Source organism: Faecalibacterium sp. I3-3-33, from assembly GCF_023347295.1.
Lineage (GTDB): Bacteria > Bacillota > Clostridia > Oscillospirales > Ruminococcaceae > Faecalibacterium.
This window is the reverse complement of record NZ_CP094469.1, coordinates 1,307,070-2,229,815: the sequence shown is the minus strand read 5'-3', so window position 1 is coordinate 2,229,815 and position 922,746 is coordinate 1,307,070. Positions and strand designations below refer to the sequence as shown.

The following is a 922,746-nucleotide window of genomic DNA, read 5'->3' as shown; positions in this document are numbered from 1 at the left end:
GATGGGGCTGACAGGGAACGAGACCATCCTGATTCATTCCTCCATGAAGTCCATCGGCCCGGTGGAGGACGGCGCAGACACGGTTCTGGACGCATGGATGGAGTTTTTTGCAGAGGGCTTGCTGCTGCTGCCCACCCACACATGGCGGTTCATCAACGAGGAGAACCGGGTGTTCGATGTGCGCCGCAGCGCGTGCTGTGTGGGGATTCTGCCGGAGCTGTTCCGGCAGCGCCCCGGCGTGGTGCGCTCGCTGCACCCCACCCACAGTATGGCAGCTTACGGCAAGGGGGCAGCTGCTTACATAGAAGGGGAGTTGAACGCCAACACTCCCTGCACCCCCGGCGGCTGCTACGACCGGCTGCGGGCAGCCCACGGCAAGGTGCTATTGCTGGGGGTCACCCACGCCCGCAACACTTTTATCCATAGCGTGGAGGAGGTGCTGAACGTGCCGAACCGTCTGACCGACAAGCCCATGCAGATGACCGTGGTGGACGAAGCCGGGGCGCAGCACAACGTCTATATGCGCCGCCACTACAATGCGCAGCAGCCGCATATCTCGGAGGATTTCGTCAAGCTGGAGCAGGCGTATCTGGACTGCGGTGCAGCCCGGAACACGAAATTTGGCGATGCAGCTTGCGTTTTGTGCGACGCCGAGGGACTTTTCAAGGTCACCCGCCACGTTCTTGCCCCGAACCCCGAAGCCTTTGTCACCGAGGCGGTCATCCCGCCGGAGCGCTGGCAAGGCCTTTGCACCGGTAAAAACGGCGGCTGAACCGGCGCGCCTTCTTCTGCGTTAGACGATTGGAAATGGCCTCCGCTTGCGCTTTGGCCATGATTCAAGGAATTGCATTAAAATCAGAGGGACAGAAATGCCTGCGGGCATTTCTGTCCCTCTTTTTCATGTTAGCAAAAACGGATACGGTACTCCCGGGGGGTGCAGTGCTTGATCTCCCGGAAGGTCTTGATAAAGTAGCTGGCGTCCGAAAAGCCGCATTCCAGTCCTACCTCGCCGGTCTTTAGCCGGGTGGAGCGCAGCAGCTCGGCGGCTTTTTCCACCCGGAACTGCTTGACGTACTGGATGGGCGTAATGCCCAGAAACTGCCGGAAACTGCGCAGACAGGCGCTTTCACTCAGGGCAACGCAGCCAGCCAGCTTTTCCACAGTCAGCTCCTCGGTGTAGTGCTCCTCTACATAGCGGAGCATCTGCTTCATCCGCTCCGAGGCAATTTGTTCCTGCTCCGATACCTTCACCTTGCCGCTGACGCATTGGGTAATGAGCAGCCGCAGCGCGGCGGTAAGGTGATACCGCACCCGGTTCTCGTAGTCGAAAGGTTCGTCTGCCACGCCCTTCCACGCCTCCCGCAGGCAGAGCAGCACCTGCCGCTGCCATGGCACGGCCTCATCCAGCAAAAAGAAGGGCGGTGTGCCGGGCTGCAAAAGCGGGCGGATGAGCTTTTGCCAGAATACGGTGTCCATGCCGCCGACAAGCCTAGGCTGGAACACGCCGGAGTGCAGCAGCGCCCTGCCCTCGGCAGGCTCTACCGCGTGCAGCGCCCCGGAGTTGATGAACACCCCCTGCCCGGTCTGCAAAGTCAGCCGGGTCTTGTTCACATCCACATGGATGGGCCCCAGCGCCGCCAGAATAAACTCGAATTCCTCGTGCCAGTGCCACGCCACCGAGTAGCAGGAAAGATCCTCGGCATAGCAGGCGATAGGGAACAGCGGGCTGCCGTGCTGGGTCTGTTCCCGCCCGGCGGCATCGGCCACCACGGCGGTAGCGCTGGAAAGCCCTACCCGGCCGCTTGTATAGGATGCACAGCTTGTCTGATATGCCATATTCACCAAATCCTTTCCGCAATACTTGCAACGGTGTACAAAGGGAACATAATAAAAAACTTAATAATGGACTGCCAATCTTACACAAAGTACCGCCCAAACGAGACTACGGGCGGTATTTTTGTATCATGGCGGAGAAAGGAGGAACTTCCCACGGGGGCTTGACTGAAAAGTTGAGCCCCTTTTTTCATGCCAAAAAACAGGAGGTAAATGCTTATGGCAGATGATAAAACCACAAAAACGCCGGAACAGCCGGTAACGGATAGCGGGCCGGGCAAGGAAACGCCTCCCGCTCCCCAAAAAGAGCCGGAGAAGGTTTCCGTTTCCCCGGAGCCGGAAAAAAAGACGGAACCAGAGGTAAAGACCCCACAGGTTTCTGTCTATAACTTCGCTGAAATTATGAAGGAAAAGAAAGCCGAGGAACGGGCGGCAGCTCCCGGCGTGGAAAAGCCTGACCCGGCAAAAACGGAAAAACCGGAAAAGCAGCCGGAGGCTCCGAAAAAAGCGGAGGAAAAACCCAAAGAGCCGGAACAGCCAAAGCGCCGGGGCCGTCCCCCGAAAGCAGATAAGGACAAGGCCGCAGCCCCGAAGCCCAAAGCCCCCGCACAGAAACCGGAAAAGGCGGTCAAAAAGGAACCGGAGAAAAAAGCAGCTCCAACGGTACAGGCCGCTTCCGCTCCGAAGGGACCCGAGAAGCCGAAGGATGCACCACGCCGGGGCAAGGAGCAGATCGTCTATATCAAGCTGAACGAGCTCCACGCCTTCAAGAACCATCCCTTTGAAGTCCGAGACGATGAAGAAATGCGGGCTATGGTGTCCAGCGTCAAGGACAAGGGCGTTACCCAGCCTGCTATCGTCCGTCCCCGTGAGGATGGCGGCTATGAGATCGTGTCCGGCCACCGCCGCCAGAAGGCCAGCGAGCTTGCCGGATATGCGGATATGCCCTGTATTGTTCGCAATCTGACGGACGATGAAGCCATCACGCAGATGGTCGAGGACAATCTGAACCAGCGTGAAGAAATCCTCCCCAGTGAGCGGGCCAAAGCCCTGAAAATGCAGCTTGAGGCCATCAAGCACCAGGGCTCCCGCACTTCGGGCCAGATTGACCCGAAGGACGCAGGAAAACGCTCCAACGAAATTGTAGCCGAGCGCAATAAGATGGCGGTCAAGCAGGTGCAGCGGTATATCCGGCTCAATGAGCTGGTTCCCGACCTGATGAAGCTGATGGATGAAAAAAAGCTGGGCTTTACTACGGCGGTGGAGCTTTCCTATATCGGCAAGAAGAACCAGAACTATATCGCCGTCGCCATTGACAGCCAGCAGTCCTCGCCTTCACAGGCGCAGGCAAAGCGTATGCGTGAGCTGGACGAAAAGAAGCTGCTCAACGGGGATGTGATCGACGGCATTATGATGGAGGACAAAAAGGAGGTAGACAAAGTGATTTTGACAGGTGCGGAACTGAGCAAGTATTTCGGCAAGGAAACTACGCCGAGGGAAATGAAGGACCAGATCATCAAGCTGCTGGACGACTGGAAGGGTCAGCAGAAGGAACATGAAAAGCCGGAGAAGAAAACCGAACAGGAAAAGTAAGCCCAAACTTCGGGTCAGCATGGCCCGAGGATTGCGGGGCTCTGCCCCGCGCCCCGAAGCTCTGGAGATATAAGTGATTCCCCGTCGCCAGTTATTCCGTAGCATAGCCGGGAAAATCAGTCAAGGGCAGCGCCGCCGCAGGCGGTGCCAGAGGCACCCTTGACGGATTTCTTCCGGTTATGCTTTTTCCCGGTCAAGCGACGGGGATATAAATTCTCCAGAGCCGTTCCCCTTCCCGGGGGAAGGGGCGGAGGGGTTGGGCGAACTCTTGCTTTTCCCTAAACCAAAACAGAAATGGAGGCTCAACCAATGAAACGACCTTTAGCATACCTGACCGCCGCATGGAGCGGCGAGCCGGATGTTGATATGGAGCTGGCGGCCCACTACTGCCGTCTTGCTTATGAGGCGGGCTTTTCCCCGATCTGCCCGCTCTTGTATCTGCCGCTGTTTTTGAATGACAGCGTTCCCGAGGAACACAAGGCCGGGATTGATATGCGCCGGGATATGCTGCGGCGCTCCCACACCCTGATTGTCTGCGGCAGCGCTGTGGACGAGGATGTAAAAAATGATATTGCGGTTGCCGGGCGGCTGGGCATTGCGGCGACCACACTGGAAGGGGTGCTTGCCGTGAAGGGACACGGCACCCCGGGCCATGCCGGACATTAAGCTGGGAAGCCTTTTCGACGGGATTGGCGTGTTCCCTCTGGCTGCTTCCCGGTGCGGTATCCGTCCGGTATGGGCCAGTGAGATTGAAAAAGCGCCCATCTCCATAACCAAAAGGCACTTTCCCGACATGGTGCATTTGGGGGATATTACGAAGGTGGACGGCGGGAAAATCCCGCCGGTTCATGTAATTACCTTCGGTTCCCCCTGTCAGAACCTTTCTCTGATCGGCAACCGCTCCGGCCTTGCCGGGGCAAAATCAAGCCTGTTCTATCAGGCGTTTCGTATCATACAGGAAATGAGGGATGCTACTGATAACCTATATCCAGCTATCGCTGTTTGGGAAAACGTCATGGGAGCGTTTTCTACAAATGACCGGATGGACTTTAGAGCCGTCTTATCCGCCTTCTCGGACACCGAAGTTCCAATGCCTCCTTCGGGAAGATGGGGAAACGCCGGAATGGTGCGAGGGGGAACGCCTGATGTGTGCTGGCGACTCATGGACGCCCAGTATTGGGCAGGCTCCCGAAGGCTGGCACGAAGGCAGCGGATTTTCGTCGTGGCGGATTTTGGAGGCAGACGTGCCGCAGACATACTATTTAAGCCCCGTCCAATGCTCCCACTTCCTCCGCCTTGCGGAGAGGGCGGGTGGGCCGCCGCCGAAGGAGATCGAACAGCTTCTTTTGAAACAGGGCGGCAGATACCAGTCATCCACCCCTTTCAGTGCTTCCGTATGCGGGGAGCGGCAAAAAGGCAGGAAGAAACGGCCTTCCGAAACAGCTTCGGATTACCAACTGACCCTTTTCCCACTCTTTTAGCCAGTGATGTAACGCCCTTTGCCTTCTGGTATGAGGGCGACCCGAAGGGCGGCTGTATCCGTTTTCTGACGGAAACGGAAAGCGAACGGCTGATGGGGCTGCCAGAGGGCTGGACAAAGTACGGGGCGGACGGCGTGGAAATCCGGCCTCTGCAACGCTACAAGGCACTGGGAAACAGCGTTGCCCTCCCTTGCGCCGATTACATTATGGCCGGGATTTATGAGGTGCTGGCTGACCGGGCCGGAAAGGAGGAATGAGCCCATGTTTGAAGCCTATATAACCAATACAGCCCTATACCCCTTAATGGGGATTGAGGTAGGGACAACGGTACATTTCCCCATGACGACACAGGAGTTGCAGGCCGCCCTTGCCAAAATCGGGATAGACGGGAAACGGTACAGCGAAGTGTTCTTTACCAGCTTTGACAGTGATGTGCTGGGGCTCTACGATTATCTCTACGAATGTGAGAACATCGACGAGCTGAACGAGCTGGGCCACGCCCTGCTGGAAGTACGGGATAAGGGCGGACTGGAAACCTTTGAAGCCGCTCTTGTCTTGGGAAACCACACAAGGAGCGTGAAGGATTTGATAAACCTGACGCAGAACCTTGACCTTTACCGCTTTTACCCGGATATTTCCGATGATGAAGGGCTGGGCCGTCTTTACGCCGACGAGCTTGGGACTATCGACATACCGGAGCACATTCAGAACTACTTCGATTATGAGGCATACGGGCGGGATGTGCGTATCAACGAGGGCGGCGTATTCGCTCCCGGTGGGTATGTGTCGGCAGTCCCGGAGGGCTTCAAGGATTATTACCACGGGCCGCAGGACATTCCGCCGGAACACCGGATATTTGCCTATCCTGAAAAGGCCGAGCCTGTCCACTCCATTCTCGCTACACTCAAACGGTTTCAAGAAGCCCCACTCGCTCCGAAAAAGGACAAGGCGGGGCCTTCCCATGAAGAACGGTAAGACTTCGGGCCAGCATGGCCCGAAGCATAAAGGAGGTGCATACCATCAACTATTACCCTATCAATGAAGGAGCCGCCCGCCGGGCAAAAGAAATGAACAGCTTTTCCGACTACAAGGAAGGGAGCGCAACGGCGGAATACCGGGCAATGGTGGACAAGGCCGCCGCCATAGCGGAAAAGCAGAAATCCCGGGTGGACCCCATGTACCATGAGAAGATCGACCATCTGTTAGACACCTACGCCCGCAAGCTGGCCGAAAACATGAACCAAGGCTTTGCCATTGACGCGAGGGTTCCCTCTGTGATGATCGCCGGGTCTTCCAATTTCCCGGTGGGAAAGAAGGAAAAACAGAACCGGGCGCGGGACAGCAACATGGAGGAATGGCGGCATATTCAAGGGCTGCTGGATAAGATACGCAGCACCGGCATGGGCGGGATCAGCGCCGATGACCCGGCAGCGATTGAAAAGCTCCAGAAGAAGCTGGACGGGCTGGAACGCTCCCAGCTCATTATGAAGGAGGTCAACGCCTATTACCGCAAGCATGGCAAGCTGGACGGCTGTGCGTTGCTGTCGCCGGACCAGATCGAAAAGCTGAAAGCAAGCATGGCGTCAAGCTGGCGGAGCGACCCGAGGCCCTTTGAAAGCTACCAGATTACCAACAACAATGCGGAAATCCGCCGGGTAAGGGCCCGTATCGAACAGCTTTCCAAACAGGCACAGCAGGAATTTTCCGGCTGGGAGTTCGACGGGGGCCGTGTGGAGATGAACCGGGAGGACAACCGCTTGCAGGTGTTCTTTGACGGAAAGCCTGACGCGGACACCCGGGCCGAGCTGAAAAGCAGCGGCTTTCGTTGGGCTCCCAGCGTAGGCGCATGGCAGAGGCAGCTCACGGACAACGCCATCCGGGCGGCTGACCGTCTGGAATGTATCAAGCCGCTGTCCGGCGAAAAGCCCTCCCAGCTTCAAAAGAAGCCCTCTATCTTGCAGACCATGCGGGAACAGGGCGAAAAAGTCCAGACGGAGCCGGAAAAGAAAGCTTCGTCCGGCAGAGATGCCGAGCGGTAAGCCTCGGGCCACATTGGCCCGAGGTTTTCTGTTCCCCGAGATTGTACGGGGGCCTCCCGGATAGCGGGAACCCCGACGGAAAGGAGGTTTTATGCAGGAAGAAGTAAACCAAAAAACGGTTGCCCTTTCGATCAGGACAACGAAGCTCACGGGAAAAGTGCTGGCTGCCGCTCTTGGGAAGGTAGCGCGGGCGCTGCAAAAGCACCACCGGAAGGCGCTGACCCCGCAGGGACGCCAGAGTGTAAAAAAGCTGATGAACCACTATGGCGGCAAAAGCGCCATGCCCTATGTGGGAGCCCCAAAGAATTTTGACCGGATCGCAAAGGAGTTCCATGTGGACTACGCTTTCCATAAAGTGAGCCACGGTCATTACCTGCTGTTTTTCAAGGCTAATCAGGCGGACGCCATCACGGCGGCCTTCCAGAAGTACAGCGCAAAGGTGCTGAACAAAGAGCAGGACAAGGCTTCCATCCTCGGCCAGCTTCGGAAATTCACGGAGCAGATCAGGACGCAGGCAAAGAAAAAGCAGCGGACCAGAGAGGCGGTGAAGGACGGACGTTGAGTGACAAGATTAGAAAATATGTGCTCCCAAACCTGCCGTACCTCTTTGTGTTCTGGTTCTTCTCCAAAATCGGGACGGCCTACCGGATCGCCCCCGGCACAGACTTCGGGACAAAGCTCATGGGGATGCTCGATACCTTCCCCAAAGCCTTTGAAACCTACTGGCCGGGGCTGGGAGGTATTGACCTGCTGGTGGGCCTTGCCGGTGCGGCTGGGGTGTATCTGCTGATACAGTCAAAGATCAGGCAGGCGAAAAAATTCCGGCGGGATGCGGAATACGGCACCGCCCGCTTTGGAACAAAGGAGGATATAAAGCCGTTTGTTGACCCTAAATTTCAGAACAATGTCATTCTGACCGGGACGGAGTTCCTTACCATGAACACCCGTCCGAAAATACCCGCCAATGCCCGGAACCTAAACGCCTGTGTCATCGGCTCGTCCGGCTCGGGAAAGACAAGGTTCTGGCTGACCCCGCAGCTCCTTCAAGCCCATTCCTCGTATGTGGTGGTAGACCCGAAGGGCGGCACCCTCGATCAATGCGGGCGGTTCCTGCAACGGGAGAAATACAGGGTGCGGGTGTTCAACAGTATCGACTTTTCAAAATCCATGCACTACAATCCGCTGGCCTATATCAAGACGGAAAGCGATGTTTTGAAATTCGTTACTGCTCTGATCGCCAACACCAAAGGCGACGGCAAGGAGGGCGACGAGTTCTGGACCAAAGCTGAAACCCTCTTGTACTGCGCCCTTGTGGCCTACATCGTCTTTGAGGGGCCGGAGGAAGAACGCAACATGAATACGCTGGTGGAAATGATAAACAGCATGGAAGTCCGGGAGGATGACGAAACCTTCAAAAATGCGGTGGACTATATGTTTGACGGGCTGGAACGCCGCAGCCCCCAGCACTTCGCCGTGAGGCAGTATAAGAAATACAAGCTCGCCAGCGGCAAGACAGCCAAAAGCATTTTGATTTCCTGCGGTGCAAGGCTGGCTCCTTTTGATATTCCCCAACTCCGGGAGATCATGTCCTATGACGAACTGGAGCTTGATAAGCTGGGGGACGAAAAATCGGCGCTGTTCTTCCTTATCAGCGACACGGACACCACCTACAACTTTTTGGTTGCCCTCGCTTTTTCGCAGATGTTCAACCTTCTGTGTGAACGGGCTGACAACACCTATGGCGGGCGTCTGCCCTACCATGTGCGGGTGCTGTGGGACGAGGCTGCCAACACCGGGCAGGTGCCGGGGCTGGAAAAGATCGTGGCAGTCATCCGCTCACGGGAAATCAGCCTAACGCTCTTTTATCAGGCTATGAGCCAGTGCAAGGCATTGTACAAAGACCATTCCGAAACCATTATGGGAAACATGGACAGTATCGTGTTCCTCGGAGGCCGGGAGGCTTCCACCCTAAAGGATATTTCGGAAAACTGGCTGGGCAAGGCCACCATCTCCATGCAGACCGAGGGCCGCAGCCGGGGCCAGTCTGAAAGTTACAGCCAGAATATGCAGCGGCTTGGCCGGGAGCTGATGACCACCAGCGAGATCACCACCATGCCCGGGGATAAATGTATCTTGCAGCTTCGGGGGCTCCCGCCCTTCCTGTCCCCGAAGTATGACTTGAAAAAGCACCCGAATTACAAGTACACAGCCGAATTTGATAAAAAGAAAAACGCCTTCCGCTTGGAAAGCCTATTCCGCCACCGGCCATTGAGACTAAAGCCGGAGGACGAATACACGGTGTACGAAGTGGACGGCTCCGACACGGACGAAGAAGCTGACCTGTTGAATTTCGATGATCTGGACAGCGACGAGTTTGTGTAACTTCGGGCCATGATGACCCGAAGCGCCGCCGATGTGGGCGGCTTTTTTTTGTACCCAAAACCATCAAACAAAATGGAGGAACGTATATGGAATTTTTCAATCAGGCAATCGACATTCTTAAAATTCTGGTCATGGCTCTTGGCGCTGGTCTGGCGGTATGGGGCGTCATCAACCTTCTGGAAGGTTACGGGTCGGACAACCCTGCGGCAAAAAGCCAGGGCATTAAGCAGTTCATGGCTAATTAAAGGTAACAAAAAGAAAGGAAAAACCAATCCAGACGGTATCAGCGGCAGGCTACAAGAATAAATTGTGATTTCACAAGATTGGTGTTATAATAAGAGAAAAGTTCCTGCCGGGGCAACCGCCCCGGTGGTATGGATAGAAAGGCAGGAAAATAATATGCACATCAGCTATAAACCACTCTGGCACACACTGTTAGAGCGTGATATGAGAAAAGAAGATTTAAGGCTTGCCGCTGGTATGACAACGAATATGATTGCCAACATGAGCAAAGAGGGAAAGCACATCAGCATGGACACATTAGCCCGTATCTGCGAAACGCTGAATTGTGAGATTACCGATGTAATTGAGTTAGTACCAGACGAGCCTGCTTCCACAGGAGGTAAGGAACATGAGCGAATTGAAACCAAGAATAACAGAAAACGGAATTGATTATATCCTTGTTGGAGATTACTACATCCCAGACTTGAAGCTGCCGGAAGAACACCGCCCCATCGGAAAGTACGGACGGATGCACCGGGAATATTTAAGAGAAGTCCACCCAGCCAGATTGAACACATTGACCTTGACCGGGGAGTTATGGACATACCTTGCAGACCTGAACGAACAGGCACAGGAACGGTTAGACACCATCATGGAGCAGATGAAAGCCACCGAGGGCGTGACCGAGGAATTGAAGCGTACCCGTCAAATGGAATGGGTGCAGCGTTGCAATAACATTCACAACCGAGCAGAAGAAATTGTTTTGCATGATATAATTTATTCATACGGGAGTAATTAAATCGGAGGTATATAAGATGATTGAAATTGTATTTGGTGAAAGTGCCTGTGGAAGTTTGAAAATTGCCCAAACTTACGGTAAGGGAAAGTATAGAGGAAGTGCAGTTTCGGTCTTTATGAGGCACGAAGATGGGAGTGTTCCATCTTCAGATGAAATGAAAGAAGCACAAATTCAAGCACAGGAACAAGAACATATTGCTTGGGAGAATGCTATTCCATTGGGAGGCAAGAGCAGTGATGTTTATTGTTTTGATATGGCTCTTAGTGTGGGAGATATTTCTGATAATGGAATTGGCGAACAGCGGAAAAATGTTCTCAAGAAAATGCTGTCTGTCTGGTTTGTAGAGGATTTAGACTATCAGGTTGAAGAAAAAATACAGAAAATTAAAACTACATTGTCTTCGGTTATTGAACGATATGTAGCTGGGGAAGAAGTTCGTATTTGGTATAGCTATAATCCGGATGAACTTTGCGGTATGTACTGGCTTATGAAACAACTTCGACCATTAAACTGTCAGACAACAATTTATTTGGTTAAGTTACCTGCCTGGGAATATGGAAAAGAAAATACTATGACATCCAAAATAGCATGGGGTGAGGTTTCTCCTGGCGAATGGGGAAAATATATAACTCTACAAGAAAAAGCTAAGCCTGTATTTCTTTCAGCTTGTGCTATGAAATGGAATCAACTTCAAAATGAAAATGCACCTTTGCGTGCAATGCTAAATGGTAAATTGCAAAGTGTTTCAGAAGATATATATGATAGTTTCATTCTTCGTGAAATTGCGGAACAGCCAGAGCAATTCAAAATGGCTATTGTTATAGGTAATGTTTTAGGAAAATATCAACTTGGAATTAGTGATGTATGGATTTCTAATCGCATTGATAAAATGCTTGAAGATGGTGTGTTGGAAATTATACAGGACGCACCAAAGGGAGAAACAAATTATCGCCGGATATTAAGAAAACGAATGAAATAATAACCACAGCAAGAACCGCTGCTACATGGAAGGCACCCCAACCATGCAACAGCGGTTTTTTTTACCGTTTTTTTCTCTGGCTGATAGGCGTTCCCATTTTCTTTGATTTTTTGAGAATCCGAATCAGCCAGCGAAATTCTTCGTCTGACAGATTTTTATAGTTGATACCGAGCTGCTTGCAGTAAAGGACAACCAGCTTTTCATCCCGGCTGCCCTTGAAATTTTCGACTGCTTCGAGATTTTCTTTCAATTCATCGGCAACGGTGGTCTGGGGCGCACTCTCACTGTCCTTTTTGTGGGCTTCCCGAATATCCCGGATAATCAGGTTGAGGTCATCCAGAACCATGTGACTGAAATACTCATCATCACTGATATGGGCGGCTTGCAGCACTTTCAAATGCGGGTCATCTTCGCCTGGGCGATACCGTTCAATGATTTCATGCCGGACGGTATCGACAAGTGCATTGAGGTTTTGAATCTGCATGGTAGCAATCCCGTCCACATAAATCTCAATGTCTGCAAGAAACTTGATGAAATCTTTATGTGTAGCAAGCTCACAGAGCAGACGGTTGTTAATCCGACCGCTTTTCAGCAGTGCCACCATCTCATCATTCAAATGCAGCTCCGTCAATGGTGTGTTGATCTGCTCCCTGTTCTCTGTCCGGCACAGTAGATAATCAACAGAGACCCCATAGAAGTCTGCCAGCGTGATAAGGTTGCCATGATTGATTTCCTTAAAATCCTCTTTTTCATAACTTCCAAGAGCTGATTTGGAAATGCCTGTCAGCTTTGATAGTTCTTCCAGATTTAAGCCTTTGTCCTTGCGGAGTTCCCAAAGGCGTTCCTGTATGCTTGTTGCTCCTTTCATGGGCGCACGCTCCTTTCCAATGGTTTCATTGCTGCCGCTTATCTGGATTATATCACACTTTCCGCAATCGTGGAAATTTCTGATTTTTACCCCTAATTCCTACTTTGTGGACATACGGCACAGGGCACAAAAATGTTCTATGATACAGGTAGTTCATCGATGGATTATTCCAATCGAATGACCAGCCTGTGTGGGATATGCTTCCCCGGCGATGTAGTGCCATGACTTTTGGCAGGGATGTGGAGGAACCCTGACCGAAACGAGCGTACCAAAGGGAGCGATACGCCGCTGTGAGATTCAGGGGAGGAACGACACCGGGGAGAACTGGCGAACTGACACCGAAATGATACCGAAACACGACAATCTGATAGGGGGATAGTCTACCCTATCGCTGATACTTCGGGAGATTTTAATCGGCTCTATGGCTGTAATTTTGCCGAAAATCGCCCCGAAACCATACACTAAAACGGGAGGAAACACAATATGCCGAGAATGAGCAAAAAGAGGAAGCATGAGCTTTCCTTTTACCTCAATGACCGGGGGCGTGTCACTTACAACGAATTATGCCGGAAATGCCAGCATGGGTGCAGGCAGAGCTTCCGGGCGGTTGTGATTGACTGCCCCCGTTATTTATCCAAACGAGCAAAGAAAAAGGAGGAACACACCGAATGAATTTTGAATTTATGACGATAGACACACCATTGCCGCCCTGTATGCCCTTTCCCGGAGCGTTGACAGGATTTCCAGTCAGCAGCACCGCAAAGGTCATGTACTGCCGGATGCTGGACGCTATGCTCTCCAAAGGTCAGGAGGACGAGAACGGAATCCTGTTTGTCTGCTTCCCTGTCACAGCCATTGCCGCAGTCCTGTCCCGCAGTCCCATGACGGTCAAGCGTTCTCTGAATGAACTGGAAACCGCCGGACTTATCATGCGGGTGCGTCAGGGCGTTGGAGAACCAAACAGGATTTATGTGCTGATACCGGGAAAGGAGGACGCTGCCCTTGCCTGATACCTCAAAGCTGGAAAAGCTCAACCGGGAGTTGGAGAAAAGCGAAAAGAAACTGCGGAAAGCCATCAACGATGAAAAGGCATTGCAGCACCAGTTAAAGCAGCTTACCCGAAAGGAACGGACGCACCGGCTCTGTACTCGTGGCGGTATGCTGGAAAGTTTTCTGCAAGAGCCGGAACGCCTGACAGATGATGATGTCATGCTGTTGTTGAAACTCATTTTTCACAGGCAGGACACGCAGGAACTATTGAAAAAACTGCTGGAACGGAAGAAGCCGGAAACCCCTTAGTTTACTAAGGGCGCAATTATACACCACCCAGAGGTTGGTGCATTGCGTTCTCCGAAGGCTCCTCGCCGGAGGGCTGTGATTTTCCGCAGTCATGGTCTGCTCCAAATCAAACAGGGGACGCTACGCTTCCCCTGCGCTGGCTGCCGCCAGCTACCCTTTTGTGGACTTGCCATCTGGGGACACCTTGCGTTGCAAGCTGTTCCCAGCCGACAAGTTTCATAAAATATGCTATCTTTTCGATAGCCAATGAAGTATAATGAAGATGACAACAAATCGGAATTTTGTGGAGGCACATCAATGGAAACAATTTACGAAAAGTATATGGCACTTCCCATAGATAAGGGATCTTTATGTTTAGAATATGGAGATATTGCAGACCCGTATTTTTGCTATCCCGTCAACGCAAATCCAATCGGATTTGAAGGATGTATTCTGTATTGCTTTTTGCCGGAATATGGAGAAATGGTATTTGCCTGCAATCCAGAAAGTTGTGTAGACCAAAATGTATATCCATTAGCGGCAAATTTTGAAGATTTTATCCGTTTAATCTTGGCTTGTGGTACTGCTAACCCATTGGAGCAAATCGTTTGGATGGATAAAAATAAATTTGAAGAACACATGGCAAACGAAGAAAAAATACTGACCGATGAGCAGAGGACAGCGGTACAACAGCTACAGCGGGCATTAAGTTTGTTACCAATAGAAAATCCGTTTGAATATGTCAAATCCATTCAAAAAGATTTTGATGGTAGTAAAATACAATACAGTGATGAATACTATGAAGTTACCGGCATAGAGAACCCTAAAGGAACTAACACCCAAGATAAGCATTTAGTTGAATTTGAACCTGTCGTTTTTGAATTTAACCGCAAACAAGATAGCGACTAACAACTTCCAATTTGTGAAGGAGGAATATGCTATGAATATAGGGTTTTGGCTATGTGGAGTTTTGGTTATTCCATTTGTGATTATAGGAGTGTTATTTGCAATATTTAAAGAAAGAGCGGCTAAATTTGTTTCGGGATTTAATTCGTTACCGAAAGAAGAACAGGCATTGTATGATAAAGCTCATATTTCTCGTGATATAAAAAATCAGTGTTTTACATGGGCTGGCATAATGTTAGTAGGAGCAGTGTTGTCTTATTTTTTAACACCATATATGGCTATTCCGGCTTTTATTATTTGGCTCGTTTTATTTTTCAAAGAGGTTCACTTTGACACGCACAAAGCATTTGAAAAATATTTATTAAAATAAATTCAAGTTTGTAGAATTAAGAAAATCGGAATTTGTAAAGGAGATATACAACATGAAGAAAGTCTGCTTAGCGGTTTTGCCAGCTTTAACAATAGTGTTAGAATTATTACCCTTGGGAGCAGTTTGTATTTTTGCAACATCTCCAACAGAAAGAGTAAAAGAAACATTCTCATACTTTAGCCTTACACCGTTTGGCTATGCAAATTTTGCTCCACTTATTACAGCCACACTTACTGTTGCCATCTTCTTACTTTCATTGTTTTCATTGAAGAAGAAATGTGTTCTCAAAGCATTGTTTGTCCTTTCCATTATTACGGTAGTTATTTCTCTTTTGCCATTGATGTATGGCTTAGACTACTATACCCTTGTAGGAGCCTTTATAACAGGAACACTTGTAATAGAAAGTGTTTTGGCTAAGATACAACAAAAGTAAAGCGATAATTTCCAGTTTGTCAGCTTCACATCGGGGCAACTTGCCCCGAACTTTTACAACTAAATACCCGCCGCCCATACAGCGGCACACCGAGCAGGAAATCTGAAAAAGGTCTCCTGCTTTTTTTCTGCCCAAAATGAGGTGGTAAAACGCCACCCCATCCACCAATTACCGAAAGGAGGGACACGAAATGCCCTGTCCACACAACGAAATCACGATTGTGCAGCGCAGCCAGCGACAGTCTGCGGTTGCCGCCGCTGCTTACCAGAGTGGCGAAAAGCTGTTCTGTGAATACGACCAGCAAGTGAAGCACTACCCGGAAAAGCGTGGTATCGTCCACAATGAAATCCTGCTCCCGGCAAATGCCCCGCCGGAGTATGCAGACCGCAATACCCTATGGAACGCCGCCGAAGCTGTGGAAAAACAATGGAACTCCCAGCTTGCAAGGAGGTGGGTGCTTACCATTCCCAGAGAGATACCGCCTGACCAGTACGCTGTCCTTGTACGGGAGTTTTGTGAGCAGCAGTTTGTTTCCAAAGGCATGATTGCTGATTTTGCAATCCATGACCCCCATCCGCCGGGACACAATCCCCACGCCCATGTCCTGCTCACTATGAGGGCAATGGACGAACATGGGAAATGGCTTCCCAAGAGCCGCAAGGTTTATGACCTTGACGAGAATGGGGAACGGATCAAACTTCCGTCCGGCAGATGGAAAAGCCACAAGGAGGATACGGTTGACTGGAACGACCAGAAGTATTGTGAAATCTGGCGGCATGAATGGGAGGTCATCCAGAACCGCTATCTGGAAGCCAATGACCGCCCGGAGCGTGTGGACTTGCGTTCCTATGCCAGACAGGGGCTTGATATAGTCCCTACTGTCCATGAGGGAGCTGCTGTCCGGCAGATGGAAAAGCGGGGTATCCAGACGAATATCGGAAACCTGAACCGGGAAATCAGAGCTGCCAACAATCTGATGAAGTCCATCCGGCAGCTTATCCAAAACCTCAAAGGCTGGATTACCGAGCTGGGCGAAAAACGGAAAGAGCTGCTTGCACAAAAGGCGGCGGAGGAAGCGACACTTCTTCCCAATCTGCTGATGAAGTATATGGCGATACGAAAGGAAGAACGGAAGGACTGGACAAGGGCTGGACAGAACCGGGGGACTTCACAGGACTTAAAGGCAGTCAGCGAAGCCCTGTCCTATCTCCGGCAAAAGGGGCTTTCCACTGTGGAGGACTTAGAAGCATTTCTGGAATCCTCCGGGAAATCAGCCGCAGATTACCGCAATCAGATGAAGCCAAAGGAAGCCCGAAGCAAAGTGATTGACGGGATTCTTGCCAGCCGGACAGACTGCAAGGAATGTAAGCCTGTCTATGAGAAGTACCAGAAGATATTTTTCAAGAAAACAAAGGAAGCGTTCAAGCAGGAACACCTGGAGGTTGCCCGGTATGAGAAAGCCGCCGCCTACCTTGCCAAGCACCCGGACGATAAGGATAAAACGAAAAAGGAGCTGCAACAGGAGCAGGAAACGCTTCTCAGCGAAATCGCAGACCTGAAAGTACCGCTGACCGAGGTACAGGAGGACTTGAAGAAACTGCGGGACATCCGCTACTGGGTACGGAAAGCCACACCCGGCACAGAGGAAAGCAAAGAGCCGCCCAAGAAGCAGCCTATCAAGGAAGTCTTGCAGGATAAGGCGGACGAGAAAAAAGCACAAAGAACTGCCCCGGTGCAGACAAAACACAAACAACAGGATATGGAACTTTAACAGGCACTTGCCATTTTCAATCAGAGAATGTCAGGTGCTTTTCTTATTTTCAAGGAGGGATAGATTTGAATGTATTTGAAGCTGTGAAGCAGTCCGTCACAACAAGACAGGCTGCGGAGCATTATGGAATCCATGTAGGTCGGAACGGGATGGCTTGTTGCCCGTTCCATAACGATAAAACCCCAAGCATGAAGCTGGATCGGCGTTACCACTGCTTCGGCTGCGGTGCGGATGGGGATGTGATTGATTTTGCCGCCGCCCTGTATGGGCTGGGAAAGAAAGAAGCTGCCGTACAGCTGGCACAGGACTTCGGGCTTTCCTATGAGGACTGGAAACCGCCGGGGAAGGTAAAAAAGCCCAAGCCCCGGCAGAAATCCCCGGAGGAACAGTTTCAGGAAGCAAAAAACCGTTGCTTCCGTATTCTTACCGATTATCTTCACTTGCTTATGGCATGGAGAACGGACTACGCCCCGCACTCCCCGGAGGAAGCCTTTCATCCCCGGTTTGTGGAAGCCTTACAGAAGCAAGACCAAGTGGAATATCTGCTGGATGTGCTGCTGTTCGGGGAGACAGAGGAAAAAGCGGCTTTGATTACGGACTACGGAAAGGATGTGATACAGCTTGAACAGCGAATGGCAGAGCTTGCAGCCGCAGACGCAGCAGGAACTAAAAAACACCATGAACGCCATGCAGCCGCCCCAGAGCATTGAGGAAATCAAGGCGGGGCTGGAAACCACCGAGAAAGGCGGTGTCCGTCAGAGCATCCGGAACTGCCTGACCGTATTCCAGCGTGACCCTCTGCTTTCCGGGGCTATCGCATACAACATTCTAACTGACCGCAAGGACATCATAAAGCCCATCGGCTTCCACAGAGAAAGCACCGCCCTGAACGATACGGACATGAAGTATCTGCTTCTCTATCTGGAAGAAACCTACGGGCTTACCAATGAGAAAAAGATTGATAACGCCATCGGGATTGTGGCGAATGAAAACAAGTACCATCCCATCCGGGACTACCTAAGTGCCCTTGTGTGGGACGGGACAGAACGAATCCGTTTCTGTCTGCGGCACTTTCTGGGGGCTGACGCAGACGATTACACCTATGAAGCGTTGAAGCTGTTCCTGCTGGGTGCAATCTCACGAGCCTTTCAGCCGGGGTGTAAGTTTGAAATCATGCTCTGTCTGGTAGGCGGTCAGGGGGCTGGCAAGTCCACCTTCTTCCGTCTGCTGGCAGTCCGGGACGAGTGGTTCTCCGATGATTTGCGGAAGCTGGACGATGACAATGTGTATCGCAAGCTGCAAGGTCACTGGATTATCGAAATGTCGGAAATGATGGCAACCGCAAACGCCAAGAGCATTGAGGAAATCAAGTCATTTTTAAGCCGGCAGAAAGAGGTTTACAAGATACCCTATGAAACCCACCCGGCAGACCGCCCCCGTCAGTGCGTGTTTGGCGGCACTTCCAATGCCCTTGACTTCCTGCCCCTTGACCGTTCCGGCAACCGCCGCTTTATCCCCGTCATGGTGTACCCGGAGCAAGCCGAGGTTCACATTTTGGAGGACGAAGCTGCTTCCAGAGCCTATATTGAGCAGATGTGGGCGGAAGCGATGGAGATTTACCGAAGCGGCAGGTTCAAGCTGGCTTTCAGCCCCGCCATGCAGCGGTATCTCAAAGAACACCAGCGGGATTTTATGCCGGAGGACACCAAAGCCGGAATGATACAGGCGTATCTTGATAAGTACACCGGGAGCATGGTCTGTTCCAAGCAGCTCTACAAGGAAGCCTTAAACCATGCCTTTGACGAACCGAAGCAATGGGAAATCCGGGAAATCAACGAGATTATGAACCAGTGCATTTCCGGGTGGAGGTACTTTCCAAACCCAAGAATGTTTCCCGAATATGGCAGACAAAAGGGCTGGGAGCGTGAAAACCCGGCAACGGAGCCCGGCAACCCGTCTGAAAAAATGATGGACGGTTTTGTGGAGGTCACAGAACAGATGGAGCTTCCATTCTGAAAATGACAGCCCGTTGCACACCCTGTTGCTATTCCGTTGCCGAGCCAGTTGCCGGGGAAAATCCCTTATTTCCGGGCTTTTCTCCCTTATGACAACCAAAACAACAGAAAAATAAAAGAAAAGTATAAATAGTATTATCGCCAGACTGAGATTGTTTGCAAGGTCTTTTGAAGCCCGTTGCCGGACTTCGTTGCCGACACCCTCTGTCTGGCTATTTTCATGTATGGAGGATAACTGCCTATGGCAAAAAACAAAACAGAGATTCATGTTACAACGGTGTTTGACGGGGAACTGGACGCAACCGATGTATTCGTCAGCCTGATTTCCCAGAAATACGGCAAGACAAATGCAAAAGAATATCTTGCCAAAAAGAAAGAATTGAAGTATAATGAAGATGAGGTTCAAAAGAGCCAGATACCGTCTGGATTGTGTGGGTAAATGGCTATGATGAACGAAATGGAATACAGAACAATCGGTTCAGCACTTGCCGGAGGGTATCGTGCAGCGGTCTATTGCAGACTGTCAAAGGACGATGACCTGCAAGGCGAAAGTGCCAGTATCGCAAATCAGCGTGATATGCTGGAAAAATACTGCGAAAAGCAGGGATGGGAGGTTGTGGCAGTCTATCAGGACGATGGCTTCACAGGTCTTAATATGGAGCGTCCTGATTTACAGAGAATGTTGAGAGCCATTGAGCGCAGGCAAATCAACCTTGTCATCACGAAAGACCTCAGCCGACTGGGGCGGAACTATCTGCAAACCGGGCATTTGATTGAGGACTTTTTCCCAAGAAACGGTGTCCGCTATATCGCCATGAATGACGGTATCGACACCCTGCGGGATAACAACGACATCGCCCCGTTCAAGAATATCCTGAACGAGATGTACAGCAAGGATATTTCCAAGAAAGTCCATTCCTCTTATCTTCTGAAAGCGCAGAAAGGACAGTTTACCGGGTGTCTTGCCCCGTTTGGGTATCGGAAAGACCCGGAGGACAAAAACCATCTGCTCATTGACGAGGAAACCGCCCCGATTGTGCGGCTGATTTTCGGATATGCCCTGAACGGTCATGGTCCGAACTATATCCGCAGACGGCTGGAGGAAGAAAAAATCCCCTGCCCCACATGGTGGAACCGGGAACGGGGGCTTCGCAATACCCGCACCAAATGGGAAAAGAAAGACCCGGAAAACGGGCGGTATATGTGGGACTTCTCCGTTATCAAAGACCTTTTGATGAATCCCGTCTACACCGGGGCGATTGCTTCCCAGAAAAAGGACTACCGTTTCAAAATCGGCACGATTGGGGAAAAGAAGCCGGAGGACTGGATTGTGGTGGAGGGGCAGCATGAACCGCTGATTGACCGCATGAGCTTTGATATTGTGCAGAACAAGCTGAAATCCCGCCAGCGTCCGGGGCAGACTAATGAAATCAGCCTGTTTGCCGGACTGTTAAAATGCGGCGAGTGTGGGAAGTCGCTGACGGTACGCTACACAAACGCAAAACATCCCCAGCAGATTTATTCCTGCAAGACCTACAATGCCTTTGGAAAGAACCACTGCACCCAGCACCGGATTGACTATGACACCCTTTACAGCCATGTGCTGCGGAAAATCCGGGAATGTGCCAGAGCTGCCCTGATGGACGGGGAAGCGGTTGCTGACCGCCTGACCAATACCTGTGAAGCCGAGCAGCGGGAACAGCGGGAAGCAATGGAACGCTCCCTTACAAGGGACGAGGAACGGATTGAGGTTCTGGACAAAATGGTCATGCGGCTTTATGAGGATATGATTGCAGGGCGTATCAGTGAGCAGAATTTCAACACCATGCTGGAAAAGACACAGACCGAGCAGACGGAGCTTAAAACAAAAGTGTCAGAGGGCAGAAAGCGGCTGTCTGATGAAGTCCAGCTTGCCAATGACGCAAAACAATGGGTGGAAGCCATTCAGGAATATGCCAACATCACAGAGCTGGACGCAGCCACCCTTAACCGCTTAATCAAAGAAATCGTCGTGCATGAGCGCATTGACGAAGATAAAACAAGACACATTTCTATCGAAATTCATTTTAATCTCAAACCCATCCCAGAGGTGGAACAGGTCACTGCCTGACCTGTCCCGCCGGGACGGTTCTCTTAAAAACACCATATAGATTTTTTGTACGCCGCCGCCCGCCATCGAGCAGAGTTTTACACCTAATTGGGGATAAAACAGCTCATGGCGGGCGGCGGTGTCGTTCTGATCGGCCTTCAGCTTATCCCTCTGCTGTCCGGGCTGTTCAGCTAAATGTCACCCGTTGTCCCTTTTTCCAGAAAAGGAGCTGATATATGGACTTTATCATCGACGCAATCGTTGAATGGCTGAAAGGTCTGCTCGTCGATGGTATCATGGGGAATCTGGACGGTCTTTTCGATAACATCAATCAGAGCGTTGGCGAAATCGCCACACAGGTAGGCACGACCCCGGCGGACTGGAACGCCGGGGTCTTTTCCATGATACGACAGATCTCTGAAACTGCCATTCTGCCAATCGCCGGGGTCATCCTCACTTTTGTTATGACCTATGAACTGATACAGATGCTCATAGAACGCAACAACCTCCATGAAGTTGACACATGGATGTTTTTTAAGTGGGTGTTCAAAACCTTTGTGGCTGTGATGATCCTGACGAATACCTTCAATATCGTGCTGGCGGTCTTTGATGTGAGCCAGCATGTGATCCAGCAGTCAGCGGGCATTATCCAGAACGGGACAGAAATCACGCCGGATGTGCTGGACAGTCTGCGGACAGAGCTTGAGGCGATGGAGTTAGGCCCTCTGTTCGGACTCTGGCTCCAGTCCTTCCTGATCCAGCTTACCATGATTGCCTTAAACATCGTGATTTTCGTCATCGTATATGGCCGTATGATTGAAATTTATTTACTCACAAGTTTAGCGCCTATCCCGTTTGCCACAGTCCCCAACAGGGAAACCGGACACATGGGGCAGAACTATTTCCGCTCCCTCTTTGCGGTGGGCTTTCAAGGTCTATTGATCTTAGTCTGTGTCGCCATCTATGCGGTGCTGATCCAGAGTATCGCCACCGACGGCGACCCCATCGGGGCGATCTGGGGATGCGTGGGATATACGGTGTTGCTGTGTTTTACCTTATTCAAAACAGGCAGTCTTGCAAAATCCATCTTCGGCTGCCATTAAGAGACTTCGGGCCATGCTGACCCGAAGCGGAAAGGAGAAATCCATGCAGGAAAAAACTGCGGGCGGAACACCAGCCGCCCCTATAAAGCTGGATGTAAGCGTGCGGGTCATCGAACCTGTGAAAAATCTGATGGGCTTTGCCAGCGTGAAATTCAATGACTGCTTTGTGGTGGAAAATCTGAAAATCGTACAGGGCAGCAAGGGCCTCTTTCTTGGGATGCCCAGCCAGCCGGACGGAAAAGGCGGCTACCGGGATATGGCCTACCCTGTCACAAAGGAGTTCCGGGAACAGCTCAATACCGCTGTTCTGCAAGCCTATGAGGCAAAGCTGGAACAGATGGCGGAGCGCGGCTCTGTGGGGCGTGCGTCTATCAGCGACCAGCTCAAAGCCGGGAAAGCGGCTGCCGAACAGGCAAAGGCAGAACGGCCTCCGAAGGAAAAACCCAGCCGCAGCGCAGAGCGTTGATCTCGGGCCATGCTGGCCCGAAGCAGAAAGGAGGCGGGAACCATGCCACGCAAACGGACGGGCTATGACGCGGCCTGCTACTATGACGGAAAACTGCTGGGCCGCTGTACCAAAGCGGACAGCGACGCCTATACCCTGTTGATGAACGCCTGCGGCGGGGACGCCGCCCGTGTCCTTCGGGAATATGCCTATTTTTCCCCGGAACTGAAAGCCATCTTAGAAAAGGCAGCACTCATGCAGGCGGACCGGAGCCGGACGGGCGGAATGTTCCATGCGCCGAAAAACTCCCCGTGGGGCGAGGTGCAGAGCTGTGAAACCCTCTATCCGGGGGTGTTTCTGGTATCTACCGCCAGCCACGGCGGAACGATGGTGGCAAACGAGGTAGCCGCCGTCCTCTCCCCGGCGGCGAAAAAGTGCGGCTTCAAGGATAAGGGCTATATTTGCTATGAGGAGGACGCACAGGAAAGTGTGGTGCTCCGGGAGCTGCTGGACAAAAAACTGTGGAACATCCCTGACCGCATTAAGGACAAAGAACAGTTTGAAGAAAAACTCAATCAGTCCATCCGGCAGTATCACCCCGAATACTGGCGGGCAAGGCAGAGCGGACGAGAGGCCGCCGAAGCCGCCCGCAGTACAACCCCGGCCAAAGAGGCCGCAAGATAACCTCGGGCCATGCTGGCCCGAAGCAATAAAGGAGGTGTACCAAAATGGCCTATGTGCCAGTACCAAAAGACCTTTCCAAAATCAAGACAAAGCTGGCCTTCAACCTAACGAAGCGCCAGCTTGTTTGTTTTTCCAGCGCAGCGGCGGTGGGCCTCCCGGCTTACCTGTTTTCCCGTGGCAGTATCGGGAACAGTGCCGCCATGTTCCTGATGATCGGCCTCATGCTCCCGTTCTTCTTTCTGGCTATGTATGAACGAGACGGTCTGCCGCTGGAAAAAGTGCTGAAAAACATCATCCGCACCCGGTTCCTCTATCCCCGTGTGCGGCCTTACAAAACCGAAAACTTCTATGCGCTGCTTAGCGCCAGAAAGGAGGCGCAGCCGATTGCGAAACAGCAGAAGGGCCGGAAAGCCCGCAGGCAGAAAGCCTGAAAAGCAGGGCCTTACCGGCCTGTTCACGAAAGGAAAGAACATTCCCACCACCGCCCAGCAGACCCTCCCTTACCGGGAAATGTACCGGGACGGGGTGTGCCGGGTAGCGGACCGCTATTACACCAAAACCATTGAATACGAGGACATCAACTACCAGCTCGCACAGTCCGAAGATCAGGCAGCCATCTTTGACGGGTGGAGCGCCTGCCTCAACTACTTTGACAGCAGCCTTCCGTTCCAGCTTTCCTTCCTCAACCACCGGAGCCGCCCGGGCAGCCGGTACAGCGTGAACATCCCCATGCAGGACGATGATTACAACAGCGTCCGGTGTGAGTATGTGGAAATGCTGGAAAACCAGATCGCCAAAAGCAACAACGGCATTGTCCGCACAAAGCTCCTGACCTTCGGCGTGAACGTGGACGACCTTCCCACCGCCAGGGCAAGGCTGGAACGTGTAGAGGCGGACATTTGCGGGAACTTCAAAAAGCTGGGCGTCAAGTGCCGTTCCCTTTCGGGGCTGGAACGGCTGGAGCTTCTTCACGGGCAACTCCACCCCGGCAGCGGCTCCCCCTTCCGGTTTTCATGGGATATGATCCCCAAAACCGGGCTTTCCACCAAAGACTTTATCGCCCCGGACAGCTTCGATTTCCGTTTCAGCCGACTGTTCCGGGTGGGGACGACCTGGGGCGCTGCCTCTTACTTGCAGATTTTGGCCTCGGAGCTCTCGGACAAGCTGCTGGCGGAGCTTTTGGAAATGGATGCGGAAATGACCATTACCCTCCATATCCAGACCGTCGATCAGGCCGCCGCCGTAAAATCCATCAAGGCCAAAGTCTCCGACATTGACAAGATGAAAGTGGAGGAACAAAAAAAGGCAGCCCGGTCAGGGTACGACATGGACATACTCCCGCCTGACCTTGTAACGTACAGCAACGACGCAAAGACCCTCTTGGAAGATTTACAGAGCCGGAATGAAAGAATGTTCCTTCTGACCTTCCTTGTGGTAAACATGGCCCCGACCCGCCGGGAGCTGGACAACGACCTGTTCACGGTGTCCGGTATCGTCCAGAAATACAACTGCACCTTGAAGCGGCTGGACTTCCAGCAGGAGGACGGTTTTCTTTCCAGCCTTCCGCTGGGCCATAACGGCATTGAGATCAAGCGCGGCATGACCACCAGCTCCACGGCCATTTTCGTTCCCTTTATGACGCAGGAGCTCCGCATGGATGGCGAAGCCGTCTATTACGGGCTCAACGCCCTTTCCCATAATGTCATCATGGCAAACCGGAAAAAGCTCAAAAACCCCAACGGCCTGTTCCTCGGTGTGCCGGGCTCCGGTAAATCCTTCGCCGCAAAGCGGGAGCTTGTGAACGTGTTCCTTGCCACAAAAGACCGCATTATCGTGGTGGACCCGATGGGCGAATACTCGCCCCTTATCAGGCGGCTGGGCGGACAGGTCATCGAGATCGCACCGGACAGCCCCCACCACATCAATCCGATGGACATTGATTTGAGCTTTGACGAGGAAAACCCGATGGCACTGAAAGCCGACTTTATCCTGTCGCTGATGGAGCTGATCGTCGGCGGCAAGGACGGCTTGCAGCCGGTGGAGCGTACCGTCATTGACCGCTGTGTGCGCCAGATGTACCGGGAACACTTGCAGGACCCGGAAACAAGCAAAATGCCGACCCTCCAAACCCTGTATGACCTGCTCTGTTCCCAGCCGGAGGGCGAGGCGGTGCGGCTGGCGACGGCCCTTGAAATTTATGTGTCGGGCTCCCTTAACGTGTTCAACCATGAAACCAATGTGGACTTAAACCGCCGTCTGGTATGCCTTGACTTAAAAAAGCTGGGGGCCGGGCTTCGGACGATTGCCATGCTCATTATGCAGGACTTGGTAAACTCGCAGGTGTCCATGAATTTCCTCCGCGGTATCGCCACATGGTGTTACTTTGACGAATTTCATGTGCTGCTCCGTGACCGTCTGACGGCAAGCTATTGTGTGGCGATCTGGAAAATGCTGCGAAAAAAAGGGTGCGTTCCGAGTGCTTTAACGCAGAATGTAAAGGATTTTCTGGCAAGCCCGGAGATCGAGAACATCTTTGAAAACTCGGACTTCCTTGTGCTGCTCTCGCAGGCACAGGGGGACCGGCAGATTTTAGCCAAACAGCTTGGGATCAGCCCCCACCAGCTTTCCTATGTGACCCATACCAATTCCGGCGAAGGGCTGCTGTTCTTCGGGAATACCACCATCCCGTTTGTTGACCGCTTCCCGCAGAATACCGAGCTGTACGCCATTATGACCACCCGCCCGGAGGACAAAAAACAGGAAATGAACCGGGCGTAACACACTTCGGGCCATGATGGCCCGAGGTTTGGAAAGGAGGGATACATTATCGGAAAGAAACCGGACAAACGGAATTTTCAAAGGCCGGGGCCGACGGAGGATACCGGGGACAATCGCCCCGGACCGGCAGAACGGGAAGGACCTTCCCCCGCACCGTCCCGACGTCTGCGGTTTGAGGACGAGGATGCCGGGCAGGACAGTCCTTCGGGCCATGATGGCCCGAAGTCCAAAAGCGGCAAGTTTCAAGAGGACAGCCGCAAAAGCCGTCCCTCTGACCGCATGAGGCAGGAGGATGAAGCGAGCAGGCCGCAGGATACCGGCAGGGCACAGGAGCCGGAGGGCTCCGCCGAGAAGGCCGGGAGTAAAAAGGACAAGTACCAGAAGGCGCAGGCCAAAGCGGAGCGTGCCGGGGAAAAGCTGGGAAAGGCCCGGGAGAAGCTGGATAAGGTCGAGGCGAAACGGGCGGCGCAGAAGCCGCCGGGGCTTGCGAAGAAAGCTGTCCGGGGAGCCCGTACAGAAGCATGGTTCTATGTCCACAACAAGATCCACGAAGTTGAGCATGAAAATGTGGGTGTGGAAGGAGCCCATAAGTCGGAACTTGTGGCCGAGGCCGGAGCCCGGAAACTGACCCGCTATGCCAAACGCCGCTGGCGGGAGCACCCGGCCCGGAAGGTGGCAAAATGGGAACGGAAGGACATAAAAGCCCGGGCCAATATGGATTTTCAGAAGATGGCCTCCGAGCACCCGGAGCTTGCCAGCAATCCGCTTTCCCGTGTGCAGCAGAAATGGAAACTGAAACGCCGGTATTCCAAAGAAGCAAAGGCGGCTGCAAAACAGGGCGCAAAGACCGCAAAGAAAACCGCTGCCGCTTCGGGAACTGCGACCCGTCGGGCGGCGCAGTTTGTGACCCGTCATCCCGTGGCGGTGCTGGTCCTGCTCCTGCTGTTGCTGCTCTGTTTTCTTGTGTCGGCGGTAAGTTCCATTTTCCCCACGCTTGGCAGCGGCCTTGCCAATGCGTTATCCGGCACCTCCTACGCCTCGGAGGATACGGACCTGCTGGGGGCGGACGAGGACTACACAGCGCTGGAAAACGAGCTGGCGCAGACGGTAACGAACATCGAAAGCACCCATCCCGGCTATGACGAGTACCGCTATTCCGTGGACGAGATCGGCCATAACCCTTATGAGCTGGCGTCCTATCTCTCTGCAAAGTACCATGTGTATTTCCGGGAACAGGTGCAGGACGAACTGCGGGAGATCTTCAAGGCACAGTATGAGCTGACCTTGACGGAGGAAGTCGAGATACGCTACCGCACCGAAACCAGCACCGACCCGGAGACCGGGGAAACCACCACCGAGGAAGTCCCCTATGAGTATTACATCTTAAATGTGACCCTCACAAACAAGACGCTGCCCGCCGTGATCCTGCCGAGGCTTGACGAACAGCAGAGGCAGATATACACCGTTATGCAGCAGCTCAAAGGCAACAAGCCCTATCTGTGGGAGGGGATTTACAACGGCGGCGAAGATACCGGCCCCAGCTATGAGATACCCGGCGAGGCACTGGATGACCCGGCTTTTGCGGCGCTCATGGAAGAAGCCACAAAGTACATCGGCTGGCCCTATGTGTGGGGCGGCTCCAGCCCGTCCACCTCCTTTGACTGTTCGGGCTTTGTCTGCTGGGTGTACACGGCCAGCGGCGTCCACAACCTGCCCCGTACCACGGCGCAGGGCATTTACAACCAGTGTGCTATCATTTCCCCCTCCGAGGCAAAGCCCGGCGATATTATCTTTTTCACGGGAACCTATGACAGCCCCGGCCCTGTGTCCCATGTGGGGATTTATGTGGGCGACGGGATGATGCTTCATTGTGGTTCGCCCATCCAATACGCAAACATCAATTCAAGCTACTGGCAGACACATTTCTATGCCTTCGGGCGTTTGTGAGCCAGAGGAAAGGAGTCCTTGCATGAACAAGATCGACAAGCTCGATAAGGAACTGGAAAAAGCCCGGGAGAAGGCTGCCGAGTGGCAGGCCAAAATCCGGGAGCTGGAAAAGCAGAAACAGGAGGAAGAAAACAGCCAGATCGTGCAGGCGGTGCGCTCCCTCAAATTGACGCCCGCCCAGCTTATGGCTTTTCTGAATGACCCCAAAAACAGCCTTACCGCTTCGGGCCATACTGACCCGAAGCCGGAGGCACCCGAAAAGGAGGACACAGCCCATGAAGAAAATTAAATACCGCAGGCTGGCGGCGATGGCTGCCAGCCTTTTGTGTTGCCTGATCTTTACAGTCCCGGCTTATGCACAGAGCAGCGAGCCGCAGCCGGAGACAGCTCCCTCCCCGACAGAAACCGAAGCAGAGCCGGAAACCCAGAACCCCTTTACCCCGGACGGGACGGGAACCGTGGTGGACAACGCCACCGACGAGGATGGAAAGGAGTTCTACACCATCACCACCGCAGACGAGAGCGTGTTTTATCTGGTGATCGACAAACAGAAAACCAGCGAGAACGTCTATTTCCTCAATACCGTTACCACAGACGACCTTCTGCCTCTTGCCGAACAGGGTAAGGAACCGCCCAAAGAAGTGACCCCGGAGCCAGAGCCAAAGCCCACTGAACCGGTGGAGGAAGTACCGGAACCCGAGCCGGAGAAAAAGGACAGCCCCCTTCTCTCTCTGCTCCTGATTGGTGCGGTGGTGCTGGCCGGCGGTGGGATTGGTTACTATTTCAAGATTTACAAGCCGAAGCATGAGGCCCCGGATTTGGAAGATGATTACTGCGAATATGAGGACGGGGAGCTGGAGGAGATCGCAGAGGAACCCGAGGACGAAGATACCCCGCCGTGGGAGGAAGATACGGAGGAATGAGAATGAATTTTACAAGCAGCCCTTTTGAACGAATGATGAAGGAAGTACCGCACCCCGGCTGGGACAATGACAACCCTTGTAAGGGATGCCGTTACTACAAGGAGTGCAAAGGAAAGAAAAAACAGTGCCGGAAGAAGTTCCGGGCGCTGATCGTGGAGCCCCGCCCTTCGGGCCATCGCGGCCCGAAGTCTTAAATGGACGCCCGGGAGCTGACCCGTGACGAGAAGAAGAAAATCCGTTCTCTGGTCACGGGGATGTGTGCCAACTATGACAGGGAAAGCGGCCTGTGCCTTCCTCTGGACTGTGCCTGTTATATACTGCACAAGTGCTGGACAGGGGCGTACTGCCGTTACTTCCGTGAGGCTGTCCTGCCCCTTAACCCGGAGCTTCAAGCGTCGCTGACAACGGAAGGCATCTCCCCGGAGCTGCGGGCCTGTGCGGTCTGCGGAAAGGCATTTTGGCCCGAGGGGCGTCAAGCCTACTGTTCCGACGCCTGCAAGACCGAAGGGAACCGCCGGAAAAGCCGGGAACGCATGAGGAAAATGCGGGAGAAAAGGCCGGGCGGCTGTTACGATTTGCCGCCTCCAAAGGCTTGACATTCCGGGCTTTTTTGAGGGTGTTTCCGGGGTGGGAATATCTTATTACATTCCTCCCCGGTCTGCCCTCTTATTTCGTAACATCCAGCACTTCGGGTCATGTTGGCCCGAGGCACAGAAAGGAGGAATCTCTTGGAGACAGTACAAGGATATGTGATTTTGAAAGCTGCCACCTTTGAAACCGGACACGGCTTTGCGCTGGGGCATAATCCGGGAGCGCCGAGCCCCTTTGTGACCTGGCAGTTTACCGAGGGGGAAAACGGCCATCGGGATTACTACTGGGGCCGCTATGGAACCAGTCAGGCGTGGGCGCAGAGGGACTTTGACCGCCGGGTGGACGACTATCAGCAGTTTTACCATGCGGCGGTCAAGCATACCGAGCTGGGACCGGAGGGCGTTTACCGCTATTATTCCACCCAGCGGCCCGTGGACATAGGAACTTACCCGAAGCCGCCGGATAACCAGCCTCTTTCCATCGTCAACTACGATGATGACAGGCGGCGTCCTGTGGCAGACGGCAGGCTGATGGCATGGGGCGAACTGACCTACGCAAAGCCGCTGACCGAAAAGCAGATGGAGGATTATGAGCTGAAACCAGCACCGGGCAATCCTGACCGGGTGCGCCCATCCATTACTGCCCGGCTCAAAGATGAAACCAGAGGGCAGGAACCCCCGAAGGAACCCGGCCAGAAGCGAAACCATAAAAACCATGAGGAACGATAAAGGAGGATCGCCATGCACGAAAAAGACAACTATCTGAAAACCGCCGAGCTCTCCACAGAGCAGAACTGCAACATGATCGACGGCGTACCCAACAACACGCCCATCCCGCCCACGCCCCCGGAGTTGGACGCAAAACCGCTGGATAAGGTAAAGGAGCCCAAAGAACGCCGGAAAGGCCGGGAGCTGGAACGCTGATGGAGAACCGCAAGCGGAATGTCCATCTGCACGTCATGGTAACACCGGACGAGCTGGCGGCCATCCATGAGCGGATGGCCGAGGCGGGCATTTCCAACGCCGGGGCTTATGTACGGAAAATGGCTCTGAACGGGTATATCCTGCACATCGACCTTACGCCCGTAAAAGAGCTGATCTCTCTGCAACGGCGCTGTTCCAACAATCTCAATCAGGTCGCCGTACACGCACACACCTATGGCGTGTACCCGGAGGAAATCGACGGATTGAAGCGGGACTATGAAAAGCTGTGGGGCGAGGTGTCAAAGGTGCTGCGGGAGCTTTCCGAGCTGGTGGCAAAGTAAGACGAGGGCGGCAGGCTTCCGTTGTGGGGCTTGCCGCCCTGCTCTTTTTTTACCACTTCGGGCCAGTATGACCCAAAAGTTTGGGACAGGATTTACTAATCTTTCGCAACATTTATGTCCCCGGGCAAGCATGATAAAATAGAGATAGAAAGAATAAAGGAGGTTTTGATGATGAAGATACTGCTGAAAATATTGGTTGCTCCCTTTGCTTTGGCGTTGTCCCTTCTGGCGGCTCTGCTGGTGTTCCTATTTGATATTTGTGCCGTCCTGCTGACGATTGCCTCTGTGATCCTGGCGGTGCTGGGTGTCGCTCTCTTTTTCACGCCGACGCCCATAGGCGGGATTGTATTTCTGTTTCTTGCCTTCCTTCTTTCGCCGTATGGACTGCAAGCGGCGGCGGGCTCCCTTCTTTGGGCGCTGGACGGAGGCAAATCCGCTCTGTACCGGTTTCTGGCAAGTTAAGCAGCCTCGGGCCATACTGGCCCGAAGTCGGGGCGGTCTGAATGGGCCGCCCCTTTCTCATGGAAAGGAGGAATGATTTTTGGCTACCACAACTTTGTTACAGCGCCATGCGGGCGAAGGCGAAACGATTGCTGAGGCTATCCGGGATTGTCTGGACTATGGCAAGGACCCGGAGAAAACAGAAAGCGGAAAGTATATCTCCGCTTATGAATGTGATCCGGCCACCGTGGCGGACGAGTTCCTTTTGGCAAAGGCCAGCTATGCTGCTATGACGGGCCGGGAACAGAAGAAAGAAAATAATGTGCTGTGCTATCAGATACGACAATCCTTCTATCCGGGCGAGATCACCCCGAAGGAGGCGAACCGTATCGGCTATGAGCTGGCTATGCGCTGGACAAAGGGGCGGCACGCTTTTATCGTTACCACGCACACCGATAAGCAGCACATCCATTGTCACATTTATTACAACTCCACCACCCTTGACTGCACCCGGAAATTCCGAAATTTTTGGGGCTCCAGCTTCGCCCTTCGGCGGCTCTCTGACAGGCTGTGCCTTGAAAACGGGCTGTCCATCGTGGAGAACCCGAAGCCCCGGAGCAAGAGCAAGTATCGGAACTATGGGGAGTGGCAGAAAGACCGGAAAGGACCGCTTTCCTATCAGGACCGACTGCGCCTTGCTATTGATACTGCGCTGGCGGAACGCCCCGCTGATCTGGACGAATTTCTCAATTTGATGAAGCGGGCCGGGTATGAGGTCAAGACGGTTCGGGGCGGCGGTATCAGCTTCCGGCTGACCGGGCAGGGACAGGAGCGCTTCACCCGTCTGCGTGCCTCCACGCTGGGGGACGGCTACGACTTGCAAGATGTTCTGTCCGCCATTGAGGGCAAAGAAAAACGCACCGGGCGCTCGGAGCGGAAAATCAGTCTGGCGGTGGATATTCAAGCAAAGCTGGCTGCCGGTAAGGGGCCGGGATATGAACGCTGGGCGAAGGTATTTAACATTAAGCAGATGGCTGCTGCCCTTGCTTATATACAGGACAATGGCCTGACCGATTATGAGCAGTTGGCACAGAAAGCCACCGAGGCAGCAGACCGTTTTCATGCCATTTCCGAGCAGATCAAGCAGACGGAACAGGCCATGAAAACCAATGCCGGGCTAAAGGCCGCAACGGTTCAGTATGCCAAAACCCGTCCAGTCTTTGAGCAGTATAAGGCGACGAAGTACAGCCGGAAATTCCTTGCGGAGCATGAGGCCGACCTTGAACTGTACCGGGCTGCACAAACGGAAATGCGCTCTCTGCTGGGCGGGGCGAAGCTCCCCAAAATGGATGTGCTGAAGGAAGAAGGCCGTAAGCTCACAGCAAAGAAAAAACAGCTCTATGGAGAATACCAGAAGGCACGACGGGATATGCAGGAGATCGTCACAATCAAGGCGAACATTGACACTCTGATGGGCTACACCGAGCCGGGAAGAAAGCAGGAAAAGGAGCGTTAAGGTTATGAAAATAAGGAGCAAAGCGACGCTGACACTTCGGGCCATGTTGGCCCGAAGATACGGGTTTGGGGCGAGCCCCAACAAGCCGCCTTTGTGCCACTTGTGGCCACAGAGGCATTGCTTGCCACTTAGCGGCAGCCCCTAAAATGGCGCAAAAAAACAGAGGCCCTTATTCTGGAACCTCCGTTTCTCTGGCTTTCTTGAGCCCCTCGGCTGTGGCTTCTATCACGACAAGCTCTTTTTCGTTCATGGAGTTTAGGAGCACATCAATATGCTTTCTGCAAGGGCTTTCCTGTTTGCCTCCGTCCGTATGAATAAACTGGTCAACCGAAATGTCAAACATGGTAATGAGCTTTACAAAAAGGTTGAAACTCGGATACTGTCCTTTGTTCTCGATATTCATAATGGTACGGGAGTCACGGTCTACCAATTCCGCAACATAGGCTTGCGTCCAGCCCTTTTCTTCTCTGGCCCGTTTGAGAGCCGCCCCGAGGCCGTGAAAGTCAAACCTTCTTTCATTTTGGTTCATTCTCATATCACCCTATATCATTGTACATTTCGGGTTGGATTATGAGAATGTAATGAAATTTTACATAAAGTAGTATTTCATTTCATCAATGTGCAGCCTCCAACTTGTACTATTCGAGGTAAAGAACTATAATGTATTCTGTGGAGGCGCGAAATGGACTATATGACATTGAAAGGGGCCGCCGAAAAGTGGGGCGTGACACCTCGTAGGGCAAATTATTATTGTGCTGGTGGACGTATCCCCGGTGCTGTGAAAATGGCTGGTGTTTGGCTGATCCCTAAAGCTGCGGAAAAGCCGATTGATGGCCGGACAAAACAAGGGAGGTTGCTGAAACATGAATAGTGTTTTGATTATAGACGATGACAAGAAACTTTGTGCCTTGATGAAAAAATGTGTGGAACAAGAAAATTTATCTGCGGTAGTAGCACATGGCGGCTTAGAGGGTCTGAGGCTACTGGAAAAAAACAAGGATACCTGTTCACTAATTATTCTGGATGTGATGATGCCAGATATGAACGGGTTTCAAGTATTGCAGAAAATCCGAGAGAAAAACAATGTGCCGGTGCTGATGCTGACCGCCAAAAGCGACGAAGAAGATAAGGTTTCTGGTCTGCGGCTGGGAGCGGACGATTATCTGACAAAGCCGTTTGGAATTAACGAACTAATGGCTCGTGTCAATTCTCTAATCCGGCGCTATACCACCTTAAACCCTGTGACCGGAAACGAAGCCGCCACCATGCTTCTGAAAGATATGGTAATTGATAAAATCAACCGAACCGTAACGGTTCAAAATCTCCCGGTAGACTTGACCGGCAAAGAGTTTGATTTGCTTCTATTTTTGGCGTCCAACAAGGGTCGGGTCTTTACTAAAAAACAACTTTATACGCAGGTGTGGACAGAAGAATATGATTTTGACGACAATAACCTCATGGCATTTATCAGTAAACTGCGAAAAAAAATCGAGCCAAATCCAGAACAACCTTTTTATATTCAGACTGTCCGCGGTGTAGGGTATCGCTTTAACAAGGAGGCATGAGCATGGAAATTAACCTTTATCTATTGTTGTCCTTATTGATTGCTTTGCTGGTAATCAGCTATCTTTTGGGAAAACTTCACCGCGTCCGTGGTCAGCTTTTTCTTATTAGGGATGCCCTAAACGATATAAAAGCCGGGAATTTGAACCGCCGTGTATTGGCGCGGGAAAGCGACCTGACAAAACAAATCTGTTATGATATTAACGAGATTGCCATGAGCAGCCAATCTCGGCTTATACAGCAAAAGCAATCCGAACAGGCTTATAAACGGCTTATGACAAGCCTTTCCCATGATGTAAAAACCCCTCTTGCTTCTCTGGTTGGATATTTGGAGGCTGTGGAAAGCAAGATGGTAACAGGAGCTGAGAAGGAAGAATACATTCGGGTGGCTATGGAAAAAGCCTACCACCTGAAAGATTTTGTGACCGCCCTGTTTGAATGGGTGAAGCTGGATGCCGGGGAACAGATTTTTCATTTTGAGGTCTGCGACCTGAATGAGCTTTCCCGTGACATCATGGCTGATTGGGTGCCGCTGCTGGAAAACCACGATCTTAGCTATGAAATTGAGATACCCGAAACAGAATACATGACACGTGTTGACTCTACCGCCTACACTCGTATTCTCAATAATTTACTGCAAAATATCCTGACGCACAGTGATGCAAGCAAAGTTTTCCTGACCGTGACTGAAACTGAGCAGCAAGCAAAAATCGTTGTTGCTGATAACGGCAACGGGATTGCCGCCTCTGATCTCCCGCATATCTTTGAACGGATGTATCAATGCGATCACTCCCGTTCTGCCAAAGGGAACGGGCTGGGCCTTTCGATTGCCAAAGAGTTAGTCAGTATTCATAAAGGAACGATTACAGCCGCTAGTGTTCCCGGAAACGGAACAACCTTTATCATCATACTTCCGAAAGCTCTGTGATCCCACGGAGCTTTTTTTGAAAAAATTTTATCTCGGCAAGGTTATGGCAAGGTTTGCGTTTTATAATTGGAACCATGAAAGGAGGAAACCGTATGACGATTATTACAACTGAAATCCAGAAATGGAAACGGAATAAAATTGTCTGGTGCATTTTGGCTCTAACACTTCTGCTTGGAGCGTTTGCGATTGAAAGGGCTTGCAGCATTTCAAGGAGCAGTCCCTTTATGGATAGTTTTGGCGACCTTTACACACTGGCCTTTAAGAATCTGTCCAGCCTGTTTCTGCCGATTGTGCTGGGAATGTTTGCAACGACACTGTTTTTCGATGAACACAAAAATGACACGATGAAAGAACTGCTTATCATCCCTATTACAAAAGCACAGCTATACTTTTCAAAAGTCGCTGTGGTTATTCTGATGTCCGTAGGACTGTGCCTGATTACTTTTCTTTTGTGTGTTGTCGGTGGGCTGATTGCCGGAGGCTTTCCCGATCTGAACGCCCAAACACTGATGGACGCTGGTCTTTTGTATCTGGCAGGTGGTATTCTGATTCCCATAGCCATGCTTCCGATTGTGTTTCTTTCCACGCTGTCAAAGGGATATATCCTGCCCATTGGCGCAACGCTGCTTTATCTGATTCCCGTAGTCATTGCCCCGGCTTATCTTACGGGAATACACCCGCTGGCAAGCGTGATGGGGATTTATCCCCATATTTCCGAAGCGGCCGCAGCTATGGTAGAAAGCCTGATGCAAGGCGTTTTATTCAATACTTCGCCGCTTGTTTGTGTCGGTTCGCTGCTCTTGATCGGTGCTACATTTGCCGCCGCATCCGTAGTGGCTCTAAAAAAGCAATCTTACTGAAAGGAAAGACCTATGAAACGATTGAGTTGTTTATTACTCGGTATTCTGCTTGTTTTTTCTCTTTGTGCCTGCCAGCAGGCCGCTCCATCTTCCGGCGAGGCTCCCGACCAACAGGCCATTACGGAAGAAGCAACCGAATACTTTAACCAAATGATGGATGGAGATTTTGAAACTTTCTTCAATGCGTTGCCGCAGGGCGTACAGGACAATATTTCTGCGGAGACGATACAGGAAACATGGGAAGAAGAAGTCGATAAGCTGGGCGGGCTGCCGGAGAACACTTCCCCGGATGTGTCCTGCTATGTGCCGGAACACTCTGACCAAATCCGTGTTGAATTTGTCATTCCTTGTGACAAAGGCAATTTCAAAGTATTCATCAACTATTTCCCGGATGGCAGCCTTTACAACTATGTTATCTGGAAGAACGAAACAAAATGAGAAAGCGAGGCATTTTTATGAGTGATCTTGTGATTGAAACCAAAAAGCTGACAAAGATTTACGGGGAACAAACTGCCGTTAATTCTGTGAATCTTCATGTAAAACCGGGCCGGATTTATGGACTTTTAGGACGCAACGGAGCCGGTAAAACCACAATTATGAAAATGATTTTGGGCCTTACACCAATCACTTCCGGCGAAGTAGATGTGTTCGGACAGAACATCAAAGGCCATGAGAAACGCATTTATCCCCGTATTGGAGCCATCATCGAAACTCCCGGTTTTTATCCGAATCTGACCGGCACAGAAAACCTTGAAATTTTTGCGAAGTTACGAGGGACACCCCAGCCCAATGCTGTCAAGAACGCGCTGGAAGTTGTGGGATTGCCCTACAAGGACAAAAAGCTGTTCAGTAAGTATTCCCTCGGCATGAAGCAGCGCCTCGGTATTGCCAACGCTATTCTGCATGACCCGGAGCTTTTGATTTTGGACGAGCCGACCAATGGACTTGACCCTATCGGTATAGCCGAAGTGAGGAACTTTATTAAGAATTTAAGTGTGGAGCGTGGCAAAACCATCCTAATTTCCAGCCATATACTTTCCGAAATTTCACTGTTGGCAGATGACATAGGCATTATCGACCACGGGGTTCTGCTGGAAGAAAGCAGCATGGAAGAATTAGAAAAGAAAAATCGGAAATACATCCAGCTTCAAGTGTCGGATATTCCAAAAGCCTCTTTAATTTTGGAAAGGCAATTCCATGTGACCGATTATGCGGTGCAGGACGAACACAACCTGCGGCTTTATGACACCGCACTGGATATGGCGGCAATCAACAAGGCCCTTGTGGTGCAGGATGTAGCTGTTATCAGCTCCCAAATCTGCAATGATACCCTTGAGGATTATTTCAAACAGATCACAGGGGGAGAGGGAATTGCTTAAACTGATACAAGTTGAATTTCTAAAACTGCGCCGGAGAAAGTTTATCTGGCTCATGCTGCTGGCGGCGCTCTTTATGCCACTGGCTGCCGTATTTTACTTTTCAAGTGTCAAAGGAACCGGTGTGGACCCCATTATGTTTTACAAATGGACAGCGTTCAGCTATACCCCGTGGATCATCCTACCGGTAGTGCTGGGGATGTTGTGTACCATGCTGATGTATAACGAAAACCAGTATGATATGCTCAAACAGCTTTGGATTGTACCGGTCAATAAAATGGCATACTTTTTCAGCAAGTTTGCTGTGGTGCTGGTGTATTCCATTTGCTTTATGCTAGTTACCGCAACGGCGTCCATTCTGACCGGCATACTATCCGGTTATATTCCCTTTGACAGTGAAAGTGTCCTTTATCTTTTGCGGAAGTGTATGGAAATTTCTCTGTTGACCGCCTTTGCGGTGTTACCAGTACTGGCGGTTGCCGCAGCGCAAAAGGGCTATATTCTCCCTGTTTGCCTGACGCTGATTTATACATTCCTCGGCTTTATCCTCTTGATGGTGAATATGTACCTACATCCGCTGTCCAGTATGACCGCTATTGTTATGTATGATATTCCGGGTGTTGTATTCGATCAGCCATTAAATATTCCAGCCGCATTTCTGTGTATTGGTGTATGGGCTGCTGCTTCGGCTGTATTGGCGAATGTGGCTTTGGTTCGGAGAAAGTGAGGTGCAAAAAATGATGAAAGATTTGCTTTGGGCGGAGAGCCAGAAACTCCACCGTTCCAAAATACTCTGGATTGCTGGGTTTGCAACAGTCATGGTAGGGTTGATCGTCTTTGCACAGGGACAGTTTACATTCTATGACCGCCGATATATTGACGGGGCTGGATGGTTTATGACAGCGGCCCAATCCCTTGCTACCTTTTATGTTCTGCCTGCTGTAATTGCCCTATTGGGAAGTTATATGATTTGCCGGGAGGAACAGGAGGATACCTTAAAATCTCTGCGGCTCATTCCCGTAGATGAAGTGAAACTGACACTTGCCAAAATGATACTTGCCTTTGTGTTCAGCGTTCTGATTTACCTTTTACTTTTTGCAATTACCTTTCTTGTCGAGGCAGTTTTGCATTTAGAAGCACTTTCCGTTGGCCTTGTGTTAGAAAATCTGAAAATATATTTTCTGGATGGGGTAGGCGTATTCTTTGCAATTTCGCCTATTATCGCTCTGGTAGCGCGGATGAAAAAGGGGTATTGGCTGGCTCTGGTATTTGCAGAAATTTATTCGTTTGCTGGATTATTTGCGAGTATGTCCCAGCAGTTAAAGACGGTATATCCCATGACAGCCGTTTTCAATATCTCTGGTTATTATAATGCAAATATGTTTCAGGTTTTAATCGGTGTTGTAATTCTGATGGTTTGTGTGATTTTGTCATTGTTAATTTTGAAAGGATTGAACCGCAAGACTAAATAAATGCAATATATCTAATGATCTGCCGGACGACGGCAAAAGAAAAAAAGCCGTCGTAAAGCAGACACATTTTCACGCGCCTATGAAGCGGCGGCTTTGATTTTCAGAGCCGCCGTTTCTTTTCGTCTATCCTAAACCAACGACGACCTAACACCGTGTAAATCCACGGCGGCATATAGGAGGATTGCCGCCGTGTCTATTTTTGTCTTTTTTCACAGTACCCATGATCTGCACCAGCTAAAAAAAGCGTAGCTCCCCCTCCGGGTTATTCCGGCTATGTATGCGAAATTTGTTGGAACCTTAACTATCATGTCATTTCATGCGTCCGTGTGGCTTCATGCCGCCCGGGCGCTTTTGTGTTCTTATGGGGCTGCTTCGGGTCATGTTGGCCCGAAGTCATTCCCCGGTGCCGCTCCCCGCCGCCTTCGTTTCGGTCACTCGTCAACCAACAACCGAAACGGAGGTCAATATGGCTATTATCAATTTGCGGGACTATTACCCATTCTATACATCGGATTGCTTCATGGAAGTATCGGAAGAAGTTGCAGAAATGTTCAAAGAGTTTGATCGTAAAGAGGCTGCTTATCGGCTGCGTACATACCGCCACAAAGCCTACTATTCCCTTGATCGGGATGACGGGCTGGAGCATGAGGCTGTCTTTGTCGCTTTATCTCCCCATGAACTGTATGAGCGGAAAGTGACCATGCAGGAACTTCACGCAGCGATTACCAGTCTGCCAGACAAACAGGCAAAACGGATTTACGCCCATTTCATTCTCGGCATGACCAAACAGGACATTGCCCGGGCAGAGGGCGTCCATGAAAAAGTAGTTCGTGTCGCAATCGAGCGAGGTCTGCGTCGCTTAGAAAAAATTTTGAAAAATTCTTTGTAAGGCGTACCGATTTAGGTCGGAAAATGAAATGGTTTATGAGAGGCAAAACACTTCGGGTCACAATGGCCCGAGGTTCAGACAAGCCTCATGCAGATTGAAAATTGAATAAAAAGACACCCGGATACGAAGGGGAACGCGCTGTGTGACAGACCCGCCATGACCTCAGATTTCAGAGAATACAGTCTTTGTAAAACTGAGCGAGCGAACAGGTCCATGCCATAGGTGGGGCAAGGCTGGCTCCACCGGAACAGGCGCAGAACCCGGATACTTGCGTTTAGTCACAGTCCGAGCGTTGAAGCGGCCTTGCAAGCCGTGAGCCGTCGCAGGCAATGAGAACGCCTTGCCATCAGAATGGGGAGAGTTGAAATACTATGGGGCATGAAGCCTATGCCCGTCCGGTGTGTCTGAAATGAAGTGAAAACCTATGGGGAGCCCCCGGCAATGCTGTCTGATGATAGGCCAACCGATCCGGCGTGGCTCCCCATCTTTTCAAAAAAGGAGCACTTTATGGGAAATGCGTTTGGAATGATCCCCGGCTTGGAACCGGACGAATGGAGCAATGACGCCTGCCGTGGTTATGTCATTATGGCAATGGAGGACTGCGGATTTTCAAAGAAAGATATACGGCATGTTGTGGGGCAGCTTTATGAAGTATTTGACCTCAACAGCGTGGAGGACGCCAAAGAAAAGTACCATTCCAGTCCTTACTGACCTCGGGTCACATCGACCCGAAGTGGAGAAAGCTCAAAGGGCGGCACCTGCTGGGTGCCGTCTTTTGACATTTCCCCACGGGACAAGTGGGAAAGGCAGGCATATACACGCACTTTCACAAAGGAGGTTTTCAATGACGCAAGCTGTCACTTATGAACGAGAAACAAAGTCTGTCGCATTTCAAGGGAAGATCATTGTGCTGGAAAGCCTCACGCCGGTACTTCCCCCGAAGGAGAAAGCACAGCGCAAAAAAGAAATTGAGCGTTGTCTTTATGAGGTGTTCCGCAAATATGGAGACAGATTTCCCTAATCATTCGCAACATTGTTGTCCAGGGCTGCTGATGGTATAATATAGTTGTAAGGTTGGTAGCTCCATTCCAACAAGGAAAGGAGCCCAATATGGAATTTATCAGAGAAGATTGTATTTACGCAAGACAGTCAGTAGACCGCAAGGACAGTATCAGCATTGAAAGTCAGATCGACTTTTGCAAGTATGAATTGAAAGGTGGGAGCTGCCGGGTATTCAAGGACAAAGGCTATTCCGGTAAAAATACGGACAGGCCGGAGTTTCAAAAGCTGCTGGGCGAGATCCGCAAGGGAAAGGTCAGGCGGGTCATCGTGTATAAACTGGACCGTATAAGCCGCTCTATTCTGGACTTTGCAACGATGATGGAGCTGTTTCAAGAGTATGATGTGGAGTTTGTATCATCCACAGAAAAGTTTGATACTTCGACCCCGATGGGCCGGGCCATGCTGAATATCTGCATTGTATTCGCCCAGCTTGAACGTGAGACAATTCAGAAGCGTGTCACAGACGCCTACTATTCACGGTGCCTGAAAGGCTTTCACATGAGCGGACAGGCACCATACGGTTATCAGTTAGAGCCTACTGTGGTAGAGGGTATCCGCACAAAGAAAATGGTTGCCGACCCCGTAGCCGCCGACCATGTTCGGCTGATGTTTGAAATGTACGCTGAACCGGAAACCTCCTTCGGAGATATTACCCGATACTTCGAGGAACATGACATAAAAATTTATGGCAAATCCATGTTCCGTACATTTCTTTCCCAGCTTTTAAGAAACCCCGTTTACGCACAGGCCGATTTGGAGCTGTACGAATTTTTCAAGAGCCAGGGCGCAGCGATTGTCAATGACGCTTCCGACTTTGCCGGAACAAACGGCTGCTATCTCTATCAGGGGCGGGATGTGAAGGAGGACAAGGACAGGTGCTTAAAAGACCAGATACTTGTTATCGCTCCCCACGAAGCACTCATTTCCTCTGACACATGGCTTAAATGCCGGAAAAAACTTATGGCAAATACCACCTTCCAGCAGGGACGGAAACCGAAGAACACTTGGCTGGCCGGAAAAATCAAATGCGGGCATTGTGGGTATGCTCTGAAAGCCACCCATGTACCAAACAGCACTGGATATTTCCGCTGTACCAAACGGACGGAAAACAAAGGCTGTCCGGGCTGCGGGAAAATCCGCAAAGAAGAATTTGAGCAATTCATTTTCTCGGCCATGCAGGAGAAATTCAAAGACTTTCAGATACTCCACGGCAGAGAGGAAAAAGTCAATCCGAAACTGACCGCCTATCAAGTGGAGCTGGCACAGGTGGAGGCAGAAATTGAAAAGCTGCTGGATATGCTGACCGGAGCCAATGCGACCTTGCTTGCCTACGCCAACAAAAAAATTGAAGAACTGGACACCCGACGCCAGACCATTTCAAAGGCAATCGCCGAATTGAGCGTTGAAACCATATCTCCCCAGCAGATAAAGAAGTTATCCTATTATCTCGACAACTGGGACAGCATAGATTTTGACGACAAAAGAAAAGCCGCCGATGGTTTGATCTCTACGATCAAGGCCACCAGCGACCGTGTTCAGATAGAGTGGAAAATTTGACATTTCCGCTCTATCGCCCCTCATTTCTATTTTATCTTGTTTGTACCCCTTGTACACCGATGTTTTGAATGTTTTTTATCAATGCCGGTTTTGTTGCATATACTATGCGGTTCTGTTCTATAATTTGCAATTGTTTTGTGGTATTATCCTATCAGAGCTTCCAAGCTCAGTATAGCACCAAGGCGGCCGGGACGCAAGCTGTGCAAGCGTTTCCACTGCCGGGCAAAACCGCTATTCTCCCGCCGCCAGTCCAAAGAGGACCGGACGGCAAGTGTAACATAAACCATTTTATCAAGGAGGTATTCCCATGCTTCGTATCGAGTATTTTGATAAGGAACGTTTCATGCGCCAGCTTTCTGCCAGCCACGGCAGCGTGCTGCTGCATCTGGACAACGGCAAGACCTGCGACCTGAAAAAGGACGCTACCGCACGCTCCATGCTGCAGATGATGGACACTGCCCCCAAGAAGGGCTTTGACCTCACCGTGACCGACCCCGCCGACGTGACCGGCTTCCTGCGCTATATGCTGGAGGCAGGCCGCACCGAGCGCGTGGCCGGCTGAGTAATGCCAATCTCTTATCCCAATAAGTGTCACAGCAAAAGCAAAACGCCCGCCCCGGTCATGCCGGAGCGGGCGTTTTGCCTGTTTTGCCGGAAAGCTTGCGCAGGCGGGCAGTCTGTGGTAAGCTGAAAGCAGAAAAAAGACGGAGGGAACGACTATGAACCTGAAGGAAGCATTCCGTTACCAGAACAAGCTCCAGTCCCTGCTGGACGAGGCACAGGGCATTCTGGACTGCGACGCCAACGTGACCAAGGTAGCCAACACCTACCTGCGCCATAAGGTGATGCCCGAGGCCGAGGACGAGACCGTTATGGACGCGGCACAGACCGAATATGCGGAGCAGATCACCGACATTGCCCGGTTCATGCTCTACCTGCTGGAGGAGAAGAGCCGCCTGTTTGCCGCCATCCGCAAGGCAAAGGATGCGCTGGACATGGATATGGACAGCGAGGTCAGTCTGAACGCCGCGCGCCAGAGCATTGCCCGCACCTTCAAGCGGATGAACGACCTGCGCAGCTCCGAGCAGCTGCTTTCCGGCGGGGGTACGGGCTACCGCTTCAACGCCGAGGGCAACCAGATCTCCTACTGCTGCGATGTGAAGCGGGTGACCACCATCAACTACGACCGCAAGGTCATCCATGCGGCGCTGGGTAAGCTGAACCGGCAGGCAGACGAGACCTCCAACCGGCTGGACCTCTGCCTTGTGACCTCCAAGGTGGACTACACCGTCCCCTTTGATGTGAACGCCAGCTTTGCCGAGGCCTTTGAGACCTATCTGGAAAACGCCAAAAACTAAATGAGCAATCCACCGGCTATTTTGGGTGCGGCAAGCGCCGGGCGCACGGCTGCCGGTTCAGGTGCAGATGAACTATAAGGCTGCACATTTCCGCAAGGAAGTTTTGGTACGGCTCACCTTACGAGCCAGCATAATATGAAAAAATCTTGCGTTCGGCTTTTCCGCCACCGCCAGACGCTTTTTCGCCGAAACCGTCCCTTGCTTTTTCCCGCATTCCTGCTTTTGCGCTTACGTCTCCATGGGCAGGCAGGCAAGCCACCCTTCATGAATTTTGCCCGCAGACTGCTGCGGGCGCACACTTTCTGCGTGCCGGGTGCATTGCGCCCCTTTGCACGCGGAGTAAAATGGCAGCCGCCCCTGCGCTTGCCGTATCCAAAATAGCCGGTGGGAAAGGCCTTAAATGATAAAACAGGGAATTGTGGCTGGTGTTAAAGGCTTCCCCCGTCCGGGGGAAGCCTTTAACACCATTCTGTATTCAATAAAAAATCACCCGACACCGGAGGTGTGCTCTATGAAAAAATGCAATCTGTTTTATCTCAGCGGGCTGTTGTTTTTTCTTGCCGCAGCGCTGAACTTTTTTACCGGCGAAAATCACTCCACGGCGGTGGTATGGCTCTGCCTTGGCTCCGCCTTTTTGTGTCTGGGGTATTCGCAGCAGAAAAAATAAAGCAGAAAGCCAGCCCCGGCGGGGAAAAATCTGCCGGGGCTGCAATTCTTTGCGGGGCTCGTTCGTATTCCAGACAGAACAACGAAATTTCGACAAAGACGAGGTATGCGTATGTCAACCAAACCGATCCATTCCACTGCTGCGACCCGCTTTGACCTGAGCGCAGCGGCTCTTCATATCCTTGCCATGGTGCTGATGCTGATGGACCACCTGTGGGCGACGTTGCTGCCTGCGCAGGAATGGCTGACCTGTGCGGGACGTGTGGCGTTTCCCATCTTTGCCTTTATGGCGGTGGAGGGCTATTTCCACACCCATGACCTGAAAAAATACACCCTGCGCCTGCTGCTGTTTGCCCTGCTTTCAGAAGTGCCCTTCGATTTGATGTACGGCGGCACATGGTTCTACCCGGTGCACCAGAATGTTATCTGGACGCTGCTGCTGGGCATTCTGGGCATCCATCTGATGGAAACCGTGCGCAAAAAGCAGAAAACAGCGCTGTACCTGCTGGTCTCCGCCCTTGTGGTGGTGGCAGGTGCGGTGCTGGGCACGCTGGGCATGGTGGACTACTACGGTGCCGGTGTGCTGACCGTATTCATCTTCTACTTTTTTCACGGGCACGGGCGCAAGTGGTGGTGCCTGCTGGGGCAGCTGGCAGCACTGTACTGGGTCAATGTGGAGCTGCTGGGCGGGCTGATGTACCCCATTCAACTCTTCGGCATGGACTTTGAGCTTTGCCAGCAAGGGCTGGCGCTGCTGGCACTGGTGCCCATCTGGCTGTACCGCGGGCGGCAGGGCTACCACAGCAAACCGTTCCAGTACGCCTGCTACGCCTTTTACCCCGTGCACATGCTGCTGCTGGCGCTGGTGCTGAATTTCGTGAACCGGTAAGGAAAACGGAGCGCTCCAAAGGCATTTTTACGCGTGAGATCGTAGGGAGAGCTCCCGCTCGAAATAACCAAAGCACACGCGGAAACCATTCAAAATGTCCCGCCGGTACAAGGCCGCTGCACAAACTCTGTGCGGCGGCTTTTTTGCGGGAAAAAAGACACTTGTTCACAAAAAGTTCAGCCTTTTGAGCAAGAAATACTATTTTTTTCGTGTAAAATAAACAACATGGATTGAATGCCGCCCGCGATTGGATTATAATAATAATGTATGCAAAAACGCATTTGCTGCATTTTTTACTGTGCTCGCTGCCTAAAAACAGCGTAGCTGCGCGATGCGGGCTGTTAAAAAGAGAGAGCTGCCGTTGCGGGTCTTTACCGCATAACGGCTGTTTGCCATGGCAGCCGGGGCGTTATGCTCCGGTTATTTGTCCTTAGGAGGGAAAACAAGGTGAGAGTAGGTCTTGACATCGGCAGTACCACTATCAAGTGTGTGGTACTGGGCGAGCATGATGAACTGCTATATTCTACATACGAACGACACTATAGTCATATTCTGGAAAAGGCGCAGGAGCTGCTGCGGCGCATTGATGCCGAGCAGCTGCATGGCAGCAAAGCGCTGCTCAGCATCTCCGGCTCTGCCGGTATGGGCTTGGCAGACAGCTGCGGTGTGCCCTTTGTGCAGGAGGTGTTCTCCACCCGTGTGGCGGTCAAGCGCTTTATGCCCCAGACCGATTGCGTCATTGAGCTGGGCGGCGAGGATGCCAAGATTTTGTTTTTGACCAACGGCACCGAGGTGCGCATGAACGGCAGCTGTGCCGGCGGCACTGGTGCCTTCATCGACCAGATGGCTACCCTGCTGAAGATGAGCGCCGATGAGATGAACAAGGCCGCCGAGCAGGCGCAGCGTACCTATACCATCGCCTCCCGCTGCGGCGTGTTTGCCAAAAGCGATGTGCAGCCTTTGATCAATCAGGGTGCCCGCACCGAGGATATCGCCGCCAGTATCTATAAGGCTGTGGTCAACCAGACCATCGCCGGTCTGGCACAGGGACGCCCCATCAAGGGCAATATCCTTTATCTGGGCGGCCCGCTCACCTTCAGCACCGTGCTGCGCAAGAGTTTTGACGAGGCGCTGAACGTGACCGGCACCTGCCCGGAGAACAGCCTGCTGTATGTGGCACTGGGCGCGGCTCTGTATGCCGATAAGGAATTTGTGCTCACTGAGGTGGCCGCTGCGCTGGACAAGTACGCCGCCACCGCTACCTACGCCAGCGAGCCGCCGCTGTTCGCCAGCAAGGAGGAGTACGAGGCTTTCCATGCACGGCACATGTCCCACAGCGTGCCCCGCGTGGCCTTCAGCGCCCACTGCGGGCCGGTGCATATCGGCATCGACTCCGGTTCTACCACCGTCAAGCTGGTGGTAGTGGACGAAAAGAGCCAGATTTTGTACACCAACTATCAGCCCAACCTTGGCAATCCGCTGCCCCTCATCCGGGAACAGCTGCTCAAGATCTATAAGGAGCATCCGGGGCTGCAGGTGGCCAGCGTCACCACCACCGGCTACGGTGAGGAGCTGGTAAAGAACGCTTTCCGCTGCGATTACGGTCTGGTGGAAACGGTGGCGCACTTTACCGCTGCCAAGTACTTTATGCCGGACGTGGACTTCATCATTGATATCGGCGGGCAGGACATGAAGTGCTTCAAGATCGAGGATGGTGCCATCAGCAACATCTTCCTGAACGAAGCCTGTTCCTCCGGCTGCGGCAGCTTTTTGCAGACCTTTGCGCAGGCGCTGGGCTATGACGTCAAGGAGTTCGCCGCGCTGGGTCTGTTCGCAGACCGCCCGGTGGACTTGGGCAGCCGCTGCACCGTGTTCATGAACAGCTCGGTCAAGCAGGCGCAGAAGGATGGTGCCAGCATTGAGAATATCTCCGCAGGCCTGTCCATCAGCGTGGTCAAGAATGCGCTGTACAAGGTGATCCGCGCTTCCAGCCCGGAAGAGCTGGGCCGCAAGATCGTGGTGCAGGGCGGTACCTTCTATAATGAAGCCGTGCTTCGTGCCTTTGAAAAGGAGATGGGCGTAGAGGTCATCCGGCCGGACATTGCCGGTCTGATGGGTGCTTACGGCGCTGCCTTGTACGGCCTGCGCCAGAGCCATAAAAACAACCAGACCACCTCTGCCATGATGGACGAGCAGGAGCTGGAAAAGTTTGCACAGCAGGTGGTCAGCGTCAAGTGCGGCGGCTGCGGCAACCATTGCCAGCTGACCGTCAACACCTTTGCCGATGGCCGCAAGTTCATCTCCGGCAACCGCTGCGATAAGCCCGTTACCGGCAAAAGCGAGGATAACAGTCTGAACCTGTACGCCTACAAGCAGCAGCTGCTGGCAAGCTACAAGCCTGTGCCCGGTAAGCGCGGCTCCGTCGGCATCCCGCTGTGTCTGGGCTTTTATGAGCTGCTGCCCTTCTGGTACGCCTTCTGGACGAGCCTTGGCTTTGCGGTGCACACCAGCCCGGTGTCCACTCGCGGGCTGTATCTGGCCGGACAGGCCACCATCCCCAGTGACACCGCCTGCTTCCCGGCAAAGCTGAGCCACGGCCACATCAAGGCGCTGAGCCAGATGGAACTGGACGCCATCTTCTACCCCTGCCTGACCTACAATGTGGACGAGGGCTTGGGCGATAACCACTATAACTGCCCGGTGGTGGCCTACTACCCGGAGGTTCTGGCAGGCAACTGCCCGGAGCTGGAGGGCAAAAAGTTCATCTATGATTATGTGGGCATCCACCGCCCGAAGGACTTTGTGCACAAGATGGCAAAGGAGGTGCTGCCCAAGTACTTTGGCGGCATCTCCGAGCGGGAGGTGCAGGCCGCAGCCGATGCCGCCTACGCGGAGTACGAGGCACACATGGCCAAGATTCGGGTAAAGGGCAGCGAGATCATCGACGAGGCGCGCCGTCAGGGCAAGCGCATCATCGTGCTGGCAGGCCGCCCCTACCATGTGGACCCGGAGGTCAACCACGGCATCGACCATCTGATCACCCGCCACGGGGCTGCGGTGGTCACCGAGGACAGCATCTCCAACCGGGTGCAGAAGTTCCCCACCAGCGTGCTGAACCAGTGGACCTACCACAGCCGCCTGTATGCCGCCGCCAAGTACTGCACTACCCAGAAGGACATGGATCTGGTGCAGCTGGTGTCCTTCGGCTGCGGCGTGGATGCCATTACCACCGACGAGACCCGCGAGATTTTGCAGCGGGGCAACAAGCTGTACACCCAGCTGAAGATCGACGAGATCACAAACCTCGGTGCTGTGAACATCCGTCTGCGCAGCCTGTTTGCCGCACTGGACGAGCGGGACGAGGCTGCCGCAGAAAAGGCAGAATAAAAGAAACCCTGAGATAGGCTGAAAGGTTTCCCCCGGCGGGGGAAGTCTTTGCGGGGTCTATCTTGTTTAGAGTAACATAGGAGGAACCTATGGAATATCATTATCCTAAATTTACCCCGGAGATGAAAAAGACCCACACCATCCTTATCCCCAATATGGCCGTTACCCAGTTCCGGCTTATGGAGTACGCACTGCGCTGCGAGGGCTATAAGTGTGAGCTGCTGGGCAACTGCGGTAGCGCCGTGGCACAGCTGGGGCTGAAGTATGTGCATAACGATACCTGCTACCCGGCGCTGCTGGTCATCGGCCAGTTTCTGGATGCGCTGAACAGCGGCAAGTATGATCTGGAACACACTGCCTTGCTGATCACCCAGACCGGCGGCGGCTGCCGCGCCTCCAACTACATCCATCTGCTGCGCAAGGCGCTGGTCAAGGCCGGTTACCCGCAGATCCCGGTGGCAAGCCTGAACTTTTCCGGTCTGGAAAAGGACAGCGGCTTCCAGATGACCCTCCCGCTGGCACGCAAGTGCATCGCCTGCATCTTCTACGGCGATATGCTGTGTGCGCTGCGCAATCAGGTGGCCCCCTACGAGAATGAAAAGGGTGCGGCTGACTGCATGGTGGATCGCTGGATCGCCCGTCTTGGCCGTGCACTGCTGGCAGGAAAAGGTTTTACTTCCCGGGAAATGAAGCACACCTTCCCGCTCATCGCAAAGGACTTTGCCACCATCCCGGTCACCCGGGTGCCCAAGGTCAAGGTGGGCGTTGTGGGCGAGATCTACGTCAAGTACAGCCCGTTGGGCAACAACGAGCTGCAGAAGTTTTTGGAAAGTCAGGACTGCGAGGTGAACTTCCCCGGTCTGATGGGCTTTGTGCAGTACTGCGCCTTCAATATGGGCGAGGATCATGTGCTGTACGGCGGCAAGCTGGCTGTAAAGGTGGGCACCGACCAGTTCCTCAACTGGCTGGACAACGTGGAGCGCGTCATGCTCAAGGCAGAGACGGACGCCGGGTTCTATGCACCGGGCCCCTTCAAAGAGCTGGTGGAAAAGCCCAAGGGGGTCATCTCGCTGGGCGCAAAAATGGGCGAGGGCTGGCTGCTGACCGCCGAAATGATCGAGTTGGTGCAGGGTGGCTACGGCAACATCGTGTGTGCGCAGCCCTTTGGCTGCCTGCCCAACCACATCGTGGGCAAGGGCATGGTGAACAAGATCCGTGCGCTGTACCCCAGTGCCAACATCACCCCCATCGACTACGACCCCAGCGCTACCCGGGTCAATCAGGAAAACCGCATCAAGCTGATGCTGGCTGTGGCAAAGGAGCGGCTGAACGCCCCCGCAGAAGCCCAGCCGCTTACGGCAGAACAGCTTGCCGGGGGCGCTCCTCAGGTCGGTGCCACCGTGTAACAGAAGCAATACGATAAAAACAGGGGAGCCGCTGCACAGCATTTTTACGCAGCAGCTCCCTTTTTGCAGGAAAGGAACCCCTATGGAAAAGCCCGCAGCTGCCTGTTATCATCTGCCCGGCCTGTTCGAGTTTTACGAGCTGTACCGCCGGTTTTTGCCGCTGTATCGGGAGCACCGGGAATATTTTTACGACTGGTGCGCCATCGGCTCTATTTACGGTGCACCGGCAGGCTGCATCTGGGGCGGGGGACGCATTTCCAGCGGCGGGGCAGCTGCGCGCGAGGTGCTGGCGCTATTGCGGGAATACGGCATCTCCGGGCGGCTGACCTTCAGTAACTCCCTGCTGCGGGCCCAGCACCTTGCCGACCCGCAGTGCAACGCCCTGTGTGAGCGGTTTGCCAAAGCTGGCAGTGTGCCAAACGGCGTGATCGTCCATTCTGATTTGCTGGCGGACTATCTGCAACAGCGTTGGCCGGAGTTGTATCTGGTGTCCTCCACCACCAAGGTGCTCACCGATTTCACGCTTTTGCGGCAGGAAGTGGAAAAACCGCAGTTCCGGTATGTGGTGCCGGATTTCCGGCTGAACCCGGCACTGGAACAGCTGCGCACCCTGCCGCCGGAGCAAAAAGCCAAGGTGGAGTTTTTGTGCAACGAGTGCTGCTGGTTCGGCTGCACCGAGCGCAAGCGCTGCTACGAGACGGTCAGCCGCCAGAATCTGGGCGAGGACTGCCCGGACCACCGCTGCGCTGCCCCGGATGCCGCCGGGGGCTATCGTTTTTCCAAGGCGCTACGCAGCCCCGGGTTCATCGGGGTAGAGGACATCCGGCAGCGGTACCTGCCCGCAGGCTTTTCCCAGTTTAAGATAGAGGGCAGGGGACTTGGCAGCGCGTTGGTGCTGGAATTTCTGCTTTACTACATGATAAAGCCGGAATGCCAGCTGCAGGTGCGGGAGGCAATCTATCTGGACAATATGCTGGACCTTTTTTAAGAAAATCGCACCGGGCAGACCGCTTTCTGCCCGGTGCTGTTTTTTGCCTTCAGGATTTGCACATGAAAACTTTCTTTTCCCGGCAAAGCGTGTTACAATAAATGAGAAACTTTTTTATAGGAGCAGTGCATGGAAACAACGCAAAAACAGATCGTACTGGGCATTCTGGCCCATGTGGACTCCGGCAAGACCACCCTCTCCGAGGCCATGCTCTACCGCGCCGGTGCTATCCGCAAGCTGGGGCGGGTGGACCACGGAGACGCCTTTCTGGACACCGACAGTCTGGAAAAAGCACGTGGAATCACCATCTTTTCCAAACAGGCGCTGCTTACGGCGGGCAATACCGCCATCACCCTGCTGGACACCCCCGGCCATGTGGATTTTTCCACCGAGACCGAGCGCACCTTGCAGGTGCTGGATTACGCCGTGCTGGTGGTCAGCGGAACGGACGGCGTGCAAAGCCATACCGAAACGCTGTGGCGGCTGCTGCGGCGCTACCATGTGCCCACCTTTGTATTCGTGAATAAAATGGACCTGCCCGGCATGACCCGGGAACAGCTGCTCACCCAACTGAACCACCGCCTTGGCGAGGGCTTTGTGGATTTTGGCGCAGAGCCTGCCGCCCGCAACGAGGCACTGGCGCTGTGCGATGAGCAGCTGATGGAGAAAATGCTGGATGCAGGCACTTTGACCGATGCAGACATTATCCCTGCAGTTGCCCGGCGGCACGTTTTTCCGTGCTGGTTCGGGGCGGCGCTGCGGCTGGACGGGGTGGATGCACTTCTGGAGGGGCTTGACCGCTACACCCGCCCCGCCCCGGCGCTGCACGCCTTTGGTGCAAGGGTGTTCAAGGTATCGCAGGACGAGCAGGGCACCCGTCTGACATGGCTGCGGGTCACCGGCGGGGAGCTGAAGGTAAAGGCTCTGCTCTCCGGCGAAGCAGACGGCGAGCCGTGGGCAGAAAAAGCGAACCAGCTGCGGCTGTACTCCGGCGCAAAGTATACCCTGACCGAGGTCATCGGCCCGGGACAGGTATGCGCCGTGACCGGCCTGACCCATGCCAAGCCCGGTACCGGGCTTGGGGCGGAGCGGGACAGCGATGTGCCGGTGCTGGAACCGGTGCTCAGCTATCAGGTGCTGCTGCCGGAGGGCGCGGATGTGCACGCCGCGCTGGGCAAACTGCATCGGCTGGAAGAGGAAGAACCCCAGCTCCATGTGGTGTGGAACGAGACACTGGGCGAGATCCATGTGCAGCTGATGGGCGAGGTGCAGCTGGAAGTGCTGCGCAGTTTGCTGGCCGAGCGGTTCGGGCTGGAGGTATCCTTTGGCCCAGGCGGCATTTTGTATAAGGAGACCATCACCGAGCCCATGGAGGGCGTAGGCCACTACGAGCCGCTGCGCCACTATGCCGAGGTGCATCTGCTGCTGGAACCGCTGCCCCGGGGCAGCGGGATGCGGTTTGCCGCCGACTGCCGGGAAGAGGTTCTGGACAAAAACTGGCAGCGGCTGGTGCTGACCCATCTGGAAGAAAAGCAGCATCTTGGCGTTTTGATCGGTGCACCGCTGACCGATGTAAAGATCACTCTGCTCACCGGCAAAGCGCACCTGAAGCACACCGAGGGCGGCGATTTCCGGCAGGCCACCTACCGCGCCGTGCGGCAGGGGCTGATGCTGGCCAAAAGCCAGCTGTTAGAGCCGTGGTACGCCTTCCGGCTGGAAGTGCCGGTGGAGAACATTGGCCGCGCCATGAGCGATATCCAGCGCATGGAGGGTAGCTTTGACCCGCCGGAAAGCGGCGCGGAGACCGCCACCCTGACCGGCTTTGCGCCGGTATCTACCATGCGCAGCTACCCCATGGAAGTGGTCAGCTACACCCGGGGCAGGGGACATTTGAGCCTGACGCTGGACGGCTACCGCCCCTGCCACAACGCGCAGCAGGTCATTGCAGAAATCGGCTACCAGCCGGAGCATGATCTGGAAAACCCCGCAGATTCCGTGTTCTGTGCCCATGGTGCTGGCTTTGTAGTGCCGTGGAACGAGGTGCGCAGTCACATGCATGTTGAAAGCGGCTGGGGCAAGGCAAAGCCCGCCCGCCCGGAGGTGCAGGCTGCGCCCCAGCGCCGCGCCATGGCCTACCGCGCCACGCTGGAGGAGGATGCCGAGCTGCTTAAAATTTTTGAGCGCACCTACGGCCCTATCAAGCGGGACCCGCTGGCGGCCTTCCGCCCGGTGCAAAAGACCGAACGCCCGGATTTTGCCGCCGAGCAGTGGGAAATTGCCCCGGAGTATCTGCTGGTGGACGGCTACAACATCATCTTTGCGTGGGACGAGCTGAACGCCCTGTCAAAGGAAAGCTTGGACGCCGCCCGCCATCGACTGATGGACATCTTGTGCAACTATCAGGGCTACCAGAAATGCGTGCTCATTCTGGTATTCGATGCCTACCGCGTGCCCGGCAGCCCCGGTGCCATTGAGCAGTACCACAACATCCATGTGGTCTACACCAAGGAGGCCGAGACCGCCGATATGTTCATCGAGCGGGTCACCCACGAGATCGGCAAGAGCCGCCGCGTCCGCGTGGCGACCTCGGACGGCATGGAGCAGGTCATCATCCTTGGTCACGGCGCGCTGCGCGTGTCCGCCCGGATGTTCCACGAGGAAGTGCAGAACGTGGAAAAACAGATCCGCGCCCTTGTGCAGGGACAGGCGTAATGCTGCCCCCCCTGTGAAAATGGTCTAGCGGAACGCCCACAGGCGTTCCGCTAGACCGAAATAAAAATCCTCTCTTGTGAAAAAGTTGTTTTGGAAAATCCGCAGATTTTCCAAAACGACAAAATATAAAATAATGATTCCGCTGAAGATGCCCAAAGCAACGCGGAGGGCATTTGAAATCGTTCTGTGGAGGTGCACCCATGGCTGTGGAAATTACCGAAGAATTTGTCTGGCAAAGCATCCCGCGCCGCGCCCGGGACAGCCATAAGGGCACCTTTGGCAGCGTGCTGGCAGTGGCGGGCAGTGCCTTTTACCGGGGCGCTGCCCTGCTGGCAGCTGAGGGCGCACTGCGCACCGGGGCGGGCATCGTTACCCTTGCCAGTGTCGAGCCGGTGGTCAGCGCCGCCGTCACACGCCTGCCGGAGTGCTGCCTGTGCCCCTGTAAGGAGGGCGCACAGGGCGGCATTGCACCGGAAAATATGCCGCTGCTCCGGCGGCAGAAGGCTACCGTGCTGCTGCTGGGCCCCGGTCTTGGCAGCACAGCGCAAAGCGCTGCCCGGGCAGCCGAGACCCGCACGCTGGTGCAGCAGCTTCTGCCCGGCTTTGCGGGCGCTGCGGTGCTGGACGCCGACGGTCTGAACGCCGCCGCGCAGCTGCTGGCCGAGGGCAAGCCCTTCCCGCACCCGGCGGGGGAGCTGGTGGTCACCCCGCACCCCGGTGAGATGGCGCGCCTGACCGGGCTTTCGGCAGCAGCGCTTGCCGCCGACCGGGAGGGCATCGCCCTGCGGTATGCCAAGGCGTGGAACGCCGTGGTGGTGCTGAAGGGTGCACGCACCGTGGTGGCAAGCCCGGACGGGCGGGTGTGCGTGAACCCCACCGGCAACCCGGGGCTTGCCCGGGGCGGCAGCGGGGATGTACTGGCGGGCATGCTGGCAGCGCTGCTGGCCTGCGGTCTGCCCGCCTATCAAGCCGCCGCCTGCGCGGTATATCTGCACGGTGCCGCCGCCGACCGTGCCGCCGCAAAGCGCGGCGAGTACGGGATGCTGCCTCATGATATCCTGCCGGAGCTGGGCGCACTGTTTGCGGAAAACCAAAGATAAACGAGAAACGGCAGCTGCACAAAATACCGTGCAGCTGCCGCTTTTTTGTTGCTTTGATTTGTGGGTCAGAAACGTTTTAAATCACCGGAACTGGCCGAGGTATTCCTCCACCGAGCGGGTCATCTCCTTGGAAAAATCGGAGTTATACTTGCGGTTGCAAAAAGCGGTGCACCACTGGTCAAAGGGCGCGTTACCGGCCTTGTAGCCAAAAGTATCCCGCAGCTCTGCGCCGTCCATGGTGCGGTAACCGTTTTCGTGCACGATATGCTCCATGGCGCAGCGCTGGGGCTTTACGCGGTCTTTCTGCTGCTGGGTGGGCCAGCCGAACACCAGCATTACCGCCGGGAACACATAGTCCGGCAGGTGCAGCAGGCTGCGCTGGGTTTCGCAGTTTTCCATGATATCCCCGATGTAGCACGAGCCGATGCCAAAGCTTTCGGCGGCAACTACGGCGTTCTGGGCGGCAATGGCGGCGTCTGTGACTGCCAGCATCAGATCGCCCACACCCGGGGTGCGGGGCGTACAGCCGACTTCTAAGTAGGCATCGTACCACTTTTTGCAGTCGGCGCAGAACACCAACACCAGTGGTGCTTTGGCAATAAAGGGCTGGTGGTCACAGCTTTCGGCCAGCGCTTCCTTCAGCGCCGGGTCGGTGATGTCTAAAATGGTGTACAGCTGCTGACAGCCCGCAGAGGGCGCCTGTGCGGCAGCTTCTAAAATGGCCTGCTTCATCTCGGCAGGGATGGGCTTTTCTTCATACACCCGCACCGACTTGCGGTCGAACAGGCTTTGCAGGATAGGATTGCGCTCGGTCATGGGAACACCTCCGGTGATGTATTTATTCGTAGTCGATGGGCAGGGTGGGCAGGCCGTTCAGCTCCAGCCCGGCGGTGTGCCCGGCAATGTACTGGTAGTAGCCCTGTGCCGCGATCATCGCGCCATTGTCGCCGCAGAACTTCAGTTCCGGCAGGTAGACCTTGGCGCCCAGCTTCTGGGCACCGTCATTTACCAGCTGGCGCAGACGACCGTTGGCGGCTACGCCACCGGCAAGGCACACCTGTTTTGCCCCGGTATCGGCAGCGGCAAGCAGCAGCTTTTCGGCCAGAATGCCCGCGATGCGCTCCTGAAAGCTGGCGGCAAGGTCGGGGACATTCACTTCCTCGCCCTTCATCTGCGCCTTGTTTACCTCGTTGAGCACGGCGGTCTTTAAGCCGGAAAAGCTCACGTTGTATTTGCCCTCCACATGGGGCACCGGCAGGCGGTAGGCCTTGGGGTCGCCTGTCTTGGCGGCAGCGGCTACGCTGGGGCCGCCGGGGTAAGGCAGACCCAGCGTGCGGGCTACCTTGTCAAAGGCTTCGCCCGCAGCATCGTCCACGGTATGACCTAGAATGTGGTAGTGGGTGTAGTCCTGCACTTCTACGATATGGCTGTGCCCGCCGGAGGCCACCAGACACAAAAAGGGCGGCTTGAGCTCCGGGTGGGTCAGGTAGAGCGCGGCGATGTGTCCCCGCAGATGGTGCACAGGCACCAGCGGCTTGTTCGCCGAGTAGGCCAGACCTTTTGCAAAGTTTACGCCCACCAGCACCGCGCCGATGAGCCCCGGCGCAAAGGTAACAGCCACGGCGTCCACGTCCTCTATGGTCTTACCGGCGTCCAGCAGAGCCTTTTTGACCGTAGCACTGATGAACTCGCAGTGGCGGCGGCTGGCGATCTCCGGTACAACGCCGCCGTACAACGCCTGCTCCTTGACGCTGGTGGAGATGACGTTGCTCAGCAGATGCCGTCCGTCCTCCACCAGCGCGGCGGCAGTTTCGTCACAGGTAGACTCGATTCCGAGAATAATCATTTTAGTGTGCCTCCAGCCAGTTTTTGCCTGCGTGCACATCGGTGCTCAGGGGCACCGCGTACTGCACGCAGCCTTCCATTTCCTCCCGCAGGATGCGGGCAGCCTGCTCGGCCTCCGCCTCCGGGGCCTCCACGATCAGTTCATCGTGGACGGTCAGGATCAGGCGGCTTGCCATCTTTTCGTCCCGCAGGCGCTTCCACACCCGCACCATGGCCAGCTTGATCACATCCGCAGCGGTGCCCTGAATGGGGGTGTTGCGTGCCATGCGCTCGCCGCTGGCGCGCACATTGAAGTTGGTGCTGGCCAGCTCCGGCAGGGTGCGGCGGCGGCCGAACAGGGTGGACACATAGCCGTTTGCCTTGGCATCCGCAATGGTCTTGTCCATATAGCCGCTCACGCTGGGAAAGGCCGCCAGATAGTTCTTGAGGAAGGCGTCTGCCTCCTTCACGGTCACGCCGATATCCTTGGAAAGGCTGTACGCGCCCTTGCCGTACATGATGCCAAAGTTGATGGCCTTGGCAGAGGAGCGCAGCCGGGGCGTTACCTCGCTCTGCGGGATGCCGTAGATCTTGGCGGCGGTGCTGCGGTGAATATCCTCACCGTTCAAAAAGGCCTGCTGCATGTGTTCGTCCCCGGTGATGTGCGCCAGAATGCGCAGCTCGATCTGGCTGTAATCCGCGTCCACCAGCACACAGCCCGGCTTTGCGATAAAGTAGGCGCGCAGCTGGCTGCCCAGCTCGGTGCGGATGGGGATGTTCTGCAGGTTGGGATTATCGGAAGAGAGCCGTCCGGTGCGGGCTTCGGTCTGGTTGAAGGTGGAGTGGATACGTCCGTCCTCGCCGATGACCTTGAGCAGACCCTCCACATAGGTGGAGTTCAGCTTCTGGTAGGCGCGGTACTGCAAAACGTCCTCCACCAGCGGGTACTCGCGCAGGCTTTCCAGCGTTTCGGCATCGGTGGACCAGCCGCGCTGGGTCTTTTTGCCGTGGGGCAGACCCATGGTGTCGAACAGCATCTCACCCAGCTGTTTGGGGCTGTTGGGGTTGAAGGTAGCGCTGCCGGTCTCCATATGGATGCGGGTCAGCACCTGCTCCAGCTCCTCCCGCAGTTTTACGCCGAACTGCTCGATGCCGTCTTTGTCCACCAGCACGCCGGTGCGGGTCATGTCGGCCAGCACCTGTGCCAGCGGGAACTCGATCTCGTTGTACAACGCATCCTCGCCGCAGGCGGTGATCTCGGCCTTCATCCGGGCAAACAGGTCGGCCAGCCGCCCGGCGTCCGGGTAATCGGTGCAGGTAAAGGCGGCAGCGGCCTTGTAAGCGGGGATCAGCTCGCTGATCTGGTACTTGGAGGCAGAAGCGTCCAGCAGATAGGCGGCCAGCTTGCCGTCCCAGACGATGCTGCTGCCCCAGCCGCCGGCAGCCATGGCCTTGGCGTACAGGGGTGCAGAGTTGAACACATCCAGCGTCACATCGGCATTGTCCAGCAGCCGCAGCAGGTCGGTATCCTCCAGCGGGTAGACGGTGGTGTCCTGCACGGCGTACCAGCTTTCCGGCTGCAATACCACGTTGCGGGTGCCCTGTTTGCCGGTAACGGCGGGGCGGGCGGCCACCAGATAGTGCCCGGCGGGGGTCAGGGGCAGGGGAGCGAGGTCGGCTTCCGGCAGCTCTACGGCCTGCTCCTCGGCGGCTGCTTCCGGCGCTACGCCGTCCAGCCCGAACCGGGGGATCAGGGAGTGGATCTCCAATTCCTGCAAAAGCCGCACGGCGGCGGGCTTGTTGCCCTCACCTACGGTATAGGAACCCTCGGCAGTGTCGATGGGGGCATCGGTGCGGATGGTGCCCAGTGTGTGGCTCAGCTCAGCCATGGGCTTGTCCTCTAACAAGTGCTCCCGCTGCTTGGGCTTGATGCGCTTGTCGTCAATGTTCTGGTACACGCCCTCCAGCGAGCCGAAGGCCTGCACCAGAGAGAGCGCGGTCTTTTCGCCGATGCCCTTCACGCCGGGGATGTTATCCGAGGTGTCGCCCATCAGGCTCTTCACCTCAATGAGCTGCTTGGGTGCAAGGCCGTATTTTTCCTGAATGGCGTCCTCGTCCATCACCACGGTCTTGCTGCGGCCCATTACGGTGGCAGCCAGCAGCACGGTGGTGGTCTCGCTCACCAGCTGCAGGCTGTCGCGGTCTCCGGTGGCAAGGAAGCAATCGTCCTTGCGGGCGGCGCAGGCAGCAGCCAGCGTGCCCAGAATATCGTCCGCTTCCCAGCCCTCGGCGGTAACGGTGCGGTAGCCAAGGTCTGCCAGCAGCTGCTTGAGCACCGGCATCTGCTGCGCCAGCTCCTCGGGCATGGCGTGGCGGGTGGCCTTGTAGCCATCGTACATTTTATGCCGGAAGGTGGGGGCTTTCAGGTCAAAAGCTACGGCCACCTCGTCCGGCTGGCACTCCTTGAGCAGGGAGAGCAGAATGTTCAAAAAGCCATAGATGGCGTTGGTATAACGTCCGTCCTTGGTGGTCAGCAGCTTGATGCCGTAAAAAGCGCGGTTGGCAATGCTGTTGCCGTCAATGACCAGTAAACGCATAATGCAGTTCCTCCGTTGCGTAATTTCACACCTTATAGTATAGCACAAAACCGCACCGCGCGGGAGCTTTTTGTGTAAAAAAGGGAATGCTCCGCATTTTATTGTATATTCACGCGTGAAAATGGTCTGGTGGAACGCCGACAGGCGTTCCACCAGACCGAAATCATAAATTCCGCTGTTTGTGCCCGGAGCAGCGCGGAGGGCATTTCAAATCGTTCCGCCGCAAAAAAAGCTGCCGCACACGCTGTGCGGCAGCCTTACCGGTGCCGGGTTACTCCTCGATGCGGATGGCGCTTACCGGGCAGCTCTGGGCTGCGGTGACGGCCTGTGGCACCTCCTCCGGCGGGATGGGGCCGGGCTCTGCCACAGCCAGAACGCCCTCCATGTGGAACACTGCGGGGCACAGCCCGGCGCACTGGGTACAGCCGATGCACAGTTCAGGGTCTACGAATGCGTTCATGCAAACACCTCCTTGCGGAAAGCATTGCCCGTTTTGCCGCAAATTATGCCTATGCAAGCGGTTTGCGGTGTGGTACAATAAGACCGCCGGGAACCGGCAGGAGGAGATAAGATGAATATCCAGATCTTTGGCACGAGCAAGTGCTTTGATACCAAAAAGGCGCAGCGCTATTTCAAGGAGCGCGGCATAAAGTTCCAGATGATCGACCTGAAGGAAAAGGGCATGAGCCGGGGCGAGTTTGATAACGTGGCGCGCGCCTTGGGCGGCTGGGAAAAGCTGGTTGACCCGGCGGCAAAAGACAAGCAGACCCTTGCGCTGCTGGATGCGCTGGTGGACTGGCAGAAGGAGGACAAGCTGTTTGAAAACCAGCAGCTGTTCAAGACCCCCATCGTGCGCAACGGACGCAAGGCCACCGTGGGCTACCAGCCCGAGATATGGAAGGACTGGGAATAAAAAGCCTGCTTTCACAAAAAAACCACCGGTACAGGTTTTGCACTCTGTGGCCGGATGTGGTATACTGTTGGGTAGACTAAAAACTTTGGGAGACTCAGACCAATGAAAAACACGATCACCCCGGAAGAACACGCCCGGATCAAGCGCCGCCGCTGGCGGCAGACCTTAGGTCTGCTGATCACGGTGCTGGTGCTCATCGGGTTTATTACGGTGCTGCGGGCCGGTGTGGGCCTTGTGGCAAACCTGTTTGACGATACCGCACAAAAGCAGGAATACGAGGACAAGCTGGAGGGTCTGGTATTGTTCGACCCCATGCCCTTTGACGGCATTGAGAACATCAATGACCTGACCCTGCGGGAAGCAGCCGTGTGGGGCTGTGTGTACAGCATTCAGGAGACGCAGGGCGGCTTTGATAACTACAATACCGACCCCGAGACCGAGCAGCTGCTGCTGCCCTCGGTGGAAGTGGATGCCTATCTGGCAAAGCTGCTGGGCCCCGGCTTCAAGCTGACCCACCGCAGCTTTGACATGGAGGATATGACCGTCGAGTTTGACGAGACCACCCAGTGCTACAAGATCCCCATCACCGGTACGGTGGGCTACTACCGCGCCACCGTGGTCAAGCTGTTCAAGCGCAGCGGCAAGCTGCACGTCACTGTGGGCTATATCCCCACCGCCAGCGCGGACGACAGCATCATCAACCCCTCCTCGGACACCCCCACCAAGTATATGGACTACCTGTTCGAGCGCCAGAGCGGCAGCTGGTATCTGACCGGCCTGACCGAGAGCGAGACCAAGCCCGAAAGCGCCGCAAGCTCCGCTGCCGCACAGCCGGAGCCCATGGCGGAAAGCGATGTGCAGGACGCCATTCTGGCTACTGCCGGAGATTCCGCTGCGGCAGATTCGGCTGCTGCCTCGGCTGTGCAGCCGGAGGCACAGGCTGAAGCGGGCGCGGACAGCGCCGTGGCAGAATCTCCTGCCGCTGAGGATGCCGCCAGCACCGCAGCGTAAAATGTAAATGAAAACACCCGACTGTGCGTTTGCTTTCGCAGTCGGGTGTTTTTTGTACGTTTTATTTTAAATCAAACCTGACAACTACCAGCCGATACCACAGGTAGGGCACCATGTTCCAGATCATCCACAGTTCCATCAGGATGTAGTTGGGCAGGTCTTTCAGGCGGAAGGGACGCTTGCCCAACTTGCCCGCTTTGAGCAGGGCAAAGGCTTCGTGCATGCCCTTGTCCCAAGCCTCGCCAAAGCCCTGCTTGTGGAACTTGTAGCACTTGAGCAGATAGCCCAGCGCCAGCGGGATAAAGTTGAGTACCAGCATCAGCAGCGGTTCGTTTTTGAGCGGCAGCAGAATGCTGTTGCGGCCGCTCTGCTGGCTTTTAAAGGCGTTGTAGCGCACAGCACCGGTGCTGGCACCGCAGATGTGGTAGCACTTGGCAGTGGGGCAGAGCACATTTTTGTAACCGGCATTATTGGCGCGCCAGCTCAGGTCTACGTCCTCAAAGTAGGCAAAAAAGTGCTCGTCAAAGCCGCCGATCTCGTCCAGAATGCTTTTGCGGTACAGCGCTGCGCCGCCGCAGGCCGAGAAGATACGCTTTTGCTTGGTGTAGCGGCTGGCGCGGCGGCCATCGCCGGTCTTGCAGGCAAAGCCCATCCATGTTACATAGTCCCCGGCATCATCGGCCAGTTCCCGCTCAAAGTGCCGGATCATCAGGCTTTGCACCGCAAAAATTTTGGGATCGGCATCGGCGGTGCGCAAAAGCTCGGCCAGCCACTGCGGCTCGGCAAAGGCGTCGTTGTTGAACAGCACCACATATTTGCTCTGCGCCCGAGCAATGCCCTGATTGACCGCGTATGAAAAACCGGTGTTGCGTCCGTTTTCGATCAGGGTGAAGTTGGGGCGGGTGCAGTAGCTGCGCGCCTGCGCAAGACTTTCGTCGGTGGAACCGTTGTCCACCACGATCAGGTCAAAATCCTGCTCGGTCTGGGCGTAGATGGACTCGATGGAGTCCTTCAGCCAGCCCTTGCCGTTGATATTTGGGATGACGATGGTTGCTTTGCTCATAGTTTTTCTCCTGCGGATGTACGAATCCAAGGGGTATTATAGCATAACCCGCCGCAAAAAGAAACCGCACCCTGTACAGAGTGCGGTTTCAAAAAACATTTTATGCGGCCAGAGCCTTTTCGATATTGGTCAGAATGGTGTCGTGATCCTCGGCGCAGACCAGAACCACCTCGCCGGTGGGGGCTACGGTGACGGTGGCAGCCTTAGCCACGAGGTACTGATCCTCCAGATAGTGCTCCATGGACTGCTGCTCGCTGGCAACATAGGCTTCCAGTGCGGCCTTTACTTCATCGGTCTTGCCCTCGGCAGGCTTCACGATGGCAACAGCGTAGCTGCGCACCATCATGCTGGAAATGCTGGCGGCAAAGGTGGTGTACTGGCCGTCCTCCAAATTCAGCAGAGGCATCAGGATGTCCCGGATCTCCTCGTTCAGCTGGTCAGCCTCGTACTCGGCGCTGTAACCATCGATGGCGGTAAACTTGCCGTCCTCGCCCTTGGTAAAGATCATATCGTACTCGTTGTCCTCGTCGCTGCGGGCATCGTGGATGATCTGGGAGTAGTCCTTGGGGGTGGAGCTGTCGGCCTTGCTGCCGCCGGAGCAGCCCACCAAAGTAAACAGGGTCAGCCCTGCCAGCAGGGCGGCGATGAATTTTTTCATAGTATTGCATTTCCTTTCATAGTGCTGTGTGTGGAAGGTGCAGCCGGGCGCACACGTTACAGGTAGTGTGTGCCGGTTTTGGGCTGCTATTCTGGATACGAACCACCGCACCGCAAAATTGCAGGGAAAAAGTAACAGTTTTATGAACAGCGCCCGCTTACAGCATCAAAGCGTCCAGATCGCCATGGTTCACCGGCGTGGACAGAATGATCTGGGTGCTGGTGGTGCCCAGCTTCTGGAACTGCAGGATCAGATGCTCCAGCTGCGCCATGCTGCCGCAGCTGACCTTGACCAGAAAGGTGTACGCACCGGTAACGTGGTAGCATTGCAGCACCTCGCGGCTGTTTTGCAGCAGCTCCAGAAAAGCATCCTGCTTGGAGGGGGCCACCGAAAGGCTGATGAGCGCATCCACATACATCCGGTCTGCCGGACGGTTCAGCGTAACGGTATAGCCGCTGATGATGCCGTCCGTTTCCAGCTTATGGATACGGCTGGAGACTGCCGGACTGGTAAGTGACACCTGCTCCGCAATTTCTTTGACGGGCATCCGTGCGTTTTTGGCCAGAAGGGTGAGGATTTTGCGGTCAAGATCGTCCATGAGAAGAGCCTCCTTCAAAAATATGTTGGATTGTATAAAATTTTCTGAAAGTAAAGTTTTTATGTTGTGCAAACCCACGGAAATGGAATAAAATTTTGTTTCTGAAATTCTATGTTAATTATATAAAGTTTTTGTGAAAAAGTAAAGTATTATTTTAAAGCAAAATCCGAAAATCTTGTTTGACAAGAAAAGAAAAACGGGTATAATACATCATGCAAGGCAGCGCAATGAATAAAAGTCTGCCAGTGATATTGAGATTCACCACTTTATATACTTTCCCACCCCTCTATACACAAAAACCCGCTGCCAGGCGGGTTTTTGTGTTTGTTGGGGCTTTTTTCTTTTTCACAAAAGGGAGTGGCGGTAAAACACGTACTTGACCCATAGAGCAGCTGTTTCCGGTCACGACCCCGCCCGTGAAAATGCAAAGGGGCTGTTTGGCTTGTGCAGAGATACAATTATAAACCCTATACTTTGTAGGCCTTTCCGAAAATACGGCGGTGCATTGACAAAAGACTATTGAAAAGAGTAAAATTGTTGTGAGGTCCTGTAGAAAAGATGCAGGAACGTTACGCTCGACTTCAAAAGGAGGAATCACAAATGAAATTATCAAAGCGAATCCTGGCTGTTCTTCTCGCTGGTACGATGGCACTTGCGCTTTTGGCAGGCTGCGGCAGCAGTGTCGGCTCAAAGGATGTGGATGTGATCAATGTCATGCTGCAGCTGAACGGCAGTGATGTCAAGGTGACGGAGGATCCTTCCCTGAAAGCAGATGCTGACCGTTTTGTCTCCCTGCTGCAGAAACTGGTTCCGTTTGAAGCTGCCCCAAACGAGGAAAGCGCTGTGCGGGATGAGAACGATACGGTGCTTGAACAGCAGGATAAGTACTTCCCCTGGAGCCAAGATCTGGAAAGAGCCCTTGTGGCTGGCAAGTCGAAGTGCCTTGTGCTTGTTTCGGACGACCCGGGGTCAAATAATGATGCAAGACGGGCAAACGATATCGCATGGCAGATTAACGACCTGAACGATAAGAAGGGTCTGAAGGTAAAGGGCATTGCAGTGGTCAAAACGGACGATGGCCGCCGCACAAAATGGGATGAAGCGACTGATAAACTGGTAAAGGTTGAAAAGACATCGGTATGGGTCGCTGTTGTGACCTACGAATAAACGGTATAAAAACCGAATAGCCAAACAATGAGCAAGGGGCTGTTGCTTGTGCAACAGCCCCTTGCTCTATATCAAAATACTATTCCGCTGATGATAGCCAGAGCACAGCGGAGGCTATTTAAAACGTATGCACCTATCAGACCAGATAGCCCTCAAAGCAGTGCAGGTCCTCGGTCTTGACGATGCCTTCCAGATACAGCCCGTCCTCCCGGTATTCCTCCACCTGCACGCTGCCACGCTCCCGCATGGGGGCAGCAAGCCCCAGCTTGTCGTAGGGCAGCAGCACCCGGATGGTGTGCACCCTGTCGCTGAGCACCTCGTCCAGCTTTTGCAGCAGCTTGTCCAGTCCGTAGCCGGTCTTGGCGCTGGTCAGCAGGATATCGGGGTCAAAGCTCAGGGTGTTGGGCTTGTCGCACTTGTTGTAAACGGTCAGGCGAGGGATATCGGCGCAGTCCAGCCCGTCCAGCACTTCGTCGGTGACAGACAGCTGTTCCTCGCGCTGGTCGTCCCCGGCGTCTGCGACCCGGATGATCACATCCGACCATGCGGCTTCCTCCAAGGTGGACTTGAAGGCTTCCACCAGATTGTGGGGCAGGCGGGACACAAAGCCGACCGTGTCCACCAGCAGCACCGCCATGCCGCTGGGCAGCACCAGCTTGCGGCTGGTGGGGTCCAGTGTAGCAAACAGCATATCGGCTTCGGCTACGCTGGGGCCGCACAGGGCGTTCATCAGGCTGGATTTGCCCACGTTGGTGTAGCCAACAAGGCTTACCACAGGCATCCCGGTCTTGGCGCGGGCCTTGCGGCTCTCGCCCCGGCGCTTTTCCATCTCGGCCAGCTTCTCGGCCAGCGCATCAATGCGGGCGTGCACATGGCGGCGGTCCAACTCCAGCTTGGTCTCACCGGCACCGCGGCGGGCACCGCCGCCACCGCCACCGCCGCCGCCCTGACGGCTCAACGCCTCGCCCATGCCCTGCAGGCGGGGCAGACGGTAGCGCAGCAGCGCCAGTTCGGTCTGCAATTTGCCCTCGTTGGTTACGGCGCGGCTGCGGAAAATTTCCAAAATCAGCATGGTGCGGTCGATGACCTCCAAGCCGCCCAGCGCGTTGGAGATGTTGCGGATCTGGCTGCCGGTCAGCTCTCCGTCAAACACAGCGCACTCCGCGCCCAGCGTCTGGGCGGCAAGGGATGCCTCCTCCAGCTTGCCGCTGCCCAGCACGATGCCGGTCTCCGGGGTCTGGCGCTTCTGGGTGATCTGCGCCACGGCCTCCATGTGGTTGGCCTCGCACAGGGCAGAAAGCTCTGCCAGACTGCGCTCGCAGTCCCAAAGCCCCTGATCCAGTGCCAGCAGCACCACCTTTGCGGGAGGGGTCTCGGTCAGAATATCATAAAGCTCGCTCAAAGTAAGTCCTTTCTGTTATCGTAGTGCTCTTTTGTCAGCAGATAGCACCGGCATTCCACCGGTGTGCCGTCAAATTTGTGGTAAACGTCGTTGTGGTGGTACACAAAGCCTGCCTTTTCCATCACCCGGCCGCTGGCGGGGTTCTGCACTGCATGGCAGCAGGTAAGGAAGGCACCGCCCACCTGCCTGAACCAGAAATCCACCACGGCCTGCAGCGCCTCGGTGGTAAAGCCTTTGCCCCACCACTTCTGCCCGATGCAGTAGCCCGGCTCCCAGATGCCGCCGGAGAGGTCCAACCCCGGCCACCTGGTCTTTTGCTGCGGTTCGCCCAGCAGGGCGTTGTATACGGAGATAGAGCCGAACACCTGTCCGGTGGCCTTTTCCACCATGGCCCACTGGTAGTAATCGGGGTTCGGATACAGCTCCGCCCATGCCGAAAGCAGCTCCCGGGTCTCGGCAGGGCTTTTGTGCGGTTCCCAGCGCAAAAACCGGGTCACAGCCGGGTCATTTGCCCAGTTTTCGTACATCTGCGGGGCATCCTGCGGCAGCAGTCGGCGCAACAGCAGACGGCCGGTCTCCAGTTCAAGTGTGCCGGTGTGGCGCATGATCCATCCTCTCCCTTTTATAAAAAGTCACTCCTAAGATAGCACAAAAACGACCGCGCCGCAAGCGAAATCAAGAAAACCGCTTGACCGGATGGGTGAACTACGATAAACTGAAAAATGAAATCTTTTTATAGGAAAGGGAAAGTATCGATGTTAGATGTGCGCAAACTGTTAGCTCAGCGGCCGCTGCTGTTCGATGGCGGCATGGGTACCTATTATAAAGCAAAACCGGGACAGGAGTGTGAGCAGGCAAACCTGACCGACCCCGAGGGCATTCTGGCAGTGCACCGGGCGTATCTTGCTGCCGGAGCCGATGCCATCAAGACCAATACCTTCAGTCTGCCGCGTCTGGCGGCGGCGCAGCAGCCAGGCTGGGAGCAGCTGGCAGATGCAGGCTGGCAGCTGGCAGCAAAGGCCGCAGGGGAGACCGGCGCGGCGGTGTTTGCCGACCTTGGCCCCGCACCGGATACCGAGAACCTCCCGGCGGAGCAGGTGTATCTTGCCGTAGCAAAGCGCTTTGCACTGCTGGGCGCACGGAATTTTCTGTTCGAGACCCTGAGCACCGAGGACGGTGTGCTGGAAGCGATTCGTGCGCTGAAGCAGACCGTGCCGGAGGCCTTTGTGCTGGTATCCTTTGCGGTGCTGCCGGACGGCTACACCCGCGAGGGCCGCTACTGCGCCGAACTTGTGCGCCGCATGGCGCAGAGCGGCGTGGTGGATGCCGTAGGCTTGAACTGTGTGTCTGCCCCGGGCGCGATGCGGGCACTGGTGCAGCAGCTGGGAGATGCAGGAGTGCCGCTTTCGGTCATGCCCAATGCAGGCTACCCGGTGGTGGCGCGGGCACAGGTGCGCTATCAGGGCAAGCCGGAATATTTTGCCCGGGAACTGAGCCGCCTTGCCGCCGAGGGCGTGCGCATTCTGGGCGGCTGCTGCGGCACAACACCGCAGCATATTGCTGCCCTGCGCACCGCACTGGATGCTCTGCCGGAAACGCTGCCCGCCGCCCCGGCGGCAAAGCCCGCTGCAGCGGCAAAGCCTGCGGTGGAAACGGACGATGCCTTTTTGCGCAAGCTGCGCGCCGGGCAGCGGGTCATCGCGGTGGAGCTGGACTCCCCCAAGGATGCCGACCTGACTGCCTATCTCGAGGGCGCCCGCCGTTTGCAGGCCGCCGGTGCGGACCTGCTGACCGTTGCAGACTGCCCCATTGCCCGGGCGCGGATGGATTCCTCGCTGGTGGCCTGCCGGGTGCACCGGGAGCTGGGCATGAACGTGCTGCCCCACATGACCTGCCGGGACCGCAACCTGAACGCCACCAAGGCGCTGCTGCTGGGACTGTACGCCGAGGGCGTGCGGGAGGTGCTGGCCATTACCGGCGACCCCATCCCCACCGCAGAGCGGGACGAGGTGAAAAACGTGTACCAGTTCAACTCCCGCAAGCTGGCGCAGTATATCGTATCGCTGGCCGGGGAGGGGCGGGAGATGCCCAGCCCCATCACGGTGTTCGGTGCGCTGAACCTGAACGCCCGCAATTTTGAGGTGGAGTTGCGCCGCGCTGCAGAAAAGCTGGAAAACGGCATGAGTGGTTTCCTCACCCAGCCGGTGCTGTCGGCACAGGCAGTGGAAAACCTGAAAAAAGCCCGGGAAACGCTGGGCGAGCGGGCAAAGATCCTGGCGGGTATCCTGCCGGTGGTCAGCCAGCGCAACGCCATCTTTATGGAAAACGAGATCAACGGCATCCATGTGGACGAGGCCATCATCCAGAAGTTTGAGGGGCTGGACCGCGCTGCAGGCGAGGAGCTGGGCTTGGAGGTCTCGGTACGGGCTGCCAAGGCGGCTGCACCCTATGCGGACGGCTTTTACTTGATGACCCCCTTCAACCGGGTGGCGCTGATGGAGCGGCTCATTGCCCGCCTGCGCACGGAAGTGACGGACTGAAAAGGATAGGAGAGGAACACGCTGTGCCCTGTGAAAAAACATTGCTCAGTATCATCGTGCCGGTGTACGATGTGGAACGCTATCTGCCCAAATGTATGGATTCCATTCTGGCGCAGACCTTTACGGACTTTGAGCTGATCCTTGTGGACGATGGCTCACCGGACGATTGCCCTGCGCTGTGCGATGCCGCCGCCGAAAAAGATGCCCGCATCCGGGTGATCCACCAGAAAAACGGGGGGCTATCTGCCGCCCGCAACGCCGGGTTGGACGCAGCAAGGGGCGCATGGATCGGCTTTGTGGATTCAGACGACTACATTGCACCGGAAATGTATGAAGTGCTGTACCAAGCCGTGCAAAGCACCGGGGCAGACCTTGCCCTGTGCGATTACGCCGAGGTGGACGAGACGGGTGCGCCATGCCAGTCGATGCACATCCGCCTTGAAAAAAAGGACTTTACCGGGCGGGATTTACTGAAAAATGCTACGGATTCGACGATCCAGCCTGCGTGGAACAAGCTGTACCGCCGCGCCGTCTTTGCGCAGCTGCGCTACCCGGAGGGAAAGTTGAACGAGGACCTTTTCCTGATCCCGGAAATCTGCCTGAATACCCAAAAAGCTGTGGTGGTGCCAAAGGCGCTGTATTATTATGTGCAGCGCGGCGGCAGCATTATGAGCGGCAATAAAACGCTGCGCCATTTCGATGCTGCCGAGGCGGCACAACGGTACTGGGACTGCCTTGTGGAAAACGCTGCATACGATGCACTGGCAAATGCGGCAAAATTTACGATGGGCAGCGTGAGCCGGGTGTACCGGCAGCTGCCCCCGGCGCTGCGCAAAGCGCCCCGCAGCCGTGAAATGCTGCGGATGCAGTTTGAGGTGGTCAACCACACCCGGCGGTACTGCGCCGTTCCGGGCGGGCTTTGGCTGCAAAGCTGGCTGCTGTGGCACTTTCCGCAGACATACAGTCGGCTGCGGGACATGAAGGGCTGAGAAGGAGAACAAAATTCGTATGAGAACGCGCTATACGCTTATCAATATGCTGGTCAATATCGGCGGGCAATTTTTTACGATGCTGCTCTCCTTTATCAACCGGATGGTGTTCATCCACTGCCTTTCGGCTGCCTATCTGGGCGTCAGTGGTCTGTTTACCGATGTGCTCAGTATCCTTAATTTTGCGGAGCTGGGCATCGGTACGGCTATGGTGTTCAGTATGTACGAACCGGCAGCCCGGGACGACGAGCAGAAACTGGCGCGGCTAATGAACCTGTATAAGTGGATGTACCGGGCGGTGGCGGCTTCGGTGCTGCTATTTGGGCTGGTGTTGCTGCCGTTTCTGCCCCACCTCATCAAGGGCGGCGAGGGCATTGAGAATATCCCCCTGATCTACATGATGTATGTGCTCGGTTCAGCAAGCTCCTATCTGCTGAACTATAAAAGCTCTATCTATCAGGCCTATCAGAAAAGTTATATCTGCACCGGTTGGGTTCTGGTGTGCGAGTGCATACGCACCATCGTGCAGATCGTGGCATTGCTGCTGACGGGCAACTTTATCCTGTACCTTGCCATCCAGCTGGTGGTGCAGTTCATACCCAATATTATGATCTCCCGCATGGTGGATAAGGAATTTCCCTACCTGAAGGAATGCCGGGAACTGCCGGAAAGGGAGGAGCGGAACGGCATCCTGAAAAACATCGGCGCCATGAGTATGCATAAGCTGGCGATCGTCATCGTGCGCAACACGGACAGCCTGCTGATGTCCTCCTTCATCGGGCTGGCAACGGTGGGTATCTACTCCAATTACCGGCTGGTGCTCAACGCGCTGAACAACCTGATGACCAAAGTCGTCACAGCCTTTTCCGGCAGCGTGGGCAACTTTGCAGCGCTGGAAAACTCTGACCGGCTGTATCGGGTGTATAAAGAGATGGATTTTCTCTTTTTTGTGCTGTCCGGCTACCTGACCGGCGGGCTGATGATGCTGTTCAACCCCTTGATCGCCCTGCTGTTTGGCAGGGAATACTGTTTCCCGATGACGACCGTGACGATCATCGTGGTGGAATTTTACATCACGCGGATGCGGCAGACGAACCTGCTGTTCCGGGAGGTCATGGGGCTGTTCTGGAACGACCGCTATAAGGCTGTGGCAGAGTCTGTTATCAATCTGGTGGTCTCCCTTGTGTTGGTGCAGCGTTACGGCGTGACCGGCATTATCGGGGGCACCATCATCAGCACGCTGTGCACCTGTGCGTGGATAGAGCCTTATATCTTTTTGAAATACGGCGTTCAGGAGGAATGGCAGCAGAAATACCGGGCCTACTTTGCGGAGTATCTGAAGCGGCTGCTGCTTACGGCGGCGGTCTCGGCGGCAGCAATGCTCTGGGTGCAGCGGTTCCCGGTAGGCAACTTTGGTGTTTTTATTCTGGACGGTGTGCTTTACACAGCCGTGTTCGTAGGGCTGATCGTGCTGGTCTATCATGGCAGTGCGGAGTATGCAGCGCTGAAGCAGCGCGGGTTGGAGATCTTGAAAAGGAGAGCGGGATGAATACGGAAAAAAGCCCCCTGATCTCGGTGATCGTACCGGTCTACAAGGTGGAAAAGTATCTGGCGGCGTGTCTGGACAGCCTGCTGGCGCAGACATATCAGAATTTTGAACTGATCGTTGTGAACGATGGCTCGCCGGACGGCTGCTGGCAGATCATGCAGCGCTATGCGGCGCAGGATGCCCGGGTGCGCATTTTCAACAAAGAAAACGGCGGGGTGTCCTCGGCACGCAATTTTGGGCTGGATGTGGCAAGGGGCGAGTACATCGGCTTTGTGGATTCCGATGACCTTGTGCTGCCGCAGTATCTGGAATGGCTGTACGATGCTTTGTGCAGCTGCGGCACCCGCATAGCCATGTGCCGCTACCGCAGCATACAGGAAAACGAGACCCTGTGGACGGTAACGGAATATCCGGCACCGCAGAGGATCACGGCGGAAAACTACTCGTGGATGCGGGAATGGAGCGGCGGGCACTGCTGGCGGATGCTGACCCACCGGGAACTGCTGCAGGATATCCGCTTTGACCCGGCGCTGTTCTACGGGGAGGATGCTCTGTTTTTTGTGACAGAATTTCTCAAGGCGGGCAGTATGGCGTTTTTGAACTGCCCGCTCTATGCCTACCTTGAACGTCCGAGCTCTGCCGTGCGGCAGGAGCCGAGCCTGCGTTTTTACACGGCGGCTCTGGCATGGGAACGGGTCTGGCAGCTGGTAAAGGGGCAGCCGGAGCCCTTCCGCAGCACTACGGAGCAGCGCTGCATCATGTCCTGCGCCGAGGTGTATTTCCGGCTGGTCAACCAGCCGGAGCGGGACCCGGAAAAGGAAAAAACACTGCTGGAGCTGGCAAAGACGCACCGCCGCGCTGCATGGAAGATCCCGTCAGAGCACAAAAGCCAGAAGCTGCAAGCGCTGATGGTGAGCTACTGTCCACATCTGGGTGCAAGGGTGTGGAAGCTGGTGCGTTGGGTGAAAGGTTTGAAAAACTGATTGACAAATCCCACAAAAAACGCTATATTCTTTTTATAAATGCGTTGAAAAAGAGTGTGCATCGTCTGGAGCCGCACAGAGAGCCGGGGGCAGCTGAAAACCCGGCGGGATACCGGCGGGGCACTGTCACTTTGGAGCAGAAGCGGTGAGCTTTGCCGGTAAGCCGCTTTCGGGTCTGCCCTACGTTACAGGGGCATCAAGGGGCGCGGAGCTTTCCGCGCAATTTGGGTGGTACCGCGGTTATGTATTTACAGCCGTCCCATGGAACGCTCCGTGGGGCGGCTTTTTGCGTCCCACTTCATCAAATTTTTGGGAGGACACTATGAAAGAGCTTGCAAAGCAGTACGATCCCAGTCAGGTGGAAGATCGTATCTACCAGTTCTGGCTGGACGGCGGCTACTTCCACACGAAGGCCGATCCGGACAAGAAACCTTATACCATCGTCATGCCGCCGCCGAACGTTACCGGTCAGCTGCACATGGGTCATGCGGTGGATAACACCATGCAGGACATCCTTATCCGCACCAAGCGGATGCAGGGCTATGCCGCCCTGTGGGTGCCCGGCACCGACCACGCTTCCATTGCTACCGAAGCCAAGGTGGTGGAGGCTATGCGCGCCGAGGGCCTGACCAAGGAAATGGTCGGCCGTGACGGTTTTCTGGAGCGCGCATGGGCATGGAAGACCAAGTACGGCAACCGCATCGTCAGCCAGCTGAAAAAGCTGGGCAGCAGCTGCGACTGGGAGCGCGAGCGCTTTACCATGGACGAGGGCTGCTCTGAGGCTGTCAAGGAAGTGTTTGTGCGCCTGTACGACAAGGGGCTGATCTACCGCGGCAACCGCATGGTCAACTGGTGCCCCCACTGCAACACCTCCATCTCCGACGCTGAGGTGGAGTACGAGGAGAAGGACGGCAGCTTCTGGCATCTGCTGTACCCGGTCAAGGAGACCGGCGAGATGCTGGAGCTGGCTACCACCCGCCCCGAGACCATGCTGGGTGATACTGCTGTGGCCATCAACGGCGAGGATCCCCGCTACGCCCATCTGCACGGCTGCCATGTGGTGCTGCCCCTGCTGAACAAGGAGATCCCCATCGTCTGCGATGAGCACGCCGATATGACCAAGGGCACCGGTGTCGTGAAGATCACCCCCGCCCACGACCCCAACGACTTTGAAGTCGGTCTGCGCCACGACCTGCCCATCGTGCGCGTGTTTACCTACGACGGCCACATGACCGGCGCTGCCGACAAGGCTGCCGCCGATGCTCTGTTTGCCGCCGGCAAGAACACCGTCAACGAGCCTCAGGTGCTGGACTGCGGCAAGTACGCCGGCATGACCACGCTGGAAGCCCGCAAGGCTATTCTGGCCGACCTGAAGGAGGGCGGTTTCCTGAAGGAGATCGAGCCCCTCAAGCACGAGGTGGGCACCTGCTATCGCTGCCACTCCACCATCGAGCCGATGATCTCCAAGCAGTGGTTCGTCAAGATGGAGCCGCTGGCAAAGCCCGCCATCGAGAGCGTGGAGAAGGGCGAGATCAAGTTTGTGCCCGAGCGCTTTACCAAGAACTATATGAACTGGATGAAGAACACCCGCGACTGGTGCATCAGCCGCCAGCTGTGGTGGGGTCACCAGATCCCGGCTTGGTACTGCGACGACTGCGGCGAGACCGTGGTGGCAAAGTCCGCTCCCTGCAGCTGCCCCAAGTGCGGCAGCGCAAAGCTGACGCAGGACCCCGACACGCTGGATACCTGGTTCTCCTCTGCCCTGTGGCCCTTCAGCACGCTGGGTTGGCCCAACGAGGACAGCGCCGACCTGAAGTATTTCTACCCCACCAACACGCTGGTCACCGGTTACGACATCATCGGTTTCTGGGTCAGCCGCATGATCTTCTCCGGTCTGGCTTACACCGGCAAGGCGCCTTTTGATACCGTCTGCATCCACGGTATCGTCCGCGACAGTCAGGGCCGTAAGATGTCCAAGAGCCTTGGCAACGGCATCGACCCGCTGGAAGTCATTGCCCAGTACGGCGCAGACGCTCTGCGCTTTATGCTGGTGGATGGCTCCACCCCGGGCAACGATATGCGCTATATTGAAAAGAAGGTGGAAGCTGCCCGCAACTTTGCCAATAAGCTGTGGAACGCCACCCGCTTTGTGCTGATGAACCTGCCCGAGGACTTTGAGCCGGGTCTGCCCAGCGAAGATCTGCTGGACATGAGCGACAAGTGGGTGCTGACCAAGCTGAATCAGGTCGCCGGTGCTATGACCGATAATCTGGAGCACTACGAGATGGGTCTGGCTGCTGCCAAAATCAACAGCTTTATCTGGGACGTCTACTGCGACTGGTTCATCGAGATCGCAAAGCCCCGCCTGAACTCCGGCGATGCACAGCAGGCCGACACCGCCCGCCGTGTGCTGGTGTATGTGCTGGATAAGGCACTCAAGCTGCTGCACCCCTTCATGCCCTTCATCACCGAGGAGCTGTATCAGGCTCTGCCCGGCTCTGCCGAGACCATCATGACGCAGGCATGGCCCACCTTTGACGCTGCTCACAACTGGGCAGCCGAGGAAGAAGCCTTTGAAAAGGTGATGGATTATATCAAGGCTGTGCGTACCATGCGCACCGAGATGAACGTGCATCCCGCTAAAAAGACCAGCATGATCATCGAGACTGCCGATGCAGCCCCCTTCCAGAACGCACAGGTCTATCTGGCTAAGTTCGCCTTTGCCACCGATGTGACCTTTACCGAAAAGTACGAGGGCAGCACCGACGGCATGGTGCAGGTGTCCACCCACGCCGCCCGCGGCTTCATCCCCATGATGGAGCTCATCGACCGCGAGAAGGAGCTGGCACGCCTGAACAAGGAAAAGGCCAAGGCTGAAAAGGAAATGGCCATGTTCGGCAACCAGCTGAACAATCCCAAGTTCGTGGAGCGTGCCCCGGCGGCTCTGGTGGAGGAGATCCGCACAAAGTTCACCAAGAGTCAGGACAAGCTGGCCAACATTGAGCAGAGCATCAAGGCTCTGGGTTGAGACTGTGGAACGCTATAACGATACGGAACGCACCTCACTGTGGGTCATTGCGGGACGGGTGGTCTTTACCGTTGCACTCATCGCCTGCATCTGGTTCATCTTTTCCAACTCCATGGCGGTGGCTACGGTCTCTTCCGGCGCAAGCGGTCGGGTGCTGGCGTGGATGCGTACCATCCTGCGCCGTCTGGGTCAGCCGGGGCTGGCAGAGCATCTGACCATGCACATCGTGCGCAAGATGGCACACTTTTGCGAGTATATGCTGGAGGGCTTTCTGCTCATGCTCTGTATGCGGGTGTACAGCCGTCACCCGCTGCGGCATATCACGGTGCCCATGCTGGGCGGTGTGCTGACGGCGCTGACCGATGAGACCATTCAGATCTTCTCGGAGGGGCGCAGCAGTCAGGTTACCGATGTGTGGCTGGATTCTGCCGGTGTTCTGGCAGGCATCCTTGTTGCCATCGTGCTGTTGCTGGCCTGCGAGGGACTGTATTATCACATAAAAAGGAGTAACGAATGACCATCCAACAGGCAAATCAGTATTTTGCAGCCCTGCCGGACGGCTTTGCCGACCCGGAGCAGCTGGGTGCGCTGCTGCCCGCCTCGGTGCAGCAGGTGCAGTTCGTGGGCATAGCAGGCACTGCCGGTAAAACGGCGGTGGCGCGTCTGCTGACGGCCATCCTGCGCGCGCAGGGCATTCGTGCCGGTGTCTACCATGCCGGGTGCGAACCCCTTGCGGCTCGCATCCGGGTGGCAGGCGAGCCGGTGGACGAGGCGCTGCTGTGCCGCGCCGCCGATGCCCTTGCCGCCCATGAGGAACTGCCCATGCAGGCGGCGGAGCTTGCCGCCGCTGCATACTGCTTTGGGGAAGCTGGCTGCACGCTGGCGGTAGTAGAGCTGCCGGACGCGGGCCTTGCTGCGGCACTGCCCAAAATGCCGGTGTGCGCCGTCACAGCGGTGGGGCCGGACGGCGTGAGCCGCTCGGTGGAGCGTCTGGCTGCATTGGCAGGCGGCGTGATGCGCAAGGACAGCATCTGTGTCACCGCGCCGGAGCAGCCTAAGGCGGTGCTCAGTGAGCTGGTTGTGGCTGCTGGCAAGTGCGGCTGTGAGCTGGTAGTGCCCGACCCGGAGGATATCACCTTTTTGGAAGCGGAACAGTTTGCCAGCCGGGTGGACTACGGCGGCTATACGGTGCCGCTGGCCTTTTTGGGACGTCACGCCGCAGGCAACGCCGCCATGGCGGTGGAGTTGGCGCTGGCGCTCTGCCGCAAGGAGGTGGATATCTCCGACGAAGCGATTCTGGATGGCATTGCTGCCGTGGACAACCGTTGCAGCATCCGGGTGCTTTCCCAGCGCCCGCTGGTCATTCTGGATGCCTGCCGCACCCCGCAGCAGGCTGCTGCACTGCTGCGTGTGCTGAACATGGCCAAGGTGCGCCACATGAGCGCCATCATCGGTCTGACCGAGGAGGAGGGCGCCGAGGCATTCTTCTCCGCGCTGGAGACCGGTCTGAGCCCCGAGGAGCAGAAAAAGGATAAATCCACCATGCCCGGCATGAGCGAGAGCCCCTTTGATAAGGTGTATCTCGTCACGCCCGCCGGTGTGGAGGAGCAGCTGACCCGGCGTCTGACCGAGAAGGCAAAATATCACTTTGACGCTCAGCTCTGCACCAGTCTGGACGAGGCAGTGCAGCTGGCACACGCCAACACCCGCCGCGGTCTGCTGGTCTGCGGCAGCGAGGCGGCAGCGCTGGAAGCAGCGGCTCTGCTGGCAAAGGCGTAAGCTGCCGACAGCTTTTTCTAAAAAATAACCCGAAAATCCCGTACACTGAAGCTATGTGTACGGGATCTTTTATTTTGCAAAAAAAGGAGATGGACAAGCAATGGCAACAGTGACCTTCAGCGCGGCAGGGGAGACCCTGTACGCCTATCTGGCGGGGGAGATCGACCACGATGCCGCCCAGAGCCTGCGGATGCAGCTGGACGATGCACTGGTCAGCCGCAGCCCCCGCACCTTGATTATCGATCTTGGCGGGGTGGGATTCATGGATTCCTCCGGCGTCGGGCTTATTCTTGGGCGGCAGCGCTGCGCCCGCGTTCTGGGCACGACCCTGCGGCTGCAGCACGCCCCCGCACAGCTGCAAAAAGTTCTGCGGCTGGCGGGCATCCCCTGTACGGAGAACATAGAAAAGGAGAATGCGCAATGAAAGCAGAGAACAGCACCCGTGTCCAGTTTGATTCCCTCAGCAGCAACGAGGCCTACGCCCGCGGCGTTACGGCAGCCTTTCTGGCACGGTACGACCCCACTGTGCCGCAGCTGGCCGACCTGAAAACGGCAGTGTCTGAGGCGGTGACCAATTGCATCGTTCACGCCTACCCGGAGCATATCGGGCCGGTGTGCATGACCATTGCGGTCTACCCCGACCGGGAGGTGCACATCACCATTACAGATAAAGGCATCGGCATCCCCAATGTGGAGCAGGCCATGCAGCCGTTGTTCACCACCGGCAACCCGGAAGAACGCTCCGGTCTGGGTTTTGCGGTGATGCAGAGCTTCATGGACAGGGTAAAAGTCACCTCAAAGCCCGGCAAGGGCACAAAGGTGCTGCTGGTCAAGCGTCTGTCCCGGCGGGAGCCTACATAAAAAGGAAAGGCGGTCCGGTATATGGTAACGGATAAGACCCGGCGGGAAGCATTTATCACGCAGAATCTGGGGCTGGTGCACGCCTGTGCGGGCAGATTCCGTGGGCGCGGCATGGAGTATGACGATTTATACAGCGCAGGCTGTGTGGGGCTCATCAAAGCCTATGATAATTTTGACGAGAGCCGGGGCGTGTGTTTTTCCACCTATGCCGTGCCGGTGATCCTTGGCGAGATCAAAAAGCTGTTCCGGGATGGAGGCACGGTCAAGGTGAGCCGTTCCCTGAAAGAGCTGGGAATGCGGGTGCAGGCGGCACGGGAGCATACCATGAAGCTGTGCGGCTCAGAGCCTACCTTACAGCAGCTGGCAGAGCAGCTGGATGAACCGATAGAGAATGTGGCCCTTGCCATACAGGCTGCGCAGCCCGCCATGAGCCTGACCCCGGAGAGCGGCGAGGATGGAGATCGGCAGTTAGATATCCCGGTGGAATCCCCGGAGGAGGAGCTGGCAGATCGAATCAGTCTGGCAGAGGTGATCGAAGCGCTGCCGGAGCAGGATAAGCAGCTGATCCGTCTGCGCTTTTATGGCAACCGCACCCAGAGCGAGACTGCAAAAGCACTGCACACGACTCAGGTGCAGATCTCCCGGCGGGAACGCAAGATCCTGATCCGGCTGCGTGCCCGGCTTTTGGAGGAATAAGGGAGGAAGTGTCTATAAAAAATGTAAAAAACTGGGCAAAAAGTCAAAAGAATGATTTTAGCGTAAAAAATGTAAAAAAGCGCTTGCTTTTTGAAGGATGCTGTGCTAAAATACATTACTGTCAGGCGGACGTCCGACAGAATGAAACACTTCAAAATGGACGTCAGACGGAAAGATTCGACAGAATCAAAAATGAATCTCAAAAATCTTTCAAAAAAGTGCTTGACAACTTATCACGAAAGTGATAAAATAATTAAGCTTTCAGCCGATAAGGCTGCGGCGCACAGGACCTTGAAAATTGAACAATATCGAAAGAACTTGTAACGGAACCTATTTTCGTGTTGGAAAAACACGGTAAACAATTCCAAACAAAAGTAATTCACACAGGACGCAAGCGATTGCGTGCTGAGCGAAACAAGATTTAACACTTTTAAGTGATAAATATCATTTATAAAGAGTTTGATCCTGGCTCAGGACGAACGCTGGCGGCGCGCCTAACACATGCAAGTCGAACGAGCGAGAGAGAGCTTGCTTTCTCGAGCGAGTGGCGAACGGGTGAGTAACGCGTGAGGAACCTGCCTCAAAGAGGGGGACAACAGTTGGAAACGACTGCTAATACCGCATAAGCCCACGGGTCGGCATCGACCAGAGGGAAAAGGAGTGATCCGCTTTGAGATGGCCTCGCGTCCGATTAGCTAGTTGGTGAGGTAACGGCCCACCAAGGCGACGATCGGTAGCCGGACTGAGAGGTTGAACGGCCACATTGGGACTGAGACACGGCCCAGACTCCTACGGGAGGCAGCAGTGGGGAATATTGCACAATGGGGGAAACCCTGATGCAGCGACGCCGCGTGGAGGAAGAAGGTCTTCGGATTGTAAACTCCTGTTGTTGAGGAAGATAATGACGGTACTCAACAAGGAAGTGACGGCTAACTACGTGCCAGCAGCCGCGGTAAAACGTAGGTCACAAGCGTTGTCCGGAATTACTGGGTGTAAAGGGAGCGCAGGCGGGAAGACAAGTTGGAAGTGAAATCCATGGGCTCAACCCATGAACTGCTTTCAAAACTGTTTTTCTTGAGTAGTGCAGAGGTAGGCGGAATTCCCGGTGTAGCGGTGGAATGCGTAGATATCGGGAGGAACACCAGTGGCGAAGGCGGCCTACTGGGCACCAACTGACGCTGAGGCTCGAAAGTGTGGGTAGCAAACAGGATTAGATACCCTGGTAGTCCACACTGTAAACGATGATTACTAGGTGTTGGAGGATTGACCCCTTCAGTGCCGCAGTTAACACAATAAGTAATCCACCTGGGGAGTACGACCGCAAGGTTGAAACTCAAAGGAATTGACGGGGGCCCGCACAAGCAGTGGAGTATGTGGTTTAATTCGACGCAACGCGAAGAACCTTACCAAGTCTTGACATCCTGCGACGGTTCTGGAAACAGAACTTTCCTTCGGGACGCAGAGACAGGTGGTGCATGGTTGTCGTCAGCTCGTGTCGTGAGATGTTGGGTTAAGTCCCGCAACGAGCGCAACCCTTATGGTCAGTTACTACGCAAGAGGACTCTGGCCAGACTGCCGTTGACAAAACGGAGGAAGGTGGGGATGACGTCAAATCATCATGCCCTTTATGACTTGGGCTACACACGTACTACAATGGCGTTAAACAAAGAGAAGCAAGACCGCGAGGTGGAGCAAAACTCAGAAACAACGTCCCAGTTCGGACTGCAGGCTGCAACTCGCCTGCACGAAGTCGGAATTGCTAGTAATCGCAGATCAGCATGCTGCGGTGAATACGTTCCCGGGCCTTGTACACACCGCCCGTCACACCATGAGAGCCGGGGGGACCCGAAGTCGGTAGTCTAACCGCAAGGAGGACGCCGCCGAAGGTAAAACTGGTGATTGGGGTGAAGTCGTAACAAGGTAGCCGTAGGAGAACCTGCGGCTGGATCACCTCCTTTCTAAGGAGTCAGGCAATGACAGAGCATCTAAGATGGTCAGTCATTGGAACAGGTGATACGTGAGAGTTTAAGTAGATATTGTTCGATTTTGAGGGCCCTGAAAAGGGGTTACTCAAAACCTTATGTGGGGGTTTAGCTCAGCTGGGAGAGCACCTGCTTTGCAAGCAGGGGGTCAAGGGTTCGATTCCCTTAATCTCCACCACATGGGCCAATAGCTCAGCTGGCTAGAGCACACGACTGATAATCGTGAGGTCGATGGTTCGAGTCCATTTTGGCCCACCATGTGATGAAAATCAGAGTTCCGGGAGACCGGGCTTTGAGGGACATCACCAAGACGTACCTTGAAAACTGAATAATAACTGCGAAACAAAGATTATAGTAAGTTCTTTTTTAAGAAATATTACAATTTCAAAAGGAAGGGTAACAATAATCTTCGTTGGCAAGAGAGAATCAAGAGGATACCAAATGTTCTTAAAGAACGTTTGAAAGGTCAAGCGAACAAGGGCGCAGGGCGAATGCCTTGGCACTGGGAGCCGATGAAAGACGTGATAAGCTGCGATAAGCTTCGGGGAGCTGCAAATAAGCATTGATCCGGAGATTTCTGAATGAGGAAACTCACCTGGGTTCATACTCAGGTACGTTATACTGAACTTAAAAATAGGTATATCGAGGGAACCGCCTGAACTGAAACATCTAAGTAGGGCGAGGAAGAGACATCAAACGAGATTCCGTAAGTAGTGGCGAGCGAACGCGGAAGAGGGCAAACCGGGAGTAGAAATACTTCCGGGGTACGGACCGCATTTAGGACTTGAGTTGTTAACCGAACGGCATGGGAAGGCCGGTCAGAGAGTGTGAGAACCACGTAGGTGAAAACGACAAGAGCTGAGCGAGTTCCAGAGTACGGCCAGACACGTGAAACCTGGTCGGAATACGGGGGGACCACCCTCCAACCCTAAATACTACCCAGTGACCGATAGCGTATAGTACTGTGAAGGAAAGGTGAAAAGCACCCCGGGAGGGGAGTGAAAAAGAACCTGAAACCCTGTGCCTACAAGCACCTAGAGCACGTCAATGTGTGATAGGGTACTTTTTGTAGAACGGTCCGGCGAGCGATTGTATGCAGCAAGGTTAAGGACTTAAGGTCTGGAGCCGAAGCGAAAGCGAGTTTGAAAAGGGCGTTAAGTTGCATACAATGGGCCCGAAACCGGGTGACCTACCCATGGTCAGGTTGAAGTGGAAGTAAAATTCCATGGAGGACCGAACCGACCTCCGTTGAAAAGGCGGCGGATGAACTGTGGGTAGCGGAGAAATTCCAATCGAACCCGGAGATAGCTGGTTCTCCCCGAAATAGTTTTAGGACTAGCCTCAAGTTAGATACCTGGAGGTAAAGCACTGAATAGCCTAGCGGCCGAGAGGTTAGCGAAGCTTATCAAACTCAGAATGCCAGAGTATTGATGCTTGGGAGTCAGACAGTGTCAGATAAATGTCATTGTCAAAAGGGAAACAGCCCAGATCTACAGCTAAGGTCCCAAAGTCAGGTTAAGTGGAAAACGATGTGAAGATACGTAGACAACCAGGATGTTGGCTCAGAAGCAGCCACACATTCAAAGAGTGCGTAATAGCTCACTGGTCGAGCGTCTTTGCGCGGAGAATTTAACGGGGCTAAACCTGACACCGAAGCTTAGGCAATACAGTAATGTATTGGGTAGGGGAGCGTTGTATACGCGGTGAAACAGTAGCGCAAGCGGCTGTGGAGTGTATAGAAGTGAGAATGCCGGAATGAGTAGCGCGAATGCAGTGAGAATCTGCATGGCCGAAAGCCTCAGGTTTCTGGAGGAAGGTTCGTCCGCTCCAGGTTAGTCGGGAGCTAAGGTGAGGCCTAACGGCGTAGCCGATGCACAGACGGTAGAGATTCCGTCACCACCAAAAGAGTTAAACACAGGGACACATTTGAAGTCTCGGAGCCGGGTGTTGGTTCCGGTAGCGATCGAGGGAAATTAGTACCGAAGTCCGGGATGGAAGATGGCGAGAAAAGCTGTGTGTATTTCTGCGGTGCCCGTACCGCAAACCGACACAGGTAGGTAGGAAGAAGATTCTAAGGCCAACGGGAGAAGGGTTGTTAAGGAACTCGGCAAATTGACCCCGTAACTTCGGGAGAAGGGGTGCTCTAGAGATAGAGCCGCAGAGAATCGGCCCAAGCAACTGTTTACCAAAAACACAGGTTTGTGCTAAATCGAAAGATGACGTATACGAGCTGACGCCTGCCCGGTGCTGGAAGGTTAAGAGGAGATGTGCAAGCATTGAATCGAAGCCCCAGTGAACGGCGGCCGTAACTATAACGGTCCTAAGGTAGCGAAATTCCTTGTCAGGTAAGTTCTGACCCGCATGAAAGGCGTAATGATTTGGGCACTGTCTCGACAGCCCGCCCGGCGAAATTGTAGTACCGGTGAAGATGCCGGTTACCCGCGACAAGACGGAAAGACCCCATGGAGCTTTACTGTAGCCTAATATTGGGTTTCGATGTTGCATGCACAGGATAGATGGGACACTGGGAAGCAAGTGCTTTGGCATTTGTGGAGTGGCCGTTGGGATACCATCCTTGCGATATTGGAATTCTAACCTGCGCCTTTGAATCAAGGCGGGGGACATTGTTAGGTGGGCAGTTTGACTGGGGCGGTCGCCTCCTAAAGAGTAACGGAGGCGTTCAAAGGTTCGCTCAGCTTGAACGGAAATCAAGCAAAAGAGTGCAAACGCAGAAGCGAGCCTAACTGCGAGACTGACGGGTCGAGCAGTAACGAAAGTTGGAGTTAGTGATCCGGTGGTATGTGAGTGGAAATGCCATCGCTCAACGGATAAAAGTTACCCTGGGGATAACAGGCTGATCTCCCCCAAGAGTCCACATCGACGGGGAGGTTTGGCACCTCGATGTCGGCTCATCGCATCCTGGGGCTGTATTCGGTCCCAAGGGTTTGGCTGTTCGCCAATTAAAGCGGTACGCGAGCTGGGTTCAGAACGTCGTGAGACAGTTCGGTCCCTATCTGTCGTGGGCGCAGGATATTTGATGGGAGCTGTTCCTAGTACGAGAGGACCGGAGCGGACGTACCTCTGGCGCACCAGTTGTTCTGCCAAGGGCATAGCTGGGCAACTATGTACGGATCGGATAAACGCTGAAAGCATCTAAGCGTGAAGCCGACCCAAAGATAAGATATCCCATTGTTTCAAACAAGTAAGACCCCTTGAAGACTACAAGGTTGATAGGCACGATGTGTAAGTGGAGCGATCCATTCAGCAAGCGTGTACTAATAGGTCGAGGGTTTGACCACAATTCGCTTGAGACTTTTAAGTCAACGAAAAAATGTTAGCAGTGATTATTCAGTTTTGAAGGCACGTCCTTCTAAGAAATACTGGACAGAAACACAGAAATGTGTTATACTGATTCAGTCAAATCGGTCGGTGTCGATGACGGTAAGGTTCCACCTGTTCCCATTCTGAACACAGAAGTTAAGCTTACTTGTGCCGAAGATAGTTAGCTGGAAACGGCTTGTGAAAATAGGTAGTCGCCGACTTTTATATGGCCCGTTGGTCAAGCGGTTAAGACAGAGGCCTCTCACGCCTTTAACATCGGTTCGATTCCGGTACGGGTCACCATATGCACCTCTAGCTCAGTTGGTAGAGCAACTGACTCTTAATCAGTGGGCCCAGGGTTCGAGTCCCTGGAGGTGCACCAGATATTGAACGTCAAATCGTAAGATTTGGCGTTCTTTTTTGTTATGTAACCCCGAAAATTCGGGGTCTGCACGGTCAATGCACGGTTTTTGCACGGTCGGCTTTTTCGTGGGAATCCTCTGCATAAGCTGGAATTGCTTTGAAATGCGTGGTAAATTTTGCATCAGGTCAGCAGTGCAAGACGGAGCTGTGCCTTTACTTCAGGGTCGGCGTTCTTCAGAAGTTCCAGCAGAGCAGTCATAGAGATGGTCGGTTCGCCTGCGGCGGGTACAGCCTGTGGGCTGGGGCTTTCCTGTTTCGCATAGAACCCTTCCTCAAACTTTTTCCCAAGTTCTACACGAGAGGACTGCTGGATATGGGCGTAGGTGTTCACCAGCATATCCGCCGTAGCATGACCTGTTGTACCCTGCACAGCCTTCACATCGCCGCCGGAGATCATCAGCTGATAGGTGGCACTGGAATGCCGCAGACCGTGGAACACGATACGGGGGAACTCTGGGTGTGCGTCCTGCCATTTCAGAAACTTCTTGCGGATGAGCACCGGCTCTACCGCCAGACCGTTGGGCAGGCGGAACAGCATTCCGCTGTCATGGTAACGTGCTGGGTCTTTCCTCTCGTTTGCTGCTAACTGATTCAGCCACTTCTTCAATTCTTCTTTTAGTGCAGAGGTCATGAAGATGGTGCGGCAGGAGGATGCGGTTTTGGTGCTTTTCAGGATGAGGGAAGTGGTACTGCGCTCCAGCTTGTCCGGGAATACCTTGATGATGCAGCCATCGTCCACTTGGTTCAGGGCTTCTTTTCGCACCCGCTGCATGGATTTGTTGATACGGAAGGTTCCGATACCGTCCGCAGCATCAAAGTCAATATCCTCTGGGGTCAGACCAACGATCTCGCCTTCTCGCAGCGCGCCCACCAGTGTGAGATGGACTGCCAGATGCAGGATGGGGTCCTCCATGCTGTCCAGAGCCGCCCGCATTTCCTCTACCGTCCAGATGGTGCGCTCCTGCGTGGACTTCTTGGGGCTGTCCACAGGAACAGGACTTTTGACAAGAATGCCCCATTCCACGGCGTACTGGAACGCTGTGCCCAGCAGCCGATGCACCTCATGGATCGTCGTGCCGGAAAGGAATCGCTGCTTCTGCTTTTCGGTCAATTCCTGCTTCTTTCCCTCGATATACGAACCGCAGGGCGTTTTGCTCAGGGTCGTATAGAGGTTTTCCATGTGGTAGGGCTTAAGTTTCTGCATCTCCATGCTGCCGATATAGGGGATAATCAGATTCTGGATGGTGGAAAGATTGGATTCGTAGGTTTTTGGGGCCCACTTGTGCTTGCTGCACTGCTTGGGCAGCCAATCCATGAGGAAATCTGCCACCGTCACCGAGGACGGAATCAGGAATGTGCCAGCTGCCAGTTCATGTTCGATCTGCTTCTTTCGGTTCGTTGCCTCCTCTTTTGTAGGAAAACTTTCCCATTTGTCGCAGCTCTTGCCGTGTTCATCTTCGTAGGTGTAGCGGACGCTGTAAGAGTTGCCGCGCTTCGTAATATATGCCATACTGTTTGCCTCCTTCTTATCAAGCTGCCCGGTAGAGCCACGCATCGAAGCTGTCCTTCGGCACACGGATGCTTCCGCCTACCCGCAGGACACGGAATTCGGTGGTGCTGTTGCACAGGTTGTAAGCAGAGCGCAGACTGATGGCCAGCATTCGTGCGATCTCTTCCACCGTGTACACCAGCTTTGTAGTTGCCGGGCTGTCAGTCGGAGACTTGACGGCATTGGTTTGAGTGACCACTTCCATTGTAGTGGGATTCGAGTCCTTTTGCAAGAACTTATTCGTATAATCGGAAGATTGCACAGGGACGGTCATAGAATTACGGTCAAAATCCATAAGCATTTCTCCTTATATTGTCATATCATCTAAAAATTCAGCTTAAAGTTCTACATCTTGCCCACGCCTGCGGTTTCGCTGCTGCACATTCATGGTGAGCTCCTGCTTGGGGGCAAGAATCTTTTCCAGAAAGCCGCGCACCAGTTCGGGCGCACGGTGGAGAGCATCCAGATAGGGTTTCACGTCGTACCACAGGTCGTGGTACTTGTTGCTCCAACGAACGGCCTCCTTCTTGGCGGTGGAAAGTTCTTCTTTCAAGCGGCGGTTCTCCACGTCCATCATATAGCCGTGGTCGGCTTGCTTTTTCAGCTTGGAAAATTCTTCTTCGGTCAGCGAGTAGTTACCGAGAAAGGTGCGCTTGCCGATATAATCCAGATCGCGCGCATGAATGAGGGCTTCTTTCGTGAGCGTGGCCTTTTTCTGCACAGCGGCAAGTTCCTTCTCCTTTTTGGAGAGGGTCTGACTGGTTTTGGCAAGCGACTGCGCCTTTTGGTCGGCTTGGGCGGTCAGGCTGTCCAGCCGTTCCTGCTCCCGCTGGACTTTGAACTGGGTGACGGTCAGGTGTTCTTCGGTGCTGCCGCGCTCACCGCGCTCTACATCCGTGTACCCGGCATTGCGCATATAGTTGAAGAAATCGTCTTGCAGGACACTGTACGACTTCTTCAGGACTGGCTTGCCGCTCTTTTGCAGGACAGGCTTTCCAGCATCGTCCAGCAGGGGCTTGGAAGCCCACTTCTTGCTTCGGCTGACCTGCATGACGGTCTCCTTGACGGTGCCGACCAGTGCCTTGTCCTTGCAGCGTTTCGACCAGAGGATCTGTTTTTCCACCACAGGTACATAGACCACGTGGAGATGGTAGTGGTAGACCTCCTGGCCCAGTGCTTCGGTCATGGCACGGTTGATCTCATCGGCGTGCATGACTGCCGAGAGGATATACTGCTCACCACCCACGATTTGCACAGCAGCTTTGTAGGCATCCGCATAGAACTGCTTGGCGAACTCGTAGCCACCGTGATTGTCAAAATAGGCCGAGTTGACATCAAAGACAAGCTCGCAATAATGGGTGGCATCCGGCTTCAGGCCGCGCGTTGAAATCGTACCAGCGGTTTCCAGTTGGGCGAACAGGTCAGTGTAGCTGGCGGTTGGCTTTTTGAAGTGGACGTTCCATGCAGCGCGCTGGGGGATAATATCGGGGTTCCGATAGCTGTCCTTTTCACGCTCATTGTGCTGCTGGGTGTTGCCAACGGCCTTGTCCGAAACGGCGAGATTCCGGACACTGGTGCGGTCAACGCCATCGTTTCTTGCCAAAGGGCATCCCTCCTTTCAAGGTTCATCGAGAGGTGACGGGGAACGAAGATGCACTTCTTCGGAAGTGTAATAACCCACTATAACACTTTCATCCCTATGGGCTGCAAAGTGTAGTGGGCTCTTCGAGGACTCTCCGAGGGGGAACGTCTCCTGCGGGAGAGTTAATCAAGTTCACGTTTGCGAAGCAATGAAAGCCCCAGTGGGGCTTTTAAGTGACCGAACGGTCTTGCGCCAGCAAGATGGAGGGGCCTCGCCCCGACAAGTTCGCACAATGCGAACTTGATTGCTCCGTACGCATCTGAAAAAATTGCGTACGGACTTCAAATAACCTGTACGGTCTGTACGACGTACAGGAATCCGAAATATAAACGATACCACGTTTTAATTTGCTTCGATTCGCCGTACAGGTGCGTACAAGTACAGACCGTACAGGTTGTACGAACTTCTTCCGTAAAAAAATGCACTTTTTACGGGCAGGGGTGGACAAGCGGCTCGATGCCTACAAAGCCCCGCACCCTGCGGCCACCGGGCAGATAGATGTTGTTGGTGGCTTCAAGGTTATAGCGGCGGTCGTTCTGTCGCAGTTCTGCGCTGAAACGGATGGCCGATACGCTGTGGCAGGCGTTGTCCTCGCACCACTGTTTATAAATGTCGTAGAACTCCTTGGAGCTGATGGAGTAGTCCGCCTTGAAGCGGAAATAGCCCTCGGACTCCATGAAGTCGATGACATTGTTGCTGCTGCGTTTGATGGTGTCCACGTTGGCGGCGGCTCGTTCGCTGACCGTGAAGCGGAAGTTGTTCTGCACCAGCCGGTGCAGACCTTCCAGACACCACAGCAGGATGCCCTCCAATTCGGCGCACATCTTCTCCACAAGAAAAGGGTCGTCCGTGCGGTCGGCAGGCTTGTCCTTGGTGGTCAGGATGAGCTGGCGGCGAAAGAAACCGTCCGAATGGTCATACAGCGAGGTCAGCGCACCGTTGCCGAAGCAGAGGAACCGGGCGTAGATGTCGCGCTGGTAGCTCTGGACACCCTTGCGCTCCAAGTCCAGCTTGGCTTCGGCGGTCACGATGGTCTTAATATAATTCGTTTTAGGCAGGGCGTTCATATCCATATCATCGTCGATCATCAGCAGGCGGCGTTCCAGATCGGCGCGGGCAAAGCGGTTGTTCTCCACTTTCTAGACGCTGCCGTTGCTGGCGGCATCCCCCATGAGCCGTTTGAGCACCAGCCCGATGCGGGACTTGCCCTCGCCGCCCTTGCCAACAATGAGCATCATCTTCTGTCCCTTGGTGCTGGGGATCAGGCAGTAGCCCAGATACTCCTGCAAGGTGGGGATGTCGGCATCGTCCAGCAGCTCGTGCAGAAAGGTCAGCCAGCGGTCAGGGCTGGCGGCTTTGGGGTCATACCTCACAGGCAGGCGGTTCTGGCAGAACAGGCGGCTCTCCTGAAAAGAGCCGTCCGGCAGATGGTACACGCCGTTCTGGAGGTGGATGCAGTCCTGTTCGATGGGGAACGGGTCGGAAAAAGCCAGCAGCTTGATAGTCTCCAGAATGTTGGTGACCTTTTTGGACAGGCCGGAGGTGACATATTCCTCGATGTTCTCCAAGATGCGCTGCTTGATCTCGCTTTCGTCCTCTACCGGGCCGTCCAGCGTGTACAGCGTACCGTTGACGCATTTCAGCGGCCACTGTTCCAGAAAGGCACGGCCAAACTGGACTTCATCGATCTTCTTGCCGTTGTACCAGTCCGGCCATAAGGGGTTGCGGGAAATGTTTTTCTTCATGTGGTGGTTCTCCTTTAAAAAAGTAAAGTGGTGATTATCATAATGATAAGCACCACTTTAGGTGAATGAATCGTCAGGCGCACTTTGCCAGAGCAAGGCGGTCGGTGCGCTCCTCCAGCATCAGCAGGTACGACCCGGACAGCAGCCGTGCGGCGGCAGCGGCCTTCTGCTGGGGCGTCCCAAATGCAACGCAGTCCGTCAGGTGCTCGATGGTCTCGGTCGTGTGGAGGGCTTCTTCAAACCGTGGGTCATGCGGCTCCTCCGGGGTGGCGGGCTTGTAGCGCTCCTGCCAGTCGTGCAGCAGGTCAAGATAATCGGTCAGCACCCGCAGGCAGTAGGCGACGTCTGCCCACTGCTCGTCCGTCAGGCCACGCTTGGGCGGCGGCAGGGCGATGGCATTGGCGGGCGGCTTGTCCGGGTCAAGCCCGAAGTCATTTATCAGCTTCTCGGCGGCTTGCCGGGGATTCAGGTCGAACAGCTTGGCGGTGAGGTCGATGGCATCTCCATTGGCCCCGCAAGCGAAACAGTAATAGTAGGATTCGTTCAGCATCATACTGGGGTGGTTGTCGGAGTGGAACGGACAGCACACCATGCCATGGCGGTCGGGCTCCATGCCGTACATCTCTCCCACCTGCCGAACGGTGATGGCGGACTTGACAGTTTGATACAGGCTCAAGCGCATTCCTCCTTTGTTTCGTGCGTTGCACCAGAGACCCCAAAGTGGGAACTCTGGTGTTTTTTTGCTTCCTGCCTGAATATACGGAAAATTTTGCAGAAAAGGCGAAAAAGCGGCAGAACTGCAACGGAAAAAGAAAAATGCCCTCACTGGTTGCAGGACTGCAACAGCAAGGGCGGAGAGGTAACCGTATATTGAATAAAACGGCAGAGCGTATTATAATGAGGAAAAAGCTCAAAAAGGAGGGCCGACCACATGGCACAGGAATATCTGCCCGCACCATCCAACGTCCGTCTTGCGGACTTGATGAAAGAGCACAACATCAGCCAACCGGAGCTTGCCAAGGAGATCGGCTGCTCCAAGAGCACCATCAACCGTTTTATCAGTGGCGCAAAAGGAACTCTGACCCATGAGCAGGTGCTGAAGATCGCAAGGCTGTTCAACGTATCTACGGATTTCCTGCTGGGAGAAACCAACATCCCCGACCGCAAAAATTACGACATTGCCGAACTGGGCTTGTCCGTAGAAGCTGCAAAGAACCTCTACACAGGGCGTGTCAATACAGAGGTGGTCAATCTGCTGCTGGAAAACGCCCGCTTTGCAGAGCTTACTTACCGCATAGCGCAGTATTTTGATGATACTTTTGCATCCGGCATCGCAGCACAGAATGCCATGCTCACGACATTGAGCACCCTGCTGCGCACAAAGGTCAAGACCCCGGAAGCAGCCAAAGCCGCAAAGGACATCAGCCTTCGGAGAAAGCCGGTGTACCAAGGCGACCTTGATGATATTGAAATGTACTTCATGGCGGCAATCAAGGAAATCAAAAAGGGTATCGGGAGCCATTACGCCGAGCAGGAAGCCATGAGCAAGAAAGTGGCCGAGAAGATGTTCAATGAACTGACCAAGGGGCAGGATGTGCAGCACCCAACGATTACGGCAGAGCAGTTGACGGATGCAATGTTGGACAGCGTTTCGGGTATGGAAGGAGCCACGCCGGAAGCACTGGAACAGCTGCGAAGCGGTCTGTTGGGAATCTTGCAGTCTGCCGCAGAGCAGGAAAACGGCCATGAAGCAGACGAATGAACGGCTTTGTGCGCTGGCGCAGAAAGGCGATGCTGCCGCGCTGGACAGCCTGATCGACAACAACAAGTCCTTTATTGGCAAGGTGGCGAATGACCTTTTCCGCAGCATGAATCTGGCACAGTCCGGCCTGAACCTTGACACGGACGATTTGAAACAGGCAGGGAATATGGGCTTGTGGAAGGCCGTGTCAAAGTTCGATGCAGCGCGCGGCATGAAGTTCCTGACCTACGCGGCTCCTGCCATCCGCAACGCCATGATGGACATGGTACGGGATGCCTTTACCGCTTTTGAACAGCGGATGGTGACGGAGGACAAGGACGGTATCTGCTACCAGCGCGTTTCGCTGGACGATGTTCTGCCGGGAGAGGAACAACTGCGGCGCATCGAAGCCATAGCCGACCCCTACGCCATGCAGCCGCAGACCATTATGGAGGAACAGGAATCGCGCCGGGAACTGTACGATGGTCTGAAACGGCTGACACAGCGGGAGCAGACCTACCTGTTGTACCGCTATGGCTTCACCGATGGTGAGGAACATCCTTTAATCGGTACGGCGATATACTTTCACCTGACAAAAAGCCGTGCCAAAAAGACGGAGGAACAAGCTATGGATAACCTGTGGCTGGAACTGCCGTGGTGGTTTGTATGAACGAAAAGAAAAATCGTGATTGTGCTACAAGTTTTCTGGAAATTTATGTGCAGCCATATGATTTTGAAAAAAATTGTGGACAGATGAAATAAATCAGGCTTGAAGTTCGTTATTTAAACAGAAAAGTTAATAATTATGGTATGATAAAATGCGATAACAAATAAATCGACAAAAATAGATTGAATAAAGGAGAAGAATGCTATGAAAAAAGTAATTTATCTGTTTGTGCTATGCATGGTTTTGGGGTTAGCTGGATGTGGGCAATCTCAGGAAAATAAAGAACCATCGACTGAAAGCACTTCAGTACAAGTAGAAAACAAAAATGTTAGTGATATAGTATCAAACGAGCATTTAACCAATAATGATACTGCGAATTTTCAAATGCCAGAGGAAGGCTATTATAGTAATGATTTTGATGAAATTCTGAATATCACTAAAGAAGATGATGGCACATATAGGATCGAGTATAGCGTTACCCATTTGCTTTATGTCGAAAACGCGATTGGAACTTACGATTCTGAAACAGGGATTCTTAGCTTTAGCGGCAAAGACGACAGAGGAAATGATATAAAAGCAGAAATTGAAAATAAGGGAGATCATCTGGAAGTCACAGTAACTCAAAGCAACTATGAAGATATTATCGGGACGAAGCAGGAATTTTTTCAAGCAGATGAGTAAGAACAAATAGGCGACAAAAGTTGTGGAAAAGCTTGATAACTATTAACAAACCAACAGCCCTCTATTTGCAATGATCGCAAGTAGAGGGCTGTTGGTTTGTTTGGAATATTTTAATTAAAGGTCAATCTTCTAACCTGCCATGGTCACAGCCGAGCGAGAGATAATGCTCAATCTCACCACCCAGCACAAGCTGGGCATACTCCAAGGGCTTGTTGTACAACAGCCAGTCCAGTTCCGCCCGCTGTGCCGGGGTGTTACCGTATTCGTCCTCGATAGCGATGCAGTCGATGGAAAGAAAGGTTCCGTCCTCGAACCGGGTTTCCATCCGGTTGGTGTCCATGCTGTAGCGGCAGGAAAGCAATTTCGTCATAGTCGTATCCTCCAAGACTTGATTTTTGGCGTGCGGTCACTCAAACCAATGCCGTCAAGTCGATGGGGGATAGGGTGATTTTATTTGTCGGAGAGTAAGTGCACGGTTTCTGCACGGATTTTGCACGGTTTCAAAACGTGCAGAGGGTGCAAATCGTTGCAAAATTGGATAAAGGGTGCAGAAATTGCTGGGTGAAAAATTACGTTGCTTTGATTAAAAATAACGATAACTCGAAACTTCCAGAAACTGAGACGAACCGGCGACTTGCTCTCTTAATCAGTGGGCCCAGGGTTCGAGTCCCTGGAGGTGCACCGGATATTGAACGCCAAATCGTAAGATTTGGCGTTCTTTCTTTATGTAGGAAAGCGGCTGCACACTTTCTGCACACCGTTTGCACATTTGCCCGAATCGGGGGCTTTTCTGCGCAAGGTTTGCACAGCCTGCTTTCCTTTGCATAAAAAGTCACTTGTCGGGGCAAGGCCCCTCCATCTTGCTGGCGCAAGACCGTTCGGTCACTCAAAAGCCCCACTGGGGCTTTTGTTGCTTCGCAAACGTGAATCTTTTATGCAAACAGAACTCTCGTCAACTCTCTGCGTTCGTCTGCGTCCATCAGCCGGATGGCTTCAAGGATCTCCCTGCCGGAGATTTTTGTTGCCACCGACGTTTTGTTTTCCGGGGGTTCCTGCGGCTTTGCACCGGCCACATCCTGCGTGTAGAAGTCGGCTTCGATCTTCTCGGTCAACTCCAACCGGGGTTTGTCCTGCGTGTGAGCGTAGGTGTCCATCAGGACGGTGGCGGTTGCGTGGCCTGTATTGCCCTGCACCGACTTGAAGTCACCCTCCGACTGCAAGAGCTGGTAGGTGGCACTGGAATGCCGCAGACCATGGAACACGATCTGCTCGAACTCCGGGTGCGCTGACCGCCATTGCCGATACCACTTGGTCAGCAGTTCTGGCGCAATGGGTAAGCCGTCTGGTAAGCGGAACAGCTGACCGCAGTTGCTGTACTTTTCCGGGGCGCTCTGCTCGTCCTGCTTCATCTTTTCCAGCCATGCCAGAAGCTCCTCTTTCAAGGGCTTGGTCATGTACAGGATGCGGTTGGACTTTTTGGTCTTAGTCCGCTTGAGGATCAGCGAGGACTTGCTCCCCTCCCGTCTGTCCGGGAAGGTGTGGTAGATCTGGGTAGGATCAATCTTGGACAAGGCGATCTTGTCGGCACGCTGCAGGGCTTTGTTCACCGAGATGGTTCCCCGTCCGTTTGCTGCGTCAAAATCGAGGTCTCCCGGCTGCAAGCCGAGGATCTCACCCTCTCGCAAGGAGAGGATCATGCTCATGTGAACCGCCAGATGCAGGGCAGGGTTCTCGATGGTCTGCAGCGCCGCCAACATGGTGCGCTCATCCCAGATGGTGCGTTCTTCGGTGTTGATCTTGGGGGCTTCACGGGGAGTAGGCGACTTGTGGATCAGATCCCAGTCAACGGCATACGAAAAGGCAGTTTTCAGGAGCGTGTGGACTTCGTGAATGGACGTACTGGATAACAGCCGCTTCTTCTGGTTTTCCGTAAGCTCCTGCTTCTCGCCGTGAACGTACTGACCGCATGGGGTCTGGCTCAGCGTGGCGTAGAACTGCTCGATGTCGTAGGTGCGGAGGTCTTGCACCTTCCGCTTGCCGATGTACGGCACGATGAGGTTCTGCACCATCGCCACGGATTGCGTGTAGGTCTTGGGAGACCACTTGTGCTTGCTGGACTGAATGGGAATCCACTTGTACAGCATCTCCTCGACCGTCATGGTGTCGGGCACGAGGAAGGTGCCGTCCAGCAGTTCCTTCTCCACCGTGATCTTGCGCTCCTGCGCTTCGGCCTTGGTCTTGAAGGTCTCCCAGCCTTTGCAGGGCTTGCCATTGTGGTCTTTGTAGTTGTATCGGACAGAATACGTGTTGCCACGTTTCATACTTCGTATGCCTAGCAGTGTACGCTGCGCGCGGATATATTTTTGCCTGCCTTGGCAGGCATCGGCATAATAGATGCCATAGATGTTCCCTCCCTCAGACTGCTGCAAACCAATCATCGAAGCTCTGCTTGCTTACCCGGATGCTGGTACCGAGGCGGATCACCTTGAAGTCTTTCGTGGTGTTGCACAGATTGTACGCAGCACGGTTGGAGATCGCCAACAGTTGGGCGATCTCCTCCACCCGGTAAACGAGCGGGGCGTGTCGGACGGTTTTTCTGGTCTGGTCAGAAGGTTCTACGGCAGGGGTTTGGTCCGAAGTTTCGTCAGAAATTACCATGGAATTTCTGACAGAAAATTCGCATGGAACTGCAAGTTCCTGACGTTCCATTGTAGGGGATTCGGGCGCGATTTTCAAGTCCTCACGGGTCAGTTTGGCGGAATTTTTGCGGACATACGCCGTTGCCTGCATGAACTGGGTCAGGTTGTCGCTGTCCGCCATGGCTGCTTCGAGGTTCTGGATGGAGCGCTCGCTGATGGTGAACTGATAGCGATTCGCCAGCAGACGGTGTAACCCCTCCAGCATCCACAGCAGGATGCCGGGACGCTCCTCGGACAACTCTTCGGTGAGAAAGGGGTTATCCACCCGGGCAGGGTCACGGTCTTTCACGGATGAAGTGGTTATATCGATTTATCCAAATGAAAAACATTGTGATTGTGCTATAAATTTTCTGGAAATTCATGTGCAGACACACAAACTTTTGGAAATTTATGGACGAACGAAATAAATTGAGATTAAATTACGTTATTCCAATAAAGATATTTGAAATTATATCCTTTTCAGACGACCGGTAGGAGGGGTGTTTATGTTAGAGCAGTTTTTTAAATCGCAAATCGCAACAGTTTCTGATCCTTACCAATGCAATCGCATTACGGATGCGTTGGCGACCGCGGGAATCAAGTTCTATTGTAAAACGAAAGATGTCAATCGGCGTAATGCGTTCGATCAAGCAAGAATCGGAACGCTGGGTATAAAACCGAAGTATATCACGGAAGTATTTGTGGACAAAGAAAATGCGGAAATGGCATTACATATCGTACACACCTTGCCCAATCAAGAAAATTTTTGAAAAAGCTATTGACTGTCCCCTTGGGGGTGGGCTTATCATACCAGTGGAGGTGATAATATGCTTATCAATGAAGTCTGCAAGAGATGTGGCCTTACAAAAAAGGCGATTGAGTATTATGAGGAACAAGGCTTAACTCGCCCTCAAATCATGGAAAATGGTTACAGGATGTTTTCAGAGGATGATGTTATCCAATTAAACAAAATCGCAGTTTTACGCGGGCTTGGAATATCAGTATCGGACATTAAAACGGTTTTGGCAGAGAATGACCGTTTATCTTTTCAAACTATATGCGACAAGAAAGAACTGGAAATTTCGGATATACAAGCGAAACAACAATTACTCCACATGATTGCGAGAAACCAGAATTGGGAGGATGCCCGGGCGCAATTGAGCCAGCTCGAAACGAAGCGCTCTATTCTTTCAAGATTGCTTGACTGTTTTCCGGGATATTTCGGGAAATTTATCAGTCTCCATTTTGCACCGTACCTGAATGAGAGGGTTGCAACAGACGAACAGCAAGATGCATTTGAAACGATAATTGATTTTTTAGACGGTGTGAATATTGTTATCCCGGATGATTTGAAAGAATATCTCGACGATGCTGCGAAAACCATTGATCTTGTTGACGTGTCAAAAAAAGCTGCTGCAAGTGTTGCTGCTGCTATACAAGACCCTGAGCAATATCTGAAAGATAATAGGGAGATGTTTGAGCGGTATAAGGAAGTCAAAACATCTGACGCGTACAAAAACACTCCGGGTTACAGACTTCAAGAACTATTCGCACAGTTAAATCGAGAAAACGGGTACAATGATGTCTTTATCCCTGCTATGCGACGATTGAGCAGTTCTTATCGTGAATACTATGAAAAGCTATTGAAAGCAAACGAAGTTTTCTTAAAAAGTTATCGTGAAGTTCGTATCTAATGCAAGCGTAGATCTGCTTTCGCAGCTTGTCCAGCTCGGTCTGGTAGACGGTCTGGGTGGGCTGCTGCCCTTCGGCGGCGAGTTTGGCGTTGGCATGGTCGAGGCGGCGTTGTCCGCGCCGCTGCGCCCAATACTCGCGCTCGGAAACATGGTCGCCTTGGGCTTCCAGCAGATTGATCTGGTTCAGGTCGGCTTGCTCGCACATCTCCATGACCGCGACACGGAGGTGCCGGAGCATGGCAGAGGTGCAGCGGTGCTTTTTGCCCGCTTCCCAGTCGCACGGCTTGTCCATGAAAGGCTGCCGTTCCACGGTGCGGACACGCAAGCTGCCGATGACGATGTGGACGTGGATGTTCCCGGCACTGTTGTGCCCATCCGGGTGGGTGCAGACGATGGCGGGATGACCGGGGAAATTTTCCTTGCAGAACTGCAAGCCAAGGGCTTGCGCCCGCTCCATGGTCAGACCGTTCTCTACTGCGTCCTTCGGGTCGAAGCTGATGATATACTTCGTATGGCCAGCGGTGCGTGCTGCGCACGAATATATTAGCATCCGCTTTGGCGGATGTCGCCATATATGGTGGGTCTTCACGTCCTCCCGCCCGCCGTTCTTGCCGTACTTGCGATTGGCAATCAGGCAGGCCATAGCAAACGAAGATTCGCCGCACTCAAGGGTGTCGAGCAGGTACGAATCCCGCAGTCTGGGTCTGCCCTTCTCGTCCAGAATGGGCAGACCGGTGTACTCGTTGTGCTGAAAGGTGAGATAGCTTTCGGCGGCGGCGTAGTTAGAGTTTTTCGAGGTCATGCTGATTGCAGCCGCAGGCTGCTTACATTAGAAAAAATCGCGGAAGTGATTTTTTACAGCCAATTCGGCGCAGCCGGATTATTGCTTGATGGTTGCCATACAGTTCACCAACCGTTTCTTCAGCTTTCAGCCGAAAGTTCGTGAGTGCGGACAGTTCCTCCAGAATCTGCGCCCGGAGCTGCTCGGTGTCTTTGCCGCCAGAGTTGAAATGCCGTGCAAGCTGGTTGAGGTTGCTGCCTACCTTGCTGCACTGGGCAGACAAGGCGGCAAGCGCCGCCAGTGCATCCTCGCCGCCCTGCGCCACCACAACGGTGTGCTTGACATTCACGCCGTACAGGACGCGGCGGACGAGTTCGGATTGGGTGAGGTGGAGTTCTTTGCAGGCGTATGCGATCCGCAGTTTTTCTTCTGCGGTCACCCTGACTTTGATGATGTGTGTCTTTCGTTTTCGCGGCGTGTCATTGCGGTTCTTCTTTGCGTGTACGTTCGGGCTTTTCATTTCAGCCATATTCGACCTCCTGTGAAAATGATAAATGCCCACTCCGGGATGGAGAAGGCTATGTAATGCGACACGCCGCTTTCGCACCAACGGTGCGAAGCTGGAGCAGGGTTTGGGGAAGGGCCACGGTTGCGAAGCAATGAAAGCCCCGGTGGGGCTTTCAAGTGGCAGCGCGGTCTGCGACAGCAGATGGAGGGGCTTTGCCCCGACAAGCGCTTGCCCCAACAAGGATGACTGCGTGGACAGCAATTTTTCAAGCATTGAAAATTTGTGGCCACAGGTCGATACTTGCTTTCGCCCTTTCCGTGCAACACTGAAAATTTCAGAAGTCGAACCGCAATGCACGTTGAAGATTTTGCAGAGCAAAACGTGTGAAAAGGCAAAGCCCCTGCTCGTGGTCACCGTTCACACCGAACGCAGTTCCTGCCCCTGTTTTGCAGCGGCGTTGTCCGGCTCGCCCACAGAAAGTGTGAGGTCATGGCGCAGTATCTCGTTCAGACGGCTTATGAAGAATTCAAGGTGCAGCTTCCCAAAAGAAAAATACCGCCCTGCAAGACAGGCGAAAAATTTTGTCGGGTGAAACGGCGGCAAAACAAATCGGGTGTGTTGCGGGGCGGTAAAAATCTTCATGGGGAATAAACCCTCACCGTTCTGTACTTTTCTGAAAGTCCGCGTTTGCGTAGCAATGAAAGCCCCAGTGGGGCTTTTAAGCGGCAGAGCGGTCTTGCGCAAGCAAGATGGAGGGGCATTGCCCCGACAAGCTCGGTGGGATTTGCGATAGAGGGTATCATGGATTGCAGGGCGCGTCAAGATGGTTTTGCAAAATTTATTGTGGTAAAGCGGTGATAGTAGGACTTATTATTTGAAGCAACATAAAATTCAGCAGCTCTGCGATTGATACCATTCATTGAAATAACGGTTGCTTTCCTCTTCATTGTGAACCCATTTTTTGGATGATTTGAAGGCATTGAATGGAGGACTGTACCCTCTCAGCGGCGTGATTTCCTGCACGTCTTTGACATTCCGATGTTGGATGATTTCAAATTCGCTGCGCTCAGGAAGATACGCAATTACCTTGTCGGCGTGGATCGTTCCCTGATACACATGACAAGGGCAACGGTAAAAGAGTTCACTGCGGTGTGCAAACCATTCGGCAACATCGTAAGAGAGTGACCATGAAATGGACAGTGGCGCACGCTCAATGCTGCCGATGCCGCCGCGATATACAGTGAACGTGTCAAGATTTCTTACACTCTCTGGCAGAGCATTGCGCCAGTTGTCAGGACGAATGATTTTGGCTCGGCGGACATACTTCCGAATGATGGGAGAATGATCGCCGTGACTGTAATAATGTTGTAAGGCGTACCGACATTTGACTTCAAGAGGCATCAGATGTTCGCATTTGTACAACAGGTCTTCCATCATCTTGGCATCGTAGAAGGAATATTTTTCAAAGGTTTGCCAATCTTGGTCATGGGCAGCTTGAACAGCCTCTTGGAATCTGGCGTTGAGAAACAAATTGTCTCGATAGATCACGCTTCGGGTCGCCTCCTTGTCATGGTTTGGTGAAAGGTTTGCAGTTCCTGTCCCATAAAAGAAAAGAACCGCCCTGCAAGACAAGCGAAAAATTTTGTCGGGTGAATCGGCGGCAAAATGATCGGGTGTTGCGGGGCGGTAAAAATCTTCATAGGGAATAAATCCTCGCCATTCTGTACTTTTCTACAAATTTGGTGGGATTTGCGATAAAGGGTATCATGGATTGCAGGGCACGTCAAGATGGTTTCGCAAAATTTATTGTGGTAAAGCGGTGATAGTAGGACTTATACAAATCAAAACACCGCCCGATTCTGGTGAAGGAGAACCAGAACCGAACGGTGCAAATGGAAGAAGGAGAAAAGCGTAGAAAATCAGACGATGCAATCTGGGAGCAGCGCATGGAGCTGTGTCAGCAGTTCTTCGCAAGAATCGGAATAAATCACAAGGGTAAGCGGATTGCTCAGGTCGAGACTGTAAATGCCAAGCAGGGATTTGGCATCAATGGTATATCGCCCGGAGACTAAGTCCATCTCATAGGGATATTTGGACAGCAAATCTACAAATTCCTTGACCTGATCGACCTGCCGCATTCTGATCTGTAATTTTGTCATAGGGTATCCTTTCTTTTACAGCAGTGGGATAGAGGCAATGCAGTTCTGAATTTCCACCATGGAGGGCATTGCAGGGATTGCGCCGCCCTTTGTCGTGGTCAGACTGCCCGCTGCATTGCCGAAGCGGACGATTTCTTCAAGCTCAAATGCAGGGAGGGTACGCAAATCCTCAGCATCTTTTCCTCGCAGCTGGTAGTGAATTGCGCCCATGAAAGCGTCGCCTGCACCAGTCGTGTCCACGGTAGGCACATCATAGGTGGGAAGATGCCCTGCTCCCACAGCGTTCCGGTAATAAGCACCCTTTGCACCCAGCGATACCAGCACAAGAGATGGCCCCATTTCGAGCAGGGCTTGTGAGCCGCGGGCAAGGTCGCTTTCGTTTGTGATAAGCTGCATTTCTTCCTCGGAAACTTTCAGAAGATCCGCCAGCTTGACACCTTCCTGCATCTGGACAACGGCATCTGCCGGGTGCTCCCACAGAAGCGGACGGTAATTGGGGTCAAAGCTGACCAGCTTGCCCTGCTGCCGTGCATACCGCGCAGCTTCCAACGTGGCGGTGCGGCTCGGGTCGGCGGTCAGAGAGACAGAGCCGAAATGGAAGATGGCAGCATCGTCGATCAGATTCCTGTTGACTTCTGCCGAAGTCAGCATCACATCGGCACCGGGGTTCCGGTAAAAGGTAAAGGAGCGGTCTCCCTTGCTGTCAAGCTGAACGAAGGCAAGGGTCGTGGGAATCTTTTCGTCGATCACCAGACCGGACACATCAATGCCGCTTTCCACAAGGGTCTGGCGGAGAAAATCGCCAAATCCGTCTTTGCCGACTTTTCCGATGAATGCTGTTTTGCCGCCCAGACGGGCATTCATGGCAAGGACATTGGCGGGTGCACCGCCGGGATTCCGGGCAAACAATTCGATGCCCTGTGCATTGGTTCCGTTCGGGGTAAAGTCGATCAGGCTTTCTCCCAAAGCTACAACATCAAACATGGTATCACCTCAACCTGCTTTTTTAGCGTTCAGTTCGGACATAATCTGGTTATACGAACGCTTACTGATTCGGTAGAAGAACAGGACAATCGCTGTTACCAGCCACAGCGCACCGGGAAGCAGCGAGAATGCATAGTGCATCGCATTCTGCACGGCAGCATTCTGCACCTGATTGGGGGCAAAACTCAATGCACTCAGCACACCAGCCAGCGCAGAGGTTCCAATCGCCATGCCCAGCTTGTTCCCCAGTGAAACGAATGCGTACTGGAAACCATCGTTGCGGACACCGGTTTTCCACTCGCCATACTCCACGCAGTCGGGAACGATGGCGTAGATGGCGGTATTGAATCCGCAGAAGAAGAACTGGGACAGTGCAGCGAATGTATAGAACGGAATGGGAGAAGAAACTGCACTGAAGAAATAGAGCGCAATCAGGGAAACGCCGGTTCCGGCAGCGAAAAGGGAAGCAGTGTGCCCTTTGTTGCCCAGCTTTTCAAACACGAAGGGGAATGCCGCAGCACCCAGAATGGAGGGAACGATCAGGATCATCGAGTAGATGGTAAACAGATTCTCGTTGCCTTCCACATATTTGAAGTAATAGAGCAGGTCGGCATTGCGGCCATACAGCGTCACACCGAACAGGAACTGACCCGCCAGTGCAATCAGGTAGGGCTTGTTCTGAAGCGCTGCATCCAACTGCTTTTTCAGTGAGACTTTTTCCCGCTCCGGGGGCTGGACGACCTCTTTGGTTTTGGCGAAACAGAACCAGTGACAGAGGGTGAAGATACCGCCGTAAAGGACGGTCACCAGAAGATATCCCCGTGCTGCATTATCACCGCCAAAAGCAGAGATCAAAGGCAGGGTGATGATGTTGATGATATTGATGGCGATCATGGCACAGACGGAGCGGGAGGTGTTGATTTTCGCACGCTCCTCGATGTTCTGGGTCAGGGTGCCGCAGAGCGTACCATAAGGGATGTTCACGCAGGTATAGCCCAGAACCAGTACACAGTAAGTAATGTACATATACAGGCTCTTGGCACTGTCTGACCATGCGGGGTGCGCCCAGAACGTCAGCACGAGCACCACAGCAGTTGCCGGTGCGCCGAACAGCAGCCATGGACGGTAGCGTCCCCAGCGGGAACGGGTGCGGTCGCTCAGCGAACCGATCACGGGGTCATTGATGGCATCCCAGAAGCGGGAGACCAGCATCAGGAGGGACACTGCCGCCATGCTGATGCCGCAGACATCGGTGTAAAAAATCATCAAGAAGTTGCCAACGAACATCCAGCTGAAGTTGCAGCCCACATCGCCCATGCCGTAAGCGATTTTACTGATCAGAGGGACTTTGATGTTCGTATCCTGCTGTTTCGGCTCTGCTGTGTAACTCATACGGCGCGCTCCTTTCTCCTCTTGACGCGATGCTTATAATTTCTGGCAGAACTCTATTCTCTCTTTATTCGGGCCTTCGACCATGAAAAAGCGCACACCGTTTTCCCAGAACGGCAGTGACTGGATGCTGGAATGCAGCAGGTGCATCCCTGCCTCTTTTGCTGCAGCAAAGGCGGCTTCGATATCGGTCGTTGCCAGAGCTACATGGTCGATTGCTCCGGCCTTTTCCGCCGCACGATGGTTTTCATAGGTTTCGATCATCAGATCGCCAAGCTGAAGAAACGCAACGCGCTCCCCGGCGGCTTTGTTCACCGTTTCCAGCGCAGAAACAAACCCCAGCTTCTTGTAAAATGCAATGGTCTTGTCGAGATCATTTGTCGGGATGCCAATGTGCGCCACACCGGTCAGAACCTGCGGAAAGCTCATACCTTCGTTTCCTCCGCAATCTTCACCACTGCTTTGACGATGTTGGCCTTGTCCGAAATGCTCTTGTCCATGGCATTCTGGATGTCGTCAAAGTCAAAGATGTTGGTCACAATACCCTTCAGATTGATTTTGCCGGAAGCAACGGCATCGATCGCCATGGGGTAAATGTGGCGATAACGGAACACGGTCTTGAAGGTCAGTTCCTTGTCCAGTGCAAGGCTCATAGGCAGGGTCATCTCGCCGGATTTGGAGTAACCGACCAGAACGATGTTTGCACCCTTCTGCGCCATCTCAATGGCCTGGCGGGTAGTGATTTCTGTACCAGCAGTCTCGATAACGAGGTCGCAGCCCAGACCATCGGTCAGGTCGAGAATCGTTTGGACGGCATCCTTTTCGCGGCTGTTGATCACACCGTCTGCACCCAGTTCAAGAGCCTTATCCAGACGCTTCTGCATGATATCCACAACGTAAACACGGGAAACACCCTCGGCTTTCAGCGCCATCATGGAGACCAGACCAATGCAGCCTGCACCCATGACCACCGCAGTCTGACCGGCATGAGCACCGCCCTGATTGGCTGCGTGGAAACCAACAGCCAGAGGCTCGATCAGCGCACCTTCCATGGTGCTTACGTTGTCCGGCAGCTTGAAGCAGAGGTTTGCTTCATGGGCCACATACTCCTGAAAAACACCGTCTACCGGCGGAGTAGCGAAGAACACGACATCCGGGCAGAGGTTGTATTTGCCCTCACGGCAGAACTTGCAGTGACCGCAGGTCTTGCCCGGCTCCAGCGCAACGCGGTCGCCGACTTTCAGATGCTTGACAGCACTGCCAACTTCCACGACTGTGCCGCCCGGCTCGTGGCCCAGCACGAACGGCGGCTTGACTACATAATTGCCGATCGCACCCGTTTCATAGTAGTGCATATCGCTGCCGCAGATGCCAACGTATTCCAGCTTGACCAGAACTTCGTCCTCTTTGGGTGTGGGGATCGGGCGGGTGGTGTAGCCCATCTTGCCGATGCCGTTCATGACTGCAACTTTCATTGTGCCTTTCATAAGATGACCTCCGTTTTTATTTGCTTATTAACTTTTATAAAGTGTTTATGAATGTGACTACAAATTAACACACCGCACAACCAAAGTCAAGCCCTTTTTCGCGGATTCGGAGAACTGCACAAGGAAAAAGCGGCGGAATTGTGCAAAAAATCGAGGACGGCAGGTGCCGTCCTCGATGGGAAGGTTTATAGGTTCTGAATGAAGGCTTCGATATGGAGCAGAGCGGCTCCCAGCGCAGAGGCTTCCAGCTTATAGCGGCTGAACTTCAGGTAGGAACTGTCCGGCTCAAACGTATTACGCTCGACCAGCATTTCCCGGAGCGGTTCGCCAAACTCTGCCAGAAATCCGCCAATGTAGCCGCCAACAATTACATCACAGTCGAAGGTCATGCGCAGATTATTGACTGCTACAGCAAGGTAAGAAAGGTATTCATTCCATGCCGTTTGCAAAGCTGCATCGCCAGAGCGCAACCCATCAAAGAATAGTGCAAGATTTCCGTCAGTCAGTCGGGAGAGGACTTTTGCAGAGCAATAGGCATCCAGACAGCCCTTTTTTCCGCAGTAGCAGGGGCGGCCATCGGGAACGAGCGTGTTGTGCCCGAACTCTCCGGCACGAAGATGGTCGCCGCCATAGAGCGCTCCACCGGTCAGAATCGCACCACCGACACTGTTGCTCAGAGAAAGGTAGACAAGGCTGCGGGGAGATTCGAGGTCACGCACTTCAGCAAGTCCGGCAGCGTTCGCGTCATTGATGAACCGGCAGGAGAACGGGATGTAACGGCTGAATTCTTCGGTAGGAACATTCCGCAGACCCAAGGCATGAGAGTAAACCAATGTCTGCCCCTCTTTGTCCAGAATACCGGGCAGCGAAATGCCGACACCCAGAATTTTTTCCACCGGGTAGCCCTCTTTTTCGATCAGCCCCTGCACGATTCCGGCAAGCATTTCCGCATAGGTGTCCGACCGCTCATAAAGACGCTTTTTACGCTCATAGCGGAGAAGGTTACCGGACAGATCGACCAGAACTGCTCCGACATGATTCTGGGTAATCTCCAGTCCGACCGCAAGTCTGGCATCCCGTACAGGAGCGAATGCTCTCGCCTTGCGCCCGCCGGTGGATTCAAAGGTGCCGACCTCCTGCACCAGTCCCATCGCCATCAGTTCTTTGACATTCTGCAATACGGTCGGCCAGCTGTTGTTGACTTTTGCCGCAAGCTCCGGCTGCGAGATTCGGTCGCAGGAAAAAATGCTGCGAATCGTTCGGATGCGGTTGATTTTTTTAACATCACGGTTATTTGCGCCGCTGCCGGTCATGGGCTCACTCACCTCCAAGAGCAGATTCAACATTTGAAAGAAGATTTATAAAGCTCTTTCTTATTATAGAGAATCTGGAGAGATTCTGCAAGGGAAACATTTACAAAAAAGCGTTAGCCGAAAAGAGCGAGTTGCTTATGGATAAGAAGCGATGCTACCAGCTTATGGCAAACCATAGGTCGGTGGGCACCGTGTTCTCTTTATAGGGACTTAATCTTCCAGCCTGCCGTGGTCGCATCCCAGCGAGAGATAGTGCTCCATCTCTCCTCCCAGCACGAGCTGGGCATACTCCAGGGGCTTGTTGTACAGCAGCCAGTCAAGTTCTGCCCGTTGTTTCGGGGTGTTGCCGTACTTGTCCTCGATGGCGACGCAGTCGATGGCAACGGCAGAGCCATCAGCGAACCGGGCTTCTACCCGGTTAGTGTCCATGTTGTAGCGGCAGGAAAGCAGTTTGTTCATGGGAAAACTCCTTTTATATAAGGTGGTGTCAGTTCGATTGTCCATATCCCTGCCAAGAATCAAATTGTTGATGTACATTTGATGTGTGGTATAAATTGGTGATATAGAGTGTGCCTTTCGCCGGATGAAACAGACCTGTTTTCACCCCATTGCATAAAAATCCGATACCTGTTTTAAGGGGTTGATTTTGGCTCTGCACATTTTTGCACACTTTTTGCACACCGGAATAGCTGGATAACAGATGCAAGACAGAACATTGTGTGCAGACAATGCAAAGGATAAAAAGTATAAAATCACGACAAAACGCAAAAAACAACGAAACTGCGTGATTTGGAAAATTGACGATTGTTGCACGTTGGTTTCTCTTAATCAGTGGGCCCAGGGTTCGAGTCCCTGGAGGTGCACCACAACAACAAAATCCGAACTTTTTTCCGATAGGAGAAGGGTTCGGATTTTTTGTATTCTTCGGAAAACAGAACGAATCCCTTGCTTCCATCGAGAAACGTCCTAGACCTTATCATAAGAAAGCACGACAGACCACTGTAAGAGTGCTGTAAGGCAGAAAGGACACAAACATGAAGTACGATGCAAGAGCCTGCAAATTCAACATGGACACTGGCTGCGTGGAGCTGCTGCTCCGGGATGGGAGGATGATCTCCATCGACTGTACCGGGGTCGAGGATGCGCTGGACGTTACCATGGCACAGAGGGCAGAATTGGATTACCTCATCTATAATGACCCGCTTGGCTATGCCGATTTGATTCTGAATGGCGATCCGAAGGAATATTTGAAGAAAGTGGCCGGGAGCCATAGGTCAGAAGATTAAGAGAAATGCCGTTCCAAAAGCAACTGGAACGGCATTTCTTATCTTTCGATATTCGGCATCTTCTGTCCCCGCAGCTCCTGTCGGATGGCACGAAACTGCTCCGGCACGTCCGCATCGGTCATCGCACCGGGGACATCCACTGTCCCAGCGGCTTTGGCGGCTTCATAGAACCAGCATTTATACTCCACGGTCTCCAGCGTATGCTGTAACTGCTGGATCTGCTGGGTGAGCACCTCGCGCTGATGCCGGAACATTTCCAGCCGGGTGTCAATGGTGTCGTCTCCCTGCATGGAAAGCTCAATATACTGCCGGATATTCTTGATGGACATTCCGGCTTTTTTCATGCAGCGGATGACCTGCAGCCACTCGAAGTCGTTTTCCCGGAACATCCGAATACCGCCGGAGGAACGCTCCACAAAGGGAAGTAACCCTTCTTTGTCGTAGTAGCGCAGGGTGGAGGCAGGTACGCCCAGCTTTTGTGCCATTTCACCTACGGTATAGATCATCTGAAACCTCCGTTTTTTCAAAAAGCCCTTGACTTAAAGTGCGCTTTAAGTTGTATGATAAAATCAAACTTTATCAACATCATAATGCGGATGCACTCCGCTGTCAAGGAGGTTCCTATGAGCAAGAAGGTATTGATTTTGTCTGGCAGTCCACGGAAGGGCGGCAACTCTGATATTCTATGCGACGAATTTCTGCGTGGAGCGCAGGATGCCGGGCACAAAGCAGAAAAGATCCGGGTCGCTGAGAAAAAGGTGGCTCCCTGTTCCGGCTGCTACTACTGCAGCACCCACGGTGGAGCCTGCGTCCACAAGGATGATATGGCAGACATCCTGCAAAAGATGATCGATGCCGATGTCATTGTGCTGGCAAGCCCGGTATACTTCTACTCCATCAGTGCCCAGTTGAAGACAGTGATCGACCGTACCGTGGCACGGTGGCTTGAGGTCAAAGGCAAGGAATTCTACTACATCACCACCATGGCAGACGAGGAAAAAGCCTCTGCGGACACTACGCTGGCCTGCTTCCGGGGCTATGCAGACTGTGTGGAAGGTGCCGTGGAAAAGGGAGTCCTTGTAGCAGGTGGCGTTTACGAGCCGGGTGCGGTGCGAAACACCTCTGCAATGGCACAGGCTTACGAGATGGGGAGGAACGTATAATGGCAGTGAAACAGACAGCAGGGCGGGATGCTCTGGGCGAATTTGCACCAAAATTTGCAGAACTTAACGATGAGGTACTATTCGGGCAGGTGTGGAGTCGAGAGGATAAACTCTCCATCCGGGACCGCAGCCTTGTGACGGTGGTGGCACTGATGGCGCAGGGACTGACGGACTCCTCGTTTCGGTATCACCTGACGGCAGCGAAAAACAACGGTATTACCCGGTGTGAGATTGCAGAGATCCTGACCCATGCAGCGTTTTATGTAGGTTGGCCCAAGGCGTGGGCGGCTTTCCGTATGGCCAAGGAAGTCTGGGCAGAGGACGCTGCAGAGGATGCCAAGGCAAAGCACCAGAGTGAAATGGTGTTCCCCATCGGTGCATCCAACGACGGTTTTGCACCATATTTCAGCGGAAAAAGCTATCTGGCACCCTTGTCCACAGCACAGGTTGGCATTTACAACGTCACCTTTGAGCCGGGCTGCCGGAACAACTGGCACATCCATCATGCCGCAAAGGGTGGCGGGCAGATCCTTGTCTGCGTGGCAGGCCGGGGCTACTATCAGGAATGGGGCAAAGCTCCGCTGGAGCTGCATCCGGGCGATGTGGTGAACATTCCCCCGGAGGTCAAGCACTGGCACGGTGCTGCATCCGATTGCTGGTTCTCTCATCTGGCAGTGGAAGTACCCGGCGAAGGCACCTCTAACGAGTGGTGCGAGCCGGTGCCGGAAGAAACCTATAAGGAGTTGCGGTGATGCGGTTTGATGTACACCCAACCACGATGAAACAAAAATAGGGTGCGCCCCTGCGGACGCACCCTGCCAAAAGCCACAGACAATAGCGATATGTACAACAGGGAGTTCCCCAGTGGGAACTTCCTGTTTTTCGTTGTTTGCATGATGAGCCTGTTCCGCTCTGCAATCTGCTTGCGGATGCTCGATTCCTCCGGGGCGGTTTTCTTGGCAGCAGTCGTGTGCTGGCTGTTGCCGTTTCCACCGGGCTTCCGATGTTCCACACTGTACTGTTTTCCAATTAGGAACTTTTTCTGTTCCGGGGTTAAATTGCGCTGTCCCAACTGGTTTTTGCAAATCCATGCAAGGACTTCTTCCCGGCTTTCAAAGGGGAGCGGCATCGTGGAGAAGGAGATTTCGGGATGTTCCTGAACGATTTCATAACGATTGTGTCCGTCAACAAGGGTGTTGTTCCACACGATCAAAGGAGAGAGCAGCTTGCCCTCTACCGCTGCGCTCAAAACTGTTTCTGGGTAATTGTTTCCGAATTGTTAAGGCGCAAAAATAAGTAGAGAGTTCCGCTGCTCGTGTATGTTGATCACCGTTTGCTCCGAACGAAGTTCCTACCCCTGTTTGTGCAGCGGCGTTGACGAAAAGTCGGTATCACGTCCGATCGACTCATGAAATTTTCAAGGTGCGTTACCTATAAAAGAAAAATACCGCCCATGCAGCGCAGCGATGGATTTTGTCGGGTGAATCGGCGGCAAAATGAATCGGGTGTGTTGCGGGGCGGTAAGTTCTTTCGTGGACTTTTCCTCACGGAAGTGGTGGGTCTCACGGTGATAACCAACCACTTTTGCCAGCAGGATTTGGAATAAAGGGTATCATGGGAGCATGGGTGCGTCAAGATGATTTTGCAAAATTTATTGCGATAAAGTGGTAGAAGTAAGACTTTCCATGAATTCAGCAAATCAATTGCCGACCTTCAAAATCACATGAGCCTTTCCCACAGCGCATTCCCTACGGCAAGCATATCCGCGTCCACGCCTTCACTCAGACGTCGTGCCACATACCATTCTGCGCCGCTTTCACTCTGCGTTCCGGCAAGGGCGGTGTCCTCCAGCGGAACGGCAAAGTCGGCAACGCTTACCCGGTCGCCCTCCTGCGGGTCGGTGCCGTCCAGCCGACGGAAGCAGCCGTATTTCTGCTCCATCGCTGCCGGGTCATCCACGATGAAGATTATGCTTTCACACAGGTAAAAGTCTGAGTTGAGTTTGTCCTCGCTGGACTCCATCAGCTTGCGCAGGGAGGTGTCCTGTCTGTCGTAACCCAGTGCAAGCCAGATGCTTTTGACGTTGACCTTGATTTTTCCGTCCCCGTTCACATCATCGGCCACAGCTTCCAGCTTCGTTTCCAGCTCGGACAAAAACGCTGCATCTGGGTCCATGCGGCCCACGACGGCTACCGTGTAATCCGGTTTTACCTGTGTGATGCGGCTCCACACAAAATACCCCACCGCCAGCAGGGCAGCAGCGATCAGCACCACATAATACCAGTGGTAGTGCCACCAGTTGGCACGCTGCTGCGCCGGGGTCAGGGGAGGGGGCGTTTCTTGGATCAGGTCTTCGGGTTTGATGTCCCGTTCGTAGCGGTAGGATGCCATGGCTGTGTCCTCTTTTCGTCTGCTTTTCTGCATCTATCATAGCACAAATTCCCGGGCAGCGGCAGACTGCCCGGGAATTTTTCATGCTTTATTTACACCCGGGTACGCAGGCACTTGAGGTCTGTGCCGCTTACAGTATACGCCCCCGTGCCTGCGGGGACAAATAAACTCTCGCCCTTGCGGATGGGCAGGCTTTCGCCGGTGGCGGTCTCGGTCAGGGTGCCCTTGCCTTCCAGTACCAGCAGAGAGGTGAAGGAGGTCTCGTCGCAGACATCCTCAAAGCCACCCTCTACGGCATCTACCGTGAAGTAATCACACTGCGCCAGATGACCGTGGAAGTCCTGCGCTTTCGGCGGCTCCCGGAGGGTAACATCCAGCGCCTGCGGGATGTGCAGCTGCCGGGGTTTGCCATCTGCGCCCAGACGGCCGTAGTCGTAGATGCGGTAGGTGACGTTGGAGTTCTGCTGGATCTCTGCCACCACGATGCCCTTTCGGATGGCGTGCAGCGTGCCGGAGGGGATGAAGAAGCAGTCTCCCTTGTGCACCGGCACAGCGTTCAGCACGTCGGTCAGAGTGTTATCCTGAATGCGGCGTTCAAACTCCTCCTTGCTGATCTCATGGGTGAAGCCGTAGTAGAGGGAGGCACCCGGCTCTGCTTCCAGCACATACCACATCTCGGTCTTGCCGTACTGGTGCTCGTGCTCCAAAGCGTATTCATTGGAGGGGTGCACCTGAATGGACAGGTCTTTTTTGGCATCAATGAGCTTTGCCAGAACGGGGAACTCGCTGAACTTTTCGCAGTGGGTGCCAAGGCAGCCGGGATGCGTGTTGATGTACTGCTGGAAGGTGGAGCCGTCCGGCAGGTAGCTGGGGCCGTCCGGGTGGCAGGACAGCATCCACGCCTCGCTCAGGGGGTGTGATTCGCTCTGGATGCCGTACTCGGTGCGCAGCTTTTCGCCGCCCCAGAGGTAGTCTTTGCAGCTGGGAGTAAGTTGAATCGTTTTCATTTTATATACCTCCGATATGCCTGAAATTGAACACAAAAAGGCGATTTTTCCGAAAAAAGGGTGCAAAAAAGCTGCCCCGTCCATTTTTCGGCAGGAACGAGGCAGCCAGTTTGCAGGGGATTATGCTTTCAACAGGGCAGCGGCAGCTTTGCCAAGGGTGTCATTGATGGCATCGGCTGCTTCTTCGGTGGTGGCAACGGCAGAGAGATACACCTTGATCTTCGGCTCAGTGCCGGAGGGGCGCACCATCAGCTTGGCACCGCCCGCCAGACGGAACTCCAGCACGTTTGCCTTGGGCAGTCCGGTGCCGGCGGTGTTGTAGTCCACTACGCTTTCCACGGCCATGCCGCCGATAGCGGTGGGCGGAGTCTGGCGCAGCTGCTTCATGATGGCATCCATGGTGTGCATTCCGCTTTCGCCCTCAAAAGCGAAGCTGTGCAGGGCGTTGCGGTAGCAGCCAAACTCGGCGTACAGCTTATTGATGGCATCCAGCAGGGTCATGCCCTGCTTTGCGTACCATGCAGCGGCTTCGCACACCAGCAGGGTAGCGTTGACGGCGTCCTTGTCCCGGACGTGGGCACCGGACAGGTAGCCGTAGCTCTCCTCAAAGCCAAAGATGTAGCGGTCGGCTTCACCTGCGGCTTCCAGCAGACCGATCTGCTCGCCGATGAACTTGAAGCCGGTCAGGGTGCGGCGCAGCTCCACGCCGTACTTTGCCGCCACCGGGGTGGCCATATCGGTGGAGACGATGGTGGTCACAGCCACCGGATGCTCCGGCATGGTGCCCAGTGCCTTGCGGGTGCGGCAGATGTAGTCCAGCAGGATGATGCCCATCTCGTTGCCGGTGATGAGCCGGTAGCCGCCCTTGCCGTCGGGCACGGCGGTGCCGCAGCGGTCACAATCCGGGTCGGTGCCCAGCAAAAGATCCGGGTGCACTTTGTCGCACAGCTCCAGACCCTTCTGCATGGCTTCCCGGATCTCCGGGTTCGGGTAGGGGCAGGTGGGGAAGTTGCCGTCCGGCTTTTCCTGCTCCGGCACCACGGTCACATGGGTGACGCCCAGCTTTGCCAGCAGCTTTTTCACGCATTCCAGACCGGAGCCGTTCAGCGGAGTGTACACCAGCTTCAGGTCGGCGGTGCCTGCACCATCACCGACCCGCTGGGCGTAGACGGCATCCACAAAGTCGTCCAGACATTTCTCGCTGCTGTATTCGATCTTGCCCTCGGCAAGGGCTGCGTCAAAGTCCGCAGGCTGTACGGCAAAGCAGTCTACTGCTTCAATGGCGGCAAGGATCTTTGCTGCCACCTCAAGGGTGATCTGGCAGCCGTCTGCGCCGTAGACCTTGTAGCCGTTGTACTTGGCGGGGTTGTGGCTGGCGGTGACGCACACACCTGCACCGCAGCCGTAGTACCGCACCGCCCAGCTCAGTGCCGGGGTGGGCTCCAGACGGGGGTAGATGTACGCCTTGATGCCGTTAGCAGCCAGAACTGCCGCCGTTTCTTTTGCGAACACGTCGCTCTTGATGCGGCTGTCGTAGCCGATGGCCACCTTCTTGGGCAGGTCGGAGGCGTTCAGGTAGTTGGCAAGCCCCTGGGTTGCCTTGCGGATGTTGTAGACGTTCATCCGGTTGGTGCCTGCGCCGATGACACCCCGCAGACCGCCGGTGCCGAATTCCAGCTCCCGGTAAAAGCGGTCGGTGATGGAATCCTCGTTGCCTGCAATGCTGTTCAGTTCATCGGCAAGGTCGGCAGGCATCCCGGGCTGGGAAAGCCAGCGGTCATACTGCTGTTTTACTTTTTCTTCCATGAAATCACACTTTCTTCAAATAAGGACAGTTTCGGTGCAGACGATCATTGCACGCTGTCCTCCGTGTCAGGTTCTTCTTCCGGTTCCTCTTCCTTGCGCCCGGCTTTTTCCAGCTGAGCAAAGGCGGGGCGCATCAGGCTTGCCATGCCAAGGGCAGAACCTGCGCCGCCGATGAGCAGCCACAGGGGCAGCAGATAGACGAACCACGCAGGGGCGGCTTTTGCCAGCAGCGGAAACCACGCCAGAAAAGCCAGATTCCCCACAGTGGGCAGCAGGTTTGCAAGGGTCATGCGGCCACTGTCCGCCAGCACCGGCAGAACGCCGGAATAGGTGAACCGTGCCAGCAGGGCAAAGCCCCAGCTGCCGCAGCAGCCCGCCAGCACCAGCAGCAGAAAGGACGCTGCCGCCAGAATGCCGGTGCTGGGGGTGTCCTGTGCGGTGGCGGTGCGCAGCCCGGTGAGGGCGGCAAAGCCTGCCAGCAAAAGCACCAGCCACAGGGCAGTAGATTGCTTAAAATCCCGCTTGAACGCCTTGAAAAAGTCGGTATGGACGGTGTAGTCCTCCTTTGCCGCCATCTTGTTCACCACCGTGAACAGCCCCAGGGTGGAGGCTCCGGCGGTGACGATGGGCAAACAGCACACCAGCCACAGAAGGTTGGCAAAAAGCAGATCGCCGATCTTCCCCATAGTGCGGTAGAAGGGGCTATCGATGTTGGTCTTTTTCATGGCGTTTCCTTTCGGGTGGAGGTCTCAGAGGGGCGGTTTACTCGCCGATGCTCTTGAGGTACTCCAGATTTTTGTCGATGAGGGCGCACCGCTGCTTTACGCAGTCCACGCTGCGCAGCGGGTCGGCGGGGGTGTTGAAGGCGAAGTCCAGCAGCTTGTCAATGGTGGTGGAAGCCACATGGAGACGGGTGTCGCTGGCTGCATAATAAATATACACGCTTCCGTCATCGTCTGCAATCGCGCCGTTGGTAAAGACCACGTTGGAGACATCGCCCACACGCTCCCAGTCGCGGGGAGCGATCAGGAAGCCGGAGGGCTCTGCGATTATCTTGCTGGGGTCGTCCAGTGCGGTGACGAATACATAAATAACGTACCGCAGCCCAGCGGCGGTATTCCGCACGCCGTGGGCAATGTGCAGCCAGCCTTTTTCGGTCTTGATGGGGGTAGCACCCTCGCCGTTCTTTGCCTCGGTGATGGTGTGGTAGCGGCGGGGGCTGGTGATGATCTCCTCGTCAATGACGGCGTGGGTGATGTCCTCGCACAGACCAAAGCCTACGCCGCCGCCGGAACCGGTGTCGATGAAGTCATCCATGGGGCGAGTGTAGAAGGCGTATTTGCCGTTGACGAACTCCGGCAGCAGATCCACATTGCGCTGCTGGGGGCTGCGCTTGGTGACAAGGTTCGGCAGACGCTCCCAAGTTTTGAGGTCTTTGGTGCGGACGATGCCTGCGGCAGCCACGGCAGCGGACAGGTCATTCACGCTGTTGTCCTTGCTCTCGGAGCAGAACACGCCGTAGATCCAGCCGTCCTCGTGCTGGGTCAGGCGCATATCGTAGACGTTGGTCTCCTCCGGGCAGGTGTCCGGCAGCAGGATGGGCTTTTCCCAGAAGTGGAAGCCCTCCACCGGGCTGTCGCTTTCTGCCACGCCGAAAAAGCTCTTGCGGTCGTTGCCCTCAATGCGTGCCACAAGGTAATACTTGCCGTTCAGCTTGATGGCACCGGAGTTGAACACGGCGTTCACGCCCAGACGCTCCATAAAGTGGGGGTTCGTCTCCGGGTTCAGGTCGAACCGCCAGCTCAGCGGGATGGATTCGCGGGTCAGCACCGGGTTTTCCCACCGGTCGTAGATGCCGTTGTAGAAATCGGTCTTTTTGTTTTTGCGGGCCAGGTAGGCATCCTGCAAAGCCTTCTGGCGCAGGTATTCGGGATGGAGTTTAGACTGTGACATCGGGGTTCCTCCTTATCAGTTCCATGCACATTCTGCCGTTGTGGTAGGGGCACTTCCACGGCTCAAGGATGGGTTTGCGGCTGGACGGTTTTCCGTCTGCGTCCACCTCCCAGAACCATTCACTGCCGGGGCGTTTGTCCACCATCACGTTGCAGATGTAGTGGTAAATATCGGCGGCGGCATCGCGGTATTTTGCATCGCCGCTCTTGTTGTATTCGTTCACGAAGCCCAGCACGCTTTCGGCCTGCACCCACCACACACGGGTGGTGTTCACCTTGCCGCGGTCGCACTCGTTGACCACCGAGTGGTCAATGTAAGCTTCCTTGTAGATGTGGGCGGCAAGGTCGGAGTTGATGGTGTGGATGCGTTTGGAAAGCGCTGCATCGCCCAGTAAATCGCAGCCCCAGTCGATGAGCCAGCTGGACTCGATATCGTGGCCGTAGCTGTACAGGTCGATGATGGAGTTGTAGTGCTGGTCAAAGAACACCAGCTGCCGGTGCAGCTCCGGGCTGTAAATTTTGTGCTCGTAGATATCAAGGATGCGGCGCAGGGCCTTTTCCACCTCCGGGTCACGGCTTGCCTGATAAAGCCCGGCGTAACCCTCGAACACATGGAGCAGGGTGTTCATGGTCTTTGCCGCCATGACACCGTTTTCGGAGAGCTTTTCGTTGCTCTCCGGCTTCCAGTCGATGGTAAAGGCCTCCAGATAGCCCTCGCTGTCGGTGCAGTGCTGCTCGATGAGATGAAAGATCTTTTTTGCGTAGGTCAGCGCAACGGGGTCTTTGGTCAGCCGGTAGTAAGCGGAAAGGGCATAGATGGCAAAGCCCTGATTGTAGGTGTGCTTGGTGGTGTCCTGCGGCTTGCCGGTGTAATCGCAGCTCCAGTACACACCGCCGTTTGCCTCGTCGTAGCAGTTTTTCAGGAAGAACTGGTAGGCGTGGCGGGCATCCTCGGCAAGGTCTGCCCGGCCGGTGAGCATGGCAGCCTCGGAGAAGAACCACAGAATGCGGCTGTTCAGGATGCAGCCCTTTTCGGCCTGTTTGTCCAGCTTCAGGTCAAAATCCATGTAGCCGTAAAAGCCGCCGTTTTCCTCGTCCCGCAGCCCTTTCCAGAAGGGAATGATGGTTTGCAGCAGCATTTCTTCTGCTGCCTGTTTGATGGAAGACATAATACAGAACTTCCTTTCTGTACAAAGTAAAACCCTCTCGGTCACGGCTTGCGCCGTGCCAGCGCCCGGTAGGGGACGTAAAATCTCTTTTTGCAGAGATGGCGATGCGAAGCATTGACAGAGAGGGTTGCGCTTGACGTTTAGCGGATGCCCACCTCGTGATCGGTGGGGCCTGCGTTATCGTGGGTCTTGATGTAATCCACCACCTCGTCTACGGTGGTGAAGGCCAGACCGACATAGCTGTCGGCGCAGCCATAGTACAGAGCGATGCGGCCGGTGTCGGCATCCTGCAAGGTGGCGCAGGGGAAGCAGACGTTGGGCACGAAGCCGCGCTCCTCATACCACTTTTCCGGGGTCAGCAGGAAGTTGCCGCAGCGGTACAGTACCTTACTGGGCTCGTCCTTATCCAGAATGGCACCGCCGATGGAGTAGACGAAGCCATTGCAGGTGCCGGTAACGCCGTGGTAGAACAGCAGCCAGCCCTCGCTGGTCTCAATGGGGGCAGCACCGCCGCCGATCTTCACGCTCTCCCACCAGTTGGAGCCCTTGCTCATCACATGGCGGTGACGGCCCCAGAACTCCATATCCGGGCTCTGGCTCAGGAAGATGTCACCAAAGGGGGTGTGGCCGCTGTCAGACGGGCGGCTCAGCAGGGTGTACAGGCCGTTGATCTTGCGGGGGAACAGCACGGCGTTGCGGTTGAAGGGGATGAAGGGGTTCTCGATGCGGACAAAGGTCTTGAAGTCGGTGGTCTTGGCGATGCCAATGGACGCACCGTAGAAGTCCTGACACCAGATGATGTAGTAGGTGTCCTCCACCTTCACAAGACGGGGATCGTAGGCGTACACCGGCATAAACGGCTCGCCCTTTTCGTTGACGAAGGGGATCTTGTCCTTGTCAAAGTTCCAGTGGATGCCGTCCTCGCTGCGTCCCAGATAGATGTAGGGGATGCCGTCGACCTGTTCGCCACGGAACACGCCGATGAACTTGCCCTCGTAGGGCACCACGGCACTGTTGAAGATGCGTGCCACCCCTTCCACAGGGTTGCGGTCGATGATGGGGTTCTCGTTGTACCGCCACACCGGGGCGGTAACATCGGCGGGCTTTTCCTGCCAGGGGATGTTGGGCAGTGCATCGCAGAACATTTTTACGTTGCTCATAAGATAAACTCCTGTAATAGAAGATTGTTTGTTTTCCTTCTGCTGTATTCTCCCGGCTCCTGCACAGAAACCGGGAGAAGCAGCAGATGAAGGAGAAAGGTGGATGTCGCAATTTTAGCCTTTGACCGCACCGGCAGCCATGCCGCTGTAGATCTGATCCTGACACAGCAGGAACACGATAAGGGCGGGGATGATGGTGATGATGACACCGGCGCAGATGTAGTTGTACTGGTTGCCCATGGGGCCGGAGAACACATACAGCGAGGTAGCAACCACCTGATACTTGGTCTTATCCTGCAGATACAGGTTTGCCATGTAGTATTCGTTGTAGGTGGACACACCCTTCAGGATGGCGCTGGTGACGATGGCGGGCTTCAGCAGGGGCAGCAGGATCTTGAAGAACACACCAAAGTAGGTGCAGCCATCCAGAATGGCGCTTTCATCCAGCGTGGGGGAAAGGTTCTCGAAGAACTGCAAAAAGATATAGATGGTGATAACGTCTGTGCCCATCATCAGGATGATGTAGCCGGGCATGGAGTTCACCAGATGCAGAGCGGTCATGATCTGGTACACCGTGACCTGAGAGGCGATGCCGGGGATCAGGGTGGCAATGGTGAACAGGTTGCGGATCAGCTTGTTGCCGGGGAACTTGAACCGGTTCAGCACATAAGCCAGCATGGCGCTGATCATAATGCTGCCCACCAGCACGCAGATCAGGATAATAAAGCTGTTGAGGAACGCCTTGCCCATGTTGGCCTTGTTCCATGCGATGATGAAGTTATCGAAGTTCAAAAAGCTCTTGGGCAGGGTGATGACGTTGGTGTTGGCGTACTCCTCCTCGGTTTTAAAGGCGGTGAATACGCAGGATACGATGGGCACCAGTGCCACGAAAGCGGCAAAGATCAGCAGCACATACTTGCAGATGTTGATGAGGACGCGCTTCATCTTGATGGAAGCGATCTCGTTTTTGGTTGCGTTCATACGTTCTGCCTCACTTTCACTTGGTTACGCCGCTGCTGCGGTTTTCCAGCCATTTTTCCACAGCCTTCTGGGCGTAGGTGACGATCACGATGAGCAGCAGCAGAACCACAGCCATGGCGGATGCAAGACCCACCTTCTGGTCGGTATGGGCGATCTTGTCCATGACCACGAAGTAGGTGGAGGTGTTGAAGCCGCCGCCGGTGACAACATAGGGCATCTCGAAGGCGGACAGTGCGCCGGACACCGAGATGATGAGGTTCAGCACCACGATGGTGCTGATGGAGGGCAGGATGATGTCCTTGAAGCGGTGCCATGCGTTGGCACCGTCGATCTCAGCAGCCTCGTACAGAACGGGGTCCACAGAAGCGATCGCGCCGATGAACATGACGATGTTCTGGCCGATGTATTTCCAGATGGAGCAGGCCACCAGCACGACGTTGTTGATGGACTCATCCCGGAGCCAGAAGGGCAGCTTATCCATGTTGAAGCCCACCCAGCTCAGCAGGGTATCCAGCACAAAGCCGTGGGTGAAGAAGAACTTGAAGATGAAGCCCACCGAGATGCCGCAGATGAGGCAGGGAAAGTACAGTGCACCCCGGAAGAACTTGCTGCCCTTGCACTTGAAGCTCAGGATGGTGGCAAACAGCAGCGCCAGCGCCATCTGCACCACCGAACCTGCCATGTAGTAAAGGCTCAGGCTCAGAGCGTGGAAGCAGTCTTTGCGGGTAAAGACCGAGATGTAGTTCTGCAGACCCACAAAGGTGCGTCTGCCGATGTACTTCATTTTGAAGAAGCTGAACTCCACCATTTTGAAGAAGGGCAGATAGGTGAACATGAACAGCAGCACCAGCGGAACGAACAGGAACACCAGCGTGACGATGAGCTGCTGCCCGCGCATACTGTGGAAGTATTCGCTGAAGCTCTTGCGCTTTTTAGGCGCGGATACGGTTGCGGAAGATGCCATACAAAAGACCTCCTTTCACCAAAAACAGGGCGGACACGGGCCCGCCCTGCTGATTTATAACGATAGATCGCTTACTGCGGTGCGTAGGCATCCACGGCCTTGTTCCATGCGGCGTTCCAGTCGGCCACGATGTCGTCCAGAGTCTCGTCGCCGTTGATACCAGCCTCCACCACACGCATGACGTGGGTCTGGTCGGCATTCAGCATCAGCTCAGCCTCCTGCTGCACCTCGGTGGCAAGGTCTGCCAGCTCTGCGGGGGCGGGGGCATCCTCGATCAGGTCGATGCCGTCGAATGCCTTCAGGGTATCGGGGTATTCCTGGCTCTTCAGCACCGGCACACCGCCCTGATCATAAGCAAAGTTGGAGCTTTCGGTCAGCCACTTGATGTAGAGCATGGCAGCCAGCTTTTTGTCATCGGTGGTGTTCTTGTTCACACCGTAGCAGTAGTCTGCACCTGCGCTGGCGTACTGGGTACCCTTGACGGTGATGGGGAACGGCATATAGCCAATGTCGTCGGCGTGGTCACCGGCGGCCTGCATCTGCACGATGGCCCAGCTGCCCAGAACCATGGCACCGATCTGGCCGTTATTGATGCGGGGCTTGGAGCCCTCCCAGTCGGTGGTGGTGGGGTCGGCCTCGGTCAGACCGCGCTTCACTGCTTCGTACAGGATGTAGTACACAGCGTAGGGACCCATATCGTCCGCACCCAGAATGCCCTTCTGGAACGGATCCTTGGTCTGGGGCATGGTAATGTTCATCCAGTTCGGGTCGCCGGTTGCGCCGCCGCTGGTGTAAGCATCCCATGCGGTCATGGTCCAGCCGGCGGCGTAGTTGGTGTACAGGGGATCAATGGAAGGATCGTAGTCCTTGATCTTCTGCAGGTCATCCAGGAACTCGTCCGGGGTCTTGGGCAGGGTGGTGATGCCGGCAGCCTCAAAGACCTTCTTGTTGTAGACGATGCCCTGTGCATTGCCGGTGGAGGGGATGCCGTACACGCTGCCGTTATAAGCGCGGTTGGAAGCGAAGTTGTACTCGTTCTCAATGTCGCTCAGTGCGCACAGAGGCTCAAAGTAGTCGCCCAGCTCGGTCAGGGGGATGGCGGTGGGGATCATGCACAGATCGCCCCAGTCCTTGGAAGTCAGACGGGTGGTCATGTCGTTGGCATAGTCGGTGATGCCCTCGTACTTGATGGTGATGTTGGGATACAGCTTCTGGAATGCGGTAATGTAGCCATCGAAGGTGCCGTCATCGATGAGGTCGGTACGGTGGCTGATGATCTTCAGGTCAGCCTTCAAGTCGGTGTTGTCGGTGCCAACGGTCAGCTCATTGTAAGCCTTGGCACCATCCGCACCGGCAGCGGAACCGGCGGTAGAACCAGCGGTGGAGCCGGTGGAACCGGCGGTGGAGCTGGACCCGCCGCCGCAGGCAGCCAGAGCAGATGCTGCTGCCAGAATACCAGTAGCCTTCAGGAAACTACGACGATTGATCTTACGCATAGGGATGTCCTCCTTCTTTAATGTGGAACCTTTTTCCGGGTTGCGAAAGCTTTTGTTAACTTGATTTAGCTAACTGTTTTCTTTCGCTTTTTGTGATTTAAGTATAGCCTTTTCACGATGCACTGTCAATATGACTAAAAAGATTCGGTGATTTGGCGGCAATTCGGCAATATTCCTTGTGAAAACTGCCCCATAAATCCGGGATACAACAGCCATTTTAAAGCTTAAACAAAAATTAAGCTAATAAACAGTAATTGAATTAGCCTAAATAATACCCGACTTTCTGCGTCTTTTTCGATTTTTAACCGCTTTTTTGTTGACGAAACGCCCGAAAACTGTTATGCTTACCATAAAGTAAACGGAACGTTTTTTACCTCACGATCCAATCGAGAAAGAAAGCTGGGATAACTTATGGCAAAAGCAGTGCGCATGGCTGATATTGCCAAGCGGCTGGGCATCAGCACAGTATCCGTTTCCAAAGGGCTTGCCGGCAAGGACGGCGTAAGCGAGGCGATGCGGGCAAAAATTCTTGCTGCCGCCAAGGAAATGGGGTATCAGGTGCCTGTCCGCGCGCAGACGCAGACCGGCGGCGAGACCATCGGCATTCTGGTGGCGGACCGCTTTTTCAACGAGAACGCCTTTTATTCCAATCTGTACCGGGCGGTGCTCAAGTGCGCTGCCGAGCAGGACATCTCGGTGCTGATGGAGATCGTTCTCCCGCAGGCAGAAAAGAGCTGCAACATGCCCAATTTCCTTGTTAACCACAAGGTGGACGGCCTGATCTTCATGGGCGAGATCAGCCGCCGGTATCTGGCCACCGCCGTGCAGACCGGCGTGCCTTTTATGTTGCTGGATTTCTACGACGATGCCATTGCCGCCGACTGTGTGCTCAGCGACAACACCAGCGGCAGCTATACGCTTACGGAACACCTCATCTCCACCGGGCGGCGGAACATCGGCTTTGTGGGCAGCGTGCAGTCCACCAGCTCCATCATGGACCGCTATCTCGGTTATGTAAAGGCTCTGCTGCGCGCCGGGCTTCCCATCCGGGACGACTGGCGGCTCGAAGACCGGGACGACCTGGGAATATTCGTTCCGTTTACACTTCCCCATGAAATGCCGGATGCCTTTGTCTGCAACTGCGATGAGGTGGCCTACAATCTGGTGGAGACCCTCAAGCGCAACGGCTACCGGGTGCCGCAGGATGTGGCAGTGACCGGCTACGATGATTATCGCTTTTCTACCATCTGCAATCCGCAGCTGACCAGCTACCGGGTGGATCTGGATTGCATGGCAAAAACCGTGGTGGCACAGCTCCGCCGCAAGATGGCGCATAAGCCCGCCATCGCACCCACCGTCATCGTGCCCGGCGGCTTTGTAAGAAGAGAATCGACATGAACCGAGAAAAACGGAACGACCCCTGCCGGCTGGCAGGGGTCGTTCCGTTTTATAAGATATCCTTCAAAAAATCCGTCAGTACTTTTGCCGCCTGCCGGTGGTTCTCTGCGCCGGGGTGCTGCCGGGCACCCACGGTTTCCGGCGTGGTGTTGGGCAGCTCCAGCAGATAGACAGAGCTGTCTCCGGTAATGGCCTTGTACTGCTCCATGCCCTGCCGCAATACCGGCAGCAGCTCGCTGCCCAGCATCCCGATGCACCACACCAGCTTTGCCCCGGGGTTCTTCGCCCGGATCAGCGTCAGAAAATGCTGTACACCATTTGCCACTTTTTGGGCGTCCGCAGGGTGGAAGTCCCCATTGGAGAGCCGCCGCAGCTGGTGGGGCTTGCCGGTGGCAGGGTCTTGCCACGGCGGGTTATCAAATGCGCCCGTGTCGTTGGTGCCCAAGTTGACGATGACAGCATCCGGTTTCCATGCAGCAAAATCATTATCCTGCTGTGCGCCAAGGGCGGCATTGCGCTGCCCCATCGCTACACCGCACACCTGCGTATAGTAGGGCGGCATCACATGGCGCACATCGTTGTCCCAGCCGGTCACGATGCCCCAGCCACTTTGCGAGATGCAGCGGTATTCGGCTCCCAGTGCATCGGCGGTCAGGCGGCCGTAGTGGTTCTCCGCAGAGAAAAAGGCTCCCACCCAGTCCTCCTCCGGCTTGGCTCCGATGGCACCCTCGCCGCTGGTGATGCTGTCGCCCACAAACTCCAGCCGATACTGCGGCTCCGGCAGGGGCAGAAATTCGCCGCCTGCATATTCCAGCCCGGTGATCTGCAACAGATGCGCCGGGTCATCGTGCATGGCCTGCACATCCTTTAGCAGCCGGAGGTGCTTTGCCTTGCCCGGTGTCATGCCCCGGAACAGGCACACCCGGCTTTTGCCGGGGTTCACGGCAAACCGTGCCACCCATGCGCCGTTCAGCTCCACGCTGACCCACGGCTCTACCACCTCATAATCGGCGAAAAAGTCCACCCACAGCTCACTGCCGGTAAATTCCAGCTCCATGCCGCTGGCCGTCCAGAACAGGGTCAGCGGGTCACGCCCGGTGTGCCGCCCCAGTGCCCGCACCTGCGGCAGCTGGGTCAGCGTCGCAGTTGTAAGTTGCTCCATTTTCTGTTCCTCCCCTTGGTTTTTGCCTGAAGCATAGCAGATTCTACCCAAAATCGCAAGCTAAATCTGTAAGCTAACAAAAACCTAAAATTTAGTTTAGCCTTTGCGCCTCCCGGTGCAGGGGCTTTTTTCGGGTCAGGTTGACCAGTGCTTTGCCCCTCTCCTTGTACCATACGCTGAAAATGAAGCGGCATATTGACGGAACTTCCAAAACTGTCTTATACTTGTTGTGCAATCTGACGTTGATTTTTGAGAAAAAAGAGGAAGGTTTCATGGAGCTGGAACACAACTTTTACGGGGTGAATTTTGCACCCTTTCCCCACCGGGGCAACCTGAGCAGCGAGACTGCCCACCGCAGCATGGCAGCCATGGTGGAAGCCACCGCAGCCAACTGGGTCATCCTGTCGCCCTCTGGAATACAGTCTGGCCCTTACAGTGAGGAGATCAACTGGAACACCGATGCCACCCCCACAGATGAGGAGCTGTGCGGTGCCATCCGCTTTGCCAAGCAGTTGGGCTTGCAGGTGGCGCTGAAGCCTACCGTCAACTGTGCCAACGGTGTGTGGCGGGCGCGCATCAGCTTTTTTGACCACGATGTACCCTGCGAGACCCAGTGGAGCGGATGGTTTGCCAGCTACACAGCATTCCAGACCCACTACGCCGCACTGGCGCAGGCCGAGGGCTGCGGGCTGTTCCTGACCGGCTGCGAAATGACCATGACCGAGCACCGGGAAGCAGAGTGGCGCGCCCTCATTGCCGCTGTGCGGCAGCAGTACCACGGCCCGGTGAGCTATAACTGCGATAAATACGGCGAGGACCATGTGAACTGGTGGGATGCGGTGGACTGCATCGCCTCCAGTGGCTACTACCCCCTGAAGGACTGGGAAAACCAGCTGGACCGTATCGAGGCGGTGAGCCAAAAATACAAAAAGCCCGTCCTCTTCAGCGAGGCAGGCTGCATGAACATCACCGGTTCTTCTGCCGTGCCCAACAACTGGGAGCTGAAGGGAACACGGAATGATCTGGAGCAGGCAGATTGGTATGAGGCAATGTTTTCCGCCTGCGCCAAGCGTCCGTGGGTCATGGGCTTTGGCGTGTGGGACTGGCCTGCCGATACCAGAGCAGTCAGTGCCTACGCCGTGTCCGGCCGTCCGGCGGCAAAAATTATCCATAGTGCATATCAGGGAGGAGTTTTAGAATGAATACGTCCAATTTTGCTCGCTTGAAAGAACTGTTCCGCCGTGCCGCGGCAGGGCAGGAACTGACCATCGGCTTTCTGGGAGGTTCCATCACCCAGGGCAGCCTTTCCACCCAGCCCGGTAATGCCTACGCTTTCCGGGTGTACCAGTGGTTCGTGGATACCTTTCCGCAGTCGAAGTTCCACTACGTCAACGGCGGCATCGGCGGCACCAGCTCCCACTATGGCGTTGCCCGTGCCGTGACCGATGTGCTGATGTACCAGCCGGATTTTGTGGTAGTGGATTTCAGCGTCAACGATCTGGACGTCCCCTTCCGGCAGGAGACTTACGAGGGTGTTGTCCGCAAGCTGCTGGCATGGCCCTCTCACCCGGCGGTGGTGCTGCTGAACAACATTTATTACGATACCGGCGAGACGGCACAGGACGAGCACAACGCCGTGGGCGACCACTACGGTGTGCCCCACGTCAGCATCCGGGACAGCATTTACAAGGATCTGCGTGCCGGTAAGTATGCCAGCCGCACTCTGCTCAGCCCCGATGGGCTGCACCCCAACGATTACGGCCACGGTCTGGTGGCAGGGGAGATCATCAAGCTGCTGGAGGCAGTCAACGCCCACCGGGAAGAACCGGAGCAGGAGCCTGCCTTCCCGGCACCGCTCACCGCCAACGCCTACGAGAACGCCCGGCGGCTGACCATCCGGGAGCTCTCCCCCAAGCTGGAAGGTTTCCGGGCAGACCCGGAGGAAAAGCTGGGGCATCTGGACCACTGGAAAAACGGCTGGGTAGGCCAGAAGCCCGGCGACAAAATCACCTTTGAGGTGGACGCCTCCTGCATTGCAGTGCAGTACCGCAAGACCATCCGCCGCCCGGCGCTGCGGGCACAGCTGGTGCTGGACGGCGACACCGCCCACCCTGTTCTATTGGACGGCAACTTCGATGAGGATTGGGGCGATTGCCTGTATTTACAGCCCGTCCTCCACCATGGAGAGCAGAAGACCCATACCGTGGAGATCACCATTCTGCCCACAGAGGATAAAGCTCCCACAGAATTCTACCTCATGGCGCTGATCACGGCGTGAGGGAAAATGCCCCTCCTGGATTTGATTTTGGTGTGTGACCACTCAAACCAATGCCGTTAAGCCGGTGGGGGATACTATAAAACGGCAAGGCCGCCTGCTGCCAAGCGACCTTGCCGTTTTGTGCTGTATTTTGCTAAATCAGATGGTTAGCACTGCCTAACAACTGACGCAAAAAAATGCAGGGTAAAACCCTTCAAATGGTTAGACAAAACAAATCCGTGGGATTGAAATAGCACTCCCGCAGGGCGTTGTCAAGCAGAAACCGATAAGTTTGCAGGGGTGAATTTTTTCGATGCAGAAATCGTTTTGCATCTTTTATGCCGCAGGGGAGGCTCCAATAACGAAATCTCTTTCAAAATCTCCGAGAATGCCTAAACATCTTGGCAGAGGCAGCAGCAGGGCGAAGTGTACGATGCCCGGTTGGAAGGGAAACTTTCCGGCTGGCACGGCGTAAAGACCCAGCCGAATACCCTGCCCATCAACGGCATGAACACCGTGCCCCTCCGGGAGCAGGAAGCCTTTGCGGGCAAGCTGCTGCACACCCCCAGCGGCGAGAAGGAATTACTGGTCCTTACCGACCACAGCGTCAACGAGATCGCACAGGAAGTTGGCTTTGGGGACGCCAGCAATTTTTCCACCCGGTTTGCAAAAGCCACCGGGCAAAGCCCTTTGCAATACCGCAAAAGCGCGCTGAAGCCGCTGGAGACGGCAAGGTGAAGCGCTTGATTGTAGTAAAGTATTTTCTGCAAAAACGGTGCGACCATGACCGACCTGCGGGCGCAGTGCGGAAGTGTAATAACCCACTATTGTTATTTTATGCAAAGAGTGATATTATCACTATTATAAAAGACTGTTTCCCTTAAAGAAAAAGTATGCACCCGCCGGATACTGGAAAAAGGACGGACGGGCAGCAACGGTAAATGCAATGGAGATTTTACTCACAGGTTTTACAGCATTCCTGACGCAGGAGTGGATCGAGACGGCATTCCCGGATGATCATGTGTTGACTACCCACGCAAAAGGGGAAGCGCTGCTGGACACCCGGATCAAGACAGTGATGCTGGAAAGCAAGCAGCTGCTGGATCAGCTTTCGGAAACCTACCAGTTTGATCGGGTTGTCTATTTTTCTGAATATCTGCTGCCACACGGTGAACAGGAAGGTGAACTGGACCGCCTGCGCCGGGTACTGCAATCCTGCCGTGAGCGGGAGGTGGAGCTGTTGTACCTCTCGGGGCCGGAGGCTGCATTGACGCCGTCCTCCGGCAAAACGTTGCTGGCCAATGCAGCGGAGGAACTTTGCTTCCATTACGCCAAGACCAGCAAACTTCAGGTCAAGGTGTTCCGCCTGCCCTATCTGTATGCCGTCTCGGCCAGCGGTGCGGAGCAGTTTGCACGGTTGTTCGAGCAGATATCTGCAGGGACTGTTCAAATGGATGAGCAGGCCGCGCAGCCGCTGCTGGCGCTCTGCGCAGAAGAGTTGGCAGATCTCGTTGCCCGGGTATTCGATACATGGACGCCGGAACCGGAGCGCTTTACACTGCCGGATGTTTTTGGGAGCACACAGGGTCAGCTGGGCGAGGCGCTGCAAAAGCTGCAGCCCGGACTGAAGGTGCTGTACGGCACCGATACCATCCAGACCTATCCCGCAGCGGATAATACTGTCCGCCGCAGGTACGGCTGGTTCCAGCGGTACAGCCTTCTGGACGATCTGCCAACGATCTATAATATGTGGTGCGCCCGGCAGGCGGAGAAAAAAAGTTTTATACGCAAAACGGTGGATAAGATCCGCCAGAGCCCGCGCCTGCTGCAGCTGATAGAGATCGCTGCCGCGTGGTTCGTCACGGAACTGCTGGTGCGTATTACAGGCACGGACGCACAGTTCCAGATGATCGATTTCCGGCTTATGTTCGTTGTGCTGGTCGGCACGGTCTACGGTCTCAATGCAGGTGTGTTGTCCGCTGTGCTGGCGTCTGTTTCTCTGGCAGCGGGCTATCTGCGGCAGGGTACCACCCTGATGCTGTTGTTTTATGAGCCTGCCAACTGGTTAGCGTTCATTGTATATTTTGTGGTGGGAGCGTCCTGCGGCTATGTGCAGCTGCGTAATACAGAGACCGCCCGTTTCGTGCAGGAAGAAAATAATCTGCTGTATAAGCGGCTAGAATTTACCCGGAAACTGTATCAGGATACGTTGGAGGATAAACAGATGTTCCGCCGCCAGATTCTGGGACGCCGGGACAGCTTTGGCAAGATCTATGCTGTGACCCAGCAGCTGGATATGCTGCAGCCGCAGGAGATCTACCGCAAGACGGTGCAGGTGATGGAGGACGTGCTGGAAAACCACAGTCTCACCATCTACCGGATGGAAAAGAACCATGGGTTTGCCCGCCTTACCGCTGCCAGTGCCGGAATGACGCCGGAGCCGGCGCACTCGCTGGAGGTGGAGCAGTGGTTGGATGTGCTCCGCGCCATCGAACAGGAAGGGCTGTGGGTGAATCGCGGCTTCCTCCCCGGGCGTCCGATGTATGCTGCGGGTGTGCGGCAGAACGGCAGCCTTGTGGTACTGATCGGGCTGTATACTGCCGGTGAGGAGCAGATGACCCTGTATTACCAGAACCTGTTCCGCATCCTCTGCGGACTGGTGGAAACAGCACTGGTGCGTGCCTTTGCGTACGAAAGTGCTGTGCGGGAAAACTGGTATCTGCCCGGCACCTGCCTGCTGCGCCCGGCGGTGTTTGCGGAGCAGCTGGCTACAGCCTGCACCCTGCAGGAAGATAAAATGGCGCATCATCTGCTGCTGCGGGTGACGGGGGAATTTAAAGACCGGGCCGAACTCAATGAGCGGGTGGAGCGCTCCATCCGCAGTACCGATGCAGCAGGCGTTGGAACAGACAATACCGTTTACTTGCTGATGAATCAGGCCGATGAAGAAGATCTGCCGCTGCTGACCCGGCGCTTGGGGGAAAAAGGCCTTTGTGTCACTGCGGTGCCGCTGGATGAGCAGCTGCGGCTGATCGACACTGCAAAACAGGAGGTACCGCATGCGTAACGGGTTCTGGCTTGGGCTTGTACTGCTGGCGGTGCATCTGGCCGTATGCGGGGGCCTTTGGCTGCTGGCCCGGACCCGGGCACTGGAGGTGGAGGGATATTTTATCCCGGTGATGCTTCTTGTGCCGCTGTGGGGGCCCCTGTGCGTGCTGCTGCTCCACACTTCCAATCGCCTTACAGGCGGGTGCCTGCGGGAACAGACATTGGAAAAACTGCGCATCAATGAAGAAATACACAAAAACATCCTTGTGATGGAAAACGAAGGCGAGGATACGGTCGTTCCGCTGGAGGAAGCGTTGCTGGTCAACAGCCCTGCGCAAAAGCGGAAGCTTATCCTCTCGGTGCTGACGGATGATCCCGCAGGTTATTACGACCTGCTTCAGCAGGCCCGTATGGACAACGACAGCGAAGTGGTGCATTACGCTTCCACGGCATTGTCACAGATCACCAAAGAGGCAGACCTGAAATTGCAAAAGCTGGAGCAGCGCTATGCCGCTGCCCCGGACGATGCTGCTGTGCTGGAAGAATACTGCGATTATCTGGAAGGCTACCTAAAAGACGGCTTTGTACAGGGCAGAGCCGCAGAGATCCAACGCCACCAGCTGGAGCAGCTGTTGAAAAAGCGGATGGAAAGCCTTGGCGGACGCCGCAGCTGTACGCTGGAGTGCAGGCTGGCAGATGTTCAGCTCGGTCTTGCGGAGTATGACCGCGCAGAGAAAACGCTGGAGGATCTTACAGCGCGCTGGCCTCAGCGCGAGACGCCGTGGGTGCTCCGCCTGCAGCTGGCAGCAGCGCTGCGCGATGGGGCGGCTATCCAAAAAACACTGTGCCAAATCGAGGAAAAGGAGGTCTACCTCAGCGCAAAGGGCCGCGAGATCGTGCGGTTCTGGCAGGGGAAACAGCAATGATAAAGGAGATCTTTTCCTGGCTGCGGGCATTCCGCTGGCAAAAGCTGCTGATCATCTGGGCTGTGTTCGTGGCGATGGCCGCTATCCTGTTTGCGGAGCGCAGCGGTGTTCAATACGAGGCAACAAAATTTAAGATCAATTATCTTCCCCGGACAGAGGTCAAGCCTGCACAGATCGCCATGTTCGGCCAGCCTGCCACCTGCCTGCTGCTCTACGATTCCGGGCAGGAAGGCACAGACCTTGCAAAAAAGCAGTTCGATCAGATCCTGCTGGATATGAAAGTGAGCACGCAGGCTGTGGATGTGCACACAACATCTCTTGCAGAGATCCCGGAATTTGACCGGTATAAAACCGTTGTGGTCCTCATGAGTGAGCTGGACCCGTTGGGCAAACGCCTGATCGACCTGATGAACTGGGTGCGGGACGGCGGCAGCGTTTTGTTTGCCATGGCACCCCAGAAAACAACATATTTTGACGTGATCTCACCCGAACTCGGTGTCCTGTCCTCTTCCTGGGAGTATAAGACTGCAGAAAGCATTGTTCCCACAGAGGAGTTTATGCTGGGCGGCGGGCAGCGGTATGAGTTCAGTGACCCATTTGAATCCTCTCTCAGTGTCAGTCTCCGGGAGGAAGCCACCGTCTATGCCAGCACAGGGGACGAAGGCGTTCCGCTGGTATGGGGCACAAAGTCCGGTGCCGGCAGGGTGGTGGTGGACAACATCGGCATTTACGATAAGGTGCTGCGGGGCATTTATGCGGCTTCCTACAGCCTTCTGTGCGATGCCGCGGCCTATCCGGTGATCAACGGCGCTGTGTTCTATCTGGATGATTTTCCGTCTCCGGTGCCCGGCGGCGATGGCACTTATATCCGCAGGGATTACAGGATGAGCATTGCGGACTTTTATTCCAAAGTCTGGTGGCCGGATCTCGTAAAGCTTGCACAGCAATACTCTATCCGTTTTACCGGTGTCATGATCGAAAACTACGAGGACGATACCCAGAGTGCGCCGGAGCGTCAGCTGGACACCCAGCAGTTCCGATACTTTGGCAGCCTGCTGCTGCAACAGGGCGGGGAAGTGGGCTTCCACGGCTACAACCATCAGCCGTTGGTACTGCCCGATACGGATTACAAGGATCTTTACAGCTACCGTCAGTGGCCCAGTGAGGATGCCATTGCGGCAGCAATGAACGAACTTATCAGTTTTCAAAAGACCTTGCTGCCCAACACCGAGGGCAGCGTCTATGTGCCGCCCTCCAACATCCTTTCCGCTGCCGGGCGGAAGGTGCTGGGCAGCAAGGTGACCCAGATCCGCACCATTGCCAGCACCTACTTTGCGGAGGAGGGCACATCCCTGCCCTATGTGCAGGAATTCGGTGTGGCCAGCGACGGTGTCGTGGAGCAGCCCCGCATCGTATCCGGCGGTATGGTGGGAGATACCTATATGCGGCTGGCTGCGATGAGCGAGTTGAATATGCACTACGTCAGCACCCACTTCATGCACCCGGACGATCTGCTGGATGTGGACCGTGGTGCTGCAGAAGGCTGGGAAACTTATAAGGGCGGCCTGGAAGATTACCTCAAATGGCTCAGTGCCACCGCACCGGATCTGCGCAGGCAGACCGGCACCGAGTGCTCTGCTGCCATTCAGCGGTATGCACAGCTGACGGTCACGCTGGACAGCACCGATACCGCGTGGACGCTGCACCTTGGCAATTTTGTGGATGAAGCATGGCTGTTCTTTCGTGCCAATGAGGGAACACCCGGCAAGGTGACGGGCGGTGAACTGACCCGTCTGACCGGGAATCTTTATCTGCTCAAAGCCAATGCTGACACCGTCCGCATTGAAAAGAAGGGGGCGTGACCATGCGCATCTGTCTGGTGCTGGAGGGATCTTATCCCTATGTTCACGGCGGCGTATCCACATGGATGCACGCTTATATTCAGGCCATGCCTTGGCAGGAATTCTCCCTCTGGGTCATCGGTGCCAAAGCACAGGACCGGGGAAAGTTTGTGTATGAGCTGCCGCCCAACGTAAAAGAAGTGGAGGAGGTTTTTCTGGATGATGCCCTCCGTCTCCACGGGGAGCGGCAGCCGGTCCTGTTTACCGCAGACGAGCGTACCGCCCTGCGGGAACTGGTACGGCTGGGCAGCCCGGATTGGGATGTGCTGTACCGTCTGTTTCAGGAAAAAGGCGTCCACCCGCTCTCTTTTTTGCAGAGCCGGGATTTTATGGAGCTGTTCACCGATATCTGCCTGCAGGAGTATCCCTATGTGGCCTATGCGGATGCGTTCCATACCATGCGCTCGATGCTGCTGCCGGTGCTCTACCTGCTTACGGGCCGGGTGCCGAAAGCGGATGTCTACCATGCGATCTCCACCGGCTACGGCGGTCTGCTGGCCTGTCTGGGCGGCAGTCTGAACCATGCACCGGTGCTCCTTACGGAACACGGCATCTATACCCGTGAACGTGAGGAGGAGATCATCCGCGCAGAGTGGGTGGTGCCCTCGTTCAAGAGCCGATGGATCCGGTTCTTCTATGTGCTTTCTGAGGAGATCTACCGGCGGGCGTTCCGGGTCAGCAGTTTGTTCTATAATGCCCGCCGGACGCAGATCGAAATGGGGTGCAATGCTGAAAAGTGCATCGTGATCCCAAACGGCGTCCAGTACGAGCGGTTCTGCAATATCCCGCTCAAACAGGAGGATGGCTGGGTGGATATCGGCGCAGTGGTGCGTCTGGCACCTATCAAGGACGTCAAGACCATGATCTATGCGTTCTTTGAGCTGGCCTCCCGGGTGCCCAATGTGCGGCTCCACATCATGGGCGGCGTGGATGATGAGGATTATGCTAAAGAATGCTATGCACTGGTGGAGGAATTACAGCTCAAAAATCTGATCTTCACAGGCCGTGTGGATGTGGTGCAGTATATGCAAAAGCTGGACTTCACTATCCTTACCAGCATTTCGGAGGGACAGCCGCTCTCTGTGCTGGAATCCATGGCAGCCCGCCGTCCCTGTGTGACTACGGAGGTGGGGTGCTGCCGGGAACTGCTGGAAGGTGCCCCGGGGGATACGTTCGGCATTGCAGGCTACTGCGTGCCCCCTATGTACCGTCAGGGATTGGCTGATGCAATGGAAAAAATGTGCGCCAGCCGTGCCCGGCGCGAAGAGATGGGGCGCATTGGCCAAAGACGGGTGGATGCGTACTTTCACCACGAGCAGATGCTGGCCAACTACCGCAAAATGTACGATGAAACCGCTAAGGAATATCACTTGGAGTAACCATGGCAGGAATTGGATTTGAATTGAAAAAGCTGTTCCGCCGCAAAGGGCTGTTTGCCTCCTTGCGGGCCTACGGCTATGCGGGTATCATCTGCACCGGCCCCATGCTGCTGGGCGTTGTGCTTCAGTTTGGTATTCTGCTGCTCTGCGGCTGGGTGAATGCCCAGCGGGAGCAACAGGATCTGCTGGTCTGTATGATCACCTATACGCTGCTGTTTTCCCTTACGGTCACCAGCTTCTTTTCCATGCCGGTAACACGGTATCTGGCAGATATGCTGTATGAGGAACAGGAGCAGACCATCCTGCCATCGTTCTGGGGTTCCAGCAGCCTGATGCTTGTACTGGGCTGCACGCTGTATGGGCTGTTTCTGCTTGTTTCAGGAGCAACTCTTTTGCAGGGGCTGCTCTGCCTGTGGCTTTTTGCAGAGATGATCGTGAACTGGAACGCCATGAGCTACCTGACCGCCATCAAGGATTACCGGGGCATCCTCTGTTCGTTTCTGGCAGCTATTGTGCTGGCGTTTGGGCTGGGGTTCGTACTGGTGGTGCTGCTGGGCTGTCCGGTGCTGGAAGGAATGCTCTTTGCTGTGACCATGGGCTACGGCCTGATGATGGTCTGGGATGTAGTGCTGCTCTGCCGCTACTTCCCGCAGAGCGATGAGAGCCCGTGGACGTTCCTGCGCTGGGTGGATGCGTTTTTACCGCTGGCCTTTACGGGGCTGTGCACCAACATCGGGCTGTTTGCCCACCTTGTCATCTGCTGGGCAGGCCCGTCGGGGGTACAGGTCAAAGGCCTGTTTTATGGGGCTCCGTATTATGATGTGCCTGCCCTTATTGCGTTTTTGACCATTCTCGTCACAAGCGTGAATTTTGTGGTGTCGGTGGAGGTCAATTTTTACCCCAAATACCGGAACTACTACAGCCTGTTCAACGATGGAGGCGTTGTGGGGGATATCGTCACGGCAGAGGAGGAGATGCTGGCTGTGCTGAACCGGGAACTCCGGTTCACGGCGCTCAAACAGCTGTTCGTCACAGCGGCGGTACTCTCGCTGGAGGGTGCCCTGTTGGATCTGCTGCCTCTTGGGTTCAACGACCTGATGCACGGCTACTTCCGCACCCTGTGTGTAGGGTACGGCCTTTACGCCGTGGGCAACACCGTCCTGATGATCCTGCTTTACTTTACGGATTACGGAGGGGCTGTCGCAGCAGCCGTGGTATTTGCTGTTTCAGCCAGCGGGCTTACAGCGCTTTCCATGGCGTTTGACCCTGTGTTTTATGGGTTCGGCTTTCTGATCGGGGCGGCACTGTTTTATCTGGTCACGCTGTTCCGGCTGGATGTCTTTACAGCCAACCTGCCCTATCGGGTATTGGGGCAGCAGCCTATTGTGGCAGAAACAAAAGCCGGGCACTTCACCCGGCTGGGGCTGTTCTTGGAACATAAAAAAGGAACAGAGCGAGAGGAGAGGGCAAATGAAGGATAGAGATCTCATCCCACGCCGCAGGGTACTGGGGCTGGGTGTGGCGCTGGCCGGGCTGTGTGCGGGCTGTGCTGTGCTGCCGGCCGGGAGTACAGAGAGCGCTGCCGGTTCACAGGCGGCGTCTGGGAATAAAGCGGCGGACAAGGTGGAAAAGGCTCCGCTGGAAGATATCAACAGTGTTCACCTGCGGGATAACCCGGAACTTTACACGGTCTATGATGACAGCGGCGTGGTGACGATGTACCTGACCGTGAGCCGGGGCAATGACAGCGAGAACACCAACCACAGCTGGGCAGAGATCAACCATTATTCGGTCTACGATTATGAGGCCATGGGGGTGCCCCGCTATCAGGTCAATGCCCTTTTGCAGGTGGGCGATGAAAATGGCCCTCTGCCCGGGGAACTGGGTTATGCGGTGGAAGCCCCCAACGCCACAGTGCAGATCCGCGGTCAGACCTCCAGCCGGAATGACCAAAAAAACTATAAGATCAAACTCAAGAAAAATAAAGGAAGCTGGCGCGGTCAGCGCACCATCGCGCTGAACAAGCACATGAGCGAAGGACTGCGGTTCCGCAACAAAATGGCCTATGACCTTATTAAGGGAATCGACCAGATGATGGGGCTGCGCACCCAGTTTGTCCATCTTTATGTGAAAGATCTGACCAACAGTTCCAGTGGTGTTTTTGAAGATTATGGCTTGTATACGCAGGTGGAACAGCTGAACAAGACAGCCCTGAAAGCCCATGGACTGGATTCCACAGGGCAGCTGTACAAGGTGAATTTCTTTGAGTTTTACCGCTATGAAGATGCCATCAAGCTTACCACCGACCCTACGTTCGATCAGGCAAAATTTGATTCTTATCTGGAAACGAAGGGCAACAGCGACCACAGCAAACTCATCGAGATGCTGGAAAAGCTGAACGACGAATCTCAGCCGATGGAAAAGCTGCTGGAAACATATTTTGATGCGGAGAATATTGCCTACTGGATGGCGTTTCAGCTATTGACGGGCAATGCCGATACCCAGAGCCGCAATATGTATCTTTACAGCCCGCAAAACTCCAGCACATGGTATCTGCTGGACTGGGATAATGATGATATGCTTTGCCGTAAAGAACGCGAACTTGTCCGCTTTACAGATGCTGAAAGCTGGGAGAGGGGCATCAGCAACTACTGGTGCAATGTGCTGTTCCGCCGCTGCCTTCAGACCGCGAGCTATCGGGAGGTATTGGATACCGCAGTACAGGAACTGCATGAATATTTGAATGCCGACCGGATCGAGGAGATGACGGCGCATTACCGCACCATCACCGAGCAGTACATCTGGCAAATGCCGGACATGGAGCATCTGCCCCTTACAAGAACGCAGTATAATACGGTGGCGCAGGCACTGCCGGAGGAAATTGAGGAAAATTATCAGCAGTACCCGGAGGGCTACTATTACCCCATGCCGTTCTACATTGGTACGCCCTCTCTTCAGAACGGCGTGCTCCAGCTGAACTGGGACCCCTCCTATGATTTTGATGCCGAGGGTATCACCTATACGGTGGAACTTGCCCGGGATTACCAGTTCCGGCAGGTGCTCTACCGGCAGGAACACGTTGTGCTGCCCGTGGCGCAGGCGGAGTCTCCCGGTGCGGGTCAGTATTTTATCCGGGTGCGGGCTACCAACGCTTCCGGCTATACGCAGGATGCCTTTGATTACTACGTCATCGATACCGGCAAGGTGTACGGCGTCAAATGTTTTTACATCCAGCCGGACGGCACCGTGGTGGAGGATATCTATGAAGAATGAGTCCGCGCTCTGGCAGCAGTGCCTGGAGTGGGGAAAAGAACTGCTGGCCCCGCAGCCCCGCAACCATACGGAAGCCTACCGCCACGAGCTGAAATATCTGATCTCCTACGCGGACAAGGCAGAGCTGACTGTGAGGTTGGCTCCGGTACTTCATCTGGACCCTCACGCGCAGCAGGGCGGGTACTTCATCCGCAGCCTTTATTTTGATGATTATTGGAATACTGCTTACGAGGAAAAAGATGCCGGTGTGCTGCTGCGCAAAAAGTACCGCATCCGCATTTATAATTGCAGCGACCGCAGCATCAAGCTGGAACGAAAGAAAAAATTCGGCAGTTACATCTATAAAGAAGCCGCACCCCTTACCCGGACGGAATTTGAGCAGATCTTAGCAGGAGATTATGCCTTTTTGCTGCACAGTCCCCACCGTTTGTGTCAGGAGTTCTACACCGAGTGTGTATGCAATGTGCTCCGTCCCCGGGTCATCGTGGATTACGACCGGGAACCGTGGATCATGGACGCCGGCACAGTGCGTGTCACCTTTGATATGGACGTTCGGGCTGCTGTGGGCAGCTGGGAAATCTTCGACCCCACGCTTCCCGCCCTGCCGGTGCTGGAACCGGGTAAACTGGTAATGGAAGTAAAATTTACAGAGTATCTGCCGCAGATCGTGCGGGACATCCTCCCGCCCCGTGCGCAGGAGCTGACTGCCGTTTCCAAGTATGTGCTGTGCTGCGATAAGACCGCATATCGGCACGGGTTTGAATACTGGAACGAAACCTGAGAGAAAAGGAATACAATGAACCATGAGCACAAAAGACTTTATCAAAAAATCTGTCCTGAATGCCTTTATCCAGTACGATGCGCCTAAGCTTGCGGTGGCGCTGCTGGCGGCGCTGGCGCTGGGCATCCTTATTTATCTGGTCTACCGCAAATTCTATACGGGCGTAGTATACTCCCGCAGCTTTGCGGTAACGCTGGTGGGAATGTGCGTGCTTACCTGCATGGTCACGCTGGCCATCAGTACCAACGTGGTCATCTCCCTTGGTATGGTGGGCGCATTGTCCATCGTCCGCTTCCGCACCGCAGTCAAGGACCCACTGGATCTGTTGTACCTGTTCTGGTCTATCACTACGGGCATCACGGCGGGCGCCGGAATGTATGCACTGGGGCTGGTCACGGCGGCTGTCATGATCGCCATGATCTATTTGTTCTCCCACTGGCAGGCTAAAGGCCGGGTGTACATTGCGGTGATCCACTATGTGGGTACTGAGGCCGGAGATGATATCGTCCGGGCACTGGGACGCATCAAGTATGCAGTCAAATCCAAGACCATGCGGGGCGAAAATACCGAGATGGCGGTAGAGGTATTCTGCAAAGACCCCAATATGGAATTTGCGGACCGTATCCGTGCTGTAAATGGGGTGCAGGATGTCACCCTCATCCAGTACAACGGGGAGTATCATGGGTAAAATATCAAAGATCCTGGCGGCAGGGCTCTGTCTGCTGGGGATGGGAGTGGCAATGATCGCATCGACCACAAAAACAAGAACCTATGCTGCGGATGACGGCGCATTTCCGAATGCTCAGATCGGTTACGCACCGATGATCGATACCGCAGAGGCTGGCGATGCAACGCTCCGCTATCTGGAACTTACATGGCGGGAGGCAGAGCCGGAAGAGGGCGTTTATGCGTGGGAGACGATCAGCGAAAAATACGGCTTTGCCGCGCTGCGGGAGCAGGGAATCCATCTGGTGATCCGCTTTGTTTGCGATGTGCCGGGACAAGAGACGCATCTGGATATACCGGACTGGCTTTATGCGCAGACAAAGGATGGCAGCTGGTACGATACAGATTATGGAAAAGGCTATTCTCCAAACTATGCCAATGCGGTGTTCCGGGCAGCGCATCACCGTGTGCTTTATGCACTGGCGGAGTTTTTGGGCACGGACGGCTTTGTTTCCTATGTGGAGCTGGGCAGCCTTGGCCACTGGGGCGAGTGGCACATCAAAAGTGAAGATGGCCTGGTGGCCATGCCGGACGAGACGATCCGGGACGAGTATGCCGCAGATTACCTTGCCGCTTTTCCTACGGCGAAACTGCTGATGCGCAGGCCGTTCCGCTTCGCGGCCGAACAAAGCCTCGGCCTTTATAACGATATGACCGGCGAGGAACAAGACACCATGGAGTGGTTAGGATGGATCGCAGAGGGCGGCTGGTACGGCAATGAACCCGATGCGCTGACGCCTATGCCAGATCTCTGGCAGGATGCCCCGGTGGGCGGCGAGTTCACCAGCAGCCTTTCCATGGAGGATATGCTGGAGCAAAATCTTTCCCGCACGCTGCACCTGTTGGAAATGTCGCACATGAGCTTTCTGGGCCCAAAAACGGCACCGGTAAAGGATACAAAAGGATATAATGCCGTGCTGAAGCGGTTGGGCTATCGGCTCCGGATAACAAAGCTAAAGCTGATCCTGTGCGCAGACGGCGTTTCCGCAGAGCTGACTGTGGCAAACGAGGGCGCAGCACCGTTCTATTGGGATTGGCCCGTGAATCTTTATCTGGAGGATGCAGCGGGCGGCACTCTGTGCACGGCGCGTCTGCCGCTGTCCCTGCCGGAGCTGATGCCGGGGAAGAGCCAAAAAGTATCGGTCACGCTGGAAGGGGCAGATGCACAGGAACTGATTGGCAGAGGATGGAAGCGTTTGCTGCGCAGCCCAAAACATCTGACGATTGGGATCGTGGATCCAATGACAGGCCGTGATGCAGTACGGTTTGCCATGAAAGCGGCGCGGAAAAACGGAAGAACGATTTTGCTGTAAGCTGCTGCGCAAAAAGTAGAATTTCATAAGACCTGATTTTTGGTGTGCGGCCACTCAAGCCGGTGGGGGATGCGGGCGCACTTCCGTATGCGGACGGCGCGTTTGATATTGTTTTGTCGCTGAACGGCTTTCACGCGTTCCCGGATAAGGAGGCTGCCTATCGGGAGGTTTTCCGGGTCTTGAGACCCGGCGGACTCTACTGCGTCTGCGGGTACAGAAAGAAATGGTAACGAAGGCTGAAGAACCGGTACATCGGCGAATTGCGCTTGCGGGATGGAATACGGCCGCTAACAATGTTAATGCGACCTAACATCGTCGAAAACTATTGAAAAAGCCCGAAAGCGTGCTACAATATAAAGATAAAGAGCCTGCCCCGCTCCGGGCGTGGGCACACAGATGGAAAATACAGAAACGAGGGGTAAATATGTTTGATGCAAAAAAGCTTGCACTGTTTTTGGGCGGTGTGGTGTTCGGTTCTGCCGGTTTCAAGGTGCTGTCCAGCAAGGACGCTAAAAAGGTCTACACCCAGACCACCGCTGCGGTGCTGCGGATGAAGGACTGCACCATGCAGACCGTGAATAAGGTGCAGGAAGAGGCCGGTGACATCCTTGCCGATGCAAAGGCCATCAACGAGAGCCGCGCTGCCGAGGCTGCACAGGAGGTCATCGAGGATACGGCTGAAGAAGAGCAGACCGCAGAGTGATATGTCGCAACGGAGCCGCCGCTTAGGCGGCTCTTTTTTACGCAGAGGGGTAAGAAAAGCAATGAAATGTACGATCTTACATGAAGGTAAGGGACGGATGCGGGTGCACGTCTGCGCCGTGCGCATGACCCTGCACCGGGCAGATGTGCTGGAAGCCTACCTGAACGGGCAGGAGAACATCCAGAAAGCCACCGTTTGCGAGCGCACCGGAGATGTGGTGCTGACCTACCGGGGCAGCCGGAAGGACGCCGCCGCCCTGCTGGCAGCCTACCGCTTTGACAACGAAGAATTGGAGGTGCTGGTCACCTCTCACGACAGCCGGAAAATCAATCAGGAATATCAGGAAAAGATGGTCAACCTTGTGGCGGGCCGGGTGTTCCGCAAGGTGTTCCTGCCCGCGCCCATCGCGGCGGCATATACGGTGTGGCGCTCCATCGCCTTTATCTGGAAGGGGATCCGCTGCCTGCTGCACCGCAAGCTGGAAGTAGAGGTGCTGGATGCGCTCAGCATCACCGCCTCCCTCCTGCGGGGCGATTACAGCACCGCAGGGTCGGTGATGTTCCTGCTGACGGTGAGCAGCCTGCTGGAAGAGTGGACAAGGAAAAAGAGCTTGGATGACCTTGCCCGCAGCATGGCACTGAACGTGGATAAGGTCTGGGTGCGCACCCCGCAGGGCGAGGTGCTGGTGCCGTTGACCCGCGTTCACGCCGGGGACGAGGTAGTGGTGCGCTCCGGCAACATGATCCCGCTGGACGGCATGGTACTGGAGGGTGAAGCCATGGTGAATCAGGCCGCCCTGACCGGCGAGTCCATGCCGGTGCGCAAGACCACCGGTGCCACCGTCTACGCAGGCACGGTGGTGGAAGAGGGCGAATGCGTCCTTGTGGCCAAGGCCGAAGGCGGTGCTAACCGCTACGATAAGATCGTGGCGATGATCGAGGAATCGGAAAAGCTCAAGTCCGGCACTGAGAACCGGGCTTTGCAGCTGGCCGACCGTCTGGTGCCGTGGTGCCTTGCCGGTACGGTGGCTACCTATGCCTTTACCCGCAACGTCACCCGCGCCATCTCCATTTTGATGGTGGATTTCTCCTGTGCGCTGAAGCTTTCCATGCCGCTGGCGGTGCTCTCTGCCATGCGGGAGTGCGGGGAATACCACATCACCGTAAAGGGCGGCAAGTATCTGGAAGCGCTGGCAAAGGCAGACACCATCGTGTTCGATAAGACCGGCACCCTCACCCACGCCACCCCGCAGGTGGTGCAGGTAGTGCCTTTCTCCGGCTGCGAGGAGCGGGAGGTATTGCAGCTTGCCGCCTGTCTGGAAGAGCACTTCCCTCATTCCATGGCAAACGCCGTTGTCCGTGCTGCCAGGGAGCGGGGCATCTCCCACGAGGAGATGCACTCCGAGGTGGAGTATATCGTGGCGCACGGCATTGCCAGCCGGGTGGGCGGCACGCGGGTGGTCATCGGCAGCGCCCACTTCATTTTTGAGGACGAGGGCTGCACCATCCCGGCAGGGGAACAGGCAAAGTTCGATGCGCTGGACCCCCAGTATTCCCACCTGTATCTGGCTGCTTCCGGGGTGCTGGCAGGGGTCATCTGCATCGCAGACCCCCTGCGCCCGGAGGCGGCACAGGTGCTGCATAAGCTTCGGAGACTGGGCATCACCCAGACTGTCATGATGACCGGCGACAGTGACCGCACCGCCCGCGCCATTGCGGCGCAGGTGGGGGTAGACCGCTGCTTTGCAGAGGTGCTGCCGGAGGATAAAGCTGCCTTTGTCCGCGACGCCAAGGCCGAGGGACATACGGTGGTGATGATCGGAGACGGCATCAACGATTCTCCTGCCTTGTCGGCGGCAGATATCGGCATCGCTATCCATTCCGGTGCTGCCATCGCCCGGGAAATTGCCGATGTGACCATCCGCGCCGACAGTCTGGAAGAGCTGGTGACCCTGAAAGCTATTGCCAACGCCCTGCAAAAGCGGGTGGGCAGCAATTACCGCTTTGTCCTCAGCTTCAACTCCGCGCTCATCCTTCTGGGCGCACTGGGCATTCTGCCCCCGGCTACCAGCGCAATGCTGCATAACCTTTCCACCCTTGGCATCAGCCTGCGCAGCATGACAGACCTGCTGGAGCAGAAGCCTTTACCGTGAAAATGGAACGCCGGAGCGTCCGCAGACGCTCCGGCGTACCGAAATTATAAATAGTTTTTCCGCTGAAAATGCCCAGAGCATAGCGGAGGGCATTCAAAATTGTCTTAGCCAAAAGGGAGGCGCTGCACGATATTGTGCGGCGGCCTCCCTTTTTTGTTTCAGATAAACCGGCAGAAGCCCAGCCAGCAGCCCAGCAAGAAAAAGAGCAGCGCCTTACCCAGCACCGGCAGCCACCGGTGCTTGCACAAGGCGGTATCCCACCGGTGGATGTTCTGCTTGGGGCAGGTGCCCACGCAGGCTTCACAGGCGATGCACTCCCCGCTGCGCAGGCTGCTTTCCTCCAGCTTCAGGCACACCGGGCACTGCTGTTTACAGGCGTTACAGCCCGGGATGCAGCCATCGCTCTGCCGGTGCAGCCGCGCAAAGGGCAGCACCGGCAGCAGGGCGAACACCGCCCCCATGGGGCAGAGGAACTGACAGAAGAATCGGGGCTGCACTGCCATGCCCAGCAAAATGAGCACAAGCAGCCCGATGCCCACGCCGAAGCCCTCCGGCGGCAGACGCAGAGCCGTCAGACGGGAAAATACCTCCCACGGGCTTGTGCCGGTCAGCAGCTTTTCCTGCCGGGTCACATACAGCGCCACCAGCCCTGCCAGCAGCAGATATTTGACCTTCTGCCCCAAAAGCACCGCACGCTCCGGCAGCCGAAACTGCTTTTTGCGGTGGAGCAGCTTTTTCTGGATAAGGCCAGAAAACGCCCAGACGGCATCGCCCAAGCTGCCAAAGGCGCAGGCGTACCCGCAGAAAAACCGATCGAACAAAAGGGTGAAGCCGCACAGCCCCAGCAGGGAAAGCGTGAAGCTATCTGCCGAGAGTACCTCGCCCGCACCGATGTGCAGAAAGATCTGCTTTACCCCGGAAAACCCGGCCACGAATGCGCCCGGCATGGACACAAAGAAGAACAGCTGCACCCCAGCGCGCAGCCATGTACGGCGCTTTTTGTCCCGCTGACGCTGCTGCGCCGCCGTCAAAGGCTTTGTCTGTGTTTTTTCCATCATCCTGCCGCCTTTCCCAGTGCGTCCTCTACTGCACCGATAAGTCCTTCTGCCGTAAGGGTAGCGCCGGAAACGGTATCCACCTCAGCAGACTGTACTGCCAGCATCTCGTCCAGCAAAGGCAGTGCCTGCTTATAGTAGGGCTTATCCTCACCGGAAGCATCCAGCACCGCAATATCGGTCATTTTGCCGTTCTGGATGGTCACCGACACCCGGATAATATCGCCAAAGCCATAGGCGCTGCCCTCGTAGGTGCCGTCCCGGTAGCCGCTCTGGCTCTGCTCTGCCTCTGCAGCGCTCTGCGCTTGCAAAACGGAAGCGTTGTAGGCTTCTACTTCGGCAATCTCCTGCTTGCGCTGACTTACCGCCGCAGCCCGAACCAGCGCTACCTGCTGGTATTGCCACAGTACCCCCAGAATCAGCAGCAGGTTCACCGCCCGGAGGAAAAAGTTTTTGTATTTCATTCCGCTGCTCCTTCCGTTTCAGGTTCGGTCTCGGCTTCCTCCGGCGGCAGCGCCGCTTCGGATGCGGACAGCACTTCCTCAGAGGAAACCGGTTCAGAGGATGCCGGTGCATCTGCCGGGAAAAGCTGTTGCCATACTTCCTTGAGCCACGCGGGAACAGTGCTCTTTTCCTCCGGCTGCACCACCTCCACGGTGGGCGCGGTGACCGGCGTTTCCTCGGGTTCTGCTGCTTCGGATGGCGCGGCTTCCTCTACCACTTCTTCCGAGGCTGCCTGCTCCGGGGCGGCTTCCTCTGCAGGGGCAACCGCTGCCTTTGCCAGCGCCAGCTTGACGGCGTTCAGGATGCCGGTGGAGGAGTAGGTGGCACCGGAAACGGCATCCACATTGGGGCTTTGCCCCTCCAGAATGGCGGGGATGACCCGCTTTGCCCGGGCAAGATATTCCTCCTCGTCCTCAGCACTCAAAACCGTGATATCCGTGATCTTATCCTCTGCCACTGTGACCTGCACCGTAATTTTGCCCTCAAAGCCTATGGCTTCGGCGGTGTAGATGCCGTCAAGGTAGGTGGAGGGCGCTGTAAATTCCTCCACCACCAGCGGTGCGGCGGGCTTGGGCTGCGGCGGCAGGGGATTGTTCACCACTTCGCCGGTCAGGGCGTTTTGCACCGCGCCCAGAATGCCCCGGCTGGTGTAGGTGGCCTCGGAAACGGCATCCACCTCCCAGCTCTGGGCATCCACCACGGTGGTCAAAAGCCGCTTGGCGCGCCGCAGAAACTGCTTGGTCTCATGGGAGGCGTCCAGAATCTCCACCTCCGTGATGCTGCCGTTTTCCATGGTCACCTGTACCCGGACGGCACCGCCGTAGCCCCGGGAAGAGCCGACGTAAACGCCGTCGGCATAGGGCAGCTTGGGCAGGGCTTCTTCCTCCGCTTCGGAGGAAGAAACCTCCATCGGCTGCTCCACCACCGCTGCCAGCCTTTCCGGCACAGCAGCCAGCACCGGCACAGTGCGGGGCAGGGCAAAAAGCACAGCTGCCGCTGCCGCCACCGCCGGGAGCAGCTGCACCAGCGGCAGCAGTGTGTTGCATTGTTTCTTGTTCATTCTATCTTCTCCTGACACGGAAAGGCAAGGCCGCTTACGGATAAGCAGCCTTGCCTTTTTGGTGTTCTGTTTTTTGCCGGATCAGGCAGCTTTCAGGTTCTGCACGGCATCGGTCAGGTGGGTCACCTGCTCCAGTGCAGCGGCCTTATACAGGGTCTCGCGGCTCAGCAGCTCCACGCTTTCGGCCAGTTCGGTTTCCAAATTGGCGTAGCTGTCGGCGGTGTAAGCAGCCTTTGCCTTGCTCTGTGCCGTGGCGACCACAGCCTGCAGGGCGGCGCGGTCGGCATCGCTTGCCAGTTCGTGCTTGGCAAGGTTCTCGGCAGTGGTCTGGAACTTTACCATTGTGTCGGCATAGCCCAGTGCGCGGATGGTAATGGTCCAGTAGCCGGTGCCGTCAGTGCCCTCCGGCAGCTGGCAGCGGGCGGAATCGCTCAGACCCAGCTGGATGCCCATGGACTTGTGCATCCAGTTGTCGGCTGCAAACTTGGTGCCATAGGAGGCCTTGGCGTGGGTGTAGGTGCTGTCATTGCCGTAGTAGGTCCACACCACAGACTGCATCCGGGAGCCAAGCTCGCCGTAGTTGCCGTTCAGGTCCACACGGATGAACTCGCCAAAGCTGCCCACGTCACTGCCGCTGCGCAGGTTCACGGTAAGGCCCTCGGCAGCTTTCTGGGCGGCTTCTGCCACGCCGGAACCGGTGCCGGTGTGTGCGGCAGAGAAGGTGTAGCCATCGCCGCTCTTGGTAGCGTACTTCAGACCGTTGGTGTTCTTATCCACCGCAGCCGTCAGGGTGTAGGCGGTCAGGTTCTTTTCAGAGTAGCCGCCCACCAGCTGGCCGCCGTTTTCCACCACGGTGTACTTGGAGCAGAAATCTGCAAGGTCGCTGGTAGCTACGCGCACCGGCACATACTTGGTGCCCAGCACCTCGTAGTGGTCCATCTGCACGGTAGAACCGTCGGCCTTGGTAATGGTGCCCCGGTTCCAGCCCGCGGTGGTGCCATCGGCCAGATAGATGGTCTTGCCATCGTCCGACCAGTGGGAAACGGTGTAGCTGCTGCCGTCCTTGGCGTAGATCACAGCAGTGCTCTGGAAGCTGCCGCGGTGCAGACCGTGGTTGGCGGTAGCGCGGGAGACCGCATCAAATGCGCCAAGGTCGTGCTCCTCGTGGCTGTCCAGCTGTGCAGAGGCGGCAGCGTTGCCGGCAGCATAGACCTTCTCGTTTGCCCAGTACTCATTCCAAGTCAGGGCAGCATAGAGGTAGGTGTACTTTTTGCCCAGCAGAAAATCGAAAATGCCGTTTTCCTCCTCGGCGGGGGCTGCTGCAAAGGCGGTAGCGGTCAGCAGGCTGAGCGCCATAGCCGCCGACAGCAGCAGGGAAAGAAATTTCTTTGTTCTCATGAAAATGCTCCTTTCATCGCAATGGCAGAAAACCGTTGCCATATAGTTAGCCGCCCCTAACATTGCGCGCAAAGAAAAACCTGCGGGGCGAGACCCCTCAGATGGTTAGGATAAGCTAATTGACAAAATTTAAAATAGCACGCATACAGAATGTTGTCAAGAAAAAACTGGAATGTTTATGAGCGCTAATTTTCCGGCAGAAGGTGCCGCCCGTATTCCTTGTGGTGGAATCTCTTTGCAAAGGTCGAGGACACACGGCTGCCGTCTATATCAGAAATGAAAAATCCGGCACCCCAAGAAGTACAGGCTAAACAGTCAGAGGCCTTGCGGTCGGCAGGGGACAGTACAAAACAAAAAATCCCGGAAGCCGAAGCTTCCGGGAATCTTTTGGAGGTGACGACCAGATTTGAACTGGTGGATGAGGGTTTTGCAGACCCTTGCCTTACCACTTGGCCACGTCACCATATAGGGAGTGATGAATACCACTCCAATGGAGCGGCCGACGAGGCTCGAACTCGCTACCTCCACCTTGGCAAGGTGGCGCTCTACCAGATGAGCTACGGCCGCATATTCGGTGCATTTGTCCCTGCACCCTCCCGAGCGATTCTTGCGAATTTCGGGGCCCCCGCGAAAGCTTGCGAAGCAAGATTTTGTGGGGAAGAGGAGGAATTTCAGAGTTTGTTACGGCGGTCTTACTTGTAAGACTGCCAGACAAACGACTGACATTCCGACGAGCGACCCGGATCGGGCTCGAACCGACGACCCCCAGCGTGACAGGCTGGTGCTCTAACCAACTGAGCTACCGGGCCATACCGGAGCAACTGTTGCTGCTCCTTAATGGAGCGGCCGACGAGGCTCGAACTCGCTACCTCCACCTTGGCAAGGTGGCGCTCTACCAGATGAGCTACGGCCGCATATTGGGAAACCCTGATGGGTTTCCTTTGCTGGTGCCTCCGATCGGAATCGAACCAATGACACGGGGATTTTCAGTCCCCTGCTCTACCGACTGAGCTACAGAGGCGCACCGGACGATGATTATTATACCTGAAATTTCGATTTTGTAAAGGGGTAAATGCAAACTTTTTTGAAAAAATTGAAAAGTTTTTGTTTTATGACGTCTTTGCGCACAAAATAAGAACGACTTTTTTCGCGGTTTTCGCGCCAGAGGGCTGCACAGGGAAAGACAGAAAGAATATTTGACAAGTTTTACAACCTATGGTTTAATAAAAGAAAAGAACGCAGGCGCTTATGCCCCAGAGATGCTGTTATATTTCTTATATAATAGATAGGGCGGGCGCTTGCTTTGATTACAGGACGTCCTGCGCGGCACAGCTGCGGCGGGACGGGAGGAGCAGCATGGCAAGAAAACAGGAATATGGCAACGAGAGTATTACCTCGTTAAAGGGCGCCGACCGTGTGCGCAAGCGCCCGGCAGTCATCTTTGGCTCAGACGGTGTGGAGGGCTGTGCCCACTCGATTTTTGAAATCGTGTCCAACTCTATCGACGAAGCCCGCGACGGTCACGGCGATACCATCAACGTGACCCGCTGCAAGGACGGCAGCGTCATCGTGGAGGACTTTGGCCGCGGTATGCCCGTGGACTGGAACAACGGCGAGGGACGCTTCAACTGGGAACTGCTGTTCTGCGAGATGTACGCGGGCGGCAAGTACGGCGAGGGCGAGGATAACTATGAGTTCAGCCTTGGTCTGAACGGTCTGGGCTTGTGCGCCACACAGTACGCCTCGGCGTGGATGACCGCCGATATCTACCGCGATGGTTACCACTACCATCTGGACTTTAAAAAGGGCGAGAACGTGGGCGGCCTGCAAAAGGAACCCTACAAGGGACGCCGCACCGGCAGCATCATCCACTGGAAGCCGGACGATGAGGTGTTTACCGATATCGATGTGCCCGGCAGCTACTATAAAGATGTGCTGCGCCGTCAGGCTGTGGTCAACGCCGGGCTTACCCTCAACTTTACCGATGAAAAGGAAAAGGACCCCGCCACCGGCAAGCCGTGGCACGAAAGCTGGTGCTACCAGAACGGCATCGCGGATTATGTGGCAGAAGTAGCAGGGGAGGACACCCTAACCCCCGTGTTCAGCTGCGAGAGCGAGGCTGTGGGCCGGGACCGTGAGGACCAGCCGGACTACAAGGTGCGCATGGGTGCGGCTTTTTGCTTCTCTAATAAGGTACAGCTGCTGGAATACTACCACAACTCTTCGTGGCTGGAGCACGGCGGCAGCCCGGAGCACGCGGTGCGCACTGCCTTTGTCTACCAGATCAACAAGTACCTGAAGGAAAAGAACCTGTACAAAAAGGGCGAGAGCGCCATCAGCTTTCAGGACGTGCAGGACTGTCTGGTATATGTATCCTCCAGCTTTTCCACCCGCACCAGCTACGAGAACCAGACCAAAAAGGCCATCACCAATAAATTTGTCTCGCAGGCTATGACCGACTTCCTCAAGCATTATCTGGAAGTGTATTTTCTGGAAAAGCCGGAGGAGGCTCAGAAGATCTGCCAGCAGGTGCTGGTGAACAAGCAGAGCCGCGAGCACGCGGAAAAAACGCGCCAGAGCATCAAAAAGACGCTCTCTACGCAAATCGACTTAGCCAACCGCGTGCAGAAGTTCGTAGACTGCCGCACCCGGGACGCCGCCCGCCGCGAGCTGTATATCGTGGAGGGCGACTCGGCTATGGGCGCGGTCAAGTCCAGCCGGGACAGCGAATATCAGGCCATCATGCCCATTCGCGGCAAAATTCTGAACTGCCTGAAGGCGGATTATGCCCGCATCTTCAAGTCGGACGTCATCGTGGACCTCATCAAGGTGATGGGCTGCGGCGTGGAGCTGGGCGGCAAGCACAACAAGGAACTGGCTACCTTTAACCTCGAAAACCTGCGGTTCAATAAGATCGTCATCTGTACCGATGCCGACGTGGACGGCTACCAGATCCGCACCCTTGTGTTGACCATGCTCTACCGCCTTACTCCCACGTTGATCAACAAGGGCTATGTGTATATCGCGGAGTCGCCTTTGTACGAGATCAGCACGAAGGATCGCACTTATTTCGCCTACACCGAGCCGGAAAAGGCCGCTTTTCTGGAAAAGATCGGGGACAAAAAATACACCATCCAGCGCTCCAAAGGCTTGGGCGAGAACGACCCCGAGATGATGTGGCTGACCACCATGAACCCGGAAAGCCGCCGCCTTATTAAAGTAATGCCCACCGATGTGGTGCAGACCGCGCAGGTGTTCGATATCCTGCTGGGCGACAATCTGGCAGGCCGCAAGGAGCATATCGCCCAGCACGGCGCAGAGTATCTGGATGATCTGGACGTGTCCTGATAAACAGAACGATACCGTGCCAAAGCCTTCCCCCGGACGGGGGAAGGTGGCGAGTTTACGAGCCGGATGAGGGCGTGGGTAGCAGCAATGCTTCTCAAAGGCCTGAATCACGGCCTCTGGACAGTATGAGGAAACACAATGGCAAAAAAATCGACCAAGAAAACCTTAAAGCCGGTGCGCCCGCAGCTGGGCGACGGCGTTGAAATCTTAAACGCAGGCAGCGTGCTGGAGGACCCCATTACCCGCACGCTGGAAACCAACTATATGCCCTACGCCATGAGCGTCATCGTCAGCCGCGCGCTGCCGGAGATCGACGGCTTCAAGCCGGCGCACCGCAAGCTGCTGTACACCATGTACGAGATGGGGCTGCTCAAGGGCGCACGCACCAAGTCTGCCAACATCGTGGGCAGCACCATGCACCTGAACCCCCACGGCGATGCCGCCATCTACGATACCATGGTGCGCATGGGACGCGGCAACGAGAGTCTGCTGGTGCCCTTTGTGGACAGCAAGGGCAACTTTGGCAAGGCGTACAGCCGGGATATGTCCTGCGCTGCCGCCCGTTACACCGAGGCAAAGCTGGAAGGCGTGTGCGAGGAGCTGTTCCGGGATATCGACAAAGAGACCGTGGACTTTGTGCCCAACTACGACAGCACCACCACCGAGCCCACCCTGCTGCCGGTCACTTTCCCCACCATTCTGGCCAACAATACGCTGGGCATTGCGGTGGGCATGGCCTGCAACATCTGCTCCTTCAATCTGGCAGAATTGTGCGCCACCACCGTGGCGCTGATGAAGGACGAGCACCACGATATCGGCACCACCATGCCCGCCCCGGACTTTGTGGGCGGCGGCCAGATTCTGTACGATGAAGCGCAGATGCGTGAAATTTACGAGAACGGCCGCGGCAGCGTAAAGGTACGTGCCCGCTACAACGCAGTGCCCGGCGAAAATATGATCGAGATCACCCAGATCCCGCCCACCACCACGGTGGAGGCCATCATGGACAAGATCGCGGAGCTGGTCAAGACCGGCAAGGTCAAGGAGATCAGCGATATGCGCGATGAGACCGACCTGAACGGCCTGAAGTTGACGCTGGACCTCAAGCGCGGCGTGGATGCCGACAAGCTGATGGCAAAACTGTTCAAGGCCACCCCGCTGGAGGACAGCTTCAGCTGCAACTTCAACATTCTGGTGTCCGGTCAGCCCCGGGTCATGGGCGTGCGGGAGATCTTGAAGGAGTGGACGGCCTTCCGCGTTGAGTGCGTGCGCCGCCGCACCTACTATGACCTGCACGGCAAGGAAAAGCGCCTGCACCTGTTGCAGGGTCTTGCCGCTATCCTGCTGGATATCGACAAGGCCATCCGCATCATCCGCACCACCGAGGAGGAGACCGAGGTGGTGCCCAACCTGATGATCGGCTTTGGCATCGACGAGGTGCAGGCGGACTATGTGGCAGAGATCAAGCTGCGCCATCTGAACCGGGAATACATCCTCAAGCGCACCGGCGAGATCGAGCAGCTGGAAAAGGACATTGCCGACCTGAACGATGTGCTGGCAAAGCCTGCCCGCATCCGCCGCATCATCATCAATGAACTGAACGATGTAGCGAAAAAATACGGCAAACCTCGTTGCAGTGAGATCTTGTATGACCTGCCCGAGGAGGACGCCGCCGCCGAGGAAGAAGCTGTGCCGGACTACCCGGTGACCGTGTTCTTTACCCGGGAGGGTTACTTTAAAAAGATCCCGCCCCAGAGCCTGCGCACCGCCGGTGCTCACAAGCTGAAGGAGGGCGACGAGATCATCCAGCAGCTGGAGACCCGCAACAACGTGGAGGCGCTGTTCTTTACCGACAAGCAGCAGGTGTACAAGGTGCGTCTGGCAGAGCTGGAGGACGGCAAGGTGGCCCAGATGGGCATCTTCATCCCGGGACGGCTGGGCATGGACGAGGGCGAAAACGTGCTGAGCATGGTCATCACCGGCGATTACAGCGGCTTTATGCTGTTCTTCTTTGCCAGCGGCAAGTGCGCCAAGATTCCGCTCAGCTCCTACGCCACCAAGCAGAACCGCCGCAAGCTGCTGAAAGCGTACAGCGATAAGGAGCCGCTGGCAAAGCTGCTTTACCTACCGGAGGAGACCGAGCTTGCCATCCGCACCAGCGCCAGCCGGATGCTGCTGGTGGGCACGGCGCAGATCGCCGCCAAGACCACCCGCGACAGTCAGGGCGTGGCAGTGGTTACCCTGAAAAAGAACCAGACCATCGCCTCGGTGGTGCCGGCGGATACCTTGGAGCTGGCAAATCCCCACCGCTACCGCGTGCGCAGCCTGCCCGCCACCGGTGCACTGATCCGCGCCGAGGACGAGGGCGAGCAGATGAGCCTGCTGTAAAACGCTTTTTATTGAGAAATGGCTCCGCTTCGCTCTGCCATTCTTAGCGGAAATGTTATTTTTATTCAGCAAATCAGAAAAGGCTGCGGCCTTTTCTGATTTGCATTTTCACGAAAGGGGCCGTAGCGGAAAACGGCATTGCCTTGTTTTGACAGCAGCGATTCACTGCCGCTCCGAAAAGTCCCCTCTTGTGAAGATAGGGGAAACGGAGCGCCCGCAGGCGCACCGTTTCCCCGAAAACAATAATATTCTTTCCGCTGTTATTGTCAGAGCGAAGCGGAGACAATTTTAAATCGTTTATCCTGAAAAGAGGAAGCAGTTATGCAAAATATCGAACTGATCTGTGTGGGCAAGCTGAACGCCAAATATTTTGCCGAGGGCGTGGCAGAGTACCAGAAGCGGCTGGCGGCTTTTGCCGCTTTCCGCATCCTTGAGCTGCCGGAGGAAAAGATCGAGGAGAAAAACGCCTCGGATGCCGTGGTGAAAAAGGCGCTGGATAAGGAGGGCAAGGCCATCCTTTCCAATGTGCGCAAGGGGGCTGCCATTGTAGCCATGTGCATTGAGGGCAAGCAGATCTCCTCCGATGAACTGGCGCAGTTTCTGGCGCAGCGCGCAGGCAGCGGGGCAGGGGATGTGGCCTTTGTCATCGGTTCTTCCCACGGCCTGTCCGACGAGGTGAAAAAGGCCGCTGCCCTCAAGTTCAGCATGGGACGTATCACCATGCCCCATCAGCTGGCACGGCTGGTGCTCACCGAGCAGATCTACCGCGCCTGTACCATCAATGCAGGCATGAAGTATCATAAGTAAAGGATCATTTTTTGGCTCCCGAAGCGTTCGCAGACGCTCCGGGAGCTCTTTTTACAGAAACATGTAAAACCTGCCGGAAAAGCAATTTTTGGCTTTTCTTTTGGAACAGTTTTTATTATACTGATAGCGTGGAGCATTCTATTACAAAAAGCAGCAAAAAACACAGGATGGAAGAACCATGAAAAAACACAGAAGAGGACTGCGGCTGGCGGCCTGTCTGCTGGCGCTGGCAATGTGCGCGGCGCTGCTTTGCAGCTGCCTGAATACCGGAAAAGCCGATAGCTATACGGCAGCGATGCCAGTCATCGTGGTGGGCAGCGATAACTACCCGCCCTTCAACTATATGGGCACGGACGGTGCACCCACCGGCATTGACGTGGAACTGGCTACCGAGGCGTTTAAGCGGCTGGGCTACCGGGTGAAATTTGTGACCATCGACTGGGAAAAGAAGAAGGAACTGGTGGAAAACGACACCATCGACTGCATCTGGGGCAGCTTTTCCATGGATGGCCGCGAGGCAGAATACCACTGGGCAGGGCCTTATCTGTACAGCCGTCAGGTGGTGGCGGTGCGCTCTGACAGCGACATCTACACCCTGCAGGATCTGGCCGACAAGGTAGTGGCGGTGCAGTCCACCACAAAGCCGGAGGAACTGTTTTTGAACGCAGAGCAGAATGGTCTGCCCCGGCTGCGCAGGCTGTATTCCCTGCAGAACCGGGATCTGCTCTACACCACCCTGATCAAGGGCTATGCGGATGCTTTAGCTGCCCACGAAAGCGCCATCCGGCAGTTTATGAAAGATTACAGCGTAGAATACCGCATTCTGTCGGAGCCGCTGATGACGGCGCGGCTGGGTGTGGCTTTTGCCAAAAATCGCGGCGATGACCTGCCGCAGCAGCTGACGGAGGTGTTTCAGGAGATGCTGGCAGACGGTACCGTCCGCCAGATCGTGAGCCGCTATCTGGACGACCCCGAGCACTATCTGGATGGACTGGAGGACGGCACCCATGCGTGACGGAATGGAAAAGAACCAGAGTGTTTTCAACCAGAAGCAGTTCATTATGGTGTGTGCGCTTGCGGGACTGTTGCTGCTGGGCGGTGTGCTGGGGCTTTCGGCGCACAGCGACCTGCAAAACGCAGAAAAGCAGTTTGAGGATACCATCAGCTATGTTAAGGAGCAGTGCACCGGCTACGATAACCTGAACCTTGCCTCCGAGACCAAAAGCCTGATGCGGATGATGGAAAACGCGCAGCATCTGTGCAGCGAGATCGCCCGGGACCAGCAGGAAAACCCCGGGCGGGTGCTGGACGATGCCGCTATGGAAGAATATTTGCAGGATTATACCCTCAGCGGCATCCTTGTGCTTTCGGCAGAGGGCAAAATCTTGTGCGGTGCCTCACAGGATGGCCGGACGGCTGACCCGCAGATCCGGGAACAGATGGAAGCGGAGCTGGCCGGTTCTATCGTGCTGAAAGTGGCCGACCACCCGGAGCAGGTCTACGCCGGACGGACGGAAAAGGAGGACTGCTCCTATGTGGACACCGCAGCCTGTGCCCGAAAGGACGGGGACGGGGTGCTCGTGGTGTACTACTGCACCACGGCAGAATATGTGCGCAATTACAGCCTTTCCTACCAGAACTGCGTGCAGGGCTATAACCCCGCTGTGGACGGCACCATCGTGGTGACCCGTGGTGACCGCATTGTGGCCAGCAACGATACCGCCCTGCTGGATACCACCGTGGACGAAAACCCCACCCTTTCTGCCCTAAAGGCGCGCAGCACCGATGGCGGCGTGATCCATGTGCACAGCGCCACCGGGCAGCAGTACGCCTACGGCATCGTAGGGCAGGGACGCAGTTTTTATATCTATGTTTACCGCCCGGAGCAGGAGGTATATGTCTCTACCATGCGCGATGTGAGCATGGCTGCCTTTGCTTACATGGTCGTTCTATTCCTGCTACAGTTGCTGCGCGGCAAGACCGCCCGGCGCTACCGGGAGCAGCAGCTGCGCCGGGAGCAGGAGTACCAGGAGACCCTCAAGGCGGCTGCGCTGAAAGCAGAGAGCGCAAACCTTGCCAAAACTGAGTTCTTGCAGCGTATGAGCCACGATATCCGCACCCCCATCAACGGCATCCGGGGTATGGTGGAGATCGGCGACCGCTGCCCGGAGGATATGGCACGGCAGGCCGACTGCCGCAAAAAGATCTGGGAGGCCTCCACCCTGCTGCTGGAGCTGGTGAACGAGGTGCTGGACATGGGCAAGCTGGAGTCCGGCGAGGTCGTGCTGGAAAGTGTGCCCTTTGATCTGCCTGAGCTGATGCACGAGGTCACAGACGTGCTGGAAAAACAGGCGGCAGAGCGCGGAATCGTGCTGCACCGGGAATACGGCAGGCTGCCGCATCCCCGGCTGGTGGGCAGCCCACTGCACGTCAAGCGGCTGCTGATGAACGTGCTCAGCAATGCCATCAAGTATAACCGGGAAAAAGGCCGGGTGATGCTGGACTGCTTTGAGCTGAGCAGCAATGGGGACAATGTGCAGATCTGCTTTGTCTGCGCGGACACCGGCATCGGCATGAGCGAGGAGTTCCAGAAGCGGATGTTCGAACCCTTTGCACAGGAGAATGCCGGGGCACGCTCGGTATACGGCGGCACCGGCCTTGGTATGTCCATTGCCAAAAGCCTTGTGGACAAGATGGGCGGCACCATCGGGGTGGAAAGCAAGCAGGGCGTGGGCACCACCTATACCATCACCCTGCCTTTTGCCGTTGATAATGCCGCGACTGCAGAGCCGGAGCGGCAGCAGACAGACCTTGCCGTGCTGCAGGGGCGGCGGGTGCTGCTGGCCGAGGACAACGCCCTGAATATGGAGATCATGGAATTTTTGCTAGGCGATGTGGGCATAAAGGTGACCAAAGCCGCCGACGGACAGCAGGCGGTGGAAGCCTTTGCAGCCTCGCCGGTGGGCGGCTTTGACGCCATCCTGATGGATGTGATGATGCCGGTGCGGGACGGCCACGAGGCCACCCGCGCCATCCGCGCCATGGACCGCCCAGATGCAAAGACCATCCCCATTTTTGCCATGACGGCCAACGCTTTTGTAGAGGATCGCAACAGGGCACTGGAAGCCGGCATGAATGAGCACCTGCCCAAGCCCATTGACCCGGATACCCTGTACCGCCTGCTGGTAAAATACCTGACAGAGCGCAGCTGAACTGTTTGCCGGGCTTTACAAGCGGGGCAAAACATGGTACAGTAAATATACTGTGCTTGCGCAAGCCACAAGCACGCCCGGCGGTGGGGAAAACCGCCGGAACACAACACGATACGACACGGCAAACCAGCCGCGGACGGAAAGGATGTACTACAATGGAACAGAGCGAAAAGACCCTTGACATGATCGTCAATCTTTGCAAGAACCGTGGTTATGTGTTCCCCGGTTCCGAGATCTATGGCGGTCTGGCCAACAGCTGGGACTACGGCCCCCTTGGCGTGGAGTTCAAGAACAACGTCAAAAAGGCATGGCTGAAAAAGTTTGTGCAGGAAAGCCCCTATAACGTGGGTTTGGATGCTGCCATCATCATGAACCCCCAGACTTGGGTGACCACCGGCCATGTGTCCAGCTTCTCGGACCCCCTGCTGGATTGCCGCGCCTGCAAGGCACGCCACCGCGCCGACAAGCTGATCGGGGAGGAGCACCCCGAGGTGAACGTGGACGCCATGAGCTTTGACGAGATGGATGCTTTCATCGCAGAGCACGAGGATATCGTCTGCCCCGTCTGCGGCAAGCATGATTTTACCCCCATCCGCAAGTTCAACCTGATGTTCAAGACTGCCATCGGTGTGACCGAGGATAGCTCCTCTACCTGCTATCTGCGTCCCGAGACCGCACAGGGCATCTTTGTCAACTTTGCCAACATCCAGCGCACCACCCGCCGCAAGCTGCCCTTCGGTGTGTGTCAGGTGGGCAAGGCCTTCCGCAACGAGATCACCCCGGGCAACTTCACCTTCCGCACCCGCGAGTTCGAGCAGATGGAGTGTGAGTTCTTCTGCAAGCCCGGTACTGATCTGGACTGGTTTGCTTACTGGAAGGACTACTGCGAGAACTGGCTGCTGAGCCTTGGCATCAAGAAGGAGCATCTGCGCCTGCGTGACCACGAGCCCGCAGAGCTGGCCTTCTACAGCCGTGCTACCACTGATATCGAGTACGCCTTCCCGTTCACCGACTGGGGCGAGCTGTGGGGCATTGCAGACCGTACCAACTACGACCTGACCCGCCATCAGGAGGCTTCCGGCAAGAGCCTGGAGTACTTCGACAGCGAGACCAACGAGCACTACATCCCCTATGTCATCGAGCCCTCTCTGGGCTGCGACCGCGTGGCGCTGGCCTTCCTGTGCGAGGCTTACGACGAGGAGCACCTGACCGACAGCAAGGGCAAGGAGGATATCCGCACCGTGCTGCGTCTGCATCCGGCTCTGGCTCCCTACAAGTGCGCTGTGCTGCCCCTGAGCAAGAAGCTGGGCGACAAGGCCATGGAGATCCGCAACGAGCTGAGCAAGTACTTCATGGTGGACTACGACGATACCGGTTCTATCGGCAAGCGTTACCGCCGCGAGGACGAGATCGGCACCCCGTACTGCATCACCGTGGACTTTGACACTGTGGGCGACGAGGCCAAGGGCATTGCTGCAGACAACTGTGTCACCGTCCGTGACCGCGACACCATGGAGCAGGTGCGTATGCCCATCAGTGAGCTGAAGAGCTACATCGAGAGCAAGATCGAGTTCTAAAAATACACTATCATGCACAAAAGCAGTCCCGCCGGAGCACCGGCGGGGCTGCTTTTTGGTTATGACGGCTGCTTTTGGCTTCAGATGCCGCTGCTCTCTGCGGCCCTTCCTGTGAAAAAGTGGCTCAGAAACGTCCGCAGACGTTTCTGAGCCACAGATCATAAAATAATCTTTCCGCTGAAAATGGTCAGAGCGCAAGCGGAGACCATTCAAATCGTCAGGCTTGAAAAGATGCTTTGCTCTGCCAGGGCGGTTTACTGCTGGGCGAAGATCTTTACCTCGTCCTTGTCCATAAAGGCTGCGCCCGCAAAGCCTGCGGCTTCCAGCTGACCCAGCTGCTTGCCCAGCTTTTTGCCCTGCGGCAGCACGGTGACGTTGTACTGCTCGCGCAGCGCGGCGGCCTTGCTCAGCACAGCAGGGAAGTCAACGTCCTTGCCGTACAACAGGGCGATCTTCTGCTTTGCACCGGGGATCTGGTAGCCCTGCTCTAGCAGAATGCCGCACACCCGCTCGAAGCCGATGGAGAAGCCCACGGCGGGCACCTGCACGCCAAGGAACTTGCCCACCATGTTATCGTAGCGTCCGCCGCCTGCCACAGCACCGCTGAACTGCGGGCAGGTCACCTCGAACACCATGCCGGTGTAGTAGCCCTGACCGCGCACCAGACTGGGGCAGTAAGCTACCTGATAGCGTCCGGCAGCCAGCGTGTTGGCGGTAGCCAGCACATACTTCAGGTCATCGGCAATGGCGGGGTCGGCGCAGCGGGCAGCCACAGCGTCCAGCGTTACGTCCCCGGCGGCGATAAAGTCTGCCAGTGCTTGGATGGCGCTTTCCGGCAGCTGCTTCTCGGTCAGCTCGGCCTTCACGCCCTCGGCACCGATCTTGTCCATCTTGTCAAAGGTGATGCAGACGGAGTCCAGCGTATCGGCGGCAAAGCCCATGCTCTCCAGCATCCCGCGCAGGATGCGCCGGTCGTTGATGTTAACGGTAAAGCCGGTAAAGCCGATGTTCAGCAGTGCACGGGTGGTCACGTCGATCAGCTCCACCTCGGCGTTGGGGGAGGCATCGCCCAGAATGTCGATGTCGCACTGCACGAACTCGCGCAGACGGCCCTTCTGCGGGCGCTCGGCGCGGAACACCCGGTCGGTCTGGATGACCTTGAAGGGGCTGGGCAGCTTATCCTTGTTGGCGGCGTAGTAGCGGCTCAGCGGCAGAGTAAGGTCGTAGCGCAGACCCATGTCGGACAGCTGTTTGGGGTCGCCGGTGTTCAGGGCGGCGGTCAGCTTGTCGCCGCGCTTGAGCACCTTGAAGATCAGGTTCAGGTTGTCGCCGCCGTCGGACTTGTCCAGATTTTCCATATCCTCCAGCATAGGCGTGGAGATGCGCTCGAAGCCGGCAGAGCGGTAGGTCTCCAGAATCTTGCCCTGAATGTAGTCGCGCAGGGTCTGCTCAGCGGGCAGCAGGTCCCGCATACCCTTCAAAGCCTGTGTTTTCATAACAGTAATTCCTCTCTATCTGTAAATTGTACCCGCCCTCGATGTCTGAAAAGGGGCGGGAGCGTTTTTAACTCAGTACTTTACCATTATAAAGGATAATGCCGGATTGTCAATCCAAATGGGCACACTATCGCAAATTGCACAAATCTTTGAGGTGAAAGTATGAAGCAGCAGTTTGCAGCAAAACACCCATGGACGATTCTGGCTGCGGGGGCAGCCATTCAGGTGCTTACCGGCTTACCGGCGGCGTGGGGCGTATTTCAGCAGCCGGTCATGGAGGAATACGGTCTTTCGGAGCAGGGGGCGGGCTATGCCTTTGCCCTGCTCATTGCCGCCTTTGGGGTGGGGTGTGTGCTGGGCGGCTTTTTACAGGATCAAAAGGGCCCGCGCTGCGCGGCGTTGTGGGGCACAGCCCTGCTCTGCGGCGGCTTTTTTGCAGCGGCCTTTCTGCCGGACAGGGCAGGGTGGGGGTTCTTTCTGGCCTTCAGCATCCCGGCGGGGCTGGGCACGGCCTTTTTGTACCCCTCTATCCAGTCCTGCGCCCAAAAGTGGTATGCGGGGCGCAAGGGACTGGCGACCGGGGTCATCGGCGGGGCAGTAGGACTTTCCGGTGCGTTCCTTACGGTATTCGTCCGGGCGGCGCTGCGGGGCTTTGGCCCGGTGCAGGGGATCCGGGGCGCGTTCTGGGCACTGGGTGCGCTCACTTTGCCGGTGTGTCTTGCGGGCAGCGCGGTGCTCAGCGACCCGCCGCAGAAAAAGCAGCAGCCAAGCGGCAAAAACACCCTCGACCTCTCCCCGGGGCAGATGCTGCGCACAAAGCAGTATTGGCTGTGCGCAGGCGCAGTGTGCTTTTCCACCCCGGCGGTGCTGCTGTTCAGCCCCATCATCTTAAAGCTGGGCATGGAGCGCGGGCTGGACGAGACTGCTGCGCTGTGGAGCATCGTACTGGGCAGCGTGGGCAGCGCTGCAGGCCGGATGCTGATGCCCATGCTCAGCGACCATATCGGCCGCCGCGCCACCGACCTTGGGTTGTTTGCGGCTTCGCTTGCGCTGTCGGCGGCGTTCTGGGCGGCGCGGGGCTGGTGGGTGGTGGTGTGCTACGCCGGGCTTACCTTCTGCTACTCGGCGCTGGCGGCGGTGCTGCCTGCCCTTTCCACCGATCTGTTCGGCCTGCCCCATGCAGGGGTGAACTACGGCTTTCTGGCTTTGGGGCAGAGTGTGGGCAGCCTTGTGTTCCCCTTTGCGGCCAACTTGCTGGCGCTGGAAAACGGGCGGCACCTGCTTGCCATGGCCGGTGCGGCGGCGGGTTTTGCGGCCATCTGGGCGCTGCATCCGGTGCAGAAAGACCCGCGCTGAAACGCGCAAAAAGAAAAGGCTGAAAAAAGTTTGCCGGTGCTTACGGCAGAATTGACAAAAACTTGACGACTGTTTTGTATAAAGCGGTGGAAATGACAGTTAGTGCCGAATGACCGTAAAACCCGGCTGTACTTTTTGCAGGAAATGACTTGCAAAATTCGTCCGTTTTCTCTATAATAAAATCATGCGTGGTAGTACCGGTGCAGGCGCTGAAAGAGAGCAGCGCACCCGGTTCGGATGCAAGCAGTATGGAGCAGCGGCTGTGCCGGCAGGGCGCGGCGGCGGTTTTGTGCTGCCAAAGCGACATTTGTCAAAAGGAGAGTATGATTATGACCTATTCGCAGCAAGTACAGAATATGTGCCCGATCACCAAAGGTCCTAAGCATGGTCCGGCTCCCATCCCCGAAGAGGGCGCATGGGTCAAGGCCTATGAGATCAAGGACATCAGCGGCTACACCCATGGTGTGGGCTGGTGTGCACCCCAGCAGGGCACCTGCAAGCTGTCCCTGAACATCAAGAACGGCGTCATCGAAGAGGCTCTGGTGGAGACCATCGGCTGCTCCGGCATGACCCACTCTGCTGCTATGGCAGGCGAGATCCTGCCCGGCAAGACCATTCTGGAAGCTCTGAACACCGACCTGGTGTGCGACGCCATCAACGTGGCTATGCGCGAGCTGTTCCTGCAGATCGTCTACGGCCGCAGCCAGACCGCTTTCTCTGAGGACGGTCTGCCCATCGGCGCAGGTCTGGACGATCTGGGCAAGGGTCTGCGCTCCATGACCGGCACCATCTTCTCCACCAAGGAGAAGGGCGTGCGCTACCTGGAGCTGACCGAGGGCTACATCAACAAGCTGGCAGTGGACGCTAACGATGAGGTCATCGGCTATCAGTTCGTTAAGCTGGGCAAGATGATGGAGGATATCCGTCACGGCAAGACCCCCAACGAGGCTTACGAGAAGAACGTGGGTACTTACGGCCGCTTCAGCAAGGAGCAGGGCGCTGTGAAGTACATCGACCCGCGTGAGGAATAAGAGAGGAGGAACAACTCAATGGCAACTTTTGAATCTATGGATCGCCGTATGCCTAAAATCGAGGCATGCCTGAAGGCTAACGGTCTGGAGTCTCTGGACGCTTGCAACGAGATGCTCCTCGCTAAGGGCATCGACTGCGACAAGATCGTCCGCGGCGTGCAGCCCATCTGCTTTGATAACGCTGTCTGGGCTTACACTCTGGGCACCGCTATCGCTGTGAAGCGCGGCCTGACCGACGCTGCCGAGTGCGCAGCTGCAATCGGTGAGGGTCTGGAAGCTTTCACCATCCCCGGCTCTGTTGCTGAGCAGCGTCAGGTCGGTCTGGGCCACGGCAACCTGGGCGCTCGTCTGCTGAGCGAGGACACCACCTGCTTCGCTTTCCTGGCAGGCCACGAGTCCTTTGCTGCTGCTGAGGGTGCTATCGGCATCGCCCGCACCGCAAACAAGGTCCGTAAGACTCCTCTGCGCGTCATCCTGAACGGTCTGGGCAAGGACGCAGCTTACATCATTTCCCGTATCAACGGCTTCACCTATGTGCAGACCGAGTACGATATCCCCACCCAGACCCTGACTGTGGTCAAGGAGATCCCCTTCTCCGAGGGTGAGCGCGCAGCCGTTAAGTGCTACGGCGCTAACGACGTTATGGAAGGCGTTGCCATCATGAAGAAGGAGGACGTGCAGTGCTCCATCACCGGCAACTCCACCAACCCCGTCCGCTTCCAGCATCTGGTTGCCGGTACCTACAAGAAGTGGGCTATCGAGAACGGCAAGAAGTACTTCTCCGTTGCTTCCGGCGGCGGCACCGGCCGTACCCTGCACCCCGATAACGTGGCTGCAGGCCCCGCAAGCTACGGCCTGACCGACTCTCTGGGCCGCGTGCACGGCGACGCTCAGTTCGCTGGCTCTTCTTCTGTGCCCGCACACGTTGAGATGATGGGTCTGATCGGCATGGGCAACAACCCCATGGTCGGCGCTACCGTTGCCTGCGCTGTTGCTGCAGCTCAGGCCAACGCCTAAGTCTTTCCTAAGTTTCAGCGAGGGGGAGCTGCTTTCCGAATGAGCAGCTCCCCCTTTTTTGCTGATAGATATCCGAACACAAGCAACCCAAAGTAAGAAGGAAGAAACAATGAAAAAGAATCAGATCCGCAAGAGCGTGGCTGCACTGGCCATGGCGGCTGTTGTAAGCGTCAGCCTGCTGGGCTACGGCTGCGGCAGCAAGCCTGCCTCCTCCACCGCAGGCGTGTCCGGCGAGTTTACCGGCACCGCCAAGGGCATGGGCGGCGATGTTACCGTTACCCTGACCCTGACCGACGGCAAGATCACCGGCTGTACCGCTGAGGGCAAGGACGAGACCCCCGGCATCGGCACCATGGCTCTGGAGCAGCTGCCCGGCGCGATTGCCGAGAGCGGCAGCATTGCCGTGGACGGCGTGGCCACCGCAACCATCACCTCTGACGCCATCAAGGAAGCTGCTGCTGCCGCTCTGGTCGCAGCCGGCCTGAACGCTGATGACTACAAGACCGAGGTCAAGGCCGACACGACCAAGGCCGAGGACTCTACCATTGACGCAGACATTGCCATCGTGGGTGCAGGTGGTGCAGGTATGACTGCTGCCATCACTGCTGCTGCCGAGGGCAAGAGCGTGGTCATTCTGGAGAGCCAGCCCATGGTGGGCGGCAACTCCGTGCGCGCTACCGGCGGCATGAACGCCGGCAAGACCGTGTATCAGGACGAGAACGAGTTCGGCGAGTCTGCAGGCGTGGAAAAGACCCTCAAGACCGCTGCTGAAAAGTACGCCGACAACGCTACCATCACCGCTCTGGCAAAGACCGTTTCTGAGCAGTGGGCAGCTTATCAGGCAGACCCCAAGGGCTACTTCGACTCTGTGGAGCTGATGGAGCTGGACACCATGATCGGCGGCAAGGGCATCAACGACCCCGCTCTGGTGGAGACCCTGTGCTCCAACAGCGCTGACGCCATCGACTGGCTGGACGAGCACGGCATCACCCTGCACAGCGTTTCCAGCTTCGGCGGCGCATCCGTCAAGCGTATCCACCGCCCCGTGAATGCTGAGGGCAAGACCGTTTCTGTGGGTTCCTACATGATCCCCCTGCTGCAGGAGAACTGCGACAAGGCCGGCGTGCAGACCCTGCTGAACACCACCGCTACCGAGCTGCTGACTGATGCTAACGGCGCCGTTGTGGGCGTGAAGGCTACCGGTTCTACCGGCGAGACCGTCACTGTGAATGCCAAGGCTGTGGTGCTGACCACCGGCGGCTTCGGCGCAAATCTGGACATGGTCACCGAGTACAAGCCTGAGCTGAAGGGCTTTATGACCACCAATGCCGCAGGCGCACAGGGTCAGGGCATTGAGATGGCTACCGCTGTGGGCGCTGACACTGTGGACATGGATCAGATCCAGATCCACCCCACCGTGGAGGCTAACACCGCTGCCCTGATCACCGAGGGTCTGCGCGGCGACGGCGCTGTGCTGATCAACGCCGAGGGCAAGCGCTTTATCGACGAAGTGGGTACCCGTGACGTGGTTTCCGCTGCCGAGATCGCTCAGACCGGCAGCTACAGCTGGCTGGTGGTGGATCAGGCTATGGTCGATGCCTCCAGCGTCATTCAGGGCTATATCAAGAAGGGCTACACTGTGACCGGCCAGACCTACGAGGAGCTGGCAAAGGCCATGGGCGTGGACGAGGCTGCTTTTGCCGAGACCATGAAGACCTGGAACGGCTACGTTGCCGCCAAGAACGACCCCGACTTTGGCCGCACCAGCTTTGCAAAGGCTCTGGATACCGCTCCCTACTACGCCATCAAGGTCACCGCAGGTGTGCACCACACCATGGGCGGCCTGAAGATCAACACCAACACCGAGGTGCTGAAGGCTGACGGCTCTGTGATCCCCGGCCTGTTCGCAGCAGGTGAGGTGACCGGCGGCGTGCACGGCGCAAACCGTCTGGGCGGCAACGCTGTGGCCGACTTTACCGTCTTTGGCCGCATTGCCGGTGCAGCTGCCAGCAAGTACGCTGCATGAGCATAAAGCAAAAAAACTCTGACACCGCCGCCCCCAAGGGCAGCGCGTGGAAGAAAAATGTGATCTTTGCACTGGTGGTGCTGGCACTTGCCGCAGGCATTTTTCTTGCGGTGCGGGCGCAGCACCCCGCCAAGGGCAGCGGCTTACAGGCCGTTGTGGATTTCGGTGACGGCGTTACCGAGACTTTGCCCCTTGCGCAGGATCACGATTACCTGTACGAGGTAGGGGACTACATCGTGCACTTGCAGGTAAAGGATGGTGCCATCGCGTTTTTGGACAGTCAGTGCCCGGACCATGTCTGTGAGCAATTCGGCTGGCTGGACAAGGACGGCGCATGGGCCGCCTGTGTGCCCGCAGGGGTGTATGTGGTGGTAGAGCCCACCGCAGACGCAGGGTAAAACAGAACAGATCAGCCGGGCCTTCGGGTCCGGCTGATTTTTTATCTGGGATTCTGAAAAGCCTGCGGGCTTTTCAGGATCACTTTTTCACAGGTAGGAGAGCAGGGAAGAGGCGGTTCGGATCGTATTATAAAAGAAAACGCAGCTGCTCAGCGGCGCACAAAGAAAGCCGTTCTTTGTTAAAAAAGTCTGAAACTTTGTGGAAATGCCGTGAAACGAAAATTGGACGCTTGTTTATCGGGGCAAAATGCGCTACACTACAAATATGAGTTTCTGATGGACGTTTTTTATAAAAAACGCTTTGTCATAAAAGAACCTAGGAGGAACGGCAAGAATGATCTGGAACAAGTCTAAACAGCCCGCCGACCAGCAGGACGCAGCAGCTGCACCGAAAAAAGGCGGCGCGGCAGCCTTTGCCCAAAAGAACTGGAAGTGGCTGGTGCCGGTGGCTATCGTGGTGCTGGCCGGCGGTTGGTGGCTGCTGAAGCCCAAGAGCGCAAAGCCCGCCAATGTGGATACTTCCTATACGGAGGCGGTGCCCGAGACCCGGGATGTCTCCAACACGCTCAGTGGCACCGGCACGCTGAAGCCCGCCAATACTTACAGCGTTAAATCGCTGGTGTCCGGCAAGGTGCTGACCGGCAGCTTTGAAGAGGGCGATATCGTGGAAGAGGGCACTGTGCTGTACACGGTGGATTCCTCCGATGCCACCACCAAGGTGGAGCAGGCAGCCATCACCTTACAGCAGGCGCAGCGCAGCTACGATAAGACCGCCGACCGTCAGTATGTGCGTGCCGAGGTGGCGGGCGTCGTCAGCAGCCTGAAGGTGAACAAGGGCGATGAGGTAAAGAGCGGTCAGGAAGTGGCCGTGGTGCGGGACAGCTCCAAGATGAATCTGGTGCTGGAGTTCCCGGCTGCGGATGCTGCCAACTTCTCGGTAGGGCAGGCCGCCCAGGTGACGCTGGACGGTACCTTTGAGGTGCTGCCCGGCACTATTACCTCCGTGACCGGCACCGATGCCCTGAGCACCGGCAATCTGCTTACCCGCACCGTGACCATCTCGGTGTCCAACGCAGGCGGTCTGACCACGGCACAGGCTGCAACGGCTACCGTCAACGGGGTAAGCTCCATTGCAGCGGCAAACTTCCAGTATCAGGCCGAGCGCACCTTGACTGCGCTGGCTTCCGGCACCGTGACCGCTATCAATGTGCGGGAGGGCGGCAACGTGAACAAGGACGATATCATCCTGACCCTCAGCGGTGAGGAACTGACCGAGTCCATCCAGTCTGCCTCCGAGACCCTGCGCGGCGCGGAACTGTCCATGCAGAATCTGCAGGACACCATGGATAACTACACCATCACCTCGCCCATCAGCGGCACCATCATCGAAAAGAACGCCAAGGTGGGCGATGCCCTGAGCACCAGCACCGATCTGTGCACCATTTACGACCTGAGCTATCTGGAAATGACCATCAATGTGGATGAGTTGCAGGTCAGCAGCCTGAAGGTGGGGCAGTCCGTACAGGTGACCGCAGACGCCGTGAAGGATAAGACCTACGAGGGCGTGGTCACCCGTGTGTCCATGAAGGGCGATACCAGCGGCGGCACCACCACCTACCCGGTGACTGTGCGCATCGACGAGACTACCGGTCTGCGCCCGGGCATGAATGCCAACGCCGAGATCGTGGTGGCGCAGGCGAAAAATGCGCTCACGGTGCCTAACGCCGCCATCGTGCGGGGCAATTATGTGCTGGTGCGGCAGGACTCGCCCAGTGCCGTGAACGCCGATGACTCCATGAGCGCACCGGAGGGCTATGTGTATGTCAAGGTCAAGACCGGTGTCAGCGATGACAACTATACGCAGGTGACCAGCGGCCTGTCCGAGAGCGATACCATCGCTTACGACCCCAGCTCTGTGAGCAGCGACAGCTACTACGACTACGGCGGCTATGACTACTCTGACGGCGAAGTAATCGGCGGTACCGAAAACGCCGCAGACCTCACTGAGGGCGGCGAGGAAGTGCTGCCCGAGGAAACCGAAAACAGTGAAGAACCCGCAGCAGACGGCAACGAGCCGACAGACGGCATCGACCCCGCCGAGGCCGGCGCAGTCGTGGTGGATTGACGCAGGAGGGATGAATGAGCGCTCTGATCGAGTTTGATGCGGTGTGCAAATATTACCAGATGGGCGATACCACGGTAAAGGCTGCCGACCACATCACTATGAAAATCGAAAAAGGCGAGTTCGTGGCCATCGTGGGCCAGTCCGGCTCGGGCAAATCCACCTGCATGAACATCATCGGCTGTCTGGATGTGCCCACCCATGGCACCTACCGGCTCAACGGCCGGGATGTGGGCAAGATGAACCGCAACGAGCTGGCCGCCATCCGTAACGAGATGCTGGGCTTTATCTTCCAGCAATACAATCTGCTGCCCAAGCTGAACCTGATGGAAAACGTGGAGGTGCCGCTGGTGTATGCGGGCATCTCCCGCGCCGACCGCCACATCCGCGCCCGGGAGGTGCTGGAGCAGGTGGGGCTTGGTGATAAGCTGAAAAACCGCCCCAACCAGCTTTCCGGCGGCCAGCAGCAGCGTGTGTCCATCGCGCGGGCACTGGTGCGCAACCCGCCGGTCATTCTGGCGGACGAGCCCACCGGCGCGCTGGACTCCCATACCGGCCGCGAGGTGCTGGGGCTTTTGCAGCAGCTGCACAAGCAGGGACACACCGTGGTGCTGATTACCCACGACAACTCTATTGCCGTGCAGGCCGACCGCATCATCCGGCTGGAGGACGGTCAGGTGGTGTATGACGGCGACTCCCACGCACCGGAGGCTATGGTGCAGCCTACTTTGCTGCCCGAAACGCCGGAAAAGGAGGAACAGGCATGATCTTTGAAACCTTCCGGCAGGCCATCCAGAACGTGTGGAGCAACAAGCTGCGCACCTTTCTGACCATGCTGGGCATCATCATCGGCGTGATGGCGGTCATCGTCATCGTAGGTCTGGGCAACGGCATGACCAAAAGTATGCGGGACAGCTTTTCCGCACTGGGCACTAACACCCTGAGCATTCAGGTGTGGGGCTACGGCTCCCGCTCAGTGTCGGTGGAGGAGATGTATGACATCTGCCAGCGGCATTCCGACCTGATCAAGGCGGTGTCGCCCCAGATCGAGTTCAGCGGCAAGGCCAGCGGCACGCTGAAGATCGGCACCACCAGCTACCGCTGGTCCCATATAAGCGGCGTGGACGAAAGCTACACCGAGATGAAAAACTACCAGCTCGCGCAGGGACGCGGCCTGCAATACATGGATATGCAGGACAACAAGCAGGTCTGCATCATTGGCGATTACCTGAACCGGGTGGCCTTTGGCGGCAACGGTGTGGGACAGACGCTCAAGATCGGTGCTAACAAGTTCCGCATCGTGGGCGTGCTGGCAGCCAAGGTCAGCGACCCTACCATGCAGCAGGGCAGCGACGATGACTGCGTTTACCTGCCCTATACCACCGTGATGCGGCTCTCCAGCCAGAGCTCGGTCAACAACTATACGGCGGTGATGACCGACGAAAACTTTGCCAACGAGGCCAAGACCACGATGGAAGAGGAACTGATGTCGATCCTCAAGACCGAAAACGGCTACTATGTGTACAGCGCCAGCGAGTGGCTGGAGGAAATGAACAAGATGATCAACATGGTCATCGTGATACTTACCGGTATTGCCAGCATTTCGCTGCTGGTGGGCGGCATCGGCATTATGAACATCATGCTGGTGTCGGTGACCGAGCGCACCCGCGAGATCGGCATCCGCAAGGCGCTGGGCGCAAAGGAGCGCACCATTCTGGCACAGTTCGTGGTGGAAGCAGCCACCACCTCCGCGCTGGGCGGCGTTTTGGGCATTGCGCTGGGCTATGCGGTGTCCATGGCAGCCAACAAGGTGCTGCCCATGTTCATGACCGATACCACCGTCACGGTAAGCCCCTCCTTCAACTCCATCGTGGTGGCCTTTGGCATCTCGGTGGGCATCGGCGTGCTGTTCGGCTACCTGCCGGCACGGCGCGCAGCCCGGCTGAACCCCATTGAAGCATTGCGCTACGATTGATCGCGGCGGCGTGATAAACAAAGAACAAGAGGTACGACCAATGAAAAAACGGATTCTCGCATTTCTGCTGGCGGTCAGCATTGCGGTGTCGGTGCTGGTGCTGCCGGTCTCGGCGGCCAGCATCAACAACACGGCCCTGCAGACGGCTATTACTCTGGGCGCTGTGCCCACCGGTCAGGAGCTTGGCGCCAACATTACCCGCGGCGCTTTTGCCAAAATGCTGGTGTCCTTTTCCACCTACCGGGAGAGCGTAGGCGCGCAGGGCACGGTGGGCACCCTGTACCGGGATGTGCCCGGCAGCTCCCAGTGGGCACCCTATATCCGCATTGCGGTGCAGCAGGGCTGGATGAACGGCTACACCGATGGCTCCTTCCGCCCGGACAACACCGTTACGCTGGAGGAAGCCTGTGCTGCGGTGCTGAAGATGCTGAGCTATAAGACCACCGACCTGACCGGCTCCTTCCCGCAGGCACAGCTGAACAAGGCCCAGCAGATCGGTCTGCGGGACCAGCTGACCTGCACGCAGGGACAGGCTATGACCTACGAGCAGTGCACCCTGCTGCTGTACAACGCCCTGCGCGCAAACACCGCCAGCGGCAGCGCATACGGCAGTTCGTTGGGCTTTACGGTGTCCAACGGTCAGGTGGATACCTCCTCGGTGCTGCTCAAGAGCCGCAAGGGCCCCTTTGTGGCAGAGGAGGGCACCCAGCTGCCCTTTACGCCGGTGAGCGTCTACCGCAACGATAAGACCTCCGCTTCGGCAGAGCTGAACAAGTACGATGTGTACTATTACAGCGAAAGCCTGCAGACGGTGTGGATTTACACCCGCCGCGCCGCAGGCCGCATTACGGCAGTATCGCCCAGCGCCAGCGCACCCACCGCGTTGACCGTGGCAGGCAGCAACTACAGTCTGGGCAGCTCTGCGGTGGCATCCAAAATCTCCTCCCTGAACGGCGGCGGCGTGGGCGAGGTAGTCACCCTGCTGCTGGGCATGGACAACGAGGTAGCCGATGTGATCACCGGCGAGGAAGCCGACAGCGTGTTCTACGGCGTGGTGCAGACCGCCAACCGCAGTCTTGTAGAGGATAACGGTGCAGACGTGCTGCAAAAGATCTCGGTGATGTGCACCGACGGCATCGTCCGCACCGTGAACATCGATAAAAGCCTGAACTATCCCACCGGCTGGCTGGTGGAGATCAGCGTGACCCCCGAGGGAGAACAGGTGACCGCCATCGAGTCCAAATCGGTCAGCGGCACCATCAACGACACCGCCACCGCGCTGGGGGACTATGCTCTGGCCGATGACGTACAAATCTTGGATACGACATCGGAGGGGTTGGCTGGGACGGTTCGTCCCAGCCGAATAGCGGGGACAAAGCTGAACGACCTGACTGTGCGCTATTATACGCTGAATGAGCAGGGGCAGATCGACCGCCTGATCCTGAATGACGTCACAGGTGATCTGTGGAAATACGGCGTGCTGGACGACGTAAAGAATCTGGCCTTCAACGCCAGTTCCATTCTGGGCACTCTGACCGGCAGCGGCTCCTCCGGCTCGGGGAATAGCTCTTCGGGAAATAGTTCTTCCGGTTCCGGCAGCGGCTCTACGGGGGACAGTTCTTCCGGTTCCGGCTCTACCGGCGGCACCACCAACACCACCACGGTGGTGGATGATCTGCGCAGTGTGCTGGTGCCCACCACTAGCGAGATCCTGTGGGGCGTCATTGACGGCTCGCTGCTGAGCACGGTCTGGAACCGCATCACCAGCAGTTCCGGTTCGCTGCTGAGCATCGGCCTCAAGCAGCTGGCCAAAATCACGGGCCAGCCCATGAGCACCATCCTCAACTTTGTGGGCGGCGGCGCTACTTACATCTGCTACGTCAACGGCAGTCAGGCCAGCTTTTCCACCTCCATCAAGTATCCGGTGCTGGCGGGCGGTCTGGCAGTGCGGCAAAACGTGAACGGCACGGTAAAGGCCATGATCCAGCTGATGCCCATGAAGATCGACAAGGTGGGCGCAGCCTCGGTGATGAGCAACGGCACCCGCTACGAAACGGCTGACGACATGCAGGTGTACCTGTGGTACAAGGGGCAGTATTACGCCACCAAGCTCTCTGAGGTGAACTCCGAGGGCTACTACCTGACCGGCTGGTACGATAACTTTGGCTGTGCAGCAGGCAAGCGCGTGCGGGTGATCGTGGCAGTCAAAAAGGACTGATGGACTACTATGACCCCCGGCGCAGGGCGCTGCGGGCGGTGCGGCAGCTGCTCTACCCGCGCGAGTGCCCCTTCTGCGGCCGGGTGCTGGGGGATGTACGGGATTGCCCGGACTGTGCAGAGCAGCTGGAAACGCTGCGCCGCAAGCCGGGCATCCGGCTGGAACCGGCGCAGCACTATATCAGCAATCTGGCCGGTGCGGCTGCGCCCTACCGTTACAGCGGCTGTGTGCGGCGCGGTATCCTGAACGCAAAGTATCAGGGCAAGCCGTGGCGGGCTGTGGAGATGGGCAACCGTCTGGTGCAGCTGGCCTTTGGCGGGGAGCTGACCGTGCAGTACGGCGAGCTGCTCCCGCAGCCGGTGCCGTGGGCAGCCATCGGGTACGATCTGATCGTGCCGGTGCCGGCCTCCGGCACAAGGCGCGGCTACAACGTGCCGGAACTGATGGCGCTGCCACTGGCAAAAGCCATGGAGGTGCCGCTGGCACCGCAGGCACTGGAGCGCACCCGGGCAAAACGGCATCAGGCCGGGCTGCCGCTGGAGCAGCGCATGGCCAACGTAGCGGGTGCTTTCCGGGCGGCGCAGCCGCAGCAGCTGGAGGGTAAGCGCATCCTGTTGGTGGATGACGTCATCACCACCGGCACAACGGTTGCTGCCTGCGCGCAGGCGCTGCTCCATGCCGGGGCAGACAGCGTGTTCGCGCTGGCCTTTGCCACGGTGGAGTTTGGCGCACCGCCGGACGACACCACCCCGATCTGCGAGGATGACGAGGAAGAAGCATATAGCGATTTCTAAAAATAACGCTTTTTCGCGCATCCTTTCCGCAGGCAAAAAGCGGGACAGTAAAATGTAAAAACTGCATCAGAAATTTGGAAAAAGCGCTTGACAAAATGGGCAAAGTCGGGTATACTAATCAAGCTGTGAGCGACAAACGCAAACAGATATCCGGGTGTAGCGCAGTTTTGGTAGCGCGCTTGAATGGGGTTCAAGAGGCCGTGAGTTCGATTCTCGCCACTCGGACCAAACGAAAATAATCCGAACTTGTTTCCGATAGGAGATAGGTTCGGATTATTTGTTTTCTGCGGAAAACAGACTTGCATTTATCAAAAAATAACCGAACCTTGCGGCTGCTGATGGAATTTGCCGCAGAGTTCAGGCGAATCTTGTAAGGAGGGTCATAGTATGAATACCACATTGCGGCGGGATGCGGATGAAATCATCCATTCCAGCATTCAGGCGGTGCTGCCAGATAAGGCCGTGTGCCGCGCGCTGGAAAACTTTCAGCCCGGAGGCGGCAGGGTACTGCTGGTGGCGGCGGGCAAGGCCGCATGGCAGATGGCGCACGCCGCCGTGCAGGCATTGGGGTATGTGGACGGCGGCGTTGTGGTGACCAAGTACGGCCATGTGAAGGGCGAAATCCCCGGCATAAGCTGTTATGAGGCGGGCCATCCCGTGCCGGATGCCAACGGCTTTGCAGCCACCGAAAAAGCTTTAGCGCTGGTGCAGGGGCTGACCGCAGAGGACACGGTGCTGTTTCTGCTTTCCGGCGGCGGCAGCACCCTGTTTGAGAAGCCGCTTGTCCCCGGCGGGGAATTGCAGGACATCACAAACCAGCTCCTTGCCAGCGGAGCGGATATCGTGGAGATGAACACCATCCGCAAGCGACTGTCCGCAGTCAAGGGCGGGCGGTTCGCACAGCACTGTGCGCCCGCAAGGGTGTTCAGCATCGTGCTCAGCGATATTCTGGGCGACCCGCTGGATATGATCGCCAGTGGCCCGGCGGTGCCGGATGGCTCCACCTGCGCGCAGGCGCTTGCCGTTGCGGAAAAATATCAGCTCCGCTTATCGGCGCAGGCGAAGGCGCTGCTGGCGCAGGAAACACCGAAAGCCCTTGACAACGTGACCACCCATATCACCGGCAGCGTCCGGGAGCTGTGCGCTGCCGCCGCCGAAGCCTGCCGGAAGCTGGGCTATGCGCCCATCCTCCTCACCGACCGGCTCTGCTGCGAAGCCAAGGAGGCAGGCAGCTTTCTGGGAACCATCGCCTGCACCCATGCGGGGCAGGGGAAAAAGCTGGCCTTTATCGCAGGCGGCGAAACGGTGGTGCACCTGACCGGCAAAGGGCTGGGCGGGCGCAATCAGGAGCTGGCGCTGGCCGCAGCCCCGGCACTGGCCGGACAAAACGCGGCGGTGTTCTCGGTGGGCAGTGACGGCACCGACGGCCCCACCGATGCCGCCGGTGGCTATGCGGACGGCGACACCGCTGCGGCACTGGCTGCGGCGGACCGGAAGGTGTTCGACACCCTGCAAAACAACGATGCCTACCACGCCTTGCAGGCAGTGAATGGGCTTATTATCACAGGCGCTACCGGTACCAATGTCAATGATGTTGCCGTGGTGCTGATTGGGGGAGAAGCGCAGACAGACGCCTGAAACTCTGTCCGTCCGGCGCACCCATAACCTTTACCCCGCTTTGCCCGCAGTGTCCGGGCAGGCGGGGATTTTTTGTTGGAAGTACTTGACAGTTCTTCTGCAAAGTGATATGATTTTGATATCAGAAAGAAACGCTTCCGACCCTGATAAGGAGGGACTTTTTATGGAAGAGAAAATTTTGAATACCCGCAAAAACGGCATGGCTATGCTGCTGCTCACCCTGCTGGGTTATGTGGTGGCTATCGCTCTGTTCGTTTACTGTATCACGTTGCTCAGTGCAGATCGGCCGCACCGGCTGTTTCTGGGCATTCCGCTGCTGATTTTGTCCATTGCGTACTTCATCGCAGGCATTTTCCTGTTCTGCGGCCTTAAGGTGTTAAAGCCGCAGGAGGCGCTGGTGCTCACCCTGTTTGGTGATTACATCGGCACGCTGAAGGGACAGGGCTTTTACTGGGTGAACCCCTTCTGCACCGCCGTCAACCCCGCCGCCGGTACCCGCCTGAGCCAGAGCGGAGATGTGAACAGCAAGGAGAACAGCGTGGCTGCGCTGTTTGGCAATAACGGCCAGAATGCTCAGATGAGCGTCGAGTCCATGAGCAAAAAGATCTCGCTCAAGATGATGACCCTGAACAACTCCCGCCAGAAGATCAACGATTGTCTGGGTAACCCGGTGGAGATCGGCATTGCAGTCATCTGGCGCGTGACCGATACCGCCAAGGCCGTGTTCAACGTGGATAACTACAAGGAATACCTCTCCCTGCAGTGCGACAGCGCCCTGCGCAACGTAGTGCGGGTGTACCCCTACGATGTTGCCCCCAACGTGGACACCACCGGCGACGGCGTAGCCGACGAGGGCAGCCTGCGCGGCTCCTCTGAGGTGGTAGCTGCCCGCATCCGGGACGAGATCCAGAAGAACGTGGCCGAGGCCGGCATCGAGGTGGTGGAAGCCCGCATCACCTATCTGGCCTATGCACCGGAGATCGCAGCGGTCATGCTGCAGCGCCAGCAGGCCAGTGCCATCATTGATGCCCGCAAGATGATCGTGGACGGCGCTGTGGGCATGGTGGAAATGGCGCTGGATCGTCTGAACGAGAACAAGGTAGTGGAGCTGGACGATGAACGCAAGGCGGCAATGGTGTCCAATCTGCTGGTGGTGCTGTGCGGCAACCGGGATGCCCAGCCCATCGTGAACAGCGGCAGCCTGTACTGATGACCGAGCCGAAAAAACAGGTGCCCCTGCGCCTGAACGCTAAGCTCTACGATGCCCTTGCCGCTTGGGCAGAGGATGACTTCCGCTCGGTGAACGGGCAGATCGAATATCTGCTTACCGAGTGCGTGCGTCAGCGCAAAAAGAACGGGAAATATGTCTCCGACCAGTTGGACGTCCCGCCGGAACTGGATCTCCATTAAGACACCCGCGGTAAACGTAAATTATGAAATAAGGCCGCTGCACAAAACCGGTGCGGCGGCCTGTTGTTTGTCAGGGAAAGGCGGTTCTTTCCGGCGGGAAAGGGAACAAATAAAGGCCAATTTGATAGTTCAGTTGATCGTACAATGCTCCGGTATTTCGTCGGAAAAAGCGACCAAAGTCGCAAAAAAGTCTTGAAGATATAGGAGAAGATGGACAAATATCTGGCCGAAAACGTTTCTTTTTTGGATTTTTCCAGAAAATAACTTGCCTAAAAGTTTGCGGCGTGCTAAACTAACAGCGGGGAATTGTTTTGCGTAAGCAGACAGGGGGTGAAGCTATGAAAATACTGGTTGTGGATGACGGTCAGCTTGCGATCAATTCGCTGATCCGTATCCTGTGCCGGGTGGCACCGGACTGCGATTATATCAGTGCCATGACGACTGACGATGCCCTGACGTGGATGCGGCAGGGCCCGATGGATGCTGCCTTTTTGAACTTGGAAATGCCGGGCATGAATGGCCTTGCCCTTGCCCGCATGATCCAGAAATTGCAGCCCCGCTGCAATATCATCGTGGTCACAGAGCACCCGGAGTATGCATTGGAAGCATTGCAGATCTTCGTCAGCGGTTTTCTGCTCAAGCCTGCCAACGAGGCTGATGTGCGCAATGTGCTGGAAAACCTGCGCTACCCGCCGGAAACGGCACCTGTGGGCATCAAGATCCAGTGCTTCGGCAACTTCGAGATCTTTGTGGGCGGGCGTCCGCTCTCCTTCAAGCGCAGCAAGAGCAAGGAGCTGCTGGCTTACCTCGTGGACCGCAACGGTGCCACCTGCACCAACGGCGAGATGCTGGCTGTCCTGTGGGAGGATAAGCCCGATACTGCTTCGCTGCACAGCCACCTGCGCAACCTGATCTTTGACCTCAGCCACACGCTGGAGGACGCAGGGGTCAACGGGCTGCTGGTACGCGGCCGCAGTACATTGGCACTGGATACCAGCAAGGTGGACTGCGATTACTATAACTTCCTGCGGGGAGACCGCTCGGCGTTCAACTCCTACCGGGGCGAGTATATGACCCAGTATTCCTGGGCAGAGGTCACCCGTTCGGCGCTGCGCCAGCAGGCCGCAGCTACGCCCAGAAGCGGGTCGATCCCAAGCTATTACGTCCCGCCCACGGGCTTTTAAAACTGCATAAAACACCAAAGGCTGCTGTGCAAACGATGCGCAGCAGCCTTTTCGATTTTTATAGGTTTGAAAATGGGGTAACAGAACGCCCGCAGGTGTTCTGTTACCCCAAAATAAATTGCTTAAAATCGCTCCAATTCCAGCAAATATTCCTTGATGTCCAGCCCCTCGGCGTAGCCCGTCAGGCTGCCGTCTGCCCCGATGACCCGGTGGCAGGGCACCACGATGCACAGCGGGTTGCGGTGGCAGGCGCTGCCTACGGCGCGGCTGGCCTTGGGTTTGCCCAGCGCCGCCGCCAGTTGTCCGTAGGTGCGGACCTCCCCGTAGGGGATTTTGCGCAGCTGCGCCCATACCGCCTGCTGAAAGGGCGTGCCCTTTGCCGCCAGCGGCAGGTCGAACTCCCGGCGCACCCCGGCAAAATATTCGTTCAGCTGCTCCTCGGCTTCTTGTAACAGGGGGGTCTCCACCACCCTGCGGGGCAGCGGCTCCAGCTCCGGTGCGCCGTCCGGGCAGAAATGTACCCCGCACAGCGCATCGTTCTCCTCCTCTAAACAGATGGCTCCAAGGATGCTGTTGATGTACCAGACGTTCAAAACCGGCCTCTTCCTTTCCTGCAAGAATGTGCTATACTGGTACTATCTTAACACAAAAGCTTCCATGAGGAAAGGGGCGTTTCAACTATGGTCAAGGCACTGGAAGACATTATTGCAAAAAGCAGCAGCATCGTCTTTTTCGGCGGCGCGGGCGTTTCTACGGAAAGCGGCATCCCGGATTTCCGCAGCGTGGACGGGCTGTACCACCAGAAGTACGACTACCCGCCCGAAACCATCCTCAGTCATACCTTCTGGGAGGAAAACCCGGAAGAATTTTACCGTTTTTACCGCGATAAGCTGATCGTAAAGGGGGCAAAGCCCAACGCCGCCCATCTGCGGCTGGCAAAGCTGGAACAGCAGGGCAAGCTGCGGGCGGTGGTCACCCAGAACATCGACGGTCTGCATCAGGCGGCGGGCAGCAAAACCGTGTACGAGCTGCACGGCAGCACTCTGCGCAACTACTGCACCCGCTGCGGCAAGTTCTACGATGTGGATTTCATCGCAAACAGCACCGGCGTGCCCCGCTGTACCGAGTGCGGCGGCATCGTAAAGCCGGACGTGGTGCTTTACGAGGAGGGCTTGGACGAGGAGGTGCTGTCCGGCGCGGTGGATGCCATCCGCCATGCCGATACCCTTATCATCGGCGGTACCAGTCTGGTGGTGTACCCTGCCGCCGGGCTCATCCGCTACTTCCGGGGTGACAACTTGGTGGTCATCAATATGCAGCCCACCGGGGCGGATGCCTCTGCCGACCTGTGCATTGCAAAGCCCATTGGGCAGGTGCTGAGCGAGGACGTTTCGCTGGACTGATCTTTGTGCTGTAAGGCGCGCTGTTTCGCGCCGGTTTGCACGCAGTTTTCTGTATGCTGATGGAAAGAACATCAGAACGGAGGAACTGCAAATGATCCAGGTATGCGACCCGCCGCGTCAGCGGCAGGTACGGCGGCTTTCCGCCGAAGAATTTTTTACATTGGTGCGCTGCGGCGGGGCGGGGTTCTACCGTCCCCGTACCGAGGTGCTACGGATGCTGACCGTAGGCGAGGCGTGGGGCACAGCTGGGGCGGCGCTGCTGGTGCTGCCCCTTACCGCCGATACCGCCGCAGCAGCGGCATTGCGCAGCTGGCTGGGGCGTCGGCAGCTGGAAGGCGGCTGTCTGCTCACCCCGCCGGTGAGCACCGGCGAGGAGCTGCCCGCCCGGCTGGTGGAAATTGCCGCAGCCCGGGCAGACCGGCTGCGCCGCAAGGGCACGGCATGGGCGGTAGTGGAGTGCACCGAAACCGCGGCGGCACGGTTGCCGCTGTATTTCCGGCAGGGCTTCGGGCTGCGGGCGCTGCGCCCGCTGGAAAGCCTTGCGCCCTGCTTTTTGCTGCGCACCGGCTGTGTGCCCGCCCGCACCGCGCCGGTGTGGGTGCCGCTGGAAGATAGGGTGCAGCTGGCGCTGCTGCTGGCAAAGGGCTATGCCGCGCTGGACAGCCGCCCCTACGGCGGCAGTCTTGCACTGGCGCTTTATCCGCTGAAAGAAACGGAATAACGTAAACCAGAGAGGGAATGAGAAAGCTATGAAGGCAGTGATCCTGGAAAGCTATGTGATGGAAGAAGGGGACTTGGACTGGTCCGGGGTAAAGGCACTGGTGCCGGACACCACCAGCTATGTGCGCACCGACTACGCGGACATTGCGCCCCGCATCGGGGATGCAGAGCTGGTGCTCATCAACAAGTGCCGCATTGACGAGGCGGTGCTGGCGCAGTGCCCGAACCTTAAATGGGTGGGCATCATCGCCACCGGCACGGATAATATCGACCTTGAAGCCTGCCGCCGCCATGGGGTGGCAGTAGCCAACGTGCCGGGGTACTCTACTTATAGCGTGGCGCAGATGACCTTCAGCCTGCTGCTGGCCATCTGCCAGTGTGCCCAGCGGTACGACCGGGCGGTAAAGGACGGATACTGGCAGCTGGGCATCCCGGCAGAGTACGGTCTGCTGCCGCAGGTGGAGCTGCTGGGCAAGACCTTTGGCATCTACGGCTACGGCAGCATCGGCCGCCAGACCGCCCGCATCGCAAAGGCCTTTGGCATGGAGGTGCTGGTGTGCACCCGCACGGTGCGCCCGGAGTACGACTCTGATGGGGTGGAGTTCGTGGACTTTGACACCCTGCTTGCCCGCAGCGATGTGCTCAGCCTGCACTGCCCGGCCACCCCGGCAACCCGTGGGCTGATGAGCCGGGAAGCCCTTGCCAAAATGAAGCCCGGTGCCATTCTGCTGAACACCGCCCGGGGCGCACTGGTAGACGAAGAAGCCGTAGCTGATGCGCTGGAAAGTGGAAAACTCGCCTTTTACGGCGCTGATGCCTTTGCCACTGAGCCGCTGCCGCCCCAAAGCCGTTTGCGCGTCCTGCCGGGCGCGGTGCTCACTCCGCATATCGCATGGACTACCAAGGAAGCATTGCAGCGGCTGATGGACATCACCACCGGCAATCTGCGCAGCATTCTGGCCGGGAAAGGCGAGAATATCGTCAACTCTTGATTTTGGCAGGGCACTGTACTATACTCTTCCATGATTTCAGGCTCTCACGGCAAAGGAACTGCCGTAAAATAACGTATGCACAAGAGCACCCGGCAGCTTTGCCGCTGCTCTGAGGGAGGTAAAAATGAGTTACGCCATCGTATTCAGCAGCAAAACCGGCAACACCGCACTGCTGGCACAGACCCTGCAGGAGCAGCTGCCGCAGGCAGACTGTTGCTATTTCGGTGTGCCGGACGCTGCCGCATTGGCAGCAGATACCCTATATGTGGGCTTTTGGACGGACAAGGGCAAGGCTGACGCCGACACGCTGGAGCTTTTGCAGCAGCTGCACGGCAAGCGGGTGTTCCTGTTTGGCACTGCAGGCTTTGGCGGCAGTGCGCCCTACTTCGAAAAGATCCTTGCCGCCACCCGGAAGGCGCTGGACGGCAGCAACACCGTCATCGGCAGCTTTATGTGTCAGGGCAAAATGCCCATGTCCGTCCGGCAGCGGTACGAGGCGATGAAGGCGCAGCCTGCGCACATCCCCAATCTGGATGCCCTGATCGAAAACTTCGACAAGGCGCTCTCCCACCCGGATGCCGCAGATCTGGAACAGTTGAAGCAGGCTGTAAAATAAGATTTTTCCATAGAAAAGGGTTCCGAAACGCTCGCGGGCGTCTCGGAACCCTTTTTATATAAACTGAAAACTAGTCAATGGTGGTTTTGGTGCGCCCGATGCCGATGACGGCGGTGGAGATCTTTTTCCAGCTGTCGCAGCCGCACACGCCGTCCACCCGCAGGCTGGTACGCTTCTGGTAGCCGCGCAGCGCCTGTTCGGTGCGGGCACCAAAGATGCCGTCGATGCGGCTGCCGGTCTGGTAGCCAAGGGTGGAAAGTGCGTCCTGCAAGACCATGACATAGCAGCCCCGGCTGCCCCGGCGCAGGGTGGGGTAACCGGCGGTGGTGCCGCTGCAGGCCGGGGTGCCGTAGCGGCGGTCAAAGTGCACCCATGTGGGGGTCTGGCTCAGCGGCTCCACATAGCCCCACGCGCCGGTAGCGCGGGCAGCGTTGTAAATGGCGGTGCGCTGGCGCTGGCCAAGGCTTTGCCCTACGTCAAACGCTACCCCTGCATAGTGCTGGCTGCGGGTGCCGTGACCGCCCTCCCAGATGCGGCGGAAGGCGTACCCCACCGGGATGCCCCTGCCGTATTTGCGGCGGGTCAGGTTCCACGCCTCCATGGCGGCAATGGTGGTCCACAGGGTAGGGCTGGCCGATTTACCCCGGAACTCCCGCAGCCGCAGGGTGGTCAGGGTGCTGTAAGGCATGGGATCGTTCTCGTTCAGGTTTGCGTAGGTGTACACCTTGTTTTCGTAGGCGTCATAGATCAAAAGGCGTGCCATCCCTCATTCCTCCTTCTCGCAGCCGCAGGGGTCGGCGCACTGGGCTTGCAAAGCATACCATGTTTCGCGGTACACGATGCCGTTCACCGGCTGCAGCCCCGCCTGCTGCTGAACAGCCCGCACGGCGGCTGCGTCTGCCGCGCCAAAGCGGTTGTTATCGGCCACATAGCCCTCGCCGCAGGAAAGCTGCGCCCGGCGGTTGAGCCAGCGCTCCACCTGTCCCACCTCCTGCCCGGCGCTGCCCTCGGCGATGGCGCGCCCCGGGTAAGCGGTGCTGGGCGGAACGTCCCGGTCCGGGTTCGGGGCGTGGGCGGCCAGCTGCAAACTCAGTGCCTCCACCGCCGTCCATGTGTCGGCATCGGCAATGCCGGTCTGCTCCAGCCCTAATAGCTGCTGGGCGCTGCGGGTGGCTGTGGCAGTTTCTTCGGTATAGCGGTCGACAAGGGGCGGAGCTTCCACGCTGGAAAAATAATAGGCGATGCGCTGCAAAAGCAGATTGTAGTACAGCACCGCCTCGCCGCTGCTGCCCACCGTCAGCGGGGCACCGGGGTAGGGCAGACGTTTTAAAGTGACCACCGGGCCGGAAGAGCGCAGCTGGCTGGCGCGGCCATAGAGGGAGTTCCATGTGGTGCGCCCCACCACACCGTCCACGGTAAGCCCCGCAAATCGCTGGTATGCCCGCACTGCCCGCTCGGTATCCGCGCCAAACTTGCCGTCAATGCTTACCGGCGGGATGCTGCTCTCGTAGGCGCTCATGAGGTAGAGGTAAAATTGCAGCTCCCGCACCGCTGTGCCGGAAGAGCCGGTGCGCAGCACGCCCGGGTACTCGCCGGGACGCAGGGAAGAGGAGAGCAGCCGGTTGGCGATATCGTTGTACACCTCGTACAGCTTTTGCCATGTGGTTTGCCCCACCACGCCGTCTGCCGTCAGCCCGAAGTAGCGCTGGAACCGCCGCACAGCCGATGCCGTGCCCGCGCCGAATTTTCCGTCCACGGTCACGCTTTCAAGGCTTGTGTACACGGTGCGCGCGATCTTCAGCCAGAACTGCACCAGCCGCACATTCTGCCCGGAGGAACCCTCCCGCAGCGGCGTGCCGGGGTAGGCGTTGGGGGTGCCGTTGTCGGACTGGATACTCAAAAACTCATCGTACAGCTCCTTCCAAGTGGTCTGACCCACTATGCCGTCCACCGTAAGGCCGTATTTGCGTTGGAAGGCGCGCACCGCATTGGCGGTGGCGGTGCCGAATATGCCGTCCACCTTTACGGCGGGGATGGCGCTGTCGTACTGCGCCAGCGTGTTCAGCCAGAACTGTACCTGCTCCACCGCGCTGCCGGAAGCGCCAGAGCTCAGCACCGTGCCGCTCCATGTGCCGTCAGACAGGGTGCCGGTAGCAGTTTCGCCCTCGCTGGTCAGCTCGGCGAGGTCCTTTACCGATACATAGATGTAGCTGATCTTGTACCATGTCTGCCGCCCCACCACGCCGTCGGCGGTCAGGTTGAACTGCTTCTGGAACGCCCGCACTGTGGCAGCCATTTGGCTGCCGAATACGCCGTCCACCGTCAGTTTGCCAAGGAAGGGATAGTCCTTGGTAATGCGGTTCAGCTGCCGTTGCAGGGTGAACACCGCCGCGCCGCGGCTGCCCTGCCGCAGCGGCGTGCCGGGGTAGCTCTGCGGGATGGAGCGGATATTTTGGGTGCGCACGATCTCGATGCTGCTGCCGTAGTAGTAGCGCAGGATCTGCAAAGCACTGCGCCCGTTGTTGGCCAGCGTTACCGTGCCCCATTGCTTGAGCCCCGGGCAGGTGACCGATTTGCCGTCGCAATACTCGGAATAATAGGGGTTCACCGTGCCGCGCTTGCGCAGATAGGTGTTGAAGATATCGTCTGTGATGCGCACCATCACCTCGAACACCGTGCGCCCATGGACGTAGTACTGGTCGTAGCTGGTGGAGTTGGTGATGTTGAAGGTGTAGCCCTTGCTGGGGTACCACTCGGTATAAATGCGGTTCAGCGCCAGCGAGATCTGGCAGTGGATGTTCGCCCGCAGTGCCTGCTCCGGCCAGGTAGGACAGAACAAACCAAAGATGAGAATGAACGTATAAACGTGTGAAAACTACTGACTTTCCGCTGCGGCGGGCCGATACAGGAAAAAGTTTTTGCATGGAGGTGATCGATCGTGAAACTTCTGCCTGCTTTTGCCATTTCCGGCAGGGGCATTAAACATGCAAAAGGAGCCGTTGCGATCAGCAACGGCTCCTATCATGTCAGCGCTACGAGCGTTTTTAATGCACTCTAAAATCCATAAATGAATGTATTTCTTCGGATCCTGTATTTACCAACGATCATTTCTGGAATTCCACGCGTCATGGAAGCGATCGACCCGACGCTCATAAGACCGCTGCCGCCCTGCCGCTCCGGTAAAAAAGCGGATGATCTTTCCGCCAAGAAAGATTATTGCAATAAAAGCAATCAGAAGCAGGATGAAAAGGAAAAAATCGCCAACAGAATGTATCCCGGAGGGGGTCAGGCTGCAAAGGAGCGCAAAGCCTATTAAAACGACAAATACCCCGGCACCGGCCAAAAATAAGTAAAATCGAAGTCTGCCGCCGTAGCGAAAAATCGCCCACAAAATAAACCCTGCAACAAATATATAATACCAGTTGCCGGTGCTGCCAAGCCATGCTACAAGATTTAGAATCGGTTGCAAGATCCAGTTCAGCGCATTTAAAAATGCCATAAAAAGAGTCATTTGATCGTTTCCTCCTACATTGTACACAAGAACCACTTGGATATGCTTTATCTTAGAATACATCAATTTGTCGTTTTGATGTTTTCCTTACCGTAAAACCCGGTGAAAATTGCGAAATGGCTTGAATTATTGTACAATCTAATACGAGGTGATTGCGATGCGGTACACGGAGAGGATTCGCGAATTGCGGGATGATTATGACTACAGCCAAAAGGATATTGCAAGAGCTGTGTATGTTGCACAGACGACTTATTCAGACTATGAAAATGGCAGAGTGCGGATGCCAGTGGAGTGTCTGATCGAGTTGGCAAGATTCTATAATGTAGACATGAATTACATCACAGGACTCACAGATATTTCGCAGCCATTTCCTGTCACATTCAAAAAAGAATGACAAAACGAAAACGGTCATGCTTTTGCATGGCCGTTTTCGTTTGAGATGCTATTTTACAGATACAAATCGTCTGGATCACCTGCGGTGGGGCTGGCAGGCTGAGAATTCTTGGAAGCGTCATCTTTTTTGTCTGCATCAAGAATCAGGTTATAACAAAGTTTGACACACGCATTACAGATGTTCGCACCGTTCGGCCCGAGAATCAATAGACCGACATCCTTTTGATCTTTACCACAAAAACTGCAAACACTCATGTAGACACCTCTTTTTATTGTATTGCAGACTGAATATCTTCTGGCAAAAGCTGCTGAAGGCTTTCGACCTCGCAGTGACCGGACGCCAGAATGCGGTTGCTTTGTTTGGTTACAATGGACTCAAACAAATTACGTATGGTACGCGCATTGGCAAAGCTGGTACTGCGGGTTTGCTCCAACACCTGAAGATAGTTCAGCAGATCCTGCTCTGCCTCAGGCGTAAGACGATAATCCCGTTTTTTGCATAGCCGCAAAAAGATCTCCATCATTTCCGGAGCGGTGTAATCAGGAAAATCAAAATAGGAAGTAAAGCGGGAAGCAAGGCCGGGGTTGCTTTCGATAAAGGACTGCATCTGCTCCTTATATCCGGCTACGATCACAATAAAGTCGTCCCGGTGGTTTTCCATCTCGACAAGCAGCGTATCGATGGCTTCCTGTCCAAAATCGTTTCCGCCTTTTCCAACCAGTGTATAGGCCTCATCAATAAATAAGATCCCGCCGCGTGCTTCGCGGATCTTTGCCAGCGTTTTAGGCGCGGTTTCGCCCACATAACGGCCTACAAGATCGGCGCGCTGTACTTCCACTAACTGCCCGCGCGGCAATACACCGATCTCATTGTACAACTGTGCCATGATCCGGGCAACGGTGGTTTTTCCTGTACCGGGATTTCCGGTAAAAACCATGTGCCGGGACATTGCGGCGGTTTTCAGCCCCTGCTGCTCCCGCAGCTGCTGATAGCGAACCATGTTGATCTGTTCCATGACGGACTTTTTCAAAGCAGTCATTCCGACCAGCTCGTTCAATTCTTCCTGTGGAGAAGGGCCTTTCTTCGGAAGCGGCATACAGGATTTTACATCGTCCAGCGTGATCGTCATCAGATCTTCCAGGCTGGGGTTGCTCATTGTACCAAGCCGTGTGCTCTGACTGACCAGCAGCTTCTGGAAATAGTTGCGGACTTCGCGTGCGTTGGCAAAGTTTTCCCCCGCACTGCGGCGGATCTCGCGCAGCTGCATGGCGGCTGCTTCAAGCGCATCGCTGCTGATTTGATAATCACGAGAGGTGCACAGCTTTTTGAAGATCTGCAGCATCTCGTCCTCGGTATAATCTGGAAATTGGAAATATCGCGTAAAACGGGATTCCAAGCCGGGATTGCTGTTGACAAAATCTTTCATCTGCTGCGGATAACCGGCTACGATCACAATGAGATCATCACGATAGTCCTCCATCGCTTTCAGAAGCGTGTCGATGGCTTCCTGTCCGAAATCATTCGAGCCTTTTCCAACCAGCGTATAGGCCTCATCAATAAATAAGATACCGCCCAAAGCCTCCTGGATCTTTTCCAGCGTTTTAGGCGCAGTGGAACCAATGTAACCGCCTACAAGATCAGCGCGCTGAACTTCGACCAGCTGACCTTTGGAAAGAACGCCGATTTCCTGAAAAAGCCGTCCCATAATACGCGCAACGGTGGTTTTGCCGGTGCCCGGGTTGCCGGTAAAAACCATGTGCAGACTCTGTTTTTCTATGCGCAATCCCATAGCCTCGCGCTTTTTTTGTATCTGCATCATTGTAAATTGCTGCTGGATGTCGGTTTTTAGCTGTGTCAATCCGATCAGGGCGTTCAGCTCTTCCATTGCGGATTGCTGCGGAGCTGCCGGCTCCTGTACAGCTGAGCGCCTTTCCGGCTTCTGCGCAGAGGAAGGAGTCTGCGCAGGACACAACTGCTCCAATGCCTGCTGTGCATCGGCGTTTCCCTGTGCTGCGGCCTGCTTTAAATACTGTTCTGCCTTGGAACGGTCTGTCTGTACGCCAAGGCCGTCACGATAACAGATGCCCAGCTTGTATTGGGCTCCGGGAACATTGCGCTCAGCCGCCAGTGTGTACCAATGGGCAGCTTCTGTCCAATTCTGTGGGACATCACGGCCAACTTCGTAAAGCCGACCAAGCCAGAAAGGAGCTTGCCTGTTTCCAAGTTCTGTGCCCAGCTTCAGCTGGCGTACTGCGCCGGGAATGCTTTTAGAAACACCAAGACCATTGATATACATTCTCCCCAAAAAAGTTGCTGCATGCGCGTTGCCGCGTGCAGAGGCTTTGCTCCACCAGGAACAGGCTTTTTCATACTGCTTTTTCTCATAGTACTTTCCGCCCAGACGATCCATTGCCTCTGCGTCACCCTGTCGGGCGGCAAGCTCCAACGGATCCTCCGAAGATGACGAATCAAGGACAAAAGCATCACAGGAACTGTTGGCGCTGATATAAGATAGTCGTTCGAGACCGCAGCGATATCTGTTGCTGATGGGGTTCCATTGTTTGTATTTACAATGAAGACAGTTCCGTTCCATGAGACTTTGCACTCCCGTTATTATAAAATGTATTTCTTTCATTCTACTTTTTTTATTTTTCGGTTTATGATTTTACCGGGATGTCCGGTGCACCAGCCCGAATCGCAACCAGTATCGGACGGATGATCGTTTTTGGCTTGTCTAGGGGAGTTGTTTCCTCGCAACATATCTTTCCTGTAAGTGTACTGTCACAGAGCAGTGAGAATTGGCAGATAGGCTTTTCTGATGGGAGAAACCATGGTATACTGAAAGCAACGAATCGGAAGTAATCAAAGAAAGAGGACTGTAAAATGAACATCGAAGAACGGGCAGCGCAGGCTGCCGCATGGAAAGCTGCCGGACAGTGCAACTGCGCACAGGCGGTGCTGAAAGCATTCGAGGACAAGCTGCCGGTGGATGCCGACACTCTGACGAAGCTGGGCGCAGGCTATGCCGCCGGCATGGGCTGCATGGAAAGCACCTGCGGCGCACTGATCGGCGCTGTGATGGTGGCGGGCGTTGTTACGGACGGCAAGGGTACGCCCCGCATCTCCAAGGAACTGCTGCAAAATTTTCAGGAAAAGTGCGGCGCTACCATCTGTAAAGACCTGAAGGGCACGGAGACCGGCGCACCGCTGTGCCCCTGCCCGGAGTGCGTCCGCAACGCCGTGCTGGCACTGGGCGAGACGCTGGGGGAGTAAGGCGGCAGAATAAGATAAATGCAAAGGGAGCTCTGCCCGGACATTTGTCCGTGGCAGAACTCCTTTTTGCTTTATATTTCACGAAAACCGACCAGAACGCCGATAAGGGCAAGTCAGAAAAATATCTTGCCCTTGTCCGCTGTTTTCGGCAGAACGACAGAAATTTTCTTTAAAATTTGTGCAACTTTCAACGGAAGCAAAGTGACCGGCGGTCATAACTTTATTATCTTTGCGCGATAAAGGCTTTTTGCGGCTTCTCCTACCGGAAATGTATCCCAAAAGCCGTCTGCACTTTAGTCATACTTATTTGACAGAAAAAGCTTTTTCCGGTATCTTGTCCGTATCGCGAGGACGGCGGGCAGAGAATACCCGCCTTTTTTCGTCCGTTTTGTGTTTATGGGGAGGACAATCTATGGCAACCATGAAAGATATCATCCAGAGCCCGCTGCTGCTGGCGCTGGTCATCGGCGGTCTTTTGTACATTTCCGCATTCTCGCTGGTCTATCTCAAAAAGGCCTACGACCACTGTCTGGAACTGGGCATCACCCGCAAGGAACTGAGCAACGTGATCAAATCCAGCCTGATATTCTCTGTTGTGCCCAGCCTTTCCATCGTGGTGGGTCTGTTCGTGCTCATTGCGGTGATGGGCAGCGTGTGGGCATGGTGGCGGCTGTCGGTCATCGGCTCGCTGTCCTACGAAACCATGATCTCCAGCTCCATTGCACAGGTGCTGGGCTACGCATCCTCTGCGGAAATGCTGGAGGGTGCCACCGGACGGCAGTTCGGCGTGGTGATGATCCTGATGAGCGTGGGCATGCTGAGCGGTTTCCTGATCCTGCTGCCCCTCGGCAAAAAGTTGTGCAAAAGCGTGGACCGCTCTGCGGCCGAAAGCGGCGGCAGCACTTGGAAAAACGTGCTGTCCGGTGTGTTTATGCTGGTGATGTTCTCGGTGTACATTCCCATTCTGCTATTCACCGACAATGTGCAGGCTGCCGTTATGATCACCGGCCTTGTGATCGCCATTGGTGTGGGTGTGCTGGCAAAGCGCCCGGGTCTTGCATGGCTCAATAACTTTGTAATGGCATTCTCCATGCTGGGCGGCCTGATCTCGTCGCTGGCATGGGTACGGATTTTCGGTTAAGGGGAGGAAAACAGACATGAGCAAAGCAAAGACTGAGGCTAAAATGGATTCCTTCCAGAGCTGGGCGCACCGCTGGGGTCGTGTGGGTACCCTGATCGCCCTCATTTACATGGTGGCGCTGCCCTTTGTGGTGCTGGCTGCCTACGACAGCATCCCGTCTCTGGGCGAGGTGTTCAACGTGAACACCTTTTCCATCCTGCTCATCTACATCCCGGTGGGCTTTTCGGAGGCACTGAGCTACACCCCTATTCTGGGCTGTTCGGCTTATCTGGCCTTTATCACCGGCAATATCATGAACCTGAAGCTCCCGGTGGCAGCAAACGCCATGAACCTGACCAAGAAGCAGCCCAACACCCCGGAAGGTGAGGCCATCGCCTCGGTGGCTGTTGCGGTCTCTTCCCTGATGACCGTTGCCATCCTGACGCTGGCAGCGGTGTGTGCCTCCTTCATCAGCCCGGTGTTCGAGCTGCCCGCCGTCAAGACGGCCTCCGGCTACCTGCTGCCGGCGCTGTTCGGCTCTATGGCGTTGGGTCTGTTCGCCAGCTCGTCCAGCGGCAGCAAGGTAGTCAAGGGCGGCATCAAGGGCGTTCTGCCGGTGCTCATCATCATGACGGTGGTCTCCCTTGCCGCACGCCTTGCGGGCTACGGTTCCGTGCTGGGCGGACTTGTGGGCATCTTTATCATCGTGATGCTGCCTATCGGCATCCTGACTTCCTATGTGTTGTGGAGGAAAGGCAAGATCCGGGTAGTGGACAAAGAGCAGAAGTAAAATATAGCAGCAAAAACGGTCTGAATCCTGTATGGTACAGGGTTCAGGCCGTTTTTGCTGTAATTTGATTTGTCGGTCGTTGTAATAGTTGTGCCATATTGCCGCCTGAAAAGTTCTGATTTCCGGCAGCCGGAAATAGACTGAGATGACGCATAACACAACCAAGCAAACCGAAAAGGGGGAGCCTATGGAGAAAACTTCTTTTATCCTGTACGAGAAATTTCAGTCCGAGACAAACCAGCAGCGCAAAGAATGCTTTCAGAAGGCGTTTGAGCGATACATCGTTGATAAACTGCCTGCTGCCGATCCGGCAAAGGCCTGTGGCTGACAGACCGTCCTTGCAAAGGTGCAGCGGATGAAAGCAGCGATTTATTGCCGCCTGAGCAAAGAAGACGAAACCAGGACCGGTGAATCGGAAAGTATCCAGAACCAGAAGTCGATGCTGCTCCAGTACGCCATGGAGCAGGGCTTTGAACTCTACCAGATCTATTCCGATGAGGATTACTCCGGCATCGACCGGAATCGTCCGGCGTTCAATGCCATGATACAGGCTGCCAGCGAACACAGGTTTGATGTGGTGCTGGCAAAGACGCAGTCCCGTTTTACCCGGGATATGGAGCTGGTGGAAAAATACCTCCACGGGAAGTTCATTGAGTGGGGCATTCGGTTTATTGCTGTCGTTGACCATGTGGATACAAACGATACGGCGAACAAAAAGTCCCGTCAGATCAATGGCCTGATCAACGAGTGGTATCTGGAGGATCTGTCCGCCAATGTCCGCTCGGTGCTGAATCATAAGCGGAAGGAGGGGCAGTATATCGCCTCCTTTGCCCTGTACGGCTACCAGAAAGCCCCGGACGCCAAAGGAAAGCTTGTCATCGACCCGGAGGCAGCGGAGGTGGTAAAGCGTATTTTTGCATTGGCGCTCAGCGGAATGGGTGCGCACAAAATCGCACAGATTTTAAACGAGGAGGGAGTGCCAAGCCCCACAGCGTACAAGCAGCAGAACGGGAAGCGCTACCACCTTGCCCGGAAAACGTCCTGTGAGTCGCTGTGGAGCAGCGGGACGATCTACCAGATGCTTCACAACCAGACCTATACCGGGAATCTGGTGCAGGGGCGGCACAAAAAGGTGAGCTACAAGTCCAAGCGGACGGTCTGGCTCCCTAAGTCCCAGTGGATCGTGGTGGAGAACACCCACGAAGCCATCATCGACAAGGATACCTACGACACCGTGCAGCGGATAATGCAGCGCCGCACCCGCAGCGGTGCCGGGGGTATGATCCATCCCTTGGCGCGGAAGGTGGTGTGCAGCTGCTGCGGCTGCATCATGGAGCAGACCGGCCGCCCGCCCAAGGCAGACGGCACCTGTGTGCGCTATGTCCGCTGCCGGATGCACCAGCGTGCGCCCAAGCGGTGCGGGAACAAGACCTGCACCAATCTGGACGATTTGCAGGAGCTGGTGCTCCGGCGCATCCGGGAATATGCAGCGGAATATTTCGACCCGGAAAAGGTGGAACTGCCCCGGCGGGATGACCCGGTACGGCAGCGGGAGCAGGCGCAGCGCAGCGAGCTGAAACGGCTGAAAGGCGAGGTGGAGCGGCGGCGCAAAGCTATGCAGGAGCTGTATCTGGATAAAGTGTCCGGGCTGATCGATGCCGTTCAATTTGCGGAAATGAACCGGGCGTTTGGGGAGGAAATAAAAAGTGCGGAAAACCGCATCCGTGGCTTGGAAGCAGAACTGGAACAGCAGCTAAAGGAAACGGACGTTGTTCAGGCGCAAAGGCAGCGTGTCCGTGAACTGGCACAGGTTTCCCATCTGACCCGTGAACTTGCGGCGCTTCTGGTGCGGCGTGTGGTTGTCAGCCCAAAAGACCCGCTTACCGGAAAGCAGGAGATCACGATCGAATGGGAGTTCTGAGCCGGGAAGCACCCTGCCCGTTGGGTTATTTTCGTCAGCCCATGTGGGGTAGACCTCACTGGAAGCAACGTTTGCGATATAATCCCGGAAGGAGACGGTCACATTGCGGGCAGAAGCCGCCGGTTTGCCCAGATGCACCGTGATATTTTTGGGGATGACGACCTGATCCAGCACCCGGGGTATGCAGTGCTGCACCGGCTGCGGGCCGCTGCCGCCGCTGCCCGCAAACAAAGCGTGCGGCGGGATGACGATGGGCGAGTCCGGGATGTCCTTGCCTTCCTCGGTGTCGGGCAGCATCTGGGGCTGTGCAAGCGTTACCTGCCCGGCGAAGATCTGGATGCCCTCAATGCGCACGGTGCGGTAGCCGGGCTTTGCGGCGGTCAGGCTGACAATGGCGTAGGGGCGGGTGGTGTTGTCCTCGTCCAGCGAGAGGGCGCAGGCGGGGGCTTCAATGGGGATGTCGGCGGCGCTGCCGGTCGCATCGGTGATACAGTGCAGGGTAAAGCCGTCCCCCTGCACCGCAACGATCACCCCCTCCATGGGGGCAGACTGGCGGGCCGCAAAGGTCTGGATGCGGAGAGTTCCGGTGTTTTTCATGGAGATACGCTCCTTTACTGGTAAAAGTATGCTTCTGCCCCAGCGTATTCCGTCCGGTGCCCGGGCGTGCATGGCAATGCCCGCAGCAAACAAAAAAGCCGCCCGAAGGCGGCAGGGGAGAATAGCTTATTTGGCGCTGTCCTTGGCAAGGGCGGCGTCAATATTTTTTTGCAGGGCAGCAAGGTTTTCTTCCTTGTCAATGCCGCCCAGCAGGGGCTGGCCCACAACGTTGCCGTCCCGGTCAAAAACGTAGGTGGTGGGGAAGGCCATGATGTTCAGCGCGAACTTGCCGGCCTCACTGCCGGAGGCAAAGTAGATGTTGCGGTAGCTTGCGCCCTTTGTAGCCAGCAGCTTTTTGGCGGCTTCGATGCCCTGCTGGTTGCCGTCCAGCGTCTCAGTGTTGATGCCGACCACCTCGCCGCCCTGTGCCTTGACCTTCTCGTTCAGGGCGTTCAGGTCGTCCAGTTCCTCCACGCAGGGCTTGCAGCCGTTGAACCAGAAGTTCACCACCGTAAAGGCGTTGCCCGCAAACAGGCTGTTGTCCACCGGGTTGCCCTCTAAATCGCTGCCCTCAAACTTGGGGAAGGCGGTGCCCTGTGCGGCAGCACTGGAAGAGGTGCCCTCTGCGGGGGCAAGGGCAGCAATCTGATTTTCGATATCCCGAATCTTTTCTGCATCGGCGGTCAGGGTCTTGTACTCCTCATCCGAGAACTGGTCCTTTGCCTTTTCCACGGCGTTGAGCAGAAAATCGCCGTAGTTCGTGCTGAGGGTGGTCTCGGTCACGTTTTTGTCCATGGAGGAGAACACCTTCTCCCACAGGGCATCGTTTGCGGAAAGGATCTCGTTTTCCTCGGCCAGCAGCTGCTCCTCGGTCTTGCTTTCTGCAGCCGCAGAGGAAGCGGAAGAAGATGCAGAAGATGCAGAGGATGCAGAGGATGCGCCCTGCCCGCAGGCGGCAAGGCTGAAGGCCAGCACAAGGCTGAGCGAAAGTGCAGTTACACGGTTGAATTTCATGGTTTTACTCCTTTGTTGTTTCAGTGTTTGATTTGTCTCCCAGCCCGAATTTGTACTGGATGGCATCTGTGGGACAGGCTTTCATACACATCCCGCAGCGGATACATTCGGCGTGGTTGGGGGTCTTGGTAATGTCTACGTCCATCTTGCAGGCCCTTGCACAGGCGCCGCAGGAGACGCATTTGTGGGTGTCTACGCGCATCTGGAACAGCGAGACCTTGTTCAGCAGCGCATAGAACGCGCCCAGCGGGCACAGCCACTTGCAGAAGGGGCGGTAGAACACTACACTGCCCACAATGACTGCCAGCAGAATGCAGGCCTTCCACGTAAACAGCCTGCCCAGCGCGGCGCGGATGCCCGCATTGGTCAGGGAGAGGGGAATGGCACCTTCCAGCACACCCTGCGGGCAGAGATACTTGCAGAAGAACGGGTCGCCCATGCCCAGCTCGTTGACCGCCAGCAATGGCAGCAGCACCACCATGACCAGCAGCACGGCATACTTTAAATAGCGCAGCGGCTTCAGTTTCTTGGTGGAAAGCTTGGGAGAGGGGATCTTATGCAAAAGCTCCTGAAACCAACCGAACGGGCAGAGAAAGCCGCAGATGAACCGCCCCAGCAGCACTCCGAAGAGAATCAGGATGCCGGTGATGTAGTAGGAAAAGCGAAACTTGGAAGAACCCACTACCGCTTGGAATGCTCCCACCGGGCAGGCACCGGCAGCGCCCGGGCAGGAATAGCAGTTCAGCCCCGGGACGCAGACGTATTTTCCGCTGCCCTGATACAGCGTCCCTTTGGCAAAGTTGGGCAGATGAATGTTGGTCAAAAGGGTCGCCCCGGCTTGTATAAAGCCCCGGAACCGGGCAAGGGGATTTAGTTTTTTCTTATCCAATGCCTACACACTCCATACACAGCCGGATGGCCTTTGAAAATACGGTGTCTGCCTCGCCCCGCCATACGCCGAACAGCAGCATCAGCACCCCGGCAGCCAGCAGAAGCAGCTGCGCCTGTTTTTTTGTCATGAACATCATAGCCTCCTGTTGTTTGATGACACCAGTATACACCATGGGAGATAAAATTTCTGCTAAGAAAATCTTAACACGAATCTTAACACCGTCTGCTATAATCTGTTATAATGAAGAAAAACGCAATAAACGGATTTTTTATGGGAAAGGTGGAAAATAAAATGCGCCTTTTGGTGGTAGAGGACGAGCACTCCCTGCGGGAGGACATTGCCCGGAAGCTGCGGCTGTCCGGGTACGAGGTGGACGCCTGCGCAGACGGCGAATCCGCGCTGGAAGCACTGGCGGCAGAGCGGTACGACCTTGTGCTGCTGGATCTCAACCTGCCCAAGGTGGACGGGATGCAGGTGCTGCGCAGCTTACGGCAGCACGACCTTGAGACCTGTGTGCTGATCTTGTCGGCGCGCAGTGAGATCGCAGATAAGGTGGAAGGGCTGGATGCCGGGGCGAACGATTATCTTTCCAAGCCCTTCCACCTTGCAGAGCTGGAGGCCCGGGTGCGCAGCCTGACCCGGCGCAAGTTCATCCAGCAGGATGTCTGCCTGTGCTGCGGGCGGCTCAGCTTCAACACCCGCAGCCGGGTTGCTGCGGTGGACGGTCAGACCCTTGCGCTGACGCGGAAGGAGAGCGGCGTACTGGAATATCTGCTGCTGCATCAGGGACGCCCGGTCAGTCAGGAGGAGCTGATTGAGCACGTCTGGGACGGCAGCGTGGATAGCTTCAGCAACTCCATCCGGGTACATATCTCTGCCCTGCGCAAAAAGCTGCGGGCGGTGCTGGGGTACGACCCCATCCGCAACCGCATCGGGGAAGGCTACGAGATCGGAGGAGAGGTACAATGAAGCGTTTGTCCCTGCAATGGCGCATCACCCTGCTGACGGCGCTGCTCATCGCCTGCGCCTGTGTGTGCATGAACCTGCTTTTGTACCGCACCGGCGTTACCGGCATGGACGCCCTTAACGGCTTTATGATGCAGTATCAGCCCGGCAGCGCGGATTCCTTGACCATCGAGATCCCGCAGGAGGAAATGTCCAGCCTGCTGGCGCATTTTTCACAGGAGGTTTACGATGCAAAGGTGGTCTTTGGCCGCAAGGGCTGGTGCATCACCGCCGTGGTCACCATCCTCAGCGCGGCTATCGCTTATTTTGTCAGCGGCAGAGCGCTGAAACCGTTGCAACAGCTTGCGCAGCAGGCGCAGCGGGTCAATCAGGACAGCATTGCCACCGCCCGGTTGGACGAAGATACAGTGCAGGAATTTGGGCAGCTGAGCCGGTCGGTGAACCGGATGCTGGATGGTCTGGCACAGTCCTTTGAATTGCAGCGGCAGTTCGCGGGCAACGCCGCCCACGAGCTGCGCACCCCGCTGGCTATTTTGCAGACAAAGCTGGAACTGTTTGCAGAGGAGCACCCGGCTATGGATGCCGAGACCGCCGGACTGGTCGGCTCTGTGCGGGAGCAGCTGGACCGCCTGACCGCCCTAGTGCGCACTTTATTAGAGATGAGCAATCTGCAATCGGTCTCCCGCACCGACCAGATCGCCCTTGCACCGCTGGTGGAGGAGATCTTGACCGATTTGACCCCTCTTGCCCAGAAAAATGGCATCACCTTGCAGCAGGACTGCGAGGAGCTTGGCATGGTGGGCAGCGATGCGCTGATCTACCGGCTGGTGTTCAATCTGGTGGAAAACGGCATCAAATATAACCGCCCCGGCGGCGCGGTGTGCGTCACCCTGCGGCAGGAAAAACAGGCTGCTGTGCTGCGCATTGCAGATACCGGCCCGGGCATCCCCGCAGACTGCCGGGAGAGCATCTTCCAGCCCTTTTTCCGGGTGGATAAGTCCCGCAGCCGGGAGATGGGCGGCGTGGGGCTTGGCCTTGCCCTTGTGCGGGAGATCGCCGTACTGCATGGCGGCAGTGCGACCGTGGAGAGCAGCAGCGAAAACGGCACTACCTTTGCCGTCACCCTGCCGCTGGCGCAGCCCTGCTGAAACCGGGCGGACTGGGGCTTTCTTTTTGGTGCACAGGGGAGTATACTGGAAACAGCAGGCCCCGGAAAATAAGAAGGACAAAGGAGATACTGAAAATGCAGGCAACCATTCACAACGAATTCCTGACCCTGACCGTGGATACCCACGGTGCAGAGGCTGTCAGCCTGAAAAACGCCGCAGGCGAAGAACTGCTCTGGCAGGCCGACCCCGCCATCTGGAAGCGCCACGCGCCCATTCTGTTCCCGTGGACGGGCAAGCTGGTGGACGGCACCTTTACCGCCAAGGGCAAAACATGGAAGGGCGGTCAGCACGGCTTTGCCCGGGATCTGGAGCACACTCTGCTGCGGGCAGAAGGGGATACCATCCAGCTGGAACTGCGGGCGGACGATGCCATCAAGGCAGAGCGTTTCCCCTATGATTTTGTGCTTACCAGTACCTTCCGTCTGGAGGGAAAGACCGTGCACCACACCTTGCAGGTGACGAACCCCGGCACGGAGGAGCTGCGCTTCGGCATCGGCTTCCACCCGGCGTTCAATGTGCCGTTCGATGAAAAGCACACCACCACCGACTACGAGTTCCGTTTTGACCGGCCGGAAAGCCCGGTCATCCTCGATGCCCGCCCCAACGGCCTGTTGAGCGGCAAGAGCTATTACCAGTGGAAGAACCAGCAGGCTATCCCGCTGACCGATGACCTGTTTGCCAACGACAGCTTCTGCATGGCAGGTCTGCGCACTGGTACCATTGGCATCTGCGAGAAGGACACCGGCCGCAATATCACCTGCAAGGTGGAGGGCTACCCCTATTCGCTCATCTGGTCGGCTCCCGCAAAGCCGGTGCGGTTTGTGTGCATCGAGCCGTGGCACAGTCTGCCCGCAGCCGTTACCGACCCGCAGGACTGGGAGCAGCGCGCCGCAGCCGCCTGCCTTGCCCCCGGCGAAAGCTGGCAGACCACCCTTAGCACTACCTTTGAACGGTAAGAAAAAAGCACGCAGAAACGGCGTGCTCTTGACAGAAACCTCAAAAGTGGGTATACTGTAAATAGAAAAGGCACTGCGACAAGCGGTCAGCCCTTTTGATGAACCGTCTTAGAAACTAAGAACCGTCACCGGCCAGGGTGGCGGTTCTCGCTTTTTACCTTGATGGTAAATACCAATCCGAAGATATGGAACGTCAAAGTAATTGGCATAAGCTTCACCTCCTTTCGGAAGTGGGGCCGAACCGCCTGCCGTTATGTGCAGTGCCTTGCTGCCGAAGCAGCAATTCTATAATAGCATATAATTCGACAAATGACAAGTAAAACCCCCGGAGCATAAAACAGCTCCGGGGGTTTTGTATCGGATCAGAAAAGCAGCTGCTTAGTAAGCAACGCCCCAGTAGACCATAGCCTTGGCGGGCTTACCGCAGCAGGGGCACACATCGCTGAGCTGCTCCTGCTCGAAGGGCATGCAGCGGCTGGAAAGTCCGGCCTCTTCCTTCATCTTCATCTCGCAGGCCAGATCGCCGCACCACATGGTCTTGATGTAGCCGGTGTTGGCCTTGGCCAGCTCCTTCACCTCGTCCATGGTGGTGGCAGCCCAAGTGCGCTTTTCGCGGTTTTCCAGCGCACGCTGGTACAGGTCCTTGCGCAGAGCCTCCAGCTGGGCGGGGATGGCGGTCTCCAGCTCGTCCAGACTTACAAAGACCTTCTCGCGGGTGTCGCGGCGCACCAGAACGCACTGGTTCTTTTCCAGATCCTTGGGGCCGATCTCAAGACGCAGGGGCACGCCCTTCATCTCCCACTGGGCAAACTTCCAGCCGGGGGCGTTGTCGCTGTCGTCCAGCTTCACGCGGGCGTACTTACTGATCTTCTCGGCCAGCTCGGCAGCCTTTTCGGAGACGCCGGGCTTGTGGGCGGCAATGGGCACCACCACCACCTGAATGGGGGCAATGGCCGGGGGCAGAATCAGGCCGTCGTCATCGCCGTGGGTCATGATGATAGCACCCACCAGACGGGTGGAAACGCCCCAGCTGGTCTGGAACGGATGATGCAGCTGGTTGTCGCGGCCGGTAAAGGTAACGTCGTAAGCCTTGCTGAACTTATCGCCAAAGTAGTGGCTGGTGCCGCTCTGCAGTGCCTTGCCGTCCTTCATCATGGCTTCGATGGTGTAGGTAGCCTCGGCACCGGCAAACTTTTCCTTGTCGGTCTTGCGACCCTTCACCACGGGAATCGCCAGATCCTGCTCGCAGGTATCTGCGTAGCAGTTCAGCTGCTGCTGGGTCTCAGCCTCGGCCTCGGCAGCGGTCTCGTGGATGGTGTGACCCTCCTGCCACCAGAACTCGCGGCTACGCAGGAAGGGACGGGTGGTCTTTTCCCAGCGCACCACGCTACACCACTGGTTGTACTTCATGGGAAGCTCGCGGTAGCTGTGCAGCACGCGGGACCAGTGGTCGCAGAACATGGTCTCGCTGGTGGGACGCACTGCCAGACGCTCTTCCAGCTTGTCGGAGCCGCCCATCGTGACCCACGCCACCTCCGGCGCGAAGCCATTGACGAGCTCGCCTTCCTTCTGCAGCAGGCTTTCCGGGATCAGCACCGGCATAGCCACGTTCTCATGGCCGGTGGCCTTGAACCGGGCATCCAGATCCTTCTGGATCAGCTCCCAGATGGCCTGACCATAGGGGCGCAGGATGATAAAGCCCTTCACACTGGAATACTCCACCAGCTCTGCCTTTACACAGATATCGGTGTACCACTGTGCAAAGTTTTCTTCCTGACTGGTGATCGCCTGCACGAGCTTCTTGTTGTCTTTTGCCATTTTGTTATATCCTCCCAAGGCCGTGCGCCAAACGCTGTGCGTTCCGCACGAACCATAATAAAGCCCCGCCTGCCTGCACGGCCGTGTGCCGCACTGCAAAGGCGGGGCTTTTGCCTAAAAGAATCAGTTCTGCGCGTGGCTGTCCACAAAGTTTACCACATCGCCTACGGTGCGCAGGGACTCGATAGCGTCGTCCGGCACCTCGATGCCAAACTCGTCCTCCAGCGTCATCACCATGTCCACGATATCCAGACTGTCCGCCTCGAAATCGCTCATGATATCGCTTTCCAGCGTGATCTTTGCCGGGTCAACGTCCAGCTGCTCAGCCAGCAATGCACGGATTTTTTCAAAAGTATCCATTCCTGTGGTCTCCTTTTTGCAGTTGTATTGCATACGCGTACAGCCCGCCGTGCCCCGGAAAAGCCTCCGGTATCCGGCACAGCCTTGCCTGCTGTACAAAGCGCTCTCTTTTTTTATATCCCATGCAGTGCGTATTGTCAAGCCCTGTTTTGCAGCAACTGAAGAAAATTGTCTGAAAGCTGCTTTTTCCCTTGACATCTCGTGCCGGTTTTTTTATCATTATAAAGTAATGAGTTTACGGAGACTGACCAGTCTCTTTTATAAGGAGCGATAAGCATGAAGCTTTCATTCACCAAAATGCAGGGCTGCGCCAACGATTATATCTATCTGGACTGCCGCACCTCCGGCGTGCCGGAAGAGATCGCAGCGCTTTCAGAGCGGCTGTCCCGGCGGCACTTTTCCATTGGTGCGGATGGCATCATCTGCATCTGCGCACCGGTCACAGCCGGGGCAGATGCCATGATGCGCATCTTCAATGCGGACGGCAGCGAGGGCAAGATGTGCGGCAACGGCATCCGCTGCGTGGCCGAGTGGCTGTACACCCACGGCACGGCAAAGGCGAAGCTTGCCATCGACACCCTCAGCGGCTTAAAGACCGTTGCCCGCATGGGCGAAGGGCTGTGGCAGGTGGAGATGGGTGCCTACACCGCCATGGCAGCGGCGCTGCCCGCCGTGAACATGGGCGAAGGGCCGCTGGTAGATCTGCCTTTGCAGGTGGAAGAGAACCTGTGGCGGGTGACCTGCATCAGCGTGGGCAACCCCCATTGCGTGACAATTGTGCCGGATGTGGACAGCCTGAAGCTGGAGCAGATCGGCCCGGGCTTTGAGCACCACGAAAACTTCCCGGAGCGCATCAACACCGAGTTTGTGCAGGTGGTGGATGCCACTCACCTGAAGATGCGTGTGTGGGAGCGCGGCAGCGGCGAGACATGGGCCTGCGGCACTGGCACCTGTGCCACTGTGGCAGCCCTGACCGAGCTGGGTGTCTGCCCTGCCGGGGAGGACATCCATGTGCAGCTGCGCGGCGGCGAGCTGACCATCCGGGTGCTGCCCGGCAAGCAGCTGCTGATGACCGGCGCGGCCGAGACCGTGTGCGAGGGAACGACCGAAGTGTAAAATGACCCTTTGAAAAAGTTCCCCCTCTGGGGGGAGCTGGCATCGAGCGAATGCGAGATGACTGAGAGGGTTCCACAATATAGAAGCGAGGAAAAGTATCATGAAGATGAACAAGCATTACAATGAGCTGAAGGCCAGCTACCTGTTCGTGGACATTGCCCACAAGGTGGCTGCGTATCAGGAAGCACACCCGGAAAAGGAGATCATCCGTCTGGGCATCGGCGATGTGACCCAGCCGCTGGCAAAGTGCGTGGTGCAGGCCATGCGCGACGCTGCCGAGGAGATGGGCACCAAGGAGGGCTTCCACGGCTACGGCCCGGAGCAGGGCTACCCCTTCCTCAAGCAGGCCATTCAGGGCTACTACGCCGGCCGCGGCACCCAGCTTGCCGAGGACGAGATCTTTATCTCGGACGGCGCAAAGAGCGACCTTGCAAACCTGCTGGGTCTGTTCGATGTGGACAACACCGTGCTGGTGCCGGACCCCGTGTATCCCACCTATGTGGATGATAACGTCACCGATGGTCGCAAGATCATTTACAGCCGCACCGGACAGGAAAACGGCTTCCTCGGGATGCCGGACGAGAGCGTGAAGGCGGATATCATCTATATTTGCAGCCCCAATAACCCCACCGGTGCTGCCTACACCCGCGCACAGCTGAAGGCATGGGTGGATTACGCCCGCAAAAACGATGCCATCATCCTGTACGATGCCGCCTACGAGTGCTTTATTTCGGACGGCGAGTTGGCCCGTAGCATCTTCGAGATCGAAGGTGCACGCGAGTGCGCTGTGGAGATCTGCTCCTTCTCCAAGATCGCAGGCTTTACCGGCACCCGCTGCGGCTACACCGTCGTGCCCAAGGAGCTGGAGCGCGAGGGGATGAACATCAATAAGCTGTGGCTGCGCCGTCAGACCACCAAGTTCAACGGTGTGCCTTATGTGGTGCAGCGCGCCGCTGCCGCCGTGTTCACCGAGAGCGGCATGGCTGAGATCCAGTCTAATCTGGACTACTACCGCCGCAACGCAAAGGTCATCGCCGATGCACTGGACGAGTGTGGCGTGTGGTACTGCGGCGGCAAGAACAGCCCCTACATCTGGCTGCGCTGCCCCGGCAACATGAAGAGCTGGGAGTTCTTCGACTGGCTGCTGGAAAACTGCGGCGTGGTAGGCACCCCCGGCGTGGGCTTTGGCGAGTGCGGCGAGGGCTACTTCCGCCTGACCGCCTTCGGCGATGCGGAAAAGACCAAGCTTGCCGCCCAGCGCATCAAGACCGCTATCAAGGCGCTGTAAAACCTATAAAAACAGCACCCGCTGTCCATTTTGGATGGCGGGTGTATTTTTTTGTGCACCCTCTTGACAAATCTGTATCTTCTGTATATACTGTGCATATACAGATAAAACACAAGCGTCAAAGGAGCAGCCGATGGAACTGTTTATCAACAACAAAAGCGGCGCGCCCATCTATGACCAGATCTACAACCAGATCAAGCAGCAGATCATCAGCGAGGCTTTGCAGCCGGACGAGGCCATGCCCTCCATCCGGGGGCTGGCACGGGATCTGCGCATCAGCGTCATTACCACCAAGCGCGCCTACGATGAACTGGAAAAAGAGGGCTTTCTTTACGCAGTACCGGCAAAGGGCTTTTTTGTGGCTCCGAAAAACACCGAGCTGCTGCGGGAAGAAAACCTGAAAAAGATTGAAGAGCATCTTACCGAGGCCGTCCGCCTGTCCGCATCCTGCGGGCTGAGCAGGGAAGAACTGCGGGAGATGCTGGAACTGCTGTGGGAGGACTGAACATGAACGCACTGGAACTACGGGGGCTTACAAAGCACTATAAGGACTTTACCCTTGGGCCGCTGGACCTAACCCTGCCCGGGGGCACCATCTGCGGCCTGATCGGCGAAAACGGAGCGGGCAAGAGCACCACCATCCGGCTGATCTTGGACATGGTGCAGCGGGACGGCGGCACCGTGACCATCCTAGGCAGGGACAGCCGCACTGTTTCCGTCCGCGCCAAAGAGGAGATCGGCGTGGTGCTGGGCAGCGAGGGCATCCCCCTGTGCCTGAACGCGGTGCAGGCGGGCAAGGTGATGGCGGGTATCTACCACAACTGGGACGCTGCCGCCTATGCGGAGCTGTGCCAAAAGTTCGGTCTGCCGGACAAGAAGCAGTACAAGGACTACTCCACCGGCATGAAGATGAAGCTGTGCATCGCCGTGACGCTGGCGCACCACCCGAAGCTGCTGCTGTTGGACGAAGCCACCAACGGGCTGGACCCGGTGGTGCGGGACGAGGTGACCGACCTGCTGCTGGACTTTGCCCGGGACGAAAACCACTCTATCCTCATCTCCTCCCACATCGTAAGCGACTTGGAAAAGCTGTGCGATACCATCGCTTTCCTGCACAAGGGCAGACTGCTGCTCTGTGAGGAGAAGGACGCCCTGCGGGAGGAATACGCCCTGTGGCATGGCACGGCGGCGCAGCTGGCGGCACTGGATGCACAGGTGTACGGCAAGCGGGTCACCCCCTACGGAGCCGAGGCGCTTGTGCGCCGGGATGCAATGCCTGCCGGGGCAGAGCTTACCCCGGTAAGCATTGAGGAATTGTTTGTACTGATGGTGAAAGGGGAAGATGTGCAATGAAAGGTCTGCTATTGAAGGATGCCTATCAGACGTGGTGCTATATCAGATGGATCATTCTGGTGTCGATTGCTATGATGCTGGTGGGAACGTTTTTCATGAAGGAAGGCTCTAATTTCTTTATACTGTACGGCGGGCTTTTGCTGGGAATGTCGCCCATGACATTGCTGGCTTACGACCAGAACAGCCGGTTCAGCGCTTACTGCGCTGCTCTGCCGGTGACAAAAGAGCAGATCGTGGGCGGCAAATACCTCATCGGCTTGTGCGGTATGGCGCTGGCGGAGCTGCTGAGTATGGCGGCGCTGGCAGCAGCACAGTTGCTCTGGGGTACGGTAACGGTGCAGATCACCGTGGCGACCCTGCTTCAGGTGGCTATGCTGACCCTGCTGGGCAATATTATTATGCTGCCGCTGACCTACCGCTTTGGCTACCAGAAAGCCCGGTATGTGTACTACCTGTGCATCGGTCTGCTTGGGGGCTTTATGGGATATTTCGTCTCTTCGGGGGACAGCGCTTTGGACAGCATCCTGCCCGCCAACGGTTCGCTGCTGGTGCTGGTGGTCGTGCTGGCGGCGGCGCTGGCGCTGTATGCTCTCTCGTGGCGGCTGTCCGTTGCATGGTACGGAAAGGCAGAGCAGTAAAATGAAGAAAAGTCAAATCGCAGGCATCCTGTTCGGCGTTGCCATGGGCGTTTTGTTCAGTGTGACGCTGGGAACGGTCGGTTTTGTGCTGGGTGCCAGCTTTGCAAGTCTGGGCATGGTGATGTTCAAAGGGCTGGATGACCCGCCAGATAAAAAATAATACAAAAAAACAGGTGCACCACCTCTACACCAAAAGCGTTGACTTTTGACGGGGTGGTGCACTTGCTTTTTGCTTTTTATTCTGCGCTGTACGCGCTGCCCATGATCCACGGGTTACTTGCGGAATATTTTGCGTGGTTGCGCAGGTAGGTGACCCATGCGCCGTAGCCATTGCCGGCCGAAAGGTGCACGCCGTCCGGTGCGGCGATCATCTCTTTCAGGTTGCCCTCGCCGTCAGCCAGCGCCTCCCACAGGTCCAGATAAACGCAGCCCTTGCTGGCGGCCAGCTGTGCCAGCTGCTCGTTCACGCCGCGCAGAACGTCTGAGGCAAGACCCGGCTTCTTTTCCGCTGCCGCAGGCCGTACCGGCGGGATGGACTGCACATAAATAATGCAGTCGTCCCCCAGCGTCTGGCGCAGCTCGTCCAACATCTGGCCGTAGTAGGCCAGAAAACGGTCAGAGGCCCCCAAGGTGGTCAGGGTGTTGGTGCCCAGCAGGATATACAGCTTTTTGGGCTGCGCCGCTGCCAGTACATCCAGCGCCACTTCCTGCCCGCGGGTGGGACTCTTGACGGCGGCACGGTTGACGATGGCGTCCGGCCCTACGCCCGTATAGCCGCAGATGAGTGCGCCGCTCAGATTGATCTGATAGTCCGAAAAGCCCACCGTCAGGCTGTCGCCCAGAAAAGCGGCGTCTGAAAAATAGCTGAGGTCTACCTGTCCGCAGGCCGGCTGCCGGATGACACTGGCGTCATACGCCTTAATAGTATAAGCGCCATCGGTCTGCCGGGCGGGGCCGAAGTTTTCCAGCTGCACCGCCTGCGCCGTGCCGCTGCTGTCGGCTGCACTTTCGCTGCCGCTGCCGGAAGCCGCCTCGCCCTGCATGGGCAGCGGTGCCAGAATGTTCTGTGCAATGCCGCCCGTGCCGGTCTGCGGGGTGCTTTCTTCCTCCACAGTCCCTTTTTCCAAGATGGCGGTCACTGCATAGGCGACCAGCAGGATAGCCACAATGACCCCCGCCAGCCGCAGCTTGCCGCCGATGCCTCCGCGTGTGCGCCGCCGGGGCGCCGAATGATACTCGTGTGAAATGCCCATATTCTCTGTCCAGCTTTCTGCAATTATCCCAACAGGCAGGTACTTCTGCCCGGTATTTTTGGAGTGCGCACCCATTTTATCATATTTTTTTTGCCTGTGCAACCAATTGGGTCTTGCATACAACAGGCAAAACGGGTACAATAGAATTGCAGCTTATTTTGCACATTTTACAAAAAGCAAATACACAAGCTGCAAATATTTTTGTGTCAGTTGCGGCAGACGGCTGTTTTGCCGTCTCGGTCCGTTGGCAGTGCAGGGCCGACAGACCACTTTACCGGACGGTGCGGAAAGCCGTTTGCCCGGCAGCGGACACATTTTATATGATCTGAAGGAGGTTTCCATGGCCAAGAATATCATCATTGGTCAGAGCGGCGGCCCTACCGCCGTGATCAACTCCAGCCTTGCAGGCGTATACAAAGCTGCCCGCAGTCTGGGTGCAGACAAGGTGTACGGCATGAAGTACGGCATCGAGGGTCTGCTCAAGGAAGAGCTGCTGGAGCTCAACGTTCTGCTGGATGACCGCATGAGCATTGAGCTGCTCAAGCGCACCCCGTCCAGCTATCTGGGCAGCTGCCGCTTTAAGCTGCCCGACCTGGACACCGATGCCACCCCGTTCGTCAAGCTGTTCACCCTGTTTGACAAGTACGACATCTGTGCCGTGTTCTACATCGGCGGCAACGACTCGATGGATACCATCGCAAAGTTGTCCCGCTATGGGCAGCAGGTGGGCAGCAGTGTGCGGTTCATCGGTGTGCCCAAGACCATCGACAACGACCTGTGCCTCACCGACCACACCCCCGGCTACGGCTCTGCCGCAAAGTACATTGCCACCATCTTGAAGGAAGTCATCCGTGATTCCTCTGTGTACAACATCCGCAGCGTGACGGTGGCCGAGATCATGGGCCGCCACGCAGGCTGGCTGGCCGGTGCAGCCTGTCTGGCCGGCGGCGAGGACTGCGAAGGTCCCGACCTGATCCTGCTGCCGGAAGTGCCCTTCGATCAGGACAAGTTCCTTGCCCGGGTGGACGAGCTGCAGCGGGTGAAGTCCAATGTTATCATCGCAGCCAGCGAGGGCGTAAAGACCGCAGACGGCACCTACCTGTGCGATCTGGTGTCCACCGCCGGGCAGCTGGACGCCTTTGGTCACAAGGCCATCCTCAGCGGCACAAGCCGTTACCTTTCGGAGCTCATCCACGACAAGCTGCAGTGCAAGAGCCGCGCTATCGAGTTCTCCACCCTGCAGCGCTGCGCCAGCCATCTGGCCAGCCGCACGGATGTGAACGAGGCTTACGCCGTAGGAGGTGCCGCCGCAGCTGCTGCCTTTGCCGGCGAGAGCGGCCGTATGATCGCCCTCAAGCGGGTCTCCAACTACCCGTACCAGTGCATCACCGAGTCTGTGGATGTGCAGCAGGTGGCAAATCTGGAAAAGAAGGTCCCGCTGGAATGGATCACCCCGGACGGGATGCAGGTGACCGAAGCCTTTGAGGAGTACGCCCGCCCGCTGATTTTGGACGAGGTGACCCCTGTTTATGTGAACGGTACCCCCCGCCACATCCGTCTGTGATCCGCCTTTCCCTTCCGCGTCTGTTTTCGTGCGACTGCACGTTTTTATAGCCGAAACAGAAAAAACAAAAAAGGAGAAATCATCATGGGAAAAAACGCAATTGTCGGTCAGTCCGGCGGCCCTACCTCTGTCATCAATGCCAGTCTGGCGGGTGTCTTTGAAAGCTGCAAGAACCGCGGCGCAGACGTTGTGTACGGTATGTGCAACGGTGTTGCCGGTCTGCTGGAGGAGCGGGTGGTGGATCTTTCCACCCTGCTGACCGATGATCTGGACATCGAGCTGCTCAAGCGTACCCCGTCCAGCTTTCTGGGCAGCTGCCGCTATAAGCTGCCCGACTGGCGGGACGACGAGGCGGTGTACAAAAAGCTGTTTGCCATTCTGGAAAAGCTGAACATCGGCTACTTCTTCTACATCGGCGGCAACGACTCCATGGACACCATCGGCAAGCTGGCTGACTACGGCCAGCGCATCGGCAGCGACATCCGCTTTATGGGTGTGCCCAAGACCATCGACAACGACCTGATGGTTACCGACCACACCCCCGGTTACGGCTCTGCGGCCAAGTACATCGGCGTTGTGATGAAGGAGATCATCCGTGACGCCACCGTGTATGGCACCAAGTACGTTACCGTGGTGGAGATCATGGGCCGCAACGCCGGCTGGCTGACCGCCGCCGCCGCACTGGCCAAGAGCGACGATTGCGAGGGAGTGGACATGATCTGCCTGCCCGAGGTTCCCTTCAACGTGGAGCGCTTTGTGGAAAAGGTGCGTGTGATGCAGGAAAAGAAGCCCAGCATCGTCATTGCCGTGTCCGAGGGCGTAAAGCTGGAGGATGGCCGCTATGTCTGCGAGCTGGCTGACGACGTGCACGCAGTGGACGCTTTCGGCCACAAGGCACTGACCGGTACCGCACGGTATCTGGCCAACGTGGTGGCACGCAATCTGGACACCAAGACCCGCTGCATCGAGCTTTCCACCCTGCAGCGCTGCGCCGGTCACCTGACCAGCCGCACCGACATCACCGAGGCCTATCAGGTGGGCGGTGCTGCTGCCAAGGCAGCCTTTGAGGGTGTTACCGGCCAGATGGTGGCTCTGAAGCGCATCTCCAACAACCCCTACCAGTGCACCACCGAGCTGCATCCCATCAGCGAGGTCGCCAACCTGGAAAAGAAGGTTCCCTTGAGCTGGATGAACAACAACCACACCCAGATGACCGAGGACTTCCTGGACTACGCCCGTCCGCTGATCCAGGCTGAGCTGACCCCGCTGTACATTGCCGGTCTGCCGCACCATATTTACATGAAGAACCAGAAGTGATCTTCTCCTGATTTTTTGTCAGGCTGAAAAGCCCTCCCGCCCGGACGCTGTAAAGCGCACCCGGACGGGAGGGCTTTTATGATTTTCACATATATTTTTGCGCGCAGCCCAAATTATGGGTTGACAAATTGCGCTTTCGGTGGTAACATATACAGGCAGTCCACGCGGCTGTGGAAAACGAATATGGGCGTGTTCCCGAGTGGCCAATGGGGACAGACTGTAAATCTGCTGCTTTCAGCTTCGGTGGTTCGAATCCACCCGCGCCCACCAAACAAGAAAAATCCGAACCTGTTTCCGATTGGAGAAGGGTTCGGATTTTTCGTTTTCTTCGGGTACGATAACGAAGGCTCCCGTGGAAGATACAAAACTCCGATACCTTGTCATAGACCGTAACCACACAACAAGAGTTTGGAGGACACAATGATGAAATACGATGCAAGAGCCTGTTCGTTCAATATGGATACCGGGTGTGTGGAGCTGCTGCTCCAAGATGGGCGTAAAATCTCCATCGACTGCACCGGGGTCGAGGATGCACTGAATGTGACTATGGCACAGCAGACGGAACTGGACTACCTCATCTACAATGATCCGCTGGGCTATGCAGATTTGATTCTGAACGGTGACCCAGAGGAATATTTGAAGAATGTGGCCGGGAGCCATGGGTTAGAAGATTAAGGGCAAAAAAATAAGAGGTGCGCCCAACTGGACACACCTCGGCGAGATACATCTATGTAAGACAGGGCGTTCCCTTTTCCGGGAGCGTCCTGCTGTTTTTATGCTGCGATGGGTGCGGCGTTCAGAGCCTCCTGCTCTTTCAGCCATTCCTCATATTCACGCTGACCTTCCTCGCTGTTGAAAAACTCAACCATGGAGGGATAAAAGCAACGTGCCAGCGCCTTGATTGCTTCATCCGGGTAGCCGGATTTGTTCGACTTCTTCTTTTTGTTCAAATGGTATCCTCCGAAAATCAAAGTTCCATATCCTGCCCACGCTTGCGGTTTCGCTGCGACACATTCATGGTGCGCTCCTGCTTGGGGGCAAGAATCTTTTCCAGAAAGCCGCGCACCAGTTCGGGCGCACGGTGGAGAGCATCCAGATAGGGCTTTACATCGTACCACAGGTCGTGGTACTTGTTGCTCCAATGAATGGCTTCCTTTTGGGCGGTGGAAAGTTCTTCTTTCAAGCGGCGGTTCTCCACATCCATCATATAGCCGTGGTCGGCCTGTTTTTTCAGCTTGGAGAATTCTTCTTCGGTCAGCGAGTAGTTACCGAGAAAGGTGCGCTTGCCGATATAATCCAGATCACGCGCATGAATGAGGGCTTCTTTCGTGAGCGTGGTCTTTTTCTGAATGGAGGCAAGTTCTTTCTCCTTTTGGGAGAGGGCCTGACTGGTTTTGGCAAGCGATTGTGCCTGCTGGTCGGCTTGGGTGGTCAGGGTGTCCAGCCGTTCCTGCTCCCGCTGGACTTTGAACTGAGTGACAGTCAGGTGTTCTTCGGTGCTGCCACGCTCGCCGCGCTCCACATCGGTGTACCCGGCAGTACGCATATAGTTGAAGAAATCGTCTTGCAGGACGCTGTACGACTTCTTCAGGACTGGCTTGCCGTTCTTTTGCAGCACGGGCTTTCCGGCATCGTCCAGCAGGGGCTTGGATGCCCACTTCTTGCTCCGGCTGACCTGCATGACAGTCTCCTTGACGGTGCCGACCAGTGCCTTGTCCTTGCAGCGTTTCGACCACAGGATTTGCTTTTCCACCACAGGCACATAGACCACATGGAGGTGGTAGTGGTAGACCTCCCGGCCCAGTGCTTCGGTCATGGCACGGTTGATCTCATCGGCGTGCATGACAGCTGAGAGGATATACTGCTCACCACCCACGATTTGCACAGCAGCTTTGTAGGCATCCGCATAGAACTGCTTGGCGAACTCGTAGCCACCGTGATTGTCAAAATAGGCCGAGTTGACATCAAAGACAAGTTCACAGTAGTGGGTAGCATCCGGCTTCAAGCCGCGCGTGGAGATGGTTTCGGCGGCTTCCAGTTGGGCGAATAGGTCGGTGTAGCTGGCGGTTGGCTTTTTGAAGTGGACGTTCCATGAGGTGCGCTGGGGGATAATGTCGGGGTTCCGATAGCTGCCCTTTTCGCGTTCGTTGTGCTGCTGGGTGTTGCCAACAGCCTTATCCGAAACGGCGAGATTCCGGACACTGGTACGGTCAATACCATCATTTCTTGCCAAAGGGCATCCCTCCTTTCGGGGTTCAGAGGAAGGTGACGAGGACGGAGATGCACTTCCCCGGAAGTGTAATAATCCACTATGACACTTTCATCCCTATGGGCTGCAAAGTGTAGTGGGCTCTTCGAGGACTCTCCGAGGGGGAACGTCTCCTGCGGGAGAGCTAATCAAGTTCACGTTTGCGAAGCAATGAAAGCCCCAGTGGGGCTTTTAAGTGACCGAACGGTCTTGCGCCAGCAAGATGGAGGGGCCTCGCCCCGACAAGTTCGCACAATGCGAACTTGATTGCTCCGTACGCATCTGAAAAAATTGCGTACGGACTTCAAATAACCCGTACGGTCTGTACGGTGTACGGAAATTCGAAATATAAACGATAACGCGTTTTAATTTGCTTTTATTTTCCGTACGGGTGCGTACAAGTACAGACCGTACAGGTTGTACGAACTTCTTCCGTAAAAAATGCACTTTTTACAGACAGGGGTGGACAAGCGGTTCGATGCCTACAAAACCCCGCACCCTGCGGCCACCGGGCAGGTAGATGTTGTTGGTGGCTTCAAGGTTATAGCGGCGGTCATTCTGGCGCAGTTCTGCGCTGAAACGGATTGCCGATACGCTGTGGCAGGCGTTGTCCTCGCACCACTGCTTATAAATGTCGTAGAACTCCTTGGAACTGATGGAGTAGTCTGCCTTAAAGCGGAAGTAGCCCTCGGATTCCATGAAGTCAATGACATTGTTGCTGCTGCGCTTGATGGTGTCCACGTTGGCGGCGGCTCGTTCGCTGACCGTGAAGCGGAAGTTGTTCTGCACCAGCCGGTGCAGCCCTTCCAGACACCAGAGCAGGATGCCCTCCAACTCGGCGCACATCTTCTCCACAAGGAAGGGGTCGTCTGTGCGGTCGGCAGGCTTGTCCTTGGTGGTCAGGATAAGTTGGCGGCGAAAGAAGCCGTCCGAATGGTCATACAGCGAAGTCAGCGCACCGTTGCCGAAGCAGAGAAACCGGGCGTAGATGTCCCGCTGGTAGCTCTGGACACCCTTGCGCTCCAAGTCCAGCTTGGCCTCGGCGGTCACGATGGTCTTGATATAATTCGTCTTGGGCAGGGCGTTCATGTCCATATCATCGTCGATCATCAGCAGGCGGCGTTCCAGATCGGCACGGGCAAAGCGGTTGTTCTCCACCTTCTGGACGCTGCCATTGCTGGCAGCATCTCCCATGAGCCGTTTGAGCACCAGCCCGATGCGAGACTTGCCCTCGCCGCCCTTGCCGACAATGAGCATCATTTTTTGCCCCTTGGTGCTGGGAATGAGGCAGTAGCCCAGATACTCCTGCAAGGTGGGGATGTCGGCATCGTCCAGCAGCTCGTGCAGGAAGGTCAGCCAGCGGTCAGGGGTGGGGGCTTTGGGGTCGTACTTCACCGGCAGGCGGTTCTGGCAGAACAGGCGGCTCTCCTGAAAGGTGCCGTCCGGCAGATGGTACACGCCGTTCTGGAGATGGATGCAGTCCTGCTCGATGGGGAACGGGTCGGAAAAGGCCAGCAGCTTGATGGTCTCCAGAATGTTGGTGACCTTTTTGGACAGGCCGGAGGTGACATATTCCTCGATGTTCTCCAAGATGCGCTGCTTGATCTCGCTCTCGTCCTCCACCGGACCGTCCAGCGTGTACAGCGTACCGTTGACGCATTTCAGCGGCCACTGTTCCAGAAAGGCGCGGCCAAACTGGACTTCATCGATCTTCTTACCGTTGTACCAGTCCGGCCATAAAGGGTTGCGGGAAATGTTTTTCTTCATGTGGTGGTTCTCCTTTAAAAAAGTAAAGTGGTGATTATCATAATGATAAGCACCACTTTAGGTGAATGAATCGTCAGGCGCACTTTGCCAGAGCAAGGCGGTCGGTGCGCTCCTCCAGCATCAGCAGGTACGACCCGGACAGCAGCTGTGCGGCGGCAGCGGCCTTCTGCCGGGGCGTCCCAAATGCAACGCAGTCCGTCAGGTGCTCGATGGTCTCGGTCATGTGGAGGGCTTCTTCAAACCGTGGGTCATGCGGTTCCTCCGGGGTGGCGGGCTTGTAGCGCTTTTGCCAGTCGTGCAGCAGGTCAAGATAATCGGTCAGCACCCGCAGGCAGTAGGCGATGTCTGCCCACTGCTCGTCCGTCAGGCCACGCTTGGGCGGCGGCAGGGCGATGGCATTGGCGGGCGGTTTGTCCGGGTCAAGCCCGAAGTCACTTGCGAGCTTCTCGGCGGCTTGCCGGGGGTTCAGGTTGAACAGCTTGGCGGTGAGGTCGATGGCATCTCCGTTGGCTCCACAGCCGAAGCAATAATAATAGGTGTCGTTCAGCTTCATGCTGGGGTCGCTGTCGGAATGGAAGGGACAGCACACCATGCCATGGCGGTCGGGTCCCATGCCGTACATCTCTCCCACCTGCCGAACGGTGATAGCGGACTTGATCTTTTGATACAGGCTCAAGGGCATTCCTCCTTTGTTTCGTGCGTTGCACCAGAGACCCCAAAGTGGGAACTCTGGTGTTTTTTGTCTTGTGCCTGAATATACGGAGAATTTTGCAGAAAGAGCAAAAAAGCGGCAAAACTGCAACGGAAAAAGAAAAAAGCCCTTACTGGTTGCAGGGCTGCAACAGCAAAGGCGGAGAAAAAGCCGTATATTGAACAAAACGGCAGAGCGTATTATAATGAGGAAAAAGCTCAAAAAGGAGGGCCGACCACATGGCACAGGAATATCTGCCCGCACCGTCCAACGTCCGTCTTGCGGACTTGATGAAAGAGCACAACATCAGCCAACCGGAGCTTGCCAAGGAGATCGGCTGCTCCAAGAGCACCATCAGCCGTTTTATTAGTGGTGCGAAAGGAACCCTGACCCATGAGCAGGTGCTAAAGATTGCAAGGCTGTTCAAAGTGTCCACGGATTTCCTGCTGGGAGAAACCAACATCCCTGACCGCAAGAACTACGACATTGCCGAGCTGGGCTTGTCCGTAGAAGCCGCAAAGAGCCTCTACACAGGGCGTGTCAATACAGAGGTGGTCAACCTGCTGTTGGAAAACGCCCGCTTTGCAGAGCTTACTTACCGCATAGCGCAGTATTTTGACGATACTTTTGCATCCGGCATCGCAGCACAGAATGCCATGCTCACGACATTGAGCACCCTGCTGCGTACAAGGGTCAAGACTCCGGAAGCAGCCAAAGCCGCAAAGGACATCAGCCTTCGGAGAAAGCCGGTGTACCAAGGCGACCTTGATGACATTGAGATGTACTTCATGGCAGCGGTCAAGGAAATCAAAAAGGGGATCGGGAGCCATTACGCCGAACAGGAAGCATTGAGCAAGAAAGTGGCAGAGAAAATGTTCACCGAATTGACCAAAGGGCAGGATGTGCAGCACCCAACGATCACGGCAGAGCAGTTGGCGGATGCCATGCTGGACAGCGTTTCGGGCATGGAAGGAGCTACGCCGGAAGCACTGGAACAGCTGCGGAGCGGTCTGCTGGGAATCTTGCAGTCTGCCGCAGAGCAGGAAAACGCCCATGAAGCAGACGAATGAACGGCTTTGTGTGCTGGCGCAGAAAGGCGATGCAACTGCGCTGGACAGCCTGATCGACAACAACAAGTCCTTTATTGGCAAGGTGGCAAATGACCTTTTTCGCAGCATGAATCTGGCACAAGCTGGCTTGAACCTTGACACGGACGATTTGAAACAGGCGGGCAATCTGGGCTTATGGAAAGCTGTGCCGAAGTTCGATGCAGCGCGCGGCATGAAGTTCCTGACCTATGCGGCTCCTGCCATCCGCAACGCCATGATGGACATGGTACGGGATGCCTTTGCCGCTTTTGAGCAGCGGATGGTAACGGAGGACAAGGACGGTATCAGCTACCAGCGCGTTTCGCTGGACGATGTTCTGCCGGGAGAGGAACAACTGCGGCGCATCGAAGCCATAGCTGACCCCTACGCCATGCAGCCGCAGAGTATTATGGAAGAGCAGGAATCGCGCCGGGAACTGTACGATGGCCTGAAACGGCTGCCCCAACGGGAGCAGACCTATCTGCTGTACCGCTATGGCTTCACCGATGGCGAGGAACATCCGCTGATCGGCACGGCGATATATACTTTCACCTGACGAAAGGCCGCGCCAAAAAGACGGAGGAACAAGCTATGGATAACCTGTGGCTGGAACTGCCGTGGTGGTTCGATTAAAGGAAGCGAAGAAAATAGCTTTTATACACTAAAGAATGAAATCAAAATGAATGAGAATTTATTTGGAAGTTTTAGGGAAGAATGCACATTCTAATTTTTTTAATATAGAAAGCTTTTTACGGTTGATAGCTTGTCTACTGACACCAGATTTTTCTGCTATATCTGCGATGCTCATTCCTTTAAAAACAAATTGAGATAATAAGGTCAGTTCAGAAGGTTGAAGAACAGAATGTAAATCGGAAATCAATAGTTTAGGATATTCATCGTTTGAGGACAAAGACATCTGATCGAAATCAATTTCATCAATGCTTGCGATGACAGAGCTATCTACGGCGTTTTTTCGGCTGTTAGGCGAAATGTATTGATGCCGGATAGAGGATTCAATATATTTCACTAATGTGCCGTCATCTTTTCTTTGAAGTTTGGTCAATTTTCCGGAATGCAGTAATTCGAGAAGATATAATTGTAAATCTGAATAGGCATCCTCATACTTAAGAAGAGCTGCATATTTTTTCAGTAATGGCTGAAAACGTTGGACGATTTGTAGCTGTGCAAAGGAGTTGCCGTTATATGCATTTAGAAAAAGGTCAAAAAGCGTATAATTCAATTTTCTTTCCTCCTTTTAAGAGGAAAGAGAAAAAATGTTAAGATTTGTAAACGGAAAAATAGATTTTTGTGAGCTAATATAAAAAGTTTACAAGAAAGCAATAGAAACTAAACAATATGTTGATAAACTTGTAAAAAAGGAGAACATATGAATTGTGCAAAAAGTGTAAAAATGATAGTGATTCTGGGTTGTATTGTGGTGAATTTGGTGGGATGTGGAATGAATGATACAACAGCATCATCAATGTCCACAGCAGTTTCGTCACAGGATACATCGTCAAGTTCATGCAATTCTGAAGAAAAAAATGATTTGCAAGATTTTTCCCAGACGTTAGTTGATTCGACCTCGGTATTTTTAGATCAAGATCAATATACTGTTTTTGAAAAAGCGCAGAAAATGGACTATGCACTTTGGGGACAATCAAGTAACTTAAAAGGACTGAATTTTAAAATTGAAGATGCTCCGACTTTTGTGCCTATGACGCAAAATGCGCCGACATATGTAAAACTGAACGGACATGATTATGAGGTCTATCAAAATTCTTATAAAGAGTTTGAAGAATATATGAAATCTATTTTTACAAATGATTTCTTGTCACAAGATTCAATTGAGAAAAAGTTTGCGAATTATAATGGAAAACTCGCCGTTTGTGATGACTATGATTTGGCACAAATTCCATATTTTACGGGATATGTGGGAGAATATTATCCGGATGATTTCTGCTCAGTGCGATACTATTTGAAAAATAAAACGGAAGCACAAGTGAATTTTGTAATGATTGCATACTATAATCCCAATGAAACGTATGAGGTACATGATGAGTATTCATATGATGACATGAATAAAGTCGAATATGAAATGCAGTTGGTAAAAGTTGGGTATGTGTGGAGAGTAAATAAATATCACTCGCCTGAGCTTGGATAAGCAGATAGTGAAAAGTGTTGCATATAATAGGCATTGAAAAATCCCCCCCGAAGCCTTTTCGAGAGTTGAGAAAAGACTTTGGGGGGGATATATGCTAAAAAATGATGCTTTACAACTTATTGTTGATGAAGAGAGTAGAGATATTTAGGAGCGACGAGCGGTTGCGATATAATCGCCGTATACGGTTTCATTGCGTGCAGTTCCCGCTTCCTCAAGAGTTCGAATGACACCACCAGCAGGATCAATGACGGAAATGCTACTTGCAGAGGAGCAATCGCCAGTATAAGCAATCGCTGTGACAAAATGCGTCTTTTTGCCATTGCTACTGTTGAGTCGAATAATGATGGGAAGGTTATTGTCAATACTTGCTTTGACTGCACTGAATACAGTCGCCTGCACCTTACCGCCATGAGTGTATTTGCTCGTGTCGATTTTACCATTGCACTCGCTGGGAAGAGCCCAAGTATTCAGACCGTTTGCACCCCAATTTCCACAGGCAGTCAGGACTTCGTTAGGGGTGAATTCACGAGGACCATAGATATTAGCGGTATTCAACACAGCAACAAGCGAGCAACCGCTATTTCCAACAAGCTTAACAATCTCCGAATTCTTCTGTGCCCAAAGATAGTTTCTATCAGTAGGCAGAGTGATTGAATGAGATTGACCACTTGTACCGCCCGAAGAAGCGTTCAATGCGTTCAGGGTGGCACTGCCGACCATACCATCGGCAGTCAAGCCGGATGCTTTCTGAAAACTGATAACAGCGTTATAAGTGCCTGAACCTGCAAGGCCATCCACCGTACTGGCGTAATAACCTTTGTTCTTCAGGAGCTGCTGGATAGTTTTAATGTCGCTTACCAGTGCATTCCATGTACCATCGCCAACAATGCCATCTTGGGTAAGACCTTTTTTGCCCTGATACTTCTTAACAGCATTTTCAGTACCAGAGCCAAATTTGCTGTCAAAACTACCCGGAGGGCAGCACATGATATGCAGTCCATACTGCAGGTACATAACATAGTTTCCGGTACTTCCATTTTTGAGTAACATAGTAATAATCTCCTTTTTTTAGTAGGACGTTTATGGGGCCCCTCATTTGCGTCCTTACGTAATAGAAAGAGAGAATCACAGATGTTTTGTAAACATAGAGAGATAATTTAAGATATCTGGGTCGGCCACTCAAACCAATGCCGTCAAGTCGGTGATGGATACAGACATTCATGCAATGTTACAGGACGCAGAAGATTATCTGAACGGCGAACTGCTCCGCATTACCGAAGAATGGCCCTCTGAGCGAGAACATCAAGGTGAATCGATGTTGATGCCTTATCTGAGCTATAGCAAAGAGCACAGATACTTTTATCGGATAGCTCTTGCAAACCGGAATATGCTGCCGGTTCAGAAAATATTCAAGCCTCTGTGGGAAAAACTGGTTCTCCCTAAATGCCAGATGGCAGGGATCTTGCAAAACTGTATTCCCTCGTTCTGAATGGACGCCACATTCATATCTTACGAGTTGAAATATCGTGAATATTGCCGAGACTTTTGGCTTATTCTTGTGCAATTCGTAGATTTTTCTTTGTCGTAAATGGAGCTGTTGATTTGTAATGCAAAAAGCATTACAATAATCGTGAGGTGATACCCATGGAAAAAACACAAATGCTGAATGTCCGGGTCAGTCCTATCGTCAAACAGCAAGCCGAGGATGTGCTGAAGCAGCTCGGCATTCCAATGGCGACCGCCATTGATATGTACCTGCGTCAGATTACGCTGACGGGCGGCATTCCGTTTCCACTGTCCTTGCCGAAAGCCCCGACTGCGCTGAATGCAGACACCATGACGGATGAACAGCTCCATACCGCTTTACAGGCTGGTATCAAGGAAGTGCAGAACGGTGACACCGTCTGCGGAGAATGAATAAGGAGGTGCAGCCATGACCGCTGTGATTTACGCCCGCTATTCCAGCGACAACCAGCGCGAGGAATCCATCGAAGGGCAGATTCGGGAATGCACCGCCTACGCCGAAAAGAACGGTATCACGGTCATCAAGCACTACATCGACCGTGCGCTCTCTGCCAAAACCGACAACCGCCCGGACTTCCAGCAGATGATCAAGGACAGCGAGAAACGGCTGTTTGACATCGTGCTGGTCTGGAAACTTGACCGTTTCGCCCGAAATCGTTACGATTCGGCACACTACGAATACCTGCTGGAACGCAACCATGTCAAGCTGGTATCTGCCACCGAGCCTATCTCTGACAGCCCTGCGGGTATCATGGTCAAGAGTATGCTCACCGGCATGGCTGAATACTACTCGGCAGAGCTGTCTGAAAAGGTCGTACGCGGCATGACCGAGAATGTTCTAAAGGGGAAGTACAACGGCGGCACGATTCCCATTGGCTTCAAGGTGGACGAAGAGAAGTTCTTTCAAATCGACCCGCTGAAAGCTCCCTTTGTGGTAGAAGCCTTCCAGCGGTACAATGAGGGCGCGACCATGAAAGAACTGATGAACTGGCTGAATGACAGTGGTGTGACTACCAACCGCAACCAGAAGTTCACCTACAACAGTGTTCAGACGCTGCTGACGAACAAACGTTACATCGGAGAAAACCACTTTAAGGACATTGTGATGCCCGACAGCATCCCGGCCATCGTGGACAAGGACTTGTTTGAAGAAGTGCAGCTGAAAATCAAAAAGAACAGCCGCGCTCCTGCCCGTCACAAAGCCGAGGACGATTATCTGCTCACCACCAAGCTGTTCTGCGGAATGTGCGGCGCGATGATGTTCGGCGAGTGCGGCACGGGTAGAAACAAGGTCGTTCATCATTATTATAAGTGCGCCACCGCGAAGCGTTTCAAGACCTGCAAGAAAAAGACCGTCCGTAAGGAATGGCTGGAAGATCTAGTCGTGGCTGAAACCATGAAGCTGATTCAGGACGATGCCGTGATTGATGCCATCGTTGCAGAGGTGCTGGAACTGCAAGAGCAGGAGAACACCACCCTGCCCCTGCTGGAAAAGCAGATGAAAGAGGTGGAGAACAGCATCGAGAATATGCTGAACGCCATCCAAGCGGGTGTACTGACCAGTTCCACCAAGGCACGTCTGGAAAAGCTGGAAGAACAGCAGAAAGAACTGGAAGTCCGCATTGCCGAGGAGAAAATCGCAAAGCCCCGGCTGAGTGAGAATCAGATCCGTTTCTGGCTGACCCGGCTCCGCAAGCTGGACACGAGGGTGAAAAGCCACCGGGAAACGCTCATCAACACCTTCGTGAATGCTGTTTATCTCTATGATGAAAAAGTTTTGATTACATTCAACTACAAAGACGGCACAAAAACCATCACTTTCGATGAAATCGCCGCCAAAGATGCCCCAGAGGGCAATGGTTCGGATTTGGGTTGCTTCGCTCCACCAAGAACTCCGGTATCCAATGGGTACCGGAGTTTCTGTTTTATCTGTCTTGCAAAAGGGATTACAAGGGTGGATTCGAACAGCATCGACCCGCCGAATAGTCCGGCGGGTAAAAAAGCCCCTGCGGGGCTTTTTTAGATGCGCGGCTCGCGAAATCCACCCGCGCCCACCAAACAAGAAAAATCCGAACCTATTTCCGATTGGAGAAGGGTTCGGATTTTTCGTTTTCTTCGGGTACAACAATGAAGGCTCCCGTGGACGGCGCAAAACTCCGATACCTTGTCATAGACCGTAAGCCAATAACAAGATTTGGAGGGTATGATTATGAAGTACGATGAAAGAGCCTGCAAGTTTAATATAGACACTGGCTGCGTGGAGCTGCTGCTCCGGGACGGGAGAAAAATCTCCATTGACTGCACCGGGGTCGAGGATGCGCTGGATATTACCATGGCACAGCAGACGGAACTGGACTACCTCATCTACAATGATCCGCTGGGCTATGCAGATTTGATTCTGAATGGTGACCCGGAGGAATATTTGAAAAATGCAGCCGGGAGCCATGGGCTAGAAGATTAAGAGAAACGCCGTTCTGGGAACAACCGGAACGGCGTTTTAGCGTTGCTTTTGTTCTTTACTCTGCCCCCGCAGCTCCCGCCGGATGGCACGGAACTGATCAGGTACATCCTCATCGGTCATCGCACCGGGAATATCCACCGTCCCAGTGGCTTTGGCGGTTTCATAGAACCAACATTTATGCTCCACGGTCTCCAGCGTGTGCTGTAACTGCTGAATCTGCTGGGTGAGCACATCTCGCTGATGCCGGAACATCTCCAGCCGGGTATCGATGGTGTCGCCCCCCTGCATGGCAAGTTCGGTATACTTCTACTCCATCAATGCTCAGTTGAAGGCGGTCATTGACCGCACTGTGGCAGAAGGTCAAAGACAAGGAACTCTACTACATCACCACCATAGCAGACGCGGAAAAGCTAGCTGGCGCCCTGTCCGCCGTACAGGTTGGCGTATACAACGTAACCTTTGAGCCAGGCTGCGGAACAACTGGCACATCCACCATGCTGCAAAGGGCTACCGCTGTGGATGTGGCCAAGGAGTTGGCAGATATCATCCTGCTGGAAAAAGATCTGATGGTACTGGAACAGGGCATCATCGAGGGCCGCAAGATCTACGCCAACCTGATCAAGTACATTAAAATGACGGCATGCTCCAATTTCGGCAATATGTTCTCGGTGCCGACAGCCTCGGCGCTGCTGCCCTTCTTGCCCATGGTGAGCGTCCATCTCATTTTCCTGAACCTCATCTACGACCTCTCCTGCACCGCCATCCCTTGGGACAACGTGGACGAGGAGTTCATCGCCAGGTCTCGGAAATGGGATGCCTCCAGCATGGGCAGCTTCATGATCCGGATCGCCCTACCAGCTCCATCTTGGCGCGGCACTGGACTTTGTGGCACTGCCTGCGGCCTACTTTGCATACCTGATCCCCTGCATCCCGCTGTACATGGTGCTGGCCACCAGCCTGAAAAAAAGCCTACGTCCACCCACTATGGCGAGCTGCTGTAAAGGAGGAAAACTCATGAATGCCTTTTTGGGGCATGAAGCCCCAAAAGGCATAAAAGAAGAAGTCTTTCGATAAAACGTCCCGGCTGTTCCGCTTGCCAAACGCAGAGAGCGAAGCCGGGATGTTCTACTTTATTGGGACGCACAAAGGGAACGCAGCATTTTGGAAAGAAAAAACGTTTTTTATGGACGCATTGCAATCAATACTCAACTGTGGTACACTAAAATTGTCAGGATTGCACAGGAGAGAGGATTGTTATCATGAAACGAACTTCCATTCGTGATGTCGCCAAAGCAGCGGGCGTGTCCATTACAACCGTTTCCAAAGCGCTGAACGATTACCCCGGGGTGAACCCGGACACCCGAAAGCGAATCCAGGATCTGGCACAGCAGATGGACTATGTGCCGGATGCCACCGGGCGGAGCATGGGCGGCATCTCCGACCCGGTCATTGGCCTGCTCATCAACGAGCTGCGTCCGTCGGAGCCAAGCGGCGCGGTCTACGGCTTTCTCAGCGGCGTGTGCGAGGCGTGCCGGAACAACGGCGTGGAGTTTCTGCTGATGACCACCGATACAAGGTCTCAGAACGAGACGACCCTGCGGCGGCTGTGCCTGAGCAAGGGACTGAACGGACTGATCTGCAGTGGTTTCCGGCTGGATGATCCCTTTGTGCGGCAGATGGCGGACATCGAGATCCCCTGCGCCTGCATTGATATCCGCACCGGGCACCCTAACGTGATGGACATCACCATCGACAATGTAAAGGCGGCGGACGAGGCGGTGAGCTTTCTGATCGGCAGCGGGCGCACAAACCCGGCGCTGATCTACGGCAACCGCAATGCGGACGTTTCCAACCTGCGCGTGCAGGGCTACTACAACGCCATGCAGCGCGCCGGACTGCCGGTCATGGAAGGACGGATGGCAGCCGGTGAGTTTCTGGAGGACAGTGCCTACCAGAAAACCAAGGAACTGCTGTCCCGGGACAAGCGCATCGACTCCTTTTTCTGCATCAGTGACCTGATGGCAATGGGCACCTGCCGTGCAGTGGAGGAAGCAGGTCTTGTGGTGGGGCAGGACATTGCGGTGGTGGGGTTTGACGACATTCCCACGGCGCGGTACGTTTACGGCGGGCTGACCACCATCCGGCAGGACTTTTACGCCATCGGCTACCGGGCGGGGGCGGCGGTCTATGAAAAGATCTCCGGCAAACAAAGCGCCGGAAGCTCGGATCAGCTGATGTATCAGCTGGTGGTCCGGGGATCTGCACCGGCTGCGAAGGGGTAAAAAACGCGCTTTTGGGCAGATTGTTCAAACTGATGCAGAATTCTTTGTGGATTATGCGGGCTGTACAACAGCCCGCTTTTATGTTATCATTGTGACATGGAAAACGTTTTCTAAAAAACGTTTTTTACAACGGAATACACAAAGCGGGAGGGCGGAGAAATGGAGCAGAACAAGATCACTATGGCGCTGCTTCGTCTGGGCTGCGGCCTGATTGACCTGCTGTTGCTGCTGCTTCCGGTCCAGCTTCTGATGCTGGGGGTCATGGGGCTGCAGGCGGCGCAGGCGGACCTGCTGTTCCGGCTGTTGTTTGCCGTATACGGCGCGCTGATGATCGAATACAACCACGGCGCAACGGTGGGCAAGAGCATCGGCAGGCTGGCGGTGGTGGATGCTTCCGGTGTCAAGGCACCGATTCTTTACGTCGGGCTGCGGGAGCTGGTACGCTCCATGTATCTGATCCCGGTGGCGGGATGGCTGGCGGGAGCGGTCAGTCTGGTGCTGATGCTGACTACAGGGCGTCCGCTGCACGATCTGGTGGGCAACACCAGAGTGGTCACCCGCCGGGAATATCAGCAGCTGCAAAAGGAGGCGGAGCCGTGAATCTGGACGAGACGTTCGGGCTGAACGCTTCCATGCCGCTGGTGGCGACCGGCCCGCTGTTGTTGCTGGTCTGCGTGGCAGAGGCGGTTCTGGCGGGGTGGCTGTGTGTTCACCGCACCCGGAACACCAACGATGTGGAGCGCAGCGTCCGGATGTATCTGCCGCTGGCGGCCGTGGGCACCGCAGTCTTTACGCTGGCAGGCATCCCGCTGTTGTTCGCTGCGGGGGCGCAGCTGTGCGGCCTTGCAGCGCTGGGGCTGATCTCCAACTACTATTTTTACCATTGATCCTTCTTTGCGGCAGCAGCTGCGGGATGCGATAGAATTCTTAGAAGATCATCTCAAACAACGACCGCGCAGGGCGGTCGGTTTTCGGAGGAACCAACATGACAAACACCAATATGGATTATTCCAAGGCGTCTGAGTGGAAAGTCATCGAGCGTGCATTTGACCCGGAATGTCTGGGCAAGTGCGAAGCCATCATGTGTCAGGGCAACGGCTATCTGGGCCTGCGCAACGCCACAGACGAGTTCAATGCCGGCGAGCAGCGGAACCTGTTCGTGGCGGGCACATTCAATAAGTTTGACGACAACGAAGTCACCGAGCTGCCTAACGCAGCGGACGTCACCCGGCTGAATCTCCGTCTGGACGGGGTGCGTTTCAACCTGCAGTACGGCAAAACGCTGGATTACAGCCGGGAGCTGTGCCTGAAAAACGGCGAGACCGTCCGCACGGTGGTGTGGGAATGCCCCAACGGCAGACAGTATCGGCTGGAGTTTCGCCGCTTTGTTTCCATGCAGCGCAAGCATGTCATCGCCCAGAAGGTGTCTGTCACGCCGCTGACCGCAGACTGCACCGCAATGGTGGTCGGCGGCATCAACGGTCAGATGAACAACACCGGCAGCCAGCACTTCTCGGAAGGCGAGAAGCGCCTGTACGACGGCCGGGTGATGCAGTACACCCAGACCACCAGCCAGTCCGGCATCGACTTCTTTTTGAACACGATGTTCACCTTTGCGCTGGACGGCGAGACGCTGGACAAGAAGGGCTTCATCGTCATGGATCGCCGGATCATCCAGCAGGAGTTTGATCTGGAGATCCCGGCGGGCAAGACCCTGACCTTTGAAAAGATCTCCAACGTCTTTACCAGCCGGGACCGTTCCAGCGAGGGCAAGGACTTCCAGCAGATGCAGCAGATCTCTCTGGAGGATCTGAAGGAAGCCGCCGCCGCAGGTTACGATGCACTGCTGTGCGAGAGCGCTGCCGCATGGAACAAGCTGGTGTGGGAGAATGTGCCGGTGACCATCCACAGCACAGACCCGGTGGACCAGCTGGCGATCCGGTTTGCACAGTATCATCTGTATGTGATGACCCCCGCCCACGACAACCGCATGAACGTGGCTGCCAAGGGTCTGTCCGGCGAAGCCTACAAGGGCCACACCTTCTGGGACACCGAGATGTTCATTCTGCCCTACTTCATCTACTCGGCACCGGAGATCGCCCGCAGTCTGGAAGAGTACCGTTTTCTGGGGCTGACCGGTGCCCACAAGAAGGCTGCCGCCAACCACTACGAGGGCGCACAGTTCCCGTGGGAAGCCGCATGGATCGATGATGGCGAAGTGACCCCGGTATGGGGTGCTGCAGACATCATCACCGGCCTGCCTATCAAGATCTGGTCCGGCTTCATTGAGCAGCACATCACCGCTGATGTGGCTTTTGGCGCATGGCAGTACTACACCGTCACCGGCGATCAGGAGTTCATGGACAACTGCGGCTATGAGCTGATCCTGGATACTGCAAAGTTCTGGGTCAGCCGTCTGGAGGAAGGCACGGACGGGCTGCTGCACATCAACGATGTGGTGGGCCCCGATGAGTACAAAGAGCATGTGGACGACAACGCGTTCACCAACAATATGGCGGCGTGGAACATCCGCAAGGCTATGGAATACGCCAAGAAGCTGAAGCAGGAGAAGCCGGAGCTGTACGCACATCTGGCTGAAAAGCTGGACCTGCCCCGGGTGGAAGCACAGTGGGCCGAAAAGCTGCCCCGCATCTACCTGCCCAAGCCCCGCGAGGACGGCGTCATCCCGCAGGATAAGACCTACCTGAGTCTGAAGCAGATCGACCTGACTAAGTACAAGAACCAGCAGAACATCGGCAGCATCTACCGCGACTTCAACCAGCACCAGATCTGCAACATGCAGGTGTCCAAGCAGGCAGACATTATGATCATGTTCCTGCTGCTGGAAAACCAGTTCGATCTGGAAACCAAGCGCGCCAACTGGAACTACTACGAGCCGCGCACCCTGCACGATTCCTCGCTGTCGCTGTCCACCCACACCATTCTGGCAAACGACATGGGCGACAGTGCCATGGCATACGACCTGTTCCGGCGGGCGGCAGCCATTGATATGGGCCCCAACATGAAGACCAGCGATGCCGGCATCCACGCCGCATCCATCGCAGGCATCTGGCAGTCCGTGGTGTTCGGCTTTGGCGGCGTGCGGATGCTGGAAGGCAGACTGCGCATCGACCCCAAGCTGCCGAAGGCGTGGAGCGCACTGGATTTCTACATCTACTGGAAGGGCCAGAAGCTCCATGTGGAGATCGACAAGACCGCCCTGAAGGTGACGAACCTGACGGCAACGGCTCCGGTCACCCTTTCGGTCAACGGCACCGAGCACGCCTTCACCGCTGTGCTGACGGAAACGTTGTGAACCATCCCATTGTCCGACGCAGCAGGGGAACTGTGTGAACCATGCTGCCCAATTTAAAACGATAAGGAGAATACAAAAATGAGAAGAAGAACTTTCATCAAGATGTCCGCTCTGTGCGCTGCTGTGGCAGCTGCCTCCGTTCTGACCGCCTGCGGCGGTGACAAGAGCACCAGCACCGCTGCAAGCTCTGCGGCTTCCAGCACTGCTGCCGGTGCAGCCGAGGGGGATTTTGGCGGACGCACCGTGACGGTCGGCATCTGGGGCGGCAACGATCAGGAGACCGCTGCCATCAACAAGCTGAAGGAAAACTTTGAGGCTGACCACAACTGCAAGGTGGAGCTGAAGGTCTACACCGACTACAACACCCAGATCCAGGCCGACTTCATCGGCAAGACCGCACCGGATGTGTTCTACATCGATGCTTCCATGTTCCCCTTCTACAGCTCTCTGGGCGTGATGGACGTGCTGGACCCCGAGGAGTATTCTCTGGGCGAGTTCTACCCCAACCTGGTGGAAGCCTTCACCGATGCGGACGGCAACGTGCAGTGCGTGCCCAAGGATGCTTCCACGCTGGCTACCTACTATAACATCGACCTGCTGGAGTCTGTGGGCTTCACCGCAGAGGATATCCCCGGCGATTACGCGGAGTACAAGGCATTCCTCACCGACCTGCAGGCTCGTCTGGACGAGAAGTACGGCCCCAACCAGATCGCTGCCATGACCTACAATCAGGATCTGTCCCGCAACCTGTACATCCTGCAGGATGGCACCGATGGACTGATCGATGCAGAGGGCAAGCCTGTCCTGACCGGCGACCGCGTGGTCTCCAACATGGACTTCATTCTGGATCTGGTCCACGCAGGCGTGTGGAAGACTCCCTCCGATCTGGGTCTGGGCTGGAACGGCGAGGCATTCGGCACCGGCAAGACCGTCATCATGGAAGAGGGCAACTGGGTCTACGGCACCCTGAAGGTGGATTACTCCGACATCCACTTCGGCGTCAAGGAGATGCCCGTCTACAACGGCACCCAGTACTCCATGAGCTACACCGTGGGCTACGGCATCTACGCAATGTCTCAGAACAAGGACATGGCATCCGCATGGATCAAGTACGTCACCTCTGTGGACGGCCTGACCATCTGGTGCTCCGGCGCAGGCTGCCTGCCCCCGCGTGCCGATGCCGCTAAGGCAATGGATGTGGAGAGCGATCCCGTCTGGGCTGTGCACTCTGCAATGACCGCCTGCTCTCTGCCCTGGCAGCTGGGCAGCAACCTGAGCATCATCAACACTGCTTACCAGAACTATCTGCCTCTGGCTGTCAGCGGTGAGATGACCACCAAGCAGTTCCTGCAGGCTGCCGAGGATCAGGCAAATCAGGAGATCGCAAACGCCGGCTGAGCCTGAACCGGATGACCTGAGCAGAAATCGTGCGGGCCTCGGCAGGAAAACCTGCCGGGGCTGTTATGGAGGAAACGTTTTATGATTGGAAGCACTCCGACTGCTGCAAAAAAGCGGTCACCACGGACAAAGCCCACAAAGCGCAAGCTGCAGGAATGGCGGCAGGGCTATGTGTTTTTGGCACCGGCCCTGCTCATCATCGGGGTGTTCATCGGCATTTCTGCGTTGTTTGTGGTCTACCTGTCCTTCCACAAGGTCAATCTATTCACAGACACCTACACCTTTGTGGGACTGAATAACTACAAGCGCCTGCTGACTGATGAGATCGCCCGCAAGGCTCTGACCAACTCGCTGAGCTTTGCGGCGGTGGTGGTGCCCTGCCAGACCATCATCGCTCTGGTGATCGCCAGTGTGCTGAACAGCAACATCCGCGGTAAAAACGCCTTCCGCGCCATCTACTTTCTGCCCACGCTGACCTCCAGCTCGGCACTGACCCTGATCTTCATGTTCATGTTCAGCGTGACCGGACCCATCAACATGATGCTCATCAAGACGGGCATCCTGCCGGTGGGCGGTGGCATCAACTTCTTGAACGACCCCAAGTTTGCGCTGAAGGTCATTATGATCATGAACATCTGGTCCACCGTGCCGCAGTACACCACCATGTACCTTGCCAGCCTGCAGGATCTACCGGCGAATCTGTACGATGCAGCGTCTATTGATGGTGCCAATGCGGTGCAGAAGTTCACCAACGTCACAGTGCCGTATCTCAAGCCCATCACCACCTATGTCCTGCTTACCGGCATCATCGGCACGCTGCAGATGTTCGATCAGGCGTACATCTTCTCCAACGGCTCCGGCGGGCCTGCCAACAGCACCCTGACCGTCTCGCTGATGGTGTACCGCTACGCCTTTGGCACCAACAATGCCATGGGTTATGCTTCCACCATTGCCATCGTGCTGGCCATCGTCATCATGGCGGTCTCCCGCCTGTCCGAAAAGCTGAACGCTTCGGAACGTCTGTACTAAGGGGGTGCATCCATCGTGAAAAGAAAAATGTCTGCGGGGCGGGTGCTGCTGTATGCAGTGCTGATCCTGTATGCGCTGGTCACCCTGTATCCCTTCCTGTGGATGGTGGCGGCCTCCTTCAAACCCCTGCGGGAGATCGTGGGCGGCAACATGAGCCTGCTGTCCGGCAACATGTCGCTGGACAACTATGCCACCATTTTCGGGCACAGCTCGCTGTTCCCGCGCTGGTTTTTGAACTCGCTTATCATCTCGCTGGTGGGTACGGTCATCAACGTGTTCATCAACTCCATGGCAGGCTATTCGCTGTCCTGCCTGAGCTTCCCCGGGCAGAACCGAATCTATCACGGTCTCCTGCTGTTGATGATGATCCCCGGGCAGGTGCTGCTGATCCCCAACTACCTGCTGCTGAAGGAATTTGGGATGCTGGACTCCTTCACGGCCCTGATCCTTCCGGCAGCAGCCAACATCGGCAACATCTTCCTGATGCGGCAGTTCTTTATGAACTTCCCCCGGGATGTGATCGAGGCCGCCGAGATCGACGGTCTGGGCCGCTACGGCGTGTTCTTCCGCATTGCCATGCCGCTGGCACGGCCCACCATTGCGACCACCGCCATCTTCGGCTTTATGGGGTTCTGGAATGAGTTCACCAAACCCATGCTCTACCTCAAGACCCAGACCAAGTACACTCTGACGCTGGGACTGCAGAGCTTCCAGTCCCAGAACGCCGGAACCATGTGGAATCAGGTCATGGCTGCTGCCTGTATCTCGGTGGTGCCCATCATCCTGCTGTACCTGATCTTCAACAAGTTCTTCCTGGTCGGTGTACGCATGGACGGCGAAAAGTAAATCACTTTACGCAGGGGCGCAGTTTTCTCCCGGCAGCCTTTCCGGATGCGGAGCTGGTTTGCAGCAAGGGCAGCCGCAGAGGGACTGCGCCCTTTTTTGTTGGAACAGGAGGTTCTGCAAATGAAAAAAACGTGGTGGAAGGAAGCGGTGGTGTATCAGGTATACCCCCGCAGCTTTCAGGACTCCAACGGCGATGGCATCGGGGACCTGCCCGGCGTCACTGCCCGGCTGGACTATCTGCACACACTGGGTGTGGACGTGATCTGGCTTTCCCCCTTCTATCAGTCTCCGGGGCTGGATATGGGCTATGATATCAGCGATTATCAGGCCATCGACCCAAAGTTCGGCACGCTGGCGGACTTTGACGCCCTGCTGGCAAAGGCGCATGCACTGGGCATGCGGGTGGTCATCGACCTTGTGGTCAACCACACCTCGGACCAGCACCGCTGGTTTCAGGAAAGCCGCAAAAGCAGATCGAACCCCTACCGGGACTACTACATCTGGCGGGATGGGGTCAACGGCGGCCCGCCCAACAACTGGGGGTCCAACTTCTCGGGCAGTGCGTGGAAGTATGACGAAACGACCGGACAGTATTATCTGCATACCTTCGGGGATTTTCAGCCGGACTTGAACTGGGAGAACCCGGCGCTCCGGCAGCAGATCTACCAAATGATGCGCTGGTGGTGCGACCGCGGGGTGGACGGCTTCCGGATGGACGTGATCAGCATGATCAGCAAAACACCGCAGATGCCGGACGGCGAACGAAAGCCCGGCAGCATCTACGGCAGTTTTGCCCCCTTTGTGGTCAACGGCCCCCGGGTGCACGAGTACCTGCAGGAGATGAACCGGGAGGTGCTGAGCTGCTACGACCTGCTGACGGTGGGGGAGTGCGCGGGCCTGACCACCCGGCAGGCCTGCCAGTATGCCAACGAAAACGGCACTGAGCTGACCATGGCGTTCCAGTTCGAGCACATGGATCTGGACGGCGGCGAGAGCTTCAAGTGGAACCTGCGCAAGATCAACATCGTGGAGTTGAAGCAGCTGCTGAGCAAGTGGCAGTACGATCTGCAGGACAAGGCGTGGAACAGCCTGTACTGGTGCAACCACGACCAACCCCGCATCGTGTCCCGCATGGGGGACGACCGCACGCCGGAAGCCCGGGAACGCAGCGCCAAGGCACTGGCCCTGTGCATCCACATGATGCAGGGCACGCCCTATGTGTACGAGGGCGAGGAACTGGGCATGACCAACGGACACTTTGAAACGCTGGAGGATTTCCGGGACGTGGAAAGCATCAACGCTTACCGCGAACTGACCGGTGCCGGGGTGATCGGACCGGAGGTGATGATGGCCTTTCTGCGCTACAAGAGCCGGGACAACGCCCGCACCCCGATGCAGTGGGACGACTCGCCCAACGGCGGCTTTACCACCGGCAAACCATGGATCGGGGTCAACCCCAACCATCGGCAGATCAACGCGGCGGAGCAGCTGGCAAGGCCGGATTCCGTGTTCCACTTCTATCAAAAGCTCATTGCGCTGCGCCATGCCACACCGGTCATCGTGTACGGACGCTACGACCTGCTTTTGCCGGAGGACCCGCAGCTGTACGTCTATACCCGGACGCTGGACGATCAGGAACTGCTGGTGGTCTGCAACCTGACCGGCAGCAGCGCGGCGCTTGCCCTGCCGCAGACCTTTGCCGCCGGTACGCTGCTGATCTCGAATTATGAGGATACCACCCCGTGCCCGGCGATGCAGCTGCGTCCCTGGGAAGCCTTTGCAATGTTACAGGAGGACTGAATTATGAACTTCAAAGCGATCATTTTTGATCTGGACGGTGTGATCTGCTCCACCGATGAATACCACTATCAGGCATGGAAAAAGATGGCGGATTCCATGGGCATCTACTTTGACCGAACCATCAACAACCGCCTGCGCGGCGTGTCCCGCATGGAGAGTCTGGAGATCATTCTGGAGCGTTATCAGGGCCAGCCGCTTTCCGATGCCAAAAAGGAAGAGCTTGCCACGATGAAAAACGACATCTACCGGGAAAGCCTGCATCAGATGAGCACTGCAGACCTGTCGGATGAGGTGCGGGACACCCTGAACGCCCTGCGCGCAAAGGGCCTCCGGCTTGCCATCGGTTCTTCCAGCAAGAACACTCCTTTTATCCTGAAGCGGCTGGGGCTGGAGAACTTTTTTGATGCGGTCAGCGATGGCAACAACATCACCCGCTCCAAGCCGGACCCGGAAGTGTTCCTGAAGGCGGCACAGTTCGTGGACATGGAACCGGCGGACTGTCTGGTGGTCGAGGATGCTGTTTCCGGTGCACAGGCGGGCCATGCAGGGGGCTTTCAGGTCGCCTGCGTGGGAGATGCCAGCGCAGCCGGTGCCGGAGACTTCAACCTGAAGTCCTTTGGACAGCTGCTGGAACTGGTCTGAACTGCAAAGACAGGAATGAATGCGATGAAGGATCAAACTGCATTTTCCACCCGTTTTGCCCGCCATCAGGACGAGCTGGAATGGCTGTTCATGGAACTGTACCACAACCGGGAAGGGCTGGAGGTTCTGGAGCGGGAGATGGCAGACGCCTACAACGCCCGCAGCGCCGAGCTGAAAGCACTGGACAAGGCACGCTCTGCCGACCCGGAGTGGTACAAGCGTGGCAATATGTTCGGCATGACCATGTACACCGACCTCTTTGCCGGAAATTTGAAAGAGCTGGCAAGGAAGCTGCCCTACCTGAAAGAGCAGAAGCTGACCTATCTGCACCTGATGCCCCTGCTGCAGATGCCCCACCCTCACAACGATGGCGGCTATGCGGTGGAGGATTTCGACACCGTAGACCCTGCCCTTGGCACGAACAAGGATCTGGAAAACCTGACCCGTGAACTGCGGAAAGCCGGCATTAGCCTGTGTCTGGATTTCGTGATGAACCACACCGCCAGCACCCACCGCTGGGCGATGGCAGCAAAGGCAGGCGACCCATGGTTTCAGGCGTATTACCATCTCTATGATGACCGCACCATCCCCGACCAGTACGAGCAGACCGTGCCGCAGGTGTTCCCCAACACCGCACCCGGCAACTTTACCTGGTGCGAGGAAATGCACAAGTGGGTGCTGACCACCTTCCACGACTACCAGTGGGATCTGAACTACGCAAACCCGGCGGTGTTCGTGGACATGACCAAGAGCATCCTGCATCTGGCAAATCTCGGCGTGGAAGTGTTCCGCATTGATGCCGTGCCCTATATCTGGAAACAGCTTGGCACCACCTGCCGCAATCTGCCGCAGGTGCACACCATCGTGCGGATGCTGCGCATGGTTCTGGAAGTAGTCTGTCCGGCGGTCATCCTCAAGGGCGAGGTGGTCATGGCACCCAAGGAGCTTGCTGCCTATTTCGGCACGCCGGAAAAACCGGAATGCCACATGCTCTACAACGTGTCCACCATGGTCAACCTGTGGGGTGCCCTTGCCAGCCGGGACACCCGGCTGCTGAAAGCCCAGCTGGATGCCCTCCACGCCCTGCCGGACAACTGCTGGTTCGTGAACTATCTGCGCTGCCACGATGATATCGGCTGGGGTCTGGACGAGGCGGTGGAAAACCGGCTTGGCATCGACCCGCAGAAGCACAAGGAATACCTGTACCACTTCTACGAGGGCAATTTCCCTGGCAGCTGGGCAAAGGGTGAGCTGTACAATTACGACCCTGCCACCGGCGATGCCCGGAGCTGCGGCACCACCGCCAGCCTGTGCGGCGTGGAGCAGGCACTGGAAAAGGGCGATAAAATCGCACTGGACTACGCCGTAAAGCGTGACCTTTTGCTGCACACCGCCATGGCATTCTTGAAGGGCTTCCCCATGCTGAACTGTGGCGATGAGATTGCGCAGCGCAATGGCTGGGATTACAAAAACGACCCCGACCGCGTAGAGGACAGCCGCAATCTGCACCGCAGCAAATTCAACTGGGAGGATGCAAAGCAGCGCACCCGGAAAGGCACGCTGCAAAACGCTCTGTGGCAGGGCATGGAAGAACTGCGCAAAATGCGGGCAGACCCCTGCTTTGCCCCGGATGCGTGGGTGACCACATGGGACAGCCATAACCCCGGCGTGCTGGCACTGGTGCGCAAGCGCGGCGAGGAAACGCTGGTGGGACTGTTCAACTTTACCGAGTACCCGGCAGGGGCAAGTCTGGACGCTCTGGGCGGCGAGTATCAGACCGCAGATGGAGCTTCCGTCTGGCTGGCGGATGTGGAGCTGAAACCCTATCAGGCACTGCTGGTGCGCCGCTGAAAGGAGCAACCATGGATATTGTAACGATCGGTGAAGTTTTGATCGACCTGACCCAGACCGGCAAGGATGAAAAAGGCATCCCTCAGTTTGCCGCAAACCCCGGCGGCGCCCCAGCAAATCTGGCGGTGGCTGCTGCCCGGCTGGGGGCACAGACCGCCTTTATTGGCAAGGTGGGTGCAGACGCCTTTGGTCGCTACCTGAAAGAGGTTCTGGCAGAAAACAAGGTAGACGTTTCCGGCATGGCGGTGGATGCAGACCACCCCACCACCATGGCAGTCGTGTCGGTGGATGCCACCGGTGAGCGGAATTTCAGCTTCTACCGCAGCGCCAACGCCGACGTGATGCTGAGCAAAGAGGACATTTCGGACAAGGCTCTGAAAGCCGCGAAAATCGTCCACTTCGGTTCTGTCAGCCTGACCGCCGACCCCTCCCGCACCGCTACGCTGGATGCTGCTGCCCGCGCCAAAAAGCTGGGTGCTGTCATTACTTATGACCCGAATTACCGTGCCAACCTCTGGAAGAACAAAGAGGATGCCATTGCTCAGATGAAAGCACCCCTGCCGCTGGTGGATATCTTGAAAGTGTCCGATGAAGAACTGCCCCTGCTCACCGGCACCACCGACTGCGAAAGTGGCACGGCACAACTGGCACAGAACGGCATCCGACTGATTTTTGTCACCTTGGGTGCAAACGGCGTATTCTACCGCTTTGGAGAGAAAACCGGCCATGTGGCCGGCGTTCCCTGCAAGGTGGGCGACACCAACGGCGCAGGGAATACCTTCTTTGGTGCTGCCCTGTCCAAGCTCTGCAAGGAAGAGCTGGACACCCTGACTGTGGACAAACTGGAAGCCATTCGGGCTTTTGCCAACAAAGCGGCCAGCATCACCACCAGTCGCCACGGTGCAATTCCGGCGATGCCAGCATTAGACGAAGTTAAGATATAATAAAAACCGACCACGAACCTGTATTCTAGTACAGGCCAGTGGTCGGTTTGCTGTCAATATATGTTGATCTTCCAGTCTGCCATGGTCGCAGGCGAGGGAAAGATAATGCTCGATTTCTCCACCCATCACAAACTGGGTATACTCCAAGGATTTGTCGTAGAAATGGATACCTCATCTACAATGCCTGCAGGGCTATGCCGATTTGATTTTGAATGGTGAGCCGGAGGAGTATTTGAAAAAAGTAGCTGGAAGCCATGGGTTAGAAGATTAAGGGCAAAACAAAAAACAGGGTGCGCCCACCCGGACGCACCCTGGCAAAAGCCACAGACGATAGCGATATGTACAACAGGGAGTTCCCCAGAGCAGAGTTCCCATAAAACAGTATTTGCAAAAGTTCCCTAAATGGGGAAGATTTGGCGTGACTTCGGTCACGCCTTTTCTTTTGCTTCCAGTTCATCCAGAGGGATGTACCCCAGCCCATCGTACTTGATATGGATGTGCTGCACCCGCTTTCCGCTGGACTTATTCGGGGCATCCACATAGATGGCTGACACCAGTTCACGGAGAGCATAAGGGGTGAGTTCTTCAATATGAACGTATTTGTGCGCTTTCTGGACGAACTTCTCAATATTCTCGATCTGCTGTTCCTGTACTTCGATTTCCTGCTGGATAGAGAGGGCTTCCTCTTCCAGATGCTTCTGTTCGGCATCGTAGCTCTGGCTCATCATGTCAAAGCGTTCATCGCTCAGCTTTCCGCTGGCGTTATCCTCGTAGATTTTCATGAACAGCCGTTTGAGGTCTGCAATCCGCTTCTCATTCCGGGCAAGCTGCTTCTTCAGGACGGTCAGCTTTTCGGTGCTTTCCACCCGAAGCTGCTCCTCCATGACCTTGCGGAAGTAGTCTTCATGACGGAGAATGTAGTCCGTCACCCGCTGAACATGACTCAGTACACGTCCTTCCAGAACCTTTACCCGGATGAAGTGTCCCTTGCACTTGCTCCCGTTCTTCTTGTGCAGAGAGCAATCAAAGAAGTCTTGACTGAAGTCCCTGTTGTTGGACGAACCATATTGCATCTTGGAACCGCAGTCAGCGCAGTAGACCATACCGGAGAAAATGCTGCTCTTGCCTGTCCGAGTCATGCGGTGACGCTGGTTACGAATCTCCTGAACCTTTTCAAACACATCATCGTCAATAATGCGCTCATGTGTATCCGGGAAGATAGCCTGATTTTCCACAGGATTCAGATGTCTCTTTTTATCCCAGATAGAGTTAGTATAGGTCTTGAAGTTGACTGTGCAGCCAGTGTACTCCCGGCGTTCCAGAATCAAACTTACTGCTCTTTTATCCCAGCGGTAAGGGTCTTCCGGGGCAGGTGCGTTTGTACTCCGGCCATGGCTCAGCTTGTAGGCGGTGGGAGTCAGAACTTTGTCCACCCACAGTTGGTTTGCAATTTGGGTCGGGCCACGTCCCTCCATGCACATGGAGAAGATGCGCTTCACAATCGCAGCCGCTTCCGGGTCAACAAGCCAATGCTTCGGGTTCTCCGGGTCTTTTACATAGCCGTACGGAACATTGACCGTCAGCGGCACTCCACGCTCTCCCTTGGCCTTCTGGACAGCCCGAATCTTGCGGCTGGTATCGCGGGCGTAAAACTCGTTGAACCAGTTCTTAATACCCGCAAAATCGTTGTTTACGCTGTTCGGGTCAATGGTGTCGTAATTGTCGTTAATGGCAATGTAGCGAACGCCATACTGGGGAAAGGTAAAGTTTGTGTACAGACCCGTCAAGGCAGAGTTGCGCCCCAGTCGGGACAGGTCTTTCGTGATAACGATTCCTACACGCCCTGCTTCGATCTCGACCAGCATACTCTGAAAGCCGGGGCGGTCATAGTTCGTGCCGGAGTAGCCATCATCCACAAAGAACACCGGGTTCGGGAAGTGGTTCTTTTTGGCGTATTCCAGAAGGATAGCCTTCTGGTTCTCAATGGACAGGCTTTCGCCGAGCCGTGCGTCCTCTTGCGACAGTCGGCAGTAAAGTGCGGTGATTTTATTCGTTGCTCCAGACATTGTTGTGTCCTCCTTACTCTGTGGAGCAACTGTCGGTACAGGATTGGTTACCGGGTCAAGTATAGCAGAATTGGACGCAGTTGTCATTCGTCTGCACCCTCATCTTCAAATTTTTGCTGGGCGTTCTTGGCAACAATGCGCTCCAGCTTCTTCAAAAAGGACTCCTTGCCCTCATAGCTGCCGGTCACGGTGTAGGTGGTGTGACCGACTTTCTCCGTGGTGGTCAGTTCTGGAATCCAGAAAGCGGACAGGTTCTTGACATGGAGGTTGCCGTTCTCGTCCACATAAGAGCTGTGTTTCTTCTGCTCTTCGGTCAAGGGCTTCCGCTTGAAATAGATTTCATTTTCGGAGATGTTCACAGTCTCGCTGGTCTGCTCTTTCGGGGCATCATCATACAGCTGTGCGAAAAATGCCAGTGCATCTTCGGGTGGTTCTTCCTCCATGAGCTGCTCGAAAACTCGCTGTTCCTCTGCCGAGAGGTTATTCCATGCGGCTTCCAACTCCTGCTCGTTGGCTGCGTTGACGAAGGCTTCGATCTCTTTTTTCATGGTGCATCCTCCTTTGGCTGCGAAAAGCGGATTTTCAAAAAGTATGGGTTTTCGTGAGAGCAAGAATCGTCCCGTGGCCACAAATTTTCAATTCTTGAAAATTCTTGCCCTTTTGGGACAGCTTCTTGTTGGGGCGTGCCTGCCCCAAACCCTGCTAGGTGATTTCATTCTTGGTGGTTGCTATATTGCTTATATGCCTTTTCAAATCCTGATTTGTTATATATGATAAATTTATAACATTCTCCATCTTTCATGGAAATTGCTGCAACAGGAACGACCATCTGACTCCATGAAAGCTCCCTTATCTCGTTCATGGGCAATACAAGGTTGCGATACAGTGGACTGACTGTGAGCTTTTGAGTTGAATATGTAATGCTCTGTTCATCAATGTACAAACCACCGCCAATGATTCCATTACGGCATAAGCTACACACAAAAGTTTTTCCCATAATATTACCGCCTCCTATTAGTTGATGGTTGGTTAAGTTGAGTATATCATATTGATTTCCAGAAGAACACCCCTATATAGGAGATTTTAGCCGTTTTACTGCGTACGTGCGTACGAGAGATTGGTACGCACGTACGCAGCGATTTGCCCGAAGCGCACCCTATATAGCCGTTTCCCCCTCGGAGAGCCCACTACACTTTGCAGACCACAGGGATGAAAGTGTCATAGTGGGTTATTACACTTCCGCAGAAGTGCCTTCTCCTCGCCGCAGACAGCCGGGTGTGCCTTTTGTGAGAGCTTTCTGTGCGGCGAATCTACATCGCCCACAGGCGATGTAAGCAGGGATTCCAAAGGGGCGCAGCACCCTTGGCACACGACTTTGGTACAAAGTCTAGTGTGTTACACCTTTCCAGAGATGTACACGTTCCTGAAATGCAAAAAGCCCCATACCCAACACCTTGACGGTGCGGACATGGGACTTGATGATTCCTCGGCCTAGCCGGGTACTCGTAACCAATCCTGACAGGCAGTTGCCGTGTCATTTCTCGAAAACTGTTTTACGAATACCCAGCAAGTGGGAACTTCCTGTTTTTCGTTGTTTGCATGATGAGCCTGCTCCGCCTGCCATGCAGCAAATTCTCTTTGCCCTTCCTCGCTGTTCCAGCAGGCAAGGATGGCCGGGTAGAATGCCCGCGCCAGACGGTCAATGACTTCATCGGGATAAGGGGAAGTGTTTGTGGACTTTTTCTTTTTGTTCAAACGCACGCTCCTTTGGACATCTGTGAACAGCATACCATGTGCCTGATGTTATGCTGTCTGGTCTTTAACATCTGCGAGTGCGGCTTCCAGAGAAGCAAGGTAGTCCTTATGCTTGTGAATGATCTCCAGAATCACATCACGCTGTGCATTATCGGGCATCTGCTCCAACTGGTAGTTGAACGAAATACGGAAACGAGTAGTGAGTTCTTCCAACGCCACATACTCGTACCGTACATCCTCCGGGTAAGCATCGCTGTCGTAAACCGATTCAAACTTTCGGAATGGCATGACAGGCGCTTTGCCCGGAACGCGGATCACACCGTCAGCGTCAGGCGTCGGTTCCACCTTCAGCTCCGGGTGCAGAATATCCTGCAAAGTTTGTGCCCGGTCATGGTAGGCCGTCCTGGCAAGGTGGTGCATATCCGCTTTGGACACTTTCGTCTGTCCGGACAGGATGCTCTGCTTTAGCCCCGGCATCAGTTCTTCTGCGATCTCCACGCCTTTCATATACTTCGAGGCGCGGATAACGGTGTCCTTGCTCACTCCGTTTTCTTCTGCGATTCGGTCGCAGGTTTTGCTGTTGTCGATCAAGTTCGCTTTTAGCGAACTTGATTTTGCATCGCTGCTCTTGCGATCACCGCCGTGCGCGGCTTTTTCGGCTTCATACTGTTTGCCCATCAGGTAGTACTTCTGCTCCGGGGTTAAATTGCGCCGTCCCAACTGGTTTTTGCAAATCCAAGCGAGAACTTCTTCTCTGCTTTCAAACGGGAGCGGCATGGTGGAAAAATAAATCTCCGGGTGTTTCTGGAGGATGGCATAACGATTGTGTCCGTCAACAAAGGTGTTGTTCCACACGATCAAAGGAGAAATCAGCTTGCCCTCTTTCAGGATATTCTCTTCAAGCTGCTTAAATTCATCATTGGTCAGAGGAGGAATCTGGGACTGGAACTCCGGATCGATTTTCAGGTTGATCATACGCATACTCCTTTATCTCTCCTGCGCCGGTTCTTCCTCCCGGAAAAAGGACGCAACATTCTGCTTTGCGGTTTTCAGTTTGAGCAGTTCCTCTTTAGCTTCCTTGTACTGCTCGTAGAACTTTGCCTTTTCGGATGCCATTGCATTGTACTCAGCTTCCAACTTTTTCGGACTGGGCAGCTTCGTGATGTTGTTTGCCTTGAGATAGGCTGCTGCCGTCCGGTATGCTGTCAGTTCTGCACGGTGCTGTTCTTCAAAGGCTGCGGGTCGTTTTGCGGCTTTTAACTGTTGTGCGATGTTCTTGGTGTTGGTGTAGGCTACGACGTGATAGCGCAGCTCTTTGTTGGTTTTCATGCGACCTTCGAGGTCTTTCACCACCGCCAGTGCGTCGTGATACTTGGTTTCCAGTTCGGCGATGCGCTGGTTCAGGGCGTCCTTGTCGGTCAAGTCTTTTTCCTGCAGAAGCTTCACGGTCTGTGCCATAACTTTGAGATTGTGTTTCGTGAGCCAACGCTTATAGCCGATGCCCTTGCCCTCGGTCATCCTCGACTGGATGTCGATCAGTTTCCCGATGGTATCCTGCTTGAACTGAACCTTGGGTTTGCGTTCGGCGTTTGCCTGCAACGTGGCAAGCACTGCCACCTTATCGAACTTGTCACCGAGATGTTTCGCCCGGATAAACTTTGTTCTGCCAGAGGGCAGATAACTGAGCTGTCCACGGCTTTCCTTGACGGCAATACCGTACTGCTGCATGAGCTTGTCAGAGAAATCTTCAAAGCTGGTGGCACGGTACAGCACCGAAGAAATCTGTTTCCGCAAGGTTCGCGTTTGCGAAGCAACAAAAGCCCCAGTGGGGCTTTTGAGTGACCGAGCGGTTTGCGCAGCAAATGGAGGGGCCTCGCCCCGACAAGCGACTTTTACGGTTTCAAACTTCTTCTGCTTGGGCTGCTGTCCAGTTTTGGTAAGGGTTGCGTTCTCACGGTCAAGTTTCATTTGGCCGCGCCTGCGCGCCCAATACTCGGCTTCGCTCACACGTTCCTTGGAGCCGTTGAGCAGGTTAATCTGGTACAGTCCGGCACTTTCGCATAGTTCCATGACCTCGACACGGAGATGCCGCATGGTTTGGGCTGTGCTGGAATGCTTCATGCCCTCGCGCCAGTCGCGGGGCTTCTGCATATAGGGCTTGCGTTCTACTTCTCGCGTTCGGACGCTGCCGATCACGATGTGGACATGGATATTTCCCGAATGGTTGTGTCCATCCGGGTGAGTGCAGATGATGGCAGGATGACCGGGGAAGTTTTCTTTGCAGAAGTTCAGGCCGAGAGCCTGTGCCTTTTCCATGGTCAAGCCGTTATCGGCTGCATCTCTGGGGTCAAAGCTGATGATATATTGATGGCTCTTAATATCACCATGCTGGGTGTTCTTGCCATACTTGTGGTTTGCCAGCAGATAGGCTGTTGCAAAGGAGAAATTGCCACACTCAAGCGTATTGAGCAGGTAGGATTCCCGCAGCATGGGTCTGCCATGGTCGTCCAGAAGTTGCTTTCCTGTGAACGCATCGTGCTGGTAAACAAGGTACGCTTCGATGGCAGTGTAGTCCGAGTTTTTAGAGGCGATATGCTTGAGCGTTGCCATACAGTTCACCCAGAACTTTCTCGGCGCTGAGCCGGAATGCAGTCAGGTCTGCAAGTTCGTCAAGGAGTTTCGCCCGGAGCTGCTCGGTGTCTGCACCGCCGGAATTGAAGTGCCTTGCAAGCTGGTTGAGGTTTCCGCCCACCTTGCTGCACTGGGCAAGCAAAGTGGAAACAGCGGTCAGGGTTTCTTCGCCGCCGCCTGCAACGATGACCGTTTTCTCGATCTTGACGTTGTGGATGGCGCGGCGGATAAAAGTGGAGAGGGAGAGATTCAGGAGTTTGCAAGTGAGTTCCAGTGACGCTTTTTCCTCCGCTGTCACACGGAACTTGATGACGTGCGTTTTGTTGTTCGGCGTGTCGTGGTGCTGGGAATTGCTAGGAATCGGTTGAACATTCGTTTTGGTCATTGTACCTCCTGTCTGTTCGATAACTCCTCGGTGAAGTTATGTAAGGCACGACACGCCGTTCCATTCGTGCCGTAAGGCACGAATGATGAGCAGGGTTTGGGGTTGGACCGCGTTTGCGAAGCGCAGCGCAGCAATGAAAGCCCCAGTGGGGCTTTTAAGCGGCAGCGCGGTCTGCGACAGCAGATGGAGGGGCGTTGCCCCGACAAGCGCTACCCCAACAAGATCACTTCGGAAATGCAGACGCATTGCAGAAGTGAAGTCCCGGTGGAGCACAACATTTTCAAGAATTGAAAATTTGTGGCCACGGGACGGTTCTTGCCCTCTACCGCTGCGCTCAAAACGTATTTTTAACAAATGTTTCCGAATTGTTAAGACGCAAAAATAAGTAGAGAGTTCCACTGCTCGTGTATGTTGATCGCCGTTTGCTCCGAACGAAGTTCCTGCCCCTGTTTTGCAGCGGCGTTGTCCGGCTCGCTCACGGAAAGTGTGAGGTCATGGCACGGTATCTCGTTCAGACGGCTTATTCAAGATTCAAGGTGCGGTATGAAGAAAGCTAGGCGCAGTGCGGACACTACGTCCGGCTTCTTTCAAGCACAAGAATAACACTTTGAGGTTGTATGGTCGACAACTGAAAACAAATTTCGGAGAACTGCACAACCACAAAAGGTTCTATTTGTAAAAAAATACCGCCCATGCAACGCAGTGATGATTTTGTCGGGTGAAACAGCGGCAAAATGAATCGGGTGTGTTGCGGGGCGGTATCGGAACTCCACACAGCGTCTTAAACAAAAGAAAATGCGAGCGACGTCAGTGACGGCACTCGCACAAAAGATTACTCTTTTTAATATCAATGATATTATATGTGAACTAATTCAACTTGTCAACAACTTTTTTCGATAAGATGCTGTGCGCAGATAATTGTTTCTCTTTGAAAAACATTCTACGGCCTGTTCTTCTGAAATGAGATGAAATTGGATACCTTTTTCATCATGGAGCATCTGAACAAGTTCTTCCGCAGTCTTTTTCGGTTTCATTTTAGAATTTTCGATTATGCTCACATCCTGTTCAATCGTTCTTTTTCAGTTGCCCCATCAATTCCTGAAAACTTTCCAGAGCACTCTGCAAATTTTCAATAATATCCGCGGCAAGTTCGTCCGGCGCAGGGAGATTGTCCAAATCGGCAAGCGACTTGTCCTTCAGCCAGAAAATATCCAGACTGGTTTTATCACGTTCCAGAATTTCATCTACCGTGAATCTGCGCCAGCGGCCTTCTGGATTTTCCTGTGACCATGTTTCTGTGCGTTCGTGGCGGTTTTCCGGATGATAACATTGAATGAAATCCTGCAAGTCAGCATCCGTCATGGGATGCTGACGAAGCGTAAAGTGAACATTTGTGCGAAAATCGTAGATCCAGACTTCCTTTGTCTGACGCTCTGGGCTGGCGGGACGCTTATCGAAGAAAATCACATTTGCCTTTACACCCGGCTTGTAAAAAATGCCGGTTGGCAGACGGAGAATGGTGTGCAGATCCGTGGTGTCCAACAGCTTTTTACGGATGATCTCGCCTGCACCACCCTCAAACAGAACGTTATCCGGTACAACAACGGCCGCCTTTCCGGTCGGCTTCAGAATCGTATTGATATGCTGGATAAAGTTGAGCTGCTTATTCGAGCTGGTCGTCCAGAAATCCTGCCGGTTGTAGACCAGATCCTCTTCTTCCTGCTCCTCTTCTTCATTGGTGAAGGTGATGGAGGATTTTTTACCGAACGGCGGGTTCGTCAGTACATAGTCTACACGATAACCCGGGTCAGACAGCAGCGCATCCCCGCGCATGACGGGGACTTTGCCGTACAGGTCACCGATATTGTGCAGATACAGATTCATCAGGCAGAGTTTGAAGGTTGCAACCACAAGTTCAGTTCCATAGAACGTTTCGTTTTTCAGGAATTCTTTCTCTGTGCGGTCGAGTGCATAGTTCTTTGGGTCCGCCAAGAACGCCTGTGCAGCAAGGAAAAAGCCGCCGCTTCCGCAGCAGGGGTCAGCAATGGTCTTTTTCGGTTCCGGGCGCAGACAAGCCACCATTGCTTTGATGAGCGGGCGGGGTGTAAAATACTGCCCTGCACCACTTTTTACGTCCTCGGCGTTCTTTTGCAGCAAACCTTCGTAGATCTCGCCCTTCACATCGGAGGACATGGATACCCAGTTTTCCTTGTCGATCATCTGCACCACGCGGTACAGGATGGAAACATTGCTGATTTTGTTGACGGCCCCTTTGAAGATCTGCCCTAAAATGCCGCCCTCATCGCCCAGCCGCTCCAGTATAGCGCGGTACTGATTTTCCAGCTCTGCGCCCTTGAGCGTGTTCATATCCGACCAAGTATAACCTTTAGGGATGCCGGTTTCTCGCTTATACGGCGGGCGGGAATATTCATCGGACATTTTCAAAAAGATCAGGTAAGTAAGCTGTTCAAGATAATCGCCGTATGATACGCCGTCATCCCGCAGCGGATTGCAAAGTCCCCATACTTTGGAGACGATATTAGAAGATTGTTCTGACATGAAAACTCCTGTTATTTTGTGATAAACTCCGTATGATCCACATAACGTGAATATCTGCCAATAGTAGATAACAACTCCTGAATGCGTTCTTCTTTACAATCAGGATTTTTCTTTATCTCAATGAACAAGCACAAAAGCTGGGTAGTGGTAATCAAGGCCTGCTCCCGGCTCTTGCAATATTTCAGCATCTGATCCGGGAAAACTTCCTCGGTGCGCTTATCCAATGGCATTGTATTATATCCATTCACAATTAAAAGTGCCTTTGGTTGATGGTCGTGTTTTTCCAAAAACTCTGCGGCCCACTTTTCAAGTTGTGCAGCGTGCTTTTCGGCAGCACTTTTGCTGACACCTTTGATTTCGACTACAATATCGGTGTCGCCATACTTCGCGATGATATCAGTGCGTTTTTCCTCAACAGGGCAAAGCTCAAAGCCCAGTTCACAAAGAACCTGTTTGACGATATTTTCAAGCGGGGTCCCCGTTTCGGTCAGCAACCGCTTGTAATTTATAATTTGCTCAAGATTTGCCTGCTTTTCCGAAAGCTTTTTCTTCAGTGCTTCGATTTGACGTTCTACCTGCTTTGTCTCTTCGATTGCATCCGACTCATTCAAAATATGAAAATTATCAGTCCATTCAGGTAAGCGCCCGACCTCTTTTTCCAAAAGTAACTGATTATCAAGCTCGAAAATGCTTTTCAAAAATTGCTTTGAAGCGTTCTGCCATCTGGGGGTTCCTTCAGGCAACTCGGAGTCAAGCGAGGGCAAAAAAACAAGCAATCCCTTATTGTATTTTTTGGCAAAGGAAACTACTTTATCACTGCGGCAAATCTTAGCCAGAACAGTTTCTTTTTGAACTTTAAAAGCTGCATGATACGCAAGGTTTTCTTTGTTTGATGCAAAGAAAGTGTTGAATGGTGTACTGCCACAAAATTCGATTTCTTTTCCTGCGAGACGTTCTAAAGTTAATTCTATGGGCAGAAATGAGTAGATTTTAAACTCTGGTGGGTCATCTAGTAAATCGAACATACTATTTTCATAGCGACAATAGCAATTCTCACTATGCCCAACGATGATAAAAACATTGCGTCCACTTTTCAGCAACTCGTCAAGTTGCTTCCGAATGTGTTCAAAATCTTCTTTCATTTGACTGGCATCCGGTTCTGTGACCAAGTACTTGTTTTTATATTTTTTTCGATCTGTATATTGTTCCACAAGATTTGAACTATCAATTATGACAGCATCATAATCCAAAAGCGAAACTGTAGACGAAAACATGCTTTCATGAAAGTTTGGATAGTGCAGGAATTCAAAATTGGTATTTAATCCAAGAATTTTAGGAGTTCTCATTATTATACTATCCCTTCCTCAAACGCCTGTTTCAAAATACTCTGCCGCATCACATCGGTTTGTGCGAATGTTGATACAATTATGCCTTCAATTTTATCATAGATAGATAATTTTTCTTCAATTCCAGCAACTATCCTTGCTTGCTCTTTGATGGAAACCATTGGGATTTGAAGTTTTGATATTTCTTGTGAATTGATATTATTAACTCCACTCGTGGATTTTGCTGTGTTTTCAATATAGCGTCTTGCATTCGGAGATGATAGATAATGCAGCAAATATTGAGGCATAAGTTTTGAATAATCTGCAATACGAAGTCTCATCAAATAGCCAGCATATATTTTATCCGTATCATTATCTCGAACCATAGCGCCGGCACCAACAAGCGAAATACTGCCATTTGAACGGATGATTAAAATATCTCCGGTTTGCAGCATAAACTGCTTCAGTTCTTTTGAATCAAATTCGGCATATTTCAAATCTTGTGAATCGATGATTCCTTTATTGGCGTCTATATTCGGGATACGTATTACTGCTGTTGAATTCTCGTTAAAGTTGTAGCTACATTTTTTAGATGTTCCATAGCGTGGCTTTTCAATAAGTGTACCCAGATATGTTGATTCTCCATCGTTTTCAAACGCACTTTTCAGCACCGCTTGCCGGTACACTGCCAACTGCTCCTTTGTGGTCTTGAACGTATCAACCGCCTTATCAAGCTCTGAGAAAAGCTCGTCGATTCTGGAAACGATTCGGGATTGTTCATCTAATGATGGAATGGACACCTTGATTTTTGAGTAAGACTGAATCCAATATCTTTTATGTGTACTGTGGTCAAACCGGATGATTTGTAGGCGATAAAAGATATACTTTGGAATGACTAAATCAGTGTTAATATGCAAAATCTTCATTGCTGAAGATTTTACTTTGAATCTGAAATTCACAAATTGAGTTGCAGTTGTAAAGTCATCAAAAATGATGACTGGTAACTGGTCAAAAATACCATCGGTTTCATTTGTTTTTCCCAAAATGAAAGACTTTCCTGCGGTTAAAACCGGCGTGGCATAGGCATCGCTATAGTCGGTAGACTTTACAATATATGCTGTTGGTTGCTCAAATGGCAATAATTCACCCAGTTCATATTCTGTATATTGCACGTTTACTGTTTTCCTTTCGATGCTTCCTTAGCGCAATCCACCATGAGTTTGTAGGCTTCTTTTTGTTCAGATGTCATGCACTGATTGTTGTCTGCCATTTCCTTAAGTAATTTACAAGCAGCTTCCATTTCTGCTGAGGATACAGACATTTGCCCATTCATCACAGTTGAAAACAATTTTGCGAAGCTAAATAATTCAAATGGGTTCATATAGTTCTCCTTACGCTACCAATTCCTCGTTCATTTCATCCAAAATCTCCTGATACTTTTCTCCGAACACCCGATAGAACCCACCCAAGCCGCCTTTGCTGTCAAACGGCGTATACTCCAAGTCCTCCGGCAGAATGCTCAACGATGTGATGATATGCTCCTTGATCAGCCGCAGCCATTCCATCTGTTCAGCGGTAAAGTGGACCGCACCGGTGTTGCGGCGGAAGGTCCACTGTTTGAAGTTGTAGTTTACCCGGTCGGCAAAGGGCGAAAGGGTATCCGTATAGCCCATCTGAAAACGGATAATGGAAATTAGGTCGGTCAGCTGAGCGAGTGTGCCTTTCTTTACCTTGTCAGGCTGCTTGATGGCATAACAATCCCACAGACGCTCGACCGTGATGCCCTTTGCTTCGAGTTTTTGATACAGTTCCGTCAGTTTTTTCAGTACCATCGGACGTTTTTTATACGTTTCATTGTAGATGATGCGCAGGGCAATGATCTCATCTTTATTTTCCTCGATGAAATTCTTAAATGTAGAGATCACCCGGTCTGCCGTTTCCTCCTGATTGGTGTCATAACCGGCAAAGAGTATTTTGTCCAGATTAACGCTGTCGATGATCTGATCATGGCTGCGGCGGACATTTTCAATAAAATCGCGCACATCCGGCTTCTGGAAAGGTGCAACGGCCTGTTTGATGAGCTCTTTCTGGGTCTGTGCAAGCTGTTCCGGTGCGGGCATAAGCACGCCGCTTTCTGTTTGCGCTTTGGCATGAATGACATCTTCATCAAAGGCATTCAGCAGATTCTCCGCAACCTGCTCTGCGGTCTGCCCTACGGTTTCTTTGAACTGCTTGTGTTCGCTGCGTTCCATCCTGCGGCTGAGACGAATGACGCGGTTTGCAAGAGAAGTCAAGGTATCCTCATCCCGCGCACCGAGTGCAATGTTCATCATCAGTTCCTTCATGGAAACCGCTGGCTTGCGTTCCAGCGTGCGGGTCTCGGTCTTTTTGGATTTGGTTACACCCACTGCATCCACGATCACAAAATGATCTTTGTTTTCCGTAGCAGAAGGTGTTACCTTTTGTAAATCATCCTTGCTTAGTGTGCGGGTGCCGCGGCCTTTCATCTGCTCGAAGTAATTGCTGCTGCGCACATCCCGCATGAACAGCAGGCACTCGATGGGCTTTACATCCGTACCGGTCGCGATCATATCCACAGTAACGGCTATACGCGGGTTATAGTCATTTCGGAACGAGCTGAGAACGGCTTCCGGATTCTGCGCACTGTAAGTGATCTTTCTGCAAAAATCGTTTCCTTCGCCGAATTCTTCCCGGACGATCTGCACAATATCGTCTGCATGGCTGTCCGTCTTGGCAAAAATCAGCGTTTTGGGGACTTCTTTCCGGTAGGGGAACAGCGTGGTATGGAGTGCTTCTTTGAAGGTGCGAATCACAGCACGGATCTGGCTTGGATTTACGACATCCTTATCCAACTTGGACTGTGTGTAGAACACATCCTCGTCCATCTGCTCCCAGCGTTTTGCGCGCGTCAGGCGGTTACGCCGCTCGATCAACTGCTTCAGGATGGTTGCACCATTTTTCGTCACATCGGTTTCAATCAGATAAATGTCCTCGCCAACGTTAACGCCGTCCAGAACGGCCTGCTCTCGCGTATATTCGCTGACAAAATTTTCATTGAAGTAGCCGATGGTTCGCTTATCCGGCGTAGCGGTCAGGCCGATGATAAACGCATCAAAATAGGAAAGCACTTGACTCCATACATTGTAAATAGAACGATGGCACTCATCTACGATAATACAGTCAAAGAACTCCGGCGGAATTTTGGCATTGTAGACGACCTCTTTTGGTGCTTTGCTTTCGGCGGTGACATATTCCGCAAAAGGAATCTCTTCTGCCTGTTCGTCCAGTTCTTCCCCTTTTAGAATGGAATACATCCGCTGAATCGTACTGATGCAGACCTGTACATCCCCGGAAATATAAGAGTTTTTTAACCGGCGTACACCATACAATTCCGAAAAGCTGCGAGGATCGTCATTGGGCTTGTATGCCATGAACTCGCGCTCGGCCTGTTCACCAAGGCTGCGGGTATCTACCAGAAACAGGATGCGATTCATTCTGCCGTATTTCAACAGCCGATAGGCGGCAGTAATGGCTGTAAAGGTCTTGCCTGCGCCGGTTGCCATCTGCACAAGAGCACGCGGCCGATTTTCTGAAAACGAAGTGTCCAGACCATGAATTGCACTGATTTGACATTTGCGGAAGCCCGATTCATCCAGCTGCGAGATACGCTTCAGATTGTTGCGCACAGTATCCGGTTCAGCAAGCCAGCGTTTCAACGTCTCCGGACGGTGGAACGAGAATACCTCGCGCGAACGGTATTTAAGATCTGCGTAATCGGTAAAACGCACCAATTCGCCAGTGGCTTCGTAGGCGAACCGAACCTTGTACTCCCGCTTTACCCATTTGAACTGGCTATTTGCATAGCGGCTGGACTGCGTTTCCACATCTGTCAGCGCTTGACCTTCTTCGTCTTTCTTTGCCTCTACAACACCAACTGGCACTCCCTCAATGAAAAGTGCATAATCCACCGGACCGGTATTGGTAGGGAACTCGCGCACTGCAACACCGGAAGCAACCGTCAGATTTAGTTGTTTCAGATCCTGAATTGTCCAGCCACTTTGCCACAATCTGTTATCGATCTGTTCCCGCGCTCTTGCTTCCGGAGTCATAACGATGCACCTGCCTTTGCTATCTTAGGGCAAACTGTTGATACCTCTATTTTATAAGATACAACACAATATTACAAGTGTTTCCCTTTTATAAATTTTAAAGCGATATACTTCATGAGAATTTTTCAAAGTACTTGAAAATACGTAAAATTCATAGTATAAATTATACGAAACAATTGCTGCTTAGTATCTGTTGCTCAACAATATCTAAATGGGAGGTGCCTGCCATGACCGCCGTGATCTATGCCCGCTATTCCAGCGACAACCAGCGCGAAGAATCCATCGAAGGCCAGATTCGTGAATGTGCGGCTTATGCCGAAAAGAACGGCATCACGGTCATTAAGCACTACATTGATCGTGCATTCTCCGCAAAGACGGACAATCGCCCGGAGTTTCAGCAGATGATCAAGGACAGCGAGAAACGGTTGTTTGACATTGTGCTGGTCTGGAAACTTGACCGCTTTGCCCGGAACCGTTACGATTCTGCACATTATGAGTACCAGTTGGAGCGAAACCATGTCAAGCTGGTGTCCGCTACTGAACCAATTTCAGATGGTCCAGCAGGTATTATGGTCAAAAGTATGCTCACCGGCATGGCTGAATATTATTCCGCAGAACTTTCTGAAAAGGTCGTGCGCGGCATGACCGAGAATGTTCTGAAGGGCAAATATAATGGTGGAACGATTCCCATCGGCTATACAGTGGACGAGGAGAAGTTCTTTCAAATCGACCCTTTGAAAGCTCCCTTTGTGGTAGAAGCCTTTCAGCGGTATAACGATGGTGCGACCATGAAGGAACTGATGAACTGGCTGAACGACAGTGGCGTGACCACCAACCGCAACCAGAAGTTTACCTATAACAGTATTCAAACTTTGTTGACGAATCGCCGCTATATCGGAGAGAACCGTTTTAAGGACATTGTGATGCCAGACAGCATCCCGGTTATCATTGAGAAAGAACTGTTCGACAGTGTGCAGGACAAAATTGCCAAGAACCGCCGCGCTCCGGCTCGGCACAAAGCGGAGGACGATTATTTGCTGACGACCAAGCTGTTCTGTGGAATGTGCGGTGCGATGATGTTCGGGGAGTGCGGAACGAGTCGAAATAAGAACGTCCACCATTATTATAAATGTGCTAATGCCAAGCGCACCAAGACCTGCAAGAAAAAGACCGTTCGTAAAGAGTGGCTGGAGGATTTGGTTGTCAACGAAACCATGAAGATGATTCGTGACGATGACTGTATTCAGTCTATCGTGGATGCGGTGATGATTCTTCAGGAACAGGAGAACACGGTGCTGCCTCTGCTGGAGAAACAGATGAAAGACATTGAACGGGGCATTGAGAATCTTTTAAATGCGATTCAAGAGGGCATCCTGACCAGCTCGACCAAAGGACGCTTGGAAAAATTGGAAGCTCAGCAGAAGAAACTGGAGATCCGCATCGCGGAAGAAAAGCTGGCAAAGCCGAAGGTCAGTGCAGATTTTGTAAAATTTTGGCTCACCAACTTCCGCAAGCTCGATCCGAACGTGAAAAGCCACCGGGAAACGCTTATCAATACATTCGTGAATGCGGTTTATCTCTATGATGAAAAAGTTTTAATTACATTCAACTACAAAGACGGCACAAAAACCATCACTTTCGATGAAATCGCCGCCAACGATGCCCCAGAGGGCAAAGGTTCGGATTTGGGTTGCTTCGCTCCACCAAAAAACCTCAACGTATGCAAGTGCGCTGAGGTTTTTATTTTGTAACAAGGCTAAACTCATAGAGCGGGTGGATTCGAACAGCTGCGGCGCTGTCGCAGAAGACAGCGCAAAAACAGCCCAGTGGGCTGTTTTTAGCAGCGCGGCTCGCGAAATCCACCCGCGCCCACCAAAAAACCTCAACGTATGCAAGTACGCTGAGGTTTTTGTTTTGTGACGAGGTTAAACTCACAGAGCGGGTGAATGTGAACAGCAACAGCGACGACCGCTGCCAGCGGCAGAAACAGGGAGGAGTTGTTGGGGCTGCGGCCAGCAGGATGCGCGTGCCGCCCAAGGCACGGTGCAGCCGCTGGGAGCCGCGACCCGGGCTCCTTATACAGCGCGGCTCGCGACATCCGCCCGCACACGTATTGCATCTGCCCCAGACCTGTGATACCATACAGGTAACAGAAACAACACAGACGGAGGACTTTTCCATGATCTACGATACCCTGAACAACCTGCCAAACTATCTGGGCGTAAGCGACAATCTGGACACCGTGATCGAGTACATCATGGCACGGGATATCACCACCCTGCCCGCCGGGCGCACCCGCATTGACGGGGACAAGGCGGTGGTCACCGTGAGCACCGTCACGCCCCAGACCTCCGACAAGGCACTGTTCCAGCGCCACGACAACCACATCACGCTGGAGACCGACTTGGACGGCAGTGAGCTGTTTGAGGTAAGCCTTGCGGAGCTGACCCCCACCAAGCCCACCGATGAAGCCGCCGACATCACCGTAGGCACTGCCGGTACCAGCATTGCCGGAATGCTGTGCGAGGGACGCTTTGCCCTGTATCTGGCCGGGGAGCCGTATAAATCCGGCCTGAAGGCGCAGGGGTGCGGCAAGCTGAAAAAAGCCGTGTTCAGCATCGAGCTGGACTCGGACGAGGAAGAAACGGAAGAATAACTGAAAGGAGACTTTCTGTATGGGATTTTTTGCTGTACTGGCTGCAAGCCTATTTGCCGTATTCATTTTTACTGTATTCGGCGGCTATTCGCTGCTGCTCTGGTGTCAGCAGTCCCTGTGGATGGTCGTTCCTCCCGCGCTGGTGCTGGCTGTTCTGGTCTGGACATTTTTGAAAATGGACGATAAGATCACCGCCCTGCAAAAGCGGGTGGACGAACTGGAAGCCGCACAGAAAGCCGCAGAAAAAACCGATAAATAATACAGCGCCGTCCTTCGCAGAAAAACTTCTCTGCAAAGGACGGCGCTGCTTTTTGTGAACGCTTTCACGTTGGCCTGCCGGTGGTTACAGATTTAACAGAACATTCACCCGGAAGATTTGCTCCTCGATCTCCAAGTGCAGACTGCCGTTGTATTTGTGTACCACCGTCTCGGCAGAGACCAGCCCGATGCCGGTGCCCTCGTGCTTAGTGGAGTGCAGGATGCCTTGCTGCTTTTTCAGTACGCCGTCGTAACGGTTCTCCACCACAAGCCCCAGCATGGCGGGGCTGAGCATCTGCGCCATCACCTGCACCCGTCGCTGCTCCGGCGGCAGCTTCTGGCTGGCGTGCAGGGCGTTTTCCAGCAGATTGCCCAGAATGGTGCACAGGTCGGCCTCCGGCATGGGCAGCTGCCGGGGAAGTGCCAGCTTCCACTCCACAGGGACGTCCTGCTGCCCGGCTGCGTGGTCGTAATATCCGGCCAGTGCATCCACGGCGGCGTTGGCGCACAGGGTGGGGCGGTGCTCGCTAAGCTCGCTTTCGTACTGGTGCAGATAGCTTTTCAGCTCCTCTAGCTGCCCGGTCTCGGTCAATCCGGCGATTACATGCAGATGCTGCCGGAAGTCGTGCCGCAGACGGCGGGTGTTGTCCAGATAGGTCTGCAGCTCCATATACCGGCGGGACTCCATGGCCAGCAGCTGGTTTTCCCGGTCCAGCCGGGCGTTGCGGGTAAACTCCCGGGCAACGCGGTACATTTCGTACAGCAGCAGAAAGATGCCGAACAGCGAGATGGACACTGCCAGCACCGAGATGATCTTCAGCCGCCCGACCAGCACCACGGCGGGGTCCAGCGGCATACAGTATACCAGAAAAACGGCATAGAGGGCGGGCAGCGGCCATGCGGATTGCCAGAAGGCTTCGCCGCTGTACTCCCGCAGCAGCCAACGGCTCCACTGCACGGCGGTGAACCAGAACAGAACGGTGAGTACCGCGGCAAGGCCCAGCCGCAGCAGCGCCGTGGAGGCAAGGCAGACTGTCCGTGGGTTGGAGATCTCGGCCCGGGCGTTGAGCACTATCGACAGCAGGGAACACACCGCCATCATCACGGCAGAGATGGAAAATAAAAAGGCGGTCTGGCTTACGGTCACCTCCGGCGTTACCCGCCAGCGCAGCAGCCAGAAGGAGACCAGCACGATGGCGGGCAGGAGAGAATTGCTGTTCAACCCGAACACGGTGCAAAGTGCGGCGCATCCGAAGCACAGCAGGGTGATGCATCCGGCGGCGATGCAGGCAGTGCGCCTAGGAGTGCGCAGCTTTTCCCATAGAGATGCCAGACATAGAAATGCGCTGGGATACAGCAGCGCAAAATCCAGAAAATAACGGCCGAACAGGGCAAGATCCATGGCGGCTGCTCCTTTCCTCAGTGCAGCTCCTGCCGCATGTGGCGGAACTGGTATTGTGTAAAGCGGGCAAGCAGGGCGCATTTATCCTTTTGCCGTACCGGCAGGCGGGTGCCGTCCAGGATCTCAATGCAGTCCTCCCCGAACCGCAGCACCTTGTCCATGTTGATGATAACGCCCCGGTTGCAGCTCATAAAGTTTTCCCGCGCGGTAAGCTTTTCTTCGATCTGCGCAAAACTGCACATGGCGCGGTATTCGCCATCCTCGGTGGTGATCAGGACGTAGTGGTTCCGGGCAATGGCGTACAGCACCTTGCGCAGCGGCAGTTGAATGCTCTGGCGGGCAATGCGGATCTCCAGCTCCGGCTCCTTACAGCGCAGCGCCCGCCGCAGCTCGGCAGCAAGGTGCTCGAATTTTTCCTCCTGATAGGGCTTGAGCAGGTAATCGAAGGGGTGCACCGGAAAGGCATCCCATACATATTCCGGGGAGGAGGTTACGAATACGATCAGCACCTCCGGGTCGGCCTGCCGCAGACGGCGGGCAGTCTCGATGCCGTTGGTGCCCGCCATGCAGATATCCAGAAACACCACGGCGTACAAGCCGGGCTCTGCTGCGGCGCGGAGAAAATCATCCCCGCAGGTAAACCATGTGCACTCGGCTTCGGGCAGCTGCTGTTGCAGCAGCTCCTCCAGCCGCTGGGCGTCCGGGGCCTGATCCTCTACGATGGCGATTGGCAGTGCCATCCATACACCCTCTTTCTCCATTCATTGTTCCTTTATTATAGCATACTGCGGCGGGAAGGGTATCTGCTTTTTTGCACAAAATGCTCCATTTTGCGCGCGGAACGCCGCCCTGCGCACCCGCAGCGGGCGACTGCCAAAAAGTTTTTGTTGACAGACGGGGCGAATCATGTTATTCTTTTGTTGATTTTGAGAGACGCCGCCTTGCAGAGTCTTTTCAAAGCAATTTACTCGGGACCGCCCAAACGGGGCTAAGGCCATACGGACAGCCGGGTCCACTGCCGACCGGCGGCGCAAGCTGCCATTATTGATTGAGTTTGAAGCTCAAATTTTATAAGTTGGTTCCTTTACAACCATGAAATTGCGCAGCCTATGCGCAGACTTGTGAAACGGTCAATAAGAGTAGTAAAAGTGTAGTTGCTATATAGACTCTCATCACCCCGTCTTTTTGGATCGCGAATAACGCGCAGCACCGGCACTTACAGCTGGGTGCTTTGTCAGCGCGGAAAAAGCTGCTCCAAGCGCAGGTCTGCACATTTGTGCAGTGCCTGCGCTTTTTTGTTGTGCAAAAAGAAGAACAGGGACGGAGGAAAAGATGAACGAGAACAAAGCGCGTTCCCGGCTGGACCAGCGCCGTGCGCCCATTTACGAGGCGCTGGAGCGGTTCCGGCAGATGCGGGTGGTGCCTTTTGATGTGCCCGGCCACAAGCGGGGCCGCGGCAACCCGGAGCTGACCGCTTTTCTGGGTCAGCAGTGCGTGGGCGTGGACGTGAATAGTATGAAGCCGCTGGATAACCTTTGCCACCCGGTGTCGGTCATCCGGGAAGCCGAGGAACTTGCCGCCGATGCCTTTGGCGCGGCACACGCCTTTTTAATGGTGGGCGGCACCACCAGCAGTGTGCAGAGCATGGTACTTACCGCCTGCAAGCGGGGCGATGAGATCATTCTGCCCCGCAACGTGCACCGCAGCGTGCTGAACGCGCTGGTGCTGTGCGGCGCTGTGCCGGTGTATGTGAACCCGGAGGTGGATAAGCGCCTGGGCATCTCGCTGGGCATGAAGCGGGAGCAGGTGGCCAAGGCCATCAAGGAGCACCCCAACGCCGTGGCTGTGCTGGTGAATAACCCCACCTACTACGGCATCTGCTCCGACCTGCGTGCCATCGTAAAAATGGCGCACGATGCCGGAATGCTCTGCCTTGCGGACGAAGCACACGGCACCCACTTCTACTTTGGCGGCGGCCTGCCGGTTTCTGCTATGGCGGCGGGCGCGGATATGGCCTCGGTGTCCATGCACAAGAGCGGCGGCAGCCTGACCCAGTCCAGCCTGCTGCTCATCGGTCCCAATGTGCACCCGGGCTATGTGCGTCAGATCATCAACCTGACCCAGACCACCTCCGGCAGCTATCTGCTGATGTCCAGTCTGGATATTTCCCGCCGCAATCTGGCGCTGCGGGGACGGCAGGTGTTCCATCAGGTGGCAGACATTGCCGAGTATGCCCGCGAGGAGATCAACGCCGTAGGCGGCTACTACGCCTTTGGCAAGGAGCTGTGCAACGGCGATTCCGTCTTTGATTTCGACACCACCAAGCTCAGCGTTCATACGCTGGATATCGGTCTTGCCGGCATCGAGGTCTACGATATCCTGCGGGATGAGTACGATATTCAGATCGAATTCGGCGATATCGGCAACATCCTTGCCTACCTGTCCATCGGCGACCGCCCGCAGGAGGTGGAGCGTCTGGTCAGCGCACTGGCGGAGATCAAGCGCCGCTACCGCACCGACGGTTCGGGTCTGCTGAGCCAGGAATACATCGACCCCGTGGTGGCCGCCAGCCCGCAGGAGGCTTTCTACGCCCCCAAAAAGAGCCTGCCCCTGCGGGAGACCGAGGGCATGGTGTGCAGCGAGTTCGTCATGTGCTATCCCCCGGGCATCCCCATCCTCGCACCCGGCGAGCGCATCACCAAGGAGATCCTGAACTACATCGAGTACGCCAAGGCCAAGGGCTGCAGCATGACCGGCCCGGAGGACCCCGAAATTTTGCACCTGAATGTTCTGGCATAAGGAGGGAAAGAGATGGAATTTTGGTTTTCAGAGTTTCACACCCCGGATGTGAAGCACAGCATTCGTGTGAACAAGCAGCTCTACTCCAAGCAGAGCGATTACCAGCGCATCGATATCTTTGAGACCCCGGAGTTCGGACGGGTGCTTACGCTGGACGGCAACGTGATGCTGACCGAGCGCGACGAGTTCATCTACGATGAAATGATCGTCCATGTGCCCATGGCGGTGCACAAGGAGGCCAAGGATATTCTGGTCATCGGTGCCGGTGACGGCGGCGTGGTGCGGGAGCTGACCCGCTACGACCGCGTGGAGCGCATCGACCTTGTGGAGATGGACCCGCAGGTGGTGGAAGCCTGCCGCGCCTATCTGCCCGGCAATGCCTGCCGTATGGATGACCGCCGAGTGCATATCTACTTTGAAAACGCCCTGAAGTATATCCGCCGCTGCGAGGAAGAATACGACCTCATCATCGTGGACTCCTCCGACCCCTTCGGCCCCTCCGAGGGTCTGTTCACCCGCGAGTTCTACGGCAGTTGCTTCAACGCCCTGAAAGAGGACGGCATCATGGTCAACCAGCAGGGCAGCCCCTTCTACGCCGAGGACGCCAGCGCCATGCAGCGCAGCCATAAGCGCATTGCGTCCACCTTCCCCATCAGCCGGGTGTATCAGGCACATATCCCCACCTTTGCGGCGGGCTACTGGCTGTTCGGCTTCGCAAGCAAAAAATACCATCCCATCGATGATCTGGACGCAGAGTCGTGGAAGGCGCTGAATATGCGCACCCGCTACTACACCACCAAACTGCATATCGGAGCATTCTACCTGCCGGCTTTTCTGGAGGAGATGCTGCGGGAAGTGGAGGAACACTGATGCACCCCAACGTTGAGACCTTTATCGGCTGCGACAGCAGCTACCGCGCCGCCAGCATCGTGCTGTACGGTGCACCTTACGATTCCACCACCAGCTACCGCCCCGGTGCACGGTTCGGCCCGGCGGCCATCCGGCACGAGAGCTATGGTCTGGAGACTTACAGCCCCTACCAGAACGCCGACCTGACCGATTTTGATGTGTTCGACAGCGGCGATCTGGAGCTGTGCTTCGGCTCCAGCGAGCTGGCGCTGGCCGATATCGAGGCCCGGGCAGAGGAAATTTTGAAGGACGGCAAGTTCCCGCTGCTGCTGGGCGGCGAGCATCTGGTCACGCTGGGCGCGGTGCGGGCTGCGGTGAAGAAATACCCGGATCTGCACATCGTCCACTTCGACGCCCACGCCGATCTGCGGGATGACTATCTGGGCGCGAAGCTCAGCCACGCCTGTGTGCTGCGCCGCTGCCACGAGCTGGTAGGGGACGGCCGCATCCATCAGTTCTGCATCCGCAGCGGAGACCGGGCAGAGTTTGAGTTTGCTGCCCAGCACACTGAGATGCACAAGTTCGATTTTACCGGCCTTGCCGAGCTGACCGCACAGCTGTGCGAGAGCAAGGTGCCGGTGTACCTGACCATCGATCTGGACTGCCTTGACCCCTCCTGCTTCCCGGGCACCGGTACCCCGGAGGCTGGCGGCGTAAGCTTTTTGCAGCTGCTGGAGGCCATCCGCACCGTGACCAAGGCCAATATCATCGGTGTAGACCTGAACGAGCTGGCTCCCACACTGGACACCACCGGCGTTTCCACCGCCACAGCCTGCAAGGTGCTGCGCGAGACCCTGATCGCGCTGGACAAGGGCTGGCCGGGTTTTCAGGTATAAGAAGGAAGATATTTTACAGATAAAGGAGTAACCGACATGAGCAAAGTTCTGATCATTGGCTGCGGTGGCGTGGCCTCCGTTGCCATCCATAAGTGCTGCCAGGTGCCCGAGGTGTTCACCGAGATCTGCATCGCCAGCCGTACCAAAGCAAAGTGCGATAAGCTGGCTGCCGAGCTGGCTCCCACCACCGCCACCAAGATCACCACCGCACAGGTGGACGCAGACAAGGTGGAGGAGGTCATCGCTCTCATCAAGGCGTACCAGCCTGATCTGGTAATGAACATCGCCCTGCCTTATCAGGATCTGACCATTATGGACGCCTGCCTTGCCTGCGGCGTCAACTACATGGATACCGCCAACTACGAGCCCGAGAACACCGACGACCCGGAGTGGCGCGCCATCTACGAGAAGCGCTGCAAGGAGGCCGGTTTCTCTGCCTACTTTGATTACAGCTGGCAGTGGGCCTACGCCAAAAAGTTCGAGGAAGCCGGTCTGACCGCCCTGCTGGGCAGCGGCTTTGACCCGGGTGTAACCCAGGCATACTGCGCCTACGCCAAAAAGCACGAGTTCGATACCATTGATACCATCGATATCCTGGACTGCAACGGCGGCGACCACGGCTATGCCTTTGCCACCAACTTCAACCCTGAGATCAACCTGCGCGAGGTGTCCGCCCCCGGCAGCTACTGGGAGAACGGCCACTGGGTGGAGATCCCGGCTATGAGCATCAAGCGGGAGTACAACTTCGATCAGGTGGGCGACAAGGATATGTATCTGCTGCACCACGAGGAGATCGAGTCTCTGGCAAAGAACATCCCGGAGGCAAAGCGCATCCGCTTCTTCATGACCTTTGGCCAGAGCTATCTGGACCACATGCGCTGTCTGGAGGACGTGGGCATGCTGTCCACCACCCCTGTCAACTTCAACGGACAGGAGATCGTGCCCATCCAGTTCCTCAAGGCACTGCTGCCGGACCCCGCCAGCCTTGGCCCCCGTACCAAGGGCAAGACCAACATCGGTTGCATCTTTACCGGCAAAAAGGACGGCAAGGACAAGACCTACTACATCTACAACGTCTGCGACCATCAGGAGTGCTACAAAGAAGTGGGCAGTCAGGCCATCAGCTACACCACCGGCGTGCCGGCTATGTGCGGCGCCCTGATGCTGCTTACCGGCAAGTGGACTACCAAGGGCGTGCACACTGTCGAGGAGTTTGATCCCGATCCGTATCTGGATGCACTGGATAAGTACGGCCTGCCCCGCTCCGAGAGCCATAACCCGGCTCTGGTGGACTGATGCGGGTGCGCGACAGCCGCCCGCCCTTTGCGGGGCTGGCAAACCTGTCCGAGGAGCAGCTGCACCGCCTGCCCACCCCCTGCTATCTGCTGGACGAAGCCAAACTGTGCCGCAACGGTGAGATCCTGCTGGGTGTGCAGCAGCACACCGGGTGCCGCATTCTGCTGGCGCAGAAGGCTTTTTCCAACTTTAACGTCTACCCGGTGCTGGCACCCTATCTGGCAGGTACCGAGGCCAGCGGCCTGTACGAGAGCCGCTTGGGCAGGGAAGAACTGCCGGAGAAGGAGAACCATGTGTTCTGCGCCGCCTACCGGGCAGATGAGTTTGAGGAATTGCTGCAGTACGCCGACCACATCGTGTTCAACTCGCCCAGCCAGCTGGTAAAGTTCGGCCCGGCGGCAAAGGCAGCGGGCAAAAGCATCGGTCTGCGCATCAACCCGGAGTGCTCCACGCAGGAGGGTCATGAAATTTACGACCCCTGCGCACCCGGCAGCCGTCTGGGAACCACCCGTGCTCAGTGGGACGCCGCTGTGGCAGCGCACCCGGAGCTGCCCGCCCTGCTGGACGGTCTGCACTTCCATACCCTGTGCGAGCAGGACGCCGATGCGCTGGCGGTAACGCTGGCCGCAGTGGAGAAAAAGTTTGCAGACCTGCTGCCCAGAATGAAATGGCTCAACTTCGGCGGGGGACACCACATCACCCGCCCGGGTTACGCCCTTGCTGCGCTGGAAAACTGCATCCTCTCGGTGCGGCAGAAGTACGGCGTACAGGTGTATCTGGAGCCCGGCGAGGCATGGGCGCTGAACGCAGGCTATCTGGTCACTACCGTGCTGGACACCCTGCGCAACGGGAATACCAGTCTTGCCATTCTGGATATGTCCGCAGCCTGCCACACCCCGGATGTCATCGAGATGCCCTACCGCCCGCCGCTGCTGGATGCCGGCGAGGCAGGGGAGAAGGCACACACTGTCCGGCTGGGCGGCCCCACCTGCCTTGCGGGGGATATCATCGGGGATTACAGCTTTGACGCCCCCCTTGCCGAGGACGATAAGCTCATCTTCGGCGATATGGCCATCTACACCACCTGCAAGAACAACACCTTCAATGGGATGCCCCTGCCGCCTATCTGGCTGCTGGGCGCAGACGGTAATTGCCGGGAGCTGGTGCACTTCGGTTATCAGGACTTCAAAATGCGCTTGGGCGCACAGTAAAATAAAAAGCGTTTGTCGCGGCCTGCGGGCAGCGACAAACGCTTTTTTGTTCATTCGGTTCAGTCCGTCATGGGAAGCTCATCCTCTTTGTTCTCCGGCTCTGCCGCTTCATGGGGTGGCTCCGGCAGCGCAGTGCCGGTTCCGTCAGAATGGAGGACGGCGATACATTGCTGTAACTGCTTGAGGGAATTGATGCCAAGCTTTGTGTAGATGTTCCGGATCTCAAGGCTGCGCACCGTATCTTTTTTGGTGTTGTGCAGACTGATGAACAAAAACAGAGCTGCGCCAAAGGTGAGCAGCAACAGCAGCGCCAGCAGCAGGCTGGCCCACAGCAGCCGGTGACTGGGCGCGCGCGAAGGCATCTCCGCGCGGTGCCGGGCAAACAGTCTCATTTATGCTCCTCCTTTCCGGCGGGTGTGCGGGTCAGATGTCCGCGCACAGCAGTTGCCATGTCTCCTCGGCCAGCGCCTCCCCGTCCGCAAGCCGCTGGGGGTACTGCTTCTGGCGCTGGCGCAGCTGGTCGTAAAGCACCTTGGCGCGGGCATGGTAGCCCACCATGGCGGGCTCAGACAGAGGCGTGTCCTCGGCACGCATCTGGTTGTAGACATCGTACAGCCGCTGGTAGCTCTGCTGGGGGAAGGGGTAGTCCGCAATGGCGTCAAAGGCGGCGTTGACTACCGGCATATAGCCGGTGGCGGCAGCAAAGTCCAAGTTGCGCTGCTGCTCGGTGAGCCACCGCAAAAACACTGCGGCGGCTTCGGCCTTGCGTTCAGTGGTCTTGAAAGCGCACAGGCCTACACCGGCCTGCGGCATCAGCAGAGTGTTGGCGTTGGCGGCATGGGGCAGCGCTGCCAGCAGCAGGTCGGTGGGCTCGGTGGTGTTGTCTGGGTAGGTGACTACATCATTATAATAGAGGATGGCAGCAGAGCTGCCAAGACCGGCCAGTGTCTCGCCGGTCATCACCTGCGTGTTGGAGTACAGGTCTGAAACGATGATGTCTCCCCGCACCAGACCCCGGGCAAATTCCAGCCATGAGGCGTGGAAAGCTTCGTTGTCAAGATCGTACCAGTTGTCTTTATAAAGAGTGCCTGCACCCTGTTCCAGCGCGTTCAGTTCTGCCAGACGCAAGGGGTAGTCCAGCGCACAGAAGGGCTTGCCCTGCGACCACTGTCGGTAGGCGGCAGCTATCTCAAAAAAGCCGTCCCATGTATCCAGCTTCTCCAGCTGCGCCCCGGTATCTGCCGCAAAGCGGGCGTACTGAGAGCCGTTTAAAAAGAGCAGCTGGGTGGATTTGGACACCGGGAACACGATCTGCTTTCCTGCAATCACCCCGTCCTGTACAAAACCGGGCACATAAGCCGCCATCTCCTCGGCAGAAGACCAGTCGTTCCAATCCACCAGTTTTTCCACGCCCAGCGCCTCGGCGTCGGCGGGGTGCGCCGAGAACAGATCCGGCAGATCCAGCGCGCCGGGTTTGCCGGACTGCGCCTCCTGCAGCTGGCTGCCGATCACGGCGCTGTTGGTCATGTTGGTCACGTTGAGCAGAACGCCCTTTTCCTTGCCCACCGTATCGTTGAACTCGGTCAGCAGACGGTTCATGGGCGAATCGGTCTGCTCGCCGTAGACGTGTCAGATGCTGAGCATGGTGGGGTCCTTGGGCGAGAGCAGGGTCTTACTGCCGCCGCAGCCTGTCAGCCACAGGCCGGGTACTGCCGCCGCAAGGGTCAAAAACGTCCGTCGCTTCATGATGCGCTGCCTTTCCTTCCTCAGTGTGCCAAGATCCGTATCTTATTTAAGCATAGCATAAGATGCCCCTGACCACAAGGGTAAATCTCTTTTGGGGCAAAACGATTTGAAATGGTCTCCGCTCTGCTCTGACCATGATCAGAGGAAAGATTATTTATATTTTGCGTTTGTCGCACTCTGCGGAGTGCTCCAAACGCATTTTTCACGAAAGGGGTCGTTAGGGTAAACGGCAGGCAAAACAAAAAAGCACCACACATTTCTGTGCAGTGCTTTCTCTTTTTGGTGGAGATTACCGGGCCGATTCCGATCACGGTGACCTCTTGCATGCTATGCAAGCGCTCTCCCGAACCACCTTGAAACGCGCCCCCGGAAAAGCGGGTGTGAATGGGTATGATTTAGCGTTAATGCGCTAAATCTGGTTGAAAAATGATTTTCTGTCCAACAATCAGCATAGCAGCATGAGAACAATTTAGGCACAGAATTCATTTGGCTGTATTTTACAGTCGGATTTATCTGCTGTCAAGATGTTTCATGTCATTCATGCCGCTAAAGCGAGTCAATATTCTTCTGTTTCAAATTACATAGCGCAATTTCGACCCCAAAAATCGAAGTTGCGCTTTTTTCATTCCTCAATAAATTTTTTCACCGGAGGTTTATACAATGCTTTTATCTCATTGTTGCTTTCAGCCCTTGACACAACCGTATGACCCTTGACTACTTTTACGGACAGGCCGGAGAACTCTTTTCGTTCTTCCGCATTCCAAAGGCTCTTTTTTATGGACACTGCAACATTATATATGGTCAAATACGACAGAAGTCATTGATTTTCTTTGTTTATCTGTGATACCATTCGTTACGAGACCTCCACCATTGCTCTCTTCGCTTATGGTTGAGACTTCGGCACTCAAAGAAACTTTCCGAAAAACACAACGAGGTGACCATTTTTGAAACGTCGAACTTTTCTTGTCTGCACCGCTGCACTTTTTTGCAGTGCATTTCTGGCGGTGGGCTGCACTCAAAAAACTTCTCAGCCTGTCCTTCAGCAAATCGAATACTCTAATTTGGCAGATTCGGATACACAGGCTCTTCTTTCCAAACTTTTGCAGGATGCTGGCGTATCTGACCTGCGGATACAGACCTTCTTTGATCATGTGCAAAAGTTCAACAATGCTGTGGACCCGGCATGGCTCACCACAGGGTTTGAAAATGCCAAGCCTTTGGATCTGAAATACGATCCTTACTCCATGCAGGACGCATGGACAGAAAAATACGATACCTTCCCCGGCTGGAACTGTCGGATCACTGCCTGTGGGCTGTTCGGTGATTTTATCACCGTCACGGGCAAGACAGACCTTGACTCAGCCGAGGACACCCTGTTTATGGACTATGAAACACTGGATTCTGACCCGGAATCCCTTTGCGGCGACGAACGGCAAAAGTTTGATGCGCTGTTCGCCCCGGTTAAAACCACCAATACGACCGATATTCCTACCCATTTGAAAACGATTCAGCAGGAATGGAAGAAACGCGGTCTCTCCTTCGTAGACGATGATAAGATCCGTCTCGTCTCCGTGGTTCTGCACGATCAGTTCTCTGAAACGGACAATTCTCTTATGATCGGTCATGTCGGCGTTATGCTTCCCACATCGGATGCAGTATATTTCGTCGAAAAGGTCGCTTTTCAAGAGCCGTATCGCTTGTTGAAGTTCAAAAATCGAACCGAGTTGAGCGATTATCTGATGCTGAAATACGACAACTCGTGGGGACAGGATACTGCCCACACCTTTATTATGGAAAATTCAGACCTGATGGACGGCTGGCGCATTCTTGAAGAACGGGAAAATGCAAGCTAAAAGCATCGCATTCATTGGGAACCGTTCGGTCTGACAGATTATTCGCCCTCTAATACCAAAAGGACGCTGCCACCTCTTACCCAGAGGCGGCAGCGTCCTTTTTATATCGGAATGTTTGGTTCGCAGGGGAACTCCGGGCTTATGACAGGGTATGTATAATGTGCAGAGCCATATCAGCATTTTCTTTGTCCACAAACACCTCTGTGACATACCTCGGTTTTATGCCGAGAGTTCCAATTCTCGCTTGATCAAATGTGTTATGCCGATTGACATCTTTGGATTTACAATAGAATTTAATTCCAGCTGCCGCCAACGCATCTGTAATGCGATTGCATTGGTAAGGGTCAGAAACTGTTGCGACTAGCGATTTGAAAAAATGTTCTAACATAAAGAGACCTCCTTGTATACCCTCTAAAAGTAGTTTTGGAGCTGGGAACTGGCTATTATGTGATAAGCCTTTGGAGTATGCCCAGCTTGTGCTGGGTAGTGAGATTGAGCATCATCTCTCGCTCGGCTTCAACCATGGCAGAGTAGAAAATTGACCTTTAATTAAAATATCCAAGGCAAAACAACAGTCCTCTATCATTCATTTAATCGATTCCTTTGAGTTTTCTTTGTATAAATCATCTAAAAGCTCTTTTTGTGTTTGCTCTACTGCTTTGCTATAATGTTCTCTAGCTTCCTCTCCTTGTAACGTTTTATACCCGCCATTTCCGTCTGGAATATCAACACGAACAACATTTTGCTCATCTAATTCGGATGCTGCATTAAGTGCATCTTCAATTTCTTTACTGCCCATAATTTGTGGAGCATCAGTCGTTATTGGCCTGCCCAATATTATAATTAGTAGCACCGCTATTACCGCAAACATTAACACAATTTTTCCGACTCTCATCCGAAACGCTCCTTTTTAGATTTATTTCTCATTGCGGGGCTTTTTAATTTTGCAATTCACAATCCGACTTGCAAGATAAATTATCCAAAAAGTAAGGATATAATTGTTAGTTATAAACTTTGTAAAGGTCGCTTGTTCCCCTAATCTTATTTCAACAAAGAAAAATATCAAATACTGCACAACTAGCATACTACCAAGGTCTACTACCAGTTTTTTCACTATCTTCGGCTCCTCTCTATAAACCCCTTTATCCAGATAACGCAGCAAATCACTGGTTTGTTGCAAGATTTTCTGTTTTTATCTATCTTAACAAAAAATCGCCCAAGTGTTTGTGCTTTCCGCCCCAATTGGCGTGAAACGGCGGCTCGATTCAGCAGCCTGCGCCGCACTCTGCAAGCATTTCTTTCAAAGGCTGCGCCCGTTTTGCGTGTTCGGAAGGGCGGGTATGATTATAAGCATACGGCCGCTCCATGCAAAGTTCCTGCTCTGCCATGATGGATTCGTCCGTTGGGTCGTAGACTTGTTGGCTGTGGATCGCATTTTTTATCGGCGTGGTTCTACTCTCCTTATTTATAAGGAATCTTTCTCATTTTTCAGTAGATTCTTCCAGATTCTTTCGGTACTGTGCCGGACTGACACCATACTCTTTCTTGAATACCCGGCTAAAATAAAGTGGGTTATCATACCCTACGATCTCTGCAATTTCTCCAATATTGTATTCGGTGTTCTCCAACAAGCTTTGTGCATTTACCATCCGAAGGGACAGGATGTATTGTGCAGGGCTTATTTTCATGTACTGCTTAAAATTACGGATAAACCAGTTCGTACTGATATGCAGCGATTCTGCGTAATCGTCCACACTGACCTTTGTATTATAATTCTCGTTAAAGTAGGCAACGGCGGCTTCGATTTCTTCGGGGATACTTGTAGTTGTTTTCTCGCTTTCCTGTTGTTGCCTGCTTACTAAAAGCAGAATGATGTTGAAGAGAGAAGCAATATAGTCTTCATAGCCATATTCACATTGTTGCAGTTCCCGGATGATCTTTCGGAACAGCATTTTGTAATCCGGCAGTGTGCCGCTGTAAAAAACGTGCTTGTCCAATGGTATTCCGTGATAGTTCAGGATGTTTTTGATATCGTATCCTGTAAAGTGAATCCAGAACACCTCTGGATGATCTTCTACATAATAGACATACTTCTGGATTTCTTTCGGCTGATAAAGCACCATGTGTCCAGAAGTCACCACTTCCTCAACACCATCGAACCAGAAGTGTGCTTTACCAGATGCCACATAGAGGATTTGATAGTCTCTGCGACCCTTTGCCCAAAAAGTAGGTAGCTTAGAGCGTTTTTTCAAGCGATAAGTGCCGCAACTGCCTACGACCAGCGGCTTTGAGTAGTCTTTGAAATCCAAACGGGAGTTGTTCAAATATCCTGAGTTGAAATACATCCCTGCGTCCTCCTTATCTTCAGAGATTTTACAGTGATTTGAGAAATGTTCTATCAAAAAATTACAAACTCTTTGATTTTGTGCATATTTTGTTCCATCTTGTCTATATCTTTTCGTTCCATTAGATTCTATAATATTTTCAGACGAAACGCAATAGATTTGGGTAACTTGCGTAATGAGGATTCCAGTCTGAAGTGCGCAGCAGATTGGTCGCGCCTACACAAAACAAGCAAGATGGGAGAAAGCACAATGACTGAGAAACGTTATCTAAAGTGGTATAATAAAGTCGGCTATGGTTCAGGCGATATTGCAGGCAACGTGGTGTATGCATTCCTGTCCTCCTTCGTCATGATCTATCTGACCAACACCGTTGGCCTGAACCCCGGTATTGTCGGCACTTTGATTGCAGTTTCCAAACTGCTGGACGGTGTGACGGACATTTTCTTTGGTTCTTTAATTGACAAAACGCATTCTAAGATGGGCAAAGCCCGTCCTTGGATGCTGTACGGCTACATTGGCTGTGCCATTACGCTGGTGGCAATTTTCGCCATCCCGACCAATCTGGGACAGTTTGCACAGTACGCATGGTTCCTGATCGCATATACTCTGCTGAACGCTGTATTCTACACTGCCAACAACATTGCTTACTCTGCACTGACTGCTCTCATCACGAAGAACAGTGCCGAACAGGTCGAGATGGGTTCTTGGCGTTTCATGTTCGCCTTTGCCACCAGCCTGCTCATCCAGTCCATTACGCTGGGTGCTGTTACGGCATTGGGCGGTGGTGCTGCCGGTTGGCGCACTGTTGCAATCATCTACGCCATCATCGGTCTGCTTGTCAACACCCTCTCCGTTTTCTCCGTGAAGGAACTGCCGGAAGGCGAATTGGTGGATACCACCGACAAAAAGGAAATCGAGCAGGACGAAAAGTACAATCTGGTTCAGGCTGCAAAGCTGCTTGCTGGTAACAAATATTATATGATGATTTGCGTCACCTACATTTTGCAGCAGATCTACGGTGCCATGATCAGCATGGGCACCTACTATGCAACCTACATCCTTGGCAACCAGAATCTGTTCGGTGTATTCTCTTGGGCAATCAACATTCCTCTGATCATCGCACTGGTGTTCACCCCGACCTTGGTTGCAAAGTGGAATGGAATGTATAAGCTGAATGTAATGAGCTATACTCTGGCAACCGTTGCCCGTGCACTGGTCGCTGTGGCAGGTTATATGGGCAGCGGTAATGTTCCCCTGATGCTGCTCTTTACCGCAATCGCTGCTCTGGGTCAGGGCCCTTGGCAGGGCGACATGAACGCCGTAATCGCAGCTTGCTCTGAGCACACTTGGCTGACGAAGCACAAGCGTGTGGACGGCACGATGTACTCCTGCACTTCTCTGGGCGTAAAACTTGGCGGCGGTCTTGGCACCGCAATCACCGGCTGGCTGCTGGCAGCAAGCCACTTTGACAGCGCTCTGACCGTTCAGCCGGATTCCTGTATCAATATGCTGAAGATTATGTATCTTGTGATTCCGTTCGTTCTGGATGCCATCATCACCTTCATTCTCTCTCGTATGAAGGTCGAAGAAGCAAATGAAAAACTGCGTGCAGCAGTCTGATAACAAGCCATTATCATTTCTCCTTCATCTGCTGTTCCCCGGAGGAATCCAGCGATTCCTCCGGGGAGGCTGGAGAAATATTATAAAATTATAAAAAGTAAATGAGGAAATACTATGGCTGCATTTGATTTTGCAAAAGTAAAAGACCCCACCTTTTTCAAGGAAAACGTGCTGAATGCTCATGCAAGTTTCCGTACTTACGCTTCCCGCGAAGAATATCTGGCAGGAGAATCTTCGCTTGCGCTGAAGCTGGACGGTATCTGGAAATTCGCCTACGCAAAGAACTACACCAGTGCCATCCCCGGCTTTGAAAAGACAGATTACGATTGCAGCGGCTGGGATGACATTCATGTTCCGGCACACATCCAGATGGAGGGCTACGACATTCCCCAGTACGCGAATGTTCAGTATCCGTGGGATGGCCGTGAAGAAGTACAGCCGGGCGAGATCCCGCAGCGGTTCAATCCGGTGGCAAGCTATGTAAAATACTTCGAGCTGCCGGAATCCATGCAGGGCAAGCCCGTCCACATCGAGTTCGAGGGTGTGGAAAGCGGCATGGCTCTTTGGCTGAACGGGTCTTATGTGGGTTACACAGAGGACAGCTTTTCCGCACACGCATTCGATCTGACGCCCTATCTCCAGCCGGGCGTGAACAAACTTGCTGTGCAGGTGTTCAAGTGGACTTCCTCCAGCTGGTGCGAAGACCAGGACTTCTTCCGCTTCTCCGGCATCTTCCGCAGTGTGTGGCTGTACGCCATCCCCACCGTGCATCTGGAAGATGTATCCGTCAAAACGCTGTTTGCCGGGGATGATTTCGCTCATTCCACACTGGAAGTTGCATTGCAGGTGGAGGGCAAGGGCGCAGCCCGTCTGACCCTGCGCCGCAGTGAACTGGAAGTGTTCTCCGAAAAAATCGCACTGAACGGCGGCTCTGTTCTGTTCAGCCATGCGGTGGAGAACCCCCACCTGTGGAGTGCAGAGGACCCGGCTCTGTATGAACTGGAAATCGAGCTGCTGGACGATGCAGGCCATCTGGTAGAGGTGACCGGGCAGAAAGTCGGTTTCCGCAAGTTCGAATTGAAGAACAATCGGATGCTGCTCAACGGCAAGCGCATCGTGTTCAAGGGTGCCAACCGTCATGAGTTCAGCTCCATTACGGGTCGTGCTGTGGGCGTACACACCCATGAGGAACTGCTTCGGGATATCATCACCATGAAGCAGAACAACATCAATGCCATCCGTACCAGCCATTACCAGAATCAGGATGCACTGTACGACCTGTGCGACGAGTATGGTCTGTATCTGATCGCAGAGAACAATCTGGAATCCCATGGCACATGGGACATCCATCAGGCGGGCATTCGCGGCATCGAGGGCGTTTTGCCCAATGATAAGCCGGAGTGGAAAGCTGTCTTGTTTGACCGCATGAATTCCACTTACCAGCGTGATAAAAATCATCCTGCTGTTCTGATCTGGTCTCTGGGCAACGAATCGTTTGGCGGTGAGACCTTGCTCCAGATGGCAGAGATGGTCCGTCGCTTTGATGACACCCGTCTGGTGCATTACGAAGGTGTGGTCAATGATCCCCGCTTCCCGGAGACCACCGACATCGAGAGCCATATGTACAGCACGGTCAAGGACATTAAAGAGTATTTGGCACAGGGCGATAAGCGGCCTTATATCGAGTGCGAATATTCTCATGCTATGGGCAACTCCAACGGTGCTTTGCACAAGTACACGGAACTTGCCGATCAGAAGAACTGCGGCTATCAGGGCGGTTTTATCTGGGATTACATCGACCAGTCCATCTGGAAAAAGGACCGCTACGGCAAGTGGTTCCAAGCCTACGGCGGCGACTTCGGCGAGCGTCCTACCGACTATAATTTCAGCGGAAACGGCATTGCCTACGGTGGTGACCGTGCTCCTTCTCCCAAGATGCAGGAGGTCAAGTTCTGCTATCAGAACATCGCCGTTTCCATCGACAATTCTGGATTTGAAGTCTGGAATAAGAACCTGTTCACCTCTACGGGTGCTTTCGACTGCGTTGCACTGCTGCACCGTGATGGAAAGCTGTATCAGCAGCAGGAACTGACCAATATTGATGTTGCTCCCGAAGAGCGTTCCAGCTTCCCGCTGCCGTTTATGGTTCCTGCGCTCCCCGGTGAATATGCAGTGACCATCAGCTTCCGTTTGAAGGAGGACACCAGCTGGGCAAAGAAGGGTCATGAAGTCGCCTTTGGACAGGGTGTGATCGCTGTGGTCCGTTCCATTCCCAGCAAGAAGGTCACGCCGTTTACCGTTACGCACGGCACCCACAACATCGGTGTCCGTGGTGAGAATTTTGATGTTTTGTTCTCCGATCTGAAGGACGGTCTGACTTCCTACCGCTATGCCGGCAAAGAGATGATTCAGGAGATCCCCCGGCCCAACTTCTGGCGCGCTCCCACCGACAATGACTGCGGCAACAACATGGGCGGCGTTCGCGGCCAGTGGAAGCTGGCAAGCCTGTACGCCACTGCCAAGGGCATCGGCAAGGAGATTCCGTCTGTTCATGGCGGCACCATCCTCCAGAACCCCACCTGCGAGGTGGAAGCCGACAGCGTGGTCGTGACCTATCTCTATAACCTCCAGACCAGCCCCGCAGCAGAGTGCAGCCTGCAGTACCGTGTGTTCGGTGATGGCCGCATCCAGACCACCCTGCACTATGACCCGGTAGAAGGACTTGCAGCCATGCCGGAGTTCGGTGTGCTGTTCAAGATCGACGCCGACTACGACACGGTGGAATGGTACGGAAACGGCCCTGCGGAGACTTACTGGGATCGTCAGCATGGTGCAAAGCTGGGCATTTACCAGAACAAGGTCGCAGACAACATGGCACAGTACCTTGTGCCGCAGGAGTGCGGTGCAAAGACCGCTGTGCGCTGGGCAAAGGTAGTGGACCGCAAGGGTCGCGGGCTACTGTTTACCGCGGATGCCGCAAAGCCCATGTTCTTCTCTGCGCTGCCCTACACTCCCCATGAAATGGAGAGTGCCAAGCATCCCTACGAGCTGCCCCCGGTCCATTACACGGTCATCCGTGCTATGGGCGAGCAGATGGGCGTTGGCGGTGATGACAGCTGGGGTGCCAATGTCCACCCGGAGTATATTCCTGATGTGACTAAGCCTGTGGAGTTCACCTTTACGTTCCGTGGCATCTGACCCTCGTTATTAAGACACCTTCGCGTTGAGATATGGACATCTCTGCATGAGATTCCTATCAAAAGCGAGAGTGTCTTTTTTGGTATCACAAAATCTCAATTCCTGACACCACTATTTATAAGTAGTGCTTCACTCTATATAAGTAGCGCTGCTATGCCAAAATAATTGTATTCCGCTTTTGTTTAGAGCATTCCTTTTTGAAAATGGTGTAAAGTCAAAAGTTGGGGGTTGTATAGGAACCGCCTGCAAAAGCCTGAAAACGGTGCAGGCGAAGCAATGCAGCCCCCAAAAAACCAGCTTCAGCAAAAAGAAAAGCACCACACATTTCTGTGTAGTGCTTTTTTCTGGTGGAGATTACCGGGCCGATTCTGATCACGGTGACCCTCTTGCAGTCCATGCACGGCGCTCTCCCGGCTGAGCTAGGCCCTCACTCGTTTGGCAGCAACAAAAAAGCACCACACATTTCTGTGTAGTGCTTTGGTTCTGGTGGAGATTACCGGGATCGAACCGGTGACCTCTTGCATGCCATGCAAGCGCTCTCCCAGCTGAGCTAGGCCCTCACTCGTTTGGCATCAACAAAAAAGCACCACACATTTCTGTGTAGTGCTTTTTTTCTGGTGGAGATTACCGGGATCGAACCGGTGACCTCTTGCATGCCATGCAAGCGCTCTCCCAGCTGAGCTAAACCCCCAGATGTCTTGCCTTGTGCCTGACGACGTGTGTAATTATACCAGCCGTAGGGGCGCTTGTCAACAGTTTTTTGAAAAAATTTGCAGCAAAAGATCCCCGCAGGGTGTGTGCCCGGCGGGGATCGGGAAGCGGGGGAAAGCTCTTTTTAGAAAAACTACGCCTTAGCGTGCCTGACGGTCGAAGATCTGCGGGGCCACGCGGCACAGCAGCACAGCGGCCACCATGGTGAGCAGGGTCTCGGGCAGCATATAACTGCCGTTGTAGGTCAGGCTGTAAGTCCATGCGGCCAGACCATCATTCAGGTTGCCCCACACCAGCACGCCGGACAAAAAGCTGCACATAAAGCGCAGGAAACCGGCGGCAAAGGTGCCCACGGCTACGCCCACGGTGCGGTTCTTGAAGGGGCGGGCGAACAGCTCGGCCAGACCCAGTGCCATAAAGGCCATCACATAGTCCAGCAGCACCTCACCGAGGAAGTAGAGGAAGGTGGAAGCGGGAGGAGGGTAGAAGCCCATGATCATTTGCAGGCAGGAGTTCACGAAACCGGTGAACAGGCCCCACTTTGCGCCGTGGCGGAAGGACACCAGCACAAAGGGCAGCATGCTCAGCAGGGTAATGCTGCCGCCGTTGGGCATGGTGAAGAACTTGATGTTGGAAAGCACCGTGCCAATGGCGATCATCAGGGCGCATTCCACCAGAATACGGGTCTTGGAATAGGTTTTGGACATGATGAAAAGATTCCTCTCTCATAGTAGTACACAAAAACAAAATGCGCCTGCTGGCAGCAGACGCATGGAGGTTTGTTGAACGTACCGGACAGTTCCGCAAACTCCCTACGCCGGCATTGCCCGGATCAGGTAAAGGGTACTCCGCGCGATGCGGATCTCAGCCTTACGGCGCCCCTGTTTTTATGTCCGCCCACAGTATACGCGCCGGGGGACAAAAAGTCAAGCCCGCAGACATAATCCGCCCCGGCGGTGCGTATGTTATACCATTGCAAAGCTGGAACGCAGGGAGGCGGGATATGAAAGCCGATCCGGAACAGCGTGCCGTGCAGCTGGGCGAATATATTGCCGCCCACAACGCCACGGTGCGGGCAGCGGCGGCTGCGTTCGGGTGCAGCAAGTCCACCGTGCACAAGGACGTTGCCGTGCGGCTGCGCAGCATCAGCCCTGCGCTGTACGGGCAGGTGCGTGCCGTGCTGGCCCGCAACAAGGCCGAGCGCCATCTGCGGGGCGGGGCTGCCACCCGGCGCAGATACAGCTGCCGCTAAAGCCAAAAAAGACCGCTGCGCTGTGCAGCGGTCTTTTTTGGCTAGGACGTTCTTGAATGGCCGCCGCGCTGCTTTGGCCATATTCAGCGGAAAACATAATTATAATTTGTGGTTCAAAAACGTCTGCGGACGTTTTTGAACCACTTTTTCATAGGGGACGCAAAAAAACGGCTATTTTATCCCCCGGTGTGGAACTGCTGCAAGGCACCTTTTTCCAACCGGCTTACCTGTGCCTGACTGATGCCAATCTCCTGCGCCACCTCCATCTGGGTCTTGCCGCGCAGATACCGCAGCTCCATAATGCGCTTTTCCCGGGGCGAAAGGGCGGCTACCGTATCGCGGAACTGCAACCCGCTGATCCAGCTTTCCTCGCTGTCCGGGTCGCGCACCTGATCGATCACATACATCGCATCGCCGCCGTCGGTGTACACCGGCTCGTCAAGGCTGAGCGGTTCTACCACCGATTCCAGCGCGGCGGTCACCTCGCGCCGGGCAAGCCCCGCTGCGGCGGCAATCTCGTCCATGGTGGGCTCGCGCCCCAGCTGCTTTTCCAGCGTTTCCCGCGCCTGCATGGCGCGGTAGGCGGTGTCGCGCAGGGTGCGGCTTACCCGCAGGGCGTTGTTATCCCGCAGGAACCGCCGGATCTCCCCGATGATCATGGGCACGCCGTAGGTGGAGAACCGCACCGGCTGCGCGGGGTCAAAGTTGTCAATGGCTTTGATCAGCCCGATGCACCCCACCTGAAACAGATCGTCCAGATTCTCGCCCCGCTGGGCAAACCGCTGCACCACGCTGAGTACCAGCCGCAGGTTGCCCTCCACCATCCGCGCCCGGGCAGCCTTGTCCCCGGCGTGGGCAAGGGTGAGCAGCTGCCGCTTTTCCGCTTCGGTCAGTACAGGCAGCTGCCCTGTGTTTACACCGCATAGCTCCACCTTGTTGTACATCCAAACGCCCCCGGTCTTTTAGCTTTACCGGAAGTATGGCTCTGTGTGCCGGGCGCTATGCGTGGAAAAAATTGAGCGCCCCTCCGCAAAAGAGGGGCGCATTATAGACAAACCTGTAATTTTATGGTATGCTGTGACTGGCGGTGCAAGCCGCCCATCAGGCGCTGTGCCCACAAACGCAGGTGGCTAGCTCCTTACCGGTACCTGAGTGCCGGGTAAGAGCGAATTTTTTTCTTTGAAATCTCGATTCTCCCCGGACGCTTAAGGGCGGGAAGGGGGGATGCGTCATGACATTTGAACAGGTCGTATTGCTGCTCACGCTGCTCGGCGGAGCAATCTACATTACCTTTCAGATCACATGGACTGTATCACACAGTGATGATAAAAAGAAAAAATGACCGCCTCACTGACTACCAATCATGAACGGTCATTTTTCTTTTGATCTAACATGGTAAGGAGTTAGCCGTTTGCCGGGCCAGCGCCTCTTGTGTTTTCATTATACACGTTCCCACGCGGAATGTCAAGTGTGGCTACTCGCTTTCAAGGCGGGCTTTCAGGGTGTGGATGATGCGCTTTTCCAGCCGGGAGATATAACTCTGGCTGATGCCAAGGGCATCGGCGGCTTCCTTCTGGGTGCGCTCCACGCCGTCGGTAAGGCCAAAGCGCAGCTCCATGATCTGCCGCTCCCGTGCCGAGAGCGCCGCCACGGCGCTGCGCAGCACGGCGCGCTCGGCGTCCTGCTCCAGCTGCTGGCTTACCGCGTTGGCATCACTGCCAAGGATGTCCGAGAGCAGCAGCTCGTTGCCGTCGCCGTCCACGTTCAAAGGCTCGTCGATGCTGGCCTCTTGCCGGCGGTTGGAACTTTTGCGCAGATACATCAGGATCTCGTTGCCGATGCAGCGGCTGGCGTAGGTGGCAAGCTTGATGCTGCGGGCAGGAGTGAAGGTGTTTACCGCCTTGATCAGCCCGATGGTACCAATGCTTACCAAGTCCTCGGCGGGCACACCGCTGTTCTCGTACTTTTTTGCCAGATACACCACCAGCCGCAGGTTGTGGGTGATCAGCTCTTCCCGGGCGGCGGCGTCCCCGGCGGCCATGCAGTCAAGCAGGGCTTTTTCCTGCTCGGGGGTCAGGGGCGGGGGCAGGCTGGGCCCGCCCGCCAGATAATGCACCGCGCCGCAGTAGCGCAAACGCCCCCATAGCCGCTGCCAGACCTTGCGGAAAAACTGCAACATGGATATCCCTCCTGTGCACCTTTTATTATATGTATTATAAGAGGAACCTGTCTGCGCCCTCTCCGTCACGGCTTACGCCGTGCCACCTCTCCCAAAGGGAGAGGCAAGAGCACTGCCGGAAACTTTTTCATTGCTCCTAAAGCTTTAGCATCGGACTTTAAAACTTGGCTCTCCCTTCGGGAGAGCTGGCGCGGGAGCGCCTGAGAGGGCGGAAAATTTCTACACCCCCATCTCCTCCGCCACATCATCCCCCAGCAGCAGCGTCCATGGGCCGGTGGGGGTGTCCGGGGCGCAAAAAGCCGCCAGCAGGCCGGGCACGCGGCGCTGCCCACGGCACAGTGCGGCGGGCACGGCGGGCAGCAGACAGTGGCCGGTAACGGCGGCGCAGGGCACAAACTGCACCCCCAGCCCCGGGGGTGGGGCAGCACCGGCGGCAAACCAGCCGTCTAAGTACGCCCGCAGCGGCGCGGGCAGCCGGCTGCGCACCGGCGGGTACTGCACCAGCACCACCTGCCGCCCGGCAAGGGGGTCTTGCAGGGTAAAACCGGTGTCGTGGTAGGCCTGTACGGGCACAGCCGCGCCCGCTATATGCAACACGGCGGCAAAGCAGCCCCGCTGCGGGCGGCCAAACACTGCCAGCAGCCCGCGCAGCAGCGCATACACCCCGGCGCAGCAGAGCAAAAGCCGCCCCGGGCGCACCGGCAACAGTACATTCAGGTTGTTGGCCTGTACCCCGGGCAGCACCACCGCGCCGCACAACAGGCCGTTGAGCGCCGCATACCACCCGCACAGCCGGGCAAAGCTGCGCGTCCCGGGCACGCCGTAGCACACCGCCACCACCCCGCAGCAGCTGGCTATTTTATATAGTACCGCCAGCGGGGCGGGCCACGGCGGAGCCAGCAGGGCAAGGGTGCTTGCCGCAGCCGCCGCACTGCCCACGCACAGCCGCAGCCCGGTGCAGCTGCGCCCGCACAACAGCCCTGCGCCCAGCAGCAGCGCAGCGGCCGCAGCAAAGTTTACCAGCAGTAATTCGTCCACAAAAACAACTGTTTTCATTGCAAAGCACCGCCTTATGGTTCTGGTAGTCTATTTTTCACAAATTTGCGAAAAAACTTGTCACACCAGAAAAACCCGCATGAACAGTGCAGTTTTGCTACAAAAGTGGGGACGATGTTTCACAGTTTTTACACTTTTTTCAAAAAAGTACTTGAACATTTCTGGAAAGTGTGGTATATTATTGCCATCCTAGTAAGGATTGAGCCGGAAACACCGGTTCAAAAATATTTTTCTATTTTTGAAGGGAGTAATTCATTATGATGATGCCTGCAAATTTCTCTGCTGTGTCTGAGAACGAGATGACCTACGTTATGGGTGGTAGCGTTGCTGACTACCTGGCTCCTGTCATGGGCAAGAAGGAGTGGAGCAACTTCAGCAAGAACCTGGTGACCATCATTGGTAACCACTACGTTGCTACTTTCCTGGGCAACACCGTTGGCACTATCTTCAGCGGCACTTACGTCCCCGGCCAGAGCCTGAAGGCTTTCGGCGGCGAGATCGGCGGTATCTGGGACAACAACTACGCTGGCAATGACGCTGAGACCAAGGACAAGATCCTGACCGGCATGAAGGGCGCTCTGAACGTTGGCCTGAACATCGTTGGCAACCTGGCTGCTATCTACAACCTGGGCTTCGGCACCGCTAAGAACGTCGTCAACGACACTTACGGCGATTCCACCAAGTTCGAGTTCTAATCAGTTTAACTGACTAGACCATGCTTGCGTGACTGTGCCCTTAGGGGTGCAGGGAACATAACAGCATAATAACACCCCCGTGGGCGTAAGCCTGCGGGGGTGTTTTTTTACCCCTTCCGTCTCGCTGCTGCATACCCCCTCAGGCGCTAACGCGCCAGCTCCCCCAAGGGGGCGCCTTATGGAGGTGCCGCAAAGTTTCCCGCTGCCGCAAAAAGCCGTCTCCTTGGGGAAGGCTGAACCCTCTCAGTCCGCTCCCGTTGGTCGCGTCCAGCTCCCCCGAAGGGGGAGCTTTTGCGGTTACGACAAAGCTTCCGGCAAAACCGCAAAGTGTCCGGCTGCGCCAAAAAACGCCCTCTCAGGCGCTCCCGCGCCAGCTCCCCCAAGGGGGGAGCCAAGCCGTTTGGCTCGTTGCTAAAGTTTTAGGAGCAATGAGAAACTTTCCGGCAGTGCTCTTGGCTCTCCCTTTGGGAGAGCTGTCACCGTAGGTGACTGAGAGGGCGCACGCCGTCTGCCTCAATGCTAAAGCATTAGATGCAATGAGGAACTTTCCCATTACCGCAAAAGCTCCCCCTTTCGGGGGAGCTGGCATCGCGCAGCGATGACTGAGAGGGTACGTTCACACTTCTTTTACCAGTCTGTTACTTTCCGTTTTGTGCGGTTTGTGGTATACTATGGTCAACATGGGTCACCATGGCAACATTGAAACAGACAGGATGTGAAATCCTCTTATGAAAGATGGTTTTTTGAAGGCAGCTGCCTTTTCGCCCGCGTTGCGGGTGGCAGACTGCACCTATAACGCACAGCAGGTGCTGGAGCAGCTGCAAGCTGCCGCGCAGCGCGGGGTAAAGCTGGCGGTATTCCCGGAGTTTTGCCTTACCGGCTACACCTGCGGCGATTTGTTTTTGCAGCGCACTTTGCAGCAGGGCGCACTGGATGCGCTGGAATGGCTGCTTGCGCAGACCCGCACGCTGGACACCGTGACGCTGGTGGGCTTGCCGCTTTTGGTGCACGGCAAGCTGTACAACTGCGCCGCCGTGCTGTGCCGGGGGCAGCTGCTGGGCATCGTGCCCAAGACCTACCTGCCCAACTACGGCGAGTTTTACGAAAAGCGGCAGTTCACCCCCGGCAGCACCGAGGTGCAGACGGTGACCGTCTGCGGGCAGCAGGTGCCCTTTGGCACATCGCTGCTGTTCCGCTGCCGTCAGATGCCCAGCTTTGTGCTGGGCGTGGAGCTGTGCGAGGATTTGTGGAGTGCGCTGCCGCCCTCCACCTTCCACGCGCTGGCGGGCGCAACCGTCATAGCAAACCTTTCTGCCAGCGATGAGACCGTGGGCAAGGCGGAGTACCGCCGCGCACTGGTGGCAAACCAGTCTGCCCGGCTGCTGTGCGGCTACCTGTACGCCTCGGCAGGGCACGGCGAAAGCACCACCGATATGGTGTTTGCCGGGCACGACCTGATTGCCGAGGACGGCAGCATTCTGGCAGAGACCGCGCCCTTTGCGGGTGACCACGCCGAGACCGAGCTGGACTGCCAGCGCATGGAAGCCGAGCGTGCCCGCAATACCAGCTTTGAGCACAGCGCCGAGGGCTACGTCACGGTGGAATTTGACCTTGCACCGGAAGAAACGGTGCTCACCCGCCGCATAGACCCCGCCCCCTTTGTGCCCGGCGACCCGCAGCGCCGCGCCGCCCGGTGCGAGCTGATTTTGAAGATGCAGGCCGATGGCCTTGCCAAGCGGCTGGAACACGCCCACGCAAAAACAGCAGTCATTGGTATTTCCGGCGGCTTGGACAGCTGCCTTGCCCTGCTGGTGGCAGTGCGCGCCATGAAGCAGCTGCACCGCCCCGCCGCCGATGTGCTGGCAGTGACCATGCCCTGCTTTGGCACCACCAAGCGCACCCGCAGCAACGCCGAGATTTTGTGCGGGGAGTTGGGCGTGAGCTTTCAGGAAATCCGCATTGCCAACACCGTGCGCAGCCACTTTGCGGACATCGGGCAGGACGAGACCGTGCTGGACGTCACCTTTGAAAACGGGCAGGCGCGTGTGCGCACGCTGGAGCTGATGGACCTTGCCAACCGCACCGGCGGCCTTGTGGTGGGCACGGGCGACCTTTCGGAGCTGGCGCTGGGCTGGGCGACCTACAACGGCGACCACATGAGCATGTACGGCGTAAACGCCGGTGTGCCCAAAACGCTGGTGCGCTATCTGGTGCAGTACGAAGCCGAAGCCGCCGCCACCGCCGCCTTGCACGATGTGCTGCTGGATATTCTGGCTACCCCGGTCTCGCCGGAGCTGCTGCCCGCCAAGGACGGCGAAATTGCACAGATCACCGAGGATTTAGTGGGCCCCTACGAGCTACACGATTTTTACCTGTATTATGTGCTGCGCTGCGGCTTTGGCCCGGCTAAAATTTATCGGCTGGCAAAGGCTGCTTTTGCGGGCAGGGCAGAGTACACGGATGCCGTGCTGTACAAGTGGCTGCGCAACTTCTACTGGCGCTTTTTTGCCCAGCAGTTCAAGCGCAGCTGCCTGCCGGACGGCCCCAAGGTGGGCAGCGTGACCCTTTCGCCCCGGGGCGACTGGCGCATGCCCAGCGATGCCTGTGCCACCCTCTGGCTGGCAGAGCTGGAGCAGCTCAAGCCCGGGGAGTAAGCCATGAAGAACAAAAAGCTTTTGACCAATATCCTGTTTGCAGTGGTGGTGCTGGTCATCGCAGCGGTGCTGCTGGCCGTGCGCAGCCACAACGCCACCGGCGGAAAACTGACTGCCCAGCTGATCTACGGCGACAACAACGCCGTGCTGGACATTCCGCTGGAAAAGGACGAGACTTACAGTGTGGACACCGGTTATTATACGGTGCATATAGAGGTAAAGGACGGCAGAGCGCGGTTTATTGAATCGCCCTGCCCGGATCACATCTGCGAGGGCTTTGGCTGGCTGTCGGCGGAGGATCAGACCGCCACCTGCCTGCCTGCCCGCGCCGTGCTGACCATCGTTCCGGTGGGCTAAAAAAGGAGTATTCTCATGTTGGACGAAAACGAGCATTCCCGCAAGGAGGACGGCCGTTCCTTGCACCGTCTTTTGCACAAGGCTGAGCAGCAGGACGCCACTGTGGAGGTGGACAGCGCCGCGTTTTTCTCGGAGCTGCCGCCGGAGCAATCCGCTCCGCCGCCCCGCCGCCCGCAGCAAAACACCCCCCGCAGCACTGCTGGCGGGGCAAATGGGGCGTACCTGCCCCCGAAACGAGGGAAGATCTTGCTGGTCGTACAGGCAATTTTAAGCGTTCTGGCGCTGGTGCAGCTCTGGCGCACCCAAATGCTGCCGGTGCTGTATCTGGTGGTGCTGGCGGCGCTGCTGTGGCTGCTGTGGCTGCTGGTCAAGCGCTGTCAGGAGTACAAAACTGCAGGCACCGTGTCCCGGGTATTCTCGGTGGTGCTGTGCGCTGCCATGGCACTGGGCTGCGTGTGGGCGCAGCAGGGTCTGACGGCGCTGGGCGATATGACCACCGGCTTTTTGAGCAACGCCGAGGCGAAAAAAATCACCAAAGAGCCTTTTGTGGTGTACCTGAGCGGCGTGGATACCCGCGGTGATCTGACGGAAAAAGCGCGCAGTGATGTGAATATCATTGCCGCAGTGAACCCCGTTACCAAGCAGGTGGTGCTGATCAACACCCCGCGCGATTACTATGTGGACCTTGCCGGAACAAACAGCAAGGATAAGCTGACCCACGCCGGGCTTTACGGCGTGCAGACCAGCATGGACACCCTTGGCAACCTGTACGGGGTGGACGTGCAGCACTACATCCGCATCAATTTTGCAGGGTTTATCAACATCGTTGATGCGCTGGGCGGTGTGGATGTGTACTCCGATCAGGCGTTCACCTCGGTGGGCAGCCCCGGCTACTACGACCCCACCACCTTTGCCGAGGGCTGGAACCATCTGGACGGCAAAGCTGCGCTGGCCTTTGCCCGCGAGCGCCACGCCTTTAAGACCGGCGATGTGCAGCGCGGCATCAACCAGATGAAGGTGATCGATGCCATGCTGAACAAGATCAAGTCCCCGGCGCTGCTGATGGGATTTTCCAAGATCATGGATTCTGCAGCCGATTGCTTCGTCACCAGCCTTTCTCAGAACCAGATCAGCGCGCTGGTGCGGATGCAGCTGAGCGATTTTGCGGAGTGGAATATTGAAAGCTATACCGTTACCGGCTCCTCCGGCAGCAGCACCAAGTGCTACTCTGCCAAGGGGCAGAAGCTCTACGTCATGAAGCCGGACGAAAACTCTGTGGCAAAGGCCAAAGAGATGATCGCGGCGGTGCTGGGCGGCGAAGGTACGGTAAGCTCCACCACCCAGACCCCGGAAAAGACGGACGTGTACACCCCCACCGCCGACCCGGATGCCGCTGTCTCAGTGCCCGAAACGCCTGCCGACAGCGTGATCGTGGATGAACCTGCGGAAAGCGTGCCGGAGCAGCCCGCCGAACAACCGGCAGAGCAGCCCACAGAAACGCCCGCCGAGCAGCCCGCTGCTACCGAGACGCCCCAGCCGGAGACCACTCCCACCGAGGGCGGCAGCACCGAGACGCCCGCCGTCAGCCTGCCCACGCAGGAGCAGGTAGAACAGGCCGCCGGCTCGCTGTACAGCGCTGCCTCCACCGTGCTGGACGCTATCCTTGGCGCAGGCGGGAACTGAGCAACCCTTTTGCGTGAAAAGGCATTTCGGGGAGATCCGCAGATCTTCCCGAAATGCAATTAAAAATGATCATTCCGCTGAATATGCCCAAAGCGCACGCGGCGGGCATTTTCAATGGTCTTGCTAACAACAAAGAGGTCACTGCACAAATCCTGTGCGGTGACCTCTTTTTACGCTGCTGCAATAAAAAACGCTGCCTGCAACCGCAGACAGCGCAAAACCACAAAAGGGAAAACGAGATAGACCGTAAGCCGGGTTCTGTATTAAACGACGATCTGTCTAGGCCTGCCATTGCTGACAGGCTCGTGCCGCCTTCGGGACACGCGAGCAGCGCTGTACGTCCCATATAGGCGTTGCTTCCGGTAGGGTTTACAAAGCCGCATGGTCACCCATGCGCTGGTGAGCTCTTACCTCGCCGTTTCATCCTTACCGCATTGCTGCGGCGGTTTGTTTTCTGTTGCACTTTCCCTAAGGTCACCCTCGGCTGCCGTTAGCAGTTACCGTGCTCTGTGAGGCCCGGACTTTCCTCAGAGCGGTCAAAGCCGCCCCGCCGCCGTATGTTCCACTCGTTTTCCGTTCCTCATGATACCATAAAAAAGTAAGATTTGCAAGTGAAACGGATTTTTGTTATAATATCATTTGTGTTTTTGTAAATTTTGCAGGGGAGGGACAGGCCATGCAGCTGTATTTTGCCGTGCCGGATACGGCTGCTACCCACGATGGGGTACTGGTGCGCAGCTTTCTGCGCCAGTGTGCCGTCTCTACGGATCTTGCCCGGGCGGTCAAGTTCCGGGGCGGCGGCTTTTTTGCGGACGGCGTGCCTATTCTGGCAAACCGGCGCATCTTCCCCGGGCAGGTGCTTTCCTTTACCCTGCCGCCGGAGAGGGACGGCGTGACCCCGCAGCCGGAAATTTCGGTCAAGGTGGTCTACGAGGACGCCTTTGCCGTGGTGCTGGAAAAGCCACCGCAGCTGGCGGTGCACCCCACCCTGAACTACCCCGGTGGCACGCTGGCCAACGGCTACGCCGCGTGGGCGGCAGAACACGGCCACAGCCCGGTGTTCCGTCCGGTGAACCGCATTGATAAGGACACCAGCGGCCTTGTGCTGGCGGCGAAAAACGCCTACGCCACGCCGCTATTGGCGGGCGGGGTGGAAAAGCTGTACTATGCCGTTGCGCAGGGTACACTGCCGCTGGGGGAAGGGGTCATCGATGCCCCCATCGGCCGCCGGGGCGACAGCATCATCGGGCGCTGTGTTACCCCCGAGGGCAAGCCCAGCCGCACTGAGTATACTATTATAAAGGAAGAAAACGGCCTTAGCCTTGCGGCCTGTGTGCCGGTGACCGGCCGCACCCACCAGATCCGGGTGCATTTTGCGTCCATCGGACATCCGCTTGCGGGGGACGACCTTTACGGCGGCAGCCGGGAGCGCATTGGCCGACAGGCGCTGCACTGCGCGAAGCAAAGCTTTGCCGTACCGGTATACACCCCGCTGCCGGACGGCATCCGGGTGGAAATGCCCTTGCAGCTGCGCACCGTCACGGTGGAAAGCCCGCTGCCGCCGGATATGGAAGCGCTTTTTTCGTGAAAACTGCGTGAAAAAAGTAGCCAAATTTTATATAAGCGCTTGTTTCAAACCATGCAAAGTGTATAATAAAAAGAGAGCGTATTGTGTACAGGCCCTGTTGGCCTTTTGAACAGGGGAACGTACACCATCTAGCTGCTGTGTTCCGGGCCGAAAAAATGCCCTGCAGCGGCGCAGGAAGGAGAAAATCCCGTTGATTGAAGATAAAACAAAGGAGCAGCAGCCCGCTGCGCAGCCGGTACGGCAGCCCCGCCGTCAGAAGCTGCGCTCGCTGTGGGCACAGCTCCAGTGCCGGGGTGTGCTGCGGCGGCACAGGCTGCACCGCAAGCGTCAGCACCGCCGGGAAAAGTGGCTGCATAAGCTGCTGCACAACCCCATAGCCCCTGTTGTGGGCGAGGGACTGTATGCCGTAGGTTTTTCTGCTGAGTATGCGGTCGTCCGCACTGGGCGCCGCTTACAGCACGGCTTGCAGCGTCTGCTGCAGACGGTCAAAGAACTGCTGAAAAATATCGCATCCATGGCGTTCCCCGGGGCGGCGCAGCTGCTGCGGGATCTGTTTGGCCCGGTGGTGCTTGCCCTGCGGGGTACTTGGGCGCTGCTGCGCCACGCACATCGGGTGCGCAAGGAGAAAGGCTTTGGCGCTGCGCTGCGCGCAAGCGGACACTTCCTTACCCATGGCATCGCCGATAACATCCGCCTTGTGCCCCGCATGGCCATGTATGTGCTGCCGGTGGCAGCGCTGGCTGTTATGGTGACCGTGTTCCAGACCACCATCCGCCAGCCCTACGCCTTGCAGGTGCAGGTGGACGACAAGACCGTGGGCTATGTGGCCAACGAAGAGGTGTTCAACTCTGCGCTGGAAGCTGTGCAGCAGCGTATCAATTATTCCGGTGCAGAACAGGCGCGCTTTACCGTGGAGCCTACTTATTCCGTGGCCATTGCCCATGACGTGATGGACGAAAATGACGTGGCTGACGCCATCCTCAAAAATTCCAGCGACCAGATCAGCGAGGGCACAGCTTTGTATCTGGACGGCGAGCTGACCGCCGTGTGCGCGGACGGCACCAGCCTGCAACGATACATCAGCAGCCTGCTGGAGCCCTACGAGAACCCCGATGACCCCAACACCACCGTGGGCTTCAACAAGGATGTCACGCTGGAAAACGGCATCTACTTCAACGAGAGCTTCCAGGAGGAAGCCGAGGTGGAGCAGTTGCTCTCCGGCGTACAGCAGGCAGAAAAATCCTATACGGTCCAGAGCGGCGATACCATCTGGTCCATTGCCCAGAAAAACGGCCTGACCGTGAAGGAACTGTGCGAAATGAACACCGGCTTTACCGCCAACGGCGAAAACGGTCTGACCCAGAACTCCAAGATCCTGCCCGGCGATGCACTGACTGTGGTGCGGGAGGAGGAGACGCTGGAGGTGCGCATCACAAAGGTGGAAAGCTGGGAGGAAGAGATCGCCTACACCACCGAGACCACCAAGTCCAAAGAGCTGAACTCCGGTACCAAGCGCGTTACCCAGAAGGGTGAAAACGGCGTCCGCACTGTGACGGCACAGCGGGTGTACGATACAAACGGCAACCAGCTTTCCCAGCAGATCCTGAGCACCGTGGTGACCAAGGAGCCTGTGACTGAAAAAGTTACGGTGGGTACCAAAAAGGTGTCCTCCGGTGCATCCTATATCACCGGCAGCGGACGGTTCATCTGGCCGGTGCCCGGCTACCGGTACTGCTCCCGCTGGTACGGCGGCAGCCACAAGGGCGTGGATATCTGTGCCGCCGCCGGTACGCCCATTTACGCTTCGGCAGGCGGTACGGTGACCAAGGCCGGCTACAACCGCGCCGGTGCAGGCAACGGCTACGGCAACTCTATCATCATCAACCACGGCAACGGCTACACCACCGTGTATGCCCACTGCCTGTCGCTGGTGGTGCACGCCGGTCAGTCGGTCAAGCAGGGGCAGCTCATCGGCTATGTGGGCAACACCGGACGCTCCAGCGGCAACCACTGCCACTTCGAGATCCGGCGCAACGGCTCCTACATTGCACCGCAGAACGTGTTCAACCGCAGCAGCTATCGCAACCGATAAATTACAATAAGATAAAAGGAGAGATCATCTATGTCTACCCCTCACATCAGCGCAGAAATGGGCGATTTCGCCAAGACAGTCCTTATGCCGGGTGACCCCCTGCGTGCCAAGTTCATTGCCGACACCTTTTTGCAGGATGTCCGGCAGGTGACCGGTGTGCGCGGGATGCTGGGCTTTACCGGCACCTACGAAGGCCGCCCCATCAGCGTGATGGGCAGCGGTATGGGTATGCCCTCCATCGGCATCTATTCCTACGAGCTGTTCAGCTTCTACGGCGTGGAAAACATCATTCGCATCGGCTCTGCCGGCAGCTATACCGAAAAGGCTAAGCTGTTCGACACCGTGCTGGCCACCGGCGCTGTGAGCGAGAGCAACTACGCCCGGGTGCAGAGCGGCTTTACCGGCAACGTCACCCTGCCCAGCGCAGCTTTGAACGAAAAGCTGCGTGCCTCCGCTGCAAAACAGGGCATCCACCTGATCGAGGGCAACATCCATTCCTCGGATGTGTTCTACCGCCAGCCCTCGGACGCAAAGCCCACCTACTGGGAAAAGCTGCGGGACGAGGACGGCTGCCTGTGCGTGGAGATGGAAAGCTTTGCCCTGTTTGCCAACGCGCAGGTGCTGGGCAAGAATGCCGCCTGCCTGCTGACCATCTCGGACAGCTTTGTGGCTCCCGGCATCACCACCGCCGAGGAGCGCCAGAAGAGCTTTACCGACATGATGAAGGTTGCTCTGGGCGCAGAGTACTGATCGCATAACTTTCCAGCGCGGCTGCCGCCCCAAGGCACAGCCGCGCTGTTTTTGTCCGTAAAAGGAGGAAACAGCATGACAAAATTGACCATGGAAGAAAAGCAGCAGCTGATCCGCATGGCACTGGCCGCGCGGGAAAAGGCCTATGCGCCTTACAGTGATTTTATGGTGGGCGCTGCACTGCGCGCTGCGGATGGTCGCATCTTTACCGGCTGCAACGTGGAGAACGCTGCCTTTACTCCCACCAGCTGCGCCGAGCGCACCGCTTTGTTCAAGGCGGTGGCAGAGGGCGTGACCGCATTTACCGACATCGCCGTGGTGGGCAGCCGCCGGGGCGAGGTGAACCGACAGATCACCTCGCCCTGCGGGGTGTGCCGTCAGGCACTGTTCGAGTTCGGCGGGCCGGAGCTGAACGTCATTATGGCAAAGACCCCGGAGGATTTCATTGAGCGCAGCATGGACGAGCTGCTGCCCTTCGGCTTTGGCCCCTCCAACGTGGCGGGCAACAGCGCTGTGGAAGGAAAGTAACTGTCTTTCTGTGAAAAACAGCGCAAGCAGGGGAAAATTGGTGAACAAGCATTGCTTTTTTATAAATTATATAAGGGATTTGTAAAGAATTTGTAATCGGAAATTGCTTGCATCTGTCACATCCACCCGCTATACTTGAGCCAGCAAATGTGCCAGAGCGCACATTTCATTCTTTTGACGCAATTTTTTAAAATAAAAGGAGAGTTTCTTATGAAGATTTCTCGTCGTAACTTTCTGGCTGTGGCCGGTGCTGCTGCCGCTGCCGCTGCTCTGACCGCCTGCGGCGGTTCTTCCGCTTCTTCTACCAGCACTGCTTCTTCCGCAGCTGCCAGCTCTGCCGCAGCTTCCGGCGCAGCAGACGGCGCTGAGAAGATCGCCAAGGTCGCTCTGACCTGCGATACCGGCACGATCGATGATGAGAGCTTCAACCAGGCTTGCTGGGCTGCTGTTTCCGGCTACATGGGCGACAACTGCCAGTACTACATCCCCGAGTCCGATGCTTCCGATGAGGACCGTGAGACCATGATCCGTCAGGCTGTCAACGATGGCGCTGACGTTATCGTCTGCGTGGGCTACCTGTACGGTGCCTCTCTGGCATGGGCTGCTGAGCAGTACCCTGACGTCAAGCTCATCGCTATCGATGTGACTCAGGGCGATATCGGCACCGACAGCATCCCCGCCAACTGCTACTGCATCACCTTCAAGGAGGAGCAGGCAGGTTATCTGGCAGGCTACGCCGTTGTTAAGGACGGCTACACCAAGCTGGGCTTCCTGGGCGGCATGGCTGTGCCCGCCGTTATCCGTTACGGCTACGGCTATGTGCAGGGCGCTGACGCTGCTGCAAAGGAGCTGGGCACCAACATTGACATCAACTACTTCTACGGCGGCCAGTTCTACGGCGATGCCAACATCACCTCCCGTATGGAGGGCTGGTACGCCAACGGCACCCAGATCGTCTTTGCCTGCGGCGGCGGCATCTACACCTCCGCTGTCGAGGCTGCTCTGAAGAACAACGGCTACGTTGTGGGTGTTGACGTTGACCAGAACTACATCGGTGTCAACGGCGTTGAGAAGGACGGCTACGCATACAACCCCTTCGTCACCTCCGCTATGAAGGGTCTGTCTGAGTCTGTCAGCACTGCTTTGGGCGACATCGAGGCCGGCGAGTGGAGCAACATCGCTGCTACCAACGGCAACTTCGGTCTGGAGGACGGCGACTATGTCGGTCTGCCCACTGCCGATGACAGCTGGAACTTCAAGACCTTCACCAAGGACGAGTACGAGACTCTTAAGACCAAGATCGCTTCCGGCGAGCTTGTTGTGGATAACAGCTCCGACGACGCTACCAAGCCCACCGTCAGCGAGTTCACCAAGGTCAACTACATCCAGTAATCGCTATCCCGGAATTACTCCCGTAATAGGGGCGGGGTGCTCATGCAGGGGCACCCCGCCCTTTTTGTATGCCTGTGTAAGAGAAACAGGAAGGAAATCATGCAGATCGCACAAAAGTAATACTTTTGCTTGTGCTTTTTGACAAAAAATCAAAAAGCCGTGTGCAAACCGCAAAAAATCAGGTATAATGGGTTGTAGAATAGAAAAGGTGTCGTTACGGCACGAAAGGAGAGTGAGCAGATTGGCAGAGGATTATGTGATCGAGATGCTCCACATTACCAAGGAATTCCCCGGTATCAAGGCAAACGATGATATCACCCTGCAACTGCGCAAGGGCGAGGTACACGCCCTTCTGGGCGAGAACGGTGCGGGCAAAAGTACGCTGATGAGCGTGCTGTTCGGCCTGTATCAGCCGGAACAGGGCAAGATCCTGAAAAACGGCAAGGAGGTCGCCATCCGCAACCCCAACGATGCCAACGCACTGGGCATCGGCATGGTGCACCAGCACTTCAAGCTGGTGGAATGCTTCAGTGTGCTGGACAACATCATTCTGGGTGTGGAGCCCAACAAGATGGGCTTTTTGCAGAAGGCCGAGGCACGCAAAAAGGTGATGGCGCTGAGCGAAAAGTACGGTCTGCGGGTAGACCCGGACGCATTGATCAGCGATATCTCGGTGGGTATGCAGCAGCGCGTAGAGATTTTAAAGATGCTGTACCGCGACAACGAGATCCTGATCTTTGACGAACCTACCGCTGTGCTGACCCCGCAGGAGATCGATGAGCTGATGGAAATCATGCGCGGGTTCAAGAAGGAGGGCAAGTCCATCCTGTTCATCACCCATAAACTCAACGAGATCATGGCTGTGGCCGACCGCTGCACCGTGCTGCGCAAGGGCAAATATATGGGCACGGTGGATATCAAGGGCACTACCAAGGAAGAGCTTTCCCGCCGCATGGTGGGCCGTGACGTGCAGCTGCAGGTGGAAAAGCAGCCTGCGCATCCCGGCGAGACTGTGCTGGACGTAGAGAACGTTACCATCCACAACGACCAGCGCAAGAAGGACGTGGTGAAGGACGTATCCTTCAAGGTGCACGCAGGCGAGATCGTCTGTCTGGCGGGCATCGAGGGCAACGGCCAGACCGAGTTCATCTACGGACTGACCGGCCTGAGCAAGCTGAACGGCGGCAAGATTACGCTGGACGGCAAGGATATCACCCACGAGAGCATCCGCCAGCGCTCCAAGGACGGCATGGGGCACATCCCGGAGGACCGTCACAAGCACGGTCTGGTGCTGGATTTCAGTCTGGAAAACAATATCGTATTACAGCGCTACTGGCAGCCGGAGTTCCAGAAGGGCGGCTTTATCCGTGCCGACAAGGTGCGCGAGTACTCTGACCGGCTGATCGAGCAGTACGACGTGCGCAGCGGTCAGGGCAGTGTGACCACCGTGCGCAGTATGTCCGGCGGCAACCAGCAGAAGGCCATCATTGCCCGCGAGATCGACCGCGACCCCAAGCTGCTGGTGGCAGTGCAGCCCACCCGTGGTCTGGACGTGGGTGCCATTGAGTACATCCACCGCCAGATCGTGGCCGAGCGCGACAAGGGCAAGGCCGTGCTGCTGGTCAGCCTTGAGCTGGACGAGGTGATGAACCTTTCTGACCGCATCCTTGTAATGTACGAGGGCGAGATCGTGGGCGAGTTTGACCCCAAGACCACCACCGTGCAGGAGCTGGGTCTGTATATGGCAGGCGCCCGCAAGCAGGGAAAGGAGGAGCAGTAACACATGAATAAGAAAAAACTTTCCCGCAGCGGCAGCCTGCAAAGCTCTGTTACCAGCGTGCTGGCTGCACTGCTGTGCATCCTGATTGGTTTGCTGGTGGGCTTTCTGGTGCTGGTGGCCATCAACCCCGCACACGCATGGGGCGATGGTTTTGTGCGCATCATCAAGGGCGGCTTCCACGATGCCCCCTACGGCGTGGGCAAGGAGCTTGCCAATGCCGCACCCCTGATCATGACCGGTCTGTCCGTGGCCTTTGCCTTCAAGACCGGCTTGTTCAACATCGGTGCAGCCGGTCAGTATACGCTGGGCGCTTACGGTGCGCTGTACTGCGCCATCATGCTCAAGCTGCCCTGGTTCGTCTGCCTGCTGGCAGCAACAGTGCTGGGCGGCCTGTGGGGCGCGATCCCCGGCTTTTTCAAGGCATACTTCAATATCAACGAGGTCATTACCTCCATCATGTTCAACTGGATCGGCCTGTATCTGGTAAATGAGCTCATCTACCAGAACGGCACCGGCCCCATGTACGATGTGCGCAACACCCGTACCCTGAACCTGAGCAAGAACGCTGATTTTGCCCAGTCCCTGATCCCGGACTTCGGTCTGAACAAGCTGTTCCAGACCAACAGCACCACCATTGCCATCTTCTTGGCGGCAGCGGTGGCCGTGCTGATCTGGGTGGTGCTGAACAAGACCACCTTCGGCTACGAACTCAAGGCCGTTGGCCTGAACAAGAACGCCGCCCGTTATGCCGGTATCAACGAGAAGAAGAACATCATCCTCTCCATGGCCATTGCCGGTGCACTGGCAGGCTTCGGCGCGGGTCTGTTCTATCTGTCCAACGTGTCCCAGTGGAACCCGCTGAACTCCACCAGCCTGCCGGGCATGGGATTCAACGGCATCTCGGTGGCACTGCTGGCAAGCTCGAACCCCATCGGCACCGTGTTCTCTGCGCTGTTCATCTCCCACATCTCGGTCGGCGGCTCCTTCCTGTCCACCAAGTATTACCCCACCGAGATCTCGGATCTGATCAGCGGCATCATCATCTACCTGTGCGCATTCTCCATGCTGTTCCGGGGCAAGATCCAGAGCCTGCTGTTCAGGAACGCCGAAAAGACCAACGTGAACGCAGAGCCTGCGCCTGCCGCAGAAAAGACCAAAAAGGAGGGCAAGTAATATGCTGCTTCTGATCAAATATACCCTGCTGTACGGCATCGTGCTGATGCTGGTGGCACTGGGCGGTATGTTCAGCGAACATTCCGGCATCATCAACATTGCGCTGGAGGGCATCATGGTCATCGGCGGTGTGGCCGGTGTGCTTACCCTGACCATGCTGCCTGCAAGCCTGTCGCCCTTCCTTGTGGTGCTCATCTCCATTCTGGTGGCAGCGCTGGCGGGCGTGGTTTACAGTCTGCTGCTGGCTTTTGCCTCCATCAACCTGAAGGCAGACCAGACCATCGGCGGCACGGCGCTGAACCTGCTGGCCACCGCCATTGCCGTGGTCATTTCCAAGTACTTCAGCGAGAGCGGCAGTGCCAAGCTGAACTACTCCAACAAGCCCTTCCTGTTCAGCATTGGTGGGCTGGAGCTCAGCGTGTTCGTGCCGCTGGGGCTGATCTTGCTGGTAGTCAGCTACATCGTGCTGTATAAGACCCGCTTCGGTCTGCGTCTGCGTGCCTGCGGCGAGCATCCTCAGGCTGCGGACTCGGTGGGCATCAATGTTTACAAGATGCGTTACGCCGGTGTCATCCTTTCCGGTGCGCTGGGCGCCGTCGGCGGTCTGGCGTATATCGTGCCCCCGGTGCAGACCTGGAACTTTGAAGTCGGCGTGGCCGGTGCAGGCTTTCTGGCACTGGCAGTTATGATCTTTGGCCAGTGGAAGCCTTTCCACATCTTTGGCGCGGCCATGTTCTTTGCCGTGTTCAAGAGCCTTGCCAACATCGCAGACTCCACCTTCCTCGCGCAGCTGCACTGGTCCAGCAATATCTATAATATGATGCCCTTCGTGGCCTCCATGGTCATTCTGGCCTTCACCTCCAAGAACAGCATGGCACCCAAGGCCGAGGGCATCCCCTACGACAAGGGCTCCCGTTGAGCGCATTCGCTAAAAATCCGTAAAATGAAGGCATCCGCAGTCATCCATGTGCTGCGGATGCCTTTTTTGTACGGGGCATGGCATATTTTGTCCATATATTTGTCGGCAGAAAATGGCATTTTTACTTGTAAAATACAACAAGATGTGCTATCATTATAAAACGAATGTGTATCTATAGGAACCCGGTGTACATTTCTTGCACTGCGGAACAACAGGAAAGGTGAGTTTCTCTATTATGGACGAAAAAACAACTATGGGACAGTCGCTCCGCAGCATGGAGGACGAAGAGACCATTGATCTGATGGAACTGGCGCGCCTGCTGTGGGCGCATATTGTGCAGATCGTGGCAGCAGCTGTTGCGGCAGCGCTGATCTGCCTGCTGGTGTGTATGTTTGCGCTTACACCCAAGTATCAGGCCTCCATCAACATGATCGTGAATACCCGGCAGGACACGACTACCACCTTCACCAGTGATAACTTCAACTCTGCCAAGAACCTGATCAGTACCTATGCGGTCATCATCAAGGGCAACACCGTGCTGAACGAGGTCATTGATGAGCTGGATCTGGACATGACCTACGGCGAGTTGTATAAGATGGTGGAGGTTGCCGATGTGGACTCCACCCAGATCATGAAGATCACGGTCACCGATACCGATGCAGAGCGCGCAGGCGAGATCGCACAGACCATTGCGGACATCGTACCCGACGTGCTGGTGGAAAAGGTGGAAGCCGGCTCCTGCAAGACGGTAAGCGATGTGGCCATCAACCCCAACAAGGTGTTCCCCCAGACCAAGAAGTACGTTGTGCTGGCCGGTCTGCTGGGCGCTGTGCTGGTGTGCGGCGTTCTGGTGCTGGCACATCTGCTGCACGATACCATTGTGGATGACGAAGATGTTCAGAAGAAGCTCGGCCTGCCCGTGCTGGGCCTGATCCCGGAGGTGTAAGACGATGTGGAATCTGTTTGGTAAAAAGAAGAAAGAAAGCGAGCACCGCACCCTGCAGCTGATCACCGATAAAAAGATGCCCTTTGGCTATGTGGAGGCCTACAAGTCTCTGCGCACCAATCTGGATTTTATGGCGGGCTCTATGGACGTGCACACGCTGGTCATCACCAGTACCGTGCCGGAAGAATCCAAGAGCAACGTAGCAGTCAATCTGGCACTGACGCTGGCCGAAAGCGGCAAAAAGGTGGCTCTGGTGGACTGCGACCTGCGCAAGCCGGTGCTGCACCGCTATCTGAAGGCCGGCCACAACGTAAAGGGCGTTTCCAACGTGCTGTCCAACCAGTGCACGCTGGACGAGGCCCTGCAGGAACTGAAGGAAATGAACCTGACCTTCCTGCCCGCCGGCACCCCGCCGCCGAACCCCTCTGAGATGCTGAGCCAGCCGCAGATGCAGGCTATGGTGGACACTCTGCGCCAGAAGTTTGATTTTGTCATCGTTGACGCCCCCCCGGTGTCTGTGGTCACCGATGCAGCGGTCATCGGCCGCTATGTGGACGGTGCCATCTTTGCAGTGCGTTCCGATTACGCCCCTGCTGATGCAGTGCGCGGCGCAGTGAAAAAGCTGCAGGATGCAGGTGTCAAGGTGCTGGGCAGCGTGCTGACCCGCTATGACATGAAGAAGGCACTCAAGGGTTCCAGCTACGCATACAGCTATGCCTACAATTACAACTATGCCTACGGCAAGCAGGATGCCACTGCCGGTAAATAATAAGGAAGCATTGTTATGACCGATCTGCATTGTCACATTCTGCCCGGTATGGATGACGGCGCAAAGGATACGGCAGTCTCGCTGGAGCTGCTGCGCAGGGAATACGAGGATGGTGTGCGGAATATCGCCTTCACCAGCCACTTCAACAGCGAACGCACCACGGTGGATGCCTTTACAGCAAAGCGGCAGGCTGCCTTTGAACAGCTGACTGCCGCGCTGGAAGGGCAGCCCATGCAGTTTGATTTCAAGCTGGGGGCAGAGGTGTTCTTCTCGCCCGGTCTGTGCGAGCTGGACACCCGGGCGCTGTGCATGGGAGATACCGCCTATCTGCTGCTGGAATTCCCCACCACCCACAAGCCGCATTTTATCCGGCAGACCCTGTATAATTTGCAGCAACAGGGCATCGTGCCGCTGATCGCGCATATCGAGCGATACCCCTATGTGCTGGAGGATCCCACCCTGTTGTACGACTGGGTGGCCGCCGGTGCCTATGCACAGATCAACGCCGGAGCACTGCTGGAACCCAAGCTCTGCAAAAAGCTGTGTAAGTTCATCCAGTGGGGACTGGTCCACGTCATCTCCACCGATACCCATTCCCCGGACAAGCGTCCGCCCCGCATGGCACAGGGAGTGCAGCAGCTGGAAAAGCTGCTGGGCAAGGAAACTGCCGCCCGCATCGTGCGCAACGGCGATGAGCTGTTCCACGATCAGGAGCTGGACGCTGCGACCCTGCATCAGCCCAAAAAGTTTTTGGGCATGTGGGTCTGATCCTATTAGTAAGGAGAAAACTGCCCGGGCGGAGGTGTACTCTGCCCGGGCAGCGGATTTTAGTATGAAGAAAAATAAGGTCCTGAAAATCGTATTGATCGTGCTGGGCGCGCTGGTGGTTCTGCTGGCAGCAGCAGTCCTTGGGGTGTTGTTCTACCTCCGCGGTATGGCAGCCGGTATTCCCGAAACGTTGCCGGATGCCTCGGCAGACAGTACACAGCTCACCCTGACGGATGAGGATCTGGATAAGCTTCTCAGCGGCGATATCACGCTGGAAGAACTGACCGACGAAACCGCTGCGTCCAACAGTGGGGAACAGGAAGCATCAGCCAGTGCTCCGCAGGAGGGAGCAGATTTGGTGTCCGCTCCGGCAGGTTCTTCTGCTTCTTCGGGGAGCGCTGCCTCCCGGACGGAGAGCGGCAGCACCGCTTCCTCCGGCAAGAAGGAGAACACCACCGGCACAGCCAGCTCCGGCACGGCAGCTGCCACAGAAAAACCGGCGTCCTCGTCCGGCAAACAGGAGGCTTCCTACGAAGCTGAGGTCAAGGCACTGTTGAAACAGCTGTACAGCGTCAAGGCGCGTGCCGAGGCAGAACTGAACAGCTGTATTGCCGGGGCAAAGGCAGAGTTCAAGTCGCTGCCGGAGTCCCAGCAGACACAGGCGCGTAAGATCTCCATCGTGCTGGCAAGAAGCGGCAGACTGTATGCGATGCAGGCGTCCTACGATAAGGAAGTGGCGAGCATCGTCAGCCAGATGCGCGCCATTCTGACCGCCAACGGTCAAAGCACCGCACTGGCCGATCAGGCTATGGCCTCCTATAAGGCACAAAAGAGCGCCATGTACTCCCAGCTGACCGCAAAGCTGTACTCCTGACCCGCAAAACGACCTATGACCACCCGCGGCACATCTCCCGGGCACTGACCGTGTCGGAGAAGGGGCTGCGGGTGATCTTTTTTTGCCAGTTTTCCTGTAACATGGAGAAAAATGCCCGTGACATGGATAGATGGTTCTGGGGGAGAGACACTGTCTTTTGCACTTAGCAGAGATAAACAGACTGTGCACGTCCCGGAATAGTTGCCAAAAAGACCAGAAAAGTAGCACTTTTACCTACAAATATACAGGAAATTTGTATAAAGTATAAGATTCCACTCATGCTTTGCTGAAATGAAGTGAATTATTTTCATGTGAATTGACAAAATTCGTGGTTCTCTCTATAATAGATAGAGTGTTTCTCGGGTATGGACGATGGTGTTTATGCGACCGCAAGATGCCATCGTTTTATTATTCGCTTTTTCTGTCCGTGTGCCAAGGACAGACGTCCGCTATGTGTGAGGCTGGCGGACTGCGGGAAAGTATGGCTCGGCCTGAGAGCAAATACAGTAATTCATTGATAGGATTGGAGTGGCATCAAACGATGGCAAAGTACATCATCAAGCGTGTCGCAATGGGTATTTTCAGTATCTTCATTGTGGCTACGGTTACCTTTTTTGTCATGAACCTGGTCCCCGGTGGCCCGTTCGTGGCAGAAAAGTCCATCAGTGCCGCTGCTCAGCAGGCTCTGGCCGAAAAGTATGGCCTGGATAAGCCGCTGGGTGTGCAGTACGTCAACTACATGAAGAGCCTTTTGCATGGCGATCTGGGCCTGAGCCTGCGTCAGCGCGGCCGTACCGTGAACCAGATCATTGCCAGCAAGCTGCCGGTGTCCTGCCGTCTGGCAGGCATTGCAGTGGTGGTGGCTCTGTGCGTGGGCATCCCGCTGGGCTGCATTTCCGCTTACAACCGCGGTAAGTGGCTGGATAACATTATTATCGTGTTTGCAACCTGTGGCATCGCGATCCCCAGCTTTATCTCCAGCGTGCTGCTGCTATACCAGTTTGGTATGAACATGAAGGTGCTGCCTACGGTTGGTCTGAACAGTGCAGCCGCCTACATCATGCCGGTCACCGCACTGGCCATCTATCCCTCGGCTTATATCACCCGTCTGATGCGCTCCAGCCTGCTGGACGTTATGGGTCAGGACTATATGCGCACCGCCCGCGCAAAGGGCGTGTCCCAGTTCATGATCCTGTTCAAGCACGCACTGCGCAACGCCATTCTGCCTGTCATCACCTACGTCGGCCCCATGCTGGCCAGCCTGATGACCGGTTCCTTCGTGGTGGAAAAGATCTTCTCCGTGCCCGGTTTGGGCCGTGACTTCGTGTCCGCCATCACCAACCGTGACTACACCATGATCATGGGCACCACCATCCTGCTGTCCAGCATGGTCATCATTGCAAACGTGGTCGTGGATATCCTTTATAAGATCATCGACCCGCGCATTAAGCTGCAGTAAGAGAAAGGAGCGATTTTCATGGAAAACATTAAAAAGAATCCGCTCAGCCTGCAGCTCAACGCGGAGGATTTTCTGCCCGCCAGCAATGAGGAAAAGCAGAGCCTGGTGGTCATGCGCGAAAGCGTCAACTTCTGGAAGGACGGTATCCGCCGCCTGAAGAAGAACAAGATCGCCATGGTCAGCTTTGTGTTCATCATTGCCATTGCCATCTTTGCCTATCTGCTGCCCGCCGTCTGGCCTTACAGCTACTCGGAGCAGGTGAAGGGCAGCAACAATCTGGCACCGTTTGAGTACTCGGCCTCCGAGCAGGCCCGCATCGATGCCGGCGAAAAGGTGTTCCCGCACATTCTGGGTACCGACCGTATGGGTCGTGACTTCGCTGTGCGTATCATGATGGGCACCCGCGTCAGCCTGTCCGTTGGTCTGATCGCTTCTGTGCTGGTGCTGATCATCGGCGCTACCTACGGCGCAGTTTCCGCCTTTGCCGGCGGCTGGGTGGATAATATCATGATGCGTATCACCGATATTCTGTACACCATCCCGGATATTCTGCTGATCATCCTGCTGGGCATGGCCCTGAAGGATCCGCTGGATGCGCTGGCTAGCAAGCCCGGCTTCAAGTGGATGCAGACGCTGGGCCCCAACATGATCTCCATCTTCATCATCTTTGCTCTGCTGTACTGGGTCGGCATGGCGCGTATCGTCCGCAGTCAGATCCTGATCCTGAAGGAGAGCGAGTACGTTACCGCTGCCCGCGCACTGGGCGCTTCCAGCGGCCGTATCATCAAAAAGCATCTGCTCACCAACTGCATCGGTACTCTGATCGTTACCACCACCCTGCAGATCCCGGCTTCCATCTTCACCGAGAGCTACCTGAGCTTCATCGGTCTGGGTGTTGCAGCCCCGCTGCCTTCTCTGGGTTCTCTGGCTACCGATGCCGTCAAGGGTATGAACACCTACCCCCATCTGCTGATCGCCCCTGCACTGATGATCAGCGTGATGATCCTTGTGTTCAACCTGTTCGGCGATGGCCTGCGCGATGCCTTTGACCCGAAGCTGAAGAATTGATGAGGTGAACAGAAATGAGCGAGAAAATTCTTGATATCAAAGATGAACGCCTTTCTTTCTTCACCCCCGCGGGCGAAGTAAAGGCACTGAACGGCGTTTCCTTTACCATGAATCAGGGCGATGTTCTGGGCGTTGTGGGCGAGTCCGGCTCCGGTAAGTCGGTCACCGCCTACTCCGTTATGGGTCTGACCGCTTATCCCGGTAAGCTGGTGGGCGGCAAGGTGTGGTTCAATGGCCACGAGATCGAGAACATGAAGGAGAAGGACTTCCGCAAGATCCGCGGCAACGAGGTCTCCATCATCTTCCAGGACCCCATGACCAGCCTGAACCCGGTGTACACCATCGGCAACCAGATCGTGGAGGTCATCCGCCTGCACACCGATAAGAACAAGGCCGATGCATGGGCACGCGCCAAGGAGCTGCTGGAGCTGGTCGGCATCAATGAGCCTGAGAAGCGTCTGAAGCAGTACCCCCACGAGCTGTCCGGCGGTATGCGCCAGCGTGTGATGATCGCCATTGCACTGGCCTGTGAGCCCAAGCTGCTGATTGCTGACGAGCCCACCACCGCACTGGACGTGACCATTCAGGCACAGATCCTTGAGCTGATGCAGGATCTGCGCAAGAAGCTGGGCATGAGCATCATCATGATCACCCACGATCTGGGCGTTGTGGCTTCCATGTGCGAGAAGATCGCCGTCATGTACGCCGGCCACATCGTGGAGTACGGCACCACCGACGAGATCTTCTACCAGCCGGGTCACGAGTACACCAAGGGTCTGATCAACTCCATCCCCAAGCTGAACACCGCAGAGCACGAGCGCCTTGTGCCCATCGAGGGTACCCCTGTGGACCTGCTGAATCCGCCGGCCGGCTGCCCCTTTGCGCCCCGCTGCAAGAACTGCATGAAGATCTGTCTGAGCAAGATGCCCCCGCGCACCGAGCTCAGCGATACCCACTATACCTACTGCTGGCTGCAGCAGAAGGCTGCATTTGAGAAAGGGGAAAAGGCAGAATGAGTGAACACAAGACGCTGGTCGAAGTCCAGCACCTGCAGCAGTATTTCCCCGCCGGCGGTGTGGGCAAGAACCGCAAGTACGTTCAGGCTGTGGATGACGTAAGCTTTGCTATCCGCAAGGGCGAGACCCTTGGTCTGGTAGGTGAGTCCGGTTGTGGCAAGACCACCACCGGCCGCACCCTGCTGCGCCTGTACGAGCCCACCGGCGGTAAGATCTACTATGACGGCAACCTGCTGTTTGATAAGGACAACAAGATCGCAGTGGATATGCTGCCCTACCGCCGCCGGATGCAGATCGTTTTTCAGGATCCCTACGCAAGTCTGGACCCCCGCATGACCATTGGCGACATCGTGGGTGAGGGCATTGATATCCATCATCTGGCCGAGAACGAAAAGGACCGCCACGATAAGATCATCGCTCTGCTGGAGCGCGTTGGCCTGAACAGCGAGCACGCAAACCGCTACTGCCACGAGTTCTCCGGCGGTCAGCGTCAGCGCGTGGGCATTGCCCGTGCACTGGCTGTGAACCCCGAGTTCATCGTTTGTGACGAGCCTGTTTCCGCACTGGACGTTTCCATTCAGGCTCAGGTCGTCAATATGTTCGAGGATCTGCAGCAGGAGATGGGTCTGACCTACCTGTTCATCGCCCATGACCTGAGCGTTGTCAAGCACATCTCCAACCGCATCGGCGTCATGTATCTGGGCAAGATGGTGGAGCTGGCCGACAGCTACGAGCTGATCACCCACAGCATCCACCCCTACACCCGCAGCCTGATCTCCGCAATTCCGGTGGCAGACCCCATTACGGCCCGCCAGTCCAAGCGTATCGTGCTACAGGGCGATGTGCCCAGCCCCCTGAACCCGCCGTCCGGCTGCCGTTTCCGCACCCGTTGCCCCTATGCAGACGAGCAGTGCGCAAACGAGGTGCCCGAGTTCAAGGAGGTCTCCACCGGCCACTGGGCAGCCTGCCATCACCTTGACCGCGTGAAGTGAGAACACTTCACGCCGGTAAAAAGTGAAAGCAATTCAACTTAGTGCTGAAATGTTGTCACAAAATGGTTACAGTCCAAGTTTTGGGCTTGTAACCGGTATGAGAACGCATTATAATCATTCGTGTTCCTCCGGTGTACATTTGCACCGGATCGAATATAGAGGCGGCTGGGGGAACCTGGCACACTCAAATTTGATATAAGGGAAGGATATTATTATGAAACGCATTTCTCGTCGTAATTTCCTCAAGGTTGCAGGCGTGGGTGCCGCTGCTCTGGGTCTGGCAGCCTGTGGCGGCAGCAAGTCCGGTTCTACCGCAACCTCCGGTTCTGCTTCTTCCGCTGCTGGTTCTTCTACCGGCAGTGTCAACACCGCTGGCTTCACCGTCCAGTACGGCCCCAACCCCGAGACTCTGGATCCCTCTTTGAACAGCGCTGTTGATGGCGCCAACACCATCATCACCATCTTCGAGCCCCTGCTGATCATCAACGAGAACAACGAAGTTATTGGTGGCCAGGCTGAGAGCTGGGAAGCAAGCGAGGACGGCCTGACTTGGACCTTCACCATGCGTGACGGCCTGAAGTGGAGCGATGGCACCGACCTGACCGCTAAGGACTTTGAGTACACCTTCAAGCGTATGGTCAACCCCGACACCGCAGCTCCCTACGCAGAGACCTGCCTGGGCATGATCGATGGTTTTGACGCAGCTGCCGGCTTCCCCGATGCAGACGGCAACCCCACTGCAGAGCCCAACCCCGATGCGCTGAACGTCAAGGCAAGCGACGACGGCAAGACCCTGACCATCGTGCTGTCCTACCCCTGCTCCTACTTCGACAAGATGGCTGCATTCGCATCCATGAGCCCTGTGCAGCAGGCTACCGTTGAGGCCAACGGCGATGCATGGTGCACCTCCGCTGAGACCTTCGTCTCCAACGGCCCCTACATGATCACCGAGTGGACCCCCTCCGAGCGTATCGTTCTGTCCAAGAACCCCAACTACGTTGGCGGCTGGGATAGCTCTAAGATCGTTTCCGACAGCATCACCCTGCTGCTGCTGGAGGACTCTTCCGCTTGCTTCGCTGCTTATAACAGCGGCGAGGCTGTCCTGATCAAGGACGTGCCCACCGACGAGATCCCCAGCCTGACCAAGGCAGAGGATGGCGGCGACTTCTATGTTGACCCCATTCTGGGCACCTATTACGTCAGCATGAACCTGCAGCGCGATGCCTTCAAGGATGCCAAGGTCCGCAAGGCTCTGGCTCTGGCTATCGACCGCGACTACGTTGCCAACACCATCATGCAGGGCACCTACTCTGCTGCTTCCAACCTGGTCGGCCCTAGCATCGTGGACGCGCAGGGCTACTTCTACGACAACGCAAACGGCGGTTCTCCCTACATTGCAGCTGACTACGAGGCAAATATGGCCGAGGCTAAGAAGCTGCTGGAAGAGGCTGGCTATCCCAATGGCGAGGGCTACCCCACCATCGAGTACAGCACCAACGATTCCGGCTACCATGTGCCTCTGGCAGAGTACCTGCAGCAGACTTGGGGCGATCTGGGCATCACTTTGACCATCAGCAAGATGGAGTGGTCTGCCTTCACCGCTGCTCGCCGTGCCGGCGAGTACGATGTTGCCCGTAACGGCTGGGTCATGGACTACAACGATCCTTCCAACATGATCGAGCTGTTCTGCTCCGGCAACGGCAACAACGATGGTAAGTACTCCAACCCTGACTTCGATGCTGCTATGGAGGCTTCCAAGGTTGCAGATGTCGCCGAGCACTTTGCACAGCTGCACAAGGCTGAGGACATCCTGATGGAGGATATGGGCTGCATCCCCGTTGCTTACTACAACGAATTCTGGCTGCAGAGCTCTTCTCTGAAGGGCGTCTGGCACAGCCCCTACGGCTACTGGTACTTCCAGTACGGCTACATCGAGGAGTGATTTCCCCTGTGGGATGTGCAGCGTAAGCTGAACCGTATACTATAAGCACCAAGCACCCCGCTGACCGGAAACGGTTGGCGAGGTGCTTTTTTGCTGTTATCCTGCAAAAAAGACGAGTGCTCGGTTTTGCCGAGCACTCGTCTTTTATATGTAAACCAGATTGAAATGGTACCAGCTTACACCGCAGCCATGGCGGCCAGAACGCTCTGCCAGCTCTTGCTCCGTGCGGCAGGCACCGGGGCGGGGCGGGTGCGCCGTGCAGCAGGGGCACTATGACCGGTCGCTGAGGATACCGTCAGGGCAGGGGAGGGGCGGAAGAACACAGCCGTATCCTTTGCCAGCCACTGCGCAGCCAGTGCGGCAGCCTGTGGGTCAGACTGCAACGCGCGGCGCTCGTTCCCGGCCAGAAAATCAGCCAGCCAGTACAAAATTGCGGCCAACGGCAGGCAGGGGGAAGCGTCCTGATTCCAGTAGCTCCAGCGTGCGCCGTAGCCAAGGTAACTTTCCACCGTGATCTGTGCGCCGGTGCGGGCATTCTGCGGGATGGTACCAACATAGTTGGTCCCGGCACGCTGTCCCAGTTCCTCCACAAGGCGCTGGGTGCGGGCAGCATCCAGACGGTCCTCACGGCAGTAGGCGCGGAAGTCGGTCTGGCTGAGCAGGCTGTCGGCACTGGACGGAAAACGCCCGGTCAGCTGCCCATCCGCATTGTGGCACAGCTGCCAGCCCTTGCGGAACAGCTGGAAATTCAGGCAGCGCCGCCCCATGGTGGAGTAGCACACAAGGGCGCTCTGCTCCCCGGGCAGCTGTTTTACTTCAAGATAGGCGTCATTGCCGCAGGTGTCCTGCAAACGGACGGTGAGCAGCAGCTGTGCACCAGTGTGCAGGGTGGACATGGCGTTGTGCATGGCGTCAAAATAACGGGAAGCGTCCATGGTTGATCTCCTTCCTGAAAATAAACAGCGAAACGTTGTGAAAACACCAGCCGGGTGATCAGGCCGACAGGCTGCATAAAACTTCTCTGAACGTAGTATAGCATACTTTCGGACGAAAAACAACTGAAAGTTTTTCGAAACAACAAATTTTTGCAAAAATCTACGATACAAAGCAAGCGGAAGTTCAAAATATGGTTGTGCCTTGAGATACACGGTTGTAAAAACGACCCCTGCGGGAGATGCCGGCTAAGGCCGGAACTGCTCCCACAGGGGTCGTTTTTTATCTTCAATCGCCAAGTTCCCGGATCTCGTTCTGAATCAGCCGTCCGGCAGCCCGGGCAAGCTGATCCATGCCGCGGATACGCGCCATATTTTTGCCGTAGATCTGCGCGGCGGCGCCGGCGCTGCTGTCCTCGCCCATAAAAACAGCAGACACCCGCACGCCTTGCCGCTGCAAGGTGCGCACCTGCGCGGCGGTATCGGCCACACCGGCGGCGTCCTCGTAGGCGCAGCCAAGCGGGTTCTGCGCTGTGGGCGGGATGCGGCGGCTGTCGTTGGGGCTGGCGTCGGTCAGCAGGATCATCAGGTGGCGCGGGGCAGGGCCGGGGGCGTACCGGATCAGATCGCCCGCCGCCCGCAGCGCCAGACCGTCCCGGTTCCAGCCAGAGGCGAAGTAGCGGAAGATGTTCTGCCGGTTCTTGTCCGCAAAGCCTTTCAGCACCCGCAGCACCGTGTAGCCCCGCAGGCTGCTAAAGGCGCTTACCCGCACCGGAATGCCGCAGTTGGCCAGACTTTCGGCCAGAATGACACCCTGCGCCGCGATCACCTCCTGACAGTGCAGGCGGGAGGCCGAGGCGTCCAGCAGCAGATCCACCGTAAAGGCGGGGCAGTTTTCCTCCTCCGGGCACAAAAACACCCGGTCATCGTTCAGGTAAGGGGCGCGCCACACCCGCCCGGCACACAGATCACCGCTGCGCGCCACCCGCTGGTCGGGCTGCTGATGCACCAGAATGCAGTTGCGGATCTGCTCGGTAAGGCGCAGCACCACGCTGCGGTGCAGCTCCTGATTTTTTGCGTAGTAAGCGCGGTTGCGCTCGGCCTGCAATTCGGCCTGCTGCGCCAGCTGCCGCGCCTCCGGGGTGGGCGCCTGCTCCGGGCTGGGCACCCCGGCGCTGAACCACAGGTGACAGCCCAGATGCACCCCGGTGCACAACTCCTGCTCGGCCTTGTGCAGCTGCTCCGGCGGGTAGAAGCAGCGCCCAAAGCAGCTTTCAATGTAGGCGCGATCCTGTGCGGCGCGTTGCTTCAGGGTAATGTTTGCCCGGCGCTTGTCCACCGCCAGCCCGCTGCCTGTGGCATCCACCGCGCCGGAATGCTCCACCGTCACCCGGTCGGTCTTGATCATCTGGGTGGGCATGGTTTTGGTGGCAAGCTTTGCCCAAAAGCCTTGCAGCCGCAGGTGCAGCGCGGGCTTCTGGCGTACCTCGCCGTCAAACAGGGCAAATTTTGCAAACAGCGCCAGCAGGCTGTTTTTGAGCTGTGCTGGCTCCGGTACGGCCTCCGGTTCCAGCGCAGCGGCAAGGCTGCTCTCGTAAGGGGTCATGACCGGGGCGGTGCGTCCCAGTACCTTGCGCCAGCGCGCGGCCTGCATGGTGTACACCAGCTGGTTTTTCGCCATCCACTCCTGCCGCGAAAGCTTGTACTGGATGGCAAAAAAGTAGTCCGCATGGGCAAAGCGCAGCGCCTCCAGCACCGGGCGGCGGGGCAGCTCCAGTCGGTAGGCGGCGTTTTCTAAGTACAGCCACGCCATATCGTCCAGCATGGGCTGGCGTGTGTCACCCTCCCAAGCGGAAAAAATGTCCCGGATCAGCGCGTCACCGTAGTATTTGTGCACCAGCCCCACGATGCAGTTCATGTAAAAATCAATGGTGCCGTCCGTATTGCGGGCCAGAAACAGCGGCTCGAAGCCGTAGGCACCGGCAGCGGCCCAGATCTGATTGGCCGCGCGCCGCTCCTGCGCGGTGTAGCTTTGGGTGTCCATCAGGCAAACAGCTTTCCGGCATCCAGCTTGGCCGGGATACGCGCGGCGATCACGTCCCGGATCAGCCCCTGCTCGTAGGAGTCAAAGGCCTTGTTGGTGATGCCCATATCCAGCGCCGCCCCGGCCGGGATGCCCCGCCGAATCAGCCGCAGCGCGTCCAGCATACCGCGCAGATCCAGCGCTTTGGTAGAAATTTCTGCACTGTCGCATTTTTTCTGCAGGTCCAGAAACAGCAGCGCAAACTGATGCACATATTTTGCGGTAAGATCCGGGAACTGCGCCCGCAGCAGCTTTTCCAGATTATCCTGCGTGATGGTGGGCATCTGCACCACCGCAAAGCGGGAGGTGAGCGCCTCGTTCAGCTCCCGGGTGCCTGCGTAGCCGTAGTTCATGGTGGCGATAAAGCGGGTCTCCTCAGCCAGCGGGATGCGGTCGTACCCGGGCACGTCGATGGCGCGGCGGAAGTCCAGCACGGCGTGCAGCACCGCCAGCGCCTCGTTTTTGGCCATGTTGATCTCGTCCAGCACGCCGAAGCCACCGCACTGTGCGCAGCGGTACACCGGCCCGGGACGGAACACCACCTGCCCGCCCGCAAAGGTATCCATGCCGATCAGGGAGGCGGCGTCCATGTTTACATGAAAGGAGATGTCCCACGCGGGGCGGCCAAAAGCGGCGGCAAGGTTTTCTGCCAGCACATTTTTTCCGGTGGCTTTGCCGCCGGCCAGCAGCAGGTTTTCACCGCAGAGGATGGCCGCCAGTGCCTGCTCCCACACCTCTTTGCCGTAGTAAATAAAGGCAGGGGCGGGGATGCGCGGGCGCAACGCCTGCTCCAGCGGATGAGCGGCACGGTATTTCTGCACCGCCGCAAGCAGGGCGGGGTCCACCCCTTCCTGCCGTAAGGTATCCAGAATATCCGACATTTGTACAAACACCTCGATCTTTGACCGGGTGGAGATGAACTGCCCGGTTTCACGCTTATCATAGCACAATCGCGGCCATTTGTGTAGGGGGCGTGCGGGGCAAAAACGCAAAGAGGGGCAGCCCCAAATGGGACTGCCCCTCTTCACATGAAAAAGAAGAAAAGAAGAAACGCTTAGAGTATGCCGGGGAACTGCGCTTTATCAGGCGTTCTCCAGACCTGCCATCTGCTTGACGGATTTGATGGCAAAGGTCAGGGTGCGGCCACAAGCGGTGCCGCCCATGACGCAGGGGTAGTTGTTCTGGAAGAAGCTGCCGGACATATCGCCGGTAACGTACAGGCCGGGAATGGGCTCGTTGTTGCTATCCTTCGCCTGGCAGTTTTCAGTGATGGAAATACCCTGCATACTGCACAGCAGAGAGGCACCCAGCCAGCAGCCGTAGAAGGGCGCGGTGCGGATGGCGCTCAGGCGGCTTGCAGGCTTGCCGAAGTCCTCGTCGTTCTGCTTGTCGTACAGCTCGTTGTAGCGGGCAACGGTGGCTACAAAGTTGTCCTTGTCAGCACCGGTAAAGCCCATCTTGTCGGCAAGCTCTTCAATGGTGTTCGCCTTCATGATCAGGCCCTCACCCTCGTACTGCTCCAGCTGACCTTCCATCATGCCGGGGATGTAACGGGTCAGTGCAGAGCAACCGATGGTGTGGAAGCGATCTACGTCGCTGCGGAAGTTTGCATCGTGGATCATGGCATAAACGTGCCCCGGCTGCTGGAAAGAAGCATGGGAGGCATTGTCGTATTCCTGACTTTCGTTCATAAAACGCTCGCCATGGCGGTTGACCTTCAGGAAGGGCTGGCTGCCGGGGTTGTACTGACCCACAGTGCCGGGGAAGGCCTTGCCGCCAAAGGCAGAGCCGTTGTCCGCATAACCGGCATCCACACCGGGTGCCACCAGACCGCGGTCGAACAGCACGGGAGCAGGCTCTGCATCCAGATGTGCACCTGCCCAGATAGCGGCACGGATACCATAGCCCTTGTCAGCAGGGGTATAGGAGCAGGCGGTGGTCACGCTGGTGCCCAGCGGGTCCAGCTGCTCCATCATGTAGGGATTGCCTGCATAGCCGCCACAGGCCAGCAGCACGCCCTTGGCTGCGTTGATGCGGATGAAGTGGTCGTCGGCAGTGCTCTGGGCGATAACGCCGGTGATGCGGCCGTCGGCATCCTTTTCCAGCTTGGCAAGGCCGGTGTTAAAGTCGATGCTGTAGCCCTTGCTCTCGATATACTCCTGAAATACCACGTTGCGGGGCTTTTCGGCGCTGCTGTAGTCGACTTGCTGCACAGGGAACATCAGCTTGCTCTGGCTCACCTGCGTATCATCCGGCCATTTGGCTTCATCGCCGGAGGTCAGGTTGCATACATAGTTGTAGGGCTCGCTTTCCAGAATGCCGGAAACAAAATCGTGCATGGCGGCAGACTCATTGATCCAGGTCTTAACTACGCGCTGGTCGCAGCGACCGCCCATGGAGCGGGAGATCTCGCTCAGCAGCTCGGCGCGGTCAACAGGAGCAATGCCCTTTTTCTTTGCTTCGCTGCTGTCGATGGTGCCGTACCAATGGCGGGTATCCATAACGGCAGAATTCTGCTCGATGATACGGAAGTTCAGTCCGTTCTGTGCAGCATAAGCGGCTGCGCACATACCACCGTTGCCAGCGCCCACAATGACGATATCGGTATCCCATGTCTCGGTGATGGAAGCCTCGTCGATGTCAGGCTCTTTGCCCAGCCAGTCGTTTGCGTCGCCGGTGGGCAGCTGCACGCTGGAGACCACGGCCTCGCCCTTTGCCTGTGCGTAGCAGCTCTTGGCGGCCTTCATCACGGCATCGGAGGTGATGGTAGAACCGGAAACACCGTCGATCTCGGCAGAACCGGCAGCCATCAGCTGCTCGCGCAGCTCATCGGCAGCGGCAGCGCCGTAGGAAGCAGTCTCGCCGGAGGTGTCCACTACCACATCGGTGACAGCGCTGTCGGAGAAGGTCATGGTGACCTTGACAGTGGAGGAGATACCCTCGGCGGTGCCCTCATAGGTGCCGGGGATGTACTGGCCGGCAGCACCGGAAGTGGAAGCGGAAGCAGAGCCGGAGGCAGCATTGCAGGCAGCCAGAGCACCGGCGGTCACACTGCTCATGGCGGCAGCAGCGGCGATCTTGATAAAGCCCTTACGGGAAATCTTGTTCATAGGTACGCTCTCTTTCTTTTTGTTCCTTCTTATTGTGCAGCAAGGTGAAGGACACTTTGCTGAATCCTTAACAATTGTAGCGTAGAAGGGTGCTGTTTACAATTCAAGTTTATTATATTATAATTAAGGAAAACCTAATGTATTGTAGGAGGAAGGAAAGAATGAACCAGAGCGCGCTGGCGGGCTTTATAAAGATCGTGGAGCTGAACAGCTTTTGTGCGGCGGCAGAGGCGCTGTATCTTTCACAATCGGCACTTTCGCAGCAGATCCGCACGCTGGAAGGGCAATTGCAGTTTGAACTGTTCCAGCATGTGCCGCGCCGTGTGGTGCTGACCCCGGCGGGATGGGATTTTTACCCCAAGGCAAAGCAGCTGCTGGAATTGTACGATGAGGCGGTGCATCATGCGCAGGCAGTAAAGCTGAATGCAAATCCACCCAAACGGCATCTACTGATCGGACATCAGAATATGCCGCTGCAAATGCTGGGCTTTGACCTGTTTGCCGCTACAGGGGAGTTGAGCAACCGCTTTTCTCCTATCATGCACCGCTGTGCCAGCATAAAGGATGTCTGGAGGGCGTTGCTGAATGATGAAATCGATCTTTCATTGCAGATCGAGTGTGCAGAGATCGCGGCGCGAGGCTTGCACTTTTATCCGGCAGTGTATATGCCAGAGATCGGCGTCCCATTTCATACGCCGCCGGAGGTGCCCCGTGGATATATTACGCTGGAACAGGCGGTGCAGTATCGGTGGATGTTTGCAGAAACACCAGACCAGTCACTGTATGAGACCGCATTGCTACACGAGGCTGCGAGACGGCAGGCAGAAATCATTCGCAGCGTAAAAAGTGTACAGTATGAACTGCCCAGCCTGATGCTGACCCCGGCAGTGTACTACCGCAGACCGGATCCTTCACAGGTGTTTATTCTGGATTGGAACAAGGGAATGCGGTTTGGTATTGTTACGAAAGCGGAGCCGGATCCGGTAGTAATGGCCTATGTCCGCGCGTTGCAGCAACAGCTGCCGTCCCTCTCGGAAAGGCTGTTCGGCCTGAAGCTGGAACCGATGGAGGAATCATAAAGAAAAGATGGAAACCCTCTCAGGCGCTTCCGCGCCGAAGGGAGAGCTCTATTGCAGCTGCCTGGCAGATGCTGAAAAGCTCCCCCTCTTGTGGGAGCTGGCATCGCGCAGCGATGACTGAGAGGGGAATGCAAAGAGCACCTGCTGCCCTCGGAAGAGAAGGCGGCAGGTGCTCTTTTGGCAGTTATATTGCGATGACAGGTGCTTTAATCCACCACGTCCTCGAACTGGCTGTTGTACAGGTCGGCGTAGAAGCCGCCGACCTCGATCAGCTGGTCGTGGGTGCCCTGCTCCACAATGTCGCCGTCTCGCATGACAAGGATGAGGTCGGCATCGCGGATGGTGGAAAGGCGGTGGGCGATGACAAAGCTGGTGCGGCCCTCCATCAGGCGGTCCATGGCGGTCTGGATGCGCTGCTCGGTGCGGGTATCCACGCTGCTGGTGGCCTCGTCCAAAATCAGAATGCGGTTATCTGCCAGAATGGTACGGGCGATGGTGAGCAGCTGCTTCTGTCCCTGACTGACGTTGGAGGCGTCCTCGTTCAGCTCCATCTGGTAGCCGCCGGGCAGGGTGCGGATAAAGTGATCGGCGTTGGCGGCCTTTGCGGCGGCGATCACCTCTTCATCGGTGGCGTCCAGTCGGCCGTAGCGGATGTTCTCCATGATGGTGCCCTTGAACAGCCATGTGTCCTGCAGCACCATGCCAAAGCCCTCGCGCAGGGCGCTGCGGTCAAAGTCCCGCACATCGTGGCCGTTCAGGGTGATGGAACCGGCGTCCACATCGTAAAAGCGCATCAGCAGCTTGACCATGGTGGTCTTGCCCGCGCCGGTGGGGCCTACGATGGCTACCTTTTGGCCGGGCTGCACCGTGCAGCTGAAGTCGTGGATGACGGTCTTGTCCGGGGTGTAGCCGAAGCGCACATGGTCAAAGGTGACCTGTCCGTCAATATCGGAGGGGTCGGCGCGGCGGGCGGGGTCTGCCAGCTGCTCTTCCTCCGGCTCATTCAAAAACTCGAACACCCGCTCGGCAGCAGCGGCCATGCTTTGCAGCATATTGGACACCTGCGAAAGCTGCTGGATGGGCTGGGTGAAGTTTTTGACGTACTGGATAAAGGCCTGAATATCACCAATGGTGATAACGCCGTTTGCGGCAAAAATGCTGCCAACAATGGCCACCGCCACATAGCCCAGGTTGCCCACAAAGTTCATGATGGGCATCATCAGGCCGGAGAGAAACTGGCTCTTCCATGCGGATTCGTACAGCTTATCGTTGGCGGCGTTGAAGTCTGCCAGCACCACGGCCTCCCGGTTGAACGCCTTGACTACGTTGTGACCGGCGTAAACCTCTTCTACCTGACCGTTGACCACGCCCAGCGTGGCCTGCTGCGCCTTGAAGTACTTCTGGCTGAACTTGACCACCACCAGCACCAGCGCCAGCGACACCGGCAGGATCAGCAGGGCGATCAGGGTCATGCGGGGACTGATGGAAAGCATCATCACCAGCACACCGATCATGGTGGTCACGCTGGTGATCAGCTGGGTGATACTCTGGTTCAGGCTCTGGCCCAGCGTGTCCACATCGTTGGTGATGCGGGAGAGCACCTCGCCCACGGTGCGCTTTTCAAAGTACGCCAGCGGCAGGCGGTTGATCTTTTCGCTGATCTGGCGGCGGAAGTCGTAGCAGACCTTCTGGGAAAGGCCGGTCATCAGCCAGCCCTGAATAAAGCTGAAGGCGCTGCTCAGCAGGTACATCCCCAGCAAAAACAGCAGAATGCGGCCGATATACACAAAATCAATGCTGCCGGTGCCGCGCAGCCGGGCGATCCAGCCGGTGGCAAGGGCGGTGGTGGCCTTTGCCAGCACCTTGGGGCCTGCAATGTTGAAGATGGTGGACAGAACAGCAAACAGCATGGCTGCCGCAAGGGGCAGTTTGTAGTGGCTCATGGTGCGGATGAGCTGCCGCAGCGTGCCTTTAAAGTCCTTGGCGCGCTCGGTGGTGGGACGTCCGGGTCTGGGCATATCACTCACCCTCCTTTTCTGTGTTCAGGGTATCCAGCGCCAGTTCCTTCTGGCTCAGCTGGCTGCGGGCGATCTCCTGATATTCCGGGCAGCTGACCATCAGCTGGGCATGGGTGCCCTTGCCCACCAGTCTGCCCTCGTCCAGTACAAGGATCTGGTTTGCGTGCAGCACGGTGGAGATGCGCTGCGCCACAATGATCACGGTGGCGTTGTCGGTCTGTGCCTTCAAAGCGCGGCGTAGCGTTACATCGGTTTTGTAGTCCAGCGCCGAGAAGCTGTCGTCAAACAGATAGACCTTGGGGTTTTTGGCGATTGCCCGGGCAATGGAAAGCCGCTGCTTCTGGCCGCCGGATACGTTGGAACCGCCCTGTGCAATGGGACTTTGGTAGCCCTCGGACTTTGCCTCGATAAAATCAGTGGCCTGCGCAATGGCGGCGGCCTTGTGCACCTGTGCGTCGGTGATATCCTCGCCGCCGAATTTCAGGTTGCTGTCAATGGTGCCGCTGAACAGCACACCCTTCTGGGGCACATAGCCCAGCAGGTCGTGCAGCTGTGCCTGCGGCATCTCGCGCACGTCAATGCCGTCCACGGTCACCTTGCCGCCGGTCACATCGTAAAAGCGGGGGATCAGGTTGAGCAGGGTGGACTTGCCGCAGCCGGTGGAGCCGATGATGGCGGTAGTCTCGCCGGGCTTTGCGGTAAAGCTGATGTGTTCCAGTGCATCGCTGTCCGCACCGGGGTAGCGGAAGCTCACATCCTCAAACTGTACCACACCCTGCCAGTCGGTGTGGGCCTGTGCGGCCTTTGCGGTGGCTTTGTCCGGGTCGTGGATGGTGGCCTTGGTGCGGAGGACCTCGTCGATACGATCCGCAGCCACACCGGCGCGGGGCAGCATGACGGCCACCATCGCCAGCATCAGGAAGGACATGACGATCTGCATGGTGTAGGTGATAAAGGCGATCATCTCGCCCACCTGCATGGTGCCGGCGTCCATGGCTTTGCCGCCGAACCAGACGATGAGCAGGCTGGTGCCGTTCATGATCAGAGTCATAAAGGGCATCATGGCCACCATGGCGCGGTTGGTGAACAGCTGGGTGCCCATCAGCTCCCGGTTGGCCTTATCAAAACGCTGCTCCTCAAACTTTTCGCGGCTGAAGGCGCGCACCGGCATGATGCCGGTCAAAATTTCGCGGCTGACCAGATTCAGCCGGTCCACCAGCTGCTGCATCACCTTGAATTTGGGCATGGCAACGCTCATCAGGAAGATCAGCAGCAACAAAAGCAGTGCCACGTCCAGCACCACGATCCAGGAAAGACCGCTGCGGCTGCCCACAACGTGCAGCACACCGCCAATGCCCAGAATGGGCGCGTAGGCTACCATGCGCAGCAGAATGACACAGACGAACTGCACCTGCTGGATATCGTTGGTGGTGCGGGTGATGAGGGAGGCAGTGGAAAAATTCTCAATCTCTGCATTGGAGAAGCCGATGACACTGGAGAAGGTTTCCCGGCGCATGTCGCGGCCGATGGCGGCGGATACCCGGGAGGCAAGGAAGCCCACGGCCACAGCCACGGCCACCATCAGCAGGGTGAGCGCCAGCATCTGGCCGCCTACCCGGAAGAGGTACTGCATCTGCACATCCCGCGCAACGCCCTGTGCCTCGTATTCCAGCTGCACCAGCAGCAAAGACTGGCTTTTCAGGTTTTCCAGCAGGGTGCTGTCCAGCTGGCTCATGGCACCGTCCAGCTGCTTTTGCAGCATACTGCGGTCAAAGCCGGGCATCTGGCTCATGGCGGCAAACTGGCTGCAAACGGTGTCCAGATCTGCTGCCGTGGGAGTGACGGTCTCGGTGTCGGTGTCCGCAGCGGCAGAGGGCATCTCGGCAAGGCCGGTCATGCCCATGCTGTTCTGCCCGGCGGGGGTGTTGGCGGCCTGTGCGGCAGCCATATACAGCACGATGTCCGGGGTGGTCACGGCATCTTCCAGTGCGGTGCGCTCGTCCTCGGTCAGGTCGGAGCGCAGCTGCAATACGCCATCGTCCTGCAGATAGTACTGATAGGCGTTTTGCAGCTTCTGCGCATCCTCCTCGTTCATCAGCAGACTCAATGCGTCCAGCGTGCTCTTGCGCACCGTCTGGGGCAGGGGGCTTTCAATGCCGCCCTGCTGGATGCCGGTGTCCACGATCTTGCTGGTGTAGTCCGGCAATGCAAGGTCGCAGTACGCCTGCACGAACAGCAGCGCGAACACCACAAGGCAGACCGCCCAGTGTCGGGCCAGCTGCTTAAAGATCTTTGTCATGGTTCGTTTCTCCCTTCGGGTCAATGTTGCGCGCGGCATTTTCCGCAAGAATGGCATCCATCAGCGCGCCGCGCAGCGCGTCCATCTGGGCTACCTGCTCCGGCTCTAACCGTGCCAGCACGCTGGCAAAGTAGTCGCGCAGAGCCTGCTCACACTGGTGGCACAGCTCATACCCTTTGGGGGTGATGCGCACCAGCGTTTTGCGGCGGTCGGCGGGGTCCGGCTCCCGCACCACGGTGCCGTCCTGCTCCATCAACCGCAGCCCGCGCGAGACCGCCGGCAGCGGCTGTCGGATCTCCCGGGCAAGGTCGGAGACGTAGATGGCACCGTCCCTGCCGTGGCAGTTGATGGAATGCAGCAGGCCTTCCAGCATATTGAAGTGGCATTTGGGGCAATCGGCCAGCGCCGCCCGCATCCCGGCCTTGGATGCCTTGCTCAGCTGCCCAATATAGTGGCACATCCCCTGAAAGCTGGGGGTGCTTGGCTCGGACACAACAGTCCCTCCTCGTTTGCATTTTTCGAATACTTAACAGTTGTTAAGTATTAACGCCTGATAAGCATATTCCTTTTGCAGCGGGATTGCAAGAGAATGGGGAAATATTAAACAAAAATTCACAAAAAACTTGTAGGCTTTGTCAGGACGAAAACCGGTTCTCGCTGCATAGAAATAAAGGACAGGCAGAAACGGAGGGTGCGGATGGAGCAGGGGTTACAGGTGCTGTTGCAGGTATTCGGCGGGTTGGCGCTGTTTTTATACGGAACAGACAGCCTGTGCCGGGCAGTGCAGCAGGGGGCGGGCAGACGGCTGCGCAGCTTGCTGGCGCGGTGTACCGCAAACCCGGTAGCAGGGTTGCTGACTGGTGCGGCGGTAACGGCGGTGCTGCAAAGCAGTTCGGCGGTCACGGTCATGGTCATTGCCTTTCTGGCGGCGGGGCTGTTGCAGCTGCGGCAGGCGGTGCCGGTGGTGTTCGGGGCAAATATCGGCACGACGGTCACGGCGCAGCTGCTGGCGTTCCGGGTGGAAAGCTGGCGGTATCTGCTGCTGTTTTGCGGGGTATTGCTCTGTCTGGCCTGCAAAAACTGGCGGGGCCGTTGCGTGGGCGAAGCCGTGTTCGGCTTTGGGGTGCTGTTCGAGGGCGTTACGGTGATGCGCAGCGCCATGGAGCCGCTGCTGCAAAGCCCGCTGCTCCGGTTGGAGCTTGCCCGGGTGCAGCAAAGCCCCTTGCATGGACTGCTGGCGGGCGTCTGCATGACCTTAACGGTGCAAAGCAGTTCTGCCACGGTGGCGCTGCTGCAAAGCATGGCGGCGCAGCCCGGTGCGGACGGCGTGCACAGCCTGCTGGGGCTGACAGCAGCTATTCCCATTCTGCTGGGGGATAACATCGGTACTACCATCACGGCGGTGCTGGCTGCCATCGGGCAGGGAAGAGATGCCAAGCGGGTGGCGGCAGCCCACGCTATTTTTAATCTGAGCGGCGCGGCGGTGTGCTGCATACTGCTGCAACCCTTTGCGGCGCTGGTGCGGTTGTGCTCGCCTACGGGCGCAGAGTGCGCCGTGATCGCCCGGCAGATCGCCAACGCGCACACGCTGTTCAACGGGCTGTGTGCGCTGGTATGGCTGCCCCTGACCGGGCAGATGGTGCGGCTGGTCTGCGCACTGCTGCCCGATAAAAATCGCCCGGAAGAACGGTTGTAAACCGGAGCGGGGAATGGTATACTAAAGCAGACGATACTATTATATATATAAAGGATGAAATGCAATGAAACGGAAAATCGGCAGGTTGTGCATGGTGCTGGGCGCGGTGCTGATCTTATGCGCCGCCGGGCTGCTTGGCTACAACCGGTGGGATGCTGCCCGGGCAGAAAAGGCTTCGCAGGAAGTATTGGGCGAGCTGGAGCAGACCATGCAAAAGACCATTACGGAGCACCGGCAGGAAAACGAGACCGCAGCCCCGCAGCCGGTGCTGGACCCGACGCAGGAGATGACCACCGTGGAGGTGGAGGGGCACGACTATATCGGGGTGCTTTCCATCCCGGCGGCAGGGCTGGAACTGCCGGTGATGGCGCAGTGGAGCTACGCCGGGCTGAAGGTCGCCCCCGGACGGTACAGCGGCACCACCTATGCCGATGACCTGGTGCTTTGCGGCCACAACTACGCAAAGCACTTCAGCCCCATCAAGTGGCTGGCTATCGGCAGCCCGGTCTACTTTACAGATGCGGACGGTCTGCGCTGGAACTACGAGGTGGAGAGTGTGGAGACTTTGCAGCCCACCCAGATCGAGGAGATGACCACTGTTACCGAGACGGACAGCTGGGATCTGACTCTGTTCACCTGCACCTCCGGCGGCAACGCCCGCTACGCGGTGCGCTGTGTGCGGACGGGCTACCCCGTCCGGGTGACGGACGCGGCAGAGTGACGCCATCTCTTGCGGGGCGGGACGATTTGGAATGCCCGCCGCATGTGCTTTGGGCATGATCAGCAGAAAATTTATTTTTAATTTCGGGATAGCGGAGCGTCTGCGGACGCTCCGCTATCCCATTTTCACGGGAGGGAACGTGACGGAAAACGACAGCTCCGGAACCTGTTTCCTACGGAAATGCGGCGCTGCGGGAAATTTCAAAAGCTTGATTTCCAAGGAGACCGGGGGAGCATACGCTGTTTTTTACGAAAAAACCGCAAATAACATTTGAAAGTCCTTTTTATGGTATCTGAATTGTGCGATACTGTGTTCACCGGAAAAGCTCCGGGTACAAAACAGACACACAGGAGGGAAACACCATGAAGGATTTTGAGTTGCGTTATGTGGGCAGTCATGTGGAGGTATACACCGGCAGTGGTGTGTTCCTGTTTTCGGCCGACACGGTGCGGGAGGCCATGGAAGAGCTGGCCGGGTAAGCGGGGAACATACTGCATCCGGGAAGATATAATGTAAAATGTATGTAAAATAACGGAAAGCTTTTTGTTTGTTGCCCGGAAATATGTTGCGAAATGTGTGAAAAAAGTAACTTTCCTGTAAAATAAACCTTGTTGAGACGCCCCCTTTGATGGTATAATAAAAATAAGCGGCTTCCGGAACAGGGCAGCGCCTTGCGTGTGCAAGGCTCCGGCGGCTGCGTGCTGTAAAGGATAAAAAGGGAAGTTTCATATTAGGAGTATCGTTATGGATATCACACACATTACCTCTCTGCTGGGCGGCGTTGCGTTGTTCCTGTACGGCATGTCCATCATGGGTGCCGGTCTGGAAAAGCTGGCAGGCGGCAAGATGCAGGGCGTATTGCAAAAGCTTACCTCCTCTACCATCAAAGGCGTGATCTTCGGCACACTGATCACCGGCGTCATTCAGTCGTCGGCTGGTACGGTGGTTATTTGTGTCGGCCTTGTCAACTCTGGTATCATGACACTGACGCAGTCGGTAGGCGTGATCATGGGTGCAAATATTGGTACTACGGTAACAGGTCAGTTGATCCGCATGGCGGATATCTCAGGCGACAGCCTGTGGCTGACCTTGATCCAGCCCAAGACCTTTGCCCCTGTGGTGGCGTTTATTGGCTGCATTTTTTATGTGTTCCTGCGCAATGCCAAAAAGAAGAATATCGGCCAGATCATGCTGGGTTTCGGTATCCTGTTTACCGGCATGAGCCTGATGGATACCGGTGTGGCACCCCTGCGGGAGAGCGCTGTGTTCCAGAATCTGTTCGTCACCATGACCAACCCCATTCTGGGTGTTCTGGTGGGCGTGGTGGTCACTGTGATCATCCAGTCCTCTTCTGCCTCCGTGGGTATTTTGCAGGCACTGTCCAGCACAGGGCTTGTCACCTTCAGTTCTGCCATCCCCATCATTCTGGGTGCGCATATCGGTACGGCGTTCACCCCGCTGCTCACCATCGGCGGCTCTTCCAAGGATGGTAAGCGGGCAGCGCTCATCCACCTGTACTTCAACGTCATCGGCAGCGTGATCCTGCTGGCGCTGATCTATGCAGTGCAGTTCACCATCGGCATCCCTATGTGGGGCGATGTGATGAACAAGAGCTCCATTGCAAACATCCATACTTTGTCCAGCGTATGCGCCATGCTGCTGTTCCTGCCTTGCAGCGGGGTGCTGAGCCGCTTGGCGATGCTCACGGTGCCCAGCAGCGTGGAGGAAGCACAGGAGCTGAGCATGCCGGTGCTGGACGAGCGTCTGTACAAGAGCCCGGCTGTGGCTTTGCAGCAGGCGAAGAACGCGGTGATCAAAATGTCCCGCCGCGCCGCCCGCAATGTGGGTCTGGCCGCGCCGCTGCTTTTGAAGATGGACGAGGAGACTGTGAGTGCCATCAAGGTGCGCGAGAACCTGATCGACCGCATGGAGGTGGAGATCACCAACTATCTGATCAAGCTGACCGATCAGGAGCTGGGCGACGACGAGAGCCACGCGGTGACCGAGCTGCTGAATTTTGTCACCGAGTTCGAGCGCATTGGCGACTACGCCGTGAACATCATGGAAAAGGCCGAGGAACTGTACGACAAGGAAGCCAGCTTCAGCGAGAGCGCCAAAAAGGAGCTGCAGCTGCTGGACGACGCACTGGAGCGCATTCTGGTTCTGACGGACGAGGCTTTTGAAAACGACGATACCCAGAAGGCAGCCCAGGTGGAGCCGCTGGAAGAGATCATTGATGTGATGGTGGAGCGCCTGCGCGACCAACACATCCGCCGCCTGAAGGACGGCGTCTGCTCCATCGACACCGGCGTGGTGTTCCTTGATGTGTTGAACAACGCCGAGCGTATCTCCGACCACTGCTCCAACATCGCAGTGCGCATGGTGGGCATGGAGGCCGGCGACGATTACGACTCCCATACCCTGAAAAACATCATGCACCACAGCCCCAGCAAGGACTATATGCTGGAATACGAGCAGTGCCGCAAGGAGTACCTTGTGCCGCTGGAAGAAATGGAAGCATAAAATAGTTTTTGTTTTTAAATAAGCCAGGCCTGCGGGTCTGGCTTGTTTTGCGTTTTCACGCAGGAATATGCAGTAGGCACTGCCGTATATCTTTACAATCCCCCTCGTGAAAATGGGATAGCGGAGCGTCCGCAGACGCTCCACTATCCCGAAATTAAAATAAATTTTCCGCTGAAGATGGCCAGAGCACAAGCGGAGGCCATTAGAAATCGTGTACCCACGCAGGGCACTTACTCCCCCAGATCCTCCAGCAGCAGATCCAGCTCCCGGGGGCTGTTGACCACAAGCCCACGCTTGATGCGCAGGGCATCATTTTCCGGCAGAAGATTGGTGTAGATGCCGGTCACGCGAATCAAAGTGCCCGGGGTGCCATCGGCGCGGCAGGTGTACACCGCCACCCGCCCGCCGCTGTCCCGCAGGCAGTAGCGGGCGGCGTCCGGCTGCGGCACTGCCTGCGCGGCAAGGCTCAGAGGAGAGGCGGGGTCGGTCTCGGACCCCGCGGGGCTTTGAGACAGCGGCAGCTTTGGTAGTGCCATCCAGAACAGACTGAAAACAATGGTGAATACGCAAAGCCCGTAGAACAGGCAGACAGACAGCTTGCGCATAAAAAACACTCCCTTCCCCCGTAAGTATGCCCCGTTTTTGCGGATGGCAGACAATTTTCACACGCGGGCACTGTACTTTCCACAGTGGAGTGTGTTATACTATTTATATCTGCTCAGCGCGCAAAGATTGGTTCTTGCCCGGCTGGGGCGTGCGTGCTATAATATGGTATTGCAGTTTGAAGTTTCGTGTCACAAACGATGTGGATAAAACCCGGCGCAGCAATGCCCGGAAACAGTCTTGAAATGTCAGGAGGCGATCCCTATCTCCAACAATGAGATGAGAAAGATCCATCGGAACGGCGAGGAGCAGCCTGCCCGCCCGGTGGGACGTAAGGTCAATGTTTCCCAGAGCCGTCGCGAGGCACGCCCCGCAGCGGAAAACCGTACTCGTGCGCCAAAAGCACCCAAAAGCCCCAAGCCGCCGAAGGAAAAGAGCAAGCACCCCATTTTGCGGTTCATCGGACGCACTATCGCTACGGTGCTCTGCCTTGGCATCATGCTGGGCAGCGTGGTGGCTGTGGGCATGGTGTTCTATGTGGTGCAGGCTACCGCCAACGACGGCGACCTGCTGGATCTGGACAACATCCAGTTGAGCCAGTCCAGTATGGTGGTGGCTACCGACCCGGATACCGGTGCACAGGTGGAGTATGCCACCCTGCGCTCCTCCAACAGCCACCGCGTGTGGGCAGACCTTGAGCAGATCCCTTCCAACTTGCAGTATGCCTTCATCTGCACCGAGGATAAGGATTTCTACTCAGAGCCCGGCGTCAACTTCAAGCGCACCATCGGCGCAATGATCAATGAGTATTTGCTGCCCATTTACAGCTCCAAGCAGGGCGCATCCACGCTGGAGCAGCAGCTCATCAAGAACCTGACCGATGACAACAGCGCCAGCGGTATCAATGGTGCACTGCGCAAGGTGCGCGAGATCTACCGCGCCCTCTGCCTGAGCCGCAGCTACTCTAAGGAGACCATTTTGGAGGCGTACCTGAACACCATCAGCTTTACCGGCACCATTCAGGGTGTGCAGACGGCGGCCAACGAGTACTTCAACAAGGATGTCAGCCAGCTGAGCCTGTGGGAGTGCGCCACCATTGCCTCCATTACCAAAAACCCCACCAACTATAACCCCTATACGAACCCCGAAAACCTGATCCACCGCCGCAACTTCATCATGTACAATATGTGGCAGCAGGGCGTGATCAGCGAGGAGGACTACCGCAACGGTGCTGCACAGCCCCTTGTGCTGGCCGAAGAAGACAGCGGCAAAAAGCCCAGCACCGTCACCTCCTACTTCACCGATGCACTGTTCAACGAGGTCGTGCAGGACATCATGACCAAGGAGGGCATCAGCGAGTCCGAGGCGCAGAAGCTGCTCTACACCGGCGGCTTTACCATCGAGGCAACTGTCAATACCAAATTGCAGTCCCAGATGGAAAACCTGATGCTGAACACCGATGATGCTTACTTCCCGGCGGGCTGGCATGAGGAAGAGGTCACTTCCATCTCGGACGATGATGTGCAGGTGTTCAACGAGGACGGCACTCCCAAGACCCGTACCGGCGAGGACGGCACCGTCTACTACTACCGCAACGTGCGCACGCAGGCTGCCATGGTCACGCTGGACTATGACGGCAACGTGCTGGCTATTGCGGGCGGCTTGGGCGAAAAGACCAAGAGCCTTTCCCTGAACCGCGCCTACAACGTGGAGCGGCAGACCGGTTCTACCATCAAGCCCATCGGCGCTTATGCGCTGGGCATTGAGTATGGTCTGGTCAACTGGTCCACCATGCTCAACAACTCCCCCCTGTACCAGAAGCAGGATATGATCATCCGGGACGAGGATTATTGCCGCAAGAACGGCCTGATGGGTCTCTCCGACAAGCAGCTCCGCGCTTACCCCAACGCATGGCGCAGCTGGCCGCGCAACTACGGCGGTAACTACGGCGATGGCAGCGATCTCCCGCTGTGGAACGGCCTTGCCCGCTCGCTGAACACCATCGCGGTGCGTGTGGGCGACCTTGTGGGCGCAAGCAATATCTTCAACTTCGTCTACAACACCTTGCAGCTGAATACGCTGGACCCCACCAACGACGTGGGTCTGGCGCAGATGGTCATGGGCAGCCAGACCAAGGGCGTTACCCCCATGGCACTGGCCGCAGCCTTCCAGATCTTCTATGATGGCGAGTACACCACCCCGCACCTGTATACCCGTGTGCTGGACCGGGACGGCAACATCTATCTGGAAAACAACGCCACCAGCTATCAGGCACTGACCCCCGATACTGCTTATGTCATGAACCGCCTGCTGAAGAACGTTCTGTTCTCCAGCGTAGGTACTGCCAGCGGCCGTTATCCCAACTCCAACGGCATGGAGGCCTTTGGTAAGACCGGTACTGCCAGCGACGAAAAGGATCTGTGGTTCGTGGGCGGCACGCCCTACTATGTCACCGCTGTGTGGTGGGGCTACGATGCACCTTACGATATGACCAAGACCCTGTCCAAGCAGCAGGCCAAGACCCGCACCTGTGTGACCGCGTGGAAGGCACTGATGGAGCAGGCACAGGCAGACCTGCCCTATAAGGCATTCCCCACCTCCGCAGGCGTGGTGGAGCGCCGCTACTGCACCCAGAGCGGCCTTCTGGCCGGTGCAGGCTGCCCGAGCACGGCTGTGGGCTACTACCGTGCCGATGACCTGCCCGATACCTGCACCTACTCCCACGCAGCCCCGCAGGCCGCTGCCCCTACCGAGAACACAGACGACGCTGCGCCCACCCAGCCGGTCACTCCTACCGACACCAGTGCGCTGGATACAGAATAAGGGGAAAAATCGTACTTTTTTGCCCCTTTGCTGAAAAATCCGGCAAGGACAGGGCGCGCTTTACAAGACAAAACTGGACAAAGTGACAAAATAGCATCCGGGCTCTTGCATTGCAGGGGTTCGGATGCTATTATATTTTCTGCAAGAACACTTGTGTTTGAGAGGTGAACAAGTTGGAACGCCGTTTTTATCTGGTGGATGCGCAGGTGCTGCCGGAGGTCTTTCTCAAGGTGGTACGCGCCAAGGAGCTGCTGGCCAGCGGAGAAGCCCGCAGCATTTCGGCTGCGACCCGTGCCGTGGAGCTTTCGCGCAGCGCATTTTATAAGTATAAGGATTGTATCTTTGATTCCGAGAATGGCCGTGAGGTCATCACGGTCATGGCCACCCTGCGGGACGAGACCGGCGCGCTGCAAAGCCTTCTGGCTGGTATCAGCGCCGCAGGTGCCAGCATCGTGACCATCAACCAGTCCACCCCGGAAAACGGAGCTGCGCTGGTGGCGGTCACCATCCGCACCGATACCATGCAGATGTCCCCGGAGGAACTGACCGAAAAACTTTCGCGCCAGCGCATGGTCGTGGGTGTGCGCTGTGGGTATAACCTGTAACAAAACAGGAAACGAGGGAAAGAGAGTATGGCTAAAATTGCAATTCTGGGCTTTGGCACGGTGGGCAGCGGCGTATACGAGGTGCTGTGCCGCAATGCTGCAAGTGTCTCCCGCCGGGCTGGCGAACCGGTGGAGGTAAAGTACATTCTGGACCCGAAGGACTTTACCGGCAACCCGGTGGAGCCTTTGGTGGTCAAGAATATCGACGTGATCCTGCAGGATCCGGAGATCCGGGTGGTGGTGGAGACCATCGGCGGCACCCGCTTTGCCTACCCCTACGTCAAGGCGTGTCTGGAAAGCGGCCGCAGCGTGTGCACCTCCAACAAGGAGATGGTGGCCACCTACGGCGCAGAGCTGCTGGCACTGGCCAAGGAGCACGACTGTGCTTTCCTGTTCGAAGCCTCTGTGGGCGGCGGTACGCCCATCATCACCCCCATGCACCAGTGTTTGGCGGCTAACGTCATCACCGAGGTGGAGGGCATCGTGAACGGCACCACCAACTTCATGCTCACCAAGATGGTGCGGGAGGGCCTTGACTTTGAGGATGCGCTGCACATTGCGCAGGAGTTGGGCTACGCCGAGACCAAGGACCCCAGCGATGACGTGGACGGCCGCGACGCCTGCCGCAAGATCGCCATTCTGTCCTCCATGGTGTGTGGTCACCAGATCTACCCCCAGAACATTCCCACCCGGGGCATCCGGGCCATTACCGCCGCCGATGTGGCCAGCGCCGAAAAGCTGGGCTGCGTCATCAAGCTGATCGCATGGATGAAGCTTGGCAAGGACGGCAGCGTGGCCGCCGGGGTAGAGCCGTGTCTGGTGCCCAAGGCAAACCAGCTGGCCAGCGTGGACGATGTTTTCAACGCAGTGCTGGTCAAGGGCGATATGCTGGGCGATGTGGTGTTCTACGGCAAGGGCGCAGGCAAGCTGCCCACCGCCAGCGCTGTGGTGGCAGACGTGGTAGATGCCCTGAAAAACGGTGCACAGGTGCACGACAGCCTGTTCTGGCAGCCCGCAGACCCGGTGGACGGCATGCTCACCGACCCGGCTCCCGCTGCATATTATGTGCGTGTGGCGGGCATTGCACCCGCTGTGGTGGAAGCCATCTACGGCTACGGCAAGGTGGTGGATGAGCGGTACGAGGGCTGCGCCTACTTTGTGGAGCGCGCCGACGAGCGTGCGCTGGCAGAAGCCGCGCGCAAGGTGGAGGCCGTGGGCGGCAGCGTGAAGCTGGTGCTCAAGCGTCTGCCCGAGGAAGTGTAACGGAAAGGAACTGCGGCAATGAAGATCAAGGTTTCGGTCCCTGCCACCAGTGCCAACGTAGGCTCCGGCTTCGATGCGCTGGGTCTGGCAGTAACCCTGTACAACACGGTCACCTTTGAGGACAGCGAGGTGCTGGAGATCTCGGCATCGGATGGCACCCGTATCCCCCGGGGCGAGTCGAATCTCGTGTACCGCTCCGCCAAGGGTCTGTTCGAAAAAGTTGGCAAGCAGATCCCGCCCCTCAAGATCACCCAGACGAACCCCATCCCCATGGCGCGGGGTCTGGGCTCCTCTTCGGCCTGCATCATCGCGGGTCTGCTGGGCGCAAACCGGATGCTGGGCGATGTGCTCAACACGCAGGAGCTGCTCACGCTGGCAACTGCCATCGAGGGACACCCCGATAACGTGGCTCCGGCACTGCTGGGCGGCCTGACCAGCAGCGTGTTTGAGGACGGCAAGGTGTATTCGGTCAAGCGGAATGTGGATGAAAGCCTCTGCTTTGCTGCCATCGTGCCGGACTACAAGCTGCTGACCGAAGCAGCCCGCGCAGCCCTGCCCAAGGAGGTATCCCATAAGGACGCGGTGTATAACCTGTCCCGTGCGGCGCTGGTGCCCGCAGCTTTCTGCGAGGGACGGCACGACCTGCTGGCCATTGCCACTGAGGATAAGCTGCACCAGCAGTACCGGATGCCTCTGATGCCCGGCTCCCGCGAGGTATTCGATATGGCGCGGCTTTGCGGCGCAAAGGCCGTGTATGTGTCCGGTGCAGGCAGCACGGTCATGGCAGTGGCAGAAAAGGCCGAGGCCGAAAAGTTCTATTCCAAGCTGGAAAAAGGTCTGGAGCTGCTGGAAGGTCTGGACGGATGTGAAGCATTTACACTGTTGCAGCTGGATGCCGATAACACCGGCGCAACTGTGGAATGATAAACGGGTAAGGGAAGTGCAAGAACGCTTCCGCCCGGCAAGCCCCCGCAAACGCGGGGCGTAAAGAGGAGAGTGACAAGATATGGCGTTGATCGTACAGAAATTCGGCGGTTCCTCCGTAAAGGACCGTGACCGTATCTTCAACGTTGCGCGGATCGTGGCCAACACCCACAACGCGGGCAATGACGTAGTGGTGGTAGTTTCCGCACAGGGCGACACCACCGATGACCTGATCGCCAAGGCAGGGGAGATCACCCATAACCCCTCGGCGCGTGAGATGGATATGCTGCTGGCCTCCGGCGAGCAGATCAGCATCGCACTGCTGGCCATGGCGCTGAACGAGCTGGGCTGCCATGCCATCAGCCTGACCGGCTGGCAGGCGGGCTTCCGCACCGACCGTGCCTACACCAAGGCGCGCATCACCCGGCTGGAGACCGAGCGGATCTCCTCCGAACTGGAGCGCAACCGTGTGGTGGTGGTGGCAGGCTTCCAGGGCTTGAACAAGCTGGACGACATCACCACGCTGGGACGCGGCGGCTCCGATACCAGTGCTGTGGCCATTGCCGCTGCCCTGCACGCTGACCGCTGCCAGATCTACACGGATGTGGAGGGCGTTTATACCGCCGATCCGCGCAAGGTGCGCAACACCCGCAAGCTGGAAGAGATCACCTTTGACGAGATGCTGGAGCTGGCATCTCTGGGCGCACAGGTGCTGAACAACCGCAGCGTGGAACTGGCCAAAAAGTACAATGTGGAGCTGGAGGTGCTCTCCAGCCTGAACCCCATCCCGGGTACGGTGGTTAAGGAGGTTACAAAGGACATGGAAGGTATGCTGATCAAGGGTGTTGCCAAGGACACCGATGTTGCTGTTATCACGATTCTCAACGTTCCCGATGAGCCGGGCATGAGCTTTAAGATCTTCGGCCTGCTGGCACAGAAGAACATCAATGTGGACATCATCCTGCAGTCCACCGGCCGCGACGGCAAGAAAGACATCAGCTTTACCTGTGCCGAGGGCGAAGCCGAGGTGGCCATGCGTGTGCTGAAGGACAGCGCACACTTCAGCGATGTCAGCGTGGATACCACCTGCGCCAAGGTCTCCATCGTAGGTGCCGGTATGCAGAGCCACAGCGGCGTTGCTTCCAAGATGTTCGAGGCACTGTCCAACAACAATATCAACATTAAGATGATCTCTACCAGCGAGATCAAGATCTCCTGCATCATCGACCGTGCAGACGCCGACAAGGCCGTCAGCGCTATCCACGATATGCTGTTTGACTGATCTGCGTAAAATTTTTGCTTATGGCCTGTCTGCTCCCTGCCGGGGGCGGGCGGGTCATAATTTTTTTACACACGGCGGCGTTTACACAAATTGCAAAGGGGTGTATAATATAGTTTGAATCTGTGCGGCGCACCGGCGCTGCAACAACGCCGAAAAGGAGCCCCGCCGCATGAGTGAACCCACCCGTACCCCCAGAGCGCCTGCTGATAAGCGCCTGACCTATCAACAATGGAAGCGCCGCAAAATGCTGCGGCTGGCCCGCAACTGGGTGCTGTTTCTGGCCGGCTGCGCTGCGGTGGTGGCGCTGCTGACCGGCGGCATCCTGTGGCTGCTGCCCAAGGTGCACGGTCTGCTGGCCGGGCCTAAAGTGTTTGCAGCCAGTGTGTACGACGGCACAGACTATGTGTTCAACGCCGCAGATGCCCGGCTTACGCTGGTGAATGCCAACCTGCCCTATACCGCAGAGCCCGCCCCGCTGCTGGACACCGCCGATGAAACCACCGGTCAGCAGTTGGAGGCCGAAGCCGCCATGCAGTACCGCAGCATGGCAGCCGCCGCGCAGGCGGATGGGGTCAGCCTGACCCTTGTGACGGGTTATCAGGACGCCGACACCCGGCAGGCCGCCTACGAGGCCCGGGTGCAGACCTACCGCGATAAGCGCAAGAGCGAGGAGGACGCCGCCCGTCTGGCGGCTACCATCCAGCCCGCCGCCAATGCCAACGAGCACGGCACCGGCTACGCGGCAGATATCCTCAGTGCGGACGACCCGCAGCAGAACACCGGCTTTGCCGAGACCCGCGCCTACGAGTGGCTTACGGCCTACGCGGCGGAATACGGCTTTATCCTGCGCTACCCGCAGGACCGGCAGGCCGCCACCGGCATCGTGTTCGAGCCGTGGCACTGGCGCTATGTAGGGGTGGAAAACGCCCTTGCCATCCGCGCCAGCGGCCTGAGCCTGGAAGAGTTCATCGCCCTGCAGCGGGCAGATTGAATCAAATGCTCTGTGCTGCGGCACAGAGAGAAGGGAATAACCATTGGAACGTACTCTCATTGCACCGGGCGTGCATCTTTCCTGCGACCCGGCTTCTAAATTCAACCGCTGCCGCATCAGCATCCACTTTGCTTTTCCGGCTCAGCGTAAAACGGCCACTGCCCACGCGCTTTTGCCGCTGGTGATGGAGCGCGGCTATGCGGACTGCCCGGATATGACCCGGCTGACCAAAAAGCTGGCAAAGCTCTACGGCGCAGACCTGACCGTGGATGCCCGCCCCATGGGCTGCAACCACAACCTCTGCGTCAGTGTGACTGGCATCAAGGATGCCTTTGCGCTGGAAGGCGAGGCGCTGACCGCCGAGTACACGAAAATCGCGCTGGGTGCGGCCTTCCATCCCTATCTTGTGGATGGCTGCTTCGACCCGCAGGCTGTCAGCATTGAAAAGCAGATGCTGAAAAAGGGGCTTGAGGACGAGATCAACGATAAACGCATCTACTGCCTGCATCAGGCCAACCGGGAGTTCTTTGGTGACAGCCCGGCGGGCGTGCGGCAGGAGGGCTATCTGGAAGAGGTGGACGGCCTTACCCCGGCTATGCTGACCGATGCCTACCGGCAGATGCTGCGCACCGCCAACATCGAACTGCTGGTGCTGGGCTGCGATACCGCCCAGACCGCCGCCATCCGGGACGCTTTGCTGGCAGAACTTGCCTGCATCGACCGTGCCCCGCTGCCGCTGGTGGAAAACATGGCCATGCCCACCATTGCACCGGTGCACAAGACCGAAAACTATGATATGGTGCAGGCAAAGCTGTGTATGCTGTTCACGCTGGGACAGCCCATGCAGCCGCAGCAGCTGGCAGCCGTGCGCCTTGCCATGGCGCTGTACGGCGGCAGCGTGACCAGCCGCCTGTTCCTCAACGTGCGGGAGCGGGACCATCTGTGCTACTACTGCTCCTCCTCCTTCCAGAGCTTTACCGGCAGTATGGCGGTGAACAGCGGTGTGGAGCACGCCGACGCCGCCCGCGCAGAGCAGGCGATTCTGAAAGAGCTTGCCGACCTGTGCACCGGCCCTATTACCGACGAGGAATTCGAGGACTGCCGCCGGGGTCTGCTCAGCGGCATGAACGGGGTAGAGGACAGCCTTGGCGGCATCGAAAGCTGGTACTACATCGAGGTGCTGCGCGCAGGTGCCAACAGCGCCGCGCCCATCCAAAGCCCGGAGCAGGCGCGGAATGCCCTGCGCACTGTGACCAAGGACGAGGTGCGGGATATCCTGCGCCGCCTGACCCTCTCGGTCAGCTATCTGCTTACAAAGGAGGATGCTGCCCATGCCGCAGAATAACCAGACCCTGCTGGAAAAGACCGTGGCCGACCAGTGGCAGACCCTGCCCTCCGGCCTGACGGTGCTGGTGCACCCCATGCCGGGCTATTCCAGCACCCATGTGATCTATGCCACCAAGTTCGGCTCCATCGACCGGGATTTCTGCCTGAACGGGCAAACGGTGCATCTGCCGGCGGGTGTAGCGCATTTTCTGGAGCACAAGATGTTCGAGGACGAGGACGGCGACGCTTTTGCCAAGTACGCAAAGACCGGTGCCAACGCCAACGCCTTTACCAGCTTTGACCGCACCTGTTACCTGTTCACCGCCACCCAGCAGCTGGACGAAAGTCTGGACGTGCTGCTGGGTATGGTGGGCCACCCCTACTTTACCGAGCAGACCATCGCCAAGGAGCAGGGCATCATCGGGCAGGAGATCAAAATGTACGATGACAGCCCGGACTGGCGGCTCATCACCGGCCTGTTCGAGTGTCTGTACCACAGCCACCCCATCCGCAGCGATATCGCGGGCACGGTGGAAAGTATTGCCGAGATCACGCCCGCCATGCTGTACGACAGCTGCAAGGCCTTTTATGCCCCGGGCAATATGGTGCTGGCTGCTGCCGGCAACACCACCATGGAGCAGATCCTTGCCGCCTGCAAGCGGCACGGTCTGATGGAGCCCCGCCCGGCAGAAAAGGTGCAGCGGCTGTGGGCCACGGAGCCTATGACCCTTGCCGCTACGGAAAAAACGCTGACCATGCCGGTTTCCAAGCCCTGCTTCGGCGTAGGCTTTAAGGAAGAGCCGCTGCCAGCGGGTGATCTGCGCACCGAGGCACTGTACGACCTTGTGCTCAGCTGCATCGTGGGCGGGATGTCGCCGCTGTACCGCCGCCTGTATGACGAAGGCCTTGTGAACCCCGGCTTTGGCGGCGAGGTGCTGCGGGTGGACGGCTGCTGCTGCATCCTGTTCACCGGCGAGAGCGATGTGCCGGACACCGTGCGCCAGCTGCTGCTGGACGAGATCGCCCGGGTGCGCGCCGCAGGTGTGGACAGGGAAGTGTTTACCCTGTGCAAGAACGAAAAATACGGTCAGCTGATCGAAAATCTGGAAAACGTGGAGGACTCGGCCAGCCAGATGGCAGACTTTGCCCTCAGCGGCCAGACGGTGGCGCAGCAGATCTCCATGCTGGCCGGGCTGACCGCAGAGGATGCGGACGCTGCTTTGCAGCACATCCTGTGCACCGACCGCATGGCTACCATGTACATCCTGCCGGATGGCACGGCGCAGGCAGCGGAAGAGGACGAGGAGGAAGAAGAATGAACTATCTGACAAATCTGGTGCAGTTCCCGGGTCTGGGGCTGAGTTTTCACCTGAACCGTGTGGCCTTTACCATCGGCGGGGTCAGCATCTACTGGTACGGCGTGTGCATCGCGGTGGGTCTGTGTCTGGCACTGGTCTTTGCCTTTCGGCACAGTCTGGAATTTGGCGTAGACCCGGACAGCATGGTGGACGTCATCCTCATCGGCGTGGTGCTGGGCATTATCAGCGCCCGCGCCTACTATGTGGCTATGGCACCGTTCCAGTACAATAGTATCTGGGAGATGATCGCCATCCGCGATGGCGGCCTTGCCATCTACGGCGGCATCATCGGCGGCTTTTTGTTCGGCGGTCTGGCCTGCAAGTGGCGGGGCGTGCCGGTACTGCCCATGTTCGACCTGACTGCTATGGGCTTTCTCATCGGGCAGGGCTGCGGCCGCTGGGGCAACTTCTTCAATCAGGAGGCCTTTGGCTGCAACACCACCCTGCCGTGGGGTATGTACAGCGAGGCCACCCGCGCTTACCTGATGAGCAGCACGGTCACGGTACCCAAGGGCGTGGTCATCGACCCCAACCTGCCGGTGCATCCCACCTTTTTGTACGAGAGCATCTGGTGCTTTGTGGGCTTCTTCCTGCTGTTCCGCTACATTAAAAAGCGCAAGTTCAACGGCGACATCACCCTGCGGTATCTGGTGTGGTACGGCGCGGGCCGTTTCTGGATCGAGGGGCTGCGCACCGACAGCCTGATGCTGGTACCCTCCATCGGGCTGCGGGCTTCCCAGCTGGTGGCAGGCATCGCCGTGGTGGCGGGCATTGCGGCAGAGGTGTACTTTACCCGGAAATTCAAGGGCAAGCCCCTGTTTGTGCCGCTGGCGCTGAACGCAGAAAACAAGGCAGCCAAAAAGAAGCTGGATGGCCCCATCTCCTTTGCGGGTAAGGACACCCAACTGCTGGCTTCCAGCCCGCGCAAGCTGTTTTTGGAAAAGACCGAGGCCTATAATGCACAGGTGAAAGCCGCCATAGAACAGGCTGGGCAGAAAAAAGCGTAAAAATCTGCGCAAAAGGGGAAATTTCCTCTTGCAATCCGGTTTGGTTTTTGCTATAATATTCTAGCCGCATGGTGTGGGCGCCTGAAATGGCCCGCAGTAAGGGTCTGCCTTTACGACCAGCGAGTACAACGAAAAGGAATGAACAAAATGTACGCAATCATTGTTACCGGCGGTAAGCAGTACCGCGTGGAGCAGGGCGACATCGTCTACATCGAAAAGCTGGACGTTGAGGCCGACTCCGAAGTGAAGTTTGATCAGGTTCTCGCTATTGGCGAGGAGGGTTCTGTGAAGGTTGGCGCTCCTGTTGTTGAGGGTGCTACCGTTTCTGCCAAGGTCATCAAGAATGGCAAGGGCAAGAAGCTGAACATCATCACCTATCGCGCAAAGAAGCACAGTGCTCGCCGTATGGGCCATCGTCAGCCCTACACCAAGGTTGAGATCACTGCGATCAACGGCTAAGGAGGTAAATTACAATGGCACATAAAAAGGGCGTAGGCAGCACCAAGAACGGCCGCGATTCCGCAGCACAGCGTCTGGGCACCAAGCGTGCAGACGGTCAGTTCGTTCTGGCCGGCAACATCCTGGTTCGTCAGCGTGGCACCCACATCATGCCGGGTGAGAACGTTGGCAAGGGCAGCGATGACACCCTGTTTGCTCTGGTGGACGGCACCGTCCGTTTCGAGCGCGTGGGCAAGAGCGGCAAGAAGTGCAGCGTTAAGCAGTAACTTCTTTCTGAATAACTGCAATCGTAGAGCCGGACCCTCGTGGCCCGGCTCTTTTTGATGAAATAAGGCTATGCGTTCGGGTGGCGCCGTCTCGGATGAGGGCGCTGAAACGCAAAGACCTATAAAGCTAAGGAGGGGCTGTATGGCAGCACAGACTAACTTTATCGACATCGCCACGATATGGCTCCATGCGGGCAAGGGCGGCGATGGTGCGGTGAGCTTCCACCGCGAAAAATTCGTGGCCGCAGGCGGCCCGGACGGCGGCGACGGCGGCCGGGGCGGCGACATCATCTTTGTGGCGGACGACCATCTGTCCACCCTGATGGATTTCCGCTATAAGCGCAAGTATGTGGCCCCGGAGGGCGGCAAGGGCGGCGCAAGCTTGTGCCACGGCAAAAATGCCGAAAATCTGGTCATCAAGGTGCCGCTGGGCACCGTGATCAAGGACGCCGAGAGCGGCCTTGTTATCGCAGACCTGTCCGACCATACCCCGGTCACCATTGCTAAGGGCGGCCGCGGCGGCTACGGCAACGCACACTTTGCCACCCCCACCCGCCAGATCCCCAAGTTTGCAAAGCCCGGTATGCCCGGCGAGGATCTGCAGGTGACCTTGGAGCTGAAGTTGATTGCAGACGTGGGTCTGATCGGCTTCCCCAACGTGGGCAAGTCCACCCTCATCTCCACTATCAGCGCCGCCAAGCCCAAGATCGCCAACTACCACTTTACCACCCTTGTGCCCACGCTGGGCGTTGTGTCGGTGGGCGAGGGCGCAAGCTTTGTCTGCGCCGACATCCCCGGCCTGATCGAGGGTGCCAGCGAGGGCATTGGTCTGGGTCATGATTTCCTGCGCCATGTGGAGCGCTGCCGCCTGCTGCTGCACGTCGTTGACGTTTCCGGCAGTGAGTGCCGCGACCCTATCGAGGACTTTGAAAAGATCAACGAGGAGCTGGCCAAGTTCAGCCCCGTGCTGGCCGAGCGCCCGCAGATCGTGGTGGGCAACAAGTGCGACCTTGCCACCGAGGAGCAGATCGAGACCTTCCGCCAGTATGTGGAGAGCAAGGGTCTGACCTTTGTGCCTATCTCTGCCGCCACCATGCAGGGCGTCAAGCAGCTGCCGGGGCTCGTGTACAACCGCCTCAAGGATATCCCGCAGGTGCCGGTGTTCACCCCCGAGTACAAAAAGCCGGAGGCCAAGAAGAACGGCCGCGACTTCACCATCCAGCGCATGGAAGCCCATGTGTGGAGCGTGGATGCCCCGTGGCTGGAGTATATTCTGGCCGGCAGCAACGTGGACGACTACGAGAGTTTGCAGTTCTTCCAGCGTCAGCTGGGCGAGAGCGGCATTCTGGACGCGCTGGTGCAGAAGGGCGTGGAAGAGAACGATACCATCCTTATCGGCGAGTATCAGTTCGACTATATCTTCTAAGGATAAAGCAGCATGAACGAATCAGAAAAGATCGACCCGCGGGAGCTCAGCCCGCTGGCGCTGGCCTTTGTAGGGGACAGTGTGCTGGAGCTGCTGGTGCGCCAGCGTCTGGTGGAGCACCACCGCCTTTCAGCCGGAAAGCTGAACGCCGAAAAGGTCAAGTATGTCTCTGCCAAGGCGCAGTTCCGGGAAGAGCAGTTGCTGGAGCCGCTGTTCACCGAGGACGAGCTGGCCGTATTCAAGCGCGGCCGCAACGCCAGCAAGGCCAGCGTAGCCAAGCACGCCTCCCCGGAGGAATACCGTGCCTCCACCGGCTTCGAGTGCCTGCTGGGCTGGCTGTACCTGAACGGACAGCTGGAGCGCGTGCACCAGCTGTTCGAGGTGCTGTGGCAGCAGTTTGACCCTGACCAGAAATAAGAATGCGAAAGCCCGCTGCTTTCCGCACTGGAAACCAGTGGTGGAAGGCAGCGGGCTTTGCTTGTTGGCATCTGCGGTCCGTCAGATGCTGCTTACGCCATCAGCGGCTGTTTTTTGCGTTGGTGGAACGGCTGTTGGTGGAGTTCTTGGCGCTCTCGTCATCGGCACCCTTGGTGTACTGGTTGGGGTGCTTGTGCTCGTTGGTGGTGCTGTTGGTGGTCTTGTTGCTGGTACGGTTAGAGGTCTGGTTCTTGCAATTGGTACTGCGGTTCTCACTGCGGTTTTCCATGGTGTGAATGCTCCTTTCGCTCGTTGCTGTGGGGGCGGGACCGCCCTCACAGTCCATAGTGTGGCCGCAGTCGGCGGCTTTATACATCCCATGGGAGGAAAAGAATATGCCTACGGAATATTTTGAGCAGCGGGAACGTGCCCTGCTGGGCCAGCGGTACGAGCAGCTGTATGCCGCCCCGCAGCAGACGGCAGAGCGCGGCGTTACCGTGTCGGCGCTGCGCACCACGCCGGAGCAGTTTGCGCAGAGGGCGGATTTCCCGCTGGAGCCCTCGCCCTTCTGCAAGGCGGCTTTTGTGGTGCATCAGCCGGATTTTAAGCCCGGGCGGCATCCGTACCACCATGCGGGTGTGTTCTACTCGCAGGAGCCATCGGCCTCTTCGGCAGCGCCGCTGCTGGGGGTACAGCCGGGGATGCGGGTGCTGGACCTGTGCGCCGCGCCCGGCGGCAAAAGCAGCCAGCTGGCGGCGGCACTGCAGGGGCGCGGTGTGCTGGTGAGCAACGAGTATGTGGCCGCGCGCGCCGAAATTTTAAAAAGCAACCTTGAGCGCATGGGCGTTTCCAACGCCGTAGTGCTCAACGAGACCCCCGCCCGCATTGCCGAGGCACTGCCGGAGTTTTTTGACCGGGTATTGGTGGATGCGCCCTGCTCCGGCGAGGGAATGTTCCGCAAGGAGCCGGTGGCGCTGCAGCAGCACTGCGAGGCACTGGTAAAGCAGTGTGCAGAGCTGGGCGCGCAGATTCTGGACTGCGCCGCGGCGGCACTGGCTCCCGGCGGGCAGCTGGTGTACTCCACCTGCACCTTTGCGCCGGAGGAGGACGAAGGGCAGGTAGCAGCCTTTTTGCAGCGCCACCCGGAGTTTGCACTGGCAGATGTGCTGGGCAACGTGGACTACACCTTTGGCAGCGCAGGCGAGGAGAACCGCACCGGCGGTCTGCCGCTGGACGTGAGCAAAGTGCGCCGCATCTGGCCCTGTCAGGGCGGCGAGGGGCATTTTATGGCCAGGCTGGTCAAGGCCGGCACGCCCCGCACCCTGCCGCCGGAGGGAGAATACACCCCGGAGGAACAGCTCTGGCTTGCCGCCGCTGCCGAGGCGGGCAAAAAGGGCAAGGGCAAGGCAAAGCCTGCCAAGACCGCAGATGCCCGCAGCACCCGCCGCGCAGACAGCCGCGCCTGCCGGGATGCCGTGCAGGGCACGAGCCGCCGCACCCGGGATACCGGGGCAGGGGAGGCCACCCCTACGCAGAGCCTTGCCGCATGGCAGGAGTTTGCCCGGCAGTATTTCCCAGCGCTGGCGCAGCGCCCGGCTGTGGTGCACGGCGGCGGTGTGTTGCTGCCGGTTGCCTTTCCGCAGACGGGACTTCATGTGCTGCGGGCAGGGGTGTTCGTGGGCAGTGTGCAGAAGGGCCGCTTTGTGCCGGAGCATCATCTGTTCACGGCCTTTGGCAGCCTGTGCACGAACTGCGAGCAGCTGACCCTTGCCGACTGCCGCTGCACCGAGTATCTCTCCGGCCGCGAGGTGGAAGCTCGCACGGCAGCGGACGGCTGGTGCTGCGTGACCGTGGACGGCTGGCCGCTGGGTGGCGGCAAGGTGTCCGGCGGGCGGGTGAAAAACCACTACCCCAAGGCGCTGCGGCTGCTGTAAACCGCAGATTTACACGCATCCGGGCGAAAATCCGCCTTTTCAGGCTTGAACGCGCCGGTGGATTGTGATAAAATAACAGAGTTAGATTTTGTGTGCTGCCACAAGCGGGCGACCACAGCCCGTCTGCCCGCAGGCGGAGATACCGATAAATTTAGGAGGCTCTTTCCCATGTCTGGACATAGCAAATGGAACAACATTAAGCGCAAGAAGGAAAAGACTGACGGCGCCCGTGCCAAGGTCTTTACCAAGATCGGCCGCGAGATCAGCGTTGCCGTCCGTGACGGCGGCCCCAACCCGGCTTCCAACAGCAAGCTGGCAGATCTGATCGCCAAGGCAAAGCGCATGAGCGTGCCCAACGATAACATCCAGCGTATCATCAAGAAGGCCGAGGGCGGCGACAAGACCGAGTTCGAGGCCATCACCTACGAGGGCTACGGCCCCGGCGGCGTGGCAGTCATGGTGGAGACCCTGACCGACAACCGCAACCGCACCGCTGCCGACCTGCGCCACTACTTTGATAAGAACGGCGGCAATCTGGGCGCTATGGGCTGCGTGGCTTTCCTGTTCAACCAGAAGGGTGTCATCGACATCTCTCTGGAGGATAAGGATGCCGACGAGGCTATGATGGATGCTCTGGATGCCGGTGCCGAGGACTTTGATGCCAGCGAGGATGCAGCCGAGGTCACCACTGATCCCGAGAACTACTCCGCTGTGGTCAAGGCTCTGGAAGAGAAGGGCTACGAGATCCTGTCCGACGATCTGGCCATGGTGCCCATGACCACCACCCGTCTGACCGACCCCGATCAGCTGAAGCTGATGGGCAAGCTGCTGGATTCTCTGGAGGATAACGACGACGTCCAGAACGTCTGGCACTCTCTCGAGAACGAAGAGAATCTGCCGGAATAAGCTTCCGCAAGGCTCTTTGCTCCTGAAATAAGACGATAAAAAGCCGCTTTTTGTGCTGCAAGGCACGAAAGGCGGCTTTTGTCTGCTATTCTTGCATGGCGTGTGGATAAGGGTTCCTTCTGGCATCAGAAAAATCGTACTCTGCACGCATATCCTCATCGGAGAATGGATTTTCCGAAGGAGTGACAGTGGCTTTATCGTTCATAGCGCGTCCACAGACTGAGGATCTTAACAGTCTGCTCTTTTTCATAGACCTGATAAACAAGGCGGTGCTGGACGTTGATGCGGCGGCTGTATGCACCGTTCAGATCACCCACCAGCTTTTCGTACGGGGGAGGGTTCCGGAACGGATCAACACGGATGATTTCAATGAGTGCCTTTGCCTTTTCATCCAGATGGGCAGACTTCAGTTTTGGTACGTCCTTTGCAGCGGTTTTGGTATAAAGGATTTTGTACATTTACCACTCCACCGCCGTTTCGTCTACGCAGTCTGCGAGGGGAGTGGCGATTCCGTCCATGATCTTTTCACGCATACCCGGTGCAGAGACCAGATACAGCGTTTCCATGATGCCGCTGTAATCTTCTTCAGACAGCAGTACGGCATTGCCGTCCTTGGTGGTGATGTTGACGGGCTGGTTGTATTTAATGGTCTGCTCTACATAGTCAAAGGCATTTTTACGGAAATTCGTGATATTTGTAGTGGTCATCGTAGAATCACTCCTTTCGTGTACAGTATAGCGTACGCTTGTAAGAATGTCAATATGCGTTCGGCAATCGAAACATGACACACGGTCACCCCTGTGCCAGCGCCTTACCTTTTGCGTAGTAGCACTGCATTTCTTCCCGGGGGACCATGTTTCCGCCGGTGGCCCAGACCAGATGGGTGGCGTTTGCCAGCGCACCGGCGGGCAAGGCAGTTTCGGTGTAAGCACCAAGCAACTGCCCGGGCTGGGTGAGCACCGGGCCGTACATTCCCGCCAGAGCGCTGGGTTCAAGAAAAAGCTCTTCGGCGTCAGCCAGCTGTGCCAGAAGGGTATACATCCGCTCGTCCTGCAAGGTGTAGCAGCCGCTCATAAAGGGACGCATCAGCCCGCCCACAAAGCCGGAGGCGCGCCCCACAGCAAGGCCATCGGCGGCGGTGCGGTTGTCGATGCCAAAGTCCTGCACGCAAACACGGCTGTTTTCGCCGGTAGCCATGCCCAGCATCATGCAGGGGGAGTGGGTTGGCTCGGCAAAGAAGCAGTGCACGGCATCGCCGAACAGCATCTTCAGGCCAAAGGCCACGCCGCCGGGGCCACCGCCCACGCCGCAGGGCAGATAGACGAAGAGGGGATGCTCCGCGTCCACGGTGACGCCCTGCGCGTCCAGCTGCTTTTTTAGCCGCAGTGCAGCCACAGCATAGCCCAGAAAGAGGGTCTTGGAGTTTTCGTCATCCACAAAATGGCAGTAGGGGTCGCCCGCCGCCAGCTTGCGCCCCTCGGTCACGGCGATGCTGTAATCGGAGGCGTACTCCACCACCTTGACGCCCCGGCTGCGGAGCAGGTCTTTTTTCCACTGCCGCGCGTCAGCGGACATGTGCACAGTGACCTGAAAACCCAGTTTCGCGCTCATGATGCCGATGGACAGCCCCAGATTGCCGGTAGAGCCTACCGCGATGGAATACTGCGAGAACAGCTTGCGGAAGCGCTCTTCAGCCAGAACAGCGTAGTTGTCGGTCAGGTGCAGCATCCCGCTGTGCAGGGCAATGTCCTCGGCAGTTTTCAGCACCTCATAAATGCCGCCCCGGGCTTTGATGGAGCCGGAAATGGGCAGATGGCTGTCCAGCTTGACCCATACCTGCCCGGCGATGCGGGTGCCGCTGCGCTCTTCCAACACTTGCTGCATCCGGGGGATAGGCTGAACAGGAGATTCGATGATGCCGCCGGTCGCAGCGGTCTCGGGAAAGACGGCGGCAAGGTAGGGCGCAAACCGCTCCAGCCGTGCGGCGGCGTCCTCGATATCGGCAAGGGTCAGCGGGCAGGCAGCCGCAGCCTGTGCAAAGGGCAGCTTGTCGGGGTTTACCCATGCAGTTTCCTTCAGGGCGCAGAGGTCGGAGACCACGGGGTATGCCGCGATCCAATCGGCAACGGAACGCCCGGCAATGCACTTGGCAGGTGAAACCATAGCGGATCCTCCTTTATATATAGGATCAGATGATGCGCCCGGCGGTTTTCGCGGAGCGCTGCGTGTCTTGAATATAAAGGTTTTTACAGGAATTGTCAACCGGCCGCGCTTTGCGCCGGGCGGGTCAGAGCGCTGCGATGTGCTGACCGCGGGAACAGGAAAAGCTTGGAAAGGGAGTGGCACACTGCCCAAAAACCTTGTTAAAAAACTGGCATTTTGCCGTTTTTGTGTAAAGTATACAAGAATAAACACAAAAAATTGGCATTGCGCGTATTGCTATTTTGTAACTGATATATTAGAATATAAGCAAGAAGAACGTGCAGGCGTACTGCGCGTGCCATAAGATAAAAAACGACAGGAGGAACTTCTCTATGCCTATGAAAATGGGTTGGCGCTGGTATGGCGAGGGCAACGACCCCGTCACTCTGAGCGACATCAAGCAGATCCCCGGCGTGACCAGCATCGTCTGGGCACTGCACAACAAGATGCCCGGCGAGATCTGGGAAATCGACGAGATCCAGAAGGTTGCAGACCAGATCCACGCCTACGGCTTTGATATGGATGTTGTCGAGTCCGTCAACGTGCACGACGATATCAAGATCGGTCTGCCCACCCGCGACCAGTATATCGAGAACTACAAGCAGTGCATCCGCAACCTGTCCAAGTTCGGCGTCAAGGTCATCTGCTACAACTTCATGCCCATCTTCGACTGGACCCGCACCGACCTGTTCCACCCGGTAGGCGACGGCTCCACCGCACTGTTCTACGAGAAGGATAAGATCAAGGGCGATTACAAGGCTATGGCCGAGTACATCATGTCCTTTACCGAGAAGTACAACATGACCTTCCCCGGCTGGGAGCCGGAGCGCATGGCAAAGCTGGATGAGCTGTTCAAGGCCTATGCCCCTGTCACCAAGGAGAAGCTGTGGGAGAACCTGAAGTACTTCCTCGAGGCTCTGATGCCCACCTGCCACGAGTGCGACATCAAGATGGCCATTCACATGGATGATCCCCCTTGGGATATCTTTGGTCTGCCCCGTCTGCTGGTGGACGAACCCAGCATCGACCGCTTCCTGAAGATGGTAGACGATCCGTACAACTGCCTGACCCTGTGCACCGGCAGCCTGAACGCAAACCCCAACAACAACTGTGCCGAGATCATCCGCAAGCACTGCGACCGCATTGCTTTCGGTCACGTCCGCAACATCCATCACTTCCCCAACGGCGACTTCTCTGAGGCTGCGCACCGCGACTGCTGCGGCGAGACCGGCATCATTGAGGTAATGCGCGCTTACCATGACTGCGGCTTTGAGGGCTACATCCGTCCCGACCACGGCCGTCAGCTGTGGGAGGAAGGCCCCGGCGTCTGCCGCCCCGGCTATGGCAAGTATGACCGTGCTCTGGGCATCCAGTATATGCTGGGTATCTGGGATCTGCTGGACCGTCTGGATGAAGAAAAGAAGGGCTGATTACTATGAAGCTGTCTGATATCAAAAACGGCAATCTGTCCGCCGAGTGGGCAGAAAAGGGCTACGAGCTGCCCAAATTCGACATTGAGGCCGTCAAGGCCAAGACCCACGCCGAGCCCACTTGGGTGCACTTCGGCGCAGGCAACATCTTCCGTGCTTTCCCCGCTGCCGTGCTGAACGATGCCCTGAACAGCGGCAAGTACGACCGCGGCGTTATCGTGGCCGAGAGCTTCGACTACGAGATCATCGACAAGGCTTACCAGCCCTACGATAACCTGAGCCTGCTGGTCTGCCTGAAGTCCACTGGCGAGATCGAGAAGAAGGTCATCGCCTCCGTTACCGAGAGCCTGAAGGCTGACTACTCCTTCGGCGCTGACTGGGCACGTCTGGTCGAGATCTTCCAGAACCCCAGCCTGCAGATGATCTCCTTCACCATCACCGAGAAGGGCTACGGCGTTGCTCCCGCTGATCTGGAGCGCGGTCTGACCCCCGTGCTGGCCATGGGCAAGGTCACCGCTCTGCTGTACGAGCGCTTCAAGGCTGGCAAGCTGCCCCTGACCGTGCAGAGCATGGATAACTGCTCCCACAACGGCGATAAGGTCAAGACCGCTGTCCACGCCTACGCATCCAAGTGGGTGGAGCAGGGTCTGGTGCCCGCCGAGTTCCTGGCCTATGTGCAGGACGAGACCAAGATTACCTTCCCCTGGAGCATGATCGATAAGATCACCCCGCGCCCGGACGCAAAGGTGCAGGAGATGCTGGCAAAGGACGGCTTTGAGGATAACTACACCATCGTTACCGAGAAGCACACCTTCACCGCTCCCTTCGTCAACGCTGAGGAGACCCAGTACCTGTGCATCGAGGACCACTACACCAATGGCCGTCCTCCGCTGGAACTGGGCGGTGTGCTGTACTGCGACCGCGAGACCGTGGACAAGATCGAGAAGATGAAGGTCTGCACCTGCCTGAACCCCCTGCACACTGCCATGTCCATCTATGGCTGCATGCTGGGCTACAACCTCATCTCTGCCGAGATGGCAGACGAGGATCTGCGCTCCTTCATCCAGAAGATCGGCTATATCGAGGCGATGCCTGTCGTGGTCGATCCCGGCGTGCTGAACCCCTACGAGTTCATCGGCGCTGTCATCAACCGCCGTCTGCCCAACCCCTTCATGCCCGATGCTCCCCAGCGTATCGCTACCGACACCTCCCAGAAGCTGGCTATCCGCTTCGGCGAGACCATCAAGGCTTACGAGGAGCGCGGTCTGGACAAGTCCAACCTCGTGCTGATCCCGCTGGTGCTGGCAGGCTATGCCCGCTACCTGAAGGGCATCGACGACAACGGCCAGCCCTTCGAGATCTCTCCTGATCCGCTGCTGGCTGAGTTGCAGGCCATCGTCAACCCCTTGGAGGTCAAGGAAGGCGAGCAGGACTTCAGCTGCCTGAAGGCTCTGTACAGCCGTGCCGACGTGTTCGGTGTGGACCTGTATGCCGTTGGTCTGGGCGAAAAGATCGAGGGCATGGTCAAGGAGCTGTACGCCGGTAACGGCGCAGTGCGCAAGACCCTGCACAAGTACACCCTCGCCCGCTAAAACTTTATAACGCTATTTCCGTGACCCACGCTGCGCTTTTGCTTTGCCGCAGCGTGGGTTTTTGTTTTGTAAAAATTGTTATGTAAAATGAAAACCCGGAGCGTCCGCAGACGCTCCGGGTTTTCAAAAGAACCATAATTTTCCGCTATTCATGCGCAGAGCAAAGCGGAGCGCATTGAAATCGTTCCGGTGCCCTTATTTCCGGCAGTCGTGCAGGCTGGCGGCGGGCAGGGCACTGCCCAGCAGACTCCATGCGGCATCCATGCTTTCGTTCAGCAGATAGGCCTGATTCCGCTGGACGTAGATGTACACCGCCTCCTTCGTGCGGTAGGCGCAGTACACGGTGTTCCAAGTGTAGCGGTTGGTGGGCTCGGCCTTGTTCTGCTCACCGGCCATCCAGACCGAAAGCCCGGCGGCGTCCAGTTCCAGCCGGTAGAAGGGGCGGGGCAGACCCAGCTTTTTGATCTGCTTGGAGAGGTTGGCAAAGAAGGTACCGAAGTATACGGCGGGCAGACCGATGGCTACAATGGCCAGCACGGCGGTCAGCAGCCCGGCACCCTCCCGTTTGCCGATCTGGCTCAGGCAGATGCCGGCGCACACCAGCAGAATGGCGGTGAACACCGCCGGACGCTGCCAGCCCTTGTTGTGGTGCAGCAGGTCAAAAGATGCAAAATCGTGAAAGCTTTTTTCGTCCATCTGAACGGAAACGCAAAGATTCTGGGTCATAAAGTTACCCTCCTTTTTGGGCATAGTACCACATTTACCGGCAAGAAGCAAGCAAAAGATGCACCGGCGGCGGTGCATCCGGCTTGCAAACCGCCCGCAAGGCGTGGTAGAATAAGATATTATCCAACGGATATTATCTAACGAAAAAGGGGGAAGCCTTGCATGGAAAAGCGCAACTGGAAGCGCAGCGTTACGCTCAAGCAGCGCATGGTGCTGTGTCTGGCAGCCTTTTTTGCGGCCTTTGCATTACAGCTTGCCCTCAACGGCTATCAGGCACGGGCGGTGCAGCAGGTGCAGGACGACCAGATGGGCAACTTTAACGCCATCAGCCGCTTTCAGGGCGGTGTGGAAAGCTCCATCAGCATTCTGGAAGCATACCGCTGGGAGAACGGCGAGACCGAGGAAATGCTGGAAAAGCTCCGGGCAGCCTGCTCCACCAGCAACGCGTGGCTGTGGCGTATCCGATCCAATATGGACGGCTTGCAGAACGTCAGCGATGAGCAGTGGGTGCTGTACGGCGCGGTGGAGACTACCTACGGCAGCTACAACACCCTGCTGGAGGAGCTGGAGAGCTACCTTTCCAGCGGACAGGAGGCAAAGGCGTCCCAGCTGTACTATAACAAGGTGTCGGTCTGCGGCGGGTATCTGAGCCAGTACACCATGCAGCTGCTGAAAGCCTCGATCCTGGATGCCCAGACTACTTACACCGAGATCTCGGAGCTGGGCGAGCGGATCGCCCTGATGCAGATCGTGGTGGTAGCACTGTGCGTGGCGCTGGGCTGCGCCTCCGGTCTGATGGTCATGCAGCTGCTGACCCCGGTGTCTCAGATGATTGAGGCTTCCCGTGCCATCAGCCGCAGCCAGTTCGACACCCCGGACATCCCGCTGCCCAAGCAGCCGGAGATCGGACAGCTGGCGGAGTCTTTCAACCGCATGAAGCACTCCATGGCGCAGCAGGTGAGTACCTTACAGGAGAAAAACGAGATCGAGCGGGAATTGCACCGCCAAAAAACCGAGGCGCTGGAACTGCAGAACCGCATGGAGCGCAGCCGGTTACAGCAGCTGCGCAGCCAGATCGACCCGCATTTTCTGTTCAACACCCTGAACGTCATCCAGCAGATGGCGGGCACAGAGTCCGCCTACCGCACGCAGGCGCTCATCATGGCGCTTTCCCATCTGCTGCGTTACAGCCTGATGAGCAACGATGAGCAGGTGCCCCTCTCCCGGGAGGTGCGCGTTGTGGACGAATATTACTCCATCTACCATGTGCGCTTTGGCGACCGGGTGCAGATGCAGTGGGCGTTCTCGGATTCACTGGACCTCACCGAGACCATGGTGCCGTCCTTTATCTTGCAGCCCATCGTGGAAAACGCTTTCAAGCACGGCATCTGCCCCAAGGAAGAGGGCGGCGTGGTGCGCATCCGTATGATCCCTCTGCGGGAAAAAGGTCTGCTGTGCATCCGGGTACTGGACAACGGTATGGGCATTGAGCCGGAGCAGCTGCAGCAGCTGCGCACGGCACTGGAGCAGCCCGCACCCCGCTGGGAACATATCGGTATTTATAACGTGGCCGCCCGCCTGCGGCTGCTGGATGCCCGCTGCCGGGTGGTGGTGCGCTCCCGGCCGGGGCGGGGAACTGCGGTGATCCTGTATCTGCCGCTGGTGGAGAATGAGGAGGAATTTGAGGAATGATTCGTCTGTTGATCGCGGATGACGAGAGGATGGAGCGGGAGGCGCTGGCGGATATCGTTATGCGCCGGTTTGAGCATGAGGTGACGGTGGAGATGGCGGAAAACGGCCGCAAAGCCGCCGATACTGCCGTGCTCTGGGAAGCAGACCTGATTTTGATGGACATTGAGATGCCGGGCATGAACGGCTTGGATGCCGCCCGCGCGGTGCTGGAACAGCGCCCGGAGTGCAAGGTGATCTTCATCACGGCGTACAGCCTGTTCCAGTACGCCCATGAGGCAGTGCATCTGGGTGCCTGTGACTATCTGCTGAAGCCGGTGGACCCGGACGAGACCGAGGCTGCCATCCGTCGCGCTATCCGGCAAATTGAAGCCGGACGCCGTCTGGCCGAGCTGGCTTCGCCGGAGCCGGAAGCTGCCCCGGAACAGGAGACCGACCTTGCCGAAGAAGGGGAGAGTGACCGCAACGCACTGGTGATGGATCATGTGCGCAAGTATATGGAAGATAACTACATGGCTGATCTCTCGCTGGACAGTGTGAGTGAGATCTTGCACATCAGCCCGGCGTATCTTTCGGCACAGTTCAAAAAGTACCAGAAGATGAACTTTCTGGACTGCCTGACCGAGCTGCGCATCAACGCCGCCAAGGAGCTGCTGTCCGACCCCTTCCGCTCCGCAGCGGAGGTGGCCTCCATGGTGGGCTACGAGGACGCCAGCTACTTTGCCCGTGCCTTTAAAAAGCGCACCGGCATGACCCCCACCCAGTACCGGAAGGAAGCGGCAAAGGCAGCCCGGGAGGCGCGGCTGTGACCCGCCGTCAGCTGCTGCGTCTGCTTACGGCAGCCCCGGCGCTGGCAGTTACAGGCTGTGCGGCGCAGCCTGCTTCTTCACAGCAGGAGAAGCCGCTCATTCTGCGCTATGCGGAGAACCAGCCAGAGGACTACCCCACCAGCAAGGCGGCAAAGGCCTTTGCCGAGCTTGTGGCGCAGCGCACGGATGGCCGGGTGAAGGTGTTGGTATACAGCGGGGCAGAACTGGGCGCAGAGCAGAGCGTCATCCAGCAGATGCAGTTCGGCGGGGTGGATTTTTCCCGCGTGTCCCTGAGCCAGCTGGCAGAGTACGAGCCGGAGCTCAGCGTGTTGCAGCTGCCTTACCTGTACAGCGATGCCCAGCAGATGTGGCGGGTGCTGGACGGCAGCATCGGGGACGAGTTTCTGGCCATGCTGGACGGGATGGACTTAGTAGGGCTTTCATGGTTCGACGCCGGTGTGCGCAGCTTCTACACCCGGGAAAAGGTGACCGGGCTGGATGATTTGCAGGGGCTGACCATCCGGGTGCAGGAGTCGGACATGATGAGCGACATGATCACCGCGTTGGGCGCAAAGCCGGCGCAGGTGGTGTACAGCAAGGTATATGCCGCCCTGCATAACGCCGAAATCGACGGGGCAGAGAACAACTGGCCCAGCTACGAGGTGATGGGACACTACGAGGTGGCACCCTTTTTCCTGAAGGACGAGCACACCCGGGTGCCGGAGGTGCAGCTGGCCAGCCCGGCGGTAATGGAAAAACTTGCCGCGCTGGACGAAAGCTTCCCAGAGGTGATCCGCGCCTGCGCCCGGGAGAGCGCACAGACAGAGCGGGAGCTCTGGGCACGGCGGGAGGCAAACGCAGAACAGAATATGCGCAAGCGGGGCATCTGCGTCACCGAGCTGGACGATGCCGAAAAAGCACGCTTCCGCGCAGCGGTGCAGCCCATGTATGATGAATTCTCTGCCCAGCAGGAACTGATCGACCGGATACAGAAAAGCTGAAAAAGACACCCCGAGAAGTGCCCGGACGGACATTTTTCGGGGTGTTATTTTTGTCATAAATACAGAAATGTATCCAACTGGTCAGTAGTGTTGCACAAACAAGACAGAAAGCAGTTGTGCAATATGGCAAAAACTATCTTGACATTCTTTCGAAAAACAGGACATTTTTCGAAAGCCCTTGTTTCATTTCGGAAAATTTGCTAAAGTGTGTACAGTCAATGAACGAAAGCTCCGGCACCTGTGCGCCCGGAGAATTTCACAATTATTTTAAGGAGGACGATTCCTATGAAAATGATCTCTCGTCGTAGCTTTATGGCCGTTGCCGGTGCAGCTACCGCTGCTGTTGCTCTGACCGCCTGCGGTGGTTCCAAGAGCGGCTCCACCTCTACCGCTGCTTCCACCTCTACCGCAGCTTCTTCTGCTGCTGCCGGTGATGCAGCTGCTGCTGCCAGCGATCCCAAGGTGACTCTGGTCTACGCCGAGGTCAACCCGCTGGATACCATCGTTGGTCAGACCGGTTCTCACTTCAAGGAGAAGGTCGAGGAGCTGAGCGGCGGTTCTGTGGTCGTTGACGTGCAGGCTTCCGGTGTTCTGGGCTCTGAGAACGATGTTCTGGACGCTATTCTGGGCGGCTCTACCTCCATCGACATCAGCCGTATCTCTGCTTTCGCTCTGACCAGCTACGGCTGCAACAAGTCCAAGCTGCTGTCCATCCCCTTCACCTTCAACAACCGCGCTCACTTCTGGAACTTTGCCAACAGCGATCTGGCTCCTGAGTTCCTGAACGAGCCCCAGGAGCTGGGCCTGCCCGTTCGCGGCCTGTTCTACGGCGAGGAGGGCTTCCGTCACTTCTTCACCGTCAAGCCCGTTGCTGCTATCGGCGACCTGAAGGGCATGAAGCTGCGTGTGTCCAACGACCCCGTTATGAACGGCATGGTCGAGGGTCTGGGCGCTAACCCCACCGTCGTTGCTTTCGGCGAGCTGTACAGCGCACTGCAGACCGGCGTTGTGGATGGCGCTGAGCAGCCCATCGCAAACTACAAGTCCAACGCCTTCCCCGAGGTTGCTAACAACCTGATCCTGGACGGCCACACTCTGGGCGCTGTGCAGGCTGTTATCACCGACAACGCATGGGGCAAGCTGACCGCTAACCAGCAGGCTGCTGTTATGGCTGCTGCTGCCGACACCCAGAAGTTCAACGCTGATCTGTCTGAGACCGCTGAGAACAAGGTTCTGGAAGAGCTGCGTTCCTCCGGCTGCAACGTTGTGGATGTGGACGACAAGACTCCTTGGCAGGAAGCTTGCGCTAAGGTCATCAAGGACAACACCTCTGATCAGGCTGAGCTGTACCAGAAGCTGCTGGACATGAAGGCATAAGCTGGCTTTCCATCCGATCCAAGTAGTACATTGCCCGGCGGAGGCCCACGGGAATACGCCCGCAGGCTTCGCCGGGCTTTTATATGGAGGAATTTCTATGCCGAAAATCTTTACCACTCTGGATAAGATCAAACCGGCGTACGACTTTACCTACAAGGTGGTTCTGTTCATCTGCAAGATCCTGCTGATCGCAGATATCCTCATTACCACGATGTCGGTCATTGGCCGCTACGTCCCCTTTATCCCGGACCCCTCCTGGTCTGAGGAGGTCGTTCTGACCTGCATGAGTTACATGGCTGTGCTGAGCGCTGCGCTGGCTATCCGCCGCGGCGCACACATCCGCATGACTGCCTTTGATATGTACCTGCCCAAGAAAGTGGTCAAGGCGCTGGACATCCTGTCCGACGTGGCTGTGATGGTCCTTGGTGTGGTCATGATGGTGGTCGGCTGGAACTACGCCACCACGCTGGGCGGCCGTGGCTTCTATGTTTCCATGCCCTGGCTGAGCCGCTTCTGGATGTACTTCCCGGTGCCGCTGGCCGGTGTTGCCATGATCATCTTCGAGCTTGAGTCTCTGTATAACCATATCAAGAGCTTTTTTGTAAAGGAGGAAATGTAATATGACAGTTCAGACACTGGCGATCATTGTCCTTCTTGTCAGCTTCTTTGTTATGATCTTCCTGCGCTTCCCCATTGCATACGCCGTTGGCCTGTCCAGCGTGCTGTGCATGCTGGTGCAGGGTCAGGCACTGACCGACGTCTGCCGCCTGATGGTCAAGGGCATCTCCTCCTTCAGCCTGATGGCAGTGCCGTTCTTCATCACCATGGGCGTGCTCATGGGTTCCGGCGGCATCTCTGAAAAGCTGATTGCACTGGCTGACGCCTGCGTTGGCTGGATGCGCGGCGGTATGGCCATGGTCAATATCGTGGCTTCCTACTTCTTCGGTGGTATTTCCGGTTCTGCTTCTGCTGATACCGCTTCCATCGGCTCTATCATGATCCCCATGATGGTGGATCAGGGCTACGGCGCAGACTTCTCCACCGCTGTTACCATCACCTCCTCCTGCGAGGGTCTGCTGGTTCCTCCCAGCCATAACATGGTCATCTACGCTACCACCGCCGGTGGTATCTCCGTGGGCAGCCTGTTCCTGGCCGGTTACCTGCCCGGCGCTCTGCTGGCCATCGTGCTGATGATCGGCTCCTACATCATCTCCGTCAAGCGCAACTACCCCAAGGGCGATGCGTTCAGCATCAAGCGCTTTATCAAGCAGCTGGGCACTTCCATCTGGGCACTGGCCGCTGTTATCATCGTGGTGTTCGGCGTTGTCGGCGGCGTGTTCACCGCTACCGAGTCCGCTGCTATCGCCGTTATCTACTCTCTGCTCGTTTCCGTGTTCGTCTATAAGGGTCTGGACTGGAAGGGCGTGTGGCACGCTCTGGACGAGTGCGTCAACACCCTGTCCATCGTGCTGATCCTAATCGCTACCTCTGCAGTGTTCGGCAACTGCCTGACCATGCTGCATGTGCCTGATCTGGCAGCAACCGCCATCACCGACCTGACTGATAATCCCTACATCATTGCACTGCTCATCGACCTGATCCTGCTGGTGCTGGGCATGATCATGGATATGGCTCCCATCATCCTGATCGCTACCCCCATCCTGCTGCCCATCGCCACCTCCATCGGCATCGATCCCATCCAGTTCGGTATCATCGTGGTTCTGAACTGCGGCATCGGTCTGCTCACTCCTCCCGTTGGCTCCGTTCTGTTCATCGGCTCTGCCGTGGCAAAGCGCCCCATGGAGAAAGTGGTCAAGGCGACCCTGCCGTTCTACCTGTGCATGTTCGTTGCACTGCTGCTGCTGACTTACGTCCCCGACATCAGCCTTGCTATCCCCAAGCTGCTGGGCGGCTATGTAAGCCCCATCGCAAACCCGCTGGGTCCTGTGTTCATCCACTAAGCGCAGCATAAGGGGAAACCCCTTGCATCTATAAGACCGGAGCCTGTCAGCCCTTTGGGCTGCGGGCCCCGGTCTTTTTTGCTTTTGCACCAAAATGCGGACAGCTTGCACGGCGGGGAACACTATGATACAATAAAGTGTATAGAAGCTGGGAAGGGGAGAGAACACTATGGAGCAAAAACGACTGTGTCCGTTCTGCATTGGGGAGCTGCCGCCTGCGGCGACCGTCTGCCCCCATTGCGGGAAGATTCTGGAGGGGTGCAACCCGGCGGGCTGTCTGCCGGTGGGCACGGTGCTGGCCGGACGCTACACCGTGGGCGAGATGCGCAGTCTGGACGGCGAAGGTGTGCTGTACAGCGGCGTGGAGAATCTGGGCGGTTTCCGGGTGACCATCAAGGAGTACCTGCCTGTCACCCTTTCTGCGGAGCGGGGTGCGGACTGCATCCTGCGCCCCAAGCAGGGCAGCGAAGTGCTGTTCAAGACCACCCGCATGGATTTTGCAGACCTGTACCGCGCCGTCCAGCGCATTACCCCCGCCAGCGGTCTGGAGGCCGTGCTGGACGTGGTGGAGGCTAACAACACCGTGTATGCGGTGCTGGAAAACCTAGGCGGCACCTCGCTGGAGCAGTGGCTGGAAAACCGTCCCGCCCCGGTGCAGGCAGAGGAGGCCTGCGCCATGCTGCGCCCGGTGTTTGAGGGCGTGGCGGCCATGCACAAGGCAGGGCTGGTGCACCGCGGCATCTGCCCGGAGAACATCCGGGTAATGGCGGATGGCCGCTGCCGTCTGGCAGGGTACGCCACCGTGGGTCTGCGCACCGCAGGCAGCGGCCTGCACGAGCAGCTGTACGAGGGCTACTCCGCGCCGGAGCAGTACACCACCGCCGAGTTTGAGGGGCGCTACACCGATGAATACAGCCTTGCCGCCGTCTTTTACCGCATGGTGTGCGGGCAGGCGCCCATGCCCGCCGCCCAGCGCGTGGTGTCGGACTCTAACCCCCGGGCACGCACCGTAGAGCCTGCCGTACCGGCCTATGTCTCCGATGTATTGCAGCTGGGGCTGCGGCTCAAGGTCATGGAGCGCATCCAGACCGTGCCGCAGCTGTATCAGGCGCTTTCTTCCAAGGAATATACCGCAGAGCTGACCCGCACCATGAAGCCGGAGACCCCGATGCATCCGGCGCGGGCAGAGCAGAGCCCGCAGGGCAGGGAACACCTGCTCAGCCTGAAGGCGCTGCTGGCGGGCATCCTGATCCTGCTTTCCATTTTGATCCTGCTCACCCTGTGGGGCATCGTGAGCAGCAAAGAGGAGCAGACGCCCTCTTCGGAGCCGAGTTCGGAGGCAGCCAGCAGCGAAGCGATGCCCCCCCAGAACCTTGTGCCCAACTTTGTGGGCATCGACTACGAGCAGATCAAGAATAACCGCGAGTACACCAGTATGTACCTGTTCCGCGCGGTGCTGGAGTACAGCGATACCGTGCCCTCCGGGCAGGTCATCCGGCAGGAGCCGGAGGCCGGCGAGGTGATGGAGAACGGTGAGGTGATCCAGATCGTGGTCAGTCAGGGCCCGGAGAAGGTGGAGATGCCCAAGATCATCGGTGCATCGCAGGATAAGGCCATTGAGATATTGAGCAGCCGGGGGCTTGTGGCCAGCTGCTTCATGGTGGTGAATGATGGATCCTACGCCACGGGCTGTGTGGTCTCTGCCAGCGAGGAAGAGGGCGCCATGGTCACGGTGGGTACGGTGATCACCATATATATCGCCGCAGACCCCAGTGTGCAGATCACCGCCACCCCGGAAGAGCCTGCCGCTACCGAGCCCACTACCCCGGAAACGCCCCCAGAGGGCAGCACAGAGCCGGAATACGATACAGATTAAAAAAATAAAAGCAGAAGCGGGAGCCTTGCAACGGGCTCCCGCTTCTGCTTGTTTAGGATAGGAAAGAGAATGGCAAATTAAAGGTTGGTGTAGCCCATCAGGCAGCGGTCCACCTCGGCGGCGCAATCGCGGCCCTCGCGCAGACCCCACACCACAAGGCTCTGGCCGCGGCGCATATCACCGCAGACGAATACCTTGTCCACGTTGGTCTTAAAGCTGTGGTCGGCCACATTGCCCCGGGCGGTCAACTCTACCCCAAAGGCATCGGCTGTGTAGTTTTCGCAGCCGGTAAAGCCTGCAGCAATAAATGCCAGCTGGCAGTCGTAGGTGAATTCCTTGCCGGTGGGCACCATGCTGGTGCGGCCGGTCTCGGGGTCGCGCTCCGGCTTCAGGCAGCTGATGACGGCACCGGTCAGGTTGCCGGCTTCGTCCTTCAAAAACTCCTTGACGGTGGTCTGGTACACACGCGGGTCCTTGCCGAACTTGGCAATGCACTCGGTCTGGCCGTAGTCCACCTTCAGCACCCGGGGCCACTCCGGCCACGGGTTTGCGGCGGTGCGCTCGACAGGGGGCTGCGGCATCATTTCCAGTGCCATCAGGTCGGTGCAGCCCTGCCGCAGGGCAGTGCCCTGACAGTCGTTGCCGGTGTCGCCGCCGCCGATGACCAGCACGTTTTTACCGGCTGCATTGATGGCCTTGCCGTCTGCAAAACCCGAGTCCAGCAGGCTCTTGGTCACGCTGGTCAGGTAGTCCACCGCAAAGTGCACGCCCTTGGCGTCCCGGCCGGGCACGTTCAAATCGCGGGGCTTTTTGGCACCGCAGCACAGCACCACGGCATCAAAATCAGCCAGCAGCTGCTCGGCGGGCACGGCACCGCCCACATCCATGCCGGTGCGGAACTCAACACCCTCGGTCTGCATCAGCTTGACCCGGCGCTCAATGACTGCCTTATCCAGCTTCATGTTGGGGATGCCGTACATCAGCAGGCCGCCCACGCGGTCGGCGCGCTCAAACACCGTAACGGCGTGGCCGCGCTTATTCAGGTACTCGGCCACCGAAAGCCCCGCAGGGCCGCTGCCCACCACGGCAACGCTCTTGCCGGTGCGGGTCGGCGGCGGGGTAGCGGTCAGCCAGTTTTTGGCATAAGCCGTCTCGATGATAGCGTGCTCGTTTTCGCGCACGGTGACGCTGCTGCCGGTCACATCCCCGCAGGTGCAGGCGGCCTCGCACAGGGCGGGGCACACCCGGCTGGTAAACTCCGGGAAGCGGTTGGTGGCCATCAGGCGGTGGAGCGCCAGCTCCCACTTGCCATGGTACACCAAGTCGTTCCACTCCGGGATGAGGTTGTTCAGCGGACAGCCGGAGGCCATGCCGCCGATCATCATGCCCGCCTGACAGAAGGGCACGCCGCAGTCCATGCAGCGGGCGGCCTGCGTCTGCTGCTGCTCCCGCGAGAGCCAGATGTGGAACTCGTTAAAATTTTCAAGGCGCTCCAGCGGCGCAACGTCCGTGCTGGTCTTGCGCGCATAATCCATAAATCCTGTTGTCTTACCCATGCTGCTGCCCCTCCTTACTTATGCTTCTGCACTGCATAGAATGCTTCGATCTGTGCCTGCTCGCCGTCCAGACCACGCTCCTCTACCGAGGCGATGACCCGCAGCATCCGGTCGTAATCGTAAGGCAGCACCTTTTTGAATTTGGGCAGGAACGCACTGAAATTATCCAAGATCTCCTTGCCGCGCGGAGAGCCGGTGGCCTCCACATGGGCGCGGATCAGTTCCTTCAGGGTGGCAACATCGTACTTGTGCTCCACCGGCTCAAGGCTGACAGTCTCCTTGTTCACGCGCTGGTAGAAGTCCCAGTTTTCGTCCAGCACATAGGCAATGCCGCCGGTCATACCGGCTGCAAAGTTCTTGCCGGTCTGGCCCAGCACCACCACGGTGCCGCCGGTCATGTACTCACAGCCGTGGTCACCCACGCCTTCCACAACGGCGGTAGCGCCGCTGTTGCGCACGCAGAAGCGCTCGCCGGCCACACCGGAGATGAACGCCTTGCCGCTGGTAGCACCGTACAGCGCCACATTGCCGGTGATGATGTTCTCCTCGGGCTTGAAGTCAATGCCCTGCGGCGGGCGCACGATGATCTTACCGCCGGAAAGGCCCTTGCCCATGTAGTCGTTGCAGTCACCCACCAGTTCCAGCGTCAGGCCATTGGGGATAAAGGCACCAAAGCTCTGGCCGCCTGCACCGTTGCAGTGCACGGTGTACACATCGTCCGGCAGGTCGTTGCCGTATTTGCGGGTGATCTCGCTGCCAAAGATGGCACCAAAGGCGCGGTCCACGTTGGAAACATTCAGGCTGACGTTCTGGGGAGCCTTGCTGCCCAGCTTGAACTTCTTCATCAACACCTTCATGTCCAGCGTGTTTTCCAGATGGAAGTCGTAGCTGTCCTCCTTGATGAAGTGGACGTTACTGTTTGCAATGGCGGGGTTGTGCAGGATGCAGTCCAGATCCAGCTCTGCGGCGCGGCTGCCCGGGGCGGCGGGCTTGACCCGCAGCAGGTCGGTGCGGCCCACCAGCTCGTCCACGGTGCGCACGCCCAGCTTTGCCATGTACTCCCGCAGCTCCTCAGCTACAAAGGTGAGGTAGTTGATGATGTACTCCGGCTTGCCCTTGAAGTTCTTGCGCAGCTCGGGGTTCTGGGTGCAGATGCCCATAGGGCAGGTGTCCAGATTGCACACGCGCATCATCACGCAGCCCTCGGCCATCAGCAGGGTAGTGCCGAAGCCGAACTCCTCTGCGCCCAGCATGCAGCTGATGGCCACATCGCGGCCGGACAGCAGCTTGGAGTCGCTCTCGATGCGCACGCGGGTGCGCAGACCGTTCAGGATCAGGGTCTGGTGGGTCTCGGCGATGCCCAGCTCCCAAGGCAGACCGGCATGCTTGATGGAGGTGCGGGGTGCAGCACCGGTGCCGCCGTCATAGCCGGACACCAGAATGACCTGTGCGCCGCCTTTGGCAACACCAGCGGCAATGGTGCCTACACCGGCCTCGCTGACCAGCTTGACGTTGATATTGGCGCTGCGGTTGGCGTTTTTCAGGTCGTAAATCAGCTCTGCCAGATCCTCGATGGAGTAGATATCGTGGTGGGGCGGGGGAGAGATCAGCCCCACGCCGGTGGTGCTGTGGCGGGTCTTGGCGATCCACGGATACACCTTGGCACCGGGCAGGTTGCCGCCCTCGCCGGGCTTTGCGCCCTGTGCCAGCTTGATCTGGATCTCCTCGGCGCTGACCAGATACTTGCTGGTCACGCCAAAGCGGGCAGAGGCCACCTGTTTAATTTTGGAATTGCTCTCGCTGTGGTAGCGCTCCTCAGGCTCGCCGCCCTCACCGGTATTGCTGCGGCCGCCCAGACGGTTCAGGGCGATGGCAATGGTCTCGTGCGCCTCGCTGCTCAGTGCGCCGTAGCTCATGGCAGCGCCCTTGAACCGCTTGACGATGCTGGAAACCGGCTCTACTTCTTCCAGCGGGATGCCGCCGTCTGCGGCGTAGTTAAAGTCCAGCAGGCTACGCAGATGCACACCCTCGGCACCCATGTTGTCCACCGTCTGGGTGAACTGCTTGAAGGTGGCGTAATCGCCGGTGCGGCAGGCTTTCTGGAACAGGTGGATGGTCTGGGGGTTGAACAGGTGTTCTTCCTTGCCGCTGCGGAACTTGTGGGCACCGCTGTCGGCCAGCTCCATGTTGATATCCAGCCCCAGCGGGTCAAAGGCGGCGTTATGCAGCGCCTCCACATCGGCCTGAATGTCTGCCATGCTGATGCCGCCCACGCGGCTCACCGTGCCGGTGAAGTATTTGTCGATGACCTCCTTCGAGATGCCCACAGCCTCGAAGATCTGGCTGCTCTGGTAGCTCTGGATGGTGGAAATGCCCATCTTGGAGGCGATCTTCACGATGCCGTTGAGGATGGCGTTGTCGTAGTCCTGCACGGCGGCATAATAGTCCTTGTCCAGCAGACCCTCGTCGATCAGCTGGCCGATAGTCTCGTGTGCCAGATAGGGGTTGATGGCGCAGGCACCGTAGCCCAGCAGGGTGGCAAAGTGGTGCACCTCCCGGGGCTCGGCGCTCTCCAAAATCAGTGCCAGTGCGGTGCTCTTTTTGGTGCGGATGAGGTACTGGGACACTGCCGATACCGCCAGCAGGCTGGGGATGGTCACATGGTATTCATCCACATCGCGATCGGACAGGATGATGATGTTCGCACCCTCCTTGTAGGCGCGGTCGACCTCCAAGAATACCCGGTCGATGGCCTTTTCCAGACTGGTATTCTTGTAGTAGTTGATGGACACCGTAGCAACCTTGAAGCCCGGCACGTTCATATACTTGATCTTCAACAGGTCGGTGTTGGTCAGGATGGGGTTGTGCACCTTGAGCACCTTGCAGTTCTCCGGCTTATCCTCCAATAGGTTGCCGTGGGCACCGATGTAGACGCTGGTGGAGGTGACCACCTTTTCCCGGATGGCGTCAATGGGCGGGTTGGTCACCTGCGCAAACCGCTGCTTGAAGTAGTTGAACAGCGGGGGATGCTGGCTGCTGAGCACAGCCAGCGGGGTGTCAGTACCCATGGCACCGGAAGGCTCTGCACCCGCCCGCGCCATGGCAAGGATCATGGTATTCACGTCCTCGTACTTGTAGCCGAACACCTTCTGCAGCCGGGTCAGCTGCTCGCCGGTGTAGCTTTCCACCTTTACGTTGGGGATCTTCAGCCCGCTCAGCTGCACCAAGTTGCGGTCGATCCACTCGCCGTAGGGCTCGCGGCTGGCGTAAAGCTCCTTCAGCTTTTCGTCGTCCACCACCTCGCCCTTGACGGTGTCCACCAGCAGCATCTTGCCGGGGCGCAGACGCTCCTTGACCAGAATATTCTCCGGGTCGCATTCCAGCACGCCCACCTCAGAGGACAGGATCATGCGGCCGTCCTTGGTGATGTAATAGCGGCTGGGGCGCAGACCGTTGCGGTCCAGCACCGCGCCCATCACATCGCCGTCCGAGAACAGGATGGCGGCGGGGCCGTCCCACGGCTCCAGCATGGTGGCGTAGTACTGGTAGAAATCCCGTTTTTTCTGGCTGATGTTCTTGTTGTTCTCCCACGGCTCGGGGATGGTGATCATCACAGCCAGCGGCAGATCCATGCCGTTCATCACCATGAACTCCAGCGCGTTATCCAGCATGGCAGAGTCCGAACCGGAGGTGTTGATGATGGGCAGGATCTTATTCATATCGTCCTGCAAAATGGGGCTGGAGATGCTCTCCTCGCGCGCCAGCATGGCGTCGGTGTTGCCCTTGATGGTGTTGATCTCGCCGTTGTGCAGGATGAAGCGGTTGGGGTGTGCACGCATCCAGCTGGGGTTGGTGTTGGTGGAAAAGCGGCTGTGCACCATGCCGATGGCGGACTCATAATCCGGGTCCTGCAGATCAGCGTAGAAGCGGCGCAGGTCGTGCACAAGGAACATACCCTTGTACACGATGGTGCGGCTGGACAGGCTGGGCACATAGGTGCCGTTGCTGGCCTGCTCGAACACGCGGCGCACGATATACAGGCGGCGGTCAAACTCAATGCCCTTGCTTACCTTGGCAGGCTTTTTGATGAAGCACTGCCAGATGGCGGGCATGCAGTCCCGCGCCTTCTGACCCACGGCATCGGGGTCTACGGGCACCTCGCGCCATGCCAGAAACTCCAGCCCCTCCTTGCGGGTGACCACCTCGAACAGCTTCATGGCCTGTGCCCGCAGGTGCTCGTTCTGGGGGAAGAAGAACATACCCACGCCGTACTCCCGCTCGTTGCCCAGCCGGATGTTCAGCTCCTCGGCCACCTTGGAGAAGAACTTGTGGCTGATCTGCAGCAGAATGCCTACGCCGTCGCCGGTCTTGCCTTCGGCGTCCTTACCGGCGCGGTGCTCCAGCCGCTCCACGATGGACAGTGCATCGTCCACCGTCTGGTGACTTTTACGTCCCTTGATGTCCACCACAGCACCGATACCGCAGGCATCGTGCTCAAACTGTGGGTCGTACAGACCAAGGGTGGTTTTCTGCTCTGTAAAGTTTTCCATAGTCTTTCCCATCCTTTTTACTTGTTTGCTTACCGGGGGCTGCGGCACCCTCCGCAGCTTTTGCCCCTTGCAAAAAGAAAAAAGCGCCCCGCAAGGGCACAGGATGCCCCTGCGGAACGCCTTTGTTCCGATACCTGATATTATACAGATTCCTGAAAAATTTTCAAGTGACAGCTGCACCAAATATGCTACACACATTGCGCTGCTTCTTGTGCGAAACGCCGCGAGCCCCCGCAGCTGTGCGCGGCATACAAACAAAACCGCCGCACCCGGCGTTGTGCACGCGGGTACGGCGGTTTGGAGGAATTTGCCCTGAGTGATGCGGAACACTCAGGACTCAGGAATGCTTTGATTTGCGGGTTTGTTGCAAAATAACCAAACGAAACCTCACCCGCCCAGAATGGCCTGCAGGTCGGCTTCCGGGGTGGCAATGGGCTTGAGGTCGTACCGTTCCTGCAGGGTGCGCACCACTCCCGACGAGAGGAACGGGGGCAGGGTAGGCCCCAGCCGGATGTTCCGGATGCCCAGCGCCAGCAGCGCGATGAGGATGCACACGGCCTTCTGCTCAAACCAGCACAGCACCAGCGAGAGGGGCAGGTCGTTGACGCCGCAGCCAAAGGCGTCGGCCAGCGCCAATGCGATGCGGATGGCGCTGTAGGCGTCGTTGCACTGGCCCACGTCCAGGATGCGGGGCAGGCCGGTGCCCGGCACGGTGCCAAGGGGCAGGTCGTTCAGGCGGAACTTGCCGCAGGCCAGGGTCAGCAGGATGGTGTCGGGCGGGGTAAGGCGGGCAAACTCGGTGTAGTAGCGGCGGCTGGGCCGGGTGCCGTCGCAGCCGCCCACCAGAAAGAAGTGCCGCAGCTTACCGTCCCGCACCGCCTGCACGATCTCGTCCGCGTGCTGCAGCACGGCGGTGCGGGCAAAACCGGTGGTCACCGTGGAGCCGCCGTTCAGGCCGGGCAGCAGGGTGTCCTGCGCGTAGCCGCCCAGCTCCAGCGCCTTTTCGATCACCGGGGAAAAGTCGCGCCCTTCGTCGATGTGGGGCACGCCGGGGTAAGCCACCACCGAGGTGGTGAACACCCGGTCGGCGTAGCTGGCGCGCAGGGGCATGATGCAGTTGGTGGTGAACAGGATGGGCGCGGGGATGTCCTCGAACTCCCGCTGCTGGTTCTGCCATGCGGTGCCAAAGTTGCCCTTGAGGTGGGGGTAGCGGCGCTTCAGCTCCGGGTAGCCGTGGGCGGGCAGCATCTCCGAGTGGGTGTAGACGTTGACGCCCCGGCCTGCAGTCTGTTCCAGCAGCTGCTGTGCGTCGTAGAGGTCGTGGCCGGAAATCACGATGAACGGCCCCTTTTCAATGGTCAGGGGCACCTGCACCGGTTCCGGATCGCCAAAAGCGCCGGTGTTGGCCGCGTCCAGCAGCTCCATGCAGCGGTAGCTGGCTTCTCCTGTGGCCTGCACCAGCTGCCACAGGGCGTCGGTGGTCTGGCCGGGGTCGCCCACGGCCTGCAGGGCGGTACAGAAGAACCGGTCCAGCTCCGGGTCGATGCGGCCCAGCACCCGGGCGTGGTAGTTGTAGGCAGCCATGCCCCGCAGGCTGAACAGCACAAAGCATTTCAGGCTGCGCCGGTCGGCATCCGGTTCCCGCCAGAGGGCCTGCATGTCGTAGTCCGGGCCGGTGCCGGGGCTGGCGTCGTGCACCCGGCGGGTCAGCGCGTCCACGGCGGCGGGGTCAAAGTTCACGTTGGTAATGGTGGTGAACAGCCCCTGCATCAGCAGCCGGGCCTGTTCCGGGGCCGGGCCACGCCCCGCCGCGATGAGCTGCCCGGCAAACGCGATGAGCGCCCCAGTGAGCCGGTCCTGTGCGGCGGCTGTCTCGGCCGACTTGCCGCACACCCCCGCTGCGCCGGTGCAGGCGGTGCAGCCCGCCGCCTGCTCACACTGAAAACAAAACATCTGCTCGTCCATACAAAACTCCCTTTCTGCCATAAGATACTGCCAGTGTGGGCAGAGCGGGGCGGGGTTATACCAAAAAAGAGCCGCACCCCTGCGGGCGCGGCTCTTGGACGATGCAGTATGACTTAGTAGGTGATGCCCTGTGCCATCATGGCGGTAGCAACCTTCAGGAAGCCGGCGCAGTTTGCACCGACCATCAGGTTGCCCTCGGAACCGGCAGCCACAGAAGCGTCGTAGGAAGCGTGGAAGATGCCCTCCATGATGCCCTTCAGCTTGGCATCCACTTCCTCAAAGCTCCAGCTCAGGCGCTCGGAGTTCTGGCTCATCTCCAGACCGGAGGTAGCCACGCCGCCTGCGTTGGAAGCCTTTGCGGGTCCGTACAGGATGCCGTTGGACAGGTAGACCTCGATAGCCTCCGGGGTGCTGGGCATGTTAGCGCCCTCGCAAACCACGGTGCAGCCGCCCTTTACCAGAGCCTCGGCAGACTCCTTGTTGATCTCGTTCTGGGTAGCGCAGGGCAGGGCGATGTCGCAGGGAACAGTCCAGACCTTGCTGCAATCAGCCACATAGGTTGCACCGGCGTGGGTCTCGGCGTACTCCTTGATACGGCCGCGGCGCACTTCCTTCAGATCCTTGACGTAAGCCAGATCGATGCCGTTGGGGTCGTAGACGTAGCCGTTGGAGTCGGACATGGTGACCACCTTGGCACCCAGCTGGGTTGCCTTCTCGCAGGCGTAGATAGCCACGTTGCCGGAGCCGGAGATGACCACGGTCTTGCCCTTAAAGCTGTCGTTGCGCATGCACTTCAGAGCCTCAGCGGTGAAGTAGCACAGGCCGTAGCCGGTAGCCTGGGTACGAGCCAGAGAACCGCCGAAGGTCAGGCCCTTGCCGGTGAGCATGCCGCCCTGGAAGCTGTTGGTCAGGCGCTTGTACTGGCCGAACATATAGCCGACCTCGCGGCCGCCGACACCGATATCACCGGCGGGGCAGTCCACGAACTGGCCGATGTGGCGGTACAGCTCGGTCATGAAGCTCTGGCAGAAGCGCATCACTTCCATGTCACTCTTGCCGTGGGGGTCGAAGTCAGAGCCGCCCTTGCCGCCGCCCATGGGCAGGGTGGTCAGGCTGTTCTTGAAGGTCTGCTCAAAGCCCAGGAACTTCAGGATGCCCTGATTGACAGAGGGATGGAAGCGCAGGCCGCCCTTGTAGGGGCCGATGGCGCTGTTGAACTGCACGCGGTAGCCGCGGTTCACCTGTACCTTACCGGCATCGTCCACCCAAGGCACACGGAAGGTGATGATGCGCTCCGGCTCCACCAGGCGCTCGATCAGAGCGGCCTTCTCGTACTCGGGGTGCTTTTCCACAACGGGCTGGATGCTCTCCAGCACCTCGCGCACAGCCTGCAGAAACTCGGGCTCGTTGGCATTGCGCTTTTCCAGACCCTCGTAAACGCGCTTCAGGTATTCATTCGTCAGCATAATAGAATACTCCTTTTCCCAATTACTCTATAAATTTGAAAAAGCGGAAATGCCCTTGTCCGCCGCACAGCGGGTGGATCCTTGCAGATGCCGGGCGCTTCCGGTTCTCCATGCTTGCACGGCACGCCCGCACAAGCGGGCAATGCTTACTTTACTATTATAAAGCTTTGCGGTGGGTTTTACAATAGCAAAAAGCAGAATTTGTTTAAAAAAACAGATAAAAAGTCACAGCTGCTTCACAAAACGAAAATTAAAAGCTGGAATGCGCCGCGAACCTTGTTTTTTAAAGTGCGCTGCCGTCCCAAAGCTGTACGGAAAAGAATGTCTTTTGCACGGCAGCGGGCTTATCTAAGCAAAAAGCCCTGTGTCACAACGGGCACAGGGCAGGGTGCATTACTTCTTCAGCAGTTTTTCGCAGGCGTCTGCGGCACCTTCCAAAAATTCGCCGCCGTAGGTCTCGATCATGCCGGCATCGGAAAGCTCTGCCAGTTTGGGGTCGATGGGGCACTTGGCCAGCACGGGCAGGTGATGCTTTGCGGCCACCTCGTCCACATGGCTGTTGCCAAACACATTGATGTGCTTGCCGCAGTCCGGGCAGACGATGTAGCTCATGTTCTCCACGATGCCCAGCATGGGCACCTTCATCATCTCGGCCATGTTCACGGCTTTTGCCACGATCATGCTTACCAACTCCTGCGGGCTTGCCACCACAACGATGCCGTCCACCGGCAGGCTCTGGAACACGGTCAGGGGCACATCACCGGTGCCCGGGGGCATATCCACGAACAGGAAATCCACGTCCTTCCAGACCACATCGGTCCAGAACTGCTTGACCGCACCGGCAATGACCGGGCCGCGCCACACAACGGGGTCTTCCTCGTTCTCCACCAGCAGGTTGATGCTCATCACATCAATGCCCATGCGGCTCTGGATGGGCCAGCAGCCCTTGTCGTCCGCCATGGCACGGCCGTGAATGCCGAACAGCTTGGGGATGGACGGGCCGGTGATATCGGCATCCAGAATGCCGCAGTGGTAGCCGCGGCGGGCCATGGCACAGGCCAGCAGGGCGCTGGTCATGCTCTTGCCCACGCCGCCCTTGCCGGAAACAACGCCGATGACCTTTTTTACACTGCTGTTGGGGTTGGGGGCATCGTGCTGCGGAGCGGCATCGCGGGAAGAACAGGCTGCACTGCAATTAGAGCAGTCATGGGTACATTCTTCGCTCATTCTCTTTGTCGCGCACGGCAGGGGCAGGACCCGGGCGGTGCGCTTCCTCCTTGCTCAAAATACAGGCGGGGGCTTGCGCCCTGCCTGACCACTGTTAACTATACCATAAAAAGTGCGCAGAAACAACCCATAGCGCCGCTCATGTTTTGCAAAGCCGCCGCATAGGCTGAACCGTGAACGCCCGTTCCGGGGCAGGGGGAGGTGCAGGGTGCGGCAGAACTACTTTAAAAATGCGGCGCTGCTTACCGGCTCGGACGTGGTGCTGCGGCTGGCAGGCATGGGGCTGCGCATCTGGCTGGCAAACGCCTTGGGCGGGGCGGGCATGGGATTATACCAGCTGGTGCTGGCGGTGTACGGGCTGTTCGTCACGCTGGCCACGGCGGGCATCTCGGTGGCGGCTACCCGGCTGCTGACCGAGGAGCTCAGCCGGGACAAGGCCGCTGCGCGCGGGATGCTGGTGCGGCTGGTGCTGGCAGGGCTTGGACTGGGCGGGCTTGCCATGGCCGCTCAGCTTGCCACCGCAGGCCTTGCGGCAAAATGGTGGCTGGGGGATGTCCGCGCCGCTGCCGCGCTGCGCACCTCGGCGCTGGGACTGCCGTGGATGGCGATCTCTGCGGTGCTGCGCGGCTTTTTTCTGGCGCGGCGGCGGGTAGAGCCCAACGTGCTCAGCCAGCTGGCAGAGCAGACGGTGCGCATTGCCGCCGTGGTGTGGGCGCTTACCCGCACGCAGGGCTGGCCGGACGGCAGCCGCTGCGCACTGGTACTGGCGGCTACCGCCCTGAGCGAGGCCGTATCCACCGCTCTGATGGCGCTGTTTTACCGGCGGGAGGCGGCACGCTGCTTCGGCAGCACAGCGCCGCGCCCGCCAAGGGAGGCGTCCCGGCGGCTGTGGGAGATATTATGGCCGGTGGAGGGCGGCAGGGCGCTTTCCAGCGCGCTGCACACCGCCGAGAATATGCTGGTGCCCGCCTGCCTTGCGGTGTATCTGGCGGCCTCCGGCGGGCGCACCGCCGCGCTGGAACAGTACGGCACCTTAAAGGGCATGGCGCTGCCGCTGCTCAATTTCCCCTTCGGGCTGCTGGGCAGTCTGGCGGTTTTGCTGATGCCGGAGATCACACAGGCGCACATTGAGGGGCAGACCGCCCGGCTGAACGCCCTGCTGGACCGGATGCTGCAGCTTACGGGATATTTCTCCGCGCTGGCGGGCACGCTGTTCTGGGTGTGGGGCAGGCCGCTGGCGCAGCTGCTCTACCATAGCCCGGAGGCCGGGTTCTATCTGGAGACCCTTGCCCCGGCCATGCCGCTGATGTATCTGGAAAGCATGGTGGATGGTGCCATGAAGGGCATCGGGGAGCAGAAGGCCGCTTTCCGGTACAGCGTGTGGGACGCCGTGCTGCGCATTGGTGGGGTAGCGGTGCTGCTGCCCCGGTACGGGATGCGGGGCTTTCTGGCGGTGATCTTGCTTTCCAGCCTGTACACCTGCGCAGCCAACACCGGGCGTCTGCTGCTTTCCAGCGGCACAGGACACGCCTTCCGCCGCTGGCTGGGTGCGCCGCTGCTGGCCGCTGCCGCCGCCGGTGCGGCAGGGCGGGGCGTGCGCCGGGCGCTGGCGGGCTTTCCGGCACAGGGGCTGTGGGAACAGCTGGCAGTGCTGACGGCGGGCGGCATGGTGACTGCTGTCGTGTTTTTGCTGGCGGCGCTGCCGCTGGGGCTTTGGGAGGAAGTGCGGGCGCTGCTGCGGCAGGCAAAAACCGGGAAAAACAGGGGAAAGTGATAAAAACGTAAATTTTCTGGACACAGGCGGGGATTGTGAGTATAATACAAACGTGTAGCTGTATCCTTCCGGCATTGCCGGGGAACACTGCCGAAAAAGCAGCGCAGGGAGCAAAACGTCCGGCGCTGAGAGGAAAAAAGAGGATCGTAAGTGAAAGATAGAACCAAGAATACCCCGCAGGTGCTGCTGCGCCGTGCGCTGCTGGTGCTGCTGGATGCAGCCATTGTGGCATTCAGCTTTTATTTTGCCTTGCTGCTGCGGGCAGACGGTGCCGTAGAGGCCGTGTGGTGGCCCCACAACCGCGCCCTGTTGTACGAAAATCTGCCGTGGATCGTGGCGGCGTATATCGTCAGTTTTCTGGCGGGCGGGCTGTACTCGGTGCTGTGGAAGTACGCCGGCGAGCGGGATCTGATCCGTCTTGCCGGGATGATCGCCGTGCCTACTGCCGTGGTGTATGTGGTGAACCGCTGTCTTATCCACGGTGTGCTGTTCAATTCTGCAAACTGCATGGCCTCGGTGCTCATCTTTTTGTTCGTCGGCGGCAGCCGCTTGGCATGGCGGCTGTTTTTGAACCACCCGCTGGGCGAGCGGCTGCGCAAAGTGCCCGCCAAGGACCCCAACCGCCCGGTGATGATCGTGGGCGCGGGCGAAGCCGGTGCGTGGGCCATCAACGTGTGCAAATCCAACAAGGAATACGGCCACGCCGTGGTGGCGGTGGACGATGACCCCGCAAAGCTGAACCAGACCATCCACGGCGTACCGGTGAAGGGCACGCTGGAGGACATCCCGGAGCTGTGCAAGCGCTACGGCATCCACAGCATCATCATTGCCATCCCTACCTTAAAGGGCAGCAAGCTGAGCCATGTCATCGACCTGTGCGTCAGCACCCACTGCGCGGTACAGGTGCTCAGCGACCCGCAGCTGGTGGGCAGCGGTGCACCCCAGCAGGAGGTGTTCCGCGAGCTGAACCCCGCCGATTTCCTCTCCCGTGAGGAGGTCACGCTGGATACCGACAAAATTTCCGGCTACCTTACCGGCAAAACGGTGCTGGTAACGGGAGGCGGCGGCTCCATCGGCAGTGAGCTGTGCCGTCAGGTCATGCGCTTCAAGCCCGGAAAGCTGCTCATCTTTGATATCTACGAAAACTGCGCCTACGAGCTGCAGATGGAACTGCAGCAGAAGTACGGACGCGATATCCCGGTCACGGTGTTGATCGGCTCTATCCGGGATAAAAAGCGTCTGGACGAGGTTTTTGATACCTACCACCCCACGGTGGTGTTCCATGCGGCGGCGCACAAGCACGTTCCGCTGATGGAGGTAAGCCCCGCCGAGGCCGTAAAAAATAACGTACTGGGCACCAAAAACCTGCTGGTCAGCGCCAGCGAGCACGGGGTGGAGCGCTTTGTGCAGCTTTCCACCGATAAGGCCGTGAACCCCACCAGCGTCATGGGCTGCACCAAGCGCATCTGCGAGATGCTCATCCAGACCTTTGCGGGCAACACGGACATGAAGTGCGTGGCGGTGCGGTTCGGCAACGTGCTGGGCAGCCACGGCAGCGTTATCCCGCTGTTTGAAGCCCAGATCAAAAAGGGCGGGCCGGTCACCCTGACCGACCCCAACATCGTGCGCTATTTTATGACCATTCCGGAGGCAGCCCAGCTGGTGCTGCAGGCGGGCGCATTGGCAGAGAGCGGCAACATCTATGTGCTGGACATGGGCGAGCCGGTGCGTATTATGGATCTTGCCAAGCAGCTCATCCGCTTTTACGGCTACGAGCCGGGCGTGAATATGGAGATCAAGATCGTGGGTCTGCGCCCCGGCGAAAAGCTTTACGAAGAGCTGATGATGGACGAGGAGCAGGACAAGATGCGCCGCACCCAGCACAACAAGATCTTTGTGGCAAGCCCCCGCACCATTGATCTGGCCGAGTTTTACGGGCAGCTGCAGGCGCTGGAAGCCGCTGCTGCCCACAACGATGAGGGCGTGGTGCGCCAGCTGGCGGCCATGATCCCCACCTTTACCCCCACCCGGGAGAACCTGAAACTGTAACAGCTTGAACTGCGGCACTGGGCCGCATGGAATAGACCGCAGACCGGAACATGCCGGGCTGCGCAAAACGAGAGGGATGTTATTATGGAAAAGAAACCGTTTCTGACCGAGGCGATGGCACAGCAGATCATTGAGGACGTGCCCACGCCGTTCCACGTCTATGACGAGAAGGGCATCCGGGAGAATGTCCGCCGCATCAACAAGGCCTTCAGCTGGAACAAGGGATTCAAGGAATACTTTGCGGTCAAGGCACTGCCCAACCCCGTTATCCTGCAGATCCTCAAGGAGGAGGGCTGCGGCGTGGACTGCTCCTCCCTGACCGAGCTGATGCTCAGCGAGGCTTGCGGCTTTACCGGCCACGAGATCATGTTCTCCTCCAACCAGACCCCTGTGGAGGATATGCAGAAGGCCTACGAGCTGGGCGCCTACATCAATCTGGACGACGCCACTATGGTGGAGTTTCTGGAGCGGGTGGCCGGTGTGCCGCAGGAGATCTTCTGCCGCTATAACCCCGGCGGAACCTTCCAGCTGGGCGAGAGCGAAGAGGGCTTTCAGGTCATGGACAAGCCCGGCGATGCCAAGTACGGCATGACCGAGCAGCAGATGATCGACAGCTACAAAAAGCTGATGCAGAAGGGCGCAAAGCAGTTCGGCATCCATGCCTTCCTTGCCTCCAACACCATCTCGGACGCCTACTACCCGGAGCTGGCAGCCATCCTGTTCCGTCTGGCTGTCCGGGTGCAGCAGGCTACCGGTGCGCACATCAGCTACATCAACCTGTCCGGCGGCGTGGGCATCCCTTACCGCCCGGAGCAGACCGAGAACGACATCATGGCCATCGGTGAGGGCGTGCGCCAGAAGTTTGAGGAGATCCTTGTGCCTGCCGGTATGGGCGATGTGGCCATCTTCAGCGAGATGGGCCGCTTTACCACCGGCCCCTACGGCGCACTGGTGTCCACCGTCATCCACGAAAAGCACATCTATAAGGAGTACATCGGTCTGGACGCCTGCGCCGCAAACCTGATGCGCCCCGCCATGTACGGCGCTTACCACCACATCACCGTGCTGGGCAAGGAGAACGAGCCCTGCGACCACAAGTACGACGTGGTGGGTGGCCTGTGCGAGAACAATGACAAGTTTGCCATCGACCGGATGCTGCCCAAGATCGACATCGGGGATATCCTTTACATCCATGATACAGGTGCCCACGGCTCTGCTATGGGCTACAACTACAACGGCAAGCTGCACTGCGCCGAGGTGCTGCTGTGCGAGGACGGCTCTCACCGGCTGATCCGCCGCGCCCAGACCCCCCGCGATTACTTTGCAACGCTGGACTTTTTGCCCTTTATGAAGCCCCTGTTTGAGGACTGATTCTGATAAAAACGAGGTGTGACCCATGTTTTTTGGTTTTCAGCTTACCCTTGGCCTGATGATGGCCTTTTACGGTTTTTCGGTGATGAAAAATCCCCGCGTGTGGGGCGATCAGGGGCGCAGGGCGGTCAAGGCCGAAAACTTCGAGGAATACTGCCGCCAGAACGGCCAGTTCTTTTTAAAGGCAGGCTGCGTTGTGGCGGTGATCGGTGCACTGGATGCCCTGATCACGCTGGATGCCCTGCTGTACGCTCTGCTGTACATTTTTGGCTTGACCTTTGCTTTCTATCCGCTTACCCGCTGGTGCAAGCAGAACGAGGGCTTTTCCTGGCCGTGGCCCCACGTCCAGAGCGAGAAAAAGCGCATTAAAGAACTGCGCCGCGAACAGCAGGCACAGGAGAACGAGGAAAAAGGGGAGAAGTGATCCCCCGGATAAAGCATAAATAGCAAAAGAACAGCTCCCGGTCATGCCGCTTAACGTGACCGGGAGCTGTTTTACTGCTTGTGGAGAAGCGGGCGCTTACTCGGCGTCCTTCGGGTCAGTCATCAGCTCCTTGATGCTGGGCACAACGCCGCCCAGATTCTGCAGCTCGGAGGGAATGATGATCTTGGTGGCCTTGCCGTTGGCAACCTTCGCCAGCGCCTCAAGGCTGCGGATGGCCAGCACCTTGTCGCTGGGCATAGCCTCGTTCAGCAGACGGATGGCGTCGGCGTTGGCTTTCTGCACGGCCAGAATGGCCTGTGCCTCACCCTCAGCCTCCAGAATGCGCTGCTGCTTCACGGCATCGGCGCGCAGGATAGCGGCCTCCTTTTCGCCCTCGGCGGCGGTGATGGCGGCCTGCTTTTCACCGTCTGCCTTCAGGATGACGGCGCGCTTCTCGCGCTCAGCCTTCATCTGCTTTTCCATGGCTTCCTGAATTTCCCGCGGCGGGATGATGTTCTTCACCTCCACGCGGTTCACCTTGATGCCCCACTTGTCGGTGGCTTCGTCAAGGATGGCGGTAATCTTGCCGTTGATGACGTCGCGGCTGGTCAGGGTGTGGTCCAGCTCCATCTCACCGATGATGTTGCGCAGGGTGGTGGCAGAAAGGCTCTCAATGGCGGCAATGGGCTGGTTGACACCGTAGGTGTACAGTTTTGCGTCCATGACCTGAAAGAACACCACGGTGTCGATCTGCATGGTCACGTTATCGCGGGTGATCACGGGCTGAGGGGGAAAGTCTGCCACCTGCTCCTTCAGGCTTACCTTTTTGGCAATGCGCTCAATAAAGGGGATCTTGACGTGCAGGCCGGCAGACCATGTATCGGAGTAGCTGCCCAGCCGCTCGATGACATATACCTTGGACTGCGGTACGATGACGATGTTGGAAACAATGACCAGCACCAAAACAAAAACAAGCGCAAGGATGACAAAAAACAGGATCATAATACATCTCCTTTGTCAGGTGGTTGTGTGGCGGTTGCGGCTTTCGGTCAGAACAGGCTCTACGATGAGCAGGGTGCTGTGGATCTCGGTAACGCGGCAGAGCGCACCGGGCCCAAGGGTGTCGCCGGGGGTGGCGCAGCGGGCGTTCCAGTCCACGCCGTCCAGCCGCACCCGGCCGGGGACTTCGGCGGTGACAGGGGAAAGCACGATGGCTTCCCGTCCCAGATTGCGGTCGCCGTTGGTGGCGGTGTGCTTGAGCCGTAGCTTTGCCGCCAGCGGGCGGAAGGCTGCAAGGCACAGGATGCTTACCACCAGAAAGACCACCGCCTGCACCCGGAACGACCCGGTGAACACGCAGCACAGCAATGCGGCGGCAGAGCCGATGGCAAACCAGATGGAGGTCATATTAAAGGTACTGGCCTCCAGTGCCAGAAAGCCCACGGCTGCAGCCAGCCAGAGAATGGGGGAGATCTGCATGGTATGTTACCTCCTTATGCTGCTATTATACGGCATCCCCTTGGGGGAAGGTCAAGGGCTTTTTGCTGGAACGTTGCACAGAAAACAAAATATAGACAAAAATAGAAAAAAAGCCTGTAAATCACTGCGTCCCACCCTGTGAAAAAAGTAAGTCGGGAAGCTCCGCAGAGTTTCCCGACTTACAAATAAAGAATCGAATTCCGCTGTGGATGCTCAGAGCGCAAGCGGAGAGCATTCAAATCGTTACAGCCCCGCAGGCGTCACTGGATATCGTAGTAGCTGTGGTTGGGGTTATGGCCGTTTTCCTCCACCACGATGGTAAAGCCCATGGGGTTTACCTCGGTGTGCTTGCCGGAAGCCAGCGGCTCCACGATGATGTGCTCAGAACGGTTCACGATGATCTCCGCAGTCTCGGTCTTACCGATGCGCTGGTAGTGCAGAATGCCGCCCTCAGCCCGCAGCACCCGAAGCTCGCCGGTGCGGAAGGCTTCGCAGCTGTGGCGCAGCTGCGCCAGCTGTGCCAGCACCGGGCGCAGCCGCTCCTCGTGGCTGTCCCAGCAGAAGAAGGCGCGGTTGAAGGGGTCGCGGTAGCCCTGCATGCCAATCTCATCGCCGTAGTACAGGCAGGGTACGCCGGGCAGGGTGTAGATGATGGCATACGCCATGCGCAGGCGCAGCATCCCTTCCTCGTAGGCTTCGCCGGTCACGCTGCGGCCGCTCTGCCACTCCCGGCCGCGTCCGTTGGCAGGCTCGTCCGCGATCACAGTCAGGGCGCGCTCGGTGTCGTGGGTGGACAGGAAATTCAGCGCCGTGTTGATGGCCGGGGCAGGGTAGTGCTCGCAGATGGAAAGAATCTCGTTAGCGGCCTGCTGGGCGGGCTTGCCCTTGACAAAATCCAGCACGGAGTTCTTGAAGGGGTAGTTCATCACGCTGTCCAGCCCCTTGCCCAGCAGGTAGGTGCGGCGGTGGTCAAAGCCGAACTTGGTTGTGGCGTCCTCCCACACCTCGCCCAGCAAAAACTTCTCCGGGCTTACCCGCTTAACGGCGGTGCGGATCTTTTCAATGAACTCGTCCGGCAGCTCGTCGGCCACATCCAGCCGGAAACCGGCAGCGCCCCGGCGCAGCCATGTGTCGATGACGCCGCCCTCGCCGGTGATGAACTCCACAAAGGAGGGGGTCTCCTCGTTGACCTCCGGCAGGGTCTCGAAACCCCACCAGCTGCGGTAGCCGCCCTTGTACTTGGGGTCAAAGTCGTACCAACTGCGGTAGGGGGAGTTGGGGTCGCGGTAAGCGCCGCCCTCGCCGTAGCGTCCCTCGCGGTTGAAGTACCGGCTGTCGGAGCCGGTGTGGCTGAACACACCGTCCAGCACGATGCCGATGCCGTACTTGGCGGCCTCGCGGCAGAGCACCTCAAACTCTTCGTTGGTGCCCAGCAGCGGGTCCACGTTCAGGTAGTCGGCGGTGTTGTAGCGGTGGTTGGAGTGCGCCTCAAAGATGGGGTTCAGGTACAGGTAATCCACGCCCATCTCCCGCAGGTAGGGAAGCTTGATGCGGATGCCCTCCAGATCACCGCCGAAGTAGTCCTCGTTCAGGTGGCCGCCGGTCTCGTTGGGCTGCCAGAAGGGCTCGGCGTGCTTGTCGGCCTGATACAGCCGGTCCGGGAAGGGCATAGGCTTGTTCTCAATGCCCTCACAGAACCGGTCCGGGAAGATCTGGTAGAACACCTTGCCCTTGATGCACTCCGGCGTCTGGAAATCCGGCTCGTAGACCGTGATCTGCCAGCTTTCGCCCTCCTGCCAGCTGACTACGCCGCAGTTGTCGGCTCCGCGCACGATGCGGCGGAAGTCGGTATACAGATCAAAATAATAGAAGTATAAGCCCGGGTCGCCCAGCACAACATCCACCGAAAAGTGGTTCTGGTGGGGTGTCTGACCGTCAAATTTCATGCGGTAGTGCACGGGCACATCGTATTTGCCCTCCTTTTGCAGCACAAGGTGCGGGTCCACATAGCCCAGCTCCTCGGGGATGCACAGGGACAGGTGCACGGTCTGCCCGGCGCGCACGGCACCAAAGGGCTGCTTAAAGTAGGGGTCGTAGCTGTTGAACAGACAAGACAAAAAAGATCGTCCTTTCTCAAAAAAGCCCCGGCGGGCGAAATGCCACCGGGGCTTTGCGGTTTTACAGGGGAAAATTACTTGCCCATGGGCACGGGGGAAGCGTACCAGATATCGCGGGCGTAGTCCAGCACGGCGCGGTCTGCGCTGAAGATGCCGCTGTTGGCAATGTTCTTCAGGCTCATGCGGGCCCAAGTCTCGCGGTCAGCATACAGCTTCTGCAGGTCGGCCTGTGCACGGCGGTAGTCCTTGAAGTCGGCCATGACCATGTACGGGTCGCTGCTGCGCAGGTTCTCGGTGACCTCGTGGAAGTTCTCGCCGTTCCAGCCGCGCTCCAGGAAGTTCAGGGCGCTGTTGGCAACGTCGTCGCCCATGATAAAGGCGTTGGGGTGGTAGCCCACATGCTTCAGGTTGTTCACCTCAGGGGTCAGCATACCGAAGATCAGCTCGTTCTCCTTGCCGGCAGCATCGGCGATCTCCACGTTTGCGCCGTCCAGCGTGCCCAGCGTGATGGCGCCGTTCAGCATGAACTTCATGTTGCCGGTACCGGAAGCCTCGGTGCCTGCCAGAGAAATCTGCTCAGAGACCTCGGCAGCGGGCATCAGGTGCTCGCTCAGGGAGACGCAGTACTCCTCCAGATAGACCACGCGCAGCTTCTCGCGCACGGCGGGGTCGTTGTTGATCAGATCGCCCAGCTTGCAGATCATGCGGATCATCTGCTTTGCCATGTAGTAGCCGGGAGCAGCCTTTGCGCCGAAGATGTAGGTCTTGGGGATGAAGTCGGCGTTGGGGTTCTCCTTCAGGTACAGGTACTGTGCGGCGATGTTCAGCGCATTCAGGTGCTGGCGCTTGTACTCGTGCATACGCTTGACCTGGCAGTCAAAGATGGAATTGGGGTCGATGACCTGACCGGTGCTCTTAGCCAGATAGCTTGCAAAGTCCTTCTTGTTGGCCAGCTTGATCTCATTCAGCTTCTTCAGCACGGTCTTGTCATCGGCGTACTTGTTCAGCTTGGTCAGATCAGAAGCATCGTGCTTGTAGCCGTCGCCGATGGTCTCGTCCAGCAGCTTGCACAGGCCGGGGTTGGAAGCCAGCAGCCAGCGGCGGTATGCAATGCCGTTGGTCACGTTCTTGAAGGCGTTGGGCTTGAACAGGTAGTAATCGTGGAAAACGCTCTCCTTGATGATCTCGCTGTGCAGCTTGGAAACGCCGTTGATGCTGTTGGCGGTGTAGGCGCAGATGTTGGCCATGCGCACCTGATTGTCGCCGATCAGTGCCATGTAGTCGATCTTGCCCTGATCGCCGGGGAAGGCCTTTGCCAGCTCCTCGCGGGCGCGGCGGTCCATCTCCACCACGATCTGGTAGATGCGGGGCAGGGTCATCTTGAAGATGTCCACGTTCCACTTCTCCAGAGCCTCGGCCATAACGGTGTGGTTGGTGTAGGAGAACACCCTCTGGCAGATGCTGAAGGCCTTGTCCCAGTCAAAGCCGCACTCGTCCAGCAGGATGCGCATCATCTCGGGGATGGCCAGCGTGGGGTGGGTGTCGTTCAGCTGGATGGCGACCTTGTCGGGCAGGTTCTCCAGCGTGGCGTAGCTGGACAGGTGGTTTTGCACGATATCGCCGATAGAAGCAGCGGACAGGAAGTACTGCTGACGCAGGCGCAGGATCTTGCCCTCAACGTGGTTATCGTTGGGGTACAGCACCTTGGAAATGAGCTCAGCGTTGGCGTTCTTGCTCATAGCGGTGTTGTAGTTGCCCAGAGAGAAGCTGGACATATCAAAGTCCGGGGCCTTTGCCTGCCACAGGCGCAGCTTTGCAACGCCCTTTCCATCGTAGCCCTGCACATACATATCGGAGGGGATGGCCATGACGCTGTTGTAGTTGGTGTGCTGGATGTAGTGGAAGCCGTTGTCCCAGTTCTCGTGGATCTCGCCGTCAAAGCGGATCTCCACGGCCTGATCCGGGTGGCTCTTCAGCCACACCTGACCGCCGGGCAGCCAGTTGTCGGCGCGCTCCTGCTGCCAGCCGTCCACGATCTTCTGCTTGAAGATGCCGTACTCGTACAGGATGGAGTAGCCGGTGCCGCAGATATCGGTGGTGGCCATGCCGTCCAGATAGCAGGCAGCCAGACGGCCCAAGCCGCCGTTGCCCAGGCCTGCATCGGGCTCTTCCTCAAAAATGCTGTCCAGATTGATATCGGCGTCAGCCAGTGCCTTCTTGGCAACCTCGTCCAGACCCAGATTGAACAGGCTCATCTTCAGACTGCGGCCCATCAAAAACTCCATGCAGAGGTAGTAGACCTGCTTGGTGCCGGTGCCGATGGCTTTGGACTGGAACTTTTTGTGGTTCTCGCTCATCATCTGACGGCAAATCAGAGCCAGAGAACGGTAGATCTGCTGGTTGGAGGCAACATTCAGCTCCACACCGTACTCATTGGTGAGCTTGTCCTGAAGAATTTTGCCAAATTCTTTTGATGTCATAGTGTGCTCCTATCCGCATAAGCGTTTGCTTTGCTAAAATAATTGAGTAGATAATAGCAGCAGAAACGTTCCCTCTTTCGCCCGGCTGCCAACATAACAAAGTTATTATAATATGAACGATTTGCAAATGCAAGGAACTAGGCGCTTTTTTTCCGTAACTGCTATTTTTTCAGGCCACTTTCTGATAAATATGCCGAAATTTCAAAAATTACACTTTTTCTTGCGGCGTATTTATATTATAATAGAAGATAGAACTGAGCCGCGAAACGTTTTTCGGGGAGTAATTCCGGCAGTAATGGGGCGGGAAACTCCATCGAAACGTTTTCGAACACCGAAACGTTACCGGGAACGGTGCCAAATTCCGGCAAAAAGGCAAAAAACAGAACAAACGGCCTTGCGCCGCACAGATACAGGATAAAAAAGGGGAAAACACCATGGTAAACAAGGTAAGGGTCAACATCGCGGGCACACCGTATGCCATCGCCACCACAGATTCGGAAAAGTACATCCTCGGGCTTGCAAAAAAGCTGGACGAGGACATCACAAAGCTGCTGGACACCAACGATAACCTCTCGGTGACCAAGGCGGCGGTGTTCTGCGCGATGGATTATCTGGACGAATACCGCAAGAGCACCGGCAGCGCAGAGAATATGCGCAGCCAGATCCAGGACTACATTGCAGATGCAGCCCGGGCAAAGCTGGCCGAGGACAAGGCACTGGCGGAAAACGCCGTGCTGCGCCGGGAGGCTGCTGCCCTGCGGGAGCAGCTTGCCAAGGAGCGCCAGCGCGAGACCCGCCGGGAGGAGCGCGCCGCCCGCGCTGCGGCAGAGACTGCACAGGAGCAGCCCGCCCCGGAAGCCCCGGCGGAAGAGAGTACGCAGACGGACGAGACCAATTGAATGTACCTTATATAAATAGAAGTCAGAAGGAGAACTATGGCAAGGATCGAGATCTTAGCCCCGGTGGGCAGTGAAGAAATGCTCCGCGCTGCGGTGTTCAGCGGCGCAGACGCGGTATATCTGGGCTTTTCGGGTTTCAACGCCCGCACGGGTGCCGGCAACTTTGACGCAGATAGTCTAAAGGAGGCCGTGCGCTTCTGCCACGCCCGGGGCGTGGCGGTGCACGTTGCGCTGAATACGACTGTGTATGGCACCGAACTGTCGGCGCTGGAACAGGCTATCCGGGCGGTAGCAGCCAGCGGTGCGGATGCAGTCATCTGTCAGGATCTGGCGGTGGCTACCTTAATTGGTAAAATCGCCCCGCAGCTGCCCCGGCACGGCTCTACCCAGATGAGCGTCCACACCCTGCAAGGCGCACTGGAACTGAAGGAGCTGGGCTTTACCCGGGTGGTGCTGGCGCGTGAGCTGAGCCTGCCCGAGGTGGAGCATATCACAAAGCGCTGCGGCATCGAGACCGAGTGCTTCATTCACGGTGCGCTGTGCATGAGCGTGAGCGGCCAGTGCTATATGTCCGCCTTTCTGGGCGGGCGCAGCGGCAATCGCGGCTCCTGTGCGGGTCCCTGCCGCCTGCCCTTTGAAGCCAACGCCCTGCCGGAGGGCAAGCCCGGGCGGCTGCACCACCTCTCCCTCAAGGATAACTCCGCCATCGACAAGTTGGACAAGCTGCAGGCGCTTGGCGTAGCATCGGCAAAAATCGAAGGCCGTCTGCGCACACCGGAGTATGTGGCGGCGGCGGTCAGCGCCTGTCTGGCGGGCCGCGAGGGCCGCGCCTACGACCGCGACCTGCTGAAGAACGCCTTCAGCCGCTCCGGTTTCACCTCCGGCTATCTGGATGGAAAAATCGACGGCACCATGTTCGGTGTGCGCAGCGAAGCCGATGCTGAGCTGACCAAAAAGACCCTGCCCATGCTGCGCGAGCTTTACCGCCGCGAACGCTCCCGCGTGCCGGTGCAGATGAAACTGGAAATCGAGGAGGGCGGCGAAAAGCTGACCGTTGCCGATGCCGATGGCAACAAGGCCTTTGCCTATGGGGATGCCGAGCCGCAGCCTGCCCGCACCGACCCTACCGAGAGTCTGAACCGCAGCTTGGCAAAGACCGGCGGCACTCCCTTTACGGCAGAGAAGATCACCGTGGAAATGGACGGCGGGCCGTGGTTCATCCCCGGCAGTGCCGTGAACGAGCTGCGCCGGGAAGCACTGGATGCCCTGCTCAAAAAACGGGAGGTGCAGCGTCCCTGGCCTACCACCGAGGAGCACGTCGCCGCCCTGCCGCAGCGCACCCTGCCGCCCCGTCGCACCCTGCGCGCCCGGTTTGAGCGCTGGGAGCAGGTGCCGGAGCGGGCGCTTGACGGGGTGGAGTACCTCATTCTGCCCATTGCGCAGGCCGACCGTGTGCCCCGGGAGTGGCGGGCGAAAACCCTTCTGGAGCTGCCCCGGGTCATGTTCGGTGCGCTGGAGCAGGACACCGCCCGCCGCATCGCAGCCACGCAGGATGCGGGCTTTGCCGGGTACGAGGTCAGCAACATCGCCCACCTGCGGCTGTGCCGTGGCTTGCCTATGGCCGGCGGCTTCGGGCTGAACATCACCAACAACGTAGCGGCGCAGTTCTATGCAGAGCAGGGGCTTTCCAGCCTGCTCATCCTGCCGGAGGTGAAAGACAGCGATATTGCGTCCATTGCGCCCGCCCGGAACGGTAAGCCTGTGCCCACCGGCGTGATGGTCTACGGCCACATGCCGCTGATGCTCACCCGCGCTTGCCCGCTGCAAAATATCCACGACTGCGCTCACTGCGATAAGACCGGCGTGCTGACCGACCGCAAGGCCAAAAAGTTCCCGGTGCGGTGCGGCCTTGGGGTGCGCACCATCTATAACCCGGTGCCCATCTATATGGGCGATAAGCCCGGCGCACTGACGGTGGACTACGGCGTGGCCTACTTTACGCTGGAATCCCGCGAGGAGGCGGCGCAGATTCTGGACAGCATCCGCACCCACGCCCCCTTTGAGGGCGATTTTACCCGCGGCCTGTATTTTAAAGGTACGAACTAACAAAAAACGAAACGAGGTCATACGATGGAACCCATCACTGTAAAATATAAGGTACTGGATGCCCGGGCAAAGGTGCCCGCCTATGCCACCCCCGGCGCAGCTGCCGCCGACCTGTGCGCTGTGCTGGATGCACCGCTGACCGTTGCCCCCATGCAGCGGGTGCTGGTGCCCACCGGCCTTGCCATCGAGCTGCCGGGTGCCCATAGTGTGGCGCTGGTGTACGCCCGCAGCGGCCTGTCCATCAAGCACGGCCTGTGCATGGCAAACGGCGTGGGCGTGGTGGACAGCGACTATCGCGGCGAGCTGAAGGTGCCCATGGTCAATCTGGGAGCCGAGGCTTATACCATCCAGCCCGGCGAGCGGGTGGCGCAGCTGTGCATCGCTCCGGTATACACCGCCGCCTTTGTGCCCGCCGAGGAGCTGGGCGACACCCAGCGCGGCGTGGGCGGCTTTGGCTCTACCGGAAAATAATGAAAAATACAGATAAAATATATTGCCCGGTTTGTAGCAGAGCACTTGTTGAAGAATATGATATTTGCCCGATCTGCGGTTGGGAGAATGATCCAAATCAGCTATGGAAGCCGGATTTATCGGGCGGCGCAAATATAATGAGCTTAAATCAGGCAAGAAAGGCTTATAGCATGAAGTCCAATCTTATTTTAGCTTCCGGCAGCCCCCGCAGACGGGAACTGCTCTCCCTGTATACCACTGATTTCACCGTCTGCGTCAGCGATTTTGACGAGAGTGCTGTTACCGCTCCCACCCCGGCGCAGCTGGTGGAGCAGCTGGCTATCGGTAAGTGTCTCACGGTGGCAAAGCAGCACCCGGATGCCGTGGTCATCGGCTGCGACACGGTGGTGGATGTGGACGGCACCGTGTTCGGCAAGCCCCACGACGCAGAGGACGCCAAGCGGATGCTGCGCGCCCTCTCCGGCAAGACCCATCAGGTGCACACCGGTGTGTGCATTGCAAAAGGGGACAGGACAGAGCATTTTGTGGACAGCTGCAAGGTGACCTTTTTCCCGCTGGGGGAGGAGGAGATCGCGTTCTACACCGCCACCCCGGAACCCTACGATAAGGCCGGTGCCTACGCCATTCAGGGGCGCGCAGCCCTGTGGCTGGACCGCATCGAGGGCGACTACTACACCATTATGGGGCTGCCGGTCAGCCGCACCGTACAGCTGCTGGCGCATTTTTTGTGAGAAAAATGGAAAAATGATAGAAAACTTGCCGAAACGCTTGAGAAATGAAGCGCTTGCGGCTATAATAGAACCGTGTTATTCTGCGCAGGAGGGTCTGTTTGCAGCAGACTATCCGGCATTCTGGGATAGATTTAAGGAACGATCGTAAGGAGATTTGGAACAATGAGTTTTCTGTCAAAGGACGTTGGCATTGATCTGGGTACTGCCAATACTCTGGTCTACATGAAGGGCAAGGGCATCATCATGCGCGAGCCCTCGGTCGTGGCGGTGGATACCAAGACCGACGAGGTGCGCTGCGTGGGCGGCGAGGCAAAGGCTGTCATCGGCCGTACCCCCGGCAGCATCGTGGCAGTGCGTCCCCTGAAGGACGGCGTCATCGCCGATTTCGACATCACTGCAAATATGCTGGAAAACTTCCTCAAAAAGGCCTGCGGCAACAGCATGTTCTCCCGTCCCCGGGTGGTCATCTGCATTCCCTCCGGCGTTACCGAGGTGGAGCGCCGCGCAGTGCGCGAGGCTACCCTGAAGGCCGGTGCCCGTCAGGTGTCTGTCATTGAGGAGCCCATGGCTGCTGCCATCGGCGCAGGCCTGCCCATCAGCGAGCCTACCGGCAGCATGATCGTGGATATCGGCGGCGGCACGGCCGAGATCGCCGTCATCTCTCTGGGCGGCATCGTGGCCTCCCGTAGCGTGCGCATGGCCGGTGATATGTTCGATCAGGCCATCATCGCCTTCATCAAGCGCAAGTACAACCTGCTCATCGGTGAGCGTACCGCAGAGCAGATCAAGATCGAGATCGGCTCTGCCTATGTGCTGGACCCGGAGCTGACCATGGAGATCAAGGGCCGCAACCTTGTGGACGGCCTGCCCAAGAACATCGTGGTGCACTCTGAGGATGTGCGCGGCGCGCTGCTGGAGTGTCTGGTCAAGATCACCACTGCCATCAAGGAGACGCTGGAGCGCACCCCGCCGGAACTGAGCGCAGATATCATTGACCGCGGCATCACCCTGACCGGTGGCGGCGCTCTGCTGCGCGGCCTGGATCAGCTGATCCAGAGCGAGACCGGCATTGATGTGCATATTGCGGAGGACCCGCTGGACTGCGTGGCCAAGGGTGCCGGTGCGGTGCTGGATCATGTGGATGTGCTGCACGATGTGCTGGACACCGATGGAGGACATATGTAAGAGCGGCTCTCTGCGGAGAGAGTTGCTTAAAATGCGGAAAAGTTTCAGACACAGCAGCTGTGCGTTTTTCCGCTGCAAACACTGCATCTTGCGCGGATGGCACGGCTGTCCGCGCTTTTTTCATGCAAAAGCCTGCGGTAGGACGCGGGCATCCCGACAGGAGGGAAGGACCCTTTGAAAGATTTTTTTGATACCTGGAAATTCAAGATCCTTGTGGCCGTGGCGGTATTTCTGGTGGGCATCATGGCCTACGCCGGTGCCAACGGCCGCCTGACCGCCGCCCCGCAGGAGCTGCTGGGCGTGATCCTGACCCCTTTCCAGAAGGCGGCGGCTGTGGTCAGCGGCGGCGTGGGTGCGGTGTGGGAAAAATACACCAGCATCGACGAGGTCATGGAGCAGAACGAGCAGCTGGAAGCGGAAAACGCTGAGCTGCGCCAGCAGATGGTGGACTACGACCGCCTCAAGGCCGAAAACGAAGCCTACAAGGCGCTGGCTAATATTCAGAAAAAGAACAGCAACGCTACCTATGTGTCCGGCTTTGTCATTGGACGCGACCCGCTGGATGAGTTCGGCGGTTTCACATTGGACAAGGGCACCGCAGACGGTGTGGCGGTGAACAATGCTGTTATCAGTGACCGGGGCTATCTGCTGGGTATGGTGGTGGAAGCCGACCCGACCAGCTGCAAGGTGATGACCATCCTGCACCCCAGCTTCAATGCGGCGGGCGTGGTCTCCCGCACCCGGGAAAACGGCATCCTGAACGGCAACACCACCTATGCAGCGGACGGTCTGTGCACCCTGACCAATCTGGAGCGCAGCACCGAGACCCGCGCGGGCGATCAGGTCATTACCACCGGTCTGGGCGGGGTGTTCCCGCCGGATCTGCTGGTGGGCACGGTGCAGGACGTGGTGCCGGAAGCCAGCGGCAAATCCTCCATTGCGGTGGTGCGCCCCGGTGCCGATCCCCGCACCGCCAAGCATGTTTTTATCATTACTGCGTACTAAGGAGGGCACACTGCTATGGAATCTCGCCGCAAGCGCAGCCGCAGCCAGCTGCTGAAGTGGGGCTGCTATGTGCTGGCGCTGTTTGTGTGCGCCGCTTTGCAGACCACGCCCGGGCTGTTCCAGCTGGGGGAGGCAAAGCCACTGCTGGTGTTGCCGCTGTGTCTGGCGGTGGCAGTATTTGAAGGAGAGTTTGCCGGAGCACTGCTGGGCACGGTAGGCGGCCTTTTGTGGGACTACGCCGCCGGGCGCACGGTGGGTATGCTGGCGCTGGAACTGCTGCTGCTCTGCTTTGGGGTATCGGTGCTGGTGCAGCTGTATTTGCAGGTGAACCCCGGCAACTTTGCCGCCGTAAGCGCTATGACGGCGCTGCTGGTGCTCTCGCTGGACTGGCTGTTTTTCTACTATATGCCGGGTTATACCGGCGCTGCGCTGCGGTATGTTGCCTTTGTACTGCCCAGTGCGGTGCTGACCATCCCGGCGGCGCTGCTGGCTTTCTGGCTGGTGCAGCGCATCCATGACGGGTTTGGGATCGACAACGGTGTGGCCTGACCCGTAAAAGGAGAACCAGATGAACGAAAATGAACGCAAGGTCGTGGTGCGGCGGATGCTGCTGCTCATCGCAGTGGCCTGCATCATCATGGGGTTGTATACCTTCCGGCTGATCTTTTTGCAGCTGGTCAATGGGGACAGCTTCAAGGCAAAAGCCACCAACACCACGGATTATAAGTTCACGGTCACCGCCGCGCGCGGCAATATCGTGGACAGCACCGGCAAGCGCATCGCCACCACCAGCACCGGCTATAATGTGGTGCTGAACAAGCTGCAGATGGGGGATCAGAATCTGGACACCATGCTGCAGCAGATCGTGGAGCTTTTGCGCCAGAACGATGAAAAATGGCTGGATACCCTGCTCATCAGCGAGCCGGATGCCGCCGGGAACTATACCTTTACGGACAGCGCCGACAGCACCAGCGACCAGAAAACGCTGGCAGACATGAAGGAGACGCTGGGCTTGCAGCAGTACGCCACCGCCAACGATGTGATGGAGATGCTGGTGGAGAAAAACCAGCTGGAAAGTTTTTCTCTGCCGTGGCAGCGGGTGCTGGCGGGCATCCATTACGAGATGGACCGACAGGCCTTTTCCAACGTGAACAACTTCATCATGGCGGAAAATGTCAGTCAGGTGACGGTGGCTACCATCAAGGAGCATTCCCTCACTTTGCCGGGCGTGGAGATCGTGGAGACCAGCACCCGCAGCTATGAGCAGGGGGATATCCTCCCCGCTGTGTTGGGGCGCGTGGGCAAGATCACCGCCGAAAAGTGGAAGGTGACCGACGAAAACGGTCAGGTGACCTATCCGCTCAAGGAAAAAGGCTATAACATGAACGATGTGATCGGCATCTCCGGCCTGGAGTCCGTGTACGAGGACGAACTGCGCGGCAAGGACGGCGTGGAGACCATCACCCGCAATTCGGACGGTGTGATCGTGGATACCAAGATCACCACCGTGCCGGAGCCGGGACATACCGTGCAGCTGACCATCAACAGCGACTTTCAGCGTGCGGTGGACAAGGCTTTTGCCAACAACATTGATATGATCAACCGGGTGTACAACACCGGCGATATGAAGGCCGCCGCCGGTGCTGCGGTGGTGCTGGATGTGAAGGACGGCAGCGTGCTGGCGGCCTCCAACTACCCCAGCTTTGACCAGAACCTGTATGCTACCAACTATTCCGAGTACAGCGCCGACCCCAGTCTGCCCCTGTTCAACCGGGCGCTGCAGGGCTTGTATACCCCCGGCTCCACCTTTAAACCGGCGGTGGCGGTAGCGGCGCTGGACAGCGGCCTGATCAACCAGTACTCCACCGTCAACTGCACCGGCGTGTACACCTATTATAAGGATTACCACCCCCGCTGCACCCGCCACGGCCACAGCGGCAACATTGATGTGGTCACCGCCATCAAGTGGAGCTGCAACATCTTCTTCTACGATGTGGGACGCCGCCTGACCAGTGACGTCTACGATGCCTACGCCTACAAGCTGGGTCTTGGCCAGCGCACCGGCGTGGAGGTGAACGAGGCCGTGGGACGTCTGACCAAAAAGACGGATAAAAACTACACCTCATCGCTGGATATTCAGGCCGCTATCGGGCAGGGCAACACGGTGGTAAGCCCCATCCAGCTGGCTACCTACGCCGCCACGCTGGCCAATAACGGCGTGCGCTATCGCACCCACTTTGTCAAGGCGATTCTGGATACCAACACCGGCGAGGTGCTCAGCGAGACCCAGCCGGAGGTGATGGATATCATCGAGGGCAACGGCAACACCTTTGATCTTGTGCGGCAGGGCATGACACTGGTGCCCAGCACCATCAGCGGTAAGATCTCCGGCTACCCCATTGCCATCGCCTGCAAGACCGGCACCCCCCAGCGCAGCGAGACCTACGCTTCGGGCAAGCACTACCTGAACGCTATGATGATCGCCTACCTCCCGGCAGACGACCCGGAGATCGCCATCGGCATCACGGTAGAGTACGGCGGCTACGGCGCCCGTACCGGCGATCTGGTGGTGGATATCGCCAACGCCTACTTTGCCATGAAGGACGGCACGCTGAAGGTTGACCCCTATGTGGACCCGCGCACCGTGGCGCAGGAGGATGCCGCAGCATCGGATACCGCTGCCCAGACCGCCCCGGATGCTGCGAATGATGCACAGACCGATGCCACAGCCGCGGAGCCGCAGCAGACGACTGCCCCCGCAGGGGTGACTGAGGAAGAAAACAACGATGCAATGCTTGCGCAGTAAAGCGCAGCTGCGTGCAAAGTGCTGAACTTGAACGAAAATTTGAATATTGTGTCCAAAAACCTGTTGTAAATGAGTTGTGTTTGTGATATCATGTATAACAAAGGAAAATTCTCAAGCGTTTTATATACAAATGTTTCAATAGAGGAGAGATCTAGAGATGACGATTGCCCTGATCGCGCATGACTCCAAAAAGGAGCTGATGGTTCAGTTCTGCACGGCGTACTGCCGTATTCTGAGCCAGCATAAATTGGTGGCGACCGGCACGACCGGCAAAATGATTTCCGAGGCCACCGGCCTGCAGGTACAGCGCTTTTTGGCCGGGGTGCAGGGCGGCGACCAGCAGATCGCGTCCCGCATTGCCTGCAACGAGATCGACCTGCTGCTGTTTTTCCGCGACCCCATCAATGCAAAGCCCAGCGAGCCGAATGAGATGACCTTGCTGCGCCTGTGCGATGTGCACAACATCCCCATGGCCACCAACATCGCCACCGCCGAGGTGCTGATCCATGGCCTTGAGCGCGGAGATCTGGACTGGCGCGATATCGTGCACCCGCAAAACTAAGATGTGCAAAAAAGAAGCGCTGCATCGTACAGATGCGGCGCTTCTTTTTGTGTAGAAAGCGGTTGGCTCAGACCGTTCCGTTCACTTTAAAATCCTGTGCCATCTCCTGCACGTCGGCGGCGGTAAACTCGCCCAAGGGCAGCAGCAACCGGGCAAGGGTGTCCTGCGGCAGCGCCGCCAGCGCGGCGCTCTCGTCCAGTGCGGTGTCCACAGCGGGGCAGACCGCGTGCACGCCGTCGCTGCCCAACTCCACCCGGGCGTGGTGCCCGGTGGCAATGTACTGGATGCCCAGCTTGTCGGCAGCGGTCAGCAGGGCGGCAAACCGGGCGTCGTTGCCGCTGCCCAGTACCGCGGCGGGCTGGTCTGCCAGTGCCTCCGCCTTGAGCACGATGCACTCGATGCCAAGAGCCTCAGCAGCCTGCCGTGCGGCTGCTGCCCATGCGTTCTGTTCAGCATCCAGCTGCACCACAGCCCCGACTACACCAAAGCCCTGCTGCTGCAAAATGCGTACCACAACGCCGCAATCTACGGTGCCGTCCATGCTGACAAGCACCTTGTCCTGTGTTTCATAGGTGTCGAACCCGTTGCCGGGCAAAAATGCGTCGCTCATGTTCCTTGCCTCCCGCCATGTGCTTTGCTTTGTGCTACGGCCAGCTGGTCGCAGCGTTCGTTTTCCGGGTGGCCTGCATGGCCCTTTACCCAGACGTAGGTGATCTTGTGCCGTGCCTCCTGCTCCAACGCCTGTGCCCATAAGTCCGGGTTCAGGGCAGGGGAGCCGTCGGCTTTTTTCCAGCCCCGGCGCTTCCAGCCCTTGGCCCAGCCCTTTTCCAGCCCGTTGATCACATACTGGCTGTCAGAGCACAGCCGCACCGCGCAGGGCTCCTTGAGCTGGCGCAGCGCCTCGATAAAGGCTGTCAGCTCCATGCGGTTGTTGGTGGTGCTGGCGTCGCCGCCGCTCAGTTCCTTTTCGTACACCTTGCCGTCAAAGCGGTAGCGCAGCACCGCACCCCAGCCGCCCGGGCCGGGATTGCCGCTGCAAGCGCCATCTGTGTACACCTCTACCTGTTTCATGGGGTTCTCCTTATAGAATAGAATACCTTTATTTAGCGCTATTTTGCCTGGGATGTCAAGAGCCAATGTATACGCCGGCCCGGTTTTGCCAAACCTTGGAATTGACAAAACCGGTGCGAGATACTATACTTAGCGTAACAAAATGCGTATAGGGGTGCACCAAAGGCGTGCGCCCGGCTGTTCCGGCAGAAACGCCATGGTCGCATCGAACAGATGGACTTACCTGGCCAAGAATCTCTTGCGGAACCAACAGCGCTGCTGCAAAAAGCACGCTGAACGATAAATTCTATACGATGCATCAACCGGAAGCCGATGCAGTTTCAGGTGCTTCCCCTGTGCAAGATGCGGCTGCTCTCCCCGGCGGGGCGCGGTCTGGTTTGCAATTGAATCTGGAGGTAAAGAATGGCTCAAACAAAAGAAAATAACCCCGCACCCCGCGCAAAAGCCCCGGCAGCGCCCAAGGCAGCCGCCGCAAACGGCACTGCTCCCGCAGGGGAAAAGCGTACCCGTCCCACTACCCGCCGTCCCTACTATAACCGCCGCCCGCGCCGTGCGCAGCAGCCCAAGGAGGCGGCGACCCCCATCCATATCTACCCGCTGGGCGGTCTGGGCGAGGTCGGCAAGAACATGACCGTCTACGAGTGCAACGGCGACATGATTATCGTGGACTGCGGCTTGGTGTTCCCGGACAGCGAGATGTTCGGCGTGGACATGGTCATCCCGGACTTCACCTTTGTGGTGCAGAACAAGGACAAGATCAAGGGCCTGCTCATCACCCACGGTCACGAGGATCACATTGGCAGCATTCCCTATCTGCTGCAAAAGATCAGCCTGCCGGTGTACGGCACCCGCCTGACCTGCGGCCTGATCAAGAATAAGCTGGAGGAGTTCGGCCTTGCCGGCAAGACCAAGTTTGTGGAGATCGTGCCCCGGCAGAAGATCAAGCTGGGCTGCTTTACCGTGGAACCTATCCATGTGAACCACTCTATCCCGGATGCCGTGGCCTTTGCCATCGACAGCCCCGCTGGTACCATCATCCAGACCGGCGACTTTAAAATTGATTACACCCCGCTGGCCTGCGGCGTGACCGACCTGTCCACCCTGTCCGAGTACGGGCAGCGCGGTGTGCTGGCCTTGCTGAGCGACTCCACCAACGCGGAGCGCCCGGGCTTTACCGCTACCGAGCAGAAGGTGGCCGCCGGTGTGCGCAGCCTGTTTGCCCGCGCCCGCAATAAGCGCATTATCATTGCAACCTTTGCGTCCAACATCTACCGTGTGCAGCAGATCATTGATCTGGCCGTGGAGGATGGCCGCAAGGTGGCCTTCAGTGGCCGCAGCATGGTCAACAACACCGCCATGGCGCAGGAGCTGGGCTATATGCACATCCCGGAGGGCACTCTGATCAGCGTGGACGAGCTGAACCAGTACCCGCCGGAGCAGGTGGTGCTGGTGACCACCGGCAGTCAGGGCGAGCCCCTGAGCGCGCTGAGCCGCATGGCCTCCTGCAGCCACCGTCAGGTGCGGGTAGGCCCCGGTGACTTCATCATCATCTCCGCCAACCCCATCCCCGGCAACGAAAAGAGCGTGACCAAAATCGTCAACGGTCTGCTGCTGCTGGGCGCAGAGGTCATCTACGAGAGCATGTATGATGTGCACGTTTCCGGTCACGCCTGTCAGGAGGAGCAGAAGCTGATGCTCACCCTGACCAAACCCAAGTACTTCCTGCCCGTGCACGGCGAGTATAAGCAGCTGAAAAAGCACGCCCTCACCGCTGCAAGTCTGGGCATCCCCACCAGCAATATCCTCATTGCGGAAAACGGCTCCAACGTCATCCTCTCGCAGGACGAGATGAAGCTGGGCGAGCCGGTGACCGCCGGTGCCGTCATGGTGGACGGCCTTGGCGTGGGCGATGTGGGCAACGTGGTGCTGCGGGACCGCAAGCACCTCTCCGAGGATGGCCTTGTCATCATCGTGGCTACTGTGGACAGCAAGACCGGCAAGGTGCTTGCCGGACCGGATCTGGTAAGCCGGGGCTTTGTGTATGTGCGCGAGAACGAGAGCCTGATGGACGGTGCCCAGAGCATTGTGGAAAATGCACTGGAGCGCTGTGTGGATGAGCACGTCCGGGATTGGAACAGCGTAAAGACCCGTGTGCGTGAGGCACTGAGCAGCTATATCTACCGGCGCACCAAGCGCAGCCCGATGATCCTGCCGATCCTGATGGAGGTCTGATCCGGGCGCACCGCAAAGCGGTGCAGCGTCTGAGGAGGCAAAAAACCAATGAAACGTAAACCAAGATGGACACTGGAAATGCTCACGGCCAGTCTGGCGGTGCTGTGCGGCCTCTTGCTGCTGGTGCTGCTGGTGCAGCGCCCTACGGCATGGCCGCTGCTGGCCGTGCTGGTGGTGCTGTGGGGCATAGGGGCAGCCTTGTTCCGCTGCAAGCTGCGCAGCTGGGTGGTGCGCTGGACAAGCGGCACCACGTTTGAAAAATCCAAGGTGCAGTTCAGTCTGGAGCCCCTTTCCCAGCCTGCGGCGCTGCTTTCCGGCGAGACGGTGCTGTGGTACAACAGCCAGTTCCGCACCCGTCTGCTGGGCGGGCAGGATGTGCTGGCCAGCCGGGTGCAGAAGCTGCTGCCCGGGCTGGATCTGCAGCTGTGCCGCAAGCGTGAGGGGCAGCTGCTGACCCTTGCCGACGGCTACTGGAGCGTGCACAGCTCCACCGTGCCCGGCGAAGCCGAAAGCATGACCCTGCTGGTGCTGAACGAGGAGACCGAGCTGCGCCGCATTGAGGCAGAGTATAAGGCCAGCCGTCCGGGGTATCTTGCCTTTCAGCTGGACGGTTACGATGATGTGTTCGGGGATCTGATGGACAGCGAGCGCGCCCGCCTGCTGGAGGGCGTCAACCGCATTCTGGAGGATATGATCGGGCGCGGCAGCGGCTTTCTGCGCCGGGTAGGCAGCGGCGGCCGCTACATCGCAGTGGTGGAGGAGCGCCAGCTGGAGCAGTTCGCCAACCGCGGCTACGATGTGCTGGATAAGATCCGCGCACTGGACCCCGGCGTGAGCCTTTCGATGTCCATTGGTATCGGACGCGGTGCACGCACCCTGCGGGAAGCGCAGGATATGGCCGAGCACGCGTTGGACATGGCGCAGGGACGCGGCGGCGATCAGGCCGCTGAGATGACGCTGGATGGCTTTACCTTCTACGGAGGCGTGAGCCATGGTGTGGAAAAGCGCAGCAAGGTGCGCAGCCGCCTTGTGGCCGACCAGCTGGTCAAGCTGATCAAGGAAGCCGACCATGTGGTCATCATGGGTCACCGCATGAGCGATCTGGATGCTATCGGCGCAGCCGAGGGCGTGCTGCGCATTTGCAAAATATGCGATGTGCCGGCGGTCATCGCCGTCCGGCGGGACGCCACGCTGGCTGCCAGCCTGATCGATGCGCTGTGCAAGGCGGGGCAGAAGGATGACTTCATTGATCCCAAGGACGCCCTGCCCATCATTTCTAAGCGTACCCTGTGTATCGTGGTGGATACATATCAGGTGGGCCTTGTGGAAAGCAAGGACATTCTGGAAAAATGCGGCAAGGTTGCTGTCATCGACCACCACCGCAAAGGTGTGGGCTACATTGAGAACCCGGCGCTGGTCTGCCACGAGCCCTATTCTTCCTCGGCCAGCGAGCTGGTCACCGAGCTGTTGCAGTATGTGGGCGAGCGGGACGACAAGCCCAACCGCGTGGAAGCCGAAGGTCTGCTTGCTGGTATCCTGTTGGATACGCAGGACTTTACCCTGCACACCGGTGTGCGCACCTTTGAAGCCGCAGCTGCCCTGCGCCGCTACGGCGCAGAGACCGAGCGGGTGCGCAGGCTGTTCGATGTGACCATGGTGGAGTACAATGCCAAGGCCGATCTGGTGGAAAAGGCGCAGATGTACAAAAACTGTGCCATCTCCATTGGCGGCGAGGTCGCCCCGGAAGCCCGGGTCGCCATTGCGCAGGCCGCCAACGACCTGCTGCGCATTCAGGGCGTGGACGCCAGCTTTGTGGCAGTGCAGGTGGGCAACGGGGTCAACGTCTCTGCCCGCAGCATGGGTGCCGTGAATGTGCAGGTGATCATGGAGTCGCTGGGCGGCGGCGGTCATCAGACCATGGCAGCAGCCCAGTTAAAGCATATCACCCCGCAGGCGGCACGTAGCCGCATTCAGGATGCTATCGACCAATATTATCTCTCCCAGAAAAAGACTACGCCGGAAGCACGACCGGCAAAAGGGGAATAAAACATGAAACAGTACGATTATCTCATCGTTGGTGCCGGTCTGTTCGGTGCCGTGTTTGCCCACGAGGCCAAAAAGGCAGGCAAAAAGTGTCTGGTCATCGATAAGCGCGACCATATCGCGGGCAACATCTACACCGAGAATGTGGAGGGCATCAATGTGCACCGCTACGGCGCGCATATCTTCCACACCAACAACAAGGCCGTGTGGCAGTATGTGAACCGGTTTGCAGAGTTCAACCGCTACACCAACAGCCCGGTGGCCAACTACCATGGTCAGATCTACAACCTGCCCTTCAACATGAACACCTTCAACAAGATGTGGGGTGTTGTGACCCCTGCCGAAGCCAAGGCCAAGATCGAAGAGCAGAAGGCTGCTGCGGGCATCACCGACCCGCAGAACCTGGAAGAGCAGGCCATCAGCCTTGTGGGCACCGATATCTACGAAAAGCTCATCAAGGGCTACACCGGCAAGCAGTGGGGACGTCCCTGCACCGAGCTGCCCGCCTTTATCATCAAGCGCCTGCCGGTGCGCTTTACCTACGACGACAACTACTTCAACGCCCTGTATCAGGGCATCCCCAATGGCGGCTACACCGCCATGGTGGAAAAGATGCTGGCTGATACCGAGGTGCGCCTGAACGTGGATTATCTGGCCGACAAGGCTGCGCTGGACGCACTGGCTGAGAAGGTGGTCTACACCGGCCCGGTGGATGCCTACTTTGGCTACCGTCTGGGTGCGCTGCAGTACCGCAGCGTCCGCTTTGAGACCGAGGTGCTGGACACCGACAACTATCAGGGCAACGCGGTGGTCAACTACACCGATGCCGAGACCCCCTATACCCGCATCATCGAGCACAAGCATTTCGAGTTCGGCACCCAGCCCAAGACCGTTATCAGCCGGGAGTATAGCGCCGAGTGGAAAAAAGGTGACGAGCCCTACTATCCCGTCAACGACGAGAAGAACGGCGCCCTGTATGCACAATACAAGGCGCTGGCCGATGCCGAGCCGGGCGTGATCTTCGGCGGCCGTCTGGGCGAGTACAAGTACTACGATATGGATAAGGTCATCGAGGTAGCGCTGGACGTGGCCGCAAAGGAGCTGGCGTAAATGCCCCGCTTCCTCTTGCCCAAAAACGACAAATGCGCTATACTATTACCATAAGACTGCACCGGTTTTCCGGTGAGAAGTGAGGGATACTATCATGAAAGTGATTCTGAAGCAGGATATCAAGGGCATCGGCAAGAAGGACGAGATCCACGAGGTCTCCGACGGCTACGCCCGCAACTACCTGTTCCCGCGCAAGCTGGCCGCTGTGGCGGATGCCAGCGCTGTGAACATGGCGCGCGGCAAGGAGGCTGCAGCCGATTTCCACGAAGCTGAGAACGTGGCAGCCGCCAAGGCTCTGGCTGCTAAGATCGAAGGCAAGACCGTGGCCATCAAGGCCAAGGGCGGCGCATCCGGCCGTCTGCACGGCAAGGTGACCGGCAAGGAAGTTGCCGAAGCACTGGCTGCGCTGGCAGGTGCACCCATCGACAAAAAGAAGATCGAGCTGGAGACCAAGGACATCAAGGATGCCGGCGTGTTCAACGGCAAGGTTCGTCTGTACGTTGGCGTCGTGGCTTCCTTCAAGATCCAGGTGGAAGTGGAACAGGCCTGATCTGTGTGCCGTTTGCGCCCCCTCACAGCAGGGGGCGCTTTTTGGCTTTACAGGATGCTTTGGATTTTGGATAAGGACAAACTACTATGCCGAACGAACGACGTTATTCCAATGAACTGAATCTGGAGAGCGTGGGCATCAATCTGCCCTACAATATGCAGGCAGAGCAGAGCGTGCTGGGCGCGGTGCTGCTCAAGCCCGACACTCTGACTGATCTGGTGGAGATCATCAAGCCGGAAATGTTCTACACCCGGCAGAACGCCCAGATCTGGACGGAAATGCTGCGCCTGTTCACCAACGACCAGACCATTGATTTTGTCACCCTGCTGGATGCAGTGGTGTCCGATGGTGTGTTCCCCAGCGCAGACGAGGCCAAGATCTATCTGACCGGTCTGGCAGAAACGGTGCCCAGTATCTCCAACGTAAAAGCCTATGCCCAGATCGTGCAGGAAAAATATCTGGTGCGCCAGCTGATGGGCGTTGCCAAGGACATCTTGCAGGACGCCGGGGACGAGCCGGACGCCGACCTTCTGCTGGAAAACGCCGAGCAGCGCATCTACGAGATCCGCTCCGGCCGCGATTCCAGCGCTCTGACCCCGCTTTCGTCCAGCATGGTGGAAACGCTGACCAACCTGCAAAAGATCAGCGGCCCGGATGCGGATAAGTACAAGGGTATTCCCACCGGCTTCCGTCTGCTGGACACCGTGCTTACCGGCCTTGGCCGCGGCGATCTGGTCATTCTGGCAGCCCGTCCCGGTATGGGCAAGACCAGCTTTGCGCTGAACATCGCCACCCGCGTGGCTATGCAGCAAAAGGTGCCGGTGGCCATCTTCAGCTTGGAAATGACCAAGGAGCAGCTGACCAACCGCATCCTCTCGTCGGAGGCCGGCATCGACAGTCAGGCCTTCCGTACCGGTGCGCTGCGCGCGGAGGACTGGGAGTATCTGGCACTGGCCACCGAAAAACTGCACGATGCGCCGATCTATATGGACGATACCTCCGGTATCACTATCACCGAGATGAAGGCCAAGATCCGCCGGGTAAATCAGGACCCTGCCCGTCCCAATGTGGGCCTGATCGTCATCGACTATTTACAGCTGATGACCACCGGCCAGCGCAGTGAGAACCGTGTGCAGGAGATCAGCTCCATCACCCGAAACCTGAAGATCATGGCCAAGGAACTGAACGTGCCTATCATCGCGCTGAGCCAGCTGTCCCGTGCGGTAGAAAAGCAGGGCAACAACTCCAGCCACCGCCCGCAGCTTTCGGACCTGCGCGACTCCGGTTCCATCGAGCAGGACGCAGACTGCGTTCTGTTTTTGTACCGCGATTCCTACTACGCCAGCCAGAACCCGGACGGTGCCGAGGTGGATGCCGATACCGCCGAGTGCATCGTGGCAAAGAACCGTCACGGCGAGACCAGCACCGTGCCGCTGGGCTGGGATGGTGCCCACACCCGCTTTATGGATGTGGACTTCAAGCGCTGATGGATACAGAGATTCTTGCCCGGGTGGCGGATTTCTGCACCCGGGAGGGGCTTTTGCAGCCCGGCGCACCGCAGCATTTGGCAGCAGCAGTCTCCGGCGGGGCAGACAGCATGGCGCTGCTGCTCTTGCTGCGGCAATTGCAGCCGAGGTTTGGCTATACGCTCTCTGCCTGCCATGTGAACCACGGTTTGCGCGGACAGAGCGCCGACCGGGACGAAGCCTTTGTGCGGGCAGAATGCGCCCGCTTGGGCGTGCCGCTGCGGGTGTTCCATGCGGCAGAGCTTGCCCCGCCCCCGGCGCACGCCGGGGAGGACTGGGCGCGCCGTCTGCGCTACACAGCCTTTGCCCGGCTGCAAGAGCAGGGGATAGATGCCATCGCCACGGCCCATACTGCAAATGACCAAGCCGAAACGCTGCTGCTGCGGCTGGCGCGCGGCACCGGGCTGCACGGTGCGGGCGGCATCCGGCCAAGGCGCGGGTGCTACCTGCGCCCGCTGCTCTGCCTGAGCCGTGCCGAGACCGAGGCCGTCTGCCGGGCAGCAGGACAGCCGTGGGTCACCGACGAGACCAACGACACCGACGCCTACGCCCGCAACCGTCTGCGCCACAGCGCCCTGCCTGCGCTGGAAAGCACCAACGCGGCGGCGGTGCAGAATCTGGCACAGTTCTGTGAAAAGGCTGCGCGGGTGGATGCCTACCTTGCCGCAGGGGCTGCAAAGCTTCTGACGGCGGCACGCCTGCCCGGCGCAGAACCGGCGTGGCAGCTTTCGCCTTTGCAGGCGGCAGACCCGCTGCTGCTGGAGACCGCGCTGCACAGCCTTGTGGCTCCGGTGCGGGATGCAGAGGAAAAATATGTGCAGCTGCTGTGCGCCGTGGTGCGGCAGGGCAGCGGCGCAGTACAGCTGACCGGACAGGTGCGCTTTTGCGCAGGGAACGGCTGCCTGCGGCAGGAAACACTGCCGCAAGCGCTGCCCCGCCAGCCGGAGAGCGCGCCGCAGCAAGTGCCCTTTTTGCCCGAAAAACAGCCGGAATTCCGGCTGCGCGGGAGCTGGAAGGGGAAAGCGGAGCTGTTAAAAGCCGATTTTGAAGAAAAAATACAAGTCGTTCATAAAAAAGACTTAAAAAATCGGGCGGATTATGCTAGAATAACTACGTTGTACACTGGCCTTGTACTGCGCGCCCGTCAGCCGGGAGACCGCTTCCGGCCTGCGGGGCGGGGCTTGAGCAAACCGCTGCGCAAGTGGATGAACGAGGCCAATGTCCCGAACGAACTGCGGGATACGCTGCCGCTGCTTGCCAGCGGAAGCGAAATTTTATGGGTGTGTGGAGAAGGCTTTGCCGATGGCCTTGCACCGGACACGGAAAGCAGATGGATCCTGCACTTGGATGCAGAGATCGAAACACAGGAGGAAAAAAACAAATGAGTATGCACGATGATATCAAGACCGTTCTGGTCAGCGAAGAACAGCTGAAGGCCAAGGTGGCAGAGCTGGGCGCTCAGATCAGCCGGGATTATGCCGGTAAAAATCTGGTGCTGGTGTCCATCCTCAAGGGCTCGGTGGTCTTTATGGCCGACCTGATGCGGGCTGTGAGCATCCCCTGCAATATCGACTTTATGGTGGTCTCCAGCTACGGCGGCAGCAACACCACCACCAGCGGTCTGGTCAAGATCATCAAGGATCTGGACGGTGATCTGTCCGGCAAGGATGTGCTGATCGTGGAGGATATTCTGGACACCGGCGTCACCCTGTCCAACCTTGTGCCCATGCTCAAGATGCGCAACCCGAACTCCGTTAAGATCTGCACCATCCTTGATAAGCCCAGCCGCCGCAAGGCCGACATCCAGCCGGATTACGAGGGTTTTCAGGTACCGGACGAGTTTGTGGTGGGCTACGGTCTGGACTACGATGAAAAATACCGCAACCTGCCCTATGTCGGCGTGCTGAAACCCGAGGTCTACACGAAGTAACGTGTCCATTATAAAAATCCAGAACTGGAGTTGATTTTTTTGCAACCGAAGAAACCCCGTTTCAATCCGCTGGTGATCGCCATTGTGCTGGCAGCCGTGCTGATGGTGTGGTCGGTGCTGGGCGGCACCGGCGGCAGCGCCAGCGGCTCCTCTATGGCATATTCCACGGTGGTACACTATTTTGAGAGCAATCAGGTCACCAAATTCTCGCTGGATCTGAACACCGGCGTGATCACCATGACCCTGAAGGAGGGTGCACAGGAGCTGCCCAACGCTGCCGAGCAGAGCACTGCCCAGTCCACGGGCGGGCTGCTTTCCGGCCTGTTGTCCTCCTCTTCCTCTGCCCCCACCGGGGTGAAGAAGAATGAGGACGGCACCGAGACGGTCAGCTATAAGCTGCCTTACGCCCGGATGTTCGTGGATCATGTGTCGGACTACATCGCCCAGTACGATGAAGCTAACCCCGATGCGCCCATGGTGTACGACTATGTGCCCGCCAAGGAGACCATCCCCTGGATGGAGATCCTGTTCTATCTGGCTATGCTGGGCTGCACCGGTTTCCTGCTGTTCTCCATGATGCGCGACGGCGCCGGTGGCGGCGGCATCATGAACGTGGGCAAGGCCAAGGTAAAGGACGAGCACGAGAACAAAAAGACTGCCACCTTTGCCGATGTGGCCGGTGAGGACGAGGAAAAAGAGGAGCTCAAGGAAGTTGTGGAGTTCCTCAAGAGCCCGGATAAGTTCAATACGCTGGGTGCCCGCATCCCCCACGGCGTGCTGCTGGTGGGCCCTCCGGGTACCGGTAAGACCCTGCTGGCGCGTGCCTGTGCAGGCGAGGCCGGGGTGCCCTTCTACTCCATCTCCGGCTCTGACTTTGTGGAAATGTATGTCGGCGTGGGCGCCTCCCGTGTGCGTGACCTGTTCGATAAGGCCAAAAAGACCATGCCCTGCATCATCTTTATTGATGAGATCGATGCCGTGGGTCGTCAGCGCGGCGCAGGTCTGGGCGGCGGTCACGATGAGCGCGAGCAGACTTTGAACCAGCTGCTGGTGGAGATGGACGGCTTTGAAGCCAACGACGGCATCATCGTCATGGCCGCCACCAACCGTGCCGACATTCTGGATAAGGCACTGCTGCGTCCCGGCCGCTTTGACCGTCAGGTCTATGTAGGCCTGCCGGATGTCAAGGGACGCGAGGAGATCCTGAAGGTGCATACCCGCAATAAGCCTCTTGCGCCGGACGTCTCCCTGAAGGTCATCGCCCAGCGCACCGCCGGTTTTGCCGGTGCAGACCTTGAGAACCTTGTCAACGAGGCCGCGCTGCTGGCAGCCCGCCGCAACCGCAAGGCTATTACCATGGAGGACATCGAGGAAGCATCCATGAAGGTGATGGCTGGCCCCGAGAAGAAGAGCCGCGTGGTCACCCCGGAGGAGAAAAAACTCACCGCCTACCACGAGGCCGGTCACGCAGTGGCAGGCTTCTACTGCAAGCACCACCCCCGCGTGCACGAGATCACCATCATCCCGCGCGGTCAGGCCGGTGGCTATACCATGTATCTGCCTGAAAAGGATCGCAGCTATGTGACCAAGGGCGAGATGTTTGAGGACATCGTGTCCAGCTTGGGCGGCCGCGTGGCCGAGCAGCTGATCCTGGAGGACATCTCCACTGGTGCCTCCAACGACCTGCAGCAGGCTACCAACATCGCCCGCCAGATGATCACCCGTTACGGTTTCTCCGAGCGTCTGGGCCCTGTGGTCTACGGTACCTCGCAGGAGGAGACTTTCCTTGGCCGCGACTTTGGTCAGGGCAAGGGCTACAGCGAGACCACTGCTGCCGAGATCGACAGCGAGACCCGTGATATCATCGACGAGGCTTATGAGACCTGCCGCCGCACCCTGACGGAGCACATCGACCAGCTTCATGCGCTGGCCAAGGCTCTGATGGAGCGCGAAAAGCTCAACGAGGAGCAGTTCAACACCATTATGGCCGGCGGCACCCTGCCCCCCTGCGAGGACGCAAAGCCCGAGCAGGCGCAGCCCGACCAGACCGTGCAGCCTGCCCCGGTGCAGCCCGCAGAGCCTGCGGAGACCGCTGAGCGTGCCGAACCCGCCGAGCAGGCCGAGCCTGCCCAGCCGGAAGTGCCGCAGCCGGATGCCCCGGAGCAGCAGGACTAAGCTTTTTTAGGAAAGGAGCGAGCATCGTGGAGGAAAATTTTAACCCGGTCGCCCAGACCCGTGCAAACTATTATACTCCCGGCAGCCCGGTGCAGTTCGTCTGCGTGGAGCTGCTCAAGGGGGACGTCAGCGGCGAGCACGCTGTCTGCCTGACCTTCAAGAATATTTCCCGCGTGACCCTGACCGCACTGGAGATCCATTTCAAGTGCAAGGGCGTGGACGGTGTGATCCTGTGCGAGGATAAGTTCGAGTACCGGGATCTTCAGGTAAAGCCCGGCGAGCTGTTCGGGCAGGACGATGCCGTGTTCATCACGGCAAAGGCCATCACCAGCGTGGATGTTTCGCTGTGCAATGTGTACAACGGCAAGCGCGTGGTGCATCTGGACGGCATCAAGCGTGTGCGCCTGCCTGCACCCCGCCGTTTGGCTCCGGAGCTGCAAAAGGCGCTGGAAGCCCGCATGAACCGCACCGGGCTCAAGTATCAGCCGCAGGTGTTCGAAAACGGCTGGTACTGCGCCTGCGGTGCCTTCCACCCCACCGAGGAGGACACCGTGTACTGCTCGGAGTGCGGCTGTGACCGCATTCTGCTGCAGAACGCGCTGAACACCCTGTTGCAGCCCGCCGCCCCGGCAGACGAGATGGAAATGCCTCTCAGCGCCCCGGCGGCTCCCGCAGCGCCCGCTGCGGTGGAGGAGCCTACCCGCATCGTGGGTGCCGCCCCTGCCGCCCCGGCAGCGCCCGTAGAGGAACCCACCCGGGTCATGGGCGCAGCGGCTTACCAGCCGAAGGCTGCCCCCGTCCAGCCCATCTCGGAGCCTACCCGGGTGCTGGATGCCTCTGTCCGCACACCGTATTCCGGCGCTGCTGCGGCAGACGAGGGCACCCGTGTGATGCCTGCCGCCGCCCGCCGTCCGGCACCGGCTCCGGTGCGTCAGCCCGAGCCCATGGAGGAGGAGTACGAGGAGTACGAGGACAGCCGGGACAGCGTGGCAGAAGCGCTGATCCGCTGGGTGCCGCCCATTACGGCCATCCTGTGCGCAGCTATCGCGCTATGCGGCTTTGTGTACTACCAGTTCGTGCTGTAATATAAGTTCATCCCGGCGGAGGGGGCAGCGTGCCTTCTCCGCCTTTTGTGTACATTGCACAGAAAGGAAAATACTATGCCGGAACAAGCTTTACAGGTGGCTTTTGAGATCAAGACTGCCTGCGATGAGATCAGCCGCCGCCTGCTGCGCTGGCACTGGGAGCGCAAGCCCGGGGCGCACAGTCTGGATGCGTTGCTGGAACATATCGCCGCCCGCAAGCAGGAAAGCCCGGATTACTACGACCGTATGCCGGACCTTTCCGGCAAGACCAGCTGGCAGCAGCTGGACACCACCCTGTGTATGCGGGTGCTGCTGGACCCGGAAACTGACGCCGCCCGCCCGCTGGACCTGCTGGGCAACACGGTGCATCCCTCTGCCGCCCGCCATGCCTGCAACGCCATCCGCACCGCCCGCAACGAAGCTGCCCACGCGGCAGTTGCAGCGGACGGCGCACAGGCAGCCCTGCTGTTCAATGAAGCCATCGAGGCTTTGGAAGAGGGCTACGCCGGTACCGCCTTTAAGGAAAACGAGCTGGCGCAGTATTACCGCGAAGCCGAGGATTACCTGAGCCGGTGCAGCGAGGGCAAGCCACTTAAGGCACGCCAAAGCAGCCCGCAGAACGCGCAGCAGGGGAAAACAGCCGCCCGCAGCAAGCCCCGCAGCGCACAGCAGCCCCGCAGCACCAAAAGCACTGCCGGGCGGCAGAACGCCTCTGCCCGCAGCCGCAGCACCGGTACAAAACAGAGCCGCAGCACGGCGTCCCGCGGCAAAAAGCAGCAGACCGGCGGCGAGAGCAGGACAGCGCTGGTCATTATTCTGGCAGCGCTGGTGCTGGGACTTATCGCACGCGCTATCAGCATGGGACTTGTGTAAGCGCAACGGTGTTCGCAATTCTGGTGGTAAATCGAAAAGCAAAATCGTTTGGATTGTGTAAAGTCACCAAAAAAGCAGCGGATGGCTCCGTAGAAAAACGGTCATTGCACCTCTTGCGGGAAATCTGAAACGGATTTATAATAAGCATGAAAACGTTTACACATTGCCACCGGAGAGGGAACGGAGAAAATACCCCATGACCATCAGTGATATTGCAAAGATGGCAGGCGTTTCCAGTGCTGCGGTCAGCCGCTATTTAAATGGCGGCCCCCTCAGCGAGCAGAAGCGTGCCGTGATACAAGCCGTAGTGGAAAAAACCGGTTACAGCCCGGACACTGCCGCCCAGACCCTGCGCACCGGCAAGGTGCGTCAGGTGGGGGTCATTGTGCCCAGTATCAGCTCCCAGTCGGTGGGGCAGATCATCAGCGGCATTGCAGCCGAGCTGAGCGCAAGTCGCTACCTGATGCTGCTGGCCGACACCGAGCTGGACGAGCAGATGGAGCTGGAATATCTTACAGCATTGCAGCGCAACCATGTGGCGGGGATCATTCTGCTGGGCTGTGATAACAGCCCGCAGCTGTGCATGGCATTGAAAGACTGCCGCGTGCCTGTGGTGGTAACAGGGCAGCGCTTTGCAGACCTGCCTTGCGTTTATAACGATGACCGTGCTGCCGCCCGCGACCTGACCCGGAAGATGCTGGAGCATGGCCGGAAGAATATCGTGTACATCGGCGGCAGCGAGCAGGACGCCGCCACCGGCATTGCACGCCGTCAGGGTGTGCAGGATGCGTTGCGGGAGGTGGGACTAAACGCGGACGGTCTGCCCCGCGCCTGCTGCACCGCCTTTTCCATGGAAGAGGGGCACCGCTGCATGGAGGAACTGCTGGCGCGCTGCCCGCAGCTGGACGGTGTGGTCTGCGTGACCGACACTGTGGCCTTTGGTGCGTTGCAGGTGTTGCGCGCTGCCGGACGCAAAGTAGGGCAGGATGTCGGCCTTGCCGGCATCGGAGACAACTGGGCAGGCAAGGTGGTGGAACCCGGCCTGACCACCATCCGCTTCTATCAGCGGCAGGTAGGGCAGGAGGCCGCCCGGATGCTGCTGCAAAGCTTGGAGCACACCGGGCCGGACGCTGCGCCGGTGCGCCAGACTACGCTGGGCTATACGTTGGTAGAGCGCGGCTCACTGTAAAAAAAGAGGAACGAATGAAACAAAAACTGATTTTTTTAGATATCGATGGAACCCTGCTGCCCCCGGGTGAGATGCTGATCCCCCAAAGCACGGTGGAGGCGCTGCGCAAGGCACACGCCAACGGCCACAAGCTGTTTTTGTGCACCGGGCGCAATCTGCGTATGACCCAGCCTTTGCTGGATTACGGCTTTGACGGCGCAGTGTGCAGCGCCGGCGGCTATGTGTTCTGCGGGGACAAGGTGCTGGTAGACCTGCCTATGGAGCCGCAGCTGGCAGAGGGTGTGCGCAGCGCCATGGAGCGCAACGGCGTAGAGTGCACGCTGGAAGCGCGGGATGCCACCTACGGCAGCCTGAAGATGATCGAGCGCTGGAGCTTTACCCACCGGGATGCAGGCCCCCTGAACAGCGAAGCCGCCCGCTGGCGCAAGGCCATGGAGGACGGCATGACCATCAGTTCGCTGGCTGATTACAAGGGCGAGCCGCTGTATAAGATCGTGTATATCGCGGAGCACAGCGAGGACTTGGACGAAGCGAAGCGCCTGTACGAGGATCGCTTTGTGTTCTGCGAGAGCAAGCTGGACGGTCTGGACGGCGGCTATGTGAACGGCGAACTCATCAACCGTAGGTTTGATAAGGGACGCGGCATCAAGGCCGTCTGCGACTATCTCGGCGTGTCCCTGCAGGACAGCATCGGCTTTGGCGACAGTGACAACGACCTGCAAATGACCGACGTGGTCGGCATCAGCGTCTGTATGGCCAACGGCTCTGCAAGCCTGAAGCAGCGCTGCGACCGCATTGCCCCCTCGGTGTATGAGGACGGTATTGCCAAGGAGTTTGCAGCCTTGGGGCTGATTTGAGATTTCTTTTAGTAAAAACAGGGCAGGGGAACATCCGCAGACGTTCCCCTGCCCTAAAATTATAAATAATACTTTCGCATCATTTTGTAACAAAAAGAGCGCTGCACGGTATTTTGTGCGGCGCTCTCTTTATATTGACAGATCAGTAGTGCAGATCCTCTGCGGTCAGGCCTTCCAGCACAGGCAGCATGGCAGCAGCTTCGGCCTTGGCGGCGGGCAGATCCATATCGCGGTAGTTGCCGCACTCCACCTCGCTGGCACCGGGCACAGCGCCCTCAAAGTCGGCCATAAAGCGGTAGGCATCCACCGTCAGCTGCAATGCCTGCGCCGGGGTCAGACCCCGGGTAAGCAGGTAAAAGCCGGTGCGGCAGCCCATGGGGCCAACATAGATCACCCCGTCCTTCACAGCGCTGTTGCGCGCGTAGGTGGCAAACAGGTGCTCCAGCGTGTGGGCGGCAGCGGTGGTCAGGTAATCGCCCTGATTAGGCTTCTTCATGCGGATGTCCCAAGTGAGCACATCGCCGTCCTGACGGCTCAGGTACATGCCGCGCTCCAGCCGGGTGTGATCCACGCAAAAGCTTGCGATACGTTCCATACTACGGTTCTCCTTTATCAGCCCTGCAGGCGCTGCACACTGCCGTGTGCGCAGTCCACAGCCACCATCAGACCATCGCGGATGTGGCTGGTAGCACCGGCGGCACCCACAACGGTGGGCTTCAGCAGTGCCTTGCCGGCAATGGCAGCGTGGCTGTTCAGGCCGGGCTCCTCTACCACCAGAGCGGCAGCGTCGCGCACAAAGCTCAGCATCTCGTTGCTGGTGGAGGGCACCACCAGCACCATGCCGGGCTTGAACTTGGCGCGCACCTCGTCCATGGTGCGGCAGACGCAGGCCTTGCCGCTGGCAACATCGTTGTTCTCGGGGCCGACACCCACGCCGGTGGCCAGACAGTTGCCCACCATGTGGATCTTGATCATGTTGGTGGTGCCGGAAACGCCCACGGGCACGCCTGCGGTCACAACAGCCAGCTCGCCGTTGTGCAGGTAGCCGTTCTCCTTGGCCAGAGCGGTGGACATCTCGATCAGCTCATCGGTGCTGTGTGCCAGAGACATCATCAGCGGGGTGATGCCCCAGCTCAGAGACAGCTGACGCTGCACCTGCTCGCGCATGACGCAGGCAATGATGGGCTGCTGCGGGCGGTACTTGCTCAGCAGGCGGGCGGTGGTGCCGGACTCGGACACGGTCACGATGGCGGCGGCGTTCACGTCCCGTGCGGTCAGGCAGGCAGCATGGGCGGTAGCGTCAGAGACGCTGATCTTGCCGGGGTTGAAATCCATCGTGCGGCCGCGCAGATGGAAGCCCTCCTGCTCGGTGCGCTCAGCGATGGCGGACATGGTCTTGAGCGCCTCCACGGGGTAGGCACCGGCAGCGGTCTCACCGGACAGCATGATAGCAGAGGTGCCGTCGTAGATGGCGTTTGCCACGTCCGAGATCTCGGCGCGGGTGGGGCGGGGGTTCACCATCATGCTGTCCAGCATCTGGGTAGCGGTGACGATGGGCTTGCCGAAGGAGAAGGAGCGGTCGATGATGGTCTTCTGGATGCCGGGCAGCTCAGTGAAGTCGATCTCCACGCCCAGATCACCACGAGCCACCATCACGGCGTCGGCAGCAGCCAGAATGCTGTCGATGTTGTTCACGCCCTCGCGGTTCTCGATCTTTGCAATGATGCGGATGTTGGAATCGTACTGGTTCAGCAGGTTGCGGATATCGTACACGTCCTGTGCGGTGCGCACAAAGGAGGCAGCGATGAAATCGTAACCCTGCTGGATGCCGAAGATGATGTCATCCTTATCGCGCTGGCTCATATACGGCATAGACAGGTGCACGCCGGGCACGTTGACGCCCTTCTTGTTCTTGATCTTGCCGCTGTTCAGTACGGTGCAGACGATGTCGGTGTCGTTCACGGTCTGGATCTGCAGCTTGATCAGGCCGTCGTCCAGCATGATGGTGCCGTTCGGCTCCACGTCCATGGGCAGATCCTTGTAGGTGATGGAGCAGATCTCGTTGGTGCCCTCCACATCGCGGGTGGTCAGGGTAAAGGTCTGGCCGGCAACCAGATTCTCAACGCCGTTCTTGAAGTCCTTCAGGCGGATCTCGGGACCCTTGGTGTCCAGCAGTGCGGCCACGGGCTTACCCAGCTCCTCGCGCAGAGCCTTCAGCTTTTCAAGGCGACCCAGATGCTCCTCGTGGGAACCGTGGGAAAAATTGAAGCGGGCTACGTTCATGCCGTTGGCGATCAGATCGCGCAGCACGCCTTCCTTATCGGTGGAAGGGCCAAGGGTGCAAATAATTTTCGTCTTTCTCATGCAATATACCTCCGTCAACTCTCTCTTACCTATATCCGGCACAGCATCCCTGCAGGCTGCTGTGTATGACCAATGGGAGCAAAAGCTCTCGGTACAGCGGGTCGGTTTGTATGGCAGAGCGGGAAAACCCAAAACTCTACCAACTATTATTATAATCATTCCGGTGCAAGAGAGCAAGAGGAATTTTTGCTTGAATACAAGTTTTTACAGTTGTTTATGCCTGCAGGAGGGATTGCAAAACTTTTAACGATGCGCCGCGGCTTTCCGTGCGTTGCCTGACAGGGGAAAACTGCTGCAAAACGTAAAAACTGATTAGAGCGCACAAGGCCGCTTCCTCTTGCATCCGAGGGGCTTTTTGCTTATAATAAGGGTAATAAAGTAGTACTGTTCCGGGGTGCGCCCCGGAGAAATGGAGTGACCACTATGGAAAAACGCGTTTTTCTGATCGTGCTGGACAGCTTTGGCATCGGCGCAGAGCCGGACGCCGCCGCCTTCGGCGATGCAGGCACCAACACCTTGGGTGCCATTGCGAACCACCCCAATTTCAACTGTCCCAATCTGCGCAAGCTGGGTTTGTTCAACATTGACGGCGTAACCGCAGGGGAAAAGACGGATGTCCCGGCGGCGGCCTTTGCCCGCCTGCAGGAGCAGAGCATGGGCAAGGATACCACCATCGGCCACTGGGAGATCGCCGGTGTGGTCAGCCCGGAGCCGCTGCCCACCTTCCCTGAGGGCTTCCCGGAGGAGCTGATCCGGGAGTATGAGCAAAAAACCGGCCACAAGGTGCTGTGCAACAAGCCCTATTCCGGCACGCAGGTGCTGAAGGACTACGGCGAGCAGGCTATGCGGGAAAACGCCCTCATCGTCTACACCAGCGCCGACAGTGTTTTTCAGGTCGCTGCCAACGAGGAACTTGTGCCGGTGCAGGAGCTGTACCGTTACTGCGAGATTGCCCGGGAAATGCTCAAGGGCAAATACGGCGTAGGACGCGTGATCGCCCGCCCCTTCCTTGGCAACAGCGCGGATACCTTCTACCGCACCACCAACCGCCACGACCTGAGCCTGAAGCCGCCCCGCGCTACTATGCTGGATCTGCTGAAGGATGCCGGTAGGGACGTGATCGCCGTGGGCAAGATCTACGATATCTTTGACGGCGAGGGTGTGACCGAAAAAATCAAGACCACCGGCAACACCAACGGCATCGCCTTTACCAAGGCCTTGCAGACCCGGGATTTTGAAGGCCTTGCCTTCGTGAATCTGGTGGACTTTGATATGCTCTACGGCCACCGCCGTGACGTGGCAGGCTACGCTGCCGCCGCCACCGAGTTCGACCGTTTTCTGGCCGACTTCCTGCCGGGGATGCGGGAGGGCGACCTGCTCATGATCACCGCCGACCACGGCTGTGACCCCTCCTACACCAAGACCACCGACCATACCCGTGAGTATGTGCCGTATCTGGTCTGCGGCAAGGGCGTAAAGGCGGGTACGGATCTGGGCACCAAGCTGTGCTTCGGCACCATCGCCCAGACCATCTGCGAATATCTGGATGTGGACGCTTCCACGCTGGACGGCAAGAGCGTATGGCAGGAGATCCGGGCATAAAACGCCCCAAAAGCTATAAGAACAGGAGCATGAAACGATGCGTATTTATGATCTGATCGCAAAAAAGCGGGATGGCGGCACCCACACCCGGGAGGAGCTGGAGGCCATTATCAACGGCTTTGTCTGCGGGGATGTGACCGACTACCAGATGGCCGCATGGATGATGGCGGTGTACCTGCGCGGCATGACCAACGAGGAGACCGCCGAGTTGACCGATGTAATGGCGCACAGCGGCGTGATGGTAGACCTTTCGCCCATTCCGGGCATCAAGGTGGACAAGCACTCTACCGGCGGCGTGGGCGATAAGACCACGCTGGTCATCGCGCCCATCGTGGCAGCCTGCGGGGTGAAGATCGCCAAAATGAGCGGCCGGGGTCTCGGCCACACCGGCGGCACCATCGATAAGATGGAGAGCGTGCCCGGCACAAAGACCGCCCTCTCGCAGGAGGAATTTTTTGCACAGGTGAACCGGATCGGCCTGTCGGTCATTGGCCAGAGCGAGGGCATCGCCGTGGCAGATAAAAAAATGTATGCCCTGCGGGACGTTACCGCCACCGTCAGCTGCATTCCGCTGATTGCCTCCAGCATCATGTCCAAAAAGCTGGCCTCCGGCTCAGACGCCATCCTGCTGGACGTCACCACCGGCACCGGTGCTTTTATGAAAACTGTGGACCAGAGCATTGAGCTGGCGCAGCTGATGGTTGCCATCGGCACCCACCATGGCCGCCGGGTAGCCGCCATGATCACCGATATGGATACCCCGTTGGGGCACAACATCGGCAATAGTCTGGAAGTGATGGAGAGCATGGATGTGCTCAAGGGCCACGGCCCGGCAGACCTGACCGAGGTGTGCCTGCAATTGGCAGCCAACATGCTGGTGCTGGCAGGCAAGGGCGATGCCGCCCACTGCCGCGCCATGGCCGAAGCTGTCATTGCGGACGGCTCTGCCTTTGAAAAGTGCAAGGAAATGTTTGCCGCACAGGGCGGCGACATCCGTGTACTGGATGATTACAGCCTGTTTGCACAGCCCGCCGCCAGCTACGAGCTGCTGGCCGAGCAGGACGGCTACATTGTGGCCAACGATGCCGAAAAAATCGGCTCTGCCAGTGTGCTGCTGGGCGCAGGTCGCCAGAAAAAGGGCGACCCGCTGGACTTTGCCGCTGGTATCACCCTGCACAAAAAGCGCGGTGACTATGTCCATAAGGGCGAAAGCCTTGCTACTTTTTACGGCGCGGCGGACAAGTTTGAAGCTGCCGCCGCCGAGTACCGCAGCGGCCTTGTGTACGGCGCGGAAAAGCCGGAGGAAGCCCCGCTGGTGTACGCCCTTGTCACCAAGGACGGCGTAGAGCGGTACTGAGACCGGACAGCAGGGGAGACCTGCTTTTCGCAAAAATGCAAGGCCGGGCAGCCCGCAGGCGGCCCGGCCTTGCTCCTATAACAATAATTTTTTCGGTTGCTCCAAGGGGTTGCTGCGCAAAAGCTGTGCGGCAGCCTTTTTTTTGCGCTTTCACGCTGAAAACAGGCCATTTTGCACAAAGGAACGGTCGCTTTTTAAGCATTTCGCTGTATTTGCGGGTCAAACGGTAGAACTTTGCAAAGGGATATGGTATACTATACCGTACTTGTATGCCCCGGGAAAAGGGGCTGCCAAAGGAGAAAGGACTTGTTATGAAGATCATTCTGGTGGGCGGCGGCAAGGTCGGCACGGCTCTGGCGCGCCAGCTCAGCGAGGAAGGCCACAACGTGACTGTGGTGGACACCAACAAAGCGCGCGTGGAGCACCTGACCGAAAGCTACGACGTGCTGGGCATCGTGGGCAATGGCTCGTCCATCACCACCTTGTCCGAGGCGGGCATTGAGGATGCGGACGTGTTCATCGCGGTCACCGGCTCGGACGAACTGAACCTGCTTTGCTGTATGTTTGCCAAAAAGGCGGGGCATTGCCACGGCATTGCCCGTGTGCGCAACCCGTCTTACAGCCATGAGCTGGACTTTATCAAAAAGCAGATCGGCATTTCCGCCATCATCAACCCGGAAATGGCAGCGGCAAAGGAGATCTCCCATCTGCTGCGGTTCCCCGGTGCCAGCAAGATCGATACCTTTGCGGACGGCCGTGTGCGGCTGATCAAGTTTGCGCTGCCCGATGCGCTGGACGGCGTAGCCATCCGCGAGATCCCCACCCGGCTCAAGAGCGATATTCTGGTGTGCGCAGTAGAGCGTGAGGGCGGGGTCATCATCCCCAACGGTAACTTCGTGCTGCAAAAGGGCGATCAGGTCACCTTCCTTGCCACGCAGGAAAAGGCGCACGCCTTCTTCCAGCAGCTGCATCTGCCGGTGCAGCCGGTGCGCAACGCCCTGATCGTGGGCGGCGGTGCCATTGCCTACTACCTCAGTCAGGAGCTGCTGGAAAACCATGTGCGGGTGCGTATCGTGGAGCGGGATGCAGCCCGCTGCGTGGAACTGGCCGAGCAGCTGCCCGGTGCACAGATTTTAAATGAGGACGGCTCCAACCGCGAGTTTCTGCTTTCCGAGGGTCTGGAATCCACCGAAGCTTTTGTGGCGCTGACCAACATCGACGAAGAGAACGTGCTGCTGACCCTGTTTGCCAAAAAGCACTCCAACGGCAAACTGGTGACCAAGGTCAACCGTCTGGAATTTGACGATATTCTGGCCGGGCTGGATCTGGGCAGCGTGGTCTACCCCAAGTACATGACCTGTGACTACATCGTGCAATACGTCCGCGCCCTGCAAAACGAGGCGGGCAACAACATCAAGACCCTGTACCGCATTCTGGACGACCGCGTGGAAGCGCTGGAATTTACGGTGCACGAGGAGAGCGCCGCTACCGGTGTGCCCCTGAGCCAGCTGCACCTGAAAAAGAACCTGCTGCTGTGCTGCATTACCCGCGGCAGCAAGATCCTGATCCCCCGCGGCGGCGACCAAATTCAAGTGGGCGACAACGTCATCGTGGTCACGCTGGAGCATGGTCTGCACGACCTGCGCGATATCGTGGAGCACTGACGGAGGCGGACTATGAATTATGCGATCGTTTTCCGTCTGCTGGGCTATGTGCTGATGATCGAGGGCGCGTTGCTGCTGCTGCCCGCCGCCGCCAGCTTAGTGTATGGCGAGTGGATGGTGCTGGGCGTGTTTCTGCTCACAGCAGCCGTCAGCGCCGGTATCGGCTACGCCCTGCACACCATCAAGCCCCGCAGTAAGGTGTTCTACATGCGCGAGGGCTTTGCGGCTACCTCGCTGTGCTGGGTGTTCATCTCGGTGATGGGCGCGGTGCCCTTTGTGCTCACCGGCTACATCCCGAACCCCGTGGATGCCCTGTTTGAGACAGTCTCCGGCTTTACCACCACCGGTGCCAGCATTCTGCCAGCCGTAGAGGGGCTGCCCAACGGTATTCTGTTCTGGCGCAGCTTTACCCACTGGATCGGCGGCATGGGCGTTCTGGTGTTTCTGCTCTCGCTGCTGCCGCTGACCGGCGGATCCCACGTCAACCTGATGAAAGCCGAAAGCCCCGGCCCGCAGGTGGACAAGCTGGTGCCTAAGGTACAGTCCACCGCTAAAATTCTGTACGGCATCTACTTTGCCCTTACCATGCTGGAGCTGGTGTTCCTGCTGCTTGGAGGAATGCCCCTGTTCGAAGCCCTGCTCACCGCCTTTGGTACGGCAGGCACCGGCGGCTTCGGCTTCCGCAACGACAGCTTTGCCAGCTTTTCGCCCTACATCCAGTGGGTCGTGACCATCTTCATGATCCTGTTCGGCGTCAACTTCAACGCCTACTTCCTGCTGCTCATGCGCAAGTTCCGCCGCGCTGCTGCCAGCGAGGAAGTGCGGGGCTACTTTGTGGTCATCGCAGTGGCAGTAGGCATCATCACTGCCAATATTTATAGTATGTACAACAGCTTTGGCGAGGCGCTGCGGCAGGCCGCTTTTCAGGTGGGCTCCATCATCACCACCACCGGCTTCTCCAGCTGCGATTTTGACCTGTGGCCGACCCTCTCTAAAGAGATTCTGGTCATGCTCATGTTCATTGGCGCCTGCGCCGGCAGTACCGGCGGCGGCATCAAAGTGAGCCGTTTCCTCATTCTGGGCAAGACCTTGGCTAAGGAACTCAAGACCGCCCTGCACCCGCAGGTGGTAGCGCCCGCTCGCATGGACGGCAAGCTGCTGAACCACGAGACCATCCGCACCACCAACGTGTTCATTGCGGCCTATATCTTTATCTTTGCGGCCTCCTTTTTCCTGATCAGTCTGAACGGCTTTGATATGGTGACGAACTTTACCGCCGTGGCGGCTACCCTGAACAACATCGGCCCGGGCTTGGAAATGGCAGGCCCCATGCAGAACTTCGGCTGCTTTGCAGACCCCGCAAAGCTGGTGCTGATCTTTGATATGCTTGCCGGTCGTCTGGAGATCTTCCCCATGTTGGTGCTGTTCATGCCGGATACATGGCGGCGGTTCTGAGTGCTTTTGGAGCGGGGTAAACCCGCCTCTCTGCCATCCCTGCATGATTCCCGCTCCCCCTTTTTGGGGGAGCTTTTTGTATTTGCAGCAACTGCTGCTTCAAAAGAGTGCCCCTTGGGTGCGCAGGCACGCGCAGCAGGGGAGAAGGCGGGCTTTTCTTTGACGCGCGACACCGAAAACGGTCGGAATGGGTTGCGTTCAGCGCCGCGTTGCAGTATGATTATAGCATCTGAAAGCAAAGCGAACCCTGCATCACCATCGTAGCGTAGAACGCTATAAAAAGAAGAAAGCAGAACACAGGCAAAACTGTCGGCGTTTACAAAAATCAATGAAACATACAGGAGGAAATTACTATGGGTCTGATCAAAGCAGGTATGGGCGCACTGGGCGGAACTCTTGCAGACCAGTGGAAGGAATTTTTCTATTGCGATTCTCTGGACAAAGATGTGCTGATGGTCAAGGGTCAGAAGCGCACCTCCCGCCGCAGCTTCAACCACGGCGAGGATAACATCATTACCAACGGCAGCGGCATTGCTGTGGCAGATGGTCAGTGTATGCTCATTGTGGAGCAGGGCAAGGTGGTGGAGGTGTGCGCCGAGCCGGGCGAGTTCACCTTCGACTCCTCCACCGAGCCCAGCGTGTTCACCGGCAACTTCGGTGATAGTCTGGCCGCTACCTTCCAGACCGTAGCCAAGCGCTTTACCTACGGCGGCAACACCGGCAAGGATCAGCGGGTGTACTACATCAACACCAAGGAGCTGGGCGAGATCCTGTACGGCACCGCGACGCCCATCCCGTTCCGGGTGGTGGTAAGCGAGGAGCGGGGCTATAAGCTCTCGGTGAATATCCGCTGCAACGGCAGCTTTACTTACCGCATCTGCGACCCGCTGCTGTTCTACACCAACGTGTGCAGCAACGTCTCCAACCAGTACGATGCCTCGGAGTTGGCTCCCCGCCTGAAGAGCGAGTTGATGAACGCTTTGCAGCCTGCTCTGGCTACCCTTTCCGCCAACAAGGTGCAGTATTACGAGATCCCCGCCCACACGCTGGAGATCTCGGACGCCCTGAACGAGCAGCTGTCCAATGTCTGGCGCAAGAAGCGCGGCATTGAGGTATTCTCCTTCAATATCAACTCCCTGTCCATCCCGGAGGAACAGCAGAAGAAAATCACCGAGTGGGAAGAAAACGCCATGACCACCGACCCCACCACCGCCGCAGCCCGTCTGGTGGGCGGCCAGATCGATGCCATGAAGACCGCCGCCGGGAACACCGCCGGTGCTATGACCGGCTTTATGGGCATGGGTATGGCTGCCGGTGCAGGCGGCATGGGCGGCATGAATGCCCAGAACCTGTTTGCCATGGGTCAGCAGCCCGCAGCACCTCAGCAGCAGACTTCTGCCGCCGACAGCTGGAAGTGCAGCTGCGGCGCTACCGTCACCGGTAAGTTCTGCCCGGAATGCGGCAGCAAAAAGCCGGAGCCGAAGCCCGCTGCCGACAGCTGGACTTGCAGCTGCGGTGCTACCGTTACCGGTAAATTCTGCCCGGAGTGCGGCAAGCCCCGCCCGGCGGCAGCAGAGGGCTGGACCTGCAGCTGCGGCGCGGTGAACAAGGGCAAGTTCTGCTCCGAGTGCGGCAAACCCAAGCCCGCCGGTACGCCCAAGTATAAGTGCGACAAGTGCGGCTGGGAACCGGCCGACCCCGCACACCCGCCCAAGTTCTGCCCGGAGTGCGGCGACCCCTTTGACGACAACGACCGCAGCTGAACCCGGCGCACAGCCCGCTGCACAATAACTGAACACACTGCGGGGCAGGGAAGAAGCCGAAGCCCCTGCTCCGCAGATCATAGGAGGAAACACTATGGCAGGAATGCTGGAATACAAATGCCCCTGCTGCGATGGTGCCATCCAGTTCGACAGCACCACCCAGAAGATGAAATGTCCCTACTGCGACACCGAGTTTGAGGTGGACGCACTGAAAGGCTACGATGAGGACCTGAAAGACCAAAAGCCCAGCGAGATGAACTGGGCCACCCCCGGCGGCGGCTGGGCAGAGGGCGAGACCGCCGGTCTGCATACTTACGTCTGTAAGAGCTGCGGCGGCGAGATCGTGGGCGACGACACTATGGCTGCCTCCGCCTGCCCCTTCTGCGGCAACCCCATCGTTCTGACCGGACAGTTTGCCGGAGACCTGCGCCCCGACCTCATCATCCCCTTCAAGCTGGACAAAAAGGCTGCCAAGGCAAAATTGCAGGAGCACCTCAAGGGCAAGACCCTGCTGCCCAGGGTGTTCCGCAGCCAGAACCATATCGACGAGATCAAGGGCGTGTATGTGCCTTTCTGGCTGTACGACAGCGACGCCGATGCTCAGCTGCGCTTTACCGCCACCCGCACCCGCTGCTGGTCGGATGACGACTACGATTACACCGAGACCAGCTACTACTCCGTGCGCCGGGACGGCGTGCTGGGCTTTGACGCAGTTCCGGTGGACGGCTCCTCCAAGATGGAGGACGACCTGATGGAATCCATCGAGCCGTTTACCATGAGCGATGCCGTGCCCTTCCAGACCGCGTATCTGGCAGGCTATGTGGCCGATAAGTACGATGTGGACGCCCAAAAGAGCATCGAGCGCGCCAACAAGCGTATCCGTCGGTCCACAGAGGACGCCTTTACCCAGACCGTTACCGGCTACGATTCCGTCAAGATGGAGAACAGCAGCATCCAGCTGCACGGCAGCAAGGCAAAATATGCCCTGTTCCCGGTGTGGGTGCTGAGCACCAGCTGGCGCGGCAACAACTACATTTTTGCCATGAATGGCCAGACGGGCAAGTTTGTGGGCAATCTGCCGGTGGATAAGGCTGCCGCCCGCAAGTGGACGCTGGGCCTTACCGCAGCCGTTGGTGCCGCATCCTATGCGGTGATGTGGCTGCTGTGGCTGGCCGGGATTCTGTAAAGGAGGGACGGAAGATGAAAAACACTGCTACCCGACTGCGCTCCCTCTGTGCTGCGCTGGCCGCACTGGTGCTTTTGCTGGTGCTGGCTGTACCGGCCTTTGCCGCAGACGGCTTTGCCGACCTGTATTACCGTATGAACGACAGCGCGGAAGTTCTGACCGAGGACGAGGACAACGAGCTGGAAGCTTCGCTGGAGGAGCTGAGTGTCCGCCAGAGCTTTGATGTGGTCGTTGCCACCATCGACTCGCTGGAAGGCGAGGGTTACACCAGCATAGAAGAATACGCCGATGACCTGTACGATTACTGCCAGTTCGGCTACGGTGAAAACCGGGACGGCGTGCTGCTGCTGGTAAGCATCGGCGACCGCAAATGGCATATCTCCACCTGCGGCTACGGCATTACCGCCTTTACGGATGCCGGTATCCAGTACCTTGGCGAGCAGATGACCCCTGACATGGCAGACGGCGATTATGCCGCCGCCTTCCGCACCTTTATCCAGTGGACGGACACATACGTTACAGCCGCCCGCGAAGGCCACCCCTACGATGTAGACAATATGCCGCATGAGCCCCTCTCTATTATGTATCTGGGTCTGGCACTGGTCATTGGTCTGGTGACGGCACTCATCGTGACCGGCGTGATGAAGAGCCAGCTCAAGAGCGTGGCACCGCAGCAGGATGCAACCAGCTATGTGCGGCAGGGCAGCATGAAGCTGACCAACCAGCGGGACCTGTATCTGTACCGTGATGTGCACCGCACCGAGCGGCCGAAGGAGTCCAGCTCCAACGATTCCGGCGGCAGCTCCACCCACACCTCCTCCAGCGGCACTACCCACGGCGGCGGTGGCGGTTCGTTCTGAAAACGTTCCCTCGCAAGATAAAATCTCAAAAAACCGATCCGCAGCAGCCGGACGCACCCGCGCCCCGGCAACCGCTGCGGATCGGTTTTTACTTTTCTGCCGCCCGACACAAACGACTGATTTTTTCTGCGCCTTTGGGGCTATACTTCCAGTGCAGACGATTTTATATGCAGCAAGGAGCAGACACATGGGCATTTGGGAAAATCTGGGCATGGGCGGTTACCGGGGCTTTTCGCGCCCGGCGGCGCGGCTGTTGCAGCAGGCGGTGCAGCTGGCGGGAGATTTGGGCTGTGAGCAGGCGGATACCAGCCACCTTTTGCTGGCAATGCTGCGGCAGCAGGGCGCTGCGGCGCAGTTCCTCACCCGGAAAAACATCACCGAGCCGGAGGTGCGCCGCCAGCTGGCGCAGCGCCGCAGCGCCCCGGCACAGCGGCTGGAGCGGCAGGCTATGGCACCGGATTTGCGCCGCACCATGGACTACGCGCTCATTGGGGCGCAGAACGCCCACGTCAGCCGGGCAGAGCCGGAGCACCTGCTCTGCGCCATGCTGGAAGATGACGGCTGTGCCGCCGGGCTGCTGCTGGCAGAGATGGGGCTTTCGCTCACCGAGGCGGTGCGGGAGTGCCGCCAACTGAGCGGACAGTTCGTGCTGCCCGCCCAGCCCCGGGTGTCGGCAAGCATTCCCCGGGGCAGCCGCGCCAGCGATAAATACTGCCGCGATCTGACCCGCCGCGCCGCAGAAGGGGAGCTGGACCCGGTGTTCTGCCGGGAAGCGGAACTGGACCGCATGGTGGAGATCCTGTGCCGCCGCCAGAAAAACGACCCCTGTCTGATCGGCGAGCCGGGCGTGGGCAAAACGGCGCTGGCTGAGGGGCTGGCGCTGCGCATTGCCGCCGGGCAGGTGCCCAGAGCGCTGCAAGGGCGGCGGCTGCTGGCGCTGGATATGGCAAGCTTGGTGGCGGGCACCAAGTACCGGGGCGATTTTGAGGAGCGGCTGAAAAACCTGCTGGAAGAGCTGGTGCGGGACGGCACCGCCATCCTGTTTATCGATGAATTCCACACCATCGTGGGTGCCGGTGCCGCCGAGGGCGCTATCGACGCCGCCAGCATCCTGAAACCGGTGCTTGCCCGGGGCGAGCTGCAACTCATCGGCGCCACCACCAATCAGGAGTTCCGCACCCATATCCAGAAGGATGCCGCGCTGGAACGCCGCTTTGGCCGGGTGCAGGTGGAGGAGCCTACCCCCGCACAGGCGGTGGAGATCCTCAACGGCCTTGCGCCCCGCTACGAGCGCTACCACAACGTGCGCCTGCCGCCGCAGACCTTGCAGGCGGCGGTGGAGCTGTCGGTGCGGTATCTGCCCGGGCGCTGCCTGCCGGATAAGGCCATCGACCTTGTGGACGAGGCCTGTGCGGCGGCGCGCATCCTTGCCGAAAAAGAGCAGCGCACCCAGCCGGTGCTTGCCCCGGAGGATATTGCCCGGGTGGTGGCAGCGGCCAGCGGTGTGCCTGCCCAGCGGGTGGGCGAGCAGGAGCGGGAGCGGCTGGACAAGCTGGAAAGCCGCCTGAACGCGGAAATCGTCGGCCAGCAGCGGGCAGTGGCGGCCGTGGCGGGAGCTATCCGGCGCAGCCGCACCGGTCTGGGCGAGCCGGGGCGTCCCATCGGTGCCATGTTGTTTTTAGGCCCTACCGGTGTGGGCAAGACCGCACTTGCCCGGGCGCTTGCGGTCAGCTGGTTCGGCAGCGAGAAAGCACTGCTCAAATTTGATATGTCGGAGTATCAGGAGCAGCACACCGCCGCCCGGCTGCTGGGTGCGCCGCCGGGCTACCTTGGCCACGACGAGGGCGGGCAGCTGACCGAGGCCGTGCGCCGCCGCCCGTACAGTGTGGTACTGTTTGATGAGATCGAAAAGGCGCACCCGGATATCCAGAATATCCTGTTGCAAATTTTGGAGGACGGTCAGCTGACCGATGCCATGGGACGAAAGGCGGATTTCCGCAACACCATCGTGCTGCTCACCTCCAACTTGGGCGCACGGTTTTTGGCGGGGCAGAACGCGCCGCTGGGCTTTGCCGCCGGGGCAGAGGCGGTGTTTGAAAAGCAGTCCGCACAGGCCGTGGAGGAAGCCAAAAAGTGGTTCCGGCCGGAGCTGCTGGGGCGGCTGGACGAAGTGATCGTGTTCCGTCCATTGGCAGAGGAAAACCTTTGCGCCATTGCAGAAAAAATGCTCTGCCAGCTGGAGCAGCGCGCCGCCCGCAGCGGCTACCGCCTGCGCCACACCCCGCAGGTGGGTGCAGCACTGGCTGCTCGGGCGCAATCGGCCTACGGTGCGCGGGAACTGCGTCGTCAGGTGGACAGGGCGGTGGAGCAGGCGCTTGCAAACCGCATTGCCGCCGGAACGGCCTGTGTAGGGCAGCACTGGACAGCAGACTGCGCCGCCGATGGCAGCATCGTTTTGCGGGAGGATGAGACCATAACCCTGTAAAAATAGCAAAATAGCGTTTTCGCTTGCAACCGGCGCGGTTTTCGACTATTATAGAGGAAATAGAGTTACAACAGGGAGGATCCCGATGCACACGCTGTTTCTTCTCAACCCCGCAGCCGGAAAGGCCGACTGTACCTGCACCCTGCCGCAGCGGATCGCGGCGGCTGCTGCCGGTGCCGGGCTTGCCCCGGAGGATTACACCATCCGCGTCACCACCCATGCAGGCCACGCCCGGGAGATGTCCCGCGCTGCCGCCGCTGCCGCCCAGAAGGCGGGGGTGGAGCTGCACATTTTTACCGCCGGTGGTGACGGCACCTTCAACGAGGCGCTCACCGGTGCCCACGGCTTCGATATGACCGCCGTGGGCTGTCTGCCTTATGGCAGCGGTAACGACTTTTTGCGCACCTACGGTACAAAGGAAGAGTTTCTGGATCTGGACGCCCAGCTGGCCGGCGGGGCAGTGCCCATCGACCTGATGCGCACCAGCCTGGGGCTTTCTGCCACCATCTGCGCCGCCGGTCTGGATGCACAGGTGGCCTACGGCATCCCCAAGTTCCGGCGCATCCCGCTGTGCGGCGGCGAGGCGGCCTATGCGCTGTCCATCGCCCAGCAGCTGTGCGGGCATATCGGCCGCAGGGTGGAGTATGTCATTGACAGCGAGGTGCTGACCGTGGATTGCCTGATGTGCGCAGTGTGCAACGGCCGCGCCTACGGCGGCGGCTTTATGGCCGGGCCAGAGGCACAGCCGGATGACGGCTGGCTGGATGTGTTCATCGTGCGCAAGGTCAGCCGCTGGGTCATTGCAAAGCTGCTGATGCTGTACAAAAACGGCCAGCACTTTCAAAACGGTCAGCTGACCGAGGCCGCAAAGCCCTACTTTATCTACCGCCGCGCAAAATCGGTCAGTCTGCGGGCAGCAGATGGCCGTGGGCCCATCATTGCCACTGTGGACGGCGAGTGCGCCCCCTGCAAGCAGGTGTCGGTGCAGGTGCAGCCGCTGGCGGGCCGCGTGCTGCTGCCGCAGCCCGCTTACCAGCGCTTTACCGCCAAAAAAGCGGCTGTGAAGTGAGTAATAAACCATCAGATCCAAACAAGGCCGCTGCACAGAACAATGCGCAGCGGCCTTGCAGTTTGTTTGTTAGGTGGCAGCTTTGGCGTGGCGCTGCCGCACCCGGCATTCCAGCGCCTTGTAAAAGCTGCTCAGGCAGAGCGTGAGCAAAAGTACGGTCAGAGTCCAGACCACGGGATGTACCGTAAGGTTAAACTTGTCCGCGAACCACTCCATATACCGGATCAGCACCTGATGGATCAGAAAACCGTAAGGAGACAGCCCCGCCAGCCACAAAAACGGCTTTGCGGAAAGCAGCCGGGAAATGAACCCCTTGCCCACGGCAAGCAGCCAGACCAGCAGCACCGCAGAGGGGATAAACAGCACATTGTATCGGAAGGACGCTGCACCCAGAACCCCCACCTGTCCGGCGGCGATAAACAGGCAGCCGCCCGCAAGCAGCACAGCGGCAAGTTCCAGCAGGGAGAAAACACCGCGCGGCAGGGTGCTTACCTGTTTGCGGCTGTGGTAAAGACAGCCCATACAGCAGCTGATGGTAAAATCTCCCGCCCGGAAAAGCGGGCACAGATAGGTCAGGTAAAAGACTGTCGTTTCATTGAAACCGGCCTTCCAGAAAACAAAGGACGCAAGGCACTGCGCGCAGAAAACCGCCGCGGCTATGCAGCGCAGCCTGCAGGCATCCGCTTTTTTCAGCACGGTGAGTAGCGGGGGAAAGATGGCATACAGAAAAGCCTGTACCGAAAGATACCACGCCACCCCGTTCAGGCAGAACCAGAAACGGCTGGACGGGATCCATGTTTGCAGCAGGAAAATGCTTACCGCAAGCTGCGCCGCACAGGATAGCGCTCCACGGACAGAGGGTTGCACCAGAAGGCCCTTCAGCACAAATAACAGCGCGGTAGCCATCATAATAAGGTGCAGCGGGTACAGCTTGCGTATTTTTTGCAGGGAAAAGGCCATGGCAGACCGCACCCCCGGTGCTGTGGGAGGACGGTCGTAATAGTTGCAGGGCATCAGGAACCCGGACAGCGCCACGAACACCGTGATCGCCCACGGGCTCAGCCACGACACCCCGCAATGGGAGAGGACGATGCACAGAAATGCGACTGCCCGCAGCCCCTGTAAAGATGAGATCAGCTTTTTGTCTGTCACAGTATCCTCCATTCTGCCGCAAAGCGCGTCAGTTGTGTTCGTTATAAGTATAAAAAAGGCGGCGCGTCCTGTCAAGAACACGCCGCTTTTTTGCGTGGCAGGGTGCGATTTTTGAGCGTCATAAATTCTTAACAAAGAAAAATTGCAAAACCCCTTGATTTTTCAGGGCAAGATGAGTACAATACACTTAGCACTCAGAGAAAAGGAGTGCTAAACCACTGCGGAGCACACACAAAGCCCCCGCAGGACATAATAAAGTTTCAAATAAATTCAATATAATTGGAGGGCAAGAATTATGAAGATCATTCCTCTTGCAGACCGTGTTGTCATTAAGACTGTTGAAGTCGAGGAGACCACCAAGGGCGGCCTGATCCTGACCGGCAGCGCAAAAGAGAAGCCGCAGGTGGCACAGGTCATCGCAGTTGGCCCCGGCGGTGTTGTGGACGGCAAGGAAGTCAAGATGACCGTCAAGGTCGGCGACAAGGTCCTCACCAGCAAGTACTCCGGCACCGAGGTCAAGGTGGACGGCGAAGAGTGCACCATCGTGCGCCAGAGCGACATTCTGGCTGTTGTGGAAGACTGAAACTGATTTTTCCTTTTCAATTGAGCTTGTATTATAAAGGAGCGATGTATTATGGCAAAGCAGATCAAGCAGGGCGAGGACGCCCGTAAGGCACTGTGTGCCGGTATTGATACCCTGGCTAACACCGTTAAGATCACCCTCGGCCCCAAGGGCCGTAATGTGGTGCTGGGCAAAAAGTTCGGCGCACCGGTCATCACCAACGATGGCGTGACCATCGCAAAGGAGATCGAGCTGAAGGACGAGTTCGAGAACATGGGCGCACAGCTGGTGCGTGAGGTCGCAACCAAGACCAACGATGCCGCAGGCGATGGCACCACCACCGCTACCGTGCTGGCACAGGCCATGGTCAACGAGGGCATGAAGAACGTTACCGCCGGTGCAAATCCCATGGATATCCGCCGCGGCATGAGCAAGGCCGTTACCACCGCTGTGGAGACCATCAAGGCACACAGCCAGAAGGTGAAGGACAGCAACGATATCGCCCGCGTCGGCACCATTTCTGCCGGTGACCCCGAAATCGGCCGTCTGATCGCCGAGGCTATGGAGAAGGTCACCTCTGACGGCGTTATCACCATCGAGGAGAACAAGACCACCGCTGAGACCTACAACGAGATCGTGGAAGGTATGCAGTTCGACCGCGGCTACCTGACTCCCTATATGGTCACCGATACCGACAAGATGGTGGCCGATCTGGACAACGCCGCTATCCTGATCACCGATAAGAAGATCAGCGTCATTCAGGATCTGGTTCCCCTGCTGGAGCAGGTGATGCAGAACGGCATGAAGCTGCTGATCGTGGCTGAGGATATCGAGGGCGAGGCTCTGTCCACCCTGATCGTCAACCGTCTGCGCGGCACCCTGAACGTTGTGGCCGTCAAGGCCCCCGGCTTCGGTGATCGCCGCAAGGAGATGCTGCAGGATATCGCCACCCTGACCGGCGGCACTGTGATCTCCTCTGATCTGGGCTACGAGCTGAAGGACGCTACCGTCCAGCTGCTGGGTCATGCCCGTCAGGTGAAGGTGACCAAGGAGAACACCACCATCGTGGGTGGCGCAGGCGATAAGGACGCTATTGCAGCCCGCATTGCCCAGATCCGCAGCCAGATCGAGGCCGCTACCAGCGACTTTGACCGCGAGAAGCTGCAGGAGCGTCTGGCTAAGCTGGCCGGCGGCGTGGCTGTCATCAAGGTCGGTGCTGCTACCGAAGTTGAGATGAAGGACAAGAAGCTGCGCATCGAGGATGCCCTGAACGCTACCAAGGCAGCTGTGCAGGAGGGTGTTGTGGCCGGCGGCGGTACCGCTCCCATCAATGCTATCCCCGCTGTGCGCGCTCTGTGCGACACGCTGGAGGGCGACGAGCGCACCGGTGCCAAGATCGTGCTGAAGGCTCTGGAGGCTCCTCTGCGCCAGATCGCCAAGAACGCCGGTCTGGAGGGCAGCGTCATCATTGACAAGATCATCTCTGCCAACAAGCCCAACTACGGCTTCGATGCTCAGAACGAGGTCTTTGTCGAGGATATGATCGCCGCAGGCATCGTGGATCCGACCAAGGTTACCCGTTCCGCTCTGGAGAACGCAGCCTCCGTCGCCGAGATGGTGCTGACCACCGAGAGCCTTGTGGCTGACCTGCCGGAACCCCCGGCTCCCGCCGCACCTGCCGGCGGTGACATGGGCGGCATGTACTAAGCCGTACCTTTCCTAATAAGATACGCCAGAGAGGCGGAACATCTCTTCGGAGAGGTTCCGCCTCTTTTTGTGTATACCCCGCACCTCCGCTGCCCACCCTAACCATAGGGAAAGGGGGCGCGTGGATGTCCGGCAAACGGGTACTGGCGGTGTATGCCGCCTTGCTGCTGGGGTTTATGGTGGTGCTGTGCCGGTTGTATCTGCTGGCGCAGCACCCCGCCTATGCTGCGCGCGCGGCGGCGCAAAGCACGGTTACCCTGCAACTGCCCGCCCGGAGGGGCAACTTTTACGATGTGCAGGGGCGGCTGCTCACCGGCTTAGAGGAACGCTGGCAGGTGTTGTGCTTTCCCGGGCAGGGCAATTACGACCGCCTGTATGCCTGCACTGATGCCGCCGGGCAGGCACTTTTGTACCGCAGCCGTAGCCGCGCTGCGCCGTTTTTGCTGGAGCTGAACTGCGACCCCGCCCGCCTTGGCCTGACCGGTTACCTCGCCGCCCGGCGGTATGCGGCAGTGCCGCTGTGCCAGCATCTGCTGGGCTATCTGGATGGTACAGACCACGGCGCTGCCGGTCTGGAAAAGGCGCTGGACGCCGTACTTTCCGGCACAGGGGAGCACAGCAGCCTTGTCTGCGCTGTCACGGCGCAAGGGACGCTGCGCACCGGAGAGACGCCCCAGCTTTTGCGTGCCGACAGCGGGGCACTGGGCGTGCAGCTGACCATCTCCCGCCCGGTGCAGCGGGCGGTGGAAGCGGTGGCGGCTGCTACGATGCAAAGCGGCTGCATTCTGGTGCTGGATACTGCCACAGCGGCGGTGCGCGCCAGCGTCAGTGTGCCGGGCTACGACCCGGAGCACCTTGTTGATAGTTTGCAGGCGGCGAACAGTCCCTTTTTGAACCGGACACTGCAAAGCTACGCGGTGGGGTCGGTGTTCAAACCGGTGCTGGCGGCAGCTGCGCTGGAAGCGGGTTTACAGCCGGTTTTCGAGTGCACCGGCGCGGTGGTAGTGGATGGGCAGATTTTCCGCTGTGCAGGCGGGATCCCCCACGGACAGGTAGACCTTGCCGCTGCGCTGGAAAAAAGCTGCAACGGCTATTTTATCCGTCTGGGACAGCAGCTGGGTGCGGAAAAACTGCTGGACACCGCCAAGGCCTTCGGCTTTGGACAGAGCCTGCCGCTGGCAGAGGGGCTTGCCGCCGAGGCCGGGCAGCTGCCCACCCCGCAGGAGCTGGCGCAAAGCGGCCAGCTGGCCAATTTCAGCTTTGGGCAGGGCAGTCTGCTGGCCACGCCCTTGCAGGTAGCGGCGCTGTTCAACACCATTGCAGCAGACGGCGTATACCGCGCTCCCTATGTGCTGCAAGCCACGCTGGACGAGACCACCGGGCAGCCGATGGAGACCCTCAGCCACCCCCGGGGACGGCGGGTGCTCCCGGCGCAGAGCGCAGCGCTTTTGCGCGCCATGCTGGTACAGGTGGTGCAGCAGGGCACCGCGCAGGATGCCGCCGGGCTTCCCGGCGGGGCGGGCGGCAAGACCGGAACTGCCCAGACCGGGCAGTTCACCCCGGAGGGCACTGAGCGCTGCAACCTGTGGTTTGCGGGGTTCTGGCCGGTAGAAAAGCCCCGCTATACCATTGTGGTATTGCAGGACGGTGCAGTGCATACCGCGTACTCCGGCGCGGCTATCTTTGCGCAGGTCTGCGCTGCGCTGGAAGCAGCGGGATAAATGCGCGGATTCTACTTGCAATTCTGGCTTTGTTATGTTACTATATAGTTGTATTTTTGCGTGGTTTTCCGTATTTACAAATAAAAGGAGCGTTACGATTCATGTCTGTTATCGAAATTGTTGGCGGTGTCATTCTGCTGGTGGCTTCGCTGGTCATCGTTTTCCTCACCCTCATGCAGCACACCCACGGTCAGGGCCTGTCCGGTGCCATCAACGGCAGCGTGGGCGGTGCCAACAATGCGCGTCTGACCCCGGCAGACCAGATGCTGGCTAAGGTCACCCGCATTGCAGGCGTGGTGTTCTTTGTGGTTGCTATTCTGGCCTGCCTGTTTGCAGGCCGTCTGGCAGGCTGAGAAGGCGTTGCAGCCCCGTGAACGGACGGGGCTGTTTTTCTGTGCAAAAAAGTGCGGGCAGCCGGTTCTGCGGGCTGCCGCAAAGAGGGGACAGGGGAAAGCGCCCGTCCCAAGGCAGGGCTGTGCTCCGCAGGAGATGCACGGCCACGGAAGTGAAGGAGAAAATATTTTATGGCAATGCGCGATAAAATTGAGCACGCGATCCAGAATCAGCCGTGCACCGTAAAAGATCTGAAGAATAAGTTCGGTGGGGATCGCGGCGCAGACCGCAAGGTGATGGAGGCTGTGGACCAGCTGGTGCACGAGGCTGTCATCTGCCAGCGGCAGGGCGTGTTCTTCACCGTGCGCAGCGGCCGTGCCGACAAGGCACTGCTGTGCAAGGTAGTAAAGCTGGGCAAAAACTTTGCCTTTGTCATGCTGGAGGACGGTACCAGCGATATCTTCATCCCCGGCCGGTTCACCCGCGGCGCAATGCCCGGCGACATGGTGCTGGTGGAAAAGTTTGCACACCCCCGGGTAGAGGGCAGCGATGAGGGTGAGATCCTTGCGGTTCTGGAAGAGAAGAACGCTCTGGTGGGCACCATGCACCGCGTGGAGGGCCGCCTGAAGTTTGTGCCGGACGATTGCCCCGCCATCTCCATGCAGGTCATGCGGGACTGCGAAGGCAGTGCCAAGGACGGCGACAAGGTTGCAGTGGAGATCCTGCTGCGTGGCAACCGTCAGGAAGATCACCGCGTAGGCGTTGCCATGCGCTTTGGCAGCTGTGATGAAGCCAAGCGCTGCGCAAAGGCACTGCTCTACGCGCAGGATATCCGCAGCCGCTTCCCGGATAAGGTGCGGGACGAGGCCAAAAAGCTGGACAACGCCGAGGTGTCCGCTGCGGACTGCGAGGGCCGCATGGATCTGCGCGCTTTGCCCATCTTTACCATCGACAGCGCCGAGACCAAGGATATCGACGATGCCATCAGCCTGACCAAGACCCCGGACGGCGGCTTTGAGCTGGGCGTGCATATCGCGGATGTTTCCAACTACGTTAAGCCCGGCACCGAGCTGGACAACGAGGCATTCAGCCGCGCTACCAGCGTTTATTATGCCGATCAGGTGGTGCCCATGCTGCCCAAGCAGCTGTCCAACGGCATCTGCAGCCTGAACGAGGGTGTACTGCGTCTGGCTTTCTCCTGCCTGATGCGGCTGGACAAGGACGGCAACCTGACCGATTACCGCTTTGTCAAGTCCGTCATCCGCAGCCGGGTCAAGGGCGTGTATTCCGAAATCAACGCCCTGCTGGCCGGTAACGCCGATGACGAGCTGACCGGCAAGTACCACGAGGTACTGGCGCAGCTGCCCGCCATGAAGGAGCTGTACGGCCACCGTGCCCGCCTGCGCAAGGAGCGCGGCTGCATGGATATCGAGAGCGGCGAGGTGAAGCTGATCCTCGACGAGGACGGCCACTGCATCGACGTGAAAAAGCGCACCTCCGGCGAGAGCGAGGCCATGATCGAAGAGTTCATGCTGCTGGCAAACCAGTGCGCCGCCCACTTTGCCCGGGTAAAGCAGATCCCCTTTGTGTACCGTGTGCACGAGGAGCCCAACGCCGAAAAGCTGGAGCGTCTGCACGGTCTGCTGCAGGCCTGCGGTGTCAACGACCACTTTGCCAAGGACGTGCCCACTCCCAAGGAGCTGAGCGCTATTCTGGAGGGCGTGCGCGGCACTGCCTACGAGCAGATCATCAACACCGGTATGCTGCGCTGCATGTCCAAGGCTGTGTACGAGGAAAAGCCCAAGGGACACTATGGTCTGGTGCTGCAGGACTATGCGCACTTCACCAGCCCCATCCGCCGCTACCCGGACTTGGCTATCCACCGTATCATGACCGCTCAGCTCAAGGGTACCGATAAGGACACCATGATCCTGCGTTACAGCGAGTTTGCCGAGGACGTCAGCAAGCAGGCCAGCGAGCGCGAGGTGATCGCCATGCAGATCGAGCGCAAGGCCGAGGACTGCTATAAGGCCGAGTATGCCCGCCGCCATCTGGGCGAGTGCTACGAGGGCCGCATCTCCGGCGTGACCCAGCGCGGCTTGTTCATCGAGCTGGAAAACGGCGTGGAGGGCTTTGTGCCCGCTTCCAGCCTGACCGCCACCGGCACCATGCTCACCGAGGGCGTGCGCCTTTCTGACCCCGTTTCCGGCAAGAACTGGAATCTGGGCGATACCATGATGATCACCATCGTGCGTGCAGACGTCAATCTGGGCAAGATCGACTTTGAGGTCGCCCCGGAAAGCGCAAAGCAGTGACCGTATCATAAAACAAAAACAGACTGCCCCCGAAGCAGACCGCGCAGGAACGCGCTGCTTCGGGGGCAGTTTTTCGCAATTCTCAGGATCTCCGCAAAAGAAAATGCTTGCCTGAAGACCAGACAGGCGAGGAAATCGATGCGGGAAAGATCAGACCGGATGCCTTCCGAAAAATTGCTCAGCAATTTCATCCAGTTGTGCGGTGATCTGCCGGAAATCCTGATTCAGATCCAAGGTGCGGGCACCAATCAGATTGCCGTCTAAGTTGAACAGGCAATCCGGGGTGATGGCTTCCTGCGTTTTGGCGTAGACCAGCAGCCCGGAAACATTTCCGGTATGGGCAGCATCCTGATTTTTAACGTAGGTGTAGATCTGGTAGAGGTTGGCAGAATGCAGAGTTTCTTTGTTAAATTGCTGCTGCATGGTGTGGCTGTAATATTTGGCATCCAGAATCAGGATTTTTTCATGGAAACGCAGAAAAATATCGGTTTGCATGGCAGGGAGAAACCGCAGCATGGCAGCATCGTGCTTTCCCACCAGAGCCCATTTGACCTGTGCAGCCTTGACTTCAGTAAGATAGGGATGGTGTTGCCGGTAATACTCCAGAATAAAGCGTTCGTACAGCTTTGCCATGTGTTCATCCGAAAATGCTGTCATTTTATAGCTGCCGCTCTCGGTGGTCTGCAGCATATCGTGCAGCACGAAATAGCAGAGATTCAGCAGCATCTCGTAATTCTGGTTACTCCGCTGGTAATGCAGCTGCTTCCATGGAATCTGCGCGGGAAGCAGTTCAGAAACTAAGTCCAGAAACAGAAGCGCTTTCTTCAATTCCACTTTGCGCTTAGCGGAAACATTCTCGTCCCGAAGCAGCACTTGCAGGGTGGTTTTCAGGATCTGGTTATACAGATTATCTTCGGAAAGCTCGTCAAAGGTGCAGGCGACCTGAGGCTTATGCTGGATGCGGGTTTTAATGGTCTGCGGAAGATCCAGCTTTCCCCGCAAGACCGACCGGGTCTCGCTGCGGGAAACATATTCCCGATAAAGCCCCTGCTTCAGCTGCCGGGAAACACCCTTTGCAAGGATAACGGCAAACAAATCATCGATGTGTTCAAACTTTTCCGAGGCAATGCACTGATAATCCTGCTGCTGCAACACCTGAAAGGCATAGGAGAGCATATAGTAGATGTTCTGGATAAAGATCCCTTTGTCAGTCGTCATTGAAAACACCACGCAGATTTTGCTCCCAACGATGCAGCTTGTCGGGCGCATCGAACCAGTATTCTGCCAGCGTAGGCAGAAGGTCAAATTCCACCACAGAGCGCATCCAGTCGGTGGTGCAGGCGGCAGGGTCAGCCAGACAGAAGTAGCTGTGACCGATACGGAAGCCGGAACCGAGGGAGGTATCTTCGGTAATTTCCCGGTTCAATGCCTTGATCTGTTCCACCAAAGCATTGAAGGTTTCGTTGTTGAGTGCAGCTTGATATTTCTGGAATCCCTCGGAAGTGAAAGCCGGTTCCATCTCAAAGAAGCTGAAACGCCTGCGCAGCGCATAGTCAATCATGGCGAGGCTCCGGTCGGCGGTGTTCATCATGCCGATGATGTAGAGATTTTCCGGGACATAGAAGGGCAGCCCATTATAGGCCAGCGTGATCTTTTCACCCCGGTGGTCGCCTTCAATCAGCATCATCAGCTCACCGAAGATCTTGCTCAGGTTGCCCCGGTTGATCTCGTCGATGAGGAAAAAGTATTCCCGGTCGGAGTCGTTGGAAGCCTTCTGGCAGAAGCGGTAAAATACGCCCTCGGTCAGCTTAAAGCCGGAACCGTCCGGCCGGTAGCCCAGCATGAAATCCTCGTAGGAGTAATTCTGGTGGAACTGCACGAACTCTATCCGGGAGGAATCGGCCTGACCCATCATAGAGTACGCCAGCCGTTTGGCGGCGTAGGTCTTTCCAACGCCGGGTGCACCTTGCAGAATGACGTTCTTTTTGCGGCGCAGTAGAGAGACCAAAACGTCATAGCGCGGTTCGCTCAGAAATACGCTGTGCAGAAAATCTGATTTTGTATAAGCGTTCGATGCTATCGAACGGACGGGTGCTGGATTTTCTTCCCGGATAAGGTCCAGAATAAAGTTGTATTCCCCTTCCGAAAGCTTGAACAGGCTTCCGTTCTGTTGTACAAAAAACTCCATCTTTTCCAGTTCCGGACAATCTTTCAGAGTGGAGTATTCAATAGGGGATATTAGATTTTCGATCTTTTCAAAATAAAGTTCTTTTCCGTTATTTTCTTGTGTGATTTTTGCAAGAGCAACTACTTTTTTAACGGGGTTGGCCTCGTAGCAGATGACGGGATCACCTGCCTTGGCATCCAGAATGTTCTGAAAGATCCGCCGCTTATGACCGCTTTCATTGTATAATGTATACGATTGTTCTTCACCGACTTTGAGATCGGAAAACTGCCAGATTTTTGGACTTGCGGTCAGCCACCAGTAGTGGCGGGGAGAAGTAGAGTCTTTTTCAGAAGAAACGGCATAAAGGGGAATATGAGAAAGGTCAGTCTTTTTCAAGGCTTGAACAAGCTCATCCCGCAAACGCCAAATATAAGAGCCGTTTTCTTTGGAATCAGCACTTTTGCCGGTATACAGAACAGGCCACCAGCGGGAGTTTTCGCTGTCGCGCGGCATGAGGGGACAATTTGTCTTTTCAACGACCCTTCGTGCAAGGCTGGAAGAACCCATATTGTAGAAGCCGGCAGCTTCGCCGTACTTGATCGCAAGCTGCTTGCAGGTGGCTTGACCACCATAATCCAGCATACATTTCATAATGCGGAGCGCATTCTGTGTAAAGACAGACGGGTCGTTCAGCAAACTGATCCACTGCTCTGTAGTAATGCCCGGATCATAGTCTGCTTTGCGGGGAAACCACTCGGATTCCTTCTGAGCGACTGTCTGCTCTTGAAGATAATAGCGGCTCAGATAAAAGCCCAGATCAATGGCAGCAATATTCCAGTGTGTGTCGGGCCAGTATTTCCCGGCAGGGGCTGCCTCAATGGCGCTGCGGATCATCTGGGTGACGGCAGCATTTTGGCTCAGTGCCGCCCGCAGCTCATCATAAAGACGATAGCTATTCAGTAGAGAGTCGATAGAACCATCCCGTTTGGGTGGTGTGTCAAAGTTTAATTCTTTTGCGATATCACGGGATACGGCATACCGATAGGCATAATATTTATCCGGGAACTGAAGCCACAGATAGACGCTGATAGCGCTGGTGTTCTGGTAGTGGTTGTTCCAGCTGCCATCGTTGTGTTTTATGCGCAGGGATTCGGCAGCAGCTTGAAATGCGGTGATGCGCTGAGAAAGCCCGATGGATTCATCAAACAGGCTGCGGAACATAGCGCGGGTGGCTTCACAGTCCGCTGCTGCGAAATTCAGGACCATCGCGCGGGGATAGGCATAGCCGGTATCCAGAAGCGAAAAGACCTTTGCAGTGGCTTCCTTGAACATTTCACCAAAATCTGCCGTGTCAATATTCCAATGGTCGTGGAAATGCTGCACGGCTTCCCATTTGAAATCTTCTCCATGAAGCCAGTGCTGCGGGAAATAAGTCTGGTATCCGTTCAGAACAGATTCCAGTTTTGCATGATCGATCATGGCCGTTCCCTCCGAAATCAAAAAGTCTTTAAACTTATTGTACCACGATAAAAGTGGAAACACCATATTCCGGCAAAAGAAAATGCCCGCCTGAAAACCAGACGGGCGGGTGACTGATAATGGGTTTTGCAGCTTCCTTAATGACCACCAGATGCGTTTATATGCTGGCAGTACCGGTGCCCTTGGAAAGTGCAATGACACATTCGGTATGACTTTCATTGTCCAAACACAGATCAATATCGTTTTCAACGATAGGCAGTCTGAATTTGATGGACTTGAGCCACTGGCCGTTGGGCTGACGCTCCGGGTAGATCTGGACTTCGGAAATCAGGTGTTCCATCAGCTTTTTGCGTTCAAGGGGATTCATCACATTGTAGAGCTTTTCAAAGCAGATGAGAACTTTGTAAATGTTATCGCCCGTGATTTTATCCGCTTCGATAGCCTGCTTCTTTGCCCGGGCATCCATCAGGTTGTTTTCTGCTTCCTCAATTTTATCGTACATCCTGTAAAGCCGCTCGTCAAGGTCAGATTTGCGGATGATGTAATGGCGGTCATCCGGGTCAAGGTTATCGATTTCATCCATGAGTTTGGATTTGACGGAGTAATACTGACGTAGTTGCTTTTCGGCGGCTGCGATTTCCTGTTCAATGGCAGTGGTGTCCACTTTGCTATTGATCTTCTCCTGCATCATGGCGGCAAACTTTGGATTGCTGACCAGCTTGATGATGACTTCCACGACGGCACTGTCCAGAACTTCTTCCTGAATCTGCTTGGTAAAATCGCATTTCTGTCCGCGCTGCATCTTGCGGTGCTTGCAGCTATAATAGGAAAAGGATTGATAAGCAGTACCATCCTTTTTGTGCTTGGTGCATTTGTTGCTGTACATTCCGGCTCCGCAGACAGGACATTTGACAAGCGCAGACAACAGGTGCGCCTGCTCCGTTTTATTGCGGGTGACCGGCTCATACCGTTTGGACTGTGCCAGCAGTTTGACCTGCGCAGCATTCCACAATTCCTCGGAAACAACGCCCTCATGCAGTCCATCGACCAGAAGATAGTTGTCCTGCGGAACCTGATGATATTCGTTCCGGGTGCCGTGAATCTTTTCGAGTTTGCGGCGACCAAAGGCGATTTTTCCGCAGTAGACGGGGTTCTTCAGGATGGCCCGAATCAATGTTGCGCTGAAAAGGGGAGAGGTGCCGTTCTGACGGGCGAGCTTCTGAAAGCCGTGGGTCTCCAGATATTTGGAAAGACCATTTGCGCCTGTGTCGGTGTTTACATATTGCTCAAAAATCGTGCGAATGGCAGGGGCTTCATCCTCATTGATTTGCAGCACACCGTCAACCAAACGATAGCCATAAGGCGCAAAACCGCCGTTCCAGCGACCTTCCCGTGCCTTCTGAATGCGGCCTTCCATGGTTTGGACACGGATGTTCTCACGTTCGATTTCAGCGACAGCGGACAGAACGGAGATCATCAGTTTGCCAGCGTCTTTAGAAGAATCAATGCCGTCCTCCACGCAAATCAGGTTCACACCAAAATCCTGCATTACCTGCAAGGTAGACAGTACATCGGCAGCGTTGCGGCCAAAACGGGAGAGCTTGAACACCAGCACATAGGCAACACCATCCTTGCCGGATTTGATGTCCTCCATCATCCGGCAGAAAGAAGCACGACCTTCAATGGATTTGCCTGATTTGCCTGCATCCTCGTATTCGCCGACGATCTGGTAGTTGTTGAAGTCTGCATAGGCTTTCATGCGAGCTTTCTGTGCATCCAGCGAGTATCCATCAATCTGCATGGTCGTGGAAACACGGGTGTAAATGTAAACCTTTGTCTTTTCCTGTGACATAAAAACCTCACAAAACAGTTATTTCTTGTCTGCTTTCTGCTCCAGAAACTTAATGGAATCCAGATAATCCTGCTCCACATCGCTGAGGGTTTTAGCCTTATATTTCCGATATTCGGTAGTAGCTTTGTCCACTGCCTGCTTGTGGGTCACACTGCCATTGCCAACAAGCAGCTGCTCGCCGCTCATAGTCAGAATACGGTCAAGGTGGTTTGCCCAATCCTGCATTGTCATGGGCTGTTCACGTTCTGCCTGACGCTCAGCAAAATCCAGATAACCGGAAACCAACTGCCCCATAGCACGAAGCTCTTTCTCGTTCAGATAGTTTTTGGCAATAGTAGCTTCTCGTAAAGTGGGTTGGTTTCCTGCAAAAGTGGTCAGACCCATAAATTCCTTTTCGGCATCTGCACGGTTGTAAATGACCTCGGCGGCAGTCTGACCGTGGATGGCATAATGAATTTTGTTCTGGACTTTTTTGAAGAACTGGACGGAGATTTCTGCTTTTGGGTCGTAGTCAATGCTGGTTGCATAGATTTCCAGAACCTGACGATAAAACACTTTTTCGGAAGCACGGATGTCACGGATGCGTTCTAACAGCTCTTTGAAATATCCACCGCCGCCCAGATTTTTCAGGCGTTCGTCATCCAGCGCAAATCCCTTGCGCATATATTCCTTCAGGATGCCAGTTGCCCAGATACGGAACTGTGTGCCTCGTTTGGATTTGACACGATAACCAACAGAAATAATGACGTCAAGATTGTAGAATTCGACCTGATAGGTCTTTCCGTCTGCGGCAGTTGTTGCAAATTTTGCAACAACTGAATCTCGTTCAAGCTCACCCTCTGCAAAAATGTTTTTGATGTGACGGGAAATTGTGGATTTGTCACGTTGGAACAACTCAGCCATCTGGTCAATGGAAAGCCAGACAGTGTCACCGTCAAAGGTAGTATCAATTTTGGTCAGGCCATCTTCTGTGGTGTAAATGAGGATGGAATTTTTAGGAGAGGCATCTGGACGATTCATTTTAAGCACCTCGTTCTGTGTATGTAATACAGTGGAAGGGGAGACCTTACCACTGTGTTGGGACAAATATTACAAGAATATTATATCATGCTGCAAGAGCGGTATCAACAGTATCTTGTCGATTTTCGTTGTTGGTTGAGGATACTGCGTTGTCTATTTCCAAGACCGATGCGTACTTCTCGATCACATCGGCTAGAAAGGTTGCGAATGCGCTCCATTCATCGAGTGTGGGCGTAGAGCATTCCGAAGGGGTGGGATTGTTTTTTATACGATGAAAATTATTCAATAGGCAACTCCATTTCCTTGTAGCAGAACTTAGGACGTCCTGCGGATTCCTTCAGAAATGTTTCTGATTTATCCGATTAAAATTTTTAAGCGTTCCAGCTTTTCCTGTGCGTTCTCCTTCCGTAAGTTGACCCCAATGCAGGAGATCGGAACGCACATTTCCAGCAGGCGGTCATAGATGCGGGCATGAGCAGTATCTTGTGGGTGCCGTATCTCGTCCAGCGTCAGATTTGTAGTGACGATCAGCGGTTTCCGGCTTCGGTATCGGCTGTCCACGATGTTGTAGATCTGCTCCAGTGCATACTCTGTACCACGCTCCATGCCGAAGTCGTCAATGATGAGCAGGGGATAGCGGCAGAGCCTGTCCACAATATCATTGCGCTCGGAAAAGCTGCTGTTCAACTCGTTCAGGATTCGGGCAAAGTTTGTCATACGCACAGGCACTTCCTGCTCCATCAGAGCGTTTGCAATGCATCCGGCAAGGAAACTCTTGCCGGTGCCCACACCGCCCCAGAGGAACAGTCCTAGGTTCTCTGCACGCATGGTCTGCCATTGCTCTACATAACGGTGTGCATGACACATCTGCGGGCTGCGGCCATTGTCGTTTTCAAAGGTCCAGTCCAGCATTGCCGGGTCGGAAAATCCCTCAGCTTTCAGCCGCCGCACACGGTCAAGGTGCTTTTGCTGGCTGATAAGGGTTTCTCGTTTTTCTCGTTCCGTGCGCTGGCAGCTGCATTCAATGGGGTGCTTGTTCTTGCCCATCAAAGCGATGCCCTTTGCAAAGAATGCTTCTTTTGGGGTATGACACTTTCCGCAATAAAGCAGACCGTCCTTGCCATAATAATCATCGGTGTTTTCGGGAATACTGGATGAGAGATGTTCTAAAATTTTCTCAATCGTCTTTATAGGCTTTCTCCTTCCGTGAATGTGTAGTCCGGGATGCCCGGTGCTTGCTTCTGTTCTGACTTCTGCCGTTTTGCCCAGATGCGCAGGGTGGCGGCATGGTCGGCGTACTTTTTACCGGTAGACTGGATATAAGCTGAAAGCTGGTCGATCAGGCTGTCCAGCCCGAAGAAATCGGCTTTGAGCTGCTTGTACTCTTTTTCCGTCAGAAAGACATTCAGATATTCGCCAAAGGTCAAATGAGCATCGGTTGTTTTTATCAGGTGGTTATCTTTCAGGTTGTTCTTATTACGTTGGTTAGGTGTGCATTTTTGCGCAATCATACTGCTCGTTTCTGCACAGTCATGCTCGGCATTTTTGCATACTGTGACTGCGCAATTCTGCGTAGTATGCGGAACCTTGAGCAGAATACGGCTGGGCTTGGAAAATCCACTGCGGATACGTTCCACGAGCTGTGCGTTTTCCAGTTCGGAGAAAGAGCGCGTTACACTGGAAATGCTGCATCTCAAGTCTTTTGACAGATGAGAAAGCGGATAGACTACATAAATGCGATCCTGTGCATCGAGCCAGTTGTTCTTTTGAGAAAGCGTTGCTCGGTCCAGCAGCAGGGTGTAGAGTAGTTTTGCTGTGTGGCTCAGGTTGGTATCCAGCAGAAAGCGGGGATAGGGTAGATATTGTGGCAAGGGCGTAGTGACAGTCAGGTAGTCGGAAATAGAATTCACCTCCAGTGTTTTTTCATCAAACAAATTTTTGGAAAGCATTTTACTGGCTGTTGGCAGTCTCCAGAAGATGCTGCCGATGCTGTTCTTTCAGATGCACAATATAGCTTTCTGCTTTTTGCAAAGCAGCAATAACTTTTGCTTCAATCTCCACATTTGTCAGAAAGTCAGGATAAAGAGCAAAGCAGTGTTCGAGGCGAAAAATAAAGCTATCAGAGGCACTTTTGATTTCGCAAAACATCCCTTCGGCATCGGCGACATAATCAACTGATTCCATTTTTTCACTAAGCTCACGAATGGTCTGGAGTTCAGTGCTGCGCTTTCCCGATGAAATAAAAGGTCGATTCTCCGAGAGTGGATCAGCCGTTTGGATCTTCGATGTGGCAGCAGTAGAAAAATTGTTTTCGGTGACCTTGGAAAGTAATTCTAAATTCTCATAGGTGTCTGCACTATCGTCTGGTTTACCGTTCAGCTTTTCCTCTCGCCATGTTGATACAACGGTGGGCAATGCTTCCGTGGGAGTTCCACGGATAATAGTAGCCTCTCGCTGGGATAGCTTGAGTTTGCCGGATAAGATTTCTTCCTGAATGCCGGGGCAGTATTTTTCCATCAGCTCAACAGTTTTCATGAACTGCTCGGCACGAATTACGAAAGAAGGGCTTACATTATTTTCTTTGGCGATTCGTTCAGTCGTGTTTTCTACCGATGGCAAATTGTCAATTTGACAGTTTGCCACCTGTGTGTACTGATTGCCATGGTTTCCCCCACGAGTGGATTTTTCAGAGTGATATTGCTTTCCAATCAGGAACTTTTTCTGTTCGGGTGTCAGATTCCGACGACCCAGCTGATGTTTGCAGATCCATGCCAGAACATCTTCACGGGTTTCGCAGGTGCAGGAAATCGAACGGGTGGTATAAGGAATTTCCGGGTGCTGCTGGAGAATCTTATAGCGATTGTGGCCATCAACAAGAATGTTGCCCCAGACGATCAGGGGAGACAGGACTTCGCCCTCTGAAAGGATGTTTTCTTCCAGTTGCTGAAATTCTTCATCGGTCAATGCAGGAATCTGAGATTGAAATTCAGAATCAATGATAAATTCAAACTTGTTTTTCTTCATAGGCAAAATCTCCTTTCAAAAATCTATTGGTATTTCTGCCGTTCTCCCTGCATGGGTTTCCTGCCCCCTTCCGGCGGCGTTTTCCGGCTCGATCTTGCGAGGTCATGGCCGGGTATCACATGCAGACGGTCATGCGGTTTTCAAGGTTCAACAATGGATTTGAAACTAGATTAACACATCAACAGAAAAATTTTTAGGACACATTACGACCGTTTTTTACGAAAGTTGATTTGAATTTTTGCTAAAAATCGGACATTCAGTGCCTGAACTGGTGTGAAAGCAATGAAGAATATGCTTCTGTGGACTTAGTGTATCACATCGTAAATTTTGTTTTTAGGAACTGGTAGTTCCGGTTTTTAAGGATTTTGAAGTGAATTCAAAAGTGAAATCGGAACTACTGGTTCCGGTTTTGCGTATCAACATGATCTCAAATTTGGGGTGCCGTTCTCTCTGCATGGTTTTCCTGCCCCCTTTCGGCGGCGTTTTCCGGCTCTCCCGCTTGGGGGTCATCGCCGGGTATCCCATGCAGACGGTCATTCGGTTCTCAAGGTTCGATGAAGGTTTGTAGAAAGCATACCATAACCAAGAAGAATTTTTTAGGAAGCATTCCTTCCGGTTTTCAGTGGATTTCAGGAGGCTCCCAAGGAGAAACCGGAAGGAATGCTTCCGCTTCTTGGAAAATGCTCTGGATAGAGCATACCATAATAACGTTCAAATTTTTAGGAAGTGATACTTCCGCTTTTTACCTTCAAAACCGGAAGTAATAGTTCCGGTTTGATGCAATATTGAATGAAGCAACGCCGATTTTTCCGAAACGAATTTTTCTCAAAAAAATTGCTTATTCAGCGTCTGTTAAGATACGCAGTCGGCGCAATTTTGTGCTGAATATCGGGTTTGGGCGAAGCCCAACAAGTGTTTTTGAAGTCGGATTTGTAAAATCAGATTCAAAAACTTGCGAGTTGGTACCAAATCGCCCTGCTTGCTGCAATTGCAAATGCGAAAACTTCCTAAGAAATCAAACCGTCCGCTTCAAGTTGAACTTGAAAACGGACGGTTTGATTTACAAAATGATTTTCATGTTTTAGAAGCGTCCTGAGAACCAACACCATTGTAGCAAGCAATGCAGACGTATATACATCTGCTTATTTTGCGTTGCAAAACGCTTGTTGGGAGCACCCAAACCCTTGAACTGCATCCCGTGGATGTGATGGCTGTCCAGTTTCAGGAACTTGGCCTTAACCAACTCTGCCGGGTAATCGTCCCCGGCCACCCGGATGGACTTGCGGGAAGTGCAGACCGTTTCCAGCAGGATGTCCACGATCTCGTCCAGCTGCTCCCGGTCTATCCGGGGATTCTGGACGAGGGTGTCATACTCGATGTTCTCTAAAATCAGGCTCCGGTAGATTTGATAGGCCGCTTCCTTTCGGTTTTCCGTCCGTTCCGGCGGCGCTGCCTCGTCCTCGTCCAAAGGCAAGGGGTTTGGGGAATGGATAGGAATGGAATCGGTATTTAATCCCTCTTTCTTTTGTTTTTCTGTAATTAGTTTATCTTTATTTAATTGCATTGGATTTTCCAACGTAGGGTTTTCCTGCGTGGGATTCTCCAACGTTGGATTTTCCAATGTAGGTGAAACCGATGCAGGAACGGGCTGCGGCAGCTCGAAGATCACATAGCCTGCACCGCGCAGCCGTCCTTTCTCGTCCCGTTCTCTGGAACGCTGGATGTAGCCTGCCTGTTCCAGTTCCCGGATGGCCTGCCGTATCGCATACCGTACTTTCCAATCTTCCAGCAGATGCAGATAATCCGTCAGCACACGGAAGCAAAACATTTCATCCTCCCGAAACTGCCGGATGTGAGGTCGCTTGGGTTTGTGGGGGAACTACTACAGCCTGTCCCGGCTGTGTAGATATACCGAAGTCCGCAGCCAGTCTTTGTGCCGCTTCATAGCTGCTGAGATCAAACATCTGTGCCGCAAAGTCGATCACATCACCTTTGGCTCCGCAGCCGAAGCAAAAGAAATATTCCTCATTTAACTTCAAGCTTGGATGCCTGTCATTGTGGAATGGGCAGCAAGCCATGCCGTTGCGGCTGACTTTCAGCCCGTAGTGTTCGGCGGCTTGTCTTACAGGAACTGCCGCTTTCACAGCTTCAAAAATATTCAAATAGCAATAATCCTCCTGCTTGCTCTTGGTTAAGCCGTTCTACCCATTCCGGTTCCTGACAGGCAACCCTGCTCGGCGCTGTGTCGTCTCCTTTGTGGAGCGCTCGTTCCTTTTACAGAAGTCATGGCGGTTTATCTCGGTCTGGACGGTCATTCGATTTTCAAGGCGTCTTTTCGATCGATCGTGAGCCAAGTTTACTGCAAAAAATAAGCGACCTTCGTTTATGCACGAAAGCCGCAAATGTCGGAAGTATAGACTTGAAAAATTGCAAATTTGCACAGGGTGGTTTATAATGATAGTAGGTTGGGAGGCGTTGCACATGAAGAAGAACTATGACGATGAGCAGGAAAATACCACTGCGTACCGTGTCCGCCTATTACGCCAGGACAGGGGATAGAGCCAAAAAGAACTGGCAGACAAAATATTTGTTGCTCACTCTCAGATCAGCCGTTTGGAGAGTGGAGAAACCACAAATATTGGCAGCGCTTTGTTAGTCTCGCTGGCTAAGGTATTCCATGTTTCAACAGATTATCTACTTTGCCTTACGCCCATTAGCGTACCGAAAAGCTATGATATTTCCCAGCTGGGATTATCAGAGGAAGTAATCCGCAGGCTGATTTTGAAGACGATTGACCCCGATGTGTTAAACAGGCTTTTGGAGCATGACCAGTTCCCAAAACTTTGTGCTTTGATGAAAAACTATTTCAGCAATACCGTTGCAAATGATATCATGGCAAGAAACCAGATTGTTGACCTTGCCACTGATCCTCTTGCAGAGCTGATGAGCGCCGATCCTTCAAAGCGAACGGAAATGATAAAAGGCCTGAGTTTTCTGAACTCCAGCAAAATTCAGAGTAATGAAGCAGACATAGAGAAAATCAAAAACATATTGATGAAGATCATTCGGGATGTAAAAGAGAACATGGCAGAGGAGCAACCCAGTGGAGCGGTTGCTACAGCAGAAGCAGTAAAGGGGATTCGTGCCGCATTACCGGACAAGCCACAATCTGAATTGACAGCCGATGATGTGTCAACAGCCATTACTGCCTACATAGGAACGATGATCACAATAGACGAGAATACTTCAGAACTGTTCCAGCAGCTTGCCAAGCAAGTTCTTGAGCTCCCCTTGGATAGGGAAAATTAAGCGTGTCGCTGCGGCGGGTTTTTATATACCTCTTGCGCCCCCGTTGACACAGAAAAACTTTTCGCACAGCTACAAGGTTTTCTGCGCCACCTACACCCGAACAGCCGGATTTTGCTCATGGCAAATCCTTCATTTTGTGTATCTTACAGCCCACAAAATCCGCCTGTTCTGCTGCCACTGAAAACGGTCTGTCTGGCGTGGGACAGCCCCTTTCCAGCGCCAGCGGTCGCAAAAGGTATAACACACTAGACTTTGCAAGCAAAATCGTGTGCCAACAGGGGTGCTACCCGCCCCCTATTGGAAACCCAGAGCCAAAGGGGCTTTGCCCCTCTGGACGCCCCGCCTGTCCATGCAGTGGCAATCCATCCTGCTCCCACACGATAGATACGCTCCTGCCCGAACAGGTAAAACAGGCACAGAGATTTGCCCGGGTGGCGGGCAGATTTCTGTGCCTGTTTTGGTCAGTAGTGACTGGGAAAAGGTGAACGGAAAGCCTTGCTGACTGATAAATTTGAGTTGGATATTTTCGTATTGAGATGCGAAAATCTGTTGTTCTGAATTCCTGTATCTGGTATAATAAAAGCGTCGAATTCTCTGACCGGAGGTACCCATATGGCCATTTCTTACAATAAGCTCTAGAAACTGCTCATTGATCGTAAAATGAGCAAGGCAGACTTACGCCGTGCGGCGAGAATCGCCCCCAACACCATGACAAAGCTAAACCGCGACGAAGAAGTAACCCTAGAAACGCTGGGGAAAATCTGTGCCGTATTGGGTGTCAATATTGGGGATATTATCGATTTACTTCCCCAGGTATAAGTATATTTATCGCATAGGAGATTTCTTAAGATGTTTGATATGGATCAAAAAATAGATTTTCAAGCGCAAGAAAATGCCACCAAAATGATAGGGTACGTAAAAAAGGCCGCGGAAATAACCCATACAGTCATCATGGCGGATCAAAAAGCATCAAAGGCCGTTTCTGCAATTCAAACACAAGATAAGAGCAGAAAATGGACAGTTTTGCAGGAATATCTGAAAGAATACAGTTTATTTATCAATAACACAACCTTTCTTACCGGAGTTTGCGTCTACCAAGTAAATGCGGAGTTCTATGCTGAGGTTAATTTGCAGGAGCTTGACCGGCAGCTTCAAATTATGGTTGGAATCGTATACCTGAAAGAGGCAGTTCGTGCCGCAGTCAGTGAGACATATAAAGAGTACCTGAAAAAGTTGCTGAGGGAAAGTGGAATATTCACCGAGGCACAGCTAAATCTTTTGTAAATCGAATGGAGAGCCAATATGCCAACACTTGAATGGATTGGAAAAGATAAAGTGGTAAACCACCACCAGGAGGTGCCTTACCGGGTGCTGGAGCGCCAATACAGCTATGACGAAGCCGGACAGCACGCCGAGGACAACGGCAGCGAAAACATGATTATCCACGGCGACAATCTGGAGGCATTGAAAGCTCTGCTGCCACAGTATGAGGGCAAGGTGAAGTGCATCTACATTGATCCACCGTACAATACCGGCAACGAAGGCTGGGTGTATAACGATAACGTCAATGACCCCAAGATCAAAAAGTGGCTGGGTGAAGTGGTGGGCAGAGAAGGAGAGGACCTTTCCCGGCACGATAAGTGGCTGTGCATGATGTACCCTCGCTTGAAGCTGTTGCAACGGCTGTTGGCAGAAGATGGATTTATTTTTGTAAGCATTGATGTTTTTGAATATGCAAATCTCAAATGTATAATGGATGAAATATTTGGGGTTGCAAATTTTAGAAATTGTATTTCTGTGCGTCGAGGTATAAAAAATGTTCAGGCCCAGTTTGAAACTGTGCAGGCGTTGTCATTAGGGCATGAGTATATTTACTTGTATTCTAAGAATCCTCAAGCTAAACTTCCTAAACTTTCCAAAGACTTTGAAATTGAAAAAGCAGGGAAATGGGATACGTTTTGGCGTGGAACAGATAGACCTACTATGCGATATGAAATTTTTGGATACTGCCCAGAAAAAGGTCAATGGAGATGGGAAAAAACAAGAGCCAGCAAAGCAACTAGAAATTATGAAAAATTTCTTTCCGAATATGCAGATAAGATATCCATTGATGACTACTATATTGAACATCTGATGGCAACAAATGAAAAACTAGATTTTGTCCGAATGAATGAAACGGGTACGATTCAGTATTATGTCCCACCACAATCAGGAAAACTATTGAGCGACAACTGGATGGACATTCTTTTGTCTGGCTCATATGCTGGATTTGATACAGAAAAAAGCATTTTGTTACTGGATAGAATTGTAAAATGGATAGCTACAGATAATGATATAGTTCTCGATTCTTTCGCCGGTTCTGGCACTACTGCCCATGCTGTGCTGAACATGAACAAGGCCGACGGCGGCAACCGCAAATTTATTCTGGTGGAAATGATGGACTACGCCGACAGCATCACCGCCGAGCGTGTAAAACGAGTAATTGGCGGCTACGGCGAGGGCAAAAAAGCCGCGGGAGGTACTGGAGGCAATTTCAGCTACTATGAGCTGGGGCCTGTGCTTCTGCTGCCGGACGGCAACCTCAACGAAGAAGTAGGCCCGCAAAAAATCCGGGAATACGTCTACTACATGGAGACCAAAGAGCACCGGCCCGCCGAACAGCCCACGGACGAGCCTTACTTCATGGGCCTGTGTCGCAACACCGCCTATTACTTCTATTATGAGCGGGAACGTGTCACTACCCTGGACCATGCTTTTTTAGCTACTGTCCAGACCAAAGCCGAGGGCTACACCATCTATGCCGACCTATGCGCCATCCCGCAGGAGACCCTGCGCAAGCATAACATCACCTTTAAGAAAATTCCTCGGGACATTGCCAGGCTGTAAAGGAGCGTGAAGAAATGGAACTGAAATCTTATCAGAAAGAAGTCATTGCCGATCTTGCACGCTATCTGGAGCTGGTGGTGGAGCTGCAAAGCCCGGCAAAGGCGTATCAGACCCTCTGGAACGAAAAGAATGTTCTGGTGGGCTTCGGCGGTATGCCGAATTATGTGAATGTACTTCCCGGTGTGCCCCATGTGTGCGCCAAGGTGCCCACCGGCGGCGGCAAGACCTATATTGCCGCCAGTTCTCTGCGGACGATTTTTGACGCCATGCCCCAGCGCCGGGCCAAAGCCGTGGTGTGGTTGGTGCCCTCCGATGCCATTCTGACTCAGACACGCAAGGCGCTGGAAAATCCCGACCATCCCTACCGCCAGCGGCTGGATGTGGATTTTGGCGGGCGGGTGCAGGTATATTCCAAGGAGCAGGCTCTCATGGGGCAGAACTTCACCCCTTCCGCCGTGACAGAACAGCTTTCTTTGTTTGTGCTCAGCTATGATTCCTTCCGCACCAGCAAAAAGGAGGGGCGCAAAGCCTATCAGGAGAACGGTTATCTGGCCGAGTTTGCAAAGTGGATGGATGATCCGTCCGTTCTGCTGGCCGATACCGATGAGACGGCGTTGATCCAGGTAATCCGCTATCTGAATCCGATGGTCATCGTGGACGAGAGCCACCATGCCACTTCGGATTTGAGCGTGGAAATGCTGCAAAACTTCAATCCCAGCTTTGTGTTTGACCTGACCGCCACACCCAAGAAGAAAAGCAACATCATCTCTTTTGTAGACGCCGCACGGCTGAAAAAGGCCAACATGGTCAAGCTGCCGGTCATTGTCTATAACCGTAAGTCTCAGGCAGATGTATATGGGGATGCTATCACCATTCGTGCCAAGCTGGAGGCACAGGCCAAACGGGAGCAGGAAACCAGCGGGCGCTATATTCGTCCCATCGTTCTGTTCCAGGCACAGCCCCGCAACAATGCAGATAGCACCACATATGAAAAAATCAAGAAAACGCTGGTGGATGGCGGCATTCCCGAAAAGGAAATCGCCATCAAAACCGGCGATAAAGACGAGCTGAAAAATGTGGACTTGCTGTCCCCAGACTGCCCCATCCGGTACATCATTACCGTCAACGCCCTGAAAGAGGGCTGGGACTGCCCCTTTGCCTATGTGTTGGCCACGGTGGCAAACCGCACTTCTACCGTGGATGTGGAGCAGATTTTGGGGCGTGTACTTCGGTTACCCTACACGCAGAAGAACAGCAGTGAAGTGCTGAATCTCTCCTATGTCATCACATCTTCCGCAGACTTCCACCAAACGCTGGAGAAGGTTGTGGCCGGGCTGAACAGCGCCGGTTTCAGCAGGCGTGACTACCGGGCACAGGATGTGGACGTTCCCATTACAGCTGCACCCACACAGGAACCGGAGCAGCTTCCCATTGTCCCCCCTCCCGCTGACGAACCAGATCTGCCGAAGGTAGACGGCTCGGATTTGAAGGCGCGTTTTGAAGCGGCAACACATGAGGCAGAGCAATCCGTGCAGGATGGAACTATGCAGTCCGATCCCATGCTGTCACAGGCCCTGCAACAGAATAAAACCTATGAGGACGAGATCAACCAGGCCGATAACACTGCTTTGAGCCAGGCTCCATCGGAGGTGCGCGACAAAATGAATCAGTTCCGAATGAATGAGGAATTTGCAGACGAAGCCGCTGCCTTGCGCTTCCCCCAATTTATGCTGGAGACTGGCCCCAGTCTGTTTTCGGAAGCTCATGAAACCCTGGAACTGGAACATTTAGAGGGTGGTTTCTCTCTGCGGGACAAAGACGCTCATGTGGATTTCACTACCGTCAACGCTGAGATGGCGCGGGTGGATGTAGACGATAGCAAAGACAGCACCGCAAAGGCATGGCGGTTGTCTGGTGGCGACAGCGCCTTTTTCCGGGAGTGGTTCAACACCCAGCCCTCGGAAAAGCGGCTCTCGCTGTGCAAGGGCATTATCAAGCAAAAGCTCTCCAAGATGAACTGCGTCAATGACCGGGAACTGGATGAGTACATCGACCGGGTGATCGGCACCATGAGCGAAGATCAGCTCTCCGAGCTGGAGCAGTCGCCGTATCCCTATGTCGTGAAAATTCAGGGAAAGGTAAAGGAATTGATTGCCCAGCATCGCTCCAGCGTCTTTGACACCTGGCTGGAGCAGGACAAGATTTCCTGCCTGCCCAATTATGCGCTGCCTGCGGTGATCTCCCCAACGGCATTTACCTCGATGGTGCCGAAATCGCTCTATACCGCCGAAGAAGATATGAACGAGTACGAGTTCAAGGTGGTGTGGGCACTGTCGGAGCTGGGCAACGTCAAGTGGTGGCACCGGAATATTTCCAGACTGGGCTTCCAGATTAACGGGCCCGTTCACGCCTATCCCGACATCATCGTGATGCTCCACAGTGGGAAGATTTTGATGGTAGAGACCAAGGGCGACCACCTAGACAACGATGAATCTAAGGAAAAAGCCAAAATCGGCGACCAGTGGGCGAAGCTGGCCGGAAAACAGTACAAGTATTACATGGTGTTTGAGACCAAGCAGCCGGACTATCCGGGAGCGTATTCCCTGGAGCGGTTTATGGAGATCGTGAATGGATTATAATTTTCCAGATATATTTGGAGGAACACATGAACACTAGAATCGAAATTTGTACAAAGGAAGATGAATCCACAACTGTTAAAGGCGGTATTTTAGAGCGGTTGGTGGCGCAAATATTGACGGTTCAGCAGTTTGAAGTTACCCAAACAGTGCGTGTAACCGGGATGGAAATAGATGTATATGCAAAACACAAAATCACAAATCAAGTGATTCTTGTTGAGTGTAAGGCTCATGAGAATGCTTTACCAGCGGATGTCATCACTAAATTGTTAGGAAACATAATGCTGCGCAAAGCTGATGCTTGTTGGCTCGTTACGACAGGGCCCCTGTCTAAGGATGCAGAAGGTACACGAATTGAATGGGAGCACGAATCAAATAGCGAAAGAGGAAAACTGTCTTTTTATACACAGGACAGAATTCTAGATTTATTAGTTGGATCTAGGCAAATTCAGCCATTGGACAAGATTCTTGGGTTAATTTCAAGTGAATTTGTACCTGGAGATGATGCAATGTTAATGTGCACATCCTCCGGTATGTTCTGGATTATTCCGATTGTTGATCCTGCTCTGGAAATTTCTTCAACAGTTCTTGCATTTGAGGCTGTTCATGGCCAAAGAGTAACATCAACCGAGCAGCTTAACAATCTGAAGGCCCATAGAAATAGTTTTAGTAGTTTTCAGTGGCTAGGGAGCGAAAGTATCGACTCTAAGCAAACAGAACTGCTTGCCGAAGAATATAGGAATATTGTTCCGGTAATAAGTGGTGATGATTGGAGCGATTATCGCCCAGCTAGACCAGAGGATTTTGTCGGTAGGAAGAAGATCTTATCGGATATACTGGATTTTTTAGAAAGTGTTAACAATGGAAATTCAAGAACGAGGTTGTTTTCCATAAAGGCACCATCTGGTATGGGAAAAAGTTCTGTTGTATTGAAGTTGGCTTCTCAGGTGACAACAAGCCGAAAGTATTCCAAAAAATTTTTTGTGTATGCGGTAGATGTTCGTACCGCTATGTCAGCGCGATATGCAGAGATGGCAATTAAATCTTGCTTTTCTGAAGCTGATTCACAAGGATTTACAGATGTTACAACGAGGGACATCAATTCAACTACTGTAAGTCAGTACCTAAATGATAGTTCAATTCAAAAGACATTAGAATATTTAAAACAACAAGGTAAAACTATAGTAATTGTATTTGATCAATTTGAAGAGCTGTTCTCTCAAAAGGGGTTGTATCCACTCTTTGATAATGTGCGTGTCCTTTGCAATGAGATAGATGCGCTACAAGGTCCACTAGTTTTAGGATTTGCATGGAAAACAGATTTAACGATTCCTGCTGATCATCCGGCATACTATATGTGGTCGAATTTGGCAGATAGGCGTAAAGAATTTGAATTGTCGCAATTTAAGGCGACAGAAATTAAAAGCGCTATTAAGCTTTTTGGTAGGCATTTGCAAGAGCCTGTTAATCCGATTTTAAACAATTACTTGACCAAACAATGTCAAGGATACCCTTGGTTGTTAAAAAAGTTGTGCATTCATGTTTTCAAGTTGATACACGACGGAAATAGCCAAGACTATGTTATTGGTCAAAGGCTTAATATAGTAGACTTATTTGAAAGAGATATTTCTGAACTAACGCCAGACCAGCACGCTTGCGTAATAGAAATTGCTAAATCTTCGCCGGCAGATTATTTTTCAATTACAGAAACATATGGTAGCGATATGGTGCAAACTCTGATAAACGGAAGAATTGTAATCCGACGCGCATCAAAGTTGACATTGTACTGGGATATTTTCCGAGATTATGTTTTAAATAAGACTGTTCCAGAACTTATGCTGGATTATATCCCTCAGCAGCAATTTAGAACAGATATGCGAGCATTTGCGTGCCTAATAGACAAAGGAGATTTGGCATCTTCGGAATTGGGAAAAGAATTATCTGTAAGTACGGCTACAATCGATAATATAATGATTGACGCAGTTATGTTTGGTGTTGCACAAAGAAATTCAAATACCATACATATAATTTCGGACTCTAAAGAGGCGCTTATTTCCACTCTCCAAGCTATTTTTAAGAAGCATACTGTATATGTGGAAATAAAAAAGTTGGGACTTGAATATTTTAATTATTCACATTTTACGAAAATATTTCATACGATTTATACCGATAACAACATCAATGGCAAAACAAAGGCAACATATTGTAGCAAACTGTATAATTGGTTTGTTTGCTTAGGTTTGTTTGAAGAGGTTCAAGGCCAGACACATTTAATTAGCGCGCCAAGTGCTAAATCTGCTGCATTTAACTTGGATACAAGAAGCCGCAGAGGCCGTTATCAAAGCGGCGGGCAAAATCTGTTTTGGGGGCAAACTTCTCCTGAAAAAATGATTTGTGCATACAATTTGATTGATTCTGGGCGAACAAATTACAATGAACTAAAATCAGATGGCTATAGAAATGCGATAGAAGCTTTAGTAGCAGCTCGTGCAATAAGAAAAAGTGGCGACGAGGTCCATACTATTTGTAGCCTCCCCCAAGCATTTGCTAATATTGAACAATCGGATACAATTGTGTTTGCAAAGTCTTTGCTTGAGAACAATCCATCCATGAAAAGTGATGAAATGGGGATTAAACTGGAAGAGAAGTTTACTAAAAAATGGAAAAGCGGATCAAGAATACGGTATGGCAATGCGGTGATTGTATGGGTCAAATATTTAGCAGCTAATGATCACAACTAATTACAACGAATTTTCAATAATTAATTGATGCAGTGTAGTGAAGATGTAATATTATAAAATAGCCAGGCCCGTACTACTTTTATAAGTAGAGAACGGACCTGGCTATTTTGTGCAATCAAACCCTAATTTGAAACCACAACTTTTATGAAATCATCTGGAAATGTTTTAGAGCTTCTATGATTGCTGCTTCCTTTTCTGGCGGGCACTGTGGCACTTTTGCATCTTCCTTCTTTGGCAGGTTATAATTCTGTCCCACATCCAGCCCGCACTTCCGCTTGACTTGGGAGATATATAGGCTGGACACCTTCAAACCGTACTTCTCCAGCACGTAGGCTTTGATCTCGTCATAGGTAGCCTTGCTTTCCGCAGCAGTCACATCCAGCTCATCCATGCTGACGTCCACTTCGATGTGCCGGTCGACATTGAGTTTGGTCAAAAGGAGAACCGCTTCTACATGCTTCGTCCTCGGGAACAGATCCACCGGCTGCACCTTTTCTGCGTGATACCCATTCTGCTCCAGCCATGCGGCGTCTCGGGCGGCGGTGGCGGGGTTACAGCTGACATACACCACCCGGCGGGGGGCCATGCGCACCACGGCAGAGAGAGTGGCTTCGTCGCAGCCCTTGCGGGGAGGGTCCAGCATTACGATGTCCGGGTGCAGGCCTTCGGCGGCAAGCTGGGTGGCGGCCTGCCCGGCGTCGGCGCAGAAGAAGCGGCTCTTAGCAGCCACGGCCTCGCCCATGCGGGCAGCGTTGGCCTTGGCGCTCTCGATGGCCTCCGGCACGATCTCCACACCGATCAACCCCCGGCATTGATCGGCCATGGAAAGGCCGATGGTGCCCATACCGCAGTAGAGATCCAGCAGCGTGTCATCCGGGGTCAGTTGCGCATACTGCGCGGCAACCCCGTACAGCCGCTCGGCGGCCAGTGTGTTGACCTGATAGAAGGACAGCGGCCCCAGACGCACCGGTACGCCGCAAAGGGTGTCCTCAATGTAGCCCGGGCCGTACAGGATGTGATTCTCACTACCCAGAATGACATTGGTGTTTTTGGCGTTGACGTTGAGCAAAATGGTGCTGATGGCCGGGAACTGCTCCCGCAGCGCGGTGCAAAGCTGCTCTGCGTGGGGCAGCTTTGCCCGGGTGCATACCAGACACACCATGATCTGCCCGCTGTGCGCACCGCGCCGCAGAAAGATGTGCCGCACCAGACCCTTACCGCTCTGCTCGTCGTAAGGACGGATGCCTTGCTGCGCAAAAAAGGCGCACAGCGCGTTGCCGATCTCGTTCAGCACGCCGGGCTGCAGCTTGCAGTCCGGGCAGGGGACGATGCGGTGGGTGCGCCCGGCGTAGAAACCGATGCAGGGCGCGCCGTTTTTGTCCACGCCAACAGGGAACTGTACCTTGTTGCGGTAGCGGTCTACCTCCGGGGAGGGCAGAATGTCCAGCACCGGCACCTCCAACCCGCCGATGCGGCGGAAGGCGTCCAGCACGCTTTCCTGCTTGGCGCGCAGCTCAGCGGCGTAGTCCAGATGCCGCAGGCTGCACCCGCCGCAGGGGCCTGCCACCGGGCAGTCCACCGGGACGCGGTCCGGCGAGGGGGTGAGCAGCTCGTCCAGAATGCCAAAGGCATACCGGCCGCAGTCCTTCACGATGCGCACCCGGGCTTCGTCTCCCGGGGCAGTGCCGGGCACGAATACGGCCTCGCCATCGGCACTGTGGGCAACGCCGCTGCCGTCGCTGGAAAGGCGTTCGATGCGCAGGGTCAGGATCTGGTTTTTCTGTAAAGGCATGATTTCTCCTTGTGTGATGGGCTCTGATTACAGGTGAGCAGGGCTTGCCGGGTCGGCGTCCTGCTGGGCGGCAAAATACTTGCTGGGCGGCACGCCCTTGGCGCGTTTGAACACCCGCGAGAAATAGAATTGGTCGAAAAAGCCTACCGACACCGCCACCTCTGCAATGGAAAGGTTACCTGCGCGCAGCAGCTTGCAGGCTTCGTTGATGCGGTACTCGGTCAGGTAGTCGATGGGGCTTTTGCCCACGTTCAGCATGAACACCCGGTACAGGTGGCTGCGGGAAACTCCCACGCTCTTGGCTACATCGTCAATGGAGATGTCGTGGGAGTAGTTGAACTGGATGTACTTGATGGCGTTCAGCACATACTGGCTGGAGGAGGAGGCCGTGTGGGGCTTGCCTGCGCTGGTCTCCCGCATCAAAGCGGCGATGAACAGATACAGGTAACCCACCATAGCGGCTTCGTCCTGCGGTTGCAATCCGCGGGAGGAGTAGATGTTGTTCAGGGCTGCCCGCATCCCGTCCGGGTCGCTGGTGTGGTGCACGGGGGCATCGTCCGTAAAGGGCAGCTGCGCAGCAAGCTTGTGGGCGCAGGCACCATTAAAGCCCACCCAGCTGTACTCCCACGGCTGCTGCTCGTCGGCAGTATAGCGAATCAGCTGGCTGGGGCGGGCGAAGAACAGATCACCCTCGCTCACCTCCCAGGTGCGGCCGCCCACCTCAAAGATGCCCTTGCCGGATACCACCAGATGGATCAGGTAGTGGTCACGGATGCCGGGACCCCATGTCTGACCCGGAGCGCAGCGCTCCAAGCCGCAGTTGAAGATGGACAATTCAATGTTGTTGGTATAGTTCTGCTTAAAGGATTGCTTATAAACGTCTGGCATGGCAGCTTTACCTCCGTCCTGTCACATTCTGCATCCAGTATACCATAGAACGCCCTGCAAATTCAACAAAAGTACATCTTATTCTTTGCACCTGACGCCGAAATTTGGATTTTTAGGGCAAATAAATTGAAAAATCGCCCGAAATGAATTACAATAGGCAAAAAAGAGCAGAATCGTTTATTCTGGAGGGAGGAACTGTCATGGCCACCAGTGCACAACTCAGAGAACAGATCCTGCAAGGCAGCTGGGATGCCGCACTTGCTGCACTTTATGGGGCAGACCCGGCGGTGCTGCAGCGGCAGCGCGGGCGCTATGCGGCTGCGCTGGAGCAGTTCGAGCTGTATTTTGGCCCCGGACGACAGGTGCAGGTGTACTCTGCACCCGGGCGTGCAGAGCTGAGCGGCAACCACACAGATCATCAGGGCGGCTACGGTCTTGCGGCGGCGGTCACGCTGGATCTGGTGGCAGTGGCAGCCCGCAATACGGACGGCTATGTGCGGGTCAAGTCCCGGGGGTTCAACAAGCTGGATGTCATTGATCTTGCTACCGCAGAGCCGCAGGCAGGGGAGAGCACCCACTCGGCCAGCCTGATCCGCGGTATTGCCGAGGGGTTCCGCGCGGTGGGTAAGCAAATAGGCGGCTTTGACGCCTATACTGCCAGCGATGTGCTGCGCGGCTCCGGACTGTCCAGCTCGGCGGCCTTTGAGATGGGCATGGCCTCCATCTGGAACGAGGAATACAGTACCGGGCTGACCCCGGCGGAGCTGGCTGGCATCTGCCAGTATGCGGAAAATACCTATTTCGGCAAGCCCAGCGGCCTGCTGGATCAGCTGACCAGTGCGGTGGGCGGCATTATCTTTGCGGATTTTGCCGCTCCGCGCACCCCAAAGATCGAGAAACTCCACGCGGACGGTCTGCTGCCGGAGGGAATGTTCCTCTGCGTCACGGATACCCGGGGCAGCCACAGTGAGCTGACCGGCGAGTTTGCAGCCATCCGGCAGGAAATGGAGCAGGTGGCCGCCTGCCTCGGCAAGCCGCTGCTGGGTCAGGTGGAGGAGGGTGCGTTCTGGGCGGCGCTGCCTGCCCTGCGCAGCCGCTGCGGAGACCGTGCGGTGCTGCGTGCGATCCATTATTTTGAGGAGAACGCCCGCACACTGGCGCAGCGGGATGCACTTTATGCAAAGCAGTTCCCGGTGTTTGCAAGGCTGGTGAAGCAGAGCGGACAGGCTTCCTTTGCGCTGTGCCAGAACGTGTACTGTACAGCGGATGTGCGGCATCAGGGACTGTCGGTGGCATTGGCCCTGAGCCAGAGCATTCTGGAAGGCACCGAGGGCGCGTGGAGGATGCAGGGCGGCGGCTTTGCAGGCACCATCCAAGCCTATGTGCCCGGACGGCTGTTCGGGCGGTATCATGAAGCCATTGAGCGGGTATTCGGGCAGGGCAGCTGCTATGTGCTGCGCCTGCGGGAGCAGGGCGCAGTCCGGGTGATCTGAATAAAACAAAAAGCCGTGCATGGCCGGAATGCTCCGGGATGCACGGCTTATTTTATGGCTTACTGTTGCAGCGAAAAAGGCTGAGGAAGAGAGTTCTCGACCGGCTGGGCGTCCTTCCGCTGCGCATGATCCAGATACTGGGCGGCAGTGACGGTAGCCTCGCGGGTGATGCCGAGCAAGCGGCCGAGCTGCTGAGAGATCTTGATCCCGGTCTGCACACCTGTCTTGATCATGCGGAAAAGCAGCATGGGCACGAAGGTGAAGGAAAACGAGATCAGCCCACCGTTCCAGAAGAAATCATTCAAGTGCAGATTGTCAAAAAAGCTGCCGACAGCATCGCCGAATTCGCCGCCGCCAAAGGCAGCGCGCTGCTCCTCGGGGGAGAGGGCTGCGTAGGAAGAGGGCAGCTGAAGCTTTTTCATAAATAAGAACACTCCTTTCCGGGTCGATGAAAAATCAGCACAGAGCTACCAGAGTAGGCAGACAATTCTGCTGATCGGCCTCCTGAGCGGCCTGTTTGTCGGCCTTGTACTGGTCAACGGCATCCTTGAGCTCGGTCACAAAACCCTTGAGGGTAAGATAAATGCTGCGTGCCTGACAATAGGCATAATAACCGCCCAGACCGGCCAGACCGATCGTGGCAACCTTGCTCCAGGTGTTCAGCTTGCCCCAGAAATGCCCAATGGCATCACCGACACCCAAACCGTCGTTCAGAGCATTCTGCATACCGGAGACTGCAGCCTGGAACGCATAGCGGCCCATCACGCCCAGCAGGTTTACCGTAACATTGATGCCAAAGGCCATGACCTGCTCGGGGGTAATGTTGATGGAAAGGGCACCGCCCTCGGTATAGGTCATCTCCTCGGCAGAGAGCACAGCGTAGCCGGCAGGCAGCTGTAACGGGCGCTGATATGTATGATCCATGATGGAAAACTCCTTTCGTACACAGAACTCCCCAAGGGGCAGTTCATCTAGTAACTGAATTGTAGCATATCTGCACAAAAATGACAAGAGAGCGCGGGTTTAAAAACCATGATACATTTGTGAATATATTGTGATGCTGTTTCGAGAAAATGACTTGAATACGCTGTAAATGCGCAAAATGCCTGCTTTTTCACGGCGAAAAAATGTTGTAGCAAAAACGTGCTGAAAAACGCCAATAACAAAGGCATCTGCCCGTACCCGCTGCGCGGGACGCAGCAGCAGGCAAAGCAGATGCCTTTGTGTGTTTTACAGGATGCCAAGCGAAAGGAAAGCGGGGTCACAGCACTTTCGGCACGCGCTCATACAGCGTGGTCAGTTCGCCGATGTGCCCGGCCAATGCGGCGGGCAGAGGCTGCGCCAGCCGCCAGTGCCAGTTTGCGCCCTGTGTGCTGGGGGTATTGATGCGGGCCTCGCTGCCCAGATGCAGCCAGTCAGCCAGCGGGATAATGGCGGTATCCGAAACACTGGCAAGACATGCGCAGATCATGCCTTCGGTCAGGGTCTCCGGTGTGCAGCGCAGGTACCGGCAGGCGTAAGCTACGTCCTCAGCACTGGCGTTGCTGCGCCAGCCCTCGGTGGTCACGTTGTCGTGGGTGCCGGTGTACACCACGCTGTTGCGGGGGTAGGTGTGGGGCAGGTAGTTGCCCGACTCCCGGCTGTCGAAGGCGAACTGCATGATCTTCATGCCCGGGTAACCGCTTTCGGCCAGCATGGCCTTCACCTCCGGAGTCAGGAAGCCTAGATCCTCGGCGATGATATTGCCGCCGCCCAGCGTCTGCTGCATGGCGTGGATAAAGTCCCGGTCGGGGCCTTTTTCCCAGTGACCGCCCGCAGCCGTGGTGCTTCCGGCAGGGATGGAATAGTAGCTCTCGAAGCCGCGGAAGTGGTCGATGCGCACCACATCATAGATGGAGGTGGCGTGCTTCATGCGCCGCTTCCACCAGTCAAAGCCGGTGGCCTTGTGGGCGGGCCAATCGTACAGCGGGTTGCCCCACAGCTGGCCGTCTGCCGCAAAGGCATCCGGCGGGCAGCCTGCTACATGGGTCAGGTGCATCTGTCCATCGGTCTGGAACAGCTCCGGGTGGGTCCACAGGTCGCTGGAATCCGGGCTGACGTAGATGGGGATATCACCCACCAGCAGGACACCCTTGCGGTTGGCATAGGCTTTCAGTGCGTTCCACTGGGTGTAGAAGAAGAATTGTACCGCCTTGTGGTAGCAGATCTGGTCAGCCAGCCGTGCCTTTGCGGCGGCAATGGCTTCCGGCTCCCGGCAGCGCAGGGCGTCCGGCCAGTCGGCAAGGCCAGCCTGCCCCTGCTCGGCCTTTACCGCCATGAACAGGGCGTAGTCCTCCAGCCAGAAGCTCTGCGCTGCGCAGAAGGCTTCGTAGGCAGGGGAGGGGGCAGCCAGCAGCCGGTCAGCGGCCTTTTTCAGCAGCACCGGGCGCTGGTTGTACAGCGCACCGTAGTCAACGGTGTCCACCGGCTGTGCGGCGGGGATCTCTTCGGCGGTTAGGTAGCCATCTGCCGCCAGCAGACGGAAATCAATAAAGTAGGGATTTCCGGCAAAGGCGGAAAAACTCTGGTAGGGGCTGTCACCATAGCCGGTAGGGCCGATGGGCAGGATTTGCCAATAGGTCTGCTTTGCCTCGGCCAGAAAATCAACAAATGCGGTCGCTTCACTGCCCAGCGTACCGATGCCAAAAGGCCCCGGCAGACTGAACACCGGCATCAGAATGCCGCTTGCACGCATACCGTGCACCTCCTTAGCCCTTTACAGCACCGGCCACGACACCCTCGATGATGTACTTCTGGCAGGTCATGTAGAGGATAATAATGGGGATGATCGCAATGATGATGCAGGCCATCATGGGAGCCAGCTCCACGCGGCCATAGCCGCCGCGGAAATACTGGATGGCCATGGGGATGGTGCGGTACTTCTTGATATCCAGCACCAGCGTGGGCAGCAGGTAGTCGTTCCACACCCACATGGTCTCCAGAATAGCAGTGGAGATCATGGTAGGCTTCAGGATGGGGAACACGATCTTGAAGAAGATCTGGATGGGATTGCAGCCATCGATCATGGCGGCTTCCTCGATCTCCATGGGCACGCTCTTCATAAAGCCGGTGAACATGAACACGGCCAGACCAGCGCCGAAGCCCAGATAGATGATGCAGATGTTCCACGGGGTGTTCAGATTCAGCCGGTCAGCAGTCTTGGACAGGGTGAACATGACCATCTGGAAGGGAACGACCATGGAGAACACGATCAGCAGATTCATGAACTTGCTCAGCTTGTTGTTCACGCGGGTCAGGTACCAGCCGGTCATGGAGCAGCACAGCAGGATCAGCACCACACTGGTGATGGTGATCAGAAGGCTGTAACCCATGCTGGAGAGGAAGTTCATCTTGGTCACGCCGTAAACGTAGTTGCGCAGACCGGCAAAGGTTTCGGCGGTGGGCAGACGGAACACCGTAGAGGTAGTAAAGCTGCCTTCGGTCTTTAAGCTGTTCAGTAAAATCAGCACGATGGGGTAGATCCACAGCAGGCAGAGAAGCACCATTACAACAGTAAGGATGACATCCCAGGTTCTTTTCTGTTTCGACATTACTGCTGCACCTCCTTAGAGCGGGTAAAGTGGAGCTGGATCAGCGAGATGACCACAACGATCAGGAAGAACACAACAGCCTTTGCCTGACCGATGCCCTTCCACTGTGCGCCGGAGCGGCCGTAGAAGGTGTTGTAGATGTTCAGTGCCAGCATTTCACTTGCGTTGGCGGGCTCACCTGCGGTCAGGGCCACGTTCTGGTCGAACAGCTTGAAGCTGTTGGTCAGGGTCAGGAAGGTGCAGATAGTCACGCTGGGCATGACCATGGGGATCTTGATCTTGAACAGGATCTCGCGGTCGTTGGCACCGTCGATCTTGGCAGCCTCGATCAGGTCGCCGGGCACGCTCTGCAGGCCAGCCACATAGATGATCATCATGTAGCCGATCTGCTGCCAGCACATCAGGATGACCAGACCGACAAAACCGGCCTTGGCATCCAGTGCCAGCAGGGGCTTCTGCAGGTTAGCCAACACACCGTTGAGCAGGATCTGCCAGATGTAGCCCAGCAGGATGCCGCCGATCAGGTTGGGCATAAAGAACACGGTACGGAAAATGTTGGTGCCCTTGATGCCGCGGGTCAGCACCAGTGCAATGGCAAAGGCACACACGTTGATGAGTACGGTGCTCACCACGGTAAAGACCGCCGTAAAGCCGAAAGCGTGCAGGAAGGTGGAATCCTGGAACACGGAAATGTAGTTCTGGATGCCCACAAAGGTGGTCTTGGACACGGTAGTGAATCGCTGGAAGGACAGATATGTGCCCCAGATAAAGGGCCAGATGAAGCCGATGATAAAGGCGACCAGAGTAGGCAGCACAAATATCGGCCAGTATTTACTAATGGCTTTTTGCATGATATACCTCCTGATGGAGTTGTCAGATAAAAAAGAAAGGAGGCGGGCGAACTTATCGCCCGCCTCCCATTTTAATTTCTAGGGAGATCTCCGGTCAAAGACTTAGCCGTTAGCCAGCTTGTACTCCTTGGCCCAGCCATCCACAAATGCGGTAACAACGTCGTCCCACTTGCCGGTGCCTGCTGCGTATGCAGTCAGAGCGCTGCCTACGCCGTTCTTCCACTCCTCGGAAGGCATGGTGGAGAAGCACCAGTCAACACTGGTCTTGCCAGCTGCCACATAATCGTTGGCAATGGTGATCAGGGGGTTGGTGGAGTCCTTAGCCTTCTTGAAGGGGATCACGAAGCCCATGTCATCTGCCATGGCAGAGGTGCCCTTGTCGGAAGTGACACACCAGTACAGGAAGTCCAGAGTAGCCTGGATGTCAGCCTCAGAAGCGGCGTTGTTGACACACCAGAAGTTCTCGGAACCGGTGCACAGACCCTGATTCTCCTCGCCGTCCACACCGATGTAAATGGGCAGCATACCCAGATTGTCGTCGCCCAGATCCTTCACGTCGCCGTAAGCCCAGGTGCCGTTCTGGTAGAACACAGCCTTCTTGCCCACAAACTCAGCAACAGCATCGTTGCCGGTCTTGGAAGCCAGCAGCTTGGGATCGCAGGTGGAATCGGTGATGTACAGATCCCAGATCTGCTTGTAGTTGTCCAGATAGGTGCCCTTGATGGCGTCGGTGGAGCCAATGCCGTCTGCCTTGTACTCGTAGTAGATGGGCAGGTTTGCCAGATGGGTCTTGAAGCGCCAGTCAGAAGAACCGTCCATGCCGGCAGAGGTGAAAGCACCGTCCACACCCAGCTCAGCCTTGCGAGCCTGAATGTCGTCAGCAACCTTCTTCAGGTCGGCAAAGCCCTTGATGTCCTCCTGCTTGTAACCAGCAGCGGTCAGCAGCTCCTTGTTGTAGATGATGCCGTAGGTCTCGATGACGTATGCAATGCTGGTGACAGCATCGCCGTCCTTCAGTGCGAAGGAGTCGCTGGTCAGCTCGCCGTAGACCTGACTGCCAGACAGGTCGTAGCAGTAATCCTTCCAGTTGGCCAGACCCACAGGGCCGTTCACCTGGAACAGGGTGGGAGCTTCGCTCTTCTCCATCTCGCTCATCAGGGTGGTCTCGTACTGGCCGGAAGCGGCGGTCACAACGGTCACGGGCACGCCGGTCTCCTCAGTGTAGACCTTAGCCAGATCCTGCCAAGCCTGATCCTGCTCGGGCTTGAAGTTCAGGTAGTAGACCTTGCCGTCTGCCTTTGCAGCGGTGCTGGAAGCAGCGGTAGAACTGGCAGCAGAGGAAGCGGTGCTGCTGGAGGAGCCGCCGCAGGCAGCCAGACCCAGAGCAGCGGCAGAAACGCCAGCGGCCTTCAGGAAGTTACGACGAGTGATCATCTTTTTCATAATAAGTTCTCCTTCTTATTAAAATTACAGATCAACTATATACTCTCCGTCCTTCGACGGAGGGAATACAAAATTTAAATTGCCCTTACGCTTTCGCCCTGCTGCAATTCCGGCTGCAGGGTCACGGTCTGGGCAGGGGAACCATGCTCGATTTGCCGCACCAGCAGCTCGATGCTTTGCAGCGCGATCTGTTCGCTGGGCTGGACGATAGTGGTCATCACCGGCACGCAGTAGCGGGACATCGTGATGCCGTCAAAGCCGATCACCGAAACATCCTCCGGAACCCGAAGCCCGGCACTTACCAGCGCCCGGATGGCACCAAAGGCGATGACGTCGCTCATGGCGAACAAGGCAGTGAACTCTGCCCGGCGGGCCAGCAGGCTGTTCATAGCGTGGTAGGCGGATTCGAAATCGTAGTTGGACAGGCCGTACAGCTTGTCGTTGAACAGGATGCCCGCATCCTCCATGGCCTGCTGTGCGCCCTGACGGCGCATCAGACTGGGGTAGCTGGTCACTGGACCGCCCAAAACGGCGATCTTGCGGTGTCCCTGCCGGATGAGGTAGTCCACAGCGGTATAGGCCGCTGCCCGGTCATCCACGCCCACCATGGAAAGGTTGGGAAAGTCCAACTCATCCGTGACCAGCGTAGTGAGCACCGAGGGAACATTGATACGGTCGAAGCCCCGCTGAAAGTTGGCCACGCTGCCGCCCAGAAAAATGATGCCCTTGGGTTTGATCTCCCGCAGGATCTTTTCGGCGGCGTCGATCTCGTTGGCGTTCTCGTCCAGATAAGAGACGATGCCGTTGTACCCGTACAGGGTAGCGGCGCGCTGGAGCTGCACCAGAAAATCCGAGAAGAAGATGTTCCGGGTGCCCTTTACCACAAACACAAGGCTGCGGGACTGCTGGATCTTCAGCTGTCTGGCGTTGGTGTTGGGCACGAACCCGGCCTCCCGCATCACTTTCAGAACATGCTCCTTGGTCTCCGGACGGACATCCGGCCTATCGTTGATCACACGGGAGATGGTGCTTACGGAGCAGCCGCTGATCCGTGCGATATCCTTGATGGTCAGGTTTGCCATGTCGGCGGGCCTCGCTTTCTGAAAATGCTTCGGGAACGTTGTCGGGAACGTTTCCAGTGACATTAGTATGGCACATTCTGTATAAAAAATCAATAAGGTTAATTCAACTTTGTACAAGGTGTGCAATGCTGCCCCTCGCATTTGTGCAGTTTGATTTGCGTGCAAAGCAGCAAAATCGAAAATACCGATAATTCCCGGTACAAGTCAAAACCGACCGGGAATTATCGTACCGGTTTGTAACTTTTTACACGCCGCTAGTGGAGAATTTGTGAATTGTATACAAGAACAAAGCAACGGAAACGTTCCCGAAAAATGCTCTGGCACTGTATTCTGAACAGTTGTAGTGTGGGAGCTGCCGTACAAAAACCGGGCCGGAGCGGGCACCGCGCTGCGCCGCAGATAGAGCCAAGACAACGGGGCAGGGGAGATGCTGCCCCGAAACGCAGCAAAAAAGCGCTCTCACCTTGTCATCGGTGAGAGCGCTTTGCTGATTGCTGATTATTTTGATCGGGTTGGTTTTTTAAAGATTAGTCGCTGACGTAGGGCATCAGAGCAACGTGACGAGCACGCTTGATGGCGATGGTCAGTGCGCGCTGATGGTAAGCGCAGGTGCCGGTCACACGGCGGGGAATGATCTTAGCACGCTCAGAGACGTACTTACGCAGACGGGGCACGTCCTTGTAATCGATGGTGTCGATGCGATCGACACAGAAGCTGCAAACCTTCTTGCGGCCGCGACGCATGGGGCGTGCGGGGCGAGAGCCTTCGGTTCTTTCAAAAGCCATTGCTTATTACCTCCTATTGGATTTTTAACGGATAGACCGTTTCGTGTCAGAACGGCAGGTCATCGCTGTCGTCAATAACAGCGAAGTCGTCTGCATTACCGGCAGAGTAGCTGGGAGCTGCCTCCACAGCAGCCGGACGGGCAGGCGCTGCGTTCTGGTAGGACGGAGCGGCATTCTGATAGCCGTTTCCGTCACCTGCATTGCTGCTCTTGGGGCCTGCAAAGTTGATGTTGCTGGCAACCACTTCAACGGCAGTGCGGTTTGCGCCGGTCTTATCCTGATACTGACGGGACTGCAAACGGCCGTCCACAACGATCAGGGAACCTTTCTGGAAATAGCGGCAGACAAATTCGGCCTGCCGATCCCATGCAACCACATCGATCCAGTCCGCCACGCTCTGCCCATTGGCATCGCGGCGCCCGCGGTCGCAGGCAATGCGGAACGAAGCAACGTTCTTGCCGGTAGTGGTCTGACGCATTTCAGGGTCACGCGCAAGGCGACCCATGATAGCAACAACATTCAACATAGTACGGTTTCCCTTTCTGTCACAGAAGAATTACTCCTCGTGAGCAATGATCAGGCTGCGCATAACGCCTTCAGTGATCTTGTACACACGGTCCAGCTCAGCGGGGAAGCTGGGCTCGCTGGTGAAGTTGATCACGGTGTAGACGCCCTCTTCCTCGTCGTTGATGGGGTAGGCCAGACGGCGCTTGCCCCACTCGTCGATAGAATCGATCGTACCGTTAGCCTCGATCAGGGACTTGAACTTACCCACCAGAGCGGCGGAAGCCTCCTCATCGAGAGCGGCGCTGGTAATCAGCATGGTTTCGTACTTTGCCATTTTTGTAGCACCTCCTTTTGGACTTGAGGGCCCTGCGGATCTGCAAGGCCAAGGGTACACAGACTGCGGTATCGCGGCCTGTGTGGTGTGTCTGTTCAGACAGCAATTTATTATAGCAAGCTTCTTTGGTTCTGTCAAGCTTTTTTGACAAAAAGAACGATAAAAAATGTTTTGCATTTTTTGGCAAAAAGGACTATAATGTATACGCTTTCCCTGCAGTATGGCAGGGCCGGGGCTCCGGCAGTGGCAGGGAAGCGGGAAAAATTAAAGGAGGATAATCCATGTATTCGTTGTTTCGAGATCTGGCAATCATAATCCTGAGCGCGAAATTCTTCGGATTGGTGGCGCGTAAGTGCAAGGCTCCGCAGGTGGTGGGCGAGATCATCGCCGGCCTGCTGATCGGCCCCTGTTTGCTGAATCTGGTGCAGATCAGCGACTCCATCTCTATCTTTGCAGAGATCGGCGTTGTGATGCTCATGTTCACCACCGGCCTCGGCACCAACCTGAAAGAGCTGATCAAGGCTGGCCCCATCGCCACCCTGATCGCTACCGTTGGCGTGGCTGTGCCTCTGGTGGGCGGCACCTTATTATATGGTGCGTTCTACGGCTTTGCCGCAGTGGGCAGCCCGGAGTTCTACCGGGCGCTGTTCATCGGCACCATCATGACTGCTACCAGTGTGTCCATCACGGTGGCTACCTTGCAGGAGCTTGGTCACCTGAAGAGCTTCCTGGGCACGACCATCGTCAGCGCCGCTGTCATTGATGATGTCATCGGCATCGTGGTGCTTACCTGTGTACTGGGTGCCAGCAGCGGCACCGGTACGGGTCTGGGTAAGGTGCTGTTCAACACCCTGCTGTTCTTTGCCACCGCACTGGGCGTTGGCCTTGTGGTGCACTACGCTATGAAGTGGCTGGATCAGCGCAATCCCCACACCCAGCGTATCACCATCGTGAGCATGGCCTTCTGCTTTGCCATGGCCTACATCGCAGAGGAATACTTCGGCATCGCCGATATCACCGGTGCTTACATTGCAGGCATCGTGCTGTGCACCATGGATGACGCACCTTATGTAGAGCGCCGGGTGGATATCAGCAACTATGTTATCTTTGCGCCGATCTTCTTTGCCTCCATCGGCCTTAAGACCGATATCAGCGGCCTGACCCCGGAAATTTTGCTGTTCTGCGTCTGCTTTGTGGTGGTGGCACTGATCACTAAGATCATCGGCTGCGGTCTGGCTGCAAAGATCTGCCGCTTCAACTGGGACGATTCCCTGAAGGTCGGTGTCGGTATGATGACCCGCGGAGAGGTGGCACTGATCGTGGCACAGAAGGGCTTGGCCATCGGCGTAGTAGACCCGGTCTACTTTACCGCTGTGATCCTGCTGATCGTGGTGTCCAGCGTGGCTACCCCGCTGGCACTCAAGGCCATGTTCACCAAGCACCCGCCCGTGCCGCATCCCAGTCAGGCAAACTAAATGAGGTTGCTGCGCAAATGATGTTCTTCGAATGATGTTTTGCTTCGCAAAAATAATGTGCGCTGCGGCGCATGAAGGACACTACAGCAGCATAGAAAAACACCCCGGAAAAGCGAAAGCCTCCGGGGTGTTTTCATTGCGCCGCTGTGCGGCGCACATCATCTGCGCAGCAGACATCATGGCGCAAGCCACATCATTTGCGCAGCAATATCATTTTATTTTACAGCGTCTTGCAGAACTCCTTCAGGTAGGCGCGGAACTCCTCGCCGATCTCGGGATGTTGCAAGGCCAACTCCACCTGCGCCTCCACGACCTTGAGCTTGTTGCCCATATCGTAGTGCTTGCCGGTGAACTCCACGGCAGTCATGCCGCCGCGGGTGCGGGCATACTCTGCCATGGCATCGGTCAGCTGGATCTCGCCGCCGGCACCGGGCTTGGTGTGGGCAAGGATCTCGTAGATCTCCGGGGTCAGCAGCACACGGCCCAGAATGGAATAGTTGCTGAACTCCTGCCCCTTCTTGGGCTTCTCGATCATGTCATCCACAAAGAAGTAGTTGTCGTGGATGGGAGTGGTCTTTAAGCTGCAATAGCGGCTCACGTCCTCCCAAGGCACAGCGGATACACCGGCGACCGGACGGCCGAACTCCTCGTAGGCGCGGATCAGCTGGGCACAGACCGGATCCTCGCCCCAGATCACGTCATCGCCGTAGATGACCACAAAGGAATCATCACCAGTAAAGGCCTTGGCGGTGTTGACTGCATGGCCCAGGCCCAGCGTCTCCTTCTGGCGCACGAACAGGATGTTGGCCAGATTGGCAATGCCCAGACACTCTTCCAGCATCTTTTCCTTGCCGGGCTTGGCCAGCTTTTCCTCCAGCTCGGGGCTGCGGTCAAAGTGATCCTCGATAATGCTCTGGTTGCGGCCCAGAATGATCAGGATATCGGTAATGCCGGAGCGGACGGCCTCCTCCACCAGATACTGGATGGCGGGCTTGTCCACGAGGGGCAGCATGCCCTTGGGCATTGCCTTGGTAGCAGGCAGTACGCGGGTACCAAGACCCGCAGCCGGAATAACGGCTTTGGTGACTTTTTTCATAATGATTCTCCCATGTTCTCATTTTATGCACGGCGAACCGCGCTTTTCGGCAGGATCCCCATCCCGCGTGAAACATGTTAAATAAAGGTGCCTACCAGTGCGTTCAGGTCCGGTCCCAGCAGCATGGAGCAAAGGCTGCCGACTACCAGTAGCAGGATGAACGCGCCAACGCAGGCTGCAAAGCTGACACCGCCCTGTGCGTTCAGCACGGCGCGGCGCTGCTCCGGATCCGGGAACTCGGCACGGATGCGGCGGATGCGTGCCGCTGCGCTGCGGCGGTAGAGCCACTTGCCATACAACCCCCGCACCAGCATCAGTGCAAAGCTGAGAAGGGACATGATGCGGCTCAGAAACACCAGCGTAGAGGCGCTGATGCCGGCGGTCAGGGGGCTGCCGGTGGTCTGCATCATGCTGATCAAGGTAGGAATGAACAGCAGCAGCTCTGCGGCCAGAAAGCCGAAGGCGGGCTTCCATGCCTTGCGGTAGAAAAAGTAGAACGGGCCGAACAGCAGTGCCGAAAAGCTCATGGAGATCTTGGAGTGGCGCAGCTGCATCTGGCTGTAATCGTTCAGATAGACCGGCGCGGCTGTGCCGATAAAATCCACCCAGTCCTGATAGGGTACGCCGTCGATCAGTTCATCCTTGCCAAAAGCGGTGCGCACGTTGCGGTGCACCGGGTCAACGACCTTTTCGGTGAAGTTCCGGTACATTTCGTCCCGGTACATCCCGCTGTAATCGAAATCCCGGTTCTGCTCGGCGCTGGCGGCAGCGCGGTCGTTGGGCTGCTCTGCACTCTCGGGGGGCAGGGCAGCGCCGCAGCAGCGGCAGACGCTTTCGCTGCGCAGGGTGCGCTCCCCGCAGGTGGGGCAGGTGCGCAGCTGCGCATCCTGATAAGGGAACTTCCACTCGTAGCCTGCGCCATGGGCAGGAGCGTGGATGCACAGACCCATCTTCTCATAACAGGTGCGATGGTAGGGTGCTCCGCAGTCCGGGCAGACCACGATGTCGTCCTGAAGGGTCAGCGGCTTGCCGCAGCCCTCACAGGGACAGCCATAATATTTCGGCATGATATCCTCCTGTGAAATCGATCATACTGGTATTATACTCCCCCGGGAATGAAAAGAAAAGGTGAAAATCTTTAAAAATCCGGCAAGATAGTATTTTTCCTCTTTACTTTATCACAGATTCTCGGTATACTAATGAAGTATCTGTGTATAAACTGTGTCTTTTGGCAGGGCAGAAAATACACGCTGTGCGTGCGTTTTGCACCCTGCCGGGGACGTTATCTGCTATGATGGAAACCCTTGAACGAGAGGAACTTAGAGAATGATCACGACTGATGAACTGAAAGTGCAGCTGGCCGAGCACGCCAAGGCCGTTAAGGACCTGGAAGAAGCACTGGCCATTGAAGCAAGCCGCAAGCGCGTGCAGGAGCTGGAGCACACCATGTCCCGCCCCGGCTTTTATGATGATGCAGAACTGAGCAAGAAGGTCTTTGACGAGATCGGCGACCTGAAGGGCAAGCTGAACCGCTTTGAAAAGCTGCAGGGCCTGTACGATGACGCCGAGACCATGCTGGAGATGCTGGATGAGGAGTACGACCCTGCTATGATCCCCGAGGCCGAAGAGGCCGTGAACACCGTGGGCAAGGCTGTGGAGGAACTGCAGCTGATGACCATGCTGAACGGCGAGTACGACCACAGCAACGCCATCCTTACCTTCCATGCAGGCACCGGCGGCACCGAGGCACAGGACTGGGCCGAGATGCTGTATCGTATGTATAATAAGTGGGCACAGGCACACGGCATGACCGTGGAGGTGCTGGACTATCAGGACGGCGATGAGGCCGGTCTGAAGAGCGCTTCCATGATGGTCAAGGGTGCCAACGCCTACGGCCTGCTCAAGAGCGAGAACGGCGTGCACCGTCTGGTGCGTGTCTCTCCCTTTGACGCCAACGCCCGCCGCCAGACCAGCTTTGCCTCTCTGGAAGTCATGCCCGAGCTGGACAACACCATTCAGGTGGACATCCGCCCCGAGGATATCGAGATGCAGGTGTACCGTTCCTCCGGCGCCGGCGGCCAGCACATCAATAAGACCTCTTCCGCTGTCCGTCTGATCCACAAGCCCACCGGCATCGTGGTCAACTGCCAGACCCAGCGCAGCCAGTTCCAGAACCGCGACTACGCTATGGAAATGCTGAAGGCGAAGCTGTACCAGATCGCCAAGCAGCAGCACATGGATAAGATCGACGACATCAAGGGCGTGCAGAACGAGATCGCTTGGGGTCACCAGATCCGCAGCTATGTGTTCATGCCCTACACCATGGTCAAGGATCACCGCACCAACTACGAGACCGGCAATGTGGATGCCGTGATGGATGGCGATATTGATGAGTTCATCTTCGCCTACCTCAAGGCCGCCAGCCGCGGCGAGCTGCAGGACGCATAAGCGCCTGTCCCTGTAAAAACCATAACCGCACCTGTGTCCATTTTTGGATGCAGGTGCGGTTTTTTCGTCCCTTTCTGCGTATACTAACCCCGAAAAATGCGCAGGGAGGCCGTAAAATGTCCAAGCACAGCATCGTCCGGTGGGGGAAGATCATGGGTGCCTATCTGCTGGTGGCCGCCGTGGCGGCGCTGGGCTGGCTGTGGTGCGCCCTGCCAGAGGAGGTCTATCTGGAACCGGGGCAGTCCCTTGCGCTGCCCCGCTTTGGCTGGGTGGAGCCGCTGCGCGGGCACGGCAGCCGCAACGTGGCCAGCACTCGGGCGGCAGGCAGCTATCAGACCACGCTGGCGCTGGGCGGCTGGCTGCCGGTCAAGACCATCCGCGCCACCGTGATGCAGCGCCCCACGGTCACGGTATGCGGCACGCCTTTTGGAGTGAAGATGTTCTCGGAGGGGGCGCTTGTGGTGGGCTTTTCCGAGGTGCACACTGCCGCCGGTACGGTGAACCCTGCAAAGCAGGCGGGGCTGCGACTGGGCGACCGGGTCATCCGCATGGGAAACACCGTCACCGAGACCAACGAGCAGGTCCATGCCGCGCTGGAAGCCGCTGCCGGTGCGGCGGTGGAGGTGATCTACGTCCGCAAAGGAGAGCAGCGGCAGACCACCCTTTTGCCGGTGTGGGATACCCAGAACGCCCAGTGGCGGGCGGGGATGTGGGTGCGGGATTCCTCCGCCGGGGTGGGCACCCTGACCTTTGTAGATGCGCAGGCTGGGGTGTTTGCCGGGCTGGGACACCCCATCAGTGACAGCGACACCGGCGAGCAGGTCGCCCTGCGCAGCGGTGAGATCGTGGCCTGCCAGATCGTTGGTTGCACCGGCGGTACCGCCGGCAGCCCCGGAGAGTTGAAGGGCAAATTTATCAGCGACCACGCCCTTGGCAGAATTTGTATCAACGGCGAAAACGGCGTTTACGGCACGGTAAGCACCGCCATTGCCGGGCAGCAGACAGAGCTTGCCTTTGCGCAGGAGGTGCTGCCCGGTGCGGCAGAGATCCTGACCACTACCAGCGGCGAAACACCCCGCAGCTACCGTGTCTATATTGAAAAGGTGAACGATGCCGACCCGCGCCGCAACATGGTGCTGCGCGTCACCGACCCGGCACTGCTGGCGCAGACCGGCGGCATCGTGCAGGGAATGAGCGGCAGCCCCATTCTGCAAAACGGGCGGCTGGTGGGTGCAGTGACCCATGTGCTGGTCAATGACCCGACACGAGGCTACGGTATTTTTGCACAAACCATGCTGGAACAGGCACATTCCGTGCCCGGAAAGGATGCAGCAGCATAAAAAAGTATGACATTCGAGCGGAATTTCCATAATTTCCCAAAATAAACCGTTGAACTATCTGGAAAATTATGGTAAAATCCATGGTGTTAAGGGAACTGCACACATTGGAGGAAACAACCATGGATAAAGTGAGATTCTTGATGTCGGATACCGGTGCTCAGATCACAGAAGCCTGTCGTGAGGCGCTGGAGCAAAAGGGCGTGGAAGTGACCGTTGTGGAAAAGGATGGAAATAAAGTTTTGCAGAAGATGCTGGCGGTTCGCCCGCAGGTAGTGCTGCTGGACGCCTTTATGCCCGGGCTGGATGCACTGGCGGTCAAGCAGCGCTACAACGCCGCAGGCGAGCGCCACACCTCGTTTTTTGTCACCGGCGCGTTCCAGAGCGAGGAAATGGTACAGGAGCTGCTGGACGAGGGCTTTGCTTATTATTTCGTCAAGCCTTTTGATGAGAGCGTCCTTGCCGCTCGGGTGCTCAAGGCAGCCAGCGGACAGGAAAAGCACCTGCTCCACACCAGCGTGGACAGCGATGAGTTGACCGTTACCGAAATATTGCACCAGATTGGCGTGCCTGCGCACATCAAGGGCTACCAGTTCCTGCGGGATGCCATTCTGCTCACGATGAATGAGCCGGAGTACATCAACGCCGTGACCAAGCGCCTGTACCCGGAGATCGCCAAGAAAAACGGCACCACCGCCAGCCGGGTGGAGCGCGCCATCCGCCACGCCATCGAGGTGGCATGGGATAGGGGAGACGTGGATACCCTCAATAGCTACTTCGGCTATACCATCCATAACCTGCGCGGAAAACCGACGAACTCGGAGTTCATCGCAATGATAGCTGACAAGATGCGGCTGGATAAACGGCAGCGGGTGGGATAAACAGCCGATATAAACAGGAGCGGACATATAATTATAAAAGCATGGGATAACCCGAAGGCTTCATCTGAGAAAGGTGGAGCCTTTTCTCTTTGCATTTTCCTTCCCATCTGGTACAATGATGCAGAAGGGAAGTGACGAAATGCCGGAAGTGGATGCGATCCGTGCGCAGCTGTTTGCGCTGCAAGATAAGGAATATCAGGTCTTTTACAGCCGCCTGATGCCCACTCTGCCATCGGAGACGGTGATCGGGGTGCGGGTGCCGCTGCTGCGCAGGTTGGCAAAGCGGCTGGCAGGCACCCCGGAAGCGGAGACGTTTCTGCAATGCCTGCCGCATTCTTATTATGAAGAAAACGCGCTCCATGCCTTTCTGCTGGAGCATGTCCGGGATTACGGCACAGCGCTGGCGGCCACCGAGCGCTTTTTGCCCTATGTGGATAACTGGGCAGTCTGCGATAGCTTCAGCCCCAAGGTGTTTGCGCAGCATAAGCCGGAGCTGCTGCCTGCTATCCGGCGCTGGCTGAGCTCTGACCGGACGTATACCGTGCGCTACGGGATCGGGATGCTGATGCGGTATTATCTGGACGATGCCTTCCGGCCGGAATATCTGGTTTGGGTGGCGGCGGTGCACAGCGAGGAATACTATGTCAATATGATGCGGGCGTGGTATTTTGCCACTGCACTGGCAAAGCAGCCCACAGCGGCGCTGCCGTGGCTGACCGAAAAGCGGCTGGACGTGTGGACGCACAACAAGACCATTCAGAAAGCGGTGGAAAGCTACCGCATCCCCCCGGAGCAAAAGCAGGCTTTGCGGGCGCTGCGCATTCGTTCACAAAAGCTTTGCGAAGAACGGTGCGTTTGACTGTTTACATTGTGGCGAATTTATTGTAAAATAGAATATAGCAAAAATGCCGGGTCTATCCGGCGAAAGATAAAACAGGTGGTGTTTGGATTATGGCATTGAAATACAAGCGTATCCTTCTGAAGATCAGCGGCGAAGCGCTGGGCGGCGAAAAGGGCATGGGCTTTGATGAGCCCACCATGGACGCCATTTGCGGCGGCGTGAAAAAGGCACACGAGCTGGGCGTGCAGATCGGTATCGTTGTGGGCGGCGGCAACTTCTGGCGCGGTCGTTCCAGCGGCAAGATGGAGCGCACGCTGGCCGATAAGATCGGTATGCTGGCTACGGTGATGAATGCACTGGCCGTCTCTGATAAGCTGGAGCAGCTGGGCGTGCCCACCGAGGTGTTCACCTCGATCACCATGCCGCAGGTGGCCCCTGCCTTTACCCGCAAGGATGCTCTGCGTGCTATGGACGAGGGCAAGATCGCTGTGTTCGGCGGCGGCACCGGCAACCCCTTCTTCTCTACCGATACGGCTACCGCCCTGCGCGCCGTGGAGGTGAGCGCTGATGTGATGTTCAAGGCAACCATGGTGGACGGCGTCTACGATAAGGACCCCCACAAGTACCCGGACGCAAAAAAGTACGATACCCTTACCTTTACCAAGGTGCTGGAGGATCAGCTGGCCGTTATGGACGGCACCGCAGCTACCCTGTGCCGCGACAACAAGCTGCCCATTCTGGTGTTTGATCTGGCCGACCCGGACAACATCGCACGGGCTGTGCAGGGCGAGAACGTGGGCACGCTGGTCTACGAGGGCTGAGCATAGCGCCCCGGTGCAACTGCATACGATTGGATAGAGCAGCAGCGGCGCAGTGCGCTGCCTGCATGGATCAATAGAATAAAGAAACAGGAGAACAACGACAATGAGCAGCAACACCAAGGTTTTCGAAGATAAGATGAAGAGCTCTGTGGAGCACCTGAGCCGCGAGCTGGCCGCTGTGCGCGCAGGCCGCGCAAACCCCGCCGTGCTGGATAAGGTGGTCGTGGATTACTACGGTGCTCCCACCCCCATCCAGCAGTTGGCCGCTGTGGCAGTCTCTGAGGCACGCACCCTCACCATCACCCCTTGGGATCGCACCCTGCTGCGTCCCATTAGCAAGGCAATCATGGCCAGCGATGTGGGCATTACCCCCATTGATGACGGCGTTACCATCCGCCTGAACTTCCCCGCACCCAACGAGGAGCGCCGCAAGCAGCTGGCTAAGGAAGTCTCCAAACTGGGCGAGGACGCCAAGGTTGCCGTGCGTAACGTGCGCCGCGACGCCATGGATAAGGCCAAGGCCATGAAGAAGGCTGGCGAGTTGACCGAGGACACCCAGAAAACCATGGAAGAAGATGTCCAGAAGCTGACCGATAAGTATATCAAGAACATTGATGCTGCCGTGGAAGAAAAGCAGAAGGAGATCATGGCCGTCTGATCCGCAGCACACAATAACAACTGGGAGGTGCCGTGCGCTGGTGAAAGGTGCGCGGCACTTTTTGCAGGGCAGCCCTGCTGCCGGGAGGTATAAATGGCACACCCCAAAGAATTTGCCGAAGGCCTTTCCATCGGCATCATTATGGACGGCAATGGCCGCTGGGCGAAAAACCGCGGCCTGCCCCGCACCGCAGGACACAAAAAGGGTGCGGCGGTGTTCAAGGATATTGCCAACTATTGCGATGAACTTGGCGTAGCATCGGTGTATTTCTACGCGTTCTCCACCGAGAACTGGAAGCGCCCGCTGGAAGAGGTGGGTGCCATCATGAAGCTGTTCGCCCAGTACCTCATCGAGGGCTTTGACTACAAAAACCGCAATATCCGCATCAAATTCTTAGGCGACCGCACCGCGCTGGACCCCAAGCTGCAAAAGATGATGAACGAGCTGGAAGGGGACTCTGCCTGCAAGACCGGCATGACCCTGAACATCGCCATCAATTACGGCGGCCGCCCGGAGATCGTGCGGGCAGCGCAGCAGCTGGCTGCAAAGGCCGCAGCAGGCGAGATCCGCCCCGAGGACATCAACGAGCAGATGATGAGCGATGCCATGTACACCGCCGGACAGAAGGACCCGGACTTTATCCTGCGTCCCAGCGGAGAAAAGCGGCTGTCCAACTTTATGCTCTGGCAGGCCGCCTATTCGGAGCTGGTGGAGATGGATGTGCTCTGGCCGGACTTTACCCGCGCCGATCTGGACACCGCCATTGAGGAGTTCAACCACCGCAGCCGCCGGTTCGGCGGCATCTGAGCGGCCCGCTGTCCGTACTGCAAACCCTGCATCTCAGATGCAGACCCGGCAGACCCGGTACTTCCTCGGGTCGGAATGCGTTGCCCTGCAAGGGGCTGCTGCCGGAAGAACAAAGGAGAACGAAACCTATGAAAACACGCATTATTACTGCAATCGTGGGCATTCTGGTGCTCATTGGCGTGATGTTTACCTTCAACACCATGGTGTTCAATCTGGTGATTGCAGCCATCACCCTGATCGCCGTCCACGAAATTTACAGCGCCCTCGGCTTTGAAAAAAAGGACTGGCTCATGTACGCTGTGCTTGTACCCTACACATTGCTGGTCATGCTTTCCAGTTACAGTGCCATGCGCAAGCTGGTCATGCCGATGTCTTTTGTGCTGGTAACCTTTTTTGCCATCTATCTGGTGGTGCGCAATGGCACCATCAGCTATCAGAAGGCCAGCGGTCTTTTGGTGTTTTCGGGCATCGTGATCTTCTGCTTCTACTCCTTCGTCCTGCTCAAGGAGCGTCTCCCGGTGGAAAAGTACGGCTATGACGCTGTTTTCTTCATTCTGCTCATCCTCTGCTTTGCATGGGGCGGCGATACCTGCGCCTACTTTGCAGGCCGCGCCTTCGGCAAGCACAAGCTGTGCCCGGTGGTCAGTCCCAAAAAGACGGTGGAGGGTGCCATCGGCGGCGTGCTGGGCACCATGGTGTTCGGCGTGGTCGCTACCCTCATCTACTCTATTGCGGCAAACCGCATGGAAGCCTTTACCCGCTCTAATATCGGCGTTTCCATGTATGTTATTATCGCGCTGCTGGGCTGCATCGCCGCAGTGCTGGGCATCTACGGCGACCTGTTTGCCAGCGTGGTCAAGCGCCAGTGCGGCATTAAGGACTACGGCACCATCTTCCCGGGTCACGGCGGCATTCTGGATCGCTTTGATAGTGTGATGTTCATTGCACCCTTCGTGACCATGGTCATCACCGCCGTGTTCTACGCCTGATACAGGGGAGGAAACTGTTATGTCTAAAAAAATTACGCTGCTGGGTTCTACCGGTTCCATTGGTACCCAGAGTCTGGATGTCATCCGCGCCCAAGGGTACGAGGTCTACGGCCTTTCTGCCCACAGCCATGTGGAAAAGATCTTGCAGCAGATCGAGGAGTTCCACCCGAAATACGTCTGCATGACCGACCCGGACGCCGCCGCAAAGCTGGATGCTGCGCTGGCTGGCCGGGCAAATGCGCCCAAGCTGCTCACCGGCCCGGAGGGGCTGAAAGAGCTGGCTGCGCTGGACGGCCCGGACGTGGTGCTGAACAGCGTTGTGGGCATTGCCGGCCTTGGTGCCAGCCTGTGCGCCATTGAGAGCGGCCACGACTTGGCACTGGCCAACAAGGAAAGCCTTGTCACCGGCGGTCATCTGGTCACACAGGCTGTGGAAAAGCACGGCGTACAGCTGCTTCCTGTGGACAGCGAACACTCCGCCATCTTCCAGTGCCTGCAGGATAAGGAGAGCGCCCCCAGCCTGACCAAAATTCTGCTCACTGCCTCCGGCGGTCCCTTCTTCGGTATGACCACCGAGCAGCTGCGCGGCAAGACCCGTGCAGACGCCCTTAAACACCCCAACTGGAATATGGGCGCGAAGATCACCATCGACTCCGCCACCCTGATGAACAAGGGTCTGGAACTCATCGAGGCTGTATGGCTCTTTGGTCTGCCGCCGGAAAAAATCCAAATCGTGGTGCAGCGCCAGAGCATCGTCCACTCTGCGGTGCAGTTTAGCGATAATTCGATCATTGCCCAGCTGGGTGTGCCGGATATGCGCATCCCCATCCAGTACGCTCTGACCTACCCCAAGCGTGTGCCGGGCGTAGTGCCGGAGCTGGATTTCACCACCCTGAAGCTGCTCACCTTCGATGTAGCCGATGAAGAGACCTTCCGTTGCCTTGCCGCCTGCAAAAAGGCCATTCGCAAGGGCGGTCTTGGCCCCTGCGCCGCCAACGGTGCCAACGAGGAAGCCGTTAAGCTGTTCCTTGAGGATAAAATCGGCTTTTTGGATATCGGCCGCTTGGTGGAGGCTGTTGTGGACAGCGACAGCTTTGGCGGCGATTATACGCTGGCAGACGTATACGAGTGCGACCGCATGGCGCGCGCATTCGTGCGGGCACACCTGTAACGCTTTATCAGCAATATACGCCCCGGCGCTGTTTTTGTGACAGTTCCGGGGCGATATAGGAGAACGAATGTCATTTATTATCACCATCCTTGCCGCGCTGCTTGTGTTCAGTGCGGTGATTGCCATCCACGAGTTCGGGCATTTTACTGTGGCAAAGCTCTGCGGCATTCAGGTCAACGAGTTTTCCATCGGCATGGGGCCGGTGCTCTGGAAAAAGAACCATAAAGGCACCCAGTACAGCCTGCGTGCCCTGCCTGTGGGCGGCTTTGTAGCACTGGAAGGGGAGGAAAGCCCCGAAAGCCAGCAGGCAGAGGCCGCCCGCGATGCACGGGAGGATAATTTTTCTTCTTCTAAACATGACTTAAATATACTTAGTACAGAAAGTGATGGAGAAGTTCAGGAAAAGCCTGCCGGCATCCCCCTGAACGAAGCGCCGGTGTGGCAGCGGGTACTGGTCATGGTGGCCGGTGCGGTCATGAACTTTGTGCTGGGCTTTGTGGTGCTGGTGATCCTCATCACCGCCCAGAACGAGCCCATCACCAGCAAGACCATCTATGCCATTCAGGACGGTGCCCTCTGCGGGCAGACCGGCCTGCAGGCGGGGGACAAGGTTCTGGCGGTGAATGGCCGCCGCTGCTTTGTGGCCAACGATATCCTGTACGAGCTGGTGCGCACCCAGTCTTACAGTGCGGATTTTACCGTACTGCGGGACGGCCAAAAGGTGCAGCTGCCGGGGGTGCAGTTCGACACATGGCAGGATGAAAAAGGCGAGACCCACATGAGCATCGGTTTTTCCGTCTATGGACTGGAAAAGACCCCCGGCAACGTGCTGCGGGAGGCGGGCAACAGCGTGCTGTACTATGGGCGCATCGTGTTCACCTCCCTTGTGGACTTAGTGCGCGGGCGGGAGAGCATCAACAACCTTTCCGGTCCGGTGGGCATCGTGTCGGCCATCGGGCAGGCCGCCAGCTACGGCTGGCAGGACTTGCTGGAACTGCTGGCGCTGATTACCGTCAACCTTGGTATCCTCAACCTACTGCCCTTCCCGGCGCTGGATGGCGGCAAGGTGGTATTTTTGGTCATTGAAGGCGTCACCGGCCATGCTGTGCCGGAAAAGCTGCAAAGCGTGCTCACCCTTGCAACCTTCGGGCTGCTGTTCGGGCTGATGCTCTTTGCAACCTACAACGATATTCTCCGGCTTATTACCGGGACAGTATAAGAAAGGGGAACCCTTATGCGGCAGAAAAAACGCGAAGTGAAGATCGGCAATGTGACCATCGGCGGCAGCAACCCCATTGCGGTGCAGACCATGCTCAATGTGCCGGTGGAGGACATCGAGGGCAATGTGGCGCAGGCCAAGCGGTGCGAGGCCGCAGGCTGCCAGATCTTGCGGGTCACCTGCCCCAGCCCGGCGGATGCAAAGTGCATCGAGGCTGTCAAGAACGCGGTGAATATCCCCATCGTGGCAGATATCCACTTTGACTACAAGGCAGCGCTGGCCTGCGCCGACGTAGGTGTTGATAAGATCCGCATCAACCCGGGCAACATCGGCGACGACGACCGGGTAAAGGCGGTGGTGGACGCCTGCCAGCAGAAGAACATCCCCATCCGCATCGGCGTCAACGGCGGCAGTCTGGAAAAGCACATTCTGGCCCGCTACGGCGCACCCACCCCGGAAGCCATGGTGGAAAGCGCTTTGTACCATGTGCGGCTGCTGGAAATGTTCGATTTCAATAACATCGTCATTTCCATAAAAAACTCCAACGTGCCCCGCATGATGGAAGCCTACCGCCAGCTCAGCGCCGTCACCGACTACCCGCTCCATGTGGGAGTCACCGAAGCCGGTACCTATCAGATGGGTCTGCTGAAAAGCGGCATGGGCATCGGCGGGATGCTGCTGGAGGGCATCGGCGACACCATCCGCGTGTCGCTGGCTGCCGAGCCGGAAAAAGAGGTGGAGGCAGGCTTCAACATCCTGCGCGCCGTGGGCTTCCCGGTCACCGGACCGGAGGTCATCACCTGTCCCACCTGCGGACGCACCCAGTACCCCTGCACCGAGATCGCCAACGAGGTGGAAAAGCGGCTGCAAGGCTATAAAAAGTCCATCAAGGTGGCCGTGATGGGCTGCGTTGTCAACGGCCCCGGCGAAGCGCGTGAAGCCGATATCGGCATTGCGGGCGGCAAGGGTGAGGCCGTGCTGTTCATCCACGGCAAGCCCATCAAAAAGCTGACCGGCGATAACATTCTGGATCAGTTCATGGACGAGATCTATAAACTGTAAAATGGGAGCTGTTTCATGGCACTGCAAAACAAATTGGGGCTGACCGATGAGGTCGCCCTTGCCCGCACAGAGGAAAAGCTGAGCAAGCAGAAGGCACTGGCGCTGTACGATACCGGAGCGCTGGATACCTTTCCGGTAGGCACCTTTGCAGGGCTTGCAAAGATCCATGCGTATCTGTTCGGGGAGATCTACGATTTTGCCGGGCAGCTGCGCACCGTAAACATCGCTAAGGGCAATTTCCGGTTTGCGCCGGTCATCTACCTGCACGCGGCACTGGAGAGCATCGATGCCATGCCGCAGGCCACTTTTGACCAGATCATTGAAAAGTATGTGGAGATGAACGTTGCACACCCCTTCCGGGAGGGCAACGGCCGCAGCACCCGCATCTGGCTGGACTGCATCCTGAAAAAAGAACTGCATCAGGTGGTGGACTGGAGCCGCGTGGACAAGGAAGATTATCTTCTTGCCATGGAGCGCAGCCCCATCAGGGACTTGGAAATCAAGACTCTGCTGCGTGCGGCGTTGACGGATCAGATCAATGACCGCGAAGTGTATATGAAGGGCATTGATGCAAGCTACCATTATGAGGGCTATCAGGTTTTTAAAACAGAGACCCTTGCACCGGATTGACACAAACCTTTCCCTACTGCCACACCCGCAAAAACGGGTGCGGCAGTTTGTGTTGTAAAGAACCCACCAAAAAGGAGTACCATTTGTGAAACCACTTGTTTCCCAGCTGTGGCCGCAGTTTATGGCGGACCCGGATTTTGCGGCCTGTTTCGGGCAGGTGATCGTGGAGCACGCCCAGATGCTGCGGCAGGACCGGCAGGTCGAGTTTACTCTGCGCAGCGCCGCCCCGCTGGATCAGAACCTCTGCGCCCGCCTGCTGGCTTCCCTGCAGCCGGACTACGAGGGCTTTGAGCTGAAGATCAAAAACCTGTTCGGCTATGCCATGCTGGACGAGCACGCCCTGCGCACCCTGTTGGAGGACATGAAGCGGGACGGTGTGCCCATCAACGGCTTTCTGGACAGGAGCAGCATTACCATCACCGGGCAGAACATCACGGTAGGGGTGTGCCACGGTACAAAGTTTTTGCAGGAGATGGGCTTTGAGGAGCTGCTCGCCAAGCGCATTGCCGAGCACACCGGCATTACCCCCAAGGTGACGCTGCAAAGCGCGGTGACTGCGGCCGAGCAGCAGCAGATGGAAGAAAAGCTGGAACGCAAGATTGCACCGCCGGTGGTCAAATTTGAGAAAAAGAACACCGCACCGTCCATCAAGGTGGAGGGACTCAACCTTACCGACAAGCCGGTCACCATCTTCCACGGCAAAATGTTCACCCCCAAAAACCTCACGCCCCTCAAGGATTTGGGCGGCGAGGGCGGAAAGTGCATGATCTGGGGCGATGTGTTCTTTACCGAGGTCAAGGGCAACTACCGCAAGATCTACACCGTGTCCATCACCGACTATACCGGCTCGATCAACCTGAAGGTCCGCGCACAGGAAGGGGAGGACTGCTCCAAGTGGGAGGGCATCGGCAAGGGCAGCACGGTCATCGTACGGGGCGACTGCTCCTACGATAAATACGAGCACGACTACATCGTGTACCCCTACGATGTGCTGATCGTGGAGCGCAAAAAGCGGGAGGATACCGCCCCGGAAAAGCGGGTGGAACTGCATCTGCACACCAAGCTTTCCAGCATGGACGGCTTTTGCGACCCCGGCGGCATCGTCAAGCTGGCGCACCGCATGGGACACCCCGCCATTGCCATCACCGATCACGGCGTGTGTCAGGGCTACCCGGAAGCCATGCTGGCAGCCGATGACATCCACAAAAAGGACCCGGACTTCAAACTCATCTACGGGTGCGAAGCCTATTTTGTGGATGACATGGTGCCCTGCGTCTACGGCGTAAAGGATCAGCCGCTGGACGGCGAGTTCTGCGTGTTCGACACCGAGACCACCGGTCTTGACCCCGGGGTGGAGTACCTTACCGAGATCGGCGCGGTCATCATCCGCAACGGTGAGGTAGTGGAGGAATTCGACACCTTCGTCAAGCCCGGCAAGCCCATCACCCCCAAGATCACCGAGCTGACCGGCATCACCAACGAGATGGTAGCGGATGCCCCCAGTGAAAAGGAAGCGCTGGAAGCCTTTCTTGCCTTTGCGGGCGACCGCATTCTGGTGGGGCACAACGTCCACGCCTTTGATATGCGCTTTCTGCGGGCAGCCGCCAAGCGCAGCGGCATCAAACTGGAGCCTACCTATATCGACACCCTGACCATGGCGCAGACCATGTACCCGGGTCTGCACAACTATAAGCAGGGCACCATCAATAAGCATCTGGAACTGCCCGCCTACGAAGCGCACCGCGCCTGCGAGGACTCCGCTGCACTGGGACGCATCTTCTGTGTGATGCTGAACGACCTTGCAGAAAAAGCGGTAACGAAGGTCAGCGAGATCAACACCGGTCTTGGCGGCAACCGCGAGGTACTGAAAAAGAAATACTACCACCTGATCATTCTGGTCAAAAACCAGATGGGTCTGAAAAATCTGTATAAAATCGTCAGCGAGGCGCACGTCAACTACTTCTTCAAAAAGCCCCGCGTGCCCCGCAGTTTGCTGAACAAGTACCGGGACGGCCTGCTGCTCACCAGCGCCTGTGAGGCAGGCGAGTTGTACCGCGCCATCGTGGACGGCACCAGCTACGAGGAGCTGAAAAAGATCGCCGCCTACTACGATATCCTTGAGATCCAGCCGCTGGGCAACAACGCCTATATGGTGCGGGACGGCAAGGTGGATAGCGAGGAGAGGATCAAGGAGTTCAACCGCACCGTCATCAAGCTGGGCGAGGATCTGCACAAGCCGGTCATCGCCACCGGCGACGTACACTTTACCGAGCCGGAGGATGCAATTTACCGCGCCGTATTGCAGGCGGGCAACGGCTTTAAGGATGCCGATAACCAGCCGCCGCTGTTCTTCCGCACCACGCAGGATATGCTGGCGCAGTTCTACTATCTGCCCAAGGAAAAGGCCTACGAGGTTGTGGTAAAGAACCCCCGCAAAATCGCCGCCATGATCGACAACAATGTGCGCGCCATCCCCCGGGGCACCTACCCGCCCAGCATCGAGGGCGCAGAGCAGCAGCTGCGCGATGCCACATGGGAGCACGCCAAGCGGGATTACGGCGACCCCTTGCCTGAGATCGTGGAAAAGCGGCTGCAAAAAGAGCTGGACTCCATCTGCGGCCACGGCTATGCGGTTCTGTACGTCATTGCGGTCAAGCTGGTGGCCTACTCCAATGCGGGCGGCTATCAGGTGGGCAGCCGTGGTTCTGTCGGCTCTTCTGCCGTGGCGCACTTTTCCGGCATCTCGGAGGTGAACAGCCTGCCGCCCCACTACCGCTGTCCCAAGTGCAAGCACAGTGAGTTCATCACCGACGGCAGCGTGGACGACGGCTTTGACCTGCCGGACAAAAACTGCCCCCAGTGCGGCACCCGGATGCTGGTGGACGGCCACGACATCCCCTTTGAGACCTTCCTCGGCTTCTACGGCGATAAGGAACCGGATATCGACCTGAACTTCTCCGGCGAGTACCAGTCCAACGTGCACCGCTACACCGAGGAACTGTTCGGCAAGGCCAACGTGTTCAAGGCCGGTACGGTGTCCGGCATTCAGGATAAAACTGCCTACGGCTACGTTAAAAAGTATCTGGATGAGCGGCAGCGCACCGTCAACCACGCCGAGGAAAACCGCCTGACGCTGGGCTGCACCGGCGTCAAGCGCACCACCGGCCAGCACCCCGGCGGCATGGTGGTCGTGCCGGACACCTACGAGATCTACGATTTCTGCCCCATCCAGCACCCGGCGGATGACGTGGCGGGCGGCCTGCTGACCACCCACTTCGAGTTCAAGTATCTGCACGACACCCTGCTCAAGCTGGACGAACTGGGCCACGATATGCCCACCTTCTACAAGTATTTTGAGGAATACACCGGCATCCCGGTGGACAGTATCCCCATGAACGACCCCAAGGTGTACAGCCTGCTGACCAGCCCGGAAGCGTTGGGCGTGACCCCGGAGCAGATCGACAGCCAGACCGGCACCTTCGGCATCCCGGAAATGGGCACGAACTTTGTGCGCGGAATGCTGGTGGAAGCACGGCCTAAGAATTTCTCCGAGCTGATCCAGATCTCCGGTCTGTCCCACGGTACGGACGTTTGGACGGGCAACGCGGACGAGCTGATCCGCAGCGGTACCTGCACCATTGCAGAGGTCATCGGCTGTCGTGACAGTATCATGCTGTACCTGCTGCGCAAGGGGCTGGAACCCAAGATGGCCTTTGATATCATGGAAGCCGTGCGTAAGGGTAAGGTGGCCAAGGGCGGCTTCCAGCCGGGCTGGGAGGAAGCCATGCGGGAACACGAGGTACCGGACTGGTATATTGAAAGCTGCCGCAAGATCAAGTATATGTTCCCCAAGGCGCACGCTGTGGCCTACCTGATGAGCGCCATCCGGCTGATGTGGTACAAGATCTACAAGCCGCAGGCGTTCTATGCAGTGTACTTTACCGTGCGCGGCGATGATATCGACTACGAGGCCGCCATTGGCGGCGCTGCCGTGGCGCGCGCCCACATGGAGGCAGTCAAGCGCCGTCTGAAAGAGGAAAAGAACGCCAAGGACGAGGACGTGCTGGTCAGCTTGCAGCTGGTCAACGAGATGCTGAGCCGTGGGTACGAGTTTTTGCCCATCGAGCTGGGCAAGAGCCGCGGTTCCAAGTATGTGGTGGAGGACGACAAGGTGCGTCTGCCCTTCAGCGCCCTGAAGGGATTAGGCGGTGCCGCCGCCGAGGCACTGGAGCGGGTGACCATCCACGGAGAGGAATATATCTCGGTGGAGGAGCTGCAGCAGGCCTCCGGCGTGGGCAGCAGCATTCTGGACCGTCTGCGTCAGGTGGGCGCACTGGGCGACCTGCCCGAAAGCAGTCAGGTGAGCTTTTTCTGAATCAAAAAACGAGAGCCATTCCGCAGGATAAAGGGAATGGCTCTCGTTTTATTATACAGGGACAGCATCAAAAAAGCGGGGCAAGGCACATCAAAACTGTGCCTTGCCCCGCATAAAGCAATGCCGGAACAGGGGAGTGCTTACTCCACGCTGATCATATAGTAGTAAACGGGCTGGCCGCCGCGGATGTGGCTTACTTCCACATGGTTGGGGCACTTTGCCTTTACGATCTCGGTAACCTTTTCAGCATCCTCGTCGCTCACGTCACAGCCGGAAATAATGGTGACAAAGCTGGAATCCTTCTTGCACATATTGCGTGCCAGACGGTAGGTGGCCTTGGTGATATCGGTGGAGGTGGAAACGATCTTGCCGTTCTCCAGCGCCATGATCTCGCCCTTGCGGATGCGCTTGCCGTCATACTCGCTGTCGCGGGCGGCGTAGGTGATCAGACCGGTGGATACCTTGTCGGCAGCAGCCATCATGTTGATGGTGTTGGTCTCGGCGTTCACAGAGGGGTCAAAGTTCAGCAGTGCGGTAATGCCCATGGGCACGGTGCGGGTGGGCAGCACCACCACCTGACGGTCGGCCAGCTTCTGTGCCTGCTCGGCAGCCATGATAATGTTCTTGTTGTTGGGCAGCACGAACACGGTCTTGGCGGGCACGCTCTGGATGGCTGCCAGAATGTCCTCGGTGGAGGGGTTCATGGTCTGACCGCCGGAAACCACAGCGTCTGCTGCCAGATCGGTGAACACAGCCTTCAGACCCTCACCGGCGGCAACAGCCACAAAGCCGTAGTCGCGGCTGGGGTCCACGGCAGCATAGATGAACTCGCTGGCCTGAGAGGGAGCCTTCTCGGCAGAAGCCTGCTTTTCAAGGCTCTTGCCCTGCTTCTGGCGGGCAAGGAACTGCTCGTGCATATTCTCGATCTTGAAGTTGGTCAGGTAACCGTACTTGATGGCCTCGCTCAGAATCTTGCCGGGGTCGGCGGTGTGAACGTGCAGGTTGATGACGTCGTCATCCTCAATGCAGACCACGCTGTCGCCGTTGGACTCTGCAAAGGCGCGCATCTTGGCGGCACTGGCACCCTCGTACTTGTTGATGAGGAACTGGGTGCAGTAGCCGTTGGTAATGTCCTCCACCTTCATCAGGTCGTCGGTGAACACGCCCTTACCGGCATTTTCAGTGGACAGCTTTGCCTTGTTGGGGGCAGCCTCACCACCGGTAATCATGCCCTCGCCGTGGAACACTTTGCCCATGCCCTCAAAGATGACCATGATGCCCTGACCGCCTGCGTCCACAACACCGGCCTTCTTCAGCACGGGCAGCAGGTTGGGGGTATCCTCCAGTGCCTTCTGACCGGCAGTCAGAACCACGTCCCACAGGGCGGGCACATCGGCGGCATCGCTGGCAGCAGCTTCCTCAGAAGCAACGCGTGCAACGGTCAGAATGGTGCCCTCGGTGGGCTTCATCACGGCCTTGTAAGCGCCCTCAACGCCCTTCTGCAGGGCAGCCACGATGTCGGCAACGTCAGCCTCTTTTTTGCCCTCCAAAGCCTTGGAGAAGCCGCGGAACAGCAGGCTGGTGATAACGCCGGAGTTGCCGCGCGCACCGCGCAGCATGGCAGAAGCGGCAGTCTTGGCAGCCTCGCCCACGGTGCAGCTGTCGTCCAGAGCTTCCAGCTCACGCACGGCAGCGCCCACGGTCATGCCCATGTTGGTGCCGGTGTCGCCATCCGGCACGGGGAAAACGTTCAGCTCATCCACGCGGGAACGCTGGTTGTTGATGTTGTTGGCGCCGGAAATGATGGCGTCGCGCAGGATCTTACCAGAAATCATTGTTTTTACTCCTTAGTAACTGGCCGGAAAAGCCCGGCTCGGGTTTGCAGACAAATCAGGCGATAACGTCATCTACGGACACCACCACACGGGCGACCTTCAGTCCGGTGGCCTGCTCCACCTCGTCCTTGACGCGGTGGGAGATGCTGCGGGCGGCGGTGGAAATGTTCAGACCGTAGCTGACGGCAATGTGCAGCTCGATGACCAGACGCCCATTCTGCTGGGTCACGCGCACACCCTTTTCCGGGTAATCGGAACCGTATACCATGCTTTTCACAGCGTCAGTCATATCACGGGGAGCCATGGCAGCAACGCCGTAGCACTGTTTGGTGGCTTCACCCACCAAGGTGGAAAAATACCCATCAGTAAAGCTGACATTCCCAAGCGGGAAACGGGAAGTGATCATAGTCGCTCTGCTCCTTTATGTTATTTTTTATAAAAATACACGCAAGGGTCGGGGGCATTGGCTGTGCAAAACGAAACTTGCCTCAGATAAACACCCACTCTATTATACAACTTTGCACCGTGGTTGTACAGTTCAAATTGTTGGATTTACTGCTTTTTGCGCTCTTTTTGCATGGTTTTTGTAAAGAAAAAAGAGAGAGCCGCGCTCGACAGCTCTCGCGCCGCTTTGCGCAGCGGGTGTGGTATGCTGAAGGCAGGCTGTGTGGCGCCCATCAAAACGGAAAGTATGACAAATAAAGAAAAACAATCTGTGAATAAATTATAAAAGCTTCCTTGTCTGGCTTTCTTTGTCTATGAAAAAGTGCTAAAATATAAATGAAAAGGGAAAGGGGCTGTCAGCCCCCTTTTTCCATGATACTTCCCGGAATACGCCGGACGCACGGCACACGATATAACGCGGGCAGGCCTTTCCAACGGGCATTGCCTGTAAAAAATGCGATAGGAGTTGTTGGCATGAACATTCTCTTTTTTCTTTCCCCAAAGCAGGATCTGATGTACGTTTACGATGACTTTACCCTCCGGCAGACGCTGGAAAAGTGGGAAAACAACCGCTACGCCTCCATTCCGGTGCTGAACCGCAAGGGCGAATATGTGGGCACGCTGACCGAGGGGGATATCCTGTGGGGACTGAAAAAATACCATGGTCTGGATCTGGAAGCCGCTGAGGACATCCCTATCTCGGAGTTTGCGCATAAGCGGGACTACAAGGCCGTCACAGTGACCACCAGCATGGATGAGCTGGTGGAAGCTGCCATGAACCAGAACTTTGTCCCGGTGGTGGATGACCGGGGTATTTTCATCGGCATTGTGCGGCGGCAGGCCATCATCCGTTACTGCTACGATAAATCCCGCAAGATCGAAATGACCCGCACCGGCCGCCCCGTAAAGGAGCTGGCTGGCGTACATTAAAACAGATGCCGTTTTCGTCTGTGTCCATCCTGTAAAAATGTAGACCCGGAAAGTCCGCAGACTTTCCGGGCTTACTCTGTTCAAGACAAGATTCTCGCTGAAAAAGGGCGCTGCACGGTAAATGTGCAGCGCCCTCATTGCTAATTGTTACTTGTTGCGGATGTACTCGTCCATGGCCTTTGCGGCTGCCTTACCGGCACCCATGGCCTTGATGACGGTAGCAGCACCGGTCACGGCGTCGCCGCCGGCGTACACGCCGTCACGGCTGGTCTTGCCCTCGTCGCCCTCGGTCACGATGCAGCCGTGCTTATTGGTCTCCAAGCCCGGGGTGGTAGAGCGGATCAGCGGGTTGGGGCTGGTGCCCAGACTCATGATCACAGTATCCACTTCCAGCTCAAACTCGCTGCCCTGTTTTTCAATGGGACGGCGGCGGCCGGAAGCGTCCGGCTCACCCAGTTCCATCTCGATGCAGGTCATGGAGTGTACAAAGCCGTCCTCGTCCGGGTGGATGGCAACGGGATTGCACAGGGTCTTGAAGATGATGCCCTCTTCCTCGGCGTGCTCCACCTCTTCCTTACGGGCGGGCAGCTCAGCCATGCCGCGGCGGTAGACGATGTACACGCTCTCGGCACCCAGACGCAGGGCGCTGCGGGCAGCATCCATAGCCACGTTGCCGCCGCCCACAACGGCAACCTTCTTGCCGGTGCGGATGGGGGTCTTGCTGGTGGGCAGGTAAGCCTTCATCAGGTTGGAGCGGGTCAGAAATTCGTTGGCGGAGTATACACCCTTCAGACTCTCGCCGGGGATGTTCATAAAGCGGGGCAGACCGGCGCCGGAGCCTACGAACACAGCCTCGTAGCCGTACTCGCCCATCAGCTCGTCAATGGTAAGCACCTTGCCGATGACCATATTGCACTCAAAATCCACGCCCATCTTCTTCAGGCCATCGATCTCCTGCTGGACGATGGCCTTGGGCAGACGGAACTCGGGGATGCCGTACATCAGCACACCGCCTGCAACGTGCAGAGCCTCGTAAACGGTGACCTTGTAGCCCAGCTTTGCCAGATCGCCTGCAGCGGTCAGGCCGGCAGGGCCTGCGCCGATGATGGCAACCTTATGGCCGTTCCATTCAGGCACGATGGGTACGGTGTGCACGTTCTCGCGGTGCCAGTCAGCTACAAAGCGCTCCAGACGGCCAATAGCCACCGGCTCGTTCTTGATGCCGCGGGTGCACTTGCCCTCACACTGGCTCTCCTGCGGGCAGACACGGCCGCAGACAGCAGGCAGGGAAGAGGAGCGGTTGATCACCTGATAGGCGGCCTCAAAGTCGCCCTCGGCAACATGGGCGATAAACTCCGGGATGTCGATGCCCACGGGGCAGCCGGACTGGCAGGGCTTGTTCTTGCAGCCGATGCAGCGCTTGGCCTCGTTCACAGCCATCTCGGCGGTGTAGCCCAGAGCCACTTCCTTAAAGTTTTTGTTGCGGACGTTGGGGTCCTGCGTGGGCATGGGGCACTTTTTGGGGTCCATATTGAAAGCCATTTTACATTCCCTCCTGAGTCTTGAACAGGTTGCAGGCTGCCTCACGGGCGTGTGCCTCAAACGGGCGGTACATGGTGCCGCGTGCCATTGCCTCGTCAAAATCCACCAGATCACCGTCAAAGTCGGGGCCGTCCACGCAGGCAAACTTGGTCTGACCGCCCACGGTCAGGCGGCAGCCGCCGCACATACCGGTGCCGTCGATCATGATGGGGTTCATGGAAACGATGCTCTTCAGGCCGTGCTTCTGGCAGGTCTTGACTACAAACTTCATCATGATCAGCGGGCCGATGGTGATGACCAGATCGTACTGGTTGCCGGCAGCCACCAGCTCGTCCAGCGCAGCGGTGACCACGCCCTTGATGCCGTAGCTGCCGTCATCGGTCATAATGCGCAGCTCGTCGCTGCAGGCGTTGAACTCGTCCTCAAGGATCAGCAGATCCTTATTGCGGAAACCGATCACGCTGTGCACCACACAGCCCTGATCGTGCAGTTCCTTGGCAATGGGCAGTGCAATGGCGCAGCCTACGCCGCCGCCCACAACGCACACCTTCTTCAGACCCTCGGTCTCGGTGGCGCGACCCAGCGGGCCTACAAAGTCGTGGACACAATCGCCTGCGTTCAGGCTGTTCAGCTCCATGGTGGTACCGCCCACGATCTGGAAAATAATATCCACAGTGCCCTTTTCGCGGTCGTAACCGGCCACGGTCAGGGGGATACGCTCGCTGTCCTCAAACGGACGTACAATGATGAACTGACCCGGCTTTGCCTTTTTGGCGATCAGCGGGGCTTCGATGACCATCTTTGTCACGGTGGGGTTCAGCGCGACCTTTTCAGTGATCTTATACATTGCGTTAGCTCCTTTTTGCTGGCAATTCCTTTTTCTTTTCTATAAATGGAAGCTGCATCCGCGCGGATGCATTTTCCGTTTGACAGAGCGTCCTCTTTATTATAATAGTTTGTAAAATAGAAAGCAACTGTATTTTGCCCGTGCACACAGCCGCGCGAAACGAGGTGAAAAAGGGGGATGTGGTGCTGCACACAAAATAAAAAGAACGTACCAGAGTTAAAAGACATTCTTTTTCAAAAAAATGTAATTTTGTGGTTGACAACTGCCGGAGTGTGCGGTATAATAACCAACGTCGCCGGACAACAGACCGGCAAAAACAAATGGAATGTGCGGCCGTAGCTCATCTGGTAGAGCGCCACCTTGCCAAGGTGGAGGTAGCGAGTTCGAGCCTCGTCGGCCGCTCCATATGTGGAAGTTTAGCTCAGCTGGGAGAGCATCTGCCTTACAAGCAGAGGGTCAGCGGTTCGAGCCCGTTAACTTCCACCATATGGCCCGGTAGCTCAGTTGGTTAGAGCACCAGCCTGTCACGCTGGGGGTCGTCGGTTCGAGCCCGATCCGGGTCGTATTTGCCTCTGTAGCTCAGTCGGTAGAGCAGGGGACTGAAAATCCCCGTGTCATTGGTTCGATTCCGATCGGAGGCACCACGTCGAAAATCCTGTCATTCATCGGGAAGTCTTGCAAGCAAGACTTCTGTGATGAATACCAGATTTTCTCCTTTTCCCCACAAAATCTTGCTTCGCAAGCTTTCGCGGGGACCCCGTTAAAAAGAACGGGAGGGTGCAGGGATAAATGCACCGGATATGCGGCCGTAGCTCATCTGGTAGAGCGCCACCTTGCCAAGGTGGAGGTAGCGAGTTCGAGCCTCGTCGGCCGCTCCAATACGAAGCCATCGTTGATGCAGAAATGCAAAAGCGATGGCTTTTTTGTTTTGTGTGGCAATGGTCGAAAATGCTCTCCGCTTGCCAAAGCAAAGAGCCACCGTACAACACGATGCACGGCAGCTCCTCTTACAATATAAATATAACAGTGCAACAGGGCTGATTACATCACCATCGTAATGATCAGCGCACACAGCGGCAGGGTGACGATGCTGAGCAGGGTGGTCAGCACCACGCTTCCGGCGGCAAAGTGCTCATCGTGGCCGAACTGCACCGCAAATACCGAGGTGATGGCGGCCGCCGGGCAGCATTCCAGCAGCGTTACTACCTGTGCGGCAGTGCCGTGGAAGCCCAGCACCCCGAACAGTGCCAGCGTAGCCGCCGGGATCAGCAGCATACGCACACAGGCAAGCTTCCAGATGTGCTTGTCGGTCACGATGCTGCGCACGTCACCGGCGGCGATCAGCATACCGGTGATGAGCATGGACAGCGGGGTGTTCACCCCGGCCAGCAGCTCCAGCGGCTGGGTAATCAGGGCAGGCAGCGGAATCTGCAGCAGATAGATGCCAAGACCCACCACAATGGCGTACAGCACCGGGGTGCGCACCAGACTGCGGGCGACATCCTTTACGCTGGAGCCGCCGCTGACAAGGCCGTAGCCCAGCGTCCACAGCAGAATGTTGAACACGGTAACGTAGGCGCTGGCATACAAAAGACCCTCAGAGCCGAACAGCGCCGAAATGAGCGGGAAGCCCATGTATGCCGCGTTGGAAAAAATGCAGGCAAACCGGAAAATGGGCATCCGACTGCCGGTCTTGCGCGCCGTGAGCAGCAGGGTGATCACGGTGCCCAGCAGCACAGACAGAACGCTCATGCCGAAAGCCGCCAGCAGATTGCGCAAGATCTGAGCGCTGAACTCCATGCGGTAAGAGTTTACCACCATGGCCGGTACGATGATGTACACCAGCAGATTGGAAAGTGCCTGCTTGTTTTCCAGCTTGAGCACGCCGGTCTTGACCGCCACCATGCCTGTGCCGATCAGCAGGAACAAGACCGCGACCTGCTGCGCAGTGATGAGAGCCAGTTCCATAAAATTCTCCTCCTCTAAGGTCGTGATGTGTATACCACGAAAGATACAACACAGGTATAGCACAAAACCCTGCGGATAGCAAGGCTAAACGCAGGGCTTTGCAAGATTTTGCTGTTGCAGCTTACAAAATGACATTTTTGATCAGCAGCGAGATACTGCCATCGTCGGCGTGCAGGAACTCTACCTCGGATTCGGCGTTCAATAGCTCGGTGGGGATCTTTACCTCAATGCCGTTGGCAGTGCGCAGGCTGCGGCTCTCCATGCGGCGGATGCGGGCGGGGGTCACGGTCACCGGCTGGGCGGCGCTGTCAATGACATCGCTCTTTTCCACATAGTCGTCAAAAGGCACGGCGGCGAGAGGATATTCCTCTTCCAGCTGCTGGCGCACCTGCTGGATGGACACCTGATTGTCGTTGTCAGCAGCCTGATTGGCGATCATCATGGCCACCTGCGCCTCCACATGGGGCGTTTCGGCGTAGTTTTCCTGCACAGCCTGCACGGCGGCTTCCTGAATGGCCTGCAGCTTTTTCTTTTCCGGCTGAGCGGTGGTGTACTGGAACACCACGGTGGAGAGATAAAACTCCTTGTGGCCGTCAATATCATACTTCTTTTCCAGCAGCCGCATGGAGTAATCGGTCAGGTCTACCAGTGCGCCCTCCTCCACCTTGCCGCTCTGGGTGGGCAGGCAGGCGCGCTGCTGGATGATGGAGTTCACCGGCGCACCCTCCACATTTTCAGTGTAATGGGTGTAGCCGTTTTTGTAGTTCAGCTTCAGGATGCCCAGCCACGGTGCGCCGTCCCGGGTAAAATCCACCACGGCAAGGTCTGCCCCAGGGATGGTGGTGTGGGCGTGCATATAGTCGAACAGCACCCCGGCAATGCGGCAGGAAAGATCCACGAAGTCCTGATTGTGCTCCAGCTCATTTTTAAAGGCCGAGTCCGGCAGCGGGCGGCACTGGCGGATATCGTCGCTGGCCAGCAGCTTTTCAATGTGGTTCTGCAGGTAGGCGTTTTTTTCGGCGGTCAGTTCCATGGGCCCGCCGCTGAGCACCGGCGCTTCCATGGTGGTATCCAGAACGTGCAGAATGGCCTGATGAATGATGATCTCCATTGTTGCTCCTCATTTCGTGACATAGTGTTTGCGCTCAGTATAGCACAACCGCCGGAAAAAGGCGAGAGCCGTCCGGGTATTTTACGGATTCTACAATTTACAAATCCCGCCAAAAGGGCTATACTTATAATATCTGTGCAAAAGGAGGTGGAGCTGGTGGATGAGCAGCAGTTGGAACAGATTGAAGGCGTCGTGGAGGATATCATCTACGAGAACGAGGATAACGGCTATACGGTGTTCGAGATCTCCGGCGGCGGTGTGCTCACGGTGGTCTGCGGCATCGTAGGCGAGCTGCACGCAGGCGAAAGCGTCATCTGCCGCGGCCGGTACGAAAACCACGCCACCTATGGCCGCCAGTTCCACGCGCAGGAATGCGAAACCGATATGCCCAAGGATCTGGAAGCGGTATATGCCTTTCTGGCCAGCCGCTCCCTGCCGTATATCGGCGCAAGAACTGCGGATAAAATCATTGATATGTTTGGCGCCGAGGCGCTGGAGGTCATCGCCAACGACCCCGCCCGGCTGACCAAGATCCCCGGCATCTCGCCGGATAAAGCCGACCGCATCCAGCAGGAGTTCAAGCGGATGTTCGGCATGCGGGAACTCATCGCCTATCTGGCACAGTTTGAGATCAGTCCCCGCAAGGCTATGGAGGTGTTCAAGGCCTTTGGCGTGGGGGCAATGCAGGCCATTGCGTCAAACCCCTATCTGCTGTGCGGCGAGCCGTTGCAGCTGGACTTCCGCCACGCGGACAGTATCGCCCAGTATTACCACATGGAGGGGGACTGCGCCCAGCGGCTGGAAGCTGCTCTGCTGCGCACCTTGCGTCACAATGCGGGCAACGGCCACACCTGTCTGCCTCGGGCGCAGCTGCTGGCGACGGCCTCCAACTTCATCCATCAGCCGCCGGAAAAGCTGGCCCGTGCACTGGATCACTGCATCGAAACGGAAGAACTGGCCGTGAAAATGTTCGATGCCGTGCCCTATATCTACCTGCCGGATCTTCTGGCAGCGGAGCAGGACATTGCCGATCGGCTGAATCTGCTGGCAAAACGCGGCAAGAATACCGTGCGGGATCTGGATAAAAACATCCAGATCTTAGAGCTGACGCAGGGCTTTGCCTACGCCCCCCTGCAAAGGGAAGCCATCCGCAAGGCCATGACCGAGAACTGCCTTGTGCTCACCGGCGGCCCCGGCACCGGCAAGACTACCACCGTCAACGCTATTTTGCAGCTGTTGGAAAATCAGGCCGAGCGGGTAGCCCTGTGTGCCCCCACCGGCCGCGCCGCCAAGCGGCTCAGCGAGTTGACCGGCCGCAAAGCCAGCACCATCCACCGCCTGCTGGAGGTGGACTACACCGGCGGTGTGGTCAGCTTTATCCACAACGACAAAAACCTGCTCAAGTGTGACGTGGTCATTCTGGACGAGATGAGCATGGTGGACGTCAAGCTGTTTCAGGCACTTATTGCGGCGCTGCGCTACACCTGCCGTATTATTATGGTAGGCGATGCCGACCAGCTGCCCAGCGTGGGCGCGGGCAACATCCTCAGCGAGGTCATTCGCTCCGGCTGCGTGCCTACCGTCTGCCTGAACGAGATCTTCCGGCAGGCAAAACGCAGTCTCATCGTGGAAAACGCCCACCATATCATCTCCGGTGAGCCGCTGCAAAAGGGCAGCAAGACCGATGACTTCTTCTTTTTGGAGACGGACGGCGAGGCTGCGCAGCGTCTGGTGTGCGACCTTGTCACCACCCGGCTGCCCCGGAGCTACGGCTTTGACCCCATCCGGGATATTCAGGTGCTGTGTCCTACAAAACTTGGCCCCACCGGCACACAGGCGCTGAACGTGGAACTGCAAAACCTGCTCAACCCGCCCCAGAAGGGCAAGCCCCAGCTGCAAAGCGCCGCCCGGGTGTTCCGGGTGGGGGACAAGGTGATGCAAGTGCGCAACAACTACGAGATCGTATGGAACCGCATCGGCGGGGAGCAGGGCGTGGGTGCCTACAATGGCGATATCGGCATCGTGGAAAGCATCAATGTGCGGGAGCGCTCCATGGTGGTGCGCATGGACGACCGGCGGCTGCTCTACCCGGCGGAAAACCTGAACGAATTGGAGATCGCTTACGCCATCACAGTGCACAAAAGTCAGGGCAGCGAGTTCCCGGCGGTGATCCTGCCGGTGGCGCAGGTGCCGCCAAGGCTGTGCTACCGCAACCTGTTCTACACCGGCGTCACTCGTGCGCGTAAATTGTGCGTTGTGGCAGGACGCAGGGACGTGGTGAACAGCATGATGAGCAACATCCGGCAGAACCTGCGTTACAGCGGCCTGTGCGCCCTGCTGCAGGCCGGACAGCCGCCGGAGCAGCTCAGCACAGAAGGGGAGAGCTCCTGATAAAACCGCGCAGAACAGCGGCAAAGCTTGTATACTTTTTGCCGCAACTATGTTATACTAAAGCAGTCTTTGTTTTTTGCCCGCCGCTGCGGGCGTTACATACATGATAGAGGAACGCAGAGAAAGGAATCAGGCAATTATGGCACAGAATGATATCGGCATCGACCTTGGTACTACTACCATCATCATCGCGCAGGAGGGCAAGGGCGTGGTGCTCAATCAGCCCAGCGTCGTGGCAATGGATACCCGCAAGAACACCGTGCTGGAGGCTGGCGACAAGGCACTGGCCATGGTGGGACGCACGCCCAACTACATCTCCGCTATCTTCCCGCTGAAGGATGGCGTCATCAGCGACCACACCATGACCCGGGAGCTGATCTGCCGCTTTGTCAAGCAGGTGTACAGCTCCCACATGGTCAAGCCCCGGGTGGCAGTGTGTGTGCCTGCCGCCATTACCGGCATCGAGAGCGACGCCGTGGTGGAGGCTGTGGTGGCAGCCGGTGCCCGTCAGGTATACCTGATCGACGAGCCCATTGCCGCCGCCCTCGGCTCCGGCATCGACATCACCCTGCCGGACGGCCGGATGATCATTGATATCGGCGGCGGCACCACGGATATCGCTGTGCTGAGCCTTGGCGGCAAGGTCAAGGCTACCAGTGTGCGCGTGGCCGGCAACCACTACGATGAAGAGATCCTCAAGCACGTCCGCAACAAATACAGCATTGCCATCGGCCAGCGCACCGCCGAGGAGCTGAAAAAGCACGTTGCCTGCTGTCCCCAAAAGACCGATTTCCACGAGAGCATGGAGATCAAGGGCCGCAGCCTGCTTACCGGTCTGCCGGTGCGCGTGACCGTTTCCACCGATGATCTGTACGAGCCGGTGATGATGCTCAGCGAGCAGATCGGCACCGCAGCCCATCAGGTGCTGGAAAAGACCCCGCCCGAACTGGCAGGCGATATCTACCGCAACGGCGTTATGCTGACCGGCGGCGGTGCCCAGCTGCACGGCCTGACCGAATATCTGAGCCAGGAACTGAAGGTGGAGGTCACTGTCTCGCCGGACCCGGTAAACTGCGTTGCACTGGGCACAGCGCAGAGCCTTTCCATCGGCGATAAGCTGGAAACCGGCTTTACGGATGCCACCCCGCGCATCGGCCGCCGCTAAGCTTTGTTCGTTTTGTCCATGTCATATCACAAAGCAGCAAAAATAAAATTTGTTAATTTTTGTTGAAATGAATGGCAAAATACGGTATACTATACCCAAATTGATTTTCTGCTAACGATGTTGTATCGCTTGCAGTATCCAACAAACAGGAGGAAAAACCATGGACTTAGGTTTCGATGTGGTCGTTACCATTACTGGTATCGTGCTGGTGTTCCTGATCCTCGTGCTGCTGATGGCTATCATCACGCTGGAGGGCAAGATCTTCGACTCGATGAATGCCAAGAAGAAGGCCGCCAAGACTGCTGCGCAGGCACCTGCCGCAAAGCCCGCTGCCGCTCCGGTACAGCAGGCTGCGCCCGCTCCTCAGGTAGAGGAGGGCATCCCCGGTGACGTGGTGGCCGCCATTATGGCTGCTATCCATGCAATGGGCAACGGCAAGTACACCCTTAAGGCAGTGCGTCGTGGCAAAAATGGCTGGGGCAAGGCCGGCGTGAACGACACCACGGCCCCGTTTTAACACAGGAGGAAGAGCATGACACAGTTTATTGATACTCTGGTCGGTATTTTCCAAAGTTCCGGCTTTGCACAGTTTGGCCAGCCCGGCGGCTGGCTGTATGCCGTGATGATCTGCGTGGGCTGCTTTCTGCTGTACCTCGCCATCGTCAAGGAATTTGAACCCCTGATCCTGCTGCCCATGGCATTTGGCATGATCCTTGCCAACCTCCCCGGCAGCGGCATCATTCACATGCAGTACTTCGTTGGTGACGGTCTGGAGCACCCCATGTGGGTCGAGATCCTGAACAACGGCGGTCTGGCCGATATGCTCTACATGGGCGTTAAGCTGGGCATCTACCCGCCGCTGATCTTCCTTGGCATCGGCACCATGACCGACTTTGCACCCCTGATCTCCAACCCCAAGAGCCTGCTGCTGGGCGCTGCCGCACAGTTCGGTATCTTCGGTACTTACATGGGCGCCCGTCTGCTGGCCGCTACCGGTCTGGTGGACTTCACCCAGAAGCAGTCCGCTGCCATCTCCATCATCGGCGGTGCTGACGGCCCCACCGCTATCTTCGTTACCTCCCGTCTGGCACCTGAGCTGCTGGGCAGCATCGCTGTGGCAGCGTACAGCTACATGGCACTGGTGCCCGTTATCCAGCCGCCCATCATGAAGGCATTGACCACCTCCAAGGAGCGCTCTGTGGTCATGAAGCAGCTGCGCACCGTCTCCAAGACCGAGAAGATCATCTTCCCCATCATGGTCGCTATCATTGTTTCCCTCATCGTGCCGGATGCCGCCGTTCTGGTCGGTATGCTGATGCTGGGCAACCTGATGAAGGAGTGCGGCGTTGTGGATCGTATCCAGAAGACTGCCGGTAATGAGCTGATGAACATCATCACCATCTTCCTGGCTCTGTCTGTTGGCTGCACCACCAGTGCAAACACCTTCCTGAACACCCGCACCCTGTTCATCATCGTGCTGGGTCTGATCGCTTTCTCCTTTGGCACCGCAGCCGGTGTGCTGTGCGGCAAGGTCATGTACAAGCTGACCGGTGGTCAGGTGAACCCCCTGATCGGTTCTGCCGGCGTTTCTGCCGTGCCTATGGCCGCTCGTGTTTCCCAGAAGGTCGGCCAGAGCGAGAACCCCTCCAACTTCCTGCTGATGCACGCCATGGGTCCCAACGTGGCCGGCGTTATCGGTTCTGCCGTTGCTGCTGGTATCCTGATCAACATCTTCGGCTAATCGCATCCTGAAGCACTACCCCAAGAGCCATCGCACAAGTCTGTGCGGTGGCTCTTTTTGTGTAGAACAATTTTAAATGGTGCCGCATTGCCGCTCTGGCCATATTCAGCGGAATTATGATTTGTTATTTTGGGATAACGGAGCATCTGCGGACGCTCCGTTATCCCATTTTCACGGGAGAGGACGTAAGAGGCAACAGCAGCCGTTTCCAGTTACGACCCCTTCTGTGAAAAAGAGGTTCTGAAACGCCCGCAGGCGTTTCAGAACCTCAAATATTAAAATATACTTTCCTTGAATAATGGCCAGAGCAGTAGCGGAGGCCATTCAAAATCGTTTTGCAATAAGGATGATAGCAACTTTTTCCTGTTTGTGTTTGGCTGCTGCTTGTGCTATCATAGAGAAAACAGGGCACAAAACGCCCCAAAACAGGAGGGAGCCGTTATGGAAAAAATCAAACTTGAGGTTGCAGGCATCCCGGCTGTTCTGTACGGCAAGCGCAGCCGCAAGGTCTATCTCTACGTCCACGGCAAAAACGGCAGCGCGGCCGAGGCTGCCCGCTTTGCCCGCACTGCCTGCCCGACAGGCTGGCAGGTGCTGGCTGTTGACCTGCCGGAGCACGGCACCCGGAAAAACAGCCCGGAAAAGCTGGTGCCGTGGGTGGTCACCCGGGAATTGCAGGCAGTCTACACCCGGATGCAGCCGGTTTGGAAGCATATCCGTGTGTACGGGGTCAGTATCGGGGCGTGGTTCGCCATGCAGGCGTTGCAGTCGCAGTCGCCGGAAAAGGCTCTGCTGGTGTCCCCGTTGGTGGATATGGAAAAGCTCATCCTTGACCTGATGCAGCAGGCAGGGGTGACAGAGGAGCAGCTGCGCACGGCAGGGGAGATCCCCACCGCCATGGGCGAGACCCTCTCGTGGCCGTATCTGTGCTGGGTAAGGGAACACCCCTTGCACTGGAAGGTACCCACACAGGTGCTCTATGCCGATACAGACCCCCTTACCGGGCATACTGCCATGGAGCGGTTCCGGCAGCAGACCGGGGCGCACCTGACCATTCTGGAGGGCGGGGAACACTGGTTCCATACCGAGACCCAGCTGGCCGCTCTGCAAAGCTGGGAGGAACACAATTGCTGAACCTTACCGAACAGAAAGCCACGCTGGCAGAGCTGGAATTGCTGGTAGCAGTGCGTTGCCGGGTGCTGCGGGCAGCCAATCAGCTGCCGGAAGATACTCCGCTGCCGGAGGTGGAGAGCCAGACACGGACCTATTACCAGAAGGCCTTTGCCGAGAACACCCACACGGCGTATCTCCTTTGGGACGGTGAAACGCTGGCAGGCACCGGCGCCGTGAGCTATTTTCAGGTCATGCCCACCGTCCATAACCCCACCGGTCGGAAAGCCTACCTTATGAATCTGTACACCGCACCGCAGTACCGGCGGCAGGGCATTGCGACCCGCATCCTGACCCGGTTAGTGGAGGATGCGCACCGGCGCGGGGTGACGGCCATCTCGCTGGAAGCGACCGCAATGGGCAGGCCGCTGTATGAAAAGTTCGGCTTTGTACCCATGGAACATGAAATGGAACTGCCGGAATAAAACAAAACGCCGCTGACGGCTTTGCGCATCGTCAGCGGCGTTTTGTTTATTGAAAACAGGATTGTGAATGGCAGAATTAAGATCAGACGTTTGCTTCGCTGTTGTGCTCAGCCTTCTTGTATGCGGAGAAGGAGTGGAACACAATGTTCAGGCCCAGCACGATCAGCAGCACGGCAAGGATCAGCTGCAGGCCGTTTGCGATGAACACAGCACCCCAGGTGGTCTCACCGGCAGGGATGGTAACAGAAGCGGCGGTGCTGATGGCCTTGACCATAGCGATCAGGCGCTGCACCAGTGCGGTAAAGGTGACGCACAGCATGATGATCAGCGGGGGGAACAGCATCTTGTTGCTGCGGCCGGTCACCTTCAGGAACACGCACAGGGTAGCCAGCACCAGTGCGCTCAGCAGCTGGTTGGCAGAGCCGAACAGAGGCCAGATGTTGGCGTAGCCGATCTTGGTCAGGATGAAGCCGAACACCAGAGTGATGAAGGTGGAGAAGTACACATTGCAGAAGAGCTTGCGCCAGCCCTCAGCGTGTTCCATGTCGTCCACGCTGAACAGCTCCTGGAAGCTCATGCGGCCAATGCGGGCCACGGCATCCAGACTGGTCAGAGCCAGTGCGGAAACGCACATGGTCATGAACACGGTAGCAGCGTAAGCGGGCACGCCGAACATTTCAAAGAAACCGGCAACGCCGCGGCTGAAGATCTGGAACGGGGTGCCAGCGGCAGGGGTGCCGTCGGCAGCTGCGGCAGCACCGGCTACGCACAGAGCCAGAACAGCCAGCAGGCTTTCAAGGATCATGGCACCGTAGCCGACCTTCAGCATATCCTTTTCGTTCTCAACGGTCTTGGAGGAAGTACCGGAGGAAACAAGGCTGTGGAAGCCGGAAACTGCACCGCAAGCCACGGTGACGAACAGGATGGGGAACATGGTGCCCAGCTTTTCGTTGGTAAAGCCGGTGAACACAGGCAGGTTCATGGCGGGGTGTGCCACCAGCAGGCCAACCACAGCACCCACGATCATGGCCACAAACATAAAGGTGGTCATGTGGTCACGGGGCTGCTTGAGCAGCCACATGGGCAGCACGGCAGCAAAGAAGATATACACAAAGGTGATGTAGCTCCAAGCGGCCTTACCCAGGATCAGGGGCAGGTTTGCGCCGACGACAAAGGACAGCACGATGAACACAATGCTGATAACGCTTTCCTTCCAGCCGGAGAAGCTGAACTTCTTCTGCAGCAGGCCAAAGACAACGGCAAACACCATGAACATGATGGACACCATACCGGCAGCGCCGTTGGTCTTGGCAGCTTCAACCATTGCGCCGTCTGCGCCGAAGGCATTGAAGGTGCCGGCAACCATGTCCGCAAAGGCGGCAATGACGATGCCGCAGAACAGCCAGCAGAACAGCAGGAACAGCTTGCGGCCGGTCTTGCCGATGTACTTTTCGATCAGCATGCCCATGCTCTTGCCGTCGTTCTTAACGGAAGCATACAGAGCGCCAAAGTCGGTAACAGCGCCGAAGAAGATGCCGCCCAGCAGCACCCACAGCAGCACCGGCAGCCAGCCGAAGGCTGCGGCCTGAATGGCACCGGTAACAGGGCCTGCACCGGCAATGGAGCTGAACTGGTGGGCAAACACCGTCCAGCCGTTGGTGGGCACATAGTCCCGGCCATCCTCGTGGACGACTGCCGGGGTCTTGGCTGCGGGGTCGATGCCCCATTTGTTAGCCAGCCAGCGGCCGTAAAGCACATAAGCGCCAAACAGGCACACCGCTGCGATCAATACGATGACCAGCGTATTCATAGATTTCTACCTCTTTCCTTTTTTCACTCTGCAACAGGTTCGGAACGATAGACTGCCGTCCGGCAAAGTACTTTCCCGGAGCGTAAAAAACCTTCGTCCTCAGCACATGACCGGTTTCCCGGTCACACTCCGAAGACGAAGGCTTCTGCTCCCGCCTGCCAGGGCAGGGGCATTACTCCGCGGTACCACTTCGCTTGCTGTGTTAAAACAGCCACTCTCCCACGCATGGTACGCTGACCATGCTGCCCGATAACGTGGGCTGGACGGCACCGTGCTACTAAGGGGCACAAAACCCGGTTCACACAGGCTGCTCGCAGGCGAGGGTCTTCTGCTCCTGACTGCCGCTTTTTCACCCGAGAAGCGGCTCGCTGAAAGAGGGTGATGCAGAAGATCATGTCCTGTTCCTTGCATTTGCTGAATGATTGTGTCCTACTTTATTCCCGTTTTCATCAATTGTCAATATTTTCGTCACAAGTTCAGAGGATGCGCCAATTCAAGCCATTTTCCGGGAATAATTTTTAGGTGATTTTCTTTCATGTGTGAAGAGAATAAAACTAAACACATCTATAATTGAAAACCATTCACCCGCAGCTCTTGACTTTCACACTTTGAAGTGCTAAAGTAATAGCATGCAGAATATTCCGCGCGGCAGAACTGTCCGCTTTGCCCGCTGCCGCCGCTGTTATAATAAGGAGAAAAACAATGGCAGAAAAAAATTCCAGAAGAAACGAGACGACGGATGCACTGTTTGACGCCATCCTCAGTCTGGAGAGCCGGGAAGAGTGCTACGCCTTTTTTGAGGATCTGTGCACCGTAAAGGAGATCTCGGATATGGCACAGCGCTTGCAGGCGGCAAAGCTGCTGCTGGATGGCGCCACCTACGAGCAGATCGTCAAGGCGGTGGAGATCAGCACCGCCACCATCAGCCGCATCAACCGCTGCATCCAGTACGGCTCCGGCGGCTACCGCGACACCATCGAGAAGGTGCGCGCACAGGCAGAAAAGCAGTAACAGCCGCACCCGCCGCAGCATAGGATAGGGCACACGACCGGAAAGGAAGGTTTTGCCCTATGATGATCGATACACCCTGCACCCGTTCTCAGTGCCCGGAGATGCCCAAGGTCAGCTTGGATCAGGCTGTTGTGGATCTGATGGAAAGCATTGCCCTGCAAGAAACGGCGCTCAGCCACATCCTGTGCGCCGAAAGCCGGAAGATGCAGAAAGCCATGGATCTGGACGGTCTGGATCTTTGCAAGCTGCTGGAGGTGAACGACTCCGCCACCAACATGGTGCACGCCGTCGCAAACCTTGAACTGGTGCTCAAGGATAAACTGGAGTTCGTTTCCAACAACCTCTATGTCCCGGGGGATAGCAGCTGCCCATCGCCTGCGCAGTAACGCTTTTGCAGGGGACGGTCTCTGCTGCAATTTGATCCGTGAAAATGCAAAGCCGGGCAGCCCGCGGGCTGCCCGGCTTTGTGCTGCCCCGCTCTGCCGCATGAAAGGCTGCTGCACAAAATACGGTGTGGCAGCCTCCTTTTTTAGGAAAATTCTGCATAAGAGACAGAAAAATCTTTTGTTGGAATTGCTGATGTATCAAATCTGTGCTATACTATTGGATGTATCACCATGAAAGCGAGGAATATAACATTGCTGCATTATGATGCGATCCTATTTGATGTGGACGGGACGCTGATCGATTCAGCTCCCGGTATCATTCATACATTGCAAGAGGTTTTCTGCACCATGGGTGTGGACGTATCCGGCATCAATCTGCGCCGGTATCTGGGCCCGCCGCTGCGCAAAAGCTTCGGTGAGCACTTCACCGACCCGGCGCTGATCGAAAAAGCTACCGACCTTTACCGCACGAGTTACGCGGTGAAGGGCAGTCACGAGTGTGCCGTGTTCCCGGGTGTTCTGCAGATGCTGCAACGCCTGAAGCAGGCAGGCTTTCTCCTGTGCACCGCTACATCCAAGCCCACCAAGGTGGTCACTCCCATTTTGGAGGAACAGGGTTTGGCACAGTATTTTGATTTTATCGGCGGCGCCTCTATGGACGAAAGCCGAGACACCAAGACCGAGGTCGTGCGTTATGTGCTCAGCCAGCCCGCCTTGCAGGGCAAGCGGGTGCTGATGGTGGGCGACCGCAACGATGATATGCGGGGCGCTGCCGACTGTGGTTTGGATGCTGCCGGTGTGCTGTACGGTTACGGCAGCCGGGAAGAGCTGGAGCCCTTCCATCCGGTGCTGCTGGCCGAAAGCTGCACCGACCTTACCGACCGGCTGCTGGCAGCCCGGGTATGACAGGAATTTTCATTCCTTCGGAAGGAGAATGGATAGAATATGAGAAGCAATAACCAAAAGGAGAATCAGGCGTTGACCCCGATGCAGAAGCAGGCAGTGCTGGTGTGCATCGTGTGTGCACTGGCGGCGCTGCTGACCATCGGTATCACTCTTGCCATGCTCAAGCGGGGCAAGAACCCGACGGAGCAGCCGGGAGATTCTTCCATTATTACCCCCGCGCCCGCACCGGAAGGGGAGGAGGATATCTCCGACCACTACCAGATCAACGAGACTTCCAGCGCACTGCTCACCGGGACTGCTGATGCTGGTGACGCCTATCAGGAGCAGACCCTTTTTATCGGCGATTCCAACACGGTGCGTCTGTACGCCAACGGTCTGATCTCGCTGCAGCAGTTCTGCGCGAAAGAGGGCATTGGCACCAGTGCCGCCCTGAACGAAGGCATCGTCACCTTCAAGCGGGACGATAACCGCTACACCATCGCGCAGGCAGTGGCAAAAATGAAGCCCCGCCGGGTGGTCATCATGCTGGGCACCAACGATAACGGCATGAATACCGAGGACTTTATCAGCAACTACACCGCGCTGGTACAGGCCATTCAGGCCAGCTATCCCTATACTGATATCATCGTCAACACGGTGCCGCCGGTCCCGTCCAACCACTCCAACTACCCCAACATGGACCAGACCCGTATTGACGATTTCAACATGGCGCTGCTGACCATGTGCGAGCAGCTGGGGGTCAAGTTCCTCAACTCTGCCGAGGCGCTCAAGGACGCCAACGGCTACGGCAATGTGGATTACTACCAGAGCGGGGATATCCACCTCAAGCCCGCAGGCCTGAAGGTGCTGCTGAAGTATCTGCGCACCCACGCCTATGAGACCGAGGATCGCCGCCCGGATACCAATAATATCCCCACCCGTGCCGAGTATACCGCGAACCCCAGTTCTGCGGTGGAAGCACCCAGCAGCTCGGAGGTGGCTTCCTCCTCGGCCGTTGAGGAAAAAACGGAGTATCAGGCCGGTTACCGTGTGGATAAAACCGGCGGCGGTACCCTGACCTGCGGCAACGAGAGCGGCAACTCCCTTACCGTCAAGGTGACCAGCGCCGCCCAGACTGTTACTGTGACCGCAGTGCCGGAGGACGGCTATGTGTTCGTCAAGTGGAGCGATGGCGTGACCAAGCGCACCCGCACCGATACCAATTTTGACCAGAACGTGGATGTGACTGCGGTGTTTGCGGCAGCCTCTATCCACATCAGCAGCAGCGGCAAGGCTGTGCTGGGGGATGCCTACACCTTTAAAGCGACCCTCAAGGGCAAGTATCTGGATGCTTCCAGCATTCGCTGGTATGTCAACGGCAGCGAGGTAACACAGGCTGCCGGTAAGACCACCGTAAAGGGCGAGGTAGACCCCTCTATGGTGGGCGGCACCTTCCGGGTGTACGCCACCGCCAGCTATAACGATTGCACCGTGACCAGCAACAAGCTGGAGCTTGCGGTCAGCGGTGCAGCGTCCAGCTCGTCTAGCAGCACCAGCAGTTCCGGTGCATCCTCTAAGGAGGATAAGCCTGCTTCTTCCAAGGATGAAACGTCCTCCTCTAAGGAAGATAAACCGGCCTCTTCCAAGGAAGAAAAGCCCGCTTCTTCCTCCTCGAACGGAACTTCCGAAAGCACCGGCGGCTCCTCCAAGGTGGAGAAGCCCGCCTCCTCTGCGGCTTCTTCTAAGGAAGAAAAGCCCGCCTCTTCTTCGCAGAGCAGTTCCTCTTCCAAGGCGGACAAACCTGCTTCCTCCAAGCAGGAGCACGCGGCTTCTTCTAAGGAAGAAACATCTGCTTCCTCTAAGCAGGAGCATGCAGCTTCCTCCAAGGAGGAAAAACCGGCTTCTTCTAAAGAGGAAAAGCCTGCTTCTTCCAAGACTGAGGCCAGCGCCAGCAAGGAAGCTGCCAACTGAGCGCACATTCCCTCGCTGCGCCGCATAGGCTGGCGGGAGAGGAAGGTGGAGCCCTTATGTACTGGGAAGCAATGCGCACGCCCTCCCTGCCCGGGGAGAATGACGTGACCGACGGCAGCGTGGATTACTACGACACCGACTGGGAAAACGTAGATAACAGCGCACTGGAGGAAGAAATGCAGAAATGCGGTCTGACGCCCTGCGAGGGAAAGACGCTGTGCCCGGACAACACCCCGGCACAAACAGACCTGTCTGCGTATGAAATCGTTTCTGAATAACGAGAAGCCAGCTCTGCCGGGGGTGGGGCTGGCTTCTCCCTGTTGATACACCAAAGTGGGAAATGCTGAAAAGAAAGTGAGATTCTATGGCAAAATATTATTGCATCCTGTTCGATGCGGACAATACGCTGCTCAACTTTGACGCAGCCGAAAACAAGGCGCTGGCCGAAACGCTGGTGAACTACGGCATCGAGCCGGACGCCGAGACCGTGCAGACCTACCGCACCATCAACGAGGAACTGTGGCGGCAGCTGGAAAAAGGCCAAATTCGCCGCGAAAAGCTGTTCGGCGAGCGGTTCAGCCGCTTTTTAAAGGCCATCGATGCCGCCGGTGACGGCGTGGAGATGAACCGCTGCTATCTGGAGCAGCTGTCCACCCACCCGGACCTGATGAGTGCCGAGGTGCTGGACGTGCTGCGCGAGCTTTCCGAGGTGGCAACGCTGGCCATCGTCAGCAACGGTGCCCAGAAGGTGCAGACCCGCCGTCTGGCAGAAAGCGGCGTGATGGATTTTATGGAGGATGTGTTCATCTCTGAGAAAATGGGCTGCGAAAAGCCCAATGCCCGCATCTTTGATGCCGCCCTGCGCGCGCTGGGCGTGGAGAACCGGGAGCACGTTCTGATGGTGGGCGACAGCCTGTCCAGCGATATTCAGGGTGGCAGCAACGCCGGGCTGGATACCTGCTGGTACAACCCCAACCACGCCGAGAACCCCGGCAAGGTGATCCCTACCTACGAGATCGCCAGTCTGGAGGAACTGTATCCGCTGGTGATGGAGCAGGAGGAGCTGGCCAATGTTGGCCTGAAGAACCGCCGCCACCAGTGCTGAGAGATGAAAAAGAACGGATAACGGATCAAAACTATGCTGATACATTTGGAAAAACTGGGTAAGACTTTTGGCGAAAAGGTGGTGCTGCACGATGTGACCGCCAGTGTCGAGCGGGAGGACCGCATCGGCATCGTTGGACAAAACGGTGCAGGCAAGACCACCCTGCTCAAGATTCTTACCGGCGAATATCAGGACTACGAGGGCGAGTTCAGCGTGACCCACGGGGTAACGCTGGGCTATCTGGAGCAGAACGCAAAGCTGGACGCCACGCTGGATATCTACGGCGAGATGCGCGCCACCTTTGCTCCAGTGCTGGATGCCATGGCGCAGATGCAGATCTTGGAGCGCCGCATGGCTGCCCAGCCCGATAGCGCCGACCTGCTGGCACAGCACGATGCCCTGCAAAACATTGTGGACGCCGCCGACGGCTACAACATGGACGTGAACATCAAAAAGGTGCTGTCCGGCATGGGCTTTGCGCAGGATACATGGCAGAAGAACATTGCGGTGCTCTCCGGCGGCGAGCTGACGCGGCTGCGTCTGGCAAAGCTGCTGCTGGAAAAGCCGGATGTCCTCATTCTGGACGAGCCCACCAACCACTTGGACTTTGCCACCATGGAATGGCTGGAAAATTATCTCAAGGGTTACTCCGGCGCGGTGCTGGTGGTCAGCCACGACCGCTATTTCCTCGATAATGTCTGTACAAAGATCTGGGAGGTGTCCTTCCAGACCATGACCACCTACAAGGGCAACTTCTCGGCCTATCTGCCTCAGAAGGAAGCTGCCGATGCCCTGCGCCAGAAGCAGCACGATGCCGATGTGGCACTGGCTGAAAAGCTGCAGGACTATGTGGACCGCAACCTTGTGCGCGCCTCGACTACCAAAATGGCGCAGAGCCGCCGCAGGCAGCTGGAAAAGCTGGAGATCACCGAGGCACCCAAGGACGAGACCAACCAGCTGAAATTCCGCTTTGAATATGACGTAGAACCGTGGAATGAACTGGTGATGCTGAAAAACCTCAGCATCAAGATCGGGGAGCGTACCCTGCTGGAACCATTTACCTATACGGTCTGCCGCGGGCAGCGGCTCATCATTGCCGGCCCCAACGGTGCGGGCAAATCCACCCTGATGCAGGTGCTGGACGGCAAGCGCCGCCCCTCCGGCGGTATGGTGCGGCTGGGCACCGGGGCGCGTCCCAGCATCTTTGCCCAGCAGCAGAACCGTCTGGGGCAGGGCAGGGTCATTGATGTCATTTGGAACAAGTACCCCCGCATGACCGAACTGGAAGTGCGCAGCCACCTTGCTAAGCTGGGCTTCCGGGGCGATACGGTGTTCAAGCCCTGCGAAGCATTGTCCGGCGGCGAGCTGGCGCGCCTGCGTTTTGCAGAGATCGTGCTGGAGCGCCCAAATCTGCTGTTTTTGGACGAGCCCACCAACCACTTGGACATCTATACCCGCGAAAACCTGACCGAAGCGCTGATGGCCTATACTGGCACCCTGCTGCTGGTCACCCACGACCGTCACCTGATGAACAGTCTGGCCTGTCCCATCCTCTATCTTGAGGACGGCAAGGCCGTGCTCTACCCCAGCTACGATGCCCTAATGGGACGTGCCGCCCCGGTGCAGGCTGCCCAGAAGGCTGCCGAGCCCGCCAAGACCGGCTACGGCAAGGAGCAGCGCCGCCGCCGCGCCGAGCTGCGCGCCAAGATCAAGGCCTGCGAGGATGAGATGGAAGCCTGCGGTGCACGCGAGGTGGAGCTGGACAACGAGATCAACTCCCCGGAGGTGTACAACGACCCCGACCTGCTGCGCCAGAAAAGCGATGAGCTGAGCGACCTGCGCTTCCATCAGGAGGAGCTTTTTGCCGCATGGGAAGCCGCCATGGAAGAGCAGGAAGCCTACGAGCAGACGCAGCAGCCCGAAGAATAAAGGAGCGTATCCTCTATGCCTAAAAATCACCGCAACTATCAAAAAACGCGGCACATCGCCCTGTCCGGCCTGCTGTTTGCGCTGGCTATGGCGCTTTCCTTCATCGAGGGAACGCTGGTCATCCCGGGGCTTTTGCCGGGCATGAAGCTGGGGCTTGCCAACATCGTGGTCATGTACGCGTTGTTCTTCATGGGTCCCCGGCAGGCACTGGTGCTGGATGTGCTCAAGGCGCTGTTCGTCTTTCTGGTGTCCGGCTTTACGGCGGGCTTCCTCTCGCTGTGCGGCGGGCTTTTGTCCCTTGCGGTGATGTGGGTGCTGTATTATCTTTTGCCGGTGCGGCCCACATGGTTCATCCTGTCGGTCTGCGGCGCACTGGCGCATAACGTGGGGCAGCTGCTTGGCGCGGGGGTCATCATCTCCTCGTCTTTGTCGCTGTACTACGCGCCGGTCATGCTGGTGCTGGGCCTTGTCATGGGCGCGCTCACCTCGGTCACTCTGCGGGCGCTGCTGCCCGCGCTGGGCAAAATGGGCTTCAACACCCACGAAAACCGCCCCGAATGACCGACCATTCCGGCAGGACAGTTGCATTTTGGCCGGAAATCTGTATAATAAGGAAACAACTGTATTTTTATCAAAAAGACCCCAAAAGATAGAGCTGCCGCAGCATGGAAACTTGAGCGGCAGTCGGGAGGTGTTTGTATATGTCTGAAAAAGTTACTATCAAGGTCGAGCGGAAGGAGCTCCATCTGCCTACCATCGCACTGCGCGGACTGGTGGTGTTCCCCAACAACCTTGTTCATTTTGAAGTCGGGCGGGAAAAGAGCATTGCCGCCGTGGAGTGGGCCATGGCCAATAACTCCAATGTATTTCTGGTAGCCCAGAAGGAGATGGAGACCAGCGAGCCCACCCAGCAGGACCTGTACACCTACGGCGTAGTGGCTGAGGTCAAGCAGGTGCTGCGCGTGTCGGACGAGCTGGTCAAGGTGCTGGTGGAGGGCAAGTACCGCGCTAAGCTGACCGAGCTGGATACCACCGGCGATTTTCTGCTGTCTGCTGTGCGCTCCGCTCCGGTGCGTGCCGCAAAGCCTGAAGAAGCTGTGGAGACCGAGGCGCTGCTCCGCGCCCTCAAGACCGGTTTTGACGAGTATCTGGGCATGAACCCGCGCCTTGCCAAGGATGTGGTGTTCACCATCGTTTCCAGCGATGACCCCATGTTCCTCACCGAGTATATGCCGGCAAACCTCTTGTTCCGCTACGAGGACAAGCAGGCCGTGATGAACGAGAACACCCTCAACGGCCGTTTGCAGCGCCTTGTGGAGATGCTGCGCCGTGAATGTCAGGTGATGAAGATCGAAAAGGAGATCGCGGAAAAGGTCAACGAGTCCATGGACAAGAACCAGCGCGATTACTACCTGCACGAGCAGCTGCACATCATCAACGACGAACTGGGCGAAGGGGACGATACCCACGCCGAGGCCGATGACTATCGCCGCAAGATCCGGGAGCTTCACCTTGCCGAGGACAGCGAGAAAAAGCTGCTCAAGGAGGTAGACCGCCTGTCCCGGATGCAGAGCAGCAATCAGGAAGCCACGGTCATCCGTACCTATCTGGATACTTGTCTGGATCTGCCGTGGAACACCATGACCGTGGATGATCTGGATATCCACCGCGCCCAGCAGATCTTAGACCGGGATCACTACGGCCTGAAAAAGGTCAAGGATCGCATTCTGGAAACGCTGGCCGTGCGCAAGCTGGCACCGGACGTGAAGGCACAGATCATCTGTCTGGTAGGCCCTCCGGGCGTTGGCAAGACCAGTATTGCACGTTCCATCGCAGAAAGCCTTGGCCGCAAGTATGTGCGCATCAGTCTGGGCGGCGTGCGGGACGAAGCCGAGATCCGCGGTCATCGCCGCACCTACATCGGTGCCATGCCCGGCAAGATCATCAGCGCCATGATCACCGCCAAGTCCTCCAACCCCCTGATGCTGCTGGATGAGATCGACAAGCTGGCAGGGGACTTCCGGGGCGACCCGGCGGCAGCTCTGCTGGAGGCACTGGACCCGGAGCAGAACAGCACCTTTAACGATCATTTCATTGATATCCCGTTTGATCTGAGCCATGTGCTCTTTATCACCACCGCGAACGACTTGGGCAGCATCCCCGGCCCGCTGCGCGACCGTATGGACGTCATCGAGCTGCCCAGCTATACCCGCGTGGAAAAATACAATATTGCCCGCAAGCATTTGCTGCCCAAGCAGCTTAAGGCCTGCGGTCTGACCGGCAAGGTCACCATGAACCAGGGCGCACTCTACGGCATCATCGACGGCTATACCCGCGAGGCCGGTGTGCGTAATCTGGAGCGCACCATCACCAGTGTGCTGCGCAAGTGCGCCCGCAAGATCGCTTCCGGCGAGGTGGAAAGCGTGGCGGTGACTGCCGCCATGCTGGAGGAACTGCTGGGTCCCCGCATCGTCAAGCCGGACTTCCTCAACCGCACTAACGCCGTTGGCATCGCCAACGGTCTGGCATGGACCAGCGTAGGCGGCGAGACCCTGCCCATCGAGGTGCAGGTCATGGACAACGGTACCGGCAAGATCACCGTTACCGGCTCTCTGGGCGATGTGATGAAGGAGAGCGCGCAGCTGGCAGTCACTTGGGTGCGCGTCCACGCCGAGGAATACGGCATCGACCCCGAGCGGCTGAAAAAGTGCGATCTGCACATCCACGCCCCCGAGGGCGCTGTGCCCAAGGATGGCCCTTCTGCCGGTGTCACCCTGACCACGGCACTGGTGTCCTGCCTGTCCGGCGTTCCGGTGCGCGGCGATGTGGCAATGACCGGCGAGATCACCCTGCACGGCAATGTGCTGCCCATCGGCGGTCTGCGGGAAAAGAGCATGGCTGCCTACCGCGAGGGCATGAAGACCGTGCTCATCCCCAAGGACAACGAGCCTGACCTGTACGATGTGGACGAGGAAGTTAAGAAGAACCTGACCTTCCTGCCCATGCAGAACCTCTCGCAGGTGCTGGCTGCCGCTCTGCTCAAGCCGAAGGCTGCCAAGAGCACCGCAGGCCGTCCCCGCACCAAAAAGTCCAAGGCAGGGGAGAGCCGCATCCCTGCCGCGCCTGAGAAGAACCAGCCGGGCGCTGTCTGCTGAAATAACAGAAAGGAACACGCCATGATCTTCAATAAAGCTGATTTTATTGCCAGCTATGGCATTTCCAGTCAGCTGCCCGAAAGTGACCGCCCGGAGTTGAGCTTTTCGGGGCGCTCCAACGTGGGCAAATCCAGCCTGATCAACAAGCTGTGCAGCCGCAAAAATCTGGCGCGCGTGTCCAGTACGCCGGGCAAAACAGCTACCATCAACTTCTATTCTGTGGACGACTGCTATTTTGTGGATCTGCCGGGCTACGGCTACGCCAAGGTGAGCAACGCCGACCGCGAGCGATGGGATGACCTCATCAACAGCTATTTCGAGGCACCTCGCCACCACACCCTGCTGGTGCAGCTGCTGGACTGCCGCCACGCCCCCAGCGCAGATGATTTGCAGATGCTGTGCTACCTGCACTACCACCGCATCCCCTATGTGGTGGCGCTGACCAAGGCGGATAAGCTGAAAAAGAGCCAGCTTGCCAAAACCCAGGAGGACTTCGAAAACATCTGCCGCCCCTACGGCTGCCAGAAGGTGGTGCTGACCAGCGGCGAAAACGGCTACGGCATCCCGGAACTGCAAGCGGTGCTCAACGCCGCAGTGGCTGCGGAAAACGAGGAAGCGGAGTAACGCCATGGCTTACAATGAATTTGCCTATTTTTACGATGAATTCAACGGCGAAGCGGACTACGACGCCCTGTACAGCCAGATCCATGCAAAGCTGGAAGCCCACGGCATCCATGACGGCATTGTAGCTGACCTTGGCTGCGGCACCGGGGAGCTGACCCTGATGCTGACGCAGGCAGGCTACGATATGATCGGCATCGACCAGTCGGAGGAGATGCTCTGCGTGGTGCGGGATAAGGCCGAGCAACTGGGGCTTTCCGGCCGCTTGCTGCTGCTCCGGCAGGACCTGCTCAAGCTGGATCTCTACGGCACCATCCGGGCGGCGGTATCCACCTTTGATACCCTCAACCACATCCCGGATCTGGATACCGCCATTGCCAACGCAGGCTTTTTTATGGAAAAAGGCGGCGTGTTCCTCTTTGATATGAACACCCCCTATAAGCACCGGAAGGTTCTGGGCGATAACGCATTCACCTTTGAGGAAGAGGATGCCTCCTGCGTGTGGCGCAACCACTATAACGCTGCCGACCGCAAGGTGGAGATCACGGTGGATATTGATTATCACGAGACTGGCGAGCATTTCCACGAGGAATTCTGCGAGTACACCTACGATCTGGACACCATCCGTGCATCGCTGGAAAAGCACGGCTTTGCGCTGGAAAGCGTCTGCGATGGCGAGACTTTCGGCCCGCTGACCGAAGAAAGCCAGCGCTACTTCTTCTGCGCAACAAAACAGTATACACAACTGGAGGAATAACCTATGGCAAACCTGATCCGCGGCCTGTCTGAGAACGGCGGTGTCGTGTTCTGCGGTGTGGATTCCACCGATATCGTCCGTAAAGCAGAAAAGCTTCACACCACAAGCGCCACTTGCAGCGCGGCACTGGGCCGCCTGCTCACGGGCGCGACCCTGATGGGCTCTATGCTCAAGGATGACCGCGACCGCATCACCCTGCGTGTGGCGGGCGGCGGCCCTGCGGGCGTGCTCATCGCCTGCACCGACGGTACCGGCAACGTGAAGGGCTGCATTGATAACCCGCTGGTGGAGCTACCCGCCAAAGCCAACGGCCATCTGGACGTAGGCACTGCCGTGGGTAAAAATGGCGTGCTGACTGTCATCCGGGACAACCGCCTGCAAAAGGAGCCCACAGTCGGGCAGGTGCCGCTGGTATCCGGCGAGATCGCCGAGGATCTGACCAGCTACTATGCGTACAGCGAGCAGGTGCCCACTGTGATGGCACTGGGCGTGTTGGTGGACAAGGACCTGTCCATCCTCTGCGCCGGCGGCTTTATGGTACAGCTGCTGCCCGGCGCTACTGATGCCGAAATCGACCAGCTGGAAAAGAACATCAACGCCATGCCCTCTGTCACCGAGCTGCTCCATGCGGGCAAGACCCCCGAGGACATGATGCAGCTGGCGCTGGCGGGCTTTACCCCCAACGTGCTGGACGAGCGCACGGTGCAGTACCAGTGCGATTGCAGTGCCGAGCGCACCAAGGAGATGCTGCTCAGCCTTGGTCGTGCCGAACTTGAGCGGATGCGGGACGAGGATCCCACCTGTGAGGTGGTGTGCCATTTCTGCCACAGCAAGTATCAGTACGACCTGAACGCCCTGCTTACTGAGTACGATGCACAGGCAGCACAGGCCGCTGAAGCCGCTCAGCCCATCCAGTGAAAAGATAGTTCTGGAAAATCCACAGATTTTCTCGAACTATAAAAATAAATAATTTCGCTTTTCAAAAGGCGGTTGCGCAGTTATGTGCAGCCGCCTTTTTGTTTCTGCGTTTCAAAAGCAAGTTGCTTTTATAACTCCCGCTTTCCTTTTCGACCCTTTCCGTGAAAAGTCAGGTCTGGAAAATTCGCAGATTTTCCAGACCTGTAAATAATCTTTCCGCTTGTTATGTGCAGATATCTGCCGCCACGGTATACACCGCATTATAATGCAACGTATCCTCCTGCACGGTGCATTCCTCCCGGCGGGCGAAGGTCTCAGCATCCGGGAAAGCATCGTGCAGCGCCCGCAGCCCCTGTAACCGTGCCAGCGTAAGCGCCTGCGCCTCGGTGCGGTACATCGTCTCTTGCTGCTGCCCGTAATAGGTGGTCTCCTCCACCGCGCAGGGCAGGGGCAGACCGAAAACTTCTAATTGCAGATGCCGGGTGCGGCACAGCCCGTCCCCATCGGGTGCGGAAGGGAAAAGCGCGACAGAATGACCCGCAAAAAATAGTCGGTAATTTGTTTTGTTTTCGCCGGTCAGCTGCGGCAGGGTCTCTGCCAGCGGAACGCTCTGGTTTGTCGCCCATTCCAGCTGTGCCACCACCGTGCCCGCTGCCGGGGCAAAGATCAGTGTGCCGTCCCGCTCGCTGCGCGCCGTACCGATCAGCCCCTGCCCGGCCTCTACGGTCTGCCCGGGCACTACCAGCATGGTGCCGCTGGTAAGATTTGTACGCAGCACCGTTCCATTGCACCTTGCCCGTAGTCCGTGCAGGGTGCCTGCGGCGATCTCCGGCCGTGCGCGTGCAGGGGCAGCCTCCACCGCAAGCCTGCCTTTTTCAAAATTCAGGCTTGCCCACGAGAACTCCCCGCTTTCCAGCAGGGCATACTCTCCGGTGCGCAGCAGCTCCTCAGTTACGGCAGTGCCGGGCTGCAAGCCGCAGCTGCGCAGCACTGCACCCGCCCGCGCCCGTTGCCCGGTGGTCAGGCTGCCATAGTCCATCGCCCACACCAGCCCTTGCAGCCAGACCAGCACCAGCCCCCAAGCGGCCAGCCCTACCCACAGCCCCTTGCGCCGCAGCAGCGGACGGAGCAAAAAATAGAGCCCTTTTCGCTTTTCCACCCGCAGCCGCACCCGCCTGTGCCGGGCAAGTGCGGCCAGCCGCCGGTACTGCCAAGCAGCGCAGTGGGCGCAAAAGCCCCCGGGCAGGGAAGAAATGCCATATAAATGCAGCCCTTGTCCGGCGGCATCGGTCAAAAGCGCCTCGGGGCTGCCGTTCCGGGCGGTAAAGCGTATCCCGGCCCAAAAGCTTGCAGCTTCCATGGCGGCCTCCTATTCATCGGAAAAATCGGTGCGCAAAAACTGCCCCTGTACTGTCAGCCGGGCGGCGGTCAGGGTGCAGATGCGCAGTCCGCTGCCGTATACCGTGAACCGCCCCTTTGCCAGCCGCAGGCACAGCTTGTTTTCATCAAAAAACAACACCGTGCAAAAATGCTCTATCTCCATCTGGTCGCCGCTCAGGTATACGGCAGGGCGGCTGTAAAACCCGGGCGGCGGCTGTCGGAACAGCCCGCGCAGCCAGTCGCCCGGGGTGCGCCGGTCGTGATGTGCTCTGGCCATCGTTGTCCCTCCCGTCCCGCGCTTTGTACATTGCACAGCCCATGCTTCCATATATATGGAGGGGGAGGGCGTGCTTATGAGTAAAAGCTGCAAACCGCTGTATCCGGGGCTCTTTCTGCTGGGTGTAGCCACGGCGGCGCTGGTTTTTGTCGCGCCGCAGACCTGTGCGGAAGCCTTGCGGCAGGGTCTTTCGCTCTGCGGCGGGCCGCTGCTGGTGTCGCTGTTTCCGTTTCTGGTGGTGCCGGCGCTCATCATGCGCAGCGGCGCAGGCGAGGTGCTTGGCGTGCTGCTCTGGCCGGTGGTGCGCTGTATCGGCCTGCACAGCCGCAGCGCAGGCAGTGTGCTGCTCATCGGCCTTGTGGGTGGCTTTGCCCCTGCCGCTGCCGCTGCTGCCGAGGCAGTCCGCAGCAGAGAGCTGACCCCGCAGGAGGCTTCGGCTCTGCTGCCCGCCTGCATCTGCTCCGGGCCATCCTTTGTCATCCTGACGGTAGGGGAGCAGCTGCTGGGCAGCCGCACAGCGGGGGTGTGCCTGTTTGCCGCACAGGTGCTGGCGGGCTGGCTGACGGCGGCGCTGCTCTGCCGTGTTTGCGGCAGACCAAAACCCTTACCCGCACCGCTCGCTGCCGCGCAAAAAGCACCGCCGCCGGCGCTGGATGCTATCCTTGCGCAGGCGGCGGTGACCTACCTGAAATTATGCGGTTTTGTGTTGTATTTTCGCCTACTGGCGGCAGGCTGCGGGCTGCTGCTGCCGGCAGAGTTTGCGCCCTTTCCCGCCATGCTGCTGGAAGTGTGCTCCGGCTGCGACTACGCCGCCCGCACCGGTCTGTGGGCAAGCGGGCTGTGCTGCGCCGCGCTCAGCGTGCAGGGCGCATCGGTGCTGTTGCAAGTGCGCACCCTCTGCCCGCCGGAGGTCTCGCTCAAACCCTTATTATGGGGCAGGGCACTGCACCTGCCGCTTTCGCTGGCGCTGTTTTATCTGGGCTTGCCGCAAGATGCCGTGGAAAGCTTCAATACCCTGTGTGCCCGGGTAGTGCCCATGCAGCGGGTGCCGACAGACTGCGCTCTGCTGGTGTTCGCGGTGTGCTGCATCACGGCCTGCGAGGCCTGCCGCCTGACCGGGGAGAAGGGAAAAAACATAACTCCGGCAAACAAAAACAGCTCTGCGGCTTGCAAACCGCCGCAAAATGTGGTAACATAACTCTTGGTTATCATAGTACCAAACGCAGCGACGGAGAGAGTAGGCGCTGTCTGCACGGCAAAGAGAGAAGCTTCACCGGCTGAAAGGGCTTCCGTGTGCGGCAGGGGCTGAAGTTCGCTCCCGAGCGGTCTGCGCGAACGATGCGGGTGCATCTATTAGCACAGGACGGTTGCGCCCCGTTACGGCGTTTGAGCGCCGTCTGCCCTTGTGCAGGCGGAAACCGGGTGGTACCGCGGAGCAGAAATAGTCACAGCTTCGTCCCTTTTGCCTGAGCATTCGGGCAGGGGACGGAGCTTTTTTGTTATACTCCGCTCCATGAACACAAAGTATAAAGGAGAGAAAATCCATGCAAGCAATGATCGATGAGCTGGCTAAGCAGGCCGCTGAAAGCCTTGGTCAGGTGTCCAGCAAGGAGACGCTGGCTTCCTTCTGGCAGGAGTACCTCAGCAAAAACGGCAAGATCCCTGCCCTGATGAAGAATCTGCGCACTGTTGCGCCGGAAGAGCGCCCCGCCATGGGCAAAATCATCAACGAACTCAAGCAGAAGGTGCAGGCAGACTACGATGCCGCCGCCGAGACCGTGAAGCAGGCAGAACTTGCTGCCCGCAACGCCGCCGAGACGGTGGATATCACCCTGCCCGCCAAGACCCGCCCCGTGGGCGGTCTGCACCCGCTGACCTTGATCACCAACCAGATCATCGACGTGTTCTCCGGCATGGGCTTTTCGGTGGGCACCTTCCCGGAGATCGAGGACGATGACCACAACTTTACCCGCCTGAACGTGCCCAAGGATCACCCCGCCCGCGATATGCAGGATACCTTCTATCTGTCCGATGAATTCCTGCTGCGTACCCAGACTTCCGGCGGCCAGATCCGCACCATGGACGTTCAGAAGCCGCCCATCAAGATCCTGATGCCCGGCCGCGTGTTCCGCTCCGACTCGGACGCTACCCACAGCCCCATGTTCCACCAGATGGAAGGTCTGGTCGTGGATAAGGGCATCACGCTGGGCGACCTGCAGGGTGCGCTGAACACCTTTGTGCAGAAGCTGTTCGGTGCCGACACCCGCACCCGCCTGCGTCCCTCCTACTTCCCGTTCACCGAGCCCAGCGTGGAGGTGGACGTGAGCTGCTTCGAGTGCCACGGCAAGGGCTGCCCCCTGTGCAAGCACACCGGCTGGATCGAGGTTCTGGGCGGCGGCGTCGTCAACCGTAAGGTGCTGGAAAACTGCAACATTGACCCGGACGAGTACTCCGGCTTCGCCTTTGGCATTGGCATCGAGCGTATCGCCATGCTGAAGTACGGCATCAACAACATTGGTCTGATGTTCGAGAATAATCTGCAGTTCCTCAAGCAGTTCCACGAATAAGAGGGGAGAGAACAAACAATGAAAGTACCTTTCAGTTGGTTAAAAGAATTCGTTGATATCGATGTTACCGCACAGGAACTGGAGGAGAAGCTGTTCTCCTGCGGTTTCGAGGTGGAAGAGCTCATCCCGCTGGATGCCGGCATCAGCAAGGTGGTCGTCGGCAAGATCGTGGAGATGGAAAAGCAGGAGGGCACCCACCTGACCAAGTGTGTGGTGGACTGCGGTGCCTACGGCCACGAGATCCGCATCAGCACCGGTGCTGCCAACATGAAGCTGGGCGATTGCGTGCCTACCGCACTGGATGGCTCCACTCTGCCCGGCGGCATCACCATCAAGGCCCGCAAGATGCAGGGCGTGGAGTCCAACGGTATGCTGTGCTCCGGCGCAGAACTGGGTCTGAACGATGACCTGTTCCCGGGTTCTGAGGTCTACGGCCTGCTCATCCTGCCCGAGGACTCCGTCCCCGGCACCGATATTGCTCCGGTGGTGGGTCTGGATGACTACATCTTTGATATCTCCATCACCGCCAACCGCCCGGACTGCCAGTCCGTTCTGGGCATCGCCCGCGAGGTAGCTGCGGTTCTGGGCAAGCCCCTGCACATGCCCGCCATGGACTACAAGGCCGTCTGCGAGCCGGACGCTCCCATCACCGTCAAGGTGGAAGCACCGGAGTTGTGCCCTCGCTATATGGCACACTATGTCCGCAACATCCGCATGGGCGAGTCTCCCCGCTGGATGAAGCGCCATCTGGCACTGTGCGGCCTGCGCTCCATCAGCAACGTGGTGGATATCACCAACCACACCCTGCTGGAGATGGGTCAGCCCATGCACGCCTTTGACCTGAACAAGGTCGCTGGCCGCACCATTGATGTGCGCCGCGCCCACGAGGGCGAAAAGATCGTCACGCTGGACGAGAAGGAATTCACCCTGAACCCCAACAATCTGGTCATCTGCGATGCCGAAAAGCCGGTGGCACTGGCCGGTATCATGGGCGGCGCAAACTCCGGCATGGACGATAACACCACCAGCCTGCTGTTCGAGTGCGCTACCTTTGCCCGCGACAGCGTGCGTAAGACCAGCCGTGCACTGGGTCAGAACAGCGATTCCTCTGCCCGCTACGAGAAGGGCGTGGATCGCTATTCTCCGCAGCTGGGTCTGGCACGCGCTCTGCACCTGATCCAGCAGCTGGATTGCGGCGATATCACTACGCTGGAATACGACCTGACCGATGGCCGCCCGCTGGAGCGCAAGCACATCGTCACCACTCCGGCAAAGATCTGCGGCGTGCTGGGCATCACCGTGCCCGACCAGACCATGATCGACATCCTGCAGCGTCTGGAGTTCACTGTGGACGTGCAGCCCGATGGCAGTTGGGATGTGTCCGCACCCCTGTACCGTGATGACGTGGAAAGCTTCCCGGATCTGGCCGAGGAGGTCATCCGTGAGTACGGCTACGACCATATCGTGCCCACCTTCCTGAATACTGCCTCCGTTACCAACGGCGGCCTGAACTACGACCAGAAGCAGCAGCTCAAGACCAAGCGCCTGCTGGCTGCACAGGGCTTCTACGAGGCCTCCACGCTGGCTTTCTACTCCAACGCCGAGCTGGATATGCTGCATATCCCTGCTGAGGACGAAGCCCGCAAGGCCATCCGTATCCTGAACCCCATCAGCGAGAACCTGTCCATCATGCGCACCCTGCTGACCCCCTCCATGCTGAACGTCATCGTGGACAACCTGAAAAAGGGCAACGTCGAGGGTCGCCTGTTCGAGATGGCACCGGTCTATCTGGCCAAGGAACTGCCCATCAATGAGCACCCCCACGAGCGCCAGACCCTCTGCATCGGTGCCTTCGGCCCCGAGGAGGACTTCTTCACCGTCAAGGGCGCACTGGAGGCACTGGCAGCCGGTTTTGGCCTGACCTTTGATTATCAACGCGAGACTGCCGCATGGCTGCACCCCGGCATCAGTGCCGCTGTGTATTGCAACGGCAAGCGGCTGGGCGTGTTCGGTAAGCTGGCCAACGAGATCAACGCCGAGCTGGAGATCGCCAAGGAGCAGAAGGACAGCCAGAACATCTATCTGGGCGAGCTGGACTACGAGGCTCTGATGTCCTGCGTAGAGGGCGAGCTGCGCTATAAGCCCCTCAGCCCCTATGCACCGGTCAAGCGCGATCTGGCTCTGGTCTGCAACGAGACCGTGTCCTGCGGCGAGATCGAGGAGACCATCCGCAAGGCCAGCCCGCTGGTCAGCGAGGTCAAGCTGTTCGATATCTATCGCGGCGCAAACCTCGGCGAAGGCAAAAAGAGCATGGCCTTCAGCCTGTCCCTGTCTGATCCCAAGAAGGAAGTCTCTGCTGAGGAAGTGGAGCGCGTGGTCAAGAAGATCCTCGGCAACCTGAAGTTCAAGCTGGGCATCGAGATCCGCTAAACGCATATTATATAAGTAATTATATATAGACCTAAGGCCGTCTGTGCAGTGCATGGACGGCCTTTTTGCATGGGGGAGAGGGAGAAATCACAATATGGGTGAAGCAAACTCAATTTTCTTTTAAAAAAGATGTCAAAAAGTGTTGACAAGAGCACCGGGGTGTGGTATTATACTTGAGCGCCAAGCGCTGAGACAAAAGAATGACTTCTGAAGCCTCAGCAGGAAGCCCTTGAAAAGAACCAATGAACGTTCAAAAGTTTTGCGGTTGCGAAAGCAATGAATCGCCCCAGTGGGGCGTTCAAGCAAACAGAGCGGTCTTGCGAAAGCAAGATGGAGGGGTCTCACCCCGACAAGCTCACGGTTAGCACCGAGAAACTGCTGAACGATTTAAGTTCGAAAAACTTCAAAAGCTTCTCAAAAAAGTGCTTGACAAAAAACCGCTTCTGTGGTAAAATAATCAAGTCGTCAGCCGCAAGGCTGCGGCGCACAGGACCTTGAAAATTGAACAATATCAAAAGAACTTGTAACGGAACCTATATTCGTGTTGGAAAAACACGGTAAACAATTCCAAACAAAAGTAATTCACACAGGACGCAAGCGATTGCGTGCTGAGCGAAACAAGATTTAACACTTTTAAGTGATAAATATCATTTATAAAGAGTTTGATCCTGGCTCAGGACGAACGCTGGCGGCGCGCCTAACACATGCAAGTCGAACGAGCGAGAGAGAGCTTGCTTTCTCGAGCGAGTGGCGAACGGGTGAGTAACGCGTGAGGAACCTGCCTCAAAGAGGGGGACAACAGTTGGAAACGACTGCTAATACCGCATAAGCCCACGACCCGGCATCGGGTAGAGGGAAAAGGAGCAATCCGCTTTGAGATGGCCTCGCGTCCGATTAGCTAGTTGGTGAGGTAACGGCCCACCAAGGCGACGATCGGTAGCCGGACTGAGAGGTTGAACGGCCACATTGGGACTGAGACACGGCCCAGACTCCTACGGGAGGCAGCAGTGGGGAATATTGCACAATGGGGGAAACCCTGATGCAGCGACGCCGCGTGGAGGAAGAAGGTCTTCGGATTGTAAACTCCTGTTGTTGAGGAAGATAATGACGGTACTCAACAAGGAAGTGACGGCTAACTACGTGCCAGCAGCCGCGGTAAAACGTAGGTCACAAGCGTTGTCCGGAATTACTGGGTGTAAAGGGAGCGCAGGCGGGAAGACAAGTTGGAAGTGAAATCCATGGGCTCAACCCATGAACTGCTTTCAAAACTGTTTTTCTTGAGTAGTGCAGAGGTAGGCGGAATTCCCGGTGTAGCGGTGGAATGCGTAGATATCGGGAGGAACACCAGTGGCGAAGGCGGCCTACTGGGCACCAACTGACGCTGAGGCTCGAAAGTGTGGGTAGCAAACAGGATTAGATACCCTGGTAGTCCACACTGTAAACGATGATTACTAGGTGTTGGAGGATTGACCCCTTCAGTGCCGCAGTTAACACAATAAGTAATCCACCTGGGGAGTACGACCGCAAGGTTGAAACTCAAAGGAATTGACGGGGGCCCGCACAAGCAGTGGAGTATGTGGTTTAATTCGACGCAACGCGAAGAACCTTACCAAGTCTTGACATCCTGCGACGGTTCTGGAAACAGAACTTTCCTTCGGGACGCAGAGACAGGTGGTGCATGGTTGTCGTCAGCTCGTGTCGTGAGATGTTGGGTTAAGTCCCGCAACGAGCGCAACCCTTATGGTCAGTTACTACGCAAGAGGACTCTGGCCAGACTGCCGTTGACAAAACGGAGGAAGGTGGGGATGACGTCAAATCATCATGCCCTTTATGACTTGGGCTACACACGTACTACAATGGCGTTAAACAAAGAGAAGCAAGACCGCGAGGTGGAGCAAAACTCAGAAACAACGTCCCAGTTCGGACTGCAGGCTGCAACTCGCCTGCACGAAGTCGGAATTGCTAGTAATCGCAGATCAGCATGCTGCGGTGAATACGTTCCCGGGCCTTGTACACACCGCCCGTCACACCATGAGAGCCGGGGGGACCCGAAGTCGGTAGTCTAACCGCAAGGAGGACGCCGCCGAAGGTAAAACTGGTGATTGGGGTGAAGTCGTAACAAGGTAGCCGTAGGAGAACCTGCGGCTGGATCACCTCCTTTCTAAGGAGTCAGGCAATGACAGAGCATCTAAGATGGTCGGTCATTGGAACAGGTGATAAGTTAAAAGTTTAAGTAGATATTGTTCGATTTTGAGGGCCCTGAAAAGGACACTCAAAGACGTACCTTGAAAACTGAATAATAACTGCGAAACAAAGATTATAGTAAGTTCTTTTTTAAGAAATATTACAATTTCAAAAGGAAGGGTAACAATAATCTTCGTTGGCAAGAGAGAATCAAGAGGATACCAAATGTTCCAAAAGAACGTTTGAAAGGGTCAAGCGAACAAGGGCGCAGGGCGAATGCCTTGGCACTGGGAGCCGATGAAAGACGTGATAAGCTGCGATAAGCTTCGGGGAGCTGCAAATAAGCATTGATCCGGAGATTTCTGAATGAGGAAACTCACCTGGGTTCATACTCAGGTACGTTATACTGAACTTAAAAATAGGTATATCGAGGGAACCGCCTGAACTGAAACATCTAAGTAGGGCGAGGAAGAGACATCAAACGAGATTCCGTAAGTAGTGGCGAGCGAACGCGGAAGAGGGCAAACCGGGAGTAGAAATACTTCCGGGGTACGGACCGCATTTAGGACTTGAGTTGTTAACCGAACGGCATGGGAAGGCCGGTCAGAGAGTGTGAGAACCACGTAGGTGAAAACGACAAGAGCTGAGCGAGTTCCAGAGTACGGCCAGACACGTGAAACCTGGTCGGAATACGGGGGGACCACCCTCCAACCCTAAATACTACCCAGTGACCGATAGCGTATAGTACTGTGAAGGAAAGGTGAAAAGCACCCCGGGAGGGGAGTGAAAAAGAACCTGAAACCCTGTGCCTACAAGCACCTAGAGCACGTCAATGTGTGATAGGGTACTTTTTGTAGAACGGTCCGGCGAGCGATTGTATGCAGCAAGGTTAAGGACTTAAGGTCTGGAGCCGAAGCGAAAGCGAGTTTGAAAAGGGCGTTAAGTTGCATACAATGGGCCCGAAACCGGGTGACCTACCCATGGTCAGGTTGAAGTGGAAGTAAAATTCCATGGAGGACCGAACCGACCTCCGTTGAAAAGGCGGCGGATGAACTGTGGGTAGCGGAGAAATTCCAATCGAACCCGGAGATAGCTGGTTCTCCCGAAATAGTTTTAGGACTAGCCTCAAGTTAGATACCTGGAGGTAAAGCACTGAATAGCCTAGCGGCCGAGAGGTTAGCGAAGCTTATCAAACTCAGAATGCCAGAGTATTGATGCTTGGGAGTCAGACAGTGTCAGATAAATGTCATTGTCAAAAGGGAAACAGCCCAGATCTACAGCTAAGGTCCCAAAGTCAGGTTAAGTGGAAAACGATGTGAAGATACGTAGACAACCAGGATGTTGGCTCAGAAGCAGCCACACATTCAAAGAGTGCGTAATAGCTCACTGGTCGAGCGTCTTTGCGCGGAGAATTTAACGGGGCTAAACCTGACACCGAAGCTTAGGCAATACAGTAATGTATTGGGTAGGGGAGCGTTGTATACGCGGTGAAACAGTAGCGCAAGCGGCTGTGGAGTGTATAGAAGTGAGAATGCCGGAATGAGTAGCGCGAATGCAGTGAGAATCTGCATGGCCGAAAGCCTCAGGTTTCTGGAGGAAGGTTCGTCCGCTCCAGGTTAGTCGGGAGCTAAGGTGAGGCCTAACGGCGTAGCCGATGCACAGACGGTAGAGATTCCGTCACCACCAAAAGAGTTAAACACAGGGACACATTTGAAGTCTCGGAGCCGGGTGTTGGTTCCGGTAGCGATCGAGGGAAATTAGTACCGAAGTCCGGGATGGAAGATGGCGAGAAAAGCTGTGTGTATTTCTGCGGTGCCCGTACCGCAAACCGACACAGGTAGGTAGGAAGAAGATTCTAAGGCCAACGGGAGAAGGGTTGTTAAGGAACTCGGCAAATTGACCCCGTAACTTCGGGAGAAGGGGTGCTCTAGAGATGGAGCCGCAGAGAATCGGCCCAAGCAACTGTTTACCAAAAACACAGGTTTGTGCTAAATCGAAAGATGACGTATACGAGCTGACGCCTGCCCGGTGCTGGAAGGTTAAGAGGAGATGTGCAAGCATTGAATCGAAGCCCCAGTGAACGGCGGCCGTAACTATAACGGTCCTAAGGTAGCGAAATTCCTTGTCAGGTAAGTTCTGACCCGCATGAAAGGCGTAATGATTTGGGCACTGTCTCAACAGCCCGCCCGGCGAAATTGTAGTACCGGTGAAGATGCCGGTTACCCGCGACAAGACGGAAAGACCCCATGGAGCTTTACTGTAGCCTAATATTGGGTTTCGATGTTGCATGCACAGGATAGATGGGACACTGGGAAGCAAGAGCTTTGGCTTTTGTGGAGTGGCCGTTGGGATACCATCCTTGCGATATTGGAATTCTAACCTGCGCCTTTGAATCAAGGCGGGGGACATTGTTAGGTGGGCAGTTTGACTGGGGCGGTCGCCTCTTAAAGAGTAACGGAGGCGTTCAAAGGTTCGCTCAGCTTGAACGGAAATCAAGCAAAAGAGTGCAAACGCAGAAGCGAGCCTAACTGCGAGACTGACGGGTCGAGCAGTAACGAAAGTTGGAGTTAGTGATCCGGTGGTATGTGAGTGGAAATGCCATCGCTCAACGGATAAAAGTTACCCTGGGGATAACAGGCTGATCTCCCCCAAGAGTCCACATCGACGGGGAGGTTTGGCACCTCGATGTCGGCTCATCGCATCCTGGGGCTGTATTCGGTCCCAAGGGTTTGGCTGTTCGCCAATTAAAGCGGTACGCGAGCTGGGTTCAGAACGTCGTGAGACAGTTCGGTCCCTATCTGTCGTGGGCGCAGGATATTTGATGGGAGCTGTTCCTAGTACGAGAGGACCGGAGCGGACGTACCTCTGGCGCACCAGTTGTTCTGCCAAGGGCATAGCTGGGCAACTATGTACGGATCGGATAAACGCTGAAAGCATCTAAGCGTGAAGCCGACCCAAAGATAAGATATCCCATTGTTTCAAACAAGTAAGACCCCTTGAAGACTACAAGGTTGATAGGCACGATGTGTAAGTGGAGCGATCCATTCAGCAAGCGTGTACTAATAGGTCGAGGGTTTGACCACAATTCGCTTGAGACTTTTAAGTCAACGAAAAAATGTTAGCAGTGATTATTCAGTTTTGAAGGCACGTCCTTCTAAGAAATACTGGACAGAAACACAGAAATGTGTTATACTGATTCAGTCAAATCGGTCGGTGTCGATGACGGTAAGGTTCCACCTGTTCCCATTCTGAACACAGAAGTTAAGCTTACTTGTGCCGAAGATAGTTAGCTGGAAACGGCTTGTGAAAATAGGTAGTCGCCGACTTGAATAGAAAGCTCTGAGATGAAAGTCTCAGGGCTTTTTTGTTGCATGAACATAAAAATACATAGCCGGAAATTTGCAGGAAAAAGCGCTTTTGCCTCGTGTTACAAGGTGAAAGCGCTTTACAATTTTGCAAAAAGGATGCGACTAATCATGAAACGATTCCACCGCCACTGTAGGCGGCTATGTATTCTGGCGGCATTGCTTGTGCTGCTGGTGTTATTTCTGCGGCAGAATGTTTTGCTGGATACATCCAGCAGACATGCGATCTTGCTAGATGCCCAAAGCGGGCGGGTACTGGCGCAGAAACGTGCCGATGAGCGTGCTGCACCGGCATCCCTGACAAAAATGATGACTGTGCTGCTGGCCATCGAGGCAGAGCCCGACTTGGATAAACAGGTGACACTGCCGGAGGATATTTTTCCAGCCTTACAGACCGAAAAAGCATCTATGGCAGGCTTTGCGCCCGGGGAGACAGTCACTGTGCGGGACCTGCTCTATGGTGCGATGCTGCCTTCCGGTGCAGAATGCTGTGAGGCGCTGGCGCGGCTGGTAAGTGGCAGCGAAGAAAACTTTGCCGCACTGATGAACCAAAAGGCCGCAGAGCTTGGCATGAAGAACACCCATTTTACGAACGCTACCGGCCTGACCGACACCGAGCACTATTCCAGCGCAGCAGATATGGCAAAGCTGTTGCAGGCAGCGCTGCATAATGTGACCTTCCGCACCATTTTTACAACGGAGCACTACACCACCACAGCGACTGCGCAGCACCCGGAAGGTGTTTCGCTGACTAGCACACTGCTGGGCAAGCTGGACGGAACGGAGCTTCCGGCAGGGGCACAGATCGAGGGTGGCAAAACAGGGTATACCGCCGCCGCAGGGCTGTGTCTGGCCAGCCTTGCCACCGTAAACAGAAAAGAGTACATCCTTGTTACGCTTGCCGCGCCCGGAGATCACGGGACGGAGCAGTACAATATCCGCGATGCAGTGCATGTGTACCGGAAACTGGCGGATAAAAAATAACCGCGCTACACAGGGCTCGCCTTGCAAACCAGGTGCTCCGGCGGTACAATAGGGACATTCTATCATGGAAAAGGATGTTTGACTATGCGAGACGAAGCCATTGACCTGTGCGGACAGGTGGATTTTATCCGTACGGATGCCATGCCGCTGCTGGAGCGGGATACGCAGTTCCGCTTTGCCTGTGCGGGCTGCGGCAACTGCTGCCGCGGGCGGGAGGATATCGTGCTGTCCGGCTATGATTTGTGGCGCATTGCCGCCCGGCTACGCTTGCCACCGCAGATCGTGGCCCGGGGCTACTGCCGCAGCAGCATTGGCAGGGTGAGCCATTTACCGGTGCTGCGGCTTGCTCCGGTGAAGGAAAACCGCAACAACTGCCCCTTTCTGACCGAAAACCACTGCGCCATCCATGAGGCTGAGCCGCTGGTTTGCGCGCTGTATCCGCTGGCGCAGGAGATCAGCCGGGCAGGGGAGATGCATTACTTTTTGCAGCCCACCGGCTGCGGCGGGCAGGTGATCGAGGCAAGGGTGCAGGATTACCTTGCCCGCTACAATGTGCCCGCCCGGGAAGCCATTGACGTGCGCTGGGCGCAGACCTGCATGGCGCTGGAAGATACCGTGGAGCAGCTGGAGGCAGTGCTCAGCCCGGTGCTGGTGCGCCGGATGCAGGCGAAGCTCTGGCAGGCACTGTATTTTGGCTACGATTACGCGCAGGATTATCTGCCGCAGCTGGAAGCAAACCTGCAAACGCTGGACACGGAACTGCACAAACTGACGGAATATCAGAAAAAACGAAATAATTGTTCGAAATAATTGATGGATGGCTTTACTTGAATCGATAATAAAGGCCGTTTTCAGGTAAAAGTGGATTGTTTTGCCTACGATTCTGTGCTATACTTCACGAGTGTAAAGCGAACCTTGTTTGATCCGCTTACAATATCGGCCCGGAGTGCGGCGTCCTGTTGGCTGCAAGGGCTGGAGATAGAGGAGATCATCAATATGCGTAAAATCACTCGTCGTTCCTTCCTGACTGCTGCCGCTGCCTGCGGTGCAGCAGCTGCTCTTTCTGCCTGCGGCGGTTCTTCCTCCGCATCTTCTGCGGCAGCGTCCTCCACGGCCGCTTCTGCATCGGTTGCTGCCGCCGCTAACGGCGAAAAGTTCACCGTTGGCATCTGCCAGCTGGTGCAGCACGCTGCACTGGATGCCGCTACGCAGGGCTTTGAGGATGCTCTGACCGCTTCCTTTGGCGAGAACGTCACCTTCGACTTCCAGAATGCACAGGGCGATTCCGCTACCTGTGCCACCATTGCCAACGGCTTTGTTTCCTCCGGCGTGGCACTGATCATGGCAAATGCTACCCCTGCTCTGCAGGCTGCACAGGCCGCTACCAACACCATCCCCATTCTGGGCACCTCCGTTACCGAGTACGGCGTGGCACTGGGTCTGGATAACTTCTCCGGCACCGTGGGCGGCAACGTCTCCGGCACCTCCGATCTGGCACCGCTGGATCAGCAGGCAGACATGATCGTGGAGTGGATGCCCGAGGTCAAGAAGGTTGGCCTGCTGTACTGCTCTGCCGAGGCGAACAGCCAGTATCAGGTAGACGAAGTGCAGAAGTATCTGGAGGCTAAGGGCGTAACTGCTACCCAGTACGCTTTCTCGGATTCCAACGATCTGTCCTCTGTCTGCCAGAAGGCTGCAGACGAGAACGATGCACTGTATGTGCCTACTGATAACACTGTTGCCGCCAATACCGGCATCGTGGACGGCATCTGCCGCCCGGCTAAGAAGCCTGTGTTCGCCGGTGAGGAGGGCATTTGCTCCGGCTGTGGCGTGGCTACCCTGTCCATCAGCTACTATGATCTGGGCTACACCACCGGTGAGATGGCAGTCAAGATCCTGAACGGTGAGAGCGACATCTCCACCATGCCCATCGAGTACACCGATGTGACCAAAAAGTACAACAAGGCTGTCTGCGATGACCTTGGCCTGACCGCACCGGAAGGCTATGTAGAGATCGAAGCCTGATAACAGCAAAACCGGAACAATATAAAAATAGCGGAGAAGAGTGAATTCTTGCTCTTCTCCGCTTTCCCGTATCAAAGCGGGAGATAAAAAGTGTAATGTTTAGGAGGAAATTGTTTTGGAGATCATTGCAAGACTTGCAAACCTGCCGGGCGCTTTACCGGGTGCCTGTGCGCAGGGGCTTATCTGGGGTATCATGGCCATTGGCGTGTACCTGACCTACCGCATTCTGGATGTAGCCGACCTGACCGTGGACGGTAGCTTTGGCACCGGCGGCGCAGTGTGCGTCATGTGCCTGCTTTCCGGCATGAACGTCTGGGCAGCATTGCTGATGGCTGTGCTGGCCGGCCTTGCTACCGGCCTTGTCACTGGCCTGTTGCACACCTTTATGGGCATTCCCGCCATTCTGGCCGGTATTCTGACCCAGCTGGCACTGTATTCCATCAACCTGAAGATCATGGGCAAGGCCAACCAGTCCATCAACGTGGATAAGTACGGCTTGCTCATCTCCCTGCGCTGGGTCAAGGAATTTGCCCTGCACAACCCCATCATCATGGTCATCCTTGTTACGGTGGTTGTTATCGGGGTGCTGTACTGGTTCTTCGGTACGGAGCTGGGCTGCGGCATCCGCGCTACCGGCTCTAACCCTGCCATGTCCCGCGCACAGGGCATCAACACCAACTTCAACATCGTGCTGGGTCTGGCCGTTTCCAATGCGCTGGTGGCACTGTCCGGTGCGCTGCTCAGCCAGTATCAGGGCTTTGCAGACGTCGGCATGGGACGCGGTGCTATCGTCATCGGACTGGCTGCCGTCATTATTGGCGAGGCCGTGTTTGGTCGCATCTTCCATAACTTTGCCCTCAAGATGGCCTCTGTTTCCATCGGCGCGATCATCTATTATATCGTCATTCAGCTGGTGCTGACACTGGGCTTTGACGCAAATCTGCTCAAGCTGCTGAGTGCCTCTGTGGTGGCAGTGTTCCTTGCTGTGCCGTACTGGAAGGGCAAATACTTCTCGAAGCCGGTCAAAAAGGCAAAGGAGGGCTCAAAAAATGCTTGAGATCCAAAATGTTTCCAAAACCTTCAATGCAGGCACGGTGAACCAGAAAACCGCCCTGAACGGGTTGAACCTGAAGCTGAACGAGGGCGATTTCGTAACCGTCATCGGCGGCAACGGTGCAGGTAAATCCACCATGCTGAATGCCGTTGCCGGTGTATGGCCGGTGGACGAGGGCAAGATTTTGATCGACGGCGTGGACGTCACCCGCCTGAGCGAGCATCAGCGTGCCGCCTACATTGGCCGCGTGTTTCAGGACCCCATGACCGGCACCGCCGCTACCATGCAGATCGAGGAAAATCTGGCGCTGGCAGCCCGGCGCGGCAAGCGCCGCACCCTGCGCATCGGCATCACCAAGGCCGAGCGGGAGCAGTACCGTGAGCTGCTCAAGACTCTTGATCTTGGCCTTGAGGATCGCCTGACCGCCCGCGTGGGGCTTCTTTCCGGCGGTCAGCGGCAGGCGTTGACTTTGCTGATGGCTACCATGAACAAGCCCAAACTCCTGCTGCTGGACGAGCACACCGCCGCACTGGACCCCAAAACGGCACTGAAGGTGCTTACCCTTTCGGCACGCATCGTGGAGGAGAACCATCTGACCACCATGATGATCACCCACAACATGAAGGATGCCATCAAGTACGGCAACCGCCTGATTATGATGCACGAGGGCCATATCATCTACGACGTGGCAGGGGAAGAGAAGCAGAAGCTGCACGTCTCCGACCTGCTGGCAAAGTTCCAGATCGCCAGCGGCGGCGAGTTTGCCAACGACCGCATGATTTTGTCCAACTAAACTGAAACAAAAGGGTGTTTCATCCGCTTATGGTTGGAACGCCCTTTTTCTGTGTCCCGCGATTGCAATGCAAAAAACAGGCTCCCCGCCAAATGGCAGGGAGCCTGTTTTTGTATGCGGCTTACCGCTTGATATCGTAGTTCATGTTCATCAGGTTGCGGATGGTGCTCACATCATCGGTGATGTTGGCGTCGCCGTGGATGGTGTGCTTGATGGCGCTGCTGGCTACCGCAAAGTTGATCATATCCATGGCCTTGTAGTTGTGCAGCATGGCGTAGATCAGGCCGCTGGCAAAGGCGTCGCCGCCACCCACGCGATCCAGAATGTTAAAGGTGTACAGCTTGCTCTCGAAGGTATGACCCTCGTACCACATAAAGGCCTTCAGGCTGTTTTCGCTGCCGCTGTGGGCGTAGCGCACATGGCGGGCGATGCACTTCAAGTTAGGGTAGCGCTCGATAAACCGCTGGAAGATCTCGTCCTGCTGCTCGTAGCTGGGCTGCAGGGGCACGCCGTCCTTCCAGTCGCCCTTGCTGTGGTCGTTTTCGTCCTTCCACAGGTGGTAGGGCTCAATGCCCATCAGAACGTCCACATAGGGCAGACACTCGGTGCAGAAGTCCCGTGCTTCCTCCCAAGTCCACAGGGTGGAGCGGAAGTTGCCGTCAAAGCTCACGGTCAGGCCCTTCTTCTTGGCAACCTTCAGCATATCAAGGATCAGGCTGCGGCAGTTGGGTGCCAGTGCCGGGGTAATGCCGCTGAGGTGCAGCCAGTCGTAGCCGTCCAGCAGAGCGTCCAGATCTACCTGAGAAAAATCGTACTCGGTAATGGCGCTGTGCTTACGGTCGTAGATGACCTTGGAAGCGCGGATGCCGTAGCCGGTCTCCAGATAATAAGTACCCAGACGGTTAGAGGGGGTCTCGTCCGGCTCGGTCAGGATCATGGGGGTGCAGTGCACATCGTTGGAGCGCAGCCAGCGCACAGCGCTTTTGCCCAGACTGTTGTTGGGCACTACGCTGAAGAAAGTGCTGTCTACGCCAAGGTTTGCCAGCGCCAGCGCAATGTTGGCCTCGCTGCCGCCGTAACTGGCCTCAAAGCCGGATGCCATGCGGATCTTTTCGTAGTTCGGCGGGGTCAGGCGCAGCATGATCTCACCACAGGTGATGAACTTCTGGCCATTGGGTTCGCTGCCAAGGATCGGATTGAAATGTTCCATAACGCTCCTCCTGATAACATTGCGGACACTCGCAACTATTAACACATCGTTGTATCCATTATAGTGCGTTCCCGGACAGAATGCAAGAGTTTGCACGCGCAAGCAAGAGAAAATAAAACCGAAAATTTGGTAAAGTTGCCGAAAAAACTGCTCTGCCGCAGAATTATACCCCGGTCAGGTCAAAGCTGGGGGTGTATTCCTCCTTGGCGCTGCTCTTCTGCTGCATATAGCCCTGCACAAGCCCCTTGTCCATGGCGTAGTTCACCACCCGGCGGTATTCATAGGTGGTGATGCGCCGCCCGATGCCGTGCTCTGCGGCCTTGTAGAAGGGGGTATACTGGCTCATGACACTGGGCAGAAAGCACCCGGGGTCGGCGTCGTTCCACGCAGCCATCTGGTCCAGCACAGCAAAGCTGTCCTCCACATGACCCGGCAACGCCAGATGCCGCAGGATGACCCCCTTTTGCAGGATGCCGTCTGCATCGAACACCGGGTGCCCGGCCTGCGCCATCATGGCCTCGATGGCGGGCTTTGCCTGTGCAAAATAGTCCGGCGCGGCGGAAAGCTCTGCGGAAAGGGCAGAGGACACATATTTTAAATCAGCCAGCCAGATGTCAATGTACCCGCGCCATGCCTCCACGCTTTCCAACGTCTCGTAGCCGCCGGTGTTGCACACGATGGGCAGCCGCAGCCCCTTGGCGCGGGCAAGATCCAGCGCGGCAATGATCCACGGCTGCCACTGCCCCGGGGTGACCAGATTGATGTTGTGCGCGCCCTGCGCCTGTAGATCCAAAAAGATCTCAGCCAGATGCTCCACGGTGATCTCTTTGCCCAGCCCCTCGGCACTGATGGGGTAGTTCTGGCAGAAGCAGCACTTCAGGGTGCAGCCGGAAAAGAACACCGTGCCGCTGCCCCTTGTGCCGCTGATGCAGGGCTCCTCCCAATGGTGCAGGGCAGCGCGGGCAGCTTTTAGCGTAGCGCCTGCCCCGCAGAAGCCGGTGCGCCCGGCGGCACGGTCGGCACCGCAGCGGCGGGGGCAGAGGGTACAGCGAGTGGGAACGGAAATGGTTTTCGGCATAATATCCAAAGTCCTTTGCTTAAAATTTTCGTATTCAGTATACCACTTTTGGTGCCATTCGTGCTATACTGAAATACAGAGAAACGATAATACAAAAAACGCAACATCTTTGCAGGGCAAGGAATGCGTTACGATGGAGGAAGCCATGCGCACCGAAACCGATGAGATCCGCGATAATCTGAAATATCTGACCCTGCTGGCCAGAGATTACCCTTCGCAGGCGGCAGCTGCCAGCGAGATCATCAGCACGCAGGCGCTGCTCAAGCTGCCCAAGGGCACCGAGCATTTCATGAGCGACCTGCACGGCGAAAACGAGGCCTTTGTGCACATCCTGAACTCCGCTTCCGGTGTCATCCGGGAAAAGGTGGATGCCGTGCTGGGTGACACCATGCCGGAGGCAGCCCGTGCAGAGCTTGCCACCCTGATCTACTATCCCACCGAAAAACTGCCCCAGCTCAAGGCGCGATGCACCACCGAGGATGCATTGGAGCAGTGGTATACCCAGACCCTTCTCCAGCTGATCGATATCTGCCGTCTGGTGTCCTCCAAGCACACCCGCGACCATGTGCGCCGTTGTTTGCCCTCCAGCTGCGGCTATATTCTGGACGAGCTGCTCCATGCCCACTTTGAGGATCACGATAAAGACCTGTATTACGGCCAGATCGTGGGCAGCATCATCGAGAACGGCCGCGCCGACCGCTTTATCGTGCGCCTGTGTGAACTCATCAAGCATCTGGCGGTGGATAAGCTGCATATTGTGGGCGACCTGTTTGACCGCGGCCCCCGCCCGGACATTATTCTGGATCTGTTGATGCGACACCATAACGTGGATATCCAGTGGGGCAACCATGACGTGGTATGGATGGGTGCTGCCGCCGGAAGTCCTATCTGCATCTGCACCGTACTTAAGACCACGCTTGCCTACCACAACCACGGGATGCTGGAGGATTGCTACGGCATCAATCTGCGGCACTTGCAGCGCATGGCAGAGCAATTCTACGGCGAGGATGACCTTTCCATCTGGATGCCCCACACGGACGCCGCCCGCGGCCCCTATACGGAGGGGATGCTCCACCGCTGCGCTGTGATGCACAAGGCCATCTCCATCCTCATGTTCAAGCTGGAGTGTCAGGTCATCGACCGCAACCCGGATTTCCAGATGCAGGGGCGGGATTATCTGCGCCGCATCGACTGGGACGCCCACACCGTGCAGATAGGGGAGAAGCGCTACCCCCTGCGGGACACCTCCTTCCCCACGGTAGACCCGGCAGACCCTGCAAAGCTGAACCCGGACGAGGAGCTGGTGCTGCGCAAGCTGGTACAGTCCTTCCGTCAGAGCGAAAGATTGCAGCAGCACATTGAATTTTTGTATGCCAAGGGCAGCGTGTACCACATTGAAAACGGCAATCTGCTCTACCACGGCGCTGTGCCCATGAACACGAAGGGTGGCTTTGCAGTAGAACACTTCGAGGGACGCCGCTACTCCGGCCGTGCCCTGATGGATTACTGTGACGCCCGCGCCCGCCGGGGCTACTACGGGGCGGAGGGCAGCGCCGCCCGCCAGAGCGGACAGGATTTTCTATGGTATCTGTGGTGCGGCAAGCTTTCGCCGCTGTTTGGCCGCAGCGCCATGACCACCTTTGAGCGGCTGTATATCGCAGACCCCGCCACCCATACGGAGGTCAAGGACCCCTATTATAGCTGGTACAACGACGAAGCTGCCTGCCGCCGCATTCTGGCAGAGTTCGGTCTGCCGGGCACGAGCCATATCGTCAACGGCCATGTGCCGGTGCAGGAGAAAAACGGCGAGAGCCCCATCAAAGGCGGGGGACGGCTGGTGGTCATTGACGGCGGGTTCTGCCGCGCCTACCACGAAAAGACCGGCATTGCCGGGTATACGCTGGTGTATTCCAGCCGCACCATGTCCCTGCGCACCCATCAGCCCTTTGAAAGCGTAGAAAAGGCGGTGCGGGAGAATTTGGACATCCTGTCCCAGAAGAACATTCTGGAGACTGAAAATCATCGCATCCTCGTGGAAGATACGGACGAGGGCGAGGTGCTGCGGGAACGCGTGCACGACCTCAAGCAGCTGGTAACGGCCTATCAGCTGGGCTGGATCCCGGAAGCGCGGTGCGAGGATCACGTTTGGTGATATCGCCAAAGGGTAAAATTCGGGCCAGCCTTGGTCAAAATTGATGAAATTTTAATAAATTTTTGGAATATCCGCGTGTAATCTGGGCAAAACAGAAAATAATGAAACAGATACAAATCGGGCTTTGCTTTTTTGTGGAAGTAGTGTATAATAGGATAGTTATAAATCTGCCCCGGTGTTGGTAAATCTGTACACCCTGGCGGTACAAGTAACGAAATGGAATGCTTTCAGTAGCCTTAACAGGCCTGTGACACAGGCCTTTGACAAGGAGATCATAAAAGTGGAGAAATTTGTTATTACCGGCGGTAAGCCCCTGCACGGAGAAGTGACTATTTCCGGCGCAAAAAATGCGGCTGTGGGTATTCTGCCTGCTACCATTCTGGCAGCGGATGTCTGCGTGATCGAAAATCTGCCCGATATCAGCGATGTGTCGGTCAGCCTCAAGATCCTGAGTACTCTTGGTGCACAGGTGAAGATGCTCAACCGCAACACCTACGAGATCGATACACGGCATCTGGTCACCACCAATGTCCCGGACGATCTGTCCCGTCAGATGCGCGCCAGCTACTACTTCCTCGGCGCGCTGCTCTCCCGTTTCGGCAAGGCACAGGTGGCTATGCCCGGCGGCTGCAATCTGGGCCCCCGCCCCATCGACCAGCACCTGAAGGTGTTCAGCGCGCTGGGCGCAGAGGACAGCGTGGACTACGGCATGATCACCGTGCGCTCCAAGCAGGAGCTGACCGGTGCCCATATCTTCTTTGATAAGGTCAGCGTGGGCGCTACCATGAACGGTATGCTCTCTGCGGTCATGGCCAAGGGTCAGACCATTCTGGAAAACTGCGCCAAGGAGCCCCATGTGGTGGATCTGGCAAACTTTTTGAATATGTGCGGCGCAGACGTGCGCGGTGCCGGTACGGATGTCATCAAGGTGCGCGGCGTGGAAAAGATGCACGGCTGCACTTACAGTATCATCCCGGATCAGATCGAAGCCGGCAGCTACATGGTGGCTGCCGCTGCCACCGGCGGCGATGTGCTCATCAAGAACGTCACCCCCAAGCACTTGGAGCCCATCACGGCCAAGCTGCGCCGTGCAGGGATCACTGTGGAAGAATTTGACGATGCAGTGCGGGTATCCCGCACCGGCGATATTCTGCCGCTGAAGATCAACACCATGCCGCACCCCGGTTTCCCCACCGATATGCAGCCCCTGATGGGTGTGCTGCTGAGCGTGGCCAAGGGCACCAGCACCATCACCGAGAGCGTGTGGGACAACCGCTTCCGCTATGTGGATGAGCTGCGCAAGATGGGTGCCAGCGTACAGGTGGACGGTCAGGTGGCCGTATTTGAAGGAGTGGAAAAGCTCAGCCCCGCCCCGCTGCGCGCCTCCGACCTGCGTGCCGGTGCTGCTATGGTGGTGGCCGCTTTGATGGCCGATGGCACCAGCGAGATCGAGGAGATCGGCCATATCGAGCGCGGCTACGAGAATATTGTGGAAAAGCTGCGCGGTCTGGGTGCAGAGATCAGCAAGGTGGAGCGGATGCCCGCCGCGCTGGAACAGGCCCTTTAACACAAACAAAAAACAAACAGCCTGCCGTAAGTTCTGTGCGGCGGGCTGTTTTCAGGTTTTAACATAAGAGGTTTTCATGGCAGAGTTCATTTCATTGTATTCCGGTTCTTCCGGCAACAGCAGCGTGGTGCGCTGCGGTGCGCAGTACCTCATCGTGGATATGGGCAAGGGGGTGCGCACCACCACGGCAGCGCTCAAATCGCTGGGGCTTGCCATCAGCGATTGCGCGGGCATCCTTGTCACCCACGAGCACAGCGACCACGTCAAGGGGCTTTCCACCTTCCTGAAAAAGAACCCGCTGCCGGTGTACGGTGCAGCGGCTACGCTGGATTTTCTGGACGCCAACGATATCGTGCCCGCCAACTGTGAGCTGAATGCGTTGGAGGGCAGGGAAGAGGACATCGGCTGCTTTGGGGTGCAGTCTTTCCCCACCAGCCACGATGTACCCTGCGTGGGCTACCGCATCCACACCCCGGACGATAAGACCATGACCATCGCCACCGACCTTGGTACTCTGACCCCGCCGGTGCACGAGGCGCTTTCCGGCTGCGACCTTGTGGCGCTGGAAAGCAACTACGACCTGCACATGCTGCGCAGCGGGCCCTACCCCTACTATCTGCGCGCCCGCATCGAGAGCGTGCGGGGACATCTTTCCAACGATGAATGCTCCGCAAAGCTTCTGGAACTGATCCAGAGCGGCTGCAAAAAGTTTGCCCTGTGCCATCTCTCGCAGGAGAATAACACACCCGCTCTTGCTTTGCAGACCGTGTTCACCACCTTGGGTGCAGCCGGTGTCGTGCCGGAAAAGGACTGCATCGTGCAGGCACAGCGCCGCAATGAGGTAAGCCCTGCATTAGAGTTCTGATTTGTCAAACAATAAAGCCATCTGCCACAGCTGATTCCAAGGGCTTTAAACCCCGGTCATGCTGCGGCAGATGGCTTTTCGTTTGCGCGGTGATTCGCACTTATTTTGCGATTGCTTCTCTCAAAAGATGTACAATTCCGGCAGAAATAAATCGACTTATTCTGCGGCCTTCTGTACCCGGATATCACTGCCTAAGAACTGGATCTGCACAAAGGCTGCAAGGCGGCTGGAGATCTTCTCTGTATACAGCTTTTCCAGCAGCGTACCGTCCGTGATGTTGGTGGTGACGATGGTGGGCAGCTTTGCGCCCAAGCGGTTATTCAGCAGGCTGTATAGATTGGTCAGGAAGAAGCTGGAGTTGAATTCCGTGCCCAAATCGTCCAAGATCAGCAGATCGGCGTTGCAGGCAGTCTGGAACAAGGTCTCCTCCTCGCCGCCGGGGTCTGTGCCGAAATGCAGCGCCTCCAGCTTGCCGAAAAAGTCCGGGCAGGAGACATAGATCACATCGTAGTTCTGCCGCAGCACCTCCCCGGCAATGGCAAGGGCGGCATGGGTCTTGCCCAGCCCTGCGTTGCCTACCAGCAGCAGGCTTTCGCGGGTGGCAGGGGAGAAGTCCGCGGCGTAATCCCGCAGGTCGGCCAGAACCTCGGCCATGTAGCTGCGCACGCTCTCACCCAGCGCCTTGTCCACCGTGTTGGGGTAGTAGTCCAGCTGCATGGTGTCAAAGCTGGAGATGGACAGGCTGGACAGCTCCTCGATCTCCTTCCGGCGCAGTTGCTGCATCACCCGGCGCACACAGTCGCAGGTGTGGCCGTCCACCGCGCCGGTGTCCTCGCACCGCTTGCAGGTGAACTTCGGCTCCAGCGCATCCGCAGGGCGTCCGCTCTCAGCCAGTAGGGTAGTCAGCTTCTGCTTTGCCGCCGCAAGGGCAGCGGCGGTCTCGGTGCGGTCCTTGCCGGAAGCTCCGGCAATGGCGCAGCGAATGCCCCGCACCCGCACCTCCTCCTCGGCGTGGCGCAGCCCGGGGATGGCGGCCTCGGCTTCGGCCTGTGCATCCTGCGCCAAAGCGCGAGCGGTCTGCCGCCGCATGGCTACGGTGCGCAATGCCTGCTGATATAATTCGTTTTTGGTACGCATAAAGGCTCCTTACTCCGGCTTCTTAATAAGAGAACGGCGGCGGGTGGCGTTTTTCAGGATATCGTTTCCGCTGGGCGTGTCGCGGTCCACCCGGATATTCCGGCTGGCACCGGCTGCGGCCACAGGGCCGCGCACATCATGGATGTTGCGCAGACCCTTGGCGTTCCATGTTTTCAGGATGCTGTTCCAGTACCACAGATCCCGCTTGGGACCAGCCTGTACGGCGGCTTCCTGTACCATGGCGTCATCGTAGCCGTACACCTCGTACCAGCGCGCAATGGCCTTGCGCCCGCCCAGCGTCAGCTCCTCGGGGGAGATCTGCAGCAGGCCGCTGACATACTCCTCGCGGCTCTGGCGCAGCGCCAGCAGCTTTAAGTGGGCGTCAGCCTGTTCGCCGGTCTCCACGCCCTCGGCACGCCAGACCTTCAGTTCGTGGGTCACGGCGGCTAGGGTGCGCTTGCCCCGGCTGGCCACATAGGCCACACAGAGCATCACGGTCTCGGGTGCAAAGCCCTCCTGCACATACAGGTTTACCAGCTTTTCCATCTCGGTGTGGGTCAGCGGACGGGCAAAGCTGGTCTGTGCGCAGTCGATCAGGCTGGAGATCATAGGGTCGGTGCGGCTGGCAGCGGCGATCTCCGCCCAGCGCATGGGGGCAGGGGCGCTGGGCTCTGCGCCCGGCGCGGCGTTTTCCTCGTAGCGTTCCAAAAGCCCTGCACCTGCCCAGAAGGCCAGCGCGCTCTCAGCGCTGATGCGGCTGCGCAGCTTGAGGTCGGCGCAGATCTTGTCCGAGTCGGTCACGCCGGTAGCCAGCACATACAGCGCCACCCGCACATTGTATTCTTCGGCAATGCCCAGCTTAGAGAACACCAGCTGCGGCACGGCGATGGTATCGCCTTTCAGTTCTTTCAAACGGTAGATCATGGTTTCCTCGTTCGGTTTATTCGTTGGCAGGATCCGGCTCGGCAGGCGGCTCCCAAGGGTCGCAGTCCATCATGTCCGGGCAGTTGTTCCAGCGCTCCGGCGCGGCATCGTAGGCGTCTTTCAGATACTGCGCGGCGGCGGCACGCCCTTCGTCCGTAAGCGGAAATACCTCCCGGCGGCGCAGGGCGGGGTCGGTCTTGTCGATCGTCCAAGGCGCGGGCCAGTAGTCCACGGTGAGAATTTTCTCCTCTTTGGTGGCATCCGCGCCGCCGTCCGGGTCCGGCACGGTGCGCTTGCCCGGCGTAAGCCGGTAGCGCAGCCCGGCCTCGTTGCCGCTGTAATCATTCTTGCACAAAAAGTAGTGCAGCAGGGGAACAAAGATCATGGTGCAGCTCGTCCTTTCCGGCAAAAGGCGCGGCCTTTTGCGCAATCAATTCTATTATAAAGCCGCTGGGCTAAAATGCAATAACTTTTTGTGAAACTCCCTGCAAAAGCTGCCCCGCTTACAGGAAATCCGGCCTTGACAGCACCGCAGAAATATGGTAGAATATTGCCTGTTGCAGCAGATGTGCAATGTGCTACTGTGGCTCAGCTGGTAGAGCAGCTCACTCGTAATGAGCAGGTCGCCTGTTCGAATCAGGTCAGTAGCTCCAAAAAGAAACCCCCGAAAGTTGGCTTGTGAAGCCGATTTTCGGGGGTTTTTGTTTGTACGGCAGGGGATGGGAAAGTGGGCGATTGTGCCTTAATTACCCCTGTTTATCTGGAAATTGCTTTATTTAGTGGCGCAAAAGACGGCGCAATAATAGCACAGTGCATTTCTACATCGTGCTAAAAATGGGCAAACAAAAACCACGGTGCGCGTGCATCGTGGTTCAATCGTCAACGTAGTTATCTACATCTGGCCATTCGGTCATATTTTCGCTTTCTTTTTCCAGCTTTTTGATTTCAGCTGCAAGTTCTTCCGGTGTTTTACCAGAAGGCGTGTATTCTTTCATTTGATTTCACTCCATTCGATTCCGTACCAGCGTTTCCCATTTTTTGTTGGTTTCAATACGCGGGCATCATAAATCTTTCCATTGCGCAATGTAATAGGATCGTCTTTTTCGATAAATCTTACTTTGATCATATCGCCTGTACGCATTGAGGTTCGGTTTCTGATAAGGTGATAAGACATTCTGGCTTGTTGCAAACTCATTTCGTTTGCACCGCCGGGAAGGTTGGGCTCGAAAAGCTGCACAGGGTCATTTTCCCAACCACAGACATCACAGATGTCATATTCTGCAACATGGGTCTTGCCGCATACTGGGCAGGGAATCGTTTCTGCCACGATTGTGCCTCTCCATTTTTATTATATAAAAGATACTCCCACACTGCTCCCGAAGGCAGTGCGGTGTACCCTTGCGGATGCACAGGAAGTATCTTATGCAATGAGTATAGCGCCGGACGCTGTAAAATACAATGGAAAATTCGGAATGATCTTATTTTGTATGCGGTGGCATGACCGCCTTGATGTGGGGTTGCTTCTGCGGTATACTGGGGCAGAAGGAAGGCGATGAAAATGGATTTTTCTGAAATTGCAGCGATCGTGGCTATTATTGGAGCCGTTGTATCTCCGGTAGCAACGACATATCTGAACAACAAACACGCAGAAAAAATGAGACAACTGGAATACGAACATCAGGACAAGATAGAAAAACAGCAGCACGATCGTGAGATCTATGAAGGGTACATTCGTGCGGCGGGGGCTTGTGTTCAGGCTGCCAACACAGACGCTCTTCAAGAATTTGGAAAACATTCTGCGCTGGCAATGTACTATGTCGCAGAAGATGTTCGACAAGATATGATGAGACTGGAAAAGATCAATCGATACTCAGATGAACGGACACAGCGTGTTGAACTTTTGAATCAGATCATCGGTAAACTGCGGGAGTTGCGGACAGCAGATCTCGGATCAAGACAATGACAGTGTATATCCACGCCCTCCACGAGGAGGGCGACTGAAAATCGTCCTTGTCGAACCACCCGGCAGGCTCATTTCTATCCACGTCCTCCGCGAGGAGGGCGACGGCCACTGCTGCCGCTTTGCTTCTGCTGGTCTTATTTCTATCCACGCCCTCCGCGAGGAGGGCGACTCAGCATTCCGGGACTTATCGACCATCATTAACAGATTTCTATCCACGCCCTCCGCGAGGAGGGCGACCCGGAGGGCATCGGTTTCCTCGTGCAAGGCGTCCAATTTCTATCCACGCCCTCCGCGAGGAGGGCGACAGCCATCCGTGCCGGTGGCCATGGTGCCGCTCCATCCGTATTTCTATCCACGCCCTCCGCGAGGAGGGCGACCCTGCGAGAACCCGCTGGATGTGCTGCACTACTACATTTCTATCCACGCCCTCCGCGAGGAGGGCGACCTGGGCGGGGGTCAAGTGCGCTTGCACGCTCTTCAATTTCTATCCACGCCCTCCGCGAGGAGGGCGACGGAGCTGCACCCGACCAAGACCAAGATCGTCAGGCTATTTCTATCCACGCCCTCCGCGAGGAGGGCGACTCCAGCGGGGTATCCAGAGCGGGAACCCATTTCAATTTCTATCCACGCCCTCCGCGAGGAGGGCGACTACACCCGCACCGCCGTCAATGTCACCGCAGAAGATTTCTATCCACGCCCTCCGCGAGGAGGGCGACGCCGCCAATATTATTCTTATCATGATTAACCACATCATTTCTATCCACGCCCTCCGCGAGGAGGGCGACCGCATTGCATTTGGGGTCTAAACCTCAGTGAAACAATTTCTATCCACGCCCTCCGCGAGGAGGGCGACCTTCCCATGGCTGGTACAGCTGATAAGGAAGACCATATTTCTATCCACGCCCTCCGCGAGGAGGGCGACGTATAATATAGGTGTAAGAATCGTACACTTATATCAATTTCTATCCACGCCCTCCGCGAGGAGGGCGACCGTAGGCGTGTGCAGGCCGGTCAGGGAGTGCAGGCAATTTCTATCCACGCCCTCCGCGAGGAGGGCGACCGGGACGGCCACACCGGAGATAATCCGGCAAGAGTATTTCTATCCACGCCCTCCGCGAGGAGGGCGACCGGGACGGCCACACCGGAGATAATCCGGCAAGAGTATTTCTATCCACGCCCTCCGCGAGGAGGGCGACGATAAAAAATCAACCCTTTTGCCTGAAATTGATTATTTCTATCCACGCCCTCCGCGAGGAGGGCGACGCAGGCAGGGCAAACGGCGGGGATACGACTTTGGGAATTTCTATCCACGCCCTCCGCGAGGAGGGCGACCGTCGGAAGTCTGACCGGTTGGCTTCTATCCAGCAAATTTCTATCCACGCCCTCCGCGAGGAGGGCGACCCAAGCTACAACATAAGGGGGTTAGGCGTAAGGATATTTCTATCCACGCCCTCCGCGAGGAGGGCGACGAGCTGAACAAAGCTGAAGAAAAAGAACCAACAAAAATTTCTATCCACGCCCTCCGCGAGGAGGGCGACCAGTTTGCGAATCTGGGAGAGCAGCCAGTCAAAAAATTTCTATCCACGCCCTCCGCGAGGAGGGCGACCCTTGTCCAGTCCGTCACGATACCCAGCCCAATAAATTTCTATCCACGCCCTCCGCGAGGAGGGCGACGCTGCGGCAGCACGGGCGGGCTGCTGTCAGCGGTATTTCTATCCACGCCCTCCGCGAGGAGGGCGACAGGGGGGGAATTTAAGTTGTATTGAGTTGTATTCATTTCTATCCACGCCCTCCGCGAGGAGGGCGACTCAGGCTCATGAGAGTCGGTATAGAGATAAAGGATTTCTATCCACGCCCTCCGCGAGGAGGGCGACCTGCGTGCTTGCACCTGTGTTCCGGGAAATTTTTCATTTCTATCCACGCCCTCCGCGAGGAGGGCGACACTTTCGTTTGGCTTGCTGGATTTCCTGCGAAATCATTTCTATCCACGCCCTCCGCGAGGAGGGCGACGTGAGCACATCGCCCATGGTCTTGCGGCCATAAGCATTTCTATCCACGCCCTCCGCGAGGAGGGCGACGTATGGTTATATTATAATCCAACTGCATCCAACTGTATTTCTATCCACGCCCTCCGCGAGGAGGGCGACCCCGCAAGCCGTGGGAGGGCTAAGTTATGACCAACACATTTCTATCCACGCCCTCCGCGAGGAGGGCGACACACGCAGGGTAGCATGGATGACTTTGCCGTGATATTTCTATCCACGCCCTCCGCGAGGAGGGCGACATGGCGCAGACCCCTACAAAAATTGTACCCATACAAATTTCTATCCACGCCCTCCGCGAGGAGGGCGACAAAGCAGGCGGCGACCCAATCGAAGCCCATCAATGTATTTCTATCCACGCCCTCCGCGAGGAGGGCGACGTGCGGCACAACAGCTGGGAAAGCGCTTCCAGCGTATTTCTATCCACGCCCTCCGCGAGGAGGGCGACGCTACGATGACAAGCACCGGGAACGCGGCAAGAAATTTCTATCCACGCCCTCCGCGAGGAGGGCGACCGGAAGTGTAAGAAAGGAGCTGATAACACTTGACATTTCTATCCACGCCCTCCGCGAGGAGGGCGACAAAGCAGGCGGCGACCCAATCGAAGCCCATCAATGTATTTCTATCCACGCCCTCCGCGAGGAGGGCGACGTGCGGCACAACAGCTGGGAAAGCGCTTCCAGCGTATTTCTATCCACGCCCTCCGCGAGGAGGGCGACGCTACGATGACAAGCACCGGGAACGCGGCAAGAAATTTCTATCCACGCCCTCCGCGAGGAGGGCGACCGGAAGTGTAAGAAAGGAGCTGATAACACTTGACATTTCTATCCACGCCCTCCGCGAGGAGGGCGACGGTAAACGATGAGGTAGATCGCCTGCGACGCACTATTTCTATCCACGCCCTCCGCGAGGAGGGCGACGAGTGGAAATATGGATCGATGAAATGGAGGACAAATTTCTATCCACGCCCTCCGCGAGGAGGGCGACCGCGGAATCAATGCAATATCCTTTCCCATGATGATATTTCTATCCACGCCCTCCGCGAGGAGGGCGACCCTCCGCATCCTGCCGGGCAATGTATGCCGTAGCATTTCTATCCACGCCCTCCGCGAGGAGGGCGACTTCCCGGACTTGTGGCCGTCCCTGCCGGCATGATATTTCTATCCACGCCCTCCGCGAGGAGGGCGACGGGCGCTACTCCTCGCTTATAATGTCGCCCGCTTTATTTCTATCCACGCCCTCCGCGAGGAGGGCGACGCACGTCCGAGACGCGCAGACCGGTGCGCATACAATTTCTATCCACGCCCTCCGCGAGGAGGGCGACTAGAGGACTTGCCGGAGGGATGGAGCGATGAAACATTTCTATCCACGCCCTCCGCGAGGAGGGCGACCCGCGCCCGGCCCCCACCCGGCAAAGTGGTGCTATTTCTATCCACGCCCTCCGCGAGGAGGGCGACAATCACTCCTCTTCGTCCAACATGCACATGTCAAATTTCTATCCACGCCCTCCGCGAGGAGGGCGACCGGGATGCGTGCACTTTCTGCCGCAGCATTTTGGATTTCTATCCACGCCCTCCGCGAGGAGGGCGACCGGCTGTGCAGGGTGCTGCCGTTACTGCAAGAGCATTTCTATCCACGCCCTCCGCGAGGAGGGCGACCGCCCAGTATAAGGCACTGGCGCAGCTGGTAAAAATTTCTATCCACGCCCTCCGCGAGGAGGGCGACCGTAGGCTGGATGCCGCTGCCGCCGAATGAGGTATTTCTATCCACGCCCTCCGCGAGGAGGGCGACTGCGGCACAACAGCTGGGAAAGTGCTTTTAGCGTATTTCTATCCACGCCCTCCGCGAGGAGGGCGACTTTCTTGTGGGAAAATTTTTCCCGGGTCTGAGGGAATTTCTATCCACGCCCTCCGCGAGGAGGGCGACGCTCTCTTTTCCAAGTTCGCTTTTGAAAAAGAAAGATTTCTATCCACGCCCTCCGCGAGGAGGGCGACTTTGAGCAGTAGTCAGCTAACAGATGAAGGATTCAATTTCTATCCACGCCCTCCGCGAGGAGGGCGACGCCTAGGTCTACACCCTCGACATTGCGCACAGTATTTCTATCCACGCCCTCCGCGAGGAGGGCGACAGCAGCGCGAGGATGCCGCCGACTGGTGGACAGTGGATTTCTATCCACGCCCTCCGCGAGGAGGGCGACCTTGTGCTTGGCTTGCTGGATTTCCTGCGAAATCATTTCTATCCACGCCCTCCGCGAGGAGGGCGACGCTGCGGCAGCACCGGCCGGGCTGCTGTCAGCGGTATTTCTATCCACGCCCTCCGCGAGGAGGGCGACAGCAAAAACAGAGAGAAAACCCTCTGCTTTTGTCTCATTATATACCTCTCTGCACAAATTGCAAAGAGGTGCCTGTAAAACAAACCGCAAAATCACACCGTTACTTGCGCAAACGGCTGGTATTCCGGTGCGAAGCGTCTGGGAAAACCATGTGCGCTGCCTGTTCGCACTGGCGGGGCATCAAAAGATCAGCACACTATCCTGCGCAAACTCCGGGTGCAGCCCAACATGCTCGACCTTAGTCTGGTAATTGTTACCCAACTGGTAGAACCGTAGACTGTCCAAGGCAGGGTCGATCAGGGCGGTCAGCTCTGCCTTGAGCACCGCGTACTGCGATGCGTTCAGCAGGCACTCGAACACGGAATTCTGCACCCGCTGCCCATGATCCACGCACTTCTTGGCAACCTTGCGCAGCCGCTTGCGTCCGGCAGAGGTTTCGGTGTTTACATCGTAGGTGATCAGTACCAGCATGATTGCACCTCACTTCCAGAAAAATGGAGGGTAGACCTCTAGATCGCCCCGCAGGGTGCGTACCAGCAGCAACGCCTGCACATAGGGCACAAGCCCCCAGCAGAGCTTTTCCTTTAAAAACGGGTGGGTGATGACTTCGCGTTTTTTCTGCTGCCATGCATTCAGGAACGCGCGGCGTCCTTCCTCGGTCAGCAGAACGGCACCGTTTTCCTGCTTTTCAAAGTGCTTTGCGCTCAGCACTTTCTGGTTGATACAGGACAGCACGAAACGGTCAGCCAAAACGGCGCGCAGTTCCTCCATCAGATCCAGCGCAAGGCTGCGCCGCCCGGGGCGGGCACGGTGCAGAAAGCCCACATAGGGGTCCAGCCCGGCACCCTCCAGCGCGGCGGCACAATCGCTGGCCAGCAGGGAATAGGCAAAGGACAGCAGCGCGTTCACGTTGTCCAGCGGCGGTCTGCGGCTGCGGCTGGTGAACACAAAAGCATCGTTCTGCTGTAAGATCAGCGCGTTGAACCGGTCGAAATACCGCTGTGCGGCTTCGCCCTCCAGCCCGCGCAGCTGCTCCAGATCCTCGCAGCTTTCCACCAGCGGCAGGGCAGCAGCCAGCTGGGCGCTGGTCTGTTTCAATTCGTCCACGGGCACCCGCTGCGGGTGATCCCGGGTGGCACGCTCCAGCACCCAGCGGGCATTGTACACCTTGCCCAGAATAAAGCTGCGGGCATAGCTGCAGCTGAGCGCTTCACTGGCGGCAACGGCGTACTGGGTCTGCCGCAGCAATACGTTGCCGCGTTCCTCGCCCACAGTGCGCGCTAAAAAGCGGCCGCGCGGGCTATAAAAACTCAGGTCGATGCCCATACGCCCGCATTTGCCCATCAGCGCAGGGCTGGCACCGGCGTAACTGAAGCAGAGGATGCTTTCCAGCGTGTGCAGCGGCACCCGCCCGACCTCGGATTTCCCACGGCTGACCACGACGTTTTCGCCGTCCAGCGTGAGGTAAGCGTCCTCGCTGAGGACGAACAGGGTGTTCAGGAATTGTCGCATGGTGTCACCTCCGTGGCCGTCTCGTCCAGATAGCGCCGCAGATAAGCCTTGGCGTCTGCCTTCTGGCAGAGCATCGGCAGACAGAGCTCTTTCAGGGAACAGGCGTTGCAGTGCTTGCCGGGCTTTACCTTTGGGGTGTAGCCGCGGGCAAAATACTGGTTCATCTCGTCTGCCATCTGCCGGGTGGTGCTGCGCAGTTCGTCGGTAAAAGGTACGGCTTCCCGCCGTTTGGTCTCGCAGTAATACAGCGCCCCTTCCGGGATATGGCACACCAGCATTTCCTCCAGTGCCATGGCCTGTGCGCATAATTGCAGCCGGTCGGCATCGGTTTCCTTTGCGTGGCCGTGCTTGTATTCCACCGGGTAGGGCTGCCAGCGCCCGGGGGTGCTTTGCAGCGGGATGCCATCCGCACAAGCCCGGAACTCCACCACGTCGCAGTTGCCCGCCATCCGCAGCCGGTGGCTGACCACCCGCATGCCCCGGGTGATCAGCAACTCGCCCCGGCGCTCGGTGCGAGTGTCATCGTGGCAGCGGGCATGATCCAGATGCCCTTCGGTGGTGCGCAGATTTTCAGCCCATTGCTGCTCCAGATAGGCCAGTGCCCACTGACGGCGGCAGAAGGCAAAGTGCTGGATACCGGACATTTGCAGGTAGTCGTCCGGCGCGTCCATCAGTGGAACCTCTCGCAGTGCACACCCTCCGGCAGGGTGTCGGCCACCGTAACGATGTAGTCCTGATAGCTGCGGGGCGCGACCACCTCGGCCTTGTGCGCCACGGTAACGGCATCAAACAGCTTGTAGGCGGGCGCATTGCCCAGCTCGGAATCGTGCTTGAACACGATCAGCTCCCGCACGGCCATCTTGCCGCGTGCAGCGCTGTGGTCGTTCTCGAACATATTCAGGATAGCCTGCCACAGCAGCTGCAAGTCCTCCTCCGAGAAGCCGGTGGTCTTGCGGGCAAGATTGGCAGAAACGTAACCCTCGGCACGGTACAGGCCGTAGGGCACGATATGCTTGTTGCCCATTTCGCTGTTCTTCTTTTCAGCGTCTGCCTCGGTGGTGATGGCTACGCGGGTAATGGTCACCTCCTGCGGCACGATGGGGTCCACAGAGCGGGCAAAGCTCAGCTGCACCGGGCCGCGCACCTGACCGCAGTTCAGCGCACCCTTGACAAAGGTGGTCATCACGGCACCGAAGGTGCGGATATCGTAGAAATGCTCGCACATATAATCCCGCAGTTTGCGGTCAATCTCCGGGTCGCTTTTCTTGGCCTTTTTCAGGTCGTCTTTGGGGGTCAGACCGTTGTGCTCCAGCGCCTCGGCATCGCTGCGGTTCAGGGGTACGCCCTCCTTGACATAGATGCGGTAATTGTCGGCATCGGGGGCGTCCTCTTTCAGCATCTCCACATAGTTGCGGATCTTGCGCTTCAGGCAGACATCGGTCACCAGACCGTAGCCGGTCTCGGGGTCGATGCGGGGCATATTGCCGGCATCGGGGTCGCCGTTGGGGTTACCGTTCTCCACATCGAACAGAATGACGAAATCGTAGCGGTTCTTGATAGGTGCAGACATTTTTTTATTCCTCCTCGTTCTTTTTGGCAAAGCGTTTCTGGGTCTGGTGGTAGTAGCCGATGGCAAATTTGCCCTGATCCGGCAGGCTGAGCCGAGCGGGGAAACCGCTTTCCGGCAGCTGCGCCATCAGTTCGGTGATCTGCTTATCGTAGTGGGTGGCAAGGCCGTCGTTCAGCTTGCGCAGATGCTTCTGGCTCAACCGCAGCAGGGTGGGGAAGGCCATGCCCGGCGTAGCACAGGCGGCGTTGAAATACCGGTCCTTGATGGTGGTGTTGATGCCGGGATTTGCAGCCTTTTGCACCGACTCCAGCACAGAGAACAGCCGCCCCAGAAGATAGGGGACATTGGTGGTTTCGTTCAGGCTCACAGTATAGACCTCCTTGTTCAGCTCGGTAGGGTAATTACGCAGGTAATATGCTTTGATCACAGCAGCCCGGCCGCGGGTCACGGCCTGCTCGGCACGGATGCGCAGGGTCACACCGTTCAATAGGGTAGCGGGGTAACGCCCGCCGGTCAGCACGGCGCGCAGCAGGTCGCCTGCCAGCTGCGGGGACGGCTTTGCGGGCTGTCCGGGCACGGTGCGGGTGGTCTCGTTTACCACAGCCCAGATGGGCAGGGTACGGGACTTTTCTTTTTCCGAGCAGTCGATTGCCATTTCCTCGGCGTGCTTTTGCAGGTTTTGCGCAAAGCTGCCGAAGGTGTCTCGCAAAAAGAACCGTACCGACAGGCGGGAAGCGTTGGGTGCCAGTCCCAATAGATAAAAGTGCTGGTCGGGCGAAAGCTCTTTTTCCAGAAAAGGCACTGTCTGCCCGGCAGACAGCCGTTTGAGCGCAGCCTGTACATCGCTTTCCTGAATGCCTGCGGCTTCGTCTGCGCCAAACAGGAACATACTCATGGCATCCTGATAGACCGGCTCCGCGTTTTCTGCCCAGCACAAAATGGTGGTATCGCCAACGTGCTTGCAGTGGTCGCGGTCAGCAAGCAGGCGGTTCAGCGCAGTGGTATAGGCAAAGGCTGCGTACTCACTCATGGGGGCGTTCTCGCCCTGCTCGTGGCCGTAGGAACAAAAGGCGGGCGCGTTGAAGGACACCAGTGCCGCGCCGGAACTCTGCGCACCCTGTACTCCCATGATGGACGGGTGCACCAGTGCAGCAGGCGCTTGCTTACCAGTGATCAGGCACTGTACCGTGTCTGCACCTGCAGAGCGGTCGTTGTAGTGCGCCTGCCATGCGTTCTGAATGGCAGGGTCGTCGTTGACAAAACTGTGGCTGTGGTCGGCGGCCTCGTAGCCGAAGATCAGGTTGGCATTGCCTGTGATCTCCTTCCACTGCTCAGCCAATAGGGGATGCGTAGCAGCCTGCGCCGGGTCCCAGCGGTCAAAATAAGCAAGGATCGCCCGGGCTGCGGGGCTGTCGACATCGTCCAACAGCCTGTGGTGCAGCGCCGCACAGGCATCGAAGCACTGCTTTGCACGCTCCGGCTTGCCTTTTTCGTCTGCGCCCAACAGATAGGAGGAATTATCGCACAGCAGGTTTGCCGAAACACCGGCCGTGCGCTTGACGTGCGCCGGTACGCGCATTGCACGCGGGGCAAGGACGGTCTTTTTGCCCATCTTTGTTTCCGTGCGCAGGTCGAGCACAGAAACCAGCTGCCCGGCATCGTTCAACCGCAGCTCGTAGCTCACCTTAAAGCTGTCGTCCCAGCCGGGGGCGGATAGCTTGCCCTGCCGGACAAGCTGCTCATAGTAGGCAGTAAGCGCCTGTAAGATCATGTAAACACCTCCACATCCCGGCAGTCCAGCACGCCGTTTTCCAGCTTTGCCCGGAAGAACTGGGAGCGGATATTTTCCGGGTCGGAGTAGTCCAGATCATACAGCATAAAGCCCAGATCCTGCGTGAGCGGCAGTGCGGGGATCTCCTCGGCGCCGCCGTGCCATTCCCGGAAGTTTGCCGGAAACTCCCGGCAGCCGAAGCAGGGCTGATGATAGCACTGCCCCTTCTTCAGCCGCCGCCGCAGGATATCCTGAAATTTGCCCGGGTTATCGCCGGGTGCGGCTTTTTCGGTCATGGTAAAATGGCATTCGATCACGTAATGCACATCCTGCAGCACCAGCGCTGCCCGCTGCTGGATATTCTCTGCCGTGCACAGCATGGGCACCTCGCCGCCCTTGGCTGCACTGAGCGCCGCGGAGGACAGCAGGGTAGCCTTGACCTCATTGCGCCGGATGCTGGCAAACTGCACCGGCTTGAGCAGATAGATGCGGTCGATATGGTAATTCATGCCCGGGTGCCAGTAGATTGCCTCCACCAGCCCGCGCGCCGCCGAGGGCGTCATGATGTCATAGGATACACGCTCGGTTTTCATCTCGGGTCTTGAAAAGCAGGCGTAGTCGCCCCAGACCTCGATCAGCATGGACATGAACACCACCTCCTTTCAAATTTGGTTTATATTTATAATACTGCTTCTAAGGTGTTATAAAAAGGACTTTTGCGTTTTTTCTTTGATTTATTTGAGATTTTTTGTCAGAAAAACAGGCCTTTTCCGGTCTCCACGTCCATGGAAAGCCCGGTCTTGGCATCGTACAGAGTGTTGTCGGTCAGGATAGCGCTGCCGTTGGGCAGTGGTTCCAACGCTCCGGCAGATTCCAGTGCCTGAAACTGCTGGGCATAGCAGGCTACGCTGTAAGCGCCCAGCTTGCGGTAAAGTGCGCGGCTCACAGTTCCGTTGAGCTGCTCGCAAAGGGCTTTGCCTTCGCCAACAGGCAGGTAAACGGTGCGGGTGGGGGCTTCGATCAGATGGAACTGCTCTGCCACCTGCGCAAACGGGAAAATGCAGCCCGAGATCCCCTTGCGCAGGGCATCCAGAATGCCGCTGGTGTCCAGTGCGGCCTCGCCCCGCGCAAAATACAGCTCCTTAAAATAAGCCCTGACTGCCTCCGGGCTGTCCAGCGCTGCGGTGCAGCCTGCTGCGTACTGCATGGCGTGTACGTTCTGGCGCAGCATCTGCGGGACGCCGCAGCCTTCCAGCGTAAAACGGTATACTAGGCTCTCTTCTGCGCTGCGGTGTCCCTCCCGGTTGCAGCGCCCGGCGGTCTGCAAAAGGGAATCCAGCCCGCACAGCTCCCGGTATGCGGCGGGGAAATCCACGTCCACACCGGCTTCGATCAGCGAGGTGGACACCACCCGGCAAAGCAGCCCCTCCCGCAGCCGCTGCCGGATCTCTGCCAGCTGACGGCGGCGGTCTGCGGCGCACAGCAGGGTGGTCAGGCAGTAGCTGCCCTCGGCGGGCAGGGCGGCGTACACTTCCTGCGCCGTTTTGCGCCGGTTCACTACGCACAGCACCTGCGGCAGCGCACAAAGCTGTGCGGTCAGCGCCTCCTGCGTCAGCTCTCCGGCATCGCAAAGGGTGGTGCGGCGCAGGGTGCTGTATAAAGCGGCAGTGTCCGGCACGATCTCCTGCAAGGGCAGCTCCGGCGCAAACTGCCGGAAATAGGGCTCTAATGCGGGCTGGGTGGCGGTGCATAACACGGCGGTGGCGTGGTAATGCCGCACCAGCTGCGCAATAGCGCTGACGCAGGGCAGCAGATAACTGACGGGCAAGGTCTGCGCTTCGTCAAAAATGACCACGCTGTCCGCGATGTTGTGCAGCTTGCGGCAGCGGCTGCTGCGGTTGGCGTACAGCGATTCAAAAAACTGCACGGCGGTGGTCACCACAACAGGTGCATCCCAGTTTTCGCTGGCCAGCAGCTGGCGGTACTGCGCCGGGGTCAACTTTTCCTGTTCAAGGCTTTTGTAGTCCGCGCAGGAGTAATCCGCCAGAACGTTTTCTGCACCCAAAAGGTCTGCAAAAACAGCGGCAGTCTGGTCGATGATGGACATATACGGAATCACGTAGATCACCCGTTTCATGCCCTGCGCGGCGGCCTGTTCCAGCGCAAAGGCAAGGGAGGCGAAGGTCTTGCCGCCGCCGGTGGGCACGGTGAGGGTATACAGCCCCGGTGCGCCGTGGGCACCTTTTTCCATGCAGGCGCGCAGCACGGCATTGCGCTGGCAGCTTACCGGCGAGCTGCTCTGTGCCGCAAGATAGCCGCTGGCCTTGGCACGCACCTTTTCAAGCAGGGAGCGGATACCCACACCGCTGCCCCGTGGCGCGGCCTGCCCGTTCATAAAAGTTTCGGTGTCGATAAAATCCGCGTCCACAAGACAGGAGTAGAGCATCCGGGTGAAGAATGCAAAATCCAGCGGGTCGCGGCTTGCCCAGTCTGGCGGGGCGCTCTGGGGCAGGGCGACCTCGCGCCAGCCATCGTAAGGCTCCACCGGCTTTTTCAGCCGCCCAAAGAGGGTAGCGTCAGCGGCATCGGCTGTCCTTCGGTTGCCGCCATCTGGCAGACCGGTGTGGTGCCCGGCTACGGCAAAGGCGGCCTGAATGTGGGGCACGCAGCCCTTCATCGCTTCCTGTGCACCGGCGGTCGAGTGGTCGGTTGCAGCACCGCCCGCCAGCCGCTGCTGGAAAGCAACGCTGTATTTGCCAATGTCATGCAGCCATGCAGTGTATGCAGCCTCCTGCGCAGCGCCAAAGGGTGCGGCAAAAGCTCCGGCAAGGCGCGCTGTGCCGGAAAGATGCTCGTAGACAGTCTGGGTGCGGGTTCCGTCCTCAGAAATATGTGCAAGTGCTTTTTCCATGTTGAACCCTCCGTTTCTGGGTCAACGATACAACGGCAGGGAATGCCTGTCAAGAATTGGCAGAAAGTTTGGCGGTTTACACAGCCCGGGCGAGGGATTATCCGGCAGAACGCCCATAAAAAAGCCGCCGCACCCTGCCCGGAAAACTCCGGCTGCAGAATGCGGCGGTATATTGCTATAAAACGATTACTTGGAGAGCTTCTGCCCGATCCAGATGCAGATGCAGGCACCAACTACCGAGATGGCAAAGGAAGAAAAGCTGCCGGAAGCGTGAATGCCCAGCAGGCCGAACAAAAACTCGCCCACAAAGCTGCCCAACACGCCCATCAGGATGTTGCGGCCAAGGGAAGTTTCCGTGCCCATAAAGCGCCCGGCCAGATATCCGGCCAATGCGCCCACCAGCACGCCCACAAAAAGGGAGGCCAGCACGCCTACCAGCGTCAGCAGACCGGTCAGGCAGCCCACCAGCACACACAGCAGGGCGACGATAAGCAAAATCATTAAAGTAATCATAGGTTATACCTCCTAAAGTTACAGTTCTGCCTGCTGCCCGGCGGCTTCGCGGGCGGTGCGGCAGATGTCCTTCAAACAGCATTTTTCACATTCCGGCTTGCGGGCGTTGCACACCGCGCGGCCGTGCATCACAAAGCGGTGGCAAAGGTCGCTGCCTTCTTCCGGCGGGATGATCTTCCACAGGGCCATCTCCACCTTCTGCGGCTCCTTGATGCCGTCCACAAGGCCGATTTTATTGCACAGCCGGATGCAGTGGGTGTCGGTGACGATGGCGGGCTTGCCGAACACATCCCCCATAATGAGGTTTGCGCTCTTGCGCCCCACGCCGGGCAGGGCAAGCAGCTCGGCAAAAGTGTCGGGCACCCGGCAGTCGTACTTGTCCCGCAGCATCCGCATACAGGCCGAGATATCCCGCGCCTTGGAGTGCCCCAGCCCGCAGGGCTTGACGATGGCTTCAATGTCCTCCGGTTCGGCGGCAGCCAGCGCGGCTACGCTTGGGTATTTGGCAAACAGTTCCTCCACCACAATGTTCACCCGGGCATCCGTGCACTGGGCGGCCAGCCGCACGCTGACCAGCAGCTGCCATGCGTGGTCGTAGTCCAAGGTGCACCCTGCATCCGGGTATTCGGCCTTGAGACGCTGAATGACCTCCAGCGCCAGTGCTTTTTTTGCGGTAAGATCCTCCGGGGCTTTTTTTCGTACCGGCATGGGACAAACCTCCTTTAAAAGGGAATACCTGAATCATACCATGTTTGACAGGATTTGTAAATGTTTGCAGGACATTATCTGAGAATGATTTTCAGAAAAGCCCTTGTTCTCCTTTTCTAAATGCGCTATACTATATAAAAAGTGCCTTGCGGGCAGGGAAGGAGAAACCACCATGAATGAACCACTTGCGCAGCGTCTGCGTCCCAAAACGCTGGCGGATGTGTGCGGGCAGCAGCATCTGCTGGCGCCGGGGCGGGTGTTCCGCCGCACCATCGAGAGCGGGCGCATTCCCAACATGATCTTTTACGGCCCCTCCGGTACCGGAAAGACCACGGTGGCACGCATTATTGCCGAGAACAGCGGCATGACCCTGCACAAGCTCAACGGCACCTCCTGCGGTACCGGGGATATCAAGGCGGTGCTCAAGGATATCGGCACGCTGGCAGCAGCGGGCGGCATTCTGCTGTATCTGGACGAGATCCAGTACCTGAACAAAAAGCAGCAGCAGAGCCTTTTGGAATGCATCGAGGACGGCAGCGTTACCCTGATCGCGTCCACCACCGAGAACCCCTATTTCTACATCTATAACGCCCTGCTTTCCCGCTGCACGGTGTTTGAGTTCAAGCCCCTTGCCGCAGCGGATGTGGAGCGCGGGGTGCGCAATGCCGTGCAGCGCCTTTCCGAGGGGGAACAGGTGCCGGTGTGCATGGACGAGGATGCCTGTGCCTATCTGGCTGAAAGCGCCGGCGGCGATCTGCGCAAGGCGCTGGGCTGTCTGGACTTTGCCGTTACGGCAGCGCCGGTGGAAAACGGGGAAAAGCGTATCACGCTGGATATGATCCAGCAGGTCACCCGCCGCACCGCCATGCGCTACGACCGGGAGGGCGATGACCACTACGACATCGTTTCTGCCTACCAGAAGTCCATGCGCGGGTCAGACCCGGACGCGGCGCTGCACTATCTGGCACGCCTGCTGGAAGCGGGAGACCTGCCCTCTGCTTGCCGCCGGTTGATGGTGTGCGCCTGCGAGGATGTGGGGCTTGCCTACCCGCAGATCATCCCCATCGTCAAGGCAGCGGTGGATGCCGCCAACATGGTGGGTCTGCCGGAAGCGCGTCTGCCGCTTGCGGACGCAGTGATTCTGGTGGCCACCAGCCCCAAATCCAACAGCGCCCACGATGCCATCAACGCAGCCATTGCGGATGTGCAGGCCGGGCGCACCGGCCCCATCCCGCGCCAGCTGCAAAACAAGCACTTTGACGGCGAGGATGCGCTGGTAAAGGGGCAGGACTACAAATATGCCCACAGCTACGCAAACCACTGGGTACAGCAGCAGTATCTGCCGGATGTGCTGAAGGATACCAAATACTACACCTTTGGCGACAACAAGACCGAGCAGGCCGCCCGGGCGTACTGGGCAAAGATCAAAGGGGAAGAAAACGTCTGAACCGTGTAAAGAAGGAGGATGGATATGCGTTACTCAAAACAGCGGGAGCTTGTCATGCAGACGGTGGAGCGGCTGTGCGACCACCCGACTGCGGAGGAAATCTACGATAAAGCTGCACAGGAGTGCCCGAACCTGAGTCTTGGCACTGTATACCGCAACTTGAACAGTCTGGTGGAGGCTGGGCGGGTGCGCCGGGTATCCATTCCCGGCAAGGCAGACCGCTTTGACCACACCCTGCCGTGGCACAGCCACCTGTACTGCACCGTCTGCGGCGGCGTGACCGATGCAGATGTGGACGGAAAACAGGTGATGGAACTGGTCAAAAACCAGAAGGGCAGGGTGCAGGACTGCGCCGTGGTGCTGCTTGGCGTGTGCGAAGAGTGCTGCCGCAAGCAGGATGTAGAGGCCGCAGCGGCTAAACAGGCATAAAATTTGCGTGTTTCCTCTTGCCCGCAGCGGCCAAACAGGGTATACTAAAGAGTGTCTTTTATAAAATAGCAGAAAATAGAGTTTCGCCGCATGGGGCTACCCTGCCCGGCGGAGAAGGATGGTTTTTTTGGAATACATTAACTTTGAACATAATGCCGTTGCCGCCGAGCTGGTGCGGCAGACCTACGACACCCCGCCGCTGGCCTTTGTGCACAGCTACGGCTGTCAGCAGAACGTCAACGACGGCGAGCGCATCAAGGGCGTGCTGGTGGATATCGGCTACGGCCTGTGCGATAAACCCGAGGATGCCGACCTGATTTTGTTCAACACCTGCGCCGTGCGCGAGCACGCCGAGCAGCGGGTGTTCGGCAACGTGGGCGCGCTGAAGGGGCTCAAGGAGAAAAAGCCCGGCCTCATCATCGGCCTGTGCGGCTGTATGGCTAACCAACAGCACGTTGTGGAAAAGCTGCGCAAGAGCTACCCCTATGTGGATCTGGTGTTCGGCGTGGATGGCATCGACACCCTGCCGCAGCTGGTTGCCCAGAAGCTGCAAAAGCATAAGCGGGTGCTGCTGGACCCGGCGCAGCGTCCGGTCATCGTGGAGAACATCCCCATCCGGCGCGAGAGCGAGTTCCGCGCATGGCTGCCCATCATGTACGGCTGCGACAACTTCTGCACCTACTGCATCGTGCCCTACGTCCGCGGCCGCGAGAAGAGCCGCAAGCCCGGTGATATCCTTGCCGAGTTCCGCAGCCTTGTGGAGGCGGGCTATAAGGAGATCACCCTGCTGGGTCAGAACGTGAACAGCTACGGCAAGGGTCTGGAAGAGCAGATCGATTTCTCCGACCTGCTCAACCTGCTGTGCACCGTGCCCGGCGATTATCATATCCGCTTTATGACCAGCCACCCCAAGGACGCCAGCCATAAGCTCATCGATACCATCGCCGCCCAGCCGAAGCTGTGCAAGCATCTGCATCTGCCGGTGCAGTGCGGCTCCGACCGGCTTTTGCAGCAGATGAACCGCCACTATACGGTGGAGCAGTATCTGGAGCTCATCGATTATGCCCGCAAGTCCGTGCCCGGCATCACCTTCTCCAGCGATATCATCGTGGGCTTCCCCGGCGAGACCGAGGAGGACTTTGTAAAAACGCTGGAGCTGGTGCGCAAGGTGGGCTATATGCAGCTGTTCACCTTTATCTACTCCAAGCGCACCGGCACCAAGGCTGCCGAAATGCCGGACCCCACCCCCCGCAAGGAAAAGACCGACCGCATGACCCGCCTGCTGACTACGCAGGACGAGATCGCCATGGCACTGGTCAAGGCGCAGGTAGGGCAGACCGTCCGGGTGCTGGTGGAGGGCTTTGGCCGCAATGAGGGCACCCTTTCCGGCCGGCTGGACAACAACCTGACCGTGGAGTTCGCCGCCGACCCGGCACTGCTGGGCAGCTACGCGACCGTACATCTTACCGGTGCCCGCGCTACCGTGCTGCTGGGCGAGGTGGAAGCATAAAAAAGTGATTCCGGGGCAAACTTGCCCCAGAAAGAATAAAAACAACAAGGAGAACCCAATCATGGATTGCATTGATCTTTTCAAGCGTGCCGCTATGGCACTTCAGACCGACCCCCGCTACGTCATTCTGGATCAGGCCCGCAAGGCAAACGATAAGGATGAGGAACTGCAGAACCTGATCGGCGAGTTCAATCTGGCCCGCATGGACCTGAACAACGAGATCGGCAAGAACGAGCGCGACGACGCCCGCATCGCTGAGCTGAACGAGAAGGTGAACAGCCTTTACGGCCAGATCATGGGCAACGAGGGCATGGTGGCTTACAACGAGGCCAAGCGCGAGTGCGAGAATCTGGTCAACTATATCGACGCCATCATCAACACCGCCATGAACGGCGGCGACCCCATGACCGTGCAGGAGCCTTCTGCCTCCTGCACCGGCAGCTGCTCTACCTGCGGCGGTTGCCACTGAGCAAACTTTTTTGACCGGAACGCGGCTGTGCAATACAGACCGCGTTTTGTTTGCACCGGCGGTTACAGCCCGCAAACCGGCTGACGGAACCATACAAGGGAAAGAGGAAAAACCATGGCAGAGCTTTCGCCCATGATGCAGCAGTATCTTGATATCAAAAACCAACATAAGGACGAAATTCTTTTTTACCGCATCGGCGATTTTTACGAGATGTTCTTCGACGATGCCGTCACGGCCTCCCGGGAGCTGGATCTTACCCTTACCGGCAAGCAGTGCGGCCTTGCGGAGCGCGCTCCCATGTGCGGCGTGCCCTTCCACAGCTACGAGGGCTATGTGGCGCGCCTGATCGCTAAGGGCTATAAGGTGGCCATCTGCGAGCAGGTGGAGGACCCCGCCAAAGCCAAGGGGCTTGTCAAGCGGGACATCATCCGGGTCGTCACCCCCGGTACGGTCATTGAAAGCAGTATGCTGCAGGACGACCGCAACAACTACATTGCCAGCCTGTACCTCAAGGGCAAAAAGGCCGGCCTTTGCTTTGCGGACGTTTCCACCGGTACGGCGCATATCACCGAGCTGACGGCGGACAAGATCGCCCCGGCGGTCATTACCGAGCTGTGCCGCTACCACCCCAGCGAGGTGCTGCTGAACCCCGGCCTGCTGGACTGCCGCGAGGTGACCGCGTACATCAAAAAGAACATGAGCTGCTCGGTGGAACTGGTCGAGGACGAACGCTATGCGCCGGGGCTGGTGGCTTCTGCGCTGGAAGAGCAGTTTGGCCGGGACTGGCCGCAGACCACCGGCATAGCCGCCGAGGGGCTGGTGCGCTTTGCCATGGCTGCGCTGCTGGAATATCTGCACGATACCCAGATCAAGGGTGTGGAGCGGTTAAAGACCGTCATTACTTACAACGAGGCCCAGTTCATGCGGCTTTCGCCGGTCACCCGGGCAAACCTTGAGCTGACCGAGACCCTGCGCGGCCGCGAAAAGCGCGGCACCCTGCTGTGGGTGCTGGATAAGACCAGCACCGCCATGGGCAAGCGTATGCTGCGCAGCTGGATCGAGCAGCCGCTTATTTCCAGCCAGCTCATCAACCACCGCCTGAACGCTGTGGAGGCGCTGGTGCGCCAGACCATGGTGCGCGGCGACCTGACCGAGGAATTGCACTACATCGCGGATCTGGAGCGCCTGATGACCCGCGCGGTGTACGGCTCAGCCACCCCCAAGGAGATCTACACTCTCGCTCAGACTTGCGACCGTCTGCCCGGTCTGCGCAAGCAGGCAGAGGGCTGCAATTGCCCGGAACTTTCCGAACTTGCGGCCAGTATCGACCCGCTGGAGGATATCAAGGCGCGCATTTATGCCGCAGTGGATCCGGATGCACCCTCCACCCTCAAGGATGGCGGCGTTATCGCCAAGGGTTACCATGCCGAGGTGGACGAGCTGCGCTCCATCCGCGATAACACCAAGGGCGTGCTGGCGCAGCTGGAAGCTCGTCTGCGGCAGGAGACCGGCATCCCTAAGCTGAAAATCGGCTATAACCATGTGTTCGGCTACTTCATCGAGGTGAGCAACTCCTATAAGAACCTCGTGCCGGAGACCTATATCCGCAAGCAGACCCTCACCTCCGGCGAGCGTTACATCACGCAGGAGCTGAAGGAACTGGAAAGCAAGATCCTTGGCGCACACGAGCGGCTCATCTCGCTGGAACGCCGCTTGTTTGATGAGCTGCTGGAAAGCATCGGTGCACAACTGGATCGTATCCAGCGCACTGCCAACGCCATTGCTCAGCTGGATGTGCTGGCGGCGCTGGCGCAGGTCGCTGCGGAAAACAACTACTGCCGCCCCGTGGTGGACGACAGCGATGTGCTGACCATCACCGAGGGGCGTCACCCCGTGGTGGAGCAGGTGCTCAAGGGCAGTATGTTCGTGCCCAACGATACCACTCTCAACTGCACCACCGACCGCTGCCTTATCATCACCGGCCCCAACATGGCGGGTAAATCCACCTATATGCGTCAGAATGCCCTTATCGCCCTGATGGCGCAGATCGGCTCCTTTGTGCCGGCAGCCAGCTGTCATGTGGGTGTGGTGGACGCCATCTTCACCCGCATCGGCGCATCGGACGACCTTGCCGCAGGTCAGTCCACCTTTATGGTGGAGATGACCGAGGTGGCGGAGATCCTGAAAAACGCCACCGCCAAAAGCCTTGTGGTGCTGGACGAGATCGGTCGCGGCACCTCTACCTTTGACGGCATGAGCATTGCCCGCGCCGTGGTGGAGCATATCGCAGACCCCGCCAAGGGGCTGGGCTGCAAGACCTTGTTCGCCACCCACTACCACGAGCTGACCGAACTGGAAGGCACCGTGGAGGGCGTAAAAAACTACAACATCGCGGTCAAAAAGCGCGGCGAGGACATCACCTTCCTGCGGCGCATCGTGCGCGGCCCCGCCGATGACAGCTACGGCATCGAGGTGGCAAAGCTGGCCGGTCTGCCCGGCAGCGTGACCCGCCGCGCCCACGAGGTACTGCGCACACTGGAAGCATCTGCTCCCAAAAACAAGGTGGAGCAGATGGATTTTGACGCTTTGCAGGAGTACAATTCCCCGGCAGTGCCCAGCGAGATGATGGAAAAGCTGGAAGCCGTGGATGTGGAAACGCTTACCCCCATTGAAGCGCTGAATTTCTTGTACGAGCTGAAAAAGACCCTCAAGGGCAGCCTGAACGGCTGACCATAAAAAATAGTAACCACAAGGGAGGGAAAGACCATGGCAGTCATCCATGTACTGGATAAGCATACTGCGGAGCTGATCGCCGCCGGTGAGGTGGTGGAGCGCCCGGCATCGGTGGTCAAGGAGCTTTTGGAAAACTCCATCGACGCCGGTGCGACGCAGGTCACCGTCAGCATCGAGTCCGGCGGCGTAAAGTTGATCGAGATCAGCGATAACGGCACCGGCATTGATGCCGAGTATATCCCGACAGCCTTCATCCGCCACGCCACCAGCAAAATTGAAAAACCGGACGATCTGAACAGCATCCATACGCTGGGCTTCCGTGGCGAGGCACTGGCTTCCATTGCCAGCGTAGCGAGGGTAGAGCTACTCACCCGCACCGAGGTGGACGAGTTTGCTACCTGCTACCGCATCGCCGGCGGCGAGGAGCAGGGCAGAGAGCCTGCCGCCCGCGCCGTGGGCACCACCATCCGGGTGCAGGACCTGTTCTACAACACCCCCGCCCGCATGAAGTTCCTCAAAAAGGACTCCAGTGAGGGCACCTTTGTGGCAGATAACGTAGGGCATGTGGCGCTCAGCCACCCGGAGGTCAGCGTCAAATTCATCCGGGAAGGCAAGCTGCAATACGTCACCCCCGGTGATGGTCAGCTGCGCAGCGCCGCCTATGCAGTGCTGGGGCGGGAGTTCAGCCGCGACCTCATCGAGGTGCACTCCGAGGAAGGACTGTACCGGGTCACCGGTTTGATCACCCCGCCCAAGAGCTGCCGCGCCAGCCGCAGTATGCAGCATTTCTACATCAATGGCCGCTATGTGCGCAACCGCACCATCATGGCGGGCATGGAAATGGCCTTTAAGGGCACGACCATGCAGGGCAAGTTCCCGGGCGGCATCCTGCTGCTGGAAATGCCCACCGACCTTGTGGACGTCAATGTCCACCCTGCAAAGATCGAAGCCCGTTTTGCCCGGGAAAATGACGTGTTCGACGTCGTTTACCACGCGGTCAAGCTGGCGCTGGCACAGCCCGGCACCGGGGAACGGCGATTTACCTTTGAAGCAGACGAAAAAGAGAAAACCGAAAAAGAAAACGATACACAAAGCGAAAATGCTGTAAAGAATAGTCACTTTACAGGACTTTCTGCCGTCATTCCGGGTCAGGCGGACCCCGGTACGCTGCCCGCGCAGCGTTGGGAAGCCCCGCAGCCGCAGCGCCCCGCCGCTGCCACGGTGAAAACCCCGGCTTTTACGGCAGATACCTCGCCGGTACAGCCCGCACAGCCTGTCCGCACGGCTGCTGCTGTGCCCTCGTGGCGGCAGTCTGCCCTTGCAGAGGACATTCTGGACCCGGTGGTCACCCTCCACAGCCCGGAAAAGCCGGATGCAACCGAAGTCCAAATCGCACCGCAGCCCTTCCGGGCAGCCGCTGCTGAGGCACAGCTGGACGTGCACCCGGAGACGGACGCCGCAGCCGACCCGCTGCTGGATCACATGGCGGCATGGAACACCATGTCCGCCGCCCCGGAGATCGAAGCCGCAACGGTGCCCTACCAGCCGGAGGAACCCGAGCAGCCGGAACAGCTGGGCTTTGATGTGCCGCAGGGAGAAGAACCTCTGAGGTATGTGGGCGAGGTTTTCCGCACCTATATTCTGGCAGAGCGGGGAGACGAGCTGTGTCTGATTGACAAGCACGCCGCCCACGAACGTCAGCTGTACGAAAAGCTTGCCGCCAATTACGGCAACGTGCCCAGTCAGCTGCTGTTGCAGCCCGCTGCCATCGACCTTTCCGCAGAGGAAAAGCAGGCGCTGCTGGAAAACCAGCCCCTGCTGGAAAACGCCGGTCTGGACGTAGCCGATTTTGGCGGCAGTACCATGCTACTGCGCGCCGTGCCTGCGGACGTAGAGCCGCAGAACGCTGAGGACTTGCTGGTGGAGATCGCTGACCGCCTGCTCAAGGGCAGCCGGGACGCGCTGAACGAGCACACCGAGTGGGTGCTGCACTCCATCTCCTGTCGCGCCGCCATCAAGGCAGGGGACAAGTCCTCTCCGCAGGAGCTGATGGCACTGGCCGAGAAGATCCTTTCCGGCGAGGTGCCGCCCTTCTGCCCTCATGGCCGTCCCTGCGTGCTCAAGCTTACCCGAAAGGAGTTGGAAAAGCAGTTTGGACGCATCGTGTAATGCAAAAGCTGCCGTGGTAGCTGTGGTAGGCCCCACCGCCACCGGCAAGACCGCGCTGGGCGTTGCGCTGGCGCAGCAGTTCTCCGGCGAGGTCATCAGCGCCGACTCCATGCAGATCTATAAAGGTCTGGATGTGGGCACCGCCAAAGTCACCCCGCAGGAGACCTGCGGCATCCCACACCACGGCGTGGACATTCTCACCCCGGAAAAAACCTTCAGCGTGGCAGATTTTACCGCGCTGGCAGGGGAGTATATTCACGATATCACCGCCCGGGGGCATCTGCCGTTGCTGGTGGGCGGTACCGGCCTGTATGTGCAGAGCCTTTTATATGGTGTGCGCTTCACCGCCGAAAAAGCCCCGGACGGTCTGCGCGAGCAGCTGACCGCTGAACTGGAAGCCATCGGCCCGGAAGCCATGTACGCAAAACTGCAAGCCGTGGACCCGGAAGCCGCCGCTGCCATCCACCCCAATAATAAGGTGCGGGTGCTGCGGGCGCTGGAGCATTACCACGCTACCGGCAAGCGTCTCAGCGAACAAAAAGCCGATTCGCTGCCGCCGGAGCGTCCCTACCGCAGCCTTGTGCTGGGGCTGGATTTCCCGGACCGCGCAGCGCTGTACCGCCGCATTGACCTGCGGGTGGACAAAATGCTGGAGGCCGGGCTTTTAGCCGAAGCAGAATACGTCTGGCGCAACCGCGAAACCTTCCGCACCGCTGCACAGGCCATCGGCTATAAAGAATTTTTTCCGTATTTCGAACAGACCGCCTCGCTGGATGCCTGTACTGAAAAACTCAAACAGGCTTCCCGCAACTACGCCAAGCGCCAGTTGACATGGTTCCGCCACATGGACGGGGTCACATGGCTGGATGCCGGGGCAGCAGACGTGCGGCAGACCGCCCTGCGTCTGACCCAAGACTTTTTATCGAAAGGATGATCCTTATGCCGGAAACCCCTCAGGAACCGCGCCGCAAGCTGTCTGCGCTTACCACGCTGGCGGTCGTGCTGGCCGCCTTTTTGCTGGTGGCGGCAGCGTATGTCTGCTGGCAGGCGGCGCACATCCTTTTCCCCCAGAACGTCTACGAAACGGCGCTGCCCATCACCATCTCTGATACCATTGAAGCGGACGGTGCGCTGCTGTTTGACGAGACCTGCATTTCCGGCAGCGGCAATCTGGGCTACCTTGTCTCAGACGGCGAGCGGGTGTCGGCGGGCACTGCCGTTGCGGAGCTGTATACCGATGCAAATCAGGCGGTGCTGCGCCAGCAGCTGACCCAGCTCACCAGCCAGATCGATCTGTTGCAGCGCTCTCAGAACACCGCAGCCACCCAGCTGGACGGCCTGCTCAAGGAGCGCTCCGGTGCACTGTACGACCTGCTGGATGCGCTGGATACTGCCCGTTACAGCGATGTGGACAGCAGTGCCGATACCTATTTGTTGGCACAGAACAAGCTGTGGATCACCACCGGCGATACCGCAGGCTTTGCGGATCAGATCGCGCTGCTTGCCCAGCAGGCACAGACCGTGCAGGCCCAGCTGGGCAACCCCACTCAGATCACCGCCCCTACCACCGGCTACTTTGTCCGGGCTGCCAGCAGCGGACGGCTGAACGCCGGTGCTGCGGACATTCTGGCGCAGAGCCCGGAGCAGCTTAAAGCCTATCTGGACTCTGGCCCCGAGATGCCGCTGGACGGCTGTGTAGGCAAGCTGGTAGCTGGGTTCAGCTGGCAGTATGCCGGGGTGTGCTCGGCAAAGCAAGCCGAAAAGCTGCTGGGCGCGGACGGCAAGCCCCTGCGCACGGCGGTGGAGATCAGCTTTCCCGGCCAGAGCGATGCCGCCTTGCGTGCCACCGTCACCGAGGTGACCATTGATGCAGAAAAGGATATTGCCCGCTTTGTGCTGCGCTGCAACTCCATCAACGGCGATGTGCTGTGCCTCAACCACGCCCGCGCCCGTATCAGCACCAGCGAGAGCACCGGTCTGCGGGTGCCTGCCGCAGCGGTACACTACCTGAAAGAGGACGGCACCGAGGCCGAGACGCAGGGCGAAAACTATATCCCCGGCGTGTACGTCAAGTACGGCAACATCGCCCGCTTCTGCAAGATCGACCCCGTGGATGCCGACCATCCGCTGGTCACAGAAGGGGATTACATCCTTGTTTTGCCCAAGGGAACAGACGGTTCTGTCAGTCAGGTAAGGCTTTATGACGAAATAATCGTCTCGGGACAAAATTTATATGACGGAAAACTTTTGTAGTTATTGACATCTGCTGCAAAAAATCAGATAATAGTAAAAGCTATTTGCATTCTTTTTGCAAAGAACGCCAGGCAGCCGGGCGCTGCCCGAATGAAAGGAGCAGATAATTATGTCTTTGCTGGATAGCATTAAGAAGGGCCTGATGGGCGAAGGGGACGAGTACGAGGACCAGTACATCGATGACGGCCCCCAGATGGTGAACAATAACAACAGCGGCGTCGGCATCGGGATGGACGAAGAGACCGAAGAGCCTGCCGAGGGCACCAGCAAGAAGAACAAGGTGGTCAACATCCATGCCACCACCCAGCTCAAGGTGGTTCTTGTCAAGCCCGAGCGGTTTGAGGATGCCAGCACCATTGCCGACCATCTGAACAACAAGCGTACCGTGGTGCTGAATCTGGAGTCCACCAATAAGGAGGTCTCCCGCCGTCTGGTAGACTTTTTGTCCGGCGTGGCTTATGCCAACAACGGCCAGATCAAGCGCGTAGCCAACAGCACCTTTATCATTACCCCGTACAACGTGGATATCATGGGCGATCTGCTGGACGAGCTGGAGAACAATGGCGCATTCTATTGATCCGGCAGCCGGTGCAGTGCGGGGCTTTGTGCCCGCCCGCAACGATGAGGAACGCTATCTCATGCGGCATATCGAGGATCTTGCCGATGCGGCTTTTTCCCGCGGCATAGCCCGGTACTCTGCATTTCTCAGTGACCGCGAGCAGGATCTTGCCCGGGCGGCACTGGGGCGCGCCGGTGTGCGGGACGGCTGGCGTTTTGACGGCGGCTGGCCCGAGGCCGAGCGCCGGGTGCTCTGTCTGGAGCCGGAGTACAGCTACGGCGAGTGTCCGGTGCGCTGCGTACAGTTGCAATGCCGGGCACTGCCCGGTGCGGCGCTTCCGGCGCACAAAGACTATCTGGGCAGTCTGATGGGGCTTGCCCTCAAACGCGAGGCACTGGGCGATATCCTGCTGCCTGCCGATGCGCCGGGCACAGCCTATGTGTTCGCGCTGGAACCGGCGGCAAAGCTCATCTGCCGGGAGCTGTGTCAGGCGGGGCGCACCGAGGTGTCCACCCGTCTGCTGGAACCGGAAGAGATCCCGGCCTTTCCCGCACCGGAGCGGCAGCTGCTCACCGCCACCGTGTCCTCCCTGCGGCTGGATGCGGTGCTTTCTGCCATGTTGCACGTCAGCCGCGGCACCGCTGCGGAGCTGATCGAGGCGGGCAGGGTAGAGATCAACCATCTGCCGGTAGAAAAACCCCACGCCCCCGTATACGAGCAGGATGTGTTCACCGTGCGCGGCAAGGGCCGCTTCCGGCTGACTGCATTGCCCGGAAAAAGTAAAAAAGATCGTTCGATCATTGAGTTCTTTCAATATTAAAAGCTATGGGAGGAAATGACTATGCTGACTCCGCAGGATGTCCGCTCTGTACAATTTGAAAAAAACCTCCGCGGCTACCGTACAGAGGACGTGGACCGTTTTCTGGACAAGGTCGAGGAGCAGCTGCAGCAGAACGATGCGCAGGCAGAGCAGCTGCGCAAGCAGATCGCTGATCTGACCGCAGAGAACCAGAAGCTCAAGGGCGAGCTGCAAAGCTTTGAGGCTGACGGCGATATGCTCAAGAGCGCGCTGATCAATGCTCAGCGCATGGGCGAAAACGTGATCCGCGAAGCAAACCAGAAGGCTGAGGAGATCATTCACCGCGCAAACCTGCGGGGCGATGATATCATCCGCGACGCCAACGAGCTGCTGCAAAAGGCAAGCGACCGCGCAGACGAGATCGAGAACGAGGCCAACGAGAAGCGTCTGGCTGAGGAGCGGGAGTACGACCGCGTCCGTCTGGAGGTCACCCGCTTCAAGGCAGATGTGCTCAATTTGTACCGCAGCCATGTGGAGTCTTTGAGCCGTCTGCCGGAGTTCCAGAAGGAAACCAAGGACGCTGAAAAGGACGCCCCCGCACAGGACGCAGAGCCTGCGCAGGAAGCTGCCGCAGAGCAGCCCGCTGCACAGCCCGAGACTGCCCCCGCAGCCGATGCAGCAGCCCCGGCCGAGCAGCCTGCCGCTAAGGCTGCAGAACCCACCGAAACCACCGAACCTGCCGCCCCTGCCGATGACGACAAGGCGGCTGACAGCAGCGAGGATTTCTGGGCAAAGGACGAAAGCCAGCTCAAGCTGGACCCGCCTCCTGCTGATATGAAGCCGGACGAACCGGACTACGACGCTTTTCAGGGCGTCAAGTTCAGCGAGTAAGGCACCCAACGCAAAAATAGAGGAGAGTGTAAACCATTGGCTAAGAACAAATCGCAGTACGACAGCACGTTGAATCTGCCCAAGACCCTGTTTGAGATGCGCGCCGGTCTGCCCAAAAAGGAACCGGTCATGCTCAAGGATTGGGACGACAACGACCTGTACAATCAGCTCATGAAGCACAACGAGGGCAAGCCCCAGTTCATTCTGCACGACGGCCCTCCGTATGCAAACGGCAACATCCACATGGGCACCGCCCTGAACAAGATCATCAAGGATATCATCATCCGCGAAAAGAACATGGAGGGCTATCAGGCTCCCTATGTGCCCGGCTTTGATACCCACGGCCTGCCCATTGAGCTGAAGGCTCTGTCCTCCGTCGGCGACAAGAAGAAGGACATCTCCAAGCTGGAGCTGCGCCAGATCTGTGAAAAGTTTGCCACCGAGCATATCGACATCATGAGCGACCAGTTCAAGCGTCTGGGCGTCATCGGTGACTTCGAGCACCCCTACCTGACCCTGAAGCCGGAGTTTGAGGCACGCCAGATCGAGATTTTCGGCGAGATGGCCAAGAAGGGCTACATCTACAAGGGCCTGAAGCCCGTGTACTGGTGCCCGGACTGCCGCACTGCACTGGCTGAGGCCGAGATCGAGTACGGCGAGGACGACTGCGATTCCATCTTTGTGCGCTTCCACGTCTCGCAGGATCCCAACGGTGTGCTGGCAAAGTACGGCATCCCCATGGATAAGACCTACTTCGTCATCTGGACCACCACCACTTGGACCCTGCCCGCCAACGAGGCCATCTGCCTGAACGGTCAGTTCGAGTATTCCTTCGTCAAGATCGGCGAGGAGTACCACATCATGGCTACCGAGCTGGTCAAGAGCGTCATGGACGCCTGCCATATCGAGAACTACGAGATCGTGGGCGAGCCCGTTTCCGGCGCTGAGTTCGAGCTGATGCGCTATAACCACGTCTATCTGCCCAAGGAGGGCTGGGTCATTCTGGGTGACCACGTCACGCTGGAAAGTGGTTCCGGCTGCGTTCATACCGCAGGCGGCCACGGCGTGGACGACTTCAACGTCTGCCAGAAGTATCCGCAGGTGCCCATCACCGTGCCCGTGGATGACGGCGGTTACCTGACCGAGTTGGCCGGTAAGTACGCTGGTCAGCGCGTGTGGGCAGCCAACAAGACCATTCTGGCCGACCTGACTGCCTCCGGCGCTGTGATGGGTCAGGTGCACATCAAGCACCAGTACCCCCACTGCTGGCGCTGCCACAACCCCATCATCTTCCGTGCTACCGAGCAGTGGTTCTGCTCCATTGCCAAGTTCCGCGAGGACGTGTACAAGGCCATTGATACCGTCACATGGATGCCGGATTGGGGTCATGACCGCATGACCGGCATGGTGCGCGACCGCAACGACTGGTGCATCAGCCGCCAGCGCACTTGGGGCGTGCCCATCCCCGCCTTCTACTGCAAGAAGTGCGGTACCTACCACATCACCGATGCAACCATCAAGGCTGTCAGCGCTCTGTTCCGCAAGGAAGGCTCTGACGCATGGTATAAGTACGATGCCGAGCAGATCATCCCCGCAGGCGAAGTGTGCGAAAAGTGCGGCGCTTCCGAGTGGGAGAAGGACACCGACATCATGGACGTCTGGTTCGACTCCGGCTCCACCCACGCTGCCGTGCTGGACGAGCGTCCCGAGCTGCGTTTCCCCGCCGATATGTATATGGAAGGCGGCGACCAGTTCCGCGGCTGGTTCCAGTCCAGCCTGCTGACCAGCGTTGCAAGCAAGGGCTGCGCACCCTATAAGTCCGTGCTGTGCCACGGCTGGGTGGTGGACGAGCAGGGCAAGCAGATGCATAAGAGCGCCGGCAACGGCGTGGAGCCCAGCGAGATCATCAAGGACTACGGCGCTGATATCATCCGTCTGTGGGTGGCTTCTTCCGACTACACCGTGGACGTGCGCGCCGGTAAGAACATCTTTAAGCAGCTCAGCGAGGCTTACCGCAAGATCCGCAACACCGCCCGCTTCATTCTGGGCAATCTGGACGGCTTTGACCCCAACACCGATTGTGCGGCAGACGACCAGCTGCAGGATATCGACCGCTGGGCACTGGCTGCGCTGGATGACCTGATCGTCAACACCAACGCAGGCTACGCTGTGTACGACTTTAACAAGGTCTACCACGCCGTGTACAACTTCTGCGTGGTGGCCATGTCCAACTTCTATCTGGACGTCACCAAGGATCGCCTGTACTGCACCAATGGCGCAGCCCGCAAGGCCGCCCAGACCACCATGTACAAGATCCTTGTCGCTCTGGACAAGATCATTGCCCCCATCCTGTGCTTCACCAGTCAGGAGATCTGGGACTTCATGCCCAAGACCGAGGGTATGAACAAGTATGTGGTGTTCGAGCAGATGCCCAAGGCTGGCCAGTACGCCGCCGACGATGCCTTCAAGGCAAGGTGGGCACAGCTCATCGCCGTGCGCGACGAGGTCAAGAAGGTGCTGGAGCAGGCCCGTGCTGAAAAGCTGATCGGTGCTTCTCTGGAAGCTTCCGTCACTCTGTACTGCAACGATGCCGTCTATGACCTGCTGAACAGCATCCCCATGGACGAGCTGGCCGACCTGATGATCGTCTCCCATGTGGAGCTGGTCAAGGGTGAGGGCGGCGCTGCCAGCGCTGTCGAGGGGCTGGGCGTTGCAGCTGCACACGCAACCGGCGACAAGTGCGAGCGCTGCTGGAAGTACTCTGCCTCCATCGGCAGCCACCCCGCACACCCCACCCTGTGCGCACGCTGCGCCAGCGTTGTGGAAGCATAAGCGTCCCGCATAAATACAAATCTGTTTTGTAAAAGGGCGGCGCTCCCTTGACCGGGGAGCGCCGTTTTTTATAACAGAAACGAGGTAGCTAATGGCATTTGTACTCTTCAATCTGGCGGCTGTGGCGGCACTGGTCGGTATTGACCAGCTGATCAAGCTTTGGGCGGTGCAGGCTTTGCAGCCGGTAGGCGCGATGCCGTTCATTCCCCATGTAGTGGAGCTGCGGTTCGTGCTCAATCAGGGCATGGCTTTCAGCCTGCTCAGCGGCAAGCAGCTGTTCCTGATCATTGCCACAAGTGCAGCGCTGCTGGCGGTGGCCTACGGCCTGTTTTTCCGCAGCCGCGGCAAGCGCTTGCAGCAGGCAGCGCTGGTGCTGGTGCTGGGCGGCGGCATCGGCAACCTGATCGACCGCGTGCTCAACGGTGAGGTAGTGGACTACATCAACCTGCTGTTCATGCGCTTTGCCGTGTTCAATTTTGCAGATATCTGCGTCTGTGTGGGTGTGGCGCTGTGGGTGCTGGTGATTTTTCTGGACGAAGTCCACGCCGATGATGCCGCCAAGGAGCAGTAAATCATGGAACAGCGTGAATTTATCGTAGAGCAGGAGACTGCCGGGCAGCGCATCGACCGCTTTCTCAGCGGCGAGGACACCGGCCTGTCCCGCTCGGCGCTGCAGGCGCTGGTGGCCGAGGGGCATGTGCAGTGCAACGGCAAAACTGTTGCAAAAAGCCTGAAGCTCAAGGCAGGGGACACCGTGCTGCTGGAGATCCCTGACGCAAAGCCCATCGAGGCCGTGCCGCAGGATATCCCGCTGGACATCGTCTACGAGGACGCCCACCTGCTGGTGGTCAACAAACCCAAGGGCATGGTAGTGCATCCTGCACCCGGCAACCCGGACGGTACGCTGGTCAACGCCCTGCTGTGGCACTGCAAGGGCAGCCTTTCCGGCATTGGCGGTGAGATCCGCCCCGGCATCGTCCACCGCATTGATAAGGATACCAGCGGCCTGCTTGTGGTGGCAAAAGACGATGCCACCCACATCGGGCTTTCCCAGCAGATGGCGGTGCACAGCGTAGAGCGCGCCTACCAGACGGTGGTCTATGGCGGCTTTGCACAGGATGAGGGCTTTGTGGAAGCAAACCTTGGTCGCAGCAAGACCGACCGCAAAAAAATGGCAGTCTACCTGGCCACCGAGCCCCACACCAAATACGCCTATACCGGCTACAAAGTGCTGGAGCGGCTGGGCGAGTTCACCCTGCTGGAATGCCGCTTAAAAACCGGCCGCACCCATCAGATCCGCGTACACATGGCCTCCATCCACCACCCGGTAGCAGGGGACCCGGTGTACGGCCCCCACAACTGCATCACCAGCCTGCACGGCCAGTGTCTGCACGCCAAAACGCTGGGCTTTATCCACCCCATTACCGGGGAGCAGCTGCGGTTCGATTCCGAGCTGCCGGACTACTTTGCCCATTTTCTCGCAACTCTCAGGAGGAAAAACACATGAACGATTCTCTGGCATCCACTCTGGTGCTCTGTGATCTGGATAACCTGCTGCTGGGCGAGGATGGAAATCTGACCCATGTGGTACGGGATGTTTTGCAATTGTTCAGCAGCCGTGGCGGCAGACTTACCGTTTTTTCGCAGCGCTCTCCGCGCGCGGTGCGCTCCATTCTGGGCAGCGTGCGTCTGGCTGCGCCTGCGCTGGTGTGCGGCGGCACCATGGCCTACCACTATGCCGACGGCAACCGGGTGCCCCTGTGCAGTTTTGCCCAGCAGCAGGAACTTTTTGCCTGCCTGCCGGATACCCCCGGTGTGGGTGTCGCCGTGCAGATGCAGGACGGCACCACCCGGGTGCTGCGCATGAGCAATGCGCTGGAGCGCCATCTGCGGCAGGAGTGGACCCCCTATCTGCTGGCGAACGCCGCCGACATCCGCCCCGAGCAGGTGCTGCGGGTGCTGCTGTATCAGGACAGCAAGTCTGTGCCCCTGATCTCGCTGGCAGAAAAGGCCATCGGGGATCGTGTTGCCCTGCTGGGCGAGCGTATCGCCCCGGACACCCTTGTCCTCACCCCGAAGCGCATCTCCGGCCGGGAAATGCTGGACACCGTCTGCGCCATGGCGCAGGTGGGTGCAGAGCAGGTTCTTGCGCTGGCGGGCGGACAGCCCATGCTGGAGCTGGTGCAGACCGTAGAGCACAGCGCAGTGGCCGCCGACGCCCCGGCAGAGCTGCGCCTTGCCGCCGAGCAGATCACCCTGACCGATGCCGCCGGTGGTGCTGCTGTGGAGGTTTTGTACCGCATGGTGCGTGCTGCTGAAAAATCCGTGTAAAATTTGTGCAAAGCCCTCTGCAATTTTCCCGCAGAGGGCTTTCTTTTTAACAAGGAATCAGGTAGAATGGGAGAAGAAGCCTATGCAAAACAAAAAGCGCCGCGAAGGGGTGTTCCTGTTGCTGTGCCTTGCCGCCGCAGGGGTCTGTGCAGGGCTGGCGTTCTGGTTTGCAGTGCCGCTGCACCCGCAAACCCCGCAGACGCTGCCGGACACAAAAGCGCTGGCGGCGTATACGCAGGTAGAGCTGAATACAGCCGATGCAGATGCCTTGTGCACCCTGCCCGGTGTCGGTCCCCGCAGTGCACAGGCTATACTGGACTACCGGGCGCAGTACGGCCCGTTTGCACAGGTGGAGGATGTCGCGCAGGTGCCGGGCATTACCCAGGCAATGGTGGATTCATGGGCAGGGCAGGCGTATGTCCGCTAGGGCGTAGCCCGCTTTCTGCCTTGGTCAAAGAGGAAATACGGAGATTTATTGTTATGAGTGACGAATCGATCTTTATCAACCGCGAACTGAGCTGGCTGGATTTCAACCGCCGCGTTCTGGCACTGGGCAAGGACAAGAACGTCCCGCTGGGCGAGCGGATCAAATTTCTGGCAATTTACGGCTCCAATCTGGACGAGTTTTTCATGGTGCGTGTAGGCTCTTTGCAGGAGCGCGCAAACCTTGAGCAGAGTAAGACCAAAAAGGAAAAGCGGGAAAACAAGACCAACATGACCGCCGCTGAGCAGCTGGCCGCCATTATGCCCAAAACGGCGCAGCTGCAAGAGGAGTGCGATAAATTCTACGCAAAGGCGCTGGAAAATCTGGCCGAGAACGGCTACCATAAGGTGGATTTCGACCACCTGACCAAGGAGGAGGAGCATCTCTGGAAAAAATACTTCCAGTCCGAGCTGTTCCCCATCCTCAGCCCGCAGATCGTGGATAACCGCCACCCGTTCCCGTTTTTGCGCAACAAAGAGATCTACCTTGGCGTGCTGCTCAAGGAAAAGCACACGCAGGAGCAGAGCCTTGGCATCGTGCCCATCTCCAGCCAGATGGAGCGGATGCACTTCATCAAAAAGGACGGCGCTGTGCAGTTTGCCCTCACCGAGGAGCTGGTGCTGCACTATGCGTCCAGCATCTTCGGCAAGGATTCCATACAGGAAAAATGCCTGTTTCGGGTCACCCGCAACGCGGATATCGACGTAAAAGAGGGCATGATGGATCACGATATCGACTATCGTGAGATCATGACCGAGCTGCTCCGGCGCCGCCGCAAGCTGGCGGCTGTCCGTCTGCAGATCACCCCCGCTCCCGCACCGGAGGTGGAGCGGCTGCTGTGCAGCCGTCTGGAGCTGACCCGCAAGCGGGTATTTCTGCAAAAGAGCCCGCTGGACCTGAGCTTCTTCTTCAAGCTTTCCGGCCGCATGGAGGCCGAGGGTCACCCGGCGCTCTTCTACACCCCCGCACGTCCCATGCTGCCGCCGCCGGATTATGATCTGGCTGCCGAGGTACAGAAGCATGACGTGCTGCTCAGCTACCCGTACCAGTCTATCCGGCCTTTTATTGCCATGCTCAAAAAGGCCGCACAGGACCCGGACGTCATCTCCATCAAGATGACCCTCTACCGCATGGCGCGGGAGTCTCAGATCGTGCAGGCGCTGATGGAGGCCGCCGAAAACGGCAAGGAAGTGGTGGCACTGGTAGAGCTGCGCGCCCGCTTTGACGAGCAGAACAACATCGACTGGTCCAAGCAGCTGGAAAGCGCAGGCTGCACCGTCATCTACGGCTTTGAGGACTATAAGGTGCACTCCAAACTGACCCTCATCACCCGCAAGGGCGCAGAGGGCTACTCCTATATCACACAGATCGGTACCGGCAACTACAACGAAAAAACCAGCGAACTGTATACGGATTATTCCTTTATCACCGCAGACGAGCGCATCGGCGAGGAAGCCTCCAAGGTGTTCCGCAATCTGGCCGTGCAGCAGCTTACCGAGGAAAGCGACAAGATGCTGGTAGCCCCGCTGCGCTTCAAGAGCGTGCTGCTGGACGAGATGGATCACGTTATCGCTGCCGCCCGCATGGGTCGCCCGGCTTCCATGATCCTGAAAAACAACTCCATCAGCGACCGGGACATCATCCTCAAATTGCAGGAAGCCAGCTGCGCCGGGGTGCGCATTGATATGATCGTGCGCGGTATCTGCTGCGTGCGCGCAGAGGTGCCCAGCAAAACCGAGAACCTGCACATCCGCAGTCTGGTGGGACGGTATCTGGAGCATGGCCGCATTTACAGCTTCTTTGATGGCACCCACACCCGTATCTACATTGCCTCCGGCGACTTCCTCACCCGCAATACCGAGTGCCGCGTGGAGGTGGGCGTCCGGGTGGAGGACCCTGTTCTGGTGCAAAAACTCACCGATATCCTTCAGTTGCAGCTGCGGGATAACGTCAACGCCCGGGTCATGGAAGCTAACGGTAACTACCAGAAGGTGAAGCCCGCCGAGGGTGAACTGCCGGTCAACAGCCAGATGGGCATGTACGAGCTGCTGCGCAACGATTGGCAGCGCTCCGAACCGTGGAAGTGCACCACCGCCGCCCCGGAAACGGAAAAACCGGCGGCAGTCTTTCAGGAAGTTACCGTGGAACAGCTCAAACAGGAGCTGCCCCATGTGTTCCAGCCCGCACCGGAAAAGGCAACGGAAACTGCCCCGGCGGCGCAGCAGCCCGACCACTACGAGGCGCTGGAGCAGATGCTGAACAATAAGCCCCGCGCTGCGCAGCCTGCCCCTAAAACGCCCGCTGCACCCCGCCCGGCTGCAAAGCCTGCTGTCACCGCACCCAAGAAAAAGAGCCTACTGGAACGCATTGGAAGCTTTTTCCGACGTTGATCTGTAAAATTATATAAACCAAAGCCAGAGCTGCTGCACAGAAATTTGTGCGGCGGCTCTTTTTGTTGTGGATAAAGATTTCCTCTGTGACCCCTCTTGTGAGAATGCTTTTATCACGGCTCATCTGAACGGTGGGTGGGTTCTGCTGCCCACCGCTTGTGCATACACTTTTCGGGATAGGAGGGCGGCGTATGCGGGCAAAACGGAGTGGACAGGCAGCAAAACTACGCAGACGGCGGTGGGGCATCATGGCACTTGTGCTGGCGGGGCTGGCACTCTGTCTGCTGGCAGCTTTGCCGGTACAGGCCGCACGGAACACGAAAAAGTACGGTTTTCCGCTAGATACCACAGCGTGGCGCATCTCAGACGCCTACGGCGCGCGGACAGACCCCTTTACCGGCAAGCCTGCGTTTCATTCCGGCATCGACCTTGCCTGTGCGGCGGGCACGACAGTGCGGGCGGTGCAGGAGGGCGTAGTGACTGCGGCGGCCTACAGCCCAAGCTATGGCAACCATCTGCGCATCCTGCACCCGGATGGCTGCGAGACCCGCTACGCACACCTGCAATACCTCTATGTCCGCCCGGGAGAGGCGGTACAGACCGGGCAGACGCTGGGTACGGTAGGGCAGACAGGCCGCGCCACCGGTGCGCACCTGCATCTGGAACTGTGGCAGCAGAGCACTGCCTGCGACCCAGCCGCCCTGCTGGAGAATGCTCCGTGAGCCGGGTACGGGCGGGAAAGCTGGTATTCCGGGACCCGGTGCTGCTGTGCGGCGTGGTGTATCTGCTGCTCTACTTTGATGCCAGCGGCTTTCTGCGTCTGGGGCTGCTGGCGGCTGTTTTGCACGAGCTGGGGCACATCCTCGTCTACGGCATCCAGCAAAGGCGTCTGCCGGTCATCGAGGTGACCATGACCGGCTTTTGTATGCGCACGGCAGGGGAGAAGCTCTCCCCGCGCCAGCGCCTCGTGCTGGCTGCCGCCGGACCTGCGGTCAATTTTGCCTTTGCCGGGGTATGGGCGGTGCGCCTTGCGCAGACTGCCACCATCCGCGGCAGCGCATTCTGGGCGGCGAATCTGCTGACGGGGCTGTTCAACCTTTTGCCAATCCCGCCGCTGGATGGCGCACAGATGGCGGCGTGCGCAGGGGCGCTGTGGCAGCAAAAACACGGAAAGTATGCACAAACCGCCGGAAACGATTGCAAAACCGGCACATTTGGGGTAAAATAAAAAGAACGCAAAAAATGGATTGTTTATGGAGGACCCGATGTTTGATCCCAAACTGAAAGAAGCGCTGGGACGGGTGCAGAAGCCCGGCCGCTATACCGGCGGCGAGCCCGGCAGTATCTATAAAGAAAAGGACAAGGTGGATGTGCGCTTTGCCTTCTGCTTCCCGGATACCTACGAGGTGGGAATGTCCTTTCTGGGCGAAAAGATCCTGTACGAGCTGCTCAACAGCCACGAGAACTGGTGGTGCGAGCGCGCATTTATGCCGTGGCTGGATATGAAGGCAGAGATGGAGCGCCTGCAGCTGCCGCTGTACACCATGGAGAGCAAGGACCCCCTTACGGCCTTTGATGCTGTGGGCTTTACCCTGCAGTACGAGCTTTCCTATACCAATATCCTTGCCATGCTGGACTTGGCGGGTATCCCGTTCTATTCCAAAGACCGTGACGACCGCTGGCCGTTGATCGTAGCGGGCGGTCCCTGCGCCTGCAACGCCGAGCCTATCGCGGATTTCTTTGACGTCATCCAGCTGGGTGAGGGCGAAAACCAGCTGCCCGCCATCTGCGCCGAGATCGAAAAGGCCAAAAAAGAGGGCATCTCCAAAAAACAGCTGCTGCTCAACATTGCAAAGATCCCGGGCGTGTATATCCCGGCTTTCTACGATGTCACCTACCACGAGGACGGCAGAGTGAAGGCCATCACTCCCAACGAGCCGGGCATCCCGGCGCGCATCACCAAGGCCATCATCAAGGATCTGAACCAGTTCGCTCCGCCCACCAACTTTGTGGTGCCCATGGTAGGTGCTATTCAGGATCGCGCCAGCATCGAGGTGTTGCGCGGCTGCGTGCGCGGCTGCCGTTTCTGTCAGGCGGGCTTCTTGTACCGCCCCATGCGCCAGCGCGATGCCAGTTTGCTGAACAAGGCAGCACAGGATCTGTGTGCAAACACCGGCTACGAGGAACTGAGCCTTTCCAGCCTTTCCACCTCCGACCACGGTCAGCTGGAAGAGCTGCTGGACGACCTGAACGAGTGGGCACCCAAGGAGCACGTCAGCCTGTCGCTGCCCTCCCTGCGTGTGGACAACTTCTCCCAGAGCCTCATTGAAAAAACCACTAAGGTACGCAAGAGCGGCCTGACCTTTGCCGCCGAAGCCGGTACCCAGCGCCTGCGCAACGTTATCAACAAAAACGTCACCTGGGACGAGATCGAAAAGACCTGCACCATCGCCTTCAACGCAGGCTACACCTCGGTCAAGCTTTACTTCATGATGGGTCTGCCCACCGAGACCATGGAGGATATCGAGGGTATTGCTGAGACCGCCCAGAAGGTGGTAGACCTCTACTATAAGAACACGAACCATGCCAAGGGACGCGGCGTGCAGGTGACCATCAGCTGCGCCTGCTTTGTGCCCAAGCCCCACACCCCCTTCCAGTTCGTGCCCATGGATACCGCCGAGACCCTGCAGGCCAAGCAGAAGCACCTGCTGGAAAGCGTGCACAGCCGCAAGATCAAGGTGAACTACCACGACAGCACCACCAGCTTCCTCGAGGGCGTGTTTGCAAAGGGCGACCGCCGCCTTGCCCCGGTCATCGTGGAGGCGTATAAGCGCGGCTGTTACTTCGACGGCTGGGAAGAGTGCTTCAAGTACGATACCTGGATGCAGACCTTTGCGGATTTGGGCATCGACCCCGCCTTCTACTGCCAGCGCCCCATCGCACTGGACGAGGTGACCCCGTGGTCTCACATGGACTACGGCATCACCCATGAGTATTTGGTGCGGGAGTACAACAAGGCTCTGGCCGCCCAGACCACCCCGCCCTGCAACCGTGCCTGCAACGCCTGCGGTGCCAACCATCTGTTAGGAGGTCCCTGCTTTGATTACAGTCAGAATCTCGTTTGAAAAGAAAAATGAAGCCTCCTATATCTCCCTGCTGGATCTTCAGCGGGTGATGCAGCGGGTGCTCAAGCGCAGCGGCCTGCCGGTATGGCATACGCTTGGCTTTAACCCCCATATCTACATGACCTTTGCCTGCCCGCTCTCTCTGGGACAGGAGAGCGAGTGCGAGTGCGTGGACGTCAAGACCGAGGCGGAAGCCCCGGATTTTGCCCAGTGGCAGACCGCCCTCAACGCCATTATGCCTGCTGGTATCCATGTTACCCGGGTGGCTCCGGTGGAGATGAAGGCGGACAGCATTGCCTTTGCCTGCTACCGCATCAGCTACCCGACGGCTGCCGCTGCGGTGCTGGAGCAGTATAACGCGCTGGAGACAGCCCCTGTGGAAAAGCACAGCAAGCGCGGCAAAAAGATCGTAGACCTCAAAGAGCATATCCCGCAGCTGAGTTATACGGCAGCAGGGAACACCGTGCAGCTGGAGCTGTGCCTGCCCGCTGCGCAGGAACTGAACCTGAACCCCTCGCTGCTCACCAGTTTTCTGGAAGAAAAGTTTGGCCTGCCCGCCGCAAGTGCCAACATTCTGCGCACTAAGTTTTTAACGGCAGACCGTCAGCTGTTTGCCTGAAGCTGCGCAAAAGTCCGTCTACCAGGCAAAACAGAAAATTTTTGCAAGATTTTTCGCTAAATTGCTTGCATTCAAGCCGGTTTTGTGCTATCCTATTAGGGCGTTAGTGTCCGCTGAGACCACAGCGGGGTTAATGACAAGTATTTATCATTAAACGGGCGGTCCTCTGACGGCTATGCCGTGCATGAACGTCTAAAAACAAATGGAGGATTCAAAAATGGACGCATTGAAGATTATTTCTGAAGGCAGCATCAAGGCTGAAAAGCCTCAGTTCAACGTTGGCGATACCGTCCGCGTTGATGTTCGTATCAAGGACGGCGACCGTGAGCGCATTCAGGCCTTCGAGGGCACTGTTATCGCTAAGAAGCACGGCGGCGTTGCAGAGACCTTCACCGTTCGCCGCGTGGCTTACGGTGTCGGCATCGAGCGTGTCTTCCCCGTCAACAGCCCCTTCGTTGAGAAGGTCACTGTTGTCCGCAAGGGCAAGGTTCGCCGCGCAAAGCTGTTCTATCTGCGTGGCCGTACGGGCAAGGCTGCCAAGGTCAAGAGCGATATTTGATCATCCCCGATTTGAAACCGGGAGAAAAGGGACAACTTGTTGTCCCTTTTTTCTTTTTCAAAGCCCGGGTGTATGGATAAAAGGATGAAAGGCTGGTGGCAAAGCTATGGAAAAACAGCAGCAGTCTGCCCCCGCAGTGCGCGGGCAGGGCATACTGGAATGGTACGAAGCGCTCATCTCCGCAGCGCTGGTGCTGGTACTGATCTTTTCGTTTTTCTTCCGTATCATTCAGGTGGATGGGCGCTCTATGGTGCCTACCCTGACCCACGGCGATAAGCTCATCGTCTGGGCGGCGGGCTACACCCCCCAGCGGGGCGATGTGGTCATTGTGGACAGCTACACCGTTTATGGCAAGCCGCTGGTCAAGCGGATCATCGCCAAGGGCGGCGACACCATCAGCATCGACTACGACGCCGGTACAGTCACGGTGAACGGCGAGCTTTTGCAGGAGGACTACATTGCAGCGCCTACGTATCTGGGCTACGATGTGCAGTTCCCGTTCACGGTGCCGGAGGGCACCCTGTTTGTGATGGGGGACAACCGCAACGAATCGCTGGACAGCCGCTCCTCCTATGTCGGCTGCATTGACGAGCGTGATATTCTGGGCAAGGTGCTGCTGTGCTTTATGCCCTTTACAGATTTTGGGGTGGTAAAATGAACGAAATGGATACCCGGTTTGCAAACCAGTACAATATTCAGTGGTTCCCGGGCCACATGACCAAGACCCTGCGCATGATGGAGCAGGAGATCCAGCACGTTGATGCCAGCCTTGTGCTGCTGGACGCGCGCATCCCGCTTTCCAGCCTGAACCCGGAGATCGAGCGCATTACCGACCGCAAGCCCAAGCTCTATGCGCTGAACAAGGCTGACCTTGCCGACCCGGCTGTGACCGAGGAGTGGATCCGCTACTTCCACGCCGCAGATGCGGGCTGCGTGGCCATCAGCGCCAAGCAGAAGGGCGGCGCAAACGCCGTGAAGGTGGCTATTGAAAAGGAGCTTTCCGGTCTGCTGGAGCGCCGCCAGAACCGCGGCATGGGCGGTGCCAAAACGCAGGTGATGCTGTGCGGCATCCCCAACGTGGGAAAATCCACCTTTATCAACACCTTTGCAGGCTCTGCCCGCGCCAAGGCGGCAGACCGCCCCGGCGTGACCAAGGGCAAGCAGTGGGTCAGCACCGAAAAGTTCGATCTGCTGGATATGCCCGGCGTGCTGTGGAAAAAGTTCGATTCCAAGACCATCGCCTCCAACTTGGCCTTCATCGGCTCCATCAAGGACGATATTCTGGATGTGGAAGAGCTGGCCATGAACCTGTTGGACGAGGTGCGCCGCAACTATCCCGACCTTGTGGCACAGCGCTACAAGCTGGATGCCGAAACGCTGGCACTGCCGCCCTATGAGCTGCTGGAAGCCATCGGCCGCAAGCGCGGTCTGCTGGTGCGCGGCGGCGAGGTGAACACCGAGCGCTGCGCCATCATGCTGGTGGACGAGTTCCGCGCCTGCAAGTGGGGACGTATCTCTCTGGAACGCCCGCCGCAGCGGGATGATCTGGCCGACTTTGCCGGGGAGGACGAGGAATGAAGCGCCGCTCGGATGAGGAGATCTCCGCTCCGCTGTACGCCTTTGACGCCGAGGTGCGCAGTCAGTACGGCTGCTTTGCTGGTGTAGACGAGGCCGGGCGCGGCCCGCTTTGCGGCCCTGTGTGCGTAGCGGCCTGTATTCTGGACCCGGAAAACCCGGTGTACGGCATCAACGACTCCAAAAAGCTGACTGAGAAAAAGCGCGAGGCGCTGTTCGATGAGATCTGCGAAAAAGCGCTGGCCTACCGCATCATCTTTGTGGGGCCGGAGGTCATCGACCGGGAAAACATTCTGAACGCTACCATGGGCGGGATGCAGCAGGCGGTGGAAGAGCTGGACATCGTGCCCAATCTGGTGCTGGTAGACGGCAACCGCACCCCCGCAGGCTTGCAGATCCCGGCACAGCCGGTGGTCAAGGGCGATGCCACCAGCGCCAGCATCGGCGCGGCCTCGGTGCTGGCCAAGGTCAGCCGAGACCGCTATATGCTGGAGCTGGATAAGCAGTACCCGCAGTATCAGCTGGCAAAGCACAAGGGCTACCCCACAAAGCTGCACTACGAGCTGATCGCGCAGTACGGCATCCAGCCGTTCTACCGCCGCAGCTTTCTTAAAAAGCAGGGCTACTGGCCGGAGAGCGGCAAATGAACCGCGCCGAGACCGGCCGCAGGGGAGAAGCTGCCGCTGCCCGCTGGTATCAGAAGCAGGGCGCGCAGCTGCTGGCGCATAACTATCATACCCGCATGGGAGAGCTGGATCTTGTGCTGCGGGAGCCGGACGGCACCATTGTCATCTGCGAGGTAAAGACCCGCAGCCAAGGGATGCTGCAACGCCCCGCTGCCGCCGTAGACCCAGCCAAGCAGCACCGGCTGATCTGCGCTGCACAAGGGTATTTGCAGCAGACCGGCCAAAGCGAAGAACCGGTGCGTTTTGACGTTGCAGAGGTAGTTCCTCTTGACAGCGGGCGCTGGATGGTACATATTATAAAGGGTGCCTTTCTCTGCGAGACCTAAGGCAGAAACCGTGGCACCGGTGGGAAGTATGCGGCAAAACGAGGGTTTTGCCGTAAAACCGGGAACGTGCCCGGCACGTTCCGTGGCGAAAAGGAGCGATGACCATGCAGTTTTTCAGTACCAGAGATCAGAACCGCGAAGTAACTTCTTCTCAGGCAATTGCACAGGGACTGTCCGATGAGGGCGGTCTGTTTGTGCCGGAAAGTTTTCCGCAGGTGGATGTAAAAGCCTTGTGCGGGCTGGATTACCCCGCGCTGGCAGCCGCCGTTGTGCGGGAGTACCTGACCGATTACGACCCTGCGTTCCTGACCGAAGCCACCCGCAGCACCTATGGCGCTGCTTTCGGCGGCAAGGCTGGCTATCTTGCCCCGGTGGAAGGGGACACCTATGCCTTGGAGCTGTGGCACGGCCCTACCTGTGCCTTTAAAGATTACGCCCTGCAGCTGATGCCCAAGCTGCTGGTGGAGGCCAAAAAGAATCTGGGCCGCACTGAAAAGACTCTGATCCTTGTGGCTACCAGCGGCGACACCGGCAAGGCTGCGCTGGACGGCTACCATGATATCCCCGGTGTGGAGATCGCTGTGTTCTATCCCACCGGCGGCACCAGCGAGATCCAGCGTTTGCAGATGGCAACGCAGGAGGGCGCTAACGTTGCTGTGTACGCCGTGCGCGGCAACTTTGACGATGCCCAGACCGGCGTAAAGAAGGTGTTCGGCGATAAGGCCATCGCCGCCGAACTGGAAAAGCGGAACATCCGTCTTTCCAGTGCCAACTCCATCAACTGGGGCCGCCTTGTGCCGCAGATCGTCTACTACTTTGCCGCCTACGCTCAGCTGCTCAAGGCCGGTAAGATCACCTTCGGCGACGAGGTGGATTTCTGCGTGCCCACCGGCAACTTCGGCGATATCCTCGCCGGTTATTACGCAAAGCAGATGGGTCTGCCCGTGGGCAAGCTGGTCTGCGCCTCCAACGAGAACAATGTGCTGACTGACTTCCTCACCACCGGTACCTACACCGCAAAGCGGGAGTTCTTCAAGACCACTTCTCCCAGCATGGATATTCTGGTGTCCTCCAATCTGGAGCGCCTGCTGTACCATGTGACCGGCAGCGATGCCGAGGTGGCGGGCTTTATGCAGCAGCTGGCTGCCACCGGCAGTTACACCGTCCGTCCCGAGACGCTGGCAGCGATTCAGGAGAATTTCTCCTGCGGCTGGAGCAGCGAGGACGAGGTAGCAGGGGAGATCCGTTCCCGCTACGAAAAGGACGGCTACCTGTGCGATACCCACACCGCCGTGGCCTTCCATGTGGCTGCACAGAAAAAGCGGCAGGGCGTGCCCATGGTTGTGCTTTCCACCGCATCGCCCTTCAAGTTCCCCCGCAGTGTGCTGAGCGCACTGGGCAAAACCGCCCCGGAAAACGATTTTGAAGCCATGCAGCAGCTGGAGGCTGCCACCGGCCACGCCGCACCGGCAAGCCTTGCCGCTCTGCGCAGCAAGCCGGAGCGCTTTGATACGGTCATTGCCCCGGCACAGATCGCTGAGGTGGCGCTGGGCTATCAGGCGTAAGCTTCTGCGGACAGACAGAACAGGAGTAAACAGACTATGGCACTTTTTGTGCTTGGCGACCCCCATCTTTCTCTGGGCGCATCCAAGCCGATGGATATCTTCCCCGGCTGGAACGATTATGTGGACAGGCTGGAGAAAAACTGGCGCAAGCTCATCACCCCGCAGGATACCATCGTGCTGGCGGGGGATATCAGCTGGGCTATGCGCCTGACCGATACCCGTAAGGACTTTGCCTTTTTGCAGCAGCTGCCCGGGCAGAAGATCATCATGAAGGGCAACCACGATTACTGGTGGTCCACCGCCAACAAGATGAACGCCTACCTCAAGACCGAGGGCTTTGACACCCTGCACATCCTGCACAACAATTCTTACAGCGTGGAGGGGTACGCCATCTGCGGCACCCGCGGCTGGCTGTTCGATGTGGGGGAGCCCCACGACGAAAAGGTGATGAACCGGGAGATCGGCCGTCTGCGCATGAGCTTGCAGGCTGCGGAGCCCGGGCTGGAAAAGCTGGTGTTCCTGCACTACCCGCCGGTCTACACCGGCACCAGCGCCCCGGAGATCGTAGCCACCCTGAAGGAGTACGGCATCAAGACCTGCTTCTATGGGCATCTGCACGGCAACGCCATCCGGTTTGCCGTGCAGGGCGAGGTGGACGGCATCCGGTACAAGCTGGTAAGTGCCGACGGCCTGCGTTTCTGCCCCTACCGCATCAATTAACGGCGGGATAAAAGGGCAAAAACGACAAAATTTAAAAATTTGGTATGGCAATTGTGTCCAGAGCGTGCTATAATAAGTTTTGACGCGATTGTTGCACCCAATTGAGCGCGCGCGTCCCCGCATTCCGTGTGCATACAGCAAGGACGTGGTGCGCGGTTGCCCCGGGCAAAAACTTCCTGCCCTGAGCAATAGAATATTTGAGTGGAGGATAAACAAATGAATCTCATCAAGTGTGAAAAGCTCGAGAAGAGCATGGCAGAACTGCAGTTCTCCATCGATGCAGAGGCTTTCAAGAAGGCTGTTGCCGATGTTTTCAAAAAAGAGGGCAAGAAGTACCCTGTGCAGGGCTTCCGCAAGGGCAAGGCTCCCAAGGCTCTGATCGAGAAGATGTACGGCGCAGACGTCTTTACCTACGACGCCATCAACGAGCTGTTCCCGGAGGCTTTCGAGGCTGCCGCTAAGGAAGCCGGTGTGGAGCCCGTGGGCCGTCCCGAGGTCACCGTGGATTCTGCCAGCGAGGCAGAGGGCGCTACCCTGACCGTTAAGGTCGCCGTGAAGCCCGAGGTCAAGGTCGGCAGCTACAACGGTCTGACCGTGGAAAAGACTGTCCATACTGTTACCGATGAGGCTGTGGACGCTGAGCTGAAGCGTGTGCAGGAGCGCAACGCCCGTGAGCTGACCCGTGAGGGCGCTGCTCAGAATGGCGATATCGCTGATATCGACTTCGAGGGCTTTGTGGACGGTGTTGCATTCGAGGGCGGCAAGGCTGAGCACTACAACCTGACTCTGGGCAGCGGCAGCTTCATCCCCGGCTTTGAGGAGCAGGTCGTTGGCCACTCCGCCGGTGAGGAGTTCGACGTGAATGTCACCTTCCCCACCGAGTATCAGGCTGCTGAGCTGGCTGGCAAGGCTGCTGTCTTTAAGATCAAGCTGCACGAGGTCAAGTACAAGGAGCTGCCCGCTCTGGATGACGAGCTGGCAAAGGACTGCTCCGAGTACGACACTCTGGACGAGTTCAAGGCTTCCATCCGCAAGAACAACCAGGAGCAGCTGGACAAGCAGGATGATCTGGCTGTCGAGAATGCTCTGGTCGATCAGGTCATCGAGAGCATGGAGGGCGAGATCCCTCAGGCAATGTACGATGTCCGCATGGACGAGATGGTCAACGACTTTGCTTTCCGTGTGGAGCAGCAGGGTCTGCGTCTGGAGGACTACCTGAAGTATATGGGTCAGTCCATGGAACAGTTCCGCGCCGCTTTCATGCCGCAGGCTGAGAAGCAGGTCAAGATCGGTCTGGCTCTGGAGGCTGTTGCCGCTGCTGAGCACATCGAGGCTTCCGAGGACGAGATCAATGCCGAGATCAAGCGCATTGCTGACCAGTACAAGATGGAAGAGGACAAGGTTCGTGAGCTGATCAACCTCGAGGATCTGAAGCAGGATCTGGCTCGCACCAAGGCCATCGACTTCATCAAGAGCCACGCTAACATCGTGGAAAAGCCCGCAGAGGCTGAGAAGGCTGCTGACGCTGAGTAATCAGTGCCGGGCCCTGTAAAGCGCCGCAGGCGTTTTATCAAAGGTTGTTAAAATTGACCGGTACGGCTGAACTTTACAGGGGACCCGTATCGGTCAATTTTGCCAATAAACTTAAACCATTTCAGGAGGCGAACTTTATGAGTTTTGTTCCTTACGTTGTCGAGCAGTCGGCGCACGGAGAGCGTTCTTACGATATTTTCTCTCGTCTGCTGAACGATCGCATCATCGTGCTGAGCGAGGATGTCAACGATACCACCGCAAGCCTTGTGGTGGCGCAGCTGCTGTATCTGGAAGGGCAGGACCCGGATAAGGACATCAGCCTGTATATCAACAGCCCCGGCGGTTCCATCAGTGCCGGTATGGCCATCCACGACACCATGCAGTATATCAAGTGCGACGTTTCCACCATCTGCATGGGCATGGCTGCCTCTATGGGTGCATTCCTGCTGGCAAGCGGCACCAAGGGCAAGCGCTTTGCGCTGCCCAATGCCGAGATCATGATCCACCAGCCGCTGATCGGCGGTCAGGGCGGCGGCCTTTCCGGCCAGACCACGGATATCAAGATCCATGCCGAGCACATGGTCTATATCCGCGATAAGATGAACCGGATGCTCAGCGAGTACACCGGCCAGCCGCTGGAAAAGATCCAGCAGGACACCGAGCGCGACAACTACCTTACCGCGCAGCAGGCAAAGGAATACGGCCTGATCGATGAGGTCATTGCCCACCGGTAAACCGCTATAATCTATCCAGGATAAGGAAAAACAGCTATGGCAAATAACAATTCCGGCAAAAACGATAAGGATCTGATTTGCAGCTTTTGCGGCAAACATCAGGACGAGGTTGAGCGCATGATCATTGGCCCCGGGGTCAATATCTGCAGCGAGTGCATCGGCCTGTGCCGCGATCTGCTCTCTGACAAGCCGGATCAGCCCAAAAGTGCCCGTCCGGGACGCGGCAGCGCAAGCCGCGCCCATGTCCAGCCCGCTGCCGCAGATCTGGATATCAACATCATGACCCCGGCCGAGATCAAGGAAGGTCTGGATCAGTATGTCATCGGTCAGGACGAGGCAAAGCGTGTGCTGTCCGTTTCGGTCTACAACCACTATAAGCGCATCCTCAGCGGCAAGGGCGGCGATGTGGAGCTGCAAAAGTCCAACGTGCTGCTGCTTGGTCCCTCCGGCGTGGGCAAGACCCTGCTGGCGCAGACACTGGCCAAGATGCTGGGCGTGCCCTTCGCCATTGCGGATGCCACCACCCTTACCGAGGCCGGTTATGTGGGTGAGGACGTGGAGAACATTCTGCTCAAGCTGATCCAGGCGGCAGATTTTGATGTGCAGAAGGCACAGATCGGCATCATCTACATTGATGAGATCGACAAGATCACCCGCAAGAGCGAAAACCCCTCCATCACCCGCGACGTGGGCGGCGAGGGCGTACAGCAGGCACTGCTGAAGATCTTGGAGGGCACTGTCAGCAACGTGCCGCCGCAGGGCGGGCGCAAGCATCCGCAGCAGGAGTTCATCCAGATCGACACCACCAACATCCTGTTCATCTGCGGCGGTGCCTTTGACGGTCTGGACAAGTATATCCTGCGCCGCACCGATAAGTCCGCGCTGGGCTTCGGCAGTGCGCTGAAGGATAACTCCACCGAGGCCGAGCGCGCTCTGCTGCGCAAGGTAGAGCCCCACGATCTGGTCAAGTTCGGCCTGATCCCGGAGCTGATCGGCCGTCTGCCGGTCATCACCGTGCTGGACGATCTGGACGAGGATGCACTGGTGCGCGTGCTCAAGGAGCCCCGCAACAGTCTGGTCAAGCAGTATAAAGAGCTGCTGGGCATGGATAACGTGGAGCTTACCTTCACGGACGAAGCCCTGCACGCCATTGCCCGCAAGACCATCGAGCGCAAGACCGGTGCCCGCGGTCTGCGCAGCGTGATGGAAAGCATCCTGCTGCCTATCATGTACGAGGTGCCCAGCGATGCCACCATCATCCGCGTGACCGTGGACGAGGACACCGTGGAGGGCGGCGAGGCACATCTGGAATACGGCGCTGTGCGCAAACGCTATAAAAATCAGGCCACTCTCAGCTGACGGCATCGCCGCACAGCAGGGGAGTGTACCCGCTTGCAAGGCCCTGTTTCAAAAGCTTTTTGCTTTTGACAGGGCTTTTTGCTTTCAAATTCTTGTTTCTGACAGGAAAATGTACTATAATAGTAAAGTATGGATCGTGCGGCGTGTGTTCTCTGGCAGGGGCATACCGCAAAAGACGAGCCATAGAATTGGGTAATAGGAAGTACTATAAAGGAGTGTGTATTCAATGGCAAATTATCACGAGATGGATCGCGCTGCGCTGACCGCTGAAAAGGCAGCGCTGGAACAGGCTTATAAAGAGTTTCAGGCAAAGGGTCTGAAGCTGAACATGGCACGCGGCAAGCCCGGCCCCCACCAGATGGATCTGGCAATGGACCTGCTGAAGATGACCGACTACACCACGGATGCAGGCACCGATGCCCGCAACTACGGTGAGCTGGAGGGCCTGCACGAAGCACGCGCTCTGTTTGCAGATGTGTTCGGCGTAAAGCCCAACGAGGTGTTCGTGGGCGGCAACTCCAGCCTGCAGCTGATGTACAACCTCATCAACATCGGCTATGTGTTCGGCTTCCCGGAGTCTCCCTGTCCTTGGTCTCAGGTGGAAAAGCGCAAGTTCCTCTGCCCGGTGCCCGGCTATGACCGTCACTTTGCCATTACCGAGGAGTTCGGCTTTGAGCTCATCAGCGTGCCCATGACCCCCAACGGCCCCGATATGGACGTTGTGGAAAAGCTGGTGGCTGAGGACGATACCATCAAGGGTATCTGGTGCGTGCCGCAGTACTCCAACCCCGATGGCTACACTTACAGTGATGAGACCATCGAGCGCTTTGCCAAGATGAAGACCGCCGCCCCGGATTTCAAGATCTTCTGGGATGAGGCCTACATCGTCCATCACCTGACCGAGGAGATCATCGAGACCCCCGTGCTGCTGAACGTGAGCAAGAAGTATGGCACGCAGGATCGCGTGTTCATGTTCACTTCTACCAGCAAGATCACCTTCCCGGGTGCCGGTGTTTCTGCCATTGCATGCAGTGACAACAGCATGAAGTATATGTGCAAACGCTTCTCGGTGATGATCATCAGCTACGACAAGATGAACCAGCTGCGCCACGTCCGCTTCCTGAAGAACAAGGAGGGCGTTCTGGCACACATGGCAAAGCATCGCCGCCGTCTGGTGCCCTGCTTCGATGCCGTCAAGACCGCCTTTGCCGCCAACCTCACCCCCTGCGGCGATATTGCCCACTGGACCAACCCTAAGGGCGGCTACTTCATCAGCCTGTATGTCATGCCCGGTTGCGCAAAGCGCGTGGCGGAACTGTGCAAGAATGCAGGTCTGGTGCTGACTGGCGCAGGCTCTGCTTATCCGTACCACAAGGATCCGCAGGATTCCCATCTGCGCATCGCTCCCACTTATCCCAGTCTGGACGAGGTGGAGACCGCTTCCGAGCTGCTGTGCGTCTGTGTGCGTCTGGCTGTTGTGGAAAAGCTGCTGGCTGACATGGCCTAAGGCGTGAAATAATTTGTATATTCTCCTCTGCGGGGCTCTTTGCAGGGCTGGCAGGGGAGTTTTATCACAGAAAGGTCGGCACGACGGCTGCTCTGTGAGGAGAGGAACCGTCGGCAAAACTTGCGGTTCACAACAAAAACGGCTGCGGCTGCACAGCCGCCGCTTTTGGAGGTTCCCGACTTATGAAAACAAAAGGCAAAGCATGGCAGCTGGTCGTTACCGCGCTGCTGATCGTTGTGTTTGTCTACACCGCCTTTTTTGGCGTGGCGGCAAAATACGGCGATGTGACCACCACCTACATCAAGGGTGCAAAGGATATCCGCTTTGGTGTGGATATCAAGGGCGGCGTCAACGTCACCTTTGTGCCCTCGGATGGCTACGATGCCACGGACGAGCAGCTGGATGCCGCCCGTCTGGTCATTGAGAACCGTCTGGTCGCGTTGAACGTGACCGACTACGAGCTGTATGTGGATAACAACTCCGACAGCCTGATTTTGGAGTTTCCGTGGCAGTCCGGCGAGACGGATTTTGACCCTGAGTCTGCCATTCAGGAGATCGGCACCACCGCCTACCTGACCTTCCGCGAGGGAGCCAGCAAGGACGGCGAGCTGATCCTTGACGGCTCCATGGTCGAAAGCGCTTCGGCGCAGTACGGCGCTGTGAGCAACGGCGGCAGTTCCGAGTATTACGTTGCCCTCAAGTTTACCACCGAGGGTGCCAAGGCCTTTGGCGATGCCACCACCAAGCTGGCCGCCGACAAGGGTAGCATCAGCATCTGGCTGGACGACGAGAACGTGAGCACCGCTACCGTCAACACCGCTATCACCGACGGACAGGCCATCATCACCAGTTCGGCCTCCAATCCCTTTACGCAGGATGCCGTGGTCAAGATGGCGCGCCAGATCAACTCCGGTGCACTGCCCTTTGCTCTGAGCGTGGACAGCTACTCCACCGTGAGCCCCAGTCTGGGCGAAAACAGCCTTGGTGCCATGGTGCTGGCAGGCCTGATCGCTTTTGCCCTCATCGTGGTGTTCATGACGGTGCTGTATCGTCTGCCGGGCTTTCTGGCCTGCATCGCGCTGGCCGGTCAGGTGGCGGCTACGCTGGCCTTTGTGTCCGGCTACTTCCCGGTGTTTGAAAGCTTTACCCTGACCCTGCCCGGCATCGCAGGTATCATTCTGGCCATCGGCATGGGCGTGGATGCCAACGTCATCACCGCCGAGCGCATCAAGGAGGAGCTGAAAAACGGCAAATCGCTGGATGGCGCACTGAAGAGCGGCTTTGCCCGCGGCCTGACCCCCATCATTGACGGCAATGTGACCATCGTCATCGTGGCCATCGTGCTCATGGGTGCCTTCGGCCCCTCGGATGGCCTGTTTGCCAAGGCACTGCACTTTGTGTTCTTCGCCTTCGGCCCCTCTACCGCAGGCACTATCTATGCCTTCGGCTATACGCTGCTCACCGGCGTGCTGCTGAACTTCGTGTTTGGCGTGTTCGCTACCCGTGTCATGATTCGCGGCGCAGCTGCCATCAAGGCACTGCGCAACCCGTGGCTCTACGGCGCTGCAAAGCCCGGGCAGGAAAAGGCTGAAAAGAAGCCGGTGGATTTCGTATCCCTGCGCAAAAAGTTCCTGACCTTCTCTGCCTGCTTGATGGCGGTCATTCTGCTGTGCGCCGCAGTGTTCGGCGTGCATCTGGATACCGAGTTCACCGGCGGTGCCATGATCACTCTGTCCTACGAGGGCAGTTTTGATCAGTCCGCTGTGCAAAAGACCGCTGCTGCGGCGCTGGAAAACACCGGTCTGACCTTGCAGACCGGTGAGAACGTGGCCACCGGCGACCAGACCCTGAAAATCTCCATGCCCGGCACCGAGACCGTGACCACCGAGCAGGTGGAGAACCTGCTGGATTCCCTGAACGAGAACTACCCGGACAACCAGTTTGCCCAGCTGTCCCTGAGCAACGTCAGCGCAGCCATGGGCACCAAGTTCCTGCAGAAGAGCCTGGTGGCTGTGGTGTTTGCACTGGTGCTCATTCTGCTGTATATCGCCCTGCGCTTCAAGAACATCGGCGGTCTGACCGGCGGTATGATGGCAGTGCTGGCGCTGGTCAACGACCTGATGGTGGTGTTCGGCACCTTTGTGCTGCTGCGCACCGCACTGGACGGCAACTTTATCGCCGCCATGCTGACTATTCTCGGCTACTCCATCAACGATACCGTTGTGGTGTACGACCGTATCCGCGAGAATCGCACCCTTATGGGCAAAAAGGGCAGCTTTGAGGAACTGGTCAACCTGTCGGTCAACCAGTCTGCCCGCCGTACCCTGATTACCACCATCACCACTGTGATGGCACTGGGCGTGATGTGCATCGTGGCAAAGCTCTATGGTCTGGACAGCATCTTCACCTTTGCGTTCCCGTTGATGATGGGTATGATCAGCGGTGTGTACACCTCTCTGTGCGTTTCCACTTCGGCTTGGGTGCTGTGGAGCGAGCGCAGCAAAAAGAAAAACTGAGGCGGAGGAACAAACGATGAAGTGCCCTTATTGCGGTGCGGAGGAATCCAAGGTGATCGACTCCCGCCCCACGGAAGATAACGAGCGCATCCGCCGCCGCCGCGAGTGCCTGAACTGCCACATGCGCTTTACCACCTACGAGGTGGTGGAAACAGTGCCGCTGGTGGTCATCAAAAAGGATAACTCCCGCGAACCCTTTGACCGGCAGAAGCTGTTCAACGCCATGCTGCGCGCCTGCGCCAAGCGCCCTGTCAGCTACGAAACGCTGGAGCGCGCCGTCAGCAGCATCGAGCAGTCCCTGTTCAGCTCCTACGACCGCGAGATCCCCAGTGTGCGCATCGGCGAGCTGACCATGCAGGAACTGAAAAAGATCGACGAGGTGGCCTATATCCGCTTTGCTTCGGTCTACCGCCAGTTTGCGGATGTGGAAAGCTTCCTTGACGAACTGAAAAAGCTTGTGGGCGACCGTAAGGAAAATCAGTAAACTGTAATTTAAGACCGAGAGATGCTTTTGGACGTCTCTCGGTCTGTTTTTATTGTAAAAAATCGCTTGTCGCGGCCCGCAGGACGCGACAAGCGTGAAATATAATTTGCGCCGCTTACACCAGCCGCCGGGCAAGCCATTCCAGCCGCTCCACCTCCACTTGTGCGCGGCGCAGTTCGCCCAGTGCGTCCTCGGTGGCTTGCTGCTCAAGGTATCCGTCTGCCGCCCGCAGTGCAGCTTCCAGTTCCGTGTAATCGGCAGTGCGCAGCAGATGGCTCATAGTTTCCCGCATGGTGTCGCACAACTCTGCGCCCTCGGCAAGCGCCTGCCGCGCAATGGGAAAGTCCTTTTGCCGTACAGCCTCGAGGGCGCAGTCCAAGTCGGCTGAGATATCCTGCGCAAAGCCCTGCACCCGTCCGCTGCTGTAAAGGGATACCCCCAGCAGTGCGGCTACGATCAGGATACACGCATAGATCCGTTTCATTGTTTTCCTCCCGGCTGACGGCCTTCCTTTTTCAGCAGAAAATAGTCCTCGGTCTCGTTGCCGATGAGCAGCAGGATCTCCTGCGGCAGAACGGTGTTTGCCGTGGCGGTGCGCTCCAGCCACGCACGGTCCTTGCCGCACCAGCGCAGATTATCCTCCAACACCTGCCCGTCCAGCACAAAGGGGATGGTAGCCTGTGTTTGTTGCACCTTCAGTTGCAAGTCGGACAGGGTAGCCGCTTCCTGCTCCGGGCGCAGCGCTGCCGACAGCGTGCCGTTCGTTTCGATTACGGCGTAGGACACCCTGCGCGGGTCAAAGATATCCTTGCCGCGCAGTGCCTCCATCAGGTCGGCGGTGGTCAACCGCAGCATCCGCAAAGCATTCTGGTCGATCTTTCCGTCCAGAATGACCGTTTTGGGACGCCCGGAGAGAAAATTGAAAAACTTCTGGCTGCGGAAGCTCACCACTGAACCCAGCAGTTCCAGCGCCGCAATGAGAAACAGAGGAATCAGGCTGGCGGTGATGGGCACATCCTCGGATTCAATGGAGATGGACGCCAGATTGGAGATCAGGATGGTGGATACCAGCTCCTCCGGCTGCAATTCTCCCAGCTGACGCTTGCCCATCAGCCGCATGGCAAACAAAACGCAGAGATACAGGATAATGGTGCGGCAAAGCAGCAGTTTCATGCACAAACCCTCCCGGTGCGGTGTGCGCGGCGTATTCCGCTGCGGCAAAGCGGGCATACTGCACACACAAAGGAGTGATGGATGTGCAGTTGCTTTCGCAAAGCCTTGCGGAAAACCTGTCCGCGCTTGATGCTAGGTTTGGCAAATCGGCAGATTATTATGCGAAGAAGATCGTTTTGTACGGTTGCCCGGGGTGCATCGTAATGTTTGACGGTATGGCAAGCTTGGATTCGCTCTGGGAGCTGTTGCTGGACGCCGCCGGGCGGCAGTCTGCTTCTGTCCGGTTTACTGGTACGCAAACCTATGCGCATATCCTGCATGGCTCGGCGTTTCCGGCCGAAAGCACCCCAGTGCAGGATATGCCGCAGCTGATAGCGCGTTTGACCGCCGGCATGGCGGTGCTGCTCTTGGATGGGTGCAGCAGCGGCATTGCCTTCTCAGTGCAGGGGCTCAAGTTCCGCTCGGTGGAAGAGCCCTCCGGCGAAGGCAATCTGCGCGGCAGCAGGGAAGGCTTCACCGACCTGCTGCGGGTAAATCTGAGCCTTCTGCGCCGTCTTGTCCGCACTGACACCCTTGTGCAGGAGGCCGCGCAGGCGCACACCTGCTGTAATACGGAGTACGCCCTTTGCTACTGCAAGGACCGTGCCGACCCCGCTATGGTGCGCCGGGTGCGTGCCATTTTGCAAAGTGCAAGGCCGGAGCTGCTGCTGGATTCCAGCTATTTTGTGCCGTGGCTGCTGCCCGGCAAGGCGCGGCTGTTCACCCCGGTGCACTACACCGAGCGCCCGGCGGTCGCCGCCGCGAAGCTCTGTGAGGGCAAGCTGGTAATTTTGGTCAACGGCAGCCCCTCGGCGCTGGTGCTGCCCGCACTGTTCAGCGAGCAATTCGAGTGTCTGGATGATTACGCTTCCACGGCGGTATTTTCCTCTTTTTTGCGGGTGCTGAAGTATTTTTCTTTCTACCTTACGGTGTTCTTACCGGGGGTCTTTGTGTGTGTGGCGGTGTATCTGCCGGAGCTGTTGCCCCCGCAGCTGCTGTATAAGATCGAAGCCGCCGAAAAGGCTACTCCGCTGCCCCTTTTTGCCGAGATGCTGCTGGTGATCCTGATCTTAGAGATCATCCGGGAAGCCGGACTGCGGATGCCGCAGTCACTGGGACACTCGGTCAGTCTGGTGTCGGCGCTCATCATCGGCGATGCCGCCATTGCCACTGGGCTCATGAGCACCCCGGTCATTTTTGTGGCCAGTATTACCGCCATTGCAGTCTTTGTCACCCCGGCTCTGTACGAGCCTGCCACTCTGCTGCGCATCGGCACGGTGCTGCTGGCGGGGCTTGCCGGGCCGGTAGGGCTGGCAGTGGCGTTTTTCGGCTTTCTGCTCAGCATCGTCAGCACCGAAGCACTGGGCGTGCCATACCTTGCGCCGCACCCGTTCCCGCAGCAGCCACTTTCCGAGGACGGCGTTCTGCGCCGCAACTACCGGCAGCTGTCCCGGCAGGGGTTCAATATCTGGCAAAAGCGGGAGAGGAGGAAACGGCAGTCATGAAGCAGCAAGCAGAACATTTTACCCCGGCGGCGCTGACGCTGAGTATAGTCACAGCAGCACTGGCAGACGGCATCCCGCAAAGCGTCCCGGCGCGTCGGGCGCTGTGGCTGGGCGCAGTCAGCACAGTGTGTCTGTGTGTCCTTTCTGCACTGGCAGCAGCGGCATTGCAAAACAAAGTGCCCTCCTTTACGGTGCGGCTGGCACTGACAGCCGGGCTTTTTATGGAACTGGTGCACACTCTCGCGCAGGCACAAGGGCTGTGCACGGCAGAGTTTTCCTCCATGGCACTGCTGGGCTTTCTGCCGCTGCTGCTCTGGGCAGGGTGGGGCGTCCGTCCCGCAAGCTGGAACGCCTCGGCGCGGGTGCTGTGGTGGTTCGCTGCCGTGGGCGGCTTGGTCTGCCTGTTGGGGCTTGCAGGGCAGCTGCACTGGTACCGGCTGTTTGCCCCGGCACAGCCGACTGGAGCAAACTGGAGCGTACCGGTTTATGCAGAATATTTTGCCGGAGCGCTTCTGTGCAGTGCGCGGTCTGCCCGCCGCACAGTCTGGCTGCCGGTATGGGGCTTTGCGGTGCAGGCTGTGGCTTTGCTGGGCAGTGCTTTACTATTTGGCGGCAACGCATATCCCCGGCTGGAGTTGCTGCGGGCGTGGAACGGCGGCAGCTTTTCCCGCATGGATGCGCTGCTTTTGCTGCTGTGGCTGCTGTGCGCCGTCTATCGGGTGGCTATGCTGTGTACTGCTATCCGGTTACTCTGGCAGCAGAAAATAGAGGTGCAGCCATGAGAAAACAGAAATCTTGCAAACTGCTGTATTTTCTGCTGGCAGGGTGGTGTCTTTTATTCCTGCGCTGCGAAAGCACGGAGAAAAGCATGGTGCGGGCGGTGTATCTGGCACAGACGGAGCAGGGGTATCAGACAGGGCTGCTCTATCAGGCACCGCAGGCCGCCGCCGATGCCGCCGAAGCCTCTGCCGCATTGCAGTTTGTGCAGGCAGAGGGGCAAACAATGGAACGGGCACTGGCTGCGGCAGAGCAGGCGCTGCCCCAAACGGCAAGCTACCGCCTGTGTGATTATCTGCTGCTGCCAAAAGCGGAAGAGCCCTTATTAACAGAGTACGAGCAGTTGGTGCTGCGGCGCGGCTGCGGACGCACGGCGGCAAGACTGCTCTGTGCAGAAGGGAATCTAAACCAACTTGCCGCACAAGCCGCTTTGCCGGACGCTCTGATGGCACAAATAAAGACCGCAGCACCCACCGCGCCACGATTGTATGAGCATACAGAGCCGGGGCTTCTGCCCATTCTCCGGTGGAGCGCGGAAGAGGTGACGTTACAGGAGGGCGGCGTTCTTCATACTGTGGCAGCTAATACGCCCTTGTCCCCGGAGCAGGCCGAGGTATACCGTCTGCTTACCGGGCAGAGCGGCACCCGGCAGCTCTGGCTGGAAGGGGAGCGCATTGGCATCCGGCGCTGCACCGTTTCGGTCACCCTGCAAAAGGCGCAGGTGCTTGTGCGGCTGGATTGCCAGCGTACCGCCCACAGCCCGCTGCCCACGTCGGCCCAGCGGCAACAGCTTGCAGCGCAGTGCACGGCGCTTTTGCAAGGCTGCTGGCAGGAGGGCGTGGATGTGCTGCACCTGCAAGCCCGAGAAGCGCTGCAGAGCGGCAACGGCGCAAGCTTTGACCCGACAAAAAACGCCTGCCCGCAATTGCGGACAGACGTGCATTTCATGCTGTATTAAGAGGCGGTGGGGAAGGTGACAGTAATAGTGGTGCCGACGTCCACCTGACTTTCCAGCTTGATGCGGGCGTTGTGGATGCGGGCAATGTGCTTGACGATGGCAAGCCCAAGCCCGGTGCCGCCGGTGGCCTTGCTGCGGCTCTTATCCACCCGGTAAAAGCGCTCGAACACGCTGGACTGCGCCTCCCGCGGAATGCCGATGCCGTTATCCGTTACGGTCAGGGAGCAGTGCCCGTCCCGGCTGCAGGCGGTAATGATCTGCACTTTGCCGCCCGGGCGGTTGTAGCGGATGGCGTTGTCGCACAGGTTCTGGCACAGCTCATCCAGCAGCGCACGGCTGCCCAGCACCGGGGCGTTCTCGCCCAGATAGGTCAGGGAGATATAGGCGCGGCGGGCGTTCAGCTTCTGGCGCTCCACGCACTCCTTGGCAACCTCCAAAAGGTCCACCGTTTCCATCACGGGGGTGTCCCCGGTCTCGGTTACGGTATCCAGCTTGGAAAGCTGCAAAATATCGTTGACCAGCTGGATCATGCGGGTGGCCTCGCTGTGGATCTTACGGCCGAAATCCGGCACATCCTCCGGCTTTGCAATGCCGGTCTCGATCAGCTCTGCGTAGCCGGAAATGCTGGTCAGCGGGGTCTTGAGCTCGTGACTGACATTGGCCGTAAACTCCTGCCGCATTTTCTCATTGTTTTCCCGCAGAATACGGTCAGAATGGATGCTCTCCGCAAAGGGAATCAGTTCCCGGTAGGGCACATTTTCCTGAATATGATCCAAGTCCTCGGTCATGTTCAGAACCGGCTGCACCAGTGCTTTGGTCAGCAGGGCAGCCAGCACCGCAGCGGCCAGCATCAGCGCCACACAGCTCAGCACGATGGCCGGAATGGTGGCGTCATAGATGGACCACACAGTCTCGGCGTCCTGCGCCACGCGCAGCACGTCCCCGCCGGAAAGCCGGAGCGCATAGTAATAGGTCTCGTAGCCCATGGTCTGGGAGTCACGGATGTCCCGTCCCTCGCCGGTTGCAATGGCATCGCGGATCTCCGGGCGGGTCAGATGGTTTTCCATGGGCTGGTCGGTGGCAGATTCAAACAGTACGCTGCCGTCCTGACTGATCAAGGTCACGCGCAGATCATCGGTCACAAAGGCGCTCAGCTGCGCGGGGTCTCCGGCCTGCTCGTACCCGGCGCACACAAGGTCGGTCTCGCGCTCCAAACCCGACCATGCCTGCGCCGTAAAGGCTTTATGGAACACAAAAATGCACAGCGCTGCGGTGAATATAAGTCCCAGAAAGCCCATCAGGAACAGCCGGTAGCTGATCTTTTCTTCCATGCTGCGCAGCTTCATTCTTCTTCGGCCTCCTCATCGGACAGCTTGTAGCCCACCTTGCGCACGGTGCAGATGTAACGCCCCGCATCGCCCAGCTTTTTGCGCAGAGTGCGGATGTGCATATCCACGGTACGGCTCTCCACCGAGATATCGGTGCCCCACACCACCTGCAAAATGGTCTCGCGGGTCACCACCAGACTGGTGTTTTCCAGCAGCAGCCGCAGCAGGCAGTATTCCTTGTAGGTCAGCTCCACGGGGGTGCTGTTCACCGTAACGCTGTGGCGGGCGTTATCCAGCTGGATCTCGTGAAAAACCAGCACGTCCGGCCTTGTCTCCGGGGCAGAGCGCCGCAGCGCCACCCGCACCCGGCTGAGAAATTCCATGATGCCAAAGGGCTTTGCAATGTAGTCGTCTGCGCCGCAGTCCAGCCCGCGCACGGTGTCCAGTTCGCTGGATTTTGCCGTGACCATAATGATGGGCAGCTTGCGCAGGGAAGGGGTGTTGCGCAGCTTTTTCAGGATAGAAAAGCCGTCCTCGCCGGGCAGCATCACGTCTAAGATCACCAGCTCCGGCTCAGCGGCACGCATGGCCTGCCAGAAGGGCTCGGCGCTCTCAAAGCCCTGCACCTCGTAGCCGTTGGATTGCAGGGCGTACTGCTCCAGCTCCCGGATGGAAGCGTCATCCTCTACGATATAAATCATAACTCAGTTCTCCTCAGCAGTCTGTCCGTCCGGGAACAGATACCGCTCGCGGTAGCGGCCCAGACGGCGGTGGAATTCTTCGCTTTCCTTGGTGTCGTTGCCGTGGCGCAGGTCGTTCAGGTAGGCGTGGGTGTCAAAGCTGTCCTGTGCCACCTCGATCTGCGCAACTGCCACGTTGCTGCAATGGTCGCACACACGCTCGTAGTTGGTCAGCAGATCGTCCAGCACAAAGCCGTACTCAATAGAGCAGCTGCCGGCCTGCAGGCGGGCGACGTGCCGCGCCTTGATGGCACGCACCAGCTCGTTGACCACAGCCTCCAGCGGCTCAACCTTGGAAGCAAGGTGCAAATCCCCCTTGCGGAAGGCATCGGTGGTGCGGCTCAGGGTATCCTGCACCGCATCCTCCAGCACCTGCAGTTCCTCCTGTGCATCCTTGGAGAAGTGGATCTCCTTCTGGTGCATCTCCTCGGCGGATTCCAGCAGGTTGACGGAATGGTCGCTGATGCGCTCAAAATCACTGATGGTGTGCAGCAGGGTGTTCACGCTCTGGCTGTCGGCGTGGTTCAGTTCCCGGCCGGACAACTTGACAAGATAGGTGCCCAGCGCGTCCTCGTACCGGTCTACCTTTTTTTCCTCGTCCCGCACCTTCTGGGCAAGTTCGTCGTTCCATTCGTGGGTTAGGCTCATGGCTTGCACCACACCCACCCGGGCAAGCTCTGCCATTTCAGCGGTAGCGGCGCGGGCGCGCTCCACAGCCACAGCGGGGGTGTTCAGCAGACGGTCATCCAGCAGAGCAAACTCCTCTTTTTCCGGGGAATCGGGAATGGTCAGGATGGCCAGCTTTTCCAGCCCGGTAGCAAAGGGCAGCAGGATGACGGTAGCAAGGATATTGAATATCGAGTGCACCACTGCAATGCCCCATGCCTCAATGGTGGTATTCACAAAGGCAAAGTGGCAGACTGCGTTGAGCCCATAGAATCCGAACAGGAAGATGGTCACACCGATGATATTGAAGTACAGGTGCACCATAGCAGCCCGGCGGGCATTCTTGTTGGCACCCACGGAGGACAGCAGCGCGGTTACACAGGTGCCGATGTTCTGACCCATGATGATGGGGATGGCACTGCCGTAGGTGATGACGCCGGTGGCGCTCAGCGCCTGCAAGATGCCTACGCTGGCGCTGGAGCTCTGGATGATGCCGGTGACCAGTGCACCCACCAGAACGCCCAGCAGGGGGTTGGAGAAGCGGGTGAACAGACTGGTGAACCATGCCTCGTTTTGCAGCGGCAGCACCGCGTTGGACATGGTGGTCATGCCGGTCATCAGCACAGCAAAGCCGATGAGGATGGTGCCAACACCCTTTTTCTTCTCACTCTTACACATATACAGCAAAATGCCGATAAATGCAAGCACCGGACTAAAAGAAGTGGGCTTGAGCAGCTGGATGAACAGGCTGTCGCCCTGCAAACCGGAAAGGCTCAAGATCCAGCTGGTCACGGTGGTGCCCACGTTGCTGCCCATGATCACACCAATGGCCTGATGCAGCTCCATGATGCCGCTGTTGACAAAGCCCACCACCATAACGGTGGTAGCGCTGGAACTCTGGATGACGGCGGTCACGCACAGACCCAGAAAAAAGCCCTTGAGGGGGTTATCGGTCAGTTTGCTGAGAATTTTTTGCAGCTGGCCGCCGGCCTGCTTTTCCAGTGCCTTGCCCATGATGTCCATACCGAACAAAAACAGGGCCAGACCTCCCAGCAGCGAAAAGACATTAAAAATGGTCATAAGTGTTTTCCTCACTTTATCTTGACGTGTTTTTCTCCTGTGCTTTAAGTATAGAAAAACAATGTAAAATCTGAAATCGCCGAAATGTAAAACCCATGTAAAGTAAGAAAAATGTAAAAATCCTGTGCACGGGCTGCGATGCAGCGTCGGTTTCCCACCCACAGTACAAAAACAGCGCCCCGGGCGTTGTATTTGCCGCCGAATTTTATTATAATAGGAACAAGAGTGCCCGCAGCACAGCGCGGCAAGAGGATACAGGAGGAACCAGGATGGGTACGTTCAATGTTTCGCTTAAAACGCTGACCGACCGCGTCAGCATGGAAGTAGTATACACCCCCCGGGCGCTGGATGAGATCAGCGTGGAGATCGCCGAGGTCAACCGCCCGGGTCTGTTTCTGGCGGGCTACTATGATTACTTCGATAAGCTCCGTTTGCAGATCATGGGTCTGGCAGAAATGAACTTTCTGTCTGGTCTGACGGCAGAAAAGCGCTACGAGGCACTGGAACAGCTGTTCCGGCAGCAGCCCCCGGCGGTCATCGTCTGCCGCAGCGAGGAGCTGGAACCCTTCCCGGAAATGCAGGAGCTGGCGCAGAAGCACGCAGTTGCCTTGCTGCGTTCCAACGAGACTACCTGCACTTTGATGGGCAGCCTGATCAGCGTGCTGAACTTAGAGCTTGCGCCCCGCATCACCCGGCACGGCGTGCTGGTGGAGGTGTACGGCGAGGGCATCCTGATTTTGGGCGACAGCGGCATCGGCAAAAGCGAGCTGGCCATCGAGCTGGTCAAGCGCGGTCACCGTCTGGTGGCAGATGACGCCGTGGAGCTGCGCAAGGTGTCCAACCGCCAGATCATGGGCACTGCACCGGAAAACATCCGTCACTTTATCGAGCTGCGCGGCATCGGCATCGTCAACGTGGCTCGTGTGTACGGCGTGGGTGCCGTCAAGCTAAGCGAAAGTCTGGATCTTGTGGTGCAGCTGGAAGCATGGGACCCCACCAAGAACTACCAGCGCACCGGGCTGGAAAGCGAATACTACGACATTCTGGGCGTAAGCATTCCCAGCACCAGCATCCCGGTCTCTCCCGGCCGCAATCTGGCTGTGGTACTGGAGACCGCAGCCATCAATAACCGCCAGAAGAAGATGGGTTACAACGCGGCCAAGGAGCTGCTGATCCGGCTGGGGCTGGATGACAAAATGGACTGAACCTCTCTATAAAAAGGAGCCTGACCCTATGGAACAACTCAAGCAGCTGCTGACTGCAGCAGGCATTGCTTATAAAGAAAACGAGCCGCTGGCAGCGCATTGTACCTTTAAAATCGGCGGCCCGGCGCGGCTGTTCGTGCAGCCGGCAGATCGGGCACAGCTTTGCCGCGCCGTTGCCCTGTGCAAGGCGCAGGGCGTCCGGCATTATCTGCTGGGCAACGGCAGCAATATCCTGTTTGCCGACGAGGGCTACAATGGCGCAGTGCTGGATATTTCTTCTATGCAGGACGCTGTGCAGGTGCACGGAACACAACTCACCGCCGGGGCGGGCGTGCGGCTCTCGGCGCTGTGCAAAACGGCGCTGGAACACGGCCTGACCGGACTGGAATTTGCTTATGGCATCCCCGGTACGGTGGGCGGTGCGGTCTACATGAATGCCGGTGCCTACGGCGGCGAGATGAAGGACGTGCTGACCACGGTGCAGTACCTCACCGCCGAGGGCGAAATAAAAGAGGCAGCGGCAGCAGAACTTGACCTGCGCTACCGCCACAGCATTTTTGAAGAAAACGGCGGTTGCATCCTCTCGGCGCAGTTTACCCTGACCCCGGGCGAACTGGAAGCCATCCGCGCTAAAATGGACGAACTGATGGCGAAGCGGCTGGACAAGCAGCCGCTGGATAAGCCCAGCGCAGGCAGCACCTTCAAGCGCCCGGTGGGCGCTTTTGCTGCGGCTCTCATCGACCAGTGCGGTCTGCGGGGCTACCGGCACGGCGGTGCCGCCGTCAGTGAGAAACACTGCGGCTTTGTGGTGAACCTTGGCGGCGCAACCTGCGCAGACGTGCTGGCACTGTGCGAGGAAGTGCGCACCATCGTAAAAGAAAAGACCGGCTACGATCTGGAAAAAGAGATCCGCGTAGTCCGCTGAACTGCGGGAATAGAGGGAGTGTGGAACACAGATGGAACTGTTGATCGTCAGCGGACTTTCCGGCGCGGGAAAGTCTGTGGCTATGAATGCGCTGGAGGATATCGGATATTTCTGCATCGATAACGTCCCGGCGGGGCTGCTGCCCAGCATTACGGCGTTTTCCAAGGCGGGCGACAACCAGCTGGAGCGGGTGGCGCTTTCCATGGATGTGCGCGGCTGCCGCAGCAGAGAGCAGATCGAAGCTGCCCTGCAGCAGCTGGACGAGCAGAAAACACCCTATAAGATCCTGTTTCTGGATGCACCGGACGATGTACTGATGCGCCGTTACAGCGAGACCCGCCGCCGCCACCCTATCAGCATTGCAGAGGGCGTCTCTACCCGGGATGCCTTTTTAAAGGAGCGGCAGATCTTACAGCCTTTAAAAGAGCGTGCGGACTATACCATCAACACCGGGCTGCTCTCCACCTCTCAGAACAAAGAGCGCATCTGCGATTTGTTCATGAAAAACGGCGGGGCAAAAAACGCCATGCAGCTTACCATCATGTCCTTCGGGTTCAAGTTTGGCCTGCCGCCGGAAGCAGACCTTGTGCTGGATGTGCGCTGCCTGCCCAACCCTTTCTATGTGCCGGAACTGAAGCACAAAACCGGGCTGGATCAGGAGGTGGTGGATTTTGTCATGAGCCACCCCGAAGCACAGGAGCTGCTGCACCGGTACGAGAACTTTTTGCAGTACGCCCTGCCGCTCTATGTCAAGGAGGGCAAAAGCCAGTTGACCATCGCGGTGGGCTGCACGGGCGGCAAGCACCGCTCCATCACATTCGCACGCAAACTTGCGGAATACTGCACCTCTCTGGGTTACGAGCCCGGGATGCAGCACCGGGATGCCGTGCGCTGAAAACAGAGGAAATACTATGAGTTTTGCATCCAGTGCGCGGGAGGAGATCGCGCAGCGCAGCCCCACCAAGGAATGCTGTGTGCGTGCAGCGGCCTATGGCATTGCCTGCTTTGCCAAATACTTTGATGCCCGCGGCCTTGTGCTGCAAACCGAGCAGCCCCATACGGTGCAGCTGGCGCAGCAGTTGTTTGCCCGCTGCGGCATCCGGGGCGAGATCCTGGAAAAGCCCCGCGCCAGCGGTGTGCTGTATGAGTTCAATATCCGCGATGTGGAACAGGTCACCCGCCTGCATGAGCTGTTCGGCACTACCGGCAGGGAGACCAGCTTGCAGATCGACCCCGGGCTCATCCGCTGCCAGACCTGCGTCAGCGCCTATATTGCCATGGCTTTTTTGTGCAGCGGCACGGTCACCGACCCGCAAAAGGAATATAATCTGGAATTTCTCACCTCCCGGACGAACCTCGCCCGGGATTTTGAAGCGCTGCTGGCCGAGCACGAGTTTGCGCCCCACCGCACCCGCCGCAACGGTGTGAACCTGATCTACGTCAAGACCGGTGCCAACGTGGAGCGGCTACTCCGCTTTATGGGCGCTGCGGATGCCGCAACGCAAATTAGCGTGCTCAAGGCGTTCAAGCAGGTGCGCAATCAGACCAATCGGCAGACCAACTGCGATACCGCAAACCTTGGTAAAACCGCGCGGGCAAATGCCCAGACATTGAAAGCCATCCGCTATTTGCAGGAGCAGCACGCACTGGAGACTTTGCCGGAGGTATTGCAGCAGGCGGCAGCCAAACGATTGCAATACCCGGATCTTTCGCTTACTGCGCTGTGCGGCTGCTTTGACCCGGCTGTGAGCAAATCCGGCTTATCGCACCGGATGAAAAAACTGGAGGCATTGGCAGAAAATCTGCGCCAGCGCCAGCAGGAGGGACAGGAGGCAGTACAATGAGTGAGCCCACCGCAAATACCCGTCCCTTTGCCCATTTGCATATCCATACGGAATACAGCCTTCTGGACGGCGCCTGCCGCATCGATCAGCTGATGGAACGGGTGAAGGAGTGCGGACAGACCGCCATTGCCTGCACCGACCACGGCGTAATGTACGGCTGTGTGCAGTTTTATAAAGCTGCTAAAAAGGCGGGCATCAAGCCCATCATCGGCTGTGAGGTGTATGTTGCTACCCGCACCCGCTTTGATAAGGTAAATAAGATCGACGGCAACAACCACCTGATTCTGCTGTGCAAAAACGAGACCGGTTATAAGAACCTGATCAAAATGGTCTCTGCCGGTTTTGTGGAGGGCTTTTACTCCAAGCCCCGCGTGGATAAGCAGCTTTTGGAGCAATACCACGAGGGGCTTATCTGCCTTTCGGCCTGTCTTGCGGGCGAGATCCCGCAGGCCGTTCTGGCAGGGGACTACGAGCGCGCAAAGGCGACTGCGCTGTGGTACCGGGACCTGTTCGGTGCAGAGAACTACTACATCGAATTGCAGGATCACGGCTTGAAAGAAGATACCACCGTTCTGCCGCAGCTCATCAAGCTTTCGCGCGAGACCGGCATCCCCATGGTAGCCACCAACGACGCTCATTATCTGCGCAAAGAGGACGCCAAGATGCAGAGCATCCTGCTGTGCATCCAGACCGGCAAGACCATTCAGGACGCCGACCGCATGGAGTTCCAGACCGATGAATTCTACGTCAAGACCACCGACGAGATGTACGAGCTGTTCTCCATGGTACCGGAGGCCTGCGCCAACACGGCAAAAATTGCAGAGCAGTGCAATTTTGACTTTGAGTTCGGCCACACCAAGATCCCTTATTACAAGGCCCCGGACGGCATGGACAATCAGGCCTACTTTGAAAAGCTCTGTTGGGACGGCTTGGAGCGCCGCTATGGCCCGGACGTGCCGCAGGCCAACATCGACCGCCTGAAATACGAGATCGGCGTGGTCAAGACCATGGGGTATACCAACTATTACCTCATCGTGTGGGACTACATCAATTTTGCAAAAAGTCAGGGTATCCCGGTGGGGCCGGGACGCGGCTCCGGTGCGGGCAGTATTGCCGCCTACTGCGTAGGCATCACGGATATCGACCCCATCCGCTACAACCTGATCTTCGAGCGCTTTTTGAATCCCGAGCGCGTCAGTATGCCGGATTTCGATGTGGACTTCTGCTACGAACGCCGACAGGAGGTCATCGACTACGTCAACCGCAAATACGGTGCGGACCATGTGGCGCAGATCGTCACCTTTGGTACTATGGCTGCCCGCAACGCCATCCGGGATGTGGGCCGCGTGATGGGCATCCCGTACCAGCAGGTGGATGTGGTAGCAAAGCTTGTGCCCATGGAACTGAAAATGACCCTGAAGCGGGCGTTGGAGGTTTCCAGCGAACTGAAAAAACTTTATGACACCGACCCGCAGGTGACGGAACTCATCGACACCGCATTAAAGGTGGAGGGAATGCCCCGGCACGCCTCTACCCACGCGGCGGGCGTGGTCATCACGCCGGAGCCTACGGATTATTATCTGCCGCTTGCCACCAACGACGGCCTGCCGGTGACCCAGTTCAACATGACCGAAATCGAGGAACTGGGTCTTTTGAAGATGGACTTTCTGGGTCTGCGCACCCTGACTGTTATCCGGGACGCAGAGGTGGCGGTGCAAAAGCAGCACCCGGAGTTCTCCATCCGCAAGCTGGATTATGACGATCCGGATACCTATAAAATGCTGGGTCAGGGCGATACCGAGGGCGTGTTCCAGCTGGAATCCTCCGGCATGAAGCAGGTGCTTGTGGGCTTGCAGCCCCAGAACCTTGAAGATGTCATTGCTCTGATCAGCCTGTACCGCCCGGGCCCCATGGATTCCATTCCCACCTATCTGCGCAACCGCCACGAGCCGGATAAGATCAGCTACAAGACCCCGCAGCTGGCGCACATTCTGGATGTGACCAACGGTTGCATCGTCTATCAGGAGCAGGTCATGCAGATTTTCCGGGAACTGGCGGGTTTCTCCTTCGGGCAGGCAGATAACGTCCGCCGCGCCATGAGCAAAAAGAAGCACGCCGTCATGGAGGCAGAGCGGGAGCATTTTGTGCACGGCTGCACCGAGCCCGGCCACGAATGCCCGGGCTGCGTAGCCAACGGCATCCCGGAGCAGGTGGCAAACCAGATCTATGACGAGATGTCCAGCTTTGCGTCCTACGCCTTCAACAAGAGCCATGCAGCCTGCTACGCCTATGTGGCATTCCAGACGGCTTATCTCAAGTGCCATTACCCCAGCCAGTTTATGGCGGCATTGCTGACCAGTGTGCTGGATAATACAGATAAGATCATTGAGTATTCCGGCGAGTGCGCCCGTCTGGGCATCAAAGTCCTGCCGCCGGATGTGAACATCTCCAACGGAGGCTTTACCGCCGATGATAACGGACAGATCCGTTTTGGGTTGAACGCCGTGAAAAACGTAGGCCGCAACCTCATCGAGAACGCAGTCACCGAGCGCAGGGAAAAGCCCTACACCAGCCTTTACGATTTCTGCAAGCGAATGCACGGCAGCGAGCTGAACCGACGCTCGGTGGAAAGCCTGATCAAAGCCGGTGCCTTTGACTGCTTCGGCTCTAACCGCCACAGCATGGTGGAAGCGGTAGAGGGCATCCTTAAGAGCATCGAGACCGACTCCCGCCGCAATCTGGAGGGGCAGCTGGATCTGTTCTCCGTGATGAGCGGGGAAGTGCAGGAAAGTCCGCAGGCGGACGTCTACGAGATCCGCCCCTTGGCAGAGTACACCCCTGCCGAGCTGCTGCAGCAGGAAAAAGAGGTCAGCGGTCTGTATCTGTCCGGCCATCCGCTGGACGCTTACCGGGAAAAGTCTGCCCACATCGGTTCCCATACTATCAAAGACCTCACCGGCGAGGATGCCCATGTGCAGGACGGTGAGAAGGTGCGCATCGTGTGTGCGGTGGTCAGAAACCGCATGATGACGACCAAATCCAACAGCATGATGGCCTTTACCAGCGTGGAGGATCTGACCGGCACCATGGAGGTGATCGTGTTCCCCAAGGTGCTGGACAGGTTCCGGGATGCCATTCAGGAAAACGCTGTTGTGGTCATCGACGGTCGGCTTTCCGTGCGGGAGGATGAAGCCTCCAAGCTGCTGGCAGACAGCATTCTGCCCATTGACAGCTACGACCCGACCCGCTTGGATAAAGGCCGCCCGGATCCTGTCAAAACAGCTGCCCGGCGGGTGTTTATCCGTCTGCCGTCCCGCAACTGTCCCCAGTACGATAAGGTGGTGAACCTGCTGGAAATCTTTGATGGTGATATCCCGGTGATCCTGTATCTGGAGGATACCAAGCAGAAGTTGGCTGCACCGCGCCGACTGTACACTTCCGGCCATCCGCTCTTCTTCAAAGAGCTGGAGCGGCTGCTGGGCGCAGAAAACGTTGCAACAAAATAACATATTTGTGCACGAATGGCACCGCATGGGACGATTTTAAATTTTCCAAGTGGCACGAAGCGCGAAAATAACACGATATATCGCTACTATTTTACACTGCATGGAATTGCATAAAGTCTCAAAACCCTATTGAAATTTGTCTGGATGGTGTGCTATAATCATTAAAGGCGAATCAAAGCTGTTGCAAAGCAACTGGCCTGTTTCTGGAAGAAGAGGGTACAGGCAAAAGGGTAAATGAAGAACTGAACTGTAAATTGGAGGGAATCTCTCGTATGGAAAAGCAAATCAAAACGATTGGCGTGCTTACAAGCGGTGGTGATGCTCCCGGCATGAACGCTGCTGTGCGCGCTGTGGTACGCACCGGCCTGCATAAGGGCTTCCGTATGATCGGCATTCAGCGCGGCTATAACGGCCTGCTGAACGGCGAGTGCTTTGAAATGAACCTGCGCAGCGTTTCTAACATCATCTCTGCTGGCGGCACCATTCTGTATACGGCACGCTGCCTGGAGTTCAAGACCAAGGAAGGTCAGGATAAGGGCGCTGAAAAGTGCCGCGAGCTGGGCATTGACGCGCTGGTCGTTATCGGCGGCGACGGCTCCTACCGCGGTGCCCGCGCACTGGCACACCGTGGCATCCCCATGATCGGCCTGCCCGGTACCATTGATAACGATATCGGCTGCACCGATTACACCATCGGCTACGATACTGCCATGAACACCGCGCTGGAAATGATCGACAAGCTGCGCGACACCACCCAGAGCCACGACCGCTGCAGTGTGGTCGAGGTCATGGGCCGCAACGCCGGTTACATTGCTCTGAACGTGGCCATCGCCTCCGGCGCTATGGCTGTGCTGCTGCCCGAGAAGGAATTCGATATGCAGCGCGACATTCTGGATAAGATCGCGGAGACTCAGAAGACCGGCAAGCGTCACTTTATCATCATTGTGGCCGAGGGCGTGGGTCATGCACAGGAGATCGCTAACGAGATTCAGGCCCGCACCGGTATCGATTCCCGCGCAACCATTCTGGGTCATGTGCAGCGCGGTGGTTCTCCCACCCTGCGCGATCGCGTGAATGCTTCTGCCATGGGCTATCAGGCCGTCTGCCTGCTGGAGCAGGGCAAGTATAACCGCATCGTCGGCATGAAGGGCGAGAAGCTGGTGGACTACCCCGTGGACGAGGCTTTGGAGATGACCAAGAGCCTTGACCCCGTGCTGGTGGATGTGTGCAACACCATTTCCATCTGATTTTAACGTCAAATACAAGAGCTATCCGTTCGGTTTTTCTGAGTGGATGGCTCTTTTTTACTGCCATTTTTTCAGATGTGACGTATTACGAGTAATAATTAACAACTTTTTGTTTACAAACATCTCCAAATAAGTTATACTGAGAAAAACGGAGGTGCCGCCATGAAATACAGCTGGATCGACTCGGAGCTTCTGCAAAAGCCTGGTGTTACCAAAGACTTACAGGCAGAGTGGAACTGGATAAGATATCACATCGGCGGCAAAATGTTTGCAGCCGTCTGTCTGGATGATGCCACAGGAAAGCCGGTGTATATCACCTGCAAGCTGGACCCCGCCGAGGGTGATTTTTTGCGCCGACAGTATGAGGATATCATTCCGGGCTACTATATGAATAAGGTGCATTGGAACTCCGTAAAAGCAGATGGAAACGTGCCGGATGCACTGCTGCGGGAGATGCTGGAAAAATCTTATCGGCTGGTGCTGGGAGGCTTCAGCAAAAAGAAGCAGCGTGCGCTGCTGGAAGGAGAAAAGAAGGATGCCATTTGATTATAAGAAAGAATATAAAGAGTTCTATCTCCCACCGAAGAAACCGCAGATCATCACCGTCCCTGCGATGAATTTTGTGGCGGTACAGGGCAAAGGCGACCCCAACGACCCGGCAGGGGAATACAAGGCAGCGCTGGAGCTTCTGTACGGCATTGCATTTACCATTAAAATGAGCTACAAGGGCAGCCATAAGATGGACGGCTATTTTGAATATGTCGTTCCGCCGCTGGAAGGGCTGTGGCATCAGCCCGGGGCAGAGGGTGTGGATTTTTCCAACAAGGAGACCTTTATCTGGACCTCCATGATCCGTCTGCCGGAATTTGTCACCCGTGCCGAATTTGACTGGGCAGTGCAGGAGGCAACAACCAAAAAGAAAAAAGACTTTTCTAAGGTGGAATTTTTCACCTACGATGAAGGCCTGTGCGTACAATGTATGCACATCGGCTCCTATGACACCGAACCGGAGACCCTGCGGCAGCTGGATGCGTTTGCAGCGGAGCAGGGATATTGCCCGGATTTTTCAGACACGCGCTTCCATCACGAGATCTATCTGGGCGACCCGCGCCGCACCGCACCGGAGAAGCTGAAAACCGTGCTGCGACATCCGATCCGCAAAATAGAATAACAGAAAACTTCACAAAAACTGTCGCTTTTTGTTGTAAGATGTGCTATACTAAATTTATCTGTAAAACACATTTTAAAATGGAGGAAAACATCATGCAGCATGAAACTGTCATCGTGCTGGACTTTGGCGGACAGTACAATCAGCTGATTGCCCGCCGCGTCCGAGAAAATAATGTCTACTGCGAGATCTATTCCTATAAAACCGATCTTTCGGTCATCAAGGCCAAGAATCCAAAGGGCATCATCTTCACCGGCGGCCCCAACAGCGTTTATCTGGAGGACTCTCCCACCATCGACCCCGAGATCTTCAGTTGGGGTGTGCCTGTGCTGGGCATCTGCTACGGCAGCCAGCTGATGATGCACCTGCTGGGCGGTCATGTCTGCCGCGCTCCCGAGCGTGAGTACGGCAAGACCGAGGTGTTCGTGAACACCGAGAGCAAGCTGTTCACCGATGTGCAGCCCTCTACTATCTGCTGGATGAGCCACAACGACTACATTGAGCAGGCAGCTCCCGGCTTCCAGATCACTGCCCATACCGCAAACTGCCCTGTGGCAGCCGTTGAAAACGCCGAAAAGGGTCTGTACGCCGTACAGTTCCACCCGGAGGTTCTGCACACCGCCGAGGGCAAGAAGATGCTGCGCAACTTCGTGTACAACGTCTGCGGCTGCTCCGGCGACTGGAAGATGGATTCCTTTGTTGAGAACAACGTCAAGGCTCTGCGTGAGCGCATCGGCGAGGGCAAGGTGCTGTGCGCCCTGTCCGGCGGCGTGGATTCCTCCGTACTGGCCGCCATGCTGGCTAAGGCCATCGGCAAGCAGCTGACCTGCGTGTTCGTGGATCACGGCCTGTTACGTAAGAACGAAAAGGAAGAGGTCTGCTCTGTCTTTGGCCCGGGCAATGCCAACGGCTTCGACATCAACTTCATCTGTGTGGATGCCCGCGACCGCTACTTCAGCAAGCTGAAGGGCGTCACTGAGCCGGAGCGCAAGCGCAAGATCATCGGCGAAGAGTTCATCCGCGTGTTCGAGGAAGAGGCCAAGAAGATCGGAAAGGTGGACTTCCTTGCACAGGGCACCATCTACCCCGACGTGGTGGAGAGTGGTCTGGGCGGAGAGTCCACCGTCATCAAGAGCCACCACAACGTGGGCGGTCTGCCCGATACCGTGGACTTCAAGGAACTGGTGGAGCCTCTGCGCAACCTGTTCAAGGACGAGGTCCGTCAGGCCGGCCGCGAACTGGGTCTGCCCGAGTATCTGGTCAGCCGTCAGCCGTTCCCCGGCCCCGGTCTGGGCATCCGCATCATCGGCGAGGTGACCCCCGAGAAGGTCACTATCGTGCAGGACGCTGACGCCATCTGGCGTGAGGAGATCGCCAAGGCCGGTCTGGATAAGGAAATCAGCCAGTATTACGCAGCTTTGACCAATATGCACAGCGTTGGCGTTATGGGTGATGAGCGCACCTACGATTACGCCGTTGCGCTGCGCGCCGTGACCACCACGGACTTCATGACCGCAGAAAGCTACGATATGCCGTGGGATGTTCTGGGCACTGTCACCAGCCGCATCGTCAACGAGGTCAAGCACGTCAACCGCGTGTTCTACGATTGCACCGGTAAGCCGCCTGCAACGATTGAGCTCGAGTAATCTGCAAACCCTGAAAAGTATTGATGAAACGCAATATTTTGAGAACTGAAAGGCTTTCTGATACTGTTTTGATACTATCAGGCGATTATTCATAAAGAGAGACATGAGAATGCCCTCTGAGAAACGGTAAGTTTTTCAGAGGGCATTTTTGTGTCTTTTATTCTTTACGCCACTTTTTCTTCGGCTCGTACCGGCCGCAGCCATCAGCGGTCTGGGGCCAGTTGAGCTTCCATTCCAGATACTCTTCTTTGGTGATCTCGCCCTCCCGGAGCTGCTTCTTACGGAGCTGCCACTCCTTTAAGAAATCATCCAGCAGACGATAGCGGAAGCTGACTGCCATGTGCTTTTCCGGGAAATCTGGGTCGGTGGTGTCTATGACCTCGTAGAGCCGGGTGCCGGGATAGTGCTCGTCCAGCTCGAACAGAGTGTACATCACATCCTCTGCGGCGTACAGGGTCGGCTCATAGAGGGAACGGTAGTTCACATCCAGCACCTCCGCAATCTTGCGGAGCAACTCTTCTTTAGGAGTGCGGGTGTTGCTTTCGTATTGTGCGATGCGGATGTCTGCGCTTTTCTCCTCAAACCCGATGGCAATGCCCAGTTCTTTCTGGGTCATACCTCGGAGGTTGCGGGCACGTTTGATGCGGTCACCGACTGCCATGCGATTGCCTCCTGACTTATTGCAGTCCAACTTTTGATTCGTTGACAACACCGTTGGACTGCATATCGCAAATAGGTTGGTTTTGTCGTAAGGTGCTTTAACCTTGCGATAAACATTTTTGTTAAGTATAGTATAGCACAGAAAAACAGGAGGTGCAATAGAGAATAAACAAAAAAGTTTAAGATTTTACCTGAAAGTCTCTTGACTTAACGGAATGTGTTTAGTATAATGAGAGCACAAAAAGATAAGCAAAAATGCTTAGCAAAATTGAATGACCGCCAAACTGATCCAAACCGCCAAGACCTTCCGAAAGGAAGCGAGCGCTCCACAAGGGGACGGCACAGCACCGCAAAGGGGATATGCCTGCCGGAAGTCAGCGAGGATGAAGCGGCACCGAAACGAAACCGACAAGGAAAGGACAAAAAATGGCAAACAGCATTTTTATCAAGGCAGACGAGCTGGCAAAGGAACTGGACATCTCCCAGGGTCTGGCGTACAAGATGATTGCCCAGTGGAACGAGGAACTGAAGGCCAAAGGCTACACGACCGTAGGAGGCCGGGTAAGCAGGAGGTACTATCAGGAGAAGATCTACGGGGCAGGAGAGGAGTGATAGGATGCCAGCCTACAAGGACAGCCGGCAGGGCACATGGTACGCTTCCTTCTACTTCGAGAACTGGCAAGGTATGAAGCAGAAGAAGCTGAAACGGGGGTTTGCCACCAAGAAGGACGCTTTGGCGTGGGAGCGGGAGTTCCTTCTTCAGCAGGCTGCAGACCTGACCATGACCTTTGAAGCGTTCGTGGAAATTTATATCACGGACAAGAAAAAGCGACTCCGGGAAAACACCTGGTCTACCAAAGAGCACATCATCCGAACGAAAATCTTACCGTATTTCAAAGAAAAGCGGCTCAGCGAGATAAAGCCACGGGATGTGATCGCATGGCAGAACGAGATGCTGAACTACCGGGACAAAAACGGCAAGGCCTACTCGCCGACATACCTCAAGACGCTGCATGGACAACTCAGTGCCATCCTGAATCACGCCGTCCGGTTCTACGGGCTGAAATCAAACGCAGCAGCCACAGCCGGGTGCATGGGGTCGGAAAAGCACAAGGAAATGCTCTTCTGGACAAAAGAAGAGTACCTCAAATTCGCAGAAGTCATGATGGACAAGCCGCAATCCTACTATGCGTTTGAAGTGCTCTACTGGTGTGGCATTCGGGAGGGCGAGCTGCTGGCTCTGACTCCGGCAGACTTCGACTTGGACAAGGGGCTGCTCTCCATCACCAAATCCTATCAAAGGCTGAAAGGCCGGGATGTGATCACCGACCCGAAAACACCCAAGAGTGTCCGTGTCATCCAGATGCCACAGTTTCTGACGGACGAGATCAGAGACTATCTGAAATCCCTCTACAAAGTTCAGCCAGACCAGCGGATCTTTGAGGTGACCAAGAGCTACCTGCACCACGAGATGGACAGGGGAGCCAAGGAAGCCGGGGTGAAGCGCATCCGAATCCACGACCTGCGGCACTCCCATGTATCGCTGCTGATCGAGATGGGCTTCTCGGCTCTGGCAATTGCAGACCGGGTGGGGCATGAGAGCGTGGACATCACCTATAAGTACGCCCACCTCTTCCCCTCAAAGCAACAGGGGATGGCGCAGAAGCTGGACATGGAACGAAAGGAAGGATGAAGATGGAACGAGTACTCGACCAGCAAGGCCGCTGGCGGAACAAGGTGGTGGCCTTCCGAATGTCCCCGGAAGAGGACGAGGTTCTGGAAGCCAAAGTAAAGCTCTCCGGGTTGACCAAACAGGAGTATATCATCCGCCGCCTGACTGACCGGGAGATCACCGTGGTAGGCAACCCAAGGGTCTACAAAGCCCTACGAGGCCAGATGAAGCTGATCTATCAGGAATTGCAGCGGCTGGCCGTGGATGAAGAAGTCCCGCCGGACTTGCTGGAGACCCTGCAAATGGTGGCTCTGACGTTGAACGGACTTAAGGAGGAATGCGAATGACGGACAATAGAAAAACGACCGTACCAGGTGCATCTGTTGGCGCAGATGCGGTACAGTCGTCCTCAAAAATCAACACCAATATTATAACAAATTCGGACAAGCAAATCAATCTGCAAGCCGCGAAAAAGTCAAACAATTTCGGGCTGAACACGGTATCAATGACCGAACTGTACGACACGGTGTATCCACCCCGGAGACCCATCGTGAACGACCTGCTGTACAGCGGCACCTACCTCTTCGTAGGTGCGCCCAAGGTGGGTAAGTCCTTCTTCATGGGGCAGCTTGCCTACCATGTGGCGATGGGGCTTCCGCTGTGGGAGTACGAGGTGCATCAGGGAACAGTCCTCTATCTGGCCTTGGAAGACGATTACGCCCGGTTGCAGCGGCGGCTCTCCCGGATGTTCGGGGTGGAGGAGACCAGAAATCTCTACTTCGCAACACAGGCCAAGTCCGTAAGCGAAGGGCTCGACCAGCAGCTGGAAGGCTTCATCCGGGAGCACCCGGATGTGCGGCTCATCATTATCGATACCCTGCAGAAGGTGCGGGAGATCGGCGGTGAACGATACAGTTACGCCAGCGACTACGAGATCGTGACCAAACTGAAAAGTTTCAGCGACAGGTACGGCATCTGCCTGCTGGTGGTTCATCACACCCGGAAGATGGAAGCTGAGGACAGCTTCGATATGATCTCCGGCACCAACGGTCTGTTGGGTGCAGCGGATGGCGCGTTCATCATGCAGAAGAAGCGGCGCACGGACAACACCGCACTACTGGACATCGTGGGGCGTGACCAGCCGGATCAGGAGCTGACGTTGGAATTCAACCGGGAACGCTGCGTCTGGGAGTTTCAGGGAGCCGAAACGGAACTCTGGAAGCTGCCGCCCGACCCGCTTCTGGAAGCGGTGGCAAAGATGCTCACCCCGGAACAGCCGGAGTGGAGCGGTGCGCCCACGGAACTGCTGGAACATCTGCCGGGTGTGAGCATACAGGCAAACATCCTGACCCGGAAGCTGAATGTGAGTGCCGACAGGCTCTACAACGACCATGGAATTCGGTACGAAAGCAGGCGCACCCATGAGGGCAGAGTGGTCAAATTGATGCTGGAAAATTCTGGGGCGTGACGATTCGTGACGGTTGTGACGGTATTTTTGCTACTATGTAAAATACCGTCACAATCGACACAACCGACACGGAATGGTGATAATGATGAAAAATGTGCAAATTTCACAAGAACTTTTCGTCGCCTTGCTGCATTATCATTTGAGCGGCGAAAATGAGTACGAAGAAGTTATTGAACAGGGTTTGGAGCAAAAACTGGATGCGATGCTGCGGCATGAGCTGTATGCCCAGTACAAGACAGCACCTACCGAGGAACAGCGGGAGCAGGCTCGGCAGGAGTATCTGGACCGGCGAGGCGTGCCAGAAAGCTTCCGCTGGTGAGTTTCTCTATTGGCAGAGGACAGGAGCGTGTCACGCTCCTGTGAATGCAATCACGCAGGAAGGTGGTGTTGGACCGGGCAGCGGCAAGATGCAGCGAAACCCCGTCCGCAGACGGAGGCCCCCGGCAGGGCGCAAAGGCATCTTTTGATGGACGGAACGTCTGTCAAAAGTGCTTTTGCGTTACTTTCGACGAAAGTAACAAAGCCTTTGCCGTGTCCGGCACCAGTTACTTCCACAGAGAAAGGACGTGCGATTGAAAAGAACCATTTCAGTAATGCGGGGTCCCGGCTCCCTCAACCATAACCGGAGAAGTTTCACCGCTGAAAACGTAGACCCGAAGCGCAGCAGCCTGAATGTCGTGTACCGGGATGAGCCGATTCAGAAGGTGTACCACGAACTGTTTGACGAGGCAGTGAAGCGTTACAATGCCAAGCAGAAGCACAAGGACCGCTGTATCACCGACTGCTATGAGCACCTGCGGACAGGCAAGCAGGAAAAGCTTTTCCATGAGCTGATCGTCCAGATCGGCAACAAAGATGATATGGGTGTCCTGACCGAGAATGGCGCACTGGCAAAGGAACTGTTGGACGAGTATATGCAGGGCTTCCAAGAGCGGAACCCGACACTGCGGGTGTTCGGGGCTTTCCTCCACATGGACGAAGCTACGCCCCATCTGCACATCGACTTCGTGCCGTATGTGTCCGGCTGGAAGGGCAAAGGACTGGACACCAAGGTGTCCCTGAAGCAGGCGCTGAAAGCCTTGGGCTTTGCAGGCGGTTCTAAACGGGAATCCGAGCTGAACCAGTGGATCAACGCCGAGAAAGAGCAGCTTGCCGCCGTGATGGAGCGGCACGGCATCGAGTGGGAACAGAAAGGCACCCACGAAGAGCACCTGTCTGTGCTGGACTTCAAAAAGCAGGAGCGTAGTAAAGAGGTAGCGGCTCTGGAAGCTGCCAAGCAGGAGTGCCAGACCGACCTGACCGAGATGCAGGAACAGCTGGAAACAGCGCAGACAGCCGTAGAAGCCGCTGAACAGCGGGTACAGAAAGCAGAGCTGACCTACCAGAAGCAGAGCCAGAAGCTGAACAAGCTGGCTCCCATTATGGAAGGTTTGGAAAACCTGTCAGCGCAATACTCCCAGCGGCCAGAAGAATGGGTGCCAGAAGCAGCCACATTTGAGACCGCCAAGAGCTATCGGGAGGAGAAGGCCATGCCGCTGATCCAGAAGTTGGTGAAGGTACTCTTTGCCCTTCATCGGAAGTACTGGGAGGTTAAGGATGAGCGGGATAAGTATCTGCACTTCTATCAGGACGAGAAGAAGGCCACCCATCATCTAAGCCAGCGGCTGAAAGAAGTGGAGGCTGAAAACTCTCAGTTCTATGCGATGAAACGCGATTTCAGGCGAGTGTGGAACTATTTCGGTGCCGAGAAGATGCAACAGGTCATTGGTCTTATGAGGGAGCAGGAGCAGACCACAGATAGGAGCCAGAAGAAGAACAGGCAGAACAGCATAGAGCTGTAAGCATAGCAGATCCCCGCCAGCGGATGCTGGCGGGGGCTGTACATATAGGGGCAACTTTTCGGAAAATCCGAAGAGTTCAGGGCAGTTGTTAAGCGTTGCTTAATAACTTGGGCGGTCTGTCAACTATCTGGGGTTTCCAGATGGTTTGAGTTTGGTGATGGGAATCATTAAGAAAAACTTAATGGTTGGAGCTTTTGAACAGGAAAGATTGAAAGAAAAAAGCATATTTGGTATAATCAGAAAAAATGATGGGAGATGGACTGCGGCGTGAAAATTGAAGAAGGTCGAATTATAAATGACTTTATCGAACCGAATAAGTGCCAATATGCAATTCCTGTTTACCAACGCAACTATGAATGGTCAGCTGAACAGTGTAGGAAACTGTTTGTCGATGTAGTAACTGCGCATAAAAGAGATCGTAGACATTTTTGCGGATCGGTTGTATATGCGCCTTTGAAGAGCGAAAAGAAAATCAACTACTATGTTGTTATTGATGGTCAGCAGCGACTGACAACAATTTATATTCTGATAAAAGCACTGATAGATAAAGCTGTTACAGATGAGGAAAAGAAATCGTTGGCGGAAGTTCTATTCAATGTTGACAAATTCAAAAGATACAATATTGATGATTCTAGCAAACTAAAGCTAAAGCCAATAAAAAGCGATAATAATCAACTCATGCTGTTGATGGAAGATCATGCTGAACAGATGGATAGGACGAGTGGCATTTATCGGAACTATGAGCTGTTTTGCGATTTGATTCAGGAATTTTTAAATGATAACCCGGACATGGGGGTTGGCAATATCTACGATGGTCTTGAACATTTGACCTGCGCAGAGATTAAGCTGGATGATGATGACGATAATGCACAGGAAATTTTTGAACGAATCAATTCTACAGGCGTTCCGCTAAGTTTGTCGGATAAAATCCGAAACTTTGTTTTGATGACAGATACAGACCAAGATCGTTTATATGAGGATTACTGGCTTAAAGCAGAGCAGATGCTGTCCAAAGATCAGTTGGAGGGATTCTTCCTTGACTATCTGAATTTCAAAATGGATGGATTTGCTAAGGAGAGTACGGCCTACGATGAGTTTAAGGCTCTCTATGCACGTGGGCAGTATACCAATGAATCTATGCTGGAAGAGATTTACCACTATGTCCAGCAATATCATGCTTTCTATTATGGCGATGAAAAACGGTTCAGCAGTACAGTAAACCATTTGCTGAGAAGTTTGCAGACCCTGAAACAGACTACGGTGTATCTGTTCCTGTTCAGTGTGTTTGATGACTTCGATGCTGGTGTAATCGATGATGAAACACTCTGCAAAGTTCTTCGGTTGCTCCTGAATTACAGTATCCGCCGCTTGATTTGCGAAGTAGGTTCAAACTCGCTGCGTGGCTTGTATAAGACCCTTTACGGACGGGTGTTCAATCGCCCGGAAAATAAGAACAACTACTATGATTCCATCGTGTCTTTCCTACTTCAGCTGACATCTAAGGATGTGATGCCCAGCGATGCAGAGTTCGTGGCAGCACTGAAAGAACGTAATCTTTATCGGAAGAACGCGCTGTGTAAGTATTTGCTTGTGGCAATCGAAAATCAGGGTAAAGAGCAAATCAAGACAGATGCTTTGACCATCGAGCATATCATGCCGCAGAACAAGAATCTATCGACTGCATGGCAGAGAATGCTCGGTACGGATTGGGAGTTAGTGCGAGAACGATATCTGCATACATTGGGTAATTTAACGCTGACAGGTTATAACAGTGAACTAGGTGATCTGCCGTTTGCAGAGAAACTTGATAAGCTTGCAGAGGAAAATACTCATGTTACCGTCCTTTATGGTGATGTAAAGAACAAAACAGAGTGGAATGCGCAGACAATGGAATCTCGTGCAGAGCGTCTATCTGAAGAGGTTTTGAAACTCTTTCCCATTGAGTTGGCAACAACAAAGGTTGATTTTTCTGATCCGCGCTATCGGCTGTACACGGTGTCTGACCCACATAATGCGACCTATAAGCTCGTCAACTACTATGAGCTTCTAGGTGAAAGGGTCAGTGCTGATAGTTTTGCCTTTATGGTTCGTTCGGTGGCTGGTAAGCTGTACGACTTAAACAGTAGCATTATTGATCGTATGGCGCGAAATTTGGAAGTGTTTCCAGCGTGGCAAAATCCGGTATTTGCTTACGATAAGGACGCCATCCGGAATGCAGTAAAGCTGAAAAATGACAGCGATATTTACATCAGCACGGGATATTCTGCGTATGACTGCATCTGTTTTATCAAGGCACTTTTGAAGAAGTATGACCTTGATTTGGAAGAAGACTTTGTTTACAGTGCTCGGCCAAATAGCACAGCATTGGATGGAATAAATTGGAAAAATATTGCACAGGAGTGGTGCGAAGAACGGGACAAGAGAGGTGAAATTGTATTTGATATAAAGAATTGCGAAGGCAGATATGTCCGTTTTACAACCCCATTCTTGAATAGCGTGATACCGACAAATGAAGACATACTAAGTCCATGGAAGACAAACAATTACTATTTCTATGAAATTACGAGCGATAAAAATGAGTTGTATGTACAACTTTATTTTTACTGTAAGGGCATTACCGACGAAATGCGAACGGCATTCCAGAAGTTGGCTAATCTAACCGATGGAGGAAAGTTGACACAGGGATACAGATTATTCTTCAAATCATCTGTATTTACTCAGGCAGAGAATAGTACGAAGTCGGAAATCAAGAATCACTTATATCGATGCTTAGAAGAAGTGCGTGCGTTTGAAATGACGATTCAAGATAAATGGGACTCCTAAAAGGCAGTTGCATCCTGAACGTAAATACGTTATAATAATCACAGAGATCCCGCTGGTTGCGTGATACTATCCTGATACTAAAAAATCAGCAAGCCACATCTACTACGGCAATCTCATGGAAAAGTGAACATCCAAAGATAGATAAACTAAACAAATTTGCTTAGTAACAATTAAGACTTACCGAGCTCGAGTAATACCCAATAGCATCATCACCCCGGAGGGTTCCGCAAAAACGAAACCTCCCGGGGTGTTTTTATCTTCCGGCCCAATCAAATAAGCTGTAACTTTGAAAGCATCTCCTGTATCAGCGCAAACTCTAAGCATTTTGACCGTAGCATTTTACACAAAAAAAGCCCGAAACCCCTTTCTTCTCTGCCCGCAGGGGAGTATAATAGAATCTGCTGTTTGCAAAATAGGAAAGGGGAAGTATCAACTATGGAATCGAAGCAGAGGCTTTTGGAGCCGCAGCTCGTCCAAACGGGAAGGGCGGATCAATTCAGCCGCAAGGTGTTCTGCGACGGAATGCGGGATGGTGTGCCTATTGCGCTGGGTTACTTTGCGGTATCGTTTTCGTTGGGCATCGCAGCCCGCAAGGCGGGCTTTACGCCGTTTCAGGGGTTTCTCGTCAGCCTTCTGAACAATGCCTCCGCAGGAGAATACGCCGCATTTGCGCTGATTATGGCAAACGCCACCTATTTTGAGGTGGCAGTCATCACCCTGATTGCCAATGCGCGGTATCTTCTAATGAGCTGCGCACTGGCACAGCGCTTTGCGCCGGAAACGCCCTTCTGGCATCGGCTGCTCATCGGCTACGATGTTACAGATGAACTGTTCGGCATTACCATCGCCCGCCCGGGCAGCCTGAACCCGTACTATACCTATGGCGCTATCCTGCTGGCAGCACCGGCTTGGGCTTCCGGTACAGCGCTGGGCATTATAGCGGGTAACCTACTGCCGCTGCGGGTAGTCAGCGCCTTGAGTGTGGCGTTGTACGGAATGTTTTTGGCCATCATCATCCCGCCGGCTCGCAAAGATCGGATCGTTGCGGTGCTGGTGGTCATCAGTTTTGCGCTGAGCTTTCTGTGCAGCTATCTGCCGGGCATCTCGGCGCTCTCCGAGGGCACTCGCACCATTCTTTTAACGGTGGCGATCTCCGGCGCAGCAGCGGTGCTGTTCCCTGTCAGGCAGGAGGAAAACGAAGATGACGCATAACAATTATATCTATATTGCGGTCATGGCGCTGGTGTCCTATGCTATCCGCATCCTGCCGCTGACGTTGATTCGCAAGCCAATCAAAAACCGATTTATCCAGTCATTTTTGTACTATGTGCCCTATGTAACGCTGGCTGTGATGACCTTTCCGGCCATCATTCAGGCAACGCAGAGCCCGGTGGCGGGTGCCGTTGCACTGGTAGTTGGCATTGCCGCCGCATGGTTTGGCGCAAGCCTGTTTCAGGTGGCTGCAGGCTGCTGTGCCGTGGTGTTCGTGCTGGAATTTTTTATCTGAGACCTCATAGCAGGAGAACAAAATGAAAAAGATCCTTGTGACCGGTGCAGGTGGCTTTGTAGGCTCCCGCGTGATGCAGCAATGGGCATGGCGGTATGACCTATGCAGCTTTCCCAAAGGCTTTCTGGCAGCAGCAGGGGAAAACGCCGTACAGCAGGCTGTTTTGCAGCAGCGGCCGGATGCCATCCTGCACACCGCAGCCATTTCGGATACCGGTTACTGCGCCGACCACCCGGAGCAGGCTTACCGTGCCAATGTAGAGCTGCCGGTCTGGCTTGCCCGGGCAGCAGCTGAGACTGGCGCAAAGCTGGTGTCCTTCAGTTCGGATCAGGTCTATGCCGGTGTGGAGCAGTCCGGCCCGTTGCCGGAGAGCATTCCGCTGCGGCCTGCCAATGTGTACGGGCAGGGCAAGCTGGAAATGGAGCAGCGGGTACAGGCAATTTGCCCAAGTGCCGTATTGCTGCGCGCCACATGGATGTACGACCTGCCGGGTTACCGGCTGCCCATCCGTGGCAATCTGCCGTTGAATCTTTTGCGTGCAGCGCAGCGGGGAGAATCTGTCCACTTTTCTGTCCGGGATTTCCGGGGCATCACCTATGTCCGGCAGGCAGTGGCGCTGTTGGAGCCTGCCCTGACCCTGCCCGGCGGGGTCTATAACTTCGGCAGCGAAAACGCTGAAAACATGGTGCTGACCGCCCGGCAGTTCGCTGAGACACTGGGAATCACGGTCGATATTCAGGAAGCTGACTGGGCACGGAATCTTGCGATGGATTGCAGCAAGCTGCGGGCGCAGGGCATCGTGTTTGACACCACACAGGAAGGGTTAACGCGCTGTTTGCGGGATTATGGATTGCGCTGACCTCAGAGAATCAAATTTTTCCGTATCGCACAAAAAACAGAGAAAAGCACAAAAAAAGCAGGGGATTCTGTATGCTGCCAGCAACATCAGGCTGGACAAATCATGCAGAAACCCTGCTTTTTTGCTTGTCTGCCGGAGAAAAGTTCGATTATAGAATGCAGCAATTTTTCATATAAAAGTCATACTTATTTTACATCTTATCTGCATTTTGCTATAATATTTTCGCTTTTTTGCAAAGCATCCGAACCGCATAAACCTTTAAAACCTTGAGGAGAGTGGAATTTTTGAAGGAAGTCAAGCTTGAAGAAGCGGCTTATCAGTTTGAAGCCAAAATGTCCCTGCGTCAGGCCATCCCGCTGGGCTTGCAGCATGTCTGCGCCATGTTCGTGGGCAACCTGACCCCGCTGCTGATCATCACCAGCGCCTGCGGCATTGCAGGCGGCGAGTTCGCAGACCTGCAGGTCACCCTGCTGCAAAGCGCCATGTTCGTGGCAGGTATCGTCACGCTGGTGCAGCTGTTCACCATCGGACCCGTGGGCGGTGCAGTACCTATTATCATGGGCACCAGCTCCGGCTTTATCGGCGTGTTCAACAGCGTTGTGGGCACGATGGGCGGCGGCGTGCTGGCCTATGGCGCGATTATGGGTGCCTCCATCATCGGCGGTATTTTTGAAAGCGTGCTGGGCTTTTTCCTGAAGCCGCTGCGCAGGTTCTTCCCGCCGGTGGTCACCGGCACGGTGGTGCTTTCCATCGGTCTTTCGCTGATCTCGGTAGGCATCAACTCCTTCGGCGGCGGCAACAAGGCCAAGGACTTCGGCTCTGTGGAAAACCTGCTGCTGGCACTGTTCGTGCTGGTGGTCATCCTGTTCTTCAAGCACTGGACTACCGGTTTCCTCAGCTCCTCTGCCATCCTCATCGGCATTCTGGCCGGTTATGTGGCTGCATTCATTATGGGTCTGGTGCTGCCCACCACCGGCGTGACTGCCGATGGCGTGGAGTTCACCAAGGCATGGGTGCTCAACTGGAACAAGGTGGCACAGGCTTCCTGGTTCGCAGTGCCCAAGCTGATGCCGATCAAGGTGGTATTTGACGCCCGTGCGATCCTGCCGGTGCTGATTATGTTCATCGTTACCGCAGTGGAGACCGTGGGCGATATCTCCGGCGTGATGGAGGGCGGCATGAACCGCGAACCCTCTGATAAGGAGCTGTCCGGCGGCGTCATCTGCGATGGCCTCGGCTCTACCTTTGCCGCACTGTTCGGCGTGCTGCCCAACACCTCTTTCAGCCAGAACGTGGGTCTGGTGGCCATGACCAAGGTGGTCAACCGCATGGCGCTGGCTTCCGGTGCTGTGTTCCTGATCCTCTGCGGCCTGATCCCCAAGCTGGGCGCGCTGATCTCCATCATGCCGCAGGCTGTTCTGGGTGGTGCAGCCGTTATGATGTTCTCTTCCATCGTGGTCAGCGGCATCCAGCTGATCACCAAGGAAAAGATGACCCCGCGCCATCTGACCATCGTGTCTGTGGCACTGGGCGTGGGCTACGGCATGGGTGCCAACAGCGGCATTCTGGCACAGGCTCCGCAGGTCTTCCAGCTGATCTGCGGCGAGTCCGGCATTGTTCCGGCTGCTTTTGTGGCAATTCTGCTGAACGTGCTGCTGCCCAAGAACGATATGGCAGAGTAAACCTTAGCCTTTTTGCCGGGCAAGGACTTCCAGTTGCTGCAATGCCTGCGGGGTGTCTGCATCCAGCAGTTCTGCGCTGTCTGCAATGCAGATCGTGCGCACCTGCACAGGATACTTTTTAAGCAGCACGTTGCCGCCTTTGTTTTCCGGCAGGGTGAGCAGTTCCGGAAAGAAGCTGCTTCCAAACAGAACGGGACTTCCGACAAGAGGTGCCGGGTCGTTTTCGACCACGGCTCCCAGACGGAAGATCTCCCGTTCTGTTTCTTTTTGCCATTCTGCCGGGGACGGCTGCTCGCAGCAAAAGCACTTTACCATGGCTTCTACCGTCTCCCGGCGCAGCAGGGGCTGATCCCCGGGCAGAAACATACAGCCGTTAAGCTCCGGCAGCTGCTCCAGCAGCGCCGAAAGCCCCAGCCGAACGGTATCGTTGCGGCCGGGCAGGCAGTGCAGCAGCACCGGGACACCCTGCGCCCTGCACAGTGCCTGCACTTCCTCCGAGCGGGTTACCACGATGCGGGCAGCGATACCGGGTGTGGCGGTAGCCGCAAAAGCCCGACAGAGCATGGGCTGGCCGCAAAAATCTGCCAGCAGCTTGTTCGCGCCAAACCGGCGGCTCAGCCCGGAAGCCATGATCACACAGCCGACCGTAAGCGACTTCTTCATACAAAAACACTCCTTCAACAGCATTTTATAATAGTATTATACCGAAAGCTGTGCTAAAATAAAAGAAGAGATATCGCAGCGATAGAAAAGAGAGGTACTGCACATGATGACGATCCGAGAATATAAGCGGGCAGAAAGTCTGGAGGAAGCGTGGCAGCTGAACCAGAAAAAACCAAACCGCATTTTGGGCGGCATGATCTGGCTGAAGATGGAAACCATCAATGTCGGCACCGCCATCGACCTTTCCGGTCTGGGACTGGATACCATTGAGGAGACCGAGGACAGCTTTTCCATCGGCGCTATGGTCACCCTGCGCCAGCTGGAACAGCATCCGGGGCTTGCCGCCTACACCCACGGCGCTATGCGCGAGGCTGTGCGCCATATCGTGGGTGTGCAGCTGCGCAATCTGGCGACCGTGGGCGGCAGCATTTACAGCCGGTTCGGCTTTTCGGATGTGCTGACCATGTTCCTGGCCATGGATTGTGACGTAGAGCTGTACAAGGGCGGCATTATGCCGCTGCAGGAATATGCACAGCGCCCCTACGACCGGGACATTCTGGTACGGCTGATCGTAAAAAAGACACCGATGAAGCTTTATTACCAGTCGGTGCGCAACAGCCAGACCGATATCCCGGTGCTGACCTGCGCTGCCGCCCGGATGGAGACCGGCGATTACCGCATCGTCATCGGTGCGCGTCCGCTGCGCGCCGTGCGGTTCGAGCTCCCGGCAGAGCCTGCCCTTGCGGCAGAACAGCTTGCCGCACAGTTTGCCGAAAACGTAAAGGCGCAGATCGTTACCGGCTCCAATATGCGCGGCAGCGCCGAGTACCGCAGGCATCTGGCTGGCGTGCTGACAAAGCGCGCGGTGCTGGAACTGGAACAGCGTAAAATGCAGGAGGAAAAGTAAATGCAGATCACACTTACATTGAACGGTGTCCGGGTATCCGAGGAGATCGCCCCGGATATGCTTTTGATCGATTTTGTCCGTGCACATGGCTGCAAGAGCGTCAAACGCGGCTGCGAGACCTCCAACTGCGGTCTGTGCACCGTGTTTATGGATGATAAGCCTGTGCTGTCCTGCTCCGTGCTGGCAGCCCGTGCCGATGGACATAAGATCACCACGCTGGAGGGCCTGCAGAAGGAAGCTGCCGAGTTTGGTGCCTTTATCGCAGATCAGGGCGCGGAGCAGTGCGGCTTCTGCAATCCGGGCTTTATCATGAACGCGCTGGCTCTGTTCCGGGAGCAGCCGTACCCCACTGAAGAGCAGGTGAAGGAATACCTTGCCGGAAACCTGTGCCGCTGCTCCGGTTACGAAGGTCAGCTGCGCGGCATCATGAGCTTTCTGGCATGGAAAAAGCAGAAGGAGGGTGTACAGTGAAAACAGTCAACAAACCGTTCCGCAAAAAAGACGCAATGCAGCTGGTCACCGGCCAGCCTGTTTATATGGATGACCTTATCCCGCAGGACTGCCTGATCGTCAAGCTGCTGCGCTCGCCCTATGCAAACGCCATCGTCCGCAGCATTAACACCACCGTTGCGAAAAAAGTGCCCGGCATCGAGGCTATCTTCACTTGGGAAGATGTGCCGCAGGATGCCCGCCGTTACACGCAGGCCGGTCAGACCTACCCGGAAGCTAGCCCCTACGACCGTCTGCTGATTGATCGCCACGTCCGCTTTGTGGGAGACGTGGTGGCCATCGTAGCCGGTAAGGACGAAAAGTGCGTGGACAAGGCGCTCAAGCTTATCAAGGTTGACTACGAGGTGCTGGAAGCTGTGCTGGATTTCCACACCGCCAAGGATAACCCCATCCTTGTGCACCCGGAGGATAACTGGGAAAGCCTTGCCCCCGTGGGTGCTGACAACAAGCGCAACCTCTGCGCCCATGATGAATGCGGCAACGGCGACATCGACGCTGTGTTGGCCGGATGTGATGTGGTCATCGACCATGTGTACCACACCAAGGCCTGCCAGCAGGCTATGATGGAGACCTTCCGCACCTATTGCTCCATTGATACTTACGGGCGGTTGAATGTGCTCAGCTCTACCCAGATCGTTTTCCACGCCCGCCGCAACATCGCCAATGCGCTGCACATCCCCAAATCTATGGTGCGTGTTTCCAAGCCCCGCATCGGCGGCGGCTTTGGTGCCAAACAGACCGCCGTCAGCGAGGTATACCCGGCCTTTGTGACTTGGATGACCAAAAAGCCCTCTAAGCTCATCTTCAGCCGTGTGGAAAGCCAGACGGCTTCTTCGCCGCGCCACGAGATGGAGATGCATGTCCGTCTGGGAGCGACCAAGGACGGCATCGTGAAGGGCATCGACCTGTACACCCTGTCCAACACCGGTGCTTACGGCGAGCACGGCCCCACTACCGTGGGTCTGTCTGGTCACAAATCCATCCCGCTGTACGGCAAGGCCGAAGCCTTCCGCTTTGTCAGCGATGTGGTGTACACCAACCATATGTCTGCCGGTGCATACCGCGGCTATGGCGCTACACAGGGTCTGTTTGCGGTGGAATCTGCCGTAAACGAACTGGCGCACAAGCTGAACATGGATCCCATTGAACTCCGTCTGAAGAACACCGTGCAGGAGGGCGATGTAATGCCCGCCTACTACGGCGCGGTAAATACCAGCTGCGCACTGGACCGGTGCGTGCTCAAGGTGCGCGAGATGATCGACTGGGAGCACAAGTATCCCGCCCGGGATATGGGCAACGGCAAGATCCGTGCCGTTGGCATGGGTATGGCCATGCAGGGCTCCGGTATTTCCGGCATGGACGTGGGCAGCGCTACCCTCAAGCTGAACGATGACGGTTTCTATACCCTGATGATCGGCGCTGCCGATATGGGCACCGGCTGCGACACCACGCTGGCGCAGATCGCCGCCGAGGTGCTGGACTGCACGCTGGATAATATCACCGTCTTTGGCGCAGATACGGATTCTTCCCCCTACGATTCCGGTTCCTACGCTTCCAGCACCACCTATGTCACCGGCAAGGCCACCGAGAAGTGCGCCATGAAGCTGCGGGAACAGATCTGTAAGCTGGGTGCAGAACTGCTGGAATGCCCGGCGGATGCCGTGGAGTTTGACGGCAAGGTCGTGTTTGAAAGCGCCGACCCCACCCGCCAAAAGACCCTGTCCGAGATCGCCTTTGCTTCCCAGTTCGGCCATAAGATCCCGCTGGAATTTACCGAGACTCACACCTCGCCCTTGTCGCCGCCACCGTATATGGTGGGCGCTGCCGAGGTGGAGGTGGATACCGAGACCGGCGAAGTGAAAGTACTGGAATTTGACGCCTGCGTGGACTGCGGCACCCCCATCAACCCCAACCTGACCCGTGTGCAGGCCGAAGGCGGTATTCTGCAAGGCATCGGCATGACCCTGACCGAGAACATCACCTACGACAAAAACGGCTACCCGGCAGAGAACTCTCTGTTCCAGTACAAGATCCCTGCCCGCAACGATATCGGCCACATCCATGTGGAGTTTGAGAACAGCTACGAGCCCAACGGCCCCTTTGGCGCAAAGTCCATCGGCGAGGTGGTCATCAATACGCCGCTGCCCGCCATCTCGGACGCCATCTACAACGCCATCGGCACCCGCTTCTATGAATTGCCCATCACCCCGGAGCAGATCGCCATGGCAGTTGCAGCAAAGCAGTAAGGGCAGATGCTGAACGAAAAAGAGTTTCCGTTTCTGGCAGAGAAAGGACATACCGTTTCTCTGGTAGGCGGCGGGGGCAAAACAACTCTGCTGTATGCCATGGCAGACCACTGTGCCTGCAAAGGCTGGCGGGTGCTTGTGATGACGACCACTCATATCCGTCAGCCTGCTGCCTGTTATGCGTCAGATGATGCAGCGCTTACCGCCCTATGGCAGGCGGGTCACTACGCCGTGATCGGCACTCCGGCAGAAAACGGGAAGCTGACCCTGCCGCCGCCGCAGCTTTTGCGCCGGATGGCGCAGGCAGATGCGGTATTTATAGAAGCAGACGGTGCAAAGCACCACCCCTGCAAGCTCCCGGCGGCGCACGAACCGGTGTTGCTGCCCCAAAGCGATATCGTTTTGGCGGTGGCAGGGCTTTCGGCGTTGGGCAAGCCCTTGCGGGAGGGCTGCTTCCGTTATGATACCATCCGTCCGCAGTTTTTAGCGGCTGCGCCGGATGCGCCCCTTACGCCGCCCATGCTGGCACAGCTGCTTGCAAGCACGCAGGGTGGCCGCAAGGCGGTGGGTGACCGGCAGTTTTACGCTGTGCTCAATCAGGCTGATACGCCGGAATTGCGCCAGCAGGGCATACCAATACAACAGCTTTTGCGTCAGCAGGGCATACCGTGTGTGCTGACGCATTTTGAAGAGGAAGAACGTGCATGAGCAAGGAAGATAAGATCATATTCTGTACCGGGGGCGGCTGCACCGCAAAGCTGGGTGCCGGGGTGCTGAGCCGCATTCTGGAAAAGCTGCCCCGGGGCGAAAAAGACCCGGATCTTCTGGTCGGCTATGACAGCCGGGATGATGCCGCAGTCTACCGTATTACGGACGACATTGCGCTGGTGCAGACCGTGGACTTTTTTCCACCGATGGTGGACGACCCCTACACCTTTGGGCAGATCGCAGCCACAAACGCCCTGAGCGATGTCTACGCCATGGGCGGCGAGGTAAAGACCGCCTTAAATCTGGTCTGCTTCCCGGAGGATATGGATCTGAACGTGCTGGGTGAGATTTTGCGCGGCGGTGCCGAAAAGGTGGCAGAAGCAGGCGGCAGTCTTGCAGGCGGGCATTCCATTGCAGACAGCGGGGTAAAATACGGTCTTTCTGTGACCGGCCTTGTAGACCCGCACCGGATGTACACGAACGACACCGGAGTGCCGGGTGATAAGCTGATATTGACCAAGGCTTTAGGCGTGGGTCTGCTGTGCACGGCAAACCGCGTGGGCGAAGCCGCCCCGGAGGAGATGGAAGCAGCCATCCGCTCCATGACCACTCTGAACAAAACGGCGGCAGAAATCAGCCGCAAGTACCGCGTCCACGCCGCTACGGATGTGACCGGCTTCAGCTTTCTCGGCCATCTGCACGAGATGATGGGCGGCAAGCTTTCCTGCATCATCCATGCAAATGCTGTTCCGGTGCTGCCGGGCGCAGAAAAAGCAGCGGATGCGTTTTTGTACACCGCCGCCGGGCAGCGCAACCGCAACCACACCGGGCCGTTCGTCCGGTTCGAGAACGTAAGCTTTGCCATGGAAGAGGTCTTGTTCGACCCACAGACCTCCGGTGGGCTGCTGCTGGCGGTAGACCCGGCGGATGCAGAGGCTCTGGAACAGGAACTGCGCACCGCAGGGCTGCCCGCAAGTATCGTGGGCGAGATCCTGCCGAAGCAGGAAATGGAGATCACCGTAACAGACAAATGAGAGGAGTAATCAACATGGCTGAATTTATCAAAGTAGATGCACTGGGCGATGCCTGCCCGCTGCCGGTCGTCAAGGCGAAAAAAGCGATTTCCGAATTGCAGGGCGCAGGACAGGTGGAGATACTGGTGGACAACGAGATCGCCGTGCAGAACCTGACTAAGATGGCGCAGCAGAAGGGCTATCAGTACAGCGCCGAAAAGCTGGAAGAACGAAAATACCGCGTGCTGTTCACGCTGGGCGAAGCAGCAGGCGCCCCGGCAGAGCAGGCTCCTGTCTGCGTACCGGATGCCCGCACCGATACGGTGGTGGCTATTTCCGCTGCCGTTATGGGCGATGGCAGCGACGAGCTGGGCAAGACTCTGCTCAAGGCTTTTGTATTTGCACTGACCCAGCAGGATAAGCTGCCCAAGACCATTCTGTTCTATAACGGCGGCGCGGCGCTGACCTGTGAAGGCTCTGCCATGCTGGAGGATCTTAAGGCATTGGAAGCACAGGGCGTGGAGATCCTAACCTGCGGCACCTGTCTGAATTTCTACGGACTTACCGAGAAGCTGGCGGTGGGCAGTGTGACCAACATGTACACCATTGCCGAAAAGCTGACGCAGGCCGGGAACGTGGTAAAGCCGTGATCTATCTGGACAACGCAGCCACCACCCTGCATAAACCGCCGCAGGTGGAGCAGGCTATTCTGGAGGCACTGCACACAGCAGGCAACCCCGGGCGCGGTGCACACGAACCCACCCTTCACGCTGCACGGATCGTGTTGGACACCCGTCTGGCGCTGGCAGAGCTTTTCCATGCGCCGGGTCCCTCCTGTATTGTTTTTGCCGCTAATGCGACCATGGCGCTGAATACGGTGCTGAACGGTGTGCTGCATCCGGGCGATCATGTAATCACAACGGTATGCGAGCATAATTCTGTTCTGCGTCCGCTGTACCGGCTGCGGGCGCAGGGGGTAGAGGCCTCTTTTACCGGAGTGGATACTGCTGCACGGCTGTGCTACGACCAGTGGGAAGCCTTGCTGCGCCCCAACACCCGGGCACTGGTGGTGACGGGTGCTTCTAACGTGACCGGCAATGGCACCGACCTTGCCTGCGCAGCGGACTTTGCCCACCGGCATGGCCTGCTGTTCATCGTGGATGCCGCGCAGACTGCCGGTGCACAGCCCATTGATGTGCAGCAACTTGGCATAGATGCTTTGTGCTTTACCGGGCACAAGGCGCTTTTGGGGCCACAGGGCACCGGCGGGGCTTATGTGTGCCCCAGCCTGCGCATTGAGCCGCTTCTTGTGGGTGGCAGCGGTGTGCACAGCTTTGACGAAACGCACCCTTTGCAGATGCCCACCGCACTGGAGGCCGGAACACTGAATGTGCACGGCCTTGCAGGGCTGTGTGCCGGGGTGCGCTGGCTGCTGGAACGGGGCGTAGAAAGCCTTGCCGCCCGGGAAAATGCCCTTGCCAGCCTGTTTTATGAGCAGGTGCGCACTGCGCCGGGCGTAACGGTATACGGTGATATGACCATGCAGCCCCGTGCGCCCATTGTGGCGCTGAACATCGCACAGGAGGATTCTGCCCGGGTGGCAGATATTTTGTGGGAGGACTACGGCATTTGCGTGCGTGCCGGGGCACACTGCGCTCCGCTGATGCACAAGGCGCTTGGCACTGTGGAGCAGGGCATAGTACGGTTCAGCTTTTCCCATTTCAATACCGAACAGGAGGCGCGGCAAGCAGCGCAGGCGGTTTGCGCACTTGCCCGGGAGCTTTTATGCGAGTAAAACGAAGCTATATCGTGCTTTCCTTCCGTACCACCTTAGAGGCGATGGAGTGGGAAAAGCAATGCCATGCCCGGCAGGTGCCCGGACGGCTGATCCCGCTGCCGCGTGAGATCTCGGCAGGGTGCGGGCTTGCATGGCGTATGCTGCCGGAGGACTGGCAAAGCTGGCAGGCAGAACTGGATCAGACACAGTTTGATAAGGTAACGCCTGTGGAGCAATAACAGAGGGAGAGGGACACCAATGAACAGACAAACGCTTGCAGACGTTCTGCAAGATACAAACCAGACCGGCAACTATACGCTGGCTACCGTGCTGGAAGGCGCAGAGACAGGCAGTCAGCTGCTGCTGCGGGACGGCAACGCCTTATGGCAGACCCGGAGCGCCGGGCTTTTGCAGCGTCAGCTTGCCGTCTTGCAAGCCTGTACCGCTACGGGCTTTCTGACACTGGAAGGGCAGCGAGTATTTGCCGAGCGCTTTGGTGCGGTGCCGCAGTTGGTAGTCTGCGGCGGCGGCCATGTGGCTGCTGCCCTTGTAAAACAGGCAAAGCTTCTTGGCTTGCCGGTGCTTGCCATAGACGACCGGGAAGAATTTGCCCAGCAGCTGCGCGCCGCCGGAGCAGACACCGTGCTCTGTGCCCCCTTTGCACAGGCGCTTCAAAATGTGCCAGGCAGGGCAGAGACCTATTTTGCGGTACTGACTCGCTCCCACGCTTTTGATCTGGATTGCCTTACCCAGATCCTGCAAAAGCCTGCGGCCTATGTGGGCATGATGGGCAGTCGTGGTCGTGCTGCATTGGTGCGCCGTCAGCTGTTGGAGAACGGTCTGGACAGTCAGCGGATCGATGCGCTCTGCGCACCCATCGGCCTTGCCATCGGCGCGCAGACCGCTGCGGAGATCGCACTTTCCATTCTGGCGCAGATCGTGCAGGTCAAGAATGCCCGCCCCCAGACCGAGGGCTATCCCATCGCATTGCTGGATGCAATGGTGCAGGCAGAAAAAGCCAGCACCCCGGCGATGCTGGCTACCATCGTTGCACGGCATGGCTCTACCCCGCGGGATGTGGGTGCAAAAATGCTCATTCTGCCCGATGGCAGTACGGTTGGCAGTGTGGGCGGCGGCATTATGGAGCATTACACGGTACAGGCTGCTCAGAAGCTGTTGGCACAGGCTGCGCCCGCCCTGCAATGCTTACAGCTTTCGGCTGACGGCAAAAACGAGGACGCAGCCATTGCTGCCTGCGGCGGTTCCATGGAAGTGCTGTTGCAGACACTTTGCCCCGGGGAGGAAACGAAATGAAAAAGGATGCTTTGATCATCGTGCGCGGCGGCGGCGACCTTGCTACCGGCACCATCCACCGGTTGTGGAGCGCCGGGCTGCGTGTTCTGGTATTGGAAACGACACAGCCCGCAGCCATCCGCCGTCAGGTGGCCCTGTGCGAAGCAGTGTATGAAGGCGAAGCCACGGTCGAAGGACTGCGTGCTGTCCGCATTGAAGCATTAGAGCAGGCACAGTCTGTCTGGGCGCAGGGGGGCGTTCCAGTGCTCGTTGACCCGGAGGGCATCTGTATTGCCCGGGCAAAGCCAGAGGTCGTAGTGGACGCCATTCTGGCCAAGCGCAACCTTGGCACCCGCCGGGATATGGCGCCGCTGACCATTGCCCTTGGCCCCGGCTTTGTTGCCGGGAAGGATGTAGATGCCGTGGTGGAGACCAAGCGCGGCCACCGGCTGGGCCGGATCATCCGGGAGGGAAGCGCTATCCCCAATACCGGCATCCCCGGCGTCATCGGCGGGTATGGTGCGGAGCGGGTGATTCATGCACAGACTGCCGGTGTCTTTATGAATGTGCGTAAAATCGGCGATTTGGTGGAGAAGGGCGAGACTATCGCTACTATCCGTACCCCGGAGGGGGAGAGAATCTCGGTTACAGCACAGATCCCCGGTATTCTGCGCGGATTGCTGCGCAGCGGCTATCCGGTCACGCCGGGCTTTAAGATCGCGGATATCGACCCCCGGCGGGAGGAACTTTCCAACTGCTTCCTGATCTCGGATAAATCCCGCTGTATTGCCGGTAGCGTGCTGGAACTTGTCTGTGCGCAGGTGTGGCAGTAAAATCTATATAAAAATAGCCCCTGCCGTTTTGCAAAAAGGTCTGCAAATACGGCAGGGGTTTTATGGTTCTATGTTAGTTGCGGTAGCAGCGATCCTGCCCTACAAGCCAGTTTTCGCACAGGCGCTGGGCTTCCTCAAGACTGCGGCTCTCGCAGTCGAAGAAGGCGCCGCGCATAGAGCAGTAGGAGTAGTGTACCTTAGGAACACCGTTGCCATCCTTGAAGCGCTCGTATCGTTCTTCACCGGGCATCAGAAAAAGCTGTTCCATGGTTCCTTCTCCTTTGTGTTCAAGCAGTCCAAACGGCCGCCGGGCGGCGGCACACAACGCTTGCTATTGTATCACGATGGAGAAAAGTTTGCTATGGTCTTTTTGTCCAAAGATACGCCGCTTTTTTCTCTGCGGTTGTGGCGAAGAAGGGCTTGACAAATCATTCGTGCAAACTGCGCTCCTTTTCCAATGCAGCTTTCATGCCGTGGATGCGCCCCAGTGCATAGGAGAGCATTGCTGCGCACAACAGGTTCAGCCAGCCGTAGCGGAACTGGTTCAGAGAGTTCGTTACGCCCATGATGAGGTTTGCCAAGCAGATCAGGGAAAGCATCCTGTCGATGCGGCTCAGATGCGTCAGGCGGGAGTCAATATCCGAGAGCAGCTCAAAACTGCCAAGTTCTGCTTTCCGACGAAAGTACACCCAGTTGACACAACCGCCGATATATTCCGCACCCAGTTCCTTTACAAAGGCGCGGTAATCGCTGCTGGGGTTCATCTCCAAGCGGATGATATACTCGCCCGGTTCGCAGCGCACAAAGGTATAAAAGGAAAACCCGGTATTGTCCAGTACCCATCCCTCCTGCGCCATCTCGTTCAGCCAGCGCTCTTCTTTTTCAAAATCCCATACAAAGAAAAGCTTGAAAACGGTTTTCTTTTCCCTCATAAGGCTTCCTCCTTCAGGATGCTCTCACCATTTGCCACAAGCTGCTGCAAGCGGGCAAGCTCGTGCTTTAATACCTGTACGCCCTCTGCGGTAAGCTGATATTCCTTTTTTCGGCTGCCGCTCTCAGCGGGCAGGGGACGAATCCAGCCTTTTTCGCACAGAGAAGTCAATGCGCCGTACAGTGTCCCGGCGGCAAGATGGACTCTGCCGCCGGAAAGCTGCTCTGTCTGCTGCATGATGCCATAGCCGTGCTGCGGATGGTAAAGAGACAACAGAATATAATAGGTCGATTCGGTCAATGCAAGGTTTTCCATATTGAAATACTCCATGGATTCTATCGGACGGCTATATATCGTCAACCGATATATCATGCCTAAAGTATATCGCCTCCCGATATACTTTGTCAAGTGTTTTCGGGAAAAAGCTATCAAAAAGCTTTAAACCACGGTTCGTATGGAAAAACCGATGGAACACGGGAAAATATTTTGTGCACTTTTCATAGTTTTCTTCTGAAGATTTTGGTGGTACAATATAGTCATCAAATTCTGCAATTCGGGAGGAGCTCCATGGCGGAAAAGTGTATTGAACTGGATAGTGTAGAGATCGCAGCGGCTGTTTTTGGCAACTGTGACCGGAATATTCGCTTATTGGAAAAAGAGTTTTCTGTTACCGCTGTTTGCCGCGGTACACAGCTGCGCATTTCCGGCGAGCCTGCCAATGTGGCGGCAGCGAACCGCGCTGTGGAGGGAATGCTTCTTCTGATCGAGAACCGAACACCGCTGGAGGATCAGACCGTGCACTACTGCATCAGTCTGGCGCATGATGGCGCGGAGAAGCGGGTAAAGGAGCTGACCGAGGATTTTGTTACTGTCACGGTCAAGGGACGCCCGATCCGTCCCAAAACGCTGGGACAGAAGGAATATCTGAGCGCCATCCGTTCCAATGCCATTACCTTCGGTGTTGGCCCGGCGGGTACCGGCAAGACCTATCTGGCCGTAGCCATGGCGGTAAAAGCCTTTAAGGCCAAGGAGGTCTCCCGCATCATCCTGACCCGCCCGGCGGTGGAGGCAGGGGAGAAGCTGGGCTTTCTGCCCGGCGACCTGCAGCAGAAGGTAGACCCCTATCTGCGGCCGCTGTACGATGGCCTGTTTGATATGCTGGGTGCAGAGACCTACGAGCGTCTGGTAGAAAAGCAGATCATTGAGGTTGCCCCGCTGGCCTATATGCGTGGACGTACACTGGATGATTCCTTTATCATTCTGGACGAGGCGCAGAACACCACCCCAGAGCAGATGAAAATGTTCCTTACCCGTATGGGTGTGGGCTCCAAGGTTGTCGTTACCGGCGATGTGACCCAGATCGATCTACCGGGCAGCACCCGTAGCGGTCTGGTGGACGCGCTGAAGGTGCTGAAGGATGTGAACGGCATTGCACAGTGCTACTTTACCGATAAGGACGTTGTGCGTCACCGGCTGGTGCAGGAGATCGTAAAGGCTTACGAGCGTGCTGCCCATCCGGCTGCCGAAGCGGAAAATAAAGAAAACAAAAAGAATTTTAAGTAACCCTTTGAAAGGAGTGGACCGATATGTCCAACAAAGTTTTGATCACCAACTCCCAGAAAGCTGTCAAGGTGCCCTCCGGGCTCCGTATCCTGATCCGGCGCGCTTGTAACGCAGTGCTGGAATATGAGCATTTTGACCGTCCTGCCGAGATCAGCGTTACCTTTGTGGACAACGCTGCCATTGCCGAGCTGAACAACCAGTACCGCAACAAGCCCATGCCCACTGATGTGCTGAGCTTTCCTCTGGGTGAGAACGGCAAGTACGATATCGACGAGAACAACGGCTGCATGATGCTGGGCGATATCGTCATCAGCATGGAGCGCGCCATGGAGCAGGCGAACCTGTATGGACATCCGCTGCAGCGGGAGGTGGCCTTTCTGACCGTCCACTCCATGCTGCATCTGCTGGGCTACGACCACGAAAACGGCGGTCTGGAAGCCATGCGTATGCGCGAAAAAGAAGAGGCTGTGCTGCTGCAGCTGGGTCTGCCCCGCACGGTCAGCTACACGGAATGATATCCATTCACTGCAACAGAACATAAAAACAAGACAGGAGTTCACTTTGAGTACTACAACACCCGTTCAGGAGCATTACGACACCTCCTCTGTATTCGTTGCTGTCATCGGACGACCGAACGTGGGCAAATCCAGCCTGACGAACCTCTTGGTCGGTGAAAAGGTGGCTATCGTCACCTCCAAGCCCCAGACCACCCGCACCCGCATCACCGGCGTGATCACCCGGGGGCCGCTGCAATATGTGCTGCTGGACACTCCCGGTGTGCACAAAGCCCACAACAAGTTGGGCAAGCGTATGGATAAGACCGCCAGCGATTCCATTGCGGATGTGGATGTTTCCATGATGTTGTTCGAGCCCTACGGCGCGCTGAACGAATCCGAGATGGCATTGGTAGAAGCGCTGCACCGCAGCGGCCCGGCCATTGCGGTCATCAACAAAACCGACCTTGTGAAAGATCCCACCGACTTAGAAGCACGCAAGGCAGAGTTGAAGGCACTGGGTGTGTTTGACGAGATCTACACCATCAGTGTGCGCAATAAGGAGGGCAGCGAGGAGCTGTTCGATGCCTTGAGCCGCTATGCCGTGGAAGGCCCCCATTATTTTGATGATGACGCTTATACCGATATGCCGGAAAAAGAGCTGGTGGCCGAGGTCATCCGCGAAAAGGCGCTGCTCTTTATGCGGGACGAGATCCCGCACGGTATTGCAGTAGTGGTGGAGCGCTTTAAGGAGCGCCCGGGCACAGACCTGATTGACATTGATGTGAACATCTACTGCGAGCGGGAGAGCCACAAGGGCATGGTCATCGGCAAGGGCGGTGCGATGCTTAAAAAGATCGCCAGCGCTGCCCGCGCCGACTGCGAGGAGTTCCTGGGCTGCCGGGTCAACCTGCAGTGCTGGGTCAAGGTGAAATCCGACTGGCGGGATAACGAATTTTTGCTGAATAACTTCGGCTTCAAGCAGAATTCCTCCAACCGCTGAGTGCTGCCAAAGCAGGACAGTTTTCCCTTGTATGCTGTGCTAGAATCAGGCTGACACTATAACAAAAGCAGCCTGTGCACAGGAAAGGGAAGGAGTACTGAAGATGGATGCTGCTGCAAGCTGGCAGGCCTTTGCCTGCACGGGGAATATTCTCCGTTATCTTGATTACAAACAACTGGTGCAGCTGCCCGCCGAGCATCCGGCAGGAGAAACGGATGATGGAACCATTTGTGACAATGGGTCTGGTACTGAAGGAGACCCGTTATAGAGAAGCCGACCGCATTCTGACGATCCTTACCCCGAAGCTGGGCGTGATCACAGCAATGGCTGCAAATAGTCTGCGGCTGAAAAGCAAGCTGTTCAGTGCCTGCGGGCTATTCTGCTATTCGGAGTTTACGCTGGTGCCCGGACGCAATATGTATACCGTGCGGGAAGCCGAGGTGCAGAATATCTTCCACGGCGTTTCCTCCTCCATTGAAGGGGTGAGCCTTGCCATGTATCTTACCGAGATGGCCGCTGCGCTTTCGCCTACCGGCGAGGAAGCGGCCCGGGAATTGCGTCTAGTGCTGAACAGCCTGTATATGATCAGCGAGCATCGCACCGACCTGCGGGTGATCAAGGCAGTCTTTGAGCTGCGCACCATGAGCGAGTGCGGCTTTATGCCGCAGATTGTCTGCTGCCGGGACTGCGGCACCTACGATGAAGGAGATGCCTTTTATCTGGACGCGCAGGAAGGGCATCTGCTCTGTGCAGCCTGTGCGGCAAAGGCAGGCAAGAACTGCAATCTGGACAAGGCTGCGCTGTTTGCACTGCGCCACATCTGCTTGGTAGAGGACAAAAAAATATTTGCATTCAAGATCTCTGTGGGCAGTCTGGCAAAGCTTTCCGCAGTGGCTGAAAACTATGCCCTGACGCATCTGGATAAGCCGCTGAAAAGCTATGCCTTTTTGAAAAGCGTGCTGCCCTGACCAAAAAGGAACAGTATGGAAACAAGCTACTTAAAAACATTAGAACTGGATAAGATCATTGCCCGTGCAGCAGAGGGCTGTGTGTGCAAGGAAGCCCGTGCCATGCTGCTGGCCATTGAGCCGCAGTGCGACCCGGACGAGGTACGCTACGCGCTGGAACAGACGGACGCCATCAACACCCTGCTGATCAAAAACGGCTCGCCGCGCTTTGGCGGGGTAGAGGGGGTCAGCCAGCTTGCTGCCCGTGCCGTAAAAGGCGGTGTGCTTTCTATGGGCGAGCTGCTGATGGTGGCTGGTGCGCTGCGCAATTTCCAGCACTTGACCAGCTGGTACGGCTCCTCTGAGCATGACGCGCTGCCGACCGATGATCTGTTTTACGCGCTGGCACCGGAGCCGGGCCTTGAACAGCAGATTTCCAGTGCCATTCTGGCACCGGACGCCATGGCGGATACCGCCTCCCGCACTCTGGCAGAGCTGCGCAAAAAGATACGCGCCACCGAAAACAGCATTCGCGACCGGCTGGAAAGCATGGTGCGCAATATGGATACCTCCAAATACCTGCAGGAGAGCGTGGTTTCCATGCGCAACGGCCGGTATGTTGTGCCGGTCAAGAGCGAGTACCGCGGCGAGGTGAGCGGTATCATCCACGATGTATCCTCTACGGGCGCTACGGTGTTCGTGGAGCCGCAGGCAGTGGTGGAAGCCAATGCCCGCATCCTGCAGTACCGCGCACAGGAAGCGCAGGAGATCGAGCGCATTCTGGTGGCCTTTACCGCACAGGTGGCCGCCATTGAGCCGCAGTTCCAGTACAGCTACAAGGCTATGCTGGAAATCGACATCCTGCTGGCGAAGGCGCGGCTTGCACTGGAACTGAAGGCCTTCAAGCCCGCTGTGCGGACGGATTCTTCCTTTAAACTGATCCGCGCCCGCCACCCGCTGATTGATCCGCAAAAGTGCGTTCCTGTGGATATTGCACTGGGCGGGGAGTATGATTCTCTTATCATCACCGGCCCGAACACCGGCGGTAAAACGGTCACTCTGAAAACCGCCGGTCTGCTGTGCGCCATGGCACAGTGCGGCTTTTTGATCCCGGCTGACGAGCGCAGCGAGATCTGCGTGTTTGATGAATTTCTGGTGGATATCGGCGATGAACAGAGCATTGAGCAAAGCCTGTCTACCTTCTCCGGCCACATGAAAAAGATCACCGGCATTCTGGAACTGGCCATGCCGCACACCCTTGTGCTGCTGGACGAGCTGGGTGCCGGTACCGATCCCGCCGAGGGCGCCGCGCTGGCAGTTGCCATCATTGAGGAGCTGCGCCGCCGTGGCGTTCTGCTGATGGCGACCACCCACTATGCAGAGCTGAAGGTCTTTGCATTGGAAACAAAGGGCGTGGTCAATGCCAGCTGCGAGTTTGATTTGGAGACCCTGCGCCCAACCTATAAGCTGAGTGTGGGCGTACCGGGCAAATCCAACGCATTCCTGATCAGCGAAAAGCTGGGCATCCCCAGCCGCGTCATTGAGGCTGCCCAGCAGCATCTGTCTGCCGAGGATAAGCGTCTGGATGCGGTTCTGGGTCAGCTGGATGATCTGAAGCTGCAGCTGAAGGAAAGCCAGAACGAGGTGGAGCAGCTGCGCAACGAAGCTTCTCATCAGCTGGAAGCCGCCCGCAAAAAGCGGGATGAGCTGATCCAGCAGGGCGAGAATGAATTGGAAGCAGCTCGTGCCAAGGCACGCACGCTGGCACAGCAGGTGGAAACACAGGCCTATGCGCTGACCGACGAGCTGCGCCAGCTGCAAAAAGATGAGCGCATGAGCGCCCAGCAGAAAGCGCAGCGTGCCCGCGAGATTGCCAAAAAGGAGACCGAAAAGCTGTTTGCCGGTACGGAAGTGGTGCATAACCCCGTTAAGGAGTTTGTGCCACTGAAGGAGGTAAAAGTGGGGCAGGAGGTCTGCATTGCAGAGTTGAACCAGCTGGCCACCGTTCTGGCACTGCCTGATAAAAACGGCGATGTGCTGGTGCGCGCCGGTATCATCAAGACCAAGGTACCCCTCAAGGGCTTGAAGCAGCCGGAAAAGCTGGTAAAAGAACCCACTGCACCAAAAACCAAGGCGCAGCAGCGGTATTCCCGCCTGACCGGCGACACCAACCGTCCCAATGGCAGGGTAGAGCGCGTACAGCGTACTGCCAAAATGGAGTGCAACCTGCTGGGACTTACGGTGGACGAGGCACTGTCGGAGGTGGATTCCTTTATTGACCGCGCTATCCTGAACGGACAGACGGTGGTCTACTTGATCCACGGCAACGGCACCGGCGCACTGCGCACTGCCATCCATAAGCATCTGCGCGGCAACCGCATGGTAAAAAGCTTCCGTCTTGGTCGTTACGGCGAAGGTGAGAGCGGTGTGACGGTTGTAGAACTGAAATAACTCAGTAAGGACTGCCTTTTGAAAAATTGGCAGTCTTTTTTTGTTGCAGTGCAAGGAAAAGGCGAGTATACTCGTATTATATAAATAGAAATGTAAAACGAACAGGAAGTAAAGCTTTATGCCAACCAGTCAGCGCAGACCAGTAAATAAACATAGCAAACGTAAAACGCACCGCCGCAAAGCCCAGCGTCGGATTTTGCATGGACTACTGCTTGTTTTTGCGGCATTGATGATCTGTTTCGGCCTGTTTTTATGGAAGGCGGCGCTGGAATTGAACGCACCCGCAGCACCCGCAGTCTCGGCCGCAGAGGATGATTTTCGTCCTGTGGTGGGCGACCCGCCGTACCGGGTGGCAATAGACGCCGGACATGGCGGCAACGACCCAGGCGCAAGGGGAGTGGTCGAGGAAAAACAGGTCACAGCAGCAACGGCTGCTGCGCTGCTTCAGTGGTTAGAGCAGGATTCCAATTACATTCCGTTGCAGACCCGGGAAGGCTTTGATGCAACCGCTACGCCTGCCCAGCGTGCAGCGGCTGCCAGTGCCCAAAGCCCGCAGCTGCTGCTGTCCATCCATGGCAACTCCGCAGCCAACGGCTCTACGGCATCCGGGTTTGAGTGCTATCCGGCAGTGCCCGGACGCACATGGCATCAGGAGAGCTTTTATTTTGCCCGACTGCTGGCCGGTGGAATGCAGAGCATCGGCGCAAAACTGCGCGGACGTGGGGGAGTGCGTTACATTTATTATCTGGAAAACGACCAGAAGCAGCTGGTGGAAAACACCTACACACAGGTGCGGCCTGAGCGCAGCTTTACGCTGCTGGAGGACGTGGATTGTCCGGCAGTGTTGGCGGAGCAGTGCTTTGTAACGAACGCCGAAGATGTGAAGCGCTTTGGCAGCGAGGAGGGCTGCAATGCTGTGGCACGCATTTATTATGAAGCCATCTGTGCATACTTCGGTACAGAACCGCTGCCGGTAAAATGAGTATCGCATCACCAAAGCAGAAGAAACGATACTCCTTATGTAACATGACCTGTAACGCACCTGAACAGTCACTGCAGGCATAAGTCGAACGCTTGAACGTCCAGCGGCGTAGAAGCGGGCACATACAAAAAGAACAGCATCCACAGAAGCTGCTGGAAATCTGACAGAAAGAGAGAAGGGCAGCTTCTGTTTTTTTGATTATTGATGTTTCGTATAATGCACGTTATGCGAAACTTAGGGAAGTGAAAAAAGCCCATTTCCCGGATTTTTGGCGTTCCAGACCCGTCTGGCTCATTTTTGGGCTTGGCTCAACCGTTTTGCGCATTCTGCACTTTTTATCATATTTTATTGTTTTATTTGTCTCACGCTTACAGATACTTCCTGTGTTATGCGCTGCCGAATCGGTTCGGTTATGATTCATGTTGGTTCGATTATTCTTGCAGCGTCTTTGAGTTTGCTTTATAATGTTTCATGCTGCGTTTTATGATTTACAGTTTGCGGCTGTGGTTGATCATTCCAGTTGATTTTTGTGTGGACATGGCTTAGTATGTTTCTGCCAGAATCTTCTGAGGATGCTCCTGTATGGCTGCTGACTGCTTACATTGTAAATTATAAAGACCCATGGCAGCATCCAGTCAAACCGGATCGCGCCATGGGTCTTTGAACCGTCTTAAACGTTTTGAGTAGGTTTAAGTATTGCTTGATGAATCGTTAGTTTCTTCGATAGACATTGCCGAAATATCTGCCCGAAAGCCATCCTGTGCAGCGCCCTTAAAGGCGGCCATTGGGCCGGACGGTTCAGAAGCGTCCTCTCCCGCCAGGGCATTTTCGGCAGATGTCTCCCCTGCTGCTTCTGTTGTATCCAAGCTTGCTTTTTTGGCTTTTATGGGCAGTACCTTGCCCAGCGGATTTTCTTCAATGGCAGAACGAACCTGAAATTCTTGCAGGTGCGTATAAATTTGTGTGGTTCCCACACTGCTGTGTCCCAGAAGCTGCTTGAGGGTAAGGATATCTACATTACCGGTCTGATACATCAAAGTTGCGGCAGTGTGGCGCAGCTTATGGGTGGAAAAGCCCTTCAGTCCGGCGGCCTTCATCGCACCGGAGATCAGCTGTTCTACCCTGCGGTTCGAGATACGCTCCTTGCGCATCCGCGTAATGAACACGGCTTTTTCCTTGGGTGAAAGCCCTTCCATGGTGTTACGCTTGCGCAGATACAGCTGAAGCGCCTCCACACAGGCATCATTCAGGTAGACCATGCGTTCCTTATGGCCCTTGCCGAACAGGCGGATCTGCCGCTGCTCTAAGTCAATGTCTCCAAGGTCCATGCCCACCAACTCTGCAAGACGCATACCGCAGTTGAGAAACAGTACCACCATGCAATAATCCCGCTCCGGGAAGTCGCTCTGGGTCTGGGTGCTCTCCAAAAGTGAGATAGACTGCTCTGCCGTCAGATATTTGGGCAAGACCTTATCCTGCTTGGGCGGACGGATAGCCGCCGTAGGGTCCTCGGATAAGCGGTTGACCTGATTGACCAGATAATCATAAAAGCCGTGCAGGCTGGCCAGCCGCCGGGCGGTAGAGGATTTTTTGTTGCCGCATTCTCGGTTTAAAAAGTACAGATATTCGTAGATATCCTCTTTTGTTATGCTGCCCCAAAAGGCCGTATCCAGCCCCTTGGGGTCGATCTCCTTAAATTCTGCATCTGCGGTCACAAGTCCGCGACGGCGCTTCATAAAGCGGCTGAAGGAGCGCAGGTCACAGTAATAACTAAACGCCGTATTGGCGCTTTTGCCGGCGATCACCTCAAGGTACCGCACATATTCTACAATATCCGGGGCAGCATCCTCAAAGGGTGCGTGCTTGCCGGGATTTCTTTCGTCCAGATAGATCGACATAGCTTCCTCGTTTCATCACAGGCGGTCGTTTTTCAGCGCATTGATGGCATCTGCGATATACGCCGCACCGACCAGCTTCATGCCGGGATAATCTGCGGCATTCAGGTGTGCAAGGCTGTGTTTAGGGATAACCGCCCGCTCAAAGCCGATGCGCTCTGCCTCGTGCAGACGCTGTTCCAGATTAGGCACGCTGCGCACTTCCCCGCCCAGACCTACCTCTCCGATAGCGATAAGCTTATCGCTGACCGGGCGGTCCAGCAGCGAAGAGACCATGCTCAGGCAGACGGCAAGATCGCAGGCGGTATCACGCAGCGCAATGCCGCCCACAATGTTGACGTAAACATCCAGATTGCCAAAGAAGTATCCTGCCCGCTTTTCCAACACGGCAATCAAAAGGTTCATGCGGTTATAGTCGTATCCGCTGCAAGCGCGGCGGGGTGCAGGAAAATTCGTCTTGGTGGCAAGTGCCTGTATCTCGCTCAGGATAGGACGGCTACCCTCCATGGTGCAGGCCACACAGTTGCCGGAAACGCCCAGCGGACGTCCTTCCAGAAGCATCTGGGATGGGTTTTCAATCTCGGCAAGTCCTGTGCCGGTCATATCGAACATGCCAAGCTCATTGGTGGAGCCGTAGCGGTTTTTGGCTGCCCGCAGAATGCGGTACGGCAGCATCTTGTCGCCCTCAAAGTAGAGCACTGTATCCACGATATGCTCCATGACCTTGGGGCCTGCAATTGCACCATCCTTGTTCACATGACCCACGATGAACATGGGAATCTCCTGTTTTTTGGCAACTGCCAGCAGACGCGCGGCGCTCTCCTTCACCTGACTGACCGTACCGGACGAGGACGAGATATCCATGCAGCGCATGGTCTGGATGGAGTCGATGACCACAAGGTCCGGCTTTTCCTTTTCAATCAAGCCGCAGATCTCGTCTACATCGTTCTCTGCCGCCAGAAAAATGTTGTCCTGCGGCACCTTCAGCCGCGCAGCGCGCAGCTTGACCTGCCGGACAGATTCCTCGCCGGTGATATACAGCACACTGTGCTGGTTAGAGATGGCACCGCACAGCTGTAACAGCATGGTGGATTTGCCCACGCCCGGCTCACCGCTCAAAAGCACCACACCGCCCAGTACGATACCACCGCCCAATACACGGTCCAGCTCCGAGATGCCGGTCAGGATGCGGCTCTTTTCCTCGGTGGTGCTGATTTCTGACAGCCGCCGGGCGGTCAGGGTGGTCACGCCCTCCTGACGAGCCGCAGCAGCCTGCCGGGCGGCAGGAGTCCCCGCCTTGGGGGCTTCGGCAACAACGTCCTCGTTCATGGTGTTCCAGCTGCCGCAGCTGGGGCAGCGCCCCATCCAGCGGGGGCTTGTCTCTCCGCAATTGGAGCATACATAGACGGATTTTAGTTTCATGTCTGTCCCTCATTTTATAATGGTCTTTTGTTATTGTAACACACTGCGCCAAAACCCGCAAGAAAAGGATATTGTTTACAAGCGGCTGCCCAGATACGAAAGCCCTGCCGCCGCACCGCACAGCGGCAGCAACACCACCATGGTCAGCAGATACTGCCCCATCAATGCCTGCGCCCCGGGGCGGGCTTGTCCGCCGGGATGCTTACGAAAAGAATAAGCGTGGATACGGCTGCTGACCTGCAAAGCACAGGCTCCGAAAAAGCATAGACAGCCGCTTGCCGCTGCCGCGGGCAGGCCTGTCCAAAGTAAGGCCAGAAGTATCGTTTTCCACCCGCCTGCCGCACAAAGCTGTACCATAAGCAGCCCGCTGCCCAAACCGTACAACATCATGCTGCCAAAGATCATCACTGGCCCAAGGGCAGAAAGCCCTAGTGCCAGAAAAAGGCTGACCACAAGGCCGAGAGCCAGATATTCCATGCCAAAAAGCTGTACTGCCCCTTGCAGACTGCCCGGCGCAAACAGCCCTTGCCACGCTTCCAGATAATACCGCAGCAGTTCTGCCTGCCGGGCATCGCATACGGCCTGCAATACACCGGCTGCCGAACTCCCCAGCAGAAAGGCCGTAGCCAGCAGCCAGCAATCCCGGGTAGCGTGCCGCTTTGACGGGATGCAGGGCTCTTTTTGCGGCAATTGCTCTACGGGTTCCGGTGCAGTTTCCGGTACAGTCGGCAGAGCGGGCTCTGTTTTCTGCGCCGGAAAGCTGACCATCTGCGGCAGTAAAGACAGGTTTTCTTCCGTTTTTTCTTGTTCGTAGATCCACATACGCTGTTTTCCCCTCTGATGGATTCGTTTTATCAGAACTATCAACGAAGCGTGTGCCTGCGGCTGCGCAGGGTGACGCCAAGCAGTCCACCAATACCGCCGCAGAGCAGCACCGCCAGAATACGGCACACCACAGCAGGCTCGGCGGCGGTGCCGTTCCATACAGCAGAAAGCGCCAGCGGCAATGCCAGAAATGTACTTTGGAGCAATCCGGTCAAAAGACCGCGCACCTTCTTGCGGAACGCTGCCGCCAGTGTGCACAGCAGACTGCCCATGCACACAGCTGTTGTGGCAAGTATCGGCGCGACACTGCCGGAGCAGCCCTGCCCGGCCATCAGCTGCGCAAAACCAGCCAGAGCTGCCGCCGTTACGGCTACCCCCAGCACCCCGAAAAGCAGAAACGAAAGAAGCTCCGCCGGGAAACCACGAGATTCAGACATAACAAAACCGCCTCCCTGCACATAGTCTATGCAGGGAGGCGGTTCATGTATGCACGGTATAAAAGCTTACTTCTTATCGGCAGGAGCCTTGTCCATGTTCAGCTTTTCGACAGAAGAGATAGCAGACTTGGTAAAGCGGATCTTCACGCGGTCAGCGCCGGTCTCCAGAACAAAGGTGTCGTCCTTGATGGCGACAACGCGGCCAATAACACCGCCGATGGTGGTGACCTGATCGCCGATCTCCAGACTGCTGCGCATAGCGGCATCCTTCTTTTCCTGCTTCTTCTGGGGACGGTAGATCATGAAGTACAGCAGGACCAGCATCAATGCCAGCGTGAAGAACAGGCTGATATAGCCTTCGGACGTGGTAGTCAGAAATTGCATGGGGCAAAATCTCCTCTCAAAAATTCAGATAATGCTATTATACCCTCTTATCAGCCTTGTTGCAAGGCTAAAGTTTAAATTCGGGTATCCAGAAGTTTCACATATCTGTCGTGGAAGGCGGTAAAGGTACCGGCATCCAGCTCATCGCGGATACGTTCCATCAGATGGTTATAGAACCACAGGTTGTGCATCACGGTCAGGCGCATACCCAGCATCTCGTCTGCCTTGAGCAGATGCCGGATATAGGCGCGGGAGTAGTTGCGGCACACCGGGCAGCCGCAGGCGGGGTCGATGGGACGCTCGTCTCGCTCGTACTTGGCATTTTTGATGTTGATGATGCCGCTCCATGTATTCAGGTGGCCGTGGCGGGCATTGCGGCTGGGCATAACGCAGTCAAACAGGTCTACGCCGCGAGCCACAGCCTCAATGATATTGCCGGGAGTTCCAACGCCCATCAGGTAGCGGATCTTGTCCTTAGGCATGTGCGGCTCCACCTGACTGATCATCTCGTACATCACTTCGGTGGGCTCGCCCACAGCCAGACCGCCGATGGCGTAGCCGTCCAGATCCAGCTCTGTGATCTGCTTCATATGCTCCACACGCAGGTCTGCATAGGTGCAGCCCTGATTGATGCCGAACAGAAGCTGATCCGGGTTGACCGAGATGCCCTCGTGTTTCAGCCGTGCCATTTCGGCCTTGCAGCGTTTCAGCCAACGGGTGGTGCGCTCGCAGCTGTCCTTGGAATAATCGTGCTGGGCGGGGTTCTCCACGCATTCATCAAAAGCCATGGCGATGGTAGAGCCCAGATTGGCCTGGATCTGCATACTCTCCTCCGGGCCCATAAAGATGCGGTGACCGTCCAGATGAGAGGCAAAGGTCACGCCCTCTTCGGTGATCTTGCGCAGCTTTGCCAGACTGAACACCTGAAATCCGCCGCTGTCGGTCAGGATAGGTCCATTCCAGCGGGTGAACTTGCGCAGACCGCCCATATCCGCTACCAGCTTGTCGCCGGGACGCAGATGCAGATGGTAGGTGTTGCACAGCATGACCTGTGCGCCGATATCCTTCAGATCCTGCGCCGACAGGCCGCCCTTGATGGCACCGGCGGTGGCAACGTTCTGGAAGGCAGGGGTCTGCACCGTGCCGTGCACGGTTTTGAACTCGCCCCGCCGGGCGTTATGTTCCTGCTTGAGCAGGGTGTAGGTCGTCAAAGAAGGCATGGTCTTTTTCCTTTCTGCGCACGGAAAACAGCCGTGCAGCCTCGATGCAGGCCGCAAGCCTGCAAGTTATCAGAACGATCGTAGCAACATTATGCCGCAATTACAAAAAATCACAAAATAAGCATAGCATCGCCAAAGGAGAAGAAGCGGTACTTCTCTGCCACAGCTACTTCATAGGCGTGCATAGTCTTTTCGTAGCCGTACAGGGCGGACACCAGCATGATCAAGGTGCTTTCCGGCAGATGGAAGTTGGTGATCAGCCCATCGATGCAGTTGAACTTCACCCCCGGGTACAGGAAGATGGAGGTGTTGCCGCTGCAAGCTTTGATCTCACCATACTTGGCAGCGGCAGCCTCCAGCGTGCGGCAGCTGGTGGTGCCCACGGCGATGACCCGGTGGCCCGCGGCCTTGGTCTCGCGGATGCGGCGGGCGGTCTCCTCGCTGATGGAGTACCACTCGCTGTGCATCTTGTGGTCGGCGATCTCGTCCTCCTGCACAGGGCGGAAGGTGCCCAGACCAACATGCAGTGTAACCTCGGCAATGCCGACGCCCATGGCGCGGATGGTGTCCATCAGCTCCGGAGTAAAGTGCAGCCCGGCGGTGGGAGCAGCTGCGCTGCCCAGCTCCTTGGCGTAGACGGTCTGATACTGGCTCTGATCCTCCAGCTGCTTTGTGATGTAGGGCGGTAGCGGCATCTTGCCAAATTCATCCAGCTTTTCATAAAGCGTCTCAGTATCATAATAGAATGTAACGTACTTGTTGCCGTCCTCCATGGTCTCGTCCACCACGGCGGTCAGACTGCCGTCGCCAAAGCTCACCTTTGTGCCGGGCTGCATCCGCTTGCCGGGCTTTGCCAAACACTCCCACTGGTCGCCCTTCACCTGCCGCAGCAGCAACAGCTCACACACGGCACCGGTAGGCTGCTTGACGCCCACGATGCGGGCGGGCAGCACCTTGGAATTGTTCACCACCAAAAGATCTCCCGGCTCCAGAAATTCCGGCAGGTCGCGGAACACCTTGTGCTGGATGCTGTCGTCCTTTTGGCTCAGAACCATCAGCCGCGCAGCGTCCCGCGGGGCTGCGGGCTCCTGTGCAATGAGCTCTTTGGGTAAATCATACCAAAAATCTTTTTTTAACATAGTGTGCATTTGCCTTTCCGATGATTGACACGGACAACGTATCAATGATATCATAGAATCTGTATAAACAGTATCTATTATATTGCATCGCTGTCCGGTTTGCAAGCCGTGTTCTTCGCAATACTAAGATTTGCTGTTTGTTTTTTTGAAAGGAAAGGTGCTGGAAATGGAAAGACAGTATAAAGTGGGTATTGTAGGCGCAACTGGCATGGTGGGTCAGCGTTTTGTGACTCTGCTGGAGAATCATCCCTGGTTCAAGCTGACCGTACTGGCCGCATCCGGCCGCAGTGCGGGCAAGAGCTATGAGGATGCAGTAGGCTCCCGCTGGGCCATGACCACTCCCATGCCGGAGAGCGTGAAGAAGATGACCGTTCTGGACGCTTCCAAGGTGGAGGAAGTGGCTTCGCAGGTGGATTTTGTTTTCTGCGCTGTCAATATGCCCAAGGACGAGATCAAGGCACTGGAGGAAGCATACGCCAAGGCTGAGTGCCCGGTGGTCTCCAACAACAGTGCCCATCGTTTCACCCCGGATGTTCCCATGGTGGTGCCCGAGATCAACGCTGACCATATCGAGATCATTCCCGCCCAGCGCAAGCGTCTGGGCACCAAGCGCGGCTTCATCGCCGTCAAGTCCAATTGCAGCCTGCAGAGCTATGTACCCGCCCTGCATCCCCTGATGAAGGACTTTGGCGTGAGCAAGGCGCTGGTGTGCACCTATCAGGCCATTTCCGGTGCTGGCAAGACCTTTGACCGGATGCCTGAGATCGTGGACAACGTGATCCCCTACATCGGCGGCGAGGAGGAAAAGAGCGAGCGCGAGCCGCTGAAGCTGTGGGGCCACATTGAGGGTGACCAGATCGTCAATGCTGAGAAGCCGGTCATCACCGCACAGTGCTTCCGTGTGCCTGTCTCGGACGGCCACACCGCAGCCGTGTTCGTAAGCTTTGACAAAAAGCCCACCAAGGAGCAGATGCTGGAAGCATGGGCGAACTTCCGCGGCCCCGCACAGGAACTGAATCTGCCCAGCGCACCCAAGCAGTTCCTGCACTACTTTACCGAGCCCGATCGTCCGCAGCCCAAGCTGGACCGCAACACCGAGAACGGCATGGCCGTGTGCATCGGCCGTCTGCGGGAGGATACCCTGTTTGACTACAAGTTTGCCTGCATGAGCCACAACACCCTGCGCGGTGCTGCTGGCGGTGCTGTGCTGCTGGCTGAGCTGCTGGCAGCAAAGGGCTATATGGACTAATGCCTGAATTTTTGCGCGATACACGCAGCAAAGGAGTATTTTACTATGAAGAAGCCTGTCTTTACCGGCGCGGGTGTGGCCATCATCACCCCGATGTACGAGGACGGAAGCATCAACTTTGACGAGCTGGGCCGCATTATCGAGGATCAGATCGCCCGCCACACTGATGCCATCATCATCTGCGGCACCACCGGCGAGTGCTCTACCATGACCGATGAGGAGCAGCTGGCCACCATTAAGTTCACCGTGGATACGGTCAATCACCGCGTACCGGTCATTGCCGGTGCCGGCTCGAACGATACCGACCACGGCTGCGCACTGGCAGCAAAGTCTGCTGCCTGCGGTGCCGATGCCCTGCTGATGGTCACCCCCTACTACAACAAGACCTCGCAGGCCGGTCTGGTGGCGCACTTTACCGCCATGGCTGAGGCTGGCGGCATCCCGGTCATCCTGTACAATGTGCCCTCCCGCACGGGTCTGAACATTGCACCAGAGACCGCTCTGGAGCTGAGCAAGCACCCGCTCATCAACGGCATCAAGGAGGCCTCCGGCAACATTTCTCAGGTGGCCAAGGTGGCTGCACTGTGCGGTGATGCGCTGAACATCTACTCCGGTAACGACGATCAGGTGGTTCCCCTGCTGGCACTGGGCGGCAAGGGCGTCATCAGCGTGGTGTCCAATGTTGCGCCGGAGCTGGTGCATAACTGCTGTCAGGCTTTCTTTGACAGAGACACCGCCAAGGCCTGCGCTTTGCAGCTGGAAATGCTGCCGCTGGAGGAGGCTCTGTTCTGCGAGGTGAACCCTATTCCGGTCAAGTACGCCATGAATGTGCTGGGCTGGAATGCAGGCGAATGCCGTCTGCCGTTGGTAGAGCCCAGCGATGCCCACAAGGCAAAGATTGAGCAGGCTTTGCAGGCTGCCGGTTTGATCAAGGAATAAAAAGCGTACAGAATGCCCGGGACTCTTCAGCTTCCGGGCATTCTGCCATATTATAGAAACGAGGGAATAACAATGACAGAGATCGTAATTCAGGGCATTGGCGGCCGCATGGGCCATGTGCTGTGTGATATGATCGCACAGCGGGAGGACTGCTGTGTGGTGGCCGGTATTGATATGAAGGACGGCGAACAGAACGGTATTCCGGTCTACGACAGTCTGGAAAAGTTGAATGGCAAGGGCGATGTGATCATCGATTTCAGTTCCCCTGCTGCTGTGGAAAAGGCACTGCCCTACTGCCAGACCCATAAATTGCCTATCGTGGTGTGCACCACCGGTCTTTCGGAGGAGTTGCAGCTGAAGGTAGTGCAACTGTCCCGCAGCGTTCCGGTGTTCAAGAGCGCCAATATGTCCATGGGCATCAACGTGCTGGCCGAGTTGTGCAAGCGCGCCTCTGTTGTGCTGGGCGTCAACTACGATATCGAGATCGTGGAGCAGCATCACCACAACAAGCTGGATGCTCCCAGCGGAACGGCGCTGATGCTGGCTGATGCCATCAACGAGGAGAATGACGGTGCATACCATTATGTGTACGACCGCTCCTCCGTGCGCCAGAAGCGCGACCCGAAGGAGATTGGCATCAGTGCTGTGCGCGGCGGCAGCATCGTGGGCGACCATGAGGTGCTGTTCTGCGGCCCGGACGAGGTGATCACCCTGCGGCATACCGCCTACTCCCGCAGCATCTTCGCCAACGGCGCAGTAAATGCTGCGGTCTATCTGGCGAAAAAGGAGCCGGGTCTGTACGATATGGGCAATCTGATCGCTGCACTCTGAAAAATAAACTGTCCCGGCATACGCCGGGAGAAGAGGTGAACGATGAAGCAGGAGCCTTTAAAGCGGCGGCGTCCGGTTGCCCGTAAGCGCGGCCGAAAGCAAACGCTCCGGGCGGTGGTGCTGTCAGTTCTGGCTGTGAGCGTGATAGCACTGTGTCTGGGGATCTGGACAAAGCTTCCGGGAGAAGATGTACCGGTGGGCGGCATCGAGCCGCCGGAGGATGCACTATCCCCTGCTTCATCCGTTGCGACCCCGGAGCCGGAGCCCGAACCGCAGCCCGTGGTGGAAACCATCCGGTTTTCTGCAACAGGAGATAACCTGATCCATGCCCCTATCTATAAACAGGCTGCCCGCCGGGCAGGCGAAGCTGGAAAGTACAGCTTTGATTACTGTTATGAGCACATCGCTCCTTTCTATGCCGAGCAGGATGTGAACTGGATCAATCAGGAGACCCTTTGCAGCGACACCCTTGCACCCTCCACCTACCCCAGCTTTTCCACCCCCGGTGACTGTGCGCGGGCACTGTACCGCGCCGGGGTGCGGGTGTTCAGCCTGTCCAATAACCACACCTACGATAAGGGCGCCTCCGGCATTGCGGCCACGCTGCAATTCTGGGAGTCCATGCCGGAGGATGTGGTCACCACCGGTCTGTGGCGCGGCGAAGAAGATTACGACCGTATCCCGCTGCAAACCGTCAACGGTGTGACCATCGCCTATCTCTCCTACACAGAGCACACCAACGGCATCCGCCAGAACAAGAATATGACGGCCAATGTCATCTACACCAGCCAGACTGATGTGATCGAGCGGCAGGTGCGCTTGGCACGCCAGCAGGCGGATTTTGTGGTGGTTGGGGTGCACTGGGGTGTAGAGGACAGCCACGCCATCGTGGACAGCCAGCGCACACTGGCGCAGAATCTGGCAGACTGGGGTGCAGATGTCATTGTGGGCACCCACCCCCATGTATTGCAGGACGCCCAGTGGCTTACCGCAGCGGACGGACGGCGAAGTTTTGTAGCCTTCTCGCTGGGTAATTTTCTCAGCACCCAGAGCCGCCCGGATCAGCTGGTGGGCGCTATCCTGACCTTGCAGCTGCAAAAGACTACCCAGCCGAACGGCTCGGTACAGTGCGAAGTGCTTGAACCGCAGCTGCACCCCACCGTGACCCATTACGATGCCGGAAAATCCAATGTGCGCACCTATCTTTTGCGCGATTACACGCAGGAATTGGCAGCAGCGCATGGTGTGCGGGCAAATTATTCTGATTTCAGCCTTGACAGGATACAAAAAATCGCGCAAAATAATATCAGCGCATCCTTTTTAGCACTTACATAAAAATGTGAAATGATTGAGCGTTGTCCGGCAACCCGGGCAGAACGGAGGACTTTTTATGTACGGAGTATCGAAGATCAATATCGAGACTGATCTGATGATGATCAGTGTGCAGGACGTAGCGTTCCGGGGCAACAGTCTGTCCCGCTATCTGGATATCTTTGCAGAGACCGGCGTGGTGGTGGATATGATCAGCCAGAGCGCCCCACACGGCACTACCATTGATTTCAGCTTTACTGCATCTAGCAGTGATCTGCCGCTGGTGATGAAGGCAATCTCGGCGGCAAATCTGGATAAGGACGCCAAGGCCTCTCCCTTGATCAGCGTGGGCTATTCCAAGCTGAATCTGTTCGGCGAGGATATGGTCACCAGCTGCGGCGTGGCTGCGCGGGCGCTGAATGCGCTGGCTATGGCCGGTATCGAGGTGCTGCTGATTACTACCAGCGATCTGGATATCTCTCTGCTCGTCCACGCTGAAAACGAGGACGCCGCCTACGAGGCACTGAAAAAGGCATACGAGCTGTAACAGCAATCAACCGGGGCCGGAGGGGCAGTTTCCCTTTCGGCCCTGTTTTTGCGGAATGCGCAGCAACAGGCAAAATCCTCTGCTGAAAGAAGGAAACTGGAATGAAAGACCCCGCAACTCTTGTGCATAGCGTCCGGCAGCGGCTGTGGGCACATTTTGAGAAAAGCGCGCCGTTTGCCCCGGAAGCCCCTGCAACGGAAGCTGCGCCTGCGGACAGCGGGCAGTTGCTTTATGCACCGGTCACGGGACGCATCCGGGCACTGACACGGATCAAGGATCCGGTGTTCTCCAGCGAGGTGTTGGGCAAGGGCTGCGCCATCGAGCCCAGCTGTGGCGAGGTGGTAGCACCCGCAGACGGCATCGTGAAAAAGATCGCCAAGACCTGCCATGCCGTCAGTCTGCTGTGTGATAACGGGTTGGAGGTGCTCATCCATGTTGGCATGGACACCGTGGAGCTGAAAGGCAAAGGCTATGAGCTGTTTGTACAGGCTGGCGACCATGTGCAGAAGGGGCAGCTGCTTTTCCGGTTCGATCTGCAGGCCATCGCAGCGGCAGGCTACACGCTGACCACTCCGGTGATCGTGACCAACAGCAGTCGGTTTGCACGGATAGAGCCTTTGCTCTCCGGCCGGGTAACTGCCGGGCAGCAGCTGTTACGCGCCAAAATGTAAAAAATGGGCCAGAAACGCCTACGGACGTTTCTGGCCCATAAATTTTATATTGCTTTTTACAGCGTTACCTTGTGGTAGATCTTTTTGCCCTTCTTGATGACGATACCCTTGGCAAGCTGCTCTGCGGTAAAGCTGACGGTGGGAGCAGCGACCTTTTCGCCGTCTGCCAGCACACCGCCTTGCACCACCAGACGGCGAGCCTCGCCGTTGGAAGCAGCCAGACCGGCCTTGACCATCAGGGTCAGGATGCCGATAGCACCGTCCGTCAGGTCAGCCTCGGTCAGCTGGGTGCTGGGCATGTGCTCGGTATCCATCGCATTGCCGCTGAACAGTGCGCGGGCAGCATTCTGAGCTTTTTCGGCCTCTTCCTTGCCATGCACCATGCTGGTCATCTCGTAGGCAAGAATCTCCTTGGCCTCGTTCAGGCGCTGATCCTGCCAAGTGCTCATCTCTTCGATCTGCTCCAACGGCAGGAAGGTGAGCATACGGATGCACTTCATCACATCGGCATCGCCCACGTTGCGCCAGTACTGGTAGAACTCGAAGGGGCTGGTCTTGTTGGGATCCAGCCAGACAGCGTTGCCGGCAGTCTTGCCCATCTTCTTGCCCTGAGAGTCGGTCAGCAGGGTCACGGTCATGGCGTAGGCATCCTTGCCCAGTTTGCGGCGGATCAGCTCGGTGCCGCCCAGCATATTGCTCCACTGGTCATCGCCGCCGAACTGCATATTGCAGCCGTAGTGCTGGAACATGTAGTAGAAGTCGTAGCTCTGCATGATCATGTAGTTGAACTCTAAGAAGGACAGACCCTTCTCCATGCGCTGCTTATAGCACTCGGCGCGCAACATGTTGTTCACGGAGAAGCAGGCGCCTACTTCGCGCAGCAGTTCAACGTAGTTCAGATCCAGCAGCCAGTCGGCGTTGTTCAGCATCAGCGCCTTGCCCTCGGAGAAATCGATAAACTTCTCCATCTGCTTCTTAAAGCAAGCTGCATTATGGGCGATATCGTCCTTGGTCAGCATCTTGCGCATATCGGTGCGGCCGGAGGGGTCACCGATCATAGTAGTGCCGCCGCCGATCAGGGCGATGGGCTTATTACCAGCCAGCTGCAGGCGCTTCATCAGGGTCAGTGCCAGAAAATGGCCGGCAGTCAGGCTGTCGGCGGTGCAGTCAAAGCCGATGTAAAAGGTAGCCTTACCATTGTTGATCAGGTCGATGATCTCTTCATCGGTGATCTGGGCTACCAGACCGCGGGCCTTCAGTTCTTCGTACAGCGTCATGGGAAAAACCTCCTGTTTTTGGGGCAGAGGAAACAAAACGCCCTCTGCCAAAAATAAATTTGGCAGAGGGCGAGATAACTTCGCGGTACCACCTCTGTTTGCCGTTCCCTCACGGAAGCGGCCTTACGAGTGCACACCCCAGAGTAGAGTGACACTCCTGCGTTTTTAACGCTCGCACGCGGCACAGCCTACTAGCCTTACGCATTCAGCCTGCGGCTCCGGGAGGTATTTCCCCTGCTGTTCTGTGATCCCTTGCACCAACCGGGACTTCTCTGGACAGAATCCTTCAGGGTACTTGTTCCCTTCATCGCCATTAACAGTGTCTACTCTATCACAAGACCGCCGCTTTGTCAAGAGTTGGCCTTTCTGCAAAATCAGCCGCCGTGCTTGCGCTCCTGCAACATTTCCCGGGCATTGGCGCGGGAAAGCTCTGTAATGTGGTCGCCGGAGATGAGACGTGCCAAGGCCTCCACGCGGCCGTTTTCGTCCAGCGGATGGATCTCGGTATAGGTGCGCTCGTTAGACACATTTTTCTGGATAAGCAGATGACAATCGGCCAGTGCTGCGATCTGCGCCGTGTGGGTGATGCACAGGATCTGATGCCCCTGCGCGCTCTGACGCAGTACCTCGCCGATGCGTCCCGCAGCCTTGCCGGACACGCCGCTGTCGATCTCATCATAGATCACGGTAGGCACAGCATCCTTATCAGCCATTGCGTTCTTGATGGCAAGGGTGATACGGCTCAGCTCGCCGCCGGACGCGATCTTTGCCAGGGGCTTGGGTGCTTCACCGGGGTTTGTTGAGATGTAGAATTCAACGCTGTCCTGCCCGTGGCTGGCCAGCGGGCCGCGGGTGTGCCGCAAAGTCATACGCACACCCGGCATATTCAAAAAGTCCAGCGTGCCGGAAATGCGGGTGTTCAGCTCCTCAAAGGCTTTCAGCCGGGTCTGGGTCAGCACCTCGGCCTTTTCCCGCGCTTTTGCGTAAAGACGCAGCTTTTCTGCCTGCAAAGTATCATAGCGCTGCTGGGAATGCTGGATATTGTCCAGCTCTTCCCGGGCTTTCTGCCCGAAAGCGATCACATCTTCCACCGTGCTACCGTACTTTCGCTTCAGCCGGTACAAAAGATCCAGCCGCTGCTCCACCTCGTCCAGTTCTGCATCGTTGGTGTCGTAGGCATCCAGCCGCCCGATCAGATCTGCGGCCACATCCTTGGCGTTATAGTATAAGTCCAGCAGTTGCCCGGCGGCGGCTGTAAGCGCGGGGTCCAGCTGCGCGGCAGCGTCCACTGCGTTGGAGGCTTCCCCCAGCAGATCCACTGCGCCTGCAGCATCATCACTGCCGGAAAGCAGCGCATAGCTTTGTGCCAGACGATCCCGGATGGTAGACGCATTGGACAGCACCTTCCGGCGGTTTTCCAGCGTCTGCTCCTCACCGGCAGTCAGCCCGGCATCCTCGATCTCCTGCACCTGATACTGCAATAGGTCGATTTTGCGCTGTTTTTCAGCCTCATCGGTGATCAGGGCATCCAGTTCCCGCTTGACCTGCACCAGCTTCCGGTACAGGGTATAGTAATCCTGAAAAACAGTGCGGTTCTGCGCATAATCATCCAAAATGCCCAGATGATGCGCCGGATTGAGCAAGCCTACGGAATCGTGCTGGCCGTTGATGTTGATCAGCCCGCCGCACAAATCCCGCAGAACGGCTGCCGTGGCTGGCATCCCGTTGATGCGGCAGCTGCTTTTCCCCTCGGCGGTGATCTCGCGGCTGAGCAACAGTGCCTCCGAGCGCTCGTAGCCGGACTGTTCAAGCTTATCCAGCACCGCAGACGGCACCTGCTCAAAGGCAGCGCGGATCACCGCCTTTGCAGCCCCGGTGCGCACCAAGTCCTTAGAGGTGCGGTTGCCAAGAATCGCATTGATGGAATCGATCAGGATGGATTTGCCCGCACCGGTTTCGCCGGTCAGTACATTCAGCCCCGGTTCAAAGTGCACCTCTGCCTTCTGGATCACGGCAACATTTTCAATTTGCAGGCTGCTCAGCATGGCTTCGTTCTCCTACCGTCATCTCTGCCCCACATAACGGGTCAGCTCCGAACAAATGGTCTTGGCATCGCGCTCCGAGCGCGCAACAATTAAAAAGGTATCATCACCGGAAAGGGTGCCGACAACATTTTTCCACTGTAAAGCGTCAAAAACCTCGCAGGCGGCATTGGCCATGCCGGAATAGCATTTTACCAGCACAACATGCCCGGCGTAATCCACCCCCAGAACAGACTCGTGGAAGATGGTCTCAAAACGCCCTTGGGTCTTGGGGTTGAAGCTTTCGTTCCGGCTGGAAACATAGCGGTAACCCTCGGTGGTAGCTGCCTTTACAAGGCACAGCTCGCGGATATCGCGGGAAACGGTGGCCTGCGTTACCTCAAAGCCTTCGTTCCGTAGGTGCTCCAGCAGCACCTCCTGCCGGCTGATGGGATGCTCCTGCACAAGACGCAGGATCGTCTGCAAGCGTTCCGCTTTTGTTTTTGTATCTTCTTTGCGGCTGCGTGCCATCTTAAAAATCGCCTCCCGTGTTATTGTCTTTTACGCAGTTTCTGGTCAATGGCCTGAAACTGGTCTGCCCGCCCAAAGGTGATAAGCTTGACGTTCTGATCGGACAGACGGATCTCTGCGGTAGCACCCGCCTTGAGGGGGTAGCCAATACCGCCATCACAGCTGATAAACACTTCATCGTCTGCTACCTGCCCCACACAGACGTTCAGCTTGCGCTCCTGCGCAAATACCATGGCCGGGCTGGCCAGACTGTGGGGGCAGATGGGGGTCACCACAACACCCTTGGTCTGCGAATCAAGGATCGGGCCGCCGGCTGCCAGCGAGTAGGCCGTAGAGCCGGTGGGCGTCGCCACAATAACGCCATCGCCCCGGTAGTGCTCTACCAGAATATCATCGCAGTAAATGCTAAAGTCGATAGCCTGCTGCAAGCGCCCTTTGGTCACAACTACATCGTTGAGGGCATGGCCTTCCCAGCCATCCTGACCCAGCACCCGGGCATATAAAAGCATCCGGTTGTCCAGCCGGAACTCGCCCCGCGCCACAGCAGCCAGTTTTGTTTCCATTTCGCCGATCTCGCAGGTGGCCAGAAAGCCGCAGCGTCCCAGATTGATGCCGAGGATGGGTTTTGCGTACCGGAGCGAGAGATTCGCTTCGTGCAGGATGGTGCCGTCCCCGCCGATAGTCAGGATCACGTCAGCGCGCTCCAGACACTGCTCCAGCGGCAGATAAACGACCCCTGCCGTGCTGCTTTCTCGCAGAGCATCGCACATCAGCACAGCTGCGCCTTGGGTCAGCAGGATCTGCGCCGCACGCAGCGCGATCTCGCTGGCGGAGGTCTTGCCCGGGTTGGGCGAAATGTAGATCGTCATACCGGCTTCTCCTTTGCTGACAGCTGGTTCTTAACAATCCAGCGTGGTGTGGCTTGCTGCCACCACCTGTGCGGCAGCATCATCGTCCAGCACAGCGGGCTGGGCGCTCTTTTGCACGAACATCAGGTACTCGATATTGCCCTCCGGCCCCTTGACCGGGCTGTAATCCAGCCCGCGCACCACAAAGCCGTTTTCTGCAGCATAGGACATAGCGTTGTGTAGCACCTCGCGGTGCACGGCGGGGTCGCGCACCACGCCATTTTTGCCCACCTTCTCGCGACCTGCTTCGAACTGCGGCTTCACCAGACAGACACCCATGGCGTCCGGGGTAGTAATGCGCTGCGCCACCGGGAAAATGTGGTGCAGAGAAATAAAGGAAACATCCACACTGAAAAACTCAATGGGCTCTGCCAGATCTTCCGGCGTAACATAGCGGATGTTCGTGCGCTCCATGTTCACCACGCGCTCATCTGTCCGCAGGCTCCATGCCAGCTGACCGTAGCCAACGTCTACGGCATACACCTTCACTGCACCATTTTGCAGCATACAGTCGGTAAAGCCACCGGTGGACGCACCGATGTCCATGCACACCTTGCCGTTAGGGGTAAGAGGGAAACACTTCATGGCCTTTTCCAGCTTTAGACCGCCGCGGCTGACGTAGCCGATATCGTGGCCGCGAACTTCGACCACAGCGTCCTCCTTAATCATCTCGCCGGCCTTGTCCACCTTTTGCTGGTTGACAAAAACCACACCGGCCATGATCAGAGCTTTGGCGCGCTCCCGGCTCTGCACAAGGCCGTTCTGCACAAGATATTGATCCAACCGAATTTTCACAGTTCGTTTTCTCCTTTCGTAAGGGCAGCCCGGACTGCCTGCGCAAGATCCGCAGCATCCAGACCGGTGCACTGCTTGATCTGCGGAACAGTCGCGTGCGGCAGACAGGCCGTGTGAACAGCACAGTGCAAAAAGCAGCCGTTCCAGCCCTTTTGCTGCAGAGCACAGGCCAGATGCTCGCCAATGCCACCGGTTGCAACACATTCCTCTGCAAACAGCATAATTTTATATTTCGACACAGTATCGATAAGTTTATCTGTAAAGGGGTACAGCTTTACAAGCTTCAGGACATCTACATTCTGCGATGTAGCGTTCAATTGCTCGGCAGCGTCCAGCAGATCCTCTAGCTCGTCTGCATAGCTGACCAGAAGGACCTCTGCCCCGGGCGTCTCGCGCAAAAAATCATATTCCCGCTTTGTGCAGGGATACTGCGCTAGCTTTGCACTCTCGCCGCCGCGGGGGTAACGGATGGCCCGCGGGCCGGAGACCGTATCCTGCAGCAAATAGTGCAGCCAGTATTGCAGCTCCTCGTAGTTAGAGGGCGCATAGACCGGGATGCCCATCTGGCTGAGGAAGGCTGCATCGTAGATGCCCTGATGGGTCTCGCCGTCTGCGGGAACAAAACCTGCGCGGTCGATGGCAAAGACCACATTCTCCTTTAAAAGGTTGACATCATGGATGATCTGGTCGTAGGAGCGCTGTAGGAAAGTGGAGTAGATGCACACCACCGGCAGCATTCCCTGACTGGCAAGACCTGCCGCAAAGGTGACAGCGTGCTGCTCTGCCATGCCCACATCAAAAAAACGCTGCGGGTGACGGTGGGCAAAAAATTGCAGTCCGGTGCCGTACTTCATGGCTGCGGTAATTGCGCAGAGCTTCGGGTTTTGCGTTCCTTCCTGCACCAGCAGCTTGCCGAAAACAGTGGAGAAGGACTCCTTCGGCGCAACCTCCGGATCCGGCATTCCGTCCGGGTCAAAGGCAGATACACCGTGATAGTTGCCCGGGTTCATCTCTGCCGGCTGATAGCCCTTACCTTTTTTGGTCACAACATGCAAAAAGTGCGGACCAGGCCGCTGGTAGATCGAGCGCAGGGTGCGCTCCAGCTCCTCCACATTATGACCGTCCACCGGGCCGATGTACTCAAAGCCCATATCCTCAAACATGGTGGAGTGGTACATGGCACGGCGTACCAGCGTTTTTGCGCCGATCAGCGACTTTTTCATCGGCGTGCCGATCACCGGCACGCCGTCCAGAAAGCTGCGCACATTATCCTTGGCATCGTAATAAGCCGTAGTTGTGCGCAGATGGGTCAGATACCGCGCCAGTGCACCAACATTTTTAGAGATGGACATCTTGTTATCGTTCAGGATCACAAGCAGATTGTCCAGCCCGCCGATGTTGTTCATGCCCTCGTATACCATGCCGCCGGTAAAAGCACCATCACCGATCACCGCCACCACAAGCCCGGGCTCGCGCTTGATCTTTTTTGCCCAAGCCATGCCAATGGCCAGCGAAAGCGCCGTATTGCCATGTCCGGCAATAAAGGCATCGTGCACACTTTCGTGGGGGTTCGGGAAGCCGGAAATGCCATCCAGCTGCCGCAAATGGTCAAACTGCTTCCGGCGTCCGGTGAGCAGTTTGTGGGTATAGCACTGATGCCCTACATCGAATACGATCTTATCCTTGGGCGTTTCCAGCACACGGTGCAGCGCCACGGTAAGCTCTACGGTGCCAAGATTAGAGGCCAGATGCCCACCGGTCTTGGAGATGTTTTCTAGCATAAAATGCCGTATCTCCGCGCAAAGCTTCTCCACCTGCTGTGCGTTCAGCTTTTTAAGATCGCTGGGCTGATCGATCTTGTCCAGCAACAACGATTCCATATTCACACGTCCTTTATGCGTTTGTACTTTGGGCGTTTCTGCCGCTTTTTACATGACCGGGAACAAAAAGCCTACCAGAGAGCCGAGCAGCACGCCTGCTACGACCTGCAGCGGCGTGTGGCCGACCATTTCCTTCAGGTGCATATTCTGCAAAAAGGGAGCGTTTTTCTCGCTTACATCGATCCACTGGGCAATCATCTGATTCAGCACCTTTGCCTGCTCGCCGGTCTCGTGCCGGACGCCCATGGCATCGTGCATGGTGATGATCGCTACAACGCAGGCCACCGCAAAAATCGGCGAGGCGACCCCGGCGCTGCGCCCGGTAACGATAGCCATGGCGCAGACGGTCGCGCTGTGTGCGCTGGGCATACCGCCATCGCCCCACATCCGCTCTAACTGGAACTTGCCCAGCAGAATGAAGTTGATGATGGTCTTTAGCACCTGCGCAACGAACCAGCTGAGAAGCGACGCGGTCAAGATCTGATTGACCGACAAAAGATTTTGAATATACTGCATAGTTGTGTTCCTTTTTCTTTAGTTTTTGCGCACCAGAAGCTGTTGTGCCAACTGCTGCAGGAAGGCGGCCTTTTCACCAAAATGCTGTTGCAGATCATCGCAGATCTGCTCGTTCAGCTTTTGCGCCAGCGCCATGGCACCGTCTGCCCCGTACAGGGTGACGAAGGTGGTCTTGCCGTTTTCGCTGTCGCTGCCGATGGGCTTGCCCAGCTGCTCCGGGGTGCTGGTAACGTCCAGCACGTCGTCCACGATCTGGAACACCAGCCCCAGCCCGTATGCGTAGGAGGCCAGTATCTCGCACTGCTGCGGCGTTGCACCGGCTGCGGCAGCGCCCATCTGAACGGCGGCGTTGATCAGTGCACCGGTCTTGTTTCGGTGGATGAGACGCAGTTGCTCCTCGGTGGCCGCCAGTGCTTCATATTTCAGATCCAACTCCTGCCCGTAGACCATGCCGCGGCTACCTGCACCTGCGCCCAGCGCACGGGCGGCTGCCACGCAGACCTGCGGCGCAGCGGGTGCGTTTGCGATCACCTCAAAAGCCTCGGTCAGCAGCACATCACCGGCCAGCATTGCCGTGGACTCGCTGAAAGCCTTGTGGCAGGAGGGACGCCCTCGGCGCAGATCATCATTGTCCATACAGGGCAAATCATCGTGGATCAGCGAGTAGCAATGCAGCATCTCCACAGCTGCAGCAAACTGTGCGGCAGCCTGCATCTCACCGCCCAGCATATCGCAAACGCTGAGCGTCAGAATTGCGCGGATGCGCTTTCCGCCGCCCAGCAAGCTGTAACGGGCGGCTCTGCACACCTCTGATTCCTCGGGCAGAAAACGGGCGCTGGCAGCATCCAGCGCAGCCGTGGCCTGCAGCAGATATTCCTGATATTGCGCCTTGTATTCCATTATTCTTCCTCCTGCTCCTGCGGGGCTTCTACGGTCTCGGCAATCTTTGCATTGATCTCCTCGATCTGCAGCGATGTTTTTTCCAGCGTTGCGTGACAGTACTGCATCAGGGAGGCCGCTTCCGCATACAGCTTGACGGAATCTGCCAGCGAGGTATCCTCCTGCTGCATCTGTGCAAGGATCGCGTTCAACCGATCCATTCCTTCTTCAAAGCTTTTGGGTGCTCTCATTGATCTCCTCCACCGTTTCTACACGGCATCGTGCCTGATATTGCCGGCTGCGCACACAGATGGTCTGCTCCGGTTGCAGCTGCTCCACGGTGCAGACCTTCCCTTTTGCATCGGTCACAAGGGCATAGCCACGAGCCAGCACACGGTATGGATCCAGCGATGCCACCAGTGCAGCCGCGTGTTGAAGCTGCATATTTTTGCCATTCATACGCGCTTTTTGCTGCGTCTGAATGGCCTGCTGCATCTGTTGCAGACGACTTGAATACTGCTGTAAGATTTTGTCTGGCGCGTTCTCCTCCAACAAAAAGTTGTATTGCTCCAGACTATTATAGCACAACGCGAGCCGTTTTTGTATATTTTTGTGAATATTTTCTTCAATATTTTCAAAAATGCGCCGCTGCTCCTCCCGATCCGGCACTGCAAGCTCTGCGGCAGCGGACGGCGTGGGTGCACGCTGGTCGGCCACAAAGTCCAGAATAGTGTAGTCGATCTCGTGCCCGATGGCGCTGATCAGCGGCGTTTTGCAGCGAAATGCTGCCCGGGCAATCTCCTCGGCGTTGAACACCCACAGATCCTCCCTGCTGCCGCCGCCCCGGGCCACGATGATCTCGTCTACCCGCCCACTCTGATCCAGCGTGCGGATAGCAGCAGCGATCTGCCGGGCAGCCTCAAAGCCCTGCACCGTTACCGGGCACAGCAGCAGCCGGACGGATGGCCAGCGGCGGCTGATCACGTTGCGGATATCCTGCAATGCTGCCCCGGTTTTGCTGGTAACGACACCAATACATTTGGGGTATGCAGGCAGCGGCTTTTTGTGCGTGGGGTCAAACAGACCTTCCTTTTCCAGCCGGGCTTTCAGCTGCTCCAGTGCAAGCTGTGCCGCGCCCAGACCATCCGGGAACATCTCGTTCACATAGATCTGAAACGCACCGTCCCGCTCGTAAAGGGTAGCACGGCAGCGCACCACGACACGCATTCCCTCCTCCGGGCGAAATGCCAGACGGCGGGCATCGGTGCGAAACATCACTGCCTTTACGCTGCAAGCTTCATCCCGCAGAGAAAAATAGCAGTGTCCGCTGCGCGCGTTCTGCACAAAGTTTGCGATCTCACCGCGTAAGGCCAAATCAAACAGCCCATCGTTGACATCCAGCAGTGTTTTGACATAATGGTTCAGCTCTGATACCGAGATCACATCAGCCATAGCCCGGCCTCCCGCGCAGCAAGAATGGACACGCCGATGGCGTTATCACTGGAATACTGCCCCGGCACAAAATAGACCTGCGGCAGACGCTGCTGCACCCATGTGCGGATGATATCGCTGCTCATTACACCACCGGCGCAGACCACCGGCAGACCGGGGTATTCCTTCTGCGCAGCCTTTGTCATGCGGACAACGGTATCTGCCACGCAAAGCAGGCAGTATTTGCAGACGTATTCCGGCGCTTTACCGGCAGCAAGCAGGGCGTTGCACTGGTTTTCCAGCCCGGAAAGGCTGCATTGCAGCCCCTTTACGCTGGACTTGGGGCGAATTTCTTCCGTGCACTGCGCGGCAAGGCGGGAGACCTCGGCCCCGGCGGGGAAGCCAAAGCCCAGCCGTACGCCTACGCGATCCACCGCCTGACCGGCATACAGATCGGTACTGGTGCCAAGGGTGGTGATGGTACGCACCTGATCGCACAGCAAAAGATCCGTGGTGCCGCCGGAGATATGGAACAGCAGTACCTTTTGGGAGAACAGCGCCTCGCCCTTTGCAGCATACAGTGCTGCCGCAGCGTGCCCCTGCTGATGGGTGGTGTAGATCAGCGGAATGTCCCGCGCCGCCGCAAAGGCAGTCGCGGCACTGACACCAGCCAGAAAACAGGGCATATAGCTGCCCTCTACCGGGCGCGGCTTTTGCGAAACGCCTACGGCATCTATTTTAGTCAGGTCGAATTCCTGCGCCAGCTCCTGCAGCATCTCCGGCAGAGCTGCTGTGTGATGGAACAGCGCATCGCTCTGCCGCAGGCCAAGCTGCCCGGCTTTTACCGGCAAAAAACGCTTTTTTGCACAAACAACCTCCCCGGCTGTATCAAAAACTGCCAGAGAGGTTGCATAGTTGCTTGTATCGACCCCGAGCGTATAACGGCTCACTGTTCAGCCGACTCCGCGACGGCTTCATCACTCAGGCCATGGTCGCGTGCCACAGCACCCAACAGGCCATTCACGAACTGGTAGTCCTCGCCCGCGCCGTACTTCTTGGTCAGCTCCACAGCCTCATTGATGGCAACGCCGGGCTTGTTCTCGCCGCCGAACAGCATCTCGGCCACGGCCAGACGCAGCACGGTCAGGCTGACGCGGGGCAGACGCTCCATGGTCCAGTTGCGCAGATGGGCGCGGATCTCGTCATCCACCTCTGCGGAGTGATCGTAGTAGGCGTTCAGCAGCAGACGGCTGAAGGCATCCACAGGATGCTCCTCGTCGTTCTCGGCGTGGTTGGACAATGCCTCGGCCAGAGGAATGTCACCAAAGGTCTGCGAAAATGCCAGCAAAAAGGCGTTTTCACGGGCTTCTCTACGGGGCAGAATATTTTCCATAATGTTCCTTTCGCAATACAAACCCTCCCCGCCGGGTGTACCGGGAGGAGGATCGTTTCTGATATGATTTTTTGCTGAATTTGTTACTGCGCCTCGGCAAGGCCTGCAATGACCAGATCTACGCGACTGACCGTCACATTGGTCATGTTCTGTACGGCAGACTTGACGTTCTCCTGTACCTTTTCAGCCACAGAGGGGATCCGTGCGCCGAACTGCATCATCAGGTGCAGAGTAATGTTGGCCGTGCCGTCCCGCATCTCCACCACCACAGGCGGCTGGATGCTGGCAGATTCCAGCAGACTTTTCAGTTTTTTGTTCTGCACGCCGCAGGATACCTCGGCAACGCCGTCCACTTCCAGTGCGGCGCAGCGGGCGATCTTACCCACGACCTCGGTCGAAATCTGAAGGCTGCCGCCCTGAAGATCCATGTTCTGTAAATCCATTGTGCTGTCCTCCATCCAAAGGCTGCTCCGGCAGCGGTTTCAAAGCCTTGAAGCCTGTCTGCCGTGCCTGCCTTTTTTGTTCAAACGCGCCCTTGTGCGGTGCATAAAGGTGCGCAGCATTCATTTTTGATAGAGTTATTATACCATCAATGCGGGGGCAATTTCAATACTTGTTTGGAAAAGAAGATGGAAATCCGCACGGAATGGCATCCCGGCAGCGTATACAGCTTTCTGCCTGCAAGAAAAGCCGCGTCATCGCCGCCGGGATGTCGGTCTTAATAGAGAGCGCTCACTTCACCTCTACCACCGTGATATTCTGGGCGGTCACGCTGCTCTTGTTCATCACTACATCCCGGATCTGCGCCACCTGTGCCGCTGTGAGCGGCTCACCTGCCGTCATCACGGTCAGGTCTGCCCGCCCTGCATGTAAAAAGCACAGACAGTCCGCAAAGCCCTTGGCACGCACCAGTGTCTCAATCTCATTTTCCGCATTCAAATCCTCCAGCCCTGCCGCCATTTGTGCGGTGTACTCCTTTTTCTCCTCGGCTGTCAGGGAGGAGGATTTCAGGCTTTTTTGCAGGGTGTCCATGGCTTCGTCATGTGCCTTTTCCCGCTTGAGACGAGCCTGCTCAAAAAAGCGGGTGCCACTATCGTTTGCCACGCTGACAAGCTGTGCTTCGCCATAGTTTTTGCTGGCACCGGAGGCAGCTTCCGCTTCTGTGGGCAGTGCATCCGTGATGCTAGTCTCTGCTTCTGCATCCACCGGTTCTGCCGAGACCATGAGGGTGTCGTCCTCTGTCTGCGGGGTGATGTCTGCGCGGGCATACTGCCAGTTTAAGTAGACGGCAATGACCAGCGCTGCCGCCAGTGTCAGGGCGGTGACCCTGCGGGTGTTTCTGGAAAGTGCTCTCATAAAACGGTTCCTCCTTTAGGTTTTCGGTAGGCGGTTTTGGTACTTGATAAAAACAACGATTCAGCGCTTGCGCTGCTCCACACAGATGCGGTTTGTGGGCAGATCCAACAGCGAATGCAGCAGCTCAGTGATACGGGCTGCCACCCGGACGTCTCCCCCGCCCTCACACAGCACGGCGACCCCGCATACCTGCGGCAGATAGGTAGTCTCGGCCAGCGCAGACCCATCCTGTAAAAGAACGTGCGTCTCCTGCTGTTGCAGATCTCCGGTCTGGGTATCTACTGCATAGATAGTCTCCTCTCCGGTGGTCAGGGTGACCATGACTGTGGTACGTCCCGCCCCTTGCAGCTGGCTGATAAGCCCTTCCAGCTGCTGCTCCAGCCGGGTCTGGTACTGGCTGACAGCAACGGTCTGGGTGGTGGATGCCGCCGCTTTCTGCGTACCACCGCCGGGCAAAAGTTCCGACAGCAAAAGCAGCAGCATTGCCAGCACACCGACCGCCACTGCCAGCGAAGTGCGGCCTTTACTGCTTTGCAGAGAGCGCAAGGTGGAAAGCAATTCGTTCTTTTTCATGGTGTGCTCTCCTCCGCTGCCGTGGGAGTGCTGCCCAGCGACTGCTGCAAAAAGCTGAGCACCGCCTGTTTTTGTGCAGCGGTACAGCCCGCCGGGAAGGCAGCAACAGCCTTTTTTACCATGACCTGCTGCCCGGCTTTTTCCAGCGTGACCGTCACGCTGACGTCCAGCCCAAACTGTTGGCTGCACTGTGCAGTACAATACGTTTCCAGCTGGGCTTTGGTCTCGGTCAGGATCTCCGTTTCCAGCGCATCCGGTTGCGCAGCGGACGTAACCGCCGGGGCTGTATTTCCTGAAAAAGCGGTCATGATCTTGCCCGGCAGTCGTGGCAGCTGCGCAAGAAGGACTGCTAAAATATATAGTCCGGCTACGGCTTTTATGCACCGGCCTGCCCAGCTTTGCCCGCCAAAAAGACTGACCAGTTCCGCCCCGATGCACGCCATGCAGAACACTGCCGCGGCCCGCTGAAATGCCTGCATCTAACCACCCCCTGTCAACATCAGCAGCACGATGCCCACCACAAACAACATGAAAAACAAAGCTGTAACTGCCGCCATGCAGCGCACGGCTTCGGCAAAGCATTGCAGCAGCTTATGGCAATGCTCCAGCCCGCCGATCCCGGCAAGCCAGCCGCAGCAGGACAGAAAAAACAGATGTACCAGCAGCCCGAGATACAAGGGCGCAAACTCTGCCCCGATGCTGAGTAATGCGGCAATACCAAGGGTGCTTTTGAGCAGCTGCATCCCGGCCAGCACTGCGTCTGCCGCGCTGCTCAACGCCTGCCCCACAATAGGTACACTGCCGGTCAGAAGCTGCCCCAGACGGGAGGCCGAACGATCCAGCTGCACCGTGACTACGCGCTGAAGGCTCATCAGGGCGGCGAACGCTTTGCCCGCCCAGCCGATGGCCTGCCGCAGCAGCCGTCCGGTCAGGGTGCAGCCCTCGGACAGACTTTTGCGGGAACTGATGCCGCAGGCCATGCTGATGGCGAGGTAGCTGTGCAGCAGCGGCTGCAGCCAGAGAGTGACCGCCTGTGCAATAAAACATAGCACCGTGAGCAGAAAGCCGTTTGCAGCCGCTCCGGCGTTCCATTCGCCGCCCGCCGCCAGTACGCCGCTGTACACCGGCAAAAAGCCCAGCAGATAGCTTTTCCACCCGGCCATCCGGGTGCACAGGGCAGCGGCAAGCTCGTCCAGTTCCTGCCACAATAAAACGCCGCAGCCGCCGGCAGCCGCCAGCTCCAGCAGGGCTCTGTCGGCAGTGTCCTGCAAGAGAAATGCAAGCCCAGCCGCCAGCGATAAAAACAGTAGAATATCGGCATATTGCTGCAGCACATCCCGCAGTAACTGCACCGGCTCGGCGGCAAATAAATGCAGCAAGGTGCCAAGCGGGTCTGCCGCAAACTGCTCGGCCTGTACAGGTGCTTTGTCAAGATAAGTCTGCCACGGTGCGGCTTCCGCAGCCACGGCTTTTAGAGAGGTTTTGCTGCACAGAAAGTCCAGCGCTGCCACGCAAATGATAAGGCTGCGTTTTTTCATCCCGCCAACCTCCAGATCGTCTGGAATATCTGTTCCAGCAGCGGCCATACTGCTGCCAGTACGAGACACCGCCCTGCCAGCCCGGCACACCATGCAAGAGTGTCCGCTCCGGCTTCCTCGCAGAGGGTGCGGACGTAATCTGCCAGCAGCATGATCCCCGCGCTGCGCAAAAGGCAGGAAAAAGCCTGTGCGTTGGTGTGCTGCCCCAGCTGCACGAATGCTTGCAGTACCCCGCGCAGCGGCTGTGCCAGACGGAGCAGCAGCCACACCGCAGCACCCAGCGAAAGCAGCAGTGCAAACGCCGGGGAATATCGTTGTAATAGAATACCGGCAAAGGCCGCCAGCAGCAGCGCCGCCAGCACCGGAACCGCCGCACTCATAGCGCAAACAGAGAGCGGATGGTGGCAAACAGGGCGCTGATCTGCTTGACGAGAATGGAGAGCACCACCACAAGCCCCGCCAGCGTGGTCATCATGGCCTGATCCTCCCGCCCGGAGCGGATGAGCAACTGATTGAGCACAGCAACGATGATGCCGATGGCCGCAATTTTGAACACAAGCTCGATATCCATCCGTTTCTCCTTTGTTCCCTACAGCCTTTACAAAAAGAGCAGCGCCAGCATCATACCGCCTGCCAGCCCAAGACGGTGCGGCAGACCGGCCTGCCGCTGTGCCGTGCGGCGTGCCTGCTGCAAATAGTCCTCGAACCGCGCCGTATAGTAATCCAGCCGTTCGCATTCCTGTGCGGCTTCTGCGCGGCCAAGGCCTCTAAAGCACTCTGTAAAACAGGCGTGCTCTGCCGCAGAGAGCCGTTCCGGTGCGGGCAGCTGCTGCAATGTACCGCCGGGAGCTTGTGGCAAAAGACCATCTCGGCAAAGCTGCCGGTAAAGGCTTTGCAGGTCTGCCCGGCGGTACTGGATCTCCTGCCGGATGCGCTGCAATAGCTCGATGGTGCGCTGCAAGGCAGCAAGATGCAGGTTGGTTTCAGCTTGTACTGCGTCCCCCACCAGCCAACCACACAGTGGGAGCAAAAACAGACCAAACCCGCGCAGAAAGCCGCTCATACGGCGCACACTTCCCGGATGCAGCCCGGTGTCTCTCGCCCGGCAAGGACGACCAGCTGCCGTAGCATCCCGCGTTGCAGCAAAGCCTGTACCTGTGGGCGGCACTGGGCCTGTGCAGCATCCGGCGCGTGGAGACTGGCAATAAAGTCCACCCCGCTGAAAAAGCCTTGTTCCAGTGCTCTGGTCTCTTCCAAGCCGCCCAGCTCGTCCAGCAAGATCACTTGCGGTGCCAGCGTGCGCAGCGCCATCTGGACAGCGCGGGCTTTATCCACCCCGCCGATGCGCTCCAGCGGCGGCAGGGGTTGCTCCGGCGGGAAAAGCTCGCCCCGCTCGTCCACTACTGCTACCAAACGCTGCCGCTCAGCCAGCGTCTGGGCGATGGTGCGCAGCAGGGTGGTCTTGCCGCTGCCGGGTTCTCCCACTATCAGCAACCCGGTAAAGTGCTGCTCCAGCAGCTTGTCCAGCGCGGGCGGCAAAGGGATAACACAGCTACGTGCGATCCGCAGGTTGAGCGAGGTGACCTTTTGCAGGGTGATGCTCTGCCCTTCCCGCTGCACGAACTGCCCTGCCACGCCCACACGGTTTCCGGCAGAAGTGGTCAGGTAACCCTCGATAAGCTCCTTTTCGTGGGTGTGCACTGAGCCGTTGCAAAGGGTGTGGAAGATCTCCTCTATTTGCAGCGTGTCCAGCCGCATTGCAGCCAATGTCGGAGGACAACCCGGCAGTGCAGAAGCTGGGCATTGCCGCCCCTGCACGGTAAATGTGACCGCGCAGTCTGTGCGCAGCCGCAGCTCCTGTATGTGCACTACTGTTTGTGCGGGCAGCTGTGCCAGCGGCGCTGCCAGCCAAGCGGGAAGGGCTCTGACGGCCCGGTAATACTCGTCCACTTTAGTTTCTCCTTCCACGAAAGCTTTGTGCTAGCATTGTATGCGCTTTGTGCGTCATTAGAACCGGGAACCGGGAACGGACAAACAAAAAAGCCCCTGCAACAGCGTTGCAGAAGCTTTTGAGATCATTTATATTTCGGCATTCGGAGAAGTTCTTCAAGTCGTTTCCGGTTCTGCCGGGATATCTTGCAGCATGGCAAGGAACTCCTGTTCGGTCAGCACCGGCACGCCCAGCGCCTGTGCTTTGGTCAGCTTGGAGCCCGCCGCCGTACCGGCCACAACATAGGCCGTTTTTTTGGAGACCGAGCCGCTGGCTTTGCCGCCGTTTTTCACGATCAGCGCCTCGGCTTCGTTGCGGGAGAGGGTCTCCAGCGTACCGGTGACCACCAGTGTTTTGCCCGCAAGCTTGTCCCCCTTCGGCTCGCCCTTCCACTGCATATTGACCCCGGCATCTGCAAGGCGGTGTACAAGGTCGGTGGTGCCTTCCTTGGCAAAGAACTCCACCACGCTTTGCGCCATCACACCGCCAAAGCCGTCGATCTGACTGATCTGCTCTGCGGTGGCTTCCCGGATCGCTTGCAGCGTGCCGAAATGCTCTGCCAGCAGCGCGGCTGCCTTATCGCCGATATTGCGGATGCCAAAGCCGAACAAAAGCTTATCCAGATTGTTCTGCTTGGAGGCAGTAATGGCCTGTAACAAATTGTCTGCGCTTTTCTCCTTGAATTTGTCCAGTTCCAGCAGCTGTTCCCGGGTCAGCGTGTAGATATCTGCTGCAGAATGCACCAGCTCCTTTTCCACCAACTGGGTGGCCACTGCCTCGCCCAAGCCCTCGATATCCATGGCATCCCGGGAGGCAAAATGGATGATATTGCGCAGCGCCTGTGCCGGGCACTCCGGGTTCACACAGCGCAGGGCGGCTTCGTCCTCCAGATGCACCACCGGCGCGCCGCAGGAGGGGCAGACCGTGGGCATGGTGTAGGGCTCAGCGTCCTCCGCATGATGGGTGACTCCGATGACCTCTGGGATGATATCGCCCGCCTTGCGCACCTGAATGGTGTCCCCGATGCACAGCCCGAACTGCCGGATAAAGTCCTCGTTGTGGAGGGTGGCGCGAGCTACCGTGGTACCTGCCAAAAACACTGGGTCGAAGCAGGCAGTGGGGGTGAGCACGCCGGTGCGGCCAACGGCCACCTCGATGCTGCGCAGGGTGGTCTCCTTGACCTCCGGCGGGTATTTGAAGGCAATGGCCCAGCGCGGGAATTTGTTAGTAGAACCCATCAGCTCCCGCTGGGCAAAATCGTTCACCTTGATAACGGCACCGTCCATGTCGAAATCCAGCTTTGCACGATTCTGGCCGATGTTCTCGATTTCAGAAATGGCGTCCTCGATATCATGCACCACATGGTAGCGCGGCGATACCGGCAAACCAAGGCTCTTGAGGTAATCCAGACTTTCGGAGTGCTTGGTCAGGGTCTCACCCCGGATCTGCTGCACGTTGAACACAAAGATGGAAAGTCCCCGGCTGCCGGTGATGCGGGCATCCTTCTGCCGCAGAGAACCAGCTGCTGCATTGCGGGGATTTTTAAAAGGCGCAGCACCCTGCAATTCCTGCTCGGCACACAGGTGTTGAAAAGCCTTGTGAGGCATATACACCTCGCCGCGCACTTCCAGAAACTCCGGCGCATCCTTGAGGGTCTTGGGAATGCTGCGGATAGCACGCACGTTTGCGGTAACATCCTCACCCACCACGCCGTCACCGCGGGTGGAGGCGCGGACAAGCTGCCCGTTCTCATACTCTAAGCTGCAAGAAAGACCGTCGATTTTGATCTCCACGACATATTCCGGTGTGACCCCGGCCTCGCGGACACGGCGGTCAAAGTCCCGCAGTTCGTCAAAAGAAAACGCATCCAGCAGGCTTTCCATCTTGACAGCATGGGTCACCTTGGGCAGCTTGCTGCTGGCGGTGCCGCCCACCTTCTGGGTGGGCGATGCTGCTGTGACAAGCTGAGGAAACTGCGCTTCCAGTTCCTTCAGTTCCCGCGTCAGGGCATCGTATTCAAAATCCTCCAGCTCCGGCGCATCCTGATCGTAGTAAAGCCGGTTGTTTTTTTCGATCGTTGCGCGCAGCTCTTCCACGCGTTTTTTTGCCTGTTCCAGTTCCAAATATTCCACTCTCCCGCGATATCATTTTACCGCCCGCCGTGCTGCTTTCCGGGCAGAAACTGTGCTGTACACCGGACACAGCAGGTAAGCGGTAGTCGTTTGCATTTGCATCCTCCTTAGTATACCACATCCATGGACGCTCTGCAAAGCATTAAATACAAATCGTATTCTCGAGACGCTCTCATGCGTTGAAATCGATATCAGTGCATCCAATGCGTTGATTTATAATCACTTTCGAAAGATACTAAACGTATATTCATTATATTTTACGTCGATAATTCGTTTTATTTCAAGTGCCCTTTTACAGTGACTTTTAGTAATGCTTTCCGCTGCATTTTCTACGCAGTACGGACAAAAAACACCCCCTCCCCCGGCGCGGCAGCTTGTGCCGTCCGGGAAAGGGGTACAGTTAAGTTTGCGGCTCAGGTGACCGGGATCAGCAGCCGCTGTGCCTGTGGTAGACTGGAAAGTTCCTCTTCCAGTTGGTTTGCCGCAAGGATCTGCGCCGGAGCCACATGGAACCGCCGTGCCACTGCGAACACCTCCTCCCCCGCCTGCGCATAGTAGATCCGCAGTGCGATCTCAGGGTCGGTATCGGGCAGCGGGTCACCAAGAGTGATGCTGCCAATGACTGGGCTGGTGGTACAGCCCAAGATCGTACCCTCTGCCCGCACGGTAATGGTGGCTTCCAGCGTACCGCCCGCACAGGTGCATTGCACGTTCTCGGTGCTCAGCCAGCATTCCGGTACAAGTACCGTTCCCTCCGGCGGCGTAATGGGCAGAGGAATATTGACCTCCAAGGTTTTCTCGTAGCTTTCCAGCTCGCCGAGGGTATTCTCTGCAAGAGCCGTTACCACCGCTTTTGCGGAAAGCACCCAGCCCTCCCCTTTTTGGATGGTCTGCTGGGGGCCGTAGTGTACAAAGCAGGCTCGCAGCTGCGCCCCTGCATCCGGCAGCGGACCGGAGCCTGTGGTGGTAGCGGTATCGTTCAGGGTGCAGAGCAACTGCTCTGTGACGAGCGGCTGCGGCGTAAGCTCTGTTTCAAACCGGGTGGAAAAAGCATCCACCGCCACTTGTAGCTGGTAGCTGCGCCATGCCCGCAGATGCAGCATGACGTTTGCCGTCAGCTGGGCGGCGGCGCTTTCTGCCTGTGACAAGGTAAAACCAACCGGCTCTGCCACGCATAAGCAGCGGCAGTCTTCGGTGATGCCCTCTAAATCTATCACCTGCTGGAAAGGCAGTGCCGCCGCCTGACTTTGCAGGGCAGTGTCCCCTTCTGCCCGCCATGCACACTGCACCCGCAGCTCGCCCTTAACCACAGCCTTTCCGGCAAGCAGCTTTACCTCTGCCACACAGGCGTTGCCGGTAATATCCAGTACAGCCGCCGGGGGCTTTGCAAAGACCAGTTCGCCTTCCAAGGTGACCAGCTTATCCAGCACCGCCACGCTGCGCACGCCTTGTAGTGTGCGCAGCTGCTGCTCGATGCCGCCATCTGCCAGTGCGGTGATGACCTCGGTCTTACATTGGGTATGCACCGTGACCACCAGCCCGTAGGCTCCCCGTACCTCGATGCGGCGCGGGTCTGCCGCACGGGTATTAAGGTATTCGGTCTGTCCCTCCACAACGGCTGTCCATGCGGTAAATGCAAGCTCCGGCAGTTCCAGCTGCCGGGTGAAGGGCAGTTTTTGCTCGGTTTGGCACAGGCCTTTTTCTGTTTCGCTCTGGTAAAACACCGTGCAGCGCAGATAGCCCTCTAAGGTAAGCCTGCCCGGCTGCAGCTGCCGTTGAAGCACCACCGGGCGGACAAAGCACTTGACCAGCTTGCCCACCGGCGGCAGATCGTCCGAGATGCGGATCTCGGTCTCCAGCGGAAGTTCTGCTTTTACGGTACAGCCTGCCCCGCCCTGCGGCAGCGTGTCCCGGAATATCTTCAGTTCCATGTGCAGTGCGCTCCTTTCCCTGTCCGTTTCCGTAAGAGTGTATGCGGCGGCAGGCGGCGGTATGCCGACAGCAAAAGGCCGGTGTGCAGCAGCTGCCACACACCGGCCTTTTATGGATTCAGTTCTCTTTGCGGATGCCGAACAGCTTGCGCAGAATGCCGCACAGCGCTTTCGGGCTGCGAATGACCACTACCTGCATCTCCACCCCGCCTTTCGCTCATGTTTAACCCATTATAGCGTCTGGCAGGCAAAAATGTTCCGGGATGGGTTCAATCTGCGATGGTCTCCACCACCACAAGTGCACCCTGCCGGGTGCTGACAGTGATGCAGCTTGAGCCTTCGGCGTACTCGTTGCTCACACCCAGCGGATAGCCTGCTGTGAGCACGGCATCTTCCAGCTCATAGAAGGAGCCTTTTTCGCACACGCCCTCGGCGCGCCCCTCCATTGGGAAGGCCGAGAAGTAGAAAAACTCCTCCTTGGGGTAGCAGCGGCTCTCGCCCGGCAGCACAAAGGTGATGCGGGAGCGCTCGTCCTGCAAGGCGGCGCGGATGCCGCGCTGTTCCAGCCCAAGGCCGGTGCACAGGTTTGCAAGGGTGTGCTCCACCCGCTTGCCGCCCAGTGCGCCCAGCAAAAGCACCTCGTCAAAACCCTTTTGCGCAGCAAGCTTTGCGGCATACTCGGTATCGGTGTCGTCCTTGACGTGGGGCAGTACCACGATATCGTCCTGATCCTGCTGCGGACAGGGAGCGGAATCAAAATCGCCTACGATGATATCCGGCTTGCAGCCCAGCCGCGCGCAGTTGCGGTAGCCCGCATCGCAGGCAATGATAAAATCATCGCTGCGCAGCAGGTGCCTGAGCTCCGGCTGCACCGGGCAGGCGGAAAGGATCACACAACGGGACATTTTATTCTTCCTTCCGTATTACACTTTCGGGCGCTGCCAATCCTTGACATCCTTTACTTCGTCATACATGGCGCAATAACTGTCGTACCGTGTCTGGGAAAGCCTGCCCTCTGCCAGCGCCGCCCGCACAGCACAGCCTTTTTCGCTGCGGTGGGAGCAGCCGGTAAACTGGCACTGACCCAGATAAGGGCCAAATTCCGGGAAGGCGTGCTCCAGATTCTCCTTGGGGATGAACCCTGCACGGTTCGCCTCCAGACTGGCAAAGCCCGGGGTGTCGGCAATGCGTCCGCCGTAAGCTTCAAAGATGGTCACCTCGCGGGTGGTGTGGCGGCCGCGCCCCAGCTTCTGGCTGATGGCGCTGGTCTCGCGGGCAGCGTCCGGCAGCAGCGCGTTCAGCAGGGTGGATTTACCCACGCCGGAGTTGCCGCAGAAGGCGCACAATCTGCCGTTGATCCACTGTTTTACTTCGTCCAGCCCTGCACCGCTTTCGTAGTCGATACGGATAAACGGCAGGGTGGATTTTGCGTAGGCATTTGCCAGAAAATCCGCCTCGGCAAGGTCGCTTTTGGTGCACACCACCACCGGCTGCACGCCCTTATCCACCGCAATGGCCGAAAGCTTATCCAGCACCAGCGTGCTGGGGGTAGGCTGGGTGGTGCTGGCCACAAGGAACAGCACATCCAGATTTGCCACTGGCGGGCGCACAAAAACGTTTTTGCGGGGGGCGATCTGTGCAATAACCGCTGCGCCGTTCTCGGTTTCCAGCATCACCTCATCCCCTGCCACAGGGGTAATCTTCTGTTTGCGGAAAATGCCGCGGGGTTTGCACTCCACGATGCCATCCGGCGTTTTTACATAGTAAAAGCCGCCAATGCCTTTTATGATATAACCGTTCATGCACATCCTCCGTCAGCCCAGCAGCGAGGACCACCAGTCCAGAATACCGCCGCCTGTGGAGCTGCTGCTGGAGCTCGGCTCGCTGCTGCCGCCGGTGCTCTCGCCGCCGGTAGAGCCTTCGCCCGTGGTGCCGGAAGTGCCGTCACCGCCAGGCTGCTCCGGTTCCTGTACCGGTGCAGCGCCTGCGCTGACCACAACGTTTACGCGGCTGTTCAGCTTTGCGGTAGCACCTGCCGCCGGGTTCTGGCTGAGCACTGTACCTGCGGGCTGGTCGCTGTATTCTTCGCTCTGGCTGCCAAGACCCAGATGGTTCTGCACCAGCAGGGTGCGGGCATCATTCACGCTCATGCCGGTAAGGGAGGGCACCTTAGTGGTGGTGGACACCTGCGGACGGCTGATATAAAGGATGACCGTAGAGCCTGCCGCTACCTGCGTACCGGCGGCAGGGTCGGTGCGGATGACCGCGCCGGAAGCCACGGTGGTATCCACAGCCTGCGTGACCAGCACCGAAACGCCCAGTGCCTTGAGCTGCTGTTCGGCATCGGTCTGCACATAGTTGGTCAGATCCGGCACAGTGACATACTGGGTACCAAGACTAACGGTCAAAGTCACGCTTTGTCCCTCGCGGACGGTGCGGCCGGACACCGGCGACTGCTTATAGATATAACCGGCGGCATAGTTGCTGTTATACTCTTCTTCCCACTCCGGGGAGATCTGGCCGGATGCGATCTGATCCGTGGCCATGGCCTGATCCTTGGTCATGCCGATATAGTCCCCAAGGGTGACATCGGCCTTGTTGTTCATCAGGTTGGAGGAGTCGTTCAGGATCATCCAGCACAGCGCCATGCAGGCCAGTGCAAAGGCAATGGTGATACCGAACAATGCAGGCAAAAAGACGGTACGGCGCTTTTTACCCGGCTTGCTTTTGCCGTTTTTGCGGGGGGCGGGCTGTTCGTTCTGACGGATCGCGCGGTTCTGATTCATGGTACGTTTCACCACCTTTTCGGGTGCTTCTTCTGTAATATACTGATATTCAAACAACACGGAGGGGTTCTGCACATAGGTATCCAGTGCTTCCAGCATCGCCCGTGCCGAGGGGTAGCGGTTCTGGGGGAGCTTTGCCATGGCCTTTTCCGTGATCTCCACCAGCGCATAGGGCACCTCCGGTGCCAGCTCGTGCAGCGAGCGGGGCTCGTCCGAGATCTGCTTGATGGCAACCTCTACCACGTCATCTGCATCAAAGGGCAGATGACCAGAGAGCATCTCGTACATCATAACACCTACCGAGTAGATGTCGCTGGTGCGGTCGGTCTCGTCCCCCTTTGCCTGTTCCGGGCTGATATAATGCACACTGCCCATCGCCTTGCCGGCCAGCATCTGGTTATCTGCCCGGGAAATGCGGGCAATACCGAAGTCCATCATGCGCAGCTGGCCATTGTCCAGCAGCATAATGTTCTGGGGCTTGATATCCCGGTGCACGATGCCGTTGGCGTGGGCGTGCTCCAGCGCTTTGAGGATCTGAGAGATGAAGTGTACGGTCTCCCTGCTGGAAAGCTTACCGCCCCGCTCATTGAGGTACTCCCGCAAGGTCATGCCGTCCACATACTCCATAACGATATATTGCAGATGGTCGTTGACCGAAACATCATATACCTTGACGATATTGGGGTGGTTCAGCAGCGAGATGGCCTTGGATTCGTTCTTGAAGCGGCGCACAAGGTCCGGGTCGTGCATATATTCCTGCCGCAGCACCTTAACGGCCACCACAGTCCCGGCGGGTACGGGGCCGTTTTGCCCCCGCATGACTGCCTTATACACATTTGCCATGCCGCCGGAGCCGATCAGCTCCTGTACCTCGTACAGGCCGTCCAGTCTTTTACCGATCAGGTTATCCATGGCGCACCTCCATCGGCTCTACCCCCACCAGCAGGGCGGTGATGTTATCCGGGCCGCCGTTTTCGTTAGCGGTGCGGATCAGAGCATCCGGCAGGTCGTAAAAAGACCCGCTGCGCAACAACTGCTCCAGCTGCTCCGTGGGTACGGCATTGGTCAGACCGTCCGTGCACAGCAGCAGAACATCCCCTGCCCGCAGCGCCACGGTGGTGAACTCCGGCTCCAGCCGGTAATCCACGCCCAGCGCCCGGGTGATGATGTTTTTCTGCGGGTGATGCTCTGCCTGCTCCTGTGTGATGGTGCCGCAGTCCACAAGCTCCTGCACATAGGAGTGATCGTGGGTCAGCTGCGCCAGCTTACCGTCCCGGTAGAGGTAGGCGCGGGAATCGCCCGCGTGGCTCAGATAGGCCTTGCCGCCGCGCACCAGAGCGCAGACAGCGGTAGTGCCCATTCCAGCCAGAGACTCCTCCCGCAGTGCCTTCTGGAACACATAGCGGTTGGCGCTGAGCAGCGCTTTTTTTAAAAAAGTCTCCTCTTCGCCGGGGATGCACTGGCTGTACTGCTCCTGAAAGCAGCGCTCGATAACGCTGCACGCACACTGCGAAGCCTCACGCCCGCCGCGTGCGCCGCCCATGCCATCGCATACCAGCGCCCATGCTGCATCGCCGGGCAGCTCTCCTGCACGGTAATCATCCTGATTGTCCTGCCGGACGCGTCCTACATCCGTTTTTCCTGCAAGTTTCATAGGTTTCTCCCTCTATTTATGCCTTGCCGTTCATTTCGTCGCGGCGCAGCTGGCCGCAGGCGGCGCTGATTTCGCTGCCAAGGCGGCGGCGCACCGTGGCGTTTACGCCAAGGCTTTCGAGCTTTTGCTGGAATCTGCGCACATTGGCTGCATCCGTAGCGGAGTACGGACTACCGTCCACTGGGTTGATGGGGATCAGATTTACATGAGCACCCATGCCCCGGATCAGGTCTGCCAGCTGCTTTGCGCAGACATCAGAATCATTGACACCGCGCACCATGGAATATTCAAAGCTGACCCGGCGGCCGGTGGTCTCCTGATACCGGCGCACGGTCTGGATCAGCTGCTCCACCGGGTAGGCATCGTTGACCGGCATCATGCTGCTGCGGATCTGGTTTGTGGGTGCGTGCAGCGAGATGGAAAGGGTGAGCTGCAGCTTTTTTTCCGCCAGCTGGTCGATCTTAGGCACAAGGCCGCAGGTGGAAAGGCTGATATTGCGCATGCCGATATTGACGCCCTCGGGCGAGGTGATATTCTCCAAAAAGCGCATCACTTCGTCAAAGTTATCCAGTGGCTCGCCGATGCCCATGAGCACGATATGGGAGATGCGCTCGCCGATATCCTTCTGGGCAGTGTAGATCTCGGAGCAGATCTCGCCTGCTTCAAGGTTGCGCACCCGCCCTGCCTGTGTGGAGGCGCAGAACCGGCAGCCCATGCGGCAGCCCACCTGCGTGGACACGCACACGGTATTGCCGTAGTGGTAACGCATAACAACAGTCTCAATGCAGTTGCCGTCTGCCATGCGCAGCAGATACTTCACAGTACCGTCTTTAGCCTCCTGACGGCGCTCGATCTGCGGTGCAGCGATATAAAAGGTTTCTTCCAGCTTTGCCAGCAGGGTCTTGGGCTGGTCGGTCATGGCAGAAAACTCGGTGACCAGTTTCTGGTGTACCCAGTGGAAGATCTGCTTTGCCCGAAAACCCGGCTGTCCCAGCGCTTTCAATTCAGCAGTCAATTCTGCCAGCGTCAGGGAAGAAATACAGCGTTTTTGTTCCATTCTGTTCTCCTATAAGAGGATACGACCCGCAAGGGTCGTGCTTATTGTGTTCCGGCGGCTTTTTGCAGCACGCACAGGAAAAAGCCGTCCATGCCGGTGCGGGTGGGCACCGAGAGGCAGCCGTGCTCCCCTGCCGTCATTCCGGCGGGCAGCGGCACATCCGGTGCGCAGACCGCAAATTCCGGGTGGTGCTGCAAAAAGGCTGCGATCTGCTGCTGATTTTCTGCCGGGTCGATGGTGCAGGTGGAATAGACCAGCCGCCCGCCCGCCTTGAGCAGTGCCGCAGCCGTATCCAGAATTGCCGCCTGCGTGGCAAGCAGCTCTGCCTGCCGGGTAGCTTCCAGCTTTTTATAGCGCAGATCCGGCTTTTTTGCCAGAATGCCCAAGCCGCTGCAAGGCACATCCGTCAGGATGCGGTCTGCCATGGGCAGTGCAGGGTTCGGCTTGGTGGCATCATTACAAAGGGTATGCACCCCGGTAAAGCCCATGCGGTCCACAGCGGTGCGGATCAGCCCCACACGGTTCTCTGCTGCATCGCAGCTGTACAGCTCTCCTGCACCCTGCATCTGCTCGGCCAGCAAAATCGTCTTGCCGCCGGGGGCAGCGCACAGGTCCAGCACCGTCTCGCCGGGAGCTGCACCCACGCAGAGAGCTGCCAGCTGGCTGGCCTGCCCCTCCACATGGTAGTACCCCTGCCGGAACAGCTCGTTGTCTGCCGGACTGCCGGCAAATCGTGCCAGCACACTGCCGGGCACAATACCCTGCCGCGCCTCTGCTGTGCCCTGCTCTGTAAGCAGCGCGCACAGTTTCGCAGCGCTGGCCTTGAGGGGGTTTGCACGCAGGCTGGTCAAACCGCCATCGGCCTGATAGGTCAGGATGCCCAGTGCTTCATCCGGGTAATTTTTGTGGAGAAATTCTGCCACATCCCGCCCGGCAGAGCCTAAAACCATCAGGCGCTGGATCTCGTCTGTAAAGACGACAGCGTCTAAATCATAACCGCAGGCCTTGCGCAGCACAGCATTGACAAGGCCGGAGGCGCTGGATTTTTTAAAGGTGCGGGTCAGCTTGACCGCCTCGTTCACCGCAGCGGAGACAGGCACCTGCATATAGCGTGCCTGTGCCAGTGCAGCACGCAAAATTTCCCGCACGGGTGCATCCAGCTTTGCCAGACCCTTGGGCAGAAACTGCTCCAGAATATAGTCCAGCGTGCCGCGATGCTCCAGCACGGTGTAGAAAATGGCACTTGCAAAAGCCTTATCCCGGCCTTCCAGCTTCTGGCGCTTGAGTTCTGCGTCCAGCACCAGATTGGAAAAGCCGTCCTGCTCCTGCCGTACCAGTGCGGCGACTGCCGCCGCACGCGGATTTGCGGCCATCAGAGGCTATCCCCCGTTTTCAGGCGCAGACCCGCTGCAAAGGCGGTACCGTCCATGGGCTTTTTGCCCTCCGGTACGACCTCCAGCAGTTGGATAGCACCCTCACCGCAGGCTACGGTCAGGGGCTTTGTGGCCAGCACCGTGCCGGGGGCTTCGCCATTGGCGGCAGCCACGCGGCAGGACATCACCTTAAGCTTTTTGCCGCCGGAGGTGATGAACCACGCACCCGGCCAGGGATTCATGCCGCGCACCCAGTTGTGGATATGGGTGGCAGTGTCGGTCAGGTGGAACTCTGCCATCTCCTTGTTCAGCATGGGGGCAAGGGTTGCGTTTTCGTGCTGCTGCGGCACAGCGGTCAGAGTGCCTGCGGCGATCTGGGGAATGGTTTCACACAGGGCTTTGGCACCCACAGCGGTAACACGGTCAAACAGTTCGCCGCTGGTCTCCTCAGGGTCGATGGTAATCTTTTTGCAGTACAGTACATCGCCGGTATCCAGACCCTCGTCCATCTGCATGATGGAAACGCCGGTCTCGGCGTCACCGTTCAGCACAGACCACTGCACCGGAGCGCTGCCGCGATACTTCGGCAGCAGCGAAACGTGCAGGTTGATGCAGCCGTAGCGGGGCAGTTCCAGCACGGACTTCGGCAGGATGCAGCCATAGGCCACCACCACGATCAGTTCCGGGGCAAGAACGCGGATGTTTTCATCCTCGCTGCCGTCCCGCAGGGTGCGGGGCTGGAACACGGGTGTTCCGTGCTCCAGAGCCACCTCCTTGACCGGCGGTGCGGTGAGCACCTGCTTGCGGCCAACCGGCTTATCCCGCCGGGTGTACACGGCACAGATATCGTGCCCGGCGGCATACAGGGCTTTCAGGCACTCGGCAGCAATATCCGGCGTGCCCATGAATAAAATGCGCATCAGTTGTTTCCTTTCGCTTCGCGGGCGGCCTTTTTGCCTTCCTCGGTATCCTCATAGAAGTACTCGCTGGACTCCATGATAGTGATGCCGTCCAGATGGTCGTTCTCGTGCTGGATGCAGCGACCCAGCAGGCCGTCGGCTTCCAACTCGAACCATTCGCCGTTGCGGTCCTGTGCACGCACCTTGACGGCGACCGGGCGGGTCACAGCGCCGTTATGCCCCGGGAAGGACAGGCAGCCCTCGTAGGCGGTCTCCTCTTCCTCGGAAACGGCAAGAATCTCGGGATTGACGAAATCAATGAACTTGTACTCGTAATCTTCGGGGATCTCCTCCGGGGCATCGGTGGTGTCCCACACCACGAACAGGCGGCGCATCATGCCCACCTGCGGGCCAGCCAGACCCACGCCATCGGCGGCGATCATAGTCTCGCGCATATCGTCCAGCAGGGTGGCCAGACGGTCATCAAAATTGGTCACAGGGCGGCAGACCTTGTTCAGGATGGGGTCGCCTTCTTTAACAATATTACGGATAGCCATAATGGTACCTCCAAATCAAGCTTTTAATTCTTATTGTATCCAAACTCTCTTGTCCGAAGTGTTTCTTTCCACCAGGACTCACGTCTCAAAATGTATTCGTCATCCATCCGTGCATTATAGTTTTCAAGGATAGAATACTGGAAATTTTCTTTTACATAATCGAAGCCCTGCTTTTTTACGAGCTCTTTCAATGCTTCGTTTCCACCATGGCCATCAGCAATATAGTTTGACCATCGTTGGAGAAGCATTCCTGTTTGCGATGTGGCAGAGCCAACATATAATTTACCGGTCTTGTTGTCCGTAATCAGATAGACCGCTTTCTGGTTTTGCAGCGCTGCGATCCATCCCGGAAGGTGCCGGTCGATCACATTTTTCAATTGCCGATAACTCAGCCGTACATTTTCATAACCCGGAAAATCCTCGCCAGTGAACTGATCGTTCAAAATCTCAAGAACTTCCAACTCGTCCATTACTGACGCATAGGTGCGCCCCATTGTACGGCAGGGATTATGATAACGCAAAACAAGCCGCCCGAAATATTTCCCGTAACGGGCATCATCCTGCGCCTCATAACCAACACCGCCATTTATTTCATCAACTTTTTTCTCCCCGGTTATCGTCTTGATACACGTCATGAGCCATGTATCATTTCCGATTTTTAAAAAGCAGATCGCCGTTTGTCCTACACTAAAATAGCGGCGGCGGTCACGCCACAAAAACCAGTCGATATTTACCTCATCCGGGTCGGTTTTATAAAGTTCCAACGGATCATCGTAACCATTGTAAATATTGAATTTCACGCGAACATTTGGTATTTCTTCTTTACTAAAGTTCAGAATATCATTAATGCGTATTTTATCCATTTTACAATCCACCGTTCAGATGTCACCATCCGAGTGCAGGTCTACCACGACCGATGCCTTGGACGGCAGTTTTTCTTTTTCGTACAGTGCCAGTGCAGCACGCACAAGGTCGCGGAAGCGGCGGTCGTTGCGGCACTTGACGGTAAGCTTATAGCGGTAGGTATCGTTAATCTTTTCAATGCTGCCGGGCGTAGGACCCAGAATGCGCAGGGGCAGATCCGGCTGCTTGGCAGCCTGCTGCCCTAAAAGCACCGAGAACCGGGCAGCGGCACGCGCCACCTCGTTCTCCTTTGCACCGGCAAAGCCGATGACGCACAGCCCGCAGAAGGGCGGATACAGGCCCAGCTTGCGGTAGGCGATCTCCTGCTCGTAGAAGGCGTCGTAATCCTGTGCGGCGGCAAGGGTGAGCACCGGATTGTCCGGGTCGGTGGTCTGGATGATGGCAAAGCCGGGCTCTTTTGCGCGGCCGCTGCGTCCCACCACCTGTGTGATCAGGCTGAACACGTTCTCGTATGCACGGAAGCCCTGCGCGAACAGCAGCGAATCAATGCCCAGCACACCCACAAGGGTCACGTCCTCGAAATCCAGACCTTTTGCCACCATCTGGGTGCCCACCATGATGTCGTATTCATGTGCTGCAAATTTGGCAAGCAGCTTTTCGTGGGCGTCCTTGGCGGCAGTGGAGTCCTGATCCATGCGCAGCACCCGCGCCTCCGGGAAGAGCTTTGCCAGTTCCTCTTCGGCTTTCTGAGTGCCGAAGCCACGGTATTGCAATTTACCGCCGCAGGCCGGGCAAAGGGTGGGCGGCGGCTCCTGCTGGGAGCCGCAATAGTGGCACAGCACCTTGCGGGCAGATTTGTGGTACACCATGGGCACGCTGCACTTGGGGCACTTGAGCACCTCGCGGCAGTCCTCGCACTGGGCAATGGTCTGGTAGCCCCGGCGATTGAGCAGAAGAATGGTCTGCTTTTCTGCGTCCAGATTGCGGCGGATGGCATCCTCCAGCGCAAGGCTGATCTCCCGGGGGTTGCCCGCAGCCAGTTCTGCCCGCATATCCACGATCTGCACGCTGGGCAGCGGGTTGCCGCCGTAGCGCTTGGTCAGGCGCACCAGCTGGGTACGTCCGTTCTGCGCAGCGTAGAAGCTTTCGGTGCTGGGGGTGGCGCTGGCCAGAAGCAGCAGTGCGCCGTTTTCGGCGGCACGCTGCCGGGCGACCTCGTGGGCGGAGTAGCGCGGTGCGGATTCCGACCGGTAGGTGTGCTCCTGCTCCTCGTCAATGATGATAAGGCCGATATTTTCCAGCGGTGAAAACACCGCGCTGCGGGTACCAACCACGATATCTGCACCGCCGTCCTGGATCATCTGCCATTGCAGCAGGCGCTCAGTGTGGTTGAGCGCGGAGTGCTGCACTGCCACGCGGCGGCCGAACTGCCCTTTTAACCGCAGGATCATCTGCGGGGTCAGGCTGATCTCCGGCACCAGCACCAGCGCCTTGCGGCCAAGCTCCAGACAGCGGGAAATCAGCTTTAAAAACACAAGCGTCTTGCCGCTGCCGGTCACACCATACAGCAGCGCCGAATGGGGTGCGGCATCTTCTAACTTGGGCAGCAGTGTATCGTAGGCGGCCTGCTGCTGTTCGGTGAGGGTGATGGGGTCGTTACGGAGCGGGATGGAAGCGTACAGGTCGATGGACTTATTCACCTTGCTGCATTCCAGCACACCCTTGGTGCACAGGTTATCCAGCACCGCGCGGCTGATACCCTTATCCTCCAACTCGTTCAGGGCGCGAGGGCCGCCGCTCAGCAATGCCACCGCCGCCAGCTGTTTTGCCGTAGGCTTTGGCTTTTGCGGCAGCGTTCCCACAAGCTTATAGGCGTTTTCAGTGTGGCGGGTAAGCTGCTTTTGCAGCACCGGGGTCACACCGTCTGCCGCCACGGCGGGCTTATACTGCGCACCATACGGAATGACCGCCTTGACGGCCTCATAGTAGGTGCAGAAGGTGCGTTCCTTTAAGAAATGCACCAGCCGCAGCAGCTCCGGGGTCAGACAGGCCGAGGCCGGGGCTACATCGAACAGATATTTCAGCTTGGAGTGCTCCGGCTCGGCATCGCAGGTCAGCACCACGCCCATGCGGGCGCGGCTGCCCTTGCCAAAGGGTATCAGCACCATGCTGCCCAGACGCACCGCATTCTGATGTTCCGGCAGAACGGCGTAGGTATACAGCTTATCAAAATGGAAGGTCGCATTGCTGACGGCAACACCTACCGTTTTGGGCATTCGTCCAACTCCTTCAACGCTTGATTTTTCAGCCCTGCAGCCCGGCACGCTGGCAGATGACCTGATACAGCTCTGCTGCGCAAGGCTCGATCTGATTATTGACCAGCTTTACGGTAAACTTATCCTGCTCGGCCAGCTCCTGCCGGGCGGTGGCGAGACGTTCCTGAATACTTTCCTCGGTCTCGGTTCCGCGGCCGCGTAGGCGATGCTCCAGCTCCTCCACAGAGGGCGGCAGCAGGAATACGGTGGTAGCGCCCGGGAACATCCGGCGGATATTGGCAGCACCGTGCACGTCAATGACCAGCACGACCACCTTACCGGCCTCCAGCCGCTTTTCCACCTCGGACTTCAGGGTGCCGTAGTAATTGCCATTATAGAAGTTGTGCTCCACCACCTGATCGCTCTCCAGCAGCTGCTGGAACTGCTCACGGGTGCGGTAGTAGTAATCCACACCCTCCTGCTCGCCGGGGCGCGGGGCGCGGGTGGTGGCAGAGACGGTCTTTTCGATCTCGGGGTGTGCCTCGCGCAGTGCCTTGACCACGCTGTCCTTGCCGGTACCGGCTGCGCCGGAAACTACAAACAGAAATTTATCATTCGCCATGAGATGCTTCTTCCTCCATTGATGTTCTGCCCTCCTGCCCTGCGGCGCGGCTTGCCACCGTTTCGGGCTGAAGAGCGGACAGCACGACATGATCGGAGTCCATGATGAGCACTGCCCGGGTGCTGCGGCCGTAAGAGGCATCGATCAGCATTCCGCGCTCCCGCGCTTCCTTCACCAGACGCTTGACCGGTGCAGAGTCCGGGCTGACGACTGCCACCACGCGCCCCGCACTGACCATATTGCCAAAGCCGATGTTGATGAGTTTCATAGGCTCCTCCACAACATATTATTCCAGATTCTGGATCTGCTCACGGATCTTTTCGATCTCCGCTTTCATATCCACCACGATGCGGGTGATGTCCAGATCCTGACACTTTGAGCCAATGGTATTGGTCTCGCGGTTCAACTCCTGCGTCAGGAAATCCAGCTTACGGCCCACGGGCTCGTCCAGCTGCAGGATATCGCGGTACTGTGCGATGTGGCTGCGCAGACGGACAGTCTCCTCATCCACGGCGGTCTTATCGCCAAAGATGGCGGCCTCGGTCAGCACACGGGCATCATCAATGTCACGATCCTGCAGGATGACCTTGAGCTTTTCGTACAGGCGGTTGGTGTAGTTCTCTACTCGGCCTGCGCTCAAAGCTTCCACCTTGCCGACACACTCTTCCAGAAACACAAGGCGGCTTTCCACATCGGCCTTCATCTTGGCACCCTCGGCGGCGCGCATCTCCACAAAACGATCCAGCGCCTGCGCGGTGACGGCAGACACATCCTGCCACAGCTGCTCCTCGTCCACATCGGCGTGGCGGGTGGTCAACACATCCGGGAAGCGGGTCAGAACGGCGGTGGACACATCATTTTTGACCCCAAGCTGCTCGGACAAGTCCCGCATGGCCTGCTGATAACTGCGGGCAAGCTCCATATTGACGGCGACCACGGTATCTGCTGCGTCCACGTTCTGCACGGTCATGCTAAGCTCCACCTTGCCGCGGGAGATCCGCTGGTTGAGCTGTTTTTTCAGGCGGCTGTCCAGAGAACTGCAGGTGCGTGGGATGCGGGAGGAATACTCGAAATAGCGGGAGTTCACGCTGCGCAGCTCCACAGTGATCTCGCGGCCATTGAGCACGGCAGTCCCTCTGCCGAAACCGGTCATGCTTAAGATCATACTAGCTCCTATTCTTTTGCGGTTTAACTTCGGTTTTTCTGTATAGGTATCCGCTTTGGGCACACAAGCCCATGTTACGATACATATAACATCATTTTACTATTCTTTTCTGAAAAATTCAAGGTGCAGACTACATCCGCGCAAAAAACGCAGTGGCCATTTTTGCTGCTACATGCTTGGCAACAGCCAAAATAACATGGCATCAGCAGATATCGCCTTTTCGTGCAATGTTTCCTATAAAAATTATAACCCCGCGTTTTCACGCAGGGTTATAATGTCAGTTCGTCTTATAAACGCAGGTCACACTGGTTTGCAGGATATCCGCGTTAAGCAGCGTGCGCTCCACCCAATGGATGTTGTCAGCAATGGTATCCAGAGAGACCTCGTACTCCTTGGCAATGCTTTCCATCGTGCGGTACTCGTAGCGATAGATCAAGGTCAGGATGAGTTTATCCATCATAGAGATCTTGGTAAAGCGGGTCTTGCGCTTGTGCTCCTGACGGTAAGCCTCATGCAGGGCCTGGAGCATCCGGTCAAATTCCAGCTTCGAAATGCCAAAATACAGTTGATAGTCCTGCTCCTGAAACTCAGCAATGCGCTGCTCCGGGATGCTTCGCATAGCATTTTCCTCCACATCTTTTGTTGTATTGTACGGCTATACCAACCATTATAAAAGGTATTGGGCGGCAAGTCAATGCGTAAGCAGAAGTTTTTCCAGTACTACCCCCACAGAGTACGCCCTGCACCTTTGCCGGATGCACAAAAAAGACTGCTGCACAGCATTTTGTGCAGCAGTCTTGAAAGGAACTTATTGATCAGACAGGATGAGACTGGTTGGTGTAGTCCACATGATCGCCGTCCACGCCCTGCTTTTTAGCATTGCGCTTATCGAAGAACTTGGGAGCGACCTGCGGGAACATGGCGTAGGTCAGCACGTCCTCTTCCTGCGTTGCCCACTTAGCAGCCTCGGCCTTCAGCTTGTCCATCTCGGGAGCCAGCGTGTCGGCAAAGCGGCAGGTAATGGGCTGCTCGTCGCCAAGGATCTTCTTGGTGAACTCAGGCTTGATAGGAGCGGGAGTCTTGCCGTAGTCGCCGTGGACCAGACCCTTGAACTCCTTGGTGACCATCTTGTAGCGCTCACCCAGGATCACGTTGAACACAGCCTGCGTGCCAACGATCTGGCTGGTGGGGGTGACCAGCGGCGGATAGCCTGCATCCTCACGGACGCGGGGGATCTCGGCCAGCACTTCGTCCAGCTTATCTTCCTTGCCAGCATCCTTCAGCTGCTTGAGCATATTGGAGAACATGCCGCCCGGCACCTGATACAGCAAAGTGTTGGCATCCACGCCCAGACTCTTGGGGCTGATCTGGCCGTTGGCGATGTACTTTTCGCGCAGCTTTGCAAAGTAAGCGCGCACGACATTCAGCTGCTTCAGATCCAGACCAGTGTCGTAGTCGGTGCCCTGCAGGGCAGCCACCAAGCTCTCGGTGGGCATGTGGCTGGTGCCAAGGCTCAGGGGGCTCATGGCGGTATCAATGATGTCGGCTCCTGCCTCGATGCCCTTGAGGATGGACATGGAAGCCAGACCAGCAGTGTAGTGGCTGTGGATATCCACAGGGATGCTGACGGTCTCCTTCAGCTTCTTGACCAGATCATAGCAGGTATAGGGGGTGAGCAGACCGGCCATATCCTTGATGCAGATGGAGTTTGCGCCCATCTCCTCCAAAGTCTTGGCGTAGGCTGCAAAATACTCGTTGTTGTGCACGGGGCTCAGGGTGTAGCTGATACAGCCCTGTACATGAGCGCCCTCCTTGTTGGCAGACTTGATTGCAGTCTGCAAATTGCGGGGGTCGTTCAGAGCGTCGAAGATGCGGATGACGTCGATGCCGTTGGCAACGGACTTCTGTACAAAGTACTCCACCGCGTCATCTGCGTAGGGACGGTAGCCCAGCATGTTCTGGCCGCGGAACAGCATCTGCAGCTTCTGGTGCGGCAGCTCCTTGCGCAGGATGCGCAGACGCTCCCAAGGATCCTCGTCCAGGAAGCGGATGCAGCTGTCGAACGTAGCGCCGCCCCAGCACTCCACGGAGAAGTAGTTGATCTTGTCCATTTCGGGCAGGATGGGGCGCATCTCGTCCATGGTCATACGGGTAGCCAGCAAAGACTGGTGCGCATCACGCAGGACGACCTCGGTCACCTTGATCGGCTTTTTTGCCATGGTAGTCACCTCTTCCTTAGTTCATGGAAACCAGAACGTCACCGGAGTTGACGGTATCGCCCTTGTTCACGTTGATGGAAGCCACGGTGCCATCCTGCGGAGCAACGATTTCGTTCTCCATCTTCATGGCCTCGAGGATGACCAGCACGTCGCCGGCCTTGACAGAAGCACCGGCAGCGACCTTGACATCCAGAATGTTGCCGGGCATGGGAGCCTTAACGGCAACAGCACCGGCGGCACCAGCGGCTGCCTTGGGAGCAGCTGCGGGTGCGGGAGCGGCCTTGGGTGCGGCGGGTGCTGCAACGGGAGCAGCAACAGGAGCAGCGCCTGCGGCGGTTTCCTCAACGGAAACGCTGTAAGCAACACCATTGACAGTAATATTGTAGTACTTCATGGAAGGATCCTCCAATTCAAAATCGAACTCAATTAACTTACATTCGGACGCTTACAGGGCCATATTGCCGTGCTTCTTGGGCAGGCGAGCGGCGCGCTTGGTGCTCAGCAGCTCCAGTGCAGCCACAACGCTGGCGCGCACATTGGCGGCATCGCAGCTCATATCGGCAGCACCGGCAGCCACTGCGCTGGCAGCGCTGCACACCTCAGCGGTGTAAGCAGCAGTCTTTGCCTTGGTGGCAGCAATGATGTTGTCGGAAGCATCGATCTCATCCTTGTACAGCACGCTGACAGCGGCGCTGGGCTCCAGTGCGCTGACGGTGCAGCCGGTCACAGCAATGCGCAGGTCGGCAGCAGCCAAAGTGGTGTACACAGGGCCCACAGCCTTACCGGCCAGCACTGCCACCTTTGCGGTGGTAGCATCGGCGTAGGTAGCAGCCAGACGGGCAGCCTCGCGGATGCCGCCAGCCACGTCATCGGTGACGCTGGGCACAAAGCCCTCAGTATCCACGATGGTGACCACAGGTACACTGAAGGCATCGCACAGGCGCACAAAGCGGGAAGCCTTGGCTACGCAGTTGTGGCACAGCTGCTTGCCGGTTGCCACAACGCCCACAGCGTTGCCGCCGATGGTTGCAAATGCGGTGTAGACAGACTTGCCAAAGCCTGCGTACAGCTCCACGGCGCTGTCCTTATCGATCACAGCGGCAGCAGCCTTTGCGGGCTCGGCACCGGCAGCCAGAACAGCGGTGGGCTGCTCGAACTCGAAGATAGCCGGGCCGGTCAGGTTGTTGGCGGGCAGCAGACCCACGATGTGAGCAGCCTTTTCAGCAGCCTCTGCGGCATCGGCTGCCACGATGGAAGCCACGCCTGCCTTGGCGGCAGCAGCGGCGCTGCCTGCATCGGCGACCTTATCGCCCTTGGCAGCGGAGGTGAACGGAGCGGTGAAGAACAGCTCTGCGCCCTCGGTCATGATGCAGACGTCTGCGTTGGCAGCGCTCAGAGCGCTGGTGCCGCCGCAGACACCCAGAACAACGGCCACCTGCGGAACAACGCCGGAGACCTTTGCGATCTGTGCATTCAGCTTTGCACTGGCAGTCAGCACATCTAGACCCTCGGCCAGCTTTGCACCTACCGAGTTATAGAAGGTGACCACCGGGCAGCCGGTCTGTGCAGCCATTTCCAGAACCTTGATGTTCTTTTCAACATCCTTTACGGTGACAGCCTCGCCGTTCTGATAAACAGCGTAAGCCTGCTGACCTGCAGCATAGCCGCAGGCAGCGCTCACTGCACCATCAGCAAACAGCGCAGTGTATTCCCCGTCATCGAAGAACTTGGCGAGGATTTCTCCCTTATTGATCTTTGAAGCCATAATTAGACCTCCTGGTTGTCTGTGTGAGCTTTCAAAATTATATTCATTATACAGAAGATGGCAAAAAAATGCAAGAGATTCTATAAAAATCCATGCGATTCAACATCCATCTCTGATGGAAAGCCAAATTTTTAACGAATCATCGTTTTGCACGTTTTATCTGGGCAAAGGTTCCTGCGCGCCCTTTTTACGGATGTAGAAATTTTCCCGGTTTTTTTGGCGAAACTGCACCCGCCTGTTGCGTTTTCTTTCGGTTGCGTTTATGTTACACTATATTAAAATATTAAAAATCATAATTGCCGGGCAGTCTGCCAAACTGTATCCATGCGGTGCACAGTGCACGCGAAAAGCCCGGCAAAAATGAAAAAGAGGTTGAAGCTATTTTGAAGCGATTCTCTGCCAAGCTCCGGCAGCAGGAGCAGATCTACCGTTCCCTACACGATGCTGCCCGTTCCCTGCTTTCGCCAAAGGGGCGGGTATTTCTGCTTTTTCTGTTGTTTTATAAGGTACTGACAAACCTCCTGCTCGTACCGGCGTTGCAGCTGATCTGGGCGCTGACGCTGCGGTTCGCGCCCATCCGCTACCTCAACAACAAGACCGCATCCCACATCTTTGCCTCCCCTGCCATTATCGGGTGCATTGCTGTGCTGGCGGTACTGGCAGCCTTCTGGAGCCTGTATGAAATCGCCACGATGCTGCAGCTGCTGACACGGATACGGCACGGGGAACCGCTGCGGGCAAGGGTGGTGTTCCGGGACGCCTTTTGCAGCCTTGTGCGGGTGTTTCTGCCGCAGAACCTCCCGCTGCTGCTGTATGGCGTTGCCCTGATCCCGCTGACGGACTTTTTTCTGGCGGCAAACCATCTGACCCAGTTTGCCGTGCCGGAATATCTCTGGGGGCTGCTGAAAGCGCATGCTACCAATCGTTTTCTATTTACTCTTGCGGTGCTTTGTGTGCTGGCGCTGCTGCTGGACGGGCTTGTGGTGCTGCCAAAATTCCTGTTGGAACGCAAAAGCTTTGGCTGTGCGTTTGTAGAGAGCCTGCACATTTTGCGCAGCCGCGCCGGGCAGCTGCTTGCACTGGCACTGCGCTGGATGCTGACCGCAGCTGCGCGCACCGGGCTGATGCTGCTGTGCGGAGCAGCGCTGTTCTATTGTGTCATCCTTGGTGTCGGCTTTGCCAGCACTGCTGCCCTGCTGGCGCTTTCCCGTGCGGCGCTGCTGATCGAGCTACCGTTCCTTTGCCTGCTCATGGACTGTACCATGACGGCAGCGCAGAGCACGCTTACGGACGCACTGTATGAAGTGATCCGACAGTCCGATACAGCGCAGCCGATTGTTTCCGGTGTGCTCCCTGCCCTGCACCGTGAGCAGACGGTACTGGCCGGGATGATGGCCTGCGCCGCACTGGTCACCTGCGGCGTGGCAGCGGTATATCTGCTGTTCCCGCAAACGCAGCCGCTGCAAAGCGTTCTGGGCCTTGCCGACCCGGTGATCACCTACCACCGGGGCTACTCTTCCCGTGCACCGGAAAATACCATGGCTGCCTTCGAGGCCGCGCTGGAAGATGGCAGTCCCCGCATTGAGCTGGACGTGCAGATGACCTCTGATGGCGTAGCCGTGGTGACCCACGACACCAGCCTGCGCCGGTGCACCGGCTACAACGCCAACATCTACGACCTGACCTATGCACAGGTGCAGCAGCTGGATGCCGGACGCTGGTTCCATCGGCAGTTTACAGGCATTTATATTCCAACGCTGGAAGAGATTCTGGCACTGTGCAAGGGTAAGGCAGAGCTGAACATTGAGATCAAGCCCAGCACCTTTACGCCAACATTGGAGTCTGAAACGGTGCGTCTGATCCACGCATACGATTACGGTGCAGACTGCGTGGTCACCTCCCAGAGCTACGAGACCCTGTGCAAGGTGAAGGAACTGGACCCAGACATTACTACCGGGTATATTCTTGCGCTGGGCGTGGGCACATACTATGACCTGCCCGCCGCAGACTTTTTCAGTGTGGAATCGACCTTTATCACCGCCGGTATGGTGCAGCAGATCCATCTGCGCGGCAAGACCATCTCCGCATGGACCATCAACCGTCAGCAGGATGCCGAAAAGCTGCTGCAGCTGGGCGTGGATGACCTGATCACTGACAAGCCCGAGATCATTGCACCGCTGCTGGCACGGGACAAGGCACTGGATAACCGTCTGCTCTGGCTGCGGGATCAGATCCAGGAACTGTTCGCTGCACCGGACGCTGAAGAAACGATGGATGTAGAGGAGACGATCGAGGACGCCATTGAGGATCCCAAAGAAGTTTTGGACGAAGCATAAACAAAAAACTTTTTATAGCAATACCGGGCAGTCTGCGGGCTGCCCGGTATTTGCATTTTCACAAACATACAAAAAGGAGCCGCAGCCCCCTGTTACAGGTACTGCGGCTCCCCTTTTGTCTTTGGAAGTTTAAATTACTTCACCATGCTTGCAACTTCAGATGCGAAGTCGTCAGCACGCTTCTCCAGACCCTCGCCCTTGACAAAGCGGGCGAACTTGACGATCTTGATCTCGCCGCCCAGATCCTTAGCGACCTTAGCGGTGTACTGAGCAACGGTCAGGTCGCCGTCCTTGACGAACTCCTGATCGACCAGGCAGTTCTCCTTGAAGAACTTCTTGATCTTGCCCTCGATCATCTTCTCCTTCACAGCCTCAGGCTTGTTAGCGGTCTTGGGATCCTGAGCCATCTGAGCCAGCATGATCTCCTTCTCCTTAGCCACGACCTCGGCGGGGACAGAAGCCTCGTCGACGTAGCCGGGGTTCGCAGCAGCGACCTGCATAGCGATGTCCTTGCCGTAAGCAACGAACTCGTCCTTAGCGTCGATGTCGTTGGTGGTCTCGAAGTTGACCAGAATGCCGTGGGTGCCGCCGCCGTGGACGTATGCAGAGCAGACGCCCTCGTAACGGGTGAAGCGGCGAACCTTGATGTTCTCCTTGATGACCAGGATCAGGTTCTTCAGAGCCTCGTCAACGGTCTCGCCAGACTCGGTCTTGCATGCCATCAGAGCCTCGACATCAGCGGGGTTCTGCTTCATGATGACCTTGGTGGCCTCCTTGACGAAGTCAACGAACTTGTCGTTCTTGGCAACGAAGTCGGTCTCAGCGTTGACCTCGATGACAACACCGACCTTGCAAGCGGGGCAGTAGTCAGCGTAGACCATACCCTCGGCAGCAACGCGGCTTGCCTTCTTGGCGGCGGTAGCCAGACCACGCTCGCGCAGGATCTCGATTGCCTTCTCGAAGTTGCCGTCAGCCTCGGTCAGAGCCTTCTTGCACTCCATCATGCCGCAGTCGGTCTGCTTGCGCAGTTCCATAACGTCCTTTGCAGAAATAGCCATTTTTGTTTTCTCCCTTACACGTTATTTGATTGGTTGCGGAATGGGAAATCAGGCGTTTGCTGCGTCCTCGGCGGGAGCGGCTTCCTGGTTGCCCTGCTTGCCTTCCAGCACAGCGTCAGCCATAGCGCCGGCGATCAGCTTGACAGCGCGGATAGCGTCGTCGTTGCCGGGGATCACGTAGTCGATCTCATCGGGGTTGCAGTTGGTATCAACGATAGCAACGATGGGGATGTTCAGCTTGCGGGCCTCAGCAACAGCGATGCGCTCCTTGTGAGGATCGACGATGAACATAGCCTTCGGCAGGGTCTTCATGTTCTTGACACCGCCCAGGTACTTGTCCAGCTTCTCCATCTCCAGCTCCAGCTTAGCAACTTCCTTCTTGGGCAGCAGCTCGAAGGTGCCGTTCTCCTTCATCTTAGCCAGCTGATCCATACGGTCGATACGCTTACGGATGGTGCGGAAGTTGGTCATCATGCCGCCCAGCCAACGAGCGTTGACGTAGTGCATGCCGCAGCGCAGAGCCTCGTCACGGATGGACTCCTGAGCCTGCTTCTTGGTGCCGACGAACAGGATGTCGCCGCCCTCAGCTGCAACTTCCTTCACGTAGTTGTAAGCCTCGTCCAGCTTCTTCACGGTCTTCTGCAGGTCAATGATATAGATACCATTGCGCTCGGTGAAGATGTACTTAGCCATCTTGGGGTTCCAGCGGCGGGTCTGGTGACCGAAGTGCACACCTGCCTCGAGAAGCTGCTTCATAGAAACGACTGCCATAATAAAATACCTCCAGATATTGTTTTGCCTCCGCACACCGTGATCTGCACGGTACATCGGGTACCGGCGGACTGCCCTCAACCCAAAAGGGCACAAAAGGGCATAGTGATGCGTGTGTAATGCTTTGTTATAATAGCACAAAAAGAATGCGGTTGCAAGTAGTTTTCTCTGTTTTGTATAAAGAATTCCTTGTTTTTTCTCTTATTTGCCCGTATTCATCCCGCTCAGGCCCGCAACACCCATGCGGTTGAGGGCGTATCCCTTGCCGAACATCAGGTCGTATTGCAGCATCCAGTGCTCGTTCGTCCAGCGCTGCTGGAACTCCGTGGGCTGCTGGGTGGTGGTGCCGTCCAGGTTCATGGTGGTGCCGCGGGTGCAGCTGCGGCTGGCAACCCGCAGCTGCCGGTTGAGGAACTGGAAGTACAGCGGCTGCTCCAGCCCAAACAGCTCCATCATCACCGGGGAGATATCGTAGGCGGCAATGGTGCCAAAGTCCACCTGCTGCTGGCTGTAATTCGACCACATCAGCAGCGTGGTCTGGTGCAGACGGGGGTCAGTGCTGGAGCCGCTAGCGTAGCCGGTGGTGGTGTAGACATCGTAGTTGGAATCGATGGGGTTATAATGGTCGCCCCAGAACACCAGAATGACCGGCTCGTCCACCTGAGAGAAATACGCCGTCAGCTTGCCCAGCATGGCGTCTGCATCCCGGATGCCGGTAGCGAAATCTTCCAGCGCGCCCACGGTGCTGCTCTTGAGCCCCACCGGGTGGGATACAACGTGCACCCGCTCATCGTCCGGGTAGTTATCCCTATTATAATTGGTATGGTTCTGCATGGTGACCGCGTGCAGGAAGATGGGCTTATCAGAGGAAGTGCTCATCTTCTCGTACTGCTGAATGATCTGGTCGGCCATGGAGTCATCGGTCACAAGGCCGCTGGTCCAGTAGTGCTTGCGCACCTTGGTCACGCCGTGCATATCTTCCAGACTGATAAAATCGCTGAAGCCGAGGTTGGGGTAGGCCTTATCGCGGCTCCAGTATTTTGCCCAGAAGCAGTGCACCGCAGCGGTCTGGTAGCCCTTGAGCTTGAGGTAATTGGGCAGGGCGAACATGGGCTTTGTGACGTGCTGCTGGTAGGGCTTGCTGCCGCTGGGCAGGAAGGACACGGAGTAGCCGGTCAGCGCTTCAAATTCCACGTCACAGGTGCCGCCGCCAAAACTGGGGCTGTATGCCCTGCCGTAGGCGCTGGTCTGCTGCAGAGCGTGGAGGTTCTGCGATACATCGGTATCAAAGGTGATGCCGTACTGTTCCAGCTCAGAAACATCCCAGTAGGACTCGTCCATCACATAAATAATGGTAGGCTGCTTTGCCTGCTCCTCCTTGGGGGTAGTGACGGCATAGCTGCCCGCATACATGGGGCCGGTAGAGAATTTCTCGCTCTCGGCTACGTTATCCAGAATATCGTCCACTGCCTGTTCCGAGTAGCCCTCGGGCTTGTCGATCTCCAAATTGGTGAGGTTGGTCATAAAACCGGTAAGTACACCGTAGTAGCGGTAGTAGCGATCCTGCATCCACGCGTCCGGCGTGATGCCCAAAACCTGCGTGACGGCGGGCTGTAAGTAAACGCCAAACACCAGTAGGCATAGCGCCGCTGCCGAAGCGCCGCTGCCCGCAAGCCTTGGCAGCCAGCGCTGGCGCAGCCGCCCGCGGTAAACAAAGAAGCTTGCCACCGTCAGTGCCAGTACCAGCACAATAGAGACCACCATGCTGGTCTGCAGCTTGAGCCCGGCAGCAGAGGCCACACCGGCGGCCTCAGACACCTGCATCAGGTCCCACGGCAGAAAGGGCTCACCTCGCAGCTGCATGGTATAGAAGTTTACTGCGCAGGGCGCACAGCCCAGAACGGCCATACCCAGCGTAGCAAGCGGCGGGATGCGCAGCACCCAGTCCAGCAGTTCCCACACCAGAAACAGCAGCAGCCATGCCAGCAGATACGCCCCGAAATGGGGAAAAATAAAGCTGATAAAGGTATCAGCGGTCAGCGACCCGCGCGCGATCCACTCGCCCAGCAGCAGCACGATAAGAGAAGCTGCCGCCGGGAAGAGCATCCGCAGGGTCAACAGCGGTTTGGATGTTTTCATAGTCGATATTCCTTTCCACGTCCCGAACCCTATTTCCAAAGTGGCTGTGCTATTTGCACAAGCCTTTCGTGCCTATTATAGTCATTTTGCCGAAAATGTCCATTCATGATTTTACAAAAATTCGTGTTTGATTTTTCAAAATATTCCCCTATTTTTCACAGACCCAGCTTTGCCCGCAGCTGCTGCCAGAAGCCGTGAGGTGCTGCCGGTGCTTTTGGCACAGCAGTATGCACCAGAATTGCGTCTGTGCCGATTGTTTCGATCTCCTGCCACGGGATGGTCAGGCTCTCATCCCGACCCAGCAGCCCCAGCAGCCGCGGCCTGCCCAGCAAGATCAGGCATTGCAGCTGCGCCGTTGCGGGGTCAAACTCCAGATCGTCCGCACGGCCAAGGCACACCCCCTGCTCCAGCTGAACGACCTCCTTCTCGCACAATTCCTGGATCGTCACAGCGCTCTCCCCTTTCTGTCACAGCATACGCCGGGGCGGCATTTTCTATGCCAAAAGGGGTGGAAAGCACCCACCCGGTTGTGGTATACTATGGAAAATATCTGAGAAATATATCCAAAACAAGCGAGGCAGCAGTTATGTATAAAAGCATTATTTTTGATATCGGCGGTGTACTGGTGGATTTTGACCCCAAGGCGTACCTTGTAGACCGGCTGTGCAACGCCGAAATGGAAGAAAAAGTCTATGACCTGACCTTTGGCAGCGAGGAGTGGCAGCTGCTGGATGCAGGCAAGCTTTCCCGCTACGATGGCAACCAGCGGATGCTGGAGCATGCCCGCGCCGAGGGCTGCGCCTTTGAGGTGCAGGGCGTGCTGGACGACTGGATGCACATTCTGCGCCCGCGTCTGCGGATGCTGGAACTGGTGCGGCGGCTGAAGAACCACGGCTATTGCGTGTATTACCTGAGCAATATTCCGCAGGATGTGCTGGAATTGCTGACCGAGCGCGGCGTGCTGGCCCAGTTTGACGGCGGCGTAGCCTCCTGTGAAGTTCAGGTAAACAAGCCTGACCCGCAGATCTACAAGGCTCTGCTGAAGAAGTATCAACTGAAGTCCAGCGAGTGCGTATTTATCGACGACAGGCTGGAAAACGTGCAGGCAGCCTTTGCGCTGGGATTTGCCGGTATCCAGATGAAGGACAGCGTAGGAACTCTGATCCGCAGCCTTGCCACCTGTAACGTGACGCTGCGCTGAGTATTGATACAGTAAAACGCAGCAGCCCCTGCCGGAAAGGTCTCTCCGGCAGGGGCTGCTTTGCGTTGGTGGGAACTTACTTTTCCTCGTAGCTCTGGCAGTAGTGCGGGGTCTCCACCTGCTGAGTGGTGCAGCTGCACTGCTCCGTCACCTTGATCTGCGGCAGATCACATTTGCAGCCGTCCACATTGTGGCAGCACGCGCAGACATCACAGGTCACGCCGATGTTTTCCATGCTTATCACCTCTTTGTCCATAGGTTGCCCTGTGGAGCGAAGGTTTATACATGGGTTTTATCCGTTTGCCTTTTTGGCTTCCCGCTTGGACTTGAGCGTGACCGCCACATGCCTGATGGACAATACCGGGTGCACCGGCAGCATACGCGGGCCTGCCCAGCGCATGACAGCGCGGATCTTCTCCCGCATTTCCGGTTTATAGCAATGGACTTTACAGGCGGAACAGAAGGTTTTTGTTTCCATAAACGGGCACTTTTCGATGCGTGCAAGCGCATAATCGTGCAGCTGCTGGCACTCCGGGCATAAAGCGCCTTTGGGGGTATCGTGCTGTTTGCGGCAGTAGAGTGCGATCATCTCGCTGACAAGCAGTTTTTCATCTGCACGCTTTTTATCCAAGTTTTTTGGGGGTTGCTGCATCGGGTCCGTTCCTCCTGATCGTTTCTTATTCTCTTTTACGGCCAGACCGGCGCGCAGCACGGCGCACTGCACCGCGTAAAAACGCAAAGCCAACCGTAACACTGATTGCCGCAGCCATTTCCATATACACCGCCTTTATCAAAAACGGCAGGGGCTACCGGATTGTTCGTCCGCTTTCCCCTGCCGCAAATTTTACATTGTTACGATACTCTGTGCAAAGGCTGCTGCATCCTTAATGAATGTTAGAACTATCTAACTTTTATCGCTATATAAATGCCGTTACACGGCAAGTTATAGTTTAGCGCAGCAAACCATTTTTGTCAAGAGAGTGCTTTCCCGGCAAAGCTTACCAAGCGGCCAGATCTGCACCCAGCTTACGGCAGGCAGCCTGCACATCATCATCGGGCGTTTCGTTGCAGATGAGGCCTTCCTCGCTGAACAGCTGTGCGCCGTCATCCTGCGCGCGCTGCGCCCAGTCACGCATCCACTGGCCATCGCCCCAGCCGTAGGAGCCGAACAGTGCGATCTTTTTGCCGTTCAAGGAGCCTTCCAGTGCAGCAAACATGGGCTCGAACTCGCTCTCCTCCAGCTGCTCTGCACCCATAGCCGGGCAGCCAAAGGCCACCACATCAAACTCTGCCAGCTTTGCGGGGGTCATCTCGGTGCAGGGCACGAGGGTGCCGTTGGCGCCTGCGCCCTCGGCGATGCAGTTTGCCATGGTCTCGGTGTTGCCGGTTGCGCTCCAGAATACGATTGCTACTTTGCTCATAAAACTCTACCTCTTTCTCTGCGTAGTTAGTTTAGAATAACTTCATGTTCTGTGAAAATGCGTCCATATTTCATGACGCATTTTTGTAGTTAGTATTTTCTAACCATCAACAGGATACCACAGCCCTGCCCCGCTTGTCAAGGCATTGGCGCAATGTTTGCATGATGCAACAATCCTGCCTTTTCTAAAGCACACAAAGGGGGTATTTCAGCTGCCCAATATGCGGAAAACCACCAGCAGCACCCCGTAGATGACCGGCTGGTGCAGCAGATACAGCAGCAGTGAATGCCGTCCAAGCCAGCCCAGCGGCGGGCAGACCGAGCGGCGCAAGAACTCCATACGCTGCCGCCCTACAACGCCGTAGAGAAAGTACCCCACCCAGAACAGAAACAGCCACGGCAGAAGGGCAAAATAATCCGTAGAATAGAACCAGCACGGATAAAAGCCAAAGTACGCTGTAACGTAGTTTGCATACAGTGTCTGCGGCAGCCAGAGGCGCAAACTGCCAAAGCCCAGATAGCCTGCCGAAACATTGCGGGTAAGGGCAAACAGCACTGCCGAGACGGCAAGCCCTGCCGCCGGGGGAATGCGCCGCAGCGGCTTTTCCAGCAGACCAGTCAGCAGCATGGCGCTGCCCAGCAGGGTCAGCACGCCAAAAACGACCCTGTCCTCCGGCATAAAAAGCAGTGTGACCGCCGTGACCAGCGCCCCTGCCCCGAACACCTGTGCGCCCCGGCGCAGGGTATGATGCCCCAGCTGCACACAGAAACCAGACAACAGAATAAATACCCAGCAGATGCTCTGCTGCCACAGATGCCCGGGCAAGCCATAATACCAGCCTGCCTGAATGCCGAACAGATAGACCAGATCCCAGCAGCCGTGATAGAGCATCATACTGACCAGATCCAACCCGCGCAGCTCGTCCAGAAGGGCGTAGCGGCCAGAAGTGTTACTGTACTTCACTGCGTTTTCCTTCTTTTTCACGCTGTCACACCGTTTTGCGGCGCAGCAGGCTCATGGGCGGCAGCTCCGGGGTGGGCACGGTGTATTTTTCCATAGCGTGAGGAGTACTTTCCACCCGCTCCCCTGCTTCGTTCTCGATCCATTCCGGGGCAAGCGCAATGCTGCGCCCGTCCGGGCACAGTGCCTCCAGCGTATCCCCAAGGCTCCATTTGCCGCGCTGCTGGCAGTGGGCGATACCGTTTTCCCAGCTGTCCACCGTGCCCACGAATTCCCACTCGCGGATATAGGTAGCGCTGTCGGTGGCCTGCTTAGCCTGCTCGCGGCCAAAATAGAAGCCGGGAGAGTAGTGCCGGTGGCTGGTGCGGGTGAGTTCCTCGTACACCTCCGGCGGCAGCTCAAAGTTATCGTTTGCCGGGTCAGCCAGATAGGCGTCCAGTGCCTTGCGGTAGGCGGCGGTGACGCTGGCGACATAGTAGAAGGTCTTGGCGCGGCCTTCGATCTTCAGGCTGTCCACGCCCGCTTTGCAGATCAGGTCGAGGAAGGGCGCAGTGCACATATCGTTGGCGTTAAGGATGTAGCTGCCATTCTCGTTTTCGCCGATCTCGTACAGCTGGCCGGGGCGGGTCTCCTCGCTCAGGTAGTACTTCCAGCGGCAGGGCTGGGCGCACTGACCGCGGTTAGCGTCACGTCCGGCCATGTAGTTGGACAGCAGACACCGGCCGGACACGCTCATGCACATCGCACCGTGCACAAAGGCTTCGATCTCCAGCTCCGGCGGGGTCTTATCGCGCAGGATGGCGATATCCTGCAAGGTCATCTCTCGGGCCAGCACCACCCGCTTTGCGCCCATTTTGTAGGCGGCGCGGGCAGCTGCCCAGTTGGTAATGCCGGTCTGGGTGGAAAGATGCACGTCAATGTCCGGGGCAAAGGTCTTGCAGGCGTCCAGCACACCAAGGTCTGCCACGATAAAGGCATCCACACCGGCTTTGGCGGCCTCCTTGATGGCCTCCGGCAGGCGGTCGGCTTCCTCGTTGGTGGGCAGGGTATTCATGGTCAGGTAGACCTTACGGCCGCGGGCATGGGCGTAGATGACGCTTTCCGTCAGCTGCTCCGGGGTGAAATTAGCCGGGGCAGAGCGCATACCGAACTCCGGCAGGCCGCAGTAAACGGCATCGGCACCGTAGTTGATGGCATAACGCAGACGTTCCGCATCGCCCGCCGGGGCAAGCAGTTCCGGGATCTGTAACATTTGTAGGTTCCTCTCTTATGTATCACAGTTTTTAACGGGAAAGGGGCCGCTGCACCGTGTTTTTAGTGCAGCGGCCTTTCCTCAGTTTTTCAGGCTTTTGTTCACAGCTGCGGCAGTTTTGCAGTTGGCGTTATGCTCTGCCAGCGTGTGGGCGTAGTAGTAGTTGCCCTTGAGGTCGGTCACAAAGAAGTAAGCGTCCTTGGCGTCCTCATCGGGCTGCGGCTCCAGCGCCGCCTTGATGGCGGCAAGGCCGGGGTTTGAGATAGGGCCAGCGGGCAGGCCGATGCAGCTGTAAGTGTCGTATGCTGCAAGAATATTTTCCGGGATATCGTCCCAGCCGCCGTAGTAGGGCGCGACCCAGTTCCAGAGATAGTTATTGTCGGCATCGCTCTGGATATGGCTGGAAGTGTTGCTTTGCAACCGGGGGTAGGGCGAGTCCTCCGCCAGACGGTTGCGGAACACCTGCGCAACGTTGGAGTCCTGACTGTTGCCCGCTTCCTCCTGCACAAAGGAGGCAAGGGTGACCAGTTCTGGCAGGGTCATGTCCTGCTCCTTGAGAGCTGCATACATTTCGGCGGTGATCTGCGCGTCGAACTGAGCGTAGAAGGTTGCCACATAGTTGTGCACCGTATCGTCCTTCAAAAACTCGTAGGTCTCCGGGAAAAGATAACCCTCGCACTTCATAAAGCGGTTCGGGGCATCTTTATCCTCCGGGACATACTGCCAGAAAGTATATGCGCTGAAATCACCCTCGTTGGCTTCCTTCAAAAACTCCTTGGCGGTGCACAGACCGGCGGCTTCCATCTTCTGGGCAATGGCAATGGCCGTGGTGCCCTCCGGGATGGTCACCCGCACCGTTTCTGCCTTGGCATACTGGGAAAGGGTGGCGATGATCGCATCGTAGGAAATCGCACTGGTCTGCAAGACAAAATCGCCGTACTGAAGCTTTGCGTCAGCACCCTTTTCCCCCACATACCAGCGGAACAGATAGGCAGAGCGGATAACGCCCGCCTCCTTCAGCTTGTTGGCAATAGCCGCCACGCCGCTGCCCTGCGGGATGCTTACGGTCACCTCTGTGCTGCCGGGTGCACCATTGCCGTGAATCTCATTGTAGGCAAACCGCACCGCTGCGCCTGCTGCCAGAAGGAGCAGCAGAAGCACCACCAGCAGAATTTTGCCTGCGCCGCCCTTTTTGCGGGCTGCGTGTGTATCATTGTGTGCCATACGCACCTTCCTTTTTTCAGTTTTCCAGCATCAGACGCAGATAGCTTTCACTTACGTCAAAAGGCTCTGCGTCAAAGCGGATCATGCCGTATTCCTGCCGGGTACCCTCGCCCAGAAACAGCGGCTGGGCAGCGCCTACCGTGATGACCGCCTTTTCCACGATAACTTCCTTCTCGCGGGCAGCTTCCATCAAAATCTCGGCGGCGCGGTCGCTGTCAGCCATCATCTCCACAAAATACAGAGTATCCTCCTTGCGGAAGTAGATGCCGTAACCATGCTCGTTGGACACGATGGTAGCGCCCCGGGCGTACAGCTCCTGCAACACCACCGCCATGCGTTCCGGGCTCAGCTGCACGGTATCCTTCCAGAATTGCTCCCGCAGCTCGCACAGTTTTTTGGCCGTAACCGTGTCAAATTCCGCTTGGCTCCACAGGTTGCGGCTCACCTCGCGGGGCAGGCAGCGCAGGGCAAAGGCCTGTGCAAAGCCCTTATCCTGCAGCAGAGCGGCCTGTGCTGCATCTGCCGGGACTGCCACGGTGAAGCCTGCGCCCCGCAGCTTTTGCTGGGCGCACAGGGTATCCAGCAGACCCGCCAGCAGCAGACTGCCCTCGCCGCACAGGCACAGGTAATTGCCCGTGCGCCCCTGCAGGGTGACCGGCACAGCCAACGCAGCCGCCACGATGGTATCGTTTTCATCGGCTACATAAATGTTCTGCACACCGGCAAAGCGTTCCAGTACCATTTTTGCAAAATCTTCGGTATCATGATGCTGGCTCTGCCACAAAGCCAGCACTGCCGCCTCGTCAGACGGCTGCATCAGACGATACATCGTTCAGGATGCCCCCTCTTATCGTATTTTATCGTTCAGCCCAGTGTTTTCCGGGCAAGCTGCTGTACCTCTTGCTGGATCTCTTCAATACTGCGCATTGCGTCCCCGCTGGTGCAGTGCACGGTATCCCAGCCAAGATGCCGGGCGCAGAACTCGGCAGCGGCGCGGCTGCGCGCCAGATAGGCGGTATCTTTCTCGTGCACGTCCTTTTTGCTCTCGTCGCCGTGGTAGCGCTGGGTCATCAGCCGCTGGCTGACCGCCGGGTCTACCTGTAAATAGATGACCCTGTCCGGTGCGGGCAGACCCAGCAGACGGAACTCGTAGTCAAACAGCCAGCGCAGGTAATCTTCCCACTGCTCCTGCGGTAACTTAGAGCACTGATGCACCGCATTGGAGGTGGTGTATCGATCGGCGATGATCACACCGCCCTGCTCATAAAAGCTGCCCCAGCTGGTTTTATAGCTGGCATAGCGGTCCACCGCGTAAAAGCTGGAAGCCGCATAGGCGTTTACATCGTCCGGGTGCTGGCCGAACTGCCCCGCCAGATACATCTTGACCAGTGCGCTGGAATCGCTGGCATAATCCGGGAAGGTGATCTTCTGCACCGGCACGCCCTGCGCGGCAAGATGCTCTGCCAGCAGCTTTGCCTGTGTAGCCTTGCCACTGCCGTCCAGCCCTTCCAGTACGATCAGTTTGCCTTTGCTCATACGGCGGCACCTTCTTTGATAGCGGTATATTTTGCGCGCACCTCGGTGGTCTTGCCACAGCACATCTTGCCCTCCGGGCAGGGGCCGCACAGGCAGGCGGGGCCAGCCTTGGCAAAGATATGGGGTGCTACCGGGTAAACCAGCGTGAACATCTTTTCAGCCAGTTCCCGGATCTCCCACTGGGCGCGGTTGCAGCAGCGCAGCTGGAAGAAGTTCATCAGGCTGCGGGCGTTCATAGTGACCACCATTTTGGTCTCGCAGGCGTTGGGCAGCACAAAGCGGGCATCCTCGTTGGCCTGTTTAGAAGCCTTGGCGCGGGCCTGCCTTTCAGGCATTCCCTCGGCCATCAGGCGGGCGGTGTGCCCCTCCTCCAGCTTATGGGCAAGGTCGAGATAACGCTGGGCGTCCTCCTCCATACTGGCAAGGAAGGCAGCCTTTGCTTCTGGGATAGCCTCGATCTCCGGGGGCGTCACATAGCGGAAATCATCCAGACGCACATAGCGCTGGCTCTGCACGCTGAAGGACGCGATGCGGTGCCGGGTGATCTGGGCAAGCAGAGTACGGCTGACCCCCTCGATGCCAAAGGTAAAGCTGGCGTGCTCGATGGGGCTGGCATGGCCAAGGTCACTGAGCATGGTCAGGAATTTTGCAGTTTTTTCCTCGTCCAGCCCATCCAGAAGGTCGGTGATGTGGGCGTCGGAGTAGCAGAGCTTTGCGGCAGCCGCCACCACCTTTTCCGGTTCCGGGGTGTGGGCGATCAAACGAACAGTCATCATAGGGTCTTATTCCTCCGTAATCTTGGTCAGGGGCGCAAAATTGGCCATCGTTTTCTTGATGCCCACTTTTTCAAAGTTGATCTCCACGATCTGATCCCCGGCAGCGGGCTTTACCTTCAGCACCGTGCCGCGACCGAATACCTTGTGCTCCACGATGTCACCCGGTTCATAGTGCTTTGCGCCAGAAGCTGCCGGTTTTGCAGCGGAATTCGCCGTAAAGGCCGTTTGCTTTACAGCATTTTTTGTCGTATTGCTGCCGGAATATGCAGAGCCAAATCCGCTGCTTCTGGTAGTCGGCTGGGTGGAGCTGTTGCCATAGTGACTGCCAAAACCGGAGGAAGCGGTGCTTCTTCCGCCGTAAGAGGAGCCGAAACCACGGCTTTCACCGGCGTTATATTCCCGGTTCAGGTAGCCGCTGCGGCTGCCTGAGCTGTAACCGCCGCCGTAGCTGCTACGGCTATAGCCGGAGGGGCCGGAGTAACCGGATGCCCCGCCGGGCACGGTATCGCTATAACTGCTGCCCCAGCCACCCATACGGGAACGCTGCTCCAGCACAGGGCTGCGGGTCTCCTCGATGTATTCCGGCTCGATCTCCCGCAGAAAGCGGCTGGGCTCGTTGCGCTGGGTGCGGCCATACAGCATCCGGGTGACGCTGTTGGAGATGTACAGCTCCTTTTTGGCGCGGGTGATGCCGACGTAAGCCAGACGGCGTTCCTCTTCCAGATCTGCTTCGGAGTACTTGCTCATCTCGCTGGGGAAAACGCCCTCCTCCATGCCGATGAGGAACACATAAGGGAACTCCAAGCCCTTGGCAGAGTGGATGGTCATCAGCACCACCTGATCGCTGCTCTCGTTATAGCTGTCGATATCGCTGATAAGGGCGATATCTTCCAGATAGCCCTCCAGCGTGGCTTCCTCGCCGTGCTGGTCGCAGTAGTTTTTAACGTTGTTCACCAGCTGACCCAAGTTCTGCAGACGGTCGGCGGCATCCTCGTGCCCCTTGGCGGCGTCTGCTTCCAGCATGGCCTTATAGCCGGTCAGCTCAATGACATCGGAAGCGAACTCGTCCAGCGTGCGGGTGGCAAGAGAATCCTGCAGGCGCTGATAAATCTGCCAAAACTTGAGCAGCGGCATGACCGCGCGGGAGAGCTTTGCGTACTGGTCCGCATGGCTGATGACATCCAGCATGCTGACCCCCTGCTGTCCGGCAAGGTCTGCAATGACGTCCACGGTGGTAGCACCAATCTTACGGGCGGGCTCGTTGATGATGCGGCGCAGCCGCACATCGTCCCGGGGGTTGGCCACGATGGACATATAGGAGTGGATGTCCTTGACCTCCTTACGGTCGTTGAAGCGCTGCCCGCCCACGATCTTATGCGGGATACCCGCGCGGGTGAAGTAGCTTTCGATGGGAGCCGACTGGGCGTTCATGCGGTAGAGGATGGCATGGTCTGCCAGATGGCCGCCCGCCTTCAGGTGCTGGCCGATGACATCCGCGATGTGGCTGGCTTCATCCTGCTCGTTCTCGGCGGTGTACACCTGCACCTTATCGCCCTCGCCGTTGTCCGTCCACAGGGTCTTGCCCTTGCGCTCGGTGTTGTGCTGGATGACGCAGTTGGCTGCGTTAAGGATGTTGGAGGTAGAACGATAGTTCTGCTCCAAACGGATGGTCTTGGTTCCGGGATAGAGCTTTTCAAAATTGAGAATGTTCTCAATGGTAGCGCCGCGGAAGCGGTAGATGCTCTGGTCGTCATCGCCCACTACGCAGATGTTGCGCTCCGGCCCGGTGAGCAGGCTGACCAGACGGAACTGCGCCACGCTGGTATCCTGATACTCGTCCACCAACAGGTAGCGGTACTTATTCTGGTAGAATTCCCGCACATCCGGGTGGTCGGCCAGCAGCTGCACGGTCTGGTAGATGAGGTCATCAAAATCAAACGCGCCGGCCTCTTTCAGCTTTTTCTCGTAAGCTGCGTAGATGCGTGCGGTCTGGGTGCTCTTCACGTCTCTGGCGTGGTCTGCAAGGGCCTGCTCCGGGCTGACCAGCTGATCCTTCCAGCGGCTCATCTGGTTGATGGCGGCTTTGATGGGCAGGAATTTATCGTCGATGCTCAGCTCTTTATACACCGTTTTCATCACGCGCTGAGCATCGTCTGTATCATAGATGGTAAAGCTGCGGGGGTAGCCGTTCTCCTCTGCCCAGCGGCGCAGGATACGCACACAGGCCGAGTGGAAGGTGGAGGCGAACACCTCGTCCCCTTCCTCGCCGCCCAGCATCCGGCGCAGACGCTCTTTCAGCTCTCCTGCCGCCTTGTTGGTAAAGGTAATGGCCATCACGTTCCAGCTGCGCACCGCGTTGTGGCGCAGCATTCCGTCCAGCCAGCTTGGGGCATCGGTACCGGTCATGATGGCGGTGCGCAAGGCCTTGACGTCCTCCTCGGTCACCGGGCGGGGCGTTTCTTTGGAGCCGTGTGCCGAGCCAAACCGGATGAGGTTGGCGATGCGGTTGACCAGCACAGTGGTCTTGCCGCTGCCCGCACCGGCAAGGATGAGCAGCGGGCCATCCGTGGTAAACACAGCCTGCCGCTGCATATCGTTCAGGCGGCCGAATTGCTTTTCAATGTAAGTATCACGCAGGGTGCAGAATTCCTGCCCGAGAGATGCTGCCATGGTTTCACCTGTTTCCTTCGCTGTTATTCATACCATATAGTATAACACATTTCGAAAAAGTTGTACACCAAAACTGCATGGAGTTACAACTGCTTTTCCAGCAGATAGCGATCGTAGCCGCCGTACATCTCCCGGCGGCAGCGAATAACGAAGCCACCAGCCTGTGCGTTGCGCAGGCTGTAACTGTTATCCGGGCTGACAGTAGCCCCCAGATGGGTGATCTGCGGCGGCAGCAGCGGCAGAGCCGCTTCCAGCATGGCGCGCTGCAGACCGTTGCCCCGCCAGTCCGGGTGCACCACCGCGCTGTCTGCGTTGGCCCAGTGCTGCCACTGACTTTGCGGCACGCCCAGAAAGGCAGCGTAGTTTTCATCGCTTTGCCCGCACAGGCGTAGGATGAGGTACGCACCCAGCCGCCCCTGCTGCCACGCACCGATACACACCCCGGTGCGCAGATAACCGGTAATGTTTTCCAGCGTATCCGGCACGAACTGCTCCGGGTGCGGCATGGCGGCGCGCACTTCGTTTTGCAGTGCGAACACTACCGGAGCCTCGGCGGGGGTGCAGCGCCGCAGGGTAACGGTCTGCCGGGCGGGCTGACCGCTTACTTTTTGCAGAAAATAGTCCATCTGTACTATGCCCTCCAAAATAAAATCGTACTTTTCAGCAGATTCCAGTATAAATGACGCTTTTCTAAATGTCAAATTATGCTATAATAGGAGAGAAGGGGCTGTGGAGGGATCCTCCCTGCCCGTTTGTATGAAGTTCGGGGCGGCTTGCCGCCCGGAAACGGAGGAACCATCCATGAAAGATCCCGCACTGGCATCGTCCAGCCGCTTGGGCGGCGCTGTGATCAGCGACCGCGTTGTTGCAAGCCTGCTGGAAGAGCTGACCAACGGGCGCTATGCCCAAGCCGACCGCCTGCCTGCCGAGGTAGACCTTGCCACCGAACTGGGGGTGAGCCGCACCGTGATCCGTGACGCGCTGAGCGAGATGGAGCGCGCCGGTTATGTGGAACGGGTGCGCGGCATTGGCACGGTGGTGAACCGCGCTGTGCTGGGGCTGCGCAGCCGCTTGGACCAGAAGCTGGAGTACTACCCGCTGATCCGCAGCTTTGGCAGCTATCCCCATGCCGACGGCATTCAGGTGATGCTTCTTCGTGCAGGTGAGGAGATGGCCCATGCGCTGGCGCTGGAAGTCGGCGACGAGGTGATCTGCATCAAAAAGCGCATCCTTGCCGATACGACCCCGGTGATCTATTCCATCGACTACCTGCCCCGCAGTCTGTTCGGCAACCGGGACTACACCCGCATCGACCTGACCGGCGACATCTTTGAAATTTTGGAGCAGGAGTGCCACCAGCAGATCTCTTCCAACGTGGCGCACCTGAAAGCCAGCTGCGGCGACGAAGCCATCCGTGCAGCCATGCGGCTTGCCCCGGGCGAGGCCATGCTGCTGCTGGATGAGGTATGTTTCAATCGTTTGTGCAGGCCGGTGATGCGCTCGCTGAGCTACTACACAAACTTTTTTGATTTTTCCATCTTACGCAAACTGCTTTAAACGGAGGTATCCTATCTATGCGTCATCTGATCGATCCTTTGGATCTTACCCAGCAGGAGATCACACAGCTGCTTGATCTTGCCGACCGTATCTGTGCCGACCCCGCCGCCTATCAGGAGGTGGCCAACCACAAAAAGCTGGCTACTTTGTTCTACGAGCCCTCCACCCGCACCCGCCTGTCCTTTGAGGCGGCTATGCTGAACTTGGGCGGCCATGTACTGGGCTTCCCCAGCGAGAACGTGTCCAGCGCCACCAAGGGCGAGAGCGTAGCCGATACCATCCGGGTGGTGTCCTGTTATGCCGACATCGTTGCCATGCGCCACCCCAAGGAGGGCGCACCGCTGCGTGCCTCCCGCTATTCCCGCATTCCGGTGATCAACGCCGGTGACGGCGGTCACCAGCACCCCACCCAGACCCTGACCGACCTGATGACCATCCGCCGCCGCATGGACAGGTTGGATGACCTGACCATTGGTCTGTGCGGCGACCTGAAGTTCGGCCGCACCGTCCACTCCCTGCTCAAGACCATGGCACGCTGCAAGAACGTCCGCTTTGTGCTGATCAGCCCGGAGGAGCTGCGGGTGCCGGATTATATCATCAATGACGTGCTGGAGGCCAACGGCATCCCCTACAAGGAGACCCGCAGTCTGGAGGAATCCATGCCGGAGTTGGACATCCTGTATATGACCCGCGTGCAGAAGGAGCGCTTCTTCAACGAGGAGGACTACATCCGCCTGAAGAACAGCTATGTGCTGACCCGCGAAAAAATGGCACAGGCCAAGCCCACCATGGCAGTGCTGCACCCCCTGCCCCGCGTGAACGAGATCGCGCTGGACGTGGACGACGACCCGCGCGCCGCTTATTTTGAGCAGGTGCAGAACGGCGTTTACGTCCGCATGGCACTGATCATGACCCTGCTGGGGCTTGCAGACCCCAAAGCACCGAAGGAGGAGAACTGATATGTTGAATATTGACGAGATTCAGAACGGTATTGTCATCGACCACATCAAGGCAGGTACTGCTGTTGGTCTGATGGATCTGCTGGGCATTGCGGGCAACCGTACTGCCAGCGTAGCGCTGATCCAGAATGCACGCAGCAAAAAGACGGCAAGCGGCCGCAAGGACATCATCAAGGTGGAGGGCGACGCCTCCTGGCTGAACCTGGATGTGCTGGCTTATCTGGACCCGAACATCAGCGTGACCATTATTGAGAACGGCAAGGCTGTCCGCAAGGAGCAGCCCAAGCCCCCCAAGCGTCTGGTGAACATTGTGCGGTGCAAAAACCCACGCTGCATCTCCAGCATAGAAGAGGAATGCGACCAGATTTTCGAACTGAGTTCCAACGGCAAGTACCGCTGCATCTATTGCGAGCAGGAGCTGCAGGTAAAGCCGGAGTAACTGCGCTTTTTACGATTTTAAATGCGCTCCGCTTCGCTCTGCGCATAGTTTAAGGAATTGCATTTTAGTTTTGCAGCTCAGCCAAGCCTGCGGGCTTGGCTGAGCTGCTTTTTCACGGGAGGGACGCAGAGGGAAACCGCAGCTGCCGCGCTGGTTTTCTACCGAAACAGTCGCACGGCGGGTCGGCTTTCTGCTGACTGGCAGATACGATGATTTAATAGATAAAAAGGACTGCTCTACTGGGCAAAACCCATGTAGAGCAGTCCTTTTTGCACAAAAGAAAACTGACGGGACTCTTTGCAGCGCACGATACTCCGGTCTGCCCACGCTATTCCCAAACAGCAGGCACAAACGGAATTGCGACGCATCGAGAAACTTTATCGACTGCAACCCCCAAAAAGGCCCGCCACAGAAAGTCCCGTCAGCAAGGTACTGTGCATTCCTGCACAGCCCCAAAAAGCAAAGGTATACAGCCTGCTTACACGCACCGCAAGCTGTTTTCCATCCAGCAACAAAGCTTTTAAAAGGAGGGTGTTCCCCTCCCACCGCAACGTGACCATGTCCGCACGGAAGGCTTCCTTTACTTGCTTCAGTATAGCAGAGTTACGCTTCTGTTGCACAAAAATTGTCATATTCTGACGGTGCAGATGTCATGAATTGTCGGTGGGCACCGCACAGGTAAAGCGGAACCAATTGTCCCGGCAGCTCAGGGTATACTCCGCACCGTGGCGCAGCAGAACGTCACGCACGTTGGAAAGCCCCATGCCGTGGCCGGGCTCTTTGCGGGTGGTGCGGGGCAGATGACCATCCGGCGGCAGTTCCACGTCCCGCTGCACCCGATTGCGCACCGAGAGGAGATATTCCTCCTCCGTTTTGCGCACCCGCACATAGACCTCCGGCGGGTACGCCTGCGCTGCGGCACAGATGGCGTTATCCAGCAGATTAGCTAAAACGGTGACCATATCCACCCCGCTCAAGGGGAAATCCCGCAGGTCACAAAGGTCAAAATACACGCTTACGCCCTGCCGGGCGGCTTCCTCGTACTTGCGAGTCAGGATGGAGTCCAGCAACGGGTTGTGGGTGTCCATAATGGTGGTGCTGGCCGCCACGGCCTTATCCACACCGGCAATATAGTCCTGCGCACCGGCCACATCTCCCTGTGCCAGCAAGGCACGCAACGCACCGATATGGTTGGTGAATTCGTGGGTCAGGCGGCGCTGGGCGGTGTAGGAATCCAGCAGAGCCGAAGCCCGCTGCTGCTCCAGTTCGGCCTGAAAATGCAGGCTGCGCCGCTGCATGACCTGATCGTTGAACATAGCCACGATACACAGATGCACCATGACGGCCACTGTGAGACCCACTGTCATCCCCATTGTGGCCATGGTGGCCCTTTTGTTGTTATCTGTGAGCATGAGCAGGATGTTCAGTACCACGACCACGCCCGGAAAAAAGCTCATGGTCAGCGCCTGCAAAGGCTCCAGCGCATTGTATCTGCGCCACTTGCCCACAAAGAACGATACCCCGGTGCTGACTACCAGATTTGTGAATGACATTATGACCAGACAATCTGCGCGCTGGATGACCTGCTGTAGCTCACACTTCAGTATCCACGATATGACATACCGCGCACTGTTTTCGACCAACAGGCACATGGTGCCGTTGATCAGACAGGCAGTAAATTTCTGCCCCGGCGTGCCGCCAAACAGCATAACGGTGACGAACAGAAATAGAAGCGTGTAAACCACTGCCATCGGCGTAAAAAAGCCATAGTTGCGCACGACCGAGAGGGTCATCGTAATCATGGTTATAACGCAGGAGCACACCAGCGGGTGCTTTACCCTGCCTTTGCCAAGATAGGCGTACTCCACCATAATAAAGCCGAGCCATTGGGTCAGGCAGACCCAGTGGCCGTACACATACCAGCGCCAGAATTCTTCATTCATCGCCGAACTGCCCCTTCCATTCCAGCCATGCGCTGCGGATAGCCGGAAAATCCTGTCGGCTTGCGTTCAACTCTACCCCACTGCGCAGTTCCACCTTGTAATTGCGGATGGAGCGCACATACTGCAGATTGACTACATCACTGCGCCCTACCTGCAAAAAACCGTTTTCGTACAGCATGGCAGGCAGATCAGCGATCTTGCCGTAAAAGGTGCAGATGGGCTGGTGCGGGATATCGCCGTAGACGTTGATCTGCCGCAGATCGCTTTCCAGATAATAGATCTGATCCAGCGGGATCTCACTGGTGGTACGGTTGTGGTGCACCTCCAGCGTTTTTCGGGGGTCGGTCATGCCGGAAAAGATATCCTCCAGACAGCTGGGCAGCTGGGCGGCAATATCCCGCTTGAGTAGGTAGCGGTAAGCGTTGACCGTGTAGCCCTTTGGGGCAAATTCCAGATAAGCCGAAATGTACACCAGCACGATATCCGGGGCAAGCTGCCGCAGCCTGCGCCCCAGCGCGATGCCATCGGTGGTTTTCAGGTCCACATCCAGAAACGCCAGCTGGTAGCGTTCCAGTTCCGGAGTAGCTAGCAGCTGCTCGCCGCTGGTGCAGACAGTGCTCTGCACCTGAATTTCCCGGGCGCGGAACCATTCCGAGATATACTCGTCCATCCGCGCAGCGAAGGCTGCATCGTCGTCACAGACCAGAATGTGCATGGGGTGTTTCCTCCTTTTGAATACAAAAAAGCATATAGCGGTGTCCCCCGCCGGGAGAAGCACCCTATATGCTTTTATATTACACTTGTCCCGCTCGTTCGTCAATCAAAGACGGAGCAGACGCCGGGATATTTTATGCAAGGAATTTGTCGTAGAGACCAAATGCAAAGATGAACACCACGATGAGCGGCAGCACATAGGTCAGGTAGCCGCGCATCCAGTCCTGCACCTTGAGCCCCTTGCCGGTGTTGACCTCTTTTTTGTAGTTCTGCCAGCCCCAGCCGTAACGGGTAACGCAGAACAGCAGATACACCAAGCTGCCCAGCGGCAGGAAGAGGTTGCTGACCAGAAAATCCTCTACATCCAGCACAGCGCCGCCGAACACCGCAAAGCCATCCCATGTCCACAGGTTATAGCCCAGCACGCAGGGCATGGACAGAAGGATGATGAGCACAAGGTTCACCAGACTGGACTTTTTGCGGCTGCAGCCGGTCAGCTCCATGCCGCAGCAGATGATGTTCTCGAACACTGCCAGCACCGTGGACATGGCCGCAAAGGCCATGAACAGGAAGAACAGGCTGCCCCACAACCGGCCCATGGACATATTGGCAAAGATGTTGGGCAGGGTGATAAAGATCAGGCTGGGGCCGCTGGTCTGGTCTACATGGTAGGTAAAGCAGGCCGGGAAGATGATCAAACCGGCGGTGATGGCTACAAAGGTATCCAGCACCACAATGCGGACAGATTCGCCCAGCAGGGAGTGCTCCTTGCCGATATAGCTGCCGAAGATGGACATGGCGCCGATGCCAAGGCTCAGGGTGAAGAAGGCCTGATTCATAGCAGAGACCAGCGTGTTGACCACACCCACCTCCTGCATCCGGGTAAAGTCCGGCACAAGGAAGAAGGAAAGGCCCTCCTTTGCCCCGGGCATGAACAGGCTGTTGACAGCCAGCACCACCATAATGAGAAGCAGAGCGATCATCATGCCCTTGGTCACGCGCTCCAGACCGCTCTGCAGACCCTTGGCACACACCAGAATGCCTACCACGACCACGAACACCATCCAGAAGGTCATGGTGGCGGGGCTTGCCAGCATTTCGGTAAACTTACCGGCCACCTGCTCGGCGTTGAGCCCCGCCAGTTTACCGGCGGCAGTCATGTAGAAATAGTGCAGCATCCAGCCCGCCACGGTGGTGTAGAACATCATCAGCAGGTAGCAGCCGATGAGGGTGAAGTAGCCGTGGATGTGCCACTTCTGCCCCGGCTTTTCCAGTGCCTGATACGCCCGCACCGGGCTTTTGCGGGAGGCACGTCCCACGGCAAATTCCATGGTCATGATGGGCAGACCCAGAATGACCAGAAAGATCAGGTAGAACAGTACAAAGGCACCGCCGCCGCCCTGCCCGGCAATATACGGGAACTTCCACACATTGCCGATGCCGATGGCGCAGCCTGCGGAAAGCAGAATAAAGCCCAGACGGGATTTCAGAGTTTCTCGTTCCATGATTTGATTACTCCTTTTCCAGTTTGCCCGCCCGGCTTGGAGACCCTAGCAAAGCGTTGCTTTTGTATTATAGCACAAATCCCGTCGATGACCAGCACTGTTTTACTGCAATGAACTTTTGTTGTCAGAAGTTCAGACTGTTTTTCAGACGGATACAGTCCGGCCAACTACGCCGTTCTGTTCCATTTTTGCCGTTTTGCAGTTCTTTTTATCGGCGTATGTTCAAGAATGCAATTTTGTTCATTTTTCAGATGAAAACCTGATAGTTCTTCACCCTTGGAAACGCGCAAAAAAGAAGCCGCCGCACAGGCTGCTGTGCAACGGCTTCTGTACCATCTTACTTCTGCTTCCGGGGGGCATTTTTGCCCACAGGGCCGCGGGGACGGCGCTCGGCAGCCTTGGTCTGCTGGGCAGCAGAGCGGGTCTGTGCACGACCCTTGACCGTTGCGGCGCGCAGACCGTTCACCTCGGCCTTGGTCAGTTCGCGGTAGGTGCCGGGCTTGAGCATACCCAGCTTTACCACGCCTTCTGCGTTGCGCTTCAGGCGCACCACCTCAAGACCCACGCTCTCGCACATCCGGCGAATCTCGCGGTTCTTTCCCTCTTTCAGAGTCATCTCCATCACGGTGCGGCCGGGCTCATCGGTGACCACATTGATGGCGCAGGGCATGGTCTTGGTGCCGTCGTCCAGAACAACGCCGCTGCTCAGCTTGAGGATGGTAGCCTCGTCGGCGCGGGGCTGCACGGTAACGCGGTACAGCTTGGAGATGCCGCCGGAGGGATGGGTGACAGCCTGCGCAAAGGCACCATCGTTGGTCATCAGCAGCAGACCCTCGCTGTCCTTATCCAGACGCCCTACCGGGTACAGGCGGGCGGGGATGTCGCTGACCAAGTCCATCACGGTCTTGCGGCCAAGTTCGTCGCTGGCGGTGGTCACATAGCCACGGGGCTTGTACAGCGCCAGATAGTACAGCTGCTGGTTTTTCTGGATGTAGATACGCTCGTCATCCACATGGAGCACGTCACGGTTGGGATCCATCTTGTCGCCCACCTTGACCGGGTGGCCGTTCACCTTGACGCGACCCTCGGCAATGATCTGCTCGGCGGCGCGGCGGGAGCACAGACCCTGCTCGGCCATGATCTTCTGAATACGTTCTTCTGCCATAATATTACTCCTTGTGCGCCTCACGGCGCTCAAAACGCGCACCACTCCCCTGCTTTTGCAGGGCACGGTACGCGGCTATATAAACCGCAGATCAAAAGGCCTGCGGCTGCGGCTTGGTTATTATAAAAAGTTACTCTGCCTTGGGCTCCTCTGCGGGTGCCTTATCGTCCTTTTTGACCAGAGCGGTGAGCTTTTCCACCAGCTCGGGCAGCATGGTCAGGGCACGGTCGATGCTGTTGGAGCTATCCGACAGCTGGATGGTGCGCACGCAGCCATCCTTGATGACCAGAAATGCCACCGGCTGGATGTTGACACCGGCACCGGAGCCGCCGCCAAACAGATCTTTGTTGGCAGCGTTCTTGCCGTTAAAATCGGTACCGCCGGAGGCGAAACCGAAGCTCACCTTGGACACCGGCAGGATGGTGATGCCATCCTCGGTGGTGATGGGCTTGCCGATGATGGTGTTGGCGTCCACCATCTGGTGAATTTTCTCCATCGTAACGTTCATCAGGCCCTGAATAGGATGCTCTGCCATAAAACAACTCTCCTTTATTCATCCGTGCAGGCAGCAGGCCGCCGGAAAGCATTCTGATATAGATTTAGTGTACCACACTTTATATAAAGATGTCCAATACTTTTTTACGCCAGAACTCGTATAGCACCCGCACAGCGGCAATGACGATGAACAGCGCCTGCGCACTGACCCGGAAGGATACCCTGTCCTGCACAGTAGGCTGAGCACTGCCGAAGTCCGGCAGAACGCGCAGCTGGTCAAATTCCAGAAAGAAGAAATGATCCAGTACGCCAAGGGTCGGGTACAGCCATGCCTGCAGCTTGCCGTAATTGCGGGCAGCTTCGGCGGGGTCTTCACCGCGCACACCAAGGCAGACCGAGATCTTTGTAAAGCGGATGGCGCCAAACACTGCTCGCAGCAGCGTACCCACGCCCCGCAGCATGGTGCAGACCGCATCCAGCGTGATCTTTGCCTTTTGGCGGGGTGGCTTTTCTGCTTTGGGCTTTGCAGGCTGCGCAGCCTTTTTTTCAGCTTTTTTGCGCTTGCGCTCCGCACGCCATGCGCGGAATTTTGCTTTCAGCCTACCGGTAAAGCCCTTGGGTTCCTCCGACTGGGCGGGAGGTTCAGGCTTGGGGTATTGGAACACCGGAAAAGTGATGCCCAGCGCCCCGGCTTTTACGGTAAGGGTATCGTTTTGCCAGCAGATATCCGCGCAGAAAGGGCACAGCAGCAACAGCGCCGCCAGCACCAGAATGATCAGCAGCAGGATGCCCACCACCTTGAGGATGAACAGCAGACAAGCGCCCACTGCGGAAAGAACCATGCCCATGGGTCAACCCTCACTTTCGGTCGGATCATCTGTCGGTGCGTCACTATGCACCGGCGGCAGGTCTGCCAGACTGGACAGACCGAACACACGCAAAAAGGTATCAGTGGTGCGGAAGCTGACCGGGCGACCCGGCAGATCCAGACGTCCGGCTTCCTCGATGAGCCCCTTTTCCAGCAGACCGGACACGCTGGACGAGGAGTCCACGCCGCGCACCTGCTCAATAAAAGCGCGGGACACCGGCTGATTATAGGCGATGACGGTCAGGGTCTCCATGGCCGCAGGGCCAAGCGGTACGGCGCGGCGGCTGTCCAGCACGCGGCGCACGCAGTCGGCCCACTGGGTCTTGGTGGCAAGTTGCCACCGGGTATTCAGATGCAGCAGACACAGACCGCTGTCCTCCCGCTGATAGCGGGTGTGCAGGGTCTCCAGTGCGGCATCCACGCTGGACTGGGGCAGCTGCACCGCCTGTGCCAGCTTATCGGCACCTATGGGGTCGCCGCAGGCAAAAAGCATGGCCTCTACGGCGGCAAGGGTTTGTTTCTGGTTCATGGGTTCTCCTTATTGCGTTCCGGGCGGGTGCGGCGCATGGTCAGTTCTCCCCGGTCATCCAGCGCGATGCGTCCGCCGCGCACCAGTTCCAGCAGCGCCAGAAAGGTAGCTACGTTGGTGCTGCGGCTCTGGCTGCGGGAAAACAACTGCTCCATCTTTGCCACGGTGCCGCCCAGCATCCGGCGCAGGATGTACACCACCCGGCTGGTGACCGATACCATGGGCGCGGTGACCAGCGGCTCAAACTGCTGCTGGGTGGGCACGCGGCGGGTCTTGGTGCGGCCTGCCAGCGCCTGCCAGTAGTCCGCCAAAATCTGCGGGGCGTGGTGCAGCGCGTAGGTGTTGTCCCACTCCATCTCCATGGGGCGGCGCACGAACACCGGGGCAGCCTCCCCTTTTGCGCGCAGCAACTTTGCCATGCGGCGGCACTGGTCGTACTCGATGAGCTGGCCGGTGAGCTCCTGCTTCATGCGCTCGCCCTCTTCGCTGCGGGGCAGCAGCAGAAAGCTTTTCATCTCCACCAGATGCGCCGCCATCTCAATGAAAGCACTGGCAGTCTCGGGGTCAGGGTCGGCCTGCTCCACGGTGCGGGTGTACTGGTCGATGAGCTGCAGAATGGGGATGTTGTGCAGGTCCATCTTATGTTTTGCCACCAGCGCCAGCAATAATTCCAGCGGGCCGTCAAAATCCTCCAGATGGAAGGTCAATTCCTCTGCCACTCAGATCACCGCCCCAAGACTGCTGGCATAAACGGCGTAGGCGATCTTATCGATATACCCGGTGCCCGCGCCCAAAAGCGACCACACCACGTTGTTCAGGTAGTATAGCGGCACATCCAGAAAGCCGCCCCAAACCGCTGCCAGCATAACGATCATGATATATTTTTCGTACCGCATCAGGCCAAAGTAGATGTGCTGCGGCAGCACCACCAGCAGAATGCGGCTGCCGTCCAGCGGCGGCACGGGGATCAGGTTGAACACCGCAAGGCTCACGTTCATCAGCACCAGATACCGCAAAAACATGGCAATGTAAATGGTGGCATTATTGACCGGTGCCCAGTAGTACATTACCTTCCACGCCACCATGCCAAGGTAAGCCAGCACAAGGTTTGCCACAGGGCCTGCCAGTGCAGTGAGCGCCATGCCCCACTTGGGGTTTTTGAAGTTGCGGGGGTTGGTGGACACAGGCTTTGCCCAGCCCACGCCTGCAAACACCATGCACAGCGTGCCCAGCAGGTCAAAGTGGGCAAAGGGATTCAGCGAAAGACGCCCCTCGCGTTTGGCGGTGGCATCGCCCAGCAGCCATGCTGCCAGTGCATGGCCGGCCTCGTGGAACGGGATGGCCACCAGCGCCACCAGTGCGCGGATGATATAATAGGTTGCCTGTGCGGTCATGTAAATCTCTCCTCCTTCAAAACGAATTTCTTTCTTTATAATACTATTTTTTTGTGCCCTGCACAAGCCCCACTGCACCGGGAATGCAAAAAGCTACAGAAAATTTAAAAAAAGGCTTGCTTTTTCTTTGTATCTCTGGTAAAATAATCAAGCTGATTATTTTGATTCCATACTTCACTGTAGGAGGTGCAATTACCATGGCTAAGTGTGAATGCTGCGGCAAGGGTGTTACCTTTGGTATCAAGGTCTCTCACTCTCATCGCCGTTCCAACCGTACCTGGAAGCCGAATGTCCGTCGTGTCAAGGCGGTCGTGGAGGGCTCTCCCAAGTATGTCTACGCATGCTCCCGTTGCCTGCGCGCTGGCAAAGTTACCCGCGCTGTCTAATTTGGTGTATGTGGCCGGTCACTTTGTCGAGTGGCCGGCTTTTTTATTTGCCGCAAGGAGAGGAATAAAATGTCTTTGCCTGTTGATCCCATCATGCTGCTGAGCGTGGTGAACCTGAAACTGCGGGATCAGTATAAGGATCTCGATGCGCTGTGCGAGGATCTGGAGGCCGATAAGGCCGGTCTGTGCGCAAAGCTGCACGCTGTGGGCTACGATTATGACCCGCAGCGCAACCAGTTTGTCTGATTATAGCTTCCAAATCCGGCACCGGTGCGCAGCGACTGTGCCCGGGCCGGTGAATGATAAAATAAGGAGTGCTTGATTTATGATCCAGGGTACCTATTACAAAGAGTGGAGCACGGTTCTTGGCCGTGAGATGGAGTTTAAGGTGTACGGTCATGCCGGTGTGCCGGTGCTGGCACTGCCCGCCCGCAGCGGCCGTTTTTACGACTGGGAGAACAACGGCATGCCCGACGCCATTGCCCAGCTGCTGAACGAGGGCAAGGTGCAGCTGTTCTGCGCGGATGCCGTAGACGGCGAGGGCCTTTTGAACGGTGATCTGCCCCAGCGCCGCCGCGCCGAGCTGCAGGAGAAGTATTTCGTCTACCTGAGCGCTGAGCTGGCTCCCCGTATTCTGGCCCTGAACAACGCCAAAAAAGGCACCCGGATCTGGACTGCCGGTGTGGATCTGGGCGCTTACCACGCCGTCCACTGCCGTCTGCGCCGCCCCACCCTGTTTGCGGGTACTGTGGGTATGGGCGGCATCTACGACCTGACCCGCTTCTGGGGCACCGACAGCGACGACATGGTGCTGCGCTGCTCTCCCCTTGCTTACCTGCAAGAGAACGGCATTGCCAACAAGCTGGCACTGACCAAGGCAGAAGAGAACAATCTGATCCTCTGCGCCGGTCAGGGTGCCTACGAGGGCGATGCACTGGATGACACACAGGCATTGGCTGATCTGCTGAAGGATCAGGGCATGCCCGCACATCTGGAGATCTGGGGCGGCGACGTTTCCCACGACTGGTACTGGTGGGGCAAGATGTGGAGTCTGTTTGCACCGCGCATTCTGGAAGTAAAGTAAGAGCTTACAACGAGGGAAAGCCTGCGGGGCTTCCCTCGTTTTCTTATATGCAGCGGTTTTGAATGGCCTCCGTGTGCGCTTTGGCCATGTTCAGCGGAATTTTATCTTTTAATTTATGGTTCAGAAACACCTGTGGCGTTTCTGAACCATTTTTGTCTGCTGCATTATTTAAATTTCATTTCCTACTTGAATTGTCGGATATTGTGTGCTATACTGCTGTTGCAAGAAAATATACCCCATGGGGGTTTATGAAAGGAGCGATTCCGAGATGGAAGAGACCAAAAAGCACTGTTGCTGCTGCGTTGATACGCCGGAAGCGGACGCTGTGGCAGATGCTGCTGTCCCCTGCTGCTGCCGCCACAAAGAGCGCAGCCCGGAGGAATACAAAGCCCTGCTCAACCGGCTGAACCGTATTGAAGGGCAGGTGCGCGGCATCCGTGGGATGCTGGAAAAGGACGCCTACTGTGTGGACATTCTGGTGCAGGTGGCCGCAGCCAATGCGGCACTGAACAGCTTTTCCCGGGAATTGCTGGCGCAGCACATCGGCAGCTGCGTGGCGGATGACCTGCGTGCCGGCAGCGACGAAAAGTTGGAAGAACTGCTCCGGCTGCTGCCCAAGTTGATGAAATGACCGCCCGCCGGGCAAACTGAGCACAAGGAGAAAAAACAATGGAACAATTCAATGTTACCGGCATGAGCTGCGCGGCCTGCTCTGCCCGGGTGGAAAAGGCCGTAAAGAGCGTGCCGGGCGTCACCGGCTGTTCGGTAAGCCTGCTGACAAACTCCATGGGGGTGGAGGGTACAGCAGAGAATGCCGCCATTATCCGTGCTGTGGAGCAGGCCGGTTACGGCGCAAGCCCCAAAAAGGCTGCTGCCTCCGCCAGCACCAGCGCAGAGCTGGACGCATTGGCGGACCACGAAACGCCCAAGCTGAAACGGCGGCTCATCGCCTCGCTGGGCTTTTTGCTGGTGCTGATGTACTTTTCCATGGGGCACATGATGTGGGGCTGGCCGCTGCCCCGCTGGTTTGACGGCAACCACATCGCCATGGGGCTGGTACAGCTGCTGCTGGCGGGCATCGTGATGGTAATCAACCAGAAGTTTTTCATCAATGGCTTCAAGGGGCTGGTGCACCGCTCCCCTAACATGGATACACTGGTGGCCATGGGCTCCATGGCAAGCTTTGTGTGGAGCACCTACGCCCTGTTTGCCATGACCGATGCGCAGCTGCACGGCAATGAGGAACTGGTCATGCACTACATGATGGAGTTCTATTTTGAGTCTGCCGCCATGATTTTGACCCTCATCACCGTGGGCAAGATGCTGGAAGCGCGCTCTAAGGGCAAGACCACCGATGCGCTCAAGAGCCTGATGAAGCTTGCACCCAAGACCGCTACCCTGCTGCGGGACGGTGCCGAGGTGACTGTGCCCATTGAGCAGGTGCAGAAGGAAGATATCTTTGTGGTGCGCCCGGGCGAGAACATCCCGGTGGACGGCATTGTGCTGGAGGGCAGCAGCGCCGTGAACGAGAGCGCCCTGACCGGCGAAAGCATCCCGGTGGACAAGGCCGTGGGCGATAAGGTAAGCGCCGCCACCACCAACCAATCCGGCTATTTGCAGTGCCGTGCCACCCGTGTGGGCGAGGACACCACGCTGGCGCAGATTATCCGCATGGTCAGCGATGCCGCCGCCACCAAAGCCCCCATTGCTAAGATCGCGGATACCGTATCCGGCTTTTTCGTGCCTGCGGTCATCAGCATTGCGGTGATCACCACCCTTGTCTGGCTGCTGCTGGGGCGGGATGTAGGCTACGCGCTGGCGCGGGGCATCTCAGTGCTGGTCATCAGCTGCCCCTGTGCGCTGGGACTTGCAACGCCGGTGGCTATCATGGTGGGCAACGGCTTGGGTGCGAAAAACGGCATCCTGTTCAAGACCGCTGCGGCGTTGGAGGAGGCCGGGCGTACCCGCATCGTGGCACTGGACAAGACCGGCACCATCACCTGCGGCAAGCCCACTGTCACCGACCTGCTGCCCGCTGCGGGCGTGACCGAGACCGAACTGCTCACACTGGCAGCCGCGCTGGAGGGCCGCAGCGAGCACCCGCTGGCGCGGGCAGTGCTGGCCTATGCGGAGGAAAAGCAGCTGGCGCTGCCCTCTGTCACCGATTTTACCGCCCTGCCGGGCAACGGCCTTACCGCCAAGCTGGAGGGCAAGGAGATCTTTGGCGGCAACGCTGCTTTTATTAGCACAAAGGTCGCTATCCCTGCTGCACTGCAAACGCAGGCTGCTGCACTGGCTGCGCAGGGTAAGACGCCCCTGTTCTTTGGCGGTGCAGGCCGTCTGCTGGGCGTTATCGCGGTGGCAGATACCATCAAGGAGGACAGCCCGCAGGCCATCCGGGAGCTGCGGAACATGGGCATCCGGGTAGTGATGCTGACCGGCGACAATCAGCGCACCGCTGAAGCCATCGGCCGGCAGGCCGGTGTGGACGAGGTGATCGCCGGGGTGCTGCCGGAGAGCAAGGAGGCCGTTATCCGGCAGCTCCAAAAGTACGGCAAGGTGGCTATGGTGGGCGACGGCATCAACGACGCCCCTGCCCTGACCCGAGCCGACACCGGCATTGCCATCGGCGCAGGCACGGATGTGGCCATTGACGCTGCGGACGTAGTGCTGATGAACTCCAAGCTCTCGGACGTGCCCGCCGCCATCCGGCTGAGCCGCGCTTCCCTGCGTAACATCCACGAAAACCTGTTCTGGGCGTTCATCTATAACATCATCGGCATTCCGCTGGCAGCCGGTGTGTTCATTCCCTTGGGGCTGACGCTGAACCCCATGTTCGGCGCAGCTGCCATGAGCCTTTCCAGCTTCTGCGTGGTGAGCAACGCCTTGCGGCTGAACCTGTTCAACCTGCACAGCGCAAAGCGTGACCACCCGCCCAAACACGTCCCTGCCCTGCCCGCCGCCCTTGTGCAGCCCGCAGCGGAGGAAGATACAATTCAAAAGGAGGAGACCGCTATGAAAAAGACCCTGACTGTAGAAGGCATGATGTGCCCCCACTGTGAAGCCCGCGTCAAGAAGGCGCTGGAGGCTCTGCCGCAGGTGGACGAGGCTGTTGTCAGCCACGAAGCCGGTACTGCCATCGTCACCCTGAACGCTGAAGTAGACGATGAGGTACTGAAGAAGGCCGTAGAGGCGCAGGACTACCCTGTTACCGGCATCCAGTAAGGCGAAAAAGCAAAAGGCAGCTGCGCGGATTTCTGCGCAGCTGCCTTTTTTGTAACGTGACGGTTTTGAATGCGCGCCGCGTTCGCTTTGCGCATCTTCAGCGGAAAGAACATTTTATATTTGTAAGCGGGTAAAATCTGCGGATCTTCCCCGTTTGCTTTTTCACGGGAAGAGCGTTACCGGAAATGGTATTTTTACAGATAACAGTCAAATAGTCTGCCCACATCGAGAATTATATTTATAGTCGATTTTTCTAGGCCACAAGCCAACTTTCGGGCTTTTTGTGGGCAAAAGCAAAAAAAGAGGTCAAAATTGAACAAATCAGCGAGTTTTGCCCACCAAACAAAAAATCCGTATAAAACACTTACCGGAGGTTCTGCGCCGTTTTTTAAAGCCAGAAACGCCAAAAAAGCCCGCTGCAAGGCGGAATGTCCTTGCAGCGGGCAACATAGATAACCGGGGAACCCTTATCAGACTTCGGTGTTAAAGTAGCGCTTCAGCAGGCCCTCGAAGCCGCGGCCGTGACGAGCCTCGTCCTTTGCCATCTCATGAACGGTGTCGTGGATAGCGTCCAGATTCAGCGCCTTAGCCTTCTTGGCCAGATCCATCTTACCGGCGCAGGCACCGCACTCGGCCTCAGCACGCATCATCAGGTTCTTCTTGGTGCTGTCGGTCACGACCTCGCCCAGCAGCTCTGCAAAGCGGGATGCGTGGTCAGCCTCCTCATAAGCATAACGCTTGTAGGCCTCGGCGATCTCGGGGTAGCCCTCACGCTCTGCCACGCGAGCCATAGCCAGATACATGCCGACCTCGCTGCACTCGCCCTCGAAGTTTGCGCGCAGACCATCAACGATCTCCTGCGGCACGCCCTCTGCCTTGCCGATGCCAACAACGTGCTCGGTGACGTAGGTGTTGCCCTTCTTCTCCACAAAAGCGGAAGCGGGAGCCTTGCAAACGGGGCACTGAGCGGGGATCTCACCCTCAGCGATATAACCACAAACGGTGCAAACGTATTTCTTCATAAGAATTTACCTCCATTCGATCTGTTAAAAATGATACAGGACGGAAACCACCCGCCTGTTGCTTCTATGCTGGGCAGCCGTGCTGCCGGGTATAGAAAGAGCCATGAAAAGGAGCTTTGTGCCTGTGGCACTTCCCTTTCCATGGCTCTATTATAGCGAATAATTCCTAGATAGTCAAGTGTATTTTTGAGAATTATTCTCACTTATTGAAATCTGTCAGAATAACCAAATTCCACCGGGAAAAACTGGGCGCATTACCGGAATCAGACCTGCAGGTTGCCGCTGGTAGCAGCATCGGAACCGGCAGTGGCGTCAAACTCGTAGTCGTTGCCGGGCAGGATGGCGTTGAGCAGGATACCTGCAATCGCAGCCACAGCCAGACCGGACAGATTGATGGTGACGCTGCCAACGGTAAAGCCAACGCCGCCCACAGAGTTGAAGCCCAGTGCACACACCAGAATGACGGCGGCAACGATCAGGTTGCGGCTGTTGGTAAAGTCCACGCGGTTCTCCACCACGTTGCGCACACCGATGGCAGAGATCATGCCGTACAGCACGAAGCTGATACCGCCGATGATGCCGGTGGGGATGGTGTTGATGACGGCCTCAAACTTGGGGCTGAAGCTCAGGATGATAGCCAGCACAGCTGCAATGCGGATGACCAGCGGATCGTAGATCTTGCTCAGTGCCAGCACGCCGGTATTCTCGCCGTAGGTGGTGTTAGCGGGGCCGCCCAGCAGGCCGGCCATGGTGGTGGCCAGACCATCGCCCATCAGGGTGCGGTTCAGGCCGGGGTCATTGATATAGTTGTGGCCGACAGTGGCGCTGATGGCGGCAATATCGCCAACGTGCTCCATCATGGTAGCCAGCGCGATGGGGATAATGGTGAACAGAGCACTGATGAACTCCGGGCTGCCGTCAATGGCAAACAGGCCCATAGCCTCCTTGTGCAGGGGGATGCCCAGCCAAGCGGCCTCGGAGATCTTCTGGAAGTCTACTGCACCGGTGACCAGTGCCACAGCGTAGGAGACCAGCACACCGATGAGGATGGGCAGGATCTTGACCATGCCCTTGCCCCAGATGTTGCACACGATCACAGTGCCCAGTGCCACAAAGGCCAGCAGCCAGTTGGACTGGCAGTTAGTGATGGCAGAGGGAGCAAGAATCAGACCGATGGAGATAATGATGGGGCCGGTGACCACCGGCGGGAAGAACTTCATGATGCGGCGGATGCCAAAGGTGGAGATCAGCAGGCTGGCCACCAGATAGACCAGACCCGAGAATGCAATGGCAGCGCAGGCATAGGGCAGCATCTTGGTGTTGGCAACGGTCAGGTTGCCGTCGGCATCAGCCAGCATGGGAGCCACGATGGAGAAGCCGCCCAGATATGCAAAGGAGGAGCCGAGGAATGCAGGCACCTTCTTTTTGGTGATGAGGTGGAACAGCAGGGTGCCCAGACCGGCACACAGCAGAGTGGTGGAAACGCTCAGGCCGGTGAGCAGCGGCACCAGAACCGTTGCGCCGAACATGGCAAACATGTGCTGCACACCCAGAATGAACATTCTGCCGGTGCCCAGCTTTTTGGCGTCATATACGCCCTTGGAGTAATCGATCTTTTCGCTCATAGAAAACCTCCTGTACTGTTATTCCCAAAAAAAGAGGCATTGCCGTTGAAACAGCAGTGCCTCTGAATTTCAGGAACAAGACCTCCACACAAAAACGGGAAAGAAGCCGCTATGCAGTCGCTCACGCTTGAACATTGTGCTCCTCCCCTTCTTTTTGTGTTCCTTCCAACAACCGGAACCGCTCCGGCAAGGCAGCAGCAGCGCTGCGGCCTTTTAGATAAGTATAGCAGATTTTGGGCTTTCCAGCAAGGTGTTGACAGCTTTTTCTTGCCTGTTGCACCGCGCTGCGGGCTGCGGGGGTTGCGCTTTGAGATGGAATGGCCTATAATAGAGCCTGTTCTTATTTCCTACTATCACAATGTGTTGATATTATAGGAGGCTCTATGCTCTATCTGGATTATTCCGCCAACACCCCCGTGGACGAGGCAGTGCTGCAATGCTTTTGCGAAGCAGAGCGGCGTTACCCGGGCAACGCCAACGCCCACCATCAGGCAGGCGCTGCCGCAAAGGCCGCTATAAACGAGGCGACCCGCAGCATCGCCCGCTGTCTGAGCGCACCGTCTGCGGGCATCATCTATACCTCCGGTGCAAGCGAAGCCAACAACCTTGCCGTGAAGGGGCTGACAGCGCTGGGAGGTGCAGCAGGCAGGCACATCCTCTCTACCCCGCTGGAGCATTCGTCTATCAGCGGCAGTCTGGAGGCGCTGCAAAAGCAGGGGTACGAGGTGGAGCTGCTGGACATCCTGCCGGACGGCACAGTGGACCTTGCGGACCTGAAAAAGCGGCTGCGACCGGACACCGTGCTGGTGGCTGTGACCGCTGTGGACAGTGAGCTGGGCGTGGTACAGCCCATCGCGGAAATTGCAGAGCTTTTAAAGGCATATCCCAGCTGCCATTTCCATGTGGACGCCACACAGGCCGTAGGAAAGATCCCCGTACAGTTTGAGGGCATGGACACCATGAGCCTGACAGCCCATAAGTTTTACGGGCTCAACGGCATCGGTGTGCTGGTAAAGCGGCTGGGGCTGGCACTGCCGCCCCTCATCCACGGCGGAGAGAGTACTACTCCCTACCGCAGCGGCACACCTACCGTGGCCCTTGCCTGCTCGCTGGCGCTGGCCTTGGAAAAGGCTGCTGCCGAACTTCCTGCCCGCGCTACTACCGTGCGCAGCCTGAATGACCGGTTGCGTACAGAGCTTACCCGCTATCCAAAAGTGCGCATCAACAGCCCGGCAAACGCTGTACCGCACATCCTGAACCTGAGCGTGCAGGGCGTAAAGGGCACTGTGTTCCAGCGGGAGCTGGACGCATGCGGGGTGTGCGTCTCGGTCAAATCTGCCTGTTCCTCCGATGGGTTGCCCTCCCGGGCAGTGCTGGCCGTCAGTCAGGACCAACGCAACGCCCTTTCCTCTTGGCGCATCAGCCTGAGTCATCTTACCACAGAGGAGGAAGTGACCTTCTTTCTGCAAGCGTTTGCAGACTGCTACAACACACTGACCCGGTAAAAAACCGTAAAGCCGACCCGTTTGCAGCTGCTATAAACAAATAAAAAGACCTTCCCGCTCTCCGGAACGGGAAGGTCTTTATAAATTGCTAATTAGCCTTGGAACTTACGTTCAAGGACAAAATCACTCAATGATCTTGCCAACAACGCCGGAACCAACGGTACGGCCACCCTCACGGATAGCGAAACGCAGGCCCTCTTCCATAGCAACAGGGGTCAGCAGCTCAACGTGCATCATGACGTTATCGCCGGGCATGCACATCTCGGTGCCTTCGGGCAGGGTGATGATGCCGGTCACGTCAGTGGTACGGAAGTAGAACTGAGGACGATAGTTGGAGAAGAAGGGAGTGTGACGGCCGCCTTCGTCCTTGGTCAGGACGTAGACCTGAGCCTCAAAGACATTGTGGGGGTGCACAGAACCGGGCTTAGCCAGAACCTGACCACGCTCGATCTGGGTACGATCAACACCACGCAGCAGAGCGCCGATGTTATCGCCAGCCTCAGCGAAGTCCAGAGACTTACGGAACATCTCCAGACCGGTGATGGTGGTGTTCAGACGGTCGGGCTTAATGCCGACGATCTCCATAGCGTCGCCAACCTTAGCCATACCACGCTCAACACGACCGGTAGCAACGGTACCACGGCCAGAAATGGTCATGACGTCCTCGATGGGCATCAGGAAGGGCTTATCCTCCTCACGATCCGGGTTGGGGATGTAGGAGTCAACAGCGTCCATCAGCTCCTTGATGCAAGCGTAAGCAGGATCCTCGGGATCGTTGGGAGCCTCCAGAGCCTTCAGAGCGGAACCACGAATGATCGGGGTGTCATCGCCCGGGAAGTCGTACTCGCTCAGCAGCTCACGGATCTCCATCTCGACCAGATCCAGCAGCTCTTCGTCGTCGACCATATCGCACTTGTTCATGAACACAACGATATAGGGCACGCCGACCTGACGAGCCAGCAGGATGTGCTCACGAGTCTGGGGCATGGGACCATCGGTAGCAGCAACGACCAGGATAGCGCCGTCCATCTGAGCAGCACCGGTGATCATGTTCTTAACGTAGTCAGCATGGCCCGGGCAGTCAACGTGAGCGTAGTGACGAGCCTCGGTCTGGTACTCGACGTGAGCGGAGTTGATCGTGATACCACGAGCGCGCTCCTCGGGAGCCTTATCGATGTTAGCGTAGTCCATGAACTCTGCATCACCCTTCAGAGCCAGGTACTTGGTGATAGCAGCGGTCAGAGTGGTCTTGCCGTGGTCAACGTGACCGATGGTGCCGATGTTAACATGCGGCTTAGAACGGTCGAACTTTGCCTTTTCAGCCATTGGAATATCCTCCCTTAATTTAGGTTTTGATATTGGTTACAACAACCCTGCAAAATGCAGACATTGCACTGCAAGGCTATTCTACTAAATTTGTCCTGTAAAATCAAGTGCTTTTACAGGAAATTTTGCCGGAGTTACACTACCCCGGCAAAATTCTTATGCTTTACAGCGCTTAGCCCTTGGTACGGCCAGCAATGATCTGGTCAGCAATGTTCTTGGGAACCGGCTCATAGTGAGAGGGCTCCATAACATACTGGCCACGACCCTGAGTCTTGGAACGCAGGTCGGTAGCGTAGCCGAACATCTGAGCCAGAGGCACAAATGCGTTGACACGCTGGGTGCCAGCCATAGCTTCCATGCCCTGGATCTGACCACGGCGGGCGTTCAGGTCGCCGATAACATCGCCCAGATACTCATCGGGAACGATAACAGCAACCTTCATGATGGGCTCGGTGATGATAGGATCAGCCTTGCGCATAGCATCCTTGAATGCCATAGAACCAGCGATGGAGAAGGCCATTTCAGAGGAGTCGACCTCATGATAAGAACCATCCCACAGGGTGACCTTGACATCAACAACAGGATAACCTGCCAGAACGCCAGCCTTCATAGCACCCTGAATACCGTTGTCGATAGCAGGGATGTATTCCTTCGGGATAGCGCCGCCAACGATAGCGTTGACGAACTCGTAACCCTTGCCGGGCTCATTGGGCTCGATCTTGATCTTAACGTGACCGTACTGGCCCTTACCACCGGACTGACGTGCGTACTTGGTCTCCTGGTTGGCCTCTTTGCGGATAGTCTCACGGTAAGCAACCTGAGGTGCGCCCACGTTTGCTTCAACCTTGAACTCACGCAGCAGGCGGTCAACGATGATCTCCAGATGCAGCTCGCCCATACCAGCAATGATGGTCTGGCCGGTCTCTTCATCGGTGTAGGTCTTGAAGGTCGGGTCCTCTTCGGCCAGCTTTGCCAGCGCGATGCCCATCTTCTCGTTACCAGCCTTGGTCTTAGGCTCGATGGCAACGCGGATAACGGGCTCAGGGAACTTCATGGACTCCAGAATGATGGGATGATCCTCATCACACAGAGTATCACCAGTGGTGGTGTTCTTCAGACCGACAACAGCAGCGATATCACCTGCATAGCAGCAGTCGATATCCTTGCGGTGATTGGAGTGCATCTGCAGGATGCGGCCCATACGCTCCTTGTTGTCCTTCACGGAGTTGTAAACAGTAGTACCTGCCTCAACCTTACCGGAGTACACACGGAAGTATGCCAGCTTACCAACGAACGGATCGGTAGCGATCTTGAAGGCCAAAGCTGCGAAGGGAGCGTCGTCGGAAGACGGACGGGTCTCCTGCTCTTCGGTCTCAGGATTCACACCCTTGATATCCTCAACATCGGTAGGAGCGGGCATATAGTCAACGATAGCGTCCAGCAGCTTCTGCACACCGCGGTTCTTGTAGGAAGAGCCGCAGACAACGGGAACCAGAGTATTTGCAATGGTTTCCTTGCGGATAGCCTTCTTCAGCTCCTCGCGGGTGATTTCCTCGCCCTCAAGGTACTTCTCCATCAACTCTTCGTCGTTCTCGGCAACAGCCTCGACCAGAATGTTACGGTACTCTTCAGCCTGCTCGACCATATCCTCGGGGATGGGCTCGGTACGCATATCGTTGCCCATGTCGTCGTAGTAGACCTCAGCGTTCATGTCGACCAGGTCAACGATACCACGGAAGGTATCTTCCTGACCGATCGGCAACTGAATGGCCACGCCGTTGGCGTGCAGACGATCATGCAGCATCTTGATGCAGCGGAAGAAGTCAGCACCCATGGTGTCCATCTTGTTGACGTACACCATACGGGGGACTTTGTATTCATCAGCCTGACGCCAAACGGTCTCAGACTGAGGCTCGACACCACCCTTTGCGGCCAGAACGGTCACAGAACCGTCCAGAACACGCAGAGAACGCTGGACCTCAACAGTGAAGTCAACGTGGCCCGGAGTGTCGATAATGTTGATGCGGTGACGATTCTTCTTGAACGCAACCGGATCCTTCTGGGTCTCGGAGTGAGACCAGTAGCAGGTGGTAGCAGCGGAAGTGATGGTGATACCACGCTCCTGCTCCTGAACCATCCAGTCCATGGTGGCGCCGCCATCGTGGACCTCACCGATCTTATGGTTGATACCAGTGTAGTACAGGATACGCTCGGTAGTGGTCGTCTTGCCGGCATCGATATGAGCCATAATGCCGATATTTCTCGTCATCTGAAGAGAAACTTCTCTGGGTGTAGCCATGAAATTAACCTCCTACAGAACAGATCAATAACGGAAATGTGCGAAAGCCTTGTTAGCTTCTGCCATCTTGTGAGTGTCCTCACGCTTCTTCACGGCGTTACCAGTGTTGTTGGCAGCATCCATGATCTCAGCAGCCAGACGCTGTGCCATGGTCTTCTCACCACGGGTGCGGCTGTAGGCAGTCAGCCAGCGCAGACCCAGAGTCTCGCGGCGAGCGGGGCTGACCTCCAGGGGAACCTGGTAGTTAGCGCCACCAACACGGCGGGTCTTGCACTCGAGGCTGGGCATGATGTTCTCCATCGCCTTCTCGAAAGTCTCCAGAGGATCGTTGCCGGTCTTTTCCTGAATCATGGAGAAAGCTTCGTAAACGATCTTCTGAGCGACGCCCTTCTTGCCATCCAGCATGACGCTGTTGACCAGGCGGGTGACCATCTTGGAATTGTAAATAGGATCAGCTAAGACATCGCGCTTAGCAATGTTACCTCTTCTAGGCATCTTTCTTCCCTCCTTCACAGAATGATATCATCGGTACTCGAAAGTAATAAAACTCCCGTTGTGTCACAAAGAGCTGACCTTACATAAACCGTTACCCTCCGCTTTTAAGCGGACTTGTTATTTATATAAAGGAAAGCCGTTTATGGCGGTTGTCCTCAATTACTTCTTTGCAGCACCGGCCTTAGGACGCTTTGCGCCGTACTTGGAGCGGGCCTGATTACGGCCTGCCACACCCTGAGTATCCAGGGTACCACGGATGATGTGGTAACGCACACCGGGCAGGTCCTTAACACGGCCGCCACGGATCAGCACGACGGAGTGCTCCTGCAGGTTATGGCCGATACCGGGAATGTAAGAGGTGACCTCGATACCATTCGTGAGGCGGACACGAGCAACCTTACGCAGAGCAGAGTTAGGCTTCTTGGGGGTCATGGTACGAACTGCAGTGCAGACACCACGCTTCTGGGGGCTGCTCAGATCAGAGTACTGCTTCTTCTGAGAGTTATAAGTCTTCTGCAGAGCGGGAGCGGTGCTCTTGGTAGTCAGGACCTCACGGCCTTTGCGTACAAGCTGGTTAAAAGTAGGCATTTTGTTTCTCCTTTCTTAATGATGAACATCGGATGATTTTCCGACTTTTTTGCCGCACTGTCCCCATGAGGGACGCGCAACAGTTATATAATACCCTCTTTGCAGCCGGATGTCAACAGTTTTTGCAAATTTTTTTGTATTTATTCCAGATTTTTTCTTTTGGGCAGTTTTCGGCAGAAAAAGTGCCTTTTCCCTCTCCTGCTGCGCTGCTTTTGGCACGCAAAAACCGCCCCGCAGGCTTTTGCCCACGGAGCGGTTTTGTTTAACGGATCAGATCCTGACAGATGCTGCGCTTACTGTGCGGCGGCAGCCAGCTCGGCTGCGACCTCGGCGTCGCGCTCAGCCTCACGATTCTTCAGATCCTCACGCACCTCCGGCAGACCGGTACCGGCGGGAATCAGCTTACCGATGATAACGTTCTCCTTCAGGCCGGACAGCGGGTCGACCTTGCCCTTGATGGCAGCCTCGGTCAGCACGCGGGTGGTCTCCTGGAAGGATGCAGCGGACAGGAAGGAGTCGTTGGCCAGAGCAGCCTTGGTGATGCCCAGCAGCACCTGCTGGTACTCCACCAGCTTCAGGCCCTCTTCGCCTGCATCAATGCGCTTCTGCAGATCCGCATTGATGTTCTCCACCTCCAGACGGCTTGCCAGAGCACCGCCGATCAGGTTGGAGGAGCCGGAGTCGGTCACGCGCACCTTGCGGCACATCTGACGGACGATAACCTCGATATGCTTATCGTTGATCTCAACGCCCTGCAGACGGTAGACCTTCTGGACCTCGTTGATCAGATAGTTCTGCACGTCCTCCAGACCCTTGATGGCCAGAATATCCTGCGGGTACAGCACGCCCTCGCGGGTGATGATGTCGCCCTTCTCCACGCGGTCGCCGGGCATCACGCGAGAATGCTGGGTGAACGGGATGGAGTAGCTCTTGACTTCCTCTGCACCGTTCTCGTCCTTGCCGGTGACCTTGATGACCACGTTCTTCTTGGTGTCGTCCTGAGAGACCACACCGGAGATCTCGCTCATGATGGCCATGCTCTTGGGACGGCGGCTCTCGAACAGCTCCTCAACACGGGGCAGACCCTGTGTAATATCCTCGGCAGATGCGATACCGCCGGTATGGAAGGTACGCATGGTCAGCTGAGTACCGGGCTCACCGATGGACTCTGCGGCGATAACACCGACAGACTCGCCCAGACGGACCGGCTCGCCGTTGGCCATATCGGAACCGTAGCAGCGTGCGCAGACACCGGTCTTAGCACGGCAGGTCAGCAGGCTGCGAATCTTCAGGCGGGTGATGCCTGCGGCCTCGATCTCGTTGGCGTCATACAGGTCGATCATCTTGCCCTCGGGCACGATGACCTTGCCGGTGATGGGGTTGACCACATCGCCCACGGCAAAGCGGCCGATCAGACGCTCGCGGAAGCTTTCGATCTTCTCCTTGCCCTCGTGGATCTCAGAGACCCACAGGCCATCGGTGGTGCCGCAGTCGATCTCGCGAACGATAACGTCCTGAGAAACGTCGACCATGCGGCGGGTCAGGTAACCGGAGTCGGCGGTACGCAGAGCGGTATCGGCCAGACCCTTACGGGCACCACGGGCAGAAACGAAATATTCCAGAATGTTCAGACCTTCGCGGTAGTTAGCACGAATGGGCATCTCGATGGTGTGACCGGCGGTGTTTGCCAGCAGGCCGCGCATACCGGCCAGCTGCTTGATCTGGTTCATAGAACCACGAGCACCGGAGTCTGCCATCATATAGATCTCGTTGTCCTTGGGCAGGTTGTCTGCCAGAGCCTTGGAGACCTTATCGGTGGTAGCCTGCCAGATGGCGATGGTCTTGTTGTAACGCTCGTTATCCGAGATCAGGCCACGGTTGAACAGCTTGCCGACCTTGGCGATCTCCTTATCGGCCTCGGCGATCAGCTCCTGCTTCTGGGGCGGGATCACAGCGTCGCACACAGCCACGGAGATAGCGGACAGGGTGGAGTACTTGTAGCCCTGTGCCTTGATGGCATCCAGCATCTTAGCACACTTGCGGGTGCCGTTGCGGGTCATGCAGCGAGAGATGATCTCGGGCAGGGTCTTTTTGGTCACGCGGAAGCTGACCTCGTACTCCAGCCAGTGCTCGGGATCGGTACGATCCACATAGCCCAGATTCTGGGGGATGGGATTGTTGAAGATGATGCGGCCTGCGGTGGCATCCACCAGACCGGTGCGCTCCACGCCGTCAATGGTCATGGTGCGGCGCACCTTGATGGGTGCGTGCAGGGTGATGACGTGCTCGGCGTAAGCCATCAGAACCTCGTTCTCATCACGGAACACCTTGCCTGCGCCCTCATCGTTTTCGCGGACGGTGGTCAGGTAGTAGCTGCCCAGGATCATATCCTGCGTAGGCACGGTAACAGGTGCGCCGTCAGAAGGCTTCAGCAGGTTGCCGGAAGCCAGCATCAGCATCTTGGCCTCACGGCAGGCATCCTCGCTCAGGGGCAGATGGACTGCCATCTGGTCGCCGTCGAAGTCGGCGTTGAATGCGGTACAAGCCAGCGGGTGCAGCTTGACTGCACGGCCTTCCACCAGCACGGGGTTGAAGGCCTGAATGCCCAGACGGTGCAGGGTAGGTGCACGGTTCAGCAGCACGGGATGACCCTTGATGACGGTCTCGAGGCTGTCCCAGACTTCGGGCTTTGCACGCTCGACCATCTTACGGGCGGACTTGATGTTGTTGGCAATGCCCTTTTCCACCAGATCCTTCATGACAAAGGGCTTGAACAGCTCCAGAGCCATCTCCTTGGGCAGACCGCACTGATCCATCTTCAGCTCGGGGCCGACAACGATAACGGAACGGCCGGAGTAGTCAACACGCTTGCCCAGCAGGTTCTGACGGAAGCGGCCCTGCTTGCCCTTCAGCAGATCGGAAAGGCTCTTCAGTGCACGGTTGTTGGGGCCGGTGACCGGACGGCCGCGGCGGCCGTTGTCGATCAGGCTGTCCACAGCCTCCTGCAGCATACGCTTCTCGTTGCGCACGATGATGTCGGGAGCGCCCAGCTCCAGCAGACGGCGCAGACGGTTGTTGCGGTTGATGACGCGGCGGTACAGGTCGTTCAGGTCAGAGGTGGCGAAGCGGCCGCCGTCCAGCTGAACCATGGGGCGCAGGTCAGGCGGCAGCACGGGCAGCACGTCCATGACCATCCACTCGGGGCGGTTGCCGGAGATGCGGAAAGCCTCCACAACTTCCAGACGCTTGAGGATGCGCACGCGCTTCTGGCCGGAGGACTTTTCCACCTCGGCGGTCAGCTCAGCGCTCAGCTGATCCAGATCGATCTCCTTCAGCAGGGTCTGGACAGCCTCGGCGCCCATGGCAGCCTCGAACTCGTCGCCATAGCGATCGCACATCTCGCGGTATTCCTTCTCGGTCAGCAGCTGCTTCTTGTCCAGCGGAGTCAGACCGGGGTCGGTAACGATATAGCTTGCAAAGTACAGCACCTTTTCCAGTAGGCGGGGGCTGATGTCCAGCATCAGGCCGATGCGGCTGGGGATGCCCTTGAAGTACCAGATGTGGCTCACAGGAGCGGCCAGCTCGATGTGACCCATACGCTCACGGCGGACCTTGGCCTTGGTGACCTCGACGCCGCAGCGATCACACACCTTGCCCTTGTAACGGATGCGCTTGTACTTGCCGCAGTGGCACTCCCAGTCCTTGGTAGGTCCAAAAATGCGCTCGCAGTACAGGCCGTCACGCTCCGGCTTCAGGGTGCGGTAGTTGATGGTTTCGGGCTTTTTGACCTCGCCGTAGCTCCAAGCGCGGATCTGCTCCGGGGAGGCAAGGCCGATTTTAATGGAATCGAAAACGTTGTTTTCCATGAAACGAACCCTTTCTTAATCTCTAGTTGTTTCGATGATGACAGGCGGCATTTCTGTTATAGGATCACAGGCGCTTCTCCCCTGCCGCAGCACGCGGCCAAGGGGAGGAAGGCTGTGTTATGAATCCCGATCAGAAATCTACTTCGTCAGAAGCAGCCGGAGCCTCGGCACCGGAGTTATCGTCCTCCAGCACAGAAGGATCATCGAAACCTGCATCGGCGTCCTTGATGTTGTAGTCAGTCAGCTCACTCTCCTGCACCACAGTCTCGGTGCCGGCAACATCACGCATATCAAAGCCGGTCTCTTCGTCATCGAAGTTCTGGCGCATGTCGATCTCGTTGCCGTCCTTATCCTGCACGATCACGTCCATACCCAAAGACTGCAGTTCCTTCAGCATAACGCGGAAGGATTCGGGGATGCCGGGCTGCGGGATGGGCTCGCCCTTGACGATGGCTTCGTAGGTCTTGACACGGCCCTCCACGTCGTCGGACTTGACAGTCAGGATCTCCTGCAGGGTGTAAGCAGCGCCGTAAGCTTCCAGTGCCCAGACCTCCATCTCGCCGAAGCGCTGACCGCCGAACTGAGCCTTGCCGCCCAGAGGCTGCTGGGTGACCAGAGAGTAGGGGCCGGTGGAACGGGCGTGGATCTTATCATCGACCAGGTGATGCAGCTTGAGGTAGTACATATAACCAACGGTAACGCGGTTATCGAACTTTTCACCGGTACGACCATCGTAAACGGTGGTCTTGCCGTCACGATCCAGCTCGATCTTGGAGAAGTCGATGATGTGACCCTTCTCTCCCATGATCTTGGGGAGCTTGGTGGGGTATGCAGGTGCATTCTCACCGTGCCACATCTCGCGGGCGGTATCAAAGGTATCGCCGATGTCGTTCTCGCGGGCAGAGTCAAAGACAGGGGTCATAACCTTGATGCCGCAGGCCTTGGCAGCGTAGCCGAGGTTGACTTCCAGCACCTGACCGATGTTCATACGGGAAGGCACGCCCAGCGGGTTCAGCACGATGTCCAGCGGAGTGCCGTCGGGCAGGTAGGGCATATCCTCCTGCGGCAGGATGCGGGAAACGACACCCTTGTTACCGTGACGGCCTGCCATCTTATCGCCGACGCTGATCTTACGCTTCTGGGCGATATAGCAGCGGACGACCTCACGCACACCGGGCTGCAGCTCATCGCTGTTCTCCGGGGTAAAGACCTTGACATCCACAATGATGCCGTATGCGCCGTGGGGCACACGCAGAGAGGTATCGCGCACCTCGCGGGCCTTCTCACCGAAGATGGCGCGCAGCAGGCGCTCCTCAGCGGTCAGCTCAGTCTCGCCCTTCGGGGTGACCTTACCGACCAGAATATCACCGCTCTTGACCTCGGCACCGATGCGGATGATGCCGCGCTCGTCCAGATCCTTCAGGGCATCCTCAGAAACATTGGGGATGTCGCGGGTGATCTCTTCGGGTCCCAGCTTGGTATCGCGGCTCTCGGTCTCGTACTCCTCGATGTGGATGGAGGTGTACACGTCCTCGCGCACGATCTTCTCGTTCAGCAGAACGGCGTCCTCGTAGTTGTAGCCCTCCCAAGTCATGAAGCCGATCAGGGCGTTCTTACCCAGAGAGATCTCGCCGTTGCGCATTGCGGGGCCATCGGCCAGCACCTGACCGGCGGTGACGGTCTCGCCCACTTCCACAATGGGGCGCTGATTGATGCAGGTGCCTGCATTGGAGCGGGCGAACTTGATCAGAGAGTACTCCTCCAGAGCACCCTGCTCGTTGCGCACAACAATATGGTCGGCATCGGCCTTTTCCACAACGCCGTTGCTCTTGGCCAGCACAGCGGTGCCGGAGTCGGTAGCAGCCTTGTACTCCATACCGGTAGCAACGATGGGCTGCTGGGTGACCATCAGAGGCACTGCCTGACGCTGCATGTTAGAGCCCATCAGAGCACGGTTACAGTCGTCGTTCTCCAAGAAGGGGATGCAGGCAGTAGCAACAGAAACCATCATTCGCGGAGAAACGTCCATGTAATCGACTTTCTCTGCGTCGATTTCCAGGATCTCATCGCGGCGGCGGGCAGACACGCGGGGACGGACGAAGTGCTTGCCTTCATCCAGCGGCTCGTTGGCCTGTGCCACAACGTACTCGTCCTCCACATCGGCGGTCATATACTCCACCTCGTCGGTGACGACCTGCTCGATAAGGTTGTTGTTCTCGTCGTAGATCTTCTTGACCTTGCGGTAGGGCGCCTCCACGAAGCCGTACTCGTTGATCTTGGCGTAGGATGCCAGATAGGAGATCAGACCGATGTTGGGGCCTTCAGGGGTCTCAATGGGGCACATACGGCCATAGTGGCTGTAATGAACGTCGCGGACTTCGAAGCCTGCGCGGTCACGGCTCAGACCGCCGGGGCCCAGAGCAGACAGACGGCGCTTGTGGGTCAGCTCAGCCAGAGGGTTATTCTGGTCCATGAACTGAGACAGCGGAGAGGAGCCGAAGAACTCCTTGATAGCTGCCACCACAGGACGGATGTTGATCAGTGCCTGCGGAGTGATGACGCTCTGATCCTGACTCTGCAGGGTCATGCGCTCACGGATAACGCGCTCCATACGGGAAAAGCCGATGCGGAACTGGTTCTGCAGCAGCTCGCCCACGCTGCGGATACGGCGGTTGCCCAGATGGTCGATATCATCGGTGGTGCCGATGCCGTAGCCCAGACCATTCAGGTAGTTGATGGAGGACAGGATATCGTCAATGGTGACGGTACGGCCGATGAGCAGGTCGTGATCCTTCTTCAGGCTCTCCATGACCTCCTCGGCGCTGGAAGCGTTATCAAGGATCTTACGCAGTTCCTTGAGGCAGCAGCGCTCGTTGATGCCGCACTCCTTGACATCCACACCCTTGAATGCGGGGTAGTAGTTGTCAATGATGGCCTGTGCGTCCACGCAGCCGTTGGTGATGACCTTGACCTTGTGGGGCTGGTCCTTCATGGGATCATCGATCTTCAGCACCACCAGATCTACGCCGGCAGCATCGATCTGCTCAGCCAGCTTGCGGTCGATCTTCTTGTCGGCCTCGACAAGGATCTCGCCGGTGAAGGGATCCACCACGTTCTCTGCAGCCACATGGTTCATGATGCGGCGTGCCAGAGACAGCTTTTTGTTCATCTTATAGCGGCCGAAACGGGACAGGTCGTACCGGCGCGGATCGAAGAACAGCATATCGATCTGGCTGGTAGCGGACTCCACCGTGGGAGGCTCGCCGGGGCGCAGCTTGCGGTAGACCTCCAGCAGGCCCTCCTCGCGGTTCTTGGTGGTATCCTTTTCCAGCGTGGCCAGAATGCGCTCGTCCTCGCCGAAGTAGTTCAGGATATCCTCGTTAGAGGACAGGCCCAGTGCACGGCACAGCACGGTGACAGGCAGCTTACGGTTCTTATCGATACGGACATAGAACACGTTGGCGGCATCGGTCTCGTACTCCAGCCATGCACCGCGGTTGGGGTTCATGGTGGCGCTGTACAGGTCGTTACCGACCTTATCCTTGGCATGGCCGTAGAACACACCGGGAGAACGGACCAGCTGGCTGACGATCGCACGCTCAGCACCGTTGATGACAAAGGTGCCCGCGTCGGTCATCAGGGGGAAGTCGCCCATGAAGATCTCCTGGTCCTTCACCTCGCCGGTCTCCTTGTTCAGCAGACGGGCGGTGACGCGCAGGGGGGCTGCATAGGTAACGTCGCGTTCCTTGCACTCCTTGATGCTGTACTTCGGCTCCTTATCCAGCCGGAAGTCCACAAAGCTCAGTGCCAGATTGCCGGTGTAGTCCTCAATGGTGCCGATATCGTGAAAGACCTCCTTCAGGCCTTCATCCAAAAACCACTGATACGAGTTCTTCTGCACCTCGATCAGGTTCGGCATACTGATGACTTCGTCGATGTGGGAGAAGCTCATGCGCTCGGTTTTGCCGAGCTTAACGGGCTTGACTTTCATCATAAAATCAACCACTCCTTACTTTTATATTCTACGGGATGTCGTATACACGGGTCAAATTTGAGCAGACACACATAATTCGACCCGCGTCTTGTGAAACGTTCCGGCATTTTGCACAAACTTTTCGGGGCAAGCCCTCAAGCGGCAGCCATCGCAGTTCCTTTTTTGGCGCACTAGTCCATTATGTGATACTAATGCAGTATACACCCGAAAACCCCTGTTGTCAAGCCATTTTTCAGTTTTTTGCCGAAATAAATTTAATTTTCGATTCGTTTTCGAACGCCCGGCAGCGTGTAGTTGTTTGCTTTCCAAGTACTTGATTTTTTTATTTTGCACGTTCCTGTTCATAACACCCTTGTGCAATTTGTCTATCTTTACTCTTGTGCCCGGAAGTGCGACTTTTGCACTTCCCTGCCGCAAAAAAAAAGACCGCTGCACAGAATGCCGTGCAGCGGCCTTGTCCTCTTATATGGAATGCTCACTCATCCAGATAATCCCGCAGCAGCTTTGCACGGCTGGGATGACGCAGCTTGCGCAGTGCCTTTGCTTCGATCTGCCGCACCCGCTCCCGGGTCACGTTGAACTCCTTGCCCAGCTCTTCCAGCGTGCGGGCACGGCCGTCCTCCAGACCAAAGCGCAGGGTGATGACCCGCTCCTCCCGGGGCGTCAGGCTTTTAAGGACATGCAGCAACTCCCGCCGCAGCAGCTGACGCCCAGCTTCATCCACCGGGACACCGGCATCCTCGTCCTGAATAAAGTCCTCCAGATGGGCGTCCTCTTCCTCCCCCACCGGTGTTTCCAGACTGATGGGTTCTTGCGACAGTTGCAGCAGCTCCCGCACCTTGTCCGGCTCCATATCCAGTGCGGCGGCGATCTCCTCCACGGTAGGCTCCCGCCCATTCTTGTGCAGCAGGTCACCCGCCGTTTTCTTGACCCGGTTGATGCTCTCCACCAGATGCACCGGAATGCGGATGGTGCGCCCCTGATCCGCAATGGCGCGGGTGATGGACTGACGGATCCACCAGGTTGCATAGGTAGAGAACTTAAAGCCCCGCTCCGGCTCAAACTTTTCCGCCGCTTTCATCAGGCCGAGGTTGCCCTCCTGAATGAGATCCAGAAAAGGCAGTCCCCGCCCGGCGTAGCGCTTGGCTACCGATACAACCAGCCGCAGATTTGCCTCGCTCAAAGCGCGGCGCGCCTCTGCATCCCCTGCCCGGGCAGCCTTTGCCAGCGCCATCTCCTGCCCAGCGGTCAGCAGCGGCACCCGGCCGATCTCCTTTAAATAGGTCTTGACCGGGTCATCCAGCGCCACACCCTCCGAGGACAGCTCATTCTCCAACCTGCCGATCTGTGCATCATCCAGCACGGGCAGTTCAGCAGACTCTTCTTCTGCCAAATGGACGCCCCGCTGCTCCAGTGCAGCGTAAAGCTCGTCCAGCTGGACAACATCAAAATCCGCTTCCTCCATGGCACGGCTGATCTGCTCCGGGGTCAGGGTGTGACGGTGAGCCTTTGCGGCAAGGCTGCGGGCAAGTTCTTCCGTTTGCGACAATTTCTGCATGATTCCTGCTCCTTTTCTCTCCAGCTCCAGCCGGAGGGAAAACAGGGATCAGTCTTGTTCGGGCAGCGTCCCCTGCTTTTTTTCGCGCATCGACTGAAGATACTGTGTGATCTCATCGCCGGACATTGCAGCAGCTTTGCTAGCAACCGGCATCCCCCGGGCGATCCTGTCCAGATACAGATGGATATCCTCCGGGGTGCAGTTCACATCGCTGTATTGTGCCGCAAGTCGGCTCAGTTCATTCAATGCTTCTTCGCTTGCAAATGCCCGCAGTGCCGTCAGGCTGAGCTCCACGCCCTCCCGGCTGCAATTGAGCATTGCTTCGTATAGTTCCTTCTGCTGCGGCTGGATGAATTGCTCCGCCGTCAGCTGCTGTTTAGCCAGTTCCAGATAACGCGGCTCGCGCAGAATGGCTGCCAGCAGCCGCTGCTGGGCGCTGGCAATGCCCAGCGCCTGACTGCCGCCTGCGCTGTATGGCACCTTGATCTGATCCATCTCGCCGGAGCGCAGCAGCTCGCGGTTTTTCTCCCGGCGGTACTTGCCGCCCGCCCGCTTTGCTGCGGTGCCCAGCTGCGCCAGAATGGCGGTTTTGGAGATGTTGGTCTCCTCTGCCAGCCGTCCGGCGTACACCTCCTGCTCAGTGGGGTTAGAGCGCTCGGCCAGCATCTCCACGGCTTCCTTTACATATTGCAGCCGCTGCGCATCCTGTGAGAGATCGTACTGATCCCGCAGGCGCTTGAGCCGGAAATCCAGCGCGTTGCCCACCCCATCCAGAAGCGCCTGAAAGCGCTCCGGACCGTATTTTTTGATATACTCGTCCGGGTCCTTTGCACCGGGGATCTGCAGCACACCCACCTTTACCGGGCTGTTACGGAACAGCTCCAGCGAGCGCAGGGTCGCTTTCTGGCCGGCCTCGTCCGAGTCGTAGCTCAGAATGACTTCATCGGCATACTCGCTGATGATGCGCACCTGCCCGGGGGTCAGGGCGGTGCCGCAAGCACAGACGGCGGTGTCGATACCAGCCTGCTGCATGCTGATGACATCCATATAGCCCTCACACAGCACGAACCGCCGGGAAGCGCTGCGTTTTGCAATTTGCATGGCAAACACCGTCTCGGATTTGTGGTAGACCAGCGTTTCCGGGCTGTTGACGTATTTGGGCTTGGAGTCGTCCATCACGCGCCCACCAAAGGCAATGATATTACCGCGCAGGTCAAAGATGGGGGTCATGACGCGCTTCCAGAACAGGCAGTAGATGCGCCCGGAGGGACTGCGCTTGAACAGACCGCTGGCGTCCAGCTCCTGCTGGTTGTAGCCCTTATCCCGCAGGTACTGGTACAGCGCCTGTCCGTCGTTGGGGGCATAGCCCAACCCGAACCGGACGATGGTCTTATCGTCCAGCCCGCGCCGCCGCCAGTAGGCGCGCGCCTGCCGCGCTTCCTCCACGGTAGAGTTCAGGCAGGCGTGGAAAAAGCGAGCTGCCTCCTTGTTCATGGAAAGCACCCGGCTGCGCAGACGGCCGGTCTTGTCGTCCTCCTGCGGCTCCGGCATCCCGGCGCGGGAGGCCAGCATCTTGATGGCCTCGCCGCTGCTGATGTTGTTGATCTTTTTGACAAAGCTGATGGCATCTCCGGCTGCCTGACAGCCGAAGCAGTAAAAGCTTTGGGTGTCCGGGTACACATAGAAGGACGGCGTTTTTTCGCTGTGAAAAGGGCACAGACCGCCGTACAGCCGTCCCTTGCGCTTGAGCTGCACATAGCTGCCCACCAGTTCCACGATGTCGGTGCGGCGGGTAAGTTCCTCAATGTATTCGTGTGGGATCATGTTGATTTAAACGACCTCTCCAGTTTTAAAGGACGTGCCATTTCTGGGGCACGAACAGTTCTTCAAAAGTGCGGATGGCAAACTCATCGCTCATACCGCTGATGTAGTCGGTGACGGCACGCTCCCGCCCCTCCTGATAAGCCAGCTGCACATAAAAGTTAGACATCTGATCCACATGGGTCAGGTAGTACTCGTACAGCTCGGCAATGAGCTTGTCCACCTTCTGCTCCTCGCGCTTGGCGTTTTTGTCCACATACACGGTAGCGTACATGAAATCTCGCAGGGCGAGAAATGCCTCGTATTCCTCCGTGCCCATGCGGACATCCCCCTCGCTGTGGGTAAGGATGCTGTTGATCATGGTAGTGATGCGGGCAGATTTGGTCTGTCCCAGCATCGCCGTGCAGTCCTTAGGCAGGGTGGCAGCGTCCAGCACACCGGCGCGCACGGCGTCCTCGATATCATGGTTGACAAAGGCGATCTGATCTGCCAAGCGCACGATGCGCCCCTCTGGGGTAGCCGCCCATGTACCCTTGGTGTGGGTCACGATGCCGTTGCGCACTTCCCACGTCAGGTTAAGCCCCTCGCCGTCCTTTTCCAGCCGGTCCACCACACGCAGGCTTTGCATATAATGATGGAAGCCGCCCGGGCAAAGGTCGTTCAGTGCCTTTTCGCCTGCGTGGCCAAAGGGAGTGTGCCCCAGATCATGCGCAAGGCTGATGGCTTCGGTCAGATCCTCGTTCAAGCGCAGACCCCGGGCGATGGTGCGGGCGATCTGCGAAACCTCCAGCGTATGGGTCAGCCGGGTGCGGTACAGGTCGCCCTCCGGCGAGAGGAACACCTGCGTTTTCTGCTTGAGACGTCGGAAGGCCTTGCAGTGCAGCACCCGGTCGCGGTCCCGCTGAAACACCGGGCGCAGCGGGTCCTGCGGCTCCGGCACAGCGCGGCCACGGCTTGCATCGCTGAAGGTCGCCCACGGCGCAAAGGTAAGGTGCTCGATCTCTTCGGTTCTCCGGCGCACATCCATACAGATCCTCCTTTTGTTTTTTGGGCTTCTTCCCTCCCCTCTGCACGCAGCCGATCCCAATTGCTGCGCTGCGGCAATTGTAGCACATCGGCCGTGTCGAAGGGGGAAGTTCGGTGTCGGTTTGCAAAAAAGACTTTGTTTTTTAAAATGGTGCGTAGAACGGGTCGGACACCGTTACCTGAGCACTGCCCCGGGTCAACTCCCGCAGCTGCTCCAACAGTGGAGCTTCGGTGTGTTCCGGCATCTGCCAGCGCAGGGTGACGCGATCCGTAAACTCCGGCGGTGCCTGCTTTGCCCCGGCGGCATCAATGAGCAGGGACGCACGTTCGTAGAGGGCGTAGTCCACAGCCACCTGTAATTCCACCACGCTGCGCACCGTGACCACCTCGGCATTCTCCAGTGCGCGGGCGGTGGCGGTGGTGTAGGCACGCACCAAGCCGCCGGTGCCCAGCAGCACCCCGCCAAAATAACGGGTGATCACCACGATCAGGTCAGTCAGGCCGCTGTGCTGCAGCACCTCCAGCGCGGGCGTACCGGCGGTCTTGGCCGGCTCGCCGTCATCGGAATAGCGCTCGCGGTTGCCCGCCCGCAGACGATAGGCATAGACGTTGTGCCGTGCGGTGCGGTTGGCCGCCCGCACCTGTTCCAGAAAGGCAACGGCGACTTCCTCGCTGTCGGCAAAGGAGAGCTGCGCGATAAAGCGGCTCTTTTTCTCTTCGTATTCGCCGGTGGCCGTGCCCCGGACGGTGCGGTAATCCTCCACGTTAGATCCTCCTGATAAGAACTCAGAATAAGTATAGCACAAACGGGCGCAAATAAAAAGACTGACGAAGCCTTGCGGCCCCGCCAGTCTTTTTATAAGAAGAAAGCAGTTGATCACTTGGTAAAGATCTGGATCCACTGATGACCCCAAGTGCTGTTGCTGTTGTAGTAGTAGCCAACACTCATCTTGCGAGCCTCAGGGTTCAGGATGTTAGCGCGATGGCCTTCGGAGTTCATCCATGCGTTGACGACCTCTTCAGGAGAGACGCTGCCCCATGCGGCATTCTCGCCGGTGGGGGTATCGGTGACGCCGTAGTCCCTCAGGACGGTGAAGCACTTGGAACCATCGGGACGGACGTGGGAGTTCACAACGGCGATCTCCTCGGCACGGGTCTGTGCAGCGGCAGTCAAGTTATCATCACCCATTTCCAGAGCAGTCAGACCGTACTTTGCGCGCTGGGCATTGACCAGATCCAGAACTTCCTGACGGTAGTCCTCAGTGTGAGAATTTTCGGGGTAAGAGAAGATCAGCACCCAGTAGTTATTGTAGACGCCGCCTTCGTAGTAGCCAACGCTCACAGTGGTAGCATCGGCGTTCAGGATACGCTCGCGGGTAAAATCGGTAGCCATCCACTGATCCATTGCGGCGTCGGGAGTGGAGCAGCCAGCCATGTAGTTCTCGCCGATGGAGACATCGCTGATGCCGTTCTCTGCCAGAACGGTGAAATCGCGCTGACCGTTGGGACGGACGTAGGAGTAAGAAACTGCCAGCTCCTCGGCACGCTCCATTGCAGCGGCGTTGTGGCTGCTGTCGCCCAGAGCAACGGGAGCCAAACCAGCCTGTGCACGCTCGTTATTGACCAGCGTCAGGAAGCTGCGCTGGTAAGCGTCTTCTTCAAAGTAAGAGTTCTCTTCTTCCACAGAAGCGGTAGCAGGAACGGCAGCCTGTGCAGCGTTTGCGGTGACGGGCTTGAAGCCTGCAAAGCCAAAAACCACAGCCAGCGTCATAGCAGCTGCTGCGATATTCTTTACGGTACTCATTGCACGCTTCATAAGATTGCCTCCGGTCTGTTGCCTCATGCAGTGTGATGTTGGATTTTGCAACTTGTTTGCAACTCTGTTGTATCACATCTGCAACTCTTGTGTCACAAGAGTATCACAAAAACGTACAGACGTCAAGAGGTTCAGAGGCTGTTTTGCAGAAAAATACGGATTTTTTAAAAAATCTCCGCCCTTTTATCGCAACTCAAGCGTAACAAGCAGTCCGAAAACGTTACAGTTGTGTTGCGCTTCTCCACAAAATCAGCCAAGTGCAACAGGTATTGCACACTTTTTGGGGCGTTCTGGTGCGCTCCGGTTTGCATATTATAGTATTTATATACATTTATATGCATATCAAAGCTTTGTGTACGCTTTTGTGCCGCTTCGTTCTATTTCCTTTTCGGCTCCTTTCCCACGGAAAGCAAATTGGAGCCGCTGTGCAGTGCCCGGCACAACAGCTCCTTGATAAAAAGCACAAAAAAGGGGCCGCTGCACAAAAATGTGCAACGGCCCCTCACAATTCAGGCTATGCTATTGAACGATGTTCCGGGACAGCTGATCACAGAGCAGCCTTTGCTGCCTCGATCTGCTTGATGAGTTCGGGCACGACCTTGAACAGATCGCCCACAATGCCGTAGTCAGCAACACCGAAGATGGGAGCACCCTCGTTCTTGTTGACAGCGATGATGCACTCAGAATCCTGCATACCGGCGGTGTGCTGGATGGCACCGGAAATGCCCAGAGCCACATAGATCTTGGGGTGCACGGTCTTACCGGTCTGACCGACCTGATGGTCAGCGGTCATCCAGCCTGCATCGGTGACGGCACGGGATGCGCCCACAACGCCGCCGCCCAGAGCGGCTGCCAGCTGCTCGGCCAGCTCGATGCCCTTGTTGACATCCTTGCTGATGCCACGGCCAACAGAGACGATAACGTCTGCGCCGATCAGGTCAACCAGCTTCTCAGCGGCCTTCTCCACGCTCAGCACTTCGGTCTTAATGTCCTCAGCGGTCAGGCTGAAGGCGGGCTTGACGATCTGGCAGGCATCAGCCTTAGCCTGATCGAAGGGAGCCTTCTTCATAACGCCGGGACGCACGGTGGACATCTGGGGACGGAAGCGGGGGCAGATGATGGTAGCCATCAGATGGCCGCCGAATGCGGGACGGGTCATCTTCAGGTTACGGTCTTCCATATCGAACTTCTGCTTGGACAGGTCGATGGTGGAGCTCTCCTTCAGGAAGTCGATGTACTTTGCAGTATCGATATCCAGATGGGTAGCATCAGCGGTCAGGCCGGTGTGCAGACGGGCTGCGCAGCGGGGGCCGAGGTCGCGGCCAATGTTGGTAGCGCCGATCAGCAGCACCTCAGGCTTGTACTCGTTGACCATATCGCACACGACCTTAGCGTATGCGTCGGTGGTGTAATCCTTCAGCAGGGGGCTGTCGCAGACCAGAACCTTGTCGGCACCGTAGCCGCCCAGTTCCTTGGCAATGCCCTCCACGTTGTCGCCCAGCAGCAGGCCGGTGACTTCGCAGCCCAGCTCGTCGGCCAGCTTACGGGCCTCGCTCACCAGCTCGAAGTCAGTGGACATCAGTGCGCCCTGGCGCTGCTCGCAAAAGACCCATACGCCCTTGTATTCGTTAAAATCAGCCATTGTAATCCTATGCTCCTTTCATCAGATCAGGTGCTTCTTGGCCAGGATGCCAGCCAGCTGGGCAGCAACATCGTCGCCCTGCAGCATGGTGCCTGCGCCCTTCTGCGGAGGAGTGAAGGACTTAAAGACGTTCGTCGGAGAGCCCTTCAGGCCAATGGTGTCCACCTCGATCAGCGGATCGTCCTTCAGTGCGTTGTAGTCGAACACTTCCATGGGCTTGTCGTAGCAGGTAAAGATGCCGTTCACGCTCATGTAGCGGGGGTCGTTCAGCTCCTTGATGCAGGTCAGCAGGCAGGGAGTCTGCACCTTGACCATCATGTAGCCGTCCTCCAGCATACGCTTCACGGTCAGGGTGTTGCCGTCCTTCTGGATGTCGGCAACGTAGGTGACCTGCGGCAGATGCAGCTTTTCAGCGATCTGGGGGCCGACCTGTGCGGTATCGCCATCAATTGCCTGACGGCCGCAGAACACAACGTCCTCGGGGCCAACACCGATCTTGTTGACGGCAGCAGCCAGGATCTGGCTGGTTGCAAAGGTATCGGAACCGCCGAACTCACGGCCGGAGACCAGAACGGCCTTATCAGCGCCGCGGGCCAGCAGCTCACGCAGCATGCCCTCTGCCGGCGGGGGACCCATGGTGACAACAACGACCTCGCAGCCGGTGGCGTCCTTCAGCTTCAGGGCGGCCTCCAGAGCGTTCAGGTCATCGGGGTTGGTGATGGTTGCCATGGATGCACGATCCAGAGTGCCATCGGGCTTGACGGACACCTTGCCGGAGGTATCAGGAACCTGCTTTACACAAACAATTGCTTTCATTGTAACTCTTGCCTCCCTTACTTCAGCAGCGCGCCGGAAATGACCATCATCTGCACTTCGCTGGTGCCCTCGTAGATCTCAGTGATCTTGGCATCACGCATCATGCGCTCGATGGGGTAGTCACGGGTGTAGCCGTAGCCACCGAACAGCTGCAGGCAACGGCGGGTCACATCACTTGCGGTGCGGGCAGCGATCAGCTTAGCCTGTGCAGCCTCGACGCTGTAACGAACCTTTGCGCCATCCATAGCCTGCTGCTTCTTCAGAGCGGCAGCATAAACCAGATACTTCGCAGCCTCAACACGAGCCTTCATCTCAGCCAGCTCGAACTGGGTGTTCTGGAAAGCAGCGATGGCACGGCCGAACTGCTTGCGCTCCTTGACGTAAGCAACGGTCTCCTCCAGAGCGCCCTCGGCGATGCCCAGAGCCTGAGAAGCGATGCCGATACGGCCGCCGTCCAGCGTAGCCATAGCCAGCTGGAAGCCCTTGCCGCGCACGCCCAGCATACGATCCTTCGGGATGCGGCAATCCTCAAAGATCAGCTCGCAGGTAGAAGAACCGCGGATACCCATCTTGTCCTCTGCCTTACCAACAGAGAAGCCCGGGTCGGTGCGCTCCACGATGAAGGCGGAGCAGAGCTTAGTGGGACGGCCGCGCTTATCCAGCACGTTATCGGTAACGGCGATGACGATGAACACATCAGCAAAGCCGGCGTTGGTGATGAAGATCTTGGAGCCGTTCAGCACCCAGCAGTCATCCTCTTCCTTGGCAATGGTCTGCTGACCCTGCGCATCGGTACCAGCGCCCGGCTCGGTCAGGCCGAAAGCACCCAGCCACTCGCCGCTGCACAGCTTGGGCAGGTACTTAGCCTTCTGCTCGGGGGTGCCGTTCTCGTAAATGGGAGCAGCGCACAGGCTGGTGTGAGCAGAGACGATGACACCGGTGGTGCCGCAGACCTTGCTCAGCTCCTCCACGGCCATGACGTAGGACAGCACATCGCCGCCTGCACCGCCGACCTCAGTCGGGAAATAGATGCCCATCATGCCCAGCTTGCCCATCTTTTCGACGGTCTCCTTGGGGAAGTATTCCTCTGCGTCAACCTTCTTTGCCAGAGGCTTGACTTCGTTCTCAGCAAACTCGCGGTACATTTTCTGCACCATCTGCTGCTGCTTGGACAGAGTAAAATCCATCGCTATATCCTCCTAACAGGTCTTTTTTCATTTACCGGAATAGCCCGGTGCAAACAAATTCCTCCCGACCGCTTTCCCCGCAGCCGGGAGAAATGTTTATCAGAACTTACAGCTGGTCAACAGGGGTCTTGGTGCGGTCTGCGTTGTAAATGTAGAAGCCCTTACCGGTCTTGCAGCCCAGATTGCCGCCACGCACCATCTTGCGGATCAGCGGGCAGGCACGGTACTTGCTGTCGCCGGTCTCGTTGTACAGCACGTCCATGATGGCCAGGCAGATGTCCAGACCGATGAAGTCGCCCAGTTCCAGGGGTCCCATGGGGTGGTTAGCACCCAGCTTCATAGCGGTGTCGATGCCGGCGATATCGGAAACGCCCTCCATCTTAATGAAGGCAGCCTCGTTGATCATGGGGATCAGGATGCGGTTGACCACAAAGCCGGCAGCCTCGTTGACCTGAACAGGGCTCTTGCCGATGGCAACGGAGATCTCCTTGATCTTCTCAACGGTCTCGGCGGGAGTGTTGCAGCCGGCGATGACCTCGATCAGCTTCATGCGGTCTGCGGGGTTGAAGAAGTGCATACCGATCAGGGGACGGGTCAGACCCTTGCCGATCTCGGTGATGGACAGAGAAGAAGTGTTGGAAGCGAAGACGCACTCGGGCTTGCAAATCTTGTCCAGCTCGCCGAAGGTGGTCTGCTTGACCTTCATATCCTCGAATGCAGCCTCAACGACCAGATCGCAGTCTGCGCACAGATCTTCCTTCAGGCCCGGAGTGATGGCGGCGACGATAGCGTCAGCCTTCTCCTGGGTCATCTTTCCCTTAGCAACCAGCTTCTCGTAGCCCTTCTTGATCTTTGCCAGACCATTCTCGGCCCACTCCTGCTTGATGTCGCACAGAGCAACGGTGTTGCCCTCAACCTGTGCAAATGCCTTTGCGATGCCCTGACCCATAGTGCCAGCGCCGATAACACCGATCTTCATAGGAAATCTCTCCTTTAAATATCAAAAATTATGTAGTGGATTAGTTGTTGGTGAAAACTGCCTTGGGCTTCGGTTTCTCACGGGACAGGAAGCAGCTCATGCCCTCCACCTGATCGTGGGTCTCGAAGCAATCGCCGAACAGCTTCTCCTCGACCTCAACAGCCTTCTCGATGGGCAGGCTGATGCCGTCGTTCATTGCCTTCTTGCAGTTACGCACAGCAATGGGAGCGTTCTTTGCGATCTTGCCGGCCAGCTTCAGGACGTTCTCCATCAGCTCAGCCTGCGGATACACAGCGTTGACCAGACCAATGCGGTAAGCCTCGTCAGCCTTGATGTTCAGAGCAGAGTAGACCAGCTGCTTTGCCATGCCCATGCCGACCAGACGAGCCAGACGCTGGGTGCCGCCGAAGCCCGGGGTGATGCCCAGACCGACTTCCGGCTGACCGAACACAGCGTTGTCAGAGCAGATGCGGAAATCGCAGCTCATAGCCAGCTCGTTGCCGCCGCCCAGTGCAAAGCCGTTGACGGCTGCGATGACGGGGATGGGGAAATGCTCGATCATCAGGAACACATCATTGCCCAGCTTGCCGAAGGCCTCGCCTTCTGCCTTGGTCATGGTGCTCATGGAACCGATATCGGCACCGGCAACAAAGCTCTTGTCGCCTTCGCCGGTCAGAACGATGCAGCGGACAGTCTCCTGATCGACTGCCTCAAAAGCAGCCTTCAGGTCAGCCAGAACCTCGGGGTTCAGGGCGTTCAGTGCCTTGGGACGGTCGATGGTAATGATCTCAACAGCGCCCTGCACCTCGGTTTTTACAAATGCCATTGTGAAAACCTCCATTTCATACAGTTCAGTTTTTTCAAAACAGCCCCCGGAACGCGGGAGGGCTCTCCGGTTCCCTCCGGCGCTCCGGGTCTGTGGTTCAATCAGGATTCAGAGAAAGAGTGCTTAGTCCATCTCAACGATGGTAGCGCAGCCCATGCCGCCGCCGATGCACAGGGTAGCCAGACCCTTGTGAGCACCACGGTGCTTCATAGCGTACAGCAGGGTGACCAGAATACGAGCACCGGAAGCGCCGACCGGGTGGCCCAGAGCGATTGCGCCGCCGTTGACGTTCAGCTTGTCCTTATCGAAGCCCAGAGCCTCGCCGACAGCGATGGACTGTGCTGCGAATGCCTCGTTGGCCTCGACCAGATCCATATCGGCAACGGTCATGCCGGTCTTGGCCATGACCTTCTTGGTAGCAGCGATGGGGCCCAGACCCATGACCTCGGGCTCAACGCCTGCCAGAGCACCGGCGACCCAAGTTGCCAGAGGCTTCACGCCCAGCTCCTTAGCCTTCTCCTCGCTCATGACGACCAGAGCAGCAGCGCCGTCGTTGATGGCAGAAGAGTTAGCAGCGGTGACGATGCCGTCCTTGGTGAAGGCGGGCTTCAGCTTTGCCAGAACCTCGGGAGCGCTCAGACGGGGGCCCTCATCGGTATCGAACACGGTGTCGCCCTTCTTGCCCTTGATGACAACAGGAACGATCTCGTCCTTGAAAGCGCCGTCCTTGATGGCCTTGTCAGCCTTCAGCTGGCTGTTGTATGCGAACTCGTCCAGCATCTCGCGGGTGATGGGGCTGTAGCCGTACTTCTTCTGGTAGGTCTCGTTGGTGCAGACGTTCTCAGCGGTCATGCCCATGTGCTTGTTGAAGCCGCAGGCATCCCACAGTGCATCGTTGACCATGGTATCCACGATCTCGCTCTTGCCCATGGGAGCGCCCATGCGGTAGCCGTAGCGAGCCTTCTGCAGTGCGAAGGGAGCCATATCCATGTTCTCCATGCCGCCTGCAACAACGATATCAGCATCGCCTGCCTCGATCATCTGAGCAGCCATGTTCACGCAGTTCAGACCGGAGCCGCAGACCACGTTGACGGTGACAGCGGGGGTCTCGATGGGCAGACCAGCCTTCAGGGCAGCCTGACGAGCGACGTTCTGGCCCAGACCAGCCTGAATGACGCAGCCCATGTAAACATGATCGACCTGCTCGGGCTTGACGTTTGCACGGTCCAGAGCTTCCTTAATGACGATGGAGCCCAGCTCAGCAGCGGGAACGTTGGCCAGAGTGCCACCGAACTTGCCGATAGCGGTGCGGCATGCAGATGCGATAACGATCTTTTTCATGTGAATAGCCTCCTGAATTGTGTATGTGTGTTACTTATCGGTTACCCATTTATCAAAACGCCCTGCGGCATTTTTGCGGTATCAGGTCTCTTCCCTCTCCCGGAGCTGTGCGTATTTTTCGTTGACGGCCTTTTCCACATTGGGTGTGACGAACTTGCTGATGTCACTGCCGTAATACGCTGCTTCCTTTACGATGGTGGAGGAAAGATAACTCCATTTGATGCTGGTGGCAAGAAACATGGTCTCGATGCCGGGCATCAGTGCGTGGTTCGTTTGCGCAAGCTGGATCTCGTTTTCAAAGTCCGTTACCGCCCGCAGCCCGCGCACCATTACGGATGCGTGGCGCTTTTTTGCGAACTCCACGGTCAGGCCGTCGAAGCCTTCCACGGTCACGTTGGGGATGTTCTTGCAGCATTCCTGCAGCATAGCCACCCGCTCCTCCACTGTGAACAGCGGATGCTTGGCGCTGTTGATCAGCACCGCCACAATGAGGTGGTCGTTGATCTTTGCTGCGCGCTTGATGATATCAAGATGTCCCTTGGTGACCGGATCGAACGACCCGGGATAAACTGCTGTTGCCATCGGTCAGTGTCCTCCTTGTGCGCTGTAATTACTAAGCGCGATGTGGTTCTGCCATGATAGCACTTTCCAGCCTTGGGTGCAACCTGTAACTGCTGTGGTGCGTTTTATCGTTAAATTTTAAACGAATCATTCCGCACTGCTCCGCAGTTGCTTCCCACGCTATTAGTAAAGCACATCGTCAAAATTTTATCAAGACTTTTTCTCAATTTTTTTGTTTTTTACGTACCAAACAATCCCCACATAAAGCCAAGAAAACTGTTCATTATGCTATACCGGCTGTTTTTTAGCCAAAACTATTGATTCTACACTTTGTTAATGTTATAACTAAGTTGAGCTGTTCTGCGCAGCGCGGAACACACACTGCTGCCTTGTTTATAAGGTTACCATACAGATGTGGCAAAACGGTGTGCATTCCGCAAAACAGGCGTAAAACAGCTGCATAATTTGTCCGCACAGAATTGTTTACAATTCTTTTATGTATTTTAAGAGAGGATGGTTTATAATGGATTGCAAGGAACTGTACGCACAGAAGCTTATGACTGCTGCGCAGGCTGCTGCTCTGGTCAAAAGCGGCGACTGGGTGGATTACGGCTGGGCTGTGAACACCCCTGTGGCCGTGGATGCCGAACTGGCGAAGCGCCTGCCGGAGCTGGAAGGGGTCAACTTCCGGGGCGGCATTCTGATGTGGGTGCCGGAGATCTTCCAGATCGACGACCCTGCTGCCCACATGACTTGGAACAGCTGGCACATGGGCGGCATTGAGCGCAAGGCCATTGCGCAGGGCTTCTCCTTCTACTCCCCCATCCGCTACTCTGAGCTGCCCCGCTACTACCGCGAGAGCAGCGACCCCGTGGATGTGGCAGTATTTCAGGTGACCCCCATGGACGAGCACGGCTACTTCAACTTCGGCCCCAGCGCTTCGCATCTGGGCGCTGTTTGTGAGAAGGCCAAAAAGATCATCGTGGAGGTCAACACCAATATGCCGCGCTGCCTTGGCGGCATGGAGAACTGCGTACACGTTTCTCAGGTGACCGGCATTGTAGAGGGCGCAAATCCCCCCATCGGCCAGATGGCCGCTGCCGGTGCCGCCACCGAGGTGGATCTGAAGGTGGCCAACCTCATCGTGCCGCAGATCCCTAACGGTGCCTGCCTGCAGCTGGGCATCGGCGGTATGCCCAACGCCATCGGCGGGCTGATCGCACAGAGCAATCTGAAGGATCTGGGCGTGCACACCGAAATGTATGTGGATGCCTTTGTGGATATTGCCAAGGCCGGCAAGATCAACGGCAGCCGCAAGCAGCTGGACAAGGGCCGTCAGGTCTACGCCTTTGGTGCCGGCACCCAGAAGATGTACGATTACCTGAACGATAACCCGGAGTGCATGTCTGCCCCGGTGGACTACACTAACGACATCCGCAGCATTTCCGCACTGGATAACTTTATCTCCATCAACAATGCCGTGGATATCGACCTGTTTGGTCAGGTGAATGCCGAGAGCGCCGGTGTGAAGCACATTTCCGGCGCAGGCGGTCAGCTGGACTTCGTGCTGGGCGCATACCTTTCCAAGGGTGGCAAGAGCTTTATCTGCCTGTCCTCCACCTTCTTTAATAAAAAGACCGGCCAGCTGGAAAGCCGCATCCGTCCCACGCTGGAGAATGGCAGCATCGTTACCGACACCCGCGCCAACGTGCACTATCTGTGCACCGAGTATGGCTGCGTGAACCTGAAGGGCTTGACCTCCTGGGAAAAGGCCGAGGCTCTGATCAGCGTGGCACACCCGGATTTCCGTGAGGAGCTGATCCGCGAGGCCGATAAGCTGCATATCTGGCGCAGAAGCAACAAAATTTAATAAGCGCTGCGGGTATTCCCGCTGCCCGCAGCAGGAATGGAGTTTGTCATGATGGACAAAAAGCCGCACATCAAACCGTATCTCTATGGGATGCTCGCAGGGTTTGGTGCCATTGCACTGAGCATCATCTTCTTTTTCCTCATTTACCGCTTTGACGGCTTCGGCTCGGCTATCTCTACCCTGACCGGCATCCTGATGCCCTTTATCTACGGTGCCGTCATTGCCTATCTGCTCAAGCCGGTATGCAACAGCATCGAAGGCTTTCTGCGCCGGTTTATCCCGGAAAAGATGAACGGTCTGATCAACGCGCTATCCGTGGCGCTTACCATCCTGTTCGGGCTTTTGCTGGTGTATGCGCTTGTCATGATGATCGTGCCGCAGCTCATTACCAGTGTGACTACCCTGTACTACACCGCGCAGGCCAACATTACAAAGTTCATGAACTGGGCAAGCCATCTGGAGTTTATTGAAAAGAATGAACAGATCACGGAGCTGCTCAACTCGGCCTACGCCGCCCTGAATACCAATCTGGGCACATGGAACACATGGCTCAAGAACACCCTGCTGCCCTCCATGCAGAACATCGTAAGCGGCGCAGCCATTGGTGTGCTGAACGTGGTGACGATGGCTAAGAACCTGATCATCGGCATCATCGTGGCGGTGTATATGCTGGCAAGCCGCAAGCGGTTCGTCCAGCAGGGCAATCTGGTGCTGCACAGCATCGTCCGTCCCCGCTGGGCGCAGCTGATCACCGAGGAAGTGAAGTACGCAGACCGGATGTTCGGCGGCTTTATCAACGGCAAGATCATGGACTCTGCCATCATCGGCGTGCTGTGCTATATCGGCTGTCTGGTCTTTAAGTTCCCCAGTGCGCTGCTGGTATCGGTGATCATCGGTGTGACCAATGTTATCCCCTTCTTCGGCCCCTTTATCGGTGCCATTCCGGCCACGCTCCTCATCCTCATCCAGAACCCCATCAAGGCGCTGTGGTTCGTGCTGTTCGTGCTGGTTTTGCAGCAGCTGGACGGCAATATCATCGGGCCCAAAATTCTGGGCAACACCACCGGTCTTTCCAGCTTCTGGGTGCTGTTCGCCATCCTGCTGTTTGGCGGCCTGTGGGGTTTTGTGGGCATGATCGTGGGTGTGCCGCTGTTTGCCGTTATCTACGACGTCATCAAAAAGCTGGTCATCCACGGCTTGCAGCGCAATCAGGAGCTGACCCTGCTGAACAATTATCACGACCAGTTCGGCGACCCCGCAGACGATGCAGCCGCACAGCCCGCTGCATCACAACCTGCTGAGAACCAGTAAACCTTCCCTGCCCCGCATCAGAGCACTTCCGATGCGGGGTATTTTTTAATCATATTACAAATTATAAATCGGAAGTTATGGAGGTACTTTATGAACGAGAGAGAAAAAATTATCCGATTATGGTTTGATATGTGGATTAAGAAAGCAGATTTAGGAATTGACAATATTTTTACAGATGATGTTGTATATACTGAGAGTTGGAGTCCTAAATATGAAAACTGCAAAACGGTAAAGCACTGGTTTGACGAATGGAATACACGCGGAACTGTTCTTGTCTGGGAGATTAAGCAATTTTTTCATCAAGGCAATCAAACAATCGTGGAGTGGTATTTTAAAAACAAAATGAATAATGGAAATGTTGAAGAATTTGACGGAATATCTTTAATTGTATGGACACAGGATAACAAAATAAAATCATTAAAAGAGTTTGGTTGCAATCTTCATAATTACAATCCATATCGAGATAGTGATATTCCCGTATTTCGAGAAGAAAAAGCAAATTGGTTTTGAGAGGACTATAAATTCCAGTTTATACAACAAGACCCCCGCCTTATGTTCCGGGCAGGAACACAGGGCGGGGGTCTTGTTATTGTTTTGAATCAGGTTTCAGCTCAGTCCAGCGGCTGAGAGGGCTTCCAGTCCTTATAGTTTTCGTAGCGGCTCTCGCGGACCTTGTGGTGAGACCACACTTCGTCTGCGGTGGGCTGCCAGTCGGCGGCGTAGTTCTTGCACTTCTCGCACAGGTGCTCGACGCTTTCCGGGGACTGCAGGTCGGTGCTGTGGGCACCGGTCTCGTGCACCATCTTTTCCAGCAGCTCGGGGTTTTCCAGCATCGGGCAGGGACGCAGATGGTTCTTGTTGAAGGGCTGACCGTTGTGGTAAGCCATGAACAGCGGGCTGTGCAGAATCTCCAGAATAGACTGGTCGTGGATATTGGCGTTGGAGTAGTGGATGAACACGCAGGGCTCGGCGTCACCGGCAGAGTTGATATGGAAGTAGTTGCGGCCGCCGGCGATGCAGCCGCCCACGAACTCGCCGTCGTTCTGGAAGTCCATGGGGTAGAACGGGATATCGCACTCGGAAGAGCGCAGATAGCGGATACGGTCGATCATATATTTGCGCTGCTCCGGGGTGGGCATCAGCTCCGGGGCGGCCTCGTTGCCCACCGGCATATAGTGGAAGTAGAAGCCAAAGTGTGCCCCCTTCTCGCACAGGAAGCGCATGAACGCGTCGTTGGTGACAGCGTCGATGTTCTGGCGAGTGTAGCAGATGGAGGTACCGAAGATAATGCCGTACTTCTTGAGCAGATCCATGGCGTGCATCACAGCGGCATAGTGGCCTTCGCCGCGGCGGGCATCGTTGGTCTCCGGGGTGCCCTCGATGGACAGCATAAAGGCGATATTTCCCAGACGCCGCACTTCTTCACAGAAGGGCTCATCGATGAGGGTGGAGTTGGTGTAGATGGCAAATTCCACGTCGTTATGCTTTTCGGCCAGCTTGAGCACGTCCTTCTTGCGCACCAGCGGCTCACCGCCGGTCAGCATATACAGGTAAACGCCCAGTTCCTTGCCCTGCGTAACGATCTTGTCCATGTCCTCAAAGCTGAGGTTGTTCTTGTGGCCGTACTCGCCTGCCCAGCAGCCAACGCAGTGCATATTGCAGGCAGAGGTGGGGTCGAACAAAATCAGCCAGGGGATGTTGCACTGGTACTTGACGCGGTTCTCACGGATGGTCTTGGTGCCGCGGAAGAAGGCTTCGTAGCCCAGATTCAGCGCGGTGGTACGCGCCACATGGGGGTCGGTCTGGTCCAGCACGCAGTTGATGAGTTTCGTCCACTTGCTGTTGGGGTCGGTCAGGACTTTTTTGGCATTCTCGTAGGTCTCATCGCTGAAGCCGCTGCCGTAGAACTGCTTTGCAACATCTACCAGCTGGGTCATCGTCTTTTCACGGTCTTGCTCGGCATGGGAAAGCGCCATATCCACTATTTTACCAAGTGCAGCACGCTGCATCTTGTGGGTCAGATTCTCAAGAGATGTATTCATAGCTTTTTCCTCCCGAAACGATTCCTTTGGAAATCCTTATTCTGCTTGACCACATCCTACCACTTTGCATATTTTTGTACCATAAACAGAAAATACGCCGTGATGGAAAACCCATCACGGCGCACCCTTTGATAAAATTCTATTGAAGCCGCACGGACAAAAAGCGCTTCATTCCTCTATTTTCAAGCTGCCGGTGCTCAGGCGGCACAGTGCCCGGCGGAAATCCCCGTGGATCATGGTGCTCACGCGCTCCACCATCTTCTTGGGGTCGCCTTTCATATCCCGGCGGGTCCATTCCAGCGTCATGCCCACCAGTGCATACTTGTAAAAATCGACGACAAACTGCTTGTCTGCGTCCTGCACGGTGATATCGTGGCATTCGCGGTCTGCAAAGTCCTTCAGGATGGGGTCCAGCAATCTATAAAGGTACTGTTCCACCTGTTCCCTGCCCACCGAGCGGTAAACGTTGAGCACAAGGGTCTTGTTGTCCTGAAGCTGGTGCAGAACGTCCAGATAGGCTTCGCTCCATGTACCAAAGCCCCGGCGGCCTTCCATTGCCTTGGCGGCATCCTCTGCAAGGATCCAGTCCACCAGATCGTAGATGTCCTTAAAATGGTAATAAAAGGTCATGCGGTTGACCCCGCAGTCCTCGGTGATATCGTTGATCGTGATCTTGTTCAGGGGCTTTTCCAGCAGCAGCTTCTTCAAAGATGCCTCCAGTGCCCGTTTTGTCGTTTGTGACACAAAAACCCATCCTTTCCCGGCAGACGCCGCTGCCGTTTCCGTGAATGATACCCCATGATTTATTTTACCGCAAAATACGACCTTATTTCAAGTAAAGATTCTTACCTTTTTATGAAGTTTGTGTGTGCGCTGCCCACCCCGAAGGTGCTGTTTTTACATTATATCCGCCAAAAATAAGACAAAAGTCTTGATTTTCTCACAGCGGTTGCTTAGAATGAATAAGAAGCAGAATTTAATGCAGTGCATACCTGCCGAGGGAGGGTTATTGTTATGATGAAAACCATTGGGTTTTTAGGCTGTGGAAACATGGGCGGTGCTATTGCCCGCGCTGTGTGCAAGGCTACCGAGCCTGAGAATGTGTTTCTGGCGAACCGTACAGCGGCAAAGGCTGAAGCGCTTGCCGCAGAACTGGGCTGTCAGACCGCCACCAACGCCGAGGTCGCCGGTGACTGCGACCTGATCTTTCTGGCGGTAAAGCCCCAGATGATGGAGGCCATGCTGGAGCCGCTGCGGTTCATCCTTGCCGAGCGCACCAAGCGGTTCGTGCTGTGCACCATGGCAGCCGGCTTACCGGTGGCACGCATTCAGGAGATGGCGGGCGGCGACTACCCTGTTATCCGTATCATGCCCAACACCCCGGCGTCGGTAGGCGAAGGCATGATCCAGTATTGCTCTGTCAACGTGACCGCCGAGGAGGAGGCCGCATTCTGTCAGCTGATGGCTCCCGCCGGGCGTCTGGACGCCGTAGCCGAGGGCATGATCGATGCCGCAAGCTGCGTTTCCGGCTGCGGCCCGGCATGGGTGTACCAGTTTATTGAAGCGCTGGCCGATGGCGGCGTGGCCTGCGGTCTGCCCCGGGCAAAGGCACAGGAATACGCCGCACAGATGGTGCTGGGCAGCGCAAAGCTGGTGCTGGAAAGCGGCAAGCACCCCGGCGCGCTGAAGGACGCTGTGTGTAGCCCCGGCGGCAGCACCATTCAGGGCGTGCGGGTACTGGAAGAACACGGGCTGCGCGGTGCGGTGATGGATGCCGTGCTGGCCGCTTACGACAAAACAAAAGAAATGGGAAAGGGTTAATGGAATCATGCGCATCGTTGTGAAAGTGGGCACCTCCACATTGGCATACCCCACCGGGCGGCTGAACATCCGCCATGCAGAGGAACTGGTCAAGGTATTGAGCGATTTAAAGAACGAGGGACACGAGGTCATTCTGGTGTCCTCCGGCGCTATTGGCATGGGCGTGGGCAAGCTTTCGCTGCCTGCACGCCCCAAGGATACCACCACCAAGCAGGCCTGCGCTGCCGTGGGACAGTGCGAGCTGATGTACACCTACGACCGGCTGTTCAGTGCCTACGATCACACGGTAGCGCAGATCTTGCTTACCGGCGTGGACGTGGAGCACACCGAGCGCCGGGTAAATATCCAGAACACCCTGACTCGCCTGCTGGAGCTGGGTGCACTGCCCATCATCAATGAAAACGACAGTGTTGCCACCGATGAGATCACCTCCATTGGCGACAACGACACGCTGGCCGCTATTGTGGCCTGCTGCTGCAAGGCCGACCTGCTGGTGCTGCTGAGCGACATTGACGGCCTGTACACCGCCAACCCCCACACCCACCCGGATGCGGCACTCATCCCGCTGGTGGAAGAGATCACCTCGGAAGTTATGGCGCTGGCAGACGGTGCGGGCTCGGCGCTGGGCACCGGCGGCATGGCCACCAAGCTGCGGGCTGCCCGCATGGTGACCGGCAGCGGTGCAGATATGGTCATTGCCAACGGCGCACACCCGGAGCTGCTGTATGATATCGCTGCGGGCAAGCCCATCGGCACCCGCTTTGCCGGGCACAAGCAGCCTGCACTGTCCACACAGGAGGTTTGAGCTATGACTACACAGGAAATTCTGGAAGCCGCCCGCGGGGCAAAGGCTGCGCTGGCACTGGCTGATGGCGCTACCCGCACACAGGCACTGCACAGTATGGCTGCGCAGCTGTGCAGCCCGGATAGCATGACTGCCATCCTTTCCGCCAACGCCGACGATATGGCCGCTGCAAAGGGACATATCAGCGAGGTGATGCTGGATCGTCTTGCCCTGACCGAGGAGCGCATCCGCGCCATGGCAAAGGGCATTGAAGAGGTTGCCGCCCTGCCCGATCCGGTGGGCCGGGTGCTGAAGCGGGTGGAGCGCCCCAACGGGCTGGTAATCGAAAAGACCGCCGTGCCCATGGGCGTGATTGCCATCATCTACGAGAGCCGTCCCAACGTGACCAGCGATGCCGCCGCCCTTGCTATCAAGAGCGGCAACGCCTGCATCCTGCGCTGCGGCAAGGAAGCATGGCGCAGCGCCAACGCCATTGTGCAGGCTCTGCGGCAGGGGCTGCGGGAGAACAGCCTGCCGGAAAACGCGGTCTGCCTGATCGAGGATACCACCCACGCTTCTGCCAACGCCCTGATGACCGCCGTGGGCTATGTGGATCTGCTGATCCCCCGGGGCGGCGCAGGGCTGATCCGCGCCTGCGTGGAGAATGCCAAGGTACCCTGCATCCAGACCGGTACCGGTATCTGCCACATTTTTGTGGACGACACCGCCGATCAGGCCAAGGCGCTGGACATTATTGAAAACGCCAAGGCCAGCCGCCCCAGCGTGTGCAACGCCGAGGAGGTGTGTCTGGTGCACTCTGCCATTGCACAGGAGTTTCTTCCCAAGCTCGCACAGCGTCTTGGCCCCGACCGCGTGGCTGCGGGCAAGCTGCCGGTAGAGCTGCGGCTGGACGCACGCGCCGCCGCCATTATTCCCGGCACACCCGCCGGCCCTGCGGACTTTGACACCGAGTTTCTGGACTACATCCTTGCCGTCAAGGTGGTGGACAGCGTGGACGAAGCCATTGCCCACATTGCGCAGCACTCCACCGGCCACAGCGAGGCCATTCTGACCCGGACGCAGGCAGACGCCGACCGGTTCACCGCTGCGGTAGACAGCGCCGCTGTGTATGTGAACTGCTCCACCCGCTTTACGGACGGCGGCGAGTTTGGTCTGGGCTGCGAGATGGGTATTTCCACTCAGAAGCTGCACGCCCGGGGCCCCATGGGGCTGGAGGAACTTTGCAGCTACAAGTACGTTATCCACGGTGACGGGCAGATTCGCTGATCTCCCCTGTCCCGGCTTCTTCATAATTTTTTTACAATTCCGTCCACTCTGTGGGCGCGGCAGGTAAGTTTTTCATAGTTGAAAAAAATTTCCTGTACAGGCCGATGCAAGTTGCTTTGGCCTGTATTTTTGTTTTATCGGGATGGACTGTATTTCGATTCAAGTGAAAAATATTTCACTTTTCCTAGAAAATGGATTCTCTTGGATGGTGTTATGTATCCAAGAATTTGCCGTTTCTCACAATGTAAAAGTAGTACTTTTATGTTTTTATAGGTCAAAAAAGCAAAATTTTCTCTTGACAGAGCGTTTTTGATGCGGTAAAACTATATTGTAAGATTTGATATCGATTTCACTTCCGTTTCACAGGATTTCAAAATTCGTACATCACAACTGGTACTATGTAAAAATAAGTAAAGGAGAGAGCATCTTATGACGATTGCAATTCTTGCCCATGATTCCCGCAAAGAACTGGCTCTGCAATTCTGTACCGCTTACAGTGCCATCCTTTCCCGCAATAATGTTATCGCCACCGGTACCACCGGTCGGATGCTTGCGCAGACCACCGGCCTGCCGGTGCACTGCTACCTCTCCGGTAAGCTGGGCGGTGTGCAGCAGATCACCTCCCGCGTTGCCTGCGATGAAGTGGATCTGGTGCTGTTCTTCCGCGACCCGCTGAAGGCCGATGCCGCCAGCCTGACCGAGCAGAATCTGCTGCGCCTGTGCGATATGCACAGCGTACCCATTGCTACCAACATTGCTACCGCAGAGGTGCTGCTGCGCGGTCTGGATCAGGGAGATCTGGACTACCGTGAGGGGATGCACCCGGCCTTGATCGAGCCGATCCCCGTGGTGCAGGCTCGTGCCGTGTAAGCGTTTATTTGTGTGTTACTTTGTGTATAGAGGGAAAAAAGGAGCTATCGCAGCGTGTTGTGCGATAGCTCCTTTTTGTTTGCGTGTTATTTGCCCACCGGGCAAACATTACTCCTTAAAATATGCTTTCTGGATAGCCAGCAGCACACCGGCGCGGCTGGCTGCAAAGTTCAAGCCGCCCTGCAGGTAGCAGGTATAGGGGGCGCGCAGAGGGCCATCGCAGGAAAGCTCGATGGTGCTGCCCTGCGTAAAGCTGCCGCTGGCCATAACCACCTCATCGGTATAGCCCGGCTCCGGACTGGGTTCCGGGGCGGCGTAGCTGTCCACGGGGCTGGCAGCCTGAATCCCCTGACAGAAGCCGATGAGCGCCTCCGCCGTACCGGCATCAAAGCAGGTAACGATATCGTTGTGATCCTCGCAGTAGCGCGGGATGGGCTTTTTGCCCAGCAGCTCCAGCATGCACTGGGCGTAGATGGCGGTCTTGATAGCCTCGCACACCACGCCGGGGGCGTAGTAGAAGCCCAGATACATATCCCGGGGGGTCTCCAACGTGCAACCCAGCTCCTTGCCAAGGCCAGGGGCGTTCAGGCGGTAAGCGCACAGTTCCACCAGATCCTTGCGACCCACGATGTAGCCGCCGGTGGGAGCAATGCCGCCGCCGGGGTTCTTGATCAGGCTGCCCACTGCGATATCCGCGCCCACCTGACAGGGTTCCTGCGTCTGGGTGAACTCGCCGTAGCAGTTGTCCACAAAGATGATGATCTCCGGGTTTGCGGCGCGGGCGGTATCGGCAATTTTGCGGATGGTGGCCAGATCAAAGGCGTTGCGCTGTAAATAGCCGCGGCTGCGCTGGATATGGCATACCTTTGCGCCGGGGGCTTTCTGGGCGATCAGGTCGTAATCCGGGGTGAAGTCGGCCTTGAGAGGGGCTTCGTCATAGTTCACGCCGTAGTCCATCAGGGTACCAGTGCCCTTGCCCTTGCCGTCCAGACCGATGACGCCCTCCAGCGTATCGTAGGGACGGCCGGTGGCGGCCAGCAGGGTATCCCCTGCCCGCAGCAGACCGAACAGCGCCACCGCCAGCGTGTGGGTGCCGCTTTGGAACTGGCTGCGCACCAGCGCATCCTCTGCGCCCATGACCTGCGCAAAGATCTGCTCCAGCTTGGCGCGGCCGGTATCCCACAGGCCGTAGCCGGTGGTGCCCAGCATATCGGTGGAGGACATCTGGGTATCGGCAAAGGCCTTGAGCATCTTCAGCTGGTTGAAGTCCCGGATCTCCTCCATCTGGCGGAAATAGGGCTGGCACAGCTCCATAGCCTTTTCATCCAGCGCCAGTACCTCGGGCTTGTAATCAAAAAAGTGGTTCAGAATCGACATTATAACGTGATAGTTCCTTCCTGTTATTTTCGGCTCTCTGAGCCGTTGTGTTGCAATGCCAGTTCTTCCTTTCGGGAGAACTGGCATTTTGCGCAAAAAGCTTTATTATTTTTCGGGCACATAGCGGGCATACTCTGCCTGCTTTGCAAAGCCAAGGCGGGCATAAAACCGCACCCGCTCCGGTGCGCAGAGGAACACCGGGCGCAGCCCTTCAGCGGCAAGGCTGTTTGCCATTTCCACAATGAGCCGCCCGCCGATGCCTCTGCCCCGCAGCGGCTCTGCGGTCTGCCCGCAGGCCATGTAGGCCTGCCCATTGCACAGGGCATAAGCACCCACGGTGCAGACGACCGCGCTACCCTGCTCCAATGTCCACGCCATTGCCCTGCCCCGGCTGCGCTTTGTGCACAGTTCTGAGTAAAAGTCTGCCTGCCGGGCGGGGTCTGCGGGGTAAAGTGCTGCTGCCACCCGGGCGGCGGGCGCTTCCCGACAGAGGGTCAGCTGCGCCCACAAGGCTTCGTCCACGGCGGGCAGGGGCAGCGGCCCAGTCTGCGGCAGACCGAACACGGTCAGCGTTTCTGCCTTGTGCCAGCCGTCCGGCGGCGGGCAGACAGTCTCGTCCAGAATGGCACTCTCGCACCCGCAGAAGGACAAAAAGCTTGCCAGCTCTGCTGGGTTTGCGTGCCCCGCCAGCCATGCCGTGCTGCCGGAAAGTTCCAGTGCCAGCGTGGAACCCGCGTAGAACCGCCACGGCTGACTTTTGCGAAAGAGCGCACAGTCCAGCGGCAGCAGAGCGTCCAGCACCGGCAGACCCCGGCAGGCATTCGCGAACCGGGTACGGCGCTTTGCATCCTTTACCTGTGCAATCACTTGAGCGCGTTGACGATCTTTTTGAACTCGCGGCCGCGCACTTCAAAGTTGGGATACAGATCAAAGGAGGCGCTTGCCGGGGACAGAATGATGATATCGCCCGGCTTTGCGGCGGCACGCGCCAGCTCTACGGCGTGCTGCATGTTATCTGCGTGCTGAATGGGCAGCGCAGTCTCGTCAAAGCCGGGGCACTCCCGCACAGCCTGCTCGATGCGGGGGCCGGTAGCGCCCATCAGCACCAGATTTTTGACGTGGGCGATGATCTCCGGTGCCAGCGGCTCGTAGGGGATGTGCTTATCGTAGCCGCCCGCGATGAGGATGACCTTACGGTCAAAGCTGCGCAGACCGGCAATGGTGCGGGTAGGGCTGGTACCGATGGAGTCGTTATAGTACAGCACGCCGTCCAGAGTGCGCACCGGCTCGATGCGGTGCTCCACACCGGTGAAGGTGCTGCCCACCTGACGGATGGCTTCTACGGGCACCTCGCCCCACACAGCAGCGGCCGCAGCCAGCAGGTTTTCGATGTTGTGCAGACCGCGCAGCTTGATGTCCTTTTGGGCAAGGAAAGGGGTCACGACGCCATCCTCAGCCATGCAGAGCATGCCGTCCTCCTTGCGCAGGAAAGCACCGTTGTCGGTATCGTGCAGGCGGGTGAACCACACCTGCTTGCCCTTGCAGTCTGCCTGCATGGAGCGGCTGATCTCGTTCTCATAGCCCAGCACGGCGCGGCAGGGCTGCTTCTGGTACAGCAGGATATTGCGCTTGGCATCGATGTATTCCTGCATGTCCTTGTGGTGGTCCAGATGGTTCGGGGTCACGTTGGTGACCACCGCAATGTTGGGGCTTGCGTGCATGCTGATCAGCTGGAAGCTGGAAAGCTCTACCACAGCCACATCCTCCGGGGACACCTCCGGCAGCATGGGCAGCAGCGCTGCGCCAATGTTGCCGCCCAAATGCACCTTGCGGCCTGCAGCCTCGTAGAACTTGGAGATAAGGGTGGTGGTGGTGGTCTTGCCGTCCGAGCCGGTCACGGCCACGATCTCGCAGGGGCAGAAGTCGAAGAACAGTTCCACCTCACTGGTGACCATGGTACCAGCAGCCATGGCATCCTGCAGGGGCTTTTCAAAGTAGCCCACAAAGCCCGGGGTGCGCATGATGATGTCCTGTCCCTTGAAGCCGTCCAGATAGTTTTCGCCAAGGCTCAGGTCAATACCCAGCTCCCGGATGGTGGCGGCGTAATCGCCAAAGTCCTCCACGCTCTTTTTCTGGTCGCACAGGGTCACATGAGCGCCCAGCTCCACAAACTCCTTGATGAGGGTCTTGTGGCTGACGCCTGCGCCGATAAAGGCGACCTTTTTGCCCTGAATAAGCTGGGCAAGCTTCTGCTGATCTTTCTGCATAAAAACAGTTCCTCCTCTATAGGATCATGGTATAACACTGCGCCGCACGGGCAGCGCGGGGATCACTTTGCTGTACCATTATAGTCCATTTGCGCGCAATTGGCAACGGAAAACCGCACAGTCTGCTTCAAAAAGCCCGATAAATTCACAAAAAGGCAATTGTTTTTTCTGCTGCTTTCTGCTACACTTGTCGTTGCAGAGCGCTTTTTGCCGTTTCTGCGCGAAGATGAACGGAATGAGGTTATTCTTTTTGAAACGATGGTTGCGTTTTACCGCAGCGGTACTGGCTGCTGCGTTTCTTTTTGCCCTGACCGGCTGCGGCAGCTCCACAAACTCTGCCAGCTTTACATGGTTCGTGGACAGCATCCCCGCAAATCTGGATCCGCAGGTGGCTTCCGCTGCGTCGGATGTCATCGCCTGCGAGAACCTGTACGGCACACTGGTGCGCAAGGACCCGGACGGTGAACTTGTGCCGGGGCTCTGTGAGAAGTGGACGGTGTCCTCGGACGGGCTGACCTACACCTTTACCCTGAAGGACGGCCTGACCTACGCAGCCGCCAAGGGTGCCGCCACAGAGTACGACATTACCGCCGAGGACTTTGTGTTTGCGTTCCGGCGTATTTTCCGCGCCGATACCGCCTCGCCCTATGCGGTGGAGTTTTCCGCCATCCAGAACAGCGCCGCCGTGCAAGCGGGACTGGCGGACGAAAGCAGTCTGGGCGTTTCGGCCAATGGGGCGCTGACGTTGGTGTTCCGGCTGAGTGAGCGGGACGATAACTTCTTAGCAAAGCTGGCATTGCCCGGTGCAGCCCCCTGTGACGAGGCCTTTTTTGAGAGCACCCGGGGCACCTATGGGCTGACTGCCAAGACTACGCTTGCAAGCGGCAGCTTTTACCTGTATAACTGGACGACGAACGGCCTGTTTTTGCGGCGCACCGTGGAAAGCCCACTGGTCGGCAGTCTGCGTCTGGTGCAGGACACCAGCGGCAGCGGCAAAAGCGCAGCCCAGCTTATTGCCGACGACAAATGCTCGGCAGCGCTGGACGAGAGCGGCGAAGCCACCAGCTTACAGACCGTAAGCTATTCCGACACCACATGGGCGCTGCTGTTCAACGCGGCGGAGGGGTCGGTGTTCCAGAACCAGCAGCTGCGGCAGGCGCTGGCCGGGATTGCCCGGGAAAACGCCGATGTGCCCTCCAGCGGCCTGTACGCCGCCGCAAAGGGGCTTGTGCCGGAGGGTCTGACCGTGGACGGTCTGGACTACCGCGAGACTGCCGGGAATCCCCTGCCCACCATCCCGGAGCCGAAGGCCTTGTATCTGGCTGCGCGGCAGGGCATGGCGACCTCGGATTTTTCCGGCGTGACCCTGCTGCTGCCCAAGAACGCCGGGCTGGGCGAACTGGCCGACCAGATCAACAGCGCATGGCAGAAGGAGTGCTCCCTGTTCTTCTCGGTGGAGGAGGTAGAACAAGACGAATTTGACGCCCGCATTGCCGCCGGGAAATACACCATTGCCCTTGCGCCCATCCGTGCCGAGGGCGGCAGCGTGTACCAGATGCTGCAGCAGTTCACCACTGAGGGAGGTAGCCTGACCGGCTATGCCGATACTGTTTATGCCGACCGGCTGGCACTGAGCGCACAGCAGACCGGCAAGGACCGTTGCGCTCTGTTGGCGCAGTGCGAGCGGCAGCTGCTGGAAAGCTGCACCGTAGTGCCCCTGATGGCACAGCAGAAGCGTCTGCTGCTGGCAAATGGCGTGCGCGACTTGGTATTCGACCCGTTTTTCCCTGTGCTGGACCTGACTTGGGCCAAAATGAGTTGACCGCAAATTTCGTGCGGAAAAGCCTTGACATTCCTGCCCTGCTTTGTTACAATAATGGAGCACTTGCAGGGTTAGCTCATCCGGTAGAGCGACTGCTTCCCAAGCAGTAGGCGGCGGGTTCGAGTCCCGTATCCTGCTCCAAAATATAGCGGTGAAGCGTTCAGAATTTGTTCGTTTTACCGCTTTTTTGTTTGTGTCCATTTCAAAAAATGACGTAAAATTTCGTGCTAACGCCTCGTAAACTCCCCATTAGACTGCCAAAAAAAACACTCCCGGGCTTTTTATAGGAAGACCCGGGAGTGTTTGCGTTCAACTGATTTTATATCGTGTTACTTTGCCACGAGTTCTGCGGCAAGGGCGTCCATCTGTGCCTCAGCGGCGGCGTTGGCGGCAGAGCGGATGGTGACCACATTCTCGCAGAGGGTGATGTTCTTCATGCTCTCCAGCTCTGCATGCATAAGCTTTGCAGCCATGGGTGCCCAAGTGCCGTTTTCCATCAGGCCGACGGTGCGGTTCTGGAAGTTCTTGGTCTTGAGGTGAGCCAGCAGGTTCTCCATCGGCGGGAAGAGGAAGCCATCGTAGGTGGCGCAGGCCAACACGATCTTGCCGCAGCGGAAAGCCTCGGTGACGGCGTAGGACACATCAGTGCGGGTCAGGTCCATCTCCACCACCTTTGCGCCCTGTGCGCGCAGCTTTTCAGCCATGGTGTGGGCGGCGGCGCGAGTGTGGCCGTGGATGGATGCGCTGGCTACCAGGATCTTTTCCGGCTCCTCAGCCTTGTAGCTGGACCAGAGATCGTAGTAGTTCAGGTACTTGCTCAGATCGCCGGTAAGCACCGGGCCGTGCAGCGGGCAGATCGTCTTGATGTCCAGTGCCGCAGCTTTTTTGAGCAGTGCCTGCACCTGCGGGCCGTACTTGCCCACGATGTTCAGGTAGTAGCGGCGGGCTTCGCTGGCCCAGTCGGCGTTTTCGTCAAACTTTGCCACAGCGCCAAAGCGGCCAAAGCCATCGGCGGAGAACAGCACCTTCTCGCTGCTCTCGTAGCTGACCATGACCTCCGGCCAGTGCACCATGGGGGCAAACACAAAGGTGAGGGTGTGGGCGCCAAGGCTCAGGCTCTCGCCGTCCTTCACCACCACGCGGCGCTCCGGAGCAATGGCATCTGCGCCAAAGAACTGCTCCATATACTGGAAGGTCTTGGCGTTGCCCACCACCTGCATTTCCGGGTAGAGGGCTGCCAGCTTTGCCACGTTGGCACCGTGGTCCGGCTCCATGTGGGAGACAACCAGATAGGCGGGCTTGCAGCCGCCCAGTGCCTCGGCAAGGTTTTCCAGCCAAGGCTCAGTGGCGCGGGCGTCCACCGTGTCCAGAATGGTGGTCTTTTCGTCCAGAATGACATAGGAATTATAGCTGACCCCGGTGGGCACCGGATACTGGCTCTCGAACAGGTCGATGGTAGTATCGTCCACGCCTACACCAAGAATGGCTTCGCTGATTTTTTTCATGCTCATACCGTTCAGACTCCTTTTGTTTTATGTTGTGCCGTGAATTGGCAAAAATTTATAAGAACAATTCCTATAATACCACATTGTCATAAATTTCGCAAGGGATAACGCAGAGAAGTTCTGCACATCAAACCTCTTCCCCGCTCTCCGGCAGACGTGCCGCTACTGGTCTGCCCGGCTCAGTGTCCAGCTCCAGCAGCGCGGCGGCGGTGTTCTCGTCCAGCGTCTGCACTGCACGCAGCTTGCGGCTGATGGCGCGGCTGCGCACCCCGATGAGGTTGTCCAGCTCTTCATCGGTCTGGCGCAGGCGCTGCTGCATTTTGGAAAGCCCCTGCCCAAACTTGTCGAACTCGGTTTTGACCGCACCCAGCAGCCGCCACACCTCGCCGGAGCGCTTCTGGATGGCAAGGGTCTTGAAGCCCATTTGCAGGCTGTTGAGCAATGCTGCCATGGTGCTGGGACCGGCCACGTTCACCTGATAATCCCGCTGCAAAACCTCCAGCAGCCCGGCGTTCACCACCTCGGCGTACAGCCCCTCAAAGGGCAGAAACAGGATGCCGAAAGCTGTGGTGTAGGGCGGTTCCACATATTTTTCCCGGATATCCTTTGCCTCGCTGCGCAGCACCAGTTCCAGCGCGTGGCGGGCGTTTTCCACAGCCTGCGCATCGCCGGAGGCCTGTGCATCCTGCAGGTGGGCGTAGGTATCGCCGGGAAACTTGGAATCGATGGGCAGCCAGACGCTGCCGCCGTCCACGCCGGGCATCCGGATGGCGTACTCCACCCGCTGGGTGCTGCCGGGGATGGTGGCTACGTTGGTGTCGTACTGCTCCGGCGCAAGGATTTCTTCCAGAATTGCGCCCAGCTGGATCTCGCCCAGAATGCCGCGGGTCTTGACGCCGGAAAGCACCTGCTTCAGCCCGCCCACATCGGCAGCAAGGCTCTGCATCTCGCCCAAGCCCTTGTACACCTGTTCCAGCTGGTCGTTGACCGCCTTAAAGCTTTCAGTCACCCGCTTTTGCAGTGCGTCCTGCAATTGCTCGTCCACGGTGTGGCGGATCTCGTCCAGCTTCTGAGCGTTCTGTGCCTGCATGGCGGCAAGACCGTCTGCCAGCGTTTTGCGCATCTCCTCCAGCTTGCGGGCGTTGGAGGCTTCCAGCCCCTGCAAGCGCTGCTCCATGGTCTGCTGCTGGGCATTCTGCCCCGCCGTCAGGGTGCTGCTCATGCCCTGCACTGCGGTTTGAAGGGTATCGCTGATGTGCGCCATCGCGGCCAGATTCTGCTGTGCCTGCTGCGTCTGTTTTTCTTCCAACACCCGCGCCTGTGCTTCCAGCTGCTGGCGTAGCCACTCCTTCAGGGCTTCATCGTCCTGCCGGGCAGCGGGCTTGCCGGTGCGGTACAGCAAAAGCGCCTGCAGCAGACAGATGACTACCAGCAGAAGCGTGTACAGTCCTGCCAAAAATTCCATGAATCAGTTCTCCTTTTAACTCAAAAATCCGGGTCTTGCGGTAATGGCAGACCCGGATATGCTTATACTTCCTGATGCTTTACGATCTCCTGCGTGGTCTCCACCTGCTGGCCGTACAGACCCACACCGTCTACCTCCATCTCGCCCACCTGATTATCACAGGGGTCGGCGCGGAAGGCGCACATGGGCGGGTCGAAGGGCGCGCAGATATCGCTGTTAGCTACCATGCGGTCGGTGTCCAGATTGCCGAAGTAGTGCAGGCGCATCTTCTCGTTGCCCGCACGCGCCATAGACGCACCGGCAGAGCAATCGGCGTACATCCAGCCCTTGGGCGCAATGTAGAACATTGCCCAGTCGTGGCAGCCGGCTGTCTCCGGCCGTGCCACCATGCCGCTCTGCCACTTTGCCGGGATGCCTGCAATGCGGCAAAGTGTGATAAAGGTAGCTGCCATCACGCCGCAATCTCCCCGGCGGCTGCGGGCGCAGTTATCGGTGATGTTCTCGTGCACAAAATACATGGGCTGGAAGTGATAGTGCACGTTCAGGGTGACAAAATCGTAAATGCGCTTTGCCTTCTGCACCGGGTCAGTGATACCCTCGGTCAGCTGGGCAGCCAGTGCCTTCATATAGGGGGTAAAGGCGATGTGGGGCAGCTGCTCGGCGGTGTCAAAATCCGGCTGCACGGGGTCGGCGTGCAATTCCAGCGGGGCAGCGTAGTGCGCGGTGCTGCGGTAGCTGTACTGTGCGCCAAAACGGCAATTCTCGGCAAGGTCTGCCTCCCAGTACGCGGTACGCTGGGGTGCAGTTTCCGGCGCAATATAAGTGGGCTGGGCGGTAAAGCTGTCCAGCGTGATATTGCTCTGTGCCGGGCAGGCAGCAGGCAGCGGCAGCCATACTTTGACGTGTACGGTGTTTCTGCCCTCAGCCTTTGCAGCGGCAAGGGCGCGGGCAAAGGTCTCGTCGGTCATGCCGATGCTGGTGCGCAGGGTGATGTCTGCACTGACTGCACCGGTGCGCACCATCTGGTCGTGCTGGGGCTCAAAACGATCCCAGCTGCGCTCCGGGACGGGCGGGTCCAGCTGACGGGCGGCAAGGTCGGGATGGGTAGCCACCAGCGTTTCGGCGGCGCGGTAGATATAGCGCTTCTGCCCTTCCACAAAGCGCCAGTCCATCTGCCCGGCAGCGTCCAGCGCAGCGAACTCCTCGGCGGTAAAGTCCCGCAGGGTGGCCTGCAGCTGGTTCAGCAGCTGCTCGGCGGTGAGAGTGTAGTCCCGCGGCAGACGGCGCAAAATTTCCCGGTGTGCCAGCAGACCCTGCCGCCACGCATCCACGCCGTGGGGGGTGGGGTTTACAGGCAGCGCACCCTGCGGGTGCAGGGGCTGGTTCTGGCTGGCAGTCCAGTCCTCGGCCAGACAGGCATCGATACGCGCAATGGCGGCATCGTAATAGCCTGCCTCCTTCAGGCGGCGGATATCGTCCGGCAGCTCCATATTCAGGTATGCAAAACAAGTATTCTGATCCATCATGCTCTACTCCTTTTTATTTATGGTCAGGCAGCGGTCTGCTGCTCCCAGAAAGCTACGGCTTCCGTCAGCCAGCCCTCGGCATCGGTGGTATCGCCTACCCCGATGCAATGGGGTGCAGACTCAAACACTTTTACAACATAAGGCACCTTATGAGCTTCCAGCGCTGCTTGCAGCGCCGGGCCCTGCACCTGATTGATCATCCATGGCAGCACCTTGTCATCCTTCCCGTACCAGAAAAATACCGGCGGATAATCATCCGTGATAAGATCTGCCACACTGGAGCAGTAATAGTGCCATCCATAGTTGCCGGTATCCATAAACGCCTGATACGCGATCTTTACCTCTGAAAAGTTCACAACTGAATAACCCAGCAGCAATGCGCCGGGTCTTGCAACGCCGTAATGGCCGTAGCCGCGCTCCTTGTTCGCAAACACACCCGCAAGCTGACCACCGGAGGAGTAGCCTACCAGCGCATAGTCCTGTGTCTGGATGGAAAGCTCCTCGTCAAGGCTCGTCACCAGCTGCACCGCCCGTGCCAGATCCTGAAGCGGGGCGTTATTGCCCAGATCCAAGAAGGTGCGGTAGCGCAGCACGAACACAGCATAGCCCCGTTTATGCAGCTCGTAGGCGGTGGAGCCGCCCTCGCCCATCTCGGAGGTCATGGTCAGGGCATTGCCGGGGATCACGATAGCCGTTTTGGCGTTGGGCGTCTCTGCCGGGTAATAGAACAACTGCACACAGCCCAGACTGGAATTCTGCTCGATCTCTTCCGGGGTGTAGACCTGATAGGTGACCTTGACGCCCTTGTTATAGTTATCAATGATAAGGTTCAGCGCAGCAATGCCGGATTCCCGGTCGGTATTGCCAAAATAATCGTGCAGAGTCTTGTTTTTCCATCGCTCCACCATCAGCGGTGTCATCTCGCGGCAATATGTATAATAGCCGGTCCCTTGGATCGCCGGGTTCGCGCGCAGCTGTGCCATCGTAGTTTCCGCAGTAACATGGGGTGCGCTCTCTGCGCCAAAGGCAGACAGCGCCGCACAAAGCACAAGCCATACCATACACAGCAGCACATGTACAGTTTTCTTCATACATCCTCCATGGGAGGACAGCACGCCCCTGCACTGCCCCGCTCCGTATTCTTGTTCCCTTATTGTATCACAAACGGGTGGGATGTCAAAGCAATTTCTGTGCAGTCCGCTTCTTGTACCGTCCGGCAAATTCTGCTATACTGAAATTTATCCGGGAGTGGAAAGAGAGTGCGGGCATTTTTCGGCCCGCCGAGGATGAAAGTATGGATAAGATCATCATCCGGCCTATGACGCCGGAGGACTGGAGCGCAGTCTCCAGAATCTATGTTGAGGGCATCGCTACGGAATACGCCACCTTCCAGACCGAATGCCCGCCCTACACCGCGTGGGACGCTTCCCACACAAAGGAGTGCCGCTTGGTCATCCTTTCCGGCGGGGTGCTGGCGGGGTGGTGCGCCTTGCACCGGGTAGACCCCCGCTGGTGCTACCGGGGCGTAGCCGAGGTAAGCATCTATGTAGGCGAGCAGTTCCGGGGGCACGGGCTGGGCTTTCGGCTTTTGAGCGCCCTGTGCGCTGCTGCCGAAAAGGCCGGGTACTGGACGCTGCAATCCACCGTTTTACAGGATAACGCCGCCAGCCGTGCCCTGCACGCCAAGTGCGGTTTCCGGCTGGTGGGACGCCGGGAACGCATTGCACGGGACTGTCACGGCCGCTGGCTGGACACCTACCTGATGGAGCGCCGCGCCGCCGCAGACGAACCGGAGGGGTTCAAAAAGCTGTAACCAGCCGCTTGGTGCAGGCTAACGATTGGATATGGTCTCCGCTGCGCTCTGACCATTTTTAGCGGAATGATCATTTTTATTTGTAGGCCGGGAAAATCTGCGGATTTTCCCGGCCTACCTCTTCACGAAGTAGGAGCGTAAAGCAGAAGGAGCCGCTGCACTTTTTTGGTGCAGCAGCTCCTTTTATTTGTGATGATCCAGTTTTACCACTCGTCGTATTCGCCGTCGGCATTTTTGGCGGCAGCCACGCGGCTGCGCTTGAACATGCTTTCCACCACAGCGCAGTATTTATCGGCAAGGCAGACGATGATGGCCTCGCGGCAGCTGGGCACATGACGGAAGGTCAGCGGCCACATGTGGCTGGAAATGATGCTCTGTTCCTTTTTGGTGATATGGAACACCTGTTCTGCATTGACGCAGGCGCAGCCCGGGTGGGAGAAGCCGTGCATCTCGAACAGGCGGCGGATGCCGTGGAAGGTACCCTTTTTGTGCCAGTCATACAGGTAAAAATCGTGCAGGAAAGCACCGACAGCCAGCGAGGTCTCGTCTGCGCCCAGATGCAGGCGGTGGTTCAGCCAGCAACTGACCAGCACCACGTTTTTGCAGTGCTGATAGGTGGTAACATCCCCGTGCTGGATGAACTCTCGCATCTGCTGCACCTTGGGGTTCTGATCATATTTTTCCAGAATGGCATAAAGCCGTTCGCGTTCCGTAACAGAAAGCTGCATGAGCAAAATTTCCTTTCAACTCAAAACATGATTCAAGAGCGGAGCTGCACCGGGTTGGAATTGCCAAAGTTTTCGGCCTCGGACGGGTTTGTCCGCTTGAGGGTCAGATCCACCAGATACTGCTTGCCATCGCCCAGTTCTTCCAGCTGTGCAAGCTTTGCATTGGCAGAAGCTTCGTCCGGGTACCACTGGATGAGGAAGAAGTTTTCCGCTTCCACTCCGTAGTACAGCCAGAAGCCGTCTGCCCGCAGCAGATCGTCCAGATGATCCACCTCTTCGCCGTCCGGCAGGCCAAGACCTTCCTCTGCATAGAGGTTTTCCGGCTCTACCTGCAGCATCTCAATGACCTGAATGGAACTTTGCAGGTACTCGTCCTGCGAGGTGCTCTTATCGGAGCGCTCCCAGCCGGTGAGAAATGCCTGCATAAGCAGATCGCGCACCTTGATGCGCGGCAGTGTGGGATCCATAACCATTTTTGTTTCCTTCTTTCGTGGTTTTTATCCCCGTTGGACAGTATACGGCATACGCCTGTGCAAGTCAACGGTTTATTTGTGAATTTTTTGTAGGTATGACTAAAATTTACACACGCTTTTCCTGTTTTAGTCGGTTATCTCAGGCGTGGAAGGAAAAGGTATCGTTCAGCCATTCCACCGCAAGCTGCACCCAGCAGTGGCGGTGGGCACTGTCGGCGTCCACCTCCGGGGTGCAGATACTGGTGCCGTGGCAGCCCTTTTCAAACAGGTGTGCTTCGCACGGCACGCCTGCCTTGTGCAGGGCATTCAGCAGCAGCAAGGTGTTTTCCACCGGGACAGTTTCGTCCTCCATGGTATGCCAGACGAACACCGGTGGTGTGGCCGGGGTGATCTTATCCTCCAGCGTAAAGCGCTGGTGGGCGGCGACATCCTGCGTGCCTGTCAGCTGCACAAAGCTGTCCCTGTGGGCATATTCCCCGGCGGTGACCACCGGGTAGGCCAGCAGCAGGGCGTTGGGCCGCGGCTGGTCTGCCATGCCGGGGATCTCCCACACCGCACCGGACAGTGCCAGATGCCCGCCGGCGGAAAAGCCGCACAAAGCGATCTGATCCGGCAAAATATTCCACTGTTCTGCGTGCTGCCGCACAAGGCCGATGGCCTGTGCCAGCTGCCGCATGGGCAGCGCATCCCGGGCACTCTCCCCTACTGCGTAGTGCAGCACCGCCGTGTGATACCCGGCTGCCGCAAATTGCAGCGCCACAGGGTCGCCCTCCCGGGGGCTGACATGGTTATATCCGCCGCCGGGCACCACCAGCACCAGCGGGCGCTGCCGGAAGTGCGGCATAGCCTCCACGCTCTCCCGCAGGTAGAGCGTCAGCGTACCGCCGCCGGTCAGTTCCAGTTGCTCAAGCTGCATTTACGCATCCACCTTATAAAATCCGTGCCGTCCCTCCGGGTGCGCCGCAATAAATTCTGTGCACAAGTCTGCGCACAGGCGGCATAATTCCGGGCAGGGACGCTTTTTATAGTAATCTGCGGTGCGGTCCTCTGCCGCCGTGCCACCGGTAGGGGCAGCGCCCGCCTTTGCCAGCAGTTCCCGGCATATAATGCTGCCGCCGCCGTTGCGGGCGCGGTACTGTTCTGCCGCCTGCTGCACCAGCGCGTACATCCGGGATTTATCCTTGGGGTCGGCGGGGTCGGCATAGACCATGCTCAGCACGGTCACCACGCCGCAGAACGCCCCGCACACCTCCCGCATCCGGCCAATACCTGCGCCAAAGCCTGCGGAAAGGCGCAGCGCTATCTCCTCGGTCAAGCCAAGCTGGGGTGCAAACGCCGCCACTACGCTCTGACTGCAATTGTAGCCCTTTAAGAACCATGCGTAGGCGGCATCGCCCTGTTTTGACATTTTCTCACATCCTTCCGGCATACTCGCTCCATTATAGCACAGTCTGCGCAAAAGTGGGAAAGCTTTTCAGGAAAAATTTCACCCTTTATATAAGATACGATCCAGGCGCGCCGCTTCGCGCACAGGAGAACAAATTTTAACTTTTTATGAAAAGCCTTGATTTTCCCTGCAAGTCGTTGTATATTAGCACTCAGAAGTTATGAGTGCTAAGTATTCCGGCATTCTGCCGGACACGGCGCACCAAATATGTGATAAAAGAGGTTTTGTATTATGGCCAAGAAAGAATTTCAGGCAGAAAGCAAAAAACTGATGGACATGATGATCAACTCCATCTATACCAATAAAGAGATCTTCCTGCGGGAGCTGATCTCCAACGCTTCGGACGCCATTGATAAGCTGTACTATAAGAGCCTGACCGACACCTCCGTGGGCATGAACAAGGGCGATTTCCGTATCCTCATCACCCGTGATAAGGAAAACCGCATCCTGACCGTGGAGGATAACGGCATCGGTATGACCAAGGAAGAGCTGGAGCAGAATCTGGGCACCATCGCACACTCCGGTTCTCTGGATTTTAAGAAGGACAACAGGGACGAGAACATTGACATCATCGGTCAGTTCGGCGTGGGCTTCTACTCTGCCTTTATGGTAGCCGATAAACTGACCGTTATCTCCAAGGCTTATGGCTCGGACGAGGCATGGCAGTGGGAGTCCTCCGGTGTGGACGGCTACGAGATGACCCCCGCCCAGAAGGACACCGTGGGCACCCAGATCATTCTGCACATCAAGCCGGATACTGACACCGAGAAATACGATAACTTCCTGGATGAATACGGCATTGTGGCTATCGTGAAGAAGTACAGCGACTATGTGCGCTACCCCATCCAGATGGAGCGCGAAAAGAGCCGTCAGAAGCCGGAACCGGACCCCAAACCTGAGGATTACAAGCCGGAGTGGGAGACCTACACTGAGCTGGAAACTCTGAACAGCATGATCCCCATCTGGAAGAAGCAGAAGAGCGAAGTGACCGACGAGGAGTACAACAGCTTCTACAAGGATAAGTTCGGCGATTATGCCGACCCCGCCCGGGTCATCGTGAGCCGCACCGAGGGCACTGCCAACTACAACGCCCTGCTGTTCGTGCCCAGCCACCGCCCCTACGATTTCTACACCAAGGACTACGAGAAGGGTCTGGCTCTGTACGCTTCCGGCGTGCTGATTATGGAAAAGTGCGCTGACCTGCTGCCGGATTACTTCAGCTTTGTCAAGGGTATCGTGGACAGTCAGGACCTGAGCCTGAACATCAGCCGTGAGATGCTGCAGAAGGACAGCCAGCTGAAGCTGATCCACAACGCACTGGAAAAGAAGATCAAGAACGAGCTGCACGCCATGCTGAACAACGACCGTGCAAAGTACGAGGAGTTCTGGAAGGAGTTCGGCCGTCAGATCAAGTTCGGTGCTTACTCTGACTACGGCATGCACGCCGAGCTGCTGCGCGACCTGCTGCTGTTCTGGTCTGCCAAGGAGCAGAAGATGGTCACCCTGCAGGAGTACATCGACAAGATGCCCGCCGAGCAGAAGTACATCTACTTCGCCGCAGGCGATTCCACCGACCGTCTGGCAAAGCTGCCCTCCGCAGAGCTGGTGCTGGACAAGGGCTTTGACGTACTGCTGCTGACCGAGGACGTGGACGAGTTCTGCCTGCAGATCCTGCACAGCTATCCCCGCAAGGATGCTGAGGGCAAGGATGGCACCGTGGAGTTCAAGAACGTGAACAGCGGTGATCTGGGTCTGGAATCTGAGGAGGAGAAGAAGGCCGCCGAGGATGCCACTGCCGAGAACAAGGCTCTGTTCGACGCCATGAAGGACGCGCTGAACGGCAAGGTGAAGGAGGTCAAGGTCTCCACCCGCCTGAAGGATCACCCCGTCTGCCTGAGCGCTGACGGCCCGCTGTCCATTGAGATGGAGAAGGTGCTGTCCAAGCAGCCCGGCAGCGAGGGTGTGAAGAGCGACAAGGTGCTGGAACTGAACGTGAACCACCCCGTGTTTGCTGCCCTGAAGGCCGCACAGGAGGCCGGTGACACCGAGAAGCTGAACAAGTACAGCGCCCTGCTGTACGCACAGGCACAGCTGATCGAGGGTCTGCCCGTGGACGACCCCGCCGCTTATGCCGAGGCCGTTTGCAGCCTGATGAAGTAAACTTTTATGGAGAGGCCGCTGTTGCATTTGCGCAGCGGCTTCTTTTTTGCGTCAACAATTTTTAATTTTGCGTTTGTCACAGTCTGCGAACCGCTCCAAGCGCATTTTCACGGGAGCAGAAATACCCCCTTAACAAAAAGGCCGCGCTCCGCTATAATAGAGTGGAACACGGTCTTAATTTTATCTTTCTGTGAAAGGAATTCTGTTTCATGGAGCCGAGAAAACATTATTTTGCAAAGATCCCCACTATTGCCATCTTTATCGTCATGGCGATGTCCGGGCCGTTGGGGGTGCTGCTGTTCATCCTGAAGGGCATCGACCAGAAGGTGCAGAAGGAGGAGCAGGAAGCCGCCCGCGCCCAGGGTAATTACCGCGCTGACCTTGGGCCGGAGCCTGACCGGAAGAGCGCACCCGTCTACGGCCACGATGTCCCCACGGCAGAGCAGAAAAGCGCCAAACAGTGGCACAAGAATATTGCCGCCCTCTGCACCATTATGGGTGCCGTTTTCCTGTTTGCCGGGGTGATGGATGCGGTGGATATCATTGGTGCATGGCAGGTGCTGCCCGACCCCGGGGAGCTGTTTTCCAATATTGCCATGGCCATTGGCGGCGGCGGTGCGCTGCTGACCGGCCTGCGGATGAAGAGCACCCGCAAGCTGGAACGGCTGCTGGATAAAGTAGTGGGCGAGCGGGATAACATCTCTTTGCCGGAGTTGTTTGCCGCCGCCGGGGTGGACGCTGCCCGGGGGCGCACTGCGGTAAAAAGCGCCATCGAGCACGGATACTTCGGCGCGGATGCCTACATTGACAACCGCACCGACACGCTGGTGGTGCGGGGCGCGGCACCGCAGCCGAAAAAGCCCGCACCCGCTCCGGCACCTAAAGCTCAGCCCGCCGCAGAGGACGAGTACGCTGCCCTGCTGCGCCAGCTGCGGGAGGTGAACAATGCCATCCCCGACCCGGTGATGAGCCAGAAGATCTCCCGGCTGGAAGAGGTCAGCGGGCGTATCTTTGCGCTGGCGCAAAAGGACCCGGACAAAAAAGCGCAGCTGCAAAAGTTTATGAACTACTATCTGCCCACTGCACTCAAGCTGTTGAACACCTACGCCAGCCTTTCCGGGCAGGCAGTGGAGGGCACGAACATTACCGAGGCCAAGCACAGCATTGAACGCAGCATGGATCTGCTGGTGACCGCCTTTGAAAACCAGCTGGACAAGCTGTTCCAAGCCGATGCGCTGGACGTGAACGCCGACATTGCCGCATTGGAAGGAATGCTGAACCTTGACGGACTGACCGGCAGCGAATTTACCCGCTAAGCCCCACCCCCGCACCCGATGGCTGCATCGGTGCGGGGGCATTTTTTGTGCAAAGTGCAATTTTCCATCCCGTCTTTTTTGGACGCTGCGCTCAAAATTCCGAGATTTGTGTGCATTTATGCCAAGCATTTTGATTTGCCCAAGAAATTTTTATTTTATTTGTTTGCAAGCAGCCGATCAGCTTCCACCGGCGTTTTTTGCAACTTTTCATCGAGATGCAACAATAACACATGGTTTTTTGCGCTGCATTTGACTATTATAGAAGCAGTTACGGCAGCTGCGAACGGCTGCATCAACTTTTCCGATCATAATAGTAGGAGGAAATTTCCATGATGAAGTCCATTTCCACCTGGAAGCAGGAGCTGACCGAGGGCGCACACGCTGCGCGTCTGGCTGCGCTGTACTGCTGCACCCCCGAGGAAACTCCTGCACAGGCAGCCCGCTATGCGGCTGTTCTGGACGGGTTAGAGACCACCTTTGGCGCACATACCGAGGCCGGTCTGTATAGTGCCCCCGGCCGCACCGAGATCGGCGGCAACCACACCGACCACCAGCATGGCCGTGTGCTGGCAGGCAGCGTGAACATTGATATGATCGCTGCTGCCGCTCCCAACAGCCTGAACCAGCTGCGCGTGCAGAGCGAGGGCTACGACCTGTGCGTTATCGACCTTGATGACCTGACTGCCCGCAAGGAGGAAGAGAACACCACTGCTTCCCTACTGCGCGGCGAGTGCGAGGCTTTCCGTCAGCGTGGCGCAAAGCTGTCCGGCCTGGACGTGTACATCTCCTCTAACGTGCCCAAGGGCAGCGGCGTTTCTTCCTCTGCCGCCTTTGAGGTGCTGGTCGGCGTGATCCTGAACGACTGCTTCATGGCAGAAAAGGTCTCCCCCATCGCCATTGCGCAGATCGGCCAGTGGGCAGAGAACGTCTACTTTGGCAAGCCCTGCGGCCTGATGGATCAGATGGCCTCCAGCGTGGGCAACATTATCACCATCGACTTTGCCGACAAGGCAAACCCCGACGTGGAGCCGGTGCAGGTGGACTTTTCCAAGGCCGGTCTGGCGCTGTGCATTCTGGACTCCGGTGCAGACCATGCCGACCTGACCGATGAGTACGCCGCCATCCCCAACGAGTGCCGCGCTGTGGCCGCTGTGTGCGGCGGCGAAGTGCTGCGGGACGTACCCTTTGAGACCTTCCTTGCAAATGTCCCGGCCTGCCGCAAGCAGTGCGGCGACCGCGCTGTGCTGCGCGCCTTCCACTTCTACGCCGACAACGACCGCGTACCCCAGCAGGTAGCTGCCCTGCGCGAGGGCGACTTTGACGCCTTTTTGCAGATGGTGACTGCCTCCGGCGACAGCAGCTGGGAGTATCTGCAGAATGTGATCCCCGCCGGGTACAAGGAGCATCAGGAGGTAGCTGTAACCATCGCCGCTGCCAAGCACTATCTGGGCGGCAAGGGCGCTGTACGCGTGCACGGCGGCGGTTTTGCCGGTACGGTGCAGGCCTTTGTGCCGGTGGAGATGCTGGCAGACTTTAAGACCAACATGGAGAAGATCCTCGGCGCTGGCCGCTGCCATGTGCTGAGCATCCGTCCCGAAGGAGGTGCTGTGCTGTGATCTCCACCGCTATCCAGCAGCTCGTGAACTACGGGCTGGACACCGGGCTGATCCTGCCCGATGACGAGATCTATATCCGCAACCAGCTGCTGATGACCATGCAGCTGGACGACTTTACTGCCCCGGAGGGCGAGGTGTGCTATACCGATCTGGAAAGCATCCTTAAGACTCTCGTGGACGATGCCGTTGCCCGCGGCGTGTGCGCGGACAACTCCACCGCACGCGACCTGTTCGATACCAAGCTGATGGGCGTGCTGACCCCGCGCCCCAGCATCGTGCGCGCAAACTTTGAGGAGCGGTACGAGAACGAAGGCCCGCAGGCCGCTACCGACTGGTTCTACAAGTTCAGTCAGGACACCGACTATATCCGTCGCTACCGCATCAAGCGCGACCTGAAATGGGTCACCAAGACCGAATACGGTGACTTGGATATCACCATCAATCTGTCCAAGCCGGAAAAGGACCCCAAGGCCATTGCCGCCGCAAAGCTTGCGCCCCAGAGCGCCTACCCCAAGTGCCAGCTGTGCGTGGAGAACGAGGGCTACGCCGGCCGCATGAACCACCCCGCGCGCGAAAACCACCGCATCATCCCGCTGACCATCAACGACAGCGCGTGGAATTTGCAGTACAGCCCCTACGTTTACTACAACGAGCACTGCATCGTGTTCAATAACCAGCACACCCCTATGAAAATCGAACGGGCGACCTTCCGCAAGCTGCTGGATTTTGTAGGTCTGTTCCCCCACTACTTTGTGGGCAGCAACGCTGACCTGCCCATCGTGGGCGGCAGCATCCTGAGCCACGACCACTTCCAGGGCGGTCACTACGAATTTGCCATGGCCAAAGCTCCCATTGAAAAGGCTTGGGTGTTCCCCGGCTTTGAGGATGTGGAGGCCGGCATCGTGCACTGGCCCATGAGCTGCATCCGCCTGACCTGTGCGGATGATGCACGCCTTGTAGAGCTGGCCGATAAGCTTCTGACCGCTTGGCGCGGCTACACCGACGAGAGCTGCTTTATCTTTGCCGAGACCGACGGCGAACCCCACAACACCATCACCCCCATTGCCCGGATGCGGGACGGCAAGTATCAGCTGGACCTCGTGCTGCGCAACAACATCACCACCCCGGAGCATCCGCTGGGTGTGTACCACCCCCATGCCAAGCTGCACCACATCAAAAAAGAGAACATCGGCCTGATCGAAGTGATGGGTCTGGCTGTGCTGCCCAGCCGCCTGAAGCAGGAGCTGTTCGACCTTGCAGATGTGCTGGTGGCGCACCTGCCCGCCGCAGAGTACCCCGAAGCCCTGCAAAAGCACGCCGAGTGGGCCGGGGAGATTCTTGCAAAGCACCCGGAGCTGAACGCAGATAACGTCCACACCATCCTACAGGACGAGGTGGGTCATGTGTTCGCACAGGTGCTGGCAGATGCCGGTGTGTACAAGCTGGATGAAGCAGGCCGCGCCGGTTTTGTCCGCTTCCTTGAAAGCGTATAAGGAGTTCCATCTCTATGTTGCTTCCACACCTGAAAATCACTCCTGACCGCTTATTTGACACATATACTTTTGACCAAAAAGCAAAAATCGTAAAAGGCTTTTTGTTTGATAAAAAAGGCCATTGTCAGTTAGACACTGAGGTTCTTGGCTTAGATGGTCAAAAAACGCGCGGTTGGAAGTCAGGAAATGTTTTACGACATCTAGGGCTGACAAGAGAATTCAAAAATATTTTTGAAGGGTATTCTATCGCACAAGCAATTGATGTATTGAATTCTTCTTCAGATGATTTTGCGACTATTATAACCCTACTGCAATCTTTCACATAAGCCAAATAGAGTTGCTACGTTCAAAAAACTGTGTAGCAACTCTATTTTATATTATAGGAGATTCAAATGAATTATACTTTGGAAGTATGCGTAGACAGCACCGCCAGTGCGCTGGCGGCAAAACGCGGCGGCGCTGACCGGCTGGAACTGTGCGCCGACCTGATCATCGGCGGCACCACCCCTTCCCCTGCCCTGCTGCGTCAGGTCAAGGCCGAGACCGGCTTGCCGGTGCGGGCGCTGCTCCGTCCCCGCTTTGGCGATTTTTGCTACGACCGCTACGAGCTGGCACAGATGGCTGAGTGCGCCGCCGAGCTGGTCTCTGCCGGTGCAGACGGCATCGTGACCGGCGTGCTGACCCCGGCGGGCACGCTGGACACCGATGCCCTGCGCCCCATCTACGCCGCAGCCCGGCAGGCGGCAGAAAAAGCCCACCGCACCGTGGACTGCACCCTGCACCGCGCCTTTGATGTCTGCTGCGACCCCTTTGCCGCGCTGGAAGCTGCAAAGCAGCTGGGGCTTGCCACCATCTTGACCAGCGGACAGGCCGCAAGCGCCCCGCAGGGTGCTGCCCTGCTGCGGCAGTTGGTAGATGCTGCCGGGCAGGAAGTGGAAATATTGGTGGGCGCAGGCGTATCTGCCGCCAACATCCCCGCCCTTGCCGCCCAGACTGGTGCCCGGGCGTTCCACCTTTCCGGCAAGCAGGTGCTGGACAGCCGCATGACCTTCCGGCGGGAGGGTGTGCCCATGGGTCTGCCGGGCTTTTCGGAGTTCGAGATTTGGCAGACCAGCGAAGCAAACATCCGCGCCGCCCGCACCGCATTGGATGCGCTGTAACGGACAAACGAAACTTTTATATCCTATTCCGGCATAATAGGAAAGCATCCGTCTGCACATAGGTCAGCTGTTTCCGCAGGAAACAGGCACTGCATTCTGCCGTTTCCCATTACGCCCCCTCCCGTGAAAATGCAAAATCGGGCAGCCCGCAGGCTGCCCGATTTTGCTCTAATAAAGTTTTCCCCCTCAGTGCAGAGTGGAAAACCGGGCTGCGCCGCGGGTGCACAGCCAGCGGTGCAGCAGTAAATCCAGCCCCAGCAGCACAGCCAGACTAACAGCCTGTGCTGCCAGCGGCGGCACAGCGTAGTCCAGCAGGCTCAGGGGCAAAAACAGCACCCCGCCCGCCAGTAGCCACCCGCCGAACATGGCCAGCATACTGGCGGCGCTCCGCTTGACCACGGCGGCTTCGCTGACCCAGTGGAGGTTGGGCAGGCACAACCCCAAAGCAAGCCCAAGCTGCGCTGTCAGCCACACAAAGGCTGCCAGCACAGCCAGCACCGGCAGTCCCTGCCCTGCCGGAATGCGCAGCGCCGCCATGGCGCACCCGGCGCACAGCCACGCCCCCGGCAGCGTAAGCAGCAGTTGCAGTTCTATCTTTGCCCGCAGCACCTGCTGCGGGGTCACCGGCAGGCTTTGCAGCAGCCAAAGGGTGCCGCCCTCCAGCGACACCGACGGTGCTGTGATGAAGTTCATGGCAGCTGCGGCGCACACCGCCCCGCACAACAGCATGGGCAGACTCTCGGGCGGGTAAACAGCGGTAAAGGCGCGCAGATCTGCGGCCTTCCACAGCGCTGCTGCGCCCAGCACCGGCAGCAGCAGACTGCTTAATGCGCAGTTGAGCAGCCACATGGGGCAAGCCCCCAGATGCAGCAGTTCCCGCCGCAGTAATGCCCGGCGCGGGGACTGCTTTTTTTGCGCCTTTGCGCGGTATACCGTTTTGGCTCTGCCCGGTTCAAGGGTCAACAGCCGCAGATACGGCTTTGCCAGCACCTTGCCGCAGAGCAGCACACAGGCCGCAGCCAGCACCAGCAACAGCAGCAGTGCCGGAATATCGCCCACTGCGGCCAAGCCCAGCAGACGCAGCGGTGCAGCGGCACGGCTTGCCGCAGCGCCCGCCTGTACGGCGTCCAGCGCAAGAGCATCCACTGCGTCGCCCACCCAGCAGAACGCTGCATAGTAGGCCGCCAGAAAGAGCAGCGTACCCACCACTGTAACAAGACTTTTGTGCCGGGCGCGGCGGTTGAGCAGCGCCACCGCCCAGCCCAGCAGAACGGCCAGCACCATGGAGACCCCCGCCAGTGCCAACGCCACCGGCAGCGCCGCCAGCAGGGCTCCGCCGGGGCGGGGTGCTGCCAGCGCATAGCAGACCACCGAGGGCACCCACGCCAGCAGCAGATAAATCAGCCCGGTCAGGTACACCCCGCCGCAGCGCACCGCAAAAATAGCGCCCGGCGGGATGGGCAGCGCCAGCAGCTGCTGGTTATCCCGGCAGCGGAACAAATGCCCGTAGCTGGTAAAGGCGCTGGCCAGCACACTGACCGTCAGCGCCGAAAGCTCCATCAGCACAAAATAGAGCCAGTTCAGCCCCTGCGGCACCAGCGTCACTGCCAGAGGCAATGCCATCGAGCCAAAGCTGAGCATGACCAGCAGGATCAGCACCGTAAACAGCAGTGCGTAGCCAAGGGCTTCTACCCGGGAGCGCCGCTTGCCAGTTTTGCTGCTGCGCACAAAGGCTGCGCACAGCTCCAGAAGCTGTTTTTTGAGCAATGCACGGATCATAGCGCTCCCCCCGTATCCTCCAGCTCCAGAAAGACCTCTTCCAACGTGTCATCGCCGCGCACCTGCTCCATGGCACCCTCGCGCACCAGCTGACCTTTGCGCAGAATGGCTACCCGGTCACAGAGTTTTTCGGCCACCTCCAGCACATGGGTGGAGAAGAAGATCGCCCCGCCCTGCGCACAGAAGGCTTTCATCTGGGTCTTGAGTTGATGGGAGGCCAGCGGATCCAGCCCGACAAAAGGCTCGTCCATTAAAATCAGCTTCGGCTCGTGCAGCAGCGCCGCAATGATGGCAAGCTTCTGCTTCATGCCGTGGGAGTATGCCCCAATGGACTGTGCCAAGTCCTGCGTCAGGCCAAAGGCATCGCCGTACTGCCGGATGCGCTGCGCCCGCTGTGCCGCGCTTACGCCAAAAACATCCGCAATAAAATCAAGGTACTGGATGCCGGTCATATAATCGTAAAGCTGCGGGTCGTCCGGCAGGTAGGCTAAGCGGCGCTTGCATTCCAGCGGGTCGTCTCGCACGGAAATGCCGTCCACATAAATTTCGCCGGCATCGAATTGCTGGATGCCGCAGCAGCATTTTAAGGTAGTGGTCTTGCCCGCGCCGTTGTGGCCGATAAAGGCGCACAGTTCCCCCGGGCGGATGTGCAGACAAAGGTCCTGCACGGCGGGCTTTCCGCCGTAGGTTTTGGTCAGATGCTCTATTTTTAACATGGGCTGCCTCCTTGCTTTCGGTTTCGAGCCAAGTATACACCTTCCGGCGGGGGGAAGGTCAAGCATTTCTCCGTTTTTTCTTGCGTTTTGTATGGGGCTGTGCTATACTTTTTGACGAACTGAACAGAAAACAGCAGGTGCGTTCCGTCACTTTGCCCCACCGGGCGGCGGCAGGAATGTTAAAAGGGAAGCGGGTGCAAATCCCGCACGATCTCGTCACTGTGATAAGGGAGTCCACTGTCAGGGTGCTTTCGCACCGGTCACTGAGCCATCCGGCTTGGGAAGGCGGCAGCGGGCGTTGAACTTTCAGTCAGGAAACCTGCCCGCTGTTGGTACCGGGGCTTTGCCGTCCCAGATCACGAGGAATTGGTTGTACCAAAAAGCCTGTAAGATACGGGGTCTTTTTGCTTTGCCATTTCGCAAGCAGAAGGCCCCGTTTTTTCAGGTGTATCTGAAAAGTCGAAAATTTAGTCTATTTCTACAAGCACAGCTGGATTTTGCGTTAAACAGCCTTGAAATCCACAAAGGATTCCTGCGGCTATTTGCCTTAAATCCCGCTTGTGCTTGCGAAATATTCGTCATTTTCTTTGTTTTCAGACACACCCTAGCTTCTCTTTCCTGTACCCTTCTGTTCGGTGCCGTATTTTACCCATATCAGGAAAGGAAAACAAAATGAGAAAACGCAACATCCGCAAAACGGCGGCCGCTCTGACCGCTCTGGCTCTGTGCGCCGGTGTACTGACCGGCTGCGGCGGGGCTGCCTCCAGCACGGCTTCCTCTGTTGCTGCCAGTTCTGCCGCCAGCAGCGAAGCTTCCGGCGCAGACGCTGACGCACTGGCTGCACAGAACGTGGCAGACCTGATCGATGCCATCTATGTACAGCAGCGCACCGACGACACCGACGCCCAGTGCGAAGCCGCAAAGGCCGCTTGGGACGCTTTGACCGATGCCCAGAAGGAGCTGGTGGAGGGCGAGAACGCCGACCCCGACTACTTTGGCCGCGACACCGGCGATGCTTCCAAGGACGATGCCCGCAACGCCGATGAGATCGGCGAGAACGAGCTGCTGGTGGTGTCCTTCGGCACCTCCTTCAACGACAGCCGCGCTGCTGACATCAAGGGCATTGAGGACGCTTTGCAGGCCGCTTACCCCGACTGGAGCGTGCGCCGCGCCTTTACCGCACAGATCATCATCAACCATGTGCAGGCACGCGATGGCGAAAAGATCGACAATATGCAGCAGGCACTGGACCGCGCTGTGGCAAACGGCGTGAAGAACCTGATCGTGCAGCCCACCCATCTGATGCACGGTGCCGAGTACGACGAGATGAACGAGATGCTGGACCAGTACCGCGATAAGTTTGAGAGCATCGCTGTGGCCGAGCCCCTGCTGGGCGAGGTCGGCGCAGATGCTTCCGTCATCAATGCAGACAAGGAAGCTGTTGCCAAGGCCGTTACCGCTGCCGCTGTGAAGGAAGCCGGTTACGACAGCGCCGCTGCTGCCGCTGCCGATAAGACTGCTTTCGTCTTTATGGGTCACGGCACTAGCCACACCGCCAAGGTGAGTTACAGCCAGATGCAGACCACCATGCAGACCTTGGGCTACGACAACGTATTCATCGGCACGGTGGAGGGCGAGCCCGAGGACACCTCCTGCGAGGCCGTCATCGAGGCCGTGAAGGCTGCCGGTTACACCAAGGTCATCCTGCGCCCGCTGATGGTGGTAGCAGGCGACCACGCCAACAACGACATGGCTGGTGAGGACGCCGACAGCTGGCTGAGCCAGTTTACCGCCGCAGGCTGCTTTGAAAATGTGGACTGCCAGATCTCCGGTCTGGGCCGCATTGCGGATATCCAGCAGCTGTACATTGCACATACCAAGGCCGCTATGGATCTTCTGAACGGCTAATGGATTCAGAAGCCCTCTCCGGCGCTGCCAAGCATACGGAGAGGGCTTTCTTTTATGGGTGCATTCCCCGCACGAGGAGAACGTGCCCCTACCCCGGCAGCTTAGACGCCGGGCAAAAATTTAGGATACTGAGGTACTTATTTATGCGCTGCAAACAGTTTATCATCGTTTCTCTGGCCGGTGTGGTGCTGGCTGCTTCTCTGGCAGGCTGCGGCGGGGCTGCTCCCGCCTCCTCCGCTGCGGCAAGCTCTGTTGCTTCTTCTGTAGCGGTTTCCTCTGCTGTGGCAGAGGCTGCCCTGCCGGATGGCGTATACGCCGCTGATTTTGAGACCGACAGCAGTATGTTCCACACCAGCGAGGCCTGCAACGGAAAGGGTACTTTGACCGTGGAAAACGGCGTGATGACCTTCCACGTCAGTCTGGCTTCCAAAAAGATCGTGAACCTCTACCCCGGCCTTGCCGCCGATGCCGAGGCCAACAAGACCGCGTGGCTCATCCCCACCGTGGACACCGTTACCTACGCAGACGGCACCACCGAGGAGGTGTACGGCTACGACATCCCGGTGGAAGCGCTGGACACTGACTTCCAGCTGGCATTGCTGGGCACCAAGGGCAAGTGGTACGACCATATCGTCAGCGTGCGCAATGCCGAGCCTAAGACGGAACAGGCCGCCGAGACCCCCGCAGATGGTGCATACACCGCCGCCGTGGTGCTGGAGGGCGGCTCCGGCCGCGCTACCGTGGAAAGCCCTGCTGCTCTGACCGTGGCAGACGGTAAGATGACCGCTACCATCGTGTGGAGCAGCCCCAACTACGACTACATGATCGTGGACGGCGAGAAGTATCTGCCCACCAACACCGAGGGCAACTCTACCTTTGAAATTCCCGTAGCCGCTCTGGGCACCCCGCTGGCTGTTACCGCCGACACCGTAGCCATGAGCAAGCCCCACGAGATCGAATACACCCTGACCTTTACCTTGGAGTAACCTTCCATGAAGCTGACCCGCGCTCAATTTTTAAAGGCACTGCCCGCCGCAACACTGGTGCTTGCAGGCTGCGCTGCCGCGCCCACTGCACCAGCTGATACGGACGAGCTGGTGTTCGACCACGCCTATCCGCTGGACTACGCCACCCAGTTCACCGCTGACTGTTATGCGGACGGCTCTACCCTGCTGACCATCCCGGACACACAGGCAAAGTTCCTTGTCCGGCCGGAGGGCGCCGCCACTCTGCGCACCGTACCAGAGGGCGTGACTGTTTTGCAGCAGCCGGTGCAGAACATCTATCTGGTGTCCACCTCTGCCATGGACTTATTTCTCCATCTGGACGCGCTGGACAGCATTGCCCTTTCCGGCACACGCGCCGAGGGCTGGTATCTGGACGAGGCCAAGCAGGCCATGCAGTCCGGGCGCATCGCCTACGCGGGCAAGTACAGCGCCCCGGACTATGAGCGCATCCTGACCGCAGAATGCGGCCTTGCGGTGGAAAACACCATGATCTACCACACCCCGGAAGTGAAGGAACAGCTGGAGCGGTTCGGCATTCCGGTGCTGGTAGAGCGTTCCAGCTACGAGAGCAGCCCGCTGGCGCGAATGGAATGGATCAAGCTGTATGGCATCTTGCTGGGCAAAGAAACCCTTGCCGAGGAAGTGTTCGCCCGGCAGGCGCAGCGCATTGCGCCGCTGCTGAAGCAACCCTCTACCGGCAAACGCTGCGCGTTTTTCTCCATTACTTCCAGCGGCCTTGCCACCGTGCGCAAAAGTGGAGACTATGTGGCGCAGATGATCGGCATGGCCGGGGGCGAATATGTTTTTGCAGACCTTGCCGACAGTGGCAACAATCTTTCTACGATGAATATCCCATTGGAGGATCTTTACGCCGGGATCAAGGACGCCGATGTGCTCATCTATAACGGCACCATCGAGGGCACGATCTCCACCAAGGAAGAACTGCTTGCCCGCTGCGCGTTGCTGGCAGAGTGCAAGGCGGTGCAAAATGGGGACATCTGGTGCACCACACCCAGCTTCTTCCAGCAGAGCATGGCGCTGGCAGATTTTATGCTGGATCTCCATGCCGTTTTTACCGGAGAGACTGCCGACCCCGACACCCTGCATTTTTTGACTAAGATCACCTGAGGAGCCGCTTATGACCAGCCGCAAACGCCTTGTTTTATCTTACTGCTGCCTTGCCCTGCTGCTGGCGGTGCTATTTGCCGTAAGCCTGTTCTGGGGCAGCGTTGCACTTACCCCGCAGGCTGTGCTTGCCGCCCTGACCGGCCGCGGACAGGACGCGCTGAGCGTAGGCATCATCACCCAGCTGCGCCTGCCCCGCGCGGTGATGGCCGCGTTGCTGGGCGCTGCACTTTCGGCGGCAGGCTACTTGTTGCAGACCTTTTTTGCCAACCCCATTGCCGGCCCCTTTGTCATGGGCATTTCCAGCGGAGCAAAGCTGGCGGTGGCGTTGGTGATGGTGCTTTTTTTGAACTACGGTCTGCTGACCAGCTCTGCCGTGCTGATCCTTGCAGCCTTTGCGGGCGCTATGGCAGCTATGGCCTTTGTGCTGGCTGCTGCCCGCCGGGTGCAGCGCATGAGCATCCTTGTAATATGCGGCGTGATGATCGGTTACATCTGCTCTGCCATCACCGAGTTTGTGGTGGCCTTTGCGCAGGATAGCAGCATCGTCAACCTGCACAACTGGTCGCAGGGCAGCTTTTCCGGCATGACGTGGGGCAACGTGCGCACGGCGGCACTGGTGGTGCTGCCCGCGCTGGCGGCGGCTTTCTGCCTTGCAAAGCCCATGGCAGCTTACCAGATGGGTGAAGCCTACGCCCGCAGCGTGGGCGTGGATGTGCGGCGTTTCTCCCGCCTGCTGGTGCTGCTTTCCAGTTTGCTGGCCGCCTGTGTTACCGCCTTTGCGGGGCCCATCTCCTTTGTGGGCATCGCGGTGCCGCACCTTGTCAAGCAGCTGCTGGGCAGCGCCCGCCCGCTGTATGTGCTGCCCGGGTGCTGCCTGGGCGGGGCGGCGTTCTGCCTGCTGTGTGATCTGATCGCCCGCAGCCTGTTTGCGCCCATGGAGCTTTCCATCAGCGCGGTCACCGCTGTATTTGGTGCACCGGTGGTCATTGGGCTGTTGCTGCGCCGCAACCGGGAGGGTGTGCGATGAAAAACTCCGTTGAAACCAATGCCCTTGCCATCGGCTACGGCAAAGCTGCCCTTGCGCGGGATATCGCGCTGGGCGCTGCAAAAGGGCAGGTACTAGCGCTCATCGGCCCGAACGGCGCGGGCAAATCCACCCTGCTCAAGACCTTGGCCGGGCAACTTTCCCCTTTAGGCGGCGCAGTACTGCTGGACGGGCAGGAGCTTGCCCGCATCCCCGGCAACGCACGGGCGCAAAAACTGGCGCTGATGCTGCCCCACACCCGCCGCACCGAGCTGACTACTTGCTTTGAGTTTGCGGCGGCAGGGCGCATTCCCTACACCGGGCGGCTGGGCATCCTTTCTGCCGAGGACAAAAAACAGGTACAGAGCGCGCTGGAGCTGGTGGGCGCGGCGCATCTGGCCGACCGCGACTTCAACTGCGTCAGCGACGGGCAGCGGCAGCGCATTTTGCTGGCGCGGGCAGTCTGTCAGCAGCCGCAGGTGCTTTTGCTGGATGAGCCCACGTCATTTTTAGATGTAAAAGGCAAGATAGAGCTGCTGACTATCCTGCAAAAACTGGCGCATGAGCAGCAGCTTGCGGTCATCGTCACCCTGCACGAGCTGGACATGGCACAGAAGATCGCGGACGCGGTAGTTTGCGTTTCGCCGCACGGCGTCTCCGCCCCCATGCCCCCGGCGCAGGCCTTTGCCCGGGAAAATATCAAAGCGCTCTACGGCCTGACCGAGGAACAGTACAGCGCTGTTTTTGGCCCACCAAAGCCGGAAAAGCCCCAATTTGAGCACTATGTGCGCAGCGGGCAAAAGCTGCTGCGCTGCGGCTACACCACCGGCACCTGCGCGGCGCTGGCCGCTGCCGGGGCTGCCCGGCTGCTGCTGACCGGCACTGCGCCGGAAACAGTCGCTCTGCGCACGCCAAAAGGCATCGTGGTGGAGGTGGCTCCCCTGTTCTGCCGCACCGCTGCCGATGGCGCGGAATGCGCCATTGAAAAGGACGGCGGCGACGATGTGGACGTGACCACCGGTCTGCCGGTGACCGCCACGGTGATGTTGCTGCCCGGCACGCCGGAGGTGCGCATTACCGGCGGTGCAGGGGTTGGCCGGGTGACAAAGCCCGGGCTGGACCAGCCGGTCGGGCAAGCCGCCATCAACCATGTGCCCCGGCAGATGATCACCGAGGCGCTACGCCGGGAGGCAGAAGCCGCCTGTTATCCCGGCGGTTTTGCCGTGACCATCTCCATCCCCGGCGGCGAGGAGGTGGCTCGGCGCACCTTCAACCCGCATATCGGGGTGGAGGGCGGGCTGTCGGTGCTGGGCACCAGCGGTATCGTGGAGCCTATGAGCCAGCAGGCCATTCTGGATACCATCCAGCTGGAGATGAATCAGGCGGCGCTGCGGGCAAACGACCACCGGCGGCTCATTCTTGCCCCGGGCAACTACGGGCTGGACTATCTGCACGAAGCCTACCCGCAGTTTGCTGATATCCCGGTGGTCAAGACATCCAACTTTATCGGAGATACGCTGGATATGGCAGCAGCGGCACACTTTGAGCAGGTGCTGCTGGTGGGACATGTCGGCAAGCTGTGCAAGCTGGCAGGCGGCATTATGAACACCCACTCCCACACGGCAGATTGCCGCACGGAGCTGTTTTGCACCCACGCCGCCCTGTGCGGTGCTGACCGGGAGGTTTGCACCGCGCTGTACAATGCAGCCACCACGGATGCCTGTCTGGAAATTCTGGATGCTGCCGGGCTGCGGGAGCCGGTGCTGCAAAGCCTGCTTGCCGCCATCCAGCTGCATCTCGACCGCCGCGCGGGCGGGGCGTTCCGGGTGGGCGCGGTGCTGTTTTCAAACCAGCACGGCCCGCTGGGACAGACCGAGACTGCCGCCCGCCTGTTAGACGAATGGAAGGAGTAATGCACATGGTACATTTTGTGGGCGCCGGGCCCGGCGCACCGGATCTAATCACCCAGCGCGGCGCAGCATTTTTACAGGCCGCAGACTGCATTATTTATGCAGGCAGTCTGGTCAACCCGGCGCTGCTTGGGCTGGCAAAGCCCGGCTGTACTATCTATAACAGCGCCGAGATGACACTGGAACAGGTGCTGGACGTGATGCGCCGGATGGAAGCCGCCGGCAAAACCACCGTGCGTCTGCACACCGGCGACCCCTGCCTGTACGGTGCGATCCGGGAACAGATGGATGCGCTGGATGCAGACGGTATTTGTTACGATGATACCCCCGGTGTTTCCAGTTTTTGCGGCGCTGCCGCCGCGCTGAACGCCGAGTACACCCTGCCAACGGTCAGCCAGACGGTCATCATCACCCGCATGGAGGGACGCACCCCGGTACCGGAGCGGGAAAGGCTGGCAAGCCTTGCCGCACACGGCGCGACCATGGTGATTTTCCTGTCCATCGGGCTGATCGATAAGGTGCAGGCAGCGCTTTTGCAGGGTGCGTACACACCGGACACCCCCGCTGCCGTAGTGTACAAGGCCAGCTGGCCGGAAGAAAAAATCGTACGGTGCACGGTCGGTTCTTTAGCTGAGAGCACCCGCGCAGCGGGCATTACCAAGACGGCGCTTATCGTGGTGGGAGATTTTCTCGGCACGCAGTACGAGCGGAGCAAGCTGTATGACCCTGCCTTTACCACCGAGTTCCGCAAAGGAGAGCCGGTATGACCCGCGCCTACCTTGCCTTTACGGATACCGGTCTTGCGCTGGCAAAACGCCTTGCCGATGCCCTGCCCGGCAGCGTTGCCCGGTGCGGGCAGGATGGCGCTTCTCTTGCCGAATGGACAAGCACGCAGTTTGTGCAGTCGGATGCACTGATATTTGTAGGCGCAGCGGGCATTGCAGTGCGGGCTATCGCGCCCCACTGCAAGAGCAAGACCACCGACCCGGCTGTGGTGGTGGTGGATGAATGCGGGCGGTTTGCCGTGCCCATTTTGTCCGGGCATCTGGGCGGCGCGAACGATCTGGCGCGGGCCATTGCTGCTGTATGCGGTGCGGTGCCGGTGATCACCACCGCCACCGATGCCCACGGCATTTTTGCGGTGGACGAGTGGGCAAAGCACCAAAACTGCATAGTGCTGGAGCCGGGGCGCATCAAGCTGGTCAGCGGCAAATTACTGGCCGGACAGCCGGTACATTACCGGACTGATATCCCGGTAACAGGCACTGTGCCCGCAGGGTTATTCCCCGCTGATACCCAGGAAAAAGCCGACTTTGCACTCACCCTTTGCCCCACCGGGCAGGCACTGCATCTTGTGCCGCGTATCGGGGTGCTGGGCATCGGCTGCAAGCGGGGCACTAGCGCTGACACACTGGATGCTGCCTTTGCTGCCTTCTGCGCCCGGTACGGCTTTGCTGCGCAGGCAGTTACCGCCGCTGCAAGCATCGACCTGAAGAAGAACGAACCGGGCTTGCTGGCCTTTTGTCAGGCGCACGGCTGGCCGGTGCGTTTTTACTCTGCCGCACAGCTGTGCAGTGTGCCCGGGCAGTTCACCCCCTCCCCTTTTGTAAAGAGCGTGACCGGGGTGGATAACGTCTGCGAACGGGCGGCGGTACTGGACGCAGACGGCAGCTTATTTTACCCGAAATTTGCCTGCAACGGCGTGACCTTTGCGCTGGCATGCAGGCCCTTTGCCCCGGACTGGAGGTGGCAGAATGATTGACGTGATGGAAATTGACATCGACCGTCCTGAGAAGGTAGTTTATGTCGTGGGGATTGGCCCCGGCGAGCCTTTTTATATGACCCAGCAGGCTGCGAACACACTGGAAAGCGTTGACGCTATCTGCGGGTATAAGGTCTATCTTGACCTCATCCGCGATGAATTCCCCTGCGAGGAATACTATGCCACCGGCATGACGCAGGAGCTTGACCGCTGCCGCTGGGCGCTGGAAAAAGCACGCACCGGCAAGCGGGTGGCGCTGGTCTGCTCCGGCGATGCCGGGGTGTACGGCATGGCAAGTCCCCTGCTGGAGTTGGCCCCGGACTACCCGGACGTTGCCGTGGAAGTCGTACCCGGACTGACCGCTGCCCTCAGCGGCGGGGCGGTACTGGGCGCGCCGCTGGCGCACGATTTCTGCGTCATTTCCCTTTCCGACCGGCTGACCCCGTGGGAGGTCATCGAAAAGAGGCTGGCCTGTGCCGCCATGGGGGATTTCTGCGTTGCGCTGTACAATCCATCCTCCAAAGGCAGGCCGGACTATCTGGCAAAGGCGGTGCGCATCCTGCTGGAAAACGGCAAAAGCGCCGATACCGTCTGCGGCATCGTGCGCAACATCGGCCGGGAGGGGCAGACCGCCCGCGTCCTGACCCTTGCGCAGCTGGAACGCACTGCGGCAGATATGTTTACCACCGTGTACATCGGCAACGCCGCCACAAAGCAGCTGGGCAGCAGAATGGTCACCCCGCGGGGGTACCGCAGATGAAGGCAGTGGTTTTCAGCGGCACGACCGAGGGACGGGTGTTCTCCCGGCAGCTGGCTGCGCTGGGCGCAGAGGTGCTGGTCAGCGTAGCCACTCCGCTGGGTGCGGAGGAGCAGGGCGAAGCGGACGGCATCACCGTGCACTGCGGGCGGCTGACCACCGAAGAAATGGCCGCCCTTTTGCAGGGCGCTGCCTTGTGCGTGGACGCCACCCACCCCTACGCGGTGGACGCCACCAAAAACATCCGGGCAGCGTGTGCAGCAGCCAGAGTGGAATACCACCGGCTGCTGCGGGCAGAAAGCCCGCTGCCTGCCGGGAGCATGGTGTTTGCCACCGCTGCCCACGCCGCCGCGTTTCTGGCCGGATGCCGTGGCAATGTGCTGCTGGCCACCGGTGCGAAAGAGCTTGCCGCTTTTGCGGCACTCGGCCCGGAGCGGCTATTTCCCCGGGTGCTGCCCACGCGGGAAGGCATTGCCGCCTGCGAGGCTGCTGGTATTCCGCACAAGAATATCATTGCCATGCAGGGGCCTTTCAGTTATGCGCTGAACTGCGCCCTGATGAAGCAATTCTCCATCCGGTATCTAGTCACAAAGGACGGCGGTGCTGTGGGCGGCTTTGCCGAAAAGGCACAGGCCGCGCAGGACACCGGCGCACAGCTGATCGTGGTGCGCCGCCCGGCTGAAAACGGACAAACTGCTGCACAAATTCTGGCACGCTGCAAGGAGGTTCTGGTATGATCTCTCTGATCGGAATGGGCTCCGGCTGCCCGGAAAACCTGACCGCACAGGGGCTGGCTGCGCTGCAAGGCGCAGGGCTCATTCTTGGGGCAAAGCGCCTGCTGGAGCATTTACCGGTGGGGTGCACTGATAACTGCAAAGCCGTGTATAAATCCGAGGAAATTCTTGCCTGTCTTGCCGCACAGCCAGATACCGACACCGCTGTTTTGTACAGCGGCGACACCGGGTTTTACTCCGGTGCGGCAAAGCTGTTACCCCTGCTGCGGGCTATGGGATACTCTGTCCGGGTGCTGCCCGGGCTTTCCAGTGTGCAGCTTTTAGCCGCCGCTGTGGGACGCCCTTGGCAGGACTGGAAACTGGTGTCGGCACATGGCCGTACCTGCGACCCGGTGGCTGAGGTTTTGACGCATCCGCAGGTGTTTTTCCTCACCGGCGGCGGGGATAGCCCTGCCACGCTGTGCGCCAAGCTGACCGCCTCCGGGCTGGGCGCTGCCCACGCCCTTGTGGGCGAAAACCTTGGCACGCCGGTGGAAACCATCCGGTTTGGCCTTGCCCGGGAGCTGGCAGCGCAAAGCTTCGCACCGCTGAGCGTGCTACTCATCGAGCGGGAAGCCTTGCCGCCCCGCCGCACCCCCGGCCTGCCGGACGATGCTTTTATCCGGGGCGCTGTGCCTATGACAAAACAGGAGGTGCGCGCCGCCGCGCTGGCAAAGCTGGCAGTTACCCCCACGGATACCCTATGGGACGTGGGCGCGGGCACCGGCAGCGTGAGCGTGGAGCTGGCGCTTGCCGCCCCTGCCGGGCAGGTATATGCCGTGGAGTGCGACCCGGAGGCCTGTATACTTATCCAGAAAAACCGGGAGAAATTCGCAGCTTATAATCTAACCCTGATCGAGGGCAAAGCACCCGAAGCATTGGACGCGCTGCCCGCCCCGGATGCTGTATTCATCGGCGGCACAAAGGGCAATATGGACGCCGTTATAGACGTTGTGCTGCACAAAAATCCAGACGCGCAGCTGTGCATCGCCGCCATTGCGCTGGAAACGCTCAGCACAGCCGTGGCTGCTCTGACTGCACACGGGCTTTCTGCCGAGGTGACCCAGATTGCGGTCAGCCGCACAAAAGCGGCGGGCAGTCTGCACCTGCTGATGGCCAATAACCCAGTGTTTCTCATTACGGGGACACGGACATGATGCAGTTTCTCATCGCCGCGCCGCGCTCCGGCAGCGGCAAGACCACCGTTACCTGTGCTGTGCTTACCGCCTTGCAGCGGCGCGGGGCTGATCCCTGTGCCTTCAAGTGCGGGCCGGACTACATCGACCCCATGTTCCACCGCAGCGCGCTAGGGGTAGAAAGCCACAACTTAGATCTCTACCTCTCTGCCCCGGATACGGTGCACACACTTTACGCCCGCTACGCCACCGGGCACGGCGCTGCCGTATGCGAGGGTGCCATGGGCTTTTACGATGGGCAGGGGCTGACCACACGCGCAAGTGCATGGGAACTGGCCGACACGCTTGCCCTGCCGGTGCTGCTGGTGGTGCAGCCCAAAGGGGCAAGCATCACCCTTGCCGCCGAGCTGCGGGGGCTTTTGCAGTTCCGCACGCCCAGCCATATCGCGGGCCTATTACTCAATGATTGCTCTGATTCTTTATACAAAACGCTGCGGCCGATGCTGGAAGCCGAGACCGGGTTGCCGGTGGTGGGGTATCTGCCCCATCTGCCGGGGTGCGCCATCGAGAGCCGCCACCTCGGGCTGAAAACCGCCGGGGAGATCGTAGACTTACAGCAAAAACTGGGGCGATTAGCTGATGCTCTTGTGCTGGACTGGGCACAGCTGGCGGCGCTGACCGACTGCCCTGCCCCAGCTGCGCCGCAGCTTGCCGCACCGTGCGCACCCACCGTCCGCATTGCTGTGGCGCAGGATGAAGCCTTCTGCTTTGCCTACGCCGAAACGCTGGATGCCTTGCGGGACGCGGGTGCAGAGCTTGTGTTTTTCAGCCCGCTGCGGGATGCCGCCCTGCCGGAAAATATCAGCGGGCTGTACCTGCCCGGGGGCTACCCGGAGCTGTACGCCCGGCAGCTGAGCGAGAACTGCGCCCTGCGTGCTGCCATCCGGGACGCTGTGCAAGAGGGTCTGCCCACCGCTGCCGAGTGCGGCGGCTTTCTGTACCTAGGGCAGGCGTTGGAGGGCACGGACGGCAAGGTTTACCCCATGGCGGGTGCGCTGCCGGGCAGCGGGCACAACGCCGGGCGGCTGGTGCGCTTTGGCTATGCCGCTATGACGGCAAAGGCCGACAGTATGCTTTTCCGCACCGGAGAAGCGCTGCCCATCCATGAATTCCACCACTGGGATTCCTCCGAGAATGGCGCAGACTTTTCTGTGCGCAAAACCGAAAAAAGGCAGTGGAAATGCGGCTTTGCAAACGCGCATTTGTATGCCGGTTTCCCGCATCTTTACTGGGCGGGCACTGCCCTGCCCCGCCGCTTTGTACAAGCAGCGCAGCACTTTTTAAAACACAAAGGATGACGAAAATGACCGAAGCTGAACTGATGCAGCTGCTTGCTGCCATCACCCCGCCGGACGAAGCCGCCCGCGCCGCCGCCCATGCCCACTGGGCAAGCCTTGCCAAACCCTTGGGCGGGCTGGGTGCACTGGAGACGATGCTGGAGGATGCCGCCGCACTTACCGGCACGGCGCAGTTTGATTTTTCCCGCCGGGCGGTGGCGGTGCTCTGCGCGGACAATGGCGTGGTGGCGCAGGGCGTAAGCCAGACCGACCAGAGCGTGACCCGCACCGTAGCCGAAAACCTTGCCGCGCGGCGCACCAGCGTCTGCCGGATGGCGCAGGCGGCGCACTGCGATGTGCTGCCGGTGGATATGGGCATTGCCGGTGCGCCGGTGCCCGGCGTGCGGGACTGCCGCATTGCCGCCGGAACTGCGGACTTTACCAAAGGCCCCGCCATGACACGCGCCGAGGCGGTGGAGGCCATTGGCCGGGGCATCGCCCTGACCCGGCAGCTTGCCGCCGAGGGCTACGGGCTGGTGGCTACCGGCGAGATGGGCATTGGCAACACTACCACCTCCAGCGCCGTGGCTGCCGTGCTGCTGGCACAGCCGGTGCAGACTATGACCGGGCGTGGTGCGGGGCTTTCCGATGCAGGGCTTACCCGCAAGGTGGATGCCATCCGCAGGGGCATTGCCTGCAACAGTCCCGACCCTGATGACGCCTTGGACGTACTGAGCAAGCTGGGCGGCTTTGATATCGCCGGGCTGTGCGGGATGTTTCTGGGCGGGGCACTGGCGGGTGTGCCCGTGCTGATGGATGGTTTCATCAGCGGGGTGGCGGCGCTGGGCGCCGTGCGGCTGTGCCCGGCAGCGGCAAAGGCCGTGTTTGCCAGCCACTGCTCCACAGAGCCTGCCGCCCGGCTGGTACTGGAAGCGCTGGGCAAAACGCCCCTGCTTACCGCCGGGCTGCATCTGGGCGAGGGTACCGGCGCAGTGGCCAGCATCCCGCTGTGGGACATGGCGCTGGCAGTGTACGAGGGGTGCTATTCCTTTGCGGAGGGCGGCATTGCGCCGTATACACCCCAATGCTGACGCTGGTGCTGGGCGGTGCTGCCAGCGGCAAAAGCGAATACGCTGAAGCCCTTGTGCTGTGCAGTGCTTTGCCGCGGTACTACCTGGCAACCATGCAGGTGTGGGATGCCGAGTGCGCTGCCCGGGTGGAAAAGCACCGCAAAATGCGCGCTGCAAAACAGTTTAAGACCATCGAGTGCCCGCTGTATCTGGATGCTGTGCATCTGCCGCGCCGGGGCACAGCGCTGCTGGAGGACTTGGGCAACCTGACCGCCAACGAGCTGTACGACCCCGCCGGGGCTGGTGATGCCGCCGCCGAGCACATTTTGCAGGGGCTGGACGCCCTTGCCGCGCAGTGCGAAAATTTGATCGTTGTCTCCAACGAGGTGTTCAGCGGCGGCGCGGACTATGTTGGGGACACCGACCGCTATTTGCTGGCGCTGGCGCGGGTGAACAACGCCCTTGCCGCCCGGGCAGACGCCGTGGTGCGGGTGGTGTGTGGCATTCCTGTGTATTATAAAGGAGTGGAAAAATGATCGTTTTGCAGACCATTGCGGTGGCCTTTGCCATGTTTTCGGCGGTGCCGGTGCCGCAGTTTGCGTGGAACGAAAAGAATATGCGGTATGCGCTGTGCGCCTTCCCGCTGGTAGGGCTTTTATGCGGGGCGCTGTGGTGCGTGTGCGGGGTGCTGCCCCTGCCTGCCCCGGCGCAGGCGGCAGGGTTTTGCCTTGTGCCGGTGTGGGTGACCGGCGGCATCCATCTGGACGGCTACGCCGACACCTGTGACGCCCTTGCCAGCTACGGCGACCGGGAAAAGAAGCTGGAAATTTTAAAGGATCCGCACTGCGGCGCCTTTGCCGTTATCCGGCTGTGCAGCTATTTTGCGGCTTATCTCTGCCTTGCCGCCTGCGTGCAGTTCACGCCCCGGGTGGGCGCACTGTGGACGCTGGCGCTGGTGCTGGAGCGGGCGCTTTCCGGCCTTGCGGTGGCTGCTTTTCCCATGGCGAAAAATACCGGCCTTGCCCACACTTTTGCAACTGCCGCCGACCGCACCACCGTGCGCAACCTGCTTGCCGTGCTGACGGTGCTGCTTTGCGGGGCGCTGCTTGCTTTGGGCGGCGGGGCACTGGCAGCAGTTGCAATTTTGCTGTTTTTGTGGTATCACCATGTAGCCGTACAGCAGCTGGGCGGCATTACCGGCGATTTGGCCGGGTGGTTTTTGCAAAAGACTGAGCTGTGGATGCTGGCGGCGCTGTGCGCCTGCCAATGGGGAGGGCTGTTATGATCTTGATCACCGGGCCGCTGTACAGCGGCAAGCGCACCTTTGCCCGCACCCTGCCCGGCCGCTGCATCGCGGATGCGCAGCAGCTTGCCGCCGGGTGCAAAAATAACGCTGAACTTGAGAAACTCGCGGACAAATTATCCGCTTATGATATCGTGCTGTCCACCGAGGTGGGCGGCGGTGTGGTGCCCATAGACCCCGCCGAGCGTGCCGCGCGGGAAAACGCCGGGCGGCTGGCCTGTATGCTGGCGGCACGCGCTGCGTGCGTGGTGCAGATGTTCTGCGGCATCCCCACCGTTTTGAAAGGAGAATTGCCGGAATGCTGATCTATTTATTACGTCACGGGCTGACCGAATACAACGCCGAAAAGCGCTATCAGGGGCAGCGGGATATCCCGCTTTCTGCCGCCGGGCGTGCAATGCTGTGCCGGGCGGACATTTCCCCCAAGACCGTGTACATCACTCCCCTTTGCCGCACCCGGCAGACTGCTGAGGTGCTGTTCCCGGGGGCAAAGCTTGTAGAAATAGACGGGCTGAAGGAGATGTGCTTTGGCAGCTTTGAGGGGAGAAATTATATCGAGATGGAGCACGACCCGGACTATCTTGCATGGGTAGCCGCCAACTGCGAAAGTCCCTGCCCGGACGGCGAGACCAAGGCCGCATTTTGTGAGCGCATTTGCGCCGCCTTTTCCGCACTGGTGGATAAAGCCCTTGCGGACGGCGAGGAGATGCTGGTCATCTTAGCCCACGGCGGCACCCAAATGGCTGCCATGGAACGCTATGCCCTGCCCCACAAGGATTATTACGAATGGTGCGCTCCCAACGCCGGCGGTTTTGTGCTGGATGCACGGGACTGGGCGGCAAAGCGGGTGCTGCATCTTTTAAAGACCGTGCAGTACACAAAGGAGGCGCAGGCATGATCGGCTACGCGGTACTGGGCGGTTTTGTGCTGGACGCCATTTTCGGCGACCCCGCGTGGCTGCCGCACCCGGTAGTGTACATGGGCAAGGCCATCTCTGTGCTGGAAAAAGGGCTGCGCGCCCGTCTGCCCAAAACGCCGGAAGGTGAGCTTTGGGGCGGGCGCATTCTAGCTTTATGTCTGCCGGTGGGCACCTTTGCGCTTACGAGCCTTGTCTGCATTGGAGCCGCTGCCCTGCACCCGCTGCTGGGGCTGGCAGTGCAGATGTTCTGGTGCGGACAGGCACTGGCGGCAAAGGGGCTTGTGCAGGAGAGCATGAACGTTTACCGGGAGCTGACAAAGCCCGACCTGCCCGCTGCCCGCACTGCCGTGAGCCGCATCGTGGGGCGGGATACGCAGGCATTGACCGCCGAGGGCGTGACCAAGGCCGCTGTGGAAACGGTTGCCGAAAACGCCAGCGACGGCGTGATTGCGCCGCTGTTCTATATGCTGCTGGGCGGCGCTCCGCTGGCGCTGACTTATAAAGCTATCAACACCATGGACAGCATGGTGGGCTACAAAAACACGCAGTATCTCTATTTTGGCCGTGCGGCGGCAAAACTGGACGATGTTGCAAACTACCTGCCCAGCCGCATTGCCGCCCTGCTGTGGGTAGTCGCTGCCGCTCTGACCGGAAACGATGCCCGCAGCGCGTGGCGCATCTGGCGGCGGGACCGCCGCAACCATGCCAGCCCCAACAGCGCCCAGACCGAGAGCGCCTGCGCCGGTGCACTGAACGTGCAGCTGGCGGGGCCTGCCTACTATTTTGGTGAATACTACAAAAAGCCCACCATCGGCGATGCCGTGCGTCCCATTGAGCCGGAGGATATCCGCCGCGCGGACCGCATGATGTACGCTGAAAGCCTGCTGGCGCTGGCGCTTGGGCTGGTGATACGAGGTATTTTATGATGCAGCTTGTACATGGCGGCGACTGGGCGGGTTACCGGGCGCAGTACGGACAGGACGCGCTGGACTTTTCGGCCAATGTCAGCCCGCTGGGACTGCCGGAGGGGGTGGCAAAGGCCATCACCGCCGCGCTTACCACCGCAGACCGCTACCCCGACCCCCTCTGCCGCGCTCTGCGGGCAAAGCTGGCAGTGCACGAGAAGGTGCCTGCAGAGCAGATCCTTTGCGGCAACGGCGCGGCAGACCTCATCTTCCGGCTGGTGTGGGCGGCAAAGCCCCGCACCGCGCTGCTGCCCGCCCCTACCTTTGCGGAATATGCCGCCGCGCTGGAAACGGCTGGCTGCACCGTCCGGCGGCATTTTCTGCGCGAGAACGAAGATTTCGCAGTGACGGAAGCCTTTGTTTCCGCTGTGGACGAGGACACCGACATGGTATTCCTCTGCCAGCCCAATAACCCTACCGGGCAGCTGACGCCGCTAGCACTGGTGGAGGCGCTGGTGCGCCGTTGCGAGGCTTGCAGTGCGCTGTTGGTGGTGGATGAGTGCTTTCTGGACTTTTTGCCGGAAAGCGAAGCACTGTCTGCCAAAAAGCTGCTGGCAAGCCAGAACCTTATCATCCTGAAAGCCTTTACAAAGCTGTACGGCATGGCCGGGGTGCGGCTGGGCTACTGCCTGTGCAGCAACATCGCCCTACTGGACAAAATGCAGACTGCCGGGCAACCGTGGGCAGTTTCCAGCCTTGCACAGGCGGCGGGGCTGGCGGCGCTGGACGAGACCGCCTATGTAGCACGGGTGCAAGAATTGATTGCAGAGCAGCGTCCTGTTTTGCGGGATGGTTTGCGTGCACTGGGGCTGCGGGTGCTGCATGGCAGTGCGAATTATCTACTGTTTCAGGCATCGGAAACACTGAGCGACAGCCTGCGGCAGCGCGGCATCGTGCTGCGCAGCTGTGGCAATTACCCCGGGTTAGACGGCAGCTGGTACCGTACCGCCGTGCGCACCGCGCCGGAAAATCAGCAGCTTTTAAAAGCCTTACAGGAGGTGCTTGCATGAGCCGGGCAAAATGTATCATGGTACAGGGCACGATGAGCGGAGCAGGCAAAAGCCTGCTATGCACCGCGCTGTGCCGTATTTTTGCACAGGACGGCTACCGGGTAGCCCCCTTTAAAAGCCAGAACATGGCGCTGAACAGCTTTGTCACCCGGGACGGGCTAGAGATGGGCCGGGCACAGGTGGTGCAGGCACAGGCCGCCGGCATGGAACCGGATGTGCGCATGAACCCCATTCTGCTCAAACCCAGCAGCGATGTGGGCAGCCAGGTCATCGTGAACGGCGAGGTACGCGGACAGATGCCCGCAGCCGCCTACTTCAAGCTGAAAAAGAGCCTGATCCCGGACATTTTAGCCGCGTATAACAGTCTGGCCAAAGAGGTGGACATCATCGTTATTGAGGGCGCAGGCAGCCCGGCAGAGATCAATTTAAAGGCGGATGATATCGTCAATATGGGGCTGGCAAAGCTGGTGGATGCTCCGGTGCTGCTGGCGGGAGATATCGACCGGGGCGGCGTGTTTGCGCAGCTGTACGGCACGGTAGAACTGCTGGAGCCCGCCGAGCGGGCACGCATCAAAGGGCTGGTCATCAACAAGTTCCGGGGCGATGCCGCCATCCTGAAGCCAGGCCTTACCATGCTGGAGGAAAAGACCCATCTGCCCGTGCTGGGCGTTGTGCCCTACCTGCGGGTGGATATCGAGGACGAGGACTCCCTCTCCTCCCGGCTGGAAAGCAACACCGCTGTCAAGCCGCTGGACGCTGCCATTCTGCGGCTGCCGCATATCTCCAATTTTACAGATTTTATGCCGCTGGAACAGCACCCGCTGCTGAGCGTGCGGTATGTGCAAAGCCCCCGGCAGCTGGGCGCACCGGATGTGGTCATTCTGCCGGGCACTAAAAACACCATAGACGACCTGCTCTGGCTGCGGCAGTGCGGGCTGGAAGCTGCGGTGCAGAAACTGGCAGCTTCCGGCACGCCGGTGCTGGGCGTGTGCGGCGGCTACCAGATGTTGGGCGAGACCCTTGCCGACCCCGAGGGCACTGAGAGCGGACGCAGCCAGACCGTGCGCGGGCTGGGGCTGCTGCCCATCCAGACGGTGTTTACGGATGCAAAGCACCGCACACAGGATACCGCCACCGTCACCGCGCCGCAGCTGGCAGGGGCAGTGCTGACCGGTTACCAGATCCATACCGGGCGCACCACTGTGCAGGGTGTGCCCTTCTGCCGCCTTGCAGACGGCAGCGCCGAGGGCTGCGTGCAGGGCAACGTGGCGGGCACTTATCTGCACGGCCTGTTTGACACCGGGGAGCTGACCGAAAAGCTGGTGCAGCTGCTGTGCAGCCGCAAGGGCATCTCCCCTGCCGAGGCGCCGCTGCTCTCCATGGAGGAGTACCGGCAGCAGCAGTTTGACCTGTTGGCGGACGGCGTGCGCAAGGCGCTGGACATGAACGCCCTGTACGCCGCCATGGGACTGGAAGGGAGGAACACCGTATGACCCCGCAGCACCATCTGCCCGCCGATATCGAACGGACAAGCCTTTCCATCATCACCGCAGAGCTGGACACACTGGGTCTGACCCCGCCGCCGGAGACTGCCGCTGTGGTCAAGCGGGTGATCCACACCACCGCAGATTTCGACTACGCCCGTAATCTGCGGTTTACCCCCGGCGCGGTGGCGGCGGGCGTGGCGGCGCTGCAAGCCGCTGCTCCCATCGTTACCGACACCAACATGGCGCTTTCCGGCATTACAAAGCCGGGGCTTGCACGGCTGGGCGGCACGGCACTGTGCTACATGGCAGACCCGGAGGTGGCCGCGCTGGCAAAAGAAAACGGCACCACCCGGGCGGTGGCATCCATGCAAAAAGCCGCCGCCGAGCATCCCGGTGCCATCCTTGCGGTGGGCAACGCACCCACGGCGCTGCTGACCATCGCCGACCTGATCGAAACCGCCGGGCTGCGCCCTGCGCTGGTCATCGGGGTGCCGGTGGGCTTTGTGAACGTGGTGGAAAGCAAGGAGCGGCTGTTTGAGGTGTGCACCGCCCACGGCGTGCCCGCCATTGTTGCCATGGGGCGTAAGGGCGGCAGTAACGTTTCCGCCGCCATCTGCAACGCGCTGGTGTATTCCGCCGCCGGGATGCTGGACCCCACCGACCGGGGATGGAAATAATATTTTTATTATTCGCGTTTGAAGTGCTCTACGGCGCACTTTGAACGCTTTTTTCAGCCAATTCTCCCCTAGAGGGGTATTCTTTCATTGGCTGGTATGGTATACTAGGCTTAGTTCAACAAATCGGGATTTATAAAGGAGAATATTGATGAAACTATTTTTATGTTCGCACTTTTCAAGTGTAGGAAGTCTGATAAAGGAAGAAATTGAAAATAAGAAAGTCGCATTTATTCCAACAGCTTCGCTGCGTGAAGGCTACACCGGTTATGTCGGCTCGGCTCGAAAATTATTCAAAAAGTTGGGAGCAATCGTAACTGAAATTGATATTTCAACGGAGGCTTATTCAACGATACAGTCTGTTTTTGAAGATGCGGATGTGATATATTTTACCGGCGGAAATTCTTTTTTCCTTATAGACCAGCTCCGTAAAACGGGAACGGATGATCTGTTGAAGAAAGAATTGGCAAAGGGAAAACTGATGATTGGCGAGTCGGCAGGTGCGATTATATGCGCTCCAAGCATCCAATATATCGAGCAAATGGATGAAAAGCCGGAGGACTACTCACAAGAAGATGATGCAGGGCTTGATTTGATTGATTTCTATGTTCTTCCGCATTATCTTACAGCACCATTTAAGAAAGTTACCGAGAAAATAATGACGGAGTTTTCGGATTTGAATCTATGCCCAATTAACAACCGTCAGGGAATTGTAATTGATGGTGAAGGTTCAAAGGTTATTTGCAAAGACTAATTTGAAAATTCGCGTTTGTGGAGCGAAGCAGAACAATGAAAGCCCCAGTGGGGCTTTTAAGCGACAGAACGGTCTTGCGTAGCAAGATGGAGGGGCTTTGCCCCGACAAGTTCGCGTTTGCGAAGCGCAGCGCAGCAATGAAGTCCCCAGTGGGGACTTTAAGCGACAGAATGGTCTTGCGTAGCAAGATGGAGGGGCTTTGCCCCGACAAGTTCCAGTTTGCCGCACTCATTATTTTCTTTCTTGTATAAACGGGATACCGGAGCGTCCACAGACGCTCCGGTATCCCGTTTTTATCCATAATTCTTCTTTTTTATCTACGGCTGCGCGCCGGGCGGCGGTGGAGGGCGCAGTAATAACCGAAGGCGGTACCGCACAAACCGCCCACGATGTGCATAAAGTTTGCCACGTTATCGTGCACAAAGATGATATCATACACCTGCTGGCCGAAGTACAGCGCCGCCACCAGCAGCATAGTGACCGGGATGCCGCCGGAGAAGCCCGCCAGCGAGGACAGCATGATGAGCATGAACACGATGCCGGATGCACCCAACAGCCCCGTGTGGGGGAACAGGATACACTGCAGCACGCCGGTGACCAGCGCGGTGAACAAAATGCCCTTGAGCAGCGGGATGCTGCCGTATTTTTCCTCCATGGGCGGGCCCACCACCAACAGCAGCAGCATATTGTTAAGAAAATGCTCCCAGTTTGCATGACCCAGCACATGGCCGAACAGCCGGATGTAGCCCAGCGGGTCCCGCCACGAGGAGCGGTACACGCAGAACAGGTTCATGGTGCTCCAGCCGTTCGTCCAGCCGTCTGCCAGCAGTACCAGCATGGACAGCAGAAAAAAGGTAAGGATCACCGGCGAGTTATACTGGAGCTCCAGTTTCAGCTTGATCTTCTTCGTAAACAGTCATTCCCTTCACAGTATTATCGGCTTTACCCTCTGGTTTGCACCCAGTATGCGCCCATGCTCTGGCCGGGCTGGTTCGTTACTTCATCGTTGAGGTACGCCGCAAGGCCGCAGGCCGCAGGCTGCCAGCTGAGCGCGGCTTCCACCGTGGGGTACTCTACCTCGGCGTACCAGAACGCTGTGGGCAGGCCCTCGTCCACATGGTTCACCTCCAGCACTGCGCCGTCCGGCAGGCGGTAGCTCCGGCGCACCTTTTTGATCAGGGGCTTGCCGATGATCTTCTCTTCCAGCTGCACAAACAGATCCTTGTCGATGCTGCGCTCGATCTCCTCCCGCGCCAAGCCCCCTGCGGACTTGAAGCAGAGGATATAGTCGGTGCTGCCGCCGGTCAGCGCCTCCTCCCGGATGCGCACCGTGGGCTGCACGCTGATATAGCCCTGTCGCATGGTGAACTCTTCCTCAAGGGGCAGCCCCTGCGGCCAGCCGGTCACCATCCATTTGCGTTCGATCTCCATAGCGTTCTCTTCCTTCCGCAAAATTTTGTATTTATTCTACCATATTTTTATGTTATGATAAAGAGCAGAACAAGTATGATTTTGCGCATTCTTAGTTGAAGGAGCATTTTATGAAAAACGAACGCACTTATCCTGTATATAAAGTCAACAAGCACGCCGAAGGTCTTTTGGTGGGCGGGCACCCATGGGTGTACGAGAACGATATTCTGGAAGCACCCGGCACCGAGCCGGAAAACGGCACGCTGGTGGATGTGGTCAGCCCCAAGGGTTCCTATCTCGGCACCGGCTTTCTCTCGCTGAAAAGCAAGATCCGGGTGCGGCTGATCTCCCGCAACGCCAACGATACCTTTGACGCCGCCTTCTGGCGGCGCCGGGTGGAGTACGCATGGGCTTACCGCAAGACCGTGCTGGAACCTGCCGACCTTTCCGCCTGCCGCTTCATCTTTGGCGAGGCCGACCAGTTCCCCGGGCTGACGGTGGACCGGTTCAACAATGTTCTGGTCACCCAGACCCTGAGCGTGGGCATGGAAAAGCTGAAGCCGGTGCTCTTCCCGCTTTTGGCTGAGGTGCTGCGGGCGGACGGACAGACCATTGACGGCATCTATGAGCGCAATGACGAAGCCCTGCGCGCCAAGGAGGGGCTGGAACAAAATAAGGGCTGGTTTACCCTGCCCGGCGAGAGCCACCCGGAAACCACCCAGACCGAGATCTGTGAAAACGGCGTGTACTACCATGTGGACTTTGAAAACGGGCAAAAGACCGGCTTTTTCCTTGACCAGAAATATAACCGCCGGGCTGTGGCACGCCTTGCCGCCGGGCATACCGTGCTGGACTGCTTTACCCACACCGGCAGCTTTGCCTTGAACGCTGCCAAGGGCGGGGCTGCACGGGTGACCGCTGCCGACATCAGCGCCGAGGCCATTGCCATGGCAAAGCGCAACGCCGACCGCAATGGCCTGACCAACATGGACTTCCTCTGCGAGGACACCTTCGAGCTACTGCCCCGGCTGGAAAAGGAGGGCCACCCCTACGACTTTATCATTCTGGATCCCCCTGCCTTTACCAAGGCGCGCCGCACGGTGGAGAATGCCATGCGCGGCTACAAGGAGATCAACTACCGCGCCATGAAGCTGCTGCCCCGGGGCGGGTATCTGGCTACTGCCAGCTGCTCCCACTTTGCCACCGAGGAGTTGTTCATCAAGATGCTGCGCGCCGCCGCTAAGGACGCTCACCGGCAGCTGCGGCAGATCGAGGTAAAGCAGCAGGCACCGGATCACCCCATTCTGTGGGGCGTACCGGAGACGAACTACCTCAAGTTTTTCCTGTTTCAGGTCATCTGATGCTTTTACAATAAGAACAATTGCCGCGCGCTGCGCACCTTTCAGCCAGAGAAAGCTGTCCTGAACGGGGCTTTTCCGGTGTAAAAGTCATACCAATCGCGGTTGTTCCAAAAATCCGAGATCGTGTTTGTGCAGAATCGTCAGTTTTGTCAATTGCCTTTTTTGCCCGCAAGGACTATAATCTTAGCCATAGACAGCAACGGCGCTGTGGGTCACCTCCTGACTCGCAGCGCCGTTTTTGTTAAAATGTTATCCGTGCTTTGGGCTTCTGCATTGCGGCAGGCTCGAAGCGTATAAGAAAGTAAGATCAAGTAAGGAGTAGGATTTATGGCAGCAAATGTTATGGAGATCTACGGCAGCAAGGTCTTTAATGAGCACGTTATGAAGGAGCGCCTGCCCAGCGCTACTTACAAGAGCCTGAAGAACACCCTGCACAAGGGTGCTCCGCTGGATATTGAGGTGGCAAACGTCGTTGCCAGCGTGATGAAGCGCTGGGCTATGGAACTGGGTGCCACCCATTACACCCACTGGTTCCAGCCCCTGACCGGCATCACCAGCGAGAAGCACGATGGCTTCGTCAGCCCCGTGGGCGACGGCACCGCCATCATGGAGTTCTCCGGTAAGGAGCTGGTACGCGGCGAGCCCGATGCATCCTCCTTCCCTTCCGGCGGTCTGCGCGCTACCTGCGAAGCACGCGGCTACACCGCATGGGACCCCACCAGCTACGCCTTTGTGAAGGATGATGTGCTGTGCATCCCCACCGCATTCGTCAGCTACACCGGCGAGGCTCTGGATAAAAAGACTCCCCTGCTGCGTTCCATGAACGCACTGTCCGGTCAGGCTATCCGTATCCTGAAGCTGTTCGGCAAGGATGTGGACTACGTTTCCACCACCGTTGGCCCCGAGCAGGAGTACTTCCTTGTCAAGAAGGAGGACTACGAGGCACGTCAGGATCTGATCCTCACCGGCCGCACCCTGTTCGGCGCTCCCTCTGCCAAGGGTCAGGAGCTGGAGGAGCACTACTTCGGCGTGATTCGTCCCGAGGTTTCCGAGTTCATGAAGGAGCTGGACGAGGAGCTGTGGAAGCTGGGCGTGCCCGCCAAGACCAAGCACAACGAGGTCGCTCCCTGCCAGCACGAGCTTGCTCCCATCTTCGATACCACCAACGTCGCCATCGACCACAACCTGCTGACCATGGAGATGATGAAAAAGATCGCTCCCAAGTATGGTCTGGTCTGCCTGCAGCACGAGAAGCCCTTTGAAGGCGTGAACGGCAGCGGCAAGCACAACAACTGGTCGCTGTCCACCACCGAGGAGAACCTGCTGGATCCCGGCGACACCCCCATGGAGAACCTGCAGTTCCTGGTGTTCCTTGCCGCCGTCATCAAGGCTGTGGACGAGTACGCCGACCTGCTGCGCACCTCCGTGGCTACCCCGGGCAACGATCACCGTCTGGGCGCCAACGAGGCACCCCCGGCTATCATCTCCATCTTCGTGGGCGAGGAGCTGGAGGCTGTGATCGATGCGATTGCATCCGATTCCCCCTATGCCGGCCCCGTCAAGATGAAGATGGATCTGGGTGTGGACGTGCTGCCTAAATTCAGCAAGGACACCACCGACCGCAACCGCACCTCTCCCTTTGCCTTTACCGGCAACAAGTTCGAGTTCCGTATGCCCGGCTCTTCTCAGAACCTGAGCGACTGCGACACCATTCTGAACACCGCTGTTGCCAAGGAGCTGAAGGGCTACGCCGACGAGCTGGAAGGCGCTGAGGACTTTACCAGCGCTGCCATCGCTCTGGTAAAGCGCACCATCCGCGACCATCGCCGCGTCATCTTCAACGGCAACGGCTACACCGCCGAGTGGGAGGCCGAAGCAGCCAAGCGCGGCCTGCCCAACAAGAAGAATACTCCCGCTGCTCTGCCCGCACTGGTCGAGCCCAAGAACATCGCCCTGATGGAAGAGTTCGGCGTGCTGACCAAGGTGGAGATGGAGAGCCGCTACGAGGTTGAGATGGAGCATTACTCCAAGATCATCAACATCGAGGCTCTGACCATGCTGGAGATGGCCCGCAAGCAGCTGCTGCCCGCCATCAACGCCTACATGAGCGAGGTTGCCAACACCGCTGCCTCCAAGCTGGCTGTCAGCGAGCACATCAGCGTGCACAGCGAGACCAAGACTTTGGAAAAGCTTTCTTCTGACGCCGATGCCATGAGCGATGCCATCGACACCCTGCAGGATGCCGTGAATGCCGCCAAGGCACTGCCCACCGAGAGCGAGAAGGCCGTTGCCTTCCACGATAACGTTCTCCCGGTGATGGACGCCCTGCGCGCCGCTGCCGACGATGCCGAGACTATCTGCGGCGAGGATTACTGGCCTCTGCCCAGCTACAGCAAGATGCTTTACTACGTCTGATAATCTCCTGACAACGTAAAAAATAAGCATCCGCCGGCTGCCGGATCAATTAGCCATTCTCCTTTTCCTATTTCTTACACCAGCCCAAAGACCTGCTCCCTTTTTGAGGGCAGGCCTTTGGGCGTTTTACTTGAAATGAATTTTTTGTAAGGGGGGTTATTTATGAGCTATTCCACCCAACAGGATATTCTGGATTTCGTGGAGGACAACAACGTCAAATTTGTGCGCTTTGCCTTCTGCGATATCTTTGGCACCCAGAAGAACATTGCCGTGCTGGCAAGCAATCTGTCCAAGGCGCTGGAAGAGGGCGTGTGCTTTGACGGCAGTTCCATTGCAGGCTTTATGCACGTTGAGGAAAGCGATCTTGTACTGCGGCCGGATCTTTCCACCGTGACCATCCTGCCGTGGCGTCCCACCGAAGGCCGAGTGATGCAGTTCTTCTGCGATGTGGAAATGCCGGACGGCGCAGCCTTTAGCGGCAACTGCCGCGGCTTTTTGCGGGATATGAACCGCAAATTCAAAAAGCTGGGACTTACCTGCAACGTGGGCACCGAGTGCGAGTTTTATCTGTTTGAAAAGGACGACCGTGGCCGCCCCACCTGCATTCCCATTGACTTTGGCGGATATTTTGACGTAGCACCGCTGGATGCGGGTGAAAACCTGCGCCGGGATATCTGCCTGACCATGGAGCAGATGGGTATGGCACCCCAGCACAGCCACCACGAAAGCGGCAACGGCCAGAACGAGATCGACTGCCGCTATGCCGGACCGCTGAAAACCGCCGACAACGTGATGACCTTTAAGCAGATCGTCCGTGCCATTGCCATGCGCAATGGTCTGCACGCCAGCTTTCTGCCCAAGCCCCTGCCCCAGCAGGCCGGCAGCGGGCTGCACATCAACCTCTCGCTTTACATGGACGGCAAAAACCTGTTTGAGGGCGATATTGCCCCGGACAGCGTAGCAGGCAGCTTTATGGCCGGTGTACTGGCCCACAGCCGGGAACTGACCGTGTTCACCAATCCCCTGCCCAACAGCTACCAGCGCTTTGGCTGTGACGAAGCGCCCCGCTATGTGAGCTGGAGCCGCCAAAACCGCAGCCAGCTGGTGCGCATCCCCATGGTCAAGGGCGACAGTTGCCGCATGGAGCTGCGCAGCCCAGACCCCGCCTGCAACCCGTATCTGGCCATTGGCCTGATTTTGGCTGCCGGACTGGACGGCATTGAGCAGCGCATGGTGTTGCCCCCGCCGGTGAACCGTAACCTGTTCGATGCCGCCGAGGCCGAGGGACTTGGCCTTGAGACCCTGCCCGCTACCCTTGAGGAGGCCGTACAGGTAGCCGAGGAGAGCGAGTTCTTGCGCAAGGTGCTGCCGGAGGGGCTTTCTAAACGCTATTTCTCGGAGGAGCTGAAGCGCTGCGCCGCACTGCGGAGTGCGCCTGACCAGGCCGAGCACGAGCGCGTCTACTATTTCAACGCCATCTGATCCCTGCCTGCGCAGGAGAAAGGAGTGCGGAAAATGGGACGCGCACTGATCGTAAGCGCCGGTGCCAACTCCAACGAATATATTGCCGCACGGCTGTCCGAGATGGGTTACAGCCGCCCGGTGATCATTCCCAGCGGAGCCGAGGCGCGGCGCAGAATGTCGGAATCTGATTTTGAGTTGATCGTTGTCAACGCTCCCCTGCCCGATGAGTTCGGGCACGAATTGTGCATCACCGCCGTGGAGCAGACCGATGCCGGTGTGGTCTTTCTGGTAAAGGCCGCACAGGCTGAACAATTGCTTGCCCCCCTGAACGAGCAGGGGGTGCTGCTGCTGAGCAAACCCTTCACCACCCCGTTGTTTTTGCAGGCCATGCACATGGCAGCTGCCGGCAACCACCGCCTGCAGCGTCTGCGGCAGGAGAACGCTCGCCTGCAGGACAAGATCGGGCAGCTGCGGCTGATCAGCCGGGCAAAGTGCTGTCTGGTAGAGCACGCCCACATGACCGAGTCCGAAGCGCACCGCTACCTTGAAAAACAGGCCATGGACACCCGCCGCGACCGCGCCGAGGTGGCGCAGGAGGTGCTGGAGGAGTACGCTGACAGAAGCGAATGAGACGCACCCGCAGGGAAAGGGGTGCGCCGGGAGCGAGCCTTTTATAGGAAAGTTTTATTTTACGACAGAGGAAGGTATATTTTTATGGCAAAATTTATTTTTGTGACCGGCGGCGTGGTCTCCGGTCTTGGCAAAGGCATTACCGCTGCATCTCTGGGTCGGCTTTTGAAGTGCCGCGGCCTGAAGGTGGCCAGCCAGAAGCTGGACCCCTATGTGAACGTGGACCCGGGCACCATGAGCCCGCTGCAGCACGGCGAGGTGTTCGTGACCGATGACGGCACCGAGACCGATCTGGATCTGGGACACTACGAGCGCTTTATTGACGAAAATCTAAACAAGTACTCCAACCTGACCACCGGCAAGGTGTACTGGAACGTGCTGAACAAGGAGCGTCAGGGCGCTTATCTGGGACAGACGGTGCAGATCATCCCCCACATCACCAACGAGATCAAGAGCTACATCTACAACCTGGCCTCCTCCACCGAGGCAGATGTGGTCATTACCGAGATCGGCGGCACCACCGGCGATATCGAGAGCCAGCCTTTCCTTGAGGCCATCCGTCAGGTCGGTCTGGAGCAGGGACGGGAGAACTGCTGCTTCATCCATGTGGTGCTGGTGCCCTACATCTCCGGCTCGGACGAATACAAATCCAAGCCTGCGCAGCACTCGGTCAAGGAGCTGCAAGGCATGGGCGTAAGCCCCGACATCATCATCCTGCGCGCAGACGGCAGCGTGGGCAGCGACATCCGCCGCAAGATCAGCACCTTCTGCAATGTCAAGCCGGAGTGCGTCATCGAGAATCTGACCATGCCCAGCCTCTACCAGTGCCCGCTGATGCTGCACACCAACGGTCTGGACGATGTGGTGGTGCAGCAGCTGCATCTGGATGTTCCCCCTGCCGACCTGACCGAGTGGAAGCAGGTGGTCTCCCGCATTGCCACCCGCAGCAAGACCTGCACCATTGCACTGGTGGGCAAGTACGTCAAGCTGCACGACGCTTACCTCTCGGTGATGGAAAGCCTGTACCATGCCGGGTTTGAGAACGACAGTCAGGTGGAGATCCGCTGGGTGGAAAGTGAGGATCTGACCGATCAGGCCGCCTGCAAGGAGGCCTTTGCGGACGTGGACGGCATCATCGTGCCCGGCGGCTTTGGCGACCGCGGCATCGAGGGCATGATCCAAGCCGCCCAGTATGCCCGCGAGAACCGTGTTCCCTGCTTTGGCATCTGCCTTGGTATGCAGATCATGGTCATTGAATTTGCCCGCAATGTGCTGGGCTACAAGGACGCTAATTCCAGCGAGTTCACCCCGGACGGTGCCCACAACGTCATCTCCCTGATGCCGGACCAGCAGGGCAACATTCCCAAGGGCGGCACCATGCGTCTGGGCAAGTACCCCTGCGCGGTGGCGCCCGGCACCAAGATGGCCGAGTGCTACGGCGAGAGCGAGATCTGGGAGCGCCACCGCCACCGGTACGAGTTCAACAACGACTTCCGGCAGGAGATGCAGGACGCCGGGCTGGTCATCTCCGGCACAAGCCCGGACGGCCATCTGGTGGAGACTGTGGAGCTGCCCGGCCGCGACTTCCATCTGGGTGCACAGTTCCACCCGGAGTTCAAGAGCCGCCCCAACCGCGCACATCCCCTGTTCAAGGGCTTTATTGCCGCTGCGCTGCGCTACCGCGCTGCCGCCAAGCGGGATATGCTGCATCTGTAACAGCATAATATAACGGCAAGGCCGCAGCACAAAATACCGTGCTGCGGCCTTGCTTTATGTATAACGATTTCAAATGCCTTCCGCGCCGTCCTGTCTGGCGTGGTTTGCCTGCTTATTCTCGTACATCCGCTGGTCGGCGATGTAGCGCACCTGCTGCACATCCACGCTTTCGGCGGGGTACAGGGCGTAACCGCAGCTGGCACCCACACTCACGGTATTGCCGTCGATCTCGTAGGGCACAGCGACCATCTCACAAATCATATTCATCTTGCTGGCGCAGGCCTCCGGCTTCATCGGGCCGAGCAGCAGCAGAGCGAACTCATCGCCGCCCAGACGGAAGGCGTAGTCCCGGCTGCGGATGCAGCCCTGCAGCCGCTGGGAAACGCCCTTCAGCAGCTCATCGCCCACATCATGGCCGTAGGTATCGTTGACCGGCTTGAAGCGATCCAAGTCCATATAGAACAGTGCAAAGGGCTGGCTGTGCTGCTCCAGCACTGTCAGCACCCGGTCAAAATAGCGCTTGTTCAGCAACCCGGTCAGGCCATCGGTGTTGGCAAGGCTTTGCAGCAGGTGCTGCTTGCCCATATCCTGTGTGATTATCATCACACGGGTCAGGCGGTCACTCTTCCATGCCATGGGAACCACTGTCATCATGAAAAACGCGCTTTTATCGCGGGCAGCATATTCCAGCTTGAGGGAGTCGTTGTCCGTTTTGATCAGCCTGCGCAGGTTTTCCGGGGCCAGCATCTGGGTGATCTTGGCGTTTTCGGTGTCGGTCAGCACCACATACTTGCGCGATATCTGCTCCAGCATTTGCCGGTAGGAGCCCTCCGGCGGGTACAGCGGTTCCCCGCGCCGCTCGTGGTACTGGTAGCGGTCGCGGTCCAGATCGCATACCACAAAGCGCTCCACAACGCGTGCCATGCCTGCAAACATCATATCGCTCGTCTCCCGGCGGCGCTCCAGCTCCCGGCGGCGGCTGCGTTCCGCGTCACGTTGGATCTTTACCACGCCTGCTATGATCAGAAGCCCCAGCAGCGCAATAACCAGAATGGTAGCATTTTGCACCTTGCGCATACCGGCATCCACCACCCCGGTGGGCACGATGCCGATGATGCTCCAATCCATGAGCCCCAGCGGCTGATAGATCAGGTAATATTTCTGCCCGTTCATGGTGAACAGCACGCAGCCCTCGCCACCCTGCGGCAGGGTCTGCACCATGGTGTCATAGTAGGGCTGATCCACGCTGGCGTTTTGCCGTAAGTAATCAAACAGGTTGGTCATCTGCTCGGTGATCTCGGTCTTTGTCTCGGTGGAAAGCACCACATCGCCGTTTGAGCGCACGATATAGCAATCGCTCTGTCCCTCATAGACCATGCTGCCCAGCAGCTTTTCCAGCACGGCGTTGTCGTAGCTGACCACCAGCGCCGTATAGGTAGTACCGTCCAACTGCAGCGGCTGCTCCATAGGGATGGCAAACAGGATCTTGCGGATGCCCTGACTGGAGATATAGCTGGAGATCACTGGCTTGTTTTCGGTATACAGCTTTTCAAAAGTCGCCTTCATGTACTCTGCTGTGCCCTGCCGCCCGGCGGTGGTCCAGAACTCGCACTGCTCGTTGAACAGGTAAAAATCCGTGTACAGCCAGGTAGCCTTTTGGGCGATATACTCCTGCCACTGCCCCTCCTGTCCTCCCCGCTCCGCAAGGGTGCCCAAGTAGCCGTCCCAGTCGGTCAGGATATTCCAGTTGCGCTGCGCAAACATGGTAAAGGTCTTGGCAGACTGCCCATAGGTGGAAAGCAGGTTTGCCGTGCTTTCCTGATAGATCTGCTTCTGTGTATAGAAGCTGTAAACAAAGATGCTTACCAGCATCACCAGCAGCATCCCTGCTATGAGCAGTATATTTTTTTGTTTCTGCTTCATAGGTTTTCCCCCACCCCGGCTGCCTCGCAGCCAGACCTCTTCACAATACGTTCTTCCAAAGGCTTTATGCCAAAGCGCTGTGCACAAAGTTCCGCAAAAGTGCACAAGTGCCGCGTGTCAGCTCCCATATAAACCGACACTATTCCTAATAACATTATACCATTCCGCAAAAAAGCCTGTCAACACATCCCCGGGGCGATTCGTGTTGTTTTAAGGGCGATTCACGCAGAGTTACCCTGCTTTTGCCGCTTAAAAAGACAAAAAACCCGCAGGCCGCGCCTGAACTTTCAGGGCCGCTGCGGGTCTTTTGCTGGTGCAGAAGAAGGGACTTGAACCCTCACTCACTAGGAACTGGTGCCTAAAACCAGCGTGTCTGCCATTCCACCACTTCTGCTCATAGAAAAAAGGCAAGTCAAAAACCGACTTGCCTTCTGGTGCGAGGGAGGGGACTCGAACCCCCAAGGATAAACCACACGCACCTCAAACGTGCGCGTCTGCCAGTTCCGCCACCCTCGCATACCTGTTTTACAGTTCTCCGGTTTTTGAGGTAGAAAACCGTTGGTGCGGACTGCTTGCATATAGTAACACATTTCCGGCAATTCGTCAAGTGGTTTCTTTGTTTCTCATAAGTTTTTTTAAGTTTCATATCTATATTAGCAGCGCAGAGCGCGCGCAAAAGCAGCTTTCCGGGCAATTTCACAGGTCATTTGTTCGTAGGAAGTCTGCCTGTGGCGCTGCGCCCAGAGCAAAGGAGGGGTTTGTGTATGAAACTATTTGTGCAGCGCACCGGCTGGCGCATCGGACTATGGGGCGGGCTGCTGGCGGCAACGCTGGCAGCGTTTGCGGCAGGGTGGCTGGTACCGGCACGCGCACCGGCGGGCTGTAAGCTGGGCGAGCTGACCGCCGCGCCGGACTTCAGTCCCTTTGCCCCTGCCGCACCGGCAGTGGCTGCATCCGATGCCGGTACGCCCGCTGCCCCTTCCCTGCCGGAAAAATGGGTCTGCCTAACCTTTGATGACGGCCCCAGCAAGACCACCCCGGAGGTGCTGGCTGCGCTGGACGCCGCCGGGGTGCACGGCACCTTTTTTGTGGTAGCCACCGGCTACAACGAGAAATACCTGCCCCTGCTCACACAGGCTGCTGCCGCCGGGCACCAAATCGCGCTGCACTCTGCCTCCCACGAATACAGCGACATCTACCGCAGCAGCGCCGCCTACTGGAAGGATATCGCCCTGCTGAAGGAGCGCATTGCGCCCTATGTGGACGCAGAGAGCATCCGCTACCTGCGCTTTCCCGGCGGCAGCACCAACACCGTGAGCCGCCGCTACGGCGGCAAGGGGCTGATGTCGCAGCTGAAAACCGAGGTGGAGCAACGCGGCTGGCAGTGGGTAGACTGGAACGTCTGCGCCGAGGACGCCGTGGGCGGGCACCCCAGCGCGGATACCATCTACCGCAACGTGGTGCGGGAGACCGGCGAGCAGACCCATTGCGTGGTGCTGATGCACGACTCTGCCACCACCCGCACCACCGCCGAGGCACTGCCGGATATCATCCGGTGGTATACGAATAACGGCTACACCTTTTTGACCGTAGCCGAGGCGCTGCCGCTGGGGTAACGCGCCTTACAGCCACCTTTCAAAGCAGCGTCCCAGCAGCACCCCGGCAGAGACCAGCGCCGCCAGCCAGAACCAGCCTGCGCCACCGGTCACCACCCACCCTGCCGCCAGAATGGCGGCAAAGGTACATACCGACGGCACAGCGATGCGCAAGATGCGCAGCAACTTCTCCCGCCGGGCGGGCAGTCCGGCGTCCAGCTGCTCGGGGTGCACAGCATCGCAGCAGATCTCGTCCCGGTACTTGCCCGGGTTGCGGTAGGCCTTATACGCGATGCCGTCCAGCGAAAACTCCGGGTACATCCCCTCTTTGGTCAGGGTGAACCACATCCCCTTTTCCTCTGCATAGGCCTGCAACGCCGCCGTAAACTCCTGCGGTGTGTTGATGCTGCCCTGCGGAATAAAGAAAAAGTGCTTCTGGTGCTGCACCTGCGCCAGCGTGCAGTAATCCTGCAGCCAGCCGGAGAAGAAGCCCTGCTGCGGGGCGGGGCTTTCCATGCGGGTCAGGCAGGCATCCACGTCCAGCGTGTCCGTCTGCGGAGCCTGCCGGGCAAGGTCGGCACAAAACTGCATGGCTGCCGCCAGCTGCGCCGCCTGCTGTTCCAGCACGGTCTGCTGGGCTTGCAGCGCCTGCTGCAAAGGCTGTTCCCCGCGCAGTACCGCCTTGATGGTAGGCAGCGGCACATCCAGCATCCGCAGCATACGGATGAGCTTGAGGGTGCGGACATCCCCGGCGGTATAATCGCGGTAGTCATTGCCCTGTCGGCGTGCCGGCGTAAGGAGCCCTTCTTTTTCATAAAAGCGGATGTTCGGGGCGGACACACCGCTTTGTTCGGAAGCCTGTTTGATGTTCATTTGCTTCACCTCCGCCCTTACATTACACCTTAAAGCCGGTTGAAGGTCAAGGGTTTTGCGCAAAAAACAGAGCCGCCGCACAAAAATGTGCAGACGGCTCTGAAAAGATAATTTTATTGCGTGTATGCCGCAGGCTGCGGCACACGCATTTTTTTAGTCCGCAGACTGGCAGAACAGGCTGAAGGTGCGGTAGGCCATGTACAGGTCGGTCTTATGGATGACCTCGAAGGGAGAGTGCATGGACAGCACAGGCACACCCATATCCAGCACCTTGATGCCGCGGTTTGCCACATACTTGGCAATGGTGCCGCCGCCGCCCAGATCCAGACGGCCCATCTCGCCGATCTGCCATGCCACGTTGTTGGCATCCAGCATCCGGGTGATGTCGCCCAGCAGCTCGGCGTTGGCATCGCTGGCAGAGCTCTTGCCGCGGCTGCCGGTGTACTTGAAGATGGCAATACCGCGGCCTGCGTAGGTGCCGTTCTGCTTCTCAAAGGCGCTTGCCCAAGAGGGGTCGAAGGCGGCGGTCACGTCCGCAGACAGGCACACGCTGTTGCGGAAGGCCAGAATGTCGTCCTGACCGGCAGCGCGGCAGAGCAGCTGCATAAAGTGGAACACATACATGCTCTGCATACCGGTCACGCCGTCGGAGCCGATCTCTTCCTTATCGGTCAGCACGCAGATGGTGGTGTGCACAGGGTCCTTGGTCTCGATCTCGGCCAGCAGTGCGGGGTAAGCATCCACGCGGTCATCGTGACCGTAGGCACCGATCATGGAGCGGTCAAAGCCCACATCGCGTGCCTTGGTAGCGGGCACGACTTCGATCTCGGCGCGGGTGAAGTCGCGCTCGGTGATGCCGTACTTCTGGTTCAGCAGGATGAGGGTGTTCAGCTTGACAGCCTCCTTGACGTCCTCTTCCTCCACGGTGTCAGAGCCGATGAGCACGTTCAGCTCCTCGCCCTTGATGCCCTCGCTGAGCTTGCGCTCGTTCTGCTCGGCACCCAGATGGGGCAGCAGGTCGGTGATGCAGAACACGGGATTGTTCTCGTCCTCACCGACGGCAAAGTTGACGCTGGAGCCGTCGGCACGGGTGAACACGCCGTGGATAGCCAGCGGGATGGTAGCCCACTGGTACTTGCGCACGCCGCCATAGTAGTGGGTGCGGAAGTAGCTCATGTGGTCAGACTCGTACAGAGGGTTGGGACGCAGGTCCAGACGGGGGCAGTCGATGTGGGCAATGACCAGACGGAAGCCCTCCTCATAGGGCTTCTGGCCGATGGTAGCCGCCACAACGGCCTTGTTCTCCTGAATGAAGTAGACCTTCTCGCCGGGGGCGTAAGCCTTTTTGGGCTCAAAAGCCTTGTAGCCGGCAGCCAGCAGCATCTGCTCGCTGACAACGGCAGCCTCGCGCTCGGTCTTGGCGCTGTCCATAAATTTCTTGTAGCCCTCGGCAAAGGCAGCAGCCTTTTCCTTTACGTCTGCCTGCTTGTCGGCAGCGTATTCGGGGGTGTAGAGCAGCTTTTCGGCGTACTCTTTTGCAGTAAGTTTCTCGCTCATGATTTTTTGCTCCTTAACTTTTTATCATTGACCTGCGTACAGACGCTGATAGGTCTGGTAGCAGGCGGTGATCTTGTTGACGTAGTGGTGCATCTGGTTATAGGGGAAGCCTTGCAGGGTTTCCCCGTCTGCCGAGTGTTCTTCCATTTGCAGCAGCTGATCCACCGTACCCCAGCCGCTGTGGTAGGCCGCTGCCGCCGTGGATACATCCCCTTTGTAGCGTTCCATGCACAGGTGTAGGTAATAGCACCCAAAGCGGATGGCAATGTCGGGGTTGTAGAGGTCGGCAAAGGTCAGCGGCTCCTCCGGGGCGATCTTACTACGCATCCAGAGAAAGGTCTCCTCGGTCATCTGCATCAGGCCCCGGGCATCCACGCTGGAGGTAGCCTGCGGGTCAAAGCCGCTTTCGGTGCGGATAAAGGCGTAGACCAGCAGCGGGTCCAGCTCGTAGGCGGTTGCCCATTTTTCCACCAGCTGCTCGTACTTGCGGGGGTACAAAAATTGCTCTGCCCGGTTACACAAAGGCGGCACTGCACACACTGCTACGATCACTACCAGAAACAGGGAAACCAGCCGCAGTAGCCGCCGTCGGCGGCGCTGCTGTTTACGTATACGCTGTTTTTCCCGCGCGGCGCGGCGCTCCCGGGCGGCTATGGGGTCGTAGGCTTTTTCATAATTTTGTTCGTTCAAAGCGCTGCCGTCACGCCCCCTTCTGCCTGCAGCCGCTCACACAGGCGGGCGGCTGCGGCTTGCAGCGCCTCCAGCCCGGCGTCGTTGTGCAGGGTGTAGTCTGCCTGTGCGGTCAGGGTCTCTTCCGGGGTCTGAGCGTTCAGGCGGCGGGCGGCCATCTCCGGCGAGATGCCGTCCCGCGCCACGATGCGCGCCACGCTGGTCTCAAAGGGCGCAGTGACCACGCACAGGCGGTCGCACTCAGCCTGCGCCGCTGTGCCCACGATGACTGCACCGTCCAGCACAAAAAGGGGTGCTCCGGCGGCCTGCGCCGCCTGCTTTGCCGCCCGGATGCGTGCCACGATGGCGGGGTGGGTCAGGCTGTCCAGTGAAGCCTTGCCCTCCGGGGTGGCAAAGGCACGGTCAGCCAGCAAGCGGCGATCCAGCGTGCCGTCCGGGTGGAGGATATCCCCGCCGAACCGCGCCGCAAGCTGTGGCAGCAGCGGCGAGCCGGGCAGCAGAATTTCCCGGCTGAGCTGGTCGGCGTCCGCCAGCGGCACACCGTGGGCGGCAAATACCGCCGTGACCGTGGACTTGCCGCAACCGCTGCGCCCTGTGATGCCCAAGGTGATCATAGGTCGATCACCCGGAAGGCGGCGGCGCGGATCAGGCGATTGTACACCGCCATGGACAGGCCGTCCTTCTGCGGGCAACGGGCGTAGACCACGCCGTCGCCCTGCTCATCCAGCGCCCGCAGGGAGCGGAAGATGTGCTTTGCCTGATCGGCACCGTCCCCCTCGCGGCCGTATTCCACGCAGGGCACATCCAGCTTTGCGCTTTCGCCGGTAAAGCACAGGCAGCTGGGGTTCTCGTTTTTATGAGCGTCCACATAGGCCTTGAACTGCTCAAAGGTGCCGTTGAGCAGCGTTACATCCGCCTTGGGGGCGTAGTGCTTATACTTCATGCCCGGGCTGCGCACCACGGCACCCTCCGGCAGCTTTTCCAGAATAGCCTTGGACACCTCTACTTCTTCACCAAGAGCGCGTTCCAAATCCTCCAGCGTGATGTGCCCCGGGCGAAACAGGGTGGGCTTCTCTCCCACCACCGACACCACGGTACTCTCCACACCCACATCGCACTCGCCGCCGTCCAAGATCAGCGGCAGGCGGCCATCCATATCGGTGAACACGTCCTGCGCGTTGGTGGGGCTGGGCTTGCCGGAAAGGTTGGCGCTGGGGGCGGCAAAGGCACAGCCGCTCTGCTGGATGACCGCCCGCGCCACCGGATGGCTGGGCATACGGATGCCCACGGTATCCAGCCCGGCGCAGCACTCATCTGCCACCTCCGGCCCGCGCGGCATAATGATGGTCAGCGGCCCGGGGCAGAAGGCTGCCATCAACAGCTGGGCACGCTCCGGCACCTCGCTGACAAGACCCGGCAGCATCTCCGGCCCGGTGACGTGGACGATAAGGGGGTTATCCTGCGGGCGTCCCTTGGCCACAAAGATATCGCGCACCGCCGCACCGTTGCGGGCATCGGCGGCAATGCCGTAGACTGTCTCGGTGGGCAGAGCTACAAGCTGTCCCTGCCGCAGCAGCTGTGCGGCTTCGGCCACGCCTGCTTCATCGGCAGGCAAAACTCTGGTTTTGATTTCCATACGAATCATCGTTCTTTCTATCTGTAAAGTATAGTTGCTTGTCAGTCATTCAAGTGGTTTTGCACCTGCAAAGCCGGGGTTTACCCACCCAGCTTTTGCAGCTTTTCGGCCTGTTCCCGGGTGGCAAGGGCGTCGATCACCTCGTCCAGATTGCCGTCCATGATCTTTTCCAGATTGTGGACGGTCAGCCCGATGCGGTGGTCGGTGCAGCGGTCCTGCGGGAAGTTGTAGGTGCGGATCTTCTCGCTGCGGTCGCCGGTGCCCACCTGCCCCTGACGCTGGGCGTTGATGGCATCCTGCTGCTCCTTCTGCTTTTGCGCAAGCAGGCGGCTGCGCAGGATCTCCAGCGCCTTATCCTTGTTCTGGAACTGGCTGCGCTCGTTCTGGCACTCCACCACCGTACCCGTGGGGATATGGGTCACGCGGATGGCGCTGGAGGTCTTATTGATGTGCTGACCGCCCGCACCGGAAGAGCGGAAGGTATCGATGCGCAGATCCTTCATATCCAGCGCAAAGTCCACCTCCTCTGCCTGCGGCATTACCGCCACGGTGGCGGTAGAGGTGTGGATGCGGCCTTGGGTCTCGGTCTCCGGCACCCGCTGCACCCGGTGCACCCCGCTCTCGTACTTGAGGCGGTTATATGCGCCCGCGCCATCCACCGAGACGATGGCTTCCTTTACACCGCCAAGCTCGGTCTCGTTCAGGTTGAGCACCTCCAGCGTCCAGCCACGGTTCTGGGCGTACATGGTGTACATCCGCAGCAGACTGTGGGCAAACAGGGCGGCTTCCTCGCCGCCGGCGCCGCCGCGTATCTCCATGATGACGTTTTTGCCATCGTTCATGTCCTTGGGTAACAGCAAAATTTTGAGATTATTTTCCAGCTTTGCCACATCTTGACTTTTTTCGCTGATTTCCTGCTGTATCATCTGCTTGAAGTCCGGGTCCAGTGAACCGGGCTCCTCCAGCAGGGCTTTGGCCTGCGCCAGATGATCCAGCGCGGTCTGCCAGTCCCGGTAAGCTTCCACCACCGGCTCGGTGTCGTGGTACTCCCGCATCAGTTTGCGGAACTGTGCCGGGTCGGCAGCGGTATCGGGCTGGTTCAGCCGCATGGAAAGCTCCTCAAAGCGGCGGCAGACCGCATCCATCCGGGAAGAAATATCTTGCATCCTTGCAGTTCTCCTTACAAAATTCGTTCCGGTTCGGGTGCGTTGGCTGCGCTACTGCGCGCTGCCGGGCTTTACCACCTTTTTGATGTTCTTTTCAATTTTGGCGCGGGGCAGCATGACCTCGCGTCCGCAGCCGGTGCAGCGGATCTTAAAATCCATGCCCACCCGCAGCACCTCGAAGCTGGATGCTCCGCAGGGGTGCTTTTTGCGGGTGAGGATGGTATCTCCCACAGCGACGTCCATATTTATCCGACCTCTCCCTTCTTTTCTGCCGCGCAGATGCCCGGCAGAGCCAGTGTGTGCCGCCGCCCGCCCAGCGGGTGCTGCGCATACAGATATAGTATAATGCAAAGCCGCACAAAATGCAAATATCTGCGCACACTGCTGCATATCGTTGTAGCATCGCACAGAGACCCGAAAACCATATAGAAAGAGGAATGAAACATGATGCAAGCTTATCGTACCGAAAACAGTTACCGCTCTGCCGCCCGCCTTTCTCCTGCCGAGCTGCGGGCTGCCATGGCCAGCGGCGAAATTTTGCAGGCCACTGCCCTTGCCTTTGACACCCGGCGGCAGCTGCGGTTTGAGCTGGGCGGGGTTAAGGCGGTAATGCCCTTTGCCCAGTGCGCAGACGGTGCCGAGACCGGCACCGTGCGGGATATTGCGGTGCTGACCCGGGTGGGACGCCCCACCTGCTTTGTCATTGAGGGGCTGGACACGGACGAGGACGGCGCGCCCTGCTACCGACTTTCCCGCGCCAAGGCGCAGCAGCTGTGCAAGGCAGAGTATCTGGACACCCTCTCGCCCGGGGATATCCTGCCCTGCACGGTGACCCACATCGAGCCGTTCGGCGCGTTTTGTGACGTAGGCTGCGGCATCAGCGCCCTGCTGCCCATCGACTGTATGTCGGTAAGCCGCATCTCCTCCCCTGCCGACCGGGTCAGCGTAGGGCAGCAGATTTTGTGTGCCATCAAGAACCGGGACGCGCAGGGGCGCTTTGTACTGACCATCCGGGAACTGCTGGGCACATGGGCAGAGAACGCTGCCCGGTTCACCGTAGGCGAAACGGTGGTGGGCATCGTGCGCAGCGTAGAGGAATACGGCACCTTTGTGGAAATTGCGCCAAACCTTGCCGGTCTTGCGGAAAGCTGCACCGGTCTTGCGCCCGGGCAGGCGGTAAGCGTCTACATCAAAAACATTCTGCCGGAAAAGATGAAGATCAAACTGGTCATCGTGAACCACGCCCTGAGCCAGCCTCACCGGTTTGAGCTGCGGTACTTTATCACCGAAGGACATCTGGACAGGTGGGTGTACTCCACACCGGAGTGCCCCAAGCGTATTGAGACAGATTTTGCCGTTGCGGCTTGCAATCCGGGCTGAAAGCCTTTATACTAATAGAAAGAGTTTTTGTCTGCCCGCTGCCCGCCCTTTTGGCAGCGGCGCAGACCTTTGATACCATGTGAAAGCGCAAGGGGGATGTAAGGAACGATGAGCGCCAATGATGCTTTTACCGCCGGTGTCCGTCCCGGCGGCCTGACCAGCAGCACCGAGATCCGGCTGCTATTGTGCTATCTGGTGAAAAACGCCGGCCCCATTACCCGGCAGGAGATCGAGAACGCCCTGATGGAGGAAGCCCTTGTCAACTATTTTGAGATCGGCTCCTGTCTGGACGATATCACAAAACAGGAACTGGTCACCCTGACCGGCGACAGCTATGCCATTACCGACAAAGGCCGCAAGGTGGCGCAGGAGCTGGCCTACGACCTGCCCCGCAGCGTGCGGGAGCGGGCGGTGGCTGCCGTGCTGCGCTGCCAGACATGGGCCCGCAAGGAGGCCAAATACAGCGCCCGCATCACCGAAAAGGCAGACGGCCACTGCACCGTGCGCTGCACTGTAAAGGGGCTGGACAGCGAGCTGTTCTGTCTGGAACTGGGCGCACCCGACCGGCTGAGCGCCGAGCTGGTGAAGAAGCAGTTCATCCTGAAGGGCAACGAGATCTATCAGCTGCTGATCAACAAGCTGACCGAGGAAGAAAAATAAGACAGAACGATCCCCGCCCGCTGTAAGCAAACCTTACGGCGGGCGGGGATTTTTTCAGATACGCCCTAAATCAGGATACAGATCAGTCCGGTGCAGCCCTCGTTGATGACCCGTTCCAGCGTTTCCTGCAGGCGGGTGCGGGCTTCCTGCGGGATGTGGAGCAGCTTGTTCTGCAAGCCATCGTTCACTAATTCGTGCAGGCTTTTGCCGAAGATGTTGGACTCCCACAGCTGCACCGGGTCGTCCGCAAAATCGGCCAACAAGCTTTGCACCAAGTCCTCGCTCTGCTTCTCGGTACCCACGATGGGGCTCAGTTCAGTGTGGATGGTGGCTTTCATCATCTGGATAGAGGGCGCACAGGCTTGCAGCCGCACCCCGCAGCGCCCGTCCTGATGCACGATCTCAGGCGGTTCCAGATGCAGCTCGTCGATGGAGGGCATCACGATGCCATAGCCGGTGGCTTCCACCTGCTCCAAGGCACTGCGCACCTTCTCGTAGGCGCGTTTTGCCCGGGCAAGTTCCATGATGCAGGGCATCAGCCCCGCCTCGTCCCCGATATCCAGCCCGGTCTGCTCGCTGAGCACCTGATAAAAGATCTCCGGCTTCAGCTCCACACTCACCCGCACACTGCCGGCAGCAAGGTCTGCCCCTGCCACTGCCGATCGCTGCACGGCATCGCATTCCAGCGCAGGTGCGTCCGTTCCGGCTGGCAGATCCTTCATGCGGGACACCCGCTCTGCCAGCTGCATGGCGGCTGCATACACCTGCGCCTGCAGCCAGTGCCCGGGCTCCAGCATGGTCACCCAACGGGGCAGGGCAAAATCCAGCTCCTGCACCGGGAACTCGTACAGTACCCGCCGCAAAATCTCCCCCAGCATGGCGGCATCCAAGTCCACGCAGCTTACCGGCAGCACGGTGCGGTGGTAGTCCCGCGCCATACCCTCGGCCAGCTGCCGGGTCTCCGGCGCATCCGGGTGGGTGCTGTTGAGCAGGATGATATAGGGCTTGCCCAGCGCTTCCAGCTCGGTGATGACCCGCCTTTCCGCCTCTGCGTAGCCCGCCCGGGGGATATCGCTGATTGAACCGTCCGTGGTGACCACCACCCCGATGGTGGAGTGCTCGCAGATCACCTTGCGGGTGCCGGTCTCTGCGGCAAGGTCAAAGGGCACCTCCTGCTCGAACCACGGGCTTTTGACCATGCGGGGCTTTGCGTCCTCCTCGTGCCCCATGGCACCTTCCACCATGTAGCCCACGCAGTCGATCAGCCGCACCCGACACGCCCCGCCGCCCTCCAGCTGCAAGGGCACGGCAGTCTCCGGGATGAATTTCGGCTCGGTGGTCATGATGGTGCGCCCCGCCGCCGACTGCGGCAGCTCGTCCCGGGCACGCTCCCGGGCGGCGGCAGAGCCGGACATGGCGGGCAGCACCAGCTGCTCCATGAACCGCTTGATAAAGGTGGATTTGCCACTGCGCACCGGCCCCACCACACCGATGTAGATATCCCCGCCGGTGCGTGCGCCGATCTCGCGACAGATGCTGTTCTGTTCCTGTTTCTCCAAGGTCCTTCTCCCCTTCCTGTTGCGCTGCGCACCGCGCCCGTAGGGGTGGGTGTGCTCGTTGTATCGTATGAAAAGGGGCCGTTTATTATGCCGGAATGATCTTAAATGCCCTACGCTTTGCTCTGGGCATAGTCAGCGAAAAAAATTTTTATAATTGCAATTGAGGAAAATCTGCGGATTTTCCTCAATTGCCTTTTCACGGAACTCAAAAAAGAGCTACCGTGCGAAACACACAGCAGCTCTTAGAAAGGTTTTTATAAAATCACGGGGTCAGGCGGTTGGGGCCGCGGAACAGGAACTCTGCATCCTTGATGCTCAGGCCGCACAGCAACATAGTCAGGCGGTCGATGCCGATGCCAAAGCCGCCGTGGGGCGGGCAGCCGTACTGGAAGAACTCCAGATAGAACTTGACGTCCTCGGCCAGACCCTTCTCCTCAGCCTGCTTCTTCAGCACCTCGTAGCGGTGCTCACGCTGGGCACCAGTGGTGATCTCCACACCGCGCCAGATCAGGTCATAGCCCTGCGGCACGCCGTTCTCATCACGCATGTGGTAGAAAGCGCGCTTCTCGGCAGAGTAATCGGTAATGAACAGGAACTCGTGACCGTAGTGCTTCTTGACCCAGTCGTAGCTCAAGCGCTCGGCCTCGGTGGTCAAATCGCCCTTCTCACTCTCGTCCACGGTGTAGCCGAACTCTTCCTCCAGAGCCTTGTACAGGTCTGCCAGCTTGACCACCGGGAACGGGGTGGTGGGCACGATGACTTCCTGCCCGAACAGCTCCTTGATCTGGTCGCCGTAGCTGTCCTTAACGGCCTGCAGACCTGCGGTCAGCAGCTCCTCTTCCATCTTCATCACGTCTTTGAAGGAGGTGATGTAGCTGAACTCCAGGTCGAAGCCGGAGAACTCGGTAGCGTGCTTGTTGGTGTAGCTCTTCTCGGCGCGGAACACGGGGCCGGTCTCGAAGATACGCTCAAAGCCGGCAGCCATGGCCATCTGCTTATAGAACTGGGGGCTCTGTGCCAGATAGGCGTTGCGGTCGAAGTAGTCCACCTTGAACACCTCAGAGCCGCTCTCGCTGGCAGCAGCGATCAGCTTGGGGGTGTGGATCTCGATGAAGTTGCGGTCCAGCAGGAACTTGCGCATGGCATTGACGAAGCAGCTCTGTGCCTTGAACATCAGCTGGTTCTCGTCGGTGCGCAGGTCGATCCAGCGGTAGTCGATGCGCTGGTCGATGCTGGAGCGCTCCACAGCCTTCTTTTTCTTGGTGGCTGCGATCTCCTTGCGGACGATGGGCAGTGCATTGGCGGTGCTCTCCACCTCGATGCTCTCGGGGATCATCTCCACGCCGCCCATCTTGACGTAGTCGTTCTCCATCACCTTACCGGTGACGGTGATGACAGAGTCCGGGGTGAGCTGATCAATGGTATCCACCAGCTCGGGGTGGTCGGCCTTTTCCACTGTGATCTGCAGCTTGCCGGTAATATCCTTCAGCACGATAAATGCCATATACTTGCTGTTGCGCAGGTTCTCGATAAAGCCCTGCACCTTCACCGTGCCGCCGATGGCCTTTTGAGCCTCATTGATATAGGTGCGTTCCATAATACAGGAATCCTCCTTTAACGTCTTGTGTACTGTTTTATTATACGCTTTTCAGGGGATAAATCAAGAGATATGCCAATTTCAGCAGGTCTGTACTGCGCTTAACATAAAAATGCGGCTGCGGGCAGACCGCAGTTCACCCGAAGCCGCTCGATTTTTAGCATATTTCCGGCTATCATCCATCATGCGCCGCAGCGCACATCATTCCGGCACAGCCGGAGCATCGCTGCGCCAGCATATCATTTTGCGCAGCAAGCCTCATTTTTCATCATGCAGGGTGCCGGTGCCGCCCTCCACTACGCCGTCATGCTTGAGCACGGCGGTAATGGTGCCAAAGAAGCACTTCACATCCAGCCCAAAGCTGATATGCTCCACATACCAGCCGTCCAGCTTTGCCTTTTCGGCAATTTCCAGCTCGTCACGGCCATGGATCTGCGCCCAGCCGGTCAGCCCCGGGCGCACATCGTTTGCGCCGTACTTATCCCGCTCGGCCAGCAGGTCGTACTGGTTCCACAGCGCAGGGCGCGGGCCGATGACCGCCATATCCCCCACAAGAATATTCCACAGCTGGGGCAGCTCGTCCAGACTGGTCTTGCGCAGAAAACGCCCCATGCGGGTGATATACTGCTCCGGGTCGTGCAGCAGATGAGTGGGCATATCGTGGGGGGTATCAATGCGCATGGTGCGGAACTTGAGGATCTGGAAATGCCGCTTGCCGATGCCCACACGCTTCTGCCGGAAAAACACCGGCCCTGGAGAGTCCAGCTTGATGGCAACAGCCAGAAGCAGCAGCAGCCACGAAAGGCACAAAATGCCGCAGGCCGACAGAAAAATATCCAGCAGCCGTTTGATCCAATTCCGATACATAAATAAAACTTCCTCCGTTTTCTACGGGTCTACCGCCTTATTATAGCAGTATGGGCAGCATTTTTCAATTGCAGGCTGCGCCCGGCGGGCGATATTTGCCGCTTTTGGAGAGAATAGGGCGCTTTACCTCTTGTTTTTTACCTAATATCGCGCTATAATAGGCAATTGCTATGTCAATTCAGGTTTATTATAGGAGGTAGATAACTCATGGCTACGACCAGCCGTTCCGCAGACCTGACCAGCGGACCCATGCTGCAAAAGATCATCTTGTTTTCCGTGCCGCTGGCGGCATCCAGCATTCTGCAATTGCTGTTCAATGCCGCCGATGTTGTGGTGGTGGGGCGCTTTGCGGGCAGCACGGCGCTGGCTGCCGTCGGCTCCAACGGTGCGTTGATCAATCTGCTGGTCAACCTGTTCGTCGGGCTTTCGCTGGGTGCCAATGTAGTGGCAGCCCGGTGCTTTGGCGCCCGGGACGAAAAGGGCGTACAGGATACGGTGCACACCGCCGTAGCGCTGGGCTTAGTCAGCGGCGTATTGCTGGCGGTGGTGGGCTTTTGCGCCGCGCGCGGCCTGCTGGAGCTGATGAGCTGCCCGGAGGACGTGATCGGCCTTTCCACCCTGTACCTGAAGATCTATTTTATCGGAATGCCCATGACCATGCTGTACAACTTCAGCAGTGCGCTGCTGCGGGCGGTGGGCGACACCAAGCGCCCGCTGTACTGTCTGGCCGCTGCCGGTGTCATCAATGTGGTGCTGAATCTGGTCTTTGTCATCGGCTTTTCCATGAGTGTGGCGGGCGTGGCACTGGCTACCATCATCAGCCAGACTGTTTCCGCGCTGCTGGTGACCGGGATGCTCGTCCGGGAGGAGGGTGCACTGCGGCTGGACCTGCGGCGGCTGGCCTTCCACGCCGGGACGCTGAAGCAAATCTTGCTCATCGGCCTGCCTGCCGGGCTGCAAAGCACGGTGTTCAGCCTTTCCAATGTGGTCATCCAGTCCTCCATCAACTCCTTCGGCTCCATGGTGGTGGCGGGCAACTCTGCCTCCTCCAATCTGGAGGGCTTTGTGTACACCGCCATGAACGCCTTTGCGCAGGCCGCGGTCACCTTTACCAGCCAGAACATCGGCGCACGCAAGTACCACAACCTTGACCGGGTGATCCGCAACTGTCTGCTGTGTGTCGTAGTCACCGGCCTTGTACTGGGCGGCGGCGCGGCACTGGCGGGAAATCAGCTGCTGCGCTTCTACTCCTCGGACGCCGCGGTCATCGCCACCGGCGCTGAGCGGCTGCGGCTGATCTGCGGCTTCTACCTGCTGTGCGGCATTATGGACGTGCTGGCCAGCAGCCTGCGCGGGCTGGGGTACAGCGTACTGCCCATGGTGGTAAGCCTTATCGGCGTGTGCGCGCTGCGGCTGGTGTGGATCGCAACGATTTTCCAGCTGAACCGCACCCCCTTTATGCTGTACATCAGCTACCCTATCAGCTGGGCGCTGACCGCGCTGGTGCACCTGACCTGCCTGCTGGTGGTGCGGCGTAAGCTGCGCCAGAAGCAGCCGCAGACGATATAAATCCTTTTTGCATAAAAGCAATGCCGGGTAGGCCAAAAGGTCTGTCCGGCATTGCTTTTACTCTATCACAGGGCCACATCCAGTGCCATCATCAGGGCAAACCCCAACACGATGCTGATGACACCGGCCACTTCATCCGGTTCCACCGCCTCAGGGATCATCTCCTGTGCGGTCACACACACCATACAGCCCGCCGCCGCGCTCATAAGCCACGGCAGCGCTGCACCTACCCACTCGGCCAGCACAAAGGCCAGCACCGCGCCCAAGGGCTCCACCAGCCCGGAGGCCGCCCCGGCGGCAAAGGACTGCCCCCGGGTGCGCCCGCTCTGGGTCAGCGGCAGACTGACCGCCGCCCCCTCCGGGATGTTCTGCAAGCCGATGCCAAGGCTCAGCGCCAGCGCGCCGCTTACAGCGTCCGCGTCCCCGTGCAGCGCCAGCGCCGCAGCCAGCCCCACCACCATGCCTTCCGGCAGGTTGTGCAGGGTGACCGCCAGCACCATACGCCCGCAATGCCCGGGACCGCCAGCCAGCAGCTGCCCGGCGGCATCCTCCAGCCGCAAAAGCCCCACAGCGCCTAAAATAAGCCCCAGCGCCGGGGGCACCCATGCCGCCCTGCCCTGCGACCGGGCAATGGCCGGAAGCAGCAGGCTCCACACGCTGGCCGCCAGCATGATGCCCGCCGCCATCCCGCACAGGATGCGCCGGGTAGCCGGTCTTGTCTGCCTGCGCAGCAAAAACACCCCTGCTGCTCCCAGCGCGGTGCACGCCGCCGGGAACAGCCAGATCCCAAGTGTGAAAACGATCCGGTTCAAGCCGCATTCCCCCTTTGCCCGTTGTATGCACAAACGGGAAAAAAGGTGCAAGCCTTAGAAATCGTCCTCGCTGCTATCGCAGCTGTCTGCATCGCAGTCTGTGTCATCGGACGTAAAGCTGTCGGTGCTGTCCGTGCTGAAATTGCGTTCGAATGCGGTCATGTACTGGGCATAGCCCTCGTCGCCGGTGCCAAAGTAGCCAAAATCAAAGTCTTTCATCGTGTTATCCTCCACAAATGTTTTTGTTGTTCAACCTTTCGGGGGATGTCCGTCCCTCGCCATGCCTCTATTATCCACATTTGCAGTCCAATAAAATGGATTTGTAACAGGTTATTTCAAGTTTTTCTATTTTTGTGTTCCCCGCCCGGCGATATAGGCGCTATCCCGGGCTTTATTTTTACCAAAAAGTCTTTGACTTTTGGCGAAACTTTATGACAACTATGCAGATTTTTTACATAGATTATAACTTTCGACCAAAAACCTCTTGATTTTTTTCAAAAACGGACTAGAATATAGCATCGCAGTGAGGTGCTACGGAGTGCCCGCTGCTAAACACACATAGGAAAAACAAGGAGATTATTGATATGAAACTCAAGAATATTTGCATCGCTGTTGTTGCTCTGGCTCTGGCTGCTGGCATGACCGCCTGCGGTGGTGCTTCTGCCGCTTCCGCTTCCTCCACCTCTGAGGCTGCTTCCGCAAGCACCGCTGTTTCCGAGGCTGCTTCTTCTGAGGCTGCTTCCAGCGAGGCCGCTTCCTCTGAGGCTGCATCTTCCGAGGCTGCTTCCTCTGAGGCCGCTGTCAGCGAGGCTGCTTCTTCTGAGGCTGCTTCCACCACTGCCGCCTAAGTTTAACGCGCACAGCGTACATAACAAAATAGCAAAAGGCCGTTGCACATTATTTTGTGCAGCGGCCTTTTTGATTGCACAGAAAGATTTAAATACCCTCCGCGTGCGCTATGGGCATAACCAGCGGAATGATTTTTTTCGGGATACCGGGTCGTCTGTGGACGCCCCGGTATCCCATTTTATGAAAAAGGACCGCCGCACAAAGCCATGTACAGCAGTCTCCTTACGTTTGAGAAGTAAGCTTCCCAGTATCATTTTTCAAGAATCGCGCGGATCTGGGCAAGGTCGGCAGCAAAGGTGATATTCCGCTGCCGCGCCGGAGTGGAAAGCCCCATGGCGATCATCTGCCGCAAAAGCTGGTGCAGGGGCTGGTAGTAGCCGTTCAGGTCGTAGAGGATGCAGGGTGCATCCAGCTGCCCCAGAGACAGCTTGCTGATGACCTCGGTGATCTCCTCCAGCGTGCCAGTGCCGCCGGGAAATGCGATAAAGGCATCGCCCAGCTCGATCATTTTGGTCTTGCGGGCGGGCATATCCTCGGTCACGATCAACTCTGTCAGTCCCTCGTGCTGCAGCTCTGCGTCCAGAAAGCACTTGGGCTCTACACCGGTCACCCTGCCGCCTGCAGCCAGTACGCTGTCGGCTAAAAGCCCCATCAGGCCGCTTTTGCTGCCGCCGTACACCAGCGCGTTGCCGCTTTCACCGATCCAGCGCCCCAACTGCTGCACGGCCTGCGGCAATGCAGGGTCGGTGCCAAGGTTTGCCCCCAGATACACGGTAATGTTCATTGCAGTATCCTTTCTTGCCGGGTCAGATGCTCCACAGCACCGCGCCCAGCACCGCAGAAAGCAGGATCATCCCGATGGGGGACGGTGCTTTCTGCGTTTTCTTTTTATAGGCAAGATGCAGGATGCCCAAAAGAGCAAACACTGCCAGCGCACGCATATCCGGGGCAAAGCCGCCGGAAACAGTGGTAAAGCCCCCCAGCGTGGAAAGCCCCATGGTGCAGGCGGTAGCCAAGATCATAGCCACCACGCAGGGGCGCACCCCGGCCAGAAAGGCGTTGACCCCGGCGTACTTCATCAGGCTGTGCAGCGCCGCCGCAATCAGCAGAATGATGACAAAAGAGGGCAGCACCACCCCCATCGTTGCCACAAAGGAGCCTGCCAGCCCCGCCTGCGAAGACCCGATAAAGGTAGCCATATTCACCGCCAGCGGGCCGGGCGTAGACTCTGACACCGCGATAAAGCTGAGAAACTCGCTCTCGGTCAGCCAGCCATGCCCCAGCACCGTTTCCCGCACCAGTGAGATCATGCCGTAGCCGCCGCCAAAGGACACCGCGCCGATGACAAGAAAGTTCCAGAAAAGCTCCAGCAAGATCATTTTGTGCCGCCTTTCTTCCCCTGCCCTACCGCATAGGCCAGCACCCCGGCTGTGCCGCAAAGTAGGATGCAGCAGATGGAGGAAAACTTTACCGCCAGCACAGAGCAGCCCACCATGGCCGCCAGCACCACCGCCACCACTGCCGTGTTGAAGGGGGTGCGCTGCAAGTTTTTGAGCATCTTGACCCCTGCGGACAGGATCAGATAAATGACGCAGGCCTGAATGCCCTTAAAGGCATTCGCCACCACTGTCAGCTGCAAAAAACGGTCGAAAAACAGTGAAATAAGATAGATGACCCCGAAGGACGGCAGACACACCGCCAAGGTGGAAGCCGCCGCACCGGCAACACCGGCCAGCTTATAGCCGATATAGGTGGCGCTGTTCACCGCCACAGGGCCGGGGGTGGACTCGGCAATGGCGACCATATCCAGAAATTCCTCCCTGGTGAGCCAGCGCTTTTCCTCTACAAATTCGTGCTCCAGCAGCGCCACCATGGCGTAGCCGCCGCCAAAGGTAAAGGCACCGATTTTAAAAAAGGTGCCGAACAATTCTCTGATTTTGGGCATAGGCATCCCTCCACTTTTTACTGTTTGACCGGCTCCAGTTCCAGATAGCACTCGAAAGCCGTTTTGTCTGCGCGCTTGGCAATAAAATACCAGCCATCATCCGAAGGCGTGTAGAGCACCTCCACCTGCTGTCCCATGGGGACTTCGCGGTGGTAATTGATGGAGGCAAACTTCACAACATGATCGCGCATGATCTCCTGCGGCAGTGCGTCACAAACGATATCCAGATAAAAGGCGTTGTTGATGTGGTAGTGCAGGTCGCACTGGGAGTAGCGCGCCGTAACCAGACCGGCGCTGGTCAGGCTGTCCCGGCGCTTATGCAGCAAAAGGGGCAGTTCCTCTTCCACCGTCTCATTCCAGTATCCCTCTACCGTCCAGCCCGGCTGGCGCAGAATATGGCCATCTTCAAGGCTGGACATGATCCAGCGGCTGTCCACCATGGCTACCTCCTGCCCGGCTTCGTCCGTAAGGGTGGTGACGCGCTTGATAGAGCCGCGGAAAGCCTTTTCTGAGCGGGAGCAAAGGGTCAAAGTCTCACCACGGCGGGGCACACGGCTGAACCGCAGCGCCTGCTTGCCCACCAGAAACGCTACGCCGTGATCCTCAAAGAACTTATCGTCCATGCCAAAGTGGCGGGCGTGCATGGTGGAGATCTGCTCCACATAACGCAGCAGCGCACTGGCCTTGAGCAGACTGTGGCAGTCTGCATCGGCATTTTCTACCACGGCGGTGCCTTCATAATAAAACTGTTCCATATTCTTTCCCTCCTATCGGAAAAAGGCCGCCGCACCACGTCCGGGACGGCAGCCTTGGCAAAACGATCAATACTGATTGCGGGTCTTTCTGCGCACTTTGCGCCAGATATTAAAGCAAGCAAGTGCCAGCATAGCCAGCAGCAGCAACAAAAACAAGTAGCTGCCGCCGCCTTCATCGTAGCTCTTCATCTCGCTCCACTTCAGATCCAGTTCGCTGTTCACCTCGTCGCTCAGGGCGGTGAACACCTTCTCGCGGGCGGCGTCCTCCTCAGACGGGTAGGCGATCTCGCTGGTTTTCAGATCCTCGTCCAGTACCTCCCATACATCGTGCATGGGGGTGGTGTAGCCAATATACTCGCTGTTGGCCTTGCCGATGTCGGTCTCGCACATAAAGTTGATGAACATTTCGGCAGCTTCCTTGTGCTCGCTGGCGGCAGGCACAGCCATGCAGTCCACCGAAAGCACACTGCCCTCCTCCGGGAACACCCAAGCCAAGTCCGGGTTATCATCGATCATGGTAATGGCATCGCCGGAGTAGTACACGCCGATGGCAGCCTCGCCGCCGATCATCTTATCAAAGATCTCGTCCATGACGTAGGCCTGCACCAGCGGCTTCTGCGCCTTAAGCTCTTCTACCACCTCGTCCACCTCTTCCGGGGTGGCGGGGTTGATGCTGTGGCCGCTCTTGAACGCGGCGATGGCGTAGGCATCGCGGCTGTTGTTGAACATCAGAATGTTGCCCGCATACTGCTCGTCCCATAGGTCTGCCCAGCAGGTGGGGGCTTCGTCTACCATAGTGGTGTTGTAGATGATGCCGGTGGTGCACAGCATATAGGGCACGGTGTAGGCGTTCTGCGGGTCGTAATCCGGGTTGCGGTAGCCTGCATCGATCTTCTGGAAATTAGGGATATTGTCGTAGTCAAGGGGTGCAAGCATCCCCTCGTTGATCATCTTTGCCACCATGTAGTCGGAGGGGATGATCACATCGTAGTTGGCTGCGCCGGACTTGAGCTTGGCGTACAAAGACTCGTTGGAGTCGAAGGTGGTGTAGTTCACCTTGATGCCGGTCAGTTTTTCAAAGGCGGCCACCACGTCCACGCTGTCATCTGAGCCGTTGGAGATGTACTCGCCCCAGTTGTAGACGTTCAGGGTGACGTTCTGCCCCTTGAAGCGGGTCCAGTCGTAAGCGTCCGACACCGACACGTCCTCGGTCACCTCAATGGTACCGGCGGCAAACACCGGCAATGCGGCGCACAGCGCCACGGCCAGCGTCAGCAGCAATGCAGCAATGCGTTTCATCATGCGCCCTCCTCTCGCAACGTTTTCTGATCCTTGCGGTAGCTGCGGCTCTCCATGGCGTTGGACACCAGAATGACACTGAGGATGACCACGAACATGATGGTGGACAGTGCGTAGATCTCCGGGCTGACCTTTTTGCGGGTCATGGAGTAGATGGCAATGGGCAAAGTCTCTACCGTGCCGCAGTTGAAGTAGGAGATCATGAAATCGTCGATGGAATAGGTCAGGCAGATGAGGAAGGCCGACAGGATGGCGGGACTGATCTCCGGCAGAATGACCTTGAAGAAGGCCTGCCGGGGGTCACAGCCAAGATCCAGCGCTGCTTCGTACAGCTTGATATCCAGCTGCTTGAGCTTGGGGCTCACGTTAAAGATAACGTAGGGCACGTTGAACGCGATATGCGCAATGAGCAGCGTGGGCAGACCCATGATGTTGTCCGGCAGCCATGCGGACTGCGCGGCAAAACGCTGGTAGGCCACGAACAGCAGCATCAGGGAGATGCCGGTGATGATTTCCGGGTTGACCACCGGGATATAGGTGATGTTGGTCACCAGCAGGCGGCTTTTGCGGCTCATGGAGGCAATGCCAAGGCTGGCTGCCGTGCCCAGCACCGTGGCGATGATGGCAGACAGAATGGCCACCTCAACGGACACCCACAGTGCATGGAGGATGGACGCATTCGTGAACAGGCTGCGGTACCACTTGAGGGTAAAGCCGGTGAACAGCGAATAGCCCTTGCTCTGATTGAAGCTGAACACGATCATGTAGGCAATGGGCAGATACATGAAGCAGAAGAACAGGATGATATAGACCCGCTGCATCAGGCGCAGATGTTTTGTTTTCATCAGGATACGCCCTCCATTTCATCCTCGTCAAAGCTGGACGTAAAGCTCATGCACAGCAGTACGATGATCATCAGCACCAAGCTCATAGCAGAACCGACGTTCAGGTTGTAGCTGTTGCCCAGAAACTGCATCTCGATCAGATCGCCGATCAGCAGGTTGGAGCCGCCGCCCAGCATACGGCTGATGACAAAGGTAGACACCGCCGGCACGAACACCATGGTGATGCCGGTGCTGATGCCCGGCACGCTCATAGGGATAAGCACCCGCACAAGGGTCTTGGTAGTGTTGGCACCAAGATCCTGCGCAGCTTCCACAAGGCTCTGGTCGATCTTGGTCATGCTAGTGTACAGCGGCAGGATCATGTAGGGCACATAGTTATACACCATGCCCAGCACCACCGCGCCGGAGGTGTTGAGCATAGTATAGGGGCCAAGGCCGATAAAGCCCAGCAGGGTGTTCACCGGGCCATTGACGCTGAGCAGACCCATCCATGCGTAGGTACGCAGCAAAAAGTTCATCCACATGGGCAGCATGACCAGCATAAGCATGATGTGCTGCTTATTCACCCGCAGGCGGGACAGGAAATATCCCACCGGAAAGGCGATGACAAGGCAGATGACCGTAGCAATGAGCGCCAGCAGCAGGCTGCGGGCAAACACCGAGCCGTAGCCGCTGATGGAGGTAAGGTTATTCAGGGTAAAGTTTCCCTCGGCATCCGTCATGGCGTAGTACACCACAATGAACAAGGGCACAACGGTAAACAGCACCATCCATACAAAGTACGGATAGGCCAGCTTTTTATCATAGATCTTCATGGCACATCACCCCTCGCTCCGCGCCATGATATGGATCTCGTTGGGGCCGATGCGCATACCAATGGTCTCGCCGGGGGTGCAGGCGCGGGTGGAGTGGATCAGCCACTCGCGGCCTTCGCACTCCACGTGCATCTCAAAGTGCACGCCCTTGAAGATGACATCGTTCACCACGCCCACAAGCTGGCCCTCCACGGGGGAGACCACCTCGATATCCTCCGGGCGCACCACCACCTGCACGCTCTGCTCCCGGGCAAAGCCGCGGTCCACACAGGGGAAGTCCACACCGGAGAAGGACACCAGAAAGTCCTTGTGCATCACGCCGTCCACGATGTTGGAATCGCCGATAAAGTCTGCCACAAAGGCATTTTTCGGCTCGTTGTAGATATCCTCCGGGGTGCCGATCTGCTGCACCTTGCCGCCGTTCATGACCACGACGGTATCGGACATGGTAAGCGCTTCCTCCTGATCGTGAGTAACGTAGATAAAGGTAATGTTCATCTCGCGCTGCAGGCGCTTGAGTTCCAGCTGCATCTCCTTGCGCAGCTTCAGGTCCAGTGCGCCCAGCGGCTCGTCCAGCAGCAGGATCTCCGGCTCGTTGACCAGACTGCGGGCAATGGCCACGCGCTGCTGCTGACCGCCGGACATCTGGCTGATGCTGCGGCGCTCGAAGCCCTTTAAGCCCACGACCTCCAGCATATCGCGCACCTTGCGGCGGATGGTGTCCTCGTCCAGCTTTTTGAGCCGCAGACCAAAGGCCACGTTCTCGAACACATTCAGGTGCGGGAACAGCGCGTATTTCTGGAACACGGTATTCACCGGGCGCTTATAAGGCGGCACACCGGTAATGTCCTCCCCTTTCAGCAGCACCTTGCCGGCGTTCGGCTCCAGAAAACCTGCGATCAGGCGCAGGGTGGTAGTTTTGCCGCAGCCGGAGGAACCGAGCAGCGTCACGAACTCCTTATCATGGATATCCAGATTCAGCCCATCCAGAATGCGCTGTCCATCAAATTCCACTACGATATCCCGCAGTGAAACGACCACCGAGTTGTCCATTTTATATGTTATCCTCCTTGTTCTCAGATACGAAAAAAGACAGGGAACCTGCCCCATCTTTTTTGCGTATAAGGGGCGTTCTGCCCCGCGCAGCAGCATGATTTTGCGCGGCGAACTTACCCTGTCACGGTTTATAATAAACAATCACAGTCGGATTGTCAATCACTCTACCGTTGTTTGCCGAAACTTTATAAAAAGCTGCAAAAAAATATACGCTGCACCTTGGTTTCGGTGCAGCGTACAAAAGGAATCATTCCTGCGTTTTCAAGTCGTTTTCCGTCAGCAGAAGCGCCTGCACAGTGCTTGTATCCACTGTGTATACCGAAGTATCGTCCCCAACTTGCAGATACCACCCGTCCGTACCGCAGGCGTAGGCCAGCTGCACGGTGGAGCCATCCTCGCTGGTGACCGTGGCAGTAAACACCGGTGCATCAAAACCGCAGGCAGCAAGGTCTGCGTCCGTAGTCTGAGCGGTGGCATAGTTGCACAAGGCAGACAGCAGGCTTTGCACCTTATCCTGTGCAAGGCTGGCGGTGGGGTCCGAAGCCAGCTGCCACACCGTCTCGTAGGTGGAGGAAGAGGTACTGTCGGCGCTTTCGGTCGGCTCGCTGACGGCGTTCAGGGTGACGGAGCTACCGTCTGCCAGCGTGTAGGCTACCTGTGTAATGGTCGAGGCTGTGAGCCCAGTGGGGCAGAAGCTGCCGAAAAGCCCGGCCTTATCCAGCTGGAAGCAGGCAGCTTTGTTGCCGCTGACGGTGTAGATGGCTTCGTCCCCGGCTTTTTGCACATAGAGATCCCCGGTGACCGGGTTCTCTGCCCCGAAGGTCAGAGTGGTGCTCTGCCCTGCCGCCGTTACCGTAACGGTGAGCTGCGGGGTATCCAGACCGTAGTCCTCCCCTGCCTGCGGTGTCAGGCTACGCTTGGCAGCTAGTGCCATCAGGGCAGTACGCATGGTGTTGCAGGCGCTCTCGTCCAGATGATAGGCGAGGTCCTGCGCCAACTGCCAGCTGCCGCCGGAATATTGCAGGGTGTAGGTCTGGCCGTTGTAGGTATACTCGATCTGCTCTAAGTCCTCGGCGGCAAAACCGGAAAGCGGAATGCTGCCCTCGGCGGCGGCGCTGGCCGCCTGCTCGGCCTTGGCGTTGCTGCGGGTCACCGCCCACAGCGCCGCGCCCAGCAGCACTGCCGCTGCCAGCAACGCCAGCAGGACACGCTGTTTTGTTTTCATGGCGGTCTCCTTATCTGCGGCGGCGCAGCAGCACCACCACTGCCCCGGCGATGAGCACAGCCGCCGGGAGCACGAACACAAAGGTCAGCCCCAGTGCTGCGGCGGTGGAGCCCGCCACCGTGATGGGCTCGGCTTCCAGCGCCTTGGTGTCCACAAGGATATCCTGCCCTACCAGCGAAGCGGCGCAGCCCTGCAAAAAGGTCAGATTGCCGGGCATGGACTGATAAAGCTGCTCGTTATCCATGTTGGGACAGCCGATCCAGAGGACCTCGGCGCCGGTATCCTCGTTCCGTGCCCAGACAGCCAGCGCAAAGGGGCCATCTGCGTCCCCGTCCTCCCGCTCCATGGTGGTAAGGTCGTTGATATCCGCCTTGGCATAGGCAGAGGAGGAGCTGTTCAGCAGCGGCTCGGCGGTGACATCCTCGGTCTCGGTGACCGTGATGCCCTGCGCCACCGACAGCATCACATGGGTGCTGGTATTCACACCGTTCAGCGCGGTGCTCTCGGTGGGCGTGCCGTAGTCCGGCAGCAGCGACCATGCAGAGTTATACAGTGCCTTGCTGCTGTCGCCCTCTACCACCATGCCCTCTGCGCGGGCAAGGCCGAACTGCGCCAGCACGGCATCCAGCTGCGGGGTCTGGGCATAGACGCTACTGGTCAGCAGCAGCTTGCCGCCCGCCGCAAGATAATCCTGCAGCTGGCTGATCTCATCCACAAGGCCCTCCCCTGCGGTAAAATCGGTGGTGGGTGCGTTGATGATGAGCAGGTCGCAGTCCTCCGGGATGGTGCTCGTGAGCAGATCCAGCGGCTGGGCGTCGATATTTTGGGCGTCCAGCGCATCGGTCAGGGAGTCGGTCAGGGTCTGCTCGCCGTGGTTGGTGGTATAGTAGGCATGGCTCTGCCCGGCTGCAGTAAGCTTATAAATGGCAGAGGTGATCTGCTTTTCGCCGCCAAAGGTCACACTGGCAGAGCCGGTGGTGTAGTAGTCGGTATAGTCGTACTCGTACAGGTCGGCGGCATCCAGCACGGTGCTGTTCTCCCCGCAGGTAACGATCAGACTGCCGGAGGAAACATTCTCCGCACTGTACTTGGCGGCAAAGGTGGGGTACAGGGTGGGGTCTTTCTGTTCCCAGCTCAGATGCCCGCTCTCGGCGGCGTAGTGATCCAGCAGCTTTGTGATGATGGCATCCTCGCTGCCGGTCTCGCACAGATAATAGATGTGCACATCCTTTTCCAGCCCCTCTACCAGCGCTTTGGTGCTGTCGCTCAGGGTGTACATTTTGGCCTCGGAGAGGTCGAACTCGGTATATTTTGCAGGGATGGCCCGCACCAGCAGGTTGAGCAGCACCGCCAGCACCAGCACTGCCGCCAGCATAGCGGTGGACAGCAGCCCGCTGCGGAACACCCTGCCTTTCTGAGAGGATGCGTTCTTGTTCCATTTCATCGTTGTGGCCTCCTCTCAGTTCCAGCGGCGCTTTTCCAGCCCCTGCGCGGTGAAAAACAGGAACACCGCTGCCACGGTCAGGTAGTAGACCAGCGTGGGGATGGAAAAGCTGCTGTTGACAAATTCTTCAAAGGGGGTAAACAGGCACAGCGCGCTGAGCACCGCGCTGAAAGCCTCGGTCAGCCAGCTGCTCTTGAGCAGAAACAGCGCCGTAAGTGCCACGCAGCACCCCGCAAAGGAAAGGCAGCCCAGCGTAAAGCTTTTGCTGCGCAGCCCCGCCACCACACTGAGTACAGCGGCAATGGCGGTGAACAGCGCCAGCGCCACCGCGCTGCCGGTGGTGAACATGGTGCGCAGGCTGGGCATCATATAGGCCAGCAGCAGCGCCGCCACGCCGGACACGGCGGCAATGATCTGGTTTTCGGTCAGGCTGGAAAGGAACACCCCTATGGCAATGGCGGCGCAGCCCATGAGGTAATAGCACAGCAGCGCAGAAAAATTAGCCAGCGTGCTGGTGCCGGTAGCGCCCAGCACCTTCAGCACAAGGATCATGCCCGCATCCACAAGGCAGGGCAACGCAAAAATGACGCAAAGAGCAAAGTATTTGCCCAGCACGATGCCACCCACCGACACCGGACTTGTGAGCAGCAGCTGGTCGGTGCGGCTGTGGCGTTCCTCCGCAAAGGAGCGCATGGTGAGCACCGGGATGTAGAGCAGCAGCACAAAAATGGTGCGGGACAGCGTATAGTATCCAAAATCCGGCAGACCGTAGCCCAGATTCAGCGCCACAAAGTAGATAGCCGTAGCCGCCAGCATAAAGGCGGTAAGCACCGCGCCGATCATGCCGTGAAAGCAGCTGCGGAGTTCTCGTTTAAAGATGGCAAGCATCTCAGTTTTCCTCCCCTTCTGCCGGGGCTTTTTGCTCCGGCGTTTTTTCGGTCAGCGCAAGGAATACCTCCTCAAGGCTGCGGTTCTCGGCGGCAAGCGCCAGCACGGTGCAGCCGACCTCGGTCAGTGCCCGGGACACGGCAGCACGGCGGTCGGCGGCGTCCTCGCTCTCGGCGGTAAAGGTGACCTGACCGTCTGCGGCGCTTTCCAGTTCTACCTTGCAGATGCCCGGCACGCTGCGCACCGCAGCAAGCACAGTGTCCGTCTCGCCCTGCGCGGTAGCACGCAGGCGGCTGCCCGGGTTCAGGGTCTCGCCCAGCTCCTCCGGGCTGCCCACCGCCACCAAACGACCTTTAGAAAGGATGAGCACCTGCTGGCACACCGCCTGCACCTCGCTGAGGATGTGGCTGGACAGGATGACCGTGTGCGCCTTGCCCAGCTCCCGGATGAGATTGCGGATCTCGATGACCTGCGCGGGGTCCAGACCCACGGTGGGCTCGTCCAGAATGATAAGCTGCGGGCTGCCCAGCAGCGCCTGCGCAATGCCCACCCGCTGACGGTAGCCCTTGGACAGGCTGCGGATGACCCGGGGCAGCACTTCTTCCAGCCCGGTACGGCGGGCAGCGGCCAGCACCTGCTGTTTGCGCTGCGCGTGCTTTACCCCCTTGAGCTCTGCCACAAAGTCCAGATACTCCTGCACGGTCATTTCCGGGTAGAGCGGCGGCTGCTCCGGCAGGTAGCCCACACAGGCTTTGGCCTGCTGTGCCTGCTCCGGCAGACGGAACCCGGCCACCTTCACCTCTCCCTCAGTGGGGGCAAGATAGCCGGTAAGGATATTCATAATGGTGGATTTGCCCGCGCCGTTGGGCCCCAGCAGGCCGTAGATCTGGCCGTCCGGCACCGTAAACGAGAGATCCTGCACGGCAGGGCGGCTGCCGTAGGACTTGCTCAGGTGAGAAACTTCGATCACAGCAAACTCTCCTTTGTTTCAGAAGCTGTTTTGTGGAAAGCGGCGTAGAGCCAGCGCTTTCCGGTTTGGAACTGCTATATTTTAGATGGAAAATGTGTTTAAATTAAGACAATCCTGTGTGGGAAAACGAAATATTTGCCCGCGAAAAACGCAAAAATGCCGCCTCCCGAAGGAAGCGGCATGAGATAGCCTATAATTACTTACGGCCGAAACGCTTGTTGAAGCGCTCAACACGTCCGCCGGTGTCAACCAGCTTCTGCTTGCCAGTGTAGAAAGGATGGCACTTGGAGCAAACTTCGACGTGGATCTCGGGCTTGGTGGAACGAGTCTTGATGACATTACCGCAAGCGCAGGTAATGGTGCAGTCAACGTAGTTCGGATGGATACCCTGTTTCATTCTTTTCACCTCAATTCTGGTTCTGACGTATTGGGGCCATATTTAATGTATGTGCCCATCACAACCTTCAATATCGGCTACCCCGTCGAGCGGCCTTGGAAACGATTGCCTTACTATTATAGCACGAATTGGCCAGAATGCAAGAGGGAAATTTAAGTTTTTACAGCTTTTGCAGCGTCCAGCCATTTTTTTCGGCCAGCTGCTCCAGTTCCCGGTAAGAAAGCCGCAGCTGCGCAATGTTGAAGCCCGGCAGCTCTGCAAGGCAGCCGCCATCCTGTGCCCGGTGCAGCAGCTTGCGCACCGGTAGCTCCTGTTCGCCGTCCAGCGTATCCAGCCCGGTCACATATTCTCCGCACCGAGGCAGCGGCTGTTGCCAGTCGATGGTTTTGCAGACCCTTGCAAGCGTAAGGTGTTTGCAGGATACTGTCTGCCGGAATTCCAGTTTCATGACGATCTCCCCTTTTGCACCGGAGATTCACAGCTGCGCCCGGCGCGATACTATGATATAACATTTTGTTTTATATGTCAATATAACATTTCGTTATGCCTATACTTTACCTTAAATAAAGCCTTTGAGGTAAACGCCATGTATCAACGTATCCGGGATCTGCGGGAGGATCGTGATCTGCTGCAAAAGGATGTTGCGGCGTATCTGAAGTGTACACAGGTCTGCTACTCCAATTACGAAACCGGCAAGCGGGATATCCCCACCGAGGTGCTGATCCAGCTTGCCCATTTCTACCGCACCAGTACCGATTATATCCTTGGCTTGACGGACAACAGCGCCCCACCCATTCCCCGCAAGGCATAAAGAAAAAGCCCAGAACCATTCGATTCAATGAACGATTCTGGGCTTTTACATGCCGCCGACGGGGGTCGAACCCGTACTCTGTCTCCAGAAAGGGATTTTAAGTCCCTCGTGTCTGCCAATTTCACCACAGCGGCGCAACCCCGGCTTACAAAGCCCTGCTGCCCTCTGGCTTGAGAGGGAGCCGGGAATAACAGGTGTGAGGAAAAATTATTACAACCACACTGCTATACGCAATCTGGTGATAGTATCATTCTTATCAAAATCAGCGGCTTTTATGATACAATAGTTTCCCTGTTTTGTCAAGAAAAACCGCTGATTCGGTGCTGCTTACACCTTGCCGCCGTGCAGCTCGGCGTACATCCGGGAGCGGCACTCGGCCACTGCGGGGGTCATGTTGACGTAGTGCTTGTGAGGGCACTCCAGACGCAGCTCGCTCTCCCAGGTCTCCTCGGTGAGCTGCTTTGCAATATAGGCCTTCTTCTCTGCAATGGAGGGCAGGTCGATAGCCAGCTCGCCGCCCAGAATATGCGGCACCAGCAGCGGGCGCACAGCGGTGGGGGTAAAGGTGATGGTGCGCTCGATGGCATCCGAGTCCAGATTGACCATCGTGACCGGCTTACCGGCCTCGATAACCTCGCCGTCCATGGCAATGAGGTCGCACTGTGCCTGACCGTTTTCGTCGTACAGACGCCACGGCATCTTCTTGCCCGGGATGATAGCCTTGCTGGCGGAGTCCGAGCACTTCATCTTGGGGGTGTAGCTGCCGTCCGGCTTCTTCACGGCCACCAGCTTGTACACACCGCCGAACACGGGGTCGGAGGCGGAGGTGATGAGGTTCTCGCCCACGCCGTAGGAGTCGAAGTGTGCGTGCTCGTACAACTCCATGTTGGCGATCTTCTTTTCATCCAGACCGTTGGAGGCTACCAGTTTGATATACGGCTTACCGGCGGCATCCAGAGCCTTGCGCAGCCGCTTGGAGCCGCGGGCAAGGTCGCCGGAGTCGATGCGGGCGCTCTTGACGCGGCGGTTGGGGTCGTTGGGGTATTTCTCAATGAGATAATCGTCCAGCTTGATCAGATTGGGCAGGCCGCTTTCCATAATATTATAGGTATCCAGCAGCAGGCTGACCGAATCCGGGTAGGTATCGGCAAAGGCCTTGAAGGCATCGAACTCGGTGGGGAAAAACTCGATAAAGCTGTGTGCCACGGTGCCCACAGCCTTGACATCTGCGCCGAACTTCATCTCGGCCAGACAGTTGGCCGTGCCGATGCAGCCGCCCAGCACTGCGGCGTAAGCGCCATCGTTACCGGCGCTCTCGCCCTGTGCACGGCGGGTGCCGAACTCCATAACGTTGCGGGGGGTGTGAGTGTTCAGGCCGGTGACGCGGGTGGCCTTGGTGGCGATCAGGCTATGGAAGTTCATGGTCTGCAGCAGGTAGGTCTCGATGAGGATCGCGCCCACCAGATCGCACTCGATGCGCACCATCTGCACATGGGGGTAGCAGACCGTGCCCTCGGGCAGGGCGTACATATCACCCTTCCACTTGTAGGTGCGCAGATACTCGCAGAACTCCTCGCTCATGCCCTTGGTGCGCAGCCAGTGGATATCCTGCTCATTGAAGTGATAGTCCAGCAAAAAGCGGGTCAGCTTGCGCTGGCCTGCGCTGATGGAATAGCCCTGATTATCCGGGTTTTTGCGGAAGAACATATCAAACACCAGCGTGGTATTCTTAAAGCCATGCAGGAACAGGCAGTTTGCCATGGTGAATTCGTAAAAATCCACCACCATCGCGGGGTTATCGTAGTCCTCATCGGGGATATAAGGCTCAACCTTGATCTCGTTCATGAACGTTTTCCTCTCTATTTATACCCGGCGTCAGCTCTTCCCTACTGCGCGCCGCCTGCCGCTTGCCCGGCAGGGGGATCCTCCGTCCTGTCATGACAGAGCGTTTCTATCATGATAGCACGATTCCCCTGCCGGTGCAAGTATTTTCGCGCAAAAAGACCGCTGCACAAACACTGTGCAGCGGTCTTTGCGTTTATAACAATCGCTTGCTTCAGAACAGGCTTAGCCGTTCATGATGCTGGGGGTGGCGTTCTTCAGCACAACGTCATGGCTGCCGCCCTCCACGATGGAGGTGGAGGAAACAACGGTCAGCTTGGCCTTCTGCTGCAGCTCGGGGATGGACAGAGCGCCGCAGTTGCACATGGTGCTCTTCACCTTGTACAGGGTGGTCTGCACGCCGTCCGCCAGAGGACCGGCATAAGGCACATAGCTGTCCACGCCCTCCTCAAAGCTCAGCTTGGTGGAGCCGCCCAGATCGTAGCGCTGCCAGTTGCGGGCACGGTTGGAGCCTTCGCCCCAGTACTCCTTCATATACTGGCCGTTGATGCGCACCTTGTTCGTGGGGCTCTCGTCAAAGCGGGCAAAGTAGCGGCCCAGCATCACAAAGTCTGCACCCATAGCCAGAGCGAGGGTGATGTGGTAGTCGTGAACGATACCGCCGTCGGAGCAGATGGGCACATAGATGCCAGTCTCCTTGTAGTACTCGTCACGAGCCTTGGCGACCTCGATGACAGCAGTAGCCTGACCACGGCCGATGCCCTTGGTCTCGCGGGTGATGCAGATGGAGCCGCCGCCGATGCCGATCTTCACGAAGTCTGCGCCAGCCTCAGCGAGGAAGCGGAAGCCTTCGGCGTCCACCACGTTACCGGCACCCACCTTGACGGTGTCGCCGTAGTGCTCGCGGATCCAGCCGATGGTGCGGCTCTGCCACTCGGAGTAGCCCTCGGAGGAGTCGATGCACAGCACATCCACACCGGCCTCTACCAGTGCGGGCACGCGCTGGGCGTAGTCGCGGGTATTGATACCGGCACCCACAACATAGCTCTTGTTCTTATCCAGCAGCTCGTTGGCGTTTGCCTTGTGGGAATCGTAGTCCTTGCGGAACACCATATACACCAGATTGCCCTCGGCATCCACCAGCGGCAGGGTGTTGATCTTGTTGTCCCAGATGATGTTGTTGCAGTCGTGCAGGGAGGTGTTGGCCGGAGCGGTGACCAGCTTTTCAACGGGAGTCATAAAGGTGGTGACGCAGGCATCGTCCGGGGTGTGGTTGACGCGGTAATCGCGGGAGGCCACGATGCCCAGCAGCTTGCCATTGGGGGTGCCGTCGGCAGTGATGGCGATGGTGGAGTGGCCGGTACGTGCCTTCAGCTCCAGCACGTCATGCAGGGTGGCAGTGGGAGCCAGATTGGAATCGGACACCACATAGCCGGCCTTGAAGCTCTTGACGCGGCGCACCATGGCGGCCTCGTTCTCGATGCTCTGAGAGCCATAGATAAAGGAAACGCCGCCCTGACGAGCCAGTGCAATGGCCAGCTTATCGCCGGAGACCGACTGCATGATGGCGCTGATCATGGGGATATTCATCTGCAGCGGGCACTCCTCCTGTCCCTTGCGGTACTTGACCAGCGGGGTCTTCAGGCTGACCGCCGTGGGCACATTCTCCGCAGAGGAATAGCCGGGGACCAGCAGGTACTCGCCAAAGGTGCGGGAGGGTTCTTCGTAGAAATAAGCCATAATCAAACTCCTTTTCTCTTAGGGTGTATCTGAAAAGTCGAAAATTTAGTCTATTTCTACAAGCACAGCCGGATTTTGCGTTAAACAGCCTTGAAATCCACAAAGGATTCCTGCGGCTATTTGCCTTAAATCCCGCTTGTGCTTGCGAAATATTCGTCATTTTCTTTGTTTTCAGATACACCTTAACGCATCCGATACAATCAGCATCAAAATCATTCATGTTTGCTGCTTATAAATTGATTGTATATACTTTACCACAAAGCCCGCAAGAATACAAACCCCTGCCGCGCCAAACTTTATAATTGTCCTTTGCGGAAAAACAGACAAATTGCCAAGCGTTTTCGGGCATTGGTCATACTTTGATTTTTGAAGTATCACTTTTGCGGGCAAAATAGGGCTTGCAGAACGCAAAAAAGCTCGTCCGAAACAGCGGACGAGCCCTTTTGCACACGAAGCGGGACACTGCCTGTGCGGCGCATGGATCATAGCTGTGAAGGAGAACAGCCGGAGGAGGAGGATCCGCGCCCAGTATCCCAAAAACAAGAAGAAAAAGATTTCACACACAGCCTTGGGGCTTTGCCCTTGCTGTAACCATATTGTAACTCTTTTGAAACCATTTTGCAATAGGGTTTTGTAATTTATTTGTAATTTATTTTGTTAACTTTTTATGTCCTGCCCCGCCGGGCTGCCGCAAACATCATTTTCCTTTTTGCACCCGATATGGTATACTGGTTTTGAATATGCTGCCACAGGCAGAAAAAAGGAGTTTAGGATACGGATATGAAAACAAAATTGGGTATTGTGGGCTGCGGTTTTCTAGGCAACATCGTGGCTGACGCGTGGAAGAAGGGTCTTCTGCCGGACTACGAGCTGGTGGGCGTGACCAGCCGCACCCGCGCTTCGGCTGAAAAGACCGCCGCCAATGTCAGCTGCGCCGTCTGTGAGGACGTGGACGCACTGCTGGCACTTGAGCCGGAGTACATCGTGGAGGCCGCCTCGGTGGAGTCGGTGCGCGCTATGGCCATTCCGGTGCTGAAGCGGGGCGTCAATCTGGTCATTCTGTCCATCGGTGCCTTTGCAGATCTGGATTTCTACGCACAGGTCAAGGCAGCCGCCGTGGAGGGCGGTGCCAAGGTGCATCTGGCCAGCGGTGCCATCGGCGGCTTTGACGTGCTGCAAACGGTCACCCTGATGGCACAGGCGCAGGGCCTGCCGGAGACTGCCGGCATCGAGACCCATACCGGTGCAAAGGGCTTCCGCAACACGCCTGTGTGGGCAGAGCATCTGCTGACCGACACCGAAAAGACCACCGTGTTCACCGGCAATGCAAAGCAGGCCATTGCTACCTTCCCCCGCCGGGTGAACGTGGCGGTAGCTACCTCTCTGGCCACCACCGGCCCCGAGATCACCGGTGTGACCATGCACTCTGTGCCCGGCTGGGTGGGCGACGACCACTGCATCACTGCCGAGATCGAGGGCGTGAAGGCCGTGGTGGATATCTGCTCCTCCACCAGCGCCATCGCGGGCTGGAGCGCCGTCTCCCTGCTGCGCAATCTGGCCTCGCCCGTCTGCTTCTACTAATATAAGGAGGAGTCCGTCATGTTTGAAAAGCTTGTTGCCATTGAGCCTGTCAGCCTGATCTCCTCTGCCGAGGAGGAACTGCACCGCTACGCCAAAGAGGTGGTGCTGTACCGGGACGTGCCCGGCAGCGACGATGAGATGGTGCGCCGCATCGGGGACGCCGACGCCGTGCTGCTGAGCTACACCTCCCGCATGGGCAAGGAAGTCATTGCGCAGTGCCCCAACATCCGCTATATCGGCATGTGCTGCAGCCTGTACTCTGAGGAGAGCGCCAACGTGGATATCGCCTACGCACGCACCCGGGGCATCCAGGTGCTGGGCATCCGGGATTACGGCGACCGCGGCGTTGTGGAGTACGTTCTGCACGAGTTGACCGGTCTGCTGCACGGCTTTGGAATGCCCATGCTGCGGGACGAGCCGGTGGAGATCACCGGGCTAAAGGTGGGCATTGTGGGTCTGGGCGTTTCTGGCCGGATGATCGCCGATGCGCTGCAATTTATGGGCGCAGAGATCAGCTACTTTGCCCGCAGCGCAAAGCCGGACGCCGAGGCTGCCGGTATGACCTTCAAGCCCCTGCCCCAGCTGCTGGCAGACAGCGAAGTGGTGTTCACCTGCCTGAACAAGAACGTGCTGCTGCTGGGCGAAAATGAGTTTGCCCAGCTGGGCGCAGGCAAGGTGCTGTTCAACACCTCCATCGGCCCCGGCTTTGATTCCGCTGCGCTGGAAAAGTGGCTGGACGAGCCCGGCACCCATTTCTTCTGCGACACCCGCGCCGCCGCAGGCCCTGTGGCCGAGGACTTCTTTGCCCGGGAAAATGTGCGCTGCGCCAATGTGTCCGCAGGCCGCACCAAGCAGGCCTTCGTTCTGCTGAGCAAAAAGGTGCTGGACAACATCCGCACCGCATTGGGTGAATAAAATAACATCTGCTGCGTATTTTTGCTGAAGTGCTTACCGCTTTGAAAGCCTTCCCCCAAGGGGTGAAGGCTTTAGCAGCATCCGCGAAGTTTTCTTGCATCTTTTCCCCGATTGTGGTATGCTTTCTAGTATAAAAAGGGAGCCCGTGCAAGCGGGCTGAGAGTGGGCTGTATTGCCTGACCTGTGACCTGATTTGGATCATGCCAACGTAGGGAGATAGCGCTTTTATCTGCGGATATGTCTTTGCGGGCATATCCGCATTTTTGCTGCAAAGGAGCATTTTATCCATGAAAACTGCATTGACCATTGCCGGCAGTGATTCCAGCGGCGGCGCCGGAATTCAGGCCGATATCAAGACCATGACCGCCAACGGCGTGTTTGCCATGAGCGCTATTACTGCCCTGACGGCACAGAACACCACTGGTGTGACCGCCATTTTTGACACCACGCCACAGTTTCTGGCGCAGCAGCTCGATGCCGTGTTCACCGACATCTACCCGGACGCGGTGAAGATCGGCATGGTATCCTCTGCCCCGCTCATCGACACCATTGCCGAGCGGCTGCACTTCTACGGCGCAAAGCATATCGTAGTGGACCCTGTGATGGTGGCTACCTCCGGCGCAAAGCTGCTGCAGGACGATGCCGTGCAGGCGCTGACCGAAAAGCTGCTGCCGCTGGCCGAGATGCTCACCCCCAACATCCCGGAGGCTGAGATCTTGTCCGGCATGCGCATTGCAAACGCCGCCGACATGGAAGCTGCTGCCCGCACCATCAGCGAGCGTTACGGCTGCGCCGTGCTGTGCAAGGGCGGCCACCAGATCAACGATGCTGACGACCTGCTGTGGCAGGGCGGCACCGGCAAGTGGTTCAAGGGCAAGCGCATTGCAAACCCCAACACCCACGGCACCGGCTGCACCCTGTCCAGCGCCATCGCCTCCAATCTGGCCAAGGGGTATGACCTTGACACTGCTGTGGAGCGCGCCAAGGCCTACATTTCCGGCTGTCTGTCTGCCATGCTGGATCTGGGGCACGGCTCCGGGCCCATGGATCACACCTTCAACCTGAAGGGAGATTTTGTCCGTGACTGACCTGCCCTTCGTTTCGGCGCTGGTACAGGCCGACCTGCCCGTGTGGGAGCAGTGCTTACAGACTGAGTTTCTGCAAAAGATGGAAAACGGTACCCTGAGCGAGGACTGCTTTAAAAGCTACCTTGTGGAGGACAGCCTGTATCTGCGGGAATACGCCAAAATTTTTGCGTGGGGCATGACCAAGGCCACCACCATGGCGGCCATGCGTACCTACTATTCCCTGCTGTCCTTCGTGCAGGAGAACGAGGACCTGACCCGGCTGCGGTATCTGGAACAGTACGGTCTGCGGGAAGCCGATATCCAGTCCCTGCCCCTGCGCCCGGAGAACCGCGCCTATCTGGACTGCATGATCGACGCTGCCCGCACCGGCGAGGGCGAGGCCGAGTGCCTGATGGCCTGCCTGCCCTGTATGCTGAGTTACGGGTGGCTATTTCAGAAGCTTTTGCAGCGCTCCCCCGCCGTAAAGGACACCTACTACGGCGCGCTGGTGCTGGACTACGCCGGTCCCGGCTACGATGCCGCCTGCCGTGCATGGGCAGAGCGTGCCGAGGTGGCCTGCACCGGCCTTTCGCCGGAGCGTGCCGCCCGCTGCCGCGCGATCTTCCGCGCCTGCTCGGAGCACGAGCTGCACTTCTGGGAGATGTGCGCCACACCCCGGACGGATATTTAAGAATAAATATAGAGAACCCGGAAGGTCCGCAGACCTTCCGGGTTCTCTTCTTATAAAATCTTTATCGCAGCACCGAGAGTTCCTCGATGCCGTAGCGCTGCATCAGGGCGATGGCCGCCGGGGTGATCTCCTCGCCGCTGACCGCCACAGGGATGGCGGGCGGGCAGGACACCGTAGGCATGGCGCACACACTCCCCAGCGCCTTGTGCACCGGGACGCGCACCTGTGCGCCCAGCACCGCCTGCCGGATAGTGCAGCGCTGCACCGCCTGCTGCTGCAAGGCAGCAAACTCCCCTGCCCGGTTCTCGGGGCGGAGCAGCCCGGCAGGCACAGCAGCCAGAAGCTGCTCCAGCGCGGTTTGCAGGCGCGTGTAGTCCTGCGGCGGGTTTTCCGGGGTGAACATCAGCACCACATAGCGGGGGTCGGCGTATTCACACTCCATCTGTGCGCAGCGCAGGGCTTCTGCCAGCGCCGTGCCGGTGCAGCCAAGGGCGGCAGCGTCCAGCGTGAGCTTCATCGGCTCCTGCTGCGCCCCGGCAACTGCCAGCGGCACCGGGCACTGCCGCGCCGCTGCAGCCTTGTTCAGGCTGCGGCGCAGACCTTCCAGCGCTGCGCAGCATTGCGCCAGCCGCCGGGGGTAGTCCCCTGCCAGCATTGCGTTGCAGGCATCCAGCGATTGCAAAATCAGGTAAGAGGGGCTGGTAGAGCCGAACAGCGCCAGCGCGCCCCGCACGGCTGCTTCGTCCTGCACAGGGGCATCGTGCGCCAGATGCAGATACGCACCGCCGGTGACCACCGGCAGGGTCTTGTGGGCAGAGTCGCAGCACATGGCCGCGCCCTGCGCGATGGGGTGGCAGTTCTGCGGCAGAAAGCGCAGATAGGCGCCGTGGGCGTTATCTACCAGCAAAGGCACGCCCTGCGCCCGGCAGACTGCCGCCAGCGCCGGGATGTCCTGCACCCCGCCCAGATAATCCGGGCTGGTGACGTACACGCCAAAGGGGCTTATCCCCTGCTGCGCCAGCGCGTGCAGAGCCCCGGTCAGCGCTTCGGCTGTGACGGGGCAGCTGCACAGTGCACCCTCTGCCTGCGCAGACGGCCAGAGCCAGCGGATATCAAAATCCAGCAGCGCCGCCGCATACAGCAGCGCCTTGTGGGCGTTGCGGGCGGCCAGCAGCACCGGGCGCTTACCGTTTTGCGGTGCGCCTTGCAGCGCCAGAAACAGCATGGCACGGATGCACTGGGACGAGCCCTCGGTGCTGTAATAGCTGTGCGCCGTGCCGAACAGCCGGGTGGCGTTAGCCTCGCTCTCGGCAATGATGCCCTCCGGCGCGTAAAGCTCGTCTGCGCCGCAGATCTCGGTGATATCCAGCGGCTCAAAGCCTAAAAGGCCCTGCCCCTTGTGGCCGGGCATGTGCAGCCGGGCAGTGCCGGACTGTGCATAGCTGCGCACAAAATCCACGATGGGGGTGGTCATGCTCATTCGCAGGCTTCGCCGTCAGCGCAGGCGTTGCAGGTAGAACCCAGCTCAATGGGCACCTCGATGCCCTTGGCAGCCAGCTCCTGATTCTCAGCAACCTTGATCATGATGGCGCACTCCATGCGCTTTTTGAACAGCTCACAGCCGTACTCATACACGCCGGTAATGCTGCCGGTGGCATGGTAGGAGTTGGCAGCGCAGCCGCCGGAGCAGTACAGCTTTGCCCAGCAGTCCTGACACTCCTTGCGGGCGTAGGCGTTGCAGTGCTTGAACTCATCCCGCACGGCGGTGTTGGTGACACCCTTCCAGATATCGCCCAGCAGGTACTTGGGGTCGCCCACGAACTGGTGGCAGGGGTACAGATCGCCCCAAGGGGTAACGGCCATGTACTCGGTGCCGGAGCCGCAGCCGGAGATGCGCTTATAGATGCAGGGGCCGCCGGTCAGGTCGATCATGTAGTGGTAGAAGGTAAAGCCTCTGCCCTCGCGGTCGCGCTTGATCATCTCCTTGGCAAGGATCTCGTACTGCTCCTTCAGGATGGGCAGATCGGCCTCGGTCAGGGCGCTGGGGTCGCTGGGGTCGCAGACCACCGGCTCCATGCTCAGCTCGGTAAAGCCAAGGTCTGCCATGTGGAAGATATCGTTGGTGAAGTCAGTGTTAAAGTGGGTATAGGTGCCGCGCATATAGTAGTTCTTGTCGCCGCGCTTTTTTACGAACTCCTGGAACTTGGGCACGATACGGTCGTAGCTGCCGTTGCCTGCGCAGTCCACACGGAAGCGGTCGTTGACCTCCTTGCGGCCGTCCAGACTCAGCACCACATTGTGGCACTCCTTGTTGCAGAAGTCGATAACATCATCATCGATCAGCACACCGTTGGTGGTCATGGTAAAGCGGAAGTTCTTGTTATGGATCTTTTCCTGCTCGCGGCAGTAGGCCACAAGCTTTTTGACCATATCAAAGTTCATCAGCGGCTCGCCGCCAAAGAAGTCCACTTCCAGATTGCGGCGGGTGCCGCTGTTCTCGATCAGGAAGTCCATGGCGCGCTTGCCCACCTCAAAGCTCATCAGGGCGCGGTCGCCGTGGTAGCGGCCCTGCGAGGCAAAGCAGTAAGAGCAGCTCAGGTTGCAGCTGTGGGCAACGTGCAGGCACAGCGCCTTTACCACGGTGTTGCGGTTCTTGAAGTCAAAGGCCATGTCCTTATAGACATCCGGGCTCCACAGCTTGCCGTTTTCCTTCAGGCTGGTCACGTCGTCGATGCACTGACGCAGATCCTCCTCGGTCACATCCGGGCGGCTGCCGTACTTTGCCAGCATAGCGGCAACGATCTCGTCTGCGGTATGCTCCGGGTACATGGCAATGACATCGTAGGCCACCTCGTCCACAACGTGCACCGAGCCGCTGCAGGTGTCCAGCACAATGTTATAACCGTTCAATTGATACTGATGTACCATTTTACACTCCATTCCAGATTACACAAAAAAATGCCGCCCGGCAAAGGCGGCATAAGGTTTGCAGAAATTACTTGTTGCTGTTCTCGCACTGCTGGTTAGCCACGCCGCAGGAGGTCTTGCAAGCGGACTGGCAGGAAGTCTGGCACTCGCCGCAGCCGCCGGTCTTAACGCTCTTGGTCAGGTCACGAGTAGCAATAGTCTTAATACGCTCCATGATAGAAACCTCTCTAACTCTCAAAAATTTATCGCGCCGGACATAGTTCCGGTACGCTTTTATCTTGTAATAGGATATCACGCAGCGCGGCTTTTGTCAAGATTTTTTCGCTAAGCCAATTTACCTGCCCATGGGCTGGTAGCGGGTAAGCACCGTATGCAGCCCCAGCTCACGGGCGCGCGCCAGTAAGTACCGGTAGCGGCACAAAAGCGCCTGCCGCTCGTAGATGCGCTGCTCGATCAGGTCGGTATCCACCTCCATGTCAAACATCATCTCGTTGCGCTTCAAACAGAACAGGCATTCCTTCAGTTCCTCCTCCAGCTCCGGGTGATAGCGCTCGTGCTCGGTGTCCCGCGGGACGCGGGGTGAAAGCAGGGTCTGGGCGTTTTGTGTGGTTCGTTCCGGCATAGGCATCCTCCTTCTGGTACTTTGCAAGGTTTTGTACCTTCCAGTATAGGCGGTGCGGTGCGCAGAACCTGCCGAAGCGTGGCAGCGCTCCGGTGCAAATTGTTCGGCGCTGCTGCGGCATTTTCCAAAAAAGTACAACTTTTTTCAAAAATATGCTTGACAACTCCGGGCTTTTCCCGTATAATAGCACACGTTGAGCGGTTCACCCCGCAAAACACAATAGAATATTGGGGATTTGCATAGTGGTAGTGCGGTAGACTCTGACTCTACTTGTGGGAGTTCGATTCTCTCATCCCCAACCAGAACAAAGCCATCTGAGGAAACTCAGGTGGCTTTTCTGTTTATATCATTCCGAACTGCAGCCGCAAGGCCGTGACTCTTCAAAACTTGAAGAGTCATAACTCTATTACTACTTTGGATTTTTGAAGAGTGACGAAAAAGAAGCGTATCTATGTTTGAAAGCTCACTCTTCAAGATGAAGAGTCATGGTCTGAAAACGCAGTTTTCTTTGCTTTTTGTTCATGACTCTTCAAAACCCCTGTGGGTCATAGGAGACTTTTGAAGAGTCACCCCTGCCGGGGGCGGGACGATTTAAAATGCGCTCCGCGTTCGCTCTGCGCATAATTACCCCGTGAAAATGGGATAGCGGAGCGCATTTCCAATCATTCGTACTGCACAAAAAACCGGGCAGCCCGCAGACTGCCCGGTTTTTTGCTATACAGTTGACCTGCCCTGATAGGGCTTTCTTTTACAGAATGGTAATGCGGCCTGCGCCGTAGGGCTGCTCGTAGTTGAGCAGGTAGCCGGGGTAAGCGGCCAGCGGGCTGTTGGCGCTGGACAGGTGCGGCAGACCCGCAGCATCTGCGCCATCAAAGATCATAGCGTAGGTAGACATCACCAGATAATCCTCGGACACATAGTCCTTGATCAGCTCTGCGCCGTCAAACATGGCAAAGCCGTCGCCCAGATTGCGCAGAGTGTAGTTCATGCCGGCCAGTGCATAGGTAGCGCCCGGATCCAGCGGCAGATAGCTGCCGGAAGCCTTATCGTAGATCTTCACGTTCTGCACACGCGGGGTGCCGGTGGCGCTGCCGATCCAGACGTTCTTCTCGTCGGTCTGCACAGTGTTGGGGATATCGGTGTGGATCTCGTAGGTAGCACCGGCCACCTGCAGGAAGCCGCCGTTCTCTTTGCCGCCCTCGCCTGCAAAGCGGGCTGCAAACTCCAATGCGTCCTGGATCTGCTTGCCGGTGACCGACATCAGGCAGGCCACGTTGCCGAAGGGGCTGATCTGCTTGCAGGTCTTGAAGGTCCAGTCGCCTGCTGGCACATCGGCGCGGATGCCGCCGCCGTTCATGATGGCCACGTCACAGTGCAGCTTTTCCACCTCGTTGAAGTAGGTGTAGATGCCGTCAGCCACAAAGTCGCCGAGGTTGGTCTCGGCAGAGCGGATGCGGCGCTTACCGGTGGCGGGGTCGGAAACATAGAAATCGCTGTCGCCCACAGCGATCTTCTCGCCCAGCATATCGTCCACAGTATTCACCCAGCTGGTCTGCATGGCGGCAATGCCTGCATCCATGCCCTCGTGGGTGGGGATGAGTTTTGTGGTAATGGTGCCGTCCGCAGCGATGGTCATCTCGCCAACGTTGGCAAAGTAAGAGCCGGTCTGGGTCAGGGTGACAGCCTTGCCGGAGGCATCCTGCACCTGCTTGTTCTCCATTACGGTATGGGAGTGGCCGTCGATAAAGGCGTCAAAGCCGCTGGTGTGGGCAATGACTTCCTCACTGGTCCACGGAGAGGAAGAGGGGTCTACGCCCAGATGGCCCAAACCGATGACCACATCTGCCAGAAGCTTTGCCTTATCAATGGCCTTCTGCACGGCGTCATAGAGCTTTTTGCCGTCCTCGCCGCCCTGAATATCGTAGATGTACTTGCGCTGTGCCTTATCCATAAAGTAGGCCGGGGTGGACTTGGTAAAGGTCTCAGGGGTGGTAACGCCCACAAAGGCGATGCGTCTGCCGCCGCGCACGAACACCTTGACGGAGGGCAGCACCCGCAGCGTAGTACGCAGGTCTACCCAGTTACAGGACAGGTACGGGAAGTCGGCTTCCTTCATGATGGCCTTAGCGCGGTCCATGCCGTAGTCAAACTCGTGGTTGCCGGGGGTGGCGACATCGTAACCGGCAGCGTTCATCAGCTTGATGATGGAAGCACCCTCGTCCATGGAGCCGTAGGCGGTGCCCTGCACATGGTCGCCTGCATCCACCAGCAGCACATCCTTGCCGGCGTCCTGATAGCTCTGCTTCAGGTCGGCAATGGCGGCGTAGGTCAGCTTGGGGCTCTGCTTGTCGATGTAGGTATGGACATCGTTGGTGTACAGGATGGTGACGTCAGACTTATCACCAAGCCAGCAGGCCGATGCGGCAGGCGCACCGATGGCCATGGATGCAGCGGCAGCGGTCACACCAGCAGCCTTTAAAAAGCTGCGACGGGAAATAAGTTGTTTCACAGGAAAACGACCTCCTTTTATTTTTGGCGTATCGCATTTGGGGCAGGCTCTTCCCTCCTGCCCTTTCAATAGTTCTAGCATAGCACAGAACGCCGCTGCAAACAAGCCAAAATCATTCTTTTGGTACAAATTATTTTCACGTTCCGCTTTATTTTGACGCACATTGTACCATTTTTACACAAAAAAGACCTCCCCGTGCCCTGTCGCAGAGCAGCGGAGAGGTCTTTTTTAGGGGGATGTTGACCCGTTGCCGGGTCTATCGGAGGAGAGGAAAATATCAGATAGCGTTATATTCCTTGAGGAACTTCTCAAGGTCGGTGCCCTCGATCTTCTTCAGGGCTTCCTTCAGAGCCAGACGCGGGATCAGCGGCAGATCCATGTCGGTGATCTTCTTGCCATCGCGCAGCTTCACGGTGGCATCGATCAGGGCGCGCACATCGTAGGTGCTGCCCCAGACCTCGGGCACGCCGCGGTCAATGTTCAGCAGGGTGTACACGGCCTCCATACCGGTGCGCATGGAGTACTCGGTGGTGAAGATGGTGTCGCGGGCGGTCTCGGCAAACTGGCCAAGGAAGGCAAAGTTCACAGCACCCTCGGGCACAACATCGGGGCGATCGCCCATGGCGCGGGGCATAAAGAAGGCGTCAATATAGGGCATCATCACCGGCACGGTGTTGGCGCTGTGCTCTGCCAGCTCCGCGATCTGATCCTCGGGCACACCGATGTGGTACAGCCACTCCATGCAGATCTCGCGGCCGGTGCAGTCACGCATGGGCTTCTTGACGTAATCGCCGGGCTTATCGCTGAACAGGCCGTACACCCAGACGCACAGCTGGTTCTTGGGCTGGTCCTTGAACTGCTGCTGACGGTTCAGCGTCCAGCTGAGCAGCCAGCTGGAGTCCTTGACGGTAACGATGCCGCCGGTGACGGTGTGGCCGCTGAAGGGGTCGCGCTTGCAGATCTTGCGGATATACTGAGGGATCTTGTCGTCCAGCGTGGTGATGGTGGCGCTCTCCCAGTTGCTCAGCTCCGGCTCAGAGCAGAACTTCTCCGGGTGACCGAAGGAGGGGTCCTGTGCGGCGATCTTCTTCCACAGATCCCAGCCGTTGCCGGGCTGGATGGTGGGGTCGAAGCCGGTGGCCTTATTCTGTGCACCAACGGTGCAGCTTTCCACGCAGCCGCCGTTGGTGATGAACAGCAGGTCGTTCTCGGTCAGGTCAATGTTGGTGGTCTCGCCCGCGTGCTCCACGGTGACGGAGCTTGCCAGCTTGCGGCCCTTCTGGATGTCGAACTTCACATCCGTGACCTTGGTGTTGTAGTGGAACTGCACGCCAAAGCTTTCCAGATAGTGCACCATGGGCAGGATGATGGACTCGTACTGATTATAGCGGGTAAAGCGCAGGGCGGTAAAGTCCGGCAGACCGCCGATGTGGTGGATATAGCGCTTGAGGTACAGCTTCATCTCCAGTGCGCTGTGCCAGTTCTCGAAGGCGAACATGGTGCGCCAGTACATCCAGAAGTTGGAGTTGAGCACCTCGTCATCGAAGAAATCGGTGATCTTTTTATCCTGCAGCTGCTCGTCCGGGGTAAAGAACAGCTTCATGATCTCCATGGCGCCCTTATCGGACAGACCGAACTTGCCATCGGTGTGGGCATCCTCGCCGCGGTTGACGGTGGCACGGCACAGGGAGAAGTTGGGATCCTCCTTGTTCAGCCAGTAATACTCGTCCAGCACGCTGGCACCCTCGGTCTCCAGAGAGGGAATGGAGTGCAGCAGATCCCACATAACTTCGAAGTGGTTGTCCATCTCGCGGCCGCCGCGCATCACATAGCCGATATCGTACTTGTAGCCATCGCAGGCACCGCCGGCCAGTGCGTTCTTTTCAAACACATGGACGTGCTCGCCCTTCATCTGGCCGTCGCGCACCAGATAGCAGGCAGCAGTCAGAGCTGCCAGACCGGAGCCGATGATATAAGCGGATTTATGATCCACGCCCTCCGGCTTTTTGGGGTGTGCAAAAGCTTCATAGTTGCCACTGGAATAGTACATAAAAAAGCCTCCCTGCTTCAAAAATATCTTTTTCACAGCCTTCATCGTGCTGCTCTCTATGGCAACAGTATACCCCGCAAAGTGAACTTGAACAACAAACAAACCCCGCCCGGTGTATAGATTTTTTACATCCTCCCTTATTTGCTGGAATTGCGTACAAATTGTGACATAAAGCGCAGCGCAAAATCATTTAAAACACTCCCTCAAAAGTGCAATGCCGGACAGCCCGCAGGCTGCCCGGCATTGCACTAATTTAAAATAATTTTCCGCTATTCATGCCCAGAGCATAGCGGCGGGCATTCAAAATCGTCCCCGCGCAAAAAGAGAGCCGCCGCACAAAACTCTGTGCAGCGGCTCTCCGGTGGATTTTAGTTCATCTCTTCCAGAGCCTTTTTCAGGTTCTTGGCGATCTGGTCCGGGCAGCTGGTGCTACGGAAGCCGCACAGCGTACCATCCAGACGGGCAATGGCGTCCTCTGCCTTCATGCCGGTAAGCAGCTGGCAGATGCCCTTCAGGTTGCCGTTGCAGCCGCCGACGACCTCGATGGATGCAATGGTGTGGTCATCGTTCAGCACAAAGTTGGTCTGCTTGGAGCAGGTTCCCTTGTTCGGGAAGGAAAATTCCTTGCTCATGGTCTTTACGTCCTCTCTCTTTTACGTTTTTCGGCGATGGCGCGCAGCTGTGCTGCGGCTTCGTCCGGTGCGGTACAGGTGCCGATGGGGTGGGGATGCTTGTGGTTGCGGCCATGGAAGTCCGTGCCCGCAGTTGCAACAAGGCCGTACTGCTTGCACAGTGCAAGGCACTCGGCGCTGTCCTCCGCACTGTTGCTGGGGTGGTACACCTCTATGCCGTCCACTGCGCCCTCTGCCGCCAGCTCCCGCAGCAGGGGCATACTTTTGTACACCGTGGGGTGGGCAAACACCACCGCGCCGCCGCTGGCTTTAGCGGTAGCCAGCACCTGCCGCACCGGCAGATACTCCGGCGAGTGCAGCACGATGCCCCGGGGGTTCCACCCGAACAGCTTGTGGTAGGTCTCGCCGTAGATGCTGCCATCGGTCAGGCCAAGCAGTTCCAGCGCCTGCATCAGCCCGCTTTTGAACAGTACCCCGCTGGCCTTGGTGGTCTCCCACGCAAGGTCGGCGGTAAACTGCGAGTACAGCTGCTCCAGCTCCTTTGCGCTCTGCAAAGCGCAGGCGTTGCGGCGCTCCTTCATGATGGCGCAGTGCTCCCGCAGCGCCGGGCAGTCCACGTCCGGGTAGTAGCACAGCAGGTGCACCCGATGCTGCCGCTCAAAGTCGTAGCCGGTCAGCTCCACGGCGGGGATCAGCTCTACCCCGTCCTGCCCGGTGTGGGCATAGGCGTACTGGGCGCTGAGCAGGGTGTCGTGGTCAGAAAGGGCGATGGCGTGCAGCCCGGTGCGGGCGGCGATGGGTGCCAGCCGCTCAATGGGCACAGCACCGTCGGAGCAGGTGGAATGGATATGCAGGTCACAGGACATAGTGGGTTACTTCCTTAGTGCTTATAGAAATTGATCAGGCAGCCGTCGGCCAGGATCTGGCGTTCGTCGGTGGTGAGCGGAGCCATATACAGCTCAAACTCCTTGACGGTATCGCCCAGAACGTAGGCCTTGATGCTCTGCAGATCGCCCTTGAGTGCTTCCCGCACATTGGGGATGAGCACATAGTCCCCCAGACCAAAGGGGGTGGCACCTGCCAGCTGCAGGGGCAACATGCCCCAGTTGATCAGGTTGGAGCGGTAACGCTTGGTGGCGTACTCGGTAACGATATTGGCACCGGCACCCAGCACACGCTGGCAGCTGGCGGCCTGCTCGCGGGCAGAGCCGTCACCGGGCTTGACTGCAAAGATGGTAGAAGCGATCTGGATATCGTTCCAGCTCAGCTGCTCGCAGCCGGGCACGGCGTTCACTTTTGCCAGCAGGGCGGCGTCCCCTGCACCGGCGCGGCGGGCGTTTTCTTCGGCCTGCACAGCCTTGGCGCGGCCCACATACTCCGGGTCCTTGCGGCTGAGGGTGAACTCTGCCAGACCCAGCGGATTGGAACGGTAAGAGGAAGTCTCGCCGGAGGGGATCAGCTCGTCGGTGGTGGTGACGGGGTCGGTGATATAAGAAGCCACCTTCAGCAGCAGGTTGTCGCCCAGCGGTGCGATCTCTGGCCAGTCCTTGATGTTGGGGCCGAACTTGAGCAGGGCGTCGTAATCGCCCTTGCCAAAGCCCTGATACACGCGGGTGTCGTAGCTGGAAGCATCGTACTGGTACTCCGGCACGGTGGGATCGTAGTCAATGTCGGTGGCGGGGGTCAGGATGCCGCCGTTGGCGGTAGTGGCTGCAATGCTGCGGGCATCCATCAGTGCCACACCGGACAGCTGGCCGCTGCCGGGCTTAGAGCCCTCACGGCTGGGGAAGTTGCGGGTGGTGTGACGGATGGACAGTGCGCCGTTAGCGGGCACATCGCCTGCGCCGAAGCAGGGGCCGCAGAAGGCGGTGCGGATGGTAGCGCCGCTGGCCATCAGCTCGCCGATGACGCCGGTGCGCACCAGCTCCATCATGATGGGCTGGCTGCCGGGGTAAACGCTCAGGGCGTAGTCGCCGCAGCCGCCGGTGTGACCCTTGAGGATGGAAGCAGCCTCGTAGATGCTGTCGTACAGACCGCCTGCGCAGCCTGCAATGACACCCTGATCTACCCGCAGCTTGCCGTTTTCGATCTTGCTGCACAGATCCAGCTGCACGTCCTTGCGGCCGATCAGCTTCTGCACATCCTGCTCGCAGGCGTGGAGGATGTCCTCCAGATTTGCGTTCAGCTCCTCAATAGTAAAGGCATTGGAGGGGTGCATAGGCAGGGCGATCATGGGACGGATGGCAGAAAGATCCACCTCCACCACGCCATCGTAGTAGGCGAGGTCAGCCGGTGCAAGCTTTTTATAGTCTGCTGCACGGCCATGCACTGCCAGAAAACGCTGCGTAGTCTCATCGGTCTCCCAGATGGAGGACAGGCAGGTGGTCTCGGTGGTCATGGCATCAATGGCGTTGCGGGTATCCTGCCGCAGGGAGGCAATGCCGGGGCCAACAAACTCCATGACCTTGTTTTTGACGTAGCCGCTCTTGAACAGCTTGCCCACAAGGGCAATGGCTACATCGTGGGGGCCGCAGCCCGCCGGCAGACTGCCGGTCAGGTAGATAGCCACCACGCCCGGGCGAGCAACATCATAGGTGCGGCCCAGCAGCTGCTTTGCCAGCTCGCCACCGCCTTCACCGATGGCCATGGTGCCCAGTGCGCCGTAGCGGGTGTGGGAGTCCGAGCCAAGGATCATTTTGCCGCAGCCGGCAAAGCGTTCGCGCATATACTGGTGGATGACTGCCATGTGCGGGGGCACAAAGATGCCGCCGTACTTTTTGGCAGCGGACAGGCCAAAGCGGTGGTCATCCTCGTTGATGGTGCCGCCCACAGCGCACAGGCTGTTGTGGCAGTTGGTGAGCACATAAGGGATGGGGAACTTTTCCAGCCCGGAAGCACGGGCAGTCTGGATAATACCCACAAAAGTGATGTCATGGCTTGCCATGGCATCAAACTTGATCTTCAGGTTCTCGGCATCGCCGCTGGTATTGTGTGCCTGCATAATATTGTAGGCCATGGTACCGGTCTTAGCCGTGGCAACGGCAGCGGCATCAAAGCCCTTTGCAGCCAGTGCTGCGGGTGCGTTGCCGTCTGCGGGGACCCACTCTCCGCGTGCATAGTACGCACCGCCGGTGCTGCATTTGATCATATCCAACATCTCGATTCGCCTCTCTTTTTGTATTTCCCGCCCGCCGCAATTGCGGGCATTGCCCCGGCAGTGCAGGTTTGCCCCTGCCCTGCCCTGTTACGGCAAAGCCGTATTTACCTGTTATTATAGCATGAAAAGGCGAAAAGAAAAAGCACTTTTTGTGAACCCTTACTGTGCCTTTGCGGCGGCTTCCTGCTGCTTTTCCTTTTGCAGTCTGCGGAACACCACAAAATAGGCCGGGATCAGGAAGAAGCAGGCAAAGAACCATGCCACCGGGTTTGCGATGCAGGCGGCAAAGTAGCCCCACAGCGGCACGAACCAGAAGCCCACCATGGCGCGGGCGATCATCTCGGCCACACCGGCAAACATGGCAAGGCCGGAGTGGCCCAGACCCTGAATGGTGTAGCGGTAGATGATAAGCACTGCCAGCGGGATGTAGAACACACTGTTCCAGAAGATGAAGTCCTGCGCATTGGCCATAATGGCGGTCTCGCCTGCGTCCAAAAACAGGCCGATCAGGGGCTTATCCAGCACGCGCAGGATGAGGAAGGAGGCCACGCTGTACACGCAGCCGATGCCCAGTGCGGTGTTCACGCCGCGGTTCACGCGATCCAGATCCTTCGCGCCCATATTCTGGCTGGTGTAGGTGGTCATGGCGGTGCCGATGCTCTCCAGCGGCACGCTGAGGAACTGCGCAGCCTTGCCGCCGGCGGTCTGCGCGGCCACGATGCCGCTGCCCAGACCGTTCACTGCGCCCTGCAGCACCACACTGCCAATGGCGGTAATGCTGCACTGCAAGCCCATGGGGATGCCCATGGCGCAAAGCTTTGCGCAGTGCGGTGCGCTGATGCGGCCTTCTTCCTTATTCCAGCGCAGTTCCGGGTAGTGGCGCATGATGTAAATAAGGCTGCCGATGCCCGCCACAGCCTGACTGAACACGGTGGCAAAGGCGGCGCCGAACACGCCCATGTTGAACACAATGATGCAGGCAAGGTCCAGCCCGATGTTCAGCACGCTGGCCACCAGCAGAAAATACAGCGGGCGCTTGCTGTCGCCCAGTGCACGCATCAGGGCGCTGGTCACGTTATAGAGCAGGGTGAAAGGGATGCCCGCAAAAATGGTGCGGATATACACATCCGCAAGGTCGATGATATCGGCCGGGGTGTTCGTCCACACCAGCACCAGCCGGGTCATAGCCACCGTAACGATGGTGAGCACCGTGGCAAATGCAACAGACAGCCACACGGTATTAGCGGTGTAGCGGCGCATCTCGTGGTGGTCGCGGGCACCGAAGGTCCATGAGATGGGGATGGAAAAGCCGCAGGCAATGCCGTTGACAAAACCCAGCACCAGATAGTTCAGGCCGCCCACGCTGCCTACCGCCGCCAGCGCCTCCACGCCCACGAACCGACCCACGATGATGGTATCGGCCAGATTGTAGAACTGCTGGAACAGGCTGCCCAGCATCAGCGGCACAGCAAAGGCAAGGATCAGCTTCAGCGGGCTGCCCTGCGTCATATCTTTGGTCATGGAAATATACCTCCTGCCCACACAAAAAAGATGGATGTTTGCATTTTTTGCCGTGAAAAACGCCCTGCCGGAAAAGCGGCAGGACGTTGTAAGGATTCATGAGTGGTATTATAGCGGAGCAGCGCCGGTTTTGCAAGATTTGGTTTGCATCAACATTTCCGCTTTTTTGCGTAAAGAATTGGTGATTTTGCTCACTCCGTGTAGTGTGCCAGAAACTGTTTGGTGCGCTGTTCGCGTGGGTGGTCGATCAGCTGCTTTGCAGGGCCTTCCTCCACCACCACACCGCCGTCCATGAACAGGATGCGGTCAGCCACATCCCGGGCAAAGTGCATCTCATGGGTCACGATGATCATGGTGGTCTTGCGGTCGGCCAGCTCCCGCAGCACCCGCAGCACCTCACCGGTCAGTTCCGGGTCAAGGGCGCTGGTGGGCTCGTCGAAGCAGAGGATGTCCGGGTGCAGTGCCAGCGCCCGGGCAATGGCCACCCGCTGCTGCTGCCCGCCGGAAAGCTGGTGCGGGTAGTGGTCTGCCCGCTCCGAAAGTCCCATCTGCGCCAGCAGCTCCCGCGCCTGCTGTTCCAGCTGGGCGTGCACCGACTTTTTGTTGGCGCGGTAGTCCGGGCGCTCCTTTGCCAGCAGCTCCCCTGCCAGCATCACATTCTGCAAGGCGGTATACTGCGGGAAAAGGTTGAAGTTCTGGAACACCAGCCCGAAGTGCAGCCGCTTTTTGCGGATCTCGCTCTCCCGCTGGGTGGCGGGGTCGGCGGCGTCCCACATGGTCTCGCCGTTCACCCGGATGCAGCCGGTGTCCGGCCGCTCCAGAAAGTTCAGGCAGCGCAGCAGTGTGGTCTTGCCGGAGCCGGACGAGCCGATGATGGCCAGCGCTTCGCCCTGCTCCAAAGTAAGAGAAATATCCTTTAAGACCTTTGTATCTCCGAAATTTTTGCCAATGCCGGAGGCTTCCAGTAATGCCATATTCTTAAAAACCTCCTCAGCAGCGGAAATAATCCAGTTTCTTTTCAGCCCAGTTGAACAGCAGGGTGAGCGCGCCTACGAACACAAGGAAGAACAGCGCCGTGGAGAACAGCGGCCAGATCAGGCCTTTTGCGCTGTACTCCTTGGCCATCATGATGATCTCCTTGTTGGCGATGGTATTTGCCAGCGAGGTGTCCTTGACAAGGGTGATGATCTCGTTGCCCATGGGCGGCAGAATGCGCTTGACCACCTGCAAAAGGGTGACCTTGAAAAAGATCTGCGTGCGGGTCATGCCCAGCACCTGCCCGGCCTCGGTCTGCCCTTTGGGCACCGCCTCGATGCCGCCGCGGTAGATCTCTGAAAAATAGCAGGCGTAGTTGATGGCAAAGGCCACCACCGCCGCCACCATGCGTCCGCCGGAGCCGGAGGGCCACGGATTATTCATGCCCAGCAGACCCGGGCCCAGATAAATGACGATGATCTGCAGCATCAGCGGCGTACCGCGGATGACCCAGACAAAGGTCTTTACCGCACCGGACAGCAGCCTGCACCGGCTCATGGAGCCAAAGGCCACCACCAGCCCCAGCGGCAGCGCAAACAGCAGCGTAAGGGCAAACAGCTCACAGTTGAGCAGGAACGCGCCGGAAAGGCGCCCAAGGATCACAGACACAAAAACACACCCATCTATCGTTTTGTTTTACGCCCGGCTCAGTCGGCCAGCGCCAGCTCGTACTTCTCGGCCAGTGCCTGCATGGTGCCGTCGGCCTTCAGCTCATCAAAGGCGGCGTCCACTGCGGCGGCGGCATCACTGCCCTTGCGGAAAGCCACGCCGTACTCCTCCGCGTTCAGCTCATCCACGATCGCAAGGCTTGCGTAGTCGGTGCCCTCACCGATCATGGCATTGGCAAGGGTCAGATCCAGCACAGCGGCATCTGCCGTACCGGCAGCCACTTCCATCAGGCAGTCGGTCTGCACGCTCTTAGAAACGTAGTCTGCCTTGGCAAGGTTTTCATCGCCCTGAATGGCAGCCTCACCGGCGGAACCGGCCTCGGCTACTACGGTCTTACCGGCAAGGTCGGCGGTGGAGGTGTAGGCGGTGTCCTCCTTTACCACCACGACCTGTGCATTCTTGGCGTAGGCCTTGGTGGTGGCTGTGTTGGCCATGATATCCTCGGTCAAGGTCATGCCGTTCCAGATACAGTCGATGCTCTTGGCGTCCAGCTCCACCACCTTGGTGTCCCAGTTGATCTCCACAAACTCCGGCTCTACGCCCAGCTTTGCGCACACAGCAGTGGCAAGCTCGGTATCAAAGCCGGTAAAGTTGCCGTCGGCATCGGTGTAGTTCATGGGCTCGTACACGGTATAGCCGATGACCATTTTGCCCTTGCCCTTGATGTAATCCAGATCGCTGCCTGCTGCGGCAGAAGCCGAACCGGCTGCACTGCCGGACGCAGACGCCGCCGCAGAGGTGGATGCACTGCCGCCGCAGGCTGCAAGGCTCAGTGCCAGAGCACCGGCCAGAAATGCACTTGCAATACGCTTGAGTTTCATATCTTTTTCCTCCCATAGGGGACGTTCGCCGTCCCGCTTCCCTCTCGATTTATCATTTTACCATGCTAAAGTGGTAAACTGTGGTTATAGAATAGCGCGTTTGCCGCCGTTTTGCAAGAGGAAATCTGTATTTTTTGCACAATGCACTGCTTTGTCCCGCCCATAAGCCCGCTTTTTGTGGGAAAATGTACATGAAAAATGGCTCAGAAACGCCTGTAGGCGTTTCTGAGCCACAAATTATAATAGTATTTTTAAATCGCCCCTACTGCTCCGCCATGGCCTTTAGTACCGCCTTTTGCAGGTCGGTGACCGAGATGGTGCACAGCGCCTTCAGGTCAGCGTCCGTGCCGTCTGCGGAAAGTTTTCCGATCTCCACGGCGTTTTTGCCCTTCAGGTAGCCGCACCAGCCTGCGCTATGCTCGTACCACTCCTTGCCTAACGCGCTTGCACTGCGCATTCCGTAGCGGTCGCCAAGCTCGTTTTTGGTGTAGACCGGCTCACGCGGGGCAGACACTGTACCGTCCGCGCTGACGGTCAGCTCCGGCTCGGTCATATCGCCGATGGCGCTGGTCACCCGGGCGTTCTCGTCCATGGTCACCACCGCCAGCGTGATTTTTGCCTGTACCTGCGCGTCCTTGTCATCTGTGCCCGCAAGCCCCTGCGGCATTTCTGCCACTTCTACGCCCAGTTTGACCGTATCACCCCGGGCAGCGCCCAGCACCTGCGCATTCTCACAGGCGCGGACGACGGCATCCCGGTAGCGGTCCACCGCGATGGTGCAGCCGGAGAGAAGGTCCGCGTCGGTGGATTTGCCGTCCGCATCCGTTTTCAGCTTCTTCACTTCGTCCGGGGTCTTGCCCTCAAGCCAACTGCCAAAGGCATCTGCCTGCTCTGCCCAGCCCTTTTTCAGGCCGGACACCTCTGCCAGTGGGTAGTCTTTCCCTTTCTGGCGCTTGGTGCGGGTGTCGGTGGGGGTGGTCACCTTGCCGGTGCCGTCCGCACTGACTGAAAGCTCCAGCTCGTCCAGTGTTACCCCTGCCAGCTTGCCGTCTGCATCCAGCAGCACGGCAGCCGCCACGGTGTGGATGTTGCCCGCACGGTCTGTGCCGGTCGTCTCGGTCAGAACCCCCAGCCCGGTGCGCCACGCCGCGCTTTGCGCCGCGCTGCTGCCCGCAGAGGTGCTGCCGCTCATCGGGCCGGAGCTGCTGCCGGAGCTTCCCCTGCCGCAGCCGGTCAATGCCAGTGCTGCCGCCAGCGTGCAGCACAAAAACCATCGCGATGCCTGTTTCATATCGTCACATACGCTCCCTTTCCGTGCCTGCATTGCAGACGCAGGCTTTGGAGCTAGTGTACCCCGCCGCGCGGGATTTTATGAGCAGGTGTTTACATCAGCGGGCTAAGCAGCCGCAGTACGCTGTCCAGCACCGTACCGGCCAGCCCGGTGCGGCAGTCCGCACACTGCACCTCCCGGCACTGGGGCAGGGTGCGGCGCACATCGTCCCGCAAAGCCAGCACCTGACTGTTTTGCAGCAGCAACACCCCGCACTCGAAGTGCAGGAACATACTGCGGTAGTCCATATTGATGCTGCCCACCACCGCCGCACGGTCATCGCTGACGCAGCACTTGGCGTGGAGGAAGCCCGGGGTGTACTCGTAGATGCGCACCCCCGCCCGCAGCAGGGGCAGATAGTACGAGCGGCTCAGCCGGAACACCAGCTTTTTGTCCGGGATGCCCGGCAGCACCAGCCGCACATCCACCCCGCGCTTGGCGGCGTTGCGCAGCGCGTCCAGCATTTCCTCGCCAATGGCGAGATAGGGCGTATAAAAATAAACGTACTGCTGTGATTGTGCCAAAATATCCAGATAGACCGTTTCTGCCACCGGCTCCTCGTCCAGCGGGCTGTCCGCGTAGGGCTGCACTACCCCATCGCTGGCAGGCAGCACCGCAAACTGCGGACGGAAGGCGCTGTAATCCTGCTCAAAGGGACGGAAGGCGTTCCAGAAATCCAGAAACGTTACGGTAAAGTTCCACACCGCAGCGCCCTCGATGCGCAGGCCCGCGTCCTTCCAGTAGCCGAAGCGGGTGATTGCGTTGATATATTCGTCTGCCAGATTGATGCCGCCGGTGTAGGCCACCTTGCCGTCTATCACCACGATCTTGCGGTGGTCGCGGTGGTTCATCACCAGCGAAAGCAGCGGCACCACCGGGTTAAAGGGGATGCAGCGGATATGCGCCCGCTCCATGCGCACCACAAAGTCCTTGGGCAGACCCAGCAGGCTGCCGAAGTCGTCGTAGATCAGCCGCACGTCCACCCCCTGCGCGGCCTTGCGGCGCAGGATGTCCTCCACGCCCTGCCACATCTTGCCCTGACTGACAATGAAAAACTCCAGAAAGATGCTCTTCTCCGCTTTTTCAAGGTCGGCCAGCAGCGCCGGATACATGGCTTCGCCGCAGGAGAAATACCGAGCGGTGGTGTTCTGCCATGCAGGATAGCAGCCGTACTGGGTCAGGTAGCGGCTCACGCCCCGGTTTTCGTCGCACAGATTGGCGGTCTGCCCGGGCTGCTGGACGCGGTCTGCCCGGTGTGCCTGCTCCACTGCCTGCATTTTGCTGCGCAGGCGGCGGGAAGGGCGCTTGTTGCCAAAGGCCAGATACAGTGCCCCGCCCAGCAGCGGCAGCAGCCCGATGAGGGCGATCCAGCCCACCTTATAGGCACTGTTTTCGTCCTTGCGCACCAGATACAGAATGATCAGCAGGCTCAGCCCGTTGAGTGTCCCTGTGACCCACACCCGTGCCGTACCGGTGGTGAGGGCAAAAAACACCCACGCCAGCCATGCAAGCTGCAACGCCACCAGCACCACCGTGACCGTGATGCGGTTGAGGATGCGGTTGAAAAACTTGACGATCGGCAACCGGAACAGCATATTCTCTCCCCTTCCCGTGTTTCCTTACCTCTATAATGTAAGTAAGTATAGCGCGGTTTTTCACCCTTTGCAAGTTTTTGCTGTCGGGTGCACCGGAATTATCCCTTATAAAAAAGTTCACCGGAGCGTCCGCAGATGCCCCGGTGAATCAAGATCATAGTATCCTATTTTACGCTCAGACGGTGGGTGCTTCGTTATCCTCGTAGCCCACCATCAGGCCGCCGTACTCTGCATAGTAGCTGCACAGAGCGCCGCAGGTGCCCACCTCCACCTTGGCCTCCGGGAACACCGCATGGACCATGTGCTTCAGCCGCTCCGCAGCGGCAGCGTTGCAGCAGTGGTCGATGTGCACCCGGCCGTTGGTCAGGCCGTGCGCCTTCATTTCCAGCACCATGCGCTCCAGTGCGCCGTGCTCGCCGCGGGTCTTGCAAATGACCTCCAGATCACCGGCATCGCTGGCCTGACCGATGACCCGGATGCCCAACATCCGCGCCACCGCAGCCACAGCGGGCTTCACGCGGCCATTGCGGGCAAGGTTTGCCAGAGATTCCAGCGCAAACAGCAGATGGGTGTGCTCATGGTACGCCCGGATCTCCTCACACACGGTATCAAAGGGCTTGCCGCCCTTGATCAGTGCTGCCAGACGTTCTACCAGCAGCCGGGACTCCGCACCGGTGGACAGGCTATCCAGCACAAAGACCCGCGCACCCTCGTGGCTCTGCTCGTACTCCTCGCCCGCCAGCAGCGCGGCGTTGTAAGCGCCGGACAGCGTACCGGTGATGGTCACAACGTACACCTCGTCTGCGCCCTCGTAGGCAGCCATCCAGTCCGAGATGTTGGGGCAGGAGGTGCTGGTGCGGCCCTTATAGGTGCGCATCATCTCGGCCAGCGCGGGAGCATCCACCTCTGCGGTGTCCACATACTCCTGCTCGTCGGTCAGGATCTTCAGCGGCACACAGGCAAACCCTACATCGGGGAGCTCGTACACATTTGCAGAGGAATCTACAACGATTTTGCTTTTCATATTTTTCTCCATTTTCAAGCGGCGCAAAGCCGCGATTATTCCTTTGTCTGTGACCATCATAGCAGTTTTTCAAAACCCTGTCAACTGTTTTCTCAAATTCTTTTACAAAGTTTTCGTTGCCCGTTGACCAATTTTCCAAAATGCGGTATACTATTTCACAGGCAGAAGTGCTTTTGCGGAAAGCAACTGCCCTGCCTTTGCACAAAAACAACGTCCCTGCCTGCAAAAAAGCGCAGGAGCATGAACGGAACAAGATATTATGAAAGCTGAAACCAAACTCCGCGTTGCGGCGTGTGCTGCGGGCTTTGCCCTGCCCCGGTACAACGATCTTCCCTCGGTAGGGCTGTATCTGGACCAGACGGTGCAGTTCGTCAACGGCTACTTCCGCAGCTTCTGCGGGGTGGAGCTGACGCCTTCTATGGTGAGCAACTACGTCAAAAAAGGGGTGGTGGATCACCCCATTCGCAAAAAATACACCCGGGACCAGATCGCATCCCTGATGTACATTGCAGTCTCCAAAACGGTGCTCTCGATCGAAAATATCGACACCCTGTTTAAAATGCAGCGGGAGCACTGCTCCGCCGGAACAGCCTACGATATCTTCTGCGAGGAACTGGAGGCTAGTCTTTCTGTGGTGTTCGGCGGCAAGGCAGCCCAGCCGGAGACTACGCTCAATGATGAGCGTCTGCTGCTGCGCAGCACCATTTTTGCCGCAGTCAATAAAATGTATCTGGACTGCTGCTTCGATGCCTTGCGGCAGGAGCAGGCTCTGTGGTCGGATATCCTGCCAGATCTGGCGTGATAATACGACATCGCCCCGTATAGCAAAAGCCACCTGAAAACGTAAGTTTTCAGGTGGCTTTTTTACTGGTGGAGGCGATGGGAGTCGAACCCATGTCCGAAAAGAGCTCAGTGTAGGTGTCTCCGGGTGCAGGCGATCTACAACATTCCCGCCGCGCCACGCCGATCGTCAGGCTAGCGCTTTGGTAGCTTCATGAGTTCCTGCCGGTCCGCAAAGCTTAAGTCCGTTCAGGTGCTGTGTCTAAAGGACGCCCCGGCCCCACACGACACAAGAGTGGGCGGAACGCGCAGCACTCAGGCTGCGAGCAACTGATAATTATTGTTGTCAGTTAATTTTTTTGGAGGAGTTATAGAGCAGTTCCCCCGCTGCTACCCGCTGCCCAGACCTCGCTCCCCCCGTCGAAACCTTTACGCCCCCATATAAAGCACATCTTGCGATGTGCGGAAAGCTTGGATTTCTGCGGTGAGCCGCAGTCTGCAATTGGAATGCTTAATAATACTTGCCGTTGGACTTCACAGCCCGGTCAATGGAACGCTTTGCATCGCGCTGGGCGGCATCGGCACGCTTGTCGTACAGCTTTTTGCCCTTGCACAAGCCCACTTCCATCTTTACGCGGCCATGCTTGAAGTAAAGCGAGAGCGGCACCAGCGTATAGCCCTGCAGCTTGCACTGCTGGTGCAGACGCCGAATCTCACTTTTGTGCGCCAGAAGCCGCCGGACGCGCATGGGATCCTGATTGAACAGGTTGCCGTGGTCGTAGGGGCTGATGTGCATCCCCTTTACCAGCAGCTCGCCGTTTTCAATATCCACCCAGCTGTCCTTCAGGTTGACCCCGCCGGCCCGCAGGCTTTTCACCTCGGTGCCCTTGAGTTCCACACCGGTCTCCAGCGCTTCCAGAACAAAATACTCGTGGCGCGCTTCGCGGTTGGTGGCGATGGTCTTGGTCGCCGGGCGCTCCTTTGTGGGTGCCATGCTGCGCGCCTCCTTTCTCCGTTCCGTTTGTTGTTTCAGTATACCATTTTTTCAGGGTAATGCAAGGGCTGTTTCTGACAGAATTGTAAATTTTTACAGATTTACAGTTCTCCCCGGCCGGAAAGTGCCCGGTACAGGGTGGTCTCGTCCGCGTATTCCAGACTGGCGCCCACCGGCAGACCGGAGGCAAGCCGGGTGACCCGGATGCCCAGCGGCTTGATGAGCTTTGCCAGATACATGGCGGTAGCTTCGCCCTCCACGGTGGGGTTCATGGCCATGATGACCTCCTTCACCGTGTCGTCCTTCAGCCGCGCCAGCAGTTCCTTGACGGTCAACTGCTCTGCGCCCACACCGGCCAGCGGGTCCAGCAGACCATGCAGCACATGGTACAAGCCGTTATACTCCCGGGTGCGCTCAAAAGCCTGCACGTCCCGGGGTTTTTCCACCACGCAGATCACCGAGGTATCCCGCTTGGCGCTGGCGCACACCGGGCACAGGTCAGCGTCCGTGTAGTTCTGGCAGATGCGGCACCGGTGCAGCCGGGTGTGTGCGCCGCGGATGGCATCGGCCAGCGCCGCAGCGTCCTTATCCGACATACTCAGCACCTGATAGGCCATGCGGGTAGCACCCTTGCGGCCCACGCCCTGAAACTTGCCGAACTCTTCGATCAGCTTTTCCAGCGGTGCGGCAGTGTAGTCCATGGTATCTCCCCTTCCCGGCTCAGAGACCCGGAATGTTCAGGCCGCCGGTCAGCTTGCCCATCTCGGCCTCGGCGGTCTCATCCACCTGCTTTACGGTGGCGTTGATGGCAGCAGCCACCATGTCTTCCAGCATCTCGATGTCGTCCGGATCCACAGCCTCGGGCTTGATGGTGATGGACAGCACCTCATGCTTGCCGTTCATCTTTACGGTCACCATCTCACCGGCGGCACTGCCGGTGTACTCGGCGGCTTCCAACTCGGCCTGCTTGCTCTTCATGTCCTCCTGCATCTTCTGAGCCTGACGCATCAGGGCGTTCATATCGGGGCGGCCGTAGCCTGCGGGCATTCTTGCTTTCATAATGGCATTCTCCTTTATTATAAACAATTTTTATCGCTTTTTGCGGGCGGTATCCTCAATGCTGACCTCTAACCCCAGCTTTTCCAGTGCCAGAAGGGACTGCTCCGCATTGGAGGCGGTCTTTCCGGCTGTTTTGGGCTCGTAGGGGCCGATGGGCACCGGCACGCCGGATACCTCGGCGATCAGCTTTTTGATCAGCTTCTGGCTGTCCTTGTTCACCCGGATAAAATCCCGGAAGGTCTTGCCGCCGTCGATCAGCACGCGGGTGCCGTCAAAGTAAGCTTTGGACTTGCGCAGATACATATACAGCATGGGGTCGATGCCTTCCAGCTTCTGCACGATCTGCCCCCAGTACGGGAAGGGGTTCGTGCCCTGCTGCGCCACGCTGCGGGGCTTGGTCAGCACCGGGTCGGCGGGGTGCTCCTGCACCAGGGCAGGCGGTTCCTCTGCCGCAGGAGCCGACTGCGTGGGTTCTGCGAGGGCGGGCTGCTCCGGCTGACTGACCGGCTCCGGCTCCTCCGGCGGCGGTGCCTGCGGGGCAGGCTCGTCCCACGGCAGGGCGGCATTGCTCTGCTGTACTGGCGGTTCCTCTGGCATGGGCGGCAGCTCGTCCGCAGGGACGGGCGGTGCTTCCTGTGCGGCAGGCTGCGGAGGGGTCTGCTGCACGGCAGGGGCAGGCTCTTCTACTGCTTCCGGGGTCTGTGGTGCAGCAGCTGCGGGGGCGGGCTGCACCGGGGCGCTGACAAAGGGCTGCACCGCTGCCGCAAAGGGGCGAGGTGCTTCCGGCTGTGCCGCGCGGGCGGGGGCGGTCTGTACCGTTACCGCCTGCATCTGCTGGGGCGGCTCGGACAGGCCGAACAGTGCCAGTTCCAACTCGATGCGCTGGTCGCTGCCACGGGTCATGTGCTCCAGCGCCGTGCCCAAAGTGCGGATGGCGCGGATGGCTTCCCGCTGCCCCATCTCCGGGCCTTTTTGCAGGTACAGCGCCTCTTCCTCCGGCGAAACACCGGACAGCAGCGCCTGCCCGCCGGGCAGCGCCGCCAGCATCAGGGCGCGGTAGTGGGCGATCAGTTCCTCGGTCAGGCGCTTCACGTCCACCGACTGCTGCCGCAGCTGCGCCAGCTGTGCCAGCGCGGCGGCGGCGTCCTGCGCTTCCAAGGCGTCAGAAATATGGAACAGGTAGCTGCGGTCGGTCACACCCGCCATGCGGCGCACCACGTCCGCGTCAATTTTGGCGGTAACGCCGGCGCAGGTGTCCAGAATGGACAGTGCATCGCGCAGCGCACCATCGGCCAGACGGGCGATCAGCTCCGCGCCATCGGAGGTCAGCTCCAGCTTTTCCTCCCCGGCGATATACTCCACCCGCCGTGCGATATCCTCCGGCCCGATGCGGGTAAAATCGTACCGCTGACAGCGGGAGAGGATGGTGGCGGGCACCTTCTGAATCTCGGTGGTCGCCAGAATGAAGATGACGTGCGCGGGGGGCTCTTCCAGCGTTTTCAGCAGCGCATTGAAGGCCGCTGTGGACAGCATGTGCACCTCGTCGATGATATACACCTTATACTGGCAGGCGCTGGGGGTGTAGGCGGTCTCGTCCCGCAGGTCGCGGATATCGTCCACGCCGTTGTTGGAGGCTGCGTCCATCTCCACCACGTCCAGCAGGCTGCCGTTGTCGATACCCTTGCAGATCTCGCATTTCCCGCAGGGGTCGCCACCCTCCGGGTGCAGACAGTTGACCGCCTTGGCAAAAATTTTGGCGCAGGTGGTCTTGCCGGTGCCGCGCACGCCGGTAAACAGATACGCATGGCCTATGCGCCCTGCGGTGATCTGGTTTTTCAGGGCGGTCACGATGGCACGCTGGCCCACCACATCCTCAAACCGCTGGGGTCTCCATTTGCGGTAAAGCGCACGATACATGGCGATCTCTCCCCTTTCCCGGCCTTTGCGGCAAAAATAAAAGGACAGCGCTCGACGGGGTTTTGTCCCCGCCTTGCGTAACTCGGCATACGGATGCAGGCTTACTGAAACGCACGAACGCACTGCTTAAGGCTGCTTGGTTCCCCACCTGACCTGGTTCACAGCGAGCCCATCGTACAGGACCCGCATCCGTATGCCGAACCACGCAGCAGGCGCTGTCCGACACATCCTTGTGGATGCTAAGATATTGTACCATAAACCCCGCCGGATTGCAAGAGGGGGCAAAATAAAAAGGAGAAGCCCGAAAGCTTCTCCTCGTTTGTGCCGAAATTGTTTAAGACTGGCAAGCGGTGATCAGGCTCATCTTGTACACCTCGTCTGCGTTGCAGCCGCGGGACAGGTCGTTGATGGGAGCGTTCAGGCCCTGCAGGATGGGGCCGTAAGCAGCGTAGCCGCCCAGACGCTGTGCGATCTTATAGCCGATGTTGCCGGCCTCGATGCAGGGGAAGATGAAGGTGTTGGCCTGACCAGCCACCTTGCTGCCCTTGCACTTGACCTGTGCGACCTCGGGAGCAACGGCTGCGTCAAACTGCAGCTCGCCGTCCACTGCCAGCTCGGGATCCATCTCCTGTGCCTTGATGGTAGCGTCGTGGCTCAGTGCCACGGTGCCGCCCTTGCCAGAGCCCTTGGTGGAGAAGCTCAGCACAGCCACCTTCGGGTCGATGCCGAACAGCTTTGCGGTGCGGGCAGTCTCCACAGCCACCTCTGCCAGCTTAGCAGCGGCAGAGACCTTGACCTCGCCGGTAGCCTTATCGACGGTATCGGTGTAATCAATGTTGACAGCGCAGTCGCCCATGGCAATGCGCTTCAGACCCTCTTCGCCGCAGTCGCGGTCCAGAATAAAGCAGGAGCTCACCAGATGTGCGCCCTTCTTGGTCTTGACCAGCTGCAGAGCGGGACGGATGGTGTCGGCGGTGGAGTAGGTAGCGCCGCCCAGCAGGCAGTCAGCCTTGCCCATCTTCACCAGCATGGTGCCGAAGTAGTTGGACTTCTTCAGCAGTGCGGTGCACTCCTCAGCGGACTGCTTGCCCTTGCGCAGCTCCACCATGGTGCTGACCATCTCATCAAAACCGGCGTAGTTCTCCGGGTCGATGATCTCGGCAGCGGAAATATCAAAGTTACCGGCGGCGGCAGCAGCCTTGCACTCTGCCTCGTTGCCCACCATAACGACCTTCAGCACACCCTCGGCCAGCAGCTTGCTTGCGGCCTCCAGAATGCGGGGGTCATTGCCCTCGGTGAACACGATCGTCTTGGGATTTGCCTTCAGCTGTGCTACCAGCGGTGCAAACATATCAGCCATTGTGATTACCTCCGAAAATGCTTTCCAAAATTTGCTCCCGTGTCTGTTGGACACAAGGATGCCTTTCTTCTTTATTCTAGCACAGACGGCAAAAAGTTCAAGACAAAATTGTGTTTTTGTGCTATATTTTAGGGGAGAAAGCCTTGTTTTATTTGTGAATAAAATATCATACTGGTTTTGAAGGAGATGTTCTCCATGGATATGGATACTTTAAAGGCCGAATGCCTTGCCTGCACCCGGTGCGAGCTGTGCGCCACCCGGACGAACGTGGTGTTCGGGCAGGGCGTGCTGGACGCCGAGGTGCTGTTTGTGGGCGAGGGACCCGGCCAGAGCGAGGACGAGCAAGGTCTGCCCTTTGTGGGGCGCAGCGGCCAGCTGCTGGACAAATACCTGTTTGCCATCGACCTTGACCGCAGCAAAAACTGCTATATTGCCAACATCGTCAAGTGCCGCCCGCCTCAGAACCGCGACCCGCTGCCCGCCGAGAGCGAAGCCTGTATGCCGTGGCTGCGGGAACAGTTCCGGCTGCTGCAGCCTAAAATCGTGGTCTGCCTTGGGCGCGTTGCCGCCCAGCGGATGATCCGGCAGGATTTTTCCGTCACCCGGGAGCACGGGCAGATCATAAATAAGGGCGGCATCCTGTTCATGGGCACCTTCCACCCCGCCGCCCTGCTGCGCCAGCCCCAGAACAAGCCCGAAGCTTTTGCGGACTTTACCGTGCTGCGGGACACCATTGCCGCTGTGTGCGAGCATACCTATCATAAATAAGGACAGGAACCAACCGCACCGCTTTTGCATACTGTAAAGCAAAAGCGAGGTGTTTTTGTATGGAAAGTTCCGTGCATCCTTCTGTGGATTTCTTTTTGGGCGCTACAACGCCCGCCGGGTTCAAGGGCTACTTTGCGCCGCTGCGCCGGGAGCCCGGGATGCAGCTGGTACTGCTCAAAAGCGGGCCGGGCTGCGGCAAGTCTACCCTGATGAAGCGGCTGGCGCGCGCTGCGCAGGACAAAGGCGAACCCATCCAGCGCATCCACTGCGCCAGCGACCCCGACAGTCTGGACGGGGTGGTGTTCCTGCGGCAGAAGCGTGCCATCATCGACGCCACTGCGCCCCATGTGGTGGAGCCGGAAGCCCCCGGCGCAGACGAGCGGGTGCTGAGTTTGTATCACACCATTGATGCCGATGCCCTGCACCCCCACAAGGACGAGGTGACCGCCCTGTTTGCCCGCAACCAGCTGCTGCGCAGCCGGGCAGCGCGGTATGTGGCCTCGGCGGGCAGCCTGCTACTGGACAGCCGCCGCGCCGAAGCGTGCAGCGCAAACTTTGAAAAAGTGCGCCGCTACGTCAAGCGGCTGTGCACCCGCCTTTTGCCCCGCACCGAGGAGATGGGCTCTGAAGAGCTGCGGCTGCTCTCGGCCATCACGCCCAAGGGCGAGGTGTTCTATCAGGGCACAGTGCAGGCACTGGCAGACCGGTGCATCCTCTTCCGGGACGACTACGGGGCAGTGTCCCGCCTGCTGCTGGAGCTCATCCGCGCCGAAGCGCTGGCGCGGGGCTACCACATCATCACCTGCCCATGCGCCATGCACCCGGAGGATAAGATCGACCACATCCTTATCCCCTCCCTGCGGCTGGCATTCCTGACCGACAACCGCTGGCATCCGGTGCGGCTGTCTGCGGCGCAGACCGTGCGGTGCAGCCGTTTTGTGGATAGGGAGAACCTTTCTGCCTGCCGGGCACGGCTGCGCTTCAACGAGCGCGCCGCCGCCGAGCTGCTGGAACAGGCCTGTGCCCTGATGGCGCAGGCAAAAAGCTGCCACGATGAATTGGAGACCTACTACCGCACCGCCGTAGACTTTGCACAGGTGGATGCCGCAGCCGCCCAGTGCATGGAGCTGTTCGGGGTAGGATAAAGCAAAAAACAACGGAGGTGAAACGCCTTGGCAAGCATCCATCTGCCCATCCGACAGCTGGTGGAGTTTCTGCTGCGCACCGGCAGCATCGACAGCCGCTTTGCCGGTTTTGACCGCGCTAACGAGGGCGCACGCATCCACCGTAAGCTGCAAAAGGCCGCCGGGGAGGGCTATCAGGCCGAGGTATTCCTCAGCGCGAAGTGGGAAGCCTGCGGCATCGCCTTTACGCTGGAGGGCCGGGCAGACGGCATTTTCACCGACGAAAACGGCACCGTGACCATTGACGAGATCAAGACCACCACTGTCCCCTATGAGGAGATCACCGAGGAGCTGAACCCCTGCCACTGGGCGCAGGGCATGGTATATGCCGCCATTTTTAGCAGCCAGCAGGGGCTGGATGCGCTTGCGGTGCGGCTGACCTATTATCAGGTTGATACCGACCAGATCCTACGCTTTACCCGGCAGTTCACCCGGCAGCAGCTGGAGCAGTTTTTGCAGCAGCTTTTAACGCAGTACGCCCCGTGGGCGCAGCGGCAGCTGGACTGGGACACCCGGCGCAGCCAGAGCCTTGCGGCGTTGCAATTTCCCTTTGCGGAGTACCGCCCCGGGCAGCGGGCGCTGGCGGGCGAAGTGTACCGCGCCTGCCGCGCCGGAAAAAGCGCCGACCGCAAGGGCGGCACCCGCGTTTTTTGTCAGGCACCTACCGGCATCGGCAAGACCATGAGCGCGCTCTTCCCTGCCCTGAAAGCCATGGGCGAGGGCTGCGGCGCAAAGCTGTTCTACCTGACCGCCCGCAACACCACCCAAGCCGCCGCCGAGGACGCAGTGGCACGGCTGCGTGCCGCCCAGCCCGGCCTTGCACTGCGCAGTGTGACCCTGACCGCCAAGGAAAAAGCTTGTCTGCACCCGGACGCCGAAGGGCATCCCGCCTGTCTGCCGGAAGCCTGTCCCTTCGCCAACGGCTACTACGACCGCCGCAAGGACGCGCTGGCGGCTCTGCTGGACGGCAGCGGCAGTTTCAGCCGCGCCGCACTGGCGGACACCGCCCGGCAGTTCTCGGTGTGTCCCTTTGAATTGGGGCTGGACTTGAGCGAGTGGTGCGATGTGGTCATCGGGGACTACAACTATCTGTTTGACCCGGTGGTGCACCTCAAGCGCTTTTTTGATGCCGCCGGGGACTGGCTGTTCCTCATTGACGAGGCGCACAACCTGCCGGACAGAGCCCGCGCCATGTACTCGGCGCAGTTTGCCAAAAGCAGCCTGACCGAGGCAAAGCGGGCGCTGGGCAAGGGCAAAAGCAGCTTAAAGACCGCACTGACCAAGGCGGATAAAGTCTTTCTGGCGGCGCGCAAGGCCTGCGCACAGGCTGCGCCCCGTATAGGCGCAGAGCCCGCCGGGGAGACAGAACCCGCACAGGTGAGCCTTTTGCCCGCCGAAGCTGCCCCGGACTTTGCCCTGCCTCAGCCGCTGTATGCCCGGGATGGCACCGTGTTTTTGCAGCAGCTGCCCGCCGCTTTGCCCGCTGCCCTGCGGGCGGTGCACACCCCTTTACAGGATTGGCTGGAACAGAACCCCGAGGACCCCGCCCATGCGCAGCTGCTGGAGCTTTACTTTGCCTTGCAGGATATCGCCCGCGCCGCCGACCGGTACGACAGCCATTTTGTTACCCAGCTCACCGCCCGGGGCAGCGAGCTGGAGCTGCATCTGCTCTGCTTAGACCCCGCCCCCTTTGTGGACGCCAGTCTGGCGGCAGGGCGCAGCGCGGCACTGTTCAGTGCCACGTTGACCCCGCCCGCCTTTTACCGCAACGTGCTGGGCTGCGCCGATGCCCGAGCGGTGGCGCTGCCAAGCCCTTTCCCGCCGGAAAATCTGGGGCTGTTCTGCCTGCCGGGCATCTCCACCCGCTACCACCAGCGGGAAGCCAGTGTGCCCGCCGTAGCCGATGCGCTGGCGGCGCTGGCGCGGGGCAAGACCGGCAACTATCTGGCGTTTTTCCCCAGCTACGCCTATTTGCAGCAGGTGTACGAAGCCTTTGCCGCCCGCTGGCCGGATATCCACACCCTTGTGCAGCAGCGCAGCTTAGATGATGCCGGGCGCGCGGAGTTTCTGGCGCAGTTCGTGCCCCACCCTGCCCAAACGCTGCTGGGCTTTGCCGTGATGGGCGGCATCTTCGGCGAGGGCGTAGACCTTGTGGGCGACCGGCTCATCGGCTGCGCCATCGTGGGGGTGGGTCTGCCGCAGGTGAACCCCCGGCAGGAGATGCTGCGCCGCTATTATGAGGAGCAGTCCGGCTGCGGCTTTGACTACGCCTACCGCTACCCGGGCATGAACAAGGTACTGCAAGCCGCCGGGCGGGTGGTGCGCACCCCGCAGGACAAGGGCGTGGTGCTGCTTTTGGACGACCGCTTTGCGCAGCCCGACACCGCCCGCCTGTTCCCGCCGCACTGGCAGCATATCCGGTATCTGCCCGGCACCGCTGCGCTGGAAACGGCGTTGGCAGCGTTCTGGAAGGTATAAGACCACAAAAGGAGTTGTTACATCCTGTGCAACAACTCCTTTTGCCACAATCTTAATACTCAATGCCCTTCCGTGCGGCGATGCCCTTTTGGTAGGGATGGCGGCGGCAGCACATCTCGGTGAGGTAGTCTGCGGCGTCCAGCATCCACCCGGGGGCGGCGTGGGCGGTCAGGACGCACTCCTGCCCGGCGGGGCGGTGCAGCACCGCCTGCTGCAGCAGGTCTTTGTCCACCATGTCCAGTTCCCACGCGCTGCCGGCTTCGTCCAGCACCAGCAGATCACAGGGCTGCGCCAGCGCCGCCGCAAGATTTTTGTTTTGCAGATCGCGGGTAGCAGCCTTTTCGGCTTCGTTCATCTGAAAGACGAATTTCTGCCCGGCCTTGCCCCGGTAAACGGTGGCGCCCAGCTGCTCCAGCAGCGGGATCTCGCCGCTCTGCCCGCCCTTTAAAAACTGCACGATGACTACACGTTTTCCGCTGCCCAGTGCCCGCAGGGCAAGTCCCATGGCGGCTGTGGTCTTGCCCTTGCCGTCGCCGTAATACAGATGCAAAAGTCCCAAGCTTTCCATCGTTCTTCTCCTTTTTTGTAGCAAAAGGCATCCGCAGCCCTGCACGCTTGGCAGAACGGCTGCGGATGCCTTATTATTTATGGTTCGCTTTTACTGGTACAGCGGGAACTCCCGGGTCAGGCGCAGAACGCGGGCGCTGATCTCGTCTTTCTTCTCCTCATAGTGCCAGATGCAGTCTGCAATGCAGTCCGCGATCACCTGCATCTCGGCTGCACCCATGCCGCGGGTGGTGACAGCCGGGGTGCCCAGACGCACGCCGGAGGTCACAAAGGGGCTGCGGGTCTCGCCGGGGACGGTGTTCTTGTTGGCGGTGATGTGCACGCTGTCCAAGCGCTGCTCCAAGTCCTTGCCGGTGCACTCCTCGTCCCGCAGGTCAATGAGCATCAGGTGGTTGTCGGTGCCGCCGGATACCAGCTTGACCCCGCGCTGCTGCAAGGCCGCAGCCAGCGCCTGTGCATTTTCTACGATCTTGCGGGCATATTCCTTGAACTCCGGCTTCAGTGCCTCGCCAAAGCAGACGGCTTTTGCTGCAATCACGTGCTCCAGAGGGCCGCCCTGTGTGCCGGGGAACACTGCCGAGTTGATGCGCTTGGCAATGATGGGGTTGTTGGTCAGAATCAGGCCGCCGCGGGGTCCGCGCAGGGTCTTGTGGGTGGTGGTGGTCACCACGTCGGCGTAGGGTACGGGGCTCTGGTGCTGACCGCCCGCCACCAGACCGGCAATGTGCGCCATATCCACCATCAGGTATGCGCCGTAGCCGTGGGCGATCTCGGCCAGCTTTTCAAAGTCGATGGCGCGGGGGTAGGCAGAAGCGCCTGCCACCAGCATCTTGGGGCGCACCTTGCGCACCTGCTTTTCCAGTTCGGCGTAGTCGATGACGCCGTCTGCGCCAACGCCGTAGGAGATGAAGTGGTAGTTTTTACCGGACATATTCACCGGGGAACCATGGGTCAGGTGACCGCCCTGCGAAAGGTCCATGCCCATAACGGTATCGCCCAGCTCCAGCAGGGCAAAATACACGGCAAGGTTGGCCTGTGCGCCGGAATGGGGCTGGACGTTGGCGTACTTTGCCCCGAACAGCTGGCAGGCGCGCCGGATGGCAATATTCTCCACCTCATCCACATAGACACAGCCGCCGTAGTAGCGCTTGCCGGGCAGACCCTCGGCGTACTTGTTGGTCAGCACGCTGCCCATGGCTGCCATCACGGCGGGCGAAACGATGTTCTCGCTGGCGATCAGCTCAATGTTCTCGCGCTGACGGGTCAGCTCCCGCTCCATGGCTGCGCCCAGTTCCGGGTCGGCTGCATTGACCATGCCGATGGTGTCCATCATATCCTTGTACATTTTACTTGCCCCTCTCCACAAAATATTGTAGATTCTCTCAGCGCAGCGCCCGCACGGCGCTTGCTGCTGTAAGATAATCATAGCAGAAAGCGGCGGCGGCTTCAATCCTCTTTTCGCCAAAAGGCTTGCTTTTTTTGTCTGAAGTGTTTATTATGTTTGTATAAAAATGCGCTGTCGATTTTGTATATTTTTCAAGTATCCTCTTTCACAGGTGAAGCGAGATGTTTTGTATGACCATTGCCGAGGAAAAACAGGCGCAGCGCGCTGCAGGCCGTGCCGCCCGCAAAGCGCTGGATGCGCCGCAGCGCGCCGCCGCCAATGCGGCGCTGTGCCGCCGGGTGCTGGAACTGGACGCCTACCGCACTGCCCATACCCTTTTGCTCTACGCAGCCTTTGGGGGCGAAGCTGACCTTGCAGCCGTGGCTGCCGAAGCTGTCCGGCAGGGTAAGACGGTAGCCTACCCGGTGTGCGGCGAGGGATTTACCCTTACCGCAGCCGTGCCGGGCGCGGACGGCTGGGCGGTGGGACAGTACGGCATCCGTGCGCCGGTGCCGGAGCGCTCCACCCTTTTGCAGCCGGAGCAGCTGGATCTGGTGCTGGTGCCCTGCACCGCCTTTGACGCAGACTGCTACCGGGTGGGCATGGGCAAGGGCTACTACGACCGCTACCTGCCCCGCTGCACCCGGGCGGTGAAGATCGGCATTGCATTGGAGGTTCAGCGCGTCCCCCGCGCCGCCGTGGACGCCCACGACCAGCGGCTGGACGCCTTTGTAACAGAGAGGGGTATCTACACATGGAAATGAACGATTTAAGCTGCGCGCAATTTCTGGAACAGCTTGCCAGCAAAGCGCCTACGCCGGGCGGCGGCGGCACGGCCGCGCTGGTGGGCGCTGCCGGTGTGGCGCTGGGCAACATGGTGGGCTGTCTGACCACCGGTAAAAAGAAGTACGCCGCCGTGGAAGCGGATATTCAGGCACTGAACGCCCGGGCCGTGGCCCTGCGGCTGGAGCTGGAAGCGCTGGTACAGGCCGATGCCGATGCCTTTGCGCCGCTGGCTGCGGCCTACGGTCTGCCCAAGGACACCCCGGAGCAGACCGCGCACAAGGCCGCTGTACTGGAAGCCGCACTGGACGGTGCAAGCGCCGTGCCGCTGCAAATCATGGAAAAGTGCGCCGAGGGCATCGCGCTGGCCGGGCAGTACGCCGCCAAAGGCAGCGTGCTGGCGGTATCGGATGCAGGCTGCGCCGCCGTGCTGTGCAAGGCTGCCTTGCAGGCCGCAAGCCTGAATGTGTTTATTAACACCAAGCTGATGGCAGACCGCACCCGCGCCGCCGCACTGGACGCCCGGGCAGACGCATTGCTGGCAGAGTTTGTGCCCCGGGCAGACGAAACCTTCACCGCCGTCAGCGGGAAACTCCGCAATAAATAATATCACAAATGAGGGAAAGTATATGGCAACGATTTTAAAGGGCGCGCCGGTGGTGGCCGCCATGAACGAGCGCAACGCGGCGCTCTGCGAACAGCTGAAAGCCAAGGGCATCACCCCCACGCTGGCCGTGGTGCGAGTGGGCGAGCGGGAGGATGACCTTTCCTACGAGCGGGGCGTGATGACCCGCTGCGGTAAGGTGGGCGTCGCAGTCAAGCAGTTCGTGCTGCCCGCCGACGCCACACAGGAGCAGCTGCTCCGGGTACTGGACGAGGTGAACACCGATGACGGCATCCACGGCTGTCTGCTGTTCCGTCCCTTGCCCAAGCAGTTCGATGACCGCACCGTCCGCGCCGCCCTGCGCCCGGAAAAGGACATTGACGGCATTACGGACGCTTCCCTTGCCGGAGTGTTCACGAATACAGAGCTGGGCTACGCCCCCTGCACCGCGCAGGCCTGCATGGAAATTTTGAACTATTATAATGTTCCCCTTTCCGGCAAGCGTGCCGTTGTGGTAGGGCGCAGCCTAGTGGTGGGCAAGCCAGCCGCCATGATGCTGGACCGGGAAAACGCCACCGTCACCCTGTGCAACTCCCGCACCCAGAACCTGCCGGAAGTGTGCAGGCAAACCGACATCGTGGTGGTGGCCATGGGCAAGATGGCGGCTGTGGGCGCAGACTGCCTGCGGGCAGGCCAGACGGTCGTGGACGTAGGCATCCATGTAAACGAGGAGGGCAAGCTGTGCGGTGACGTGCAGTTTGCCGCCGCAGAGCCGGTGGTGGACGCCATCACCCCCGTGCCCGGCGGCGTGGGCACCGTGACCACCTCGGTGCTGGTAGGCCATGTGGTGCAGGCAGCGTGCAAAAAGGCCGGGGTAGAGTGCTGACATTTTAGGATAGAACAAGCCCGGAAAGTCCGCAGACTTTCCGGGCTTGCTTTTTCACAGGGGAAATTGTAACAGGCATCAGCCCCGCACAAGGAGCAGCAGCAGAGCCGAGGCCACACACTGCAGAATGAGCCAGCGGGCTACCACCTGCTCGTCGCTCCAGCCCTTGCGCTTGCGCACATGGTCGTGGAGGGGGGTCAGGGTGTTTTTCAGGATCCAGATGTGCAGAAAACGCTTCAGGCTGATCTTCAAAATGCCCAGGCTGCCGTCTGCGATAAACACGATGGCGGCCAGCAGGAAGGCGAAGGGATGGCCGCACTTCAGCGACAGCATGGCGATGAAAAAGCCCATGGCACGGCTGCCGGCGTCGCCCATCAGCAGGCTGGAGGGCTTGGCGTTGAGCCACAGGTAGGCCAGCAGCGCACCGATGAACACCACACCGGCGGTGGCGTAGGTGCCCAACTCGGTCTTATAGGCCAGCAGATAGGTGCCGATGGTCACCACCGCCAGACTGGCGGAAAGGCCGTCCACACCGTCGGTGCAGTTGACCACGTTGATGCTTGCCCAGATGAGGATGACGATGAGCAGCAGGTACACCGCGTAGGGCAGGGTGAAACTCCACTGCAAAAAGTGCACCCCGCAGCCGTTGAAGTTCAGGTAGGTGACACCCGCCAGCACCGCAATGACAAAATCAATGATGCCCTTTTTGTACTCATTCCAGGCAGTTTCGGCGGCATCGTCCAGATAGCCGGAGAGCATAGAGGCGATGAGCAGCACATTATACACTACATACTCGGTGGTGAAGGGCAGAAACGCCAGCGACACCAGTGCGATACACAGCACAAAAATCAGGCCGGAGCCACGCGCCTTGCCCTTGGAAAGCTCGCCGTTCACCGCAAAGGCGCGGCCATGGTCGTGGGGCAGTTTATCGCGGAAAATGGAATCCGTCAGAGCGGTCAGAGCAAACGCCAGCAAAAATGCCATGGCATCTACGCCCCGCTGCCCGATGACAGAGGTAAGCATTTGGATCATAAGATAACATTCCTCTTTCTTTCTGTATAGTACGTTGTGAGTGTATCACGCCCTAGACCAAAAATCAATCCCGGCGGCAAAATTCACTTTGGATTGACTTTTCTCCCGCGGCTCTCTATAATAATGTATTAGTCTGTAGTTTTCACCCACAACGCAGGAGGTTCCATGTCCATTACACTTGAGCAGCTCTCTGCCCGAATGCGGCAGGGCGAGCAGGTGCCGCTGCGCCACACCGCACAGGTGGCGCTGACGCTGAGCATTCCTTCCATTTTGCAGCAGATCGTGGTCACCGCCATGGAGTACATCGACGCAGCCATGGTGGGACATATCGGTGCCGCCGCCACTGCCTCCATTGGCATTGTCAGTTCCAGCACATGGCTGCTGCACGGGATGCTGGCCGGGCTGTGCATGGCTTTTTCCATTCAGGTGGCGCAGTATCTGGGCGCAGACCGCCAGCAGGACGCCCGTGGCGTTTTGCGGCAGTCCATGCTGTTCAATCTGGTAGTGGGTCTTGCCGCAGCGGCCTTTGGCGTAGGCATCAGCCGGTTTCTGCCCGGGTGGCTGGGCGCAGACACAGCACTGCGGGCAAATGCCTCGGCCTATTTTGCAATATGGTCGGCTTCCCTGCCCTTTATCATGGCCATGGGCACCTACGCCGCCATGCTGCGCTCCACCGGTGATGCGCTGACCCCGGGCCTTATTAGTGTGTTCACCTGCGTGCTGGACATCATCTTCAACTTTTTCCTCATCAACCCCACCCGGGAGATGACGGTGTTCGGCCAGAACCTCACGGTCTGGGGTCTGGGCTGGGGCGTACCGGGCGCAGCGCTGGGCACAGCCCTTGCCAACGCTGTGGGCGGCACGCTGGCGCTGGGCGTTCTGCTGCTGCGGGACGGCCCGCTGTGCATCCGCAAGCCCGGCTCGTGGCGCATTACCCGCGCCTGCCTGCATAACGTGTGGAAGGTGGGCGCACCGCTGGCGGCAGAGCGTGCCGCCCTGTCCTCGGCACAGGTGCTGCTGGTGCGCATCGTGTCCGGGCTGGGCACTACCGCCATTGCCGCCAACAGTCTGGGTGTCAGCGCCGAGAGCCTGTGCTACATGGCGGGCTACGGCATTCAGGACGCCGCTCTTGCGCTGGTGGGACAGGCCGTGGGCGCAAACCGCCGGGACATGGCCAAGCGCTTTGCATGGCTGTGCACCGCCATGGGCATGGGCATCATGGCGCTTACCGGCGTGGGGCTGTATGTGTTTGCCCCGCAGCTGATGGGCATCTTCACCGCCGACGCCGCCGTCATCGCGCTGGGCGCGCGGGTGCTGCGCATCGAAGCCTTTGCCGAGCCGATGTTCGGGGCAAGCATCGTGGCCAGCGGCTCCATGCAGGGTGCGGGCGACAGCACCGGCTGCTTTATCCTGAACCTTGTCAGTATGTGGGGCGTGCGGCTGACCTTGGCGGTGCTGCTGGCTCCCCGCTTCGGGCTGGTGGGCGTATGGGCAGCTATGTGCGCCGAGCTTTGCACCCGCGGCGCACTGTTTTTGCTGCGCATGGCGCGTGGCAAATGGCTGGATAAGGGTGCGCTGGCGTAAAGACGGCGTGCGCCCTCTCAGGCGCTCCCGCGCCAGCTCCCCCAAAGGGGGAGCCAAGGTTTAAAGCCCATTGCTAAAGCATTAGATGTAATGAGAAAGTTTCCGGCAGTGCTCTTAGCTCTCCCTTTGAGGAAAGACTTCCCCCGCTCCGGGGGAAGATGTCGCGCAGCGACAAAAGGGAGCATCAGTCAAGCCCGACAGGGCGAAACTGACGTGACCGCAAACTTTGTGCTTTAGAAAGAAAGAGAGCCGGAAAGTCTGCGGACTTTCCGGCTCTCTGTTATCTCAGCAGCTTACTTGCGGCCGTGCAGGATGGGAGACAGGGGCTTATAGATCAGCAGGCACAGCACTGCGTCCAGCAGACCCTTGACCAGCGTGAAGGGCATATTGAAGATCACAAGGCACTTGATCAGGCTGTCGGCAGAAGGCAGGATGGCCTGATACATGCCCAGAATAGCTTCCAGCGGCATGTGGTAGAACTGCACATAGGCCGGGTAGGTGATGAAGTAGTTGGAGGGCACGCTGAACACAGCCATAACGGCTGCACCGGCAATGGCGCCCAGAATAGCGGTCTTGCGGCTCTTGTGGCGCTTATAGACAAAGCCCGCCACAGCGGAGAACACCGCGCCCAGCATAAAGTTGCACAGCTCGCCCACGCAGGCGGTGGAGGTGCCCTTGATGATGATGTGCAGCAGGTTCTTCATAAAGCTGATGACCACGCCGTACACCGGGCCCAGTGCAAAGGCACCCAGCAGGGCGGGCAGGTCGGAGAAGTCCATCTTGACGAAGGACGGGATGAGCATCGGCAGCGGGAACTCGATGAACATCAGGATAAAGGCGACCGCACTGAGCATGGCTGCAACGGTCAGGTTGTGGGTGGTATTCTTTTTCATGGTAGTTGTCCTCCCCGGGGGATACGCCCCGTTCAAATTTGTTCGGAAAGCCCTTTTCGCGCTGGATCGAACCGGAAAGACAAACCAAAAAGCGCCCTGCTGCAACCATAAACTGCAACAGGGCGCACAGACGCAATTTGCCTGCCGTTTCTTGCATCCGGACTATACCGTTGGTCCCGGAGTTGCACCGGGTCAGCACCCTTACGGGTGGTCGCGGACTTTACCGCCAGTGGGGAATTGCACCCCGCCCTGAAACGAACTTTCTGACCAAGAGTATAGCGCGGCAGGGCGGCGCTGTCAAGCCCCCTTTTTGAAAAGTTTGCGCATTTTTTGTCAAAGTGCATTTTCACCTTTCTTTCCTTGCTCCGGGCGGCAGAGTATGCTATCATAATATGCGTTGTGAAAAAACACAGGAGGTTTTCCATGATTTTCTCGATCCGTAACCTTGGCTTCGAGCTGGGCTCGCTGCTGCTGGAAGGCTGGGCAGCCTTTGCCGCCCGCGTGGTATGCGCGGCGCTGCTGCTGGTGCTTGGCTGGCTGGCGCGGCAGCTTTTGTCCCGTAAGGTGTGCCCTGCCCTGCTGCGCCGCAACTGGCGGCTGGCCGGTACACCCATTCTGCTGCGCAGCTTTGCCGTGCCGGTGCAGCGGCTCACCCTTGCAGCGTTCATCTATGCCGCAGCGGCCAGCCTGCCGTGGGCGATTTCCGGCGTGAGCAAATTTCTGCTCATGGTCTTTGAACTTGCCGCCACCTTTTTTGTGTGTCAGGGGCTGTACGCCGCCGCCGACCTTACCGACCTTTTGCTGGCAAACTGCGGCGAGGAGGTGCGCGCCAACCGCACCCTGACCACCCTGCTGAACAAGGTGTACAAAGTTCTCATCGTGGTTCTGGGCATTATGACCATGGCGCAGGAGACCGGCTTGCCGGTGGGCAGCATCGTAGCCAGTGCGGGTCTTGTCGGTCTGACCATCTCTCTGGCGGCGCAGGACAGCGCCAAAAACCTGTTCAGCGGGCTGGTCATCCTGCTGGACCGGCCCTTTTCCATCGGCGACTGGATCACCGTGGGCGACGTTTCCGGCGAGGTGGTGGATATCAACTTCCGCTCCACCAAAGTCCGCGCACTGGATAACTCGGTGTACATCCTGACCAACAGCACGGTCAGTTCTGCCACCATCAACAACGGCACCCTGCGCAACAAGCGGCTGTATCGCTTTACCCTCGGGGTCACCTACGACACCACCCGTCCTCAGCTGGAACAGCTGATGGCCGACCTGACTGCCATGCTCAAGGCCAGCCCCTACACCTACGAGGACTCGGTGCTGGTTAAGCTGAACGGCTTCGGCGCTTCCAGCATCGACCTGCTGGTGTCTGCCTATCTGCGCACCGCCGACATGACCCGCTTTTTGCAGATGCAGAATGACCTGAACCTTGACCTGATGGACGTGATGCAGAAAAACGGCGTGGACTTCGCCTTCCCCTCTACCACTGTGTATCTGGAAAAGAACAGCGAAAGCTAAAAGCGGAAGTCTATTTATATTTCATGTTTGCCGCGGTCTGTGGGCCGCGGCAAACGCATTCTCATGGGTCAAAGCAACGAAACGCCGGTTTTATTGTAAAAAGCAGGCGTTTTTGCCCTATAATTTCCCGTCTTGTCATGTTATTCTTATAGCGCACCCCCATACACTGCGGGACACGCCATCAAATCATCTGTGGAGGGACCCTTTCTATGACACAGCTTTTGCTGCCTATTATTTACCTGGCCTTTATCAGTCTTGGCCTGCCGGATTCTCTGCTGGGGTCTGCATGGCCCACCATGTATCCCCAGCTGGGCGTTCCCTTCTCCTACGCGGGCATCCTGTCCATGATCATCTCGCTGGGCACCATCGTTTCAAGCCTGAATAGCGACCGGCTCACCCGGGTGCTGGGCACGGGCAGAGTGACCGCCCTCAGCGTAGGCATGACCGCTGCGGCGCTGTTCGGCTTCTCGGTCTCCGGCCAGTTCTGGATGCTCTGCCTGTGGGCTGTGCCCTACGGCTTGGGCGCGGGCAGCGTGGATGCCGCCCTGAACAACTATGTTGCCCTACATTACGAAAGCCGCCACATGAGCTGGCTGCACTGTATGTGGGGCGTGGGCACCACCATCGGCCCTATGGTGATGGGCGCGGCGCTTTCCGGCGGGCTGAGTTGGAACAGCGGCTACCGGTACATCGCCCTGTTCCAGATCGCACTTTCTGCCGTGCTTTTTTGCAGCCTGCCCCTGTGGCATAAACGCCCCGATGCTGCCCCGGACGGTACTGTGTCCAAGGCGCTGACCCTGCCGCAGGTGTTCGCGTTGCCGGGCGCGAAGGAAGTGATGCTCTGCTTTTTCTGCTACTGTGCACTGGAGACCACCGCCGGGCTCTGGGCAAGCAGCTACCTGACCCTTGTGCGGCAGGTGCCCGCCCAGACGGCTGCCAGCTTTGCCAGCCTGTTCTATATCGGCATCACGGTGGGGCGGGGCGCCTGCGGCTTTCTGACCTTAAAGTTGAGCGACGACCAGATGATCCGTCTGGGGTTTGCGGTGCTGGGCGTGGGCATTGCCGCCCTGCTGCTGCCCGGGGCGCAGGTCTTTGCGTTGGCAGGGCTCGTGCTGGTAGGGCTGGGCTGTGCGCCCATCTACCCCAGCGTCATCCACGCCACCCCGGCGCACTTCGGCGTACAGAATTCTCAGGCCGTCATCGGCATCCAGATGAGCAGCGCCTATGTGGGCAATCTGGCCATGCCGCCGCTGTTCGGCGTGCTTGCCAACAACATCACCCCGGCGCTATTCCCCTTCTATCTGCTGGTATTTCTGGTGCTGATGGCGCTGATGCACCGACAGCTGGTGCGCAAAACGGCGCACACCTGAAAGGATCCAGCCTGCTAAAGTTAAAGGGACTGCCGTACCTCATTTGGTGCGGCAGTCCCTTTGCTATTTATTCAGTTATTTGTAAAGAACTGCGTTCAGAACTTATTGAGCATCTTTTTCAGCTTTGCCAGTTCCTCTGCATCGCGGGTATCATCCAGCAGGGTGAGGGCATCGTTGAAATAGTTGCGGTCCAGATAAGAGTGGGTGGCGTTGGCGTGGGCAGCCATAGCCTCCAGCACGGCATAGCCGGAGCGCACCAGCGGGTGGGTGGCAGGCACGCTGCCGCCCTCGGCCACCAGCGCAAACTTGCTTTCAGCCATATCCTCCAGCAGGGCGCTGTAAGCGTTGTTGGGGTCGGTGCCGTGGTTCTGCAGACCCTGATACAGCAGCTGTGCCACAAAGCCCAGCGTAGAAGCCGTATACCAGTTGCCGTTGAACTTATTGGGGTTCGCGGCCTTATCGGTGACCGGGGAGTTGATCTTGTTGGTCAGGTACACCACCACCAGATTCTCCACGGGGTCGATCATGGTCAACGTACCGGTCCAGCCCTGATGGCCAATGGTATTGGAGGGTGCCTGCGTACCAAAATACCAGCAGCGCTGGTTGTCACCCTCACGCCACCAGCCCAGACCCCAGTTGGCAGCGTCCTCCTTCTTGGGTGCGGTAAAGGCGTCCATCACGTTGCGGGAGAAGTAGCGGTTCTCGCCGTAGCCGCCGGTGAGCATGACAGAGGCCAGTTTTGCCAGCTCGGTAGCGTTGGAGAACAGGCCTGCATGGCCGGAAATACCGCCCATCGCGTAGTAGCACTTCTCGTCGTGCACCTGGCCCTGAATGGTGGCGGTGCGCACGCCGGTGAAGGAGATGGCACCATCACGGGTGTTGCCGTTCAGCTCGGTAGCGGCGCAATCGTTGGCGGCAAAGCCGTTCAGCAGGGGGTTGTAGGTGGTATGGGTCAGACCCATAGGATCCCAGAAGGTCTCCTTCAGGAAGGCGTCCAAGCCCTTGCCGGTGATGGCTTCAATGGCGAAGGCCAGCAGCATATAGTCCACGTCGGAGTAAACGGTCTTGGTGCCCGGCTTGTACATCAGCGGGGTCTTGAAGATGGATTTGAGGGTAGCGGCGCGGGTTGCAGCGCTGCCGTCCCAACCGGAGAAGAGCAGGTTGGTAGCACCGGGGACGGTCTTTTGAGAGCACTGGTCAAAGGAATCGTTGTGGTACTGGGGGTCTGCAGGGAAGCCTGCCTGATGGCGCAGGATATCGCGCAGGGTCAGTTCTGCCTTCCACTGCTTGTTGACCTTCAGGCCCGGGTTCTCGTAGCCGTTGTAGGTAATGTCGATGGTGTCCTCCACAAAGGCGCTGCCCAGCAGGTCTACCAGACGGCTGTCCAAATTGGCCTTGCCCTGCGTGACGAGGTACTGTAATGCGTAGTTTGCAGTGTACATCTTGGTGTTGGAGGCCAGATCGTACAGGGTATCGTTGGTCACAGCCGGGCTGTCGGTCTTGGGGGTGCCGTCCGGATTATAGGAGTTCACCTTGCCCCATGCGTTCTGATACACCAGCTTGCCGTTTTTCACAACAGCCATCTGTGCGCTGGGGAAGCCGTTGTTCACATCTGCCTGAATGATCTGCTCCAGCAGTTCCAGTGCATCGCGGTCGATGCCCACGTCCTGCAGGCTGCCCTCCTGCACGGTGGGGTAGCCCACCCGCACGGTCACCTTTTTGCCGCGGGGACGGATGCCGCCCACCTGAATAGTGTTGCGGCCGTTGATGGTCTGGCCGGAAATATCCACGTTCCACACGCCGCCTGCCGCCATGGCAGCGGTGTTGATCTGGCGGTTATTGACGAACAGGTTAAAACCGGTCACGCCCGCCTCGGGCTCCACGCACAGCGTTCCCTGCCCGGCAAAGCCCACAAAGGTGTACATGTGGTTCATGGCCAGCGTATCGTCCAGACCCTTCCAGTTGGGGAACACCGGCTCGCCCTGCCAGCCGCCGCTCACGCTGCCGCGGCTGGTCACCTTGACCGAGGCCGCCTTTTTAGGGACGAGGTTCAGGGAGTTGGTATCCTCCGCTGCGGCGGCTGCGGGCTCGGCAGCAGAGGCTGCCCCGGCGGTGCACACGTTGAGCGCCATCATGCCCAGACCGGCAACGCTGCCCTTCAGGAACGTTTTACGGGAAAATTTGGTTGACATGGTAAGGTCCTCCCATTCTTTTTGCCGCAATGCGACAATATGCCTGTATTCGTGCTTTTTTGTCCCGCAGCAGCGGGACTGCCTTATGCCCCGAATTGTACGCGAGATAAAACAAAATGTCAATCATGTTTTCATTTTGTGGCACAAAGTTTTGCGTTTCTCAGTTTTTCGCCTATTTTGGCACATTGTTTTACGCTTTGTTCCAAATTTTCATGCGTTTTGTATACAACCAGCCGCAAAAATGCGTAAAAAAAGCCGCCGCACAAACCCTTGTGCAGCGGCTTTGGTTCATAATTTTTCTTACAAGATGCGGGCACTGATGGCGTTTGCCACCTGAAACAGATCTTTCTGCCCGATAAAGCCGAACTTGGCCTCGTGGCCGTCCGCAAAGCAGACCGTCAGTTGGGACGCCTGCAACGGGTCGCCAAAGCCCGCCGTCTGGATGCCGTAGTGCAGCACTTTGCGGTAGGGCAGCACAAAGATCTGCTGCCGCGTGCCCGTGACCCCCTGCATATCCACCATGATGATGCGATGGCTGGTAAACACCACCTGATCGCGCACCGTCTTGTACGCGCCCACGATCTGCTCGCCCTCCAGCAGCAGGGCGTTGACATTTTTGCAGATATCCTTCTCCTGCAGGCGCATGAGGTTCTCCATTGGTTTATCGCGGAATTCCATAGCAGCGTTCCCCTTTCAGCGTTTTATGGCTCTATTGTAGCATTTCCGCCGCCGGTTGGCAAGATGGCTGTGCAGCGCAAGGCAAAAAGAAAAGACCCAAACCATTCAAGGTTCAGGTCTTGTGGAGCGGGTAATGGGAATCGAACCCACCTCCTCAGCTTGGAAGGCTGATATACTAGCCGATGTACTATACCCGCAATTGCAGAAAGAATTATACCATAACTTTCCGCAAATGTCCAGCATGAATTTAGCGGCTGCAAAGCTGTAAACGCTGTGCAGTCTGTCCCCTGCGAATGGGACGATTTAAAATGGTCTCCGCTGCGCTCTGACCATGTTCAGCGGAAAGATTTTTTATAATTTTGCGTTTGTCGCACTCTGCGAAGTGCTCCAAACGCATTTTTTACCGGGGGCTTCAACCGGGAGCGACATTTACACATTTTACCGTCCTCCCCTCTCAGTCTTTGCTTCGCAAATCCAGCTCTCCCAAAGGGAGAGCCAAGAGCACTGCCGGAAGGGGGCACAACAAAAAAGCACTGCACATTCCTGTGCAGTGCTTTTTCTTTCTGGTGGAGCATTCTCCACAGCACTCGAACCCAACACCTCTTCACGGGAGATGGTTTTGGAATCGTCCGTGAAGTTGAAATTGAGCACGACCCGGTCGTCAAAGACGTAGACCGAGTTGACAAAGGTATCAATGATCTGCCGCTGGTGCTCCATGTCTCTCATGTCACCCTTGCGGAATTTTTCAAACCAGAACCGCATCCACTCGCGGGTCAGGACGGGCTTTTTCAGCTCTTCTTCCAGAATGCTGGTGTTCAGAGCTTCTTTCCGGGCTTCCAGTTCGTCCAGCCGCTGCTTGGTGGTCGGGGTCAGGATGCCCTGTTCAATGGCTTCCAGAAGGTTTGCCAGCCGCTTCTCTGTATCCCGGAGCTGGTCTTTCAAAACAGGCAGTCGGGTGTTCTCCTGCTGCTGGGCTTCCATAATCAAATCTATCAGCTGTTCGATGATTTCATCGCTGAAAATCACCTTAATGGCAGTCTCCACCACGAACCGTTCCAGCGGCTCCTTGCGGATGGCTTTCAGGTCGCAATGCGCCTTGCCGTGGCGTTTGGCGTTGCCGCACTTGTAGTAATAGTAGGTGTTTCCCATGTGGCTGGTGCCGCTTTCGCCACCCATCAGGGTGCCGCACTTGCCACAGAACAGCTTGGTGGTCAGCAGATAGCTCACATCCTCTTTTGCAGGCCGACCATGGGCGATCCTGTTCTGCTCAAAACGCTGCTGCACCCGGTCAAACAGGTCCTGGTCAACAATGGCCGGAATGCCGCCCGGCGTCACAATGTCCTTGTAGCGGTATTCGCCGATGTAGCGGCGGTTGCGGAAAATCTGGAAGAAGCTGTTCTTCACGAACGGCTTCCCGGTGCGGGTACGCAGGCCGCGCTCATTCAGGGATGCGGCAATCTTCTCAGCCGGTTCGCCGTCGGCGTACCGGGTGAAGATCTCCTGCACGATGGGAGCCGTCTCCGGGTCGATATGGTACAGTCTGTCCTCCTTGCCAATGGTGAAGCCCAGCGGAACGATACCGCCGTTGTACTTGCACTGGAGGGCATTTTCGCGCTCACCGCGCGCCACTTTCAGGGCAAGCTCGGCGGAATAGTATTCCGCCATGCCGATCAGCATACTCTCCACCATAATGCCTTCAGGCCCTTGCGAGATGGGTTCCATGGCAGACACCAGATGGACACCGTTCTTTTCCAGCTGGTACTTGTAGTTCACGGCATCGTAGCGGTTCCGGGCAAAGCGGTCCAGCTTCCAGACCAGAACCACATCGAAGATTTTCTTTCCGCTGTCCTTGATCATCCGCTGAAAGTCTGGGCGGTCATCCGTTTTGGCAGAGTAGGCACGGTCAATGTAGGTGCCGACCACGGTGATGCCGTTCTTCTCGGCGTAGGCCTTGCAGTCGCGCAACTGTCCCTCAATGGACGCTTCTCGCTGGCTGTCGGATGAATAGCGGGCGTAGATTACGGCGGTCATGGTTGCACCTCCTTGGCGTGTATTCGACTTGCCTTTATAGTATCGGGTCAAGCGCAGCTTGTCAACAATCTGCGAGCAGATTGAAATGTGAAAATTGCGAAACGCAGCGAAAAAGCTGAGAGCAAGAATCGTCCCGTGGCCACAAATTTTCAATTCTTGAAAATTCTTGCCCCTTTGGGACAGCTTCTTGTTGGGGCGTGCCTGCCCCAAACCCTGCTGGAACGAGTACGGCAAACTGGAATTTTCAAATTAGTCTTTGCAAATAACCTTTGAACCTTCACCATCAATTACAATTCCCTGACGGTTGTTAATTGGGCATAGATTCAAATCCGAAAACTCAGTCATTATTTTCTCGGTAACTTTCTTAAATGGTGCTGTAAGATAATGCGGAAGAACATAGAAATCAATCAAATCAAGCCCTGCATCATCTTCTTGTGAGTAGTCCTCCGGCTTTTCATCCATTTGCTCGATATATTGGATGCTTGGAGCGCATATAATCGCACCTGCCGATTCACCAATCATCAGTTTTCCCTTTGCCAATTCTTTCTTCAACAGCTCATCCGTTCCCGTTTTACGGAGCTGGTCTATAAGGAAAAAAGAATTTCCGCCGGTAAAATATATCACATCCGCATCTTCAAAAACAGACTGTATCGTTGAATAAGCCTCCGTTGAAATATCAATTTCAGTTACGATTGCTCCCAACTTTTTGAATAATTTTCGAGCCGAGCCGACATAACCGGTGTAGCCTTCACGCAGCGAAGCTGTTGGAATAAATGCGACTTTTTTATTTTCAATTTCTTCCTTTATCAGACTTCCTACACTTGAAAAGTGCGAACATAAAAACAGTTTCATCAATATTCTCCTTTATATATAAATTCCGATTTACTGGGCTAAGCCGAGTATACCACACTCCACCATGAAAGAACACCCCGATATAGTGAAATTTTGCCATTTTTCTGCGTACGTGCGTACACGCTCCGCAGGGATTCTAAGGGGCTTGACCCCTTGGCACACAGACTTTGGCACAAAGTCTAGTGTGTTACACCTTGTCAGAGGTGTACAGGCTCCCGGTACGCACGTACGCAGCGACTACTCCCAAACGCGCCATATAGGGGGACGACCAAGTTCGCACAAAGCGAACTTGATTCCGCAAAGCAAAAGGCAGGATACCACTATCATAGTGATACCCTGCCTTTGCTCGTTTACCGTTCCGAGTAGTCCTTCCGCAGAACTTCCGATAAACAAAAAACGTACCCGAACCCTTTTTCATAAAGAATCGGGTTCGAGTACGAACTGTATGGTGGAGATTACCGGGATCGAACCGGTGACCTCTTGCATGCCATGCAAGCGCTCTCCCAGCTGAGCTAAACCCCCAGATGCTTGGCTTTGTGCCTGACGACATGGGTTATTATACCAGCCGGAGGGGCGCTTGTCAACGGTTTTTTACAAAAAACTCTTCTCTTTTTTCAGCGGCGCAGTGCACCCGGGAGCTTTTGACGCAGCTGCGTTTTTCCCGGAGTTGCTGCGCTGCAAAAGGCTGCTGCATTACCTGTCCCATTTGTCGCACAGGGCGTTGATCTGGTCGGCAAATTTTGCCAGATCTTTATTTGCGCCACCCTCGTTGTGCTCGATGACCCGCAGCAGGCGCTTGCCGGCGCTGACCAGCCGCTGGAACACGGTAGCGGCGCGGTTTGCACCCTCGCCTGTCCTCTGCTCCACGCGGACCTTCGTACCCTCCTGCAGGCAGACTGCGCCCTCGGCACCGATGGCCCACTGCGCACCGTTGTAGGGCGCACAGGCGGTAAAGCCCTGCTCGGTCAGGGTGTCCACAAAGCGGTTCTCCACCTCGTCCTCGCCGTGGATCACGAACACCCGCCGGGGCTTTTCCGTAAAGGCATTCACCCAGCGCAGCAGACCGTCCTTGTCCGCGTGGCCGGACATGCCGGTCAGCTGGCAGATCTCGGCCTTTACCTCGATGGGCTCACCGAACAGCTTGACCAAGTCCGTTCCTTCAATGAGGGTGCGTCCCAAGGTGCCCACGGCCTGAAAGCCCACGAAGAGGATGGTGCATTCCGGCCGCCACAGGTTATGCTTGAGGTGGTGGCGGATGCGCCCGGCTTCGCACATGCCGCTGGCGGACAGAATGACCTTGGGCGTGCGGTCGGTGTTGATCATGCGGGAATCATCGCTGGTCACGCTGATGCGCAGCCCCGGCACGTTGATGGGGTCGATGCCTTTTTCCAGCAGGGCGCGGGTCTGGGCGTCAAAGCAATCGGGGTCTGTATCCCGGAAGATGCGGGTGGCTTCGGTGGCCAGCGGGCTGTCGATGTAGACCGGGAAGTTGCCGTGCCCCTTGACCAGCCCTTTTTCCTTGATCTCCCGCAAAAAATACAGCATCTCCTGCGTGCGCCCCACGGCAAAGCTGGGCACTACCACATTGCCGCCCCGGTCAAAGGTGCGCTGCAAAATTTTTGCCAGTTCTGCCACATAGTCCGGCCGGGGGGCGTGGTTGCGGTCGCCGTAAGTGGACTCCATGAACACATAGTCTGCCTGTTGGATATAGGCAGGGTCTTTTATGATGGGCTGATCCAGATTGCCGATATCGCCGGAGAACACCAGCTTTGTGGTGGTGCTGCCCTCGGTGATCCATAGCTCAATGCTGGCAGAGCCCAGCAGGTGTCCCACGTCCACGAACCGTGCTTCGATGCCCGGGGCAAGCTGGATGCGCTTGCCGTACTCCACGCCCAAAAACAGGCGGCAGGCGGCTTCGGCATCCTGTATGGTGTACATGGGCTCCACCGGCTCTGCGCCGGAGCGCTTGCCCTTGCGGTTTTTCCACTCGGCTTCAAACTCCTGAATATGCGCCGAGTCCCGCAGCATAATGCCGCACAGCTCCACCGTGGGGATGGTGGCATAGATCCTGCCCCGGAAGCCGTTGTGCGCCAGCAGCGGCAAAAGGCCGGTATGGTCGATATGGGCATGGGTGATGAGTACAAAGTCGATCTCGCCGGGGGCTACGGGCAAGGGCTGGTTTTCGTACACATTTTTGCCCTGCTCCATGCCGTAGTCGATGAGAAACCGCTGCCCTGCCGCTTCCAGCATGGTGCAGCTGCCGGTCACCTCATGGTTCGCGCCTAAAAATGTCAGCTTCAATGCAAAACACCTCCGGTTCGTTTTATGGCTTTAGTATAACATATTTTTAAGGTACACGCCGCACAAATCTGCGGGAAGTTTACGGGCATAATGCTGAATTGCAGAAAAAATTTTTATACAATCTTGACAAACCACCCTGTTCTGTTATAAACTTAGGCTTGTATGACGTTCGTTCGTATTTTATGAGTCTTTTTAAATAGAGAGGTAGAAATTTATGGTTCGTAACGATTTGCGCAACGTTGCCATTATCGCTCACGTTGACCACGGCAAGACCACCCTGGTGGATGCCCTGCTGCGTCAGAGCGGCGCTTTCCGCGACAATCAGGCCGTGGCCGAGCGCGTGATGGACAGCGGCGATATCGAGCGTGAGCGCGGCATCACCATTCTGGCTAAGAACTGCTCCTGCACCTACAAGGGCGTCAAGATCAACATCGTCGATACTCCGGGCCACGCCGACTTTGGCGGCGAGGTGGAGCGCGTGCTGAAGATGGTCAACGGCGTGCTGCTGCTGGTGGACGCTGCCGAGGGCTGCATGCCCCAGACCCGCTTTGTGCTGCAGAAGGCTCTGCAGCAGAACCTGAGCCTTGTGGTGGCTATCAACAAGATCGACCGTCCCGATGCCCGCATCAAGGAAGTCATCGACGAGGTGCTGTACCTGCTGATGGATCTGGGCGCTACCGACGAGCAGCTGGAGTGCCCCATCCTGTTCTGCTGCGGCCGTCAGGGCACTGCAAGCCTTGACCCCGATGTGCCCGGCACCGACCTGATTCCTCTGTTCGACACCCTGCTGAGCACCATCAAGCCGCCGGAGGGCGACCCCGAGGCGCCCTTCCAGATGCTGGTGTCCTCTGTGGACTACAACGACTTCGTGGGCCGCATCGGCATCGGCCGCATCCAGAACGGTGTTGCCAAGGTGGGCGAGGAAGTGGTCGTTTGCGACTGGCACAACCCCGACCTGAAGATGCGCGGCCGCCTGACCAAGCTGTATGACTTCCAGGCAAACGGCCGTCAGCCCTGCGATAACATCACCGCAGGCGATATCGTGGCTTTCTCCGGTCTGCCGGATGTGACCATCGGCAACACCCTGTGCAGCCCCGCTCAGATCGAGCCGCTGCCTTTTGTCAAGATCAACGACCCCACCGTGGAGATGACCTTCTCCGTCAACGACAGCCCGCTGGCAGGCCGCGAGGGCAAGTACGTCACCAGCCGCCAGATCCGCGACCGTCTGCAGAAGGAACTGCTGAAGGACGTTGCTCTGAAAGTGGAGGACTCCCCCACGACTGATTCCTTCCGCGTCATGGGCCGTGGTGAGATGCACCTGTCCATCCTGATTGAGACCATGCGCCGTGAGGGCTACGAGCTGCAGGTCTCTCCCCCGCACGTTCTGACCAAGGTCATCGACGGCAAGACCTACGAGCCCATGGAGCACGTTGTCATCGACGTGCCCACCCAGTATCAGGGTGCTGTCATGACCGGTCTGGGTCAGCGCAAGGCACTGCTGCAGCAGATGGAGTCTCTGGGCACCGACCGTGTCCGTCTGGAGTTCCGTATGCCCAGCCGCGGCCTGTTCGGCTACCGCAACCAGTTCCTGACCGATACCCACGGCGAGGGCATTATCAACCAGATCTTTGACGGCTACGACGTCTGGGCTGGCATGATCGCCAACCGCTCCACCGGCTCTCTGGTCAGCTTTGAGACCGGCGACGCCGTCACCTACGGCCTGTACAACGCCCAGCAGCGCGGCACTCTGCTTATCGGTGCCGGCGAGAAGGTGTATGAGGGCATGGTCATCGGCTACACCGCTTCCGGCGAGGATGTGGACGTGAACGTCTGCAAGACCAAGCACCTGACCAACACCCGCTCTTCCGGCTCTGACGACGCGCTGCGCCTGATCCCGGTCAGCAAGCTGAGCCTCGAGGGCTGCTTGGAGTTCCTTGCACAGGACGAGCTGCTGGAGGTCACCCCGGAGAATCTGCGCATCCGCAAGCAGATCCTGAACCACGACCAGCGCATGAAGGCCAAGAGCAAGCTGAAGTAATTTTACAAAAGCATCCTTATTATAGCAGCGCAGAAGCACCTATGGGCGTTTCTGCGCTGCTTTTTTGTGCCCGGCAATTGCCAAGCCGTCCCCTTGGGGAAGGTGGCTTGACGCGCAGCGGCAAGACGGAAGGGGTTCTGCCAACTGCCCCCTTCCGGGGGAAGCCTTGAGAGGAAAAATGATTTCCGAATTTTTGCAAAAAAGGCTTGCAAAAGTGCAGTGACTGCGGTATAATATTTCTTGCAGTCACTGATATGCCTCTTTAGCTCAGTCGGTTAGAGCACCTGACTGTTAATCAGGGTGTCGCCTGTTCGAGTCAGGCAAGAGGCGCCAACAAAGCGATGGATATTTTTCCATCGCTTTTTTGTTTTTCTGTATCTTTTTTCACCCATTCTTAACGGTTCTTAAAAAATATCGCCTTGAAGAACCCTAGTGGATGTGGTATACTTTTATAAGTTTATAGGCGTGGAAAAGGCACTGCGCAGCCCGCACAGCTTTTTCTGCCCCACAGACAGGCGCTCCCCCCGGTCAGAAGGCTGCCGTGCAGGAGCGCAGTTTTTTCGTTGGTCAAATCAGCAGGCCGGCCGGTAGCTTTGTGCGGCAAACACGGGGCGGCAGGGCAGCTTGGTGTCGTTTGAATAAATCTTGAGAGTAAAAGGAAACATCTATGCGTTATACCTACGTCCGGCAGCACGATACCACCGACTGTGCGGCTGCCTGTCTGGCCATGGTGTGCCTGCACTACAAAAAGGAAGTTACCATCACCCGCCTGCGGGATATGATGGGCACCGACCTGAAAGGCACCAACCTTGTAGGCCTGCAAAAAGCCGCCAATGAGCTTGGTTTTACCACCGCCGCAGTCCGCGTGGACCGCGAAAACTTCCTGAGCGATTTCTCGCTTCCCTGCATTGCACAGGTCATCACCGACCAGGGCTTGGCTCACTTTGTTGTAGTGTTTAAAAAGACCACCATCAAGGATGACGGCGCGCGCCGCAAGCACATGTTGCAGGACGCCGAAGCCCGCAAGGAAGAAGAGGAAAAAGGCAAAAAGCATAAGTGCAAGGATTACGTCATCATCGGCGACCCCGGCACGGAGCTGAAAAAAATCAGTCTGGATGAGTTCTACAAGAACTTTACCGGCGTTCTGCTGCTGCTGAACCCCACCTCGGAGTTCAAGGGCGGCAAGATCGAAAAGGGCGGCATGATGAAGCGGTATATCAACCTGCTGCTGCCCCAGAAAAAGCTGTTCTTCTACGCCATCCTCAGCTCGGTCATCACCACCATCCTGGGCATCGCGTCCTCCATGTTCAATAAGATCCTGATGGACGAGGTGCTGCCCTACGGGCTGAACAACCTGCTGGTCACATTGATCTTAGTGTTCAGCGTGGTCAGCATTACCAGTACCCTGATCGGCTTTGTGCGCCAATGGGTGCTGATCCATCTGTCCATCAAAATCGATATCCCGCTGATGCTGGGGTACTTCGGGCATATCTTCAACCTGCCCATGAAGTTCTTTGCCACCCGCAAAACCGGTGATATCACCACCCGTTACTCGGACGCAAACACCATCAAGTCCATTTTTACCAGCATTGCGCTGAGCCTTGTGATGGATATCTCCATGGCCATCATCACCGGCATCATCCTGTTCCGCATGAACGCCATGCTGTTCTCCATCTCGCTGTTCATGGCGCTGGTCAGCATTTTGCTGGTGCTGGTGTACAAGCAGCCCTATAAAAAGATCAATGAAGAGAGCATGGCACAGTCTGCTGCGCTGAACAGCCAGATGATCGAGAGCCTGCGCGGTATCGAGACCGTCAAGTGCAACGCCAACGAGCAGACCGAGCTGGATAATCTGGAACGCGAGTACATGAAGAGCCTGAAGATCAGCCTGCGTTCCAGCCGCATCAGCACCACGCAGGGTCTGATCTCCTCCTTCATCTCCACCGGCTTCAGTATGCTGACCACCTATGTGGGCATCAGTCAAGTGCTGAACGGCGAGATGACACTGGGCGGCTTTATGGCTTTCAGCACCCTGTCCGGCTACTTCACCTCTCCCCTGAGCAACCTGATCGGTCTGCAGATGCAGATCCAGGAGGCCAGCATCTCCATGAAACGTCTGACCGAGATCATGGACTACCCCGCCGAGTACGAGACCGCCGACGGCGTGGAGCAGAGCGAGCTGGACAAAGTGGAGGGCGACATCGAGTTCAAGGACGTCACCTTCCGCTACGGCAACCGTACCCCTGCACTGGATCATGTCAGCTTCACCATTCCCGCCGGTAAAAAGGTGGCGTTGGTGGGCGGCAGCGGCAGCGGCAAATCCACCATTACCAAGCTGCTGCTGAAGTACTACGACCCCGAGGACGGCGAGATCGACATTAACGGTGCAAATCTGGCCGAGTACACCAACAGTTCGGTGCGCCGCGCCATTGCCTATGTGCCCCAGAACATCGAGCTGTTCAGTAAAACCATCTACGACAACATCCGCATCTCCCGCATGGATGCCACGCTGGACGAGGTGAAGGAAGCTGCCAAGAAGGCCGATGCCCACGAGTTTATCCGTCATCTGCCGCTGCAGTACAACACCTATCTGGAGGAAGCCGGTAACGGCCTGTCCGGCGGTGAGAAGCAGCGTATCGCACTGGCGCGCGCCTTCCTGAAGGACTCTAACCTCTACATTCTGGACGAGTCCACCAGTAATCTGGACTTCGCCACCGAAACGCTGATTTTCAACATGATCTACGAGCAGCTGGCAGACCGTTCCATGCTGATCGTGGCGCACCGCCTTTCCACCATCCGTGACTGTGACCTGATCCTTGTGATGGATCACGGCAAGATCGTGGAGCGCGGCACCCATGATGAACTGCTGGCAAAGGATGGCCGCTACGCCGAGCTGTGGAACATGCAGCAGGGCATCTTCCGCAAGCGCAAGCCCGAGCCTGTTGAACAGCTGCCCGGCGCTACATTGGAAGAGGACGACGACGGCGAGTCCATCACCTACTGACCGCACCGCATCCACAGCCTTTGCCCGGATGCTGCATAAGCTTTTTCCCGCCCGGCGGGAAACCGAAGAATGCCTCGTTATGGTGTGCCCGGAGGCAGACGCTTCCGGGCACCTTTTTGTTTCGGCTCACATTAAAAAATATAACAGGATTAGGGGTAATTTATCATGAACGAGATTAAAGTTGCTGAAAACAAAACGCTTAAGCTGACCAACGTTCTCTCCCGCCTTGTGCGCCCGGAGGAGCTGGGCAATCTGCCGGTCATCCTGACCCAGATGCAGAACTTTATGAAGAGCAACGGCGCACAGCCTATCGGCCCGCTGGTGCAGGCGGTAAAGATGGGTACCGGCCCGGATCATGTGCCGGAGCTGTACATGATGCAGCAGGCCACCCAGATGATCACCCAGATGGAGCCCGGCTACCACATGGACGCTGTGCTGCGGGTGAAAAACTGCCTGTACGCCCACTACACCGGCCCGATGAGCCACAACCAGCTGGCCACTGCAAAGCTGCAGATCATGGCCTTTGAAAACGACATCAAGCTGACCGGCGACAACTATACCATCTATGTCAATCAGGACGATGACGATGCCGTGATCGACGTATTTATGGAGACCAAATAATTATGACGACAACCATTCAGAACCTTTCGGATCTGCAGGACCGCCGGATCATGATGGACAAAAAGCTGCCCCCTTACGGGTACGCCTTTGTCATTCTGACCGGCCTGTTCATGATCTTTCTGGTGATCTGGAGCACCCAGACCAACCGCATCTATGTCAGCCAGAACAGCGGTGTGGTGCAGGCCGCCAATAAGACCTACATCATGTCCAGCTACTCCGGCTCCATCACCGAGCTGTATGTCTCCGAGGGCAGCTATGTGAACGAGGGTGACCTGATCGCCCGGCTGAAGAGCACTGATCTGGATATGCAGAAGGACAACCTGCAAAGCCAGCTGGATATCTACCAGAAACAGCTGGACCAGTACAACAAGCTGCTCAAGTGCATTCAGGACGACACCAACTACTTCGACGAGACCAACGCCGACGATCAGCCCTACTACTATCAGTACCAGACCTACAAAAGTCAGGTATCGCAAAAGACCTTTGACGCCACCACCTATCAGGCTGCCGGTTACTCCGACACCCAGATCAAGGCTTTGATGGAGCAGAACCAGAGCGAGCTGGAGTCTTTGTACTACTCCACCATGCAGTCCATCTCCCAGAGCATTACCAGTGCACAGGTCAACGTGGATAACCTGCAGGCGCAGCTGGATTCTTTGAACACCGGCGCCAACGATTACTACATCTATGCGCCCACTTCCGGTGTGATCCATATGGACACCCCTTACAAGGAGGGCATGGTACTGAGCGCCGGTTCCGCGCTGGCTACCGTTGCCAGCGAGAACGATGATCTGGAGATCATGGCCATGGTGACGGTGAACGACCGTCCCCTGCTGCACGTCGGCGACCCCTGCAAAATCGCCATCACCGGCCTGTCGGAGTACTCCTACGGCACCCTGACCGGCACTGTCACCTCCATTGACAGCGACGTGACCGCCAGCAGCAGCGCTTCCTATTACAAGATGACCATCAAGCCCGACGCCACCTATGTGGTGAGCCGCAGCGGCGACAAGGTGGATCTTTCCAACGGTATGAGCGTGACCGCCCGCGTGGAATACGATCAGGTCACCTATTTTGAGTATGCCATGGAGGCTCTGGGCGTGCTGTTCCGCTAATACGGACTGCACAGCACGGCAGGATGTCCCCTTTTACAACACCCCAAAGAGGTACAAACAACATGATTCGAACCGCAAAGAAACTGGCCGCCTGTGTGCTGATGCTGGGTGTGCTGCTATGCGGCACCGCACTGAGCGCTGCCGCCGCCAGCCTGCCGCTTGAGCAGCAGAACGGCGTTTCACTGCCTTGGCTCAAGGATGTGCCCGCCGAGAGCATTTCCACCGGCAGCTACTCTGCCAATATGCTGCTGGGCGCTTCCCAGCAGCTGTCCCCTGTGGTCAAACCCAGTTACAGCACCGACACTGTGGTCTTTCTGACCGATGACAGCAGCGTGCTTACTGTAAGCAGCAGCGGCGTGGTACAGGCTGTGGGCGTTGGCACCGCCACCGTTACAGCAGCCGCCGGCAACCAGATCTGCGCCTACACCATCGTGGTGTCCATGGACTCCTCCATGATCGTGACCGAGATGGACCTTGCCCTCTCCTCCAACACCATCTATGTGGGCAACTCGGTGTCGGCTTCGCTGCAGGTGCGCCCCACCTCCGCCTCCAACTACGCCACCGTCACCCTGACCTCCTCTAACGAGAAGATCGCCACAGTAAACAGCTTTGGCCGCGTGACCGGCGTAGCCCCCGGCAAAGCCACCATTACCGCCACCTGCGGCTCGGTGGTAGCCACCACCACCGTTACAGTGCTTGCGCTGCCCACGGATTCCTCCGCTGGCACAAGCGGCACTCCATCCAGCAACAGCGGACAGGTGATCACCCCCAGCACCAACTACATCGTGCTCAAGCCCGGTGCCACCCGCACCATCACAGCTAAGGCTACCCCCGCCAGTGCATCCCAGTCCTTCACCTTCAAGTCCGGCAACAGCAGTATTGCCACGGTCAGCCCCACGGGCGTGGTCACGGCGGTAGGCACCGGCTCTACCTCCATTACCATCTCCAACGGCAAGGCCACTGCCATGGTCACGGTCATCGTGAACCGCTCGGCCGCGGCTTCCTCTGGCAGTGACAGCGGCAATGACAGCACTGACACCCCGGACGACAGTACTTCCATCCCGCTGGATCCTGTGGTGCAGACCATTCAGGACAGCACGGAGGATCAGGTGGTGTTCGCCCAGTCTGAGGTGCCCACCGTGACCGGCGAGATTCTGAACGCCCTGCGCACCACCGGCAAGACCCTGTGCGTAGTGGGCGACGGCTACACCCTGAACGTTTCTGGTAAGGACGTAAAGAGCACCACCAGCGAGATCGACACCGCCATCACCTTCACCGAGAGTGAAGAGGGGCTGGAGTTTGAGCTGGACAACGGCCGCACCCTTCCCTGTGCGGTGCAGCTGGAGTTGGACGTGAGCGCTTACTCCCGCCTGTACCTGTACAACACCATCAGCAACAAGTGGCAGTACCTGAACAGCTACAAGGACGGCGTGATCACCGCCGACACTGCCGGACGCTACCTGCTGACTAACCAGAACCTGCGGTTCAGCAATATCGACTGGACCTTCTTTATCGCCGGCGGCGTGGTGATCGTTATCATTGCCATTGCCTACATCGCATTCAAAAAGCGCTACTGGTTCTGGTAAGTTCCCCCTGTACTTTCTGATCTCGCAGCAGGCCCTCTCTGACACGCGCAGAGAGGGCCTGCTTTTTTGTTTTTGTACGGAGCATGTCTCCTTTCTTTCCATGCCCCTTTGTGCCGTAGCAGCCCTCCTGCGGCGGGCTTTCGCTTTTTCTTGACAATCCCCCTCCCCCGCTGTATACTGGGGCTACCCTGATACGCTGTATTTTATAGGAGGTTTTTGTATGAAAAAGCTGAAAAGACTGGTTTCACTGGCCCTTGCAGGTGCGCTGGCTCTGCTGCTGCTCACTGCCTGCGGCGGTGGCGGCAATGCCGGCGGCGCTGGCCCTGCCCGCACCGGCGATGAACTTGTGGATGCTACCAACCAGTGCAACTATGCGTTCCGCACCGAGCTCACAGGTGGCAAAGGCCCCGATTATCTGACCGCAGACGCAAATCTGAATAAACTCGCCAAGCAAATCTACGACGAACAGGGCTTGTCCAATGCTACCGTAGAATCCTCTTTGATCCGCATCATGCAGACGCAGAGTTCTTTTCTACCGCAGTACGGCCTGTCTACCGCTTCTATCAAAGTTTTCGCTCTTACGAACTGCCCCGATGCCGAGAGCGGCGGTCTTGAACTTTATCGTCAGCTGGTCAGTATGTATGGCATTGATATTCATGTCAGCAGCATCGGCTCCTATAAAGTAGATAACTATTATCTGGTACTGGCCCGTTACACGGATGTCAGCAACTGATTTTCCAGTTCTCTGTCCGATTCATAGACAATGAAAGCCCTGCTTCCCGACACCTTATCCGGTGCCCGGAAGCAGGGCTTATTTTGCGTTTATTCCACCGTTACACTCTTGGCAAGGTTGCGGGGCTTATCCACGTCGCAGCCGCGCAGTACAGCCATGTAATAGGCAAACAATTGCAGCGGCACGATGAGCTGTAACGGCATCAGGATATCGTCGTACTCGTCCAAACGGATCACCTCGGTGGCAACGCCTTCCGGCACCTCCGCATCCTTGGTGGTGAACAGCAGCACCCGCGCGCCGCGGCTGCGTGTCTCCTTGGCGTTGGAGATGGTCTTTTCGTAGACGTTTTTCTGGGTCGCCAGCGCAATCACCGGCACACCGTCTGTGATCAGACTGATAGTGCCGTGCTTCAGCTCGCCTGCCGCATAAGCATCCGAGTGCACATAACTGATCTCCTTCAGCTTCAGGCTGCCCTCCAGCGAGAGGGCGTAGTCGAACCCGCGCCCGATGAAAAAGCAGCTCTGGGTGTTCACATAGCGGCTGGCAAGGTACTTGATCTGCTCGCAGTCCGCAAGGCGGGGCTTGATGACCTCTGCCGCGTGGAGCAGCTGGGCGGTGTAGTACTTGGTCTTTTCTTCGGTCAGCTGCCCGCGCGCGTAGGCCAAGCGCAGGGCAAACAGGTACAGCACGCACAGCTGCACCATATAGGCCTTGGTAGACGCTACCGCGATCTCCGGCCCGGCGTAGGTGTACATGACGTAGTCCGCTGCCCGGGCAATGCTGCTGCCCACCACGTTCACGATGGCAAGCACCGGCACGCCCCGGCTCTTAGCCAGCTTGAGAGCCGCCAGCGTATCGCTGGTCTCGCCGGACTGGCTGATAATGATGACCAGATCCTCCGGCTTCAGAATGGGGTCGCGGTAGCGGAACTCGCTGGCGATATCCACCTCTGCGGGCACTCGTGCCAGTGCCTCGATGGCGGTCTTGCCCACCATGCCGGCGTGCATGGCCGTGCCGCAGCCCACCAGATGCACCGTGCCGATGCTGCGCAGCTTTTCGTCTGTCAGTTCCGGGATGCGCAGATCCGGCAGGCCGTTCTCCACCCGAGGGCTGACCGTTGCCGTGATGGCAGCAGGCTGCTCGTTGATCTCCTTGAGCATAAAGTGGGGGTAACCGCCCTTTTCGGCGGCTTCCATGTCCCAGTCTGCGGTCAGCTCTGCGCGCTCGACTGCCTCGCCGAACTCGTTATAGAAGCGGATGCCCTGTGCCGTGCACACAGCCATGTCCCCTTCTTCCAGCACGCTGTACCGGCGGGTGTACTTGAGCAGTGCCGGGATATCCGAAGCCACAAAATTTTCTCCCTCGCCCCAGCCCACAATGAGTGGGCTTTCCCGCTTGACCGCAAAGATGGTGTCCGGGTAGTCCTTGAACAGCACTGCCAGTGCGTAGCTGCCCCGCACCTTGGCAAGCGCAGCCTGCAATGCCTGCAACGGCTCACCATGATAGCAGCTGTCGATGAGCTTTACCAGCACCTCGGTGTCGGTCTCGCTGGCAAAGGTGTAGCCTTTAGCAATCAGGCGCTCCTTTAAAGCGCCGTAGTTTTCAATGATGCCGTTGTGCACGATGCTGACCCGGGGCGTGGAGTGCGGGTGGCTGTTCACGTCACTGGGTTCGCCGTGGGTCGCCCAGCGGGTATGACCGATGCCGCAGCTGCTCTGGGGCAGCGACAGCTCTTCCAGCTTGCTGCGCAGGGTGGAAAGCCGCCCCTTGCTTTTGACCACGCGGATCCCATCCCGCTGGGTGAGCGCCACACCGGCAGAATCGTACCCGCGGTACTCCAGCTTCTCCAGACCATCCAGCAGCACCTGCTGGGCGCTGCGCATACCAACATAACCTACAATGCCACACATACAAAATACCTCCAGACCGACTGCGGCGCGCCGAAATGCGCTGCTGCACAGTCAGTTTCCTCTATCAAAGTCTATGTTCTTGTATGGCTTTCTTTGCAGGGTTCTGTTCCGGTATTGCTGCCGGTTTTTGCCCTGTTCTGCGGCTGGTATAGCCCTCAGCCGGAGAAACATCCGCCGAATCTTTCGATGATTCCTCTCCTCGTCACCCTCACGGCTGTCACCCGTGTGGCCCGGCGCTTTGCGTCAGCTTGTAGTACACATTCCTTCTTTCAATGGTTTTTGGGGATTCAGTGCATCCCCAGCATTTTATGCAGTTTGGGCTGCCACTTCAGCTTGTACAGCAGCAGCATATTGCACAGTGCGCGGTCGTACAGGGCAAAGGCCACGTTACCCATAGCCAGCGTGAGCAGGGTCATTGCCAGCGCAGTGGTGCGCAGCTCCTGCGAGACGCTGCCCGCCGGTACTATCACCAGCAGCAGGCCGTACATCGCCAGCACCGCCGCGTTGCACAGCAGCAGCTTACACACCAGCTGCAATGCCCGGGGACGGATGCGGTCAAATTTGGGTTTGACCAGCGGGTAATAGCCCAGCAGTACCGTGAAGATCAGAGCGATCTCTTTATCCGGCACAAAGAGCAGCCCCAGCAGGCTGACGGCGGCGTAGGCCGTCCATGCCATAGTGATGCCGCACTCCATGCACACCGTTGCAATGAGAAAGCTGGCCACCGCCGGTGCAATGAACATGGCAATGGGGATAATGGTGCCCAGCAGCATCAGTGCTACGCACAGTGCCGCTGCCATGCCGCAGTAGGCCATGGACCAGCTTTTGCTTTTTCGTTTTTTCATGGGATTTCCCATTTTTCGGTGTCGGCGTCCTGCTCCAGCGGGTAGACCGCGTGCTGCAGGCCCAGGATCATGATATTGTTCAGCAGGGTGTCGTTCAGCTTGAGATCCAGCATCTTGTACGCCCGCATCAGGTCGTTGACCGCTGCCAGCGCCTGCCGCCGGGCGTTCTCTATAGCGGCAGCCTGTCCGTTGAGCTCGTTGACCACAAACACGTTGTACTGGCCGTTGCGGCGGTCGGCTTCAAAGCGCTCGGCCTTGTCCAGCAGATAGAAGATGCGGCCGATGCAGCTGCCGATATACCGCATACTCTTGCGCTGGTTGGGATCGTCCGTAGCCAGCGTGGAGTACAGCGCGCCGTAGATGTTGCTCATGGGCTCAGCCGCAAGGGCGTAGTTTTTGGCGCTCAGGTTCATCTGCAGCACCGCCTGCTCCCGCTCCTGCGCAAACAGCCGCTCCAGCGCCGGGTTCTCCTGCCGTGCTTTGTCGTAGGCACGGCGCAGCAGCAGCTTGTCCACTGCACGGCGCATACGCTTGACCGGGCGCAGCTCGCTGTACTTGCGGTCCTGCAAATTATGCCAGCCCATCAAGATCTCCGTCTGCGCCGCCTGCCGGATTCCCAGCGTCTGGCACATCATGCTGCGCTGGAACGGCGTACCGGGCACCCGCTGCCGTTTGCAGGTGGGCATACGCCCCGCCAGACTGTCGGACAGGATGGCAAACAGCACCCCGTTGGTGCGCAGCAGATGGCAGGCATAGAAGCCGTAAGACTTATACATCTGCCGCCGCACCCCGCGGAGGTAACGCATATAGGTGTTGTAGTCCCGGATCGTCAGTTCCGGCAGGTAGGGCCGCATCCGTCCCTTCATAAGTGCCAGCCATCCTTTCTGTACAGTTTTTGTATCCTGCGGTCAATAAGGTTAGTATAATCCTTTTTGTTCGGCAACGCAACTACCGGATGCAAAAACTGCTGTAATTTGTCATTATGCCGAATTTTGTGAAATCTATTTTTCTATTAAAAATACCCGCAGACCGTCTCTTTTCAGCAAAAGATGATCTGCGGGTGTTTGTGCCGGATTTTCCCGGGAAAAGACACACTTTTTCAGTGCAATATCTGCCGGGCAGGCAGTCAAATGACCTTACTTCTTTTCAAAATGGGTGCGCTTGCCGTCAAAGCCGGATTTGGGCATGGGCTTTGCCATCTTTTCGGTCTTGGGGGCGTTATAGTACATATACAGCTGGCAGGGGATCATGCCGTTGTACATCTTGCGGCGCTTGTTGGCGCGCTTGCCGTAGTGCAGTTCAAAGTCCATATCGGCGGTAATGGCGTACAGACCGGCGCAGGGGCTGGCTTCCATCTGCTGTCCCAGCGTGCGCGCCAACTTGGCAGCGCCCTCAATGGTGCCCAAACGCTCGCCGTACGGGGGGTTCGTCAGCACGATGGCCTCCGGCTTTGCGGCAAAGGTGGCAACATCGGCCACCTCAAAGTGGCAGCGGTTCTCCACACCCGCCAGCTTGGCGTTGGCGTTGGCCTGTGCCACGGCGGCGGGGTCGATATCGTAGCCGAAGGCTTCAAAGCCCACGTCCAGCTTGGACTCTGCCAGTGCCTTCTGGCGCTGCTCTGCCCACAGGGCGGCGGGCACAAAGCTGTAACGCTCGGCGGCAAAGCGGCGCTTCAGACCCGGAGCGATGTTCATGGCCTTCTGTGCGGCTTCGATCAGCAGCGTGCCACTGCCGCAGAAGGGATCCTCCACCAGACTGTCGCGGCGCACACGGCCAAGGTCGGCGATTGTAGCCGCCAGCGTCTCACGCAGGGGGGCTTCCATGGCGTTGCGGCGGTAACCGCGCTTGTGCAGACCCTCGCCGGTGGTGTCCAGCATGATCTCGCACACATTTTTGCGCAGCATAAAGCGCACCTTGTACTCTACGCCGCTCTCGGGCAGCACGGTGGTGCGGTGGCCCTTCATCAGGCGCTTGACCACTGCCTTTTTGATGACGCTCTGGCAGGCGGGGATGCTGGTCAGCTGGCTGTTCAGGGAAGAGCCGGTGACCGGGAAAGCAGCGTCCGCAGGCAGAAACTCCTCCCACGGGATGGAATACACGCCGTCGAACAGCTCGTCGAAGGTGGTGGCCTTGTAACGTGCCAGCAGCAGCATCACGCGCTCCACGGTGCGCAGGTTGAGGTTTGCGGCGGCGATCATCTCTGCCCCGCCGCAGAAGCTCAGACGGCCATCCTCCACCCGGATGTTCTCTGCGCCGATGCGGGTCAGCTCAAATTTAGCGGTGGATTCGCACCCGAAAAAGCAGGGGGCGATCAGTTCAAATTTTGCGGGCATGGTAGTTCCTTTCTGTTCTGTACCGAAAAAACAGACCTGTCCGACCGGGGACAGGCCTGCCTGTGTTCCTTGTGATCCCAGCTGATGCAATGGCTCAGCGGCCACGGCGGCTGCGGGGCGCGTAGCCACCGCCCCGGCGGTTGTTGGTCTCGTGATCAAGATCTGCCATTTTCTCCTCGCTCTGGCTCTTGAAGCGGCTCATCATGTCCTCAAAGCTCAGGTTGTCGGAGCGGGCAGGTGCCTTGGGCTGCCACACGCGGGGTGCAGCCTCCCGGGCAGGGCCTCTGCCGCCCTCACGGGGGGCACGGCCTGCGCCGCGACCGCCGGAGCGTCCACCCTCCTGCCCATTGCGGAAGCCGCCCGGACGGGGGCCTGCGGGGCGGCCTTCCCGGGGCTGACGCGGAGCCGGGGGCAGCAGCCGCTTGATGGACAGCGCGATCTTGCCGTCCGGTGCAATGTTGATGACCTGCACCTTAACCTCGTCGCCATCGTGCAGCACGGTGTTGATATCCTGCACGAACTCGTTGGATACCTCGGAAATGTGGACCATGCCGACACGCCCTTCCGGCAGCGCAACAAATGCGCCAAAGGGCTTTACACCGGTCACGCGGCCTTCGAATACGTTCCCTACCTCAATTGCCAAAACTCAATACTCCTTGCTTTCCAAATACTCTCGACCTGCCGCGCGGTCAGTTACCGGTCACATCCACAAAGATGCGCTCGTTGGGTGCGGCGTAGTTGTAAGAGTCGCGTGCGACCCATTCGGTGATCTGGTCGGCATCGCCGCTCAGTACGCGCTGCAGTTCCTGATTTTCCGTCTGTTGCTGCGCCACCTGTTCGTTCAGTGTTTCCAGTTCTGCCCGCTTGGAGCTGATGGTGACCTGATTGGAGATATAAGCCGCCAGCATACTCAGCAAAAGCAGCACGAAAAACAGGCGGAACGCCATGGTGACCACTGCATTCTTTCTGCGCTTTTTGCGTCCCGTATTCGTCATTGCCTTACGCTCCTGTCTGAACAGCAGACCTTCTGCGTCTGTTCTCTTACTTTGATACGTTTGAATTATACAACAATGCCCGCTGGTTTGGCAAGTTCTTTTTGGATTTTTTTGCGGTTCTTTCCGCGTTCCGGCGTAATTTGCGGGCAGTTTTCGCCGCAGCGCGGCGGCGGCGCAAGGGCTGCACCGCAAAACGGTGCAAAATACGGCCGGGCAGGCGCAAAACAGCGCCTATCCCCCGCCCCAGCGCCCGCAGCGGGACACCCAGCACCCCGGCAGCGCAAAGGGCGGCAGCAAAGGCTGCCAGCACCATGTACCATCGCAGCACGCCCGCTTTGCTGTACCCAGCGGCGTAGCTCTGACACACCAGCAGCACCGCGCCGGAAAGCAGCATATCCGGCACAAAAGCCGCCCTGCCCCGCACCGGCAAAAACGCCCGCGCCGCGCCAAGGGCAGCGCCCAGCGCAGCACAGGCGGCTACTTCCTGCAAGAGCCGGGCGGGCAGCAGAACCTGTACCATCAGCGCAGCAGCCGGTGCCAGAAGCTCCCGGCTGCGCGGGCGGCGGTGTACTCCAGCCCATCGAACCGCCCGGTCAGCTTTGCTTCCCCTGCTTCCAAGTCCAGCGTCTGCATACTGATCTGCGCGCCGGACAGGTGCAGAATGCCCTTGCCGGTCTCCAGCGCGGCGCTTTCGGCGCTGCAATGCAGCACCTTTTGCACTCCTGTGACGGTCAGCCTGCTGCGGCTTTCCAAGATCAGATCATGGGGCAGCGGCGGCTTTGCGGCAGCTTTTTCCATAGGCAGTCCCCCTCTGCCAGCATTGTATGCGGGCAGGCAGGGCGGTTATTCCGCGATCACCTCGTACATCTCGCGGGCAACGTCTTTCGTGCGGGGCTCCACATCCGAGAGCACCCGCACCTTGATGGGACGGTTGCCGAAGGTGACCTCGATGATGTCCCCGGCGTTGACGGCCTGACTGGCCTTGGCCACCTTGCCGTTGATGAGGATGCGGCCTGCATCCGCCACCTCGTTTGCCACGGTGCGGCGCTTGATCAGGCGGGAGACCTTGAGATATTTATCCAGACGCATTAGCGTTATTCCTTTCCTTTCAGCAAAAAAGCCGCCGCACCTTGTGCAGGCAGCGGCGGCGTGACAGAACCGATTACAGGGTGTCCTTCAGGGACTTGCCGGGCTTGAACACGATGCTGCGGGAAGCAGCGATGGTGATGGGCTCGCGGGTGCGGGGGTTGATGCCCTGACGCTCGGCGCGCTCACGCACTTCAAAGGTGCCAAAGCCGGAGATGCTGATCTTTTCGCCCTCGGTCATGGCCTTGCCCAGTGCCTCAAAAACGGCGTTGACAGCCTGCTCTGCGCTCTTCTTGCTCATTTCGGTGTTTGCCGCAACCTGTGCGATCAAGTCGGTCTTGGTCATATTATTTGCCTCCATCTGATTTTTGTCTTGAATTCTCTCGTTCTATCGGAGCAGGTCATTCGACCTGAGTACCGCGTTGTTCCTGTTCCAGACACTGCTGTGCAAAGCGCTTGGACGCAAAGGTCAGTGCTTCTTCTGCATCCACCCCCGCAAGCCGGGCGGCGTTCACCGCTGCAAACAGCAGCTGGCCAGCGGCTTCCTGCTTTGCGGCTTCCTCTGCCTTGGCAAAGTCCTGCACGGCGGCTTCCAGCTGATGCTGCGCTGCGGCTGCATCCTGCTGCCCAAGGCCATGCCCGGCGGCACGCTTTTGCAGCTTTTGCGCCCGCATGAGCGCGGGCAGCGTAGCGGGCACGGTGGCCAGCTCGTCGGCAAGGGTGGTGCGTCCCTTTTCCTTATTTTTGAGCGCATCCCAGCCATTTATACCAGCGTTTTCCGCTGCGGAGGATGCAAAGATGTTGGGGTGCCGGAACACCAGCTTTTCGCAGACATTGCGGCACACATCCTCAAAGGTAAAGCGTCCTCGCTCTTCCTCCATGGCGGCGTGGAACACCACCTGCATCAGCACGTCTCCCAGCTCCTCCCGGAGCAGAACGGCGTCGTCTGCGTCAATGGCTTCCAGCGCTTCGCAGGTTTCTTCCAGAAAATTTTTGCGGATGGAAGCATGGGTCTGCACTTTATCCCACGGGCAGCCGTTTTCAGGGTCCCGCAGGATGCGGATCACCTGCAGCAGCTGCTCCGCCGTATAGGGCGGCTGTGGTTTCCAGTCCAGCACACGTTCCATCTCCTTTTCAAAAAGATATTGTAGATTTTACCGCAGCCGCTGCGGTTTTTCAAGCAAAAACCGCAATTTCCCCGCTTTGTTCATGGTTTTCTGCGCTTTTCACAAAAACAGGCGGCATCCTGTGGGGGATACCGCCCTGTTGCAGGCTTTTCCGGTTACGGGCTTACAGCTGTGCGCCGCACTTATTGCAGAACAGTGCATCGTCCGAGACGGGCGCGCCGCACTGCGGGCAGGTCTTGCGGGCAGACTGAGCGGGCTCTTCCGGGGCAGCTTCTTCTGCCTCCTCCACGGGGGCTTCGTAGTCCACCTCAGAAGCCTCGGCAGGGGTCAGGGTAGCCTTCAGGCGGGTGATCTCCTGCTCGATGGTATCGATCATCTCGATGTATTTATCCACCAGCGGCTGGTTTTCCTCCTTGCCCTTGGCAAGGCTGTACACCAGTGCACCCAGCTGACGCTGTGCCTTGAGCAGCTTACCCTGCTCGTTGACCAGCAGCGCCTGCGTCTTGCCCTTTTCGGCCAGATCCATGGCAGCGTTCTTGCCCTTTTCGGCATATTCCAGACCCATTGCTTTGATCTTGTTAAAATCCATAAAAGACACCTCTCTTATTCTGGCAGTATTCTCTGCAGATAGCGGCGCATCCCGCGCCATACCGGGGTTGTATTCCCATTATAGCGCAGCGTTATGGCAATTGCAACGAATGCCCCGCAATTTTTACAGTTTGGTGCTGGTTTGGAAACAAATTTTACGCATTTTTCACCGGTTAGGTGCGGCTGCCATAAAACTCGCACAGCATACTATCGGCGGGCAGCAGTTCCAGCGGCAGCGGATCCACCTGCTCAAACCGGCGGGCAGTCTCGTCCCACAGCTCTGCGTTATGGTCTTCCAGCGTGAACTGACGGCGCACCTCGCCCAGTAGCCGGGAGATCAGTCCCAGCTCGTAGGTAAAGGAGGTGTCCAGCAGGAAGTCTGCGGTGGCCTTGAATCCCTTGATATAGCGGGTCTCACCGTCCAGCACCCTGTCCCACATAGAAAGGGTCTTGGCGGGGCTGCGGCCACGGGCGGCGGCATCCCGCAGGGTGCGGCGGCACAGGCGGATATCCTGCGTATTGATGACCCGGCGGCCGTCAATGCAGTATTCCTCCCGCAGACCGGCGTAGATGCGGTAGATCTGGTCGTCCGGCACAAGGCCGGTCAGCTCCGGGTTGAGGGCATGGATACCCTCCACGATGCACACACCGCCCTGCAGATCGATGGGTTCCACCGCGGCAGAGCGCTGCTCGGTGGCAAAATCATAGATGGGCAGCTCGGTCTTGCCGGTCTCGCTGAGCTGGTGCAGGCACTGCTTGATGAGGGGCAGATCCAGTGTTTCAAGGTTTTCATAGTCCAGTGTGCCGTCCGGCATTTTGGGGTAGTAGGCAGCGCCTTTAAAAAAGTTGTCCAGACTGACTACCTGTGCCGGGGTGCCCTGCTGCACCAGAGCCTTTGCCAGACAGTGGGC

823 protein-coding genes, 26 tRNA genes, 6 rRNA genes, 3 other RNA genes, 9 pseudogenes, 1 CRISPR repeat array, 4 riboswitches and 2 other annotated features (2 of these 874 running past the window's edge) are annotated in these 922,746 nt (G+C 57.2%); of the genes and pseudogenes, 491 read left to right on the top strand and 376 right to left on the bottom strand.

The features are described 5' to 3' along the window. Positions 1-772, top strand: the 3' portion of a protein-coding gene (locus MTP39_RS10565) for an AAC(3) family N-acetyltransferase (protein ID WP_249240482.1). Its footprint begins 41 nt before the window's first position; the window shows 772 of its 813 coding nt (coding positions 42-813); the start codon falls outside the window, past its left edge; it ends in the stop codon at positions 770-772. Positions 773-903: 131 nt separating this feature from the next. On the opposite strand, the gene MTP39_RS10560 is transcribed toward MTP39_RS10565, so the two are convergent. Next, positions 904-1,836: an AraC family transcriptional regulator gene (locus MTP39_RS10560; protein ID WP_249240481.1), complete on the bottom strand. Its 933-nt coding sequence runs from the start codon at positions 1,834-1,836 to the stop codon at positions 904-906. A 210-nt stretch (positions 1,837-2,046) separates the two neighbouring features. On the opposite strand from MTP39_RS10560, the gene MTP39_RS10555 reads away from it, so the two are divergent. The 11 genes and pseudogenes from MTP39_RS10555 (at position 2,047) to MTP39_RS10505 (ending at position 11,328) form a co-directional block, all read left to right on the top strand. After that, complete coding sequence (locus MTP39_RS10555; RefSeq protein WP_249240480.1) at positions 2,047-3,426, top strand: ParB/RepB/Spo0J family partition protein; 1,380 nt, start codon at positions 2,047-2,049, stop codon at positions 3,424-3,426. Positions 3,427-3,735: 309 nt separating this feature from the next. Next, the gene (locus MTP39_RS10550) at positions 3,736-4,092 is read left to right on the top strand and encodes a DUF7768 domain-containing protein (protein WP_003500157.1); all 357 of its coding nucleotides are present in this window, start codon (positions 3,736-3,738) and stop codon (positions 4,090-4,092) included. After that, the gene (locus tag MTP39_RS10545; protein ID WP_249240479.1) at positions 4,079-5,164 is read left to right on the top strand and encodes a DNA cytosine methyltransferase; all 1,086 of its coding nucleotides are present in this window, start codon (positions 4,079-4,081) and stop codon (positions 5,162-5,164) included. Before MTP39_RS10550 ends, MTP39_RS10545 begins: the two co-directional genes overlap by 14 nt. Further along, positions 5,127-5,882, top strand: a complete 756-nt coding sequence (locus MTP39_RS10540) for an antirestriction protein ArdA (protein ID WP_249240478.1) — start codon at positions 5,127-5,129, stop codon at positions 5,880-5,882. The genes MTP39_RS10545 and MTP39_RS10540 overlap by 38 nt, the downstream gene beginning before the upstream one ends. Positions 5,883-5,896: 14 nt before the next feature. Beyond that, entirely contained in the window at positions 5,897-6,946 is a 1,050-nt protein-coding gene (locus tag MTP39_RS10535) for a hypothetical protein (RefSeq protein WP_249240477.1), read from the top strand. 91 nt (positions 6,947-7,037) lie between these two features. Continuing rightward, positions 7,038-7,508, top strand: a complete 471-nt coding sequence (locus tag MTP39_RS10530) for a PcfB family protein (RefSeq protein ID WP_249240476.1) — start codon at positions 7,038-7,040, stop codon at positions 7,506-7,508. Continuing rightward, complete coding sequence (locus tag MTP39_RS10525; protein WP_021425361.1) at positions 7,505-9,328, top strand: VirD4-like conjugal transfer protein, CD1115 family; 1,824 nt, start codon at positions 7,505-7,507, stop codon at positions 9,326-9,328. Before MTP39_RS10530 ends, MTP39_RS10525 begins: the two co-directional genes overlap by 4 nt. Before the next feature lie 86 nt (positions 9,329-9,414). Then, positions 9,415-9,567: pseudogene (locus tag MTP39_RS10520) on the top strand (Maff2 family mobile element protein); the annotation flags it as partial. Between the two features lie 70 nt (positions 9,568-9,637). Further along, positions 9,638-10,000: a helix-turn-helix domain-containing protein gene (locus MTP39_RS10515; protein ID WP_330423314.1), complete on the top strand. Its 363-nt coding sequence runs from the start codon at positions 9,638-9,640 to the stop codon at positions 9,998-10,000. Further along, on the top strand, positions 9,960-10,349 hold the full coding sequence (locus MTP39_RS10510) for a TnpV protein (RefSeq protein ID WP_117534454.1): 390 nt from the start codon (positions 9,960-9,962) through the stop codon (positions 10,347-10,349). Before MTP39_RS10515 ends, MTP39_RS10510 begins: the two co-directional genes overlap by 41 nt. 16 nt (positions 10,350-10,365) lie before the next feature. Then, positions 10,366-11,328 carry a DUF3658 domain-containing protein gene (locus tag MTP39_RS10505; RefSeq protein ID WP_014078537.1) on the top strand — a complete coding sequence of 321 codons (963 nt, stop codon included), beginning with the start codon at positions 10,366-10,368 and terminating at the stop codon, positions 11,326-11,328. 61 nt (positions 11,329-11,389) lie between these two features. Here MTP39_RS10505 and MTP39_RS10500 read toward each other — a convergent pair whose 3' ends face one another. Beyond that, positions 11,390-12,196 carry a helix-turn-helix domain-containing protein gene (locus tag MTP39_RS10500; protein ID WP_009296084.1) on the bottom strand — a complete coding sequence of 269 codons (807 nt, stop codon included), beginning with the start codon at positions 12,194-12,196 and terminating at the stop codon, positions 11,390-11,392. A 483-nt stretch (positions 12,197-12,679) separates the two neighbouring features. Between MTP39_RS10500 and MTP39_RS10495 the strand changes: the two genes are divergently transcribed. The 26 genes and pseudogenes from MTP39_RS10495 to MTP39_RS10370 all read left to right on the top strand — a co-directional run bounded on the left by MTP39_RS10495 (position 12,680) and on the right by MTP39_RS10370 (position 32,750). Then, positions 12,680-12,868, top strand: a complete 189-nt coding sequence (locus MTP39_RS10495) for a hypothetical protein (protein WP_005930722.1) — start codon at positions 12,680-12,682, stop codon at positions 12,866-12,868. After that, a complete protein-coding gene (locus tag MTP39_RS10490; RefSeq protein ID WP_249240475.1) occupies positions 12,865-13,206 on the top strand; it encodes a DeoR family transcriptional regulator in 342 nt (113 codons plus the stop codon). The genes MTP39_RS10495 and MTP39_RS10490 overlap by 4 nt, the downstream gene beginning before the upstream one ends. Further along, positions 13,199-13,495 carry a DUF3847 domain-containing protein gene (locus tag MTP39_RS10485; protein WP_097786106.1) on the top strand — a complete coding sequence of 99 codons (297 nt, stop codon included), beginning with the start codon at positions 13,199-13,201 and terminating at the stop codon, positions 13,493-13,495. The genes MTP39_RS10490 and MTP39_RS10485 overlap by 8 nt, the downstream gene beginning before the upstream one ends. A gap of 297 nt (positions 13,496-13,792) precedes the next feature. After that, positions 13,793-14,383, top strand: coding sequence for a hypothetical protein (locus MTP39_RS10480; RefSeq protein WP_227296399.1), 591 nt, complete (start codon positions 13,793-13,795; stop codon positions 14,381-14,383). A gap of 31 nt (positions 14,384-14,414) precedes the next feature. Beyond that, positions 14,415-14,750 (top strand): DUF3784 domain-containing protein, encoded by a 336-nt coding sequence (locus tag MTP39_RS10475; RefSeq protein ID WP_118554110.1) that lies wholly within the window; start codon positions 14,415-14,417, stop codon positions 14,748-14,750. Positions 14,751-14,802: 52 nt separating this feature from the next. After that, positions 14,803-15,183, top strand: a complete 381-nt coding sequence (locus tag MTP39_RS10470) for a hypothetical protein (protein ID WP_118554111.1) — start codon at positions 14,803-14,805, stop codon at positions 15,181-15,183. Between the two features lie 190 nt (positions 15,184-15,373). Then, the gene (gene mobQ / locus MTP39_RS10465) at positions 15,374-16,954 is read left to right on the top strand and encodes a MobQ family relaxase (RefSeq protein WP_249240474.1); all 1,581 of its coding nucleotides are present in this window, start codon (positions 15,374-15,376) and stop codon (positions 16,952-16,954) included. Between the two features lie 65 nt (positions 16,955-17,019). After that, complete coding sequence (locus MTP39_RS10460; protein WP_249240473.1) at positions 17,020-17,664, top strand: CHC2 zinc finger domain-containing protein; 645 nt, start codon at positions 17,020-17,022, stop codon at positions 17,662-17,664. After that, complete coding sequence (locus MTP39_RS10455; protein WP_249242056.1) at positions 17,633-18,970, top strand: virulence-associated E family protein; 1,338 nt, start codon at positions 17,633-17,635, stop codon at positions 18,968-18,970. Before MTP39_RS10460 ends, MTP39_RS10455 begins: the two co-directional genes overlap by 32 nt. 240 nt (positions 18,971-19,210) lie before the next feature. Further along, positions 19,211-19,408 carry a hypothetical protein gene (locus MTP39_RS10450; RefSeq protein WP_249240472.1) on the top strand — a complete coding sequence of 66 codons (198 nt, stop codon included), beginning with the start codon at positions 19,211-19,213 and terminating at the stop codon, positions 19,406-19,408. Next, positions 19,409-21,079, top strand: coding sequence for a recombinase family protein (locus tag MTP39_RS10445; RefSeq protein WP_119623914.1), 1,671 nt, complete (start codon positions 19,409-19,411; stop codon positions 21,077-21,079). 90 nt (positions 21,080-21,169) lie between these two features. Next, positions 21,170-21,253 (top strand): annotated as a pseudogene (locus tag MTP39_RS10440) (Maff2 family mobile element protein); the annotation flags it as partial. A gap of 41 nt (positions 21,254-21,294) precedes the next feature. Then, entirely contained in the window at positions 21,295-22,161 is an 867-nt protein-coding gene (locus MTP39_RS10435; RefSeq protein ID WP_249240471.1) for a VirB6/TrbL-like conjugal transfer protein, CD1112 family, read from the top strand. A gap of 43 nt (positions 22,162-22,204) precedes the next feature. Continuing rightward, on the top strand, positions 22,205-22,627 hold the full coding sequence (locus MTP39_RS10430) for a SpoVG family protein (protein WP_117613993.1): 423 nt from the start codon (positions 22,205-22,207) through the stop codon (positions 22,625-22,627). A gap of 42 nt (positions 22,628-22,669) precedes the next feature. Then, the gene (locus MTP39_RS10425) at positions 22,670-23,290 is read left to right on the top strand and encodes a DUF7007 domain-containing protein (RefSeq protein ID WP_442899399.1); all 621 of its coding nucleotides are present in this window, start codon (positions 22,670-22,672) and stop codon (positions 23,288-23,290) included. Between the two features lie 44 nt (positions 23,291-23,334). Next, positions 23,335-23,721: a PrgI family protein gene (locus MTP39_RS10420; RefSeq protein WP_003500106.1), complete on the top strand. Its 387-nt coding sequence runs from the start codon at positions 23,335-23,337 to the stop codon at positions 23,719-23,721. Next, a complete protein-coding gene (locus MTP39_RS10415; protein ID WP_050574704.1) occupies positions 23,639-26,068 on the top strand; it encodes a VirB4-like conjugal transfer ATPase, CD1110 family in 2,430 nt (809 codons plus the stop codon). The genes MTP39_RS10420 and MTP39_RS10415 overlap by 83 nt, the downstream gene beginning before the upstream one ends. Before the next feature lie 279 nt (positions 26,069-26,347). Further along, a complete protein-coding gene (locus tag MTP39_RS10410) occupies positions 26,348-28,015 on the top strand; it encodes a C40 family peptidase (RefSeq protein ID WP_117531819.1) in 1,668 nt (555 codons plus the stop codon). A gap of 22 nt (positions 28,016-28,037) precedes the next feature. Beyond that, positions 28,038-28,304 carry a DUF4315 family protein gene (locus MTP39_RS10405; protein ID WP_005927622.1) on the top strand — a complete coding sequence of 89 codons (267 nt, stop codon included), beginning with the start codon at positions 28,038-28,040 and terminating at the stop codon, positions 28,302-28,304. Continuing rightward, on the top strand, positions 28,291-28,938 hold the full coding sequence (locus MTP39_RS10400) for a DUF4366 domain-containing protein (protein ID WP_249240469.1): 648 nt from the start codon (positions 28,291-28,293) through the stop codon (positions 28,936-28,938). Before MTP39_RS10405 ends, MTP39_RS10400 begins: the two co-directional genes overlap by 14 nt. Before the next feature lie 194 nt (positions 28,939-29,132). Beyond that, positions 29,133-29,534 carry a cysteine-rich VLP protein gene (locus MTP39_RS10395; protein ID WP_249240468.1) on the top strand — a complete coding sequence of 134 codons (402 nt, stop codon included), beginning with the start codon at positions 29,133-29,135 and terminating at the stop codon, positions 29,532-29,534. A gap of 99 nt (positions 29,535-29,633) precedes the next feature. Beyond that, on the top strand, positions 29,634-30,257 hold the full coding sequence (locus MTP39_RS10390; protein ID WP_005927609.1) for a hypothetical protein: 624 nt from the start codon (positions 29,634-29,636) through the stop codon (positions 30,255-30,257). A 12-nt stretch (positions 30,258-30,269) separates the two neighbouring features. After that, on the top strand, positions 30,270-30,452 hold the full coding sequence (locus MTP39_RS10385; RefSeq protein ID WP_003500078.1) for a DUF4316 domain-containing protein: 183 nt from the start codon (positions 30,270-30,272) through the stop codon (positions 30,450-30,452). Then, a complete protein-coding gene (locus MTP39_RS10380; RefSeq protein WP_005927607.1) occupies positions 30,452-30,793 on the top strand; it encodes a plasmid mobilization protein in 342 nt (113 codons plus the stop codon). Before MTP39_RS10385 ends, MTP39_RS10380 begins: the two co-directional genes overlap by 1 nt. Before the next feature lie 168 nt (positions 30,794-30,961). Then, complete coding sequence (locus tag MTP39_RS10375) at positions 30,962-31,255, top strand: CD1845 family protein (RefSeq protein WP_243105699.1); 294 nt, start codon at positions 30,962-30,964, stop codon at positions 31,253-31,255. A 79-nt stretch (positions 31,256-31,334) separates the two neighbouring features. Continuing rightward, complete coding sequence (locus tag MTP39_RS10370; protein ID WP_118760991.1) at positions 31,335-32,750, top strand: relaxase/mobilization nuclease domain-containing protein; 1,416 nt, start codon at positions 31,335-31,337, stop codon at positions 32,748-32,750. Between the two features lie 169 nt (positions 32,751-32,919). Here MTP39_RS10370 and MTP39_RS10365 read toward each other — a convergent pair whose 3' ends face one another. Next, positions 32,920-33,285, bottom strand: coding sequence for a helix-turn-helix transcriptional regulator (locus MTP39_RS10365; protein WP_249240467.1), 366 nt, complete (start codon positions 33,283-33,285; stop codon positions 32,920-32,922). A 147-nt stretch (positions 33,286-33,432) separates the two neighbouring features. On the opposite strand from MTP39_RS10365, the gene MTP39_RS10360 reads away from it, so the two are divergent. The 21 genes from MTP39_RS10360 to MTP39_RS10260 all read left to right on the top strand — a co-directional run bounded on the left by MTP39_RS10360 (position 33,433) and on the right by MTP39_RS10260 (position 54,963). Continuing rightward, a complete protein-coding gene (locus MTP39_RS10360; RefSeq protein WP_005945178.1) occupies positions 33,433-33,621 on the top strand; it encodes a hypothetical protein in 189 nt (62 codons plus the stop codon). Further along, positions 33,614-34,315: a response regulator transcription factor gene (locus MTP39_RS10355; protein ID WP_005945175.1), complete on the top strand. Its 702-nt coding sequence runs from the start codon at positions 33,614-33,616 to the stop codon at positions 34,313-34,315. The genes MTP39_RS10360 and MTP39_RS10355 overlap by 8 nt, the downstream gene beginning before the upstream one ends. 2 nt (positions 34,316-34,317) lie before the next feature. Further along, positions 34,318-35,241: a sensor histidine kinase gene (locus tag MTP39_RS10350; protein WP_118760993.1), complete on the top strand. Its 924-nt coding sequence runs from the start codon at positions 34,318-34,320 to the stop codon at positions 35,239-35,241. A gap of 92 nt (positions 35,242-35,333) precedes the next feature. Beyond that, positions 35,334-36,101 carry an ABC transporter permease gene (locus MTP39_RS10345; RefSeq protein WP_005945168.1) on the top strand — a complete coding sequence of 256 codons (768 nt, stop codon included), beginning with the start codon at positions 35,334-35,336 and terminating at the stop codon, positions 36,099-36,101. 12 nt (positions 36,102-36,113) lie between these two features. After that, on the top strand, positions 36,114-36,539 hold the full coding sequence (locus MTP39_RS10340) for a DUF3887 domain-containing protein (RefSeq protein WP_085808135.1): 426 nt from the start codon (positions 36,114-36,116) through the stop codon (positions 36,537-36,539). A gap of 17 nt (positions 36,540-36,556) precedes the next feature. After that, a complete protein-coding gene (locus MTP39_RS10335; RefSeq protein ID WP_118526926.1) occupies positions 36,557-37,480 on the top strand; it encodes an ABC transporter ATP-binding protein in 924 nt (307 codons plus the stop codon). After that, the gene (locus tag MTP39_RS10330; RefSeq protein ID WP_005945158.1) at positions 37,473-38,204 is read left to right on the top strand and encodes an ABC transporter permease; all 732 of its coding nucleotides are present in this window, start codon (positions 37,473-37,475) and stop codon (positions 38,202-38,204) included. Before MTP39_RS10335 ends, MTP39_RS10330 begins: the two co-directional genes overlap by 8 nt. A 13-nt stretch (positions 38,205-38,217) precedes the next feature. Beyond that, entirely contained in the window at positions 38,218-38,949 is a 732-nt protein-coding gene (locus tag MTP39_RS10325) for an ABC transporter permease (protein WP_179148991.1), read from the top strand. A 466-nt stretch (positions 38,950-39,415) separates the two neighbouring features. Further along, a complete protein-coding gene (locus MTP39_RS10320) occupies positions 39,416-39,838 on the top strand; it encodes an RNA polymerase sigma factor (RefSeq protein ID WP_172679366.1) in 423 nt (140 codons plus the stop codon). A 441-nt stretch (positions 39,839-40,279) separates the two neighbouring features. After that, positions 40,280-40,549 carry a hypothetical protein gene (locus MTP39_RS10315; RefSeq protein WP_118760994.1) on the top strand — a complete coding sequence of 90 codons (270 nt, stop codon included), beginning with the start codon at positions 40,280-40,282 and terminating at the stop codon, positions 40,547-40,549. Positions 40,550-40,682: 133 nt separating this feature from the next. After that, positions 40,683-40,859: a hypothetical protein gene (locus MTP39_RS10310; protein ID WP_165483719.1), complete on the top strand. Its 177-nt coding sequence runs from the start codon at positions 40,683-40,685 to the stop codon at positions 40,857-40,859. 89 nt (positions 40,860-40,948) lie between these two features. After that, the gene (locus tag MTP39_RS10305; protein WP_118760995.1) at positions 40,949-42,457 is read left to right on the top strand and encodes a recombinase family protein; all 1,509 of its coding nucleotides are present in this window, start codon (positions 40,949-40,951) and stop codon (positions 42,455-42,457) included. Between the two features lie 307 nt (positions 42,458-42,764). Continuing rightward, entirely contained in the window at positions 42,765-43,019 is a 255-nt protein-coding gene (locus tag MTP39_RS10300; protein ID WP_249240466.1) for a hypothetical protein, read from the top strand. 157 nt (positions 43,020-43,176) lie between these two features. Continuing rightward, positions 43,177-43,815, top strand: a complete 639-nt coding sequence (locus tag MTP39_RS10295) for a hypothetical protein (RefSeq protein ID WP_249240465.1) — start codon at positions 43,177-43,179, stop codon at positions 43,813-43,815. 511 nt (positions 43,816-44,326) lie between these two features. Further along, positions 44,327-44,482, top strand: coding sequence for a hypothetical protein (locus MTP39_RS10290; RefSeq protein ID WP_249240464.1), 156 nt, complete (start codon positions 44,327-44,329; stop codon positions 44,480-44,482). Positions 44,483-44,593: 111 nt separating this feature from the next. Continuing rightward, positions 44,594-45,370 carry a TraX family protein gene (locus MTP39_RS10285; RefSeq protein WP_249240463.1) on the top strand — a complete coding sequence of 259 codons (777 nt, stop codon included), beginning with the start codon at positions 44,594-44,596 and terminating at the stop codon, positions 45,368-45,370. Positions 45,371-45,781: 411 nt separating this feature from the next. Continuing rightward, positions 45,782-48,757, top strand: a complete 2,976-nt coding sequence (locus MTP39_RS10280; protein ID WP_249240462.1) for an acyl-CoA dehydratase activase — start codon at positions 45,782-45,784, stop codon at positions 48,755-48,757. Between the two features lie 89 nt (positions 48,758-48,846). Continuing rightward, on the top strand, positions 48,847-50,163 hold the full coding sequence (locus MTP39_RS10275; RefSeq protein ID WP_249240461.1) for a 2-hydroxyacyl-CoA dehydratase: 1,317 nt from the start codon (positions 48,847-48,849) through the stop codon (positions 50,161-50,163). A gap of 82 nt (positions 50,164-50,245) precedes the next feature. Next, a complete protein-coding gene (locus MTP39_RS10270) occupies positions 50,246-51,151 on the top strand; it encodes a hypothetical protein (RefSeq protein WP_249240460.1) in 906 nt (301 codons plus the stop codon). Between the two features lie 129 nt (positions 51,152-51,280). Continuing rightward, on the top strand, positions 51,281-53,863 hold the full coding sequence (locus MTP39_RS10265) for a translation factor GTPase family protein (protein WP_249240459.1): 2,583 nt from the start codon (positions 51,281-51,283) through the stop codon (positions 53,861-53,863). Between the two features lie 200 nt (positions 53,864-54,063). Continuing rightward, positions 54,064-54,963: an NAD(P)H-hydrate dehydratase gene (locus MTP39_RS10260; RefSeq protein WP_249240458.1), complete on the top strand. Its 900-nt coding sequence runs from the start codon at positions 54,064-54,066 to the stop codon at positions 54,961-54,963. 81 nt (positions 54,964-55,044) lie between these two features. On the opposite strand, the gene MTP39_RS10255 is transcribed toward MTP39_RS10260, so the two are convergent. The 4 genes from MTP39_RS10255 to MTP39_RS10240 form a co-directional block, all read right to left on the bottom strand. Then, complete coding sequence (locus MTP39_RS10255) at positions 55,045-55,779, bottom strand: nitroreductase family protein (protein ID WP_249240457.1); 735 nt, start codon at positions 55,777-55,779, stop codon at positions 55,045-55,047. A gap of 22 nt (positions 55,780-55,801) precedes the next feature. Next, a complete protein-coding gene (gene tsaD / locus MTP39_RS10250; RefSeq protein WP_249240456.1) occupies positions 55,802-56,809 on the bottom strand; it encodes a tRNA (adenosine(37)-N6)-threonylcarbamoyltransferase complex transferase subunit TsaD in 1,008 nt (335 codons plus the stop codon). 1 nt (position 56,810) lies between these two features. After that, the gene (gene polA, locus MTP39_RS10245) at positions 56,811-59,384 is read right to left on the bottom strand and encodes a DNA polymerase I (RefSeq protein ID WP_249240455.1); all 2,574 of its coding nucleotides are present in this window, start codon (positions 59,382-59,384) and stop codon (positions 56,811-56,813) included. A 271-nt stretch (positions 59,385-59,655) separates the two neighbouring features. Next, positions 59,656-59,844, bottom strand: a complete 189-nt coding sequence (locus tag MTP39_RS10240) for a ferredoxin (protein WP_249240454.1) — start codon at positions 59,842-59,844, stop codon at positions 59,656-59,658. 111 nt (positions 59,845-59,955) lie between these two features. Between MTP39_RS10240 and MTP39_RS10235 the strand changes: the two genes are divergently transcribed. Beyond that, on the top strand, positions 59,956-60,297 hold the full coding sequence (locus MTP39_RS10235) for an arsenate reductase family protein (protein WP_249240453.1): 342 nt from the start codon (positions 59,956-59,958) through the stop codon (positions 60,295-60,297). A 102-nt stretch (positions 60,298-60,399) separates the two neighbouring features. Beyond that, positions 60,400-61,308: an Ice-structuring protein gene (locus MTP39_RS10230; protein ID WP_249240452.1), complete on the top strand. Its 909-nt coding sequence runs from the start codon at positions 60,400-60,402 to the stop codon at positions 61,306-61,308. A gap of 61 nt (positions 61,309-61,369) precedes the next feature. Here the strand turns inward: MTP39_RS10230 and MTP39_RS10225 are convergent, their stop codons facing one another. The 3 genes from MTP39_RS10225 to MTP39_RS10215 form a co-directional block, all read right to left on the bottom strand. Next, a complete protein-coding gene (locus MTP39_RS10225; protein WP_249240451.1) occupies positions 61,370-62,371 on the bottom strand; it encodes a glycosyltransferase family 2 protein in 1,002 nt (333 codons plus the stop codon). Between the two features lie 100 nt (positions 62,372-62,471). Continuing rightward, entirely contained in the window at positions 62,472-63,029 is a 558-nt protein-coding gene (locus MTP39_RS10220; protein WP_249240450.1) for a DUF4358 domain-containing protein, read from the bottom strand. Positions 63,030-63,186: 157 nt separating this feature from the next. After that, positions 63,187-63,627, bottom strand: a complete 441-nt coding sequence (locus MTP39_RS10215) for an Lrp/AsnC family transcriptional regulator (RefSeq protein ID WP_015536797.1) — start codon at positions 63,625-63,627, stop codon at positions 63,187-63,189. A gap of 600 nt (positions 63,628-64,227) precedes the next feature. Between MTP39_RS10215 and MTP39_RS10210 the strand changes: the two genes are divergently transcribed. After that, the gene (locus tag MTP39_RS10210; RefSeq protein WP_249240449.1) at positions 64,228-64,794 is read left to right on the top strand and encodes a hypothetical protein; all 567 of its coding nucleotides are present in this window, start codon (positions 64,228-64,230) and stop codon (positions 64,792-64,794) included. Positions 64,795-64,930: 136 nt separating this feature from the next. Here the strand turns inward: MTP39_RS10210 and hflX are convergent, their stop codons facing one another. Together hflX and MTP39_RS10200 are read right to left on the bottom strand one after the other, a co-directional pair. Further along, complete coding sequence (hflX, locus tag MTP39_RS10205) at positions 64,931-66,196, bottom strand: GTPase HflX (protein WP_249240448.1); 1,266 nt, start codon at positions 66,194-66,196, stop codon at positions 64,931-64,933. Next, positions 66,193-66,801 carry a GNAT family N-acetyltransferase gene (locus MTP39_RS10200; protein ID WP_249240447.1) on the bottom strand — a complete coding sequence of 203 codons (609 nt, stop codon included), beginning with the start codon at positions 66,799-66,801 and terminating at the stop codon, positions 66,193-66,195. Before MTP39_RS10200 ends, hflX begins: the two co-directional genes overlap by 4 nt. A gap of 150 nt (positions 66,802-66,951) precedes the next feature. Here MTP39_RS10200 and MTP39_RS10195 point away from each other — a divergent pair, with 150 nt between their 5' ends. The 17 genes from MTP39_RS10195 to MTP39_RS10115 all read left to right on the top strand — a co-directional run bounded on the left by MTP39_RS10195 (position 66,952) and on the right by MTP39_RS10115 (position 84,306). Continuing rightward, positions 66,952-68,736 carry a bifunctional homocysteine S-methyltransferase/methylenetetrahydrofolate reductase gene (locus MTP39_RS10195; protein ID WP_249240446.1) on the top strand — a complete coding sequence of 595 codons (1,785 nt, stop codon included), beginning with the start codon at positions 66,952-66,954 and terminating at the stop codon, positions 68,734-68,736. 23 nt (positions 68,737-68,759) lie between these two features. Continuing rightward, positions 68,760-69,725, top strand: a complete 966-nt coding sequence (locus tag MTP39_RS10190; RefSeq protein WP_249240445.1) for a glycosyltransferase family 2 protein — start codon at positions 68,760-68,762, stop codon at positions 69,723-69,725. A 19-nt stretch (positions 69,726-69,744) separates the two neighbouring features. Continuing rightward, entirely contained in the window at positions 69,745-71,274 is a 1,530-nt protein-coding gene (locus tag MTP39_RS10185) for a lipopolysaccharide biosynthesis protein (protein WP_249240444.1), read from the top strand. Continuing rightward, positions 71,271-72,257: a glycosyltransferase family 2 protein gene (locus MTP39_RS10180; RefSeq protein ID WP_249240443.1), complete on the top strand. Its 987-nt coding sequence runs from the start codon at positions 71,271-71,273 to the stop codon at positions 72,255-72,257. The genes MTP39_RS10185 and MTP39_RS10180 overlap by 4 nt, the downstream gene beginning before the upstream one ends. Before the next feature lie 35 nt (positions 72,258-72,292). Further along, positions 72,293-72,522 (top strand) — a binding site (T-box leader). Between the two features lie 57 nt (positions 72,523-72,579). Further along, positions 72,580-75,285: a valine--tRNA ligase gene (locus MTP39_RS10175; RefSeq protein ID WP_249240442.1), complete on the top strand. Its 2,706-nt coding sequence runs from the start codon at positions 72,580-72,582 to the stop codon at positions 75,283-75,285. Positions 75,286-75,289: 4 nt separating this feature from the next. Next, positions 75,290-75,802, top strand: a complete 513-nt coding sequence (locus MTP39_RS10170; RefSeq protein WP_249240441.1) for a VanZ family protein — start codon at positions 75,290-75,292, stop codon at positions 75,800-75,802. Continuing rightward, complete coding sequence (locus MTP39_RS10165) at positions 75,799-77,064, top strand: folylpolyglutamate synthase (protein ID WP_249240440.1); 1,266 nt, start codon at positions 75,799-75,801, stop codon at positions 77,062-77,064. Before MTP39_RS10170 ends, MTP39_RS10165 begins: the two co-directional genes overlap by 4 nt. 100 nt (positions 77,065-77,164) lie before the next feature. Further along, a complete protein-coding gene (locus tag MTP39_RS10160; RefSeq protein ID WP_249240439.1) occupies positions 77,165-77,488 on the top strand; it encodes an anti-sigma factor antagonist in 324 nt (107 codons plus the stop codon). Next, positions 77,485-77,925 (top strand): anti-sigma F factor, encoded by a 441-nt coding sequence (gene spoIIAB, locus MTP39_RS10155; protein WP_015536793.1) that lies wholly within the window; start codon positions 77,485-77,487, stop codon positions 77,923-77,925. The genes MTP39_RS10160 and spoIIAB overlap by 4 nt, the downstream gene beginning before the upstream one ends. 21 nt (positions 77,926-77,946) lie before the next feature. Continuing rightward, on the top strand, positions 77,947-78,621 hold the full coding sequence (locus MTP39_RS10150; RefSeq protein ID WP_249240438.1) for a sigma-70 family RNA polymerase sigma factor: 675 nt from the start codon (positions 77,947-77,949) through the stop codon (positions 78,619-78,621). A 447-nt stretch (positions 78,622-79,068) separates the two neighbouring features. Beyond that, positions 79,069-80,579, top strand: a 16S ribosomal RNA gene (locus MTP39_RS10145). A gap of 126 nt (positions 80,580-80,705) precedes the next feature. Next, positions 80,706-80,781 (top strand) — tRNA-Ala (locus MTP39_RS10140). Positions 80,782-80,784: 3 nt separating this feature from the next. Then, positions 80,785-80,861: transfer RNA gene (locus MTP39_RS10135), tRNA-Ile, on the top strand. A 206-nt stretch (positions 80,862-81,067) separates the two neighbouring features. Continuing rightward, positions 81,068-83,902 (top strand): 23S ribosomal RNA (locus MTP39_RS10130). A gap of 126 nt (positions 83,903-84,028) precedes the next feature. Then, positions 84,029-84,145, top strand: a 5S ribosomal RNA gene (gene rrf / locus MTP39_RS10125). Together the 16S, 23S and 5S rRNA genes with 4 tRNA genes alongside form the textbook arrangement of a ribosomal RNA operon. Positions 84,146-84,152: 7 nt before the next feature. Further along, positions 84,153-84,227: transfer RNA gene (locus MTP39_RS10120), tRNA-Glu, on the top strand. A gap of 3 nt (positions 84,228-84,230) precedes the next feature. Then, positions 84,231-84,306: transfer RNA gene (locus tag MTP39_RS10115), tRNA-Lys, on the top strand. 162 nt (positions 84,307-84,468) lie between these two features. Here MTP39_RS10115 and MTP39_RS10110 read toward each other — a convergent pair. The 5 genes and pseudogenes from MTP39_RS10110 to MTP39_RS10090 all read right to left on the bottom strand — a co-directional run bounded on the left by MTP39_RS10110 (position 84,469) and on the right by MTP39_RS10090 (position 89,965). After that, positions 84,469-85,857, bottom strand: a complete 1,389-nt coding sequence (locus tag MTP39_RS10110) for a site-specific integrase (RefSeq protein ID WP_249240437.1) — start codon at positions 85,855-85,857, stop codon at positions 84,469-84,471. A 19-nt stretch (positions 85,858-85,876) separates the two neighbouring features. Then, positions 85,877-86,191, bottom strand: coding sequence for a helix-turn-helix domain-containing protein (locus MTP39_RS10105; protein WP_112122197.1), 315 nt, complete (start codon positions 86,189-86,191; stop codon positions 85,877-85,879). A gap of 42 nt (positions 86,192-86,233) precedes the next feature. Beyond that, positions 86,234-87,499 carry a plasmid recombination protein gene (locus MTP39_RS10100; RefSeq protein WP_249240436.1) on the bottom strand — a complete coding sequence of 422 codons (1,266 nt, stop codon included), beginning with the start codon at positions 87,497-87,499 and terminating at the stop codon, positions 86,234-86,236. A gap of 467 nt (positions 87,500-87,966) precedes the next feature. Beyond that, positions 87,967-89,283: pseudogene (locus MTP39_RS10095) on the bottom strand (DNA primase family protein). A 73-nt stretch (positions 89,284-89,356) separates the two neighbouring features. Beyond that, positions 89,357-89,965: a CHC2 zinc finger domain-containing protein gene (locus MTP39_RS10090; RefSeq protein WP_249240435.1), complete on the bottom strand. Its 609-nt coding sequence runs from the start codon at positions 89,963-89,965 to the stop codon at positions 89,357-89,359. A gap of 249 nt (positions 89,966-90,214) precedes the next feature. On the opposite strand from MTP39_RS10090, the gene MTP39_RS10085 reads away from it, so the two are divergent. The 3 genes from MTP39_RS10085 to MTP39_RS10075 all read left to right on the top strand — a co-directional run bounded on the left by MTP39_RS10085 (position 90,215) and on the right by MTP39_RS10075 (position 92,372). Then, entirely contained in the window at positions 90,215-91,045 is an 831-nt protein-coding gene (locus MTP39_RS10085) for a helix-turn-helix domain-containing protein (RefSeq protein ID WP_249240434.1), read from the top strand. Beyond that, positions 91,029-91,694 (top strand): sigma-70 family RNA polymerase sigma factor, encoded by a 666-nt coding sequence (locus MTP39_RS10080; protein WP_249240433.1) that lies wholly within the window; start codon positions 91,029-91,031, stop codon positions 91,692-91,694. The genes MTP39_RS10085 and MTP39_RS10080 overlap by 17 nt, the downstream gene beginning before the upstream one ends. Before the next feature lie 201 nt (positions 91,695-91,895). Further along, on the top strand, positions 91,896-92,372 hold the full coding sequence (locus MTP39_RS10075; RefSeq protein WP_097772699.1) for a hypothetical protein: 477 nt from the start codon (positions 91,896-91,898) through the stop codon (positions 92,370-92,372). 121 nt (positions 92,373-92,493) lie between these two features. Here the strand turns inward: MTP39_RS10075 and MTP39_RS10070 are convergent, their stop codons facing one another. The 3 genes from MTP39_RS10070 to MTP39_RS10060 all read right to left on the bottom strand — a co-directional run bounded on the left by MTP39_RS10070 (position 92,494) and on the right by MTP39_RS10060 (position 95,162). Continuing rightward, positions 92,494-92,742, bottom strand: a complete 249-nt coding sequence (locus tag MTP39_RS10070) for a DUF6061 family protein (RefSeq protein WP_249240432.1) — start codon at positions 92,740-92,742, stop codon at positions 92,494-92,496. Positions 92,743-93,304: 562 nt separating this feature from the next. Continuing rightward, on the bottom strand, positions 93,305-94,693 hold the full coding sequence (locus MTP39_RS10065; RefSeq protein ID WP_249240431.1) for a site-specific integrase: 1,389 nt from the start codon (positions 94,691-94,693) through the stop codon (positions 93,305-93,307). Positions 94,694-94,787: 94 nt separating this feature from the next. Next, positions 94,788-95,162 (bottom strand): helix-turn-helix domain-containing protein, encoded by a 375-nt coding sequence (locus MTP39_RS10060; protein ID WP_249242055.1) that lies wholly within the window; start codon positions 95,160-95,162, stop codon positions 94,788-94,790. 394 nt (positions 95,163-95,556) lie between these two features. On the opposite strand from MTP39_RS10060, the gene MTP39_RS10055 reads away from it, so the two are divergent. Both MTP39_RS10055 and MTP39_RS10050 read left to right on the top strand, forming a co-directional pair. After that, positions 95,557-95,820 carry a hypothetical protein gene (locus MTP39_RS10055; protein WP_249240430.1) on the top strand — a complete coding sequence of 88 codons (264 nt, stop codon included), beginning with the start codon at positions 95,557-95,559 and terminating at the stop codon, positions 95,818-95,820. 57 nt (positions 95,821-95,877) lie between these two features. Next, positions 95,878-96,744 carry a MerR family transcriptional regulator gene (locus tag MTP39_RS10050; RefSeq protein ID WP_249240429.1) on the top strand — a complete coding sequence of 289 codons (867 nt, stop codon included), beginning with the start codon at positions 95,878-95,880 and terminating at the stop codon, positions 96,742-96,744. Here the strand turns inward: MTP39_RS10050 and MTP39_RS10045 are convergent. From MTP39_RS10045 to MTP39_RS09990, 12 genes are all read right to left on the bottom strand, one after another. After that, the gene (locus tag MTP39_RS10045) at positions 96,647-97,546 is read right to left on the bottom strand and encodes a relaxase/mobilization nuclease domain-containing protein (RefSeq protein WP_249240428.1); all 900 of its coding nucleotides are present in this window, start codon (positions 97,544-97,546) and stop codon (positions 96,647-96,649) included. The genes MTP39_RS10050 and MTP39_RS10045 overlap by 98 nt on opposite strands. A 22-nt stretch (positions 97,547-97,568) precedes the next feature. After that, positions 97,569-98,054, bottom strand: coding sequence for a plasmid mobilization protein (locus MTP39_RS10040; protein WP_117949981.1), 486 nt, complete (start codon positions 98,052-98,054; stop codon positions 97,569-97,571). 396 nt (positions 98,055-98,450) lie between these two features. Continuing rightward, positions 98,451-98,675 (bottom strand): hypothetical protein, encoded by a 225-nt coding sequence (locus MTP39_RS10035; RefSeq protein WP_238078076.1) that lies wholly within the window; start codon positions 98,673-98,675, stop codon positions 98,451-98,453. A 249-nt stretch (positions 98,676-98,924) separates the two neighbouring features. Beyond that, complete coding sequence (locus MTP39_RS10030; RefSeq protein ID WP_249240427.1) at positions 98,925-99,581, bottom strand: hypothetical protein; 657 nt, start codon at positions 99,579-99,581, stop codon at positions 98,925-98,927. Then, complete coding sequence (locus MTP39_RS10025) at positions 99,578-99,733, bottom strand: hypothetical protein (protein WP_249240426.1); 156 nt, start codon at positions 99,731-99,733, stop codon at positions 99,578-99,580. Before MTP39_RS10025 ends, MTP39_RS10030 begins: the two co-directional genes overlap by 4 nt. 219 nt (positions 99,734-99,952) lie before the next feature. Then, entirely contained in the window at positions 99,953-100,192 is a 240-nt protein-coding gene (locus MTP39_RS10020) for an HPr family phosphocarrier protein (protein ID WP_117476345.1), read from the bottom strand. 15 nt (positions 100,193-100,207) lie between these two features. Then, positions 100,208-101,176, bottom strand: coding sequence for a carbohydrate kinase family protein (locus MTP39_RS10015; protein WP_117476344.1), 969 nt, complete (start codon positions 101,174-101,176; stop codon positions 100,208-100,210). Positions 101,177-101,185: 9 nt separating this feature from the next. Beyond that, entirely contained in the window at positions 101,186-102,568 is a 1,383-nt protein-coding gene (locus MTP39_RS10010; RefSeq protein ID WP_117530100.1) for an MFS transporter, read from the bottom strand. Between the two features lie 33 nt (positions 102,569-102,601). After that, the gene (locus MTP39_RS10005) at positions 102,602-102,994 is read right to left on the bottom strand and encodes a VOC family protein (RefSeq protein ID WP_117476342.1); all 393 of its coding nucleotides are present in this window, start codon (positions 102,992-102,994) and stop codon (positions 102,602-102,604) included. Beyond that, the gene (locus tag MTP39_RS10000) at positions 102,991-104,052 is read right to left on the bottom strand and encodes an NAD(P)-dependent alcohol dehydrogenase (RefSeq protein WP_005940978.1); all 1,062 of its coding nucleotides are present in this window, start codon (positions 104,050-104,052) and stop codon (positions 102,991-102,993) included. Before MTP39_RS10000 ends, MTP39_RS10005 begins: the two co-directional genes overlap by 4 nt. Before the next feature lie 185 nt (positions 104,053-104,237). After that, on the bottom strand, positions 104,238-105,365 hold the full coding sequence (locus tag MTP39_RS09995) for an ROK family transcriptional regulator (RefSeq protein ID WP_249240425.1): 1,128 nt from the start codon (positions 105,363-105,365) through the stop codon (positions 104,238-104,240). A 210-nt stretch (positions 105,366-105,575) separates the two neighbouring features. Beyond that, positions 105,576-105,824, bottom strand: a complete 249-nt coding sequence (locus MTP39_RS09990) for a DUF6061 family protein (RefSeq protein ID WP_249240424.1) — start codon at positions 105,822-105,824, stop codon at positions 105,576-105,578. 575 nt (positions 105,825-106,399) lie between these two features. Between MTP39_RS09990 and MTP39_RS09985 the strand changes: the two genes are divergently transcribed. Continuing rightward, positions 106,400-106,651, top strand: coding sequence for a DUF6061 family protein (locus MTP39_RS09985; protein ID WP_249240423.1), 252 nt, complete (start codon positions 106,400-106,402; stop codon positions 106,649-106,651). 38 nt (positions 106,652-106,689) lie between these two features. Here the strand turns inward: MTP39_RS09985 and MTP39_RS09980 are convergent, their stop codons facing one another. After that, positions 106,690-107,157 (bottom strand): MerR family transcriptional regulator, encoded by a 468-nt coding sequence (locus MTP39_RS09980; RefSeq protein WP_249240422.1) that lies wholly within the window; start codon positions 107,155-107,157, stop codon positions 106,690-106,692. A gap of 117 nt (positions 107,158-107,274) precedes the next feature. Here MTP39_RS09980 and MTP39_RS09975 point away from each other — a divergent pair, with 117 nt between their 5' ends. Both MTP39_RS09975 and MTP39_RS09970 read left to right on the top strand, forming a co-directional pair. Next, complete coding sequence (locus tag MTP39_RS09975) at positions 107,275-107,814, top strand: flavodoxin family protein (protein ID WP_249240421.1); 540 nt, start codon at positions 107,275-107,277, stop codon at positions 107,812-107,814. Continuing rightward, entirely contained in the window at positions 107,814-108,566 is a 753-nt protein-coding gene (locus MTP39_RS09970; protein ID WP_249240420.1) for a carboxymuconolactone decarboxylase family protein, read from the top strand. Before MTP39_RS09975 ends, MTP39_RS09970 begins: the two co-directional genes overlap by 1 nt. A gap of 211 nt (positions 108,567-108,777) precedes the next feature. Here the strand turns inward: MTP39_RS09970 and MTP39_RS09965 are convergent. The 11 genes and pseudogenes from MTP39_RS09965 to MTP39_RS09915 form a co-directional block, all read right to left on the bottom strand. After that, a pseudogene (locus MTP39_RS09965) lies at positions 108,778-109,063 on the bottom strand (hypothetical protein); the annotation flags it as partial. 470 nt (positions 109,064-109,533) lie between these two features. Continuing rightward, positions 109,534-110,205 carry a hypothetical protein gene (locus tag MTP39_RS09960; protein ID WP_249240419.1) on the bottom strand — a complete coding sequence of 224 codons (672 nt, stop codon included), beginning with the start codon at positions 110,203-110,205 and terminating at the stop codon, positions 109,534-109,536. 92 nt (positions 110,206-110,297) lie between these two features. Beyond that, complete coding sequence (locus MTP39_RS09955; protein WP_249240418.1) at positions 110,298-111,212, bottom strand: type I phosphomannose isomerase catalytic subunit; 915 nt, start codon at positions 111,210-111,212, stop codon at positions 110,298-110,300. A gap of 120 nt (positions 111,213-111,332) precedes the next feature. Beyond that, positions 111,333-113,018 (bottom strand): phospho-sugar mutase, encoded by a 1,686-nt coding sequence (locus MTP39_RS09950; protein WP_249240417.1) that lies wholly within the window; start codon positions 113,016-113,018, stop codon positions 111,333-111,335. 44 nt (positions 113,019-113,062) lie between these two features. Beyond that, positions 113,063-113,743: a YesL family protein gene (locus MTP39_RS09945; protein ID WP_249240416.1), complete on the bottom strand. Its 681-nt coding sequence runs from the start codon at positions 113,741-113,743 to the stop codon at positions 113,063-113,065. Between the two features lie 37 nt (positions 113,744-113,780). Beyond that, positions 113,781-114,971 carry a glycoside hydrolase family 130 protein gene (locus tag MTP39_RS09940; protein ID WP_249240415.1) on the bottom strand — a complete coding sequence of 397 codons (1,191 nt, stop codon included), beginning with the start codon at positions 114,969-114,971 and terminating at the stop codon, positions 113,781-113,783. Then, the gene (locus MTP39_RS09935; protein WP_249240414.1) at positions 114,958-116,139 is read right to left on the bottom strand and encodes an AGE family epimerase/isomerase; all 1,182 of its coding nucleotides are present in this window, start codon (positions 116,137-116,139) and stop codon (positions 114,958-114,960) included. Before MTP39_RS09935 ends, MTP39_RS09940 begins: the two co-directional genes overlap by 14 nt. Positions 116,140-116,279: 140 nt before the next feature. Beyond that, positions 116,280-117,299, bottom strand: a complete 1,020-nt coding sequence (locus MTP39_RS09930) for a glycoside hydrolase family 130 protein (RefSeq protein ID WP_249240413.1) — start codon at positions 117,297-117,299, stop codon at positions 116,280-116,282. Positions 117,300-117,413: 114 nt separating this feature from the next. Then, complete coding sequence (locus MTP39_RS09925; protein ID WP_442899398.1) at positions 117,414-118,280, bottom strand: carbohydrate ABC transporter permease; 867 nt, start codon at positions 118,278-118,280, stop codon at positions 117,414-117,416. A 16-nt stretch (positions 118,281-118,296) separates the two neighbouring features. Beyond that, on the bottom strand, positions 118,297-119,244 hold the full coding sequence (locus MTP39_RS09920) for a carbohydrate ABC transporter permease (protein WP_249240412.1): 948 nt from the start codon (positions 119,242-119,244) through the stop codon (positions 118,297-118,299). 71 nt (positions 119,245-119,315) lie between these two features. Further along, entirely contained in the window at positions 119,316-120,740 is a 1,425-nt protein-coding gene (locus MTP39_RS09915; protein ID WP_249240411.1) for an ABC transporter substrate-binding protein, read from the bottom strand. 411 nt (positions 120,741-121,151) lie between these two features. Here MTP39_RS09915 and MTP39_RS09910 point away from each other — a divergent pair, with 411 nt between their 5' ends. Beyond that, positions 121,152-122,138: a LacI family DNA-binding transcriptional regulator gene (locus MTP39_RS09910; RefSeq protein WP_249240410.1), complete on the top strand. Its 987-nt coding sequence runs from the start codon at positions 121,152-121,154 to the stop codon at positions 122,136-122,138. 49 nt (positions 122,139-122,187) lie between these two features. Here the strand turns inward: MTP39_RS09910 and MTP39_RS09905 are convergent, their stop codons facing one another. After that, entirely contained in the window at positions 122,188-123,300 is a 1,113-nt protein-coding gene (locus tag MTP39_RS09905) for an SGNH/GDSL hydrolase family protein (protein WP_249240409.1), read from the bottom strand. Positions 123,301-123,572: 272 nt separating this feature from the next. Here MTP39_RS09905 and MTP39_RS09900 point away from each other — a divergent pair, with 272 nt between their 5' ends. The 15 genes from MTP39_RS09900 to MTP39_RS09830 all read left to right on the top strand — a co-directional run bounded on the left by MTP39_RS09900 (position 123,573) and on the right by MTP39_RS09830 (position 141,759). Continuing rightward, complete coding sequence (locus MTP39_RS09900) at positions 123,573-124,502, top strand: glycoside hydrolase family 113 (protein ID WP_249240408.1); 930 nt, start codon at positions 123,573-123,575, stop codon at positions 124,500-124,502. Beyond that, positions 124,499-125,578: an SGNH/GDSL hydrolase family protein gene (locus MTP39_RS09895; RefSeq protein WP_249240407.1), complete on the top strand. Its 1,080-nt coding sequence runs from the start codon at positions 124,499-124,501 to the stop codon at positions 125,576-125,578. Before MTP39_RS09900 ends, MTP39_RS09895 begins: the two co-directional genes overlap by 4 nt. 405 nt (positions 125,579-125,983) lie before the next feature. Beyond that, positions 125,984-126,295: a helix-turn-helix domain-containing protein gene (locus tag MTP39_RS09890; RefSeq protein WP_249240406.1), complete on the top strand. Its 312-nt coding sequence runs from the start codon at positions 125,984-125,986 to the stop codon at positions 126,293-126,295. 208 nt (positions 126,296-126,503) lie between these two features. Then, positions 126,504-128,624, top strand: a complete 2,121-nt coding sequence (locus MTP39_RS09885; protein ID WP_249240405.1) for a hypothetical protein — start codon at positions 126,504-126,506, stop codon at positions 128,622-128,624. Next, entirely contained in the window at positions 128,617-129,531 is a 915-nt protein-coding gene (locus MTP39_RS09880) for a hypothetical protein (RefSeq protein WP_249240404.1), read from the top strand. Before MTP39_RS09885 ends, MTP39_RS09880 begins: the two co-directional genes overlap by 8 nt. Next, positions 129,528-131,393, top strand: a complete 1,866-nt coding sequence (locus tag MTP39_RS09875) for a DUF2194 domain-containing protein (RefSeq protein ID WP_249240403.1) — start codon at positions 129,528-129,530, stop codon at positions 131,391-131,393. The genes MTP39_RS09880 and MTP39_RS09875 overlap by 4 nt, the downstream gene beginning before the upstream one ends. Before the next feature lie 2 nt (positions 131,394-131,395). Continuing rightward, the gene (pelF, locus tag MTP39_RS09870; protein WP_249240402.1) at positions 131,396-132,811 is read left to right on the top strand and encodes a GT4 family glycosyltransferase PelF; all 1,416 of its coding nucleotides are present in this window, start codon (positions 131,396-131,398) and stop codon (positions 132,809-132,811) included. A gap of 2 nt (positions 132,812-132,813) precedes the next feature. Beyond that, complete coding sequence (gene pelG / locus MTP39_RS09865; RefSeq protein WP_249240401.1) at positions 132,814-134,292, top strand: exopolysaccharide Pel transporter PelG; 1,479 nt, start codon at positions 132,814-132,816, stop codon at positions 134,290-134,292. Further along, positions 134,282-136,084, top strand: coding sequence for a CotH kinase family protein (locus tag MTP39_RS09860; RefSeq protein WP_249240400.1), 1,803 nt, complete (start codon positions 134,282-134,284; stop codon positions 136,082-136,084). Before pelG ends, MTP39_RS09860 begins: the two co-directional genes overlap by 11 nt. Next, the gene (locus MTP39_RS09855) at positions 136,074-136,865 is read left to right on the top strand and encodes a polyphosphate polymerase domain-containing protein (protein WP_249240399.1); all 792 of its coding nucleotides are present in this window, start codon (positions 136,074-136,076) and stop codon (positions 136,863-136,865) included. Before MTP39_RS09860 ends, MTP39_RS09855 begins: the two co-directional genes overlap by 11 nt. A gap of 22 nt (positions 136,866-136,887) precedes the next feature. Continuing rightward, positions 136,888-137,553 carry a DUF4956 domain-containing protein gene (locus MTP39_RS09850; protein ID WP_249240398.1) on the top strand — a complete coding sequence of 222 codons (666 nt, stop codon included), beginning with the start codon at positions 136,888-136,890 and terminating at the stop codon, positions 137,551-137,553. A gap of 52 nt (positions 137,554-137,605) precedes the next feature. Beyond that, positions 137,606-138,904 (top strand): DUF4832 domain-containing protein, encoded by a 1,299-nt coding sequence (locus tag MTP39_RS09845; RefSeq protein ID WP_249240397.1) that lies wholly within the window; start codon positions 137,606-137,608, stop codon positions 138,902-138,904. A 44-nt stretch (positions 138,905-138,948) separates the two neighbouring features. Then, positions 138,949-139,134: a class I SAM-dependent methyltransferase gene (locus tag MTP39_RS09840; RefSeq protein ID WP_330221057.1), complete on the top strand. Its 186-nt coding sequence runs from the start codon at positions 138,949-138,951 to the stop codon at positions 139,132-139,134. Between the two features lie 194 nt (positions 139,135-139,328). After that, complete coding sequence (locus MTP39_RS09835) at positions 139,329-139,607, top strand: DUF6110 family protein (RefSeq protein ID WP_249240396.1); 279 nt, start codon at positions 139,329-139,331, stop codon at positions 139,605-139,607. A 61-nt stretch (positions 139,608-139,668) separates the two neighbouring features. Then, positions 139,669-141,759, top strand: a complete 2,091-nt coding sequence (locus MTP39_RS09830; protein ID WP_249240395.1) for a heavy metal translocating P-type ATPase — start codon at positions 139,669-139,671, stop codon at positions 141,757-141,759. Between the two features lie 158 nt (positions 141,760-141,917). Here MTP39_RS09830 and MTP39_RS09825 read toward each other — a convergent pair whose 3' ends face one another. The 9 genes from MTP39_RS09825 to MTP39_RS09785 all read right to left on the bottom strand — a co-directional run bounded on the left by MTP39_RS09825 (position 141,918) and on the right by MTP39_RS09785 (position 146,797). Continuing rightward, a complete protein-coding gene (locus tag MTP39_RS09825) occupies positions 141,918-142,817 on the bottom strand; it encodes a 4Fe-4S binding protein (protein WP_249240394.1) in 900 nt (299 codons plus the stop codon). Continuing rightward, entirely contained in the window at positions 142,814-143,278 is a 465-nt protein-coding gene (locus MTP39_RS09820; RefSeq protein WP_249240393.1) for an FMN-binding protein, read from the bottom strand. The genes MTP39_RS09825 and MTP39_RS09820 overlap by 4 nt, the downstream gene beginning before the upstream one ends. Beyond that, complete coding sequence (locus MTP39_RS09815) at positions 143,275-144,378, bottom strand: FMN-binding protein (protein WP_249240392.1); 1,104 nt, start codon at positions 144,376-144,378, stop codon at positions 143,275-143,277. The genes MTP39_RS09820 and MTP39_RS09815 overlap by 4 nt, the downstream gene beginning before the upstream one ends. An 81-nt stretch (positions 144,379-144,459) precedes the next feature. Continuing rightward, complete coding sequence (locus tag MTP39_RS09810; protein ID WP_249240391.1) at positions 144,460-145,776, bottom strand: penicillin-binding Tp47 domain C-containing protein; 1,317 nt, start codon at positions 145,774-145,776, stop codon at positions 144,460-144,462. Between the two features lie 388 nt (positions 145,777-146,164). Next, positions 146,165-146,239, bottom strand: a tRNA-Cys gene (locus tag MTP39_RS09805). 28 nt (positions 146,240-146,267) lie between these two features. After that, positions 146,268-146,343 (bottom strand) — tRNA-Gly (locus MTP39_RS09800). Positions 146,344-146,511: 168 nt separating this feature from the next. Then, positions 146,512-146,585: transfer RNA gene (locus tag MTP39_RS09795), tRNA-Asp, on the bottom strand. Positions 146,586-146,614: 29 nt separating this feature from the next. Then, positions 146,615-146,690, bottom strand: a tRNA-Gly gene (locus MTP39_RS09790). A gap of 31 nt (positions 146,691-146,721) precedes the next feature. Beyond that, positions 146,722-146,797: transfer RNA gene (locus tag MTP39_RS09785), tRNA-Phe, on the bottom strand. 335 nt (positions 146,798-147,132) lie between these two features. Between MTP39_RS09785 and MTP39_RS09780 the strand changes: the two genes are divergently transcribed. The 6 genes from MTP39_RS09780 to MTP39_RS09755 all read left to right on the top strand — a co-directional run bounded on the left by MTP39_RS09780 (position 147,133) and on the right by MTP39_RS09755 (position 157,108). Then, complete coding sequence (locus MTP39_RS09780; RefSeq protein ID WP_249240390.1) at positions 147,133-149,124, top strand: DNA gyrase/topoisomerase IV subunit B; 1,992 nt, start codon at positions 147,133-147,135, stop codon at positions 149,122-149,124. 138 nt (positions 149,125-149,262) lie between these two features. Continuing rightward, positions 149,263-151,512, top strand: coding sequence for a DNA gyrase subunit A (locus tag MTP39_RS09775; RefSeq protein ID WP_249240389.1), 2,250 nt, complete (start codon positions 149,263-149,265; stop codon positions 151,510-151,512). A gap of 321 nt (positions 151,513-151,833) precedes the next feature. Beyond that, positions 151,834-152,319, top strand: a complete 486-nt coding sequence (rlmH, locus tag MTP39_RS09770; protein WP_249240388.1) for a 23S rRNA (pseudouridine(1915)-N(3))-methyltransferase RlmH — start codon at positions 151,834-151,836, stop codon at positions 152,317-152,319. 178 nt (positions 152,320-152,497) lie between these two features. Continuing rightward, entirely contained in the window at positions 152,498-153,334 is an 837-nt protein-coding gene (locus MTP39_RS09765) for a substrate-binding periplasmic protein (RefSeq protein ID WP_249240387.1), read from the top strand. Beyond that, positions 153,327-155,531 carry an ATP-binding protein gene (locus MTP39_RS09760; RefSeq protein ID WP_249240386.1) on the top strand — a complete coding sequence of 735 codons (2,205 nt, stop codon included), beginning with the start codon at positions 153,327-153,329 and terminating at the stop codon, positions 155,529-155,531. The genes MTP39_RS09765 and MTP39_RS09760 overlap by 8 nt, the downstream gene beginning before the upstream one ends. 155 nt (positions 155,532-155,686) lie before the next feature. Then, complete coding sequence (locus MTP39_RS09755) at positions 155,687-157,108, top strand: glycine--tRNA ligase (protein ID WP_249240385.1); 1,422 nt, start codon at positions 155,687-155,689, stop codon at positions 157,106-157,108. 254 nt (positions 157,109-157,362) lie between these two features. On the opposite strand, the gene hisS is transcribed toward MTP39_RS09755, so the two are convergent. Beyond that, positions 157,363-158,604 (bottom strand): histidine--tRNA ligase, encoded by a 1,242-nt coding sequence (hisS, locus tag MTP39_RS09750; protein ID WP_249240384.1) that lies wholly within the window; start codon positions 158,602-158,604, stop codon positions 157,363-157,365. Positions 158,605-158,766: 162 nt separating this feature from the next. On the opposite strand from hisS, the gene MTP39_RS09745 reads away from it, so the two are divergent. The 15 genes from MTP39_RS09745 to MTP39_RS09675 all read left to right on the top strand — a co-directional run bounded on the left by MTP39_RS09745 (position 158,767) and on the right by MTP39_RS09675 (position 175,773). Then, positions 158,767-159,960, top strand: coding sequence for an MFS transporter (locus MTP39_RS09745; RefSeq protein ID WP_249240383.1), 1,194 nt, complete (start codon positions 158,767-158,769; stop codon positions 159,958-159,960). Positions 159,961-160,289: 329 nt separating this feature from the next. Further along, a complete protein-coding gene (locus MTP39_RS09740) occupies positions 160,290-160,991 on the top strand; it encodes an iron-sulfur cluster assembly scaffold protein (protein WP_015537775.1) in 702 nt (233 codons plus the stop codon). 18 nt (positions 160,992-161,009) lie between these two features. Further along, on the top strand, positions 161,010-162,008 hold the full coding sequence (locus tag MTP39_RS09735) for a GGGtGRT protein (RefSeq protein WP_005935035.1): 999 nt from the start codon (positions 161,010-161,012) through the stop codon (positions 162,006-162,008). A gap of 109 nt (positions 162,009-162,117) precedes the next feature. Further along, complete coding sequence (locus MTP39_RS09730) at positions 162,118-164,034, top strand: flavocytochrome c (protein WP_249240382.1); 1,917 nt, start codon at positions 162,118-162,120, stop codon at positions 164,032-164,034. Further along, positions 164,031-164,432: a NusG domain II-containing protein gene (locus tag MTP39_RS09725; RefSeq protein ID WP_249240381.1), complete on the top strand. Its 402-nt coding sequence runs from the start codon at positions 164,031-164,033 to the stop codon at positions 164,430-164,432. The genes MTP39_RS09730 and MTP39_RS09725 overlap by 4 nt, the downstream gene beginning before the upstream one ends. Before the next feature lie 334 nt (positions 164,433-164,766). Beyond that, on the top strand, positions 164,767-166,557 hold the full coding sequence (locus MTP39_RS09720) for an HlyD family efflux transporter periplasmic adaptor subunit (protein ID WP_249240380.1): 1,791 nt from the start codon (positions 164,767-164,769) through the stop codon (positions 166,555-166,557). A gap of 14 nt (positions 166,558-166,571) precedes the next feature. Then, a complete protein-coding gene (locus tag MTP39_RS09715) occupies positions 166,572-167,321 on the top strand; it encodes an ABC transporter ATP-binding protein (protein ID WP_055185809.1) in 750 nt (249 codons plus the stop codon). Continuing rightward, a complete protein-coding gene (locus MTP39_RS09710; protein WP_249240379.1) occupies positions 167,318-168,529 on the top strand; it encodes an ABC transporter permease in 1,212 nt (403 codons plus the stop codon). The genes MTP39_RS09715 and MTP39_RS09710 overlap by 4 nt, the downstream gene beginning before the upstream one ends. 40 nt (positions 168,530-168,569) lie before the next feature. Further along, entirely contained in the window at positions 168,570-170,747 is a 2,178-nt protein-coding gene (locus MTP39_RS09705) for an S-layer homology domain-containing protein (RefSeq protein ID WP_249240378.1), read from the top strand. Then, complete coding sequence (locus tag MTP39_RS09700) at positions 170,747-171,541, top strand: ComF family protein (RefSeq protein ID WP_249240377.1); 795 nt, start codon at positions 170,747-170,749, stop codon at positions 171,539-171,541. The genes MTP39_RS09705 and MTP39_RS09700 overlap by 1 nt, the downstream gene beginning before the upstream one ends. 150 nt (positions 171,542-171,691) lie before the next feature. Continuing rightward, positions 171,692-171,769: transfer RNA gene (locus tag MTP39_RS09695), tRNA-Pro, on the top strand. 159 nt (positions 171,770-171,928) lie between these two features. Beyond that, entirely contained in the window at positions 171,929-173,179 is a 1,251-nt protein-coding gene (locus tag MTP39_RS09690) for a glycerate kinase type-2 family protein (RefSeq protein WP_249240376.1), read from the top strand. A gap of 163 nt (positions 173,180-173,342) precedes the next feature. After that, positions 173,343-174,389 carry an SPFH domain-containing protein gene (locus tag MTP39_RS09685; protein WP_249240375.1) on the top strand — a complete coding sequence of 349 codons (1,047 nt, stop codon included), beginning with the start codon at positions 173,343-173,345 and terminating at the stop codon, positions 174,387-174,389. Continuing rightward, entirely contained in the window at positions 174,389-174,589 is a 201-nt protein-coding gene (locus MTP39_RS09680) for a PTS ascorbate transporter subunit IIC (protein ID WP_249240374.1), read from the top strand. The genes MTP39_RS09685 and MTP39_RS09680 overlap by 1 nt, the downstream gene beginning before the upstream one ends. A 338-nt stretch (positions 174,590-174,927) precedes the next feature. Next, positions 174,928-175,773, top strand: a complete 846-nt coding sequence (locus MTP39_RS09675) for a response regulator (RefSeq protein WP_249240373.1) — start codon at positions 174,928-174,930, stop codon at positions 175,771-175,773. A 122-nt stretch (positions 175,774-175,895) separates the two neighbouring features. On the opposite strand, the gene MTP39_RS09670 is transcribed toward MTP39_RS09675, so the two are convergent. Continuing rightward, complete coding sequence (locus MTP39_RS09670; RefSeq protein ID WP_249240372.1) at positions 175,896-176,366, bottom strand: methylated-DNA--[protein]-cysteine S-methyltransferase; 471 nt, start codon at positions 176,364-176,366, stop codon at positions 175,896-175,898. A gap of 87 nt (positions 176,367-176,453) precedes the next feature. On the opposite strand from MTP39_RS09670, the gene MTP39_RS09665 reads away from it, so the two are divergent. The 4 genes from MTP39_RS09665 (at position 176,454) to bilS (ending at position 179,504) form a co-directional block, all read left to right on the top strand. After that, positions 176,454-177,176, top strand: coding sequence for an NAD-dependent protein deacylase (locus MTP39_RS09665; protein WP_117553355.1), 723 nt, complete (start codon positions 176,454-176,456; stop codon positions 177,174-177,176). A gap of 91 nt (positions 177,177-177,267) precedes the next feature. Further along, complete coding sequence (locus MTP39_RS09660; RefSeq protein ID WP_249240371.1) at positions 177,268-177,897, top strand: hypothetical protein; 630 nt, start codon at positions 177,268-177,270, stop codon at positions 177,895-177,897. 28 nt (positions 177,898-177,925) lie between these two features. After that, entirely contained in the window at positions 177,926-178,888 is a 963-nt protein-coding gene (locus MTP39_RS09655) for a D-2-hydroxyacid dehydrogenase (protein WP_249240370.1), read from the top strand. A 124-nt stretch (positions 178,889-179,012) separates the two neighbouring features. Next, positions 179,013-179,504, top strand: a complete 492-nt coding sequence (gene bilS, locus MTP39_RS09650) for a flavodoxin family protein BilS (protein WP_249240369.1) — start codon at positions 179,013-179,015, stop codon at positions 179,502-179,504. A gap of 70 nt (positions 179,505-179,574) precedes the next feature. Here bilS and MTP39_RS09645 read toward each other — a convergent pair whose 3' ends face one another. From MTP39_RS09645 to MTP39_RS09635, 3 genes are all read right to left on the bottom strand, one after another. Continuing rightward, positions 179,575-180,267, bottom strand: a complete 693-nt coding sequence (locus tag MTP39_RS09645; protein ID WP_249240368.1) for a peptidoglycan-binding domain-containing protein — start codon at positions 180,265-180,267, stop codon at positions 179,575-179,577. Between the two features lie 3 nt (positions 180,268-180,270). Further along, positions 180,271-182,343 carry a peptidoglycan-binding domain-containing protein gene (locus MTP39_RS09640; RefSeq protein WP_249240367.1) on the bottom strand — a complete coding sequence of 691 codons (2,073 nt, stop codon included), beginning with the start codon at positions 182,341-182,343 and terminating at the stop codon, positions 180,271-180,273. A 255-nt stretch (positions 182,344-182,598) separates the two neighbouring features. Further along, complete coding sequence (locus MTP39_RS09635) at positions 182,599-183,015, bottom strand: hypothetical protein (RefSeq protein ID WP_249240366.1); 417 nt, start codon at positions 183,013-183,015, stop codon at positions 182,599-182,601. Positions 183,016-183,172: 157 nt separating this feature from the next. Between MTP39_RS09635 and MTP39_RS09630 the strand changes: the two genes are divergently transcribed. Then, a complete protein-coding gene (locus tag MTP39_RS09630) occupies positions 183,173-183,409 on the top strand; it encodes a helix-turn-helix domain-containing protein (protein ID WP_249240365.1) in 237 nt (78 codons plus the stop codon). A gap of 53 nt (positions 183,410-183,462) precedes the next feature. Here the strand turns inward: MTP39_RS09630 and MTP39_RS09625 are convergent, their stop codons facing one another. Continuing rightward, a complete protein-coding gene (locus MTP39_RS09625; RefSeq protein ID WP_249240364.1) occupies positions 183,463-183,663 on the bottom strand; it encodes a ClpX C4-type zinc finger protein in 201 nt (66 codons plus the stop codon). Between the two features lie 14 nt (positions 183,664-183,677). Continuing rightward, positions 183,678-186,002, bottom strand: a complete 2,325-nt coding sequence (locus MTP39_RS09620; RefSeq protein ID WP_249240363.1) for an AAA family ATPase — start codon at positions 186,000-186,002, stop codon at positions 183,678-183,680. A 290-nt stretch (positions 186,003-186,292) separates the two neighbouring features. On the opposite strand from MTP39_RS09620, the gene MTP39_RS09615 reads away from it, so the two are divergent. From MTP39_RS09615 to MTP39_RS09595, 5 genes are all read left to right on the top strand, one after another. Next, positions 186,293-186,682 carry a C-GCAxxG-C-C family protein gene (locus tag MTP39_RS09615; protein WP_249240362.1) on the top strand — a complete coding sequence of 130 codons (390 nt, stop codon included), beginning with the start codon at positions 186,293-186,295 and terminating at the stop codon, positions 186,680-186,682. 412 nt (positions 186,683-187,094) lie between these two features. Beyond that, on the top strand, positions 187,095-187,823 hold the full coding sequence (locus MTP39_RS09610; protein ID WP_249240361.1) for a DUF5058 family protein: 729 nt from the start codon (positions 187,095-187,097) through the stop codon (positions 187,821-187,823). 16 nt (positions 187,824-187,839) lie between these two features. Further along, a complete protein-coding gene (locus MTP39_RS09605) occupies positions 187,840-188,592 on the top strand; it encodes a hypothetical protein (RefSeq protein WP_249240360.1) in 753 nt (250 codons plus the stop codon). A 187-nt stretch (positions 188,593-188,779) separates the two neighbouring features. Next, the gene (locus MTP39_RS09600) at positions 188,780-188,920 is read left to right on the top strand and encodes a hypothetical protein (protein ID WP_249240359.1); all 141 of its coding nucleotides are present in this window, start codon (positions 188,780-188,782) and stop codon (positions 188,918-188,920) included. 27 nt (positions 188,921-188,947) lie between these two features. After that, positions 188,948-190,513 (top strand): recombinase family protein, encoded by a 1,566-nt coding sequence (locus MTP39_RS09595; protein WP_249240358.1) that lies wholly within the window; start codon positions 188,948-188,950, stop codon positions 190,511-190,513. Between the two features lie 723 nt (positions 190,514-191,236). Here the strand turns inward: MTP39_RS09595 and MTP39_RS09590 are convergent. Genes MTP39_RS09590 through MTP39_RS09580 form a run of 3 tightly spaced genes read right to left on the bottom strand, consistent with a single transcriptional unit; the run spans position 191,237 to position 193,149 of the window. Beyond that, a complete protein-coding gene (locus MTP39_RS09590) occupies positions 191,237-192,124 on the bottom strand; it encodes a TlpA family protein disulfide reductase (protein ID WP_249240357.1) in 888 nt (295 codons plus the stop codon). Between the two features lie 4 nt (positions 192,125-192,128). Then, complete coding sequence (locus MTP39_RS09585; protein WP_249240356.1) at positions 192,129-193,013, bottom strand: 4Fe-4S binding protein; 885 nt, start codon at positions 193,011-193,013, stop codon at positions 192,129-192,131. Continuing rightward, complete coding sequence (locus MTP39_RS09580) at positions 193,006-193,149, bottom strand: CD1871A family CXXC motif-containing protein (protein WP_333490614.1); 144 nt, start codon at positions 193,147-193,149, stop codon at positions 193,006-193,008. Before MTP39_RS09580 ends, MTP39_RS09585 begins: the two co-directional genes overlap by 8 nt. Before the next feature lie 158 nt (positions 193,150-193,307). Between MTP39_RS09580 and MTP39_RS09575 the strand changes: the two genes are divergently transcribed. From MTP39_RS09575 to MTP39_RS09565, 3 genes are all read left to right on the top strand, one after another. Then, positions 193,308-193,985, top strand: coding sequence for a response regulator transcription factor (locus MTP39_RS09575; RefSeq protein ID WP_249240355.1), 678 nt, complete (start codon positions 193,308-193,310; stop codon positions 193,983-193,985). Beyond that, positions 193,982-195,130: a sensor histidine kinase gene (locus MTP39_RS09570; protein ID WP_249240354.1), complete on the top strand. Its 1,149-nt coding sequence runs from the start codon at positions 193,982-193,984 to the stop codon at positions 195,128-195,130. Before MTP39_RS09575 ends, MTP39_RS09570 begins: the two co-directional genes overlap by 4 nt. 95 nt (positions 195,131-195,225) lie before the next feature. Then, positions 195,226-196,107: an aldose 1-epimerase family protein gene (locus MTP39_RS09565; protein WP_249240353.1), complete on the top strand. Its 882-nt coding sequence runs from the start codon at positions 195,226-195,228 to the stop codon at positions 196,105-196,107. A 378-nt stretch (positions 196,108-196,485) separates the two neighbouring features. On the opposite strand, the gene proS is transcribed toward MTP39_RS09565, so the two are convergent. Both proS and acpP read right to left on the bottom strand, forming a co-directional pair. Beyond that, entirely contained in the window at positions 196,486-197,925 is a 1,440-nt protein-coding gene (gene proS, locus MTP39_RS09560) for a proline--tRNA ligase (protein ID WP_005922033.1), read from the bottom strand. 123 nt (positions 197,926-198,048) lie between these two features. Next, on the bottom strand, positions 198,049-198,285 hold the full coding sequence (gene acpP / locus MTP39_RS09555; protein WP_015537798.1) for an acyl carrier protein: 237 nt from the start codon (positions 198,283-198,285) through the stop codon (positions 198,049-198,051). Between the two features lie 276 nt (positions 198,286-198,561). Between acpP and dapF the strand changes: the two genes are divergently transcribed. The 6 genes from dapF to MTP39_RS09525 all read left to right on the top strand — a co-directional run bounded on the left by dapF (position 198,562) and on the right by MTP39_RS09525 (position 202,840). Continuing rightward, positions 198,562-199,401 (top strand): diaminopimelate epimerase, encoded by an 840-nt coding sequence (gene dapF / locus MTP39_RS09550; RefSeq protein ID WP_249240352.1) that lies wholly within the window; start codon positions 198,562-198,564, stop codon positions 199,399-199,401. A 100-nt stretch (positions 199,402-199,501) separates the two neighbouring features. Further along, positions 199,502-200,689 carry an LL-diaminopimelate aminotransferase gene (locus MTP39_RS09545; RefSeq protein ID WP_249240351.1) on the top strand — a complete coding sequence of 396 codons (1,188 nt, stop codon included), beginning with the start codon at positions 199,502-199,504 and terminating at the stop codon, positions 200,687-200,689. Between the two features lie 85 nt (positions 200,690-200,774). Further along, complete coding sequence (locus tag MTP39_RS09540; protein ID WP_330221085.1) at positions 200,775-201,194, top strand: GntR family transcriptional regulator; 420 nt, start codon at positions 200,775-200,777, stop codon at positions 201,192-201,194. A gap of 2 nt (positions 201,195-201,196) precedes the next feature. Further along, complete coding sequence (locus tag MTP39_RS09535) at positions 201,197-202,042, top strand: ABC transporter ATP-binding protein (protein ID WP_249240349.1); 846 nt, start codon at positions 201,197-201,199, stop codon at positions 202,040-202,042. Beyond that, positions 202,039-202,680 (top strand): ABC-2 transporter permease, encoded by a 642-nt coding sequence (locus MTP39_RS09530; protein WP_249240348.1) that lies wholly within the window; start codon positions 202,039-202,041, stop codon positions 202,678-202,680. The genes MTP39_RS09535 and MTP39_RS09530 overlap by 4 nt, the downstream gene beginning before the upstream one ends. A gap of 1 nt (position 202,681) precedes the next feature. Then, a complete protein-coding gene (locus MTP39_RS09525; RefSeq protein WP_249240347.1) occupies positions 202,682-202,840 on the top strand; it encodes a hypothetical protein in 159 nt (52 codons plus the stop codon). A gap of 76 nt (positions 202,841-202,916) precedes the next feature. On the opposite strand, the gene MTP39_RS09520 is transcribed toward MTP39_RS09525, so the two are convergent. Then, the gene (locus tag MTP39_RS09520) at positions 202,917-203,933 is read right to left on the bottom strand and encodes a GDSL-type esterase/lipase family protein (protein WP_249240346.1); all 1,017 of its coding nucleotides are present in this window, start codon (positions 203,931-203,933) and stop codon (positions 202,917-202,919) included. A 340-nt stretch (positions 203,934-204,273) separates the two neighbouring features. On the opposite strand from MTP39_RS09520, the gene MTP39_RS09515 reads away from it, so the two are divergent. The 4 genes from MTP39_RS09515 to MTP39_RS09500 all read left to right on the top strand — a co-directional run bounded on the left by MTP39_RS09515 (position 204,274) and on the right by MTP39_RS09500 (position 207,489). Next, positions 204,274-205,497 carry a 6-phosphofructokinase gene (locus tag MTP39_RS09515; protein ID WP_249240345.1) on the top strand — a complete coding sequence of 408 codons (1,224 nt, stop codon included), beginning with the start codon at positions 204,274-204,276 and terminating at the stop codon, positions 205,495-205,497. Positions 205,498-205,581: 84 nt separating this feature from the next. Further along, a complete protein-coding gene (locus tag MTP39_RS09510; RefSeq protein ID WP_055185834.1) occupies positions 205,582-206,814 on the top strand; it encodes a 6-phosphofructokinase in 1,233 nt (410 codons plus the stop codon). 185 nt (positions 206,815-206,999) lie between these two features. Then, positions 207,000-207,084: transfer RNA gene (locus tag MTP39_RS09505), tRNA-Tyr, on the top strand. A gap of 153 nt (positions 207,085-207,237) precedes the next feature. After that, positions 207,238-207,489 (top strand): DUF6061 family protein, encoded by a 252-nt coding sequence (locus MTP39_RS09500; protein WP_249242053.1) that lies wholly within the window; start codon positions 207,238-207,240, stop codon positions 207,487-207,489. Positions 207,490-207,587: 98 nt separating this feature from the next. Here MTP39_RS09500 and MTP39_RS09495 read toward each other — a convergent pair whose 3' ends face one another. The 4 genes from MTP39_RS09495 to MTP39_RS09480 form a co-directional block, all read right to left on the bottom strand. Further along, a complete protein-coding gene (locus MTP39_RS09495) occupies positions 207,588-207,764 on the bottom strand; it encodes a hypothetical protein (protein ID WP_249240344.1) in 177 nt (58 codons plus the stop codon). A gap of 17 nt (positions 207,765-207,781) precedes the next feature. Beyond that, positions 207,782-209,047, bottom strand: a complete 1,266-nt coding sequence (locus tag MTP39_RS09490) for a plasmid recombination protein (protein ID WP_249240343.1) — start codon at positions 209,045-209,047, stop codon at positions 207,782-207,784. Between the two features lie 465 nt (positions 209,048-209,512). Beyond that, entirely contained in the window at positions 209,513-210,829 is a 1,317-nt protein-coding gene (locus tag MTP39_RS09485; protein WP_249240342.1) for a DNA primase family protein, read from the bottom strand. Between the two features lie 73 nt (positions 210,830-210,902). Further along, the gene (locus MTP39_RS09480; protein ID WP_249240341.1) at positions 210,903-211,511 is read right to left on the bottom strand and encodes a CHC2 zinc finger domain-containing protein; all 609 of its coding nucleotides are present in this window, start codon (positions 211,509-211,511) and stop codon (positions 210,903-210,905) included. Positions 211,512-211,759: 248 nt separating this feature from the next. Here MTP39_RS09480 and MTP39_RS09475 point away from each other — a divergent pair, with 248 nt between their 5' ends. Both MTP39_RS09475 and MTP39_RS09470 read left to right on the top strand, forming a co-directional pair. Further along, the gene (locus MTP39_RS09475; protein WP_249240340.1) at positions 211,760-212,590 is read left to right on the top strand and encodes a helix-turn-helix domain-containing protein; all 831 of its coding nucleotides are present in this window, start codon (positions 211,760-211,762) and stop codon (positions 212,588-212,590) included. Next, positions 212,574-213,164 carry a sigma-70 family RNA polymerase sigma factor gene (locus MTP39_RS09470; RefSeq protein WP_249240339.1) on the top strand — a complete coding sequence of 197 codons (591 nt, stop codon included), beginning with the start codon at positions 212,574-212,576 and terminating at the stop codon, positions 213,162-213,164. Before MTP39_RS09475 ends, MTP39_RS09470 begins: the two co-directional genes overlap by 17 nt. 135 nt (positions 213,165-213,299) lie before the next feature. Here the strand turns inward: MTP39_RS09470 and MTP39_RS09465 are convergent, their stop codons facing one another. Continuing rightward, complete coding sequence (locus MTP39_RS09465) at positions 213,300-213,848, bottom strand: hypothetical protein (protein WP_249240338.1); 549 nt, start codon at positions 213,846-213,848, stop codon at positions 213,300-213,302. A gap of 147 nt (positions 213,849-213,995) precedes the next feature. Here MTP39_RS09465 and MTP39_RS09460 point away from each other — a divergent pair, with 147 nt between their 5' ends. Further along, positions 213,996-214,772, top strand: coding sequence for a hypothetical protein (locus tag MTP39_RS09460; RefSeq protein ID WP_117535046.1), 777 nt, complete (start codon positions 213,996-213,998; stop codon positions 214,770-214,772). A gap of 144 nt (positions 214,773-214,916) precedes the next feature. Here MTP39_RS09460 and MTP39_RS09455 read toward each other — a convergent pair whose 3' ends face one another. After that, positions 214,917-215,822 carry a peptidoglycan-binding domain-containing protein gene (locus MTP39_RS09455; protein WP_117505259.1) on the bottom strand — a complete coding sequence of 302 codons (906 nt, stop codon included), beginning with the start codon at positions 215,820-215,822 and terminating at the stop codon, positions 214,917-214,919. A gap of 594 nt (positions 215,823-216,416) precedes the next feature. Between MTP39_RS09455 and MTP39_RS09450 the strand changes: the two genes are divergently transcribed. The 3 genes from MTP39_RS09450 to MTP39_RS09440 all read left to right on the top strand — a co-directional run bounded on the left by MTP39_RS09450 (position 216,417) and on the right by MTP39_RS09440 (position 218,757). Then, a complete protein-coding gene (locus tag MTP39_RS09450; RefSeq protein ID WP_117505255.1) occupies positions 216,417-216,689 on the top strand; it encodes a type II toxin-antitoxin system RelB/DinJ family antitoxin in 273 nt (90 codons plus the stop codon). Positions 216,690-216,705: 16 nt separating this feature from the next. Then, positions 216,706-218,319, top strand: coding sequence for a recombinase family protein (locus MTP39_RS09445; protein WP_249240337.1), 1,614 nt, complete (start codon positions 216,706-216,708; stop codon positions 218,317-218,319). 186 nt (positions 218,320-218,505) lie between these two features. After that, positions 218,506-218,757, top strand: a complete 252-nt coding sequence (locus MTP39_RS09440; RefSeq protein WP_249240336.1) for a DUF6061 family protein — start codon at positions 218,506-218,508, stop codon at positions 218,755-218,757. A 36-nt stretch (positions 218,758-218,793) separates the two neighbouring features. Here the strand turns inward: MTP39_RS09440 and MTP39_RS09435 are convergent, their stop codons facing one another. Beyond that, positions 218,794-219,045, bottom strand: a complete 252-nt coding sequence (locus tag MTP39_RS09435; RefSeq protein ID WP_249240335.1) for a hypothetical protein — start codon at positions 219,043-219,045, stop codon at positions 218,794-218,796. 221 nt (positions 219,046-219,266) lie between these two features. Here MTP39_RS09435 and MTP39_RS09430 point away from each other — a divergent pair. From MTP39_RS09430 to MTP39_RS09375, 12 genes and pseudogenes are all read left to right on the top strand, one after another. After that, positions 219,267-219,758: pseudogene (locus MTP39_RS09430) on the top strand (magnesium-translocating P-type ATPase); the annotation flags it as partial. Positions 219,759-220,016: 258 nt separating this feature from the next. Beyond that, positions 220,017-221,039: a LacI family DNA-binding transcriptional regulator gene (locus MTP39_RS09425; RefSeq protein WP_249240334.1), complete on the top strand. Its 1,023-nt coding sequence runs from the start codon at positions 220,017-220,019 to the stop codon at positions 221,037-221,039. Between the two features lie 159 nt (positions 221,040-221,198). Next, on the top strand, positions 221,199-221,639 hold the full coding sequence (locus MTP39_RS09420; protein ID WP_249240333.1) for an RDD family protein: 441 nt from the start codon (positions 221,199-221,201) through the stop codon (positions 221,637-221,639). Then, positions 221,636-221,926: a hypothetical protein gene (locus MTP39_RS09415; protein WP_249240332.1), complete on the top strand. Its 291-nt coding sequence runs from the start codon at positions 221,636-221,638 to the stop codon at positions 221,924-221,926. Before MTP39_RS09420 ends, MTP39_RS09415 begins: the two co-directional genes overlap by 4 nt. 98 nt (positions 221,927-222,024) lie before the next feature. Continuing rightward, positions 222,025-224,355: a glycoside hydrolase family 65 protein gene (locus MTP39_RS09410; protein WP_249240331.1), complete on the top strand. Its 2,331-nt coding sequence runs from the start codon at positions 222,025-222,027 to the stop codon at positions 224,353-224,355. 78 nt (positions 224,356-224,433) lie between these two features. Continuing rightward, positions 224,434-225,753, top strand: a complete 1,320-nt coding sequence (locus MTP39_RS09405) for an ABC transporter substrate-binding protein (protein ID WP_249240330.1) — start codon at positions 224,434-224,436, stop codon at positions 225,751-225,753. 81 nt (positions 225,754-225,834) lie between these two features. After that, entirely contained in the window at positions 225,835-226,782 is a 948-nt protein-coding gene (locus MTP39_RS09400) for a carbohydrate ABC transporter permease (RefSeq protein WP_249240329.1), read from the top strand. 15 nt (positions 226,783-226,797) lie between these two features. Continuing rightward, a complete protein-coding gene (locus MTP39_RS09395; RefSeq protein WP_249240328.1) occupies positions 226,798-227,628 on the top strand; it encodes a carbohydrate ABC transporter permease in 831 nt (276 codons plus the stop codon). A gap of 120 nt (positions 227,629-227,748) precedes the next feature. Then, complete coding sequence (locus tag MTP39_RS09390) at positions 227,749-229,428, top strand: glycoside hydrolase family 13 protein (RefSeq protein ID WP_249240327.1); 1,680 nt, start codon at positions 227,749-227,751, stop codon at positions 229,426-229,428. A 3-nt stretch (positions 229,429-229,431) separates the two neighbouring features. Continuing rightward, the gene (pgmB, locus tag MTP39_RS09385; protein WP_249240326.1) at positions 229,432-230,070 is read left to right on the top strand and encodes a beta-phosphoglucomutase; all 639 of its coding nucleotides are present in this window, start codon (positions 229,432-229,434) and stop codon (positions 230,068-230,070) included. A gap of 24 nt (positions 230,071-230,094) precedes the next feature. Beyond that, on the top strand, positions 230,095-231,921 hold the full coding sequence (locus MTP39_RS09380) for an alpha-amylase family protein (protein ID WP_249240325.1): 1,827 nt from the start codon (positions 230,095-230,097) through the stop codon (positions 231,919-231,921). 11 nt (positions 231,922-231,932) lie between these two features. After that, positions 231,933-232,865 (top strand): carbohydrate kinase family protein, encoded by a 933-nt coding sequence (locus MTP39_RS09375; protein ID WP_249240324.1) that lies wholly within the window; start codon positions 231,933-231,935, stop codon positions 232,863-232,865. Here the strand turns inward: MTP39_RS09375 and MTP39_RS14110 are convergent. Next, positions 232,845-233,012 (bottom strand): hypothetical protein, encoded by a 168-nt coding sequence (locus MTP39_RS14110; protein WP_442899397.1) that lies wholly within the window; start codon positions 233,010-233,012, stop codon positions 232,845-232,847. The genes MTP39_RS09375 and MTP39_RS14110 overlap by 21 nt on opposite strands. A gap of 20 nt (positions 233,013-233,032) precedes the next feature. Between MTP39_RS14110 and MTP39_RS14055 the strand changes: the two are divergent. After that, positions 233,033-233,136 (top strand): annotated as a pseudogene (locus tag MTP39_RS14055) (DUF6061 family protein); the annotation flags it as partial. Positions 233,137-233,293: 157 nt separating this feature from the next. Here the strand turns inward: MTP39_RS14055 and MTP39_RS09365 are convergent. The 12 genes from MTP39_RS09365 to MTP39_RS09310 all read right to left on the bottom strand — a co-directional run bounded on the left by MTP39_RS09365 (position 233,294) and on the right by MTP39_RS09310 (position 247,716). Beyond that, positions 233,294-235,018, bottom strand: coding sequence for a recombinase family protein (locus MTP39_RS09365; protein ID WP_154276619.1), 1,725 nt, complete (start codon positions 235,016-235,018; stop codon positions 233,294-233,296). Next, complete coding sequence (locus MTP39_RS09360; RefSeq protein ID WP_112120869.1) at positions 235,015-235,479, bottom strand: hypothetical protein; 465 nt, start codon at positions 235,477-235,479, stop codon at positions 235,015-235,017. The genes MTP39_RS09365 and MTP39_RS09360 overlap by 4 nt, the downstream gene beginning before the upstream one ends. A 164-nt stretch (positions 235,480-235,643) precedes the next feature. Further along, positions 235,644-235,928 (bottom strand): hypothetical protein, encoded by a 285-nt coding sequence (locus MTP39_RS09355; protein WP_015538118.1) that lies wholly within the window; start codon positions 235,926-235,928, stop codon positions 235,644-235,646. 494 nt (positions 235,929-236,422) lie between these two features. Then, positions 236,423-236,692, bottom strand: coding sequence for a hypothetical protein (locus tag MTP39_RS09350; RefSeq protein ID WP_242994758.1), 270 nt, complete (start codon positions 236,690-236,692; stop codon positions 236,423-236,425). 42 nt (positions 236,693-236,734) lie between these two features. Continuing rightward, positions 236,735-237,661 (bottom strand): hypothetical protein, encoded by a 927-nt coding sequence (locus MTP39_RS09345; protein WP_249240323.1) that lies wholly within the window; start codon positions 237,659-237,661, stop codon positions 236,735-236,737. A 12-nt stretch (positions 237,662-237,673) separates the two neighbouring features. Then, positions 237,674-239,296 (bottom strand): relaxase/mobilization nuclease domain-containing protein, encoded by a 1,623-nt coding sequence (locus MTP39_RS09340; protein ID WP_249240322.1) that lies wholly within the window; start codon positions 239,294-239,296, stop codon positions 237,674-237,676. After that, positions 239,268-239,702 (bottom strand): plasmid mobilization protein, encoded by a 435-nt coding sequence (locus MTP39_RS09335; RefSeq protein WP_249240321.1) that lies wholly within the window; start codon positions 239,700-239,702, stop codon positions 239,268-239,270. Before MTP39_RS09335 ends, MTP39_RS09340 begins: the two co-directional genes overlap by 29 nt. A 1,065-nt stretch (positions 239,703-240,767) precedes the next feature. Then, a complete protein-coding gene (locus tag MTP39_RS09330; protein WP_249240320.1) occupies positions 240,768-242,261 on the bottom strand; it encodes a class I SAM-dependent DNA methyltransferase in 1,494 nt (497 codons plus the stop codon). Between the two features lie 11 nt (positions 242,262-242,272). Next, positions 242,273-243,607, bottom strand: a complete 1,335-nt coding sequence (locus tag MTP39_RS09325; RefSeq protein WP_249240319.1) for a hypothetical protein — start codon at positions 243,605-243,607, stop codon at positions 242,273-242,275. Between the two features lie 2 nt (positions 243,608-243,609). Then, positions 243,610-244,758, bottom strand: a complete 1,149-nt coding sequence (locus MTP39_RS09320) for a restriction endonuclease subunit S (RefSeq protein WP_249240318.1) — start codon at positions 244,756-244,758, stop codon at positions 243,610-243,612. Between the two features lie 2 nt (positions 244,759-244,760). Continuing rightward, positions 244,761-244,967: a hypothetical protein gene (locus tag MTP39_RS09315; RefSeq protein WP_097778893.1), complete on the bottom strand. Its 207-nt coding sequence runs from the start codon at positions 244,965-244,967 to the stop codon at positions 244,761-244,763. Between the two features lie 10 nt (positions 244,968-244,977). Next, entirely contained in the window at positions 244,978-247,716 is a 2,739-nt protein-coding gene (locus MTP39_RS09310; protein ID WP_249240317.1) for a type I restriction endonuclease subunit R, read from the bottom strand. A 227-nt stretch (positions 247,717-247,943) separates the two neighbouring features. Between MTP39_RS09310 and MTP39_RS09305 the strand changes: the two genes are divergently transcribed. From MTP39_RS09305 to MTP39_RS09295, 3 genes are all read left to right on the top strand, one after another. After that, complete coding sequence (locus tag MTP39_RS09305) at positions 247,944-249,467, top strand: recombinase family protein (protein ID WP_249240316.1); 1,524 nt, start codon at positions 247,944-247,946, stop codon at positions 249,465-249,467. Positions 249,468-249,895: 428 nt separating this feature from the next. Beyond that, positions 249,896-250,372, top strand: a complete 477-nt coding sequence (locus MTP39_RS09300) for a YhcH/YjgK/YiaL family protein (RefSeq protein WP_249240315.1) — start codon at positions 249,896-249,898, stop codon at positions 250,370-250,372. A 19-nt stretch (positions 250,373-250,391) separates the two neighbouring features. After that, positions 250,392-250,631: a hypothetical protein gene (locus tag MTP39_RS09295; RefSeq protein ID WP_249240314.1), complete on the top strand. Its 240-nt coding sequence runs from the start codon at positions 250,392-250,394 to the stop codon at positions 250,629-250,631. Positions 250,632-250,715: 84 nt separating this feature from the next. Here MTP39_RS09295 and MTP39_RS09290 read toward each other — a convergent pair whose 3' ends face one another. Both MTP39_RS09290 and MTP39_RS09285 read right to left on the bottom strand, forming a co-directional pair. Beyond that, on the bottom strand, positions 250,716-252,032 hold the full coding sequence (locus MTP39_RS09290; RefSeq protein WP_249240313.1) for a sensor histidine kinase: 1,317 nt from the start codon (positions 252,030-252,032) through the stop codon (positions 250,716-250,718). A gap of 17 nt (positions 252,033-252,049) precedes the next feature. Further along, a complete protein-coding gene (locus MTP39_RS09285; RefSeq protein ID WP_249240312.1) occupies positions 252,050-252,772 on the bottom strand; it encodes a LytR/AlgR family response regulator transcription factor in 723 nt (240 codons plus the stop codon). A 592-nt stretch (positions 252,773-253,364) separates the two neighbouring features. Here MTP39_RS09285 and MTP39_RS09280 point away from each other — a divergent pair. The 5 genes from MTP39_RS09280 to MTP39_RS09260 are packed head-to-tail and all read left to right on the top strand — an operon-like array spanning position 253,365 to position 259,083. Next, on the top strand, positions 253,365-254,831 hold the full coding sequence (locus MTP39_RS09280) for an aminotransferase class I/II-fold pyridoxal phosphate-dependent enzyme (protein ID WP_015537818.1): 1,467 nt from the start codon (positions 253,365-253,367) through the stop codon (positions 254,829-254,831). A 12-nt stretch (positions 254,832-254,843) separates the two neighbouring features. Next, on the top strand, positions 254,844-255,701 hold the full coding sequence (speE, locus tag MTP39_RS09275; RefSeq protein ID WP_055186663.1) for a polyamine aminopropyltransferase: 858 nt from the start codon (positions 254,844-254,846) through the stop codon (positions 255,699-255,701). Continuing rightward, the gene (speB, locus tag MTP39_RS09270; protein ID WP_249240311.1) at positions 255,701-256,576 is read left to right on the top strand and encodes an agmatinase; all 876 of its coding nucleotides are present in this window, start codon (positions 255,701-255,703) and stop codon (positions 256,574-256,576) included. The genes speE and speB overlap by 1 nt, the downstream gene beginning before the upstream one ends. A gap of 36 nt (positions 256,577-256,612) precedes the next feature. Continuing rightward, a complete protein-coding gene (locus tag MTP39_RS09265) occupies positions 256,613-257,872 on the top strand; it encodes a saccharopine dehydrogenase family protein (RefSeq protein WP_015537820.1) in 1,260 nt (419 codons plus the stop codon). Then, the gene (locus MTP39_RS09260; protein WP_249240310.1) at positions 257,872-259,083 is read left to right on the top strand and encodes a carboxynorspermidine decarboxylase; all 1,212 of its coding nucleotides are present in this window, start codon (positions 257,872-257,874) and stop codon (positions 259,081-259,083) included. The genes MTP39_RS09265 and MTP39_RS09260 overlap by 1 nt, the downstream gene beginning before the upstream one ends. Before the next feature lie 59 nt (positions 259,084-259,142). On the opposite strand, the gene MTP39_RS09255 is transcribed toward MTP39_RS09260, so the two are convergent. Continuing rightward, positions 259,143-259,475, bottom strand: a complete 333-nt coding sequence (locus tag MTP39_RS09255) for a hypothetical protein (RefSeq protein ID WP_249240309.1) — start codon at positions 259,473-259,475, stop codon at positions 259,143-259,145. Positions 259,476-259,506: 31 nt separating this feature from the next. Beyond that, positions 259,507-260,682 (bottom strand): extracellular solute-binding protein, encoded by a 1,176-nt coding sequence (locus tag MTP39_RS09250; protein WP_249240308.1) that lies wholly within the window; start codon positions 260,680-260,682, stop codon positions 259,507-259,509. A gap of 850 nt (positions 260,683-261,532) precedes the next feature. Between MTP39_RS09250 and MTP39_RS14105 the strand changes: the two are divergent. After that, positions 261,533-261,604, top strand: a pseudogene (locus tag MTP39_RS14105) (replication initiator protein A); the annotation flags it as partial. Between the two features lie 169 nt (positions 261,605-261,773). Further along, on the top strand, positions 261,774-262,682 hold the full coding sequence (locus tag MTP39_RS09245) for a DUF4300 family protein (RefSeq protein ID WP_249240307.1): 909 nt from the start codon (positions 261,774-261,776) through the stop codon (positions 262,680-262,682). Positions 262,683-262,821: 139 nt separating this feature from the next. Here MTP39_RS09245 and MTP39_RS09240 read toward each other — a convergent pair whose 3' ends face one another. Then, complete coding sequence (locus MTP39_RS09240) at positions 262,822-263,070, bottom strand: hypothetical protein (protein ID WP_055192190.1); 249 nt, start codon at positions 263,068-263,070, stop codon at positions 262,822-262,824. 46 nt (positions 263,071-263,116) lie between these two features. On the opposite strand from MTP39_RS09240, the pseudogene MTP39_RS09235 reads away from it, so the two are divergent. Then, positions 263,117-263,224 (top strand): annotated as a pseudogene (locus MTP39_RS09235) (DUF6061 family protein); the annotation flags it as partial. A 44-nt stretch (positions 263,225-263,268) separates the two neighbouring features. Here the strand turns inward: MTP39_RS09235 and MTP39_RS09230 are convergent. The 3 genes from MTP39_RS09230 to MTP39_RS09220 form a co-directional block, all read right to left on the bottom strand. Then, positions 263,269-263,577: a hypothetical protein gene (locus MTP39_RS09230; RefSeq protein WP_117948246.1), complete on the bottom strand. Its 309-nt coding sequence runs from the start codon at positions 263,575-263,577 to the stop codon at positions 263,269-263,271. A gap of 370 nt (positions 263,578-263,947) precedes the next feature. Beyond that, the gene (locus MTP39_RS14030; protein ID WP_256468838.1) at positions 263,948-264,112 is read right to left on the bottom strand and encodes a maltose acetyltransferase domain-containing protein; all 165 of its coding nucleotides are present in this window, start codon (positions 264,110-264,112) and stop codon (positions 263,948-263,950) included. Positions 264,113-264,163: 51 nt separating this feature from the next. Further along, positions 264,164-265,027, bottom strand: a complete 864-nt coding sequence (locus tag MTP39_RS09220) for a helix-turn-helix domain-containing protein (protein WP_249240306.1) — start codon at positions 265,025-265,027, stop codon at positions 264,164-264,166. Positions 265,028-265,276: 249 nt separating this feature from the next. On the opposite strand from MTP39_RS09220, the gene MTP39_RS09215 reads away from it, so the two are divergent. Next, positions 265,277-266,647, top strand: coding sequence for an MFS transporter (locus tag MTP39_RS09215; protein ID WP_249240305.1), 1,371 nt, complete (start codon positions 265,277-265,279; stop codon positions 266,645-266,647). 114 nt (positions 266,648-266,761) lie between these two features. Then, entirely contained in the window at positions 266,762-269,845 is a 3,084-nt protein-coding gene (locus tag MTP39_RS09210; RefSeq protein WP_249240304.1) for a glycoside hydrolase family 2 TIM barrel-domain containing protein, read from the top strand. A 214-nt stretch (positions 269,846-270,059) separates the two neighbouring features. On the opposite strand, the gene MTP39_RS09205 is transcribed toward MTP39_RS09210, so the two are convergent. From MTP39_RS09205 to thiT, 3 genes are all read right to left on the bottom strand, one after another. Beyond that, positions 270,060-270,221, bottom strand: a complete 162-nt coding sequence (locus MTP39_RS09205; protein WP_249240303.1) for a hypothetical protein — start codon at positions 270,219-270,221, stop codon at positions 270,060-270,062. Positions 270,222-270,460: 239 nt separating this feature from the next. After that, positions 270,461-270,536 (bottom strand) — tRNA-Ala (locus MTP39_RS09200). 160 nt (positions 270,537-270,696) lie between these two features. Continuing rightward, a complete protein-coding gene (thiT, locus tag MTP39_RS09195) occupies positions 270,697-271,263 on the bottom strand; it encodes an energy-coupled thiamine transporter ThiT (protein ID WP_249240302.1) in 567 nt (188 codons plus the stop codon). Positions 271,264-271,348: 85 nt separating this feature from the next. After that, positions 271,349-271,449, bottom strand: a riboswitch (TPP riboswitch). 110 nt (positions 271,450-271,559) lie between these two features. On the opposite strand from thiT, the gene MTP39_RS09190 reads away from it, so the two are divergent. Further along, complete coding sequence (locus MTP39_RS09190; protein WP_249240301.1) at positions 271,560-271,808, top strand: sporulation transcriptional regulator SpoIIID; 249 nt, start codon at positions 271,560-271,562, stop codon at positions 271,806-271,808. A gap of 176 nt (positions 271,809-271,984) precedes the next feature. Here MTP39_RS09190 and sigG read toward each other — a convergent pair whose 3' ends face one another. The 3 genes from sigG to MTP39_RS09175 all read right to left on the bottom strand — a co-directional run bounded on the left by sigG (position 271,985) and on the right by MTP39_RS09175 (position 275,043). Further along, positions 271,985-272,752, bottom strand: coding sequence for an RNA polymerase sporulation sigma factor SigG (gene sigG / locus MTP39_RS09185; RefSeq protein WP_005923200.1), 768 nt, complete (start codon positions 272,750-272,752; stop codon positions 271,985-271,987). Between the two features lie 530 nt (positions 272,753-273,282). Next, on the bottom strand, positions 273,283-273,987 hold the full coding sequence (locus MTP39_RS09180; protein WP_249240300.1) for a sigma-70 family RNA polymerase sigma factor: 705 nt from the start codon (positions 273,985-273,987) through the stop codon (positions 273,283-273,285). A gap of 219 nt (positions 273,988-274,206) precedes the next feature. Continuing rightward, positions 274,207-275,043, bottom strand: coding sequence for a sigma-E processing peptidase SpoIIGA (locus tag MTP39_RS09175; RefSeq protein ID WP_249240299.1), 837 nt, complete (start codon positions 275,041-275,043; stop codon positions 274,207-274,209). 257 nt (positions 275,044-275,300) lie between these two features. Here MTP39_RS09175 and MTP39_RS09170 point away from each other — a divergent pair, with 257 nt between their 5' ends. The 4 genes from MTP39_RS09170 to MTP39_RS09155 all read left to right on the top strand — a co-directional run bounded on the left by MTP39_RS09170 (position 275,301) and on the right by MTP39_RS09155 (position 280,432). Next, the gene (locus MTP39_RS09170; RefSeq protein WP_249240298.1) at positions 275,301-275,738 is read left to right on the top strand and encodes a hypothetical protein; all 438 of its coding nucleotides are present in this window, start codon (positions 275,301-275,303) and stop codon (positions 275,736-275,738) included. Positions 275,739-276,466: 728 nt separating this feature from the next. After that, positions 276,467-278,392, top strand: coding sequence for an NAD(+) synthase (locus MTP39_RS09165; RefSeq protein ID WP_249240297.1), 1,926 nt, complete (start codon positions 276,467-276,469; stop codon positions 278,390-278,392). A 3-nt stretch (positions 278,393-278,395) separates the two neighbouring features. Beyond that, positions 278,396-278,749, top strand: a complete 354-nt coding sequence (locus MTP39_RS09160; RefSeq protein WP_249240296.1) for a NusG domain II-containing protein — start codon at positions 278,396-278,398, stop codon at positions 278,747-278,749. Positions 278,750-278,764: 15 nt separating this feature from the next. Beyond that, the gene (locus MTP39_RS09155) at positions 278,765-280,432 is read left to right on the top strand and encodes an LCP family protein (protein WP_249240295.1); all 1,668 of its coding nucleotides are present in this window, start codon (positions 278,765-278,767) and stop codon (positions 280,430-280,432) included. A gap of 231 nt (positions 280,433-280,663) precedes the next feature. On the opposite strand, the gene rnpB is transcribed toward MTP39_RS09155, so the two are convergent. Continuing rightward, positions 280,664-281,001, bottom strand: an RNA gene (gene rnpB, locus MTP39_RS09150) — RNase P RNA component class A. A gap of 107 nt (positions 281,002-281,108) precedes the next feature. Between rnpB and MTP39_RS09145 the strand changes: the two genes are divergently transcribed. The 17 genes from MTP39_RS09145 (at position 281,109) to MTP39_RS09065 (ending at position 300,488) form a co-directional block, all read left to right on the top strand. Next, positions 281,109-282,020 (top strand): RluA family pseudouridine synthase, encoded by a 912-nt coding sequence (locus tag MTP39_RS09145; protein ID WP_249240294.1) that lies wholly within the window; start codon positions 281,109-281,111, stop codon positions 282,018-282,020. A gap of 190 nt (positions 282,021-282,210) precedes the next feature. Then, complete coding sequence (locus MTP39_RS09140) at positions 282,211-284,112, top strand: LysM peptidoglycan-binding domain-containing M23 family metallopeptidase (RefSeq protein ID WP_249240293.1); 1,902 nt, start codon at positions 282,211-282,213, stop codon at positions 284,110-284,112. A gap of 30 nt (positions 284,113-284,142) precedes the next feature. Then, entirely contained in the window at positions 284,143-284,862 is a 720-nt protein-coding gene (deoD, locus tag MTP39_RS09135) for a purine-nucleoside phosphorylase (RefSeq protein ID WP_249240292.1), read from the top strand. Between the two features lie 75 nt (positions 284,863-284,937). Beyond that, entirely contained in the window at positions 284,938-285,390 is a 453-nt protein-coding gene (cdd, locus tag MTP39_RS09130) for a cytidine deaminase (RefSeq protein WP_015537831.1), read from the top strand. A gap of 210 nt (positions 285,391-285,600) precedes the next feature. Beyond that, positions 285,601-286,782: a BMP family lipoprotein gene (locus MTP39_RS09125; protein WP_249240291.1), complete on the top strand. Its 1,182-nt coding sequence runs from the start codon at positions 285,601-285,603 to the stop codon at positions 286,780-286,782. Positions 286,783-287,047: 265 nt separating this feature from the next. Next, complete coding sequence (locus tag MTP39_RS09120; protein WP_249242051.1) at positions 287,048-288,562, top strand: ABC transporter ATP-binding protein; 1,515 nt, start codon at positions 287,048-287,050, stop codon at positions 288,560-288,562. A 3-nt stretch (positions 288,563-288,565) separates the two neighbouring features. Next, positions 288,566-289,735 carry an ABC transporter permease gene (locus MTP39_RS09115; protein ID WP_249240290.1) on the top strand — a complete coding sequence of 390 codons (1,170 nt, stop codon included), beginning with the start codon at positions 288,566-288,568 and terminating at the stop codon, positions 289,733-289,735. 1 nt (position 289,736) lies between these two features. Beyond that, positions 289,737-290,654 carry an ABC transporter permease gene (locus MTP39_RS09110; protein WP_249240289.1) on the top strand — a complete coding sequence of 306 codons (918 nt, stop codon included), beginning with the start codon at positions 289,737-289,739 and terminating at the stop codon, positions 290,652-290,654. Between the two features lie 235 nt (positions 290,655-290,889). Beyond that, positions 290,890-291,600, top strand: a complete 711-nt coding sequence (locus MTP39_RS09105; RefSeq protein ID WP_249240288.1) for a YveK family protein — start codon at positions 290,890-290,892, stop codon at positions 291,598-291,600. 4 nt (positions 291,601-291,604) lie between these two features. After that, positions 291,605-292,369, top strand: coding sequence for a CpsD/CapB family tyrosine-protein kinase (locus tag MTP39_RS09100; protein ID WP_249240287.1), 765 nt, complete (start codon positions 291,605-291,607; stop codon positions 292,367-292,369). 15 nt (positions 292,370-292,384) lie between these two features. Then, positions 292,385-293,137 (top strand): tyrosine-protein phosphatase, encoded by a 753-nt coding sequence (locus MTP39_RS09095; RefSeq protein WP_249240286.1) that lies wholly within the window; start codon positions 292,385-292,387, stop codon positions 293,135-293,137. A gap of 64 nt (positions 293,138-293,201) precedes the next feature. Next, positions 293,202-294,011, top strand: a complete 810-nt coding sequence (locus MTP39_RS09090; RefSeq protein ID WP_249240285.1) for a hypothetical protein — start codon at positions 293,202-293,204, stop codon at positions 294,009-294,011. Positions 294,012-294,552: 541 nt separating this feature from the next. Next, complete coding sequence (locus MTP39_RS09085; RefSeq protein ID WP_249240284.1) at positions 294,553-295,470, top strand: ABC transporter permease; 918 nt, start codon at positions 294,553-294,555, stop codon at positions 295,468-295,470. An 18-nt stretch (positions 295,471-295,488) separates the two neighbouring features. Further along, a complete protein-coding gene (locus tag MTP39_RS09080; RefSeq protein WP_249240283.1) occupies positions 295,489-296,538 on the top strand; it encodes an ABC transporter permease in 1,050 nt (349 codons plus the stop codon). Positions 296,539-296,552: 14 nt separating this feature from the next. Then, on the top strand, positions 296,553-297,554 hold the full coding sequence (locus tag MTP39_RS09075; RefSeq protein ID WP_097785899.1) for an ABC transporter ATP-binding protein: 1,002 nt from the start codon (positions 296,553-296,555) through the stop codon (positions 297,552-297,554). After that, positions 297,551-298,546 (top strand): ABC transporter ATP-binding protein, encoded by a 996-nt coding sequence (locus MTP39_RS09070; protein ID WP_005923266.1) that lies wholly within the window; start codon positions 297,551-297,553, stop codon positions 298,544-298,546. Before MTP39_RS09075 ends, MTP39_RS09070 begins: the two co-directional genes overlap by 4 nt. Positions 298,547-298,760: 214 nt before the next feature. Next, complete coding sequence (locus MTP39_RS09065; RefSeq protein ID WP_117526311.1) at positions 298,761-300,488, top strand: peptide ABC transporter substrate-binding protein; 1,728 nt, start codon at positions 298,761-298,763, stop codon at positions 300,486-300,488. A 176-nt stretch (positions 300,489-300,664) separates the two neighbouring features. On the opposite strand, the gene MTP39_RS09060 is transcribed toward MTP39_RS09065, so the two are convergent. From MTP39_RS09060 to MTP39_RS09045, 4 genes are all read right to left on the bottom strand, one after another. Continuing rightward, positions 300,665-301,423: a hypothetical protein gene (locus MTP39_RS09060; protein ID WP_249240282.1), complete on the bottom strand. Its 759-nt coding sequence runs from the start codon at positions 301,421-301,423 to the stop codon at positions 300,665-300,667. A gap of 286 nt (positions 301,424-301,709) precedes the next feature. Further along, entirely contained in the window at positions 301,710-303,464 is a 1,755-nt protein-coding gene (locus tag MTP39_RS09055) for a hypothetical protein (protein ID WP_249240281.1), read from the bottom strand. Then, positions 303,464-304,384 carry an AAA family ATPase gene (locus MTP39_RS09050; RefSeq protein ID WP_249240280.1) on the bottom strand — a complete coding sequence of 307 codons (921 nt, stop codon included), beginning with the start codon at positions 304,382-304,384 and terminating at the stop codon, positions 303,464-303,466. Before MTP39_RS09050 ends, MTP39_RS09055 begins: the two co-directional genes overlap by 1 nt. A gap of 201 nt (positions 304,385-304,585) precedes the next feature. After that, a complete protein-coding gene (locus MTP39_RS09045) occupies positions 304,586-306,613 on the bottom strand; it encodes an FAD-binding protein (RefSeq protein WP_249240279.1) in 2,028 nt (675 codons plus the stop codon). A 161-nt stretch (positions 306,614-306,774) separates the two neighbouring features. Here MTP39_RS09045 and MTP39_RS09040 point away from each other — a divergent pair, with 161 nt between their 5' ends. Then, positions 306,775-307,692 (top strand): LysR family transcriptional regulator, encoded by a 918-nt coding sequence (locus MTP39_RS09040; protein ID WP_249240278.1) that lies wholly within the window; start codon positions 306,775-306,777, stop codon positions 307,690-307,692. Between the two features lie 206 nt (positions 307,693-307,898). Here MTP39_RS09040 and MTP39_RS09035 read toward each other — a convergent pair whose 3' ends face one another. Genes MTP39_RS09035 through MTP39_RS09025 form a run of 3 tightly spaced genes read right to left on the bottom strand, consistent with a single transcriptional unit; the run spans position 307,899 to position 312,502 of the window. Next, a complete protein-coding gene (locus MTP39_RS09035) occupies positions 307,899-309,710 on the bottom strand; it encodes an ABC transporter ATP-binding protein (RefSeq protein WP_249240277.1) in 1,812 nt (603 codons plus the stop codon). Position 309,711: 1 nt separating this feature from the next. Next, positions 309,712-312,009, bottom strand: coding sequence for an ABC transporter ATP-binding protein (locus MTP39_RS09030; protein ID WP_249240276.1), 2,298 nt, complete (start codon positions 312,007-312,009; stop codon positions 309,712-309,714). Continuing rightward, positions 311,993-312,502, bottom strand: coding sequence for a MarR family winged helix-turn-helix transcriptional regulator (locus MTP39_RS09025; protein WP_249240275.1), 510 nt, complete (start codon positions 312,500-312,502; stop codon positions 311,993-311,995). Before MTP39_RS09025 ends, MTP39_RS09030 begins: the two co-directional genes overlap by 17 nt. A gap of 204 nt (positions 312,503-312,706) precedes the next feature. On the opposite strand from MTP39_RS09025, the gene MTP39_RS09020 reads away from it, so the two are divergent. From MTP39_RS09020 to MTP39_RS09010, 3 genes are all read left to right on the top strand, one after another. Beyond that, entirely contained in the window at positions 312,707-313,705 is a 999-nt protein-coding gene (locus MTP39_RS09020) for a Na/Pi cotransporter family protein (RefSeq protein ID WP_249240274.1), read from the top strand. 64 nt (positions 313,706-313,769) lie between these two features. Then, a complete protein-coding gene (locus MTP39_RS09015) occupies positions 313,770-314,426 on the top strand; it encodes a sortase (RefSeq protein ID WP_249240273.1) in 657 nt (218 codons plus the stop codon). 744 nt (positions 314,427-315,170) lie between these two features. Further along, complete coding sequence (locus MTP39_RS09010) at positions 315,171-316,949, top strand: Na/Pi cotransporter family protein (protein WP_249240272.1); 1,779 nt, start codon at positions 315,171-315,173, stop codon at positions 316,947-316,949. 230 nt (positions 316,950-317,179) lie between these two features. Here MTP39_RS09010 and MTP39_RS09005 read toward each other — a convergent pair whose 3' ends face one another. Further along, positions 317,180-317,554 (bottom strand): hypothetical protein, encoded by a 375-nt coding sequence (locus MTP39_RS09005; RefSeq protein ID WP_249240271.1) that lies wholly within the window; start codon positions 317,552-317,554, stop codon positions 317,180-317,182. 238 nt (positions 317,555-317,792) lie between these two features. Between MTP39_RS09005 and MTP39_RS09000 the strand changes: the two genes are divergently transcribed. From MTP39_RS09000 to MTP39_RS08940, 13 genes are all read left to right on the top strand, one after another. Beyond that, complete coding sequence (locus tag MTP39_RS09000) at positions 317,793-320,375, top strand: transglycosylase domain-containing protein (RefSeq protein WP_249240270.1); 2,583 nt, start codon at positions 317,793-317,795, stop codon at positions 320,373-320,375. Positions 320,376-320,539: 164 nt separating this feature from the next. Then, positions 320,540-320,980: an ACT domain-containing protein gene (locus MTP39_RS08995; RefSeq protein ID WP_005923329.1), complete on the top strand. Its 441-nt coding sequence runs from the start codon at positions 320,540-320,542 to the stop codon at positions 320,978-320,980. A 27-nt stretch (positions 320,981-321,007) separates the two neighbouring features. Further along, entirely contained in the window at positions 321,008-322,243 is a 1,236-nt protein-coding gene (locus tag MTP39_RS08990) for a homoserine dehydrogenase (protein WP_249240269.1), read from the top strand. Positions 322,244-322,261: 18 nt separating this feature from the next. Beyond that, positions 322,262-323,167 (top strand): homoserine kinase, encoded by a 906-nt coding sequence (gene thrB, locus MTP39_RS08985; RefSeq protein ID WP_005923334.1) that lies wholly within the window; start codon positions 322,262-322,264, stop codon positions 323,165-323,167. 82 nt (positions 323,168-323,249) lie between these two features. Continuing rightward, positions 323,250-324,449: an aspartate kinase gene (locus tag MTP39_RS08980; RefSeq protein WP_118657399.1), complete on the top strand. Its 1,200-nt coding sequence runs from the start codon at positions 323,250-323,252 to the stop codon at positions 324,447-324,449. A 169-nt stretch (positions 324,450-324,618) separates the two neighbouring features. Then, positions 324,619-325,440 (top strand): M15 family metallopeptidase, encoded by an 822-nt coding sequence (locus tag MTP39_RS08975; protein ID WP_249240268.1) that lies wholly within the window; start codon positions 324,619-324,621, stop codon positions 325,438-325,440. A 43-nt stretch (positions 325,441-325,483) separates the two neighbouring features. Further along, complete coding sequence (locus MTP39_RS08970; protein ID WP_249240267.1) at positions 325,484-326,785, top strand: M16 family metallopeptidase; 1,302 nt, start codon at positions 325,484-325,486, stop codon at positions 326,783-326,785. Then, positions 326,772-328,085, top strand: a complete 1,314-nt coding sequence (gene yfmH, locus MTP39_RS08965; RefSeq protein WP_249240266.1) for an EF-P 5-aminopentanol modification-associated protein YfmH — start codon at positions 326,772-326,774, stop codon at positions 328,083-328,085. The genes MTP39_RS08970 and yfmH overlap by 14 nt, the downstream gene beginning before the upstream one ends. 5 nt (positions 328,086-328,090) lie before the next feature. Beyond that, entirely contained in the window at positions 328,091-329,131 is a 1,041-nt protein-coding gene (lgt, locus tag MTP39_RS08960; protein ID WP_249242050.1) for a prolipoprotein diacylglyceryl transferase, read from the top strand. Between the two features lie 147 nt (positions 329,132-329,278). Then, the gene (gene rplU / locus MTP39_RS08955; protein ID WP_015537858.1) at positions 329,279-329,590 is read left to right on the top strand and encodes a 50S ribosomal protein L21; all 312 of its coding nucleotides are present in this window, start codon (positions 329,279-329,281) and stop codon (positions 329,588-329,590) included. 14 nt (positions 329,591-329,604) lie between these two features. Further along, a complete protein-coding gene (gene rpmA / locus MTP39_RS08950; protein ID WP_005923362.1) occupies positions 329,605-329,856 on the top strand; it encodes a 50S ribosomal protein L27 in 252 nt (83 codons plus the stop codon). A 142-nt stretch (positions 329,857-329,998) separates the two neighbouring features. Then, complete coding sequence (gene obgE, locus MTP39_RS08945; protein ID WP_249240265.1) at positions 329,999-331,282, top strand: GTPase ObgE; 1,284 nt, start codon at positions 329,999-330,001, stop codon at positions 331,280-331,282. Positions 331,283-331,294: 12 nt separating this feature from the next. Then, entirely contained in the window at positions 331,295-331,699 is a 405-nt protein-coding gene (locus tag MTP39_RS08940) for a Mini-ribonuclease 3 (RefSeq protein WP_005923368.1), read from the top strand. 100 nt (positions 331,700-331,799) lie between these two features. Here the strand turns inward: MTP39_RS08940 and MTP39_RS08935 are convergent, their stop codons facing one another. Beyond that, entirely contained in the window at positions 331,800-331,988 is a 189-nt protein-coding gene (locus MTP39_RS08935; RefSeq protein ID WP_249240264.1) for a hypothetical protein, read from the bottom strand. A gap of 106 nt (positions 331,989-332,094) precedes the next feature. Here MTP39_RS08935 and MTP39_RS08930 point away from each other — a divergent pair, with 106 nt between their 5' ends. Then, the gene (locus MTP39_RS08930; protein ID WP_249240263.1) at positions 332,095-333,633 is read left to right on the top strand and encodes an RsmB/NOP family class I SAM-dependent RNA methyltransferase; all 1,539 of its coding nucleotides are present in this window, start codon (positions 332,095-332,097) and stop codon (positions 333,631-333,633) included. A 168-nt stretch (positions 333,634-333,801) separates the two neighbouring features. Then, the gene (locus tag MTP39_RS08925) at positions 333,802-334,539 is read left to right on the top strand and encodes a YebC/PmpR family DNA-binding transcriptional regulator (RefSeq protein WP_249240262.1); all 738 of its coding nucleotides are present in this window, start codon (positions 333,802-333,804) and stop codon (positions 334,537-334,539) included. Between the two features lie 194 nt (positions 334,540-334,733). Here the strand turns inward: MTP39_RS08925 and MTP39_RS08920 are convergent, their stop codons facing one another. From MTP39_RS08920 to MTP39_RS08910, 3 genes are all read right to left on the bottom strand, one after another. Continuing rightward, a complete protein-coding gene (locus MTP39_RS08920) occupies positions 334,734-334,997 on the bottom strand; it encodes a Txe/YoeB family addiction module toxin (RefSeq protein ID WP_249240261.1) in 264 nt (87 codons plus the stop codon). Beyond that, positions 334,998-335,246: a type II toxin-antitoxin system Phd/YefM family antitoxin gene (locus MTP39_RS08915; RefSeq protein WP_249240260.1), complete on the bottom strand. Its 249-nt coding sequence runs from the start codon at positions 335,244-335,246 to the stop codon at positions 334,998-335,000. Positions 335,247-335,331: 85 nt separating this feature from the next. Continuing rightward, the gene (locus MTP39_RS08910) at positions 335,332-336,702 is read right to left on the bottom strand and encodes a D-serine ammonia-lyase (RefSeq protein ID WP_249240259.1); all 1,371 of its coding nucleotides are present in this window, start codon (positions 336,700-336,702) and stop codon (positions 335,332-335,334) included. Here MTP39_RS08910 and MTP39_RS08905 point away from each other — a divergent pair. From MTP39_RS08905 to MTP39_RS08895, 3 genes are read left to right on the top strand one after another with little or no spacing between them, the layout of a single operon-like run. After that, positions 336,686-337,045, top strand: a complete 360-nt coding sequence (locus tag MTP39_RS08905; protein ID WP_249240258.1) for a hypothetical protein — start codon at positions 336,686-336,688, stop codon at positions 337,043-337,045. The genes MTP39_RS08910 and MTP39_RS08905 overlap by 17 nt on opposite strands. A 28-nt stretch (positions 337,046-337,073) precedes the next feature. Beyond that, a complete protein-coding gene (gene uxuA, locus MTP39_RS08900) occupies positions 337,074-338,171 on the top strand; it encodes a mannonate dehydratase (RefSeq protein WP_015537860.1) in 1,098 nt (365 codons plus the stop codon). A 5-nt stretch (positions 338,172-338,176) separates the two neighbouring features. Beyond that, entirely contained in the window at positions 338,177-339,763 is a 1,587-nt protein-coding gene (locus MTP39_RS08895) for a mannitol dehydrogenase family protein (RefSeq protein ID WP_249240257.1), read from the top strand. Between the two features lie 195 nt (positions 339,764-339,958). Here MTP39_RS08895 and MTP39_RS08890 read toward each other — a convergent pair whose 3' ends face one another. Then, the gene (locus MTP39_RS08890) at positions 339,959-340,489 is read right to left on the bottom strand and encodes a YcxB family protein (protein ID WP_249240256.1); all 531 of its coding nucleotides are present in this window, start codon (positions 340,487-340,489) and stop codon (positions 339,959-339,961) included. Positions 340,490-340,651: 162 nt separating this feature from the next. On the opposite strand from MTP39_RS08890, the gene MTP39_RS08885 reads away from it, so the two are divergent. From MTP39_RS08885 to MTP39_RS08855, 7 genes are all read left to right on the top strand, one after another. Beyond that, the gene (locus MTP39_RS08885) at positions 340,652-342,181 is read left to right on the top strand and encodes a sensor histidine kinase (RefSeq protein ID WP_249240255.1); all 1,530 of its coding nucleotides are present in this window, start codon (positions 340,652-340,654) and stop codon (positions 342,179-342,181) included. Continuing rightward, positions 342,178-342,987 carry a response regulator transcription factor gene (locus MTP39_RS08880; protein WP_249240254.1) on the top strand — a complete coding sequence of 270 codons (810 nt, stop codon included), beginning with the start codon at positions 342,178-342,180 and terminating at the stop codon, positions 342,985-342,987. Before MTP39_RS08885 ends, MTP39_RS08880 begins: the two co-directional genes overlap by 4 nt. After that, a complete protein-coding gene (locus tag MTP39_RS08875) occupies positions 342,984-343,988 on the top strand; it encodes a TRAP transporter substrate-binding protein (protein ID WP_249240253.1) in 1,005 nt (334 codons plus the stop codon). The genes MTP39_RS08880 and MTP39_RS08875 overlap by 4 nt, the downstream gene beginning before the upstream one ends. Before the next feature lie 285 nt (positions 343,989-344,273). Beyond that, positions 344,274-345,365 carry a TRAP transporter substrate-binding protein gene (locus MTP39_RS08870; protein ID WP_212792378.1) on the top strand — a complete coding sequence of 364 codons (1,092 nt, stop codon included), beginning with the start codon at positions 344,274-344,276 and terminating at the stop codon, positions 345,363-345,365. 97 nt (positions 345,366-345,462) lie between these two features. Then, positions 345,463-345,984, top strand: coding sequence for a TRAP transporter small permease (locus tag MTP39_RS08865; RefSeq protein ID WP_249240252.1), 522 nt, complete (start codon positions 345,463-345,465; stop codon positions 345,982-345,984). A gap of 1 nt (position 345,985) precedes the next feature. Further along, positions 345,986-347,326 carry a TRAP transporter large permease gene (locus tag MTP39_RS08860; protein ID WP_249240251.1) on the top strand — a complete coding sequence of 447 codons (1,341 nt, stop codon included), beginning with the start codon at positions 345,986-345,988 and terminating at the stop codon, positions 347,324-347,326. 169 nt (positions 347,327-347,495) lie between these two features. After that, the gene (locus tag MTP39_RS08855) at positions 347,496-349,202 is read left to right on the top strand and encodes a PASTA domain-containing protein (RefSeq protein ID WP_249240250.1); all 1,707 of its coding nucleotides are present in this window, start codon (positions 347,496-347,498) and stop codon (positions 349,200-349,202) included. A gap of 77 nt (positions 349,203-349,279) precedes the next feature. On the opposite strand, the gene MTP39_RS08850 is transcribed toward MTP39_RS08855, so the two are convergent. The 5 genes from MTP39_RS08850 to MTP39_RS08830 all read right to left on the bottom strand — a co-directional run bounded on the left by MTP39_RS08850 (position 349,280) and on the right by MTP39_RS08830 (position 359,966). Then, complete coding sequence (locus MTP39_RS08850) at positions 349,280-350,758, bottom strand: glutamate synthase subunit beta (protein ID WP_249240249.1); 1,479 nt, start codon at positions 350,756-350,758, stop codon at positions 349,280-349,282. Positions 350,759-350,772: 14 nt separating this feature from the next. Then, positions 350,773-355,308 carry a glutamate synthase large subunit gene (gltB, locus tag MTP39_RS08845; RefSeq protein ID WP_249240248.1) on the bottom strand — a complete coding sequence of 1,512 codons (4,536 nt, stop codon included), beginning with the start codon at positions 355,306-355,308 and terminating at the stop codon, positions 350,773-350,775. Between the two features lie 387 nt (positions 355,309-355,695). Continuing rightward, entirely contained in the window at positions 355,696-357,273 is a 1,578-nt protein-coding gene (gene hcp / locus MTP39_RS08840; protein WP_249240247.1) for a hydroxylamine reductase, read from the bottom strand. 113 nt (positions 357,274-357,386) lie between these two features. Then, positions 357,387-358,739 (bottom strand): NADP-specific glutamate dehydrogenase, encoded by a 1,353-nt coding sequence (gdhA, locus tag MTP39_RS08835; protein ID WP_249240246.1) that lies wholly within the window; start codon positions 358,737-358,739, stop codon positions 357,387-357,389. A 393-nt stretch (positions 358,740-359,132) separates the two neighbouring features. Beyond that, positions 359,133-359,966: an Mrp/NBP35 family ATP-binding protein gene (locus tag MTP39_RS08830; protein ID WP_015537868.1), complete on the bottom strand. Its 834-nt coding sequence runs from the start codon at positions 359,964-359,966 to the stop codon at positions 359,133-359,135. 208 nt (positions 359,967-360,174) lie between these two features. Between MTP39_RS08830 and MTP39_RS08825 the strand changes: the two genes are divergently transcribed. From MTP39_RS08825 to MTP39_RS08810, 4 genes are all read left to right on the top strand, one after another. Beyond that, positions 360,175-361,740 (top strand): oligosaccharide flippase family protein, encoded by a 1,566-nt coding sequence (locus MTP39_RS08825; protein WP_249240245.1) that lies wholly within the window; start codon positions 360,175-360,177, stop codon positions 361,738-361,740. 150 nt (positions 361,741-361,890) lie between these two features. Beyond that, entirely contained in the window at positions 361,891-363,789 is a 1,899-nt protein-coding gene (locus tag MTP39_RS08820; RefSeq protein ID WP_249240244.1) for a polysaccharide biosynthesis protein, read from the top strand. An 84-nt stretch (positions 363,790-363,873) separates the two neighbouring features. Beyond that, entirely contained in the window at positions 363,874-365,160 is a 1,287-nt protein-coding gene (locus tag MTP39_RS08815) for a diaminopimelate decarboxylase (RefSeq protein WP_249240243.1), read from the top strand. Positions 365,161-365,185: 25 nt separating this feature from the next. Next, a complete protein-coding gene (locus tag MTP39_RS08810) occupies positions 365,186-365,584 on the top strand; it encodes a hypothetical protein (RefSeq protein WP_249240242.1) in 399 nt (132 codons plus the stop codon). A 96-nt stretch (positions 365,585-365,680) separates the two neighbouring features. Here MTP39_RS08810 and MTP39_RS08805 read toward each other — a convergent pair whose 3' ends face one another. The 4 genes from MTP39_RS08805 to MTP39_RS08790 form a co-directional block, all read right to left on the bottom strand. After that, positions 365,681-366,586, bottom strand: coding sequence for an SPFH domain-containing protein (locus MTP39_RS08805; RefSeq protein ID WP_249240241.1), 906 nt, complete (start codon positions 366,584-366,586; stop codon positions 365,681-365,683). 15 nt (positions 366,587-366,601) lie between these two features. Next, a complete protein-coding gene (locus MTP39_RS08800; protein WP_249240240.1) occupies positions 366,602-367,063 on the bottom strand; it encodes an NfeD family protein in 462 nt (153 codons plus the stop codon). 260 nt (positions 367,064-367,323) lie between these two features. Continuing rightward, the gene (locus tag MTP39_RS08795; protein ID WP_249240239.1) at positions 367,324-369,180 is read right to left on the bottom strand and encodes a glycoside hydrolase family 13 protein; all 1,857 of its coding nucleotides are present in this window, start codon (positions 369,178-369,180) and stop codon (positions 367,324-367,326) included. Between the two features lie 74 nt (positions 369,181-369,254). Continuing rightward, positions 369,255-371,660, bottom strand: coding sequence for a glycogen/starch/alpha-glucan phosphorylase (locus MTP39_RS08790; protein WP_249240238.1), 2,406 nt, complete (start codon positions 371,658-371,660; stop codon positions 369,255-369,257). Positions 371,661-372,094: 434 nt separating this feature from the next. Between MTP39_RS08790 and MTP39_RS08785 the strand changes: the two genes are divergently transcribed. From MTP39_RS08785 to mgsA, 10 genes and pseudogenes are all read left to right on the top strand, one after another. Continuing rightward, positions 372,095-372,559, top strand: a complete 465-nt coding sequence (locus MTP39_RS08785) for a cell division protein ZapA (RefSeq protein ID WP_249240237.1) — start codon at positions 372,095-372,097, stop codon at positions 372,557-372,559. Positions 372,560-372,595: 36 nt separating this feature from the next. Next, entirely contained in the window at positions 372,596-374,665 is a 2,070-nt protein-coding gene (locus MTP39_RS08780; RefSeq protein ID WP_249240236.1) for a U32 family peptidase, read from the top strand. 24 nt (positions 374,666-374,689) lie between these two features. Then, positions 374,690-375,136 carry a dUTP diphosphatase gene (dut, locus tag MTP39_RS08775; RefSeq protein WP_005923491.1) on the top strand — a complete coding sequence of 149 codons (447 nt, stop codon included), beginning with the start codon at positions 374,690-374,692 and terminating at the stop codon, positions 375,134-375,136. Continuing rightward, a pseudogene (locus tag MTP39_RS14100) lies at positions 375,136-375,294 on the top strand (CPCC family cysteine-rich protein); the annotation flags it as partial. The gene dut and the pseudogene MTP39_RS14100, both read left to right, overlap by 1 nt. A gap of 12 nt (positions 375,295-375,306) precedes the next feature. Beyond that, the gene (locus MTP39_RS08770; RefSeq protein ID WP_249240235.1) at positions 375,307-375,867 is read left to right on the top strand and encodes a Maf family protein; all 561 of its coding nucleotides are present in this window, start codon (positions 375,307-375,309) and stop codon (positions 375,865-375,867) included. 162 nt (positions 375,868-376,029) lie between these two features. Beyond that, complete coding sequence (locus tag MTP39_RS08765) at positions 376,030-377,052, top strand: rod shape-determining protein (protein ID WP_112090338.1); 1,023 nt, start codon at positions 376,030-376,032, stop codon at positions 377,050-377,052. A 174-nt stretch (positions 377,053-377,226) separates the two neighbouring features. Beyond that, entirely contained in the window at positions 377,227-378,057 is an 831-nt protein-coding gene (mreC, locus tag MTP39_RS08760; RefSeq protein WP_249240234.1) for a rod shape-determining protein MreC, read from the top strand. A 15-nt stretch (positions 378,058-378,072) separates the two neighbouring features. Next, positions 378,073-378,606, top strand: coding sequence for a rod shape-determining protein MreD (mreD, locus tag MTP39_RS08755; protein WP_249240233.1), 534 nt, complete (start codon positions 378,073-378,075; stop codon positions 378,604-378,606). 19 nt (positions 378,607-378,625) lie between these two features. Beyond that, positions 378,626-380,863 carry a peptidoglycan D,D-transpeptidase FtsI family protein gene (locus MTP39_RS08750; protein WP_249240232.1) on the top strand — a complete coding sequence of 746 codons (2,238 nt, stop codon included), beginning with the start codon at positions 378,626-378,628 and terminating at the stop codon, positions 380,861-380,863. Positions 380,864-381,020: 157 nt separating this feature from the next. Further along, positions 381,021-381,425, top strand: a complete 405-nt coding sequence (mgsA, locus tag MTP39_RS08745) for a methylglyoxal synthase (protein ID WP_236131205.1) — start codon at positions 381,021-381,023, stop codon at positions 381,423-381,425. A gap of 67 nt (positions 381,426-381,492) precedes the next feature. Here the strand turns inward: mgsA and MTP39_RS08740 are convergent, their stop codons facing one another. Both MTP39_RS08740 and rnhA read right to left on the bottom strand, forming a co-directional pair. After that, a complete protein-coding gene (locus tag MTP39_RS08740; protein ID WP_249240231.1) occupies positions 381,493-382,035 on the bottom strand; it encodes an ATP-binding protein in 543 nt (180 codons plus the stop codon). Beyond that, positions 382,032-382,496, bottom strand: a complete 465-nt coding sequence (rnhA, locus tag MTP39_RS08735; RefSeq protein WP_249240230.1) for a ribonuclease HI — start codon at positions 382,494-382,496, stop codon at positions 382,032-382,034. Before rnhA ends, MTP39_RS08740 begins: the two co-directional genes overlap by 4 nt. A 402-nt stretch (positions 382,497-382,898) precedes the next feature. On the opposite strand from rnhA, the gene MTP39_RS08730 reads away from it, so the two are divergent. The 12 genes from MTP39_RS08730 (at position 382,899) to MTP39_RS08675 (ending at position 398,066) form a co-directional block, all read left to right on the top strand. Then, a complete protein-coding gene (locus MTP39_RS08730; RefSeq protein ID WP_217297107.1) occupies positions 382,899-384,728 on the top strand; it encodes a ribonuclease J in 1,830 nt (609 codons plus the stop codon). 48 nt (positions 384,729-384,776) lie between these two features. Further along, the gene (locus tag MTP39_RS08725) at positions 384,777-386,774 is read left to right on the top strand and encodes a DHH family phosphoesterase (protein WP_249240229.1); all 1,998 of its coding nucleotides are present in this window, start codon (positions 384,777-384,779) and stop codon (positions 386,772-386,774) included. A gap of 3 nt (positions 386,775-386,777) precedes the next feature. Continuing rightward, entirely contained in the window at positions 386,778-387,881 is a 1,104-nt protein-coding gene (gene glf, locus MTP39_RS08720; protein ID WP_249240228.1) for a UDP-galactopyranose mutase, read from the top strand. 94 nt (positions 387,882-387,975) lie between these two features. Further along, positions 387,976-388,431: a 50S ribosomal protein L9 gene (rplI, locus tag MTP39_RS08715; protein WP_249240227.1), complete on the top strand. Its 456-nt coding sequence runs from the start codon at positions 387,976-387,978 to the stop codon at positions 388,429-388,431. Positions 388,432-388,517: 86 nt separating this feature from the next. Next, a complete protein-coding gene (gene dnaB, locus MTP39_RS08710) occupies positions 388,518-389,918 on the top strand; it encodes a replicative DNA helicase (RefSeq protein ID WP_015537881.1) in 1,401 nt (466 codons plus the stop codon). Further along, a complete protein-coding gene (gene tilS, locus MTP39_RS08705) occupies positions 389,918-391,342 on the top strand; it encodes a tRNA lysidine(34) synthetase TilS (RefSeq protein WP_249240226.1) in 1,425 nt (474 codons plus the stop codon). Before dnaB ends, tilS begins: the two co-directional genes overlap by 1 nt. Continuing rightward, positions 391,339-391,887 carry a hypoxanthine phosphoribosyltransferase gene (gene hpt, locus MTP39_RS08700; protein ID WP_044960265.1) on the top strand — a complete coding sequence of 183 codons (549 nt, stop codon included), beginning with the start codon at positions 391,339-391,341 and terminating at the stop codon, positions 391,885-391,887. Before tilS ends, hpt begins: the two co-directional genes overlap by 4 nt. A gap of 30 nt (positions 391,888-391,917) precedes the next feature. Continuing rightward, a complete protein-coding gene (gene ftsH, locus MTP39_RS08695) occupies positions 391,918-394,062 on the top strand; it encodes an ATP-dependent zinc metalloprotease FtsH (RefSeq protein ID WP_249240225.1) in 2,145 nt (714 codons plus the stop codon). A 26-nt stretch (positions 394,063-394,088) separates the two neighbouring features. Next, on the top strand, positions 394,089-395,147 hold the full coding sequence (locus MTP39_RS08690) for a hypothetical protein (RefSeq protein ID WP_249240224.1): 1,059 nt from the start codon (positions 394,089-394,091) through the stop codon (positions 395,145-395,147). Positions 395,148-395,222: 75 nt separating this feature from the next. Continuing rightward, entirely contained in the window at positions 395,223-396,020 is a 798-nt protein-coding gene (locus MTP39_RS08685; RefSeq protein WP_249240223.1) for a hypothetical protein, read from the top strand. 196 nt (positions 396,021-396,216) lie between these two features. Further along, complete coding sequence (locus tag MTP39_RS08680; protein ID WP_249240222.1) at positions 396,217-397,209, top strand: LacI family DNA-binding transcriptional regulator; 993 nt, start codon at positions 396,217-396,219, stop codon at positions 397,207-397,209. Between the two features lie 14 nt (positions 397,210-397,223). Further along, a complete protein-coding gene (locus MTP39_RS08675) occupies positions 397,224-398,066 on the top strand; it encodes an HAD family hydrolase (RefSeq protein WP_249240221.1) in 843 nt (280 codons plus the stop codon). A gap of 142 nt (positions 398,067-398,208) precedes the next feature. On the opposite strand, the gene MTP39_RS08670 is transcribed toward MTP39_RS08675, so the two are convergent. After that, on the bottom strand, positions 398,209-398,661 hold the full coding sequence (locus tag MTP39_RS08670; RefSeq protein ID WP_249240220.1) for an S-ribosylhomocysteine lyase: 453 nt from the start codon (positions 398,659-398,661) through the stop codon (positions 398,209-398,211). Between the two features lie 17 nt (positions 398,662-398,678). Further along, positions 398,679-400,430, bottom strand: a complete 1,752-nt coding sequence (pyk, locus tag MTP39_RS08665; protein ID WP_249240219.1) for a pyruvate kinase — start codon at positions 400,428-400,430, stop codon at positions 398,679-398,681. 423 nt (positions 400,431-400,853) lie between these two features. Between pyk and MTP39_RS08660 the strand changes: the two genes are divergently transcribed. The 9 genes from MTP39_RS08660 to MTP39_RS08620 all read left to right on the top strand — a co-directional run bounded on the left by MTP39_RS08660 (position 400,854) and on the right by MTP39_RS08620 (position 413,871). Further along, on the top strand, positions 400,854-402,032 hold the full coding sequence (locus tag MTP39_RS08660; RefSeq protein ID WP_249240218.1) for a phosphopentomutase: 1,179 nt from the start codon (positions 400,854-400,856) through the stop codon (positions 402,030-402,032). A gap of 37 nt (positions 402,033-402,069) precedes the next feature. Continuing rightward, a complete protein-coding gene (locus MTP39_RS08655) occupies positions 402,070-403,389 on the top strand; it encodes a thymidine phosphorylase (protein ID WP_249240217.1) in 1,320 nt (439 codons plus the stop codon). A gap of 311 nt (positions 403,390-403,700) precedes the next feature. Beyond that, a complete protein-coding gene (gene trkA, locus MTP39_RS08650; RefSeq protein WP_055185070.1) occupies positions 403,701-405,053 on the top strand; it encodes a Trk system potassium transporter TrkA in 1,353 nt (450 codons plus the stop codon). A gap of 12 nt (positions 405,054-405,065) precedes the next feature. Then, positions 405,066-406,508, top strand: a complete 1,443-nt coding sequence (locus MTP39_RS08645) for a TrkH family potassium uptake protein (RefSeq protein WP_249240216.1) — start codon at positions 405,066-405,068, stop codon at positions 406,506-406,508. A gap of 353 nt (positions 406,509-406,861) precedes the next feature. Beyond that, a complete protein-coding gene (locus MTP39_RS08640; RefSeq protein ID WP_249240215.1) occupies positions 406,862-408,271 on the top strand; it encodes an SPFH domain-containing protein in 1,410 nt (469 codons plus the stop codon). A 94-nt stretch (positions 408,272-408,365) separates the two neighbouring features. After that, positions 408,366-409,457, top strand: coding sequence for a hypothetical protein (locus MTP39_RS08635; RefSeq protein WP_249240214.1), 1,092 nt, complete (start codon positions 408,366-408,368; stop codon positions 409,455-409,457). A 14-nt stretch (positions 409,458-409,471) separates the two neighbouring features. Further along, positions 409,472-410,317 (top strand): TPM domain-containing protein, encoded by an 846-nt coding sequence (locus MTP39_RS08630; protein WP_249240213.1) that lies wholly within the window; start codon positions 409,472-409,474, stop codon positions 410,315-410,317. Between the two features lie 187 nt (positions 410,318-410,504). Further along, a complete protein-coding gene (locus MTP39_RS08625; RefSeq protein WP_249240212.1) occupies positions 410,505-412,802 on the top strand; it encodes an ATP-dependent Clp protease ATP-binding subunit in 2,298 nt (765 codons plus the stop codon). Between the two features lie 85 nt (positions 412,803-412,887). After that, entirely contained in the window at positions 412,888-413,871 is a 984-nt protein-coding gene (locus MTP39_RS08620) for a diacylglycerol/lipid kinase family protein (protein WP_249240211.1), read from the top strand. Positions 413,872-413,940: 69 nt separating this feature from the next. Here the strand turns inward: MTP39_RS08620 and MTP39_RS08615 are convergent, their stop codons facing one another. Beyond that, positions 413,941-415,023, bottom strand: coding sequence for an acyltransferase family protein (locus tag MTP39_RS08615; protein WP_249240210.1), 1,083 nt, complete (start codon positions 415,021-415,023; stop codon positions 413,941-413,943). 295 nt (positions 415,024-415,318) lie between these two features. Between MTP39_RS08615 and MTP39_RS08610 the strand changes: the two genes are divergently transcribed. From MTP39_RS08610 to rnr, 5 genes are all read left to right on the top strand, one after another. Beyond that, positions 415,319-415,606 (top strand): co-chaperone GroES, encoded by a 288-nt coding sequence (locus MTP39_RS08610; RefSeq protein WP_005923585.1) that lies wholly within the window; start codon positions 415,319-415,321, stop codon positions 415,604-415,606. A gap of 51 nt (positions 415,607-415,657) precedes the next feature. Beyond that, positions 415,658-417,292, top strand: coding sequence for a chaperonin GroEL (gene groL, locus MTP39_RS08605; RefSeq protein ID WP_249240209.1), 1,635 nt, complete (start codon positions 415,658-415,660; stop codon positions 417,290-417,292). Between the two features lie 125 nt (positions 417,293-417,417). After that, entirely contained in the window at positions 417,418-419,013 is a 1,596-nt protein-coding gene (locus MTP39_RS08600; protein ID WP_249240208.1) for a penicillin-binding transpeptidase domain-containing protein, read from the top strand. 101 nt (positions 419,014-419,114) lie between these two features. Further along, positions 419,115-419,366, top strand: a complete 252-nt coding sequence (gene secG, locus MTP39_RS08595) for a preprotein translocase subunit SecG (RefSeq protein WP_249240207.1) — start codon at positions 419,115-419,117, stop codon at positions 419,364-419,366. Between the two features lie 171 nt (positions 419,367-419,537). Continuing rightward, entirely contained in the window at positions 419,538-421,661 is a 2,124-nt protein-coding gene (gene rnr, locus MTP39_RS08590) for a ribonuclease R (protein WP_249240206.1), read from the top strand. A 150-nt stretch (positions 421,662-421,811) separates the two neighbouring features. On the opposite strand, the gene mcrC is transcribed toward rnr, so the two are convergent. From mcrC to MTP39_RS08545, 9 genes are all read right to left on the bottom strand, one after another. Continuing rightward, on the bottom strand, positions 421,812-422,879 hold the full coding sequence (gene mcrC, locus MTP39_RS08585) for a 5-methylcytosine-specific restriction endonuclease system specificity protein McrC (protein WP_249240205.1): 1,068 nt from the start codon (positions 422,877-422,879) through the stop codon (positions 421,812-421,814). Continuing rightward, the gene (locus MTP39_RS08580) at positions 422,869-425,526 is read right to left on the bottom strand and encodes an AAA family ATPase (protein WP_249240204.1); all 2,658 of its coding nucleotides are present in this window, start codon (positions 425,524-425,526) and stop codon (positions 422,869-422,871) included. Before MTP39_RS08580 ends, mcrC begins: the two co-directional genes overlap by 11 nt. After that, on the bottom strand, positions 425,465-427,159 hold the full coding sequence (locus MTP39_RS08575; RefSeq protein WP_249240203.1) for a recombinase family protein: 1,695 nt from the start codon (positions 427,157-427,159) through the stop codon (positions 425,465-425,467). The genes MTP39_RS08580 and MTP39_RS08575 overlap by 62 nt, the downstream gene beginning before the upstream one ends. A gap of 18 nt (positions 427,160-427,177) precedes the next feature. Next, the gene (locus tag MTP39_RS08570) at positions 427,178-428,179 is read right to left on the bottom strand and encodes a virulence RhuM family protein (protein WP_249240202.1); all 1,002 of its coding nucleotides are present in this window, start codon (positions 428,177-428,179) and stop codon (positions 427,178-427,180) included. Positions 428,180-428,533: 354 nt separating this feature from the next. After that, a complete protein-coding gene (locus MTP39_RS08565) occupies positions 428,534-429,370 on the bottom strand; it encodes an ATP-binding protein (protein ID WP_249242049.1) in 837 nt (278 codons plus the stop codon). Then, complete coding sequence (locus tag MTP39_RS08560) at positions 429,367-430,128, bottom strand: replication initiator protein A (protein WP_249240201.1); 762 nt, start codon at positions 430,126-430,128, stop codon at positions 429,367-429,369. The genes MTP39_RS08565 and MTP39_RS08560 overlap by 4 nt, the downstream gene beginning before the upstream one ends. A 1-nt stretch (position 430,129) precedes the next feature. Continuing rightward, positions 430,130-431,203 (bottom strand): hypothetical protein, encoded by a 1,074-nt coding sequence (locus MTP39_RS08555; RefSeq protein ID WP_249240200.1) that lies wholly within the window; start codon positions 431,201-431,203, stop codon positions 430,130-430,132. Between the two features lie 1,081 nt (positions 431,204-432,284). After that, entirely contained in the window at positions 432,285-433,031 is a 747-nt protein-coding gene (locus MTP39_RS08550; RefSeq protein WP_442899396.1) for a DUF6017 domain-containing protein, read from the bottom strand. A gap of 1 nt (position 433,032) precedes the next feature. Beyond that, a complete protein-coding gene (locus MTP39_RS08545; RefSeq protein WP_442899395.1) occupies positions 433,033-433,365 on the bottom strand; it encodes a CHC2 zinc finger domain-containing protein in 333 nt (110 codons plus the stop codon). A 409-nt stretch (positions 433,366-433,774) separates the two neighbouring features. On the opposite strand from MTP39_RS08545, the gene MTP39_RS08540 reads away from it, so the two are divergent. The 6 genes from MTP39_RS08540 (at position 433,775) to MTP39_RS08515 (ending at position 442,775) form a co-directional block, all read left to right on the top strand. Next, positions 433,775-434,512, top strand: coding sequence for a helix-turn-helix domain-containing protein (locus tag MTP39_RS08540; RefSeq protein WP_256468837.1), 738 nt, complete (start codon positions 433,775-433,777; stop codon positions 434,510-434,512). A gap of 642 nt (positions 434,513-435,154) precedes the next feature. Further along, on the top strand, positions 435,155-435,331 hold the full coding sequence (locus MTP39_RS08535) for a helix-turn-helix domain-containing protein (protein ID WP_330221084.1): 177 nt from the start codon (positions 435,155-435,157) through the stop codon (positions 435,329-435,331). Positions 435,332-435,361: 30 nt separating this feature from the next. Continuing rightward, complete coding sequence (locus MTP39_RS08530; protein ID WP_249240197.1) at positions 435,362-435,796, top strand: hypothetical protein; 435 nt, start codon at positions 435,362-435,364, stop codon at positions 435,794-435,796. Positions 435,797-435,814: 18 nt separating this feature from the next. After that, complete coding sequence (locus MTP39_RS08525; RefSeq protein WP_249240196.1) at positions 435,815-437,398, top strand: site-specific DNA-methyltransferase; 1,584 nt, start codon at positions 435,815-435,817, stop codon at positions 437,396-437,398. Between the two features lie 14 nt (positions 437,399-437,412). Beyond that, entirely contained in the window at positions 437,413-440,037 is a 2,625-nt protein-coding gene (locus MTP39_RS08520) for a DEAD/DEAH box helicase (RefSeq protein WP_249240195.1), read from the top strand. Between the two features lie 26 nt (positions 440,038-440,063). Beyond that, on the top strand, positions 440,064-442,775 hold the full coding sequence (locus tag MTP39_RS08515) for a restriction endonuclease (protein ID WP_249240194.1): 2,712 nt from the start codon (positions 440,064-440,066) through the stop codon (positions 442,773-442,775). 142 nt (positions 442,776-442,917) lie between these two features. On the opposite strand, the gene rlmD is transcribed toward MTP39_RS08515, so the two are convergent. Beyond that, the gene (gene rlmD, locus MTP39_RS08510; RefSeq protein WP_249240193.1) at positions 442,918-444,567 is read right to left on the bottom strand and encodes a 23S rRNA (uracil(1939)-C(5))-methyltransferase RlmD; all 1,650 of its coding nucleotides are present in this window, start codon (positions 444,565-444,567) and stop codon (positions 442,918-442,920) included. 27 nt (positions 444,568-444,594) lie between these two features. Continuing rightward, positions 444,595-445,455 carry an AraC family transcriptional regulator gene (locus MTP39_RS08505; protein WP_249240192.1) on the bottom strand — a complete coding sequence of 287 codons (861 nt, stop codon included), beginning with the start codon at positions 445,453-445,455 and terminating at the stop codon, positions 444,595-444,597. Between the two features lie 200 nt (positions 445,456-445,655). Between MTP39_RS08505 and MTP39_RS08500 the strand changes: the two genes are divergently transcribed. Beyond that, positions 445,656-446,948 carry a galactokinase gene (locus MTP39_RS08500; protein ID WP_249240190.1) on the top strand — a complete coding sequence of 431 codons (1,293 nt, stop codon included), beginning with the start codon at positions 445,656-445,658 and terminating at the stop codon, positions 446,946-446,948. 59 nt (positions 446,949-447,007) lie between these two features. Here MTP39_RS08500 and MTP39_RS08495 read toward each other — a convergent pair whose 3' ends face one another. From MTP39_RS08495 to rpsF, 10 genes are all read right to left on the bottom strand, one after another. Next, positions 447,008-447,370, bottom strand: coding sequence for a hypothetical protein (locus MTP39_RS08495; protein ID WP_249240189.1), 363 nt, complete (start codon positions 447,368-447,370; stop codon positions 447,008-447,010). A gap of 34 nt (positions 447,371-447,404) precedes the next feature. Then, positions 447,405-447,872: a hypothetical protein gene (locus tag MTP39_RS08490; RefSeq protein WP_249240187.1), complete on the bottom strand. Its 468-nt coding sequence runs from the start codon at positions 447,870-447,872 to the stop codon at positions 447,405-447,407. A gap of 337 nt (positions 447,873-448,209) precedes the next feature. Then, a complete protein-coding gene (gene malQ / locus MTP39_RS08485; RefSeq protein WP_249240186.1) occupies positions 448,210-449,682 on the bottom strand; it encodes a 4-alpha-glucanotransferase in 1,473 nt (490 codons plus the stop codon). A 13-nt stretch (positions 449,683-449,695) separates the two neighbouring features. After that, positions 449,696-450,538 carry a carbohydrate ABC transporter permease gene (locus tag MTP39_RS08480; RefSeq protein WP_249240184.1) on the bottom strand — a complete coding sequence of 281 codons (843 nt, stop codon included), beginning with the start codon at positions 450,536-450,538 and terminating at the stop codon, positions 449,696-449,698. Then, on the bottom strand, positions 450,538-451,389 hold the full coding sequence (locus tag MTP39_RS08475) for a carbohydrate ABC transporter permease (protein ID WP_249240183.1): 852 nt from the start codon (positions 451,387-451,389) through the stop codon (positions 450,538-450,540). Before MTP39_RS08475 ends, MTP39_RS08480 begins: the two co-directional genes overlap by 1 nt. A gap of 102 nt (positions 451,390-451,491) precedes the next feature. Then, the gene (locus tag MTP39_RS08470) at positions 451,492-452,832 is read right to left on the bottom strand and encodes an ABC transporter substrate-binding protein (RefSeq protein WP_249240181.1); all 1,341 of its coding nucleotides are present in this window, start codon (positions 452,830-452,832) and stop codon (positions 451,492-451,494) included. A gap of 74 nt (positions 452,833-452,906) precedes the next feature. Continuing rightward, a complete protein-coding gene (locus MTP39_RS08465; protein ID WP_249240179.1) occupies positions 452,907-453,914 on the bottom strand; it encodes a LacI family DNA-binding transcriptional regulator in 1,008 nt (335 codons plus the stop codon). 527 nt (positions 453,915-454,441) lie between these two features. Then, complete coding sequence (gene rpsR, locus MTP39_RS08460) at positions 454,442-454,699, bottom strand: 30S ribosomal protein S18 (RefSeq protein ID WP_015538096.1); 258 nt, start codon at positions 454,697-454,699, stop codon at positions 454,442-454,444. A 46-nt stretch (positions 454,700-454,745) separates the two neighbouring features. Further along, on the bottom strand, positions 454,746-455,225 hold the full coding sequence (locus MTP39_RS08455; RefSeq protein ID WP_055185153.1) for a single-stranded DNA-binding protein: 480 nt from the start codon (positions 455,223-455,225) through the stop codon (positions 454,746-454,748). Positions 455,226-455,255: 30 nt separating this feature from the next. After that, positions 455,256-455,540 (bottom strand): 30S ribosomal protein S6, encoded by a 285-nt coding sequence (rpsF, locus tag MTP39_RS08450; RefSeq protein WP_005923879.1) that lies wholly within the window; start codon positions 455,538-455,540, stop codon positions 455,256-455,258. Positions 455,541-455,821: 281 nt separating this feature from the next. On the opposite strand from rpsF, the gene MTP39_RS08445 reads away from it, so the two are divergent. Then, entirely contained in the window at positions 455,822-457,015 is a 1,194-nt protein-coding gene (locus tag MTP39_RS08445) for a cation:proton antiporter (RefSeq protein ID WP_249240177.1), read from the top strand. Between the two features lie 220 nt (positions 457,016-457,235). On the opposite strand, the gene MTP39_RS08440 is transcribed toward MTP39_RS08445, so the two are convergent. Together MTP39_RS08440 and MTP39_RS08435 are read right to left on the bottom strand one after the other, a co-directional pair. Next, positions 457,236-458,111, bottom strand: a complete 876-nt coding sequence (locus tag MTP39_RS08440; protein WP_249240176.1) for a UTP--glucose-1-phosphate uridylyltransferase — start codon at positions 458,109-458,111, stop codon at positions 457,236-457,238. A 77-nt stretch (positions 458,112-458,188) separates the two neighbouring features. Beyond that, complete coding sequence (locus tag MTP39_RS08435) at positions 458,189-459,178, bottom strand: RING finger protein (protein ID WP_249240174.1); 990 nt, start codon at positions 459,176-459,178, stop codon at positions 458,189-458,191. Between the two features lie 259 nt (positions 459,179-459,437). Between MTP39_RS08435 and prfB the strand changes: the two genes are divergently transcribed. From prfB to MTP39_RS08370, 13 genes are all read left to right on the top strand, one after another. Then, a complete protein-coding gene (prfB, locus tag MTP39_RS08430) occupies positions 459,438-460,559 on the top strand; it encodes a peptide chain release factor 2 (protein ID WP_249240173.1) in 1,122 nt (373 codons plus the stop codon). 116 nt (positions 460,560-460,675) lie between these two features. Next, the gene (gene spoIVB / locus MTP39_RS08425; RefSeq protein ID WP_249240171.1) at positions 460,676-461,899 is read left to right on the top strand and encodes a SpoIVB peptidase; all 1,224 of its coding nucleotides are present in this window, start codon (positions 460,676-460,678) and stop codon (positions 461,897-461,899) included. A 119-nt stretch (positions 461,900-462,018) separates the two neighbouring features. Continuing rightward, on the top strand, positions 462,019-462,777 hold the full coding sequence (spo0A, locus tag MTP39_RS08420) for a sporulation transcription factor Spo0A (protein WP_015538099.1): 759 nt from the start codon (positions 462,019-462,021) through the stop codon (positions 462,775-462,777). Positions 462,778-462,916: 139 nt separating this feature from the next. Next, the gene (locus MTP39_RS08415; protein WP_249240170.1) at positions 462,917-463,636 is read left to right on the top strand and encodes a DNA alkylation repair protein; all 720 of its coding nucleotides are present in this window, start codon (positions 462,917-462,919) and stop codon (positions 463,634-463,636) included. Positions 463,637-463,728: 92 nt separating this feature from the next. Then, the gene (pyrH, locus tag MTP39_RS08410; RefSeq protein ID WP_005923912.1) at positions 463,729-464,439 is read left to right on the top strand and encodes a UMP kinase; all 711 of its coding nucleotides are present in this window, start codon (positions 463,729-463,731) and stop codon (positions 464,437-464,439) included. Between the two features lie 103 nt (positions 464,440-464,542). Next, positions 464,543-465,097, top strand: coding sequence for a ribosome recycling factor (gene frr / locus MTP39_RS08405; protein ID WP_055185167.1), 555 nt, complete (start codon positions 464,543-464,545; stop codon positions 465,095-465,097). 93 nt (positions 465,098-465,190) lie between these two features. Further along, positions 465,191-465,904, top strand: a complete 714-nt coding sequence (gene uppS, locus MTP39_RS08400) for a polyprenyl diphosphate synthase (RefSeq protein WP_117930162.1) — start codon at positions 465,191-465,193, stop codon at positions 465,902-465,904. Between the two features lie 128 nt (positions 465,905-466,032). Further along, positions 466,033-466,893 carry a phosphatidate cytidylyltransferase gene (locus MTP39_RS08395; protein WP_249240168.1) on the top strand — a complete coding sequence of 287 codons (861 nt, stop codon included), beginning with the start codon at positions 466,033-466,035 and terminating at the stop codon, positions 466,891-466,893. Positions 466,894-466,912: 19 nt separating this feature from the next. Beyond that, a complete protein-coding gene (gene dxr, locus MTP39_RS08390; protein WP_112121744.1) occupies positions 466,913-468,064 on the top strand; it encodes a 1-deoxy-D-xylulose-5-phosphate reductoisomerase in 1,152 nt (383 codons plus the stop codon). A gap of 67 nt (positions 468,065-468,131) precedes the next feature. Continuing rightward, positions 468,132-469,283 carry a M50 family metallopeptidase gene (locus tag MTP39_RS08385; protein ID WP_249240167.1) on the top strand — a complete coding sequence of 384 codons (1,152 nt, stop codon included), beginning with the start codon at positions 468,132-468,134 and terminating at the stop codon, positions 469,281-469,283. A 15-nt stretch (positions 469,284-469,298) separates the two neighbouring features. Continuing rightward, on the top strand, positions 469,299-470,345 hold the full coding sequence (gene ispG / locus MTP39_RS08380) for a flavodoxin-dependent (E)-4-hydroxy-3-methylbut-2-enyl-diphosphate synthase (protein ID WP_249240165.1): 1,047 nt from the start codon (positions 469,299-469,301) through the stop codon (positions 470,343-470,345). Between the two features lie 15 nt (positions 470,346-470,360). Beyond that, a complete protein-coding gene (gene fic, locus MTP39_RS08375; protein ID WP_249240164.1) occupies positions 470,361-470,975 on the top strand; it encodes a protein adenylyltransferase Fic in 615 nt (204 codons plus the stop codon). A 121-nt stretch (positions 470,976-471,096) separates the two neighbouring features. Continuing rightward, positions 471,097-475,350 carry a PolC-type DNA polymerase III gene (locus MTP39_RS08370; protein ID WP_442899425.1) on the top strand — a complete coding sequence of 1,418 codons (4,254 nt, stop codon included), beginning with the start codon at positions 471,097-471,099 and terminating at the stop codon, positions 475,348-475,350. Between the two features lie 140 nt (positions 475,351-475,490). Here MTP39_RS08370 and MTP39_RS08365 read toward each other — a convergent pair whose 3' ends face one another. Together MTP39_RS08365 and MTP39_RS08360 are read right to left on the bottom strand one after the other, a co-directional pair. Continuing rightward, the gene (locus tag MTP39_RS08365; RefSeq protein WP_249240162.1) at positions 475,491-477,185 is read right to left on the bottom strand and encodes a DAK2 domain-containing protein; all 1,695 of its coding nucleotides are present in this window, start codon (positions 477,183-477,185) and stop codon (positions 475,491-475,493) included. A 55-nt stretch (positions 477,186-477,240) separates the two neighbouring features. Further along, positions 477,241-477,591: an Asp23/Gls24 family envelope stress response protein gene (locus tag MTP39_RS08360; RefSeq protein ID WP_005923940.1), complete on the bottom strand. Its 351-nt coding sequence runs from the start codon at positions 477,589-477,591 to the stop codon at positions 477,241-477,243. A gap of 512 nt (positions 477,592-478,103) precedes the next feature. Here MTP39_RS08360 and MTP39_RS08355 point away from each other — a divergent pair. Then, entirely contained in the window at positions 478,104-478,559 is a 456-nt protein-coding gene (locus tag MTP39_RS08355) for a CBS domain-containing protein (RefSeq protein WP_242914990.1), read from the top strand. 147 nt (positions 478,560-478,706) lie between these two features. On the opposite strand, the gene gltA is transcribed toward MTP39_RS08355, so the two are convergent. Both gltA and MTP39_RS08345 read right to left on the bottom strand, forming a co-directional pair. Then, a complete protein-coding gene (gene gltA, locus MTP39_RS08350) occupies positions 478,707-480,101 on the bottom strand; it encodes an NADPH-dependent glutamate synthase (RefSeq protein ID WP_249240161.1) in 1,395 nt (464 codons plus the stop codon). Between the two features lies 1 nt (position 480,102). Beyond that, positions 480,103-480,948, bottom strand: a complete 846-nt coding sequence (locus tag MTP39_RS08345; protein ID WP_249240159.1) for a sulfide/dihydroorotate dehydrogenase-like FAD/NAD-binding protein — start codon at positions 480,946-480,948, stop codon at positions 480,103-480,105. Positions 480,949-481,277: 329 nt separating this feature from the next. Here MTP39_RS08345 and MTP39_RS08340 point away from each other — a divergent pair. From MTP39_RS08340 to MTP39_RS08320, 5 genes are all read left to right on the top strand, one after another. After that, positions 481,278-481,353, top strand: a tRNA-Gly gene (locus MTP39_RS08340). 5 nt (positions 481,354-481,358) lie between these two features. After that, a tRNA-Val gene (locus MTP39_RS08335) sits at positions 481,359-481,434 on the top strand. Positions 481,435-481,437: 3 nt separating this feature from the next. Then, positions 481,438-481,511 (top strand) — tRNA-Asp (locus MTP39_RS08330). A 5-nt stretch (positions 481,512-481,516) separates the two neighbouring features. Next, positions 481,517-481,592 (top strand) — tRNA-Phe (locus MTP39_RS08325). Between the two features lie 158 nt (positions 481,593-481,750). Beyond that, positions 481,751-481,826: transfer RNA gene (locus MTP39_RS08320), tRNA-Gly, on the top strand. A 163-nt stretch (positions 481,827-481,989) separates the two neighbouring features. Here the strand turns inward: MTP39_RS08320 and MTP39_RS08315 are convergent. Further along, the gene (locus MTP39_RS08315; protein ID WP_249240158.1) at positions 481,990-482,916 is read right to left on the bottom strand and encodes an AEC family transporter; all 927 of its coding nucleotides are present in this window, start codon (positions 482,914-482,916) and stop codon (positions 481,990-481,992) included. 121 nt (positions 482,917-483,037) lie between these two features. Continuing rightward, positions 483,038-484,027 (bottom strand): nucleoid-associated protein, encoded by a 990-nt coding sequence (locus MTP39_RS08310; RefSeq protein WP_249240157.1) that lies wholly within the window; start codon positions 484,025-484,027, stop codon positions 483,038-483,040. A gap of 171 nt (positions 484,028-484,198) precedes the next feature. Between MTP39_RS08310 and recD2 the strand changes: the two genes are divergently transcribed. From recD2 to MTP39_RS08280, 6 genes are all read left to right on the top strand, one after another. Then, positions 484,199-486,418 carry an SF1B family DNA helicase RecD2 gene (gene recD2 / locus MTP39_RS08305; RefSeq protein WP_442899394.1) on the top strand — a complete coding sequence of 740 codons (2,220 nt, stop codon included), beginning with the start codon at positions 484,199-484,201 and terminating at the stop codon, positions 486,416-486,418. Positions 486,419-486,557: 139 nt separating this feature from the next. Then, complete coding sequence (locus MTP39_RS08300) at positions 486,558-487,583, top strand: rod shape-determining protein (RefSeq protein ID WP_015538108.1); 1,026 nt, start codon at positions 486,558-486,560, stop codon at positions 487,581-487,583. A gap of 160 nt (positions 487,584-487,743) precedes the next feature. After that, complete coding sequence (locus tag MTP39_RS08295) at positions 487,744-488,100, top strand: OadG family transporter subunit (RefSeq protein WP_005923971.1); 357 nt, start codon at positions 487,744-487,746, stop codon at positions 488,098-488,100. Between the two features lie 15 nt (positions 488,101-488,115). Continuing rightward, the gene (locus tag MTP39_RS08290; protein ID WP_249240155.1) at positions 488,116-489,324 is read left to right on the top strand and encodes a sodium ion-translocating decarboxylase subunit beta; all 1,209 of its coding nucleotides are present in this window, start codon (positions 488,116-488,118) and stop codon (positions 489,322-489,324) included. Between the two features lie 441 nt (positions 489,325-489,765). Then, positions 489,766-490,458, top strand: coding sequence for an alpha/beta hydrolase (locus tag MTP39_RS08285; protein WP_249240154.1), 693 nt, complete (start codon positions 489,766-489,768; stop codon positions 490,456-490,458). Then, entirely contained in the window at positions 490,452-490,919 is a 468-nt protein-coding gene (locus MTP39_RS08280) for a GNAT family N-acetyltransferase (protein WP_330221054.1), read from the top strand. Before MTP39_RS08285 ends, MTP39_RS08280 begins: the two co-directional genes overlap by 7 nt. Before the next feature lie 82 nt (positions 490,920-491,001). Here MTP39_RS08280 and MTP39_RS08275 read toward each other — a convergent pair whose 3' ends face one another. Continuing rightward, positions 491,002-492,729, bottom strand: coding sequence for a carbon starvation CstA family protein (locus MTP39_RS08275; protein ID WP_249240153.1), 1,728 nt, complete (start codon positions 492,727-492,729; stop codon positions 491,002-491,004). A gap of 702 nt (positions 492,730-493,431) precedes the next feature. Between MTP39_RS08275 and MTP39_RS08270 the strand changes: the two genes are divergently transcribed. From MTP39_RS08270 to hslO, 12 genes are all read left to right on the top strand, one after another. Further along, positions 493,432-493,740 carry a YerC/YecD family TrpR-related protein gene (locus MTP39_RS08270; RefSeq protein WP_005923988.1) on the top strand — a complete coding sequence of 103 codons (309 nt, stop codon included), beginning with the start codon at positions 493,432-493,434 and terminating at the stop codon, positions 493,738-493,740. A gap of 59 nt (positions 493,741-493,799) precedes the next feature. Further along, positions 493,800-494,126, top strand: coding sequence for a hypothetical protein (locus MTP39_RS08265; RefSeq protein ID WP_249240152.1), 327 nt, complete (start codon positions 493,800-493,802; stop codon positions 494,124-494,126). A 231-nt stretch (positions 494,127-494,357) separates the two neighbouring features. Beyond that, entirely contained in the window at positions 494,358-495,032 is a 675-nt protein-coding gene (locus tag MTP39_RS08260) for an HAD hydrolase-like protein (protein ID WP_249240151.1), read from the top strand. 39 nt (positions 495,033-495,071) lie between these two features. Continuing rightward, positions 495,072-496,982 carry a GDSL-type esterase/lipase family protein gene (locus MTP39_RS08255; protein ID WP_249240150.1) on the top strand — a complete coding sequence of 637 codons (1,911 nt, stop codon included), beginning with the start codon at positions 495,072-495,074 and terminating at the stop codon, positions 496,980-496,982. Between the two features lie 56 nt (positions 496,983-497,038). Continuing rightward, a complete protein-coding gene (locus tag MTP39_RS08250; RefSeq protein WP_249240149.1) occupies positions 497,039-497,260 on the top strand; it encodes a hypothetical protein in 222 nt (73 codons plus the stop codon). 86 nt (positions 497,261-497,346) lie between these two features. Then, on the top strand, positions 497,347-498,087 hold the full coding sequence (locus MTP39_RS08245; protein WP_249240147.1) for a YjjG family noncanonical pyrimidine nucleotidase: 741 nt from the start codon (positions 497,347-497,349) through the stop codon (positions 498,085-498,087). Positions 498,088-498,120: 33 nt separating this feature from the next. Then, positions 498,121-500,016 carry an ABC-F family ATP-binding cassette domain-containing protein gene (locus MTP39_RS08240; protein WP_249240146.1) on the top strand — a complete coding sequence of 632 codons (1,896 nt, stop codon included), beginning with the start codon at positions 498,121-498,123 and terminating at the stop codon, positions 500,014-500,016. A 15-nt stretch (positions 500,017-500,031) separates the two neighbouring features. After that, the gene (locus MTP39_RS08235; RefSeq protein ID WP_005924012.1) at positions 500,032-500,577 is read left to right on the top strand and encodes a Gx transporter family protein; all 546 of its coding nucleotides are present in this window, start codon (positions 500,032-500,034) and stop codon (positions 500,575-500,577) included. Positions 500,578-500,717: 140 nt separating this feature from the next. Continuing rightward, positions 500,718-503,171 (top strand): endopeptidase La, encoded by a 2,454-nt coding sequence (gene lon / locus MTP39_RS08230; RefSeq protein WP_249240145.1) that lies wholly within the window; start codon positions 500,718-500,720, stop codon positions 503,169-503,171. A 21-nt stretch (positions 503,172-503,192) separates the two neighbouring features. After that, positions 503,193-503,795 (top strand): ribosome biogenesis GTP-binding protein YihA/YsxC, encoded by a 603-nt coding sequence (yihA, locus tag MTP39_RS08225; RefSeq protein WP_249240144.1) that lies wholly within the window; start codon positions 503,193-503,195, stop codon positions 503,793-503,795. A 4-nt stretch (positions 503,796-503,799) separates the two neighbouring features. Further along, positions 503,800-504,549 (top strand): class I SAM-dependent DNA methyltransferase, encoded by a 750-nt coding sequence (locus MTP39_RS08220; protein ID WP_249240143.1) that lies wholly within the window; start codon positions 503,800-503,802, stop codon positions 504,547-504,549. Between the two features lie 3 nt (positions 504,550-504,552). Then, positions 504,553-505,467: an Hsp33 family molecular chaperone HslO gene (gene hslO, locus MTP39_RS08215; protein ID WP_249240141.1), complete on the top strand. Its 915-nt coding sequence runs from the start codon at positions 504,553-504,555 to the stop codon at positions 505,465-505,467. Positions 505,468-505,690: 223 nt separating this feature from the next. Here hslO and MTP39_RS08210 read toward each other — a convergent pair whose 3' ends face one another. Both MTP39_RS08210 and MTP39_RS08205 read right to left on the bottom strand, forming a co-directional pair. After that, a complete protein-coding gene (locus tag MTP39_RS08210) occupies positions 505,691-506,827 on the bottom strand; it encodes a sporulation protein YqfD (protein ID WP_249240140.1) in 1,137 nt (378 codons plus the stop codon). A gap of 9 nt (positions 506,828-506,836) precedes the next feature. Continuing rightward, positions 506,837-507,124 (bottom strand): YabP/YqfC family sporulation protein, encoded by a 288-nt coding sequence (locus MTP39_RS08205; protein WP_249240139.1) that lies wholly within the window; start codon positions 507,122-507,124, stop codon positions 506,837-506,839. 76 nt (positions 507,125-507,200) lie between these two features. Between MTP39_RS08205 and MTP39_RS08200 the strand changes: the two genes are divergently transcribed. The 11 genes from MTP39_RS08200 to MTP39_RS08150 all read left to right on the top strand — a co-directional run bounded on the left by MTP39_RS08200 (position 507,201) and on the right by MTP39_RS08150 (position 522,526). Further along, positions 507,201-508,322, top strand: a complete 1,122-nt coding sequence (locus MTP39_RS08200) for a hypothetical protein (protein WP_249240138.1) — start codon at positions 507,201-507,203, stop codon at positions 508,320-508,322. A 346-nt stretch (positions 508,323-508,668) separates the two neighbouring features. Then, entirely contained in the window at positions 508,669-509,691 is a 1,023-nt protein-coding gene (gene pheS, locus MTP39_RS08195) for a phenylalanine--tRNA ligase subunit alpha (RefSeq protein ID WP_249240136.1), read from the top strand. 18 nt (positions 509,692-509,709) lie between these two features. Continuing rightward, the gene (pheT, locus tag MTP39_RS08190) at positions 509,710-512,121 is read left to right on the top strand and encodes a phenylalanine--tRNA ligase subunit beta (RefSeq protein ID WP_249240135.1); all 2,412 of its coding nucleotides are present in this window, start codon (positions 509,710-509,712) and stop codon (positions 512,119-512,121) included. Between the two features lie 650 nt (positions 512,122-512,771). Next, positions 512,772-514,282: ribosomal RNA gene (locus MTP39_RS08185) — 16S ribosomal RNA — on the top strand. A gap of 272 nt (positions 514,283-514,554) precedes the next feature. Then, positions 514,555-517,388 (top strand): 23S ribosomal RNA (locus MTP39_RS08180). A gap of 126 nt (positions 517,389-517,514) precedes the next feature. After that, positions 517,515-517,631 (top strand): 5S ribosomal RNA (gene rrf, locus MTP39_RS08175). 150 nt (positions 517,632-517,781) lie between these two features. Continuing rightward, a complete protein-coding gene (locus tag MTP39_RS08170) occupies positions 517,782-518,654 on the top strand; it encodes a D-alanyl-D-alanine carboxypeptidase family protein (protein ID WP_249240134.1) in 873 nt (290 codons plus the stop codon). A gap of 84 nt (positions 518,655-518,738) precedes the next feature. Next, positions 518,739-519,464, top strand: coding sequence for a YkgJ family cysteine cluster protein (locus MTP39_RS08165; RefSeq protein ID WP_249240133.1), 726 nt, complete (start codon positions 518,739-518,741; stop codon positions 519,462-519,464). Between the two features lie 186 nt (positions 519,465-519,650). Then, a complete protein-coding gene (locus tag MTP39_RS08160; RefSeq protein WP_249240132.1) occupies positions 519,651-520,679 on the top strand; it encodes an ABC transporter substrate-binding protein in 1,029 nt (342 codons plus the stop codon). A gap of 115 nt (positions 520,680-520,794) precedes the next feature. Then, the gene (locus MTP39_RS08155) at positions 520,795-521,736 is read left to right on the top strand and encodes an ABC transporter permease (RefSeq protein WP_249240131.1); all 942 of its coding nucleotides are present in this window, start codon (positions 520,795-520,797) and stop codon (positions 521,734-521,736) included. Beyond that, positions 521,729-522,526, top strand: coding sequence for an ABC transporter ATP-binding protein (locus tag MTP39_RS08150; RefSeq protein WP_005925547.1), 798 nt, complete (start codon positions 521,729-521,731; stop codon positions 522,524-522,526). Before MTP39_RS08155 ends, MTP39_RS08150 begins: the two co-directional genes overlap by 8 nt. Positions 522,527-522,647: 121 nt before the next feature. Here MTP39_RS08150 and MTP39_RS08145 read toward each other — a convergent pair whose 3' ends face one another. Together MTP39_RS08145 and MTP39_RS08140 are read right to left on the bottom strand one after the other, a co-directional pair. Further along, a complete protein-coding gene (locus MTP39_RS08145; protein ID WP_249240130.1) occupies positions 522,648-523,736 on the bottom strand; it encodes a sugar kinase in 1,089 nt (362 codons plus the stop codon). 163 nt (positions 523,737-523,899) lie between these two features. Next, on the bottom strand, positions 523,900-524,814 hold the full coding sequence (locus MTP39_RS08140; protein WP_249240129.1) for a 4Fe-4S cluster-binding domain-containing protein: 915 nt from the start codon (positions 524,812-524,814) through the stop codon (positions 523,900-523,902). Positions 524,815-524,947: 133 nt separating this feature from the next. Here MTP39_RS08140 and MTP39_RS08135 point away from each other — a divergent pair, with 133 nt between their 5' ends. The 3 genes from MTP39_RS08135 to MTP39_RS08125 all read left to right on the top strand — a co-directional run bounded on the left by MTP39_RS08135 (position 524,948) and on the right by MTP39_RS08125 (position 529,398). Then, the gene (locus MTP39_RS08135; RefSeq protein ID WP_249240128.1) at positions 524,948-526,966 is read left to right on the top strand and encodes a fructose-1,6-bisphosphatase; all 2,019 of its coding nucleotides are present in this window, start codon (positions 524,948-524,950) and stop codon (positions 526,964-526,966) included. A 280-nt stretch (positions 526,967-527,246) separates the two neighbouring features. Then, positions 527,247-528,533, top strand: a complete 1,287-nt coding sequence (locus MTP39_RS08130) for a UDP-N-acetylglucosamine 1-carboxyvinyltransferase (protein ID WP_249240127.1) — start codon at positions 527,247-527,249, stop codon at positions 528,531-528,533. Positions 528,534-528,609: 76 nt separating this feature from the next. Then, positions 528,610-529,398, top strand: coding sequence for an MBL fold metallo-hydrolase (locus MTP39_RS08125; protein ID WP_249240126.1), 789 nt, complete (start codon positions 528,610-528,612; stop codon positions 529,396-529,398). A gap of 156 nt (positions 529,399-529,554) precedes the next feature. Here the strand turns inward: MTP39_RS08125 and MTP39_RS08120 are convergent, their stop codons facing one another. Genes MTP39_RS08120 through MTP39_RS08110 form a run of 3 tightly spaced genes read right to left on the bottom strand, consistent with a single transcriptional unit; the run spans position 529,555 to position 531,844 of the window. Beyond that, the gene (locus MTP39_RS08120; RefSeq protein WP_249240125.1) at positions 529,555-530,535 is read right to left on the bottom strand and encodes an ATP-binding protein; all 981 of its coding nucleotides are present in this window, start codon (positions 530,533-530,535) and stop codon (positions 529,555-529,557) included. 9 nt (positions 530,536-530,544) lie between these two features. After that, a complete protein-coding gene (locus MTP39_RS08115; protein WP_249240124.1) occupies positions 530,545-531,459 on the bottom strand; it encodes a DnaD domain-containing protein in 915 nt (304 codons plus the stop codon). Between the two features lie 16 nt (positions 531,460-531,475). After that, complete coding sequence (locus MTP39_RS08110; protein ID WP_249240123.1) at positions 531,476-531,844, bottom strand: hypothetical protein; 369 nt, start codon at positions 531,842-531,844, stop codon at positions 531,476-531,478. A gap of 192 nt (positions 531,845-532,036) precedes the next feature. Between MTP39_RS08110 and MTP39_RS08105 the strand changes: the two genes are divergently transcribed. Continuing rightward, a tRNA-Thr gene (locus MTP39_RS08105) sits at positions 532,037-532,112 on the top strand. A 219-nt stretch (positions 532,113-532,331) separates the two neighbouring features. On the opposite strand, the gene MTP39_RS14025 is transcribed toward MTP39_RS08105, so the two are convergent. Next, positions 532,332-532,454: a hypothetical protein gene (locus tag MTP39_RS14025; RefSeq protein WP_256468808.1), complete on the bottom strand. Its 123-nt coding sequence runs from the start codon at positions 532,452-532,454 to the stop codon at positions 532,332-532,334. Beyond that, on the bottom strand, positions 532,451-532,786 hold the full coding sequence (locus MTP39_RS08100) for a CPCC family cysteine-rich protein (RefSeq protein WP_249240122.1): 336 nt from the start codon (positions 532,784-532,786) through the stop codon (positions 532,451-532,453). The genes MTP39_RS14025 and MTP39_RS08100 overlap by 4 nt, the downstream gene beginning before the upstream one ends. Positions 532,787-533,017: 231 nt before the next feature. On the opposite strand from MTP39_RS08100, the gene MTP39_RS08095 reads away from it, so the two are divergent. Beyond that, entirely contained in the window at positions 533,018-533,422 is a 405-nt protein-coding gene (locus tag MTP39_RS08095; protein ID WP_249240121.1) for a hypothetical protein, read from the top strand. Between the two features lie 2 nt (positions 533,423-533,424). Next, positions 533,425-537,796: a CRISPR direct-repeat array (repeat unit 33 nt; unit sequence ATTTCTATCCACGCCCTCCGCGAGGAGGGCGAC). 180 nt (positions 537,797-537,976) lie between these two features. Here MTP39_RS08095 and cas2 read toward each other — a convergent pair. The 9 genes from cas2 to MTP39_RS08050 form a co-directional block, all read right to left on the bottom strand. Beyond that, positions 537,977-538,267, bottom strand: a complete 291-nt coding sequence (gene cas2, locus MTP39_RS08090; protein ID WP_055184225.1) for a CRISPR-associated endonuclease Cas2 — start codon at positions 538,265-538,267, stop codon at positions 537,977-537,979. 9 nt (positions 538,268-538,276) lie between these two features. Continuing rightward, on the bottom strand, positions 538,277-539,308 hold the full coding sequence (cas1c, locus tag MTP39_RS08085; RefSeq protein ID WP_249240120.1) for a type I-C CRISPR-associated endonuclease Cas1c: 1,032 nt from the start codon (positions 539,306-539,308) through the stop codon (positions 538,277-538,279). Beyond that, positions 539,293-539,979, bottom strand: a complete 687-nt coding sequence (gene cas4 / locus MTP39_RS08080) for a CRISPR-associated protein Cas4 (protein WP_249240119.1) — start codon at positions 539,977-539,979, stop codon at positions 539,293-539,295. Before cas4 ends, cas1c begins: the two co-directional genes overlap by 16 nt. Further along, positions 539,979-540,878, bottom strand: coding sequence for a type I-C CRISPR-associated protein Cas7/Csd2 (gene cas7c / locus MTP39_RS08075; RefSeq protein ID WP_249240117.1), 900 nt, complete (start codon positions 540,876-540,878; stop codon positions 539,979-539,981). The genes cas4 and cas7c overlap by 1 nt, the downstream gene beginning before the upstream one ends. Before the next feature lie 4 nt (positions 540,879-540,882). Further along, a complete protein-coding gene (gene cas8c / locus MTP39_RS08070; protein WP_249240116.1) occupies positions 540,883-542,649 on the bottom strand; it encodes a type I-C CRISPR-associated protein Cas8c/Csd1 in 1,767 nt (588 codons plus the stop codon). Beyond that, positions 542,646-543,296, bottom strand: a complete 651-nt coding sequence (gene cas5c, locus MTP39_RS08065) for a type I-C CRISPR-associated protein Cas5c (RefSeq protein ID WP_249240115.1) — start codon at positions 543,294-543,296, stop codon at positions 542,646-542,648. The genes cas8c and cas5c overlap by 4 nt, the downstream gene beginning before the upstream one ends. 104 nt (positions 543,297-543,400) lie before the next feature. Continuing rightward, positions 543,401-545,560, bottom strand: a complete 2,160-nt coding sequence (gene cas3, locus MTP39_RS08060; protein ID WP_249240114.1) for a CRISPR-associated helicase Cas3' — start codon at positions 545,558-545,560, stop codon at positions 543,401-543,403. A gap of 186 nt (positions 545,561-545,746) precedes the next feature. Beyond that, a complete protein-coding gene (locus tag MTP39_RS08055; protein ID WP_249240113.1) occupies positions 545,747-546,073 on the bottom strand; it encodes a GlsB/YeaQ/YmgE family stress response membrane protein in 327 nt (108 codons plus the stop codon). Between the two features lie 18 nt (positions 546,074-546,091). Next, the gene (locus MTP39_RS08050) at positions 546,092-546,781 is read right to left on the bottom strand and encodes an endonuclease III domain-containing protein (protein ID WP_249240112.1); all 690 of its coding nucleotides are present in this window, start codon (positions 546,779-546,781) and stop codon (positions 546,092-546,094) included. Positions 546,782-546,953: 172 nt separating this feature from the next. Between MTP39_RS08050 and MTP39_RS08045 the strand changes: the two genes are divergently transcribed. The 34 genes from MTP39_RS08045 (at position 546,954) to nrdR (ending at position 585,385) form a co-directional block, all read left to right on the top strand. Beyond that, positions 546,954-548,228 carry a replication-associated recombination protein A gene (locus tag MTP39_RS08045; RefSeq protein ID WP_249240111.1) on the top strand — a complete coding sequence of 425 codons (1,275 nt, stop codon included), beginning with the start codon at positions 546,954-546,956 and terminating at the stop codon, positions 548,226-548,228. A gap of 24 nt (positions 548,229-548,252) precedes the next feature. Beyond that, complete coding sequence (locus MTP39_RS08040) at positions 548,253-548,657, top strand: Fur family transcriptional regulator (RefSeq protein ID WP_249240110.1); 405 nt, start codon at positions 548,253-548,255, stop codon at positions 548,655-548,657. Between the two features lie 118 nt (positions 548,658-548,775). Next, a complete protein-coding gene (gene miaB, locus MTP39_RS08035; RefSeq protein WP_249240108.1) occupies positions 548,776-550,167 on the top strand; it encodes a tRNA (N6-isopentenyl adenosine(37)-C2)-methylthiotransferase MiaB in 1,392 nt (463 codons plus the stop codon). Positions 550,168-550,228: 61 nt separating this feature from the next. After that, on the top strand, positions 550,229-550,636 hold the full coding sequence (locus MTP39_RS08030; protein WP_005925591.1) for a YlbF family regulator: 408 nt from the start codon (positions 550,229-550,231) through the stop codon (positions 550,634-550,636). Between the two features lie 114 nt (positions 550,637-550,750). Then, on the top strand, positions 550,751-553,366 hold the full coding sequence (mutS, locus tag MTP39_RS08025) for a DNA mismatch repair protein MutS (RefSeq protein ID WP_249240106.1): 2,616 nt from the start codon (positions 550,751-550,753) through the stop codon (positions 553,364-553,366). A 36-nt stretch (positions 553,367-553,402) separates the two neighbouring features. Beyond that, on the top strand, positions 553,403-555,538 hold the full coding sequence (gene mutL, locus MTP39_RS08020; protein WP_249240104.1) for a DNA mismatch repair endonuclease MutL: 2,136 nt from the start codon (positions 553,403-553,405) through the stop codon (positions 555,536-555,538). Beyond that, positions 555,522-556,472, top strand: coding sequence for a tRNA (adenosine(37)-N6)-dimethylallyltransferase MiaA (miaA, locus tag MTP39_RS08015; protein ID WP_249240103.1), 951 nt, complete (start codon positions 555,522-555,524; stop codon positions 556,470-556,472). Before mutL ends, miaA begins: the two co-directional genes overlap by 17 nt. Before the next feature lie 5 nt (positions 556,473-556,477). Continuing rightward, positions 556,478-557,791, top strand: coding sequence for an HlyD family efflux transporter periplasmic adaptor subunit (locus MTP39_RS08010; RefSeq protein WP_249240102.1), 1,314 nt, complete (start codon positions 556,478-556,480; stop codon positions 557,789-557,791). Between the two features lie 109 nt (positions 557,792-557,900). Continuing rightward, positions 557,901-558,368 carry a cell division protein SepF gene (locus tag MTP39_RS08005; RefSeq protein ID WP_055184243.1) on the top strand — a complete coding sequence of 156 codons (468 nt, stop codon included), beginning with the start codon at positions 557,901-557,903 and terminating at the stop codon, positions 558,366-558,368. After that, entirely contained in the window at positions 558,352-559,170 is an 819-nt protein-coding gene (locus MTP39_RS08000) for a YlmH family RNA-binding protein (protein ID WP_112120717.1), read from the top strand. The genes MTP39_RS08005 and MTP39_RS08000 overlap by 17 nt, the downstream gene beginning before the upstream one ends. A 15-nt stretch (positions 559,171-559,185) precedes the next feature. Beyond that, positions 559,186-560,040 (top strand): DivIVA domain-containing protein, encoded by an 855-nt coding sequence (locus MTP39_RS07995; protein ID WP_249240101.1) that lies wholly within the window; start codon positions 559,186-559,188, stop codon positions 560,038-560,040. Positions 560,041-560,076: 36 nt separating this feature from the next. Then, the gene (ileS, locus tag MTP39_RS07990) at positions 560,077-562,872 is read left to right on the top strand and encodes an isoleucine--tRNA ligase (RefSeq protein ID WP_330221052.1); all 2,796 of its coding nucleotides are present in this window, start codon (positions 560,077-560,079) and stop codon (positions 562,870-562,872) included. A gap of 91 nt (positions 562,873-562,963) precedes the next feature. Beyond that, on the top strand, positions 562,964-563,443 hold the full coding sequence (gene lspA / locus MTP39_RS07985; protein WP_249240100.1) for a signal peptidase II: 480 nt from the start codon (positions 562,964-562,966) through the stop codon (positions 563,441-563,443). A 3-nt stretch (positions 563,444-563,446) separates the two neighbouring features. After that, on the top strand, positions 563,447-564,379 hold the full coding sequence (locus MTP39_RS07980; RefSeq protein ID WP_249240099.1) for an RluA family pseudouridine synthase: 933 nt from the start codon (positions 563,447-563,449) through the stop codon (positions 564,377-564,379). Continuing rightward, positions 564,376-565,203: an HAD hydrolase family protein gene (locus tag MTP39_RS07975; protein ID WP_249240098.1), complete on the top strand. Its 828-nt coding sequence runs from the start codon at positions 564,376-564,378 to the stop codon at positions 565,201-565,203. The genes MTP39_RS07980 and MTP39_RS07975 overlap by 4 nt, the downstream gene beginning before the upstream one ends. 82 nt (positions 565,204-565,285) lie before the next feature. Next, positions 565,286-565,630 carry a ComEA family DNA-binding protein gene (locus tag MTP39_RS07970; protein ID WP_249240097.1) on the top strand — a complete coding sequence of 115 codons (345 nt, stop codon included), beginning with the start codon at positions 565,286-565,288 and terminating at the stop codon, positions 565,628-565,630. Between the two features lie 53 nt (positions 565,631-565,683). Continuing rightward, positions 565,684-568,077, top strand: a complete 2,394-nt coding sequence (gene ppk1, locus MTP39_RS07965; protein WP_249240096.1) for a polyphosphate kinase 1 — start codon at positions 565,684-565,686, stop codon at positions 568,075-568,077. A 191-nt stretch (positions 568,078-568,268) separates the two neighbouring features. Further along, positions 568,269-568,799, top strand: a complete 531-nt coding sequence (locus MTP39_RS07960) for a M23 family metallopeptidase (protein ID WP_249240095.1) — start codon at positions 568,269-568,271, stop codon at positions 568,797-568,799. Next, positions 568,796-569,305, top strand: coding sequence for a metalloprotease (locus MTP39_RS07955; RefSeq protein ID WP_249240094.1), 510 nt, complete (start codon positions 568,796-568,798; stop codon positions 569,303-569,305). The genes MTP39_RS07960 and MTP39_RS07955 overlap by 4 nt, the downstream gene beginning before the upstream one ends. A gap of 37 nt (positions 569,306-569,342) precedes the next feature. Then, a complete protein-coding gene (locus MTP39_RS07950; protein WP_055184265.1) occupies positions 569,343-571,202 on the top strand; it encodes a TIGR03960 family B12-binding radical SAM protein in 1,860 nt (619 codons plus the stop codon). Beyond that, complete coding sequence (locus MTP39_RS07945; protein WP_249240092.1) at positions 571,177-571,821, top strand: TIGR03936 family radical SAM-associated protein; 645 nt, start codon at positions 571,177-571,179, stop codon at positions 571,819-571,821. The genes MTP39_RS07950 and MTP39_RS07945 overlap by 26 nt, the downstream gene beginning before the upstream one ends. A 217-nt stretch (positions 571,822-572,038) precedes the next feature. Then, positions 572,039-572,380: a 50S ribosomal protein L19 gene (rplS, locus tag MTP39_RS07940; protein ID WP_015538550.1), complete on the top strand. Its 342-nt coding sequence runs from the start codon at positions 572,039-572,041 to the stop codon at positions 572,378-572,380. A gap of 106 nt (positions 572,381-572,486) precedes the next feature. Then, positions 572,487-573,038 (top strand): signal peptidase I, encoded by a 552-nt coding sequence (gene lepB / locus MTP39_RS07935; RefSeq protein WP_055184269.1) that lies wholly within the window; start codon positions 572,487-572,489, stop codon positions 573,036-573,038. Then, positions 573,035-573,958 carry a ribosome biogenesis GTPase YlqF gene (gene ylqF, locus MTP39_RS07930; RefSeq protein ID WP_117929286.1) on the top strand — a complete coding sequence of 308 codons (924 nt, stop codon included), beginning with the start codon at positions 573,035-573,037 and terminating at the stop codon, positions 573,956-573,958. The genes lepB and ylqF overlap by 4 nt, the downstream gene beginning before the upstream one ends. Beyond that, positions 573,955-574,602 (top strand): ribonuclease HII, encoded by a 648-nt coding sequence (locus MTP39_RS07925; RefSeq protein ID WP_113621081.1) that lies wholly within the window; start codon positions 573,955-573,957, stop codon positions 574,600-574,602. The genes ylqF and MTP39_RS07925 overlap by 4 nt, the downstream gene beginning before the upstream one ends. Next, positions 574,599-574,967, top strand: a complete 369-nt coding sequence (locus MTP39_RS07920; protein WP_005925658.1) for a YraN family protein — start codon at positions 574,599-574,601, stop codon at positions 574,965-574,967. Before MTP39_RS07925 ends, MTP39_RS07920 begins: the two co-directional genes overlap by 4 nt. A gap of 98 nt (positions 574,968-575,065) precedes the next feature. Next, positions 575,066-576,532 carry a threonine synthase gene (gene thrC / locus MTP39_RS07915; RefSeq protein ID WP_249240091.1) on the top strand — a complete coding sequence of 489 codons (1,467 nt, stop codon included), beginning with the start codon at positions 575,066-575,068 and terminating at the stop codon, positions 576,530-576,532. Positions 576,533-576,568: 36 nt separating this feature from the next. Next, positions 576,569-577,252: a metallophosphoesterase gene (locus MTP39_RS07910; RefSeq protein ID WP_249240090.1), complete on the top strand. Its 684-nt coding sequence runs from the start codon at positions 576,569-576,571 to the stop codon at positions 577,250-577,252. 216 nt (positions 577,253-577,468) lie between these two features. Next, positions 577,469-578,785 carry a trigger factor gene (gene tig, locus MTP39_RS07905; protein WP_097780382.1) on the top strand — a complete coding sequence of 439 codons (1,317 nt, stop codon included), beginning with the start codon at positions 577,469-577,471 and terminating at the stop codon, positions 578,783-578,785. 137 nt (positions 578,786-578,922) lie between these two features. Beyond that, a complete protein-coding gene (gene clpP, locus MTP39_RS07900) occupies positions 578,923-579,519 on the top strand; it encodes an ATP-dependent Clp endopeptidase proteolytic subunit ClpP (RefSeq protein ID WP_015538544.1) in 597 nt (198 codons plus the stop codon). Positions 579,520-579,555: 36 nt separating this feature from the next. Further along, entirely contained in the window at positions 579,556-580,878 is a 1,323-nt protein-coding gene (gene clpX, locus MTP39_RS07895) for an ATP-dependent Clp protease ATP-binding subunit ClpX (protein ID WP_249240089.1), read from the top strand. A 226-nt stretch (positions 580,879-581,104) separates the two neighbouring features. After that, a complete protein-coding gene (locus MTP39_RS07890) occupies positions 581,105-582,385 on the top strand; it encodes an aminotransferase class I/II-fold pyridoxal phosphate-dependent enzyme (protein ID WP_249240088.1) in 1,281 nt (426 codons plus the stop codon). 182 nt (positions 582,386-582,567) lie between these two features. Beyond that, positions 582,568-584,901: a protein translocase subunit SecF gene (secF, locus tag MTP39_RS07885; RefSeq protein ID WP_249240087.1), complete on the top strand. Its 2,334-nt coding sequence runs from the start codon at positions 582,568-582,570 to the stop codon at positions 584,899-584,901. A gap of 16 nt (positions 584,902-584,917) precedes the next feature. Further along, positions 584,918-585,385 (top strand): transcriptional regulator NrdR, encoded by a 468-nt coding sequence (gene nrdR, locus MTP39_RS07880; RefSeq protein WP_097780379.1) that lies wholly within the window; start codon positions 584,918-584,920, stop codon positions 585,383-585,385. Positions 585,386-585,500: 115 nt separating this feature from the next. On the opposite strand, the gene MTP39_RS07875 is transcribed toward nrdR, so the two are convergent. Further along, entirely contained in the window at positions 585,501-585,869 is a 369-nt protein-coding gene (locus MTP39_RS07875) for a DUF4363 family protein (RefSeq protein WP_249240086.1), read from the bottom strand. Then, positions 585,866-586,558 carry a DUF421 domain-containing protein gene (locus MTP39_RS07870; RefSeq protein ID WP_249240085.1) on the bottom strand — a complete coding sequence of 231 codons (693 nt, stop codon included), beginning with the start codon at positions 586,556-586,558 and terminating at the stop codon, positions 585,866-585,868. The genes MTP39_RS07875 and MTP39_RS07870 overlap by 4 nt, the downstream gene beginning before the upstream one ends. A gap of 77 nt (positions 586,559-586,635) precedes the next feature. Between MTP39_RS07870 and MTP39_RS07865 the strand changes: the two genes are divergently transcribed. Genes MTP39_RS07865 through MTP39_RS07855 form a run of 3 tightly spaced genes read left to right on the top strand, consistent with a single transcriptional unit; the run spans position 586,636 to position 589,837 of the window. Further along, positions 586,636-588,102 carry a spore germination protein gene (locus MTP39_RS07865; protein ID WP_249240084.1) on the top strand — a complete coding sequence of 489 codons (1,467 nt, stop codon included), beginning with the start codon at positions 586,636-586,638 and terminating at the stop codon, positions 588,100-588,102. Then, positions 588,099-588,884, top strand: a complete 786-nt coding sequence (locus MTP39_RS07860) for a hypothetical protein (protein ID WP_249240083.1) — start codon at positions 588,099-588,101, stop codon at positions 588,882-588,884. Before MTP39_RS07865 ends, MTP39_RS07860 begins: the two co-directional genes overlap by 4 nt. Continuing rightward, a complete protein-coding gene (locus MTP39_RS07855) occupies positions 588,881-589,837 on the top strand; it encodes a hypothetical protein (protein ID WP_249240082.1) in 957 nt (318 codons plus the stop codon). Before MTP39_RS07860 ends, MTP39_RS07855 begins: the two co-directional genes overlap by 4 nt. On the opposite strand, the gene MTP39_RS07850 is transcribed toward MTP39_RS07855, so the two are convergent. Genes MTP39_RS07850 through MTP39_RS07840 form a run of 3 tightly spaced genes read right to left on the bottom strand, consistent with a single transcriptional unit; the run spans position 589,834 to position 593,651 of the window. Next, the gene (locus MTP39_RS07850) at positions 589,834-591,183 is read right to left on the bottom strand and encodes a sensor histidine kinase (protein ID WP_249240081.1); all 1,350 of its coding nucleotides are present in this window, start codon (positions 591,181-591,183) and stop codon (positions 589,834-589,836) included. The two genes, MTP39_RS07855 and MTP39_RS07850, sit on opposite strands and share 4 nt — an antisense overlap. Next, on the bottom strand, positions 591,180-591,866 hold the full coding sequence (locus MTP39_RS07845; RefSeq protein ID WP_249240080.1) for a response regulator transcription factor: 687 nt from the start codon (positions 591,864-591,866) through the stop codon (positions 591,180-591,182). Before MTP39_RS07845 ends, MTP39_RS07850 begins: the two co-directional genes overlap by 4 nt. Positions 591,867-591,869: 3 nt before the next feature. Beyond that, positions 591,870-593,651 (bottom strand): Na/Pi cotransporter family protein, encoded by a 1,782-nt coding sequence (locus MTP39_RS07840; RefSeq protein WP_249240079.1) that lies wholly within the window; start codon positions 593,649-593,651, stop codon positions 591,870-591,872. A 269-nt stretch (positions 593,652-593,920) separates the two neighbouring features. Between MTP39_RS07840 and hprK the strand changes: the two genes are divergently transcribed. The 9 genes from hprK to guaA all read left to right on the top strand — a co-directional run bounded on the left by hprK (position 593,921) and on the right by guaA (position 605,192). Beyond that, positions 593,921-594,856 (top strand): HPr(Ser) kinase/phosphatase, encoded by a 936-nt coding sequence (gene hprK, locus MTP39_RS07835; RefSeq protein ID WP_117526175.1) that lies wholly within the window; start codon positions 593,921-593,923, stop codon positions 594,854-594,856. 28 nt (positions 594,857-594,884) lie between these two features. Beyond that, positions 594,885-595,781 (top strand): UDP-N-acetylmuramate dehydrogenase, encoded by an 897-nt coding sequence (gene murB / locus MTP39_RS07830; RefSeq protein WP_249240078.1) that lies wholly within the window; start codon positions 594,885-594,887, stop codon positions 595,779-595,781. A gap of 31 nt (positions 595,782-595,812) precedes the next feature. Next, positions 595,813-596,676 (top strand): RNase adapter RapZ, encoded by an 864-nt coding sequence (gene rapZ, locus MTP39_RS07825; RefSeq protein WP_249240077.1) that lies wholly within the window; start codon positions 595,813-595,815, stop codon positions 596,674-596,676. Between the two features lie 16 nt (positions 596,677-596,692). Continuing rightward, positions 596,693-597,625, top strand: a complete 933-nt coding sequence (whiA, locus tag MTP39_RS07820; protein ID WP_249240076.1) for a DNA-binding protein WhiA — start codon at positions 596,693-596,695, stop codon at positions 597,623-597,625. Then, positions 597,622-601,131: a DNA polymerase III subunit alpha gene (locus tag MTP39_RS07815; protein ID WP_249240075.1), complete on the top strand. Its 3,510-nt coding sequence runs from the start codon at positions 597,622-597,624 to the stop codon at positions 601,129-601,131. Before whiA ends, MTP39_RS07815 begins: the two co-directional genes overlap by 4 nt. A 272-nt stretch (positions 601,132-601,403) precedes the next feature. Further along, positions 601,404-602,378 carry a 6-phosphofructokinase gene (gene pfkA / locus MTP39_RS07810; RefSeq protein ID WP_005925738.1) on the top strand — a complete coding sequence of 325 codons (975 nt, stop codon included), beginning with the start codon at positions 601,404-601,406 and terminating at the stop codon, positions 602,376-602,378. Between the two features lie 162 nt (positions 602,379-602,540). Beyond that, complete coding sequence (locus MTP39_RS07805) at positions 602,541-602,924, top strand: MmcQ/YjbR family DNA-binding protein (protein WP_249240074.1); 384 nt, start codon at positions 602,541-602,543, stop codon at positions 602,922-602,924. After that, positions 602,914-603,549 (top strand): GyrI-like domain-containing protein, encoded by a 636-nt coding sequence (locus tag MTP39_RS07800; RefSeq protein ID WP_249240073.1) that lies wholly within the window; start codon positions 602,914-602,916, stop codon positions 603,547-603,549. Before MTP39_RS07805 ends, MTP39_RS07800 begins: the two co-directional genes overlap by 11 nt. A gap of 92 nt (positions 603,550-603,641) precedes the next feature. Continuing rightward, complete coding sequence (gene guaA, locus MTP39_RS07795; protein ID WP_044960590.1) at positions 603,642-605,192, top strand: glutamine-hydrolyzing GMP synthase; 1,551 nt, start codon at positions 603,642-603,644, stop codon at positions 605,190-605,192. 157 nt (positions 605,193-605,349) lie between these two features. Here guaA and MTP39_RS07790 read toward each other — a convergent pair whose 3' ends face one another. After that, entirely contained in the window at positions 605,350-605,853 is a 504-nt protein-coding gene (locus tag MTP39_RS07790; protein WP_158401606.1) for a helix-turn-helix domain-containing protein, read from the bottom strand. A gap of 425 nt (positions 605,854-606,278) precedes the next feature. Between MTP39_RS07790 and MTP39_RS07785 the strand changes: the two genes are divergently transcribed. From MTP39_RS07785 to MTP39_RS07735, 11 genes are all read left to right on the top strand, one after another. After that, complete coding sequence (locus tag MTP39_RS07785; RefSeq protein ID WP_055184318.1) at positions 606,279-606,464, top strand: hypothetical protein; 186 nt, start codon at positions 606,279-606,281, stop codon at positions 606,462-606,464. Positions 606,465-606,468: 4 nt separating this feature from the next. After that, positions 606,469-607,545, top strand: coding sequence for a site-specific integrase (locus MTP39_RS07780; protein ID WP_249240072.1), 1,077 nt, complete (start codon positions 606,469-606,471; stop codon positions 607,543-607,545). Beyond that, positions 607,542-607,871 (top strand): plasmid mobilization protein, encoded by a 330-nt coding sequence (locus tag MTP39_RS07775; protein ID WP_249240071.1) that lies wholly within the window; start codon positions 607,542-607,544, stop codon positions 607,869-607,871. The genes MTP39_RS07780 and MTP39_RS07775 overlap by 4 nt, the downstream gene beginning before the upstream one ends. Further along, positions 607,868-608,992 (top strand): AAA family ATPase, encoded by a 1,125-nt coding sequence (locus MTP39_RS07770; protein WP_249240070.1) that lies wholly within the window; start codon positions 607,868-607,870, stop codon positions 608,990-608,992. The genes MTP39_RS07775 and MTP39_RS07770 overlap by 4 nt, the downstream gene beginning before the upstream one ends. 85 nt (positions 608,993-609,077) lie before the next feature. Continuing rightward, positions 609,078-609,311, top strand: a complete 234-nt coding sequence (locus MTP39_RS07765; protein ID WP_097778380.1) for a complexin-2 — start codon at positions 609,078-609,080, stop codon at positions 609,309-609,311. Between the two features lie 253 nt (positions 609,312-609,564). Next, on the top strand, positions 609,565-610,833 hold the full coding sequence (locus MTP39_RS07760) for a plasmid recombination protein (RefSeq protein WP_249240069.1): 1,269 nt from the start codon (positions 609,565-609,567) through the stop codon (positions 610,831-610,833). A gap of 267 nt (positions 610,834-611,100) precedes the next feature. After that, positions 611,101-613,656: a DUF262 domain-containing protein gene (locus MTP39_RS07755; protein WP_249240068.1), complete on the top strand. Its 2,556-nt coding sequence runs from the start codon at positions 611,101-611,103 to the stop codon at positions 613,654-613,656. A gap of 435 nt (positions 613,657-614,091) precedes the next feature. Then, entirely contained in the window at positions 614,092-614,868 is a 777-nt protein-coding gene (locus MTP39_RS07750; protein WP_118657591.1) for an AzlC family ABC transporter permease, read from the top strand. Continuing rightward, positions 614,858-615,163: an AzlD domain-containing protein gene (locus tag MTP39_RS07745; protein ID WP_249240067.1), complete on the top strand. Its 306-nt coding sequence runs from the start codon at positions 614,858-614,860 to the stop codon at positions 615,161-615,163. Before MTP39_RS07750 ends, MTP39_RS07745 begins: the two co-directional genes overlap by 11 nt. Before the next feature lie 22 nt (positions 615,164-615,185). Continuing rightward, positions 615,186-616,022: an SDR family oxidoreductase gene (locus tag MTP39_RS07740; protein ID WP_249240066.1), complete on the top strand. Its 837-nt coding sequence runs from the start codon at positions 615,186-615,188 to the stop codon at positions 616,020-616,022. Between the two features lie 332 nt (positions 616,023-616,354). After that, entirely contained in the window at positions 616,355-617,704 is a 1,350-nt protein-coding gene (locus MTP39_RS07735; protein WP_249242046.1) for a uracil-xanthine permease family protein, read from the top strand. Between the two features lie 3 nt (positions 617,705-617,707). On the opposite strand, the gene MTP39_RS07730 is transcribed toward MTP39_RS07735, so the two are convergent. Then, positions 617,708-618,367: a nucleotidyltransferase family protein gene (locus MTP39_RS07730; RefSeq protein ID WP_249240065.1), complete on the bottom strand. Its 660-nt coding sequence runs from the start codon at positions 618,365-618,367 to the stop codon at positions 617,708-617,710. Between the two features lie 103 nt (positions 618,368-618,470). On the opposite strand from MTP39_RS07730, the gene MTP39_RS07725 reads away from it, so the two are divergent. From MTP39_RS07725 to yqeB, 10 genes are read left to right on the top strand one after another with little or no spacing between them, the layout of a single operon-like run. Beyond that, positions 618,471-619,274, top strand: coding sequence for an FAD binding domain-containing protein (locus tag MTP39_RS07725; protein WP_249240064.1), 804 nt, complete (start codon positions 618,471-618,473; stop codon positions 619,272-619,274). After that, positions 619,275-619,745 (top strand): (2Fe-2S)-binding protein, encoded by a 471-nt coding sequence (locus tag MTP39_RS07720; RefSeq protein ID WP_249240063.1) that lies wholly within the window; start codon positions 619,275-619,277, stop codon positions 619,743-619,745. It abuts the gene before it with no gap. Further along, positions 619,742-622,030, top strand: coding sequence for a xanthine dehydrogenase family protein molybdopterin-binding subunit (locus MTP39_RS07715; protein WP_249240062.1), 2,289 nt, complete (start codon positions 619,742-619,744; stop codon positions 622,028-622,030). The genes MTP39_RS07720 and MTP39_RS07715 overlap by 4 nt, the downstream gene beginning before the upstream one ends. Before the next feature lie 6 nt (positions 622,031-622,036). Then, positions 622,037-622,738, top strand: a complete 702-nt coding sequence (gene yqeC / locus MTP39_RS07710; RefSeq protein WP_249240061.1) for a selenium cofactor biosynthesis protein YqeC — start codon at positions 622,037-622,039, stop codon at positions 622,736-622,738. Continuing rightward, positions 622,735-623,772, top strand: a complete 1,038-nt coding sequence (selD, locus tag MTP39_RS07705; RefSeq protein WP_249240060.1) for a selenide, water dikinase SelD — start codon at positions 622,735-622,737, stop codon at positions 623,770-623,772. The genes yqeC and selD overlap by 4 nt, the downstream gene beginning before the upstream one ends. A 14-nt stretch (positions 623,773-623,786) precedes the next feature. Next, positions 623,787-624,401 carry a sulfurtransferase-like selenium metabolism protein YedF gene (yedF, locus tag MTP39_RS07700; protein ID WP_249240059.1) on the top strand — a complete coding sequence of 205 codons (615 nt, stop codon included), beginning with the start codon at positions 623,787-623,789 and terminating at the stop codon, positions 624,399-624,401. Continuing rightward, entirely contained in the window at positions 624,398-625,546 is a 1,149-nt protein-coding gene (locus MTP39_RS07695; protein ID WP_249240058.1) for an aminotransferase class V-fold PLP-dependent enzyme, read from the top strand. The genes yedF and MTP39_RS07695 overlap by 4 nt, the downstream gene beginning before the upstream one ends. Further along, positions 625,537-625,767, top strand: coding sequence for a DUF3343 domain-containing protein (locus MTP39_RS07690; protein WP_005925822.1), 231 nt, complete (start codon positions 625,537-625,539; stop codon positions 625,765-625,767). The genes MTP39_RS07695 and MTP39_RS07690 overlap by 10 nt, the downstream gene beginning before the upstream one ends. A 19-nt stretch (positions 625,768-625,786) precedes the next feature. Continuing rightward, entirely contained in the window at positions 625,787-626,842 is a 1,056-nt protein-coding gene (locus MTP39_RS07685) for an XdhC family protein (RefSeq protein WP_249240057.1), read from the top strand. Further along, positions 626,839-627,654: a selenium-dependent molybdenum cofactor biosynthesis protein YqeB gene (gene yqeB, locus MTP39_RS07680; RefSeq protein ID WP_249240056.1), complete on the top strand. Its 816-nt coding sequence runs from the start codon at positions 626,839-626,841 to the stop codon at positions 627,652-627,654. The genes MTP39_RS07685 and yqeB overlap by 4 nt, the downstream gene beginning before the upstream one ends. A gap of 73 nt (positions 627,655-627,727) precedes the next feature. Here yqeB and MTP39_RS07675 read toward each other — a convergent pair whose 3' ends face one another. The 3 genes from MTP39_RS07675 to MTP39_RS07665 form a co-directional block, all read right to left on the bottom strand. Continuing rightward, positions 627,728-627,922 (bottom strand): DUF3873 family protein, encoded by a 195-nt coding sequence (locus tag MTP39_RS07675; RefSeq protein ID WP_015538508.1) that lies wholly within the window; start codon positions 627,920-627,922, stop codon positions 627,728-627,730. A gap of 160 nt (positions 627,923-628,082) precedes the next feature. Beyond that, positions 628,083-628,586, bottom strand: a complete 504-nt coding sequence (locus MTP39_RS07670; RefSeq protein WP_249240055.1) for a DUF2812 domain-containing protein — start codon at positions 628,584-628,586, stop codon at positions 628,083-628,085. Further along, positions 628,583-628,900, bottom strand: a complete 318-nt coding sequence (locus MTP39_RS07665) for a PadR family transcriptional regulator (RefSeq protein WP_223474338.1) — start codon at positions 628,898-628,900, stop codon at positions 628,583-628,585. The genes MTP39_RS07670 and MTP39_RS07665 overlap by 4 nt, the downstream gene beginning before the upstream one ends. A 252-nt stretch (positions 628,901-629,152) precedes the next feature. Here MTP39_RS07665 and MTP39_RS07660 point away from each other — a divergent pair, with 252 nt between their 5' ends. The 6 genes from MTP39_RS07660 (at position 629,153) to MTP39_RS07635 (ending at position 636,025) form a co-directional block, all read left to right on the top strand. After that, positions 629,153-630,148: a PhoH family protein gene (locus tag MTP39_RS07660; RefSeq protein WP_097780335.1), complete on the top strand. Its 996-nt coding sequence runs from the start codon at positions 629,153-629,155 to the stop codon at positions 630,146-630,148. Between the two features lie 23 nt (positions 630,149-630,171). Next, entirely contained in the window at positions 630,172-630,663 is a 492-nt protein-coding gene (gene ybeY / locus MTP39_RS07655) for an rRNA maturation RNase YbeY (RefSeq protein WP_005925846.1), read from the top strand. 46 nt (positions 630,664-630,709) lie between these two features. Then, the gene (era, locus tag MTP39_RS07650; RefSeq protein WP_249240054.1) at positions 630,710-631,645 is read left to right on the top strand and encodes a GTPase Era; all 936 of its coding nucleotides are present in this window, start codon (positions 630,710-630,712) and stop codon (positions 631,643-631,645) included. Positions 631,646-631,863: 218 nt separating this feature from the next. After that, the gene (recO, locus tag MTP39_RS07645; protein ID WP_249242045.1) at positions 631,864-632,613 is read left to right on the top strand and encodes a DNA repair protein RecO; all 750 of its coding nucleotides are present in this window, start codon (positions 631,864-631,866) and stop codon (positions 632,611-632,613) included. Positions 632,614-632,628: 15 nt separating this feature from the next. Beyond that, positions 632,629-635,043 carry an endonuclease MutS2 gene (locus tag MTP39_RS07640; RefSeq protein WP_249240053.1) on the top strand — a complete coding sequence of 805 codons (2,415 nt, stop codon included), beginning with the start codon at positions 632,629-632,631 and terminating at the stop codon, positions 635,041-635,043. A 271-nt stretch (positions 635,044-635,314) separates the two neighbouring features. Further along, entirely contained in the window at positions 635,315-636,025 is a 711-nt protein-coding gene (locus MTP39_RS07635; protein WP_249240052.1) for an N-acetylmuramoyl-L-alanine amidase family protein, read from the top strand. 689 nt (positions 636,026-636,714) lie between these two features. Here the strand turns inward: MTP39_RS07635 and MTP39_RS07630 are convergent. From MTP39_RS07630 to queA, 7 genes are all read right to left on the bottom strand, one after another. Then, positions 636,715-637,923 carry a tyrosine-type recombinase/integrase gene (locus MTP39_RS07630; protein ID WP_249240051.1) on the bottom strand — a complete coding sequence of 403 codons (1,209 nt, stop codon included), beginning with the start codon at positions 637,921-637,923 and terminating at the stop codon, positions 636,715-636,717. Between the two features lie 15 nt (positions 637,924-637,938). After that, positions 637,939-639,285: a DNA repair protein RadA gene (gene radA / locus MTP39_RS07625; RefSeq protein WP_015538502.1), complete on the bottom strand. Its 1,347-nt coding sequence runs from the start codon at positions 639,283-639,285 to the stop codon at positions 637,939-637,941. 132 nt (positions 639,286-639,417) lie between these two features. After that, positions 639,418-640,164: a hypothetical protein gene (locus tag MTP39_RS07620; RefSeq protein ID WP_249240050.1), complete on the bottom strand. Its 747-nt coding sequence runs from the start codon at positions 640,162-640,164 to the stop codon at positions 639,418-639,420. Between the two features lie 41 nt (positions 640,165-640,205). Further along, positions 640,206-640,604, bottom strand: coding sequence for a TIGR04086 family membrane protein (locus MTP39_RS07615; protein WP_249240049.1), 399 nt, complete (start codon positions 640,602-640,604; stop codon positions 640,206-640,208). A 66-nt stretch (positions 640,605-640,670) separates the two neighbouring features. Next, entirely contained in the window at positions 640,671-640,988 is a 318-nt protein-coding gene (yajC, locus tag MTP39_RS07610; RefSeq protein WP_005925879.1) for a preprotein translocase subunit YajC, read from the bottom strand. 74 nt (positions 640,989-641,062) lie between these two features. Continuing rightward, a complete protein-coding gene (tgt, locus tag MTP39_RS07605) occupies positions 641,063-642,208 on the bottom strand; it encodes a tRNA guanosine(34) transglycosylase Tgt (protein WP_249240048.1) in 1,146 nt (381 codons plus the stop codon). A 110-nt stretch (positions 642,209-642,318) separates the two neighbouring features. After that, the gene (queA, locus tag MTP39_RS07600; RefSeq protein WP_249240047.1) at positions 642,319-643,347 is read right to left on the bottom strand and encodes a tRNA preQ1(34) S-adenosylmethionine ribosyltransferase-isomerase QueA; all 1,029 of its coding nucleotides are present in this window, start codon (positions 643,345-643,347) and stop codon (positions 642,319-642,321) included. A 166-nt stretch (positions 643,348-643,513) separates the two neighbouring features. Here queA and asd point away from each other — a divergent pair, with 166 nt between their 5' ends. The 6 genes from asd to MTP39_RS07570 all read left to right on the top strand — a co-directional run bounded on the left by asd (position 643,514) and on the right by MTP39_RS07570 (position 648,895). After that, positions 643,514-644,596 carry an aspartate-semialdehyde dehydrogenase gene (gene asd / locus MTP39_RS07595; RefSeq protein ID WP_097780241.1) on the top strand — a complete coding sequence of 361 codons (1,083 nt, stop codon included), beginning with the start codon at positions 643,514-643,516 and terminating at the stop codon, positions 644,594-644,596. Between the two features lie 45 nt (positions 644,597-644,641). After that, the gene (gene dapA / locus MTP39_RS07590) at positions 644,642-645,535 is read left to right on the top strand and encodes a 4-hydroxy-tetrahydrodipicolinate synthase (RefSeq protein WP_249240046.1); all 894 of its coding nucleotides are present in this window, start codon (positions 644,642-644,644) and stop codon (positions 645,533-645,535) included. 72 nt (positions 645,536-645,607) lie between these two features. After that, positions 645,608-646,366, top strand: coding sequence for a 4-hydroxy-tetrahydrodipicolinate reductase (dapB, locus tag MTP39_RS07585; protein ID WP_249240045.1), 759 nt, complete (start codon positions 645,608-645,610; stop codon positions 646,364-646,366). Between the two features lie 42 nt (positions 646,367-646,408). Continuing rightward, a complete protein-coding gene (locus MTP39_RS07580) occupies positions 646,409-647,701 on the top strand; it encodes a CapA family protein (RefSeq protein WP_249240044.1) in 1,293 nt (430 codons plus the stop codon). Between the two features lie 55 nt (positions 647,702-647,756). Beyond that, positions 647,757-648,224 carry an ACT domain-containing protein gene (locus MTP39_RS07575; RefSeq protein ID WP_112089888.1) on the top strand — a complete coding sequence of 156 codons (468 nt, stop codon included), beginning with the start codon at positions 647,757-647,759 and terminating at the stop codon, positions 648,222-648,224. 101 nt (positions 648,225-648,325) lie between these two features. Then, positions 648,326-648,895 carry a PTS sugar transporter subunit IIA gene (locus MTP39_RS07570; protein WP_249240043.1) on the top strand — a complete coding sequence of 190 codons (570 nt, stop codon included), beginning with the start codon at positions 648,326-648,328 and terminating at the stop codon, positions 648,893-648,895. Positions 648,896-648,951: 56 nt separating this feature from the next. Here the strand turns inward: MTP39_RS07570 and tyrS are convergent, their stop codons facing one another. The 41 genes from tyrS to MTP39_RS07370 all read right to left on the bottom strand — a co-directional run bounded on the left by tyrS (position 648,952) and on the right by MTP39_RS07370 (position 687,262). After that, the gene (gene tyrS, locus MTP39_RS07565; RefSeq protein ID WP_249240042.1) at positions 648,952-650,172 is read right to left on the bottom strand and encodes a tyrosine--tRNA ligase; all 1,221 of its coding nucleotides are present in this window, start codon (positions 650,170-650,172) and stop codon (positions 648,952-648,954) included. Positions 650,173-650,234: 62 nt separating this feature from the next. Then, positions 650,235-650,489: a binding site (T-box leader), on the bottom strand. 57 nt (positions 650,490-650,546) lie between these two features. Then, the gene (recN, locus tag MTP39_RS07560) at positions 650,547-652,217 is read right to left on the bottom strand and encodes a DNA repair protein RecN (protein WP_249240041.1); all 1,671 of its coding nucleotides are present in this window, start codon (positions 652,215-652,217) and stop codon (positions 650,547-650,549) included. A gap of 18 nt (positions 652,218-652,235) precedes the next feature. Beyond that, complete coding sequence (locus MTP39_RS07555) at positions 652,236-652,724, bottom strand: arginine repressor (RefSeq protein WP_005925916.1); 489 nt, start codon at positions 652,722-652,724, stop codon at positions 652,236-652,238. 20 nt (positions 652,725-652,744) lie between these two features. Beyond that, positions 652,745-653,593 carry an NAD(+)/NADH kinase gene (locus tag MTP39_RS07550; protein WP_249240040.1) on the bottom strand — a complete coding sequence of 283 codons (849 nt, stop codon included), beginning with the start codon at positions 653,591-653,593 and terminating at the stop codon, positions 652,745-652,747. Between the two features lie 30 nt (positions 653,594-653,623). Beyond that, on the bottom strand, positions 653,624-654,427 hold the full coding sequence (locus MTP39_RS07545; protein ID WP_249240039.1) for a TlyA family RNA methyltransferase: 804 nt from the start codon (positions 654,425-654,427) through the stop codon (positions 653,624-653,626). Next, the gene (dxs, locus tag MTP39_RS07540; RefSeq protein WP_249240038.1) at positions 654,424-656,307 is read right to left on the bottom strand and encodes a 1-deoxy-D-xylulose-5-phosphate synthase; all 1,884 of its coding nucleotides are present in this window, start codon (positions 656,305-656,307) and stop codon (positions 654,424-654,426) included. Before dxs ends, MTP39_RS07545 begins: the two co-directional genes overlap by 4 nt. A gap of 48 nt (positions 656,308-656,355) precedes the next feature. Continuing rightward, positions 656,356-656,823 (bottom strand): divergent PAP2 family protein, encoded by a 468-nt coding sequence (locus MTP39_RS07535; protein WP_249240037.1) that lies wholly within the window; start codon positions 656,821-656,823, stop codon positions 656,356-656,358. An 18-nt stretch (positions 656,824-656,841) separates the two neighbouring features. Next, complete coding sequence (locus MTP39_RS07530; protein WP_249240036.1) at positions 656,842-657,723, bottom strand: polyprenyl synthetase family protein; 882 nt, start codon at positions 657,721-657,723, stop codon at positions 656,842-656,844. Beyond that, the gene (gene xseB, locus MTP39_RS07525; protein WP_249240035.1) at positions 657,723-657,953 is read right to left on the bottom strand and encodes an exodeoxyribonuclease VII small subunit; all 231 of its coding nucleotides are present in this window, start codon (positions 657,951-657,953) and stop codon (positions 657,723-657,725) included. The genes MTP39_RS07530 and xseB overlap by 1 nt, the downstream gene beginning before the upstream one ends. Continuing rightward, complete coding sequence (xseA, locus tag MTP39_RS07520) at positions 657,931-659,154, bottom strand: exodeoxyribonuclease VII large subunit (RefSeq protein ID WP_249240034.1); 1,224 nt, start codon at positions 659,152-659,154, stop codon at positions 657,931-657,933. The genes xseB and xseA overlap by 23 nt, the downstream gene beginning before the upstream one ends. Next, positions 659,142-659,984 carry a glycoprotease gene (locus MTP39_RS07515; protein WP_249240033.1) on the bottom strand — a complete coding sequence of 281 codons (843 nt, stop codon included), beginning with the start codon at positions 659,982-659,984 and terminating at the stop codon, positions 659,142-659,144. Before MTP39_RS07515 ends, xseA begins: the two co-directional genes overlap by 13 nt. A gap of 95 nt (positions 659,985-660,079) precedes the next feature. Then, positions 660,080-660,526, bottom strand: a complete 447-nt coding sequence (nusB, locus tag MTP39_RS07510; RefSeq protein ID WP_055184420.1) for a transcription antitermination factor NusB — start codon at positions 660,524-660,526, stop codon at positions 660,080-660,082. Between the two features lie 83 nt (positions 660,527-660,609). Further along, entirely contained in the window at positions 660,610-660,984 is a 375-nt protein-coding gene (locus MTP39_RS07505) for an Asp23/Gls24 family envelope stress response protein (RefSeq protein ID WP_117948093.1), read from the bottom strand. A 274-nt stretch (positions 660,985-661,258) separates the two neighbouring features. Next, the gene (locus tag MTP39_RS07500) at positions 661,259-661,882 is read right to left on the bottom strand and encodes a SpoIIIAH-like family protein (RefSeq protein WP_249240032.1); all 624 of its coding nucleotides are present in this window, start codon (positions 661,880-661,882) and stop codon (positions 661,259-661,261) included. Between the two features lie 60 nt (positions 661,883-661,942). Next, on the bottom strand, positions 661,943-662,455 hold the full coding sequence (locus tag MTP39_RS07495) for a stage III sporulation protein AG (protein ID WP_249240031.1): 513 nt from the start codon (positions 662,453-662,455) through the stop codon (positions 661,943-661,945). Beyond that, positions 662,452-662,934 carry a hypothetical protein gene (locus MTP39_RS07490; RefSeq protein ID WP_249240030.1) on the bottom strand — a complete coding sequence of 161 codons (483 nt, stop codon included), beginning with the start codon at positions 662,932-662,934 and terminating at the stop codon, positions 662,452-662,454. Before MTP39_RS07490 ends, MTP39_RS07495 begins: the two co-directional genes overlap by 4 nt. Continuing rightward, positions 662,935-663,993 carry a stage III sporulation protein AE gene (locus MTP39_RS07485; RefSeq protein WP_249240029.1) on the bottom strand — a complete coding sequence of 353 codons (1,059 nt, stop codon included), beginning with the start codon at positions 663,991-663,993 and terminating at the stop codon, positions 662,935-662,937. Continuing rightward, positions 663,990-664,373: a SpoIIIAC/SpoIIIAD family protein gene (locus tag MTP39_RS07480; RefSeq protein ID WP_249240028.1), complete on the bottom strand. Its 384-nt coding sequence runs from the start codon at positions 664,371-664,373 to the stop codon at positions 663,990-663,992. The genes MTP39_RS07485 and MTP39_RS07480 overlap by 4 nt, the downstream gene beginning before the upstream one ends. After that, entirely contained in the window at positions 664,370-664,564 is a 195-nt protein-coding gene (gene spoIIIAC / locus MTP39_RS07475) for a stage III sporulation protein AC (RefSeq protein WP_055184433.1), read from the bottom strand. The genes MTP39_RS07480 and spoIIIAC overlap by 4 nt, the downstream gene beginning before the upstream one ends. 27 nt (positions 664,565-664,591) lie before the next feature. Next, positions 664,592-665,056 (bottom strand): hypothetical protein, encoded by a 465-nt coding sequence (locus MTP39_RS07470; RefSeq protein ID WP_249240027.1) that lies wholly within the window; start codon positions 665,054-665,056, stop codon positions 664,592-664,594. Continuing rightward, on the bottom strand, positions 665,053-665,943 hold the full coding sequence (locus tag MTP39_RS07465) for an ATPase, T2SS/T4P/T4SS family (RefSeq protein ID WP_249240026.1): 891 nt from the start codon (positions 665,941-665,943) through the stop codon (positions 665,053-665,055). Before MTP39_RS07465 ends, MTP39_RS07470 begins: the two co-directional genes overlap by 4 nt. Before the next feature lie 156 nt (positions 665,944-666,099). After that, positions 666,100-668,115, bottom strand: a complete 2,016-nt coding sequence (ligA, locus tag MTP39_RS07460) for an NAD-dependent DNA ligase LigA (RefSeq protein WP_249240025.1) — start codon at positions 668,113-668,115, stop codon at positions 666,100-666,102. 413 nt (positions 668,116-668,528) lie between these two features. Next, positions 668,529-670,046 (bottom strand): DUF3794 domain-containing protein, encoded by a 1,518-nt coding sequence (locus tag MTP39_RS07455; RefSeq protein ID WP_249240024.1) that lies wholly within the window; start codon positions 670,044-670,046, stop codon positions 668,529-668,531. 118 nt (positions 670,047-670,164) lie between these two features. Then, positions 670,165-670,245, bottom strand: a complete 81-nt coding sequence (spoVM, locus tag MTP39_RS14095; RefSeq protein WP_015538484.1) for a stage V sporulation protein SpoVM — start codon at positions 670,243-670,245, stop codon at positions 670,165-670,167. Positions 670,246-670,315: 70 nt separating this feature from the next. Next, entirely contained in the window at positions 670,316-670,951 is a 636-nt protein-coding gene (locus tag MTP39_RS07450) for a thiamine diphosphokinase (protein WP_249240023.1), read from the bottom strand. A gap of 18 nt (positions 670,952-670,969) precedes the next feature. Next, on the bottom strand, positions 670,970-671,848 hold the full coding sequence (gene rsgA / locus MTP39_RS07445) for a ribosome small subunit-dependent GTPase A (RefSeq protein ID WP_249240022.1): 879 nt from the start codon (positions 671,846-671,848) through the stop codon (positions 670,970-670,972). A gap of 12 nt (positions 671,849-671,860) precedes the next feature. Then, complete coding sequence (gene pknB, locus MTP39_RS07440; RefSeq protein ID WP_249240021.1) at positions 671,861-673,744, bottom strand: Stk1 family PASTA domain-containing Ser/Thr kinase; 1,884 nt, start codon at positions 673,742-673,744, stop codon at positions 671,861-671,863. Next, a complete protein-coding gene (locus tag MTP39_RS07435) occupies positions 673,737-674,486 on the bottom strand; it encodes a Stp1/IreP family PP2C-type Ser/Thr phosphatase (protein ID WP_249240020.1) in 750 nt (249 codons plus the stop codon). Before MTP39_RS07435 ends, pknB begins: the two co-directional genes overlap by 8 nt. A gap of 16 nt (positions 674,487-674,502) precedes the next feature. Then, positions 674,503-675,543, bottom strand: a complete 1,041-nt coding sequence (gene rlmN / locus MTP39_RS07430; RefSeq protein WP_055184449.1) for a 23S rRNA (adenine(2503)-C(2))-methyltransferase RlmN — start codon at positions 675,541-675,543, stop codon at positions 674,503-674,505. 41 nt (positions 675,544-675,584) lie between these two features. Continuing rightward, entirely contained in the window at positions 675,585-676,916 is a 1,332-nt protein-coding gene (rsmB, locus tag MTP39_RS07425) for a 16S rRNA (cytosine(967)-C(5))-methyltransferase RsmB (protein WP_249240019.1), read from the bottom strand. After that, complete coding sequence (fmt, locus tag MTP39_RS07420) at positions 676,916-677,836, bottom strand: methionyl-tRNA formyltransferase (RefSeq protein ID WP_249240018.1); 921 nt, start codon at positions 677,834-677,836, stop codon at positions 676,916-676,918. Before fmt ends, rsmB begins: the two co-directional genes overlap by 1 nt. Continuing rightward, positions 677,836-678,372, bottom strand: coding sequence for a peptide deformylase (def, locus tag MTP39_RS07415; RefSeq protein WP_005926004.1), 537 nt, complete (start codon positions 678,370-678,372; stop codon positions 677,836-677,838). The genes fmt and def overlap by 1 nt, the downstream gene beginning before the upstream one ends. Before the next feature lie 23 nt (positions 678,373-678,395). Continuing rightward, a complete protein-coding gene (locus tag MTP39_RS07410; RefSeq protein ID WP_249240017.1) occupies positions 678,396-679,235 on the bottom strand; it encodes a GIY-YIG nuclease family protein in 840 nt (279 codons plus the stop codon). 15 nt (positions 679,236-679,250) lie between these two features. Beyond that, positions 679,251-681,512, bottom strand: coding sequence for a replication restart helicase PriA (gene priA, locus MTP39_RS07405; protein ID WP_249240016.1), 2,262 nt, complete (start codon positions 681,510-681,512; stop codon positions 679,251-679,253). Between the two features lie 28 nt (positions 681,513-681,540). Then, positions 681,541-682,113, bottom strand: a complete 573-nt coding sequence (gene gmk, locus MTP39_RS07400) for a guanylate kinase (RefSeq protein ID WP_249240015.1) — start codon at positions 682,111-682,113, stop codon at positions 681,541-681,543. Then, on the bottom strand, positions 682,103-682,381 hold the full coding sequence (locus MTP39_RS07395) for a DUF370 domain-containing protein (RefSeq protein WP_055184460.1): 279 nt from the start codon (positions 682,379-682,381) through the stop codon (positions 682,103-682,105). The genes gmk and MTP39_RS07395 overlap by 11 nt, the downstream gene beginning before the upstream one ends. A gap of 18 nt (positions 682,382-682,399) precedes the next feature. Continuing rightward, a complete protein-coding gene (locus tag MTP39_RS07390) occupies positions 682,400-683,278 on the bottom strand; it encodes a YicC/YloC family endoribonuclease (protein WP_249240014.1) in 879 nt (292 codons plus the stop codon). 277 nt (positions 683,279-683,555) lie between these two features. After that, positions 683,556-683,897 carry a DDE transposase family protein gene (locus MTP39_RS07385; protein WP_055184463.1) on the bottom strand — a complete coding sequence of 114 codons (342 nt, stop codon included), beginning with the start codon at positions 683,895-683,897 and terminating at the stop codon, positions 683,556-683,558. Between the two features lie 196 nt (positions 683,898-684,093). Continuing rightward, positions 684,094-685,497 carry an oxaloacetate decarboxylase subunit alpha gene (locus tag MTP39_RS07380; RefSeq protein WP_249240013.1) on the bottom strand — a complete coding sequence of 468 codons (1,404 nt, stop codon included), beginning with the start codon at positions 685,495-685,497 and terminating at the stop codon, positions 684,094-684,096. A gap of 16 nt (positions 685,498-685,513) precedes the next feature. Beyond that, positions 685,514-685,891 carry a biotin/lipoyl-containing protein gene (locus MTP39_RS07375; RefSeq protein ID WP_249240012.1) on the bottom strand — a complete coding sequence of 126 codons (378 nt, stop codon included), beginning with the start codon at positions 685,889-685,891 and terminating at the stop codon, positions 685,514-685,516. Between the two features lie 51 nt (positions 685,892-685,942). After that, complete coding sequence (locus tag MTP39_RS07370) at positions 685,943-687,262, bottom strand: carboxyl transferase domain-containing protein (RefSeq protein ID WP_249240011.1); 1,320 nt, start codon at positions 687,260-687,262, stop codon at positions 685,943-685,945. Between the two features lie 383 nt (positions 687,263-687,645). On the opposite strand from MTP39_RS07370, the gene MTP39_RS07365 reads away from it, so the two are divergent. Beyond that, complete coding sequence (locus tag MTP39_RS07365) at positions 687,646-689,598, top strand: glycerophosphodiester phosphodiesterase family protein (RefSeq protein WP_249240010.1); 1,953 nt, start codon at positions 687,646-687,648, stop codon at positions 689,596-689,598. A gap of 134 nt (positions 689,599-689,732) precedes the next feature. On the opposite strand, the gene tsf is transcribed toward MTP39_RS07365, so the two are convergent. From tsf to MTP39_RS07345, 4 genes are all read right to left on the bottom strand, one after another. Continuing rightward, complete coding sequence (gene tsf, locus MTP39_RS07360) at positions 689,733-690,656, bottom strand: translation elongation factor Ts (RefSeq protein WP_249240009.1); 924 nt, start codon at positions 690,654-690,656, stop codon at positions 689,733-689,735. 48 nt (positions 690,657-690,704) lie between these two features. Then, positions 690,705-691,427 carry a 30S ribosomal protein S2 gene (rpsB, locus tag MTP39_RS07355; protein ID WP_015538473.1) on the bottom strand — a complete coding sequence of 241 codons (723 nt, stop codon included), beginning with the start codon at positions 691,425-691,427 and terminating at the stop codon, positions 690,705-690,707. 201 nt (positions 691,428-691,628) lie between these two features. Further along, positions 691,629-693,566, bottom strand: a complete 1,938-nt coding sequence (locus tag MTP39_RS07350; protein ID WP_249240008.1) for an LTA synthase family protein — start codon at positions 693,564-693,566, stop codon at positions 691,629-691,631. Between the two features lie 155 nt (positions 693,567-693,721). Next, the gene (locus MTP39_RS07345; protein ID WP_249240007.1) at positions 693,722-694,015 is read right to left on the bottom strand and encodes a PRC-barrel domain-containing protein; all 294 of its coding nucleotides are present in this window, start codon (positions 694,013-694,015) and stop codon (positions 693,722-693,724) included. Between the two features lie 137 nt (positions 694,016-694,152). On the opposite strand from MTP39_RS07345, the gene MTP39_RS07340 reads away from it, so the two are divergent. Beyond that, positions 694,153-694,767: an HAD family hydrolase gene (locus MTP39_RS07340; protein WP_249240006.1), complete on the top strand. Its 615-nt coding sequence runs from the start codon at positions 694,153-694,155 to the stop codon at positions 694,765-694,767. 76 nt (positions 694,768-694,843) lie between these two features. Here MTP39_RS07340 and MTP39_RS07335 read toward each other — a convergent pair whose 3' ends face one another. The 11 genes from MTP39_RS07335 to MTP39_RS07285 form a co-directional block, all read right to left on the bottom strand. Then, a complete protein-coding gene (locus tag MTP39_RS07335) occupies positions 694,844-695,002 on the bottom strand; it encodes a hypothetical protein (RefSeq protein ID WP_015538470.1) in 159 nt (52 codons plus the stop codon). A gap of 57 nt (positions 695,003-695,059) precedes the next feature. Next, positions 695,060-695,419, bottom strand: coding sequence for a nitrous oxide-stimulated promoter family protein (locus MTP39_RS07330; RefSeq protein WP_249240005.1), 360 nt, complete (start codon positions 695,417-695,419; stop codon positions 695,060-695,062). A gap of 346 nt (positions 695,420-695,765) precedes the next feature. Then, entirely contained in the window at positions 695,766-696,188 is a 423-nt protein-coding gene (locus MTP39_RS07325) for a flavodoxin (RefSeq protein ID WP_249240004.1), read from the bottom strand. Positions 696,189-696,395: 207 nt separating this feature from the next. Beyond that, positions 696,396-697,151, bottom strand: coding sequence for a heparan-alpha-glucosaminide N-acetyltransferase (locus tag MTP39_RS07320; RefSeq protein WP_249240003.1), 756 nt, complete (start codon positions 697,149-697,151; stop codon positions 696,396-696,398). 25 nt (positions 697,152-697,176) lie between these two features. Further along, a complete protein-coding gene (locus tag MTP39_RS07315; RefSeq protein WP_249240002.1) occupies positions 697,177-698,400 on the bottom strand; it encodes a peptidase U32 family protein in 1,224 nt (407 codons plus the stop codon). An 81-nt stretch (positions 698,401-698,481) separates the two neighbouring features. After that, on the bottom strand, positions 698,482-699,624 hold the full coding sequence (gene mltG / locus MTP39_RS07310; protein WP_249240001.1) for an endolytic transglycosylase MltG: 1,143 nt from the start codon (positions 699,622-699,624) through the stop codon (positions 698,482-698,484). A gap of 16 nt (positions 699,625-699,640) precedes the next feature. After that, the gene (locus MTP39_RS07305) at positions 699,641-700,453 is read right to left on the bottom strand and encodes a hypothetical protein (RefSeq protein WP_112089840.1); all 813 of its coding nucleotides are present in this window, start codon (positions 700,451-700,453) and stop codon (positions 699,641-699,643) included. A 35-nt stretch (positions 700,454-700,488) separates the two neighbouring features. Beyond that, positions 700,489-701,160, bottom strand: a complete 672-nt coding sequence (locus MTP39_RS07300) for a dTMP kinase (protein ID WP_249240000.1) — start codon at positions 701,158-701,160, stop codon at positions 700,489-700,491. Then, positions 701,157-701,936, bottom strand: coding sequence for an FAD-dependent thymidylate synthase (gene thyX, locus MTP39_RS07295; RefSeq protein ID WP_249239999.1), 780 nt, complete (start codon positions 701,934-701,936; stop codon positions 701,157-701,159). The genes MTP39_RS07300 and thyX overlap by 4 nt, the downstream gene beginning before the upstream one ends. A gap of 6 nt (positions 701,937-701,942) precedes the next feature. Continuing rightward, positions 701,943-704,606 carry a UvrD-helicase domain-containing protein gene (locus tag MTP39_RS07290; protein ID WP_249239998.1) on the bottom strand — a complete coding sequence of 888 codons (2,664 nt, stop codon included), beginning with the start codon at positions 704,604-704,606 and terminating at the stop codon, positions 701,943-701,945. Positions 704,607-704,689: 83 nt separating this feature from the next. Further along, positions 704,690-705,232 carry a GNAT family N-acetyltransferase gene (locus tag MTP39_RS07285; protein ID WP_249239997.1) on the bottom strand — a complete coding sequence of 181 codons (543 nt, stop codon included), beginning with the start codon at positions 705,230-705,232 and terminating at the stop codon, positions 704,690-704,692. A gap of 175 nt (positions 705,233-705,407) precedes the next feature. Here MTP39_RS07285 and MTP39_RS07280 point away from each other — a divergent pair, with 175 nt between their 5' ends. The 3 genes from MTP39_RS07280 to MTP39_RS07270 are packed head-to-tail and all read left to right on the top strand — an operon-like array spanning position 705,408 to position 707,561. After that, complete coding sequence (locus MTP39_RS07280; protein WP_005926093.1) at positions 705,408-706,163, top strand: GntR family transcriptional regulator; 756 nt, start codon at positions 705,408-705,410, stop codon at positions 706,161-706,163. Positions 706,164-706,180: 17 nt separating this feature from the next. After that, positions 706,181-707,122, top strand: a complete 942-nt coding sequence (gene pyrB / locus MTP39_RS07275; protein WP_249239996.1) for an aspartate carbamoyltransferase — start codon at positions 706,181-706,183, stop codon at positions 707,120-707,122. Position 707,123: 1 nt separating this feature from the next. Continuing rightward, entirely contained in the window at positions 707,124-707,561 is a 438-nt protein-coding gene (locus MTP39_RS07270) for an aspartate carbamoyltransferase regulatory subunit (protein ID WP_005926098.1), read from the top strand. A 650-nt stretch (positions 707,562-708,211) separates the two neighbouring features. Here the strand turns inward: MTP39_RS07270 and MTP39_RS07265 are convergent. The 9 genes from MTP39_RS07265 to MTP39_RS07225 form a co-directional block, all read right to left on the bottom strand. Then, positions 708,212-709,504 carry a sensor histidine kinase gene (locus MTP39_RS07265; RefSeq protein ID WP_249239995.1) on the bottom strand — a complete coding sequence of 431 codons (1,293 nt, stop codon included), beginning with the start codon at positions 709,502-709,504 and terminating at the stop codon, positions 708,212-708,214. Continuing rightward, positions 709,497-710,219 (bottom strand): LytR/AlgR family response regulator transcription factor, encoded by a 723-nt coding sequence (locus tag MTP39_RS07260; RefSeq protein ID WP_249239994.1) that lies wholly within the window; start codon positions 710,217-710,219, stop codon positions 709,497-709,499. Before MTP39_RS07260 ends, MTP39_RS07265 begins: the two co-directional genes overlap by 8 nt. 133 nt (positions 710,220-710,352) lie before the next feature. Beyond that, positions 710,353-711,723 (bottom strand): sodium-dependent transporter, encoded by a 1,371-nt coding sequence (locus tag MTP39_RS07255; RefSeq protein WP_249239993.1) that lies wholly within the window; start codon positions 711,721-711,723, stop codon positions 710,353-710,355. 337 nt (positions 711,724-712,060) lie between these two features. Beyond that, positions 712,061-712,888, bottom strand: coding sequence for a pseudouridine synthase (locus MTP39_RS07250; protein ID WP_249239992.1), 828 nt, complete (start codon positions 712,886-712,888; stop codon positions 712,061-712,063). 130 nt (positions 712,889-713,018) lie between these two features. Further along, a complete protein-coding gene (ytfJ, locus tag MTP39_RS07245; protein WP_249239991.1) occupies positions 713,019-713,423 on the bottom strand; it encodes a GerW family sporulation protein in 405 nt (134 codons plus the stop codon). A gap of 79 nt (positions 713,424-713,502) precedes the next feature. Continuing rightward, positions 713,503-714,231 (bottom strand): DUF2953 domain-containing protein, encoded by a 729-nt coding sequence (locus tag MTP39_RS07240; RefSeq protein WP_249239990.1) that lies wholly within the window; start codon positions 714,229-714,231, stop codon positions 713,503-713,505. A gap of 3 nt (positions 714,232-714,234) precedes the next feature. Beyond that, complete coding sequence (gene scpB / locus MTP39_RS07235) at positions 714,235-714,780, bottom strand: SMC-Scp complex subunit ScpB (protein ID WP_249239989.1); 546 nt, start codon at positions 714,778-714,780, stop codon at positions 714,235-714,237. Further along, a complete protein-coding gene (locus MTP39_RS07230) occupies positions 714,777-715,499 on the bottom strand; it encodes a segregation and condensation protein A (RefSeq protein ID WP_249239988.1) in 723 nt (240 codons plus the stop codon). The genes scpB and MTP39_RS07230 overlap by 4 nt, the downstream gene beginning before the upstream one ends. Further along, positions 715,500-716,174: a site-2 protease family protein gene (locus MTP39_RS07225; RefSeq protein ID WP_249239987.1), complete on the bottom strand. Its 675-nt coding sequence runs from the start codon at positions 716,172-716,174 to the stop codon at positions 715,500-715,502. Between the two features lie 197 nt (positions 716,175-716,371). Here MTP39_RS07225 and rpmB point away from each other — a divergent pair, with 197 nt between their 5' ends. The 5 genes from rpmB (at position 716,372) to MTP39_RS07200 (ending at position 720,869) form a co-directional block, all read left to right on the top strand. After that, complete coding sequence (gene rpmB / locus MTP39_RS07220; RefSeq protein WP_080545321.1) at positions 716,372-716,560, top strand: 50S ribosomal protein L28; 189 nt, start codon at positions 716,372-716,374, stop codon at positions 716,558-716,560. A 69-nt stretch (positions 716,561-716,629) separates the two neighbouring features. Beyond that, the gene (locus MTP39_RS07215) at positions 716,630-716,806 is read left to right on the top strand and encodes a DUF4250 domain-containing protein (RefSeq protein WP_015538456.1); all 177 of its coding nucleotides are present in this window, start codon (positions 716,630-716,632) and stop codon (positions 716,804-716,806) included. A 79-nt stretch (positions 716,807-716,885) separates the two neighbouring features. After that, positions 716,886-717,644 (top strand): esterase family protein, encoded by a 759-nt coding sequence (locus MTP39_RS07210; protein ID WP_249239986.1) that lies wholly within the window; start codon positions 716,886-716,888, stop codon positions 717,642-717,644. A 268-nt stretch (positions 717,645-717,912) separates the two neighbouring features. After that, positions 717,913-718,275 carry a metal-sensing transcriptional repressor gene (locus MTP39_RS07205; RefSeq protein WP_249239985.1) on the top strand — a complete coding sequence of 121 codons (363 nt, stop codon included), beginning with the start codon at positions 717,913-717,915 and terminating at the stop codon, positions 718,273-718,275. A gap of 38 nt (positions 718,276-718,313) precedes the next feature. Beyond that, positions 718,314-720,869 carry a heavy metal translocating P-type ATPase gene (locus MTP39_RS07200; protein WP_249239984.1) on the top strand — a complete coding sequence of 852 codons (2,556 nt, stop codon included), beginning with the start codon at positions 718,314-718,316 and terminating at the stop codon, positions 720,867-720,869. Between the two features lie 470 nt (positions 720,870-721,339). Here the strand turns inward: MTP39_RS07200 and MTP39_RS07195 are convergent, their stop codons facing one another. Beyond that, entirely contained in the window at positions 721,340-721,891 is a 552-nt protein-coding gene (locus MTP39_RS07195; protein WP_249239983.1) for a ferritin family protein, read from the bottom strand. Positions 721,892-722,154: 263 nt separating this feature from the next. Continuing rightward, the gene (locus MTP39_RS07190) at positions 722,155-723,516 is read right to left on the bottom strand and encodes a uracil-xanthine permease family protein (protein WP_015538452.1); all 1,362 of its coding nucleotides are present in this window, start codon (positions 723,514-723,516) and stop codon (positions 722,155-722,157) included. 383 nt (positions 723,517-723,899) lie between these two features. Between MTP39_RS07190 and MTP39_RS07185 the strand changes: the two genes are divergently transcribed. Beyond that, entirely contained in the window at positions 723,900-725,021 is a 1,122-nt protein-coding gene (locus MTP39_RS07185; protein WP_249239982.1) for a cysteine desulfurase family protein, read from the top strand. Between the two features lie 123 nt (positions 725,022-725,144). Here the strand turns inward: MTP39_RS07185 and tuf are convergent, their stop codons facing one another. The 19 genes from tuf to coaD form a co-directional block, all read right to left on the bottom strand. After that, positions 725,145-726,347: an elongation factor Tu gene (gene tuf / locus MTP39_RS07180; protein ID WP_249239981.1), complete on the bottom strand. Its 1,203-nt coding sequence runs from the start codon at positions 726,345-726,347 to the stop codon at positions 725,145-725,147. Between the two features lie 172 nt (positions 726,348-726,519). Next, positions 726,520-728,646: an elongation factor G gene (gene fusA, locus MTP39_RS07175; RefSeq protein WP_256468804.1), complete on the bottom strand. Its 2,127-nt coding sequence runs from the start codon at positions 728,644-728,646 to the stop codon at positions 726,520-726,522. A gap of 24 nt (positions 728,647-728,670) precedes the next feature. Next, positions 728,671-729,141, bottom strand: coding sequence for a 30S ribosomal protein S7 (rpsG, locus tag MTP39_RS07170; protein ID WP_005926179.1), 471 nt, complete (start codon positions 729,139-729,141; stop codon positions 728,671-728,673). A gap of 159 nt (positions 729,142-729,300) precedes the next feature. Beyond that, positions 729,301-729,729 (bottom strand): 30S ribosomal protein S12, encoded by a 429-nt coding sequence (rpsL, locus tag MTP39_RS07165; protein WP_005926182.1) that lies wholly within the window; start codon positions 729,727-729,729, stop codon positions 729,301-729,303. Between the two features lie 15 nt (positions 729,730-729,744). Further along, entirely contained in the window at positions 729,745-729,978 is a 234-nt protein-coding gene (locus MTP39_RS07160) for a hypothetical protein (protein WP_249239980.1), read from the bottom strand. Positions 729,979-730,022: 44 nt separating this feature from the next. Beyond that, a complete protein-coding gene (rpoC, locus tag MTP39_RS07155) occupies positions 730,023-733,595 on the bottom strand; it encodes a DNA-directed RNA polymerase subunit beta' (protein WP_249242026.1) in 3,573 nt (1,190 codons plus the stop codon). A 130-nt stretch (positions 733,596-733,725) separates the two neighbouring features. Continuing rightward, a complete protein-coding gene (gene rpoB, locus MTP39_RS07150; protein ID WP_249242025.1) occupies positions 733,726-737,589 on the bottom strand; it encodes a DNA-directed RNA polymerase subunit beta in 3,864 nt (1,287 codons plus the stop codon). Between the two features lie 475 nt (positions 737,590-738,064). Then, positions 738,065-739,147 (bottom strand): RNA polymerase sigma factor RpoD, encoded by a 1,083-nt coding sequence (gene rpoD, locus MTP39_RS07145; protein ID WP_249242024.1) that lies wholly within the window; start codon positions 739,145-739,147, stop codon positions 738,065-738,067. Between the two features lie 48 nt (positions 739,148-739,195). Continuing rightward, positions 739,196-740,971 (bottom strand): DNA primase, encoded by a 1,776-nt coding sequence (gene dnaG, locus MTP39_RS07140; RefSeq protein WP_249242023.1) that lies wholly within the window; start codon positions 740,969-740,971, stop codon positions 739,196-739,198. A gap of 25 nt (positions 740,972-740,996) precedes the next feature. After that, positions 740,997-741,995, bottom strand: a complete 999-nt coding sequence (locus tag MTP39_RS07135) for a deoxyguanosinetriphosphate triphosphohydrolase (protein ID WP_249242022.1) — start codon at positions 741,993-741,995, stop codon at positions 740,997-740,999. A 142-nt stretch (positions 741,996-742,137) separates the two neighbouring features. Continuing rightward, positions 742,138-742,758, bottom strand: coding sequence for an IMPACT family protein (locus MTP39_RS07130; RefSeq protein ID WP_249242021.1), 621 nt, complete (start codon positions 742,756-742,758; stop codon positions 742,138-742,140). Positions 742,759-742,871: 113 nt separating this feature from the next. Next, positions 742,872-743,810 (bottom strand): CAP domain-containing protein, encoded by a 939-nt coding sequence (locus tag MTP39_RS07125; RefSeq protein ID WP_249242020.1) that lies wholly within the window; start codon positions 743,808-743,810, stop codon positions 742,872-742,874. Between the two features lie 547 nt (positions 743,811-744,357). Next, entirely contained in the window at positions 744,358-745,452 is a 1,095-nt protein-coding gene (acrA, locus tag MTP39_RS07120; RefSeq protein ID WP_005926207.1) for an acryloyl-CoA reductase electron transfer subunit beta, read from the bottom strand. 21 nt (positions 745,453-745,473) lie between these two features. Further along, a complete protein-coding gene (gene acrB, locus MTP39_RS07115) occupies positions 745,474-746,268 on the bottom strand; it encodes an acryloyl-CoA reductase electron transfer subunit gamma (protein ID WP_005926210.1) in 795 nt (264 codons plus the stop codon). Positions 746,269-746,285: 17 nt separating this feature from the next. Next, positions 746,286-747,455 carry an acyl-CoA dehydrogenase gene (locus MTP39_RS07110; protein ID WP_249242019.1) on the bottom strand — a complete coding sequence of 390 codons (1,170 nt, stop codon included), beginning with the start codon at positions 747,453-747,455 and terminating at the stop codon, positions 746,286-746,288. 106 nt (positions 747,456-747,561) lie between these two features. Further along, entirely contained in the window at positions 747,562-748,434 is an 873-nt protein-coding gene (locus MTP39_RS07105) for a 3-hydroxyacyl-CoA dehydrogenase family protein (RefSeq protein ID WP_249242018.1), read from the bottom strand. Positions 748,435-748,474: 40 nt separating this feature from the next. Continuing rightward, positions 748,475-749,260: an enoyl-CoA hydratase-related protein gene (locus MTP39_RS07100; protein WP_249242017.1), complete on the bottom strand. Its 786-nt coding sequence runs from the start codon at positions 749,258-749,260 to the stop codon at positions 748,475-748,477. Positions 749,261-749,383: 123 nt separating this feature from the next. Next, positions 749,384-750,601 carry an acetyl-CoA C-acetyltransferase gene (locus MTP39_RS07095; RefSeq protein ID WP_249242016.1) on the bottom strand — a complete coding sequence of 406 codons (1,218 nt, stop codon included), beginning with the start codon at positions 750,599-750,601 and terminating at the stop codon, positions 749,384-749,386. Positions 750,602-750,682: 81 nt separating this feature from the next. Then, positions 750,683-751,183 (bottom strand): pantetheine-phosphate adenylyltransferase, encoded by a 501-nt coding sequence (gene coaD / locus MTP39_RS07090; protein ID WP_249242015.1) that lies wholly within the window; start codon positions 751,181-751,183, stop codon positions 750,683-750,685. Positions 751,184-751,685: 502 nt separating this feature from the next. Here coaD and MTP39_RS07085 point away from each other — a divergent pair. The 3 genes from MTP39_RS07085 (at position 751,686) to MTP39_RS07075 (ending at position 754,853) form a co-directional block, all read left to right on the top strand. Continuing rightward, positions 751,686-753,032: a butyryl-CoA:acetate CoA-transferase gene (locus MTP39_RS07085; RefSeq protein WP_249242014.1), complete on the top strand. Its 1,347-nt coding sequence runs from the start codon at positions 751,686-751,688 to the stop codon at positions 753,030-753,032. Positions 753,033-753,080: 48 nt separating this feature from the next. Beyond that, positions 753,081-754,343, top strand: coding sequence for an AI-2E family transporter (locus MTP39_RS07080; protein ID WP_249242013.1), 1,263 nt, complete (start codon positions 753,081-753,083; stop codon positions 754,341-754,343). Positions 754,344-754,433: 90 nt separating this feature from the next. Beyond that, positions 754,434-754,853 carry a nuclear transport factor 2 family protein gene (locus MTP39_RS07075; protein ID WP_249242012.1) on the top strand — a complete coding sequence of 140 codons (420 nt, stop codon included), beginning with the start codon at positions 754,434-754,436 and terminating at the stop codon, positions 754,851-754,853. 101 nt (positions 754,854-754,954) lie between these two features. On the opposite strand, the gene MTP39_RS07070 is transcribed toward MTP39_RS07075, so the two are convergent. Both MTP39_RS07070 and MTP39_RS07065 read right to left on the bottom strand, forming a co-directional pair. Next, positions 754,955-756,385 (bottom strand): radical SAM protein, encoded by a 1,431-nt coding sequence (locus MTP39_RS07070; protein ID WP_249242011.1) that lies wholly within the window; start codon positions 756,383-756,385, stop codon positions 754,955-754,957. A 168-nt stretch (positions 756,386-756,553) separates the two neighbouring features. After that, entirely contained in the window at positions 756,554-757,129 is a 576-nt protein-coding gene (locus tag MTP39_RS07065) for a TetR-like C-terminal domain-containing protein (protein ID WP_117929428.1), read from the bottom strand. 270 nt (positions 757,130-757,399) lie between these two features. Between MTP39_RS07065 and proC the strand changes: the two genes are divergently transcribed. From proC to MTP39_RS07045, 4 genes are all read left to right on the top strand, one after another. Next, positions 757,400-758,206 carry a pyrroline-5-carboxylate reductase gene (gene proC, locus MTP39_RS07060; RefSeq protein ID WP_249242010.1) on the top strand — a complete coding sequence of 269 codons (807 nt, stop codon included), beginning with the start codon at positions 757,400-757,402 and terminating at the stop codon, positions 758,204-758,206. A 7-nt stretch (positions 758,207-758,213) separates the two neighbouring features. Further along, positions 758,214-759,011: a glutamate 5-kinase gene (proB, locus tag MTP39_RS07055; RefSeq protein WP_249242009.1), complete on the top strand. Its 798-nt coding sequence runs from the start codon at positions 758,214-758,216 to the stop codon at positions 759,009-759,011. Positions 759,012-759,014: 3 nt separating this feature from the next. Beyond that, on the top strand, positions 759,015-760,277 hold the full coding sequence (locus MTP39_RS07050) for a glutamate-5-semialdehyde dehydrogenase (protein ID WP_249242008.1): 1,263 nt from the start codon (positions 759,015-759,017) through the stop codon (positions 760,275-760,277). Positions 760,278-760,706: 429 nt separating this feature from the next. Next, positions 760,707-761,147, top strand: coding sequence for a methylglyoxal synthase (locus MTP39_RS07045; protein ID WP_055184558.1), 441 nt, complete (start codon positions 760,707-760,709; stop codon positions 761,145-761,147). Positions 761,148-761,255: 108 nt separating this feature from the next. Here MTP39_RS07045 and MTP39_RS07040 read toward each other — a convergent pair whose 3' ends face one another. The 3 genes from MTP39_RS07040 to murD all read right to left on the bottom strand — a co-directional run bounded on the left by MTP39_RS07040 (position 761,256) and on the right by murD (position 764,791). After that, positions 761,256-762,524, bottom strand: a complete 1,269-nt coding sequence (locus MTP39_RS07040; RefSeq protein WP_249242007.1) for a methionine gamma-lyase family protein — start codon at positions 762,522-762,524, stop codon at positions 761,256-761,258. Between the two features lie 105 nt (positions 762,525-762,629). Further along, a complete protein-coding gene (locus MTP39_RS07035) occupies positions 762,630-763,391 on the bottom strand; it encodes a GNAT family N-acetyltransferase (RefSeq protein WP_249242006.1) in 762 nt (253 codons plus the stop codon). After that, on the bottom strand, positions 763,388-764,791 hold the full coding sequence (murD, locus tag MTP39_RS07030; RefSeq protein WP_249242005.1) for a UDP-N-acetylmuramoyl-L-alanine--D-glutamate ligase: 1,404 nt from the start codon (positions 764,789-764,791) through the stop codon (positions 763,388-763,390). The genes MTP39_RS07035 and murD overlap by 4 nt, the downstream gene beginning before the upstream one ends. A 250-nt stretch (positions 764,792-765,041) precedes the next feature. Here murD and MTP39_RS07025 point away from each other — a divergent pair, with 250 nt between their 5' ends. Further along, positions 765,042-766,613: an ABC transporter substrate-binding protein gene (locus MTP39_RS07025; RefSeq protein ID WP_249242004.1), complete on the top strand. Its 1,572-nt coding sequence runs from the start codon at positions 765,042-765,044 to the stop codon at positions 766,611-766,613. 65 nt (positions 766,614-766,678) lie between these two features. Beyond that, a tRNA-Gly gene (locus MTP39_RS07020) sits at positions 766,679-766,754 on the top strand. A gap of 188 nt (positions 766,755-766,942) precedes the next feature. Here MTP39_RS07020 and MTP39_RS07015 read toward each other — a convergent pair. From MTP39_RS07015 to MTP39_RS07000, 4 genes are all read right to left on the bottom strand, one after another. Next, the gene (locus MTP39_RS07015) at positions 766,943-768,124 is read right to left on the bottom strand and encodes an FprA family A-type flavoprotein (RefSeq protein ID WP_249242003.1); all 1,182 of its coding nucleotides are present in this window, start codon (positions 768,122-768,124) and stop codon (positions 766,943-766,945) included. A gap of 121 nt (positions 768,125-768,245) precedes the next feature. After that, a complete protein-coding gene (gene rmuC, locus MTP39_RS07010; RefSeq protein WP_249242002.1) occupies positions 768,246-769,583 on the bottom strand; it encodes a DNA recombination protein RmuC in 1,338 nt (445 codons plus the stop codon). Positions 769,584-769,645: 62 nt separating this feature from the next. After that, positions 769,646-771,109, bottom strand: coding sequence for a transglutaminase-like domain-containing protein (locus tag MTP39_RS07005; protein WP_249242001.1), 1,464 nt, complete (start codon positions 771,107-771,109; stop codon positions 769,646-769,648). A 23-nt stretch (positions 771,110-771,132) separates the two neighbouring features. Next, positions 771,133-772,200, bottom strand: coding sequence for an alpha/beta hydrolase (locus MTP39_RS07000; RefSeq protein WP_249242000.1), 1,068 nt, complete (start codon positions 772,198-772,200; stop codon positions 771,133-771,135). Positions 772,201-772,403: 203 nt separating this feature from the next. Here MTP39_RS07000 and MTP39_RS06995 point away from each other — a divergent pair, with 203 nt between their 5' ends. After that, the gene (locus MTP39_RS06995; RefSeq protein WP_249241999.1) at positions 772,404-772,922 is read left to right on the top strand and encodes a GNAT family N-acetyltransferase; all 519 of its coding nucleotides are present in this window, start codon (positions 772,404-772,406) and stop codon (positions 772,920-772,922) included. Between the two features lie 203 nt (positions 772,923-773,125). On the opposite strand, the gene MTP39_RS06990 is transcribed toward MTP39_RS06995, so the two are convergent. The 4 genes from MTP39_RS06990 to MTP39_RS06975 form a co-directional block, all read right to left on the bottom strand. Further along, positions 773,126-773,650, bottom strand: coding sequence for an HD domain-containing protein (locus MTP39_RS06990; protein WP_249241998.1), 525 nt, complete (start codon positions 773,648-773,650; stop codon positions 773,126-773,128). Positions 773,651-773,682: 32 nt separating this feature from the next. After that, the gene (locus MTP39_RS06985; protein ID WP_249241997.1) at positions 773,683-774,123 is read right to left on the bottom strand and encodes a hypothetical protein; all 441 of its coding nucleotides are present in this window, start codon (positions 774,121-774,123) and stop codon (positions 773,683-773,685) included. 139 nt (positions 774,124-774,262) lie between these two features. Then, positions 774,263-775,039 (bottom strand): alpha/beta hydrolase, encoded by a 777-nt coding sequence (locus MTP39_RS06980; protein ID WP_249241996.1) that lies wholly within the window; start codon positions 775,037-775,039, stop codon positions 774,263-774,265. Further along, the gene (locus MTP39_RS06975; protein WP_249241995.1) at positions 775,040-775,531 is read right to left on the bottom strand and encodes a C-GCAxxG-C-C family protein; all 492 of its coding nucleotides are present in this window, start codon (positions 775,529-775,531) and stop codon (positions 775,040-775,042) included. Between the two features lie 270 nt (positions 775,532-775,801). Between MTP39_RS06975 and htpG the strand changes: the two genes are divergently transcribed. From htpG to MTP39_RS06945, 6 genes are all read left to right on the top strand, one after another. Then, positions 775,802-777,730: a molecular chaperone HtpG gene (gene htpG, locus MTP39_RS06970; protein WP_249241994.1), complete on the top strand. Its 1,929-nt coding sequence runs from the start codon at positions 775,802-775,804 to the stop codon at positions 777,728-777,730. 209 nt (positions 777,731-777,939) lie between these two features. After that, positions 777,940-779,046, top strand: a complete 1,107-nt coding sequence (locus tag MTP39_RS06965; protein WP_249241993.1) for a 5-bromo-4-chloroindolyl phosphate hydrolysis family protein — start codon at positions 777,940-777,942, stop codon at positions 779,044-779,046. A gap of 329 nt (positions 779,047-779,375) precedes the next feature. Next, positions 779,376-780,662: a galactokinase gene (locus tag MTP39_RS06960; RefSeq protein ID WP_249241992.1), complete on the top strand. Its 1,287-nt coding sequence runs from the start codon at positions 779,376-779,378 to the stop codon at positions 780,660-780,662. Next, entirely contained in the window at positions 780,659-782,155 is a 1,497-nt protein-coding gene (gene galT / locus MTP39_RS06955) for a UDP-glucose--hexose-1-phosphate uridylyltransferase (protein WP_249241991.1), read from the top strand. The genes MTP39_RS06960 and galT overlap by 4 nt, the downstream gene beginning before the upstream one ends. Before the next feature lie 14 nt (positions 782,156-782,169). Further along, on the top strand, positions 782,170-782,481 hold the full coding sequence (locus MTP39_RS06950) for a hypothetical protein (RefSeq protein ID WP_249241990.1): 312 nt from the start codon (positions 782,170-782,172) through the stop codon (positions 782,479-782,481). 66 nt (positions 782,482-782,547) lie between these two features. Next, positions 782,548-783,315, top strand: coding sequence for a copper homeostasis protein CutC (locus tag MTP39_RS06945; RefSeq protein ID WP_249241989.1), 768 nt, complete (start codon positions 782,548-782,550; stop codon positions 783,313-783,315). A 186-nt stretch (positions 783,316-783,501) separates the two neighbouring features. Here MTP39_RS06945 and MTP39_RS06940 read toward each other — a convergent pair whose 3' ends face one another. Next, positions 783,502-785,094: a hypothetical protein gene (locus tag MTP39_RS06940; protein ID WP_249241988.1), complete on the bottom strand. Its 1,593-nt coding sequence runs from the start codon at positions 785,092-785,094 to the stop codon at positions 783,502-783,504. Continuing rightward, entirely contained in the window at positions 785,091-785,810 is a 720-nt protein-coding gene (locus MTP39_RS06935; protein WP_249241987.1) for an ABC transporter ATP-binding protein, read from the bottom strand. Before MTP39_RS06935 ends, MTP39_RS06940 begins: the two co-directional genes overlap by 4 nt. Before the next feature lie 118 nt (positions 785,811-785,928). Further along, a riboswitch (cobalamin riboswitch) is annotated at positions 785,929-786,151 on the top strand. Positions 786,152-786,482: 331 nt separating this feature from the next. On the opposite strand from MTP39_RS06935, the gene MTP39_RS06930 reads away from it, so the two are divergent. The 21 genes from MTP39_RS06930 (at position 786,483) to MTP39_RS06830 (ending at position 806,734) form a co-directional block, all read left to right on the top strand. Next, positions 786,483-787,718 (top strand): sirohydrochlorin cobaltochelatase, encoded by a 1,236-nt coding sequence (locus MTP39_RS06930; protein ID WP_249241986.1) that lies wholly within the window; start codon positions 786,483-786,485, stop codon positions 787,716-787,718. Between the two features lie 143 nt (positions 787,719-787,861). After that, complete coding sequence (locus MTP39_RS06925; protein ID WP_249241985.1) at positions 787,862-788,704, top strand: iron transporter; 843 nt, start codon at positions 787,862-787,864, stop codon at positions 788,702-788,704. A gap of 6 nt (positions 788,705-788,710) precedes the next feature. Beyond that, positions 788,711-789,853, top strand: a complete 1,143-nt coding sequence (locus tag MTP39_RS06920; protein ID WP_249241984.1) for an ABC transporter substrate-binding protein — start codon at positions 788,711-788,713, stop codon at positions 789,851-789,853. 10 nt (positions 789,854-789,863) lie between these two features. Then, positions 789,864-790,880, top strand: coding sequence for a FecCD family ABC transporter permease (locus MTP39_RS06915; RefSeq protein ID WP_249241983.1), 1,017 nt, complete (start codon positions 789,864-789,866; stop codon positions 790,878-790,880). After that, positions 790,877-792,790 carry a cobalt-precorrin-5B (C(1))-methyltransferase CbiD gene (cbiD, locus tag MTP39_RS06910; RefSeq protein WP_249241982.1) on the top strand — a complete coding sequence of 638 codons (1,914 nt, stop codon included), beginning with the start codon at positions 790,877-790,879 and terminating at the stop codon, positions 792,788-792,790. The genes MTP39_RS06915 and cbiD overlap by 4 nt, the downstream gene beginning before the upstream one ends. 5 nt (positions 792,791-792,795) lie before the next feature. Beyond that, positions 792,796-793,554, top strand: coding sequence for a precorrin-4 C(11)-methyltransferase (cobM, locus tag MTP39_RS06905; RefSeq protein WP_249241981.1), 759 nt, complete (start codon positions 792,796-792,798; stop codon positions 793,552-793,554). Then, the gene (locus MTP39_RS06900) at positions 793,551-794,549 is read left to right on the top strand and encodes a cobalt-precorrin 5A hydrolase (RefSeq protein WP_249241980.1); all 999 of its coding nucleotides are present in this window, start codon (positions 793,551-793,553) and stop codon (positions 794,547-794,549) included. The genes cobM and MTP39_RS06900 overlap by 4 nt, the downstream gene beginning before the upstream one ends. Then, a complete protein-coding gene (gene cobJ, locus MTP39_RS06895) occupies positions 794,542-795,309 on the top strand; it encodes a precorrin-3B C(17)-methyltransferase (protein WP_249241979.1) in 768 nt (255 codons plus the stop codon). Before MTP39_RS06900 ends, cobJ begins: the two co-directional genes overlap by 8 nt. Next, positions 795,306-796,043, top strand: coding sequence for a precorrin-6A reductase (gene cobK, locus MTP39_RS06890; RefSeq protein WP_249241978.1), 738 nt, complete (start codon positions 795,306-795,308; stop codon positions 796,041-796,043). The genes cobJ and cobK overlap by 4 nt, the downstream gene beginning before the upstream one ends. Then, positions 796,040-797,236, top strand: coding sequence for a precorrin-6y C5,15-methyltransferase (decarboxylating) subunit CbiE (cbiE, locus tag MTP39_RS06885; RefSeq protein ID WP_249241977.1), 1,197 nt, complete (start codon positions 796,040-796,042; stop codon positions 797,234-797,236). The genes cobK and cbiE overlap by 4 nt, the downstream gene beginning before the upstream one ends. Then, on the top strand, positions 797,233-798,573 hold the full coding sequence (locus tag MTP39_RS06880) for a cobyrinate a,c-diamide synthase (RefSeq protein ID WP_249241976.1): 1,341 nt from the start codon (positions 797,233-797,235) through the stop codon (positions 798,571-798,573). Before cbiE ends, MTP39_RS06880 begins: the two co-directional genes overlap by 4 nt. Positions 798,574-798,578: 5 nt before the next feature. Then, the gene (gene cobT, locus MTP39_RS06875) at positions 798,579-799,643 is read left to right on the top strand and encodes a nicotinate-nucleotide--dimethylbenzimidazole phosphoribosyltransferase (protein WP_249241975.1); all 1,065 of its coding nucleotides are present in this window, start codon (positions 798,579-798,581) and stop codon (positions 799,641-799,643) included. Further along, positions 799,637-800,158 (top strand): bifunctional adenosylcobinamide kinase/adenosylcobinamide-phosphate guanylyltransferase, encoded by a 522-nt coding sequence (locus MTP39_RS06870; protein WP_249241974.1) that lies wholly within the window; start codon positions 799,637-799,639, stop codon positions 800,156-800,158. Before cobT ends, MTP39_RS06870 begins: the two co-directional genes overlap by 7 nt. Then, complete coding sequence (locus tag MTP39_RS06865) at positions 800,155-800,907, top strand: adenosylcobinamide-GDP ribazoletransferase (protein WP_249241973.1); 753 nt, start codon at positions 800,155-800,157, stop codon at positions 800,905-800,907. Before MTP39_RS06870 ends, MTP39_RS06865 begins: the two co-directional genes overlap by 4 nt. Then, on the top strand, positions 800,904-801,230 hold the full coding sequence (locus MTP39_RS06860; RefSeq protein WP_249241972.1) for a bifunctional adenosylcobinamide kinase/adenosylcobinamide-phosphate guanylyltransferase: 327 nt from the start codon (positions 800,904-800,906) through the stop codon (positions 801,228-801,230). Before MTP39_RS06865 ends, MTP39_RS06860 begins: the two co-directional genes overlap by 4 nt. After that, the gene (locus MTP39_RS06855; protein WP_249241971.1) at positions 801,224-801,823 is read left to right on the top strand and encodes a histidine phosphatase family protein; all 600 of its coding nucleotides are present in this window, start codon (positions 801,224-801,226) and stop codon (positions 801,821-801,823) included. Before MTP39_RS06860 ends, MTP39_RS06855 begins: the two co-directional genes overlap by 7 nt. Beyond that, a complete protein-coding gene (cbiB, locus tag MTP39_RS06850) occupies positions 801,820-802,770 on the top strand; it encodes an adenosylcobinamide-phosphate synthase CbiB (protein ID WP_249241970.1) in 951 nt (316 codons plus the stop codon). Before MTP39_RS06855 ends, cbiB begins: the two co-directional genes overlap by 4 nt. Then, a complete protein-coding gene (cobD, locus tag MTP39_RS06845) occupies positions 802,767-803,819 on the top strand; it encodes a threonine-phosphate decarboxylase CobD (RefSeq protein ID WP_442899419.1) in 1,053 nt (350 codons plus the stop codon). The genes cbiB and cobD overlap by 4 nt, the downstream gene beginning before the upstream one ends. Next, complete coding sequence (locus MTP39_RS06840; RefSeq protein ID WP_249241969.1) at positions 803,816-805,312, top strand: cobyric acid synthase; 1,497 nt, start codon at positions 803,816-803,818, stop codon at positions 805,310-805,312. The genes cobD and MTP39_RS06840 overlap by 4 nt, the downstream gene beginning before the upstream one ends. After that, positions 805,309-805,983, top strand: coding sequence for a precorrin-8X methylmutase (locus MTP39_RS06835; protein WP_249241968.1), 675 nt, complete (start codon positions 805,309-805,311; stop codon positions 805,981-805,983). Before MTP39_RS06840 ends, MTP39_RS06835 begins: the two co-directional genes overlap by 4 nt. Before the next feature lie 148 nt (positions 805,984-806,131). After that, entirely contained in the window at positions 806,132-806,734 is a 603-nt protein-coding gene (locus MTP39_RS06830; protein ID WP_249241967.1) for a Type 1 glutamine amidotransferase-like domain-containing protein, read from the top strand. Between the two features lie 313 nt (positions 806,735-807,047). On the opposite strand, the gene MTP39_RS06825 is transcribed toward MTP39_RS06830, so the two are convergent. Both MTP39_RS06825 and MTP39_RS06820 read right to left on the bottom strand, forming a co-directional pair. Continuing rightward, positions 807,048-807,599 carry a rhomboid family intramembrane serine protease gene (locus MTP39_RS06825; protein ID WP_005926404.1) on the bottom strand — a complete coding sequence of 184 codons (552 nt, stop codon included), beginning with the start codon at positions 807,597-807,599 and terminating at the stop codon, positions 807,048-807,050. Between the two features lie 77 nt (positions 807,600-807,676). After that, positions 807,677-808,165, bottom strand: coding sequence for a CYTH domain-containing protein (locus MTP39_RS06820; protein WP_249241966.1), 489 nt, complete (start codon positions 808,163-808,165; stop codon positions 807,677-807,679). Between the two features lie 110 nt (positions 808,166-808,275). On the opposite strand from MTP39_RS06820, the gene MTP39_RS06815 reads away from it, so the two are divergent. The 5 genes from MTP39_RS06815 (at position 808,276) to MTP39_RS06795 (ending at position 815,730) form a co-directional block, all read left to right on the top strand. Beyond that, a complete protein-coding gene (locus MTP39_RS06815; protein WP_249241965.1) occupies positions 808,276-809,505 on the top strand; it encodes a class I SAM-dependent rRNA methyltransferase in 1,230 nt (409 codons plus the stop codon). A gap of 327 nt (positions 809,506-809,832) precedes the next feature. Beyond that, a complete protein-coding gene (locus MTP39_RS06810) occupies positions 809,833-811,920 on the top strand; it encodes a glutamine synthetase III family protein (RefSeq protein ID WP_249241964.1) in 2,088 nt (695 codons plus the stop codon). A gap of 162 nt (positions 811,921-812,082) precedes the next feature. After that, positions 812,083-813,402 carry a glutamine synthetase family protein gene (locus tag MTP39_RS06805; RefSeq protein WP_249241963.1) on the top strand — a complete coding sequence of 440 codons (1,320 nt, stop codon included), beginning with the start codon at positions 812,083-812,085 and terminating at the stop codon, positions 813,400-813,402. Between the two features lie 33 nt (positions 813,403-813,435). Then, complete coding sequence (locus tag MTP39_RS06800) at positions 813,436-814,014, top strand: ANTAR domain-containing response regulator (protein WP_249241962.1); 579 nt, start codon at positions 813,436-813,438, stop codon at positions 814,012-814,014. Positions 814,015-814,098: 84 nt separating this feature from the next. Further along, positions 814,099-815,730, top strand: a complete 1,632-nt coding sequence (locus MTP39_RS06795) for a CTP synthase (protein ID WP_249241961.1) — start codon at positions 814,099-814,101, stop codon at positions 815,728-815,730. A 69-nt stretch (positions 815,731-815,799) separates the two neighbouring features. Here the strand turns inward: MTP39_RS06795 and MTP39_RS06790 are convergent, their stop codons facing one another. From MTP39_RS06790 to MTP39_RS06780, 3 genes are all read right to left on the bottom strand, one after another. Next, complete coding sequence (locus MTP39_RS06790; RefSeq protein ID WP_249241960.1) at positions 815,800-817,653, bottom strand: sensor domain-containing diguanylate cyclase; 1,854 nt, start codon at positions 817,651-817,653, stop codon at positions 815,800-815,802. Positions 817,654-817,964: 311 nt separating this feature from the next. After that, positions 817,965-818,047 (bottom strand) — tRNA-Leu (locus MTP39_RS06785). A 38-nt stretch (positions 818,048-818,085) separates the two neighbouring features. Continuing rightward, positions 818,086-818,169: transfer RNA gene (locus MTP39_RS06780), tRNA-Leu, on the bottom strand. Positions 818,170-818,417: 248 nt separating this feature from the next. Between MTP39_RS06780 and MTP39_RS06775 the strand changes: the two genes are divergently transcribed. Continuing rightward, entirely contained in the window at positions 818,418-819,269 is an 852-nt protein-coding gene (locus MTP39_RS06775) for a polysaccharide deacetylase family protein (RefSeq protein WP_249241959.1), read from the top strand. A gap of 6 nt (positions 819,270-819,275) precedes the next feature. Here the strand turns inward: MTP39_RS06775 and MTP39_RS06770 are convergent, their stop codons facing one another. The 7 genes from MTP39_RS06770 to MTP39_RS06740 form a co-directional block, all read right to left on the bottom strand. Continuing rightward, positions 819,276-820,121 (bottom strand): MerR family transcriptional regulator, encoded by an 846-nt coding sequence (locus MTP39_RS06770; protein ID WP_249241958.1) that lies wholly within the window; start codon positions 820,119-820,121, stop codon positions 819,276-819,278. A gap of 153 nt (positions 820,122-820,274) precedes the next feature. Further along, complete coding sequence (locus MTP39_RS06765) at positions 820,275-821,678, bottom strand: aminopeptidase (protein ID WP_249241957.1); 1,404 nt, start codon at positions 821,676-821,678, stop codon at positions 820,275-820,277. 24 nt (positions 821,679-821,702) lie between these two features. After that, positions 821,703-822,368, bottom strand: coding sequence for a lytic transglycosylase domain-containing protein (locus MTP39_RS06760; RefSeq protein ID WP_249241956.1), 666 nt, complete (start codon positions 822,366-822,368; stop codon positions 821,703-821,705). Then, complete coding sequence (coaE, locus tag MTP39_RS06755; RefSeq protein WP_249241955.1) at positions 822,365-822,982, bottom strand: dephospho-CoA kinase; 618 nt, start codon at positions 822,980-822,982, stop codon at positions 822,365-822,367. The genes MTP39_RS06760 and coaE overlap by 4 nt, the downstream gene beginning before the upstream one ends. Continuing rightward, positions 822,979-824,004, bottom strand: a complete 1,026-nt coding sequence (locus MTP39_RS06750; protein WP_249241954.1) for an L-threonylcarbamoyladenylate synthase — start codon at positions 824,002-824,004, stop codon at positions 822,979-822,981. Before MTP39_RS06750 ends, coaE begins: the two co-directional genes overlap by 4 nt. Positions 824,005-824,084: 80 nt before the next feature. Further along, positions 824,085-825,170 carry a peptide chain release factor 1 gene (gene prfA / locus MTP39_RS06745; protein ID WP_249241953.1) on the bottom strand — a complete coding sequence of 362 codons (1,086 nt, stop codon included), beginning with the start codon at positions 825,168-825,170 and terminating at the stop codon, positions 824,085-824,087. 51 nt (positions 825,171-825,221) lie between these two features. Further along, positions 825,222-825,413 (bottom strand): DUF951 domain-containing protein, encoded by a 192-nt coding sequence (locus MTP39_RS06740; RefSeq protein ID WP_113992067.1) that lies wholly within the window; start codon positions 825,411-825,413, stop codon positions 825,222-825,224. Between the two features lie 201 nt (positions 825,414-825,614). Here MTP39_RS06740 and MTP39_RS06735 point away from each other — a divergent pair, with 201 nt between their 5' ends. After that, positions 825,615-826,550, top strand: coding sequence for a S1 RNA-binding domain-containing protein (locus MTP39_RS06735; protein WP_249241952.1), 936 nt, complete (start codon positions 825,615-825,617; stop codon positions 826,548-826,550). A gap of 108 nt (positions 826,551-826,658) precedes the next feature. Beyond that, positions 826,659-827,210 carry a DUF4364 family protein gene (locus MTP39_RS06730; protein ID WP_249241951.1) on the top strand — a complete coding sequence of 184 codons (552 nt, stop codon included), beginning with the start codon at positions 826,659-826,661 and terminating at the stop codon, positions 827,208-827,210. A 65-nt stretch (positions 827,211-827,275) separates the two neighbouring features. On the opposite strand, the gene spoIVA is transcribed toward MTP39_RS06730, so the two are convergent. The 3 genes from spoIVA to MTP39_RS06715 all read right to left on the bottom strand — a co-directional run bounded on the left by spoIVA (position 827,276) and on the right by MTP39_RS06715 (position 831,233). Continuing rightward, positions 827,276-828,769 carry a stage IV sporulation protein A gene (spoIVA, locus tag MTP39_RS06725; RefSeq protein ID WP_249241950.1) on the bottom strand — a complete coding sequence of 498 codons (1,494 nt, stop codon included), beginning with the start codon at positions 828,767-828,769 and terminating at the stop codon, positions 827,276-827,278. A 262-nt stretch (positions 828,770-829,031) separates the two neighbouring features. Beyond that, on the bottom strand, positions 829,032-830,366 hold the full coding sequence (gene aspS, locus MTP39_RS06720; RefSeq protein WP_249241949.1) for an aspartate--tRNA(Asn) ligase: 1,335 nt from the start codon (positions 830,364-830,366) through the stop codon (positions 829,032-829,034). Between the two features lie 258 nt (positions 830,367-830,624). Next, positions 830,625-831,233, bottom strand: a complete 609-nt coding sequence (locus MTP39_RS06715; RefSeq protein WP_249241948.1) for a sugar transferase — start codon at positions 831,231-831,233, stop codon at positions 830,625-830,627. A gap of 207 nt (positions 831,234-831,440) precedes the next feature. Between MTP39_RS06715 and MTP39_RS06710 the strand changes: the two genes are divergently transcribed. Further along, positions 831,441-832,802 (top strand): MATE family efflux transporter, encoded by a 1,362-nt coding sequence (locus MTP39_RS06710; protein WP_249241947.1) that lies wholly within the window; start codon positions 831,441-831,443, stop codon positions 832,800-832,802. Between the two features lie 65 nt (positions 832,803-832,867). Here the strand turns inward: MTP39_RS06710 and MTP39_RS06705 are convergent, their stop codons facing one another. After that, entirely contained in the window at positions 832,868-833,488 is a 621-nt protein-coding gene (locus tag MTP39_RS06705; protein WP_005926489.1) for a ZIP family metal transporter, read from the bottom strand. Between the two features lie 180 nt (positions 833,489-833,668). Then, entirely contained in the window at positions 833,669-833,833 is a 165-nt protein-coding gene (locus MTP39_RS06700; RefSeq protein WP_249241946.1) for a hypothetical protein, read from the bottom strand. A 365-nt stretch (positions 833,834-834,198) separates the two neighbouring features. Here MTP39_RS06700 and MTP39_RS06695 point away from each other — a divergent pair, with 365 nt between their 5' ends. After that, positions 834,199-834,462: a hypothetical protein gene (locus tag MTP39_RS06695; protein ID WP_249241945.1), complete on the top strand. Its 264-nt coding sequence runs from the start codon at positions 834,199-834,201 to the stop codon at positions 834,460-834,462. A gap of 251 nt (positions 834,463-834,713) precedes the next feature. On the opposite strand, the gene MTP39_RS06690 is transcribed toward MTP39_RS06695, so the two are convergent. The 14 genes from MTP39_RS06690 to MTP39_RS06625 all read right to left on the bottom strand — a co-directional run bounded on the left by MTP39_RS06690 (position 834,714) and on the right by MTP39_RS06625 (position 846,550). Then, complete coding sequence (locus MTP39_RS06690) at positions 834,714-835,247, bottom strand: TIGR00730 family Rossman fold protein (RefSeq protein ID WP_249241944.1); 534 nt, start codon at positions 835,245-835,247, stop codon at positions 834,714-834,716. A 22-nt stretch (positions 835,248-835,269) separates the two neighbouring features. Beyond that, positions 835,270-835,842 (bottom strand): chromate transporter, encoded by a 573-nt coding sequence (locus MTP39_RS06685; protein ID WP_249241943.1) that lies wholly within the window; start codon positions 835,840-835,842, stop codon positions 835,270-835,272. Next, a complete protein-coding gene (locus tag MTP39_RS06680; RefSeq protein WP_249241942.1) occupies positions 835,839-836,408 on the bottom strand; it encodes a chromate transporter in 570 nt (189 codons plus the stop codon). Before MTP39_RS06680 ends, MTP39_RS06685 begins: the two co-directional genes overlap by 4 nt. A gap of 17 nt (positions 836,409-836,425) precedes the next feature. Further along, positions 836,426-837,163, bottom strand: a complete 738-nt coding sequence (locus MTP39_RS06675; RefSeq protein ID WP_249241941.1) for an acyl-[acyl-carrier-protein] thioesterase — start codon at positions 837,161-837,163, stop codon at positions 836,426-836,428. Positions 837,164-837,229: 66 nt separating this feature from the next. Beyond that, positions 837,230-838,462: a PotD/PotF family extracellular solute-binding protein gene (locus tag MTP39_RS06670; protein WP_396133250.1), complete on the bottom strand. Its 1,233-nt coding sequence runs from the start codon at positions 838,460-838,462 to the stop codon at positions 837,230-837,232. Next, positions 838,462-839,307, bottom strand: a complete 846-nt coding sequence (locus tag MTP39_RS06665; RefSeq protein ID WP_249241940.1) for an ABC transporter permease — start codon at positions 839,305-839,307, stop codon at positions 838,462-838,464. Before MTP39_RS06665 ends, MTP39_RS06670 begins: the two co-directional genes overlap by 1 nt. Next, positions 839,307-840,122, bottom strand: coding sequence for an ABC transporter permease (locus tag MTP39_RS06660; RefSeq protein ID WP_005926516.1), 816 nt, complete (start codon positions 840,120-840,122; stop codon positions 839,307-839,309). The genes MTP39_RS06665 and MTP39_RS06660 overlap by 1 nt, the downstream gene beginning before the upstream one ends. 6 nt (positions 840,123-840,128) lie before the next feature. Further along, positions 840,129-841,175, bottom strand: a complete 1,047-nt coding sequence (gene potA, locus MTP39_RS06655) for a spermidine/putrescine ABC transporter ATP-binding protein (RefSeq protein WP_015538395.1) — start codon at positions 841,173-841,175, stop codon at positions 840,129-840,131. Between the two features lie 250 nt (positions 841,176-841,425). Then, positions 841,426-842,403 carry a DUF4340 domain-containing protein gene (locus tag MTP39_RS06650; protein WP_249241939.1) on the bottom strand — a complete coding sequence of 326 codons (978 nt, stop codon included), beginning with the start codon at positions 842,401-842,403 and terminating at the stop codon, positions 841,426-841,428. A 10-nt stretch (positions 842,404-842,413) separates the two neighbouring features. Continuing rightward, a complete protein-coding gene (locus tag MTP39_RS06645) occupies positions 842,414-843,847 on the bottom strand; it encodes a Gldg family protein (RefSeq protein WP_249241938.1) in 1,434 nt (477 codons plus the stop codon). A 15-nt stretch (positions 843,848-843,862) separates the two neighbouring features. Further along, positions 843,863-844,735 (bottom strand): ABC transporter permease, encoded by an 873-nt coding sequence (locus tag MTP39_RS06640; protein WP_249241937.1) that lies wholly within the window; start codon positions 844,733-844,735, stop codon positions 843,863-843,865. Position 844,736: 1 nt separating this feature from the next. After that, positions 844,737-845,705, bottom strand: a complete 969-nt coding sequence (locus MTP39_RS06635) for an ABC transporter ATP-binding protein (RefSeq protein WP_249241936.1) — start codon at positions 845,703-845,705, stop codon at positions 844,737-844,739. Positions 845,706-845,901: 196 nt separating this feature from the next. Continuing rightward, positions 845,902-846,102 carry a 50S ribosomal protein L31 gene (rpmE, locus tag MTP39_RS06630; RefSeq protein WP_005926533.1) on the bottom strand — a complete coding sequence of 67 codons (201 nt, stop codon included), beginning with the start codon at positions 846,100-846,102 and terminating at the stop codon, positions 845,902-845,904. A gap of 160 nt (positions 846,103-846,262) precedes the next feature. Then, positions 846,263-846,550, bottom strand: coding sequence for a hypothetical protein (locus MTP39_RS06625; RefSeq protein ID WP_249241935.1), 288 nt, complete (start codon positions 846,548-846,550; stop codon positions 846,263-846,265). 138 nt (positions 846,551-846,688) lie between these two features. On the opposite strand from MTP39_RS06625, the gene MTP39_RS06620 reads away from it, so the two are divergent. Next, positions 846,689-846,913 carry a helix-turn-helix domain-containing protein gene (locus MTP39_RS06620; protein WP_249241934.1) on the top strand — a complete coding sequence of 75 codons (225 nt, stop codon included), beginning with the start codon at positions 846,689-846,691 and terminating at the stop codon, positions 846,911-846,913. A 50-nt stretch (positions 846,914-846,963) separates the two neighbouring features. Here MTP39_RS06620 and MTP39_RS06615 read toward each other — a convergent pair. The 3 genes from MTP39_RS06615 to MTP39_RS06605 all read right to left on the bottom strand — a co-directional run bounded on the left by MTP39_RS06615 (position 846,964) and on the right by MTP39_RS06605 (position 850,495). Beyond that, positions 846,964-847,047: transfer RNA gene (locus tag MTP39_RS06615), tRNA-Leu, on the bottom strand. A gap of 193 nt (positions 847,048-847,240) precedes the next feature. After that, on the bottom strand, positions 847,241-848,758 hold the full coding sequence (locus MTP39_RS06610; protein WP_249241933.1) for a nicotinate phosphoribosyltransferase: 1,518 nt from the start codon (positions 848,756-848,758) through the stop codon (positions 847,241-847,243). Between the two features lie 222 nt (positions 848,759-848,980). After that, positions 848,981-850,495, bottom strand: a complete 1,515-nt coding sequence (locus tag MTP39_RS06605; RefSeq protein WP_249241932.1) for an IMP dehydrogenase — start codon at positions 850,493-850,495, stop codon at positions 848,981-848,983. Positions 850,496-851,275: 780 nt separating this feature from the next. On the opposite strand from MTP39_RS06605, the gene MTP39_RS06600 reads away from it, so the two are divergent. From MTP39_RS06600 to MTP39_RS06585, 4 genes are all read left to right on the top strand, one after another. Then, positions 851,276-852,076: an aspartate dehydrogenase domain-containing protein gene (locus MTP39_RS06600; RefSeq protein WP_249241931.1), complete on the top strand. Its 801-nt coding sequence runs from the start codon at positions 851,276-851,278 to the stop codon at positions 852,074-852,076. Between the two features lie 18 nt (positions 852,077-852,094). Then, entirely contained in the window at positions 852,095-852,991 is an 897-nt protein-coding gene (locus MTP39_RS06595; protein ID WP_249241930.1) for an NAD(P)-dependent oxidoreductase, read from the top strand. 125 nt (positions 852,992-853,116) lie between these two features. Further along, positions 853,117-853,223, top strand: a riboswitch (TPP riboswitch). Positions 853,224-853,278: 55 nt separating this feature from the next. Next, positions 853,279-854,079: a bifunctional hydroxymethylpyrimidine kinase/phosphomethylpyrimidine kinase gene (thiD, locus tag MTP39_RS06590; RefSeq protein WP_249241929.1), complete on the top strand. Its 801-nt coding sequence runs from the start codon at positions 853,279-853,281 to the stop codon at positions 854,077-854,079. After that, positions 854,072-854,749: a TENA/THI-4 family protein gene (locus MTP39_RS06585; RefSeq protein ID WP_118657739.1), complete on the top strand. Its 678-nt coding sequence runs from the start codon at positions 854,072-854,074 to the stop codon at positions 854,747-854,749. Before thiD ends, MTP39_RS06585 begins: the two co-directional genes overlap by 8 nt. 61 nt (positions 854,750-854,810) lie before the next feature. On the opposite strand, the gene MTP39_RS06580 is transcribed toward MTP39_RS06585, so the two are convergent. The 4 genes from MTP39_RS06580 to MTP39_RS06565 all read right to left on the bottom strand — a co-directional run bounded on the left by MTP39_RS06580 (position 854,811) and on the right by MTP39_RS06565 (position 858,299). Then, complete coding sequence (locus MTP39_RS06580; RefSeq protein WP_249241928.1) at positions 854,811-856,229, bottom strand: amino acid decarboxylase; 1,419 nt, start codon at positions 856,227-856,229, stop codon at positions 854,811-854,813. Beyond that, positions 856,226-857,677 carry a thioether cross-link-forming SCIFF peptide maturase gene (gene scfB, locus MTP39_RS06575; RefSeq protein ID WP_044960665.1) on the bottom strand — a complete coding sequence of 484 codons (1,452 nt, stop codon included), beginning with the start codon at positions 857,675-857,677 and terminating at the stop codon, positions 856,226-856,228. The genes MTP39_RS06580 and scfB overlap by 4 nt, the downstream gene beginning before the upstream one ends. A gap of 67 nt (positions 857,678-857,744) precedes the next feature. Continuing rightward, the gene (gene scfA, locus MTP39_RS06570) at positions 857,745-857,891 is read right to left on the bottom strand and encodes a six-cysteine ranthipeptide SCIFF (RefSeq protein WP_005926683.1); all 147 of its coding nucleotides are present in this window, start codon (positions 857,889-857,891) and stop codon (positions 857,745-857,747) included. A gap of 120 nt (positions 857,892-858,011) precedes the next feature. After that, a complete protein-coding gene (locus tag MTP39_RS06565) occupies positions 858,012-858,299 on the bottom strand; it encodes a DUF2508 domain-containing protein (protein WP_249241927.1) in 288 nt (95 codons plus the stop codon). Positions 858,300-858,527: 228 nt separating this feature from the next. Between MTP39_RS06565 and MTP39_RS06560 the strand changes: the two genes are divergently transcribed. Then, positions 858,528-858,601, top strand: a tRNA-Gln gene (locus MTP39_RS06560). Between the two features lie 446 nt (positions 858,602-859,047). Here MTP39_RS06560 and MTP39_RS06555 read toward each other — a convergent pair. The 12 genes from MTP39_RS06555 to MTP39_RS06500 all read right to left on the bottom strand — a co-directional run bounded on the left by MTP39_RS06555 (position 859,048) and on the right by MTP39_RS06500 (position 874,642). Next, a complete protein-coding gene (locus MTP39_RS06555; protein ID WP_249241926.1) occupies positions 859,048-860,808 on the bottom strand; it encodes a bifunctional metallophosphatase/5'-nucleotidase in 1,761 nt (586 codons plus the stop codon). Between the two features lie 277 nt (positions 860,809-861,085). Continuing rightward, positions 861,086-862,858 (bottom strand): oleate hydratase, encoded by a 1,773-nt coding sequence (locus MTP39_RS06550; RefSeq protein WP_249241925.1) that lies wholly within the window; start codon positions 862,856-862,858, stop codon positions 861,086-861,088. A gap of 368 nt (positions 862,859-863,226) precedes the next feature. Continuing rightward, positions 863,227-863,490: a TIGR03905 family TSCPD domain-containing protein gene (locus tag MTP39_RS06545; RefSeq protein WP_113992109.1), complete on the bottom strand. Its 264-nt coding sequence runs from the start codon at positions 863,488-863,490 to the stop codon at positions 863,227-863,229. Between the two features lie 5 nt (positions 863,491-863,495). Then, a complete protein-coding gene (locus MTP39_RS06540; protein ID WP_249241924.1) occupies positions 863,496-864,356 on the bottom strand; it encodes a PHP domain-containing protein in 861 nt (286 codons plus the stop codon). 14 nt (positions 864,357-864,370) lie between these two features. Continuing rightward, positions 864,371-866,638, bottom strand: a complete 2,268-nt coding sequence (locus MTP39_RS06535) for a hydratase (RefSeq protein WP_442899424.1) — start codon at positions 866,636-866,638, stop codon at positions 864,371-864,373. A 168-nt stretch (positions 866,639-866,806) separates the two neighbouring features. Continuing rightward, entirely contained in the window at positions 866,807-868,168 is a 1,362-nt protein-coding gene (locus MTP39_RS06530) for an MATE family efflux transporter (protein WP_249241922.1), read from the bottom strand. 191 nt (positions 868,169-868,359) lie between these two features. Continuing rightward, complete coding sequence (locus tag MTP39_RS06525) at positions 868,360-869,142, bottom strand: amino acid ABC transporter ATP-binding protein (RefSeq protein WP_249241921.1); 783 nt, start codon at positions 869,140-869,142, stop codon at positions 868,360-868,362. Between the two features lie 16 nt (positions 869,143-869,158). Continuing rightward, positions 869,159-869,806, bottom strand: coding sequence for an amino acid ABC transporter permease (locus MTP39_RS06520; RefSeq protein WP_005926715.1), 648 nt, complete (start codon positions 869,804-869,806; stop codon positions 869,159-869,161). Between the two features lie 44 nt (positions 869,807-869,850). Further along, positions 869,851-870,693: a transporter substrate-binding domain-containing protein gene (locus MTP39_RS06515; RefSeq protein WP_249241920.1), complete on the bottom strand. Its 843-nt coding sequence runs from the start codon at positions 870,691-870,693 to the stop codon at positions 869,851-869,853. Between the two features lie 262 nt (positions 870,694-870,955). Further along, positions 870,956-871,984 carry a hypothetical protein gene (locus MTP39_RS06510; protein ID WP_249241919.1) on the bottom strand — a complete coding sequence of 343 codons (1,029 nt, stop codon included), beginning with the start codon at positions 871,982-871,984 and terminating at the stop codon, positions 870,956-870,958. Between the two features lie 92 nt (positions 871,985-872,076). After that, positions 872,077-873,618: a cardiolipin synthase gene (cls, locus tag MTP39_RS06505; RefSeq protein ID WP_249241918.1), complete on the bottom strand. Its 1,542-nt coding sequence runs from the start codon at positions 873,616-873,618 to the stop codon at positions 872,077-872,079. Positions 873,619-873,793: 175 nt separating this feature from the next. After that, on the bottom strand, positions 873,794-874,642 hold the full coding sequence (locus MTP39_RS06500; RefSeq protein WP_249241917.1) for a DegV family protein: 849 nt from the start codon (positions 874,640-874,642) through the stop codon (positions 873,794-873,796). Positions 874,643-874,901: 259 nt separating this feature from the next. On the opposite strand from MTP39_RS06500, the gene MTP39_RS06495 reads away from it, so the two are divergent. Beyond that, a complete protein-coding gene (locus MTP39_RS06495; protein ID WP_249241916.1) occupies positions 874,902-875,444 on the top strand; it encodes a DUF1836 domain-containing protein in 543 nt (180 codons plus the stop codon). A gap of 66 nt (positions 875,445-875,510) precedes the next feature. Here MTP39_RS06495 and ssrA read toward each other — a convergent pair. The 7 genes from ssrA to pta form a co-directional block, all read right to left on the bottom strand. Further along, positions 875,511-875,861, bottom strand: a transfer-messenger RNA (tmRNA) gene (gene ssrA / locus MTP39_RS06490). A 72-nt stretch (positions 875,862-875,933) separates the two neighbouring features. Then, complete coding sequence (gene smpB / locus MTP39_RS06485; RefSeq protein WP_112091044.1) at positions 875,934-876,416, bottom strand: SsrA-binding protein SmpB; 483 nt, start codon at positions 876,414-876,416, stop codon at positions 875,934-875,936. A 101-nt stretch (positions 876,417-876,517) separates the two neighbouring features. Further along, the gene (gene recR / locus MTP39_RS06480) at positions 876,518-877,117 is read right to left on the bottom strand and encodes a recombination mediator RecR (protein ID WP_055184757.1); all 600 of its coding nucleotides are present in this window, start codon (positions 877,115-877,117) and stop codon (positions 876,518-876,520) included. Between the two features lie 19 nt (positions 877,118-877,136). Beyond that, the gene (locus MTP39_RS06475; protein WP_015538350.1) at positions 877,137-877,475 is read right to left on the bottom strand and encodes a YbaB/EbfC family nucleoid-associated protein; all 339 of its coding nucleotides are present in this window, start codon (positions 877,473-877,475) and stop codon (positions 877,137-877,139) included. A gap of 30 nt (positions 877,476-877,505) precedes the next feature. Further along, a complete protein-coding gene (gene dnaX, locus MTP39_RS06470) occupies positions 877,506-879,392 on the bottom strand; it encodes a DNA polymerase III subunit gamma/tau (protein ID WP_249241915.1) in 1,887 nt (628 codons plus the stop codon). A gap of 90 nt (positions 879,393-879,482) precedes the next feature. After that, positions 879,483-879,581: signal recognition particle sRNA small type (gene ffs / locus MTP39_RS06465), an RNA gene on the bottom strand. A gap of 145 nt (positions 879,582-879,726) precedes the next feature. Further along, positions 879,727-880,752, bottom strand: a complete 1,026-nt coding sequence (pta, locus tag MTP39_RS06460) for a phosphate acetyltransferase (protein ID WP_249241914.1) — start codon at positions 880,750-880,752, stop codon at positions 879,727-879,729. 195 nt (positions 880,753-880,947) lie between these two features. Between pta and MTP39_RS06455 the strand changes: the two genes are divergently transcribed. Genes MTP39_RS06455 through MTP39_RS06445 form a run of 3 tightly spaced genes read left to right on the top strand, consistent with a single transcriptional unit; the run spans position 880,948 to position 885,182 of the window. Further along, positions 880,948-881,520 (top strand): uracil-DNA glycosylase, encoded by a 573-nt coding sequence (locus MTP39_RS06455; protein ID WP_249241913.1) that lies wholly within the window; start codon positions 880,948-880,950, stop codon positions 881,518-881,520. A 59-nt stretch (positions 881,521-881,579) separates the two neighbouring features. Further along, positions 881,580-882,665 carry a hypothetical protein gene (locus MTP39_RS06450; RefSeq protein WP_249241912.1) on the top strand — a complete coding sequence of 362 codons (1,086 nt, stop codon included), beginning with the start codon at positions 881,580-881,582 and terminating at the stop codon, positions 882,663-882,665. Positions 882,666-882,692: 27 nt separating this feature from the next. Then, on the top strand, positions 882,693-885,182 hold the full coding sequence (locus tag MTP39_RS06445; RefSeq protein ID WP_249241911.1) for an ATP-dependent DNA helicase: 2,490 nt from the start codon (positions 882,693-882,695) through the stop codon (positions 885,180-885,182). A gap of 52 nt (positions 885,183-885,234) precedes the next feature. On the opposite strand, the gene MTP39_RS06440 is transcribed toward MTP39_RS06445, so the two are convergent. After that, positions 885,235-885,750 carry a cob(I)yrinic acid a,c-diamide adenosyltransferase gene (locus tag MTP39_RS06440; RefSeq protein WP_249241910.1) on the bottom strand — a complete coding sequence of 172 codons (516 nt, stop codon included), beginning with the start codon at positions 885,748-885,750 and terminating at the stop codon, positions 885,235-885,237. Positions 885,751-885,840: 90 nt separating this feature from the next. Then, the gene (glyA, locus tag MTP39_RS06435) at positions 885,841-887,094 is read right to left on the bottom strand and encodes a serine hydroxymethyltransferase (RefSeq protein WP_249241909.1); all 1,254 of its coding nucleotides are present in this window, start codon (positions 887,092-887,094) and stop codon (positions 885,841-885,843) included. Positions 887,095-887,324: 230 nt separating this feature from the next. On the opposite strand from glyA, the gene MTP39_RS06430 reads away from it, so the two are divergent. From MTP39_RS06430 to MTP39_RS06420, 3 genes are read left to right on the top strand one after another with little or no spacing between them, the layout of a single operon-like run. Next, the gene (locus MTP39_RS06430; RefSeq protein ID WP_249241908.1) at positions 887,325-887,897 is read left to right on the top strand and encodes a 5-formyltetrahydrofolate cyclo-ligase; all 573 of its coding nucleotides are present in this window, start codon (positions 887,325-887,327) and stop codon (positions 887,895-887,897) included. Then, entirely contained in the window at positions 887,888-888,523 is a 636-nt protein-coding gene (locus tag MTP39_RS06425; protein WP_249241907.1) for a cyclodeaminase/cyclohydrolase family protein, read from the top strand. Before MTP39_RS06430 ends, MTP39_RS06425 begins: the two co-directional genes overlap by 10 nt. Positions 888,524-888,545: 22 nt before the next feature. Continuing rightward, on the top strand, positions 888,546-889,406 hold the full coding sequence (locus MTP39_RS06420; protein WP_249241906.1) for a bifunctional 5,10-methylenetetrahydrofolate dehydrogenase/5,10-methenyltetrahydrofolate cyclohydrolase: 861 nt from the start codon (positions 888,546-888,548) through the stop codon (positions 889,404-889,406). 78 nt (positions 889,407-889,484) lie between these two features. Here the strand turns inward: MTP39_RS06420 and MTP39_RS06415 are convergent, their stop codons facing one another. Beyond that, the gene (locus MTP39_RS06415; protein ID WP_112091032.1) at positions 889,485-890,438 is read right to left on the bottom strand and encodes a phospho-N-acetylmuramoyl-pentapeptide-transferase; all 954 of its coding nucleotides are present in this window, start codon (positions 890,436-890,438) and stop codon (positions 889,485-889,487) included. Positions 890,439-890,603: 165 nt separating this feature from the next. On the opposite strand from MTP39_RS06415, the gene MTP39_RS06410 reads away from it, so the two are divergent. Then, complete coding sequence (locus tag MTP39_RS06410; RefSeq protein WP_249241905.1) at positions 890,604-892,022, top strand: MATE family efflux transporter; 1,419 nt, start codon at positions 890,604-890,606, stop codon at positions 892,020-892,022. Between the two features lie 293 nt (positions 892,023-892,315). Here MTP39_RS06410 and MTP39_RS06405 read toward each other — a convergent pair whose 3' ends face one another. Then, a complete protein-coding gene (locus MTP39_RS06405) occupies positions 892,316-892,915 on the bottom strand; it encodes an ECF transporter S component (RefSeq protein ID WP_005926789.1) in 600 nt (199 codons plus the stop codon). Between the two features lie 141 nt (positions 892,916-893,056). Then, a riboswitch (FMN riboswitch) is annotated at positions 893,057-893,176 on the bottom strand. Positions 893,177-893,338: 162 nt separating this feature from the next. Between MTP39_RS06405 and MTP39_RS06400 the strand changes: the two genes are divergently transcribed. Beyond that, positions 893,339-894,430, top strand: coding sequence for a mechanosensitive ion channel family protein (locus MTP39_RS06400; RefSeq protein WP_249241904.1), 1,092 nt, complete (start codon positions 893,339-893,341; stop codon positions 894,428-894,430). A 209-nt stretch (positions 894,431-894,639) separates the two neighbouring features. Next, on the top strand, positions 894,640-895,800 hold the full coding sequence (locus tag MTP39_RS06395) for an MFS transporter (protein ID WP_249241903.1): 1,161 nt from the start codon (positions 894,640-894,642) through the stop codon (positions 895,798-895,800). A 95-nt stretch (positions 895,801-895,895) separates the two neighbouring features. On the opposite strand, the gene pbp4b is transcribed toward MTP39_RS06395, so the two are convergent. The 7 genes from pbp4b to MTP39_RS06360 all read right to left on the bottom strand — a co-directional run bounded on the left by pbp4b (position 895,896) and on the right by MTP39_RS06360 (position 903,854). Further along, positions 895,896-897,992, bottom strand: coding sequence for a penicillin binding protein PBP4B (gene pbp4b / locus MTP39_RS06390; RefSeq protein WP_249241902.1), 2,097 nt, complete (start codon positions 897,990-897,992; stop codon positions 895,896-895,898). Between the two features lie 300 nt (positions 897,993-898,292). Then, positions 898,293-898,670, bottom strand: coding sequence for a PH domain-containing protein (locus tag MTP39_RS06385; protein WP_249241901.1), 378 nt, complete (start codon positions 898,668-898,670; stop codon positions 898,293-898,295). Between the two features lie 122 nt (positions 898,671-898,792). After that, positions 898,793-898,867, bottom strand: a tRNA-Gly gene (locus tag MTP39_RS06380). 241 nt (positions 898,868-899,108) lie between these two features. Further along, positions 899,109-900,701, bottom strand: coding sequence for a recombinase family protein (locus MTP39_RS06375; protein WP_249241900.1), 1,593 nt, complete (start codon positions 900,699-900,701; stop codon positions 899,109-899,111). Positions 900,702-900,950: 249 nt separating this feature from the next. Further along, a complete protein-coding gene (locus MTP39_RS06370) occupies positions 900,951-901,553 on the bottom strand; it encodes a Type 1 glutamine amidotransferase-like domain-containing protein (protein ID WP_015563755.1) in 603 nt (200 codons plus the stop codon). Positions 901,554-901,999: 446 nt separating this feature from the next. Further along, positions 902,000-902,075, bottom strand: a tRNA-Ala gene (locus MTP39_RS06365). A 171-nt stretch (positions 902,076-902,246) separates the two neighbouring features. Next, positions 902,247-903,854 (bottom strand): MBL fold metallo-hydrolase RNA specificity domain-containing protein, encoded by a 1,608-nt coding sequence (locus tag MTP39_RS06360; RefSeq protein WP_249241899.1) that lies wholly within the window; start codon positions 903,852-903,854, stop codon positions 902,247-902,249. A gap of 214 nt (positions 903,855-904,068) precedes the next feature. Between MTP39_RS06360 and typA the strand changes: the two genes are divergently transcribed. The 7 genes from typA to MTP39_RS06325 all read left to right on the top strand — a co-directional run bounded on the left by typA (position 904,069) and on the right by MTP39_RS06325 (position 912,951). Next, positions 904,069-905,892: a translational GTPase TypA gene (gene typA / locus MTP39_RS06355; RefSeq protein ID WP_249241898.1), complete on the top strand. Its 1,824-nt coding sequence runs from the start codon at positions 904,069-904,071 to the stop codon at positions 905,890-905,892. Between the two features lie 256 nt (positions 905,893-906,148). Beyond that, positions 906,149-906,225, top strand: a tRNA-Asn gene (locus MTP39_RS06350). A gap of 334 nt (positions 906,226-906,559) precedes the next feature. Continuing rightward, positions 906,560-908,896: a peptidase domain-containing ABC transporter gene (locus MTP39_RS06345; RefSeq protein WP_249241897.1), complete on the top strand. Its 2,337-nt coding sequence runs from the start codon at positions 906,560-906,562 to the stop codon at positions 908,894-908,896. Between the two features lie 165 nt (positions 908,897-909,061). Next, entirely contained in the window at positions 909,062-909,517 is a 456-nt protein-coding gene (locus MTP39_RS06340; protein ID WP_005926824.1) for a hypothetical protein, read from the top strand. A gap of 2 nt (positions 909,518-909,519) precedes the next feature. After that, on the top strand, positions 909,520-910,632 hold the full coding sequence (locus MTP39_RS06335; protein ID WP_249241896.1) for an HlyD family secretion protein: 1,113 nt from the start codon (positions 909,520-909,522) through the stop codon (positions 910,630-910,632). A gap of 62 nt (positions 910,633-910,694) precedes the next feature. After that, complete coding sequence (locus MTP39_RS06330; protein WP_249241895.1) at positions 910,695-912,218, top strand: Ig-like domain-containing protein; 1,524 nt, start codon at positions 910,695-910,697, stop codon at positions 912,216-912,218. A gap of 220 nt (positions 912,219-912,438) precedes the next feature. Continuing rightward, on the top strand, positions 912,439-912,951 hold the full coding sequence (locus tag MTP39_RS06325; protein ID WP_249241894.1) for a hypothetical protein: 513 nt from the start codon (positions 912,439-912,441) through the stop codon (positions 912,949-912,951). Between the two features lie 89 nt (positions 912,952-913,040). Here MTP39_RS06325 and glmS read toward each other — a convergent pair whose 3' ends face one another. From glmS to MTP39_RS06260, 13 genes are all read right to left on the bottom strand, one after another. Then, positions 913,041-914,861, bottom strand: coding sequence for a glutamine--fructose-6-phosphate transaminase (isomerizing) (glmS, locus tag MTP39_RS06320; RefSeq protein WP_249241893.1), 1,821 nt, complete (start codon positions 914,859-914,861; stop codon positions 913,041-913,043). A 287-nt stretch (positions 914,862-915,148) separates the two neighbouring features. Further along, complete coding sequence (locus MTP39_RS06315; RefSeq protein WP_097780029.1) at positions 915,149-915,706, bottom strand: hypothetical protein; 558 nt, start codon at positions 915,704-915,706, stop codon at positions 915,149-915,151. Further along, positions 915,703-916,572, bottom strand: coding sequence for a DUF5685 family protein (locus MTP39_RS06310; protein WP_249241892.1), 870 nt, complete (start codon positions 916,570-916,572; stop codon positions 915,703-915,705). The genes MTP39_RS06315 and MTP39_RS06310 overlap by 4 nt, the downstream gene beginning before the upstream one ends. A gap of 270 nt (positions 916,573-916,842) precedes the next feature. Further along, a complete protein-coding gene (locus tag MTP39_RS06305; protein ID WP_249241891.1) occupies positions 916,843-918,039 on the bottom strand; it encodes a THUMP domain-containing class I SAM-dependent RNA methyltransferase in 1,197 nt (398 codons plus the stop codon). 94 nt (positions 918,040-918,133) lie between these two features. Next, on the bottom strand, positions 918,134-918,682 hold the full coding sequence (locus MTP39_RS06300; protein ID WP_249241890.1) for a S1 RNA-binding domain-containing protein: 549 nt from the start codon (positions 918,680-918,682) through the stop codon (positions 918,134-918,136). A gap of 46 nt (positions 918,683-918,728) precedes the next feature. After that, positions 918,729-919,034: a septum formation initiator family protein gene (locus tag MTP39_RS06295; protein ID WP_005926847.1), complete on the bottom strand. Its 306-nt coding sequence runs from the start codon at positions 919,032-919,034 to the stop codon at positions 918,729-918,731. Between the two features lie 46 nt (positions 919,035-919,080). After that, positions 919,081-919,554 (bottom strand): hypothetical protein, encoded by a 474-nt coding sequence (locus MTP39_RS06290; RefSeq protein ID WP_249241889.1) that lies wholly within the window; start codon positions 919,552-919,554, stop codon positions 919,081-919,083. Beyond that, entirely contained in the window at positions 919,554-919,832 is a 279-nt protein-coding gene (locus tag MTP39_RS06285) for a YabP/YqfC family sporulation protein (protein ID WP_249241888.1), read from the bottom strand. The genes MTP39_RS06290 and MTP39_RS06285 overlap by 1 nt, the downstream gene beginning before the upstream one ends. 45 nt (positions 919,833-919,877) lie before the next feature. Continuing rightward, the gene (locus MTP39_RS06280; RefSeq protein WP_005926856.1) at positions 919,878-920,123 is read right to left on the bottom strand and encodes an RNA-binding S4 domain-containing protein; all 246 of its coding nucleotides are present in this window, start codon (positions 920,121-920,123) and stop codon (positions 919,878-919,880) included. Between the two features lie 73 nt (positions 920,124-920,196). Then, on the bottom strand, positions 920,197-920,466 hold the full coding sequence (locus tag MTP39_RS06275; protein ID WP_055184818.1) for an HU family DNA-binding protein: 270 nt from the start codon (positions 920,464-920,466) through the stop codon (positions 920,197-920,199). 55 nt (positions 920,467-920,521) lie between these two features. Beyond that, complete coding sequence (mazG, locus tag MTP39_RS06270; protein WP_249241887.1) at positions 920,522-921,247, bottom strand: nucleoside triphosphate pyrophosphohydrolase; 726 nt, start codon at positions 921,245-921,247, stop codon at positions 920,522-920,524. Positions 921,248-921,410: 163 nt separating this feature from the next. Next, a complete protein-coding gene (locus MTP39_RS06265; RefSeq protein WP_249241886.1) occupies positions 921,411-921,836 on the bottom strand; it encodes a zinc ribbon domain-containing protein in 426 nt (141 codons plus the stop codon). Positions 921,837-922,008: 172 nt separating this feature from the next. Beyond that, on the bottom strand, positions 922,009-922,746 hold the 3' portion of the coding sequence (locus MTP39_RS06260; RefSeq protein ID WP_249241885.1) for a uridine kinase family protein. Its footprint extends 198 nt past the window's final position; 738 of the gene's 936 nt are visible here — the last part of the coding sequence; the start codon falls outside the window, past its right edge; its stop codon occupies positions 922,009-922,011.

Bases quoted from the DNA above. Each gene is read 5' to 3' on its own strand.
- MTP39_RS09435 (WP_249240335.1), bottom strand. From the start codon at position 219,045: ATGCAGGGGGGCGACACCATCGATACCCGGCTGGAGATGTTCCGGCAT.
- malQ (WP_249240186.1), bottom strand. From the start codon at position 449,682: ATGCGTGCAAGCGGCATTCTGATGCCGGTGTTCAGTCTGCCGGGGCCT.
- MTP39_RS08740 (WP_249240231.1), bottom strand. From the start codon at position 382,035: ATGAGCGACGCATTTTTGCCCGGCAACGGGTTCGACACCTATGAAACA.
- MTP39_RS08895 (WP_249240257.1), top strand. From the start codon at position 338,177: ATGAAGCTGTCTGATATCAAAAACGGCAATCTGTCCGCCGAGTGGGCA.
- MTP39_RS07690 (WP_005925822.1), top strand. From the start codon at position 625,537: ATGCGAGTAAAACGAAGCTATATCGTGCTTTCCTTCCGTACCACCTTA.
- MTP39_RS06265 (WP_249241886.1), bottom strand. From the start codon at position 921,836: ATGGATTTTAACAAGATCAAAGCAATGGGTCTGGAATATGCCGAAAAG.
- MTP39_RS09880 (WP_249240404.1), top strand. From the start codon at position 128,617: ATGCGTAACGGGTTCTGGCTTGGGCTTGTACTGCTGGCGGTGCATCTG.
- trkA (WP_055185070.1), top strand. From the start codon at position 403,701: ATGAAGATCATTCTGGTGGGCGGCGGCAAGGTCGGCACGGCTCTGGCG.
- dapB (WP_249240045.1), top strand. From the start codon at position 645,608: ATGACAGAGATCGTAATTCAGGGCATTGGCGGCCGCATGGGCCATGTG.
- MTP39_RS07970 (WP_249240097.1), top strand. From the start codon at position 565,286: ATGCAAAACAAAAAGCGCCGCGAAGGGGTGTTCCTGTTGCTGTGCCTT.
- MTP39_RS10215 (WP_015536797.1), bottom strand. From the start codon at position 63,627: ATGGACGATCTTGACCGCAAAATCCTCACCCTTCTGGCCAAAAACGCA.
- MTP39_RS07110 (WP_249242019.1), bottom strand. From the start codon at position 747,455: ATGGATTTTACTCTGTCCAAGCAGCAGCAGATGGTGCAGAAAATGTAC.
- MTP39_RS06790 (WP_249241960.1), bottom strand. From the start codon at position 817,653: ATGAAGCAGAAACAAAAAAATATACTGCTCATAGCAGGGATGCTGCTG.
- MTP39_RS08470 (WP_249240181.1), bottom strand. From the start codon at position 452,832: ATGAAAAAGATGATCACTCGTCGTAACTTCCTGAAGGCCGCTGGCGTT.
- MTP39_RS08915 (WP_249240260.1), bottom strand. From the start codon at position 335,246: ATGACCACTACAAATATCACGAATTTCCGTAAAAATGCCTTTGACTAT.
- MTP39_RS09715 (WP_055185809.1), top strand. From the start codon at position 166,572: ATGAGCGCTCTGATCGAGTTTGATGCGGTGTGCAAATATTACCAGATG.
- MTP39_RS09660 (WP_249240371.1), top strand. From the start codon at position 177,268: ATGATCCAGGTATGCGACCCGCCGCGTCAGCGGCAGGTACGGCGGCTT.
- MTP39_RS07370 (WP_249240011.1), bottom strand. From the start codon at position 687,262: ATGGCTTCAAAGATCAATAAGGGAGAAATCCTCGCCAAGTTCTTCGAT.
- MTP39_RS06945 (WP_249241989.1), top strand. From the start codon at position 782,548: ATGAATTATACTTTGGAAGTATGCGTAGACAGCACCGCCAGTGCGCTG.
- MTP39_RS09600 (WP_249240359.1), top strand. From the start codon at position 188,780: ATGGAGAAAACTTCTTTTATCCTGTACGAGAAATTTCAGTCCGAGACA.
- MTP39_RS06295 (WP_005926847.1), bottom strand. From the start codon at position 919,034: ATGACGAATACGGGACGCAAAAAGCGCAGAAAGAATGCAGTGGTCACC.
- MTP39_RS10335 (WP_118526926.1), top strand. From the start codon at position 36,557: ATGAGTGATCTTGTGATTGAAACCAAAAAGCTGACAAAGATTTACGGG.
- MTP39_RS10355 (WP_005945175.1), top strand. From the start codon at position 33,614: ATGAATAGTGTTTTGATTATAGACGATGACAAGAAACTTTGTGCCTTG.
- MTP39_RS09030 (WP_249240276.1), bottom strand. From the start codon at position 312,009: ATGACAAAGATCTTTAAGCAGCTGGCCCGACACTGGGCGGTCTGCCTT.
- MTP39_RS09960 (WP_249240419.1), bottom strand. From the start codon at position 110,205: ATGGCATCCTACCGCTACGAACGGGACATCAAACCCGAAGACCTGATC.
- MTP39_RS07950 (WP_055184265.1), top strand. From the start codon at position 569,343: ATGTTTGATCCCAAACTGAAAGAAGCGCTGGGACGGGTGCAGAAGCCC.
- frr (WP_055185167.1), top strand. From the start codon at position 464,543: ATGAGCAGCAACACCAAGGTTTTCGAAGATAAGATGAAGAGCTCTGTG.
- MTP39_RS09925 (WP_442899398.1), bottom strand. From the start codon at position 118,280: ATGAACGCAACCAAAAACGAGATCGCTTCCATCAAGATGAAGCGCGTC.
- MTP39_RS09215 (WP_249240305.1), top strand. From the start codon at position 265,277: ATGACTGAGAAACGTTATCTAAAGTGGTATAATAAAGTCGGCTATGGT.
- MTP39_RS09355 (WP_015538118.1), bottom strand. From the start codon at position 235,928: ATGGGAAAAACTTTTGTGTGTAGCTTATGCCGTAATGGAATCATTGGC.
- MTP39_RS06530 (WP_249241922.1), bottom strand. From the start codon at position 868,168: ATGACCAAAGATATGACGCAGGGCAGCCCGCTGAAGCTGATCCTTGCC.
- MTP39_RS09765 (WP_249240387.1), top strand. From the start codon at position 152,498: ATGAAAAAACACAGAAGAGGACTGCGGCTGGCGGCCTGTCTGCTGGCG.
- MTP39_RS10475 (WP_118554110.1), top strand. From the start codon at position 14,415: ATGAATATAGGGTTTTGGCTATGTGGAGTTTTGGTTATTCCATTTGTG.
- MTP39_RS06280 (WP_005926856.1), bottom strand. From the start codon at position 920,123: ATGCGTCTGGATAAATATCTCAAGGTCTCCCGCCTGATCAAGCGCCGC.
- MTP39_RS10540 (WP_249240478.1), top strand. From the start codon at position 5,127: ATGAGGTGCTGGCTGACCGGGCCGGAAAGGAGGAATGAGCCCATGTTT.
- MTP39_RS07750 (WP_118657591.1), top strand. From the start codon at position 614,092: ATGGAATCGAAGCAGAGGCTTTTGGAGCCGCAGCTCGTCCAAACGGGA.
- speB (WP_249240311.1), top strand. From the start codon at position 255,701: ATGCACCCCAACGTTGAGACCTTTATCGGCTGCGACAGCAGCTACCGC.
- MTP39_RS06315 (WP_097780029.1), bottom strand. From the start codon at position 915,706: ATGAAAAAACGAAAAAGCAAAAGCTGGTCCATGGCCTACTGCGGCATG.
- MTP39_RS09265 (WP_015537820.1), top strand. From the start codon at position 256,613: ATGAGCAAAGTTCTGATCATTGGCTGCGGTGGCGTGGCCTCCGTTGCC.
- MTP39_RS06805 (WP_249241963.1), top strand. From the start codon at position 812,083: ATGAGCTATTCCACCCAACAGGATATTCTGGATTTCGTGGAGGACAAC.
- MTP39_RS09425 (WP_249240334.1), top strand. From the start codon at position 220,017: ATGAAACGAACTTCCATTCGTGATGTCGCCAAAGCAGCGGGCGTGTCC.
- MTP39_RS08435 (WP_249240174.1), bottom strand. From the start codon at position 459,178: ATGCCGAAATATTATGGCTGTCCCTGTGAGGGCTGCGGCAAGCCGCTG.
- MTP39_RS07555 (WP_005925916.1), bottom strand. From the start codon at position 652,724: ATGGCACGCAGCCGCAAAGAAGATACAAAAACAAAAGCGGAACGCTTG.
- MTP39_RS10410 (WP_117531819.1), top strand. From the start codon at position 26,348: ATGAGGCAGGAGGATGAAGCGAGCAGGCCGCAGGATACCGGCAGGGCA.
- cdd (WP_015537831.1), top strand. From the start codon at position 284,938: ATGACAAAATTGACCATGGAAGAAAAGCAGCAGCTGATCCGCATGGCA.
- queA (WP_249240047.1), bottom strand. From the start codon at position 643,347: ATGTTAAAAAAAGATTTTTGGTATGATTTACCCAAAGAGCTCATTGCA.
- MTP39_RS10025 (WP_249240426.1), bottom strand. From the start codon at position 99,733: ATGAAGATTTTTACCGCCCCGCAACACCCGATCATTTTGCCGCCGATT.
- MTP39_RS06865 (WP_249241973.1), top strand. From the start codon at position 800,155: ATGATCGTTTTGCAGACCATTGCGGTGGCCTTTGCCATGTTTTCGGCG.
- MTP39_RS09755 (WP_249240385.1), top strand. From the start codon at position 155,687: ATGGAACAGAGCGAAAAGACCCTTGACATGATCGTCAATCTTTGCAAG.
- MTP39_RS06670 (WP_396133250.1), bottom strand. From the start codon at position 838,462: ATGAAACGCATTGCTGCATTGCTGCTGACGCTGGCCGTGGCGCTGTGC.
- MTP39_RS06820 (WP_249241966.1), bottom strand. From the start codon at position 808,165: ATGGAGATCGAACGCAAATGGATGGTGACCGGCTGGCCGCAGGGGCTG.
- MTP39_RS10510 (WP_117534454.1), top strand. From the start codon at position 9,960: ATGAGCGAATTGAAACCAAGAATAACAGAAAACGGAATTGATTATATC.
- MTP39_RS09645 (WP_249240368.1), bottom strand. From the start codon at position 180,267: ATGGCACGCCTTTTGATCTATGACGCCTACGAAAACAAGGTGTACACC.
- MTP39_RS10395 (WP_249240468.1), top strand. From the start codon at position 29,133: ATGGACGCCCGGGAGCTGACCCGTGACGAGAAGAAGAAAATCCGTTCT.
- MTP39_RS06980 (WP_249241996.1), bottom strand. From the start codon at position 775,039: ATGCAGCTTGAGCAACTGGAACTGACCGGCGGCGGTACGCTGACGCTC.
- MTP39_RS08860 (WP_249240251.1), top strand. From the start codon at position 345,986: ATGACAGTTCAGACACTGGCGATCATTGTCCTTCTTGTCAGCTTCTTT.
- mcrC (WP_249240205.1), bottom strand. From the start codon at position 422,879: ATGACGACTGACAAAGGGATCTTTATCCAGAACATCTACTATATGCTC.
- MTP39_RS10285 (WP_249240463.1), top strand. From the start codon at position 44,594: ATGTCAACCAAACCGATCCATTCCACTGCTGCGACCCGCTTTGACCTG.
- acpP (WP_015537798.1), bottom strand. From the start codon at position 198,285: ATGGATACTTTTGAAAAAATCCGTGCATTGCTGGCTGAGCAGCTGGAC.
- spo0A (WP_015538099.1), top strand. From the start codon at position 462,019: ATGGATAAAGTGAGATTCTTGATGTCGGATACCGGTGCTCAGATCACA.
- MTP39_RS06370 (WP_015563755.1), bottom strand. From the start codon at position 901,553: ATGAAACTGTTTTTATGTTCGCACTTTTCAAGTGTAGGAAGTCTGATA.
- MTP39_RS06795 (WP_249241961.1), top strand. From the start codon at position 814,099: ATGGCAAAATTTATTTTTGTGACCGGCGGCGTGGTCTCCGGTCTTGGC.
- glyA (WP_249241909.1), bottom strand. From the start codon at position 887,094: ATGTACAAGGATATGATGGACACCATCGGCATGGTCAATGCAGCCGAC.
- rpsL (WP_005926182.1), bottom strand. From the start codon at position 729,729: ATGCCTACTTTTAACCAGCTTGTACGCAAAGGCCGTGAGGTCCTGACT.
- MTP39_RS07450 (WP_249240023.1), bottom strand. From the start codon at position 670,951: ATGTCCCGTTGTGTGATCCTTTCCGCCTGCCCGGTGCAGCCGGAGCTC.
- miaB (WP_249240108.1), top strand. From the start codon at position 548,776: ATGGTTTTTTTGGAATACATTAACTTTGAACATAATGCCGTTGCCGCC.
- MTP39_RS06930 (WP_249241986.1), top strand. From the start codon at position 786,483: ATGAGAAAACGCAACATCCGCAAAACGGCGGCCGCTCTGACCGCTCTG.
- MTP39_RS09230 (WP_117948246.1), bottom strand. From the start codon at position 263,577: ATGAGAGTCGGAAAAATTGTGTTAATGTTTGCGGTAATAGCGGTGCTA.
- MTP39_RS10450 (WP_249240472.1), top strand. From the start codon at position 19,211: ATGGCAAAAAACAAAACAGAGATTCATGTTACAACGGTGTTTGACGGG.
- MTP39_RS09040 (WP_249240278.1), top strand. From the start codon at position 306,775: ATGAACCAGAGCGCGCTGGCGGGCTTTATAAAGATCGTGGAGCTGAAC.
- MTP39_RS07490 (WP_249240030.1), bottom strand. From the start codon at position 662,934: ATGCAGGCATTTCAGCGGGCCGCGGCAGTGTTCTGCATGGCGTGCATC.
- MTP39_RS07550 (WP_249240040.1), bottom strand. From the start codon at position 653,593: ATGACGATCTACATTTCGCCCAACCCGGGCAAGACCTCCGCCAGCGAG.
- lon (WP_249240145.1), top strand. From the start codon at position 500,718: ATGTCTGAAAAAGTTACTATCAAGGTCGAGCGGAAGGAGCTCCATCTG.
- rsmB (WP_249240019.1), bottom strand. From the start codon at position 676,916: ATGGCCGCAAATCCGCGTGCGGCGGCAGTCGCCGCACTGGTACGGCAG.
- MTP39_RS10160 (WP_249240439.1), top strand. From the start codon at position 77,165: ATGGCAACAGTGACCTTCAGCGCGGCAGGGGAGACCCTGTACGCCTAT.
- MTP39_RS07775 (WP_249240071.1), top strand. From the start codon at position 607,542: ATGAAGATGGAACGAGTACTCGACCAGCAAGGCCGCTGGCGGAACAAG.
- MTP39_RS09740 (WP_015537775.1), top strand. From the start codon at position 160,290: ATGACCTATTCGCAGCAAGTACAGAATATGTGCCCGATCACCAAAGGT.
- ybeY (WP_005925846.1), top strand. From the start codon at position 630,172: ATGTCCAACAAAGTTTTGATCACCAACTCCCAGAAAGCTGTCAAGGTG.
- murB (WP_249240078.1), top strand. From the start codon at position 594,885: ATGGAACAACTCAAGCAGCTGCTGACTGCAGCAGGCATTGCTTATAAA.
- proS (WP_005922033.1), bottom strand. From the start codon at position 197,925: ATGGCAAAAGACAACAAGAAGCTCGTGCAGGCGATCACCAGTCAGGAA.
- MTP39_RS08885 (WP_249240255.1), top strand. From the start codon at position 340,652: ATGGAAAAGCGCAACTGGAAGCGCAGCGTTACGCTCAAGCAGCGCATG.
- MTP39_RS09780 (WP_249240390.1), top strand. From the start codon at position 147,133: ATGGCAAGAAAACAGGAATATGGCAACGAGAGTATTACCTCGTTAAAG.
- MTP39_RS08625 (WP_249240212.1), top strand. From the start codon at position 410,505: ATGGGCATTTGGGAAAATCTGGGCATGGGCGGTTACCGGGGCTTTTCG.
- MTP39_RS10255 (WP_249240457.1), bottom strand. From the start codon at position 55,779: ATGACCGAGCGCAATCCTATCCTGCAAAGCCTGTTCGACCGCAAGTCG.
- MTP39_RS07105 (WP_249242018.1), bottom strand. From the start codon at position 748,434: ATGAAGATCGGTGTTATCGGCGCTGGCACTATGGGTCAGGGCATCGCA.
- MTP39_RS08455 (WP_055185153.1), bottom strand. From the start codon at position 455,225: ATGTTGAATGTTGTTGCTATCATGGGTCGCCTTGCGCGTGACCCTGAA.
- MTP39_RS07615 (WP_249240049.1), bottom strand. From the start codon at position 640,604: ATGTCTGAATCTCGTGGTTTCCCGGCGGAGCTTCTTTCGTTTCTGCTT.
- MTP39_RS06305 (WP_249241891.1), bottom strand. From the start codon at position 918,039: ATGCCCGCAAAATTTGAACTGATCGCCCCCTGCTTTTTCGGGTGCGAA.
- rpsB (WP_015538473.1), bottom strand. From the start codon at position 691,427: ATGGCAGTCGTTTCTATGAAGCAGCTTCTCGAGGCAGGTGTGCACTTC.
- whiA (WP_249240076.1), top strand. From the start codon at position 596,693: ATGAGTTTTGCATCCAGTGCGCGGGAGGAGATCGCGCAGCGCAGCCCC.
- MTP39_RS08275 (WP_249240153.1), bottom strand. From the start codon at position 492,729: ATGAATACGCTGGTCATCGTATTGATCGCAGCGGTGTGCCTGTTTGGC.
- MTP39_RS09570 (WP_249240354.1), top strand. From the start codon at position 193,982: ATGAAGCGTTTGTCCCTGCAATGGCGCATCACCCTGCTGACGGCGCTG.
- uxuA (WP_015537860.1), top strand. From the start codon at position 337,074: ATGCCTATGAAAATGGGTTGGCGCTGGTATGGCGAGGGCAACGACCCC.
- MTP39_RS10005 (WP_117476342.1), bottom strand. From the start codon at position 102,994: ATGAGCTTTCCGCAGGTTCTGACCGGTGTGGCGCACATTGGCATCCCG.
- MTP39_RS07845 (WP_249240080.1), bottom strand. From the start codon at position 591,866: ATGATTTATATCGTAGAGGATGACGCTTCCATCCGGGAGCTGGAGCAG.
- MTP39_RS09180 (WP_249240300.1), bottom strand. From the start codon at position 273,987: ATGTTGCAGTTTTTCCGCAAGGTCTGGCAGCGGCTATGGGGGCGTTTG.
- MTP39_RS06580 (WP_249241928.1), bottom strand. From the start codon at position 856,229: ATGAGCATGACCACCCCCATCGTGGATTTTGTGCGCAGCTATGCACAG.
- MTP39_RS09160 (WP_249240296.1), top strand. From the start codon at position 278,396: ATGAAGAACAAAAAGCTTTTGACCAATATCCTGTTTGCAGTGGTGGTG.
- MTP39_RS07860 (WP_249240083.1), top strand. From the start codon at position 588,099: ATGAAGCAGCAAGCAGAACATTTTACCCCGGCGGCGCTGACGCTGAGT.
- MTP39_RS09700 (WP_249240377.1), top strand. From the start codon at position 170,747: ATGGACTACTATGACCCCCGGCGCAGGGCGCTGCGGGCGGTGCGGCAG.
- MTP39_RS07815 (WP_249240075.1), top strand. From the start codon at position 597,622: ATGAGTGAGCCCACCGCAAATACCCGTCCCTTTGCCCATTTGCATATC.
- MTP39_RS08675 (WP_249240221.1), top strand. From the start codon at position 397,224: ATGAAACAAAAACTGATTTTTTTAGATATCGATGGAACCCTGCTGCCC.
- MTP39_RS09070 (WP_005923266.1), top strand. From the start codon at position 297,551: ATGAGTGAACACAAGACGCTGGTCGAAGTCCAGCACCTGCAGCAGTAT.
- MTP39_RS09460 (WP_117535046.1), top strand. From the start codon at position 213,996: ATGAATTGTGCAAAAAGTGTAAAAATGATAGTGATTCTGGGTTGTATT.
- MTP39_RS10035 (WP_238078076.1), bottom strand. From the start codon at position 98,675: ATGAAGATTTTTACCGCCCCGCAACACACCCGATTTGTTTTGCCGCCG.
- MTP39_RS10165 (WP_249240440.1), top strand. From the start codon at position 75,799: ATGACCATCCAACAGGCAAATCAGTATTTTGCAGCCCTGCCGGACGGC.
- MTP39_RS08785 (WP_249240237.1), top strand. From the start codon at position 372,095: ATGGTAAACAAGGTAAGGGTCAACATCGCGGGCACACCGTATGCCATC.
- MTP39_RS07685 (WP_249240057.1), top strand. From the start codon at position 625,787: ATGAACAGACAAACGCTTGCAGACGTTCTGCAAGATACAAACCAGACC.
- MTP39_RS10090 (WP_249240435.1), bottom strand. From the start codon at position 89,965: ATGCGCTTGAGCCTGTATCAAACTGTCAAGTCCGCCATCACCGTTCGG.
- MTP39_RS07050 (WP_249242008.1), top strand. From the start codon at position 759,015: ATGACTACACAGGAAATTCTGGAAGCCGCCCGCGGGGCAAAGGCTGCG.
- thrB (WP_005923334.1), top strand. From the start codon at position 322,262: ATGAAGATCAAGGTTTCGGTCCCTGCCACCAGTGCCAACGTAGGCTCC.
- MTP39_RS08570 (WP_249240202.1), bottom strand. From the start codon at position 428,179: ATGAATCGTCCAGATGCCTCTCCTAAAAATTCCATCCTCATTTACACC.
- ylqF (WP_117929286.1), top strand. From the start codon at position 573,035: ATGAACGAAATGGATACCCGGTTTGCAAACCAGTACAATATTCAGTGG.
- yqeC (WP_249240061.1), top strand. From the start codon at position 622,037: ATGCTGAACGAAAAAGAGTTTCCGTTTCTGGCAGAGAAAGGACATACC.
- rlmN (WP_055184449.1), bottom strand. From the start codon at position 675,543: ATGGAACAAAAACGCTGTATTTCTTCCCTGACGCTGGCAGAATTGACT.
- selD (WP_249240060.1), top strand. From the start codon at position 622,735: ATGAGCAAGGAAGATAAGATCATATTCTGTACCGGGGGCGGCTGCACC.
- MTP39_RS07005 (WP_249242001.1), bottom strand. From the start codon at position 771,109: ATGATGGATCAGAATACTTGTTTTGCATACCTGAATATGGAGCTGCCG.
- MTP39_RS06375 (WP_249241900.1), bottom strand. From the start codon at position 900,701: ATGACCGCCGTAATCTACGCCCGCTATTCATCCGACAGCCAGCGAGAA.
- MTP39_RS08620 (WP_249240211.1), top strand. From the start codon at position 412,888: ATGCACACGCTGTTTCTTCTCAACCCCGCAGCCGGAAAGGCCGACTGT.
- MTP39_RS08290 (WP_249240155.1), top strand. From the start codon at position 488,116: ATGACACAGTTTATTGATACTCTGGTCGGTATTTTCCAAAGTTCCGGC.
- MTP39_RS10445 (WP_119623914.1), top strand. From the start codon at position 19,409: ATGGCTATGATGAACGAAATGGAATACAGAACAATCGGTTCAGCACTT.
- proC (WP_249242010.1), top strand. From the start codon at position 757,400: ATGATGAAAACCATTGGGTTTTTAGGCTGTGGAAACATGGGCGGTGCT.
- MTP39_RS09315 (WP_097778893.1), bottom strand. From the start codon at position 244,967: ATGAACCCATTTGAATTATTTAGCTTCGCAAAATTGTTTTCAACTGTG.
- MTP39_RS10300 (WP_249240466.1), top strand. From the start codon at position 42,765: ATGCTTCGTATCGAGTATTTTGATAAGGAACGTTTCATGCGCCAGCTT.
- MTP39_RS07325 (WP_249240004.1), bottom strand. From the start codon at position 696,188: ATGAGCAAAGTAGCAATCGTATTCTGGAGCGCAACCGGCAACACCGAG.
- MTP39_RS07980 (WP_249240099.1), top strand. From the start codon at position 563,447: ATGGAACAGCGTGAATTTATCGTAGAGCAGGAGACTGCCGGGCAGCGC.
- MTP39_RS06645 (WP_249241938.1), bottom strand. From the start codon at position 843,847: ATGAAATGGAACAAGAACGCATCCTCTCAGAAAGGCAGGGTGTTCCGC.
- MTP39_RS08480 (WP_249240184.1), bottom strand. From the start codon at position 450,538: ATGTCGAAACAGAAAAGAACCTGGGATGTCATCCTTACTGTTGTAATG.
- MTP39_RS07205 (WP_249239985.1), top strand. From the start codon at position 717,913: ATGGAAGAGACCAAAAAGCACTGTTGCTGCTGCGTTGATACGCCGGAA.
- MTP39_RS09665 (WP_117553355.1), top strand. From the start codon at position 176,454: ATGGTCAAGGCACTGGAAGACATTATTGCAAAAAGCAGCAGCATCGTC.
- MTP39_RS09590 (WP_249240357.1), bottom strand. From the start codon at position 192,124: ATGAAATTCAACCGTGTAACTGCACTTTCGCTCAGCCTTGTGCTGGCC.
- MTP39_RS07190 (WP_015538452.1), bottom strand. From the start codon at position 723,516: ATGAGCGAAAAGATCGATTACTCCAAGGGCGTATATGACGCCAAAAAG.
- MTP39_RS10225 (WP_249240451.1), bottom strand. From the start codon at position 62,371: ATGAGCAAAGCAACCATCGTCATCCCAAATATCAACGGCAAGGGCTGG.
- MTP39_RS07385 (WP_055184463.1), bottom strand. From the start codon at position 683,897: ATGCGAAGCATCCCGGAGCAGCGCATTGCTGAGTTTCAGGAGCAGGAC.
- MTP39_RS10480 (WP_227296399.1), top strand. From the start codon at position 13,793: ATGGAAACAATTTACGAAAAGTATATGGCACTTCCCATAGATAAGGGA.
- MTP39_RS08790 (WP_249240238.1), bottom strand. From the start codon at position 371,660: ATGACATCAAAAGAATTTGGCAAAATTCTTCAGGACAAGCTCACCAAT.
- MTP39_RS07875 (WP_249240086.1), bottom strand. From the start codon at position 585,869: ATGAAACGGATCTATGCGTGTATCCTGATCGTAGCCGCACTGCTGGGG.
- htpG (WP_249241994.1), top strand. From the start codon at position 775,802: ATGGCCAAGAAAGAATTTCAGGCAGAAAGCAAAAAACTGATGGACATG.
- MTP39_RS08370 (WP_442899425.1), top strand. From the start codon at position 471,097: ATGGCGGACCCGGATTTTGCGGCCTGTTTCGGGCAGGTGATCGTGGAG.
- MTP39_RS06770 (WP_249241958.1), bottom strand. From the start codon at position 820,121: ATGAACATCAAACAGGCTTCCGAACAAAGCGGTGTGTCCGCCCCGAAC.
- scfA (WP_005926683.1), bottom strand. From the start codon at position 857,891: ATGGAGCGTATTAAGACTATTGCTACTCGTGACCTGACCAAGAGCGTT.
- thyX (WP_249239999.1), bottom strand. From the start codon at position 701,936: ATGATGACTGTTCGTTTGATCGCCCACACCCCGGAACCGGAAAAGGTG.
- MTP39_RS10055 (WP_249240430.1), top strand. From the start codon at position 95,557: ATGTTAGAGCAGTTTTTTAAATCGCAAATCGCAACAGTTTCTGATCCT.
- rmuC (WP_249242002.1), bottom strand. From the start codon at position 769,583: ATGGAATTTTTGGCAGGACTGTACACGCTTCTGCTGGTAGTCATCTGT.
- MTP39_RS07215 (WP_015538456.1), top strand. From the start codon at position 716,630: ATGTCTTTGCCTGTTGATCCCATCATGCTGCTGAGCGTGGTGAACCTG.
- MTP39_RS10000 (WP_005940978.1), bottom strand. From the start codon at position 104,052: ATGAAAGGCACAATGAAAGTTGCAGTCATGAACGGCATCGGCAAGATG.
- MTP39_RS09525 (WP_249240347.1), top strand. From the start codon at position 202,682: ATGAAGAAAAGTCAAATCGCAGGCATCCTGTTCGGCGTTGCCATGGGC.
- MTP39_RS09100 (WP_249240287.1), top strand. From the start codon at position 291,605: ATGTGGAATCTGTTTGGTAAAAAGAAGAAAGAAAGCGAGCACCGCACC.
- MTP39_RS06840 (WP_249241969.1), top strand. From the start codon at position 803,816: ATGAGCCGGGCAAAATGTATCATGGTACAGGGCACGATGAGCGGAGCA.
- cas5c (WP_249240115.1), bottom strand. From the start codon at position 543,296: ATGTCCATGCTGATCGAGGTCTGGGGCGACTACGCCTGCTTTTCAAGA.
- MTP39_RS10060 (WP_249242055.1), bottom strand. From the start codon at position 95,162: ATGCAGGCAACGGCGTATGTCCGCAAAAATTCCGCCAAACTGACCCGT.
- MTP39_RS10020 (WP_117476345.1), bottom strand. From the start codon at position 100,192: ATGACAAAATTACAGATCAGAATGCGGCAGGTCGATCAGGTCAAGGAA.
- MTP39_RS07910 (WP_249240090.1), top strand. From the start codon at position 576,569: ATGGCACTTTTTGTGCTTGGCGACCCCCATCTTTCTCTGGGCGCATCC.
- MTP39_RS06340 (WP_005926824.1), top strand. From the start codon at position 909,062: ATGAACGAGATTAAAGTTGCTGAAAACAAAACGCTTAAGCTGACCAAC.
- rpsR (WP_015538096.1), bottom strand. From the start codon at position 454,699: ATGGCTTTTGAAAGAACCGAAGGCTCTCGCCCCGCACGCCCCATGCGT.
- lspA (WP_249240100.1), top strand. From the start codon at position 562,964: ATGGCATTTGTACTCTTCAATCTGGCGGCTGTGGCGGCACTGGTCGGT.
- MTP39_RS10555 (WP_249240480.1), top strand. From the start codon at position 2,047: ATGCTTATGGCAGATGATAAAACCACAAAAACGCCGGAACAGCCGGTA.
- MTP39_RS08135 (WP_249240128.1), top strand. From the start codon at position 524,948: ATGGAGGAAGCCATGCGCACCGAAACCGATGAGATCCGCGATAATCTG.
- MTP39_RS08115 (WP_249240124.1), bottom strand. From the start codon at position 531,459: ATGATCTACCGTTTGAAAGAACTGAAAGGCGATACCATCGCCGTGCCG.
- mobQ (WP_249240474.1), top strand. From the start codon at position 15,374: ATGCCCTGTCCACACAACGAAATCACGATTGTGCAGCGCAGCCAGCGA.
- clpP (WP_015538544.1), top strand. From the start codon at position 578,923: ATGAGTTTTGTTCCTTACGTTGTCGAGCAGTCGGCGCACGGAGAGCGT.
- MTP39_RS09735 (WP_005935035.1), top strand. From the start codon at position 161,010: ATGGCAACTTTTGAATCTATGGATCGCCGTATGCCTAAAATCGAGGCA.
- MTP39_RS07470 (WP_249240027.1), bottom strand. From the start codon at position 665,056: ATGAGCGGCTTTCTGCGCGGGTTTGGTCTGTTTTTGCTCCCACTGTGT.
- MTP39_RS07975 (WP_249240098.1), top strand. From the start codon at position 564,376: ATGAACGATTCTCTGGCATCCACTCTGGTGCTCTGTGATCTGGATAAC.
- MTP39_RS06325 (WP_249241894.1), top strand. From the start codon at position 912,439: ATGAAAAAGCTGAAAAGACTGGTTTCACTGGCCCTTGCAGGTGCGCTG.
- MTP39_RS08205 (WP_249240139.1), bottom strand. From the start codon at position 507,124: ATGGCCAGAGCACATCACGACCGGCGCACCCCGGGCGACTGGCTGCGC.
- MTP39_RS06535 (WP_442899424.1), bottom strand. From the start codon at position 866,638: ATGATCAAATGCAGCACCGGCGGTGCGTACTATGCACGCGGAGAGTGG.
- recN (WP_249240041.1), bottom strand. From the start codon at position 652,217: ATGCTGAGCAGCCTGCAAATTGAAAATGTTGCCGTGATCCAGAAGGCA.
- MTP39_RS10345 (WP_005945168.1), top strand. From the start codon at position 35,334: ATGACGATTATTACAACTGAAATCCAGAAATGGAAACGGAATAAAATT.
- MTP39_RS09015 (WP_249240273.1), top strand. From the start codon at position 313,770: ATGAAACGGAAAATCGGCAGGTTGTGCATGGTGCTGGGCGCGGTGCTG.
- ppk1 (WP_249240096.1), top strand. From the start codon at position 565,684: ATGAGTGACGAATCGATCTTTATCAACCGCGAACTGAGCTGGCTGGAT.
- MTP39_RS07780 (WP_249240072.1), top strand. From the start codon at position 606,469: ATGCCAGCCTACAAGGACAGCCGGCAGGGCACATGGTACGCTTCCTTC.
- MTP39_RS08600 (WP_249240208.1), top strand. From the start codon at position 417,418: ATGTCCGGCAAACGGGTACTGGCGGTGTATGCCGCCTTGCTGCTGGGG.
- yfmH (WP_249240266.1), top strand. From the start codon at position 326,772: ATGCCGCAGAATAACCAGACCCTGCTGGAAAAGACCGTGGCCGACCAG.
- pheT (WP_249240135.1), top strand. From the start codon at position 509,710: ATGAAAGTACCTTTCAGTTGGTTAAAAGAATTCGTTGATATCGATGTT.
- spoIVB (WP_249240171.1), top strand. From the start codon at position 460,676: ATGTCCAAGCACAGCATCGTCCGGTGGGGGAAGATCATGGGTGCCTAT.
- acrA (WP_005926207.1), bottom strand. From the start codon at position 745,452: ATGGCTGATTTTAACGAATACAAGGGCGTATGGGTCTTTTGCGAGCAG.
- MTP39_RS09305 (WP_249240316.1), top strand. From the start codon at position 247,944: ATGACCGCCGTGATCTATGCCCGCTATTCCAGCGACAACCAGCGCGAA.
- MTP39_RS07185 (WP_249239982.1), top strand. From the start codon at position 723,900: ATGCTCTATCTGGATTATTCCGCCAACACCCCCGTGGACGAGGCAGTG.
- MTP39_RS09620 (WP_249240363.1), bottom strand. From the start codon at position 186,002: ATGGAACGGAACTGTCTTCATTGTAAATACAAACAATGGAACCCCATC.
- MTP39_RS08525 (WP_249240196.1), top strand. From the start codon at position 435,815: ATGCCAACACTTGAATGGATTGGAAAAGATAAAGTGGTAAACCACCAC.
- MTP39_RS08870 (WP_212792378.1), top strand. From the start codon at position 344,274: ATGAAAATGATCTCTCGTCGTAGCTTTATGGCCGTTGCCGGTGCAGCT.
- MTP39_RS08040 (WP_249240110.1), top strand. From the start codon at position 548,253: ATGCGTTACTCAAAACAGCGGGAGCTTGTCATGCAGACGGTGGAGCGG.
- MTP39_RS08880 (WP_249240254.1), top strand. From the start codon at position 342,178: ATGATTCGTCTGTTGATCGCGGATGACGAGAGGATGGAGCGGGAGGCG.
- MTP39_RS06345 (WP_249241897.1), top strand. From the start codon at position 906,560: ATGCGTTATACCTACGTCCGGCAGCACGATACCACCGACTGTGCGGCT.
- MTP39_RS07100 (WP_249242017.1), bottom strand. From the start codon at position 749,260: ATGGCATTTGTAAAAACCGAGGTGCAGGGCGCTGTTGAGATCATTACC.
- MTP39_RS09530 (WP_249240348.1), top strand. From the start codon at position 202,039: ATGAAAGGTCTGCTATTGAAGGATGCCTATCAGACGTGGTGCTATATC.
- MTP39_RS07890 (WP_249240088.1), top strand. From the start codon at position 581,105: ATGGCAAATTATCACGAGATGGATCGCGCTGCGCTGACCGCTGAAAAG.
- cas3 (WP_249240114.1), bottom strand. From the start codon at position 545,560: ATGGAAAAAGCACTTGCACATATTTCTGAGGACGGAACCCGCACCCAG.
- MTP39_RS08285 (WP_249240154.1), top strand. From the start codon at position 489,766: ATGGAAAAAATCAAACTTGAGGTTGCAGGCATCCCGGCTGTTCTGTAC.
- rpsF (WP_005923879.1), bottom strand. From the start codon at position 455,540: ATGGCAAAGTACGAAACCATGCTGATTACCAGCGCCGCTCTCGATGAG.
- dxs (WP_249240038.1), bottom strand. From the start codon at position 656,307: ATGGAATCGTTGTTGCTGGACAAGATCGATCAGCCCAGCGATCTTAAA.
- clpX (WP_249240089.1), top strand. From the start codon at position 579,556: ATGGCAAATAACAATTCCGGCAAAAACGATAAGGATCTGATTTGCAGC.
- MTP39_RS08465 (WP_249240179.1), bottom strand. From the start codon at position 453,914: ATGGCAAACCTGACCATCAAGGATATCGCACGGATCAGCGGCTGCTCC.
- spoIIAB (WP_015536793.1), top strand. From the start codon at position 77,485: ATGAAAGCAGAGAACAGCACCCGTGTCCAGTTTGATTCCCTCAGCAGC.
- MTP39_RS07435 (WP_249240020.1), bottom strand. From the start codon at position 674,486: ATGAAACTTGCAGGAAAAACGGATGTAGGACGCGTCCGGCAGGACAAT.
- coaE (WP_249241955.1), bottom strand. From the start codon at position 822,982: ATGATCACCTTGGGCATCACAGGGCGCAGCGGTTGCGGCAAGTCCACG.
- MTP39_RS07250 (WP_249239992.1), bottom strand. From the start codon at position 712,888: ATGGCAGAAGAACGTATTCAGAAGATCATGGCCGAGCAGGGTCTGTGC.
- MTP39_RS08050 (WP_249240112.1), bottom strand. From the start codon at position 546,781: ATGCCGGTACGAAAAAAAGCCCCGGAGGATCTTACCGCAAAAAAAGCA.
- MTP39_RS10435 (WP_249240471.1), top strand. From the start codon at position 21,295: ATGGACTTTATCATCGACGCAATCGTTGAATGGCTGAAAGGTCTGCTC.
- MTP39_RS06275 (WP_055184818.1), bottom strand. From the start codon at position 920,466: ATGACCAAGACCGACTTGATCGCACAGGTTGCGGCAAACACCGAAATG.
- thrC (WP_249240091.1), top strand. From the start codon at position 575,066: ATGACCATGCAGTTTTTCAGTACCAGAGATCAGAACCGCGAAGTAACT.
- MTP39_RS07920 (WP_005925658.1), top strand. From the start codon at position 574,599: ATGAACCGCGCCGAGACCGGCCGCAGGGGAGAAGCTGCCGCTGCCCGC.
- MTP39_RS10470 (WP_118554111.1), top strand. From the start codon at position 14,803: ATGAAGAAAGTCTGCTTAGCGGTTTTGCCAGCTTTAACAATAGTGTTA.
- spoIIIAC (WP_055184433.1), bottom strand. From the start codon at position 664,564: ATGGATATCGAGCTTGTGTTCAAAATTGCGGCCATCGGCATCATCGTT.
- hcp (WP_249240247.1), bottom strand. From the start codon at position 357,273: ATGGACGAGCAGATGTTTTGTTTTCAGTGTGAGCAGGCGGCGGGCTGC.
- MTP39_RS10505 (WP_014078537.1), top strand. From the start codon at position 10,366: ATGATTGAAATTGTATTTGGTGAAAGTGCCTGTGGAAGTTTGAAAATT.
- cas8c (WP_249240116.1), bottom strand. From the start codon at position 542,649: ATGATCTTACAGGCGCTTACTGCCTACTATGAGCAGCTTGTCCGGCAG.
- MTP39_RS08865 (WP_249240252.1), top strand. From the start codon at position 345,463: ATGCCGAAAATCTTTACCACTCTGGATAAGATCAAACCGGCGTACGAC.
- MTP39_RS08240 (WP_249240146.1), top strand. From the start codon at position 498,121: ATGCTGATACATTTGGAAAAACTGGGTAAGACTTTTGGCGAAAAGGTG.
- MTP39_RS06335 (WP_249241896.1), top strand. From the start codon at position 909,520: ATGACGACAACCATTCAGAACCTTTCGGATCTGCAGGACCGCCGGATC.
- MTP39_RS07850 (WP_249240081.1), bottom strand. From the start codon at position 591,183: ATGAAGCTGCGCAGCATGGAAGAAAAGATCAGCTACCGGCTGTTCCTG.
- mltG (WP_249240001.1), bottom strand. From the start codon at position 699,624: ATGGCACACAATGATACACACGCAGCCCGCAAAAAGGGCGGCGCAGGC.
- MTP39_RS07620 (WP_249240050.1), bottom strand. From the start codon at position 640,164: ATGTGGATCTACGAACAAGAAAAAACGGAAGAAAACCTGTCTTTACTG.
- MTP39_RS06985 (WP_249241997.1), bottom strand. From the start codon at position 774,123: ATGGTTATGGATCCCACACTGCCGCGCATCAAGGTGCGCGATCTGCTT.
- rlmD (WP_249240193.1), bottom strand. From the start codon at position 444,567: ATGCCTTTACAGAAAAACCAGATCCTGACCCTGCGCATCGAACGCCTT.
- MTP39_RS09515 (WP_249240345.1), top strand. From the start codon at position 204,274: ATGGCCAAGAATATCATCATTGGTCAGAGCGGCGGCCCTACCGCCGTG.
- rpmE (WP_005926533.1), bottom strand. From the start codon at position 846,102: ATGAAACAGGGTATCCATCCGAACTACGTTGACTGCACCATTACCTGC.
- MTP39_RS06935 (WP_249241987.1), bottom strand. From the start codon at position 785,810: ATGTTAAAAATAGAGCATCTGACCAAAACCTACGGCGGAAAGCCCGCC.
- hpt (WP_044960265.1), top strand. From the start codon at position 391,339: ATGAGTATGCACGATGATATCAAGACCGTTCTGGTCAGCGAAGAACAG.
- MTP39_RS06700 (WP_249241946.1), bottom strand. From the start codon at position 833,833: ATGAAAGACTTTGATTTTGGCTACTTTGGCACCGGCGACGAGGGCTAT.
- MTP39_RS09325 (WP_249240319.1), bottom strand. From the start codon at position 243,607: ATGAGAACTCCTAAAATTCTTGGATTAAATACCAATTTTGAATTCCTG.
- MTP39_RS09380 (WP_249240325.1), top strand. From the start codon at position 230,095: ATGAAGGATCAAACTGCATTTTCCACCCGTTTTGCCCGCCATCAGGAC.
- MTP39_RS07725 (WP_249240064.1), top strand. From the start codon at position 618,471: ATGATGACGATCCGAGAATATAAGCGGGCAGAAAGTCTGGAGGAAGCG.
- cas7c (WP_249240117.1), bottom strand. From the start codon at position 540,878: ATGTCTGCACCTATCAAGAACCGCTACGATTTCGTCATTCTGTTCGAT.
- deoD (WP_249240292.1), top strand. From the start codon at position 284,143: ATGTCTACCCCTCACATCAGCGCAGAAATGGGCGATTTCGCCAAGACA.
- MTP39_RS08165 (WP_249240133.1), top strand. From the start codon at position 518,739: ATGCGAGACGAAGCCATTGACCTGTGCGGACAGGTGGATTTTATCCGT.
- pfkA (WP_005925738.1), top strand. From the start codon at position 601,404: ATGGAAAAGCAAATCAAAACGATTGGCGTGCTTACAAGCGGTGGTGAT.
- MTP39_RS09220 (WP_249240306.1), bottom strand. From the start codon at position 265,027: ATGTATTTCAACTCAGGATATTTGAACAACTCCCGTTTGGATTTCAAA.
- MTP39_RS09905 (WP_249240409.1), bottom strand. From the start codon at position 123,300: ATGGAGCAACTTACAACTGCGACGCTGACCCAGCTGCCGCAGGTGCGG.
- MTP39_RS09825 (WP_249240394.1), bottom strand. From the start codon at position 142,817: ATGATGGAAAAAACACAGACAAAGCCTTTGACGGCGGCGCAGCAGCGT.
- MTP39_RS09400 (WP_249240329.1), top strand. From the start codon at position 225,835: ATGATTGGAAGCACTCCGACTGCTGCAAAAAAGCGGTCACCACGGACA.
- MTP39_RS08730 (WP_217297107.1), top strand. From the start codon at position 382,899: ATGGCTCAAACAAAAGAAAATAACCCCGCACCCCGCGCAAAAGCCCCG.
- MTP39_RS10045 (WP_249240428.1), bottom strand. From the start codon at position 97,546: ATGACCTCGAAAAACTCTAACTACGCCGCCGCCGAAAGCTATCTCACC.
- MTP39_RS07225 (WP_249239987.1), bottom strand. From the start codon at position 716,174: ATGACCGCACAGGCAACCTATTATATCATCCGCGCACTGGTGGCGCTG.
- MTP39_RS07805 (WP_249240074.1), top strand. From the start codon at position 602,541: ATGAAATACAGCTGGATCGACTCGGAGCTTCTGCAAAAGCCTGGTGTT.
- MTP39_RS10180 (WP_249240443.1), top strand. From the start codon at position 71,271: ATGAATACGGAAAAAAGCCCCCTGATCTCGGTGATCGTACCGGTCTAC.
- cas4 (WP_249240119.1), bottom strand. From the start codon at position 539,979: ATGGACGCGCCGGACGACTACCTGCAAATGTCCGGTATCCAGCACTTT.
- MTP39_RS09910 (WP_249240410.1), top strand. From the start codon at position 121,152: ATGGCAAAAGCAGTGCGCATGGCTGATATTGCCAAGCGGCTGGGCATC.
- MTP39_RS07740 (WP_249240066.1), top strand. From the start codon at position 615,186: ATGAAAAAGATCCTTGTGACCGGTGCAGGTGGCTTTGTAGGCTCCCGC.
- MTP39_RS06545 (WP_113992109.1), bottom strand. From the start codon at position 863,490: ATGAGCAAGGAATTTTCCTTCCCGAACAAGGGAACCTGCTCCAAGCAG.
- MTP39_RS09090 (WP_249240285.1), top strand. From the start codon at position 293,202: ATGAAGAAAAATAAGGTCCTGAAAATCGTATTGATCGTGCTGGGCGCG.
- MTP39_RS09165 (WP_249240297.1), top strand. From the start codon at position 276,467: ATGAAAGATGGTTTTTTGAAGGCAGCTGCCTTTTCGCCCGCGTTGCGG.
- MTP39_RS09065 (WP_117526311.1), top strand. From the start codon at position 298,761: ATGAAACGCATTTCTCGTCGTAATTTCCTCAAGGTTGCAGGCGTGGGT.
- pta (WP_249241914.1), bottom strand. From the start codon at position 880,752: ATGGCTGATATGTTTGCACCGCTGGTAGCACAGCTGAAGGCAAATCCC.
- MTP39_RS09955 (WP_249240418.1), bottom strand. From the start codon at position 111,212: ATGAAAACGATTCAACTTACTCCCAGCTGCAAAGACTACCTCTGGGGC.
- MTP39_RS09445 (WP_249240337.1), top strand. From the start codon at position 216,706: ATGACCGCTGTGATTTACGCCCGCTATTCCAGCGACAACCAGCGCGAG.
- MTP39_RS09690 (WP_249240376.1), top strand. From the start codon at position 171,929: ATGAATACCACATTGCGGCGGGATGCGGATGAAATCATCCATTCCAGC.
- MTP39_RS08145 (WP_249240130.1), bottom strand. From the start codon at position 523,736: ATGGAACATTTCAATCCGATCCTTGGCAGCGAACCCAATGGCCAGAAG.
- MTP39_RS09630 (WP_249240365.1), top strand. From the start codon at position 183,173: ATGCGGTACACGGAGAGGATTCGCGAATTGCGGGATGATTATGACTAC.
- MTP39_RS08110 (WP_249240123.1), bottom strand. From the start codon at position 531,844: ATGATCTTTGTTCCCCTGCTGCACTACTTTTTGTGCAAGAATGATTAC.
- MTP39_RS08805 (WP_249240241.1), bottom strand. From the start codon at position 366,586: ATGATCCTGTTTTTTGTCATCCTTGCGCTTGTTTTTGTTTTGGTGCTG.
- MTP39_RS09080 (WP_249240283.1), top strand. From the start codon at position 295,489: ATGGAAAACATTAAAAAGAATCCGCTCAGCCTGCAGCTCAACGCGGAG.
- MTP39_RS08310 (WP_249240157.1), bottom strand. From the start codon at position 484,027: ATGGAGATCATCATTCATCAGGCCATTCTGCACGTTCTGGATACCACC.
- MTP39_RS07070 (WP_249242011.1), bottom strand. From the start codon at position 756,385: ATGAATACATCTCTTGAGAATCTGACCCACAAGATGCAGCGTGCTGCA.
- MTP39_RS09920 (WP_249240412.1), bottom strand. From the start codon at position 119,244: ATGGCATCTTCCGCAACCGTATCCGCGCCTAAAAAGCGCAAGAGCTTC.
- MTP39_RS08300 (WP_015538108.1), top strand. From the start codon at position 486,558: ATGGCACAGAATGATATCGGCATCGACCTTGGTACTACTACCATCATC.
- MTP39_RS07870 (WP_249240085.1), bottom strand. From the start codon at position 586,558: ATGAAACTGCTGCTTTGCCGCACCATTATCCTGTATCTCTGCGTTTTG.
- MTP39_RS09855 (WP_249240399.1), top strand. From the start codon at position 136,074: ATGAAGAATGAGTCCGCGCTCTGGCAGCAGTGCCTGGAGTGGGGAAAA.
- MTP39_RS08345 (WP_249240159.1), bottom strand. From the start codon at position 480,948: ATGTATAAGATCACTGAAAAGGTCGCGCTGAACCCCACCGTGACAAAG.
- bilS (WP_249240369.1), top strand. From the start codon at position 179,013: ATGAGTTACGCCATCGTATTCAGCAGCAAAACCGGCAACACCGCACTG.
- MTP39_RS09815 (WP_249240392.1), bottom strand. From the start codon at position 144,378: ATGAACAAGAAACAATGCAACACACTGCTGCCGCTGGTGCAGCTGCTC.
- MTP39_RS09975 (WP_249240421.1), top strand. From the start codon at position 107,275: ATGAGCAAGAAGGTATTGATTTTGTCTGGCAGTCCACGGAAGGGCGGC.
- MTP39_RS09915 (WP_249240411.1), bottom strand. From the start codon at position 120,740: ATGCGTAAGATCAATCGTCGTAGTTTCCTGAAGGCTACTGGTATTCTG.
- MTP39_RS09240 (WP_055192190.1), bottom strand. From the start codon at position 263,070: ATGTTAGAACATTTTTTCAAATCGCTAGTCGCAACAGTTTCTGACCCT.
- cas1c (WP_249240120.1), bottom strand. From the start codon at position 539,308: ATGCGACAATTCCTGAACACCCTGTTCGTCCTCAGCGAGGACGCTTAC.
- rplU (WP_015537858.1), top strand. From the start codon at position 329,279: ATGTACGCAATCATTGTTACCGGCGGTAAGCAGTACCGCGTGGAGCAG.
- MTP39_RS09020 (WP_249240274.1), top strand. From the start codon at position 312,707: ATGGAGCAGGGGTTACAGGTGCTGTTGCAGGTATTCGGCGGGTTGGCG.
- MTP39_RS06620 (WP_249241934.1), top strand. From the start codon at position 846,689: ATGTATCAACGTATCCGGGATCTGCGGGAGGATCGTGATCTGCTGCAA.
- MTP39_RS09290 (WP_249240313.1), bottom strand. From the start codon at position 252,032: ATGGATCTTGCCCTGTTCGGCCGTTATTTTCTGGATTTTGCGCTGCTG.
- MTP39_RS10545 (WP_249240479.1), top strand. From the start codon at position 4,079: ATGCCGGACATTAAGCTGGGAAGCCTTTTCGACGGGATTGGCGTGTTC.
- MTP39_RS06680 (WP_249241942.1), bottom strand. From the start codon at position 836,408: ATGCCCAAAATCAGAGAATTGTTCGGCACCTTTTTTAAAATCGGTGCC.
- MTP39_RS06730 (WP_249241951.1), top strand. From the start codon at position 826,659: ATGAGCGCCAATGATGCTTTTACCGCCGGTGTCCGTCCCGGCGGCCTG.
- MTP39_RS07340 (WP_249240006.1), top strand. From the start codon at position 694,153: ATGTATAAAAGCATTATTTTTGATATCGGCGGTGTACTGGTGGATTTT.
- MTP39_RS07670 (WP_249240055.1), bottom strand. From the start codon at position 628,586: ATGAGGGAAAAGAAAACCGTTTTCAAGCTTTTCTTTGTATGGGATTTT.
- MTP39_RS07865 (WP_249240084.1), top strand. From the start codon at position 586,636: ATGGATGTGCAGTTGCTTTCGCAAAGCCTTGCGGAAAACCTGTCCGCG.
- sigG (WP_005923200.1), bottom strand. From the start codon at position 272,752: ATGTACAACAAGGTGGAGCTATGCGGTGTAAACACAGGGCAGCTGCCT.
- MTP39_RS09410 (WP_249240331.1), top strand. From the start codon at position 222,025: ATGACAAACACCAATATGGATTATTCCAAGGCGTCTGAGTGGAAAGTC.
- yajC (WP_005925879.1), bottom strand. From the start codon at position 640,988: ATGCAATTTCTGACTACCACGTCCGAAGGCTATATCAGCCTGTTCTTC.
- MTP39_RS06565 (WP_249241927.1), bottom strand. From the start codon at position 858,299: ATGCCGGAACGAACCACACAAAACGCCCAGACCCTGCTTTCACCCCGC.
- MTP39_RS10535 (WP_249240477.1), top strand. From the start codon at position 5,897: ATGGCCCGAAGCATAAAGGAGGTGCATACCATCAACTATTACCCTATC.
- MTP39_RS09835 (WP_249240396.1), top strand. From the start codon at position 139,329: ATGTTTGATGCAAAAAAGCTTGCACTGTTTTTGGGCGGTGTGGTGTTC.
- glf (WP_249240228.1), top strand. From the start codon at position 386,778: ATGAAACAGTACGATTATCTCATCGTTGGTGCCGGTCTGTTCGGTGCC.
- MTP39_RS08990 (WP_249240269.1), top strand. From the start codon at position 321,008: ATGGCTAAAATTGCAATTCTGGGCTTTGGCACGGTGGGCAGCGGCGTA.
- cbiB (WP_249241970.1), top strand. From the start codon at position 801,820: ATGATCGGCTACGCGGTACTGGGCGGTTTTGTGCTGGACGCCATTTTC.
- MTP39_RS09545 (WP_249240351.1), top strand. From the start codon at position 199,502: ATGAAGATGAACAAGCATTACAATGAGCTGAAGGCCAGCTACCTGTTC.
- MTP39_RS08005 (WP_055184243.1), top strand. From the start codon at position 557,901: ATGTCTTTGCTGGATAGCATTAAGAAGGGCCTGATGGGCGAAGGGGAC.
- MTP39_RS08925 (WP_249240262.1), top strand. From the start codon at position 333,802: ATGTCTGGACATAGCAAATGGAACAACATTAAGCGCAAGAAGGAAAAG.
- MTP39_RS08640 (WP_249240215.1), top strand. From the start codon at position 406,862: ATGGGTCTGATCAAAGCAGGTATGGGCGCACTGGGCGGAACTCTTGCA.
- thiD (WP_249241929.1), top strand. From the start codon at position 853,279: ATGAAAACTGCATTGACCATTGCCGGCAGTGATTCCAGCGGCGGCGCC.
- MTP39_RS07960 (WP_249240095.1), top strand. From the start codon at position 568,269: ATGCGGGCAAAACGGAGTGGACAGGCAGCAAAACTACGCAGACGGCGG.
- MTP39_RS06710 (WP_249241947.1), top strand. From the start codon at position 831,441: ATGGCTACGACCAGCCGTTCCGCAGACCTGACCAGCGGACCCATGCTG.
- tgt (WP_249240048.1), bottom strand. From the start codon at position 642,208: ATGCCTTCTTTGACGACCTACACCCTGCTCAAGCAGGAACATAACGCC.
- MTP39_RS08635 (WP_249240214.1), top strand. From the start codon at position 408,366: ATGGCAGGAATGCTGGAATACAAATGCCCCTGCTGCGATGGTGCCATC.
- MTP39_RS08855 (WP_249240250.1), top strand. From the start codon at position 347,496: ATGGAGCAAAAACGACTGTGTCCGTTCTGCATTGGGGAGCTGCCGCCT.
- rpsG (WP_005926179.1), bottom strand. From the start codon at position 729,141: ATGCCTAGAAGAGGTAACATTGCTAAGCGCGATGTCTTAGCTGATCCT.
- MTP39_RS08210 (WP_249240140.1), bottom strand. From the start codon at position 506,827: ATGGAAGCTGCAAGCTTTTGGGCCGGGATACGCTTTACCGCCCGGAAC.
- MTP39_RS08125 (WP_249240126.1), top strand. From the start codon at position 528,610: ATGGCAGAGTTCATTTCATTGTATTCCGGTTCTTCCGGCAACAGCAGC.
- cobK (WP_249241978.1), top strand. From the start codon at position 795,306: ATGAAGGCAGTGGTTTTCAGCGGCACGACCGAGGGACGGGTGTTCTCC.
- MTP39_RS08245 (WP_249240147.1), top strand. From the start codon at position 497,347: ATGGCAAAATATTATTGCATCCTGTTCGATGCGGACAATACGCTGCTC.
- MTP39_RS08980 (WP_118657399.1), top strand. From the start codon at position 323,250: ATGGCGTTGATCGTACAGAAATTCGGCGGTTCCTCCGTAAAGGACCGT.
- cobD (WP_442899419.1), top strand. From the start codon at position 802,767: ATGATGCAGCTTGTACATGGCGGCGACTGGGCGGGTTACCGGGCGCAG.
- MTP39_RS07240 (WP_249239990.1), bottom strand. From the start codon at position 714,231: ATGGGCATGGTTCTTTCCGCAGTGGGCGCTTGTCTGCTGTTCATCCTC.
- MTP39_RS10010 (WP_117530100.1), bottom strand. From the start codon at position 102,568: ATGAGTTACACAGCAGAGCCGAAACAGCAGGATACGAACATCAAAGTC.
- MTP39_RS08150 (WP_005925547.1), top strand. From the start codon at position 521,729: ATGCTTGAGATCCAAAATGTTTCCAAAACCTTCAATGCAGGCACGGTG.
- tig (WP_097780382.1), top strand. From the start codon at position 577,469: ATGAATCTCATCAAGTGTGAAAAGCTCGAGAAGAGCATGGCAGAACTG.
- rapZ (WP_249240077.1), top strand. From the start codon at position 595,813: ATGGAACTGTTGATCGTCAGCGGACTTTCCGGCGCGGGAAAGTCTGTG.
- MTP39_RS08475 (WP_249240183.1), bottom strand. From the start codon at position 451,389: ATGCAAAAAGCCATTAGTAAATACTGGCCGATATTTGTGCTGCCTACT.
- MTP39_RS09875 (WP_249240403.1), top strand. From the start codon at position 129,528: ATGATAAAGGAGATCTTTTCCTGGCTGCGGGCATTCCGCTGGCAAAAG.
- MTP39_RS10375 (WP_243105699.1), top strand. From the start codon at position 30,962: ATGATGAAGATACTGCTGAAAATATTGGTTGCTCCCTTTGCTTTGGCG.
- MTP39_RS07785 (WP_055184318.1), top strand. From the start codon at position 606,279: ATGGCAAACAGCATTTTTATCAAGGCAGACGAGCTGGCAAAGGAACTG.
- pelG (WP_249240401.1), top strand. From the start codon at position 132,814: ATGGCAGGAATTGGATTTGAATTGAAAAAGCTGTTCCGCCGCAAAGGG.
- MTP39_RS09535 (WP_249240349.1), top strand. From the start codon at position 201,197: ATGAACGCACTGGAACTACGGGGGCTTACAAAGCACTATAAGGACTTT.
- MTP39_RS09420 (WP_249240333.1), top strand. From the start codon at position 221,199: ATGGAGCAGAACAAGATCACTATGGCGCTGCTTCGTCTGGGCTGCGGC.
- MTP39_RS09885 (WP_249240405.1), top strand. From the start codon at position 126,504: ATGGAGATTTTACTCACAGGTTTTACAGCATTCCTGACGCAGGAGTGG.
- MTP39_RS10050 (WP_249240429.1), top strand. From the start codon at position 95,878: ATGCTTATCAATGAAGTCTGCAAGAGATGTGGCCTTACAAAAAAGGCG.
- rpoD (WP_249242024.1), bottom strand. From the start codon at position 739,147: ATGCAGAAATTGTCGCAAACGGAAGAACTTGCCCGCAGCCTTGCCGCA.
- dapA (WP_249240046.1), top strand. From the start codon at position 644,642: ATGAAGAAGCCTGTCTTTACCGGCGCGGGTGTGGCCATCATCACCCCG.
- MTP39_RS09895 (WP_249240407.1), top strand. From the start codon at position 124,499: ATGAATACGTCCAATTTTGCTCGCTTGAAAGAACTGTTCCGCCGTGCC.
- groL (WP_249240209.1), top strand. From the start codon at position 415,658: ATGGCAAAGCAGATCAAGCAGGGCGAGGACGCCCGTAAGGCACTGTGT.
- MTP39_RS10080 (WP_249240433.1), top strand. From the start codon at position 91,029: ATGAAGCAGACGAATGAACGGCTTTGTGCGCTGGCGCAGAAAGGCGAT.
- MTP39_RS06510 (WP_249241919.1), bottom strand. From the start codon at position 871,984: ATGAAACAGGCATCGCGATGGTTTTTGTGCTGCACGCTGGCGGCAGCA.
- MTP39_RS09995 (WP_249240425.1), bottom strand. From the start codon at position 105,365: ATGACCGGCAGCGGCGCAAATAACCGTGATGTTAAAAAAATCAACCGC.
- MTP39_RS07840 (WP_249240079.1), bottom strand. From the start codon at position 593,651: ATGACCATTTTTAATGTCTTTTCGCTGCTGGGAGGTCTGGCCCTGTTT.
- dut (WP_005923491.1), top strand. From the start codon at position 374,690: ATGGAACCCATCACTGTAAAATATAAGGTACTGGATGCCCGGGCAAAG.
- fic (WP_249240164.1), top strand. From the start codon at position 470,361: ATGGCACTGCAAAACAAATTGGGGCTGACCGATGAGGTCGCCCTTGCC.
- MTP39_RS06330 (WP_249241895.1), top strand. From the start codon at position 910,695: ATGATTCGAACCGCAAAGAAACTGGCCGCCTGTGTGCTGATGCTGGGT.
- MTP39_RS10290 (WP_249240464.1), top strand. From the start codon at position 44,327: ATGAAAAAATGCAATCTGTTTTATCTCAGCGGGCTGTTGTTTTTTCTT.
- MTP39_RS06455 (WP_249241913.1), top strand. From the start codon at position 880,948: ATGGATATGGATACTTTAAAGGCCGAATGCCTTGCCTGCACCCGGTGC.
- MTP39_RS07015 (WP_249242003.1), bottom strand. From the start codon at position 768,124: ATGAGCATGAAAAAAATCAGCGAAGCCATTCTTGGTGTAGGCGTGGAC.
- MTP39_RS07390 (WP_249240014.1), bottom strand. From the start codon at position 683,278: ATGATCTTAAGCATGACCGGTTTCGGCAGAGGGACTGCCGTGCTCAAT.
- hslO (WP_249240141.1), top strand. From the start codon at position 504,553: ATGGCAAACCTGATCCGCGGCCTGTCTGAGAACGGCGGTGTCGTGTTC.
- MTP39_RS08235 (WP_005924012.1), top strand. From the start codon at position 500,032: ATGCCTAAAAATCACCGCAACTATCAAAAAACGCGGCACATCGCCCTG.
- MTP39_RS06915 (WP_249241983.1), top strand. From the start codon at position 789,864: ATGACCAGCCGCAAACGCCTTGTTTTATCTTACTGCTGCCTTGCCCTG.
- MTP39_RS06685 (WP_249241943.1), bottom strand. From the start codon at position 835,842: ATGATCTTGCTGGAGCTTTTCTGGAACTTTCTTGTCATCGGCGCGGTG.
- secF (WP_249240087.1), top strand. From the start codon at position 582,568: ATGAAAACAAAAGGCAAAGCATGGCAGCTGGTCGTTACCGCGCTGCTG.
- MTP39_RS09610 (WP_249240361.1), top strand. From the start codon at position 187,095: ATGGCAACCATGAAAGATATCATCCAGAGCCCGCTGCTGCTGGCGCTG.
- MTP39_RS09860 (WP_249240400.1), top strand. From the start codon at position 134,282: ATGAAGGATAGAGATCTCATCCCACGCCGCAGGGTACTGGGGCTGGGT.
- glmS (WP_249241893.1), bottom strand. From the start codon at position 914,861: ATGTGTGGCATTGTAGGTTATGTTGGTATGCGCAGCGCCCAGCAGGTG.
- MTP39_RS09310 (WP_249240317.1), bottom strand. From the start codon at position 247,716: ATGACTCCGGAAGCAAGAGCGCGGGAACAGATCGATAACAGATTGTGG.
- yihA (WP_249240144.1), top strand. From the start codon at position 503,193: ATGATCTTCAATAAAGCTGATTTTATTGCCAGCTATGGCATTTCCAGT.
- MTP39_RS06605 (WP_249241932.1), bottom strand. From the start codon at position 850,495: ATGGCTTATTTCTACGAAGAACCCTCCCGCACCTTTGGCGAGTACCTG.
- MTP39_RS07045 (WP_055184558.1), top strand. From the start codon at position 760,707: ATGACGATTGCAATTCTTGCCCATGATTCCCGCAAAGAACTGGCTCTG.
- MTP39_RS08270 (WP_005923988.1), top strand. From the start codon at position 493,432: ATGGCAGAAAAAAATTCCAGAAGAAACGAGACGACGGATGCACTGTTT.
- dnaX (WP_249241915.1), bottom strand. From the start codon at position 879,392: ATGTATCGTGCGCTTTACCGCAAATGGAGACCCCAGCGGTTTGAGGAT.
- MTP39_RS06290 (WP_249241889.1), bottom strand. From the start codon at position 919,554: ATGGTACAGGTTCTGCTGCCCGCCCGGCTCTTGCAGGAAGTAGCCGCC.
- MTP39_RS09830 (WP_249240395.1), top strand. From the start codon at position 139,669: ATGAAATGTACGATCTTACATGAAGGTAAGGGACGGATGCGGGTGCAC.
- MTP39_RS06310 (WP_249241892.1), bottom strand. From the start codon at position 916,572: ATGAAGGGACGGATGCGGCCCTACCTGCCGGAACTGACGATCCGGGAC.
- MTP39_RS06525 (WP_249241921.1), bottom strand. From the start codon at position 869,142: ATGGCATTACTGGAAGCCTCCGGCATTGGCAAAAATTTCGGAGATACA.
- uppS (WP_117930162.1), top strand. From the start codon at position 465,191: ATGGCACACCCCAAAGAATTTGCCGAAGGCCTTTCCATCGGCATCATT.
- MTP39_RS08810 (WP_249240242.1), top strand. From the start codon at position 365,186: ATGTTTTTTGGTTTTCAGCTTACCCTTGGCCTGATGATGGCCTTTTAC.
- pyrB (WP_249239996.1), top strand. From the start codon at position 706,181: ATGCGTCATCTGATCGATCCTTTGGATCTTACCCAGCAGGAGATCACA.
- MTP39_RS08555 (WP_249240200.1), bottom strand. From the start codon at position 431,203: ATGAAGAAAAACAAGTTTGAATTTATCATTGATTCTGAATTTCAATCT.
- MTP39_RS09820 (WP_249240393.1), bottom strand. From the start codon at position 143,278: ATGAAATACAAAAACTTTTTCCTCCGGGCGGTGAACCTGCTGCTGATT.
- MTP39_RS06540 (WP_249241924.1), bottom strand. From the start codon at position 864,356: ATGTCCTGTGACCTGCATATCCATTCCACCTGCTCCGACGGTGCTGTG.
- prfB (WP_249240173.1), top strand. From the start codon at position 459,438: ATGATCACGACTGATGAACTGAAAGTGCAGCTGGCCGAGCACGCCAAG.
- MTP39_RS07135 (WP_249242022.1), bottom strand. From the start codon at position 741,995: ATGGATGTGCGCCGGAGAACCGAAGAGATCGAGCACCTTACCTTTGCG.
- MTP39_RS08500 (WP_249240190.1), top strand. From the start codon at position 445,656: ATGGCCACCAGTGCACAACTCAGAGAACAGATCCTGCAAGGCAGCTGG.
- speE (WP_055186663.1), top strand. From the start codon at position 254,844: ATGGAATTTTGGTTTTCAGAGTTTCACACCCCGGATGTGAAGCACAGC.
- MTP39_RS08265 (WP_249240152.1), top strand. From the start codon at position 493,800: ATGATGATCGATACACCCTGCACCCGTTCTCAGTGCCCGGAGATGCCC.
- MTP39_RS06595 (WP_249241930.1), top strand. From the start codon at position 852,095: ATGTTTGAAAAGCTTGTTGCCATTGAGCCTGTCAGCCTGATCTCCTCT.
- MTP39_RS08315 (WP_249240158.1), bottom strand. From the start codon at position 482,916: ATGGAACTGGCTCTCATCACTGCGCAGCAGGTCGCGGTCTTGTTCCTG.
- MTP39_RS10040 (WP_117949981.1), bottom strand. From the start codon at position 98,054: ATGGCTGAAATGAAAAGCCCGAACGTACACGCAAAGAAGAACCGCAAT.
- MTP39_RS10415 (WP_050574704.1), top strand. From the start codon at position 23,639: ATGCGCTGCTTAGCGCCAGAAAGGAGGCGCAGCCGATTGCGAAACAGC.
- thiT (WP_249240302.1), bottom strand. From the start codon at position 271,263: ATGTCCAAAACCTATTCCAAGACCCGTATTCTGGTGGAATGCGCCCTG.
- rlmH (WP_249240388.1), top strand. From the start codon at position 151,834: ATGCAAAATATCGAACTGATCTGTGTGGGCAAGCTGAACGCCAAATAT.
- MTP39_RS09595 (WP_249240358.1), top strand. From the start codon at position 188,948: ATGAAAGCAGCGATTTATTGCCGCCTGAGCAAAGAAGACGAAACCAGG.
- def (WP_005926004.1), bottom strand. From the start codon at position 678,372: ATGGCTATCCGTAATATTGTTAAAGAAGGCGACCCCATCCTGAACAAG.
- MTP39_RS09035 (WP_249240277.1), bottom strand. From the start codon at position 309,710: ATGCCCAGACCCGGACGTCCCACCACCGAGCGCGCCAAGGACTTTAAA.
- MTP39_RS07455 (WP_249240024.1), bottom strand. From the start codon at position 670,046: ATGGAACTGAAGATATTCCGGGACACGCTGCCGCAGGGCGGGGCAGGC.
- MTP39_RS08255 (WP_249240150.1), top strand. From the start codon at position 495,072: ATGAGAAGCAATAACCAAAAGGAGAATCAGGCGTTGACCCCGATGCAG.
- MTP39_RS06740 (WP_113992067.1), bottom strand. From the start codon at position 825,413: ATGGACGTCGCTGTGGGAGATACCATCCTCACCCGCAAAAAGCACCCC.
- MTP39_RS07085 (WP_249242014.1), top strand. From the start codon at position 751,686: ATGGATTGCAAGGAACTGTACGCACAGAAGCTTATGACTGCTGCGCAG.
- MTP39_RS09115 (WP_249240290.1), top strand. From the start codon at position 288,566: ATGAATAAGAAAAAACTTTCCCGCAGCGGCAGCCTGCAAAGCTCTGTT.
- MTP39_RS09510 (WP_055185834.1), top strand. From the start codon at position 205,582: ATGGGAAAAAACGCAATTGTCGGTCAGTCCGGCGGCCCTACCTCTGTC.
- MTP39_RS08725 (WP_249240229.1), top strand. From the start codon at position 384,777: ATGAAACGTAAACCAAGATGGACACTGGAAATGCTCACGGCCAGTCTG.
- MTP39_RS10360 (WP_005945178.1), top strand. From the start codon at position 33,433: ATGGACTATATGACATTGAAAGGGGCCGCCGAAAAGTGGGGCGTGACA.
- rnhA (WP_249240230.1), bottom strand. From the start codon at position 382,496: ATGAAACAGGTAGAGGTGTACACAGATGGCGCTTGCAGCGGCAATCCC.
- MTP39_RS07270 (WP_005926098.1), top strand. From the start codon at position 707,124: ATGTTGAATATTGACGAGATTCAGAACGGTATTGTCATCGACCACATC.
- MTP39_RS08580 (WP_249240204.1), bottom strand. From the start codon at position 425,526: ATGAAAGTCATACCGAATGTGTCATTGCACTTTCCAAGGGCACCGGTA.
- MTP39_RS10295 (WP_249240465.1), top strand. From the start codon at position 43,177: ATGAACCTGAAGGAAGCATTCCGTTACCAGAACAAGCTCCAGTCCCTG.
- MTP39_RS09710 (WP_249240379.1), top strand. From the start codon at position 167,318: ATGATCTTTGAAACCTTCCGGCAGGCCATCCAGAACGTGTGGAGCAAC.
- MTP39_RS09685 (WP_249240375.1), top strand. From the start codon at position 173,343: ATGGAAGAGAAAATTTTGAATACCCGCAAAAACGGCATGGCTATGCTG.
- MTP39_RS06960 (WP_249241992.1), top strand. From the start codon at position 779,376: ATGATGAAGTCCATTTCCACCTGGAAGCAGGAGCTGACCGAGGGCGCA.
- MTP39_RS08520 (WP_249240195.1), top strand. From the start codon at position 437,413: ATGGAACTGAAATCTTATCAGAAAGAAGTCATTGCCGATCTTGCACGC.
- MTP39_RS08750 (WP_249240232.1), top strand. From the start codon at position 378,626: ATGAACGAAAATGAACGCAAGGTCGTGGTGCGGCGGATGCTGCTGCTC.
- MTP39_RS08295 (WP_005923971.1), top strand. From the start codon at position 487,744: ATGGACTTAGGTTTCGATGTGGTCGTTACCATTACTGGTATCGTGCTG.
- MTP39_RS07570 (WP_249240043.1), top strand. From the start codon at position 648,326: ATGAAAGACCCCGCAACTCTTGTGCATAGCGTCCGGCAGCGGCTGTGG.
- MTP39_RS08260 (WP_249240151.1), top strand. From the start codon at position 494,358: ATGAAAGCGAGGAATATAACATTGCTGCATTATGATGCGATCCTATTT.
- MTP39_RS06430 (WP_249241908.1), top strand. From the start codon at position 887,325: ATGACCATTGCCGAGGAAAAACAGGCGCAGCGCGCTGCAGGCCGTGCC.
- MTP39_RS09470 (WP_249240339.1), top strand. From the start codon at position 212,574: ATGAAGCAGACGAATGAACGGCTTTGTGTGCTGGCGCAGAAAGGCGAT.
- MTP39_RS06940 (WP_249241988.1), bottom strand. From the start codon at position 785,094: ATGATCCGTGCATTGCTCAAAAAACAGCTTCTGGAGCTGTGCGCAGCC.
- MTP39_RS06410 (WP_249241905.1), top strand. From the start codon at position 890,604: ATGTCCATTACACTTGAGCAGCTCTCTGCCCGAATGCGGCAGGGCGAG.
- MTP39_RS09935 (WP_249240414.1), bottom strand. From the start codon at position 116,139: ATGTCTTCCATCAAACAGGCAGCAGAAGAAATGCTGCTGCAAACCATC.
- MTP39_RS09155 (WP_249240295.1), top strand. From the start codon at position 278,765: ATGTTGGACGAAAACGAGCATTCCCGCAAGGAGGACGGCCGTTCCTTG.
- MTP39_RS09985 (WP_249240423.1), top strand. From the start codon at position 106,400: ATGAAGTACGATGCAAGAGCCTGCAAATTCAACATGGACACTGGCTGC.
- MTP39_RS07500 (WP_249240032.1), bottom strand. From the start codon at position 661,882: ATGAGAGCACTTTCCAGAAACACCCGCAGGGTCACCGCCCTGACACTG.
- MTP39_RS06550 (WP_249241925.1), bottom strand. From the start codon at position 862,858: ATGTACTATTCCAGTGGCAACTATGAAGCTTTTGCACACCCCAAAAAG.
- MTP39_RS06495 (WP_249241916.1), top strand. From the start codon at position 874,902: ATGAAAGCTGAAACCAAACTCCGCGTTGCGGCGTGTGCTGCGGGCTTT.
- MTP39_RS08920 (WP_249240261.1), bottom strand. From the start codon at position 334,997: ATGTACAAAATCCTTTATACCAAAACCGCTGCAAAGGACGTACCAAAA.
- MTP39_RS10425 (WP_442899399.1), top strand. From the start codon at position 22,670: ATGCCACGCAAACGGACGGGCTATGACGCGGCCTGCTACTATGACGGA.
- hisS (WP_249240384.1), bottom strand. From the start codon at position 158,604: ATGAAAACACAGGCTTTGAAGGGTATGCGGGACCTGCTGCCCGCTGAG.
- MTP39_RS06810 (WP_249241964.1), top strand. From the start codon at position 809,833: ATGGCAGCAAATGTTATGGAGATCTACGGCAGCAAGGTCTTTAATGAG.
- scpB (WP_249239989.1), bottom strand. From the start codon at position 714,780: ATGAACCAGAAACAAACCCTTGCCGCCGTAGAGGCCATGCTTTTTGCC.
- MTP39_RS08120 (WP_249240125.1), bottom strand. From the start codon at position 530,535: ATGCGTACCAAAAACGAATTATATCAGCAGGCATTGCGCACCGTAGCC.
- MTP39_RS09390 (WP_249240327.1), top strand. From the start codon at position 227,749: ATGAAAAAAACGTGGTGGAAGGAAGCGGTGGTGTATCAGGTATACCCC.
- MTP39_RS09085 (WP_249240284.1), top strand. From the start codon at position 294,553: ATGGCAAAGTACATCATCAAGCGTGTCGCAATGGGTATTTTCAGTATC.
- MTP39_RS08830 (WP_015537868.1), bottom strand. From the start codon at position 359,966: ATGAGCGAAGAATGTACCCATGACTGCTCTAATTGCAGTGCAGCCTGT.
- MTP39_RS08000 (WP_112120717.1), top strand. From the start codon at position 558,352: ATGGCGCATTCTATTGATCCGGCAGCCGGTGCAGTGCGGGGCTTTGTG.
- MTP39_RS06835 (WP_249241968.1), top strand. From the start codon at position 805,309: ATGACCCCGCAGCACCATCTGCCCGCCGATATCGAACGGACAAGCCTT.
- tyrS (WP_249240042.1), bottom strand. From the start codon at position 650,172: ATGACGCTGTACGAAGAACTGAAGGCCCGCGGTCTGGTAGCCCAGATC.
- MTP39_RS10235 (WP_249240453.1), top strand. From the start codon at position 59,956: ATGAATATCCAGATCTTTGGCACGAGCAAGTGCTTTGATACCAAAAAG.
- MTP39_RS09520 (WP_249240346.1), bottom strand. From the start codon at position 203,933: ATGGGCATTTCACACGAGTATCATTCGGCGCCCCGGCGGCGCACACGC.
- MTP39_RS10340 (WP_085808135.1), top strand. From the start codon at position 36,114: ATGAAACGATTGAGTTGTTTATTACTCGGTATTCTGCTTGTTTTTTCT.
- guaA (WP_044960590.1), top strand. From the start codon at position 603,642: ATGCAGCATGAAACTGTCATCGTGCTGGACTTTGGCGGACAGTACAAT.
- rpoB (WP_249242025.1), bottom strand. From the start codon at position 737,589: ATGATGAAAGTCAAGCCCGTTAAGCTCGGCAAAACCGAGCGCATGAGC.
- MTP39_RS10015 (WP_117476344.1), bottom strand. From the start codon at position 101,176: ATGTTTGATGTTGTAGCTTTGGGAGAAAGCCTGATCGACTTTACCCCG.
- MTP39_RS09500 (WP_249242053.1), top strand. From the start codon at position 207,238: ATGAAATACGATGCAAGAGCCTGTTCGTTCAATATGGATACCGGGTGT.
- MTP39_RS07305 (WP_112089840.1), bottom strand. From the start codon at position 700,453: ATGTATCGTCTGATGCAGCCGTCTGACGAGGCGGCAGTGCTGGCTTTG.
- MTP39_RS08395 (WP_249240168.1), top strand. From the start codon at position 466,033: ATGAAAACACGCATTATTACTGCAATCGTGGGCATTCTGGTGCTCATT.
- MTP39_RS09940 (WP_249240415.1), bottom strand. From the start codon at position 114,971: ATGTCACAGTCTAAACTCCATCCCGAATACCTGCGCCAGAAGGCTTTG.
- coaD (WP_249242015.1), bottom strand. From the start codon at position 751,183: ATGGCAACAGCAGTTTATCCCGGGTCGTTCGATCCGGTCACCAAGGGA.
- MTP39_RS09455 (WP_117505259.1), bottom strand. From the start codon at position 215,822: ATGTTACTCAAAAATGGAAGTACCGGAAACTATGTTATGTACCTGCAG.
- cls (WP_249241918.1), bottom strand. From the start codon at position 873,618: ATGCTGTTCCGGTTGCCGATCGTCAAGTTTTTCAACCGCATCCTCAAC.
- MTP39_RS09075 (WP_097785899.1), top strand. From the start codon at position 296,553: ATGAGCGAGAAAATTCTTGATATCAAAGATGAACGCCTTTCTTTCTTC.
- MTP39_RS08055 (WP_249240113.1), bottom strand. From the start codon at position 546,073: ATGATTACTTTAATGATTTTGCTTATCGTCGCCCTGCTGTGTGTGCTG.
- MTP39_RS09475 (WP_249240340.1), top strand. From the start codon at position 211,760: ATGGCACAGGAATATCTGCCCGCACCGTCCAACGTCCGTCTTGCGGAC.
- MTP39_RS06690 (WP_249241944.1), bottom strand. From the start codon at position 835,247: ATGAACATTACCGTGTATCTGGGGGCAAACCTTGGCACCGACCCTGCA.
- MTP39_RS07395 (WP_055184460.1), bottom strand. From the start codon at position 682,381: ATGAAACTCATCAACATCGGCTTTGGCAATATGGTCAGTGCGGGGCGC.
- MTP39_RS09930 (WP_249240413.1), bottom strand. From the start codon at position 117,299: ATGAGCAACGTAAAAATGTTCTGCGATGCACTGCCCAACATCCCCTGG.
- MTP39_RS09405 (WP_249240330.1), top strand. From the start codon at position 224,434: ATGAGAAGAAGAACTTTCATCAAGATGTCCGCTCTGTGCGCTGCTGTG.
- MTP39_RS09285 (WP_249240312.1), bottom strand. From the start codon at position 252,772: ATGGCACTGCCAATCGCCATCGTAGAGGATCAGGCCCCGGACGCCCAG.
- MTP39_RS09145 (WP_249240294.1), top strand. From the start codon at position 281,109: ATGCAGCTGTATTTTGCCGTGCCGGATACGGCTGCTACCCACGATGGG.
- MTP39_RS10405 (WP_005927622.1), top strand. From the start codon at position 28,038: ATGAACAAGATCGACAAGCTCGATAAGGAACTGGAAAAAGCCCGGGAG.
- MTP39_RS07265 (WP_249239995.1), bottom strand. From the start codon at position 709,504: ATGAATGAAGAATTCTGGCGCTGGTATGTGTACGGCCACTGGGTCTGC.
- MTP39_RS10320 (WP_172679366.1), top strand. From the start codon at position 39,416: ATGGCTATTATCAATTTGCGGGACTATTACCCATTCTATACATCGGAT.
- MTP39_RS07495 (WP_249240031.1), bottom strand. From the start codon at position 662,455: ATGAAAAAGAACGAATTGCTTTCCACCTTGCGCTCTCTGCAAAGCAGT.
- MTP39_RS07410 (WP_249240017.1), bottom strand. From the start codon at position 679,235: ATGGATAAAATACGCATTAATGATATTCTGAACTTTAGTAAAGAAGAA.
- MTP39_RS08560 (WP_249240201.1), bottom strand. From the start codon at position 430,128: ATGCTTTCCAAAAATTTGTTTGATGAAAAAACACTGGAGGTGAATTCT.
- MTP39_RS08670 (WP_249240220.1), bottom strand. From the start codon at position 398,661: ATGGAACGTATCGCAAGCTTTTGCGTGGATCACACCCGGCTGGAGCGC.
- rpmB (WP_080545321.1), top strand. From the start codon at position 716,372: ATGGCTAAGTGTGAATGCTGCGGCAAGGGTGTTACCTTTGGTATCAAG.
- MTP39_RS08355 (WP_242914990.1), top strand. From the start codon at position 478,104: ATGAACATTCTCTTTTTTCTTTCCCCAAAGCAGGATCTGATGTACGTT.
- MTP39_RS06870 (WP_249241974.1), top strand. From the start codon at position 799,637: ATGCTGACGCTGGTGCTGGGCGGTGCTGCCAGCGGCAAAAGCGAATAC.
- MTP39_RS06625 (WP_249241935.1), bottom strand. From the start codon at position 846,550: ATGAAACTGGAATTCCGGCAGACAGTATCCTGCAAACACCTTACGCTT.
- MTP39_RS07200 (WP_249239984.1), top strand. From the start codon at position 718,314: ATGGAACAATTCAATGTTACCGGCATGAGCTGCGCGGCCTGCTCTGCC.
- MTP39_RS08530 (WP_249240197.1), top strand. From the start codon at position 435,362: ATGTTTGATATGGATCAAAAAATAGATTTTCAAGCGCAAGAAAATGCC.
- MTP39_RS07800 (WP_249240073.1), top strand. From the start codon at position 602,914: ATGCCATTTGATTATAAGAAAGAATATAAAGAGTTCTATCTCCCACCG.
- MTP39_RS06420 (WP_249241906.1), top strand. From the start codon at position 888,546: ATGGCAACGATTTTAAAGGGCGCGCCGGTGGTGGCCGCCATGAACGAG.
- dnaB (WP_015537881.1), top strand. From the start codon at position 388,518: ATGCCGAACGAACGACGTTATTCCAATGAACTGAATCTGGAGAGCGTG.
- cbiD (WP_249241982.1), top strand. From the start codon at position 790,877: ATGAAAAACTCCGTTGAAACCAATGCCCTTGCCATCGGCTACGGCAAA.
- MTP39_RS09625 (WP_249240364.1), bottom strand. From the start codon at position 183,663: ATGAGTGTTTGCAGTTTTTGTGGTAAAGATCAAAAGGATGTCGGTCTA.
- MTP39_RS08495 (WP_249240189.1), bottom strand. From the start codon at position 447,370: ATGAAAAAGCTTCAGCTGCCCTCTTCCTACGCAGCCCTCTCCCCCGAG.
- MTP39_RS06775 (WP_249241959.1), top strand. From the start codon at position 818,418: ATGAAACTATTTGTGCAGCGCACCGGCTGGCGCATCGGACTATGGGGC.
- MTP39_RS09105 (WP_249240288.1), top strand. From the start codon at position 290,890: ATGGACGAAAAAACAACTATGGGACAGTCGCTCCGCAGCATGGAGGAC.
- MTP39_RS10310 (WP_165483719.1), top strand. From the start codon at position 40,683: ATGACGCAAGCTGTCACTTATGAACGAGAAACAAAGTCTGTCGCATTT.
- MTP39_RS09170 (WP_249240298.1), top strand. From the start codon at position 275,301: ATGATGATGCCTGCAAATTTCTCTGCTGTGTCTGAGAACGAGATGACC.
- MTP39_RS09945 (WP_249240416.1), bottom strand. From the start codon at position 113,743: ATGAAAAAGACCAACATCGATAGCCCCTTCTACCGCACTATGGGGAAG.
- MTP39_RS09375 (WP_249240324.1), top strand. From the start codon at position 231,933: ATGGATATTGTAACGATCGGTGAAGTTTTGATCGACCTGACCCAGACC.
- MTP39_RS09110 (WP_249240289.1), top strand. From the start codon at position 289,737: ATGCTGCTTCTGATCAAATATACCCTGCTGTACGGCATCGTGCTGATG.
- MTP39_RS06815 (WP_249241965.1), top strand. From the start codon at position 808,276: ATGAAAAACGAACGCACTTATCCTGTATATAAAGTCAACAAGCACGCC.
- mgsA (WP_236131205.1), top strand. From the start codon at position 381,021: ATGACGATTGCCCTGATCGCGCATGACTCCAAAAAGGAGCTGATGGTT.
- MTP39_RS08200 (WP_249240138.1), top strand. From the start codon at position 507,201: ATGAGTAAAAGCTGCAAACCGCTGTATCCGGGGCTCTTTCTGCTGGGT.
- MTP39_RS06750 (WP_249241954.1), bottom strand. From the start codon at position 824,004: ATGGAAATCAAAACCAGAGTTTTGCCTGCCGATGAAGCAGGCGTGGCC.
- MTP39_RS10065 (WP_249240431.1), bottom strand. From the start codon at position 94,693: ATGAAACGTGGCAACACGTATTCTGTCCGATACAACTACAAAGACCAC.
- MTP39_RS06425 (WP_249241907.1), top strand. From the start codon at position 887,888: ATGGAAATGAACGATTTAAGCTGCGCGCAATTTCTGGAACAGCTTGCC.
- MTP39_RS06975 (WP_249241995.1), bottom strand. From the start codon at position 775,531: ATGTCAAAACAGGGCGATGCCGCCTACGCATGGTTCTTAAAGGGCTAC.
- MTP39_RS10365 (WP_249240467.1), bottom strand. From the start codon at position 33,285: ATGAGAATGAACCAAAATGAAAGAAGGTTTGACTTTCACGGCCTCGGG.
- obgE (WP_249240265.1), top strand. From the start codon at position 329,999: ATGGCAGCACAGACTAACTTTATCGACATCGCCACGATATGGCTCCAT.
- MTP39_RS08815 (WP_249240243.1), top strand. From the start codon at position 363,874: ATGGAAAAGAAACCGTTTCTGACCGAGGCGATGGCACAGCAGATCATT.
- MTP39_RS06990 (WP_249241998.1), bottom strand. From the start codon at position 773,650: ATGCAGCTTTCTGTTACGGAACGCGAACGGCTTTATGCCATTCTGGAA.
- priA (WP_249240016.1), bottom strand. From the start codon at position 681,512: ATGCCCAAAACGGTAGGTGTTGCCGTCAGCAATGCGACCTTCCATTTT.
- MTP39_RS09120 (WP_249242051.1), top strand. From the start codon at position 287,048: ATGCTCCACATTACCAAGGAATTCCCCGGTATCAAGGCAAACGATGAT.
- MTP39_RS06500 (WP_249241917.1), bottom strand. From the start codon at position 874,642: ATGAAAAGCAAAATCGTTGTAGATTCCTCTGCAAATGTGTACGAGCTC.
- MTP39_RS07255 (WP_249239993.1), bottom strand. From the start codon at position 711,723: ATGGAACGAGAAACTCTGAAATCCCGTCTGGGCTTTATTCTGCTTTCC.
- MTP39_RS07335 (WP_015538470.1), bottom strand. From the start codon at position 695,002: ATGGAAAACATCGGCGTGACCTGTGATGTCTGCGCGTGCTGCCACAAT.
- MTP39_RS07630 (WP_249240051.1), bottom strand. From the start codon at position 637,923: ATGTCGATCTATCTGGACGAAAGAAATCCCGGCAAGCACGCACCCTTT.
- MTP39_RS07315 (WP_249240002.1), bottom strand. From the start codon at position 698,400: ATGTTACAGATCCCGGAACTGCTTGCCCCGGCGGGCGATGCGGAACGT.
- MTP39_RS10390 (WP_005927609.1), top strand. From the start codon at position 29,634: ATGTTGGCCCGAGGCACAGAAAGGAGGAATCTCTTGGAGACAGTACAA.
- MTP39_RS10070 (WP_249240432.1), bottom strand. From the start codon at position 92,742: ATGACGAAATTGCTTTCCTGCCGCTACAGCATGGACACCAACCGGATG.
- acrB (WP_005926210.1), bottom strand. From the start codon at position 746,268: ATGAAAGCAATTGTTTGTGTAAAGCAGGTTCCTGATACCTCCGGCAAG.
- MTP39_RS09970 (WP_249240420.1), top strand. From the start codon at position 107,814: ATGGCAGTGAAACAGACAGCAGGGCGGGATGCTCTGGGCGAATTTGCA.
- MTP39_RS09485 (WP_249240342.1), bottom strand. From the start codon at position 210,829: ATGAAGAAAAACATTTCCCGCAACCCTTTATGGCCGGACTGGTACAAC.
- MTP39_RS10325 (WP_179148991.1), top strand. From the start codon at position 38,218: ATGAAAGATTTGCTTTGGGCGGAGAGCCAGAAACTCCACCGTTCCAAA.
- MTP39_RS07075 (WP_249242012.1), top strand. From the start codon at position 754,434: ATGAACGAGAGAGAAAAAATTATCCGATTATGGTTTGATATGTGGATT.
- MTP39_RS08045 (WP_249240111.1), top strand. From the start codon at position 546,954: ATGAATGAACCACTTGCGCAGCGTCTGCGTCCCAAAACGCTGGCGGAT.
- yedF (WP_249240059.1), top strand. From the start codon at position 623,787: ATGGCTGAATTTATCAAAGTAGATGCACTGGGCGATGCCTGCCCGCTG.
- MTP39_RS07675 (WP_015538508.1), bottom strand. From the start codon at position 627,922: ATGGAACAGCTTTTTCTGATGCCCGGTGAAGAACGATACGAGCGCTTC.
- MTP39_RS07575 (WP_112089888.1), top strand. From the start codon at position 647,757: ATGTACGGAGTATCGAAGATCAATATCGAGACTGATCTGATGATGATC.
- MTP39_RS06715 (WP_249241948.1), bottom strand. From the start codon at position 831,233: ATGTATCGGAATTGGATCAAACGGCTGCTGGATATTTTTCTGTCGGCC.
- MTP39_RS07665 (WP_223474338.1), bottom strand. From the start codon at position 628,900: ATGGAAAACCTTGCATTGACCGAATCGACCTATTATATTCTGTTGTCT.
- MTP39_RS09705 (WP_249240378.1), top strand. From the start codon at position 168,570: ATGAAAAAACGGATTCTCGCATTTCTGCTGGCGGTCAGCATTGCGGTG.
- MTP39_RS09250 (WP_249240308.1), bottom strand. From the start codon at position 260,682: ATGAACCGTCTGCTGACCGAGTTCAACGATACGGTGGGCAAGGAAAAG.
- MTP39_RS06860 (WP_249241972.1), top strand. From the start codon at position 800,904: ATGATCTTGATCACCGGGCCGCTGTACAGCGGCAAGCGCACCTTTGCC.
- MTP39_RS10495 (WP_005930722.1), top strand. From the start codon at position 12,680: ATGCCGAGAATGAGCAAAAAGAGGAAGCATGAGCTTTCCTTTTACCTC.
- MTP39_RS07925 (WP_113621081.1), top strand. From the start codon at position 573,955: ATGAAGCGCCGCTCGGATGAGGAGATCTCCGCTCCGCTGTACGCCTTT.
- mreD (WP_249240233.1), top strand. From the start codon at position 378,073: ATGGAATCTCGCCGCAAGCGCAGCCGCAGCCAGCTGCTGAAGTGGGGC.
- MTP39_RS09055 (WP_249240281.1), bottom strand. From the start codon at position 303,464: ATGGACACCCAAAGCTACACCGCGCAGGAGCGGCGCGCGGCCAATCAG.
- MTP39_RS06450 (WP_249241912.1), top strand. From the start codon at position 881,580: ATGGAAAGTTCCGTGCATCCTTCTGTGGATTTCTTTTTGGGCGCTACA.
- MTP39_RS08930 (WP_249240263.1), top strand. From the start codon at position 332,095: ATGCCTACGGAATATTTTGAGCAGCGGGAACGTGCCCTGCTGGGCCAG.
- MTP39_RS10175 (WP_249240442.1), top strand. From the start codon at position 72,580: ATGAAAGAGCTTGCAAAGCAGTACGATCCCAGTCAGGTGGAAGATCGT.
- MTP39_RS06950 (WP_249241990.1), top strand. From the start codon at position 782,170: ATGTTGCTTCCACACCTGAAAATCACTCCTGACCGCTTATTTGACACA.
- MTP39_RS09295 (WP_249240314.1), top strand. From the start codon at position 250,392: ATGGGATTTTTTGCTGTACTGGCTGCAAGCCTATTTGCCGTATTCATT.
- MTP39_RS10200 (WP_249240447.1), bottom strand. From the start codon at position 66,801: ATGCGCCACACCGGCACACTTGAACTGGAGACCGGCCGTCTGCTGTTG.
- MTP39_RS08935 (WP_249240264.1), bottom strand. From the start codon at position 331,988: ATGGAAAACCGCAGTGAGAACCGCAGTACCAATTGCAAGAACCAGACC.
- MTP39_RS06900 (WP_249241980.1), top strand. From the start codon at position 793,551: ATGACCCGCGCCTACCTTGCCTTTACGGATACCGGTCTTGCGCTGGCA.
- radA (WP_015538502.1), bottom strand. From the start codon at position 639,285: ATGGGGCGCTGCCCCAGCTGCGGCAGCTGGAACACCATGAACGAGGAC.
- pheS (WP_249240136.1), top strand. From the start codon at position 508,669: ATGCAAGCAATGATCGATGAGCTGGCTAAGCAGGCCGCTGAAAGCCTT.
- asd (WP_097780241.1), top strand. From the start codon at position 643,514: ATGGAAAGACAGTATAAAGTGGGTATTGTAGGCGCAACTGGCATGGTG.
- MTP39_RS07660 (WP_097780335.1), top strand. From the start codon at position 629,153: ATGGCGGAAAAGTGTATTGAACTGGATAGTGTAGAGATCGCAGCGGCT.
- murD (WP_249242005.1), bottom strand. From the start codon at position 764,791: ATGCAGAAAGATCAGCAGAAGCTTGCCCAGCTTATTCAGGGCAAAAAG.
- MTP39_RS08515 (WP_249240194.1), top strand. From the start codon at position 440,064: ATGAACACTAGAATCGAAATTTGTACAAAGGAAGATGAATCCACAACT.
- rpmA (WP_005923362.1), top strand. From the start codon at position 329,605: ATGGCACATAAAAAGGGCGTAGGCAGCACCAAGAACGGCCGCGATTCC.
- ytfJ (WP_249239991.1), bottom strand. From the start codon at position 713,423: ATGGCAGAGCATCCTATTCAGGGCCTGATGAACGTTACGATGGAGAAA.
- recO (WP_249242045.1), top strand. From the start codon at position 631,864: ATGGAACCATTTGTGACAATGGGTCTGGTACTGAAGGAGACCCGTTAT.
- MTP39_RS09950 (WP_249240417.1), bottom strand. From the start codon at position 113,018: ATGGAAGAAAAAGTAAAACAGCAGTATGACCGCTGGCTTTCCCAGCCC.
- MTP39_RS08360 (WP_005923940.1), bottom strand. From the start codon at position 477,591: ATGATCACTTCCCGTTTCCCGCTTGGGAATGTCAGCTTTACTGATGGG.
- MTP39_RS09440 (WP_249240336.1), top strand. From the start codon at position 218,506: ATGAAGTACGATGAAAGAGCCTGCAAGTTTAATATAGACACTGGCTGC.
- yqeB (WP_249240056.1), top strand. From the start codon at position 626,839: ATGAAAAAGGATGCTTTGATCATCGTGCGCGGCGGCGGCGACCTTGCT.
- MTP39_RS08850 (WP_249240249.1), bottom strand. From the start codon at position 350,758: ATGGGTAAGACAACAGGATTTATGGATTATGCGCGCAAGACCAGCACG.
- MTP39_RS10220 (WP_249240450.1), bottom strand. From the start codon at position 63,029: ATGAAAAAATTCATCGCCGCCCTGCTGGCAGGGCTGACCCTGTTTACT.
- MTP39_RS09450 (WP_117505255.1), top strand. From the start codon at position 216,417: ATGGAAAAAACACAAATGCTGAATGTCCGGGTCAGTCCTATCGTCAAA.
- MTP39_RS06515 (WP_249241920.1), bottom strand. From the start codon at position 870,693: ATGAAACTCAAGCGTATTGCAAGTGCATTTCTGGCCGGTGCTCTGGCA.
- MTP39_RS08490 (WP_249240187.1), bottom strand. From the start codon at position 447,872: ATGGATCATACATATCAGCGCCCGTTACAGCTGCCTGCCGGCTACGCT.
- MTP39_RS10275 (WP_249240461.1), top strand. From the start codon at position 48,847: ATGGAATATCATTATCCTAAATTTACCCCGGAGATGAAAAAGACCCAC.
- MTP39_RS08365 (WP_249240162.1), bottom strand. From the start codon at position 477,185: ATGATTTCTGGTAAGATCCTGCGCGACGCCATCATTTCCGGCGCCAAC.
- MTP39_RS08030 (WP_005925591.1), top strand. From the start codon at position 550,229: ATGGATTGCATTGATCTTTTCAAGCGTGCCGCTATGGCACTTCAGACC.
- MTP39_RS10420 (WP_003500106.1), top strand. From the start codon at position 23,335: ATGGCCTATGTGCCAGTACCAAAAGACCTTTCCAAAATCAAGACAAAG.
- MTP39_RS07770 (WP_249240070.1), top strand. From the start codon at position 607,868: ATGACGGACAATAGAAAAACGACCGTACCAGGTGCATCTGTTGGCGCA.
- MTP39_RS09605 (WP_249240360.1), top strand. From the start codon at position 187,840: ATGAGCAAAGCAAAGACTGAGGCTAAAATGGATTCCTTCCAGAGCTGG.
- MTP39_RS09725 (WP_249240381.1), top strand. From the start codon at position 164,031: ATGAGCATAAAGCAAAAAAACTCTGACACCGCCGCCCCCAAGGGCAGC.
- MTP39_RS06640 (WP_249241937.1), bottom strand. From the start codon at position 844,735: ATGCTTGCCATCTTTAAACGAGAACTCCGCAGCTGCTTTCACGGCATG.
- MTP39_RS07095 (WP_249242016.1), bottom strand. From the start codon at position 750,601: ATGAAAAAGATCGTTATCGCATCTGCATGCCGCACCGCTATCGGCAAG.
- MTP39_RS07285 (WP_249239997.1), bottom strand. From the start codon at position 705,232: ATGGACTATTTTCTGCAAAAAGTAAGCGGTCAGCCCGCCCGGCAGACC.
- fusA (WP_256468804.1), bottom strand. From the start codon at position 728,646: ATGGCTACACCCAGAGAAGTTTCTCTTCAGATGACGAGAAATATCGGC.
- cbiE (WP_249241977.1), top strand. From the start codon at position 796,040: ATGATCTCTCTGATCGGAATGGGCTCCGGCTGCCCGGAAAACCTGACC.
- MTP39_RS09210 (WP_249240304.1), top strand. From the start codon at position 266,762: ATGGCTGCATTTGATTTTGCAAAAGTAAAAGACCCCACCTTTTTCAAG.
- MTP39_RS07260 (WP_249239994.1), bottom strand. From the start codon at position 710,219: ATGCACATTCTGGTCTGTGACGACGATGCAGCCTTCGCTGCGCGGATG.
- MTP39_RS10265 (WP_249240459.1), top strand. From the start codon at position 51,281: ATGGAAACAACGCAAAAACAGATCGTACTGGGCATTCTGGCCCATGTG.
- MTP39_RS07720 (WP_249240063.1), top strand. From the start codon at position 619,275: ATGCAGATCACACTTACATTGAACGGTGTCCGGGTATCCGAGGAGATC.
- MTP39_RS07125 (WP_249242020.1), bottom strand. From the start codon at position 743,810: ATGAAGCGTGCAATGAGTACCGTAAAGAATATCGCAGCAGCTGCTATG.
- MTP39_RS10500 (WP_009296084.1), bottom strand. From the start codon at position 12,196: ATGAAAGGAGCAACAAGCATACAGGAACGCCTTTGGGAACTCCGCAAG.
- MTP39_RS10305 (WP_118760995.1), top strand. From the start codon at position 40,949: ATGGAATTTATCAGAGAAGATTGTATTTACGCAAGACAGTCAGTAGAC.
- MTP39_RS08160 (WP_249240132.1), top strand. From the start codon at position 519,651: ATGCGTAAAATCACTCGTCGTTCCTTCCTGACTGCTGCCGCTGCCTGC.
- MTP39_RS08095 (WP_249240121.1), top strand. From the start codon at position 533,018: ATGGATTTTTCTGAAATTGCAGCGATCGTGGCTATTATTGGAGCCGTT.
- tilS (WP_249240226.1), top strand. From the start codon at position 389,918: ATGGATACAGAGATTCTTGCCCGGGTGGCGGATTTCTGCACCCGGGAG.
- MTP39_RS06880 (WP_249241976.1), top strand. From the start codon at position 797,233: ATGATGCAGTTTCTCATCGCCGCGCCGCGCTCCGGCAGCGGCAAGACC.
- MTP39_RS07730 (WP_249240065.1), bottom strand. From the start codon at position 618,367: ATGAAGAAGTCGCTTACGGTCGGCTGTGTGATCATGGCTTCCGGGCTG.
- MTP39_RS07535 (WP_249240037.1), bottom strand. From the start codon at position 656,823: ATGCAGTATATTCAAAATCTTTTGTCGGTCAATCAGATCTTGACCGCG.
- MTP39_RS06385 (WP_249241901.1), bottom strand. From the start codon at position 898,670: ATGGAATTCCGCGATAAACCAATGGAGAACCTCATGCGCCTGCAGGAG.
- MTP39_RS10530 (WP_249240476.1), top strand. From the start codon at position 7,038: ATGCAGGAAGAAGTAAACCAAAAAACGGTTGCCCTTTCGATCAGGACA.
- cas2 (WP_055184225.1), bottom strand. From the start codon at position 538,267: ATGCTGGTACTGATCACCTACGATGTAAACACCGAAACCTCTGCCGGA.
- MTP39_RS08445 (WP_249240177.1), top strand. From the start codon at position 455,822: ATGTATTCGTTGTTTCGAGATCTGGCAATCATAATCCTGAGCGCGAAA.
- MTP39_RS10085 (WP_249240434.1), top strand. From the start codon at position 90,215: ATGGCACAGGAATATCTGCCCGCACCATCCAACGTCCGTCTTGCGGAC.
- MTP39_RS07735 (WP_249242046.1), top strand. From the start codon at position 616,355: ATGTCCCTGCGTCAGGCCATCCCGCTGGGCTTGCAGCATGTCTGCGCC.
- gltB (WP_249240248.1), bottom strand. From the start codon at position 355,308: ATGGAAAACTTTACAGAGCAGAAAACCACCCTTGGTCTGTACGACCCA.
- MTP39_RS09340 (WP_249240322.1), bottom strand. From the start codon at position 239,296: ATGGCAACGCTCAAGCATATCGCCTCTAAAAACTCGGACTACACTGCC.
- MTP39_RS08170 (WP_249240134.1), top strand. From the start codon at position 517,782: ATGAAACGATTCCACCGCCACTGTAGGCGGCTATGTATTCTGGCGGCA.
- MTP39_RS09675 (WP_249240373.1), top strand. From the start codon at position 174,928: ATGAAAATACTGGTTGTGGATGACGGTCAGCTTGCGATCAATTCGCTG.
- MTP39_RS10400 (WP_249240469.1), top strand. From the start codon at position 28,291: ATGAAGAAAATTAAATACCGCAGGCTGGCGGCGATGGCTGCCAGCCTT.
- MTP39_RS06765 (WP_249241957.1), bottom strand. From the start codon at position 821,678: ATGAGCGAGAAACTTACTGCAAAAGAGTACGCCGAAAAGCTGCTCTAC.
- MTP39_RS09365 (WP_154276619.1), bottom strand. From the start codon at position 235,018: ATGACAACTGCGTCCAATTCTGCTATACTTGACCCGGTAACCAATCCT.
- MTP39_RS08550 (WP_442899396.1), bottom strand. From the start codon at position 433,031: ATGTTTTGCTTCCGTGTGCTGACGGATTATCTGCATCTGCTGGAAGAT.
- MTP39_RS07855 (WP_249240082.1), top strand. From the start codon at position 588,881: ATGAGAAAACAGAAATCTTGCAAACTGCTGTATTTTCTGCTGGCAGGG.
- MTP39_RS09330 (WP_249240320.1), bottom strand. From the start codon at position 242,261: ATGTCAGAACAATCTTCTAATATCGTCTCCAAAGTATGGGGACTTTGC.
- MTP39_RS06800 (WP_249241962.1), top strand. From the start codon at position 813,436: ATGGGACGCGCACTGATCGTAAGCGCCGGTGCCAACTCCAACGAATAT.
- pelF (WP_249240402.1), top strand. From the start codon at position 131,396: ATGCGCATCTGTCTGGTGCTGGAGGGATCTTATCCCTATGTTCACGGC.
- MTP39_RS10270 (WP_249240460.1), top strand. From the start codon at position 50,246: ATGGAAAAGCCCGCAGCTGCCTGTTATCATCTGCCCGGCCTGTTCGAG.
- MTP39_RS09260 (WP_249240310.1), top strand. From the start codon at position 257,872: ATGCGGGTGCGCGACAGCCGCCCGCCCTTTGCGGGGCTGGCAAACCTG.
- MTP39_RS09730 (WP_249240382.1), top strand. From the start codon at position 162,118: ATGAAAAAGAATCAGATCCGCAAGAGCGTGGCTGCACTGGCCATGGCG.
- pyk (WP_249240219.1), bottom strand. From the start codon at position 400,430: ATGAGAAAGACGAAAATTATTTGCACCCTTGGCCCTTCCACCGATAAG.
- MTP39_RS09280 (WP_015537818.1), top strand. From the start codon at position 253,365: ATGAACGAGAACAAAGCGCGTTCCCGGCTGGACCAGCGCCGTGCGCCC.
- MTP39_RS06405 (WP_005926789.1), bottom strand. From the start codon at position 892,915: ATGAAAAAGAATACCACCCACAACCTGACCGTTGCAGCCATGCTCAGT.
- MTP39_RS06395 (WP_249241903.1), top strand. From the start codon at position 894,640: ATGACACAGCTTTTGCTGCCTATTATTTACCTGGCCTTTATCAGTCTT.
- dapF (WP_249240352.1), top strand. From the start codon at position 198,562: ATGAAGCTTTCATTCACCAAAATGCAGGGCTGCGCCAACGATTATATC.
- MTP39_RS06285 (WP_249241888.1), bottom strand. From the start codon at position 919,832: ATGGAAAAAGCTGCCGCAAAGCCGCCGCTGCCCCATGATCTGATCTTG.
- MTP39_RS09720 (WP_249240380.1), top strand. From the start codon at position 164,767: ATGATCTGGAACAAGTCTAAACAGCCCGCCGACCAGCAGGACGCAGCA.
- dnaG (WP_249242023.1), bottom strand. From the start codon at position 740,971: ATGATCCCACACGAATACATTGAGGAACTTACCCGCCGCACCGACATC.
- xseB (WP_249240035.1), bottom strand. From the start codon at position 657,953: ATGAGAGCACCCAAAAGCTTTGAAGAAGGAATGGATCGGTTGAACGCG.
- MTP39_RS07040 (WP_249242007.1), bottom strand. From the start codon at position 762,524: ATGTCGATTCTGAACCACTTTTTTGATTACAAGCCCGAGGTACTGGCG.
- pyrH (WP_005923912.1), top strand. From the start codon at position 463,729: ATGGCATTGAAATACAAGCGTATCCTTCTGAAGATCAGCGGCGAAGCG.
- MTP39_RS07280 (WP_005926093.1), top strand. From the start codon at position 705,408: ATGAAAGATCCCGCACTGGCATCGTCCAGCCGCTTGGGCGGCGCTGTG.
- MTP39_RS08890 (WP_249240256.1), bottom strand. From the start codon at position 340,489: ATGACCCAGAATCTTTGCGTTTCCGTTCAGATGGACGAAAAAAGCTTT.
- smpB (WP_112091044.1), bottom strand. From the start codon at position 876,416: ATGGCACCCACAAAGGAGCGCCCGGCGACCAAGACCATCGCCACCAAC.
- MTP39_RS10230 (WP_249240452.1), top strand. From the start codon at position 60,400: ATGAAAAACACGATCACCCCGGAAGAACACGCCCGGATCAAGCGCCGC.
- MTP39_RS09300 (WP_249240315.1), top strand. From the start codon at position 249,896: ATGATCTACGATACCCTGAACAACCTGCCAAACTATCTGGGCGTAAGC.
- MTP39_RS08655 (WP_249240217.1), top strand. From the start codon at position 402,070: ATGCGTATTTATGATCTGATCGCAAAAAAGCGGGATGGCGGCACCCAC.
- MTP39_RS09615 (WP_249240362.1), top strand. From the start codon at position 186,293: ATGAACATCGAAGAACGGGCAGCGCAGGCTGCCGCATGGAAAGCTGCC.
- MTP39_RS09345 (WP_249240323.1), bottom strand. From the start codon at position 237,661: ATGATCAACCTGAAAATCGATCCGGAGTTCCAGTCCCAGATTCCTCCT.
- MTP39_RS07290 (WP_249239998.1), bottom strand. From the start codon at position 704,606: ATGGCAGCATCTCTCGGGCAGGAATTCTGCACCCTGCGTGATACTTAC.
- MTP39_RS10385 (WP_003500078.1), top strand. From the start codon at position 30,270: ATGCACGAAAAAGACAACTATCTGAAAACCGCCGAGCTCTCCACAGAG.
- MTP39_RS07300 (WP_249240000.1), bottom strand. From the start codon at position 701,160: ATGAGCAAAGGCAAACTGATCGTACTGGAAGGGCTGGACGGCAGTGGC.
- MTP39_RS06695 (WP_249241945.1), top strand. From the start codon at position 834,199: ATGAAACTCAAGAATATTTGCATCGCTGTTGTTGCTCTGGCTCTGGCT.
- MTP39_RS08010 (WP_249240102.1), top strand. From the start codon at position 556,478: ATGCCGGAAACCCCTCAGGAACCGCGCCGCAAGCTGTCTGCGCTTACC.
- MTP39_RS08685 (WP_249240223.1), top strand. From the start codon at position 395,223: ATGCCGGAACAAGCTTTACAGGTGGCTTTTGAGATCAAGACTGCCTGC.
- MTP39_RS10560 (WP_249240481.1), bottom strand. From the start codon at position 1,836: ATGGCATATCAGACAAGCTGTGCATCCTATACAAGCGGCCGGGTAGGG.
- MTP39_RS08220 (WP_249240143.1), top strand. From the start codon at position 503,800: ATGGCTTACAATGAATTTGCCTATTTTTACGATGAATTCAACGGCGAA.
- MTP39_RS08630 (WP_249240213.1), top strand. From the start codon at position 409,472: ATGAAAAACACTGCTACCCGACTGCGCTCCCTCTGTGCTGCGCTGGCC.
- MTP39_RS06600 (WP_249241931.1), top strand. From the start codon at position 851,276: ATGAAAACAAAATTGGGTATTGTGGGCTGCGGTTTTCTAGGCAACATC.
- MTP39_RS09655 (WP_249240370.1), top strand. From the start codon at position 177,926: ATGAAGGCAGTGATCCTGGAAAGCTATGTGATGGAAGAAGGGGACTTG.
- MTP39_RS09760 (WP_249240386.1), top strand. From the start codon at position 153,327: ATGCGTGACGGAATGGAAAAGAACCAGAGTGTTTTCAACCAGAAGCAG.
- MTP39_RS08780 (WP_249240236.1), top strand. From the start codon at position 372,596: ATGGCAAGGATCGAGATCTTAGCCCCGGTGGGCAGTGAAGAAATGCTC.
- MTP39_RS06735 (WP_249241952.1), top strand. From the start codon at position 825,615: ATGATGCAAGCTTATCGTACCGAAAACAGTTACCGCTCTGCCGCCCGC.
- MTP39_RS10315 (WP_118760994.1), top strand. From the start codon at position 40,280: ATGCTGTCTGATGATAGGCCAACCGATCCGGCGTGGCTCCCCATCTTT.
- MTP39_RS10350 (WP_118760993.1), top strand. From the start codon at position 34,318: ATGGAAATTAACCTTTATCTATTGTTGTCCTTATTGATTGCTTTGCTG.
- gltA (WP_249240161.1), bottom strand. From the start codon at position 480,101: ATGGCTTTCAATATGGACCCCAAAAAGTGCCCCATGCCCACGCAGGAC.
- MTP39_RS06920 (WP_249241984.1), top strand. From the start codon at position 788,711: ATGAAGCTGACCCGCGCTCAATTTTTAAAGGCACTGCCCGCCGCAACA.
- MTP39_RS09845 (WP_249240397.1), top strand. From the start codon at position 137,606: ATGATCGCATCGACCACAAAAACAAGAACCTATGCTGCGGATGACGGC.
- MTP39_RS07330 (WP_249240005.1), bottom strand. From the start codon at position 695,419: ATGCAGCAACCCCCAAAAAACTTGGATAAAAAGCGTGCAGATGAAAAA.
- MTP39_RS10490 (WP_249240475.1), top strand. From the start codon at position 12,865: ATGAATTTTGAATTTATGACGATAGACACACCATTGCCGCCCTGTATG.
- dxr (WP_112121744.1), top strand. From the start codon at position 466,913: ATGTCTAAAAAAATTACGCTGCTGGGTTCTACCGGTTCCATTGGTACC.
- MTP39_RS08505 (WP_249240192.1), bottom strand. From the start codon at position 445,455: ATGCCAGACGTTTATAAGCAATCCTTTAAGCAGAACTATACCAACAAC.
- MTP39_RS06855 (WP_249241971.1), top strand. From the start codon at position 801,224: ATGCTGATCTATTTATTACGTCACGGGCTGACCGAATACAACGCCGAA.
- MTP39_RS08250 (WP_249240149.1), top strand. From the start codon at position 497,039: ATGTACTGGGAAGCAATGCGCACGCCCTCCCTGCCCGGGGAGAATGAC.
- MTP39_RS08975 (WP_249240268.1), top strand. From the start codon at position 324,619: ATGAGTGAACCCACCCGTACCCCCAGAGCGCCTGCTGATAAGCGCCTG.
- pknB (WP_249240021.1), bottom strand. From the start codon at position 673,744: ATGGATAACCTGATCGGTAAAAGACTGGACGGCCTGTACGAGGTACAG.
- fmt (WP_249240018.1), bottom strand. From the start codon at position 677,836: ATGCGCATTTTATTCATGGGCACGCCGGATATTGCTGCCGAGTGCCTG.
- MTP39_RS10260 (WP_249240458.1), top strand. From the start codon at position 54,064: ATGGCTGTGGAAATTACCGAAGAATTTGTCTGGCAAAGCATCCCGCGC.
- MTP39_RS08770 (WP_249240235.1), top strand. From the start codon at position 375,307: ATGAAGTCCAATCTTATTTTAGCTTCCGGCAGCCCCCGCAGACGGGAA.
- MTP39_RS09175 (WP_249240299.1), bottom strand. From the start codon at position 275,043: ATGAAAACAGTTGTTTTTGTGGACGAATTACTGCTGGTAAACTTTGCT.
- MTP39_RS10240 (WP_249240454.1), bottom strand. From the start codon at position 59,844: ATGAACGCATTCGTAGACCCTGAACTGTGCATCGGCTGTACCCAGTGC.
- MTP39_RS07485 (WP_249240029.1), bottom strand. From the start codon at position 663,993: ATGAAAAAACGCAGCCTTATCATTTGCGTGGCAGCGCTGGACTTTCTG.
- cobJ (WP_249241979.1), top strand. From the start codon at position 794,542: ATGATTGACGTGATGGAAATTGACATCGACCGTCCTGAGAAGGTAGTT.
- typA (WP_249241898.1), top strand. From the start codon at position 904,069: ATGGTTCGTAACGATTTGCGCAACGTTGCCATTATCGCTCACGTTGAC.
- ispG (WP_249240165.1), top strand. From the start codon at position 469,299: ATGCGGCAGAAAAAACGCGAAGTGAAGATCGGCAATGTGACCATCGGC.
- MTP39_RS09255 (WP_249240309.1), bottom strand. From the start codon at position 259,475: ATGAGACTGTTTGCCCGGCACCGCGCGGAGATGCCTTCGCGCGCGCCC.
- mutS (WP_249240106.1), top strand. From the start codon at position 550,751: ATGGCAGAGCTTTCGCCCATGATGCAGCAGTATCTTGATATCAAAAAC.
- MTP39_RS07210 (WP_249239986.1), top strand. From the start codon at position 716,886: ATGATCCAGGGTACCTATTACAAAGAGTGGAGCACGGTTCTTGGCCGT.
- MTP39_RS09060 (WP_249240282.1), bottom strand. From the start codon at position 301,423: ATGGACGCTTCCCGTTATTTTGACGCCATGCACAACGCCATGTCCACC.
- MTP39_RS08910 (WP_249240259.1), bottom strand. From the start codon at position 336,702: ATGGTTTCACCTGCCAAGTGCATTGCCGGGCGTTCCGTTGCCGATTGG.
- MTP39_RS09775 (WP_249240389.1), top strand. From the start codon at position 149,263: ATGGCAAAAAAATCGACCAAGAAAACCTTAAAGCCGGTGCGCCCGCAG.
- MTP39_RS07790 (WP_158401606.1), bottom strand. From the start codon at position 605,853: ATGGCAGTCGGTGACCGCATCAAACGTGCCCGCAACCTCCGAGGTATG.
- MTP39_RS09190 (WP_249240301.1), top strand. From the start codon at position 271,560: ATGAAAGCCGATCCGGAACAGCGTGCCGTGCAGCTGGGCGAATATATT.
- MTP39_RS06830 (WP_249241967.1), top strand. From the start codon at position 806,132: ATGAAACTATTTTTATGTTCGCACTTTTCAAGTGTAGGAAGTCTGATA.
- MTP39_RS07530 (WP_249240036.1), bottom strand. From the start codon at position 657,723: ATGGAATACAAGGCGCAATATCAGGAATATCTGCTGCAGGCCACGGCT.
- MTP39_RS10210 (WP_249240449.1), top strand. From the start codon at position 64,228: ATGAAATTATCAAAGCGAATCCTGGCTGTTCTTCTCGCTGGTACGATG.
- nrdR (WP_097780379.1), top strand. From the start codon at position 584,918: ATGAAGTGCCCTTATTGCGGTGCGGAGGAATCCAAGGTGATCGACTCC.
- MTP39_RS09050 (WP_249240280.1), bottom strand. From the start codon at position 304,384: ATGTCGGATATTCTGGATACCTTACGGCAGGAAGGGGTGGACCCCGCC.
- MTP39_RS06925 (WP_249241985.1), top strand. From the start codon at position 787,862: ATGCGCTGCAAACAGTTTATCATCGTTTCTCTGGCCGGTGTGGTGCTG.
- MTP39_RS07745 (WP_249240067.1), top strand. From the start codon at position 614,858: ATGACGCATAACAATTATATCTATATTGCGGTCATGGCGCTGGTGTCC.
- MTP39_RS08660 (WP_249240218.1), top strand. From the start codon at position 400,854: ATGGAAAAACGCGTTTTTCTGATCGTGCTGGACAGCTTTGGCATCGGC.
- MTP39_RS10075 (WP_097772699.1), top strand. From the start codon at position 91,896: ATGAAAAAAGTAATTTATCTGTTTGTGCTATGCATGGTTTTGGGGTTA.
- MTP39_RS07375 (WP_249240012.1), bottom strand. From the start codon at position 685,891: ATGAAGTACTACAATATTACTGTCAATGGTGTTGCTTACAGCGTTTCC.
- MTP39_RS08140 (WP_249240129.1), bottom strand. From the start codon at position 524,814: ATGCCGAAAACCATTTCCGTTCCCACTCGCTGTACCCTCTGCCCCCGC.
- MTP39_RS09010 (WP_249240272.1), top strand. From the start codon at position 315,171: ATGGATATCACACACATTACCTCTCTGCTGGGCGGCGTTGCGTTGTTC.
- MTP39_RS06650 (WP_249241939.1), bottom strand. From the start codon at position 842,403: ATGAAAACAAAACAGCGTGTCCTGCTGGCGTTGCTGGCAGCGGCAGTG.
- MTP39_RS07640 (WP_249240053.1), top strand. From the start codon at position 632,629: ATGGAAACAAGCTACTTAAAAACATTAGAACTGGATAAGATCATTGCC.
- tuf (WP_249239981.1), bottom strand. From the start codon at position 726,347: ATGGCTGAAAAGGCAAAGTTCGACCGTTCTAAGCCGCATGTTAACATC.
- MTP39_RS06965 (WP_249241993.1), top strand. From the start codon at position 777,940: ATGGAGCCGAGAAAACATTATTTTGCAAAGATCCCCACTATTGCCATC.
- MTP39_RS06400 (WP_249241904.1), top strand. From the start codon at position 893,339: ATGATTTTCTCGATCCGTAACCTTGGCTTCGAGCTGGGCTCGCTGCTG.
- MTP39_RS09850 (WP_249240398.1), top strand. From the start codon at position 136,888: ATGAGCACAAAAGACTTTATCAAAAAATCTGTCCTGAATGCCTTTATC.
- MTP39_RS09480 (WP_249240341.1), bottom strand. From the start codon at position 211,511: ATGCCCTTGAGCCTGTATCAAAAGATCAAGTCCGCTATCACCGTTCGG.
- scfB (WP_044960665.1), bottom strand. From the start codon at position 857,677: ATGGTACATCAGTATCAATTGAACGGTTATAACATTGTGCTGGACACC.
- MTP39_RS08800 (WP_249240240.1), bottom strand. From the start codon at position 367,063: ATGCAGATCTCCCCCATTCTCTGGCTGGCTGCAGCCGTGGGCTTTCTG.
- proB (WP_249242009.1), top strand. From the start codon at position 758,214: ATGCGCATCGTTGTGAAAGTGGGCACCTCCACATTGGCATACCCCACC.
- MTP39_RS06675 (WP_249241941.1), bottom strand. From the start codon at position 837,163: ATGGAACAGTTTTATTATGAAGGCACCGCCGTGGTAGAAAATGCCGAT.
- gdhA (WP_249240246.1), bottom strand. From the start codon at position 358,739: ATGCTGACGAATGAATACCTGAAGCGCGTTTACGAGGGTCTGGAAAAG.
- rnr (WP_249240206.1), top strand. From the start codon at position 419,538: ATGGCAATGCGCGATAAAATTGAGCACGCGATCCAGAATCAGCCGTGC.
- MTP39_RS09005 (WP_249240271.1), bottom strand. From the start codon at position 317,554: ATGCGCAAGCTGTCTGTCTGCCTGTTCTACGGGCTTTGCGTATTCACC.
- MTP39_RS07765 (WP_097778380.1), top strand. From the start codon at position 609,078: ATGAAAAATGTGCAAATTTCACAAGAACTTTTCGTCGCCTTGCTGCAT.
- MTP39_RS09125 (WP_249240291.1), top strand. From the start codon at position 285,601: ATGAAGATTTCTCGTCGTAACTTTCTGGCTGTGGCCGGTGCTGCTGCC.
- polA (WP_249240455.1), bottom strand. From the start codon at position 59,384: ATGCGTTTACTGGTCATTGACGGCAACAGCATTGCCAACCGCGCTTTT.
- MTP39_RS08680 (WP_249240222.1), top strand. From the start codon at position 396,217: ATGACCATCAGTGATATTGCAAAGATGGCAGGCGTTTCCAGTGCTGCG.
- MTP39_RS09045 (WP_249240279.1), bottom strand. From the start codon at position 306,613: ATGAACAAGATTTCCCGTAAGGGCTTTATCAAGATCGCCGCTGCTGCC.
- pbp4b (WP_249241902.1), bottom strand. From the start codon at position 897,992: ATGTCAACCAAATTTTCCCGTAAAACGTTCCTGAAGGGCAGCGTTGCC.
- MTP39_RS08575 (WP_249240203.1), bottom strand. From the start codon at position 427,159: ATGTCACAGGAAAAGACAAAGGTTTACATTTACACCCGTGTTTCCACG.
- MTP39_RS07580 (WP_249240044.1), top strand. From the start codon at position 646,409: ATGAAGCAGGAGCCTTTAAAGCGGCGGCGTCCGGTTGCCCGTAAGCGC.
- potA (WP_015538395.1), bottom strand. From the start codon at position 841,175: ATGGACAACTCGGTGGTCGTTTCACTGCGGGATATCGTAGTGGAATTT.
- recR (WP_055184757.1), bottom strand. From the start codon at position 877,117: ATGGACTACACTGCCGCACCGCTGGAAAAGCTGATCGAAGAGTTCGGC.
- gmk (WP_249240015.1), bottom strand. From the start codon at position 682,113: ATGGCGAATGATAAATTTCTGTTTGTAGTTTCCGGCGCAGCCGGTACC.
- rplI (WP_249240227.1), top strand. From the start codon at position 387,976: ATGAAAGTGATTCTGAAGCAGGATATCAAGGGCATCGGCAAGAAGGAC.
- MTP39_RS08610 (WP_005923585.1), top strand. From the start codon at position 415,319: ATGAAGATCATTCCTCTTGCAGACCGTGTTGTCATTAAGACTGTTGAA.
- prfA (WP_249241953.1), bottom strand. From the start codon at position 825,170: ATGCAAGATATTTCTTCCCGGATGGATGCGGTCTGCCGCCGCTTTGAG.
- xseA (WP_249240034.1), bottom strand. From the start codon at position 659,154: ATGGCTGATGTGATCTCGGTATCAGAGCTGAACCATTATGTCAAAACA.
- MTP39_RS10185 (WP_249240444.1), top strand. From the start codon at position 69,745: ATGAGAACGCGCTATACGCTTATCAATATGCTGGTCAATATCGGCGGG.
- MTP39_RS10430 (WP_117613993.1), top strand. From the start codon at position 22,205: ATGCAGGAAAAAACTGCGGGCGGAACACCAGCCGCCCCTATAAAGCTG.
- MTP39_RS06610 (WP_249241933.1), bottom strand. From the start codon at position 848,758: ATGAACGAGATCAAGGTTGAGCCTTATATCCCCGATGAGGACTACGAT.
- MTP39_RS06475 (WP_015538350.1), bottom strand. From the start codon at position 877,475: ATGAAAGCAAGAATGCCCGCAGGCTACGGCCGCCCCGATATGAACGCC.
- secG (WP_249240207.1), top strand. From the start codon at position 419,115: ATGTCTGTTATCGAAATTGTTGGCGGTGTCATTCTGCTGGTGGCTTCG.
- MTP39_RS08645 (WP_249240216.1), top strand. From the start codon at position 405,066: ATGAATTATGCGATCGTTTTCCGTCTGCTGGGCTATGTGCTGATGATC.
- rplS (WP_015538550.1), top strand. From the start codon at position 572,039: ATGGACGCATTGAAGATTATTTCTGAAGGCAGCATCAAGGCTGAAAAG.
- MTP39_RS10550 (WP_003500157.1), top strand. From the start codon at position 3,736: ATGAAACGACCTTTAGCATACCTGACCGCCGCATGGAGCGGCGAGCCG.
- MTP39_RS07380 (WP_249240013.1), bottom strand. From the start codon at position 685,497: ATGGCAAAAAAGCCGATCAAGGTGACCGAGGTCGTCCTGCGTGATGCG.
- MTP39_RS08415 (WP_249240170.1), top strand. From the start codon at position 462,917: ATGCCGGAAGTGGATGCGATCCGTGCGCAGCTGTTTGCGCTGCAAGAT.
- aspS (WP_249241949.1), bottom strand. From the start codon at position 830,366: ATGGAACGCACCTATATCAATGAGGCTCAAAAGGCCATCGGCGGCACG.
- mutL (WP_249240104.1), top strand. From the start codon at position 553,403: ATGGCAGTCATCCATGTACTGGATAAGCATACTGCGGAGCTGATCGCC.
- pgmB (WP_249240326.1), top strand. From the start codon at position 229,432: ATGAACTTCAAAGCGATCATTTTTGATCTGGACGGTGTGATCTGCTCC.
- MTP39_RS09335 (WP_249240321.1), bottom strand. From the start codon at position 239,702: ATGACCAAAACGAATGTTCAACCGATTCCTAGCAATTCCCAGCACCAC.
- MTP39_RS07995 (WP_249240101.1), top strand. From the start codon at position 559,186: ATGACTATGCTGACTCCGCAGGATGTCCGCTCTGTACAATTTGAAAAA.
- MTP39_RS14025 (WP_256468808.1), bottom strand. From the start codon at position 532,454: ATGAAAGAATACACGCCTTCTGGTAAAACACCGGAAGAACTTGCAGCT.
- spoVM (WP_015538484.1), bottom strand. From the start codon at position 670,245: ATGCAGGTAGTGGTCATTCGCAGCCCGAAAGCGCTGTGCGGCATTCTG.
- MTP39_RS06415 (WP_112091032.1), bottom strand. From the start codon at position 890,438: ATGATCCAAATGCTTACCTCTGTCATCGGGCAGCGGGGCGTAGATGCC.
- tsf (WP_249240009.1), bottom strand. From the start codon at position 690,656: ATGGCTATTTCTGCAAAGGACGTTATGGAACTGCGCAAGCAGACCGAC.
- MTP39_RS09900 (WP_249240408.1), top strand. From the start codon at position 123,573: ATGGAGCTGGAACACAACTTTTACGGGGTGAATTTTGCACCCTTTCCC.
- MTP39_RS10195 (WP_249240446.1), top strand. From the start codon at position 66,952: ATGTTAGATGTGCGCAAACTGTTAGCTCAGCGGCCGCTGCTGTTCGAT.
- hprK (WP_117526175.1), top strand. From the start codon at position 593,921: ATGGGTACGTTCAATGTTTCGCTTAAAACGCTGACCGACCGCGTCAGC.
- rsgA (WP_249240022.1), bottom strand. From the start codon at position 671,848: ATGAACGGTTATATCATAAAAGGCATTGGCGGCTTTTACTATGTAAAA.
- MTP39_RS06705 (WP_005926489.1), bottom strand. From the start codon at position 833,488: ATGGCGGCGGGCATCATGCTGGCGGCCAGCGTGTGGAGCCTGCTGCTT.
- MTP39_RS07350 (WP_249240008.1), bottom strand. From the start codon at position 693,566: ATGAAAACATCCAAACCGCTGTTGACCCTGCGGATGCTCTTCCCGGCG.
- MTP39_RS06440 (WP_249241910.1), bottom strand. From the start codon at position 885,750: ATGGAAAGCTTGGGACTTTTGCATCTGTATTACGGCGACGGCAAGGGC.
- MTP39_RS09680 (WP_249240374.1), top strand. From the start codon at position 174,389: ATGACCGAGCCGAAAAAACAGGTGCCCCTGCGCCTGAACGCTAAGCTC.
- nusB (WP_055184420.1), bottom strand. From the start codon at position 660,526: ATGGAAAATATTCTGCCCCGTAGAGAAGCCCGTGAAAACGCCTTTTTG.
- MTP39_RS09745 (WP_249240383.1), top strand. From the start codon at position 158,767: ATGAAGCAGCAGTTTGCAGCAAAACACCCATGGACGATTCTGGCTGCG.
- cobM (WP_249241981.1), top strand. From the start codon at position 792,796: ATGGTACATTTTGTGGGCGCCGGGCCCGGCGCACCGGATCTAATCACC.
- MTP39_RS09980 (WP_249240422.1), bottom strand. From the start codon at position 107,157: ATGATCTATACCGTAGGTGAAATGGCACAAAAGCTGGGCGTACCTGCC.
- rpoC (WP_249242026.1), bottom strand. From the start codon at position 733,595: ATGGAAAACAACGTTTTCGATTCCATTAAAATCGGCCTTGCCTCCCCG.
- MTP39_RS07480 (WP_249240028.1), bottom strand. From the start codon at position 664,373: ATGAGTGCGGCGGTTCCGGTGCTGGCGGCGCTGCTGCTGGCGGCCTTT.
- MTP39_RS08940 (WP_005923368.1), top strand. From the start codon at position 331,295: ATGAACGAATCAGAAAAGATCGACCCGCGGGAGCTCAGCCCGCTGGCG.
- MTP39_RS10455 (WP_249242056.1), top strand. From the start codon at position 17,633: ATGAACGCCATGCAGCCGCCCCAGAGCATTGAGGAAATCAAGGCGGGG.
- MTP39_RS09990 (WP_249240424.1), bottom strand. From the start codon at position 105,824: ATGAACAAACTGCTTTCCTGCCGCTACAACATGGACACTAACCGGGTA.
- MTP39_RS10150 (WP_249240438.1), top strand. From the start codon at position 77,947: ATGGTAACGGATAAGACCCGGCGGGAAGCATTTATCACGCAGAATCTG.
- lepB (WP_055184269.1), top strand. From the start codon at position 572,487: ATGGAAAAACAGCAGCAGTCTGCCCCCGCAGTGCGCGGGCAGGGCATA.
- MTP39_RS08385 (WP_249240167.1), top strand. From the start codon at position 468,132: ATGTCATTTATTATCACCATCCTTGCCGCGCTGCTTGTGTTCAGTGCG.
- MTP39_RS07000 (WP_249242000.1), bottom strand. From the start codon at position 772,200: ATGAAGAAAACTGTACATGTGCTGCTGTGTATGGTATGGCTTGTGCTT.
- MTP39_RS08440 (WP_249240176.1), bottom strand. From the start codon at position 458,111: ATGAAAAAAGTCACCAAAGCCGTTATTCCGGCTGCGGGTCTTGGTACC.
- MTP39_RS10280 (WP_249240462.1), top strand. From the start codon at position 45,782: ATGCTCCGGTTATTTGTCCTTAGGAGGGAAAACAAGGTGAGAGTAGGT.
- MTP39_RS07080 (WP_249242013.1), top strand. From the start codon at position 753,081: ATGATGGACAAAAAGCCGCACATCAAACCGTATCTCTATGGGATGCTC.
- MTP39_RS07195 (WP_249239983.1), bottom strand. From the start codon at position 721,891: ATGAAGAAATACGTTTGCACCGTTTGTGGTTATATCGCTGAGGGTGAG.
- MTP39_RS08765 (WP_112090338.1), top strand. From the start codon at position 376,030: ATGAGTTTTCTGTCAAAGGACGTTGGCATTGATCTGGGTACTGCCAAT.
- MTP39_RS09635 (WP_249240366.1), bottom strand. From the start codon at position 183,015: ATGACTCTTTTTATGGCATTTTTAAATGCGCTGAACTGGATCTTGCAA.
- MTP39_RS06660 (WP_005926516.1), bottom strand. From the start codon at position 840,122: ATGAAGATCTATGATAAAAAGCTGGCCTATCCGTACTTTGTATGGATG.
- mazG (WP_249241887.1), bottom strand. From the start codon at position 921,247: ATGGAACGTGTGCTGGACTGGAAACCACAGCCGCCCTATACGGCGGAG.
- MTP39_RS10105 (WP_112122197.1), bottom strand. From the start codon at position 86,191: ATGGATTTTGACCGTAATTCTATGACCGTCCCTGTGCAATCTTCCGAT.
- MTP39_RS07505 (WP_117948093.1), bottom strand. From the start codon at position 660,984: ATGGAGGACAGCACAATGGATTTACAGAACATGGATCTTCAGGGCGGC.
- MTP39_RS06665 (WP_249241940.1), bottom strand. From the start codon at position 839,307: ATGAAAACAAAACATCTGCGCCTGATGCAGCGGGTCTATATCATCCTG.
- MTP39_RS09575 (WP_249240355.1), top strand. From the start codon at position 193,308: ATGCGCCTTTTGGTGGTAGAGGACGAGCACTCCCTGCGGGAGGACATT.
- MTP39_RS09565 (WP_249240353.1), top strand. From the start codon at position 195,226: ATGCAGGCAACCATTCACAACGAATTCCTGACCCTGACCGTGGATACC.
- cobT (WP_249241975.1), top strand. From the start codon at position 798,579: ATGACCGAAGCTGAACTGATGCAGCTGCTTGCTGCCATCACCCCGCCG.
- MTP39_RS10110 (WP_249240437.1), bottom strand. From the start codon at position 85,857: ATGGCATATATTACGAAGCGCGGCAACTCTTACAGCGTCCGCTACACC.
- MTP39_RS10380 (WP_005927607.1), top strand. From the start codon at position 30,452: ATGGAGAACCGCAAGCGGAATGTCCATCTGCACGTCATGGTAACACCG.
- MTP39_RS09580 (WP_333490614.1), bottom strand. From the start codon at position 193,149: ATGTTCATGACAAAAAAACAGGCGCAGCTGCTTCTGCTGGCTGCCGGG.
- MTP39_RS06995 (WP_249241999.1), top strand. From the start codon at position 772,404: ATGGATAAGATCATCATCCGGCCTATGACGCCGGAGGACTGGAGCGCA.
- MTP39_RS09095 (WP_249240286.1), top strand. From the start codon at position 292,385: ATGACCGATCTGCATTGTCACATTCTGCCCGGTATGGATGACGGCGCA.
- MTP39_RS09810 (WP_249240391.1), bottom strand. From the start codon at position 145,776: ATGAGAACAAAGAAATTTCTTTCCCTGCTGCTGTCGGCGGCTATGGCG.
- tsaD (WP_249240456.1), bottom strand. From the start codon at position 56,809: ATGATTATTCTCGGAATCGAGTCTACCTGTGACGAAACTGCCGCCGCG.
- MTP39_RS09360 (WP_112120869.1), bottom strand. From the start codon at position 235,479: ATGAAAAAAGAGATCGAAGCCTTCGTCAACGCAGCCAACGAGCAGGAG.